This window comes from Pseudoalteromonas sp. AWM4_233, from assembly GCF_056158285.1.
Genome location: NZ_JBSWSZ010000113.1, coordinates 288,356 through 1,050,172 on the forward strand (window position 1 = coordinate 288,356; position 761,817 = coordinate 1,050,172).

Here is a 761,817-nt window from a genome sequence, read left to right on the forward strand (position 1 = left end):
AGCAATTGCAGAGCAAGAAGTACAGCTACTGACTTCAGACAATTTTTTACGCATAGCAAAAATCGCCTTTATGCAGATGCTAAAAGATCCAGAATTAGCCTCACAACTTGGTAGTAATAAAGTGGGCTGCATGACGTTTATCGAGGCCTTCTTAAAAAATGCCGTCGATGACAACGCATTAGACATAGAAGACATTGAATTTGCAGCAAAACAGTTTCTTTTTCAGCTAAAGTCGTTTATTTTTTATCCTCACTTGTATGGGTTCGAAAAACCAACCCCTGAACAGCAAAAGCATATTATTGAGCAAACAATTGCTATGTTTTTAGCACGATATACAAAAACTAGAGGCTAATATGATAAGAGCAATGACACGTGGAGATTTTTCAGCATTTTGGCCGACTTTTCAGAGTATTATTCAAGCACAAGAGACTTATGCCTTTGACCCAGATATGAACGAGTCGAGCGCATATTCACTATGGTGTGAAACGCCGCTAAAGTCTTTCGTTTACGAAGAGCAAGGGCAAGTACTAGCGAGTTATTATTTAAAAGCCAATGCCATGGGTCCAAGCTCACACATTTGTAACTGCGGTTATATGGTCTCGCCTCTCGCAGCGGGAAAAGGCATTGCCAGACAACTTTGTGAGCATTCTCAAAACACCGCCAGAGCACTGGGTTTTAAGGCCATGCAATTTAATTCGGTGGTCTCGAGTAATACCGTTGCCGTATCGCTTTGGCAAAAGCTCGGCTATGAAATTATTGGCACAATACCAAAAGCCTATAATCATCCGAAGTTAGGTTATGTTGATAGCCTCATTATGTATAAATGGCTCAGTGATGAATAACCCGTATAACACCTTTAAACAATAAACTTATTCAACAAGCTTTGCTGTGACTTCACATCACCAAGTAGTTGTTCATTTGCGGTGATCTGTTCGTGCGCAAAACTGTCTACTTGTTGGCTGATATCGCGAATACTAATGGTATTTTTGTTAATGTCTTCAATCACCACACTTTGCTCTTCAATGGCTGCTGCAATTTGAATATTACGATCCATTATTTCTTTCACTTCGTTCGATATGATCTCTAAAGAATCACTGGCAATTTGTGTATGTTCAACACAGCGATTTGCCTTATCTTTGCTCTCATCCATAGAAGTTTGCACTTGCGAAGAATAGTGCTGAATTTGCTCTATCATAGATTTAATTTCAGTGGTCGACTCTTGCGTTCTTGAAGCCAGTGTTCGAACTTCATCGGCTACGACCGCAAAACCGCGGCCTTGCTCTCCTGCTCGTGCGGCTTCAATTGCCGCATTAAGTGCTAACAGGTTAGTTTGCTCTGCAATACCGTTGATCACAGATAGAATTTGTTCAATATTATTGCTGTAAGAGGCCAGTTCACTACTGAGCTGTTGAGCTGAACTAATAGACGCCGACAACTCCACAATATCTTGAGTGGTTTTCGCAAATACCTGTTTATTTTCATCTGCAGTCTTGTTAACTGCCGTCACTGAAGCCGCCGCATCTTGAGCGCTAGCAGCAATATCTGACGATGTAGTACTCATTTCATTCATTGCTGTGGCTAAATTATCTATCGACAAGTATTGCTGATTGAGAGACTCAGATGACTGCATTGACAACTGCGAAGCATGATTGCTTTCGGAAGTGATATTCTCAGCTTTGTGCTTAATGTCTGACACCAACTGTTGCAAGTAAGATAAAAACTGATTGAAGTTATTAGCCACAACACCACATTCATCTTCACTTTGCACATTTAAACGACGAGTCAAATCACCACCACCACTGGCAATTTGACCAATTGCACTTTCTAACGTATCAAGCGGACTCAACAGATGTTTGGCAAGTTTTCTTAATAAAAACACACACAGCGCAATGCTGAACACCGCAAAAATAAATGTGCGACTGGTAAAAGTAGACAAAGAATCATAAACCAGTGACTTATCAAGTAGCACAGCCAAATACCAATCAACCCCTGCACTGTCATCAAGCGGAAAAAAATAAGCCAGCTTATCTTCGCCTTGATGACTCAACTCTAAAATTTCGCCTTGCCTATTTGGACCCAGTTCGTACACTGCTTGGCTAGACTTACCATTTAAACTGGCATTAGGGTGGGTAATAATCGTGCCTTTCCCGTCAACAATAAACGCAAAGCCGGTATTGTTGAAATTAATCGTATTCACACTATCTGCGATTGTTTGCAAAGATAAATCGCCGCCTATTGCTCCTTTAAAGCCTCCGCTATTTACTGAAGTAACAATAGAAACTAAAAGCTCTTTCGTAGCTGCATCAACATAAGGCGGTGTAAACACTACGCCTTGACTGTTTTTAGCTTGTTGATACCAAGCGCGCTCGCGAAAGTCGATCTCTGGTGGGTTTACACGATTTTTGTTATTGGAGCGAAGTCCCCGCTCGTCTGCCAAGGTGCCAAACACCAGCAAGAATTCATTTCTAAGCGCATTATTTTCGAGGGATTTCTGAAAGTTACTTTTTGAAAAATCAGCTTCAAGCTGGTGTTTTAGAATACGAATTTGCGATGCTTTCCCGGCCATCCAATTACTGATGCTGCTACTGAGTAAAGCGGTATTATCGACTACATAGGCTTGTGTTTTTTGCTTTAAGCTATTTTCAACCAAAATATATGTTGATAGCGCCAGAAGCGAAATCACCACAAAAACAACAACCCCAGATACCACCGAAAACTTAGATCTAATCTTCATTTCTCAGCCTTATTCGAATTCAGCAAGAAAGCCGTTAGCATTGTGTAAATATAAACTATACTCAAAAAAACACGCACTTTTGCAGAGAATTCTTATGAGAAGCATCGCTTTTGTCGCCGCCTTGTTAAGTCTTATCTATGCAGTAAACGTATCAGCAACTTCGAATACACAAGACGAAATAGCCTTGTTGAAAGCGCAATTAAAACTATTGCAGCAAAAAATAGAAGCGCTAGAAAAAGCCCAAGCAAATCATCCTGTAGCTGAAAAGTCAGCGCCAAAACCGAGTATAGATAAAACTGGTAAGGCTAAGCCTGACAAAGACCTAAAGTTTTACGCCACCATCAGACCGACTTATGGATATATAGATAACGCTGGTGAAAGCACCTTAGACGTCAGAGATGCGTTATCGCACATGGGCGTTAAATCAACTCATCAATTTTCGAATGAATATAAAGCCACGCTGCATGGCGAATGGGGCATAGATTTATCTAACAATGGCGATTTTGGTAAAGCAAGGCAAGTGTATGTCGCGCTCGACACGCCCCTCGGTGAAGTAGGTATAGGCAAACAGCGTCCCGCACAGTACTTATACATTGCTGAATATATTGATATTTTCAACCATGCCAGTAGTCCATTTGCCTACGACCCCGAAAGCATTTTCTTCGTGAACAACTTCCTCACCTACTCAAAACAATTCGGTGACTTTACCTTTAAAGCAGGCGCACAATACGACGGTGAAAATGGTGATAATTACTCAGACTTATTCAATGCAGGCCTAAGCTATGATGTCGATAACCTTCATCTCGCGATGACCTATCAAAACAACCAGGTGTATGACGCCGAAACACATTTAGGAGAGAACCGTATTTTAGCCTTCTCGGGTGCATACACTTTCCCATCAAACCTCTATCTTGCTGTGGGTTATCAAGACAAAAGTTACGATCGCATCACAAATAATGACCGAGATGGCTCAACATTCGATATTTCTATGGGCTATCCAATCTCCAAGCACTATAAACTTAAACTCGGATATTTTGATTTCGACGACGGCCTAGATAACAGTGGCAATGGTTTTGACGGCTATAACGTGACGCTGGAGTGGCTACCGGCCGACAAACTACGCTTTCATTTAGAGTACTTAACGAAGGACTATACCAATAGCACAGGATTTGATTCTATTTCTGTGGGCTTTAGATATGACTATGTGAAGTTTTTAGATGAGTAAAAGCAACCTATTACTATTGCTACTCTTTTGCTCATTGTTTTTATCAAACATCAGTGAAGCAAAAGCCGTAAAAGTAAAAGTGATTGTTGACGAGGATTACCCCCCTTATAGCTATGCGGTCAATGGTAACCCACAAGGGATTTACATTACTCTGATCAGAAAAGCGGCTAATTTACTGAAAAATGACTACGATATTCAGTTTGAAGCGATGCCATGGAAGCGAGCTTTAAAGGAAATAGAATTGGGCCATGCTTTTGCAATTTTGCCCCCGTACATACACAGGCAAGCTCGCCCATATATTGGACCCTACTCAGTCACATTATTAACAGAGAGGGTTGTCACTGTTTGTCACCCAAATACATATTTGCCAGAACTTTTAGCTCCAAGCAATCTTGATTTAAAAGATTTCTCTAACAGAAAACCGCTAAACGTGGGTATCAATGCAGGTTATTTAATGTTTGATGACAGATATAAAGCTTTAATAAAAAGCGGCGCTATTAAAGTATGGGAAAACAAAAGCACCCAGTCGAATTTGCAAAAATTACTTGAGAAAAAGCTCGACTGCTATGTAAATGATAGCCGTGCAATACAATTTAACTTAGCTCAAATGCCCAGTGCACTTGATATAAAATTTGTTGAAGTTGATGAGATAAGTCGTCAAACCGCGCATATTGGCTTTAGTAACAGTGAACATATTAAGTTTGCTTATAAAGAAGATTTAATACATAAACTCAACCAAGCAATCTTAACCATCAAAGAGCAATACCCTGAGTTCAAAGATTAAAAAGGGGCTACTCGCCCCTTATAAGAATAATGACTTTTAGTCTCTAAAGTTACTCGGCGCAGGTGGCACGACAAGCGGCTTTTTAGGGTTAGCTTCTAATTCTTTAAGAAGCTCTTTAACTGCGCGCTCGACCGAGGGGTCTTTTCCTGCATGAATAAGCTCTGGACGATCGACCACTTCGATATCTGGTGTTACCCCTTCATTCTCTATGATCCAGTTGCCGTCGTTATCAAGAATACGGAAAGTAGCAGCAATCACTTGCCCACCATCAACAAGGTATGGGTTACCAGAAATACCAATCAAGCCACCCCAAGTTCGCGTGCCAATTAACTTACCAAGACCTGCTTGACGGAAATAGTAAGGTAATGCATCACCACCTGAACTCGAATAACCGTTAATTAGCATGGCTTTAGGACCATCGTGTGCAAATGCTGGCGTTTTAGTTGGCTCAACACCACGACGTTTCCAGTAATTTAATGGCTTGCGAGATAACCAAGTAATTAAATGTTCAGGAATAAAACCACCACCGTTGTAACGATCATCAATGATCATGGCCTCTTTTGTCGTTTGTGGCATAAAGTTCTTGAATAAAGAGCGGTTACCTTCGTAGTGTGTATTTGGTAAATGTACATAACCAATCTTACCATTTGATAACTTGCTGACGTATTCAGCTCGGCTGTTCACCCACTCCAAGTATCGTAGACCTTGCTCACTGGCTACAGGTTTAACTGTCACCTTCCAAGCAGCATCTAAACTAGGTGAATCAGACAGCATTAGCTCAACTGGCTCACCCTGAGTATTTTCTAGCAATTCAAAGAAGTTACTCACTTGATCTACGGCTTGGCCATTCACCGATAAAATGAAGTTTCCTACAGAGGCATTAATGCCTGTTTGACCCAGAGGCGAGCGGAAGTCTTCATGCCAGTCTTCGCCTTGATAAATCTTGTTTATCTTTACAAAACCAGACGGGTGACTTTCTACTTCAGCACCTAATAGACCATGCTTTTTACGTTCAGCGGTTGGCGCATCGCCCGATTGAACATAAATATGACCCGCATTAATTTCACCCGCGATTTCGCTAAGCACATAATCTAAATCAGTTCTGTGTGCTACCGCATCCGCCATGGGTTGATAACGTTTTAAAATTGCATCCCAATCTTGGCCATGGTGATTTTCATCATAGAACCAATCACGCAATGTACGCCACCCCTCAACATACATTTGTTGCCACTCGACCTTAGGATCAATTTTTAAATTCATCTTCGAGAGATCGAGCTGATTCGCTTTAAGGTCTTGTTTTGCTTTAGGCTTAATAACACTGATGTTTTTACCTGAGCGAGCAATGATGTGTTTACCATTCGTCGACACTTTATACTGACTCACGCCAGAAGCGACTGTCGCCACTTTGCCATCAGGCTTATTCGAAATAAGCTTAAGGGCACCACCAGATAGCGTTAAAACCCCACCTTCTACACCCGTTAAGCCACGATAATTTCCTGCTGGTGCATTTGTAGCGACGACACGCTTCATAAAACCTTGAGGCTCAAGCGCATTCGTGTTTTCTTGTTTAGATTTATCTTCAGTCTTTTCAGTAACAATGCCCGCTTCATCAGAGCTTAATGCGTTAATGGGTGTGATTTGATTATTTACAGCAACCGCATAAACTCGCGTGGCACGATTAAACATATAATCAAACTCATACGAACTGAACGTTAAGTTGTAATCACGTTCAGAGCTGAAATACAGATACTCACCGTCAGGAGAAAAAGTCGGGTTACTTTCAGATGTCATCTCATCTGTTAAGCGTGTTACCTTCTGTGACTCAATATTGAAATGAAATAACGATGAGTAGCGGTTTTCGTTATTTTTTACATACACAATATCGTTTGAATTTGGCGACCAAACATATTGAGTAAGGCCGTTTTCATCAAACTTTGCTACATCTATTTTTGTTTGTTTGCCAGATACGATATCAAGTAACCAAAGTGTATGGTTTTTATCTGCAAAAAGTAGTTTGCTGTTATCAGGTGACCACTTAGGCGTGAAACGCCAAATTGTGCCATTACTTGTTAACTGTTTAACTTCATTATTGTTAGCACGATCTTTAATATAAATTTCATACTCGCCAGTCATATCGCTCATATAAGCGATATATCGACCATTTGGCGACCAACTGGCTTCTATCTCACGGCCTTCAGGCGTGTAGCTTAAGTTACGAGTCGGACCTTGTTTTACAGGTACTGTGAATATTTCACCGCGGGCTGTAAACACCGCGCGATTGCCATCATGAGAGATGTCCATCGAGTCAATAAAGTCACTCACATTTTTGCTGTAAGGCAAAGTATGCTCTCTGATCCCCTCAACATTTATCGTTAGTTTTTCAGAGGACTTTGTCGCTTCATCGAAACGGTATAGATAACCCCCATTCTCATAAACAATCGCATCTGGACCCGAAGAAGGCCACAATACATCGAAGTCATCGTGCGTTGTCATTCGAATAGGCGCTTTACCCTCACGGTATTTATATAAATTAAGGGTGTAATCTCTATCTGAGACGAAATAAATACTGTCATTTACCCAGGTAGGCTGTTGATCTGTAGCGCGATGAGACGTGAGTTGTTTTGAAGTATTATTTTCTAAGTCATACACCCACACATCTTGAGCACGACCACCACGTGAACGCTTCCACGTTCTAAACTCTCTGTCTATTGGGGTATAAACGTACTTGCTACCATCTGGAGAAAGCATACCGCCGCCCGTTTCAGGTATTGCCATGGGTTGCTCTAAGCCCCCTCCTGCTGGCACCATGTATGGACGACCCATTCGCTTACCCCAAGGCGTTCTATTTGCTCTAAATACGATATTTTTTCCGTCTGGCGTCCAATCCATAACACGGTAATCATAACCACCTCGAGGTGGCATAGGGCCAACATCATTGTAGTAAGTTAATTGTTTCAAACCTGAGCCATCACGGTTTATTACATAAACTTGGCGACTGCCGTTGTATTGGGCTGAGAATGCAATTTTACTTCCGTCTGGAGAAAACTTAGGAAAAGTTTCGAACCCCTCATGATGAGTTAAACGCTGGCTTTTTCCTGTCTTGGTGTTAGCAACGTAAATGTCACCTGCATATACAAATGTGACATGCTCTTTATGAATATCAGGGAATCGTAAGATACGGGTATCTTGCGTTTGAAACGCAGAAGCCAAAGGCGCAACGACGGCAGCCATGGCCAAAACAAGATTTTTAATTTTCATTCTTCGCTCGTTTTTATAATGACTAATGTTACATAATAACATTTAAGTCTGCTGTGAAAGCTTTTTGAGATAAGTTGGTTGTGACAAAATGTAACGATAAAAAGTAAATTGATACTCCTAGAGCTTTTTGTACATGTAAAAAACTCAACAGTAAAATTTGCTTAACTGGCTATGATTAGTAATATGGCAAGAAAGGTACATCTTGTGAGTAATCATGATTAGGGTTTTCGTTTTTTTCATTCTATTTTGTTTTTTGCCTAGTTTTTTCGTTCAGGCAAATCAACTTAATGTTATGTTTTTGAACCCGGGTCACCCATCAAATAATCCAACCGGGCATTTTTGGCCGAATGTTAATTACTTCATGCAAGAAGCTGCTGACGACTTAGACATCAACCTCACCACCATTTATGCCAACCGTAATCACATTCTCATGAAGTCATTTGCTACGGATGTGATAGCTAAAAAACCAGATTATGCGATTTTGGTCAATGAGAAAGGGGTCGCGGTCAAATTGGTTGAAGAGATCACCAAACATAAAATTCCAGTATTTATGTTGCTCAATGACCTCTCAGATGAAGAGCTTAGCTCTCTCTCCGCAGAGCAGAGACAATATTATGCTGGCAGCTTAATCCCGAATAATTTTGACGCAGGCTTTTCTTTAGCCGAACAACTCCATGATGCATTAGTCACAAACAAAACCACACACGGCAAAGTCAATGTGCTCGCCCTACATGGAGATACAACCTCTCCTGCTTCAGTTGCTCGAGCTGAAGGACTCAATAGCTTTTTGAATTCGCACCCTGAAGTGCACTTAATAGATAGCACAGTTGCACACTGGTCAAAACAACATGCTTATGAAAAAGTAAAAGGCATTTTGAAACACCAAAAGGTAGACATTATTTGGGCAGCCAATGATGCCATGGCCTGTGGCGCAACCTCTGCAGTAGCGAGTTACAACTTGTTACCAACAATGAGAATTGGCGGCATAAACTGGGATGACGATATTCCTGAAGGAAGACTAGCCGTGTCTGTTGGTGGTCATGTCACACTAGGCGCGTATGCCATGGTTATGATCAAAGAGTTATCTGAAGGCAAAAGGCAACCTGAAAGAATAGAACATTCTATTTTTCAACACAGTAACATCAAAGCCTACCAAGCCTTTATGTCGGCTTTGCAGCAAAAGCGTTTTAATCAGTGTAATTTTGCCAACTTCTTAAATGATTCAGATACCAAGCGCACGTTTTCTATCGACAATTTGATTTGTGAGTAGCAGTCATCAAAAGTGCGGGCTGTAAAAGCCTTTTTAAATAGTCTTATTAAAACTGTTTGGTGCAATAACACCTATAAATGTGAAATGAGTTGAGCATCAGCTTAGCTCGTTTCTGCCCCAAAACGTGTTTAGGTGAATTCATACTCAAAAGAGCGAAAAAGAGACCTACAATTCTTCTTCATTTCGCTCTATTTTCACTCCTAATAATACTCTACTTGCTTCCTGCTCAGCTAAGAGCGCTTCGTTTCATTACAGCCAGTTTAACTTTTTTCCATATGCGACCATCAATTGCTGATAACCCTAATGCAATTAATCCCATTCCTAAAAAATGTATTGCGGTTAAAGACTCACTCAAGAAAAGTGAACCAAGCAGTATTGCGGAAATAGGTATAAGCATCGTGACTAACAATAGGTTTGTGGCTCCGGCTAATTCTAAAATCCTAAAATAAAGCACATAGGCTATAGCGGTAGAGAAAATCGCAAGACAAATAACAGCACCCCAGGTACTTGGGTTTACGCCTTGTACATTGACTGGACCATCAATAAACAATGTTACAGGAATTAATATAAATGTTGACGCAGTTACTTGACCTGCTGCGGTTATGATTGGGTTAATTTTCATCGATTTGAATCTTCTACCATATACTCCAGCAAAGGCGTAAGATATTGTTGCTATTACAATTGCAATTTGCGCTAACAATTTACCTTCGCCACCGAATGTAGGTACACCAATCATAACGACCACGCCAGTTAATCCGATTCCTGCACCGATGATTTTTAATATAGAAGGACGCTCATCTGCAAGCATAATGCCCGCGATAATGACAGTAAATATAGGTGTTGCAGCATTGAGGATTGATGCAATGCCTGAGGCTACTTGAGTTTGCCCCCATGCAATTAATACAAATGGAATGACATTGTTCAATAATCCAATCGCAAAAAATGAAATCCAAACTTTCATTTTTTTTGGCGGACGGTGTCCCAGAATAAAAGCTATTCCCCATAAAATGATTGCGGCTATGGCAACTCTAAGAGTAACAATTGTGAATGGAGGTAATTCATTAACCGCTACACCCACAAAAAAGAAGGAACCACCCCACAAAACAGAAAGAATAATGAGCATTGCCCATACTTTAAAGTTCATTGTATGGCTGATGGATGTTGTCATTGTTGTTTTAACCCTAAGAGATAATAATTGTTTTCAATACTAACTATCGCTTCAATTTCAAAACATCCGAATATTGCTATTTCTTGTAAAGTAAAAACTATAGTAAAAAATAATTCCTTAGCAAGATTCAGATGTTTTCCACAGGTCTTATATGATTAGATAATATTCAACAGGTTAATTGATGAGAAGGGTTATGCCAGATTTATCTGAAAGCAAAATGAGAAAAGCAGTAGCACGAAGAGATAACGCCTTTGATGGGCAATTTTTCTACGGAGTTGTTACTACAGGGGTATTCTGCTTTCCATCATGCTCAACCAGATCACCAAACCCTGAAAACTTGAGGTTTTTCTTCAGTACAGAGTCAGCAATGAAGGAAGGTTTTCGTCCTTGCAAACGTTGCTCTCCATCAAAGCAAAATGACCGAACAGGTTTAATGATTGAAGTTGCTCGGTACATTGAAAACCATTTCGAAGATAAAATTACGTTAGCTCAACTAGGTACTGTAGCCAATCTTTCATCTTCTCGATTACAGCGAGTATTTAAAGAAATGTTCGGTGTATCGCCAAAGCAATATCAAGATGCTGTGCGTATGAGAAAATTTAAGCACTCGTTAAAAAGTGGTGAAGGAATTACTGAAGCTATTTACTCATCTGGTTTTGGTTCAATCAGTCGTATCTATGGTGAGGAAGCTCGGCACATAGGTATGACACCCAAAGCATACAGGGCCGGTGGTGAAGGAGAAGTCATTCATTACGCTTGCAGAAAAAGCGCTATCGGCCACATGATAATGGCAGCGACAGAAAAAGGAGTATGTTCAGTACAATTCGGAGAAGATGAGGAAGTGCTAGTTGACATGCTATCTAAAGAGTTTCCTAAAGCCCAATTAGTACACTCTGAAGCCCAGAATGCCCCAGAGCTAGATCAATGGATGATTGAATTGGATGCTCATATAAGTAGAGATGCACCAAAACCAAATATTCCTCTTGATATTCGAGGAACAGCCTTTCAAATCAAAGTATGGAAATTTCTGCTTAGTATCAGAGAAGGAGACGTAGCGAGTTATGGTGAAGTTGCCTCTCATATTGATAATCCTAAAGCTGTTAGAGCAGTAGGAACGGCATGTGGTAAAAACCCAATAGCAGTACTTATTCCATGCCACCGCGTACTCAGGGGAGATGGCTCCCTAGGTGGTTATCGTTGGGGTATAGAACGAAAAAGGACTTTATTGGACATCGACAGAAAAAATAGCAAACAAATAGACTAAAGTTGGCAAATCTCTGTAATTTAGTGTTTAGCTTAAACTCAACCATGTGCTTTTGCTTTATGTCGATCACATAAGCACATACTTATTGATCGCAATTAGTTCTATAGGTTAATTGTTTAACGTCTGATAATGACACAAAGCTATCCTTCATCTCTAACTCATTAATGTCCAAAAAAGTGTTAGAGCGATAATTCGCTCACAACAACCAGCCACCACCCTCTAAACCTCCATTTTACTAATCACTACCCCATTCTCATCGGCATACACCCAATCACCTTCTGATACCTCTGCACCGAGTAAAGTAAGCGAACTTAACACACAGCCTAAGCCTTGCTTTTTGGTTTTACGCGGTACGTGCCCTAGCGCCATGACACAAAAGGACAATGTTTTTAATATTTCCACATCGCGAACACAGCCATTTACAATAATGCCTGACCATTGGTTTTTAATGGCTGATATAGCCAGATTATCACCAAGAAAAGCAAATGATTTAGAGCCTTGAGCATCAACGATTAACACCTTATTTTCGCCTGGTTGTCGTAAAAACTCGCCAACTAGGCTGTTATCTTCTGGGCAGCGGATAATCACGGCTTGGCCTTTCATATAGCGTGATTTACCAAAGTGTGACAAGCCATGCTCCATAACTTGTAAAGTATCGCCGTATTCGTCGTACAGATCGGGGGTCGTGAAAACAGACATTTATGATTCCAATTTAAGTCAAGATAGTACTTACTTAAGCAGTTAAAATTAAAAATTCACAATCTCTTAAGCAAATAGCGGCTATTCATAGAATGCATATTATTGGTGAGTGCAACGGGCTTCTAGCGAGAGCTCTTGCTCTGAAATTTGTGTGATAGTTTCTAGATAACGCTCTTTGATGGGTAAGTCCAAGCCTTTTGAATAAATTTCGTCAATTGCATTTTGTAGTTGAGTAACCAATGTTTGAGGCACCCTCTTATTTAAAGCCAAATAATTTCCACCTAGTCGAGGATCATCTATATAGTAAGCTGGAACAACCTGCTCAGGTCGAAGTCGATAATTCTGAATGTGGAATTTCAAGCTATTCGCGGAGGCAATAAACAAATCGAGTTTGCCCTCAGTAAACGCTTTTATTTCTGCAAACTTTTCAGAAAAAAGAATGTAATTTATATGCTCTTTAAATCCCCACTGCTTGAGCACTTCTTCATATGCATCGCCTTTATGTAAAGCAACCGTGTAATTTGCCAACTCTTCTTTGTTGTTTATTTCAATATCATCGCGTTCAGTAAGTTTATAAAAGCACCCAGGGCTTGAAATAAGTGGCCCAACCCATTGGAATTGCTGTTCACGGCTTGGCAGCCTAGATGTGGACACTAGACCACTATGCTCATGTTTTAGGCTCAATGTCATCGCGCGCTTCCAAGGGTACAATGCAAAATTGCATGTTAAATTTGCCATTTTACAAGCCATAGCCACAATATCGGCATTCACGCCAACGACAACGCCTTTTTCTAGAAAGTTATAAGGTGGAAATTCTTCGGTATAGATGGTGAGCGATTGCTCAGAACCAATAGCATAGGTCGAAGCAAACAGCAGAGCAATACAGCACCTTTTTAACTTCATCAAGCAACACCTTAGATAAAAATAAGAGTATGAAAAACTTATGTTTCAAGTTTATGTCTAAATTTAAGCATAGGAAGAAAATAGAGAATTGCCATTTCCTGAATGAATTATGGAAATGGCCGTTAAGTGAAATATAGAGGGTGTTTATAAGCTAAAGGTTTTGCCTACGGTAAACAAAATTGTCGAATCGCCATAGGTGTCGAGATCGGTGTCTTCATAACCCAAAGATAAGTCCCAGCCGCTGACGGAGTAATTCCCCGTCACTCGCCAATGAATGTAGTCATCGTCTTTGTCCTCCCAAGTCCACTTTTCATCATCCATACTCATGGAGTAATCGATGCCTACATCAACCGAAAATGACTCGTTCACAGGGAAGTTATGAGTCAGCATCACAATACTATGGCCTGCACCAGTGCCAAAGTAATCCCACGCATACCAAAAGTTAAGGTTAGTGTTACCGTAATTAAACTTTGCATAGGCTTCTGCATAGTTATAGCTAGAACTCACATCGGCACCATGGTAGGTGTACTGCGCAATACCGACATCTAAATTAAGCACATCATTCAGAGCCGTGTAGTAACCTACATAACCATCAAACTCGATGTTGGTATCTTCGCCAAAATCGACATTTGAACCCCAGACTCCTGCATACCACCCGGTATCCCCAGCCCAATCAAAGCTTGCCTGAATGGCTGGGTCTTCTTGAGTTTGGCTTACCCCATTAAACAAATAATCAGACACACCCGTCACTGTAATTGAGGTATCAGCCAAAGTCGGAAAAGCGCATAAACACAGTGTATATAAAATCGATTTTTTCATTATTGAACTCTGAAATAATTTTCCTTTATGAAATGAGAGTAGTACAAAAATTACTGCTGTAAACAAATGAACAGACTATTTCTAAAACAGAAATACTTTACCTTTAAGTAACATTAAGCAATACCTTGTTGCTAATACCAAAATATCTACACTTTTATTATCAGCCATACTTAACCCTGTTTTTAAGGTATTTAACATAACAGCACCTGAATATTTAGGATTATGGACTAATATAAACTTATAACTTCCCCAATCGCCCCGCTCGTCGGGGCATTTTTTTGTTTTGATTAAAGCGAATATATAGCAAAGCTCAACACGCCCTGATATTTCTGCAATAAATTTATTTGCTCTGGCGAGCACACTCACAAAATGTCTTTTTATGTCGATTTTATGTTTCAACTGACAAAGCTCATCACGTTAATATAGATTCATTCTCTGAGTAAAACCTAAAAAACAACTTACATGACCATCAAACAAGCCTATTTCATCGCCGATGGCTTTCAAGCTCTTGACCTCTTTGGTCCGCTTGATGCCTTTATGGAAACTAACAGCATTCAAGCCAATGCCTATCAGTGCAAGTTGTTAGGGATCAGCAAACAGCCTGTACAAACCGCTTACGGGCAAAACGTGTCTGTCGATTACTCTCTAAGTGATGAGTTTGAGTATGATGATTTGATCATTTGCGGGGGCACTGGCATGCGTACCTTGCAACTAACTACAAAACAGCTTAATGCGCTTTCTGACATAGCTAAAAAAGCAAAACGTGTCTTTAGCATTTGCACCGGGGCGTTTATTCTTGCCAAACTCTTTGATGAGAAAGCTCTGACGATTACAACACACTGGCGTCATTGTGAGAGCCTAGCGAAGCAGAACCCAAATAAAACCGTCACGCCTGATCCCCTCTTTATTCGTGATGAAAACATATGGTCATCAGCCGGTGTGCTGTCTGGTGTTGATTTAGCTCTGGCTATTATTCGCGAAGACTATGGCAATAGCATGGCTGCTAAAGTCGCTAAAGACTTGGTGGTGTATCTGCAGCGAGCAGGCTCACAGCAGCAATATTCAGATATTTTAGCGCTACAATCCGGTGAAAGTTTAAAGCTCTCGCCATTAATTGATTGGTTAAGTACGCAATTAGACAAATCTGTCACCGTTACTCGTATGGCAGAGTTTTGCAGCTTGAGCGAGCGACAACTCACTCGACTATTTAAACAGCACCTTAACTGCACGCCTAGTCATTATTTTCGGGTACTCAAACTTAATCATGCCAGAGATCTATTGTGTGAAGAAAACATCAGCCTGCAGTTTATCTCGCAAAAATTAGGTTTTAACAATTACGACAGTTTCCGCCGTGCTTTCATAAAGCAATTTGGCCTCTCACCTTCACAGTATGCAAAAGGCACACACGCATGAAAATAATTTTTAAATTACTCGTTATCGCCTTGTGTAGCTTTAGCACCAATGCCGACACACTTTCAATTAAACAGCAGCAAGCTTGGCTAGAAGACATTAACTTTTTTGAAACCCAAGTCAGAACCAAGCATATTGAACCGTTTCATACGCTTGCAGAGGGAGACTTTGCTAAACTTTTAAAAGAACTCAAACAAGATTTACCACTACTAAGCGAGCCTCAAGTAGAAGCGCGATTAATGGCTATCACTGGAGCCCTTGGTGACGGGCACACTAACTATTTCATGATGTCAGGACCTCACCAGCACTTTCCTGTTAGGTATAAATTCTTTGATAATAAATTACGCGTCATTGATACAACTAAGCAATATCAGCACCTAATCGGCGCTGAGCTCAAAACCATCAATGGCTTAACCGTTGAAGCACTCTTTGAGTTAATCACACCTCTGTTGCCTGGCATCGATAACCAATTTAGCGCCAAAACCCGCTTTGAATACTACTTAACGTTACATAAGCTCTTACTTGGTCTTGGCTTTGTAAAAGATAATGCTGTGGCAAGTTTTAAATTTGAACTCAATGGTAATTTGCTTATAGAACAAATAGCGCCTATTGAGATGAGCGAATTTTCCAAACTCAGTTCCGCCTTTAAAAGTCACTCAGATAAATTAAATATGCTAGATATTGGCATGCCGGGTATAAGCCTAGGCTTGTTAAAAGATAAAAAAATCGCTTACTTTGATTTTAATGCCTACCCTAGCTTTGAGCAGGTCATCGCTAAGTGCAAAACACTGCAAAAACAATTAATGGCTGCGAAATCAAAATATTTGATTATCGATTTCAGAGGCAATGGCGGTGGCAGTTTTTACACTGGTTTGGCTTTTTCATCTTGCCTGTTACCTATGGACCAATTTGATTGGAGAACGGGTGTGTTTGTTCTCACAGATGAACAGACCTTTTCTGCGGCAATGAGTAACACCGTACAGTTTAAACAAATTCTCAATGCGCGTATTTTCGGCACGCCAACCGGTGGTGATCCAAATCAGTTCTCCGAAAGCTATCGCTTCGTTTTACCTAACTCGAAAAGAAAGTTGAGTGTATCAAAACGCTATTACCCGTTTCTCTTTGAAGATACAGATGCTGTGTACCCTGATATGTTGATTGCAACTTCATGGCTAGATTACCAGCAAGGCAACGACCCTGTGCTCTCAGCGGTACTGGCTGAAATTGAAAAATAGAGAACAACACATGCTCCAATTAAAACCTAATTGCGAATGCTGCGATAAAGCTTTACCTTCAGATTCAACTGAGGCGATGATCTGCAGTTATGAATGCACTTTTTGTAGACACTGTGTAGAAATTGAGTTTGATAATGTGTGTCCCAACTGCGGTGGCAACTTTGAAGCAAGGCCTATTCGCCCTGTAAAAGTTCGCTGAGAAAACAGAGTAAGGGCTAGCACAATCTTTTAATTTCACTGCAAGACATTGAGCAAATTTCTAATATTGCGAGCAATGTATTTATAGTTACAATGGCAATAAATACATTGCTCGCAAAGTCATGAACTGTGAGTAAACGTTTATCAAAGGATTACTCATGGACAGACAAGAAACGCTGGTTCAATATTTCAAAGAGCATGATGGGTGCGAACCATCACTTGATTTAGCAAAACACAAAAAAATGGTGAACAGCCCATTTCAGTTTCTGCGCGGCTCAGCGCCGCTTATGTATCTAGACTTAGCAAGCCACATAATCACTTTGCCTGATTCCTTAGAGAGTATCCCACTCACAACAATTATGGGCGACTGTCATACCAGTAATTTTGGTTTTTTAAGTGAAGAGGGTTCGCATGGTGAAACCGTGGTGTTTTCACCAAATGACTTCGATGATGCCTGTTTTGGTCATGCCAGTTGGGATCTATTCAGATTTTTAGTCAGCCTGCCACTGGCACAAGCCGAAGCAGCTCAAATTCAAACTGAGTCAGAATGTGAAAAACTCAAAGCAAAACCCCTTGCTGATGAGCAACAAGTACATTCAGCTCAGCAAGCTTTCTTGAGTGCATATATCGAAACTTGTGAGCGCTCTCTACAACACAAAAACGACAGTCAAACCGCACTCACTGAGTTCTCAAAAGGTCATATTTTGTATAAGCGCTGGCATAAGGCGCTGACAAGAGTAGTCGGTGGCGAAGCCTTTATGACTAAAAGCACCTTGGCTAAAGAGGTCGATTTAGTTCAATGGCGATTTAAACAAAACCCTGACAAGTTTATTCCTCTACCTGATGACATCTATGAAAACCTGTACATGCAATTCAGGCCTTTTATGGACGATGAAATTCTCGATATCGTCATGCGCCATAACGCTGGTACAGGCTCAAATAATTTAGGTCGCTACTATGTTTTAGTTGGCCCAAGCCAGCCCCATGATGCAGGTAAAACACATATTGTTGAAATAAAGCAGCAAAGAGAAGCAGCGCCAATTAAGTACTTTCCAAAGGTATCAGTAAACAACCGACTCTCCGCGGCGCATTTAACCGTCAATTGCCAAAGAAAAATGCAACGCCGACCCGACCTAATTCTCGATGATGCAATTTGGCAAGACAAACATTGGTTACTTCGCTCTCGCCACCATGCCCGTGTTGGTATAGATTCAGAGCACTTTATGTTAGGTAAAAGAGCCGCAGAAAAAGGCGGCGTTATTCAATATGCACTGAGTTGTGGTGAAGCGCTGGCACTCGCGCATATGCGAGGAGATCGCCGCTCTATAGACTTCCAAAAAGCTGTCGTTGCTTGCTTACCTAACCAAGTAAAGAGTTTAATTCGAACAGCAAATAATTACGTTGGGCAAGTTAATAATGACTTATTAATAATGAAAAACTTGATGGAAGACCCAAATAGTTAGGACTTTATAAAAATACAGCGGTGTTTTATCACCGTAAATACTTCTTTTAAATATATTGGTTTGTTGAACTATTAATATTTCAACCAACCAATATAATTAATGAAAAAATCAAAATTAAAACAAAAACTTACAATTCTGTGCTTGCTGGAACATTTCCAAAACTCCATTATAGGGACAAACCTAACGCGTGTCTCTTCAAGTAATCCGGAAACCAACATCGCTTTCAGGTTAGATTTATTTTTAAACAGACAAAAGGATTTTTTAAATGAAAAAACGACTTATTTCTTCCCTATTATGCATAAGCTCACTCTACATTTCTTCAGCACAAGCCGAAAGTAACTGGTATGCAGGTGCATCATATGGGGGCCAAGAAATTTCTCTACCGGGTAGAGACTTTAATACAGCTGGGTTAATCGCTGGTTATGAAATTAATCAATTTATAGCGTTGGAAACAAGAATTTCAGTTGGAACATCGGGCTACTCCAGCGTTTACTCAGGTACAAAAGACAAGTACAGTGAAGATATTGATAGTCAGGGCATGTTTTTGCTGAAAGCCTCTTATCCACTACTTGAAACACTGAGCATTTATGGTTTAGTTGGTTACACAAGTACAAAATTAGAGATAGAAGGGTTCGGTGCTTATAACGATATAAACGACAATATCGTAGGAAGCTTCCAGTTCACTCATACTGAGACATTTAACGGAGCAAGCTATGGAGTTGGCTTAGACTATCAAGTTACCGATTCAATAAGCATCTTTTTTGAACACCAAGTACTTCCTGATTTTGATCCTTTTTCAGTGTCTGAAAGCTGGAAAGCATCGACAATTGGATTCACTTACGCATTTTAGATTTTCAGAGCTGCTCTGTAGGTTATGCATTCATATTTAAAACATAACCTACTTCTTCTATATTTTTTCAATTACTCTCCTATCGACTATTCTAACATTATGAATAGTTAACTCTGCTCTATTATGCTCATCGAATTCATTTATACCAGTACACCCTCAGAACCTTTTTCTTGGACAGAGTTAGAAGTTCTCAGGCACGAGTGCGAGAAGCGAAATAATATTGAAAAAATAACCGGTATGCTGCTCTATGATGGAAAACATTTTATGCAAGTGTTAGAGGGCCAAGAAAAAAAGGTGCTAGCACTGTTTGAACTGATAAAATCAGATCCCAGACATCACAATATTGAAGCTCTCATACAAAACCCTATCGATAAGCGAAACTTCGGAGATTGGGCAATGGGGCTCATTACTTGCGATGAAAAAACGCAACTGCAAACTGTGACTGAGTTAAGAGGAAAAACCAGAAAACCACTGAGTTATGAATTGCTTTATGCCTTTGCCCATAACGAACTCACTATTGATGATATCGTAGAAACAAATACGCCATCAGAAAGGAAATAACCTAATCAAGCTGTAAACCCCCTTTACACTTTACGAGTGAGTTGTTTTTCGGCTATGTCTTAAATCGACCAACTAGGGCATTCAGCCTTGCAGCCAATTCAGATAAGTTCTGTGCATTCCCCTCAGCAACCACCGACACTTCTGCAACCTCATCCGCCACAGTTTTTATGTCGACCACATTACGATTTATATCTTCAGCAACATGTTGCTGCTCTTCGGCTGCAGTCGCAATTTGCGAGTTCATATCACTGATCAAATCCACCGAGTCAGTAATTGAATTGAATGCCTGTTGGGCCTCTTGTGTATATTCCACAGTTTGACTTGAAGTCTGCAAACTAGACTTCATCTCATGAGAAATGCCTTGTGTCATCTGGCGAAGTTTAGAAAGCTGAGTAGAGATTTCTTCTGTTGATTCTGATGTTCTTACCGACAAGGCTCTCACTTCATCAGCTACCACAGCAAAACCCCGTCCTTGCTCTCCCGCCCTTGCAGCTTCAATAGCAGCATTCAGTGCAAGTAAATTAGTTTGCTCGGCAATGCCACGGATCACATCTAAAATAGACGTGATGCTTTCGCTTTCATTATCTAACTGTTCGATATTCGACGCAGAGTCTCTAAGTGTATGACTTAAAACCTGCACGCTCTCAACGGTTTTTTCAATCACCATTTTACCATCTGTTGCTGCGTCTTTAGTTTGATTAGCTGAGTCGGCAGCACTGGCACAACTGGCCGCAACTTCATTGGCTGTTGCAGCCATTTCATTAATAGCCGTTGCAGCTTGCTCTAAAGCCATTTGTTGCATCTGAATTGAATTACTGAGGTTTTGCGATAACGTTTTAGTTTTATCTGAGGACTGATTAATACTGCCTGAACTGTCGTTTATTTCATTTACTAACGCTGCAATTGAACCTAAAAACTGATTAAAACTACCTGCCAGTTTGCCCGTTTCATCATTGCTGCGAATTTTCAGCCTTTGACTCAAGTCCCCTTCCCCTTGAGATATTTGTTCGAGTCCATCGGTTACTTCAATGATTGGATTCGAAATCAACCTTGCTAAGTACACACTTAAGGGTGATAAAAGCAGTAACAATACAATACTAACTACAACAATAACCCAAGTCATTGCATTAGCCGATGCCATCACTTCACTCTTTTTAAGTAACCCCACAAACTTCCATTTCAAATTTGGTGAGGTATAAATATTCGCAATATAATTATTACCATCTATGTCGATTTCTGCTTGACCTGAAGACTTTTCAGCTAGCGTTTGATATAAGCCATTAGAGACTTGAGAAAACGCTTTGAAATTGTTTTGTGGATGCTTAGCATCAACCAAAATAGTCCCTGTATCTTCCACTAACACTAAATAACCTGACTCTCCCAATTTAATATTTTGAATAAGTTCAGTCAGGCCTTTTAAAGACACATCCATGCCCGTTACCCCAAATACATTTCCACGACTATCTTTCAAGGATTTAACTGTGGAAACGATAACAGCATCATCAGGCTCCCAATAATAAGCGTTTGTTCTGACAGGCTCTGAACTCGCATTGAGACCCTTTTTAAACCAAGGACGGGGACGAGGATCGTAATTAGCGCTTACACTCCCTTTTGGCCATTGAGTGTAGCCACCTTGCTGGTTTCCCATATAAATATAAGCAATACCTGGATGAGAAGAACCGAACTGATTAAATAAATTAAATATGCTGGCCTCTATGGTGCCATTTTGCTCCGGTGTCATGGTTTTGGTGGTGTTGCTTGCCATATAAGTCGCAATACCAGACTGCCCTTTTATTACACTTGGGTGCTGTGCGATATACATGACATCTTTACTGATCTCTGAAAAAAACATAGAGATGGCATTATCAACTTGCTCAACTTCACGGGTATTCGCTGATGAGAAGTTATCAAATGCTTGCTGTCTTGCTTGTGTCACCATAATCACAGCAACAATTACAATAGGGACAAATAAGGTCGCTAACAATGCCCAAATGAGTTTCTTGGAAATCGACATAACACTTTCATGAAAAACCATTTTTATAAATATGGTCAGCGCACTCAATTACGTCAAGTTGCTAAAGTAAGCTATCATTATTGCAATATGGTTCTATTTTTAGGGCATGTTATGCGTCTATTGTCTTCTTTTTTTCTAGCTCCTTATCTGTTTATGTCGGCAAATGCGGTTGCTGAAATTGGCTTTGCTGGCGGGTTTTGGATTAACTACAGCTATGATGAGAATAGCTATGACACTAACCTAGGCGACCAAGCGCTTGTCTTTTATTTAGATAAGAAAGAAGACAAATCCAATCCTTGGCATTATTCCGCTGAACTTAGACTTGGGCCTGGCGGGTTCACTGATTCAGATAACAACACCACAGGCTCTGATTATGTGCTGCACAAAGCATGGGTTAGTTATAACTTTAATGCGTCCCACAAGCTGGTTATAGGTAAAAGCCAACTCCCCTTTGCTTGGAAAACCGGTAATTTCTGGCCCGGCGATATGTTTTTGGCTGCATATGGCGACCAAATGGACGTCGGTCTGAAGTATCAAGGCAACTTTAGTAATACCACTGTTCAAATTGCTTATTATCCTAGGGATGATTGGCGAAGCACATCAACTGACAGCACTGATGACAACAGACACTGGGGAAGTCGCCAAACATATAGAAAATTAAACTCGCTAGTCGGTGACTTTCAGTGGCATATTTCGGATTCGCATACCTTAGGGGTCTCAACTCAAACGGCTGAACTAGAAGAGTTCATTACGGGCAATAAGCAAACAGATGGCAAGCACCAAGCAATGACTGCTTACTACTTAGGTAACTATGATAACTGGGCGGTAAAACTCAGTTACATTGACGGAGAACGTCAGCTACCGAATGCCTATTTCACAGCGAATAATTTACCTCAAGATATCAAAAACTCTCGATATAACGCAGAACTCAGCTATCAAATGGGTGACTGGACATTCTTAGTCGATGCCACATTCGCTAAATCAGACACTCAAGGCGGTGTTGATTCAACAGTGAGTGCTTGGGCTCCGGGTGTTAAATATAATTATGGCCCAGGCTGGGTTTATTTAGAGTACCTAAACCAAGATGCTTGGTTTGATAGAGACATGAAAATCAATAAGGGCGATTTTTCAGCTTGGTATCTGACATTAGATTATTACTGGTAATTACTCAATTAAAGTTACTTTAGAAAAATATACTTTGAAGATGATGCCTTAAATGATCCAACTGAATTTAAGATTGTGTCGTACTTTCCAGACTCTTTAATGGCTTCTAGCCCCTTATTAAATGTCTCAAGTAATTGCTTAGAATGCTTAGATTGCTTCAAAAATAGTAAATGACTGCTCTCGACCATGAGAGGCTTTGGATGAAAGGCTATTTGCTCAATTTCTTCCGTTGTAAAGTGCTTCTTTAAAAGATGTTTTGCAGGAATAGTTGCCATAGGAAATAGATCTATTCTGCCTTTAATCATTTTTTTAAAGTTTTGTATGTCTGTCGTAACCGTATCAACCTTGAGTACGCCGCGCTTGGCGAACTGCCAAAACTCTTCGGTATAGCTGTACCCAGTCGTAGCACCTATATTAAAGTGACTTAACTCTGATAAGTTTTGCCAGTCTTGCAACGGTTTTCTTTTATGAAAATAGAAATAAGTGGCTTCGTAATAAAGAGGGTCTGAGCAATAAAAGTCTTTCTCTCTCTCCGGTACGCAAAACCAAAAAGCAGCTGCATCATAGTGACCCTGTAATGCCGATGCAAAGCTTCTTCCCCATGGCATGAATTCAAATTTAACCGTATAACCTTGGGCTCCAAATGCAGCACGAATAATTTTAGGTACAATGCCTTGCTGAGGGTACTCCCGACTCGCAAAAGGTGGATATTCCCCTATTGCAATCGTGAGTTGCTTAGCATGGGAAACCCCACTGACTAGCAAAATAAGTAATAATAAAATTCGCACACATTCTTCCTTAAAAATGACTATAAAATAAGCTTAGATCAAAAAGACAGATTATGAACATAGCAATAAAAGGTGAAATTAATTCGCTAACCTCTCATCTTTTAAATAACCTCTGCAAAAATTAAAAAGAAAAGGCGCCTCAGCGCCTTGTTTCACCATTTCCAGAAAGCCTTCCCTATATTCTTCGTTTTGCTGGTATCTGGAGACATGTACCAAGTTTCATTTGATTGATTTGGACTTAGTGTGTAATTCAGATAATCAGTGTATGCATCACCAATATCAACACCTTCTAGAGGCGGGTAAAAGTCATCGGGGAAAATTAGTGCATACGGATAGTTATTTTCGTCTTTAAAATTGCTGGTGTCACCAAAGTTTGCTGAACTTGCAATGCGCGTCACTTGTCCTGGTAAGTGAATTTCTTGACCTGTATTTAGTACATGTAGGTATGGGTCATAAGGTGGTTGACCTAACGCACTAGCAGGAAAAGGTGTATCTAAATTAAAGGTAAATGAAAACTTTTTGCCCTTGACTTTTTCGACATCACTCAGCGTATTCACAAAAGTTTGGTTGCTAAGATGCATTAGCGACTTGCTGTTAGCTAATACCTTCACATCAAGTGCATCGTTGACTTGACTTATAACAGGGAAACCATTTAATTGCTCTTCACTGTCTTCTTTGAACATATTCATAGTTAAACTACCAGACACCGATTCATCAATAGGAATATGTAAATACCAATCATGATCGTAGCTTGCCCCTCTCGCTATCATATAGCCGGTTGTAATAATTGACACAACTTCTAACTCACCACTTTGATCATTGTTTCTATAACCAAAGCCTACTCTGTAACCAACCAAAAGGTCATTAAAGTCATAATCACCTAAATTAGGATATTGATCTTCATAGCTCACTACAAAATAACTGTCGCTGGTTGGATAGTATAACCAACTGTCTACAGGCTCAGTTACTTGGCTTTTAGCAATAACTAGCGGTGCTTCATCTACACCTATTTGCGCGAAATTTAAAAAAGACACATCATTGGCGGTTAAAATTGCGATATCTTCAGGGCCATTTGAATAATCATAAAACGCTTCTGGATCGCCAAGCTTGTCATCGGTTTCTAAGAATTGCAGTGTAAGTGAAGCACTTTGAACATTGGTTAAATCAAAAGACGTCCCAGTACAAGCATCAGAATTTATGGGCATTGTCATGGTACCGCCAAAATCTGAGCCAAAGATATCCCCATCTGTACTTGGTGTGATATGGCTACTACCTGTTGCACCAATTAAAGTGTAGTACTCAGAACGCTGTGAAGCACCTTTTTTCATTAGCATAGCAGCAGTGTTGGTCGTAAAAACGTTACAAGTCACAACTTCAGCACCCATATCAAACTCTAATACCGCGCTTTCAACTGCCACACCTTGTGTCGATGCTTTTTCTGTACCATTGGCAGCCTCATTTACATCGATAGCAAACACAAGATTTCCCGAATTTTGCTGCTTATAGGCTTCTAACATTTCGCCAGTCAAATCAGATTTAAAAGTGCTTCTAGCATGGGGTTTAAGAATATCGACAACACCAAAGCCTTTATTAATCGTGTCTTTGAGTTTGATACTCTCAAGTGCCGAAGTAGACACGCTCATCATTGATAAAGTACACGCTAACACTAACATTTTCATAGCTCATACTCCTTTGTAATTTGCGGATCGGTCTTTAAAGTCGAAAACACATCATATTTAACTTTACTTACATCGTTAGGTAGGTAGAACTCAAAACTTGGTGAATTTGGTACTTTTCCTAGAAATAAAGTTTTATTGTCCAGTGTATAAATTTTCAGAAATACCGTCTTTGCTTCAAAGCCCAATCCGGAGATATCAATCTCCATATTCTGAGATTTAAACTGCGAAAACTGTGCATTATCTGGCGCTTTATTATCCGATAATTTATCTGATTGAGGTTGTGGCTGCGCTTGTGTTGATGACGCTGCTTGACTAGGTTGAGGCGCTTCAGACTCTCCCCCACCACCACATGCTGTAAGTAGTGATAACATTGACATGATCAGTATGCGTTTCATTGACATTCTCCAAAGGCGGTTATACTTCGAACAACCAACTTTCGTACCAACAAAAACGTGATATAAATCAATAGTGAAATACTTGAACAGCTGAGGGTTTTGCGTTCTGAATCGCATTTTGCGAATAAAGTAAATGCGAATAAAGTAAAAAATCAAGATCGCCAAATAGGAAAATTGTTAAGTAATATAGAGAAAAGCAGTCAATAAACTTCTACACAATACTTAAAAGCTAAATGCCATCTAAGCCTTTATAGCTTTTACTCACCAGAGTATTTCTACCATTATCTTTTGCTTCATATAATGCCGAATCAGCGATGCGAAACATCTGCTCAATATCAAACTCATCTGGAGCGTTACAGGTTGTTAAACCTGAAGATGCTGTTAAACATTCAGCTGTTGTAGACTTTTCATGGGGTATGTTAAGCTCCATCACAGCTTGTTTTAATTTGTCAGCAACAAATATTGATTCTTGTACATTCACTTGTGTCAGCAAAATAGTGAATTCTTCTCCGCCGTATCGCGCTACCAAATCCATACTTGAACGTGTATTTTCAGCAAGCGCCTCTGCGACTTTGCAAATAACCTCATCACCTCCTTGATGTCCATAGTGGTCGTTATAACTTTTAAAGTGATCTATATCTAACATGATCATAGTGATGGGAAATAAAGCTGGTTCGCGCTTATTAGCAAGCATGTCTAAGAAGCTCATTAAAGCACGGCGGTTAGCTATTTTAGTTAATTCATCTGTGTCACTGAGCTTTTGCAGTTGTTTATTTGCCTCAACGAGAACTGTTTTTTGATTATCAACGGTCGCAAACAACCCATCAATTAGATGTGCTAGATGACCAATTTCATCCTGTCTTTTTATGTTGGTCTCTTGCGAAAAATCGCCCTCTTTAATCACCCGATAGACAGTTTTTCTTAATGAGCTAAGCGGGCTAATTACCACTTTATTAATCAGGTAATAAATAAACGCGAGAATAAAAATCGAGCTAATTAAAGCAATCCCCATGGAGGTCTCTATTAACTGGTCAGCGAACATACGTTTTGGCTTTAAGTAGGCCATAACAAGTTCTGCATTACCTAAAACATCATTAAAAGAAACATATATCAACTTATCCTGAGTTCTAATCGTGGGATAGCGCTTGTATTCTTCAAAAGGAATTATCAATTTATCTTTTGGTATATTTGAGTAGGTGTGTAATTGAATATACCGCTGCATTAACTCAGAGAGTTGTAGACTAACTTTATGATCTAAATAGGTCCAAACCAGCATATTACCGTAAACCTTTCCTGTGCCTACCGAAGGCACAATGGTACTACTTACAAACAGAATTAAATCTTCTTTAAACCTTGTTAAACCTGACTTAAATTGTAGCTTTTGTTGCTCTAAGGGTTCTGAGCTTTGAACACTTAAAAATTGCGCTTTTTGCTGCTGAGAGGCAACTTGAAAAAGTGAGTCTGTGATAACCTCTCCATTGTTTTCTAGCGCAAAATGACTGATGGCTTTACCTTTATAATCATAGAAGTGCATACCATTCAAATTAAGAGACTGCAGGGATTCTCTAATGTGATAATTTTCGTATAAGAACATTTTATCTTCGCGCTCGATAGCTCGAGTCATCTCATCCCATACGGCATTATCGTACACCAGCCTTTGCATTTCACTTTGGATCCGCGCAAACGCAGACCCTAATTTTTTGATGTCTTTTTTATCATTCTCAACCTCAAGGCCCATGAGTTGAGGTAAGGTCCAATGATAGCGGATCAATAAATGAACAGATGAAAACCCAATCAACAAGAGTGCAAAGAGCAAAAATAACTTTAAGCGGAGACTTTTAATTATCAGGTTTCTCATACTCTACATAAGGACTCTTGTGTCATTAGGTTCGAATATAAGTATAGGTTTAATCAGTTTTTTTGCTGCAATAGCAATAAAAAAAGGTGCTAAAAAGCACCTTGTCTTGCTTACTTGGTATATCCACTATGTAACCTCTAAGAGAGGTCACTCAGTATACATTCATTCCTTATCTAGAGCGCATTACCTTCAGCATCAATCACATCAAACTGATGGCCATCAGGTCCACCATCTCGAGGTGGAATAAGCGCTTTAATTTCATTACTGCCAGCCATGGCTTCTGGGTCAGTTAATGAGCGTAAAAATGCAGCTAATAAACTCACCTGTTGCTCGCTAAACCCTCGGATTATTGCATCATCACTTCTATCAGATGCAGCTCTATTTTGCGCATTAAGGTCTAACACAAATGAGCCAGCTTCACCCACGACTTCATCACACTGTAGCTCACTCAAGTGCTGAAATTGCGGCAACTGACAAGTCTCTTTTTCGCCATAAAACTTTTCTAGAGAGCCGGTTACATCTGAGTAGTGCTCAATCACTCGCTCCAGTGAAGCAAATACGCCTTTATCTCCATACGGTGCTGTTATGCCGACATTAAGCAAACTTGGCATTCTGAATTGGTTTTTCGCATTACCATCGGCGACACCATGGACGCCAATTTGCGGATAAAGTGGCCCGCGCGTTCGCTCTGGGGTGAACATCGCGCCATCATGGCAATTGGCACACCCAGCACCGGTATAGAAAAATAGCGCGCCACGTTTTTCTTCAGCTGTTAATTTATCGTGCTCACCCTGAACATAATCAAAGAAAGGGTTGTCGATAAACATAAATGACGCCTGATATGCCGACATTGCACGGGCAATTCGCATAAAGTTTACTGAGTCGTCACCAAATGCCTTTTCAAATAGCGGCTTCCACTGAGTCGGTAATCTTGCAGCGATAAATTCGCGGTAAGCTTGCGGTGATTCAAACCCACTTGGGTCACCCATTTCAGCAGCGGCAGTAATTGGAAAGTGTGCTTGCGCCATCAATAAACGTAGCGGATCGTTTGCATCAACTTGTTCGTTCATTGCACGAGTTACATCAAGCTCAGGGGTTTGAATAGGTGCTGTTGAAACTAAGCCAACCTCACTATCACGGTTGGCTTGTCTAAGTTTCACACGTTGATCCCAAAACATACTGCCAACCCAAAGGGCTGAGTTACACACCGCTGGTGAGGTTCTGCCCACCGCGGGTACTATACTGCCATCTGTTCGACCTAATCCCATTACATCTGGGTTTTCAGCATTCACGCCAATTGACAGAGAAAGTCCATCACTACCACAGCTTTCAGCTGGATGATGACATGATGCGCATGAGGTATCGTGGTTCTGACTTAAGGCTTTACTAAAGAATAAACGTTTACCTAATTCAATAAGCTCTCTATCTTCTTGACGGCGATAACGAGCAACATACGCCTGTAAATTTTCTAATTGTGGGGCAATACCTGCACTATCAAGGACTTTGTCTAAACAGTCATTTAAAGCATCATCGGCAATCGCTGTCACATCGTTGCTGCCGCAATGGTCACTTAACCTTTCAATACCAATGCGGATCACCGAGCCATTTCTCAGACCATCATTATTATCATGCGCTAAGGGTTTAACAGTATCACTATTCGAAGCTAGGCTTGTGATCTTGCCACGCGCCACTGCTTGAACATGATAAGTGTGTTCCACGCCGGGTGACGCCGTTGAGTCGACGAAAAAAGTCATTGCAGTGCGACCAATACGCTGACCATCACGAAAGACTCGATAAGCACGTATTCCCGATACACCTTCTGGTGCTTGCCAACTTAAACCCACTTCAGTACTGGTGCGTACTTTGGCGATGAGTTCAGTCGGTGCGCTCGTTTCAATTGACGTACTTGCATTTGCGAAAAGTGCGGCGCTAAACAAAGATGCGTAACAGAGTTTAACTAAACCGCTTTGGTGACTTTGTCCAAACATGTGTTTTCTCCTCAGTTGCTTACTCCTGTAAACAACTTTTGAGTGTTTGATTACACGTTTCCTTAATTGTGTAAATTCGATATTTATTATTATTTAATTTAGATTCATGAGGTTATGAATTATTAAGCCACTTATAAGTGCCCCAATTGTTAGGCTAAATACGAATTAAGGAAAAAATATGAACAAAATAAAAATTAAAGATAAAAAAGGACTAGTTTTAATGACTCAATGACACATACCGTAACGATTTATCAATTTAAAAATTCAGTAAGACCCCTTATATTGGCTTAACTAAATTAGCCATGAGCCCAGAAGGAAATTGAATGTCGCAGGACTTAAAAACAACGCTCACTGTTGTTAATATTTTATCGTTTGGCAGCATGGCATAAGCCATTGAGTCTGTTTTATGTATCCGATGATAGGTAAATAATGGTGCAATCAAGGGACTACTTCGATCTTCCTCCCCCTGCTTGGTTATCTCATTCGGTAGAAGTATTTTGGTGCCAAAAGCTTTCAGAGCAGGCGTTATTTATCCCCCAAGGCGTCTTTGATTTACTTTTACACAGTCATCCTATTGCCTTTTCAAAATTTGATAATCAATTACCTATCAAGCAAGTTCCCGCTGGCGTATCGATTCTTGGTCAACAGATCAGTGCATACACACTCTATAGCAAACATCCGCAGTGGATTTTTGGCGTGAGGCTAAAACCTTTTTCATTTCTAAAGCAGCAGTTTATGTCATCGCTCGAAGTGAAAAACACCATAGAATCAATCACGCAATATCTCAGTCATTCAGGCTACTTAAACGATGTTTTACCGCTATTAACTCAATTAAATGAAGACCACATCAACATACAGATGCAGGTATTAATAGAGAAAATAACGCCTTGGCTGCATAGCCAATTTATTGCCAATGACTATGTTATCTCTGAGCTTTTAAGAGCCGAGACCAACGCCATATTAAATGCCCGAGGCGATATAAAAATCTCCGACATGTGTGATAGGTTCTCGATAAGTAAAGTCACTCTCAGACAGCACTTTCTCGATAACATTGGCCTACTCCCCAAAGAGCTCTGCAAAATTTGGCGTTTAAACAACTTTTTACTACACAGTCAATCGGCCACACAAACACTCACAGAGTCAGCAATCAACGCCGGGTATTTTGACCAAGCTCATTTAAATAGAGAGTTTAAAAGCCTGCTTGGACAAACACCCAAACGCTATTTAAACTCTGCTGAAGCACATTTAAATCAAGGTTTTCAAGCAGCAATCAACAATCGATTCATAGGTAAATACGACCCTTTTTGAGCTTGCTTAACTTTTTTACAATTTTTACGTGTGCGAACTTGGTAGGTTTTTCTTAACAAGGACACTTTGTGAAAAATACTATGACATCATTTAAGAAAACCGCACTTTCTATTGCACTTCTCATAGGCTTAAACAGCCAAACAGCACTTGCCCAAGCTATTTCAAAAGCCGAAAAACAACAAGTTATCGACAAAGTAAGCGAGTTAATGGCGGAACATTATGTTTATCCTGAAGTGGCAACAAAAACCAATCAAAAGTTAAAACAGGCCTTCAAACAAGGGAAATTTGCCGCTCACACTGACAGCGAAGAATTTGCCAAAGCTCTCTCAACTTGGTTAGAAGAAACCGCTGAAGATCGCCATTTAAGAGTGAGAGCAAATCCAGTTAATAAGGAAGTTAAAGGCGCAGAATCTCGTTTACGCGATAGCTTGCTCAACCCACCCCGCTTTGGCTCGCAAAATAAAGGTGTGGTTGGCGCAAAAGTACTTGAAAATAACATAGGCTATATGGATTTACGTGGTTTTTATCGCTTAACTGAAAGCCAACCATATATCGACTCGGCAATGAAACTACTAGCAAATACTGACGCCATCATTATCGATTTACGTAAAAATGGAGGCGGCTCACCAAGAACAGTTCAGTATTTATGTAGTTACTTCTTTGATGAACCCCTGTTATTAAACAGCTTATATTACAGAGAAGACAACGAAACCATCGACTACCACGTTTTAGATGAAGTGTCGGGTGACAAACTGCCTGATGTACCTCTATATGTGCTAACCAGTAATCGCACCGCGTCTGCTGCTGAAGAATTTAGCTATAACATGCAAACCAGAAAACGCGCTACCTTAGTGGGCGAAACCACCCGAGGCGCGGCGAACCCTGGTGGCATGTTTACCATCAACGATAACTTTAGAATGTTTGTCGCAACGGGTGCTGCAATAAACCCTATCACCAAAACCAATTGGGAAACGGTGGGTGTAGTGCCACATGTTACAACAGAAAAAGATCAAGCGCTCGACAAAGCCATTGAACTAGCAAGCACTGAAGTCGAGAAAAGCTGGCAAGCACTTAAAACTGAACGCGAGCAATCACTCGATAAACTACTCGCGCTATTAAATGATGTAAAACAATCAGAAAAATCATTAACTGATTTAAAACAAGGTTATCAAAAGCAAACTAAAGCCCTGTTGAATACACTTAACCTCACTGATAGAGAGCTGGCAAACTTAGCGTATGACAGCTGGGAAACGTCACCAAAATACGCCGTTTTCTTGTTAGAAATTGCAGTCACTTTTAACGAGCAAGAAACCTTTTTATACGAGTACTGGGCACGCGCTTTGGCAAAAATGGACCAACTTAGCGAAGCTAAAAGCGTCATTGATATCGGGCTATCAAAAGTCAAAGGCGAAGAGCATATAAATATGCTTAAAGAGACCCTTGCCGAAATCACGGTTTCAAAAAACAAGCTTTAGTTAATCGCTAAAGCACTAACTGCACACCAAAGCCAGCTGGATGCTGGCTTTTTTCATCGACTTTATCTGACGCTTCACTTTGCACAAGATGCTAGACAATTTATAGATAACAGCTAAAAATATCACGCATCACTTTTTAAGGTATGCCATTATGCATCTGTTCAAAAAAATCGCTGTTCTTTCTACTTTATTACTGACATTTGCTGCAAACGCAAAAGTATTGTCGATTGGCGATAACGTCGAGCTCCCGACTCTTAACGATCAATTCGATAAACCGCATTCACTAAAATCTAGCACCCAATGGCTAGTGCTCGCCCATGACATGGACAGCAGTCGAGTAACGCGCGACGCGTTTGCAGGGCAAACTGATGAAACGCTTCAACAAGCCAATATTCAATACTACGCTGACATCAGTGGAATGCCTGGGCTTATTAGCAGCTATATTGCAATTCCAAAAATGCAAAAACAAAAGTACAACATCGTACTGGCCAAAGAAGATGATGAACTGGCATTTTTGCCAAGCGAAGATGACAAGGTGAGTATTTTCAAAATCGAAAATGGCAAAATCATTGAATTTATTACCACGGATAGTGCGGAAGTTTTAAAGAAAACCGTACTTAAATAATCGAATAAGAAAATTCTTTTCGTTCTTATTTAACTATCAAATGCAATAAGGCAGATTATATTTGCCTTATTGCATATAGCTGCAACCCACTTATGAGCTTTGTTAAAAGCTTTTGTTGGTCATCGAGTGTTTAATTGAATCGTAAGACCAATTGAATACCACTGCGAAGATTAAGAAGAATATAATAATGCCTAAGTCGAGTATTAATGCACTTAGCAGGTCTATGTCTAAGAGATACATTATAATAGGGAGTGTGATCACTAACAGTCCTAGTTCAAATGATAATCCATGAAAAATACGCATCAAGACCCCTCTTTCTATTCTATTTTCTCCGAAATAGTGATCGAACAATTTGTTAAACACGAAGTTCCAACACATTGCTATCAAACTTAAAACTATGGCGACCTCAGTCATATTCTTAAAACTCAGCCCCCCAAGAAAACCGCCTAATGGGATCAATATAATCAGTGCGATTACTTCAAAAAGGATGCTGTGAAAAACTCTTTCTTTGGTACTCATAGATATTTCCTCAATTAGATTGAAGAAAATAATATCCATTATTACTATGATAGAAAGTTAGTAACTATCTAAAGTATTGATATGTTAAATTTACAACAGTTAAGAGTCTTTGTAGTCATTGCTGAGGAAGGGTCATTCTCTTCAGCCGCAAGAAAGCTTGGAAAAGCTCAATCCGTAATAAGCCATACAGTTTCAAACTTAGAGATAGATTTAAACCTTAAACTTTTTGATAGGGCGACTCGCAGGCCGAGTCTAACCAAAGAAGGTGAGAGACTCTTAGCTCATGCAAAAGCCGTTCTACAACAAACACAAGAGTTTGAGTCTGCCGCGCGCTCACTGGAATTGATGAATGAGACCTCTATTCAGATAGCCGTTGATCCATCTTTACTATTTACTGATCTTTATAGGCTGATAGATAAATTCAGTGCTCATTTTCCAGATACTGATATTACCCTCAATGTTGCTAAAAGCTGTGATATTCCAGAACTCGTGAAGTCAGGAAAAACACACTTTGGGCTGATGTTAATTGACGGCAGTATGCCAACAGGAGTCGAACTTGGCTTATTGGGTCATTTGCCTTTTTCAGTCGTGGCACATAAAAGCCACCCATTAAGCAAGTTAAAGAGTGTATCGAGATCATCACTTGCGCTTTATCGACAAGTTATTTTCCAAAGTACTGAAGGAAAGCAAGCCGCACTGCTACCTGAAATATCGCCAAACAAATACTACAGCAATGATTTTTCTGCTATCAGAGATATGCTGGAGCAAAACTTGGGGTGGGGTTATTTACCAAATCATTTAGTAGAAAAGCATTGCTCTGAACATGATCTTGTAAAACTACCAATTAGTTTCGACATTAAAACTTGGACTATTCCTGTAGATCGCGTTATGCAAATGGGCAGCGTTAAAGGCGCTGCTCTTAATTGGCTAGAGGTAGAGTCTAGAGAGTTGTTTGAACCTCAGTGATGACTAACTCATTAGATAGCTTTTCAATAAATAGAATGAATTCAACATTTAAACCTTTTGCTCATTCTTAACGTCTAATGAGTGATTTTGATAATTGTAAAAGGAAAACAATGAACCACTTACTAACCCGCACAATACCGTCTATATTGGTGGCTTTATTATTCTCTGTGTTGGCAGCGTGTAAAAGTCATGATGCAATAAATTTTGAAGCAAACACAAAAGAGGAGCTTAGTGAATTTATTGATGGAAATGCTGGGCAGGTCGTCTCCATTTCTGTGGTAGATGCAGACAAAACGTACCAATATCACTTAGGAACCTTAAGTAATGGTGATACGCCTAATAACCAAACACTTTACGAAATTGGCTCAATCACCAAAACGTATACAGGATTAGTTGTTGCGAAAGCCATTCAGGACGGCAAAGTTGAGCTTGATAAAGATATCCGCCAATACCTTAAAAATTTCGAATACAAAAATTTAGAACTTTCCAACCAATATATAACTTTGCGACACCTTCTAACCCACACCAGTGGTCTACCATATAGTTTTGCTGTTAGTCGCGAAGATATAGAGCAAGGCAGATATTTTGACAAAATATCAAAATACACCAGAGCCGATTATTTTAACGACCTTAAAGCAGTGACGCTTAGCTCTATACCTGGCGAGGACTATGTCTATTCAAGCGTGGGGACTAATTTAGCGGCTTATATTGTTGAATCAGTATATCAAAAACCCTTTGAAACACTTCTTACTGACATAATCACCAGCAAATCTGGAGAGCTGAATACTAAATTCAGACGCGCACATTCTGAGGTGAGTAAAGTTACAATCGGATCAGATGGAAACGGCAATCAGATGCCCTTGGCCAGTGCATATTGGTATGCAGGCGGCGGGTTAACTTCAGACCTTGAGTCCATGACACATTATGTGCGCCATCAATTATCTTCAGAGCCTGAAGTAGCTATTTCTCATCAACTTTTGGAACAAAGTTGGATGGGTCATGGCACAGCGTTTTATTGGAACACAACTCAAGACAATTCAAATGAAATCATGCTATATCAAAGTGGCGGCTCAATGGGCACGTCTAGTTGGCTAGCTATTTATCCGAAGCAAAATATTGGTATTTTCATCGTCACAAACTTAGCAAAAGGCGATACTCAAGAAGCGCTAGAAGCCATTTCAAAGCAGGTGTTTGACCATTTAATCGCTTACAAAGAAGCCATAGAGCCAAATTCATAAATTTGGCTTTACGTCTTCCCTCTGCACATATTTACTAACAGCTACTACCCCACCGTAAGATAAGTAGTGTGTTTACTGACTAAACAAAATAACCACTGCTTATTTTGGTGCTATATTTATTCAATATCATCTTTTATTTCAAAAGTATTGAATGAACTTATCACTAGTTCTCCAAAATTTATACTTAGCAGCCTCTTACGTTATTGCTGCCAAGCTATGCCAATATTTTGCAATTGAGCCTGGAAATGTCACTCCTATATGGCTTGCTTCTGGTATTTGTTTTATTTGGGTCTACCTAATGGGCAATAAGCTATTGCCCGGTGTCTTTCTGGGTGCGTTTATAGGTAACGTTTCAGCTTATATCTTCAATGATGAATCGCCTTCTACCTTACTTAGTTTATTTGCAGGTTCAATGAATGGTTTGGGTGACTTACTATGTATTTGGGTGGGTGTGAGCACAATGAAAAAGCTATTCCCCAACAAATACATCCTTGATAATGTTAGTAGCGTTGCAGTTTTTATTATTGTACCTGTAATTCTTGGCTCATTAATTAGTGCAACTTTTGGCGTAACAGGGTTGTGGATAGCCGGATTAATTCCTAGCAGTGCCTTCCTAAATGTATTCGTCACATGGACAATCGGTGACTTTATGGGGATCTTGTTATTAGTTCCTTTTTTAGAGTCGGCTTTGATAAAAAAACAAAGGCTCAACCTTAATAACAAATACGAAGCGATAGAAATACTCTCCATTCTTTTCACTGCAATCATTTTAATTTTTATAGAAATCAGATTTCATGGGCAATTTTTGTCGCACATTTCAATCTTTATTTTGATCCCTTTGTTAACACTTTTTTCTGTTAGGCAAAAGGAAGTGATCATTACTTCCTCAGCGTTTACATTAGGAATATTCGCAATATTAGTTTTGGCTATGAGCCCTCCAGCCAATTTACTCGAATATAACCAAGTGATTTTACAGTACCAACTCGCTTTATTTTCTATCATATCGACCATGATGTTTATCGCTGCTTCAGTTAACAATATTAATGAACTTAACCAAAAGATAAACAAAGAAAAGTCTATGTTTATTGCTAAGATGTCACATGAAATTAGAACGCCTTTAACTGGTGTATTGGGCCTAACTGACATTCTAAAGAAAACTCAACTAAGTGATAAACAGTTTCAAATACTAGGCAATATTCAAGATGCGGGGAAAACATTAAGGCAAGTCATAGATGACATTTTAGACCAGTCTAAAATTGAAGCAGGTAAGTTGAAAATCAAAAAAAGTAAATTCGAATTAAGATCGGTTCCTAACTTGGTTGTTTCAATTTTTTCTTCTGAGGCTACCAACAAATCTATTGAGCTCGAACTAAAAATCGACAGCAGCGTTCCAGAATATGTATACGGAGACCCAACCCGTATACGACAAATCTTATTCAATCTTGTAAGCAATGCTATTAAGTTTACGTCTAGCGGCTCTGTAACCATCGCATTAAGTTGGGAAAATAAAATGCTTTTGGTTGAAATAACAGATACAGGAATAGGTATTGATGAAGAATCACTTTCTAAAGTCTTTTATCCATTTGAACAGACAGAACAGACGCTCTCCAGAAGGTTTGGTGGAACAGGGCTGGGACTTTCTATCTCTAAGAGTTTGGTTGAACAAATGGATGGTGAAATCGGTGCGCGCAGTCAGCTATCTAAAGGCACAACCTTTTGGTTTCGAATTCCGTTACTAAGTGCAGAACGACTAGACAACAAAGAGTTAGAAGTTTTAGTTAAATCAGATAGTAAGGACTATCTTAGAATTTTGGTTGCCGAAGATGTAAAGATAAATCAAATTATAATCGAAGCAATGTTAAAAGCTGAAGGACACCAATACACGTTTGCAAATGATGGGCTTAAGGCTTTAGAGCAACTAGAAGAAAATAACTATGACGTGATTTTGATGGATATTCGCATGCCCAACATGGATGGCTTAGAAGCTTTAAAAGCAATTAGAAAACTTAAGGATGATAGGCGCTACCTACCTGTCATTGCGGTCACAGCAGAAGTAGAAGAAGGCAGTATTAAAGAGTTTATAGAAAGTGGCTTTGATGCTGTAGAGCATAAACCGATCGACTCAGATAGTTTATTTAAAACAATCAATTACGCTGTTAACCAGCATAGATCTAACTATAGAAAACTTTAGCAAACAACTAAGCGCTATATATTGCGATTAATTAACTTTGATTGCGAATCTTAAAGTCGCATATTTTTCATAAAACTGACCGATAAACCAAATAATTCTTTGATCAACAACGATAAAACCTCTCTTAAAAACTTTCAAATAAGTCCTTGACCTTAGCCTTACTCGAGGTTTTAAAGTGCTTCACTCAATCGCTTTAAGCTAACTCTCTGAGTTTATTTAATAAGCAATTTTTAAAATCACATAAGTAGGTTTTCTAGCCCGCCATTGGTTGACAAAACCTCAAAGCAAACTAGAATAACAACATTCGAATGCCATTCGAATGTTGTTATTCTAAAAATTTAAGAGATATGAAGTATGGCGCCAGCACCAAAATTTAGCCCTGAACAGCAACAAGAAATGATCCTTGATGCGGCTGTTCAGTGTATTCAAGAGTCCTCAATTACCGATTTCACCATGGCAAAGATTGCCCGCCTTGCAGGCTTGTCAATGGGCTCTGTATATAAGTTTGTTCAAAGTAAAGAAGACATCGTACTTGCGCTTGCATTTCAATCGTTTAGACATGCCTCATCGGTATTCGAACGCGTTTTAAAACTTCCTCTGTCTACCCCAGAGAAAATGCTGGCAATCACTCTCATTGCACCTAAAAAGCTGCAATGCTTTGAGTTTGATTACGAGCTGCAGTCTTACGCAACCAACGAAGCGGTAATCAAACGTGCTTCGTCATTGTGGTCAGGCAAAATGATTGAAGCCTGTAACCTTTGCGAGCAAGGATTCAAGCTTGCCATCATGGATGGGATCAATGCTGGCGAGCTCAAAGAAGTGCCTAATTTAAGTGAAGTTATTGAAGAAATTATCGTTAGTGGCTGGGCTCTGACCGTGGGTTACGAGCAAGTTATACGCGTTAAGCAACAGCAACAAATTATCGAGGGTACAGCCTCACTACTAGAGCCTATAGCCTTCAACGCACCAATCATTCGCAGCACAATTCGCCTTCTCAACAGTTATCCCTGGCATTCTCCAATCACGCCAGATTCTCTTGAGCGAATTGAGCAAGCACTTATTAATTTAGAATTACGTTAAGGGAGCAACACCATGAATATTAAACGCTGGATTGTCAGCATTGTCATCATTTTTACGGTTATAGGCGGATTAGGACTTACCAAATTTAACCAAATTCAAGCCATGATCGCCTTTGGCGAATCTTTCCCTGAGCCTTCTGCGTCAGTGACTAGCGTTTACGCTGAAACGATTGAGTATACGCAAACGAGCAAGGTGATCGGCCAGTTAAAAGCACCGAGCATTATTGATATTAGCAATGAGTATCCGGGCCCTATCACTTACGTTGGCTTTAAACCCGGTGACATTGTCGAAAAAGGCCAAGTGTTACTGCGATTAGATACCAGTGTCGAAAAAGCTAAGCTTGCTGCTGCAAAAGCACGTGTTACTCTAGCTGAATCAACCTATGCGCGTGTAACTAAACTTCTGCAACAAAAGCGTATTAGCCCAGATGAAGTCGACAAAGCCCACGCTGACGTAGCCGTTGCTAAAGCCGAAGTACAAAACCTCAATGCCGTTATTAACAAAAAAACCGTTACCGCCCCTTTCAAAGGTCAAGTTGGCCTAAGCCAATATCAAATTGGTCAGCTCATCGATGCAAATATTCAAATCACCACGTTAGTGGGCCTGAACGATACTATTTGGGTCGATTTCTCAGTGCCGCAAACACTTCGCCAGCCTAAAATCGGCGAAGAAATGAAAATCGCACTGGTGAATCAAAAAACATCAGAAGTTGCAGCAAAAGTCATCGCTAAAATGCCGATGCTAGATGCCAACTCTCGACAACAAAGTTACAGAGCTGAAATCGCGAATCTAGATGGCGCGCTCAGCCATAACCAAATCGCCAGTGTTCATGTTCCGCTATACACAACCAAAGCGGTAGTCGTGCCAACCGCAGCAATCACTCGCAGTCACTTTGGTGAGTTTGTCTATGCACTTGAAAAAGATGAGCAACAAAACTGGCGCGCCAAACCAATCCAAGTGACATTAGGTGAAAAGTTAGGTGAAAAGTTAGGTGACCAACAAGTTGTTTTATCTGGTCTTAATGGCGGTGAATTTATTGCAGGCGAAGGCGCATTTAAATTAAGAGAAGGTATTTTGGTTTATACCGCACCATTCGATGAGCAATTAGCCACGACGGACGACAACACCGGAGGTCAGTAATGAGTGCATTACATGAAAACAAACCTTCTTTTATGGACATTTTTGTCAATCGCCCCGTACTTGCGATTGTACTGTCGGTATTGATCATCTTGGCAGGCCTAAACGCCGCGCAAAAGATTTCGGTACAGCAATATCCTAAGATTGAGAGTGCGTCACTGGTTATTAATACGGTGTATACCGGTGCGTCTGCTGATGTCGTCAAAGGCTATGTGACAGAGCCGATTGAACGCGTAACCTCAACCGTACCCGGCGTTGATTATGTTGATTCAGTCACCACTGCCGGCTTTAGTAAAGTCACAGCTTGGCTCGAGCTAAACCATAGCACCACAGATGCACTTGCCGAATTAACTACTAAGCTCAACCAAATTAAGTTTGAGTTACCAACAGGGGCTGAAGACCCCGCTATCCAAATTGTGCGTGCCGATAGCCCCTATGCCGTGTTCTATTTAGATGTGCAGTCGCAAGGCTTACCGCGCAGTGAAGTCAGTGATTATCTTATTCGCAATGTTGTGCCAAGCATGAGTGATATTGAGGGCGTGCAAAAAGTCACCCTTGAAGGTGGCCGCGACCCTGCAATGCGTATTTGGTTAGACGCAGATAAACTCGCTATTTATAACTTAAGCGCCAGTGATGTGTTTGCTGCACTTCAAGCAAACAACACCATTGCGACATTAGGTTACAGTGAAAACAACCGTCAACGCATCGATTTAATGGCCAATACCAGCCTGAAAAGTGTAGCTGACTTTGAAAACCTAATTATCAAAGAGCAAGACGGCTCGCAACTTCGCCTTGGTACGGTTGCCGACATCGAAATCGGCGAAGCCGAAGGTATGGTTACTGCGCGTTTAGATTCTCATGATTCAATTTTTCTGGCTATTTGGGCGCTGCCTGGTGCCAATGAAATCGACATTGGTGACGCGCTTTATGCCAAGTTACCACAGATCAACGATGGTTTACCGAATGGTATGAATATCGAAATTGGTTACGATGGTACGCTGTACATGCGTGACTCAATTAAAGAGATCTTCACGACGCTTGCCGAAACAGTGCTACTTGTAGGTATTGTGATCGTTGCTATGATGGGCTCTTTCAGAACCGCGCTTGTGCCATTGGTGACCATTCCTATTTCGATTTTAGGTGCCATCGCAGTCATTTCGATGATGGGCTTTTCTTTGAACCTATTAACCATTCTAGCTATTGTATTATCGGTTGGTTTAGTGGTTGATGATGCCATCGTGGTGGTTGAAAACGTAGCGCGCCACATGCGTGAAGGCAAACCTCGATTGCAAGCTGCGCTTATCAGCTCACGTCAGTTATTAGTGCCCGTAATTGCCATGACCTTAACCCTTGCTGCAGTTTACGCCCCCATTGGCTTCTTAACAGGTTTAACTGGTTTCTTATTCCGAGAGTTTGCGTTTACTTTGGCTATTGCAGTACTGATTTCAGGTCTTGTGGCTATTACACTGTCTCCTATCATGAGTGCCTATGTGAACCCTGAAGGGGGTAAAGAAGGCAAGCTAACACGCAGAGTGAATTGCTATTTCGACAAGCTACAAAACTTCTATTTTAAGTCATTAGATAAGTTGTTTGCATGGCGTCCACAAGTGTTCTTTATTGCCATTATCTTTTCTGTGTTGTCTGGACCCTTTTATTTACTGTCGCAAAAAGAGCTTGCGCCAGTTGAAGATCAAAGCAGTATTCAAGTCGTGGTTGAAGCGCCTCCTGAGTCTTCTCAGGCTTATACTTCAAGTCGAATGAATGACACAGCAAAGGTCATGAATGAAACTGAAGGTGCAAAATTCACTTGGCAAATTATCACTGCAGCCGCAGGTTTCGGAGGGGTTCAGTTAGCACCTTATGAAGAGCGAGAAAACTCGGTCCACGACTTATACTTCGACCTGTTTGCAAGCCTTGGTAGTGTAAATGGTTTAAGTTTGTTTCCTATTTTGCCAGCTTCTTTACCGACTGCGGGCCAGTTCGATATCGAAATGGTAGTCAGAGCCAATGACGACCCTGTAGCAATGAAGAAATATGCTGACGAGATCATCGCGAAAGCGAATGCCAGTGGTAACTTCTTGTTCGTGAATACCGATTTAAAAATCGATTTACCACAAGCAGAACTAGAAATTGACCGCGAATTGATAGCTGATTTAGGCCTAAACCTTCAATCAGTGAACGAGCAGCTTAGCATTTTAATGTCGAACAATTTTGTGAATTACTTCAACAAAGACGGTAAAGCGTATCGTGTTATTCCAGCTGTTGATAACGGTGACCGTTACAACCCTGAAAATATCTTAGATATGAAGATCCGCACAGACTCTGGTGAGCTTATTCCTGTATCAGCATTTGCGAGCTTAAGAACCTTCACAAGCCCGCGCGTATTGGGGTCTTTTAATCAGCAAAGTTCATTTAGGATCTTAGCGGGTGTTTTGCCACACGTAACCAAAGAGCAAGGTTTAACGGCCGTTGAAGAGATTGCAGCAGAAGTATTGCCTGCAAGCTACTCAATCGATCATGCCGGTGAATCGCGCCAGTTACGTAAAGAAGGCAATACCATGGTCGGCGTACTGTTAGTGTCTATGATTGTGGTGTATTTCTTACTGACGATTCAGTTTAACAGCTTCCGCGACCCACTTGTGGTGTTACTTGGCTGTGCGCCATTAGCGCTTGCAGGTGCTCTGATGCTACCGTTTTTACAGCTAACGACGATTAATATTTATAGCCAAATTGGTCTTATTACTTTAATTGGTCTGATTGCTAAGAATGGTATTTTAATCGTAGAGTTTGCCAACCACCTTCAACTTGAAGGTAAATCGAAACTTGAAGCGGTTAAAGGCGCTGCAGCGACACGTTTACGTCCAATATTAATGACAACAGGTGCAACGGTACTTGGTCACTTCCCACTAGTATTAGTAACCGGCGCTGGCGCAGAAGCACGAAACAGTATTGGTATTATCTTAGTAGCAGGCATGTTGATTGGTACCTTCTTCACGCTGATTGTATTACCGCTACTTTACCAAATGTTGGCAAAAGACCACCGTGGTGAAATGGAAACTGAAGCCTCATTAACTGAGACTAAGTTTGCTAATTCATTGTGATCATGGTGTTGCGTGGGTTTAACCCACGCAACACCATTCAAAAAACGCGATGTAAAATCGCGCCTACAGAAACCACCAATCTAGTTTTTTGAATGTAGGTCTTCGTTTACTGCGACAAAGTATTTATGCTTCGGTAGCACCGACTTTATGTCGGGTAATTTATATCGGCTTGGTTTAAACATTTTGTCGGGCTAAAGCCAGACCTACAGCATGAGTAGTTTTACTTATGTAGGTCGTCGTTTACGGCGACAAAGTATCTATGCTCCGGTAGCACCGACTTTATGTCGGGTATTTTATTTCGACATGGTTTAAACATTTTGTCGGGCTGAAGCCCGACCTACAACATGGGTTTACCCCACGCAAACACGTTCAAAAAGCGCGTATAAAATCAATCGGACAAATAATACTCAACGGTTGATACAACCCGAACTTTCTTAATATGCGGGTTGTTTCTGTCTCGTGCCGAAATACTAAACTGGCCTTGTGAAGCACGTTTAATTTTGCCTAGCTTGCTACCTGAATCTTCGGCAAACTTAGTCGCCACTTTACGGGCGTTTTTTGTCGCTTCTTCGATCATATCAGGCTTGAGTTCATTCAAGCTTGAGTAAATATATTCAGTTTGAAACTGATAGCTACCCGAGGTAAACACGATACCTTGTTTACCCAATTCAGACAGCTTGCCCATAACATTTCTTACCGCATCTAAATCTTGCGAATAGACGGTAACGTTTTGCTGCGCCGTGTAACGAAACTCAGCGCGAGCATTATCACCCCATTGCTGCGCCGATTTGTCAGTCACAGAAGGAGAGGTAAAAGAAATATCTTCAGACTTGATGCCATTCTTTTCTAAAAAGTCTTTGATATGCGCAGTTTTCTCATCAAGTGATTCATACAAAGCTTTTAAATCATTTTCAGCAGCACTAAATTGAATTGGCCATATCACCACATCAGACAGTACTTCACGCTCAGACAAGCCTTTTACGGTAACGGTGCGCTCATATTCTTTAATTGAAATGGCCGCATTCGAGGCGATAACCGCAAATAATGTCAAGCCTAAAAAGATCCCCGCAGCCAATAGCAGATTGTTGTTTGCTTTAGATTGCATCACACATCCTTAAATTTTTGTTATTTCTATTTCAACAGGCTAAATCATAGCTCAGCTAACTTAACCAAATATGAGCGACTTAGCTTGTAAGTCTAAAATTTTTTATGCTATTACTTCTCTAAATTAAGTTTGATTAGATGCGCACAAAAGAATAAAAATGAAAAATCAAAAGCCATATAAACTCATCCCTTTTATCATTATTGCTAATATTTATTTCTATTACGCAATGACTGCAATTTATGGGATATCTGCTTCATTGAATTATCATTATGAATTCCCCATATTGCATTTACTTGAGTTAACAGTGGTAAAGATCATTCTTGGTAGTTTGAATATTGGGGTTCTTTTAATGGTGCTAGCCAACTATCTAAAAATTGATCAAAAGATAGTCATGCTAACAGCACCTTTATATTGTGTATTTTATTACGCTTCAGCATCAACAATAGATATTGAATTTTTTGTTAATTTTATTTGTCTGTATACCATAGCGCCTCTATCTCAAGCTTTTTTACTTTTACATAAAAACGCGAGCAATAAAAATCACAATTTAAGCGTATAAATAACATCGTTTAGATGAAATTAAATTTAATATTTAACTTCATCATGCTTTAAACAGGGAGTACCTCCGCCAACTCGTTATCAAGCATATCTAAAACAGACTCGAAGCCATATTTTGGCAGCCATCCCAATTTTTGCTGTGCAGCAGAAGAATCATAAACTCGGTCTAGTTGATTGGGTAACTTCCACCCCTGCTCTATAAACATCTCAGCCAGTTCTGGGGCTTGTTCTTTTATTAAACCTGCGGCGTCATTGAATAAACGCGGGCAATCTGATGCTTTAAACGGGGTTTTTCCTGAGACAATAAAACGATTAAACCCAGTAAGGCGCGTGTCTAACGCGGCTAAATGCGCACTTGCCACATCGCGTGCATCAATGCCGCGAGTGAGTCGATATACCGCCATTAAGTCGGCGGGCTCAGGAAAGCAGCGAGACATTTGTAGTACGGTCACAGGTAGTTTGAATACGTCAGAAATCGATTTTAGTTTGTCTTCTGCAGCTATTTTACTTCGGTGATACACAGTTTTTGGCTGTGGTGTGGTTTGCTCATTCACCCAGCCTGTAGTGTGTTCGGGAGTCGATGCATAACCATACAGTGCTGTTGTACTGGTGAATATAAACTGCTTTACTCCTAGCTTGATGCCCTCAAGAGCTAATTGCTCTGTGGCATCCACATTAATAGATTGAAACTCATCGTCAGATAATAATCCAACATGGGGCGCATGTAAGGCTGCGGTATGAATAATGACATCAACCCCTTCGAGAGCTTCCTGGATCAGCGTTTTATCGCGAATATCACCAATGTAATCGGCGGTAGAGCAAGGTGTTTTATCTAGGCCTACAACTTGATGGGTGCGCATTAACTTAATATAAATTGCGCGTCCTACTCTGCCCGCAGAGCCCGTCACTAACACTTTCATGGCTATCTCTTATTTTAAAATGACGATCACTTGCCGTTGTCATGCAACCAATCGCTTATTGTGCTTTGTATGGACGCAATTGTACCAACATTTGTGATGATAAGGTCACTCGATTGACGAACATGATTGGCTGCGGCTATATAAACATCTCGCAAATGGTCGTCATATTTTCGCAAATAGTTACTTAGGGTTGTAGACGGGTCATTGCTGTGTTTGAGATGGCGCTTGACCACTCTTGATAAACACACTTCCATAGGCATATCGAGCATGATCACATAATCAATTAAATGAGCGATTTCAGCCCTCTCTCGCCCAAAGGGTTCTTCAATGAAAATCATCTGCGAATCACTATGTACCTTTAATTCACTGAGCGTTTTTAATTCACTGAGCGCTTTGGTAAATCTGGGTGACTGTATTTGCGAAACATTTGCACCTTGATGCAGCCATGCCTTCATATCTATAGGGTAAGTGTTCGGCTCAACAAAATCGTCGAACAATAAGGTTGGGCTATTAAACTCTTCAGAAAGACGTTTAATGACTGAGGTCTTCCCTACCCCCGATACTCCGCTTAGAGCGATAACACGTGTTCGTTGCATTCCTTTCATCCATTGATTGCTTGTTTTGTTTATTCATTTTACCAAGCGCGCTTTTAAATCGCTGTACTTTGACCGACTCACAGGCACCGCCTCACCATTTTGCATATCTAGATGATATTGCCCGCCACCAGCCACTCTGAGGCCTTTCACAAAAGTCAGGTTAACAATAAACGAGCGGTGCACGCGAACAAATTGCTCTGATAATAACTGACTGAGTTTGTCTAGGTTCTTATCGTGCAACTTTTTCTCATCGAGTAAATGTATTTGACTATAATGCCCATCAGCTTGAATAAACTGAATATCGTTGATTTCAATATACGACAGTAAACCCGCAGACTTGATCGCGAGCTTTTTTAATTGCTCATGTCCAACATGCTTTTGTTGATAACGCGCCAGTGCTTTGAATAGTCTTTCTTCACTGAATGGCTTTGCGACAAAATCTAAAACGCCATATTCAAATGCATTAATTGCTTTGTCACTATAGGCCGAAATAATAATGGTATGAAAGCTCTCTGCACTCATGGTTTTAAGTACCTCAAAGCCATCTTCACCATGTAAGTTGAGATCTAGCAATAATAAGTCGATTTGGTTGTCGCTGAGATAGTCGAGCGCATCATCTATGTCTTCGACCCATTTTATTCTACAGGGTGAATGCTCAAAGTAGGTGCTCACTTGGCGTGATATACGCTGAGCTATGACAGGCTCATCTTCGACGATCAATATCTTCATGCGGGGATCTGCTTCTGCAAAGGGATTAAAAAAGTACTCAACCAAATCGTGTCTTGTTGAACTGACTCAAACTCATAGTCATCATCAAAACATTGCTGTAAACGAGAATGAATGTAAGCGCTGCCAGTACCTTGCCCTTGATGTTTACGTTGCCTGTAAGGGGTTTTAACACATAGCTTAAGGCGATTATTTTGCTCACTTGCGGTTACTTCAAAGTTGTCTCCGGCTTTGATGCGATTATGAGAAAAGGCGTTTTCAATCACAGTATGAATAATGGCTGGCGGTAAGTAATAACGTGTTGCAGGCACATCAATGTTCAACGAAAGCGCTTTTTGTTGACGCTTTTGCATAATGGCGAAATGCATCTGGCATAGTGCAACTTCGTCCTCAAGTGACACCCAAGTTTGCGCCGACATTTTATTGAGTATTCTAAATTCTTCGGATAACTGCTCAACCAACTCTATGGCTTGCTTAGGCGATGTTTCGATCCACTCACAAATAAGCGTCAAGCTATTCATTAAAAAGTGCGGCTGTAAGTTTCTTCGCAGCAACTCGGCTTCTAATTGAGACTTCTTTAAAGCGGCTTGTCGTTGCAAATTGAAGTGCCCGATTAACGCATACAGATTTACTAAAGCTATCACCGAAAATAACGCAGCAAACCAAGTATCGATAAAGCTCATCGGCATTACTAACATCGCCGCGATGCCTGACACCAGCATAAGTAAATGTGCTTTGGCTTGGGCTTGCTTTTTCAGCGCCAGCAAGCTTATAAGTGCACTATTTAACAGTGATGAAATGAACACCACATAATTACTCATATCGAAACTTTTAACCGTCAACACGGTTAATAGGTTTAATGCCAATGTGCCTGCTAACCAATATTTTAAATACTTTGATTGGAAGAAACTGGCGTAAAAGCTCACTAAGCACACACCCGCTAAGATCACGCTGGCTAGAATAATTCGTAAGCGCCAAAGGTGTAAATTCCATGGGTATGACCAATAAAACTTAATCAATTCCAGTGCGATGATAAATGCCGACATCAAGCATAAACAACTAAATGCCAAGTAACTCAATGCGCGCTGATAGCGGAAGAATAAAAAAGCGAAGCACGTTGCCAACAACACCATGGCACCAATCAGCATAAGCGGCACAATATGATTGGTTTTAAGTCCCTGCTGATTATTTGACAAGGAAGCACGGTAAAATAAGGTATGGAAGTCACTCTCATGGTGCTGAGTAGATAAATCTAGCGCTAACCAATGCAAGCCCGCAGATGTTTGACCAGAGGCCAAAAGCACCGAGTGACTAATAGGGCCAACTTGCTCTTGAGAACGATTATGCCCGGGTACACCTTTATTCGTTAACCACTCACCATCCCAATACACCTTTGCTGAGCCCAAAAAGATTAGGTCTAACCTGGTACCGAGTGGTGCGTTTTCGCTGAGCTCAACAGGTATATAGACACAATAGCGCTGCCATTCTTGCAAAGTGCGCAGGTGGGTTTGCGCATTGAGATTTTCATTGCTCGGCAATGGCGAACACTCGCCCATTGAAATTGGCTGCACTACAGAGGCTTTATTCAAACTGAGATAAAACGACTGCTCGCTAGCCTGTGTGCTCATGCTTAAACACATGAGAAATATATAGAAAATTATTTTTAGCATTATTCTAGTATATCTGAAGGTATCATTTTTTGGGTGCTGTTTATGCAGCGCAAGTGCAACTGATGAAATATTCCCTCACTAAGGCTCATACACATGGCTAAATGACGACACAACGTTAAGGAGCCAATTATGAAAACAGTGTTCAAAAACCTACTAGCCTTGTCTATTGCCAGTATTATTACTAGCCAAGCAGCACATGCGACTGTACCTTTAAGCGACTATGAGTATGTCGGTTATCAAGGGCAAAAAGTGGCAGCCCAGAAAGGCTCTTTTACAGTGCCAGAAAACAGAGCAAAACCCAATGGTAAGCAACTTGAACTAACCTTTGTGAAATTCCCAACCACCAGCAAAAAACCAGGTAACCCGATTGTTTACCTGTCAGGCGGGCCCGGCGGCAGTGCAACTGGTACAGCAAAAAGAAAACGTTTTGAAATGTTTAAGCAGTTAACCCAGGTATCGGATGTCATTTTATTTGACCAACGTGGTACTGGGCTATCTAATCAAAATAGAGGCTGTGTAGGTGCAAAGCCTGATTTAGCTTCTCCAACCATTTGGCAAGAGGCCATCACACAAGTGAGAAAAAACATCAAAGATTGTGTGACGCTATGGAAAGATATGGGCATTGATCTAGCTGGCTACAATACCAAAGAGAGCGCCGCTGATTTAGTTGCTTTAACAAACGCACTAGGCTCAAAAAAGATAAACTTATGGGGCATTAGCTATGGTAGTCATTTGGCATTTACCACTGCTAAATACCACCCACAAATTATCGATAAAATGGTGCTTGCGTCATTAGAAGGGCTCAGCCATACCATTAAATCTCCACAACGAGTAGACGACCTAATTTCTCAAGTAAGTGACTTATTAGCAAATCGTGAAGACACTAAAGAAAAGTATCCAAATTTAAAAGCGGACTTAAGCCAAGTGATGCAGCAGCTTAAAGCCGAACCTCAAATTGTCACTACGCGTATTATGGGCAGCAAAGAGCTTGTGAAAGTCGGCATCAGCGATGTAGATGTACAGTTTACACTTAGCTATGTGTTTTTAGTTGACCCGCAACACCTCGCAAAACTGCCTAGAATTGTAGCCGATATGAAAGCGGGTAACTTTGCCGAGATTGGCACTTATGTAGGCACTATAAAATCAAGAGCAGGTAGTTACAACCCAATGTCAGTGGCAATGGATTCGGCATCTGGTATCGACAAGAAGCGTTGGCAGCAAGTTCAGCAAGAAGCGAAAACTTCATTGGTCGGCAGAACCACCAACTTCCCCTATCCTGATATTAACGACTTAGTACCTGTCGCTGATTTAGGTGATAATTTCAGACAAGAGATCACTAACAGCCCTATTCCGAGTTTATTTGTAGCGGGCACTTTCGATGGCAGAACCCTTTATCAAAGCCAAGTTGAACTGGCTAAAGGTTTTAAAAATGGCAGTGTGTTAACCGTAGAAGGTGGCGGTCACAATGTGTATATGACCAGTCCGAAAATCGGTGAAAAAGTGGTGCAGTTCTTACAAGGGAAACCTGTACCTAGTCAAACCATTCAATTAGCCGCTCTGGATTTTGAATAAAAATTTACTAAGCAGTTGGTTTAATATTTAAATCAACTGCTTTACTCAACATATTTTCAGCAAAACCTAAGAACTAACAAGCATGCAAAAGTGTACCTTGCTTACCATAACAAAGTACGTTTTCGGAAATACCCGATTTATTTCTTACGTTTTCTAACAGCTCTGAATTAATTTCTAATTTACCCGCTCTAACTTTTTTTCCATCTCCAGCAAGACCAGTTTCACCTAACCACTCTATCTCACAGCCATTATTTATAAACACACTTTTCCAATATGGGGGAACCATTAAACCTATGATTGAAGAAATGTTATGAGCAAGGCAATATTCTATATAAGCAATAACTAACTCTTTAATTACTTGGCTTCTTTGCTCGACAGGTAAATTTTTGTCTATACAAAACCGGCTACCTTCCCAAACGCTCTGATCCGAGGGCAAATCAGTAAAAGAAACTAGGTGGGGGAAAACATCTTTAAGCATGTATGGCTTAGTGGTTGGGTATAGCCTAGCGACTGCTTTTACCTCACCTTTATCTCGCCAAACAAAATAAATCGTTGCAGGGTTATCGTACTGGTCATATTCCATATTATTGAAGTATGGGACATCCCAAGACTGTCTTTCTATTAAACTTTTGTATCTCAAACGGTGTTGACTTGCGATAGGGTTGCCATCAAACCTATGCGCGCTAGCGATGGTTACGCATTCAATTGTCATTCTAATCCTTTATATTTTTGATTATATTTTTACATAGCCAGTTGAGTAGGAAAGTGAAGTTTCCTTATCAGTTATGGCATGTATTTTACAATCATTGAAAAATACACCAATGCATTAGCAAAAAGCTTTATTTTTAATGAAATTAATCTCATTAATCAATCTACAAGAGAATAAAGACAGATTAAGTTGAATGTCGCTGTAAGTAACTTACCAGGATATTTACGTAATACTTCTAAAACTAACTAAATTAACGATAAGATTGCCTGTAGAATCTTGCCTACTCTTTTTTGCTGCTAAGCATTTTTCAGATTTATGCATAATCAAAATAACCATCGATTATAAATACCCCAGATTTAATGAGTTTTTTTAAATATTACTTTGTCATCGTTTATGGTCATTAGCACTTTGATGTCTTTTATTTTTAGAGGCGAAATACGCGTCGGATCATTATCTAAAACCACAAAGTCCGCTTGCTTACCAGGCTCTATAGACCCTTTTATATCTTCTTCAAAGTGCTGATAAGCGGCCCAAATCGTCATTGCTTTGATGGCCTCGACAGGGGAAAGTTTATGGTTTTCACCCAGTACCTTACCTTTGCGAGTTACACGGTTCACGGCACTGTCGATTAATCGCATCGAATTCGGAAAAGTTACAGGAGCATCAGAGTGAATAGTAAAAGGCATATTTGCGGCTTTAACCCAACCTGTCGGTGAAATATTCTTTGCCCGCTCAGGACCTGCTACTGAGTCTCTATGCCAGTCACCCCAATAAAATGTGTGCATAGGGTACAAAGCTGGAAAAATTCCCAAAGCTTGTAATTTTGCAACTTGATCGTAACGTGTAAATTGACCATGGATCATGACAGTACGATGATCGCTCAACGGCGTCTTTTGATTTATTTGACCAACAAGGTCGATTAACTGTTCTATCGCGGCGTCGCCATTGGTATGAACAAGTAGCTGCCACTTCTTTTTATAAGCCAATTGTAATAAAGCTAATGCAGCTTCATCATTAAATGCAGGGTAACCGGAATAGTCATGATTTTGCCCAGCTGGAGGAATTAAATAAGGTTGAGTGAACCAAGCTGTTTTACCTTGAGGAGAACCATCGAATGTTAATTTTACCCCACCGATCCGAAAGCGGTTTTGATAAGTTTTAGACATTAAATCACTATTCAAAATAGGCGCATCTTTTAGCACTTTGAGGTCAGCATAGGAAATAATATCAATATCAAAGCCTTCTTTAGCAGCAATCTCCGGCAATAATTTCAATGTTGATAAGTCTGACTTACCATCTTGTACTGTTGTAAAACCATTAGAAGCATAACTGCGCTCTCCTGCTTTATACAAACGGATTAAATCTTCGGCTGTAAACTGGGGGATCATCTTAAAAAAGACCATAAAATGTGCATTTTCTTGCAGCACGCCATTGGGTGTTTTGCCATCGGCTTCTCTTTCTATAACACCACCAGGCGGATCCACCGTTTCGGATGATATTCCCATTAATTCGAGGGCTTTACTGTTATAAACACCAATATGCCCTGACTGATGCATTATCACTACAGGCAACTCGGTGCTTACCGCATCCAGATCATGACGAGTTGGATGACGCTTTTCTGCCAATTGAGAGTCGTCATAGTTAAAACCTAGTACCACTTGATAGTCTTTTACGATAGACGAGGTGTCTCGAAATCGGATCAGAGCATTTTGTAGTTCGGCAATGTTATTTACGGGGCCATCTGGTGCAGGCAGAAGATTGGCAACAATTGATTGTGTACCTACACCAGCAAAATGACTATGGGCATCAATAAAACCTGGCGTTAATGTCTGCCCTGTTAAGTCAATTATTTTTGTGTTCTGACCTTTAAGCTCCAAAACTTTTTCATTGTCACCTACTGCTAATATTAAGCCATTTTGAGTTGCCACAGCCTCAGCACTTGGCTGCCTATCGTTTGCAGTGATAATGGTGCCATTGATGTAAATGGTATCGGCAATAGAAAGTTTAGACTTATGCGTACATGAAACAATGCAAAGTACACTGATTAATAATACAAATAAATGCTTCATAATACTCCCTAGAATAAATTTGAGCTAAATTTATGCTAGTTGAGCCTGAGGTTATATGCCAATTTCTGTGAATAAATACACTAACTTGCGAAGTTTATAACCCTTGCAAGGCAAGCTCTACGCCTTTTTGGGCATGAATATCAGTGGTGTCATATAAAGGAATGCAAGTGCTATTTTGGTTTACGAGCAATGCAATTTCAGTACACCCTAAGATCACAGCTTGCGCACCTTGTTCATGAAGGTGGGTGATAATCTTAAGATATTGCTCTTTGGAATCTGCTGTGGTTATACCACGGCATAACTCATCATAGATAACATGGTGAATTGTTTCTCTATCACGCTTGTCAGGCACGATAACTTCAATGCCAAACTTATCACTCAGACGGCCTTTGTAGAAGTCTTGCTCCATGGTGAACTGAGTGCCTAGTAGACCCACTTTTGAAATACCATCTTGAACTAGACGCTGTGCTGTCGCATCGGCAATATGAAGAATGGGAATGTTAATTTGTGCTTCTATTTCTGGCACTACTTTATGCATGGTGTTAGTACAAATCATCAAAAAGTCTGCACCAGCACGCTCTACTGACTTTGCAGCATCGGCGAGTATTTCTGCGGTATCGGCCCATTTACCTTGATGTTGTAACTGTTCAATCTCGTCGAAGTTAACACTATACAAGCAAATTTTTGCCGAGTTTAAGCCGCCAAGTTTCGCTTTAATGCCTTCATTCAAGGCCTTGTAATAACTTGCCGTAGACTCCCAACTCATCCCACCTAATAGACCTATTGTTTTCATTGTGAGCACTCCTGTTGATATATTTTCATACATTCACTTTTTCAGAAAATATCTAAAGCAGCAACCCTGTTTTATCAGTATGGTTTTTAACGGCTCGTTGCTATCACTTTGTTTTGGGCACTTTACTTCTGAGCAATGATATAAGTATGCAACTCTGGATATTGATCAAACTCCAGATGCTTAATGGTACAGCCCAACTCCATTAACAACGCCACAAAACCATTTGTGCCTAAAGAAGAGTAATAAACCTCAGGACCCATAGCGCAGTTAGTATGTGCGCCTTCTGACTCTGTGCCACCGAACGAAAAAATAAACACGCCACCCGCATTTAAACTGTTGACGATTTTAGCGATAACATTGCGCTGCTCATTTAAAGGAATATGCCAAATACTGTCCCATGCAGAAATAAAGTCATATTTATGGGGTAAGTCGTAACTGCAGATGTCAGCGTGCACAAAAGCGATTTGCGGGTGTCGCTCTTTTGCAAGCGAGAGCATCTTTTCAGAGACATCAAGCCCTGAAACATCAAAACCAGCCTGAGACAATAATGTAATAAAACGCCCAGTTCGCCCACAGCCAATATCGAGCGCTTTTCCTCTGTTGTTGGAAAAAGCTATTGCTTTTTCATGCTGCGCGATACCGTTAGACATGTTGAAAGTGTCTTCGGCCCATCTCTCGGTTATTTGATCATAGGCTTTGCCTATTTCTTCAGGTTTCATGGCAAAGCCTTACTTGCTGGCAAATTCTTCTAGTGCAGCCATTGCATGCTCTGCCTTGTCGGTTTGTACAAAAATATGATCATGAAAAAACGCCGCCACTACATTCGCACTAATACCATGTTTAGCCAGTTTAGTAGAAACAGCAGCGGTTAACCCCACAGCATCTAAGCTTGAGTGCACAGTTAAGGTGATCAGTTTAAACACACCATCAAATTCTAGTTTAGCTTGTTCTGCTTGTTGCTTTTCAACAATTAAAGTAAGCCCTTCTTTCTCCATAAAGGTCGCAATTGGTTGCAGCGACACAACCTCTGAAAGCGAATTTTTTACAGTACAAAATACAAACTCACCTGCTTGTAATTCAGGTGACATACTTTGCAAAAGCGTCTCTAATTCTTTAATGCCTGACATGTTTTCTCCTTACATATTAATTTATTACAATTACAACCTTATCAAAGACATTGGCACAAATCGTATGCCATTAAACTCACCTTCTTCCTCGGTTATTTCAAAACCATGTTTTAAATAAAAATCGACGGCATTAACTGCTGAACGAAGTTTTATCTCTTGCGCATCTGTTGAATCAAGTAAGTATTGCAGTAACGTTTGCCCTATACCTCGACCTTGTGCTTGATGCGACACAAACAAATGCGTGAGGTAATTTCCGGCTCTCATTGCGGCAAAGCCTAATAATGTGTCGTTTGATATTGCTTTTACAGTTACAAAGTCATCATTGTCGAATGTCGTTTTTATATCGGGTAGCACGCGTGCAATATACTCTTGCTTACCTTGCTCATTAAAATGCGGTAGCACAGCAACTTTAGAGACGGCTTCGACTAAATTTGTAATAGCGGTTAAGTCTTCACTGTTAACTCTCTGAATTTCCATATTTTCGCTCCTAAACTGAAGAAGTAAGTTCCTTTTGGGTCACATTTGGCTCATAAAAAGCCCATGAGTCTGCACCATCAAAATAACGAATATTGACTTGCTCTAATATATCTCGTTTGAACATTCTTAGATTTACAGCCATTCGGTCAGCATTGCCTAACTCAGTCGGGGTGTAATGGGTTATACATCCACAACCGATGCAATGATGAAAGTCGATTAACTTATCACCATGGTTGTAGGTTTTTGTCTCGCTTTTTACCGAACTAATTTTGACGTTTTGAGGAGAGAAGTAGGCCCAAATTGCTCCATACCTATAACAAATTGAGCAATTACAACTCGTAACTAAATCAATGGGTTGTAACAGCTCTACGGTGACATCACCACAATGACAGCTCGCTTGCATAATACTTCCTTATTTTCACTTAAGTGGAACACCTTAACACTAAATCCTTAAGATGCTCGCCAAAATTTTTAAACGCCTTACAATAGCGTGTTTTGTGATATGTATACTCTCAAGGTCAAATTTTGAAACTCAGCAAACGCTTAAAATTAATCGAGTCTATGGTGTCACCTCACTATGATCATATTTGGGACTGCTGCTGTGATCATGGTTATTTAGGCGCTGCGCTTTTAGATAAGAAAAGCAATGAAACCGTACATTTTGTCGATATTGTACCTGAGCTGATGCAAAGTCTCGAAAGTAAGCTGCAAGCATTTTATGACGAGCATAACTGGCAAGTTCACTGTTTAGATGTGTCTCACCTGCCTTTACAAAATTATAAAGGCAAACATTTAGTGATTATTGCTGGCGTGGGTGGCGATTTAACCGCGCAATTTATATCAAACATTAATGCGCAACATCCAAACTTAGACATTGATTACTTAGTTTGCCCTGTGCATCACTTATTCATGCTAAGAGCCAAGCTAAATGAACTGAAATTAGGTTTAGTGCAAGAGGCTTTAGTTGAAGATAAAAAACGTTATTACGAAGTCATGTTGCTGTCATCTGAATCAAACAACCAGCCAGTCTCGGCGGTCGGTGAGCAGATCTGGCACGCTGACAATGAAGTACAACTCGAAGTAGCCGAACGATATTTAAAACAAACGCTCAGCCACTACCAGCGCATTGCAAAAGGCAAAAATAACGATGTTGCACACATTGTTTATGCCTATAAGCAAATTGTGCCGTCGATAAAGCCTTAATGCCAAGACTCTGGAAGTTAAATTACTACAACGACATAAAACTAATGTGCAGACCAATGCTATTTTCAAAGCCTTCATCATTAAAATAATGACTATAGCCAAGCTGCACATGAATACGACGAGTGAACTGATATTCAATGAACGGCTTCACATAACTCGAGCTTTTGAAATTATCGAGCTCTTGCTCTTCACAGCTGCTACAGCGGAAAATGGAGCGACTAATGTTGTTATAACGATAACCGCCAAGTACACCTATGGTGAGGTTTTCGACTAAGTGATCTTTTAAAATTAAACCCAATTCGCCATAAATTGAGGTGCCCGTCACACTCGACTCTCGACTTAGCTTCTCGCCCGTAACGGCGTTTTTTACATCCTCACTAAACGGGTTATCGTCTTCAATATACACATAGTCTAAACCGATGGCGAACTGGTAAAAACTACGTGGTTCACCTTTGTAATAAATACCAATGGAATGGGCCATATCGTCTACTTGCATATCGAGTTCAGCGCCTTCATTGATGTCATTGACACTCAAAGCCTGATAACTAAATCCATAAGAATAATTATAAAAATTAACGTTTTCGGCTTTGCTTACACCACTTAACAACAGGGCACCAGCAAATAAAGCATGTTTAGCGTACTTCATACTGCTCTCCTTCTATTTGGTATTCGCAGCACAGCTCTTTACGGCATGCACAAAGTGCTTAACGGTGCGAGCGCTATAAAAAATAATACTGTTCTGATATTCGTAGTTATAACTGCTGTCTTCAAATTTATTATGCGGTGTACCACTCCAAACCTTACCCATGGGAATATTTGGGAAAGCAAATGGGTTTAGCGCTGGCTCCTCACAGGCAAATTCATTGTTGGCTTGTAGCTCTTTTATACTAGGTAAACGCCAATTCGAATTTGGACTTTCATCATTGAGCGTAGCAACATATTGATAAGCTTGCTGCCAATCCATAAATTCGGCTTCACCTTGTTCGCAATCTTCGCCGCTTAATCCGGCAGCGCAGCGTTTCCAAATTAGCCCTGTTTGTTTATCGAGAATATTGCCTTGTTCGTCATGTAAGTAACGCTCAGCGGGGCTGGTAAAACTGATTTTTTCATTACAACGTTGCTTTGAGGCAAATTGCTGACGATTCACCGCAGTGATTTCTGTGTCACTCAAGGTGCTCGAAAAGGCATAGAGATTGGGAGTGCCTCTTACCGCGCGCACCATTCTTGGCTCTGAGCTAACGCCTCCAGCAACACGGCCATAACTAAAGCCGACCGACCATGAACTATTAGAATCATCCGCATCTAGGTTGCTAGTCCAGTAAAAACCTAGCTTAGTATTAGGGAAGTAATCTGCATCGATACTCGGTTGAGAGCGCCCATAATGCACCAAGTCTTGTAACTCGATTTTGTTAGGCAGTCGCCAATCATCAAACCCACAGAGTTTTTTGGTATTGAGCTTTTCAAGGTAACTTTGCGTGTCGCAATTATCATCGCACACGCCATTATCTGCGGTTGAGTAGTCTGGTAAGTTTTCATCAAACCAAGAGTAAGAAAAGCTGCTGTCTTGAGGTAAACCAGAACCTTCGGGGCTCTTAACTTCCCAAATTAGGCCAGTGACATTATCAAGTACACATTGCCATTGCTCGGCATCAGCCGCTAACGGCTGACCTTGCGCATCTAGCTTGGTGTAATCAAAGCTCGCATCACCCGCCCCAACTTTCAGTAAGTTAGCTTGTGTATCTCTGCCTGTGGTGCAGTCTTGGTTGAAACCCGACTGTAAATCACATTGCGGTAAGTTAGTGTCAGGATAATCCCCCGCAAACGTCACGCCGGTATCGTTATAAGGCGACACAATTTCATCACAGGAGCATTCGCCGTCGCATTTTGCAATTTCAATTCGTGCTAAGGGTGCAGTTGTATTTGCATTTTGCGAATTTCCCGCTGAGTTTGAAGTCGTATTATTCGCTGTCGTTTGTTTATTTTCAGCCACAGGCTCATATTTACAACCCGCTGTTAAGCCCAGTAAAACCAATATTGGCGCAGTTTTCAGTAATATCATGGTCCATATCTCATTTGTGCCTATTCAATAAAAACCAACGCTCAATTTTTATACCAAAAAAAATTGCGCACAAAGTTTGCAATTTCCCCAGTTAATTTTACAACTTAAGTATATCGATAAGGATTTTTAGGTAGTAAATCCATCGCGCTTATACTGCTAGATCATAAATAGGACTGATTATGGAAACTGTCGACCCCCTCTTAATTGCGTTTTTACCTAAAGACATCCGTTCGATGTTTTTCCCTTATGCCAGCGTGCAACTTGGCGCTTTGATTTTGAACTTGCTAATGGGCTTTATTATGGCGAGTTTAATTGGCTACCACTTTAGAAAGTACGCCAGTGCATTTTGTAATCGCCAAGACTTCTCTCGTCTTTTCCCACTGCTTATGCTCACGGTTATTTTGATCATCACTGTGGTCAAAGCGTCGCTTGCTTTAGCGCTTGGTTTAGTTGGCGCATTATCGATTGTGCGTTTCAGAACACCCATCAAAGAGCCTGAAGAGCTTGTTTATTTATTCTTAAACATAGGTGTCGCCGTTGCTCTAGGTGCCGGACAAACCCTTGCAGCCATTGTGGCTTGTGTTGTGACTTTATTGTTAGTGACTTGGGTTAAGAAGCGTCACAGTAAAGATGTGCAAGAGAACGGCTTATTTCTATCGCTCAACTATCGCAGCGATGACCCCGATGTGAGCATTGCTATTTCGGATGTAAAAAACATTTTAGAGCAATATGTTGATCGCCTTGAATTGCGCCGCTTTGATACTGGCGAGCAACACTTCGATGCCGCTTTCTTTATCTCAATCAAAGAAGCCAAACAAATCGATGAATTCATGCATGCATTGAAGCAAAAGTACCAAGGGATCAACATTTCACTGCTTGAGCAACATAATATTGCGGGAGTGTAGTTATGAGACTCGATACGCCTAAAGCCGCCTACACCCCACCCGAACGCAAGGCGTTTATGTTGGGCGTGTTAATTCTTATATTACTGTTAATACCCTCAGTGAATGCAGTAAAAATAGCCCTGATCCATAACGGCTATGTTGCCCACTACGAAGATGGTAAGAGCAAACTCATTCAATTGGTGCAAGACATCAGCCTTGCACCTAAGCGCCTGCTGACTGCCGATAAAGACTTGCCTGTTATCAAAGTTGATATTAAATATCAGGACTGGCTCAAACTTGAACAAGATAGAAACAACGCGCTTAAAAACGGCATCATTGCCGAGCAGCGCAATCAAGTGAATGCCACCCTTTATTTAAACCAACAAAAGTACTTTGCCAAAGTGCGTCTTCAAGGTGACATGCTTGATCATGTTAGCAACGACACCCGCTGGTCATTGCGCTTTGAACTGAAAAAGAAAAAAGCCTTATTTGAATCTAGAAAATTTGCTTTAGTCGCCCCCAATGTGCGCATTCATCAAGGTCCTAGCTTATTCAGTAAAACGATGGAGTTGGCTGACTTTGATATTATTGCGCCTAAAAACATTCCAGTTCGCGTCGTGCTAAACGGCGTCGATTGGGGCACCATGTTTGTAGAGCAAGCCTTTAGCCAATCATTACTTGCTGTGAATGATCGTACCGAAGGATTAATAGCTCGACTCGATATACATGAACAAACTCAAAATAGTGCCGGTGAGATCACGCGCGTGCTTAAACCTCGAGAGCTGCAACGCGGCACCATTCTCGGCAACCCAGCTCTGAGCCAACAAAGACAAATTGCACTTGCGCTGCTGGATGACTTTTTAAATAAAAAACGCCCTGCCAGCGATGTATTTGATGCTAAAAAAATGGGTCAATACTTAGCCACGGTTGACCTGTGGGGCGCATGGCATGCACTCACATGGAATAACTGGCGCTGGTATTACAATCCGCATTTAGCCAAATTTGAACCAATTCAAAGTGATGTAGCGGTTACACCAGCTAAACACAATTGGTTGATGACACCACCAAGCCACGACTTTGTATTGTCAAAAGCCATGTTAAATGACCCTATTATTCGCTCTCATTATGATGTGGCCAAGCAAACCTTAATTGAACGTATTAATCAAAATTTAATCCCTGAATTACAAGCCTATGAGCAAACACTACTGAACAAATTACATGGCGACAGCCCGCTATTGGCGCCTTTTGATTTAACGGTTATGAAAACCCAAGTCATGTGCTGGCAAAGTGATTACCAAGGTGCTGGTTGCCAAAATATTGGTCAGTTTGATGCGAGCCTGCACCAACATATGCAAGATTACGCAGGCCACGCCAATTGGGATATCTTAGCGCGCTTTAATTCTAGATCTGGAACTGGCGTATTAAAACTCGTAAACAACGATAAGGAACCACTGCACTTAAAAAGTATCACCGGTCTTAATCGCTATGAAGATCGCTCTGAGCTTGAAGAGGTTAACGCGGACTTTCCTCGGATATTGAACCCTGGTGAGACACTCGACATTAACTTACCTGCTGACATTGTCGCAGTTGATTTACGTGCCGCTTTAGCGAGCAAGAAAATTGCAACATTTCAGTTTAAAAAAGACATCGCGCCACTGCACTTTATTCCTCGCCCACAACCTTTAAATACTTCATTAATGGGTCAATACCCGTTTATTGAAGTCAATGAAGGGCATTGGTTTGTAAAACCCGGAACTTGGCAAATTAACGACTTTTTGGTGACTCCTGATAACACTGAGTTGGTTTTGCCTGCAGGCGCTCACTTAGAGTTCGCTACCAAAGCGGGCTTGATGGTGTTCGGCCACTTAACAGTAAAAGGCACTGCGGATAACCCTGCGTCATTAACTAAACAAGTCAGTAGCCGAAAATGGTCGGGACTCAGCGTGTTCTCAAACGAGTACAGTCCTAAATCGGTTGTTAGACACCTCAACATTAGCTATTCAAGCAACCCGAAGCTGGGCTTATGGCAACCACGCGGCGCAACCTACTTTGTTAAAACACCAGTGTTACTTGAAGACATTCACATTAGTGAAAACCAATCAGAAGATGGCTTAAATATCATTAATGGCGATATCGAAATTAATCGCATGTTAATAACCAATGCACTGTCTGATGCCTTTGATTGTGACTTCTGTGTGGGCACCGTCAATGACAGTGAGTTTAGAAGCATAGGTTTTCGCTCTGGCGGGGACGGTATCGACGTCAGTGGTTCAAAACTGACCCTCAATAATGTGTCATTCAATGGTGTAAGAGACAAAGCCATATCGGGTGGTGAACGCAGTCATTTAATCGTTAATACTGCCCGCTTTAATAACGTTAATTTCGGCCTAGTTGCCAAAGACGATACCAAGATAACAGCAACCAATATCACGGCTGAGAATATTAAACACCATGCCCTTATGAGCTATTCGAAAAAGCCAATTTTTGGTGGTGCAATTTTAGATGTCAGTCAGTTTGATTGCTTAGACACGCAATGTGAAAATAAAATCACCGTCGAAACTGGCAGCGTACTTACCATTAATGGTACCGCAATAGATAGCCAAGACCTCGATGTAAAGGGCCTTTACAGAACAATTATGAAATCGGATAAACCAAGATGAATACAGATAACACACCAAATTATCGTTTCGAGGTTAAGATCCCTATTCCGCTTAACCGTTTAGAAGAAGTTAGAATATGGCTAATGACCCATGCTTTATGGTTTAAGCCGCATTTTCCTGATCGAGATGTAAACAGCTTATATTTGGACACCCCTCATTTAGAACGCTATGAAGAAAACCTCAGTGGGATCAGTGTCCGCAAGAAAGTGCGCATTCGTTGGTACAACCAACTCGATGATGCCAATAAAGCCAAACTGGAGTTTAAACATCGTCAGGGAGGCAAAGGTTACAAGGTCACTTTCGATACCCAATTTGATTTTGATGATCCAGAGTTTAGCTGGGCCAAAGCACTTAAACTCAGTTTCGACAAGCTGCCTGAGCAAGGGCAGCTACTCTGGGGCGTTGAGCACACGCCCGTGCTTATCTGCCGATATACGCGCCAGTATTTTATTTCGAACTGCCAGAAAATTAGGGCGACATTTGATAAAAACATTTGCGTCTATGATCAAAGGTATAAAGCCGATGCAAACCTGCACAGAAGTGTGCCGCTCGGAGATTATGTGCTACTTGAGCTCAAAGCCGATGCTGAATTTGAGAAAGAGCTAAGCCGTTTGTTAGCTACTTGTCCGCTTCGTCAGTCCCGTCATTCAAAGTATGTGAATGGCATTCGACAACTGATGTGGCAATAACTATGTTGTGCGAGGGGTTAACCCTCGCCTATAGCCACAGTTGAGACCGCGTTAGTTCACTCCCTGTAGGCGCGATTTTATATCGCGCAAATTGCACCTTTTTGAGAGAGTTAACCCCTCGCCTGCAATCACCATTGAAACCGCACAACTTCCCTACCCGTAGGCGCAACTTTACATCACGCTTTGCAATACATTTAAAATACGTCATAGTATTTAACAACTTAAAACAACAGCGATATCAACATGATGAAATACACTTTTTTAGCCACGCTGCTCATCTTTAGCACATCGAGCTTTGCAGCCATCAAAGCGAAAAAAGAAATCTTACTCGACAACACAGACGTTGAAGTGATCAGAGCCACTTACCCTGCGGGCAGCGAATCAGGCGTACATACTCATGTTTATGCAAACCGCGTTGTGTATTTTGTTAAAGGTGGCGTACTTGCCATCACGCCTGAAGATACCAATAAGCCAGACCGTATTATTACTGTAAAAGATGGCCAAACTATGTATATGCCTGGCGGCACGCACAATGTTAAAAACATCGGCGACACTGAAATCATCATCGTTGAAACTGAAATCAAAAACAGCAAGCTGTAATTTTCATATTTTAAAAAGTAAAGCTGTGGCGATCTCAAAATTAAGACTCTTTCTTCTACTGCCTTTTATAGGCCTAGCAACTGTCTATTTGTTGGGCTGTGCAGCCAAAAGCAACGTGCATGTCATTGCACCTCAGTGTTCCCCAGATGAACTCACAAAGATTTACTCTGCCTTAGAGGAGATTAAACGGGTAAGTGTGGTCAAATCTGACGCTGAGTTGCCAAATGGCATGCTTCATAATTCGATTCTTATGCCTAAGTTAGTTCAAGACTTCACTGTCATTGAAAATTTAGCCAACACATTAACTTCCCATGGGTTCGAGACACATATCAGCTATATCAACAACTTTAACCATCACTATAAAGATGAACACATTGGTGTGTATATTACTCACTGTACTCTTGCCACCAGCACTTCAAAAGAAATCTCAAATTAATTCGCAAATTGCAAAACAAGTTTCAAAACGAAATTTAAAAGTTTCGTTTTAATAAGAATCAATAAGTTACAATTGGCACACACTCTGCTTTATCTATAGTGAGTAAATTAAAGATGATATAAAGAGGAAGCCGCCATGTATACGCTAACTACTTATCAAAACCTTAAAGAATTATTTCCTGAATTAAATGCACAGCTTTTCAATAGCTCACACGATTACCGCAAGAAAGTGCTTGAAATGATGGCTAAACAAGAGTGTAAATTGCATGATTTAAACGAACAATTCATGGGTGAAAAACATGAAGCGTCTCGTGAAGAAGCTTGTGTATTAGGGTACAACTGATGCAAAACTATTTAAAAATCTAATAGCCAGAGTAATGCTATTTATATGTGCACACTCTGGCTTTGCCATTTTTCACAACCACAGGACGAGGTTACAACAATGAGATAACCCCTATGATCAGCTTTGCCTATATAATTCGATTTCAAATGGCTTTTAGCCCTGTATACTGCCCGCCAAAACCAATAAATGTGATAGAGCAGTTCAGGAATTTTTCTATGCGTAAGTCCGACAAAAAAATAGACAATCAACTCAGAGAATCGCTGACTCAGGTGTGTGATGCCGCCCTCAAAAATATCGAAGGGTTTCAGTGGCTAACTCACCAAGCTAACTACTCAGATTTTCCAAATAGCTTAAAGATCACCTGTGTGTTTGATACAAACGAACAATTGAATGACTACTTAAAATCGTCACAGAATGCATATTTACTCGATCTTATCAGTAAAGAGTTAAATATGATGAAGTTAAAAATAAAGTCAGTGGCTAAAGTAGTCAGTTACGATTCTGAAGAAAACTGCCTAGCTGAACATAATGGTAATTGGGCTAGAAGACTAGGTAACTAGGAAGCTAGGTAACTAGGAAGCTAGGTAACTAGGAAGCTAGGTAACTAAAAACTAGTTACCTAAAGCTGAAATCAATTTAAATTCACACTTTTCTTTTCAGATAATACGCAGGCAATAGCACTTAATTTCTGCAGTGCCATGTTCATTGAGTTTGTATGTCGTTCGTCTGCAAATTCTTGATATTCAGAGGCGACTTCGAAAACCTGATCAACCCCCAAATATTTGCTCAATGTGCGAAGATGCGGCACTAAATGACTATGCGCTTCGTTGATACCTCCTTTTTCAAAGCCAAATTCACCACTTGAAGTAATAATAACCAAAGCCTTACCCGACATTAACGGCGCTAAAGGCTTATCGCCACGGGCTAAGTCAAAATCAAAAGTCTCATTAATACGAATGATTTGATCAAACCACGCCTTGAGCTGTGCAGGCATACCATAGTTGTACATGGGCGATGACATTACGATCACATCCGCTTTTGCAAGCTCAGCAATATACTTATCAGACTGAGCCAAGATTTTCTGTTGCTGTGCCGTTCTGCTAGCCTTTGGCGTAAACACCGCACCGATCCAATCTTGCGTAATAAACTGCGGTGGGTTCACTCCTACATCTCGATACATATACTCATCTATGTGAGTTTGCTTTTTCAGCTCTGAGATAAATGTTCTTGCCAGCTTTTTAGAAATAGAATCATGATCAGGGTTGTCGTTAGAGAGCGCTCTTACGCTTGCATCTATATGTAATACAACACACATTTTTTGTCCTCATTGGTTTGATTTGAGTGCCATTTTTGTCACTTTTTGATGCTTAAACAAACGAGTAAAAAACATTTACAGATGAATTAAACTTATCTATCTTACTTTTTTAAGATAACGATAAGCACTATGAATGTTTCATTACCCGCACTAAAAGCATTTGAGTCGGCAGCAAGACTGGGGAGCTTTAAAGCGGCAGCCACAGAGCTGGCAATTTCACCCACAGCTGTTTCTCACCACATAAATAACCTTGAGCAACGACTCAATGTGAACTTGTTTACTCGTGAAACAAGAAAAGTCACGCTCACAGCTGCAGGAAGACAATTGGCAGAAGCCACAAACCAAGGCTTTAACATCATACAAGCTGGTATTGATAAAGTGACGGCGAAAGACAAATTGATCAATGTCGCAACCACCTCATCTTTTGCCGCATTAGTGCTTATTCCAGCGCTACACCACTTTTATCAGCAATACCCTCAGATAACTGTCAACATCACCAGTGGTGAGCAACTCACAACAGATAACTTCACCTTACCCGTTCGATTTGGAATACTTGAGCAACAAAACCAAGCAGATATCATCAAGTGCGAGCAATTTAATCTGTTTAGTGCGCCGCATGTCGCAGATAAATTCATCTACAATGATTGCGTAACTATTTACACCACCAAGTGGAAAAACAACGCTTTACCAAACGCCCCACTTGAAGACTGGTTGGCCCTTAATGCATTACAAGACAAACATGTTGTCGTTAAGTATTTCGATCAAGAGCTGTTTGGCATTCAACAAGCCATGCTCGAAAACGCCTATGTGTTTTGTTCAAAAACACTCACTCAAGGATACCTGCAAGCCGGACTACTTAAAGAATTGAGCACCCAAGCTATCGATTCTGCCTTTTGTTACTACATCGAAAACAAACAAAAAAATACCTCTAGACACACCCATATGTTCATCGAATGGTTAGACAATCTCATGCTGTAATGGAACAATAAGCATCGAGTAAAAGATGAATTAAGGAGAGTTATCAGATGCTTGAACAAGTCATGTCTTTAATGGGTTTAATCGCGTCAATTTGGTTGGTTTTAGGTGTGTTTTATGCTGCAAAGCTTTACCCAAACTACAATCATAGTGAGCAGTTTTGTAGCGAACTTGGTGCCGTTGGTAGCCCAACACAAAGGTTTTCTCCACTTATCAATAACTACCCGCTCGGTGTGCTGTTTTGCCTCTTTGGTGCGTATGTATTTAACTTAGAACCTAATATATGGCTTCAGCTTACTGGAGTATGTATTGTCGTGCATGGTCTAGGCACTTGGGTTGCAGGCTTTTTCCCTATGGATGCAGATCCTTATACCAAAGCGCCGAGTCGTGACTGTAACATCCATTCGTGGGCGGGCTTATTTATGTTGCTTTCACTGTTGCTAGCCCCCATATTCATGCTCATCGCGCCGCTATCTGCCATTAACAGTTTCGCGTTTAAAGCTTTTTCAATCATGAGCCTTATCGCTACTATTTATACCCTTATATTGATGAAAAAAGCCTATGTTCAGAAACAAAAAGTCGGGCTATATCAGCGTATTTCTTATGGCACGCAGTTAGTTTGGTTGAGCATGTTCTCTTTAGTCATCTCTTTTAGTTAATAATCAATAATGAAGCAATCTTTCGAAATTAGCCGTATACATACGCCGTTAGGTATTTTTAGAGTGTCAGGAGAAGTGTCTGATCAAAAAGCTTTGGTAATATCGCAACTAGAGATCATGGGTACTGATGGCTGGTTATTTCTAGATATTCAATCTAAAAAGGTCGACAACCTAATTAAGCAACTGGAGCCGCACTTACTGGCTCATTTACAGGGTTAAGCCCTTATGACTGAAAAATTGAGTAATAAGAACTTAGCCCTTTTTGATTTTGATGGCACCTTAACCGATGCCGATATGTTCACTAAATTCTTAAAGTTTTCCGCGACAAAAAAGCGCGCTTGGTTAATTAGGCTGACATTACTTCCTCTTTATGGATTTTATAAACTGGGCCTTTTCCCAGCGCCAACTTTGCGAAAATTAGCAAGCTTTGTTGCTTATAAAAACAAGCCCATTAGCTTCCTGTGCCCTATTGGAGAAGAATACGCGCTTACGGTGATCCCCAAACACCTTCGCAAACAAGCCATTGAGCGTTTGCAGTGGCACTTACAACAAGGTGATACCGTTGTTGTGGTTTCAGCCTCTCTAAACCTGTACTTAGAGCCTTGGTGTAAGTCACTTAGTATTGGGCTAATTTGCAGTGAGCTTGCGATTAAGAATGATAAATTTACAGGGCTTTATCTAAACGGAGATGTGAGCAATCACATTAAGGCTGAGAGAGTAAAATCAATGTTTAATCTCGACCAATTTAAACGTATTTATGCCTATGGTGACACGCCGGAAGACCATGCACTTTTGTCTCTCGCCGACGAACAATATATGAATTGGATTAAGTTAAAATAGCGAGTCAAAGTTTTTAATGCTTTCTACCTATTAACTGAATTTAACCTAGCTAATTTTCACTTTCATTTACATTAACTGAATAATAAAAAACTGATGTTTAATCAGGTTTTTGCATATAAAGATCCAAAAAGTAATAACTCATTAATAAAAATAAATCTCATTATTGCACCCTTTTAGGGTAAACTCCTCACTCACAGCCATTTCATTAACAATATACATACAAAATGTGAGGTCATTGTTTTGAACATCAACCGCCTGCTTGGCAAAGTAAAAGTTGCCAATAAGCTGCGAATCTCTATTGCTATCTCTATCGCAATTATAGTGGGGATCCAACTCTCTGCTGCAAACAAACTGAAAGACACAATGACAGCTGAAAGACAAACAAAGGCGATTGGCCTTGTGGAATCTGTCAGCTCTCAATTGAATGCCATTGCTAAATCAGCCAACCTAACCACTGAGCAAAAGCAGGCACAAGCAAAGTATTTGATCAATAACACCCGTTTCGGTGAGTCAGGCTACTTTTTTGTATTCGACAACCGAGGTGACATGGTTGCTCACCCAATTAAACCTGCACTCAATGATCAATCAATGACAACCCATGTAAAACCATTTATTCGTAATGCTTTTACACAATTTGTTGATACTGCAGAACAATATGGCCAGGGTTTTGTTACCTATCAATGGCCAAAACCAGGGTCAAATGAACAAGAAGAAAAGGTGTCGTATGTACAAAAACAGGCACATTGGAATTGGGTAATTGGTACAGGCATTTACCTAACAGATATTCAAGAGACCTACTACCAAACCTTACGCAGCATTCTAATTGAAATGTTGGTTTACATCGCAATATTACTTTTTGTTTCGCAATATGTGGCGCGCAACATCACAAAGCCATTGAATAAATTGACTCGTACCATGACTCAAGTGGCGAATGAGAAAGATCTGACAATTCAGCTAAAGCATCAGGGTAATGATGAACTATCTGAAATGGGACGCGCCTTTAATGAAAGTAACGCCCAGTTTAGACATGTGCTAGACAATATTAACGAAAATACCATGTCGTTAGCGTCTCAAGCCGAAGAGCTATCTGTGGTAACACAGCAGATAAAAACAGGCATTGTTGAACAGCATCAAGAAACTGCGTCAGTACAAGACAAAGTCAGCCACCTAAACGAGTCTGCCCAAGAAGTTTTTCAACAAACACAAAGTGCCCTTGATAACGTGGAGCATGCTGGTCAGTTAACAGCTCAGAGTTTAAAGCACATTAATGACAACGCTGTCTCAATCAATGAAGTAGCTGAACGAGTAGATAGCGCAGAGCATGCGGTGAAGGAACTACAAAATAGCTCAGATAAAATCACCGAAGTACTTGATGTGATCCAAAAGGTAGCTGAGCAAACCAATCTACTGGCCCTCAACGCCGCAATAGAAGCTGCTCGAGCAGGTGAACAAGGTCGAGGCTTTGCCGTTGTAGCTGATGAAGTTAGAACGCTTGCAATGCGTACCCAGCAATCAACAGAAGATATTCAAGCCATTATTAACCAACTTCACACAGGGGTAAAAGCCACTGTTGATGAAATGGTACTGTGTAAACAGTCTGCTAATGAAGGCTTGTTGATCAGTAAGCAGTGTAATGAGACGCTACAGCAAGTAGATGGCGCGATGCAGGCTATTCAGCTTTCAAACGCTGAGATTGCCGCTGCAGCGCAATTGCAGTCTGATAACATCGCAGTTATTGCAGATAACATGGCTAGCATCGCAGCAGTTTCAGAGCAAACCGAAACAGGTGCTGAACACACCCATGCAGCTAGCCAACAGCTCAGTGTTATGTCGCAAGAGTTAAGTGATTTAGTAAGAGAGTTTAAGGTTTAAAAATGTGAAAGTCAGAGCGCGGTATGTGTGAAGCACCGCCACTGACTGCAAAACAATTTTTGACTTGAAAAGTAAGCGCGATTTTATATCGCGCTTTTTTTTGCGCAGGGTAAACCAGCGCCTACTGTGAGTTGTTAGTTCTAGGGTTTTAGGTAAGTTCGTGTTGTAGGTCGGGCTTAAGCCCGACAAAATATTCAAACGATAGCGACATAAAATACCCCACATAAAGTCGGTGCTACCGGAGCATAAAAACTTTGTCGCCGTAAACGACGACCTACATTCAAAAAATTAAATTGGTAATTGCTGTAGGCGCGATTTTACATCGCGCTATTTTGTGCAGGATAAACCTGCGCCTACGGGAACTACTAGTTAAACTTTTGAACATATCTATACATCCGCCTTGTTCGTTGTTAAGGATGACATAAAAACGACTTTTGCTAATGCATTCTCTCTAACAGCCCATAAGAAGTCCTCTACTAGGCCTTACATTTAATACATCTAGTTTTTAAGTACTTTCTAGGAGTTCTAGACGAATATTTTGGCCTGCATAACCACTTAGAGAAAAACTTAAGCTTTTACTAATCTGCGAATTTTTTTATCGCCAGATATACATTATCTTGGTACTTATGATTAGCTAAATCATTAAACAGTTTCGACTGATCACTTATAGGGCCAGTTAAACCTTTTTGGCTCGCGTAAAATGTACCGCTGACCAAACTTGTATCAAACAAGCTTCTTAAATAACGCTGAGCACCTGTTTCAACTTGGTGTACTTTACCTAGCCATAGCATTACTTTCATCATGGTTTTCATTACGTATTGTTTAACAAACGACAAAGAATTAAACCCTTCAGTCCCAGTCGTCGCCCCAGGGCTCATAGTTATAAATCTCACTTCAGGATAGCGCCTTGCCATAGCCGACATCCACATAGCCCCCATGTATTTAATAGGACCGTAAGGAATTGTCGCATCCGTAATGTCTCCAAAGAGGCTCCCGTCACATACGGAAATGAACTCCTCCACCGAAGAATCTATAAACTCAGGTTGTTTCATGCCCATTTCTTGAACTCCTCTTGCAGCCTCAGAACCCGCATACACAGCAACCTTAGTAAGTTTCTGAGCTTTAATTAGCTCTTCGGTTAAAACAGCATGGCCTAGTAAATTTACCGCAAAGATCTCCGTTACACCTTGTTCGTTAAGCCGATTAAAGTTTCTTCCACCTGTCCCTCCTGCGTTCATTACCAAAGCATCAACAGGCTTTGCCAAATTTTGTACTGCTGTGCGCACCGAATGTAAATTACTTACATCCATTATCAATATTTTAAAAATAGATCGACCTGTTTCACCTTCTAACTCTTTTTGTGCGGCAAGGGCTTTTTCTGGGTTACGGCATGCTAAATAAATCACGTCTATTTCTGCACGAGCTGCCAGTTGCTTGGCCGCCTCTTTACCTAAACCAGCATTCGCGCCTGTTATTAATACGCTTCTGATCATCTGAACTCCTATATGTAAATATGTGCTTGGCTATGTGACTAGAATAGGTGTTTAGGAAAAGTAATTTTTGATATTTCTTGCTGTGTTTAATAAGCGAGGTGTGTATTGAAAGTCAGAAAAATACCGTAAAGTCAGAAAATTTTGATATCGCAAAAATGAAAAAAGCCCGACTAGGTCAGGCTTTTAATTTTATAGGGATATTCAGGTACACCTTATTTTCAGGGTCTTCATCATTGAAGCCTCCGGGCAATAACTCAAAGTCAGGTTTATCAGCATACTCATAATTACTTTTAGGCAGCCAACTACCCCAGATATACCTTAAAGTTTCTTCAATTTTAGCTATGGGTCCCTGATGAGTAAATCTGGCATAGGTTTGTGCTTCGATTTCACGGGTGATCAATCCATCTGGTACATTTTCAAAATTTTCTACTTCTGCAGAGCAAATATAAACAAACCGAGTGATGTCTTCATCTTCTTGATAATTTTCATATATACCAAACCAATGATCGCCAACACGGTTGGGAATGCTATCTCTGTAAGGCCTAAAGCCACTCCATAGCTTTGGTAAACTTAAGTCACCGTCTTCATATTCATTCGCAATACCAACAATTTTCATAGCTGGTTGATTAATGATTTCGGGTTCCATACTAACGCTGTTTTGAAGATGATCAAGGTCGCTCTCACTAAAGGGCTTTCTATACAATAATCTAAACGGCTCATTAATTTTTCGATACTGCGCGGGTGTCATATCAAATAACGCTTTAAATGCTCTGGTAAAGGCTTCTTGTGAATCAAACTGGCATTCCAAAGCTAATTCCAATATACCAACATCTTCGGTCAACAAACGTTTAGCTGCCAAAGTGAGCCTGCGTTTTCGTAAATATTCTTTTGGAGTATCACCAACCAATGCTTTAAATATCCTACTGTAATGATAAGTTGAATAGTGAGACGCAGCAGCAATTTCATGCACACTGATCTTTCGATCTAAGTGTTGTTCAATGTAATCAATGCTTTTAAAGAAACGTTCCATGCCACTATCCTCTTTTGCTCTCAATATTACTCGAGTTGAACTCACGCAGTAGTCGCTTTCAAAGTGATGTTTGTTGACTCTGAGTACTCTTTTAATCCATTTAATAGTTTGCCAAATGCGACAGGAAATACCAAACGCAGTAGCGGATAAAACGGATACGCAAACCACTTCAAACTTGGCGACGCAGTCCAACACACTTCACATTGGTTAACCCCGAGAGAACGCACTGTCATCTGAACATGGTTTTGTTTTATAGGGATTACAGCAGGGTTGTTCACAGGTAAAACATCAAATGAGATTGACATACTAAGTTCATCATAGGCAGTGATCACTTCTTTTACTTTTGCACCATTTGGGTCATCACTTAAATCGCAAATTCGACCTTGCATCTTTGCTCCCAACTTACTTTCACCTTCACCTAATGCTACAGATTTAGGTATTGGGCTCATCCATAAATGAGCTTTATCAAACTGATTAGCAACTAAATGCCAAACTTGCTCTGCGGGTTTGTTTATTACCGTTTTCTTAGTGATTTTCATATTAGCTCCTATGCCTTCGGCGTTTGAATATGGAGCCAGTATAGGGGTGGCTAAAATGTGTTTTTTGATATTTCTTGCTGTTCTAAGAAATTAATTATGGATACTTTTATATGAACTTGGCCGTAAAATTTCAAAGCTGGACTAATTGAGAAAAACATAAGTAACAATCCGTTATCACAACTGTCATCTAGAATACTAATCAAGACACGACTTTACATCGCTTTTTTGCGCAAGGTAAACCAGCGCCTACAGGATTGGTCAGTTCTTGGATTTAGGTAAGTTCATGTTGTTGTAGGTCGGGCTTCAGCCCGACAAAATATTCAAACCATGGCGACATAAAATACCCGACATAAAGTCGGTGATACCGGAGCATAAAAACTTTGTCGCCGTAAACGACGGCCTACATTCAAAAAACTAAATAGATGATTGCTGTAGGGGCGATTTTATATCGCGCTTTTTTACGCATAATAAACCAGCGCCTAAAGGATTGGTTAGTTCTGGGGTTTTAGGTAAGTTCATGTTGTAGTTCGGGCTTCAGCCCGACAAAATATTCAAACCATGGCGACATAAAATACCCGACATAAAGTCGGTGCTACCGGAGCATAAAAACCTTGTAGGCGCGATTTTACATCGCGCTATTTTGTGCAGTATAAACCTGCGCCTACAATAATTAGCGTATTCTAAAGTATTAAAATCATTTCAATAAGATATAAATATAACTAAAAAAACGCAGGCACATTTCTGCACCTGCGTTTTGTGTATTTAACTTTAAGCTTGTTACTTTCAGCTCGCTAACTCATCCCTAGCTAACTCGCTTGCTTCACCTAAAATCAATCGCTCTGCAGTGCTTCTATCGGATCAAGTTTTGACGCTTTAATCGCTGGGTAAACACCAAATGTCAAACCCACCAATGCACAGATGCTGAACGATAAAACGATAGCGCTGAGCGACCAAGATACTGCCCATTCTGAATAGAATGCAATTAGCTCAGATAAAGCAATACCGAAAAACACCCCAAGCAAGCCACCTAAGATAGAGATAGTAAAACTCTCAGTAATGAATTGAACTTGAATGTCTTTTTGCGTGGCACCAATGGCGCGTAGTAAACCAATTTCTTTGGTGCGCTCTAACACTGTTGCCAGCATGATATTCATGATACCGATACCGCCCACCAGCAATGAAATACCTGCCACGCACGACATTACAATATTGAAAATTTGCTGGGTTTGCTTTTGCTGTGCTAATAACGCTGCAGGCACAATCAGCTTGTAATCATCAATGTCGTTATGACGCCCCTTAACCATGGCATCAATGGCTTGTGCAGCCATCACTGGGCTAAAGCCCGGCTCAGTTGCCAGCTTAATACGCGATATTTCTGGGTCGAGTAATTCACTTTTAAAGCGGTGAATGGCTGTTTTTAACGGAATAAAAATCTGGTTTTGTTCGTCACCTAGCTTCACCCCTTGAAACTCTTTCTTTTTCAAAAATGGCGCTTCTAAAATACCTACGACTTCAAACCACAGATGGTTGATTTTGACTGACTTGCCTACCGCATCACCAAGTGGAAACAAGGTTTTAGCGGTATTGGCGCCTAGCAGCGCTACCTGTGAAAAGTGTTGTCCGTCTTGCTCGTTTAGCAAGCGTCCTGCACTTAAATCGAAATGCGCCAGCTTGAAGTAGTTTTCACTGACCCCCACGGCTTGGCCTTCGAACTTAGCGTATTCACTGAACACATGGTAGGTTTCGACCACTTTTTCTGCTGCAAAATCAGTGATAAATGGCAAGGCTTCAACGGCGACTTTACCGTCATTCAGCGACAGACCATCTGAATGTTTACGTTGCTCTCTGAGCTCTTCTTCTTCAAAATCTTTCGCTTCAACAATAACATTGTTTAGGCCCATAGAGTCGATCATTTTCAACGCTTCGCGCTGAGCGCCCTCACCAATATTTAACATGGCGATTACGGCACCTACACCGAAGATCATGCCAAGGAGTGTCAAAAAGGTACGTAGTTTATGTTGCTGTAGCTGTACTACAGCATCTTTAAATAAGCCCACTAGATTCATAATTTGCCCTCCTTATCGACCAACGCAATCACATCTCCCTCTGAGAGGCCTTGGGTAATTTCAACATGGCTTAAGTTACTTTGCCCCAAACTCACAGGGGTTTTGCTATAACCCGATGCCGTTTTAAGTTGCACATACGCACCGTCTTCATCGGCAAATACACTAAACTTAGGGACAACCAGTTTTTCGGCTGCTTGGTTGGCAATAATATTGGCTGTGACTTTTAGACCAGGTCGTAAATGGGCACCTTGTTCATCGATGCTGGCGGTCAGCTCATAATATTTTTGCGGGTCTTGGCGTTTGATTGACTTTGGAAAGGGCGCAAGCTTGGTCACTTTGCCAGTGAATGTTTTACTCGGATCTGAAATCAAAGAAAACTCCAGCGCTTGGTCTTGCTGCAAGTTAATGGCTTCGCGCTCTTTCACGAATAGTTTAATTTGCATCACTGAGATATCCGGTAAACCCGCAATTTTCTGGCCCGGCCAAAGTGTTTGCCCAGCTCTTGGTTTTTCGCCGCGCCAGTTCACACTGTGCGTTAACAAACCATCGTGAGGGGCAACCACTTCTAGTGATGACAAGTTACCATTGAGCATATCGATTTTGCTTTGGTGCTGTTGACTTTGCATATTTAAGAGATCTAATTCACCTTGGGCACTGCTATTAAATTGCTCTGATTGCCAATTAAAATAGTCTGTTTTTGCATTTAGGTAATCAACCTTTTGCGCCTGCTCTAAAATATCGAGTTTGGAGATGATGCGTACATCATCAATTGAAAAGGTTTCAGCAAATTGCTTTTCTTCTTCAACAATATCAATGTCATACCCTAAATGCTTTCTTCTTGTGTCAATTTCAGTATTTTTGCCAGACAAGTCTTGTGAGACCTTGTCGTTTGAAAATTCACTTTCACGTTTTTGCTTACTCATGACACGACCGTCGAATCTCGCTACCACTTCACCCTCTTTCACTTGCGAATATTCAGGCATTAACCATGCGAGCGTTTGTGGACCACGAGACGAAGCGGGAGTACTGATCACAGTTTCTGTTGCTGCGATTAATTCACCCTTTGCCTCAACATAGTTCTTAAATGGCGCTGTTTTAACCGCATAGGTTAATTGCGCATCAACTTCTGCCGGTTCTGAGCAAGCCGTTAATAATAATGCACTGATCACTATCGCTAAATATTTCATAGACGTACCTCATCTCCTTGTTTTACTCCCTCTGTGATCACAGCAAAGCCATTACTGATATTACCGACTTGAACAGACAGTTTATCGCCGCCTTTTTCTATCACGTAAGCGCTGGCTCGCTCGCCACTTGACTGCTCATTGTGTAAGGCCGAGATAGGCACAACTAACACATTTTCAATTTTATCTGTGGCGATTTCTACCCGAGCAGTTAAGCCTGGACGCATGATCGCAGCATCAATGTCATCTAAGGTGATCAGGGTATCAACTATGCGGCGTTTGTCTTGTGGTGACTTCTCGCGAAAAGCACTGCCAATGGTAGTAATTTTACCTGAAGTAATGAGCGGCTCGGGGCCATCTATGGTGACTTTAACATGTTGATTAAGGGCAATACGGCCAAAGTCTGCTTCATCTATTTGTGCTTTTACTTGCATGTCTTCTATTACTGCCATTTCAATAACTGGCTGGCCAAATTGCACACTTTCACCCACAGTCGGCTTTTCACCACTCGAATTACTGTAATACATTACAATACCATCCATAGGGGCTTTGACTTTAAGCCTTTCGATGTCTTGCTTTAGTGCGTCTACTTCGGCCTTCAAGCGGCCTACTTTTCCTTCAGCCAATCGAATATTGAGCTCTTTGGTTTCTTTTTGAAACGCCAGTTTTCTTTGTGCCAGCGCTAGGTCATTTTTAGCAATGGTGAAATCTATCTGCGCCTTGCGCTTATCGTTGTCTGAAAGCGAATCATCGTTAATGTCGGCTTTACGCTCAGCAATATCAAAGTTCATCTGCGCTTCGGCAAGGGCTAGTTTAAGCTCTTCTTGGTTTTTAATTTCTAGTGCTTTTTGGTTCTCAAGTTCTTTGACTGCACGATCATATTCGCTGTTTTTATCAATTAAGCGATCGCGAACAGGTTTGTCGTCAAATGCCGCGACAACCTCCCCCTTTTTAACTTGCTTGTTTTCAGGTGCTAGAAACTTCACCTTGTATTGCCACATGCGAGCAATAGAGGGTGGCGCAATCAACGACTGTTTTGCTGACTCTAGTTCACCATTGGCCTGTACAGCCAACTGAAAACTGGTTTTCTCGACAGTGTGATAATCAAATTCATCACTGCCACAGCCTGCTAATGATAAAGCGACAATACTGGCTATTACGCCTAATTTAAATTTATTCACTTTGGCCTCCTTGTAAACGCACACGCCCAGTCATACCCGGCAGTATTTTTAGCTTTTGTGTTTCATCAAATGAGAAAACAGCACGATAATAGGCGTCTTTCCCCCATTCTTTACGTTCTTCAGGTTGGGTCGATAAATTAGTTAACTTCGCTGTAATAGGTGTTTTTTGGTAGGCGTCTAGGGTCAAATTAACGCTTTGGTCAAGCGTAAGGTGCTTATAATCAATTTCATGTACCCAAGCCTCAAGGTAGAGCCCTGTCATCGCTGGAATTTCAGCAATTTTCCAGCCTGGTTGTGCCGTCGCACCCGAAAATAATTTAGAGCCATACCAAGGGTGATTTGCATATAAGATCGGGCCTTGATTGGTTGCCTTATGGGTTAAGTCGTTTAAGCGTTCTCGGTTTTCTTTTAAGTTAATTTGTAAACGTGCGATTTCAATTTCTTGTTTACGAATATTCACCTGTGCTGTGGTTTTTGCTTCAGCTAGACTGGCTTTAGCTTTGTGTTTTTGGATCACCGCTTGCTCAAGTTTGAGCTGGTTTTCTTCGTAGTCGAACACGCTGACATGACTTTTCGGCACCGCGGCATCTATCTTCGCTTTTTCAAGTAAGAGCTCTGCGCGCGTTAACGCAAATTCAGCTTCTAAAATCGCCTGCTGACCTTTATTCTGCTGCCTTTTTAATTCATCTTCCGCATTATTAAGACTCACTTCATCTTGTTCTATGGTGCTGGCGATTGAGCCGCCTTCGAAAACCACCACCACATCGCCGGGCTTCGCCACTTCGCCTTCTGGCAACATCCATTCAATTTGCACACGCCAAGTATCACTTTGTGGCGAAAAGAAAATTTGGCTATCACCGGCCTTGATTTCACCTGTGATGAAAATGCTTTGAACATCCTCTGCATAGCTATTAGCGCTGAGCATTGAGCTTGAAAGCAACATAGCCAAACACAATGGTTTTAATGTGCATCGTTTTAAATTAGCTTTCATCGGCGGCTGTCCTCTATTTTCACACCATCCTTCATTCGGATAATACGTTTTGCATACTCGGCAATATCGTCTTCGTGGGTCACCATCACAATGGTGTGCCCTTGATGGTGTAAGTCACATAGCAGTGACATAATTTCGTGAGAGGTTTTGCTATCTAAGTTACCTGTAGGCTCATCGGCAAAAATGACTTTTGGCTCATTCACTAGGGCTCTAGCAATTGCCACCCTTTGTCTTTGACCACCCGACATTTCATTCGGTTTGTGCCCTGCTCGATGATCAAGTCCGACTTTGGCAAGCATGGCTAAGCCTTTTTGCTTGGCTTCTTCTGGTGAAGTCTCGCTGTAACGCAGTGGCAGGGTGACATTTTCAAGTGCACTCAAACGGGTTAAAAGGTGAAAGGTTTGGAAAATAAAACCGATACGCTCGTTTCTTATTTTTGATAAGTCTTCATCGCACATATCTTGAATAGACTGACTCGACAAAAAGTATTCACCCTGTGTCGGTGTATCAAGACAGCCTAAGATGTTCATGAGGGTTGATTTTCCCGAGCCCGAAGAGCCCATAATGGCAACGAATTCGCCCTCATCAATGGAGATAGAAACATCGTTTAACGCGGTGACGCGCGTTTCCCCATTGCCGTATTCGCGATATAAGTTTTTAACTTCAATCACTTGCTACAATCCTTGATTATTATTTTTATCAGATATTCACCGTATACAATGTGAACAACTGAGTCAACTATCATAAGCGACTGATTTTAGTGACAATAAATCAAACTGTACCGATTTACTAAAAGTTAACCTTATAGTAAAAAAAGCGTTACCAATGAAACATAAAATGCAAAATAATAATGGTTACATTTCAAACCTGTTTCCACTATAGTAACTTTCAGGTTACGGAAAACAGCGATTGTTATGAGAAAAAGTCTTATATTTTTAAGTGCTTGTCTACTTGCCGCCTGTAGTAAAGAAAGTAAACTTGAAGAAAGTTACTATCAGGCTGAAATACAAAGAGATCACCAAAGCCAATATCAATTCGCGCAGCAACTTGTTGAACTCGGTGAGACATCGTGGCAACAGCGAGCACAGCAACACAAAACAGCCATTGATAAAGTCACACAATCACAAGCACACCTTACTCAAAAAGATCTGATAACTGCGTTTAATTTAGCTGCGGAGGCAAAGCAATTAGACAATTCAATGGCGGCCGATTCTGTTCTTAAACAGATCCTCAGCGACGACGCGTTACAAAAGTTAGTGAAAAGCACTCATACCTTATTAGACAAACATCCTGCTTTAATTTCACAAGGGCAGCAATTGCTAAGTGAAGCACCAATAGAGTGGAATATCATTGAGTTAAACGAATTCTTATTTCAACTAAACTCACTGATTCAAAACTCAGAAAAAACAATTGCATTATCGCCTTCGCAGCAAAGCAATCAGGTTTACCATTTAATCACATTAAACACACAGCACATTGAGCAACTTAAGTTACTGCAACAGCAGCTTTTAAACAGGGTTAAAACAGCAACCTGTGATGCGCTCTGCGCTGGCTTAAAAGCTAACCTAAAAGACGCACAGAAAAATATTAAGCTATTCGATGAAGTCGCAGTAGAAAGCATGATGGCCTTTCCATTTGAGCAACAGCTTAAAAAATCAAGAGAATGGTTAGAATTAAACAATAATATTCGCATCACACTCGAAGAAGTCGATGCAGTTCTTGGCGAGCATTATAGGGCTTACTATAAATCTTTACTTAGAGCGGTGAGAGGCCCAAAACATGATCAACAATATTGGCTATTTGCCGCTGAGGATATCGACAGAGTAAGCAATGTCGAACAAGTCGAAGACGTGAGTTTTATTGCCATCGAGCTCTCGGCGAATTTAAAAACATTCTTAGAAAACTATGAACAGCTTGCATTTTTGAGATAGCTATCTCAGGCAATGAAAAAAAGCCCCATCAGCATAAGCAAATGGGGCTTTTTTCGGTGTGATGAATTGTGTCTTTACGCTTATACCAACCCTCTTAATTAAGCGATCTATTTTGAGGCAAGGAAAACTTGTCGATAACGAGGCGGAAATTTTGCTATTTAGTTGTTCTAAATAAGAAATTTTCAACGAAGTTAGCGTCAGTTTTAGTCCCTCAAAATGATTGAGTATTATTGAGGGTTGGTATTAATCTAGCTGATAAACGCTAAATCCAAGACCAGCTACTTGGCCTTTCTCACCTTCAGTTGATTGATAAATCAGTTTCGCATTTTCACTCATCCCAGTCGGCTTAATGCTCTGAGATTTCGTGCTGGTATTAAAGATAACAGCTAGGTTTTGCTTACCTTGCTCACCCTGATACGCTCGTTTGATGGCGAATAAGCCTGGTTCATCTTGTGAGAATAGAATACTTTGCTCACCTTGACGTAGTGCGATATGCGCTTGATATAGCTCAGCATATTCAGCAAAGCGCTGATAGAACAAGTGCGATGTATCAAAGTTGTCATCAGCTGTGGTTTTATCTGTGGCTAACAGGTCATCATCGTTATAGGTTTTAACCAATGATGGCATCATGTTTTGTCTTGAATCTTGGTCGCCACCGTCACCCACAAAGCCTTGCTCATCACCGTAGTAAATAACCGGTACACCACGGCTAAAGTACATCAATGCATGGGCTAGAAGAGTACGTTCAACCATTTCGCTTTCGCTGTAATTAAAATCACTGCTCTTTAAGCGATATGCAATACGGCCCATGTCATGGTTACCCGTAAAGCTCACAAGGTGATTGGCATTAAAGCCGTCTTCATGCTTGTATAAATGATCTTTTGCGAAAAGCTTAGTCAGCTCGCTTGTGCCTTTTTGATTCACCACAACCGCTTCAATACTGCCTTGCAGAGCAAAGTCGAGTACCGATGGCATTTTACCTTCAGTTAAGAATGTACTAAGTAGTTCTGGCTCAAAGCTATACGCTTCGCCATACATCATAAAGTTGTTGATACCTAATGAGGCAGCATGATCCATCAGTGCCGGCGAGAACTGCTCCCAGAATGACATGTCTACGTGTTTTACTGTATCAATTCTAAAACCATCTGGCTTGAACTCGGTGATCAGATTTTTATAGATGTCAATCATGCCATCAACCACTTTCTGTTGTGTGGTGTCGACATCGTCTAATCCTGCAAAATCGCCTTTGATTGAGCTTTCGCCCGACCAGTGTGAGTCACCTTGATTGTTATACAAATCAATGTCGTTTAGCCAAGCGGGTATTTTAATGGCTTCTTCACCTTTAGGGATCAGTGGCTTGTAGCGCTCATTTTCTGGTGTATTGCTATCTTTAAATTGACAGCGGTCACCTTCAACCAACCACCCTAGGCCATCTTTACCATGACACTGTTCATATTTGATCACATCAGCCGTGTGGTTCGTGATGATGTCAAAGTACACTTTGATATTGCGTTCATGCGCTTGGTCAATGAAGTTTTTAAGCTCAGCGTTTGAACCCCAGTGCGGGTCAATCTCGGTAAAATCTAAAATCCAATAGCCGTGGTAACCCGATGTATCGGCTTGCATTGCACGGTTACGTAGTACTGGCGTTAACCAAATCGCGGTAATACCCATGTTATCTAGGTAAGGCAGCTTTTTAGTTAAACCTGCTAAGTCACCACCGTGATACATGCCCTTGTGAGTAACGTCTAAACCACCACGTGATAGCGCACGTTTAGTATCGTGTTCGGCAGCGCCCATATCGTTACTCGGATCGCCATTATAAAAACGGTCTGGCAACACAAAGTAGAATACTTCATCACGAAAATCTCGTTGCTGATACGGTGTCAGTTTAGCCGCTTTGCGCTCAAACTGTTCAACATTGGTCGCTGCAACTGCGGTATTCGCCTGCGCTGCTGACTCTTTTGCTGTATTCGCTGATTGGCTACACGCTGTAAGACCTGTCGCTAACATCAGCGATAAGGCAATTTTATTCAGTGGTGATTTAAACATAGGATCTCCTTTTTTATACCAATCCTCTAATTTAATTAGTCTATTTTGAGGATTGGTATCATGCTTACTTTCAATTAAGAAAGCTTTGCATAAACGCTCGCAAACGCTGGCATTTCTAAGTTGTTGTCATTAATGGTCGCTGTCACAAGCTTGTGATCTGTAATAAGTGATAGCTCACTTACACCTAACTGCTCAAGGCTGATTGTTTGCGCTTCATTACTTAGGTTAAAGCAGACTAAAAGTGTTTGGCCATTGTAGCTACGTTTAAACGCAAGAATTGGCTCTGGCGTCTCAATAAACTCGATGTCACCGTAAAGAATTGCTTCAAAGCCCTTACGCCATGCACTGAAATGACGGTAGCTATTTAGTACTGAGTTTTCATCATGTTCTTGGGTATCTACTGCAGTAGTATAATGCGCTTCTGGCACAGGTAACCAAGGTTTAGCAGTACTAAAACCTGCATTGTCTTTTTGGCTTGCCCAAGGATGCGGAGTACGACAACCATCACGGCCTTTGAATTGTGGCCAGAACGTAATGCCATACGGGTCTTGTAAGTCTTCGTAAGCAATTTCAGCTTCAACTAGGCCAAGCTCTTCGCCTTGATAGCTACAAACACTTCCGCGCAGTGATGAAATCATCGCATACAGCATTTTCGCGAGTGTAGCATTCCCTTCAGCGTTTTGTGTTCTACCCCAACGGCTCGCAACACGAATAACATCATGGTTCGACACTGACCAACATGGCCAACCATCCGATACGCGTGCTTCTAATGACTCTACAACTTGCTTAATGTAACTAGCTTTGAAGTCGTCTGTTAGCAGGTCAAAGCTATAACCCATGTGTAGGCGCTTATCACCTTGGGTGTACTCCGCCATGGTTTTTAATGAATCTTCAGACGAGATTTCACCAAGTGCGACTGTGCCCGGGTACTTGTCTAATAGTGCGCGAATGTCTTCCATAAAGCCCAAGTTTTCATCTTGGGTATTGTTGTAGTAGTGATACTGATATGCATACGGGTTCTTTGAGTCAAAACCGATATTGGTACGCAGTTCTTGCGCTTTAGGCGGGTTGTCACGTAATTGCGCGTCATGGAAGCAGAAGTTAATTGCATCTAAACGGAAGCCATCTACACCACGTTTTAGCCAAAACTCAATATTATCAAGCGTTGCTTGACGTACTTCTGGGTTATGGAAGTTAAGGTCTGGCTGACTGGTTAAGAAGTTATGTAGGTAGTATTGTTGACGGCGCGGTTCCCACGTCCAAGCAACACCACCAAAAATAGACATCCAGTTGTTTGGCGGTGTGCCATCTGGCTTAGCATCGGCCCATACGTACCAATCAGCTTTGTCATTGGTTTTATCTTCACGACTTTCTAAGAACCAAGCATGTTGATCAGATGTATGACTTAATACTTGGTCAATCATGATCTTAATGCCACGGTCATGGGCTTTGGCGATCAGCTCATCAAAATCTGATAACTGACCAAATAGTGGGTCGATATCGCGATAATCACTGATGTCGTAACCGAAATCTTTCATAGGAGATTTAAAGAATGGCGATACCCAAATCGCATCTACACCTAAACTTTTGATGTAGTCTAATTTTGCGATGATACCCGGAATATCACCGATACCATCTTGGTTGGCATCATAGAAGCTGCGTGGATATACCTGATAAATAACGGCGCCGCGCCACCACATTTGTTCTTTCATTTAAAACCCCAAAGACTCTTCTTCATCGCCCTACACCTCATTTTGTTCTCAGTGTCACAGTTAGTGGCACTTAGTTTTAAAAGACCCGAGGCATAATCGGATAGTCGTTATAATATTGTCATAAAGAATACGCGTTATGATTTTTTCGTAACAGCCTTTGCATACGTATTCAGGATTTGCAGTTTTATGAATGGCGCTATGATGCAATCATCAAGAAAAATGACAAAGAGGTTGGGTGTGAGTAAAGTTTTTTTGGGTATTAGCCTAGTTACAGGGCTAGTTTTAAACCCACTAATTGCAGTACAAGCTGTTGAAAATAAGAACAATGACAAACCTTATACGGTTGCATCAAAAGCGCATAAATATGTGTCTCACAGCTATCAAAATGGTGAGCTGACGGTTACCACAACATTGGGTGATGTTACCTTCTCAGCATTGAATGACAGTGCCATTGAAGCGGTATTCAATGCCAAACAAGCTGCGGTGCCGGCAAGTAACCTACCTTCTTATACTATCAGTGAAACACACCAAGACCATACCTTACTCTTTAGTCAAAAGGCTTCACAGCAAGGCAATGTGCTTGTTGGCTCAGCAGGCAATATGCGTGTCGAAATTACCACGCAGCCTTATTCAGTAAGTTACTTTAAAGGCAAACAATTACTGGTAAAAGAAGAGCAGGGCTTTTACTCAGGCACAGTGATTGAACAGCATGACAGCCAAACTGAAATACATAACGTACATGGTGTTCGCTTTAACTTAAATGACAGTGAGCAATTACTTGGCACAGGCGAGCGCGTATTAGGTATGGACCGCCGCGGCCATCGTTTACCTTTGTACAACCGTGCACATTACGGCTACGAAACTGAATCAGTACAAATGAATTACAGCTTGCCTGCGGTGATGTCGAATAAACAATATATGTTACTGTTCGATAATAGCGCCAAAGGCTGGGTTGATTTAGCAAAGTCAGAACAAAATGTCTTGCAGTTTGAAGCTGTGGCAGGGCGTAACGCTTATATTGTCGTGGCGGGTGATTCTTACCCAGAATTGATCGCCAACTACACCGATATCAGTGGCACTCAGCCCATGTTACCTCGCTGGGCGTTTGGTAATTTTGCCTCTCGCTTTGGCTATCGCACACAACAAGAAGTGATGGACACAGTTGCCAAATTCAAAGCGCTGAATATCCCACTCGACTCCATCATCATTGACTTATATTGGTTTGGTAAAGACATTCAGGGCCATATGGGCAACCTTGCTTGGGATAAAGACGCGTTTCCTGAGCCTGAAAAAATGCTACATGAACTACGTGAGCAAGGCATTCAACCTATTTTGATCACTGAACCATTTATTCTTTCGAGTTCAAAACGTTGGGACGATGCAGTTGCGCAAAAAGTACTGGCAAAAGATGCCGAAGGCAACCCAAAAACGTTTGATTTTTACTTTGGTAATACCGGTATTGTCGATGTCTTCAACGACACAGGTCGAAACTGGTTTAATAAAATTTATCAAGAACTTGCTGAACAAGGTGTACAAGGTTGGTGGGGCGATTTAGGTGAACCAGAAGTACACCCGAGTGATGCATTGCACACCCTAGATAATGGCCAGCAAGTGTCTGCCGATGCCATTCATAACGCCTACGGACATCAATGGGCAAAAATGTTATTTCAACATTTACAAACGACGCAGCCTGAACAACGTCCATTTATTTTAATGCGTGCAGGTGCTGCAGGCTCTCAGCGCTACGGCATGGTGCCTTGGACTGGAGACGTGAACAGAACTTGGGGCGGATTAAAACCACAAGTTGAGTTATCACTGCAAATGGGCATGTTTGGTTTGGGCTACACGCACTCAGACTTAGGTGGTTTTGCCGGTGGTGAGCAGTTTAATAAAGAGCTGTATATCCGTTGGTTACAATACGGTGTGTTCCAACCAATTTATCGCCCGCATGGTCAAGAACATATTCCTTCAGAAGTGGTATTCCATGATAAAGAAACGCAAGATATTTTGCGTCAGTTCATCGAACTTAGATACCAACTGATGCCTTATAACTACACGTTAGCGTATCAAAACAGTCAATCTGGTCTACCGCTGATGCGACCAACCTTTATGGGTGACGCTGCCAATACAGACCTTTCGAACAAAGACAGCTACCTATGGGGCGACGCGTTTTTCGTACACCCTATTACCTCAGCGAATTTAAGTTCTGTCGACGTCACGCTGCCAGAAGGTGTGTGGTTTAATTATTTCACAGGCAAAAAATTCGAAGGTGGCAAAACACATAAAGTCGAAGTAAACCTTGAGCAAATCCCTGTGTTCGTTAAAGCGGGAGCATTTGTGCCTATGGTTGAGAAGTTCCAAGCCACGCAAAACTACAGCTCTGAGCACTTAACCTTACATTATTGGGCCGATAACCAAGTACAAAATGCTACGGGCAGTATGTATGAAGACGATGGCCACACCATGAATGCCGACAAACGTGGTGAGTTTGAACTACTTAACTTCGCTGCGAAGCAGAATAATAGCCAATTGGGCATGCTGCTTATGCGCCAAGGCAAAGGCTACAAGGGCATGCCTAAAGCACGTGAAATCACCTTAAGAATCCATAACTGGCAACAGCAGCCAAAGCAGGTTAAGGTAGGCGACCAAATCATTCGATCTTATGATTGGAATAATAAAAACAGCACCTTAACGGTAAAATTTAACTGGCAGCATCAGCCATTGACACTACAGGTTCAATAACATGACAACACAACAGTCTGAGTCTTTAACCCGTATTATCGCCGACATTGGCGGCACCAATATTCGCCTTGCCATTGTCGACGAGCAAGCCGACGGCTATTACCGCAATATCAGCACCTATAAATGTGCTGACTATGCTGGTCTTGCCGAAGTATTAAAGCTGTATATCAGCGAGCAGCAATTAGAAGATAGCCGCTTAAGTGCTTGTTTAGCCATTGCGTGTCCGGTGGATGATGATTTGATTTCGATGACAAACCTGCCTTGGCAGTTTTCTCAATCGACTTTAAAAGAGACATTAAAGCTTGAGTCTTTAACGCTGATTAATGATTACACTGCCATTGCTATGGCTATTCCACTTTTAAGTGATGCACAAAAAGTAAAAATCGGTGATGGTGAAGCCGTTGCAGGTAAACCTATTTCAGTGTGTGGCCCAGGTACAGGGTTAGGTGTTGCGAACCTTATTCCTGTAGGTGACAAATGGCATTGCGTCAGTGGCGAAGGCGGTCATGTTGATTATGCCCCTGTTGGCGAGCTCGAAATCGAAATTTTGCGTTTCTTAAACAAGATTAAGCAGCGCGTTTCTTACGAGCAATTGCTATCGGGTTATGGTTTAGAACAGGTTTATCAGGCTGTTTCTGCCATTAAACAAAATCCAAACACCGAAAAACTCTCGGCACAGCAAGTATCAGAGCGGGGTTTAAACAATGACTGTGAATACTGCAATCTAGCACTCAATGTGTTTTGTCGTGTGCTCGGCGCCTTTGCAGGCAATTTGGCGCTAACATGCAACAGCGTCGGTGGTGTCTATATCGCAGGTGGCATAGTGCCGCGCTTTGTTGATTTCTTGAAATCAACGGCGTTTAGAGAGCGCTTTGAAAATAAAGGCCGTTTATCACACATTCCGCGTCAAGCGCCGACTTATGTGATCACAGAAAGCCAGCCGGGCCTATTAGGTGCTGCAGCTTATGCGATGCAAAGCTAATATTACTTTGAGGTGGCATAACAACTTAGTTATGCCACAAAACAAAAAAGGCCATACGTTGAAACGTATGGCCTTTGTGCTAGCTAAAAACCTCTAATTTAGAAAATCGCGTAAGATACGCTGAATTTTACGCTTCTTGGTAGAATATATCGGCCATTTGGCGATGTTGGGTTACGTGGATCACCCTCGGTAATGCCCATTTTATCCGTCACATTATCAATTGCTAATTGCATTTTCACGCGCTCTGACGGTTCATACAAAATACCAAAATCAACCTTGCTATACCCACCCAATACTACGGTGTTTTCATTGTTACCCCAACGGTCATCAACTGAAGATAATGTACCGTAAACCGTCAAGTATTGGTCGTCACCTAAGTCAAATTCATAACTTGGTGTTAAACGAACTTGCCAAGCTGGCTGACGCTGTGCTTCATTACCTGCATTATTCGGGCTTTCGGTAATTTCAGTTTCTTGTAAAGTCGCATTCAAATGAACTTTGAAGCCTTGCTCCGCCTCGTAGTTCATATCAAGTTCTACACCATATGCTTCGTTTGTCAGAATTTCAGCTGGATCACCAGGTCTTCTTACAAACGTGTCACCTTTCACTTCATTACTAAAGAAAGTCGCAAATGCTTGTAGGCTATCAGTCATGTATTTATAACCAAGCTCGCCTTGGGTGACTTCTTTGATTAAGTCTTCACCCGACGAATACACGCCATAATTGTCTCTAAAGTCATCAAAGTAAGGCATTTTGTAGCCCTGGTTCACACGACCAAATACAGCCATTTCATCATTCAAGCTGTAGTTAATACCAGCAGTCCATGACGTTTTGCTTTGCTCATAAGACACCGTCTTGTTTATAACCCCATCAAGACCTTCATCTACAGAATATTCCACTTCGTGCGTTTCGCGTCGTATACCACCATCAAGAGTAATGTCGTCATTCAGCTCATAGCTCAATGTTGTATACAATGCTGATGTTGTTGCATCACCGGTCGAGTTGATATCGTAGTTCCAGCCACACCCTTCTACATCATCGTTACACTCAATGCCCGACAGCATTTCACCGCCCGCTTCAAGTACATGATACGCATGGTTTCCAAGTGTCCACCAATCTTTTGCTGATGTTGAAGCATTGTATAGGCCCACTGACATGCTTAAGTCACCAAACGATTTTGATACTGCAAGATCATTTGTGAAAGCTTCAATGTCTTTGAGCACAACCCAGCGACCAATTTGCTGAACAGGCGTGTCACCTGCATACTCTTTACCTGTAACAGCACCCAGCGCAGAAACACCATCATCAGCAACCTCGGCAACCGTTGTTGAAGAGCCATTTGGTACTAATCCATATGTGTTAGCTTTACCTTGCGTTAGGCTAAAGCGGTCGATGATCTCCCAACCATTGCCTAATTCAAACTTAATGCTACCGCCTGACACATGACCGTTCCAACCTCTGCCTTCACCAAAATCAAAGGTTTGAGCATGGTCATTCTCACCATAATACACTTGTGCTTGACGATTTAGAGTACCGATTTGGGTATATCCCGCATCGATCCCTTCTACGTTAAGTGGGGTAGGCAAATACCAAGTACCTGTGTCGTCGGTTTGGCGGGTGTAGACGTTGACTTCACCGTTATCGAATTCTTTGGTCAGATTAATCGTAAATTGCTGACCTCTTTCTGAAGTAAAGCCAGCATCACGAATACCTTGAGAACGCTTGATGTAGCCACCAATCATGTAATAAAAGTCGTCAGAGAGCTCGCCACTTAACACCAAATCTAAACGCTGTAAGCCGTAGTCAGAAGTTGAATACTTCGCAAGCGCTTCTGTATCTTCGCTACCACGCTTTAATCTAAAGTTAGTCGTTAAACCCGGCTGGCCATTTGATACCACAGGGTTTGGACCTCCTCTTAGGGCCTCCATCGTTTCGATGGTTTCATCGATACGAAATAGCGAGGAGTTCTCTAAAAATGACAAAGTCGGCGCAGGATAAACTGGTGAACCCTCTAACGATAATGTTAAGAATGGTGCATCACCACCACCTGGAAAACCACGTACAAATACATTCGCACCTGATTCACCACCCGAAGTTTCTACCCACACGCCAGGTACCGCTTTAAACAAGTCTGCCGTACTTTTAGGAGATAACTTTTCAATAAGTGAAATGTCTAAGTTTGTTACGGCGAAGCTGGCATCTTTTTTACTGATCCCATTACCACCTGGTGTACCACTGATGACGATTTGTTCTATCTTTTGCTCGTCTTTCGCAGCATCTTCAGCCATAACTGTTTGACTGAGTAGCGTTGCTGATATTGCACATGCAATCGCACTATAAGAAAACTTTTTGCTCATTTGCTGTTGTCCCCTAGCGTGTTTTATCTTCGTTGTCATTTAAACAATCGCTACTCTCATTACACGGTTAAAGTGTAGCGTTTGTTGCATTAGGGCGTATTAAACCTTTGAGATTATGTTGCTTAAAAGTCAATACTTGTTATTTAACATATGAGCTTTTGCAAACGTTTGCAAACCATTTTTTCAAACGTTTGCAAAAATTACCGAATTTTTGCATTATGTCCTTGTCTTACCGTCTATTTTAAAATTGAGGATGTGGCTTTGACTCAAGAGTCTCGCTTAACGCTAACTGGATTAGCAAAACTCGCTGGCGTTTCTACTTCAACGGCTTCTCGCGCATTAAGAGATAACCCATTGATAAAAAAAGAAACTAGAGAAAGGATTCAAGCATTAGCCAAAGAGCACAGCTTCAGTATTAATCATGCGGCAAGCCAATTACGAACGCAAAAAACCAATGTCGTCGCAGTGATTCTGAACCTCACAGATCATACTGAACAAAGCATCAATGACCCTTTTTTACTCAAAATGGTCAGTGCATTGAACCTCGCGCTTAACAAAGCCGGTTATGAAATGCTGCTTTCCAACTCAATGATGGCTGATAGTGACTGGGCTAGTTATTTCATCAGCAGCCGTCGCGCTGATGGTTTAATTATTGTTGGTCAAGGAAAAAGCGAAGACAACGTCAATGATGTCGTTACAGCAAAAGCGCCTTTAGTAGTCTGGGGCGACCCAAAACTCAATAAAAAATACCCGATTGTTGGCAGTGACAACCAATACGGTGGCTATTTGGCTACCAAGCAACTTATTGAAAGTGGGTGTAAAAAAGTATTATTCCTTGGTGACACCGAGCACACTGAAATGGCGCAGCGCTACCTTGGGTACCAGCAAGCATTAAAAGAAGCTAAACTTCATTTTGATCCTAGCCTGACCATAGATATCGATATCACCAGTAAAGCAGCTTATGAAAAAGTAAATCAAGAAATCTTAAATCGAGGGCTATTTTTTGATGGCATTTTTGCCGTCAGTGATATGGTAGCATTTGGTGCTTTAAAAGCACTTAAAGAGCGATATGTCAGTATTCCCGGCGATGTTAGCGTAGTTGGCTTCGATGATATAAACATGGCTGAACTCTTCCACCCTGCACTCACTACTGTCCGACAAGATACTGATTTGGCAGCTCAATTGATGGTTGAGCAGTTAATTTGCCAATTTGAGCAAAAACCAGCTCAAAGCAAAGTACTTGAAGTTGAACTGTTCAAGCGACGCTCTACACCTTAAAGTTATTAATTTTCAAAATCTTGCAAACGTTTAGAGTCCGTATTTCTCTTCACAAGTGACACAGTTAATTTTAAACACTCAAAATGCAAACGTTTGCATTTGTTTTTTTATCGGCATAGACTAGCTAAATCAACCACAATAAATAACTATCACTAACGGGTAGTAACAACTAGGTATTTAGCATGTCCAGACTTGTCACTTTAGTTGCTATTTCAGCATGTTACTTTATCTTCGCTATCTTGTTGAATAGCGTTGGTACGGTCATTTTGCAATCCATAAACAGCTTTGGTATTTCTAAAGTGCAAGCAAGCACATTAGAAGGGTTTAAAGATTTACCCATCGCCATTGTGTCATTTTTAGTAGCCGCATATATTCCTCGTATCGGTTACAAAATAGCGTTATTAACCGGGCTTTTAGCAGTCACTGCTGCCAGCTTAGCGGCACCCGTTTTTGGTAATTTCATCGTTATAAAGCTACTGTTCGCGTGTATTGGTGCTTCGTTCGCACTCGTTAAAGTGTCTGTTTACTCAATCATTGGACAAATATCAGATTCAGAAAAATCTCATTCATCAACACTCAATACCGTTGAGGGGATTTTTATGGTGGGTAGTTTAATTGGCTATTGGTTATTTAGTTACTTTATAGACACTAATAACTTGCAGTCTCTTGCATGGCTCAATGTCTACTATGTATTGGCCGCACTCCTCATCTTTACCAGTGTTTTAGTTGCTTTTTCACCTATCAAAGCACCTGCATTTTCAGAAAAAAACGTTAACTTTGCTGATGCGTTTATCTCTATGCTGAAGATGAGTTACCAACCATTAGTTCTGATTTTTATTATTTCAATTTTCTTGTATGTTTTAATTGAGCAAGGGATCAGCACTTGGTTACCTACTTTCAATCGCGAAATTCTCCAGTTGCCCGTCGATATCAGCGTGCAAATGACCAGTATATTCGCAGCTTCTCTCGCCGCTGGCAGGTTACTCGCTGGGCAAATACTAAAGCATGTTAATTGGTATCGTTTTCTACAGGTGTGCATTATCGGCATGGCAGCTTTAATAATTGGCATCTTACCTCTAACACAGAGCATTGAAGCTCGTGACATTTCTAGCTTAAGCGATTTGCCATTAGCGGCTTACTTGCTGCCACTTATAGGGCTTTTAATGGCGCCTATTTATCCGGTATTAAACTCTATTATGTTGAGCTCATTAGAAACCGAAAAACACGCGCCAATGACAGGACTTATCGTGGTATTTTCGGCACTTGGCGGGACAACAGGTTCAATTATTACCGGCACAGTGTTTGAGTTTTTTGACGGTCAAACTGCGTTTTATCTTTCTTTAATACCTATGCTCGGTGTTTTCATCGCTCTGCGAGGTTTTCGCACTGCCACAGCACGTGTTTCACAGTAATTTTTATAGGTCATTTCAATGAAGTCATTTTGTAATGAAAGCGTCGCGTTTTTCCAAAGCGAGCTGTTTCAACGCGTGCAACTTGCAGCAATTTTCCAAGATAGTAAAACGTTTGCCGACGCAAAACCCAAAACCAGCTACGCAGATACACTCGCTCGTTATACCACGCAAAAAAACTGTTCAACCTTTGATTTAGTTGAGTTTGTTTCAACGCATTTTGAGCTTGAACATGTCAGGGAGTTATCAGCATCACAAAAGACCAGTGACATCAAAGAGCACATTGAACGTCTTTGGGATATTTTACAAAAGCCAGCGGACACCCAAGTAGAGAGTTCTTTGATCGCTTTAGAGAATCCATACATTGTGCCCGGAGGTCGGTTTCAAGAAATTTATTACTGGGATAGTTACTTCACCGCTGCTGGTCTGATCCATTCGGGAAAAATCGATATTGTCGAAAGTATGCTCAATAATATGGTGAGTCTTCTCAAGCGTGTGGGTACCATCCCAAATGGTAACCGTAGCTACTATGCAACACGTTCACAACCCCCAGTTATGTCATTACTCGTTATGTTACTCGCCGAACAAAAAGCCAATCGTAACGCCTTTATCCGCCAATATATTGATGCTATAGAATCTGAGTATCAGTTTTGGATGCAAGGCGCTGACACGCTAAATGGGGAAAATACGCAAACACTTAGAGTGGTAAAAATGCCTGATGGCAGCTTGCTTAATCGCTATTGGGATAATGCAGCAACACCAAGACCCGAGTCATATCGAGAAGATTATGAGATGGCTTTAACACTCCCAGAAGAACAGCGTTCAGATTTCTATCGCAATATTCGTGCTGCCTGCGAATCAGGTTGGGATTTCAGCTCGAGATGGCTAGCCAATCCAAATGACTTAATGTCAGTGAAAACTACCGCAATTGTGCCCGTTGATTTGAATTGCCTAATGCTACAGCTTGAGACGAATCTCGCCCACTGTTTTGAAATAACAGGTAACGAGACAAAACAAAACGACTATATGACTCGTGCCGAACAAAGAAAACACGCAATCAATCAGTACTTATGGTGTGATGAAAAACAGTTTTATTTTGACTACGACCATATCGAAAATAAACGTTCAGAGGTGGAGTCATTAGCTGCAAGCGTCGCCTTATTTGCCGAAGTTGCTTCGGAGCAGCAAGCACAGTCTGTCGCCAACAAACTTGAAAGGGCTTTTTTAAAAGGTGGCGGCCTGGTCACAACTTTGTCTGAAACCAAGCAGCAATGGGACGCGCCAAATGGGTGGGCACCACTGCAATGGTTTAGTGTTCAAGGTCTTATGAACTATCAACACAACTCTCTTGCTGTAAAAATCATGCAGCACTGGACTCAATCGGTTGAAACGATTTTTGCTCAAACGGGCAAATTAATGGAGAAATATAATGTATGTGAGGTCGTTGATATTGCCAGTGGCGGAGAATACGAAGTACAGGAAGGTTTTGGCTGGACGAATGGCGTTACACTCGACTTTTATCATCGCTTACAGAATATTGCCGAAGATCCTAAATAGATAGGTGCCCATTATGACAACAAATGCACAGCTCATCACTCGTATTATCGCCGACATTGGCGGCACCAATATTCGTCTTGCCATTGTCGACGAGCAAGCCGACGGCTATTACCGCAATATCAGCACCTATAAATGTGCTGATTACGCCGGTCTTACCGAAGTATTAAAGCTGTATATCAGCGAGCAGCAATTAGAAAACAGCCGATTAAGTGCTTGTTTAGCCATTGCGTGTCCGGTGGATGATGATCTAATTTCAATGACAAACTTGCCTTGGCAATTTTCGCAATCGGCATTAAAAGAGACATTAAAGCTTGAGTCTTTAACGCTGATTAATGATTACACAGCCATTGCCATGGCTATTCCACTTTTGAGTGATGCACAAAAAGTAAAAATCGGTGATGGTGAAGCCGTTGCAGGTAAACCTATTTCAGTGTGTGGTCCAGGTACAGGGTTAGGTGTTGCGAACCTTATTCCTGTTGGAGACAAATGGCACTGTGTCAGTGGCGAAGGCGGTCATGTTGATTATGCGCCAGTTGGCGAGCTCGAAATCGAGATTTTGCGTTTCTTAAACAAGATTAAGCAGCGAGTTTCTTACGAGCAATTGCTATCGGGTTATGGTTTAGAACAGGTTTATCAGGCTGTTTCTGCCATTAAACAAAACCCAAACACCGAAAAACTCTCAGCACAGCAAGTATCAGAGCGCGGTTTAAACAATGACTGTGAATACTGCAACCTAGCACTCAATGTGTTTTGTCGTGTACTCGGCGCCTTTGCAGGTAATTTGGCGCTAACATGCAACAGCGTCGGCGGTGTCTATATCGCAGGTGGCATAGTGCCACGCTTTGTTGATTTCTTGAAATCAACGGCGTTTAGAGAGCGCTTTGAAAATAAAGGCCGCTTATCACACATTCCGCGTCAAGCACCGACTTATGTGATAACAGAAAGCCAACCGGGCCTATTAGGTGCTGCAGCTTATGCGATGCAAAGCTAAAAACTAAAAGCTAAGTAGAGCTCTTACTTAGCTTTTAGCTTAATTACTTATTAAATATTGCGCTTTTATTTCCCTCAATCTTTCAGCTAAACCGCTAAAAAACCTGCTAAATTTAATTAGAAATAGTCCCTTTTTTAAACTAGGCTTAAATTAATCGAGCTGCCTCTAAAAATATCAAAAGCCTTTTATGGATAAACTATTTAAATTCGCGCATGCTGTTTTCGTGTTGCTACTTATTATTTCAAGCAACAGCGTCGCTCAGATCCCATTACTAACCAATGAATATTCGGTAAAAAAGCTCACTGCCGAAGAAGGGTTTGTATCCTCTGAAATCTACTCCATCATTCAAGATAAACAGGGACTGATTTGGTTTGGCACAGCAGAAAATGGCGTAATGCGTTATGACGGTCGCAAAGTCACACTATTCGAGTTTGACAGCATGAGTGAAAACGGCCTTTCGCATAATGACGCAGGCAACTTAATGCTAGATAGAGATGGGAATATTTGGATTGGCACTTGGGGCGGCGGAGCTAATAAATATAACCCTACGACGGGTAGGTTCGACAACCATTTACATGACCCAAAACGCAGTGACTCTATCTCAGCAAACCGCATTCAATCACTGCACCACGACGAAGACGGTTCGATTTGGCTTGGCTCTTACGATCAAGGCTTAAACCTATATTTAGGTAGAAACAAATTTTCTCATGTAAAAAAAGCCACTGAAAAAGTCCAAGGTTTAAGTCATAACCGTATTTGGGATATTGAGAATAAAGACAAAGATGCTCTCTGGGTTGCCACCAGTTTCGGATTAAATTTGTTCGACAAAAAGAATTTAACTTTTAAGTATTTTTTTCCAGATCCAACTAATAATACCCCAACAGGTGCGAACGAAATTCGCCATATTCTCAAAACTCGTAATGACCAAATTTATATTGGCACACAACAAGGTCCTTTTAAGTTCAACCCAGACTCTAAGCAATTTACGCAATTAGGTCTTTTTAATAATGAGAACTTAGGCCAAGTTAACTCTATGATTGAAGACAAAGAGGGATTTATTTGGTTTGTCACCAGCAAAGGCGTGTTTAGGCTCGACCCTGCCGATGATGAAATCAAGCAACTCGAATTAGAGCACAATAATGGCTTACGTATCATTTTCGAAGACAGTGGCAGAACGCTTTGGATCACCAATGAAGTACAAGGTATTTACAAGCTGGTGCCTCACCGAAAGTTTAAATCAATTCAAAACCCAGAGCTTGTGGCACCAAATGGTATTTTAAGCAATACAAACGGTGATTTACTAATCGCGACATCCAACTCCGAATTGTTTAAATGGCAAGTGGACTCTCAAAAACTTGAAAAGCTCTCAAGTGCTATTTTTAATGAGGAAAATGGCTTTAAAAACAACCGCTTGCTAGAGCGACCTGTGCTTTATTTATCTGACGATAATTTACTCTGGATTGCGCAAGATGAAGGGTTGGCAACGTTTGATCTTGTTACGCGAAATATCGAGTTAATCACCTACCCCAAAAATGATCCAGGTCACAAAGAGTTTAGAGAGATCCGCGCTCTAAGTGCCGACACATTAGGCAAAATTTGGATAGGTACATACAAAAACGGGGTTTATACCTATGACCCACAACAACGAAAGTTCACACATCTAGATTCAACTTATGGCCTTACCCACCCCGAGGTACTCGAAATATTTAGAGACGATAAAGGTAATATGTGGGTAGGCACAGGCGATGGTGCGAACTTATGGCAAGAAGATATGCAGTTCTTCATGCCCTTTAAAAATAACCGTTACAACCCTGATAGCTTGCTTGGAAGTATAGTCCAAGACATACACCAAACAAGAAGTGGCGAGATATGGATTGCCACGCAAAAGGGACTAAACCTTTACCAACCTGATGCGCAAAACTTCAAACATATAAAAAAAGAAGATGGACTACCCACCAATTTAATTAGAGCCATCGCCGATGACGCTGAAGGCTATCTATGGCTGACCACAAACAAAGGGGTTTCAAAGTATTCTCCGAAAAACGACACCATTAAAAACTTTGACAGCCAAGATGGTTTGTTAGGCTTGAATTATTACCCTAATAGCCTTGTAAAGGGCAGTAATAACACCTTCTTTACCAGTAGCCAGCGTGGTATTGAGTACTTTAGCTCTACTTCTTTGACCAGCAACCAAGCTGACCCAAACTTAATATTAACTGGGTTTAACGTGATGGGGCAACCTGTACAGTTAGATATGCCTTACTCTTATGTCACTGACATCAACCTGTCTTATCTAGATTATGTATTTTCTTTCGAGTTTGCAGTTTTAGACTTTATTTCCCCCAACAAAAACCAATACGCATACAAATTAGAAGGCTATGACGATAAATGGATTGAAATCGGCAATCGTAACATTGCCTCGTTTACCAATTTAGATGGCGGTGACTATACGTTTATGGTCAAAGCGACTAACAGTAACGGGGAATGGAGCAAGAACATGCTCACCGTAAACCTGCATGTTTCTCCACCGCTTTGGCAAACGTGGTGGGCTTATTGTATTTATGTCTTGATATTACTGACCCTTATTTTCAGCGCTATTTATTTAAGAACACGACTGCAAAAAGTTGAAATAATAAGACAGAAACAATTTGTGACTAAACTTGAGCAACAAGTCTCTGAGAAAACTGCATCACTGGAATCTCAAGCCAAAGAGCTAGCTGCTGCACTCGAGAAAGCAGAAGAAGCTACGCAATTGAAATCTGATTTTTTAGCCAATATGAGTCACGAGATCCGAACCCCCATGAATGGGGTGATTGGTATGTTGAACCTGCTTAAAGCCGGAGAGCTAAACCCTGAGCACGCGCATACGGTTGATATAGCTAGAACCAGTGCCAACTCTTTGCTAACTTTAATCAATGACATTCTAGACTTTTCAAAAATCGAAGCTGATAAACTCGAATTAGAAAATATTGAATTTGATATCAGGGAGTTGATTGAATTACTTGCCGAATCCATGTCACTCAGCGCGCAAAGTAAAGGTGTTGAGATTGTGCTCGATTTAACGGAGCTTAAAACGACGGCCATTAAATCTGATCCGGGTCGGATCAGGCAAATACTGACAAACATTCTTAGTAATGCCATTAAATTTACCGAACATGGCGAAATTGTTATTGCTGCAAAACTACTAGCAACAGACTCGCCAGATACCTTCGAGTTAAACTGCCAAATCCGCGATACAGGCATTGGTATACCTAACGATAAACTCATCTCATTATTTGATGCATTTAGCCAAGTTGATGCGTCCACAACCAGAAAGTACGGAGGTACGGGCCTTGGTCTCAGTATTACAAAGCGCCTATGTCAGTTGTTAGGCGGTGATATTAGTGTCACCAGTGAAGTTGGTGTTGGAAGCTGCTTTACTATCACTTGCCTTGTAACGAGTCAAAATCAATCAACCACAGAGCATCATGAACTCGGGCACCTAGGGTTGAAACTGTTGCTCGTCGACGCCAATAGTTCAAGTCGCTTTGCATTGAAGAAACAACTCAACGCCTGGGGGGTAGAAGTAGCAGATTGCGTAAGTGGTGAAGCGGCGCTAAACATCTTAAAAACACAGGATATGCAAAGCACAGCATCTTTCGATATTGTGCTATTTGATAAGTATTTGCCCTGTATGCAAGGCGAGTCATTTGCGAAACAGCTCAGAACCACGACTAGTTTCAGAGAAACTAAACTCGTCATGATGGGCAGGCTTAATGAGCAATATAGTCAAATACAAATTATCGAATTAGGCGTTGATGCCTATTTTTACAAACCAATTACCCAAGCCGCCTTACTAAAATCTATCGCGATAGCAAGCGCTGAACTTCGTCATCAGCTTGAAGCAAATAATTCACAGGCTTTAAGTATTGAACAGGCAACAGCTGCACCTAATTCAGAGTCTGATTGGACTGCCAATGTTCACCTACTGCTAGTAGAAGATAATAAAGTTAACCAACTGGTTGCATTAAAAGTTTTAAGTAATATTGGCATAAAAACAGAAGTCGCTGAGAACGGCTTACAAGCTATCGAAAAGCTCTCATCATCAAATGAATCTGAACCATTCACCTTAATTTTAATGGACTGTCAAATGCCTGAAATGGATGGCTATCAAGCAACTCAAGCTATTCGTTTAGGTGAAGCTGGCGATAACAATATTGCCATTCCAATTATTGCTATGACTGCGAATGCCATGCAGGGCGACAAACAAAAGTGCCTTGATGCAGGTATGAGTGACTACATCACAAAACCAATTGTAGAAGAGCAAGTCATTGAAAAGCTCAAAGAGTGGTCGTTAAAATAATCAGCCTACCTCTCTTTACGATCACTTAACCTAGTGTTTTACACAATGCTGAATACGTATGCATAACATGGTGGTTGTTTCATATACTCGGTAGTATTGATTGAATGCCATATTAAATGCCATTTTTTTACGGTTTAAACTGACTAATAAGTGAATACTAATTGGTCAAAATCACCAGCCAAAATATTGGTATAAATTCAAAATAAGAGTCGTTTTATGACCAGACAACAAACACAAAACACCAAGCCAAAATTGAGCTTCTGGCAGATCTGGAATGTCAGTTTTGGTTTCTTAGGCGTACAGTTTGGCTTTGCCTTGCAAAACGCCAATGCCAGTCGGATCCTTTCAGACCTCGGCGCTGATCTTCATTCTCTTTCTCTTTTTTGGCTAGTAGCCCCTGTAATGGGCTTAATCATTCAGCCCATTGTTGGTTCAGCGTCAGATAAAACTTGGAATCGTTTAGGACGACGTAATCCGTATATTTTAGCCGGTGGTATTGCTGCAGCATTTGGTATGTTACTTATGCCAAACTCATCAAATATTGCCACCTTTATGACACCGCTCTTATTTGGTGCCATGATGCTAGCATTGATGGATGCAGCATTTAACCTAGCTTTCCAGCCATTCCGCGCACTTGTGTCTGATATGGTCTCTGAAGACCAACGCAACCTGGGTTATTCAATTCAATCTTTCCTGATCAATATCGGTGCGGTTTTTGGCTCTATTTTACCTTTCTTACTGACCAATGTTATTGGGCTAGAAAACGTTGCAGATAAAGGCGAAGTTGCCCCTTCTGTGATTTGGGCTTTCTATATTGGTGCGACTGTGATGTTAGGCTCAGTGCTTTGGACTGTTCTGCGTACTAAAGAATATGCACCAGGCGAGAATGGCTTACCTGAATTAAACCAAGAAGCCGAAAAACTGCCACTTGGTGAGCGTCTTGCTGGTTTCTTCGGGCTTATGAAAACCATGCCTGAGACTATGAAACGTCTTGCTGTGGTGCAGTTTTTCTCATGGTTTGCTCTATTCATTATGTGGGTTTACACCATGCCTGCCATCACTCAACATATTTGGGGAGTAGATGCTAAATGGTTTGATCCTGACTACTTATCTCAAGTTGGCCAAGTTCCAGCGCACATTGCACAAGCTAAGGGTACTGCAGGTGACTGGGTCGGTATTATGTTCGCTGCATACTCGGTTTTTGCTGCTATTGCGTCATTATTTATGGCGAAAGTCGCCAACCAAATTGGTCGTAAGCTGACTTACTCTGTCTCACTATTAGCTGGCGCCATTGGTTATATCAGTATCATTTTCTGGCAAGACAGTACGCTGACAATGGTGAACTTAGGGATCACTGAAATCGAAGTACCACAAGGTGCAGTGATGTTACTTATATCTATGATTGGTGTTGGTATGGCGTGGGCGGCGATTTTAGCCATGCCTTATGCCATTCTTGCAGGCAGTTTACCGCCGAAACAAACTGGTGTGTATATGGGTATTTTCAACTTCACTATTGCCGCACCACAAATTGTATCGGGCTTGTTTGCGGGTTGGATCTTAACCTCAGTATTTGAGAACCAAGCAATTTACATCATGATGATGGCCGGTGGTGCAATGCTGCTCGCAGCCTTGGCCGTTTACTTTGTAAAAGAAAATGGGTCGGAAACAACTGAGACCACATCAGAGCAGGCAACAGCTTAATACGAGAATCAAAGTAACGTTTAAAAGTTAAAGTTGATTTAACGTTATCCCAAGCGAAAAGCCGGTTGAAGCCAGACTTCAATCGGCTTTTTTATATCGTTATCCCTTCTGATTGAGAACCTTTGAACATTCCCCTCGTACTATTCATTAGACATTTTTTAGACTGCTCTGCTTTTATCCTTTTCGCAATAAACTGGAAGCGATGGTACAACTTTCTGTAGCCATGTTTTGCTGCTTCTCCAACCGTTCACTGTTCCAATTATTAAATAAAACAGTGAACTCTGTATTTCTGCGGAAGATGTGTATGAGAAAATTATTATTACTTACTAGCTTGATAGCCCTTAGCGCATGCAATAATGACACACCTGTTTTTATTGAAGATGATAACAACATAGGCAGCCTGCCAAGCACTCCCCCTTCACCAGAACATAATCCAACAACTGATGAAAAAGTTAAATTAGGTAAACTACTATTTTGGGACCCTATTTTATCGGGAAATAAAGATATTGCTTGCGCCAGTTGCCATCATCCAGATCATGGTTACGCTGAAAATTTAGACTTAAGCATTGGTGTTGGCGGCTCAGGCTTGTCTGAAAATAGGCATGGCGGAAAGCTTATTCATCGCAACGCACCAACGATTTTAAATACCGCCTTTAATGGTATGGATGAAGACGGAGCAGTAGAGCCGCTAAATAGCCCAATGTTTTGGGATAATCGTGCTAATTCATTAGAAGAGCAAGCACTGCTCGTTTTGCAATCTGGCGTTGAAATGCGTGGTGACACTATCTCAGCAGACGACATTATGCAGGTACTTTCAGAACGTTTACTCAATATTGCCGAATATCGCAGCCTTTTTAATGATGCATTTGGCGATGAAACTATTAACGCCGAACGTATCACACAAGCAATTGCGGCTTTTGAACGCAGTTTAATCGCCTCAAACAGCCCTTTTGATCTGTACGCACGCGGTGATGAAAACGCCTTAACCGAGCAACAAATTCGCGGTATGGATGCTTTTGCTCAAGCTGGTTGCGCAGAATGTCATGGTGGTCCAATGTTCTCTGACTTTGAATTGCATCAACTTCCTGTAAAAGAAAACGCCAAGTTAGTACAACTCGAAGTTGTTGATGAAGGTAATGAGAAGCGCTTTAGAACTCCATCATTGCGCAACCTTTCTTTCACTGCGCCTTATATGCATAACGGCACAGAAGCCACATTACGTGATGCAATTCTATTCTATGATGACATTGCCAATCCTGGAAACTCAGAAGAGCTGGCTAATTTGAATTTTGATGATGTAGATTCAGAAACACTAGATGCTATTGAGGCTTTTATTCATGCTTTGAGTGATAAAAACTTTGATAAGATTATTCCACAAAATGTACCTAGCGGCTTAACCCCTGGAGGAAATATCTAGGCATAACGCAGCAAAATAAGGACAGTATTGGCTTATCACCGACTGTCCTTATGTGGATATTAAGAAAAGCCAGGTGTTAGTACTAATTTTCCCATTACCTGACCACTTTCTATCAGATCATGTGCTTTATTTGCATCACCTAATGGTAAGGTCGATACGATTGGTTTAACCTTGCCTGCTTTAAATAACGAATAAACTTGCTCTAAAGACGATTTCACTAAAGGGAAGTTATTAAAGTAAGTCGCATAAATCTCAGAATAAGTAATTGTCGGTGATTTACCAAAGTGCTGCATTATTGTTTGCTGTGTATTTGTTTCGCCAGCGCCTGCTAAAAAACCAAAAACTATTATATGGCCCAAAGTAGCAAGAACTTCTATGTCATCTTTAAAGGTATCTCCAGCAACAGGGTTAAAAATATAATTAACGCCGTTACCTCCAGTTACCTTCTTAACCGCGGGAATCCAATCATGAGTCGAATTAAATGCAAAGTCAGCACCTAACTCAAGCGCTCTAGTTACTTTTTCGTCTTTTCTATCCAACGCAATGACTTTCAGCCCTGCTGCTTTAGCCAGTTGGATTAAGGCTGTGCCAACACCGCCAGTAGAAGCATATATAAGCACAAATTTATTTGCTTCAACTCGCGCGACATTATGTAACATATGATATGCCGTGAAATATGTGACCGGCATAGCGCCTGCTTCTATTAAATCAACACTGTCATCTATCAAAACAAGTTTATCGGCTTCAACTGCCGTATACTCTGCATACATAGAAGCACCTATTGGTCCCAGATATGCAACTCTTTGACCGACAGACAAATTGCTATTATTTGCATCTACTATAATGCCACTACCTTCAACACCAGGTATAAAAGGTAATTCAGGCATCATGCCCGGTGGCATATTTCCTTCACGAATAATCGTATCTATAAAATTCACAGGTGCTGCTGCAACCTTTACTAATACTTGGCCTTCGGAAAGTTTTGGGGTTTCAATTTGCATGTAATTTAACTGTTCACTGCTGCCTGTTTGTGCTAACTGAATTGCTTTCATAACCTGCTCCTGTTTACTTAAAAAAGTGTTCATAAATGAACTGAAGCAATAATAGAGAGAATTATATACGTGTGTAATTGGTGATATTGGACATCACAATTGCAAAAATGGAATAATCGAGTTAAACCTCTTTTGGAAGTAAATGATGGATAGAGTGCTTGATGATTTAACTATCTTTTGTGCAGTAGTGGAGTCTGGCAGTTTGAAAAAAGCCGCTGCCCAGCTAAATATCCCACATAGCACTGTTAGTCGCAGAATTGATAACCTAGAGCATCAATTAGGATTAAAGCTATTACACCGAACTACGCGAGCAGTTAAAGTCTCATCGAGAGGCCTTAATCTCTACAATGACAGTGCTCCGATGCTAACGAGTCTAAAAAGCGCCATCACATCTGCAATAGACGATGAAGTTTCATTTAAAGGAAAACTCAGTGTATCTATGCCAGTCCGTGCAGGAATAGACTTCTTAGGGGCGTGGTTAATAGACTTTTCAACTCTACACAGTGAGTTAAAACTAGAGGTGGCGTTATCAAACCAGAATAAACAACTGGTTAATGACGGTATAGATTTAGCGTTTAGAGTCGGTCCTTTAACTGACTCAGCTGCAATCGCTCAGCCTCTTTGGGATATTCCCTACACAGTTTGTTGTAATCAGCACTTTTTTAAAAACCACAAGATTAAGTCAAATTTACTTACTAAACAGAAACTTATAGAATTACCAAGCGTTGTTGTTAAACCTGTTGAAAAATGGGCATTCATTGATGACAAAAAAGCGCAACGACTAATAACCCCCAATGAGCAACTCACTGTTGATGATTTGGGGTTAGCTTTGCATGCAGTGCAAACAGGTCAGTATATGGCTTACTTACCCACCTCTATGCTTGATGGACTTAACCTTGAATTTATTGATATTGAAGGATTAAAACCTAGAACTCGAGTCATGTATGCCTATTACATGGGGCGTAGACACGCACAAAGCCAAATTAAGCATTTAATTGAATATATAAAAGAGAGATTTGAAGCAAAGCAACCAGCCTAAGCGCAATAGATTTGATTGCTTTGTAATTAACACTTTGTGATGAACAGTTTTCTGGTTCGATTTAGAAAAGCTAACAAGACTGCCTAACAATAAGTTGAGGTTCTATCAAACGGCTTTCTACCGCTTTGCCTGCGATCATATCCAGTAACGCTTCGACCAATAACTCGCCTGCGCGTTTTGTATCTTGTTTCACCGTAGAGAGAGGGGGTGAAGTAAAGTTAGCAACGGCAATATCATCAAAGCCAACGACTGCCACGTCTTCAGGAATGCTTAAACCATGCTCTTTTAAAGCTCGCATTGCACCTACCGCGATCAAGTCGCACGCTGCACAAATCGCATCAAATTCCACGCCTGAGTCGAGCAATTTTTTCGCTGCATCATAACCTGCTTCTTCAGTATACAAAGCGTTTATTTGCAGCTTCTCATCAACCTTAATACCAAGCTCTTCAAGCGCTGCACAATGGCCTTTATATCGGTCGAAAAACTCCGGCGCATGGCTTGAAGCTGTACCTAAGAAAGCCAATTTTTTACGGCCTTGCTTCAATACATGTTGCGTGATTTCTTTACCACCCGCAAAGTTGTCACAGCCAATTGCAGAGCCTTTGAGTTGATCTTCACCCACACCCCAGCGCACATAATGCGTGCCTTGTGCTGACAGTTTTGTTAGCTTTTCAGCAAAGTCGACATAGTCACCATAGCCCAGCAAAATGAGACCATCAGCTTTGTTACTGTCTTCAAAATCGGCATGCCAATCGTTACTGGCTTGCTGAAACGAGACTAATAAGTCATAACCTCTATCTGCACAGGCACGAGTAATGCTGCCCAGCATAGACAAAAAGAAAGGATTAATGGCTGAACCATCGTCGGTTGGGTCTTCAAAAAGTAACAAGGCCAACGTATCACTGTGTTGAGAACGCAGATTACTGGCGTTTTTATCAACTTTGTAATTCAGTTCTTTGGCAATTTTTTGCACTTTTTCACGGGTTTCTTGGTTCACCAAAGGGCTATTACGCAAAGCGCGCGAGACCGTTGATTGCGACACCCCAGCAAGGTAAGCGATATCGAAAGACGTTGCTTTTTTCACAGACTAAACTCGTAGTTAAACTCACCTAAGAATATACCTGAGTAGACCTTTTATGTGTAGTTAAAAGCACAGGATTGATTAGTAAAGTAAAAACGGTTCTTTGTTGAAGGCGGGACTTTATATCGTGTAAAAAGTGTAAAAAAGCGTCGGGTAAACCGACGCCTACAGAAAGTACCAGCCCCGGCTTTAATAGCTGACTGTAGGCGCGACTTTATGTCGCGCAAAGTAATTGCAAAAAAAACGTCGGGTAAACCAACGCCCACAGAAAGGACCAATCCCGGCTTTAATAGCTGACTGTAGGCGCGACTTTATGTCGCGCAAAGTAATTGCAAAAAAAACGTGGAGGTGAACCCTCGTTTTTGTAAAATAGTAATGCTTATTTATGATTGAGACTCTAGGTCAACTTCTTCTCTAACTTCATCATCATCCAATGCCATCACGTCACGAACATTCTTTTGCACTGTAATTGCTGCAAAGCCACTCAATAAAAACGCCATGGCGTAAAAGCCTTTTTCGCTCAGTAACAACTCTGCATTTACTAACCCAATTGTTAACAGGGCAATTGCAGACCCTGCAGCGGCCCAGCACATCATAAAATAAGGTTTTGAAATAGTGTGACCTTCCATTTTATCGCGGATGGTCTTTTGTAAAGACACGAATGAAAACAGGCCAAATAACAATACTGCTAGGTAATAACCTTTTTCATTCAATTGCATGGTGGCATTTGCTAAACCAATTAGAAATGCCGCGACACCTGCTACTAACATGGCAACGGATGCCATTCTAAATGCCTTACTTGGTTTATTGATAAGTACTTGTTTATTCATCACCTGTGTCTCCATTATTCTTGAATTCGTTACGTCTTGTAAGTGGATTCAGTATTAGAGACACAGCAAATTTAGTAAACCCAAACTATCAAAGATTAGTATTTAGGGACTAAAAGTATTGTTTTAATAAACTTTATTGAGGTTTTATTAAATATGGCTCCTGACGAAGGTCAGGAGCTAATGAGTTGAAAGGCTTAAAATCACGAGATGATTACTTTAAAGTGCTGTTAATAAACCCCTGCATCTGTTCAAGCATTTGCTCGTAGTAGGGGTTAAAGGTTAAGCGCTGCAAATTAGGGGTCGTTTCTAAGTTCGCCTCTGTCAGCTCACCTAAAGTAACCGCATTGGCTGTTTTACAACTGACGAATAGTTTAGTTCCGGTTAGATGCTCGCAATTACGATAACTACCCTGCCAACCATAATGCGGGTTACTCGGCGCATTTGTTGGGGATGTGTGTGCTATATCAAGCACACGCTTACAATACACTTGCCCTTCACACGAAAAAGTCGTGACGGTTTTTAATGAGTTAGGTAAGGCATTAAGTTGATCTTCAACGTTATTGGCATAGTAATACACAAGCTTATCTTGTGCTTGCGCTGCGCCGTTTTGTGCGTGCCAGCGAGCCAGTATGTTTACCGTTGCTTCGCTGTTGATGGTTTGGTCAACTTCGCTCACCACCACAAAAAACGGTATATTGCGTAGCCCTTTTAACTTTTTCGGTTCGATCCGCTTCATAAGCGCATGAACTTGTGCGCCCGCATTGGCAGGGAACGACTCATACTTAGCAAAGTCAATATCAGCCGCTTCATCTAAATAGTCGGTAAACCAACTGACGTATTTCGCTGCCCACGCCATACCCGCTTTTGCTTCACTGGCTGGCGACCACAGCATTACCCCTTTAAGTTTTTGCTGCTCAGTTTCGTTCAAGGTATTGTGATTCAAGTAATCAACAACCAAAGCACCACCTGTTGAAAAACCACCTAAATACACGTTATCGAAATCGTTAAGCATGCTTTTAATGGCATACGATGCCGCTTGTCGCCAATCAGCTTGGTCAATATCAACCAAGGCTTCTGCGGCTGTACCATGCCCAGGTAATAACAGAGTACGCACAGATATACCCTGCTCTAAAAATGAGTTGGCTAAATCATGAAATAAATATGGCGAATCAGTTAAACCATGAATCAGCAATACAGCTGCCTTTTCGTTAACGGCTTTGAGTTCAAACGGCGTGATTAAGTCTACAACTTGAAGTGGCTTATCTGCATACAAGCGTATGCTGGTTTCTGTTTTAATTGGACAAGGCATGTTTGCTTTGGGGTTTTGCGCATTAATATGCGCGCGCGCAGCAGCCAAGTAATCTTGAAAAGGTTTGTTTGATGCAAAATCGAAGTTGATGCGCTTAACACCGCCTTTGACAAATCGATAAGTGCCTGCTTGTTTAAATTTTTCAATTTGCACAAGGTCGTTATTAATCGTCACACAGTTAAGCGAACTAGCGTCTTTAGTCGTAGAAACATTGGCCGCAAACACATTGGCTGAGAAAGCACTTGTAAAGAAAACTGCAGCACTCAACATCGCTTTTTTGAAAATAGTATTAACTGACATGAAAGTGTCCTTCTAAACTTTTGATTTATTTCGTCTAAACTGCTCGAATAAAGTTGGTTCCCATGCTCGCATCGCGAATAAGAGCCCCATATGTTTGCGTTTCGAAATTGGTAGTGCTGAATCTTCTTGATTTAAGATCGCCGCTTCTTTAGTGAGCTGATTCAATTTACGTTGAATGATCTCAATGGAAGAATTGGAATAACGACCACGTAAATAAAAACGAAAACTATCTTCTTCATCAAACTTACTCGCCATAAAACGATGCAACACTTCTTGTTCCATAAATCGCTCTAACGGGCCGTTTTTGATCCACCTGAAATCTTGGGCAATGAGGAGTTTATAATGGTTGTTTGGCAGAAGTTGTATAAGCTTTATTTTATCAAGCCGTGCAAATAAGCGAATAAGCTCAAATTGATCGATATCATACTGTTCAATTATATCGTCAAACTGCCATGCATCACGAACACAGACCGCCACCAGTAGCAGCTTAGGATTATCAATAAGCTCTTGCTCTTGCTCTAATGTGAGCTCAGTTAGTTGCTCTTGTTGCTTCTCGGTGATGGAAAATAAATCAGACAGGCTTATCTGCAATAAATGACAGATCTCTTCTAGCCGTTGCAAGGTAAAGCTTTGCTGAGCAAAAATACGTTTAATATTTGCCTCGCTCATATCGAGCTTTTCAGCAATGTCTTTGTACGTTAGCTTTTGCTGTTTAAGCAGCATTTTCAGAGTATCGCTCACCTGCGAAATTTGGCTCATAGTGTTCCTTAAAAGTTTTACCAATGGCTTTCAAAAGCGTTCAAACTGGCAAAAAAGTCATTGCCTCTAACAACCAAGCAAATTGAAATAGCCTAAGCAAAAAGCCAGATAGTTTAGGATTACTATACTTAGAGTTTCTTAAATTGCTACATCTAATAACCGAGTTTACGTAATTAATCCTCTGGTCTAACTTGTAGTCAACGCAAACAAACACAGTATGTTGAATTTAAAGGACACCACTATGAAACGCATTTCTCAACTTTTCACATTAGGTTTAATTGCATTGACATCATTTGCATCTTACGCAGAGTCAGCGTCTGAACATGCCAGCAAAGGCAGCCGCCACTCAGCGCTAGCTAGTGCACACAGCACTACAGCCAGCGCCCAAGTAGCCAGCGGCGTGGTCGCAGTGCCATTATTAGTTGCTGGCAGCACAGCATCAGCTAGCCAAGCCGTTGGCGAGTCACTAATTGATGCTGCATCAGGTAAACATACAATCGATAAACATGAGCCACTCGAAATTACCGAAATCACCATTACCGTTGACCGCTCACCCGCAGAGCAAATGAAGAAGTCAGAAAAGAAAGACTGATAAAGCTATTTAACTCAAATACCTAACAAAAGCTGTAAAGCCCCTTTACAGCTTTTAAATAAGGAGCACATAATGCGCTACTTTAAATCTCTTATCTTCTTATTTATTTTTCTGCTTTCTCAAAACACCTTTGCTGGCAGTCAGCAAAACAGAGAGTCTAAATTTGCAGCCGAAGAAGTGGCTAAGTTTGCCAAATCAGTAGAAAAGTATGCAGCGAAACAGGGCGCCCGTGCGTTTATTATTGCGCGTTTAGGTCAACCAGAAAAAGACTTACCTCGCGGCTTTCAATTCACTCACACTGCTATTGCTGTTTATTCTCAGATCACGTTAGAGAATGGCGAAAAAGCCAAAGGCTATGCCATTTATAACCTCTATCAAAATGCCGATAACCCAGCAAAGAGTGCGTTAATGACTGACTACCCTGTCGACTTTTTCTGGGGCGTAGAGAGTCTAAAAGCCGGGGTTATTATTCCCTCGCCTGACTTGCAATACCGTTTAATTGAAGCCATCGCATCAGGTAAAAATAAAGCACTACATAACCCGAATTACTCATTAATCGCCAACCCGTTTAACAACCAATTTCAAAACTGTACCGAGCATACGCTGAATGTGATCAATGCTGCAATATACGAAACCGACGACATGATGCGTATTAAAGCCAATACCGAAGCCTATTTCACGCCACAGCCTGTGAAAGTGAGCCGCTTTAAATTGGCATTAGGAAATTGGTTTGCTAAAGGGGTGAGTACAGAAGACCATGAACGAAAGATTCAAACGACCAGCTTTACGAGCATTGGCCGATATTTAAAAGAGTTTGGTTTGATGGAAGAAGCGGTGGTTTATGAGGGTGGAGAGGCTTACAAGCTATTTTAAAAATAACTTTATGCCGCGAAGTATTATGACAATATACGTTGCGAAGCAGAGTATATTTTGCACCTAAATCAAATTGACATACTGAACGCCTTTAGATTAACTTCGACAGCGCGACGAAAGCGAAATCAGAAACACAAAAAAGCCACCAATTTTCATTGGTGGCTCTATTGCTTATTTAAATAAATATTGGCTATTGCTTATGGCTCTGCAGTACAACCAAAGTCACCACATTCAGGTTCCCATCGTGTTCTTGTGGTAATTGTGTCATTTACCTTTAAGAACAGGTGGTTTGAGATATTAATATCAACATAACCAATGTTCACTGAACCATTGTTTCTCAAACTCTTTGAACGTGTATATGCTTTAACTGTAATTGATTCGCCGCTCACCAAGTCTTTAAATGCATTTTCAAGCTCTACTGCATAGTCTTTACCACGATAAACATATTTACCATGTGGTAAATATCTGTCTAAACCAAACAGCACGTCTTCATATCCATTTGTTCTGCTGTTAAGTGCTGAATAGATAGAGCTTTTTACGCTGCTTTCAATTTTGTCTTCTAGCTTATTAGTAACTAACCAGTTAAAGCCAGGGATTAACCAGTCTAGCGCTGAGTCAACATCAACATCAACATTCACTTTGAAGTTTGAGTTTGCAGTTAAGTTATTTAATTTACCCGTAATTGGGTTATAAGTACCCGTTAGGTAAAGCTTGTTAGAGTTAATATTGATTCTACCGCTTGCGTACCAGCTCTTCTTAATTTTTGCACTAGAAGCGACAGAAATATTACCAACTCGAGCTTCAATATTGCCATTTGATAGACCACGAAGTCTAATTTCTAGATCGCCATTTACGTTGAAGCTGTATGATTTAAGGGAAGCTTTACCATTGATTTGCTTTTGAATTTCACTTCTAATTTGGCTTCTTAGTTGAGTTTCATATGACTCAATCTGATGCGCCTTACTCGTGATTTTCCTTAGTGTTGAGCTTTTATGAGTTTTACTAAATTGAGTGCTGCCATTTTTATAAGTCACTTTACCTTCAGCGCTCCAACCGTTTGCAGGAATATACTCAATGTATTTCGCAAATGATGAAAAGCTAAATAGAGTCGCACTTAGTGCTAACGCAGACAATGAGAGTGTTTTTTTCATATTTATTAATCCATTTCCTTATTAATAATACAAATCAGAACGATTTGCGGTGCCCATTATCAATACAAATGTTAATAAATCAAGAGGTTTTAACATTAAAATTTCATTACATTTTAAGAAACTTACCTCTAATAAATAAATACCTAAAAAATTTCAAAAACTTAAATACAATCATTGCACAAAGAAATGTTTGAAGTAAAAACTCAACACAACAAATACTTACTCACGACAATGGAGTTAAACTTGATAAATGCATCCACCTTATACTTATTCAAAAAGATTTAATTGATGAGAATGTCAGCGTATAACGAAGCTTTTGCTCCTGACAAATTCAAAGTATCTAAATCCATTTTGGCAATGCGCTTCAAGCTAATTTAGTTCATGGATGGGTGACGAGTGAACGATGCGAAGCATCGCAGCGCGAGGAAGTGGAGACATGGATGCCGACAGGCTGATGCTTCAGGGAAGAATTTCGGAGCTATTTCAAATTGAATGACCTAGCCGCCCTTTGGCTGCCGTCGCCAACGTGACAAAGAGCAAAATTGAAGGCAAATTTCAATTGCCTCAACTTAAGTCAAAACAGCTCATTTCACCTTGCGCAAAAGTAACCTTGCTTCGCAACGTATATTTTGCACCTTATCCCTCACACGCAGCTAATAACTTCTCCACCAGCTGTTTATCAGTCAACGACTCTGACAGAGCTACTGCGCCAATCATTGTTGCAGCTTCTTTTAGTGCTTCTGCTTCTGTCAGTCCTTGCGACTCAATATATTTCACAAATCCTGTGAATACCTTTTCGTAAGTTTCCCTGACTAAAGGTTCTCGCTGTCTGATGTCTGAAATCAACAAAGCTATCGGGCATTGCTGATTGTCTTCTAGAGTTGGGTTTTGCCCTTGCTGTAAGTAATTATGTTGCAAGCTTGCAAAACCTTGGTCGCAACCTTGAGTAATGTTCTCTCTAGCTTCAAATGCAGCAACCACCAGCGCTTGGTTATATAAGTCGGCTTTTGATTTAAAGTGCGCGTAAAATGCACCACGCGTCATGTTTGCTGATTTCATCACATCATTGATCCCCACAGCATCAAAGCCCTTTGCAACAAAAAGCTTGGCGGCACAGATCAGAATTTTCTCTTTGCTTTTAGTTTTGTGCGTAACATCCCAAGGCATGGCTATTCCTTAAAAATATGATCTTGAACATATTGTCGTTGCAAATAATATCGAGTGCAACCATTCAGAAAAGGAAAGTAAAAATGAACACACTCAAGATTGTAGGTCCTGATTTTTCAACATTTGTTCGCTCGATTGAGATGATCTGTAAATTAAAGTCATTACCCTATTCGTTGCAAAATCAGTGGCAAGGTGAAGATGTCACATTGGGCTCTGAAGGACTATTAAAGCTCCACCCTTATGGCAAGGTGCCGGTATTAATTGATGGTGGTTTTATCTTGCCTGAATCTAATGCCATTGCTCGTTATCTAGATACACTTACAGACCCAAGCGTGTTTGCAAGTGACCCAAAACAAGCTGCCTCAATAGATGCTTGGAGTAGCATGCTGTCGATTTATGGTTATCGTGATTTGATCTCTTTGTATGTTTTAACCTTAAAGTTTCCAGCAAATCAAGATGGAACACCTTGTGCAGAAGCCTTGGAAAAAGGAAAGCAAGCAGCACATTCAACATTGAAAATATTGGCAGAAAAATATAACTCGCAAAGTAAGAGAAGTAATTGGTTTTTAGGGGAGCAATTCACTTTAGTTGATGCGATCTTACTACCAATGCTGGATTACATTCACGGCTTAGAGGGCGATTTGAACTTGCTTAACCAATACCCTGATCTTAAGCGGTATTATCAAGCAGCTTTTGACTACCCGCATTGCGCTGAGGTGTTGAGTTTTAATCGTTAGCAAATAGACGGGGGGAAGGTCTGCACAGTGCAATCTATTCTTAGAACCAACTGAGGCCCCTTTCCCCTTCCACCTCATCTGAAAATAATTCATGGATAAGTGACGAGTGAACGATGCAAAGCATCGCAGCGCGAGGAAGTGGAGGCATGGATGCCGACGGGCTGATGCTTCAGGGAAGAATTTTGAAGCTATTTCAAATTGCATGGCTCAGCCGCCCTTTGGTTGCCGTCGCCATAAATGACGACCTACAAAACTGTCAGACTCAAAATTTGCTAAACGAAGTACACAAAACCAACAGACAGCCCCCTACCCCTTCTATATCGCCGAAATTAAACAATTGATGAGTAATGTCAGCGCATGGCGGGATTTTTGTTCCAGACAAATCCCAAGTACCTAAATCCATCTAGGCAATGCGCGGCAAGGTTGATTTAGTGTTAAATGTCGCAATAAATGACGACCCACAAAACTGTCAGACTCAAAATTTGCTAAACGAAATACACAAAACCAACAGACAACTCCTCTACCCCCTTCTATCTTGCCTTAAAGTAAGCAATTGATGAGTAATGTCAGCGCATGGATGCGCTGCAAGGCTGATTTAGTCCATGGACGGACTATTCAGCCGTTTACGTTCATATCAATTACTTATTTGAAGAAACAGCGAGATGGAGGGGCGCCGTGGGAGTCCAGAGGGCGGTCGGCGGCAGCCGCCCTTTGGTTGCCGTCGCCAACGCGACAAAAAGTGAAATTGAAGGTTAATTTAAAATGTCGCCATAAATGACGAGATGCTAAAAAGTTTTGAGAGAAATGTTGTTGTACATCCATGTAGCTACGCCCATCGGGTATCCATACCCTCACCTCCTCGCGCTGCGAAACTTCGTTTCGGTCACTCGTCGCCCTTGCGCGAAAGTAACTTTGCTTCGCACACAACAGCTATTACTTCAACTACGGCTAAAATGGCTAATTTATGGTTGCGCAAAAGTAACTTTGCTTCGCAAAGTGTATTTTGCACGGTATTTAACAAAATATATACAAATGAATATTCTCATGGTAGCCTGTCCCGGTTTTTATCTATTAATTTGTTAAAACACGGATAGGGGTTGAATGAAGGAAATCGAAAGAAAGCGCAGTGCAGAAAGCTTTAAGCTTCATGTGCAACGTTCACTACGGCAAATGCGGCAAAGTAAAGGTATGTCACAAGCGCAATTGGCTAAAAAAATGATATCCAATGTTGATCAATCTACGATAAGCAATTGGGAGTCTGGCAAAAGTGAAATGACCATGACACAACTTTTAGATGTGTTATTCATTTTTGGTGTCGACCTAGATTCTTATTTTTCGTTTTTAAGGAAAGATTAAATGGAAGCATTATCAGTGTATTTAAATTATTTCACATACGCTCCAATCGCGATATTTCTTTTCTCTTTAGCTGTATGCTGGAAAAGTATTGGCGCTAGATGGTTTTTAACTTTACTGGTTACAGTAGAGTGCATTGACTTATATACCAGTCAATTCTCTATAAAGTGGACAACTCATTACTATATTTGGTCTGCTTTTATAGGCCTTTTATTTCTAACACCATCCTTCTATAGAAGTTCAATAGCACAAAAAGTTTATTCATATACAAAAAAAGAGTTTTTTCATGAAGCTTCAAAACTGAAATTTACTCAACAAGAAGCTGCGATTTTGATTATATCTTTTTTATCAATGTTCGCTAATTTAGTGAGTTATGTTGAAATTTTAATGTACAAATATTATGTTATTGATATGTTTTATTTCAAACAATATATTCTAGATAACTTACAATTATTTCTTCATATTTTGGTCTGCTTAGCAGCCTTATCTTTTTCATTCACATCAAGTAAAGGACATAAGAATGAAGCAGCTAGAGCCTAAAAAGTTAATTAAAGTTTTTGGTGGTACTGGAGGTGTAGTAATTAGTCCTCCCCCTCCAACTCGCGGTGATGAAAAAGTAGTTCAACCGACTAGCGTCGTATACGATAGCTTTGAACCAGTCACTTTACCGGTTGAAACCAAAACACCTGACGAAGGTTAATTTAGTCTTCACTAATTAACTCAATCTCCTAAATAAACCCTGATTTTCAGGGTTTATTTGTTTTATTCCTATCAAAAAATCCCTACACTAAATAACCCGTTCAGCTGACGTGCACCCTGCGCAATTAGAATGCCTGAACTGATAAAAAATCTAACTATAAAAATAAAATGAAAATACATTCGTTCAACAGCGATGTTTCAAGGAAGTAATATGGCTTTAAAAAGACTGTTATTGTTAAGCGCATTTCTAGTTGGCTGCAATGACAATAATGAGCAAGCAACACAACCAAATGAGCCTCTTTCAGCACAGGCGGCCGGTGATACAGCTGTCACTGACAGCGATAAAAATACTGCCAATACTGAATTATCAGCAGAGATTAACACTGAGCCTGAACCGCTTGAAACTCCACCTCAAGTCACAACGTATACTTTAAAACGCGGCCAAACCATTACCCATGTTTTGAAAGAAGCCGGATTCAGTTTGTCGCAAATTTATGCGCTAGCACGCGACATAAAGCCTCATTTTGATTTTAAGAAAATTAAATCTGGCACTCAGTTCGATGTTGTCACGCACATAGTCAATACGCCTGTTATGACCGCTGAAACAATGACTGATGCCGATATAAACAGCAACGACACAGCAGGCACTGATACAGTAAAAGAACAAAAACACCTTCGCTTTGCCACCAGCTATGGCGAATTAATTGAAGCCACATTAATTGATAACACTTGGCAGTTGTCGCCTATTTCAATAGAGGTGAGACAGCGCCGCTTCAGTAAATCATTTGAGATCAGTCAAAGTCTTTATAAAGCGGCAAGTCAGGCTGAGATCCCTGCCAATGTCATCAACAGTGCGATTTTAGCCATGTCTCATTTTGTCGACTTTCAACGTGAGATCAGAACTGGCGATAAGATCACATTAAACTTTAGCCAATCAACGGTGCAACAAGACGCACATTTATTTGAAAAGTTTAGTGCCCCGCAAAAACTCGTTGCCATAGAATTTGTGAACAACAAAGATGTTTATCAGCTCTACCAGTTTGAAGACGCCTATTACTTTGCAGATGGGAAGCTGGCACAAAACTTTTTAATGAAAACACCGCTCAATGGCGCGCGACTTTCATCGTCTTTTGGTAAGCGAAAACACCCTGTTTTAGGCTACACTCGCCAACACAAAGGCATTGATTTCAGTGCACCAACTGGTACACCTATTATGGCGGCTGGTAAGGGTAAAGTACTCAAAGCCAATTACAGCAAAAGCTTCGGCTATCGCGTGTTATTAGAGCACCATGGTGGCTATCGCACCTTGTATGCACATTTAAAAGGGTTCGCAAAAGGCATTAAAAAAGGCGCCAGTGTAAAACAAGGGCAAATCATTGGTTACTTAGGTAATACCGGTATGTCTACAGCCCGTCACTTACACTATGAGGTGCATAAAAATGGCAGAGCAATCAACCCATTAACCATGAAGCAACCAAGTAATATTCAGTTGAAAGGCGAAGATTTAGTGGCATTTAAAACGCATATTCAAGGAGTAAATCAAAGGTATGCCGCCATTAGTAAAAACGATACGCACATTGCCGAGTAATCACACCGTCTAACTCAATCATAAACGACGAGACTTTAGAAAATCGAGGGCAGAATAACCTGAGCCCTCGATATATAAATTACGCTCACACCATCTACCTCCTCTGTGTTTTCACATACCCTGCTACTACAACACAACGAAAAGTAAATTGCTAAAAGCACATAAAAAAATCAAAAACCACAACCTTTTAACTACCAATTGTAAATTTAATGTTTACTTTTTATTCTTTTTATGGATTACTAATAGCTCAAAAATAAAACACTCTTTCAAGGACTGGCCAAAACTCATCTAATTTCTAGAGAGGTAAGCTATGTTAAAACCCCACCATTTTGGCACCTTGCTGATCGGCTTATGTTGCTTCATATCTGCGCAAGTTTACTCAGCTGCTTGTACTGGCAAACTCTATGGTATTAATGCAGGTCGAGGAGAAGTCGGCTTAGTTTTTGATGTAAATGAGTACAGTGGTGACACATTTATTCATTCAAAAGCACTCTTTAGTTCTGCGGCCTTGGCTTATGCCAGCGACTTAAATCGCTTGTACTATATCAGTGCGCCTAGAGCGCATGAGTATCAGCTTGATTTATTTGACGTTGATTTAAATAGCACAGAGTTGAAGTCACTGCCTATTTCGGCCAGTCGGCACAAATACACTCGGATTGCCTATGTAGATATGACAACCAAAACACATACTTCTCTTGCGAAAAGTAAACCTATGTACCGTTTAGCTTATAATGAGAATACTGGCTTGCTAGTCGGCTCTTACTTCAATAAGTTATACAGCATAGACCCTCATACTGGCGCGACGACTTTACTTGGCACACTCTCAGGCTACACAGAAGACAGTGAAATGTGGCGAGGCGATCTGGCTTTTAATCAAGGGCAATTATATTTGGTTACTAACTCAGCCATTTTTACCGTTAACCTTGAATCATTAACATTAAACAAGCTTTCATCTCACTCTATCCCAACTTTAACGGGAGCGGTGTTTAATGGCGCTGGTGCTTTGATTGTTAGCCGAGATAAAAGCAATGATTATGGCAGTCTAAATAAAACCGACCTCTACCAGGTTCAACCTTATACGGGTGAAGCGTGTAAAATGGCAACGCTGCCTGCACAGATAAATGATTTAGCCGTTGATAACACTGACAGTATAGGTTGCCCAGAAACACCATTATGCCAACCTCTCACACAACCTGAAATTTCTCTTTCTGCAATTACAGCTTCTGTGAATGAAGGTGGCACATTAGAGTTTGAAGTCACGCTTGATAGAGCAACAGGGCAAGACGTTAAAATTGATGTTTCAACAACCCCTATCACGACACCGAATAATGATTACACCTACCCAGATCAAACTATAACGATTGCAGCTGGTGAAACCAGTTATCGTATTCAGATCCCAACCCTTGATAACTCGGTATACGAAGGAAATAAGCAATTTAATGTACATGTTTCCGCTGCAGAGCACGCCACAGGGAGTGCACAGCAAACAGCAACCATTGTAGAAAATGACCCGAATACCGCTGAACAATTACAAAATGCCGCTAAAAATGGTCAAGTCAACTGGGAAGGCTCAGATGGTTGTTGTCACGGCCAGCGTATTAGAGGCATTAAAGGGTATTTTCCAAATGCGCCCGCAGGCACTGTTGTTAATTTTTATATCAGTAGTCAAAAAATAGCAACGAAAACACTGTCTGGCAGCTTTGCTTATGCAGGAGACAGCCAAAGTACTTGGTGGATGAACAATGGCACGGTGGCTTGGGCAACACTGACGTATAACGGTGTGACAGTCAACGTTCATACGGGTCATAAATCTCAAATTCACAATCATCACAATGTAAACTGCGCAAACGGTTGCTGGTAAAGCGACTCCCCCCACAAGTAGTGCAAAAGCAAAATGGCTTCTGGAGAGAAGCCATTTTTTTGCTGAAACTTAATGCCAATTATCACTGTCTGGGTTTATCAAAGAGAAATATATCTTGATATACCCTATTCATATCGTAATGCTGTAATTGGTCGCTCTTTTGCTGCAATAGCTGATAGAGAGCCAACCGTTACCCACGCAATCACAAAGGCCAAAGTCGTTGCAACAGCAAATGGCAGTATTGATAAATCAATACGATACACAAAGCTATTTAACCACTCTTGCATAATGAAGTAAGCAGCAGGCCAAGCAATGATGTTGGCAATCAACACCTGCTTTGAGAACTCTTTATTTATCAAGATAACAATGTCTAACACCGATGCGCCTAGCACCTTACGAATACCAATTTCTTTGGTACGGCGTTGTGTGGTGAAGGATGCAAGGCCAAATAATCCCAAGCATGCAATGAAAATAGCCAGTAAAGAGAACAGGTTGAATACAATGAATTCTCTGTCTTCTTGCTGATACATCTGGTTGAATCTATCGTCTAAGTAATCCAATGCGATCGGCTGCTCAGGTACAAATTTACTCCATGTTTGCTCAATGTAGTCGCGTACTTGTGCGGTGTCGCCTGTGTATTTAATCGACATGTTGTAACCATTGTTATGGTTAAGCAAATGATAGGTTGGTGCCACTTCCGTTTTTAATGACGAGAAATAATAGTCTTCTGTTACTCCTACAATGGTCGCTGTGCCTTCAGAGGTACGAGTGAATAATACTTTAAACTGCTTGCCTACTGCTTCTTCAGGGGTATAACCCAATGTTTTAGCGGCTACGCTATTAATGACAACACTAAACTCTGGGTTTGGGTTTTCTTCTGAAGGTCGAGAAATCGCATCTGCAGTGAAATCACGGCTGAACCCTCGGCCACTCAGTAGCTTAATATTGTAAGACGAAAAATAGTCTTCATCGACTGCCAGCACAGGCATAAGCTGCATCTCTTTCGTTGCAGGGTGAATTAAGCCCATAGCATCTGTTAGAGAGCCAGTTGGGAAGCGCGATGTTTTGGTGACGCTGCTAATATTCGGGTTCGCCAATAATTGCGTTTTAATGGCATCGCGCTGTGGGCTGGCTTCGGTGGTATATAAGCCGCGCAGTACAAAGGTATTCGACTTATCATAACCTAGGTCGATGTTACGCGCATAACTTAACTGTAAGCTTGCAACCACGGTCGCCACAATCAAGATGATAGCCACACTGAATTGAAATACCACTAGGCCTTTGCGCAGCAACGCGCCGGCTTTACCTTGGGTCACTTCACCTTTCAGTACTTTAGCAGGTTTAAAGGCGCTTAAATAAAACGCAGGATATGCACCTGAGATCAACCCGACAAATAAACCCAACGATAACAAGATAGCCAATGTGCCTAAATCGAAGTAGTTAAATGCCAGCTCTTTGCCAATAAAATCAGCGAAGATAGGCAAGGTCGCCTCAACCAGTGCAATGGCGATGAATAAAGCAATGTAGCAAAGCATAATAGCTTCAACCATAAACTGAGTAACTAAGCTGTGCTTCTTTGCGCCTAGGGTTTTACGTACCCCAACTTCTTTTGCGCGTTTAGTTGCCGTTGCGGTAGACAGGTTCATAAAGTTCACACACGCAATTAGTAAGATAAGCGCGGCAATAATACTGAATGAATAGACGATATTAATGTCGCCATTTTCTTTCATTTCACCATAGAAGTTAGAGTTGAGATAAATATCAGTGATGTTAATCAGCGTATAATTCAGTGCATCACTCACCCCTTCGCCAACATGGTTTTCTAAGAAATCAGGAAAGCCAGCTTCAAGGGCTTTGATATCTGTATTCGGCGCAAGCTGAAAATAAGTCAGATAGTTAAAGCTTGGGTTTTGATCCCAATTTGGGTTTTGTAAAAACTCAGGGGCAGTACCCATACTAATTAGCGCTGAAATATCTAAGTGAGTACGCGTTGGTAAGTCTTTAATTACTCCTGTGACTTTTAAACTAATGCGATTAGCCAACATTAGGGTTTCGCCCATCACATGAGTGCTTGAGAAGTAACGCTGTGCCGCAGATTCTGTCAGCACCACAGAATTTGGAGCAGCAAGGGCTGTTTGGGCATCGCCTTGTAACATTTCTACAGAGAAAAACTCAATCGCATTGGCATCGGCTAGATTAATGCCATCATCACTAAAATGTGTATTGCCAAACCCTAAAGTGGCACCGACTTCACGTAGTCGCGTTGCTTCTTGGATCTCATCAAAGTTTGCCGAAAAACGTTCAGCGTTATATACCGAGCCTTGTGCAAAGTGCTGCGCAGGCGAGCCTGGCACCGTCATCTTTAATGACGTACGGTAAATGTTTTCGTGGCCTTTAATGTGTTTATCGTAACCTAACTCAGACTCAACAAAGATTGCCATGCTGATACAGATGGCCAAGCCAATGGCTAAGCCAAGAATATTAATACCTGAGTAAAGTTTTTGTTTTAACAGATTGCGATAGGCAATGATCAAATAGTTATTAAGCACAACGCACCTCCTGCATATTTTGTGACACAATATGACCGTCTAATACATTGATCACGCGATGTGCGTAATTGGCATGGTGATCTGAGTGGGTAACCATCACAATGGTTACCCCTTCACGATTTAATTGCGCAAGTAACTTCATGACCTCTTCACCGTTTTTAGAGTCCAAGTTACCTGTTGGCTCATCGGCCAGTAGCATTTTTGGCTCTGCGACAATGGCACGGCCAACTGCGACCCTTTGCTGCTGACCACCTGAAAGTTGCTGCGGGTAATGATCTTTGCGGTGCGCAATGTCGACCTTTTCTAAAATTGCCAATACGCGCTGCTCACGCTCTTTTTTCGCTATGCCTTGGTAAACCAATGGCAGTTCAACATTTTCAAAAACAGTTAATTCATCAATTAAGTTAAAGCTTTGGAAGATAAAGCCAATGTTGTCTTTGCGAATGTCGGCCAGCTTATTTTCGGTGAAGCCACTGATGTCTTTGCCATCAAAAATGTATTCACCTTGATCAATGTGATCGAGCATGCCGACAATATTCAGTAACGTCGATTTACCCGAGCCAGACTGACCCATAATGGCTACAAACTCACCACGCTCTACATGCAGCGAGACGCTATCAAGTGCATGTGTTTCGACTGATTCTGTGCGGAATATTTTGCTAATGTTAGTTAAGTTGATCATCTGTTTAGTCCTAATTCTTTTTAATTTTTAAATCTTTCTAATTGGTGACGCACGTTCACTGCGTCAGCTTTAAAGTCTGCATGTCGATAAAAGTGCTATAGCTTGAGGTAATGACTCTGTCGCCCTCGTTTAATCCCTCTAACACTTCAATGAATTTGTTATTGCGCTGGCCTAAACGAACTTGTTTACGAACTGCAACATCACTACCTTGCTCGATTACAAACACCCACTTACCAGCTGTGTCGAGGAAGAAGCCGCCATTTGGGATCATCTTGGCTGGTTTTGCATCGGCAAGTAGCAATTCCATTTGTAACGTTTGGCCGCGACGAATACGCTCAGGCAAGGCATCGTTAAAAGTTAAATCGACTTCAAAACGGCCATTGCTTACCTCGGCATACACTTTTGCCAGTGTCAGTGTGTAATCTTGACCTTGGTGGGTGATTTTTGCGGTTTGACCTGCAAATACACGGCCCAAATAAAACTCATCTATTAACGCACTGACCTTGTACTCACCGACAATATCAACTTGACCTAAACGTGAACCACGCGACTTCGATTCACCCAGCTCAGCATTGAATGCGGTTAGCTGGCCGTCAATCGGTGCTTTGATCACTAGGTTTTCAAGGTTTTTACGGGCAAAGCTTAAGTTCTTATTAAGCTGTGCAACACTGTCTTCAAGCTGGGCAATTTGGGCGGTACGGATAAGCTCATCTTGCTCTTGTTGTTCAATTACCAATGTACGACGGTCTTTTAAATATTGTGTGCGGTCAATCACAGCTTTTAATTCGTCTTGCGATACTAAGTTGTTCGCCACTAGCTTTTTATGCTGGGCCAGTTTGCGCTCGCTTTGTTTGATCTCGAAATCCAGCTCTAATAAGTTACGCTTTAGATTTAAACGGTTTTGATCGATGGCTAAACGGGTATTGTGTAGGTTATTTAACTGCTCAGAAATTTGCGCCTCACGAGAGATAACATCAAGCTGCAAACCTGTGTTACTCAAAGCTAAAATTTTATCGCCCTTTTTAACCATGGCGCCCTCTTCTACAAAGCGCTGCTCTACACGGCCACCCTCAATGGCGTCTAAATACACTGATTTACCCGGGGTAATATTGCCGCGCAGTGGGATCATGTCAGTGAATTCACCACGAGTGACTGTACTGACCTTAATTTTGTCCATTTCTAGGTTGTAACGACTGCCGCTGCTGTTTGCCGTATTGCTTATCAAGAAGTACGCGATGGCGATTGCTGGCGCTGCCAACCACCATGCTTTAAATGTGCGCTTTTTGCTGATCACTTTATCCATTTCTAACATCCTAATCGTTTAGATTTGTTAGATATAAGACAATTACTGTGCCAAAAACAGAAATCAATATAAAACAACAGGTTACACTTTTAAGTGCGATTTAACGCAGATAAAAGTGTAAAACTTTAAAACACTTGGTGTACGATATCGTACACTTTGAAAGTAAGGAAATGCGCCATGGCTGTAATTGATAAGTCGATTTTGGTGGTTGATGACAACGCCGAGATCTTAATTGCCACTAAGATGTTATTAAAACAACACTACAAACGTGTTGTCACGCTAGATAACCCGCACAACATCAGTGACGCCATGGAGAAAGAGTCTTTTTCTCTTATCTTACTCGATATGAATTTCACCCGGGAATCAACCTCAGGGGCTGAAGGCTTTTACTGGTTAAAACAAATCAAAGCCATCGACGAAGACGCCGTTGTGGTGCTATTTACCGCTTTTGGCGATATGTCGATGGCGGTGGATGCCATCAAACAAGGTGCCAGTGATTTTGTGCTTAAACCTTGGCAAAACGAAAAACTACTGGCAACCGTGGCGAACTGTATCGACTTAAGCGCACAGCGCCAAAAAAGCAAAAAGCTGAACCAAATCGCGGCGCTGTCTTTGGCAGATCAAAATCGTCCATTTGAGAACCTCATTGCGAAAAGCCCTGCCATGGAGCAAGTGTTCACAACCCTCGAAAAAGCAGCAAAAACCGATGCCAATGTACTGATTTTAGGTGAAAGTGGCACAGGTAAAGAAGTTATCGCCCGAGAGTTTCATAAACAATCATTGCGTGCCAACGACACCTTTTTATCGGTTGATATGGGCACCATTGCCAGCTCGTTATTTGAAAGTGAGCTATTTGGTCATGCCAAAGGCGCGTTCACCGATGCCAAAGAAAACAAACAAGGTCGCTTTGAACTGGCCGACACCGGCACCTTATTTTTAGATGAAATTGGGAACATTCCACTCGAATTACAAGGCAAGCTGTTAACTGCTATTCAAAACCGTGTGATCACCCCAGTTGGCGGCAGCAAAGAAATCTCGGTCGATATTCGTTTGATCACCGCGACCAACATGAATTTATACGACATGGTCCGTGAAGGCTCGTTCAGACAAGACTTGTTGTATCGCATCAATACCGTCGAGATCACACTACCCGCACTGCGCGATAGACCACAAGATATTCCGTTACTGATAGAGTTTTATGCTGACCTTTACTGCAAAAAATACAAACTAGGCCATAAAACGGTCAGCGATAAAACCATGGCGCAGTTACTTGCCTATGATTGGCCGGGCAATATTCGTGAATTACAGCATTTAGTAGAACGTTCAGTGATCTTGTCAGACGGTGAGCAACTGCAATTTCAGCTCATGCCCAATCAAGAAACGCAAAGCGCTGCCGCACAGTTCGACACCTATAACCTTGCTGACATTGAGCAAATGACCATAGAGCGTGCTATTGCTGACTTTAAAGGTAACATCAGCCATGCAGCTAAAGCACTTGGGATCACCCGTGCGTCGTTATATCGCAAAATGGAGAAGTACGGTGTTTAATAAAAACAGCGCAGCGGTGTTGAGTTACTTTATCTCGGCAGTCGGTTTTGCCTGTATTGGGCTCTATGGTGTTGCATTCAGCCATGCCACTTTGCTCAGCATTTTGGCTTTACTTGGCTCAGCTCTATTTGCAGCCCTAACACTCAAACTTTTTGCCAAACAGCAACAGCAGTTCAACGAAGTCATCAACGCACTGAAATATCAAGACAGTAGTTTTCGCCTCAGTGAAACCCACACCTTAGGTGCTAAAGAGCAGCAGATCTGCAATGACCTGATCAAAAAAGTACAAGCCGATAAATTCAAGCAAGCCGAACAAGTCGCTATTTTTGAAACCATGCTACAACACATTGATGCGGGGGTTATCCTCATCAAAAATCAGCAAGACGTAGTGGTGTGTAACAATACCGCTAAGCGAAGCCTAGACATTCGAACGTTTAACGATGCGAAAGAACTCCTAAGCGCAAAACCCATTCTTGAACAAACCAAGCAAGGTGCCAGTGTCGAAGACGACATGCTGTTTAAATATTTCGCCTTTAATTACCATAACAATCGCTACGAGCTTTGGCTGTTTACTGCCATTTCAGAGCAAATAGAAAGTACGCAAATGGATTCGTGGCAAAAGCTTATTCGTGTATTAATTCACGAAATTGGTAACTCTGTCGCCCCAATTTATTCACTCTCGAACACCTTAGTGACCATCACTGAGCAGCAACTTGCAAACCAAATAGATAACCAAGACTTAGTCGACGACTACTTACAAAGTCTAAACGCCATTGGTATTCGCAGCCAATCCTTACTTGGGTTTATTGAAGACTATCGTAAGCTCACGCATATTCCTCATTTAGAGCTAAAGCCAATTTTAGTGCAAAACCTGTTTGATGATTTACAACCACTAGTGAAACCACAATTTGATGAGGCTAATATCGCTTTAACGATATCGATTGAGCCCGAAAACTTAACTGTCTCAGGCGATAAAAAGATGCTTGAGCAAGTGCTGGTTAACTTAATCACCAATGCGCTAGATGCCTTAAAGTTAAGTCAAAAAAATGAGAAAGCAGTGAATATCACTGCGAGTATTAACCGCTATGGAAAATGTGAAATCACCATACAAGATAACGGCGATGGCATCGAACAGAGTGCACTAGAGAAGATTTTCGTGCCTTTCTTTACCACTAAACCTAAAGGCTCAGGCATAGGCTTAGCGCTTAGTCAGCAAATTATTCATCGCCATAAAGGGCGTATAAAAGTTGCCTCGGAAGTAGGCGAAGGGGCAAGCTTTACATTGGTTTTATAATAGCTTCTAAGCAGAAGCTGAGTGAAAAGCGTTAGAAGGCGCTAACGCTTTTTTCTTTTAATCAGTTTTGTGTTGGCTGATAAATCAAAGTACTTGATAAGGTTTCTTGCGGACCAATTTTAGCAGCTCCACCGAGTACATATACTTCTCCGTTTAGGCTCACTTTACCGTGGCCATGACGCGGGGTAGGTAAGGGTTCAAGCTCCTGCCATTCGTCAATGTTAGGGTCATACAAAAAGACCGAGTTAAACACTTTGCCGTCTTGCCAATTGCCCGAGTTGGAAAAAGCTTCGCCGCCAGAGACGATTATTTTGCCATCAATCACGGCAGCAGCGAGGCCTGCTGCGGCAATTGGTAAAGGAGCGCGAGTTTGCCAAGTTTCGGTTTGGGTGTCGTATACTTCAACAGTGTTTAAGTTCTGTCGGTTTTCACCGCCAGTTCGGCCCCCAATCACATAAATATTATTGCCAATTACCGCGCCAGCCGCTGAGGCCCGCGCAGTCGGTGCTGGCTTGGCCTTACGCCAGTATGCGTTATTCACCAACACATAGTGGGCGTTGGTGTCGATGTTTTGCGCCTCGCCTCGTTTTCGCGTTTTCCCACCAATCACATGAATGCTTTTACCGACGCTTGCATATACAGATTCAGCCAAAGGAATAGGTAAAGAAGACGCACTCATCCAGCGACTCTTTCTGCTGTCTAAGCGATATACTGACCGCTGGGGTTGCCACGCATCTTCTTTAGGGCCGGAGAAACCACCGATGGCATATACATAATGAATATTGCTCGTCATGCCCAAATGATGCCGAGACTCAGGCAAATCGGGCGCTTTTTCCCAAAACTGTTCTGCAGGGTTTAAAATAAAGATCTTTCTTGTTGGCCCTAGGCCATAGAAACTCTCTGACTTTGATGGTACGAAGCCACCCCCAACGAATATGCGATCTAAAAACACCGCTGGGTAAATCTCTTGTATGGCGACAGGAAGATCAGGGGCAGGTTGCCAAATTTGCTCCATATCAGTCGGCTCTGTAGTATCGACAGTTTTCTCTTCAGCCACAGAATAGAGACTAATCAAGCTCAAAAAAGCCAAAGTAATCATTCCAGCAGATAATTGTTGCATGTACATTCCTTAAAAAATGTTCTTTCAATTATACCATTCAGGGGTGTATCTAGATCAGTAACATAGCCGTCATATTTGGAGAAGATAAATGCGCCTAATCGTTGATTACTAAAGATTAGTTAAAGCTAGGTGATTTTGACAACTCAGTCTGCATAATTACAAATGAATGACTGGTTTATTCATTCAGCTCAAAACATCATAACCGAGTTTCAATATCGAATTAGAACACTGTAAAACCCCTTTACAGTTCCCCTGCCCTTGAAGAAACGGTTAAACAAGTGAAAGCTAAAAGTACTCGATAAATAACTGCAATCTGTAAAAGTTTTTAATTAACGCTTTTGAGGCACTTCTTTATAATACTCAAAATAAGATTTGTTGGACTCTATTATGAAAAGTGCCATTTATTTAATTTTACCTAGAGCACAGGTTACAGATGTACTCGCTCAGCCTTTTTATATCACCCCTTCAATTGAGTCTGAGGGGTTTATTCACGCGTGTAGTGAATTACAAATCGACTATGTAGTTGCTCGATTTTATAAAGACAAAGGGCCGCTTGCTCTTTTAAAAGTTGACCCTGATTTGATCACTGCTGAGGTGAAATATGAAGGTGCCACAAACAACCCTGAATTGGGGCTATTTCCACATGTTTATGGCCCGCTGAATACCAGTGCAGTTGTTGAAGTCAGTGATTTAAAATACCATTAAAGCAAATAAAAAACGCGGTTTGACTTTAACCGCGTTTTTCAAAATTAATCTATGGCTTTAATCAAGTTCATTTAGCAGCTTTCGCCAACCCACAACATTAGCTGGGCCTTTCAATCGAATAATACTATTGCGAATAAATCGACCAATTGGTGAGCGTCCTAACCCTGCTAACTTAATAATTTTATTAGACTCAGATACCGTCCAAGAGATCCGCTCAGCTCTTGCTGTTTTATAGGCCTCTAGCGCTTCATCTACTTGCTTATTACTCAAGTTATCTGCAAGACAGTTTATATCTTCTAAAGACATGCCAGCGCCTTGCTGCAGACTAGGCGGGCAACCATGCAGCGCATCTCCAACTAAAACCACACGATCAAATACTGATTCTGTTTGCCCTACACTCTTAAGTTGCCCAAGCACTATATGCTGTTGTTCGGTTAAGTCTTTTACGCATTGCGCAACAGGGGCATCATACTCTGAGAAAATATCTTGTAGTGCTTTGTCACTCGATAATGCAGCATACTGACCTTGCTCATCCATAATTTGACCATAGCAATACACCTCACTGTCACTGATTGGGTAAATCATAAATGCAGAGTCATTTCCCACATAGTAAGTCGGCTGTATATTGGCTTTAGGCTTTTTAGTAATAAAACGCCAGTTAGTGACTTGATGAGTCAGCAGTGATGCATTTGGTTGAACCATACCTCTTGTGGCTGAGTTAATACCATCAGCCGCAACGACGAGATCATATGTTTTACAAGCGCCGGTATTGAAAGTCACCGACACTTCATTATTTTCTTGGCTGAGTGCTGTTGGCCAAGTGTTTAACTGCACATCAGCCGCCATACCATCTCTTAAAATAGACATCAGCGCATCGCGCTTTAAAGCGACAAAAGGTGCTTTATTTAAAGGCGCTTCATGTAGTGAAGCAGAGGCTAAGGTCTTGCCCGATGACAGTGCGTATTCGATTTGATCAACTTGAAAAGCAAGCTGTTTAACCTGCTCGGCCAAATCTAATTGCTTTAGCGCAAGCATGGCATTGGCAGGTAAACAAATCGCGGCGCCTTCAGAAGCCAACTCTGATGACTTTTCAATAATATCAATCTCATGACCGAGTGGCTTTAAGCGACGATACAGAGCACACCCTGCAATACCCGCTCCAACAACTAATATGCGCATTAGATTATTCTTATAACAAGTAAATTTAAGCGCAATATAGCATTAGATTAGCCTTAAAAGTCATCTTATCTGTTAAGTTTTAGGTCTTTACTTAAAGCGTTAGATGCAAAAAACTTCTCAATAAACAATCAAGTGCTACTGTCATCAAAGTGCTCATGTTCTTGGTTTAGATACGAAGGTCTTATTTACGATTTTCCATGCATCATTAAATTTATAAAGCACCAGATAATCTATGTAATGGGTTTTTGATGTTTCAAAATTCAACTTAACCATGGCCATTTGCTCGTCAACAACATCAATTGAAAGGATATGGGCTTGCCAGTGATCTTTAGTCGGCTGCTTAAATATCTTGGCAAAGTCCCCCAACTTTTGACTGCGAATACTTTGCTTGCCAGTTTCTTTATCTGTCACGATAGACTTTATATGACCATTTTCTAGCTCAAAAGCTTGTGCTATTAAGCCTTCGTCTGACTCTGCAATGCCTTTAAAGTAACTGTTTACCGTTTTAACAATATTGTTATGCTCAGCATTAAAGGTAGCTTTTGCATTACTAGCGCCAGAGAAAGACACTACGGCTGCAAACGCAATGACTTGTAGACTAGATTTTAAATTCAACATAGGTGTTCCTTGAAAGTTCTGCTCTTATACCAGTCCGCTTAACTAAGTAGTCTATTTTGAGGCAAGAAAACCTTGTTGGTAGCACCGCTCACGCGTCCTGCTATCGCTGAGGTACCTACATCCATGTAGGCAAGGCAAATATTTCGTTATTTAGTTGTTCTAAATGAGAAATCTTTAACGCAGCTATCATCAGGTTTAATCCCTCAAAATGATTAAGTGTTATTGCGGATTGGTATTAGCCTCTCTCACCCTGCTTACTATGTAAACGACTAATAAGTAACAATTTGTGTGTTTCTTTCAACAAAAGCTTGGTGTGAAAACTTAAAGAAAATAAGACGCGCCAATGCTCGCTAATAACAGCAATGCAAACGCAATCCTCAACCATTTTGCTTGTTCGGGTTTTGCAAAAAAGGGTCTGAGTTTACTGCCGATTGCCATCCATAGTCCATCAACGATAACTGCAACAACAAAGCTCACCGTAGCAGTTAACATGGCACTGTAAAAAGGTGAACTTGCTGGGATCATAAAGTTAGCGAAAATGGCTAAAAACGCGGCATAAGCTTTGGGGTTGATTAAATTTAATATAAAACCATCTTTGAAGCTTGGCGCTGCGCCGGCTCTTTGCTCTATACCGCTGGTATTACTCGCAATCTTGTACGCCACATAAATTAAGTAAGCGGTTGCGATACCTTGGCAGATGAGTTTGACCGTTGGGAATTGTTCAAACAAACTGCCTAACCCCAATGCAACTAAGCTAATTGCCACCAGCAAGCCGAGTAGAATACCAGCAAGAAACCCTAATCCTTGCTTAAAACCAAAACTGGCACCCACACCTGCTAGGGCAAGTGGTGCTGGCCCAGGTGAGCCTAATAAAAGTGCGGTAGTGAGTGCCAAGGTGGTGATTGCTTCTATCATTTATTCCTAATCCCTTTACTTTGAAAATATAAATACGGAGTGATTCAGCCATTAAAAAAGGCCCTCTCGGGCCTTGGGAGTATCACAACTCATGAACAATTTGCTTAAATTAACTTGAGTAGGTTTTTAATTAATTCTGCGGTACGCGTACCGAGCCCTCCATTAGCACTCGCGCGCTTCGGCTCATGACTGCTTTTTCAGCCAACCATTTACCATCTACAAGTTTTGCAGCTGCACCGACTTTTAATGTGCCCGATGGATGACCAAAGGTCACGCTTTCGCGCTCAGTGCCACCAGCAGCCAAATTCACTATGGTGCCAGGAATTGCAGCAGCGGTCGCAATTGCAACAGCCGCTGTGCCCATCATGGCGTGGTGAAGCTTGCCCATAGAAAGTGCGCGGACACACACATCGATATCCGACTCTGCAATCGCTTTACCACTTGAGGCAGTGTAAGCCTGAGCTGGTGCGGCAAATGCGATTTTCGGCGTATGCTGACGCACTTTTGCTTCTTCAATATCTTTGATCAAGCCCATTTTCACCGCACCATGGGCACGAATGGTTTCAAAGCGCTCAAGCACGGCAGCATCGCTGTTAATGACTTCTTGTAACTCTGTGCCTGTATAACCTAAATCTTCTGCATTGAAAAATAGAGTTGGAATACCTGCGTTGATCATGGTCACAGGGAAAGTGCCAATACCCGGTACTTCAAGACTGTCAATCAAGTTACCTGATGGGAACATATCACCTTCGCCGTCAGCTGGGTCCATAAATTCGACCACCACTTCGGCAGCAGGGAAAGTCACACCATCTAACTCAAAATCACCGGTTTCTTGCACTTCACCATTGGTCATAGGAATATGCGCGATGATGGTTTTTTTGATGTTTGCTTGCCAAATGCGTACAACCGCAATGCCGTTTTCAGGCACACGTTCAGCGTCAACTAGGCCGTTGCTGATTGCAAATGCGCCTACCGCAGCAGTTAAGTTGCCGCAATTTCCGCTCCAATCGATAAAAGGCTTATCAATTGCTACCTGACCAAATAGGTAATCTACATCGTGATCAGGCACATCACTTTTTGCCAGAATCACAGTTTTACTGGTGCTTGACGTTGCACCGCCCATACCATCGGTGTGTTTTGCGTATGGATCAGGACTACCAATCACGCGCAGCAATAAATTGTCACGAGCCTCGCCTGCAACTTGTGCTGCAGCGGGTAAATCAGCAAGGTTAAAAAAGACCCCCTTACTGGTGCCGCCACGCATATAAGTTGCTGGTACTTTAATTTGTGGTTTGAAAGCCATTTAAAAATCCTTCAAAAGCGAATGAGAAAGCCTCATTCGCTTATTTATTAATTATTAGCTTCTAAAAAGTCTTGTGCGAATCTTTGAAGAACACCGCCTGCCGCGTAAATTGATACTTCTTCTGCTGTATCAAGACGACATAGCATAGGTACTTCTACACGCTCGCCATTTTGGCGATGAACCAATAAAGTTAATGTTGCACCCGGGCTTGGTTCACCAATAACGTCATAGGTTTCAGTACCGTCAAGACCCAGTGTTTTACGGGTTGTACCGGCTGCGAATTGCAGAGGTAATACACCCATACCAATTAAGTTTGTACGGTGAATACGCTCAAAACCTTCTGCTGCAATCACTTCAACACCGGCTAAACGCACACCTTTGGCTGCCCAGTCACGTGACGAGCCCTGACCATAGTCCGCACCTGCCACAATGATCAATGGCTGTTTGCGTTGCATGTAGGTTTCGATGGCTTCCCACATGCGCGTTACTTTGCCTTCTGGCTCAATACGCGCCAGTGAGCCTTGTTTTACTTCGCCGTTTTCGTCTAACACCATTTCGTTAAACAGTTTCGGGTTAGCAAAAGTGGCACGCTGCGCCGTTAAATGGTCGCCGCGGTGTGTTGCGTATGAGTTAAAATCTTCTTCTGGCAGACCCATTTTCGCCAAGTATTCACCGGCAGCACTACTTGCTAAAATCGCATTTGAAGGTGATAGGTGGTCGGTGGTGATGTTGTCACCTAGTACAGCAAGTGGACGCATGCCTTTCATGGTGCGCTCAGCGGCTAATGCACCTTCCCAATATGGTGGACGGCGAATGTAGGTACTCATTTCACGCCAGTCATAAAGCGGGTCATTCTTCTCACCATAATCGACGTTTAAGTCAAACATTGGCTCGTATACTTGGCGAAATTGCTCTGGCTTCACGCTTTTTGCGATAACTGCGTCGATCTCTTCATCCGTTGGCCACAAGTCTTTTAAGGTAACAGTGTTACCGTCTTGGTCATGACCAAGGACATCTTTTTCGATGTCAAAACGAATGGTTCCGGCAATCGCGTATGCCACAACCAATGGTGGAGACGCTAAGAAAGCTTGCTTTGCATAAGGGTGAATACGACCATCAAAGTTACGGTTACCTGACAGTACCGCTGTAGAATATAAGTCGCGGTCGATGATCTCTTGTTGTATTTTCGGGTCTAAGGCACCACTCATACCGTTACATGTTGTACATGCAAATGCCACAACACCAAAACCAAGTTGCTCTAATTCTGGTAATAACTCTGCATCTTCAAGATACATTTTTACTGTTTTTGAGCCAGGTGCCAGAGATGACTTAACCCAAGGCTTGCGAGTTAACCCTTTCGCGTTGGCATTACGTGCGAGTAGACCAGCGGCAATTACGTTGCGCGGGTTAGAGGTATTAGTACAGCTGGTGATTGCTGCGATGATCACCGCACCATCTGGCATTTTGCCTTCTTCGTTTTCAACAGTACCCGCAATACCCGCTTCAGCTAAATCGGCTGTCGAAACACGGCGATGCGGATTAGAAGGGCCTGCGATATTGCGACCAACCGTTGATAAATCAAAAGTTAAAACGCGCTCGTATTCTGCTGTTTCTAAACTGTCGGCCCAAAGGCCTGTTTCTTTTGCGTAGTTTTCAACAAGCTGAACTTGCTCGTCGTCACGACCTGTAATTTTTAAATAATCGATGGTGTGCTGGTCGATGTAGAACATCGCCGCCGTCGCACCATATTCTGGCGTCATGTTTGAGATGGTTGCACGGTCACCAAGCGTTAAGCTCTCTGCACCTTCACCATAAAACTCTAAGTAAGCGCCGACTACTTTTTCAGCTCTTAAAAATTCCGTGATTGCTAATACAATATCAGTTGCAGTGATACCCGGTTGAGCTTTACCTGTTAGTTCAACACCGACAATATCTGGTAGACGCATATAAGAAGCACGGCCTAACATGACGCTTTCAGCTTCAAGACCACCTACACCTACTGCGATTACACCAAGTGCATCAACATGTGGTGTGTGACTATCTGTACCAACCAATGTGTCAGGGAATGCAACGCCATCTCGCGCATGGATAACCGGCGACATTTTTTCTAGGTTGATTTGGTGCATGATGCCGTTACCCGGCTGGATAACGTCAACGTTTTTAAATGCAGTTTTTGTCCAGTTGATAAAATGGAAGCGGTCGTCGTTACGACGGTCTTCAATGGCACGGTTTTTCTCGAATGCATCTTTTTCAAAACCAGCGTGCTCAACCGCTAGTGAGTGGTCGACGATAAGTTGAGTCGGAACCACTGGATTTACTTTAGACGGATCGCCGCCTTTAGCAGCTATCGCATCACGTAAGCCAGCAAGGTCAACAAGGGCGGTTTGGCCCAAGATATCGTGGCACACAACACGTGCTGGGAACCAAGGGAAATCTAAGTCGCGTTTGCGGTCAATTAGTTGTGACAAACTTGCGTCTAGCTTTTCAGGCTCGCAACGACGAACTAGGTTTTCTGCAAGTACACGCGATGTGTAAGGGAGTGTGGCATACGCGCCCGGTTTAATGGCATCAACAGCTTCACGCGTATCGTAATAAGCGAGCTGAGAGTTGGGTAAGATCTTACGGTATTTGGTATTCATAACTTTCTGACTTCTTTATCCCATCGTCTTTCAAATTACATAGGTTTTAGCTGCCTAGGTGAAATATGAAATCCATAGGGTAAAACTCAAGCTCTAGGCTTAAGTTTGAGTGACGGTAGCGAGTGACAAAGTCGGCCTTTGTCACTCAAACTTTAAATTAACGCTCTGAAATTGGCGTTACAGGACGTAGCTCTTCACCTGTATATTCCGCTGAAGGGCGAATAATACGGTTGTCAGCACGTTGTTCCATCACGTGTGCAGCCCAGCCCGTTAGACGAGACATTACGAAGATAGGCGTGAATAGCTTAGTCGGAATACCCATGAAGTTATAAGCTGATGCATGGAAGAAGTCAGCGTTACAGAAAAGCTTCTTCTCGCGCCACATTACCTCTTCACAACGTACTGATACAGGGTAAAGTACGTCGTCACCTACATCTGCCGCTAGCTTTTCAGACCAGCCTTTGATGATTTCGTTACGAGGATCTGATTCTGAATAAATCGCGTGACCGAAGCCCATGATTTTTTCTTTACGCTCAAGTTTACCCATCATTTCAGCTTCTGCATGATCTGGTGAAGTAAAGCCTTCGATCAGTTCCATCGCTGCTTCGTTAGCACCACCGTGTAGTGGACCACGAAGTGAACCAATCGCACCCGTTACACATGAGTGCATGTCAGAAAGCGTTGATGCACAAACGCGCGCTGTGAACGTTGATGCATTAAACTCATGCTCTGCATATAGAATTAAAGACACATGCATCACTTGCTCATGTAATTCTTTGGCTTTTTCGCCGTGCAACATTGTCAGGAAGTGACCACCGATTGAATCATCTTCTGTTTCAACGTCAACACGCACGCCATCATGGCTAAAGCGGTACCAATAACAAATGATACTTGGGAAAACCGCTAGCATGCGATCTGTTACTTGGTCTTGCTCATCAAATGTCGCTTCACCTTCAAGGTTACCTAACATTGAACAACCCGTACGTAACACATCCATTGGGTGTGCGTCTGCTGGAATACGCTCTAGTACATCTTTAAGGGCTTGTGGCAGACCGCGCATCGCACGTAGTTTGTCTTTATATGCGTCTAGCTCTGCTTGCGTTGGTAGGTGACCTTTTAAGATAAGGTACGCCACTTCTTCAAACTGACACTTTTCAGCTAAGTCTTTTACGTCGTAACCACGGTAAGTTAGGCCAGAACCTGATTTACCTACTGTTGATAATGCTGTTTTACCCGCTACTTGTCCGCGTAGGCCTGCACCGCTTAGTACTTTTGCCATGATGTTGTCTCCTGAATTATTTTTACCTGCTGGGTATTGATATGTGCTGAGTGCAGGTTCATTGCCTGCACTTCAAAATTACTGCTTTTATTTATTTTTGCCTTCGGCGAACAACGCATCAAGCTTCTGCTCGTAGTCGTGATAGCCAAGGTAATCATAAAGATCCATACGAGTTTGCATGGTATCGATGACAGCTTTTTGATCGCCGTTTTGTAAAATGCTTTGATAAACCAGTTCAGCAGCCTTGTTCATTGCACGGAAAGCACTTAATGGGTAAAGCACCATATCTACGCCCCACTCTCCAAGTTCTTCTTTGTTCCAAAGCTCTGTTTTACCAAATTCTGTGATGTTCGCTAAAATTGGCACATCTAGCGCCTCGCTAAATGCACGGTAGTGTTCTTCAGTTTGTACGGCTTCTGCAAAAATGCCATCCGCACCCGCGGCAACATAAGCTTTTGCACGCTCAATCGCGGCTTCTAGGCCTTCTTGTGCGAATGAATCTGTACGCGCCATGATGAAGAAATCAGGATCAGTACGCGCATCGACTGCCGCTTTAATACGGTCAACCATTTCTTCGGTTGATACGATCTCTTTATTTGGACGGTGACCACAGCGTTTTTGTGCAACTTGGTCTTCCATATGCACGGCTGCTGCACCGGCTTTTTCCATATCACATACTGTTTTTGCGATATTGAATGCACCACCCCAGCCTGTGTCGATATCAACCATCAGAGGTAAGTCACATGCAGATGTAATACGTTGTACGTCAGCAATGACGTCGTTTAGAGAAGTCATACCTAAATCAGGAAGACCATAAGAGGCATTTGCAACACCACCACCTGACAAATAAATTGCTTGGTGGCCGATTTTCTTCGCCATCATTGCGCTGTAGGCATTAATGGTGCCCACGATCTGCAGTGGCTGATTGGCTTTTAATGCATCGCGGAATTTTTTACCCGCACTGATATATCCTGTTGTCATCTTGATGATCTCTCTGGTTATCCTGAAAATGAGTGTAAGAAGCTCACTGGCTAAGCTTGGCTTCGATATTATTTTTTGAATACATAATGTGTCGGCGCATCAGCATTTCGGCCAACTCAGGGTCGCGATTGGTGATGGCTTGAACAATATGTTTATGCTCGTCAAAAGCGGTACTCACACGGGGACCTGCCATGCCTAACTGCACACGGTACATACGCACCAAGTGATATAGGCCATTGACCAACATATTAATTAAATGATTATTTTTGCTGCCGAGAATAATACGGTAATGAAAATCTAAATCGCCCGCTTCTTGATAATAACGCTCTGTGGTTTTGATATTTTCTGATTGGCTATTTAGGAGCATTTTCAGCTCAGCCACTTCGTTATCAGACATATTAGTTGCAGCAAGACGCGCCGCCATGCCTTCTAGTGACTCACGTACTTGGTAAAGTTCAACTAACCCCTCAGGGCTTAATGCCACCACACGTGCCCCCACATTTGGCTTGCGCTCAACCAAGTTACAGCTTTCTAAACGGTTAATTGCTTCTCGAACAACAGCACGGCTTACTTCATATTTTGTCGACAACTCAGTTTCACTGAGTTTTGCTGATGCTGGGATTTCACCCTCCACAATCTCTTTTCTTAAGCGAAAAAACGCTTTATCTGAGGCTGTTACAGCATTTTCTTGAAAAATCGACATAGTAAATCTTAAAAGCCGTGTTTAATAAGTTGTAGACAATATAGTAGTGGTTGACGTGAACGTCAACCTTGAAACGACAAGATTGTCGACAATATTTGGGTATAGTGTTTATAAGTTTGGTGAATATTGGGGTGTGGGGTGTATAGACTAGGTTATAGATGAAGAGTTTTTTGTTGGGGTGTATCTTTATAACCAGAGTTACTTTCTAGTGATATATGGAGATAAATTAGGTTAGGTGTTGTTTTACATCCATGTAGCTTGAAAATGCCTCAGCACTTTTTAAACTTGATTAATTCACCTTGCGCAAACAGCGCGAACTTCGTTCACTAGTTTGCACCACAAATAAAAAAAGCAAGCTAGTGCTTGCTTTCTTGTTAAGTGATTAACACTTAAAGTACAGTGATGTTCTCAGCTTGTGGGCCTTTTTGACCTGTAGCTAATGTGAACTCTACTTTCTGACCTTCAACTAAAGTGCGGAAACCGTCACCTTTAATAGCGCTGAAGTGTGCGAAAACATCTGGACCATTTTCTTGTGCAATGAAACCAAAACCTTTTGACTCGTTAAACCACTTAACGGTACCAGTAACTGTATTAGACATAATATGTATATCCTGATCTTTAAAATTAACTATGCCCTTGTGGGCGCATAGAGCAAAAACTAGACGGTACTTAAAAACTTCAGGACGGTACTACAAGTATGACTCATACAATAACGTGGTGGAAATTTATAAACACTGACAAATTTTTGTCTTTCTTCATAGTAAAGCCCTCTCATACTAAGTCAAACGATTTTAGGTCAAAAAATGATTAATTTTTAATTACAGGTAGATCTCTCACACAGCATAAGGCATACGCTCACAAGTGATATTATTGTATATAAATCAATATAGTTATGATCCATCAATTAAACCGAGTAATAAATTGGCTTAAGTCACAGGAGTTTTAAAGCTGAATGTTTATTGAGCACACTAAGTTCTGAGCTTGCTTTTTTATTTAGAGCATAAGGGCGGTTTAAGGCTAAATTAAATCTGATATCATGCCATTTAAAATAGCCTTAATTTTTTGTGTACCCGATGACCTACCAGCATAACTTTGTAAACTCTATTTCAAATATTTCGGAGTTTACTTGGAACACACTGACAAATGACCATGTATTTTCCAGTTATGCTTGGCTAAGTGCGTTAGAAAAAAGCGGATGCGTAAATAAACAAACAGGTTGGCAGCCTCAGCATCTTGTCATTAAACAAAGCGATCATATTGTGGCTATCTTACCTGGCTATATAAAAAACCACTCTTATGGTGAATACGTCTTTGATTGGGCATTTGCTGAAGCATACGAAAGGTACGGGCTAGATTATTATCCTAAATGGCTATGTGGTGTACCTTTTACCCCAGTGCAAGGTCCTCGCATTCTTTGCAAGCACATCACGCCTGAATTAATAAATTATATAGAGGCAACTTTACTTGAGTTTGGTGAAAATGGTCTCAGTGGCATTCATCTTAACTTTTTATCTGAGCATGCAAATTTTACTAATACCACATTGATCCCAAGACGCAATGTGCAATTTCACTGGCAAAATAAAGGTTATCAAAACTTCAGTGACTTTTTATCAGCGCTTAATGCTCGAAAGCGAAAAATGGTCAGTAAAGAGCGCTTAAAAGTACAACAACAGAATTTAACCATTCGCTGGTTTTCTGGTGACGAGATTAATGACGCCTTACTTGACGCTTTTTACTTAAGTTACCGTCTCACCTATTTAAAACGCTCGGGTCATAACGGTTATTTGAATCGCGAATTTTTCGCCTTGATAATAAAAAACTTACCGCATGACGTTCGTTTATGCTGCGCGTTCAAAGATGAAGATATTGTCGCCACTAGTCTTTATTTTGTTTCAGGAGATACCCTATACGGCCGCTATTGGGGTGCAATTGAATCTCAATATGACTCGCTTCACTTTGAGCTCTGTTATTACCAAGGCATTGAACTTGCGATAAAAGAAGGCATCGTTACTTTTGATGCCGGCGCGCAAGGCGAGCATAAGCTCGCCCGTGGCTTTGAACCCGTTTGGCGCCACTCTTACCACACCTTGTTTAGACCTGAGTTTAAAATCGCGCTACAAGACTATTGCGAAAGAGAAACCCAAGCCTTACAGCAGTACTTTATTGAATGTGAAGCGAAATTACCGTTTAAACACCAATAGTCGGTTATTCGCTGGCATTTCATGGTCTTGAACTAACTCAAAGCCTTGTTTCTTCGCCAAAGACACAACCCACTCTTGATCCCGAATACCACTTTGTGGGTCTCTTGCCCTTAACATGGCATCGAAGCCTTGGTTACTTTCACTGGTAAACTGTCCATTGTAGTTAAACGGGCCATAAATGAATAAATGACTTTGCGAATGACTGTGTTTAGCGGCACCTATGATTAGCTTTTCAACCAAAGACTCAGACACTATATGAAGCGTGTTCGCAGTGTAAATTGCATCGTACTTTTCAGTCACAGGCCAATCATGGTTTAAATCTAGTGTCATTGGTGCAATTAAATTACCCAGCTTAGCTTCGTCTAACCAAGCATTGATCCCTTCATGATGCACGGCTTGATCTGCCGTTTGCCAAATTATATTCGGAAGATGCTTTGCAAAATGCACCGCATGCTGTCCGGTACCGCTTCCTATTTCTAAAATATCTTCTTTGCCAATTAGATAAGATTTTAACTTACTCAGAATTGGGTCTTTATTGTTTTCACACGCTTGAGAATATAGCTTTGTCATCGTCGTTTTGCACTAAATTGAGGAGTTATTGCCCGTTATTGATGCAATTAATTTAAGAAATAGCAAGCGAGATCAATAAATCTTTTCTATAACTACTTAAAGTGTCTACATAAGTTTTTCTTGGTACAACTTCTGCAAAACAAACTACACAGAGATACCAATACTTCAAAGCGTGCAACTCGAGGAGAGATAAGATGAAGATTTCAGAGATCACCCAAATGCCATCTGAATTAAAAAGCCAAGGCGTCATCAAAGAGAACAATGAAAAAGATTTAAAGAAAAGTAAGTCTTACAAACAAGAAGTCGCAAATCTTATGCAGCTCGAAGAACAAGAGAAAGAACATACAGAGCAAAGCTTTTTGTATGGTTATAATTAACCTGAGTTCTGGATAATAAATCTCTTAACCAAAGCTCAGGTTAACTAATACAATTACGCCAAATCAAAAAAAGCGCAGCCAACGGCTGCGCATTTAGGTTGGAAGAAACTTATTACTAGCTAGCCAACAAGTGCTAGCAGAATACCTGCTGCCACGGCACTGCCAAGTACACCTGCTACATTTGGCCCCATTGCGTGCATTAACAAGAAGTTATGCGGGTTATTCTCTAGGCCCACTTTATTCACTACACGCGCCGCCATTGGTACCGCTGATACCCCTGCCGCGCCGACAAGTGGATTAATAGGATGCTTCGAGAACTTATTCATAATTTTCGCCATAAATACACCCGATGCTGTACCAATTGAGAAAGCCAAGGCACCAAGCACTAAAATACCTAACGTCTCAACAGTTAAGAATTCAGTCGCTGATAACTTAGAGCCCACAGCTAAGCCTAAGAAAATAGTCACGATATTAATAAGCTCATTCTGTGCTGTGTTACTTAATCTATCGACAACACCACACTCACGCATTAAGTTGCCTAAACAAAACATACCAACCAGCGGCGATGCTGACGGTAAGAACATAATCGCTAGACCAAGTACTGCCAGTGGGAAGATAATTTTCTCACGCTTAGTCACATGGCGAAGTTGTGGCATTTCAATCTTTCTATCTTCTTCAGACGTTAGCGCACGCATGATCGGCGGCTGGATAATTGGTACTAATGCCATATAAGAATATGCAGCTACCGCAATCGCGCCCAAAAGTTCTGGTGCAAGCTTTGAGGCTAAGAAAATAGCCGTTGGACCATCTGCACCACCAATGATGGCAATTGCTGAAGCATCCTGTAGGGTAAACTCAAAGCCCGGCACAAAATTCAGCGCAATGGCGCCAAATAGTGTCGCGAAAATACCAAACTGCGCTGCAGCCCCCAGTAATAACATACGTGGGTTTGCAATCAGTGCACTAAAGTCTGTCATCGCGCCCACGCCCATAAATATCAACAGCGGAAAAACACCACTATCAATACCGATATAGTAAACGTAGTACAACAAGCCACCAGGCTCTGCCAAGCCTGCAACTGGAATATTCGTTAAGATTGCACCAAAACCAATTGGTACAAGGAGTAAAGGTTCAAACCCTTTTGCTATAGCAAGGTAGAGTAAACCACAGCCCACCGCCATCATGACTAGAGCTGGCACGGTAAAGTTGGCAAGGCCCGTTGCTTGCCATAAATTTAACAACCCGTCCATGTGACCTCCTATGCAAGCTCAATCATGGCATCGCCCGTTGCGACAGAGTCACCTTCAGAGACTAAGACATTTGCAACCGTACCGCTGTGCGTCGCACGCACTTCTGTTTCCATCTTCATGGCTTCCATGATCATGACTACATCGCCTTCAGCGACTGCATCACCTGCACGCACCAATAACTTAAAGATGTTACCGGCAAGCGGGGCATTGAGTGTTTCGCTCGTACTGACCGATGCTGACTGTGGAATAAGCTCACTATCTTTGACTTGTACTTCTTTAAGTTCACCACCTGGTGCAACGACAACATCATAAACTTTGCCGTCAACTTGCACGCTGTAACGCTCTGTTGATTGTTTTTGTGGAGAAGCCGGTTTTGCAGCAGGTGCAGGCTTTTCAGTGGTAACTAGAGTTGGTTTCGGCTCAAATGCATCTGGATTATTGCGATTCTTAAGGAACTTAAGACCAATTTGCGGGAATAACGCATAAGTTAACACGTCATCGACTTGCTCTTCTGCCAACTCTATGTTGTCTTCTTTGGCTTTCGCAACTAGCTCAGCCTCAAGGCTATCAAGCTCAGCATCGATTAAATCAGCAGGGCGACACGTGATCGCTTCTGCGCCATCTAATACGCGTTGTTGTAATTGTGAGTCAACTTCAGCAGGGGTCGAACCATACTCACCTTTTAACACACCGGCCGTTTCTTTTGTGATGGTCTTGTAACGCTCACCAGTAAGAACATTTAGTACCGCCTGAGTACCGACGATTTGCGATGTTGGTGTCACCAGCGGAATAAAGCCAAGGTCTTTACGTACAGCTGGGATCTCTTTTAGAACATCATCTAGCTTATCGCCAGCACCTTGCTCTTTAAGCTGGTTTTCCATGTTAGTTAACATGCCGCCAGGCACTTGAGCGAGTAAGATACGGCCATCAACGCCTTTTAAGCTGCCTTCAAATGCCGCATATTTTTTTCTAACTTCACGGAAGTAGCTCGCAATTTCTTCAAGCTCACCAAGGTTTAAACCTGTATCACGCGCTGTGCCTTCAGTGATAGCCACCATGGTCTCTGTGGCGCTATGACCATAAGTCATACTCATAGACGAAATAGCGGTATCAAGCATATCAATACCCGCATCGATGGCTTTTTGGTATGTCGCTGTGCTTAAACCCGTTGTCGCGTGACACTGCATGGCAATTGGCACCGATACGGTATTTTTAAGTTCAGTGATCAGTTCTTCTGCATCATAAGGCTTTAATAAGCCAGCCATATCTTTAATACAGATTGAATGACAGCCCATGGCTTCTAGTTTTTTCGCTTGATCTAGCCACATGTCTAAAGTGTGAACCGGACTCACAGTATAAGAAATGGTACCTTGCGCATGCGCTCCGACTTTAATAGCGGCTTTAATCGCAGTTTCGAGGTTTCTGACATCATTCATGGCATCGAAAATACGGAAAACATCAACACCATTATGATGTGCACGTTCTACAAATTTCTCCACCACGTCATCGGCATAATGGCGATAACCTAGTAAGTTTTGACCACGTAAAAGCATCTGCTGCTTAGTATTTGGCATGGCTTCTTTTAAAGCGCGTATGCGATACCAAGGATCTTCGCCCAAATAACGAATACAAGAATCAAAGGTTGCGCCACCCCAAGATTCAACAGACCAATAACCGGCTTTATCTAGTTTCTCTGCGATTGGTAGCATATCTTCTAGGCGCATTCGCGTAGCAAGCAATGATTGGTGTGCGTCTCTTAAAACCAATTCAGTTAATTTTAACTTTGACATAGTGGACCCCTTTATTATTTTGATCTGTACTGAGCGATAGCTGCACTGATTGCAGCAATGTGCGCGTTAGATACGCCTGTTGATGCTGGGCGTTTAGTAGGTTGACGTTGTGGCTTTGCTGGTTCATCACCACCTGCGATAAGTGATAACTTGCTTACAGCAAAAATTAAGATAGATAAGAAGGCAAAAACCCCAACCATGCCGGTAAGCATTAAACTGGCTGCCTCTAGCAACAATGCGCCTATATCCATGTTCTCCCCCTTTTTCACAACGCGCTTTGCGTCATTAATCATTTTTTATAAATATTTATTCAACATCATAACAAACGAGCTCAACTTGTAAACAACATTGTAAATTGGTAATACCAATATTAAAAACTGAACAATAGCAACAACTTAACTGTAAAATACTGATTAAACGAATGAATTACTGAGATAAATATGAAAAATATTCAAAATAGCGCAGGTTTATTTAAATACTTTTAAATAAAAGTGATAAATAGGTTACAAAGATAAGTTTTAAAAACGGAAACGAAAAATGGTAAGACCAAGAAGACACTAAACAAAACACCGTTATGACTGAATAAAAAATGTATTTTCATACTTAATGCAAGTCACATTAAAAAACTTCAAATACGCATACACCATTCTTTTTTGATAAAATTGGCAGTAAATAAAGATTAATGAGTTGCTATGTATAAACACGAATTTACCCTTGATAAGCCTTACTATCAGGAGTGCTTTGATGAGTCCGAAAAATTTGGGAAAGCCAACAAACCTAAATATGCGTTAGTCGGTTTTCTAACCCTGCTCGGTTTAGTGTCTATTTATGGTTTAGAGAATGGCTACCTGGGGAATTTCTTAATCATTTTGGCAGTCATTGAATGCATTTCATATTACTATCGCCGTCCTTGGTGGGTTGCCAGACAGATGATCAGCAGAGCAAGTGGCTCCAATGTGATTGTTGAGATTGACGAAGAAAAAATTAAAGCAGCTAACCCATACAAATCGTTTGTATTTAATTGGCAAGACATCACCAAAGTTATAAAAACAGACAGAGGTCTACTGATCTATTCACTAAGAGGTGCACAATATTTATCTTTAAGTGCATTGGATGACGAGACGGTTGACTTTATCTTAGCGCAAAAAAAAGCCACTAATGAATAGTGGCTCCTTAAATTATTCGCTAAAAGCTGATCAGATGTTACCTGTTGCAGGACCAGACTTTTCAGCCTGAATTCGCATGTAAATCTCTTCACGGTGAACTGAAACATCTTTAGGTGCATTAACACCAATACGTACCTGGTTACCTTTAACACCTAGTACAGTTACAGTTACTTCATCACCAATCATTAGGGTTTCACCCACTCGACGAGTTAGTATTAGCATTCTATTGCTCCTGTTATTCCAAAAATTAGAAGATTCCGCGTCAATTTCATTTTAATGAAAAGTTGTCATAAAAGTAAGCAAAAAAACCAATTTACTCAATACTTTCCAATAAAAATGTGCTGTGCAATGCTCTAACAGCCAATTCTAAGTACTTTTGCGGCAGCAAAGCCGAAATTTTCATTTCGGATGTTGTCACTAAGTCAGCTCTAATATTCTCGTGAGACATTGCCGTATAGAACTGTGCGATAACTTCTACATGAGACTTCAGGCCAATGCCTATTACAGACACTTTAGCCACTTCCTTATCACACGCCAATTCAACAAAACCGAGACTTTCTTGCTGGTGTGTCAAAAGCTCAATAACTTGATGATGATCATTACTGTGCACAGTAAAAGCATAGTCTATTTTATCAAGTTGGTGATTTAATTGGCTCAACATATCTACCGCAATGCCCGCATCAGCCAATACGGTGAGTAGGCTTGCAAAGATCTGTGGTTGATTTGGTAACTGCTTAAGCGTAATTAACACCTCATCTTTACTTGCAGCCACACCTGAAACTGGGGCTTTGTTCATATCTGGCTCCTCGTAAGTAATTAATGTCCCCTTTGAGTGGCAAAAGCTCGATAACACCCTAAGTGGTAACCGATAGTGGCCCGCCGCTTCAACCGAGCGTAAGTGTAAGACTTTCGCACCAAGACTTGCCATCTCTAACATTTCATCAAAGGTAATTTGCTCAAGGCGACGTGCGTTTGGCTCAATGCGGGGATCTGTGGTGTAAACACCATCTACGTCTGTGAATATCTGACATTCAGCCGCTTTTAATGCACCCGCTAACTCTACCGCGGTTGTGTCTGTGCCACCACGACCGAGCGTCGTGATATTACCTTCCCGATCTCGCCCCTGAAAACCCGCCACAATCACGATACGGTTATGTTCCATTTCTTGATTTAAGCGGTCGGTACAGATGGATTCAATTCTTGCTTTACCAAACATGTTATCGGTTTGAATACCAATTTGATCGGCAAGTAAGCTAATTGCAGGATGTCCACGCCGAATGATGGCCATAGCCAAAAGCGACGCAGTCACTTGTTCGCCAGTAGTCACCAAAACATCAAGTTCACGGCTGCTAGGACGGCTGTCAATTTCGTGTGCGAGAGAGATTAAACGATTGGTTTCACCAGACATTGCAGAGACAACAGCAACGACTTGATGACCCTGTTGTTGGGTTTTTATGATGATATCGGCGACAGCCTCGATACGCTCAATTGAGCCTACCGAAGTGCCACCAAATTTTTGAACAATTAATGCCACGAGTTACATCGCAATTATTGCGTCTTTTCGCTCACCCATGCATTAACGCTTTGCAGCGCAGCGTCAAGGTTTTCAGGCTGTGAACCACCCGCTTGAGCCATGTCTGGACGACCACCGCCTTTACCGCCAACTTGTGCAGCCATGTGATTTACTAGTTCGCCTGCTTTTACTTTGCCAACTAAATCTTTCGTCACACCTGCAATTAGACTTACTTTATCACCATTCGCAACACCTAGCGCGATAACACCAGAACCCATCTTGTTCTTAAGGTCATCAACCATGCCGCGAAGCGCTTTCGATTCAGTTCCAGCTACATTAGCAACTAATAATTTCACGCCATTTACGTCAACGGCAGATTCAATTAATGAGGCACCGGCTGCACTTGCAAGCTTGTCGTTAAGCTGAGTAACTTGCTTTTCAAGGCCTTTAGATTTCTCAATTAGGGCTGCCACTTTTTCAAGTACGTTACTTGCATCACCTTTCACAAGCGCTGCAATCTCGCTTAGCTGTGCTTCTTGCTCAGACACATAGTTAACCGCATCTTCACCGGTTACCGCTTCGATACGACGAACGCCTGCTGCGATACCACCTTCAGACACAATCTTGAATAGACCAATGTCACCAGCGCGCGATACGTGTGTACCACCACATAATTCGATAGAGTAATCGCCAATTGACACAACGCGTACTTCATCATCGTACTTCTCACCGAATAGCGCCATCGCACCTTTTGCTTTCGCTTCGTCGATGTCCATTAATTCTGTTTGTAGTGCGAAGTTCTTACGGATCTCGGCGTTTACTAAGTCTTCAACTTCACGAAGCTGTGCTTTAGTCACGCCTTCAAAATGTGAGAAGTCAAAACGTAAACGATCTGGCATCACTAATGAGCCTTTCTGTGCTACATGATCGCCAACGACTTGGCGTAATGCTTCGTGTACTAAGTGAGTTGCCGTATGGTTCTTCTTGATGTTTTCGCGACGCTCAGCATCAATGTGTGCATCGGCTTTATCGTTTACACCAATGCGACCAACTACTTTACCATGGTGAGCAAATGCATTGCCTAGTTTCGTCGTGTCTGTAACAACAAACTCGCCACCCGCCACTTTTAATGAACCAGTATCACCAACTTGACCACCAGACTCTGCATAGAATGGAGTGCGGTCTAATACAACAATACCTTCTTGACCATCTTCTAATACATTAACAGCTTCACCTTGGCTGAATAGTTCAACCACAGTACCACTGTAATGAGTTGCATCGTACCCTTTAAAGTCAGTCGACTTTTCAGACTTAAGCTGCTCATTGTAGTCAGCACCAAACTTACCCGCTTGCTGCGCTTTCTTACGCTGAACTTCCATACACTCTTGGAAGCCACGCTCGTCAATTGTCATGAAACGCTCACGCGCAACATCAGCAGTTAAGTCAGCAGGGAAACCGTATGTGTCGTAAAGTTTGAATACTACATCACCCGGGATCACATCACCTTTAAGGTCTGCTAGGTTTTCTTCAAGAATCGCCAAACCACGATCTAGTGTTTTACCGAACTGCTCTTCTTCAATACGCAGTACTTTTTCGATGATCTCTTGTTGTTTAGCAAGCTCTGGATACGCTTCACCCATTTCTTGCACAAGCGCAGATACCAGCTTAAAGAAGAATGCACCTTCTGCGCCTAACTTGTTACCGTGACGAACTGCACGACGAATGATACGGCGCAGTACATAACCTCGACCTTCGTTTGAAGGCATCACACCATCGGCTACTAAGAACGCACAAGAGCGAATGTGATCAGCAACCACGCGAAGTGACTTATCTTCTAAGTCTTGCGCATTAGTTACTGCCGCAGCGGCTTTGATTAGGTTTTGGAATAAGTCAATTTCATAGTTTGAGTGAACACCTTGCAAAATTGCAGCGATACGCTCAAGACCCATACCTGTATCAACTGACTGCTTAGGTAATGGCTCCATTGTGCCGTCAGCATGACGGTTGTATTGCATGAATACTAGGTTCCAGATTTCGATGAAACGGTCACCATCTTCTTCAGGAGAACCCGGAGGACCACCCCAAATGTGCTCACCGTGATCATAGAAAATTTCAGAACATGGACCACAAGGACCTGTATCACCCATAGACCAGAAGTTATCAGACGTATCAATTTTGATAATGCGATCTTCAGGCACACCCACTTCTTTTGCCCAAATGTCGAACGCTTCATCATCAGTGTGATAAACCGTTACCATCAACTTTTCTTTTGGTAACTGAACAACTTCAGTTAAGAACTGCCATGCAAACTTGATGGCATCTTGCTTGAAGTAATCACCAAAGCTGAAGTTACCAAGCATTTCAAAGAAAGTATGGTGACGTGCAGTGTAACCTACATTTTCAAGGTCATTGTGCTTACCACCAGCACGAACACAACGCTGTGAGCTCGTCGCTCGCGTGTAAGGGCGCTTTTCGCCACCTAAAAATACGTCTTTAAATTGCACCATACCCGCGTTAGTGAAAAGTAACGTTGCGTCGTTACCCGGCACTAGTGAGCTTGAAGGTACAACTTGGTGTTGTTGTTTGGCAAAGTAATCTAAAAACGATTGCCTTAACTGTGCGGTAGTCATTTGCTGCATTTGATCAGTCACCTATTGTTGCTTGCATTGCAAAATTAATTTCTTCATAGCCAAATCCACGGTACATCATATATCTCACCCGTTTGGCTTTTTCTTTATAATCGAGTTGTTTATCGCCTAAGCCATATTTTCTTTGGTAGGTCTCTAACGCTAATTCAAACCAATCTATTTCTTGTTCTTCGATTAGCGTCATCAGTTGGGCCCGATCAACCCCTTTATTTGTCGCTTCGGCCAAAACACGTTTTTGACCTAAGCCTTTATTTATTTGTCTGCGTAAAAAGCTCTCGCAGTAGCGCTTTTCATCAATATACCCTAAGGACTCACACCAGCTTAAAAGCTGTTCAATATAGTCTTCACTCGCATCTTTCATTCTCAGTTTTTGTGCGAGTTCTTTTTTTGAGTACTCTTGACGGCCTAACAGCCACAACACGTAGTTTTTTAGTTTTTGCTTTGTTTGCTCATCCATTAAGCGTCAAATCGGCCTGTGTTGATTGCACTTGATTGCGACGCTTGTTTTTCGCCCTGTCCGTTATTGTCACTGATATCATCAGCAGGAAATATCGCCTGATATGAACAGAAAAAGCCAATATAAGCCACCGGCATAATAACCAGTAAAGGTACAAAACTTAATGGCATTGCAGCCAACATTAATACACCGATCACTAAGCTAAATACAGTAAGCGGTGCCATATTCGTTTGAAACACCTTTAAAGATTGCCCCAGCGCTTTAAAAATACGGTTTTCACCTTTAAAAAAGACCAAAGGTAGCGCAAAGGCGAAGGCCATTAAATTCACTGCATGAGCTAATAAAAATATACCAATGTTGCCAATCGACAAGGTACTCATCACTTCAGCCAATAATTGCTCGTGATTGTGGTTTTCTGTTGCCTGCTGCATCAGCGCAAAAGTTTCAGAAAATAAACTGTCAGCTAATAGTGTCAGTAAAATTACTGCGCCCATTTGATATAAGCCAAGTCTAAATAAGTTTAGGCGACGGCCTTTGATCGAAAACGGTTTAAGTATATCGGCAAGACTGATGGTTTTACCTTGCTGCTTGCTAATAACGGCCAAATAAAAGCCGATCGTTAGAAAAGGCGCCGTAAATGCTGCAACTAATTGTAATGGAGGAAGCACCAAGGGGATCAATGCAACAACAATCATAAAGATGTACATAAACATAAAAGTCATCGGCTGGGTTTTAAAGATATTCCAACCTTGCTTTAACCACTGCAAACCCGCAGAAGCACTAAAAACATTTATCTTTGAAGACATAAAGACCTAAAACTAATCAAAACACTGGAATTATACCTATCAAAACACAAAATGCGACCATAGTAGGTCGCATTGTGTTCTCGGATACAAAAGAGGATGAAAAAGCTACTTTTTCTCAGGTACTTTTTCCATATCTAACATGTGTGAACCATGCTTCACTTTCGCTTCTAAATAATGACGATTACCGTCTTTAATGTGTGCGTGAGTACCTACAACCTTATCAACTTCAATGCCTGCATTTTTTAACGCATTTAGTTTACGTGGATTATTCGTCATGAGTTTAACGTGATTTAAGCCCATAGCCTGAAGCATCAAAACAGCGTCTGAAAAATCACGCAAGTCGTCATCAAAACCTAAGTGGTTATTCGCTTCGTAGGTATTCATACCTTGCGACTGTAGAACATACGCATCGATTTTGTTATAAAGGCCAATGCCACGACCTTCTTGGCGTAAGTATAAAATGATGCCACCTTGCTCATGCATGGTTTCGATACATTCATTTAACTGTTCACCACAATCACAACGTGAAGAATGGAATACATCTCCCGTTAAACACTCTGAGTGCATACGAATAAGAGGTACCTCATTCTTATCAGCTTCATTAAAGATCAAAGCAACATGCTCTTCACCATCTTTTAAACCATGAAACGATACAATTTCTGCAGGAATATGACTGTGCTGTCCTACATTCAGCTTCACTCTCGCTCTTACTTCTGCCACGACTTTTGCGAACCTAATAATTTAAAATGTTATACTATCACATTTTGATAGCTTGAAATTTAGGAGCCCATTAAAACTTAGCTAAAATGCGCTCGTCGTATTTAGTAATATCCAATTCAACTTGATATTCACGCGCCAATGCATCTAATTCAGCTTGCCACATACTCAAATCTTCCATCGTGATGGTGTTGTCATCTAGCGTCCAAAGTTGCTTAGACCCAGAATAACTAAACTGCATCGCTAACATCGCATCAATATCGCCCTCTTTGGCGGCTTTTTTAATAGCCATCATCTTGCGAGTGATGCGATTAAGTGCTTGCTTTAAATCCCACACATACGCAACTTCATACATAAATGGGTGCGACTTAACCTTTTTTAAAGTCAAACCTATAACAATTGAAGTCACAACCACGCCCAGTAAATTCCAATGAAAGTGACTACCGTCAGCATCAGGGAACAATAAAATCAGCAGTTGTGCTATACCTAAACTGCCCACGGTGAGCGCTGCAATGCAGGCAAAAATCACTTTATTCAGATGTTTTCTATAACGCGTTTTATCAATCTCTTGTAACTGCATATTACTTCCTCGGCAAACCTATACGTATTGTACTGTGGAACGGTTGATAAAAAAATTTAAAATTTTTTCACCCCTTTTTTCTTGCTGTGTCGTTTTAGGGATAAGCAAACAAAAAAGAGGCGCTTATTATGATGACTTACACCATGCCAACTCCGGCTCAAACCATGACTAAAGTATCTGCATCAATTGTAATCGGTGCCATAGTGACCTTAGCTGCATTTGCCTTTATGGATTATTTGATCAGCAGTGAAGAAAGAGCCCCTGTTGAAGTTAAACCCCCCTTTGAATTAGAGATCATGCAAGACAGACCTGACTCTGAGGTACAAACTAAAACAAGGCCTTTACCGCCACCGCCACAACCTAAAGCACAGCCGCCAAGACCACAAACATCGGTACCGTCTGAGGTAGCTGGACCACAAATTGGTATAGGCGGCCCAGTGATAGAATTAGATCGCACGCCAATCAACACGCAAATATTTGCACCACAAGATGGCGATGCAACCCCGATTGTTAGGGTGGACCCTAAATACCCAGCCACTGCTGCTCGTGATGGCAAAGAGGGCTGGGTTGAGATGGCATTTTCAATCGATAAAGCAGGCAATGTAATTGATGCACAAGTTATTAATGCTGAGCCAAAGCGTATTTTTAATCGAGAAGCATTAAGAGCACTAAAAGACTGGAAGTACCGTCCTAAAATGGAAAACGGTCAGGCGATAGTGCAAACAGGTTTACAAGTTGTGTTAGAGTTCAAATTACAGCAGTAAGCTAAATACCCATCCTCAATAATTCTTTATTAAGAGGATTGGTATAAGTTAAGTTGATTGGCTTGTCAGCGAGATAAGCCAATCAATAGGGAAAAGAACAATCGGGAAAGTGCCTATGCTGATAGCATTAAAGACATGGTTACACAAGGTTTCACCCAGCAGAGATCCACTAGAGGCGTATAAACAGACTGGCGAAGATATCTATATAGAGATTTTAATCAATACCTATAGCCAAGACCTGTTTCATTTTTTGAGTGGACAAAGCGATCGTGAACTGGCAAAAGATATTTGCCAAAAAACGTGGCTCACCGTTGTAGAAAAAAGCCATCTATACCGTGATCAGCAAACACCAAAAGCATGGCTATTCTCAATCGCTCGCAATGCTCTACTAGACGAATTTAAGAAACAGAACCGTCTATCTTCACTCGATGAGCAACACCATGAAGCTGTGAGTAACGAAACTGAAGCGGATGAAAAAAACGCACTCTATGATGCACTCCTTACTCTGCCTTTTTTGCAAAGAGAAGCGCTCAGTCTGCAATTAGAAGGCTTCAGCTTACAAGAAATTGCAACGATCACACACAGCGAAGTAGAAACCACAAAAACCAGATTGCGCTACGCCAAACAAGCTTTAAAACAGCGTTTAGGAGACTCCCATGGCGAATGATCATGATTTTGATAAAACCTTGAAGCAAGCTTACCAACAGCGAAAGCAACAGCAGGGTTTAACGAAACAAGACCTTGAGCTGATGAAGGCCAAATGTCGCCAGCCAAAACAAAACAAATTTTGGCAACAAGCACAATGGGCAATGGCTTGCGCTGGTTTGCTATTTTTAGGTGCGTTATGGATACAACCTGAAAGTGAAAGCACTCAGGTTTACGCGCTTGACCTGACCCAGTACGAACATATAGAGCACCACAGCAAAGAAGATGGTCAATATAAAGTGCAGATCACTCGAAATCACACATTACAAAGCCCTGAAAGCATTCAAGCAAAACATTCAGAGTTACTCGCTCAAGCGCGTTCATTCCATGGTCGTATCATTGAGAACAACAGTGAGTTTTTACTAATTGCTGACTGTAAAGAAAACACTTTGCTAGAGATTGAAAAGTCATTGGTGAGAGATTTATCAGATCTCAACCTTGAGGGGCAACTTCGTCAAGGTGAACTGTTAGCCCTTACCAGCAATAAAAAAGGGCTGTTAGTAAACCTAACAACCCCTAGTCAAAATCAGGGCATCTATAGTTGCCCTTAATCTATATAGCTTAGATCATGATAAGACTTGCAACAAAGAAGCTTAACAATGCGAGTAACCCACCGACAAGCGCATAAGGCAATTGTGTTTTCACATGTGTCAATAAGTCACATCCTGATGCCAGTGCTGAAACCGCACTGGTGTCTGAGATAGGCGAGCAGTGATCACCAAAAATACCACCACTTAAAATCGCTCCGACCACCAGTGGTGCAGGCAAGCCTAATGCTTGAATGAGCGGTACACCAATTGGAATTAGAATAGCGAATGTGCCCCAAGACGTCCCCGTAGTGAATGACATTACCGCACCAGTTAAGAATAGAACTGGTACAATCAAATAGATAGGTAAGTAATCACCAACTAACGAAGCAACGAATTGTCCTGTACCCAGTTCTTTTAAACTCGCACCTAAGGTCAAAGACAACAAAACAATGCTGACTAGCGGTAATAGCTCCCCCATGCCTTTGAAGCCAATATCAACAAGCTGGTGATGGGTAAACTGCTTGTGCGCAATTAACTGTAAATAAGCAACCATAGAAGCTAAAACCGTTGCATAAAGTACCGACTTAGAGCCACTACCACTAGCAAGTTCGCCATTACCTGTCCAAAACATAAAGCCAATCATGCTAACAATTAAAGTGAGCAAAGGGATTAACATAAAACGTGCTTTACTCGCAGCAGGACCCGCATCGATTTCTAAATTTTGTTTTTCAAGTTGCTGCTCAGCTTCTTTCATTGGGCCGTGCACTTTATCGAATACAATGGTGTAAAGCACAATTAATAACGCAATAATGGCGTAAAAGTTAAAGGCCACAGAGCTCCAAAGAATGCTCACTGCTGACTGCTCAAGCTCATAGTTGCTTAATAGCCCAAGTACATAAGCCCCCCAGCCATTCAGTAAAATCAAGATGCACACGGGCGCACTGGTACTATCTATAATGTAGGCCAAACGCGCTCGACTCATTTTAAATTTATCGAACAAACCTCGTGAAACAATACCTGACGTCAACACACTCATATTTGATTCGATAAATACCGAAGTGCCAGTAAACATGGTAAGTAACCCAACTTGCCGTTTACTTTTGGCAACCCCTAGATTCATCAATTTATTGACCGTCGCAGCGACACCACCCGATTCACGGATATAGGCCAATAGTGCGCCAATCACAATACTAAATATAAGAATTCGGCTATTTCCTGCTGACGTTGCCACAGAAATGACACGTTCAACACTGTTAACAAAAGTAAGTAACCCAGACTGCCCTTGCATATATAGCAATAAAAACTCTGAGCTTATTACCGCTAATAACAAAGCCATAATGACTTCTTTACGCCAAAACACCACCAATATAGCTATCAGCGGCGGTAAAATTGAATACCAAGACATAAATTTCCTTAAGTGCGGTTTATTATTTTCTACAAATTACTGTAATGAAGTGTAATTCGCTATGCACGATTAAACGAGTAAGCTTAAAGAGTAATATTTGAAAAACCAAGCTTTTGCGTTTTAAGAAAAAACACGTATGTGACACTTTCACCAAAAGTGGTACACTATATCGAAAATAACAACAATAAACGTACTACCTTTTTTGAGATAAAACCCTATAATAGGTACAACGTTATCCAAGAAGTAAACATCATGTCATCATTTTCGAAAATTAAAGCCTTATTGCCTCAGCTTTCTACCAGCGAAGCCAAGCTAGCAAATTTTGTTCTAGACAACGCACAGCAGATCAGAACACTATCATCTATCGAGCTTGCTCAAGCTGCAGGCGTGAGCCAATCAAGTGTCATCAAGTTTTCGCAAAAACTAGGCTATAAGGGCTTTCCTGCCTTCAAACTGGCTATCGTCGATGACCTAAACTTACAAAGCTTAAAACAGCTTAATACGAATGAGCGACTACCTACCAACAGCGACGATCCTATTGCTGATTTGGCAGCTAAACTGATCCAACATCAAACCACAGTGTTAGAAGAAACATTACAATTAAACCACAGTGAAGACCTTAATCAGGTTATTGCAAAAATTAAAAGTGCACGCAAAATTTTGATTTGTGGTATTGGTAGCAGCAATCTAGTTGCAAATGACTTTGCTCTGAAACTACAACAAATTGGCTTACCGGCGCTATCACAAGTGGATGAGATCAGTGCATCGGCTTATTTAGCAACCATGCACAAAGACGACTTGTTTATTGCGGTTAGCACATCTGGCGACAGTAAGAGTATAGTGACATTAGCAGAGCAAGCTGCAAAGAATGAATGCTGTGTAGTCTCAATCTCTAAATACGGAAACAATGCATTAACTGAGCAAGCTGAATTAAACCTGTTTACTGCTTTCGAAAAAGAACCTGTAGAACATGCCGGTATTCTCACTCGTACCGCAAGCACACTGATCACCGATGTGTTATTTTTGGGCTTAACCCAGTCTCACAGTCGTTGGCAAAAGCGCGCTAGCCTTGCCACAGACAATATGCGTGCAATTCGTCACAACTAACGCTCATAAATCAAATAAGGTTGGCGGCGCAACTTAAAGTGTTTAAGTTTAGGCTGCCAGCTTTTTTCAATCTCAGTTAAAGACTGCCCTGACTGCATCGCTTTTCTTAATTTATCAGTGCCAGCCAGCTTATCCATAAACTTTGGATATTTAAAGAAGACCTTATTTTCTGACTTAAATTTATTGTAAGCGCCCACAAACCAAGCTAAGTCAAACCCAGTGCCTTGATGAGCTCTTAGGTCTTGACCATAAGCAACAGTGTCTTTTAGTTTTGGATTTAGTGCAGCACCCGGCGTCGAGACGGGCGTAAATTGAAACTTGCCCAGCTTCACGTCATTGTGGCCGAATACTTGAAATGGAAAATCGGTACCACGACCAACTGATACGGGTGTCGCTTCAAAGAAGCACAATGAGGGGTAAAGCGCTATAGATTGACTATTCGGCAAGTTCGGACTTGGCTTAATAGGTAACTCAAACGGCTCCGATAAGTCGTAATCAGATACTGCAACCACGGTTAATTCAGGTTGATTTTCAGTGTTTAGCCATCCCTCTCCCACTATCATCTTTGCCAGCTCTCCTACTGTCATGCCGTGCAATACTGGGATTGGGTGCATACCAACAAATGATTGAAACTCAGGCTCTAAAACTGGCCCATCAATTAAGTTTATGTTCGGGTTAGGTCTATCTAGCACAATGACTTTTTTACCGGCTTCAGCGGCGGCTTCAAGTACATAATGCATGGTGCTAATATAAGTGTAAAAGCGAACGCCCACATCTTGAATATCAAAAATAATGACATCCACATCAGCCAAGTCAGTTAACTTTGGTTTTTTCGACTTTCCATATAAAGAAATAATAGGTAAACCTGTTTTACTGTCTATTTGGTCATTGATCTTAGCGCCTGCATCCTGCTTTCCTCGAAAGCCATGCTCCGGAGAAAATACTTTTTTTACGTCAATTCGCTTCTCTAATAGCAAATCAAGCAAGTGCTGCTCTTTTACCTGTGCTGATTGATTGACAACTAAAGCAACGCGTTTGTCTTTTATTAATGGTAAATATGTTTGCACTTGCTCCGCACCAACTTCTAGTGCTTTTAATAAAGGACTAAATAACAAAATGAAGATCAATAATAGCTTGGCTTTCACAACAAAACCCTTTCAGACATAATATGTGCATCATACCAATTTGCGCTAAAAAACAATGAAAAAACCGACCATTACCATACATTATTGTGTTTTATGCCAATGGCTTCTGCGAAGCGGGTGGCTTGCCCAAGAGCTACTCTCAACATTTGCTGATGACTTACAACAGGTAGCACTAGCACCGGCTTCTAAAGGTGTGTTTGAAATTTACTACAATGACGAGTTAATTTGGTGTAGAAAACAAGATGGCGGTTTTCCCGAGGCAAAAGAGCTAAAACGCCGTGTCAGAGACAAACTCGATCCAGATAGAGACTTAGGACATATAGATAAATAGCATGGCTTAAACTCAGCCTAATTAACCTGAGCTTTGGTTAAGAGATTTACTAAAGTATTGATATTGAAATGATAAGAACTTTTTCAAGTCTGCAGCCGGAGACTTTTAGCGATAACAAGGCGAATTTACGCATCAATAGCTGGCCTATTGTAAGTAAATTCAACGCTGTTAGCGCTGAAAGTAGCCGCTGGAGATAGATTTATTATCCAAAGCTCAGGTTAATTAAGTCATCTTTCTATGTATTTGACTCATTACCGTGCCCAGCTCGACCATATTACTAATGGCGTCTATGGGCATAGGCTTGGCAAAACAATACCCTTGGAGTTGGGAACAGCCCGCATCTGCTAATCGTTTTGCTTGCCCGCAATACTCAACACCTTCAGCAACAGTACTTACCCCTAAACTTTTCGCCATATTGATGATCACAACAGCTAGGTCATCTTCTTCTCTGTCATAGTTTAAGTCATCAACAAATTTTTTATCTATTTTTAGCGTATTGAACTTCAAGTGCTTAAGGTAAGTTAAACTCGAATAACCCGTACCAAAATCGTCGATAGCGACACTGAAGCCCTTTTCTTGTAGAACCTCTAAGGACTGTCGCATCTCATCTAAGTTCGCAATCAGCGATGTTTCTGTGATTTCAAGCTCAATATTTTTAGGAGAAATTTGATAGCGATCCAGTAAAGATTCAAATTCACTCAGAAAGCTTTCGTCTAATAACTGATCAGCGGTTAAATTTACACTGAGCTGTAAATTTACTGAAGTGGTGATCCAGCGTACCAAAGACGTCATTGATTTTTCTAATAACTGCAGCGTGACTTTATTCATCAACCCCGCTTCTTCAGCAACAGCAATAAACTCATGGGGCCCTTTTAACTTTTCCTGAGTTTGCCAGCGGGCGAGCATTTCTAGCTTCTCCAGTGCAAAACTCTTCGCATTGACGATAGCCTGAAAGTAAGGCTCGAACTGACCATGCTTAAGCCCCTGAACCAACTCAGCTTCTCGTTCTATACGTTGTTCGACCTCTTTGTCTAGCTGGGAGTTGTAAAACTGATAATTACTTTTATTGACCTTTTTAGCTCTATACATGGCCGTATCAGCATGCTTCATCAACATTTCAGAGTTAGTACCATCATCAGGATAAACAGCAATCCCAGCACTCAAGGTCACATTCAGTTGAATACCTTTTAACTCGTACTCCCCGCTACAAGTTAGCAGTACTTTCTCAATCACAGTATGGATATGGGCGCGCTCTTTAATGCTGTCGACCAAAATAACAAATTCATCACCGCCCATACGCGCCACGGTATCGCAACTTCTTAAACCTCGGTTTAGCCGATGCGCAACCTCTTGTAACAGCAAGTCACCAGCATCATGACCTAAAGAGTCATTAATATTTTTGAATTTATCAAGGTCAATAAAAATAACAGCAAAAGCATGTTGATTTCTATCGGCTCGCTTACAAGCTTGCGCCAGCCTATCTTGTAATAACAAACGATTTGGTAAGCCTGTTAAAGCATCATGATGGGCCAGATGATTCATTTTTCTGCTCATCATTCGAGACTCAGTGACATCTTGAAACACCATAACAGAGCCTATGATTTCACCTGATTTACTATAAATTGGTGAGATAGAGTCTTGAATAGCAAACACCAAGCCCAAGTGATTCTTAATACAAGTGAGCTCAGGCAAGCCCAAGGTCGCACGCTGTCTCATACAATGATCTGTCACTTGATCTATGGGTTCCAAGGTTTCCTCATTAAATAAAGGCATAACCTCAGAAAATGGCTTACCCTTCACTTCTTTAGTTAATTTCGCCAAAACCGCTTCTGCAACGGGGTTCATATAAGTAATGCGGCTGGCTTTGTCGGTACAGATAACACCATCACCGATAGAGCTTAAGGTGACTTCTAACAGCTCTTTTTCTTCAGACAGCGCTTGGGTTAGCATCAACTTGTCAGAGATATCCTGAAATGAAATGATAGTTTGCGTGTGTTTGTCTTTATCATCTACCACATCTGCAAATAGGCTTAATGACAGTTTTCTTTGTGAGAAGGTCGTTAGTTTCACTTCAGGTAAATAAAAATGTGACTGCCCTTGTGCACCACACTTAAGTAAATCACTGGCATTTTCTTCGCTCAAATACTCGCTCAGGTAACGCCCTTGTAAGTCTTCGAAATCACATTGCATGGCATCTAAAAACCCCTTGCTTGCATGAACAATTTGCCCTTGTTCATCAATGGTGACTAACATTACCTGACTGTACTCGAAACTATGCTGAAAACGCGCATGCTCCAATAAAACAGCTAACAAAAATAAAGATGTACACACTGCAAAAAGCAATTCAACACTGCCATTTATACCTAAAGGCGAGATTTGCTGGGCGTGTTCCGATAAAACTATCATCGAAGAAAACAGCATCGCCAACACCACATTTAGCGAAGCAAACTGTTTGCCGTTTAACAGCAAACGACTTGCAATAAAGAGCAGCAAATTAACCAAGAAAAAACTACTTAAAGAAAATAAGGCTATCGGCATTGTCGCTAAACATACTGCACATGCTAGCAGCCAAGACCTAGAAAATACTTGGCCCTCTTGCTCTTCATCATGAGACAAAATGTGTGAAGCGAATAGCAATATTGAGAAGGTTTGTAGTAAATGTTCTACCTCTGGCTCCATTCCGATAAAGTAAGCGCTTCCCTTAGACAAAACTAACGCTACACAGACAAACGACACCACACCTATAAGGTATGCAAGCGCAAGTCGCTTTAATCCAACACTCTTTATTTTGTAATGGCGAATTTCTCCAGCCAGGAAGTAAACCTGTCCCACGATCAAGAGATGAAATGCCACATTGATAATGAGTGATTGAGGCAGTGACAATAGCCACATGCTAACGCTAAGCAAGGTTGCTAATGCTGGAAGAATAAAACGGTTTAAGCCTTGCCAAAAACGATGAGCAATTAATATGCAAACAACATCCGCCAAGATGATTAAGCTTGGAGAGGTAGGCTCAGCTAGAGCAAAGGTTTCACCCAATAAAGCTGAACTAAAATAAACAATAAACACAATAAGAACTGTTAATACCATGTTGTTGCGATGCATCCATTCTTCCCAAATCAACATTGACCAATTTTAAGTGTTTATGATGAAGCTCAAATAATCAAGGTAACTTAGCAACTATAATAAAATCTAGAAACTTCTGAATTTATTATCTATGCTCAATAAAAATATTCATCAGAGCGAAATAATGCTTAAAGCTGCTCAATCAACTGATGCTGTTGGAAATTTTATCCGGGTTGCCAATATCATTGCCAACTTAGATATCATCTTAACCGAGGCAAAAAACCTATCACTTACCGCTAAGAATGCGCGCGTTGTTGCGCTACGTGCTGGCGATTCGGCGTTTGGTTTTAAGCCCATTACCAATTTTATTGATGAGTTTTCAGATCAAACCATCAAAACGACTGCCGAGATCTCTACCTTATCTAATCAGCTTTTTACCTTGGCGCTTGCCGTGGTTCGATGCAGTAACTTCATAAACCATATTCAAAAAGCAAAGAGCGCCTCTAGCGATAAAACCTTAGACTCACTGCTCTCAACTGGCTGTGATGACCTTATGGTTAAGTCTAAAGCCCTAGAGCACGCAATTTTTAATTTAGAAAGCTACTTTGAAGACATACAAAAACAAATGCGAAGTGCCGAATACATTGCTGTTACGAGCCGTGTAGAAGCCTCAAATGCAGGAGATTTCAGTGAAAGCCTGCAAGGGGTTTCTGACTTTATAGCCAGTGCTGCCAAAAGAATTAAAGCAGCTGTGACTGACAACCTCAGTGAAATTTCAAAATTAAGAGGAGTGATGCGTTGAAATCAACCGAACTATACTCAAGTGCGAGTCACACATGGATAGTCATGGGGCGAGATGAGAGCAAACCAGAAAAAATCATCGATACCAACCAATATCTAATAAAAAGCGCGCAAGAAGCCATCATTCTTGATCCCGGCGGCGTAGAACTTTTTTCTCCTATGTTGGCGAGCATTCTCAAGCATGTTGACCTTGAGCACGTCACCACCTTGTTTGCCTCTCACCAAGATCCTGACATTATCTCGTCACTTGGGCTTTGGGATAAAACCATTCCCAATGCCAAGCTTCATGCCCCTTGGTTATGGGAAGGCTTTATACGCCACTTTGGTATGGAAAATATTGAATACGTGCCAATTAAAGATGAAGGCGGCGAAGTCAGAGTTGGCTCTGCAACATTAAAATTTGTGCCCGCTCACTACTTGCATTCATCAGGTAACTTTAACGTTTATGACCCGCAATCAAAAATACTGATGAGCGGTGATATTGGCGCCTCTTTAGAGCATGGGGAAGTTCCTATGTTTGTTGAAGATTTTGCTTCACATGTAAAACATATGGAGTACTTTCATCGTCGTTGGATGCCATCGAATAGCGCCAAAAACAATTGGATTGCGCGAGTAAAAGAACTCGATATCGAAATGATGGCACCGCAACATGGTCGCATTTTTAAGGGTGAAGCTGTACAAGAGTTTTTGGAGTGGTTTGCCAAATTAGATGTGGGTATCGCTTCTTAGAAGCTCAGTCATACAACACATTAAAGAATAAAAAACCCAAACATCACGTTTGGGTTTTATTTTTGGGACGATTAATCGAATCGTGAATGAATAGTTTAGTTACTTATCAGACCAAATTGCCAGCTCATTACCACTGGGCTCTAAAAAGTGAAAACGACGCCCACCGGGAAAAGCAAAAATATCTTGGCAAATTGTCCCACCCGCCTTTTGCACTTCCTCCAAGCTGCGCTCTAGGTCTTCACTGTATATTACCACCAGTGCACTACCAGAATTAACATTCGCCATCTTGTCAGCTTGATAGAAACCGCCCTCTAAACCTGAACCACTAAAAGCAACATATTCAGGGCCATAAGGGGTAAATTCCCAACCAAAGACACGATGAAAAAACGCCTCGGTACTACCTAAATCCTTTGCCGCAAACTCAACGTAATTAATAGCATGATGTTCCATCTTTCAATTCCTTTAATAAATCAAGTAACTTACTGCTTAAGCCAATGAACGTAGCAGTTTTTGGGTATTCTGACGCATGGTTTTTGCCACCATAAAATAACCGATGAATGCCACAAAGCTCGCACCCGCTAACGGTCCTAAAATCCAAATATAAGGGTGTAAACGGCCATCGACACCAAATAGCTGCTGCTGAATAACTAGCAAAGCAATATCGCTCACCAGAGCGGCAACCACGCCAGCTATCGCACCAAGCAATAAAAATTCATACAGTGTAGCTAGTTTAATTAAACTGCCTTTAGCACCGAGAGTTCTTAATATCACTACTTCTTGCATACGCTCAGCAAGACTTGCTTGGACTTGAGAGATAAGCACAAGTGCCCCACTAAACAATACAATCATAAGCACAAAGCCAATCGCTAATGACACTTGAGATATCATCGATTGTGCCTGTTGAATACGATTTTTAATATCAATCATGCTGATTGTTGGGTACTGCTGTAATAACTTGCTAATACCTTTGGTATGTTGCGCTTCAAGTTTAGCTGCACTGAAGTAAGTGACTGGAATTTTACCCGCAAAATTAGGGCTTAAAATCATCACAAAGTTTGGTTTTAGCGTGCCCCAATCTACAGTTCTGAAACTGGTTACCGTTGCCGTGAATTTCTGTTCATTAATTAAAAACTCAATCTCATCACCCAGTTTTAAATCAAGACGCTCTTTCCAGCCATCGAATACAGAGACTTCTAAGCGCTCTGAGCCGCTAAACCATTCACCCTCTACGATTTCATTACCTTCAGGCACTTCGTCTAACCACGTTAAGTTAGGCTCACGATTAACCCCTTGGCGGGCATTCTCGTCTTGCTCTTCACCTTCTTGCTTAGACACACGACGTGCAAACTCTTCACCATTCACCGCGTTTACACGCGCATTAAATACTGGGAAAAACGCTTCATGCGTGATTTGATTTTCATCGAAGTATTGCTTAATCGGCGAGATCTCGTCTTCGGCAATGTTAATTAAGAACATATTTGGCGCATCTTCCGGCACCTGCATTTGCCAATCTGAGATCATGTCGTTTTTCAGTACCACTAAAAACAGCATCAGCTTGATAGCAAGTGCAAAGGTAATCAACTGCACCGCATTGGTGTTAGCACGTTTTTGCAGTGTTGCAATTGCAAGCGACCAGCTAGAACCTGGGCGAAGACCGAGTTTACGACCTGCTGCGAAGATTAGGCGAGAAATACCAAACAGCACGCCAATAACCAGTAAGGTAGATGCAAACAGCACCAGTGTTGTGATGATTTGACCGCTGAACAGCCACATTAGGACAAAAATAGTCAAAATCGACACACCAATATGCACTTTACTCAACGCAAGGCTATCGCCTAAATTACGGCGTAAAACACGCAGTGGCGGAATATCAAATAAATCTAACAGCGGCTTAAGCGAGAACATCAAAGCACATACAAGACCTATGAATACCGCTAATAACCAAGGCTTAGCCCCTGCTTCTGGCAATGTAGTATCCATAAAATTAGCGAGATAATCTGCAGCAACACTTTGCAGCACAGAGCCAATAACCAGACCGATTACAATTGAGAATAACGTCACCAAAGTTAAGTGAGTAAGAAAGATTTTGCGCACGGTTGCGCGGCTACCACCTAAGGTTTTCATCATCGCCACAGGGTCGTATTGGCGCTCACAATAACGCTTGGCTGAAACCGCCATTGCCACTGCTGCCAGCATTATTCCAAATAAACCAGCCAATAGTAAGAAGCGCTCGGCACGGGCTAAATTCTCGCCAAGTGGCGATTGCCTATCTTTGATCCCCTGCCAACTTTGATTCGGTTTTAGTTGCGGTTTTAACCAGGCATAGTAATCAGTTAAAGCTTGCTCAGAGCCCGAAAATAATAAGCGGTGGAATACACGGCTGCCCGGCTGTACCGCTTGCGTTCTTTCAATATCAACATAGTTCAGCAAGACGCGCTTGTTACCCGCCAAAGAAAACAAAGGCGCATCAGGTTCACTCATGAGCACTTTAGCCACGGTAAATTCACCTGCACCAAGCTCAACAGTGTCACCCACTTTTAAGCCCATGCTGTAAAACAAGCCTTCACTTAGCCATAAAGTGCCCGGCTCTGGTGCGCCGCGAATTGGGTAACTTTGACCTTCCAGATTATCTTTTAACTCGACTTGGCCTTTTAGTGGGTAAGCACTAGATACTGCTTTTACAGAGCCAAGCACCAGCTCGTCATTAGCAAACAACATAGAATCGAAAAACAGCATTTCTGCTGTTTCTAAGCCAAACTCTTCTGCGGTTTTTTGTACGATTGGTTCAAACTCATGGTTACTTGAAAGACGGCGATCAGCAGCAATAAAATCTGCGGTTTTTTGCTCTATGTTTAAGCCGATACGCTCCGTCACAGATGCCAAACTAAATACTGTCAGCACTGCAAGCGCAATCGCCGCAAAAATAATGCTCAGTTCACCGCGTCGAAATTCTCGAGAGAATAACTTAAACGCTAATTTAACCCACATTCGCAGTCACTCCTTCTCGAATTTGCTCCAACATACCGCCTTCGATATGAATGATACGATCACACTGCTGAGCCAATTGCTCATCATGGGTGACAAGAATAAGCGTTGTACCATTTTGTTTATTTAAATCGAACAAGAGGTTTTCAATAATATGACCGTTCTTAGTATCTAAATTAGCCGATGGCTCATCTGCAAAGAGAATTTTCGGGGTGCCAATAAAAGCTCTTGCGATGGCGACACGCTGTTGCTCACCACCAGACAACTGCGATGGATAATGGCCTAGACGGTGCTCTAAACCTACTTTTTTAAGTAATTCGACGGCTTGGTCTTTGGCACTGTGATCGCCAGCAAGCTCAGCCGGTAGCATCACATTCTCAAGCGCCGTTAAGCTCTGTACTAGCATGAAAGATTGAAATACAAAGCCGACTTTTTCGGCGCGGATCCTTGCTCGCTGCTCTTCGTCTAGCTTACTTAATGCTTCACCGTCCAAATGCACATCACCGCTACTGGCAACATCAAGACCGGCCAACAAACTGAGTAAAGTAGACTTGCCTGAACCCGACGCGCCAACAATCGCAACTGACTCACCGGGCTTGACAGCAAAATTGATATCACTAAGGATAGTAAGCTCACCTTCAAGGGTGTTTACGCGTTTGCTGAGTCCCTCGACATTTATAATATTCAACTGAGAAAGTACCGACATGTTACGAGAATTCCTTAAGTTAGCTGTATTTCTTGCATTTTTACTTATTTCTTCTACGAGTTTTGCAAAAGACAAGATCATGATCATTGGAGATAGCTTAAGCGCTGGCTACGGGCTTGAACAAGAGCAAGCATGGGTTTATTTGTTACAAAATAAATATAAACAAGAACAAAGCGATATCGAAATCATCAACACCGCCATCAGCGGCCAAACAACCGACAATGCGATTTTAAAAATTGATGCGTGGTTACAGGCCCACAAGCCTACTCATGTATTAGTTGAACTAGGCGGAAACGATGGTATTCGCGGCTTTCCAGTGAAAATTCTTCGTAAAAACCTCACCACCCTCGTTGAAAAAAGCCAAGCGGCTGGGGCTAAAGTCGCGGTGATGGCCATTCAAATTCCACCTAATTTAGGCCCTCGTTACACCAAGATGTTTGCAGACACATACAAAAAAGTCACAAATACGACTGACAGCTATTTAATGCCGTATTTTATGGTTGAAATCGCAACAGATAAGTCATTGATGATGCAAGATAACCTTCACCCGAATGCCGAAGCACAGCCGATTATTCGTGATTTTATGTATCGTGAATTCAATACTTGGCTTGGTAAGTAGTCAAATATTACTAACCCTCTTAAGCGATCAATTTTAAGGGTTGATATATTAGCTGTTGCACAATGAAATAGCATAAATTTAGCCTCCTATTTCCTGCTCAGTGCAACAGCTTAAAAATTCACATTCAGAACCACTCACTATGAAAACACTTGAAATCAATACTAAACCATTAATTTAATCCAATTTCAGCGCTGTACCTCATCATTTTTCATTTTTATTAACCCACATCAAAAGCCTAAAACAAAACCAGTGCTAATTTTCACTTAGATTATTTGTGATAAGTAGCGCGTTATGACTTTAACTCGGTCGTTTGTAGTTTTAATGTCTGTTTTATTTTTTAACCTGTCATTTGCCAAAGAGCCAATTACACCCATTGTGACGCCTTCCCATTTAAATAAAGAAAAAATAGCTTTGGGTAGAGCCCTTTTCTTCGATAAGCGTCTATCTAAAAATGATGAAATTAGCTGTGCAAGCTGCCACCAGCTTGCGACTAATGGCGCTGACAACAAGGCGTTGTCTGATGGCGTAGATGGCCAGAAAACCACAGCTAAAACGCCTACTGTGTACAATGCGGTCTTTAATATTCGACAGACTTGGAGTGGCGCACGAATTGATTTATTTGATCAAGTCGATGCACCAATTACGAACCCGAAGGAGCATGGCACCACTTGGGCTAAAGTCATCGCAAAGCTGGCGGCAGATAAAAAGCTAGCGGCAAAGTTCAAGCAAATTTATCACTCTCCCATCAGCCAACAAAACATTCAACATGCCATTGCTGAGTTTGAACAATCTTTAGTGACGACTAATTCACCTTTTGATCGTTGGTTACAAGGCGATCAGAACGCCATTGATAGTAGAACGAAGCAAGGTTATCAACTATTTAAGCGCTATGGCTGCATTAGCTGCCACCAAGGTAGAAATGTCGGTGGCAACATGTTTTCAAAAATTGGCCATTTTGGTGATTACTTTCAAGACCATGGCGGTGAAATCACAGAAACCGATTTAGGTCGCTATATGGTGACAAAGAACCCTTATGATAAACATGTTTTTAAGGTTCCAAGCCTCAGGCTAAGCAGTTTACAAACACACTTTTTTCACGACGGCAGTCAAAACAATCTCAGTGATGCCATTAGAGTAATGGCCAAATATCAATTGGGCCGTGCTATACCTGAACAAGATATTCAATCAATTCGTGCTTTTTTAACTAGCCTAGTCGGTCAGCATCCGGAATTAATGAGTCCTTATGAAGCAGAGTAATTTTTTAAGTAAAATAATTAACTTAGCCATATTTTTTATGCTGATTTGGGTCGCTTATGCGCTAATCAGTAGTGCACAGGATGACAATAAAGCGCACCAAAACAGAGTTCAGTTTTTATTCTCAAGTAATGCCGTTGATGCACAGCTCAACCAGTTTGCGTTAAAAATCATTGCCGCAGATATGCCGGAATATGATGAACTTGTCACGCTGACACAAAAGCTTGATGGCCTCCAGTCTCTTGTTAACTCTCAGCACTCGCCTTTTGCAGCGACAACATCAGACTTACAGCAAAAAATATCGCATTACTTTGCACTCATTGATGACAAAATGCTGCAACTAGAACGCATAAAAACGGCAGCCTCTCTGATGCGTAACACCTTACTTTACTTACCTCAGTTGAATAAAGAGCTACAACTCCAAGGCAGCAAAGACGCACTGATTGCCCAGCAGTTATATAGCGACGTGTTGTCGTATAACTTTTATGCTGATGAAGTAAAGCTGGCCGAAATACAAAGCAAACTAGAAGTTATTGGCGATAGAGAGCAAAGCCCATTAATTAAAAACTTAAAACAACACTTACAGGTTCAGCTAGTACAACAACACGATTTAAAAAACCTGTACAACGCCTTTGTCGCAACCCCCAGTAAACCGGCTTTTAACACGCTCAATAGTAGCTACAATCAGTATCACTTAGAGAAACTTCAAAGCAGCAAAGAAAATCGTCAACTGACTTTAATACTCAGTGCAGCGCTGTTGCTCGCCCTGATCATTATTTACAGGCGTTTAAACCATGCCCGATTTAGTGCCTTTAGATCTGGCAAGTTACTAAAAGAAGCACTCACGTCCATTGAAGAAGGGTTTGCGCTGTTTGATAAAAATAACCAGTTGGTGCTTTCGAACACAAGTTGGTTTAATCATCATGAGATAGACCCTGACAATGCCCCAAAAACACTTGAGCAATGGCAAACATTACAAAGCAACCAACTGATCAATCAAATTGAATCACATAATCAAACTCTACATTGCAGCTTGGCTGGCAAATGGATCAGAACCACATTAAACCAAGCGCATGATGGCGCAATGGCTTGCGTAAGTGTCGATGTCACCTCATTTAAACACGCTGAAGCGACCTTAAAAAAGTGGGGCCATGCCATAGAGCAAAGCCCAGTATCTATCGTTATTACCGACACCCGTGGCAAAATTGAATATGTGAACCCAAAATTTGAGCGTATTACGGGTTATCAATTAGAAGAAGTGCAAGGCAAAACTCCAAGGATCTTAAGATCACAAGTGACCACCACTGACTACAGAGCGCTTTGGCTAGAGTTAAAAGAAAAAGGGCAATGGCGCGGTGAATTCCATAACCAGAAAAAAAATGGCGAACACTATTGGGAGCAAGCAAGGATCTCAGCGATAAAAGACCAACAAGGCGAGGTCACACACTATATTGCTGTGAAAGAAGACATCACAGAGCAAAAACATGCCCATGCGAAATTAAAAACGGCAGCAGCGGTGTTTAATGCCACCCAAGAAGGGATTATGACCACCAATAGCGAGCTCGAAATTACTGCTATTAATCCAGCTTTCACACGCATCACAGGTTACAGTGCTGTCGATGTATTAGGCAAAAAACCATCAATACTCAGTTCAGGCAAGCATGATAAAGCTTTTTACGAAAAAATGTGGCAAACCCTCAAAGAACAAGGGCAATGGGCTTCTGAGATTTGGAATAAACGAAAAGATGGTTCGCTATATCCTGAATGGCTTTCAATCAGTGCAGTGCGTGATGAAGACGGTCATATTCAACAATACATTGCGGTAATTTCAGATATTACGGAGCGTAAAACACAAGAAGAAAAAATCCAGTACCAAGCCTACTACGATGCCTTAACAGGCCTGCCTAATCGCAGCTTACTGCTAGAGCGTATTTCACAGAGTTTGCTGTATAGCGAACGCTATAAACAACTGAGCGCTTTATTATTTATCGATTTAGACCGATTCAAACGTATCAACGATACCATGGGCCATGAAGCTGGTGATGCGCTGTTAATTGAGGTGTCAGCACGATTAACTCAAATCGTACGCAAAAGCGATACGGTGTCACGATTTGGTGGCGACGAGTTTGTCATCTTACTCAATAACATCGCATCAATAGAGCACTGCACGAGCGTGGCGCAAAAGATTATCAGTGAGCTATCTAAACCCTTTATGATCCATGGCTTTGAAATATTCTCAGGGGCGAGCATAGGGATCACTTTGCTGCCTGAAGACGCAGACAATGCCAAAGAGTTACTCAGGCTGGCTGATTTAGCCATGTACAAAGCCAAAGAAAACGGCCGTAACCAGTTCCACTTTTTCGCAAAAAGCATGCAGCAGCAAGTTAATCGCCGTGTTGAATTAGAGCACAAGCTCCGTAATGCTATTAAGAATCAAGAGTTAAGCCTTTTCTATCAACCAATTGTCGACACCCAAAGTGCATCTTTGTATGGTGTTGAAGCGCTGATGCGCTGGCAGCTTAATGATGGTAGCTTTATTTCTCCGGCAGAATTTATTCCTGTAGCTGAAGAAAGCGGGCTCATCAGTGAAATGGGCGAGTGGCTCATAAAACAAGCTTGCTCAGATATTCAGTCACTCAATTTAAATTGTAACTGCCAGTGTATGCTGTCGGTTAATGTCTCTAGTCAACAATATCGCTTAGGGTTTAATGCTGAAATACTCTCAACGATTCTCAAAGATACGCAATTTAATGCTAACTTATTAAATTTAGAAATAACCGAAAGTATCTTACTCGATAACGATCAAGCCGTGATGAATTGGCTACAAGACTTAAGATCTACAGGGGCACAGCTTGCCATTGACGACTTTGGTACAGGTTATTCATCGCTTAGCTATCTTCGCCGCTTCCCGATAAACACCATTAAAATCGACCGCAGTTTCATTTCAGATCTGACTGCCAGTGAAGACTCCGCAGTTTTGGTTAAAGCGATTGTCTCAATGGCGGACAGTTTAAACCTTAAAGTCATTGCCGAAGGGGTCGAAAACAAGGTGCAATTGAAGAGCCTTAACGACTTAGGCGGGCAATACGTACAAGGTTACTTTTACGCTAAGCCGCTGCCGATAGAAGCGCTGCAAACTTGGGTAGATGAACACATTTGTCGTTTTTGTTGCAAAAAAAGTAAATTGATAGAAAGCCAATGTGATTTTGTAATATAAATAACTGTAGATAGATAATTTGAATTTGAAAAAACAGATAAAGTAGGAAAAAGCAAAGCAGTAAAAGTGACTTTACTACTTTGCTAGTCACATTTTTTAAGGACAGGGGCCCTCAAAAGAAAACAATAGATTTCCGTTTAAGTCGTAATATGTGTGTTTACATTTTTCCCTTTGCAAGCTCCCTCCACCTCTAGAGTTGAGAGGTATATTACGCCAACTTGGCGCAGCGCCACTTCCTGGGTTACTGCCAGATGATACCGTCTTTTGGAACTGTCTATCTATAGCATCAGCTAAACAAGGTGAGATGTCACTTGCTTTGAATGCTCCAATGGAGGAGCCACTGTTTTTAATTAGATGCAATGGAATCCCACCTATATGAGAACGTCTCTCGTCAGTGCTTACATCTATTGAGCCCTCAACCATTACAAGCTTAAACACCACATTATTTCTGGCTGCACCTCCAAGGTGCCATGAATGACTTATCGTAAAGTCAGTGATCACATTCTTAGTTTCATCAAAATACTCGACCGTTCCATCTACCCCAAAACCATCTAAAGCAACTTGAAAGTTTGCACCTATTATACGAGTACCTTGGAACGAATTTTTAAAATTACCATCATTACTGGCTTTATCATTCGCATGCATCATCATATTACTCATCGCGATAAGGTTATGAGCTAGTTCCATAGCCTGACTTTCTGGACTATCAGAACAGTCTGTAGCCATAAGCAATATATCATTTTCGACTCTTTGCTGATTAAACATCGAAAATGAGTTACGAGATTGTTTTTTTATAAGAGAATTAAGGTCAAAGTTAGCTCTAAGATCACGAGTGACATTAGTCATAATCTTATAGCCATTTCCGGTGTTACTCAGCATCCACTTTATTTGAGCTGGAATTTGCTGCATTTCTCTGATTTCAACAGACATCTCATGAAAAGGCCGACCTTGATTGGTATAACCAATGTAAAAGCCATAAAACTGTTCTTGATGGAGATCATAAACCACTAACTTAGTTGTTGATGATCGGCACTGCTGCTCATCCGATGTACCTACAGACTCAACAAAACACTCAAGCTCTGGTTGATATTTATAACGCCTTGCAATTGACTTTGCTTCAGTGTAGCTACAGTCATCACAAATAACTGATTCATAGTTAATACGGGCATGTGCTTTATCAAAAAAGCAAAAAAGTAAGACTAGAAAGTAGATTGGTAATTTCATTAATATATCCTTATATCACAATAAAAAAATAACAAAAAACCAACATAATCACTACAAAAAAATTATTCATCAACTAACACGTTAGTAAAGTAAGTTGGTTTAGATGATCATTTAGAATTGAGATATTCAAGCATGACTAGCAATCCAGCGCTTTTTTAGGTGTTTGCTTACAAAACACATAGGCTTAGTTTGCTTCGAGCAATGCAAACTCACTCGCCCTCGAGCGCTGACATAATAAAATGCTAATTGCTTAAAATGGACAGATAAATGCTGCGCCTGCTGCAACGAGCAAGGAACAAATATGCTTAACTCGCGATAGCTCATATCCTTATTACCGCCCCACAACCTTTTGTAAGCAACGTTTTGGTCGCGGAGGTAACGCATCGCCGATCTTTCGAGCCGTTTATTATGCGCCAAAGTTAAATTCTGCCCATGAGGGTTCCATACGCTGATGATCGCGCCAGCTCTATAACTTGTTATTGTCTGACAAGGCATAACTCGACAAGTACTTTGAAAGTAACTGTGCTGATAAATTTGCCAGAGTGTTTCTTCGATCATGCAGTTTCCTTAAACGAGTTAACTTGAGCCCTAGTTAACTACTCAGTTTAGCTAACTGACTAATATAGTGAGGAAAAAAGCTAACTTTTCGCTAAATTGAAAATCACGCTTTACACGAAAACTTACAATTCATTACAAATCAAACACTTGCAAATTGGTCACTATATTGCTTTAACTATAATAACAAAAAAGCACATGTAGGAATTAAGATGCTAAAAACCCTTTTACCTTTAAGCGCAGCGATTTTATTAAGTGGTTGTATTGTTCATGTTAAAAATGGCCCGGGCAGCGCACCTAAGTATTTTGATAATCAACAACTCACTCTAAGTGCCGCAAACCTAAAACTATTAGAAACAGAAGCAGGCGCTGGTAATTTATCTATTGTTGGTAGTGACAGCGCCACTGACATTACCGTAGATGCAGAAATTTTTGCTTACAGCGCTGATGACTTCACACTAACACTAGAAAACAAAGGCAGCAAAGCCGAGCTGGTTGCAAGAGCAAGTAATTCAAATAATTGGCAAGTAAATAGCCCAGGACCTAAAATTAATCTAACTATTACAGTACCGAGTAGCTTGGGTCTGATCATTGACGACGGTTCTGGCAGTATTGATATCAAACAAGTAAGTGGTGACATTGAAATCGACGATGGTTCTGGCAGCATAGAAATCTCAGGTGGTAAGCATATCGAGATTGAAGATGGCTCAGGCAGCATTACCGTAAACAACACGCAGGGCGACCTGAAAGTAGATGATGGCAGCGGCGATATTTATGCTAATGAAGTATTAGGCACAGTCACCATTGACGACGGCTCAGGCAGTATCAGTATAAATGGTGCTGGTGCTTTAGTCATTGAAGACTCAGGTTCAGGCGGTTTGCAAATCAAGAATATCAAGGGCAAAGTTGAGATTGACGAGTAACCAATAAACTTAGCACCAACTCTCTTATACCACCCCTCTTAATTAAGTGAGCTGTTTTGAGGATTGGTATGATTAATCTGGCCATCAGTCGCATTGACTGATGGCCCAATAACAAACAATTAAATATATCAGCGATACAAGGAGCAAGCATGGAAGTTATCATTGAAGTACGTCAAAAGTCAGTGTCAATAAAACAAATCTTAATGGTAGTTGTGTCTATTATTTGTATGGCATTAACCGCTTACATATCATCGTTGTTTATGGCTGACTTTGATAGATTTAATCTGCAAGCAAATGAAAAGCTCGCATTTGTGTTCGGCAGCGCTCTAGCACTCCCTTTAGCAAGCTTAATTATTTCGCAATTATTAATTGAATATCGTGGCCTAAAAAATGCGATTAAAGCTGTATTTTATTCTTCGGTACTGGTTTTAGCAGCTCAAACCCCTGTTGTATTTCAACTTATCAGTAAGGTTTAGCACTTTTTATAGACAGTGTAGCAAAGTGAATGTCACTTCGTTGTTGCTGCCTGTTCAGTTAAATAGCTCAATTTGTTTTTTAAGCAATCCATTAATGTTTCGGCTCTTTTTCCAGAGTCAGACTCAACATAACAGCGCATTTCAGGTGCATTACCTGAACAACGAAAATGCACTATGTCTTTGTTACTCAGAATCAATCGAGTACCGTCAGTATTATCGAACTCAATGACACGATATTTAATATCCAATTCGGCAAGTAAACGTTCTGTATCGCTTTGTAGCGCCTTTAAGAAAGCAAGTCCAACATGAGAAGGCACATGTTCTACTTTGCCACTGGCAGTATAGCGTTTTGGTAAACCCGACATCATTTTAGATATTGGCTGCTTAGCTAGCTGAGCTAAAACAACTAAAATAGGTAATAAGGCATCTCGGGTTGGCAGCGCAGATAATAACTTACCGTCTTCATCAATATCGCTTGCAAGTAAATACCCGCCGTTTGCTTCAAATCCAGCTACTTTTTTGTGCTGCTTTTGTAATTGCACAAATGCTTCAATAACAAACGGAGAGCCTATTTTTGTTCTCGCCACTTGCTGAAAACAACCACTCAACTCAATCGCTGAATTGCAATTAATGGGCACGCTTAGAGCTTCTATTTTTAAAAATTGACTAACAATTAAACCGAGTACATCGCCTCTAAGCCAATTACCACACTCATCCGCCACAAGTGGTCTGTCGCCATCACCATCAGTAGAAATAATGGCATCTAGCTTGAGTTCATTAGCCCAAATTTTGGCTGTTTGCTGATCTTCTTTACTTACCGCTTCGGTGTCGATTGGCACAAAGGTGTCGCTTCTGCCAAGCTCAACAACGGTTGCACCCACTTGCTGGAGTAGTCTGAGGTATAGATCTCGACCTGCACTTGAATGGGTATAAACGCCTATTCGCTTATCTATTAAATTCAGCTCAGAAAAGTAATTTAAATAACGATTGATATAGGTATTTGTCGCTGACTCACATTCAATTAACTCTGGAGCACTAAGTTCATCAGGAAGCGCAATGTATTGACTTAAAATACCTTGCTCATCAAACTTGCTGATCTCGCCTTCTGGGTAATAAAACTTCAAACCATTTCGATCAAACGGAATATGACTGCCTGTTACCATGATACAAGCCTCCCCTCTCTGCATTGCGGCATAGGATAAGGCAGGTGTAGGTAAGACCCCATGAAATTTATAATCCAGACCCAATGCTATTAGACCCGTAGCAACACCTTGGGCCATCTCGTAGCTACTAGGGCGATTATCAATACCAATAGCGACACACAGGTTGTCATCGCTTAATTTATCGCAACGCTTACCATGCTCAATGAAAGCCATTGCGAACGCAACACATACATTTTGCGAAAAATCTTCGGTTAAACCACGCGCACCACTGGTGCCAAATTTAATGGAAGTATTTTGAATGAGCTTTGAGACATTCACTTTTTATGGTGCCTATTAATAACTTTTCTATTGGAAAATAGCGCCTTATTCACGCCCATAATCATCTTCAAAACGAACAATATCACTCTCATCTAAATAGCTACCCGACTGAACTTCTATCAGCTCTAAAGCTGTTTTACCTGGATTTTCAAGGCTATGAAGGGCTGTAATAGGAATATATACAGACTGATTTTCGGTCACATACTGAACCTTGTTATCTATTGTAACTTTAGCTGTGCCACTTACCACCACCCAATGCTCTGCCCTATGGTGATGCATTTGCATTGATAAACGTGCACCTGGATTTACTGTGATCCGCTTTACTAAAAAGCGCTCGCCTTCATCAATGGCATCAAATTTTCCCCAAGGACGAAAGACTTCACGGTGTTGATGAATTTCAGCACGAGATTTTTGTTCTAGCTGAGAAACCACTTGTTTTATCGCTTGAGTATTATTCTTATCAGCAATTAACACTGCATCTTTGGTTTGTACTACCACCACGTCTTTTACACCAACCGTGGCTAATAGTTTATTTTCACTCAGCAACAGGCTATCTTGCGTGTCGATTGCGATCACATCACCACCAATTGCATTTTGCTCATCATCTTTATCAAGTAACTGCCAAAGCGCATCGAAACTGCCTACATCGCTCCATTTAGCTGCCATGGGTATCATCACCACAGCATCATTTTGTTGTGCTGTTAAAGGCTCCATGATCGCATAATCGATTGAATCACTCGGGCAAGCTAGAAAGGCTGAGGCATCTACACGCGTAAAATCTAAATCATCTTGTTGCTTTTGCATGGCGTTAAAACAAGCTTCAAAGATGTCATTGTTAAAACGATTTAGCATGTCTAAATATACTTGGGCTTTAAACATGAAAATACCGCTATTCCATACAAACAGGCCTGATTCAACATACCCCTTTGCAGTTACTTCATCGGGCTTTTCAACAAATTGTTTAACTGTAAAGCCCCTTTCCAAAGGCTGGTCTTTCTGGATGTAACCATAGCCAGTATGCGCAGAGGTAGGTTCGATACCAAAGGTGACTAACTTACCCTCTCCCGCACTCTCTGAGGCCAGTGTTATCGCATTTAAAAACAGTTCAACATCGCCAATATCATGATCGGCAGGCATTACTAACAAAGTTGCATCGGGATTTGTCTCCAATGCTTTGAATGCTGCCAATGCTATCGCGGGCGCTGTATTGCGCCCCTCAGGCTCTAGGATAATAGGAAAGTGCGGTATCTCACTTAATCGAACTTGCTCTGCGGTTAAAAACCTATGCGCTTCGTTACAAATAATAATCGCGGGGTCATGTTCGAGGCCTTTTAATCTCAGCAAAGTTTGTTGCAACAAAGACTGCTCGCCAGTCAAAGGCAAAAACTGTTTGGGGTAATGGGTTCGAGACAAAGGCCACAAACGTGTGCCTGAGCCACCAGCAATAACAACGGGTACGATCATAGTATGGATTTGGCTTTTAGATGAGGTTCACCTCGCCATTTTAAAAGCCTTTGTGCTTAATCGCAAAACCTTAACTTTTAAAGTTTAAATTCGTCGATGAGGGCTAAATTTAATCGTTTATGTTTGTCGAAAGCACGCTGAAATGCGTTGATGACCACATCGGGAACGTCTTTACTAAATGCAAAATAATCTTCGACGGTGTCTAGTAGAAACACCTCATCAAAATCATCGACTTGTAACATTTTTCTATTAATGGCTTTACGTAACCCCGCTCGAGAGATTGCCATTAACTCAACACGTTTAGCCTTAAACATTGCCAGTGCTTGATACATATTGTTTGTTTCTACAATTTGCTGTTCGGCAAAATTAGCATCTAATACGATTTGCTCTGTGGCATCATGGCGTATCACCGCAACCGAATGGCTATGTAGCTCAGATAGCTGCTTGGCTTTGAGTATTTTTCCTTTTTTTGCAATTAATATGTAATCAACAGAATAGATGGGACCTACCCACTTAAATTTATCAGCTCTTTGAACTGTTTTCGACATGGCAAATAAGACGGTTTTTGGCTTGCTGATGATTTCTTTATAACCGCGTGCCCAAGGCACTACTTTTATGGGCTGTGCTTTCATTCCTAATTCTTGCCATATTGCCCGCAGCATTCTCACAGATATCCCTCGCAAAACCTCGCCTTCATAAAATACCGATGGCGGATAATCTTCAGCGTAGTAGGTTAAAGATGTAGGTAAATCTACCTGCTTTTCAGGCTCGGCCCATAAAGAAAATGAAACGCTCAATAAAACAACAAGTAATCGAATATACAAATCAGATAGGCCCGTTTAAAAAGAGTATGACCGACAAAGCAAGAGGCAATAAGTTCGCTGCAACAACGTTTAACGCCATACTTTGGGGATGTTTTGCTATATCATGTTTCAACTTTGCTAATTTAGGAATAGCCAAAAAGTTTAATAGTAAAATAGGCGTCAACCAGATGGCATTAAGAGGCAAGACTGACAAATACAATGCTAAAGCCATAAAAAGTAGTGCCAAAGCTGCTGATACCGAAAAACAGATAATAGCCGCACTCACTGAGTAAGAAATTGCAAAATGCTTACGACCTACTTGTTGATCAGCTTTAATATCAGGTAATTGATTCACTAGCAGTAGGTTATTAATGGTAAAGAAAGGAATAAGCGCTATCAGCAACACTTGCCAGTTCAGTGTTAGTCCTTGTGTAATGTAGCTGCCCAATACCATCAGTAATGCAAACCCTAAGCCCGGTGATATTAAACATAACCAAGGGTGTCGATTTAAGGTGTTTGTGTAAGTAACTATAACTGCAATCCCCAGTAAACCTATCATCAACATAGGCAAACCGAAGCGATACACAAAATAAATACCAATAAGAAACAAGCTACCTAATGCCAGTTGGAAAAGACTTAAAACTGACTTTTCCAATGCACTATTTTGCTTAAGTAAGCCACTACCGCCACTAAATGGTGTTCGCTCAGTGATTAAATCTAAGCCGCTATGAAAGTCTTGATACTCGTTTAGTGTATTCACTGCAACCGCAGACAACACAGACCCCATGCAGGCTAAAAGAAAATGCCAGCCATGAAACTCTGAACCATGATATTGCGCAATCGCATTACCTAAAAGCACATACAGCGGTGCTAAGAGCAAGAAAGGTGGCCGTGTACTTGGTAATGCTGAGATAAAGTTTTTCATGACTTGCCCAGTTAAGAACTAGAGTACTTAGATTAGCAAGTTTCTTTTTGTGAACATTGATTTAGCACAAGTTAATCAATAGCAGAGGTACAATGAAGCAATCAAAGCCTAGTAGCATCCTATTTAAACATTTATACAAGTAATTTCTCATGCACCTTTTCGACTGTGAATCTAAACTTTGCCCCGCCAAGTTCAGAGCGCTCACAATTGATTTCTCCACCCAACACCTGTGATACAAGGTTAAACACAATATTAAGCCCAAGACCAACATGACCTCTGTGACGCGCTAGTGTGTAGAAAGGGTTGAATATCTTCGTTAATTCGTTTTCAGCCACACCAATGCCGTTATCTTCAACCAACACCTCATAAAAGTTATTACGCTCATAACAAGACACTTTAATACTCAACTGACCATTCGGTTCGGCATGATTAATGGCGTTACTGATCAACAACTCCAAGACTTGCATTAACGGATCACTATAAGTAGTAATATTCCCGCCAAATACCCCAAGAAGCTCAACATGCTTGGGGGCTCCAGATGCTTGCCAAGCAGTTTTAAACGCAGCATTAACCAAAGCAGCAAAGCTTTCACTTGCTCGTCCTTCGCCTCGCTCTGAGACAGAGACTCGCTTAAATTGTTCAACCAAAGCGGAGGTGCGATTAACACCGCTAAATATTAGGTCCCCACTTTCAACCAGGACCTTAAAGCCTTCGGTTAGTTCTGCTTTAGTAATCTTATTTTCTTGTATCTTGGCATCAAGTTGCTGTAATTCAGCATGTAAATGAGTCACTGCCATCATTGCGGTACCAAGCGGTGTATTGAGCTCATGTGCAAGCCCTGCAACTAAAGAGCCCAAAGCGGCCATTTTTTCAGCTTCGACCAAACTTTGTTGCGTTGCTTTTAAGTCATTCAGTGCAGCCACCAAGTCTTGGGTTCTTTGCTGTACTCTTTGCTCTAACTCAGTATTTAACACAACCAAGTCAGCCTCTTGCTGCTTCAAAATGGTGATATCATGCTGGATCCCAGCCACTCTTAAAGGTCGTCCTTCGGAGTCAGTCTCTACGACTTTGCCTTTATCTTGTACCCACGCCCACTCACCAGCTTTATTTTTTACACGATATGCAACTTCAAAAGCCTCTTCTCGCTGATTTTTTATTGATTCCAAATGCGCTGTCAGGCGGTGAAAATCATCTTGATGCACATGGGCCTTTAAGTTTTGCCATGTTGGATCTACTTTTCCATCGGGTAATGCACTCAAGTCGTCAGCATTCTCTCTCGATACGGTTTGAGCTTTTAAGTCCCAGCTCCATAACACATCACCACTCGCCCAAAGTGCCAAACTTAGCTTTTGCTCTTTTTCGGCTATTTCTGATTGGCTTTGTTTAACTAATTTCAGCTCTCGTTTATTTACCCTTTGTCTATATAAGTACCAAAGCAACAACACAAAACTCATTACTGCGAGCATCAATAAATTTCTTTTGCTGATTTTGTTATTTAATTCTGATTCGGTTAGTTTGGCTTGCTGCTTCACAAACTCCAAGTTGCGCTTGGTTTCTTCAATTTGGTTCTGCACAACAAGCATTTCGACACGCTGCTGACTATTTAAATCAAATAATTTGTCTTTGCTCTGTCTAAAAGTAACTTGCATATCATACGCAGAGCGAAAGTCCCCAATATTGGCATACACTTGAGATAACAATTCATAGGCTTTAAACAACACCACGTTTTTCTGTGCTTTTTGGGCGTACTCAATCGCTTCTTTTAACAGAGATACCGCCGACTGATACTGTTGAGTTTGCATCGCTAAGTTAGCCTGCTCCACTAATCCTTCAGCTATGCGAGATGCAGAGTTTCGTTTTCGGTAGGTTTCCATAGCCATCGCTAAAATGCGTTCAGCATCTTCATAACGCTTCTCGGTGATCGCTACCCGTCCTAAGTACAAATTGGTTGAGCCTAGTAGCATGCGGTTGTTTAATTTATTCGCCAACTCCTCAGCTTTTGCTAAGTAAGATTTTGCTGTTGCTAAATCTCCAGCTAATCGGTGGGTTTCACCCAAATTATTAAATGAATACACCATACCGCGCTCATAGCCGATATCACGTTTGAGTTCAAGCGATTTGGTATGCATCTCAATGGCTTCTTGGTATTTTCCGAGGTCTTTATAAACAATGGCGGTGTTATTAAAAGCAATGGCTAAACTTTTCTTATTGCCTACTTTTCTTTGTCCTTCAATCGTTTGTAATTGATAACTTAACGCGTTATCTAAATCCCCTATCGACCGATAAATTGAGCCAATTCGACCTAAGGTGTGAACAACCCCCCTTTCGAGATCGATCGCTTTATAGTTTTCTTTGGCATTCAATAACCATTCAAAGGCGCGAGTAAATTTTGCCTGAGAGAAATAGGTCATGCCTATGGCGCTTTGTGTATCTGCCAGCAACTTGTAATCGCCTTTATGTTCAATCATAGACAAAACATTAAAGCGATCGGTTAAAGCCAAATCGCTATTTGACTGCTCTTCATAGATGGTTGCACGTTGCAACAAAGCTTCAATAGTCACATCCGATAAACCTGCGCTGGTCGATTCATTGATCACAGTATCAAGCAAGATTAATGCATCTCGACGATTACCAATAAAGTTAAGCGCAACCCCCTGCCATAAATGCAGGTATAGCTTCTCTTTCGGAAATTGATTAAGGGGTAAGTTAGGCTTAAGTGACTCAGCGAGTGAAAGTGCCGTTCTCGCATCAATAAAAGCTTGTGATCGCATATATTGATTTAAAAGCACTAATTGTTCATGTCCTTTTGCAGCTTTTACTTCCTCAGTGCTGGGCACATCAGCCCTCACAAAAAAGCTCATCGTAAAGAAAAAGACGAGTAAACAATAGCGCATTGATTGACTCTTAAAACCATGAACATAGTCAAAGTGTAGAGCCTAATTGGTAGGTTCGCGAATCTATAACCATTAATTAGTAATGCAAAATCAGCAACAACACATTAAGGCGTGTTGTTGCTCATCCATGCATGTTTTATCAATGTATAACTCAGATAAAAAAGTAGGCATGACGATAATATTAAATACCCAAAGCTCAAGGTTAAACTGCCAGAAACATCAGCTATCCAAAGCTGTAACTCAAATAAAGTCATCTTTTACCCCTGAAGCGGCAAATAGATATCAGTGATGAGGTCACACTCATCGACTTGATGTACAAAATTATGATATTCGAAAAAACAGCAATGGTCGCTTGGTAGTTCACCACTTTGAGGAAGCCACTGCTGGTAAAGCCAGCGTATCGTTTGCTCCATGTTATCGTGACTGCCTAAGTGCCTGACTTTAGCGCTGCGCATGTGTGGAATAATCCCATTTTCGACACCAAATACGTTATCAGGTACGACAGCATTTACTGAACCACACAGCTTAAATCGAAATGCATCTTCAGTCATAGTTTCAGGGTCACCATTTGGCATACCAAATGTTCGACTCGAATTGAGTGGCGATAGCCCGCTATTTTTTCGCCACGCAATGAATTGCCCAGCTGTTTCGAAGATGCGATTTGCTGCACCTTTATGCTCTAAAAACGCGATGTTAGTTTGCTCAAAGTTGATAATGTCTACTTGCATGATTTGTTGCTCTATTGGTTGCGGTGAAAAATCAAATACGTCATACCAACTAGGCCAATTTGCAGCTTGTCTAAACTTTGAAGGACTTTGCTCAAACGTACGCTTAAAGGCGCGAGAAAACGCTTCAGCACTGTCAAACTTCGCTTCTAGTGCAATATCAATAATTTTAATATCGCGCTCAAACGCTAAGCGAAAAGATGCCCGCTTTAATCGCGCCAGCAAAATATACTTGCCCACATTTACACCCATAAACACCATAAATACGCGATGAAAATGAAATTTAGATAAAGCAGCAACATCGCTAAGCACACTCACCGTTAATTCATCATCTAAGTGTTGATTGATGTAATTGCAAACCAGCGAAATACGTTGCTGTAATAGATTGCTTTGCATAAAGCGCCTATGTGTTAGTAAAACTGCAGACAAGCTTAATCATACAGCAAACGCTTTACTTGACCGAAATTGCTGTATGTTCAATGTTTTAAATCAAAGCAAGAAATTAAAGATGATGTCGTGAGGTTTGAATCTGAATCAAAGTGTATGTAAAGGGGCTTTACGGTGATGTTCGTGTTGAGAGCAACCCGACATAAAGTCGGTGCTACCGCGCAAAAATACCGGTAGCAGCGAATTTATTTCGCGTCTTCTTTGTGAAGGTTTAACTAGGCGTAAAGTCGGTGCTACCGCACAAAATACCGGTAGCAGCGAATTTATTTCGCGTCTTTTCTGTGAAGGTTTAACCCGACGAAAAGTCGGTGATACCGAGCAAAATACCGGTAGCAGCGAATTTATTTCGCGTCTTCTTTGTGAAGGCTTTTACCCGACGTAAAGTCGGTGCTACCGAGTAAAACAACGGTAGCAGCGAATTTATTTCGCGTCTTATGAAGACTTATTTAGGCGCGATTGCAATGATCTTACTTTGATTCGCATTACGGTCATTAATGGTTAAATAAATCTCACCATTGGGTGCAGTCACGACATCGCGAATACGACCTAGACCTTTTAAGATGATTTCATCTTCTGTGACTTTGCCGTTTTCAATTCGCAAGCGGTGCAATTGCTTCTTCGCCAAACTGCCGACAAATAAGTCGCCCTGCCAATGTTTAAACTTGTTGCCCGTGTAGAAATTCATACCCGCAACCGCAATAGATGGCGTCCACTGGTGCACAGGTAGTTGCATACCAGGTAAGTCAGTATGCGGCGTAATAGGCGTGCCATTATAGTTCATACCATACGTCACTTTTGGCCAACCATAGTTAGTGCCCTTAGTGATCAGATTTAATTCGTCACCACCACGCGGACCGTGCTCTGTAGACCACAGCGCTCCAGTTTTAGGGTGTAACGTTAAGCCTTGCGGGTTACGGTTGCCGTAGGTCCAGATGGTTTGTTGCGCACCTTTTTCGTTATAAAACGGGTTATCTTTTGGCACACGACCGTCTTTGAAAATACGGTGCACTTTACCGTTTTGCGTGGTGATGTCTTGGGCGCCATCTTGAAGCCCTTCGTCACCATTGGTAAAGAATAAGTAATCGCCTTTAATGGCAAAACGAGATCCAAAGTGCCAACCGCGATTTTGATGATTTTCTGGTTTGGCTTCAAATAAGGTTTGCTGATCTATCCACTCACCATTTTTAATTTTTCCGCGCACAATGGCTGTAAACGCCACTTCTTGGCCTTGGCTGTTTTTTCCTGCATCTTTACTATACGACAAGTAAATCCAACCATTGTTTTTATAATCTGGATCAGGGTAAACATCTAACAGCCCACCTTGACGCTTATGCCATACTTTAGGCGTGCCCTTAATATGTGTTTTTTTACCACCTTTGGTCATGTGCCAAAGCTCGCCTTCGCGTAAGGTATAAAGCAAACTGCCGTCAGGTAAAAAATCCATTGCCCAGATGATGCCATCACTTTTGGTCACTTCTTTGGTTGTCACCTTGTGGTAATCCGTATTAAACGACTTGCCCATTTGCGATTCTGGCTGTTTCGCTTGCTTTGCTTTTGCACCTGCTTCACGAATATATACAACCAGAGTACGAATTTGCTCTTCATTCAACGTCGCGCCAAACGCTGGCATCCCCGCCGAAACAATACCGTTTTTAATGGCATTCGCCAGCGCAGTATCTGTGCCTTCTGTCATCCACTGGTTATCAATTAAAGAACCAGCCATGCCACCAGTTAACTCTTGACCATGGCACGACGCACAGGTTGTTTTAAATAGCTGTTCAACGTTCTGGTTATTAGCATGCGAGGCCATGCTCAACATACAAGCTGCACTTAACAGCGTGGTTTTAAACACTTTTTGATACATAATTTTGCTCGACGGTAGATCGTGTTTTGAATTTATTCAGTATAATGAGGCACTTTTATAATTATCGTCAAGTTGCGATAAAGGAACATGTCTGTGCGAGAAACGTTTAAATTTTCTATTTTGTCTTTGGCTCTTTTAAGTTGCGCGAGCATCAGTTTTCAGGCCTTATCAAGCGCCAATGATAAAGACATCGAAACCCTAGTCACCACCGCCAACCGCACACAAACCCAGCATTTAGACTTGATTGGTAACACCAATAAAATTACCAAACAAAGCATTGAGCAAAGCAACGCAGAGCATTTAAACCAATTGCTAAGCCAAGCATCTAGCACTTGGTTAAGTCGTGGTAACGGACAAGAATCATTGTTATCGGTGCGTTCACCTGTTTTAACCGGCGCAGGCTCGTGTGCTGAGTTTTTAACGCTTGAAAATGGTATTAGCTTGCGCGCGCCAGGCTTTTGTAACGTAAACCAATTATTCGACACCCACTTTGAGCTTGCAGATAACATCGAAGTGGTGAAAGGCGCGAATTCATCTCGCTACGGCTCAAATGCCATTCATGGCACCATCAACGTATTTAGCCCAAGTTTATATGCAACGCCTATGGTGAGCGTAGAATTAGGTGAAGATAGCTTTTATCGTGTAAATGGCCTTTACAGCCAGCAAACAGAAGCGCTCGATACTTTAGTGGGCTTAACACTTACCTCAGATGGCGGCTTTCAAGATAGTTCGGGCTACGAACAACAAAAACTCTCATTGGCGGCTTCGCACAGTTTAGGTGATTGGCAAACTACCCACAGAGTGACGCTGACCAACTTAGAGCAAAATACAGCAGGCTATTTGCAGCGTGGCGAAAACGCCTATCAAGATAAATCATTGCTGCGTATTAATGACTTTCCAGATGCATATCGAAACAGTTTGTCGATGCGCTACGCCATGTTTAACACCTTAAATACGCCAAATGCAGCCTGGCAGGTTAATCCATATTTACGCCATACAGATATGGACTTTTTAATGCACTTTTTACCGGGCACACCTGTCGAAGAAAATGGCCATTCGAGTATTGGTTTACAAGTACGTCGCGCAAGTCAGCTATCTGATATGTTCAGTTTAACGCTTGGCTCTGACATCGACATCACTCGCGGCTTTTTAAAACAAAACCAAGCTAACGACACCGAATCAAACTCTGCGTTTCTACGTGGCGTATTACCGAAAGGAAAGCACTATGATTATGACATTGATGCGCTAAGTTTTGCCACTTACGCTCAGCTCGACGTCAAAATCTCAGACGAACACAATGCCTTTGCCGCACTACGTTACGATAACACCGACTACGATTACCAAAACAATTTAAGCAATGGTAATTTAAAAGACGATGGCACAGCCTGTGGCTTCGGGGGATGTCGTTATACTCGCCCTGCAAGTCAAAGTAACCAATTTGACGATATCAGTTATGCACTTGGCTACAGCTATAAAATTGATAAACAAACACGACTATTCGCCAAACATGATCAAAGCTTCAGAGCCCCCCATACCAGCGAATTATACCGCCTACAGAACGGTCAGCTCACCAGCGATGTAAAAAGTGTCAAAGCCAGACAAACTGAAGCCGGTGTTCGATATGTAGATAGAGACCTCTTTGCTGAGCTCTCGGTTTATCATTTAAAGAAAAAAGACGGCATTTACCAAGACGCCGACCGCCAATATTTAAACGGTCTAGATACCGAACACCAAGGCATTGAGTTTGCACTTAACCGCCAAGTAACGCGTACCATTAGTACAAAACTGGCCTTTAGCTATAGCGAGCACACTTATTTAAATAACCCAACTAATGGTGCTCAAATCAAGGGAAACGACATAGATACCTCGCCAAAACTATTACTTAACCTGCAGATCAATTGGCAAGTTACACGAACTATCATGGCTCAGTTAGAACGCCAGCAAATAGACGACTACTTTTTAGATGCTGCCAATACACAAAGCTATGCAGGCCATAAAATTTATAATCTGCGAGCCGACTGGCAAATTAACCCACAGTTAAGCGCGTCATTTGCGATGATGAACCTCACTGACGAGCGCTACGCAGAGCGTGCAGATTTTGCCTTTGGCAATCATCGCTACTTTGTTGGTGAGCCGAGAAATATGAGCTTAAAATTAAAATACGCTTTTTAAAGCGATAATTTAGCCCTAAGCTCAAAGGTGAACCCAAGCAAAGTGTTTTCGCGTGAGTCCACTTTCTAAAAGGCAGTGATAGTTGAAATCTATGCTGACTATTGAGGAATAAAACTCATAGTCCAATTTGTTTCCCAACTTTTTCCCTCATCAAATGAAAATGCTTGCGCCCATTTAGGGTTGTTTGGCGTGCTAGCGTCCCACTGAAATCTTACTTTGGTTTTTCTACCCTTGATGACTTCATCGGCATAGAAAAGGCCAATGTTATTTTTAAACGAACCAACCACAGGCGTATCCACCTTACCTGGGAAGCGACCATCTAACCACCAAATAGACCAAAGGCCAGTTTGAGCATTAAATGCTCTCATTGCCACAGCACGAAAGGCACCATCAGGAAAGTACAATAGGTTATCTTCAACGTTCCCTGCTCCACCTAGAATGTGTGAAGTTGAAGAAAGCCCCTCAAATTCAACCCAACACTTGTCTTCGCTAAACATATTGTCTAGGCGCTTATGATGCACACGCCAGTTGCCTATGACAAAATCAAAATCCTGCGCCCCTGCTACATCTGCTTGCACGCCTACACCATTTTTACTCGCTTGTTGCTCTGTCATTTGTTGCTCCATCAAATAATTAAATTGCAAGTTGGCACTTTGAAAACTGATAAAAGCACCAAGAATGAGTAGCTTATTAACTTGGGTGACATTTTGTGTCATATTTAATATATGGAAAGAGCAAAAACCCAAAGCCACCTTGAAAGGCTAGACAGATTAGCAAGCATGCTAAAGTCCGAAGACTTTCTGACAACGAAAGATTTATCAGACGCTTTGAATGTATCGACACGTACACTATTTCGCGATCTCAATATTCTCAAAGCGCGTGGTATGCCAATTGATACTGACAAAGGCAGAGGCGGCGGTGTGCGGCTTCATCGACAATGGGGGCTCGGAAAAATCAATCTCACCTCAAGTGAGACAATAGATTTACTGATCAGTATCGCCATTTGCGAAAAGATGAACTCGCCCTTGTTTATGAAAAGCCTGCACTCTATTCGCTACAAATTATTGGCTTTGTTGTCTCCAGATCAAAAAGCCAATATTAAAGCTCTGAGAAATCGCGTGCTCATTGGTAGTTCAGCCTCACCGCAAGTTCATGCCTCTTATGAACAATCACAGTTTCCTGAATGTCATGCGTTAAGTGCTGCATTTTTATATCAGCAACCAATCAACATCAGCTATATAGATGAAAAAAAGACGGTCACCGAGCGACTAATAGAACCTCACTATTTATACTTTAACTACCCGGTGTGGTATGTATTTGCTTGGGATCATTTAAGGCAAGATTATCGCACTTTTCGAATTGACCGCATTCAAGATTCAAACGTCATAGAAGAAACATTTGTTTTGCGGCCTTTCGTTGAGTTTTCACACCTAATCGCAACCGACAGCCCAATATTACTGTAAAAGTCGGGCTTTACTTAGTCTTTGCACCGCTAGTCCAATTACTCACAAAGAGTGTTGAAAAGTGTTTAAAGGTGTACCTTTAAAAATACATTTTCGCGCAACTTAACAACAGTTTATTACCCCTCATACCTCTAAACTAAACGCTCATTTCATCAAGGGATATAAAAAATGTCAGTCAAATTGTTTTCTCGTACACCCATTGCAACCGCACTTTTCGCCACCCTAGTACTAAGCGGATGTTCTAGTGACAAAGATACGCGCACCGAACTGCAAAAAGCCGAAGGCGTATGGAATAAAACCGCTTACGGCGCCGTGTTAGACATTCAAGATAACAAAGTAAGTGCTTATGAATACAATACATTTGGTTGTATTAAAGTGAACCAATTAAGTCATGAACAAGCCAATAAAGAATTCATCGCTGAACTTAAATCGACAGATACCACATTAAGCTTGCTAGAAAAAGGCGAAATTCATGCGCAAACCTATACCACAAATAAAACCCTACCAGCGCTGTGTAATACACCGATTAATGTCACTGAGGACGCAAGTCCTAACCAAGTCTTTGAGTATTTTTGGCATGCCTTTAACGACTACTATGCCTTCTTTGAGTTAAGAGGCGTTGATTGGTCACAGCAATATGTAAAATTTAAACCGCAAATTAGTGACGACATGACTGACGAAGCACTATTCAGCACACTCGCGGCGATGGTTGCACCATTAAAAGACGGACACGTGAATATCTGGGCCAAAGATGCCAACTTTTATGTCGGTAAAGATAGCCCTTTTATGAAAGCCGCAGTCGGTATTCAAGGAAACTTTTTAAGAGCAGTCGAGCAAACCAGTTTAGATGACGTATTTAATACCATGCTTGGCCATTATACTGAAATTAGCAAAGCTTACTTACAACCTGACAACATGTCGCAATTTCCTGCGCAGAGTGATTTTCCGACCTTACTTTGGGGCAAAACCGCTGACAACGTCGGGGTTATTGTACTCAATAACTTAGAGAGCTTTAGCGACACCGAAGATGCCACCGCCGAAGTGCAACTGACAGCTGCAGAAACATTACTCGATAAAGTAATGGCGCAATTAAAAGACACTGATGGCCTCATTTTAGATATACGTAATAATCAAGGTGGACACGATGCCATCGCCTTAGAAGTTGCCAACTATTTTGCAGATAAAACCGTACTCGCAGTTAATAAACAAGCAGTGACACCTGCTGGCATGGGCGTACCAGTTAGATATCAAGTACTTAAAAATGACAGCGCTTATACGAACCCAGTTTACTTGCTAACCAGTCAAATGACTGTCAGTGCAGGTGAAGTGCTGGCTATGACTTTAGAACAGTTCGACCATGTTCATACTGTTGGCGAACCAACCTCAGGCGCACTGTCTGACATATTAACGTTTACGCTGCCAAATGGCTGGGAGATCGGCCTTTCAAACGAAGTGTATCGCAACGCTCAAGGCAAAGCATTTGAATTAACAGGTATTGAGCCTAAGCATGCACAGAGCGCTTTCTCAGTTCATTCATTCGACGAAGCACGCTTTTCAAGTTATGACTTTGCGCTTGAGCAACTGAACAAACACACTCACCCAACACTTGCAGTAGATGAATTCGAAACCGCACTTGAGCAATTACAAACCAAAGGTCATATTCCCAGCATTGCAGTAGGCGTAATTCATGACGGCAAAGTGGTTTATCAAAATGGTTTTGGGATCGCAGATGAAAGCGGTACCCCAGTGACAGCAGATAGTCGCTTTTACCTTGCTTCAGTCAGTAAAACATTGCTGGGAGCCACACTGGCTCATGCGGAAGGTCAAGGACAGATTAAATTAGATAAAAACATCGCACCACTGCTGCCGTTTTCAATTGATAACCCGACTTCTGATAAACCCATTACCCTAAGACATTTGATCACCCACAGCAGTGGTATTCTCGACAATAACGCCGTCTATTTGTGCAGCTACTATTTACGTGACAACCACAGCAGCTTAATGAACTTATTGGCACAGAATAACAACTGCCCGCAAGTGATTGACCCTGATATGCCTCGCTTTTTCGAAAATTATTTGTCAGCTCAAGGCGACTATTATTTTAATGAAAACTTTAGCAGCCAATTTGGACTCACGCCGGGTGATGCCTCTATTTATTCTAATGTTGGCGCAGCATTGGCGGGCTATATACTTGAACAAGATAGTCAGCAAAGCCTACCTAGCTTGAGCCAAAAAACGGTGTTTGGCCCACTTAATATGCACAACACAGAATGGGCCATCGACAAACCTCAAAAGCCCATTGTTAAGCGAGCTGGATTTAGCCCACAAACCGGCGAATTATTCACTCTGCCCGATTACGGCTCTGTCACATACAGCGATGGTAATGCAGTCTCGAGCGTGAAAGACTTGAGTCAGTTTTTGCTTGCCAGTATCCATGAAGGCAAAATCGGTGATGAACAAATACTTGACCAAAACGCCGTTAAAAACATGCTATCGATACAATATGATCCTGCTCAAACCGTGCTCCACCATGGATACTTTTGGAATATCGACCAGCAGTTTATTTCTCATGGCGGCACCGACTTTGGTGTTCGAAATAAAATATTTGCCGACCTAAAACGTAAAAACGGCTTTGTTTTATTGACCAACGCCGATGCGTTTAACGAAAACAGCGAACAAACATTTGCAGAAATAGAAGCGTTAGTAAGAACCTTTGCTAATGGTTACGAAGAGTAGATAGAAATACTACCTAAATAGAGCGTAAAGCCCCTTTACGCTCTTTATACTTAATGTAAAAGTTAATTAATCGGCTCGTATCTAGTCGGTAAAGCACTAAATTGCAGCCAAGTGTCGCTTTGCATCCAGCGTTTCTTTTTTGGAATTTCAATCACAAACTCATCGTCTGTTTTGTATGTTTTGGTTTTGCCTTTGCTGTCTTTTACAGTAATGGTTGCAGGGGCATCAAAGGTGAATTTGATTTCGTCCATACTAGGAATGAACATAGAAAATCCACCTGCCATCTGCTCGGTAAAACCGTTAATATCATCAAGCAAAACAAATACGTCGGAATATTTAAGCAAAGCACTATCAAGTGGGATTACATCTGTATATAAGCTAATACCCACATCATCTTTATTTTTATTTGTGTGTAACATGGTCTTTTCTGCTTCGTCTTGAGGCAGAATAGGTAGGCTGATATTACCTTCTTTATCAATGACTGCATTGGCAATTACCTGACCCTCTCGCTCAAGCCAAACTTTTACATCACTAAACTTAATGTCGGGGTTATTAACTGTCAGTTTAAATGCAGTTTTGAAATACTTAGATTTTGTCTGATTAGTGGCGATGTCGCGCACTTGGTTCATCTCACCATATTCAATACTGCGCCCTTCGGCGTAACTAAACTGGCTAAAAAGAGAGCTGCTAATTAATGCACTTGCTGCAAATACTATTGATAATTTCATTATTATGCCTCCTTGGTAGTTATGTGAAATACCAATCCTCAATAATACTCAATCATTTTGAGGGACTAAAACTGACGCTAGCTTCGTTAAAAACTTCTCATTTACGACTGCATGGATGCAGAAGGTAGAGCAATGCAGGAGCAATTGCCGAGAACAACTAAACATCAAAATTTTCGCCTCACTATCGACAAGCTTTTCTTGCCTCAAAATAGCTCGCTTAATTAAGAGGATTGGTATAACTGACTTAGATGCGTACAAAAAAGTTCAAAAGGATTTTTAAAGCTGATGATTTTTATAGAAAAGTAGAGTCAATAAAGCGATGTTTGTCATCGCTTTATTTCAAGAAAGAGAGAAATAAATTAAGACTTAACAGCCATCCAAATCGCTGTTGCTACAACTAAGGCTGCAGCGCCCAAAATGCCGAGCCAAGCTGTTGACTTGCTCTCTTTTGCAGGCTGCTCAGGTGAACTGTCAGAAGCTGGCGAATCATTTTGCTGAGCACTATCTGAGCTTTCATTGTTTTTTAACTCACTCTCAGCTTTGCTTTCCTCTACAGCAGGCGCTTTGCTAGTAGCGGCTTGTGACTCTAAGGCCGCTGCTACTTCTTCAGCTTGCTCTGTGACTTCAGTAAGCTCTAATTGCCATTGATAGCCTCTTTTTGAAAAGGTTTTAATGGCATCGTTACCAAAAATGGCACGTAAGTGACTGATGTTCTGAAAGACGACTTGTTCAGACACGGTTTTGTCTGGCCAAACTGTTTCTAACAGCTCTGCTTTAGACAGAATTCTATCGTTATTCAAAATAAAGAACTTGAGCATATTCGCAGCTCTGTCTTTTAGCTTAATAACCTTTCCGTGGCGGGTAAGGATTTTGTGTTCACAATCGAACTGGAAAATCTGAAAACTAAACTTCATGTTTTTTAAGAAATAATTAACAACAGGTTAAGAGTAAAGGAATGAAGCCCAGAGGTAAAGCCCCTCTCTGTAAAGGGGCGTTACAATATGATTTTATTTCATGGAGTTGTACTTTTTTGTAGCTAGATATCCACACGGCAATGTAAATAATGCAACACCTAATAAATGCCACGCTAAATTAAAGCCTTGGTGCATCTCTAAAATGCTCAGCCCTAATTGAGATAAATGATAGCTTGGCAATGACCATGCAAACCACTGTAGTGCTTCAGGAAACATAGTGATTGGTAACCATAAACCTGACAGCATCGAAATAGGTAAGTAAATCAGATTAACAAGCGCGGGGGCCGATTTGGCTGAAAAACTTAAGCCCATCACTAGGCCAAGCATGCAAAATGGTAAAGTGCCTAACAGCGCTAATGCATATACCTGACCCCACTTAAGTAGCGACATACTCACGCCTGCGAATAACACGGCAAAACTAGAAAGAAGAATAAATATCAAGGTCGAAAACATTAAGGCCGTAAAGGTTTTACCCATTAAGTATTGACTAGCAGGCATAGGCGATAGTTGTTTCAATGCCAATAGACCTTGCTCTCTATCAGTTGCGACATTAACCCCGAAATTGAATAAAGCGGGGCCCATCACTCCAAAAATAATGTAGTTTATTAGCAAATAGCTACTGGTTTTTTCATCTCCCATAGCGACTCCAAAAAACAAGTAAAAGGCACATGGAAACGCTAAGGTCGGGATCACAAAGCCTAAGTTTCTAAAAACACTTTTAGAGTCGCACCACGCTTCTTGTTTGAGACTATATAAACTTATGCTACTCATGCTGCTTGCTCCTTGGCTGATTTGTCTGATGCTGAATTTACTGGTGTTTTATTTTCTTGTTCAGCGGTTTCTGTGAGTGAAATAAAGGTTTGCTCTAACGATGAAGGTTTAACGCTGAGTAAGTCGCAGCTAAGCCCATTTGCAAATGCTTGCTTTAACAGTGTGTTTGGTGATTTACAGCGGGTTTTAGCCTTACCCTCATTCACTTGCCACGACCACTCAGGTAATAAAGTCGAAATTTCAGACTCATTTAGTTCACAAGCAAAGCTCACTTCACTTAACTGCATATTGTGACTTAACTCACTTGGCGAGCCCTGTGCGATGATCTTTCCCTCATTTAAAATGAATAGCTCATCGCTAAGGGCTTCAGCTTCTTCCATATAATGCGTGGTTAAAATCACCGTTTTACCCTGTGCTTTTAATTGTCGAATGGTTTGCCACATTTGTTGACGGGCATTTACGTCCATTGCCAAGCTAGGCTCATCTAAAAATACCAGTTGTGGGTCGCCAATAATGGCAATGGCAAACAGCAAACGTTGCTTCAAGCCACCTGATAATTTGCTAAATGGTGTATTTTCATGGGCATTTAAGTCACTCAAACGCAGTGCTTTAGAAACAGACATAGGAGACTGGTAGTAGCTTGAGAATAAGTTTAATTGCTCAAATACGGTTAAATTTGCAGGTAAACTGCCGATTTGTAGCATAGCGCCTACTTTAGCTTTTGCAGCAGCAGAACCCGCTTTACTATTCAACACTTCAATGCTGCCTTGTGATGCTTTTAAACGCCCGAGTAACAAATTAATTAACGTTGTTTTACCTGCGCCATTGGCACCTAAAAATCCGTAAACTCGGCCTGCTTTTAATGAGAAATCTAAACCTTTAAGGACGGATTTTTCACCATAGCTATGGTGTAAGTTGTTAACCGAAACCACTGCTGAATTAGTCATAGTTCACCTCGGTGTTTCTTGATTTACCATTAAACGGCTTACCGCGATTGTATTTATAAGTGCTTAATGCGACTGCTATTAAGCAATATGCCATACCTAATACTGCCCACATGATGCTTTCCATAACCAATTCCTCAGTGCGAGATTAACTTTGATGGGTTTAGTATGGCGAAAGGCGAAAAAGAGTTTCAGTGAGCTTTGTCATTGATTGATATGACAAGTGTCATAAAGGAGGAGCAAGCAAACAGTTTTGAGCTTCGACAAATAATTGCCGAAACCCACAAAAGTTAACTCTATGAGCCTACAGCGCTGTTAGCTGGCTTTAACTTTAACAAAATTTAAAGTTCATGGTTTAGTTGCTAAAGTTTCTTTCTCTTAATAGTTCTAACGCTGCGAAAAGGGCTTTTGCCGCATTCTCCGTATCACCATTGACAGCAATAAAGTAAGCACTGTTTTCATTTGGATATAAAAAGCTACTAACAGAAAAAGACCCTGTGAAACCATCATGTCGAAATGCCGTATTATCTAGCTTTGCAAACCAACCCATCGCATAGCCTACTCCTGGCTCTTGAGCTTCACTATAAATCGTATGTAAGGTTTTATAACTCTCTTTACTAAGTATATTGTCACCACCTTTCATACCCTCTAATACCTTAGATAAATATAAGGCGAGCTCTGACAAACTAATATTAACAGTACCCGCAGGGCCATATACTTTTGGAATGATCTCTTTGCCAGCAGTGATAGCTTGCCATTTTCCATTTTTATAAATATGCCCTTTGGGTTGATCACTTTGTTCAAAGCTCGGCTCACCAAAACCAAAGTTTGTAATGCCTAATTGCGAAAATAATTCCTCGCTTATCAGTTGCTCCCAAGTTTGGTTTGTCACCCGCTCAAGCATATGTCCTGCAATAGTATAGCCTACATTACTATATTCATATTGCCCCCGCTTTTGCACAGGTGCGGTATTAAGCACCTCTTTTGTCAACATACTTCGCAACATAAGTGTTGTCTTCGAGATATCGAACCAGCGCCTATCTTTTATATCGATATCTGTTTTTAACCCCGATGTCATATTTAATAACTGCTTTAACGAGATTGATTCATGCTCGGCCCTAATTTGGCCTTTAAGTTCGGGAAAAATATCGGCAATAGTGCTGTCAAAAGAAATTACCTCTTGCTCTACTAATCGCGCAGCGACCATTGCCGTCATAGACTTTGTTAGTGAACCAATAGCCCAACGATCATTATCAGTTACTAAAGTTTGGGTATGTATATCGCGATAGCCTGTACTGGCTATTTCAAACACAAGTCCGTCTTTTACTGTTAAGGCTGTGATCGCCGGCAAGTTATAAGCCAACCTTATATTCTCTAAATGCAGCTGTAGCTCGCCGTCTTGGCCTATACCGACCTGCTCTGAAAGTTTGGTTTTATCAATTGGTGGGGCCTCTGGCGCAACGTCGGACCCACAACCTGTGAGTGTAAAACTTATTAAAGCAATATTAGCCAGCTTAAACGCTGAGAAAGAGGTGAGTCTAATCAAAACATAATCCTTATTTCCTTGTATAAATGCTCTCCTATAGACTTGAGAATTTATAAATTACTCAACATTAAATTGTTAAAAACTGTATGTTTAGTCGTTCGGGTTATCAATCTATTGCTGCAAATGCTAAATTAACCCATTCAGTTTAAGGCCAGATAATTTAGGTAGCCTGTGACGCAATTTTTAAAAAATATCGGGATGGTGATCGCCATGACAATCAGTGCCAGCGGTGCAGCGAAATCGCTCAATCATGCCTCTGAACTACCTTTAGAAGCACAACTTGGTCAAAAGTTGATGCTAGATTTTCGTTATTACTGCGAAAGTGGCGAGTCAAAAGCCTGTAGACAAGGTATGACCGAGTTGCCTAAACCACTTGCCGAGTTGATTGCTAAACACCATATTGGTGGCGTGATCTTATTTGCCGAGAATGTGCCAGACACTACGCAAATCGTAAAGCTCACCAATGACTTACAAACGGCTGCTCAGCAAGCTAAACATCCACAACCCTTGTTTATTTCGATTGACCAAGAAGGTGGCCGTGTAGCCCGTATCAACCGTGCTGAAGCCACGTCTTTCACAGGCAATATGAGTATAGGGGCAACTTATCATAAACACGGGACACACTATCCCAGTTTAGTGGCAACCGCTATTGGTAAAGAGCTAAATAGCCTTGGCATTAATGTAAACTTTGCGCCGACTGTTGATGTGAATAACAACGCGGGCAATCCGGTGATCAACGTTCGTTCTTTCTCAGAAAATCCACTCGAAGTGGCAAAAATGGGCGCCGCGCAGGTTGAAGCATTTGAAGCGCAAAACGTCGTTTCAGCGCTTAAGCACTTTCCAGGTCACGGTGATACCTCAGTCGATAGTCACACTGGTTTGCCGCTTGTTAAACACGATTTAAAGCGTATTGAACAAGTAGAGCTTGCACCTTTTAAATACATTATTGATAAGCACGCACCGGGTATGATCATGACGGCGCATATTCAATATCCCGCACTCGATAACAGCACCTTTGTGAACAAGCAAGGTGAAGCCATGGTTAAACCGGCTACATTGTCGCGTAAAATTATGCATGACTTGCTACGAGAAAAGCTCAACTACCAAGGTGTAACAGTCACAGATGCACTCGATATGGCGGGGATCAGCCATTTCTTTACCCCAACATCCGCAGTGATTGAAACCTTTAAAGCCGGGGTTGATATTGCTCTGATGCCGATTGCCATTCGTACCCCTGACGATATTCAAAAGCTCGATGAACTAATGAGTGCCCTTAAAGCGGCGGTCGCTTTGGGTGAGTTAAAGAAATCCGAAATCACACTATCAGCGCAGCGTATTATTTCACTCAAACAGAAATTTTTGGCAAACCAAACGCTCCGCTCTGCCGCCATTGCTAAAGCGACATTAGGTAACCCGAGTCACCGCCAACTTGAAAGTGAACTTGCTGTTGCCGCCATCACTCAAGTGAAGAACCATGGGCTATTGCCGATTCAAGCTAAACACAAACGCATTCATTTGGTCATGCCTGATACGCAAAAATGCCATGCTCTTGAGCAAGCTTTGCTCTCTTTAGGCAAGCAAGAATTACATATCACATGTAGCAGCTTACAAGGATTCGATCCAAAACAAGCAGATCAAAATATTACTAACTCAGACCTGATTATAGCCGCCCATGCCAGCCCACAACAAAGTGCTGTTGAGATTGGTGGTATGGATGATGTAAAGGCCCTTGACAGTTTTAAGCTCAAACGTAATGAACAGCCAAAAGCACTATTAGCGCTGCTTAAGCAGGCAAAACTTGCTGAAAAGTCAACGCTATTTATTAGCCTGCGCGCGCCCTATGAGATCCCGACTTATGCACCTTACGCACAAGCAGTTTTGGCCAGTTACGCCTACAATGTCGATGTAGTTAGTAAAAATATGATCTCTGGTCCTGCGTTTACTGCGCTCGCTAAAGTGATTTTGGGTTTAGAAAAGCCTGAAGGCCAACTCCCTGTCAGTATTTAAAGGAAGTAAACATGTTATTAAATTGCGATTTAGGTGAAAGCTTTGGTGCGTGGCAAATGGGTTTAGATAGCCACGCTATGCAAGTGATTGATTTGGCAAATATTGCTTGTGGCTTTCACGCTGGAGACCCGGATGTGATGGCTCAAACCCTCACGCTTGCTAAACAGCATAATGTGCAAATTGGTGCTCACCCAAGCTATCCCGACAAACAAGGCTTTGGTCGCCGCTCTATGAAGCTCGGTCATGATGAGTTAGTAAATTGTTTGCACTATCAAATTGCAGCCCTTGACGGTATGGCACAAGTGCATGGTTTATCAATTAGTTATGTAAAACCACATGGTGCACTGTATAACGATATGATGGCCGATAACGGCATTTTAGAAACTGTCATGCAGGCAGTGAGTAGCTATGCCAAACCGCTAAAGTTAATGCTACTGGCGACCAACGAGCAAGCGTCGCACTTAGCTATGGCTGAAAAATATAACCTACCATTGTTGTTTGAAGCTTTTGCGGATCGCTTATATACCAACGAAGGGCGCTTAACTCCTAGAACTGAGTCGAATGCAGTGCATAACAAGCCTGCTTTGATGGCACAAGTCGAGCAGTTATTGACTCAAGGCACAGTCACCACGGGCTCCGGAAGCACGCTCGCACTAAGAGCAGATACCTTATGTGTACATGGAGATAATGAAGCCAGTATTGCCTTAGTGAAAGAGATTAAGCAGTTGATAAAGAAATAATTACTCAGATACAAAAAAGCCAGATCAAAATTTTACCTAGTAAAAATATGATCTGGCTTTTTCAATTAAGCTAAAGTGTTTAAGCACTTCGCGTTGCGATAGCAGGTTCCACTCTTGACGCTTGCAGTGCAGGATAACTCACTGATAGCTGGCCTAGCACAAACAGTGCGGCCATACCCGATAATAAATACGGCAACGGTACAGGTGTTAAACCAAAGTGTTGAGAAAATTGTTCGCTCAGAGATAATGCAGCAATAAAACCAATAACAAGTCCTGTAAGGCTGACCACAGCATTTTCAAGCATAAAGAATCGCATAACTTGACCTCTACTTGCACCTAATGCTCTGCGCGTGCCTATTTGTTTTTTACGACGATTAACCGAAAATCGAGCTTGGCCGTAAATGCCTAAGCTTGTAACGATGAGTAAGCCTGTACATACGCTTATCAACAGCTTACTCGTTGCTCGGTCACTCTGATATGCCTCAAACTTTAACGTTTCTATGGTTTTTGCCTTTTCAATCATGCGTCCAGGTGTTTTAAGCAAGGCTTCTAACACTTGCTCCATTGCTTCATCCCGAAGACCTGGTTTTGCTCTAACGAAATAGCGAACCTCATTGTATGCTTCACGTAATGGCGAGATAACATTGAACTCGACACCGTACCACAATGGCCAAGGGCCTTGCATTGTTTCTACAACCCCTTTGACTTGTTGGGGTTTATCATTTGAAAGATAGACAGTCATGCCAACCGCTTGTTGCCAATCATCTGGGCTTAAACTTTGCGCTACCGCTTTTGTTATCAATATATTTGTTGAAAGGTCGATCCCATCCATTGGAAGAGTATAAACATCTTCAACAGATAGGTTTTCACCTGCGATTAAGTTTAAGCCGAGTACTTCAACCACACTTTCATCTACAGCAAAATAAGCACCATACTCAAACACCTTTGCAGGCTCTTTATTAATAAGCGTTGCCCGCCCCCATGCTTCAAGTGGAATGGCTGACATAGGTGTAACCCCCTGCACAGAAGGTAAAGCACGTAACCGAACAAGATCTTCATCTAAACGCGCTCCCAAAGAATTGGACTCGCCTTGTAAATTAGTTTGTATATAGAAGCTATTAGTCTCATCTACGCCAATCGGTCGTGCCATATTTTTGCTGCGTTCACTAAGCATATTGACGGCATTCACCATGACCATAAAGGTAATCGCAATTTGCAATATCAATAGAAATGGGCTGGCTTTTGCTTTCAGTAACGTCTTTATAATAGGTGCTAAATCTTTCATTGTTACACTCCTACTGACTTTTTAGCTGACTAGAGGGTTGCGTTAGACTGGCCTTAAAAATAGGAAGTAAACCAAAAGTGCAGCTCACTAAAACAGCTAATAATAAGGTGCTTAATACTAAGATGAGGTTCATTTGCATGAGTGATGCGTGCAAATAGCTGTATAAATTTTCCGCTATGGCTAAGCCAAATTGCGCCAAAATCAAGCCAACTAAGCCACCAATGAAACCTATAACAGCTAATTCAACACTAAATTGCGCCACTATATGCTGCTTACTTGCCCCTACAGCTCTACGTAAACCAACTTCACCCGCTTTACCGTGAAATTTAGCCATCATCAAGCCCATACAATTGAGCAAGCATACAATCAAAAATAGCACTGATAACCATACTGCCATTTTGCTGTCATCTGAGACGATTTCTTCGTCTATAAGGTACTGTTTAACATCAACTAAGCGGTTGTAAATTCGATTTGCAAAACGTCCATGATCTCGTTGTTGCTGAGCATAGCTATCTATATAAGCTTGGTATTGCTCTCTTGCAGTGTCATTTTCAAGTTCAACCCACAACACGACCCACATACATTCAGAAGCGAGAAATGCTGCAAAGTCATCACCCTCGTAACTTTTCCAACAAGTATTGTTAACCAAGCCCCCTACCATTAACTCATTTTTAACCTGTGTATTAAATGGGATAAAGACATCGTGAGGCTCAGAGAAAGCTTCTGATTTTACACCGTAAAACTTGGGCATTAATTGCCAGTCGTCTAGTACTCCGACAACTTGGTAAAGAGCATCACCGAACTGCAAAAATCTTCCTACTGAATTTTCTCCATTAAAAAAGCGGTTATTAGATTTTTTTGTTAGTACAATAACCTGTTGAGCTTGCTTATCTGCTTGTTCATCCCAGCCTGAGCCGAACAGAAATGGTGTTTCAAACATGGTAAAAAAATCAGCATTAGTGGTTCTTACTTTGCTTTTGATGGCTTGAGTTTGCTGCTGAGGATTTTTGAGCATTGTGCTAACGGCACTTATCACCACATGGTGCTTAGGGATCCCTGAATTGATGACATTTTGCATGTCCATATAAGTGATTTCTGCCAATGAGCTTTCACCCCAATCATAACCGTCGCCTCGGCTATCCATCTGTACAGAGAAAACTCTATCACTTTTAGAAGGGAGTGGGTCCTGACTCATCATATAACTCACCGTAAAGGTCGTCATCGTTGCCCCTATGCCCATTGCTATTAGTAGTACCATTAAAAAACTGAGCAATGGCGTTCGCTTAAAACTGATCAGTGCCAATTTCACATAATATGAGAACATCGTCACTCCTTAAGCAATGGCTTGAGCCAAAATAGGTGCATCTTCACTTAATACCCCATCTTTGATTTGAACGATGCGCTGAGCCTGCTGAGCTTGATCGTTATCATGGGTCACCATAATAATACTGGTGCCTGAAGCATTGATGTCTTGCAACAGCGACATGATCCCCTGCGACATTTTTGAGTCAAGGTTACCTGTTGGCTCATCGGCAAAAATAACACTGGGTGAGCCGGCTATTGCGCGGGCAATCGCAACGCGTTGTTGTTGGCCACCAGATAATTGAGTGGGATAGTGGTTTTTACGACCAGCCAGACCAACTTGCTCTAACGCTTTCATAATGCGCTCATCACGCTCTTTGGCAGTGAACTTTCGATAGCGCAGTGGCATATCAATATTGTCATAAAGATTAAGTTCAGGAATAAGGTTAAAGCTCTGAAAAACAAAGCCGATTTTTTCATTTCGGTAGGCTGATTTATGCTTATCTGATAGCGTAGAAACATCTTTGCCATCTAACTCGTAGACGCCTTCACTGTGACTTTCAAGTAAGCCTGCGATGTTCAAAAAGGTGGTTTTACCCGAACCTGAAGGGCCGATCACAGCGACAAATTCACCTTGCTCAATAGAGAGGTTAAAAGGTTGAAGTGCTTGTGTTTTCACATCTGAGGTTAAATAGACTTTTGCTAACCCTGTCATTTTTAACATTTTCTTTCCTTATTATTATTTCAAACATCAATACGAAATGAGTGACTAACTCAGTTAATTAGCCACTTTTTAAAAGTTTGAACTACTGTATTACCCGCACGCTCTGTGCTTCTTTGAAGACATTCATGTTAGAGATAACAACCTGATCATTCACAGCAAGACCAGACAATATTTCGACTTTTGTTAGACCAATTGAACCAAGTTTTACTGGGGTTCTTATAGCTTCACCGTCACGAAAAACATAAAGAAATTGTCCACTCTTTTGTAAATATTGACCCCGAGGTAGATAAGCTACATTTTGTTTTTGCTCTAAAATAATACGTGTTGTTAAACGCTGATTTTGTCTAAGGTTAGCAGGAGACGGCTTGCTAAAACGGACTTTGCCCTGCACGCGCCCTTGACTGATCTCAGGAGAAATGGCCACCAACGTTCCTAAAAACGTATTTTCATTAAAGGTAATTTCAGCTAGTAAACCGATGGCTAAATCATCAGCATATATTTCTGGAATTTGTACCTCTAATTCATATTCACTGAGGTCAACCACACTCATAAGGGGCTGGTTTTTACTGACAGTATTCTTTTGCTCAAAATTTAAATTACCGACCACACCAACAACTGGAGAACGGATCTCTAAACCAGTAACCAGTCTTTGCAACTCAGTTACCTTGACCTTCTGTGCATTAAACTCCAGTTCGTAGGTCTGAATTTCAAACGCTTGGCTTTCTTTTAATAGCGCAACTTCTTTATTTACATGATTGTATTCTCGCTCTGCGTTTTCTAAATCATCTTTGGCTTTTTGATAATCAATATCACTAATAACTTGATTTTTGATCGCCTCATCAGAACGACGCATCTCTCTCTTCGCTGCATTTAAGGCAACATGAGCTTGGCCTATGCGATTTTCTTGCTGTAGTTGAATTTGTTTGGCTTGAATCTTTTCTCGGGATAACTGCGTTTTCAAGCGCGACAGCTTAGTCGTTTCTTGTTCAAATAGACTTTGCAGTTCAGGACTTTCAATACGTGCAACGACTTGGTTAAGTTCTACACTATCACCAGCATCAACTAAATAGGTAATCGAACCCTGAGCGGGGCTATACAAAACCGGCCGGCGTGCGGCTATCACTTTGCCTTGTATCGCAAGATCACGAATAAAGTCTCCTTTCATAACCTTAGCTATGCGTAACTTATCTATTGAAATAGCTGACTGCCCGCCAGACCAACTCATCAATAAGGGAGAAACAACAAAGTAAAAAGAAATAACAATAAACAAGCAGACAAGAGCGCGAATAATCCACTTTTTCTTATTTTTAGGCGTGACGACTTGTGAGTCCTGTGCACTGGTATCTGGAATATAACTCATTAAAAACCCTTGCTAATCCGTAGCAAAAAATGGAATAAAGATATTTATTTTATGTCACTAAAAAAGACAAAAAACAAAATAGGTACGGAGTTTATCAGGAAAGAAACAAAGGTTAAAGTTTTGTTAAAACAAAAAGAAGTGGTTATTGGTTGCGGTTAATAAAAGCCGCAACCGAAGAGCTTAGCTGTCTGCACGCCCCATGAACTTTTTCTCATCAGTGTTAATTTTTATTTTATCACCTGTAGAAATATGCTCTGGTACTTGAACAATTAAACCTGTTGTTAGCGTTGCAGGCTTTGTACGTGCACTTGCTGAAGCACCTTTAATTGAAGGTGATGTGTCTTCAATTACTAGCTCAACGCTTGATGGTAGGTCAATAGAAACTGGCGAGCCTTCAACTAAAACAGCCTGTAAGCCTTTCGTTTCTTCGTTAATAAATAGTACTTGCTCAGCAATTGAAGACGTATTGATGTTATATGGTGTGTAATCTTCTTCATCCATAAACACGTGCTCTTCACCGTCGATATAAGACAGCATAACCGGGCGACGAACTAAATCAGCCAGATTTAACATTTCTTCAGCTTTGAACGTTTCGTCAACTTTGCCGCCTGTTACAACATCGTACATACGCATACGGTATAAACTACCGCCAGCTCGACCTTGAGGTACTGAACGTTCGATATCACGTACAATCATTACGCGACCGTTGTAATCAATGGCATTATGTTTTTTTATTTCACTTGCCTTAGGCATGACTTTTATCTCTTTGAAAATAAATTTGCCAAAAATTACCATGAAGTCACTAAAACGCCAAGTACAGAAGGCAAGAGATATAAAAGGAAGAGAGAAGGGAAGTAAGTTGGCTAATTGAATAGCCAACTTATTAAAGTAGGTTAATTAACTGCGTCTAATTGCGCTAGCAGTGTTTCTTTTCTGAGTAGACCAAAACAAACAACACTCACGACCGCAAAAATACCGTACATAGATAACACATAAACCCAGTCATTTTGCTGTGAGAACAAAAATACATTCGTTCCATCATTGATAACGAAAATATTGATCAGTGAAAAAAGAAATACTAAATTGAAGTAGACATATTTGCCTGAACTACTTGCATAAGCCCCTATAAACATTGCGAACAAGCTTATATAAAAGCCGATACACGACAAACCACCTGTCATATTGCTGGGGTAAAAGGCCATCAGTGATAATAAAACAGCACACCAGCCAGTAACCTTGTTGAGCATATTCTATCCTTGAGAATGTACTTGTTAAAATTTGTAATCATGTGTAATGCCAAGTAAGTATGTATTGACTTATCTAAAAAAACAACGCCTTTTCGTTAAAATTATTTAACTAGTGATTAACTTCTGTATTTGTTCTTTTAACTCAGGCACTAACGCTTGTTCGAACCAGGGGTTTTTAGCACGCCAAGGCTGGTTTCTTGGGCTGGGATGAGGCAAAGCAATACGCTCAGGTAGCATAGATGACCATTGCTGAACTTGCAGTGTCACTGATTTAAAATTATTACAATAATAACGCTGTGAATACTGACCAACTAATATGTGTAATTTTATCTGTTTAAAATAATTTTGTAGTGGCTGCCGCCAAGTTTGTGCACATACCTTCGGTGGGGGTAGATCACCACTTTTTCCTTTACCCGGATAACAAAACGCCATCGGTACAATGGCAAATATGTCAGGATCATAAAACTGTCTTTCGGTTACTCCAAGCCAGTCTCTGAGGGTTTCGCCACTTTGATCGTTGAATAACTTTCCTGTTTGATGAACTTTCAAACTAGGGGCTTGCCCTGAGATCAAAATTTTAGCATCCGGTGAGGCTTGAATGACAGGTCGAGCACCAAAGGGGAGTGCTTCGTCGCAAAGTCGACACGTCGTAATTTGCTCAATTAAACTCATATTCTCATACTAGTAGTTCATGTTCAGATCGTTATTTTACTAAGTTAATCTGAATTAAGGGCTAGAAATTTTGCTAAAAAAGTAAATTCATTAACTAGAGGACTGCTATAGCTAAATACCTTCAACTTTTACCCTTATCAATCGAGTTACTTTAATCCTATTTATAACAATCCACTATTTTATTGGGCTATACAGATCATGATTTTATCAACTTAAGCGTTAGCTGTACGACAACGCTTAACTCTTACTGAAAAAACACCTTCTATAAAGAAAAGTTATTAGTACTTAGGTATTGATAACACTTTCTGGATCATCATTTTACTAAGCTAGTTAGTAAAATGATGATCTTTCGAGAACTAAAAAATCATCTCGTTAGTTAAAATATGATCTAGAGTTCTAAATTAAGTAATTAAACACAAATTTAGTTAGTAAAAATATGATCTCAGAATTAATTAGGAGACTTCAGTAAGTAAAATCGTGATCTGTGACAAAGCCAGTTGGTAAAAACCTGATCTTGATAAAGCATCATTAAGCTTAACGTCTTTTTAGTTAGTAAAAATATGATCTCAACACCCTTGTTGGGCAAAAAATACTTCGCTACTTTAAGAGCTTCTATGAAAATACGATGACACTGAGCCTCATAAGCTATATTCAATCTAAGTGTAAAGGGGGTTTACACTTGCTGATTTAGGTTTTATTGGTATCATCGTCTCTCACACCAGATTTTTACTAACTCAGAGTCTATTTATGCATATTTGGGTCGATGCGGACGCGTGTCCTGCTGTTATCAAAGAAATACTTTTCCGCGCGGCTGAGCGCACTAAAACACACACAACACTGGTCGCAAATCATAGTATGCGCGTCCCAGTTACACAATATGTGAATTTGCTCCAAGTGAGTAAAGGCTTTGATATTGCAGATAATGAGATTGTAAAAAGAGTTAAAAAGAACGATTTGGTTATCACTTCTGATATTCCTCTTGCTGCAGAAGTACTAGAGGAGGGCGCTTTTGCATTGAGCCCAAGAGGTGAAAAGTTTACTGAGAACAACATCAAACAAATCCTTAATATGCGGGATTTTATGGACACTATGCGAAGCAGTGGTGTAGAAATGTCAGGAGGACCTGCCAAATTAAGCAGCACCGACAAACAAACATTCGCCAACGCCCTTGATAGCCTGCTAGCACAACACAGATCATGAAATTATCAACTCAGGGATTAGGGGCAAAAGAGGGCTTAATCGCAATCTATGTTGAAAACCCGCCCAGCATGTCTGAATACCATAATCTTCAATTAGTACAATCACTTAGTAAAGGTGAGATCGATGTTATAAACCAAGCATGTGGTAATGGATGGCGCAAAGTTTTCAACGTTTATGCAAAAATTTTGGCTGAGTGGCAACACAGAGATCATCATTTTACTAACTTTAAGCGTTGGCAAGACTACCGAGATAAAGTACTGCTTCAAGGGCATAGCCAAGAGGCGCTGCTCTTTAGTCCGCCAAACTTCTCTGAAAAAAGTTATAAATTTCATGTTATTGCAGGTAGAACATATGCCAAAAAATTACTCCGAGATCACATTTTTACCAACTCTTTAATATGGCTAGATGAGGAGTTCGCGATCGATAAAGTTAGTAATTTAGTGATCTGTCCGTATTTAGACTACAGGCAACTAAGTAATATTAAGATAACTCGACTAGTAGGGCTCTTAGCTGAATTAGAGCGCGCGAGTAATTAAAACTCATACCAATCCGCTTAACTTAGTGGTCTTTTTTGAGGCAAGGAAAATATTTCGTTATTTAGTTGTTCTCGACAATTGCTCCTGCATTGCCCTACCTTCTGCATCCATGCAGTCGTAAATGAGAAATCTTTAACGCCGCTATCATCAGGTTTAAATCCCTCAAAATGATTAAGTGTTATTGCGGATTGGTATCAGTGCGCTTATTACAACTTACCCCAGTAAAACCAAGCGCCTTAAAGAAAGGGTAGGGAGCGTTGAAACCACATTCATCGAGTAGTTCACTTAAACGCATTCGATCAATTGGATAAAACTCATGTTCTAAGTTGTGCCGCATACGAGTCTGGCCTATTTCTGTTAAACCCAGAGTACGACAAAATACTAACTGCGCCTCTCGTTCAAACTGGGTTTCTGGCTTCATAAGGTCAACAAGAAATAAAGGCGCACTTGGTTTTAAAACACTATTAATCTGATTTAAAAGCGTTTTCTTTGCACCGTTATCTTCTATGAAGTGTAGAACTAGCAAACATAGGGCACAATCAACGCGCTCAATTAGAGACGTTAACTCACCACATTGTATTTTTACCCTATGACTTAGGCCCAAGTTAGTAAAATTTTGATCTGCGATAGCGAGCATGTCTGCTGAAACATCTTGCACTATAAAAGACCAAGTAGCATTAAGCTTAGCTAATTCAATAACTTCTTTACCTGTGCCTGCTCCCACAATTAGGATGTTCGCTTCATCAGGAAACAGCACTTTTAATTGTGCAGCCGCCAAACCATGTAGTAACTCGTAGCCAGGTACGAGTCGCGTGATCCTTTCGTCATATTTGATGGCTTGTTCACCTTTAAAATCAGGCATATTAAGCACCTTTTATTAATACGTTCGAATAACCGCCGGGCTGTTTTTTAACTTGTACTTGTGTGGCAACACGTTCTGACATTTCACTGACGTGCGAGATCACCCCCACTTTTCTACCCTGTGCTTGCAGAGCATCTAAAGCATCTAGCGCCACACTCAAGGTTTCAGGATCTAACGTGCCAAAGCCTTCATCAATGAATAGCGAACCAATATTTACTTTGTTGGAAGAAAGTGAAGCCAACCCTAGCGCCAAAGCCAGAGAAACTAAGAAAGATTCACCACCAGAAAGCGTATTCACAGAGCGCTGCTCATCGGCCATATCTTTATCAATGATAGCAATATTCAAAGAGTGGCCTATCACAGTCAGGCGATAGCGCTTAGACAAACTCGCTAAGTGTTGGTTGGCATATTGCAGTAAGATTTTTAATGTTTGAGTTTGCGCGATATTACGCAGCTTTTTACCCGTGGCATCACCCAATAACTTATCAAGTAAGTGCCAATGTTCATACTTAGCTTGTAGCTTATTTAGCTTTTGCTGCTCAGTTGCCAATTTTTCAACATTTTTGTGATGTTGTTCAAGCTGCGTGTTCACACTCAGCCAGTATTGTTGCGTTTGTTGAAACTGAGTCTCTAAAATTACTAACTGCTCATTAATTTGTTGCTCTGATAGCTCAGTAAGTGCCTTCTCTAAATGAATACTCAAGGTCTCTTTTAAATGACTTAGCTTGCCTGATAGCTCTACTTTGCCGTGCGACAACTGTTTAAACTCAGACAAGGTTTGCTGAATGTCCGCTTTTGGAAGCTTGAGTAAGTAAGAAACTAGCTCTTCATTCAAGTCAGCATAGATCTGTGACTTTTCATTGAGCCATTGTTCAAAGCGCGACTCAAGTGCGGCTTTTTGAGTTAGTAAAATCTCGATCTGCTCAGCTATATTGGTCAGATCTTTTTCTTTATCTTTTTCAGCCTGCAAGATCTGCTTCAATTGTTCAGAGCAAGCATTTAAATCATGTTGCCTTGCTTTTAATTGTGACTGACACTTTTCTTGCCATTCATCAGCGGTGATCTCTTGTGGTAAACGCTCAAACCTTGCTTGCTCAAAACTCAATTTCTCTGAGCGCGCATTTTTAACTGTGCTGTTAATGCCGTTTACCTGCTCAGAAACATTCACAGCTGATTCTTGTAAATGATTCAGCTGCAGCGTTAATGCTTGTTGAGACTGCTGAAGTTGACCGAGTTTCTCTTTATTATTTTTAAACTCATCAACCGCTTTTGTTAAAGAGGCCAAAGCATCTTGTGGGGCACTTTCAAACTGCGCCCACCATGTTTCATCGGCATAATAATCACACGCTTTTTGTTGCGCACGGTTTATTTCTTGCGAAAGTTGAGTAAGTGTATTTTGCTGTTGTTCAATCTGATGAGAAAGCTCAGTGGCTTGCTGTGTAATGGCATTTAACTGCGCTTGTTGTTGCTCAAACAACTTTTGCTGTTCCTGTAGAGTGTGCCATGCTTTTTGCAATTGCGACTGAAGACCTGTGAAATGCTGTTGCTGCTGTACAAGCATTTGTTGATGATCTAAACATTGCTGCAGCGACCACCCTTGGTATTCGCTAAACTGTTCAAGTTGCCCTTGAAACTCAGATACTTTACTCGTTAAACGCTGATGTTGTAGTTTGCTTTCTTGATATCTAGCGTTCACTTTTTCAAATTCAGTTAAGTGAACTTGGCTACGTTGCATCGCTTGTTCGTAAGCTTGCTCAGCCTGCTTGTGTTGAGTAGCAAAGTCATTTAGTAGGTTTGCCCAATGGCTATCAATATGGTCAACCGCGTAGGGATGCTCTTTTGAGCCACACACCATACATTCATGACCAGGCTTTAGTTCTGCACGTAATGCGCTGATGCTCTCGCTAGCACGAAGTTGAACTTGCGTTAAGCTATCCCGAGTCACTTGTACCCGTTGCTTACTTAGCTCTTTTTGCTGCTCTGTATCTGCCATTTGCACTTCAATGGCTTGTTTCTTTTGGAAGTTACTTGCCATTGAAGATTGTTGTTGCAACTGCTCCGCACTGATATCTGAAATGTGCTGCATCAAAGCAATCACGTGTTGCAGCCGTTGAGTCGCTGATTGCAAATCATCGATGTTTAACTGTTCAACTTGCTGCTGGAGTACATCAATTGACGATTGCCCCGAAATCAATTGTGATTGTAATTGTGATAACCCAGACTTGAGTGGCTCTGCTTGTTGGGTGTTTTCTTGATGCTGCTTTTTCGCATGTTGCAATGCAGCGCGCGCACGCTGAGACTGAGACTGTTTGCCTATGATGTCATCTAACAAGCCTTTGAGGTGAGACCAGTTTTCAACTGTACTTTGTAAGCTGTTATTGGCAGTTAATAACGACTCTAATTCGTGACTTTGTTGCTGTACTTGTAGTAATTGCGTATTGGTATTTTGCTGTTCTATTGAAAGCTTAGTCTGCTGTTGCTCAACCTCACTCTGTTGCTTTAAGACCTGCTGTAATACTGAATCAGCATTCGCGATTTTCGTATCAAGTTGCCTAACTTCAAGCAGAACACTTTGCTGCTCTGTCACATAGACTTCGGCTTGTTGTAGCACATCAGACGCCTTATTCGACGCGTCTTGTGCTTGCTGGATTTGCACAGCAAAGTCTTTTGTTTTGAGCTCGCTTTGCTTTAACTCGAGTGCACTTAAATTGTTTTTTGTTACAGTCCATTGTTGGCGATTATCGGCAATCTCAAAAGCGGCTTGTGCTTGCTCTGCTTCATTAAAAGTATGTGCTTTTTCTGTCAGTTTGGCTTCTGTTTCTTGAATAGCCTGCTCTGTTTGCACTAATTGAGTTCTCAATTGGGCTGATTCTGTAAGCCATTGCAGTGACGACTTGTGCTGGGCTTGTTGTGCTCTTAATTCATCTAACTGCTGTTGGTGATTTTGCGCCTCAAGGGTTAATTGCTCAAGTTGTTCATCAGTTAATAACACATAAGCACTTAGGCTATCTTTTAACCGTTCTAGCTCTGCTTTCTTTTCTTTATGTTTTTCAAAGATCAGCTGACCAATACGACTGAATTTATCGGTCGCTGTTAAACACTCTAAAAGTTGTGCGCGTTCATCACTACTTGCTTTTAAAAATGCGGCAAATTCATGCTGAGCGAGTAAGACGGTACGCGTAAATTGATCAAAGCTAAGACCGATTAATTGCTCGACCGTTTTAACCGCTGCGCTTTTATGGGCCAACAAGGTTTCGTCACTGAGGCGAATAATCTCGTGCTCTGGTGTCTTGAGTTTACCTGAGACTTTTTTACGCGCTCGGGCAACAGACCATTTTGCTAAATAACGCTCACCGTCTTGGCCTAAAAAAGTCACCTCTGCAGAGCCCTCTGCACAGCCTCTACGAAGTAAGTTTCTTGGGTCGTTTAATTTAATGTCGTCACCATTGAACGACACGGTGTTCTTTAAGTCATTTTTTAAACGTGCTGTTTTTGCATAGAGGGCTAAACAAATAGCATCTAACAGGGTACTTTTACCTGCGCCTGTATCACCAGTAATGGCAAATAATCCAGCTTGTTCTAAAGGCGCTTTTTCAAAATTAATATCAGCGTGAGTAATGGAAGCTAAATTTGTGATTGTTATTTTAAGTAATTTCACGCGTTTTGCTCCTCTTCCATGTCATTTAATACCTCAGCTAAACAATCAGCTAAATCTTCGGGTAAGTCCTGCTCTGAATCGACCTGCTGCTTAAAAACCATATCTAGCAAATCGAGTGGGTTTAATTTCTCGACTTGACCTAAATCTTGGAAAATTACTTCATCGTCATGCTTTTGCACATCTTGAACACGCTCAATGCCACAAAATAAAATGTCTTTATCTTTTAGGCTTAATGAAATCTTCTCCCTAAACTGGCTATCGGTCTCGCTGGCATTAAGTCGTAAGCGAAGATAAGGGCTTGCTTCGTGCGATGTTAAATCTAGTTGTTCGATTTCATTACAAAGTGCATCAATATCCGCCCCTCCTTTTTCAGGAAGCACTATCAGCTCTCTAAGCCTTGGCGTGTAAAGGGGGTTTACGCTCACGCATGCTTTTCCATTAAATTCACAGACGAGTACTTGATGTTGATAATTTTTTTCTGAAAATGACATCGCCATCGGCGTACCGCAATATCGCTTTGCGTCGCATTTTGCTACCACTTGGGCTTTGTGAAGGTGACCAAGCGCAACGTAATCAGCCTTGTCAGTAAACACCTCAGCAGTTACCGCATCAAAACCGCCGATGCTGATATTCCGTTCTGAATCTTCACTAATGGTGCCGCCTTTGGCGTGCAGGTGGCCCATAACAATAATAGGGGCTGTGTTCTCTTCACACAGTTCAATCACTGATTGGTAAGCTTGCGCCACACCTTGCTGGTAGGCTTTATCATTTTGTGTATCTAGCGTGACATCAGCAGGGCGTAAGAAAGGCATTGCAACCACTTGTGCCTTACCCTTTTCAGTTTCAATATTTACTAAACAAGTTGCTGGGGCTGCTTTGTCATATCGGCCAATAACATGTGTATCAAATTGTTTTAAAAGAGGTTTTGCGGTTTCAATACGATTCGCAGAGTCGTGGTTACCTGCAATAATGACAATATGCAATTCAGGACATGCCTGTTTGGCTTGCTTTATAAATTGGTAAAGTTGTTGTTCAGCAGAAGAGGGAGGGGTTGCTGTATGATAAATATCACCGGCAACAAGCAATAAATCAATCGCCTGTTGTTGTAATGTTGTCACCAACCAATCAAGAAAATGCTGATGCTCTTGAACACGGTGATGTTCGTAAAACTGTTGACCTAAGTGCCAATCAGAAGTGTGTAATACTTTCATGTAGCGCTCCCTTTCGCATTGAAACGCTACTATAACACCGCTTTAAGTATTTGTTTAACGGGTAATTTGCCACCAAATAAAGGCAACAACAGGCAAAGCCAGTAAAAATAACAAAACTGGAGTTTTAAACACTTTCGTTTGCTTATTCTGCAACACTTCAAGTGCAGACTTTTCATTACAAGCGGCAACTTTATCAACATAAAAGTAGCCATCTTCTAAATACTGTTTGCAATTTTGTTCATCAGCCGGAATAGCCACCAGCTTGTCTTGCTTTTTCAGGATGTAGAAATCCATATTGCTCACCACATTTTACTGTAAACGGGTACACTATACAGAGCAAAACTAACGCCAACTTTTTAACGTAACTATTTGCTCAAAAATCAAAGAGCGCGAATTTAAAAATAATTCGCAGTAAATATCAACAGTCAAACTAAGGTTTTTTGATCAAATTTGTTAATACCCAGCATAAACCACCAAAATAAACGTAAGATGAATTAGCTGCTGTTGTTTTCTGCTCATATTTTCGTTGATATCGATGAATTTCGAACTTGTACTTTAGTGGAACAAAACGTCCAAAAAGTCACTAAAAAACATTAAAATGTTACTTTATCTCAATTTAATTGCATTTTCTTGATGCTTTTGCGACGCTCAATGCGTTATGCAACTATTAAAGTGCAAAACATTCTCTCGTTCACAAACTTACAAAGAATAGATAAGTGCTGAACAACCATATCTTGGGTAGCTAGGAAAACATAATGAAAAAAATAACCAGTGCCTTGTCACTGTGCATACCGCTTATGGCATCGAGCTTAGCGGTTGCTAGTGCTGTTGAGCAAACAAAAGGCAACTTTGTAGATAAGTTTCGTCAATTAGACGAAGTACTGCCAACACCAAACGTCTACCGTAACGCAGCAGGTGAGCCAGGTGAACGTTACTGGCAACAAAAAGTCGATTACGACATAGACGTTGTATTAGACGAAAAACAGCGCCGTTTAACCGCTGAGCAGAGTATCGAATACAAAAACAACTCACCTTACACGCTTAAATATCTTTGGATGCAACTAGACCAAAATATTTTTAAGCAAGATTCACTTGCTGAGCGAAGCGCTACATTCAAAAATAGCCTGCAAAGTAATCCCGCAGCAAAACCAGCAAAAATCAGCCTAAACCAACTTCGTCGCCAACAATTTATGGATGACACTGAGCTGGGCTTTGTGATCAGCGATGTCAAAGACGAAGACGGCAAGCCACTAAAAGTTACGATTGTCGATACTATGATGCGTATCGATTTAAACGAGCCATTAAAGCCAGGCAAGTCGACAGAGTTCAGCCTTGATTTTGCCTTTAACATTGTTGAAGAAGATGCCGTTGGCGCGCGCTCGGGCTATGAACACTTCGAAGAAGATGGCAACGATATCTTCTTACTGGCGCAGTGGTTCCCGCGTCTTACCGCTTTTACTGACTATGAAGCTTGGACAAACAAAGCGTTTTTAGGTCGTGGTGAGTTCACACTGGAATTTGGTGATTATGATGTAGAGATCACCGTACCTGCAGACCACATTGTTTCATCAACAGGTGAGCTGAAAAACGCTAAAAAGGTACTGACAAAAACACAACTAAAGCGTTTGAAAGAAGCTGAAACAGCTAAACGTCCTGTGTTTGTTGTGACTGAAGAAGAAGCGATTGAGAACGAAAAAGCAGGCACAGACAAAACCAAAACTTGGCATTTCGAAGCTGAAAATGTCAGAGACTTCGCTTGGGCATCGTCACGTAAATTTATGTGGGATGCCAAAGGCTATCAGCAAGGCGGTAAAGAGCAACCACTTGTGATGGCGATGTCTTTCTTCCCGAAAGAGGGCGGTGACCTTTGGAAAAAATACTCAACTGAGTCTGTGATCCATACCATGGAAGTGTACTCGCGCTTCTCATTTGATTACCCATATCCAGTTGCACAGTCAGTGAACGGCCCAGTAGGTGGTATGGAATACCCAATGATCACCTTCAATGGTCCGCGTACAGAACTAAGAGATGATGGCTCACGCACTTACTCACAAGCCGAAAAGCGTTTCTTGATTGGCGTTGTGATCCACGAAATTGGTCATATTTACTTCCCGATGATCGTTAACTCAGATGAGCGTCAATGGACTTGGATGGATGAAGGCCTTAACAGCTTCTTAGATGGCGTCGCTGGCCGTGAATGGGATCCAAACATTCCTTGGGGCGTAGAGCCGCGTGACATCGTGCCTTACATGAAGTCTCAAAACCAAGTGCCGATTATGACGCAGTCAGACAGCGTATTGAATCTTGGTCCGAATGCTTATACCAAACCAGCAGCGGCACTGAATATTCTTCGAGAGGTTATTTTAGGCCGTGAACTATTCGACTTTGCGTTTAAAGAATACTCGCAGCGCTGGAAATACAAACGTCCAACCCCTGCTGATTTCTTTAGAACTATGGAAGAAGCATCTGGTGTCGATTTAGACTGGTTCTGGCGTGGCTGGTTCTATACCACAGATCATGTTGATATCTCACTAGACAAGGTTTATCAATTACGTATTGATACTAAGAACCCAGACATTGACTATGCACGTTTACGTGAATTCGAACAGAGCAAGCCTATGTCACTGTTCAACAAGCGTAACCAAGAAGAAGGCCGCGAGCTTTGGATTGATAAAAACAAAGACGTGTCAGATTTCTACGATGACAATGACCGCTTTACTGTGACCAACAAAGAGCGAAATGCGTATCAGAGCTTCTTGAAAAAGCTTAAACCTTGGGAGCGTAAAGCCCTAGATAGAGCGGTTGAAGAAGACAAAAACTATTATGTCATGGAGTTCAGCAACCTAGGTGGCTTGGTGATGCCAATCATTTTAGAACTGACGTATCAAGACGGTTCGACTGAAGAGCATATGCTACCGGCTGAGATTTGGCGTCGTAGCCCGAATAAAGTAAGTAAGTTAATCATCACAGACAAAGACAAGCCGTTAAAGTCTATTGTGGTTGACCCTCGCTGGGAAACTGCCGATGTCGACATTGAAAATAACCATTACCCGCGTCAAATCATTCCTTCTCGTTTAGAAGTGTATAAGCGTAAGAAGAGTTCAGCCAAAGTGCGTCGTGATATCATGCATGACATCAAAACTGAGTTGAAAAAAGATGACAAAGACGAAAAAGAGAAGAAGGATTAATCCATGAGAGCTTGGCTTGCTGCCAGCTTACTTTTACTGTTGAGCGGTCAAGTCACCGCTCACCAGTTAAAAGCTGCAATGACAACCGTATTGATCAATGAGCGTACGGGTAATCTTGAGCTGATGCATCGCTTTTATCTGCACGATACAGAACATGCTGTAGAGACCTTGATAGGCGGTCATGCCGACCTGTTTAAGCACGCTAAAGATAGAGCCGAATTTGCACAATATGTAAATCGTAAAGTGGCTTTACAGTTAGCAGACAAGACACCTCTCAAGCTTTCATTGGTCGGTCAGGAGGTTGATGGAAAGTTTTTTTGGGTTTACCAAGAAACGCAGATCCCTGCAAATTTTAGCGAATTACGAATGCAACATGGTGCGCTCAGGGATGTTTGGGCAGATCAAGTCAACATGGTCAACTTCGAAGGTAAAGGCAAAGTAAAAACTTTACATTTTGATGGTGAAGATAATTGGCTCACCGTTCATTTTGATAAGTAACCGTCTTTTTGCTTTTATCAGAAGCAGAGCTCAAGCTCTGCTTTTTTATTCGCCCTTATCTTTCAGCCCTAATCCAACCTTTTAGTCTTTTCGTATATACTCAAAATACGCTCACTAAGACCACTCTCTTTTATGACTCAAGCTGCAGCAAATGCAAACTACCAAGGTGTTATCTTTGATTTAGACAACACGCTAGTAAGCTCTTCTTTAAACTTTAAACATATTCGCGCCGAAATCGGATGTACTGAACACACCGATTTATTGACCTACATTGAACAATTACCAGAAGTTGAAGCTCAAGCTGCTATGGATATTGTCTTAAGCCATGAGTACCAAGATGCTGAATCAGCAGTGCTTATGCCGGGTGTTGACAAGTGTCTTGCAGCGCTTGCAGAGCAACACATCAAAATGGCGGTTGTAACGCGTAACTGCCAACATGCGGCACAACTGAAGCTGGCGAAAACCGGTCTTAAATTCGATATTGTACTCACTCGAGACGATGCCCCCGCAAAACCTGACCCAACTGCACTATTGCAAGTTGCTGATAGTTGGCAAGTAAACCCTTCGCAGTGTATTTACGTTGGCGATTTTTTGTTTGATATTCAGGCTGCAGACAATGCGAAAATGGACAGTTGTTTGTATATTCTTGATGCGCGACCTGACTACGCAGATACAGCGACGCATATAATCGAGCACTTTTCGCAATTAACTAAGTTAGTCCTCCCGTAACGTTTGGTTTTCAAAAAAATGTCGCTAATCTCGCTACCCTCTAGCTCAAAGCCTTGAGTCTTGCTAGAATCTTGGCAATTTTTTAAATTCATAACACGAGAATTAAGATGGGCAGAGCATTTGAAGTCCGCAAAAACGCCATGGCAAAAACGGCGGCGGCAAAAACCAAAGTTAACTCTAAATACGGTAAGGAAATCTACGTTGTAGCTAAAAACGGCGGTGCAGATCCTGAAACAAACCTATCTTTACGTCGTCTAATCGAAAAAGCGAAAAAAGACCAAGTACCAGCACACGTTATCGATAAAGCCGTTGAAAAAGCAGCGGGTGGTGCAGGTGAAGACTATTCTCCAGCACGTTACGAAGGTTACGGCCCGGGTAACTGTATGGTTATCGTTGACTGTTTAACAGATAACCCAAATCGTACTATCAAAGATGTACGTCTGCCATTCACAAAAACAGATTCGAAAATCGGCAGCCCGGGTTGTGTTGCTCACATGTTCGATCACTTAGCTATTTTAGGCTTTGATGGCGACGATGATGAAGTGGTGCTTGAAGCATTAATGATGGCTGATGTTGATGTAACTGACGTTGAAGTTGAAGACGGCAAAGTATCTGTATTCGCGCCTCACACTGAATACTTCAAAGCGAAAACAGCATTAACAGAAGCATTCGAAGGCATCAACTTTGAAGTAGATGAAATCACCTTTGTACCACAAACACATGTTGAGATCACAGACGAAGACGACCTAGCTAACTTTGAAAAATTCATGAACATGCTAGAGGATTGTGATGATGTACAAAACATCTATCACAACGCAATTGTGAACAAATAATCATCGCACAATGCATTTAAAAGGAGCCAATTGGCTCCTTTTTTGATTTAAGCCACACAAGGCGCTGAAAACTTACTCATTTCATTTCGAAAAGCCAAACATCCGCTATAATTTATTTACTGAGTTTATATAAATTATCGGTGAGATGTTAGATGTTGCGATTTCTGTACGCTTTATTATGTCTATCAAGCTTTTTTGGTATTTGTGCTGAGCGTGCAACCATCAGCGGCTTTGGCAACATAGGAGCCGTCCATTCCAATTCTGACACCTATCGCTTTAGAACTGATATCTCACGAGATAATGACAACTTTGAAGATAGTTTAGACTTTAGCGCAATCAGTTCTTTAGGCATTCAAGCTGACATATCTTTATTTCGAGATTTCGACCTTGTCACCCAGTTAATTTATCGCGGACAAAAAAAGGTCACTTTAGACAACGCGCTTAGCTTAGCTTTTTTGAGATACAAACCAGCTCCTGACTGGGAGCTCAGAGTTGGCCGCACGCAACTCGACCTATACTTACTTACAGAATACAGAGATATTGGCTTTGCTTATCCGTGGGCAAAAGTCCCCACTGAAGTCTATGCTTTACTCCCATACCGCAATTTAGACGGAGCCGATTTTACCTATTTTAAAAGCCATAATGATTTAGATTACCGTATCAAGCTGTTTGGCGGTCAATCTTCGAGTCACATTGCCCTTGATAATGAAAATGTAGAACTAAAAATTGATGATGTTTTAGGCGTGTCCTTCGAACTCAGTCAATTCGACTGGACACTGTCTCTTAAGCACACCCAAGCTCGCACCAAAAACAATATTTCTACCATGGCAAGCATTATTGGTGGCTTACAACAGATACCTGACGTGATTTGGCCCGATAAAGTTGCTTTTATTAACGACTTTTCGTTAATCAATAAAAAAGCATATTTTAGCTCTGCTGGACTCAAATATAACGTAGGCCCACTGACTTTTTTAACCGAGTTTGCCCACCTTCACAGCGATTCATCAGTAGTTTCAGCTGTCAGTAGTGGCTATATCAGTACAACCTACAATTTTGATAAAGGACAGGTATTTTATACCTTTGCGATTGCAGCGTCCGATCCCAGTGAATTTAACGATGCAGTCAATATTCAGCGATTTTTACCTAACCAAGTTGAGGAGATTATTCTAGCAGTTAATGAATCATTTCGTGTATTCAGCCCTAATCAACAAACCCACTCTCTCGGTGTCAGATATGACTTGAAAGACAATATTGCCCTCAAGTTACAAATTGATCACACTAATATTGATGCTCAAGGGGGGGCGTTATGGTCATATCAGGGTATGAATACCTTGGCACCAAAAGAGTCTTTTACCACCCTATTTTTTAGTGTGAGTTTTACTTTTTAGCTATGAACAAGTTAATTATCTTCCTCACCCTAATACTCGCTTGCTGCATCATGAATACAGTAGCGGCTAAGCCTATTTCTATCGTTGTGCATGCCGACAATGCTACAGACTCCCTGTCAAAAAAGCAGTTAATTGATTTATATATGGGCCGATATGTTGCTTTCCCTGACACCCAATCCGCTCAACCATTAGATACACTTACACCAGAGGGATTGAAATCAACTTTCTACAAAAGACTCGTGAATATGCCTTTATCGAGAGTAAATGCGTATTGGTCAAGAGTTCGCTTTACCGGTAGAGCCACCCCTCCAGAAACATATGCTGACGAGCAGATGGTTCTAAACTTTATAGCCGAAAACCCCAATGCCATCGGTTATGTATTTAGCGATGCGTTAAATAAACAACAAAAACAAAAAGTAAAGGTCATCTTGGAGCTGTATGAATAAGAGTGGCTTATTACTCAGGCTAGCGATATCAATTAGCTTTGCAGCCGTGTTTGTCGGTTTTATTTCATCGCAGGTATTTTTTAAACTGGCGTATCAAAAAAACCTAGATAAAACTCAGGCCAGCATAGAGCAGCTTTATGAGGTCATTGCACCTACGGCCAATATTGCGGCCTATTTAGGTGATCAAGAACTAGCAAAGGAAGTGATTAATGGCCTTAGTAACAACCAAGCTATTTTAGCTGCATCGTTTGAATCTGAGCTATTTGCAATTCAAAGTGAGACTTTTAAATCTGAGCCTGCGAAACAAACGGAGTTCATGGTTTATTCACCTTTTGTACCTTCAGAATCGTTAGGGACAATTAAAGTTCAGCACAATTTAGCCTACATAGAAGAAGACTCACAAAATGCGGCAAGCTTCTTATCCAACTCTTTGCTAATACAAGCACTCGTTGTTACTGTCATTGCTATTTTTATTGCATTTTACTTCATCACTAAGCCCATCCTAATTATTGCAAATAGTCTGCACTCACTGAATCCAGGTACAGCAAGGCGTTTAAAAAAACCTATTTTTCACGACAAAAGCGAGCTAGGTAATTTAGTTGAAGACATCAACTTACTATTAGAAAAAGCAGAAGAGCAAATCTCTCAAGAGCGATTATTGCGCTCTGAAATTGAGCTTTTAGAAAAGCGCTTCAGGTTATTATTCGAAAACTCCGTCGCCCCTATCATTTTAATGGAGCCTAGAGGCAATATTCTTCTCACCAACAAAGCCTTTAAATCTTTGATAGAACGAATAGAGCAGCCGATGAAGAAAAACTATGGCCCTATACTCAGTGAGCTCTTTGAAACGCCTGAACTAGTGACACGCGCTGTAAACAGTGCATTTTTGAATGATGAAATCGCCATTGGTGAGCACCGACTTAAATTTAAAGAACAAGATAAAACCATTTGGTTACAAGTGGTTGTTTCTAGCATCATCACAGATGATTTAAAATCGTATTATCAAATCACACTCAATGATGTATCTAAGAAACGTGACGAGCTCGATAAATTAAGCCGAAGAGCTGATTATGACGCCCTGACCAATATGACCAACCGCCATGCTGGTGAGAAAAGAATTGATCAACTCATAAAAGATAAGACACCTTTCGTCTTTGCCTTGATGGACCTCAATGGCTTTAAACAGGTGAATGATATATATGGTCATGATGCCGGTGACGAAGTGCTTATATTCGTCGCGAATCAGTTAAAACAGCTCACCCCGAGTAATGGGATAGCGTGTCGATGGGGAGGCGATGAGTTTGTAGTCGTATTAGAAAACACTAACAAAGCTGATTTTGAATTATTCTGTGAACAACTCACGACAAGGATCGTTAAGCCTTATACACTTATCTCGCACCAAGCTAATGTACAGGTAGGCCTTTGTATTGGTGCTGCTTTTTACCCGTATGACACAAGCCATAAGCCGGAGCTCATCCACTTAGCCGATAAAGCCATGTATGCCATTAAACCTGAGTCTAAAACAAGGGGAGGAAGAACGCTGGCTTTTGCGACTCCCACTAAAACTTTAGAGCGCAAATATGAATAGACGAGAAAGTGTTGACTACAGCAGTATTCTTGGTCAAATTGCAACGGACAAGGTGAAGCGTTTAAAGTCATTTATTCTTCTGATCAGCCTTTCTTTGGCACTATTCTTTATCCTCAACATATTAATTTATCAACAAGGCTACGCTTACACACTTGTGGTCGCACTCGGGATCTTTATATTTTTACACTGGTTTGTCTGTGAAGATACCTTGCCTGTAGTGTCTGGTATTTTTATATGGACTTTGACCTTACTGGCATTCTTTTTTGCGTGGAATATTGAAGGGCTCTACGACACCAGTTTACTTGCCTATCCATGTATTCTTGTATTTTGTGCCATGCTTAACAGCCGCCTACTTATCATCTCTACAACCACATTTATGGTGCTCAGCATATATTGTTTAGCCTATGCAGAGTACATAGGGTTATTGGCCTCTCCACTGGCTGAGTTCGCCGATTGGCGTAAAGCGCACAACATGGCCCTAGTGCTGCTTGTGTTCGCTTCTGTGGTATACTTATTAACGAAAGACATTGATAGGCTGCTCGAAAGACTAGTCAAAATGCATGTGAATTCACTCAGAAATAAAACTCGTACTCAGCGAAAAGCACTCACCAATAGATTGACCCTGTTACCCAATGAAATAGCCTGTGCACAATATGTCCAGGGACGCATCTACCGTCACCATCAGGCAGAACAACTTAGTGCATTAATGGTGCTCACCTTAAATAACTTAAACTCCATTAATGCCTCTTTGGGGTTTGATATTGGTGATAAGTTAATCAACATGATTGCACAGCGACTAAATACATTGTCGGAAGATAACGCCAAAATTTTTCACAGCTCCAACAATCAATTTTTTATTTTCATTGATGAAACCGATTACCACGATATCGAAGCTTTTGCTCATCAAGCGTTGCAAACCACTTTTTTTAGCAATTACGTCGAGCAATACGAGGTTGAAGTATCGGCCTGTATTGGCATTGCAATAGCCCCTCATGATGGTAATCACTATGATGCACTGTTACGCAGAGCACACACAGCATTAACTAAAGCGGTGCAAATGGGCCATAATCAGTACGCGTTTTTTGATTTAGAAATGGAGCAACAAAGCAAAGCGAGACTGGCTATGCTGGCAGGGTTAAAACGAGCCATTGAACAGCAAGAGTTTGAGCTCTACTATCAACCCAAGATTGAACTGAGTAGCAATACCATTGCAGGGGTAGAAGCGCTGATCCGCTGGCGCCTACCCGATAACACACTAATGCCTTCTTCTGTTTTCATTCCTGTTGCAGAGGCCTCAGGATTAATTAATGAAATAGGGATCTGGGTAGTCAAACAAGCCGCTAAAGATTGCCTTACTTGGCATCAGCTCGGTTTTAATCAGCTTGGGGTATCGGTCAATGCCTCAGCGGAACAGTTTAAAAAAGGCAATTTTGGCAGTTTAGTATTAAAAACCTTAAAACAGCAAAAACTCGACCCCTCTTACCTCGACATTGAAATCACTGAGTCATTATTCATTGAAGACGAGAAAAACATACAGGCACAAATTCACCAAATGGTTTCCCAGGGTATTTCGATTTCTATTGATGATTTTGGTACTGGTTATTCGAACTTAAATTACTTAACTAAGTTTAATGCTTCGACTCTAAAGATTGATCAATCCTTTATCAAAAATATGATGCATGAACGAAATCAGTACCACTTAGTTGATGCCATATTGAAGATGAGCCACGCAATTGGTATTGAGAATATTGCTGAAGGTATCGAAGATAAGAGCACTGCCAATATTTTAATGCAACTAGGATGTCGATACGGTCAAGGCTACTACTGGTCAAAGCCGATTCCTCAAAAAGCTTTTTGCCAATTTTTGATAAATTGGCAAAAACACAGTAAAGCAAGTTAATCGTATTTTTTAAACCAAAATGACATCATCTCTTCATTGTTTTTTTTGAACATATGAATCTAATTAATCAATTTATAAAAAATTAGATCACCTCCTATACTCAACCCTGATGTAAACAAGTCGAACACTTGAGCGCAAAATTTTGATACATGACAGAACAAAACGTGATTTAAAAACATACCTATTTAGTTAGATATTAAAAAGGTTTACGTTTCATTCATGTTGTCACTGAACGCCAATCAAGCTGAACGTAATTTAACGCACAGGATGAACATAATGAAGATCCACACTCAGTTTCGTAAGTCGGTACTTGCCACCTTTGTTGGTCTCGGTATTTTAAGTTTAGGCGCATGCGCCAGCTCGCCACAAATGAGTAAACCAAAAGGGGCGACGGGGACTGGTAAAGTTGCCGTTGGCACGCCTAAATCAAATCAATTTTGGTGGCCTCAGCAATTAGATTTATCGCCACTTAGAGATCATGACAGCCGCTCAAATCCACTTGGTACTGACTTCAACTATGCAGACGCATTCAATAAGCTCGACATGGCCGCACTCAAAAAAGACATGAATGAGCTACTCACTACATCTCAAGATTGGTGGCCTGCAGACTGGGGAAACTACGGCCCATTGTTCATCCGCCTAGCGTGGCATAGCGCAGGTACATATCGCACATTAGATGGCCGTGGCGGTGGTGATGGCGGTCAAATGCGTTTTGACCCACTCAATAGCTGGCCTGACAACGGTAATTTAGATAAAGCCAAAAGATTACTGTGGCCATTAAAGCAAAAGTACGGCGAAAGCATCTCTTGGGGTGACTTAATGATACTAGCTGGTACAGTTGGTCTTGAAAACATGGGCTTTAAGACCTTTGGATTCGCGGGCGGCCGTACTGATGACTGGGAGCCAGATCTTGTTTATTGGGGCCCTGAAGTTGAAATGCTTGCCAGTGACCGTGAGGAGCGTGACGGTAAGCTACAACGTCCTCTTGGGGCGACGCATATGGGTCTAATTTACGTTAACCCTGAAGGTCCAAAAGGAAAGCCAGATCCACTTGGTTCAGCTAAAAATATTCGCATTGCCTTCGGCCGTATGGCAATGAGCGATGAAGAAACCGTTGCACTTATCGCAGGCGGTCACACCTTTGGTAAAATGCACGGTGCGCACCAAGCAGGCCAATGTGTGGGTAAAGAACCCGGCGGTGCAGCTATTGAAGAACAAGGATTAGGCTGGAAAAATAAATGTGGTAAAGGTCACTCAGAAGACACTGTGACCAGTGGCCTTGAAGGCGCGTGGACGCAAGCACCGACTCGCTGGACGACACTTTATTTACAAAACTTACTTAACTTTGAATGGCAACAGACACGCAGCCCAGCAGGTGCAATTCAGTGGATCCCAACCGATGAATCGCTACATACTTCAGTCCCAGACGCACATGTGAAAGGTAAGTTTAATTCTCCGGTTATGACTACCGCTGATTTAGCCCTTAAGTACGATCCTGAATATCGCAAAATAGCAGAGCGTTTCTTAGCAAATCCAGAAGAATATCGCCTCGCATTTGCAAAAGCTTGGTATAAGTTAACACATAGAGATATGGGACCAAAAGCTCGCTACCTTGGTGATAATGTGCCGAGTGAAGCGTTAATTTGGCAGGACCCTGTACCAGCTGTCGACCATACGCTTGTCAATGCAAAAGATATTGCAAACTTAAAGCGCGATATTCTGGGTACAGGTTTAACCATCCCTCAGCTTATAAGAACGGCATGGGGCTCAGCTGCAAGCTTTAGAGCGTCAGATATGCGAGGTGGGGCAAATGGTGCACGTATTATGTTAGCACCACAAAAAGACTGGGCAGTAAATAACCCAGATGAACTGAGCATGGTGTTAAGTAAACTTAAAACTGTACAAAGCGACTTCAACAGAAAAGCATATGGCAATAAAAAAGTGTCTTTGGCAGACATCATCGTATTAGGTGGTGCAGTTGCTGTTGAAAAGGCGGCCGACAATGCTGGCGTAACAGTGTCAATCCCCTTTACACCGGGCCGAACTGACGCCGCACAAGCACAAACAGATGTAAACTCATTCTCACTACTTGAGCCAAAAGCAGATGCCTTTAGAAACTATTTCAATACTAAAGAAAGCTATCGCTCTCCAGCCGAAATGTTAGTCGATAAAGCAGATCAGCTTAATTTAACAGTGCCAGAGATGACAGCACTTGTAGGTGGCTTGCGTGTCTTAGGTGCAAACAGTAATGGTAGTAGCCATGGCGTATTCACTAATAATGTAGGCGCTTTGAGCAACGACTTCTTCGTTAATCTATTGGATATGTCGACAGTTTGGAAAAAGTCAGTTCAAGAAGGCCTATATGAAGGATTTAACCGGAAGAGTGGACAGAAACAATATACTGCGACTACGGTAGATCTTGTGTTCGGTTCAAACTCTGAGCTCAGAGCCATTGCGGAAGTTTATGCCTATGATAATGCAAAGCAAAGATTTGCAGATGATTTTGCCAAAGCTTGGCACAAAGTAATGCAACTTGACCGCTTTGATTTAAGACACAACCTATAAGACCCTCACAGAGCAAGAGATTCACTCTTGCTCTTTCTTCATCAAAAAGCCGCCACCTTGTAGAGTTAATACACAAAATTAACTATAGTCTGTATAAAATAAGCACAAAAAATACCTTGTTGATGATAGCGATTGGCTTTTCCAGAAGAAACTTAAAGCATGCCTTGTACTTAAGTGCAGTCATTTGCATATGTTTTACTTCGTCAAACAGCTATGCTCGTACAACGCTTAAAATTTGTCATGAAGCCAGCAATTTCCCGCCATACATTTATCAACAAGAAAACCAAGCTAAAGGACTATTAACCAATATCATAAAAACTGCCGCTGAAAATGCCAAAGTGACCGTGCAATTCGATGCCAAACCTTGGAATCGCTGTCAAAAAGATGTCAAGGCAGGTAACAGCCATGCTTTATTTGCCATGATAAAAACTCCGCAAAGAGACAAAGAGTACGCTTTTCCGGATTACAAAAACGGTCATCTGTGGACGGCAACTTATCCTGTTTTTATAAAACAAACATTAACATTCTCGCTGACTGACTATTTACCAAACAAAGGACTTGGTGCGCCATTGGGGTATGTTGTTTGGCAAGAATTGAATCAGAGAAATTGGTTAAGCCCATTTCAATATGACCCTGAGTTAGGTCTCAAAATGGTGGCTCAAGGCAAATTAGATGGGTATGTGGTAGAGCGCTTAATTGGACTTCATCTACTTTATGAAAATCACCTCACTGATGTTCTTAAACCCTCCAAAGAACAATTATTAGATACTGTTTGGTATTTACCATTTAACAAACATTTTTATAAACAAAACCCCGAGCTTGTTCAGCAAATTTGGCAAGAAATAGACAGCGCAAGAGAGCAGCTTAAGAACAAATACAATAAACCTTAGTCCTGTTTTACTTGCAGGCATACTTCAATCTCTTGAATTAACTGCCTGTTTTTAGGGCTTAGCTATCTCCTCAATATCGTGTTTATGCTCATTCACAAACCAAACACATAGACATGAACTTCTGTTCAAAATACTAACTCGCTACACGACTGCTAAATAATACCAAATCCTTAAAAACTTTATGGTTGAATAAGCATCAAAAACCCCTTAATATTCCTTTAAGTAATTAGATATAACAAAATGCAATATAGGCGCATTTTTATATAAATAAAGGCGATGTCATGACTGAGCAGCAGCAATTGAATCAAATCTATCTTGATGCCAACGCAACCACCCCCGTATTACCAGCGGCCGCACAAGCTGCGCTTGCAACCATGCAGACCCAATTTGGCAACCCGAGCAGTAGCCACATTACAGGGCTTCAAGCTAAGCAAATAATGGAACAAACTCGTAGTAAAGCACGCAAAGTAATTGGTGCTAGTAGCGGGCAAGTTATCTTTACCAGTGGCGCAACCGAAGGGATCCAAACGGCCATATTATCTGCGCTTTATCAAGCGAAACAGAACTTCAGCTCGAATAAAAAGCCTTGTATTTTGTATGGTGCAACTGAGCATAAAGCCGTACCAGAGTCTCTAAAACACTGGAATCATATCCTCGATATCCATGCTGAAATTAAAGCCATCCCAGTTAATAAAGATGGCATGTTAGATTTAGATTTTATTGCCAAAGAAGTGCCCAACGCCTTGATGATCTGCACTATGGCCGTCAATAACGAAACCGGTGCAGAGCAAGATTTAAGCAAACTCGAGCAGGTGATTAGAAGCAATAACCCCGAAACTTTCTGGATGGTTGATTGCGTTCAAGCACTCGGTAAAGTTGAACTTGATATTGCCAATACGAGTATCGATTACGCGCCGTTTAGCGGTCATAAACTCTATGCAATGAAAGGTATCGGCTTTGTCTATATTCGTGAACAAGCCCCTTTTACGCCATTTATCGCAGGGGGAGGGCAAGAGAGTGGGTTACGCTCAGGTACTGAAAACTTGCCAGGATTAGCTTCACTGAATGTGATTTTCGATGAACTACTTGGGCAGGGTAGGGGTGTATTCGCTACCAAAGAAGCACTATGCAATTACCGCGACCAACTTGCTAAAGCGTTAACAACAGCATTCCCTACCATTGTATTTAACAATAACTTTACGTGTAGTGTCCCAACTACGCTGAACTTCGCGATCCCAGGGTTTAGTGCCAAAGAGATCTTAGATTTATTCGATGCCGCTAATATTCGTGTCAGCTCGGGGTCTGCGTGTAGTTCGAAAGTGACTGGCAGCTTTGTGCTTGATGCAATGGGATTGCCCCAAGCACAAAGTGAAGCCGCAATACGTCTATCTTTTGGTCCTGCTGCTACTCAAGCTGAGATAGATGCTGCTTGTGAACGCATTGCTTATTGTGCGAAAGCGCTTGGCCATAGTTGCTTAGTAAATATGGGTGACTTAGACAATAAGTCAAAACTCGATGGATTAGTGCAGTTCAAAGTGGGCGGTAGTTGCTGTTGGTTATTTGTCGATGGTGAGAGCCAAGAGGCAATCATTATAGAGCCACTAGAAGAACTCACTCAGCGTTTTTTAACCGTTTTGGAATGCCAAGGCCTTACTTTAAAAGCGGTTATAGACACACATGGTCATGCTGATCATACTTCAGCTAGAACGCAACTGTTAAGTAATGAATTAAAAGACCAAGTGACTGATCACCTAGGCTGGCCTACCCAGTGTCACGTTGTAACTGTCGATGCCCTTACTTTACCATTTATCGATGTAGGGAAATTCGCTTTAGTCAAAATTGCCACGCCAGGCCATACACAAGACAGTATCTCCTTGGCGCTTTGCCACAAAGCTGAGTTAGAAACGGGTAAATTCAATAGTCTTTATACCTTCTGCGGCGATTTAATTTTAATGGGCACACTAGGCAGAACAAACTTTGAAAGCAGTGATGCGTCTCAAATGTATCAATCACTACAGTTACTAAGTGGCTTATTAGAACAAGATAGCCTGCTTTGCCCTAGTCATGACTATAACAATGAGTTTGTCACCACTCTAAATGCAGAAACGCAGCGTAATCAATTATTAGCAGACGTTGTGAGTCAGCGTATATCAGTTACAGAGTTTATGAGTAAAAAGGCTGAACTAGATAGCCATATTCATGACCAGGCCAACCAAGAAATTATGTGTGGTGCGCTGACTACTTGCTCGCAAAAGCATAGCTTCATAGAGTTAAATACTGACGCCTTGCAAGCTCATTTAGACAGCACTAAAGACGTACAACTGATTGATATTCGTGAACCACATGAATATGCACTCAACCATGCGCAACAATTTGATAAAAACGTGCCATTAACTAGGCTTGCAAACTTTATTGGTCTACAACGACTAAACAAAAACCAACCTTTGGTACTTGTATGTCGTAGTGGTAGTCGGTCTTCTGTTGCTGCACAAGCACTAGTCCGACTTGGTTTTGAGCATGTGGCCCATTTAAAAGGTGGCTACGCTTTAGCGCAATAACATCCTATATTCCCCTAAAGTGATGAGTTGTAAAGCACTCATCACTTTGTTAACCCCCTTTACAGCACCTGTGTATTCGTAAATCAATGTTAATAGAAAAATATGCTATTGATTTATAAGAAATAATTTCATCTCATCTTACTTCTCAGTATTTATTCCTAGTGATAGTATCACTTAAACCTAGCCTTCTAGCGCTCTTTAGAGTGATTACTAGTCTGGCTAAGATGAAGATTTCGATTTTTCAAACCTTTGCATAATTCATCGTGTTATTAAAAGACATGCGCTAATGAGAGGTTAAAACACTGGTTTCGTCTCCATAATAGCAAAGCCAATACCCTTGCTTATCGCTCAAATGAATACTTGCAGCCAAAGATGAAATATCGAGATGAATTATAAAATAAATAAGGGATACACTATGCTAAAGCAAGCACTAGCACTGTCTGTGGCAATCGCACTGACAGGCTGTAATAGCTCAAACGAACAAGTTGATTCAAAAGTGGCAGTTCAAAATAAAACACAAGTTTCTTACCCTGATACACGTAAAGATAACGTGGTAGATACTTATTTCGGCCAACAAGTTGCTGATCCATACCGTTGGTTAGAAGATGATATGAGTGCAGAAACGGCAGAGTGGGTAAAAGCGCAAAATAATACAACGTTTGGTTACCTAGCTAATATCCCTTACCGCAACCAAATTAAAGAAACCTTAACCGAATTAATGGATTTCGAGAAAATCGGCACACCATTTAAAAAAGGAAAATATACTTATTTCTACAAAAATGATGGCCTACAAAATCAATATGTACTTTATCGCCAACTTGAAGATGGCGAGCCAGAAGTATTTTTAGATCCGAATACGTTCAGTGAAGATGGTACAACGTCTTTAGCGGGCATTAGTTTTACTGAAGACGGCTCACTGGTTGCTTACCAAATTTCTGAAGGCGGTAGTGACTGGCGCAAGGTGATTGTATTAGACACTGAAACCAAAAAACAAATTGGTGAAACTTTAGTTGATGTGAAATTCAGTGGCATTTCTTGGTACGGTAATGAAGGTTTTTATTACTCAAGCTACGACAAGCCAAAAGGCAGTGAGTTATCAGCAAAAACTGATCAGCACAAAGTATATTACCACCAACTAAACACGCCTCAGTCAGCAGATAAAGTAATTTATGGCGCAACAGCAAGCGAAAAACATCGTTATGTTGGCGCGAGCGTTACCAAAGATAAACATTACCTTATTATTTCTGCCAGCGTTTCAACTTCTGGCAACAAGTTATTCATCAAAGACTTAACTAAGCCAAACAGTAAGCTAGTTACTATCCTTGATCACACCAATTCAGACACATATGTGATGGATAGCGAAGGCAGTAAACTAACCTTAGTAACTAACCTTAACGCACCGAATAAGCGCATTGTTACTGTTGATGCGAGCAATCCTGCACCTGCTAACTGGCAAGACCTTATCCCAGAAACTGAAAATGTGCTAAGCCCGAGTATGGGTGGTGGCTATATCTTCGCAAGATACATGGTTGATGCCGTATCTAAAGTAAAGCAGTTTGATAAAAAAGGTAATTTAGTTCGTACAGTTGAACTACCTGGTGTAGGCACAGCTTATGGCTTTGGTGCTGAGAAAGATGACGAAGTTTTATATTATGCTTTCAGTAACTACAAAACACCAACCACGTCTTATAAGTTAGATATCAAATCTGGTAAGTCTGAAGTTTATCAAAAGCCTGAGATTAACTTTAACCCTGATAACTACGAGTCAAAACAAGTATTCTACACTTCAAAAGACGGCACTAAAGTACCTATGATCATCACCTACAAGAAGGGCTTAGAACTTGATGGTTCAAACCCAACGATTCTGTATGGTTACGGTGGTTTTAACGTCAGCCTTACGCCTTCATTCAGCTCTTCTCGTGCCGCATGGTTGAAAATGGGTGGTGTTTACGCGGTAGCAAATATTCGTGGTGGTGGTGAATATGGTAAAAACTGGCACAAAGCAGGTACGCAGCTTCAGAAGCAAAATGTATTTGATGACTTCATTGCCGCAGCTGAATACCTAATCGATAAAGATTATACGTCAAGTAAGAAGCTTGCTCTGAATGGCGGTTCTAATGGTGGCCTATTAGTCGGTGCTGTAATGACGCAGCGTCCAGAGCTATTTAAAGTTGCACTGCCAGCAGTTGGTGTACTTGATATGCTGAGATATCACACTTTCACAGCAGGTGCAGGTTGGGCCTATGACTACGGCACAGCAGATCAAAGCAAAGAAATGTTCAAGTACCTTAAAAACTACTCGCCAGTTCATAATGTTAAAGCGGGTGTGCAGTACCCAGCGACACTTGTAACGACAGGCGATCATGATGACCGTGTTGTACCTGCTCACTCTTACAAGTTTGTAGCAGAACTTCAAGACAAGCAAACGGGTTCAAATCCGACGCTTATTCGTATTGAAACGAATGCAGGTCATGGTGCAGGTACACCGACGAGCAAGATCATCGATCAATACGCGGATATCTTTGGGTTCACATTACATAATATGGGTGTAACTAAGCTTTAACACAGCTAATTACCTATTTATCCTTTTCAAAACCCGGTATGTCTCAATACCGGGTTTTTTATTTATAAGCTCTTACAAGTTATTGTAAAAGCTTATATTGTCATAAAAACTTACAACTGTTTGCTCGAAGAATATACATACTCCTTGTAATATTTACTTCTGATATACGTTCACTGAATCATGCGTGTAAGGAGCACCGCTGTGAAACCAATCTTTACCTCCCTGATTGTTACTTCATTGATGACATCACTTAGCACTTTCGCAAAACAAACATGTACAGATATCGAAAATGAAGTTTGGTCCAATAACCAATGCACAAAAATCGAAACTTATAAAAGTACACAATTAACGTCTTCCCCTGCATTAGCCATTATTCTCCATGGTGACGCACATAATTATCAGCCAGCTGAGCAATACCGAATTGCGCAAAAACTCGCATCTCAACAAAAAAATGTTGTTGCTGTTGGTATGTTAAGACCTGGTTATACCGATGATTGGGGAAGAACATCTGATGGACGTCTTGGAGATACTGTAGGTGACAATTATGATGATGACACCATTAAACAGATTGCTTTAGCAATTCAAGCTTTAAAACAGCAACATAATGCTAGCAAAGTTGTGGTGCTTGGCCATTATGGCGGTGCAACAATACTAGGAAGACTCTTAGGCATATATCCAAACTTAGTAGACAGTGCTGTACTGGCATCCTGTAATTGCAATATAAATGCTTGGCGAGCAACGCTTTATGAAAGGTTGCAGTTAGATGTCTTAAAAGATGATTTAGACACTAAAACCCCCATGGAGTTGGCTAAACAAGTTTCAGATAAAACCACAATTTCTTTAATTGTTGGTAGAGATGATGAGCGCACAGGTCCTCGTTATTCTCGAGAATACTATGATTCTCTTAAAAAAAATGGCAAGCAGGTATCCCTGCAACTTATTGATGGCAACCATTACATTTTCAATAACGACATTGTTCTAAACACTGTTAGTAACGCTTTAAAGTTATAAGGAGTAATCATGAAATATATCTTTTTTATCACAGGTATATTATTTAGCCTGTTACCTACTCAAAAAGCGCTCGCAAAATCAGCATGCAATAACATCGATCGTGAAGTTTTGGTAGGTGATCTTTGTACCAAGATTGAAACTTATAAGAGTCAAGGAAATTCAGATAACCCAACTCTAGCCATTGCCCTTCATGGCGACAGTGCATTTATCCGGCCTTTTGTTCAAAACCGTGTTGCGCAAAAAATTGTTGAGAGTAATGACAATGTGATTGCAGTCGGCATGTTACGACCTGGCTACAAAGATGATTTTGGAAGAAAGTCAGATGGAGAAATGGGCTTAACGGTAGGTGACAATTATGATGACGACAGAGTAAAGCAAATCACTGATGCGATTAAGTACTTAAAACATATTCATAAAGCAGGAAAAGTAGTCTTAATTGGACATTCCGGTGGCGCAGCAATAACAACGCGAATAATTGGGCTTTATCCAAACTTAATTGATCATGCGATTGCCATCTCATGCCCTTGTGATATTAATGCATGGCGAAAAGACATGCTACTGCGCAACGAATATGAACCTTTCAGGGGTGACTTGCCAATCTCTTCTCCTATTGAGCTAGCAGCAAACGTCTCAGATAAAACTAAGATCAGCTTACTGGTTGCAAAAATGGATGATGTAACTAAGCCGTATTTGACCAAACAGTATTACAGGGAATTAAAGAAGCATGGAAAAAATGTAGAAATGAAGATTATCGAAGGCGGCCATAATATTTTCCAAACGAATGCTGCAATGGAGATAATTAGGGAAGCCTTATAAAATTAGTTCAAAAAACACAGGGTATCGCTTTTAAAAGTGATACCTCTTTATATTTTTTAAACCGCTTCTCTTAGCCTTGATAGCTGCTTTTCAAGAGTCTGTAAGTTGAAAGGCTTCAAAATAAAACCGCTGACTTTTTCTAATAAAGCCTGCTGTACTTTTTGCTTGTCGTTTTCACAAGTCACCATGATCACTGGCGTGTCTTTTAGTTTTTGATCATTGCGGATCGATTTAAGTAATTGCTGACCATCCATTTTGGGCATATTAAGATCGGTGATCACAAGATCGTAAGAGGCATTTTTTAGCATTCCTAGCGCTTGGAAACCATCAACAGCTTCATCTAAATGTTCGAAACCGACATGCCTCAACATATTCATCATTACATGTCGCATCGCGGCCATGTCATCAACAACGAGTACTTTCATCGCCAAAAGTCTCCTTACTTAAATTCAAGCAACCAAAAATAAATATAGAACACAAAGAAAGAAATTACTGCAAAAAGTGCGATAAAGCCATTACAGCAGCTTACAGGTAATGACGCTATAAGGCTTAAGCCTTACTAAGAGGGAGCTCCATAAAAACACTCAGCGGATTATCTCGATAAAGACCAAAACGCTCACATCGCTTAAAACCTAAACTTTCGTATAAGCTGATTGCTTCAGCCTGCTTACTACCTGTTTCAAGGCGCATAAGAGGGATTTGCGCTTCTCCGGCATAATGAAGCAAGGTTTGCATAATACGCTTAGATAGCCCCTTACCTCGATATGCGGGTTTTACATATAAACGTTTCAACTCGCCATATAGCGTTTTATCAAACTGTTTCACAATCGCACCACAAGCAACAATGCCATCTTCATTTAATAAACCAATAGCGCGCACATTGGGTTGGCGTAATTCAGAAAGCGCAAGAGACTGATCACTGGCAATAGGATAAAGCGTATTCATCAGCCGATCGATCTCCGCAAATAACTCAATGGCATTGGGATCTTCTGGGTTTAAATCGACTAATTGCATATTACGTCAAATCCTATTTGATATCTAAAAGCAGCCATAAACTATACCTGCTTGATTAAAATGAACAAGTTAATTTAACCGATATAAACAACTATTTAACTTAAAAGTTAATGTAGATCAGAAAGTACGACGCTTTAGCTTGTTAACTGCAACTCAAAGCGACGCTTCTGTTAGTAAAAGTTTGATCTATCAATCAAATAATATCGTTAAAGTTAGTAAAATTTCGGTTTATAGCTGAGGTTTGACCCTCGATTGTTTAAATAAATTCAATTTAATTCTAAAAAATAATGTGAATTTTCTTTTCTCAGGAAGAAATTGCGAGTTAATACCTAGAAAAGACCTTCAATATCTTCGATATAGGACTTAAGAAAAGCCAGCTAAGTATCCATACTCTGAGTTAGAATAATCGTGATCTAACCACTAAATTAAAGTGTAAAGGGGCTTTACACTTACATTCAACTTCGCTCTGATTTGCCATCTAAAACAAATAATAAACTTTTTAAACTGGCTTCTGAGTCGCTATCAATGAACTCAGGCGGGTTTTCCAAACGGTGCTGATAACGCATTAAAGGTGCATGCTCCGCCATTTCGTCAATTAAAAATTGAGAAGTCAGGTCAGGGTCATTCACGCAAGCAAGTACTTGCCCATTTTCGCTGAGTAACTCATGTAAACGGCGTAAAATCTTTTTATAATCTTTGGTCAGTGCAAAACTACCTTTTTGAAAACTAGGCGGGTCAATGATAATCAAGTCGTAAGGACCGAACTTTTTGACTTTCCCCCAAGATTTAAACAAGTCATACCCTAAGAATCTGACTTTCCTCAAGTCATGTTCATTTAATTGATGGTTCACCCTGCCTTTTGACAGTGCCGCTTTCGCCATATCAAGGTTAACAACACTTTGAGCATCACCAGCAATGGCTGAAACTGAAAAGCCACAGGTATAGGCAAAGAGGTTTAAGACACGCTTATTTTTACTGTTTTCTAATACCCACTTACGACCGTAGCGCATATCTAAAAATAAGCCGTTATTTTGCTTTTGACCCAAATTGAGCTGAAACTTCAATCCGTTTTCAATGACATTTTGCTGATCTGTTAATTCACCAAAGACCACTTCTATCGGTGAGTTCATTTTAAATCGATACTGTAACAATACACTTTTTACTTGCGCCTGCCATGCATCCATCTGCAACCATGCAGTAATATGCTGTTTTAACACGGACAGAAAATCTTCATCGACTTCTTTGAAAATTGAAATCAAGATTTGTCCATCAAGCCAGTCAATTGTTAATTGCTCAAGCCCTTCAAACGCTTTGCCTCGGCCATGAAATAAACGCCTTACTTCATTCGGCAAGGGAGTAAAATTAGCAAGATGAGAATCGAGGAATGAGATTGCTGAGGACTGCATAACGGGCTCAAAAAAGTAAATAGGGGCGTATTGTACTCACAAAAGCAAAAAGCCCCTAATTTCTTTAACCCAAGCTTATTTGATCAGCAACTTTGTGCGTTTTTCACAAACTCTGAATAAATAGAATCTTTAATGAGTCTATCAGGTGTAAATGCATAATAATGCTGATAAACATTTTCAATTGCCCCCAAATAAGTCACATCGAGCGCTTTTTCGATTTCTTGCTTAATTGACAATGGCGCAGGGAAAATACCAAACCCTTGTTCGCCTAATGCTTTCATTAATGCACTGTCATCAACGTGACCTGCTACAGATACCTCTAACTCTAAATCTTCTAACCAAAACTTAATCGCGCTTGTCACCGGGCTGGTTTTAGCTGGTAAAATGACAGGTAGCTCACTCAGTAAGTTAGGGAATTGGGTTTGCACACTGCTTTGTAAGCTGGCTTTACCAAAAAAGCCCAGTTGGCTCTTACCTATCTCATGGCAAAAAGCCTTAAACGGTAAACTGCTATCTAGTGGCTTATCAGCTAAAACCAGATCAAGCTTGTGCGTAGCCATTTGCGCCAGTAGCTCAGCTTGTTGGCCATCAATACAATGTAAATTCGAAATGCGTTCATTTTCAATCAAAGGTGCTAACCATTTAGATACCAAGGACTTTGGCAAAGAGTCGGAGATACCTACCCTAAGCGTTTTAGACACATTGCTCATATCACCCTGAGTCGTCTCAAGCCACTCTTCGGCAATGGCAAACATATCATCAGCATACTGTTTAGTGACTTGACCAAACTCAGTTAGTCGTAAACCTCGCCCTTCACGTAGAAATAACGGTTTACCTAGTCTATGTTCAAGACTGGTAATTTGTGCACTGACCGTTTGTGGTGTCAGATGTAATACTTTACTGGCTGCCGCGATGCTGCCATGACGGCTTACTTGCCAAAAGTAGTAGAGGTGGTTGTAATTTATGTTGGTAATCATTCGATTTCACCGAACCCTAAGTAAGATTTAATCAGCTTTTTTCTTTTCTATTACATTAGTAGATTAATTCCATCGCTGCAATATATCGCGATAAAACTTTATAAACTGATTGGAATTTACACGATGAAACTGATTTTGACGCTACAAGACAAACTACAAAATGCTGCGACAAAAATGCAAATTTCACGTCTGGTGAATAGCAAACTGTCTAAGTACAGTAAAAACATCCGTAAAATTACTATCAATGTAAAAGACATACATCAAGATCAAGCCACCAGCATGAAACAATGCAACATTGAATTATTATTGCCTGGCTTGCCTAGTATGCAGATAAAAGCCAAGGGTAAAGACTTATTACAAGCAACAAAACGCGCTCTTCAGTATTCACAACAACAATTAGCGCATAAGTACCAACTAGGCCACTAATTCCCAAGCACTTGCCATGGCAAGGATGCCGTGATTTTTCTTAAACAATTGCTTGGACACGCCATATCTTCAAAACTGCAAACATCTACTGCCAACATGTTAAACTCTTAATACTAAGTAAAAACCACGAGACGTAACATGTTAGTTTTATCCAACAATGTTGAAATTCCAGCTTGGCAATTAGAATTCAGCGCGATCCGCGCCCAAGGCGCTGGGGGTCAAAACGTCAATAAAGTATCAACCGCCATTCATTTAAAGTTCGATATTAAACGTTCATCGTTGCCACAATTTTATAAAGAAAGGCTACTTGCGCTAAAAGACTCTAGGATCACCAAAGAGGGAGTCATTGTCATCAAAGCGCAATCTCACCGTAGCCAAGAAATGAATAAAGAAGAATCATTAGAGCGCTTAAAAACCCTTATTTTAGATGCGATTAAAGTTCAAAAGGCACGAAGAGATACAAAACCAACCCGAAGCTCACAACGTAAACGCGTCGATAGCAAAGTCAAAAAAGGCCAAACAAAACAACTTCGCAAGCGCGTTGATTACTAATACCGATCCCAATAATACTTAATCATTTTTAGGGACTAAAGTTGCCGCTAACGGCGTTAAAAATTTCTTATTTACGACTGCATTGATGCAGAAGGTAGAGCAATGCAGGAGCAATTGACGAGAACAACTAAATAGTAAAACTTTTGCCTTGTTATCGACAAACTTTCCTACCCTCAAAATAGCTCACTTAATTAAGTGGATTGGTATAAAAACACTCCTTACACCCTTTTTAGATATTATTTATTGCAGATAGCGGGTAAATTGTTTAATAATAATGCCGTTAAAAAGTATTAGACTTTTTAAAATTAAGGTAAGCCAAAAACGACTAGGACGAAATATGAAAACTCAACTCGCGTTATTATTCACCGCTATTACGGCACTATCAGGCTGTTCAACAACCACTGTTGAACGAACTGTCAAAGACGGCGTTAACGGTGCAATAAACGGTATCCTTGGTTCTACAAGCCCATCAGCTCCAGTAACAAACACACCTAATCAATCTGGTAATTATTCGGTAAAACGTGAAAAAATTTACATACACGATGCCAAGAAAACATCTAGAGATTATGGACAAACAAGCATAACTAAAGCCGAGCGTAATCCAAATGATAAAACGAGCCTTCAAATAGGGCGCTCTTTTCACCCTCGTATCGGTAATGTCGCATTCGAAGCTTACTTATATGAGTACTCACCTGAAGGCTGGTTAATCAAAACAAGAACTAAATTTGATACAACCTTTAATGATAATATCACACTGCCAGCTGGTAAGTATTACATTAAAGCACAAACCAGAGGTGTTGACAGAAAATCCTATGCAACAGGTACGATTACTATTGACCCGTTCGTCACTAATTACATCACCTTAGAGTTTGAATAATTTGTAAAAACAACAAAGGCCTTACTTAAGGCCTTTGTTGTTTTTGGAACAGTTTCTAAATCCTTCCTTTCAGACTTTGATAAAGCGCATTTTTGGCAGTGTGATCACGAAACTCGCGCCACCAAGTTTACTTTTTGCTACCACACATTGTCCTTTATGCCAGCTCACAATTTTTTTCACTATGGCTAAACCAAGTCCATAACCACCAAGGTGCTTATTGCGGCTCTTTTCTAATCGAACAAAAGGCATAAACACGCTATCGAATTGGTCTTCCGCTATCCCTTCACCATCATCTTCAACCGTAATAATAACCTGCTGTTCAACCTCTCTCAAAGACACATCAATTTGGCTAGCACCATATTTATCAGCATTTTGCAGCAAATTTTGTAGTACACGGGCAAGGTAATGTGCATTGGCATTGACTGTAATACCAGATGAAATAGATGCGGTAATTTCTTTACTGCTAGGCCCTTGCAGCTTATCAAGCTGCGCCTGCATTAGCTCTGATAGATCAAACTCTTCACGACTAAACTGCTCACCCGCGATTTCTAAACGTGCGTAACTGAGCATTTCATCGATTAATGACTCCATTTCTTGTACGTCTTGTTGCATACCTGAGATTTGCTCAGGCTGCGCGCTTTGCAGCATAGCTAGAGCAAACTTAAGTCTCGCAAGTGGAGTGCGCAATTCATGAGAAACCGCATTAACGAGCTGCTTTTGATCAGTCATCAAATTAGCCACTTTTTGCGCCATGATATGAAATTGCTCGGTGAGATCAGAAATAGCAGAAAAACGTGAAGCCTTGCGCTCTACGCTTAAGTTCCCTTGTGCTAATTGCTCAGTGACCCGTTTAAACTGCATCAGATCAAGCCATAGTGGCCGTAACCAAACAATCAACAATAACCCAAGTACCAGAAAAGAAATGAATTTAAACAGATATAGTTTATTTGATGCTGGCTCTGAAGGTAAAAATGGTCCTAGTTGAACTAAGGTATAATTATCAAAAAGTAAAAAACTCAATAATGCCTGACCTTGGGCATTATAAGTTGTCAGCACTTCACCATTTAATAATTGAGTGCGTTGCTCATCTAACCATGCAATGCTATCAATATCTAACCCTTGATAACTCGCCTGAAGCTGTTCAGGCGCTGTAATGTGTGCTTGCATCACATGCGCTACTTGTTTGGCATGACGAAGTTCATCTGGCTCGTGTGTCACCCAATTTTGCCAAACATAATCACTGGCTTGATTAATAACGACAATACTGATGATGACCACCAAATAAAGACTAATTAGAAGTCGAATCACGCTTGTTTAATCCCAAGCCGACTTGGAGCATAAATAACCTTTTCCCCACACTGTAATGAGTCTAAATGGTTGCTCTAAGTTATCTCCTAGCTTTTTGCGAAGACGAGAAATACGCACATCAACACTGCGATCAAGTCCATCATATTCTCTGCCTACAACATGTTTATAGATAAACTCTCTGCTTTGAGTTTCGCCAGCATTGCTTGCTAGCGCCCACAATAAGTCAAACTCATAACTGGTTAGTTCAACCTCCTCACTATCAAGGTAAACTCGGCGGTCCGCTTTATCTATTTGTAGCTTACCTAAAGACAAAGAGTCTTGATTCTTCGGCTTAGTCTGACAACGACGGAGTAGGGCATTCAAACGCGCCAATAGCACAAAAGGCTCAACAGGCTTGATGACATAATCGTCAGCCCCAATCTCGAGTCCTTTTACCTGATCAAAATCACTGTCTTTGGCACTTAAAAATAATACAGGCCCAGAATACTCGTCTTTAATGGCACGACAAATACTAAACCCATCTTGATTCGGTAACATAATATCTAAAATCACGATATCGGGTTCCATAGCAATGATCTGCTTAGCGGCGTCAGCCCCATCATGGATCATCTCCACTTCAAACCCATTTGCTTTTAAAAATTGTGCAGTCAAAGTGGCTAAGCGAACATCGTCTTCAACTAAGATAACTTTAGACATTAAAATAAACTCCAATCAGACTTTAACTTTCGGCGGTACTTTCGACTACTCAATGCATGCACTTTAATTGTTTGTTCAACCAATGTGCGTTCCTTTGAGTCTCGCAGGCTAAATACCATGGTTTTATCGAGTGTCACATCAAGCATTTCAGATACTTGATTTTGCTTAGCCCAACACTTCAGTTGCTGTTTATCCTGAAACAAACACACACTCTGCGGCATAGTTGACTGCCAAGTCACGTTCGCTTTCATTTGGCATGCTTCACCTAAACTTTTTACAACGCAGGTGATAGGTTTTATAGCAAGAGAGGTCACATGCTGGTTATCATGTTCAGAAGCGCTTTGCGCATTTGCAAGAGAGGTGAATAAACAACTCGAAACCAATATGAATAATGGGCGACTAAAACTCATAAAGTCCCCCGATAAATACATAATCTTGGTGCTTATCATTCACTAATGGGCTATCAGTTATCGCACTCGATAAGAAAGTACGCTTGGCACTGAACTTAAACTGCCACCGTTTGTTAATCCGGTAATTAAATACCATCCCAAGAAAAGGCGACACACCTTGCTTACCCTGATAAAAGTACGCTTGCTCTACGTTATCTTTACTATTTAGACCATAGTAATAGTCATTAAGCTCAGCACTTTGCCAGTCAAATCCAGCTGAAAGCTGCAGTTTCGCAGGCCAATCAAAAACAGCAAGCTGGTATTTATAACTGGCTTTAATATGCTGCCCTTTATAAACGCCACTGACATCATGTGACCACTGAGCGGTTATTTTATGTTGTTTCCCTATATACCAATGCGCTAGTACACCGGCATCTATAGCCCAATCTCGCTTGGCTATATCATCTAAAGTTGGAAGGCGTTTTGGTTCAACCGGTTTATCTGTATCGGGGAAAAGGTCTTCAGACCCATTAGAATCTGGAGAGGTTGGCACCTCAGAGTTTCCACCATCACTCAGCGCCCCATCAACGCCAATAATATTACCAGCATGCAGCCGATTAAAATGCTTTTGCTCACCATTGAGTTCTAAAATAGCACTTATGTCAAAGTGTTCAGCTTCTTGAAATGTATAACCAAGTGTGGTGTTTTCAAGAAAAAACTGTTCATTGTAGTAACTGACATAAGGCACCACAATGAGAGGAATATTTTCGCCACCTTGCAAAGGGTTTGTCAGTACACCGCCCCCAACAGCTAACGACACCTGCCATTGACCAATTTCAATACATTCCTCATTGGCTTGCGAGCAAGTTGCTGGCTCAGCAGCTAAACCTAATCGTGGCGTCGTTAACGCAGCCAACAACAATAAATACTTTAAAGAAGCTTTCAAAATCAAACCTTTCTATTTCCCTGACTATAATTTACCACTCCTAAGTTATTTTTCTACGCTCGGTTACATTAAATAACAATTCGTCTAGCTAAAATAACAGATATTCTAGACAGGCTGATTAAGATTAAAAAATACACAACGACTTTTAACTTAATCACTTTCAAGGAGCCCAAAGTGAAACGTTCTCTTTTACTCAGTTCACTGACATTAGGTATTTTAATCGGCTGTGGGGGTAGTAATAACACAGATACACCACCAATAGATGAACAAATAATTCCAAAATTGAATGATATAAAAGTATCGGCAGCGCCACTTATCAAAGCATCTGAGTTTCAATTTTCTCAAAACCTGAAGAACGGATTATTCAAACGTTATCAAGCGCGCCTTTCTAACTATGATGCTCCAGAAAACGATGCAACCGCTTCGCCTTCAACATCAAAAGACTTCTCTCAAACAAATCAACAAGAGCTAAATGTTGATGAAGCTGACAGAATTAAATATGACGGTGAGTTTTTATTCATTGCGGCTAATTCATTTCACGATATAGATCATGATTCAGATGAAGGTGAAAACTATATTCGTATTATGCAACGCAATGAAAAGGGTGAAATGAACCCTATACAAAACCTGACTTATTCTGACGTACACAATTCAGACCAACAGCTCTACCTTCATGATAATACACTCGCTATTTTAAATTTTTCACCTAGCTACTTTTCATTCCCCATAGCAAATGACATGGCAGCGACTGTAGAGCCATTTTTCTATTACGGTGATAATGAATTTGAGTTAAGCCTGGTTGATGTCAGTCAACCTAGTCAAGCCGCCATCAAGCACCAATTTAAAATTGAAGGGGGATTAATCGATAGCAGAGTTATTGATGGGTCTCTTTACCTAGTGAGCAACTACCACCCTAATTTTACTGGATTTGATACGAGTAATAATGATGAAGCGACTGTGCTGGCTAACTATCAAAACCTCAGTAAAGTGCAACTGGCTGAACTGACACCTAACATTACTAATACAGCCACTCAGGATAGTGAGGAGCTGGTCACGCCAGATAACTGTTATATTTCATCTGATGCATCAGATAAAGATGGATTCGACAGTATTATTACTATCACTAAAGTTAATTTAAGTAACCCTGAACAAAGGGAGTCACTTTGTATAAATACGAATATCTATGGGATATATGCTTCAGAGAATGCACTCTATACACATGGTACTGTATCTCAAGATGATACCGTAAAAACCGTTATTCATAAGTTTGACTTGGCTAGCGATACCCTTGAATACACAGCAACAGGCGCTGTCGAAGGGCACTTAGGTAGAGGGCCTGAGAATTTAAGATTCAGCGAATTTAATAACGATTTGCGTATTGTCACCACAACTAATTTACCGTTTAACGAGTCTGCTGGTTTCTCGCCATTTAAACATCAGTTATTTGTTTTACAACAACAAGAAAACTCATTAGCGCCCATTGCAAAACTGCCTAACGATACGTATCCCACTCCCATCGGCAAAACCAATGAGCAGGGCTTAGTTGATGAGAATATTTATGCAGTTCGTTTTTCTGAAGATAGAGCGTTTATTGTGACGTTTAGACAAATAGACCCACTTTATGTCGTCGATTTAGCTGATAAAACAAAGCCTAAAATTGCAGGCGCATTAGAGATCCCTGGGTATTCAGCCTACTTGCATCCGGTCAGTGAAAACTTACTGCTTGGTATCGGACAAAATATTCAAGATTGGCAGGCTCCAAATGCGCAAGAGGTTGAAAATGGCGCCAAAGTCACACTCTTTGATATTTCAGATATCACAAATCCGAAAGTCGTTAATGAGAAAGTATTTGCAAATGCTTACACTCCTGCAGAGTGGGACTATAAATCACTCAGCTTTTTGGCGACCGGAGCAGGGGTATTACGATTCACCATGCCTGTAGAGACATGGCAAAGTCAATCTGATAACAACACTTCATATTTATGGCATAGAGTGAGTGAGCTTGCTTCATTTGAAATAGATACAACAGAAGCGCCCGCACTTAATTACCTTGGTAGCAGCAAAGTAGATTATTCAAGTATTAGCTCAGAGAGCGCGCCATATGTATGGGGTGGATTAGACAGGGCTGTAATTCATAGCGATGATTTATATTACATTCATGGCAATTACATCTGGCATAGTTTATGGCAAACGCCGAGTGACAATAAAGGTCCACTCTAACAATAAAGTTTACGCATAATGCCCTAATTGGGTATTACCAAAGCTGGCAAATGCCAGCTTTTTTTATTTTGGAATGCACGAATACCTGTGCTCGATTGCGTTGAGAAACTAAATTTTACCCTAGTTTAGTCAGAGATGTTTTACTAACTTGTAAAGGGGCTTTACATACTTAAAGAGGAGTAATGAGATATAAAAAAGGCGGAGGGAAACTGAGAAAACCCTCCGCCTCAAGCGTACTCTTTAACTGAATCGATACTCATCAACTAATACGGGCGATTAGTAATAAGTCCACCTTTTCAAGGGAAAAGAAAGTACATCACTTAAAACAGTTGTTACAATATAACAAAACTAAAAGTGTTACAACATCACATTTTAAGTTTTTTTAATTAAATGTATTTTCATGGGTAACAAACGAAAAATGCCAACTTTACGCTGGCATCAATCTAGGAAAGAAATTAGTTAAGTGAGCACTTTAGTTATTTGCCGCTTTGTATTTAAGGCGGTAACTATGTAACAACGGCTCTGTGTAGCCATTAGGCTGCTGCTCACCTTCGAATACCAAGGCCAATGCCGCTTGATACGCTAGATTGCTTGTTAGGTTATCATTACTCGATGCCATTGGCGTATAGTGTGTATCGTGCTGATTTTGTGTATCGACCACTTCGGCCATCTTGGCAAATGTCGCTTGTACTTGCTCTGGCGTACAAATGCCATGTTTCAACCAGTTAGCGATATGCTGGCTTGAAATACGTAAAGTAGCTCGGTCTTCCATCAAACCAATATGATTAATATCTGGTACTTTTGAGCAACCAACGCCTTGATCTATCCAACGTACTACATAACCCAAAATGCCTTGTGCGTTATTCTCAAGTTCAGATTGAATATCTTCTTTACTTAGCTCTACATCAAGCAGCAAAGGTGGCGTTAATAAGTCGTCTAGCGACGCTTGTTGACGTGCTTTCAGCTCAGCCTGAATAGCAAAAACATCCACTTGATGGTAATGCATCGCATGCAGAGTTGCCGCTGTTGGAGAAGGCACCCAAGCCGTATTTGCGCCCGATTTAGGATGAGCCAACTTTTGTTCCATCATCATTGCCATTTTATCTGGCATCGGCCACATGCCTTTACCGATCTGCGCCTTGCCACTAAAACCGCATTTTAGACCAATATCGACATTCTGATCTTCATATGCCGCTATCCAAGGTTGTGCCTTGATCTGAGCTTTAGGCAATACCGGACCCGCCACCATAGAGGTATGAATTTCATCACCGGTTCTGTCTAAGAACCCAGTGTTAATAAATACCACACGAGATTTAGCTTGGTTAATACACGCCATTAGATTCACGGAAGTGCGACGTTCTTCATCCATAATGCCCATTTTTAATGTGTTTTCTGGTAAACCGAGTAAACTTTCAACACGAGAGAATAGGGTATTGGTAAAGGCGACTTCTTCTGGACCATGCATCTTAGGTTTAACGATATTAACACTCGCCGCTGTCGAATTTTTAAATGGGCTGTTGCCTTGTAGATCATGCATTGCACACAGCGACGTGATCACCGCATCCATGATCCCCTCAAAGATCTCTTCACCATTTTGATCTAAGATCGCAGGGTTCGTCATTAAATGCCCTACATTACGCACAAACATCATGCTACGACCTTTCAAGCTCAAACGCTCACCACTCTTACTAGTATATTCGCGATCGGTTGCTAAGCTGCGCGTCAGTTCTTGACCATCTTTTATAAACGTATCCGTTAGGGTACCTTTCATCAAGCCTAGCCAATTGTTGTAAACACCCACTTTATCTTCAGCGTCAACAGCGGCCACAGAGTCTTCACAGTCCATGATGGTCGTTAACGCAGCTTCAAGTAAGACGTCTTTGATCCCCGCTTTATCGGCTTGTCCGATAGGGTTATGAGGGTCAATTTGGATTTCGATGTGTAAATCATGATGCTTGAACAATAAAGCCGTTGGATTCTGTGCTTGACCTTGATAACCCACAAACTGTGCAGGTGTCGAAAGCGAGACTTGCGAGCTGTCATTCAAAGTGACAACTAGTTGCTCATCTAGCACTGAGTAGTTGGTACTCTCAATGTGAGAGCCGGATTGCAGCGGCAAAGCAATATCTAAAAACTGTCTAGCGTAAGCCATTACTTTAAAGCCACGTACCGGGTTATACGCTTTTTGCTTTTCAGCGCCGTCTTTTTCTGGCAATAAATCCGTGCCGTACAGTGCATCATAGAGCGAGCCCCACCTTGCATTCGCCGCATTCAATGCAAAACGTGCATTGCTTACAGGCACAACTAACTGTGGGGCTGCTGTGAGCGCAATCTCAGGTTCAACGTGTTCAGTGGTGATCGTTGCTTCTTCAGGCTCAGGCACTAGATAACCTATTTCAGTCAAAAATGATTTATAAGCTTCTGCATCCCATTGCCCTTGCTGCTTATGAAAGGCGTCAATCTGCAACTGAAGCGTATCTCGCTTTGTCAGTAATGATTTATTGATTGGTGTAAGTTCATTGACCAGATCTGCAAAACCTTGCCAAAAAGCCTCTGCTTGCAAACCGGTGCCGGGCAAAGCCTGTTGATTAACGAAGTCATAAAGTTGCTGATCTATGGTTAAGCCAGCTTGTTGAACTGTTGCACTCATGAATATCTTCCTAAGCATAAAATTTGAACGGGTATAGACAAACCATATCTCAAAAACAGCGAAAACCTAACCCCTGAGCCATTCACAAAAAGAATACCCAGGATAACAACTATAAATTTAAAAAATCACAAAAATCGGCCTAGTGTTGAATTAAGCGCCAAACAGAGCAAATAACCAACAGCTTTGTGGTGTCACTCTCATAAACATGAATAAAAAGTTATACAGCAACCCGTTCGAAGGATTTTTATTATGACTAGCTATCAATCAAAACTTGACCACTTCAGCACACTTTGCCAAACACAGGGCAATACGTGGCAATCAATCAGCCCTGAGTTTGCAAGCCGCATGAACTTGCAAAACCGCTTTAAAACAGGCTTAGACATCGCAAAGTACACGGCAAAGGTGATGCGTGAAGACATGGCGACCTATGACGCAGATAGCAGTCAATACACTCAGTCTCTTGGTTGTTGGCACGGCTTCACTGCACAGCAGATGATGATGGCAGTTAAGCGCCATCAAAAAACGACTAAACGTTCTTACGTTTACCTAAGTGGCTGGATGGTTGCAGCACTTCGCTCTGAATTTGGTCCATTACCAGACCAAAGTATGCATGAGAAAACCTCAGTGCCTGCACTTATCGAAGAAATTTATACTTTCTTAAAGCAAGCTGATGCGCGTGAACTCGATCACCTATACAAAGAGCTTGATGAAGCAAAAACAAATGGCGGTGATGTTGAAGCTGTACTGAGCAAAATCGATAACTTCGAAACACATGTAGTACCAATTATTGCAGATATCGACGCAGGTTTTGGTAACGAAGAAGCAACATACCTACTTGCTAAGAAAATGATTGAAGCGGGCGCATGTGCTATTCAAATTGAAAACCAAGTTTCTGATGCAAAACAGTGTGGTCACCAAGCTGGCAAAGTAACAGTGCCTCACGAAGACTTCTTAGCAAAAATCAACGCAGTTCGTTATGCATTCCTTGAACTAGGTGTTGAAGATGGTGTAATCGTAGCGCGTACTGACTCACTTGGTGCAAGCCTGACACAAAAAGTGCCAGTATCTAAAACACCAGGTGATTTAGCGAGTCAATACACTGCATTCTTAGACACAACACCAGTGTCAAGCGGTGCAGACCTTGAAGAAGGTGAAATGGCGATGAAATTAAATGGCGAGCTTTGTAAGCCGGTGCGCCTAGACAATGGTTTATACCAGTTCAAAGAAGGCACAGAAAAAGACCGCGTAGTACTAGATTGTGTCACAAGCCTACAATCAGGTGCTGATTTACTTTGGATTGAAACTGAAAAACCTAACGTTAAACAAATCGCTGAGCTTGTAAATCGCGTTCGTGAGCAAGTACCAAATGCGAAGCTAGTATACAACAACTCACCATCATTCAACTGGACACTTAAGTTCCGCGAGCAAGTATACGCAGAGTGGCAGGAACAAGGTAAAGACCTATCAGCTTACCCTGATCCGTCTCAAGACATCAAAGCATTGATGGCACCTGAACTTGATAGCTCAGAGCTTGCAGCAGCAGCAGATGTGTTAGTACAAAACTTCCAAAAAGATGGTGCACGTGAAGCGGGGATTTTCCACCACTTAATCACGCTACCAACTTATCACACGGCTGCACTAAGCACAGATATTCTTGCTGAAGGCTACTTCGGTGACCTAGGCATGCTGGCTTACGTACGTGATGTTCAACGTCAAGAAATCCGCCGTGAACAAGCATCAGTGAAGCACCAAGACCTAGCAGGTTCAAACATCGGTGATACGCACAAAGAGTACTTCTCTGGTGACAATGCACTAAAAGCAGGTGGTGAAGCTAACACCATGAACCAGTTCTAATTTTTGAGTCATATAGTTCCTTATCAGCAAAGGGCCCAATCGGGCCCTTTTATCATTTAGAGTAACCTCACTAAAAATATGTAAAGGGCCTTTACACTCCACATTTCAATCACAATTTGCACTTAAGATTCAATAAATAATTCCCTTCAACAAAGCCACATGAAACGTTTTACCTTGTTGTTAGCGGCTTTGGCCTTTAGTTTAAGCGCCGCACCGTTAACATCAGAAATAATTTCTGAAGCCAAAAAACTCACCAAGGAAGGTAAACTTGATGTCGCACTGAAAACGCTCGAACGAGAAAAACAGTTAATTTTCCAACCTCAGGTTAATTTGCAAAGAGCTAAAATAGCCCGTGAGCAAGCGCGATATAACCAGGCCATAGAACTACTTTTACCGCTACTTACCCAGCCTGAGCAAACTCTTGAATTTAGATATAACGTGAACAAAGAGTTAGGGGTTAATTTCCGTAGAAACATGAACACGGATAAAGCGGAATATTATTATTTAGCGGCAAAGCAAATCGCACTTTCGTTAGATGATGACGACCTTATAGCGCAATCAATGATAAACCTTGGCGTTTTATATGAGGCACAAGGTGCATTAGATAAGGCGATGGACCTACAGATTAACGCACAAAAAATGTTAGAAAGCTCAGATAATTATGGGCTTAAAGCCGCTAATTACTACAATCTGTATGGTTTATCAAATGTATTGCGTAATGGTAAAAAGGCGCGCTTTTTCCTTGAGCAGGCTCTAGTTTACGACAAAAAAACCGGTCACAAACGTAACATAGCATCGACGGCATTAACACTTGCACAGCTTTCAGCTAAAGGTGACGACTATCAAAATGCCATTCCTCAATTAAATGAAGCCATTTCATTATTAACCCAGTTAGATGCAAATGAAGGGCTATCAAGCGCTCACGGTACCTTATTTAATATTTACTTCAAGCAAAATAAGCCTGAAAAAAGTCTCTGGCATGCGAAAAAAGAACATGCTTATGCAGAAAAGACAGAATCAACTGTTCGCAAGTTTTGGTCTTATATTCATTTAGCCCAAGCCTATATTCAGCATCAGCATCCTGAAATCGCCCTAGAATATCTTGCGCTATCAAATCCACTTGCAGCGCAATTTAAGTCAGCTTTTTTTACTCATCAATATAACTTGTACTCAAGTAAAGCCTATTCGCAACAAGGAAACTATGAAAAAGCCTATGCATACTTACTAGATGCAACTGCCAACTTAAAAACCTATGCTAAAAATATCGAAGATCGTGATGCCGTCACTATTAAGAAGCGCTTAGATAATCTACTTAAATCTTTAAAACTTGCGCAAGAAGAAAAGAAACATGCGTTAACGACTATCGAGCTAGAAAATGAAACTTTACAAAAACGCATTTGGTTATTAGCCAGTTTACTAATCTCAGCTGTGAGTGGTTTTATAATTTATGCTTACTACATAAAGCAAAAAAATACTCACTATAAGGCTCAAATGTATCAGCATAACCTTGAACAAAAGGAACAAATGCTTGCTGATATTTCTCATGAACTTCGCACTCCTCTAAGTGTACTCAAACTACATATTGAAGCCCTAGAACATAACCTGATTGACGATAAGCTTTTAGCCTACGGCAAGATCAATGACAAAATAGCACAACTTAATAATCTTATTTCTGATGTATACCAACTATCTCAATTACAAAACAAAGCACTCTATATCGACTTGCAAGAAATCAATTTGCACCAGCTTACGCAAAAGTTTATGTCCGATATTAAAGTGCTTGCAGAGCAACATCAGCTAAGGTTTATAAGTGACATCGACTTTGCTGCAAATACTGTATTGAAAACGGATCAATCAAAGCTCGAGCAAGTGATCCTCAACCTTACGAAAAATGCATGTCTCTATACGGATACGCCGGGACATGTCAGACTGAAGGTAAGAGCAAATCAAACCCAAGTGTTTATTCAACTCGATGATTCTAGCCCTGGTGTGAGTGATGAAGACTTACCAAGGCTTTTTGATCGACTTTACAGGGTTGATAAGTCTCGCTCTCGGGCTTTAGGTGGTTCAGGATTAGGGCTGTCAATTTGCCAAAGCTTAGTTCAGGCTTTAGCAGGAAAAATCGTACTCAAACATGGAAAGTCTGGCGGTTTATGCGTGCAAATAACTTTGCCATTGAATTTCGCTGCTTAAGCAAGCATACACTGTTGTAGGCTTTAAAAAGCCTACAAATTTACTCCACATTCACTCCATTTTTCTTCCACATTGGTTTGTTTTAATAACGCCATTAACACGGGAGAAAGAAAATGTCTCAACCAACTTTAAAACATGGCGATTGGGCGAAAATCATTGAAACGCGCCAAAAGCAAAATAGTACCCAAAAATCACGTAACTCATCGTTCAAATTTGTCTCTATTGGGCTTGTCTTCCTGGCTATTTTTGCGGTTTTTTATTGGACTAGTTTACCTGCTACTCAAGCGCAAACACCACTGTCAGATGACTCGCAAACTCGCATTGCACGCTATTTCTCAAAACAATTTATGATGGGTACTTGGCAACTAGATGAAGTCAAGTTCAGTGAATACGGTGTTATCACACATGTTAGAGTACCTGAAAAGCTAAACATGGACGGTGACGTACTAAGAAATTACATACAGCACTCTCTTTGTCCGCCTGCAAGCAGTGTGATCTGGCAAGATGTTAAAACACATCCTCTTACTATGAATTTATTTGTGTCATTGCAACGAAAAGGGCAAAAAGCCAAATGTAATAACCCTAATTCAAGACAAAACAGTTAACCCAACAAAACTGAGAGAACAAAGGAGCCAAAAGGCTCCTTTTTATTGCTATTCTAGTTCTAATCGGGCTTTTTCTTGCAAAGACTCAGGAAGCTCTTTAGTGACTGACACGCCGAGCTCTTTAAACTCTGAAGCTTGTTTGATTAAATTACCTTTGCCGGCATAAAGCTGAGAAAAGGCTTTCTCGTAACTCTCTTTGGCTTTATCTAATTGAGTACCCACCCCTTCCATGCTATTGAGAAAACCATTGAGCTTGTTATAAAAACGCTCAGCACGTAAAGCGAGTTCACGGCTATGCTTTGATTGTTCTTCAAAACGCCAAAGCTGTTTAACTATGTTAAGACTGGTTAAAAGGGTAGTAGGTGTCGCCACTAAAACATTATGCTCTAACGCGTGTTGATAGATGGCTGGATTAAATTTGACTGCCGCAACAAAGGCCGACTCTATAGGAATAAACATGATCACCACTTCAGGTGAGTTGATCCCAGGTAGTTTTTCATACCGTTTATCGCCTAATTCCTTAATACGATCTGCCACAGCCTGATAGTGCTGGGCTAAGGCAGTTTGCGCTTCAGCATCACACTCCGCATTAACATAGCGAGTGTAAGCATTTAATGATGTTTTAGCATCAATGATTAAATGCCTTTGTTGGGGAAGGTAGACCAATACATCCGGTCTAAACTTGCCAACTTCAGTGGTAAAAGACGCTTCTCTTTTGTAATCATCACCCGCTCTTAAGCCCGCACTGTCTAAAACATTTTCAAGCATTAGCTCTCCCCAATTACCTTGGGTTTTCTTCTGTCCTTGCAGTGCAGTCGTTAATTTATCAGCTTGTTCAGTGATTGATTTATTATTAGCTTGTAGGTGTAACAGCTCGGTTTTTAATGCTGCGCGCTGCTTCAGCTCTTCACTGTGAATGGCTTCCATTTTGTCACGAAAGCCTTTTAATTCACCTTGAACTGGTTGCAGCAATTGACCAATTCGTTCTTGGCTTTGTTGTCCAAAACGCTGCGACTTTTCTTCGAAAATTTGATTAGCTAAGTTTTCAAACTCTTGTTTCAGTTGACTCTTAGTTTGCTCTAAATGGTTAAGTTGTGCTTCTAATGCCGCTTGTTTTTGCTCTGATGACGCCTTTAATTCAGCTAACTCAACCGCAATGAGGCTTTTCTCTTGCTGTAGCGTTTGTAAATTTTGTTCACCCTGTTGCCAAAGCTTATGGAATTGTTGAGCCTGAAGTTGTTTCTCACTTAAGCGAGCTTGAGTTTGTTGAACTTGACCATGTAGCTGCAACTTATCATTTTGTAGCTGTTGCGCTAATTCCTGCTCAGCTTTGTGAGCTTGTTGCAATTGCGCTTGTTGAGCAGTGTGTTGCTCAAGTTGCAATTCAAGTTGATGGATTAAAGATTGTTTTTTTACAAGGCGTTGCCAAAAAAAGGGCAAAGGAGTAGCAACGCCTAGGATGCCAACTATGCCATGCACCCAAGTTAATTGCGAGATAAATGAATCAATCATATCAACCTCTTAATATTATTATTAGGTTGATAATACCTTAGTCAAGGCGAGGGTTCACTAATGGGTTAAACTGCCGTGTCTATTTGCTGTTCATCAAAACGATACCCAGCCCCATATACAGAACCAACCAGCTTAGAAGATACGCCTATTTGCTTAATTTTCTTACGGATATTTTTGATGTGGCTGTCTATAACACGATCTGAAATATCAAAGTTATCAGGTTGAATAAAGTCTAGAATTTGTTGACGAGAGAAAACACGACTAGGCGCTTTGTAAAGCAGTGCAAATATATCAAACTCAACTTTAGTTAACGGTAAAGCTTGCCCTTTAAGCTTTATCAATAGTTGCTCTTCATCCACCAGTATTTTTTCTGCTTTAGCCTCTAAAGGGGCACAGCGACGAAGAATAGCCCTAACTCGCATCACTAGTTCAGCAGCACTAAAAGGCTTACAGACATAATCATCAGCACCAAACTCAAGGCCTCTTAGCCTGTCAGCTTCAGCGACTTTTGCCGTCATCATCAAAATAGGCACCATTGAAAATTGTCTGATCTGCTTCATACATTCAACCCCATCTTGGTTGGGGATCATAATGTCCATTAAAATGGCATCAGGTTTATGTTGAGCAACCCAATCGACAACCTCTGCACCATCGGCAATATGGGTGACTTCGAATTGAGCGGCTTTAAAAAATAACATCACCTGCTCGGCGATGTCATATTCATCTTCAACAATTAGAATATGTGGCATGGTTTCTTATTTTATTACTGAGTCTTTAGACATTTTAGTTGTTTAAGCTGAGCTTTAACACTTTGCTTTAGCTCATACGATAAAGTTTCATCAAATAAAAGCATAGTTAAAATGCTTGAAAGATCTTCACTACTTGCAACTTCTGAAAGTAAATCCTGATCACAAGGTGAAATCGGTTCAATAAAACTTAATTCAGATTGTTGATGGCAAAGCATAATCGACTCCAAATCGTCTAAAGAATGTAATTTATTAAGCGTTAGGGTAATTAAAGCAACACAATGTGGATCAAATATGGAATGATGAAAAACATTAAAAAAAATGGCCAACTATAAGTTGGCCATTAAAAACAAGTAAGTTAAGGGGGGAAATAAAACAGTAACTCTGCATCACTGTACTTATAGACTGCCCTTAATCGAGTTAGTTCAAAATAATTTTAACTTTTTTAGCTTTGCAATAGTGCAAGCATTTGCTCCTCATTAAAACTATTGAAACTCATATGCTTATCATTAAATAAAGCATCAACCAAAGCCTGCTTTTGTTGCTGCATAGTAAACACTTTTTGTTCTATTGAGCCAGCCATAATTAATTTATAGACAAAAACAGGCTTATCTTGTCCTATTCGATACGCTCTATCAGTCGCTTGATTTTCTACCGCCGGATTCCACCAAGGATCAAAATGGATCACTGTGTCAGCTTGCGTCAGATTCAGTCCTGTTCCACCCGCTTTTAAACTAATCAAAAATACGTTGCTCTCACCTTCTGTGAACGTCGAAATCACTTTGTCTCTGTGACGTGTTTGGCCCGTAAGCATACTAAATGTGATACCAAGTTCATTGCAATGCGCTGCAATCAAATCAAGTACTGATGTGAACTGACTGAAAATAATCACTTTACGACCCTGCGCAAGCATTTCAGGTAGATGTTCACCCAGCCACGTCAGCTTAGCACCTACTTCGTCAGTTTCATGATCTACTAGCTTAGGATGACAACAAATTTGTCTAAGCTTCAGTAGGGCATCTAAAAATGCCAATTTACTGCGCTCAACACCTTGTTCTTTAAAGAGCTCTAATAGTTTATTCTCCAGTTGTTTTTGTATATTTGAATATAACTGAGCTTGTATTGGTGCAAACTGTAACTCTTTCACTAATTCAGTTTTACTCGGTAACTCGGTAGCCACTTGTTGCTTGGTACGACGCAAGATGAACGGCGAAATAAGCTCTTTAAGCTCCGAGACACGGCTTTGATCTTGCTCCTTTTCTATAGGTTGCTGGAAATAACCTTTAAATTGCTGCTTGGTGCCTAATATTTCAGGCATTACGAAATCGAGCAATGATTTAAGCTCAAGCAGATTATTCTCAACCGGCGTGCCACTGAGACAAAGCTTAAACTGTGCAGACAATTGCTTAACGCACTTAGATACTTGCGCCGCTTCATTTTTAATGTACTGCGCTTCATCTAGTACAATCGAATCAAAGTCGAGTCCTTTATAATACTCAAGATCGCGTTTCAATAATGGATAAGTGGTTAAGATAAAACGTGCACCATGAAGGTTATTTAATACCCTGTCACGTTGACTGCCGTGGACCGTCGTCAACTGTAAATTAGGCGCAAAACGTGCAAACTCATTTTGCCAATTTCCCACCAAGCTCGTTGGACACACAATTAAGCTCGGTTTAGTCACTAACGTATTATGCTGATTAATAAAGTAAGCGATAACTTGTAGTGTTTTACCTAACCCCATGTCATCAGCTAGGATCCCACCAAGCTGATGGCGGTGCAGAAACTTTAACCAGTTTACGCCCAGCTCTTGATAATCTCTCAATGTAAACAAGTCACTGTTATGATTACTTGGTTTCAATTGAACTTTATTAGGGCTATTAAGCTCACTTAAGTAATCAAGCAGCTTCTTATCTTTACATTCAATGTTAAGCTCATCGATAGTAAAGAGTTGCTTGATCACAGAAAGAGGGAATTTAAATTGCGCACTCGATGCGTAATAACTAAACCGCGCTTTTAGAAACATCAACTTGTCATAAGCGCGCCTTTCAAGCGCATAAGTTTGTTTGCCAATTTCAACATAGTAAAACTGATTGGCAAGGGTATTCACTTCAAGCTCAGCATGTTTGTCCCAATCAAATAGAACAGGATTTGTATCAAGTAAAACCTTGCCTTTAATATGATGGTACTTATCCCTTTTCAACAACAAAGATACTTTCGCTGATATAACTGAACTTGATTCAGAGATCTCATCTACCAGCCAACCTTTGCTTTGCAAGTGGCCTCTTATTTCATGGTTAAACCAATGGATAAATGCACCATCTTGTTGAGGCAAGACAAAAAGGCCATCTTCAAAACGAAAACCTAGACCTAGTAAATATTGTTCAGAGCGTTTTAAAGTTTTGCTGATTTCGGTATTTTTTGCATCGGTCTTTAGCGATGAGATCAGCTTAAAGCCAAAATATGCGTCATAGGCAACTAATTTAAGCTTTAAAGGTACACCTGATGACTCTAGCTCCGTGTGCGCACCATTTGGCATGCTGACGATATTATCAGCAAATACCTCTTGGAATCGCTTCACCACTTGCATGAGTTGATCATTCGGTACTGCAGGCATCGTGTTGATATGTGCTAGCTCTTGGGCACTGAGCGCACTATTGATGCGACCAATGGTATGTGTATCTGTATCCAAATAGAGCGGCGGATCAGTTTTGATAAGATGCCAAGTTTCGACCCCCTCAACCGACGCCACTAGTTGTGACTTATCATTCTTTTGCTGCCAGCTCAGCGCAAGGTTAGCCTGATGACCAAGCTTTAAAGAAGTTCTGCTATTTTGCAAGAAAAGTCGCTTTGTTTGTAAAAGCTGATTAACCGCTTCAAAGCCCCACTTGCCTGAAAGCTCATAATGACCTGGTGAGTTTTGCGAGCGAACCCAACTAAATAGTCTAAAGTCAGACTCAAGCAAGCCAGGAGGCGCTACAGGGCTATTTAATTGAGGTTCAGTCAATAGACGACCTAATGGATACTGGCCATCAGGACGATAGGGCGACATTTTGGGATAAAGTAATAGTTCCTGACCAATTGGTTCGAGCGTGAACAACAAGACATTGTCAGTCTCAATAGATTCGCCATGCTGCAAACTTGCTAATTCATTAAACCAGTCATTCACTAGAAATGCTTCACCAAAGCCACCAGAATGCTCAACTTTTAGCTTGAGGAGAACAGCTGCAATGTGTCGACATTTAGCATTATTGGAGCAGGTACATTGCGCATCTACACTCGGGTTATTATTAACTTTGGTAATTTTGATATGTTGAGAGAAGGTATTACCAAAATTGCCAATGACTTGACTATCGATCGTAGAAAAGTCTTCGCTATGCTCTAAGAAACTAATTTGGGAATTATGAAGATACTCTTTTGCTTTAGATAAAAGACTACTATTGAAGTACTGCTTTAAAAAACGCTCAGAAAGAGGAAATTGAGTCGCTTGCTCTTGTTTTATTTCCTCAAAGAGAGCAAATAATTGTTCTTTAGATAACTGCGTTGACATTTAATTCGCGTAAAAATCAAATCATCCGCCCAGTATATGGAAATATGACCAACGAATAAACCGAATAAACTTTTTATAGCAAAAAACTTAACTGGTAAGACAAGATATAAATTGAACAATGAAATATAGGAATAAAAAAAGGGCCGAAGCCCTTTATCAATTATAAGTAGCGAGGAGCTTTTGTAATTGCTCTAAACGTTTATCAGTGATGACCTGATTATTAATTTTAATTGTTATGTCCCCACTTTTGTTACTTCTTTGCAAATCAATAAATTCATTGCTAAACAGAGACTCGTTTCGGCGAACAGGTTGCTCAAAGTTAATCAAGAACTGTGTAATTTTGATAGCACGTTTCTCATCACTCATTTCTTCAGACATAAAAGATTGGTTACGCAAATCTTCTAACAGCAAGAAAAACATATCTTGATCTTTTTTAATTGCGTCAATTAATTTCTTTGCAGCCTCACGACCTAAGTGATTTGGAGTAGGGTAGTGTTGCAAAACTTTTAAAGGAATTTGTTCAAAAGCTTTTAATGAATCAGCGATTGCAGTGTGAGATACCCCTTCAAGCTCCGCAATCTCTCTGTAAGAGCCTTTCTTACCTTGAGCAATCAGTTCTTGCTTAGTATCAGCATAAGCTTGTCCTAGCTCCCACAGGCTAGGCGCTATATATTGATCGGAAGAAACCGCTAACAGTTTTGCATCTTCATCAGTAAAATCAGGAGAAGATAATACAACATAATCAGCATCAGCAAGTAAACAGGCCTTACGGCGTCTAGAACCAGATAAAACCCATTGAACATCACCTTTTGACCAGCACAATGCTGGATGGAGGTTACGTTGGTCATTTTTGATTGCAGGGAGAATGTCAGAAACTGATTTTTGCGAGAGCAAACTTTGTTCACGGCGATTTTGACCGAATACTCTCGTTTGCGATTCAATATCGCTATGTTTGATCACCTGACACGTCAAAGTGATCATTCTATTTGGATCACTCGGTGCCGGCATAGTTAATACTTCACCGACAGAAGCTTGTTCTAATAACTCATCTAAACTACTGGTACTTACAGGCGAAGCAAAAGGGTCTAAGCGAGTGTCATTTTTACGTTTTTTAGCCATGTAAAACCTATTAACCTTGTTGTTCTAGAGACGATTGAGTCGAAATCCAATTTGAACGTATCAGCATTTCAAGTTCATCAACAACATCTTTGATATTTTCTTGAGATTTGATCAAAGATTCACGACTAGCAAGGCTATCAGATGTTTTTTGATCGAAGATCGTATTGAAAGATGAGGAACTCGCTGTAATCGCAGAGCTATGATTGATTGGATAACTCATAACCTGGCGCCCAAAAGCACTACGGACATCTTTAACGATATCACGTTGTGAGTGATTACCTTTGACGTAGTTGGTAACTAAAAACTGCATGAAATCCCAGCCATGGTGACCTAAAGCTGCAACCGTATGATAAATCTCACCTAAACGTTTTAGATATTTATTGTTTGCATCAAAGTCGACGGCTTCAGGGTGAACTGGTATAAGCATGGCTGTTGAAGCCATTAATGCGTTATAAAACATAAAGTTTAGGGATGGAGCAGTATCAATTAAGATAATATCAAATTGGTCTTCAACAGGCTTTATCACTTTCTCTAATAATTTATGATAATGACGAGTTTGTTCATAACTAGATGACTCTTTTAATTCAGTCGCTGTTTCATGTTCAAAATAAAAATCATCCATTCCCGATGGTAAAAGTCTAATATTAGGTATATGAGTCGATTGGAAAGCTTCACTAACAACATCGGACCAAACTTCACCCTCATCTAATTCAATGCAATCACGCATAAGATCACCAACAGTGATCGGTTCAGGATCTTGGGAAGGAAAAAAACTAGAAGAAGAGCCTTGAGGATCGAGATCAATAATTCCGATACGATAACGTTTGATATTCGTTGTTGCTAATGCGGCTGCTATATTTACTAAAGATGTTGTCTTACCACACCCACCCTTTAAAGAATTAATAACAATGACTTGAAGTTTATCATTTTCTTTACGCTGATCATGAGGAATACCCATAATTTCAGCCATAGCAAAAATATTAGATAGTGTGTAAGCATAATGCCCGTTAGCGCCCTTTTGAATGTTTAAATCATCAAAGTCACCTTGGTCATGTCTACGTTTTAACGTTCTATTATTGCAGCCAAGTAAATCAGCTGCAGCTTTTTGTGTGTATGTGCGGAGCTCTTTTTCATCGCTCTTTAAATGAGCACGATAATGTTGGATCCTACCTTCTAAAGATTGTTCAGCAACTTCAGCTGTAGCCTTTAAAAGTTTATAAGTTGATAGTGCGCGAGTATTAATTGACATACATAATATCCTTAACTTTATGCTAAAGATTATAATGTCCATAACTTTAATAGTAAACAACAAAAAAAGAAGACATTTATAAATTGATTACATATAAAGAATAAATAAGAAGTTTAATTATGGTTAAAGTATAAGGTAATTAAGGTTAAAGGAGTAAAATTTTCAACTAAGTTATTGATTTTAAATACTAATGGTGAAAAATTGGGATCATCTTCTTACGAAGTAAAGATCTGATCTTTATTAACTTTTAGATCTATATTTTACTAACTTGAAAATCAGATTGATACTTATGCACAGTTTGCAAACAAAATTATTAACAGAAGTGTGCTGAAGATCAGATTTTTACTAAGTTAAATCATGGAGTTATACACGGTTCTTTTATATTAAATATTAAATTACTTAATAAAGATCTGATCTGTTCTTAGTACAGATCAGATCTTTATCAATATAGAACCAAGTTATACACAGCAAAAAACGAGAAGAAATAGATTGAAGGCAGCAAAATATATGACAAATCGACGATGACTTAGTAAAATTTTGATTTGTTGGGTAAGTTAGTAAAAACATGATCTCAATAAAAAACATCTTCAGATCACTTTTTTACTAACTTTAATTATTAACTTTTGCTGTGGAATATGTTGTTATAGCATGTCGTCGAAATTTGGAAGTAAAACAATGAGCCGAAAGGTGAACATCTCAGTAGATAATCTACCTGATTCATTACGTGGGCAAATTCATGGAGTCGAAAGTGCAACCGATAATGAAAACTTAGCACTATTTACAGACAATAAAGATGTTCGCATCACTCTTGACAGTGCTGCCCATGAACTTCGAGCATATTCTAATACATTCAACCATTATGATCTTTGGGGTCGCTTTGTTCGTTCAGGTCATAAAAAGTTACCACTAGAAGAAGCACCGAAAAAAACAATAATCACTCGACGTATTTCAGAAAAAGTTGATGGTATTCTTTATGAAGGTGAGATAAAAATTACCCCTGCCGTTGTGAGTACTAAGCTAGAAGGCGAAGAAGTTGAATGCCTAGTTTGGCCGTCTGATCGTGAAGAAAAAGTTGAAAGGGCGTTAATTCGATTGGCGTCAAAAGGTAAAATTGTAAAAATCAATTTTAAGTCAGGTATTCAATATGCCGTGATTTTTTCTATGAATGAGTTGGCGCAGGAATTAAAAGCTGTAGGCCAATCTATGCCATATCCTCAAATTAAAGAATCGCTAGAAGCACTTCAAGGTTCGAAACTATCATTTAAATATTCAGCAACAGATACAAAAAACACAGATATTGATGATTCTTTCTACGAATCAAACATGAATTTTCTTTCTTCATTACACTTTAGTGGAAAAAAAGGCCAGGGTGGCAATGTAAAATGTGTTGCTTGTTTGAACGCTTTTGTTCATAACATGATCGATAATCTGGAATATAAAGGTTATTACTTCAACAGAGCACAAGAATTAAAGCGGGGTTTATCTCGTTGGATGATGCTTCGTTTATATCATTTATGGCGATATGCTGCACCAGGTAAAACTTACCATTTCAGATTGCTTTCAATCATGGAAAAATATGGTTCAATTTATTCAACTGATGAGATAACAGAGAATAAATTGAAAGCATTGCGTCGAGATATGACTACGACAATGAAGGATTTGATCGAAAAAGGTGCTATTTCTGAATACGATATAACCAATGTGAAAGATGATAAAACTGGAAAAATTATCGACTACGTTTATGAAATGCATCCTTCAGAAGAGTTTTGTGATGAAATTCTTACATTAAACAAACAAAACAAGAGAATTGAAATTCAAGGTGGAAAACGACTAGTTGAAGCCGTTGAAGTAATTGACGAGGATGTACTTGAAGAGATCGTAAAAGAGTAAATGTTTCATTTACTCTTTTTTTTCTAAATATATTCTATCAACTAAAAAATTATATTCTCTCTTTCTTGGATCATTCACACTTGAATCATAATGAGGAAGACTTCCCACTTTTAACTTCTTGCTTGGATTTAACATAATAAAAGGTAAAGCACCACTTACATGATATCTATTGGTAGCTGTAAAGCGAATATTTACTTCTGGTGTTACTCTTGTTGGTCTTCGTATTCTAAGCTTTGAATCTGATTGCAAACTTTGAACTCGAATCTTTTCGGTTTCAACAGCTTTTAACCATGATTCTTGATCGATAGCTCTTGGATTAGAATATTTAGAAGAGCGATCTAGCATTTCTAGAGCCGCATCTTTGGTTAAGGTTTTTGTTGCGTGCTTTTTCATCCAAGAGAATCGAACCGAAAAAGGTGATTCAGACTCACTATGGATTTTACGATATGCAGCTAATGTTATTAAATTTGGAACTGCTGAATGAACGGCTTCAAAACGTGCATCATTGTTAGGTATGCTGAGAATTAACTCCTTAAATTTTGCCTTTTCAATGTTTATTGAATTGATTCTATTTTGTAAATGTTTAAATTTGTCTTCAACCAAAACAATGCCTGGGTGCCGTGTTAAAACTTTACCGCTTTTACCTGATTCTAAAAATAAATCATTGAATGAAAATATAATCTTTTTTAAAGCCTCATCACCTGTTAATTCATTTACAACAATTTTTTCAGGAGCAGTGTGTTCTTGCTCTTTATTATAGCCTGGCAGAGAGTAATAATTAGCTGAAATAATATTTGCTGATCCAAGCTCTTTAGAGAAAAGTTCCAAATGATTTTGCAGCAAATCGAATTGTGCTTTGATAAGAAAACTGATATTCATAATATAGTTATATTAATCAATTAAGTATGATGTGTTCTTTAATTATAACATAAAATAACATCTTATAAAATTTATTCTTGTCTTGAGTTTTCGTGAGAGAAGGTAGCAGTATCGCTATAGTTAAAGCCAAAAACTACCTGTATTAAAACTCTTAAACGGGATGGAAATATTTTTTAACACTAATAAATCCAAAAAAATTAAGAAATTTATTGTTTAATAGAAGCTTAGTAGTTCAGTTACTTAAACTCTCTCAAAAAACCATAAAGAATATAGATTATACGAAACTATAATTTGAATGAGAAATATGAAAGTTTTGGAGTTTAAGTATCCAGTTGAATATTTAAAATAAAAACACGTTAATCAAACTTAGATAAGTTAATTGTGTCCATGATTCATTAATAGTGTATTGTAAAATACAACTTAAAGACGGAGCTATATTCGATAGTAAGTATCTCTTGGCAAAAAACGTTTACTATCTTTAAGAGAACATATTTTTTAAGTCAATCATATGTAATTGTTTCTAGTGTATAGGAATCAACCAATGAAAGTAACTTTATTACCTTGAATGAAAATAAGTTCATGATAATGCTACTTTTAAAATTCATTGTATGATGTGTTCCTACACATAGCACATTAGACTTACGATTGTCTAATGTTGTTTAGCTTACGAAATCACATGCTTAAGGTTATGTTAAATAAACTTATAAATTATTGTCGCAACACAATAGACAAATAAGTATTAACTCTGATCAAAGAGGGCAAAAAAATTATGCTGATCGTAATTCAATTCTTCAGAAATTAAACTTATAAAGGACAAAGTTAAACTTATAGATACTAAAGCAGTGAATCAATACAATAGATAAAAGGCAAAACCTTGATAGCAAGTTAGCTATATCAGTTCTTAATAGAAAAAATAAACATAGATATAAGTACCAAGCTTCGCTTGAAACTCAAAATTGCCAAACGGTCATTTGTATGTTTTAAAAGTAATTTTGTAAGCTTTTATGCAGAACTAGCTTCTACCAAATTAGTACAGCTGTTAATAGAATTTGTGAAGCTTAAAAATTATCAAATGTCACCAATTGATATTTAACGAACCACTTACTCCGACTAAAAAATATGAACATATCATAAAAGCTAATTTAGATAAGAGAAATTAAAATTATCTAAAATGTAGTTTAATGTTATTTAAAACCAGAAATTTACAATGACAGTAAAGAGAACAACTTGCTCTTTACTGATATAGCTTTCAATGAAATAAAATGCTTTGGTTATCGAATCTACCTATTGATTATTAAGTTGGTATCAACGTTTACATTCAATGCTCTTTACGAAACAAAAGTATATAATTACACAGCTATTAAATTTAATTTTATCTAGCTTAAATCAAATTGAACACGATATTTATCGTAAGATTTTCCTTACTAATTAAAGCCAGACCTTGTTGGGACTATACAATGAAATTAGCGAATCAAACACAACAACATTAAAAGAACATATTCCGCTAATTTCCTAGAGATTTATCACTTTAGACTAATTGTTGAATTAATATTTTTTGAACGTTCGGTTTTTAGTTGAAGAACACTAAAGTACTTTTAATCTAAACGCGAAATTGCAGTATTTTTAAAACTAATCTAACTCATTAATGGAAGGGGACTGACAAAAACGGCTTTTCAATGATGCTTTCAACTCAAAAATTAGTTGAAAATTCATAGTATTAGTTAAATTTTATTGCTAAATCTAACTAATGCTATGAAAATTTGGTCATACTAAAAAAATTTAGGAGCCTAAATAAGCTAACAATAACTTCATATAAGAAATAGAACCAGGTTTTATGAAACAATCCAATAATTAATAAAGTAACCTTTCAGAAACACCAAAAGTCTAATAAATACACTCAATTTTGATTTAAACATCACTGAAAGCTATAAATTACAAAATGATATGTTTAATTATCAATATACTCGTTAATAACTTAAACATTCTAAATTAAACAATGATTTAGCCGAATTGTATAGAGGCAAGGCTTTCCTTTGATTACTCATAAAAATTACGATTGAAGTTTACCCTCCAATATTAGTATGATGTGTTCCTAAAGTCAATTTAGTAAATCTTATGATGTGTACTTTAGAAGGTCTGTGAGCTCAATTACTTGTTGTAACCCAGTGTTTACGGATACCTACTTATTTTGTATGTTGTGTTCCTAACCGGCGAATTACCTGTTGAGTTCAATATAGCAATGTTGTAAGTTGTTGGAGTTCAAATTAAATATAGGAATGAGGAATGAACAACTGGAATCCAAATAGCTGGAGAGATTTTCCAATCGTCCAGCAGCCTGAATATCCGGATCAGGCACAATTAAAACAAGTCGAAAAACAGCTCAACTCTGCTCCACCATTAGTATTCGCAGAAGAAACTAGAAGTTTGTACAAAAGTTTAGCTGACGTTTGTGAAGGGAAGGCTTTCTTACTTCAAGGTGGGGATTGTGCTGAATCATTCTCTGATTTTAGTGCTGCGAATATTAGGGATACGTTTAAAACATTACTTCAAATGGCAGTAGTATTAACTTATGGCGGAAAATGCCCTGTCGTTAAAATTGCAAGAATGGCTGGACAGTATGCCAAACCTAGATCTTCAGATTATGAAACCATTGATGGTGTATCATTACCATCCTACCGTGGCGATATTATAAACAGCTTTGAATTTACAGAGTCAGCTCGTATACCTGATCCAAACAGATTAATGACTGCTTATCACCACAGTGCAGCAACGTTAAATTTATTAAGAGCATTTGCGCAAGGAGGTTTAGCAGATTTACATCAAGTGAATCGTTGGAACATGAGTTTCGTAGCAGCGAACCCATTGAAAGAAAAGTTCCAGCAGCTAGCAGATAGAATTCAAGATGCGCTTCAGTTTATGGAAGTATGTGGGATAGACTCTTCTGTAGCTCCTAGTTTAAAAGAAACTTCACTTTATACTTCGCACGAAGCCTTACTGTTAGGTTATGAAGAAGCTCTAACGCGTAGAGATCATCTAACTGGTGATTGGTATGACTGTTCATCGCACTTTGTATGGATTGGTGAACGAACTAGACAGCTCGACCATGCACATATCGAGTTCTTCAGAGGAATTAAAAACCCGATCGGTGTTAAAGTTGGTCCGGGTATGAAGCCTGATGAACTAATTGAATTAATAGATGCCTTAAACCCAGAAAATATCCCAGGTAGATTAACACTTATAACAAGAATGGGAGCTGATATCCTGCCTGAAAAGCTTCCGGCGCTTGTTAGAAAAGTACAAGAGGAAGGTCGTAAGGTAATATGGTCTTCTGATCCAATGCACGGTAATACAGAAAAAGCGACAACTGGTTATAAGACACGAAGCTTTAACAATATCTTACGTGAAATTAGCCAATTCTTTGCTGTACATAAATCAGAAGGTTCATATGCAGGCGGAGTTCATTTAGAGATGACTGGTCAACACGTTACCGAATGTACTGGTGGTGCTTATGGTTTATCTGATGAAGATTTAGCACAAAGATACAGAACGCAATGTGACCCAAGACTTAATGCTGACCAAGTATTAGAACTTGGCTTTTTAGTCGCTGATTTATTAAAAGATGCTAGAAAGTAGTTGAATTATTGATTGAGTAAAACTTAATAAACTTATAAACCCCACATAAAGTTGTGGGGTTTATATGAATAGTCCTTAAATTTCCTAAGTACAGATATAAAACCTAGTATTTGCGCCTTACTAGCCCAGCTTCAGAAATAATTTTTGCAGAAATCTCCTCTACTGAGTGTTTCGTCGAATTTAAGTAAGGTGTTTTATGCTTCTTAAATAACATTTCTACTTCTCTCACTTCAATCCGACACTGACGAATTGACGCATACTTTGAATTAGCCATACGTTCCTGTCTGATTAAAGAAAGTCTCTCAGGGTCGATTGTTAAACCAAACAATTTATTTTTATAAGGTAATAAGCATTTTGGGTAATTACCTTTTTCAAGATCGTCTTCTGTCATCGGATAATTGGCAGCTTTAATGCCATACTGTAATGCAAGATATAGACTAGTAGGTGTTTTACCACTACGACTCACACCAACCAAAATGATATCTGCTTCTTCGTAATTCTTTATGTTTGCACCATCATCATTTGCCAATGCGTAGTTAACGGCGTCAATCCTAAAGTCATAGCTTGATTCGTGTATTGAGTGCGTTCTATGAATACGAGGGACAGGTTCTGTTTTTAGCTCTTTTTTAAGAACATGGCTGGCTAATGTTAAAAAGTCATAACAAACGGCATTACTCGAAGAAATAATATCGGACAATTCTGGATTCACAAAAGTGAAAAATACTAATGGCTTATCTCCATCTGCACTAACAGTATTGTTTATAAGCTCTTTAATTTCATGCGCTCTATCGACTGTTTCAACGAAAGGTATGGTTTTGTGTTGAAATTCAACAGGAAAAAGTGAAAGGGTCGCATGACCAAAAACTTCAGATGTGATAGCTGTACCATCAGAAATATAAAAAGCAGTTCTCATAAAATAAGCCTAATGAAATTTGTTTATTTTCCTTATCGCGGTTTACGCGACTAGCTTTGCCAGTGTAGAATGCACTCGACTATACTAATGGTCAAACAATCTCTCACATTTATTACAATTTGTTTATGGAGACAGTTCCGTGCAAGACTACGTTCTCTGGTATCAAGAGTTAGGTATGCAAGATGTACCTCGAGTGGGTGGCAAAAATGCGTCACTTGGGGAAATGATTTCAAACCTAGCAAACGCTGGTGTACAAGTACCAGGCGGATTCGCTACAACCGCCGAAGCCTTTAATGAATTTTTAGAGCAATCAGGCTTAAACGAAAAAATTCACAAAATCCTAGACACATTAGACGTTGATGACGTTAACACCCTAGCTAAAGTGGGTGCTGATATTCGTCAATGGATCATCGATACACCTTTCCAACCAGAACTAGATAAAGCTATTCGCGACGCATATGACACGCTCCATGGTGATGCATCTGCAGATGTTTCTTTCGCAGTTCGTTCATCAGCAACTGCAGAAGATATGCCTGACGCTTCGTTTGCGGGTCAACAAGAAACATTCTTAAATGTTCGTGGTATTGACGCTGTAATGATTGCAATCAAACACGTATTTGCATCGTTATTCAATGATCGTGCAATTTCTTATCGTGTGCACCAAGGTTATGACCACCGTGGCGTTGCGCTATCAGCTGGTATACAACGCATGGTGCGTTCAGACAAAGCATCTTCAGGTGTAATGTTCAGTATCGATACTGAATCAGGTTTTGAAGATGTAGTATTTGTAACATCAAGCTATGGTCTTGGTGAAATGGTTGTGCAGGGTGCTGTAAACCCTGATGAATTTTATGTTCATAAACCAACTTTAGCCAAAGGTAAACCTTCTGTAGTTAGAAGAAACTTAGGTTCTAAAGCAATTCAAATGGTTTATTCAAGTGATGAATCACATGGTAAGCAAGTGGAAATTGTTGATATGGAGCCTGAATTATCAAATCGTTTTTCAATTACAGATGAAGAAGTACAAGAACTAGCAAAGCAAGCTGTAATTATTGAAAAACATTATGGCCGTCCGATGGATATCGAATGGGCTAAAGATGGAAATGACGGTAAACTTTATATCGTTCAAGCACGTCCAGAAACAGTGCGCTCGAATGAAGACGCAAACGTGATGGAGCGTTTCCAACTTAAAGCACAATCTAATGTTATTGCAGAAGGTCGTGCTATTGGTCACAAAATTGGTTCTGGTGTTGTAAGAGTGCTTAACTCAATCGACGAGATGGACAAAGTTCAAGTTGGTGATGTATTAGTTACTGATATGACAGATCCAGATTGGGAACCAATCATGAAACGTGCAGCTGCGATCGTTACAAACCGTGGTGGTCGTACATGTCACGCAGCAATCATTGCTCGTGAACTTGGCATTCCAGCTGTAGTTGGTTGTGGTAACGCAACAGACTTAATCACTAATAACCAAGAAGTAACCGTTTCTTGTGCTGAAGGTGATACAGGCTATATCTACGAAGGCAAGCTTGATTATGAAGTAATTACTTCTGAAATTGACTCTATGCCTGATTTACCAATGAAAATCATGATGAATGTTGGTAATCCAGACCGTGCGTTCGACTTTGCTAAGTTACCACATGCTGGTATTGGTCTTGCGCGTTTAGAGTTTATTATCAACCGAATGATTGGCATTCACCCTAAAGCTTTAATTAACTTTGATACTCAACCAGCTGATTTGCAAGCTGAAATCAAAGAAATGATCGCAGGTTATGCTTCTCCAGTTGAATTCTATATCGAGAAACTAGTTGAAGGTATTGCAACTTTAGGCTCAGCATTTGCGCCAGAGCGCGTCATTGTTCGTATGTCAGACTTCAAGTCAAATGAATATGCGAACTTGGTCGGCGGTCAGCAATATGAGCCGGAAGAAGAAAACCCAATGATTGGTTTCCGCGGCGCGTCTCGTTATATTTCTGAAGATTTCCGTGAATGTTTTGCTCTAGAATGTGAAGCTATTAAACGTGTAAGAAATGGCATGGACTTAACGAATGTTGAGATCATGATACCATTTGTTCGTACATTAGAAGAAGCAGCTCAAGTAATACAATTACTTGAAGAGCATGGCTTAAAACGTGGTGAAAATGGCTTAAAAGTAATCATGATGTGTGAATTACCATCAAATGCATTACTTGCAGAAGAGTTCCTAGAATACTTCGACGGTTTCTCTATTGGTTCTAACGATTTAACTCAGTTAACATTAGGTCTTGACCGTGATTCTGGTTTAATCGCACACCTATTCGATGAAAGAAATCCTGCAATTAAGAAGCTTTTATCTATGGCTATTCAAACTGCTAAAGCCAAAGGTAAATATGTTGGTATCTGTGGCCAAGGTCCTTCAGATCATGAAGATTTTGCTGCCTGGCTTGTTGAACAAGGTATTGATTCTGTATCTTTGAATCCTGATACAGTGTTAGAAACTTGGTTGTATTTAGCAGATAAACTTAAAGCAAACTAATTGAAAAGCCGGCAATTGCCGGCTTTTTTCATTTTACTTTGTCTAATCTGTAACAAACATTTCTAAAAATTCGCTGTAATTTCTTCAAATAGATTCTAGCTTTAGGGTAATAAAAAGAAAAACACATTAGAGCAGCCAAACCAAATATGATTGAAGGACCAGGCACAACAAAAAAGATAATTGCAAATATTACAAATAGACAACCTAAACTCAAAGTAAAAAATTTCTTCATAGCAGCCTCCTGTATTAAATAATAGCAAGTTAAATATAATTTTCTGTTTCTAACTGTAACAAAGAATATAAAACTCAATTTTCTTAACATACTACCGTGATACAATAGAGTCATAAGTAATAAGTAAAAACCGTCATGATTGCTCAAATTTCTCAACAAGATAACGCAAATGAATTAATCAATAGCTATATAGATAAGCTTAAAAGTACAGGCTTTACTGGTGATCTTGATACCAGTTACGCAACACGTATTGTTAATTCAACAGATAACAGTATTTATCAAGAAGTACCTCAAGCTGTAGTTTTTCCTAAATCAAATAAAGATATTCAAATTGCACTTCAAACAGCCAACCAAGATCCATTTTTGTCTTTAACTTTTGGTCCAAGAGGTGGAGGCACTGGCACTAATGGGCAATCACTTACACCCGGCATCATTCTAGATTTATCACGACATATGCGTGAAATTATAGAAATAAATGAAGAAGAAAAATGGGTCAAAGTTCAAGCGGGTGTAATTAAAGATCAGTTAAATGATTTTTTAAGACCTTATGGATATTTCTTCGCTCCTGATTTATCAACGAGTAATAGAGCAACAATTGGCGGTATGATAAATACCGATGCTTCTGGACAAGGTTCGTTAGTATATGGAAAAACCAGTGACCATGTTTTAGGGTTAAAATCATATCTTGTTGATGGCACCGAATTAAATACAAGTAAAATTACTAAAGAACAAGCTGAGTTATTAGCAGAGCAGCAGGCAACTACATCATCTGTATATAAGCAAGTACTTACTTCATGTGAAAGTAACAGAGAATTAATTCTAAAAAAATTCCCGAGACTCAATCGCTTTTTAACTGGTTATGATTTAGAAAATGTTTTTAATGAAGAATTATCTACATTCGATTTATCTAGAATTATAACAGGAAGTGAGGGCTCACTAGCGATAGTTGCAGAAGCAAAACTTAATATTACACCTATTGCACCATTTAAAACTTTAATAAATATAAAATATGATAGTTTTGATTCTGCACTTCGTAATTCTCCATTTTTAGTTGATGCAGAAGCAACGTCCGTAGAAACCGTAGATAGTAAAGTTCTGAATCTAGCAAAAGAAGATATTATCTGGCATTCAGTTTCGGATCTTATTCAAGATGTCCCTGACAAAGAAATGTTGGGTTTAAACATGGTTGAATTCAATGGAGAAACAGAAAATGAAATGGATGACAAAATTAATAACCTTTGTAATAAACTTGATGCACTGATCGAAAATAAACAAGCAGGTGTTATCGGTTATCAACTAACAAACGATAAATCAGAAATTCTAAAAATTTATGCGATGCGTAAAAAGGCAGTCGGGTTACTTGGTAATACAAAAGGAAAACAAAAACCTCTCGCTTTCGCGGAAGATACGGCCGTTCCACCTGAAAATTTAGCAGACTTTATTTCGGAATTTAGAACATTGCTTGATAGCCATAATCTACATTATGGTATGTTCGGTCATGTTGATGCAGGTGTATTACATGTTAGACCAGCACTCGATATGTGCGATCCTGAGCAAGAAAAGTTACTTAGAAAAATTTCTGATCAAGTCGTATCACTTACAGCTAAATATAATGGTTTGATGTGGGGCGAACATGGTAAGGGCTATCGCAGTGAATATGGTCCTGAATTTTTTGGTGAAGAACTTTTTAACGAACTTAGAAAAATAAAAGCAGTGTTCGATAAAAATAATAGACTAAACCCTGGAAAAATTTGTACGCCAATAGAAAGTAAAGACTCACTTGTTTCAGTTGATGGACAAAAAAGAAGTTGGTTTGATCGCAAAATAAATGTCACTGTTAAAGACAGTTTTGAAAATGCAATGAATTGTAATGGTAATGGACTTTGTTTTAATTATGATGATGACACACCAATGTGTCCATCTTATAAAGTTACCAAAGATAGACGTCATTCGCCAAAAGGGCGAGCATCATTATTTAGAGAATGGTTAAGACTTCAAGAAGAGCAGGGCGTTAATCTTCTAGAAGTTGAAAAGCAATTAATTAATAAAGAAAGTGATACTACCTGGTGGGAAAGGTACCGAAACTCTGGCTCTAATAATTACGACTTTAACCACGAAGTCAAAGAAGCGATGGATGAATGCTTGGCTTGTAAAGCATGTTCTTCAGCTTGCCCAATCAAAGTGGATGTTCCTACATTTAGAGCTCGATTCTTAAATTTCTATCACAGTATTTATTTACGACCTGCTAAAGATTTACTCGTAGGAAATGTCGAAGCAACAGCACCAATTATGTCTAAGTTTCCTAGGTTGAATAATTTTATTGTAAATAATTTTCCTGGGAAACAATTCATTAACAATATAATTGGCTACGTAGATACACCTAACTTGAGTGTACCTGCAATATCTGAACGCATAAAAACAAAAAACAAATTTGATTTCGAAAAAGTTAATTTACTTTCTGAATCTGAAAAAAATAATTCAGTTTTAATCGTACAAGATCCATTTACTAGTTTCTATGAAGCAGAACTTGTTGCAGCAACGATTAAACTTATCGAAGCATTAGGCAAAAACGTTTTTGTTCTGCCATTTGTTCCAAATGGCAAACCTCAACACGTTAAAGGTTTTCTTAAAGAATTTAAAACGACTGCAAAAAATTCAAGCCAGTTTCTGAATCAAGTAGCTGAATTAAACATTCCAATGATTGGTTTAGATGCGTCTTTAGTTATGGTATATAGAGATGAATATAAAACAATTTTAAACTCTGAAGATAGAGGTCGCTTCGAAGTTAAACTTGCACATGAATTGTTTGAATCATTTGATTTTAGCGGGCTAAAAATAAACAGTGAAAATAGCTTTACCTTATTGTCACACTGTACTGAAACAACAGCTATGCCGTCAGCATCAAAAACTTGGAAAAATATTTTTTCTCAGATAGGTTTAGAGTTAAATACTCCCGCTACTGGTTGCTGTGGTATGGCTGGTACATATGGACATGAAAAGCAAAATTATGAAAAGTCTAAGTTATTGTATGAATCTTCTTGGAAAAAGAAGATAAAAAATGAACAATTGAATACTATTTTGTCGACTGGCTTTTCTTGTCGTTCACAAGTTAAAAGATTTGAAGGTAAAAAGCCACTTCATCCAATTGAATTTATTGCTTCTAAACTTTAAAAACATGAGGTAATGTGGTTGAAATAATTCAACCACATTCAATTTAACATAATCGAAATACGCTATTATAAAGTTCTCTTAGAGCCAGACTTTGCACGATCTGACACATTAGTTTGTATGTAAATCTGGTCTGTCGTCGCAATTTTTGAATGCCCAAGATCTTCGGAAAGGTGTTTCAGTGGACGATGTTTTGCATCATGCGTTGCACCTGTATGACGAAGCCAATGAGATGTGGCTGCTTTAAGTTGTTCTGATTCATCTTCAAAACCATCTTTTTCTAATTTTTCGATTGCAAGATCAAAACTTTCTTGAACGATTCTTCTGATCTGTCTGACATTCATACCACCTTGGCCACGTAATTTATGAAGGATAGGGGATGGATCATCTGCGCGAGGTAAAGGTTCAAAACCTCTATGAATACGATACCTTTTCAAATATTCCAAAAATTCTTCGCTTAAAGTAACATCTCTAAGTTTGTTACCTTTACCCATAACACGCAAAAACCAGTAATTATCAGAATCTTGCCAAAAATGACTCATAACTGGTGACCACTGTGGTCTATCTGATAATTCAGAAATTCTAAGATATAACCCTTTTAAACAAGCTAACGTGAATAAATTCCTTTCGAATTTAGGCTCTTTTATGCATTTATCTTTTGTCACACCGAAGACATATTCCCATTGAAGGTCACTTAGAGTATCCGGCATATTGATTTGAGATTGCACAACTAAATATGGAGAATTTTTTTTAACTACAGGCACATAGTTAAAAGCTGATTTTTCTTCTAATTGTGCAAATTTATAAAATACATTTAACGCAGTAAACATGGCTGCAAGCGTTTGTTGACTGACACCATTTTCTTTTTCTATAAAAGGACGCCATTTTTCATTAATGCATTTTATGCCGTCTTTATCTTTAAACCGCCATTGTACAGAATTTGTCGACCAAGCTTTTTCAGGCTTAACCATGAAATCAACGTAAGCTTCTATGTCTTCACGCTTTAAATTGAAAACTGATGATTTTGTAAAATGCCAAGACCATAGATAGAATCGTTCGATTTCATTTCGAAAACGATTAAATGTTGCTTCAGATTTTCTTCCGTAAACATATAGAAACTTTAATAAAAATTCATAATCTGAAATTATAAAGTCATGTTTAGAGTTCAATGCTGTCAGTTGAGATTCTAATTCAGGATATTCGGTTCTAAGGGTAGCATCTTCAACATGGGCAATCATATATCTTAATTGCTTTACAGTATCAACTAACGGGAAAATCATATTAAGTCCGATATTGGTTAGTATTGGACATATTTTAGAGATTTAGAGAGGCTATGTAAACTAAAGTTTTTAACCCAAAGAGCTCTTAAATATATAAACACACTAATTTAACATAACGTAAATTATGCGATATTAACTAAACAGTAAAATAATGCTAGAATTTGCACTCACTTATTAGCTGGTCTATCAAAATGAATGAACAAACCTTTTGGGAAATTTTAGAAAAAGTAAGTCAATCTCCAGAAGATCCAAATGAAACACTTAAATCGATATTAGCTAAATTAACAAGCAATGATATCGAAGATTTTGATGTAATTTATACAGAAAAGCTTAAAGACCTTTGGCATTGGGATAACTGGGCGGTTGCATTTATTATATGTGGTTGTAATACAGAGTATGATTTTTTAGATTTTTGTAATTGGTGTTTATTACAAGGAAAAGAATTTAATATAAAACTAACTAGTAAACCAGACGAGCTGTTCGATTATAATTTCCCAATTAAAGATAGTTTACCTTACCCTTATATTGACGAACTTGATCTAGTACCAGGTTTATTATTTGAAGAACTAACTGGTAAAGAACTTCCTTATCATCAAGTAGTTAACTTTCAACCTAAGGGAAAAAGATTTAAAAATAAACCTAAGTCCCTTAAAGAAAATTATCCAAATTTATTTAATAAATTTTGGAAAAAGAATTAATCTATAATAATTCTTAACATTCTTCTTAAAGGTTCAGCTGCTCCCCAAAGTAGCTGATCACCCACAGTAAATGCACTAATATATTTCGGTCCCATCGTTAATTTTCTAATACGACCGACTGGTATATCCAATGTGCCTGTTACTTTTACAGGTGTTAATTCTTCTGCTGTGATATCTCTATCATTTGGAATAACACGTACCCATTCATTATGATTAGCAAGAATGCTTTCAATCTCATCGACGCTTAAGTCTTCTCTTAACTTAATGGTCATTGCTTGGGAATGACAACGCATTGCGCCAATTCTCACGCATAATCCATCAATTGGAATTGGTGAACGACTAGAGCCTAAAATTTTGTTTGCTTCTACTTGCGCTTTCCACTCTTCTTTTGACTGGCCAGATTCCATTGGCACATCAATCCATGGAATTAAACTGCCAGCTAGCGGCACACCGAATTGGTCTTTAGGTAACGAATCAGATTTAATTTTCTCAGCTACTAGTTTATCAATCTCGAGTATTGCTGAACTTGGATCATCTAATAGAGATTTAACTTCTGAATTAATCTCACCCATTTGTGTGATCAGCTCTCGCATATTACGCGCGCCAGCACCAGATGCAGCCTGGTAAGTCATTGGAGAAACCCACTCAACTAAATCACGTTCGAATAGACCGCCTAGAGCTAATAACATTAACGATACAGTACAATTACCACCTACAAAAGTTTTAACGCCCTGCTCTAATCCTTGCTTAATAACATCGTTATTCACTGGATCTAAAACAATGATGCTGTCGCTTTCCATTCTAAGTGCAGAAGCTGCATCAATCCAATATCCACTCCAGCCTGACTCTCTTAAATGTGGATAGACAGATTTTGTATAATCACCACCTTGGCAAGAAATAATAATGTCCATTTGGGACAAAGCAGTCACGTCATTTGCATCAAGCAACAGTTTAGGCGTGCCAGCAATGTTAGGTCCTAATTGACCAGTTTGAGAAGTTGTAAAAAAATGCGCTTCAATCTTATCAAAATCATTTTCTTGCTGCATACGCTCCATTAAAACGGAGCCAACCATACCACGCCAACCAACGAGTCCTACTTTATTCATAGTCTTTTACCTTGTATCAAATTATTTAGAATCATTGCGTGAGTCTAGACGTCTAAAACTAGCAAAAATCAACAAATAGCACTAGCTTTATCTTGTTAAATTTAAAAACTTTCATCTATTTTAGTTTTAATGCATTGTAAGATGTGTTCCACATGCATTTAAAAATAAGCCCACTCCGTTTAGTGGGCTTACTGATACGTTTTAACTCAGATTAGAATTCCATTGAAACATCTAAGCTGATCTGTTGAGCCATTTCTTTTTCACGGATCACAACGTTATTTTGCTGTACTTCAAAGTTCTGACCTAATAGATTCTTCACTTTAAAAGTAACTGTTGTATTAAAGTTCGGATAATAACTATAAACTAGGTCTAATGAATTGATCGGCTGCTCGTAAGCATCATCAAAATCATTAACGCCTGCCGCTAAAATACGATCACCAAATACATTATAAATTACTGATGCCTGATGATTACCATTATGTGAATCATAGTTAAGTTGGAAGTTAGCAACATACTTAGAATGACCTGTCATTCTTCGTTTCAGGTTTGTCAGATCACCCTTGTCAGCTTCTAATATTTCAACTTCTGAATCACTCAATGTAACGTTACCTGATGTAAATATTGCGCCACCTAGTGCATCAGCAGATAACTCAAGCAACCATTCAGCTTCGATACCATAAACAAAAGCCGTATCAGCATTGTCGAACTCTAGAGTGAAACGACCATCCGCTTCTGTTAACAAGGCTTCAATTGGTTTATCTATGTCTTTATAGAAGGCGCCGATTGAATAATTGTCACCATTTTCCATATAAAACTCAGCTCTGAAATCAAAGTTATCTAAATAACTTGATTCAAGCGTTGGATTACCGAGTGTACGATAATCGGTTAAAGGATCTTGGTACTGAACTGGTGTTAATTCACGCAAGTCCGGGCGAACAATTGTTTGGCCATAACCAAATCGTAACTGATAAGACTTTTCGCTATATGTGACAGAGAAAGAACCAAAGTAATCATCTTCCATCACACTCGCTTGTTGAATTGCTTCTTCACTAAGTTTGTCAGCAAGCAATGCTGGATCAAAAATTGAGCGAGAATATGCCAGTGCTACCTGACGGAAGTCTTCATAACGAACACCACCAGAAAAGCGCCATTTTTCTCCCATTAGGTAATCAAAGCTACCAAAATAAGCATCGATTTTCTGAGCTGCTAAGTAATCATCAGCAGCCGGCTCTTGGAAAAGAAGTTCAACATCAGTCATATCAACAGTTGAATCATCTCTGAAGTAAGAGCCTATTCCTAAAGCTTGAGTTGGAGTGTCAGCAAGTGATAGGCTTTCATTTTGACCAAAGCGATATTTTAGGAAATCTGTGCGGTAATCACGCGTTTTATCGACAAAAAAACCACCACCTTTTAGCTCTAACTCAAATCCATCAAAGTAAAAAGCTTTACTTGCGTTCCAACCAAAGTTTTCTACTTCATCTTCCATCGCTACGTAACGATATAAATAAGGATTACCGCCTGAACTTCCGGTATAAACCGTTTCTGAGTATTGACCATTTACGTATAAATCACGCACTGATACTTCTAATTCGCTTGGAATATCAGTTGTTGCGGTTGAATCTGTGTAATGCCAATCAACACCAACACCATCAAGTAATGACCAAGTTAAGTTGTGAGTACCTCTAACCTGAAGAATTTCAAGCTCACGTTGCTCAAAAGAAGTCAGGTTTTTACGTGTAACTTGTCCACTTTCTATACTTAATGACTTTGATGGTTCTTGATACATTGCATATGACGCTTCATTTTCAGTGTCACGCAGCATCATGTAACCTGCATTAATATCGTGTCCATCAAGTTTGTAACCAACATTTAATGAGGCATTTAGTTTGATGTTATTCTTGGTAGACTGTTTTTCTTCTTTAGCAGAATAACAAGTGAAAGTATCTTTACTACATTCTAGTTCCTCAGTGTCTTTTGTTGCCAAAACTGAGTTGAACTCTGTGCTATTAGACCATTCATTATCATAGGCAACAGAAGTTAAAAAACCTAGTTGGCCACCAAAACCAAATAAATCATCGAAACGATCACCAAACACAACCTTTGCACCGAAGTCAGGGTCAATGCTTTTTTCGACCATACCGAAATCACGAGGTAATGCTTTGATTAAACCCTTATTAAGTGCAATTGCAGCATCTTGGCCTATGTCTGAACCCTGCATTTTAGATTCAACTTGACGAATATTACGCACAGATAAATCAGATAAGCCGTTTATATAGGTATTTAATGCCATTTGGATTTCTGCTGGCATTTGGCGTAGACCGTCGTCTTTGCCTAACCAATCATCATCACTACCGTTATAAACTAGGCCAGTATCATTAGTGTCTTTATAAGCACCACCAACTTCAATTTTAAATACTCGATCCGATGGAATACTTTTAGTACGAATATTTACATCACCACCACCAAATGCGGCCGGCATATCTGGTGAGTAAGCTTTTTGAACTGCAAGCGATTCGATAATACTAGAAGGGAAAATATCGAGTGGAATAACATTTCGGGTTAAATCAGGACTTGGTACGATTGCACCATTTAAGCGAACACTTGAATAACGTTCACCCAAGCCACGTACATAGATAAATTTATCATTTACTAAACTTAAACCTGTTACACGGCGAAGTGCGGACGCAGCATCACTATCTCCGGTTCTTGAAATCTGTTCAGAACCCATGATATCTGCAACGAACGCTTGATTTTTACGCTCTTCAATAACAGCGCTCGCGCTTCCTTTAAGGCGACTACCAACAGCAACAACTTCTTCAATTTCTTGTGCAGTTTCATCTGCAGCTAAAACCTGTGATGCTGGTGCCAATAAAGAAAGTAAAGATAAGGTAATTAAATTTGCCTTAAATTGCTTTATTGGTTTCATTTTTAATTCCTCTAAACCAAATTGATTCAACAAGGGCGCAAAAGTGCGCCCTATCAGTTTATTTTGTGGTTTAGATTAGTTTTTACGTGCCATAGACGCTTTTACAAACTCAACCCACTCGTCGCTAGCGCCTTCACCGATTGCACCGATGAATGCGACATCGTCGAAGAATGAGTTGTCAGCATTCAGTTTTGCTGACTCGATAGCAACCGCATTACCATCTTTATCAGTAATTGTGCCTTTAGTCGTAACACCGTCTTCAGCAAGTACATTTGAGAAATCAGCAAAGCCGATTAGCTTGTTCATTTCACCAGCTAAGAACCACTGCTCAATATCGAAACCTGCTAGATCACCAGTAAGGGCAGTGTTAATTTCTTCGAAGTTTAAACCACAAGCGAAGATAGAGTTCGAGAACGAAATGTCACCAGCTTTAGCATTTGCGTGAACACCCGCTTCATGTGATTGGTCTTTATCGTTGAACAGGTCAAAACAACCTGCACCAGATTGAGTAGAAGAGTTAACAAATAGCATATTAACTAATTTCGCTTTGCCCCACTCTTTCATTTCCATACCAGCACCTGTGTTTTTACGTGCTTCAGCATCTACTTTACCATTTGTAACAACAGTCGCGTTTGCAATAGTAGGGAAAGAAACAGAAGTTACTAATTCAGAGTCTGCACTTGGCGCTTTCTTAGCACCATCAGTTTCAAAACCATGGTTACCATGCTCTTTTGAATGAACTAAAATGAACTGGCCATTACCTTTCCAACCCTCATCCCAGTCAATACCATCATCTACTGATTCAGTGATTACAATGTGCTTAATATCTACAGAGCCACCGAATAATTCGATACCATCATCAGCACCATTGTGTACATGGATGTATTCAATCTCAGTACCTGAACCAACTGCGTTAAGTGTAAGACCATTTAGTTCATTATCTGGTGTTACTTCGTAACCAGCGTATTTGATAACAACATGTTTTAATGTACCACTGTCGTCAGCTGCATCATTACCACCGTAGTAAGAAACGATACCTTCTGCTTTATGGTTACACTGGCCAGCTTCAGCATCAGCTTTAGCACAACGAATTGATTGGCCCATACCGTTAATTTGAATACCGCCCCAGTCACCAATTTGTGCAGTCGTTGAATCATCACCGTCTATGTCGCTGATACTTGTAAATACGATAGGCTTGTCAATCTCACCAATTGCTTCAATGTTTGCACCACGTGCAATACGGATGAAGCTTTCTGGCTTAGTGAAGGCAATGTTTACACCCGCTTCGATTGTTAGAGTAGGGCCGTTAACATCAATAACGCCGCCTTTTGATGTGTCTACATCTGCACCGATGAATAGTTCACCTTCAAAAATGTGTGCACCACCATCTGGCAAAGCAGGGATTAAGAAAGAAGCAGTAATATCTTTTGCGTTACTTGCAAATGCTTGGCTATACACACAATTTTTATTTGCGTCATCTGGCTTACCCTTAAACTCAACACCATCCATTGTGTATGACGCACATTCAATTGCAGTAGTTGGAGGTGTTGTAGTACCGCCACCGTTATTTCCTGAGTTATCACTTCCAGTATTATTTGTTACATTGCTAGTAGAGTTGTCTACACGGTTATCATTTGTTGTTGGTGTTACGTTGATATCACCACCGCCACAACCAGCAAGTACAAGAGCAGAAGTAATTAGGCTAGCTTTAAAAAACCCAGAAAGTTTCATTTTAATCTCCAAAAATATAATAAGTCGTTATAAGCGCAAAAAAGCTTGATGTATAAATTAATGGAGTTTTGTTACTGTTGGGTTACATTAAATATAAAGTTAGATGACAGTATTAATACATCTTTATGAATGGAATAATTATTAAGAAATTAAATTATAATTGATTATAAATAGAAAAAGCCGTGATAGTTAAACTAACAACGGCTTTGGTGTTGCGATTCTTTTATTTATAAAAGTGCTTGCTTTAAGCTTTCTGAGTGTAATTTCTCTTTTTTGACAAACTTGATCCATTGTTTAGCAAGTCTCGAGGATTTTTTATGCTTTTCAGCTTGCTCAAAAGCCAAAATGGAGGCGTCAAAATTTTCAAGGTTGTACTGTGCCATACCAAGTGCTACGTATGCATTGGCTTCAAAATTGAGCTCGCCTTTATCAAGGGCTTCACGAGCATAATCTGCAGCTTCTTCGAACTTCTCTAAGTTCAAATAAACCTCAGCTAACCTTTGAGAATAATTACCATGTTCAACCTTAGCGGCAGCCTGCTTAAAATGTGAAATGGACTTTTCATCCTCTTTAGCTTGTACGAAAGCCTCTGCGATGAATGCCTGGTTTTTTGCACTATTTTCAATCTTACCGCTTGAAACGCCCTCTTTTAAAACCGAGGCAGCTTTATAGTTCAAACCGTTGTACATATACACCTGGGCTAACTGCATGATTTCATTCTTAGAACGTATAAAGCCTTGTTGTTTGGCAGCCTCTAATATAGCGAGTTGTTTTTTTCCATCTCCCACTTCGCCATACATGCCGCCGAGCTGCACCCAATACTCTGGCTTATTATAAAGCTTCACCATTTTTTCAAGAACTTGAACCACCTGCTCAGGTTGATTCAAAGAATAATAAAGCGCGCGTTGTAAAACCAACCAGTTTTCTTTAGGTTGTTCGCCTTGGCTTTCAGCAAAGCTTATCGCTACATTGATGCTTTCAAGCGCTTCATTATATTGCTTTTGCAGGTAATGCGCGTTGGCACGTAAAACATAATAACTGTTTGCAATCGGCTTAGTGTTACCCAGTTTCCACTTATCAAGATACGAAATCACCTTCACATAATCATTGTTTGCCATGGCAAGCTGCGCAAGACTAAAAGTTGTAGACTGCCTTAATGATTCTGGAATTTGCTCTTCTGAAATCACTTGCTCAAAAGATTCAATGGCCTTATCTAACTGATTTTCGTTATAGTAAATAAAACCATAGAAGTTATACATCATCGCAACTTCGTAAGCATTCATGCTGCTTGCTCTTGCTTTGATGTTGTCTAACGCTTCTAGGCCTTCTTGTACCTTACCTTCATCAGCCAATTTTTGAGCTCTCGCCAATTGGCTATACACTTTGTTTCTAAGTGCCGGCACACGCTTTGTTTTAGTCTCAGCATAAACTGTATTGATGTCAGTTAAAGGCGTAACCGATAATAAACTTGGTAAAACAGACGCTGATAAAACAATACTAACGGTTAAAGTTAACTTTCTAATATTCATTTATATTTCCTCGCAACACACACAAAACTTATCCATTGATCTGGAATGAAATTTTGTTTTGAACACCGGCCACTTCAACTGCTTCGCCGTTAACAACACGGGGTTTATACTTAAATTTCAAGGCTGCATCCAATGCTGCTCTGTCGAAAATGCTCTGTGGTTCAGCAGTAATCACTTTAGGGTCACGAACAGTACCTTGTTTAGTTACTATGAACTCAACAATCACGTATCCTTCAATCCCTCTTGAAAGAGCACGTCTTGGATAGACTGGTGCAACTTTAACGATAGGAAGATATTCACCATCGCTTGATTCCAAAGCTAAACCACCACCCAAATCAACATCTGCTTGTACATCAGCACTAAAATCAAAATCAGTACCAGCTGCATCTAGATTATTAGCCTGCATTTGAGGCGCCTCCATAGGTGGTGGTGGCTCCTTAGGAGTTGGTGGTTTTTGTGGTTTACGCTCTTTCTTTTGAACCGTTTCTTCTTTCTTCAACCTTACAAAGTCAAGTACTTGACCTTTTGCAGGCTCAGTCATTGCACCTTCGCCACTCTGGATCAAAGCCTGCATTCCCAAAAATAGGAAGAAGGTGATAGTGGCAGCAATTAATAAAGCGGTTAAGTAACGCATTGTTGCTCCTATGATTCCTGCGCAGCAATTGATACATCGAACGCGCCTGCAGCTCTTGAGGCATCCATTACTTTGATAAGTAGCTCAGTTGTCGCCTTCTTATCAGCTTGAATAACTACACTGCCTTGTGGGTTTTCAGCTTTTAGACGTTCGATATTTGCTTGGACAGCACGAATATCAATCTGACGTTTATTTATCCAAATCTCACCTTTGTCAGAAATCGCCACTAAAATATTTGCACGTTGTTTTTTAACTGCTGTGGCTGCTTCTGGACGGTTTACATCTATACCTGCTTCCTTTACAAAAGAAGCGGTAACGATGAAGAAAATAAGCATGATGAATACAACATCTAGCATTGGGGTCATATTAATTTCTTCTGCTTCTTCTTCTTGAAAAACTTTTGCTAATGGCGCTCTCATAATTTTTTACCTCATGTTGCTTAGTGATCTAGCAACAATTTATCTTCTAATAACTCAACTTCACGTTTTGCTTTACGCTGTAAAAATGTCACAGCAAATACACCAGAAAGTGCACCGACCATACCGGCCATGGTTGGAATGGTTGCTTTAGACACACCCGCAGCCATTGAACGTGCACTACCTGTACCTGTAATGGCCATCACGTTGAAAACTTCAATCATGCCTGTAACTGTGCCTAATAGCCCCAAGAGAGGACATAAAGCAACCATGACACCAATGTATGGCAGGTTTGTATTTAACTTAATCCCAATACGTGAAATCTGAGCTTGTTTAATTTGTTCCGCATTCCAGCTATTACGCTCTGAACGTGCTTTCCAGCTAGCGATTACCTCTTTGCGCTGTTGACGGTATAAACCGAATAAATATATGAAGCGCTCTAAAATAAGTAACCACATTGCGAAGATAAGGACACCGATGACCAGGAGTACCTGGCCACCTGTATCTAGAAAGCTGCGTAGTGCGTTAATTGCATCTAGCAATAAAACCACGTTTACGCTCCTTTCTCACTACGCTCTGCAATAATGCCAGCGCTTTGTTCTTGCAAAATAAGTAACAGGTTACGAGAACGCGTATTTAACAGCGTGTATAAGAATACGGTTGGGATAGCAACTACTAGACCCAGTACAGTTGTAACAAGTGCCTGAGAAATACCGCCAGCCATCAGTTTAGGATCACCAGTACCAAATAAAGTGATTGCTTGGAAGGTGTTAATCATACCCGTTACTGTACCTAGTAGACCTAGTAGTGGTGCTACAACAGAGATAATCTTAATCAGGGTTAGATTACGAGTAATCTTTGGCATTTCACGAAGGATTGCTTCGCTTAGCTTTAACTCAAGCGTGTCGTAAGCAACATCTGGGTACTGCTCTTTAACCTTCATCACACGACCAAGTGGGTTATCTTCACGTGGTGTTGTGTCTTTAAGTTGACGACGAATTTTTGCACTCATCAGCATTAAACTAATGAAGCGTTCAAGTGCGATAAGTAAGGCAATAACACCGGTTGCTAAAATCACATAACCAACAGAGCCACCTTGGTGAACCTGCTCTTCTGTATTTGGTGCTTGAACTAAAAGGCCTAAAATAGAACCGCCTGTTGGGTCTAGTGCAAAATCAACGACTCCGCCATTTGCTGCTTGTAAATCTGCCGCTGAAGTCTGATAACGTGCAACTGGTTGTCTTGTTAGTTCAGAAATTGTGTTTGTAACAGGGTTGAAAGTTAAATATTTGCCATCAGCGATTAAGTTAAACGCACCAACACGAAGAACTTCTTTATTTACTTTCTCGCCACCAGCAACAATGACTTCTGCGTTATAACGAGAAACTTTACCTTGCTCTGTCATTTCACGTTGTAGTTCAAACCAAACCTTTTCAATATCTTCAATTGATGCAAGTTTTGAGCTTGAGCCCATCTTTGCTGCCATTTCATCCATGAACGCGCTGCGACCAGAAATTTCAGCAGAAACAACTGATGTTTGGAATTTATTGCTAGCATCACCTGATACTTGCTGAAGTACACCAAATAGCTCTTTTAGTGTACCCATACGTTTACTTAACGTATCAGACAAGTTTTGTAACTTAATTTCGTTTTCTTCAAATGACGTTTCAAAACGCTCTGAGCGCGCTAATTGGGCATTTCTGTCTGAAGTAAGCTTACGAAGTGCCGCATCTTGTTCATTACGTTTTGCGACAAATTCCGCTTCTCTGGCTTTATTTTCGGCAGTTTGTGCAACCTGCCCTTGCTCTAATGTTTTAAGTAACGCATCTAAGTTAAGTTCGTCGGCCATTGCTGCGCCTGATAAACCGAATGTCGTCGCTAAAATCGCAGCTTGACTAAATTTCTTTAACAGTTTCATTTTAAGACCTCTTATTTCGCAGCATTGATTGGTAGCGTTAACATATCTGGGGCAAGTTGCTTACGTGCTATGCGTAGCGCTTTATTTATTTGGCTGATGTTTGTATCTGGTAATTCTTTAAATTGTTTTGATTCTTTTTCCCAAATACCAGCCATTTTTCCATCTTTAGTGACATACATCAGTTCGAGACGACCGATACGTAAAAAATCAACTTCACGTTCTTGACCGGCAACGTTAATAAGCGCTGGGTAAGCTTCAATGGTACGACCGTATTCAACTTCAACTTGGTAAGCTTCAAGTACACGGCGGAACTTTTCACTTGATGTCACATCAGCACGCTCCATCATTTCACGAAGCTTTGAAACGCGCTGCTTACGCTCTTCTAATAAGAAAGGCACATCTAGAGCAACAAACTGCTCAAGACCTGTAATCATGTTAAGCATTAACGGGGTGATCTGGCGCTCAATTACTGACACTTGGTCCATTGATGCATTGATGTCTGCCATCTCTGCTAATTGATTTTGAATTTGTTTATCTAATTGACTGTTGTAAACCATCAAACCATCAATTTCTTTATTTAATGTTTTGAATTGTTGCAATTTCGACTGCATAGAGTCAGAAATAGAGTCAATTTTTCCCTGAGTTTTTAAAGCAGAGTCATTAATCGCTGCACTTTTTTCAACAACAGGATTTAAAGAATTGGCGTGAACACCAGTTGCTGTTGCTAAAACACCTGCAAGAAGCAGAGGGTTAATGCACTTCATCGCATACACCTTAGATTGATTGTTATGAAATTGCGTGCAGTTTAAAGAGGTAAAATGACAGTGGTGTTGCGCAAAAAATACAATTTTATTACAGGCGTAATAATTTATATAAATACACCAGAGGGATGAAGATATAATTAATTACGGCTTATATCTCCTTTTAATCCATATTTATATCTATCAGCGCCAAAAATATAAAAAGCTCCAAAAGGAGCTTTTTATAATAGAGCTTATGTGTAATTAAACTTTAAACTTTAATAACATCTCTTCTAAGTTTCTAAATTGAGCTTGAAGTGTTCTACATTCTTCTAAAGTCTGATGAAGGTTATCAACACCTTGTTTACTGATGTCGCTGATGTGATGAATATCAGAATCTAAGTTATGTATAACATCGTTTTGTTGTTGAGTTGCGCTTGCCACAGCATGGTTAACAACATCAATTGCGTCAATGGCAGATGTAACAGATTGCATTTTATCACCTGCCGCAGCAGCTTTATCCGCACTTTCTGAAGAATCTTTCAACGCTTCGACCATAACTGCAACAGCTGTACTAGATCCAAGTTGAAGGTCTGAAATGGTATTTTCGATTTCTTGAGTTGACTCTTGTGTGCGTTGTGCAAGTTGTCTCACTTCATCAGCAACGACAGCGAAACCTCTACCTGCTTCACCCGCTCTTGCGGCTTCAATTGCAGCATTAAGCGCTAAAAGGTTTGTTTGTTCACTGACACCTTTTATTACTTCAAGTACTTGTCCAATACTCGCTGAATGTTGATCAAGACTGGTTACTGTGTCTTGTGCTTGAGCCATCTTGTCACTCAAAGAAGAAATTCCGGCAATATTTGAATTAAGTACATGTTGGCTATCTGCACTGAGCTTATTTGCTTCAGAAGCTAGTTCAGATGCATTATGTGCATTACTACTTATTTCTTGCGCACTAGAAGACAATTCATTGATGGCAGTTGCAACACTATCAGTACGTTTCGTTTGATCGTTATACAAAGAAAGCGCATCATTCGCTTGCTCATTCATACTTGTGATAGATTGTTGTAGGGTTAAGGTAGATTCACGAACTTGCTTAATTGAGTCATGGATCTTGTCAACAAAGATATTAAATTGCGTCGACAATTCACCAAATTCATCTTCACTGGAGCAACTTAAACGTTGAGTTAAATCGCCTTCACCTTGTGCAATGTCTTTAATGGCATCATTTAGCTCTTTTACTGGTCTCATCAAATATTTAAGCAATACTTGAAGCATCACAACTATTGCCACAACACCGATGACAAGATAAATCAAAGCCATGTTTCTAAATGAAGATACCGAAGAGTAGGCAATTTCTTTATTAATTACGACACCCAGATACCAATTAACGTTATTAATCCCTTTCATAGGCACGAAAGAGACTATTTTTTCTACACCCTCTAACTGCATTTCAATAAACTCACTTTGCAGAGAGAGGCGCTCTCCAAACAAATCAGTCATTGGTTTGTCATTTAATCTCGTATTTGGATGAGAAAGAATTCTACCTTCACTATCTAGTAAAAAGCCGTAACCAAAACCTAAAAAGTCAATTTCGTTTATGATGTCTGTAATGGTGGCCATATCAATATCACCACCAGCAACAGCACTTAGTCGACCACTTTCAAATAAAGGTACGACTGCAGAGATAGTTAACTCATTTGTCGTGACATCTATATATGGCGTAGTAAATGCTGTAGAGCGCTTTTGTTCTGCAAGTTTATACCAGGGCCTTGTTGTCGCATCATAATCTGCTGGTAACTGAATTGATGGGTCATCTAAAACGAATGTACCATCTGGCATACCGATGTAAGTATTTTTAAATTCACCTGCGATGTCAGCTGTTTTTAGACGTCGTAAGATATCTGATTCAGTGTCTGACTGTTTATGGCCTTTTGCAACAGATTCAACAATTTTGAGCCTATCATTCAACCAGTTGGCGATATTTTGAGAAACTGAATTTGATATTTCGTGCAAAACAGCGGTAAGTTGTTCTTGAGTTTGGGCTCTCATAACAATGAAGTTATTGATTGTGAACAGCCCTAAGATGATCACTAAAACCAAAGATGCCGCGGCAGTTACTTTGGTAGAAAAACGTAATGATTGGAGCATGGGGATCCTACTTATTTTTATATGAACGCAACCTTTGCAACTCTTTTTTAACAAATTTTTTAGTGTTACGCTCTATATAATCGACAGAATTTCATAAATCTTAAGCTCATTTAGTATAGAACATGTGTTTTTTGCAATTGCAGCTTAAGTACAAATAAGTAAAATACGCAATCTTTTGCAAGGAGCGAAATAGAGTGTCTATGCTCTCAAGGCTATGGTTCTTTTGTTTCCTAGCTTTATTAACTACAACCAAACACGTTAACGCTAAAAGTATTGCTGAACTCAAAGCAATTCAAAAGTTACCAAATAATAAGCTCAAACTTAGAGCTTTCGAGCAAATTGATCCTACAAGCCTGACTGACCAAATTGCGGCATGTGAATACTATGTTTCTTATAGTAAAGCGCTCAGTAATGAAGGTCGAAGTGACGAAGCCAAACAACGGTTGTTAAATGAAATAAATAGCCCAAGCTTTGATTACAATCATAGATGGACAGCAAGACTCTACAAAGATTTAGCAGACATTCAGTACCACAACTATGACTATGAAGATGCACGCGAAACAATAAAAAAAGCGATATACCATTATAAAAAATCTGACAATATTGAGTTTTTAACGCATGGCATTGTAAGACAAGCTTCAATTGAACTTAGAACAAGTCATTATCTCAAAGGTATCAACATTGTAAAAACTTACCAAAAAGATTACCAAAGTTGGCTTACTGAGAAAGATCTTTCTAGCCTCTTTTACTTTTATGGACGTGCCTATGACCATCTTGGTGAGTTTAAAACTGCCTTAGAGTTTAAGATCAAGGCCTTTGAGATAGATAAGAAACTTAATGCTGCTGATAAAAGAATGGCAAACAATTTATTTGGGATAGCGGACTCATACAATAAAATTGGTGAGCATCAATTATCTTACAATAAATTTCTTGAAGCGTTAGCGTTAGACAGAAAATCAGATAATAAACAAGATATTGGTCATAGCCTTGCCAAACTATCCTACCAAGCTTATAAACTTAAACTCTTTGATCTTGGTATTGAACACGCTGAAGAAGCGATTTCTGTGTTTCAATATATAAAACATAAACGAAATACTGCATGGTCAAAGCATAACCTAGCTTTAAATTATGCTGGTAAAGGAGAGCTTCAAAAGGCAATCGTACTTGAGGAAGAAAACTTTTCCTTTCTAAACAAAACTAAAAAAGACTACCAGTTAAAAACCTCTGTTTGGAATCATCTAGCTGAATTGAGCCTCTTAATTAACAACCCGAAGAAAGCGCTTAACTATGCTAAACAAGCGTTCGAATTTGGTGATGTAGATACATTGAAAGACAGAAGACAAGCAAGCCTTAGTATCATGCATCGTGCTTATTCAATAATGAAAGACTTTGAAAACGCTTATTTGGTACAAAATAAATTACTTGAATTACAGTCTATTGCGCATAAAGAAAACTATGCAAATAGATTAGCATTTTTGCAAAATACAATTGAGGCTAAAGAAAAAGAGCAAAAACTTGCTGAGAAAGAACAAGAAAACCTATTAATCAGTAATGCGTTAGCGCAGCAACAAAATCAACAAATGGTATTTATCATTTTATTTATTGTATTCGTATCCTTTACGATCATTATTTACATTAAAATAAGACAAAATCGTGTTTTAGAACAACAACAAAGACTGCATCTCAATAAACTACTTGAACAAAGAAACCAATTATTCTCGCAAATTGCTCACGACCTGAGTAACCCAGTGACCATAGCAAGCTTGCATATTGAAGCGATGCAACATCAAATCATCGAGTGTAAACCTGAGAACCTTACTAAAATTAGTGAAAAACTTACAGATCTAAACCACTTAGTTAAGGACTTAGCAGGTCTTGCTAAACTTGAAACTGCGAATTTCACATTAAGTACTCAAGAAACAGACCTAAACAAATTTGTTAGCGATATTCATGATGAATTGGCGACTCAAACTACAGAACAAAAACTAACAATTGGGGCTAATAAATTTAACGAAACTTTCGCACACATAGATCCATTTAGGGTTAAACAATTAATTGCTAACTTATATAGCAATGCAAAAAAATACACACATAAGGATGGTGAGATTGACGTGCATTTTGCGGCTTGTGAGCATTATTTTAAAATAATAGTACAAGATAGCGCCCCATCTGTGCCAAAAGAGCATCTAGGGCAAATTTTTGATCATCTATTTCGTGTTCCAAATATGTCGAACACAGAAACACCCGGCCATGGCATAGGATTGTCCATTGTTAAGCAAATTGTTGACTTACATCAGGGTGAGATTAATGCCTCAGAAAGCGAATTAGGTGGGTTGAAAATAGAGGTTGATTTACCGCTAAAATAAAAATATGAAAAATAAAAAGCTAGAGAGAGAATGTCTAGCTTTTTACTGAGTTTCAATTAATCACAATCAAATTCTGGCCAATCGACTATGTAGTCTTCAAAATTTTCTTCAATATCGACTGTATTGTCTTTAGTGACTCTACCTTGAATACTGATCCCAAGCTCATTCATTTTGTCCTTTTTGCCTTTGTTCAGCAAAGGATGCCAACTTGCTAAGCCCCTGCCTTCATAAAGGCGCCTGTAGCTACAACTATTAGGCATGAAAAAAATATCTTTCAGGTTTTCTTTGGTGAGTTTGACACAAGATGGCACGAGCGTTTGTCTTTCTGCATAACGTGTACATGCACAAGTCTGTTCATCGATGTACTGACAAACTAAACTTGAATATATAAGTATTTCTCCCTCTCGTAGGTGATCGGTACTAGAAAAATCCTCTTCATCACTGTCTATAAAAGAATGTAGACAACACTTACCACACCCATCACAAATGCTTTCCCATTCTTGGTCATTCATTTGCTCAAGCGATTTAGTTTGCCAAAATTGTTCTGCGCCCATTGTTTTCTCAAATTACTATAAACAAGTAAATTTTACTTGATGGTAGCATTACAAGCAAAGGGCCAACTAATGTTGACCCAAAAAGCAAAAATTATCGCTGTGATTCAACCCACTTTTTAATCTTAGATTCTAGAATTGGCATTGGCAGAGCGCCATCAATCAAGATTTGAGTATGAAATGCTTTGATATCAAATTTGTTACCAAGTTGCTGTTCTGAATACTCTCTTAGCTCTTGAATTTTAAACTGACCAACCTTGTATGAAACGGCTTGTCCTGGCCAACCAATATAACGTTCAACTTCTGCCGTGACATCAGATTCAGCCATAGACGAATTTTCTAGCATAAACTGAATTGCTTGCGCTCGTGACCAGCCCTTAGCATGAAGGCCTGTGTCAACAACAAGGCGCATCGCCCTTAATTGTTCGTCAACTAAGCGACCGTACCACATGAGTGGATCTGTGAATAAACCGAGATCTTTACCAAGGCTTTCTGCATAAAGTGCCCAGCCTTCAGCAAATACAGTGTACCCACCAAATTTTCTAAAACTTGGAAGACCCTTTACTTCTTGCTGAAGTGCGATTTGAAAATGGTGTCCGGGTGCAGCTTCATGAATTGATAGGGTCTCAACTAAAAACTTTGGCTGTGCCTTTAAGTTATGCGCATTAATATAAAATACACCCGGTCGACTGCCATCAGGTGCAGGCGCAGCATATGATGCACCCGCTGCAGATTCTGCTCTGAAGGCTTCAACCAACTTTACTTCGTAATCAGCTTTCGGGGCGATATCAAATAACAGTGGCACTCGTGCATCTATTTTTTTCTTAACTTCAACATAGGCATTGATCAATTCATCTGCAGATTTGAAATAGAACTGTTCATCTTCTCTTAAAAACTCGAAGAAAGCTTGTAAGTCACCCTCAAATTTTAATTGACCTTTTACCCATTCCATTTCATTTCTTATACGCGCAACTTCGCTTAAACCAATTTCGTGAATTTCATCAGCGCTCATGTCTAAAGTGGTATGGTTCGCAATCTGATATTCATACCAAGCTTTACCATTTGGTAATGAGCTATAGCCAACACTTTCACGGCTGTTGGGTAGGTACTCTGTCTTCAAAAAATGTGTCATTTTCTTGTAAGCAGGAACAAGCTTTTCAAGAACCATTGATTTGTATTTAGCTGTTAACTGTTCTTTTTCAGTTTTTGTGAAAGAGTCAGGGAAGTTATTAATTGGTCCCCAGAAAACTGATTGAGTTTCGTCTTCTACAATATGGGCTTCAAACTGAGGAATGAGTTTAGTGGTTAGAGCTTTAGGTAAAACAACGCCTTTTTCTATCCCCAGGCGCATATTCGATTCAATACCTGCAAGCCATTCAATAAATCCATCTGCTCGAGAAACAAAGTTGTTATAATCTTCAACGCTATTAAATGGCTGAGCGCTTTGTCCTGAGCCTAGGCCGGCAAATACATTATGCAAACCAGACATTTGATTGATTGGCATCATATAACTTGGAAATTCAAAACCTTGTTTAGAAAAGGCAAGATCACGTTTTAGAATCTCATAACTTAGTAATGCTTGACCTGACAAGTTATTTTTATCAATTTTATCTAGCTTCTGTTGATATGACGTTAGTAGTTCATATGTTTCTTTAAGACTTTCGTCCGTTGCAGCCGAATCAAACTTATCATTGACACCTTGTCTGCCCATATACGTGCCTGAAATTGGGCTAAGTTCAACCATTGAGTTAAAGTAATCTTCACTTAAACTGTTAACGAGTTCATTTTGATTAAGCTGTTTGATAGATTCTGCTGAACGCTGTGTGTCAGTGCCTGTGGCACTACAACCGACCAAAGAAGCAGTTAAAGCGATAGCTATTAGAGAGTATTTAAACATCATGTGTCCTTATTAAGGTATTTATGACAGTGTGCCAGAGCTTAATAAAAAAACCATGTGTTAATTTAAGTTTAAACGCTTTGTTACACTTTTAAAGGCAACACAATATGAACACTTAATCCACCCAGCGGACCGTTTGAGGCGAAAATTTTCCCAAGATTGGCTTCGATAATTTGCTTACATAAACTTAAGCCAACACCTTTATGTTTACTTGAGTTTTGTCTTGCTTCATCTAAGCGCACAAGGGGGTTGAATATGTCTTTGAATAAATCTGAAGAGATTGCTTCACCTGAATTATCTATATTTATACTAAGTGCATCTGATTCGTTATCAATATTTATTGAAATATTCATTTGTGAACCCCCATGTGCAATGGCATTGTCACAACACTCATTAAGTACAGTAATTAGGCCTTGTTGATCGTATTCTAAAGAAAGCTCCATTTGCTTTGCGGGTAAAGAGTTCTCATCAGGAAGCGCTAAACTCAACTTCGTATTGTCTACATTGATAGATTGAATGTGTGCTAATAAATCTTTAACCGTATACTGTTTCACTTTTAAAGATTGCACATTTGGTGAAACTTGCATTAAGTGATCGATAAACAAATTGAGCTCATCGATCTTATTCATCAACTTACCGTAGCTTGTGTGCACATTATCTACAATATTATGCTGTAGTGATTCCACTTGTACTTTCATCACTGTCAGTGGCGTTCTTAATTCGTGAGATAAATCAGCAAATAACTTTTCTTCTTTTTGTTTAACAGCTTCAATGCTTGATTCTTGCTGAAGTTTCTCTTTATGAAGATTCTGATTTAACACATCAACTTGCGTTTCAAGATATGTGACAAGTTTATTTTGTACTGATTTGTTTTGTATCGCCAGCGCAACGGTAAACAGACTAACCTCAAGTAAGTACCCTATTTTAATGTAATCAGAAATCTCAAGGCTTGGAAAAATATTGCCATAACTTGCACCGACAATCGTCAATACATTTACAAATAAGACATGATTAAAGAGGCTTAACGAAAAAACTTTTATACCTGGGGCTTTTTGATACCAACTCCAATAAGCTGTATATAAAAATAGTGGAATAATCAAAGTGCTCAGGACTAAATTAAAAAATACAGTGTTGAACCACAATGAAACCGGGATCAGAACAAGATATGCATATAATAAAAACGTATAGATTTTACAAAGCATACGATTAAATTGCTTGAGTTGTAAGAAACTCTTGATAAAAAGCAAATGAAAAATTGGCACTGATGTCATTAACAGAGTTGAAAATAAGCTGGACTCACCGCCTAACATAGGCCAAAAATACTTTGAGGTGAAGCCAGACATATCCAATACAATCATTAAAAAAGTGAATGTCCATAGTGCATAGAAAATATTGGTTCTATTAGGGTTAAAAAATAGATTTACACTAATTATGAGAAGAATAGCCATGACAATACCAGCTATTGCACCATTAATAAGTGTACTTTTTTGCGAAGTGGCTAAATAATGATTGTAGCTATGTAATCGAATATTGGCAGGTGCGTTGGCAAACGTTCTGTATTCAATTAAAAGTGTGTGTTTTCTATTTAGGTTTAAATTTATAGGAATATAAAGCTGGGGGTCGAAAATCGGTCTATCATAAAATGTATCATTAGCATCAAGTTCTAACTTTAATTTTAAGCTCGTGTCTTCAATTTCATAAATTCGAAACAAAGGAAGTCTTGCATAACCAAAAGAAAGATACCAATTTTCTAAATCAGACTGGTTTTCAACTTCAAGTTTTAACCATTTACTGTAATTATGAATTTGTGGCTTCTGTTTTAGACTATACGCTTCAACCCAATTTCTGTTATCTCTAATAGCATTAGAGTCAAATAATTTATTGTCATAGTTAAGGTGCATCAAGCCAAAGTCCTTTAGCTCATAGACCGCACCATGCTTATCTAATACTAGGTCACTTGCTTTCACAGCAAAACTGTAAAGGACAAAACATAGACTAAAAACAATAAAGTAACAAAAACGCATCAAATAGAATCAATTAAGAATTATTAATATTTACAATTTATGAACCAACTATGGATCAAATATGGATTGTATCAGATTACACACTAATCAGATTGTAAATGAATGTAAAATCATAAATCTGTAACTATATGTTTCTATAGTGTTCTGAATTAATTTTATGTCATTAAACACTTGAATGATTACACAATCGCCAAGATGAAATATTTCTGTAATATTTCTCTGTTTTAATGCCGCCTGAAACAAAAACTTCATGAAAATGCCATATAAGGCATAAACAAAACGAGAACATTATGAGTGCTTCTAATCAGCAAACACTTTTCAATAAAATCTTAAACTGGGCTGCAATTGCTTTCTTAGTTTATTTGGTATTAGTTGCCGTTGGTACAGTCAGTGGTGGTTTTAAATTAGCATCTGGTGGTAGTGCCGGTGCTAAAGAGATTTTCTCATTCGCAACCAACCCATTTGTTGCCTTATTACTTGGTGCACTTGCAACAGCACTGGTTCAATCATCTTCAACTGTAACATCTGTGATTGTAGGTTTAGTAGCTGGTGGATTGCCTATCAGTATTGCAATTCCAATGGTCATGGGTGCAAACATTGGTACTACAATTACTAATACATTAGTTTCTATTGGTCATATTCGTTCTAAAGAAGAATTCCAACGTGCATTTTCAGCATCAACAGTTCATGACTTCTTTAATCTACTTGCGGTATTAATCTTCTTACCACTTGAGATCATGTTTGGCTTATTAGAGAAATTTGCATCTAGCCTGGCACATTTATTTGTTGGTGATGCAGACCTTTCACTTAAAAGCTACAACTTCATCAAGCCACTAGTAAAACCAGCTGTAGGTTTAGTTAAAGACGCAGTTAGCTTCTTAGACGGCAAAGCTGTTGGTATTGCAATGGTTGTTATCGGTATTGCGATGATCCTGTTTGCTGTAACTACGCTTGGTAAACTATTGAAAAAAGCACTAGTTGGCAAAGCAAAAGATTTACTACACGGCGCAATCGGTCGTGGTCCAATTGCAGGTATCACATCAGGTGCCGCAGTTACTGTAATGGTTCAATCATCTTCAACCACTACGAGCTTAATGATCCCTCTAGCAGGTAGCGGTGTATTCACTACACGCCAAATTTATCCATTCACACTAGGTGCGAACATTGGTACTACCATCACAGCACTACTTGCAGCAACGTCTATCACAGGTCCGGCAGCAGAAGTGGCACTAACCATTGCCCTAGTTCATGTAATGTTTAATGTATTTGCAGTAGCCCTAATCTACGGTATGCCTTTACTGCGTGAGATTCCATTACAGCTTGCTGACAAACTTGCAAAGATTGGCGCTGAAAATAAGCCAGCAGCGTTAGGTTATGTACTTGGTTCATTCTTCGTACTACCTGGACTAATCATGTTTGCAGTAAGATAACAACTGTGAAATAAATGAAAGAGGAGCCCTGCTCCTCTTTTTTGTTTTTATTGATCTCCTTCATATTAATTCAATAATTTCCTTGCAATTAAATTCTGCTAAGTCTAAATTGACTTTCAAATTTTACTGAAACTTTAAAAATGATTTTATCTCAGAAATTAGAAAACTTTGTATTGCACTGTGGTGAAATGGGTAGCCGCTGGGGTTTTAACAGAACGATTGGACAAATGGTTGGTCTGTTAGTTATCAGTGAACAGCCTCTAAGTGCAAATGAAATTGCTGAAGCACTTAGAATTAGCCGTGGTAATGTCAGTATGGGGATCAAAGAACTACAATCTTGGCAACTGGTTAAAGTCATTCATGTCCCTGGTGATAGAAAAGAATACTATGCACCAAATGGGTCTATTTGGGATTTGGCAAATAAAGTTTTTGAAGAACGAAGAAAAAGAGAAATCGATCCAACACTTACCTTACTTAGAGATTCGATTATAGAACCGGCTCAGTCTAATGAAGAAGCTTATGCTCAAGAGCAAATGCAGCAGATCCATGACTTATTAGAAACGGTAACTAAATGGTCAGCCGAATTACAAAGACTCTCACCTGAACAATTACAAACTCTCATGAAGCTTGGGTCTTCGGTTAGCAAAGTAATAGATTTAAAAGATAAGCTTTTAAAGAAATAGTTTCACACTTGCAGGCATTATGCCCAATCAAAAAAGGCAGCTATGAAGCTGCCTTTTTTATATGAGAATCGTACTAAATTTTTGGATAGCCAATTCTATCTGATAGGTAACCAACGCTTGTTGCAAAGTAATAAGAGCGATTCCAATGCATTAAGGCTTTGTAATTATCATACGCTAAATACATACGACCATTAATGTCGTCAGGCATTACTAACGCAGCTGTAATATCTACTTTAGGTAAGTCTGAACCATCCGCTCTTCGTAAACCAAGAGCTTGCCAGTCACTTAAAGAACGCTCTGAATCTTTCCAGTATTCAAGCCATTGTTTACGCGTCTTAGTGCCTCGTTTTAGAACATACTTATGGTCAAAGTTTTCAGGTAGTTGGATTTGGCGACCCCAAGTAAGATTGTCATTCCAACCAGCTTGTTTTAAATAATTAGCAATTGAAGCAAATGCATCAACTTCAGTCGTCCAAATATCTTTTCGCCCGTCACCATCGTAATCAACGGCATAAGAATTAAAAGAAGTTGGCATAAACTGAGTTTGACCCATAGCCCCAGCCCAGGAGCCTTTAAATTTATCTAAACTAATATGACCATCTTTTAATATATCAAGTGCAGCCCAGAGCTGACGCTTGTATAAAGCCTCTCGTCTGCCATCGAATGCGAGTGTAACAACAGAACTAATAACAGGGTGGCCACCTTGAATACGACCGAAGTTACTTTCAAGTCCCCATAAAGCAACGATGAATCTAGCTTGTACACCATATTCTTTTGCGATCGTTTCTAAAACAGGTTTATGTTTTGAATATAAGTTTCTGGCTCTATCAACTTTCCACTGAGGCACGCGTTTTGGTAAATAAGTTTCTAGGGTTTCAACCACTTCTGGTTGGTTTTTATCCGCTTTTATAACTTTCTTTTTGAATTTAACCGTTGCAAACGCTTCGTCGATCAAGGTCTGACTATAACCCTTTTCTAGCGCTTCAACTTTCAAGTTTGAAACATATTCATCGAATTTTGCTTGCGTATTAGCAAAGACTGAAAATGATAAACTCGAAGCGATTACTAGAGGAAGAACAAATTTAGACACTATCTACTCCGTTTTGTTTTTTTAATTCATCCAAAAGGTTCTCTTCTTTTGGTGGTAATTGTAAATAAAACCCTTTATCAGTTAACTCAGACTGAACAAGACCGATATCAGCAACACCTAAGCGTTCTCTCTTAGATAAATCGAACATCATGACGTAAATTGGAGTGCCAAACATACCCATTAAAGGTTCAGGAATTTTGCTAAAATCATCACGTTTTTCAATGTAAAGGTAAGTATCTGCTCTTTTTGAGCTTTTGTAGACCGCAGTTAGCATTATAACCCTATAAATTCTTGCTTATATCTTGACAGCACTATAACATGACTAAAAATATAATTGGAAAGTTTAGCGAGCAACAATGAAGCTTAAATTAAGCTTCAGTTCTATGCTTCATATTCTCTCTTTCTAATTTTATAAACTGGATAATTATAAGAACTGCGTAATATGTCTGAACAAACATTCGAGTTAAAAGGCAACCTTTTCACTCTTTCTGTATTACATCTATTTACTGTCGACTTAGCTCTATTACGCAAAGAGCTAGACGAAAAGATCTCTCAAGCACCAAAATTTTTCCAAGGTGCGCCTATCGTAGTTAATCTTTCACAAGTTCAAGAAGAATCAATTGACTTTCTTGAACTTCGCAATGCAATTTCTGCTTTACAACTTAACCCAGTTGGGGTGTGTAACGGTTCTGAACAGCAAAATATCTCGGCTAAAGAAGTTGGCTTGTCAGTACTAAATTACAGTCAGGACGTGCAAAAGCCTAAATCTAGCACTTCGACCGAGGTTGTAGAAAAAGAAGTTTATTTACCGCCTCAAGTTATTCAAACAACAGTGCGTTCTGGTCAACAAATTTATGCCAAAGGCAGAGACTTAATTATACTTGGAGCAGTAAGTCACGGCGCTGAAGTAATCGCAGATGGTAATATTCATATTTATGGTACTTTGAGAGGTCGTGCAATAGCAGGCGCTTCAGGTGCACAAGATGCGGCAATTTATTGTCAACAATTAAAAGCTGAGTTAGTTTCAATCAATGGTAGCTATTGGTTAAGTGAATCACTTCAAGGTGAATATTGGGAACAACCAGCACAAATAACACAACGTAACGAATCTTTAGAAATAACAGCTTTGGTCAAAGGATAATTCAGATGGCAAAAATTATTGTCGTAACTTCAGGTAAAGGTGGTGTAGGTAAAACTACCTCTAGCGCAGCAATTGGCACAGGCCTAGCGCTCAAAGGATACAAAACAGCCATTATTGACTTTGATATTGGCCTTAGAAACCTTGATTTAATTATGGGTTGTGAACGCAGAGTTGTTTATGACTTTGTTAACGTTATTAATGGTGAAGCAAATTTAAATCAAGCTCTTATCAAAGACAAAAGAGTCGAAAAACTCTATATCCTTCCTGCATCACAAACACGTGACAAAGATGCACTTACAAAAGAAGGCGTAGAAAAAGTTTTAGAAGAGTTAAAAGAAGAGTTTGACTATATTGTATGTGATTCGCCTGCAGGTATAGAAGCTGGTGCTATGATGGCGCTGTATTTTGCGGATGAAGCAATTGTAACAACAAACCCTGAAGTATCTTCTGTACGAGATTCAGATCGTATTTTAGGTATTTTACAGAGTAAATCTCGTCGTGCTGAGCAAGGCTTAGATCCAGTTAAAGAACATCTACTTCTTACTCGCTACAACCCTGAACGTGTAAACGCAGGTGAAATGTTGTCTGTGGAAGATGTACAAGAAATTCTTGCTATTGACCTTCTTGGCGTGATCCCAGAATCAACGGCAGTGCTAAATGCCTCTAACTCTGGTCAACCTGTTATCCTTGATAATGAATCTGACGCTGGTCAAGCTTACGCTGATGCAATTAATCGCTTACTCGGTGAAGTCGTTGATTTCAGATTCTTAGAGGTTGAGAAGAAAGGTTTATTCAAGCGTATATTTGGAGGATAGAATGTCATTACTCGATTATTTTCGTTCAGAAAAGAAATCAAGCGCTTCGCTGGCTAAAGAGCGACTTCAAATTATCGTTGCACATGAACGCTCAAAACGCGGCACGCCTGATTACTTGCCACAATTAAAGCAAGATATTTTAGATGTTATTAGAAAGTACGTGAAGGTCGATTCTGACGCTGTAAACGTCCAATTTGAACAAAATGAGGATGATTTAGCAGTTCTTGAACTTAACGTTACATTACCTGATGACGAAAAGTCTTAATAAAAAAGCCTAGGCAATGCCTAGGCTTTTTTATTTTCATCGACAAACTTTAGCTATTGCCATTCCACAAGAACGTCTTTTAAAAACTCCCATCGCCAGGATTTAAGTAGATCTGGCCTAATTAATAAATCCCTTGTTTCATCAGTGTGTTTCCATTTCCAACTGATCAATTGATTAATTTGTTTTTTTGAAGCAAATACGTCAGCAGGAATTTCAGTGGTCGAAGCCACTTGCTTTATTTTAGTTGCAATGTCTTTTGCAGCTCTTTTGTATTGAGGATAATCAATCAAGCGAAGTAATTTCTCAGGACATGCTTCTATATCGACTGATTTCGCTTGCTCGATGAGATTTAGGATTTCTTTACCAGAGCGATTTACTTCCATAGCCTCAACACCAGGTATATTTCTCAAAGAAGAAAGGCTGGTAGGCCGACGCCTTGCTATCTCGACCATGTTTTGTTCTTTTAAAACAAAATTCAAAGCTAAATTTTTATTCTTAGCTTTACTCTTTCTCCACGGCGCAAGCAGTTTTAAAGCAGCTAAATCTCGCGGTTTAAGTTGCCATGCATTTTTAATATCTTGGTAAAGTAATTCATCTGGTAATTCGTAAGAACGTTTCTCAATAACCAATTGGCTTTCTTCAAGTACGATATGGGTTAAACCCTTTTCAGAGATTTGCTCAGAAATATAATTGAAACAAGGTAGCAAATAAAACACATCACTGGCTGCGTAATCTAATTGCTTCGTTGTCAATGGCCGCTGTAACCAGTTTGTCCTTGATTCACTTTTATCAATTTCTATTTCAAGGATTTGCTTAACCATATTTGCAAAACCAACACAATTGCCTTGACCTAATAATTGTAAAGCAAATTGAGTATCGAACATCGGCGTTGGTACAAAACCAGCGAAGTTATTGAATACTTCAATGTCTTCAGACGGTGAATGTAGTATTTTTAATACACCATCTGATTTCAAAATTTCCCAAAAAGCAGAATAATCTAACGCTGCTAATGGATCTATTAATGCTAAGTTTTGTCCATCATAAACTTGGATCAGTGCGACTTCAGGATATAAAGTACGACGACGCATGAACTCCGTATCTAATGCCAATATAGTGGCGTCACCAATCGCTTTTACAAATTGATCTAATTGTTGTTGCTCTGTAATGACTTGGTACTGCACTTTCACTCCTAAGCCTTGTGTTATAAAAAAACCGGCTTTCGCCGGTTTTTATCAATCTTTTAAAGCACGCCTTAGAATTTTTCCGACGTTAGTTTTTGGTAACTCGTCACGGAACTCTACTAGTTTCGGTACTTTATAATTGGTCAAATTATCTCGACAATGACTAATTATATCTTTTTCTGTTAAAGATGGGTCTTTTTTAACGACAAATACTTTAACTTGTTCACCACTAACTTCATGCGGCACACCAATGGCAGCGACTTCAAGCACACCATCATGCATGGCAACAATTTCTTCGATTTCGTTAGGGAACACATTGAAACCAGACACTAAGATCATATCTTTTTTACGGTCAACGATATAGAAGAAACCTTCGTCATCGTAAGTTGCGATATCACCCGTAGCAAACCAACCATCCTTAAGACACTCTGCAGTAGCTTCTGGACGATTATAGTAACCTTGCATGACCTGTGGGCCTTTAACGCAAAGCTCACCGGCCTCACCTTTAGGTGCTTCTTCGCCGTTTTCAAGAATAATCTTGAGCTCAGTACTCGGAGCAGGTAAACCGATTGACCCATTGTAACCATCTAAGTCATATGGGCAGATTGTTACAAGCGGTGCACACTCTGTTAGACCATAACCTTCCATTAGTTTGCTCTTGGTAACTGCTTGCCACTTTTCTGCCACAGGGCGTTGAACAGCCATACCGCCACCTAGCGACATTTTCAACTTAGAAAAGTCTAAATCCGAAAATCCAGGAGTATTCAACAAGCCATTAAATAAGGTATTAACCCCTGTGATAGCAGTGAACGGGTACTTAGCTAATTCTTTAACAAACCCAGCCATATCACGTGGATTGGTAATTAAGATATTATGACCACCATACTTCATAAATGTTAAGCAGTTCGCTGTTAATGCGAAAATGTGGTAAAGCGGGAGTGCCGTAATAACAACTTCTTTTCCTTTGTCTAGTACATTGTCTAAACAACCCGAAACTTGCTCTAGGTTACCCACCATATTGCCATGTGAAAGCATTGCACCTTTAGATACACCAGTAGTACCCCCCGTATATTGCAAAAATGCTAAGTCATCTCTATGAATATCTGGTGCTTTATACGCATTCGGATCAGCACGAACGACTTCATTAAAAGGAATAGCATTTGGTAATGAAAATGGTGGGACCATCTTTTTCACGCGCTTAACCACGAAGTTAACTAAATGCTTCTTAACTCCGCCCAACATGTCGCCAATTTGTGTAAGTACAACATGTTTAACGTTTGTCTTACCAATCACGCTTTCAAGCGTATTAGCAAAGTTTGCAAGAATAAAAATGGCTTTAGTTTCAGAGTCATTCAACTGATGCTCTAATTCTCGCGCAGTGTATAAAGGGTTTACATTCACTACGGTACAACCGGCACGAAGTACACCTAAAATACTAATTGGTGTTTGCAATAAGTTCGGCATCATCACCGCAACCTTATCGCCTCGACCTAACCCTAATGTATTTTGTAGATAGCTAGCAACTGCTTTTGTTGCAATATCAACTTGTTGATATGTCATCGTTTTTGACATATTGCTGTACGCAGGTAAAGACGCGTACTCAGTAAAACTTTTGTCAAATAATTCAAGCAGTGAGTTGTAGTGCTCTGGATCAATTGTTTCAGGCATACCTTTTGGGTAACGCTTTAACCAAATTTTATCCACAGTAACTCCTCGTTTATCGTTCTTATTTTAATATTAACCTTAATCTATCTAAGGCACTTTAACAATTGAGCAAAAACTCTAATTTACCGATATTCCCACATTTCTCTTCAATGTACAATCAAGATTCATTATATGCGTCGAAATGAGATGAAATTGTTTGTAAAGTTTGCGCTGCATTTTCCATATGGCAGTGATGACCTCCAGGCATAACAGATACCGTCAAATTTTGAAAACAATCTCTGAATAATTTTAGCTGAGCATCTATCATGGGGTACCCCTGCTCTGCTTTTATAAACAGTGTTGGGGTTTTAATACCATCTAAACAAGACAAAGCTTGTGCTGTAGAGAACCTGAAACCTGAATGTTGCTTTAAACGTGGATCAGTTTTCAGTTTAACGCCTTGTTCTACAAACTCCGTATTTCGTTTCATCAAAAGTTCGGCGTTATCATAATCTAATTCTGAAACCTTCATTCTTGCCTTTACAACATCATCAAAACTTCTAAACGATTTGCTTTCCAAACTCTCAGATGACTTCTTTCTTTGTTTAAAAGCGTTTAATAACTGCTGTTTTGTATCGCTCGGTTTGGTTGTGACTATCCCTATTCCATCAATCAAACTCATAGCTGCAATGCGTTCAGGGTAACAGGCGGCATATAGATTACAGATCATGGCACCCATTGAGTGGCCCACTAAGAAAACTTTATTGAAATCAAGCTCTTCAATTAGTCTTTTCAAGTCATAAACATAATCAATAAAATAATAGTGGGCATCATGACTTTTCCAGTGAGATTCTCCATGCCCTGGCAAATCAATTGCAAGCCAAGTGTAGTCAAGCGTATTCAAACCCTCAGCGAAGATCGGAGCAAAACTATTGCAGTTATCTAACCAACCATGAAGGCAGATAATCAAGTTTTTACCACTTCCTTTAAACTTTCCCGATAAACCAAGCTGCTTTAAAGCTTTAAACGTATTTTTTTCGCTACTTGTCATATTTTCATTATTTAAAAAACACTTAACTGGTAATATCTTTACCTTACTTAAATTTAAAAGCAAAAAATATCAGTAAATAATAGCTAAATATTACTCATTAATAATCGAGTGTTATAGCTAGATAACTATCTGATCACACGGGAAGAAATAAGGAACTTATATGAAGTACGCGATGAGCGCATTAACAACATCGTGCTTAATGGCTTTTGGTAGTCATGCATTTGCTACCGAAGCACCAAAGAATATTATTTACATGATTGGTGATGGTATGGGCCCAGCTTTTACCACTGCATATCGTTATTATTCTGACAACCCAAATACCAAAGTAGTAGAACCCACTATATTTGACCAAATCCTTGTTGGTATGGCACACACCTACCCTGACGATGATACTTATGTTACTGACAGTGCAGCAGGTGCAACAGCACTTAGTACTGCTACTAAAACCTATAATGGTGCAATTGCGGTCGACACACATAAAAAACCTTTGAAAACCATGCTTCAAGTAGCCAAAGAAAAAGGTATGCGTACTGGTTTAGTATCTACTTCACAAATAAACCACGCTACACCAGCGAGTTTCGCAGCACATAACGAATCTCGTCGTAACTATGATGAGATCGCTGATGATTACTTCGACATAAAAATTGCAGGAAAACTACCCGTCGATTTAATGCTTGGTGGTGGCGTGCAATATTTTAAACGCAGCGACAGAAACTTAATTAAAGAGTTTGAAAAAGCGGGTTATCAATATACGTCTGATTGGCAAAAATTAAATCAAATTGAACAATTACCAGCACTGGGTCTATTTGCTGACAAAGCGTTTCCTCACGCAATCGATGAGAATCCAAACCGCTTAGAAAAAATGACGTTTAAGTCTTTAGATTTAATATCTAAAAACAATGATAAAGGTTTCTTTATCATGCTAGAAGGCAGCCAAATTGATTGGTGCGGGCACGCAAATGATATTGCATGTGCCATGAAAGAAATGCACGACTTTGCCAAATCAATTGAACTAGCCAAAGCATATGTTGACCAAAACCCCGACACGTTATTAGTTGTAACCGCCGACCATTCTACGGGCGGTTTAACCCTAGGTGCGAATGGTAAATACACTTGGCTACCAGATGAGGTGAAGAAAGTAAATTCTTCTGTTATGACGATAACTAAGTCACTACTTGAAGCCGATGATTTAAAAACTGCTTGGTCTCAACATACAAGTTTAGCGCTTAGTAAAGACAATTTAGCTTCGCTATCAAAAGCTAAAAAAGACGGAGATGAAGCGCTTTACAAAGCCATCAATAAAGTCATTAATACAGCGACTTATACTGGCTGGACGACAAGCGGTCATACTGCAATCGATGTACAAGTATTTGCTTACGGCAAAGGCTATGAACAATTTATAGGGTCACAGAACAACACGCAAATTGCAGAAAAACTAATTCACTTTATCGAAAAGTAATTTATAGATAAATAATCAGTTTTAAAAAGCCAGAACACTGTTCTGGCTTTTTAAATATTTAAGCGTGATAGCGGGATTTATTCTCTACCAGGCAGCTTTTTCCAAGTTACCGTATCTCTGACATAATGAGGCTGCGCATCGGCAGCTTGAACTGTGTTACCTTTAACAAACTCAACTTCTGCGATTTTTAGCATATACGCGGCATCAGGTAAGGTAATTTCAGAGATGACATCTAAATTTAATTCGGCGGCTTGCTCAGCATAAGCTTCCCATGCAGTTCCTACCGCAGTTATGCCTTTAATCGACTCAGGTAAATCAGCTGGCGCACAAACCACTTCATTTGTATCTGTGTTTAATTCAGCGAGTCCAGTTTCAGATTTACGATAATGTGCGAAATAAATCTCACCCATTCTTGCATCGATACCCGTAACGACTGAATCTAGTTCTTTTTCTTCCAATGCTTGTTGAGCCATTGCCTGTAGTGTTGAAACCCCCACCAGCGGAAGGTTTGCACCGTAAGCCAGCCCCTGCGCAATGGCGACACTAATACGGACACCAGTAAAACTGCCCGGTCCACGACCAAATACAATGCCATCTAAATCTTGTAACTTACAGCCAGCTTTGTCTAATAACTCAGAAACTAAAGGCAACACTTTTTGGCTATGTTGCTGAGGACAAACTTCAAAATGTTTAACTGTTTGACCATTAAATTGAATGGCAATACTTAGCGCTTCAGTTGAAGCATCTAACGCTAAAAGGTTATAAGTCATATTATTCTATGTTCTCTAAAAACTGTAATGCGCTTTGAAAATCTCTTGTGCGGCGCATATTAGGTAAGCTTTGTAAAAATGTCTGCCCATATTTTCGCGTAACTAGACGGTTATCGCAAATGACAAGTACACCTTTATCACTGTGATCTCGAATTAAGCGACCGACACCTTGTTTAAGGTTAATGATTGCTTGGGGTAATTGAATGTCTTCAAAAGGCTCACCGCCGGTTAATTCACAATCTTTCATTCTAGCTTGTAATAATGGATCGTCAGGTGATGTAAAAGGCAGTTTATCAATTAAAACACAACTGAGTGCATCACCACGAACATCAACCCCTTCCCAAAAAGAAGCTGTGCCCATCAATACCGCATTTCCGTGTCGAATAAACTGTTCAAGAATGATCCGCTTAGACGATTGCCCCTGCATAAACACAGGATATTCAGTGGCAGTACTTAACCCCTCATAAACTAAGTGCATGACTCTGTAACTGGTGAAAAGTAAAAATGTCCGCCCTTTTGCTGCTTTTATAAGCTCTTTGGCTAGTTTTACCAGGCTATGTGGCATCATATCGTCACTTGTTTCAGGTAAATATCTAGGCATGCATAACACCGCCTGATTTTCATAATCAAAGGGACTTTCGACCAATAGTTGATGCTTAGGTTTTAAGCCCAAACTCTTATTGAAATGATCTAACGAATCATTTACTGACAAGGTCGCTGACGCGAACGTAAAACTCGCTTGCGTACGCTCTATAATTTCTTTGAATTTATTTGCGACGTTTAAAGGTGTGATATTGATCGTTAAGAAACGTCTGGTCGTCTCGTACCAATAGCTGTAACCCGTTTGTGTGGTGTCAAATGCACGCTCTAATTGATTTTTGAACTGCAACACCTTTTCAAATGGGTGTTCAATTTTGTCGCTTCTATCAAGGCAGAGTTTTAAAACTTTATATAAGAAATCTAAATCGGAAATGACACGGTGCAACGCATCACAAATGGTTTTGCTGGTTAAAGATTCTCGCCAATCTCCCCGTGAACTCTCACCTGCAAAAGCGAGTCGAAGATCGGCAACTGCCGTTTCTAACTTATTGAGTGTATTACCCAATTGCAACATGTCTGGAATATCAGAGCGGTAGATTAAACGCAGATCGTTGATTAAAGCAACCAGCTGTTTGGTGCTTATGCTGTCACCAAAATAATCACTGGCAATTTCTGGAATTTGGTGCGCTTCATCAAAAATATAATTATCAGCATCAGGCATAAGCTCAGCAAAGCCAGAGTCTTTCACCGCCATATCAGCAAAAAATAAGTGATGATTGATCACCACAATATCTGCTTCCATTGCTTTGATACGCGCTTTTCTTATATAACATTCAGCGTAATCAGGACACTCCTTGCCTAAACAGTTATCCGCTGTTGAGTTTACGTAAGGTAATACTTTGGCATCTTCTTCAATACCAACACAATCGGCTAAATCACCCGTATTAGTTTGAGAGGCAAACTTTGCAACCATGGCAAGTTGATGCATCACATCAGGGTCATCGGTTGGAACATGGGCGACATGCTGCTCAAGTCGGTAGGTACATAGATAATTTGCACGCCCTTTTAACAGGGCAACTTTTCTACCTTTGTTCAATATTTTAGAAAGTTGTGGCAAATCTCGATGATAAAGCTGTTCTTGTAGTGCTTTAGAGCCAGTGGTAATAATGGACTTTTTATCGCTGAGTAACACAGGAATTAAATAAGCGAATGTTTTACCCGTACCGGTTCCTGCTTCGACCACACATTGAGATTTATGTTCTATTGCGGCATGCACCATCTCAGCCATATCAATTTGTGGCTGTCTTGGTTTATATCCAGGAATATTTAAAGCTAAAGGACCTGATTCTGAAAAAAGCGTTTTAATTTGCAAGAAGTGACTACAGCAGTGTTTTTTGCAATTGTACGGTTTAGTGTTTAGATGAGCAACAGAGTGTTCGAAAACATGATTAATATGTTACGCCCATATATCTAAATGCTTACCGTCATCCTTGTCGTTTTCATTTTGTTTTTGCTTTTTATTGGGTGATTGCTCATTGGATTTTCTTTTTACGTCTTCTTTTTTAGCTTTATCGAGTTTTATTTTTTCAACTTTATTATCGATAACACCTGCAACATAGAAAGTCGGCTTATGTGACACCTCAAGCCTAATTATGTTATTTAACAAAGGTTTAAATGCATCCATTATATCCTCCTGCAAGCTTGTACCTACTACTTATTATCGACCGTTATAATTTATACTTTAAAAAAATCAAATTTTTAGTTGCACTGAAACCGTAAAATATGTTCTTCTAATTACGTTATCAAAACTGATTAAGAGAATTTACATGTTTATTACACTGACAACTATTCATCATCACCATCATACACCCGAATAGCCTGTCAGGTATTTCGCTGGTGGGTTATTCCTAAAAGGAACCTCCCGGCGACTCAACTCAGAATTTATATCGCCCCGAGGTTCCCTCGGGGTTTTTCGTTTTAGAACAAAGGATATAAATTATGAGTACTAACAATCGTTTAAGAATCGCAATTCAAAAATCAGGCAGACTTTCAAAAGATTGCCAAGAACTTCTCAAGCAACTAGGTGTTAAATTAAACCTACGTGAACAGCGCCTAATTGCACACTCAACCAATATGCCTATCGATGTTTTACGTGTTCGTGATGACGATATTCCAGGTCTTGTAATGGACGGTGTATGTGACCTAGGTATCGTTGGTGAAAACGTACTTGAAGAAACGCAAGCGGAGCGCCAGAGCCTAAACCAATATTCTGAAGTACTTAAACTGTCTAAGTTAGATTTTGGTTACTGTCGCCTTGCACTTGCATGGCCACAAGAACTTGGTCCACAAGATAAGTCTTGGTTTGAAGGCAAGCGTATTGCAACAACTTACCCTGAAATTCTAAAAGGCTACCTAAAACGTGAAGGTATCAATGCAAGCGCGGTAATGCTAACTGGCTCTGTAGAAGTCGCACCTCGTGCAGGCCTTGCTGATGCAATCTGTGATCTCGTTTCTACTGGCGCAACCCTTGAAGCAAACGGCTTAATGCAAGGTGATACTATTCTTGAATCGAATGCATGTCTTATTCAAAATCCAAAACTTAACGATGAAGATAAGCTTGCTCTAATCAATAAATTAATGCCGCGTTTAAAGGGTGTTAAACAAGCTAAAGAAAGTAAGTACATCATGCTTCACGCGCCTAAAGCAAAATTAACAGAAGTATGTGAACTACTGCCTGGTACTGGTCAACCTACCCTATTATCACTTGCTGGCTCTGACGATTATGTGGCGCTACACATGGTAAGTAGCGAGACATTATTCTGGGAAACCATGGAAGAGCTAAAAGCACTTGGTGCAAACTCTATTCTCGTTATGCCAATTGAAAAAATGATGGAGTAACGACTGTGTTTAAGTGGAATGAGGGTTCTCAATCAGCACAGGCTGCAATTTTACAAAGACCTGCAGTTACAGCCAGTGAGTCGATTGAGAAGCAAACACAAGCGATTATTAATGATGTCATTGCAAACGGTGACAACGCATTACTTGAGTTTGCTAAAAAGTTCGACAAACGTGAACAACCTCGTTTACGTGTGCCGAGCGAAGAAATAGCACAAAGTGAAGACTTGCTTGAACCGTCTTTAAAACAAGCCATTGATTTAGCTTATAGCAACATCAAAGCGTTTCACGAACAGCAACAACCGATGTCTAAAAAGATTGAAACCGCACCGGGCGTTGTGTGTGAATTAAAATTTGAAGCCATCGATGCTATCGGTCTTTATGTACCTGGTGGCAGTGCGCCACTGCCTTCTTCTGTTTTAATGCAAGGCGTGTGTGCACAGCTATCAGGCGCAACAACTGTGGTTTTAGCAACGCCTGTAAATGGTAATGAGCGCATCCACCCTGCCATTTTATATGCAGCTAAACTTTGCGGGATCACCACTATCATCGAAAGTGGTGGCGCGGGTGTTATCGCTGCTATGGCCTATGGCACTGAGTCAGTCCCTAGGGTAAACAAAGTATTCGGCCCTGGTAATAGTTATGTGACCATGGCAAAACAACTGCTTAGTCAGTCTGTTCCTGGGTTTGCGATTGATATGCCAGCAGGTCCTTCTGAGGTTATGGTCATTGCAGATGAGCGCGCAAACCCGGCTTTTATCGCCGCTGATTTACTCTCTCAGGCAGAGCACGGACGAGACTCTCAAGTTCTACTTGTGTGTAACTCTGAAGAAATCATTGCCCTGACAAAGCAGCAAATTGAGCTTCAGCTTGAAACTTTATCTCGTGTAGATATCGCACGTGAGGCGCTAGAGAACAGTGCCTTGATATTAGTCGATGACATGGCACAGGCGTTTGACGTTTCTGCCAAATATGGTCCTGAACACCTTATTTTACAAATTGACCAAGCCGACCAATATGTCGGGTTAGTTAAAAATGCAGGCTCAGTGTTTGTTGGTGATTATACGCCTGAATCTGCGGGGGACTATGCCTCTGGCACAAATCACGTATTACCAACTTATGGCTACAGTAAAGTCTACTCAAGTCTTAATTTAATGGACTTCTATAGAACATATACTGTGCAAAGTATTACCCCTTCGGGTTTAGTCAATTTAAGCAAAGCGATTTTGCCGCTTGCTGATGCAGAAGGATTAGACGCACACGCCAATGCCGTTAAAGTGCGTTTGGAGAACTTGTAAATGAGTGATGTGATCACCACGCTGTTACCAAAGAACATCAATGAGCTAAAAGCGTATAGCTCAGCTAAAAGCATGAAACTAACGGGCTCAACTTGGTTAAATGCCAATGAAAGCCCATATGCTAAAACTTTTGACGTAAGTCTAGATAACTTGAATCGTTATCCTGATCCACAACCGCAAGCAGTGATTGAGGCATACGCTGATTATGCAGGTGTAAGCGAAGAAAATGTATTAATGACACGCGGTGCTGACGAAGGAATTGAGCTGTTAGTTAGAACTTTCTGCGAGCCGGGAAAAGATTCAATCAGCATTTTTGCACCAACTTACGGCATGTATAAAGTCACGGCTGATACACACAATGTCGCATTAAATGTATTGAGCCAAGAGCAACTCATTAATGACGATAAAGCCGCAATTAGCGAAGCGTGTGCGCAATCAAAACTGGTTTTTATTTGTAATCCAAATAATCCGACCGGCGCAATTTTACCTGTAGAGAAAATTGCTGAAATCGCGGATGAATTGTCTGGTAAGGCTATTGTTGTTGTAGATGAAGCCTATATTGAATTTTGTGAAGCATATTCTTCTGTGAGTCTGTTACAAGATTTCAATAATATTGTTGTCTTAAGAACTCTTTCTAAGGCTTTTGCTTTAGCAGGTCTAAGAACGGGCTTCATGCTTTCTAACAGCGATCTATTGAATATCGTTAGAAAGGTCATAGCACCTTACCCAGTTTCGACTGTGGTTGCTGCGATTGCAGCACAAGCATTAAGTAAAGATGCCATCACTCAAGTAAAACGCCAAGTGCAAATTTTAAACGCAGCGAAAGCTGAGCTTTCAATAGCACTTAAAAACAATAAACAAGTAATCACTGTTTTAGACAGCTATGCAAACTTTGTCACTATCCGTTTAAAAGACAAAGCAACCATTGATGTTGCCATGCAATCTGGTTTGATAATGCGCCCATTTGTATTATTCGACCAAGATGATTGGATCAGAATTTCGATCGGCACAGAGCAAGAATTACAACAAGTCACCGACTGGCTTAATGGCCTCTAAGTAGTAAGGAATAAAAATGAGTCAACCATATCTATTTATCGACCGAGACGGCACATTAATTGATGAGCCAATCACGGATAAACAAGTCGACAGCCTAGAAAAGCTAGTACTACTGCCAAATGTTATTCCTGCGCTATTACAACTTCAAGCTGTAGGTTACCGCTTAGTGATGGTGTCAAACCAAGATGGCTTAGGCACTGATAGCTTCCCAACGGCTGACTTCGATATTGCACAAGACAAGATGATGGAAATTTTTTCATCACAAGGGATCAAGTTTGATGACGTTTTGATCTGCCCGCACTTCGATGAAGACAACTGTAATTGTCGAAAACCGAAAACAGGCTTGCTTACAGAATTAATGCGTTCAGGGAAGGTCGATCTTGCTAAGTCTTATGTCATTGGCGACCGTCAAACTGATTTAGGCCTTGCTGATAACTTGTGTATTCAAGGTATTCTTTACGAAGGTGACTGGCCGCAAATTGTTACTCAATTAACCACACAGAATCGTGAAGCATCGGTAACGCGCAACACCAAAGAAACACAAATTGATGTTGCAGTAAATCTTGACCGAGGCGTAAGCGGAGAAATTTCTACAGGGTTAGGTTTCTTTGATCACATGTTGGATCAAATAAGAACCCACGCCAATATCTACCTTAATATTAAAGCCTCTGGCGACTTACACATCGACGAGCACCACTTGGTTGAAGACATCGGTATCGCGCTTGGCCAAGTTGTAAAACAAGCTCTTGGTACTAAAACGCAAATTAACCGTTATGGTTTTGCGCTGCCAATGGATGAATGTAAAGCTGAATGTCAGATTGACTTATCAGGCCGCGCCTCATTTGTGCTCAATGCCGATTTCTCTCGTGAAAAAGTTGGAGATTTAGATGTACAAATGGTTGAGCACTTCTTTAAGTCGTTCTCTGATAATGCTGCTGTGAGTTTGATCTTGTCTGTATCAGAGGGCAATTGTCACCACCAGGTAGAAGGTTTATTTAAAGCTTTTTCAAGAGCTTTACGTGTGGCAATCCAAAAAGATGCGAGCCAATTAACGGCAAGCTCTAAGGGGTGTTTATGATAGCCATTATAAACACTGGCTGTGCCAATATTAACTCTGTGCGTTTTGCATTTGACCGTCTAGGGGCTAATCCTGAAATTATTACAGCCCCTGAACAACTAGCACAATTTGACAGAGCAATACTTCCAGGCGTTGGCCATGCGTCTGTTGCCATGAAACGTTTGCTGGATAATGGTTGGCAGCAAGCCATCGATGAATATCAAAAGCCCTTGATGGGCATATGTTTAGGTATGCAGCTTTTATGTGAGAAAACCTCTGAAGGTGACGTTAACTGCTTAGAAAAAATTCCGGGCGCTGTAACTGAGCTCGAAGTAGGCAATTTAACTGCACCGCACATGGGCTGGAATAATCTTGTAATTGAAAAACCTCACGCGCTTACGCAGGGACTCACTGCACAAGATCAAGTTTACTTTGTGCATAGCTTTGCACACAGTGTGAATGACTTCACCTTAGCATCTGGCGAATATGGTCAAACCTTTTCTGCCATCGTCTGTAAAGACAACTACGCAGGGATGCAATTTCACCCTGAAAAAAGTGCACAAGTCGGCGCTAAGCTTTTAACAAACTTTTTAAATTGGAATGTATAGGCAGAGGTTAACATGATAATTCCAGCTTTAGATGTACTACAAAATCAAATTGTTCGCCTCTACCAAGGTAAATACGACACAGCCCAGTTCTATCCATTTGAATTAGGTGAACGTCTGCTTGCCTATCAGAACTCAGGCGCAGAAAAATTACATTTAGTAGATTTAGAAGGCGCTCGTGATCCGCAAAAGAAACAGTGGCAACAAATTCAAGCAGCAACAAAAGCATTAAACGTCCCTTACCAGGTCGGTGGTGGCATACGCAGCTATGAAGATGTAAAACAATGGATTGAAGCTGGTGCGGCTCAAGTTGTTATTGGGTCAATGGCAGTAGATCAACAAACGCAAGTTGCAGAGTGGATCAAAGAGTTTGGCCCTGAAAAATTTGTCATTGCACTGGATGTGAACAAAACAGAATCTGGTTGGGCGCCTGCTACACACGGTTGGTTAAGCGATGCCGACAAAGATCTATTCACCCTGCTCGACTTTTATGTGGAATTAGGAGTTGTTGATTTTTTATGCACGGACATCAGTAAAGACGGCACAATGACAGGCCCCTCTTTTGCCTTGTATGAAGAAATCGTTGCTCATAATAACAGCATAAAAGTACAAGCCTCTGGTGGGGTAAGTTCATTAGACGACATTAAGCGACTCGCTGAAATTGGTGTAGGCGGTGTCATATTAGGTAAATCAATTCTTGATGGTGCTTTTACAGTTGAGGAGGCACTTGCATGTTATCAAAACGCATAATTCCTTGCCTTGATGTAAAAAATGGTCAAGTAGTAAAAGGCGTTAAGTTTAAAGGTCACGAAGTTGTCGGTGACATTCTAGAACTCGCTGAGCTTTACAGTAAAGCCGGTGCTGATGAGCTGGTGTTCTATGAAATTTCTGCCAGTGTAGAAAAACGTTTATTAGATGTCACTTGGGTAGAGCAAATCGCCCGTCACATCGATATTCCGTTTTGTGTTGCTGGTGGCATTAAGTCTGTTGAAGATGCCGCTAAAGTACTTGAAAGTGGTGCTGATAAAATCAGTATCAACAGCCCTGCAATACACAGACCAGAACTTATTAAAGAATTACACGATGAATTTGGTAAACAATGCGTGGTCGTGGGTATCGACAGCTTTTATGACGCTGAAACAGATCAATATCTTGTTTATCAGCTCACTGGCGATCCGAATGCGTCATCAAGAACCCGTTATAAAACACAAGAATGGGTTAAACGTGTGCAAGATTTAGGCGCAGGTGAAATTGTTTTAAACTGCATGAACCAAGACGGTGTACGCAAAGGCTACGACAATAAACAACTATCTGAAATAAGAGCGATTTGTGACGTGCCGCTTATCGCATCTGGCGGTGCAGGTACCATGCAAGACTTTGTAGATGTATTTGAGCAAAGCCAAGTTGACGGTGCTCTTGCAGCAAGCGTATTCCACAAAAACGTCATAGACATAAACGAACTTAAACAATTCCTAACAAACAATGGGGTCGCAGCGAGATTATGCAACTAACCAAAGAAAACTTATCAAAACTTGATTTTAAAAAGTCCGATATGCTGCCTGCGATCATTCAAGATGCAGCAACTGGGCAAATTCTGATGCAAGGTTTTATGGACCAAGCGGCCATTGAAATGACTTTTGATAAAGGTCTAGTCACCTTTTATTCTCGCTCTAAACAGCGTTTATGGACTAAAGGTGAAACCTCAGAAAACTATTTAGAGCTTGTGTCAGCACACACAGATTGTGACTTTGACTCGATCTTAGTGCTTGCAAACCCGAAAGGCCCAACCTGCCACTTGGGCACAACAAGTTGCTTTGGAGATGCAAAACCTCACTTAGCTTTTTTAGCTGAGCTTGAGAATGTGATTGTTGAACGTAAAGATGCAGATCCAGCATCAAGTTATACAGCGTCACTGTTTGCAAAAGACTTAAGCCGTAGTTGCCAAAAAGTGGGCGAAGAAGGTGTAGAAGTCGCACTAGCCGCCATGAAAAAAGACAATGAAGAACTACTTAATGAGTCAGCTGACTTGCTTTATCACCTTACCGTTTTATTGCAACGTAGCGAGTTAAACTTAAAAGATGTGATTGATACGCTTGAGCAGCGACATAAATAATTAACCTGAGCTCTGGTTAATTAATTCATCGAAAAATATAAAGCCCAAGTGATTATAATCACTTGGGCTTTTTTATTACTTTAAAAAGAAAAAATTAATACCAATCCTCTTAATTAAGTGATCTATTTTGAGGCAAATAAAACTTGTCGGTAGCAAGGCGAAAATTTTGCTATTTAGTTGTTCTAAATAAGAAATTTTCAACGAAGCTAACGTCAGTTTTAGTCCCTCTAAATGATTAAGTATTATTGAGGATTGGTATAAATCGCATTTGGATGTTCTACACCCGTCCAAGCTTTATACAATTTAGCCTGACGTTCAGTCGGTGCTTTAACTGCTTTCACTTTTTTAGGTTTATCAAAGTCAGAAGTAAGCTTTACTTTTGTCGTCATAAGTTGATGACGTCTAATAAAGCTTGCAGTAACCTCTTGCTCTGGCTCAAACAAAGCCAACGTCTCTTTTAATGATTTACGTACTTGGCGTCCATCTAAAGCTACCAATTTATCACCGGCGGTTAAACCTCCCTGCCATGCAGAGCTTTCTCTCGCTACATGATTTAAAATAAGTAGCTCACCATTAGACTTTGCCATCACATCCAAACCAGCAACAGCTTTGCTATTGTCCGGACGTGTATATTCTAAGCCGACAATTGCAAGGAGTGCATCAAAGTCAATACTAAGCGGTGATTCAACATTCTCTTTCCACCACGTTGAATAATCACGACCAGATATTTGCTTTAAAATATTCTGAACATCTTGGCTATTAAAGCTTTTAGGTAATTTAAACTGTTTATATAGCTCTGAATGCACATCTCTGTAACTTACTTTACCTTCACTCTTGTCTAGTAAGTCAATATCAAGTGCTAGTGAAACTAATGACCCTTCTGAGTAAATATTGGTACTGAAGTTACGGCCATGATCGCCACCAGCGTTAATCCACTTATCAAAACTGGTTTCAGCAGCTGACTGCACTTCTCTACCCGGTGTTTTTAAGTGACGCGAAATGGTTTTATTCAGATCTTTATAAAACTCTTCACTGGTTGTTATGCCTGCACTCAATAGTAAGTAATTTTCTAAATAACTGGTTGAACCTTCAGACAACCACAACAAATCAGAATAATTAGGTGCAATGTAATCGTATGGCACTAGGCCTGCTGGACGGTAGTTTTTTACATTCCACGTATGGATAAATTCGTGCGCAGCCGTTGCGATAAAGCCGATGTAGTCATCACGTTTAGCAAACGAGTCTCGGTGTCTTTGGATAATGGTCGAATTTAAATGCTCTGTCGCACCACGAGCACCGCTAGTCGCATGTACCATAAATACATAGCGTTCATACGGATAATCATGCCAAATTAAGCTGCCTGTTTTAACAAGCTTTTTAAGGTCGGAAAGCATTAATTCAACATCGTAATTACCCTCGCCCCAAATAACGAGTTCATATTTACGACCATCCACTTCAAATTTATATAAGTCGTTAATACCTGTTTCAATAGGAGAATCTAATAAAATATCGTAGTTGTCCGCTTTAAAACTATGCTTGTCATCAGCGAAATCCATCCCTGAGACTGAACGCCACCCTTTTGGCACATCTAGGTCTACAGTTACTGGCTCTTGCCTAAATGAATCACTGAACATAAAAAAGCCTGATGCATCAATAAATGCGTGGCTATCATCAATATGGCGCGAACGCATACCCAATTGATTCGCATAGACTTGGTAAGAAATATTGACTTCTGTTGGCTCATTTAAATGTACGCGCCATGTATTTTTATCAACCTTTTTCCATTGAAGAACTTCACCGTTTTCACTTTTTGCATCAAAAAAACGAATACCATTGGCAAGGTCTAAAATTTCATAACGACCAGTTCGCCAATCTGGAAGATGTACATCTAAGTGCGCTTGAGCTGTTTTCGGAAAAGTTACTTTAACATCACCAATATGATGCGCAGGTTCATGTATCGATAATTTATATTCCACATCAGCAAATGCTGGAAGAGCTGTAAAAGCAGCAAGAAGAGAGAGTGTAATTTTATTCATACTGGTATTTATAATATTCATAGAAAAGTATAAGAAAAGACTAACAAACTCCCCTTATAAAGTTTAATAAAAGAGATAAACTACATATCATCAGGCTTGTTGTGATATGTAACAAACAAATTGCCTTCAAAAATGAGATAATTGTTGTAAACTTAAAGTGTTAATGAATTTATAGATGGCGAAATTTGTGACCAATAAAGATGCGCTAATAGAAAAAAAACTAAAACAAGCAGTTAAAGCACGAGCTGAGCTCGAGAATGCGCATAAAGATCAAATACAGACTCTAAGTAATTTTGCGGCGAAGCTCGCAGTGAGTAGCAAAGGTCAAGATGTTGCTCTAGATAATCTTTTGGCTAAATTTAGACAAGCGCTGAGTAAAGGCGTGAGCTTTGATGATTTAGCTCCTCTTATTAATACCATTACTCAATCCCTTAAAAATCAAGAATCTGTCAACGCTGAAAATCATCAAAAGCTTTCAAACAGTATTTCTGACGCGGGTAAACAACTGCAAAAGCTTAAAGGTATCCCAGATGATACTCGCCGAAAACTTCGCAACTTATTAGATCACGAATTGACTGAAGTAAATGTAAGTTATGAATTTTTGCCTGTTTTTGAGAAGCTCATTGGTATTTATCAAAAAGTGTTAGCTGTCAAAACAAGCTCTGACGTTTCAGCAAAAACAGAAACAATGCAAAAGCCTGAATTGGCCAGTGAGTTATTAACTTTAGCCAATGAAATTACATTCGAAGACGATGTGTCAAAAGAAGTCATCGATATTAAAACGACACTATCTCAGTCTGCAGAAGTCGATGTATTACTTGATTGTGCTATTGCAATCATAGAGATAATTGCCAACAGCATTGCCAGAGAGCGTCAATCTGCTCAAGGTTTTTTAGTCTCACTCAATCAAACATTAGAAGAGCTTCATGCTTCTATTCTTAGTACGACCAATTCGACTAAGCATATGAGTGCCGAGCTTTCAGGTCTAAATAAACAAATTGAGACTAAGATCAAACTTTTAAATGAACAAACGCAGAAAGCGACATCTATTTCCGATTTAAAAGAACTGGTTGACGGTGAATTAAAGCTTTTGAGAAAAGACTTAGTCAAACGAGAAGAATTAGAACAAAAAGATAAAGCGGATTTACTCGCCAGTTTTGAGCAAATTAATTCTCGCATCAATGTTTTAGAGACTAAAGTTAATACTTATAAGAAAAAGCTTTCAGAACAGCAATTTAAAAGCTTACTAGACGGCTTAACAAAACTACCTAACCGTGCAGCGTTTGACGATAGATTTAATCAAGAGTTTCACATGTTCGAACAGCACGGTAATGAAACGACTTTGGTTGTTATAGATGTCGATTTCTTTAAATCTATCAATGATCAATATGGTCATAGTGCTGGCGATAAAACACTACAAGTAATCGCTAGAGCTTTAAAGAAAGCAATACGTAAATCTGATTTTATTGCCCGCTATGGTGGTGAAGAGTTTGTTTTATTAATGCCAGGTATGCCTTTAACTCATGCCAAAGCGCCATTAGAAAAGATTAGGAATACCATTAAAGCAATTCCATTTAAGTTTAAAGATAAGCAAGTACAAATAACTGTGTCTTTAGGAGCGACGCAATTTAAAAAAGGTGATACACCTTTGGCAGCTTTTGATAGAGCTGATGATGCACTTTACGAAGCAAAAAACAGTGGTAGAGATCGCCTTTGCATTCGTAAATAACAAGGAGAATGCCTATGCAAGTCCAACTAAATCCAACTGGCGTACTTAATTTACTTTCAAAGCTTGAAGTCGACCTTTTACAAGCCTCTTCAAGTACAGAAAGGTATAAACTTTTTAGAAACTGCGTATTAGCAGTATTAAACGTAGGAAGTCATACTGATTCTAGCAGCGAAATCTACGACAAATACCAAGATTTTGATGTAAAACTCATCGCTAGAGAGCGCGGTATAAAAATTGAGTTAGACAACCCCCCCGAAACTGCCTTTGTAGATGGAAAAATAATCACAGGTATTCACGAGCATATATTTTCTGTAATCCGTGATTTGTTATTTATTTATCAACGCCATGAGCCAACTGAAGACGAGCAACAAATTACTCATATGGTCTTTGATATGCTCAGGAATGCTTCTGCGTTACCTGTTAATACAGATCCAAATATGATTGTTTGTTGGGGCGGTCATTCAATCAGTGAAATCGAGTATAAATACACAAAAGAAGTCGGATATGAACTAGGCTTACGCGGGCTAAATATTTGTACCGGCTGTGGACCAGGGGCAATGAAAGGCCCTATGAAAGGCGCAACCATTGGTCATGCAAAACAACGTATTACTAGTAACCGTTATTTAGGCCTAACTGAACCGAGTATTATCGCCGCAGAGCCCCCTAACCCTATCGTTAATGAGCTCGTTATATTACCCGATATCGAAAAACGTTTAGAAGCATTTGTCAGAACAGCTCATGGCATTATCATTTTCCCTGGTGGTGCAGGTACAGCTGAAGAGCTTCTATATTTATTAGGCATACTGTTACACCCTGATAATCAAAAACAATGCCTGCCCGTTATTTTAACAGGTCCTGAGTCATCAGCTGATTATTTCAAAGAAATCTGCCAATTTGTTGAAGATACGCTCGGTGAAGAAGCTTTAAGTAAATTTGAAGTGATTGTTGGCGATCCACAAAAAGTGGCGGTCACTCTCAAGCAAGCTATGCCTAAGGTTAGGGAATATAGAAAATCTCAGGGCGATGCTTATTATTTTAACTGGACGCTAAAAATTGAGCACCATTTCCAAATGCCATTTGATCCAACTCATGAAAACATGGCTAATTTGAACTTATCCTTAAATCAGAATAAAGAGCTTCTTGCAGCTGATTTGCGCAGAGCATTTTCAGGTATAGTAGCTGGTAATGTTAAGGATGAAGGCATTAGAGAAATCAAAAAGCATGGACCTTACCAGCTTCATGGTGAAACATCGTTAATGGAAAAAATGGACACCCTATTACAAGCATTTGTAGAGCAAGGCCGTATGAAGTTACCTGGCAGTAAATATACGCCTTGTTATGTAGTGAATAAATGAGTAGAACCTTAGTACTAATCGATGCGCTGAACCTCGTTCGGCGCATTTTTGCAATTGAACCAAACCAAGAAGATATTACCGCTGTAAATAATACCGCTCAACGGGTTTCTTCAGCCGTTAATAAGTTACTAAATCTTACTTCAGCAACTCATGCTATAGCTGTGTTCGATGGTGATGGAAGTTGGAGGTATCATTACTATCACAAATATAAAGTCACAAGAAAACCTATGCCTGAAATCTTGTCTAGAAACATGAAGACTATTGAAAAGGCATTTGAACAAACTGGCATACCCGTTTATAGACCAGATCACGATGAGGCTGACGATATCATTGCAACCCTTGCAACTAAGGCAGCTGCTGCAAACGTAAATGTGGTGATAGCCTCAACAGATAAAGGCTTTTTCCCTCACCTTACCCCAAGCATTAGAATATATGATTATTTTAAGAAAACCTGGATTGATGCACAGCAGATAAGAGATAAATTCAAAGTCGAAAAGCATCAACTTACTGAACTTTGGGCTATGGCAGGTGATAAAACAAACGATGTACCAGGTATAGCTGGAATTGGTTTAAAAACAGCACAAAGATTATTAAACCAATGTGATGATTTTGAAAATATTTTAGCTTACGAATCGCTAAAACCCGCTGAAAAGCAAAAGATCCACTCTGGTGTAGACGATTTTATTACTAGTAAGAACTTGGTTTCATTAAGAACAGATATACATTTAGGGTTTAATCTACAAGACTTGAGAGTTACCCGTTAATTGTCTAAGAAAGTTTTAACTCTTGAAGACTTTGATATACTGACTTTGACTTAATTCTTGGACTTGTCATGATCAAAAAAGTACTGCAATACATAATTTTAGGCCTTGCTGTTTATGCAAGTATTGTCATGCTAGTGATCAATTTCTATAAAGATGACCCTCAAGCTATGATCTGGCAAGATAGAGAGGCATTCAATAACCGTTTTATTTCAAAACTTGATGAATCTGAAGTAATGCCTTTGGAGGAAGTACTTGAAACACTTGGTAGCCCGGACTTGACCTATGTGTCTAAGCAACAAGATGATGTTTTTCAAATAGTTTACTATAGAACACAACTTGTTAAATCTGATGGCATTACAACTCAAGACGAATGTACAGGCCTGTTATTTAAAAATGGTATTTTGCTAGTTTGGGGTGATAATGCAACTCTTGAATATACAAAAATAAGTGGAGAATAGTGCCACCGTGAAAGCATCTCCTACACAATTAAAAAAACTTTTCGAGCATTCACATCAAGTTCTAAGGCTTTACTACAACAAAGAAAAATGGCCTATTATCTATCCAAGTATTACGCAACTAGCTGAAAGGTTTGTTCAGTGTTACAGTCAGCAACCTGGCGCATTACATGCCCACCTTCACTTTTACGCAAAACATCAAGGATACACAACTAACCTAGTTGTAAATCAATGCATACTTGTTACTGCAATCTGTTACGCATTAAAGTTTAATAAAGAAATCACAGAATCATTAGTAATCGCTGCTATATCTGACCAAATATGCACATCAAATGAAACTAATAAGCTTGCTGCAGGGCAACACCTAACAGAACAAGCTCAAAGGTTAGTTCAAAATCGACATGCACTCGCTGTGAAAATGCTGAATAAAGGCAATGTGCCCACTGGACAAGTACAAAGAATTCTCGCGCGTTTGGATAAATATGCTTCAGCCATTACGGGTATTAATGCAATACCCCTTTATGATAATCCCAGCATTATCGTCGCAATCGCTATGCGCATTGCCAAAGCAATTACACCTAGACCAAGAGTAAAAACGTTTAGCCTTAATCAAGCGATAAAATCACTTTATTTAAGCTGTTATAACGAATTCGCACAGAATGCATTATGTGAATTAAGTGGACAACTTGTTGCCCACCCCTCTGGACTGTCAGTGTCTTATAAGAATGAGCAATGTATTGTTTTAGCAAAAAATGGCAATATTCATTACCTTGCGTTAATGATAGAAAATAAAGCCAGAAGGATCATCAGAACGTCTCAGCCCATCTTTGGTGATTACCGAAGTCAAATTATCAGTGATCCAATTCTACTTTATAAAATCTGGTTTAATGAACAGTTACCAGAAACCGAAGTCAAAGCTTTAGACGATAGTGAAAACCTTGAGTCTATTGCAAAGCTCGGAAACACTAAATACCCTGACTTTAAACAACTAGAAAAAGTAGTTACTAATTTTGAACATATAGAGCAAGCACTTAGAACTGCAGCTAAGCAATATAATCGTCAAGGACAAAAAGCGGGGAGTTTGAGGCATAGTTTAACAATGGTGGGGTTAGATACAGCAGCTTTACTTTGTCAGCGTGTATTACTAGAAACCATGATTGCAAATATTAGTCACCCATTTGCGTCTGATATTATCAATAAATACGCGCATATTAATAAAGTTATCACCTTGTTAATAAGTAAAAAACACAGCGAAAAGTTTGAATTTTACCTCTGCCCTTTCGCCTCTTTTATTTACTTCTTACTTCATCAGCACCCTGAGAAAATGATGCGTTTTATTAAAATAGACGAGGATGAATTTTCGAGTAAACCACTTTCAATTGCACAATTATTTGGGCTAAAGGATTACCAGCATGATTCATTAATAGAATATGTGAGCAATTACTTTTCTGAGTCATTTTCACATCGCGCACTGTTAAATACTGAAACAAAGACGAAAAGTCAGTTGAATGACGTCGACAAAGAATTTGTTGCTATTAAGTATTTGGCAATGACAACACTATTCGATATTGATTTAGGAACACCATGGCAAAAGCAAACCACAACGGATGTGCTTAAACACTTCGAGTGGGAAAATATTGATGTGTTCAAAGCCGCTCTGCTAGACCTATCACCACATTGTGTCATTGAGTGATATTTATTCTATAAATATTATCAATGACAAACATAAACAGTGATTATGCCTATTTTTCATTACTTGCTGGCATAAGACTGCATAAATTGTTATAAAACGCGCTTAATTTTTCAAGCGAACACACACCTTCCTTCTTTGTTTACTACACTCTGTATTTAGTGCCCAAGTGGCTAGGTGTGAAAAATATATTGATAAAGGAAACCATAATGGCAAAGCAAACTATCACTGTGATCAAGGGCGATGGTATCGGTCCAAGCATTATTGATTCAGCAATTGAGATCTTAAACGCTGCAGGCTGTGATTTTGATTATGAATTTGTTGATGCAGGTTTAACTGCACTAGAAAAAACAGGTGAGCTTCTACCTAAAGAAACACTAGAAGTAATCGAAAAAAATAAGATCACTTTAAAAGGCCCATTAACTACACCTGTTGGTGAAGGTTTCACTTCAATCAATGTAACACTACGTAAGCAATTTGGCTTATACGCTAACGTTCGCCCGGTAAAATCTTTTGCAGGCACAAAAGCGCGTTACGACGACATTGATATTATTACTATTCGTGAAAACACACAGGGCATGTACTCTGGTCTTGGTCAGGTTGTTTCTGAAGATGGTAATGAAGCAGAAGCAATGTCAAAAATCACACGTGATGGTGCAGAGAAAATTGTAACATTTGCATACGAGTTAGCACGTCGCGAAGGCCGTAAGAAAGTAACTGCTGTTCACAAAGCGAATATCTTGAAATCAACTTCAGGCTTATTCCTTAAAGTTGCACGTGAAGTCGGTGAGCGTTATCCAGATATCGAATCAGCAGAAATGATTGTTGATGCGACGTGTATGAAACTTGTTATGACACCGGAAGAATTCGATGTAATCGTAACAACTAACTTATTTGGCGACATCTTATCAGACCTATGCGCTGGTTTAGTTGGTGGCCTTGGGATGGCACCTGGTGCAAACATTGGTGAAAATGCTGCTATTTTTGAAGCAGTTCACGGTAGTGCACCTGACATTGCAGGTAAAAACCTTGCAAACCCAACTTCAGTAATCTTAGCGTCAATCCAAATGCTTGAATACTTAGAAATGGGTGAAACAGCTGACCGTATCCGTAATGCAGTAGCTGATGTGATCAAAACTGGTGACAGAACTACACGTGATCTAGGTGGAAGCCACGGTACGACAGATTTCACACAAGCTGTGATCGATCGCCTTTAATAAAAAATAAAACTACGATTTATTTTTGTTTATTATTAAAAAGAGCTGCAAAAGGCAGCTCTTTGTTTATGAGTAAAGCTTAAATCTGCGTAACAATAACAAGCCAGACAACAATAGCACAAACATACTACCGCCAGAACTCGACTCTTCACTTTGATTTTCAGTAACGGTCACCGTTTTTGTTTCTGTCTTCGTTTTATTACTCTCTGTATCTGTTAATATTGCTGTGACAGTAAACTGCCCACTAGCAGAATAAGTATGCGACACGCTCTCACCATTTCTCTGATTACCATCACCAAAATCCCAGCTAACACTGTAATTTCCTGTCCCGCCAGACAAAGCTGCTGAGGCAGATAACTGAAGTCCGTTCGTCGTCACAGATGTAGTTATTTCAAGTGGAACAGCCAAAGTAATCTGCTTCGATTCAGAAACAGAATTATCATTACCATCTGTCACTGTCACTTTAACCGTGTAAGAACCGCTTAGTGAATAACTATGGGATATTTCATCACCATTTAAACTATTTCCATCCCCCATATCCCAGTCAATTTTATAGGGTTCAATTCCCCCATTAAACGAAACCTTACCTGTCAGAACACCATTTGCATGCGCTAAATCTACCTCTGAAACCTCTAAAGGTTTGCTTAAGTTAACTTCAGTTTCGGCACGATTTACTTGGCCATTTTCTTTACGCTGTGTGAATTTAACCGTGTATTTTTGATATTGTTCAAATTGAATAGTTGGGTTAAGAACTTCACTTGATTGACCGTCAGAAAACTCCCAAGTGAAGCTATCTGTCTCAGATAACAAAAACCCATTTGCAAAAAAGCGCACTTGGTTATCGTTGATGATATAACTGATGTCTGTTTGTCCTTTTATATAAGAAATTTGAACTTCAGCATTATCGAAAGATTCAGAGATATCTAAAAGCTCTATCTTTAAGCCATATTTAGGCACTTGAACACCAGACTCTGGCTGTAACTTGAATGTATAATCTAAACTATCATCAAAAAAGCTTACTGACGAAAGGTCATTGTCTCCTAGTCCTGCTGATTGTGGCGTTAGTCGCATTGCTGCGTCGCGGACTTGTATCATTGAACTAGCAGCATCAGTACCATTAGACATAAATATTGGTCTCTGATCTGTATCGATAATAAGTAAATCACCAAAACCTTGATGTTCAGAAGTGTTATTATTTTCATAATTTTCATTAGAATACCAAAGCGTTAAGCCAGCAGGGTATTGGGCTTGCTGTAAACCTTTATCTAATCCTTGATGGCTTCTTAATTGTAGGTAGTAAGCGTGCTCATTGCCTGACTTATATCGACCTATTTTTCGAAAACCGTTGAACTGGTTACTATTATTACTTTCAGCGTTGTCTGTTAGTATTATTTCTTGTGATGAGGAAATTGATATGTCGTCAAGTACAATGCCAAAGAAAGAAACTGCTGTATCTGTTTGATAAACAAAGGTAATGGTCACTTGTTGATTAGCATATGCAGAGAGATCATAAGTTAAATCAACAAATTCACCATTTTGTACATTACTTGAGGCCGAGCTACCATCAAGATAATGCCTAACACTTGGGTAATTAGGATGAGTAGTTTTCGTTGCATTACCAGCTAAAGGTTCAGAGTTCACATAAACCTGAAAAATATCGTAGTCAGATTCAATACTAAACTTACTCTTCATTTTTAGTGTTAACAGATCCGAGTCTGGTAATGACACCTGAAATGACATTTGGTTATTGAGATTATTACCATCGCCCGAATAGTATTGAAATGAGCCAGAGCTTGGTACGATAAAGTCTTCTAGTAAAGGAGGTAAGGTAATTTTAATTTGATTTGTAAATTCGTTAAAAACACTTGCATGCGTTACATTATAACTTTCACTGCCATCTATTGAGGTCAACTCAAGCGACTTTTGATTAACCCAATTTCCTCCAAAACGATTTTGAAGATATTCTAAATTTTTAGGGCTGAACATGACTGGGGCTGACCCTCTGACTTCCCCCATCCAACTACCACTTGACATGACAGACCAATTAGCAACAGGTTCACCTATTTCTATATCTTTTAAGTCGTATTCGTCTGGAAGACCTAAATCATGACCAAATTCATGTACAACCACACCAATCCCTGCATCAATTGGATTAATTGTATAATTATAGGCTTTTATAGATGAACCAGTTACATTCGCGGGCTGATTTGAGCTATTTGTCACAAAGAATCGGTGTGACCAAATCGCATCATCACCGAGCACACCGCCACCTGCTTCTTGGCCAATGCTTGAGTGAAACAATAGAATATGGTCAATGATACCATCAGGCTCATTGATAACCCCATCGCCATCAAAATCATTCAGATCAGTTTGATCGTACTCAGTAAGGTCTACACCTTGAGCAACTAACGCTTCAACAGCTTCTAAGACCAATTCAGCTACATTCTCATCGCGAATGTCTCCACTTTGTCGACCATAATAAGCAGCCTCTTCCTTTACAGTAACCCAACCATAGACGTTGCCAGTTAAGTCAAAATTGTTTCCTGTGACATTTTGATAATATTGTCTGGCACTAGAAAAGTTTTCTTCGTTAGGTCCATTAAAACCATCGACAGAGAAAAGTAAATCACGATAATGTTCGAGTGGATAACTGTTATAGAACATATCGGTATCACCAGATTCAAGTCTAGGATCACTTGACCTCAAGTCTGGGAAATCTACAAGAATGCCTAAAATCTTTACTTTATGCAGCGTATCGCTGTTGTCACTTTGTACATATTGTTTAAGGCGTTTACGGGTTTGTTTGACTCCTTTAAAAGGTATAGTTAACGATGATAATTTTGGCTTTCCGCTTTGTGAAATATAATTATTTAATAACTGTTTTTTCTCATATTCGCTTAAAGCACGTCCAAGTTTCTTTTCTTTCCAAAAAACAACTCTTTCTTCATCCAATCGTAATAAATCAGGCATAGCATTGGCATGTATACTAAATAGAATGCCAAGGTTAATTAGAACAAAATACTTTAAATTCATATATTTCACCGATATCCGTTTATTAGTTCGATACTATCACTACAAAGGGTACACGTCTGTACCAAGATAAAATCGCAGTAAAAATACTTTATTCATTCAATTATTAAAAATAGACCACAAGAACAACCAAATCATCACCAAAAATAAATTTATAGAAATTTTATGCAACTTTAGTTTGAATCGTCTTGACTTATGCATATAAAAAACCTTTAATGTTTTTGTTTAGATTTTAATAGTATTTTTATTTCAAGTTATGATTTCTAATTTAATTGTAAATGTCGTGCTCGTACTGGTCTTTTTAATAAGCTCAGCGGGGACGTATTAACTTGATTTACGATGAAACCCCGCAATTGCGGGGTTTTTTTTTGTTTAATTTTACGATTGCACCGAGGAATGAGGATGGTACAAACGCAATTTAACGGCTCAGAGTTAGTCGTGAAAGCTTTAAAAGCTTTAGAAGTAGAATATATATTTGGCTACCCTGGTGGGTCAGTACTGGATCTATATGATGCATTATTTCAACAAAGCGACATTGAGCATGTTTTAGTTAGGCACGAACAAGCTGCAACACATATGGCTGATGGCTATGCCAGGGCAACTGGTGAAGTCGGCGTCGTGCTTGCAACATCAGGCCCTGGTGCAACAAACTGTATTACTGGTATTGCCACTGCATACATGGATTCTATTCCAATGGTCGTACTATCAGGGCAAGTACCTTCAAATCTGATTGGTGATGATGCATTCCAAGAAACCGATATCGTTGGTTGTTCAAGACCAATTGTTAAGCATAGCTTCAACTGCAGAAGTGCAGAAGAGATCCCTACGGTTCTGGCCAAAGCTTTTTATCTCGCTAATTCTGGTCGCCCAGGTCCGGTGGTCGTTGAATTACCCAAAGACATTTTAAATCCGCAGTTAAAGTTCGAGTTTAAGATGCCTAGTCAAATAGAAATGCGCACTTACAACCCTAGTGTTAAAGGTCACGGAAAACAGATAAAGAAAGCCGTTGAAGCTATCTTAAATGCAAAGCGTTTAGTTATCTATTCTGGCGGTGGCGTTGTTTTATCTGATACATCAGATAAATTGAAAGAGCTGGTAGAAACTCTGAACGCCCCCATCACAAATACCCTCATGGGTTTAGGTGGCATTAGTGGCACTCACCCTAACTTTATTGGCATGCTTGGTATGCATGGCAGTGTTGAGGCGAACAAAGCGATGGCCAATGCAGATGTAATTTTAGCACTAGGTGCAAGATTTGATGATCGTGTTACCAATAATGTTAAAAAATTCTGTCCAAATGCGACCATTGTGCATGTAGATGTTGACCCTACTTCTATTTCTAAAACCATCAAAGCACATATTCCAGTAGTTGGATGCCTTGCGACTGTATTTGGGCAATTGTTAAGTGCAATTAACGCCAGCTCAGAACGCATTGACCGAGCTGCACAAGAGGTTTGGTGGGAAGAAATTACAAAGTGGAGAGCACAAAAATGTCTTGCTTATGAAACCAACCCTGAAGTTTTAAAACCGCAAACTGTCATCGAGAAAGTATACGAGATTACTAATGGCGATGCCTACGTATGCTCTGATGTTGGCCAGCATCAGATGTTTGCCGCCCAGTACTACCCGTTTAAAAACCCGCGCCAATGGATTAACTCAGGAGGCCTTGGCACCATGGGCTTTGGCTTGCCTGCTGCAATGGGAGTCAAAATGGCTTTTCCTGAAAATGAAGTACTGTGTGTAACCGGTGATGGTTCTATTCAAATGAATATTCAAGAGCTATCAACATGCTTGCAATATGGTTTAGCAGTGAAAATTATTTCGTTGAACAACCGCTCATTAGGGATGGTGAGACAATGGCAGGATATGCAATATGGTGGTCGCCATTCAAGCTCTTACATGGAATCTTTACCTGATTTTGTTGCGCTGGCAGAAAGTTATGGCCATATCGGCATTAAAGTCGATAGCCCTGATCAACTTGACGAAGCACTTGAAAAAGCATTCTCTATCAATGATAGATTGGTATTTTTAGATATTCGTGTAGACGAAAAAGAGCATGTTTATCCTATGCAAATAAAGCTTGGTGCAGTTGACGATATGTGGTTGAAAAAAGGAGTGAAAGCATAATGCGTAGAATCTTAAGTATCCTTTTAGAAAATGAGCCTGGCGCATTATCAAGAATTGTTGGCTTATTCTCACAGCGCGCCTATAACATTGACAGCTTAACGGTTGGAACGACTGACGACCAAACCTTGTCGCGTATTACAATCACCACCCATGGTGACGATAGAGTCGTCGAGCAAATAACCAAACAAGTCAATAAACTGGTAGATGTGCTTAAAGTTCAGGACTTAACAGAAGTTCAGCATATTGAAAGAGAGCTGTTACTTGTTAAAGTATATGCAAGAGATGAAACCATGCGTGCCGCCATAACGCGTATTGCCGATGTGTATCAAGGCGCCATTATCGACATGGGTAAACAAAGCTATACCCTGCAACTGCTTAGTAGCTCTGAGAAAATTGAATCGTTTTTAGATATGCTAAGACATGAGAGCGATATTATAGAATTAGTACGCTCTGGTGCGGTGGGGATAGGCCGCGGTGATAAGGCTTTAAGAGCCTAAATTAACAATAAAAAAAGGGGCTGAGGCCCCTTTTAGTCAATTCAATATAAGTAAATATTACTGATTTACTTGATCTTTAAGACCTTTACCTGCTTTGAAGCTAGGAATATTTGCTGCTGCGATTTGGATCTCAGCGCCAGTCTGTGGGTTACGGCCAGTACGAGCTGCACGCTCTTTTACTGAAAAAGTACCAAAACCAACCAGTGCTACTGAATTACCTTCTTTAAGAGAAGTTGTAACAGCACCAGTGAATGATTCAAGCGCTCTTGCTGCAGCGGCTTTAGAAATTTCAGCATCAGCTGCCATCTTTTCAACTAGTTGAGCTTTATTCATTATTTAATTCCTATTTATTGTAATTTTGCCTAAGCAAAACCTATGTTTATGTATTTTTCGGCTTAGTGCAACTATTTACTACAGATTTTTATGAAAAATCGCATTAAATACCGTAAATAAAGGGCTTTCGAGTTGTTTTAGAGTTTATTTTAATCAAGCCACTTAAATTCTTTTAAGCTCACTTTATTATTTAGAAAAACCACGCCCTCATTTTCAAGCCTTTCTTTCTGTTCAAAAAACTTGCTGCTATCCACCGGAAATGAAATTTTTCCTTGTGAGTTTATCACTCGATACCAAGGTAACTTAGAATCTTTTGGTAGCGTTTTTAAAATGTGGCCCACTTTCCTAGAGTAATTGGCTTGTCCCGCCAGTTTGGCGATTTGTCCATACGTTGCAACATGACCACATGGGATTGCACCGATAATGGTATGCACCCGTAATTCAAAATCATCCATCATATTTTTCACCTAACTGTTTAAATCTAGACCAAATCGCTCTAGCTACAGGCCCATGGTGTCTCGTATGCTTTCTAAACACATGGATGTTAGCTGTGAAACTGTCTTGTCTGTCTACAATCCTTATTCGCTCTAATTCACCGTTATCAATTTCATTTTTACAATGCGCGAGACTGGTTAGAGCAAACCCTAAGCCTGACAACAAAAAAGACTTCATGGAGGTCAGATCATCGACTTTCATACGGTTCGTGTTTAGCGTGTAAGCCAAACGCTCACTGTCAAAAGCAAACGCACTTTCAAACATAGCAATACATGGATAAGACTCTAAGGCTTCGTATTGCAAAGATGAAGGTAACAAACCTTTTTTTGCAACTATTCCGAGCTCTATCTCCCCAACTTTCATCGTTTCAAGCTCACCCGTTGCGTGAAACAAATCAAACCAAGGGCCTATGCCTAACTCAGCTCTACCACTGTTCACTTGCTGCAGCGCTTCAAAACGCGGGCCACTGGTAATTGAAAATTCAGTAGACTTATACGTTTTAAAAATATCTCCAATGGCTTCATTGTATATATTCTGATAAGAAATGGGTTCATAACAAATGCTAAACTTAGCTTCATTACCCTCAGCAAATTCATTGGCCAGAATCTTCAAATCATCACGAATAGCCAACAACTTGGTTGCCTCCAGATAAAAATGCCTACCTTGCTCTGTGAGTTTTAATCGATATGTTTCCCTATCTACAATGCTAAACCCAAGGTTTTGTTCTAGTCTTTTAATTGACTGAGAAATGGCCGGCTGGGTCTTGTGCATCCTTAATGCAACTTCTTGTAAGCTTTTAGAATTTGCAACTGCATCGAGTATTTCGAGATCTGCCAACTTCATAAATTAAACTTATCAACTATACAACTTTTAATAATTTTAATTTTATCAGGTTTTTTCTTATCCTTACCGAAAATTTTTTAAGAGCTAATAGCAACTCTCTTAATTAAGTGATCGATTTAGATGATTGGTATAAATAAATGGAGTGAACCATGTTGAGGTTAAGTGTTATCGCACTGCTTACAGTTTTGACACTAGGCTGCAGTCAAGAAAATGAAAACTCGGAAAAAATAGAGGTTATTCGGCCTGTTAAACTATTCGAAGTGAAAGATCCTACAGCGCACAATATTCGCAGCTTTCCAGCCGAAGTCGTGGCTAACCAAGGCTCATATCTTGCTTTTCGTGTCAGTGGTGAGCTTATAGAGTTCCCTGTTCGCGCTGGGCAAACTATTAATAAAAACGACCTACTCGCTAAATTAGATCCTGAGGATTTTCAATTACAGTATGAACAACGTAAAGCACAATTCGAACTTGCTAGTGCTCAACTCAAGCGTGTGGATTCATTATTCAAACGTTCTATTGCAACCAAAGCCGAGTTTGACCAAGCCCTTGCTAACAAACAAGTCTCTGAGTCGGCATTTAAAATCGCTAAAACAAATTTAGAAAATAGTGAGCTTCGCGCGCCTTTCACAGGAACGGTTGCCAAAGTTTTTGTTAAGAACTTCGAAAATATCGTTGCCAAGCAAAATATTCTGCGTCTAGAAAGCAGAGATATGATGGATGTGGTGATTTACGTTCCTGAACGTTTAGTTGCCAGAGTTAAAAAAGATTTAGATTATCACCCTTCTGTTACCTTTGATGGTTATACAGACAAAGCGTATGACCTATCAATCAAAGAATGGGACACACAGGCTGATCCTACCACGCTAAGCTATAAGGTGGTTTTCTCATTACCCATTCCAAAAGACTTTAATTTATTTGAAGGGATGACGGGCCAAGTTTCAATAGACCTTTCAAAAATCACCGAACATCACAGCAATTCAATCACTGTCCCTGCCTCTGCGGTTTTCTCTTCTGATACAGAGCAGTTAGAAAATAACGCCTATGTTTGGGTTTTTAATCCAGATACACAGATTTTATCTAAGCGTAAAGTCTCGGTTGGCAATATCTATCAAGATCAAATTGATGTACTTGAAGGCCTTAACGTTGGCGAACAAGTTGTATCGGCTGGCGTATATCACCTATCTGAAGGCCTAAAGGTAAAACCTTGGGTTAAAGAGCGAGGTTTATAATAATGAGCCTAGCTAAATGGTCAATTGATAACAAAGTCATCAGTTGGATGTTTGCGATATTGCTTTTAATAGCAGGTGCAGCCTCTTACTTAGACTTAGGGCAGCTCGAGGACCCAGAGTTTACGATAAAAAAAGCCATGGTCATCACCTATTACCCAGGTGCGTCTCCAGAACAGGTAGAAGAAGAAGTCACTTTTGTCATAGAAAATGCCATTCAGCAATTGCCTTATGTCGATACTATTTCTTCAATTTCATCAGCTGGAAAATCACAGATAACTGTTGAAATGAAGAGTATTTATAGAAAGCAACATTTACAACAGATCTGGGATGAGCTAAGAAGAAAAGTAAACGACCTTTCAGGACGTTTTCCTAAAGGCGTTTCTACACCTAATATAATTGATGAATTTGCCGACGTGTATGGTGTGTTATATGCGATAACTGGTGACGGCTACTCTTACAGTGAATTAAAAGATTATGTTGATTACTTAAAGCGTGAACTCGTACTTGTTGACGGGGTGAGTAAAGTCACAGTCTCTGGTATTCAGCAATCTCAGGTTATAGTTGAAATATCAACGCAGAAATTATCGCAATTGGGTATTCCGCCAGCACAAATTTTTTCACTATTACAATCTCAAAACCATGTTTCAAATGCGGGCAAAATACGAGTTGGCGATGAGTCAATCCGTTTTCACCCAACTGGTGAATTCCATGATGTGTCTGAATTAGAAAGCTTATTAATTTCAAGCCCTGGCGCCAATGAACTTATCTATTTAAGAGACGTCGCGACAGTCAAAAGAGAGTTTGCTGAAATCCCTACTCATTTAACTAAATACAATGAGCAGCAGGCACTGTTATTAGGGATTTCATTTAATTCCGGAGTGAATGTTGTTGATGTTGGTAAAGCAATCGATAAACATCTTGCTGATTTAGAGTATCAACGTCCACATGGTATGGAAATATCGTCAATTTATAATCAGCCAAATGAAGTAGAAAAGTCAGTTAATGGTTTTATTGTTAGTTTAGTTGAAGCCGTCGCGATTGTGATTGTGGTGTTACTAGTATTTATGGGCGTAAAAAGTGGCATTCTGATCGGTGGTGTTCTACTCCTTACGGTACTCGGTACGTTTATATTCATGAAACTGTACGCCATAGATTTACAAAGAATTTCTTTAGGTGCACTGATCATAGCTTTAGGGATGCTGGTTGATAATGCCATAGTTGTCACTGAAGGCATCTTAATCAATCTAAAACGTGGACAAACTAAAGTTCAAGCCGCCATAAATATTGTCGCTCAAACTAAATGGCCGCTACTTGGCGCAACTATTATAGGGATCACTGCATTTGCTCCTATTGGTTTAAGTAGTGATGCCAGTGGTGAGTTTGCAGGCTCTTTATTCTGGGTATTACTCATTTCATTGATGTTGAGCTGGGTTACTGCAATTACATTAACGCCATTTTTTGCTGACCTCATGTTCAAAGAAACAAAAAGTAGCGATAAAAAAGCATCAGATCCATATCAAGGCGTTATTTTTACTGTCTATAAAGCCCTATTAAGTACCGCGCTTAAATACCGTGTTTCAACCATTTTATTCATGGTTGCACTACTCGTTTCTTCTGTCATCGGCTTTGGTCAAGTAAAACAATCGTTCTTCCCAGCTTCAAATACGCCAATGTTTTATGTCGACTATTGGCATTATCAAGGTGCTGATATTCGTAGCACCGCAAATAACATAGCTAAGATTGAGAGTTTCTTGTTACGTGACGAACTCGTTGAAGATGTTACAACAACAGTTGGCCAAGGTGCTCCAAGGTTTATGCTTACCTACGAGCCAGAAAAACAATACAATGCCTATGGACAACTTATCGTCAGAGTGAAGGACCGTGACTCTGTTGAAGTTATGATTGAAAAGTTAAGAACGTTCGAAATAAATATGCCAATTGATGGCAAAATCAAAGTGAAGCGAATGGAAATTGGCCCATCTACGAGTGCAAAAATTGAGGCACGTTTTTCAGGTGGAGATCCAGTTGTACTTAGACAGCTTGCTGAGCAAGCTAAGCAAGTTCTGCAGAAAGATATAGGCGCTTTTAACATTCGTGATAATTGGCGTCAGCGAACTAAGGTGATCCGTCCTCAATTTAATGAACAAAAAGCCAGAAGACTAGGTATTAGTAAGGCTGACATAGATGACTTATTACTTACCTCTGTAACAGGTAAAACGGTCGGTTTATACCGAGAAGGCACAGAGCTGCTTCCAATTATTGCGCGCTCTCCAGTTGATGAACGTAATCAGGTAAATAACTTATCAGATTTACAAATATATAGCCCTATCCTCAATGTCTTTGTACCAGTAACAACGGTTGTTGATGACTTTGAAGTAACTTGGGAAGATCCACTTATCATGCGTAAAGATAGAAAACGTACTATCACAGTAATGGCTGATCATGATGTCATAGGCGACGAAACGCCAGCTAAACTATTTGCACGCGTGAGAAGTGATATTGAAGCGATACCACTACCTAAAGGCTATCACTTAGATTGGGGCGGGGAATTTGAGGCCTCAAGTAAAGCACAAAAAGCAATTTTTGGCTCATTACCCTTGGGTTACTTGGTCATGTTTATCATTACTGTTTGCCTGTTTAACTCTGTAAGACAACCGCTTGTGATATGGTCAACCGTACCTTTGGCTATTATTGGCGTTACTGCTGGGTTAGTTGTGTTTCAAGCACCATTTAGCTTTATGGCTCTTTTAGGCTTATTAAGTCTATCAGGTATGCTTATTAAAAATGGGATTGTGTTAGTCGACCAAATAAATCTAGAGTTAAGTGAAGGTAAATCACCATATCAAGCAGTATTTGATTCAGGTGTGAGCCGTGTTAGACCTGTTTCTATGGCTGCTATCACGACAATCTTAGGCATGATCCCATTGCTATTTGATGTGTTTTTCAAATCAATGGCTGTGACTATTATGTTTGGATTAGGGTTCGCCACAATTCTCACTTTGATTGTGTTGCCAGTTATTTATTGCCTGTTTTTTTCGATTAAACAAAAATAAAAAAATGGCCTTAATTGGCCATTTTTTCTGCATGTAATTACTTATGTATTTGCATGCTTTAATAATTCAGAGCTAGTTAATTTAAATCTAGCTAGCTTAAAACTATTTTTATTTACGATTCAAAGACAAGGTGCCTTTTTTTCGTTCTGCAGGCTTTCTTGAATTCTTCTTAGGCTGCTGCCCATCTCTTTTAGACCTTGCATCGGTATAACGCGTCACAGCTTTTTTATCTGATGGCTTTTTGATTTTTTTATTGCTATCTACTGAACCTTCTTCTGTTTTAGCTGATCCTTCAATGGCTTTGTTTATTTCAGCCATTTCTTGCTCAGTTAAATGTCGCCATTGTCCAGGTCTTAATCCATTCAAGTTAACATTCATAATTCGTACGCGTTTGAGCTCTGTTACCTCGTAACCAAGGTATTCGCACATTCGACGGATCTGTCTGTTTAAACCCTGAGTTAGGATAATGGTAAAAGTTTTATCGCCGGTCTGTTTCACGAAGCATTTTTTGGTTACCGTATCTAAGATTGGCAAACCACCTGCCATTCTTTCGACAAAACGTTTATTGATGCTTCTATCAACTGTAACCACATATTCTTTTTCGTGGTTATTGCCGGCACGTAGAATTTTGTTAACGATGTCACCTTCATTTGTGAGAAATATTAATCCCTCAGAAGGTCTGTCGAGTCGACCAATTGGAAATATACGCTCGGGGTAATCTATTGCACTGACAATATTACTTTTTATTTTTTTCTCAGTCGTACAGGTTACGCCAACTGGTTTATTGTAAGCAATGTAAACACGTTTAGGCTTTGCTTTAAGTGGCTTACCATCAATCAGGATTGTATCTTCGTCAGATACTTTCACACCCATTTCCGGTAGATTACCGTTAACCTTAATACGTCCAGCATCAATAAGCTTGTCAGCTTCTCTTCTAGAACAAAAACCTGTTTCACTAATGTATTTATTTAAACGTGTTGTAGCAGTCAAAAGACAATCCCAAAAATTCAATTGGCAGTATTTTAAAGGATTAGTATTTAATTTTCTCTAATTTTTCTGCCAAACCTTAGGAATTAAGTGGAGTTGATATTCAGATTGTTTATTTAGGTGCAGACTTTTAGATTTATAGTCAATTTGCCCCCAATTAGGATTACTTTTCATCCATTGATAATTTTGCACATTGTCTTTCGTAATAATACCCATGGGTATTACTAATTTTTTGTGTTCAGCCCAATAAGGATGTTTGTTGTGATGATCAAATAAACTAACAAGCGCCCATGCCCCCATCATAAAATGCCCTCCGACGCTTGCTTGTACTTCACCTGAGGCTATTTTTTCAAGGCCTACCGATAACCAGTCAAACCCTCCAAATGCGATATTCTGACTTTCAGAGCAAGCTTGCTTGCATGCTTTCATTGCGCCAATGGCCATCAGATCAGAAGCAGCCCAAACAATATTAATATCTTCATGTCTTTTTAGTAATTTTAGAGTTTGATCAGTTGAAACAGATTCTGACCAAGATGCATGGACTTCTTGTGCAACTGTCACACCTTTAGAAGAAAAGAAGTCAACGGCGCCTTTTGCGCGCATATCTGACTCAGAACCATAATGACCATTAATAAGTACAGCTTTTAGACTTTTATTGTTATTGCTTGAATTATATAGAGATTGCGCCAGATCATACCCAGCTCGATAATTATCATGGTAGACTTCACCTAGCCATGATTTAAAATTTTCTCCAGGGCTTGCTATTTGTTGCTTTTCTTCCCCAGATATCGTCTCTTCTAAAGTAATTGAAGGCACTTTATATTTTTCAAGTAACTTTAGTGTTTCTAACGCTGCACCTGGATAAAGTATCAAAATGGTGTAATCAGGCTTTTTTTGATACTCAAGATATTTCTTTAACTCTTGATATTGAATATGACGATTGCCTTCACCATAAATCACATCTAGTTCAAAGCCCAACTGAAAAGCAGCATGTTGACTAATGGTCTGTACCTTGCGCCAGAAAGGGTCATCAACCACTGAGGGGTTTACAAACAAAACGGTTTGCTTTGCCGCAGAATTAAAAGCTAGTATAAACAGAAATAAGAAGAGCAACCTTAATTGAAACCGCATTTAAATTTTTCTTCCCATACCAAACCTAGAATGCTTTGTCTTTGTACATATCTGCCCACAAGATGGCTGATGCGTGAAATTCAGGTAGGCATTCATCACTGATGTTTAAATATTGACACGCTTTTTGTAATTTCCACCAGCTCCCTGATTCATACGCTTTAACGATATTTAAGACATAGTAATGAAAATTTGCTTCACCTAACAAGGCTTTTTGAAGCTCTTCAGGAAAAGGTAATTTATCAACCACTTTTTCCATTGGCCTATCTAAAATTGCATCAAGTAATGAAAATAGACCAACTAAGAAACATGCTGATCCTGAATTTGGTTGAACCTTACTGCCTATTAGTTCGCAAAATCGAGCGCGAACAATACTCATTCTAGTTAGTTCTGTTGGTTTGCCTTTGGCAACATGCGCCGTCATGATCAAGCCCACAAACTTTTTAGTACGTTCGTACCCTAAATAGACCAAAGCTTGCTTAATAGACTCAATTTTACTTTTTATAGGAAATACACCTGAATTAATTAATCGCAACAATTTATAAGCTAACGCCGTATCTTGGGAGAATAATTGCGCAATTTTAGTCACATTGAGATTGGGTTTTAAAACTTCAGTATAAATGAGCATGACTATGGTGTAGTTGAATTCAATATCATTCTCTTCAATAACACGGGGTTTTGCAAAAAAATAACCTTGAAAAAAATGAAACCCCATTTTTTTTGCTATTTCATACTCTTCTTCAGTTTCTATCTTTTCAGCTAAGAGTTTAATGTTTTTTTGCTGTTTTAATTCATCAATAATAGGACCAAGTGTATCAAGCGGACTTTGCATCACATCGAATTTTATTAGACGAACTAATTTCAAAAATGGTTTCCACCCCTCTTCATATACAAAGTCGTCTAATGCTAGTTTATAGTTCTGATGAAACAAACTCCTAACACGTTCATAGTTGTCTTTCGTAGGCTGAATAGTTTCTAACAGTTCTAGGATAACATCATTAGCAGGGAGAAATGTTGCAAGCTCTTGCTTTAAAGATTCAGGACCAATATTAATAAGAGCCTTCTTACCGGATGTAAGATACCGCGTACCAAGATTTAACTGATTATCGAGAATAAGTTTTGCAGTTGCTTTATCTTCAGCAATGTTGGGAAAACTGTTGCTCGAGCCATCTCTAAAAAGTAGCTCATAGGCAACAACTTGCTTTTTCCTATTAAAAATAGCTTGTCTTGCTACAAAAACTTTCAAGCATAAGCTCCTTTTCCCAAATACATCTTTTCAACATGAAACGTTTAATATAATAGCATTATAGTAAGACAAAAAAACCCAACTAAATAACTAAAAGCAAAGTCAATAATTTAAAATTATAGCAAAAGATAACTAGGAATACGGCTGAAATAAGCATAGTTACTCATTTCAGCCAAATAAGTGAAGACTAATTATACAGTTTTGAGATGTATTCTTGCGCTAAACCCTGCCACTCGAAGCGGGCAGACTTAGCGTTACTTGAAATATCATTGTACTGAGATTTATTGGTGCTGAGTAATGACAAAGCTTGTTCAAATGATTCGATTAAATTTTCTACTTGTTGAACTAATGACTCACCATTAAAGACAAAGCCTGTTTCGTTATGCGAAACTGTATCTTTTAACCCACCGACACCATGCACTAAACATGGCTGTCCATCACGCATAGCAAGCATTTGGCTTATGCCACAAGGCTCAAATGAACTCGGCATTAAGAATAACTTGCCTAATGGATATAGTGTATCTCCAAGCTTTTGATCATAGCCATTTAAAAATAAAACATTGTCTCTTCTTGCCATGACCTGCATAAATTGCGATTCAATATATGGGTCGCCACTACCAAGAATAACTATGTTGCTATTAAACTTATCTGCAACTAGAGCTAAATCATCAAGTACAATACCATTTGCAGATTTTTGCATTAGCAATAGCACTTTTTGATCCGTGATACGGCCAACACTAGAGACGATGGCTTTCTCTTTCAAAGCTTTCCAGTTAGACACTCTTTGGTGAGCAATATAATGTTTGGTTTCGATAAGGTTTGACTTAGACATCCATTTAAATATACATTTTTCCGCTTCAGTTAGATACTCACTATAAGAGAGCTTATCCTTTTCTGCTGCACTGTAATTACATCCATTTAGAATACCAAACAACCTACCTTGACTCGCCGCTAAACGCATATCATGTTCTAGACCTTCACCACCAAAAAAACCTTCATCGGGTCGACTCGTCTCTTGTACCTCAAAACTGTAAGTAGGTGAAACAACATGGATCACGTCACATAAGTTTAGACCACTGCGCATCGGGTTATAACAGTGGGGGTACTGATGATCGCAGATTTGATGACCATCATAATTTAAGGTTGGAAACCAGGCTTCTAAGCTTGATTCATCATGATTAAAAGGCCTGATACCTTGAAGGGCTAAATTGTGTACCGTGTACACAAGCTTCAACGTTTTCAAATACACAAAGCGCGGGCTAAACTTGGCAAGCACAGACACGCCCGCAGCATGCCAATCATGTAAGTGAATAACATTTAAATTATCAATTATTCTGTGCTCTATAATTTCACAAACTGCAGCACTAAAAAAAGCAAATTTCGTTGCATCAGAGGCAAACGGCCTGTTTGCACCATCATCACAATATATCTTCCCACCATTGTCTGAAAACAAAGAATGTGAAATTACATATTGATTTACACCTTCACTTGATTCAACTAACCACAAACTCGCTGTTTCTAAATGTTGCCTAAAAGGCACTGCTATGTCTGCGATAAAATGTCGATTTAATTGCTCTTGACCATAATCTGGTACTACAACAGATACCGTTAAGCCATGTTCACTTAATGCGTAAGGGATGTCACGGATAACATCCGCAACTCCCCCAACTTTACAATTTGGCAATCGGTCATTCTCAGCACCGACCATTAAAATATGCATACCCTGCCTTTAAACTACTGAAAGCTCTTGTTTTTCTTCATTAACTAGTTGACGTTGATTATAAGCAGCAAGCATATCTCTCGTCACCAATACAATGCCTTTTTTTGACACCCTGAAACCATTCTCTTCGTCAATTTTTGAGTCGTAACCAATCACTATGCCTTCAGGAAGTTCACAACTACGGTCAATGATGGCATTTCTTACTTTACAATTTCTGCCAATTTTAACGCCGGGCAGGATCACTGACCCTTCAATAGTACAATAAGAGTGAACATGAACATTTGAAAACAGTAATGATTTACGTACGACTGAGCCTGATATAATACAACCACCAGAGACCGTTGAATCTACAGCCATACCGCGTCTTTCCTCATCATCAAAAATGAACTTTGCTGGAGGTAGCTGTTCTTGGTAAGTCCAAATTGGCCAGCTCGGGTCATATAAATCTAATTGTGGCTCTGGAGAAACAAGTTCCATATTTGCTTCCCAAAATGAGTCAATTGTGCCCACATCACGCCAGTAAGCTTGACCTTTTTGTGTTGGCTCTCTGAAAGGGAATGCAAACACGTTATGTTCTTCTATAATGGCAGGAATAATATCGTGACCAAAATCGCGACCGGACCCCTCTCGTTCTGCGTCGTTTTTCAACTGTTCGAATAGGAATTCAGTATTAAATACGTAGTTGCCCATTGATGCTAGGCAAGTCCCTTCTTTTCCTGGAATAGAAGAAGGTTCAGCAGGCTTTTCGTCAAAACGTCTGACTCGGTTATTGTCATCAACCGTCATAACACCAAACGTATTAGCAGCTTCTTCACAGGGGACTTCAATACAACATACTGTCATATCTGCACCGGTTTCAACGTGTTTTGCGAGCAATGCGCCGTAGTCCATACGATAAACATGATCGCCTGATAAAATCATGACATATTTTGGCAATTCATGACGAATAATGTCCATATTTTGGAATACCGCATCAGCTGTTCCGCAATACCATTCATCACCATAACGCTGAGATGCCGGTAAGATTTCAACCGACTCACCCAGTTCTTTTTTAAAGTGTCCCCACGCTCGATTAACATGGCGAATTAGTGAGTGAGACTTGTACTGTGTGGCTATGCCGACACGTCTAATACCTGAATTTATACAATTTGAAAGCGGAAAATCGATGATCCTATGTTTACCGCCAAAGTAGACAGCAGGCTTTGCACGCCAGTTAGTTAACTCATGTAAACGAGAGCCTCGGCCACCAGCCAAAATCAGAGCATAGGTCTCTCTGGTTAAATTACTAATATAACGATTTTCATAACTAGGCATGTTGCTTCTCCATTTGTTCCTTGTCTGTAATCTGTGTTGTATCTGGCGCTATTTGCCAGATCTCTTCACTATATTGTGAAATAGTTCTGTCACTTGAAAATTTGCCACTGGCCGCAGTATTGAGAATACTCATTTGAGTCCAATGGTCTTTATCTTGATACGCTTTGGCCGCATTACTTTGCGCCTGACAATAACTGTCAAAGTCATAAGCGGTTAACCAAGGGTCGCTTGGGCATTTAACAGCATTAATAATGTCGTCGAAGATGTTGGGTTCGAATAAATTAAAGTGACCACTTTCAAGTAATTTAAATACCGCGCTCAAGCTTTCGCTGTTGTGAATGACTTTCTGAGGGTCATAGTGTGACCTAATAGTGTTGGTTTCTTCTGCTTTTGCACCAAATAAAAAGAAGTTGTCTGCACCAACATTTTCTAAGATTTCGATGTTAGCACCATCGAGAGTCCCGATTGTAATCGCACCATTCATCATAAACTTCATATTGCCTGTGCCGGATGCCTCTTTACCTGCGGTTGAGATCTGCTCTGATAGATCGGTCGCAGGGCAAATCGTTTCCATCGCAGTAACATTGTAGTTAGGAAGAAATGCGACTCTTAAGTAAGGTTTAGATCTTTCATCTTTATTAATGACTTCAGCAACATTGTTGATCAATTTAATGATTTGCTTAGCCATGTAATACCCTGGCGCAGCTTTACCACCAATCAATACACAACGCGGTGTTAGATTTTCTGTTTTGCCCTTACAAATCTGAATGTACAAATGAATAACATGAAGGATGTTCAATAATTGACGTTTATATTCATGTATACGCTTCACTTGCACGTCAAACATCATATTTGAATCAAACTCAACACCACATTGTGATTTAACTAAAGCAACAAGTTTTTCTTTGTTCGCTTTCTTAACTTCAAACCATTTGGCTTGAAACGGCTTATCATCGTAGTAGCGACGTAAGTCTTTAATGTTACTGAAATCAGCAATCCACTCATTGCCGATATAGTCACTGATTAATGATTTAAGCTCAGGATTGCAATGCGCAAGCCATCTACGAGGGGTTACCCCATTGGTTTTGTTATTAAATTTCTCAGGCCAAAGCTGATAGAAGGTGTTGAAAAGACCACTTTTCAACAACTCAGTATGAAGTGCAGCAACACCATTAACAGAAAAACTGCCAACGATTGCCAAATATGCCATACGAATTTGTGGCACATCCCCTTCTTCAATTAAAGAAAGCTCCCTTTGTTTTGAAACATCGCCTGGCCAATGAATGGCAACCTGCGCTAAGAAACGAGCATTAATTTCATAAATAATTTCTAGTAAGCGAGGTAAAAGCCTTTCAAATAAAGGCACTGACCAACGCTCTAATGCTTCAGGTAACAAGGTATGATTCGTGTATGCCATGGTGCTTGTGGTGATTTTCCACGCTTTATCCCACTCGATTTCATAATCATCAATCAGTAAGCGCATAAGCTCTGCGACCGCAATGCTAGGATGTGTATCGTTTAACTGAAATACATGAAATTTAGCAAAATCATCAAAGTTTTCGCCATGCTCGGCCACCCAATCATCTAGAATGTCTTGTAAACTCGAACTGGTTAAAAAATACTGCTGTCGTAGCCTTAACTCTTTACCGTTTTCGCTACTGTCATTGGGATAGAGCACCATCGAAATTTGCTCTGCTAAGTTTTTTTGCGCAACAGCATCAGAATAGCTACCTTCATTGAATTCTCTTAAATTGAACTCATCTGTTGCTTCTGCTTTCCAAAGCCTTAATGTATTAACAATGTCATTTTTATAACCAGGAATTGGCACATCGTAAGGCACAGCAAGAACATCCTGAGTGTTCACCCACGCTCTATGTGTTCTTCCATGTTTATCGACATATGACTCAACATGGCCAAAGAACTTAACTCGCTTTGACTGTTCTGGCGCACTCAGCTCCCAAGGGTGTCCTTCTCGTAACCAGTTGTCAGGATGCTCGACTTGATAACCGTTTTCGATAGATTGGTTAAACATGCCATATTCATAACGAATACCATACCCAACAACCGGAAGCGCTAGACTGGCACAACTATCTAAAAAACATGCAGCAAGTCGACCTAAGCCTCCATTGCCAAGGCCAGCATCATGCTCTGCACTACTTACACATTCTAACTCTGCACTATATTGCTCAAGCGCTGTTTTTACATCTTGTTCTAAATCGAGATTCAAAATAGCATTACCGAGCGCTCGACCCATTAAAAATTCAAGTGAAATATATGCCGCTTTTCTGATAGGCTGCTTGTTTCTATGTTCATTGGTTTTTCTACATTTAGCTACGAGCCTATCTCGAATTGTTAATGCTAGAGCATGATATAGATAGAGCCTTGACTCGACGTTTTTATCTCGCCCTAAGGTATAGTAAAAATGTCGATTTAGATCTTCACTGACATCAGCTAACAAGGTGTCGACCTTGGCTGTATCAGGCACTTGTCCATTTGAATTTTTATGACTCATTATCATTTCCTTCAAAATTAGTAGAAAAAACCCAGCTTGATTGCGCTGAAATATCTAAAACTTGTTCTATTTGGTTGAATTTAACAGAGGGCTCAGAAGTGATTTGTAAATGCCACTTCTGTGCATTCCTGGGAAGGCTGACGTTAACAGGTGCCTCGCTTGCATTTAAAAGTAATAAAAGGGACGTTTTATTGCTGTTGTCATCCAAGCGACACATTAGAAATTGAGAAGTTGGGTCGTGCCATTTAACCGTATCCATAGGCTGAGATTGTTCGTCAAACCAGTGCACCGAAAAATCGCTATCTTCTTGATGTACATAAAAAGGATGCTTGAAAATAGTAAAACAACTTCTTATTTCGATAAGCCTAGATATAAAGTCTCTCAAATCTTGACTGTTTGCCTCATCCCAATTTAACCAGCTAATGTCGTTATCTTGGCAATAAGCGTTGTTATTACCTTTTTGAGAGTGACCAAGCTCTGTACCTGCAGCAATCATAGGTACACCGCAAGACATGAACAGCGTAATAAGTGCATTCTTTTGCTGTTTTAATCTAAGTGAATTAACGACAACATCTTGGGTTTCACCTTCGATACCACAATTAAAACTGTGGTTGTCATTGTGACCATCTTGGTTATTTTCACCATTTGCAAGATTGTTTTTATGTTCATAGCTCACCCAGTCATTGAGTGTAAAACCGTCATGGCTGGTGATGAAATTGATTGAATTTAATGGACCTCGCAAGTTGTGTTCAAATAAGTCATTTGAACCATGGATCCGTTTAGCCAATTCAGGAAGAACATGTTGCTTGGCTTGCCAGAACTGACGAACAGTATCTCTGTATTTATCGTTCCACTCACGCCAAGGAGCAGGAAATGCACCGAGCTGATAGCCCCCGGGGCCGATATCCCAAGGCTCAGCGATGAGTTTACATTGACTTAATACTGGGTCTTGATGGATTGCTTGAAAGAATGCATGACCTTTATTAAACCCTTTGCTGCCTCTACCGAGAATACTGGCGAGATCAAACCTAAAACCATCAACCCCGTAATATTCAACCCAATATCTTAGACTATCTAGTATGAGTTTTAGCGTATATGGGTCATCTATATTGACTGTGTTGCCACACCCTGTATCGTTAATATAATCACAGCTATCATCTAACAATCGATAATAACCAGAATTATTCAGACCTTTAAAAGACAAGGTTGGACCTTCAAGCCCAGCTTCAGCGGTATGATTAAAGACAACATCTATAATTACCTCTATACCCGCTTTATGAAGTAGCCCAACCATTTGCTGAAATTCATCAATGTTTCCATCAACAAGGTATTCTTTATGTGGGGTAAAAAAGTTAAGGGTATTGTAGCCCCAATAATTCTGTAAGCCTTTGGCTGTTAAAAACTGTTCACTGATAAAGCTATGAACAGGCAATAACTCGATTGCATTGATACCCATAGACTTTAAATGACGAATGAAGTGCTCATGTGCAAGGCCAAGAAATTTACCTCTCAGCGCTTCGGGGATTTTGTTATTTAATTTCGTCGCGCCTTTAACATGACACTCATAAATAACAGTCTCACTCCATTGAACATTCGGCCTTTCTCCTTGATATTTTTCAAGTAAAGTTAGCTTCGACTTCGTCATATCAAAGGCATTATCAGCATCATTGAAATGCCCAACGGGTAAATGACAAAAGTGCCTTTCGCTCCAATAAAAATGGCCATGAAGATCTTTTGCGTAGGGGTCTAGCAATAATTTATGTTCATTATGTAACTGACCTGAACTCAAATCATAATCACCAGAAACCCGGAGGCCATAAATACAGCCTTCTTGTAAGCCTTCTACACTGACTGACCAAACGCCCCCTTCATGTAAATGCATAGCCAAACGCTCTGTTTCAGCATAGCCACTGTCATCAAATAAACAGAGTGAAACATGTGCAGCTTGTGGAGCATATACTGCAAAATTCACTGAATTATCTGACTGTGAAGCGCCTAAGGGGGAGCTATTACCTTTACCAGAAATCAGCATTCTTACCCCGTCACGAACTGTAAATAAAGCGTAGATAAAGGCGGAATAGTTATTTGAATGCTTTGTTCAAAGCCATGACTTACGATATCTTGTGTCTCGATAAGCTGCTGGCTGTGTGCAACTGCATTAACACCACTACCCCAAAACGTCTCATCATCCGTGTTTAGGGCGACTTGATATACACCTTTAGCTGGCACCCCCATTCTGAATTGGTGGTAAACTTGGCCGGTGAAATGAGAGATTACAACGATATGCTGATTTTTAGATTTAGAAAAACGAACAAAGCTGAAAATACTTTGCTGACTATTATCACTGTCAATCCACTTAAACCCTTCAGGCTGCTGGTCCAACTCATAAAACGCAGGTGATGTTTTGTAGACTTGGTTTAACTTTTGAATTGTCTTAAACACACCATGATGCGCTTCAGAGTTAAGTAAATCCCAATCTAGACCAGCATTGTGGTTCCACTCTTCTCTGGGTGCGAGCTCAGCGCCCATGAAAAGTAACTTTTTACCTGGGTGCGCATACATAAATGCATAGTAGGCTCTTAAATTAGCAAACTGCTGCCAATCATCTCCAGGCATTTTAGACAACAAAGAGCCTTTACCATGTACCACTTCGTCATGACTGAGCGGCAAAATGTAATTCTCTGAATAAGCATAAGCCATCGAAAACGTCATTTCATGGTGGTGGTATTGCTTATGAATTGGATCACGCTTCATATAGTTTAGCGTGTCGTTCATCCAACCCATATTCCATTTATAACCAAAACCCAAACCATTATTATCAACAGAATTCGTCACACCAGGCCAAGCTGTCGATTCTTCTGCAACCATCATAATGTCGTTTTGATTGGCATAACTGCGGGTGTTTACTTTTTGTAAAAGGTGTATGGCATCAAAGTTTTCTCGCCCCCCTAAATGGTTTGGTACCCATTCATTATCTTCACGGCTGTAATCTAAGTACAACATGGAAGCAACGGCATCAACGCGTAAGCCATCTATTTGATACTGTTCTAACCAGTAGATGGCGTTTGAAAGTAAATATGACTGAACTTCAGGTCGACTATAATTGTAAATATAAGTATTCCAATCTGGGTGGAATCCTTGTCGTTTATCTGCATGCTCATATAAATGCGTGCCATCAAAACAATGCAAACCATGTGGATCAGACGGAAAGTGCCCCGGTACCCAATCCAATAAAACGCCCAATTCCGCTTTTTTACATGACTCAATAAAATAAGCAAAGTCATCAACAGAGCCAAATCGACTTGATGGAGAAAATAATCCAACTGGCTGATAACCCCAAGAGCCATCAAAAGGATACTCACTGATTGGCATTAATTGAATATGCGTAAAACCTAGCTCTTTTACATAATTAACTAAATCATCTGCCAATTCTCGATAAGTAAGATAGCGCCCCCCCTCGTTTTCTCTTCTTTTCCAAGAGCCTAAATGTACTTCGTAAATGCTGATAGGCGCATCAACTCTATTAAGAGTATTTTGAACTTTACTCTTTTTTACGGAGACTTGAGGTATCGACTTTTGAATTACAGATGCAGTACCTGGAGACTGTTGTGTTTTTAATGCATAAGGATCTGCCTTTTCAAAACGATTACCATGGCAATCTGTAATCGCATATTTATAACATTGATCCGTTTCTATTTCTGGCAAAAACAATTCCCAAATACCACTTGCGGGGTGTTTACGCATTAAGTTCTGATGAGCATGCCAATGATTAAACTCACCGATTACAGACACAGCATGTGCATTTGGCGCCCACACCGCAAACCTAACACCTAATACACCTTGTTGCTCAACACAATGCGCGCCTAATAATCGATATGCATGTTCTAAAGTGCCTTCATTAAAAAGATACATATCATCCTGATTTAAGGATGATTTAAACTGGTAAGGGTCGTAAAAAACGTGGTCTGAGCCATCGTGGTATAACGCCCTCAGTTGATATGGCTCTGGTAAATCAACATTTTTTAGCGTTAGGACAAACAAACCCGAATCATTAATGTTTAAGAAATCAATATTTCCAGAGGAGCTCACTAACTCGACAGAGTGTGCCCCTTCAATAAATGCTCTTATTTCAAATTGCTGTTCAGAGTTAACATGTAACCCTAAGAATGAGAAAGGATCACTAAATTGACCTTGTTGTAATGCTTTTATTTGCGCGTCGTAAGTAGTTTCTTTGCGGGCCAAAGAGTCAATCATTGCTTTTCCTTAATGCTGTTAAATCATTGAGTAAACTTTGCTGTGCAGCAAAAACGTCTTCTATCGGTGTGAGAATTCGACGTCGCCAATTTTTATATTCTTTATCTGTACCAGGAATGTTAATAGGCAAGGTTTGTTTTGCTAAATCATCAAAATTTAAGCTAAAAAGTTTAGGTGGGGTTTGAATGAGTGTTTTAACTAGCTCATTAAACAACTCGTCTACATCGCTTTCTAAATTAAGGTGGGATTTATTGAGCCAATTCAACACGCGTTGTTTATCAATTAGTCTTTGAGACTTTAATGCATTGGCTTGTGGCTCAGTGCAAAGAGAAAGACTTAATTTCAAATCCACGTCCTGTGCATACCACCAAGAAATAAACGGTGGCACGTCGTGGTTTGATAACATCAACATACAATTTTCGCGGTAATCGTTACCATGTTTGAACTCGCCCATATGGTTTTTTTCGAAATAAAACAAAGTATTTCCATAAATACCACTTAACGCCAAGGCTTCCGTAACTTCAGGCGGTACAACCCCTAAATCCTCACCAACTAAACCGGTATTATTGAGGTGGGATTCAATCTTTAAAATAGCTAAAAGATATTCAAATGGATAATACACATAACAACCACTTTGTTCGGCATCGACTGTTAAACACCACCACAAACGCCTTAATGACATCACATGGTCAATTCTTAAAGCCCCAAAATACTGCATGTTCTCTTTTATTAACTGCTTAAAATAAGCAAAGTTATTATCCGCTATATTTTTAGGATCAATAACCGGTAACCCCCAATTCTGACCATTCTCAGCCCAAGGGTCGGGTGGCGCACCAATTTCAGCATGCTTTGCAAATATTGATTGATTTGTTAAAAATTCAAGGCCATCTTTCGCGCAACCAACTGCTAAATCATTGATCAAACCTGTTTTCATCCCAAGGGATAAACAAAGCTTTTGACATTGATTTAGTTGCTCATGAGCAAGCCACTGCCAGAACTTTGCCCGTTCGTCATCTGCAAAAGCGCTCAATAAATTACTTTTAGTTTGACAAAATCGACGAAAATTGCGTTGTAATTTTAAGCTGGCATTTTGCTTAAACTGACGATAAAGAGACTTTAATAACTTGTATTTGGTCTCTGCGACTAGTTCATAGTCTATATATTGCGCCTGTTTTTCAGCATTCAAAATTGCTAATGCCGAATTATGTTCGTCTGCCATTTGTATAAAGGTAGTCTGAGTAAGGCATTCAGCTATAGAAATATAGAGAGGGTTAATTAGCCCGCGATGACTTGGGCTATATGGGCTGGCTCTTTGTGGCTGTTCTTCAAACAAAAGATGTAAAGGATTCAACAAAATAAAATCAATGCCAGACTTTGCACTATTGTTTATCAATTGCTGCAAATCTGAAAAATCACCAAAACCATAATTTACATCTGAAGTTAGGGTATAAAGTTGAACGCTAACCCCAAGTTGCTTTTGTTCATTAAATTCCACAGCTTCTTTGGGTGTCACCCACAACTCTGTAAAATATACTTCGTCATCAAGTGTTACCTGTGCGGTGAAATAACCCGCAGGTAGGTGTTTTGATATAGGTAACCTTAGTTCCACAAAACGGGTACCGGCATCAATATATTCACCAGAAAAAACTGCTTTTTTAAACGATAACTCGACACTTAAATCAATCTCAGATATCTCTAAATATAAAGGCCCGTATTTTTGATTGTCTTTTATCCTAATCGTAAGATGAGGCTCTGATTGTTCAACTAAACTGATACTTGGCAATAACGAATGCCATGGCGCAACGTCTAACTTGAAGTTTAAAGCATGTATTAATTCATTGGTGCAAAAATCAATGTCACATGCTTTTAAAGCCGCTTCTCTAACTTGCTGAGAAAACCTAACTGTTTCACCAGTATATTTTGTGAACTCAGAACCTATGCCGTATAAATAGCAAAGTTGTTCAAATGCATTCATTCTGAATACCAACTTCCTTTATGGTAGACACTAAACTGTTTTCTGAACCAAACCCATTTGCTTTGTAGCCATCAGCTTGATTATCATTTTCCCAAACTTCACCATCTATCAGGTATCTGAACTGATACTGTTTATTTGTTGGTAAGCGAAATTTACTTTTGAATACTTGACGTGATTTAACGAATTTCATTTCAACTGGTTGCCAGTTATTAAACTCAGCAACCAGTTCGATTTTATCCGCATTTTTAAACCCACACTCGAAAGTTATTTCAGCTTCTGCTTTGGTCTTAAAGAATCGCTTATTTAGCATTGCCTTGCCTTATTCCTAAAGAAATTACGCATTAAGTTCTTGCTTGTGAAATAGACTGCATTTCAGCTTAGAAGATTATTTGCCTATTTAATCAACTGAATGTTTATCTTATGTGACAACTCCAGTGTCATCAGCGCAAGATTAAATGCGCAAGTTAAACAAATTCAACATTACGTTGAGTGGTATGTATGTGTGAGAGAGAATTTTAAATTAGACTAAGTTTTAAACAGTGTAAAGTGAATATTCCTAATAAGTACGCAATTTTTACTCATAGCTATTCAGTTTGTTGCTAAATTTAAAATCTTACTTTCATAAAATGTCATAAATATGATAAAACTTAAGTCTGATATTGTTTCTCCGCATGGGAATTGCTGGAACCAGCTGATATGTTAAAAAAGCTTAAATTACAAGGACTACTCATTCTCTGTGTGATCTTGTTGGGTTTCATATTCAACTTTTTATTCACCAAATCTCTTATGGATATAGCTAACGGAGAGCAAGTTAACGTAACTAAGCTTAGTTCGGCATCTAATATTACGCCTTCTTCAGCCTGGTTTAGGTTTATGTTGCCATCTCATGAGTTCATCGAATTGGACAACACTGTACACGTCTTAACACGGAATAAAGCTGAGCTACTCGCGATAAAAGCAGAACATGCTTTTATTGAAAGCATTCTTTCTCCCTATGCCTTAATCTCCATTTTACTTATCGTCATATCACTAAGTAGCCTAGCCAGAGCGCAAAAAAATCATCAACGCCAAAAAGTTGCGTTAGATGAGATCAACAAAGACCTACACAAGCTGCTAAAACGTTTTGAGGTTGATGAAAAGAGCCTGAGGTACGGCTCTACTGTTACTCAAATCAGACATGCAATAAATTTAATACACGAACAAGTTGGTGAGATTCAACAACAAACAGACCACCACGTTTATCAAGATAAACTCACGCAGTTAATCGATAGACATGCTTATATTGAGCACCTTGAGAAGCAGCTTAAGCTCGCAGAACAAAACAAACTTAGGTGTGGGCTTTTATTTATCGACTTAGACGGCTTTAAGCAAGTGAATGATTCTTTTGGCCATAGCTTCGGAGATGAAATTTTAATTCAAGTTGCAAATCGTCTTAAAGATATAGTACGTCAATTTAAGATACAGGACCTTCACCCTCAAAACGGCATTGATCAAAACTTATCTAGACTGGGTGGAGATGAATTCTCAGTTTTTGTGCCTGATATTAGAGATCCTGCATTTTGCACTGAGCTCGCCCAAGTAGTTTTGACAGAGATAGAACGCGATTTTGTTCTTGGTAACAAACTGGTGAAAATTGGCGCCAGTATTGGTATCGCCTCGTACCCGGAAAGCGCATCGCAACCGCATGCATTATTACAAATGTCAGATGTTGCCATGTACAGAGCGAAGACTGATGGTCGAGGTATCTTCAGAGTTTATTCTCCAGAAATGGGAAATAAAATGCGCAGATACCACTATCTGCTTGAAGAGCTGCGACTCGCAATTAGCTCAAACAGTTTCCATATGTCTTTTCAACCGATTGTACATGTTGAAGATTGTGCCATTGATTACTTTGAGGCATTAATCAGGTGGCAGCACCCTATAGAAGGACTTATCCCGCCTTCTGAGTTTATACCGATTGCGGAAGAATCTAATCTTATCTTAGAGCTAGGAGATTGGATTTTGCTAGAGTCATGTAGGCAGATGTCAGCTTGGCACAATGCAGGCATGAAAAAAGTCAAAATATCAGTCAATGTATCAGGTATTCAACTTAAGCACAGAGGCATTTATAACTGGGTAATGGATGCACTTAATAAAACAGGCCTCCCAGCTAGCTCTTTAATGCTTGAGATTACAGAATCAACACTTATTACTGCCAGTGAAGATATAATTCAGCAACTAGAGTCTTGTCGTAAGGCTGGTGTTAGTGTTGCGATTGATGACTTTGGTACAGGCTTTAGTTCTTTGAGTACACTTGCCGATTTGCCTATTGATGTTATTAAAATAGATAAACTTTTCATCACCCAAGCGAATGAAAATCCTAAGTACCTTAAAATTTTGAACTCTATTAGTGAGTTAGGTCATCAACTTGGATTAAAAATCGTTGCTGAAGGCGTTGAACAAATCGAACAGTTTGAATTAGTTAAAAACCTGGGTATTCGTTGTGTTCAAGGCTACTTAGTCAGTAGACCAGAAACCTCTTATAATGTTGGCTCAAAAGTATTAACTGGCAATGTGAACCATATTGCAACAACTGGAACGAGTGTTTGGTTACCCGAAGTGCAAAAGAACTAAACTCAGGTAATTTTCTTTACTGTAACACTTCAAGGTATTGCCTTTTGTATATCTGAATGTTTAACGTTTAAACTTGGTCTCTAGAATGACAGATGAGTTAGTCCTCTCTACTCCATCTAAATCACCGATGTCATCGAGTATGCTACTGAGTTGCTGGAGGCTTTGAGCTTCAACAATGGCAATCATGTCGTATTCACCACTGATTGCATATAAAGCGGTTACGTTATTATGATGCTTTAAGGCAACAGTTGTTTGAGTAGTTAGCTTCTGCTTTACCTTAACAGAAACATGTGCAGAAACGAGTCCTTCTAAATACTCTTCTCCAAATTCAACACTATAACCTTTAATTATCCCAGCTTGCTCGAGCTTAAGAAGTCTATTTTGAACTGTTGAGCGTGACTGATCGAGCATTCGAGCCAAATCTGAAATGCTCGTTCTTGCATTCGCTCTTAACAGAGCTATCAACTTTTCATCTTGTACTTTTATCATAATGACCATTAGTTTGGTTATATTGACAAAATTATCTATCAATTTGAAAAATATTGCACTGCAAATTTCTCTACTTCAGAGTAATAATTAAGAAAACTATCAAACGATAGTAAAGAATAATTATTAAACACATGTTTTAGAGGCAGTATTATGCAAGTAAACCGCGAACTTTTTGACCACGTCATGGTGCCAAACTACAACCCTTCAGAAGTTATCCCTGTTAAAGGTAAAGGATCACGAGTGTGGGATCAAAAAGGTGATGAGTACATAGATTTCGCAGGCGGCATCGCTGTAAACTGTTTAGGTCATAGTCACCCAAATCTTGTTAATGCATTGAAAGAACAAGGCGAGAAAATTTGGCATTTATCAAATGTAATGACCAATGAACCTGCGCTTAGACTTGCTAAAAAGATTACTGATGCCACATTCGCTGATAAAGTCTACTTTGCAAACTCAGGCGCTGAAGCAAACGAAGCCGCACTTAAACTTGCCCGCCGCTTTGCACTTGATAACTATGGTGAGCACAAATCTAAAATTATTGCTTTCAACAAAGGCTTCCACGGTCGTACTTTTTTCACTGTGACTGTAGGTGGTCAAGCAGCATACTCTGATGGTTTTGGCCCTAAACCGGCTGATATTGTTCATTGTGATTACAACGATTTAGAAACATTAAAATCACTAATGGATGACAACACATGTGCAGTTATGATGGAACCACTTCAAGGTGAAGGCGGTATTATCTCTCCGACGCAAGAATTTGCTGAAGGTGTAAGAGCATTATGTGACCAGCACAATGCATTGCTAATTTTTGATGAAGTGCAAACTGGCGTAGGACGCACAGGTCATCTTTATGCATACCAAGGTTTAAATGTAACACCTGATATTTTAACAACAGCAAAAGCACTTGGCGGTGGTTTTCCTATTGGTGCAATGATCACAACAACTGATATTGCTAAGCACCTTAAAATCGGTACTCACGGCTCAACCTATGGCGGTAACCCTTTAGCTTGTGCTGTCGCTGAAGCGGCTTTTGATACTGTAAATACCGAATCTGTTCTTACTGGCGTTCAACAAAAAGAAGCTATGTTCCGCGAACTTCTAGAAGCTATCAACACCAAATACAATGTATTCAGTGAAATCCGCGGTAAGGGTCTACTTTTAGGTGCTGTTCTAAACGAACAGTTTGAAGGTCGTGCACGTGATTTCTTAGTTGCGAGTATGAAACATGGATTAATGACACTTGTAGCGGGTACAAATGTCGTTCGTTTCACACCATCACTTGTGATTGAAGAAGACGATATTAAAGCGGGTCTTGCTCGTTTTGAGCTTGCAGTTGCAGATGTTGTAAACGGCTAAAATAGGATTGGGGTCTAGTGGCCCCTCACTTTAATATGCAAATCTTAAGACCAATAAAAAACACTGACTTTGCAGCTTTAAAGCAAATCGCAATAGAGTCTGGTCATGGCTTCACATCTTTACCTGTTGATGACAACTTACTACAAGACAAAATTTCACGTTCTGAAAATAGTTTCTCAAAACATGTTGAGACACCTTTTGATGAAGGTTATTTGTTTGTATTAGAAGATACAAACACAAATGAAATTGTTGGCACAACAGCGATTGAAGCTGCGGTTGGAACACAAGTCCCTCTTTACCACTATCACCTAGGTAAAACGGTTCACCATTCAAGTACATTAAACGTGTATAACACTGTTGAAATATTGAGTATGTGTAATGATTACACGGGTTGCTCTGAAATTTGTACTTTGTTTTTACGCGAACAATACCGCAAAGGTCTTGCTGGTCGATTTTTGAGCCGAATTCGTTTTGCTTTTATGGCAGATCAAAGTAGTCGTTTTAGTGAGACTGTGATTGCAGAAATGCGCGGAGTAAGTGACGCTCAAGGCCATTCTCCTTTTTGGCAATGGTTGCAAGAGCACTTCTTTTCAATTGAATTTCCTCAAGCAGACCATCTGGTTGGTTTAGGTGACAAGGTATTTATCAGCGAACTAATGCCTAAGTACCCTATTTACGCGAACTTACTAAGTGATGAGGCTCAAGCAGTTATCGGTCATGTGCATGAAAAAACTAAGCCTGCACTTAGACTCCTTCAAAAAGAAGGGTTTGAGCATAGAGGTTATGTAGATTTATTTGATGCTGGCCCAACAATAGAAGCAAAACTAGACAATATCAGAACCGTTCAAGAGTCTTATATTGTTCCTGTGAAAATAGTCGACTATGTTAACTGTGAGCAAACCTATGCTATTTCAAATCAAAAACTCACTGATTTCAAAGCCGTGTTTACAGATAACGTACAGTTAGACAAACAAGCGCTAACACTCACAATTGCACGTGAAGAAGCTGAAGCACTTAATCTAGAAAATGGCGATACTGTAAGAATTTTTGCACTTTAAAACGCAAATAATTAATTAAAATTGGTATGAGATTATGTGTCGTGCTTAATCGATACATAAACTGAGCGGCTAAGCCGTCAAATTAAGGAACCATTATGCACAACAATGTTGACACACTATTTGATAACCTTTGGTCTAACTATTTAGAAGTTACACCTTCAGCAATTAAAGTTCATGAGCTACTAGGCTCTACACAACAGTCTGACGTTATCAATGATCATATTGCTCTTCGTACTTTCAACATAGAAAAAGTAGGCTTAGAAAAACTTGCAGCACATTTTCTAGCTGTTGGTTACAAAGAATGTGGTGAATACCATTTCGAAGCAAAAAAACTGTACGCAAAACACTTCGAGCATACAGATCCAACTAAACCTAAAGTATTCATCTCTGAATTACTTGTTGAAAAGTGCTCTGAGTCTTTACAGAAAATTGTTAAAGAAATGGTCGATCAAATTGATGAAGATGCAGTAACTGCAGACAATTTCTTATACTCAGGCACACATTGGCAAGTAAGTAATGAAACTTACAAAGCTTTACTTGAAGAAAGTGAATATGCAGCTTGGATGTCTGCATGGGGCTATCGTGCTAATCACTTCACTGTAAGCATTAATCATTTAGCGAACTTTGAGACTATTGAAGCGGTAAATACATCTTTAAAAGATGCTGGTTTTGAATTGAATGCTTCAGGTGGCGAAATTAAAGGTTCTCCAGAAGTGCTATTAGAGCAATCATCTACATTGGCCGATCATGCAAATGTTGTGTTCACTGATGGTGAGTTTGCAATTCCAAGCTGTTTCTATGAGTTTGCACTACGTTACAACAAACCAGATGGTGAAATCTATACTGGATTTGTTGCAGCGTCTGCTGACAAAATCTTTGAAAGTACAAACGCTCGTTAATTCGTTGAGTTTATTGGGAACTTGATGATAAATTGAGTTCCCTTGCCAACAATACTCGAACAATTAATCGTCCCGTTTAATTGCTGAGAAATAATGTTATAAACCAAGTGCATCCCTAAACCACTTCCACCATTTTCCCTATTCGTAGTGAAAAACGGATCAAAAATACACTCTAACACATCACCAGGCATACCTTTTCCATTGTCTGATATCAGAATACAGACTTCATCACCTGATTGAGACAGTAAAACATTAACTTCACCAGACTCGTGTTTTCCAAATGCATGAACTAGCGCGTTTTCTATAATATTTGTAATAACTTGTGCTATTGCACCTGGGCTACAAAGCACTTCTACTTCAACCGGGTTTGGTTCTAGGTGAACCTTATGAGATGAGTTTTTAATCCTCGGCTTTAAAGTACGGATCACATCTTCTAAATAAGCATTCAGCTCTATCTTGCGTAATAATTCGGAAGATTGATCTACAGAGACTTGTTTAAAGCTGGCAACCAATTCAGCAGTTCTATGTAAATTACTTTTTAGAATAAAGCATCCTTCTTTGAAATCAGAAATAACCTTAACCAAATGATGTTTAGTTAACTGACATGATTGCAGCTTCTCTTCTAGATGTATCACTTCATCTTCAACAAATGATGCAGCTGTGATGGCAACGCCAACTGGCGTATTAATTTCATGGGCTATGCCAGCAACTAATCGACCGAGTGACGCATGCTTTTCTTGTTCAATCAATTTTTTCTGTATAGTTTGCAAATCAGAAAGTGCCTTTAACGCTTCTTCAGTTTTGTAATTAAGTTCATCTGTTCGCGTTTTGACTTTAAGCTCTAGGTCAAGGTTGAGCTTATCTAACTCACTCTGTGTTTTGGTAAGCGCTGTATTAGCTTGATTAATTTCTGCTATATGTGTGTTGACTTGCTGATAGACAAAATTTAGCTCAGTAATAATTGGCGTGAATTCGTTTTGCTCGTCATAAACAATGTTTTGAACGGTTACTTTTTCGTTATCAGTATGCTTTATAGAGCCTTTAATCTGGCTAAGTACTAGATCAAAAGGCTTAAAAAGGTGCTTCATGATAAAGATAATCAAAACGATGAAAGTGATACCAATAATTGCACCTCCCAATAAAGTGACTTGAGATACTGCTCTCACTTCTTTATCAATGTCTTTATGTGGGCTGAAAAAACCCAATATAAAACCGCTTTTTGTCTCGAGAAAATACAAATCATACAGCTTACCGTTTATTTGTAAGCTTTTAAAAGTATTGAACTTAGTATTTGATGAGCTACTATAAAGTGGCTTAACCCATGCTTCATCGGGTGTCGTTTGCATCACCAACTCAGATTTTAATGGAAAACTGATAATTCTATTTGATGCTTTATGGATCAATAGTGGTGATGAGTTATCGGTAATCTTCACTGTTTCTAAAAATGCAGTTAGTGCAGCCAACGACCAATCTACTGTTGCCATACCAATCATATCGCCATTGGTTAAAATAATAGGCGCGTCAACTGTCATCATCGGAGCCAAGCTACCCGCTTCGTCGACATAAGGATGTGTCCAGACAACTGGAAGCGCATTTTCTGCAGCTTGTTTACCTAACTGATACCAATCTTGGCTATGGTAATCATATTGCTCACCACTTAACTCCCAGCTAAATAGTATACGTTTATTATCTCGATATACATATGGTCCGAAATACTGTGTATCTTCGAACACTCGCATAGGTTCAAACCAAACACCACCACCTAAGGCAAGTTCAAAGAATGAAAAGTGCTGCTCTAAAATGGCACTAAATTTATGCTTTAATTCTGCTTTTTCAAAATGCGATTTATTATGCTCAAGATAAAGAGAAAGGCCGTGTTGTGCTAGATTGTAGGCGCTTTGTTCCATCAATGTGATTGTGTGGTCAATTTTATTAGCGCTAGATTTGAAGGTTTGAATGATTTCTTGTTCTTTGACATTAGATAACGCGCTGCTGTAGTAAACATTACTAAATAATACGATTGACGAATAGGCCAATATTTCAAAAATTACCACAAACAGTAAAATACGTGTTTTGATATTTAAAGTAGGCATATTCACTAAACGAGATTGTATCTGTTTTAAGCATATATCAAAGTGAAAGATGCGCTATTAATACGCCAAATTATTATTCATTAAAATGCAATTTTATTTTATCTATTGAGAAAGTAAAAAAATCTTCTGCGAGAATTAAATTACCACAATAGTAGTGGTTAGCTTCTCGCCGTACACTTTCAAATCCACGCTCTCCATGATATCGGACACTAAAATGAGTTAGAATTAGCGTTGGGATTTGCTGAAGCTGCGCAAATTCTGCAACTCTTTTCGCATCTGAATGGCCTGTATGAAACCCCACCTTGTGAAGGTCACAATGTATAAAAGTTGACTCATGCACTAACACATCAATATCAGAACACCAATTAGCGACAAGATTAGGTTTTTCGTTATCACCGCAAACAATGACTCGACGCGTTTGCCAGCTTTGAAATGTGTAATCTTTACTTAAAAGTAGCTCTGAGCCAAATACAACATTTTCTCCTTTTTGCAATTTATTATAATGAGGACCACTTCTAATGCCGTCTTTTATTAGCTTTTCAATTTTAAGTTTTTTTGGGATCAATTTTTCAGAAACCTTAAAACCAAAGCTGGAGACTCTGTGCTTTAAGGGGATAACTTGAATATCACAAAAATTGAAATCCGATGCACATGTCATTTCACTAATATCATGCGTAATTAAATCAAAGGAGAGTCTGGTATCCGACATCTGAAAAGTTGCGTGTAACCATTCAATAACTTCTTTGGGAGCGATTAGGTGAACAGCAGATTTTTTGCCATTCATCGCCATAGACGACAATAACCCGGGCAAACCATAACAGTGGTCTCCATGTACATGGCTAATACAGATCACATCTAAATGAAAAAAAGAGAGAGAAGACTTTAAGAGTTGATGCTGTGTTGCCTCGCCACAATCAACCATAACCCAGGATTTTGTTTTATCGAATGAAATTGCTGTGGACGATGTGTTTCTAGTTTGACTAGGTACACCTGATGAAGTGCCGAGAAAGTGAATGTGCATATTAAAGACGGTAAACGTTTAGTTGAGCCTATATTGCCAAATTGTCAGGTTTTCGTCATGGTGTTTGTCCTGTTTTTACTGTGAATTAACGGTAAAAAAATGATTTCAAATTAAAAAAGTGATAGGTTATGCGGCAATTTTGGTATTGAGTATTTTTCATTATGTCGAACGCAGTTGAGACAAAGCCTGAAAATCAACAATCAACAGAACAAAAACCACAGGGTTTGTTTAATCGCTTTTTAGCAACTGTTGAATTTTTAGGTAATTTGTTACCCCACCCTATCACGCTATTTGCTATGTTTTGTATTGCCATTGTTATTTTCAGTGGTATAGCAGATTGGTTTGGCTTAAGCGCCATTGACCCTCGCCCTGAAGGCGCTAAAGGACGTGATCCAGATGGGGTCATCGAAGTTGTCAGTCTTTTAAGCGCTGAAGGTCTACAGCGCATCGTTACAGGCCTTGTAACTAACTTCACAGGCTTCGCACCTCTAGGCACTGTATTGGTTGCACTTCTGGGTGTAAGTGTTGCAGAGCACTCAGGTATGCTTTCTGCTGCGATGCGCGGTATGGTGATGGGTGCTTCAAAGCGTCTTGTTACTTTCATGGTTGTTTTCGCCGCAATCTTATCGAATACAGCATCTGAATTAGGCTATGTTGTATTAATTCCGCTTGCCGCAATGATTTTCCATAGCCTAGGTCGTCACCCACTTGCGGGTCTAGCTGCGGCGTTTGCTGGTGTTTCAGGTGGTTATAGTGCAAACCTTTTACTTGGCACAATTGATCCGCTACTTGCTGGTATTACAACACCTGCGGCACAGATGATTGACCCAACTTATGAAGTCGGCCCTGAGGCGAACTGGTACTTCATGATGATATCAGTATTCCTAATTGCCATCGTTGGTACATTAGTTACAGAAAAAATTGTTGAACCGCGTCTTGGTAAATACAACCCTGACGAAGCAAGCATCGACTTAAGTGAAAACAACATTGAAAAATTAAGTGCGAAAGAAAAATCTGGTTTGAAATGGGCTGGTGTTTCTCTGCTTGTTGTATCTGCGCTTCTTGCGTTAACCATCGTGCCTGAAAATGGTATTTTACGTCACCCTGAAACCGGTGAAGTAGCTGGCTCTCCATTCCTAAAAGGTATCGTAGTATTTATCTTTGTTACCTTTGCAATCCCTGGTTTTGTTTATGGTCGCGTTGTTGGCACCATGAAGAATGACCGCGACGTCATTGACGCAATGAGTAAATCAATGAGCTCTATGGGTATGTACATTGTACTTGTATTCTTTGCGGCTCAGTTCGTTGCTTTCTTTAAATGGACGAACCTAGGTACTATTCTAGCAATTAACGGCGCTGCGCTACTTCAAGCCCTTAACCTAACAGGCCCTGAAGTGTTTGTACTGTTCATCTTTATGTGTGCATTAGTTAACTTAAGCTTAGGCTCATCTTCAGCTCAATGGGCTGTGACTGCCCCTATCTTCGTACCAATGTTAATGTTAATTGGTTATGCGCCAGAAACTATCCAAGCTGCATATCGTATCGGTGACTCTGTGACTAACCTGATCACTCCTATGATGAGTTACTTTGGTCTGATACTCGCTGTTGCGACTAAGTACAAAAAAGATATGGGTATCGGTACGCTAGTAGCGACCATGCTTCCGTACAGTATGTTCTTCTTTGTTGGTTGGGTTGCACTATTCTACATCTGGGTATTCGGTTTTGGCTTACCTGTAGGTCCTAACTCACCGATTTACTATACGCCTTAGTCGTTAACTAATCACAATTTTATACTATTTAACGGCAACTCAGGTTGCCGTTTTTGTTTGTAAAGTGAAGTATTTTCTTGATTAAACTGATTATCTCACCTAGGTTTTTCTAGTACCATTTACTGAAAGGACACTGCTATCAAAAAACTCTAACTATCTAGGTGAAGTATGTATACTCTGTTTTACTACCCTTGTAATGCCAGTCTTGCCCCTCATTTTGTTTTAAAAGCGATCAATGCCCCCTATCAGCTCGAGCTTGTAGACAGAAAAAAACTGGCACAAAAGTCAGCCCAATATTTATCAATTAACCCGACAGGACGGATCCCAACTTTGGTTGATGATGAATTTGTTCTATTTGAAAGCGCAGCAATTTGCTTATACCTTGCAGAAAAACACCCCGAAACATCTCTTATTCCTGCAGATATAAAACAAAAGGCTATTTTCAATCAGTGGTTGATGTATTTAACTAGTACACTGCAAACTGAACTAATGACTTACTTTTATCCAGAAAGGCACACACAAAACGCATTGATTTACGATGACATTGTCAGGACACAGCAAACAAGATTAAAAGATGTATTACAGCTCATTGATAAACAACTCAACGACAATACCTATTTAGTTGGTGAATCAATTACTGTCTGTGATTACATTTTATTTATGCTATGCATTTGGGCCGACGAAATTCAAAATCCCCCATTGAGCTTTAATAATCTAAATAGATATTTAAAAACCATGGCAAGAGATGATGCAATACAACAAGCCTGCAAAATTGAAGAGATAAGCCTCGCAGCCTATGCTATTTAATCATTGAAGAGAAAACTAAAAAAGGTTGCACATGGCAACCTTTTGAATATTTTACTTAAAAAGAATTTATTTACTCAACTTTAAAGACTTCCCTTTAATCTGCTTTCTCACATTCGCGATACGCGCTCTGTTTTTCGCTCTCGCTTCACCACTTGCCTGATTACTAGGGCGGTTAGTTTTTGGTTTTCTACGTTGATGTGAAGGTTTTTTAGTTAAGTTTTTAATCAGATTTTCACGACTGCTTACTTCATAGCCAGGTAAATAATAGCGCTTAATTTGTTGGCCAATTAAGTCTTCAATATGCAGTAATACTTGCTCTTCCTCACGAGCAACAAATGAAATTGCTTGGCCCTGCTGACCAGCACGACCGGTTCTACCAATACGGTGTACGTAATCTTCTGCAAGATAAGGTAGATCATAGTTAACCACACGAGGCAAACCTTCGATATCAATTCCGCGCGCCGCAACTTCAGTGGCAACTAATACGCGAACCTTGCCTTCTTTGAACTCACGTAAAGCACGACGTCTAGCACCTTGCTTTTTATCGCCATGACACACAGTGGCAGGTATACCATCAAGATTAAGCTCTTTCACTATGTCGTCAGCAACATCTTTCATGTTCACAAATACAAGAACTTGTTGCCAATTCTTCTTGCCAATCAACTCAGAAAGCAGCTCTTGTTTTCTGCCTTGCTCAACAGGATAAACAATATGCCTTACCGTTTCTGCTGTTGTATTTTCAGGTGTAACTTGAACAAACTTAGGGTGCTTTAAAACTTGACGTGCAAACTGTTTCATTGCCGTTGGGAAAGTAGCCGAGAAGAAAAGTTGTTGTTTTTCTTCATGACATAGCTCTATTACTTTTTGGATGTCAGTAATAAAGCCCATATCGAGTAGTCTGTCTGCTTCATCTAACACTAAATGCTTTACCTGAGACAGATTTACACTGCCCAGACGTAAGTGATCAAGAAGCCTACCTGGTGTTGCAACCAAAATATCACAGCCAAAGTTCAATTGTTCTTCTTGTCCAGCAGTATTCACACCACCAAATAAAGCAACCACATTAAGGTCAGTATATTTAACGAATTGCTTGCAGTTATTTGCAATTTGTTCTGCTAACTCACGTGTTGGCGCTATGATCAAAGCTCTAGGGTGTTGCTCAGCATGTTCAAAAATATTCTGTATGATTGGCAAACTAAAAGCGGCTGTTTTACCTGTACCAGTTTGAGCTGTAGCAAGTACATCATGCCCTTTTCTTACAACAGGGATAGCAGCTTGCTGAATTGGTGTAAGGGTGTGAAATTCTAATTCGTCTAGTGCTTGCAGAATAAGCGGAGAAAAACTAAAAGATTTGAAATTCATAACAAAAACCTGCGGCCAATCATTAAAAGGCCGCAGATTATACGTCAATTAGTGAGTTCTAACAAAGAATAATTGACTCAGAGTCTAGTAAACTTGGTGCATTACCAACATAACTACCCGTTGCTAGTTCAGAAATTAATTGTAAGCCTTGTTGTTGTTGAGATGTACTTAATGGTACGTAAGGCAATCTGAAGATTGGCTTTACAGCACCAGTCATCATGAGCGCCGTGTTTATTGCGATTGGGTTAGGTTCGCAGAATAACCAAGAGATTAGTGGCTGCAATGACTGATTTAGTTCGTCATTACGTTCGTTCATCAAACTTCTAAACTGCTTAGGCACAATATTAGAAGTAACTGAAATGACACCATGTGCACCATGTAAATGTCTTGCATCGTGTGCTTCATCGTCATTACCCGACCAACATGCGATACCTTGTAGTTCATAGTGCGCAATACGTTCATTACCTGCACATTCTTTAACACCAATAAAATTATCATGCTTCGAAAGAGGCTCAATGATATCTGGTGTTAAATCCTGCCCCGTTCTTCCCGGCACGTTGTAAATAAATGCAGGGCCAATTTCGAGTACTTTTTCGAAGTGTTTTACAACACCTTCAACTGAAGTGCGACCATAGTAAGGGTTTATCTGTAATGCGGCATCCATTCCCGTTGCAAACCCATATTCTGTTGCCTTCACAGCTTCACGGGTATTATTACTGCCCGTATTACCGATAACTAAAATTTGTTGCTTGTACTTACTTACAGTGTGCGCAATTAACATTAGGTGCTCTTCCCAATTCATTAATTGGCCTTCACCAGTTGTACCACCTACGATAATACCGTCGACACCCGCTTCAATTTGTAGTTCGACTAATTTGTCGTAGGCGAGTAAATCGATTTCGCCAGTTGCTAAATAAGGAGTTTTTATCGCGGTGATCAAGCTTGCTTGTTGTAGTTTTTCGTTAATCTGCATGTTTACAAGTTTTCTTATTCCAAGTGCCAATATTCTTACATAAAACAGTAGCAGTTCCGAGCTTTCTTTAGACTGAATGACTTGTAAATTTGTTGTATTACTGATTAAATACAAACACTGTATATTTAACCAGCATCACTATGAGCTTACTTAATCATTTTAATGAAAATTTTTATCAAACTATAGAAATATGCCAGTCTGCAAGAGTCAATGAAGATATCTTATTTGAGTGGCAAGAGTCAGGATTGTTTCCAGCGAGCAGTTTCGTTATAGAAAATAAACTTCAGGTCAATTCTTACTTAGGGATCACAGAGCATACAGAGCAGATTGAATATTACCCGAGAGGATATCTAGCTTGGGCTCAAATACTTATAAAACATAATATTGAGTCTTCAAGTCAAGCATTCATGTATTTTGGGAATCTCTATCAACAGACTTTGAATCAGTTAGTACATGGTTTACCTGAAACACTTATCGCCTCATTTACAGAAGATCTAGAAGAATCCATTCAGTCGAGTTGGCAATATTTCTTAGTAGGAAAATATGGCGCAATAAGTTCTACAGGAAAGATAGAAGAAATCGTTGCTATCGATCTATATAAGTATGTTATTTCATTTTTAACTGAAGATTTTAGCTTAGACATACTCGGTGAGGAGACACGAAAAAGCCTTCATATTGCACTCAGACAACTTAATAACTCAGTTGCACTAGACAATCAACTATTACCAAAACAGCTTATTCGACAGCGTTATATTGAGCGTTTAATAAAGCAATATGATTTATCGGTAAGATGAGCTCACGACTCTAAGTGAGCTCTCATAATTTCAAATGCCTTTAAAACTTTTAATTTATCTTCGCAAAGACCGTCGTACCAAGCATCAAAGCTTTCATCATCTTGTTCAGCTAACACAACATATTCTGCAAGTAACTCAATGATGTCACTATGAGAACAACTCAACTGATCAAGCTGTTTGTTAATGCCACTGTGATCTTTATTTTTGAGCGAATCAATCACGGTGTTATCCAAGTTATTATTTAGCTCTTCCATTGTTGCTTCCCTTTAAAACTTACACCTTATTTATAACAGGCCTACAACGAATAGCTAGAGACAAGGTGTTTGTTTGCGCAACAAACCATCAAAATCGACAAATTTACCCAAAACCCATTTGCAAATGGTTTTCATTTAGAATAACATGCGAGATATTATAACAAAACAAAAGAGCATTTTATGAAACCTAATATTCACCCTGATTACGAACAAGTGGCATTTCACGATACTTCTATCGATAAATACTTTATTGTTGGTTCGACAATCAAATCTGATAGAACAGTCGAAATTGATGGCGTAACTTACCCATATGTACCAATTGATGTTTCAAGTGAATCACACCCTTTCTATACAGGTAAGCAGAAAATTACAGCTTCTGATGGTCGTGTTGCTCAATTCAACCGCCGCTTTAAAAATCTTGCAAGCAAATAATATAAGGAAAATTTATGAAAGTACTCAGTTCTTTAAAAAGTGCCAAGAGTCGCCCTGGTTGCCAAGTGGTAAAAAGACGTGGCCGAGTATTTGTGATCTGTAAATCTAATCCAAGATTCAAAGCCGTCCAAGGCATGAAGAAAAAGAAAAAATAAAAAAGCGGCATTTATGCCGCTTTTCTCTATCCAAATAATAGCTCCCAAACACTTGGTGGCTCGTGTAGCTCATGATATTTCTCTCGAAGTACATCAACTTTCTTTAATTTTGCCTTAGCTTTCGTAATTTCACCTTTCTCTACAAAACGCTTTGATTCTTGTAATACGGTGATGACCTTATCTAATCCCTTGATTGATTTCTCTTTTAAATCAGCTTTGAAATTAGCCTTTTTACTCTTTTGGATCAAAAAAATCATTTCATCAATCTGACTGATTATTTCTTTACCGTCAGTTGAGCGAACTGCCTTTTTGTAAGCATGGCCTATGTTTTTCATTGTTACAGATAAATCGCTTGTCTGTGCAGAAGTACTAAAACTGAAGATACTGACTGACAAAAGCAATAAAACTAAATACTTCATATAAACTCCGAATAATCGAGTAAACATTATAAATTTTCTAGAAAAATAAAAAAGTGGTTTGTAAAGCCCCTTTACATGAATAAATAAGTTGCAAACAAAACTAAGCAAACACCCGATATTTGCTTGCTAGACAGAGTTTCTTTATAGAATACGCGACCTATAATAACAGCGAGTACAATGCCAATTCCTCGTTTTATGGCCTCTACAACACCAGGGTTTAGATATTCAAGCGCAGCAAATTGAAGAAATACAGCACCAAAAAACACTATTACAGAAATAAGCCACCACTTAAAGTTTCTGAGCAAGGGTCGCCATTGATAGTCAAGTCGCAAACTAATAGACAAAACAGCAATAATTATAGATGTCAGAAACATGCCATGGAAAGAACTTGAACCAAAGGTTAAAGCTTGTTTATCGAAAACAATACAGGTACCCCATGCAAATGCAGTAATTAATGCATATAAACTTGATTTGTCACGTGTGTTAATTGATGTGCCAGCAAGGAGCATGGTTGCAAACACAACTAACACAATGCCTAACCACTCGAATTGAGAGAGTAGTTCGTCAAAGAAAAAGAATGAGAACACAGCTGAAATAAACGGTGTACAAGCAGTAATCGATAATACAATTGCAAGTTTGCCCTTCGAGATAGCGAACATAAAACAAACACTGCCTATTGCAGCGAGTACACCACTTATAGTTGCTGGAAAATAATAAGAACTACTCGGGAATTGAAACCCTTGAAATCCCCACAATAAGAAGAACAAAGGCAGAACACTGACGCTCATTGCAAGGGACAAGAACTTTGGATTAACATGCTGGGCTAGCTCTTTTCTTGCAATATCAAATAAAGACCAGCAAAGCGCACTTAGAAAAGAAAAAATCATATCTTGTTTAGAACTTCTGAAAACTTATTTTGCATGAATTGCGTTATTTTTTTATGTTCTGGTTTCCAGCCATTTAAAAAACGATAGAAATCAGACCATACTATTGGCCATAGAGTACGCCATTCTCGCTCTAAAAGTTCATACTCTTTTATATTCATGCTAGAACTGAGTGCTTCATTCAAACTTTCAAAGTATAAATTAAGTATTGATTCTTCATACTTTGCACATTCTTCACCATCAAACACACTGGTCATAAACAACATGACATCTTGTAACCCAATACCAGAACCAACATATTGGAAATCATAGCCAAGTACGTTGTTACTTTTATCAAATGCGTAGTTTGCTAACTTAGAATCACCATGTAATAACGTCTGATACTTAGCTTTATAAAGTGAGTCTGCTAAATACCTTGCTCGGCGTTTTAAATCAATGAATTCCATCTTTTCAAACTCGTCAGGCCTTGTTTCTAAATGCCAATATCCACCTAATGGAAATGGTTCTGAGTTGATGAGGGGAAGCCCTTGCGCATGAAACTGGGCTAACCAATTAACAACTGCATAGATATGTTCAAGTTTATGATCATCTATATTTTGAAAGTTCTTTGATTTAAAATCTTCTAAAATCAAAACATTTAATGCCCCAATTCTATTTGCAAAGTAACAATCGGGTCTTACTTTCTCAAAAGCTGTATGACATGTCGGGTCGTTGTAAAAATTGATTTCGTTCAGATAGGATTTATCTTTTCTCTGTTTGGCAAAATCAGTTTGTGAAATGACTTGGTGATTTATGTTTTCAGGAATTTCACTGAGTTTAACTATCACTGGCTGTGAATTAAAGAAACCTGATTGAATTTGCCCACAACCACTCCAAAGTGAAACAGATAAATCTGTGAGCTTAAGCTCAGGTATGTACTTTTCTAAATGACGTGTACGCAAAGCAATGACTTTTAAAATACTATTAGACTTAGATTTATTGTACGCGCCTAAATTAAAAACGCCCAGCGAATTGCTGGGCGTTGTTCTCCACGATTGTTAACTGGCCTGCTGAATCTCAGCATTCAACGGACAATCATCAATAAGGTTTAAGTCGAAATCAAACTCATCAACTCGAATCGCTTTTTCACGTTTCTTGTTGTAATCAATTAACTTAGCATATTGCTCGCTAGTAATGACATTTGCGGCTAAAGCGTTATCTAATGTGTCTGCAAAACGCACGCCTGGTTTTACTTGTTTTGAACGAAGTGCTTTCTTAAGTACTTTAAGTAAATCAAGACAAGCCATTTTCGCCTTGTAAGCCTGCTCGTTAATATCGTGACCATCACCTGCAGTTGGTTTAACTAGTTTTGTGATCTGTGACTTAAATGCCGTGTCTTGCTGTGCCGCTGAAGCTAATTCGCGAATTAAGTTATCATCAATTTTCGCCATTCTATGGCTAAATTGTAATGTTGCTACACGTAAGAACTTACGAGCAAAACTTGCAGGGAAGTTGTCTAAGAATTTATGTAACGCATTTTCTGCATTTTGTAATGCCCAACGCGTTGCATAATGAAAGTAAGGTGCTGCTTGTGCACGCTCTGACTCAGATACTTTCTGTTCATAGTATTTAATAGAAGCCATTGCTGCATATAGATAACTCATTACGTCACCAAGGCGTGCAGATAACATCTCAGCTTGCTTTAACTTACCGCCTAGAACTAATAATGAGAAATCAGCAAAAAGGGCTAAACGAGATGATAACTGCATAACTGCTTTCTCATATGGTTTAACTTCAGGCAATGAACTTTGACTGCTAGCCATAAACGGCATTAAGCCTAAGCCGAATGCACGTAGGCCATTCGAAATGCCGTAACCCACTGTTTGACGGAATTTTTTATTAAACTTCTTATCAGCGTCTGCTTCCTCACTATGAATTGCTTCAACCATTTCTTGAAGATGCGGGTGACAACGCATTACACCCTGGCCAAAAATCATCAGGTTGCGAGTTAAAATGTTTGCGCCTTCAACAGTGATTGCGATTGGCTGCGCTACATATCCGCTTGCTAGTGTATTCTGAGGACCGTTTTGTATAGCTTTACCAGCAAGAATGTCCATTGCCGAGTCAAGCACATCACGACCGATTTCAGTCATATGATATTTTGCGATAGCAGTAACAACTGATGGTTTCAGCCCCATGCCTAAACCTTCAGTGGTCAACACACGCATCGACTCTTGAAGGTAAGTTTTACCTGCTATGTCAGCAAGCTTTTCTTGAATACCTTCGAATTGGCCAATTGATAGACCAAACTGCTCACGAACCGCGGCATATTCTGAAGCCGACTTAAGTGCTACCTGGCTTGTTGAAACACCTAAAGCTGGAAGCGAGATACCACGACCGGCACCAAGACAACTAACAAGCATCTGCCAGCCACGACCGATGTTTTTCTGACCGCCAATGATGAACTCCATTGGAATAAACACTTTATTGCCGCGCGTAGTACCATTATAAAAACGGATACCCATAGGGTCATGGCGATTACCAAGCTCAACACCTGGATGTGATTTTGGAATTAAAGCACACGTAATCCCTAACTCTTCTTTACCACCTAATAGCCCTTCAGGATCAAATACTTTGAATGCAAGACCTAATACTGTCGCAATAGGTGCGAGAGTGATGTAACGCTTGTCCCAAGTAATCTCTAAACCTAGAACTTCTTCACCATTGTGCATACCTTTAGTTACGATACCTTGATCTGGAATACCACCGGCATCAGAACCTGCTTCAGGGCTCGTAAGTGCAAAACATGGAATATCAGTACCATTAGCTAAACGAGGTAAGTAATGCGCGCGCTGCTCTTCAGTACCGTAGTGCATTAATAACTCGCCCGGACCTAATGAATTAGGCACCATAACAGTAACCGCTACAGCTGAAGATTTAGTCGCTATTGTACCTACGATGGTTGAATTAGCATAAGGGCTAAACTCTCGGCCACCGTAAGATTTTGGAATGATCAAAGAGAAGAATCGTTCTTTCTTCAAGAAATCTAAAATATGTTCAGGAAGATGCTTACTGTTTTGAATAACAGAATCATCAATCATAGCCATTAACTCTTTCACTGGACCATCAATGAAAGCTTGTTCTTCTGCCGAAAGTGTTGCCTCTGGCACGGCACGGAGTGCACTAAAATCAGGCTTACCTTGGTAGATTGAACCTTCTAACCAAACATCACCTGCGTCTAGCGCTTCTTGTTCTGTAATTGAGATACTTGGTAATACTTTTCTAAATTGTGTTCTTAAACTCATAACTAACTCATCAGACCAGTTGAATATACCTACATTACGGCACAAAAAACGCGTTAGATCAATTACTCTATGCAATTATTTAACAAGAAAATTACTATGCCTTTGCAAATGGTAGTTTAAGTCATTGAAATAGATAGGCTTACACGTGTAAGCTCAACTTAGAAAATTTTTGAATATAAAAATTTGGACTTGCAGAGTTTGGTTATTAAAACAACAGAAAAATTCAGAGCCAAGTCGGAATTAAAATCTTTAAATTAAATTTTAGTTTATAAATCAATCACTCTAATTTTCATAGTTAAAGAATCTGAATTTAGGTGGTTAGTTCTAAACATTAAATTTTAAAAATACAGCTTAAATTGATTGCCAACATAACATGGCTCTTTACTTGAACAATGACGTTTAAGCATTAGACTAAAGTCTAATACTTATGAAAAAGAGGTGTCGCATGTGGCTTAAATCAAAGCTTAAAGTGCTCACTCTTTTCATAGGCATGCTGACGGTTACTTCTGCATTTAGTTTCATGAATGACGAGTATGTCACATGGCGAGATGCAATGGCCTGTGAGGCAAAATGCCAATTGTTTGGTTGTAAATCAGGAAGTTTATTTGGTCAAAAGGATGGTCAATCACAAGCATGTCGATGTGAGGGTGAACAAGACTATCTATTAATTTTAGATTAGAAAAGAAAAACGGCGCGTAGCGCCGTTTTTGGTTCAACAAATTTTACTTTGTTAAGTCATCGAAGAACTTCTTAACACCATCAAAGAAACCTTGTGCTTTCGGTCTGTTTTTACCGTTGTCTGCACCCATGCTTTCTTCTAACTCTTTTAACAGTTCTTTTTGTCTGTCATTTAAGTTTACTGGTGTTTCAATTACCACTTTACAAATTAGGTCACCGACTGAACCGCTGCGTACAGATTTAACACCTTTACCACGCATGCGGAACATCTTACCTGTTTGGCTTTCAGCTGGAATTTTTAGGTTTGCTCGGCCATCTAGGGTCGGGACTTCTATTTCTCCGCCTATTGCTGCTGTAGTGAAGCTAATTGGTACCTCGCAGTACAAGTTATTGCCATCACGCGTGAATATCGGGTGTTCACGCACAGAAACTTGCACATATAAATCACCAGATGGTGCGCCATGCATACCGGCCTCACCTTCACCCGTAAGACGAATACGGTCGCCAGTATCAACGCCTGCTGGAATTTTTACTGATAACGTCTTGGTCTTTTCAACACGGCCTTGGCCGTGGCAACTATCACATGGATCTGAAATAACAGAGCCTGTACCTTGACATGTAGGACATGTTTGCTGAACAGCAAAAAAGCCTTGGCGCATTTGCACTTGACCCGCGCCATGACAAGTTGGACACGTCTTAGGTTTAGAGCCAGCTTTAGCCCCACTTCCGTCACAAGGTTCACAACTTACCCAAGTTGGCACCTTGATTTCAACTTCTTTACCACGAACAGCCTCTTCAAGGCTGAGTTCCATATTGTAGCGAAGATCTGAACCGCGTTGTTGACGTGATTGACGACGACCGCCGCCACCAAAAATATCACCGAATACGTCACCGAAAATATCACCAAAGTCACCATGGCCTCCGCCAAAGCCACCATGGCCGCCACCACCATTTTGATCAAAAGCTGCGTGGCCGTATTGGTCATACATCTGACGTTTTTGACTGTCTGTGAGTACTTCGTACGCTTCTTTTACTTCTTTAAACTTGGCTTCTAAATCTGCATCACCCGCAGTTCTATCTGGGTGATACTTCATTGCTAAGCGTTTATAAGCTTTTTTTATGTCACGTTCACTGGCGTCTTTTGCAACACCTAACACTTCATAATAATCACGTTTTGACATAGTTTTGTTACTCAGTTAAGGGCAGTTTTAACTACCAGAACATTTATTTTTTCAGATTTTGAATAGACTAAGGGCGCATTTTAAATGCGCCCTTGAAATTCAACAATTATTTATTGTCTTTTACTTCTTCAAATTCTGCATCAACTACGTCATCATCTTGCTTAGCTGAACCTTGCTGCTGTGCACCGGCGTCAGCACCTTGTGCTTGTTGCGCTTGTGCATTTGCTTGAGCAATTTCCATAAGCTTCTGAGATTTCTCAGCTAGCGCTTGAACTTTAGCATCGATCTCTTCTTTGCTTTCGCCTTTAATTGCAGTTTCTAGTTCAGAAAGTGCCGCTTCGATTGCAGTTTTGTCTTCTGCTGGTAGTGCATCACCCGCTTCTTCGATTTGCTTACGAGTACCGTGAACCATTGCATCAGCTTGGTTACGTGAGGCAACAAGTTCTTCGAACTTCTTATCTTCTTCAGCATTCGCTTCAGCATCACGAACCATTTGCTCAATTTCATCATCGTTTAGACCAGATGAAGCTTGGATAGTGATCTTTTGCTCTTTACCAGTATCTTTATCTTTTGCAGATACGTGTAAGATACCATCAGCATCAACATCAAATGTTACTTCGATTTGTGGTACACCACGCTGTGCTGGGCGAATACCTTCAAGGTTAAACTGACCAAGAGACTTGTTGTCGCTTGAACGCTTACGCTCACCTTGTAGTACATGAATTGTAACTGCTGACTGGTTGTCTTCTGCAGTTGAGAACGTTTGCGACTTCTTAGTAGGGATAGTCGTGTTCTTCTCAATTAGTGCAGTCATTACCTGACCCATAGTCTCAATACCAAGTGATAAAGGACAAACGTCTAGTAGTAATACATCTTTTACGTCACCAGCTAATACACCACCTTGAACTGCAGCACCTACAGCAACCGCTTCATCAGGGTTTACGTCTTTACGAGGCTCTTTACCGAAGAATTCAGTTACTGTCTTTTGCACTAATGGCATACGTGTTTGACCACCAACAAGGATGATGTCGTTAACGTCGCTCACAGAAAGATCTGCATCAGCAAGTGCACGCTTTAATGGCTCAATTGATTGAGTTACTAAATCTTCTACTAAAGATTCAAGCTTAGCGCGAGTTAGTTTTACGTTCATGTGCTTAGGACCAGTCGCGTCTGCTGTCACATAAGGTAAGTTAACTTCTGTTTGCTGTGCACTTGAAAGCTCAATCTTCGCTTTTTCTGCTGCTTCTTTAACACGCTGCATTGCAAGCGGGTCATTCTTAAGGTCAATACCTTGATCTTTTTGGAATTCAGCAACTAAGTAGTTAATAACACGGTTATCAAAGTCTTCACCACCTAAGTGCGTGTCACCATTTGTAGCAAGTACTTCAAACGTGTGCTCGCCATCTACTTCATCGATTTCGATGATTGAGATATCGAATGTACCACCACCAAGGTCATATACAGCAACAACATTGTCGCCTTGTTTCTTGTCCATGCCGTATGCAAGTGCAGCAGCAGTTGGCTCATTGATGATACGCTTCACTTCAAGACCAGCGATACGACCAGCATCTTTTGTCGCTTGACGCTGAGAATCGTTGAAATAAGCTGGTACTGTGATTACAGCTTCTGTTACTTCTTCACCTAAGAAGTCTTCCGCTGTCTTTTTCATTTTCTTAAGCACTTCAGCTGAAATCTGAGGTGCAGCACGTTTTTCACCACGTACTTCTACCCATGCATCACCATTGTCTGCTTTAGTAATAGTGAAAGGCATGATGCCAATGTCACGTTGTACTTCTTCGTCTTCAAAGCGACGACCGATTAAACGCTTGATTGCAAATAATGTGTTTTTAGGGTTTGTAACCGCTTGGCGTTTAGCTGGCTGACCTACTAAAGTTTCACCTTCTTCAGTGAAAGCAATAATTGATGGGGTTGTACGATCACCCTCAGCATTTTCAATAACGCGTGCGCTATCACCATCTAGTACTGCAACACAAGAGTTAGTAGTACCTAAATCGATTCCAATAATTTTACCCATGAATCTTCTCCGACTTCAAAATTCGTTGTTCGTTTCGATGACTAGTAAATAGGGGCAGTGTTTTTGAATTCAAGCGTAAAAATAAAAAAAAATGCATTTTTTTGAAATTATTTTTCTTTTGCCTGTTTTGTAGGCACTTTTTCTTCTTTAAATACCAAATAACGCAATTACCTTGCTTTGTTTACTGCTGTAAATCAAACTCAGTAGATACTTAACTAGAATAAAACTTGCTATATATGATCCTCGCCTGCAAACATTGTGACTCATTAGTTCGTGTGTCTTCACTTGGAGAACATCAGCGTGCAATTTGTCCTTGTTGTAAAAATGAGATAGTCAGTTATCAAGCTAATCAACAACAATGGTTGATTGCATTCAGCCTTACCAGTCTATTATTCCTTTTTTCTAGTCTTTATCCCTCTTTTGTAAGCTTCAGCCAACATGGACTAGTTCAAGATATAAGTTTATGGCAGGCCTTTAGTTTGCTCGCAGATAAATATAGTGTCGTTCTGTCTGGTATTTTCGTGTTCAGTACATTTTTAATCCCATTGTTTGTATGCTTACTTGTACTATTAACTAACAGCCATTATTGGCAAGACCTAAATCCTCATAATGCTCGCTATCTAGCACGTTTACTCAATAAGACAAAAACGCTTAATCTCGCAGATATATTCCTCGTAGCCGTTTTAGTCAGTGTTTTTAAATTAATGTCTCTCGCAGATATCGGATTTGGTCTTGGCTTTTGGGCTTATATTTTATTTGTAGTTTGTTTTATAGAGACCTTGTCTTTAATAAATGAAACTGAATTATGGGAGAGGCAGCAGATGCTGTTTCAACCCGCACTGCTTCATGATGGTAAAAGCGCGAGAGCACAAGAACTCAAACAATGTTTAACTTGCTCTCAGCTTACCAGAGAAACCCATTGCCCGCGGTGTTATACTAAAACTTATTTCAGAAAGCCAAACTCAGCGCAAAGAGCAATTGTTTGGATGGTCACTGCAACGGTCTTTTTAATCCCTGCAAACCTGCTACCCATTATGAATACCGTTAATCTAGGCAATGAAACACCTGCTACTATTTTCTCTGGCGTAGTTGTTATGTGGCAATCAGGCTCCTACCCAGTCGCTATGCTAATATTCTTAGCCAGTGTCTGTATTCCGATTATTAAAGCCGTGGCATTGTTCTACTTAATATTACAATCGAGAAAGTGTACGCACCCTAAACGGGCAAGCACAATTTATCGTTGGTTGGAAATAATGGGGAAATGGTCAATGATTGATGTTTTCGTCGTGATTATTTTGGTTTCTTTGGTACAACTTGGTACTGTGCTCAGTGTTGAACCTCAAATTGGTATCGTTTTTTTTACTATCATGGTGTTATGTCAGATCGTCGCCGTGAATAGTTTTGACCCTCGGATTTTATGGGACAAGTTTCACAATCATGAATGAACATGCTTATATCGAGTCTAAGCCAAAATTTACTGTGATTTGGATTATTCCAATTATCGCACTGCTTATAACTGCTTGGATGTTATTTAAATACCAAACCGATCAAGGTCATACTATTTATGTAAAAATGACGACAGCTGATGGTATAACAGCGGGTAAAACAGAAGTTAAAGTAAGAAATGTTAAGGTCGGTTTAGTAAAAGGCCTAGAATTAGATTTATCTCAAAATGGTGTGTTAGCTAAAGTTCAAATCGGCAATCAATATGGTGACTTACTAACTGAAGATGCCAAATTCTGGGTTGTTAAGCCTCGCATAGATCAATCAGGCATATCAGGTATGAATACCTTACTATCAGGAGCGTATTTAGAACTAGAGCCAGGACAAAGCCAAAGCCTGTCCTATTTATTCACCCTGCAAGATGAACCAGCTTTGATAAGTAATGACATAGAAGGTAAGCGTTTCAAATTAACGGCGAATTCAGCAGAAGTTCTCGATGTTGGCACATCTATCTATTTTAGAGGCTACCGAATAGGTCAGATTGAATCCGGACGATTTGATGTTGATACATTGTCTATGCATTACGGCATCTTTGTCTTTTCTCCATATGATAAACTGATCACTAACAACACTATTTTCTGGGTTAGTTCAGGCGTTGATTTCAGCCTCAATACATCCGGCGTACAATTTTCAACTGGAAGTTTATCAAAGTTAATCAAAGGCGGTATATCTGTTGATTACCCTCCAGAACAAAAGCCTAATGATATTGCAGTCGCTAATAAAACTTATGCTTTGCATAAAAACTATTCGCAAGCACTAGAAAAACGCTTTGATGATTTCGACTTTTATATTGTCGAATTTGAACAGTCAATTCGTGGTCTCAATGCAGGTGCTCCTGTGGAATACAGGGGAATGAGGATTGGCACTGTTGAACAAGCACCGGCCCAAATAGAGAAAGATGGAGAACCCATATACTTTGAGCAAGACAACACACAAGTGCCGGTTCTGATAAAAATTGAATATGGCAGAATTTATAAAAATGAGCAGTTAGCAAAACAATATTGGCAACAAAATATAGACAAATGGATTATCTCTGGATTACGGGCATCACTAAAAAGTGGCAATTTGTTAACCGGTGCGGTATATATAGATTTTGATTTTTATAATAATGCTAATGAGATGAGTTATGTCACTAAAACTGACATATACCCTGTTCTTCCAAGCATATCGAGTGGTTTCACTGCTTTATCGGAACAAATGACAGCCTTAGTTAACAAATTAAATAAACTGCCATTTGAACAAACCACCAACACATTAAACAATACATTAGTGGCATACCAATCTCTTGCAAAAGAATTAAAGATCATGATCCACGAACTAAATAACAACGAGACTGCAGATAAAGTGGCTAAAAATTTAACTCAATTAGAGACAACACTTACTCAACTCACTAGTAGCTTGAAGCAATTTGAAACCACATTGTCTAGCTACCAACAAGAGTCTGGAGTTGTTGATCAGTTAACAAATACATTACAAGAGCTAGAAAATTTATCAAACACACTTAAACCTATTTCCAAGGGGTTAAATGAGCAACCAACTATGCTGATATTTGATAAAAACATTCCAAATGACCCAATTCCAGAGAAGCGATAATGCGTAATTTAACTATTATATTGGTACTACTGACGTTAACAGCTTGCTCGTCAGGCCAAAACATTCAGTTAAAATATTATGACTTTGCGTATCAACAAGAAGACAGAGCAAAAACTTCTGAGCAGACGGGAACTAAATATCTACATATCAATCAAGTAAAGATCCAAGGCGTTGCAGATCAACAGCCTCTAATACAGATTCTAAGAGATAACTCTGTCAATATTGCCAATTATCACTTTTGGTCTCAGCACCCTAAATATACGTTTACCGACTCCATGGCACGTGGCTTGGTAAAAAAGGTATCAAATTACAAAGTGATCCCTGCCGGAAAAACAGCGCCTCAAGATGGTGAGTTTATGCTCCAGGTGACTGTTACAAAACTTGCTGGCCATTATGAGTTTGGTTCACTGATTGAAGGCCAGTGGTTTATTTATCAGTTTAATCCCGAAGGTAAGATATTATTAAATTCTGAGCTGTTCTCAATTTCAACCCCACTAGAAGATTCAGGATTTGATGCGCTCATCAAAGCACATCAATCTAGCTGGGAAAAGCTTACTGATAAAATATCTGAAATCATTTTATAAAATTTATTTAAGTGAAAGTTGATACAGATTACTCACCCCCTGCTCTTCATTTAATATAACTTGTGTTTCAAAGTTGAACTTACATTTTTTTAGTAAGTTTATGCTTGCCGTGTTTTCAGGATCAGTGAGTCCACAAAGGTATTTCAGTCCTAGCGTATTGAGCGAGTAATCAATGACACATCTTGCCGCTTCGACCGCATAACCAAAGCCAGTAAACTCATCTAAAAATGCATAACCAATATCTGGGTACTGTAATGCAGGTCTTTTGTATAAGCCACATACACCAATTTGCCTGAAATCTTTATCATTATTTTTAAGACACACAATATAAGGTGAAAAAGTATCTAACTTATAAGGTGTTAAAAAAGCGGTTTCAATGTAATGTTCTGCATCTTTATGAGTTTTAATGCTTTTATCAGCTATATTTTTTTTAAAACTATCTTGATTCAATAATTTATAAATAAAACCGGCATCATTTAAAGTTGCCTGTCTTAGCAATAATCTTTCTGTATTCAATTTCACGATAGAGCCCTAATCATTTACTCTTGGATATGCCAAACAAAACTGTATACAATCTACAGCAAAAACTATAAATTAAACAACTAATTATCTAATATAGAGAATTCTTAAAACTACCGGTTATTAAAATTAACCTTTCTGTAACGTTTTGTTCTTTTATTTTAATCTGAGTTTGATAGGATGCAGTGGCTATAAAAACAACAGAACAGGTTAAGTAATGAATACTGAATCACCTATTTGTGATTTCGGCCTTCATCAAGGCGAGAAATACACTAGTTTACCTGCAAGCTTTTTAAACTGGATGGTTGAAATTGACCATGAGAAATGTGCATTTGCAAAACAAGAATTACTAAGAAGAGAAACTGCTGCGCTTAAAAGTTGCTCAAAAAGAAATTAGTGCCCACCTGTAGCGCTTTAGAGCATATAGTTTAAACTAAGCGCGTAATTACTACACACGGGTTTATTATGCGCAAATTTTTAGCTCTCTCGGTAGCTATCGCACTTTCAGGGTGTGCTACCTATACAGTTCAGCAATCAAAAGCTGAATATCTTACTATCCTTCATACTAACGATAACCATGGACGTTTTTGGCAAAACGAAAAAGGTGAATATGGCATGTCGGCAAGAAAAACACTTGTCGACAGGCTTAGAAATGCAGCCGAGAAAAATGGTCATGCCGTGTTATTACTTTCTGGTGGCGACATAAATACAGGAGTTCCAGAGTCAGACCTTCAATATGCAGAACCTGATTTCAAAGGTATGCGTTTACTTGGCTATGATGCCATGGCAATTGGCAACCATGAATTTGATAATCCATTGCATATTCTTGATAAACAAATTGAATGGGCTCAATTCCCTGTTCTATCGGCGAATATTCTAAATAAAAGTGATGCTTCTCATGCTTACCAACCATATACGATTATAGAAAAAAATGGTCTTAAAATTGGCGTGATAGGACTTACCACTGTCGATACAGTCAAGATTGCCAATCCCGAGTATGTAGGCCATTTGGACTTTATCAAACCGAGTATCGCTGCAAATAAAGTACTGAACGATATTAATAAAAAATATGAAGATATCGACGTTACTATTGCTGTTACTCACATGGGCCATTACCACGATGCAAAATATGGTATTAATGCACCCGGCGATGTTACTTTAGCAAGAGAGTTGCCAAAAGGCGCGCTCAATATGGTCATTGGCGGACACTCTCAAGAACCCGTTTGCGTAGATACACTCGGTAACCCAGATAAAGATTTTGCACCAGGAAAAGCTTGTAAGCCAGATAATCAGAATGGTACTTGGATCATGCAAGCCCATGAATGGGGAAAATATGTTGGTAAAGCAGAATTTAAAATCGAAGGTAAAAAAATTACGCTCGAGAATTATCAACTAATTCCGGTCAATTTAAAAAGTAATAATGGTGAAGTGATCGGGGAATATATTCCAGAAGATCAAGACATGTTAGATCTATTAAAGCCATTCCAAAAAATAGGAAAAGGTCAACTTGATTTACCAATCGGTTTTACTGATGCCTATTTAGACGGTAAACGAGATACTGTACGATTTAAGCAAAGCCCATTAGCAAGACTCATTATTAAAGCACAAAAAGAATCTGTAAAAGCAGATTTTGGCCTGATCAGTGGTGGGGGAATACGTCATAGTATTGAAGCGGGCGAGATCAGTTATAAAGACGTTTTAAAAGTTCATCCTTTTAAAAACAGAATTACGGCAATGAATTGGATAGGTAAAGATCTTATTGATTACCTTGAAATCGTTACTTCTTTCCCGATTGATGCTGGTGCTTATTTACAATATGAAGGGCTAAGTTTTGAACGAAAAGATGGCAAGTTAGTAAATATAAGAATTAACGGTCAAGCTTTAGAACTTAACAAAACCTATAGAATGAGTATCAACAGTTACAATGCAGCGGGAGGTGATGGTTATCCAGTGCTTGTCGGTAGAAAAGGCTTTGTTCCTTCAGAACGAACTGATGCTGAAGTATTAAAAGCCTATATTGAGAAATACTCACCTATTAAAGTAAACGAGCTATAAGTATTAGTCTTCCTTGTATGTTCATAAAAGATGCCAGGGCATATCTGGCATCTTTAATTCATTATTTGCCTCTTATCTCATAATCACTGTCTAATAAATCCTTAAGACCATAGCTATGTAATTTTGAGCGCGACCCTTCACCATGCGCTTTAGGTGGGTACAGTTTTGCTTTTAGTTCTGGGCTTTCTCTTAAAATTTCGTCAAGTGCAGCCCTAATCTCACTGAGAGTTTTTTCTAAACTGTTCGAGAAATTTGGCCTTTTTCTAACTGTATGTCCTAGAACAGATAATCTATGAAAATACTTTTCAGCGATAGTAAGTAACTCAGCTGGCACGTCTTTATTTAAATGAAGGTTTAAATCTGGGTAAGCATGGCTAAATTCGATCATTGCCAGATAAAAGCAAAGTGGCTTATTGGCCAATTGACTTTGAATCTCATTAGTCCCCTCTATAAATAGTGACTTTGAGTATAAATCAATTACTAACTTTGGTTTTATAGTTTCGACTGAAACCGCTCTTTTTTTCACTTTGTTTTCAATATGTTTTCTAAATACTTTGCGATAGAGTAATGCGTTAGCGAAGGTAAGTAACATCACTATAATGTATGTGTATTTAACATGGCTTCTATCAGCAATTAAAACCAAATAGATAGTTTTATAATTCGCAAACAATTCCAAAAATACTTTATCAGTTGGCTTAATAGTAGATATCGATTCAACTTTTACTCTAGAGTCAAGTGAATCAAGTTGTTGATTTAATTTCTCAATATAAATATCTACTTCTTGCTGATTGCCTGCATAGTTAAAAAGTGGTTCAGCTAATGGTAGGCTGCTGACATCCAGTGAGACACGCTTAGCTATTTGTTCGCTCTGCAATTTAACCGCCTGTGCTATTTTACTCTCTTGCCCCAAATAAAATAGCAAGCTTAACAAAACAAAAACGGCTGCTGTGAAAATATAAATTGGTTTTATGTTTATCATTATTTTTCACCAATAAATTTATAAGGTGAAAGATCGCACTGCCAGAACTTTTCTAGAGATTCAAAATAGGCACTGCCTACTGATTGCGCTATTTGTGTTGTGATTGTTTGCACTGCACAAGCGAGATCTGTATTGTTTTCTGTCAATTTAAGGTACCAACGGCTGCCAGTAATATTATCACCAATGGGGGTAATATAGTTATGAGAAAATTTTTCGTCATCAGCCTGATCATTCCAATAAGACGCGATAATATCTACTTCATTATTTGCAAGCTTTTCTCTTAATGCGGTGTGAGAGCTAACATAAGTAATATTTAGGTGTTTAATATCTAAATCTAATTGCTTAAATGCTTTCTTTGGCAAAATATGGCCAGATCGACTGGTTGGATAATCAAGCAAACCAATACGTTTATCAAGGAAATACGCTTTTTCAAGTTTAGGTTTTTCTTTATTGGAAATAAAAAATGCAGAGTAACTTGAATAGCCAATAATCGGTGTGTAGTTATGTGTCGCATCGGCACGAAGTGCTTGCATAATACTGTCTTTGCTCAATATAAGATCTGCGATACCTTTACCAAAAAATTCGATTTGTTCAGCTAAACTTCCCCCCCAAAAAACTTCAACATGACCAAATTGACGTTTAAGAACACTGTTTTGACAAAGCGCCGGAAGTATTTGTTCAGCAAGTTGTTTTGTGGGTACTTTAACTCTAAATACGGCTTGGTTTTCACTTGATGAAGTTTGGCAGTGGAATTTATGTTGCTGTATCGGCACCAGATCTATAGATGTACTAGTAATAACCAATTGAGATAATAGCCAAACTAACCATGTACTTGTGATAACAGACAGGAACAAGATAGTTTTTAACGATAATTTATATTTTTTTAACAAAACAAAAAGTAAGTTTATTGACAACACGGCTATTAGAGCAAGTTTACTTACTCATTACAATAGGTAAAATTATTTAAATTTCATAAACCCTTGATTTAACTACTTTGTTAACAAGTAATGATGAATAAACTTGAGTCCTTTATTCAAACTTCAAAAACACGGACAATTGACCTTAATAAGATTACGATTTACACGGGCTAACCATGTTGAATTTGACAACAGTTACTAAAACACTTGCTTTATCATTGACAATGTTAACAGTACTTAGTTCACAAAAAGCAGTTGCTTGGGGCCAAAACGGTCACAGAGTTATTGGTGAAATAGCTGATATGCATTTAACTGATAATACTAAATCAGCCCTACAGCCTTTATTAGCTGGTAGTTCTCTTGCCCAAATCTCAACCTGGCCTGATGAAATGCGCTCTAATCCAGAGCACTTCTGGCGAAAAGAATCTGGCAAATGGCATTACATTAATATTAAAGATGCAAAAAAAATGCATCAATATGTAAACACTTCTATTGACTCCAGAGATAAAGTTGCACATATTTTAGACGGAATTTATTATTCTATTAATATTTTAAAGAGCAATAAGAGCGACTTAGAATCTAGAAAGTTTGCTTTAAGCTTTCTAGTGCATTTGGTAGGTGATAGTCATCAGCCTTTCCACGCTGGACGCTCTGAAGACCGTGGAGGTAACTTAATTAAAGTATCTTTCTTCGGTAAAGAAACAAACTTGCATAGCACGTGGGATACGCATCTTATTGAAAATGAAAATTTATCTTTCACTGAGTTTGCAGATTTCATAAAAACGTCAAATAAAAAGACTATAAAGGCATACTTAAATAGCCAGCCTGCTGATTGGTTGGTTGAATCGAACAAAATATCTCACCGCGTATACGGTGAAAACGAAACAAAGCTCAGTTATGGCTATGTCTACAAGCATATGCCTGTTGTCAAAAAGCGCTTGTCACAAGGTGGTATCCGTTTAGCTGGGCTTCTTAACCAAATTTTTGACAGTAACGCAAAGCCGTTAACAGAAGCGCTTATCAAAAAGCGTGGTTAATGGCATGCAAAAAAGTAAGTTAAATAATCTCAACACGGGAAACAATAAAATGAAAACTCAACTACGCAAAACGGCACTATCGCTTGCAGTTATTGCTGGCATCGGTGCAAGTGGCGCTGCGTTTGCTAACGAAACCTCTTCTGCAGTGAAAGGTCAGATCGTTGGTCCACAAGGTAATCCAGCTACTGGTACTACAGTAACTATCATGCACTTACCTTCTGGTTCAACTAAAGTGGCAACTGTAAATGATGCAGGTTACTTCTCAGCAAAGGGTTTACGTGTAGGTGGTCCTTACCAAATCATCGTTGATTCAACGACTTTTGAAGATCAGCTTATCGAAAACGTATATCTTTCTCTTGGTTCTGACTACCCAGTAAACGTTCAGTTGAAAGCTCCTTCAGATATCGAGCAAATCGTTGTAACAGGTCGCCCAATTAGCCAGATGTCTGGTGGTACAGGTCCTGCTGCGACTTTCACACTTGAAAACCTTCAAGAAGCACCAGCAATTAACCGTGATCTTCGTGATATCGTTCGTGCAGATCCACGTGTTTACGTAGATGAGAGCCGTGGTGCTATCCAATGTGGTGGTGGTAACCCTCGCTTTAACAGCCTGACACTTGACGGCGTTCGTATGAACGACAACTTTGGTCTAAGTTCAAACGGCTACCCTACTGTTCGCGCACCTTTCTCTTTTGATTCAATCGACCAGGTTGCTGTTGAACTAGCACCTTTCGACGTTCAATACGGTGGTTTCACTTCTTGTAACATCAACGCGGTTACAAAGTCAGGTGGTAACGACATCAGTGGTGGTATGTTCTACGACTACACAAATGACTCTATGAAGGGTGATAAGGTAGAAGGCGAAGACATCGACAACGGTGATTACTCTGAAAAGCGTTACGGCTTCCACGTTGGTATGCCTCTGATCGAAGATTCATTATTCCTATTTACTTCTTACGAGAAGTTAGAAGGTGTTGAGCAATTTAGCTACAGTGCTTTAAACAATACTGTAAGCCAGTCTGACCTTGACCGTATTATCGCAATTACAAAAGACAAGTATAACTATGACCCGGGTACAATGGTTCCTAGTATGCCTGTTGAAGATGAAAAACTGCTAGTTAAGCTTGATTGGAACATTAACGACAGCCACCGTGCTAACGTAGTGTACAACTGGAATGATGGTTTCCGTTTATCTCAGTCTGACCAAGCAAGTGATGAGCTACCGCTAAGCAACCACTTCTACGAGCAAGGCGCAGAGATGACGTCAATCGTAGCGTCACTATATTCAGACTGGACTGATGAACTTTCAACTGAAGTACGCATCGGTAAAACTGATTTAGATGGTCGCCAAGCATCACTAGATGCTGCATCTGGTTTCGGTGAATTCCAAATCACGACTGAAGATGATGGTACAGTTTACATTGGTCCAGATGACTCTCGTCAATCAAACGATCTAGACTGGGATAACTTCACGCTTAAATTAGCGGGTACTTATTACCTTGACGAGCACACAATCACTGCTGGTTACGAATTTGAAGAATTAAATGTATTCAACCTATTCATGCAGCATACACAAGGTGAATTCCGTTTCAGCTCAATTGAAGATTATGAGAACGGTGCTGCATTCACGTTCTACAACAACTCAGCTGGTACTAACAACCCTAACGATGTAGCTGCTTCATTCTCTTATGCGCAGCATACTTTCTACGTTCAAGATGAATACGCATTCTCTGATATCGATGCAACACTAACGTTCGGTCTACGTTATGACCGTTACACAAGTGATGACAGTCCAACAGAAAACAAGCGCTTTGAAGAACGTTACGGTTTCATGAACACTAAAAACCTTGACGGCGTTGACCTACTTCAACCACGTGTAGGTTTCAACTGGTATGTTGATGACGCGTTAGAAGTACGTGGTGGTATTGGTCTATATTCTGGTGGTAACCCGAATGTATGGCTATCTAACTCATACTCAAATGATGGTGTGACTCAAATTGGTAAGCGTGGTTTCTATGCTAACTTATTTGAAACCGAGTTAACGAACATGCACGGTGGTACACCAGGTTACGATGTTCCTAAAGACATGTACGACGCTATCGGTAACACAGCTATCGGTGATGGCGACGGTGCTGTAAACTCAACTGCGCCTAACTTTGAAATTCCTTCAGAGTGGAAAATCGCTTTAGGTGCAACCTACACAACTGAAGACGAGTATGTATTCAGCGTAGATTACCTATACACAGATAAGCAGAACTCAGCGCTTGTAAAAGACATTGCACTTCAGACAACTGGTGAAACTGCACCTGACGGTCGTCCTCTTATTGAAGAGCGTGAAGACGGTCGAGATGGCGACTACATGTTAACTAACGTATCAGGTCCAGATGCTAAGTCACACATCATCTCTGCTGCAATGAGCAAGCGTTTTGATAATGGTATTGACTTAACACTATCTTATGCGTTCACTGACTCTCAAGATGTGAACCCAATGACAAGCTCAACAGCTGGTTCGAACTACGGTAACATCGCGACATTCAACCCGACTGCACCAAGTTTATCTACGTCTGATTATGAAGTACCACATCGTTTTACTTTACAACTTGGTTATAAAGTAGAACTAATTGACGGCTTCAAGACTAAGTTCAACCTATTCGGTCAGGCAAGCAAAGGTCAACCGTACAGCTACCTATTCTCTGGTAGTGACAGCGCGTTTGGTGATGCAAGCTGGAATTCACGCAGTGGTCGTCAGCTAATGTATGTTCCTGAAATCAATGATGACAAAGTAACTTACAACATGACATCAGCTGAGATCGAAGATTTCCATAACTGGATCGCTGAGCAAGGTTTAGATCGTGGTCAAATCGCAGCACGAAATAGCCAAAATGCTGATTGGTTCAAAAAGCTAGACTTCAAGATCACTCAAGAAGTACCTGGATTTATGGATGGTCACAAAGGTGAAGTATTCTTCGTTATCGACAACTTAACTAACATGTTAAACGATGACTGGGGTGTAATGCGTAAAGGTAACTTCGTAGGTAACCGAGTTGTTAAGGCAGCTATTGTTGACGGTAAGTACGTTTACTCTGACTTCAATCCAAATGCAGCTAACCAATCTGTACAGAAAGATGTATCAGTTTGGGAAATGCGTTTCGGTGTGAAATACACTTTCTAATCTAAATTAGATTTATTAAGGCCAACGCAAGTTGGCCTTTTTTATATGTGTTCATTAAGTTTGTGTAACACTGCTTTCAATGTCACTCGTTCTTGTTCTGACAGATCTTTTAACAATGACTTTTCCCAAGCTTTAGCTGAGACTGACAGTTTTTTATAAATCTCTCGCCCTTCTTTAGTTAAAAACAGTACTTTGCTGCGCTTATCTCTTTCGTCGGCTTTAAGCTCTACTAAACCTCTTGATTCTAGTTGTTTAATTGCTCTTGATATCGTTGATTTATCAATTCGAGCGAGATCAATTAACTGTTTTGCAGTAAAGCTCGATTGTGCGAGATGTGCCATAACACGCCATTGAGGCGAAGTTAAATCGGCTTGCTCTTTATACACATTCGCAAAGTCATCACTTACTTTATTGGCTAAATGTACAAGTTGATAAGGTAAAAATTCTGTAATTTCTAACATAAACTGTCTTTTATTTTCTGCATCTCATTGCCTTTGTAAACTAAATTATACAAGCAAAGTTTGTTTTTTAATTTGAACATAGTCTCACATGAGAGTATCTTAATTGCAAACATCAAAGGAGCAAGTTCTATGAGCACAGAATTTCAGTACTTAACAGGTTTTGGAAACGAGTTTGAAACCGAAGCTTTACCAGGCGCATTACCAATAGGTCAATTCTCACCACAAAAAGTCAAATACGACCTATATGCAGAACAATTTAATGTAACCGCGTTCACAGCACCACGTGCTGACAATCGTCGTAATTGGTTCTACCGCATTCGTCCTTCAGTTGTTCAGGGGGACTATACGTCGATGGACAATGGTTTATTAAGAACAGCGCCAATTACTGAAGTGCCAACGCCCCCTACTATGTTACGCTGGAACCCTATTGACATCCCAAGTGAAGCAACAGACTTTGTTGAAGGCTTAGTAACCATGGCAGCAAATGGCAGTGCAAACGGTCAAGTGGGTATTGGTATCCACGTCTATGTTGCTAATAAATCAATGCAAGGTCGTTATTTTTATAATGCCGATGGTGAATTGCTATTCGTTCCTCAACAAGGCGAAATGGTTTTACATACTGAGTGCGGTAAACTTGCAGTAAAGCCGGGCGAAATTGCAGTTATTCCACGTGGTATCAAGTTCTCAGTTGAAGTAATTGGCGACAGTATTCGTGGCTATATCTGTGAAAACTACGGCCACCCTTACATTCTGCCTGAGCGTGGTCCTGTAGGCGCTAACGGTTATACTAATGAGCGTGACTTCCAATATCCTGTAGCAGCGTTCGAAGATCTTGAAGGTGACTTTGAGCTTGTGGCTAAGTTTAACGGTAACCTATTCCGCTGTGACATTGGTCATTCACCACTAGACGTTGTGGCTTGGACAGGTAATAGCGCGCCTTATAAATATGACCTTTCGCGTTTCAACGTGATGAACACCGTTAGTTTTGACCACCCAGATCCATCAATTTTTACAGTCTTAACGTCTCCATCAGGTACTGCCGGCGTTGCCAATGTCGACTTTGTGATCTTTCCTCCACGTTGGATGGTTGCAGAAGATACTTTCCGCCCACCATATTATCACCGTAACATCATGAGTGAGTTTATGGGCTTAATTGAAGGTGTGTATGACGCTAAAGAACATGGTTTTGTTCCTGGTGGGATGAGTTTACATAACTGTATGTCACCACATGGCCCTGAAGCCGATGTATTCGAAAAAGCTTCAAATGCAGAGCTTGAGCCGCAAAGATATGAAAACACTTTAGCTTTCATGTTTGAGTCTCGTTATGTGATCTCGCCAACAAAATATGCACTTGAAGGCAAAGAAAGACAACAAAATTACCTTGATTGTTGGAAAGGTATCAAAAAGTACTTCAAGGGTGCTTAAGCTTTCTATAATGTTATAAATATTAGGCACGCAATCGCGTGCCTTTGTCGTGATTAAGGATCTGAATATGAAACTTTACACCTATTTTCGCTCTTCTGCAGCGTATAGAGTACGCATTGCATTGAATTTAAAAAGTATAGACCATGAAATGTCTGCGGTTAATCTCTTGAAATCAGAACAAACTGGTGAAGAGTACACCAATAAAAATAGCCAAGGTTTATTACCTGCGCTAGAAACTGAGCAAGGTGTGTTAGGACAGTCTCTGGCAATTCTAGAATGGTTAGAAGAAACATATACCGACACACCTCTGCTTCCGAGCGATCCATGGCAGAAAGCTCAAATTAGAAATTTTTGTTATGCCATAGCATGCGACATACACCCAATCGATAACCTGCGTGTACTTAAATACCTATCAAATGAACTGAATGTTGATGATGAACAAAAGAACACTTGGTACAGACATTGGGTTATTGAAGGGTTTAAGAAGCTTGAAACGATGCTAGCCGGTGATAAGTTTTGTTTTGGAGATAATCCGACTCTTGCCGATGCGTGCTTGGTACCTCAAGTCTTTAATGCGTTAAGATTTAAAGTCGATATGAGTCAATTCCCAAAAATTGAAGCTATTTATAATCACTGTAATACGCATAAAGCATTTATTGATGCAGCGCCTGAAAATCAATTCGACGCTGCTTAATCTTTCATTCATTGTGCGCTTACTGAAGCGCACAATGAACTTGATCTAAGTGTCCGATTAAATCTAAGCCTAAATCCGTCAGATATCCGCCATCAGGACTGTCAATAACACCTTTCTTGTAAAGCCTCTCAGCTGCCGCAATCAAATTAGGGTCGGCGTCTTTATGGATTTTGATCCCCATTTGCATACTTGAGCGTGGAAACTTTGCTAAAAGTGTTAACTCAGCCATAAAATTGCTATCTATAGCCATAACCTCTCCCATTAATTTATTGTTGTTGTGGTAATATAGGTTCAAATTTTCATGAACTAAACTAAGGTTAGCTAAAAATAGGAGTTATGCCATGACATACAACAAATTTAGTTTTATTTGCCTTATTATAACCTCTTTATTTATCTCAGGTTATGGTTACGCTAACCCCAAGTTAAACAAAACTAACTTATTTTTAGACAATCTTTCTCCTGTTTGTTGGTATAAAGACGCTAAATACAGTGAAGGTGCATTGATTGTCATGGCTGATACACTATTCGTTTGTGCTAATAAGTTCGATAACCAAACAAATGGTCAACTAATATGGCGAATTGCTGATGAAAACGGGCAACCGCTCCCACATAAACCAAAGAAATCCATTCGCATTAACTAAACAAGAAGTCATTATTTATGGAACAACCAAATAACCCACTTCATGGTGTAAAACTAGAAGAGATATTAATTAAGCTTGAAGCAGAGCTTGGTTGGGAAGAGATGGGAAGTATTGTCAATATCCGTTGCTTTACCCACGACCCAAGTATCAAATCGAGTCTAAAATTTTTGCGAAAAACACCTTGGGCAAGAGACAAAGTCGAACAGCTTTATTTAGATACATTTCATGGATTTAAGTGGCAACCTATAAAAAAATAGGTAACTAATAACTTACTTTAAAGAGATTGCTATATGATTCCATTAGCTGGTTAATTATATAGTCAGGTACTTGTTTATTACACGCAAAATAAAGTTTGTTATCTTTTTGCAGGTTAAGCTGAAAAATTGGTTCAAGGTGGGTCATTAATTCATTGCTGCTGGATGCATCTTGGACTTGTGAATCGCTCAAAACAACTAAATCTAATTGATTTTTCCTAGTTTCTAAGATTTCCAGCACTTTATTGAAACTTGATATAACGACTAATTGCGATTGCTCAGTGAAACCATGCTCTTTGAGATATTGATGACTAAAGTTATTTCTTATTACTGCGGTCCTATATTTGAGTGCATCTTCAAGTACCTCCAAATTAATATTCCTACTTTTTAAAGCATAAAATGAACTCGTAAACTTACCAACAGGGAAAACCCAATTGAACATGTCTTCCCTTTCACTATTTCGGCCAATCGAAAATACACACGTATCAGGGTTTCTTTTCAGAGCATTATAGGTAATGTTCCAAGGCTCATGAGTCAGTTTGTAAGTGATATTTGTATGTGTGAGGACGCTTTTAACAATTTCTACAGTTGGACCTGCAAGGTTTCCTGATTTATCAAGATATTGATAGGCTGGAAATAACTCTGTTACAACGTTGAGAGTAAATGAAAAAGTTTTTGACGAAAAAATAAAAAATGTAATTACAAAAAATGCTCTCATATTACTCCCTATTGAAAAGGTGGATGGAAACGCTCCTTCCACCTAATACTATAGCTTAACTTCTATTAATCGCATCTAGAAGAAATGCTGATATTTTCGCGCCTTCGCGTAAAGTTGTCTCAGAACTTGATTGACCGACTAATGAGCTGTCAGTGAATGGGGCGATTTCCATCATATCAGCGCCCGTAATTGGGAAGCGCTCAGACAATGCTTTCAAAATAACCATGGCCTCATCAGGCGTCATACCATTGCCCTCTGGCGTACCAGTTGCAGATGCCCACTGTTCATCTAAGGCATCGATATCAAAACTAACGTATAGCTCATCTACATTGTCAGCTTGCAGCTGTGCGATTACATCGTCTACGATTGCCTGAGCACCACGCTCTCTGATTTCATGCGCCCAATGTTGCTTAACACCAAACGTAGACTCCCAATGAGACTTATCTTTACCGCTTGAACGAATACCAAACTGAATCAAATGATGCGGAGCAGGTAAGAACTCAAGTATATGCGTACACCAAGAGCCAAAACATAAATCAATACCTAAACGCTCTACTAACAAGTCTGTATGTGCATCAAAGTGAATGATAGCGGTACGCTTGCCTGCATCTCTTTTCGCTTTCAAGTACGATTTTGTTAATGGATAACTGATCGAGTGGTCACCGCCAATACCGAAGATCCCTTTGTTAGGATAATGCTGATAGAAACCATCACATACATCTTCAGTAATAGAGAGAGGTGATACGTGGTAGCCTTCTTCAGTACTTTGATAAAGCGCCTTTTGACAATTCTCTATGGTGCCTTCATTAAGGTATTTATCATGAAGTAGGTGTGGAATAACACGAACATCGCCTAAATCAAACGCATCGATATGAGGCTGCTGCTCAATTAAAGTACTTCTTAGAAATAATGGTCCCCAGTTAGCGCCTCTTAAGATACCGCCGCCGCAGTCTGAGCTGATACCTAAAATTGCCGCTTTATGCTCTGACTCTTCAATCTTCAGTAATGACTCTTTCCAAATCTGCTCAATGCCTTCAGTTTGTCCATAAAGCTTTGTGCGCAGTGCATCTTTTCTTTCTTTTGCAGTATTAACAGTAAATACACCATCTCCCGGAGGACATAAACACTGGGTCATTTTATTGTAAAATTGTTCTTTGCTAATACTCATAGAAACCTCTGCTTGCTTTGCATATTCATGCTAAAACTTTGTTAAGAAAAAATATCTCACCTAATACTGTGCTCACTAAAGCGCACAATAAAACACGTTCAAAAAGACAAAGACATTTATATATATTCTTTGAATATACAATGTCTTAAGCTTAATTAGACGTCAAATGGTAAAACAGAATTTTTGTTTATGGGCAGAGATATAGCACGCTGTTGTTTTATGTCAACAAGGGCCGTTTTATTGCAAAACAGCCCTTGGTTTAATATTCAGTTTAAATGAATATTTTACTCATAACCTCTTGGTTTCTTGGTCTTTATGATAGCAATATAACCATGCCAACTGGCGTAACTAAGTAATGGCATAATCACTATAAAGGCCGTGCCACCTGTGGCAAAACCAAACATTACTAAAAATAATATGATGAATGCCCATACTATCATAGCTGAAGCATTGTTCTTAACCGCATTTATAGACGACACAACTGCAGTCATAATATCAACTCGGCGTTCCATCATGATCTGTGGTGTAAATGCTGATATTGCAAAAACACTCATTAATAAGATACCGCCAATTAAACTGCCTAACGCTAAAAATGATTGTAGTTGCTCAAATGTTGGATTCGGCACGTTCGGGTATAGTGCGTGTACAAGCGCCGCTAAACGCATCCAAACAATCATTATGACCATGAGAAGTATCGCAAACCCCCACTCTCCCGCTGGGTTTCTGAACATAGATTTCAAACTATGTCCTAGCGTTGGGGTATGGCCTTTTTCTAACTCCCAAGCGACATCATAAAGCCCTGCTGCGAATGCAGGACCAATCAGCGCAAAGGCAACTGCGGCAGGTAGAATAACCAGGTGTGTATCTAATTGGTAAATTAAATATAAGATAGTGACGGGTATGGCAGTAAATACTAACCCATAGATTAAACTTAACATTGGTGCTCTCACCATATCGGCAATCGCAAGCGATAGCCAGTGAAACGGTGCTAGTGAACTAATTCTGTTACTTTCGAGACAGCGAGCAAATTCTGTATTTTTATCGATTGGTGGTGAAGCTGGCATAATAACCCCTTTTTTGTTGCGGCTATATTAATGTTTAGAAGAACAACTCCAATCTTGCAAGGAATTGCATGATCGTGCACAAAGACAATCGGACATCTGTCCTGTACTTTATACGTTAATCTTTCAAACTACGGTTTTATAATAAATAAGGTTTACTATGGATAAGGTATTTCATTTGGGCCTAAGCACCGAGCAACTAAAAGGTGCTAATTTAGCAATTGTTCCTGGCGATCCTGAAAGAGCTGAGCGTATTGCTAACAAACTCGATAAAAGTATTTGCTTAGCAAAAACTCGCGAATTTCACGTCTATCTCGCAGAACTAAAACAACAACCTGTCGTGATCTGCTCAACTGGGATTGGTGGTCCTTCTACGTCAATTGCAGTTGAAGAGCTGGCTCAGCTTGGCGTAAGAACCTTTTTACGTATTGGCACTACAGGTGCCATCCAACCTCATATCAACGAAGGTGATATCTTAGTAAGCACAGCGTCAGTGAGACTTGATGGGGCTAGCCAGCATTTTGCTCCTCTATCTTACCCTGCTGTTTCTGACTTTCACTCAACCGCTGCAATGGTGCAAGCCTGTGAAGAAATAGGCGTGACATATCATGCAGGCATAACGGCATCGAGTGATACATTTTATCCAGGCCAAGAGCGCTACGATACATACTCTGGTTATGTGAATAAAGCGTTCCAAGGTAGTTGCGAAGAGTGGCAAAAACTGAATGTCATGAATTATGAAATGGAGTCTGCAACTTTATTTACAATGTGTGCAGCTTTAGGTTTAAAAGCGGCTTGTATCGCGGGTGTGTTAGTTAATAGAACACGTCAGGAGATCCCAAATGTGGATCATCAAGAGATAGAACAAAAAGCAATTGCAGTGGTTTTAAAAGCTGCAGAAATCGTGTTAGAAAAATAATCTCTAAGATTTTGAAAAAGCGTATGTAAGCCTAGCTCACATACGCTTTTTTTATTTCATAATTACCGGTAAAACTTCCTAATACTACATCAGCGACACCCGATTGATTTTTATATTGCTCAGTTTCAACTAACGTAATTTCAACCACTTCAACTTCATCTAGATTAAGCCCTGATAGTGCCATTTGACTCAGAGCACTTTGTAATGGTGACAGACTTGGGTTGTACGCCACATTTTCAGCATAACGACCGTAGAAATTCCCATGTTGTGCAGTTTTTATTTCTACTGCTGATTTATTACCTGAATATGGCGCATATGAAGCCTGATAATGTTTAAGTAACAGAGGTGAAATAGTTATGTTAGCTTCTGAATCTCGTGGCTCTGATATATCAAGAAGACGTGTTTCATTACCCAAGTCTGCCGGACCGAAAGAGTGAGGTAACAACTCAGGTAATGAAGTATTCGTGTTAGGTAAAAGTATTTCTATCTGTTCTGATAACTTCACTTCATTGATAAATTGTCTGCAATGGCCACAAGGCGCATCGGTGATGGCGATGTGTGAGATATGTGATTCTCCATTTAACCAAGCTGTATTAATAGCAGATTGTTCAGCATGAACCACTAAACACAATGCAGCGTGATTAAATTCTAAATTTGAACCTATGTATGCACGACCAGATACGCTGCTGTAGGCAATCGCACCGACATTAAAATTAGAAATCGGTGCTATTGAAAATCTTGCTGCAATAGGAAGTAGGCTTTGCAATAGAGGTTTAATTTCTATATCAAACCTAGCCATTAGCGAATCAAGTAGTGTTTTGGGAATAACACCGCTGTTAGATTGAATTTGTTGTTGTAATTCTTGTTCTAGTTCTTTTGGGATCGTTAGCATAAAAATGCCATACGTTATGAAAAAGGCCGAATAGTTTATCCCTTTCTTAAGTGTTAGACAACCAATGCTTAGCACTCTTAAAGCAATCGAAGTTCTCTACTGTGATCCCAAAGCGTTTTGCTTTCTGCAAAAATAAATCATGCATGTAGCCATCAAAACTCACTACACGTGCCAATTTTATATTCTGCAAAGCATTTGCCACTTTAGGCATTAAAGAAACGATATCAATAGCAGCGAAGTTATGTTCAAGCTCAGTCACATCTATCAGCAATTTTGAAGACTTATAATCTTTTGCATAATTGTTCGCTCTTTGATACGTCTTTATTACGTCCTCAGCGGTCACAACACCTCTGAGTGTCATCATCACAAGCGAAGTTGATTCATCATAAGTAATACTGGTAGATAGCGTTTGCATAGAACCTCAAATAACGTGTTAACTCTAAAACGCCATCTCCTTTACCCTAAGATCCCATATGTGTTTAACGATATTCGATTAGATGCATGTACTTTTCTTACACAATCAGCAGATCCTAACAGTGAAATGCGCTTATTCGAATGACGAGGGTGTAGACGTCGGATGAGATTCTATGTATACAATCTAAACAGTCAATAAAATTAATACAAAAAAACCAACTAAAGATAAAAAAATAGCAAAAAGTATGAGTTTATACTCGTACTTTTTGCTAATGAGTTAACATTTGATCAAAAATCACTGCTTTGATTAACGCAGTATTTATCCTGAATTTCTCATTCCTGCAGCAACGCCTGTCATAGTGACCATAAGTGCTTGATCAATTTTTTCGTTTTCATGTTCTCTGGTGCGTTTTAACAGCTCTACCTGAAGTAAATTAAGAGGATCGATATAGGGGTTTCTTAATTGCAGAGATTGTCTTAACCAGGGTTGCTCTAGTAATAAAGTATTTCCTGGTGCCAACTCTGTTATCATTGCTTGAGCTGATTTAAGGTCTTGTCTAAGCTTCGCACCGAGCGCTTTAGCATCCGTTGTCATCAATACTTTTTCATAATGCTCAGATAGCCAAGTGTCTGTTTTACAAAACACCATTTCTAACATTTCTAATCGTGTTCTAAAGAACGGCCATTGCTCACGCATTTCATGTAATATCTCAACGCCGTATTTATCAATTGCAGCTTGTAAGCCTTGATAAACGCCAAGCCAAGCTGGCAGCATTAATCGGTTTTGACTCCAAGCAAATATCCATGGAATGGCCCTCAAACTCTCAACGCCACCATTCGGATTACGTTTTGATGGTCGAGAACCTAGAGGTAACTTGGCCAATTCCAACTCAGGGGTGACTTGTCTGAAGTAAGCCACAAAATCTGGATTTTCTCTGACGATTTGTCGGTAATATTTACATGAGCTTTGGGCAATGAGCTCAACTACTTCAATCCAATGAGATTTAGGTGATGGGACTGGGGTTAAGTTCGCTTCAATAATTGCACTGGTATAAATCGAAAAGCTTTGCACCGCGACTTTCGGTAATCCATATTTAAAACGGATCATTTCCCCCTGCTCGGTAACCCGCAACCCATTACTTAAACTGCCAGGAGGCTGTGATTGTAAAGCCTGAGCCGCAGGTGCTCCACCACGACCCACTGTGCCACCACGACCATGAAATAATACCAGCTCAACGCCAAAATCTTTCGCAGCTTTTAGTAGTTTGTCCATAGCTTGATATTGTGCCCAACCAGCCGCCATCATACCCGCATCTTTCGCTGAGTCAGAATAGCCAATCATCACGTATTGCTTATGGTTGATATGAGTTCGATACCAATCACAGGCTAGCAATTGGCTTATAACATCAGCCCCCCGATTTAAATCATCCAAAGTTTCGAATAACGGCGCAACGGGTAAATTGAAACGACAACCCGTTTCTTTTAAAAGTAATTTAACAGCCAGCACATCAGAAGCATATTGCGCCATTGAAATAATATAAATGCCTAGCCTATCAGTGGTTTGCTGACTCACTAATTGGCAAGTTTTTAAAACTTCTTCAACTTCATCAGACGCAGAGAAGTTTTTTGGCAATAGTGGTCTTTTTGACGCTAATTCATCAATCAAAAACTGCTGCTTCTGTGCTTCACTCCAAGCAGTATAATCACCCAGTTCTAAGTGCTCGACAATGGCTCCAATCGCATCAGCGTGTCGTGCAGAGTCCTGACGGATATCTAAGCTGCAGAGGTTAATACCAAAGCACTCTAATCTAAGTAACGTGTCGAGTAGTAGTCCATCTGCAATTTGCGCCATATTACAGTTATGCAGCGAGTTATAAATGAGCGTAAGCGGTGATTTTACTTGCTCAATATGTGTGATCACTTCTTGCTCTGAGCCTACTTCACCTTTAATTTTATTTTCAAGCGCTTGAATGGTTTCATCAAGTTCGCCTTTCAACTGCTTCAATAAATAACGATACGGTTCATGTTGCTCCCCTATCAATGATTTCACATGCTCATCTGCTTGATACATAGATAATTCGCTACTGAGCATATCAATGTCACGAGAGATTAAGTCAATCGCCATCCAGCGGCCGTGATCTAGCACTGATTGAGTCACTTCAGAGGTCACAAATGGATTTCCGTCTCTATCGCCGCCCATCCATGACGTAAAGCGGATTGGACTATGAATTTTCTTTAACTGAATACCTAATTTATCTTGAGTTACCTGATTGAAGTAACGAATAAACTGAGGGACGGCATGCCATAAACTATTTTCAATAACTGCATAACCCCATTTCGCCTCATCAAGCGGAGTTGGGCGTTTAGCGCGTATATCATTGGTATGCCAAGCTTGACTAATCAGTTGCTCAATTCGGCTAATAATGACTTTACGTTCGTCTACATCTAGACACTGTAATTCAAGGGCAGATAAACAGTCACTCAGTTGTACGTGTTTGTTAATAATGGTTCTACGAGTCACTTCAGTAGGGTGAGCTGTAAGTACTAAATCGATGTCTAACCCAGCGAGCACAGACTCAACTTGTGCATGGTTTAGTTCGTCGTTTGCTAACATATTCGAAAGCTTTTCGACTTGCTCATTTAATGCTTTGTAAATACCTTCGGGTGCACCTGTCACCGAAATTGTATGAAATTGTTCTGCTACATTCGCTAGATTCAAAAAGTGGTTAAATGCACGTGCAACAGGTAATAGTTCCTTATCAGTCAGACTATGTAAAGTGTCTAGCAATCTTATACGGGCATCGCTATCACCTTGACGAGATGACTTTGCCAAAAGACGAATTTGTTCAATCTTTTCTAGCATTCCCTCACCCAGTGTTTGCTGGATAATACGACCTAGACAGCCACCTAATTGGCTCACATTTGCTCTCAGGTTTTCGTACTGCTCTCCCATAACGACTCCTTTTAATTATTATTTCTCAAAAAAACTGCTTAAAACACCATTTGTTAAAAACACTAATTGTTCAATAATCACTCTCTACTATACAGAGAATTAAAGGTAGATCGAGTGATCTCAATATGAATTTTAAGCGTAATTTTAACTACTTAATTACCAAGCAGCATAAAGCCAATGCAACTACTCTATGACGGCCAGTGCCCTTTGTGTGCCAAAGAAATGATAAAACTCAAGCAGTTTGACCTTGAGAATAAGCTCACTTTGATCAATGTGCATGATATTCATGAACTCGATTTCAAACGACTTTACCCAAACATAACTAAATCAGATACGCTGAAAATATTACATGGTTACTCAGATGATGGCAGGTTATTGCTTGGCTTAGATGCAAACGTACAAGCTTGGCAAACCGTTGGTAAATATCCGTTTTTGAAACTGTTAAGAGTACAACCGATAAAATGGTTCGCTGACAAGGGCTATTTATTTTTTGCCAAGCATAGAATGAAGATTTCACGGTTTTTAGTCAAAGACGGATGCAACAATGGACAATGCCAAAGATAAATCACTGCATCTTGTAATCGGTGCGAGCAGTAAAATTGCTATAGCTTTTATTAATAAACTCACCAAGCGAAATCCTGATGACTTAGTGGTGAGTTTTAGTCAGAACACATTAAATTTTGATTCTGAAAATATTCGCCCCTTCACCACAGATTACTCTGATGAATCAATTTCTGACTCTGTATCGACTTTTAAAAATGCTTACTTATCAGAAAGTCTAAGAATAAAAACCATCACATTTTTTAATGGTCAATTACATTCAGACTTGCGTGGCCCAGAAAAGAGCATACGACAATTTGATCCTGCTTACGCACAGTCGCTGTTCAATTCGAATGTTATCACTCCTATGCTTTGGCTTAAGCATCTAGTTAATTTACTGAATCGCTCTGATAACTGTGTTGTTACTGCGTTATCAGCCCGTGTGGGCAGCATCGAAGATAACGGGCTCGGAGGTTGGTACAGCTATCGAAGCTCAAAATCAGCACTTAATATGATGATGAAAAGTTTTGCGATTGAATTAAAACGTCAAAGTCCTCAAAGTACGGTTTTACTTTTCCACCCAGGTACCACAGACACCCCGCTGTCTAAACCTTTTCAAAAAAATGTACCGGTAGGCAAATTGTTTGAGCCTGAATTTGTTGCTGAGTGCTTATTTAACCGAATCGTTGAATCGAACAGCAACGATTTAATTAATTATCTCGACTGGCAAGGCCAGTCTATACAATGGTGAAATATGTTTTTTAATACCCAGTCTCTCGATGAATTAGAACAAAGATATCGTGCTCATTTGATAAATAGTTTGTCAGGTTTCAAAAGTGCAAATTTATTAGGCACGGTTGATACAAATGGTCAAGAAAACCTATCTATTGTCAGCTCTGTTTTTCACTTAGGCGCTAATCCTGCCTTATTTGGTATGATCATTCGCCCGCATTCAGTACCAAGACATTCTTTTGAAAATCTCTTAGAAACGGGTTTCTATACACTTAATCATGTGAACGAAGATATAGTCACCCAAGCGCACCAAACATCAGCGCGTTACGAAAAAGAACAATCAGAATTTACTGAAACAGGTTTAACCGCAGAATATTTGAATGACTTCAAAGCGCCGTTCGTTAAAGAGTCAGATATTAAAATGGGTCTAAAACTTGTTAGTGAGCAAGTAATTGAGCTGAATCAAACTCACTTAGTCATTGGTGAATTAATTGCGCTTCACTGTCCTGATTCAGTCATACAGCCAGATGGTTTTATCGACATAGAAGCGGCAAACACAGTCGCAATAACTGGATTGGACAGTTATCACACTACAAGTAAAATCAATCGTTTAAGCTACGCAAAACCTGATTCAAAGCCTAAGTCATTAGTTACACTTTAAGGATTGTTTTTTCTTTGGGTTGCTTTAAACTCAAAAAACCGACCATCAAAGAGAATAACCATGTGGCGTAATAACTTAAAGAAGTTTGCACTCGCCGGCTTAATGAGCGTGTGCTTTACTGCATCTGCAGGATTAGAGGAAGGGATTGAAGCTGCAAACGCAGGTGATTTTGAAAGAGCTTTAAAGGAGTTTCAGTATTTATCTGACATGAATTATGCCCCTGGCATGTATGAGTTAGCTAAATTACATGAAGGCGGTTATGGCGTTATTAAGAACCCACGTAAAGCAGCTGAGTTATTTCAAAAAGCAGTAAAACTGGGTAGTGCTGATGCCATGTTTTCCTTGGCGGTTATGCATGAAGAAGGTCGTGGTGTGAAACAAGATAAGCAACGCGCTATTGAGTTGTTCACTCAGGCTGCAAACAAAAATCTAGCTGCCGCGCAATTTAACCTTGGCGTGATGTATACCAATGGTGATGGCGTGTTAAAAGATTACGCTGTCGCAATGGACTGGTACGAAAAGGCCGCTGCGAGCAACTACACTTTGGCAATGTTTAATCTCGCCTTGATGTACTATGAAGGGTTAGGCGTTGAGAAAAACATCGAAAAGTCGTTCATCTGGAATACATTGGCTGAATACAATGGCAACCGCCAAGCGATGAAAAGCCGAGAGCTTGATGAACAACAGCTTTCCCCTTCTCAGGTTGAAAAAGCGATTGAAAAAGCCAACAAACTTTATTGGCGTATTCAAGAAAAAACCTATTTTCCAGGTTCTAAAATTGACTGATAAAAAAAGCGCTAAGGCGCTTTTTTTATCTCTACATTATTTCTGCAAGGTTTTCACAAACCATGTAAGCAGTTTTGACCGTGACAGTAGTAATTGCATTCTTGGTTTACCTAAACTGCCGCTTTTAAAAACACTTTTAGCATGACTGAAAGTCAAAACGCCTTCTTTACCATGGTATTGCCCCATACCAGACGCACCTATCCCACCAAAAGGTAAATCTTCAACCGCAACATGCAGAAGCACGTCATTAATTACTAAACCGCCACACTGTAGCTCTCGCTCTGCACGCTTAATGAGAGACTTATCTTCTGTAAATAAATACGCCGCGAGTGGATTTGAGTTTTCTTTGACTATCTTTAAAATCTCATCAAAACTTGACACTGTTTTTATTGGCAATAGTGGACCAAAAATCTCTTCACTATGTACCCGTGCAGGTTCTGATGCATTATCAATAAGATGTAAGCCCAGTTTTCGAGTTTCATTATTTTCGCTGTGCGGCTCGCTCCAAACCTCAGCGCCGTTATGCAGTGCATCACCAATTAATTCAATCAGTCGCTCATACTGTTGCTGATTGATAATTGAAGTTAAATTGTCAGAGTTTGCACCTGATTTAAATTGCTTTTTATACTGCTTTTTAATCTCAGATATTAACTCGCCCTTACATTTCTCGTGAACAAGCAAGTAATCAGGTGCAACGCAGATCTGCCCTGCATTGGCGGTTTTACCAAATACTATACTTCTTGCTGCGTGTTTGATGTCTGCATCGTCCATCACGATAATGGGAGATTTTCCACCTAGCTCCAAGGTAACAGGCACTAAATTATTTGCGGCGGCACGCATCACATGCTTGCCTATTTCGGTACTACCTGTAAAAAACAAATGATCAAAGGAAATGGCACTAAAACTTTTCGCAACAGCTGGGCCCCCTTCCACAACACTGCAATGATCTGAAAAAGGTTCTAGTACACTTTTGATAACCTGATTTGTTGCAGGCGTATATTCACTGAGCTTTAACATGACTCGATTCCCCGCAGCCAACGCTGTTAATACTGGCATCAGAGCAAGCTGTATCGGATAATTCCAAGGAGAGATAACACCCACCACACCTTTTGGCACATACTCAACATGCGCTTTTGAGGGTGCAAACTGAATACCGACTTTGCGTTTGCTCGGTTTAAGCCAAGATTTTAGTTGCTTAATGATATGATCTAGCCCACCGATCACTGGCATAAAATCAGCCATTTGTGTATCAAACGTACAGCGATTTCCAAAGTCTTTGTTAGAGGCTGCAATAAAGTCAAGCTCGGCTGCAACAAGCTGAATTCTTATTTTCTTTAATAAAGAAATGCGTGTTTCTACGGATGAATTAGGATGATGCATAAAAGCAACTTTGAGAGATTCAAGTTGCTTTGTCAGTTGGGGATCTATCTCGTATTGCACAACATGGCTCATTATCGGTATTTGAATAAATACACTATAAATGAGCCTGTTAGTTGTTTCAAATTAGAAAGAAAGGACGCTTCTTGCAACAGTCAGTGTTAGTACAGTAATAAGTACAATCGCGACAATATTCAGCACAAAGCCTGCACGGATCATATCGCGTATTTTTATCTCACCAGAGCCAAATACAATAGCATTTGGTGGCGTTGCAACTGGCATCATAAAGGCACAACTCGCTGCAATGGCGGCAGGAATAACCCATACTAATGGCGTACCCGTAATAGACTCAGCAACAGGGCCCAGTAATGGTAAAAAGCCAGCAGCCGTTGCTGTATTAGATGTGATCTCGGTTAAGAAAGTAATCAAACCTGCCACCAGCAATACACTTACTACCAATGGAATGGTGTCAGCCGAAACCAATAGGTTAGCAATGTACGTTGCCAAACCTGACGACTTAATTTGTGAAGCCAACGTCAAACCGCCACCAAACAGCAATAAAATACCCCAAGGCACTTTTGCCGCACTATCCCAATCCAAGATACGCTCACCGGTTTTCTTATCAGCGGTGAGCACAAACAACAATAACGCTGCAGCAATTGCAATAGAGGTATCTGAGATCTTCAGGCCAGTCCAATCGCCCAATAGCGGTCGGAAGATCCAACTTAAGGCTGCGAAAATAAATACGGCTAAAACGCCTTTTTCCGCGCGTGACATGTCACCTAGTTTATCTAACTGTTTTTTAAACAGCGATTTGGTATCTACTTCTGCGTCAGAGTTATCAACTTTATAGCTGACTTTAGTCAACCAAAACCAAGTAATGAATAACATGGTGACAGATAAAGGTAAGCCAACCGCCATCCAAGTCGCAAAACCAATTTCGATTTGATAACTGTCAGCTAAATAAGCTGCCATTAATGCGTTCGGTGGCGTACCTATCAAGGTAGCAATACCACCAATACTGGCACCATAGGCTATCGAAAGCAGTAGCGCTTTGCCAAACGCTTCATTGCTGCTGTCACGCTCTTTAACAAGATGAATAACCGATAATGCAATCGGCAGCATCATCACCGCAGTGGCCGTATTCGACATCCACATAGACAAGAATGCCGTCACTAACATCATAGCTAGAATTTGTACGCTTGGCTTAGAGCCCGCATAAAGCATGGTTTTTAATGCAATCCGTTTATGTAGGCCCCACCTTTCCATGGCAATTGAAATTAAAAAGCCACCTAAGAATAAGAAAATAAGCGGATGCGCATAAGGTGCTGCAACAGATTTAATAGGCGCGATCCCAGCAAGTGGTGATACTACCAAAGGTAACAATGATGCCGCAGGAATAGGCACAACTTCGCTCACCCACCAAGAGGCCAGCCAAAAGGCTAAACCCGCTGTATGCCAAGCCTCAATACTCATGCCCTCGGGAGGTGACACAAAGCAAGTAAGTAACATTGCCAGTGGTCCTAAAAACAACATGGCATATTTGATTGGATGTGCAGATGAATAATCAGACATACTTTAACCCTTAAAACTTGTATTTCATGCCAACAGCGATTGACGTGTCATCGTCTGACTCAAGGTCGAGCTGCGTCACTAATGCATATAAATTGGTTTGCTTATCGAGAATGTAATCTGTACCAAGTGTCCATTGTGTGGCTTCTTCGGCATGACGTAATTTACTGTTATCTTTACCTAATTGAATTTTAGGCACCCAACTGCCAGTTTTATAACTTACACTAACCAAATAGCCTGTGCCAGATTTGCTACCATCTAGGTTTTCACTGTCTTGAACAATTGCGCCAAGTTGGAATGCATCAAACTTATACGCTGCAACCAAACGTGTCGCAACCAAATCATTTAAGCTATCAGTGTGGCTTAGTGAGATATAAAAAGGTTTAGCTTTTAAAGCACGGTCGCCATAAATTGCTGTTGCTGCAAACCCCGTTTCTTCATTTGAGGCATCATCTTTCGGCGCATAGGTGAAAGAGAATGACAGGTCATTATAGGTTTTACTGCTATAAGTGAGGGTATCACCTAGTCGGTCTTGACCCGGTAAGATTTGCGCAATATCACTTTGGGTTTCGTTAAATTGGTCAACTTTACCTTCACTGTATTTAAAGCGCGTATCGTTGCGGCCAACAACCAAAGTACCCCAGTTGCCTGCCAGACCTACATAGGTGTTACGCGAAGAAAATGGCGATTTAGTGTCGTCGTTTTCAAAGCCCTTTACTTGTACTTCATATTTAAACACCACTTTAAGTGAATTACTTAATTTGTGATCGCCCTTAATGCCGATACGTGAAAATGGCGCGTCAATTTGCGTGCCCGCTTTGGTGTAACGCATTAGCCCTTTATCCGTATCTGCAATTTGAACTTCAGCTTTGCCATACACAGTGTAATCGGCTGCAAAAGCGGTGCTTGAAAATGTGGCCATCACACCGAATGCGATTAGAGTTTTACTTGCTGTCATCTTGTTTTACCTTTTTTATATTTTGACCTTGTGTTACAAGATGGTTGCCAAAAAGATAAAACTCATTAATTTCATTGAGTTAAAAAATAACTTAACAACAAAGCTGCAAATAATGTGCGGATTTTCACACACGCTTTTACGACAGTTGTCACCAAAGCCACACACTCATTCTGATTCGGTAAACATAGTACGGGTTAGACCATACTTTGCCATTTTGTCGTATAAGGTTTTACGCGGCAATTGCAACAACGCCATGGCTTCTTTGATACTGCCTTGTGATTGAGAAAGGGCTTCTTCAATTAACGATTGCTCAAAGTAACTGACCTTCTCATGTAAGCTCAGTGACTCATCAGTTTGCGAGACTTGCTCTAAATCTTTAAGGGCCAATGCTTTACCCAATAAAACCGTTCTTTCAGCATGATTTCTAAGCTCTCGTACATTACCGGGCCAAGGCTTTTCTCTAAGGAGCAAGGCTTGCTCGGGTGTAATAGGTTCAAATGTCTTATGAAAACGAGTCGCCGCAATTGAGCAAAAATGCTTATACAACAGCGGAATATCTGCTTTTCTTTCACGCAGTGCCGGAATAGGCACTTTAAGTAAATTCAAACGGTAATAAAGATCGGCTCTAAACTGCTGTGCATCCACCAAGCTTTGTAAATCTACTTTTGTTGCAGCAATGACTCTGACATCTAAATTAATCGGTGTGTTTTCACCAACGGGTGTGACTTTGCGCTCTTCTAACACCCTTAATAACTTAACTTGTAAGCTAGGTGACATAGCTTCAATTTCATCTAGAAATACAGTGCCACCCTGCGCATATTCAAACTTACCAATACGCGAACTATGTGCTCCCGTATAAGCACCACTTTTAGCACCAAACAGTTCACTTTCAATCAGCTCTTCTGGAATAGCACCACAGTTAATTGCAACAAAGTTATGTTTACTGCGATTACTGTGCTCATGAAGGTAACGTGCCACCAGCTCCTTACCTGTGCCAGTTTCCCCCTCAATTAATACATCAGCTGGGGTATCTAACACTGCATCAAGCAATTGCAGCATGTCTTGCATGACTTGAGTCTGACCTAAAATTCGCACCCCAGGCCCCGAATGTTGTTTCACACTTTGCTTTAGCTCGCGGTTTTCAAGCACCAAAGCGCGCTTTTCAGAGGCTCTGGCTAAGCAATCTAACAACTTGTCGGTAATTGGTTTTTCAAATAAGTCATAGGCACCGAGGTGCATGGCCTTAACCGCAATGTTTACATCAGCAAATCCCGTTAAGAAAATAACCGGTAACTCGCTGTCGAATTGCTTAACTTGTTCTATAAATTCAAGGCCGTTCAGTTTAGGCATATTGATGTCACTTAACACCACACCATTAAAACGGCGGCTTAATTTACTCAGCGCGGCATTGGCATCGCCATAACAAAACACCTCATAGCCTTCTAATTCTAGTAGTTGCTTTAAGGCATCACGAATGCTCTTTTCATCATCAATGACAATGACGCTGGAATGACTCATTTAAATTCTCTTCTCATTAGATAGTGGGTCTGAACCGATTGATGTTTGCAGTGTAAGGATAAAACTCGCGCCGATATCAGAATTATTTTCAGCGCTCAGTTCACCTTTGAAGGAGTGTATAATTTGTTTAGATATAGACAAACCTAAGCCCAACCCATTACCCGATTTAGTGGTGAAGAAAGGCTCAAAAATACTCTCAAGGGTATGCGACTCAATACCTGTGCCAGTATCAGATATCTTGATTGATGCTTTACCTACAACGGTGTGATTAGAGATTGTTAGTTTTTTTACTTCAACGTCTTGCATCGCATGACACGCATTTGAAAGCAGGTTTACAATCACTTGCTCACAGAGAATCGGATCAACCCACACTGCTATGTCGTCTAATTCAAGGCTCAACTTTATATCATGTTTTTTAAGTTCAGGGCCGATGATAATTAACGCGTTAGCAAATAAGTCCTTAAGTTTATGATGTGCCAATTTAGGCTTTTGAGATTTACTAAAGTGCTTAAGTTGCGCGACGATTGTATGCGTGCGTTTTATAAGCGCTTCAATCAGCGTTAAGTTTTCTTGGGCTTTTTCAAACTGACCTTTCATCAATAATCGCTTGCTACTGGCCAAATAGGCACTCATAGCCGTAAGCGGCTGACTGATCTCATGGTTAATTCCGGCACTGAGTTGACCTATGGTTGCCAATTTCGCTGCGCGAAGCAAAGCTTGCTGTGTTTCAAGTAGCTGCTCAGAGCGGGCATTGATTTGCGCTTCCAAACTTCTTTGAGTGAAGAGTAACTGCTTGTAGCCAGCCAGCTTGACCAAAATCACTTCAAAAATAATAAATAACGCCAGTAATAATACTGAACTCAGTGCCAAGCGGCTCCATTGATTGGCTGTCACATCATCAATGGCTGAAAGTAAATATAGTGACGCATTGAGTGATTCAAGGGGCTTTTTAGCATACACAAAGTGTTTGGCTAAACGCCCCTCTGTCGAAATTTGTAACTGTTGTGTTTGCTCGTCAAAGCGCCAAGGCTGCGTGTTAATCTCACGTCCTGAGAATTGCCGTGAAGCATCAAATTCAGCGATGTCAGTTTGGTTTAAAGGTTGCGTTGAGATTAATCGCCATTTTTCTTGATCGGACATCAATACAATGCCTGATTTATCCATCAAGATAAAACTATGCTGATGACCTGTATCTAGGCTGTCACGAACCTCTTCAAAATGGCTGGCGTTTACCTTAACAACAATAACGCCTTTAACGTCTCCTTGCTGCTCTATTGCCTGAGAAATATAAATGCCTCGAGCACCTGAGCGAAGCCCAACAGCAAAATCTATAGCATTGCCATTTTCAACCGCTTCATAAAAGTATTTTCGAAATGCAAAATTACTCCCTAAGTAACTATGCGGTGTTTGCCAGTTACTGCTGGCAGTCACCCATCCTTGCTCATTCAACACATACACATCTGATGCGCCACTAGCAATTTGAATGTCTGCAAGGTATTCATTAAGTGGCTTTAAATCATGTTTAGTTTCTTCATCGAGCAAATTAAGCATGTGCGTGTTTTGTCGCACTAAATTTGGAATTGAAGTAAAACGCGCAAGTTCTGAGGTGAAATATTGATGAAGCTTTTCTAGATTTTCAGTGCTGTTTTGACGAGTCTGTTTAAGATCGTATTGTACGCCAACATGGTAGATGGCGCACAACCCGATAATTAAACCTAAAAAATAAACAAATAGTTTGGTCGATAGTTTTTGCTGCAAAAGTCTGCCTGTTTTAGTAACCAAATACCCAAGAGCCGAGGGTCATAGTTAACAAGGTTATGAGCAAGACTGCAATGATATTCATCATAAAGCCAGCTTTAACCATGTCTTTAATCTTTATCTCGCCAGAACCAAACACAATGGCATTTGGCGGTGTTGCTACTGGCATCATAAATGCGCAACTCGCAGCGATTGCTGCTGGTATCACCCAAATCAGTGGTGTACCCGCAATTTGCTCTGCAACAGGGCCAAGTAAAGGTAAGAAACCAGCGGCTGTGGCAGTATTAGATGTGATCTCAGTTAAAAAACAAATTAATGTCGCGACCACTAACACACCTAAAATAAGTGGGATTGCAGATGCGCCAGCCAGCATATCCGCAATATATTGCGCAAGGCCAGAACTTTTAATTTGAGCGGCAAGTGCAAGACCACCACCGAACAACAGCAAAATTCCCCAAGGTACAGCTTGCGCTGCATCCCAATCCATCACCTTGGTTTTATTGTCTTTCTTGGCTGGCAAAACAAAAAGCAATAACGCCGCAATAATGGCAATACCTGTATCTGTGATATTTAACCCTGTCCAACTTGCTAAATAAGGTCTTAACACCCAGCTCACCGCAGCAAAAACAAATACAAACAGTACATTTTTCTCGGCGAGTGTCATGCTGCCCAGTTCATCTACTTGTTTTTGAAACAGTGTGTTTAACTGAGCATTATTGCCGACTTGTTTTACGTTAAAAGCAAATCGAGTCAGCCAATACCAACAAATAACAATCATAGTAAATACGAATGGTACAGCGAACATCATCCACTGAGCAAAGCCAATTTTAATTTGATGGTTTTCCCACAGATAAGCAGCCATCAGTGCATTTGGCGCAGTCCCAATGATAGTCCCTACACCACCTATACTCGCACTGTAAGCAATTGCCAAGAGCAGCGCCTTACCGTAATTATCACAACTACTATTGTTTTCTCTTAAAACATAGATAACTGACAAAGCAATCGGCAACATCATTAGGGTTGTTGCTGTGTTATTGATCCACATTGATAAAAAGCCACTGACCATCATCATGGCTAAGATCTGGAATTTGGGATTATTACCACTTTTCAGCATGGTGATCAGGGCAATTCGTTTGTGTAAGTGCCACTTTTCCATCGCAATAGAAATTAGAAAGCCGCCTAAAAATAGAAAAATAAGCGGATGAGAGTACACACTCGTCACTGATTTTATATCGTTAATACCCGCCAATGGCACAGCAATAATGGGTACTAATGAGGTTACAGGAATAGGCACAACCTCACTCACCCACCACACACCCAACCACAGTGCTAAACCTGCGGTTTTCCAAGCGACCTCAGGCATACCAGATGGCGTATCAATTAAAAAGGTTGATAAGAAAATGGCTGGTCCGAGTAATAAATAAAAATAGTGGAAAAGTGTTTTATTGTTATCTGAAATCATATCCGTACATTACTTTATTATTTTCGTAGTTTTGTTTGTAAATATATTCAATGCCGTTTGTATTGAAAGTAACCGCTAGACATAAATTTACAATTCAGAGCGCAGATTACTTCGTAATTAAGGAGTGAGTATGAATGAGAGGGTTTTGAACGACAAGACGCAACTAAAAAAAAGAGGGTTCTATAAGAGAAAATGCGCTTTCAGTCGTTAATAACTGAAAACGCAGCAAATTTTACCTGTGCTTAAAATGAAACTTTTAATCTTTATAAAATTTTAAACCATAAAACTGATCAAGTGATTATCCCACCGGATCTGATGCTGATTAATCGCACTTAACGCTTTGTCTACACCAACTAAGTTACCGCGCCCTGTTGTTGCGATGAATGTCGTTTTGCTACTCGCAACGCCAGCAGTATCATCCAGCGTTAATAAAGACTTTAATTCTCGCGTGCTTCTATCCCAAATACTTACCACGCCCCCGCGAGGAGAAGTGACAGCCAGTTCATTTTTTTCATTAACCGAAAGGCTCGCAATGTACTGTTTAAAACGCATCCATTCATTATCAGTTGCTTGCATCGGCTGGATCTGTTCACCGATTCGATGACCATAAATAAGCGGATTCACCTGATAAACAGCGCCTTGATACTGACAACCAAAGTAAACAGTATCATCATTAGTCACACATAAGTGTCTAATACTTAGATGCTTGTCGCGTAACTGGTGTTTAGCAACAAGTTCACCATTTAGCGTATTGATATAACTTAAGTTCGGTTGCATGGTGTCTAGATTCAGCTTTTCTCTCGATTTAGCAGGGTGAGTGTGAATACCTCCGTTGGCAATCACCAAAGTTTGATTATCACTTAACATCGCAAGTTGATGCGGCCCTACACCATGGCTTGAAAGCTGCCGTACAATAGAAAAGTCTTTGGTATCACGAACGGTGATTAAACCGTCCCGTTCTGTCATATGTTCATCAAAGTAGTTTTCTGTCGTGAACAATAAGCTTTCATCAGCATTTAGTACACCATGACCAAAAAAGTGATGCTGAGGCTGAGCGTCAATTTCTTTAACTACCTGCTTCGATGCGACATCAATAACGTGCAACTTAATCCCGGGTCTTCGAGCAAAGGCGATTATTCTATTTTGCGATTTAATATAGACTAAATCGTGGGCGCGCTCAGCTATTTCAACTCGTCCATGTAAATGACCTTGCTCGTCAAACCAACCAACGTAATGTCGGTTTGCTTTATCTGTGAACGCACTCGCAAACAAGGTTTTCGCCGATACAGTACACGCTGACAACCATGGCATTAGAGTCGAACATGTACTTAATGCGACTGCGCCCTTAATAAAACTTCGTCGATTCATTACTTCACCCTATTAGTCACCATCGTTGGTATTAAAACCAGGTGCTAAGTCGGTTACTTGCACAAAATCAGATGCCATTATTGCTCGAAGTTCAGAAATCGAAGTGCTAACTTCGTTGAGTTTAACTCTACCAGTTTCAGTAGTGATTAAATCAGCCATAGTTTCATTTTCAATAAGACCAATTGCTGCATGAACGGCTTTAAAGTGCAAAGATATTTCATCTTTAACATCTTCTCTATCATGTATTTCAACTAATAAATCATCGAAACCGAACTCTGTCGCACCATTAAACTGTTGCTCTAAAGCAGTTATATTTGTTTTTATATTTTTAACTGAAACATGTGCAAAAGCGCTTTCTAATCGTTCAGGGTTACCAGGTAAAATTTCACCTAACGGTGTTTTAATTTTTTCGTCATTTATAAGTTCTAGGTATTCAAACCAAAAGGTTAAGAACTTTTCGATAGCGCCTTTATGGCCGCTAAAACTTCCTGTACCAGCCTTGAATTGTTCGCCATACTCACCTTGCCACTGTGTAACTACTTCATCCATCAGTGTTACTGTGTTATTTGCAATCACATTTAAATATGCACAGCGTTGGCCTTGGTTTTGAGATGAAAGAAATGCATTAGCTTCATCTTGATTAAAGACAACATATTCAAATGCAGGCAACCCTTGAAGTTGATGCTTTGAATTTGGAAAACCATTCTCAAATGTTTCACCCTCTATCAAAATCGACTCAACATCATTGGATAATTTAGTTGCTTCAATTGGCATATATTGGATTTGCGAGTAAATATAGGTGTCAGATATTGGCCCAAACTTGATGGTACGCGCTACCTGCCAAGCACTATTGGCTTTGCGCCAAGCGTTTTGCAAGCTAGTTAAGTCTGCTTCTGTATATTCTGATTTCTCACACACTTCACTTGTTGTATTTTGCAGAGCTTCGCTTTCGGTCAGCATAAGTTGATAACTCGGTAAGATCACATCATCAACTAATACTGAAGTTATTTTTTCAAGCGCTTGTGCTTCAGTCAAACTATTCGAGTTATCTGTTGACCCACCTCCTTGATCTGTTGTTGGCGACGTCGTAGGTGTTTGCTCGTTAGAGCCGCCACCACCACAACCTGTTAATAAAAGGCTTAGCACAACTGCAATTGTTGTTGGCATTAAAGTGTTGATTGTTTTCATTATTTATCCGAATTAAATTTGTTTTAAGAAGTACAACAGTGCTGTTCGTTGTTGCTTCGTTAATGATTTGAATTTTAGTTGATGCGGTTGAGCTTCACCGCCATGCCAAAGCACCGCTTCTTCAATCGTGCGAGCACGACCATCATGTAAAAATGCAGAAAAGCCCTGAACTCTATGCTGTAAACCTATCCCCCAAAGAGGCGGGGTTCGCCATTCGCTACCTGATGCAAGGTTTTTAACTCCTTTATCTGCTAAACCCTCGCCCATATCGTGTAAGGCTAAATCGGTATAAGGCCAAATAGTTTGCCCTGCCAACGCTTTTACCTCGTAAGAGGTATCTGTAGTAAAACTGGGGGTATGACATTGCTGGCACTGCAATTTGTAAAATAGAGTTTGCCCTTGCTTTGACTTACTACTTTGTAAATCTCTTGCAGGTGGGGGAGCAATCAGTTGGCTCATATATACAGTTAAATCATGCAGCTTTTTTGGAATGTCTAGTACATTGTCAGGGTCGACACTCGCAGCTTGTTTACAAGCAACTTGGTGAACTAAACAGGTTTCATCGCTGAAGATTGGGTTAGTAATACCAATATCATTTACAAATGCGCCTGCGACTTGTTGTTCTAGTTTGCTATGTAAGCCCTTAAAGCCAAACCGACCTATGCGCTTTTCGCCACTTACCGCATCTATCACCTGATTATATTTACCACTAATACCATCTTTATTAGCGTCGTTAATATCTTCAAGGTTAAGTAAATCAGTCTCCTGAATTGCATCTAATAAGCCCATACCATATACAGCTGGTGCATAGCGGGCTGATAGATAAGTGCCTTTATCAACTGGTCCGTAAGCAAGATTTTCAATTTCGTAACGAGGCTTTCTGAGCGTATAAGTTTCACCGTCAGCGTAGTGCCCTGTTATTTCTTCATAAAATACGCGTACTTGTGCCTCACCTTGAACTGGCTTAGTAAGCTTCTCATGAGACAAACGAATTGCCAGAGGCTGAAGTTGCCCGCCATATCTGCTATCTCCTTTGCTTGCATTTGCCTGTAAAAACCTAAACAGCAATGCAGGCTCTGCTATCTCTCCATGTTTTGAAGGCCTGCCTCGTCCACCATCAGCATGACAGGTTTTACAAGAGCGCGCGTTAAACAGCGGCCCGAGCCCATCTCTGTCTCTGGTAATTGAGGGTGAAGCAACCCAAGGATCTCGAAAAAATGAAAAGCCATCCCAAAAATCCAACTGCTCCATGCGCGGTATATTTCTGGCGGGTTCAACAAAAGAGCGATAATTCAATCGCCCTGTTGCATCTCCCCCAGGCTTAGCCGCTTGCTCGTTTGATTCAGATGCATTGACAGACATCGACCAAAAAATAAGAATAGCAGTAAGCAAACTGCTTTTTTGTAGATTTAGCATCATAGTGAATTCAAGAAAGCCAATAGTGCATCACGTGCCGGTTTATCCATATTTAAATAAGCTTGCTTTGCTGGTTCAGCTTCACCGCCATGCCAAAGGATCGCTTCAGATAAGGTGCGTGCACGGCCATCATGCAAAAATGTTGCTTTTGGCGTTACAGTTTGCACTAAACCTAACCCCCATAAAGCTGGCGTTTTCCATTCTGTGCCAGATGCATCCCCTTCAGGGCGACCATCAGCAAGCCCCTCACAGCGCTGCACGTAATAGCAACTTTCACCGCTGTCACACGCTTCACCACTTGCCGACTCACGAGTTACTTTGCAACTGCCGCCCATATCATGGAGAAGTAAATCGGTATATGGATAAATCACTAAATCTTGTAAAGCTGAAATATTGGTTCGTGTGTCTGTAGACACTTGCACTAAATCTACATCACCAAGCAAGCTCCCTTTCGCCTCGCTCGTTTTATGCCTTGGCACATGGCAACTATGGCAATTAGCAGCAAAAAACTGGCTTCTACCTTTTAGTACATCTTCATTCCAAAGATTATTTTCAGTATCAAAACCACGGCGATTTGGTACTGTTAATGTGCGGTTATAAAATTCGACTTGCGCTAAATCGACGTTATTTAAATCAACACCATCATGGTGCTTGTTTTGTTCTTTTTCAGCTTGAGCAAGGCACGCAGTTTGAGCTTCAGTACAAGGCTCGCCTGTTGCAACCGTATTCGTTACGCCCATATCACCTCGGTATGCACCAGAAATTTGCTGTAATACAGATGCTGTTACCGCTTTTTGACCGAAACGTGCAAGTATCTTTTCATTATTGATCGGGTGAGTTGTAAAGGCTGCTTTACCAGATATACCATCATTGTTTGTGTCATCTGGATCGGCATAAGCTAAAATACTCTGTGCTGGGATACTCTCTAATAAACCAGAGCCATAAACATGAGGAGATACTCGGGCAGAAAACTGCACATCTTGATTAAACTCACCATAAGCAAGGTCTTTGACTTTATAAACGGGTTTTCTTAAGGAGTAATTTTCACCATCTGCGAATTGTCCGGTCACTTCTTCATATTCGACCCAAGTGTAAGCCTCGCCATAAGCCAGCCCATCTTCTATGGCTCCATTGTGTTTTGCTAATACATCCGTTTGACCATCTATGGTGCCAAAAACTTGAATTTGATCCCCATAAATCGGGTCAACATTGCCCTTACTATCGCCTACTCTCAAAAACATGCTGATCATCGGCTCATTGGCAGATTTAGGCACAACACCTCTACCATCTTTGATGTGACAACCTTGGCAAGTAGTGTTATTGAAAATAGGGCCTTGCCCATCATGATTAGAGCGAAAAACATGGTCGCCCGCTTTGAAAACGGCATCAAGACTAGGCGTATCAACGATTGCTGGTAGCGCTTGGCTAAATGCATCTTCATTAAAAGTATTAACCGATGCTTCCCCTGCTGCTAAATGCTCAAACTCGTCAGGTGTATCTTTGAGTAAGTCAGGTAGGCCATCATTTAAGGTGAGATCAGGAAAAGCCAGATTATCTTTACTGCCTTGATTGCCTTCGGAAGTATTGTCGCCATTATTGTTTGAATTTGTTTGAGAGTTTGTATCTTGCGTGCTAGTTCCACCACCACAGCCTTGCAGAGAAATAAGCGCGATGATTAAAGCTAGCATTGATTTTTTATTATTCATTCAGTGCCCCTGAACTGCTTACTACTGTAAACAGAAACTGAAAAGGCCGACCCAAAGGCCAGCCATACTAAATTAGATATCTTCTTCTGTATCTTGTTTTAAGTCTTCAGCTGAAACGCCAAGCTCATCGATGGCTTTTTGGATCAGAATCTGTTTGTGTAGCAAGTGCAGAGATAGTCGCATACACTTCTTTCTTGCGGTCTTCATTTTGAATTTGAACGTCAAAAGACACACCTAGCTTAGCATTTGTATCAATAACCGAGGCACTTGCCATTGACGCTTCAAAGGCAGCTCGTAGCTCGTTTGCAAGCTCAGGTTTACCCTCTTTTACTAATAGGTCATGGATACTTGCGCCTACTAACTCTTCACCATTAATACGTGTATATTTGCCTAAATAATGGTTTTGAACACCTTTGGCATTTAGATAAATATCACGGTGTGTGTTATCAGAAAAACACGAGTGTTCGTCTTCTTGACTATCGGTGCGAACAGCAATACTCATACGTTCACCTGCAAGCTCACCGAAACTCAAACGCCCCATACTCTCAAGCATTGCACCTAAGTTTTTCTTTGCATTTTCAGGTTTTACATACTCTAAATAATGGAAGCCTGTGCCAGGAGTCCAGGCTTCAGTCACTGCTTGCAGGTCATCAACTAATAACTCAGCGGCTACTTTTAAGTATTGACCACGACGTGCACAAATTGCGTCAATTGCACCTTGCTCGCCAGATGTACAAGTTGCACCATTTGAATCTGTTGGCATATTGTCAACAGTATAAAAATCAGAAGCTTTACGGTGACCTGCAGTGTAATCACGCGTTGATGTATAAGTAAGGTCTTGGTTTAAATCTTGACCCCACAATAAGAATTCGATTGCGTGATAACCTGACGTTACATTGGCTTCTTCACCATCTAATTCAAATTTATCTTGTAATAACTGCTTTGTAATTTCTGGGAAGCTTTCTTGATCTGAAATGATATTACCACCAGCTTGATAAACCGCAGCATTTCCACGCGCCTGATGACCGTCCATATCAATTGTGTAGTCGATTAACGCTTCTGCTAAAGGCCAAGCATTAATTGCGCCTTCTGGGCCTTCGCCATCAACTAATGTTGGTTGACCATCAACTTCTGTAAGTGCGTCGATTGGGCCTTCACGGAAACGGTAAACTTCAGTTTGACCATATGGTTCACGTGCAAAAAGCCAAGCTTGTTTTGCAGCAATGAAGTTTTCTTCTGTCGGATCCGCAACAAATTCATCAATCGCTTTTTGCATTGTTTTTGCTGCAATCAGAGAGTCTGCAAAAACAGCATAGGCATGCTGTGCGTTAGTTTTAACAACATCTTCCGCTGTTACATAATTTGCAACCCCATTTTGACCTGCAACACCTTGCTCCCCTTGAGGACCAACCGCACCTACAGCACCGTCTTTACCATCATCACCATTACATGCAGATAATACTGCTGTACAAACTAGCGTAAGCGCAAATTTCTTAAAGTTTTTCACTCTTATCCCTTTAATTATCAGTTTATAGTTTATTATTCAGCAAATATTAACGAACAAAAGAAACGCATTCAAGAATTATTTTCATTTGCATTACTTGTGGTGTTTGTTTTTGATATAGATCAAATATGATCAGTTCTGTTTGTATGCGATTATTTAATGAGAAGTACAACTGAAGAACATTAGAGAGAATTTAAAAGCTTTTAATGCCTGCTTAACTAAGTGGTCTATTTTGAGGCAAGAAAACCTTGTTGGTAGCTAGGCAAATATTTCGTTATTTAGTTGTTCTAAATGAGAAACCTTTAACTCAGCTATCATCAGGTTTAATCCCTCAAAATGATTAAGTGTTATTACGGATTGATATTATTAGGATAAAAACAAAAAAGCGCCGACATCGGCGCTTTTATTAAGAAAGTAAAAGTTAAAACGTTTGACGATACTGAAGTAATAACTTTCTTGATTGAGTTGGTACAATGCCATCGGTCATTCTTGGATCAAACACTTTGTATTGCTTATCGAGTAGATTTTGAGCCTTAAGAATTATCGAGCTATCACTATCAATATTCCAACTAGCAGTGAGACCTAACAGAAAATAATCAGACTGTTTGAAATCTTCAGAGACTGTTAAATCGGGTGATGCAACAAATACCTCATCACGCCAAATTGTATTCACACTCAACTGTAACACGTCGAATTGATGAGTAATGGCTGCTGCTGCAAAACGCTTAAAGCTCGGGTTAATGGGTTCATCAAACAATTGCGTAAAACCAGCTTCAAACCAAGTATTCTCTGTTAAGTTAAAATTACTATTAACTTCAACCCCTTGCATACTTGCTTCAAACACATTGTCAAAAGTAAAACGTGTTTGGGCTTGATCCGTCGCCACTAAGTTTATGAAGTCTTTCAACTCATTATTAAAAAACACCACATCCATCTGCCAATTTTGGTTTTCAGTGTGCCAAACCAATTCCGTCGTTTTAACATACTCTGATTTCAGATCAGGGTTACCGACAGTGACATCGTCATTTGAATAAAGCTCATTGCTTACGGGTGTTCTAAATGATTCACCATACTGAAGCTTTAAAGTATGTTTTTCATTTAGGTCATAAATGAGAGCCAGTCTAGGAGATAGCTTGCTATCGATACTTTTCACTTCATCAAAACGTGCGCCAACAAACATCGTTAATTGTTCGGAAGCTTCATACTTCGCCTGAGTATACAAAGCATAAGAATCAAATGAGGCCAAAAGATTTTTAAATGGGGGATGGGACTCAATCGTCCGCGTCTCACCTAAATAATATTGGTTTTCTACTAATGTATTACCCGATTGATAGTCATAATAACTACTGATAACGCCAGCTTTAAATTGCTCTTCTTCAGAATATTCAGCACCAAAGTTGACTTGCAACGAGTCACTAAATTGATAGCTGCCATCAACTTTTACAGCAAGATCTTTGGTTGACCATGCAGGACCAACAAAAAAATCACCAATTAAGTTTGTGTTTTGCGCAGAAGCAATTAAGCCCTTACTTTCAATTTCATGACGGATAAAGTCGAATGAGGTAGATAGATGCCATAAATCATCGTTTAGCCAAGTGTAGGTCGCATGCAAAGCGGTGTTTTCACTATGATGGTGATTTCCTTTTGACGCACCGGCAAGATTGATGAACTCATCTAATTGTGTCGCGTTTTTCCTTACATTAAAATCTAGGTTATGCCATTGAGCACCCAGCTCAAAAAAGTAAGATTCTAAGGGGTCTTTCGTGCCAAAAGAGTAAGTCTCTCCATCGCGTTTATTAAACGATAAATTACTGTAAATCTTTAATCCATCGTTCAATTCTTTATTGAATGAAAAACCAGCTTGAAGCTCTCCATGCTCACCGATTGAGGCACTGAACTGAGTACGTTCAGAAGTGGTCACAACATTCATGACGCCCAAAAATGCATTACTACCATAAAGTGCAGAACCTGGCCCTCGAATAAATTCAACCCGTTCAATCAGTTCAACAGGAATAAAAGGCATATAAACTGATGCCTTGCCAAAAGAAGGATCATTCAGTCTTTGACCATTAATCATGACCAGTACATTGCCACTGTCTAGATAAATTCCTCGAGTGTGCTCTTTTGGCACAGCGCCCACCCAATCACCTCGAGTAGACTGAAAACCAGGCACAAAGTTCATTAACTCATAGGCATTCGAGACGCCTAACAGTGCAATATGTTGTTGATTAAATACGGTAATACTCGAAGGAACAGACGAGCGAGTTTCATCTGTTTTAGTGGCAAGAGAAATATTGACGTCTAAAAGTTGCTCAAATGATAAGTCAAATAGATCTTCATCACTTTCAATATTTGATAACGCATGACCTGAATATAAAATTGAAAGTAAAGAAATCGTAGGTATTGTTATTCTCATAGCTTGGCTCATTATTTCAGCGATAGAGCAGCTAAATGCAATTCCATGCACAGCCTATTTACATACTTTTAATAATACTAATGTTAACAGACTGTGCAAGTTTTATATTTCTATTTTGAGAACATTATGCGAGTTGGGTACGTTTTCCTTTGAAGTATTTGAATAAACCAATTAAAGACGCGGCTATCCAGAATAACTCAATAACAAAACTAGCAAGGTTAAAGTTGTAGCAAAGACTGATTAGCAAGAGTATTGCGCCACTTAAGTTCATTAAGTTATAAACAATACCGGTAGGTTCAGCTTTGCCTAGTTGAAGCATAAAGAAAGCACCAACTACAAGCGCTGTTCCTGTCATACCAATGACATCAAAAAGAATATCGATCACGTTTTGTATCCACTATCAATTGCTATCTGCCATCATTAGCAGAGTTTGAAGCAATAAAAGATTAGTTAACCCGGAAATACTGGCCCATTCCATGGGAAGGGTTACTTTCACTCATTGAAACAGCAAAACGTATCTAAATTAAATGAGAGTGAGACATGAAAACAGGGCAAATGTCCGCCTCGAAGATAAGTATTCCAACAATTCTGAGTTGATATTACTAGCCTGTGACACTCAGTATCACTGCCATAAGAATAAACTGGAAGGTATGGTAACCACCATTGACTAAAAACAAACTAAGCGGTCTTTGTTCAAAAATATAAGAAATCCCCAATGAACTTGATGCTAAACCAATACCTACTGCCGCACCAATGATGATTGATTGTGTGATATTAGGATCAGGCCCTAATATAAACGCCAAAACAAACGCAGCCAACAATGACAAAATAAATGCTAAACCATAAATCAATTTTGGATCGCTGTTTTGTAAGTCAAGTTCAGTTAACCCACACCCCTCTAACCAAGTTTTGCCAAATAAAACCGGGGAGTACCATAAACCACCCAACATAAATGAAGATAACGAGGCAAGTAAAATTGCCCAATAATTAAGTTCTGCCAACTGCATAATAATGAAGCATCAAACCATTCGTAAATTCAAATCTAGTTAATAAACGTCAAACTCGCAATTATTGACTATTTTTGTACAGGTTTTTTCTGCAGTTTACGTTGTAGAGTTCTTCGATGCATGTTTAGCTGTCTTGCCGTTTCAGACACATTGCCATGGTTCGCTTTTAGCACTTGCTGAATATGTTCCCACTCTAAACGCTCTGCTGACATTCTCGTTTCTGATTGCAATTCTGCTTTTTGAACACCCTCTGTCCCTAATAACGTTTGAACTATCAACAAAGTATCAGCTGGCTTAGTTAAATAATCGTCAGCGCCCAGTTTAACCGCTTCAACTGCCGTGGCGATACTTGCAAACCCAGTTAACAACACCAGTTTGATACTAGGTTTGTATGCCTTAATCGGTTCAATGAAATGTAACCCAGATTTAGTCTGCAGTTTCATATCTAGAAGCACAAAATCAGGGGAAATTTTCTCAACCGCAGGCATGACATTTACTTCGTTGTTTTCAACATGGCTATCAAATCCATGCTTTTGCAGCCGTCTAGCAAGTGTTCTTGCAAATGCTTCATCGTCTTCAATGATAAGTAACTTCATAACTCATTTTCTTTAATCGGCAAAGTGATTGTTGTTTTAGCGCCATATTTACACTGGTTTTCTAATCGAATAGTCCCTTTTAACCGCTCTATTGATGCATGAGATAAAACCAAGGCCATGCCAAGACCAGACTCACTTTTAACTATTGTATGGCCTAAACGTTCCATCTTTTTAGGGTCGATCCCCGGACCATGATCCGTTATCGATAGCATCCAAGTGTCTTTTTCAATTGAACTTTCTAGGATGATGTCTTTTGCATTGGTTTTAGTATTGGCCTGCGCGGCATTTGCAAGTACATTCAATAAAGCAGGGATCAACATGGGATCATCACTGACGAAAGTATCAACTACCTCGTCCATAATTAAGCGCTGTTCCGGGAATTGTAAAGCCATCAATGTTTCAAGCTCTTGCAAAATAGCAAGTGTGCTTTGTACACCAAAACTATCTGAAGATTTGAATTTTTCGGTTTGTGCTCTAAATAACTCAAGTTGCTCTTTACAAGTAGTGATGGCTTTTCCCATATCTACTAATGCGGGATGCTCTGGATAGTCTTCTTTCAGCTCTTCAAATAATAAATTAATGTTACCAAGTGGCGTTGCCAATTGATGAGTTGCCTGCGCAGCGGCACTACCTAACGCAATGAGCTGCTCGTTTTTAAGTTGTTTTTCTCTTACCTTAGCTAAAGACTGCTCTTTAACCCTTAATTGCTTCGCCATAGCCATGACAACCATGACAACAATAAATACGCTTAATACAAAATTTGCCCACATGCCTTTAAAATGTAACTCCATGTCCATGTGATGCATGTGATGACCACCCATAGTCACAAATAAATAACCATATGCGACTAATGAACAGAAAGAGATAATTATCACAAATTGGCTTGGCAAAGTAACAGCAGCAATAACGATTGGGATGATCAGCATTGACACAAACGCATTACTCGCACCACCTGATAAGCTCAGTAAAACTGTCATAAACATAATATCGGCAAGTAGCTGCAACATCATACCTGAAGGTGCTGCTTCACTGGTTTTTCTATAAGCGAACACACTGACCAATTGAAAGCAAGATTCAATTGCAATAACAGTCAATACTGGTAATAGTTCAATGGACTTATCAAACCAAAATGCCGAAGCTAATACCAAAAGCAATTGCATCAAAATGGCGATAGTTCTTAGTAATAATAAGCGACCAATGGCTGATTGCGGCGAAAAGCTGATCATGTAACATGCTCATAAAAAATTTGAGCAACACTTTAACTGACTCTGCTTAACTGGTAAAACTAAACCTCAGTTTCGTTGATATAAAACAAAAATTGCAGCTACTCTTCATAGTGCAAGGTGAACTCAGGACAAGGGGTGCCTTGATGGAAGAACAACTGCCACCCTTTTTCTGTTTTAGCCCAAATTGACATTCGAATTGAAAAATTCAAGGCATGATGCACATTCATTCGATAGGCTGCATGATAGGTCAGTTGAGCAAGCGTGTCGCTCAATACCTGCCCCTTAAAGTCTTGGTTATAGATCTGTGGGATCTTTTCTAGCGGTAACCGACCAATAACATGTTGCTTATTAAACATTAAGCCATTTGCTGAAATCTCATAAAAGTCGTCATGAAGTAAATGGCTTACTTGGTTTTTCGATGCTCTAACAACTGGATCCAGTAACCGCCTCTCTAATTCAATAAGGTGGCTTAATAGCGAAGTCGTCATTTTATTTGCCATAATCACCCCAAATTCAAAGACTTTAATCTAAGCTTAGACTACTTCTTCACGCTTCATAAACTATCCTTGACTAGAATTACAAAAAGAAGTTTGTTATAAACTCCCGTCTGGTCAGATGAGATAAGAAACTATGCAATACGCCAAAATAATTGGCTGGGGTAAATGTACACCACCAGCAACACTTTCAAACGAAGATATAAGCACAGTAGTCGACACCACAGATGAGTGGATTTCAACTCGCACAGGCATAAAATCGAGAAGAGTCAGTCATGTTGGTACTGGAGAATTGGCGACTATTGCAGCTAAACGTGCATTGGATTGTGCAGGTATTGCAGGAGAGGACATTGACCTTGTTTTACTTGCTACTTGCACCCCTTCTACACTTGTTGCAAATACAGCCTCATATGTTCAGCAACAAATCGGGGCAACCGGTGCAGCGGCATGTGATGTAAATGCAGCGTGTTCTGGTTTCTTATATGCATTACAAAATGCAACCGCACAAATACGCGCCGGTATGGTAAAGCGCGCAGTTGTTATTGCTGCTGAAAGAATGCTCTGGCATGTAAACTGGGCAAAGCGTGACAGTGCGGTTTTATTCGGTGACGGCGCAGGTGCAGTTGTGCTTGAAGCATCAAGTGAAGAACTAGGCTTGTTAGCAACAAAAACTGGCTGTGATTCAGAAGACAGAGAGATTCTTCATATTCGAAACTTCGGCACTGACATAGATAAACACGATTCAGCACAACCCTCTGATATTTTGTTCCAAGGTAAAGATATCTTTAAGCGCGCGGTAAAAGGTATGAGCGAAGCCTGTGATGATGTGCTATCACAAGCAAATTTAGCACTCGAAGACATCGATATGCTTATCCCTCATCAGGCAAATCTAAGAATTATTCAAGCCATTGCCAAACAATTGCAGCTTAGCGATGACAAAGTGATGGTCAATATCCAGCATTATGGCAACACCTCTGCTGCAACGATCCCAATTGCACTGTGTGAAGCATTAGAGCAAGGTAAAATCAAACCACACAGTCATATAATGAGCGCAGCATTTGGTGCAGGACTAACTTGGGCTGCAAGTTATATAAAATGGGGCGAACGCGTTACGCCTATCATTGAAAGTAAAGCTGAGCTGCCAGAGTGTAAACAAACTGGACTAGAGATAATGGCTGACGCCATCAAGTACTCCCAGTAAGCTATCCTCAGCCCTTATTTGAATGGTAATATTAAGCGGTTACATTTAAATAAGGGCAAAACATTGAAAACATTGTTCACTCCACATTCAGAAATTAGCCAATTAGAACCACAAGCAATTTGGCAATTCTTTGATCAAATTTGTTCTTTTCCTCACCCTTCTAAGCATGAAGAAGCACTTGCACAATTCATTATTGACTGGGCAAAAAGTCAATCTCTTGAAGTTAAAAGAGACGAGACTGGCAACGTTTTCATTAAAAAACCAGCCTTCCCAGGTATGGAACATAAAAAGCCAGTAGTTCTTCAAGCACATATTGATATGGTACCGCAAAAGAATGACGGCACAGATCACGACTTTGTGACAGACTCGATTAAACCTTACATCGACGGTGAATGGGTTACTGCAACAGACACTACTTTAGGTGCTGATAACGGCATAGGTATGGCGTCGTGCCTTGCTGTATTGGCTGCTGATGACATTAAACACGGTCCGCTAGAAGTACTTCTAACAATTGATGAAGAAGCTGGTATGACTGGCGCATTCGGTTTAGAAGCAGGCTGGTTAGAAGGTGACATTCTTCTCAATACAGACTCTGAGCAAGAAGGTGAGATTTACATGGGCTGTGCCGGTGGCGTAGATGCAAGTCTTACTTTGCAACTAGAACGCCAAGCCATCAATGAAGATACAACACGCCTAAAACTTGTTCTAAATGGGTTAAGAGGTGGTCATTCTGGCGTAGACATAAATACTGGCCGCGCTAATGCTAATAAACTCCTTGCACGCTTTTTGAAGAATCACACAGCCAACTTAAACGTTCAGTTAGTCGCTTTTAATGGCGGTTCACTAAGAAACGCTATTCCTCGTGAAGCGTATGCTGAAGTGTTAGTTGAAAATGCACAATTAGACGCATTTCATAACTTAATATCTGAGTTTGAAACACTCACAAAAACCGAATTAAGTGCCATTGAAGCAAACTTAACTTTTAAAGCACAAACACTTGAAAGTGATGCCTTGCCATTAAGCGCAAGCAGCCAAAATACTGTATTGTCACTACTCAATGCCTGTCCAAATGGTGTAGTACGCATGAGTGATGATATTCAAGGTGTAGTTGAAACATCACTAAATATGGGTGTCATTGAAACAAATGAAAACAGCATCGAAGTACTGTGTTTGATCCGCTCTTTAATTGACTCTGGTCGTTCAGACGTAGAAGGCACACTTGCTTCGCTAGCAAGCCTAGCTGGCGCAACGATTGAATTCAGTGGTGCATATCCGGGATGGAAACCAGATCCTGACTCACAAATCTTACATACTTTCCGTGACGTGTATGAAGATATTTATGGTCATAAACCACACATCATGGTTATTCATGCTGGCCTAGAGTGTGGTCTTTTCAAAGAACCATACCCAAAAATGGACATGATTTCTTTCGGCCCTACTATCAAGTTCCCGCACTCTCCTGATGAGAAAGTAAACATTGAATCTGTAGGTTTATATTGGCAACAAATGAAAGCTATTTTAGAGAACATTCCAGCTAAATAATACTTCCTAATAAAAAATGCGAACCCATTGGTTCGCATTTTTTATTTTATAAGTTTACCTATATCTATTTATAACGTGTAGCTAAATAGTCAAACGTAGCACGGAGACCTAAGCCTTCACCACCTACTGGGCGACCCGGTAATGGTCTGATGTTATAGGCCATCACATCAAAATGAAGCCAAGGCGTAGTTGCTGGCTCAACAAACTCTTTCAGATATAACGCTGCTGTAATTGACCCACCAAACGGCGTTGAACCACAGTTGGCAATGTCTGCAACATCACTCTTAAACAAAGCTTTATATTGGTCGAAAAGAGGAAGTTGCCAAACTGGATCTTGGTTTTTTAAGCCTTGAGCCATTATGTCACTTGCAATTGCTTGGTCAGTCGAATAAAAACCTGGAAGTTCTGTACCTAATGCAATGCGACAAGCACCTGTTAAAGTTGCAAAGTCGATTAGTAAATCAGGGGTTTCAGTTTGTGCTTCAGCTAATGCATCACACAATACTAGGCGACCTTCTGCATCAGTGTTATCAATCTCAACCGTGATGCCTTTACGTGTTTTAATAACATCGCCAGGTCTAAAAGCATTTCGCGACACTGCATTTTCAACAGCAGGAACAAGTACACGAAGTCTAACAGGTAGATTTGCAGCCATGATCATTTGCGCAAGACCGATCACATGAGCAGCCCCGCCCATATCCTTCTTCATATTACGCATACCTGCAGCAGGTTTTAAATCTAAACCACCAGAGTCAAAACAGACACCTTTGCCAACAAGTGTCAGTTTCGGCGCATTCTCATCACCCCAAACTAAATCGAGCAATCTTGGTTTGTTGTCACTTGCACGACCCACCATATGAATAGTTGGGTAGTTTTGTTCTAGTAATTCATCACCAATAATTTGGCTAAACTGACCATCAAAGCGAGTTGCCAATTCTTCCATAGTTTCAGCAAGGTGCTGAGGCATCATGTCTGCTGCTGGCATGTTAACCAAGTCACGAACTAAATAAATAGCCTCAGCTTGCTGGTTTACTTTATTAAAGATTTCTTCATCTGCAATCGCGATTTTAGATTCAATAGCAGGTAAAGACTTATAGACGGCAAATTGATAAGCACCTAATACAAAACTAAGCGCATAACCAGTCAAAGAGTCACCATTAACATCTAGCGTATACTGACCCTTAGGTAATTGTTTTGCTAAATCACCGGTATTCCACATATCTGTTACATCAGTAACAGTTACAACAACGAATTCAAGTCCGGTTGCATTTTGTTTAGGTACCAAAATTATATTGCTATTAGCAGAGCGCGTTGCTTCAACATAATTTTTTACAAAGCTTTCTTGAGAAGAAAGCCAAGTATCAAAATTTGATTTTTCAATAAATTTAATCGGTGTACCTGTATCGGCATGAATGATTGGAAGTTGCATATTATTCTCTGTGTTTTTGCGTCTATTTAGAGAATAACAATTTAGCGTAAAGAGATCACTTATTTACGAGATTTAGAAGATTTGTTAGATAATGAAAATGAACTTGGTAATACATCAACACCAACCCACTGACCCAGCTTAACAATAAGCGGAATAGTAATGGGGGCGAATGGAAGTACAGCAAATACGCCTAAACCTAACCCTTTTAGAATGTCCATAAGCTGTTCGTTAGCAACTTTTAGCTCTGATTTATGCGCCTCACCAAAGCTATAACGCTTGTAAATATCCAACATTTCTTTGGTTTCTTGTTTTTCTTGCGCAAGTGCAATTTTTAGCGCGAGCATCGAGCGCCTTAATCTGATTTGCTGCCGTCTTTTGCTAATTTTGGCAACCCTAAGAGGGGCTTTGTGTACTACTTTAATTAGGCGCATTATAAACCAAATTTATTTATCACTCTGACAGTTTAGCAAAACTTGATAAACTCTATCTATGTATTTCATTAATCTCTCACATTCATGCTAAATAATACAGTAAAACAAATACCTAACCCAGAACCCCAGAAACCTAAACCAGATGAATGTTGTGGTGGAGGTAGTTGCTGCCCATGTGTTTGGGACATTTATAGAGACCAGAGAAAAGCTTGGTTAGAAGTTAACGAAAAGCTTAACAAAACATAAATTAGACCAAAGCATAAACTTTTGTAGGAATGCACATGCATTCCTATCCTTCCCTATTTTAGAAAATTATTTCATACTTAACATAAAGTTACGTTTTCAATTTGCGCTTTCCCATTGTCATGTCTACTTTTAACTTTAATGCAAATTTTATTTGCATTATGTGTTAACTAAATGTATCAATAATTAACAGGTTAAATTTGCTTATTGCATAAAAGCTTATCGTGCTTGTTAAAAATTTATAAGAAACCTTAATGACAACATTAATCTGGGGAAACAGGATGAAGTTAAAATTATCAAACGTAAGCCGTGCTATTACTTACGCACTTGCATCTACCGCTTCGGTAGGCTTGTTAAGCGCAACAGCCTATGCCGATGAAAGTGGCGATGGTGCTGAAAAGAATATTGAAAAAATCGCAGTTGTAGGTTCACGTTCTGCGCCAAGATCTGTCGATGATTCGCCAGTGCCAATTGATATTATTGGGGGTGATGAGCTAGATAAAAACGCATCAACTGATATGTTAGACATGCTACAAGCATCTATCCCATCCTTTAACGTTAGACAGCAGCCTATTTCAGATGCAGCTTCTTTTATCAGACCTGTAAACTTACGTGGTCTATCATCAGATTCAACACTTATTCTCTTAAATGGTAAAAGGCGTCACAGAGCTTCTGTTATAGCATTCCAAGGCGGTGGCGTTAACGATGGTGCTCAAGGTCCAGATATATCAGTTATTCCTTCTGTTGCGCTAAAGCAGGTTGAAGTTTTACGTGACGGTGCAGCAGCTCAATATGGTTCTGACGCTATTGCAGGTGTAATGAACTTTGTATTAAAAGACAGTTCAGAGGGTGGCTCAATCTCTGTTCGTCATGGCGAGTATTTTGAAGGTGATGGGACTCAGTTTGTTGTTGATGGTAACCTTGGTCTTCCATTTACTGATGACGGCTTTGCTAACTTATCTTTCCAATACAAGTCTGCAGACCCTACAAGTCGTTCAGTTCAACGCCCTGATGCGGCGGCTTTGATTGCAGCAGGTAATACTCATGTTAATGACCCTGCTCAAGTTTGGGGTAACCCTGAGATTGAGGACGATATTACTTTATTTGGTAATGTTGGCCTAGATCTAGGTAACGATAAAGAGTTTTATATGTTCGGTAACTATTCTGATCGAATAGCTACTGGTGGTTATTATTACCGTAACCCTCAAAACAGAGGTGGAGTATTTACTGGTACTGATGCCGATGGAAATGACATACATTTAGTTGGTGATATGGATGGACTCAATAATGGTATTGAATGCCCTAGTATTCCTAAACTACCAAACACAACCAATATTTTAGACAACGAGACATATAAGCTAATTGCAGATCCAAACACTGCAGTGGGTAAAAACTGTTGGGCATTCAATGAATTGTTCCCTGGAGGTTACACTCCACAATTTACTGGTGAAATCAACGACACGTCATTAACAATGGGTACTCGTGGAGATATTACTGAAGGTTTCTTAGAAGGTGCTTTTATTGATATCAGCGGCTCATATGGCCGAAACAAATCAACTTATACACTTGTTAATACTGTTAACCCTTCTATGGGTTCATTGAATGCTGACCAGCCAAACAATGCATTTGAAGCAGGCTCTTATATTCAACTTGAAAAATCTTTCAACATTGATTTAACCAAAGGCTTTGATGTTGGTTTAGACGACGACTTAAACTTTGCAACGGGTATTGAATGGAGACAAGAGTCATTCGAAATAATTTCTGGTGAGCAAGCCTCTTGGGAGCAGGGTCCATTGGCATCACAAGGCTTCAGTGTTGGTTCTCATGGATTTGCTGGTTTCTCACCAGAATCACAAGGGATCAATAAGCGTCAAAGTTTCTCAGCTTATGCTGATGCAGAAACTTACGTTACTGAAGACTTGTTGCTTGGAGCTGCATTACGCTATGAAGATTTCTCTTCATTCGGAAGTACAACAAACTATAAAGTAACTGCACAATATCAAGTTACTGATGATCTATCCATCCGTGGTTCTCATAGTACTGGTTTTAGAGCACCTACAGTAGGTCAAGCTAATGTTGTAAATACTCAGACGTCTTTGGTAAATGGTGAATTGATTCAATCAGCTACATATCCACCAACTCACCCTGTCTCGGCTGAACTTGGTGGTAAAGAGTTAGATCCAGAAGAGTCAACTAGCTATGCTGTCGGTCTTGTATACAAAACCGGTGAGTTCTTCATGACTATCGATGCATACAATATTGAAGTTACTGACCGTATTGCACAAACAGATAAAGTATTTATCACACAAGCTAACGTTGATAATCTTCAAGGTAAATACCCTAGTCCAGAATTGCTTCTTGGTGGCTCTGTTACATTTTTTGCTAATGACTTCGATACCACAACCCAAGGTGTTGACGTTGTCATGAATTATGGCATGGATATGTTTGATGGCTACAGCAAAATTAGCTTGGCTTATAACTACAACACAACAAAAGTTGATGACCCAGGTCAGTTCACTTCAGCGTTCAAAGTACGCCGCTTGGAAGAAGGCATCCCTGAGCACCGTGCAACATTAACCTTCGCACAAAATTGGGAAGATGTAAGCATGTTCTTACGAGCTAACTACTTTGGTGAGTGGTTTGCTACACACGCGGATGAGCCAGATGTAGATAGCTCTTACGGTTGGTCTGAAACAGTTGGTTCATCTTTCACATTAGATGCTGAAGTAACATATTACTTTAACGAACAGTGGACTATGTCAGTTGGAGCAAACAACATTTTAGACACTGAGGCTCAAGAGCTGCAAAAAGATGGTGCATATTCAATTGTTAGCGGTAAATACTACGAGAGTGGTCCGTTTGACTACAACGGCGGTTTTTATTACGTAAAAGCGACTTATAAATTCTAGATTACTGTAACCCAGCAGCAAAAGGCGAAATGGCATTAGCTATTTCGCCTTTTTATTTTTATGATTAGTGCAAAGCAATAACTTAAAACAGCAATGCTATTACTTAAAAGAGCCAACGAATTATTAGAACAAGGGAAACTCAGAGAAGCTGAGTTTATGTTTAAAGCAGTATTAAAGGAAAATAATAAAATTGGTCCTGCATTATTTGGTCTTGGCCGAATTTGTATGCGTTTAGAAGATTACGACAGCGCCATTTATTATTTAAAACGTTCCTGTGAGCACCTGCCTAAAATGCTCGATCCCCTGTTTGCGCTCGCTGATGCATTTATGGCTGTTGGATCTTCTGTTGATGCTAAAACTGTTCTCGAATACACCTTAAGCGTTGCTAAACATAATGCACAAGCACATTATCAATTAGGGTTATTCTATTTAGACCACGGTTTTATTGAAAATGCAGAACGTACATTTGAAGCAGGCTTGGCATGCCCACCTAGTGCGGTTACTGCCTTCATGTTACATGAACTCTCTCAGATTTCATCAACAAATAAATTAGAAGCGCATATTAAGAAACTCCATTCATTGTTAACTGAATACGATAACAAGCGCTTAAAAATCGTTGTTTATTATTCATTAGCAAGATGTAATCACAGATTACAAGATCACACTCAAGCATTTGATTATTTTGGACTTGCTAACGAACTGCAGCTCAGTCTATGTGAGTTTAAAACTGCCGATATGAGGCCTTTCTTTGACGAACTAAAAGAACAGTGTTCAGAAGCATTCTTTAGCCAACCCAATGATAAAGTGAAGGCAACATTCACCCCTACTTTTATAGTTGGACTACCAAGAACCGGTGCTACATTGCTAGAACAAATGCTCGTTCAGCATAGTAGCATAGGCAGCATGGGAGAAAGCACAGTCATCAGCGACAAAATTGTACCTTACTTACAGATGCGTAATGAAGCACCTTTTCCACAATGCCTTCATACATTAACCACATCTATGCTTGACCATTGCCGCAACTTGTATGTAGATGAAATTAAGAAGCATCGTGTTGGTGAAGAAGTTGTCATTAATAAATTACCAGCCAATTTTCAAAACATAGGACTAATTCAAAAAATATTTCCTGATGCTCGTATCATCCATATTACCCGCTCGTTTAATGCCAATGCTTGGTCTGTTTATAGTAATCACTTCGCTGAAAACGAACCCTATTTTTGCTCATTAACTGAATATAAGCAGTATGCTGATTTTCAAGAAGAAATGATGGCACATTTTAAACATTACCTACCTAGAAACATTTATACTCTCAGTTATGAAGATTTATTAGATGAGACCCCAAAAGAGCTGAATAAATTACTCAATTTCTTGTATCAAAGATTTGAGCCTGAATGCTTGGAGTTTTATAAATCTAAGCGTCCAGTATCGACTCTTAACAAAGCTCAGGTTAGAAGGCCTTTAGATCAAGGCCCAAGATCAAACTGGCAGGTTTATGAAAAACAAATGATGGCTATGCTCGATGCTGAGCAAACCAATCTAACAACTCCTTAAACTGATCGCTGTGAGCATGCGGACTAGTCAGCATATTAATATGGTCATAATCAATTTTATGACCATATTTTTTTCCATATATTCTCAAGTCTTGTATGCCTTTTCCTGACTCTTCTATAAAAGCCTGAATATCAATTGGCTGTGCAAGGGCTTTATCCTTTGTACCTGCGATATGTAAAATAGGCGGTAACGCTATATTTTCTATTGCACTTGCGTAATCAAAACCATCATCACTGTCTATCCAAGGCTTCTTTTTCGCCCACTGCATGCTTTGATAATGTGACTTAACAGTCTCGTTATCACTGCCCCATTTCAATTTGCGCGCATCTAAATAACCTTTGCGTTTACTCAATAGCGGCGCCAATGTGTACCAAATCAAATTGGCTTGTAAGAGCTTGCTTGGATGGTTGTTAAATAAACTTCTTTTTGTTCCAAAGTAGCCACATGCTGAAACATACTCTTTATGCTCAGGGTAACGCGCTAAAAAGCTATTAAGTAAAACTCCCCCCCAAGAGTGTGCAACCCAAAACTTCGGAAAGTGACCTGTTAGAGCTTTAACAAATTTGAGCATAGTGGGAATATCTTCAAGGATGGCTTCTGTTTGGCCATATTGAGAGGAAGAAGATATTTTAGGCAAACTTTGTCCACGACCACGTAAATCAGCAACAAAACATTGATAACCTTGCGCAGCTAAAAACGGCGCTAAGCCCTTATTTGACTCTGTGTAGAAAATCTTGCCATTTTCGACAGCTCCATGCAGGAAGAAAACAGCATCCCCTTTATTTTCAGGATTATAAATGTGTCTCAGATGAAGAACTTGCTCATTTTCAAAGGGAATAAAGTGTGAATTTTGCGTGATCATGATTTAAGTCTTTTTAACTCGTCGTACCAGTTACTGTATTTGATAGCAATTGTCATTTCAACACTATTTAAGCTATTTCAAGAACTCGGTATAATCCATGCTTAAATTCAATAAAAGTAATTATATGCACCCAAGAAACGCGCACAAACAAGGCTATGACTTCGATAAGCTCATCAATGTAACGCCTTCATTGAAAAAATTCCTTATTAGAACACCGGCAGGCAAAAAGAGCATAGACTTTAGTAATGCGAATGCTGTCAAATGCTTAAATCAAGCGCTACTTAAACATCATTACAAACTCAGTTATTGGGATATATCCGAAGAGTTTTTATGTCCGCCAGTTCCAGGCAGGGCTGATTATATTCACGCGTTGGCAGATCTACTTAAAAGCGATAACCATAATAAGATAGTGAACAATGTTAGGGCACTAGATATCGGCACAGGTGCAAACCTGATCTACCCCATTCTTGGGGAAAGAGTTTATAAATGGTCATTCACAGCATCAGATATAAACCCGAAAGCATTACAAAACGCCGATAAAATTCGCATCGAAAATGCTTTAAATACCAAACTCGTTTTACAAAAAGACAAAGAAAAATATTTTCATGGTGTGATAGAAAAAGATCAAACATTACACTTGTCGTTATGTAACCCCCCGTTCCATGACAGTGAGCATTCAGCAAATAAAGCAACACAGAGCAAATGGCAAAAGTTAGGTAAAAAGCCAAAAAATACACTTAACTTCGGCGGCCATTCAGCTGAGCTTTGGTGTAAAGGTGGTGAGGTGTTGTTCATCAAAAAAATGATTAAGGAGAGTAAGCATTATGCCAAGCAATGTGCGTGGTTTACTTCTTTGGTATCTAAAAAAGACTCACTAAATAGTTTAAAGCTAGCGCTCAAGAAAATTGGTGTTGCTGAAATAAAGGTAATCAAAATGACGCAAGGTCAAAAAACAAGCCGGTTCATCGCTTGGAGCTTTCAAACTCACTCCGAGCGACAAGCAATCTACAATACTAAATAAAGATATATTTATAAAAGAGACAAGGCTTCTTTATAATGGGTGCGGCAAACTGAAACATATCTATCGTTGCCGCCAATTTCAACCTGATTACCGTCATGAATTGCATTGCCATGCTCATCCGTTCGTAAAACACGGTTTGCTTTTCTACCACAATAGCATATGGTTTTAAGCTCAACTAATTTGTCAGCCCAAGCCAATAAGTACTGAGCTCCTTCAAATAACTCACCTTTAAAGTCAGTGCGTAATCCATAACACAATACGGGTATATTCAACTTATCAACAACATCTGTTAAGGCATTAACCTGGGCTTTGCTCAAGAATTGGCATTCATCTACCAACAAGCAATCTAGCTTATTTTCATCGTTTAACCGCTCAACTAAACTAAACACATCTGTTTCTCTGTCATAGATATGTGCATCTGCTTCGAGGCCAATTCTAGAAGCCACTTTCCCTACTCCAGCCCTATTGTCTATGGCAGCGGTAAGAATGAGTGGTGTCATACCTCTTTCTCTGTAGTTAAAGGCAGACTGTAAAAGTGTTGTTGATTTTCCGGCATTCATCGCCGAGTAATAGAAATAAAGCTGAGCCATAATAGAACACTGAAAATAAATGTGGATGAGAGTCTACATAAAACTCGGCTTGAATACTACGAGGGATAAGTTTCTATGGTATGTAAGACACTGAAAGAATCTGTCTCTGATGCCAACAAAGTAATTACGCTAAGGCTAATTAGGCAACTTGTTCTGTTATATCGACAATTTCAATCAGCTTCTGGTTAAGAATTTTCTTTGTGCAATTTATACACTTGCCACATTGTGTACCAACACCAAGCTCTTTACTCAAATCACGCATACTTGTAGAACCAGACTCAATCGCCTGTTCAATTTTTGAATCAGTCACACCGTGGCAAATACAAATATACATTAGAGTTACTCTTTACTTTAAAAACTAGGTGAATTTTATTCTAAACAAAAACCATTATCAATAACAAACTGAGTATTTAATAAGAATTATTTTTATTGTTGCAACTATTGCTCTAGAATGTGGTGCATATATAAGCAGTTAATGATGTAAAAGTGTATTAATCTAGCTCTGCTTAGATGACTATGCTAAATTTATGACCATAATGTTAACTATTGTTTTCGACAAAATTCATAATTTGATAATTATGAATTTTTGCTTGGTAGAGTTTAATGCATTTGAAGCCTTACTTTTTTTTTATCATTTCCTTATTTTTTATAAGTTTTAATACGTTTTCAAATCAGCAAATCTATCGCCTATCTACAGAAGAAGGCCTCTCTCAAGCAAATGTAAATAATATAATTCAAGACCCTCTTGGCTATATTTGGATTGCCACTGAGCAAGGCTTAAACCGATATGATGGTATTGATGTATCCCTACCGAAACAAATAAAAAACTTTCTCCACGAACAAATCTTTCATATCAATATGGTAGATGACACTTTTTTGTTCGTGTCTACCAGCTTTGACGGCAGCTACCTGATAAATGTTCATACTTTAGAAAAGAAAAAAATTTACTCCGGTAGGTTGTCTGATAGCCAGAGCTTTACTTCTCCAATTAATGCCATACTCAAGGTTGATAAAAATTTATACGCTGCAATTAATAATCATGTATATAGAATTAGCCTTGTCAGCTATGAGTCTCAGCTCATAGGCTCCGTTGAAACAGGGCAATCCATTAGAACTTTCTTGTATCATGGCAAACACCTATTAGTAGGCGCCACTGATGGCCTTTATTCTCTATCTGCCGATGCAGAAGTTTTAACTAAGCATACTTTTTTAAAAGAACAAGAAGCCAATGAGCTCAATCAGAATGTAAAGTTATTGAAGCTAGATGAAGAACTTGGCTTACTTATTGGCACAGTAGAGGGCTTATATGCCACACCAATACTTGATGTGGGTTTTGATTATGAACAAACTACAAACCTGATCGCGTCGTTGAATATCTGGGATCATGAATTAACCCCCTCAGGTGAATTTATCGCTACAGAGTTTGGCCTGTATAAATTTAATCGAAAGACAAAAGACCTGACAAAAGCGCTATCCCTAGATAAAACGGAATTTAAGCTTAATCAACCAAACATTCTGGCGCTTGAGCTAGACGCCAATAATGTACTTTGGATGGCAACGCATAACGGGACATATTATTGGCCCTTATCTTCATTAATGTTTAACACAGTCAGCCAAACAGGCTCTGAGTTTATAAACAATAACGTATGGTCTATTTATCAGCTTTCTGACGGTTCGATTTTATATGGTACCGACAATGGTGTTGTGCATATATCGTCTTTAAGTGAGCCTTCTGAGCCAAACTTTTATTTCCAGTCTCTAAATAAAAAGGATGTGTATGGCGCTAATGCGGTATACGAGATTTTTCAAACTGACATAGATTCTCAGCTTGTTTATTTGGATACATTTCAAGGATTAAAATTACTAGATCTAGAAACTAAAACAGTAACAAACCCATCGGTTGTAAAAAGCAGCGTAGAAGCACCGTTTGATTCTTTAAATAGCTCCTCGAAACGCATTAATAGTAAACAAATTGCTTTTTTAACTGAAAGCGATTACTACATATACGATACGTCAAACCAAACTGTAGTAACCGTAGAAGGCTTGGCTGAACTGTTACCAATTTCGTCTGCTTACCGCTTCCTTGCTCCCCTTCCTACTAGGCCTGAGGATATAATTATAAGCACAATTAAAGGCTTATATGCATATTCAGTCGACTCGAAGGTCTTAACGCCAATTTTTGAATTTGACAATGCAAACGACAAAGTTTTCCAAGTTATTGATGACTGGGAGATTGTAAACGAAAGTCTTTGGTTAACTTCATCTCACCATGGCTTAATTGAATTAGACTTAGCCACTTTTAAAGTCATTAAATCGCTGAACGAAGACTATGGCTTAGATAAACAAGCTTTGTATGAAGTAATGTCTGATCCTTATGGCTTTCTTTGGTTTACGGCTCAATCAGGATTATTTCGCTACGAGTTAAACACTGGATTTCTCGAGAAATACACGATTAAAAACGGCTTACCAAATAATGAGTTTAATGCAGGCGCCAGTTTAAAACTAAATAATCAAACCTTTGTGTTTGGTACAGTGTCAGGTTTAACTTGGTTAAATACAGAAGACTTTATTGATTACAGTAACATAATCAAAACCCCTTTAAGTGTGACAGACATTAAACTCATGTCTTCAACGCTTAATTATAGCCCCTCATTTTTATTAGAAAATCCGCTCAAGTTGACTCATGATGATGCTGGACTAGAAATTAAGTTCACGAATTTTGACTTTACTCAACAACGTATAAGCAAATTTAATGCTCGCATAAGTGGTGCTGAAGATGTTGTATTAAAAAACTTAGACAAAACTAAGTTATTTTTTCCAAAGCTAGCACCTGGAAATTATACCTTAACCATAAGCGAAACTAGCTTAGACGGTAACAGCGTTATAGATAGTTTGACCATTCCGATAGAGGTTGAATACTACTTTCTAAACTCTCCAACATCGTGGCTGGTCTATTTTATTGTCGTGACTACACTATTACTGCTTTCATATAGGCAAGGAAAAAATAGACAAACAACCATTCAAAAAGCTCTGTTAGCTGTGACTACCTCAAAGCAACAAACAGAGATGGCCTTAAAGTCTACTAAAAGTGGCACATGGAAGGTCGATTTAAACAAAGAGTTGATTTATCAGTACAGAAATAAAACATCAACAAGAGAATCAGGGCAACAAAATGAGTTACCACTCAATCGTTTTATCGAACTGGTGCATCCAGAAGATAGACAAAAGGTATCTTCACAATGGGGGGCTTTATCAGCATCTAAAAATCCAAATATCAATTTAACCTATCGATTACAGAATCTAATCGGAGAATGGTTATGGTTTCAAGATATTGGCCAGGTAACAGAGTGGGATAATGAAGGTAATCCACGCATTGTATCCGGTATTTATTCAAATATTACGGACAGTAAAGCAACTAACTTACAAGCAAGCATATTAGGCCAAGCATTTTCACAAATTGATGAATGGTTGCTCATTTTAGACACCCAGCTTACTCCTATTTCAGTTAACCACAGTTTTTGTGATGCATTTAGCTTAAATGAAAAAAATGCTTTAGATGATTTAACTTTTATGACATTTGCCAAGATCTTAGGCAAAAAGAAACTTAGGCAGCTTATCAATAAAATAAAAATATTAAATGCTAACCAAAACTTTAAGATGGAATTAACGGTTGAAACGAAAAATCACATTGTTAAACCAATCCATGTCAGTGTCAACGCCATTGCAAACGATGCTGGCGTGATTGAGCATTATGTTATTGTTATGTCTGATCTGACTGAGCAAAAGAAAGCTGAAAACGAGCTACGATATTTAGCAAATTATGACAGTTTAACTAATCTTCCTAACCGTAATTTAATGTTGCAACACATTGAATTTGCGATATTTGATGCGCAAAATAGCAGCTCAACATGTGCGTTATTATTTATTGATTTAGACAAGTTTAAACCGATTAATGATGCCTACGGACATCAAGTTGGTGATAAATTATTAATAAAAATTTCTGAAAGAATAAACGAACTATTACCAGAGCACTGTATTTTGGGCAGACAAAGCGGTGATGAATTTCTAGTTTTAGTCAAAGATGTGATAACCCCTGAAAGCTTAACCTCTTTAACATCAAACCTTATTTCTGTGTTACCAGAAAAGATTGATTTAGACGGAATATCTGTGAGTGTTTCAGCCAGTATCGGCGTGGCACTTTACCCATTTGATGCAAAATCATCAGAAGAGCTAATTCGACATGCTGATATAGCCATGTTTCAAGCTAAACAACTGGGTCGAAATGGCTATAAATACTTCACAACCTCTATGATCGAACAGTATAACCGCAAGATGGTGCTAGAAACCGCCTTGAAAACTGCATACAAAGACAGCGCTTTTTATAACCACTATCAACCAATCGTTAATACATCCAGTGGTAAAATGATAGGTGTTGAACTGCTTTTAAGGTGGCAGTTAGATGGCGAAAATATATCACCAGCAGACTTCATTCCGATTGCCGAAGAAACTGGGTTAATTGAGCTAATGACAGAACAAGCCCTAAAGCGAGCACTTTTTGAGCTTAAGCCCTTGTTTGATAAGAATGACCAGTTTTATCTATCGCTGAACTTATCTCCTATCCATATCATTAGAGCTGAAACGGCTGAGAACTTATGTAATATACTGACTTCTTACCACTTACCAACGTCAAGACTGAGACTTGAAATTACAGAAACCTCGTTAATGGAAGATAAAGATAAAGCCAAGGCTTCGCTTAATATGTTAAAAGAAGCTGGCTTCAAACTCCTGCTTGATGACTTTGGTACAGGCTACTCTTCACTTACCTACTTAAATCAATTCCCTATTGATATTATTAAAATTGACCAATCTTTTGTGAGAAAAATGGATGAGCAGCATACTAATAAGTCGATTGTAAAAACCATCCACTCACTGGCACGTAATTTAAATATGTTTTGTATTGCAGAAGGGGTTGAAACACAAACTCAATTAAAATTCTTAACTGACTTGGGCTGCCATTATATGCAAGGTTACTTTTTCTCAAAGCCACTATCTATTGAAGCGCTATTAGAAAAGGCTGAGAATAAAACAAGCTGGAGATAACCTACCGTTCTTCAGCTTTTAATTGCTAGTTACACTGAAAAGAGCCAACAGCCTTTGAGTTATCATTTTTATGATGGCTATTAGGTCATGAGCAAGCTTTTGAGATGTATTTGGAGATAGCTTTATTAAGTAACTCAAACTCAATTGGTTTAGCTACAAAATCATTCATACCTACTTCTAAGCAACGCTTACGGTCTTCATTATAAGCATTTGCAGTAATTGCAATGATATAAGGAGTGCCATAATTTAAAACTTGTTCTCTAATTCTAATCGTGCAATCAAAACCATCTAAAACTGGCATTTGGCAGTCCATAAAGATTAAAGAGAAAGGTTTGCCTGCTAATCTTTGCAGTGCTTCTTCGCCATTAGCAGCAGTAAAAACTTGGCAATTAAACTTTGCTAGCATCTTTGTGGCGACAATCTGATTTACCAAATTGTCTTCAACTAACAACACATCTTGACCATTAAGATCTGCAAGATTCGTCGATTCTTTCGTATTATTTTCTGGTGTAGATACATTGGCAGGTATATTTACAACAAAAGTACTCCCAACCCCTTCAATGCTTTCAAGCTCAATTGTTCCGCCCATGCGTTCAGCCAAACGCTTACAAATTGTTAAGCCTAAGCCTGTGCCACCATACTTTCTGGTTGTTGACACATCTGCCTGAGTAAATTCACTAAATAGCAACTGTTGCTGTTGCTTAGAGATACCTATACCAGTGTCTTTTACAGAAATGAGTAAATTATTGTCTCGGTATTCAACTAACAGACTTACCTCACCTTCTTCAGTGAATTTAATTGCATTACTTAACAGGTTATTAGTAATTTGCGTTACTCGAAGTGAATCTAATTCTAAAAACTCTGGTAAATCAGAACTGAGCTGATAACTGAAGTTCACTTGCTTTTGAGACACATAAGAGCGGTGAATCGCTGATAAATCATCAAATATTTTTACAGGGCTAATAGCACGAATGTCCAACTTTAAAGCCCCAGCTTCAATCTTAGAATAATCTAAAATGTCATTTAATATTAGAAGCAAGTTTTTAGCTGATGTTTGAATTATTCCTAACTGCTTTACATCATCTGAGTTTCCTTCGCGCTCATTAATCAGTAACTCTGTTAGACCTATAATACCATTTAAAGGCGTTCTTATTTCATGGCTCATATTTGCCAAAAATTGACTTTTAGCCTTACTGGCATTTTTAGCATCCGCGACAGCTTCGGTCAGTTTTTTGGTTTTCTCGTTAACTTGCTGCTCTAACCTTAGATTAAACTCAGTAAGGCGTTCATTCAGTTTTTGGTTTTCAGAGTTTGCCATCTCCAGCTTAGTAAAACTAAGCGTTAAATTTTTCGTCAATTGAATGAATTGCTGCTGTAAGGTCAAAACTTCTAAAAAGTCATTGCCTTTTTCGTACCCATTATCACTTTGCTTACTTGGATCAAATTTATTGATTGCAGAACTCAGCGCTGTAATAGGGGCTACGAGTTGCTTGGTTAACACACCAATAATAAACCGACAAATAATGATAATAATAAGCGTCAGAAATAAAGGAGTAAGTAGAGAATTTATCGTTGTAATATTAACATGCGCTCTGTCTAAAAAAGTAACGACTGTCCAACCTAACTTATCAGACACAAATACTTGTTGATAAAAAACAGTGCCCTGCTTATCTGTATAAATATCTTGCTGTGGATTGGCTATTGAAGCGTAAGTTGTCGAGTCAAGCATATCTAAAGTGCTAAACTCATTTTCTAAAGAACTATAAACCACTTGATGTTTAGTATCTAATACAACTAATTCACCGTGGTGAGATAATAACGTTGGAATAAACTGCTCAAAAGACTCAAATTTAAGCGATGCCTCAAGTACGCCAACTAAAGAATCATATTCATAAACAGGCACCGACAAAGCTACAATAGGCTCATCACCAAAGCCTCGCCCTTTAAACACACTTGAGATATAACCTTCAGGGTGTTTGGGGGCTTCAATAAAATACTCTCGATCTGCTACACTAGGAAAGTCACCTACAAAACTATCACCCAATAATTGAGGGTAATAATTCAACACTTCAGCTTCAGGTGAAATATAGATACTGGTTCTAAAACCATCATGCATTTCAACTAACTGCTCGAGCGTTAAGTTAATATCAACACCTTGAGATATGCTATGTCCACTTATGCGTACAGCTCTAAGGTAGCTTTGTAAATAGTCATCGATTTGTTTATTAATATTCTCTGCAGAGTCTAACAACTTAGACTTCACTTCAGACTCTACTCTGCTGTAGTGGTTATTTGTTAAAACAATCGAAGTCGTTACAATAATAAGTATAACCAGTAAATTAACTGTTCGATTGAGAATGGAGTAAAGTGGCATTTCCTGCCACCTCGCTTTATTTACAAATAGACTGGCCAAATCAACGACTGCTAGGCAGACAATCGCATTCACCAAGTATTTAGATAACGCAGTAAAGACCACTAAGTTTGGAAGTTGTAATTGGAAATGGCCAAGAAAATAAAGTAAAGGTAATCCGCATATTAGCCAAAATAGTATGCCTCGGAAAAACACCATTTTGCCTTTTAATAAAGCAAACTGATTGAGCCAAATGATTTCGAGAAGAAAAACGATTGTTGGCCAAGAGTGACCCCATCGATAGAAAATAAATGCAGTAACAATTGTCAGCACCAATAAGCTATGTCTAAAACCAATCGTTACCAATGCGCCAAGCACAAACGCTTGCCCAAATAGAAACTCAGAGTTATCTAAGAACCATAAAGGTAAGAGATTGATAGCACCACCCAAAATACCCAACACAAATGTAAGGAAAATAGGTGAAATAGTTTTATTCAAAGCAAATTTAGACTTGTTTTTTCTATGTATCAATAAAGTAAAATAAAAATCATTCTCTGCCAAGCATTCATTAAGTTAATGTTCAGGGCAATTATGACTTTCTACTTGAAGTACGCACTGGGATACACCAAAAGTATTATTTAGTACTTGCTCAACCTGTTCCCGACAGGATTGGTCATGCAAATCAATTGTACAGTGATGCTTCAAAACAATATGTGCACCAACAGCAACCTCGTCATCGACTCGTGAAATAGTGACACTGTGTACACTTTCAACATGATCTGTCGTTAAGATTTTTTCTTCTATTTGATCAGAAGTGGGAAGATGCATTTCTTTGGTTAAAATTCCTTTTAAGCAAGTTTTCACTACTTTAAAACCCGTAAACATCACAAACAAAGAAATTAGCATGCTAGAGATAATATCAATCACCTGAAAACCAGTGAGGTAAATCAAGATGCTTGCAATAAATGTTGAGACCGTCGATAACAAATCGAAAAATGAATGAAGAAATACAGCATAAACATTGATGCTTTCTTTTCGACCTTTATAAAGTACCCAAGCAGACAAGCCGTGAAATAAAAACCCTAACGCAGCTATCACAGACATAAGATAAGTATTAACCACTTCACCATTTCCGTCATGATGATGACTTAATCTTTCACTACCTTCATACAAAATAACGACAGAAATCATCAAATAAAGCATGCCATTAATTAAGCCACCGGTGAATTCCGCTTTTTTATAACCATCACTGTAATTTTTAGCTAAGTGAACGGCGACAGAAGAGGCAATGAGCGCAATAAAAAGAGAGCTATTATGAACAAACAAATGGCCTGCATCCGCTAATACAGCTAGAGAATTTGAATAATACGCGCCTGCCAATTGGATCAACATGAAAGTACAGGTAATAGACAGAGCGATTAAAAGACGTCTTCTGGAAGCCTGGTGAGTAGTGATGTCAGTCATTTAAGAAGCGAGTACCTGAGCAAAGAGGAATGATATACAGTCGCAATTGTATCTTAAAATGCAGTCGTTGTGCACAAAAATATAGATACAAAACTTAGATATCTTAACTTTCCCACTCAGAATTTTGAGAAGTCTTATCCCCTATTTTGTTCAAAATATCTTTAAAAGGATTACTCGGTTTATATTCACTCAATAAAAGAACAAAATGTGAAATCTGCTCTTCCGTAAACACTTTTTCTTCATAATGCTCAATTTTGGCAAGCAACTGACCTGTATGAAATACATTATTTGGCATATTCGTTCTGAAGTCTGCTTCTTGGTCAAACACTATCAAGCCATAAATGTGCTCTTCAATGCCGAAGAGTTGTTTTACACCGGCAAGCTTCATTGGTAATTGCCTGCTTGGATTTGGAAAATTGTTTCTATCTTTTCCAACTTGCTCTGACCAAACTTCTGATGTCGTATCAGCATAAATTCGGCCTGTTTGTGACTGGCAACTAATCACAAAAATACCGTAAGGAGATAAAACAAGCTCATCAATATCTGCCATACCACTCGGGATTGGTAAACTGATTTTGCTATACAGTGTATAGTCATCAACTGATAAATGTTTCATCAAATACTTATTGACCGCCACGTAACTAAAGTGTCTAGTAAACAGCTTCTTCGCACTTGGAAGAATATATTTAATAGAAATTAAGAGTAGTAACAATAAAATTAGCAAATACAGGTAATCAACAACATAGTAAAAAAGCGTATCTAACCCAGTCGTCGGAGTATGATATTCTTGCTCTGTGGCTAAGTGAGTAACCGTAGCAATTTGCTCGGTTTGAGATTTTGAGTTTTCATTTGACTGACTAGCGAGATTGACTTGAGTGCTTGCGTCATTTATTTCAGGCGACTTGTTTAACTCAGACCCTTTTGAGTTTGCATCTTGATGTTCAAGCTCCAAAGCGCCACTTTGTTGATCGGAGTTTAGCTGAGTAAGACTTATATCTTTGTTTTGTTGCCACTGCTGCTCAAACAACTCCTTAAATCTGGTTAATTCATTATTACAGCGTAATTTATTGATAGAGCTAAGTGGATTAGACAAGCAATAGCTAGGAGCAGTATAAAATGCTTCCCATGCTTGTTGTTTCATGTCATCTGAAAATAACCGTTGTGTTTGTGGTTTAGTTTGAATCTCTTGACTTGTTTTGATTTTTGCAGAATCTGAGAATTCAGTGTGTTGACAAAATGCTTCTAGCCTCTCTTGCAAACGGCCATAACGATTCCCTAGAGATTGAAGCTCAACACCTGTGGCAGTGCCCATCTTCACAGCAATACTTTGATATTCTTTATAAAAGCGAGCACATTGCTCATAAGATAAATTTGACTGAAAAGCGGTTGAGGTAAACGAAATAACAACCAAAAAAAACAACGCGATTCTATTTGACATGTTTGTCCTTCAACTTGTTTAGCCTATTTACCCTTGAAACCTTAAACTACAATTTCATTTTAGAACCAAATTATTAATTTTAGTAGTTTAATTATTTTTTCCTAAGAGCCCACTCCTGATAAACGCCCTCACTTGTCGTAGTGACAATCTTATTATCCAACGCTTTAATATCCAAATTTGTGCTCCCCAGAGATAAAGTTTCACTATGCCATGTAAATATTTCTTTTCCAGAGTTCGTATCCCACAAAGATATATCGGTTTTCGGAGTGGTCGTTATCAATATTCGAGCACCATTATAAAATTGACCACTTCTAAACCATCTGAATCTAGCGGTATAACTTAGTTTAGATAATAATTCTCCATTATCCAGCTTGTGAATTTGTTGGTTGTCTAAGACATCCGAAACAAATAGCTTGTTACTCTGCTCATCAATAATGAGTGAACTTATTCTTGTATTCAATTGTTTTGAATAGCGTTTTTCTAGGTTATTCACTGATGACTTAACGACTTTGCCATCGGTGCCACTCGTTACAACATAACTATCAGCGTTATTGAAATAAATATGGTTAACCGTACCTTCATGTATTTTTTTCTTAATCGATGATTTACTTGCTTTGTTATAAAGAAAAACTGTCCCATCTGTCATGCCAACAGCAATAATCCCACCATAACGTGATAAATTTATTGAAGAGATTTTTGCTAGGGGCTCGTCGCTTTGTACCTTCAAAGTACCAATCTGAGCACTGTGTTCTAAATCCCAAAAATCTACATGATTTGCGCCACTAAGAAGTAGAAGGTTTTCAGATTTTTTGAAAAAAGTAGCCCTTAAGTCTTCAGGTGTTTTTGAAGGAGGCAAAGTAAATATCTTTTGCTTGCTATTAATTTGCCATATATTGACCAGCCTCTTTTCATCAATCACCAATAACTGCTCTAAGTCATCAGAAAATTGTGCTTTATAAACAAGGCTTTGACTAAAACGATGATTGTTTAACTGCTCTACCTCATACTGATTAGGCTCTTCACATCCGACTAAAAGCAATATCAATATCGTGATTACAACCCCTGTAGGTTTTATCATGTAACCTCCCATTACAGTTTATTCAACTGAGTTAGATCCCACTTTTCAACAATTGCATCAGAGTTAACTGTCAACAATTCCCCTCTGTCGTTGCTGTGCATTGCCAAAATTGTAGCTGAAGGAGTTTGTACTTCACTAGTCCAAGTCCCTAGTTCTTCTCCAGTTACTGTATCCCAAAATGTTAAATGGTTTTTAGATGATGAGGTAGCTAGTATGTTGGCATAATTAATAAAGTAAGCTTGTCTAAAGACCATAAAACGCGCCATATATTTAAGCTGTACATGCGCATTTTGGTCTTTCTCAGATTTAATTAACTGTGTTTTTAATGCATCAGAAACAAATAAACGCTTTTTTTGTTCATCCATAGCAAGTGTTGTGATCCTATGTGAAAATTCTTGCTCGGTTAATGGTTCAGGTGAGGCAAAAACACGATGAGCCAACAAACCATCTTGTGATGCTGACCAATAGTGATCATTGTCTGTGAACACAATATGGGTGACAGGTCTTGTGTGAGGTTTAAAGCGGTTATTTAATCTTGTTGAAATAGTCGCCATATTAATGGCACCATCAGACATACCTATGATTAATTTGTCGTTGTCATTCGAAATTGCAATAGACGATATAGTGGCAAGAGTTTGCAGACCAGCGAAACTTGTTTTTCCAATTAACGCTTTTCCAACAACCGACCATATTGCAACTTCATTTTCATTTGCAACAATCAGTATAGTTCCGTCTGAGGAAAGTCTTGCAAGTCTGGTATTCTCTAACTGTTCTTTTTTAGTGATCTGAAACTCTATTAAAAAATCATTAGCATTGAAAACAATTACTTGCCCATCAAAATCTAATGTCATTAACAATCCACCCTGCTTTGCAAATTGAGCATTGAGTAACTGCCGCTCATTGAGATCTGATATGACACCTTGTTGCAAGACAACCTCTTTATCACAACCAGATAAAGTAATAATGATAAAAATGCAGAAAATAGTGAAATAATGCAAAACTAACCTCAAGACAAAGCCGAAAACACGACACAGATATGCAATTTTAGTGCTGAAAATAAAATCAAAATTAAACGATGTGATTGTATGTTTTATGAAAAGATAAAAATAGCTAGAATTTAAACAATTGGTAAATAAAATGAAGAAAGCCAATCTGTGAGACTGGCAAAAATTAATGACTCTAGCATTAATAAAGTTAGCACCATTTATTGTTACGGTTATGCGCCTAACTTTTGTAGATTAATATTATAGTTAGGAACAACAATGTTTATGACTCAATCAATGCAAACTTTAATCGAATTCAACAGCAAACATTATGCGTCCTTGCCATATAGTCTCCTTGGTCAATCCTTGTCAATAAATCGCGATTACCATCCTTGCGAAGTTGCGAGTAGTGGCCATTCCTTGATTACTTCAACCATTCCTTGATTGCTCAAACCTATCCTTGATTACTCTAACCTTTCCTTGATTGCTCTAACCTTTCCTTGATTGCTCTAACCTTTCCTTGATTGCTCTAACCTTTCCTTGATTGCTCTAACCTTTCCTTGATTACTCTAACCTTTCCTTGATTACTCTAACCTTTCCTTGATTGCTCAAACCTTTCCTTGATTGCTCTAACCTTTCCTTGATTGCTCAAACCTTTCCTTGATTACTCCAACCTTTCCTTGATTACTCCAACCTTTCCTTGATTACTCCAACCTTTCCTTGATTACTCTAACCTTTCCTTGATTACTCTAACCTTTCCTTGATTACTCTAACCTTTCCTTGATTACTCTAACCTTTCCTTGATTACTCTAACCTTTCCTTGATTACTCTAACCTTTCCTTGATTACTCTAACCTTTCCTTGATTACTCTAACCTTTCCTTGATTACTCTAACCTTTCCTTGATTACTCTAACCTTTCCTTGATTACTCTAACCTTTCCTTGATTACTCTAACCTTTCCTTGATTACTCTAACCTTTCCTTGATTACTCTAACCTTTCCTTGATTACTCTAACCTTTCCTTGATTACTCCAACCTTTCCTTGATTGCTCTAACCTTTCCTTGATTCAATAAATTAAAAGCAAACTGTAGTGTTAGGAGCAGCTTTACCTGGTAAAGGCTCTACAACACATTTAATACCAGTAGTAGGTCTAGAAGGAACAATTGTGTTTTGGTTGGAGTTAACTGATTCTCCGCCGTTTATTGCAGCAGTTTGTGAATACGTAAGCTTGGTGTTAGAGAGCTCTTTAAGTTTTTTCTTATTAATGGCTAAGAACATGGTTCGCCTCATTATTGATAAAAATGAAGAATTAAGTTTATTTAAAATGTTTAAATATAACTGCATTCAAACACGAGCTAGCTTTAAAAGCTGAGTACATGATAGCGAGGGTTTATGAAAATTGTCATGAGCGATTAGTTACAAATACCTGATAGAGCAAACTCACATTTCAGTAATCATTCTGAACGCTCAAGTAAAACAACCTCATTACTCGTTAGCTTATGAATTTGAAGGATAATATTTTCTAAATCTGATTTTTTGACAATCGAAAAATCAAAAATAAAACTATCTTTTTCTGAGAATTCATTAAAGACAACTGTCTCCTTTTGTGTCTCCAAAGAGTATTTTATAAGGTTCTTACCCGTTGAATAGTAGATATAATTATCCAAATAACGCCAATTTATATATGGATGACCTTTCAAAGAAAGTAATAGTTGAGAAGTACCCTCGGTAGGATCAAATAAGTGAAGGTTATTGTAAAAATCTTGATAAATGATTTTATTAGAAGATGATTTAAAAACTCGACGAGCATCATTATGAATAATTTTTTGAAGCTTCTCGGTCTCTAAATCTAATGTCCAAATATGTTGTTCACTCTGATTGCCTTCCAATATAAGTAATAGCTTTGTCATATTGAACCATGCTAAGTGAACAACTTGATTGTCCAGTATAAACCTGTCTACCTCGTTATTATCTTCAGGTCTAAATAGAACAACTTGTTTACTTTGGTGCAAAGCCATTAATCCGCTACTCTTATTAAAATCCCCCCTCACTACACTATCCATATCCAAAGCGTCTGACAATACAGTTAACTCTCCATTAGAATAAGAATTCAGTTTTAAACCTTCATTCTCACTGAAAAAATAGAACCCGTTACCACTAGTCATAGGTGAAAATTCATTATTTCTCGTATCGGTTATCTGCTCAAATGTATTGGAAATCATGTTATAAATATAAATATCAGCGTCTGAAGATTTAGTAGTCGCAATAAACGAATCTCTACTCACAACAATATTACTGAAGTTTCTTAATGAAACTGCTGTTTTCTTCAAAGAAGCTAAATTCATATCATAAGAAGACAATTGCCGTGATCTTGCCTCGTACCATAAGAGTAATTGTGAACTTTCATCCCATTCAACTCTATTTATACTGTCATTGGATTCATGTACTTTTATTTGCATGCTTCCATCTGGGTTGGCAATGTGTACTTGACTGACCCCAGTTTGCCTTCTTACGAATACTATTTTCTCTTTATTGGGTGAAAGTGACACGAATCTATCACCATAAGAGTCAATATTTGGTGAGGTGACTTGAAACTCTTCGCCAGTTTCTAAGTCTCTAGCAACGAGAGCTGATAAACTAGGTACATTTCGATAACCAAACTTTGTATAAATTATTCTATTGTGCTGCTCATCTGTCACCATACTTAATATGTATTGTGAATTACAGTCTAAAACCTTTTCTTTAAATGAAACTTCATTACTTACCTTAAAATCAGCACGCCAAACCTCACAAAATTTCATAGCATTATTGATAATTTGATAATAGATACTATTGCTATTCGAAGCCCAACCGATCGGATAGCTATCATGTTTCTCAGAAATGATTTTGGTGTTTTTATGCGTTTCTAAATCAATGAGAAATATTTCATCAATCCCCGTTTTCACATTTTCTTTTGTTACCGCTAATTTTTCATTTGAGGGTGAAGGATTGAGAGAAAAATAAATACTATCATCCGAAATGGAAAGTTTTTTTGATTCAAATTGGATAGGGCTAGGCTCTTTTGCAAACCAATAACTGCCAGCAGAAACAAATATAAAGATTGCTAGAATTGATAGAAAAAACTGAGTTGAAAAAATTTGAAAAAACTTTATTTGCGCGCTTGAACTCTTCTCTTGTTCGTATGAAGTTAAAATAGGTTCAATATGATGATCTTGTTGCGCATTTTCTTCTAATACCTGATTTAAACGTTTATCTTTATCTTCGAGTTTTGTTTCTCTAACAAACTCCACATCGCCGACAAAGCTATAACCTTTTTTGTAATGCGTTTTAATTAAAATTTGTGCACTATCAGAAGATTTTAGGATCCTTCTTAAGTCTGATATAGCTTTATTAATTGCGTTATCATCCACATAGTGGTTTTCCCAGACACTACTGATGAACTCATCTCGTGAAACGATACGATTAGGATTCAGAACAAAGTAACAGAGAATTTTGTAGTTAAGTGGCGTTAGCTCTTGCGTCGTACCATCGCTTACTAAGCTACAACTTCTTGTTAAAAGCAACCAGTCTGCAAATTTAACCTGAGTAATATTAGCATCTAACAAAATCACACCACCTTTTTAACTAAGCAGCATTATTATAAATTTAAAATATTGCATATCAATCAGTTATTCATACTTTGATACACTCAAAAGCAAATCTATGTAAATGAATCATGTAGCTTATTCAGCAATCACTCAGGAAAACATAAACACTAGAAAACCCCAAAACACAAATTATGTTAAATTGACTGCATTATTAATAATTTCATAGTGTACCCAGTAAAAAATTATCAATAACGTTAGTTAAATCTTTGGATAAGTATTAAAAGAACAGAGTAAAACTTGTTACTAACAACCCATAACCTACTAAGTAGAAATATGCCGAGCTAGATGAAATCGCACCAAAAATCTTTTTTGGTAACCATATTAAACTAGCCGCAGTATTTGTCGGGTTAAATGCAAACATCACACTCACGAGACTACCTAAAAATGTGAGTAAAGCGCACACCCAAGCGATACCAACCCCGACTCCATTATCAAAAATTAATAGGGCAATACACATAGCTAGCAATGCGTAACCTGTATACCTAAAACTAGATTCTAGTTTATTGTTTCTTTTAGGAAAATTTGAGATTTGCTTATTGTACTTCGGCATTGCAAGCAATAAGAAAAGCAACGTATGAAACATAATTAACATCGAGAAAAGTATAATCATGATGCATGACCCCTTTTAAAATCAGGGCCTGCTGAGTGTTCTTGTTGGTTAACTTTTACATTGAATATTTTATTTAGATAGTTACCTAAGACAAAACATGCCATTGCAACAGTAATACAAACTGCATCTACCCCAACAAATACCCAATTTTGATTTAGTACACTAAACAGTAAATTGTGCTCCGTAGTAATAGCATTCACTATTGGCACTAAGACGTACAAAAAACCCGTCAAGAAAGTTAAGCCTACCCAAGCGCTATCCGCTTTTTTGGCAATAGCCTTTGCAACTGCAACTAAAACAAACGCAGAGAAAGTAATAAATAGAGAGTTAACTTCCCACAACGTACGTTCAGATAACTCGGTTGGCAGTACCCTATTAGCTATCAAATATATAGCGATACCGGCTGGCAAGCCTAGCAAACAAGCTAAATTTAGGCCTTCCGTAAAGCGATAACCCAAACTACCACCACCACTTTTTATCGCTTTAGTTCTTCTTTTCACGGTCCAAAGCACCATGCCAGATGCAATCATGCCTGTACCCAATAACCCTGTTAAAAAGTACAACCACCTTAGGGGCGTTGACGCAAACAGGCCTTCATGTAAAGAACGAAGTACGTAATAAAACGACTTTGAAGACTCATGACCTATTTGCGCTTTGATTAGTTCACCAGTGTTTGCATCAAATACCCATTTATCTCTGCTGTCACTTAAGTTTTTGTGAACACTACCAGCTTCGAAAATGGCATTTTTATCGCCTAAATTCGACACAGAAAGCCATGCTAGAGGCTTGCCAGCCATCTTTTGTTCTGCTCGCTCTAATAATATTCTTAACTCTAAGGAGGGTTCACTAATACCAGACGCTTTAACACTTGTACGACTGAAATACTCTTTAAAAAACGCATCTCTGCCTTCTTTACCCTCGCCATAATGCGCGTTCATTATGAGTGGCATTAGAGTATAAAGAAGTAACAAAAAGCCCGTAAAAGTGATCATGAAATGAAAAGGTAACGACATAACACTCATCAAATTATGTCCATCTAACCATGCTGTTGGCTTTTTACCACGTCTGAAAGTGAAAAACTCTTTGAAGATTTTCTTGTGGATCACAACGCCTGTGATCAAAGCCAAAAACATAAACATAGTCGCAACACCGACAATATAATAAGCAATTTTTGTGGGTATATATCTAAGTCGATAATGCATTCTATACAGAGTTTGCCCACCAGCCGTCGCACGTGGGTTTAACTCCTCACCAGTATAAGGGTTTAACTTTATGCGTTGGCGCTTATTATCTGCATCACGGTAAGAAATCGTTAAGAACGGCTGCGTTCTGTCAACAGGAAAACTGACTGAATAGTTTTTTAAATCAGCCCCCTTAGTCGCTAAAAACTGTTCAAGTACTGGCAACGAATCATCAACAGTTGCATAAAATGTAGGTGTTTGAGGCGTCATCCAGTCGTCTAGTTCATCATCAAAATAGCCTACGGTGCCAGTCAAAAAGATAAAAAACAGCACCCAGCTTAATAACAGTCCAACCCAAGTATGCAACCAGGCCATTGATTGTCTAAATGCGCTTTTCATAAAACTTCACCGAAATTTAAAAGCAACCAACAAATAGCGCCTAAAAAGAGAATTAAGATAGAAAGAAAACTCGCGGCTTTTTTAAGATTATTCACCCCGAAAGACCACATAACTACAGCTGGAAAAACAATAAAAACCAGCATGGTCGACCATGCAACTGCATGCATTTTCTCAATTGGGAGTAAAAACGACACGCATAAACACAACAAAATCGAAAAAGCAGAGCCACCAATCACAGCAAGTAACGTTCTATTCATTACTTCTATTTTGTGGGTATCAAAAACTAAGCGCATGACAATCCAAGGAAAAAACACAAGAAGCAAAATGATAATAATTCTCAGTTTTTATATCAATAATTTATTTGCAATAATCATTAATAATCGCAATTTTTACAAATGTAACAGCTGTAAGGTGCTGTAATTGCTTAGTAACTGAATATTAGACAAACTGACAGAGCTTTTATGATTGGATGAATAAAAGCGGGTAACATTGTCGTTCACCCACTAAGTTGACGTTGTATTGCAACACTGTCTCTTAGAGCAAATAAGCTACTTAGTTATAGCCTTACCAATTCATTTTGGTAAGGCTTTTTTATCTCAGTTAAATTTAATGAGTCGCTGAAGTACTTTGTTTCACTTTGGCATATTCAGCCTTACGATCTAAATGATAGATAACGGTATATTCGAACCAATTTTGTATATTTGTGTATAGCTGGTTATTTGGGTCCAACTGTGACGCACTCCATTCTTTATTCAGTACCGAGCAACGTTGTTTTAGCTCCGTATTTAACACTGATATAAGATGATTTTCAGTCTGAGTTAAAGAACTAAAATATTGAACATAAGCAAAGCTAGACGCATATAAAGCACTACGGTTTTCTAACCAATGCCCACTTGGTTCTATCAGATCTTTAAAACTAAGTGGTTCGCCAAGATGTCCACTTCGCTGTGCCCATTGTTCATAATCTACAAATAACTCTGGCGTTTTATGATCAACATAATGTGTAAAATATTGTGCTAAGCCTTCTTGCGCCCAGCGATGCATATAACCAAATTGAACAAAATTTATCGCATGAACAGACTCATGCACCAAAACCTGAAGTAAACGCGTGCCCAGTATTTGATTTTTGTCATTATGAGGGATTTTTACAAATCCAGTATGTAACCTTGGTAAGTAGACGCCTTGTACTTTTGCTGACTCTTCAGCGTCATGTTTAGCAAGCGCATTAAAGTACTGAGTGTGATTAAGGGCCAATTTAATATTTACATCTGTTTTGAAAAGCTTTTCAGGACCTAACCATTTTGAATATGTTTCATAGACCCGGTCAAGGTAACCCCGCATTTGAGTTTTTATCCATTTTTCAGTGCCTTCGTTATAAACCGAAGAAATAGAATACTCCCTGCCATTATGCAATATCACTAAATTTAAATCGTAATAATCAGAATAGACTCGATTTGTTTGCTGAGTGTCAGGGTCATATTTTTCTTCATAAGTTAAAGGTTTTAATTCCATATCTTTACAAAGCCTTTCTTGGACTGGAGAGACTTCAACCAACTCCCATGGGTGAGGCTCATGTGCTGTAAAAGAATGATCTTGTTCTACAAACTTCTTCCCAACTCGAATGACTTCTTTCTTATTTTCTTTTGAATCAATAGGTAGCTTTAATGAGTTTGGTTGTAGCGATTGCTCAACTTCAATATTATTTATCTGTACTTTTGAACTTTCAGTTATGTCAGTTTGTTCTTCTTGATGTGAGACTGATGTGATAAAAAGTTGCACAAGAACAACTAACGCGATAATGATTATCGCAACAATTGAAAAAACACGAACTCCTACCCTATTGTTATCACTCATATAATTTTGCTAGCCGTTTAAGTCATGAAAGTAACTATATAGACTCCAGCCAAAATAAACCAAAGCTTTACGTTGTTACGCCTTAGAATTCCATCTATAAAAGTATTTTGAAACCTTACCAAAACTATACCAAGTCAGTTAAGCTTCTGTAAAAATTAAATAAATCACGTTTTTGTCACCTTTTTTCTCAGCTTTATCACTTCTTTCTAAACGAATACTTTCACTATGACTCCTGTGTTTAATCAACTTAGTAGTCGAACCATGGGCAATATCAAACAAACAAAATCTAAGCTATCAGCTTTCACCAAACACTTTGCTATTTTAGGGTTAGTAAGTTCACCATTTATTTATGCAAGCGATATTTCAAACTATCAGAATAGAAGCGTCACTCCTCCTAAAATAACAAGCTCACCAGAAATCGACGGCATTATCACATCATCAGAATGGAAAAATGCGCTAGTTATTGATGACTTTGTCGAATTTCGCCCTGAAGTTGGTCAAGCGCCCGACCATCCAATTAAAGCATTCGTCGCATATGATGATGAGTATTTTTACGTTGCAGCTCATATTACTCAACCGCATAACACCATTACAAATAGGCTACTAACCCAAGGCAGCAATGCTTGGAATGAAGATTATTTTGGTTTAGTGCTAGACACAAACTACGACAAGTCTGATGCCTACCTTTTCCATGTCACGCCTTCTGGGGTAAAAATTGATGGTCTAGTAGACGGCTCGAATTACATAGAAGAGTGGAAAACCATCTGGTATGCCAAAACAAAGAAAACTGGCAAAGGCTGGGATATTGAAATAGCCATCCCAATGCAGTCTATTTCATTTGATGAAACCAAACCGAGCTGGGGCCTGCAATTAAGATATAAAAGCTCAAAACCATACCAGCAATATTATTGGAACCTCAATAACACACAAGACAGCCCGTGGAACGCAAACCAAGTTGGTGAAATCAAAAACATTAGGGGGCTCAAGCAAGGTAAAGGCATTGAAGTTCGAACAGGTCTAAGTGCAAACAAGGTACGCGAAGATTCAAACTTTGAGCCTAGCATGGATATTGGGTATAAATTTACCCCAAATCTAACAGGGTTACTCACGCTTAATACTGATTTCAGCGGAACAGAAATTGATGCCCAAGACGTAAACATGACCCGCTTTAGCAGCTATTTCAATGAACAAAGAGATTTCTTCTTACAAGATGCTCAACTATTCCAGTTCGGTCAATTCGCGCCATTTTCAACTAATGGTATGCCATTTTATTCACGCCGGATCGGTTTAAGTCCGCAAAGTGAAGTATTAGATATCAATTGGGGGACAAAACTAACTGGCCAAGTTAGCGAAACGCAACTTGGTTTTTTAAGCGTGAATCAAGATAGTGCACAAAACAATGAAGAAAGTAGTAGCACGCAATTAAGTGTTGCTCGTGCCAAACAACTTATCAATAAAAATCATTCATTTGGCGGCATTTATACACAAGGCTCATCAACAGGTTATGACGACTCAACCATAGGTGTTGACTATAGTTATAACGATATAATTTTTGACGATCAAAGTATCCGATTCAACACTTGGTACAACGATGTAGATAATGAAATGGCAACAGGTGATGACACAGCATCTTATGGCCTGCAATTAGAATTACCAAATGATACCTTTTATTGGCGTACTCGTTATCAACACATTGGTGAAGACTACAACCCATCTCTAGGCTTTGTTAGCCGTAAAGGTATTGAGTATAGCGAACATGTTACTCACTACAGAGTTAGACCGAGCGAAGGCGTATTATCAGAGCACCTAAACTTTTTCATGTTTGTAGCAGGTCGTTTTGCAACTCATGATTTAGAGGGTGAACTATTAAGCGAACGCATAACATTTCAACCACTTAGTTTTCAAACCAAAAATAGTGACAGTTTCAGAATTGCTTACAATCGGAAAACTGAAAAGTTAGTACAAGACTGGGCATTTTCAGATTCAATTAGCTATAAAGCAGGCGAGCATCAATTTGATAGCTGGCAATTCGTTGCAAGCTCTGGCACACAAAGACCTTTTTACACTACTTTCACCGTTAACTATGGTGAGCATTTTAGTGCCGACCTAGTCGATTACTATGCGAACTTATACTATCAACCAAATCGTCATGTTTACTTAAATGTAGGTCGCGGTAGTTATTACTATGAGCAGAACAACAATAAGTATGCAGTACACCGCAGTCATATTCGTTTAGATATCGCTATTAATGCCGACTGGTCTTGGAACACATTATTGCAGCACAACACGAGAAGTGAGCGGTTTTCATTATTCAGTCGTTTACGATATCAAAGTGCACCCGATGAGCTTTATCAAATCAGCATAGCAAAAGGATATGACGTCAGTGAAGGTTGGTCTGACAGGGTCGAAACCAATGATGAAACGAGTCTAAAAATAAACTATATCCATCGCTGGTGATCTGAATAGCAATAACAAAAGGGCTTAAAACAGCCCTTTTGTTATTGAGCTTTTAATAGTCACTCACAAATATAGAAACCCACCAGTACAAAGTAACGCTTGATATTCAAATAAGTTACTGCGCAATAGTTCTATGCACTTCACTGCTTAAATGCACTAATTTACTGTGAACAAATCTGCCATCTTTGGCTGTAAGCTCACGACCAATATCGAATGGAAGAAAATGAGGTTCAGCGCCAATCGTTAACTCAACCCCCATCCACTTTCCTCTTTGTTCACTTGGGTATAAAAATTGATTTTCGTCGATCACAGCAGCCAATAAAGGAATTGGGTCATTTAAGCTCACAAGCTCAGACGCTTCATCAATCGAGCCATCTATAGTACTTGCGTCAAATATTGATGAAAGGGGTAAATCAAAAAGTGTACGCTCGTTCACAATCATGATTACATCTCTGCCACCATTTCGTTTCGACATAACACGATCAATTTCAAAACGCTCGCTGCCAACCAAGGTATGAACCTTTTGCATTTGCGTATTATAAATATCAACGCGCACCTGTCCGTTTTCTCTCACTGACACTGAAAAAAGCTGACTGCTTAACCAGTCTAAGCTTAAAATATTGCCCGTCACTGAAATCGTTCTATCAGCCAGGTTCTTATCAGCTGCCAATAACCAAATAACTTTGCTTTCAAAGCTCGTTATCCACTTATCATCTGGAGACAGAGCCAAGCCATAAAACCTTAAGTAGGCATTAAAATCGCTCACTTGCTCGGCTTTACTTTGCGCTGATTGCTTATAAATTTGTGTTTTACCCGAACGTTTCGAGAGAAAATATAAATCGTCAGATGTGTTTGCAAATGCAGGGATAAAGTCATAACTACTCGAGTTGTCTATTTCGAAATCAATACCTGAGTTTTCAGACTTGCTGAGCCATTCAATGTTATAGTCAGCAGCTTCGGTGGTGAATACAAAGTCATCATTTACGTTGATCCGTTCGATATTACAGCAAATATAGTCACTAAAACTGGCCACTAGCTTAGGCTTAACATCGGTCTCTAAGCTTTGATAAAGTAACTGAGTCGCTGGCGGCGCATTCGTGAAAATTACCCCTTGTTTATCGTGCGACCAAGCAACATTGTTAGAGCGGTAAGGCAACGTAAACTCAGGACTTATATGTGAACGTGCTTTATTTTTATTTTCAAACTTAAGCTCAGATTCTTTTACAGTAATATCTGATAAAGCCAATTTGAAAACACCACTGTGGCCAATCGCCGTATGTGCTAATAATACAACGTCATCACCTGAAATTTCGAACCGTGACGCTGTCCATTTTTTTGCTAAATTAAGTGAAGCAGTTTTAAACGCAACGTCATCAAAGTGCGCATATGAAAGGCTATTCGCTTCATAGCCTTGGCTGCTATGGTTAATAAAATAAATACTATCGGTATTTGCAGCATACTCGTTATCTCGCAGTATGCGCTGTGGACATTCAAGTTGACTTTGCTCAGTGATCACAAAAGCACCTGACTCAACAAGCCCTTTGAACCAACCACATTTACCTGCTTTATTTGCTCTCACAACTAACTGCCCACTTTTATCAAAACCAAGTAGATACGTAATCGATGAGAATGGGGTAATGATTGATTGAACAGCGTCTTTCCCTAAATCAGCTGGTCCCTTAAAGAGCTGCCCTTCACCTTCAGAGAAATTAATAAAAAGCACAGACTCTTGATCTAAAGTCACAACTGGCGATTGTTTGACTCCAGTCATACGAGTTAGCGTTTGCGTATGACCATATTTAGGCTCAGGTTGATTGTCTGAGTAGGCAACATAGCTCATAAGTACAACGAACGAACACAAACATAAAGACGCTACAATCTTCGGCCATGTTGATTTTTGTGCGCTCTTTGAAAAGGGAGCATGCTGTTCAAGGGACTCAAAATGGTCATTTTCAACCCTAACTGTAAGCTCTGTAATTTTTGCAACAAACCGGTACCCTTGCTTAGGCACAGTTTGAATATATAAAGGTGACTTAGGGTTATCATCTAACGACTTTCGAAGATTTGCTACTAGCTTATTAATCGCATTGTCACTGACAATAACTTGTTTCCAAATTGCTTGTTGAAGCTCATCTCGCGTAACAATACGCTCAGGGTTAGCAATAAAGAATTCAAGCAAAGCGAGCTGGCGAGGATCTAGCTCAACGACCTTACCTTCTAGCGTTAAAATTTGAGTGGTTTGGTTAAACTCACAACAACCAAACTGAATAGACGACATAAAACGATCCATATTAAACAAGCAAAGTCACTTTAGTTGATTAAAGTGACTTTGTTAATAGCTTTGGGACAAACAGTTTGAATAGCTATATTTAATTCAAACTCTTGCTTTAAGTCGGGCGAACGTTTTCATATTTTCATCGGCTTCAAGTACACTATAATCCGAGTTCTTAGCTATTAGCTGATAGCAAGAGTTGCCATTATCATCTATCACTTTTTTAACAACTCTTAATAAATATTGGCTATCACCCGTTTCGTCTTGCCTCTCAATTGCGACAGTTTGATTCTGCAAGGAGCCTGCACTTTCTGGAGAAATAAATTCTAACAATAACAAATCCCCATCAATGATTGGATTTTTTCCACCATTCATTGAGTTACCGCTTGCTCTTGCAAAAAAATGCTTATTAGAATCTACTTTACCGATTCCATCGGGTATATCCATGTACTCAGCATCACTTTCATCACCAGTCTTGAAGTGTCCGCAGGCAATTTTTAAATTAGGGAAGTAGAACAGTTGAGGTTTTGGCTCAGCAATTTTTTCGTTCTTATTAGCCTCAATCTCATCTTCTCTTTCACCATGTTTCTTTTTAAACGTCAAAAGAGGAGCAATAGGTATGGAATCAACAAATGTATCTAACCCATGCCAAAGTTTTGCATGGTTACTTCTTGCTACTTCATAGGCCCAATTACTCACTGCAATACTTTGATCAGCACTACAATCAAAGTACCTACTTAATTCAGATTCAATAACTTGATTGTGTTTAACTAGATTACTTTCCATCCAGTTATCTCTATGTTCATAAGAAGCAAGAAAATCTCGTTTATTATTGTTACACCTACGATGAGCAGCAACGAAATTATGCGCTAAATCATTACTGTAGCGAGAAAAAGGAATAAAATGATCAACCTCAACATCATTCTTAAATGGCTTTTGACAGTAAAAGCATTGGTTCTTTTGTAAATCTACTAGTACTGGCTTAACTTTAGCTAAAGATTGCCTGTCCTCTCCAAACAAAAATGACTCGAGCTTAGATTGAGGACCAATTAACGCTTGGTTATATTTGATGCTCTGAATTTTTTGCAACCATGCATTTTTAGAGAGGTAAACAACCAAATCATAAAACCTTCTAAAGCAAGCCGCTATGCCCGGTTTTAGCTCGATATAGTTTAACTTTTTATTATGCGGGTAAAGAAAACATTCCTCTTGTTTAGCGAGAATTTGAAGCCGCCAGAGTGGGCCTGTTTTAAGGGTATTCAAAGCTGCTCGATAACTTTCAAGCCAGTGGCTGCTTCTTTTTAATTGTACTAAGTTGCGAATATTATTTTGCTGGCATTCATACAACACTGAAATGACTTTAGATTGCGCTCCGGGATTTTGTTTGAGGAGCGCGTCTGCTCCCGACTTAATATTCGAAAACGGCATAGCATGATGCCAATATAATTGAAGTAACTTCTCAGCTAATAAACTATGCTCAATTTTGAGGCTCTCATTAGCACTAACATAAAGCTTCTCTATACATATATCGGCAATCGCATTTAACAATGCATACTTATAGGTAGCAACAAAGTCGCCCTCAGATAAAATTCTCTGAATAAATGAAATAAATTCTAACTGTAGTTTTTCGTTTGGTTTTATATCTTTCACGTCCTAGCATATTCCTTATACAACGATGTAGGATGTTTTAGTTAGGTGCGAATTAATCATTATTCGCACCTGAATAGGTGCTTTTATTTCTTTCTAATCAAACCATTTAACCAAATCTCGCCTTTTCGCTCTGGCCTTTGATCTTCACTTTGCCATGTTATTTCAAGCGCTAACTGTGGCTCTGCGTCTATCAATGCTTTTAAGCTTTCTTCGGTTAAGTCGGTGAAGTGGCGGCCATTTATATCACGCTCACCTTCGCCGTATTTAAAGCTTACGTATAACACTCCGCTTGGTTTTAAGGCATTGGCGAGTTTGGTGAAACGGTCGGGTAATTCGCTGTGCGCGACGTGCAGTAAGCTTGCGCAACACCAAATACCGTCGTATTGGTTTTGGTCGTTAATCTGGCGAAATGTTTTTACGTAAACGGGCTGTTCTAGGTGAAAGCTGGCAATTTCTGCCAGTTCGGCAACCGCATCAAATGCCGTGACTTTATAGCCAAGCTTTTTAAAATACAGAGCGTCTCGGCCCGAGCCGCAGCCTGCGTCTAAAATATGCGGTTTTAAGCCATTCGGGCAGCCTTCGGCTGAAGGGATATGCGGTAAGAAGGCGTTGTAAAACTCACCCATATCAATATGGAGCGTGCTGTTGGCGAATGCGCTGGCGTTCAGAGCGTAGTAGTCGAGCGTTTGTTGTGTCATGTGTTTATTCTTTACCAATGTGAGAGAAGTGACGTTGGGTTTCACGCCTTTGCAGTTTTAATATAGCTGCTGCTCGCCAAGTTTCTTTGCAACTTAGTTGATTGCTAATTTAGCTTAAATTTTTGTAGATGAGTAGTGATAAGAATCAATAAGTTATTCATGTTTGCTATTAATAAGCTTTTGATTTAATTTTTGTTTGAAACTTAATCGAATGCACTGATTCGTAAACCTCTATTATTGCCAAAAAAAAGGCCACCCGAAGGTGGCACAATTACTCTCAGTTTAACTAGGGAAACTGGCTAGTTACACTTCCAACATTTGCCATTCGACGGCAAGGTATACCAATTTCCATGGGTCTTTTTATTAGACTCAACCCAATTTTTTAATGTTGGATACGCAATGGTGATGTCTACTTGTTCGTAAGGGTGTTTCCAACCACTCTCGATAATGTCTACAGCCCATGGTAAACCAGACGCTGTCATGTAAGTTTCACCACCAATTGAAGTGTTATCATCAGCGGTACCAAACTTAGCTGTGTCTGCTAAAGCTGTATGGGTATGGTTTGGAAGGTGGATCTCATTACCTCGTTCAAAGGTACTATAAATAAATGGATTAAATGGTGCTGCGCCTAATGCTGTTCTATTTACAGCTTGGGTAAATACAACGCGCATAGTAACGGGAATCTCGGCTCTATCGTCACCTTGCTCGGTATTGAAAAAGCTAAAACCTTCTGTGCTTGGTGCATGTTGATTAGCATTATCAACAATCACAAGTACCAGCTCTTCTGAATGCCCAGCTTCTGGGGTTAAAGTGCTATTCACTCCGGCTATGCTAAAGCTGGCTTGTGCAACATTTTCATCGGTTGTACCTGCCATGGCAATGGCAAAACTATTGGCTTTACTTGCACCTCTGCCTTGTATTGCGGCTGTCATGGTGACTTCTTTTACTTCGTTACTTGCATTGGTAATAACATTAAACGAATGTGTTAAAACAAAATCATTTAAATCGAAGTCGCCTTTAGCAGGCCAGTTGTCTTCGAAAATTAAAGTACCCGGTGTTGACTCATTATTGAATGCTCTTTCGGAGTCTTCTGGATAATCATCATTGTCATCATCAACGCCATCACCATCACAGTCGTTGACTTTATTCCAAGTATAAACAACCGGGTCACTGCTCAAGCCATTGTCATCTACCGCGATGACTTCTACACGCCATATTTCATCATCCAGTACTTGTGAAGCTGCAACCGTATTGCCTGTATGGTTGGTTTTGCCAGCAAACTCGTCGTCGATTAAGTAGCCTTGGCCAACATCAACATACCACCTATATATATAAGTAACTGGATCGCCATCGGGATCTGCATTAGCAGAGTTACCAATATTTACGCTGAGATCTGTTGTACCATCAACACAACCTGCTGGTAAGCCAACTAGCTCTGGCGTGTTTGGCGCATTGTTTTCAGTGAAAGTATAAGTAATGGTGAGCAAGCTATAGTCTAGGGTTGTTGCCCAAGTTTTAGATGTATGGTTCATATCAATATCTAGAAAAACATTAATCAAACCATCATCTGTAATATTTGAAGTTGGGATTGTAAAAGTTGTTTCTGACCATTCAGCATTTCGGCCTTGTAAAAGCCCTGGGTTTAAATCAACTCCATCGACTGAAATACCGTCATACTCGCCACTTGTTCCATGAAAGGTCTCAGAATCTACATCCCAGCCTCTAATGAGCATGGTCGCACTTAAAATTTGTAATCTATTTGTGTTCCACTCGTCAAAGTTGTGCTGCCAGCCATAGTCTTCATTAAACCAAGAGTAATGTTCAAAACCATAGCCACTTGGTGCTATGTAATGTGGTGAAGTACTGCTTTCGTCAACTCTTTGGGTATAAGTAAAAGTACCATCGCCATTGTCTACTGTTGTTTGTGAACTCGGATCTGAGTTGGCAGCCAAGCTTACGAATGCCATTGTGATAATTGATATGTGCTTTTTCATTGTGAATCCTCCAGATCAGAGGCAACCGGAATGTCGCATTCAATATTCAAAGTCGTTGTTAACTCATTGACTGGTATGTTTTTTGTGCAATTCTGACCATTCGCTGTTGCTGAGATCCTTACTTGCGTAACACTCGGGGATAACTTCATCACAGTGCGTACACTACCCACCTGAGAAGTGAGACTTTTTAATGGGGTACTAACTACATTTTCATTCTCATCTAACGCTTCAACTTTGATGAAGTGCTTGCCACCAATTGGAGCTCCCTCGATTATGGTTTGGTTATCTGAACTTTCGGCTTCTATTTGAGTGATTGAGCTCACAACGTTAACCGATACTTCTTTGGTTTCTGATGTAGCCCAATCAAAATTTGCAGGAATTATTAAATCTGACAGCGATGTGTCGGCTGTGTCATCTTCTGATGAAGTCTCATCATTATCGTTTGACGAATCGCTACCTGTTGATGTGTTATCTGAAGCGCTACTTGATGTTGAGTCTGTTGGCTGAGCTTGTTGTTGAGCTGGTACTGAGCTACTGTCATCGCCGCCTCCACCACCACAAGCTGTCAAATATATTAGTACGACCGTTAAAATTATTGCACGCATAACATTGCTCCCGATTATTGATATAACAATGTCACGCAAGTCTCAAGCCAGTGGTGTTATCTAATAATTTCAATAATTTAAAATTTTACAAATGTACGATTTGTGCATTTTGCAACGCAATTTAATAATGAAGTGTCTAATAAGGCGTTTTACACTCGGTACGACTTTCAACAGGTTTTCAAATTCGCTTCACTAAGTTTTTAAGCATGCGAGTCTAACTGAGAGTAAATACTGCTAAACATGTTTGATATACAATAAAGCAAAATGCTTAGCAGTATTAGTTCGTTTTAAATAATCTAACTTATCTAATTTCTTCTAAGCGATAATTACCCGCACCAGAATACGAATAAACAACATAACGATAATAACCTGAAGATGCTTGATAATTGATAGACTCTGTTGAAGTCGGCGACTCAGACAAGCCTACTTGTTGCCAACGACCACCTTGCCAACGCTCAATTTTCAAATCAAAATCAGCTGCGCTTGGCCCAGTTAGCTTTAAGTTTATTAAACCACCGCCATACTGAAACCAACTGCCATTTGGCTCTATGGCTTGTTGTTTATCAGCTAAGTTGCCTGTGTAAATGGTGCCTTTAGGTGGGTCGATAATTTTGTCGTTAACTGTAAAGCTAATTGTTTGTGCTGGGCTGCTGATATTCGAAATATTTAACCCCGAATCACTGCCGTTCCACCACAATGCATTGGTGCCGCGTGAAGTTTGCGTGTTAGGCAAGGTGTTTGAAAACTCACCTGCATAGTCAAATAAATCTGAACTATCACCGCGATTTCGCTTATATTCAGGATCGCGATTACCATCTGCGTGTTCCATTTGAATATAGGGCTTCCATTCGTTTGAGTTACTGCCCGAGCTGTCAACGTGCCAAATTGCTAGGCCTTGATCTGGCTGCTCTGAGTTCTGCCCGCTTTTATGAATGGCTTCAATATAAAACGCTTCATTGCGGTTACTTGGGTTTGTCCATTTATATGACGCATTAGAACCTGAGGTGTGACTCAATGTGCCTTTTGGTGCATTTGCATTGATCGCAGGGTTTAGCTCAGTGACAGTGTCCCACCCTGCGATTGCTCTAAAGTGCGCGACTGGTGGGGTGGGTTTAAAACGATTTGTTTGTCCTATTGCGCCATATCCCATTACACCAAAACTGGCGACCGAGCCTTCTGAACTGCCGTCGTAATCGTATAAATCGGGCCAATTCGTGATTAAGTGACCAGACTCATGTACAAAGGTACCGATTGATAAACTACTGCGCATGTCGGTAATTTGATAACGGTCGGTACACACGCCGTCGGCACAAAACCTTGGACTTAGGCGCGCCATGTGTGGCCATAACCCTTTTGACCAACTGCTGTCAGAATTACCTGCATAGAAAATGTTTAAGCCACGAATTTGTTTACTGCTGTTGGTAGTGAGTATCGAAAAGTCAAAACCTTGTTGATACTCAAGCCAATCTAGCGCTTCTTTGATCAACTCTTGTGAACGAACCGTTGAGCTTAAGCTTGAATCAGCATAGTAGGCTTTGTTTTTTTTCGCCGTGTAGTAGTGGGTAACTGTATTGGTGTAATCAAGTTTTCCACCCGACACCGATTTGAAATAGCCTCTTACCGACTGTGCATTGCCGAATTCTGTATAAGTGTCGTTATTTAAAAAGCGCTCAATTTGCGCCTTACTAATGGTGCCCCGCTCATCAGGAAAGTCGATAATGATAGTAAGACCTTTCACCTGCCCTGATATTTGCGCATCTACCTGTGTGGTTTGCATGCGTGATTGTACTGAGTGAGTATGTGCATCGTGCTCGCCCAACATGCGCTGCTGTTGTGCTTCAACTAAGCGTTTTTTGGCTTCAGTGTTTAGCCCTGCTTGCTTAACTCGCCACTGCGCATTTTGCATAGCCGACTGACTTTTATTGCTGGCTAAGACACCAGTTGAAATTAACTCGCTCTCCTCGTCATTTAATTTAGCATACGCCATTCCCTTTAATGCGTTGTCAAAAACTACGAGGCGACCATCAGCCGTTCTTTGCTCTGCGTAATAGCTATTACCATTGAGTGTTAGTGTTATCACTTCACCATTAGGTTGAGTGAACTGGTATTGCTCATTCTTGTATGGAATAGCTGCAAATGCTGTGCTGCTGCATAGCAAGGTTGCTAGTGCGGTGTGTTTTAAGTTCATGATTATTCCTTTCAGTTAGCTGTCCCCAAATTGGACAAATAAACTATTAACCTAAAATTTACATTTGGCAAATTTTTTGTGAAAGGAATTGAAAAGCTTACCCGACATAAAGTCGGTGCTACCGCGTTAACTCATGTCGGTAGCTCCTGTGAATGTTTTAAAGGGTTTCTCGGTTATGCGGCGTGTTAAAATCTAATTCAGGACCATTTGGGATCACCCCAGTTGGATTAATGGTCTTGTGACTCGCGTAGTAATGCTCTTTGGTATATTCGATATCAACCGTATCGTTCACTCCCGGCACCTGATACAACTCACGAACATAATTGCTGATATTGTCGAAGTCTTTCAGTTGAGTACGATTACATTTGAAATGACCAAAATACACGGCGTCAAAGCGGATAAGCGTCGTGAACAAACGCCAATCGGCTTCGGTGATTTGCTCACCAACTAGATAACGATTTTTGCTTAAATGATCTTCTAGGCAATCTAGACTTTCAAATAAAGCATCATACGCTGTGTTATAAGCTTCTTGTGTCGTTGCAAAGCCCGCTTTATAGACGCCATTGTTTATGGTGTCGTAAATACGTTCGTTCATCTGATCAATTTCAGGCAATAAAGCTTTTGGACTGTAGTCATCTGTATTGCCAGTGAGTTCATTAAACGCAGTATTGAAAATACGAATGATCTCAGCGGATTCATTATTGACTATGGTTTGAGTCTTTTTATCCCAAAGAATTGGAACTGTGACGCGACCTTCATAAGTTGGGTCTGATTTTAAATACAGTTCATACGCATATTTAAAACCATAAAGTGGGTCTTTTTCATCGTCGAACTCCCACCCATTTTCTAGCATTTGAGCTTGTACAACTGTGACATCGATTAAAGATTCAAGCCCTTTTAGCGCTCTAAAAATCAATGTGCGGTGCGCCCAAGGACACGCTAAAGAAACATAAAGGTGATAACGGCCAGCTTCAGGTTGATAAGGGTTATCACTATCTGTGCTAATCGTGTTTCGAAATTTACTGTCTTGGCGTTTAAATGCGCCTTTGCTTTCTTTGGTGTCATACCACTTATCAACCCATTTGCCGCTTTGTAATAAACCCATAATAAATCCTCTCAATGCTATAAATATTTTGCTTTAAAGAAGTCACCTATGAGCAGTGACTTCTTTACTTTAGTTTTTTACGCTCTATAAATATTCGAACTTATATCTCGATTTTAGTTACTAGCAGTTTGAAGCTGCGCTTTACCTTGGCTCGTCAACTTAGTCGTTAAAACACGGTCTAGCGAAAACTTACCACCACCTTGGAATACCAAGGCTACGCTGATAGCAAACAGTGATAACGCAAATTCATAACCATTGTTTGACATAAATAACCCGTTTTGGAAATGCACCGCAAAAATGGCCACCAGCATAGTGAAAGCAAGTGCAACAGCAGTTGGTCTAGTAAGTAAGCCGACTAATAAAAAAATTCCGCCGAAGAACTCTGCGCTTCCCGCCATAAGTGCCATTAAATAGCCCGGCGCTAAGCCGATTGACTCCATCCATTGGCCAGTGCCTTCAAGACCATAGCCACCAAACCAAGCAAATAACTTTTGTGCGCCGTGGGCAATAAATAAAATACCTGCGACTACTCGAAGTGGTAAAGCTGATAGTTGGTCGTCAGTTTTTAGTACGTTTAGTAAAGTTGATGTGTTCATTTAGCTGCTCTCTTAAATTTAGTTAATTGTTTATTTCAGTGTTTATCTGAAGAAGTGAGTTCATTATAGGTAAGCATGAGAAAACAAATAACTGGCAGAATTTGACAAGTTAGTTCAAAATATTTGAACAATAATTTTGAATATATGTTTTAAGTGATATGCAGCACACTCCTCTAACATTAGAAGCTTTACTGGTACTCGACGCCATTGATCAACGGGGTAGTTTTGCCAGCGCCGCTGAGCAGCTTAATAAAGTTCCATCAGCGATTTCGTATATTGTGCAAAAACTCGAAGAACAACTGGGTGTGACCTTATTTGTACGCCAAGGTCGACGCTCTGTGCTAACTCCAGCAGGCCTGCACCTTCTTGAAGAAGGCCGCAGAGTTTTACTCGCGGTAGGCAAATTGACTGAGCAGACGCAAACAATCGCGCACGGTTGGGAACCCAAAATACGCATCGCCATTGATACCATTGTTGATGAGCGCAAAGTTTTCAAAGCCTGCAGTGCATTTTTAGCTGAACACGAAAACATCGAACTTGATTTTAAAGAAGAAGTGCTAAACGGCACATGGGAAGCCTTAATAGAAGACGAGGTTGATTTGGTGATCGGAGCATCAGATCCCGTGCCAGCGCAACAAGGCATACGCGCCAAAACCCTGACCGAATACCATAGCGCCTTTGTAGCAGCACCTGATCACCCGCTACACAAACTAAGCAGGGATATAGAAGCGTCTGATATTGTGAAGTATCGCACCGTAGTTGTTCACGATTCAAGTCGAAACGCTATTGCGAAGTCGTCTAACATTATTGAAGGTTCAAAGCACTTATATGTAAGCAATTTGCAGCAGAAAATCTACGCCATAGAGGCCGGAGTCGGAGTTGGCTTTTTACCTGTTGATCAGATAACTAGTCAGATTGAATCAGGCACATTAAAAGCATTAACCTTGACGGAACCATCAATACCACAGTCATTAAATATTGCTTGGAAAGTGGTGAACAAAGGAAAAGGGTTAAGAGCATTAGTTAAGTGTATTGAAACACAATTTAGCTAATAGGTTCTAATTCAAATCATTATAGAGCTTAAACCACTCCAAAAACTGCATTGTAACTATGAAGAACTAGCCTATGCTTTAGCTATAGTGAATAAATTTACATGACTTAATTTTGAACAAGCGCTTCTTTGATATTGCAATTAATGTCAGTAAGCAAATGTCATTTGCTCAAAAGTTTATGGCTATTATTGCCATGCTCTCTATCCCTTTACTGTTTCTCTTGGTTGTACTGTTAATTGACACCAATAGTTCAATACAGAAAACCCAAAAAGAAATACAGGGCATTCAGTCTCTCAAAATACTCATATCCACTATTTATCGAATACAAGATTTCCGAGATCATGCTGTTTTACAAGAGGTTAATTTAAATAGCGAACTAATAAAATTCATTTCAGATGAAAAGCGCATTATCAGCAAGCAAATAAAACAATTATCGAATAACCTCTTTAATCAACAACCAGCTAGTAGCAATTTACAAACTCAAATTGAAAATATTAAATCTGAGTGGCAACTTTTAAATGAAAGCCAAGCGGTAATGCGAGGTGGCATTGAATCTCAGTTTCTACACTTTGACAAAGTGGTACTTGAACTTCAATTATTGGCAAAAGTCATTACTTTTGAAAGTGCCCTCATTCATGACGACAGCCCAATCAATTTCTACCTCATCAATAATTTTGTTAACGAAGCGCCTAAAATTTATAAGAATATAGGGTTTCTCCGTGCTGCAGGAACTTATGCTCTGAGTATGCCAAGTGTCGACAGTTACACTTATCACACACTTGAAAAATTAGCCGCTCAAACTGAAGATAATATTTCTTTAAATAATTATTCGTCTAACCATATCTCGCTTTATTTAAACAAAAATAGTGACATAAAAGATGGTATGGCCGAGCTGCTAAAGAGTGCAAATAAGCTCCTTAATTATACTTATGAGCAGATTTTGGATGAACCTGAAAGACTGCCAACTTGGAAAGAATATATAGAGTTTTATTCTAATGAAATAAAAAAAATGCGCGAATTTGACACGCTTATTTTAAAGTATGTGGGAGTTCAATTAGACAATCGTAGCTTAGAACAAAAATTTAAGTTTGCAGCTTTAGTCATTGTGACACTCATGCTCTATCTAGTTATAGTCTATTTTGTTTATGGTATTTACTTACAACTTAAAGCAACTTTGAGTAATTATTCTCAAAAAGCGATGGCATTGGCACAAGGTGATTTAAATACTCGAATTGATGACATGTCTAAAGACGAATTTGGTGTTTTAGCCAAAACTTTTAATGAAATGGCAGAAATCATCTCTACCAATCAAAACAAATTAGTAGAAGCAGAAAAAGTCGGATCACTCAGTAGGATGATTACTGGAGTTGCCCATGAGATAAACACCCCGTTAGGCATAATCATCTCAAGTTATAGCCTTAATAAAAGTGCCATTGAAAATTTAAATAATCTCTTTGAGAGTGAAAAGCTTGAAGAAGACGACTTAAAAGAGTTCATTCAATCATCCCAGAATACTGAAGTATTGATCGATAAAAACCTAAACAAAGTAGTTAACCTCATAGAAACATTTAAGCAAGTAAATAGCTCATTGAATGTAAGTCCTCAAAAGGGAGTTGAGCTCTTATCTCTAATTGAATTTGCTTATCTACCAATTGAAGAATCACACAAAGATATTGAGTTTTCTATCAATGGAGGTGAATGTGAAATAGACACTGATGTCAATTTACTTACACAAGTGATAAGTAACATTATAGAAAATGCCATCGAACATGGCCTTAAAGGCGGTTTCAATAAACAAATAATCATTAATGTAAAAGAGTTAGGTGAGCAAGTTCATTTGAGCATTCAAGATAATGGTAAAGGGATCAGCGAAGAAGAAATCTCACAGATTTTTGAGCCTTTCTACACAACAGGGAGAATAAATGGCAAAGTAGGCCTTGGCATGCATATAGTTTATATCATTGTTTCTCAGTCTTTGAATGGCACTATCAAAATCTCAAGTGAAAAGGATCAGTTCACAAGGCTAGATATTACACTCCCCAAACATCGTGACGACTGTGAAGAAATCGATATAGATTTAGTTGACTTTATTTAAGGAAACGCCCCTTTACCTATACCTATGCGCTTAAAAAGAGCTTCAAATTGAAATTAAGTATTAGTAAGAGACTAATTTTTTATCCTTAAATCAACCCAGAGTTTGGTGTTTCTTATATCGCTCTTGTTCGACAAAAAAGGGTTATCTATAGTAATTATCGTCTTATTATTCCATTTTGATAAAGGAAACAAATGACGCGTAGCTGGATGCTTGTTCATATACTCGTTAAAGCTTCCGTCCTCAATTGCTAACATAAGCCCTTTGGTCAAATTATTAATTAATTTTTCGTTTTGTTTACGTGTAAAAAAATACATTGGGAAAGGGTAATGTAATATTAAGTCATCAAAGACCATCAGTTCAGGCATTACTTCTTTGCGACTTTCGACTTCTGAATAAGCCTCGTTAATACCTCTAGGAAATGCTTTACAACGCCCTGAGTAAACCTGTCTAAACATATTTTCATAAACCATATTTGGGACTACATTAAGACCAGAAGCAAGCAGAATATCTGTGTCTGGCCAATGTTGCCCCTGACATAAAGGGATACCATTCAAAGCTTCGAGTGAATTAATATCTGAAAACTTATTTTTAAACTTCTCGTTTATTGTAAATACACGATAACCAAGTAAACCTTTCACAAGAGGAATTGGCACAAAACCAAGCTTACTTTCTCTTTCTACATTAGATCCTGCCCAATACAAGTCAATAAGCCTTCCAGCTTGCATTTCTGATAATGCTCTTTCTTGCACCATATATGGTGCGTACTCAATTGATATTGGTTTATTGATTTTTTTGTAGGCTAGTTTAATTAGACCAATATAGTAGTCATGGGTACTATCAAACTTGGATTGGCTCGCTCTTACTTTTATTGTTTCTGCACCTGCACTTGATATAAAGAAAAGTAAAATAACGAACAAAAAACAAACTTTCATATAAAAAGCCTTATCTCAAAACATTGCCGAGTCGCATCAAATGTAAGCATGGCATAAGTTTAGTTTAAAACTTGCCTATTCTTTGAAAGGTAGACTAATTTTGAGTTATGTACGCAATTTGATTAAAGATTTATGGACTTCCATAAAATAAAAAACTCAATATCAATTAAGCTATTGAGTTATGTTTTATCAATATATTTGCTGATAACTCTTTTTATTACAATTCTTCATATCAGTGTGGAGTATGTAAATGCTAAGAGACAGGTAGAAGAAGTTCTTATTGCTTCAGAACATACGTTTAGAAAAATATTAGCTTCTGACTTATGGAATCTAGATTTTGAGCAAGTTGAAATTACAGCAAATAGTATTATCAGCCTACCACAAATCGCAGGCATAGAAGTCAAATCCGATACCAATGAGAAAGTTGTTCAAGCAGGTACATTATTAAATCATAATAATGAAACACTTACTTTTCATTCTTTCGCACTTTATAGTGATTACAACAATACTTCCCAAATTGGTGATGTAAAGTTATTCGCAAATGAAGACTTCATAATAAATAGTATTAGACCAAGTATTTACCTTCTTATTTTCAATGCAGCAATGAAAACTGCAGCAATCTTTTTATTAATTTTCCTCATTTTTAGAAAATTACTGACGAAACCTCTGAGCCAATTGGCCTCAAGTGCAAGTCAAATTAATCCTAATGAATTACAAAAATCTCTCATTACTGTGGCCAAAAACCCCAATGATGAATTAGGGGTGTTACAAAGCGCGCTTAATACTATGATCAACAAAACAGCTGAGGCGTTCGATAAGCTAGACAAAATAAATAAGAACTTGGAATCAATTGTCGATGAGCGTACTGAAGAGCTTCAACAAACCGTTACACAGCTTAATGAACAACAAGAACGATTACTTTGTGAAATAGAAACTCGACAAAAATCAGAACGAGCACTTGCTAACTCACTACAAGAACTCAAGCATGCTCAATCTCAACTAATTGAAGCAGAAAAAATGGCCTCTCTAGGTAGCTTAGTTGCAGGTGTGGCACATGAGATAAATACCCCTGTTGGGTTATCTTTAACAGGCATTTCTCATTTTCAATCTACCGTAGATGACGTTGCAAAACTCTTCGAAGCTGGCGAGCTTGAAGAAGATGACTTTGTGAGATTCATACAAGAAAGCAAAGAACTGTCTTGGACTATTCATAACAGCCTGCAAAGGGCTGCCAATTTAGTGAAAAGCTTTAAATTAGTTGCCGTTGACCAGTCCGCTGAGCAAGTGAGGCAATTCGATATTATCCAATATCTTAAAGACACTATGACCAGTCTTAATAACAAGCTCAAGCAAAGTAAAGTTAACTTTGAGATTAACTGTGACTCTGAAGTATTAATCATCAATAATTACCCCGGATCTTGGGCGCAAGTATTCACAAACTTAATTCAAAATACCTTAATACATGCGTATGACTCGGATTCAAGTGGTCAAGTTGTCCTTAAGTTCTATACTGAAGATGAAGAGCTTATCTTTACATTTACGGATGATGGTAAAGGTATGACAGAAGAAAGTCAGAAGAAAATTTTCGACCCCTTCTATACAACCAACCGAGCAAATGGTGGTTCTGGTTTAGGTATGAATATCATCTTCAACATAGTTACACAGAAAATGTCAGGCAAAATTACAGTGAATAGTGAGCTAGATAAAGGCACTCAATTTACGATCAGAGTACCTATCGATATACAAAGCTTTAAAGAAGGTGATTGATTATGGGGTTATTTAAAAAGTCTTCAAAATCAAAGGATGAAACAAAGCCTTCATGGAAGATTCTAATTGTTGATGATGAACCAGATGTTCATACTGTAACTAAGCTCACGTTAAGCCGATTTGAATTTGATGACAAGGGGGTTGAATTTATAAGCGCTTATAGTGGTGAGGAAGCAAGAAGAGTGCTTAATGAACATAATGATATTGCTTTAGTGCTGTTAGATGTCGTGATGGAAACAGATGATGCAGGGCTTCAAGTAGCTCAATACATTCGACAAGAGTTAAATAATCATTTCATCAGGATAATTTTACGTACCGGACAGCCTGGTCAAGCACCTGAGAGAACCGTTATTACAAACTATGACATCAATGATTACAAAGATAAAACAAGCTTGAGCAGTGACAAATTATTTACCGTTGTTTATACCGGCTTGAGAGGCTACAGAGATATTTTAGACATAGAGTTGGCCAGAAAAAAACTTGAAAATCACCGAGAAGGTTTAGAGCGTGTCATTGACTCATCTGCCAGCTTGTTTAGGATCCGTTCATTACAAGAGTTTGCCAGCGGCTTACTCGTCCAAATTGCATCACTCCTTCACGCAGACGAAAAAAGAACCGAAAATAGCAATAACTTTGCAGTTAGAAAAACTGAAGATGGATTACAATTTTTAGCCGGTACTGGTGATTACTGCCCATTATCTGGTGATAAAGTAAGTCTCCCTGAAAATATTAACGCGATGATAGAAAACGCTTGTTTAAGTCAGAAGTGTGTAATTGAAAACGACTGTTTTGTCGGTTATTTCAAAACAATGAATGCAGGTGAAAACTTAATTTATTTAGAAGGGATCAATCAAATCGATGATTTGGATCGAAAGCTTCTTGAACTCTTCTCAAATAATATCTCTGTTGCTTTTGATAATCTTGAGCTTGATAAAGAAATCTTCGAAACACAATCTGAAATTATCGATACTTTGGGCGAAGTAGTTGAGAGTCGCTCAAAAGAAGCTGCAAACCATGTTAAGCGTGTTGCTCATCTATCTCGAGCATTGGCTTTATGGGCAGGTGAACCAGAAGACAAAGCACAAGAGTTGTTTATGGCGTCACCCATGCACGATGTAGGTAAAGTTGCTATTCCAGATTCTGTTCTTTTAAAGCCTGGCAGGCTCACTGAAGAAGAATTTGAGATAATGAAAACCCATGTAAACATTGGATATGAAATTTTTGCTCGCTCAAAGCGCCCTACCTTAAAAGCTGCAGCTATCGTCGCTGGAGAGCATCATGAAAAATATAATGGTAAAGGCTACCCCAATGGTTTAAAGGGTGAAGATATTCACATATATGGTCGAATAGTTGCACTTGTAGATGTGTTTGATGCGTTATCTCATTCTCGTTGTTATAAAGAAGCTTGGCCATTAGATAAAGTATTACAACTTCTCGAAGAAGAAAAAGGTGAACATTTTGACCCTAAATTAGTAGAGTTATTTATTCAGAATATAGATGAAGTACAACACATTATGGAAGCTTACCCTGATTAAACAGAGTACTTCCAATTGAGCGCAATAGCCGAACAATGATAACAAGTGTTCGGCTATTATCTCTTAGGCAACTAATTGCTGATACAAGACTCTTGCTGCAAGTAATAAAAACGCAGTACCTAGTAACTTATCGATCACTGCTTGTTTTTTAGTTAAATCAAACTTCTCTCTTGCTTTGGCACTGGCAACCGACACAAAGAAGTACCACGCAGTATCAATAGCCAATACAGTGCCGCACATTAATATGGCGACAGTCAGCGTCATGGCTTCTGGTTGTATAAATTGTGAAAACAAGGCGATAAAGAAGATAGCAAGCTTAGGGTTTAAGAAAGCAATGGCAAAGCCATCTTGCGCGGCTTGCTTATAACTCGTTATACTCGATTGAGCAACATCTAGGCCTGAAGACTTACTGGTCAAAATTTTATATCCCATATACGCTAAATACGCGGCGCCTGCGTAAACCAGCGTTTGGAATACGATAGGAAAATGGGTAATTAAACTTGCTAAACCTGCTATAGATAACGCAGCATAGATACCAACGCCAACACCGTGTGCAACACTTGCTACGATGCCATGCCCTGCACTGTTATATAAAGAATGACGTAATACGACAGCCAAACTCGGACCCGGTGACATAGCGCCGATTGCGCAAATAGTGGCTAAGCTTAGCCAAGTTGTTAATTCCACAACATTATCCTGCATAATCAAAATCGCGGTTAGTTTAACTACCTCACTGTAACTGAGCAAGTTATCTAATTACCCTCAGATAACTCACATCTAAACAAACTCGAGTAAAAATATTAACACTATGTTTTAAATGCTATTTTTGATTTAGTTAACCTTCTAAAACTACCCCAAGAAAGGAACATAATGATTTACACATCGGTCTGATAAGCTTATTATTGCAAATAATAACAGTTTTTATTTGCAATAATATATTCCATGACCTCTATTCTCCTCATTGAAGACGACATTACACTCAGCAATTATTTATCAGACTTACTGAAAAAAGCAGGCTACCTCGTTGAACAATGCTTTGATGGGGAACATGGTTTTAATAAAGCCAAATCGGAGCAACATCACCTCGTTTTACTCGATAAAATGCTGCCAAAACTTGATGGAGTCACTCTGCTTAAACAATTAAGACAAGTAAGTCAGATCCCCGTGATCATGGTTTCGGCCAAAGGCGCTGAAGAAGAGCGAATATTGGGATTTACTCATGGGGCTGATGACTATGTCGCCAAACCTTTTAACAGCCAAGAATTACTTCTTCGTATTGAAAGTCTATTACGCCGTGCCAAGCCCGACATAGAAAGTAGCAGCCAAGTACATATGCAATTTGATGGCTTATCTATAAATGTGAACACACAGCAAGTACATCTTAATGATGTACTTTTAGATTTTACCCCCATCCAATTTAAATTATTGTGGAACCTGCTTAGTAAGCAGAACGTTATTATTCCAAAAGCGGAGTTGCACGAAGCTGTATTAAATAAAAAACTGGGGGCGTACGACCGCAGTATCGACATGCATTTAAGCCGTGTAAGGCGCAAGCTTAATGAAGCCGGTTGGCAAGGGGATCGCTTACAAACAGTCCATGGTAAAGGGTACTGCTTTAAATGAAACGTAAGATTTTCTGGAAGCTGTTTTTTATCCTTGCAACAGGCCTAGTGACATTTTTCTATTTGGTGCACACCATTACCTTAAAAACCGAAGAGAAAATGAGCTTTATAAAAGCTGAACATAGAGCAGAGTTAAGAGCTTGGGGCGAAAAAGCAGAGTCATATTACGTTCAAAAAGACTTTGTGGGATTAGAAAAGTACCTTCAAGACATAGAGCAACAAGAGAACGTGTGGGTGTCTGTCGTCGGTTTTAAAGCTGAGCAATTTGCGGGTAAACCTTACGATAAAGATATCGTAGGTTATTATCATTTTGGGCGCAGCATTGATTGGAAGATCCACCTCTACTTTTCTGATAACCCGATTATGGAGTTACCTTTTCAAGAGTATGGTGCCAGTTTTTTAATTCGATTACCTGAGCGAATGCGACCGGGCACGCATTGGTTAACAACAAAATTTGCATTGCAGATCGTCATTCCGATGATGTTACTTATATTGCTCACGTTTATTCTGTATAGGCACATCATTACGCCGTTACACCGCCTCGATAATGCCACACTCGCATTCAGCAAGGGTGACTTATCAGTTCGAGTCGGCCAACACTTTGCCAAGCGTGATGATGAGCTGTCTCATCTTGCCAAAACATTTGATTCAATGGCATCAAGAATTGGAGAGCTTATCGAGAATCAAAGGCAGCTCATAGCTGACTTATCTCATGAGTTGCGAACGCCATTAACTCGTTTAGATATTGCCGTTGAGAACTTTGACTCGAGCAATAGTTCACAGCATTTAGAACGTATTTCAAGGGAATCTAAGCAAATAAGGAAGCTTGTTGAAAATACCCTCACTTTTGCTTGGCTCGAAAATGAACAGCCCAAAATCATGCAGGAGCAAGTCGATTTAGTTGATTTACTCGATGTCTTAATTGAAGACGCCAGATTCGAGTTCGCCTGTAAGTTCATAGAGAGTGAACTACCGAATTCTGCAGTGATCTCTGACTCAAGTCATAAAGCACTCTGCCCAGCGATAGAAAACGTACTTCGCAACGCCCTAAAGTACACGCCATGCAAAGAAACCGTTTCGGTTAGACTTACACAACAGCAAGATCATTACCTACTAGAAATCAATGATTCAGGTCCAGGGATCCCAGAGCACTTGCTAGATAAAATCTTCGAACCCTTCTTTAGAGTTGACGACAGCAGAATGGCTGAAAGTGACAGCTTTGGCTTAGGGTTAGCATTAGCTAAACGTCACCTTTTAAGTGTTGGTGCAAATATCTATGCCCTTAATCAAAAAGGCGGCGGCCTTAGCGTTAAAATCACCATTCCAAAGTTGCAAATGTAACAGTTGTAAAAGTGCTACCAATCACAATTGCAAATAGGAATAATTCTGATTTAGAAAATATCAGTAATTAGAGATGTCCCATGACTTTTAAAGCGACTCCTGTGTTCAAAACAAAAATACTACCTACCCTTATTGCTGGCTTATTGAGTACTCAAGCCGTTGCAACCGAAAAAGACACTGACAACAAAGACATTGAAAAAATTGTCGTTGTAGGTGCAACAACCAACTCAGAAATTACGCCTGAGCAATTAGACAATTACCAAGCCAATGATTTAGAAGATATCTTTAGAGCGACCCCCTCAATTACGGTTGGCGGCTCGCTGGGTATTGTGCAAAAGGTATTTGTACGTGGTTTAGAAGATTCGATGATGAACATCACAGTGGATGGTGCGCCTCAAACTAGTACACTTTTCCACCACGTCGGTCGTGTGTCAATTGAGCCAGAGTTATTACGTAGTGTTGAAGTACAAGCAGGTGCAGGTGAAGCAACAGCTGGCAGTGGCGCAGTCGGTGGTGCCATTCGTTTTAAAACAAAGACTGCGAACGACTTATTAAATGAGGATGAGCAGTTTGGTGGATTGGCAAAAGCGAGTATTTTCTCTAACGATGGCAACAAGCAAAGTGTTGCATTATATGGTCGTGTAACTGATTCAGTGAACGTGTTAGCGTCTTATGTGAATGTAAGCCGTGACAACATGGAAGATGGCGAAGGTGATTTGATCCCTGGAACAGGTTCAGATCAAACTCTGGGCTTTGTTAAAGTAGATGCCGAAATTAGTGACAGCCAATTTATCACAGTAAGTTACGAAACACGCGAAGAAGAAGGCGAGTTTGGTAAGCAAACGAACTGGGTTCAAACCATTGACGCACCGCTATTCAAAACATGGTCTGATCGTGAAACTTTAGTGCTAAACCATGCGCTTTATTTAAACGAATTCATCAATTTAGAAACCACGCTTTACTCAACTGAGTCCTCTTTAAAGCGCGAGCTTTACACTTGGAACGCAGGAATTAAGACCACAGGTTTCGATATCAGAAATACCAGTGACCTGGGCGATCATGTTCTTACCTATGGTATTGAACAAAAGAATGATGAAGTTAATTCTGAGTCATACGAAGCATTTGGCGGCAAAGCAAACGAAGACGGTACTGTGACTGGTGTGTATGCTCAGGACCATTGGCAAATTACACCTGACCTATTACTGAGCTTTGGTGTACGTTATGACGCCTACGAGCTAGATCACACAGGTCTTGAAGCAAACTGGGTTAAAGTGGATGGCAAATGGGTTGTTGAGCATGATGCGCAAGGTAACCCTGTCACAAAGAGCAAAGACTTTTCAGTTAAAAAACAAGACGGCTTTAGTAAAAACATTGGTTTCAAATACACATTAGCTGAAAACATTACCTTGAGCGCAGGCTATGCAGAAGCCTTAAGAGGCCGCCAAGTAGCTGATGCATTTACCGCAGGTGAAGTGAACGACAACCCTGAACTCGCGCCTGAAGAGGTAGAAAACATTGAACTTGGCCTTGAATACAACGATGGCACATGGCTATTCGAAGCATCTGTTTACCAGAGCACTATCAATGGTGTGGTGTTTGATAAATTCAAAGGTCGTGAAGGTGTTTTTTATGAAAATATCGGCGATTTAGAAAGCACAGGTGTTGAACTTGTAGCAGGCTACCAAGCAAATCAATTTGATGTGTTAATAAGCTTTAACCATAACGATGTTGTACTAAATAATATGCCATTTATTTGGCCTGATAGTTCAGTTGAAGGCGGTAAAAAGCAAGTCATTCGCAATAACGTAGATATTAATGCCTATGAGTATGGTGGACTTGGTAATGCTGTAGGTGACGCACTGAATATCAACTTTAATTATGAAGTAACAGATAGCATCAAAACAGGCTTTAATTTTAAGTATGTTGCGGATTTAAATGATATCGAAGTAATGCATCGCTCTTTAGAGTTAGGCTGGGTAGATGAGCTAGGTAGCATCGATAAAGAAGGCTACAACTTAGTTGATATATACGCACGTTACGAACCAACTGAGCAGTTACGTTTTGACCTTTCTATTCAAAACTTATTTAACGAAACATACCGAAGCCACGGCAGTGTTGGCGACTTTAGTAAATTTGGTAAGGGCTATGAAACATTAAAAGGTATGTATGAGCCTGGCCGTGATATACGTTTAAGTGTGTCTTATCAGTTTTAAATTTGCTGGATGGTAATCAAAACACAAGGCATTTAATGATTTAAACTGTAATCATATAAAAGAGAGTTTAACCCTTTGTTGAACTCTCTTTTTTGTATCAAGTTAAAATCAAGTTCTGTGATCTGCTGCAAAACCACCTTGTGATTTACAAAGGGAAATTAGCACATCACCTTCTTCCCAAGAGCTTAATTGCTTACTCCACAAAATGTTAAATGGATTGCCTGCTACTGGCTTATGGCAGGTGATATGGCCATAATATTCAGGGAAAGAATTAATGTATGCAGAAGCTGACACAGATACACCCATTGTCAAAGCTGCGACAACGCTCGTTAGTAAAGTTTTCATAATGATTCCTTATAAATTATTTTTATAGAATGTTGTTAGAGATTAAAAATTGTTCCTTTTTTAATCTCTAACTATAAAACCATACCTACTGTGTTATTGCAAATACCGAGGTCACCCTAACTTTTCATTAAACTTCTTAATCTCACCCGCTTTCATTAAACAATAGACCGCAGGTAAAACAATTAAAGTGAGTAACACCGCGCTCGACATGCCGCCAACCATAGGCGCTGCAATACGACTCATCACCTCAGAGCCCGTGCCATCGCCATATAGAATCGGTAAAAGTCCAATAATGATGGTTGCCACTGTCATCATCACAGGTCGAACACGTAACCCTGCGCCATGTAAAATAGCTTCTAGATAATCAGATTTACCAATGACTGTGCCTTTCGCTTTGTATTCATCTTTTAAATCTTGCAGTGCTTGATTCAAATACACCAACATGATCACGCCAATTTCTACAGCAACGCCGGCCAGGGCAATAAAGCCAACGCCAACAGCAACCGAGAAATTAAAACCTTCTAGATACATAAGCCATAAGCCGCCGATCATCGCCATCGGCAATGTTGCGATGATCACCACAACTTCGCTCAAACGTCTAAAGTTGAGGTAAAGTAAAATAACTATAATCGCCAGCGTTAATGGCACAACATAGCTCAGCTTCTCTTTAGCACGCTCCATATACTCATACTGCCCCGCCCAATTGATTGAATAACCAGCAGGCAGCGCAAGCTCTTTGGCAAGTAATGCTTTTGCATTTTCAACATAATTGCCGACATCAATGTCTTCAATATCAATATATGTCCAACCATTTAAACGGGCGTTTTCGCTCTTGATACCCGGCGGACCATTTTCGATATAAACATGCGCGACATCACCCAACGCAATTCGTTGCCCTGTAGGTGTCACCATCGGCATTCGCGCTAATTGCTCAGGTGAATTACGGTAGTCTTGCGGATAACGCAAGTTCACCGGATAACGCTCTTGCCCTTCAACGGTTTGAGTTACATTCATTCCCCCAATGGCTGTTGCAACCACTTGCTGTACATCGGCGATATTTAAACCATAACGGGCTGCCTTAATACGATTGATATCAACTTTGATATAACGACCACCAGCAACGCGCTCTGAATACACAGACGCCGTCCCTTCAAGCTTAGGTAAAAGCGTTTCGAGCTGTTGACCAATATCTTGAATAACATCGAGATCTGGCCCCGCCACTTTTATGCCCACAGGTGTTTTAATGCCCGTTGCCAGCATGTCGATACGGGTTTTGATTGGCATAACCCAAGCATTGGTCACTCCGGGTAACTTCACCAATGCATCCAGCTCTTTTTTCAAACTCTCAGTGGTCACACCCTCGCGCCACTGTGACTTAGGTTTTAACTGAATAAAGGTTTCGATCATAGTAAGCGGCGCCGGATCGGTAGCGGTTTCAGCACGGCCCACTTTACCAAATACGTTCTCAACCTCAGGAATAGTGCGAATTAGCTTGTCGGTTTGCTGCAACAACTCTCTGGCTTTACCAATAGAAATGCCCGGATACGTCGTTGGCATATACATTAAATCGCCTTCATCTAAAGGCGGAATAAACTCACTGCCGATCTTATCTAGAGGATAAAAACCAACCACTGTAACTGCAATCGCCGCCAAAATTGTGGTTTTAGGAAAACGTAAAACGCCTTTCAGGACTGGCATATAAAGAGCAATCAGTAATCTATTCAGCGGGTTTTTACGCTCAGGTAGTACCTTACCGCGAATAAAGTAGCCCATTAAAACAGGTACTAAGGTGATCGCTAAACCGGCAGACGCTGCCATGGCATAGGTTTTGGTATACGCAAGCGGCGCGAACATGCGCCCTTCTTGGGCTTCAAGAATAAACACAGGTAAGAAGCTAACGGTAATAATCAGCAAGCTAAAAAATAACGCTGGTCCTACTTCACTGGCGGCTTTGCCCACCACTTGCCAGCGGTTTTCATCAGTCAGTGGGGTCTTTTCCATGTGTTTATGCATGTTTTCAATCATTACGATGGCGCCATCTGTCATCGCACCGATGGCGATCGCAATGCCGCCTAACGACATGATGTTGGCATTAATCCCTTGAAAATACATAACGATAAAGGCGACTAGAATACCCATAGGTAAGCTTATCACTGCCACTATTGAAGAACGTAAGTGGAACAAGAAAGCTGCACAGATCAGGGCAACAACTATCAATTCTTCCGTGAGTTTGCCCCAGAGATTATCGACTGCTCTATCGATTAAAGCAGAGCGGTCATACACAGTGACAATTTCAACGCCCTCAGGCAAGCCCGCTTTTAGGGATTCTAATTTAGCTTTCACGCCATCAATGGTGGTTTTGGCGTTTTCACCAAAGCGCATGACGACAACGCCACCCACAACTTCGCCCTCGCCATTCAGTTCTGCAACACCACGGCGCATTTGCGGACCGAGATTGACCACCGCCACATCGGCAATGGTAAGCGCCACACCTTTTTCGTTCACACCTAAAGGAATTTGCAGAATATCTTGCACACTTTGAATATAACCCGTTGCGGTAACCATGTATTCCGCTTCTGCCATTTCAAGCACCGATGCACCTGTTTCTTGGTTGCCCCGCTGTAATGCTGTTTGCACATGATTTAATGGAATACCATAAGCGCGCAGTTTATCTGGGTCGACTTGAACTTGGTACTGCTTCACCATACCGCCAACTGCGGCAACTTCTGAGACGCCTGCTACAGATTGCAATTCGTATTTTAAGAACCAATCTTGAATACTGCGCAGTTGGCTAATGTCATGCTTACCTGTTTTATCGACCAACGCATACAAATACACCCAACCCACCCCAGTGGCATCAGGACCTAGCTGTGGCTTTGCACTACTTGGTAAGCTTGGCGCGACTTGGCTTAAATACTCCAGTACCCTTGAACGTGCCCAGTACAAGTCGGTCTTATCGTCGAAAATAATATAAACGTAAGAGTCGCCAAAGAAGGAGTAACCTCGTACCGTTTGCGCACCTGGCACCGATAACATGGCGGTAGTAAGCGGGAAAGTCACCTGATCTTGCACCACTTGCGGTGATTGACCGGGGTAACTGGTTTTTACAATCACCTGTACATCAGATAAATCGGGAATGGCATCAACAGGGGTATTCTTTAACGAGAACAACCCTGCACCAACTAAAATTAAACTCATCAACACCACGAAGAAGCGGTTGCTGAGTGACCAGCGAATAATTGCTGCGATCATATTACCTCCTCGTGATTAATGGTGAGCGTGCTCATTCATCGACATATCATCATCCTGCATAGCCTTTTTATCGGCTATTTTGCTGATGGCGATGACTTTAAAATCTTGTGCAGTATCAAAAGTAAATTCGATATTATCACCCGCTTTGAACGTTGAAATATCCAGCTCATCGATGACCTCAAAGTCCATGGTGGCAGGTCCTCTGCCCCACTTTTCAATGGCTTCGCGACTGATATTGATAACACGAGCGTCAAAATCAATGGCATTGATCACACCATTTACTTTGGCTTGTGTATCTGGCGCTGCGACTTCGGCTTTACCCATTATGTGAATGGCTGAAACCGGATAGCTACCATCATCTTGTTTGGTGATCTCAAAATGTAAACTATGGCCTACTTCTAGCGCATCAAAGTCAGCTTGGTTAAGCACACCAAAATCCATCACCATTTGCGGCCATTGCCATGCTTCAACTGGCGCATGGTCGATGGTCACACTTTGCTCTGTGTCAGATTTTGCGGTGACAACCCCTTCAGCCCACACAGAAGCTGGCTCTTCAGCAAACTCCATACGTTTAAAATCTGATGATTTACTCGATTCAGAATCAATCAAGAATTGCGCAGATGTAACGACGGTATCGCCTTCATTGAGACCTTCTAATACTTCAATTTGATCTTGATAGACTTGCCCAATTTGCACGGCGATAGATTTAAACTGCCCATCACCCAAAGCTAAGACCACGCGATTTTGTTTGCCTGTTCTTATAACTGACTCGATTGGTGTAAGAATGCTATCTTGTTTTGTTTTACCGCTTATTTGCAATTGCGCATACATGTTTGGCTTGAGCGCGCCATCTTTGTTTTCGAAACGTAGACGTACACGTAAAGTGCGATTTTTTTCATCTAGCGTTGGATATATGTAATCAACCTCACCATGCCATGCGCGCGCTGGCTGATAGTCTAAGGTCATGTGCACAGGCAAACCAACCGTTACCGACGCTGCATCACGCTCAAAGACTTCGGCTTCAACCCAGACATTGCTCAAATCGCCAATACTCATCATGGTTGTGCCCGGTTGCACGTAATAACCTTCACGAATTTTTAAGTTGGCAACCACACCATTTTGCGGCGCATAAAAGGTGACATTTTGACTAACTTTTTTGTCTCGCTGTAGCTGTTCGATAAAAATATCGTCAATATGAAGCGCTCTCAATCGAGCCTTGGCGGCTTCTATTAATCCAAACTCTTTGCCACGCAAAGCGATTAAAAACTCTTGTTGTGCGTTTACAAGCTCTGGAGAATACAAGGTATAGAGCGCTTGGCCTTTTTTAACTTTTTGCCCTGTTGTTTTAACGAATAGTTGCTCAACCCAACCCGACACGCGCGGGTGAATATGTACTAGGTTGTCTTCGTCATACTGAATATAACCCACGGTATTAATTGTTGGCGTCATGTCTCTCAATGTGACTTTCGCAGTTCGAACCCCTAAGTTATTTATCACTTCAGGAGAGATTTTAATTGCACCCGGCCCGTGTTCATCTTCGCTGTTAGACTCCTCATATACAGGGATTAGATCCATGCCCATCGGAGATTTACCAGGTTTGTCGCGACGGTAGTTTGAGTCCATTGGCGCAACCCAATACAGCGGCTTTTTTTCATCACTTTGTTCAGCATGCATACTATGTTCTGTATTAGATTTCGAATAAAAGTACATACCGGCGCTGCCAGCTGCAATACCTAAACTGAGCAATACTGCATTGATAATAAATTTCGGCATCAGAATTGCTCCTCATAACTGTTTACTTCAGCGAATACTTCGTAGCTGCCATCTTTTTTTAGCAACAGCACTTTATAGGCTTGAAACCTTTCATCAATTTCCATCCCCGGTGAGCCAAGTGGCATAGCGGGTACGCTTAACCCAATCGTGTTTTCCGGGGGTGATTGTAAAAACTGTTTAATGAATTTCGCAGGCACATGACCTTCAAACGCAAACCCATCGGCATGCACCGCGGTATGACACGAGCGGAATCTTGCTTCAATGCCGTATTGACTCTTTATTTCGCTCATTTGCGGATGTGAAAAGTTTTTGCCTTCGACCTTAATATTTTGGGAGGTGAGATGATCTAACCATGAGGTACAACAACCACAAGTCGGGGTTTTAGCGACCAATAGCTCTATGGTTTTGCTTTGTGCAAAACTGTTGTTTGAAAAAATACTTAAAAATAACGTGAGTGAAAAAATTAACTTTGAGAAAACTCGCATCGCCTGCGCTCCTAATCACAATAAAAACAAAACAATAAAATAAGTGATTAATCGGACACACACGCCAAATTTTAGGCGCACTTATCCTAGGTTAGGCAAAAATCGGCGGGCGATATAGATTAGAAATTGTTGTAGCTGGTGGTGTTAATGACGCATTTTGAATTTTTTCAAAACTAGAGAAAAAGCCCAGCGTCTGAACTGACTGTGGGACATAAGTGAAAGCATGACAGGCATTGATCGGGCAAACACATTCAACCTCGCAGCAATCCATTGATAAAGATTCGCTTGCTGACGAAGACATTGACGACATTTCGTCTTGTGACATTACGTGATGCATCTTGCTATCTTGAGTCATCATGGTCATATCGCACTCATGGGCAGCAAAAGCCGTCATTTGGCCAAATGGCGAAACGACTAAACTTAAAAACAGCATGATTGATGCGATGAATTTAAACATAACAACTCAATAAAATTAACTGTCGCTAATGCTAAACAATTTTTGTGAGGATAGCAAAACCTGTAATGATACTTAGATAGCCTAGCAGTAAAGTATTTGCAGGCACAGCATGCATTAACATACTTGGCATTTGCTTATATTGCTTGTATTTCAAAACAAAAAAGCTGTGCCCTTCAAACTGAGCGAAGTGTTCAAAATAGGGTTTAAGTTTTTTGAGATAAGGTTCAAAGAAGGCTTTAATGGCGCTCAAATAGAACATACAGAACGTCGATGCCCCCATGACTTCAAGCATCAACGTCAGCTCCATTGCCACGAAAATCTCTGGCCCTGCAAACACAACAACAATCAACATAGCTAAGCTGTACCAAGAAAATTGTTTTATTTTTTCAATTAGTTTTTTGTAAGACTTAACTAATAGCTTCATGTCCTTAATTCCTTTTCCATACCTGAGAAATGCTAAATCCTGATACTAGCAAAAAGCCGTTAAATATAAAAATCGATTAATTAACAAACAAATAACAACGGAGTACTTAAGTTATTTCTAAACTTAAATAGAACGCCATAATCCAAAGGTGATGTTATGAGTAAACTAACTTTGGGAATAATTGGTGGGCTCTTAAGCGCAATTATTGGCTTTATTGCATGGCAGCAACTCACCCCGCCAGATCCATTCCTAGCTAGACAGGTGAAATCAATCGCACCTGCAGAAGATAACTATTTAATCGATTTTTACCCCCATATTTCTGAACACCAACGTCCTGAAGAGACTTACCCATTCCCCATTCCACTTGGTGGAGTCGGACCAGCAACCAATTTATATTCAGGGCCGAACCAATATCCTTTCTTTTGTATGTCAGTTGATTCAAAGGTTGGCCAGCCTGAGGTCGATAATCAAGAGGGCTTTGGTGTGCCAGTGACAAGTGAAAGCGGTGAACTTTTAGGTTTCAGCAAAGATTGTGGTGTTAAATCGCACTTACAATACTTTGCTATTAATGATGAAAAACAGCCCGAAAAACTTACCATTGAACAGGCCAAAAACTACCAAGGGGCGCTATTTAGAGCGGAGCAAGGCACAATTAATCGCTTTATTTATACCATTGTGATGCCTATCAAGCCTGAAGAAGTGGGAGATAGATTAGCAAAGTCGCAGTGGAACAATCGATTGGTGTATCAATTTAATGGCGGCTCAGGCATTGGCTTTAGACAAGGTCGGCAAAAAACCTATAAAGTTATGCAGCGCCAAGTTGACCAACTGCTTGATGGTTACGCCATTATCAGCTCAAGTGGTAATAAAACCAGCTATACCTATAACATGCTGCTAGCAGAAGACACCGCTCGTAGAGTTAAAAAACAATTTACCAGTTTATATGGTGAGCCGCTTTATACAGTGGGTGTAGGTGGCTCGGGTGGCGGCCTTGCGCAATATTTAATTGCTCAAAACAGTGCGGGCATTTTGGATGGCTTGCTGCCTCTTTATAGTTATCCGGATATGATAAGTCAGACCACTTATGCGCTCGATTGTGATCTGTTAAACAACTATTTTACCTTTAGAGCCGATAACCGACAGGCATGGCGAGATTGGGATAGACGCCGCTTAATTGAAGGCATGAATGCCATTAATGACTTTCCGCAGCGGGCCGGGTTTTTGCAACCTCTAAACCAACTTATGGCCGGCTTTGTGCCTAGCTTTCCCGATGGTAACAGCGAATGTATAAACGGCTACTTTGGGCTGTCTGCTTATATTAACAACCCTAAACAGGGCTTTTTAAGGCCTTTATTTGCTGAATCTGTGGTTGATCAAAATAACTGGAGCTATTGGCAAGACATGAAACATGTGCTCGGCACAGACAAGCAAGGTTTTGGCCGTTCAACTTGGGATAACGTGGGCGTGCAATATGGGTTAAATGCGCTTCTTGAGAGTAAGATCAGTATCGAGGAGTTTTTTGATATCAACTACAACATCGGAGCTTGGAAGTCACAGCCCACCATGCAAGTAGAGCATATCATTACACCACTTGGCCCTCACAAACCGCTTTGGCTCTCCCTTTGGGGCAGTGAAAACATTTATGAAGCAAACCAGGGACCTGCCCAGCGTCATACCGCTAGCCTTGAAGCCATTGAGGCCGCCTATCGTTCAGGCCAAGTGTTTATAGGTAAAGTTGACCTGCCAATCATAGATGCCAGACATTACCTTGAAAATGAGTTAGACATGCATCATATGTCAGCCTCTTTTTATAGCCGTTTACGAATAGATAAAGCCAATGGCGATCATAAAAATCACATTATTTGGGTCGCCCATAAAGATCATGACCCAACACAAGCTGCGTTTGCCATGATAGATAAATGGCTTTTAAACCTTAAACAAAACCCTAACCTGAGTGTTATTGAGGCAAAGCCAAAAGAGTTAGGCGATACCTGCTTTGAAGCCGACGGCAGTACCTATGCCAAAGGCGAGGATGTGTTTGATGGTAAATGGAATCAAAAGTCAGACGGTGCGTGTCAGTCACGCTTTCCGATGTTCAGCACCAGCCGTATTGAATCAGGCGGTCCTTGGGCGGGCGACATCTTCAAATGCCATTTAATTGATGTTGAAGCAGCAATAAACAAAGGTATGTATGGCACCCACCCAATTACAAAATTAGCAGAGCAATTAAAGACCGTTTTCCCCCATGGCGTCTGTGATTATGAGCAAGGAGATGTGGGAAGACCGAGTAATATTTAGGTAATGCATGTAGGCGCGGGTTTCCCCCGCGCTTTTGTGCGCGATATAAAGTCGTCGCCTACAGGGATTGATGATGAATAGCTGTTTTAATCGACTTAAACTCTTGTACAATCAAACTTGTTTTATGTATGGGAAACTTAAATGAACGCACTTTTCTCTTATGGCACGCTACAGCAACCTCAAGTTCAACTTGATACATTTGGCCGTTTACTTGAAGGTCAAAAAGATACTCTGATTGGCTACACACTAGGTGAAGTGAAAATCACTGACGAAGCGGTCATTAAAAGCAGCGGTAAAGAATATCACCCAATTCTAATTAAATCCGAGAATAAAGAAGATACTGTTGAAGGCACTGTATTTTTAATAACAAATGCTGAATTACAACAAGCCGATGACTATGAAGTGGATGACTACCAAAGAGTCAAAGCGCAATTAGCATCAGGTAAAACTTGCTGGATCTATGCGGCAGCATCTTAATTGAATTCATCTAACTATAGATTCAGACCCTTACTTACACTCTATTACACTTAATTTGTATACATAAATAAGGGCCTGACACTAAAATTGAAATACTCTCGTTGAAGTTTGTGAGAGAGAACCTCTACTCGTTCTTAACTATAAAAAGGAAAGATAATGCGCAAATTAGTCTTTTACATTTTGCCATTTGCTTTAACAGCCATCAGTGGCTGCTCTACGGAAACAACTGAGTCTGATAATGTTAAAACCAGAGCAATATGGTCAAATATTTATGTCACATCAGGGGGATATGATAGTCGAGTTATCGCTGAACTAAACTTAACCGATGAATTTGGCAATAACATAAGTTTATCAAGTTCTGATAAGTTAGAAGCAAGAGTAGGCAACAACACTAAAACTCTTGAAAAACATACTGATGTATTCGATGTTGACTATCGCGCCATCTTTGACGAACACAGTGAAAACACCCAATATGTTGTCAATTTTGTGCGTTCAGAAGATAACGTCACCCTCACAAATACACTTACTTTGCCTGCGCCTTTTGAAATACTTGCCCCGCAAAAAAGCCAATCTTTCTCTAATTCTGAACAGTTAGTGATCGAATGGTCTAATCATAGTACCTCAGACAAACTAGACGTAACGCTTAACTCAACTTGCAAACTCAAAGACGGTGGGTCTCAAGCTAATGCTGAAAAGTTTGAGAATGTAACAGACGACGGTAAGTTAACCATTGATCTAGATACTCTCGATATGTTTAAAGATGAAAACTTAAACACACGCCAAAACTGTTCTGTTAATCTACTTGTAGAACGCTTTAGATTAGGCAGTGTTGATAGCAATTATGCCAGTGGCAGTAAAAGCAGAGCGTCACAACAAAGACGTTTGGATGATATAACTATTACACTGCGATAATACAAATACCCTGCAACAAATCGTTATAAAACCGTTAAATAAATTAACCTTTATTGTATACCAATTATGCAATAACAATTCAAAAAGGGTGCTCTAGAAATTTAAAGCACCCTTAAATCATAAGCTTAGAGTAAATACACTCAAATCGACCAGTTAGTAATATTGCTGTAATAAAACTCTTGGATAATACATACCATCTTATACAGCAACCTATTTAAAGTTATGAACCACTCACCGTTATTGCTCGGATTCACACCCCGTACAATGAACGACTTAGATAATTACAGTGTGCAACATACCTGTCAGTACGACACATTAAAGCTAGATTATGCAAAAGAAGGCATAACCTTTAATTGCGTCTTACCGTACGATGCACAGATCGGTGATGTGATTTCTTTATCAGCAACAAAACCTGATGCGAGAGCAGAAAGCTTTAGTGCAGAGACAACTTTAACGAAAGCTGATTTAGAAAATAAGAATGCAATATTAAAGCTGATAGGTGAAGGTGAAACCGATGATTACCTGATGCAGCTTAACTTGCTTGGTTTGCACGGCTCAATAAAAAATTCAGCCGAGTTTAATGCGCATATAAAAAGCCAAGCAATTAAAAAGAAAAAAATTAACGCTATTTCCCCTTGGCTCATAAGTGCTAAAAAACAGGGTGCAAAACTGATGTCAGTGATGCTCTCTGCTTTTTAGATTACTAAGCTGTTTTTCAGCCCCGCTAATTTAGCGGGGCTTTTTTTTCACCAATAAATAAAACCCAAAGGAATAATAAAACCAAAAGCGACTAATATCGTTCTTCTTCCCCACGGACTATATTTTCCTTTGACCATAAACAATGCGCTTATTGCTAGAAAAATAAGCAAGCCAGCAAATAAATCCGAAAAAACTATCCATGCTTTATGGGTTTCATTTAAATGCAATCTATTTATAGCTTGAAAAACCGGGCGAGCTTCAATATGTTCAAAAATAAGCTGATGATTATCAAGGTTCAGCGTGATGTTACCATCACTTTTCAAAAACACTTTAAACTCAGTCGGTGAGGCCCAATACGTTGCTTTTACCTCTACCCCTTCCTCGATATAGTTAAAGATTTGCGAAAGTAAAATCTCATCACTCGTTTCATGCCACTTAGTAACGGGAGCTTGGATCAGTTTATGTGTTACTTGATAGTTTGGATTCCAGTCATCTTTATGATTCACCGCAATACCAGATACAGCAAACACTAAAACCATACCGATGCAAAAATAGCCTACATCTCGATGTAAGCTTCTATTGAAACGATACCAATTAATGTTTCTCAACTTATTGATCAAGGATCGAAACCCCAGTAGGCACTAATTGATATATAACTAACGGCTCAGTGACAGAGGCAGGGTCAAACACTTCATTCTTAGCAATGGCTTGCTGAGCTTTAATTTGCTTTGTGCGCTCAAGGTCATACTCAATTTTATTCAGTTTTCCGGTTGCGATAGCTTGACTACCTTTTGCACTCATTGGGAAAACCATGTCGCCATCTCTAACCTTAATTCGCAGATTTTCAAAACGTTTGTCAGATGCAATCGTCATCCAACAGCCTCGCTTTTTACATACCCCTACAACAGTACCTTTTATTGTTACAGGCGAACTTAGGTATTTGTCAGGCTGTGCCATTATGGTTGAAATTTTTGTCACGTTTTCCGCATCAACATCAGTGCCAAAGTTTATATTCTTAGCAAGTGCCAAATCTGAAAAGGTTAACAAAACCGCAACTAACATAGATTTGTAATACATATTATTCCTTATTTATAGTCATAAAAATTATGGTGAGGGCCTCTAGCAGGCGATGCAGTGATTGAGTGTAAGAATGCTTCTAGGGCTTTCATTTCTTCATAGTTTAAATTCAAAGGCTTTAAAAGCTTTGATGTAACAGGAGACATTTCATCATTAGGGTCTTTGGTAAATTTAAAGCCGCCCGCATTATAAACGTTTAATATGCCTTCCATATTGGCGAAGCTCCCATTGTGCATCCAAGGCTTGGTATTCATAACACCACGTAAGCTTGGTGTTTTAAACTTACCAACATCATCTGCCTGTTTCGTCGTCTTGAATCGGCCTAAATCTTCTAACTCACGTTTATACCAAGTAAGACCTAGGTTATGAAATTTATTATCACTAAACAATGGGCCCGAATGACAATTCATGCATCTTGCTTTTGTTCTGAATAGATGCAGACCCCAGAGAGCCTGATCTGATAATTTCTTAGAAAATGCCAACTTGGCTTTTTCATTTTTTTGCTTTGAAGATTGTATGAAATAGTCAAAGTCACTCGACCTAGACAAGATGGTTCTTTGATAAGTGGCAAGCGCTTTTGCAATGTCTGTTGCTTTCACCCTATCCGCATTGAATACTTTTTTAAATTCTGCTTTGTAACCTTCATTTTGATTAAGGCGTTGTTCCAACTCTTCAATTGAAAAATTCATTTCCACAGGATCTAAAATTGGCATTAAGGCTTGCTCCTCTAACGAAGCTGCTCTGCCGTCCCAAAACAACGTTTGCCAAAACGCTGAGTTTTCAATGCTTGGCGCATTTCTTCTGCCTTTTAATCTATCATGACCAAAAGACACAGCGCGACCATCGGCCCAGCCTAAGTCTCTGTCATGACAGCTTGCACAAGCAATTTGTCCCGAACGAGACAGTTTTGGATCATGAAAAAGCTTTTCTCCTAGAAGCACTTTTTCTTTACTAAAAGGGTTAGCTTGCGGGAAAGTTGGTATTGGTATTAAACCAATCTCAACATGCTCAACTCCCTCATCTAAGGTTGGCTTTGGCCACAAATGCGCAGGTTGTGAGTATTGCTTTCTTAAATTGTCGATATTTATATCATTTGCCAATGATAGCGTTGGCAAAAATATAAATACCAAAGTGATGACGGTAGTAAAACGGTGCATGTTATTTATGCTTTAGCTCAAACATTTCTGGATCTTTAGCTGCCAATTTTTTTGCCGCATTTAACTGAGATGCTTTCACTGTAATACAATGTTTTTTCTCATTTTCGCGAGCAGACACAAACTCAGTGCCTAGTTCATGCTTTTCTAATTGAATTGCATGAATATCGTTTGCAGGTTCGTAGCAAAGTGACGCAACAACGGCTGTGGTCAAAAGTAGTGATGTCATAGTGATATTTCCTATTATTTATATATGTAATTGATATGTTTCTAATATGAGTAATTTAAGCCAAGCCAAAAACGGCGCCCAAGCTCTAAACCCGTCGAAAATGGCGCCACTTGGTAAGTACGTTTGTTCAGTAAATTTTCACCTTCGAAAGAAAAAGACAGAGTGTGCTTACCAACAAGTGGTACTGAATACTTAACACTGCCACTCAATAACCAGTAAGCAGGCCTTTCTTGAATACTGTAAACTGGGTAGCGAGTTTCACTTGGCTGGCAACCATCACATAAAGATGAAGCACTCTTCACTGATTCAGTTGTGCCTGTGTTGTAAAGTGCATCTTGATTAGAGTGATATCGAATAAATGAAGAGACAGACCAGTTTCCAAAGCGCCCACCCCAACTCAAGTTGGCAATAATAGGGCGATTAAAATCTTCTTTGACTAAATCAAGGTCATGTTTTGTCACCAACGCGTATTGAGAACTCGGCACTGTTGAACTTTTGATACTACTATTTGCAAGAAATACGAGTTCATCAGTGTTGTAGTCAAAGTTTAAAAAGCACTTTGGAAAATCCGGACAAGTGCGCGCTTCACCATCAAAGGTTTTTTCATCCGTGACATTCTTCACGTGTGATACGTTAAATTGCACATGCTGATTATCAAACGATGCCATCCAAGACAGTGAGTAACGATCATATTGACTGTAACCTGAGTTGGCGCCATACAGGATTGATTCTCCCGAATCATTAAACCCTTTTTCTCGATTAATTTGATCTTTATTGAGTCTGTTTATCCACTTCAACTCCACGGTGCCACCGAACAGTTGATGACGATAAGCCAGTGTAAATTCGTCACTATATGGGGTTTTCAGATTTTCGTAGACATGCCGATGGCCTCTGTTTTTCAAAGCGCTTTGCCAATTTAACACGCGATTATTAAATGCGGCTCTGTACTCGTTATAAGTGGGTAATTTCGCTTCGTTTAATTTGTAATTTAGGCCGTCATTAGAATAATAACGACTCGCGCCAAAGACGAATTGAGCATCATCATTAAAAAAGTTGTAAGAGCCTCTTAGCCTCGGAGAAACATTATGATTTTTAAAAAAGTCATTGAAATCATAACGAAGACCCGTAGCAACAACTAAGTCTTGCCATTGTATTTCATGATCGACATAGGCCGAGAACTTGTTCATGTTTGCTTCGGACTCAGCCGCTGGTATGACGGTTCTGCCCTGAAAATATTGGCCAGACGCAATAATATTCTCACTGTATAGCAGTAAATCGCTTTCATCTGTGAAATCGAGCGGCCTTCCTAACTCTTCTTCTAGCTGGGAAAGCGGCTTTTTATATTCACTCTCAATACAATCTATGGTGTAGCCTGCGCAGTTAATATTTGCAGCAGAGACGGCATCATTGAAAGCAATAGAATCGTCTAATCGATTAAACTGTGAATATAAATACTCATATTCAAAACCAGCATTGGTTTGATGAACTAAACCATTTGAGATTATCTCTGAAAACTCAAAGTCATGTTTAAACAGTACTGAGCGTTGATTTTTCTCAATATCACCAAAGCCTCCTTCAAGGAAATTAGCATGATAGTGAGACTCAGGAAGGGCTTTACCCGGTTGATTTAACCAAACAAACCAAGCTGGTGGCGCATCTTTTGAATTCTGACTTTGTTTGTACACAAACAGGTTTTCAAAAGCCCCCCATGATCGTTCTCCCTCCCACTTTAAAGACGCTTTTTGTCCGCCTCCCTCTACGGAATAAGGTGAATTTTTTGCAGTATCAGCAAAATACTCTCCACTGTATGGTCCATGAAAAAGATTTAGGGTAAGCGTGTCATTTGCTGTCACCTCATATTCAAACTTAAGCAGTGCATTATAGTTTTCTTGTTGCTCAATTTTTAGATCACCAACGCGTTCTACACTCTCTTTAGAACTTAATAGCTGGATCTGGGCAAGAAAGCTTAAGTCACCTGTAATTGGTGAAGACACATATGCACTGTAAGTACCTTTTTCGAACACAGCATCTTTGTCTTTAATTCGACCATCATGTTCGGGTGAATAAAACCGATTGTACTCAACAAAGCTATCTGCGGTTTTTCTAAAACTAAAACCCGCTTTTAATTCATCAGCAATCTTTCTAGTGCCGGCAATCACAACGCCACCTGAAAACGCACCATATTTTGCTGGCACATTGCTGTCATATACCTCAATGCTTTCAACCAACTCAAGATTCAAAAAAATTTCCTGACTGTGGCCAACAACGTCATCCGCAAGATTTTTATCTGACGTTACGCTTGAATCATTCAATAAAGAATTATTTGAAACACCATCGATTAAATAGGCTGTTTGTGCACCTGAGGCACCAGATATAGATACCTCTGATGGACGAATATTTGAAACCTGATCGGCCGATTGTGCTGATTCGGCATATTGCACACCGGGAAGTATTGCCAGTACCTCATTCAGATTGCCATTACCGAATCGGTAGTCTTCAATCATTTTACGATTTAGGTTGTAGCGACCCTTACTCGAGAAAGAGATGGGGTTAATTTTATCGCCACGTACTTCGATCACCTCAAGAAGTGAACCACATTTGTCTGACTTTGATTGCGTGTCGCATTGTACAAATTCAGACTGTTCAATTTGCTTTTGTGCTGTTGAAGGCTTGCTTTCTTCATTTGAGAAAACAGGAGAAGTTAGCACAAGGCTAACCGCTCCTATATAAAGTGTATGCTTCATGACTACTTTTTAGATGCATCTAGAGGATATGCGTCTTGGTCGTCATTGACACCATCGTTATCACTATCAAGGTCTAACTCTATCCCTGAGTCAGTGATCATTTGCTCGGTTGCAAAAGGCGCAAAGAAGTTCGCTTTGCCATCACCATCTGTATCTACAGTCGCAATATTCGTTGTTACGAATTGATTCAAAACACTCAATGCATTGGCAACTTGGTTGATGATTGAATCTATTTCAACTTCACCTAAACCTGATTTATCTTTTAACGCAAGTGCTTGTTCAAATTGACCCAGCTTTATGAGTTGATCTGAAAACACTGTATAAAAAGTCGCTTTTTGCTGTACAGAGCCATTGACATCTAATCTGGCTATATTCCACGTAACTAGCTCTGACCACAGCGCATTGGCTTTGTTTAGCTCGACAGCAAAGTTATCATTTTGACCCGCTGATTGCTTAATCGCACTTTGAAGGGCAACAAAGTTTAAATCTCTATAACTTGATTTATTAAAAAAATCTTTTGTCAAAATAAATTGATATTCAGCATCAATATTAGTTTCAAGCTGCTTTATAAGCACAATAGCCTCAGCCAAAGATTGATTAGCTTTAGTGTGCAACCCACCTCTTGCCAAACTCACAGCAAGTTGCATCATGTCTTCCACTTTTTCGCTTAGCTCATTATCATCATATGCTTGAATAGACGTTTTTACTTTGGCAATCACTGGCTCTGCTTGGCTTTGTTGTCCAAGTAGCCCATGATGTTTAATTAAATCTAAATGTGCTTGCGCAACGTTTTCGATTAAAACATCTGTACCCTGAGGAGAAGAGTAATGTGTATTTGCAATGTCACGGCAAGTCGCAAGTGCATCAATCGCGTAAGTGTTATACTTTTGTTCAGCGGTTAACCTATTAAGCTTCATAAAAGTATCAAGAAGAAGGTTGCAGCCCGTAACACCCGTAACAAATGGTGTTGTATCAAGATTTTGAGCTAGATATTTTTCGTCTTTCAGTACATTTAATGCTTCCAATGCAAACTTGCCAGCAGCCTCATAATGGCCCTGTTCAATTAAAATCGTTGAAGCACCAGGGCTTTTGCTACTGAAGGCTAATAAATTAGTAAATAGCGGCCTAAGGTTCTCATCATCACGGGTGTTAAGTACTTTTTGTAATGCGTCATCTTTATTTGTTGCATTACGAACACTCGCCAATAAACGTGCTTCTTCAGCCTCTTCAATCAGCATACTTCTGTAGAAACTGGCTTCGTCATATTTAACAGCTAAGATATCTTCTACGCTAAGTTCTGGATACAAAACGACAAAGCGCGGCGCCATATCAACTAATCCAAACGGGTATTCTACATGTGTTACGTCAGCATGCTCATCGGCAAGAATTGGGTAGTTTTCGTCAATGCCAGCTACACCATGTAGCGCTAAACCATCCAGTAAAGCAGGTTTCGCGGCTTCTAGCTCACCTAGCTTAATATAGTTATCAACTACATAACTTAGCGCTACTTGACGCACACTATGATAAAACTTACCCAAATTACCATTTCTGTCGTTACGAACTTCCCTTGCTGCAATCAATTTAGAGTAACCGTATAAACGGTCATTCATTTCAACAGCTCTTAGCCTGTCAGCTTCGTTACGGGATGATTGCCAGTATTCGATTTCTGCATCAACAGAATCTCTAAAAGCAAAGACTAGTCTTAATGCTTGTGTTGTCGCATCGCTATCTAGAATCGTCTTGAATAAAATATCAAGAATATTGTAGCTCTGATTGGCAAGCTCAAACTCACCGGCCTGCCTATAAGAAATTGCCAGTTCATCAAAAAACACTTGATCGTTTGAGCTGAAATTGGCCAACCCTTTATCTGCGATATGTTTCGTATAAAGGTTATTTGCTTTTAATCTGAGGGCATTTGCCTCTGTGTATAAGCCTTGATTGTTGTAATGATTTGAGACTGAAAGAAGTGCATCAGCAAGCTGCTCTTCTTTAACGATCGCACTTTCGGTTAAAAACCTTTCTACTTCTTTGGTTAAACCTGCAGCGGCATAGCCTGAAGCTAAATTTGCATTAAGTAAACCTAAGTTCACATCGTTTTTAACTTGTGACAGCATACTCTCTGCACGTTTTAGATGTGAGTGGCTACTTGCGTAATAGTAATATGCACGATCGGCATTGGTAGTTAGGCCTGTGGCTATCGCGATTTCTTTGCTAACAGAAGCGCCATTGCTATCTGTCACTGTTAACTCAAACTTATCTTCAACAACGGTTAAAGACTGCGGCGTATAAGTAATTTCACCCGTTTGGCTATTTATTTCAAGCTCACCATTTTCTGGTGAATGAGTAATAGAATAGGTTAATAAATCTTGTTCAATATCAGTGGCAGACACTAAGCCTTTTTTGACTTCTGCACCACTGATCAAGACTTTATCAATTTCGATCACTGGCGCATCATTTACCGACTCAACATTGATTTTAAGTACTGTTTTAACTGTTTCAGTCCCATCAGTGACTGCTACTTCAAGACTATCTTCACCAAAAAAGTTGTCATTCGGTGTGTAGTCTATTTTACCGGTCGAAGGGTCTAATTCAGCAATGCCGTTTGCTGGTGCATTCGCAATAGAATAAGTGAGTGTTTGTGCATCAGCATCTGATGCAGATACCGTTATAGAAGCTGAATTATCTTCTTGCAAAGATAAAGTGAATTCAGCCTGAGAGAATATTGGCGATGTGTTTTTGTCTGCTTCAGTTGAACTTGAGCCACAGGCGCTCAGCATGACTGCACTAACCGCAACAGAGAGTAGTTTTAGTTTCATTAGATTATCCCATTTAAAATCGAAACGGATCCTAATGATAATTATTATTATTAGCAATAACTAAATTAAATTGTTACATATAATAATTAGGAATAAAAAATCTTCACTATTAAACATTGAAATATAAAGAAAATTTCACTTTCTCTTAATTGAGTAGTTAGATTATTAAAAAGACACAGGTGTTTTTGTAAGAGAGGAATGAGTCAAATTAATGAAAAAAAGCCCTAAAATTAGAGCTTTAACACTATTTCATTTATTCGACCAAATTGATTTGGAATTATTCAGGAAACGATAATTTTCCCATGCTTACGCCAAATTCAGTCGAATTACCAACTAAACACTCGTTTGCCAACACAGCAAATAAAATCGCTTCTTTTGCATCTGGGTCTAAATCAATTTTATTACTGTTTTCAATTACTATGTCAGTAGAGACTAATCCCTGAATTCTTTGCATCAATATTGGATTATGCACCCCACCACCACTGGCATAAACGTTTAGTTTTTTACTTTCTGAAAGGAAATTTAGCTGCTCAGCTATTAGTAAAGCACTCAACTCACACAAGGTTGCCATAACATCTTCATGTTTCAAGTGAGTTGTATTTGAGCTTTCCTGTGCAGTTTGTAAGTAAGCTAAATTAAATACCTCTGGTCCTGTTGATTTAGGGAGTTCTAACCCAACAAAATCGTTATCTAAAAGCTTAGATAATAAAGCTTGGTTAACGCAGCCTTTCGAAGAAATAGCGCCATCACTATCAAACGCTAGGTCGAAATGCTTCTGCATGTAGGCGTCCATAATGGTATTGCCTGGGCCCAAATCACTACACAGGATGTCGTTGAAGCTGCCTGCCTTTGGTAAATAAGTGATATTGGCGATGCCGCCCAGATTCAATAAAACACGGTGTTCAGAATTCGATGAGAAGCAAAAGTAATCGCCAAATTGTGCAAGTGGCGCACCTTCACCGCCCGCTGCAATATGCTTTTGTCTGAAGTCGCTCAAAGTGACTATGCCCGTCTCGACAGCAAGGTGATCACCATCACCGATTTGTAAGGTGGCATTACCAAAATTTTCAAAATCATGCTGATGCTGAGGGCAGTGATAGATTGTTTGACCATGACTGGCTATGGCATCTATATCTTCGGGATTAACTTGCCATGCTTTTAAAGCTTGGTTGATCAGTTGACCGTGATACTTCCCTATCCAAGGGTTTAGAAGTGTGAGATATTCTAGCGATACTTGTGGTTTGGAAAATACAGTTCTAATTTTGCTTTTAACTTCATCAGGGTAATCAACTGTTTTGAAGTGTTTTAAAGTCACTTCGGTACTCGTGCCACAACCACTTATTTCACACAAAGCGATGTCTAGTCCATCAAGTGACGTACCACTCATTAAACCAATAATTTGGCGTTTAGGTTTTTGTGAAACGTAGTATAACTGTTCAATGTTTTTGCGCACTTTTAAGCCCCAAACCCTAATTGTTTCACTTTACTCAGCACCGCTTGATAGCGAATATCTGTACAACACCCAAACCCAGTGCGTTGTCGAAATTTCGAAGATGTCGATAGAGGTGAAGTCATGCCTGTTAAGAAACGGGTGAGTATTGCTAAACTTGGCGCAACACCTATTTGCATTAAATGTTGCCTCAATGCATTCAGGTCATTTCTTAATGCTTCATCTGATGGGAACTCAGTTGATTTAGACTGCTCAAGTTTAGCAACTTGTCCTCGACACGCTGAGCAGTGACCGCACTGCTCTGGCGCATTTGTGTCATCAAAATATCTTGCCAAGTTGTAACTCAAGCACGTATTTAACTCAAAGAAACGAAGCATAGCAGCGATACGCTTAACCTCAGCTTGCTCTTTTTCTAAAAAGTAATCGGCAAGCTCTTTCGCTAAATCTGGCTGGACTAACTTACTTTCATCAACTTGATACACTTGCATCATACGCTTTGATTCAAGCTCAATAAGCCCTTGTTCATGTAAATAATCTAAGGCGGCAACAATACGATTTCTATCTTGCCCTTGTTGCACTAAGGCTTGAATATCAACGGTGCCCCACACTTTTTTAAATTGTGTATTAGCAAATATTTGCTGGATAAATTGCTGACGATTTGGGTCAAACAGGCTTAAAATTTTGTGCTCCGTGTGCAACCATTTAAATCTAAAGTCGGCATAAAACGCGTATTTAGCTTCAATCACACCTTTTAATTCGAGTTGTACCAACAGAGTTTTAAGCGCAAGGAGCCTTATATTACTGACCTTAGAAGCACTGAGCTCCTGCATTTCCCATAAACCATGCTGTTGCTGAGATTGAATTTCATCAATCAGTGCTTGGATACTAGTTTGTTCAGGCGTATCGGCATATACAAAGTTCTCAAGCGTAGCAACACCATCTAAATTAGCTAACGTGATACATTCCGAAAATTCTCCATCACGGCCTGCTCGCCCAATCTCTTGGCTATAATTCTCTATCGATTTTGGCAAATCATAATGCACTACAAAGCGGATATCTGATTTATCTATACCCATACCAAACGCAATGGTAGCAACTATCACTTGCTTTTGGTTACTCATGAAGTCATTTTGAATGCTTTGACGAAGTGCATCGTCTAAACCTGCATGATATGCAGCAGCATTAATGCCTGCAGCTTGTAATTGCTTTGCGACTTGCTCGGCTTGTTGTTGCAAAGTTACATAAACAATCCCAGCGCCAGTTTGTTGTTTTAAATAACCTATCAGTGCAGGAACTTTGTCTTCTTCAGGATAAGCATAAACACTTAAATCAAGATTAGCGCGATAAAAACCTGTTTGAACGATATGCTCAGGTTTTATTTCAAAGCGGCTAGCCATATCGAGTTTTACTTTTTTTGTGGCTGTCGCAGTTAATAACAGCACCAGTGGAATGTCTAATTCGTTACGATAGTCTGGTAACTTGAGATAGTCAGGTCTAAAGTTATGACCCCATTCAGAGATACAGTGCGCTTCATCAACAACCAGCATAGAAATTGGTACTTGCTTAATGAATTCTCTAAAACGCTCATTTTTAAAACGCTCAACCGAGATCATTAATACCTTTGTGCTGCCATTTCTGACATTTTGCATCACTGACTGACTTTCTTCACGATTTAACGTGGAATCTAAACTGGCTGCATTAATGCCTTTGCTTTTTAAGAACTCTAATTGATCTTTCATTAACGCCAGTAATGGCGAAATCACTAACGTTAAATTAGGTAGCTGTAAGGCTGTCAGCTGATAGCATAGAGACTTACCTGACCCCGTTGGAAAAATAGCAAGACTAGAATGGCCGTTTACTAGCTGGGTGATTGTTTGCTCTTGGCCTGGCCTAAATTCTGAAAAGCCAAAATATTGCGCTAAGGTTTGATGAAGCACCGACTCGGTCATGATGCGAAATTCCATGTTAACAACTGCTTAGCTAAGATAGCATAATATCAACTCCAAATAATACCGACGAGCTTATTATCAGAGTTGATATAGCTGTTGTTTCATGTCGTGTTTAACGTTTAAATCTCACCACTAATTCAACCATATCTTGAGATACTTGCGTGAGTGTTTGGCTAGCCTGTTCAACACTTGTTGCACTATTCAGACTATCACCTGCTAATGAAGCAATATTCACAACTTGTTGGTTTATATCTTCAGAAACATTCGCTTGCTCTTCGATGGCCGCTGCAATTTGCAGTGACATATCATTAATTTTATCAATTGATTCATTGATTTGAACCAGCATGTCGCTGCTTTGTAGCAAATGAGCCATGCCCTGCTGAGATTCTTGCTCACCTTGTTCAGCAACGACAACCGCATGCTCTGTACTTTGTGATAATTCGTTAATAATACCTTGAATTTCTTGTGTAGATTGTTGTGTTCTCTTAGCAAGACTGCGAACTTCATCAGCAACTACGGCAAAGCCTCGACCTTGTTCACCTGCTCGAGCAGCTTCAATCGCAGCATTTAGAGCTAACAAGTTTGTTTGCTCCGCGATTTGTTCAATAAACTGAGCCGCATCTGCGATACGTGAAGTTTGCTTAGATACCCCTTCTACAGATTGCTTAATGTTTAACACGGTATTCGTTAACGACTCTATTGCACGCTTGGTTTGATCGCTATATTCAGCACTTTGTGTTGCAAGATCGTGCGATTGGCCGGCTTGTTCAGCCGTTGCTTGAACATGGCCCGACACGTCATTAATGGTCATACTCATTTCATTCATAGCTGTTGCGACTTGCTCTGTCTGTAATTGTTGCTGTTCTAATTGCGTATTGGCATTTTGCGCCATAGCTAAAGAAGAGCTAGCTCCTTTAGACACATGCTTTGCCGCATCAGCGATACGGGTAACAACGGTGTCTAAGTGCGCTCGCTCACTGAGAATTCGTACATGTAAGTCAGCAATGTCACTTGGGTAAGTTGAATAAACAGACTTAGCAATGTCATCACTAAAGCTGCTCGAAAGCTCATTGCTTAATGCTTTGAAGTAGTAGTTCTTTTGTTTGCTTTTTAGGACGATGGTTAAAATAGTGGCAAGAATAGAAGAAGCAAAAGCCGCGACTTGATAACCTGAAATAAATGCAGCCACACATAAAACCAAAATAACAGCGAGTGCTGCGTAATACGTATCGACTCGGAAGTTAAACCCGGTTTTATTCTGTTTCGCTTGAGCGTAAATAAGTTCAGCACGCTTAATTGCTGATTCACTCGGTACACTTCTGACCGACTCGTACCCGACTACTTTGCCATGCTCTGTGACAGGGGTAACGTAGGCATCAACCCAGTAGAAATCACCATTCTTACAACGGTTTTTAACCAGCCCCATCCACGGCTTACCTTGTTTAAGTTCTGCCCACATGGTTTTGAATGCCACTTCAGGCATATCAGGGTGACGAACAATATTGTGGGGTTGACCAATCAACTCTTCTCTACTGAAACCGCTGATAGCAATAAATTCTTCATTACACTCGGTAATATTGCCTTGTAAGTCTGTCACAGAGATTAATTTCACATCAGAAGAAAAGGTTTTGCGATTTGCAGTAATTGGCTGATTGTTTCTCATTATGCCCCTCTAATGTAAAACAGCAGAATTTAGATTGATTTCGGGGCACGAAATCTACTAATAAATTATTTATTACGCAAACAATATTTAATAATTAGCGTAAAAATTAATACTAAATAACTATAAAAATTTACACGCTTTGCGCTGATTCAATAATGATCCTGTTTTTGGTGTCGAACGTATTGAAAATCTTGTAAAATCTTCCACTCTCAACACCGTCTCACTTTTTTAAAGAATGGTAATTTATAAAGGAGCATTTTGTGTCTCGTTTTTCTGCGATCACTGACAACCCGCATGAGGGTCGTTTTAATAAAAAGACTGGTATTTTGGTAACCAACTTAGGGAGCCCGGATGCACCAACGCCTAAAGCCTTACGTGTTTATTTGGCCGAATTCTTATCTGATCCAAGAATTGTCGAGATACCGCGCCTAATATGGTTAATGATCCTTCATGGCATTATTTTACGAATTCGCCCAAAGAAATCAGCCAAAGCCTATGAAAGTATTTGGACTGAAAACGGTTCGCCGCTTATTCATATTTCTCAGCAACAAGCAGACAAAATTGCCGAGAAGGTAAAAGCCAATAATCATAACGTAGAAGTTGAGCTTGCGATGCGTTATGGCAACCCTTCAATTGAAGCTGGCTTAGAAAAACTGAGAGATAAAGGTATCACTCGCATTGTCGTGTTTCCTTTATACCCTCAGTACTCAAGCCCGACGACTGGCTCAACATTTGATGCGATTGCACGCGTATTAAAAAAATGGCGCTGGGTTCCTGAGCTTCATTTTATCAATGGCTATCACACAAACCCACTCTACATTGAGTCTCTTGCTAATAGCATTCAAGAAGACTTAGATAAACATGGTACGCCACAAAAAATTGTTTTCTCTTACCATGGTATGCCAAAGCAATTTTTAGATCACGGTGACCCGTATCACTGCCTATGTCATCAAACCACGCGTTTAGTAGTAGAAAAACTAGGTTTAGATAAAGAGCTAGTTATGACGACTTTCCAAAGTCGTTTCGGTAAAGCTGAATGGTTAAAGCCATACACTGATGCAACCCTCGAGTCTTTTCCTAAAGATGGCATCAAGGATATCGCTATTATCAGTCCTGCTTTCAGCGCTGACTGCTTAGAAACACTAGAAGAATTAGAGGAAGAAAATCGCGAGATTTTCGAAGAAGCGGGTGGTGAAAAGTATCGCTATATTGCTGCGTTAAATGACAGAGATGATCATATTGACGCATTATATGATGTGTTAAAGCCAAACTTATAAACACGTAATAAACAGGCACTCACTCTAGTGAGTGCCTAACTTTGACTACAATTTGTGAAGCATATCTAAGCAAACTGAAATCGGTTTTGCTGGACTGTAAAAGAATCCTTGCACATTATGACAACCAAATTGCTTCAGCATGTTTACTTGCGCCTCTTGTTCAACCCCTTCTGCAATTAACTGTGTGCCAATATCATCGCCTAGTTCAACAAGGTACTTCACCATAGCTTGCTTTTTTTTGTCGTCGATAAGCGTATCAATAAAAGACCTATCAATTTTAACGAAATCAACCTGACTCTTTAATAGATGGCTTAACGAAGAATAACCAGTACAGAAATCATCTAGCGCAATTTGCACGCCTCTCTTTTGAAGATCACCCAGTACTTGCCATGTATATTGATTGGCAGCAACAGATTCGGTCACCTCAATCGTTAATGCATTATAAGGCAAGTTGTTTTCTTCAATCGCGTTGATAATCTGTTTATATTGATCGTTACTTGCTTTGAATTCATTAACAGAGCGGTTAATAGAAATTGATATGTGTGTATGACCTTGACTGTGAATTTTAGCCAAGTCTTTACAGCTCTTTTCTAGTACAAACTGACCGATTTGATGAATAAGACCAAACTCTTCGGCAATTGGAATAAACTGCCCGGGTGAGATAGCACCAAGCTCACTATCAGACCAACGCACAAGTGCTTCGAACTTACAAATTTCCCCTGTCGTTGAGTCAATTATAGGCTGGTAGTGCACTGAAAGTAGTTGGTATTTTATGGCCTCTTTGAGTTTGTCTCTGAGGTGTATTTTCTGTAAATAAGCATTTTGAATCGCTTCATTGTACAGTGCGATTTGACCTGGTGACGTTTTCTTTGCTGAGCCCAAAGCATGCGTTGCATGACTGATTAAAGTTGATGCAGTCAAAGGTTGATTTGATGTTAATTCTGCTACACCAATACAAGCTGTGATCTCTACCGACAATTCATTAAAGACATATGGAAGAGATATTTTAGACTGAATTTTTTCAGCCACAAGCATCGCATTATCTATGCCGCTGTTTTGGAGTAAAATAGCGAATTCATCACCGCCATAACGACAAACTATATCCTGCCGGCGTACGCCATTCTTTATTCGCTTAGCCACAGATAGTAAAACATTATCGCCAATCTCTGAGCCATAAACGTCATTGACTTCTTTAAACCGATCTAAGCCAATAAATAAAACTACAGACTCTTTTTTCTTCGCGCGGTTTTCCGAAATAACTTGCTCTAAGTTCTCTAAAAATGAGCGACGATTGGTAAGGCCTGTGAGCGGCTCATGATTTGCGTAAAACGTTAATTGGGCTTCATTACGCTTCCATTCAGTGATGTCTCTGAATATCGCGACATAATTGGTAGGTTGATTTAACTCATCTTTAACGACACTTAAAGTCAATTCTTCTGGGAAAATCTGACCATTTTTACGTCGGTTATAGATTTCACCTTTCCAGGTTCCCGAAGTTTCTAGCGCATGCCACATCTTTTTGTAAAACTGTTTGCTTTGCTGACCTGATGAAAGGACCCCCGGGTCTTGGCCCATTAGTTCAAAGCCTTTATAACCTGTCAAATCTTCAAATGCTTTGTTGACCATGATGATTTTGTTTTCATGATCTGTGATCATAATAGCATCTGTGGCGTGTTCGAATACCACATTGGTTAATTCTAGTTGCTTTGTTAGTGTATTAATTTGAGATATGTCTTGCACTGTAGCAGTAAAAACACGTTCAGATATTGGGCCGTTTTGATTTTCGATATGCCCAATAATGCGCATCAGACCTTTGCGTTTAGACAGTAGCTTATGTCGTACTGTGGTATCAATTTGCTCAATGTCCCCACGCTTTAAAAGCGAGAGCAAGTCTTCTAGTCGCTCTTTATCTCTTGGCTCTAAACACTCTAAAAAACAATCTAGGCTTAATTCTATATCATGATGCTTGCCAATAAGATGGCGCATTTCTTTACTAAACCAGTGCTTATCTTGTTCTAAATGCCAATTCCAAGAGCTTAATTTTGCAATGCGCTCACCTTTTGCAAGCTGCTTTAAAATCAAATCTTGAGAAGCCATTTCTAAGTTATGGTTTAATTCTGCACCAACGATGTAACTTAACTCTTTTAAAAACGATTGCTGACTGTCGGTTAATAGCCTTTCATCTTCGTACATACAAACCATTATACCAATAGGTGTATGATCTAATGCACGTAAGGTGACACCTGCATAACTATTGATGTTTAACATTCTTAATAATTCATCATCTACATAAGTCTCTTGCAGACAATGATTAAGCATACAGACCCCTTCACTATCTTGCGCATCATTGCAAGGCGTACCAGCAAGGTCATAAGTAATATTTGGTTGTAAAACGCCGTCCTTAGCATAACAAACTGTTTGTACTTGAGTTCTTCCATTAACAAATTGGCCGATTAGGCAATGAACAGGAGTAAGCTCTTCAAACATCATCTGAATGGCTTGTTCATACCTAGCTTGGCTATTCTCAAGACTGTAAAAATGGCTAAAAGAAAGTGTCATGTGATCCACTAATTAAACGACGTATATACAAAATGCACGAATCGTAATCATAATGGAAGGTTTGTGAAGTGTTTTGTAGTGAGATCAAAAAAATGCAGATAAATTGCTGCAACAATAAATTATTGCAGCAATTTTAAACGGTGCGGTTATTGAATTACAGGCTGAACGTCCAGACCATAACCTCCAATAACTGCTAAAACTAATACAAGTGAAGCTGCTGCCATAAGTTTAAGCATAAGTGGCAAACAGAATCTAAACCAGTGTGTGTATGGTACACCCGCCATACCTAGAATACCCATTAGTACGGCATTTGTTGGGATGATCATATTTGAGAAGCCATCACCAAACTGATACGCAAGTACGGCAACCTGACGTGGTACGCCCACTAAATCGCCTAGAGGTGCCATCAATGGCATAGTCACATAAGCTTGCCCTGAACCTGATGGTATAAAGGTATTTAATAAAGTTTGGATGATTAACATACCCACCGCTGACACTTCAGCACCCACGTAAGAAAGCGGTAAAGACATCGCGTGAACTAATGTGTGTAAGATTTGACCATCTTCCAATACTAATGCGATACCACGAGCAACACCAATTAAGATTGCTGTGGTAACTAAGTCTGACACACCTTCGATAAAACGATTTGCAGTTTCATCAGCTGATAATTTACCTAGTACTGCAACCACAGCACCCCAAGCGATAAATACACCACCTAATTGTGTTAAGTACCAACCTTTTGTAGAAATACCCCAGATTGCAATCACAAGCGTAACGATGAAGCTACCTAAGATCATCTGGTGGCGTTTATTTAATTGCGGGTAAGATGGTTTTTCTTGACCTTCTAAAGGACAAGGCACGTCTATCATCATTGACTTGCTTGGATCTTCATATACTTTTTTAGAGTAACTCCAAACATGGTGGAAACCGATTAAAACAAATGGAATGAAAATAGCAAAACGTAGCCAAACACCTGAATATTGAGGCACTTCAGCAATTTGTTGAGCAATTAGTACCGTGAATGGGTTAAATGCTGATACACCGTAACCGATACCATAACCCGCTACAATCATACCTACAGCTGTCATTGCATCAAGACGCATTGCCTTACAAAGGCCTACTAGAATTAATACAAAAGGAATGTATTCACCCGCTGTACCGATTGCACTAGACGCAAGCGCAAAACAAAATACAACCATAAAGATAAGACGTTGTGGTTTAGTACCATGTTTTTCTAAAAGGCGACCGATTAGCGCATCAACAGTGCCTGTTGCACGCGCGATTGCGAGTACACCACCCACAATTAATACAAAGAAAATGACATCTTGCGCCGCAGCAAAAGCGCGTGGAATAGAAGTTAGTAAATCCCATGGGGTAAGATAAGTTTTGTCTGCAACCTGCGCATAAGTGCCTGCCACAACCATTTGACGACCTGACTCAGTCGTACTTGTTTCAAAAAAGCCCTGTGGCACAACCCAGGTTGCAAATAAAGCTACAACCATCATGCCCAATAACAAAATCAAGGTATGGGGTACTTTTAAATTACCCATTTACACGCTCCTATTCTTATATATCTGAGACTCTCGAGTAGTCTGGAGCGCGCATAATACCTAAATCAGCGCCATTATTCACCTGCAAGATGTCAACAAATGAAAACAAGCATTGAAGGCGTCTAGTTTGAATAAGCTTGCTCTGCTATGTGCGTACGATTCCTTCCTGCTTCTTTGGCACTGTAAAGCGCTCTATCAGCTTGCTTTAACACAGTATCTATATCTTCGCTCAAGTTAGGCCAATGAGATATGCCTATCGAGGTCGTAACGTTACCGACTTGCTGAAACTTAAAGTCTGCAATGCTAAGCCTAAGCCTTTCAGCAATTTTATATGCGACATCTAGCTCTACATTTGGCAAGAAGATCAAAAATTCTTCTCCGCCTGAACGACAGACTAGGTCTTGCTCTCGGGCACAATTTTGCATAAGTGCTGCAAACTCTTTAATGACAATGTCGCCAATATCATGTCCATAGGTATCATTTACTCGCTTAAAATGGTCTATATCTAGTGCCAGTACAGAGAAAGCTTGTTCGTTTGCTACGAAGTACGATATCGCATTTTCCATACCTCGTCGGTTTAGCAATTGAGTTAATTGGTCTTTTTGTCTGTCTTGATCAAGTCTTTGAATTGTTTGTTCAATGCGTTTGTGGCTTGATAAAAATGCTTGTTTTAAATAATCAGCTTCAAAATACCAAGTATTAATTTTGTTGGCGTCAAACTTACTATCGAGACCTTCTTCTTTTAATGCCTGGGCTAAGCTTGCTAATGGTTGGGCTATCTTAGTACCAAACAAAAGAATAATAAGTAAAGTCAGAACAATAAGGGGTAATGTGCTCAACAGAACATCAACGATAGTATTAAAAACTTTATCAAGCGTTGCTGACTTATGACTTTGTGACACAACCCCCCAATTTGGTAACTTAGCTGGAGCGAATCCCGCCAGCATTTTCTGATTGTGTGAGTTAGCTGCAATCATACTACCTGATATACCAGCCAAAACCGCATCAACAATCTGGTTATCTATTACCTTCTCTCCTATTCTTGTTAAATCTTTATGGAAGATAATGTGGCCATTTTGGTCGACAACGTATGTGTAAGAATCATCATTATGGTGGTGTTTATCGAGTATTTGATTGAGAATATTTTTTTCTTGAAGATAAATCGCACCACCAACAAAACCGACAAATCTTTTTTGGTTGTCAAACACAGGTGAAGTAATACTCACGATTAAATTGCCGACCGGAGACAAGAAAGGTTCTGAGATATAAGTTTGTTGTCTAGTTAATGGCTCTAGTGCTTTCTCGCCTTCAATATAAGTATTGACTAAGTTCAGAGATGAGGGAGAAACGGCACGCACTTTGCCATGCTTATCAACAAAGATGGTTGCATTAAAACTATCGGTTTGTTTTAACAAACGCGCTAGTTCGATTTGTAATACAGTCGGGTCATCATGATTATTTTTTAAAGCATCAGAAGTATATTCGAGCTGAGTTAACACTGACCCCAAAAAAAGATCTGTTACATTCGCTATTTTGCTCGCATAGACTCTATTTGCATCTAGGGTATCATTGACTATCAAGTCTTTTTGAACTTTATAAACCGCAAAAAGCGCATTTCCAAGTGTTAGAAGCACACCGAAAAAAGCCAATATCAAAACTAAGCGTTTTAAATCAAGTCGCCTGAAGGCACCGAAAACATTAACCAAATGAACCTCTAATGGTTAAAAATATAAATACAAACTCAACATTACAAAGTTACGCTTAGAGAAAAATAAATCATTAATCTAAATCAACTTTATGTTTTAAATTTTATATACCAATTATAACAATAAAAAACATCAAAAGCCTCAAAAAATTGATTCAGATAACATTTTATTTACCAAACATAAGTTAGTCGTTTTTTCTATCTGACATCGGTATAATTTCGATATCTTAATTTGTGCTGATTTTTATGGTTCGCAGTAAACTCAAAGCCCTAACTACTCATCTTACTGTTGCTTGTGTATTGCTCGCCACTTTATGGCTACTTGTAAGTGACAAGCATGTTTTGATTATAGGTAATTCTCTAATCCTAGTCTATGTCGTGTCCTCTCTTGGTTTTTGCATAGTGCCCGAAAAAGATAAAAATAGAAAAAAGAAACACTAGCACCTAGACACAAATCATGGATGCTAAAACTCATCATTGTACTTCTATATTTATTTGAGCTATAAGCGTAACAAGCGACTATACTTCTAAAAAAGATATGTTCAGGATATGTTTTGAAGAAAATTAAACTTTTTGTATCAGCTACTATCATTTTTTTGCTTGGTTTTGTAAGTGGTGTTTACACCTTACCTATTTTAATGGCCCCACCTTCACCCAGCATGCTCGAATTTGCTACCGCAACATTAAATACAAAATACCAGGCAACTATCCCGGATTCTTTAAGCGGCTCTGACTTTCTTCACTTTGGAGAAGGGACTTTTTCTCTTTCCGACAAAAGTATTGTCTTTCAAGGCAGATTAGCTCCCGGTCCTGATTATCAGATCTATCTATCACCTAGTTTTGTAGAAGATGAAGCTCAATTTCTTCAAAATAAACAAAAAATGGTCAGAGTAGGAGAAGTAAAGTCATTCAATGGCTTTATATCTGAGGTACCACAACATATAAAAATTAACGACTATTCAAATATTGTAATTTGGTGTGAAGCATTCCAAGAATTTATAACTGCTGCAAATTACAAATGATGTCAGTGGCCTGTTTCGCCTTTCAAAGTTGTTTTGATTTAGCAATCAAATATTTCTTTGCTTACAAACAATAATGATTGATCTAGTTGTTTTTAAAACTGGTATTATATTGAATTAGTCACATAATTTAATTTTGGGATCTTCATGCACTCTTTCTCAAATCATGTACAGCTTGGCTATTATGGTGTTTTACCATTCTTAGCATGCATTTTTGGCAGCTTAATACTTGGAAGTAACGAAATGCTTATCCAAGCATTTACATTTTATAGCCTTGGTATTTCAGCCTTCTGCGCTGGTGTAATGTGGCGTCCTGGTGAGCAAAGCATAACTCATGCAGTGATGGCCGTTGTACTCATTATCCCCTTCTCTTTACTCGCTTTTGCAAATACCACAATTACTTTGGCATATTTGGCAATTTGTTACCCACTAGTCTTACTGTTCGAGCGAGGTATGCCCGCATGGCAGTCCTACCACAAGGATTATCACAAAATGCGTTTTATACTGACTTCAGTTTTGTTCGTTAGTCATTTGTTCATGATTGCACAACAAATTGAGCTTTCCAGCAACATATAAGCCTTAAATCTGCTATATGTAGTATATGGATCAAACTAGATGTAGCAGATGAAGATTAAATATTTTTATGCATTTATAATAGTTATCACCATTTGCTTGGCCTTTTTACTTTTAAAAAAGCCTGGTATTGATATAGATGCATTCGAAGAATTGTTTTGGTTTTCGTGCACCGGTTTATTAATCGGTTATGGCGCGCAATATGTTAGTAACCGCCTGCTAGTCGTCGCCTGGGGAATGTACTGTGTTGGATTATTCCTAGATGTACTAGATGACATTCTAAGTAAAGATACGCTTCCCCTACTTGTCGCTGATACCTCACTAAAAAAAATTGGTTTGATTTTAACCTGTGTAGTCCTTTACAACGTTATTCATCATGAAAGAAAAATCATCGATAAGCTAAATAATGAGATCGCACGGCGTAAAAAACTTGAAGAGAAATTAAGCTTTGAAGCTAATCATGATGACCTAACCCAACTCGGAAATAGAAAGTCTTGCTTTGAAAACTTTGCTACATTAAGTAGCAAGTACCCTTATTTACTCTATTTTGATCTTGATAACTTTAAGTCTGCTAATGATACATATGGTCATCAGACTGGTGATACAATACTCATTCTCATTTCAAACACTTTGAAATCCGAATTTGGCAATGATAACTGCTTTAGGCTTGGAGGAGATGAATTTGTTGCTTTTAGCAAAACCTCTCCTGAAAGCATTGAAATGTTGAGGGAAAAATTAATAGAGCATATTTTTGAGTTCGGTGTTGGAGTCAGCATTGGCATGGCCCAAGTAACTTCTAAAGAATCTCCAGATGAGATTATGCACCGTGCCGACTCAGCTATGTATTCTGATAAATCACACAAAATAATTCGTCAAAGACCAAGAACTTAGTGCGCTTATTTCTGGCACTTTTTTGATCATGCTGATAGTCTAATACTAATTTCTATTTGTGAGGGAATCGCTGTGTTCGGTAACTTATTTAATAATCAACAGCAAGAACAAGAACTTCAGGCATTACGTCAACAAGTACAGCTTTTACAGCAAGATAACGAAAAGCTTCAATCTGAGAATGATAACCTTAACGAATTACTAGTCGAAACCCAGACTCAACTCAATGAGAACACCGATAACCAACTCCTTCAATGTGCTATTAATGGTTTATCTCAAGTTCGAGATATCAGAGAAACTGTAAGCCAGAGTTTTACTTCAATAGAACAAGAAAGCCAGTCTATTAATAACATCAATTCAATTTTCGAAACTTCAGAAAAATCTTTGACTAATATTTTATCAGGTATGGATGGGCTGACCGAGAATATGGCGACCATGACAACCAATATTTCTGGTTTGTCGCAAATGGCCGATAACATCAATACGTTCGTTACCACTATCTCTAAGATTTCTGATCAAACTAACTTACTGGCACTTAATGCTGCAATTGAAGCTGCACGCGCAGGTGAGGCTGGTCGTGGCTTTAGCGTCGTAGCTGATGAAGTTCGTGCGCTTGCGAACAATACCAATGAGTCAGCAAACGAAGTTTCAGACCTTGTTAAACAAATCATGGATACAACGCAACAAACGGTAAACGCAGTTAATGTGATCCAAAGTTCAAACCACGATTTATCCGAAAGTATCGCGCAGCTAAACAATGATTATTCAAGCATAGTGGGTAGTTGTGGTTCGATGAAAAACACTATCATGGATGCAACCACCCAGACATTTGTGCAAACTGTAAAGTTAGACCATGTTGTGTGGAAGTCTGATGTATACAACCATCTTATTGGGCTAAATTCACAGCCCATTTCAGCATTTGCTGATCATGCAAGTTGCCGTCTCGGAACGTGGATGAATTCTGAGGGTCATAAAAAGTTTAGTGATTTGAGTGCATTTAAACGCCTTGATGCCCCTCACAAACAGGTTCATACCACTGGCGTTGAAGCAATGAACTTATTTGCTCAAGGAAACAAGCAGGGTTGTATTCAAAAATTAAATCAGATGGAACAAGCATCTGCTGAAGTTATGTCTTTACTAGATGAATTAGCTAGACAAGCTTAATAAATTCTCCTGAACCTCTAGAAGAAGATGACGAGCCTCGTATCTTGAGACCATAAAATATATAATCACGCCATTGTTATTTATACATTGTAGTTATGAAACTAAATAAACAGTGGCGTATTTTGACCGTCGGTGATGGCGATCTCAGTTTTTCCCACTCACTCTCTTTACAATTTCCTCGCTCACAGCTTATTGCCAGCGTATATGATTCAGAAACTGTATTGCTCGATAAATACAAAGATAATGCGCTCAATGCTTTAAAACAAAAACAAGTCAAAGTATTAACAGAATTTGATGTCACTGAACCGGGCTCATGGAAAAGGATTGCTAGCAAAAGCATCGATGTGGTGATATTTCAATTTCCATTAATTCCGGCATTTTCTAACTTTGATGATTTTAAACAGCAGAGTCTGTCAGTAAATACCTTAAACAGACGTCTATTACGGTTATACATATACTTCGCGCACAGGTACGTACTTGATCCTGCTGGGCCAATGTTATGCATTATTACCTCAAAAGATGTGAAACCTTATTGTGAGTGGGATTTAGAATCTTCACTGACACAGGGCTTGGGTATTAACTACCTTGGTCAAAGTATATTTAATATCAATGATTTCCCAGGTTATAAAATCAGAAATGTAGATAGAGATAAACATGTAAAAGACACCAGTGGGATCAGTTATGTGTGGTCTGCAAAAACAACACCCGACGAACTTGCTCACCTTAGTCGGCCGCATTACCTTTTAGATAATCATTGCAGCTTCTGTCGCGCAGGCCCTTTTCTTACAGACAAAGACAAGCTCGCGCATACAAACTCTAAAAAGCATAAAAATATGAAAAAACACCATGACGATTGGATGGCATATTTAAAAAGCGAAAGTTTGTAATAAATGTGATTATTAATCTCCCGCAAGAAAACAGTATGTTAGAAAAGTAGATACTCACCGCAAAAGCTATGAATAATGTATACAAGCCTATTGAGCAAAGTTAAATTCACGATTAGACTACGGCTCTGATTTAATATGAGAGTAAACATAACCAATGGCAAATAGAGATTTGCTTTTCGCGGTGGCTTGCTTACTGTGTGCAATGATCACCATTCAATCCGGTGCATCAATTGCCAAACAACTCTTCCCTTATGTTGGGCCTGAAGGTACTACTGCTTATAGACTTGGTTTCTCAGCCCTTATTTTATGTCTTATTTTTAGACCATGGCGACACGTGCCAAAAAAATGGGGGCCAATTGTCGTCTACGGCCTTTGTTTAGGCGGCATGAATATCACTTTTTATTACGCCATTGAACGAATACCGCTTGGGATAGGTGTTGCCCTTGAATTTACCGGGCCCCTTGCGGTTGCTTTATTCTCATCAAAGCGAAAGCGAGATTATTTATGGGTTATCTTTGCTATCGCTGGCATTGTATTACTGCTCCCTGATATTAGCACCCAAGCAGGACTTGACCCAATAGGCGTAATACTTGCCTTAGTCGCAGGTGGATTTTGGGCGGGTTATATTTTATTTGGTAAAAAAACTGGTAATCAAGGCTCAGGTGGCGCAACCGTTGCGATTGGAATGGCAGTTTCAGCACTCGTATTAGTGCCGTATGGTGCTGCTTCACAAGGTGCTGCATTATTGAATTTGGAGCTTATCCCGCTTGGTATAATGATAGGTATTTTATCAAGTGCGCTCCCCTATAGTTTAGAGATGGTTGCGCTCAGAAATATGCCAGCTCAGGGGTTTAGTATCATGATGAGTTTAGAGCCTGCAGTTGCCGCTGTAGCCGGACTTATCATCCTAGGAGAGCTGTTAACGGTGTGGCAGTGGTTTGCTGTTTTCATGATTATTATTGCCTCAGTGGGCAGCTCATTGGGTAATAAAGAAAAACACTAAATTGAGGACTTTAAGAGCAACAGTGAATCAATAACAGTGTAATTATAAATATGTAAAGCCGGGCTCATCCCCGGCTTTTTTCTGTTTAATGCATAGTGCTATTGGAAGTTAGCATTATTTAAAAGATAATCTTCTTGCTTTGGCATCACCCACTTTTCTAGCCACTGCTCTTGCTCCCATAACACATGTAAAATCGCTTCTATTGATTGATACTCATGTGATTCATTCGGAAATAATACCAAGCGTGCTTCTTTATCTAAACTCAATAAGGTTTGATATAACAGCTCGGCTTGAAGTTTTGTCGCCTTATCATCATCTTTACCGTGGATAATCAAAACCGGTACGTTAATTTTATCTACAGAGTTAAAAGCAGATACACCACTAAACAAAGACGCCTTTTGCCAATAAGCCTCATCACTGTCTAAATACCCTTTACTGGCCATAGTCACATTATATTGACCACTTCTTAAAATGCCTGATGAAAAGTAATCCGTGTTTGCCAATGCAAGTGAAGCAAGCGTTGCCCCCGCTCCATGACCAGCGATTGATATTTTGCCAAGTTCAGCCACCCCTTTTGCAATTAACGCATCAGTAGCTGCTTTGAAGCTAGACTTCAAATCTGTCATAAAAGCTGCGCTTGAGGCTGCGCTTTTTAGACTTGGCATGCTTGGGTTTTCTAGAATTGCGATACCTTTTGCAGCATAAGCCACCATATCTTTGTGATTGCTCGTAACAAACTCACCTTTTTTATTGTAGATATCATCACCTAACCAAAATAAGACGGGTAAGCTACCTTGAGTTGCATCATAGTTATTTGGTAAGTATAAGTTTGCTGTTAACGTTTGACCATCGGCGCGACGATATTGCAATTGCTCTTTTTTCACACCAATAAAACCTTCTATTGGATGCGTGTTTCTCGTTAGTTGCTCCAAGGTGTTGAAGGTCAAATCACTGATAAAAAAGTTAGTAGGCTGCAACTGAGTCTCTTTGCTAAACAAAAAACGCATGCCTTCATCATCAAGCAGTGCAATCAAAGACTCAGAGAATTCAGGCTGAGATTGCCACACTGTCGACTTACTGTTTGTTTTCGCATCAAAACGTTCTAGTAATTGAATGACAGAGTCGCCTTGAATTTGTTGGCTATGCACAAACAAATATCGACCACCAACTACTTTTAACGCTTCAGTACCTAAATCATTTCTTTGTTTAATAAATTTATGCCAGGTTTGAGATGAATTTGTTTCAGTGAATGTTTTGAATTCAACACGACGTAGGTCTGCATTTCTCGGAGTAATGATGCTTTGTCGACGCTTTTTATCATCTAACGACTTTTCAGTAAGCAATGCCAAACTGTCGTTAAACCAATCTATCTTTTCTAGCTTCCAATCTAATGTTGCAAACGCTTGAGGCGCTTTACGAAACGGTGCACTGACAGTAAATAAGTTATCCGAACCATCAGGTTTAGCTTCGGCCCATAAAACAGTTGCCCCTTTATCCAAACGCCACTGGAACTTATGTTTTTGCAAAACGGGTGAGTCCAAAGCTTCAACGAGTGGGTTTGCTGCTAATTCGTATAAAGCATGACCTGTCATGCCCCAGACTTGCCAAACGTTGGCAAAGTTTTCAAGCGGTCTATCTGATGTAATGGGATCATCAATCATATTGACGATTAAATTGGTTGAATCAGGTGACACATCGAAATGATTTAAAAAGGTCGCTTGACCAATCGGCTTTGTAAGTCCACTTAAGCTGATTTTAATCAGTTGACCTTGTGCAAAGAATTTAAACTGATCGACAATCGGATCGGGTTTAATCTCTTCAGAAGCCGGCAATCCATTTTCATCAATCTGGTTTGTCACTTCGTTTGATTCAGGTTGCGCCGTTACTTGTAATGCTTCACTTGTAATTAGCTCGTTTTGAGTCGCTTCAACAACTTCTTCTACAGGACGAAAGTACTCAGTGATAACTAAACCTGCTTGATTTGGAATTATAATGCGTTGCTCTTTTTGAGGCTCTACGGGCTCTTCTAATAAGGGTTTGCCATGATTCACAGCAATATTAACCACAAACCCCGTACTATCCGGTAACCATTGGTAAGGAGACGTTGTTAAGAAACCATTCAAGGTCGATTGAGTGACTTGCTCTAACCGCCTGGTCTTAACGTCATAAACCCATAACGTTGCAGAATTGACCCGCTCTAAAACAAGGCTTAAATAACGACTATTCGCAGACCATTGCACGTCTCTAATCTCACCTTCAGGTAAGTTATTGATGTTAAGGACAGAACCCGAAATAACATGACGTATTTCAATATCAGCATAACGTTTTAGTGATGCGTGCGAGTAATTGAATGGGTTAAAGTTAATACCAAATAAAGACAGTTGCGGTTGTACTTGTTTAGATGAACCAATCGCATGCTGTGACAACTCAACTAACCAGTCGTTGTCTGGGCTCATTAAAATATCTGGTGTAGACTGCACTTCGACTAAACGCGCAAACTCTTCCGTTGGTGTCTTGAATCCGATCGTGTTGGCATTCGCAATGGCTTCAGATGATATTAACAATGTAACGAAAAAAGCGCCAAATACAGACGATATTGTGCGATTCATACTGTTCCCCTAATCAATTAGTAGCGAAATAATATACTTAAATCATTAGAAATGCAGCTATTTACGTAACTTCGACAAACTCAGGACTTATGGAAGATTTCATAAAATTTTAAAAATCTAAGTCAGTAGAGTAGTTCTTTTAAATACAGTACAACATCGAGTTTTTGAGTAAATTCAGGTAGACTTCGCGCCTCTAAAATCAACATCTATGAGAGTACAATGAGTAAACGTGTTTTAGTAATTGGTTATGTGTGGCCTGAACCAAATTCTTCCGCGGCCGGCACACATATGATGTCTTTACTGAAGACGTTTCGAAATCAAAACTGGCAAGTTGAGTTTGCTACGCCCTCGCAACCAACAGAACACATGATTGATCTAAATGATTTTGGGATCAGCAGTAAAGAAATTGCCTTAAATTGTTCGAGTTTTGATGAATACATCACACACTATAATCCCGATATTGTGATGTTTGATCGCTTTATGATGGAGGAACAATTTGGTTGGCGAGTCGATAAGTTTGCCCCTAATGCTCTTAAAATCTTAGATACAGAAGACTTACAATGCCTAAGACAAGCAAGACATACTGCCCATAAAGGCAAACGAGACTTTACCTTAGCCGATTTACAAAGTGATATTGCCAAACGTGAGATTGCCGCTATTTTACGTTGTGATTTAAGTTTAATTATCTCTAGTTATGAAATGTCATTGCTCGAATCTCATTTCAAAGTTGATTTGAACCTATGCCACCACCTACCTTTTATGGTTAATCTTGAGAACTTGCCAAAGTCTTTGCCTGAATTTGAGCAAAGAGCCCACTTTATGACCATAGGTAACTTTAGACACGCACCTAATTGGGATGCGGTTTTGTACTTACAAGAAATTTGGCCTCTTATAAAAAAGCAACTACCTGAAGCTGAGCTACACATTTACGGCTCATACCCACCTCCAAAAGCCACAGCCTTGCATAACCCAAAAACGGGCTTCCTGATTAAAGGCTGGGCGGAAGATGCAAATAAGGTCATGCAAAATGCCAGAGTGTGTTTAGCGCCATTGAGGTTTGGTGCAGGCATTAAAGGCAAGCTATTAGAAGCGATGATAAACCAAACACCGAGTGTGACCACAGACATCGGGGCTGAAGGCATGGCTGAAGACCATCCATGGCCTGGTTTAATTGCTAATAGTGCCCAGACGTTTGCTGATGCAGCAGTAAAGCTTTATCAAGATAAAAAGCTGTATGAGAAGAGTAAAAATGCTTCTGAAGAGCTATTGAAGTCTTTTTATAATCAGCAGCTGTTAGAAGCGTCACTCGTTAAACGTATTGTCGATATTGCTGATAATTTAGAGGCACATAGAATGCAAAATTTCACGGGTCAAATGTTAAAACATCATACCATGAAAAGTACGCAATATATGGCGCAGTGGATTGAGGCAAAAAACAAAAAATAATTCACAATAAATTGCTAGACATACCCTCAAAAGTGATTAGAATTCGCACCGTTTCTAACAAAGCATACCAGTTAGGTTAACTTCGGCTATAGTTAACCTAATATTTACTTTTACCACCCTCATTTGGTTTAAAAACTTGAACACAGCTAGTTTTACGCAAAAAAGAAAGTTTATCGTTAAGCTTGGCAAAATGCTGCATAAATACGGTACGCCAGCCTATCGACTTGAAGCGCACTTAATGGAAGTCGCAACACACTTAAACTTGAAGTCGTCTTTTGTTATGTCACCAACTTCAGTGACCTTTGTTATATGGACAGACGGCCATGAAGAAGAGTATACGCATGTTGCGCGTGTCGAACCTGGCGATCATGATTTAGGTTCGTTAGCAGATACCGATGATGTAGTAACTCGTATGTTGGCTGGCGAATTAACTATCGAAGAAGCCGATGCGAACCTTGAAACCATAGATACTAGCAAGAACCCATTTAATAATTGGTTTACTGGTTTTGCTTTTATGGTCTCTGGTGCCGCTTTTGCAATGCTAATGGGCACCAGCTGGAACGATGTTTTATGGTCAGGTTTGATTTCACTTATCGTATTTCTGTTTGTACTCTGGTCAGCCCGCTCTAAACGCGTAACTCATATGTTGGAGCCGTTGGTTGCCATTGCAGCTGCAATAGCAGCATGTGCAGTAAGTAGCTACATTGACCCTGGGGTCAACATACGACTCGTGGTGTTATCATCGATCATTGTATTTATTCCAGGCCTCGCTTTGGCACTGGGTTTTGCCGAGTTATCAGCAAGACATTTGGTATCAGGCACAGCGCGTGTGATGGATGCTGTCATGCTGCTATTTAAACTTTATTTTGGCGCATTTCTTGGAATTAGCATTGGTTTTGCACTGTTCGGGCAAACTGATTTTATTCAACCCGAAGCGCTGCCTAAATGGACGGCATGGTTAGCTATATTACTCTTATGTAGTAGCTTAATTATCATCTTTAGAACCAAACTAAAGCATGCAAGTTGGTCGATTGCTTCAGGTTTTATCGCCTATGCAGCAAGTATCAGCGCTGCGGTTTACTTTGACTACAGCATTGGCGCATTCGTTGGTGCTTTTGCAGTAGGCGTTTTTAGTAATTTGTTTAACCGTGTAGTGAATGCTCCAGCCTCAATAGTGGCTATGCAAGGGCTTATTGTTCTTGTACCAGGGTCAAAGACATACATTGGTTTGAACTCATTAATTGAAGGACAAAGTTTCGTGAATGCAGACCAAATTGGTCAACAAACGTTTTTGATCTTCATGTCACTGGTTGCGGGTTTAATTTTCGCAAACGTGGCGTTACCACCAAAGAAAAGTTTATAAGTACAATTAAGGCTGCATAAACTGAGCAGCCTTCTTTTCTATTAAATTAACAATACTTCTTTTAAAATCTTGTCGTTAATCATTCTCGCTTAATCGCAAACACTGGAAATCACTATTTGTGACTATAAAATAGCGAACAAAACTGAACAACAAGGTCATATAATGAAGTTAATAAAATCAACAATTGCACTTGCAGTGGGTTTAGTTACCTCGTCTGCATTTGCAAATGACACAATAACAATCGAAGACATTCCAAAAATCCAATCTGTTGGACAAACAGCGGTAGATCCTGAAGGCGAACTTGTTGCTTTTACACGCTCAGTGCCAAGAGAGCTTTATATTGATGCTAATGGCACAAACTACTCAGAGCTTTATGTTGTTGATGACAAAGGCGTTGAGCGCCCTTTCATCACAGGTAAAGTGAGTGTTCGCAGCATTCAGTGGTCTGCTGATGGTGACTTCATCTACTTCCTAACCAAAAAGAAAACTGACAAATTCACGTCTTTATACCGCATCGCTGCTAACGGCGGTGAGTCACAAAAAGTATTATCATTAAACGGTACTTCAATCTCTAGCTACAAGCTAAACCCAAATGGCAAACAAGTTGCCATCTTAGCGATGCCTGCTAAAGATAAGACTGAAAAAGAACTTAAAAAGCTTGGCTTTATGGCTGAAGTGTATGAGTTAGGTCTAAAAAACAAACAATTACATCTTGTTGATTTAGTGCAATCTGAAAAAGCGCTTAAACCTGCTGCGGTAGAAATTGAAGGCTATGTAAGCGACATCAACTTCTCTGATGAAGGTGACAAGTTACTTGTTAAAACTCAGCCTACAGCGCTGATTGACGACAAATATATGAAGTCACAGTGGCACGTGATGGACGTAGCTTCACAGAAAATTACCACCTCTTTCAAAACAGAAGGTAAGTTAGGTGCTGCTGAATTCTCATACGAAGGTGATTATGTTGCCATTCTTGGCGCAGAAGATAAGCACGACCCTGCGACTGGCCGTCTATATCTAGGTAATGCAAAGACGGGAGAAATTGAAGAGTGGATCCCGAACTTTATGGGCCACATTGGTGATTTCGAGTGGGCTAACCGCCGTAACACATTAAACTTTGTTGCAAACGTGGGCGCTGAAAGCTTTGTTGGCCAAATTAAAGTAGGCTCTAACAAGTACAAGAAGATTGTTAAAGAAGGCAAACTGATTGCCTCTAACCTATCTGTATCTGATTCAGATAAGACCATTGTTCTTCGAGGCAATACTGACAAGCACCCGAACGAAGTTTTCATGCTTCGCGGTAAAAAGACAAAACGCCTTTCTGATTCAAATGATTGGTTAAATGACAAACGCTTTGCTAAACAAGAAAATATTTCATTCAAAGCGCGTGATGGTGTAGAGATTGGCGGCGTATTAATTTACCCACTTGATTACCAAGAAGGTAAACGTTACCCACTGATCATGGCGGTTCACGGCGGTCCTGAAAGCCATGACAAAGATGGTTGGTTAACGAGCTACTCAGATCCAGGTCAAATGGGTGCAGCAAGAGGTTATGCTGTTTTCTACCCGAACTACCGAGGTTCAACAGGTAAAGGTGTTGATTACTCAAAGCTTGGTCAAGGTGACTATGCAGGTAAAGAGTTTGACGACCTAGTTGATATGAAAAACCATTTAGTTGAAATGGGCTTAGTTGATAGCAAACGCGTTGGTATTACAGGTGGTTCATACGGTGGTTATGCATCAGCTTGGGGCGCGACTAAACTGACTGAACACTTCGCAGCAAGTGTTATGTTTGTAGGTGTTACAAACCAGTTATCTAAGTTTGGTACAACTGACATTTCTAATGAAATGTACCTTGTACACGCTCGTTCATACCCTTGGGAAAAATGGCAGTGGTACTTAGAGCGCAGCCCAATTTACTGGGCAGGTCAATCTGAAACACCATTACTTATCATGCACGGTAAAGACGATCCTCGCGTTCACCCAGCTCAGTCAATGGAGCTATACCGTTATATGAAAGTACAAGGTAAAGATGTACGTCTAGTGTATTATCCAGGTGAAGGTCATGGTAACCGTAAAGTAGCTGCACAATACGACTATAGCATTCGTTTAATGCGTTGGATGGACAACTACCTAATTGACGGTAAGAAAACAATGCCGACTTATGAAATCGACCATGCTGCAAATTTAAAAGCAGCAAAAGAAGCTAAAAAGTAATTTAGCACTCTAGATTAAACTAAAAGCCACCTATTTTAGGTGGCTTTTTTGTATGAGTTTCACTCAATTCGTTTTATTAAAGATGAAAAATTTACATAAACTAATACTTTAGTAATAAAAGTTTCATGCGTATACTCTATGCTCATTTTTTAACTAGTGACATGGAGTCGAATCAATGAAAATTTCTCGTCTAGTCTTACCATTTGTAACCGCTGCTGTATTAGCAGGTTGTTCAGCAACAGGTCCACATCTTAAAAGCTCTGTATCTGAAGGTGTAGCGGGCATTGAAGCGCGTTTACCTTATGCGAACTACTCAAACTACTTTGGTTATGTAGACTCATCAGTTCAGCCTGAAGGTAAATATAAGGGCAAAGATACGTACTATCTGTACGCTTGGGTTCCTGCTGCGGTTGATGAAATCGGTGTATCAATGATGTCTCCAGCGGTTTCAACACCTGAAGGAAATGACTTTAAACATGCTAACTTCACACCAGGCATGCAAAAAGATGCTGATAAATTCTTTGATACTTATATTGTGTTTGATCGTTTAAATATCATAGACAATACAAAAATCAAAAACGGTGGCAAGGTGCTACAAAACTTAGGGCGTAACGACGATACATCAGAGTTGCCTGCAAACCCAAGTGGTGCAAACTACAACTCTCTTCTTCGTAAAACAACATCAATGAATAATGCAAGTGAAGCGCTTGTTCGTGGTGTTTATCGTATTTCGTTTACGTCTTTCCGTTCAAACGTAGAAGGTTCATTTGAAGCAACAATAGGTACTAACGTACCGGGCGTTAAAATCGCAGCATCACTTGAAGAGTTACATGAACTAGTAAATGGCAATAAGCTTTAAGCTTAGCCTTTACTTATGATAAAAGGCCCAATTTGGGCCTTTTTAATTTAATGCATCACAGCTATCAAGCTTTTTTAACGAATTTAGCTGTTACCATCATTTCACCAACACCATCAACCTTACAGTCAAGCTCATGATCTTTTTTATCTAATACGCGACGAACTAGGGCTTTAGTGCCTATTTTAATTACTTGTGAGCTACCTTTGATTTTAAGATCTTTAGCAACAGTCACTTTATCACCGTCAGCAAGCACAGTACCGTTTGCATCTTTCACTTCAAATGCATCTTCGTCTACTTCATTTGGGTTCCACTCGTGTGCACACTCAGGACACACAAGGTTTGTTTGATCTTCGTATACGTATTCAGAATTACATTTAGGACAAGGAGGTAATGACATATTTCACAACTTATAAAATTACAATATCGGTATTCTAAAGGCTAAAGAAGTATCATGCGAGGGGATTTTGAAAAAACCTGATCGAACATCAGATTTTAACGATGGTTAATTCAGGTTAAGTAAGTGATTTTGAAATAAGTACTAATATTGATGTTCAGATAGGTTAATAAATAATACCTACACTCTTAATAATGTGAGCTATTTTCAGCTTAATATAAAGCGAGCTGAACTTTAATGCTTTAACGGACCGCTAAAAAGGAGGTAAAAACAGTCCTGTGCAAGTTAAAGGCTGACAGTAAAGTTCGCTCATATAAAAAATTTAGGGCAATTTCTGAATAAAAACAATGCCCTAAGCATTGTACTTTTGTCTATAAAAACAACAAAAGTACATTCAATTACGCATCTGGTGCACTATTATCCATCTGCAATTGTATGTAATTTGGCAGACCCATTAGTTTGATTAGGTTTAGGTGTTGTTCAAGCCAATAAATATGATCCATTTCTGTGTCATCTAGAAGTTTCTCTAGAATTTCACGAGTCACATAGTCTTGTGCTTTTTCGCACTCACCTATGATGTTTTTTAAACTCGCAGCGACTGTCATCTCAGCCGCTAGATCGTTTTCAAGCATTTGTTGAACGTTATCACCTACATTGATTGGCTGACGAGAGGCTGTATCTGGTTTACCTTCTAAAAACAGAATGCGCTCAATAATGGCCTTTGCATGATCTAACTCTTCATCATATTCATGCGCTAGTTTGTGTCCTAACTTACCCAACCCCCAGTCTTCATACATTTTAGAATGTGCGAGATACTGATCCATTGAGGTTAACTCTAGCGTCAATTGTTGATTTAGTAGGTCGATAATTTTTGGATTACCTTGCATGATTTACTCCTCAACCTGCGACTGCAGATAATTTTGAATACCCGTGTGTTGAATTAGGAATTGCTGCGCTTCAATCCAATCAACATACTCTTCTTCGTACTCAAGGATCTCTTCTAACAGTTCGCGAGAAATGTAATCTTGCTCTTTCTCACACAATTCAATGGCCACTTTTAAGGCTGGGATTTGCTCTAACTCGAATGCCATATCGCACGCGAGCATTTCTTCGGTATGCTCACCGATACGTAATTTTTCGAGGTGCTGTAAGTTTGGTAAGCCTTCTAAAAACAAGATACGTTCGATAAGATCGTCCGCTTGTTTCATGTCTTTTATTGATTTTTTATAGGCTTTTTCGTTTAGCTCTTCTAGCCCCCAGTTTTTGAACATACGGGCGTGAAGGAAGTATTGATTTATCGACGTCAGTTCTAATGTCAAAATCGCATTTAATTGCGCAATGACTTGTTTGTTACCCTGCATAGGGCCCCCTAAATAAAAGTTACGAGACGCCCTATAACACTAGACTAAAAATTAGCCACCGCAAGACCATTTAAAGATAAGTAAAGAATTAATATATTCTTTTAAAATAAACAACTTATAACATTATTGAGAGTGATTTAGATTAGCAAAAACACTCTTAACACCATACTTTTTTACTAAACACATAAACATAGTCAACACCAGAATTGAAATAGATGTTAACTCTATAATTTATATAGCTAAATTGTTTTTTTCACTGCAATACCTAAGCGTTTGGCCAAACGTACCAGGTTTGCTCTATCGAGCTTTAATGTCCTAGCTGCTGCTGCCCAATTTAGTTCATGCTCTAACAAAGCCTGCTCTATTAATTTTTTTTGAAATTGTTCAGTGGCAGACTTTAATGAAGCTATTTGGCTTAAGTCAGTACTAGTTTGATTAAAGCTGGCCGCTTTTGTGCTTTCAAAACTAGAGCAGCTATTAGTAGAATTTTTATGCTCTTGGCTTCCTGTAAATAGTTCGCAGTCACTTTCATCTACACTAATAATGCTACTTGGCCACTGTTTTTGTTTTGCTTTTAATGCTGCACGGCTTATCACATGTTCAAGCTCACGAATATTACCTGGCCAATTGTAAGATTGCAGTAATTGATACAAATTCGGCGATAACTTTAATTGCGCAATGCCTAGTTGCTTACTGACTTTTTCAGCAAAGAAGCCTGTCAGTAACGGAATATCATCCAAGCGCTCGTTTAAAGAAGGCACTTTAATCGGGAAAACGCTCAATCGATGATACAAGTCTGCACGAAAACGCCCAGCCTCAACCTCTTCTAATAGATTTCGGTTGGTTGCTGCGATGACCCGCACATCTACAGATTGAGTTTTATCAGCACCAACTGGTTGAATTTCACCGCTTTGTAATACTCTAAGTAATTTACTTTGAGTATTGAGCGGTAACTCACCGATTTCATCTAAAAAAATCGTGCCGCCGTCCGCAAGCAGAAACTTACCATCACGATGTGAGTTTGCCCCAGTAAAAGCGCCTTTACGATAACCAAATAACTCACTTTCGGCCAACGTCTCGGGTAAAGAGGCGCAATTGACTTGAACGAACACTTTGCTCGCACGTAGAGATTGATTATGCAGAGAGTGAGCAACTAGCTCTTTACCTGTGCCTGTTTCACCCGTGATTAACGTGGTAAAGTCAGAACCTGCTACAAGTTGAATATCTCTTTGTAATTGCTTCATGGCCAGACTTTGCCCGACCATTTCGTATTGGCCTTTACTCAGTTCGGTGATCAAGTGACTGCCCTGCTGCGCTTTAGTGAGCAGATCTTGGGTGAGTAGTATGGCACTAACATGACGGGTCAAAGCCTCATTAACCATTTGCAAAAAAGACGGCGCATAGTCTTCAAAAGTGCCCGCATTTAAACTGTCTACCGTGATCACTCCAAGCAATTGATCTTGATGCTTGATCGGAAACCCCATACACGCGTGAACAGGAATATCACCTTCTTGTGCAATAAGAAGCCCATCATAAGGGTCTGGGAGTTCGCTGTCGGCACTGAATCTGACAGCCTTATCCGACTGACTAATTGCCTGTAAACGAGGATGTTTGTCTATCACAAAGTGTCTACCCAACACATCTGGCATTAATCCTGATATGGCAACAGGTACCAGTTTGTTATTTTGATAGAGTAACAAGGCAATGGCATCACTAATAAAACACTCTTTAACAGCCTGAATAACGGCTTCAAAACAATGCTCTACGTCGAATTGCGCAGAGTTAGGTAATGCCCGAGCTAACGCTCTATTAAGCATAAGCAGTGAAGATAACGAACGTTGCTCCATGTATTTTTGACTCTTTACCTACCAAAAGACACGCAAAGTTTAAGTCAAAATGACTCTCTCATTCAAATTATTATTTATTAAACCTTACTAATAATCTGATTTTAATAAGAATAATATTTGGCACAGTAAATGCCATTACTCTCACAAGCCCTAAAAAGATAATTTAAATGCTGTGGAGTAGTCATGAGACCTATCAATCTAACTGAGCCGGTGCCTGGTGAGTTTAAACTTTTCAAGCCACATCAATGGCCATTATTCATGCTTGGCTTTCGGCCATTCTTTTTATTAGCAGGGCTTTGGTCTGTGCTCGCTATTTTGCTATGGCAATTTATTTTAAATGGCACACTCTCTTGGCAAGCACAAATTCCTGCCACACTTTGGCATGCACACGAGATGATCTTTGGCTTTGCTTCAGCGGTGGCTATTGGTTTTTTACTCACAGCAGCACAAACTTGGACTGGTGTGCCTGGACTTTCTGGTAAAGGCTTAATTACCCTCAGCGCGATTTGGGTTTCTTGCCGAGCTATTTTCATTTTTTATGCAGACAACCAGTTACTTTTACTACTTGGGCAAATATTCTTCTGGCTTTTTGCTATTGCTTATTTGAGCCATATGCTGGTGTCATCGGCTTCAAAACACAATTACATCATGATTGTTGTACTCGCCTTACTCACTCTATTTAATAGCGCATTTTTAATGAGTACTTGGTTAGGCGAATATTCGCTCGCCCGCTTGTTCACTCAGTTGGCTGTGCTTGGCTTTATGTTATTAATTGGCATTATTGGAGGGCGTGTCATCCCATTTTTTACGGCGCGCGGTTTAAATCGAGATGAACAAGTAAAAACACCTAAGCTCGATAAATTGCTGCTGTTATTTAGCCTAATGGCGATGGCTGGTTTTGCTAGCATCAAGCTTTTTTCTCTTGATATCAATGTTGGTTTTGTTTTACTTCCTGCTGCCACTTTGCATTTAACTCGCACCATTTTGTGGTTTGATAAAGGAGTATTTAAAGTACCGCTGCTTTGGTCATTGCATTTAGGCTACTTTTTAAGTGCAGTTGGCATTTTATTTCTCGCGTTTAGCTACCTGACAGGCCAAATTAATCCGGCCGATGCACTGCATTTAATTACCATTGGTGGCATTGGATTAATGATCTTGGCAATGATGGCAAGAGTCTCACTTGGTCATACTGGTAGAGCATTAAAACCGGCAAACATGGTAGCTTGGGCATTCGCTTTCATAGCTTTAAGCGCACTAGTTCGATCATTCATGCCAATTGTCTATTCTCCTCATCTAGCGTGGAATATCAGCGCTTATTTGTGGGTTGTCGGCTTTGCCATCTTCTTGTGGTTTTATACACCTATTTTAATGAAGAAAAGAGTTGATGGGCGCAGAGGTTAAAAAGCTGAGTTGGCATTAACATTAACGACTCATTCTTTGAAATCAACACGGTAGCACCGACTTTATGTCGGGTTAATAGAGTTGGCGAGTTGGCGAGTTGGCGAGTTGGCGAGTTGGCGAGTTGGCGAGTTGGCGTTAAAAATAACGACTCATTTTCTGAAATCAACTCGGTAGCACCGACTTTATGTCGGGTTTATAGAGTTGGCTAAAAGCTACAAGATAATAATTTTTAACACCAACTTTGTTTTCTACTGTTTTAACTAAAGCGCTACTGTCTTGTGTCTTTTGGAGAGTCCATCACTACATGGGTGGTGATGGTTCTCACCTGAGAAATTGAGCCCAGCACATCAGCATGAAGTGCTTTAAAGGTATGTAGGTCTTTAGTTTCTATACGCAAAAGATATTCATACGGGCCCGTCACATTATGGCACTCTTTGATTTCATCAACAGCTTGTAGGGCTTGCTCAAATGCGAGTTGAGAAGGTGTTGAGTGCTCAGTCAACCCAACAGCCACATAAGCGATAAAACCAACGCCCAGCTTTTCGGGATCTACTACTGCCTTGTAGCCTTTTATCAAACCTGACTTTTCTAATTCTTGCACTCTTCTTAAGCAGGCTGAAGGTGACAAACCAATTTGCTCAGCAAGCTCAGTGTTGGCAATTCGCCCATCCCTTTCTAAAATGCGCAATATTTGTTGGTTATATCCATCTATTTTCGTCATTAATTGCAAAACCCAAGTTTATAAAAGTGAAATACGCGTGATAATTGAGCTAGAAACTCGCTAAGCTTGTTTTAACACAAGTAAAGGAATAATCCTATGACACAAGAAATCATTCTCGCGTTTGCGGCGTTCGCGTTTGTTTCATCTATCACGCCAGGACCAAATAATTTAATGCTGATGAGCTCTGGCGCAAACTTTGGTTTTAAAATGACTGTGCCACACCTGATGGGTGTCGTGGTTGGCTTTGCTATTATGATCGAGTTAGTTGGGTTAGGCGTCATGCAACTATTCAATGCGTTCCCAGTGACTTACGACATTTTAAAAGTCATTTCTATTGTCTATTTGCTTTACCTTGCCTACAAAATTGCAACCGCAACCCCAAGTGAGAGCAAAGATATTACAGAAAAAGGCAAACCTTTTTCATTTATGCAAGCTGCACTCTTTCAGTGGGTCAACCCTAAAGCGTGGACTATGGCACTCACTGCGGTGAGCGTTTATGCACCAGAACAAAACTTACTCACAGTCACTATAATCTCTGTTATTTTTGCAATCGTTGGCTTCCCTTGTGTAGTGAGTTGGATTGTTTTAGGACAAAAAATGCAGGCAATATTGAAGCAGCCAAATCATATGCAAAAGTTTAACTGGGCCATGGCGGGGCTATTAATCATCTCTATTGTTCCAGCGCTTTAAAAACTGCTATAAACTTTTCATCAGCAAAATATCAGTTTTTTATCAATAGAAAATCAATTAATTAGCTGTATTTACTTTCATCATGGTGGCAACTATTCAAGGAGTCACCATGAACATAATTAAACACTTCACATTATTCATACTTTTACTCGCCTGCCTATTAAACTCGCTCGCACACGCACAAGAACAACAAAGCAAGGGTGTTCAAACAATAAAGCATCAGTTTCAATCTAAGGCTGCCAAACAGGCGATTTCATTCGATGTCATATTGCCTTGGGGGTATGACAAAAATCAAAAATACCCTGTACTCTATACCACATCAGGAGGCAGTCGAATTGATATGCTTACTTATCAAACCGATTGGCTAAGTCATGTTGAAATGGGCCCAATGCCTGCCATGATCATCGTACAATTACCCCAACTTAATGTTGAGTCAACACTCCATCCTAAATTTGTATCGGCTTCCGGCGTTGCCAATCCCTTAACATTAAATGTACTAAAAAATGAACTCATCCCATTTATCGATAAAACCTACTTAACTTACGACTACAAGGTACTAGAAGGCTATTCGAGTAATGGTAATTTTGTGCTGTTTGCATATGAACAATCGCCGACTTTATTTAATGGTTTTATCGCTAGCTCACCAGCTCTAGAGTTAGACAAGTCAGGACTTGTTGAAAGACTTTCAAAGCTAAAGTATTCAGAACAATATCAAGATAGGTTTTTTTATCTTTCTCTTGGCTCCTTCGTTAATAACGCACCACTGTTTGAAAACATCAAAGCCAATTTTAGTCAGCAAGCGTTTCAGGCTAGATTTGCAAATTACAGCCAATATAATTTCTTATCGGTTGCAAGCCTGAGTATTACCGATGCTATGGAAAACCTATTTGCCGATAAAACCCCAGAAATAGCGCAATTTGCAAATGCAGGCCGACAAAGTGTCATTGCTTACTTTAAAAAGCTCTCTGAAAAATACCAGCAAACGCTTAGTCCAAACCCAAGCTTAATCGATTTAAGTTTTCACTATGTAGAACACAAACAAGGTGAAAAAGCCGTTTCAACGATGCAATATTTAGTAAATTCGCACCCAGAAAATACCTTCTACTTAAGCAGGCTAGCAAAGGTTTATGAACAATTGGGAGAAACTGAAAAGAGCCGCCTCACATTACAACAAGGCATTAAGCTTGCGACTAAGCTCAACAATCAAGATGCCCTCACCTATTTCAAAGGTGAATTGAGCAAACTTTAGACTCAGTTTGTTTAGGCAATTTAAGCAGCTTAGTTTTATTCAATTGAGCTGCTACGCTCTGCACGTTAAACTCAGCAAAAAAGGAACAAACTTATGACATTAAACGACTTCTTAGCTCAGCTTAACGCCCAACCAGAAACCATTACTTTTGAACTGTGTCAGCAAATAATTGCTGATAACTATACTTACACTGCGACAGCTTTTAACAATAATGGCTTGCAAAGCAGTGCTGAGCAAAACCAAGGCTCTTGTAAAATCTTAGCTTTTGCACAACTCAACAACTTAAGCAAAGAACAGACACTACATTGCTTTGGTGATTATTATCGTATCGACGTTGTTCAACACCCTGAAAATGACGATCACGGTAATATCCGTACCCTTTTGAAAGCTGAATCGAGTGTCGCAGCAGTTACTTTCGACGGTACGCCGCTTCAGTAAGCTTTTCGTCATTCAGATAGTGGTTTAAGATAAAGAAGCTTTAAACCACTATTTGATATTATGTCTATTGAACAAATTTGGGCTGAATACAAAAACAGCCTGCACGCTTTTTTACTGTCGAAAGTGTCTAACCCAGCTGACGCCGAAGAGTTATTACAAGACATCTTGTTAAAAACACATTTGCAGATCCACCAGCTGAAAGATCAAGCCAGTATCAAGCCTTGGCTTTTCCAAATTGCCAATCACGCCATTATTGATTTTTATCGCAAACACAATAACTACCAGCATACCGAGTTGATCGAGGTAATTGAAAAACAAGATGCAAACATCCGTGCTGATTTAATTAGATGCATCGAACCATTTCTGCAGGCCATGCCTGAAGATGAAGCTGACTTAATAAGAAAGATTGACTTAGAAGGCTGCTCTCAAAAACAACAAGCTGAACAGCTTGGAGTAAGTTACTCCACCTTTAAGTCTAGAATGCAAAAGAGTCGAACTGACTTAAAAGTGCTTTTCGATCGCTGCTGTGATTTTGAGTTAGATAAACAAGGCAATCTAATTGACTATCATAGAAAACCACAACAAACAGAAAAAAGAATTAAATAAAAACTTTAAAATAGTTTCGTCTTTTTGAACCGCGCTTCGTCTTAATAAGTGAATACAAAACACCACTATTGGAGATGAAATGCATTTATTAAGCAACCAAGCTTTTGACGTAACCCCTAAGCAATTCTCAATCAGCAATCATAAACCGCGTGTATTGGTGCTTTACGGCTCACTTAGAGCCCAATCAATGAGTCGTTATGCAGCAGAAGAAGCGGCAAGAATACTTGAGCATTTAGGCGCTGAAGTTAAGTTGTTCAACCCAAAAGGACTGCCTCTTTTTGATAATGGCGTATCGGTCGAAGACGAAAAAGTCCAAGAGTTGCGCGCTTTAGTAAAATGGTCAGAAGCTCAAGTTTGGTCTTCTCCCGAAATTCACGGCAACATGTCGGCTGTGCTTAAAAACCAAATTGACTGGATCCCACTCTCAGAAGGTGCAGTAAGACCCACACAAGGAAAGACACTGGCCGTCATGCAAGTATCAGGCGGCTCACAAAGCTTTAATGCTGTAAATAATATGCGGATACTCGGGCGTTGGATGCGTATGTTAACCATACCGAATCAATCTTCAGTTGCGAAAGCGTGGCAAGAATTTAACGAAGACGGTACGATGAAAGAGTCCCCCTACCACGCTCGTATTGTCGATGTGATGGAAGAGCTAATGAAATTCACATTGCTGACTCGCGATAACCTAGATTGGTTGGTTGACCGATACAGTGAGCGTAAAGAGAGCATTAATACTGCTATTAAAGAACAAGTGAATCAGGCTGATGTACTTGAAGTAAAGCCCAAGTGTAAAACAAAGAAACAAGCTGCTGCGACGAATACTTCCAAAGTTGCATGTTGCTAATTTAAACTAGAATACTTTCTTTATATGTATTGTTAGATTTCATAGTAACCGGATACTAGAAGTTAATACCAATCCTCAATAATACTTAATCATTTTGAGGGACTAAAACTGACGTTAGCTTCGTTGATAATTTCTTATTTAGAACAACTAAATAGCAAAATTTTCGCCTAGCTATCGACAAGTTTTACTTGCCTCAAAATAGATCACTTAATTAAGAGGATTGGTATAACTCTAAATTCAAATGCTAAGTTAGTGAAAGACAGTTTCCCTCTCAAACTGTCTTTCTATTACTGCTAGTTAATTTGGTTTCGACCGAACCTATTTATTTAAACAACACTTATACAACTTGCAGAAAAATCAAATCCCCCCTGCCTAGAAACCTTTAAAATATTGAAATGATTGCTAATAAAAAACATCAGCAAGACGTCAGACTGATTTCATAGTCCTTTCATGTTTTTTGTTTTTATAAAGTGGAATATCAATTCGTCAACATGAAAATCATCGACTCACGTTGGGTCTCGTTACAGGAAGAAACACCATGTTAAAGAAATTGATAGTTTTAACTTTATCTATATTGCCCCTTGCTCAGCTACATGCTGAGCAGACAGAGTTCGCCACATTTAAAGGCGCATATATGGGCCAGCAAACGCCGGGGTTAACTGCTGAACCCTTTGCACCGGGTATTATTTCAACACAGGGTTGGGAACTTGAAGGTGTGTTCGCACCCGGTATGAAAGAGTTTTATTACACCATTGACCTTGCGCAAGGCAACAAAGACAAAAAGTTCAGCCCGACGGTGATTGGCTACAAGCTAGAGAATAGTAAATGGCGTAAATTTACCCAGTTCCCACGCAGTGGCGAGATTGTATTCTCTGAAGATGGTAACACCATGTATATGGCTGAAAAGTACAGAGAGCGCACAACTGAAGGCTGGTCTGAACTAAAAAGCTTAGGGCCATTAATCGACAAAAAAGAATATGGCATCATGCGTCTATCAGTATCAAACCAAGGCTCGTACGTATTCGATGACTATAAAAGCAATGATCTTATCCGTATTTCTAAATTAGTTAACGGCCAACGCCAAGCACCTGAAGTCATGGGAAAACAAATTAACACAGGGAAATGGACTGCTCACCCTCTTATCGCACCAGATGAAAGCTATATTATTTGGGATAGCGAAAGAGAAGGCGGCTTTGGTAAGTCAGACCTCTATATCAGTTTCAAGGAAGACAATGGCGATTGGGGCAAGGCCATTAACATGGGCCCAGAAGTAAACTCAGCAGAAAGTGATTTTTACGCCAGCGTTACACCCGATGGGAAATATATTCTCTTTAACCGAACTATCGACAGAGAAAAAAGAGACATAGACATCTATTGGTCAAGCGCAGAAATTATTGAACGATTGAGGGAAAAGCACAGCAATAACGATGTGACTTTAACTGAATAAAAACATGCTAGTTTTAGAGTGGCACACTAAGATCCCAGTTTGATTGTGCCACTTGAATCTAAAAACTCACAATAACAACACAAAATGTATAGGAAAGTTATGAACCTAAGATCTGTTGTAATCTCATTATTCATTTTGATACTTTCTTTAAGTAATGTGGCTTATGGTCAAAACAAAGAACCAAATCTTGAAGGTAAGTATTTAGGACAAACACCGCCCAGTTTAACTCCTCAAGTCTTTGCGCCAGACCTTATATCTATTCAAGGTCGATATGAAATGGGGGTTTCATTTACTCCAAATCTCGAAGAAATCTATTTCTCCTCGCAAAAAGAAGGCGATGTGGCATCTATACACTACTCACAAATGACTAATGGTGTATGGCAACCGATAAAAGAAGCAAATTTTACCCAAGGTCAGAAGGCTGGAGAAATGGAGCCATTTGTGTCACAAGATGGTAAGCATATTTACTTTACTGCGTATAATAAAGACTTCACCGATACCAAAATTTGGGTAGTCAAACGAGAAAATAATGGTTGGAGCACAGCCAGAAAACTTAAATCTCCAATCAATAACGAAGAAGTATTTAACTCTACACTAGCAAGCAATGGCGACCTTTATTATACGGATATCTTTAAATCACAAACCTTTTATTCACCGCTCAAAAATGGGCAATACCCAGAAATCTTCCCAGCAGATATCCCTTTTGGAATTCATGGGTTCATTTCACCTGATCAAAGCTATTTACTCATTGATAATAGAAATATAGAAGAAAAATCAAGAAAAGACAGAGACTTGTATGTTTATTTCAAACAAAAAGACGGTAGTTGGTCAAAGCCTATTAATCTAGGGGAAGGCATAAACAGCAAAGTAAGTGAAACCGTCCCCACGGTTAGCCCTGATGGTAAATTTCTGTTTTTTAGCAGATTTGATGAAAAAGAAGGCTTCTCTAATATTTATTGGGTAAGTTCTGAGGTGATTGAAAAACTAAGGCCTAAAATCTAGCTGTTTATTTACAAATAACTTTCAGTTCAATTGACCTGACTTCCCACTAAGTTAGGTCAACTTATATCTATGTACTCTTTAAAAGTGCCAAGAGCCGCTTCATTTTTTCATTTGAATCAAACTTCTTACAATATAAGTAATAATCTACACTCGGTAAAGATTGCTCAATAAAAGCAAAATCCACATCATCCTTAAAACGCTTCACGATGCTAAATGGTACAATCGCAAACCCTAAATTATTTGCTACCAAAGACATAGTCACAGCCTTTGATTTTACTTGCTGTATACTGCAAGGCTCAGATTTCACTTTTTCAAATTCACTGGCAATTTTATCGAATAACTCGGGTTGGATCTTACGTGGATAACTTATATAAGGCTTATCATTAAATTCTGATAAGCACACTGTCTGTTTAGCTAGATCCACATTCCAGCTCTTTGGGTATACAGCCACGTAGTCTTCTTGCTTTAATTTATAAACTTGATGTCTAGGTAAGTCATGTTCATGAAGCCTGACGACTGCAGCATCTAATAAATCTTTATCACAAGCTGTAAGCAATTCTTTCGTATTGCCTTCTTGTAGATTAATTACAATATCTGAGTTTTCTTTGTGAAGGCACGCCATTCTCTCACTTAAAAAAGCATCGAATGCAAGTGGTATTGCACCCAATGCAAGAGGCCTATTTTCAATATTTTTAAGCGTTTCAGCGATGGCTTGATGACTTTCTAATAGTCCTTTAGCAATTGTAACTATCTTCTTGCCTTCCATAGTCAAGTTCACAGATCGTGTTGAACGCTCAAAAATTTGAAGCCCTAGGCGAGATTCAATATTTTTTACTTGCTGGCTTAAGGGCGGTTGCGCCATATTTAAACGCTCTGCAGCCTTACTAAAACTAAGCTCTTCAGCGACAACCACTATGTAGCGACATTTTTTGATATCCAACCAATCTATATTCATTTCATATAAATAACGCTAATTTTTATATTTGTTTTGTATCAATTATCAAGGTATTAATAAAGAAATTCTTAAGCCGTATAAAAGGAATCTTTATGAAAATACTCTTAAAAGCGATATGTCTAATACTACTCTTGAGCGTTTCGCTATCTGCAGAAGCGGATTTACAGCAACATCAAATATATTCACCAGCCATTGCAGACAACTTTATTGGCACCAATGCAACTCGTACCATTAGCGTCTATTTACCAAAAGATTACGAAAAAAGTAATAAAGCATACCCAGTTTTATATTTCTTAGGTGCTTATAATTGGGGGGCTAACTTTGCAAATTCCTTCGAGAAAATATTTGCTGATTATGAGCAAACCAAAGAGCCTCTCAAATTCATAGTCGTTATGATTGATGGTGACACGCCGCTAAGAGGTAGTTTTTACGTTAACTCCAAAGCGCATGGCAGATTCGCGGACTTTGTTACTAAAGAGGCTGTGCAATGGGTAAACAACAAGTACCGTACTAAAACAGATAGCAAACACACAGCAATAGCAGGCTTTTCTATGGGAGGCACAGGTGCATTACGATTTGCCGCTGACAACCCAGCTCAATTTGGTCATGTTTTTGCTTTAAGTCCAGGTTTAATTGACGATAATGGCCTAAGTACTTCATATTTAGGCAATACCAAAGCAATTGCGCATTATGAGCGCTTTCGCAGTGCACTCGCTAAAACAACTTCACCAAAAACCTTAATGAAAGAAGAATTTAAAAGCTTTCAAGGCATGGCACTTTGGCAAAATGGCGAGGATAACAGTAATGCTGCATTTGTAATGGCATATGGTGGTGCATTTGCGGGTCACAATGGAGAACCATTCGGTGCACACTTTAGCCAAGTTAAATCACAAATACATAAATGGCGCTTTGGTTTTGGAGAGTTAATCAACCAATATAGTGATAGTAAGGTGTTATCAAAATTACACTCGGTTAGAGTTGAAGTAGGCAAACACGATGAATATAAATGGATTGCAGATGGTAGCCTCAAGTTAAAAACGTTAAGTGAAGCACAAAAAACCAAAGTAAATGTAATCGTATTTGATGGCGATCACAGTAGCAAAGTCAGAGAGCGAATAGCACAAAGCATGTTACCGCATTTTCAATCGTTACTATAAATACTCTTTTTTAATACTGTGGCGTTAGTGATGCCACAGTATTTTAGCTTACCTTTAGAACGTTTATCTCTTTGGCTTCACCACCTACCTCGACTTTGCTTACTTGTCCGTTTTCTAGCTTTACACTCGCACTCAACTTGGATGCTCGTCCCATAGCGCGGCCTTGTTCAAAAACAAAATCAAGTGTCTCTTCGCCTGCAAAAACATGCTTAACAAGATAACAAGCCAAAGCGCCACTTGAACTACCTGTCGCTGACTCTTCTGGAATACCAAAAAGCGGCGCGAAATTTCTGCAACTGGCAGTGAATTCACTGTCAGAATCATTTAGCTCAAAAGCATGCATACCAATTAAATCGTACTTTTCACAAAACTCGCTAAGCTTCTCGTTATCTACTTCTAATTTGTCTAAACAACCTAAAGGCACTGGCACAATCACATCATGTAAGCCTGTGGAAATGACTTCAATGGGTAACTGAGTTGAAGATAATACGTCAAGCGGTAAACCAATTAATTCAACGATATCTTCATACTCGAAGGTTTGTAAATAAGTCGGGCAAGCTTGCTCCATCACTACACGGCCATCTTCTTCAACATTAACTGATAAAATGCCTGCTTTCGTGCGTTGTTTATACTTGCCTGCAGAAATTAGATTCTTGCTCAATAAAGTTGAAAAAGTAGCAAGCGTAGCATGACCGCAAAAGTCAACTTCATCCGTGACAGTAAAAAACGACACTTCAAAATCAACCTCATCATCTTTTGAGACAAACGCAGTTTCTGAGTAACCTACAGCTTGTGCTATTTTGAGTTTTTCAGCATAAGACAAGTCGTCCGCGTTTAGTACTACTCCAGCTGGGTTTCCGCCTTTGCCGTCCATTGTGAACGAATTAACTAAAATAGCGTTTATGCTTTGCAAATCAACACCTTTAAATTATTACCTAATCGTTATGAAGTTAACCTTCAAAGTAAAAGAGCGCAATCAAAACGTTTACTGATTAAAATAAAAAAAGCCGCTATCAAAAGCGGCTTATTTGTTAATCTCTGAGCAGTTAAAGCTTAAACCTTTCTACAGAGTCAGCCAGCCTATGCGCAAATTCACTTAATGACTCACTGCCTTTGGCCATTTGTTTCATCGAGCTGGCATTTTCGCTTGCGGTATCTTTCGCTTCTAGCATGACATGGCCAATACGCTGACAATCGCCCTCTTGTTGCCCCGCTGATTGTGTCACTTGCTCACTTAAATGCGTCACTTCATTTAGCGCATCTTCAATTTGTTGCATTACAGCAACCAATGCTTGGCTTTGTTCAACACAAACAGATGCATCTGTTTGCCCTACATGAATCGCATTAGCAGCTTGCTTAGTATCTTGCTGTAAGGCCGAAATCATCTTATTGATTTCTTCGGTTGAATCTTGAGTACGAGATGCAAGCGTTCTTACTTCATCGGCAACAACCGCAAAACCTCGGCCTTGCTCACCCGCTCTTGCGGCTTCAATGGCAGCATTCAGGGCAAGCAGGTTAGTCTGTTCAGCAATCGACACAATGGTGTCTAGAATCGAGCCAATATTGTTACTGTGCGAGGTCAAACGGGTCATCATTTCCACCGCCTCTGCCATCTTTTCATCTAGAGATTCGATGTGAGACTGATTATCAACTACCAAGGTTGAAGCCTCTGCTTTGCGTTCATTCGCTTGAAGTAAGCTCTCTAAACTTTGCTGCGCATTTTGAGACACATTTGATGCTGAACTAGATACATTTTGTGCCAAGCTTGCTGCGTCATCCATTCTGATCATTTGTGATGCAGCATTATCTGCTACTAGCCGACTCTCAGACAGCGACTTTTCAGACACGCTATCAAGCTCGTGCACTTTGGTGTTTATGTCATTCAGTAAGTTTCTAAGGCTGTCTTTTACCCTGTTAATATTATCAATTAAAGTACCAAATTCGTCGTCATTACGCTTTTTCATGTCGCGAGAGAAATCTCCCTCGGCCAAAAAATTCAGCATTTTATTTACAGCTTTCAATGGGGAGAGCATGGCTTTACTGGTCGAATATGCTATAAATGCTGCTAAACCGACAAAGATGATCACTAAGATAATCGCACTGGTTTGGGCTTGAGCAATCAATTCTTGTGTAAGTTTTTGAGACGATTCAAACGATGTTTTGGTCTTATCTTGTATTGCATTTAATGCGCTAATGACATTGACAGAGTGCAGTTCTGATTGACGATAAGCGGCTGTCGCATCTACTTGAGACTGGCGTTGTTTATCAAGCTGAGCGTATAAACTACCAGGTGAGCGAAGTAAACTCTCAAGCTCCCGTTGTGCATTTTCAAAGTTGTTAAATACTTCCTCTGCATTAACGCCTTGAGCTTGACGTTTAAGAAAAGCAAAGTTGTCACTGATATTGTCTAAAATAAAAGACATATCTTCTTTATGCTCGCTGAGATTAGCGAGAGTTAACGTAGGGATCTGTTTAGCATTGCTTTCTAACGTAAACAGCATATCGTCAATACGAACACCTGTCCCCATCATTTCTTCAAGTTGACGATTATTCACACCTTCGAGCAATTCTATATCTAGCATAGCAACACTCGCTTGCTCTTTGTTATCTAGAAGTTTTATGAGGAGTGAAGAGATGTCATTCTGAGCAAGGAGTGATGTCGTTTTAAGTGCAAGCATTCTTTCGCCTGCTTGCTCCATAGCCTCAACAGTTTGTTCAACCTTTGATAATGAGCCACTTAAAGTTTGATCGTATGACAACTTGTTTTTGAGTTGAACTACTAACGTCTGCTGCGATGATGAGGCTTTGTCAAAACTTTGTTTTGCTTGAGTAACCTCACCAGGTGATTCTAAGTTGTAAGCTTGAGCAATGAGTTTGCTTAACCTCAATTGCTGAAGCTGAAGCTCATCAACGGCCCGTTGCCCTGGTAGTGTTATGTCCGTTACTTTTCTATTTGCATCACTGATCTGTGACAGCGCCATATATCCCAATGAGCACGCCAGTAAAAGCAAAATCCCGATTGCCCCAAAGCCTGCTGTTATTTTTTGTTTTATTGTTAAATTGCTAAGCATAAAAATGGTTCCCACGGTTGAGGACCGACCACTATGTTACAAAACAAAGCAAATTCCAAGCATTTACTCTAAAACAATTAATGTTTATTTAATAAATTTAGGCAATTAACATCAAAAGTTGCAAATTTATAATATCGATTTTTAAAAATTTAGATGAACAAACTTAAGTGCTAGAAATTTGTGGTACATTCAAGTGGCAATGTTTGCTATAGTCAAACAGAGATAGTATGAACTTGGCCTGGGAGTTTTTATGTCCAATGAGCCTGATAATGTCTTTTTATTCCAAGACGAGCCCGTTTTTTCAACACCTCCAGCCCCCCAATTTCAACTCAATACCTGGCCTGTACTCATAGTCGATGACGACGACGAAATCCATAAGCTATCTAAATTGGTATTAAACACATACCAATACCAAGGCAAGAACCTTACGCTTTATCATGCTTATAACTCTGAGCAAGCACTTAAGTTAATTCAATCTATAGATAATTTGTCGCTCATTTTATTAGACGTCGTTATGGAAACCGATGATGCTGGCTTGAAAATAGCAGGTCATGTGCGCGAAGTATTTAATAACACTTTAGTTAGAATAATCCTCAGAACTGGTCAGCCAGGTGAAATGCCAGAACATGAAGTAATGTTGAACTATGACATCAACGATTACAAATCTAAGACTGAACTCACCAAGCAGCGACTTTTTACATCTATTACAGCTTCACTTAGAACTTATGAACATCTCATTCAATTGGATGAAATGACAAAAGAGTTATCAGCATTCAATGAAAACCTCGAAGCCAAAGTGATTGAGCGCACAAAGCAACTAGAGCAAGCAAACACAGATTTAAGAAATACTCTGGGTGAGTTAGAAGAAACTAAACAGCAGTTAATCCATTCAGAAAAGCTAGCATCAATTGGTCAACTTGCTGCAGGCGTAGCCCATGAAATTAACACTCCCCTTGGTTATGTCTCCAGCAATATGGAATCTTTGGCTGAATATATAGATGATATTAAATTGGCATGGGGCGATATTGAAGAAAATAACTCTGAACTCGCAAAGGAATTATCGGCCAAGCATGATCTTGAGTTTATTTTCGATGATACTCACTCAATAATGGAAAGTGTTGAAAGTGGTTTAAAGCGGATCCGAGTGATCTCTAAAGACCTAGGACATTTCTCTCAAATGGAAAAAATGCCAATTGCCAATGTCGATATCAATAAAGACGTCATTCAACTCGCTGTTAATATGGTTGCCTCCGAGCTTAATCCTAATATTGACATTGATATCAACTTGGCAGAACTTCCCCTCATTGACTGCCTTCCAATCGAATTGAGCCAAGTGCTCATCAATTTACTGATGAATGCCAATGATGCAATCTCTGATAACGGCAAAATAGACATACAAAGCCGTTTACATAATCAGTGTATTCATATCACTATTGCAGATAACGGCTGCGGTATGGAGCAATCTACGGTTAATAAACTCTTTGACCCCTTCTTTACAACAAAAGAGGTTGGAGAAGGCACAGGCTTAGGGTTATCTGTATCACATAAAATTATTGAAAGTCATCAAGGTTCGATTACTGTTGAGAGCAAGCCAGGAAAAGGTAGCCGCTTTAATATAGCTATCCCAGTTCTAAATTAGCAGTTCAAATACTGAGATAGCTTAATATTGCAACAGCTAAAAAGAGCCACCATGAGAAGTGTTTACCTTTCGTAAAATAAGCCGACAAAGCAGTACTCAGTAAAAAAACTAAACTCACAACATAAAGAATATTTTCACTGCTACCCTCACTATGCATGAATAAAAGCGAAGCAAAGCCAAACCAGGCAATTGATGTGATATGCCAAGCAAACCTTATAGTTCCTTTAGTAAAAGCATCACTACCGTAAATTTTTGGCAAATTATCACGACGAAATAGTCTGATAAGTATAAACTTCTCACCCAGTACCGAATGCAGAACCCCCAAAATAATAAGAATACTTGCAGCAATCAATAACATAATCCGTCCTATGGCTTTTTACTTATGCGTACTTTTACTTATGAACGCTTTTATTTATAACCACTCTGTTTCAGTGCCACCTTTTCAATACCGTGCTCGGGTGTAAACTTCTTAAAAATTCTAAAACCATGTTTCTCGTAAAGCTTAATTGCTGGTTGGTTAACCGCAGCCGTTTCGACGATAGCATATTCAAACGCTTTCGTTTGAAGAACAAACTCAATTAAAAGACTCGCTATCCCTTGTTTAAAAAACAATGGAGATACCGTTAAGCTCTCTATTTCTAATGTTGTTTTTGAAATATTCTCTGCTGATTCCTCATTCAACGATATTTCAATTACACCCGCAAGCTTACCTTCAACAATAAATCCATAAAACTGAGTCGTTGATGCTTGTATGTGTTCAACTGTGCGTGACAAAGGCGGAAAGTCTTCAACACCAACTAGCTCAGCCTCGATTTTGTAAGAGCTTTGAAAAACCTGATAAATTTGCTGGCTAACTTTAGAAACTGAATTGTTTAACTGTTGGATCATCATCTTTTTTATTGTTATGGATATAGAAAAGTACTGAGAATAACTCACTCAATAATCAAAAGGTTATTTTTGCTCAGCATTTTATGCGCAATGAAATTGTAAAGCACAAGCCAGACAAACACACTCGTTAAGACTGCGTAGCCTCTAAAGGCAGGTAAAAGCCAAATCATCAACACCACAACCAACAAATATGTAATGAGTACTGACGCAAAAAGCTTCAAAGATTTAAGCTTCAGCCTCACACTACAATGATTGCACTTAAAGTAAAACGGAAAGAAAGCGAGAGACATTGCAAAAGGCTCGATTTTTTCGTGGCACTTTGGGCAAATCGCATCAGACATCTTGGCTCCTCTCAACTTCATACAACTCTAAAGGTAAACCATCTGGGTCTTGGAAAAAAGTAAAGCGTTTTCCAGTGTATTCATCCACACGAATAGCCTCGACATCAACCCCATGGCTTTCTAATGTCTTTACTTCAGTGTCGATACATTCAACACAAAAAGCCAAGTGCCTTAACCCCTGAGCTTCGGGGCGGCTCACTCTTTTTGGCGCATTCAGAAAAGAAAACAATTCAATTTGGCTGCCATCAGGCAAAGCCAAATCTAGCTTGAAAGAGTCTCGCTCTGCTCGGTAATTTTCTGCAACGACTTTTAACCCTAAAACTTGTTTGTAAAAAGCTTTAGACCTTTCATAATCAGAGCAAATAATTGCCGCATGATGAATGCCTTTTAAATTCAACCTCTTCTCCTCGCAAAATAGGACATTATCAAAACTTACTCATCTATAAACGTCCAAGTGTCCGCACCGTCAAAACACCTGACCTTGATATCTTGTGCAGCTGCGGGGTCCACCATACGAAAATTCACAGCAGTTTTCTCTCTACCGGCTTTTTCAGTCAAGGTGTAATGGGTTGTGCACCCACATTTTCTACAGCGATGAAAGTGTATGTATTCATCACCATGACTGTAAATTTCTGTACCACCTTGGCCTATATTGAGCGAAACGTCTTGCGGAAGGTAGTTTCCCCACAGGGCCGCTAAGCGATGGCAGATAGAGCAATTACAACTGGTAAGTGACTCAGGTTTCGGCATCGTTAATTGAATATTCCCACAATGACAACTTGCATTTAGCATCTTATTTTCCCTTTATTTTTTATTAAGTTGTAGTAAATCCCATTTATTTCCGTAAAGGTCTTGAAATACCACTACTGTGCCATATTCCTCTTCTCGTGGTGCTTCATGAAACACCACGCCTTTACTTCTCATAAACTCATAATCGCGCCAAAAGTCATTAGTACGAAGAAACAAAAATACTCGACCTCCAGTTTGATTTCCGACTGCGTTTTTCTGCTCATCAGAACTCGCCTGCGCTAATAATAGATTCGTGCCATTCGAGTTTGGCGGCGACACTTGAACCCAGCGTTTTCCGCCTCCCAAGTCTGTATCTTCAACTAAGGTAAATCTAAGCTTATTTGTATAAAACTCAATGGCATCATCGTAGTTTTCAACCACTAAGGCAATACAGCCTATACTTTGTTCAATTTCTTCTGACATCTGCGACCCATCTATTTTTAACTTACTTGAATTCAACCATGACCAATTCGTTATTGGTTTTCACAAAGTTATCACCCAGCATCTTTAATGACTGTTTTGAGAAGTCACTCATAAACAAATTTTTTTCATCAAAACGCCCTATAATTTCGGCTTGCTCTAATGCAGGTTTATAGCGCCAAACATTTTGCTGTTTATCTTGCAAAAAGACCTCATTGCCTTTGACGTAATAGCGGCCCTGAAGTGTTAATGCTGGCAGAGCTGTAATTGCTTGCTCCTGACCTGAAACAACTTTTTTAAGTTGGCTGCTGTCATTCAATATTAGGGTGTTATTGGCTAACACCTGTGCCCAATGAAAAGGCCCTTCAAATAGAGTACTAAGGCTATTTGTTTTTAACTCTATGGAAATTAATGAAGTTTTTAATTCTGTTTCAGATTGCACGTATAAGGTATTGGCTGTTGCCTGCAGCAATTGTTTTACTTGTACATTCAGCGGAAGCTTTGTTGGCTTAGAGTTTTCATCAGCAAGGTTTAAAAGCCAAACATGATTTTCAATGAGATAAGCTACTCGATTTTTGTCTAACCAAATATGATCTGTAACAGCTCCTGCTTGTGTCAGTTGCAAAAGCTGCTCACCCTCTTGCAGCCAAATCTGAGTTGAACGACTTCGGTTGCTGAGTACACTGATTTCACCTGTTTCAGGTCGGAACTTACCCTGCATATCAGTAAATTTAGAAGGTGCAATATCAACGACATTATTAAGGTTTGTTACAGAACTTAATCGAACCTGGTGGTTATCTCGACCCAGCAAAGCAAACAACTGCTCTTCAATAAAGGTTAACTCAGATACTTGCATGCTGCTGGCTAGGTTAGTGTTGCTGATGACTTTTCCCTGAGGACTATATTCTACAAGTGATTTATCTAGCGCTACCCATAGATTGCCATTGTCTGAAAATGTCATAACCAAATTGCCCAAACTTAAAGTCTGGTTGAAGCTTTCAGTCAAGTTAATAGCTTCTAGTTTGTGCTCTGTTAAATCAAACAGCTGTAATTGATTATTAAACTTTATAGCAAGTCGAGTTTTATCAGGTGATATGAAAGCATTATCAATCTGACCTGCAAGCAAACTAGTTTGTTGATGTGTTTGAATATTCAAAGAAATCAGCTCTGACTGCCATTGTTTGTCGGTTTTAATAAACAAAAGTGTTTCATCATTTATGAAAAGCGGTGTGTGATTGAAGTCATTTTGGCAAGGCAATACACGAGTAAGCGCTTTTGTCTCGATATCTAAACCCACCAACTCGGCGCATTTAACGCCATTTTGCTCAATGATTTGGCCAAAACGCAGTTGCTGTTTATCTTCAGCTAAAACCATTCGACCATAAAGATGCGCTTTATTTAACAGCACTTCTCTCAGGTTGTTTTGTGTATTGTGAAGCACTAACTGGTTGCCAGCTTGTTTATCGATAAAAATAAATTCAGTCTTAGACAGTGGCATTACTTGAGTTAGTTGCTCCGATTGTGTGTCTAAACTGATTAAATTTGCCTGATCAGCTTCTGCTTTTGTCGTCGGTTTATAAAACCAATGAATAGACGTAAATATGACGATTAATAATGAAACAACGGCTAACAAAGCAATGGGTTGATTCAAGAGACTCTGTTTGGCTTGGTAGGCGGCTGTGATGTTTTGCTTTTCAAGCGCCTCAACTTCAAGCTTTTCATTTTCACGATCTTTACCTTCAAGGCCTTCATTAACAAAAACCAAGCTATAACCGCGTTTTGGATGCGTCCTAATAATAGCCTGCTGTTTGGCTGTATCGCCAAGAGACTTTCTCAGTTGTGCGATAACACGCTGTAACGCATTAGGTGCAACTATAACACCTTGCCAAACTTGTTGTTGTAATTGCTCATAGCTGACTAGCTCACCTTGAGCATCAAATAACACTTTAAGCACCGCCACCAGCCTAGGTTCGAGTTGCGTTACAGTGCCTTGCTTGCTTAGTTCGCCTGATTGCCAGTTTATGGTGAAACCATGAAAATGTGCCTGGTGCATACTTAGTGAGCTCGCAAGTTCTGCAAGATATTGCACTGACTCGAATTTGCGTCATCGCAGCCTTCGAGCAAGCCCGTTAAGGTTTGCTCTAGTGCTTCAAGTTCAATTTTGGCTTTTTTAACTCGCTCTAACTGCGCTGCAATTATGTCATCAACATGATTATTATGCCCTTCGCAGGCATTGCCATGATCGCATCCAAGCACTTTTTTAATCTCTTCAAGAGGAATTTGTAAATCTCTACAACGGCGAATAAACGACAAACGCTCAACATCCTCTTGCTGATAAACCCGATACCCATTGGCAGCACGTGCGGGCTCTGGTAATAATCCAATCTCTTCGTAATAGCGAATGGTTTTACTGGTCACCTGAGTTAATTTTGAAAGTTCGGCAATTTTCATGTTGACCTTCCTGTTACTGGAAGCTTTATAGTGGCCTTACACTAACGCACTTTTTATTCGTGTGAAATGGTTAAACTCATTTAAATTATTGGTTTATAGATTAGTCATGTTGAAATCGCGCATCGCATACATTTTTGTATTGGTCTTGCTGCACAGTTTATTAAACTGTGACCGCGCGCCTTTTCATGCCGATAATAGTCATGATGAACCAGTCCATGTTCATGAGTTAGTTAAATCACCTCATTTCGATCAAGCCGATGACGGCTCTCAGGTTTTCCACGCTGATATTCATAACCACCACACTTGTCACAGCGGCAATAGCGTTAAAGTGCAAAGTGTGCTGGCTTACAGTGAACAAATAAGCACTTACAACCCTGCGTATCAAAGCAAGAGTTACCCGCCTTTAGTACCGCCTCCGAGTTTACTCAATCACGCCTAGCGCACACATTTCAACATTTTTAAACCGATGGCTTCTAGCTTCTAGCTTCTAGCTACCATCCAGTGTGCGCTCGACTGTTAATTTTCATCCAGAATTTTAGTAAATTGAGTAACGAACATGAAAAAAATCTCATTTTTAATCATGGGCTTGGCTGTTTGTATGCACCAACCTGTGTGGGCTGAGCAAACTCCGCTTAGCCTAAAAACTGTGCTACAACGCACACAAGCGAACCACCCTAGTTTGCAACTTTACAAAGAAAAAGCTGCAATTATCGAAGCGAACCGCTTACAAGCGGGTTTATCACCTAACCCAGAATTAAGCTTCTCGCTCGAAAATGCATTCGGCAGTAACGAAGCAAAAGGTGTCAGTGGTGTAGAAGGCACTTTACTTATTAGCCAACTGTTTGAACGCGGCGATAAAGTGCAGCGTCGCATTGCGATGCAAGATAGCAAACTAGCGCAATTTCAAACTGAATATCAACTCACGCAACTCGATGTATTTGCTGATGCCACCGCGCAATATTACCAGGTGATGCACTTACAAAGTTTGTTAGCATTAAGTCAAACGCAGCAAAGCAAGGTATCAGCTGCGCTTAATACCATTAAACAGCGTGCAGCGGCAGGTGCGGTATCGAATGCCGATGTGGCTCGGATGCAGTTTGAATACGGGACGCTACAGCTCCAGCAGCAACAACTTGAAAGTGAATTTACAACAGCAAAACTGCGCCTTGCCCAGTTTTGGTTAGGTGAAACTGACTTCAATACTGTTCAAAAATTACTGCCAACACGAAGCAATTCTTACGTCAATGCTAACAGCAATCTGAAAACAGAACTGACTTTGCCTAATTTAGCTGACTTACATAACGCCATTGATATGGCCCCTGAAATTCAGCTTATCGCACAACAAGTGCTTGCCGAACAAGCAGCTATGCAATTGGCTTCAGCTAATTCGGTAGCAGATCTTACTTTGGGCACTGGAGTCAGATTTGATAATACCAGTAACAGTGCTTCACTGCTGTTTGAAGCAGCAATGCCACTGCAACTCAGCAATCCGCAACAAGGCAATATTAAAGCGGCTAGTGCGCAAATCGACTTATTAAGTGAGCAGCAGCAATCAATTCGCCAATCTCTTAAACAGCAGATAACCCAAACCTACGCCCAAGCGCAAAACCAACAACGCAGGCTCTTGCAGTTGCAAAGCCAATTACTCCCTTTGGCAAAAACTTTAATCTCACAAAGTTTAGACAGTTATCGTCTTGGTCAGATCTCAGTGCTGCAACTGTTAGATGCGCAAAAAGAGCGTTTCAATACCGAGCAAGCGATCATAGACACGCAGATATCAATGCTTAATTCGCACCTTTTATTACAACGCTTGATAGGCAACACCTCGCTATCAGCTCTAAATAACGCTCATTCACAGTCACCTCTCTCTAAAGAAACTGCAACTTCTTCGCCATGGAGCAACACATTATGAAATCATTAAAACTATCGACTATCGCGTTAATATTCGCTTTCTCAACGCTCGGGATGACTCATAGCCCTATGGTTTTTGCTGGCCAAGGGCATGATCACGATGAAAAGCCGACTTCGGCTCAGAAACAACATGATGAAGAAGAAAACGTCGTGGTACTCACCGAGGAAGCCATTCTTGCCAATGGCATAAAAACCGAACGTGCGAGCAGTGGCACAATAAGCCAACACGACACCTTGTTTGGCGTGGTTGCGCCAACCATAGACAACACTTTCACCATCATGGCGCCTTATCAGGGCATTGTTGAAAAAGTATTTGTTGAAATTGGTGATCGAGTGACAAAAAACCAGCCGCTACTCAAAGTACAAAACCGCCAAACCTTACAAAGCTATATCATCAAGAGCCCTGCCGATGGTGAAGTCACAGAACGTTTAATTGCACAGGGGCAACTGGCATTGGATCAAACCTTACTGACCATCATTAATCTTGAGCAAGTGTGGGTTGAGCTGTCGGCATTTCCTGAAAACATCGAAAAGCTCCAAATCGGTCAAAGCGCTGATATTTACGATTTACACCAACACTTAAACACCTCGGGCAAGGTCTCGTATATCGCCCCGATGATGACAGGCGGACATATCGCCCGGGCAAGAGTGGTGATAAACAACCGTGACGGACACTGGCGACCAGGCATGCATGTAAAAGCCGATGTAAAAACGGCAGAGCTTACGAGCCAATTAAGAGTGAAACAAACCGCCATTCAAAGCTTAGAAGAAGAAAACGTGGTGTTTGTTAAAACCGCAAACCGCTTTGAGGCCCGTCATGTAACACTTGGCAAAGCCAATCGCAAATGGGTGTCGGTCATTGAAGGCTTAAATGCGGGCGAAGAGTATGTCACTGAAAACAGTTACATCTTAAAAGCCGATATTCTAAAAAACGGCGCAAGCCACGCGCACTAAGGAGCAGATATGATTGATTTTATAGTATCTTTTGCCGTAAAGCGTCGCTGGCTAGTCATGGCAGCCACTTTGCTGGTTGCCGCATTTGGCGTGTATAACATGACACGCTTATCGATAGATGCGGTGCCCGATATCACCAACGTACAGGTGCAGATAAATACCAAAGCCACCGGTTTCACCCCGTTAGAAACCGAGCAACGGATCACCTATTTAATAGAAAACGCCATGGCAGGATTACCAAACCTCGAAACAACACGCTCGCTATCGCGTTATGGTTTATCTCAAGTCACCGTTATTTTTGACGAAGGCACCGATATTTACTGGGCAAGACAGCAAATAGGCGAGCGGCTGCAAAGTATTCGCAGCGAATTGCCCAAAAACATAGAACCAAGTATGGGCCCTATCGCCAGTGGTTTAGGTGAAATATTTACCTATATTGTCAGAGCACAAGACAGTGCCAAAAAGTCCGATGGCTCAGCTTACAGCGCAGAAGAACTACGCACTTTGCAAGACTGGGTTATAAAACCACAACTCATGAAAGTTAAGGGTATTACAGAGATAAACAGCATTGGCGGGTTTGAAAAGCAATATCAAGTCGCCCCAGAGCCGAGCAAACTACTGGCGTATAAACTGACTATTGCCGATGTGGTTAATGCGCTTGAGCAAAATAATGCCAATCGCGGCGCAGGTTATATTGAGCGCAATGGCATGCAGTATTTGGTTCGCTCTCCTGGGCAATTGAAAACCCTGACGGACATTGAACAACTTGTAGTCGCAAGACGTGACGATGCACCTGTTCGTATTAAAGACATAGGCAAAGTCTCGTACGGAAAAGAGCTGCGAACCGGCGCTGCCAGTTATGGCGGTGAAGAAGCAGTACTTGGCACAGCCATGATGTTGATGGACGAAAACAGTCGTGTGGTTGCCAAAGCAGTTGCCGATAAACTACAAGTAATTCAAAGCAGTTTACCTAAAGGCGTCATCGTCGAAGCCGTTTATGACCGCACAACATTAGTTGATAAAACCATTGCCACCATAAAGAAAAATCTATTTGAAGGCGCGGTGTTGGTCATCGTTATTTTGTTTTTATTACTTGGTAACATCACAGGTGCACTCATCACCGCATTGGTTATTCCACTGAGTATGTTGTTTGCCGTGACGGGCATGGTAAGTAATCGTGTTTCAGGTAACTTAATGAGCTTAGGCGCCATAGATTTTGGTTTAATAGTCGACGGCGCGGTCATAGTCGTTGAGAATGCCCTGCGCCGTTTGGGATTAGCGCAACAGCAACACGGTCGCTTGTTAACCTTACAAGAGCGCTTAGACGTTGTGTATTACAGCACCAAAGAGGTCTTTAATCCCGCCGCATTTGGCATGCTGATCATCATGTTGGTGTATTTACCTTTATTTGCTCTAGAAGGCGTCGAAGGCAAAATGTTCCAACCAATGGCGTTTACCGTAATCGCTGCGTTAATTGGCGCGCTGATCTTTTCTATTACCTTTGTGCCTGCAGCCATTGCCATTTTCGTTAAAGGTAAAATTGAAGAAAAAGAAAATCGAGTCATGCGCTCAGCAAAAGCCATTTACCAGCCGTTACTCGCTTTCTCTTTAAAACACTCAGTTGCTTTAGTCATCGTGGCATTCACTTTTGTAGGAATTGTCGCTTGGCAAGCACAAAAACTTGGGGCTGAATTTTTACCTAAACTCGACGAAGGTGATATTGCTATGCATGCGCTGCGGATCACGGGCACTGGGTTAGAGCAATCGGTTGAGATGCAATTAACGCTTGAAAACACCATTAAAACCATGCCTGAAGTGGCGCATGTGTTCTCAAAGATTGGCACACCTGATGTCGCCACCGATCCTATGCCGCCTAATGTGGCAGATACCTTTATGATCTTAAAGCCTAAATCTGAATGGCCCAATCCTGATGAAAGTAAAGCCGATGTACTTGCTCGACTCAGAGCTAAAGTCGCAGACATGCCGGGTAATAACTACGAGTTTACTCAGCCCATTGAAATGCGCTTTAACGAATTAATCGCCGGTGTGCGCGCCGATGTGGCACTGCGTATTTATGGCGATGACTTAAGTGTACTTAAACAATATGGTGAAAAGGCCACTGCACTATTGAAAAACGTCAAAGGTGCCACCGATGTGCGCTTAGAGCAAATGGCTGGTTTACCGACTTTATCGGTTGAACCACAGCGTGATCATTTGGCATTACTCGGCTTAACGGTCAGTGATATTCAAGACACCCTCGCCGCTGCAGTCGGTGGTGTTGAAACAGGCCTAATTTATGAGGGCGACAAACGCTTTAAACTCTTAGTCAGGCTTGATAAACAATGGTCACAAGATTTAGAGGCCTTAAAATCACTGCCTGTGGCTTTACCTGCAAGTCAAAATCCAGATCTGGCGTTTGTGCCTTTGGGCGAAGTGGCCAATATCGAGTTAACCACAGGGCCGAATCAAATTAACCGTGAAAGCGGCAAACGCAATGTGATTGTCACCGCCAACGTTGATGAACGAGATTTAGCCAGCTTTATCAGCGAAACAAAAACGCTTATGAATGGCGAACTCAATCTTCCTGCAGGTTATTGGCTTAATTACGGTGGCACTTTTGAGCAACTCGAATCAGCCAGACAGCGACTCAGCATTGTTGTGCCTGTGACTTTATTATTGATTTTAGGGCTGCTTTATAGCGCGTTTAATTCAATCAGGGATGCATTGGTCATTTTCAGTGGCGTACCATTAGCGTTAACCGGTGGTGTATTGGCTTTAGTGCTCAGAGACATGCCTTTTTCAATTTCTGCCGCTGTGGGCTTTATCGCCCTCTCCGGTGTCGCAGTGTTAAACGGCGTGGTAATGCTGTCATTTATCAAGCAGCTCAGGGAGCAAGGTTTAAACCTATACCAAGCCATCGAGCAAGGTGCGCTTCAAAGGTTACGCCCAGTAATGATGACCGCCCTAGTCGCAAGCCTTGGTTTTCTACCCATGGCGCTAAATGTCGGTACAGGTGCAGAAGTACAAAGGCCGCTGGCTACTGTTGTCGTTGGCGGTATTATTACCTCAACATTGCTTACTTTAGTGGTGTTACCTGCGCTTTATAAATTGGTTTATCGAAGATAACGGTACTTTCTTTTCTAAAGTAACCTTTTCTAAAGTAACCTTTCCTAAAGTAATCTTTTCTAAAGCAATCATTTCAAAAATAGCCACTTTAAGAAGCAGTGTTGGAACCCTGCTTCTTATTTTGAGTATATGAAGTGTATTTTTGATTAGATAAAAATAGACAGGAACTTTTATTTACCCAATACAACATCAAACATCACACCCATAGTCGCCATATACACCAAATAAATAACACCAGATTTTAAAAGTGTGACTAACCATGATGCCTGATACATAGTCTTAAATGCTTTTATAAAGTACCACAATGCATATAACAATATAGGCGCTTGTAGAATGAGGAAAACGCTATGCTTTTGTTCTAATACCTCAAGTGGCCCCATTAAAATCAAGACCAAGTAACTCATGCTGTGAATATGTAATGAAAACACAATATTACCCACCATGTAACTACTTGGATAAACAGCCTTTATGTAAAATGCAAATAGTGGGAACAAGATAAACATCGCTTTAGAATACAAATCTAAAGACGAAGTCGAATAATCTTCAGCAACAATAAAAAACTGCTGAAATGTCGAAAACAATAAGAAAAAGATCACACTAACAACCAGGTACAGCCTAAGTGGTGGCGTATATTTTGCGCGCATTCCATGCTCGTACTCATATGAAGCTAAACCCGGCTTGGTGAAAAGAGTTTTCAGTGTTCGAGACAGTCTGCCATCAATGTCTAATAATTCATGCACAGATTCTTTTATAAAAGGAATAAGTGGTTGCCTGGTTGATTTAATGCTTTGCCCACATTGAGAACAAAACTTAGCATCATCAGATAACAAGGCTTGGCAATTCTTACAATTCAATTCCATATAATTATTCGTTATTCACTTAAAAACTATAGGTTTTTACGTCGTTATATGACTTTTATCCATTTCATATTAGATATACGAGCAACGCAAGTACTATTAAAGATAAAAGGTTACTTTAATTCTAATTAGACTGTCCCCTTCAATGACTAATGACTTTGGTCGTATTGCTAACTTTATGAAGTTTGATTTATAAATAACTCGAAAACGCGCTTTTGATGACATTAAAGCAGCTTGTATTAAACAAGCTGCTTTTTATTGCTATTGACTTGGATTTGTCCTACGCCAAAACAAAATATATTTGGCTGATTTTTAATGCCGCATTCGATAATATAACCAACTTAGCAAATATTCAATTTCACACTAAATGCGCACTTAAATAAGGCAAAACTCATTTCTCACAGAATTCACTTTAGCTCAACGCTATTAATCACCTACTCAATTGGCGCGTTTGCTTGCTTTATATTACACGCTTTTTTTGTGTTCCCTGTGGTTTTAGCTGCAAGTATTCCTGCATTTGTCGCAAGCTTTATTCCGAGTAATGAAAAACTCGCTCACCACCCCCATGCAACCTTGTATGCAGGTTGTTTCACCGGTATGTGCTCTGTCGAATTAATAGAAAGCTTGTGGGCATTATCGCTCATTTGCTTCATCGGCACTTTGCTTTATGTTTCAAGTATTCGTCTGTTCAGTGGCTTTGGCGGACGACTTGGCGGAATTGCGTTTACCTCGGTCGCTATATTTGTGCTTACTCGACAGGTATTGATGTGATGCTTAATTCGATTGCTATTGATTTGTTATTTATCTCGTTATTGGGCGCCATTTCAACCTACCTGATAGCAAAACGAAACCGCTTTGATGCCATACGCGCGTCGAGCTGCTTATCTATTTTAGCCTATGGTATTTTCTACTTGGTTGGTTTGAATACTGAACTTTATAGCTTGGTATTTTTTGGCAGTACTTTTGTAGGCATGAGCGCCCCAATTCGGTTTGGTCTTGAAAGCATCTGTTTATCTGCGGTTTTATTTACTGTTTTTTTTGAGTATCTCATCCCTCACTTAACAGGATTTGGTGGCGCGCTTGGGATCAGCGCATTCTTGTCAGTATGTATTTCCCACGTCGTTTTTCTACTGTTCGCAAAGATAAAAAGATTTGCCCACTAACCTTCTACATGAATCAAAAAATACAAAAATAAATCATAAGGTTAAAACCATAACCTGCAAGAACCACTAACCAAAAACCTAATTATATTTTGTATTTAGAACCAATTTACTTTCATATCTAATCATTTATTAAGAATGTAAACTAAAGCTACATGCACAAGAAACCCACAAAAAAATACATAAACCAAATTTAAAATAGAACCTTAAAATCATAACCTAACAATGTTAGAACCCCTTAACTCCCTCCTGTATTAAAAAGATCAAAACAACCTTTATAATTCGAACTCTAATTATTAGACTAATGAGCGAATAAACAAAACAAAGAGGAAATCATGAATACTTCTAAAAGCCTTACAGAGCTTGTCTGCTTCTATGCCGTTCTTTCTGTTGGTTATGTTTTCGCTATCTGCTCTGAAATCGTAAACTATAACCCTAAGTGGTCTCACTCGAACCGCTAATTATAGTATGGCCAGTTCGCTGGCCTCCAAATCCTTCCTAATTCCCAATCTTCCTTTATCTTAATTCTTACCTATTCTTTTATTAGTTGTTATAGTCAAAGTCTTTACATTATCTAGGTTTACTTCATTGCAAGCTGCATTTACCCATTTAGAACAAATACTTAAACAATATGCGCCATTATCAGAACAAGCTTTAAAACGCTATTTTAGTGCCTGCCACTTTATACATGTCGCTAAAGGCACAACCTTGTACGCCATCGGTGAAATACCCAGTAGTTTTGCCTTTATTCATAAAGGATTGATGCGCGCTTATTTGATAGATGCAGAAGGTAATGAGTTTAATAAAAACTTCTTTGCTGAAGGACGTTTTCCAGGCTCAATGAGTGCCTTACTAAACAATGACACCAGTTTTTTAGGCATAGAAGCGCTCGAAGACTGTGACATCATAACCATCGATTTTAAACAATTTCGCCGTGAGTTGTTTGCTGATAATGAACTTATGGCATTTCATATCAACTATTTAGAGCAACATTGGCTGTTAGAAAAAGAGCCTAAAGAGATTGGATACTTACAACACGAAGCAAAACAGCGATATTTAATGTTTTTAGACAAGTACGAGGCAATTTTGTCGAGACTCCCTCAGTACCACATTGCCAGTTACCTTGGGATCACACCTACCCAGTTGAGTCGTATTAGAAAAGATCTAAATAACCTGAGCTCAGGTTAAATATTTAATTGCTTTTATCAACATATGTAAAGGCGTTCAAAGTTCAGCTTTCATAAACTTACCACATCAACCACATGCAGGAATGAAAGCTATGAACTATTTAGATGCACTAAACTGGCGCTACGCTGTAAAAGAATTTTCAAACCAGACTTTATCGCAAACACAAATTGATGGTTTAGCTGAGAGCGTCAGACTCAGTGCCAGCGCTTATGGCATGCAACCTTACAAACTTTTAATTGTTGAAAGTGCTGCACTTAAAAATGCCTGCTTAGAATTTAGTTACGGGCAAAACAAAGTCGCCGAGTGCTCACATTTATTGGTATTGGCAAATTATACCGAGATCACTGCTGATACTATCACCAGTTATATTAGTGAACTTGCAGTATCTCAAGGCAAAGAAGCTGAAACCTTATCTGCATATAAAGACATCATCTCACAAGACATTTTGAGTAGAGCATCAACAGAACAAAGTGTTTGGGCAGAACAACAATGCTACATCGCACTGGGCAAACTCCTCAGTTATGCAGCAATGAATCAAATTGATGCAGCTCCTATGGCAGGGTTTGATACTCAAGGTATCAACCAAGTGCTTGGGCTCGATAAACAAGGGCTCAATGCAGCTATTCTTTGCCCTGTCGGTATTCGCAGTAAAAATGACAGCACTGCAACTCGACCTAAATTTCGAAAAACAACCGAGCAGTTGGTGGTAACATTATGAATTCGCTCGGTATGCTGGCAATTCTTGCTGGCGGCTGTATTGCTATCCAGGCAGCCATGAATGCAAGGCTCGGGGTACACTTAAATAGTGCGCTTCTAGCCACAGGTTTTGCGTTTTTAGCCAGCTTTGCGCTTATCACCAGCTTTATTGTGCTCAGCCAGTTTAAGACGCTGCAAATCACTTTTAGTAACATACAGCTGACAAGTGTGCCTTGGTATTTGTGGTTTTCTTGTACTTTAAGTGTGGTCGGCGTCGGTGCTATGTATTGGCTCATTCCAAAAATGGGCGCTGGAATGATGATGAGTTATGCCCTCACTGGTCAGCTTGTTATCGCCATGCTGATCAGCCATTTTGGACTATTTGAAAGCCCTCAAAAACTCATAACCAGTAGCAAACTATTAGGCAGTGCACTGCTCATCGTCGGTATTATTTTAATTAACAGGGACTAAGATCATGACTTCAGAACTCGCAAAAAACTTACAGAATTTAGACGCCTTTTGGTCTGCAATGTCGCACAGCCCGGAGCTAAAAAGTGAGCGAAAAAGCGAGCAAAAACTAAAAATACATACCAATTGGCCAAATAAAGCTTGGCAGGCTGACTTTGGCATAGATTACTCAGAAAAAGTGCATCCATTACCAGTAGGCAAATCTAGAGTGACGATTTTAAAACCAGCAGAGCATAGTTCAGAGCAAGTAAAAATGTCACTGCAAGCCATGGTTTTACCTTTAGAAAAAACACAATTTAATGGGTCAAGCCAAGTTGAAGTGTTAACTCAGCCAGATGACTTACCATCTTGGGCTCAAGCTTGTTCAAACGCATTTGGCTATAGCATCGCGCCAGAAGCTCTATTACCCCTACTTTCAAACCCAAATGCCACATTGTTTTCTTATAAAGTTGACGGGACCATAGCTGGCACCGCCATCGCATTTCAAAGCGATGACGTGATGGGCGTACATCAAGTAGGTGTCGATCCTAATTTTAGAGGCCAAGGCATAGCAAAAACACTTATGCATCACCTGGTTGATTTTGCTAAGCGCCAAAATACTCGCTTAATGGCACTACAAGCTTCAAAAGCAGGTTTACCACTTTACCAACAAATGGGATTCAGCTTGCTCGCTGAGGTTTATCACCTAGAGCCCAGCCAAGAAATCTAGACCACTTTAAAATTCTTATTGCCGGTTTGGCTCGTGGGCTTCGTACTGGGGTAAATCTTGATTTAGGCTATCCCAACACGCTTTTGATGTAACGAAGTTATGAGAGATTGGGCGCTCTGTGATGTCAGAATCTAAAATGCCTAGTCTTAACCGGTAACGGCTCAGATCAGCTTCATTTGAACTATAAATAGGTGATGCACAAGTCTTACAAAAATGCCTTTTTCTGCCCGGCTTCATCTCGTAAAAGCTTATATTCTCTGCGCCAGCAGTGATTTTAAATTCACTCGCATTAACAAAGCCATTGGTAGCAAATGCTGAACCGCTCGATTTACGACACAAAGAACAATGACAGTGAATAATAGAACTGATCTGCCCTACTTCAATTTTAACCTCGCCACATAAACAGCTTCCCTGATACATGCTTACCCCTCTTTAAAAAACCGCTAAAGTTTAACGCTAGTTATAATAAAGAGAATTTGCGCAAAGCAAAACCGAAAGTTAGTTTAAAAGCTGATTATATAACTCATGCGCTTGCTCAAGCGCAGCCTTTCCATCATCCAATGCTTTAATTGAATTAAGGTGTGCTCTGGCCCAATTAGCTAAGGCTGGTATTTTTTTTATTTCTTGTATGACGGTTTTTTTTGTCACACCTTGCATGTTGTAAACCATTTCACTGCAGAGATCGGCCAATTGAATCACTCTGATGAGGTGATTTATTTCATCTGCCTCTTTCGTTTGTTCAGCTAATTCATAGTGGTGATGGTGTGCAACCACATTAGAGATAAGTTTGGGTACTCCCCATTGATGGCAGATTAACTCTGATAAATTGGCATGTGACTCTTTAAATAGATTCTTTTCTGCCTCAACATGCTGAGCAGGTGTTGACCATACATAATCGTCAATATGGTTAAACTGTTCTTGGCTCTCTTGAAAGCGAAGAAATAAGCCCAAATCGTGAAGTAAGCCGGCCAAATATGCTTGTTCAGGTTTAATGTTGCACTCATTCAAATGGCTAGCTATTAACCTAGCTAAACAAGCGACTTCAATTGAGTGCTGCCAAAGCCTTTTTTCTGACATTGTGACTGGTAGAAATACCTTAGTGACCGCAATAGATGCCAATAAATTATGGATTTGATCTATACCAATCCTAATAACTGCATCGTGAATATTAGTGATGGGTTGGTGAGTGCCAAACAAGACGCTATTGCTTAATTTTATAGTCCGTAATGCAAACGTGGGATCGGACTCTGCAAGATGGATAACTTTGTTGAAATAGTCAGGATCATCAACAGACAAAGACAAGAGTTGAGCTATCACACTCGGCAACATAGGTATGTTGTCTATTTGTTTTGCTAGCGCATTCGTCATGTAGCATCCTCAAAACAAAGCCCATACTAAAAGTATAGGCCTTGATTCAAAAAACTAACAAAATGCTTTAGTGTGAATTTACATTAACCACGTGTATTTCTGTAACTACTTCTTTTTGGTTTGTTCGCGCCAGTATTATTGCCATTGCTAGAACGATTACCGTTACTTGGGCGATTACTATTATTTGAGCGATTCGAGTTATTTGCCTTCCCTTGCTCACTGCGTTGCCCTTGACCGCTCGGCTTATTATTCCCATTTTGCGGTTTGCGACTTCCAGAATTAGTCTTATTTCTGCGCGGCTTCTTAGCGTTCGATTTGTCGCCTTCAGCGCGATTACCTTGCGACATAGGCTTTGACTTCAGCTTAGCTGCGTTGCTTGAATTTGGTTTAGCTTTACTCTGCTGATTACCTGTTGACGCTTTTGCCAGTTCACCATCTACTTGCTTAGGTTTTTTCGGTTTCTTAGGCTTTTTCTTTTTCAGTGGACGTGTGTCTAGCTTAGATTCTGGCACTGGGTTTTGCGGTTCAAACCCCGGCTCAATTTTACGCGGGATAAGTTCTTGAATGAGTCGTTCAATCCCAAATAAATCATCAGCATCTTCATGTGTTACAAACGATACAGCCTCGCCAGTTGCGCCTGCACGACCAGTACGGCCAATTCGATGCACATAATCTTCATATACATTCGGTAAATCGAAGTTCACTACATTTGGTAACTCTTGAATATCTAAACCACGAGCAACAATGTCAGTTGCCACCAGCACACGCACTTCGCCATCTTTAAAACCCGTGAGAGCTTTCATCCGAGCATTTTGGCTCTTATTACCATGAATAGCTGCAGCCGCAATTTTTGCTTTTTCTAAATCACGAACCAAACGGTTTGCACCGTGTTTAGTACGAGTAAAGACAAGCACCTGTTGCCAGTTATGTGTTTTCACTAAATGCTTAAGTAAGCCGGTACGTTTACTTCTGTCTACTTCATAAACGCTTTGCTCAATGCTTTTCACTGTGCTGTTCGCTGGCGCCACTGAAATCTCAACCGGATCGTTGATAAGGCCTTTTGCCAGTTCACGAATTTCATCAGAGAAAGTCGCAGAGAACATTAAGTTTTGACGATTTTTAGGAAGCAATTTAATCACACGCTTAATGTCGTGAATAAAACCCATGTCTAACATGCGATCGGCTTCGTCTAATACAAATAGCTCTAATCTGTCGAACTTGATGGCATTTTGCTGGAATAAATCCAGTAAACGGCCGGGTGTTGCGACTAGTATGTCTGCACCACGACGCAACTTCATCATTTGCGGGTTAATTTTAACCCCACCATATACAACCTGTGTCGACAGATTTAAATGCTGTGAATAAGTTTCAACATTTTGCCAAACCTGATCCGCTAGCTCACGCGTTGGTGTTAACACCAATGCACGCACCTGATTCGCTCTAGCTTTATCCCCTTTACTGAGTAGTTCAAGCATAGGCAGCGTAAAGCCTGCCGTTTTACCTGTGCCCGTTTGTGCGGCAGCCATCACATCTCTGCCCTCTAAAACGGCAGGAATAGCTTGTGCTTGAATGGGAGTTGGTTGGGTATAACCTTTGTCGGTTAAAGCTTGAAGAATATTTTGGGATAAAGCGAGATCAGAAAATTGCATATATTTACTCAAATTTGTAAGGCGATGCAGGGTACAGGATCGCAGCTAATTTAGCAAAAAGAGAATGTGGATTATTCAAGCAGTATAGACTCTGAGCACCTGAAATCGACTTTCAAGTGCTCATTATTTCTTAAAACCAATGGCGCGTTTTATTTGCAAACCACACAAGACTGAGCATCACAGGAACTTCGACCAATACGCCCACTACGGTTGCAAGTGCAGCACCCGAATGCAAGCCGAACATTGAAATCGCCACAGCGACTGCCAGTTCGAAAAAGTTAGAGGTGCTGATCATACATGCGGGGGCGGCAATGTTATGAGGTAACTTTAGCTTTTTAGCAAACCAATACGCCAATGCAAAAATACCATAAGTTTGAATAAGTAGCGGAATAGCAATTAAGCCGATGACTTGCGGCTGTTCAATAATCGTTTGTGCTTGAAAGCCAAATAGCAATACCACTGTGCCTAACAAACCAATAACAGAAAAAGGCTTAATACCAGTCAGAAATTGATTTAACTGCCCATCACCCTGCTGTTTCAGTAAAAAGCGCCTAAACGCAAAACCTGCAGCCAATGGGATCAAAACATACAAAACGACTGAGATAATCAATGTTTCCCAAGGGACAGAAATGTCACTCACCCCAAGCAAAAGCGCGGTGATCGGCGCAAACGCAAATGCCATGATAATGTCGTTCACCGACACCTGAACAAGGGTATAGTTTGCATCCCCTTTGGTTAGTTGACTCCACACAAATACCATCGCAGTACAGGGCGCAACACCCAATAAAATCATACCTGCGATATATTCGTTCGCACTTTGTGGGTCAACCATTGACGCGAAAAAGACTTTAAAAAACAACCAACCTAACAAAGCCATTGTGAAAGGTTTAATGAGCCAATTAAGTACCAAAGTGAGGATAATCCCTTTTGGTTTTTTGCCGACATCTTTAATGGCTGCAAAGTCAACTTGCACCATCATAGGAAAGATCATCACCCAAATGAGCAAAGCAACGACTAAATTGACATGAAAGAATTCTAAACCTGCAACGACTGCAAAGGCGTCTGGCATAAAGTTACCTGCAACAACGCCAACTAAGATACTTAGCCCAACCCAAACCGATAAATATCGCTCAAATAGTCCCATATTTTACTCACTTTTAACTGGCTCATTCTTGTGTCAAACAGTGCCAAACAAGAATATATGAATTTTCATATATTCTAAGCCAATCAAATCCAAATAGATATATGGAATTTCATATATCTAAGCTTCTAACTGTAAAAGCTAATAGTCCGCGCGAATGAAGTGGTTTTGAACTAAGCAATCCAAATATCGTATGGCTTTCACATGTTTAAACTGGAGAGGTGCTTTGAGTTCTCCAAAAAGAGGAATACCGCCTCCAAGTAAAATTGGAATAGTCGTAATGATTAACTCATCAATTAAATCTTGTTGCAGAAACCCTTGAATGGTTTTACCGCCATCAATATAAAGATGTTTGAACCCTTGCTTATTCAAGTTTTCGACCACCTCTTTTAATTCACCTTTGACTAAAAACACCTTGTCTTTCAACTTTTCAGGTACTTGCTGTAGCGTATTACTCAATACAAATACAGGCTTTGAATACGGCCAATCACAGTCAAAACTCAATACCACTTCTAATGTATTACGGCCCATCACTAACGCGTCTATGTTCTGCAGAAATTCAGCAAAACCACAGTCATCGCCAGTTGGATTTGGCACTTGATGTAACCAATCTACTTGGTTGTTTTTGTCTGCAATAAAGCCATCAAGACTGGTTGCTATATAGACCGTGTTTGTCATTACACACCTCTTTTAACTTGTATAAAACTTAAAACTTGACTAAAATTCTACACCGTAGAATTAATTATATAATTAGGGATATTTTGATGAGTGTCAAGCAAACAAAAAGAGGCCGCCCAGCACAAAAACAGTTAAGCCAAGACATCATCATCGACCAAGCAAAGCAACTCATGCTTGAAAAAGGCAAGCCACCAAGCATTCGAGCTTTGGCAGCTGCATTAAATGTCGATGCCATGGCCATTTACCATTACTTTAAAAACAAAGATGCATTGCTCGAGGCTGTGGCTGTGTCATTGATCAACGAAATTCATGACCCACAATCACTGCATTGGCAACAAGAAGTTTACGAATTAAGTAAAAGCTATTTAGCGATACTTGATAAGTATCGTGGGCTTTTACAAACCTTACTCAGCAGTAAAATGGTTGGCCCAGCCGAGGTCTTCGCAGCACGTTTCGAGCGTATAACTGAGTCACTAGATTTAAATACAGACACACAACAAACCGTGCTGCATTTGCTCGTTGATTATTTACATGGTTTTGCCCTTGCTATGGAGTGTAACCCCAACCGAGGTGAACTAAACCTTGAGATGATAGAGCAACCTGTTACTTTTATTTGTAAAACAATGGTTTTAGAATAAACGCCGCTATTAGGGAGAGACTTTGATGAACGCTGACATTTCAAAAATTCTAGTTGTTTGCATGGGTAACATCTGCCGCTCACCAACGGGTGAAGCTGTGCTGAAACACAAAGCTAAAGAACTAGGGCTAAATTTAAACATAGACTCTGCAGGCACCATCGGTTATCACAGTGGCGAGAAACCCGATAACCGTTCAATGAAAGCGGGTGAAAAAAGAGGTTACAGCTTTAAAGGTCAGTATTCTCGCAAGGTTAAGCAAAGTGATTTTACAGAATTCGACTTGATCTTAGCGGCTGACAAGCAAAACTTAGCTGACCTTCAAGCTAGTTGTCCGAATGAACATCAACACAAACTCAAGCTATTTTTAAGTTACGCAGATAGCCAATACGATGAAGTACCAGATCCTTATTATGGCGCAGGTGATGGCTTTGAACTGGTATTAGATTTGATTGAAGAGGCTTCAGACAAACTGTTAGCCAAGATTAAAGAAACACAAAAATAGCGTTAAAACTTAAGCCAGCGCAATAAAATCAAATTTCATGCTCGTCTAAGATTTGTTTCTATGGTAAAACGCAGCCAAACTATTTTAGATGAGCAAATTTGTGACCAATAATACAGAACTCTTTGCCAACATTGCCCAAGACTTGCAATTTACAGGCTACAGCATTCAAACGCTAGACCAAGATTTACCTGCGCTTCAGGCGCTAAAATCTCGTCTTGCAGAGTTTGACTTCGACACGTTTGATGAAGCAGGTATCGGTCGCAAAGATGATCATCAAAAGAATGAAACCATTCGCAGTGACAAAATTCATTGGTTAGATAACAGCAACGCACTTGAAGGTTGCTTTCTAGACTATATGGATGAGTTAAAAGCTTACATGAATAAGCGTTTATTCATGGGACTATTTAGCTACGAATGTCATTTTGCGCACTACCAGTCTGGTGCTTTTTACAAAAAGCACCTTGATGCATTCAAGGGCCAAACCAACCGTTTACTTTCTACTGTCTTGTATTTAAACCCAGATTGGCAAGCCGAAAATGGCGGAGAGTTGGTCATTTATGACGGTGAAGATCACGACAAAGAACTTACCCGTGTTTCGCCACATTTTGGCACCCTTGTTACTTTTCTCAGTGACGAGTTTCCTCATGAAGTTCTGCCAGCAAAGGCTGAACGCTTTTCAATTGCAGGCTGGTTTAGGGTCAATAATAGTGTAAATGGACAAATTGACCCGCCACGTTAAGTATTTACCACTAATGTAAGAGCGCCTTATTCGCTAATGCGCTCTTACAATGATTTCAATAACACCACTATAGGGTTTTATTTGTAAAAAACTGCCACGTTAATTCAGATATTTTTGCAATGATATTTTGATTCGTTTCACTCGTTTCATAAGAGTCACTTACCAATACACTGATATAGTAATGTTGACCACTTGGAAGAAACACAATACCAATGTCGTTCTGAGCACCTGTCACACCATACGCATTTTTACCTGAGTGGCCTGTTTTATGCGCAACTTGTATATCTTTTGGCACACCTGCTCTAATTGTTTTACGACCTGTCTTAGAGCCTTTCATCACATCCCAAAGAAATTGATGGCTTTTATCCGAAAGCAGGTTTTTATTAATATAAAATTGCCTTAACGCGGTATTAGCAGCATTCGCGGTTGTCCAGTTCTCATACTGACGCTGCCACACCTTTTGCATGTTTTCTTCATTATATATTACGGCAATATCTTTTATGCCTGATTGACGCAAATAGGCTTCGAGCTTATTAGGGCCGCCAAGCATGCTTAATAGAATGTCACATCCTACATTGTCACTTACTGAGACTGTGTACCTGATGACTTCGGAAAGTGTGAGCTCTGTTCCAGTTGGGTACTTTTTTCGGATTGGGCTCCATAATCCATTATCTAAGTCATTCGGTGTAATCTTTATCTTATCTTCAAGAGACCACTTGCCCTTATCAACTTCTGATAAAACAGCCGCAGCAATATGAAACTTAAAGACACTCTGCATGGGTAATTTAGAATCGCCATTGAATGAAAACACAGGTTCGGCATTTTGGTCCCAGATTGAAACCCCCACCTTTGCCCTCTTAGAATCTAGAAGCAACTCAATGTCGGCTTTTAGCGTATCAATTGGTTTGCTATCAACACACCATGGGAGTAAACATACTATGATTGCAACTAAGAGATAGCTTCTCATTGCTTAATTCCTTATAACCAGCACGAGTAATTTAATTAGGTACAGCTTCGCAGTGTAACCTAAAATATCTTAAAAATTATACTCGCTTCCTTATTTGCCACATATTTTGTTTCTAAGATGTTTTTATATAAACCAAGTTTGAAGATGAACCGCGTGTAACATAAGTCCATCTCAAACCAAACTTGCTTAATTTTCTTTAATTATATTAAGGAGTAAGCAAAGGTTTATTGAATATTAGGAAGTATTTGAAGTGTGTAAAACCGTTCATGGTTGCACTTGTCGAAATGTGCAAACAATGTGAACTTTTAGTTTTCGCTTTGTATTTCTGACAGCTTTAAACTAACTTCCTTTTATACCAATCTTCTTAATTAAACGATTTATTTTGAGGCAAAGAAGACTTGATGCTTGCAAGGCGAAAATTTTTCTATTTAGTTGTTCTAAATAAGAAATTTTAACGCAGATAGCATCAGTTTTAATCTCTCAAAACGGTTGAGTATTAATGAAGATCGGTATTACAGGCTTAAAATAGCAAACCTTTCGAAAGAAAGGGACGCAAAGCTTCCGGTCTAAGGTGAAAACTAAGATAGCGGGGTTGCTGAATGCCACTAATAGGGTGCTAGGTTGTTACACACATATTGTGTGTGCGCTGCCTTTTGGTATTTACGCCTTTGGTAATCATTGCCCTCTTCTAGTTTAGTCTCTCTTAGTAACCAAACTTGTGCTCACTATTTAAAGCCCATTCGCTCTGGTCAATGCCCACTCGGCAGCGAACAGCAAGGAAACAACATTTCAGATGGTAATGTTTCGGGGAATTTTATGAGACAACATAGTTACAACAAGCAGCATCGATACCTACCAGTCGGGGTCTGCATAGTCGCTTTAGGGTACACCACACAAAGCTTAGCGGCACAATGTGAGTTCAAAGTCACTAATGAATGGCAAAGTGGCTACACCGCAGAAGTGTCCGTTCACAACAACACAACCACAACGATAGAGGGCTGGGAAGTCGGACTGGAGTTTAGTCAGGGAGAGTTAATTACCAATGCTTGGCGAACTCAACTAAATGGCAATAACCCATATCAATTAGAAAACTTAAGCTGGAATCGTCATATTCACCCTAACTCGACTCAGTCTTTTGGCTTTAACGTTCAAAAAACACCAGGCCAAACTGTTGTTTCGCCCAGATTATTCGGGATCTGCGATGATAACTTAGACTCAGATAACGATATTGTTGAAGTTGCAATTACCGCCTCAAACATACAAGGTACTGCCCCTGCAACCATCTCATTTTCAAGCCAAGTCACTCATTCTTCATCAGACTCTATGAGTTATTTATGGGATTTCGGGGATGGCTCTCGCTCCTCTGAGACAAACCCGCAACATGTTTACGATCAACCAGGTACTTATTCCGCCTCACTCACCTTAAGCAATGAAAATGGCAGCTATTCTGCGACACCAATTGAAATCACGATTAGTGAAGCTCAGCCTGAATCTGCTCTATGTGTGTTTGAAGTAGAAGAAGAGTGGATCTCAGGGTTCCGTGGTAAAGTTACTATGACCAACACCGAAAATGTCGCTATTGAAAACTGGAAAGTTCTCATGGCGTTTTCTGATAACACCAAATTAACTGGGGTATGGCACGGCTTACATAGCGGAAGTAACCCGTATGAAATCACCAGCGAGAACTACAACAAAACAATTCACCCAGGTCAGAGCTTAGACTTTGGCTTTAACGCACAAAAAGCACAAGAGAATGATTCTCCAACTGCCCCTTCACTCGGCGGTTTATGCTCACCGGATGGAAACATTAATCATCCCCCCTCTGCACTGGCATCCGCCTCAGTGACATCCGGAGAATATCCACTGACTGTGAATTTTGATGGTAATGCTTCCTATGACCTAGATGAAGATCCTCTTACCTTCACTTGGGATTTTGGCAACGGGACTAAATCTAACGAACCAAGTCCCACTTATGTGTTTGATAAAGAAGGCATGTTCTCTGTTACTTTGACAGTCAGTGATGGTGTAATGAATACCGTCAGTGAACCTATCTTGATAAAAGTAACAGCGCCAGAAGCACCACCTATCAGTGAGCCGCTAACCCTAAACCCACAAAGCTCTCAACTCTACTTTGTATCGACTAAAAAACAGCACTTAGTTGAGGCCCACACATTTAACACGCTGAGTGGTTCAATTAGCCCTGATGGAGTTGCTCAATTCATCATAGATCTAAACAGTGTTGATACAAACAATGAAACCCGCGACGGTAGGATGAAAGAATATTTGTTCGATACGCAGGTTTACCCTCAAGCAGAAGTATTACTTAATGTTGATTATGCGGCATTGATTGCCATGCCCATAGGTAGTGACGAGACACAATCTATTACGGCTACCCTTACCCTCTCTGGTGTCACGAACGAAATCACAGCTGACATCATAATTCGACGCCTTACAAACAAAACCATTCTGGTGCAAAGCTTGTCACCCGTGCTGCTAAACGCAACAGACTTTGGCCTAGAGTCAGGCATTGAGACCCTTAAGACGCTAGCAAGTTTATCTGTGATCAGCTACGCGGTACCTGTGAGCTTCAACCTCGTTTTTGAAGCGCAACAATAGGAGGGAAAGAAAATGAAATTCAATAAGCTAAAACGATTATTCACTATCATTCACGCTGCACCTGTTACACCTATAATAAGTAAATTCGCAGCCGGCTTTAGTCTTCTGGCAAGTGCCTCTTTCGCTCAAGCAGCTGAATGTACTTTGACAATCCCAGATAATTGGAATACTGGCTTTAAAGCCGAAATTGTTATTCAAAACACGTCAGATCAGACCTTAAACGACTGGGCCATCGAACTTTCATGGGATCAAGGTATCTCTCTTCAGAATAGTTGGAATGGTCAATTCGATTGTGGCGATACTGGCTGCATAATCTCGTCACAAGGTAATAGCATTCATGCTAATCAATCCTACGGATTGGGCTTTGTCGCCAATAAAAATGGAGTAACTGACGAACTGAATATCAACCTCAGCGGCGATATCTGTACTAACTCAGCGCCTACGCCTCCAGACACTGTAACAGAAACAGGGTTATGGCAACTCGATAGCACAGAGTCTGTTCTCAGTTATGTGTCGGTTAAAAAAGACCACGTGGCTGAGCACAACCAGTTTGCCTCTCAAAATGCTGAGACCCCTGCTCTATCTGGTAGTATCGACGCCGAAGGTAACGTAAAACTAGCAGTAGATTTAAATACCGTATCTACTGGAGTCGATATCAGAAATAGTCGGATCTTAGACCTGTTGTTTGAAACTGACACATTGCCCACCGCATTCTTTAGTGCACAAATTGACAGTGACTTACTGAGTAATCTCACCATTGGCAACCCTGTGATCCAGAACCTCACTGGCCAAATAAGCTTACATGGCGTTAATCAAACAATAAGTCTAGATGTGTTAGTGGTAAAACTTGCAACTGGCAAAATCAATGTTAGCACGCTTTCTCCGCTGATCATCGACAGTAAAACCTTCGAGATGGATTATGGTATTGAAGCACTGCGCGTTGTTGCCAATCTCAGCAGTATTGGAGAAACGGTTCCTGTCTATTTTAACCTCACCTATTCAACTGCCGAACAAGACAATTTTGAGCCAGTCGCGATGGCAGACAAGCCTGCTGCACCGACTGAGCTCAGTGCAGATTTTGTCTCAAGTGAAAGTAAAGCACAGTTGAACTGGCAAGATAATAGTCACAATGAGAGCAATTATTTAGTGCGCTATAAAAGCGTTGACGGCCAATGGCAAACTGCAGCAGAGCTTGCGTCTAATGCAAGCTTTTACGAGACGGGTTTACCTGAATCTGGTGAGTTTGATTACAAAGTCATTGCCATCAACGATTCTGTGCCTTCAGAGCCCAGTAATGTTGAACGTGTGACTGTGACCCAAACAGATCCCATTGCCAGAGGTATGCAACTCTACAAGTCAGGTTGTGCTGGCTGCCACGGCTCAGAAGGCGGCGGTTTAGGCTCATTTCCGGCGCTCAATACAGAGCGAGATATGCAAACCATGATTGAGACCATCACCACAACTATGCCTTATGGCACACCAAGTGCGTGTGACGAGCAATGCGCCACAGACATTGCTGCATATTTACAGACACTTTGGCCAGCCCCATTGACCTGTGATTTAAACGTAGCACCCGTTGCATACGGAGCTCGACAGTTAAAAATCTTAACTCAAACTGAGTATCAAAATTCAGTCGAAGATCTTCTTGGCATCGATTTTCTGGTATCCGATGGGCTGTCACCTGATTCTCAGGTAGGTTTTTTTATCAATAATACCCATGCAAGTGTTCAACCCTCGAATTACAGTAATTACTTGCTGGTCGCAGAAGAGGTTTCGACATGGGTTGCTGAACAAAACTTTGCAACTGCATTGAGTTGTGAAGCCATAGACGAAAACTGTGCGAATAGCTTAGTAGACGACTTGGCGCCTAAAATTTTCCGCCGTCCACTTACACAAGACGAATCACAAAATTATAGATTGATTGCAACTGGCTTTTTTAACAATGGAGACATTGAGGCTGGTATGACACTTGCGCTTGAAGGGCTGTTGTCATCACCGCAATTTATTTATCGTCACGAATTAGGTGAGCCAAACCCTGATAACTCAGAGCTAGACTACGATGCATTTGAGCTGACGTCTTGGGAAATGGCGACTTTCCTTTCTTATACTTTCACAGGTTCAACACCCGATGAGCTTCTTTGGCAAGCGGCTGAACGAGATGAACTCCGTGACGAAGCAAACATTATTGCACATGCAAACCGCTTAGCTGATAGCTCAAAGTCAGTATTGGGTGATTTTGTGGGTAGTTGGTTAGGTACTGGCAGTTTAGAAGTCGCGACTAAAGATCAAGACATCTATCCTGGTTTTGCGCAATTAGTGCCGGCAATGAAAGCTGAGATGAATGAAACCTTCTCGTATATCATGACTCAGCCTGAAGAAAGCTTTAGCTCTTTATATACTGCCAATTTCACATTTGTGAACCAATTACTGGCAGAGCACTACAACATTGCAGGCGTCACAGGAGAGACAATGCAAAAGGTAGACACAACTGAACGTGGCGGCATATTAGCCAATGGCGCATTCATGTCTCGCTGGGCGGAAGTTGCTGAGTCTCACCCTATTCTTCGCTCGGTGCGGGTACGTCGTCGAATGCTATGCCAAGAGCAACCCGATCCACCAGCTGGAACATTTGAAGCCAGAGAGCAAAGACTTGCCGAACTGTCTGACATGTTACAAGACCCTGCAACCACAAACCGCATGAAGTACCACAGTCTAACTGAAGGCCAGCCTTGCTCAAGTTGCCATGAAAAATATATCAACCCCATGGGATTCGGAATGGAAGACTTTGATGCTGTGGGCAAGCTCCGAAGCAATGATAATAATGGCAATCCAATAGACGCCTCAGGCACGCTCTATGCCCCAGAAAAGTATTCTGAAGTAAGCGACTCTGTACCATTCAATGGTGCCAAGCAACTAGGCTCAGTTATTGCCGGCCTTTCATCTGCACAAAGCTGTTTACCGCAGCAGATGTTCAGGTATGTCATCGGAGTGGGCCATGATGCCATAGACCCATCGAATGAAGAAAACAAACGCCTGTCAGAGACAGAGCAAATAGGTTACATGTGTGAAATAGACACGCTGACTAATGCCTTAATGCAAGACAGTCCAAGAGCCATGTTAGCAAAGTTTGCTTCATTAAAGTCAGTACGCTATCGCAAAGCTTGGTCAAGAAATCAATAACACGGATCACACGAAGAAGGTTAACAAAATGAAAGATGAACATTTAAATAACATGATGATGTCACGCCGTAGACTTTTAAAAGTATTTATGGCGTCAGGTATTTCTGCCACTTTGATCCGTACATCTCCTTTGATTTCTGGTTTACTCGTTGCAAGAGATGCAGAAGCACAAGATGCAGGCCTACCGAATAAAACCGTCTCAATTTATATCCCTGGCGGGTCAATTGCTTCTCTTTGGAACCCGAGCGGCAGCGGTGAAAGCATGCAACTTGGTGCCATGTCGGCCGGATATGAGCCAGTAAAAACTGAATGTAACTTTATGGTCAACATGTCTCATTCAAATGCAGGACATGGCCGTATGCCTATTCTACTCGCAGAGAACTGGGGCAGCGACAGTTACGATGTCACTATGGGTAATGCGCTTGGGCCTAACTTGCCTTTTCGCTACCTAAACCTAGGTGTACATAGTAACGGTCAAGGGCAGCTCACCAAAGACAATCGCAATCATCTGCCGTTTCAAGAAAACCCATTCACCGTGTTTAAAATGGTGTTTGGATCAACGCAGGGTAGCAATAGTAAAACCCCCATCATAGACGCGCATATGTCAGCCGCTAATGCGATTAAAAGCCGCCTTGCAGGATATGAAATTCAAAGGATGAACGACCACCTTGACGCTATGTCTGATACCCAAAAGCGCTTAGACGATCTCTACGGCGGCGTTTCTTGTGGTATTGCGCCAGACAATACTGAGTTTGGGCTGACCTTTGACACATTCAGTCAACAAGCGCGATTACAGGCTGATATTGCTGTCGCTGCACTTCAGTGCAATTTGACCAGTTCAGTTTCGCTTGCGTTTGGTAATCACCAATCAGAGTTCAGAATTCCTGAATTGAACTTCCAAGGCCACTATCACAACGCAATTCACGGCGGCAGTAATGGCCAACCAAACTACCTATACTATACCGAGATGCGAAGTCACCTAGGTAGTTTGAGTGCTTACTTTATCCAAAAGCTTAAAGCCGCGGGCATACTAGATAGTACCATTGTGTTAGAAACCTCAGATATGGGTCATGCCGATAAACATTCAGCAAACCCTTGCTCATACCTCATTGCGGGTGGCGGCACACGAATAAACCGGGGGGTTGTCAGTGATATGGGCTCTGGTTATAACCAACATGACTTACTACACACGGCAGCAAAAGCCTGTGGTGTCAGTCTTGATTTTGGTAAGGAGATCCCAGGGATTATTGCTTAATAGATATAACTAAAAATGAAGTCACCGTAGTAAAGCCCCTGCTAGGGCTTTACTACATTTAAATCAAAGTAACTCAAGTTTGTGCCCCATAAAACACTTCTTAGCCATTACAGCTTCTCTTTTTGAATGATAATCTTCGACAAGTAACCACCAGTAATCAAGCCTAAGATTATGGCCCCCGGCGAACTGTTAATAAAAAAGAGTAAAACTAAGATTGCAGTCCAACACACAGCTAAACCGAGTACATCAAAAAATGTTAAACCACGATTATGCTCAGTAAAGTCTTTTGGCTCCATAACAACTTCCTTTTAATAATTCTTAGTATATATAACCATTATTTACGGCCAATCACATCAAGTAATTACCACTTTAGAAACATGGGATTAATGAGTAAAACTATTTACCTAGTAGTCTTCTTTTATTATTTTTAGAAAGACAATCAATTTAGATTTAAAGACAAACCAACATAAAGCCGAGACTGCAATGACAGTCAGGATAAACTGAAAAGTGACATGAACCTGCTCTGTTGAATTCGTTAAGTAAACTGAGGGCAAAATAAACAAAAAGTTCACTAATAAGAGATTTAAAAACTGAAAGTTTTTTTGCCACAAAAACGGACAAATCATGCCAATGAATAGTCCAATTGAAGCGCCAAGCGTTAAAGCCAATACCGAGCTATTAAAAACCATGATTAATCCCAATAGCGCTAGCGAACTTCCAGCCATAATCCAGCCAGCCTTTTCTATAAAGGCTTTATTGAAATTTGCTAAATGTGCTTTTTGCATTTTCATCCTTAAAATACCTACTTTTATTTTATAGAAAGCTAAACTTAATCACTGTTTATTAAAAATGTTCTTTATTTAATAAACTAAACAGATGTTCTGAGTTTTTATAGCAAAAGAACTGAAAATACTCATTACATGTAAATTCAACGGCAACAATACTAAATCCTAAAAAAGTTTTGTACTTTACTTTTCTCACTTTATTTAAGTCTCTCGAAAATTCATACCCTGTTATCTGATTTAATATAATTAGCCTAGAATCGACAACTTTAACGATTTGAGCTTGTTTTTCCTTGAAAAACGCTTCACTTGATAAGCCCTTATGCGCCCAATAAATTACTGAAGGTATGAGAGTAGTTAAAAGTAATATGCTATGTGTTCCAATTAAGAATTCCACAATCAGTGCCAAAATGACCAATATACCTAAACAAAGACTAATTTTGGCATCAATCACTTGGTATTTTACTATGTCGAATTCAAACACCATTACGCGTACCTACAAAGATGAGAGCTAACCTCGTTAAAGATAAACATATTCATGCCACTCTTTGTGAAGAAAGTCACAACGAGTATCTTGTAGCGCTGCATCTATCGAAATGGGTTGTGGACTGTTAGTTATGGCTTCTAAATAAGATTGTCTATCACTTATGGCTGATAATATTTCAGACTCTCCAGATAACGCATTACCGTGTGACAATAATAAAGTACATGAAACATAGCATTTAAGAAGCTCTAAAGAATCAAAATGCTTCTTAGCATTATCAACATGCACAGAAGGCAAAAGTGGCGTTCCTTCATTTGAAGTCATTAAATCATCGGCTACATGCACAAACTGATTATTGATAACGGTAAACATGCCACAAATAACATGGCCTTGAACCAATTTGAATGTCAAATTAAACGAGCCAAAAGTTAATTGAGAGCGCTCAGTTAAAGTATTCATTGCATCAAAGAAATGATGTTTTTCTATCGGTGTATATTTATTAAGTGACGCTTTATAGAGCCCATTACCATACAAAATCGGCGAATTAAGTGCAGGTAAACCTGAAATATGATCAGGGTGGAAATGCGAAAAAACGACTTTCGTGATTTCAATGCCTTCTTTATTTAGATCCTCGCGAACCTGTTTTGCATGTTGCTCAAATGCTGTATCGATTAACAGCGCTTCTTGACCATTTATCAAAGCATAAATGTTAAATCCAAAGTGTTGGTTTTCAAAAGGAGGAAATTGAAATTGGTATAAACCTTCAGTTATTTTTATTTTCTTCATTCGTTATTTCTACATTCATTGTTAATACTTTGCGCCCCGTTTAATTTCCTTACTCCAAAAAAGACACCACCAAAAGAAATTACAAAGACAACCAATATAAAAACCAATGTGCTGGTATTCGATATATCTATACCCGGGCTCCCTACAACAGCAAGAGTATTAATGAATAACAAAACAATACTCGACTGAAGAAAACCTTTGTAACCTATAAATCCAGCAAACAACAAAAAAATAAATGAAAGACTGATTGCTGGCGTGAAAGGGGCTGCTGCTAACAGCATGCATATAAAAGAAAGGACAATAGAAATCCCGATAACAGTTCTAAACATAATGCCTCCTTGGCGAATGCACCTCTAATCTCGGCGCGAAGATAGTAAAGTAAATAGTCAAAGAAGAATTAAACTAAAAACCCTCAATTAACTATTTTTGAAGTTTATTTTTGGCTCAACTAATTACTTTTATTGCTCGCTGATACACTTACCAACTTCCAATTGCCACTGGCTTTAGACCAAACTTGCACACCGCCGCCAGCACCTTTGACAATTTCACCCGACTTTAGCTGGGCACTTTGCTCATATTCATTCACCAAAACTGCTGTATTCGCATCAATAACGGATATATGAACGTTAGTAAACTCTAAAGACTCGATCTTTTCGACCATAGCAAAGCTTGGGTTAATCAATGCTTTAAAATCTTCAATAGAATTCCAGTTGGTGCCATTAGCACTTAAACCTGCGAACTTCTCTTTATCGAAAAACTCAAAGTAACGCCTTGTATCTAAAGAATTAGCTGCTTCGACCAGCCCATTGAACGATTCACGTATTTCAAGTTCAATTTTGTTTATTGTTGAATCTGTCAACATCACATCCTCACTACAACTCGCTAATGTAAATAATATACAAGCGATACCTGCCAATTTAATGATTAATTTAATAATTATCTCCGTATTATTTATTCCTACACCTCCTCTGTAAATGATAGAGGAGGTGTTGTGTTCTAGTACCTCAAGGACATACATAGTTATCCCATAAAACTTTGTTATGCCACAATTACCTTTTCCATAAAAACTGCTTTTTCACCATAAGTTGAAGATATATTTGCCCCAACTATTACTTTAAAACCCAGTGAAGACCAAAAGCTATCTGCCCCTTGAATTGCCACAAGGTTTATCCGCTTAAACCCTTTAGCTTTGGCAACTTCAATTAGTTTTGCCATCATAGTCCGGCCTATGCCTTGCCCTTTTGAGTATGGGTTAACAGCCATATCATGGAGATATAAAGTTTGGCTATTTACGGTGTCTAATAGCTGCACAAACAATTTTGGTGGCTCAGAATCTCCCCATGGATGCGCCAGTAAATAACCTAAAGTTTCATTCTGCTTTGAAATACAAACAAAACAGGTTTCAGGTGACGCAACTTGTTTAGACTTAAGAACATCTAACGCTTCTAAGTCGACCTCATGATAAGCTTTAGCTTGAATGGCCAAGATATCATTCCAGTGAGAATCTTCGATAAGTCTAATATCCATACGCTCTATTTCGGCATATCAGCGAGATTAACCTGAGCAAATTATCAGGCTAAAGTCAGCGCTTAATTTTTTGCTTGTGTTACCAATTGCGATAACTGTGTTTTTGTTAACGAACCACTTTTTCTTGTGACTTCCTCACCATTTTGGAAAACAATTACTGTGGGTAAACCCCTAACTGCAAATTGCTTACTTAATGTTGAGTTTAATGACACATCAACTTTACCCACTGTGATACTGTCAGCGTTCTCTTTCGCAAAATCATTGATTGTGTTGTTCATTAACAAACATGGGCCACACCAATGTGCCCAAAAATCCAACAAGACAATTTCATTCGAATCTAAGGTTTTTCTTAACTCATCTTCACTAGACAAATTCAAAGGCCCATTAAGAGTTTGGGCTTTCTTATTCACCTTTTTGGACATTGCTGATAATGGCCACTTGGCTATGGCAAGTAAATTCGTCACCATCAGAGCTAAAAACAGAAATATCCAACCTAAAATTTTTACAGGTAAGAAATATATTGGTGCATTTTCTATAAACGATTCGATATTATTTAGCTTGCCTGTAATGTGGCTTCCAATACTCAATGTTATCTCCTTTTATGGCTGACCGCTTATGTTAACTCTTTATTCGCTCGCTGCAGCTATCATCGCGTTCGTATTCAACGCAGTCGTTTTTCCTAGTTCAAAACCCCAAGCAAAGAATAAACAGACTACAGCAGAGAAGAGTACAGCATATGCGATGAGTTTTGAGTCAGATAGGTTCTTGTTTTTCATATATTTCCCTTATACGTACATTTGAAATGGATAGAACCATTAAACTAATACTGTATTCACAGAGTTAACTTAACCAAACAGATTTAAATTCATCTGTTTAGTGTTATATGTTCAGTTCTGAGCAGTGCTCTTTAGATACATAGATGCTGTTTAACGGCATTTGAATCGATAATTTTACTGGGTTATTTTTACTAGCACAGCAAATAACAAAGAACGACTCAATAATTTTCCCAGTAACTCAATTCGCTATGCTTTTACACAACAGAATTATCGTAACACACTAACTCTACAACATTTTGCTCAGGGTCTTTGACATAAATCGACCTCCACTGACACCAGGTATGTTCAGCGGTGATAACCTCACACCCAGCATTCTCTAAGCGTGTTTTTTCAGCTAAATAATCTTCTGATGAGATTTCCAATGCAAAATGATGCAGGCTAGAACATGCTGATTCAACTGTTGCGATGTTGTCATTCACAAATGCTCTGGGTAACTCTTCAGCAAATAAACCGATCACTTGTGTATGACCACCATGCCCCTCTGCAATTTTAAAAAATGCCACCTTAGGAAACTCTTTGATCAGTTCAAGACCAATAATGTTAGAATAGAACTCTTTCATTTTATCCAGATCTCGAACTCTTAATACCGTTTCACCTAACCCTTTAATTGCTGGATTCATTACTTTCTCCTTAAAAACTATCGCCCCGAGCAGAAGCTGTTACATTAAATTAGGCGCAGGTCTTGAACCGTGCAAAGCTTGCACAAAGCAAGACCTGACCCCTTTGGTAGCCAGTTGATGGCACTTATTAAAATTTGTCTATCCTAACTGTCTCCAAGTGTGTTTTATTACCCATTACATAATGATATTCATAGAGCGGAAAACCATTAACTTCGTAAATATTTAAATCTACTATTTTCTTTCCAAACCTTTGATAGCTAATAAACCAAATACCATCTCGAAATTCTGTATAAACATGCTGAACTCTTCCAAAAGATGTTTTGAACGAGCAGGCTCCAAGAACAAACTTACACTTTTCCAGTCCAGTTCTAATTTTGTATATATATTTCCCGTCTTTTTCAATCTGTATGTAGTTAAACCCTTTTTCCCAATAGTATTTCTCTTTCAAAACTCTACCGTCTGAATAAACATAATCAAAAAAGTATTTATTTTGCTCAATCTTAGTTAACTTATACTTCGCAGCTCTTGAAGTATCAGCACCTTTTTTATGCATCGCAAATTCATAACCGATGTTCTCATTCAATGGTTCAAAGTCATCCAATAATTCTGGAGTTAGTATTTTGTCTTTATTAATCTTTATGACCTCTTTGGCTAGGCCTGTAACCTCAACTTTTGGGATGGTTTTTGATATGATTTTATATTTGTCACATTCATTTAGTTGTCTAGAATTAGAAATCATAATTTGAATGATTTCCTTGGTTACTTCGCTAGTTTTAGAAGGGTCGTTAGCCATTGACTTGATTTTATGGGGTGAGATTTTATTCATCACCTCAGAAAAGCAACTACAGTATTTTATGTTGTTTGGATTTCGAGATTTGCAACTTAATTCTGTTGCATACTTGTAAGACCCATCGACAAAATGAGACTTATTTGATTCTATCGAACTACATGATGCTAAAAACGCTAGCATTGATACAATAATGGTATATTGAAGTTTGTTTCTCATAGCCTCTCGAATTTTTCCTTGTTCTTGAATATAATTTTAACGTCGCGCTAACCGGGAAATTAGGATCTCAGCGACAATAAAATAGTGGGCTCAGGTCTTGAACCGTGCAAAGCTTGCACAAAGCAAGACCTGACACTTTGATACCTTTTTAAATGACTATCCAAGATAATTATATGTGATTGTTTAGTACAAGTTCATACATATCCTAAAGCGCATTGCTTAGCCGTCTTTAATGCTTTTGTTTTAAAAATAGACGCTGTGGGAATTGCTAATTTTGAATAAAGCCTATTAACTGCCTTTCTCTTCAAACGTTTTTCTTTTAAACCTTTTAAAACAACTGCCTAAATAAATGCAAGAAATACCAGTAATTAAGTAAAATAAGGTTTTCGTTTGCAGGTGACTGTTGGAGTAACCTTGAACTAAATAATATATAGCTAAAAGAAGACTTACGATCCCAACACCATACGCAAATCCAATACCGAATGCTTTTGGTACTTCACTGAAACTTTTTTTATCCATTTTAAAATTAAACTCCATATTATTATCAGGCATAAATAACTACTAAAATAGTTATCAACAATTTACTGGATACGAACAAAATCAACTAGGCTTTGTTCGTACTTTTAATTTTACTTTAACGACTATTGCGTTCTTTTTATAATTAAATTTCACGAGCTGGGCAATTTTTGAGGTATTCAATATCAGTTGGGTTTCTACTTGTCGTAAAATCCAAACGAACAGAAGTTAAGACGGGAATACTATCCTTATTTTTTTCAGTCGGCTTCCACTTCCATTTAGTCAATGCTGCTGCGGCATTCTTATCAAAAACACCTTTAGGGAAGGAAGAGCGCACCTTGTAACCCTTAAGTTTTCCGTTTTGATCTATGCCTACAATCAAGTCAACGCAACCAGATATATTTTTCTTGGCTGCAGAAACCGGATATCTTGGTTCAACTCTTTTAACGACAGTCCAATACTCTTCAACAAGTTTGACGTGTTTTTTCGCAGACAAGTCTACGTAATTCGATTGAGCGTGTTCAGTCTCAGGTATTGATGTGCACGCTGCCAAAGTAAAGGTTAGAGGTATTAACAAGTAAGATTTATGCACTGCTCTCTCCTTGGTTTTATTATTCTATTTTAAGGGCTATCAGAACTAACTCAAAATAAGCGCTAATAATCTACTGAATTTAGCATATTCAAAAGGTTGTTAATTTTATAATTTACCTTGAACGTTTCAGTGAAAGATATTTATTTAACCATTCTTAAGAAGAAAAATAAGAAGCCGATAACCGCTAATACAAAAACTAAAACCATTATTGTTAAAGTCTTAGATTTTCGCATTGAGCTCAACAACGCCAATTCAGTGTGAGGGGTAAACAAATCAACAATACCATTTGATTTATGATTTTTAGGATGTTTATTCTTCATAAAAACATTAACCTCCTACTCGACTTATCGTTTAGCTAACACTTGCCCCCTGTTGTTTAGGCACGAGTTAAATCAATGCACTCCCTTATTTAGGGCGTTTTAGAATAGCAATTGCAGCAATATTGTTAGCCAAACTACCCATATTGAACTCTAGTTCAACAAGCTCCCAGCCATTATTGCCCAAACTATTTAAATCATCTTGTAAGGCTTGTGCGTCAAGTTTTGACGAAAATAGGCCTTGGTATCCGAACTGAACCGTTTTGTATTCCCACTTCATTGATTAAACTCCGTTTTATAGGTTTATGTAACACTTTGCTTAGACACTTTATATCAACTATTTACCGTGAAAAATAGACCAAAAGGTTGCTCTAGCTTTATGTAGACTCGTTAATTTTTCACTTTTTGCAGTACAAAGTGCTGCCCCAGCTAATATTAAGATTAAAGGTAAAATCAAACTGAACACTTTTACTTCAGGCTCATTCCTTTCAACACCATTTAAATTGATGCTTACACTAGGGTCAAATAATGCTTCAAAAGCTGAGTAACCCAAGAGCACTCCTACACATATAAATAAAATACCAATTAATCGTAATGTACTTTTATAAACACTAACAGGTAAATACATTCAGACCTCATAGTTTATATAACGTAAACCTAAACGGTGCTAAATAGCAGGCTAAAATTAGCGACGAAGGAGCGCAGCCTGCTGTTTTGCGTCCTTTGCTTTAGGCACTTGTTATACATATTTTTCACAAGCCTTTTTGCCAACGTTGCGGGTATAAACCTTTGAAAGCTATATTTATAAGCTCTTCTTTACTTATGTAGCCTTTTATAAACTTTGTTCGATAATAAATCAAAGCAGTAACAGCACAAGATACATATAAGCACATGATAAGCGTTAATAAGCAACTAGAGAATAGAGCGATTACTACAGTCCGATCATATTCCCTTATTGGTACATCACTTACCACACCAAAATAAGTACTAACGAATGAAAACAGATAGAACGCCAGACCGCCTCCAATTAAACACCCAACACCACCCACTTTTGCAGATTCCGAATAGAAATGAGGCTTAAGATTTAGCTAACTTTGAATTCCGCGGATTAAAATAGCGATGCTCCTAAATATGAATAACGCCTAAAGCAACGACCGTAGTGTAGGTGCGAAGCCCCGAAACGTAGGTCCAGCCCCACTGGGGAGATGCTGGCTTTACTTGTTAGCTGTGAACCCATCAAGATGACATTTGCACTACTTATTCATGAATAATAAATATTTAGTGAATGCATCTAGCAACGCCGAAGATAAAAAATAGAATAAAGTGGCCACCCCATTCTATTGAGGACAGTATGAGTGGAAAAACATACCATCTCTTTTTTGATTTTGTAGTAATCATCATAAAGAAGATTACAGCGGGTATTAGTAACGGCCAGATCAGTAAAATAAGCTCGAACCAACTCCAGCTTTTGCAATGAACCGCTTTAAGCCATAACCAAATAGGTAGAAAGCTCAATACGATTAAGTAGGAAACGGCCAATCTAGTCTTCATGTACATAACAGCTAACGAATGAGATGGACTCCCCCTTTCTAGGCACTTGTGCCATGTTTAAGGTGCGACACTCAAATAAGAGGAATCCACCATGAATAACATTAAAACACTTGGTATCGATTTAGCAAAAAATTCATTCTCTCTTGTCGGAATGAATGCTCAAGGAAAGGTTATTCTTAGAAAAACATTGTCACGTAAAAAGCTACTCGCCTTTATTGCACAACTCAATCCTTGCTTCATCGCCATGGAAGCCTGCTCTGGTGCTCATTATTGGGCCCGTGAGTTTAAACTTCTTGGTCACCAAGTCGCGATTATCGCCGCGCTCTTCATATAAACGAAAGTATCGAACCTTTTCGTACCGGCGGCAAAAATGATAATAACGATGCCGAAGCTATTTGTGAAGCCGCTATGCGACCTAATATCTGGCATGTTCCTGTAAAAACCGCCGAACAACAAGCTGTTATGACGCTCCATAGAGTTCGTCAAGGCTTAGTTAAAGAGCGCACCTCTATGATTAATCAACTTCGAGGTTTACTGAGTGAGTTTGGCATCATCATTCCCAAAGGTCGTTACAGTTTACATGATGTTATTGGTGATATTTTAGAAGACGCTGATAATAAACTACCTCATCTTGCGCGAGAAATGACAAGTAATCTATGGCAGCGTATTAAACAAGCAAATGAACAAATACTCAGTTATGACCGAGCTTTATCAAAACAAGTTAGAGAAGACTCTGTCGCCAAGCGCTTAATGACCATTCCAGGTGTCGGTGAGCAAGTTGCAACTGCTGTTACAGCCAATGTGCCTGATCCTAGGTTATTCAAAAATAGCCGCCAATTCTGTGCATGGTTAGGATTAGTACCTCGCCAGTTCACCACAGGTGGCAAAATACGACTCGGAAGAATTACTAAGCGTGGTGATAAATATCTCCGAATGTGCCTCGTTCATGGGGCAAGAGCTGTAATGGCAAACCTAAGAGATAAAGAAGACAAAGTCAGTTGTTGGATACGTGAGCTTATCGCTCGTCGTGGATATCTCAAAGCCGCTGTCGCATTAGCTGCAAGAAACGCCAGACTTATTTGGACGCTGATGGTTAAGCAAGAAGATTATCGGGTCATTGCCTAGCTGAATAACTAGGAGCCATTTATAGCAGCAAACCATGATGAAATAACCCGATTTATTTAGTTTAAAAGATTTAAAGGTTTTTACCCGACTAGGGCAATGGCTCCTGCGAAGGCATCGATGACAATTAGGTCAGACCGAGGAAGCCATAGCCTGTTTATTGCGGGTGAGCTTAAAAAGCTCGTCTAACGAATAAGGCACACTTCCTAGCGAATACTCATCTAGGTCCGAGTTTAAAACTCAATCAATAGGCCGAATGTAGAGGTGCAGTCTCATATCTAATTATCAAAGGTGAATTCGTTGACAATCGGGGGAGCCCATGTAGCCGCAAATAGACGGCTAAAAATAGTTGGCTAGAATTTGTGAGGTACGAACAAAGCCAACTGTTTTTTGTCCGCACTTTTTAATTTGCTTTGTTATGCAGCACTATATCGTAGATTTTGCGAAACTCATTGCCGAATTATTTTGCTTTTCTGAAAGGAGAGCCCTTAACTTATCAGCACTTTCGAGTGCATCTTGGTATAAACCAAGGTCAGATTCATCTACATCTGTTGATTTTGGGTATAAAATAAATATTGATTCATACCAGCCCAATGCTTTTATTAAATCTTTTTTCTTATATTTATCGTCAGAATAAGCAAAACCCAGATGCTTCCGAGCTTCTAAATCACCTTTAGCGGCTGCATCCTTCCAATTTTTCACGGCTTTACTTCTATCTTGCGTAACTCCTAAGCCTTGATAAGTTAAGAAGGTTATAGTGCTCAGCGCCATAGCCTTAATACTTTCTTCACCCTCGTACTTAATGGGTGAATCAATAACAAAATTCCAGTGTGCAGCAGCTACAGAATAAACTTCATTTCTATACGCAGCTGTTCCCATATAAAACTGGCATTCTATATCCGTATACTTTAACTCTTCTAGATACTTGACCCTGCACTCTTCAGAAGTCGATGAAAAGCTAATCAACAATAAGAATATTACACCTAATCTAACGAACAACTCAGAGCTCCTTGGGCTGCATAACGCCTTAATAAACGGCGGAAAATAGCAGGCTAAAATAAGCGAAGAATGAGCGCAAGCCTGCTGTTTTGCGTCCATTGTTTAATCAATTTGTTATATGCTTTCATCTGCCACTGCTTGGTCAAACCAAACATGCTCTGACTCACCGCCCAAGTTAAAACGATACCCGAATGGAAGAGCCATATATATTGCTAACTCAGGGCGTTTTTCGATGATGTGCTCAAAGTGCACCGTAACTAATGAGCTGGTATTACCGTCGTACTCATCTGTAGTTAACAACCAACCACTCATATGATTTGGTGATGGGTAACGAACTCCTTCAACTGGTGTTGAGCCCTCATAAATGCCTTTAGAAATAGTAACAAGCTGAGTTGGCTCAACAGGAGCATAAATTGCTTGATAATGCTCACAACATTCTTTTTGGACTGACTCAATATTCAAGCTTCTTACTCCTGACCTGAAAAAGCATATAACGCCCCAAGCAGGGGCAATAACACGTAGGCTAATATACGGAACGAAGTGACGGGAGCCTACGCGTTAGTGTCCCGCTGCCTTGGTTTGTTATGTTTTCCCTTTACACCTAACACGTGTGAATGAGGAGCTTTCATCAATGAAAAGATCCACAAGTTTTTCCTTTTCTAATCTAAACTCGGATTCAACTAACCAGTTCTCTTCTTCTCCAGACATCGACAATATTACGTGGAGGGAATTTTTCGTTTGCGAAATAACCTTACTAATTACTCCAAAACTTTCCCAGTATTCAATACCTTCACTATTGATGGTCACTCTCGCTGTACTTAGCTGTTTGTCGCATTGTTCAAGACTGTAGTCCCAAACACCGTGGAATTGCGATGGAAAATCGACACCTTGAATTTCCTGTGACTGTGAATTACAACTTGCAAAGACCAAGAATATGAAACAAAAAAATCTCATTAACTCTGCCCTAAACATAACGCCGTTGTAACCGGCAAAAAATTGTTGGCTAAAATGTGAAGCGAAGCGTAACAGCCAACAGTTTTTTGTCCGCGTTGACGACTTTGTTATGCGTTGACACTCAAATTTAGAAGCGCTTGCGCCTGCACTAATAAGCCAAACTTAAAACTTAAAACACTCACCTAACCAAAAATTGCAAAGAAGCGATTGACTGTTGAATGACCTTTCTGGTCACAGCTTAAATTGAAAAAAGAAAAGCCAAGACCTACTTAAAAATTGATTGCACCACTGTACCTAAAAGCTAATTTGAAGAAAAGACTTGAAGTAAAAACCGTTTTAAAGACAGCTATTTAAAGTGACGCATAACGCCTCGCTTAACCGGCGCAAAATAGCAGGCTAAAATTAGCGACGAAGGAGCGCAAGCCTGCTGTTTTGCGTCCTTTGGTTAAAGGGTTTGTTATATAACAAACTACTTACTCATAGCACTCTTAACTCTAATTAAAATAAATAAGCAACTTCCAGAAATTAAAAAGTGCGCCCAATAATCAACAATAGAGAATGAATCACTCGGTACAACAACCATGTAGAGATCGTCCGATTTAGCTACTTCTGTTAATACTACCTCGTACAGATAAGTATCATAAACAAATAGAGCTATGCCCGAAAAAATCAGAACGATGCTGATTATAAATAGGGCTTTAAACATTTCTCACAACTCCAATTGTTATATAACGCTTCGCCTAAGTGGAGGAAAATGCTTGGCTAAAATTAGCGACGAAGGAGCGCAAGGCAAGCGTTTTGCGTCCTTTACTTTAGGCGTTTGTTAGCAGCACGCCCATGCCATAGCTAATTCTTTTTTATGCTCATCACATTGAAAAACATGAGCACAACCCGAGTCACCAAACATGTATGGTAATTCACCTGATGAATCAATTTGGAATATAAAACGCATTTCTTTTTCACAAACCGTACATGTAGGATATTCTATTCCTTGAATCCAACAAGGCCAACCAAGTAATTTTTCTCCAGCGAATGGTATTTCATCGTCACACAAAAACTCTGCTTCATCATCAGTTAGGTCTAAACCCAATTCCTCTAATTCGAATGTATCAGGATAATCTTCTAATTCCCTCCAGCCACTAATACTCATTTCAGGAAAGGCTTCTTCAACAGGAGATTGCGTAATCTCACGTTTAGTTTCAATATTTAACGGGAGAATTCGCACCAATGTCGCTTTGGAATTTGGAGCCCACGACTCACAATCCACCTCACAGTGTGGCTCTTCATTAGTACAATAGAATATTTGCAGAATGCCCGTACTAAAAGCGGGGGTTGCAGCTTTTGGTACATCTTCTGAGTTTATTTGAGCAAAAAGCTGCATTGGTTTATTGCAATTGTCGCAACAGGGCCAGCCATTTCCATCAAGAACTGGAATACCAGAAAATTTTGACTTATGAGGTTTAGAAGTTAATTCTTCTGTAATTGGCTCCCAAGCAATTCTTTTAAAAGGTTTCAGTTTGACTCTTAACTTTTCCCAGTATTCATCCCAAGCAACTTCTGTCACTTATATACTCCTTGTTTGAAATTTTACTCTTAGCTCAATAGTGCTGCTAACGCTTGCCGTAAACGGCACAAAATAGCAGGCTAAAATTAGCGACGAAGGAGCACAAGCCTGCTGTTTTGTGTCCTTTGTTTAACGGCCTTGTTAGCAGTTGCTTTGTTTCCGCCATGCTCTTATTTTTTTAACTAAAGAGACTTCATTTTCACCAGCTACTGAAGAGCCATAGAACTGCGGGTTAATTTTAAAACCATAAGGCCCAATAACTCTGTACTCTGGAGCAACTGAGATAATTACGAGGCCAGCTTTTAGACCTCCAGTAGCTCTATGAACTGGATTTTTGCAACCTCTCACGGCTTTTTTAGGTATGGTCTTCATCCCAAAAACTGTGCAAACTTTTAAAGAGTCTGAGTTAAGCTCCAATGCTCTACCTCTTGGGAAGAACAGCATTATTTGATAACCAAATTCACACAATACAATCCATATGAGACAAGCAACAAAAACAATAAAGTAAAAATCACTTAGCTCATTGAAATTCACAACGCTATCAACAACATCTTGCCACAAAACATTGATCAGCCACACTCCACCTATAAAAAGAAGTATGTTCAGGATTAATGTTGATAATTTGAAGGTAAAATTTTCGTTGTTCACTTTTGACTGCTAACGCCTTAATAAACGGCGGAAAATAGCAGGCTAAACTAAGCGAAGAATGAGCGCAAGCCTGCTGTTTTGCGTCCATTGTTTAATTAACTTGTTAGGCAGCACGTAGCACTTTGCTATTTTTAATACCCAAAACGAAATAAATTAAACCGATAGCAAACGCAATGTTGTAAGGAAGATCAACGAAGAGTTCAAAGTGCGGTGAGTCACCTGCAATACCAGCAATTAAAATTATTGTTATAAAGGAGAATAAACTAAAAAAAGTTGAAAGTGCGAACGCAAAGAAGCCTTTTGAAAAATGTGAGAGATATTTATCACTTTTAACTTTATAGGTTTTTTTAAGTGAAACATAACCGTAAACGTTAACAATAATTGCAATAACTGACATTGCCACGTCAAAGAAATAATAAGGTGTCAAAATATTCGCTTCTTCCAAGGTAAACTCCCTTTTTCTGTGCTGCCTAACGCTTGCCTAACCGGCGCAAAATAGCAGGCTAAAATTAGCGACGAAGGAGCGCAAGCCTGCTGTTTTGCGTCCCTTGGTTTAGGCACTTGTTATATGTGTTTATTACAGAAATTAATTGCTATTTCTTTACCATTATTCCAGTACATATGGTGTTTAATTTGGTCTGAATTTAAAATGTCAGCAATACTATTGTGCTGATTGAAGAAAGGAATTACCTTATCAAAAATAATATTCGATAACTCTTCGATTTTAATATCAATATTTATACCTGATTCAAAATCAGAAAGTTCATAAAAATTCTTGATTTCATCTTCAGAGTCTAATAAGACTTCAATACGAAAACGCAAATGACATTCAGGCTCTTTAGGATACTCTACTTCTTTTATCGCCTGAAAATAGATTCCGACATTAAAGTATACTCTATCGCTATTTCTCGAACATTGAATGTTAAACCACTTAGCAAGCTCATTATCTGCCCTTCCCCATGAAGCTCTTTTCTTTTTGAATCCAAGAGATTTAAAATGTGGCTTTAATACTTCTTGAAGTTTCTTACTGACAATTGATGGCATTCAATACACTTCCCCAAATACATATAACGCCCGATTAACGGGTTGAAAATAGTGGGCTAAAATTGAGCGAAGCGAAGAGCCCGCTGTTTTTAATCCCTGTTTAATTGCTTGTTATATTGCTACCACTCAATACTTTTGAAGTTAACTTCATTTTTGTGAGTGATAAACCTAATTTTGGAATTTTTCACATCAATGTGCCACTTGGTTGATTTATGAAAGGTATGCACTTGTTTTAGGTCTTTACCCGACTTGGTTGCAAACCACATAGTTAATTTTTTTGATTTCTCTGACTCAGTAATAATAAGAAGCTTATCTTTTAATTTTCTAGAAATTTCGGAAGAGTTATTTAGAGCGATGTAATTGCTATTGAAAAATTGGACACCGCTAGAGTTTAAGACTGTTTCAAAAGTAAATTTTTGAATATTCCATACTTGTTCAGGTTTAAACAAAAATGACTTTGTTTCAGAGGTTGGATCAAAAATGACAATGTTTTTAATGCGAGTGTTTGATTTACTTGAAAACATTCCTCCTGATTCAGGTTTATGTTTTACAGGATAGTAAAACAGGCCTGTAATAGGATCATATCCTTGATTTACATTTTGATAATAACCTCCAGCTAGAGAGTTAAAAGATATTAAAAAAAATAAGAATATCGATTTTTTCACCTGAACACCATTTGCAATATAACGCCCTAAAAGAGCTTGGCTAAACTTAGTGAGGAACGAACTAAGCCAAGCTTTTTTAGTCCATTCGTTGATTTGTTTGTTATGCATTTGGTCCCAGTACAGCTAGAGTAACGACAAATAGAGAAAACAGTAAACATATGATGACTAGAATTTTTTGAGATAGGGACAATGGCTTCTTTTTTCTAGAGTTAGCGAGTATTTCAAACTGTTTATCGGCGAGTGCACGTTGTTTTTCACCAATAACTTTAAGCTCATCTAGGCTAAGGTCTTCATTGTCCATAGACTCCCTTTGGAGCTTTTTCATCTCCTCATGGTTTGCTTTAAACTGCTCTATTGGTGATTTTGATTGATCTATTTTCATAATTCCCTTGAAAATGCATAACGCCCGATTAACGGGTAAAAAATAGTGGGCTAAAATTGAGCGAAGCGAAAAGCCCGCAAGTTTTTTATCCCTGTTTAATTGCTTGTTATGCGTTGACACACCGGTTTTGAAGCGCTTGCGCCTGTACCATTAAGCCAAACTTTAAATTTAAAAACACTCACCAACCCCAAAATTGCAAAGAAGCGTTCGACTGGTGAATGACCCTTCTGGTCACAGCTTAAATTGAAAAACGAAAAGCCAAGACCAACTTAAAACTCAATTACGCCACTGTACCTAAAAGCTGATTTGAAGAAAAGGCTTGAAGTAAAAACTGCATTAAAGACAGCGATTTAAAGTGACGCATAACGCCCGATTAACGGGTAAAAAATTGTGGGCTAAAATTGAGCGAAGCGAATAGCCCGCAAGTTTTTTATCCCTGTTTAATTGCTTGTTATGCGTTGACACAACACTTTCAAAGCGCTTGCGCATGCACTAATAAGCCAAAGTTTAAATTTAAAAACACCCACCAAACCCAAAATTGCAAAGAAGCGTTCGACTGGTGAATGACTTTTCTGGTCACAGCTTAAATTGAAAAACGAAAAGCTAAGAGCAGCTAAAAACTTGATTACGCCACTGTACCTAAAAGCTGATTTGAAGGAAATGCTTGAAGTAAAAACCGTTTTAAAGACAGCTATTTAAAGTGACGCATAACGCCGCATTAAGGTGTGAGCAACGCAACCACGAAACCCAACCTTACCACCGTAAACACCGCACTAAAAGATAGAACGAAAAATGCCATGCGTTGGGAATCACTCTTAAATGCTTTGTTAAGTTCATTTTGGTAAACAACCCCAAAAGTAAACTTTTTAACTTTTGCTTGTTTTTACTAATTGTTCGTTCTATCATAGCTTTCGTTGATTAGACAATGATTGTTAACACCATACAGTCAATGTGATTGCTTCATATGAAATTTATAGGGAAAACCGATGAAATTCAAAAAGAAGAATGAAGCAATCCAGAAAGCTGTGGTAATCATTGAGAATCTGATTGAGGTAACAGCAGAGGATGAAGAAAGTGAAGCAAACCTACAACTTAAAGAAGCTAAGCGACTGTTAACAGAAGCTCAGCAGAATAAGAATGTAGATAAGGACGCTGTTAAAATCGCTCTCGATTTTTTCAAATACGTTCTAATGGTTTTCTTTAATAATCCTTAACACAGCACCTTTTTGTGTCAGCAAACACAAAAAATCAGATATCTCGCAATCGGTAGTGCTTCGTTCTACCGTGTAGGAGGTGTTAATAAGCAACACAGTGGTACAGTCACTGCAAAACTGAAATGCCTAATGTTAGGTTGTTTTAATTTACCTTCGACTTGGAGCCTCGAAGACCCAGTGCAGGAATGGCAGCTGCACATTTTTACTGCCTATATTTTTTACCATTATTGGTGAACACATTTGGTTAAAAGGTTGAGTTATGAAGAATTTCGCGTTTATTTCTTTCACATAACCATTGACCGTATAGCAACAAAAAAGTGAAGCAATCACTTTTTTGTATGAGGAGTAGAACCTGACCGTTCTACGAATCAGGTGAAACAATCAGCAAGATTTCAATTTTGAGTAAAGGTTCATAACTGTGGTTAAAGATTTATACAATAAGGACAAAGCACAAAGGGCTATTGACTTATCAATATCTAAGGCGTTGGAGGCTCAGCTTAGACGTGAAATAGATCTTATACTTATGGAAATGAAACTGAGCTTGGAGCCGAGTTTACACTTTTCGGTGACACTAATGAGCAAAGTCAGAGAAAACCTTGTGTCTAAATACAACAAACTAATAATTTACTTTGAAGATAGGTCAGATATTTTCATTTGTAGTGCTCTCACGTGGTCGACTTTATCTCACCACAATTCAAGAAGGAGTTAATAAAAGCAAGATTTGAATATAACTAATAGGATTTATGATGACTAAACTAACTACAACCTTTGCAGGCTTCAAATTGAAGGGGTTAAGAACAAAAATGCAGTATGACCTTGCATATACTGCTCAGCAACTTGATATTACAAAATCGTACTTATCATTGATCGAGAACGGAAAGAAACAACCTTCGAAAAAAGTACTCACTAAAGCGGCAAAATGCTTCGATGTTCCATTAGAAACATTTAATGAAGACCCAGAACTATTAACAAAACTAAAGCAACTCACTAAAGATACTGAGATATCTGAAGTTATTCATGCTTTTGAGATTATCCTTCATGAGAAGTTGTGAAGGACTTTTTGAACTTAACGCCCGATTAACGGGTAAAAAATAGTGGGCTAAAATTGAGCGAAGCGAAAAGCCCGCAAGTTTTTTATCCCTGTTTAATTGCTTGTTATGCGTTGACACACCGGTTTTGAAGCGCTTGCGCCTGTACCATTAAGCCAAACTTTAAATTTAAAAACACTCACCAACCCCAAAATTGCAAAGAAGCGTTCGACTGGTGAATGACCCTTCTGGTCACAGCTTAAATTGAAAAACGAACAGCCAAGACCAACTTAAAACTTAATTACGCCACTGTACCTAAAAGCTAATTTGAAGGAAAGACTTGAGGCAAAAACTGTACTAAAGACAGCGATTTAAAGTGACGCATAACGCCTTAATAAACGGCGGAAAATAGCAGGCTAAACTAAGCGAAGAATGAGCGCAAGCCTGCTGTTTTGCGTCCATTGTTTAATTAATTTGTTATGTTCTCTTTTTAAACTGTATGTATTTAACGTGCACTTTATTACCGACAGTACCAAATGCATTGGGTAAGACTTTTGCTTTTTTAAGCCCTCTTAATATTGCACGTGAGTGTATTCTAATTGGGTTGAGACTCAATATTTTAAGGTTTATTACTTTACCTTCATTTGATACATCAAATTCTACGGTACCTTCTGTATTTGTTAAGGCACAGGCTGAAGGCAAAGAAGAATTAAACCGTATTGTACTGGGCTCAAAAATACTGGATTTACCTTCAATTGATGTAGCAATGCTAATAGGTTCATCTAGAAACTCAATATCAGGGTCATTGCATGCTTTAGTAGCACCAAACTGGACACCAGCTACAAGTAATAATGTGCTAAACACGATGCCTCCTGAGAACATAACGCTTGCCGTAAACGGCACAAAATAGCAGGCTAAAATTGGCGACGTAGGAGCACAAGCCTGCTGTTTTGTGTCCTTTGTTTAACGGCCTTGTTAGAGCTACCAAGCTCCGGTGCCTGACAAAGATGGTTGCAGTTTTTTGAAGCTTTCTGACACATCAGGGTCCCAAGGCCAAACACCGGTAGTTGTAGGGAAAATTAACTGAATTGCCTCAAATTCCTCTTCATAGAACCAAACCGAGCTTAACAAGAATTCCTTTTTATTTTCATCTGATACCGAATCAAAAGTTACATCAAATCCCTCTAAAAAATCTGAATAGAATTCTTTGTTAGTAAACACTTCACCAGCTTTAACTCTGTCCCTGTAATTATTTACAATTGAATGACCTAATTCAGGCGACAAGCCCACAACAATTAATTCTGGCACTCCTAAAGTTTTCGTTAAACCGGTTGAATAGGTGAAGTTTGGCTCCACTCCATTTGGGTCAAATACTGAAGTTACATGACAATCAAAATTATCTATGTTTGCTACTATTTTCTTCTCAGATTCGTTCATACTTTCCTGTAGCTCTAACGCCTTACTAATGGGCGCATAAATGCTTGGCTAAAATTAGCGACGAAGGAGCACAAGCCAAGCGTTTTGCGTCCTTTTGAGTAACTTGTTAGCAGTACATTAGTCGCCGACAAAAATTACGTTTTTACCATTACTTTCAGCTGATTCCAAAACAGAGATAAACTCTGAAAATAGAGCCACACTATTACCGTACTGTGGAGCAACAGAGTTAAGTATATCTATTAAATTTTGAAGCTCTGATGAGAATTTGGTATCGGAATATTGATCTATGACTAAGCCAGTTTTAGCTTTAAATATCTCGAACGCTTCATTGAATAATGACCATCTCTCTGAATCAATTGCGTAAATCCATTCCTTTGGTTGGCCATTTTCCATTATGTGTAAATCTAGTGCCATATTTCCTGTACTGCTAACGCTCGATTAACGGGTTAAAAATAGTGGGCTAAAATTGAGCGAAGCGAGGAGCCCGCTGTTTTTAATCCCTGTTTAATTGCTTGTTAGGTTACCGTTCCTGAAAACTATACCCTTACTTGATTGTTGCCAGCCATCAATCTCAGGGTGATTGATTAAGTAACCATGAAACCCAAAAATGGAATACTTTTTACGTATGCGCTCTGTCCAAAATATGCCAATTAACGCACCGATAAAACTTGAACCATAAATGATTTTTACGGCAGTATCGTAATCTGTGTAACCCAAAGAAAATGCCGAGGTTAAGGCAAATAACATTGTAGGTACTAATACTATTTGTAAATAGAGGCAGATAAAGATGCCATACCCAAGCAATGTTATAAATAGTTCAAATGGAAAGGCCAAAATACTTCTAATTATCTTGAACAATTCACCACCCCTTTTGGTAACCTAACGCCTTAATAAACGGCGGAAAATAGCAGGATAAACTAAGCGAAGAATGAGCGCAGCCTGCTGTTTTGCGTCCATTGTTTAATTAACTTGTTAGTTGCCCAATATACCAATCGATTTTAAAAACACGTAAAAATAAGGCAATAGAACAATAGCCAAAACTATTAATATACCGTTATAAAAATAACGAGCCTCTTTTTCTGTTGTTGTCCTGTCATATTCATCATCAATTTCTTCTAACTCTTCAGGAGAAGCCCCTTCCGCAATTGCGGCTTCATTGATTTTAGTTAATTTTTCTACCAGCTTTTCATGCTCTTCTATTGCAGATTTATGGATGTCAGAGCTAATTTTTTCGAAGTTCAAATAATGTCTGTGTGCGTGGTATGACCAAGCAATGTTAAACATAAAACACAAAGAACTAATTAGTGGAGCCTGATGCAGTTCAATAACACTAAAACCAATTAGAAAAATTAAAATACCACAAAGGCAATCTAGAATTTCACCCGCTGGTTGATATTGTCTACGTAATCTATCTTTATCAAACAAGCTAAAACAACAGCTAAAAATGAATAGGCCACAATATATGTATGCCCAAATTGGCACAGTACTCTCCTTGGCAACTAACGCTCGATTAAAGGGTTAAAAATAGTGGGCTAAAATCGAGCGAAGCGAAGAGCTCGCTGTTTTTAATCCCTGTTTAATTGCTTGTTATATGCTATTTAAAATCAAAACTAGGCCTTTTGTTACCGCAACAAATATAGACGTAAAAACCGTAATTTTCGGTAACTTTGGGTAATTAACTATCATGTATTTTAGAGTTGGAGATTTATCAACTGTCCCAAGTTTCCCGCTGAAATGCAAAGCACACATAACGCAAATTAAAATCACCAATAATGTACTGTATGGTTCAGGCAACATCTATTCTGTCCATAGCTTATAACGCCGCGCTCAGCCGCTGACAAAAGTGGCGCTTGTTTTGCGGCTTTTTGCAAAACAAGTGACGCTTTTGGCAGTCGGTTGCAGCGCCTTGTTACATGCGATTTTTAAGCCCATGCTAGCCCCTTTGGTAATTGAAAGCTACTGTACTCTACATGGACAATACGACGGTGACTTGGCTCTGTACCTTTACTTGATGAATGGAGTAAATGCGGCCGCATTACCAATAAATCTCCAGATTTAGCCGAACAGATATACTCTTCCGATTCAGCGACAACTAAATTTTGTTCATTTTTACTTAGAATGCCTAAACTTTGACTCTTTGGAATTACTTTTAAGCAACCATTACTCTCATTTGCATCATCAAGATGAATGCGGAAAGTCACCATCTCTTCCAGGACATTTAGTTTTGGTTGAACATGATGAACACCATCTTTCAAAGTCCATGGTCCCCAACCATCTATCTCTTTCTTGTCACTAACTGCAATAGTCTTATCTTGGTGCCAAGTAACAAGCCAGTTTTTATCTGGTGTTTTATCAAAGACAATCACTCGAACCACCTGAGGGGTTCCAGATAGATAGCCTTTTGCTTTATCTAGAAGCAAGTCTGACTCGATGAGATCTTTAACAGAGGAAAGCTTCTTCTCGGCATTTCGGATTCCATGTTTTGGATAATCGGAATCTAAAGCTTCAATCTCAGTAATGATTTCGTTTATTGAATCATTACCTAGAAAGCCAGAATGAATCTCAAATCCATTTTCTTCGATACTCAAATTTCACTCCATTCTCAAAGCATGTAACGCTCGATTAGCGGGTTAAAAATAGTGTGCTAAAATTAAGCGAAGCGAAGAGCCCGCTGTTTTTAATCCCTGTTAAATTGCTTGTTAGGTGCATTGGTGGGTATTTTTACCATGCAGATTTAAACCACACTTTTTACAATCACTAAACCAAAAGAAAATAATAAAGCCAATTAGCGGCCATTTAAAAATACTATAAAAATATGCATTACAATTTGGGCAACGCATCAGGAGAACCTTTTCTTTAAAGTATATCTCTATGAAGATTAAACTTATTAGCCCAACGATTAAAATGCTAATAGCTGCTGTTTCCCCGATAAAGCTACCAGCTATTGCAACTAATAATATTAAGACTGGCAACCCCACAATATAAGTAAATTGATACTTATAAAATGCCATCCGCATCTTCTTTAGTTCTGAATTTATATGCGATACTGACTTCTGAGGCATATGCACCTAACGCCGTTGTAACCGGCAAAAAATTGTTGGCTAAAATGTGAAGCGAAGCGTAACAGCCAACAGTTTTTTGTCCGCGTTGACGACTTTGTTATGCGTTGACACTCAAATTTAGAAGCGCTTGCGCCTGCACTAATAAGCCAAACTTAAAACTTAAAACACTCACCTAACCAAAAATTGCAAAGAAGCGATTGACTGTTGAATGACCTTTCTGGTCACAGCTTAAATTGAAAAAAGAAAAGCCAAGACCTACTTAAAAATTGATTGCACCACTGTACCTAAAAGCTAATTTGAAGAAAAGACTTGAAGTAAAAACCGTTTTAAAGACAGCTATTTAAAGTGACGCATAACGCCCCAAGCAGGGGCAATAACACGTAGGCTAATATACGGAACGAAGTGACGGGAGCCTACGCGTTAGTGTCCCGCTGCCTTGGTTTGTTATGTTTTCCCTTTACACCTAACACGTGTGAATGAGGAGCTTTCATCAATGAAAAGATCCACAAGTTTTTCCTTTTCTAATCTAAACTCGGATTCAACTAACCAGTTCTCTTCTTCTCCAGACATCGACAATATTACGTGGAGGGAATTTTTCGTTTGCGAAATAACCTTACTAATTACTCCAAAACTTTCCCAGTATTCAATACCTTCACTATTGATGGTCACTCTCGCTGTACTTAGCTGTTTGTCGCATTGTTCAAGACTGTAGTCCCAAACACCGTGGAATTGCGATGGAAAATCGACACCTTGAATTTCCTGTGACTGTGAATTACAACTTGCAAAGACCAAGAATATGAAACAAAAAAATCTCATTAACTCTGCCCTAAACATAACGCTTAGCTAACAGGCAAAATTGAATAAGCTAAAATCGAGCGAAGCGACGAGCTTATTTAATTTTGTCCTAGTTTAGCGCCTTGTTATGCGTTGACACACCACTTTCAAAGCGCTTGCGCCCGCACCAACGAGCTAAACTTTTATTTATAAAAACACTCACCAAACTTAAAATTGCAAAGAAGCGCTCTACTGGTGAATGACCTTTCTGGTCACAGCTTAAATTGAAAAACGAAAAGCCAAGACCAACTTAAAACTTGATTACGCCACTGTACCTAAAAGCTGATTTGAAGAAAAGACTTGAGGAAAAAACCGATTTAGATTCAGTTAATTGAAATGACGCATAACGCCCCAATAAGGGGCTGATAATGCTTGGCTAAACTGTGTAGCGAAGCGGAACTGAGCCAAGCTTTAGCAGTCCCGCACTTAATTGGCTTGTTATGTGTATTTTGCCTCAATTCCTTTATTGTTAATCCGACAACACCATTTAGCGTGTTTATTCATGAGCTTATCATTTAACTCAACAACACCTTCTGCAAAGAGATACTCTTCTTCGCCATCGTCATATTTGTTGTACTCGTAAAGATAAACAAATGCACCTGAGAAAAGTTTAACTATATTACCTTCAGAATCAGTTCTTTCATCCGTCTGGGATATTAGAACAAGATCAGGTTCCATTCGCTCATTGAAGTCTACTTTGATTCGAGGTTTATCCATACTCTCAATACACATAACGCCCGATTAACGGGTAAAAAATTGTGGGCTAAAATTGAGCGAAGCGAATAGCCCGCAAGTTTTTTATCCCTGTTTAATTGCTTGTTATGCGTTGACACACCACTTTAAAAGCGCTTGCGCCTGCACCAATAAGCCAAACTTAAAATTAAAAGACACTCACCAAACCAGAAATTGCAAAGAAGCGTTTGACTGGTGAATGACCTTTCTGGTCACAGCTAAAATTGAAAAACGAAAAGCTAAGACCAGTTTAAAACTTAATTATGCCACTGTACCTAAAAGCTGATTTGAAGAAAAGATTTGAAGTAAAAACTGCATTAAAGACAGCGATTTAAAGTGACGCATAACGCTTAGCTAACAGGCAAAATTAAATAAGCTAAATTCGAGCGAAGCGACGAGCTTATTTAATTTTGTCCTAGTTGAGCGCCTTGTTATGTGCATTATTAACACACGACTTTACTAAACTATGATTTTTTATAATCACGATCTTTAATAACAGCCCAAAGTGAAATGATTACTGACAGTAAAGCAGCACCTACTGTGTAAATAACTATTACCATCAATACATTTGTTAACTCTAAGTTTTCAAACCCATTATGTAGCCCAAACAAAGCGGACTTGAATATTGCTACGCCAAAAGAAACATAAAATAGATATTTGAAAACAATCTTCCAAACGATAAAAAACTTGGATGATTCAGCTGGCATAAAATTTACCTTTCATATTTAGGTACACATAGCTATAAAAAGCACATAACGCCGCAAATAAACGGCTAAAAATAGTTGGCTAAAATTTGTGAGGTACGAACAAAGCCAACTGTTTTTTGTCCGCAATTTTAATTTGCTTTGTTATACATCAATTGTACTTACTTTGAATCTGGTAGCTTTGGTGGTGGAGGCGGAGCCTCAGCTGCTGCCTTGAAACTAAGAAGTTCTGTTAGTTTATAAACTTTCCAATTTGCGCAAAAAATGATGGTTGATCTATCTTTTTTCGTAGTGTTGTAAGACAAAGCAATTTCTAAGTCGTTAACATGCTTCTTAGCAATACTTATATACGAACGGTAATATTCACCTACATAACTGTAATCTTCACGTATATCTAAGTTAACTTCAAATTCTCCTTTTAAACGTGCTGTAACACTACTTAAGAATCCATCACCTTTTTGGATAGGTGAAAGTATTTCGTATACTGCAATTTCACGTTCAGATTCATTCTTGACTTCAAGAGTAATTGCAAAAGGTGAAAAGTCTTCTTCATCACCACAAGCAAAGGTTCTTAAGCTAAAAAAGAAAAACAATACTACAAATTTACGCATGACCTTCCCTGATGTATAACGCCCGATTAACGGGTAAAAAATTGTGGGCTAAAATTGAGCGAAGCGAATAGCCCGCAAGTATTTTATCCCTGTTTAATTGCTTGTTATGCGTTGACACACCACTTTCAAAGCGCTTGCGCCTGCACCAACGAGCTAAACTTTTATTTATAAAAACACTCACCGAACAAAAAATTGCAAAGAAGCGCTCTACTGGTGAATGACCTTTCTGGTCACAGCTTAAATTGAAAAACGAAAAGCCAAGACCAACTTAAAATTTGATGACGCCACTGTACCTAAAAGCTAATTTGAAGGAAAGACTTGAAGTAAAAACCGTTTTAAAGACAGCAATTTATAGTGACGCATAACGCCGCAAATAAACGGCAAAAATTAGTTGGCTATAATTTGTGAGGTACGAACAAAGCCAACTGGTTTTTGTCCGCACATTTAATTTGTTTTGTTAGGTGTCGATCGTTACGAAGCCATCTGTCCAGTGATCATGGCCAATTTTGTACTTAGATATATAAAACCCACTTCCACCATCAGCTGGGTTTATTTCACAAGAAACACTAAAACCTGACTTGTTACACAACCTTAAAACAGCCTTCCTAGCATTTTCTTCTGAGGCATAAACACCAATTGTTTTAATGCACTCATTTTGTTCTGAAATTATGTGCAGATGCTCAAGTAAGAATGCGTTTTCCATAGACACCTAACGCCTTAATAAACGGCGGAAAATAGCAGGCTAAACTAAGCGAAGAATGAGCGCAAGCCTGCTGTTTTACGTCCACTGTTTAATTAATTTGTTAGGTTTATTTTTGCATACTAATTTTTTATAACATACCAATTATCAAACAAGTGCTCTAAACATTGTACTTTTGGTAAACACACATCTTTGGGGTTAATATTCTTACCTAAAGCGTAAGCACCTTCACCAATTCCGTACTCACTTTTAAAGGAAAAAGCTTTTCGTAATATCCAAGCCTCACCCTCTTTTTGAAGCCAAAGTGAATTAAAGCCATTTTCTTTATATGGAACTACAATTCTGCTTAAATCTGGGTTGGAGACTTCTTTATATTTGGCACCTGCAGCAACCCAAGCTAGTGAAACTTCGGTTTCTGCAGAGGTTTGTACCCACTGTATTGAAACATAACCTTCTTGCTCGGTTGCCCTTATAGCTTTTACAAAACTTTTTGAATTCAAAAACACATAAACTAAATGCTGCAATTTGCTTTCAGGCCGGTATGGGACTGTTTTCAGTATTACAAAGCAAATTATTATAGAGAAACTTAAATATAAAAGCGGCTTCTTCATAAACCTAACGCCTCAGTTAAAAGGCAAAATTTAGTTGGCTATAATGTGAAGCGGAGCGAAACCAGCCAACTGAATTTTGTCCGCTTTTAAACTGTTTGTTATACGTATTTTACAGCTATTTATCGCTGCTTAGTTGCTCAAGGTAACTTTTTAATCTTACAAAATCTTCAAGCCCACGTTTATCTGTTTGATATTCTGGCTCCCAATACGCTACGGCAGTGTATTGATACAAAGAGCTTTCTAGCATCCAAGTATCTCCATCCATTCCTAGAGTTTTATCTTTCGGAAACACCAGTGTTTTCTCTAACTTACTAACTAACTTTGAGTACTGTTCTTCTGTTAATTCAATACGTTTCTTTGATTTAATACCTTTCCAGTCATAACCACCAGCGCCCTCATAAGTTGTAGTTATTAACTGATAGGGTTTGTGCCTAGTAACCTCATAGATAACAGGGTTCGAAAAAGTAGGTACTACTTTCATTTTTAAGACTGGTTGAAGATAAAAACCAGGGTAAGTGTATTCGATGGTATTTCGAGTAGATTTACAGCCAACAATTGAAAGTAGAATCAAAAAAATTGAAAAGTATTTCATATTACTACACCGATCCATCGATACGTATAACGCTCGATTAACGGGTTAAAAATAGTGGGCTAAAATCTAGCGAAGCGAAGAGCCCGCTGTTTTTAATCCCTGTTTAATTGCTTGTTAGAGCGTATGCTCAACGATTAAGCGAGCCGATTGTTTTATGCATAGTGCGTTAGTGTCTATTGAGATAGTATTTTTGTTTGGGATTGCACCAAATTTATTTTCCGATAAAACTTTATTTAGTTCTTTTGGACATTGAAGTTTATTAGTTCCTATACGAGACTCTCCCGTTACTCTCTCAGCTAGAACTTCCGCTGAAACCTTCAGGTAAACAGGAAGAATCTCTCCACCATAACGTGCAACTATTGATTCCCATTGCTCCACAACTTCTATATCTAGTACCTCATCAAAACACAGAGTCACTATTAGCCCCTCTAGTTTATTTTGACAAGCTTTTTCTATCGCTAACGTCCGAAGCTGATCGACAAACTCATAAAAATCATCCTTCCCAAATTCTGAATAGACTTCTAAAGCTATATCTACAGTAAGATGATTATGTAGAATGTTGTATCCTAGTTCATCCTTCAAAAGCTTAGCCAAGGTTAGCTTTCCTGATGCTGGAGGACCATGCAAAATTATCAGTTTCATAAAACGCTCTAACGCCTCACTAAGAGGCAAATAATAGTTGGTTAAAATAAGCGACGAAGGAGCAAAAACCAACTGTTATTTGTCCTTTTGAGTGACTTGTTAGAGGTGTTAGCACCGTTCTGCCAACCCGTATTTATAAATCATGTCAGATTGAGGGACAATTTTTATTTGCTTTAATCCAGATTGTACTTGTCCTCGTACAATCTTAACTGTGTCATACGATATAACAGCAGGCATATTATTATGCTCAGAAAGTATTATCTCCCTTTCAGGATCAGGTAAGAACATAATACGTTTTTCTTTGTCGTTTCTGGGGGTTAAATCGATTAACTCCCCCTTAGGTGAAACCCATACTGAATGAAACCTAGCTTCTAAAAAGTCATTTTGTATATCTTGCCCAATAATCCAGCCGTGCTGAGGTTTACCACCATGTTTATCACACTGAACCCATACATTAATATGGCAGTTATCTGGCTCTGGGTTGAAAGAGCTTGGTTTTCGATATTTTAATAGGAGCGCTTCCGATGGATTTAAACCGAGAAAAACAACAATAGAAGAGTTGGTTGTGTTTATCTTTTTTGGAGACATAACGCTCAGTTTAACTGGATTCAAGAAACACCTCTAACGCCGCAAATAAACGGCAAAAATTAGTTGGCTAAAATTTGTGAGGTACGAACAAAGCCAACTGTTTTTTGTCCGCCCTTTTTGATTTGCCTTGTTATGTGCCGTTAACTCAACACCAGCTTTAGTACCCCTTCAGAATCTCGCTCACACTCCGTCCCAACAGGGTTTTCAATGAATGGGATTATATCTGGGTCACAATTTGCTATGGTATTTGTGTCATACATTGCTAAGTTATCAGGATTATCCATGTACTCTTGAGTTTCAGTTCCAGACATAAATACCCAGCCGTTGGTAAGACCTTCTGGCTCATCTCTATACATGTAACCAACCTTGTGCCCATATACAGTTATCAGATCTGTGGCAATGCATGCGCCATAGCCAACAGCTAAATCTTCAATTTCATCGGGTTTGAGTTTGAATACCTTGCTCATTTCACCTCAGGCACATAACGCTTGCCGTAAACGGCACAAAATAGCAGGCTAAAATTGGCGACGAAGGAGCACAAGCCTGCTGTTTTGTGTCCTTAGTTTAACGGCTTTGTTATACGCAATTACACTAATGAGTGATACCGTACTGGACCAGAAAATATAAAGTACCAAACAATACTAAATTGATAAATAAGGGAAAAGCAAACAGCTCTGTTTTTTGCTGAGTTGAAAATTTATTGGTGTTAATTTTAAGGGCAAGTATAAATATTAACGCATATAAAGTTATAGGCAGAATCAGTACTGAGATCCAGTACCCTAAGAATGAAGATAAAATATCTGCTGTATATCCAAAATGCACGATCGTGAGTGAGAACGCTATAATAGTTAGCGAGACTTTAGCTCCTATCGTAGATTTTGTACTCATACTTTCCTTTGCGTATAACGCTTGCCTAACCGGCGAAAAATAGCAGGCTAAAATTAGCGACGAAGGAGCGCAAGCCTGCTGTTTTGCGTCCTTTGGTTTAGGCACTTGTTATGTGCTTTTACTCAGATTTTAAACCTGACAGCTTAACGCTTTCACCTTTTGAAATTGACTTTGCTTGGTCTAAAGTAAACTGGAACCAAAATTCAGTACGATTCTCATCGAAATAACTAAAGCAAAACTCCATTTCATCAGCGTCAAAGCCACCAACAAACGAAGGGGACTGAAACATATCGCTCGACTCTATTTCAAGCCATTGATGAGTTGAGTAGTCTTGGTTCACTATCTCAATACAAATAGATTTTAATTCATCTTCAATTGGTATATCCATCACCGACCTATTAGAGCACATAACGCCTCGCTTAACCGGCGCAAAATAGCAGGCTAAAATTAGCGACGAAGGAGCGCAAGCCTGCTGTTTTGCGTCCTTTGGTTAAAGCGTTTGTTATATAACAAACTACTTACTCATAGCACTCTTAACTCTAATTAAAATAAATAAGCAACTTCCAGAAATTAAAAAGTGCGCCCAATAATCAACAACAGAGAATGAATCTCTCGGTACAACAACCATGTAGAGGTCGTCCGATTTAGCTACTTCTGTTAATACTACCTCGTACAGATAAGTATCATAAACAAATAGAGCTATGCCCGAAAAAATCAGAACGATGCTGATTATAAATAGGGCTTTAAACATTTCTCACAACTCCAATTGTTATATAACGCCTTAATAAACGGCGAAAAATAGCAGGCTAAACTAAGCGAAGAATGAGCGCAAGCCTGCTGTTTTGCGTCCATTGTTTAATTAACTTGTTATATGCCGAATGCACAAAACAAACAAAGTAAAATAAAAACCGGTAGTAAGAAAGATATAGGCCTTTGGATTATTGTGCCTGATAACTTTCGAATGCCACGTACTTTTGTTCGATTAATAAAATTGAAAACATGTTCGGCACAAAACAATACAAATACGCCACCAAAACTTAATGCATAAAGTGGCTTACCAGATAATAAAAACCAGCTAAAGCAAAATAAAAGTAGAAATCCAACAAACGGAATTAATGTCTTCTTAAGAAGTTTGCTGATGATGAATTCCCTTAGGCATATAACGCCCTGTTAATAGGCAAAATTTTGTTGGCTATAAAGTGAAGCGGAGCGAAACCAGCCAACAGAATTTTGTCCACTTTTAAACAGTTTGTTATATACACCTTACTCTTTTTTGTAGCCTGTCATTACACCTACTTGAGTATGAAGCCAAATACGAGGGTAATTTTCGTTTCCCTCATCCAAATATTCATAATTCCAAGAAGCAAACTCTGAATCATACTCAGGCTTCTGTTCTGTAAATTCATGTCCCAACTCTTTTAACTGTTGAGCTACCTCCTTGAATTTACTGTCAATAGCTTCGTGTAATTCTTCAGCTATCTTGGCTTCTAGTTCGGTATGTAATTGATTGGAAGCTTCCGAACCTAAAGGCAGCTTTTCAAATTCGCGCCTCGAAAATTTGGCAGTTAGCACAAAACCTCCTTATGTATATAACGCCTCAGTTAAAAGGCAAAATTTGGTTGGCTATAATGTGTAGCGGAGCGAAACCAGCCAACTGAATTTTGTCCGCTTTTAAACTGATTGTTATATGGCTTAATCACAAATGTAATTTTTAAATATTGCTTCTAAAGAAATTGAATTTGGATGCTTAAGGTCAAAACTACGATAGTAAGTTTTTATATATTCTTCTGTTGGGCAGAATGGTTTCGAGACTTGAGCAGGAGTATTGTGAATTGCATCCATTAAATCTGCAACTAGTTCTGAGTCTAGAGTACTTGCCCGTTTAAATAGACCAAACAAAGTAAAACTTTTAGGGCTTCTCGTTTTAAGACCAAGCGAACGAATATACATGGTTACTTGAGTCATAACCTCCAAGTGAGCTAAAGCATCTTTACTTAAACTTGAATCCAACACTTAACCTCGATTGCCATATAACGCCGTTGTAACCGGCTAATAATAGTTGGCTATAATTTGTGAGGCACGAACAAAGCCAACTGTTATTTGTCCGCGTTTACGACCTTGTTAGCTACTCTTTAGCTCAGATTTTACAAGCTTTATTAGTTCAGGGTGAAGTGGAAAAGCCTTGCTATCCAAAATTGAGTTACCACCAAATGTCATAATTAAATAGGTTTCACCACCATTTACGAAAGCGCCTTTACAATAGCCGCCTCGAAGCTTAATAGAATCGATTGGATCGCCTTTCCATATTTCATGTGGAATAGCTCTATAGGTATATTTACCACCCATTAATAACTTTATTTCACCTTTGTCTACTGGCGAGTATTTTTGTATATGTTTTTCAAAGTCACTCCAATGTATCTCGACAACAGACCCTATAAAGACCTGATTGGCTTGTGCTACAAGCTCTTTATAACTTCTATCTTCAATTGTGCATGCATATGACAAGTTTGAGGCTAATGCCAAGATAGCAAAAATATATCGCATATTCTTCATTGAGTAGCTAACGCTTGCCGTAAACGGCACAAAATAGCAGGCTAAAATTGGCGACGAAGGAGCACAAGCCTGCTGTTTTGTGTCCTTGGTTTGACGGCCTTGTTAGGAGTGACCTACGCAAGCCTCAATATTTTTGACAACATTGCCCAACTCTAAATCAAAACCAGTTAAGTTTTTACCACTTAAATTCAAATTAACTAATCGATCTTTTTTTAACAGAATTGGGAGTAATTTTTGTTTAAAGTCTTCTACGGCTATACCAACAGGATTTACATCCCCAAGCAATTCAGGGCTCAACTTTTTAAGCCTTACTATTCGTGATTTTGATGACCACATAGGAAACGAAACTCGATTGTCCTTAACGTCAAACTCTAGTGCAGTCCCATCTGCTAATTCGCCATACCAAATAATTTTTGTTTCAGCTAAGTCAGCATAAAACTTTTCAATTTGTGCACCAACGCTCAACTTGAGTAACTCCTAACGCCCCACTAAGGTGCGAGTAATAGTTGGCTAAAATGTGTAGCGAAGCGAAACCGAGCCAACTGTTACGAGTCACGCTTTAGTGGCTTGTTATATGCAATTTTTAATTGCATCAAATTCTTTTGCAGCCATAGTTGGTACAAACTCTGTAACTTCATAATCTGCAACATTAGCGATATGAAATGGATCTTCTTTTATTGTTGAGTCCACTTCTGCTTTATTAGCAGCATTTAAAAGTATAATTCCACCTGTTCGTGGAACTTTTCGCCCTGAAGCAATAAATTTACCTGATGCGTAATACTTCTCAAGGAATGTAACGTGAGCTTCAATATATTTATCTACTTCTGATAATTCCGATTTATATGTTAAGGATACGATAAACACTTAACTCTCCATTGCATATAACAGCTTATTCTCTCCCAAATTGCCTGAATAAATACCGACAAAACGGGCTATATTACGTGTCCCAATATTCACACAAGAAAAGTTCATTGTAAACATGAGTTTAGAATGTCCAATTTTGCTCGGTTGTGAAAATTGGACAAAACGCGCTGTAATAATGTTATGCGTCAAAAACAAAACCCTGTGTATAAAAACAGTATTTTATTTTACTCTTTTTGTGAGGTAGTTAAATTGATATGAGTGCATCATGATTGAAGGCTGAGAGTCTAAACGAACTTGCAAAGTAAACTTGATTAGATATCTAAACCCTCTTGCACACGTATTTTAGCTGCCACAAAGTCTACATGTGCAACATACATCAAACTCGATATTTTACGAATGATGTGATCTTCATAATCATCTAAATGACCATCTGCAAAAGCAACGTGCCATAACAACTCGATCACTTCCATACGTTCTTCATAGCTTGTTTTCGCATTCACTTCTTTTACAAATTGGTGCAAATCTAGCGCAGCTTCAACCATAGGTCTTACTTTATCTATCAGAACTTTAACCTGGCTTTCATCTAGCTCACACTGTGTTTTTAAAATTTCGGCAATCTTATCTAGTTCCGATTGCTCAATTTTGCTGTCAGCGCGCATGACTTCAACTAACAGAGCTGCGAGCCCAGTATTAAAATCAATTGAATTCTCAGGCTTGTTGGTTTGCTGTAATTCATTACTGAAATCAGCTAATAATGCTTTAAGCTTTTTAAACACAAGTATGTCTCTGATTGTTTTATATAGTTTGATTATATCTCTGTTCTTCAGATTATACCGACTCATAAACATTTTCTTACAGTATTTAGGCCCTTGATAACATACACTCCTCGTTCTGATACTTAAAATTACATGGATGCATATGAAAACGCTTATCTCTGCACTACTTTTGACTCTTTTAGCGGGGTGCGTTTACGTACCAGAAAACGCACATAGCTATGATGAAAAATGTAATGTCATGCGTAAAAAGAAGGTGTTAGCCCTAGAAGAAGCGATCCCCATGGCAAATTGCTCAAATGAAGCATGTGCACTCTTAATGGCTAGTTATGGTTTAGTGACTGCAGCTAGCTTTGTGGTATCAGGTAGTATTGTGGTTATTTCTAATACCGTGTATTGGCTCGAAAAGCCCTCTGATTGCAAACCAGAGGAAACAAACATCAACTAAACTAAAATCGAGTTAACTTGGGAAAAACACCTGAACAACTAAGCCCGTTTTCCCATCACCTCGGTTATGTAAACTTAGTTGACCATGATGAGCTTCTGCGATTTCTCGACAAAGTGCAAGCCCCAAGCCGCTTCCACTTGCTTTGGTTGAATAAAAAGGTACAAGTGCATTTGCCATAACCGCTTCACTCATACCTTTGCCTGCATCACTCACGCTGAGTAATGTCCCTTGAGATTTAGCTTCAATTTTTACTTTAATCTGTTCAGCTTCTGAGCCCGATTCGTGCGCATTTTTAAGCAAATTAATAAGAAGCTGCTCTAGCTGAACTCTGTCTGCAAGGCATTCAACGTTTGGGATATCCCCTTCAATACTAAAAGCCCACTCTTGCTTAACACTGTTCAATAAACTCAACCAGTCAATTACTTCGAGTTTTGGTTGAGGCAATTTGGCAAACTTGCCGTAACCTTGAACAAACTCATTTAGGTGATTTATACGCTCTTGCATGGTTGAAAATACTCGCCCCAGCCTTGGTTCATCGAGGTTTTGCGTCAGTATTTTTCCACTGTGCAGCATAGATGACATAGGGCCCAATGAATTATTCAGCTCATGACTGATGATGCGTATCACCTTCTTCCATACTGCCACTTCTTGACGACTCAGTTCACGAGTAAGCTGTTTAAAAATATATAAACGGTGACTATGGTTATTTAACAAAAACTGTCCGGTTGAAAGGTGCCAAGTTTGGGCTTCGTCATCTTGCTTTAATTGACTATCGTTTGAGTGTGCGTGCTTTAGGTGAAATAGTCCATCTCTGCCTGCTTCCATCGCGTTTTGAATTTGCTCACTGCCAAAAACATAGAGCTCATTGCGAGTCAGGCCTTCGAGTTTCTGCTCACAATTAAATAACAGTTTGGCACTGTGATTACTGAAGACCACATGGTTATTGCTGTCTATTAAAACTAGCGCTTGCGGTGAAGACTGCAACACTTTATCGAGCATCAATTCACGCTGATAAATCCATTGTTTTTCTTGTCTAAGTTGCTCGGCGGTTTGGTTGTAAGTAAGACACAAGCGTCCAAGTTCATCGTCTTCACTGTATGCAAGCAAACTCGAAAACTCACCGTCTTTAAAGTTCAACAAACCCGTTTCTAACGCTTTAATACCTGAGTTAACCGGTTGAGTAATTAGACCACTCACAAACCAAGCAAGGACAACGGCTAAACTCAAACTAATCAGGCTGTGTGTACTTGATGCGCCTAGCACAAGCAGTATAGGCACTAACGCCAACACAACACTTAACATTGTTGCTAACTGCAATTTATGGCGAGTACTAAGATTAGCTGTGAGTGATTTCATAAAGGTTAACGTTTTAGTTTTTTTAATAGTCGATATCGAATTTTTGTAAACGTCTATATAGCGCTTGTCGTGAGAGTCCAAAATGCCTTGCTACTTTGGCAACAACCCCATGATACTCACGCATTGCCGCCTCTATTTCATCTTTATCAGGTTCTTTATTTGAGTTTGGAAGCGTTACATTTTGTGTTTGGCTCAAACCAAAGTCAGTAAACTCTAGTGCACCATTTGGCTTTAGAACAGCAGCACGCTTACAAGCGTTTTCAAGCTCTCTGACATTTCCCGGCCAAGCATAGCTCGTCAAAGCCTGCTCAGTGGCTAATCCAAATTCTCGTTCTGGCAAGAAATGTTTTATAAGTGGAACGATGTCGTCTTTTCGTTCACACAATGGAGGCAGTCTGAGCTCTATGACATTCAGTCGGTAATATAAATCTTCTCGAAACCTGCCAGCTTTTATGTCTTGTAATAAGTCAGCATTAGTCGCCGAAATAACCCGTACACTGACCTTTTGTGTTTGCACTGACCCTAAGCGCTCAAACTCACCCGTTTGCAAAACTCTAAGAAGCTTCATTTGCCCTGACGGAGGTAAATTGCCAATTTCATCTAAAAATAACGTGCCGCCATCAGCTGCTTCAAAACGACCAATACGCTGTTTATTAGCGCCTGTGTAGGCACCCGCTTCTGCGCCAAATAGCTCGGCCTCGATTAACTCACTGGGCAATGCGCCTGCATTAACTTTAATAAAGGGTTTATCTGCCAGAGCAGAGTTTAACTGTACAATTTCGGCAATACGCTCTTTACCACTGCCGTTTGGCCCTGTGATCAATACCGACACATCTGACTTAGCCAGTTGCAATGCCATATCGACCACTCGTTCCATGGCGGTGCTCGCATAAACAAGACCAGCTAGGTTTGCCTGTTCATGGGCAGAGTGACGCTCATCTTGTTGGCGGTTAAATGTATCGTTGTCTTGTTTGGCCTTACCCAATTCAATCAGGTTTGCAATGCTAGTCAGTAATTTATTGTCATCCCAAGGCTTAGCAATGTAATCTGCTGCGCCCGCTTTCACTAACTCTATGGCGGTTTCTAGCTCTGTCCATGCGGTGATCAGAATAATAGGTAAGTGTGCATTGAGTGCACGAAGTTGATAAAAGAGATTTTTGCCTTCTTCACCCGATGTGGTGTCAGCGGTAAAGTTCATGTCTTGGATAGCCAAGGCAATACGTTGATAGCGAACAACTTGCTCTGCCTCGAAAGGAGTGTTTGCCGTCACAACATCATAACCATGTATTTCGAGCATTAACGATAAAGCATTGAGTACAGCTTGGTTGTCGTCAATGATGAGTATTTTGTCCATGTATTTTCTTTTTATTATTCGTGCTACACCAAAGGTTTGAGTGTAGCACGAACTAAGAGGTTGAGTATTTAGAAGTTAAATTGTTCGTGTTGCGATACTTGGGTCGATATTAGCCGCGCGTCTTGCAGGACCAATTACCGCTAATAAACTCATCACAAAAACTGCAACGGCTGTTATTGCAACATACCAATTCGATAACGCAGGGACTGAGTAATGTGCCATAAGCTGTTGACCGAGTAACACTGCACCACATACCCCTAGTACTAAACCTGCAATACAAATTAGGCTGTTTTCGACCACAAAGTAACTGATAATCGCTGATTTGCGAGCCCCTAACGCGCGTCTTGTACCAATTTGCTTCGTACGTTTATTAATGTTGAACAAGGTAAGACCGAAAATCCCCAAGGCTGTAACCAACACAAGTACACTAATTAGTATCACTAGCATACGCATCATTAGTCTGTCTTCGGCAACATAATCTGCTTTTTTCTTATCTAGCCCAGCTAAATCTTGCACTACCCTTTTGCTGTAGTTTTTATGAATAAGCGACTCGATTTGTTGCATAACTTCAGCGCGTCTACCAGCTTCGGTTCGTACTAAAAACTTATTGAATTTTTCAATACGAACATAAGGAATAATCACAGATCTGTCTTTACGTTCTTCATTCTTCATCCAAGGGCCTTTCATCATGCCTACAATGCCAATGACTTTATAAGGCTTTGTACCTGAGTATATGAATTGACCTAACCCGTCACCATTTGGAAATAACTCATCCATTAAAGCTTTTGTCGCCAGAACAACATTAGCCGATTGAGTATTATCAAGATCGTGTGCGACTTCTGATTCAGTAAAATTGCGCCCTTCAACTAACTCTACACCAAAGGTATTTAAAGCATGTTCATCTGCGGTAAAGTAGCTCGCATTGACTGATTTCGCCTTTTCTGGCACTGGTTTTAGTCTGTAACTCGTCGAAGAGCCCCCTCCAGATAAAGGAATCGCATTAATGGTTACTGCATCAATCACACCGGGTAATGCACGAATGCTGGCTTCATCAAGCTCAGCTTGTTGAGCCAAATCTACATCTGTACCAAAAGTCATCACATTAAATTTAAATATGTTTTCCTCTTGATAACCCGTGGGTTGATTTAAGTAATCTAATCTATCTTTAATGATAAACGCCGCATTACTAACAATTGCTGTGGTAATTGCAATTTGTATTAGTAATAAAACTGCACCTACTTTAGAGCGAAGTAAGGCATTAAAAATTGGTTTAATCTCAAACATAATTCGTGTTCCTTACTGACTCTTTAAATATGTCGATGGTGTGGTTTTACATACCAACCATGCTGGGTACATACCCGCAACAATGCATGCTGTTATAGCAATAACGGGAGCTGCAAATAGCATTGATAAGTCCATATTTGCTAAGTTACTGTAGTAATCATAACTGTGCCTTATACCCCATAAACCTAACTGTGCTACCAAAATACCAATCAATCCACCCATCAAACCTAACATGGCAACTTCAACAATATGCTGATAGAAAACCTGAGTTTTGCTTGCACCTAACGCTCTTCTTACGCCCACTTCCGGTGCTCGTCTTAAGAACTTAGCAAGTAACAATCCCAGAATATTGGCCAAACAGACGGCCAAGAACATAAAGCTCAACGCAACAAGGATTTTGTTGTCTTCATTCACAACTTCAAAGTAAGTGATCCATTCATTGACATCTTTGAGACTGTAATCCAGCTTAGTACGTTCGAAACGACCCAACTTTTTCTGTTCCTGCATGTAGTTCATTAGGTAGTCACCAAACGCTTTCTTATCTTCTTCAGAATTCAGCTCAATCCAAAATTGCAACCATACATGCTCTGATTGCATCTTATTTGTGAAATTTCTCAGGTCCTCATTTTTCCAACCATTGGTATTGCCCCAGGTGTCAATCTCATACGCTTTTATTAAAGAGAAAGGCAAAAAGATCTGTTCTGGCTCGTTAAACGCCCCATTATTTAGGTCGTAGTATTTAATATTAATTTGCCAATCAGCGATAACGCCGGTCACCTGAACATTCAAATCGTCTAAATAGAAACTCTTACCAACGCTATTGTCAGTACCGAATAATTTCTTACTCATACTTTGCGAAATCACCGCAACAGGGGTTGCACTTTCTTCTTGTTCTGCACTCCAAGGCGCACCATGTTTAAATGACAGGTTAAACATTTCAAACGCTTGTCTTGATGCTAAGCGACTTACGGCCATAAAAGGTTGAAGCTTGTCTGAATCTAAGTGAACAGAAAAACCACTTTTCATTAATGCTGTACGTTTATAAGGTAAGTCAGCATTTTGTAAATTCTCTGCATCTTGATAAGTCAATTGATAAGGTAAGTCATCGGGCGTCCACCAGCTTGATTCCTCGTCCATAATCTGTAACTGAACGGCATGCAGTTTGTCACTCTTTTCAGGAATAGGGTCCATCGACATCATGTGGTAAACCGACAAGCTGGTCATCGTAATACCAATACCAACCCCTATGGCAATCACCATTAACAGGCTCACTAGCGGCGTACGCTTAAAGCTCCGCCAACTTAAATCTATGTAATGACTGAACATATTAAGCTCCTACTGCCATATTTGGATTACCCTGATATAACGTAAAATCAGCAAGTTGACCGTCAACAACCTGTATATTGCGAGGTGCACGACGAGCTAACTCCGCGTCGTGCGTTACCATGATTATGGTGGCGCCATCTCGGTTAATTTGTTCAAGCAGCTCCATGACTTGACGTGCCATTAAGCTATCTAGATTACCTGTTGGTTCATCGGCCAATAAAAAGCGTGGTTCACCAGCCAGCGCTCGAGCAATGGCAACTCGCTGCTGCTGACCACCCGATAGTTGCTGAGGTAAATGCTTAGCTCGGCTAGCTAGCCCCACTTGCTCCAAACACTGCTCTATTCTGCGCTTGCGCTCAGCCGCTTTGATCCCACGATAACGTAAAGGCACTTCAACGTTTTCGTACAAGTTTAAATCTGGAATGAGGTTAAAGCCCTGGAAGATAAAACCAATCTTGTGGTTACGTAAGTCCGCACGTTGATTGTCATTCAGTTTGCCAACATCAATGCCATCCAATAAGTATTCGCCACCAGTGAAGGGTTCTAACATACCTGCAATATTCAAAAAGGTGGTTTTACCTGAGCCTGATGGGCCTGTTACAGCAATAAACTCACCTTCTTCAACATTTAAATTAAAGTCACGTAAAGCATGTGTTTGAACCATCTCTGTTTGGTACATCTTGCTGATATTATTCATTTTTAACATTGTTCTTTCCTTTTTAATTCGGTCTATATTCTGTTGATGATACCTAAATGTGTTTGTTGTCATCTCTGTAATACTTATCTCAGCAGCTCTTATCTCAACAATACGGCATCGGCATTTTTAAATGTGTCATAATTTGAAATGATGATTTCATCGCCTTGTGCAAGTCCACTTAACACTTCTACATGGTTAATACTGGTGACACCTGTGTTGATTTCGATTCGCTCTGCGCGTTCGCCACTAAGCTTGTAAGCCACATAGCCACCTGCATTCATGAAGCCACCGCGTTTTACCATCAGAACATCGCTGCGGTTTTCTAATAAAATGCGCCCGGACAAACGTTGATTTTGACGAATATTGCTAATATCACTTTGGTTAAAACGCACACGTGTGGTTACTTCTCGGTTATTCACTTCTGGCGAAATGGCTGACAAAGTGCCTTTAACTAACTCAGTACCCATTTTCAGTTCTACTTGCATACCGATCCCTAAATCATTGGCATAGCTCTCTGGCACTTGCAGTTCTGCTTCAAAAGCGGACAAATCAACTAAAGTGAGTAAGGCTTGGTTTTTAGTCACCATAGCTTTAGGTTGCACCAGCAAGTTACCAACGATGCCCGATACACTGGCTTTCACGTTTAAATTACGAACTTTTCTTTGAAGTTCATCAACCACCAGTTGCTGTCTAGCAACTTGGCTTTGCGATGATTGTAACTCAAACGCCAAGGTATCTTTGGCAAGCTCAACCTCTTGCTGTGCATGTTTAAAGGTCAGCTTAGCTTTGGCTAAATCATCGACGGCTTTTTCTAAATCAATTTGACTGATCAGGCTTTTCTCTATTGAGAGTTTTGCTCGGCGGTTTTCACGCTCTGCGGCACTCAGTTCAACTTGCGCCATGTCTAAAGTTTTATTTAGAGCCAATGTTTGACGCCTTGCTTCTAATTCGCTTCTGGCAAGTTCACCTTGCAGTCTGGCAAGCTCTGATTCTTGCTGCTTTAAACTGTTATTTAGCTCCGGGCTTTCAACCTCTGCAATCACCTGCCCCTTCTCTACACTGTCACCTGCTTTCACTTGCAAAGTGACAAAGCCTTGCTCTGGGCTGTACGCTTTTGGTGCATTAGCAGCAACTATTTTACCTGTTGTCGCTACATCTCTGACCAAGTCTCCTTTTATGACCGTCGCAATTTGTAGCTGGGATTTATCAACAGACTGACTGACATTATCGGTATTCATCATGGCGTAGCCTGCCCAAGTAACAAGCGACAGCACACCAGCAATCAACAGTGCAGGTTTTAGTTTTTTAGGCTTATGTTGGACCATTTGATCTTGGCCACTGGTATCTCTGATCATACTCATTCCTTATTGATTCAAAAATTGCTCAGTGCAGCTGATAAGTAATGACATCAACAACATCAAAAGGGGTGATACAAAAAAAGCGGTCGTTAAAATCATTGTCTTGCTCCTGAGCCTATTATGTCCAAATAGATACCAAGACTGTGCCAAACTTTAAAAACCAATATTATCATATAGTTACTTATTTATAGGTTCTTGTACGCTTGTCCGCGGACGATAAAAGTGTCCGCACCGGACACTTTTTAACTAATACCAACCCTCTTAATTAAGTGATCTATTTTGAGGGTTGGTATTAGTCACTCACACAATGAAAAAAATGCTTAAGTCATTGAAATGAAGTAATAGACTGTTAATGTAAGAAAATAACAACGGTATCTAAACTGAGATTAAGGAGTATAAAAATGAAGTTCAGTTTATTAGCGGTTATCGCATTGCTCTTTTCGAGTCAACTTATGGCACAACCAGAGCAAATCTTTTTATTACGCCACAGTGAAAAAGCCAGTGGGAGTGATCCGTCATTAACGGATAAAGGAAAACTCAGAGCCAATAATATTGCCAAACAACTTCTGTCAGCCAAACCAACACAGCTGTTCAGTACTGATTACAACCGAACTCAACAAACCATCGCGCCACTGGCAAAAGCTACATTGCTAAAAGTCCAAAGCTATAACCCAAGAGAATTAGTACAATTTGCAGGTGAGTTAAAGTTATTAAATGGTGTAGCCGTTGTTTTAGGTCACAGCAATACAACACCTCAGCTTGTGAAGCTGCTTTCAGGGCATCGAGTCAACATTGAGGAAGATGAATACGATAAACTATACGAACTGCGTCTGCATGGTGACGAATACCAACTGATCCGTCACAAAACATCAGCTAAAGCAAAGTGATATTCTCGCTTAAAAGATAACGCTTTTGTAACGTGAAAATTCGACAATCTAAATCTATGCTTTATAAAAAAGATAAAGCATAGAATTTTATGAACGTTCAACAGTCCATTATTATTCCAGCAAAAAAAGAGCAAGTATGGCGCGTCATTAGCGATATACGTCATGCCCACCAGCATATTTCTGCCATAAAAAGCCTAGTGATTATTGAGCAACCTAAAGAGGGGCTTAAAGGCCTAAAATGGCAAGAAACCAGAGCCATGTTTGGTAAAGATGCTACTGAAACGATGTGGATCACTGAGTCACAAACCAATGCATTTTATAAAACCAAGGCGCAAAGTCATGGTTGTGATTATTACTCTGAGATGAAAATTGTCGAAGGCACAGATCAATGTGAACTTATTATGGGTTTTAAAGGTGTTCCGCAAAGCTTGTTTGCAAAAATAATGGCAAAGCTCATGTCACGATTCATGACAGAACAACTTAAAAAAACCATGCAAGCAGACTTAAAAGACATTAAAAGTGCAGTGTTGGCGATCCATAACCTAAACACTGAGTGAATTATAATTGCTCTGAAAAGATTTTGTATATACCGGCTTCTGCTTGCTCAACTGTTTGTGAAGCAAACCCTAAGCGAATATGACTTACCTCGCCATCATTTGGTTTTAAAGAACGGACTGAATTAGGGTGATAAAACTCTTCTTCCGATTGAAAATAAACACCTTTTTGTCTGGCGCGTAACTTTAACGCAACCACATCTTGATGGCAGTTTAGCCAGAATGCCATACCACCATCAGGCTTGATAAATGAGAGGTTTAAGCCCCGCGCTTTTAAAGCATTAAGGGTACTATTCATTGCTTGCCATCGCGCTTTATATGATTTGGTCATACGCTTTAAGTGACGTTCAAACTCTCCTGTCTCCATCCAGTGCGCGACCGCCAGTTGAGTAAAGACGTCATTCTTATGATTAATGAGCTTTTTTAACCCTTTTAAATGCACTAAAACAGGCTTGGCAGCATGTAAATAGCCTAGTCTCGCTCCCGCACACATTATTTTAGAAAAGGTCGATATATAAATCACAATACCCGCGGGATCATCTGCCGCCATTGGCTGAAGAGGCCGACATTGATAGTGAAATTCATGGTCATAATCGTCTTCAATGATCAGTACACCATATTGATAGCACAACCGGTAAATTTCAAGGCGCCTTGCTATAGGCAATGTTATTGTAGTCGGGTATTGATGTAATGGTGTTAGATATAGTAACTTGATTTCTCTCAATTTTAGCTGGGCTTCTAAGTCATCGACACATATCCCCTGCTCATCTTGTGCAATATCGACTAGTGCAGCACCACAGCTTTCGAATGCCTGTCTTGCAGGCGGGTAGCCTAAGGTCTCAATCGCAACAAAGTCACCTTGATTGATAAACCCTTTAGCAACCAAATATAAAGCTTCTTGTGAGCCATTACAGATAAGCAAATCATCTGCATTAAGCGCTCTTGCTTGACCTAGGTATCGCAAAATTTGATGTTTTAATGTGGGTATTCCTGCACTATCTGAATAATGCATGTCATGGGCGTTGAATTGCCTCGCGGCCATACTCAAAGATTGTTTAAATTTCTGTTTAGGAAAAGCAGATAAATCAGGCAAACCTCCGGCAAAAATATAGTCAAAAGCAGAAAGTTCAATTTCACTTGTCTGTTGTAAGGGCATAGAAAAATTATACTCAAATGGTTTTACACTTCTTTGTTTAGTATATTTTTCACTGGCCTCAATTGGTAAATGCTCACTTACAACATACCCGCTTCTTTGTATAGAAGTCAGCCACCCTTCAGCCACTAAGCCTTGTAAAGCGTTCATCACAGTGTGACGATTTACTTGGTAATAAAAAGAAAGAGCTCTGGCTGACGGAAGCGCTGTGCCAGGTAACAATGAACCTGACTGAATTGCATTGCGATATATATCAATAATTTGCAAGTATTTTGCTTTACCATCACTAAAAACAATCTCTAACGGCTGCATGATACTGTAGTTTCACAAAATTGCGTTTTCATGGTTACCAACATAGTTAATCCGACCTCACCTGCATTCTATCGAATTAGCTATAATTTTGCAGGAGCATTAATAATCTGCCAACTGCTGACCTTGTCATTCACGTATCCAGACTGGCGATATGCTTTTTCAATTTCACCGGTTTCTTTTAAAATTGATAGCCCTTTTTGGAGCGCTTTGATCAAAGGCTGGCTTTGAGCTGTAAAACGCGCTACGGGAAAATGACGGCTGTCAGGCATAATGATTTTTAAGTTTTTGATCGGTAGATAGGTTTGCCCATTATGTTTAAAGCTCAAATCATCAGAGTTATGAAACGGGCCTAGCATCACATCAGCGCGTCTTTTATAGAGCATATCCAACATGGTCGTGTACTTACCTGTGTGATACATACCATTAAAGTTTAATTGTTTAAGTATTTTCCAATCATGTTGCCAATTTTGATTTGAAACTGCGATTAACTTAACTAATTCAGCGGGTTGCTTAACTGACAGCACATCAACATTGTCGCTATGCGTATATAACCCTGCTTCTGCACGACCCGCTTCTAACACGGCGCTGCTAATATGCAACTTATGCTCAAACTGTTTAATCTCATTTAACCAAAGCGGAGTCGCACTTAAATGGATTGCCCCTTGCTTCATCAATTTAATTCTACGTGGCGGATGATCAACTTGAATATAGTTAATTGGTAATTTAAATCCGCCAAGGCGAATTGCTTTAACAAGCAAAGCATGTTCAACAACATCGCGAGAAGCTTTTAAGCTGCTGTAGTCGTTTACGTCTAATATGTGTCTATTGTCTAAAAACTCAAAGTACTGCTGTTTTATATCATCTTGAATGGCTATGGTTATCGTTGAGTTGTCTATTTCGGCTATGCTAGCACTGTGCCAAAGCAAACAAAAACACAATAATAGTAGGCGGGTCATATCAATCCTTAATCTTCTCAACGCACTGTCATTAAATCGTAATTTACTTATTAACTCAATAATAAAAAACTATTAACACTGGTCTAGTTGTTTGTTCCGCTCTGGTTGTATTTGTTAGACCTAATAACAGCTAACTTGCCCTTAAAGATCATTGTGACGATAAGGAATTACGAAGATGTTAAAACCCATTTCATTAGAGACCGAGAAAGTTAAGCTCACGCCATTAACTGAAAATCATCTAGGTGCCCTCTTTAAAGCAGGCAGCCACCCTGATATTTGGCGATGGGTGTTTAACAATTATTGTGAGAGCGAAGAAAAGTTAGCTTTGTGGTTTAAAAACACCGCACAATTTAACCAGAATGAACAAATTGTCATGGCAATCATAGATAAAGCCTGCGGTACTGTCGTTGGCACTACACGGTTATTTCGACTTGATAAACACAATCATAGTGCTGAAATTGGTCATACATTCATTGCTAAGTCAGCACAAAAAACCTATGTAAATACCCATGCAAAGTATCTACTACTCAGCCATGCCTTTGAGGATTTAAACTTAGTGAGAGTCACCTTATGTACACATGAAAATAATAAGGTCTCAAGAAATGCCATTTCGCGTATTGGTGCCAGATTTGAAGGGTTAGCATACAAACAACGTAAATTACCTAACGGTAATTTTAGAAATTCAGCCATTTTCAGTATCACTGACGATCAATGGCCTGATATAAAAGCTAAGTTAACAAAACGAATGCAAGCAACTGAAACTGCACAAAACTAAAACAATTTAATTGATTTAACACAATAATAAGGGAGTCAGTTCTAATTTATGGGCTCCTTCTGATCTTCATCAAACCAGCTCTAATTTAAGTCAGTTATCTAGGTTATTTTGTTTATAAATCAACCTTATTTGACTATATTGCCCGTCTTGCATTAACAGGATGGAATGCCAGTATGAGTTCACGGCACACTCAAGAAATAACACTAACAAAAGAAACCGTTCTACTTTCAACCACAGATCCCAGTAGCAGGATCACCTATGCTAATGAGGCCTTTTGTGATGTCTCTGGTTTTAGCACCACAGAAATGTATGGTCAGCCACACAACTTGGTACGCCACAATGATATGCCTAAAGCCGCTTTTGCCAATATGTGGGACACAATTCAAGGTGGTGACTCTTGGATGGGCCCAGTTAAAAACAAAAGTAAAGATGGCCGATTTTATTGGGTGAATGCCTTTGTGACGCCCATAAAAAATGAGCAGGGTAAGATCATTGAGTATCAATCTGTCAGAACCCATCTAGACGATAAAGTTAAAAAGCGTGCTGAACGCGCATACAAAAAAATACAAGCCGGGCAAGTTGCCAACCGTTATTACGATAGCACCAAATGGATAAGCTATGGTTTGGTTACATCAAGCGCTTTTGCTTTTATGACATTGGCATTCACCTTTTCAACTGCCATTTTAGCGCTCGCTATTTTACTTATGTTAACTTCATATATGCAATTGAGATGGCGTAAGCGTTATCTTTATACCCTCAAAGAGGCCAAAGAAGCGTATGATAATCCACTTATGTCATTCTTGTATTCAGGGCATAACGATGCCGTTGGTTCATTATCTTTAGCAATAAAAATGCAACAAGCCAAAGTCAGAGCGGTTGTTGGACGGGTCAATGATGAATCTCTTAGGGTAAATATTAACGCACAAAAAAATACTCAAAGTGGGCAACAAGTCTCAGAGCTATTAAGAAAACAAAATAATGAAGTTCAGCAAATGGTGCAATGCATGCAAGACTTCACCGTCACCATCGAAGAGTTGAATACGAATGTAGAACGAGCCTCACGCGCTGCAATGGCTTCAGAGCAACACACTCAAGATGGTAAATCATCGGTAGATAAAGTCATTGATGCCATACATCATTTAGATGAGCATTTAGCTGAGGTTAACCAAGCCGTATCTAGATTGGTTGCTGGAAATGAGAAAATCCATGGCATTTTGAATGTCATCAATTCAATTGCTGAGCAAACTAACTTGCTGGCATTAAATGCCGCGATTGAAGCAGCAAGAGCCGGCGATCATGGCAGAGGTTTTTCTGTTGTCGCAGATGAAGTAAGGGCCTTGGCTCAAAAGACTCAAGCATCAACAGAAGAGATAACCCAGCTAGTCCAAGAGCTGAATGATGTATCACAAAGTGCTGTTAGCTCGATGGACCAAGGAAACCTTTTGTCTAACACCAGTGTGGAGCTTGCAAGTAAGAATGGTGAAAGCCTATCAACGATTCAGTCTCATGTTACCGAACTGGCTGATCTTAACCGTTCGGTTGCAGCCGCAATAGAACAGCAGTCCGTGGTCATTAAACAAATCAACCTTAATGTTGAGAGCGTAAGTGAACTGGCCGACTTAGGTGGGCAACATGGTCAACATTCTCATAACTTAAGCCAAGAGCTGTTAAGCCAAATCGAGCAGCAAACCAAACTCATCCAGCAATTTTGCTAACATCAAGTTGCGTGGCTTAAGTCACGCAGCGCCCACCAATTGACCACTTTCTGTACTGTATTATTTACAAATCATAAAACGATAGTTCTTAATGTTGACCAAATACTTCAAATAAAGGCCCTTCAGAGCGATCGCTTCACTGTTCTCAGCGTAATGACTTGTACCAACTCACGCGAGGCCAATACCATGCTGTACTATTTAATTACCAGTCAAAACTACAAAACCTTCAGACACATTGAAGATAAAGTAAAAGGAATTGCCTACGTTGAGGACATTACTCACCTGTGTAACCACGAACCACATCCTTGGCACACCTGGCTGACAAACAAGGTCGCTCACCTCATTAAAGCTGAATCATTATTTGCTCTGCTAGTCGTCATTTCAGCATTTATTGCAGCTTCTATGACTAATCTTTCTACCGGTCTATTTGTGATTGGCGGAGTAGTTGTTGTGCTCTTTAGTATCTGGGTTTGCGGATTAATTGGCATCGAGCAAGTTTCTCATTATGTATCATGCCAAGATATGCTCAAGGATAAAGAAGACGCACTTGCAATGTACATTGAAGCACAAGAGGAAAATAAGGAAAGAGTTGAAAATATACTAAAGTCTGAGAAAGAGCTTAATTTATACAAAGTAAACGTTTAATTTATATAAGCGGGACAAGTCCCGCTTATAATGCTTTATTGCTGGTTAGTCAGCTTTTCTTTTGCAGCTTGAACTTTTGCAAAATCTAGACCTAACTCTTCCACAGCCTCTTTAATCAAACCTGGATTTTGCATGACTAAGCCCATTAACTGCTGAAGCTTTTCTTGAGGGATACCTAGTTGTTGCACAATCCCCATCGCCATAAGTGGGTTGTCTGTTAGTGCTTCAAAAAGTTGGTTAATCTGTTCATCAGCAATATTATTTTCTTTAAGAATGGCAATAATTGGATTCATAATTTATCACTCGCAATTAGTTTATAACGCTTTATGTATGGGCAAAATCATTGTTTTCAACTCTCGCCATGAAGTTTGTTATATTTATCAAGCGCTAATTGAACGCGCTTCACTAAGGCTTTATCAGTTTTAAGACTAAATGCCATGCAAGCTCGGCGATTATCTATTTCTTTTACCTCGATGACTTTTCTGAGCATAGAGTAATCATACCCTAGCTCTTTCATCCTTTCTGAGGCGGTGTATTCAGTATGTAAAATCAGATCTACTCTTCCACCAAGTAACTTTCTAGGTGATGAACTAGGATCTGAAGTGAGATCTAAATTTAACCCAGGCTTAAAACCTGCGTCTGTCAGATACCCTTCACTTACGCTACCACGCACGATAGAAATCACATATTGTTTCGCATCATCAAGAGAGTTGAGCTGAATATCATTTCTTGTTTTTAACGCAAATAAATACTCTTTCACTGGAGCCATTAGCGGGCAAACCCATTGAAATAGCTTTTCTCGTTCGGGCGTTCGATAAATTGAGTAGATCATGGTATTGGCTTGTGTCTTAGCCAAATGCATAGAGCGTAACCATGGATAGCTTGTTATTTTATATTCAACACCAGCATCAGATAAAACAGCTCTCACTTTGTCTGTAGAGCGGCCAACAAGCTGCCCTTCAGCATTGGTATAGTTATAGGGTAACCACTCTTCAGTCACGACATGGAGAGTTTCTGACGATGATACCTTAATACTGAAAAGTAAGGCTAAATAAAGAAAAAGTTTCATTTATTCCTCAAGGCAAGTAATAGAGACTCACCTATCAAAAAATGCATCAACCGCGAATGCGATTAACTCATCAACTTGAGATTCAAACTCTTCTAGCGGCTTTTCTATTTTTTGAAAATAGCTATCGACTTGTCCTTGAGTAAGTTTGCGATTCAATAAAGAGTACTCTTTTTCATCGAGTAGCTTGTCATATCTTGGCACAAAAGAAAAAATAGCATAATTAGGAGGCGGTATTTTCTTCACTGCGAATTGACAAAACTCTTCGATGTAATCGATACCATCAGGACCCAAACAACCGGGTTCAACACGGTAAAGAAGTTGGATCCTCATGTCTTTGCTCATTTTACTTACCTAAAAAAGACCACCTTTTTGATTTTTCCTTTTTCAATCTGGTAGCTAGTTACAAACTCAGAGCGCTTATCAACTACACCTGCTTGCTGGGTGCAAATTTCTGAGCTTTCATGATCAATAACAATACTGCCATGCACAATTCGCTTAAGCGATTTTGCATTTAAGCATTTCATTTTCTTAAACATCAAACCATAACGTTTGATTAAATCTTCTTTACCCGTAAACATGAGTTTTTGTGGGTACATGTAGAACTCTACATCATCAGCATATAAAGCCAAGAATGATTTAATGTTTTGTTGATTATAGGCAACAATTAACTCATCTATTACTTTTTCAGCTGCTTTTTCTTCTGCTGTTTTAATACTACTTAGTGCAGCCGCCTTTTCTTCAAAGGCTGGATTTGCACTAATTGCAAATGAAAAAAAGAACAAAGTGATAAAACTAAAAAATCTCATAAGTACCTAATAAAAATACAACATAAACCTGAGCACCTTATCAAATCTCAGTCTTTTTTCATAGCTTACCAGTATTGTTCGACTGATATATGACCAGGTTCAGAACGTCGGTGCCTTGAATACCCGAGCGTTTGAAGAAGTTGCGCCAAGTCTTTTACCATGTCTGGATTTCCACAAATCATAAAATGAGAATCTTCAGGTAATCGTTCTTGATTGAAATACTTCGCTATTTCATTGCTTTGAATTAGATCTGTGATTCTGCCTCGTAAACCCTTCTCTGGCATTTCTCGCGTCACGAGGGGTAAGTAAGTAAATTGCTTAAACAGCTTTTGGTGTGCATTTATAAAGTCTTGATAGGTTAAATCTGTATTAAACCTAACGCTATGGATAAGGACAATTTGCTTATACTTCTCCCATACCTTGCCATCTGCCAAAATTGACAAAAAAGGTCCGATGCCTGTGCCTGACGCTATCATCCAAAGAGTCTCTCGCTTAGGTGACTCTTCAATAGTTAAAAAGCCGTTTGCTTTCGCTTCGACTTCAATACTATCACCGACTGAAAGATCGACAAGACCTGATGTCAACTTACCGCCTTCAACCTCTGTCAGGTAAAACTCAAGTACAGGATCTTTCGGTGCATTAACATATGAGTAAGCTCGAGCAATTCGCTTATCACCAATTGTCATCGCTAACTTAGTAAACTGGCCAGCTTGAAAAGGAGCGACATCTGCAGCAACTTTGATGGTAAAAAGTGTTGGCGTCCACCAGTTTACTTCCGTGATTTTTCCACTAACCCATTGAGACATATAATAGCTCTGTTTATTTCACACTCTATAACTGTGGCAGATAGCACCGATATGTCAAAAATCTCAGCAGTTCACAAATTTTAGGCAAAAAAAAGCCACACTATTCAGTGCGGCCTTTTGGGGTGTGATTCGCTTTCATTTTGGGCGTGTCTCCAAAAATCAGCGATTACGTTACCAAGGAACTTTTTTGCTCAAAACCCAACGAGCAAATAACAACTTAAAACTCTGTATGAAATCGTTAGATTGACTCTAAAGCAATCTTAACCATTTCGTTAAATGTACTTTGTCTTTCTTCAGCCGGTGTTGCTTCACCTGTGATCACATGATCACTTACTGTAAATAATGCCATTGCTTTTGCACCATACTCAGCTGCAACGCCATACATGCCTGCTGTTTCCATATCGACCGCTAATACACCTAGCTTGTCTAATTCTTCATAGAAAGAACCATCAGCTTGGTAGAATGTATCAGTCGTGAATACATTACCAACTTTCGCTTCGATACCTAGTTTACGTGCCGCATTAACACCGTTTTCTAGTAGACCGAAATCAGCAATCGCTGCATAGTCATAACCACGAACACGTGCACGGTTTACATTTGAATCTGTACTTGCACCCTGTGCAAAAATAACATCACGGATTTTAATGTCTTGGCTAATACCACCACATGTACCGATACGGATAAGGTTCTTAACACCATAGCTAACAACTAGCTCACGGGCATAAATTGACATTGATGGAATGCCCATACCCGAACCCATAATGCTTACAGGTTTACCATTGTATGTGCCTGTAAAACCAAACATGTTACGAACACCTGTAACTTGGCGAGCGTCTTCAAGGAAGTTTTCTGCAATATATTTTGCGCGTAAAGGGTCACCGGGCATTAATACCGTTTCAGCAAAATCACCATTGTTCGCATTGATATGAGGAGTACTCATTCTCTTTTCCTTCTTACGCCTTGATCAGGTCGTCAGCAAAGCTGTCGCCGTAGTCAAGTGTTGATAAATTAAACCACTGGGCAAGGGTTTGACCTATGTCAGCAAAACTTTGTCGTTCGCCGAGTGCGATATTGTCAATCCCCGGTGTATAAGCCAGTACCGGTACATATTCACGTGTGTGATCTGTACCCGGTGCTGTTGGATCGCAGCCGTGATCTGCCGTAATAATTAATAAATCATCATTCTGTAATTTATTAAGTATTGTTGGTAGGTAATCATCGAATTGCTTAAGCGCTTCGGCATAACCTACTGCATTACGTCTGTGACCAAATTTTTCGTCAAAATCCACAAGGTTTGTGAAAATCAAACTGTGATCAGGGGCGCTGTCGATGATTTCAGAGGTTTTCTCTAGTAAATTCATCAAGCCTGGCGCTTTATGTTTCTGAGTAATGCCTTGGTGGGCATAAATATCAGAAATTTTACCAATGCTGATCACTTCACCACCATCTTGCGCCAACTTGTCTAATAATGTTGGTGCAGGAGGTAGCACAGAGTAATCTCTACGATTACCTGTTCGCATAAAGTCGGCACTCGAAGTGCCTATAAATGGCCGCGCAATCACTCGCCCTATATTCATATCATCAAGCAGTGCCCGTGCGATTTCACATACTTGATAAAGCTTGTCAAGGCCGAATGATTGCTCGTGTGCGGCTATTTGGAACACACTATCAACTGAGGTATAACAAATTGGCATGCCCGTTTTTACATGCTCTTCACCCAGTTGTTCTAAAATAACGGTACCTGAACCGTAACAGTTGCCTAAAATTCCTGGAATTTCAGCGCGTTTGCACAATTCAGTAACAAATTCTTCAGGGAAGCAAGGTTGTGTATTAGGAAAATAGCCCCAATCAAACAACACAGGTACGCCCGCCATTTCCCAATGACCAGATGGCGTGTCTTTACCACTTGAAAGTTCTTTTGCATAACCCCACGCTGCCTTTGGCGCTGAGCGTTCTGCCACTTCACACGCTTCTTTACCCGCTGCTTCGCAAGCGTCTACTAAACCAAGTTTAGTTAAGTTGGGTAAAGGGAGTGCTTCTCCTTTGTCTTCTTTATATGCAGCTAAAAGATGCGCAAGGGTATTTGCTCCTAAATCTCCAAATTTTTCTGCATCTGGAGCGGCACCTACGCCTAAGCTGTCTGCCATCAGGATAATTGCTCTTGCCATAATTTACCTCTTAACTTATGCCAATCTGGAGAATAAATAATTGCCTCCGAATCAGTGTTGAATACTTTAATAGTTGGTTAACAACAGCGTACAGGACATAAGTCCGCTTTTAAAACTAGACGCCAATTGTCACGAAAATGTCATAAAAGTCCTGTTTTTAGCAAGCGGACATAAGTCCTGTCGCAGAAATATCAAAATCGCTAAATTTGCTCCCTAAGCGAAGCAAAAGAGATTATTCGTGTCTTTTTTGCTATTGTGATCTTCCGAGTGAATCAACAGTTGGGTGTGAACTTTAGTGACACGAACAATTATAGCTATTGCTGGTGCATCTGCATCTGGCAAATCTCTTTTTACGCAAACTATTTATAACGAGCTTGTAAATGAGCTAGAAGATGGTTCTATTGCCATCATCGAAGAAGATGCCTATTACAAAGATCAATCGCATTTACCGTTTGAGCATAGAACACAAACAAACTATGACCATCCGGATGCATTTGAACATGAACTTCTTAAGTCGCATTTAGAGCAATTAAGATCTGGTCAGTCTGTAGAGGTACCAAGTTACGATTATGCGCAACATACTCGTAGTAAGGATACTCGCCAGGTTAACCCTGCGAAAATATTAATTGTTGAAGGCATTTTATTACTCAGCGACCCTGAGTTATGTAAAGAGTTTGATATAAAAGTATTTATTGATACGCCTCTTGATATTTGTTTACTGCGTCGTACGCAGCGTGACATCGAGCAGCGAGGCCGAACACTACAATCTGTTGTGGAGCAGTATCAAGCAACGGTAAGACCCATGTTCTATCAATTTATAGAACCATCTAAACATTCAGCTGATTTAGTGGTTACACGCGGTGGCATGAATCGCGTGGCGATTGATATAATTAAAAGCAAGATAAAATATTTGCTACAAGAATAAAAACGGGAATTTACCATGACAACAATAATGAGCCTAGTGGGCATGATGGCCCTACTGGGTATTGCATTTGCAGCGTCAACGAATCGCAAAGCTATTAATTTGCGTACTGTTGGGGTGGCGTTTGCACTACAGCTTTTTATCGGTGGTTTTGTACTATTTGTAGAAGCTGGCAGAAACATACTTGACCAATTATCAAGCAAAGTATCAGCGGTAATTGGGTATGCAGGAGACGGTATCGAGTTTTTATTCGGCTCTCTTGCAAAGAGTGACAGTAATATTGGTTTTATTTTTGCGATCCAAGTATTACCGGTCATCGTATTTTTCTCTGCGCTAGTCGCAGTGCTTTACCACCTAGGCATAATGACTTGGGTTATTAAGATTTTAGGTGGTGGCTTACAAAAATTGCTTAAAACGTCTCGTCCGGAGTCGCTTTCTGCAACAGCTAATATCTTTGTGGGACAAACGGAAGCACCTTTAATTGTAAAACCGTTTATTCCAAGCATGACCAAGTCAGAGTTATTTGCTGTGATGGTAGGTGGCCTCGCAACCGTAGCAGGTTCTGTTATGGCAGGTTACGTTGCAATTGGTGTAGAGCTTAAATATTTAATTGCTGCCAGCTTTATGGCCGCACCAGGTGGTTTCTTAATGGCAAAAATGATCGTGCCGGAGACAGAAACACCTAAACAGAATTTATCAGATGTAATGTCTGATGAAGAGAAACCAGTAAATGTGATCGATGCAGCTGCATCTGGTGCGTCAAGCGGTATGCATTTAGCACTCAACGTAGGTGCAATGTTACTTGCTTTCGTAGCTTTAATTGCATTACTAAATGGTTTGTTAGGCGGTATTGGGGCTTGGTTTGACCATCCGACCCTAACATTACAAGAGATTTTAGGTTACGTATTCGCACCAGTTGCATGGTTACTCGGTGTTCCTTGGAGCGAAGCTGTAACGGCCGGTAGTTTTATCGGACAAAAGCTAGTAGTTAACGAATTCGTTGCTTATCTAGACTTTATGAATTATCGAGAAGGGTTAAGTGCACATACACAAGCAATTGTCACATTTGCGTTATGTGGATTTGCTAACCTTTCATCGATTGCAATCTTACTAGGCGGACTTGGCGGTATGGCGCCGAGTCGAAGAAAGGATATCGCACGCTTAGGGCTCAGGGCGGTTTTAGCAGGGTCAATGGCTAACCTAATGAGCGCCGCAATTGCAGGGTTTTTCCTCTCGCTAGCTTAGAAACTTAACGAGATTTCCCTAAAATTTGCAAAACAATTGGTTGGTTGCTTTAAGGGGTTAAAGTAACCACACTAACTTGAACGATACTTCACCAAAGGGCCTTTATGGCCCTTTTATCGTTTCTGGAGCAAGCTATTCTTTAAATGAAAAGTTTTTAATGAAAATATGCCCCTACTCATCTGTTATACCAATCCTCTTAATTAAGTGATCTATTTTGAGGCAAGGAAAACTTGTCGATAGCTAGGCGAAAATTTTGCTATTTAGTTGTTCTAAATAAGAAATTTTTAACGAAGCTAGCGATAGTTTTAGTCCCTCAAAATGATTGAGTATTATTGAGGTTTGGTAATACCTTCCTTAGATTATTTACTTTCAATTAACGCCTGTAACTTACCCTGCTTTAAAAAATTTTCTAATGACAAGAACAGCGGTTTTGGCAGTTCATCTAAGGCGAACCATTGCCAACCTAGACACTTATTTGGCTCTATGATTTCAGGCTCGCCTTCTACAACATTTGCCACCACGTACAAAGTTACATAATGTTTATTTAACGGATTAAAAACATCGTTAGAAAAACCTAACTGACTTACGTCAGAAACTTTCAAACCAGTCTCTTCTAGCGTCTCTCTAATTGCACAAGCCGCTATTTCTTCGCCCATTTCTAGATGACCACCAGGTGTGGCCCACGTATTCGCTCCATGAGAGCCGATACGTTCACCGAGTAGAATTTTTCCATCGCGAATAATGACAACTGCGACACCCACTCGAACATGTTCTGACATAATATTTGCCTTAATTGTTATTTTATTAAACACAAAAAAGCCGCTTTGCAGCGGCTCAGGTTAGATAAGCTTTTACGCTTCTTTCTTTGTTAATACGGCGGCATAAAAACCATCGTATGATGAGTTAATTCCCGGTTGTAGGTTTAACTCTTCTAGTAATTCAAAGTTTGGATTGTTTTCAAGGAATGCCTGCACTTGCTGTTGATTTTCACTCGGAAAAATAGAGCAAGTCGCATACACAAGCTTTCCGCCGACTTTACACATCTGGCTGTAACGTTGCAGAATTTCAGCTTGCAAGCTGATCAGAGTATCAATATTTTCAGGTTGTAAATGCCACTTAGCATCTGGGTTACGACGTAATACCCCCGTGCCAGAACATGGTACGTCTAGTAACACGCGATCAAACTTTTCTTTTAGGCGTTTAATCGTTTTACTGTTTTTGATTAAACGCGTTTCAAGCATATGCACACCCGCACGCTTTGCACGTTTTTTTAGTGCATCTAGCTTATGCTGATGAATGTCCATCGATAAGATGTAGCCTTTATTTTGCATTAGATCAGCAAGGTGTAAACTCTTTCCACCCGCACCTGCACACGCATCAACAACGCGCTGACCTGGTTTTACATCGAGTAATGGTGCTATCTGCTGAGAGCCCGCATCTTGCATTTCAAACCAGCCTTTGCTGAATGCTTCTGATTTAAATAAATAGCCGTATTCTTCAACTTCTAAACAATTGTCTTGCTCAAGTACTTTGGTGATTGATTGACTCTTTTTCAAAGACGTTTGTAACGTTTCAGCGTCGGTCTTCAAAGTATTTACACGTAAGTAAGGTTTCGCAGGTACGTTCAGTGCCTGTGCGATATTAACCCAATCATCACCAAGCTCTTGCTCAGCGCGCTGCCAAAGCCAATCAGGATAGCTTTGTTGCTCTGCTGGAGAGGCCTCATTAAGGTTTGCTTTTAATGTCTCAACATCTAAACCTGCAAACTCAGACCAATTTGGTAACTCAACGACATTTAACAGCTGATAAGCTTCAAAGTGTAGCCACGGCCAATTCTCATCTGAGGTATCGATATCAAGTGCCGTATTAAGCTGGCGGTGATAACGGATCAGCTCATAGCAATGCTGCACATAATAAGCTTTGGTTGCTTGATTCCAAAAAGCTTGGTTGGCAAGACCAGCTTCTATTGCTTTATCAGCGTACTGCTCTGTTTCAAAAACTTGTTTAATACAGCTAATAATGGCTTCAACACATTGGCTATCGTTTAACACTTGCCTAACTCCTAAATTCAATAACGACGCGGATTGTAGCTGATTTTCAGATAAGCGACGAGCACTATCCATATAAAACATGTAGGGTGCTCATTACATTTGCAACAGTTCATTACAAATTCGAACTTGTTTGCTCTGCAATTAAACCTAAGATAGAACCACACCAAGTTCGAGGAAAGGAATAAAAATGAAACACACGCTTTTATTGATGGCAGCGCTAGGCGCATCCTATTCAGCGATGGCAGCAAAAGACATTCCCATAAAAACCAATCGCAGCCTAATTGAAACTAAAAGCCCGATTATGTTTGCCTACCATGATGAAGACGCCAATTTAGCTGAGCTTAACCTTGAAAGCATGGAATTCACTAGGCTCGAACTGCCAAAAGATACTTTTGGTTTTGATTACGGCAAGCTTGCGGGATCATCTAAAATCACCGCTTTTGTCATGAATAAAGAAGGCATTTTTTCTGTCGATAAACACGGCGCTAAAAAGGTGCTCGCTACCAATGCACTGCTTTCTAAACTAGAATTCGACGAGTTCGAGAAAATCAATTTTATTAGCGACATTAATAATGATGGTCTGAGCGACATTGTTCTCCCTGACTTAACTCACTCAGAGATTTACATTCAAAACCCTGACAGCAGCTTTACTAAGCATACATTCAGCACTGAGCCTAAATTTTCGGGTAATTTTAGCAGTGGTAAATTGCGTCTAGACATTGACCTAACCATGGTGCCTAAAGTATTCGACATAAACCAAGATGGGTTTAATGATTTAGTGTTTCATGATAGAGAAAAAATCGATGTGCTGTATGCCAATAAAACAGGCTATGAAAACGCGCTTAAGCCTTTAAAACTGCCTGTTGAGACGGGCAAACTTGATGATGTAGAAGCGAATCGCCGCATTGCGAAATTACTCGATATCAACAATGACGGAAAGCTTGACCTTGTCACGCGTTATGCACCGATTGTTGAAGGCATGGACTCACTCGATGTTGAACTCACCTTTCAAGTATTCTACGGACAAAAAGATGGCCAATTTTCAGCAACCCCATTAACTTTGCCTAAGGCGTCTGGCACCAGTCGCTTTGAGTTCGATAATGACTTTAACGGCGATGGTAAAAGTGAATTACAAAAGTTTCATGTCGACTTTGGCCTAGGCACCATTGCTTCTATGGCACTGGGCGGCGGTAGCACTGATGTTGATGTAGAAATCAGCTTTTATGCGCAAAAGCCTGACGGTACCTTTTCTGAAGAACCTGACTCTGAAAAAGAAGTTGAGATGGAAATTGGCATGAGCAGTGATGAAATGGCATTAACTTACTATGCTGGCGATATCAACGGTGATGGTAAGCAAGATGCCGTATTCAAAACAGGCAGTAAAACGCTCAGTGTTTACTATGGCAATGCAGAGACTGTGTTAAACAAAAAACGCGGTAAGATCAAACATAAACTACCTGAAGATGGCAATGACATTAAACTGGTCGATATCAATAATGATGGTAAGCATGATTTTGTACTTAGATTTCAAGATGATGATGGTAGAAGTACAATTCAAACAATTTTAAATTAGATAGCAAAAGTTTTTACGCTGCAATTGGGAGTGCCTTTGGTACTCCCTTTTTTATTCCAAATTAAAGGGTTGTACCCAACTATTTACTTGTAGAGTCACATTTATTTCATTATCTTTAAAATCAGAAGAATAATAAATCGGTGATATAAGTGCAGTATCTTCCTCTCACACACGCGCATTTTCAAGATGTGATCTCACTGGCTAATATCGTTCATGGTGACAACTATATGGACGAACAGAGCCTAACTAAGATGCATCAACAAGGTATCAAGCATAATATTAATGCCAGTTTTGTTGCAATAAATGAACAAAACGAGGTCGTCGGGTTTAGGCTAAGTTATGCCGCAGATCAATGGGACATTGATAAATGGTGTAGCCCAAAACTCTGGCCTGTACTCCCTTCACAGATGGCATATTTCAAATGTATCGCCGTTTCTGAAAAAGCCCAAGGCCAAGGTATAGGCCCCAAATTACTTCACGCCTCTATTGTTGCTTTAAGACAGCAAGGTGCTTTGGCTGGTGTTGCGCATTTATGGAAACAAAGCCCAGGTAATGGCGCGGTGAAATATTTCACAAAAGCAGGCGGTGAGCTGATCAAGCTTCATGATAATCGCTGGACCGAGTTATGTGATACGCAAGGTTATGTTTGTACAGTTTGTGAAAACAGTTGTCAGTGCCAAGCGGCAGAAATGGCTTTACTTTTTTAAAGTTTAGTTACGAAACATTGCGCGGCTTCTAACCGCGCAACTACAGGCTTTTCCTACCAAGGTATTTGATCACCTTTATAGCTGTAAAAGCCACCACTTTGCTCGTCAGTTAAAGACTCAATAACTTGCTTTAGCCCTAGCGCCGACTCTTCAGCGCTTATCAATGCATTTGGTCCGCCCATTTCTGTTTGAACCCAACCAGGGTGAAGCGCAACCGTTTTAACCCCTTTTGGTAACAAATCGTTTGATAGGCTTTTCACGACTGAATTTAAAGCCGCTTTCGAACTGCGGTAAATGTATCCACCGCCTTTGGTATTTTCAGTATGACTACCAACTCGCGATGATAAAGCTGCGATTATTTTGAGTTCACTATTTAAGACTTGAGTTATAAACGCTTCTGCCAGTTTAGTTGGCGCTATCACATTGGCTTCAAATACATCACGCCAAGCGACTACATCACAATTGCCAAAGCCATAACCTTTTGGTCCATAGAGCCCTGCATTATTCAAAAGCACATCAATGTTTGAATCGGCTAATTTCTTACTCAAAGTAGCCATTTGCTGATAATCGGTAATATCTAGTTCATAGACGTGGAGCCTTTTGAATTCATTCTTTAATTGATTAAGCGTAGTAGCAGCAACACTGTTACGACACGTTGCGATTACTTGCCAATCATCAGCTAAAAAGACCTTGGTCAATGCTAGCCCTATGCCACGGTTTGCACCGGTAATAAATACTGTTTTCAATCGAGTTCACCCAATATACCCAAACTTCCTTAAGATGCATGATTCAGAGCGCTGCCTTCTGTTCTAGTTCAAGGAAAAGGACGCAGCGTAATGACGCGTCCTTTCCAAGTTCTTTGACAATGAAATAGGACTGAAAGCACGCTCCCTTGGGCGAGTTTGATTGGCTTTCATACTGCGTTATCAATTTTCGATTTAGAACCACTAGACCTTCAAATCGATGCCTTGTCTGACAGCCAATCAATTCTCGCTGAACCTCGTATCTTGAGGTGGTTTGGGTATATATTCAATACTTTGTGTCATTTTGCCATTTTTACATTTGCCATAACACCCCGGCTTTCTTGGGCAGCTATTACCTCGAATACAAATGACTCTAAGTTCAGACGCCAACCCACGTTCTATCCAGTTAATATTAAGAATACGCGCCACACTACGCAGTTGCTGACGGATATTATGCGGCACAACCGTTGAGCCGCCATGCTTAATACAAAGTGCTTGTAGGCTCTCAACGACAGCTTGCGCATCAGTGCCTTGCGCATCGATTGCGGGGTTCAAATCAATCCCCATACACAGAACATGTTTTGCACCAGCTAAGTCCTCAACTAATACAGATTCGCAACAATACAAACGCGTTCTACCATCAACACTTAGAATTGAAAGCTGCGCACTGCTTTCTCGTGACATTTCTCCAAACTTTCTAAATACCGCCCAGTGCTGACAGGGGTCTTCAACCTGACGCATGTTACCCCAAGGCAGAGGAATACCATTGCCTCGATAAACCGCTTTCAACTTACCCGGTTTATACGCATCAAAGTAATGCCAATGTGGGTAGGGTGACACCACTGTCATTCGACGCATCGCCACAGACACCGAAATGTCGAGTTGTTTATGCACTGAAATATCATAGCCATAGCTGTCGAGTAATTGCCTAAACGGCGCTTTAGGACACAGTAATGCGCCAGCAAAGAAGCTAGCCTCAAAGTCTTGCCAAGCTTGTAGAATATCTTGCGCATTGGGTGTGGTGTGTAATTCAGTTTCTTTTTGCTCAGCCCCACCAATCGATAATATACACTTTACTCCGTCTTGATTGTGTAACACAGCATGACCAATATGTACGGCTAAGTCATATTTCAATCGGCTTTCTTTGGTTTTCAATTTCTCATTTAAAAACACAATATTGGGTGCTCTTAAAAAAGAACTGACTAATCGTGACTTAATAACTTGTTTTACTTCGTTATGCTTCTCTTTTTCATTAAACCATTTAATTTGTAACCCTTTTTCTTGAGCGATGCGCATTAAATCGTTGGAGGTTAAATAAAGGTTTTTATTGCCCACTTCTTCTGCTGCACGCTCTAAGTCAGGAAAATGATTTTGATGATGTTCTTGGTGGGCACGAATTAATAAGTGTGCGAATTGACGGCCACTAATACCTGTTTGAGACAGCATTTCGGGAATAGCGATTTGCAAAATATCATTACTGAACAGAAAGTTGGGTTCAAGTGCCATACCTGTGATCCCGCCACTTCTGCCTTTATCTGGGGTAATGGTATCTTTTTCAGGCTCACTGTCTAAGAACCACTCAACGGGCTTTTGAAATACTTGGGCGAGATTTTCAAGCATTTCTTGGCTCGGCGTGCGCTTGCCGCGTTCTATCATAGAAAGATAAGAAACAGAGGGCGCTGAATAGGCATCAACTCTCACACATCGACTAGATAAATCCTCTAATGTCAAATGGTTACGCTTTCTCAAATTGCGTATTTTGGTTCCTAAAAAATGAGATTTTCGCATTAATGTTGATGTTTTTTTCACTGCCGTCCCCTGCTTATATTTTATTCACACAGTAAAAATAGCAGATTTTGTAAAATTTACACTGTGAAATTCTTTTTGTGAAATTATAAAAAATATTCACATACACTGAATTCAACAACCAACAAAAACGATTTAACGAATGAGGTTACGATTATGACAGCACTAACTCGCAGTGAAATGACAGATCAAACATGCCAGAAAATGACATTAGCAAAACAATATCTTGATGAGCATTGCCCGCTTGATCAGGGTTCACACACCCAAGTGACACATTACTTGGTTTACTACAATCACCTAATGGCGTTTTTCGCAGACGGCAGTCACTGTGGTTTAGAGCAGCCAAAACAATTTGTTGCCCTTTGCGGACATCGTGATGACCCAACAGCTATTTTACTTAAGAAAAAAGATGGCTTACATATTGAACTGACTTTCAACCGCCGTGGTGATGCAGGTAAAATTGATATGGCGCACATTGATGATATTCAAATGGAAACACAGCTCAGTGCTGTAGATAGTAATAATGACGCAACCCAACTAAAACGCCTTTGGATTAGCTTTTTAACAGGCATCGAATATTCAATTGTTCGTGAAGGTCAATCTAAAGCCTATACTGCAAAAGATGGCAGCGAGTATGTGTTGTAAAATCAAGCCACAAACAGCATGAAAAATCATTGAGCACTGTGAAAAAACAGCGGTCGGTGCTCAAATTGTCAAAAACCAATGTTCGTATGTTTGAGACTACACCAAATTTTAAAAAACTGTCGTAGATAAAGCCTTTTTATTTGTGGGCAACTTCTCTGCTGAAACCATACTTTATCTTTAACCCTTCAAGCGCAGCTAAAAATGCCTCTTGATCAAATAATGCTTCAATTATGTTAAATTGACCTTCTAAAGAAGTTGGACTTAATAAAGCTCTGTAATATTGCTCATGAGGTGCTTTTGAAAAATAAACTAAATCTCGCCAATGTGGGTGCAAAATAAAATAATAATTTAATGTCGCTCGACTGATCACAGCCAGATCAAGGCGTTGCTTTATCAACATTTCTAGCAATTGTAACTCTGAGCTCGTTGGCGTCAGTTTGGCTTTTCCCTCTTTTAAAACAGGTGCAACTCTAAAATAATGATACCCTCTCACCCCTCCAATATTTTTTTCATAAAGCGACTGTTTACCCGCATAATCAAAAGGCTTTTTAACATGAGAAATAAATTCATCCTGATCATGTAATAAAGGCCTGGTCCAGAGAAACTTGGTTTTTTGCTTGTCTTTAAACCATACAGGGTGAACACCTAAGATCATGCCATCTAAGGTATTGTTGGCGATTTCTCTATTGAGTCTTTTACGAGGTACAAACTGGGCGATAAACTGGTATTTGCTTTGAAAACGATTAAAAAGCTCAACCAGCTCAAAATAAAGTCCTGTTTCTAATTCTAACTGTTCAATATATGGCGGTTTTAAATGATAGATATACACGTAAACTTTTTCAGCAGTGTGTATTCTTTTTCCCTCTTCTTTTGCATTCAGTGACAAAGGCATTAATACCAAAAGAAGTAGAATAACTAAAAAGTTCGGCACGATAATTCTATATTTTATTTATCATTTAATAAGTTATAGACGACTTTTGAGTTTCTACAACTGCTAATTAATTATCAACGCTGCAATAAAACCCACTAAAAATTAGGATTGTAGCGGTTGCGCCACCGAAAAAGTTCCTACGAAAAGTTGAATACAGACTAATAAAACTGATTAAAGTAAGGGTTCTTTTATTGTGTCTTTGTACCAGTTTTTTGCTTGCTGTAATTGAGCTTTAATAAACTCATCTTTTAACGTCATATAAACTTGTATATCGTTATTACAAGCCCTAGCTGCGTCCGTTTTAATCTCAGCATACTGTAAAGCAGCTAGCTTATGCGCTTTTAAATAATCTCTAAAAATACGATGTTCAAACGCATGATCATGGCCTTGTTCAAAAATATGCACATGGTGGGTTCTTTGCAGGCCACCCTTTTGAAAGTAACGTCTTCCAATAATGCCATTCTCCCCCTTGCCAACAAACCCAAGCGCCGTCAATTGCGCAGTGAGATTATCTAAAAAGTCTAAATTTTTCACTTCAACAAGTATGTCGATTATGGGTTTAGCACATAAGCCAGGTACTGATGTACTCCCTATGTGTTCAATCAAAATCACTTGACCTTCAAGCAAAGATTTTAGTTGTTGTTTAACCTCTAAAAACATTTCAGGCCAAAGTGGGTTATATTCTACGACCTCAATAATTCTTGCCATTCACTTTAACCTTATTGCTTAAACGTATTAATTAAGAGATATGACACAGTTTCTACCACTATCTTTCGCTTGATAAAGTGCTCTATCGACTCGAGAAAACACATCATCGAAGCTAGCATCCTCGCGATTGAACTCAGTAAGTCCAATACTGACCGTGAGCTGGATTTTTTTAGCGCCGCATAGTAAGGATGACGCAACTTTATTTCTCAAACGTTCAGCAACATAGCCGCCTGCATTGATGTCCGTATAGGGTAACAATATTGCGAACTCTTCCCCGCCAATACGGGCGAAGGTATCTTCTTTTCGCAACAGGTCTTGTACAGTTGAAGTAAGATTTTGTAGTACTTCATCGCCTATAGGGTGGCCAAACTGGTCATTAATATTTTTAAAAAAATCGACATCCAAAGTTAACAAGCTAAAGCACGTATTTTGCCGTTTAAAAATACTAAATGCTTTCTCTGCCTCTTTTAAAAAATAGCGACGGTTGTAAATACCGGTTAAATCATCAATATTAGCTAGACGCTTAAATTCTTCTTTTAGCTTGAAAATCTCAGTTACATCAGTTGAGAAACCAATAAGAGAGCGCTTTCCTGCCATGGTCACTGGTACTTTCACGCTTAAATAATGTTGAGTTTCTCCATTATCAACCATCACTTCTTCAACACGTTGTACTTGCTGCTCTGTTATGGCTTTAGAATCACTCGCATGAAAGTGCTCAGCGGTGTCTTTAGGCAAAATATCTTGCTCTTTTTGACCAATTATTTGGTCTGAATCGAGACCGAATAAGTTCGCGACTTTGGAGTTCACATATAAAAAACGTCGCTCCTCGTCTTTCATGTAAACATATGCTTCTACATTATCTAGAATAACGCTCAATAGTTGTTTTTGTTCTTCAACTTGCTCTCTAAGACGCTTTTCTTCGGTGATATCATGTGCGATACCTACCAAGCCAATAATATTCTTGTGTCTGTCGAATAATGGGGTTTTAATAATCCGGTAAACTCTTTGTTCTGAAGTATGACGAACAAAGTTAGTTTCTTCAGAGGCAATTTGCTGCTTACCAGACAAAACTTTCCTATCATTTTCAATTATTTGCTGAGACATTGAAAGGTCAAAAAACACGCTATCGTCTTTACCAACTATGTCATCTTTTGAACATCCAAATAATTTTTCAACTTTGTCATTTGCATATATGTATTTCCCTTGCATGTCTTTTGCGAAAATATAAGCGCCTAAGTTGTCACATATATTAGACATTAAAGACATAGGCTCACTTGTGACGATATTTTTTATATTTTCCAAAAAATTATCCCTTATAGATTTCATATTTTTTGAACATTCTTTCGGTAGTGCTTCTAAAGAACAATGCAAACTTAGCACAACTAAAGCAAATAGAAACTGATTTGCGAGTAATCACTTCACTTTTAGGCTTGATTAATCAATTCAATTCAAGATATAAGTTGTATACAGTATTTCATTTTGGTTTATTAATATGTACTTTAGGCTTTTAATTATCTTCACTCTATTATCTCCTTTTTTCACTCAAGCACTGGATATAAAAGTACACACGCTGCCAGTTCAAAGTGAGCTCAGAGCAAGTGCAATTAGCGGAAAGCTTATTTGGGTCGCCGGTAACAAAAATACTATTTATAAGAGTTTGGACAAAGGTAGGACCTGGATTAATAGCGGATTCAAATCTAATAAAAAATTTGATTTCAGAGACATTGAAATCATTAATGACCAAACCGCCATTGTGATGGCGGCAGGATATGGTGAAGATTCAGCGTTATTCATTACCAACAATCAAGGGAAGAGCTGGAGGTTGCTCTATCAAAACCCTGACAAGAAAGGCTTCTTTAATAGCATCACCTTTGTTAACAGCAAGCTTGGTTTTCTAATGGGCGACCCGGTTAAAGAACACTTTATGCTAAAACATACAAACGATGGAGGGGAGACTTGGCACCCCATCGACATGACACTTTTTCCAGAGATTGAAAAAGATGAAATCGCATTTGCCGCTAGTGGTAATACGCTCATTTCTGATCGCCAAAATGAAATCTATTTTGCGACAGGTGGCAACCAAGCTGCGATATATCAGTACAATTATAAAACTAAAACAAGCCATAAAACCCAACTTCCCCTTTATAGCAAAGAGAAGACATCTGGTGCTTATAGTGTCGCGTTTAATAGTAAAAGTGATCTATTTGCACTAGGAGGCGACTATAAACAAAGACAAGGTCTATATGAAAACATTGTTTTAATAAATAAGAATGGTCGACCAGTCAATCAAACGGTTAATTTTGGAGGTCTCATTACAGCGATGCAATGCGCTCACAACTTTTGTATTGCTGTTGGTAAATCTAATGGCTACATGTCGAAAAACCATGGTTATCAATGGCAACCGTTAACAAGCACTAGCTTTGACGGGTTTTATACTTTAGCCCAAAGTGAAGGTACTTTTATTGCCGCAGGTACAAAAGGTAAAATAGCTGTCATAAGTCAAGATAACTCAAGGTTTTAAACACTGAAACCTTGGGTTTTTGAGCACAAAAGCTTATCTTTAAATTAGGTCTGTATGTTTATTTAGAGGAACTAAAATGCGTACTATCGAAAAAGAACTGTATCAACTTAGCGCTGATGACATTTGTGTTTACGCTGTTGTTAAAGGGTCTTGGAGTTATGACGAAGCGATCCAGTTCAGCAAAGACTTTTTAGACATTATTAAGACATTTGAAGGAAAGCCTTTTACACATCTCGTCTATTTTGATGGATTCACTTTTTCAGTACCAGAAATTGAAGAAGTCATTCAAAATTTGGTGGATAAATTAGTATCTCAAGGTTTAAGATTCACCGCTCAAGTTATCCCATTCGAATACTACAACATCACTCAGTTTCAACTTGCAAAAATGACGCAAACTAAAGGCTTATTTGTCAAAAAATCTTTCAACTGTTTAATCGATGCACAAGATTGGTTAGAGTCTCAATCTTTCAATATGCCTCATCAAGATAACCACTTTGAATGCGAAATATTTAAAAGTTTAAAAACAGGATGATAACGAAAAGTTAATAAATGTAAACAGCGTAAAGACTTGTTTATTAAGAATTTAAGCCAAAACAAGTCACTAAAATCGCACCAAGATAAAACAAGAAATTTACAATTGTATTGATAAAGGTGCAAAAACAAGTATAAATTGTTCCTCTTTTGAACAGGAGGCGGCACTATGAAACGTATCTTATTTATCTCACTCTGCGCTGTGATCATAATCGCATCATTTTTCTTTACTAAGCATAGTGAAGATAAACAAAATATTGTCATCGCACAAATCAGCAAACCTGATGCAGTCAACGTAAGCCCCCCTTCTGTACCTGTTAAGAAAGAAACGCACATTGACGCTACTAAACCATTAACAAAAACTGATGTTAGATCAGAGTATTATGCTATCAATAAACTATCAGAAAAAGCTAAATCTGTGCTTTCTGAAGCGGGTGTGTTGCCATCTGATCTGAATAACGAGGCTTATGTTGAGTTTGACCTTCCCTCTCTTCGAGCATTAGAAGCGGGCGACAATTTTGAACTTATGATCCCCCAGTCGGCAGAAACTTTTATCGCAGAAGTCACATTTATTGATGTCGCAGGAAATGGCGATAAAAGTATTTTTGGTAACGTGACTGGTGCAGATGGTCGCTTTCACACCACTGTTTTAACCGTAGGCAAAGATGCGGTTTACGGTCAACTTACTGCACCAAGTGGAAATTATGTATTTGAAACTAAAGACCAATATGGATGGATAGCTGCCAAACGGGACTTGTATAGAAAACACGTTGAGTTCGAGCATTCTGAGTCTGAACATCACTCAGATGCACAACACACGGAGCATGAAAAAACTGACATTTTTGCTCCTAAATTAAACAAAACTGACAAGTAAGGAAAACAGATGAAAACATCACTTAAAACACTGGTCGCTGCATCTGCAATTGCGTTTTCTGGTTTCGCTTCGGCGGTTACCATAGATATCGGTATTTTATATACAGATCAAGCAGCTGCTAAAACAGCAAACATCAATACTAAAATCAACCAACTGATTGCCTTTTCAAATCAAGTATATCAACAAAACGGAGTTGATATTCAACTTCGCTTAGCTGGTAGCCAAAACCTTGGTAACTATGCCATCACACCTGAATCTGGCTGGTTAAATGCCGTAACAAATAGCACTTATGTTGCAGATCTTCGCAACACTTGGCGTGCTGATATGGTCGCTGTTCTAGGTACAGGTGAGAGTGCTGGTAATGGCTTAATTTCATGTGGTTTAGCTTGGGTTGGCCAAGGCTCTAACGGTAACTTATATAGCTCAATGAGCGATCGCATGTTCAGTATTACTGCTATTGATTGTGGTGCAACGACATTTGTCCATGAACTAGGCCACAATCAAGGCCTTGCTCACTCACGCAAGCAAGGTGATACATCTGGCGGCGTTTACGTTGATGGTATGGGCCACGGCGTGCAAAATAACTTCGCAAGTATTATGGCTTACCCACACGTGTTTGGATCAGCAACTCAGTACGATTATTTTGCAAATCCAAATTGGTCTGTAAATGGCGTGCCTTATGGTGTCGTAGGTCAAGCATATGGCTGGAAAACAGTTAATGACACCAAATACAGTATTGCTAACTTTAAGTAATATTTTATAAAAATAAAGTGAGGTGTATTTAGCACCTCATTACTCATAACTGCTTTTCAAACTGCGTACATATTTCTACTATTTTATTCCTTTTCTAAGAATAAATAACTTTTCTCTAAAGTACTTAAAATATAAGTCGATAACTTGGCAATGTCATATTTGCTTGATATGCTGAAAATATACATAAGTGCTTGCTCTAAAAACACTGTTCAGTCTTTTGCAAAAATAATTTACACGCTAGAAATAAACTAAGTATTCCATGCCTCTATCGCAATTTTCAGATAAACTTATTCACGATCAATTTAACTCTACTCAATATGAACTATTACATAAAATTGGGGAAGGTGGATTTGGTAAAGTTTTCAAAGCTATACAAACTAATACTGGGCAAGCCGTTGCGATTAAGTTTTTAGCAATTGAATCACATTGTGATGAGCAACAAAAAAAGCGTTATATAGAACGCTTTAAAAGAGAAACGGCATTAAGTAGTCAGCTTCAGCACCCAAATATTGTTCGATTGCTCGACAAAGGGCAAATTAATGATAATTTGTTATATGGAGTGTTTGAATATGTTGAAGGGCAATCTCTTAGAGAGCATCTTATTCAAGAAGGTGCATTGAATGCTGTTGACGCCAAAGAAGTTATGCTACAGGTACTTGATGCCCTAGTTCATGCCCATCAAAATGGTATTGTCCATCGAGATATCAAGCCCGCTAATATCATGCTTAGCAAAACGGGTGCTAAGACTCACGCTAAAATTCTCGACTTTGGCATCGGCACGCTTACGCAAGATAGCCGTCAAGCCGATTTTAATACTCTAACGCTCACACAGGAAACATTAGGCACGCCATCTTATAGTGCCCCAGAGCAGTTGCGTGGCGAACCTGCAACAGAAAAAACTGACCTTTATGTTTGGGGATTAGTTTTCTTAGAGTGTTTAACCGGTCTACCAGCAATTACAGGCTCGAGTATCGCCGCTGTTTATCATAAACAATTAAGCGATATGCAGGTTTCTATACCGAGTACTTTACTGGGACACCCAATAGCAGATTTATTAAGACGCGTATTAATTAAAAACGCCACCGATCGTGTAATTACTGGCGAGACGCTTTATCAAGAAGTGTCACAAGTTAATATGACTAATCTGGTTGGTGTATTAGCAGATTACCGAGCACAACAGCATGCGGATGATGACACTATGATCATGCGCAATGACGGTCCTGCCAGTGCGTCAATGCAAAACTTTACAGCTCATATCGAGCGTAAACAAATCACAGTTTTAGCTATGCGACTTAGCACCAAGGTGCTAACAGACAAAGAGCTTGATTTAGATATTGTCGATACTCTATTCAGATCCCAACGTAATCACTGTATAGACATTGCAACGCGCTATGGTGCGACCCATGTTGGTAACTTGGCAGATTCTGTGCTGTTTTATTTTGGCTACCCGATTGCCTCAGATAACGATACACGTCTTTGTGCGCGAACAATATTAGACGCCATTAGTGACATATCTAGACGTAACGCTCTTACCCAAGAAGCCCATGGTGTACAAATTAATGTGCATGCAGGTATTCATTCGGGGGTGTTCACAACCTATGCGACCGCTATGCCTGAAGGTCATATTGCGAATACGGCAATGGCTCTGGCAAGAGAAGCTGGCGAGCGACAAATTTTGTGTAGCGAGGAATCGAGGACTATTCTTGATCCCTATTCAGAGTTTGAATATTTTGGTGAAAAATTACTAAACCACCACGTTAGTAAAGAGCGTATTTTTAGTTTAACAGGTGAACGCAGAGTAGAAGCTTTTGGTTTTATGCGTGGCACAAGAAATAGCCATGAGCTTGTGGGTAGAAGCAATGAACTTGAACAGTCACTATTAATTTTTAATCACGAAAAAACAGAAAATCGATTTACCCATATCCATGGTGAAGCTGGTATTGGGAAATCTCGTTTACTACAAGAAATCAGAAGTAATGCAGCCAGATACCAACACCTTGTTGCACAGTGTTTGCCTGAACATCAAAATAATGCGCTTTACCCAATTCTGACTTTGGTTCGATATTTATATAACACCAATAATTTAACCACCGCAGAAGCAATAGAAACCTTTACTTCTATTATCACAAAACATGACAACACCTTAGATTGCAAACAAACTCTACCTATCTTATTGATCTGGTTAAATATTGCATTAAATGATGAATTAACTGCTTCAACACTTGCTCCTGATGCGCAAAAAACTCTATTGTTTAAAGCTCTCAGTGCATTACTAATGAGTCAAAGTGTCAGCTTCAGTGTCTCAAAACTTTATATAGTAGAAGATATTCACTGGGCAGACGTCACGACCATTGAGTTTATGCAGCATTTTGCAAAACAACTTCATAATGGCGATGTGCTTATTAGTACCTCACGTCAAAAAGTACCAACTGAATTAAAAGATCTCACTTTAATAGAAGTCGGTTTAAAGAAGTTAACTGAGCGCGCAACCGAAGACTTTATTGTAAAGTTATTTGACAATCAAGCAGTGTCACAAAGCGTACTTGACGTATTAGTTAATCGTACTGACGGTATACCGCTGTTTATCGAAGAGCTCATCGATATGCTTAAGCAAAAAAGCTTAGTCAGTGTCATAAACGGGGAGATTAACTTCACCAGCCCAGACAAACTAGACCAAGTCCCAACCAGTCTACGTGAGTCACTTCAACAAAAACTAGACAATTTAATTCATGCTAAAGAAACTGCACAACTGGCCGCCACAATTGGCCGTGAATTCGAATATGAGCTACTTGTCGCAGCCTCTTCTCTGAGTGAAAATCAAATTCAAAATGACTTAAATGAATTGATTGCTAAAGATTTAATTATTCATCAACGCCATGTGAATAATGACAGTTATATTTTTAAGCATGCATTAGTGAGAGATGCAGCTTATGAAAGTACAAACACGCCAAACAAAGAAAAGAATCATAATAAGATAGCTGACATTCTCGTTTCAAAGCCATATTTAGAAGCTTTACTGGTTGCCCATCACTACAAACATGCAAAAAAATTCTTATTAAGCAGCACATACGCATTTAAAGCTGCAGAGCATACGTATGAAGGCTCTTTGTATAAAGAAGCGTTCAACATAACTAATGAGTACTTTCAAATCGCCCAAAAAATTAGTGATGAGCATGAATCAATAAAGTGGCAACTTAGATTAAATAGCTACAATATTAGTTCACTTATGCTTGGGTTTGGTTACGGTGATGTTAGAATTTTTGAGAAAGCAAAACAAAATGAAGAATTGCTTGGGCAAAGCAATGGATCTTTAAGTATATCAATCGAAGAATATCAGAGATTACGCCACCAGCTTATTTGGTCTCAAATCAGTTACCACAATAACAATAATGAAAGAACTAAAGCGATAGCGCTGGCTGAAGAAGCTTTGATAGACAAAACACACAAAGCGAGTTATCTACACCGTCTACTAACTCAATCAATGCTTGCAAATAACTATGTATTTGATGCCCAGTTAGACAAAGCTGAACAATCATTATCTGAATGTTTTGCACTTTTAGGTCAACTCAACCCTGAAGAAATTAGAAATGGCTTAAAAACTTACGGTTTGCTTCCAAACTGCTTACCGTATTATTTTAATTCAATTTTTCAAGCCATTGTAGGTCAGTCTGAGAAGGCAATAGAAAGCATAGAACTAGCTATCAAAGTTTCGCAAAAGTTTAATCATTTACCAAGCTATTTGATGGCATTAAACTATGCTTCGATCGTCTCTTATATTTGCAATGAAACTACTTTTGCAAAAGTCACGATAGAGCGAGCACGACAAGAGTTTAAGAGTGATTCACACCTTTATTTGGTTTTTCTACCAACTGATGCACTGAATGCTTGGCTAAACCAAGATACCGATTTGCTAAAGAGTATCTGTGAACAAATTGAACAAACCGGGCAAGTACACTCCCTATCGTTCTATAAAACCATGTACATAGATACTTTAATTGAGTCTAAACAAATAGACCGTGCATTAACTCAACTTAGTGAGTTAACTTCCTGGTGTGAAACTCAAAACGAGAAAATAATGTTGAATAAATTAAAGGAATTAAAAAATGGAATCTGTTAGTGACGAGTTGCAACATGAATTCAATGAAAATGGCTATGTAATTGTCGATAACTTATTTGACGAAAACACATATCAAAAGCTTGCATCGGCTGCGTACTTATTAACCATAGATAAAATGAACCTCATTGAAAAAGATATAAAAAATGATTTGGGTGATATCTTTGAGTTCATTTGCAATAAACCAAATTACCCAATTGCAAATACTAACAATCGTTATTTATCAAGAAGCCACCTTGACTGCCGAGCTGATAAACTCATCGATACCATAGCTAGTAACTTGATTGCGGCTGACATTCCAAACAGGCTTTTAGGTCATAAAGCCAAGAGAGCAGACTTTAAAGGTTACATTTCTCTCCTACCTGAAGATAAAGTAAGAGGGATTAACAACCTCCATCAAGATTACCCTTTAGATTATGATGTTAATGATTTAATTATGTTTTGGTTGCCAATCTCTCCCGTAGATACGGCAAACTTCAGAATCATACCTGGCACGCATAAGCTTGGCGCTTTACCACAAGAGGTGTTTGGTCAATTTAAGCAATTGCCACCAAGCATTACAGAGCAGCTCAAAGACAGAATTAAAACCATTGAAGTAAAGCTAGGACAAGCAATCATCTTCAATACCAAAACCGTTCATTCGTTAGATAAAAACTTTACCAATAAGACAAACTGGTCTTTTTTCGTGAGTTTCGAAAAAGACTTTAACTAAACAAGGAAATTATGATGTCAAAAGAAGCATTACTATCACCAACTCTGCATTTTCTAAATGAAATAATGAATAACCCTGAAAACTGTAAAGCGTTTTCAGATAACCCTGAAGATTTCTTTAAAAACTTCGAAGCTGAACACAAGTTCACTATAAAGAAAGAAGTCAAAGACAGCCTTTACAACTCGGAACTTGGTCTTACTGAGATACTTAATATCGTTAAGGGTGAGCTTACAACTACAACAGCCCAATACCAGCCTATTATTATTCTTCCGCCTCCAGGCGGTAATGACTAAAAGAAGTAACGTCCTGTTGCTTATTAAGTAATATCTTAAAAAGAAAATGAGCATCGTAAATCGCCTTGCTCATTTTCTTTATTATTAGATACTTGGCGAAATTCAAATGTAAACTTTACGTAAATTCATTCTTTGTCCATAATTCAACTTTACAATGAAGTCTGGCTTTAATCACAAAGGATTCAATAATGCGTCGATACTTACATACATTGGTTGCTGGCGCCTTACTTACAGCGTTGTCTGGCTGTGGGTTTGGTGACAATGATGACCCCCAAATAGATATCATACCACCTGATAATTCAGCTGCAGAACCACAAACAAACATTGCCATTACTGAAATTTCAACTGGCCCATTAGATGTACTAGAACCAAACAGTACATTTAGAGCTTACTACGATGTGCATGTAAAAGGCTTTGACGACATTGACGTTGATGTACACTTTTATTTAGTGCATGCCGCTGAACTAGATGAGTCTGGTGAAACTGAAGTTGAAATCGACGAAGTACACAAAGTTGGTGCATTAGAACTGGTTAGCGTTCGTGAAGGTGATCACACCTTTGATATAGACATTACTGTACCTAACGACTTAATTGGTGGTCACTACCATGTAGTTGCGCAAATTGACCCACACGATGATCATGCCGAAGACTTAGAAGACGATAACCACCCTTCTGTTGATCACGAACCATTCTCTGAAGGCGACTTTCCGTTCGCTGATATTCAAGTACGTGTACTTGAAAACCACGATTACAAATTACTTGGTGCTGAATTTGGTCAAGAAGCATTAATCTTAGACGTACCTGATACCCAAGATGGAACAAGCCACCACCACTCAGATTTAGTTGGTTTTATTGAAGCTGACTATGAGGGCGTTGATTTAGGTGACTCGGTTATCACAGCTGAAGTCATGGTAAACGGTAACTGGGTACCAACGCATTTTTGGAATGCTGAAACGCAAGGTTATGAAGATCAAATTTTACATACTTTCACAGCGGGTCTTCACGATGAGCATATTGGCTTTGATATCGCGTTAGATGATGAGCTATTAAAGACCATTCATGATGGTTATGACGCTGCACAAGAACAAAACCTACAAGTGCGTTTCACTTTGACTGACACTGGTACTAATGCAGAAACAGTCACTGACAATAACGTAATTGAAGCTGAAATCCCGCTTTATTTCTTCAGCGGTGACGAAGATGTGAGTGAAGACCAAGGCTTTGCACAACGTGGTGGTCCTCAATATTCAGTTGGTTTAGCTAACATCAAATTAGAAAAGTCATTTGATAAATCTTACGGTAACAAGTCTAAGTTCAGCGTAGGTGTTGACCTAAATGGCCAATTATTCATTGTACCAACGGGTGATATTGGCGGTCGTGTAACAGGTGAAGGTACTGTTGAAGCTTACTTCTTTAACGCGAAAAATACGCTATTTAGCATCTCTTATGACGGCAGTGCTTATGTAAGTGGCTTTAACACCGGTTACGCGTCAGAGATGATCATCTTTAACAACGTCGTATTTGAAGATGAGAAGTACACGGCTAAATATGAAAAGTCGTGGGAGAAAAAGTGGGAAGAGAACAAAGTATTAGCTAAAGCTCGCTTTACAATTGGCCCTGTTCCTATGAGTGTTGAAGCGGGTGTAAATGGTAGCCTTGGCTTCGAATTAACGGTTGGCTATAACGCTGAACTATATGCTGAAGGTGACTTATTCCATGTTGACTTTGGTGCATTTGGTCGTGGCGGTATTGACTTAGCTCTTGTTTCTGCGGGTGTTCAAGCAATACTAACTCTAATCGACAATACTTTCGCTCTAGAGTCTAATGCTGGCTTTGCGTTAGTAAGCTCAGGTAATAAGAACCCACATATCTACTATGGTATTGAGCTTAAAAATGACTTAGACGTTATCTCTGGTAAGTTTGGTTTATACGCTAAAACTGTCGGTGTTAAATGGTGTAAGAAATGGGGTATTCCTTACCCGTGTGGTAAGAAAGAAACTCAATATGACCTATGGCTTTACCAAACTAAGAGTGTTTACAATAAATCTTGGACACTTTACTCAAAAGAGGACGAAATCGAATTATGATAAGTTCGTTTCGTAAATCTTTGCTTGCCGCGCCAGTTTTGGCGCTGGCAAGCGCACAAGCTTATGCCCAATGTCAGACACAGTTTAACTTCGACATTAAAACTTATACGTCTTTTGACTACAGTAAACTCAACAGTGCTGCGCAAACTACACAAGTAGACTTGCAAGGTGTGCTATCTGTTAAGCCTGCAGTTAAAGGAGAAGACAAAAATTGGTGGGCAGTTAAAGCCGACCAAGTAAAAATTGTTCAGGGTATTACTCAAGTCCCTGCGCCTAGTTATCAAACTGCTTTTGCCTTTAAACTTAACGAGCATGGCTTGATCAGCGACTTTCATTTTACTGATAGGCTGGACGACCAAACTCAGCAAAAGCTAAAAGGTTTAGCATATTACTTACAATATCAGACAAAGTTAGCTGATATAAAGCCAGAGCAAGATACTCTGGGAACTTACAAAGCTGATTATAAGCACACTGATAGCAAAATCAGTTTTACTAAAACGCGATACGAATTAGATAAAGATGTGGCACTTAATTCTTTCAATCAAGTAGACATCTTACATTCAGAGCACACCATTGAGCCATCAAGCTGCTTTATGACCCTACGAGAGGGAAGCGAAGAGCTAGATTTAGTCGGTCAAGATTTAACTTTTCATTCAAAGCAGCGTTATTTAATTACCCAGTTAAAAACGCCTGTAGCGACTGACTTATTTAATATGCATGTCGACTTAGAGCAATGGCAAACACAAGCTATTGAGCTGACTGAAGATGAAAAAGCACGCTTAGCTGCCGAACTGAAAGCATTTTTAACGCAGCAAGATATTACTCAAATCGACGCATATACATTGTCGTTATTACTAAAAAAATACGACGCAGTTTTAGGCACGTTACGAGATGTGTTTGTTACGCAATTATTGAGCGACAATGCGCAAATGCGTTTATTTAATGCATTAGGCCAGCTCGATACCGAAGCGAGCCAGCTACTGTTAAGCAATTTATTGGTTGATACCGAAAAGCTGCCTGTAACGCAATTTAGAGCACTACGAGCTTTAACTCAGGGTGAAACTGCGCTTACACAACAAGCGACCGATACTTTGTTAGTATTACTCAACGATGGCTTTTTAAGTCTTGATAGTGAAGTGCAATCAAGCTTTTATATGACGCTGGGTATTTTACTTAATAACCGTGCCGACTCGCCGGCTGCCCAGCAATTAGCCCAAGCGATTACTGAGCAAATCACTTTAGGTGAAAATGAAGCTAAAACTGCTGATTTGATTACCGCTTTAGGTAATAGCAGAGATGAGCAGCATGTTGCGCTTATCGAGGAGCATCTAACTGACACAAGCCCTCGAATTGAGAAAGCGTCTATCAGAGCATTGGGCATGATGCAAAGCGAAGAAGCCTACAGCAACCTCGAAAAGCATTTTAGCAAACATTCAGGCCGAAATACCAAAGCCCTTGTCACAGCACTAGGTAACTATCAAATGCAGCCAAAAACCAGTGATTCGGTGCTAAACATTGCTGTGAATGATGACGATGACAATGTTAGGTACGCAGCAATCAATGCATTGGCAAAGCAAGAAAATCAAAAAGGCATTAAACAAACGCTTAGAATGGCTTTAAAAACTGAGCAATCTAAACGTAACTTTAAAGCAATCATTAAGCTACTGCACAAAAAAGACTAAAAAAGGCGCTAAGGCGCCTTTTTTAATCTAAGTTTTTAGACTCTACTAAATAGTTTCGCCATATAATGTTTAATGACGCCTAGTACTTTTATAAGCACCACTTTCGCCCTCAAAGAAACGCGACATAATAAAAAATAGGAGGAGCCCCTCCTATTCGAAAAATTAAAACTAAATATCAAATTTATATTTAACTACTTTTGAGACTGAAAATCTGGGTGACCAGACCTATTAAGCATAAAGCTGTAAAGATCAACATAACGTTTAATGTTTTGCTGAGTGCTTGATCCAGCGCCATGACCTATTTTATCGTCAGCTCTAATCAATAGCATTCCTGAATGCTCTGATGATAGATACTTTGCAGCAAATTTTGCTGTATGCCAATAATCAACCCTTTTGTCATTAAGACCTACATCAAGGTAGATATCTGACAAAGCACTCACATCATCAAGCATTTCATAAGCGTCCATAGCAAGTATCGCTTTAAAACCCTCTTCATTTCTAGGGTCACCTAATTCACCAATTTGGTTCGCCCCATTCTTAGAGTGTAAAATTCTTGTCGGGTTAAGAATTGCAACTGATAGCGCTGCATGGCCAAAAAGATCTGGTCGTTTTAAAACTGCGGGAGCAACTAAAACGCCCCCCATACTCACACCATATGCGCCTAATAACTTTGGCTCAGTTCGACCTGTTTTCACTAAGTGCTCAGCACAAGCGATAAAATCAGCATGACCATTTGGTTTATTCTTGCCTCTTCCCATCTCATGCCAAGTTCTGCCTTTTTCACCTCCACCTCTGACATGACAATTTACCCAAATACCACCCTCTTCATTGAATGGGAACATCCTTGGGCGATAATTAGGCCTAATTGAGGTACCGTAACCACCATAGGCATATAAAATCGTTGGAGATGGGTCTTTTAAGTCCGAAGATTTGCCATATATTGTTACCGGAACCAAAGTGCCATCTGCACTCTTAGCAAACTCTCTCAATACTTTATAGCCAGTTGGAAGCTCATGTGAAGCGCTATTCAAGTCCAAAGAAGTTATATTCCCAGAGTTGTATTTGAAGTATTCTCGAGAATGCATTGGACTTTCAACTGAAAATATTATCGCATCTGAAGCGTTGTCACTTGAAAGAGATCTAACTACGCCATCAAATGGAAGAGAAATATTAGTGATCTTTTTATTAAGATCTATAAAGCGTACGTTATCAAAACCATCTTTCATGCTGACAACAAACAAACCACCATTTACTGCAGTAATTGATGTAAGGACTTCATCACCTTCCCTTAAAACTGGCGTAGCATCATTGAGGTTTTGTGACTTATTTAAGTCAAGTTTCAACACCTCGCCATCAGGTGCTGTTTTTTTAGATAGAACATACAAGTCATTTCCAATTAACGCACTACTCGATATTCTATCTTTATAGTCCGCTACAATCTTCCATTCTGACTTGCCTTGTTCTTTAATCAACAATCTGTGATCAGGTCTTGCTCCTGTGCCCCAGCCTAATACCCAACGACTATTTTTTGGGTAAATCACAACAGGGAATTCAGCAGAATTAAAATTAGCCCCGTTGTCAATTCTAAACCCTAGCTCTAGATCACGCTCAGCACTTTCTAATTTAACATTCTCAACAACCATTCCTTGAATGGGATCGTTGTCTATTGCATATGTCATTTTAGTGATAGAAAATTCTGTATCGTTTTTCCATCTGGCAACAAACTCGCCCCATACAGGGGATACTTCTGTGTCTAAAATTCGCAAAGAATCTGTATCAATAATTCTAACTGTTCCAACTTCAGAACCGTCTGGAGAAATATGGAAAGCAATATATTTACCGCTTGGAGAAACAGAGTAACTATGTATTGCTGCCGAGCTGCCATCATTATTGTTGTACTTAGCAGGGTCGACAATTAAGCGCTCTTCTCCTTCTATACGAACATATAATTTTGCTACGGAGTCACTAGGGCTCTTATGCAAATAAAAAAGTTTATCGCCTGACAACTTGGCTTGAGAAAAACTAGACTGTGCGCCAAATAACTTTGCAGTCGCCTCTTCCAAACGAAGCCTACCTGCTTGAGACCCAAGCAGCTCATCTGTTTGTTTGGCTGAACTTAACATCCAAGCTTTCAGTTCATTTTCTTCTTTTTCCATCCACCGATATGGATCATTTATTTCATAACCAAAAACTGTTTCCTTTATTGGTATTTTTTTAGGTGGCTTATTAATTGAAGCATCGCTTAATGCGTCATGATTGGAGCAAGCAGCCAAAACGGCTATAGAAATCATAATAAATAGGTATTTCAAAACATATCCTTTGAGAGTTTTCATAATTAAAAAATTTAATCACCGGCGAGGATACTTAATAACATTTTGACCGTCAAACATTAGTGCTTTTAAATCAGTAGGTTGAACTGTAATCTTCCTTGAAAAGTTAATTCCCAGGCTTTCTGTTGAATATGGAGTACAGCCTAATGCCCATAAAGTTTTTAGACACAAAAAATTAAGTGTGATGATAAATAAAAAACTATGTTCCTATGACTCTGCAGCATAACCCCTTATGATCGCTCTATAAATTATAATGTGAAGATGCCCAACCGAAAATGAGCTGTACATTTAGCTCGTCTCAATAGAACCAATACCGACACTTATTTTTTGCATGTACTTTGCAAGCATTTGTGATTCATCATCTTTGGAGCTTAAATTATCAAAAACCCCTTGTTGATCGGTAACACTTCGATGTTGTCCAAGCTTGAGCTTACCTTCTATACTCAAAATTTCTATTTCAACACCAACGATAGCGCGAGACAAACGCGTATTAAATTCATGATTATAAATATCAACTTGATTGAATAAGTCTGCTTCGTATTTTTCAACTGTTTTAGTCACTACAGCCATCGTCCCTGGCCCATCGAGAAGTTTTACTCTTCCTTTAACGTGAACCGCAGCATAGTTCCATGTCGGTACGGCAGGGCCTTTTTCATACCAACTAGGAGAAATATATGCATGGGGCCCTGAAAAAATAATCAGCACTTCTTTTGCATCTAAGATTTTGTGGTGTGAATTTGCTTTTGCTAAATGTGTATAGAGCGTGTTGCTATCTTGATCAAAAATAAATGGCAGGTGTGAGCCGACTAGATCATCTGAAACTAAACTTCCAAAACCAAAGTCATGGATAAATTGGACGGCAACAGCGTCGGGCATTTTTTGATTTTTTGGGATGTGCAAAGTGTTACTCCTATTTGTTTAGAAGTAACACTAGTCAAATTTGGTCTATAAATATTCAACCAAAAACAAATTAAGTAATAGACCAGAGAATTCAAAAGTCGTTTGTAGTGATCTTTTTAATGTATGCCAAGCTATATGAATACAAGGTGCCACAACTCATCATGCTTATTGATTAAAACTAATCTCTCTAGACTCCAATAAGAATTGCTCTCCTGAGTGAAAATTAATTTCTATATAGAAAATATGATTTTGTTTATATTTGGGCTCAGTATTGAGCGCCAATTGGGTGATTTCTGCAGGCATATTGTCTGGCTGCGCAATGAACTCTGCCACAGAAAAATAGTCTACATCGCCATTTTGTTCACTGTAATAAGGAGTAGGTACGTAATCTAGGTACACCACATCAAAAACATCATTCAAACTGCTTCCTGCGGGTAAATCATCATTGAAAGCGGCACTAGAAGTAATCTTAATACTCGAAATGCGCTGCTCTGTGAAAGGTAACACAGGTGAGCAAGCATATGCTTTACTCATGAGTGAAAAGTCAAAGATAGAATCAAATCGTTTAGCGAGCGAGTTTTTCTCTATATCAAGTTTTATAATAAAGTTCTGAAAGTCAATGGCCTCAACACTTTCATACGCCTCTCCACCAACATATTCCCCCCGCAGATCCGAATTGAATACACTCAGTGTATAGTCTTGAATAACATATTCAGGAGTACTCAGGTCTCCGCATGGCGTGTCTGGTCCCTCATCATCACTACAACCAGCAATTAATAAGGCAAGGAAAACTGAGGTAAATACGGTGCTGCGTTTCATAGATGCATCCTTTCTAGTTTAAATAAGCGTTTCTATTTTGATTCCAAATCGAGTTTATGAAAAGCCTTTAGCATCAGTTTTTAGTTTTATTCTGATCTTCTTTGTAAATTAATGTAATCGCTCAATAAAAAGGCCAAAACCTAAGGTGGTTTTGGCCTTTTGCTCTGGGGGTTGTTTTATAAAAAATTAATAACTGATTTGCTTTTAAACGCTTTTTAAGTGCGCGTTAGAAGTCTACGTCTATCGACAACCAGGTGTGTTGTAATCAATCACAATAGAAGCCCCTTGTGCGTTACCCGATACTTTCAGGTAACCCCAATATTGGCTTTGGTTGTTTATATAAATACACTCACCATTGCCGCTATTGGTAGAAGAAGCATCTACATTTGTGCTGGTAGGCCAGCCTTGGTTGCTATATTCAAGGCTTAAATCACCCGAACCATTCGCGGTTGTAATTGCGATGCTGTTTTGGCCGCTTACATCTTCTAAGCTTAACCAAATTGTGTCTTGCTCTGCCAAACATCTCACTTGACCGTCATATAAACGACCACCTGTTACAGGACCACTTGTCGCACACGCATCAGGTACATTGAAGCCTGAACCTGCGTTGAAGCTCGCCATAATCGACGTATCAAAGCTGTTGTAACCATAAACCATCACATGGTAAGTCCCAGCTTGTACATTACTGATCTCACATGTTTCGTTATTACCACCGATATAAGGACGGCAATCATAGTCAGACATGGTCGGCTCTGAACCAAATTTCACGTACAGATCGGCATCACCAGTGCCACCGTTTAAAGCAAAGTTCAGATTACTTGCACCTGCAGGTACCACAAACGTGAATTTCAATACGCTGTCTTGCGCGCCAGAAATGGCCTTCGATTCACCGTTTTTCAATTGGTTGGTCGGCGTCGTATCACCTAAAATAGTTGCTGTTGTTGATTCAGTTCTGCTCGCACCTTCAGTGTCAGTTGCAGTCAGTGTCACTGTATATTCACCTGCCTGCGCATAGCTATGTGCAGGGTTCGCTTCAGAGCTTGATGTGCCGTCACCAAAGTGCCATGTATAACTTGCAATGCTGCTTTCTTTATCAAATGAGCCTTGACTAGAGAAGTTAATTAGCTCAGCTTTGTTCGCCGTATAAGGGCCGTTAATCGCCACGACTGGCGCTTCATTTACTGTGCCACCGCCGTTTGCTAGCTGCTGTGTCCACTGGGTAAATTCGGCATCGTAATCAACTGCCCAATTGTTTAAACGCGCTTTATACGCCGCCCAATCACCTGTACGAGTCGAGTTAAGCATGAGCTTTACTTCATCAATATGGCGCTCAAACATAAATCGAACAGCCAAATAGCCCCAACGATAAATACGGTCTTGATCAAAGCCATCATAGGTGGTGTTGAAGATTGTACCTAACGTGTAAGTTGAGCCATCTTTAATGGTATCAATTGCTGCTTGGTTGTTATCTTCATTGGCAACATATTCAGCAACACCTTCGCTCCACCACACAATTGCTTCTGTTGGTGCATTAAAATCGCCATATAAGTCAAAACGACCATCAAGGTAGTGCACATATTCATGCTCTAAGTTCCAAACATAGTGATCAGGATTTGCATAACTTGCTTCGTATGCAACAAAGTTTGGAATGTTACCCGGCTTTGAAGGGTCGCCCTCTAAATACATACCGCCATTATTGGTATTAATACCAAATATTGGGCCGCCATATTTACCGTAGTCTGTGCTTGAATCAAAAATATTCACTTGTAATTGAACGTTGTTATCGTCAGCAACAGGTACATTATTTGTATCTAACTTGGTATGAAAATACCCTTCTTCATAGCCCATTTTGCTACATGCAGCTTGATGCTGGGCCGTTGTCATATTCTGCGAGCGAATTTTAATTGTGCTGCTACAAGTATAAGTTTGTGACAGTACTTGATTTTCTAACTGTTCACCGTAGTTACAAATACCATAGTCGTTACAGTCGCCATGGTAACTTGCTGTTTCTGCTGCGCCTAACCAAGCGACATCACCATAACCGACCATCTCATAACGACTGAAAATATCTTTTAGCCCTGCATCAACCGAAGCCTGAATTGCCGTACCTGAGTATTGCTTAAGTCTACCTAGTTCTCGCGCTGCATTTGCAAACATAAACTCAGCGTCAGAGTTAATCATATAAGTGCTGGTTGTGAACTTTCTCAGTGCTGCAACAAGATCTGTTTGCGTACCAATTTTGGCTTTAAATTCGTTGTTCCATTGACCGCGGAAAAGCAAAGTGAATACGCCATTTACCGCACCACGCATGTTCCATTTCGCTGCGTAGCTTTCGTTCCAGCGGTTTAGCCACTGGGTCACAACTGGCAAATAAACATCTTGCTGCTCTGAACTATCCATCGTAATGATGACTTCAGATAAGGTTTTGCCGTGCGCATCATTGTCGTCATAGAAATGGCTGTTATTTACAAAGGCATCAATTGCGCCTTTTACCGCAGGCGTTACCCAAGTCGCAAATGTGACTTGATCGTTATAAAACTCTGCAAAATAGCCCGCTCGTAAGAACAAGAACATGGCTTCAATATTTGCATCACCGCCACCTTGATAGTTTTGGCTCAGTGTTTTTACATGGTTTGCCACTGCATACATATTGTTCGAGTCAAATGCTGCTGCTTGAATATTGCTCGATGCTGAGAATAGTTCGTTTACACATTGCACACCTTGAGACTTAATTTCATTGATTAAAGTCGTGCTATTGGTGGTTGCCAATGCATTAACATTACACACTGCCGCTGCCTGTACATTAGACATTGAGAACGCATTCATTTGCATCATGACAGGTTGCTCAGCATATTGAGATTCAGCAGTCGGGGCATTTTCAACGTGAGTCTCATTTTCTACGCCATGATGATGGTGGTGGTGATGCTCTGTATTGATGGTATTTGTTTGCTGCATTTGCGGTGCTGTCATCGCAAATGCAGTTATGCCATAAAACGAACCTGCGACCAGTACTGCCAGTTTTTTAAGTTTCATTGCTTTTCCTTACTTGTTGTCTTTTATTTGAACAAATCGCTCAAACGCCAAACATTAAAGCAGCACATTAACAAGAATGCAATATATTGTATGCAATTATTAATTTCACAAACAATTAATTTACAAAATGGGAGATAGTTGAATTGGTTATAAGCGCTTTAATTGACTAGGAATTATAAATAGAAAAAGAGGCGAAGCCTCTTTTTATGTTCTAACTAAAAAATTATCGAGACTTAGCAAAGCTGTGTATCAGTGCAAAGGCCTGTAGTGACACACCAAACTCGAGAGGTGGTTACACCACCTGCAACTGCTGGTGTTTGCTTTTCATCTAATAGCTTGTGTTCTTTAGATAGATTTTTTAGCTTCTTTTTATTTAGTTTCAACATATTAAACTCCTTTTGATTAGCAAGTGAAGCCAACAAATGATGTACAAATAAATGGGTGGGTAAATGTTTCGTCATCAATGGGCTTTGCACCACCACCGACCTGAGGTGTCGCTGCTTCGCCTAACTGTTTATTTGCTAAAGGTTGCTGAAGTGTTTTAAGGTTTTTCTTTTTAAGTGTAAGTTTCATCGTTCTTCTCCTTAGATAGTTGATGAAACATTAAATTAACATCTAACCACAAAAAGAGACAGAAGACCGTTAGATTGAATAAATATTAAACACCTTAAAAACTATCCAGAATTGAATATATAATACCAACCCTCTTAACTAAGCGATCTATTATTAGGATTGGTATAATTGCGCCCTATCGGGCTATAGGTAATGTAATCGCTATTTTTAAACCACCTAATTCACTGTGAGAAGCGCTAATTTCACCACCATGGGCTTCTACTACCTTTTCACAAATAGATAACCCGAGTCCCGATCCACCTAGATCGCGACTTCGAGACTTATCACAGCGGAATAAGCGTTCGAATAAATGCGGTAAATCTTGCTCAGATACACCTGGGCTTGAATCCGAGAAGGACAAAATTACAACCTGTTCAGTATGTGAAACCTCAAAGCACACTTCCCCAGGTTTATCTGTGTAGTGGATAGAATTTCGACTCAAATTAGCAACGACTTGATGTAATCTTGCTGCGTCTACTTCAAGTAATACCTTACCGAGTGATGACTTTTTCACCTCAAGATGTAAATCATGGTCGCAAAGTACATCTTCGATTTGCCCTGCTAAGTCATCGAATAACTCACTCGCATCATGCGTTTCTAAATTTAAGTTAAATGTACCTGTATCAGCCTGAGCGAGCTCATAAATATCTGATATTAGTAGATTTAGGTTATCTAACCTCTGATTTAATACCTTGTAAGTCGACTGAGGATCTGACACAAGATTATGCTCAAGTGCTTCTAAATGAAGCTTTAAAACAGCAAGTGGTGTACGTAATTCATGAGACACATCTGCAAGCAGCTGCTTTTTTAGCTCTAACGCTTGGTTTAAATGCTTAGCTTCTTGCTCCAACCTCGCTCTGCGTTGTCGAGTAAAAACCAAAACAAACAAAATAATAAGCAATAAAACAGCAACAATTGAGAAGCCAATATAACGTGTAAGTGTTTGTTCAGCTTTTAATAAAGCCTGCTCCGCTTTTGCTTGCTTTAACTCAAATTGACCTGCCACATACTCTGACTCAGATGCTAAAACAAGGGTCTTAAGACTCCCTTGTTCTTTCATTTTGTTTTTGTAATTCAAATGCATTTGGTTTTGCGCTTCAAATGCGCCTTCTAAATCACCTTTCCCTTGTAATGCCTGCGCTAGAAAACCGTAATACTTAGCGATATCTTTATCTTTAAGCGACTCAATTAACAACAGCTGTCTATGCGCTCTTTCAAATAACTCTCCCTGCAAATACGTATCAATCAATAAGTAGCTTGCTCGTGCATATGCATTCACGTTCTTAGTTATATCTAGTTGTTCAACAATTGTTTCAAGCGTGTCTTGGGCTAATTGAAGTTTACCTTGTCGCAAATACATTTCACTGACATAGGTATGCGTATCTAAAATCGCCAAGGGAACATTCAAATCTGTTAGTATTTCTAAAGACAGCTCAAAAAATTCAGCGGCTTCATCAAATTGCTTTAGAGCGACTTTTTGTTCGCCCATTCTCCTAAGTGTAACTGCTTGGTCTTGCTTGCCATTAAGGCGCTTGTCCATGTCATAGACTTTTTTAAAGTAGTCGAAACTTTTTGCATACTCACCAAGCGCAGCATAACTTTCAGCTAACCCCCACAGCGTATCATTCATCCAAAATTCTTGAGACTTTTTTGGTAGATATGGGATTTTTTGCAGTTGTTGTAATTGAATCTCTAGTGACTTTTCAACTAAGCCTAAACTGGTATAAATCGCACTTTTCTGCCTCGCAACCGCCATTTCGAGCTGCACATTTTCTGCTTTAACAGCAGCATCAAGAGAGGCATCTAATGCAATGACAGCGTCAGAGTATTTGTTTAACTGTTGATAGGCATGGGCCAAAAATCGATTCGCATGAGAAGATAAGGTATGTAATTCTGCTTGTTCAAAAAAATTCGCAGCAGCAATTAAATAAGGAATTGCCTCAAAATGATGACCACGAGTAATCGCCATATTGCCACGAGAGAGATTCAACTTACCTGAATATTCTAAACTTTCAAATGATTCAAGTAAGGTTTCTAACTTCGCCAGATAAGTGATTGTTTGCTCAAAGCACCCTTCGCGAATGCACACAAGCCCAGCTCTATGAAGCACATATGCAGTTTGAGATTGTGTCAACACATTACTGTCCAATAAATCACCAGCCTTCTTGAGCAAAATTTGTCGCTCTTTAGATGACTTCAAGCTTTCTGCTTGCACCTTAAACTCATCAAACTCTGCGTTTGTTGAGCCGATAGCTACCACACTAAAAAATGCAAAAAACACAAAAACAAAAATTCTCATACACTAGATTAAACACTTGATTAACAACTAGAAGAAAGTCTAGCGCGTAATGCCAAACGATTCCAACTAAAGTCTAATCTAAATCAACACACAAGAGTCATTATGACACAATCGAAACCAAGTCATAATGACTCTTAAATTTCAAAACAAACAACTAAAAGCAACAATATCAATAAGATAAAAATTGGCACCAATGTTGATTTATATAACTCGTCGCGTTTAATTAAGAGTAAGCTTTATGCAATCAAAAGTCCTATCAGAGCAACCCCTATATCAGTACTGCTTAAAGTTTGGCAGCCGTGCCATGGTAATTTTATTATTACTGACGCTTTGCTCGCTCATTATCAGCTTTTCACTAGCAGAACAGTTCTCTTTGCCAGTGCAGATTGCTAGCCATATCGCAACAATCATTTTTAGCGCGTTATTCAAAGTTGCTTATGTGATCCGCTGCATCGGCGCTTATCACTTAGGCCACACTAGTTTTTAATCTTGAGGAAAGTCATGTTAACCAAACAGCACATAGATATTGTTAAAAATACATCTGTCATTATTGAACAAGGTGGTAGTGCCATCACAGAGCATTTCTATAATCGTATGTTTAGAGAGAACCCTGAACTTAAACACATTTTCAACATGAGTAACCAACATACAGGTCGTCAAAAGGTCGCGTTATTTGAAGCTATACTGGCCTATGCAAAAAACATAGATAACCTGAGTGCATTAAAAAGTGCGGTAGAGCGTATTGCAAACAAACACACCAGCTTTCACATTCAAGCGCATCACTATGACATTGTTGGCCTACATTTAATTGAGACATTTAGGGAATTATTAGGCGCAGACTTCACACCAGAAATAGAAGACGCGTGGACCACTGCTTATGGCGTACTCGCTGATATTTTCATCAATAAAGAAAACTCAATTTATACCGAAAACGCCAGTAAACATGGAGGTTGGCAAGGTAAACGTGCTTTTAGACTCGCAAGTAAAACGCCTGAATCAAAATTGGTTACCAGTTTTGTGTTTATGCCTGTTGATGAACAAGCGGTTGCAGACTTTAAACCTGGCCAATACTTAGGTATTGAGATCAATAGCGAACATTTTGAACACACAGAAATACGTCAATACTCGTTATCAGATAAACCAAATGGACGCAGCTACCGCATTTCGGTAAAGCGAGAATTAGGTGAACATAAAGGTATTGTCTCAAACTTCCTGCACGATCATCTAAATGTTGGTGATGTTGTTGATTTACATGCCCCTGTTGGGGATTTCTATTTCTCAGATAAACAATCACCAGTTGTACTTATTTCCGCAGGGGTAGGCATCACGCCAATGCAATCTATGCTTGAATTTAAGTCCGATATTAAATATCCACACCCAGTGACATTCTTACATGCCTGTGAAAATGAAGAACAACATTCGTTTGCACTGCAAACGGCAACTTTATGTGAGCAAAACCAATGGTCACACCATACTTGGTTAAGAGAAAAGAAGCAGTCTAAATTGCAGGAAAATCAATCAACTGGCTTGATTAATTTTTCACAAATAGAGTTACCTAAGCAAACTGGTCACTTCTATATCTGCGGGCCGATTGGATTTATGAAATTTGCTAAAACCCAATTAGAAAACCTAGGTGTTTGCAGTAGCCGAATTCACTACGAAGTATTCGGCCCGCACGCCCAACTTTAACTTTCTCTCACCCCAACAACGCAACCGAACTGACCACATATGTTACTTCGGTTGCTTCTAGCCTCTAGCTAATACTATTTGCTCATTTTAAATGATCGTACTAGTACTTTTTTGCAAACCCTGATATTAATACTACTACTTTAGTAAATTTAAAAAACAGACTAATACTTTTTAAGTATTCCCAAGGATGTAACTGGGTCAGTTTTCAACATATTTGGGGTGCAATATGCATTTATTCGGATCTGAAACAGCCAATACATCAAATGGTGCTCGTCCTCTGGTATTTTACGTCATCATCACATGCGTTCTTTTTCTCATTACTTTTTTTAGCTTTCCTTCAAAAGCAATCACCTTGATGTCTGGTGAGTTAGATAAGCATTTGAAGTCATATAACTATGGCAGCAAAGCCGATGACCGCTGGGTGATGCCATCAGCTCAAGAACAACACACGTTCGAGCAAATGTTTGATGCCTTTTATCAACAAAACTGGCCGCTTGCAGAAGAATATGCCCAACAAATTGACTACCTAGTTATTCAATTTTCAGATGTAGATACGGGTAATACTTACTACTTATTGCAAGAGAAAAACCAATTGCCAAGTGCAGATTTTAAAGGTGGTGGTACTTATGTGCTTAACCCAAATGGCTTAAATGCGGTACTTCAAGCACCTCACCCAAAACGCGACTCTTTCACAGGGACGCAATCAATTGACGCTTTCTTACACACACAGAGCAAGTTACTAATGCTCGCAGGGACACGCCGTGACAGCAGTCATGATATTAGCGAATGTACAGGCACAAATTACTCTGCAAGCGACGTTGCGCACCAAACTGAATCATACTTTCAAGTCGCCCACGAACAAGCTAGCAACTACGATGACACGACCGTGTTTATTCAATATCACGGTTTTGGCTCTACCACTCGTGCCAAATTACAATCTCAATGTGGTACCGATAACGACCTCATGCTTAATTTAAGTGAGGGTGTGCGTTACGCAACCAACGATGATGAACACAGTATTATGCAACTGCTCAGAAAAAACGTCGAAGCGGGTGGCAAAATTAAAGCCTGTGTTTATGGTAACGATACTAAAAGCCTAGGTGGTACGTGGAATGTGCAAGGTCGCCACTCAAATGGCTCTGTTGATAGTTGCCACAAAAGCGCAGATGCCTCAGCAAAACGCTTTATTCACCTAGAGCAAAGTTATGGTGTCAGAAAATATCACCGCGACGCGATGGCTGAACACTTAAAACAAGCTTTGACTCAGTACTTTCAATAAACTTTTATTTGACGAAGATCCCCCAAACAAAACGGCGAGCTAGCACTCGCCGTTTTTATTTGTAAATAAGCATTTCAAGACAGTAGTCACCAATCAACATCTTTGATAGCTTAAATATTAGACTCCACCTAAATCGAATAATTGAGGAACCAATATGTTTATAAGGAAAGCTATTAATATTGCAATTGCTAGCAGTTTGATACTCGTATTAGGTACGCTTAGCCAACCAACCCATGCTGCTGACACAATCGAACAGCACATTCAAAAAAGCATTGTTATTGCAGGAGAAGCACAACCTAAGACTACCTTAGTGAAAAGGATGACTGAAGAGAATGTACCAGGCTTGAGCATCGCAGTATTAAAAAATGGTGAGATTATTTGGGCTAAAGGCTTTGGTATTGCTAACAGTAAGACAAAACAGCCAGTAGACGAACATACGCTATTTCAGGCGGGATCAATTAGTAAACCCATCGGTGCATTAGCCGCGTTAAAATTAGTTGAGCAAGGTAAGCTGTCTTTAGACGAAGATGTAAACAAATTCCTCAAAAGTTATCAATTAACTGGCGCTAAGCTATCTAAAGAAACACCTGTAACCCTCAGACAGCTACTCACTCATACCGCAGGGTTATCAGTGCACGGGTTCCCCGGCTATTCAACAGGTGATTACGTTCCTTCAACTATCGATGTCTTAAATGGTAAAGGTAACACGGCTAAAGTCGAAGTTGTGTTAACGCCTGGTTCTGAATGGCGGTACTCTGGAGGTGGCTACACGGTTATGCAGTTACTGGTAGAGCAAATTAGCGGACAGACATTTGCTGAGTTTACCGATGCAAACATTCTTAAACCTATGGGGATGCTGAACAGCACCTACGCACATACATTACCAAATGATCTTAAGAAACGAGCCAGTGCCGCATTTGATGGTGATGGCAATATGCATTCAGCTGTATTCAATGATTACCCTGAAAAACCAGCGGCTGGTCTTTGGACAACCCCAACTGATATTTTAAAGTATGTCGCTCATATGCAAGCCATTATGAAGGGTAAGAAAGATGGTATTTTGCAAAAAGAAACCGTACAAGCCATGTTTACCAAACATAAAAATGATTGGGGCCTAGGCCCTGCATTAATGGACGTTGATGGACAACTTGCATTCGGACATGGTGGAAAAAATCTTGGCTTCACAAATGACTTTAAAGCATTAGTAAATAAAGGCGATGCTTTTGTCGTGATGTCCAATGGTGACAACGCAAATACACTGAACAACGAAATTATGGCAACATTATCTAAGCATTATGATATTGCATTCTTAGAGCAAACTGTCATTCAGCCTGTTACATTAACCCCCCAGCAATTAGACGCCTATAAAGGTGAATACCTGCTACTTACTGACATTGGTTATAATGGCGACTTCATCTCTAAAATTAGCGTGAGTGAAGGTAAGGTGACAATTCAAAATCCGGGTGACGTAATGCCGTCCCGGCTCGTACCGGAAAACACCTCGAAATTCATCAGTGCCGTTTCTGGCAATGAGTTTGTTTTTACATTCGAAGGGAAAAAAATAACAGGATTAACTGTTGCCGGTCGATTTGAATTACAAAAGATAAAGTAAATAAATTAAGTAAAAACACAAAAAAGTGCTTACTAAAGAGTAAGCACTTTGGTCTAAGTGAATTTTTAATCGGGAAACTTTTGTTAGTGTGCTAAAACCTCAGCGTTTAAACTAATTGTGTTAGCATTTCTTCTGAGTATTCAACCACCGCTTCACCTGATTGAACACGCTCAACATAGTCAGGGTTGGCAATGAAAGGGCGACCAATCGCCAGTAAATCAAATTTATTATCAACAATGGCTTGGCTGCCTGTCTCTGCAGAAAAACCACCCACCCCCACCAGCGTATGTGGATAATTTTGTCGAATATAATGACTTACTGTACCACCTAAATAGTCGAATTCCATGGCGTCATCGAAGATACCCACATGCAAATAAGCTAGTTGGCGTTCAGACAATTGATCTAATAAATAGTCAAACACAGTTTTGTCTCTGCTGTCTGCTTCCATATTAAAATATGCTCCTGGAGACAGACGTAAAGCGGTTCTATCTGCTCCAATTCTGTCACTGATTGCATCTACAACTTGTAGTGGAAAACGTGCCATGTTTTCAGGTGTCTGACCAAACTCATCTTCACGGGTATTACTTGAGTAATGCAAAAACTGGTCAACAAGATAGCCATTAGCACCATGGATCTCTACACCATCAAAGCCAGCGTCGATGGCATTCGATGCAGCTTGTGCAAAATCTTCTACCATTTGTTGGATCTGAGCTTGCGTCATAGGGGTTGGCGTTTGGTACTCAAGGTCTCGCATTCTCGGCACTGTGCCTTCAACCTTCACCGCACTTGGTGCAAGTACTTCATCGCCTTCATAAAAATACGGGTGAGATACTCGCCCTGTATGCCAGATTTGCGCAAAAATTTTTCCGCCATTTTTGTGTACTGCGTCTGTGACAACGCGCCAGCCATCGATTTGTTCAGGCGTAAATAAACCCGGTGTATTTGGGTAACCTTGGCCGTCTGCACGAATTTGTGTCGCTTCAGTGATGATCAGGCCTGCACCTGCTCGACGGGCATAATAATCTGCCATAGCTTGAGTCGGCACTAAATTATCGTCAGCCATACAACGCGTAAGCGGTGCCATTAAAATGCGATTCTTTAGCTCTATGGTGCTGTTTAATGCAAATGGTTGAAATAGGTTGTCAGTCATGGAATCTCTCTTTAAGTACATTCTTGAACGTTTATTCAAGATAGCCCTATTTGAATGACCGTTCAAGAACTTTTTTGAACAAACATTCAAATTGATTTAAACTTGCCTCATCAACACTTCAAGATAAATACAATGCGTAGTGCCGAATTCGACAAAGTTGCAGTGCTTCGAGCTGCCATGCAGGCCTTTTTAAATAAGGGTTACACTAAAACCAGTATGCAAGATCTAAAACAAGCAACCGGTCTGCACCCTGGGTCTATCTATTGTGCTTTCGAGAATAAGAGAGGCTTACTGCTGGCTGCTATTTCGCAATATAACCAAGACAGAAGCGATGAGTTTTGTGCTTTCTTCATCAATAGCGACTCAAGTAAACAAGGTCTAGAAACCTACTTAGAACATATTGTCGAAGAGTGCTTAAGCTGTGATAGCAGCAAAGCCTGCTTGCTCACAAAGGCACTCAACGAATTAGCCGAGCAAGATGACGAAGTACAATCCTTAATAAGCCAGCAGCTAGAAGCATGGCAGGCAGCAATTACCGATAAATTTGCACGCGCACAAAATGAGGGCGATATTTCTGATTCACGTTCAGCGGAATGTAGAGGACGATATTTTGTAATGGGTATTTATGGCTTGCGAACATTTGCTAATACGCATCCAGAACCAGAAACATTGAAAAAGTTAGCAAAGCAACTATTCAAAGACGTTTGCGTTTAGGCCGCATTGAAAGCCTTTGATTAGATTAAAACCATACCTCAAAGACAAACACGCCCTAATAAAACAAAAAAGAGCCTTTTAGGCTCTTTTTTTTGCAAGTTAATTAGTTAATTTCATCAGGGCAAGTTCGTAATGATGAGCTTTCGGTGGTGTAACACACTTTTTTTAGTAAAGTCACAAACTCTAGCGACTTTACAAAGCTGTTTTTGTCTTGATAAATCAGTTCACTTTTGTCGTTATAACACTCAATGAAGCCTGAGTTAACTAAGCACCCCCCCTGTGGCGTACCAATTAAATTATCAATATGACCTTTGCCTACAAACAAGTTATTGAAATAATCGGCTTTGTCGCCCCAACACTGCCAATCACCTGAAGTGTATTTCGCACACATGTCTGTATTACTCATAGCAACAATATTAACTACACCTGCTCTTTCAGGTACTTCTAATACAGACAACGGCCCTATACCATGACAACTCACTTGGTCATCATTATTGAGTAAGCAAACAAACTCTCCCTTGGTTACACCCTTTTTAACAGGGGCAGCTAACTCTCCGACGTCAAGCAAGGAATTTAAATTATCTCGACATGATACTTCGTCGGCCCTGAAATAACAGGTATAGCGTTCACCTTTGTCATAAATTCGAGATGTCATATTGGTTTTTAAATCGGCTTGTATCAATTGGTTTTCACTATCCCGTGCACTGAGTGTCACAATAGGAAAGCTGCTTGTTGCATTATTAGTAATTTTCGCAACTGTCGAGCTCAGAGTTTCAATTGTTAGATCATCATTATTCGTTGACCAGTCCATTGCTACACCAGAGTTGCTTATGCGATCTTTACCATAACCAAAGACGTAAAAGTCACTCCCCGCAATATAGGTTTTTTCGGTACCAGAAAATAATTTTAAATTGCTCTTATTTAAGTTAATTGATACTAACTCTGTGGTCGAAACAGTGCCCGCTTGCATCACTACTTTTAGCAATAATTTTCTATCAATCAAAATGTCTTTAGCATTAAGAGTAAATGCTAAGTTTAAGCCATCCCGAGTCACAGTAGCGGTGTCTAACTCCGTATAGCTTAAGCTTGATAAATCAATAGAGACACTGTCTAACACCCCAGCTTTATCAACTGCTAAAGCATTGAAAGTCAGCGGCTCGTTTTTAAATAGTTGTGGCAATTCACTTGGCTGCTCTATATCTAATGTCGCTTTGGTCGCAGATTCACTGAGCAGAGCAAATACAGCATTTTTTGTTGCTTCAAGCCCATTTTTAAAAGTGACTTTGTATTGCACCAAGGTACTTACTAACGAAGTATTTTGCGACGGCATCACCAACGAAAGTTCGGTCGCCGACTCTTCTTTTTGTTTAAAAATTTCTTCGTCAATTACCCACTCAAAAGACTGAATATCATCAGCACTGTCTGTATCAACGCTCACCACAACTTCTTGCCCCGGTGCAGCATAAGCTCTGTTCACCGATAACGAGAGCTTACCGACTTGCACGACATTTTTTACTTTAACTTCAGTTTGAACAGACTTTTTCTCACCGCTTTGAGTTTCAACATCGAGTACTAATATTGCACTCGTGTCATCAGATACTTCATTCGCTTTGATAGTCACAGTCTTATTCTTGGTATTAACCAGTTCTCCTAACGAAGTACCTAACCAGCGCCATTGATAAGAAGTAATGCGCTCAGATGATTGAATTTTTGGCTCTATCAATAAATAATCTTGCTCATTAAGCTCATAGCTTGCGTCAAGATTCACCGTTAGACCCACTTCGCTTTTCGGCAAAATAGTTAGCTTAAAAGGCTGTTGGTATTCATCATGATCTGTCGTTACGACAAAGTTCAAATTATAAGCATACTCGCTGGATAACGTTGGCGCTGTAAATGTCACGACTGAAGAACCACTGTTATTAGATTCTTGCGTTGTAACTTGTTTGTTAGCAAGGTCTAACTCATCTGTTTGCCATTCAATATCAATTATTTCTTCACGTGAAGAAAATTGTGCTGTGATTTCAACTGAGTCACCAGAGAAAAACTCATAATTATCTTGTAAATCAATATCAACTTGATTACTAGAAGCTTTCACCATAACGATGAAAGTTTTCTTTACTTTATTATCGGCACTGTCTGTCACTTCAAGAGTAAGGGTCACTTCTTGATCTGTTGTAACAGCAGGAAATTGAACTAACACTCCCGTGTTTGACGAGTCCTTAAAAGTCACACCACTTAATGAGCTGGTCCACTTAACTATGACGCTTTCATTTTCTGGGTCAGAAATAGATGTCTTTAGTCTGATTGATGTTAGAGAAGGCGTTTCTGAATCACCTGAAATACTGACTTGAGGGGCTTTATTTTGACTTACTGGCTGAGAAGTTTCAGGCTCGCTTTTATTTCCTCCTCCACCTCCACAGGCGGTTAACAAAACACAAAAAATAAATAATGAGAGATGACGCATTCTAATGTTCCTTATTTAGCTTAAATTCCTCAATTAGAAACTTACATTGAAGCTCATAAAACTGCACTTTAAAAAATGTATTAATTTGTAAGCAATTAATTTTATTTCAATTATTGCCATTTCGGGAACATTTCAGAAAACTCAACGGGTACATTAATGCAAAATGTAACAACAGCCATATATTGTTTCAAATATAACCAGTTAGACTATTCACAACAGGTTATCAGTATGTTAAAAAACATCTCACCATAACAATGACAACATAGATTAACAGGGAAAATATGAAAGTAATCAATAAACTATCTGCGGTCGCAATGGCTGTAATCGTTGCTAATTCAACCTCGGTACTTGCTACTGAAAATAACGAAGAAGTAGAGCGTATTGAAGTCACCGGCTCACATATTAAACGTACTGATATGGAAGGCCCTTCACCAGTCCAGTCTCTTTCTGCAGCAGATCTCGCTGCGACAGGCTCAACGGATTTAATTGGCGCATTACAAAAGTTACCAGTTTCTGGGGCGGGTACTTTTAGTACCCAAGGTAACTCGAGTGATGATACAGCCAATGGTGGTTCAAGCGTCGCGCTACGTGGCTTAGGTGCTTCATCAACATTGGTATTAATTAATGGTCGTCGCGTTGCTGTCAGCCCATTCGCAAAAGACATCGAAACCTCTTTCGTAGATTTAAATACCATTCCCGTTTCAGCAGTAAAACGCATCGACATTCTTAAAGATGGTGCGTCTGCAACCTACGGCTCTGATGCTGTAGCAGGGGTAATCAATATTATCATGCGTGATGACATCGATGGATTTGAAGTCGCAGGCAAAATTTCAGATACCGCTGACGGCGGTGGTGAAGAGCAAAACTTCACACTACTTTGGGGCTCTACCAGTGACAAAGGTTATCACAACTTCTCTTTAGACTATTTTAAGCGCGGCGATGTGTTCTATGCAGACCGTGATTATGCCTCAACAGCCGATCAACGTTTCCGTGGCGGTAATAACTCGCTGAGCTCTTCTGGCATCCCGGGTAGTATCGAAGTCGTTAGAAGCATGCTAACTGACGCACAATGGAATGCCCTACCAACGAAGAGTATTGCCGATGACGGTACTCCTGTAAAACAAACCATCTTTGCTGATGTTTGGGGTCAAGACAAATGTGATGAATCTTTGATCATTGGCGATATTTGCCGCTATGACTATGCACCACACATGAGCCTAGTGCCTTCAACAGAGCGTATTAGCTTTAACTACAACGGTGTACAAGAAATCACAGATGATATTGAAGGTTTCATGGAGTTTTCAGCGCAACACGCTTCTACATTCATTCAAGGTGCAGGTAGTCCAAGCTTCACCGAATTATTCATGAGCGGCGATAACCCAAATCATCCACTTGCCGATGACGCTGATCATTTCCTACATGGTGTTGATATTTCAATGCGACGCCGTACATATGATATTGGCAACCGTAAGAAAGACGTAGACTCTGAGTATTATCGTGCCGTGATCGGCGCCCGTGGTTCATTTAACGATTGGGATTGGGAAACAGCTTACTCAGCTATTCGTTCAAGTGCTGTAGAAAAAGGCTTTGATGGCTTCCCGAACAAACTGCGTGCTCAAGAAGCGATCGATAAAGGTTATTGGAATCCGTTTGAACCAAGTACCAATACACCTGAAGGTTTAGCATTCATTGAAACAACAACAACACGATATGGTAGCTCAAGCATGCAGTCTTTTGATGCGACTGTATCAGGTGAAGTATTTGAACTTGAAGCAGGTGCTGTGGCTGCGGCATTTGGTTTAGAACACAGATACGAGAAAATCGAAGATAACCCAGATAGCCAATACCTACGCGGTGAGATCTTTGGTACGGAAGCAACACAGGCTAACGGTGATCGCGATAACACCGCCCTATTTGCTGAATTCAGTGTGCCAGTGCTTGAAACATTAGAACTGCAATTAGCACTTCGATATGAAAACTATAGTGACTTTGGTAACACCACAGATCCTAAAGTTGCTTTCCGCTGGGCGCCTTCTGAAGATTTAGTTGTTCGTGGTTCATGGGGTACTGCGTTTAGAGCACCTTCTTTGGTTCAACTTCACTTAGGCCGTACTGATGAATCTCCAAGCGTCATCGACAAAGAGCGCTGTAAAATTACAGGCTCCGAACTTGACTGTGAACCTTATGAGTACACAGCCGTTGTTGCTGGTAACAAAAACCTACAACCCGAAACATCAACTAACTACAATTTAGGTGTTGTTTGGCAAGCAACTGAAGACTTCTCTGTAGGCGTAGACTATTGGAACTACGACCAAGAAGATCTTATCAAGAAGATTGGTGCACAAAAGCTAGTTGATTGTTGTGGTACCGATGCAAACCTTGTCGTACGTGGTCCGAACGAAGGCAGTACGCCAGGTCGTATTCAAACTATCTATGATACCTTCGTGAATATTGGTGGTCGTGAGACAGATGGTTTTGATTTAAACCTTGCTTATAAGCTTGATACCAATGACATGGGCTTCTTCAAGTTTGACTATAAACTTAGTTATGCACTGAACTTCGAAGAGCAATCTTTTGAGAGTGATGAAAATGGTAACACCTCAATTGCTGCTGAAGATCTGAACGGTGAATATCAGCATCCTCAGTTCAGATGGACTGCAAGCATTGATTGGGAGTTAGATAACGTACTCACTACACTAAGCTTCAGTCATATCGACGCTTATAACGACCTAGCTGATGCAAAAGGTAACAAGTTTAAGATTGACTCTTGGACCACGCTGGATGCCTCAGTCAGCTACACAGGTTTTGATAATCTAATCTTAACAGCCGGTGCAGCAAACCTCATGAATGAAGAAGCACCACAAGCGCCTTCTGAATCTATGGGTATTGATAATAAAACTCATAATGCGCTTGGTCGTCAGATGTACGCGAAATTTAAGTACAACTTCTAAGACATAAAAGCAAAAAGCCCTAGAGAATTTTCTAGGGCTTTTTATTAATTCAGGTTTTTAATTACTTACCACTTCTTGTACCGGCTCCACCTCGAGTAGCAATTGACCTTTCAAACTTTTCCGCATCACGCTCAGCAAATGCCTTACGATATGCGTCTTCTTCTTTAGTCACGCATTTTTTCTTTACAAATCGACTACCTAATTTTGGCTCTGTGTAACACACCATATTTTCTTCATCTATTTCTTCATTGTTAGCCTGAAGATTATTATTAGTAGAATTACAGCCAGCTAAAAAAATCATCGCGATTAATGAGGCACTCAGTGTAAAACTTTTCATAATTATTCCTTGTTGTCTGATCTGTACAGAATAAAGCTACACAAAAAACAACAGATTGTGTAGTTTTTATTCAAATTAATTTATACAGTTATCATAAAACGTTGTTGTTGCGGGCCAATCACTAAATACACCTATTACACCCACATCTTGGGCTAGAAAATCTAAAAGCGTTAACGTAAATCCATCATCTATAGCTAACTCTTTCACTGATTGATAATAAAAACCACCACCATTATTGAGCAGCCCAGATCTTTCTAGTGACCAGGCTATAATTTTTAATCCCGCTTTTTTTGCTTCTATTGCATAAGCTGATTGTGCAAGACTCCCTTTTTGATTGACGGTGACTAGCATCCAAAGCGGTGGTGCAATAATATTCACCCCCATGGCTTTCAGTTCATCCATCGTATGTAGCCAAGTACTCGGTTCATTGTGATCAAACCCAGCCATTTCATAGCTATCATCTAAGTAAACCGCTTGCTGAGCATAATCAGGATGATGTTTAATCCAATATTGTACGTCTGAGAGTAAAAAAGATTGTGGAAATACATCTTCCGCTGACACACCAGCCTGCTTATATTCTGCAATCAGTTTTGTCGCATAGTCTTGCTGTGTAAAGCCATTGAATGGCATCTCAACTTGAGGTGTTTTAAGCTCAGGCGTCATTTTTACGCCTAGCCGTTTGAATAACGCAATACTTTGTTTATGCGTCATTAATGTACCACTTGCTGCATATAAATCAGTACGCCACTTAGGTGTGCCTTGCATATACTCTTGTTTTGTTCTAGCAAATTCGTTGGCACCATCCATCTTGCCTTTTAGTTGCAAAAATTCGTCTAAGGTTAGATCCGAAGTACAACACTGGACCTGTGCCTTAATGCCTTTATTGATATCACCTGCTTGAAAAGGAATACGACATTTATTTGCGAGTTCAGGCATGGCTAATATGTTTGTCGTGGTATGCAGATCGCATTGAGAATGACGACACACCAAGGCTTCATCTTTGGTAAAAGCCACATCACACTCTAATATACCTGCCCCCATTTTAGCTGCAGCTATGTATGACTCTTTTGTATGCTCAGGAAATTGCAAAGGCGCGCCTCGATGACCTATAGAGAAATCAGTCTTTTTAAAGCTCGAAGCTTCACACGCGCTAAGTCGCCTCTTCAACTCAGACTCTGGTAGTTGTTCAAGTAAATAGTAAGGTCGTACACCGACTTGAACTTCTTCATTCGATAGTTTGTGTTGCTTGGCACTACACCCTGCTAGAAGTATTAAACCTAAACCTAGTAATCTATTCATATAAGCTTTTTATTTGTTCACTTATGACAATTAAAACACCTAATAATGACAATAAAATGGATGTCGTCACAAAACTCATCACAAACCGCTTGAATAAAACCCTTACTTTTAACCATCTAAAAGTCTAAAAAAACCTAAATACCCATTTTGGGGAATAATTTGTTTAAGTTAACAAAACAAGGCAAATGCATAACACTTTCATTAAATAGAAATTTTGGGAAATTTATATCTTAAAATGGAAATTTCTACATAAATTATCCCCAATGAAATCCGATGAGTATTTTTTATTCAATTCTTACCTTGACAAAAACCCGTCACAACTTAACTTTTAAAACACCAACTTAACAATTGGTTAACTTAAAAATATAAATAAAGGACAACAAGATGAATAAAACTCTGATCGCTGGCGCTGTTATCGCTGTGTGTGCAACACAAATGGCATCTGCTCAGCCAGCTACTTTCCAAGGGGCAAGTTTAGATTTAGAAGTAAACAACACCTGTATTGTTCGCTTCAACGATGACGTCTCAAAGTTTGATGTAGAAGGTAAAGCGCGCGGCATGTTGGTTTCAAGTAATGCCAAAGCAAAACATATTTATAAAAATGCCATTAAAGGCATGGCAGTCAACATGAGTTGTGATAAGGCAAAAGCAGCTTTTGCAAATAACGCTGATATTATGCGTTTTACGCCAGATGGTATGGTACACGCTAACCCGGCTAAAGCATTTAAAGGCAAGCCAGGTTCTGGTGGCGGTAACAATGGCCAAACAACGCCTTGGAGTGTGACACGTGTGGGTGGTCCAGTTGACGGCAGCAACTACACAGCTTGGGTTTTAGATTCTGGTATCGACTTAGACCACGCCGACTTAAATGTTGACAGTTCACGCGGTTTTACCGCTTTCACGAAAGGCCGTGATGCAGGTATGGACGATGGTAACGGTCACGGAACGCATGTTGCAGGCACAATTGCAGCATTAGACAATAACATTGACGTGGTCGGTGTTGCAGCGGGTGCAAAAGTGGTACCAATCAAAGTATTAGATTCTCGCGGTTCAGGTAGCTGGTCTGGCGTTTTAGCGGGTATCGACCACGTTGCAGCAAATGCAAGTGCTGGTGATTGTGCAAACATGAGCTTAGGTGGTGGTTTTAACCAAGAATTAAACGATGCGGTTGAAAACGCTGCGCAGCAATCAGGTGCCTTCTTTGTGATTGCAGCTGGCAACGAAAGTCAGCATGCGTCTAATGTTTCTCCTGCAAGTGCTTCACACAATCGTGTATTGACCATCTCTGCAACTGATTCTAACGACCGTTTTGCGAGTTTCTCAAACTATGGTAATCCACCAGTAGACTATGCAGCACCGGGTGTAAGTATTCTTTCAACACGTAGCGGTGGTGGTACAACAACAATGTCGGGTACTTCAATGGCTTCGCCTGCAGCATGTGCCGTTATCATGATGAGTAATGGCAACCCTAGTGTGGATGGCAAAGCGATTAACGACCCAGATGGCAACGCAGACAGCATTGTACATCTTTAACTAACCTGAGCTTTGGTTAAGAGATTTACTAAAGTAGTGATATTGAATTGGTAAGTATTTTTTTCAATTCTGCAGCCGGAGACTTTTAGCGATAACAAGGCGAATTTACGCGTCAATAGCTGGCCTATTACAAGTAAATTCAACGCAGTTAACGTTGAAAGTGGCCGCTGGAGATAAATTTATTGTCCATAGCTCAGGTTAACTAGTTGTTCTTTTGTGAGCTGTTCGTTGCTTAACTAACGCTCACATAAAACACTTCATATCAGTCAAAAAGGAGAAGCGGATCTTCTCCTTTTTGTTTAATTTCTAAAACAATAAAAACTTAAATCCAATCAAAATTAATACCGTGCCACCGAGCAATTCAGCTTTGCTTTCTAACCAAGTACCAGACTTGTTGCCAACCAACACGCCTAAGTAACTAAACACAGCGGTAATAACACCTATGATTAAACAGGCAATAAAAGGATCTACCGACATTAAATTTAATGTAAACCCAGCAGCCATAGCATCAATACTGGTAGCAATGGCCAATAAGCACATCACTTTTTGTGTTAACTGTTTAATTTCAGCCTTCTCCTCAGAGTCAACCCCTTCGTATACCATTTTTGCGCCAATTCCACAGAGTATTACAAATGCAATCGACTGTTTAAAACCACCTATCCAGCTCAATAAACCTGAACCACCCAAGTACCCAATTAGCGGCATCGCCCCCTGAAATACACCGAAATAAATCGCACACATCAAAGCAACTTTATGCAAACTATCTTGCTTTTTAGCGCCAAGTCCAACCGATACAGCAAAGGCGTCCATACTCAGCGCGACGGCCAATATCAATACTTCAAACATTCAACTTCACAACAATAAAAATTCGGCCTCGCATATTAATTCGTTTTACTGAAGAGTAAAGCCACTTTATTCTTTGCACACTCTTAAATAGTTGATATGTTGTGTAATAAAAAATGAAAATTTCTATGCTCAAATTTATTTTCGCATGCTTTACACTTTGTTTTTCAATCAATAGTCTGGCTGAAGCGCCAAAATATTTTAATAAAGCAATTAATGACGAATATATCTCAATATTAAAGCACTTTAAGCAAATGCTTCCCGCTACAAAATTAGAACTTGCGTATTTACCTTCTTTTTACCCATTTGCCATAATGGATGTAAGAGCTACAAGTTTTGAAAGCAATGAAGATAAGCAGAGCTTTGCGAACTTTAACTATGGTGTTCTTGGCCGTGCCTATCTAAATATTAGTGAACAACAACAAATACAATTACTTAATACCGTCATTTGTAAACATGAAAAATGTGAAAAAAAACGTTTTGAAATCATTAACCCTTTTCTCGATAACGCCGAAACTGAACTCAGCAATTTAATAAAACAACGTGATATCGAAATCGTCCAGCAAACGTCAGAGGACGTGTTTCGCATCAATAATTCATTTTTTAGTCCTGAAGAAGTGTTGCAATACTCACCTTCAAGAGCTGCCGGCTTTATACCGTCGGCTGAATTCAAAATAATTCCGCTTAACGAAGCGCCAGCAGACTTGTTACTTGCCTCTAAAACTCAAGTCCTCAGAAATACAATGACAGAATTCAAAGTTGCAGCCATAACCAGAGTTAACGGTAATAGTCTGAATATTATTTTTGGAGGGTTAGGAGACAATCACTGGGGCATAATGATGAATTACTCAGAAAAGCTACCTGAACCCGGTGAGTATAATCACCTAGGTCTACAATATGAGATTATAAAAAAAATCAACCAAACTATGTTTTATTATCAAACAAATTAGGTCGAGTTGGTTAAACAACGGACCTGGAGAGCACACACAATTTTCGCCTTTTTATTACAATAAAAAAGTCTTAAAACATCTTAAATCTGCACAATGTAATAGGTTTACTATACTAGTTTAAAAACGAGTTCCTTTTTTAATTCGCGTTATTAGGAGCTTTATGTAACTAAGCAGCAATGATGGATTGCATTGTATGGTTGATTACTCAAAGGCGATTATTTACCTCTTTTTTTGCTTTGCAATGTTTGATGCCTATGCAGAAATCAAAGCTACTGAAACTAATCCGGTTTATAGCTTATCACTGCAAGATTTACTTAACGTAAAAATTGCCACAAGCACACTCACAGACAAAGCCATTACGGATATTCCCTCTCCCGTCACTGTCTTTACTCGACAAGATATTGAAACAATGGGTTTGCGATATTTACATGAAATCTTAGAGTTTGTGTCGGGCTATCAAGTTACACGCTATAGTAATTACCCCTACGAGTACTCTGCCTCCTCACGTGCACTAACATTTGGCGCATCGAGTAAAAAAATTCTATTTTTACTCGACGGCCATAAAATCAATGGTCCACGTTCGGGCAATGCGGCTCATTTAGCAAACTTTGCTTTGGCACATGTTGAACGACTTGAAATTATTCGCGGTCCTGGCTCTTCAATTTATGGCAGTAATGCATTTACTGGTGTTATCAATATCATTACAAGAAAAACCGAAAAGTCGGTCAGTTTAGCCACAGGCAACGACATAGATTACGATCTTTTTGTAGCTAATTCTGGTGAGTTTGACGGCTATAACTGGAATTTTCAAGCAAATCGTATTGAAGCGTCAGGTAGCGACTACATAGTAAATAATACCTTTACTCAGCAACCTTTACATACTCAAGACCCCTATGACTTAACGACATTTCATGCCCAAGTACATAATCAAAACAACGCCTACACTATACATTTTAGACAACTGGATATGACTGAGTTTTATCATATTGCCCGCACCAGCAACGAACATAACTTTTCACGCCATAGTGCTTTACTCCTTTTGACCGAGCACCAGTTTAGCCTAGTTGATAGCATTCAATCTCGTGTTCAATTCGATTACTTACAAACCACATTAAAAAATGGCAATCAAAGTACGCCAAGCGATATCTTCAGTAAAGTCAGTGAACCGAGCAGTGATGCCCCTCTATTGGGTTATGGGGTATTTGAAGACTTTAGAGCAGCCGTTGCTTTGCATAACAACTGGCAAGCAACTCAGGAGTCGAGTGTGCAATTTGGCTTTGAATGGCAAATTAACAAAGAAGAGCGAGCCGAAGGGTTTACCAATTACGACCTACCCGCATTATTGAATCAAAACTACCCTATTCAGCATTACCCTAATGTTGACTATAAAACACAAATTGGCGGTGAAACCTCTCAGCCTTTCATTGGCGCTTATGCGCAATATCAAACATCATTCGCAAACATAAATTGGGTTATCGGCGGCCGGTTTGATCGCTACCCAGATCTTAAAACGCAATTCACGCCAAGACTTGGTGCTGTCTATCTAGCTAATAACCACTGGCAATACAAACTGCTTTATGGCGAAGCCTTCAGGGCACCAGAACTCAGCGAATTAACGTTATTTAGCGGCATCACTCGAAGTGGTAACGCCAACTTAGAAAGTGAATCTATAAAAACCACCGACTTCATCGCACAATTCACAGGCGAGCAACTGCTATTTTCGGTTGATCTATTTTATAACCATTTTTCAGACCCTATTATCAATGGGCTGGTGAGTGAGAATTTGACAGGCCAAGTTAATTCAACCGATCAATATGGTCACGGCATAGAAACTGAGCTGGTTTGGGAGTTACAAAACAATATAAAGCTAAGAACAACAGCCACCTACTTCACAAAGAGACCTATTTCTGCGTTTAGAGATTCAAAAGCATTAGCAAGTATTCAGCTAGAGCATTCACTAAACAACTTAGCCTATCAATTATCAGCAACTTATCGCTCCAACAGAGAAACACCAACCTCAACAGAGCTGAATAACAATATTGCTGGCTTTTGGTATCTCAGGGCATATCTGCACTATCGGTTAAACCCTAAGCTATCCTTAAAATTTGGCATCAATAATTTACTTGATGATGCGTTTTATAACCCTTCTACTGTTCCGGCTCACCCAAATGGCATACCGTTGAAAGGTCGCAATGGTACATTAGAGTTCAGTTGGCAATTTTAGGTATGAGTATGAAATATCTCTTACTTTCAATATTCTGCATTGTGGTCATGCTCAGCAGCATTAGCAGTAATGCTGAAGACTCAATCTCTGAACAAACCCTAAAATCAGCTTTCATTGGCCAATTTAGTCACTATATAAATTGGCCAAACAGGCCTCAGCAGTTGAATGTCGCATACATGGGCAATGACGACCAATATTGGCAGGCCCTTCAAAATATGGCGAACTCTGGGGCGTCTAAATACCCTTTAACATTAAGCCGCATTTCTAAAGCAGAACATGTGCTTTTAACAGACGCACATATTTTAGTAATAGGACAAAGCCACAATAGATATATTTCTGGGATTAATGCCTTGTTAGGCGACCGAGCAACATTGCTCGTCAGCGAATATGTCACTGATAACAAATTGATTGGCATTAACTTTTATAAAACCGACAAGCAAACGCTGTCTTTTAACCTTAACCGCTATAACTTGCTATATCAGGGACTCACAATCAGTGAAGATATTGTCTTACTCGGTGGTTCTGAGATTGATGTTGCTCATATGGTTAAAGAGATGACCGCCAAACTCTCTAATTCAGCTAAACAAATCGATAAGTTAAACAACCATATAAAAAACCAGCAACAAACTATTACAAGTAAGCAAACCCAAATAGAACAAAAACAAGCGCAGATAAATAACCGAAACAAAGAGCTACTTCTACTCAGTGATAAAATCAAACAGACTCAGTTTGATCATGAAAAGCAATTAGACGACCTTGCCAGTCAACTGGCACAGAAAGAGCACCTTCTTGAAGATAAACAAAATAAAGTGAGGGAGACTCAAAATGAGCTTGATAAAATGAACGAGCAAAGTCGCAAATTAACAGCACTTATTGATAAAAACCAACAACACATTCAACAACAAACTCAAAAATTAAGCCGTTTATCAAATGGCCTTAAAGAAAAAGAGCAAGCGTTGCAGGTAAAAGAAAAACAAGTAGAACAAACCACCAATGTGCTATTTATTAGCCTAGGCGCATTGATAGCTTTTGCTGTGCTTGCGGCAAACCTATGGTATTTATCTAAACGTAAACAAGCTCTAAACAAGCTACTAGAAGCACATAACGAAGAGCTAGAAAACATTAATCAGCAGCTTATATCAACGCAAAAGCAACTCGTTGAATCAGAGAAAATGGCGTCACTTGCCGGTTTAGTGGCTGGGGTTGCGCACGAAGTTAACACGCCTTTAGGGGCTGCAATTACAGCCGTGACCCACCTAAGCGCGATTTCGACAGAGATCTATTCTGATTTCAAAGATAAAAAGCTATCAAGCCAAAAATTTGAACGCATTCTTGAAGAGCAGCTACAAGCAACTGATATCATTTTCAAAAATTTGTGTCGCTCTGCAGATCTGATCAAAAGCTTTAAGCAAGTGTCCGCTGATCAGGTATCCGAAGCAGCCAGAGAATTTGAAATAGGAGATTATCTCCATGAAATCATCACGAGCTTAAAACATGAGCTTAAACGCGCCCAAGTTGATGTTTCTATTCGCTGTGATTTTCAAAAACGTATTTACACTTATCCCGGCGTTTTTTCTCAGGTGCTCACCAACCTTGTCATTAATTCACTCATTCATGGCTTTAAATCTCAACAAGCTGGGCACATCCAACTCGAAGTAAAACAAGAAAACGGACACCTCTTCATTCACTACCAAGACAATGGATGCGGCATAGATAAACAGAATATAGATAAAATTTTCGACCCATTCTTCACCACAAACCGAAATTCAGGCTCGACAGGGCTGGGCTTAAGTATTTGCTATAACTTAATCACCCAAAAAATGCTGGGAAATATCACCTGCTTAGAAAGTGAAAACGGCGCACACTTTGAGCTGTCTTTTCCTTTTACCATTCAAACCTAACCAAAACTGGCCCAAAATAACAAAACACTAAAGCCTATCGAGCTTATGCCTATTAAAACGAGATATTTAAGCGCAGGCGGTACAAACCGCTGTGCAAATTGACGATGTTTTTGCCAGGGTATCACTAACAATCCAAGAGTTGTCCATATCAAAACCCAGCCAAATACACTAAAAACGAACTCCCATTTCATATTTTCAGCATTCAAAATTAAAGCTGTGCCAGCCACCAAACGACAAGCCATTTCTGTAAAATGGGCTTTCGGTGAATGAGCAAATGCGAGCAAGAACGTTTTTACACACTCAGGTTTAATCAAAGCCAAAAGACCAAATGCGATAAAATATCCACTCAAAAGTGCAACTATCCATTGCGCCAAGTCACTCATCATTTTATTCCTACATGCTACTTTTTATATCTTCCGCAAAACGAACATCAACCAGTTTCTAAAAAAGATAAAAACGTTAACTTTGTAAATAGTTAAATAATAATTAGAAAATAAAGCAACAAGAAAAAGAAAACTTAATAAAAAACCACAACAAGTGAATATTAATTCTTTATTTTTGAATAAACATGAGTAGAATCCCCGTTCTCAAAATGACGTTCAAATTAACTATGAGGTTTTACGTGTTCTCGCTTTTTCGTCCTTCAATGATTGCCCTTGCAGTCTCTACTGCGGTTTTACCAAGCACATTTTCACACGCGCAAACTCAGCCTAATACTGAGTTAAAAGCGCAACTTTCTAAACAGATTGAGACTATTCAGGTAACGGCAACACGACGAAAAGGCACTGTGCAAGAAGCACCACTAAATATTACAGCGGTCGACAATGATGTAATGAAGCAACAAAATATCACTGACCTTGAATCTGTATCTCGCTGGGTGCCGGGTTTAACAATTACCGATCAGGGCGGCCGTGAAAGCTCTCCCATCATTGTTCGTGGTTTGAATACAAATTCATCTGAACGCGCCTCTGATTCTGGTACGGTTGCCACTTATTTAGGTGAAATCCCATTGAGTGTTAATCTACGTCTAACCGACATCGAACGTGTAGAGGTGCTGATTGGCCCACAAGGTACGCTTTATGGTGCGGGCACATTAGGCGGTGCTATTCGCTATATGCTAAAAGCACCTGAACTTGATTACACTGAGGTACAAGTGAGCGGCGACGTGTTTGCCCTATCTGAAAGCGACGGCCAAGGTAGCGAGTTTGGTGCGGTTTTAAACTTGCCATTGATTGAAGATACATTGGCACTGAGAACGAGCTTTAATCATTACACTAACCCAGGCTATATCGATTACAACTATGTTGTTAAAACACCGGGTGTTAGCAAGCCCGATATTGACTGGAACAACTCTGAAGAAGTCGCAGAAAACATCAACCAACATAAAGATGCCAACGATGAAAGCATTACCACAGCTCGCGTTTCTCTTCGTTATAAGCCATCTGATGTGTTTGAAGCGACGCTAAACTACTTTTATCAAAAACAAAAAAACGGCGCGAACAGCATTAGCCAATATCAAAGTTTGGCGAGCAGCAATCCGCTTGCTGACAAAGTTGGTAAGTACGAGTCGGCATACCGTGTATTAGAGCCAAATACCCAAGAAGATGAGCTACTCAGCCTTGAATTAAAAGTAGATTTAGATTTTGCAGAACTTGTTTCTGCTACGGGTTTAACCGATTACGAACAAGTGGGTCAACGTGACCAAACCGATCTGCTTTATGATATTTGGCCGGGTTACGCTGACTTCCCTAGTTTTACGGCGTTAACTGACGATACCAGTGAAGTAAAAAACCTCACACAAGAAATTCGTTTAGTATCGAAAACCGACACTGCGTTAAACTGGATCGCCGGTGTCTATTACAACAAAACCGAAGGCAGCTCAGACGACCGTGAATACACGCCGGGCCTTAGCGATTTCTGGGGTGGCGATATCACAAATATCGAAAAAGATTTAGAGTATTTGGCGCTGGGCGAATACGACAACAAAGAGCAAGCTATTTTTGGCGAAGTTGGCTATGCGTTTAGCGATAAGCTAAACGCCACTGTCGGTGCGCGCTTTTATGAATATGAAGTAAAGTCGCTGTCTGGTGCTGTTACACCGCTATATTCAGGTGATATTAGCAACATCAATCAAGTACCAATGGAACTGGTTGAAGCCAGCGACAATGGGTCGTTATTTAAGTTTAATGTTGATTATAAGTGGGACAACAACATCATGACCTACTTCACTATCAGCGAAGGCTTTAGATTAGGCGGCGGAAATGGCGTAATGTCATGCCCTGACGTATTACCTGATCAACAGATAATCTGTGCGTTGCCACACGAAGTGGATTATAAGCCAGATACCACTACCAACTATGAGTTAGGCTTAAAGTCGACTTGGTTTAAGAACAAGCTACATTTGAACATCGCAGCCTTTAATGTGCTGTGGAATGATGCACAAATTCAAGCAACCACGGTTAACGGTAAAGCCATTATTACGTCAAATGCCGGTGAAGCTCAGAGTAAAGGTATTGAATTTGCGACTCGAGCAATATTAACCGATAACTTAAGCACGTATTTAACCTATTCTTATGCCGATGCAGAGTTAATCCAAGACGCGCCAGCACTGTTTGCGGTTTTCTCTGAAGACGACTATAGCAGCGAAGAAATCGCCAAATACCAACCTTATTATAGTGGTGAAAAAGGCGACCGATTACCGGGTGCGCCTAAACATCAGTTGTCATTTGGCGTAACCTACAACACCGACATATTGGAAGATAAACTGCTAACAATCAACTATGGGTTAACGGCACAAAGTGATGTGATCACCAAAGTAGGTTTAAAAGCAGACGGTGAAACCCTAGCTGGTTACGCTATGAGTAATTTAAGCTTTAGACTTGCCGGTGAAGCTTGGTCTACGACCCTTTATATGAACAACTTATTTGATAAATACGCGCAAACGTCGGTGCGTCGTGATAAGTCTTGGGCGGGTGAAGGCAAATATCCAGAGCTTTCAAAGGCACTGCCTGAGCTACAACGTGTGTACGGGCACTATGTCACTACACCTCGTACTATAGGTCTTAAATTCGACTACCAGTTTGAGCTATAAATGACCCTAGCCAGTCAAGTAAAACAATACCTTACAAAGGGCGCGCTCACTAAAGCGCACCCTTTATTGGTGTCTTGGTTACAGCAAGAGCCACACAACCCCCAGGCTTGGAGCTTTCTGGCTGAACTCAATTTACTCGCTGGCGATAAAAGCAAAGCGCTTAAAATTATTAGCAAGGCGCTGAGTTTAGCCCCGTCATTACCAATTTCACTTCAGCTTGCGAAAACGGCATTGTTGGCGGGCGACTACCAACAATGCGAGAATACACTCAAAGGCTTAACCTTAGATACCGCACACCCACTTTCAGCTTCTGCAATCGAGCTAGATTTGGCCGCGAATTTATGGCTTCGCCTAAACCAACCATATCGCGCACTCAGTTTATTCGAGCAAGCTCATTCAATGGATGAATTGAACACAAACATTAGTTTAAATTACGCGATATGCTTAAAAATGGCAGGCAAAATACAAGATGCTGAAAGGTTATTTGAGTCTCTAATAAAGCAGCAACCTTTAAATGAGCTAGCGCATTTATCACTTGCAGAGCTCAAAGCTGACAAATCGAATACTATTCCCATTTCTTTAGAAAAGGCTCTCGAAAAGAAGCCAAAAAGCCAGTACCTCAATTATGGCAAAGCCTTATATCTAGAAGCACAGAAAGACTACAAAGCGGCATGGCATAGCTTTGAATTAAGTAAAGAAACTGCAGCGCAAAGCGTTCAGTTTAACGCAAACGCCCACCAGCAGTTTTGTTTAAATCGCATTCAAAGCACGATTAGTGAAAAGCTTGATGCGTTCATAACAAATACGCCCCAAACAGGCAACCAAGCCATTGCCCCTATTTTTATTGTTGGCATGCCCCGCTCTGGTACCAGCTTGTTAGAGCAACTTTTAGCAACGCAACCACGACTCAAAGCACTTGGAGAATTGAGTTTCTTACCGCAATTACTAAACATCAAAGCCGGGTTTTACAAGCAAACTGAGTTAACCCTTTCGGATACCGCAGAACTATTATTTAAACAATATAGTCAGCTACTTAACGAAAATAACCAGCAAACAGACATGCTACAAAACAATATAAGAGGCATAGACAAACAACCGTTTAACCTCTACTTTATCGATGTGATTTTGAAACTGTTTCCCAATGCGAAAATCATTTGGCTAGTGCGTAATAAATTCGATACCTGCGTCGGTAACTTTAGACAAGCCTACCAAGTAAACAGTCCATTTCATCATTACAGCTTTGATTGGCAACATATCAACGCCTGTTTCGACGACTTTCTTAAGCTAGGTACCCATTGGCAGCAAACATTTAGCGAAAGTTTTATGCGTGTCGATTATGAAAACTTAGTGAGTGAGCCACACTCTCAGCTTGCTGATTTATTCAATTTTCTAAATATCGAAGCCGAGGGTGATCCCCTTGAATTTCATCAACATAATTATTTCTCGGCAACCGCCAGCAAGCTGCAAATAAGACAACCTCTAAACACACGCTCTATCAATAAGTTTAAAGGTATTTATCCTGCAAACTGAAAAGGCACTAAGTTACCTGACTGCCCTTGGTACTGAGTAACCATGTTGAGATAGACATTATCTTGTTCTATGGCGTTAATAAATGGCTTGAGTTCACTCGAACGGTAGTTTTGTAAATCAGTTTTGGCCATAGAAATCGAAGCTAGCATCGTAGAGAGCAGTAACACACCACCAAATTCGCACTTTACACTGTGTGTATTTTTCAAAACATGGTCTAGCAAAAAGTCGACTGCAGATTTGTAAGTGTTTACTCCCGCCTCATACATCGATTTACTTTGATCAGAATCACCAAATTTGTCTTTCAGTAGATTGGCTCTAAACAAAAAGATAATCGCCGCTTCTACATCAGAGTCAGCAAGCCGGAACAACTTTGCATCTATTGAGTGATGCCAATTTGTCGGTAAATAATCTAACGCAATTAGCAAAGAATCATACTTCACTTCATTATTTGTTAATAAGGTCGGCACTTGTCGCTTAGGATTTGTAGCTAGCAGCTCATCATCAGCCATTTGCTGCCAGGTTAAAACATAATCCTCGTGTTCAATTCCTTGTTTTAACAGCAACCACTTTATGCTTCTTGAGAAAGGTGAATCGTATACCCAAATTAATTTGTTCATTTTAGTACTTTTTATTTATAAATCATCAGGCGTGAAATTGGCTTTAAAGGTAAAAGCATAAGGCGAGTCACCATGCTCTCTTAAATATTGTAAACGCGCTTTTGCTTCTTCAGCAGTGGGAATGTGTCCCTCTTCAATCCACCATAATACATAAGAGTCTTCATTTAGCTTTTCGAACCATTCACCTTTACGTCGCATAAAATCACGGTGATGGGTACGAAACATAAAATCTTTAAGGGAGTCTGGACTTGTCCATACTGACATATTGATTAACAAACTCGGATCATCAAACGCTTGAATGCTCGTCGCATCACCTGATTCATCTTTCAAACGCCATACGAAACCTTCGCTTTGCTCCGCGGTGGCATTTACCACATCGAGATTATCAACAAAGTCTTTAATTTCTGGGGCATCTAAAGGGTATTTTGCTCGGGCTATATTCAATTGTGCTAAATGCATGACTCTCTCCATGAAAAATTAAAAGGCTAAGTTGCATCGCAAACAAACCAACTCAACAACTTACTTCTCACCTTTATAGATAAGGTCAAAATTGTTTAGTTCAATGTTTAAACAGTAAGTTGTTTAAAAATAAACAATAATAAATCCCCAATTCAAACGAACTAGAACAAAGATTCTTGCCTATACTCTAATGAAATCGGCAATGTAAGGGGAAGTTATGACTAAAAACAGGATTGACGCGCTCACCGGCATTCGTGGCATTGCTGCTTTGTGGGTGTTATTACACCACTTGGTTAGTCAGTACCCTTTGCAAGGTAAACTCCCCGTTCTAGTCGAACACATCGCTGAAAAAGGCTGGCTTGGTGTTGACCTGTTCTTCATTTTGAGCGGCTTTGTGATTGCGTATGTTCACCATAAAGACTTTGCAACTCAAATCACAGGCAACACCATGAAGCAATTTATGGTAAAACGCATTGCGCGTATTTATCCTGTGCACCTACTGACCACATTATCGCTCGTGCCCATCTATTTTGGTGCAAAATGGGCGTTTGGTTACGACTCTCCTGTGAATGCTTTCTCACTTGAAAAGCTGCTTTACAGTGTGAGTTTAACCAATGGTTTTGGCTTTCATGATTCCTTAGGATGGAACGCCCCTTCTTGGTCTGTCAGCTCAGAGTTTTTAGCCTATTTGGCCTTCCCACTTTTGGCCGCTTTGCTGCTTAGAAAACAACTTTCAGCATTATTATGCTTTGCCTTAATTGCCGCGATTTTTACCATCACCACCTCTATCGGGTGGATAATAACAGATATGAATAGCTATATTGCAGGCTGGGAGTGGGTATCGATGCGTGTTTTGTCAGAGTTTATTTTTGGCATGCTTATATTTCAGCTTTACCGTCTAAATTTTAAAGCCCCATTTTGGCTGTTTGCGGTAATATCAGCGCTGATCATCGTCTATATGAGCATAATTAACGCACATAGTCGTTGGGACTGGGTCATGATACTCACCTTTGGCGTATTAATTTATGCGCTGACAAATTCCGAGCATGGCGTCAGTCGTTTTTTAGCCTCAGCTAACATGAAGTATTTAGGCGAGATCTCTTATTCTATCTATTTATGCCATGGCGTGGTGTTTATGGTGTTCAATAGCGCATTACCAAAACTACTGCCAAGCGGTGATGGCTTGTTCTTGTTTATACCCATATTCATTTATGTGATCGTCACACTGATTGTTGCGCACTTTATGTATAAGCTGGTTGAGATCCCTGCACAGGCTTATTTGAAAAAGAAATGGTTATAAAATTTAGGAGTAGACGTTGAATAAGAACTTCTACTCGATAAAAGCTATTTTGGAAAACAAATGCAATCAGAAAGTCCACTATCTGAGCGCCTACTGATTGCAAAACCTTTCTCTAACCAACCTCAAATGAAGTGATACCAAAAGTTCTCTGCAACTGAATATCAGGCTCTGTTTGTGTATACATTCTGGCGGTTTCAAAACATTGAGTCATTGCAAACTGCTCAGCCAATTTAACCCCTTCATCGTTGACTTGGGGCACATCTAAGAATATGTCGTCGTTTTCTGATACATGACCGCTTAACATCAGATAAAGCGCGCGAGCAATTTCAGCCGAATCAGCGAATAGTGGGCCTATTTTATACCCCGACGCACACTGGCGGATAACACCCATACCTTGTAGATTACCATTTTCAACGTAACCTATGGCTGAGCTATTGTCTTGTGTGATCCAACCCTCTAAAAACGCATTTCTGTCTGCAGGAAAAAACGCAGCGCAATATGTTTCAACATCGTTAAACACGAGTGATGATAGCGGCTTAATATTTTCTGCATCAGCTTGTTCTATACTTTCAATAACACCACCTTTTCGAACAAAGCGAATATTACGATGAGCCAACTTAAACCCTGACTTTTTATAGTTATCTTGTTGATCAACTACGCCATCCAAACCGACATTACAACCATCTAAATGTGTGAGCGCTTGTTGCCAAAGTTGATAACCATAGCCTTGACCGCGATATTCAGGTTTGACGATATAAAACCCTAGAAAGCCAAAGTCATCATTGTATTTCACCACTGAAATACTCGCTATCGGTTCATCGCCTAAATAACCCATGTAAAAGCCACTTGTATCTACTTGATAATACAGCTGCGCATCATTTAGCCCTGGGTTCCAACCTTCGTCTTCAGCCCATTTTGTGGCAAGTTTTACATCATCAAAGCTTGCAACTTTTATCGAGAATTTTTGCTCTGACATTATTCTTCCTTCGCATTATGCGTTAATTACGCTTCATTACTTACAAGTTTTCTGTATGACGGGCTGAGCTCGCAAGCTGAGTACAACTATTTTCTTCTAAGAATCCCGCGATCAAAGCGTTTATTTTGGTTTTGAGCCATTCTGGCCCTGCATCTTCCATATCATTGTGGCGTGATTTCGGTATTGTCACCACACAACTGGCAAACTTTTTCTGCTCGCTGACTGTAGGTAAAACCCCCTTATCCGCAGGAAAGTCACTGGCTCTAATAGATAACACTTTGACATCGTCTCTTCTAGGCAGAGGCACGCGTCGATGATCTAGGGTAATAATATCTTGAATATAGTCTTTGCCTTCATTTGCAAGCCAAGCTGAGATATCACCACCGTTCGAATGTCCGACTAAAGTTAGATTATTGAAGTCATAGTTTTTAAAACGCGGCTTCAAATTATTGCGAATAAAATCAAGGGTGACTGCACCTCGAGACCAATTTTCACTACGCGTTTCATATAAATTACCTGACACAGACAAAGGCGGATCGTTTGGTAACTCATGGCCAATTGCCACAACCATATAGCCTCTTTGTTTTAATAAATTGCCAATGAATTGATAATTTAGATGTGATACGCCATATCCCGCACTTATAAAAGCAACTGAGCAAGGTGACTGAGCTTTACATGCGCCAGTTTGAACTGGATGTGAAATTTCAATGGGGATGTAACGATCGCGAGATTTATCAAAAATTACATCAGCTTGCACTGTAAAGTTTATACCCGCCCACAACAGTAAAAACCCTCTCATCAAATACTTCATGAATTTAATTAATCCTTATTCTTATACTCATTACTTAGCTATTTCAGTACATAATATATGTAATATCATGTTTTTAATAATTAAATTTCAAAATCGCCTTACTTGCAGAAAGTTGAAATCTAAAAGCTCCCGCCAAAGTGGAGTCGAGAACGGCGCCTAGAGAAAGATATTTACCGCAAACTCTTTCACCCTATTTCAATGCCTCTATCTGCCCTCTATTTAAGACCTAAAGACGCTTTAGTCTCAGCTAAATAAGTTTGAGATACGGGCACCTCAGTGCCATTTTCCATCACCAAAATTAATTTTCGGCCCTCTTTTTTAGTTTCTACGACCGCATCTTTGGCGACCCACCATGAACGATGTGTTTGAAAAACATCATAATGCTCAACTTTTGCTAGTGCATCCTTGAACCGCATCAATATCATATGCGCGCCTTTTTCGGTTAACACATTCAAATAGTGGTCATCCATTTGTAAATAAAGTAGTCGCCCTCTCTTTTCAATTGGCAGTTCGTTAATTAGCTCGCTCATTGTCTGACTTTTTATTTCTTCCACTTTCTTAGCTTTATCAGCAAGTGCTTCAACATTATGTTTTATCTGTTTATTTTGTTTTAATACAATACTTTTTACTGCACTAACACCTGCGATCACACCACCAATAAATAAACAGCTTAAAAAAGACATAGGTATAGACTGCCAATAGTTTTCGAAGCTATTAAAAAACAAATTAATAATCAGTGGCGCCAATAATGCCATGATTAAACTAGCGACAAAGGTAGATATGATCAGCCTAATTGCTGTCTTATTTAAAGAAGGTGGTAAAGTTTTAAATAGCCAAATCGATAAAACTTGAATGATGGGTGAATAAACCGCATAACCAACAAAACAGATCACAGCCCAAAATGCGCCTGCATATAAAAAATTTAGGTTATGCATCCCAAAAGGCTTTAAAAACGTTAAAAAAAGCACAAAGAAAGCCACTACATAACAATCTGACAGTGTCTCTTTCACGCTAAAAAACTCTCTTAAATACTGATTTTGTTGGTTAATTTCGCGATTCGCCAATTGAGCACCCTGTTATTTTTGTTATTTTACGAACTTCTCTGCACAGCTTACGAAAGCTTGCTTGAGCACCTACTCCGCTAACTTTATTGTTATTCCAACAGCCAAACAGGCAACAACCAAACACATGATAAATTAGGAATAACAATGACTATATTAAAGCTTTCAGCACTGACATTATCTTTATTAAGTGTACCTGTATCAGCACAAACTGTGAAATTCGATATTCAAAATATTAAGCATGGTGAAGGAAAGGTATATGTACAACTATTCAAAGGAGAAGAAGACTTTAACAACAACATTGCTTATAACGCGACTATCGTAAAAGCCAGAAAAGGTTCAATAACGGTTTCATTTAGTGACATTGAACCTGGTGATTATGCCATCCGTTACTTTCATGATGAAAACAATAACGGCGCAATGGACACAAACCTTTTTGGCTTACCTGTTGAAGGGTTTGGTTTTTCAAACAACGCCAAAGTGAACTTCGGCCCACCGAGTTACCAACAGGCTGCTTTTAAAGTGGCACAACAAACGGTTAAAAATAACTCAACGGTTAATTACTAAGGAGAAAAATCATGGAACGCAGGCAAGCACTTAAAAATATGTTCGGTTTATCAATGGCAACGGCTATAACACCGTTACCATCTTTCGCAAACTTAGGTCATCTAGAAGCTGATCCGCTTAAGCAAAATGCAGTACTTTTTAATAAAGCACTTAAAACCGACCCCAATCTAAAAGGCTTAGTGGGTTTAAAGCAAAACGTTGCCCCACAAACGCTCATGCTAGAAGGTAAATTGCCTGCAGATTTTAGAGGCACATTTTATAGAAATGGCCCTGCGATACACCAAAGACAAGATCAGCGTTATCTTCATCTTTTTGAAGGTGACGGCATGATCCAGCAATTTTCATTTACAGATCAAGGTGTGCGTCATCAAGCCAAATTTGTGAACACGAATAGATTTGTACAAGAACAAAAAGCCGATAAATTTTTATTTTCTGGCCCTGATAGCAAGCTCACTGACAGTCTATCTGTGACCGGGCCAGATTCAGTTAACACGGCCAACACCAATATTTTACCGGTAAATGGTGAGCTATGGGCTTTATGGGAAGAAGGCTCCGCCACCGCAATTGAAGCTGATACTCTTGAGACCAAAGGACTGGTCGACCTAGGGCAAAACACCAAATATGGTAATAGCTTAAAAGGTCTACCTTTTTCTGCACACCCAAAAGTAGACCCTGATGGCACTATTTGGAATTTTGGTAGTACAGCAACCGGCGACATTGTGCTGTATCACATTAATAACCGTGGCATCACACAAAACGTTAAGATACTTAAAACAGGCTACCGCGGCCACATGCTGCATGACTTTTTAATAACACACAAACACTTACTTATTATTTTACCTTCGCTTGTAAAAGACAAAAGCAAAGACATGTTGTTTGGTGCCATTGGATTTGATAAAAGGATCCCAATGCGGGTACTAGTTATTGATAAGCAATCTTTAACATTACAAAGAGAGTATCAATTAGAACCTGGCTTCGCCTTTCATTTCGGAAATGCATGGGAAGATCAGCAAGGCACAATTCGTTTCGATGCCAGTCTATACCCAAACCTAGATAGCTTGCATTACATGAGCGACATTATGCAAGGTAAGATAGGTCACCCAGAGCCTGCAAAAACAACATTTTTTACCTTATACAAAGATGGTCACATTACTCAGAATGAAATTGAAGGGATCAGTGAGTTCCCTCGCGTCTACGATCATTTTACAGGCCTAAAAAATGAGCTACTCGTTACCCTTTCTTCAGTGAAAAGTGATGTATGGAGCGACGCGGTACGCGCTATCAACACGAATACGGGTAAACAAGATACCTTTGTATATGGCACTGATTTCTTGGTAGAAGAACATGTAATTGTTGATAATACACAAAAAGAAGGCAACGGCTATTTAGTTGGGACTGCACTGCATTTACCTTCAAATCGCACATGTGTAAATATTTTTAAAGCTAATAGAGTGAGTGATGGCCCTATTTGTAGAGCTTGGTTGCCTAGCGTCATCCCACTTGGTTTTCACGGTAACTTTGTCGCTGCATAGAAAAAAGCGAGTAATATAAAGCAGCTGGCTTTTGTTTTATACGTATCGCCAGCTGCTTGAAAATAGATAAAAGATTTTAAAATTAGCTTAAATTTTTAAATGTTTTGAATGACCCCACTGAAAGTGCAATCCCCATAATTAGAGTAATTAAAAAGCTGAAAGCACTAAAATTATCACCGTTAAACTCACTCAATAAATAGCCAGAGAAAATAAAGAAAACGGCACTTGCGCCCCAAAGCGTACCTGCAATGAACCCTCTATCAAATGAAAACTTCTTCGTCGCTGTCATATTCAACTCCTTATTTGACGTCACAAACAGATTTATACTCTGAAACCTGATATTTATGAAGGGCTAATACATAGAAAATATATAAGCTCTTTCTTAGAGTTGAAGACTCCGACTAACATGGGTGCTCATAAATATAATGAATAATATGAAAGTAATTTTCTCTTCACTAGACGTTACTTGCCTAATTCACTCACTGTTTGAAAACAAGAGTTTACCAATCTAAGCTTTATGACTTTTAAAATCAGTTTATTCAAACTTTACATAAGGAAGTCCAAGTTTTACTTGCAAAGTCATAAACTGCTCTTCAGAAAAAGGACCAAATACAACCTCTTCTGCTTCAGCGTATTTATGATCGTTTCTTTTATCTATGTAATAAAAGCCACACACACTCTTTGGGCAAGCGTAAACTGATATAAATACTTCGTTAGAGGCTACATTCACCGGCTCTTCAATACGACCAATATAACCGCCATTACCAAGGGAATAGCCTAAGCTTTTAGCGTCATCGATAATGTACACTTCATATGGTGCTTCGCTCCAGCTTGGAGAGCAGCCAAGTAAAAAAGCAAAACAGGTGACCGAAATTGCATATAAGAATCTCATTGCAGGGTATAAACCTCTGAATTTAAGTAACTAAGTTTCCGTCTTTTGTTTGACAAAAATAATGTAACAGTTTTAGAACACAAATAAGCGTGTGGCTGGTAAATAATGCTACCGCGTAAAGCTTAAGTTGATAAAAGAAACGCTAAGACAACCTAAATAATCATTGTATCACTGTACCTAAAAGCTGATTTGAAGAAAAGGCGGTAGAAAATACGACGTTTAGCACTGTGAGTTAAAATGACGAATAACGCCTTATAAAGGTTGAACTTACCTATTTTGAAAGCTTACTTGTTTTGAAAGCCTAATCGTCCTTTAAGGAATACTCCTGCTACAATTAAAATGGCTCCAAGAGATTGGCTTCCAACTTGTTCAAATCCGAAATGATAAACCTCAGTGAGCAGAGCAAATAACATTTGGCCAGCAACGACCAAAACTATTGTATTTGTTGAACCTAGCCTAATCATAATAAAACTATTCACAGCGACGTAAAGCGCACCTATCACTCCTCCAGCGTATAAAGTTAGATCTTGAGGAAGCGCATTGATAGGCTCAGATACAAAGACAAATAACAAGGACAGTAAAACAAAACCGACAACATGATTCACCAAAGAAGCATGAAATGCGCCCTCACGTACACTTAAACTACCATTCAAAACGCGACTAAGTGTGATACAAAACCCATTAAGAATACCTAAAAATATAAACCCCATGGCAACTAAACCTTACCGTAAATTATCAGAATTGAACCTATTAAGACTAATAGCGTGGGCATGAGATTAGCCAAGGTGACCTTAATTTTGGGTTGGTTTAACAAACCAAAATGTTCAAGGGTTAATGAAAGCAAGAATTGCCCAATGAGTGCTAACGCTAAAGTACCAGCTAACCCGATATCACTTTGTACTGTCATTGATGCAAAAACGACAGTCAAAGAACCAGGAACACCACCCAACCAATACCGTTTCTTAACATTAGGCCGATTTGCAAGATTGTCACTTTGTTTGAATACAAAATACAGTAACAACGCAGTAATGCCTCCAATTCCATGAGCTACCCAAGATGCTTGAAAAGCAGATGAAGTACCTGCTAATTTGGCATTAACACTGATCATTAACGCAAGTAATAGTCCACTAAAAATTGCGAGTAAAACTAAACCACTTTGTCTTAACATAAGCTTACCTCTTCCAATGAGAACATTATAATTAACAACAAAACAGGGCATAATAGATGAGTTATCACAACTAAGTTGAGTTAAACTCACCAATGAAAGAAATTTTTTCCGCAATCCCTATCTTTGTAGCCGTTGTAGAGTCGGGCTCATTCTCATTAGCTTCAGAGCGCCTAGGTATGACTAAGTCGGCGGTGAGCAAACGTATATCAAGTTTAGAAGATAACCTTGGAACAAGGCTATTCCACCGCAGTACTCGTAAATTGACATTAACTGAGTCAGGTGAAGCTTTTTCAGATTACGCACGAAATGCCGTATATATAGCACAACAAGGCATTACCGCAGCGACTCTCAATCAGGCCAACCCAAAAGGGACCCTGAAGATTAATGCCCCGATGACATTTTCAAGATTACACCTAGCCCCCCACTTAAAAGAGTTTCTAGATCTGTACCCCGATATTAAAGTGATTCTTAATATGGATGATAAAGTGGTTGATATGGTCGAAGGTGCATGCGATGTCGGAATTAGGATCGGAGAATTAAAAGACTCAAGTTTGATTGCCCGAAAGCTTGCTCAATGTAACAGTGTTGTTTGTGCGGCCCCTGAATATTTGCAACGAGCTGGTACCCCTGAATCTCCCCAAGACCTAAAAAATCACAATTGTATTTATTACAGCTTGTTCCAAGCTGGTGTTGAGTGGACATTTTTGCAAGCTGATAAAAAGCTCAAGGTAGAACCTAGTGGAAATTTCATTGTAAATAATAGCGATGCCATATGTGAGATGCTCTTACAAGGACTTGGGATCTGTCAAATGCCTACATTTATTGTGCAGAAATATCTCAACACAGGCCAGTTAGTCCAAGTATTAACTAACTATCAATTACCAAACCACAGCATTTATGCTGTATATCCAGAAAGACGATATACACCAGAGAAAGTTAAAGTCTTTATTGATTTTATCAAGAAGAAGCTTGGCTCAGTGTATTGGGAACTCAATAACAATAAATCTCGTAAAGCTCAATCCCATTGCGTAGGACCAAGCTAAGGTTAACCGATGAATGTCTAGTGGCCCTAAACGGTAAGTGTTATCGACCGATTTAGGCAGCGATGAGATCGCAATAAGAAGTTACGCCGTAATGCAACTACATGTGTTATGTGCAATTACTCGCGATTTAATGTAAGAATGTTTACACCATCATAAGTTACTCTAAGCTGCTTACAGCTATTGAAGTCTAGGCTTACATTAACATAACCACCAGTACTAGCATTATACATTTGACCTGACCAGTTGGGTTTTAGGTTTTTGATAATATTAAGTCCGTTAGCTTGAGGGTTATCCAAATGAGATTTAACGTTTACAGTCTGTGAAGTTAAATTGACCTCGAGCCAAGCATTTTTTTCAGCATGCTTCCAAGTCCCTGATATTTCACAATGTGTATCTTGAGCGAAACTGCTAAAAGACAAAGTGAAAAAAACTAAGATTAGATATTTAATTGAACGCATAGTTACCTTTGCATTAGTGTTACCCACTAAAAATAGTTGGCTAAAATTTGTGAGGTACGAACAAAGCAAACTTTTTTGTCCGCGTTACGACCTTGTTACACGACTAAGCTTTAAAGAACAAGGTACCCTTTTCGATAAAGTGCCAAAACGACATGCATTTGCTGATTGTATTTTTTCCTTGAAATACTATTCCATAGTTCAGTTTCGTTAAGGTGAGGGTTTTCTTTAATTAAATTTAATGCTTGTAGCGCATAACTTTTATTATCTTATGACCTTTTATAAGAGTCTGCATTACACCATTGAACCTTACTCTCTTCACAAAGTCCGAGAAACGCTGATTTTGGACACCCTTTTCTCTTGATCCTTTACTATTAGGATAAAACTTTTTGGCGCTTTCTTTCCAAGCTTACTTTGAGCAGGTAACTTTACCCATTTGCAATAGCTCTACTGCTAATGTTGCTATATCTGAATATTTACTCATTACTTAAATTGTCGTGTAACAGCGCAAAATAGCAGGCTAAACTAAGCAAAGAATGAGCGTAAGCCTGCTGATTTGTGTCCTTGTTTTACAACCTTATTATTTACGATATCTTTTTAACGTTTGATTTTATTGAAAAAAAAAGCCTAACAGACAAATTAGACTGACTAAACTTAAAAAAATTATTGATAACTGATTTAACTGCAAGTTACCAAAAAGAAGTAAGTCGCTAACTAGAAGTGCTGTACTTGACATGAAGCCAGCCAGAAAACCTGATTTATGCTTTTTAAGATTCACCATATCTTCTTACTGGATGAATTCCATTAGTAACGCCCTAATAAACGGCGGAAAATGGCAGACTAAACTAAGCGAAGAATGAGCGCAAGCCTACTGTTTTGCGTTCATTGTTTAATTAAATTGTTATGATTCAATTTCCTCTGCCCCCATGGAATACACACCTGGTTGCCCGAATAATTTACCTCCACACTCTAAATAAGAGTATGCTCCTTTGAGTATCGGCCGTTTAAAAAGTTTAGCTTGGTACATTTTATTACGAATATGCCGATGAAGTTTACCCGAAATGCTTCTAAATTCGGTCCAATTAACCTCAGCTACATCTTTGTCTGAGAAATCAGAACGTTGATATGCTCCTTTTTCATTCCAATGAGTAAAGCTACTTATATTTAATGCGTTCTCAGCCAAATCGTGAGGTCGCCCCTGAATTAATTGAAAGGAGCCAACTCCCTCAAGCGACTGTCGATATTTACTGATATTGGGGTTTAAATTATAGGTTTTAACAAAAGTGTTTGAAGTAACTGGTTCCCACCAACCACGAACAAAGATCCCTCCGTGATTGTCTCCAATGTGAGAGCACTCAAGAATATCTTTACTCGATTTAAATTCTCTAATTTCATGATCAATACGAGAATAAGCCTCAAATAACCTCATAGGTGCAAGTTCAAACATAAAGTCGATCACGTCGAGTATGTCAGAGCTATTGCCATAAAAGTCTAATTGAGCCACAAGCTTTCCTTTAAATCTGGTGTTACCCACTAAAAATAGTAGGCTAAAATAAGCGACGAAGGAGCAAAAGCCTGCTGTTTTGCGTCCTTGGTTTAAGCGTTTGTTAGCTATATGCCGAAATCAGCCTGAAGCTTTTTAAGATCGCTCCACTCTTTATCCTGATAGAAATTAACCTCGATAGGATAAACTTCATGACCAGATAAGGCTTCATTAAACTGTTTCATGAATTTCTCCCTATCTGCGATATAAAATACAAACTCTTTAAGATCATTTCCTGTCGCTGAGTATACGTCGAAATAGAGCTCTTCCCGACCTTTGATTGTTTCAAGGCCATCTTCAAGTTTGATCATAAGTTCATTCACATGCTTTGGCGGCATCCCGTTATTAGTAGAGCCATCATACTTCCATGAAACTACGGTCAGCCACTCCATTTTTGAACGAGTACTATCATCAGGAAACTCATTCATGAACTTATAAACGAGAGGTTTTCCTTGAATTGTTGCTTCACCAACAGACCATGTTTCCTCTGACCACGCCATGAATGAAACTCCCAGAATTAGAATTGATAAAAGATACTTGAACATATAGCTAACGCCGCCTCAAGCGGTGAGTAATTGTTGGCTATAATGTGTAGCGAAGCGGAACCGAGCCAACAGTTACGAATCCGGCTTTAAGGCCTTGTTAGCAGTACTTTCGAAAGCTTGCATTTGCTTTTCGTGAATTTTAACAATTAATGTAAATGTGACTATTGCCAATAAAATATCAAGAACATTGGATACTTGCGTAATAAGATTTAACCTCATTAATGGATCTATTCCCTCAGCATCGCCAGCCGTACGAAATATAATTTGTCCTAAAAAGTTATTTATTAACCAAATAGTCCACCAAGCGGGTAATATGTTACTAACTTTTACCTGACTCCACTCTTTAGGGTTATGACTCGTTTGCCAAATCTCTTTCATTGCTTGATAAGGTTTAAAAAGTGTTAAAATTGGTATGAAGTAATAACCAATTGACCAACCAGAGGTGAATTCCATATTCTCAGCGCCTAGCCGATGTGAGTTATAGTTTGCGCGATAAATCCACTTTAAAATGAGAAACCCTGAGATGATGAAATTTATTAAGTAAATGATACCTACAATTTGCTGTCTCTTATCACTAGCTTCTCCATCAGCCACTGCTAGCTCTTGGGACGTGTAAACACCATTTTTGTAATCAGATAATAAACCATACTCCATGTAACTCGAAGTAATAGAAATTAAGGCAATAACCACCTGAATATATAAAAAGTATTTTACCCATTTAGTTAATTTGTCTAAATTTTTAAATTCCAAAACTTCTCCCGACATAGATACTTCTCCCTGTACTGCTAACGCCTTAATAAACGGCGGAAAATAGCAGGCTAAACTAAGCGAAGGATGAGCGCAAGCCTGCTGTTTTGCGCCCATTGTTTAATTAACTTGTTATATACCGGCTATATTTGTAGCTTATTTTTTGACAGTTGAATTTTGACCCAAATATACGTTGGAACTAATGGAAGAAAAGCTAGCCACGATAGTGGTGTTACGACCCAAAACCAAATAAACCAACATTCAGCTATTACTAACAACAGAAGTTTAGCTGGGCGATTAAGTAAAATTAAATCACCCATGAATGCCAAAGGCAGCCCAAAACCAAAGATTGCAAAAAGAACAACTGCTGGATGTAGAGCCTCGAAAGTTAAACCTTTAAATGAATGATAAAACTCTAACCCAGAGCTCACAAATAGTGGGCTCAATAGACACAGCCCCCAAACTACGCTCCAAATAGAATTTCTTTTATGATTCGCATGTTTGTTATTTCTTTCTTGAAGCTTCTTCAATGCATCCATAGGTATATAACGCCTTAATAATACGCAGAAAATTATAGGCTACACTGCCGCCTCGCGGCAAGCCTATGATTTTATGTCCTTATTGATTAATTTGTTATACGTTTATGCCAACTGCTCTCTAGCAGACATTAACGCATAGCCTAACAAATTTAACCCTGCCCAGTTAGTTGGGTCTTCAGCCAATTGGTTATCAGCAGCTAAACCTATACCCCAAATAAAATCAACAGGACTAGCCTCTACAAGAATTCGTGAACCTGTATTTGTTAAGAAAGTAAGCAATTCAGGGTTTTGACCAAATTTTAATTTGCTAGCATTCGTTACTATTTTAAAGCGGTTATTATTCCATACAACATCGTCAAACCCCGTGACTTTTCGCCCTAACTGCTTAGCTTCACCAGGGTGATTACATTCTATGATTTTGTTGGCAATTTCTTCGTTACCAAACAGCTTAGCTTTATGGTACATCATGTAGTGTTCAGCAGTTTTAAATGTAACACCGTTTTCTTGAAACTCAGCTTCATACCATTGACTAAAGCATGACTTTGTCACGCCCGAATTGGATTTTTGATGTCCCCAAAAATAAACATATTTAGGGGAGCCACCATTTGAAATAAATTCGATTAATTGGTCGTTGGATTGGATTAACACATTTCTTCCCTAAACGTATAACGCCTTAATAAACGGCGAAAAATAGCAGGCTAAACTAAGCGAAGAATGAGCGCAAGCCTGCTGTTTTGCGTCCATTGTTTAATTAACTTGTTATATTTCAGTTGCTGAGGTCCAAGTAGCTCTTAACTGATTGCCTATTTTTACACTCGCTAAAGTATGGCAGTTGCTTATCTACACAAATAATATACTCGTCTTCTAATTCAACCACAGGCTTGATGTCTTTTACCAAATAATGATCATTTACCTTTTTCAAGTGCACCAAAGCGAAGTTGAACGAAGTGAATTTAGGTAAACCACTTGAATGAGTGAACCCTATAAACTCAATAATTTCTGGTTCAGGGTTTTCGTTGTACCATTCGTAGACGTTATATTTCAATTCAAAAGCAACATCCATACAAATACCGCTTTCTACATATTTATCACATGACTTTTCGCTTTCGACTACTGAAAAAGGTGACCCCAGAAATACAATATCATTTGCTTGCAGCAAGGAACTAAAGAAAAGAATAAAGACAGTAAAAATTTTCACCAATCTCTCCCTGAAATATAACGCTTAGCTAACAGGCAAAATTGAATAAGCTAAAATCGAGCGAAGCGACGAGCTTATTTAATTTTGTCCTAGTTTAGCGCCTTGTTATGCGTTGACACACCGTTTTCAAAGCGCTTGCGCCTGCACCAGCGAGCTAAACTTTTATTTATAAAAATACTCACCAAACCCAAAATTGCAAAGAAGCGTTAGACTGGTGAATAATGGTTCTGGTCACAGCTTAAATTGAAAAACGGAAAGCCAAGACCAACTTAAAACTTAATTACGCCACTGTACCTAAAAGCTAATTTGAAGGAAATACTTGAAGTGAAAACCATTTTAAAGACAGCGATTTAAATAACGCTTGCCTAACCGACGCAAAATAGCAGGCTAAACTTAGCGACGAAGGAGCGCAGCCTGCTGTTTTGCGTCCTTTTGATTTAGGCACTTGTTAGCCTACAAAACTTTACCTAAGTAAAAACACCTGCCGACATGTACCCAATTTGCTTTATGTAAGTACTTTAACTGATTAAAGAAAACCTGAAAACACCTTAGTTTTGTTTTTGTACTTTAGTAAGTTGAAGAACTTCCAAATAAGACACCAAAACAAACCAATATTTGAGAAAATAGTACTGGGCGTACGCCCTTAAACCTTGGCGCTGGATTATCGAATATCGATTGGCTGCTAACGCTTGCCGTAAACGGCACAAAATAGCAGGCTAAAATTAGCGACGAAGGAGCACAAGCCTGCTGTTTTGTGTCCTTGGTTTAACGGCATTGTTAGCTTTACAAAAAGCTGAGTGTGTACAAGAAAACCCACCCTGTAAAAGCTATAAAGAATAAGTATTTAACTATTTTTAACTTTCTAGCCTTTTCTAAATAAGCAGCTCTAAAAAGAAAACCAGATGGTACTGCTGCACCAAAATAATATACTCCAGGAGCAAGTAAAATACCTGACTTACTCGATGCATAAGAAATAAAACACAGAGCTAGAAAAGCACCTAAAAAGAACATACCTTTTGATGTTTCTAGAAATTCAATTGAAGTATCAAAAAAATCACTTAAATATTTTGTCATTGTGTAATCCTTCACAAATATACAGAGTAAAGCTAACGCCTTGCTAAACCGTGACAAGCAAGGAGCACCTTTTGTGTAATACTGAGCGAAGCGAAACACAAAAGGCGCAGAGTGTTTGGCATCGGTTTAAGCAACTTGTTAGCTCATTCTCTGTAGCATAAGCAAAATATTCCAGATACTAGATGCAGGCCCATGTGGTTCTGGAGATATCGTAACGCGATTACCATCATTCAATACAACAACAAGTTGATAGAGTTCCGCCTTGATCTTCCTAGGCATATCAGGTGGTACATCACGAATTTCATGTACATCGCTATAAATGAATGAAGAATCGACTCCCTCATTTTTAACCGCTGCTCCTCGGGTACAAAGAACAATAAAGTCTTCTTTTCCTGAACTAGAAAACAGAACCGGATCGCCCAGCTCGGGAGACAGAATTATACTTGGTATTTCCAAGACCTCCTCCCAAAACAATGTCCTCTGCTTTGGGATACCATGTTGCTTAGCACGCCACCTAATTCTGTCTTCTAAAAATTCGTCGGTGTTTTTCATATTGAGAGCTAACGCCTTAATAAACGGCGGAAAATAGCAGGCTAAACTAAGCGAAGAATGAGCGCAAGCCTGCTGTTTTACGTCCATTGTTTAATTAACTTGTTATATTTCTAGCATTCAGGATCTTCGATGGCCCCTATCAAATCTAAAGCTAATTTACGATTACGCTGGCTTTCACTTTTTAAACTAGCAAGTTCCATTAGCTTGGGGTAAAGCTCTTCAACTTCTTTTTTCACATTAGACTTGAGTTTGTCATATAGGTGAAAGGTTTCTTGAGTTAGTTCAGGGCCAAATGCACAATAAATATCGGTCACCATCTCGAGTGCGCAATTTCTCGAAACCTCGCTATTTCCATCGATAGCTGTAATTAGGATGAATCTTAAAGCTTCCTGAATCGCTGAATAATATGTACCACCATGGTTATTTCCAATGGCAAATAACACTTGGTTGTATATATCTTCATTACAGTTATCGTCATCTAAATCTACTAAGGCAATTAAAGCTGGAGCAACATCGTTAGGTTCGTAATACTCAATACCTTTGAACTTACCCCAATCTACAGACTTAATTTGTTCAACTAAACTCATTGCTACCACATAGAAATATAACGCTTGCCTAACCGGCGAAAAATAGCAGGCTAAAATTAGCGACGAAGGAGCGCAAGCCTGCTGTTTTGCGTCCTTTGGTTTAGGCACTTGTTATGTGCTTTTACTCAGATTTTAAACCTGACAGCTTAACGCTTTCACCTTTTGAAATTGACTTTGCTTGGTCTAAAGTAAACTGGAACCAAAATTCAGTACGATTCTCATCGAAATAACTAAAGCAAAACTCCATTTCATCAGCGTCAAAGCCACCAACAAACGAAGGGGACTGAAACATATCGCTCGACTCTATTTCAAGCCATTGATGAGTTGAGTAGTCTTGGTTCACTATCTCAATACAAATAGATTTTAATTCATCTTCAATTGGTATATCCATCACCGACCTATTAGAGCACATAACGCCGCAAATAAACGGCAAAAATTAGTTGGCTATAATTTGTGAGGTACGAGCAAAGCCAACTGGTTTTTGTCCGCACTTTTAATTTGCTTTGTTATAAGCCCTATGAACGAGCACCATTTTCGTAATGATAATGTTCTTGAGTAGCTGTAGTAAAGCCACCAATAAAATTGGGCTGTTTACTTTTTTCAGCTAGTTTTTCGGGCTTAATATTATGCATGCCATTTTCTACAGCCCAGTCAAATACACCTTGATCAAGTGGATATTTAGTTAGAATTCCAGTTAGTGAGTTTTCTTTTATCCAACTTTCAGCTAATTCGAGCTCACTGAAAACACCGCCAGAAAAATCTGCATTGTTTTTATTGAACACCCATACCGACTTCATTCACAAAACTCCAAAGGGCTTATAACGCTCGATTAACGGGTTAAAATTGAGCGAAGCGAGGAGCCCGCTGTTTTTAATCCCTGTTTAATTGCTTGTTAGGTTACCGTTCCTGAAAACTATACCCTTACTTGATTGTTGCCAGCCATCAATCTCAGGGTGATTGATTAAGTAACCATGAAACCCAAAAATAGAATACTTTTTCCGGATGCGCTCTGCCCAAAATATGCCAATTAACGCACCAATAAAACTTGAACCATAAATGATGTTTACGGCTGTATCGTAATCTGTGTAACCCAAAGAAAATGCCGAGGTTAAGGCAAATAAAACAGTAGGTACTAATACTATTTGTAAATAGAAGCACATAAATATGCCATACCCAAGTAGTGTTATAAATAGTTCAAATGGAAAGGCCAAAATACTTCTAATTATCTTGAACAATTCACCACCCCTTTTGGTAACCTAACGCCCTGTTAATGGGCAAAATTATGCTGGCTATAATGTGAAGCGGAGCGAAACCAAGCCAGCGTAATTTTGTCCGCTCATTAAACAGCTTGTTATATTTCAATGAATTCAGGTTTGATTAATCCAAAGCACTTCAAATCATGAAAGTCGCCTTTCCAGTAGCCGCTTGCACGCCGAATCCCTTCCTCTCTAAAGCCTAATTTTTTTAAGACCGATTCTGACGCAACATTTCCAAGCATAGTATCACCTTGAACCCTGTACAGTTCAGGAAATGGAGCTTCATTTGAAAAAGCGAAGTCTAATATCTTGTGTATTGCTTCTGATGCATAGCCACACCCCCAATAATTGGATGATAGCTCGTATCCAATACCAGCATTTTTCATTTTTGGGTTCCATGAGTTGAAACCACAGGTACCAATTAACTTACCTGAGTCTTTAATTCGAATTGCCCAGCGAATGCCTGCATTTTCAGTAAAGCGATTATTAAAAAATTCGATCAACTTCAATGATTGCTCTTGTGATTCGTAAACATCAATATCGTAATACTTGACTACGTTTTCATCGGAAAAAATTTCCAATAAATCAATCCCGTCACCTTCCGTCAGTTGATTAAGAATTAATCGCGATGTTTCTAATTCTGGAAATTGCATCTAAATCTTCCTTGAAATATAACGCTTGCCGTAAACGGCACAAAATAGCAGGCTAAAATTGGCGACGAAGGAGCACAAGCCTGCTGTTTTGTGTCCTTTTTTAACGGCCTTGTTAGGCATTGGTATACAACGGTTCATCACCTTTCCAGAAATGACCAAAACAAACTGTAGTTACAACTCCATACTCAGATTGAATTTCAAGCTCTTGTTCTGGAAAGGAGTAACTTTCCATTGTTCCATAATCTTCAAATTCAAAAGGCGTTTCAATAATTGACTTGAGTTCAGAAATAGCAACAAGCACCTCTAAACCTATAATTTTAACCCCTTGAATTAATAGCGCCGGATTTGAGCATTGAATCCAATGAAGCCTATCAGTTTCATCCATCCAAAACGTACACTTAAGTTTGTTGTGTTGGAGAAGCGGAAGCCCATCATTATCGGTGTCAATTTTGTTAGGCTCTCCTATGAGGCCTTTTAGGGTAACTTGATCAACCCCAAACCTTATATTATCCAATCCTGTCCCGAATTTTACTTCCATGCTAAAACCTATGCCTAACGCCGCAAATAAACGGCTAAAAATAGTTGGCTAGAATTTGTGAGGTACGAACAAAGCCAACTGTTTTTTGTCCGCGTTTTAATTTGCATTGTTATGTACCGCTTTAAGCAGAACATTCATTAACTATATTTTCCATAAATTCTTTTGATTCCTTAAAAGACTTAGGTGTAAACACCTCATCTGGGTCTTCTGTATTTGTTCCATCAATTGTTAATTCATAGTAAGTAATTTGCCCTTCAGCTTTTTCTACTTCTACGGAGAGCAAATAACTAGTTAATGACCGATACTCTTCAAATTTCTCATAGAAGCAGGCCTCATAGACAGGAACATCGAGTTTTTTACCATAACCCACCAATTTGATAGATTGGAAACCGCATGCAGCCAACAAAGAACAAAGTAAAATTGAAATCAGTGTTTTCATATCACCCTAGGTACATAACGCCTTAATAAACGGCGAAAAATAGCAGGCTAAACTAAGCGAAGAATGAGCGCAAGCCTGCTGTTTTGCGTCCATTGTTTAATTAACTTGTTATATGCCGAATGCACAAAACAAACAAAGTAAAATAAAAACTGGTAGTAAGAAAGATATAGGCCTTTGAATTATTGTGCCTGATAACTTTCGAATGCCACGTACTTTTGTTCGATTAATAAAATTGAAAACATGTTCGGCAAAAAACAATACAAATACGCCACCAAAACTAAATGCATAAAGTGGCTTACCAGATAATAAAAACCAGCTAAAGCAAAATAAAAGTAGAAGTCCAACAAACGGAATTAATGTCATCTTAAGAAGCTTGCTGATGATGAATTCTCTTAGGCATATAACGCCTTAATAAACGGCGGAAAATAGCAGGCTAAACTAAGCGAAGAATGAGCGCAAGCCTGCTGTTTTGCGTCCATTGTTTAATTAACTTGTTAGTTGCCATCATCACATACTTTTTCATATGCGTCTCGGATTGACCAACCTACCATTGATGCAATGGTAGGTTCCTGCTTAACATACCGAATAATCATTTGATTAAAGCTATCTTCTGACCATTCATGTAACTGTAATCGCTCTACTCTTATTTTGGCTGTGACACGGTGTAGTATTTCATTGATCCATTTCATTTGAGAAACCTTAGTGACATCAGAAGTGCTTTCCTCAGACCAAAAATCTCGAACTGCGATAGTTAAACGATGCGCCAATAATTCATAAAATAGAATTTTCTTCTCTTTGTTTAAAGAACCGATTAGTTTTGGATAATCTGAGGATTTGATTTGAAGCCTCCATGGCAACTAACGTTTGCCTAACCGGCGAAAAATAGCAGGCTAAAGTTAGGGACGAAGGAGCGCAAGCCTGCTGTTTTGCGTCCTTTGGTTTAGGCACTTGTTAGGTATTACCCATTAGCGCTAGACAGTGCTTTTGCCTCATCCCAACAGTTGCAACAAACAACTTTAAAATTAGCTCTCCGCATCCAACTTCTTTTGTCGTTGTCCCCGAGTTTAACAAGCTCATGTTCACAATCTGAACACCAAGCCCAAGGGCGAGCACAGTCATTGTAGTCTTTAGTGTAAAAGCCAACAGTCTTATTTTCATCTAGTGCAAGTAAAATATGAATGCAGGCTACACCAACCTCTTGCTTTCCATGTTTAGGACATCTTACAGTTTTCAAAGGTTATACCTAACGTTCAATTAACGGGTTAAAAATAGTGGGCTAAAATCGAGCAAAGCGAAGAGCCCACTGTTTTTAATCCCTGTTTAATTGCTTGTTAGCAATACCTCACCACTCAGGCTTTCCAATGAAATCCTCCAGCCTATGAGAGTAATACTTTTTATTTGTAAACCAGACCTTAACACCTTTATTGTGGAGTAGCCCAAATTTTGTCATATCTCCATCTAGAATCGAGGTGTCGGCAACAGTAACTTTATTTAGCTTGGATAAATTAGAAATACCAGCTATTGAATCTAGCTCATGGCATTTATCAATTATCAGTTTTTCAAGGGATTGAACCTCAAATATAACCTCAAGATTTGCTATTTTTTTACACGATTCAATTTCAAGCTCTTTTAGGCTGATCCCAGTAATAGAAGAAACATCAGTTAACTTTGAACAGCGATAAAGCATCAACTGATCTAAATTTGGAAACAGCTCGATACCTATCAAAGATTGAAATGTTCCCATAACCAAATCTAACCTTTGTAAGTTTTGCAACGCGACAAATTTTGATAAGTCTTGAGCTTTGTACTTATCAATTCTTATAACTTTTAAGGTACTTAAATGGTGTAAGCTGTCAAGGCAAGGACGCCAATCAATGCTTACTCGGTTTAGTCGTTCTAGTTTAGAAAAGTCGAACCCTTTTTTTATGCGCGTACATTCCAAAGTTAAGCTTTCTAAACTAGTTAATTCCCCAATAACCGAAACATCTTCAATTTCGTCATCCATTAAATAGAGGCATTTGAGATCTTTAATTTTAGTTAAAAGGCTCAATTCTTGGCTCTTCCAACCAAGCCTTTGATTCAATAATATGGATTTGAGGTTATGTTCATTTATAAAATCTATAACTGAATTCGTTAACGGTGAACTTAAGTTAATTCGTTTTCCCGCGACATCATCTTCTACGATTGTATATTCCATCAGAGTCTAACGAAGTCTCCATGTATTGCTAACGCTTATCGTAAACGGCACAAAATAGCTGGCTAAAATTTGCGACGAAGGAGCACAGCCTGCTGTTTTGTGTCCTTGTTTAACGGCCTTGTTATAATTTACTGCAATCATTACTTAAACAATAAGAATGATAAACTGATCCCCCGCATACTTCACCATCACCATGACCTACCAACCATTTTTTTAAGAATGCTACCCGTTGAATAATAAAGCCTGTTCTATCAAAAGCAGAGCACATAGGGAAAACCGTTCCGTAGTTTTTTTGCTTATTTTTTAATGGGTATAACATTTCCAAGTTACTATCAACTAACGAACTCCAAACTTTTTGCGATTTATCTAGCTTTTCTAGAAACTCAGGCTCGTGTTTATAATGCTTTCTGATCTCTGCGAGAACGCGCTGCAGTTCTGCCGAAGCAGACTTCAAGTCCAAACCTGCGCATTGGTTCATATCATGCTGAGTTATTGAGTTTTCAAGACATGTTCCCTCAGCATATAGCTTTGTTGAAAAAATTATTGGAAATAAAATCAGAATTTTACGCACAAACTACCCTGTAAATTATAACGCCCGCATAATGGGCGGATTAAGCTTGGCTAAAATAGCGAGGAACGAGCGCCAGCCAAGCTTTAGACGTCCATTCATTGATGCGCTTGTTATGTTGCTAATTTACCTGATTTTTTAGATTTATAAAATTTTATAGCCTCATAGGTAAATATTAAAAACATGCCTCCAGCAAACACCTGAAATGCAAAAACTAATTCTGGCATACCACAAGAACCAGAATGCGTGCCTACATGCCAAAGAAATGCAGGTATATAAGTGAATAATGAAATAAATAATAAGGGTATCCAAAGCCTACTTTTATTTGATAGGGCACGCAAGAATAATGAGCCAATTAAGAAAGTAATTGCAGAGAAAAAGTAGATCGTGGCTTGCATTTCATGCTGTTCACGCAAGCCTTCTGGTGGAGAAAAACAAGCAAATGAACTAAACGAAAATAAAAATAGAGTCAGTAATACTAGAATTTTCAATCAGGCTTTCCTTGCAACATAACGCCTTGCTCACCGGAAAATTAGGAGCGCAGCGAGTAATTTTTCCGTGTGCAGCAACTTGTTATGCATGGTTTAACTATTTAGAAGAAAGTAAATTAATAGTTTTTGAAACTGTATACTTTAAAAACAGCTCCAAAATATGTATTTTAAGCCCACCTTTACTCGACAACGTCTGACATAGTTCACCTCTTACTCCATTCCAAAACTCGAGTTCCTCTGTTAGATACGAATACTTCATTTGATTGTTTAGATAGTGATTTTTTGAATATCTTTCACAAATCACATCATTAACTTTCACAATAGTGGCGTTTTTAGCTTGTATTAAAGCATCAACAAATAGTCCTGGTTCTATATTATGTAGTATTGGTTTGTACTCATATACATGCAAAAGTAAATCTGTAAATCTATCAACCTGTTCTAATTTTATACTGGTAACAATTTCGGCAGATTCAGCTTCTTTTTTCTTCAGAATCTCTTCGTTAAATGACCTTTCATTTTCACCAATAATAAGCGACTTTAAATCTAAGAAATCCTGATCTTGATCATTGAAATATCCATAGCCAGTGCCATTACTAAAACTATTTCCGGTAACCAACTTGGTTTTCCAGAAATGGCTATGTTGGTATTTATCAATGTACTTTCTAACTATTTCTTTAACCTCGTCAATACTAATATTGCTAAGGTTGTTTTTACTAAAGTAGATTACGAGGGCTACCTTATGGAGATAAATCCTTAGATCATCTTCAGTAAGAGATTTCAACTCACCTTCAACCCTTTCAAGAAGACTTGAGAACTCGTCATCTTCTAGCTCTCTAAAGTTCCAAAGCTTTACCCAATCAGGTTTTTCTACTTCCGTCTTTTCAACAAACAATGCCAATTTAGAAGTTTCTTCATTGATTTTATCTAGATCACCTTTGAATAGTATGTTTGCCCAGATATCACCATCATAGACGTGCGCCTGATCATTAAAATATTTGGCGTAGATATCATCACTTGATTTTTTAATGTCAGTGCTTTTCCTAAAAGGCATGTTTTTTCTTAGTTCTTCTTCGGATAAACTTCCTTTTTTAATCTCAATACTAAGGGCAAAAAAACACCTTACTAAGTCCTTATAAAATTGGTCATTTTTCTTATATTTATCATCAATATTTCTTATTAAATACTCAAAGTCATCTATCGATTGTTTAAATTTCCTGAGATTTTTTAACTTTGACTGATCATAAACACTTTGAATTACGTCTTTATATTCACTTACGCTGTATCCTTTTAAGAAATCACACAAAATACTGCTAAAGTCATTTTTGATTTCGAATGTTTTACCAATTACTTTTTCTTTGAAGTCTCTATATACGTCTCCATTACTGCCTTCAATTAAAACTTTCTCATTTGCAATTAATACAACTTTTAACTTTGAGTTTTCCACCAACTCATTTATAAAACCTAATACCTCCACAGTTGATATTTCGCTTCTTTCTAAGTCATCGAAAATAAGTACAATTTCTTTACTTTTTTTATCAGAGAAGAATTCAGAGATATTAAGCTTTTCCAGCTTGGTATTTAGAGTGGTTTCAGAAGCGCCATCTGAGTTGATATCAAGCTTCACCCCCATACTAAGCGCGCCCTTAATGACATTGCCTGCCAATCTTGCGTACTTCGAACCTAATACGGGATGTAGCTTCTGAAATATACAGCCATTAATGTCAGAAATATTTTTCAAACCAAACAAGCTGATTTTTATTAATTTGAATTTCTCTTCATTTAGATTTTCGATGTACTCATCAATAAAATGAGTTTTCCCAACGCCCCATTCGCCACAAAGAAGAAACGCATACTCAGGAGAGGATAAGCTTAAATAATAATGAAGATTATCAACAATGTGTTTGTTTATTTCCATAACTCTAACTCGGGTAATTGAGCTCTATCATCGATGTGTGCATAACGCCCGCGTAAGGCACGTGAGGAACGAGCGTCGCATTTCACGCGCTTGTTATGCATTTTATTTGTCACCAGAGATTTGAATAATAGAACCTATGACTGTTTTTAGTCTTTCGCTACCAAAGACAATACCAATCAGCTTGATAAAGTCCTCCTCGTTTTCTAGGCGGGCATCTTCTTCTATCCCGAGCTCTTCAGCAATTTCGTCATCAACAGAAACATCTACAGGGTACATCGTAATTGAGTGTGAAAAGTCAAATACTTTAAATTTATAGTTTTTTAAGAATTTTCCTAGCAAATAAAACTGATAACTAAAATCATCTTTATGATTTAACACTGCAGCATCATATTCACTCATTTCTATAACTTTTGCGAAGACCATATCTCCTGTGAGTTTAGGTAAAAGCTTTGACTGTTCATCCAATATTTTCTTTGGTGAATTGACCTCATTAGGTTTAAATTCTTCAGGCCACAAATTCTTCATTTTCTAAAACCTCGCGTAAATTAAATTCGAAAAAAATTGGTAAGTGGTCACTTAAATTTGGTCTTCCAGATTCTCCAATCAGTGAGGACCCGCTGAGCTCCTGTAATACTTGCAAGCTGCTTTTTACAAAAAAAGGAGATAAATTTGGCCTCAGAATAACCTGATCCAATATATTCCAGAAGAACACAGTCTGCTCAGATGAGCGGTGAAAGTAACTACCTGGATTATTGTCAGAATCTCCGAAAAGATTCCACATAGGGTTATAAAAGAACTTATGCTCGCGTTCTTTAACAACTCTACTCAAAGAGCTAGCAGTTTTCTCGCAGGGGATGGAATGAAACGCAGAAGCACCGACCATGCCAGCCTCAAAAGGATTCATATTGAAGTCCCCAACAACAAATGTATTATCAGTATCAAGAACCCTTTCTGCTTCCTCTATTTCCCTTTTAAATTCTGTCGCTTCTAAAAGCTGAGTCTGTTCCGACTGGTGAAGCTTACTCGGGAGATGTACTGCCACCAACAACATTGAAAAGTGGTCTGAAAGAGTTAATTTTTTTGAAGTAAAGTAACTAGATTCTGGCCCGTGCTCATGACGTGCAACTCCCACCCTAATGTATATTCTAATTCTGTTGCATCCAATTTGCGGGATTTCTTCAAAGATGTTTTCTTCTAGATTGACTTGATTGAGAAAGTCATTTTTCGAAGCTTCATACTCCGCCAATATCAAAAGATCAAAACTTCCTGACACAGCTAAAGGCACAAGAAGATCGTCTACTTTTTCTTTACCTGCATTCCAGAATAAAACTTTCAAAGCTACTCCTTCTTATGGATTTTTATGATTGCATAACGCCCCAATAAGCGGCGGATAATAGTTGGCTATAATTGTGAACGAAGTGAACGCAGCCAACTGTTATGCGTCCGACTTGATTGGCTTGTTATATGCCTTATCTCGGATATAGCTCAGTGAATGGAGAAATTAACAATAAACTCAAAACAATAATTCCAGTACTTAATATCCCAATCGATGACCTTGATAAAACCAAAGTGAATTTATCACTAGTTTTTCTCAAAACGAGAAAAGACAAAACAATAACAAATAAAGATGCTAAATAGGTAAAAGATACCATGGTCGTACCTAAGGTTATCCCACCTATGTAATCGTTACCATAAAATTTACGCCAGTCTTTTACTATACGAAAGACCGCTTCACTCACCCCGTATGCTTGTATCACCGAAACGAGCGCAAATAAAACGACTAAGATACGGTTAAATAGTTTCATAGGCATATAACGCTTGCCTAACCGGCGCAAAATAGCAGGCTAAAATTAGCGACGAAGGAGCGCAAGCCTGCTGTTTTGCGTCCTTTGGTTTAGGCACTTGTTATGCATTTTCTGACCAAAGTGCATCCGAACGAAACGCATACATATAAATCGGATATGCAACAAATAGTAAAAAAACAAAAGCCCCTAGTGAAAACAATAATTTTATTAAACTAAATTGGTTAAACGTATAAAGGACTAACCAAAACACACTTATACCACCAAAAATCAGTACATTTAAAACAAATATTAATATAGCTATTGTTTTAGTTCCGATAGCCACGCCGTATGCGTAACCATATATTGGTATTAGTATTGATGCTGAGACAATAACAGACAAAAAATCTGAATATTTTAAGCTTTCTTTGAAAGGTAAACCAACCAACTCAAGAAATGTAATGAAGGCTACAAAAGCAAATAGAAACTTCCACTTTTTCAAAATATTACTCTTAATGCATAACGCCTTTGTTAACAGGCTAAATATAGTTGGCTAGAATATGCGACCAAGGAGCAAAAGCCAACTATATTTTGTCCTTGTTTAACAACTTGTTAGGTGCGTTGCTTGTAGAACTGGGCAATTAGAATACCACCCGCCCAAATAAGCGAAGCTAGAGATAAAATATAAGTCGAGCTCAAAAAGCCGATAAATCCGCCAATTATTAAAGCTATTAAGCCTAAGATGAATGTTAAAACTGTTAATTTAGAAACATGAGGATATTTAAAAATTGAAATTGCGCTGATGGTTAAACTAACCAATCCAATTACCGCCAGCAAACTGAACCCCAAAGAAATAAAGTCTCTAAAGAAAGCATGACCAAAAACTAATAAGCCTAGAACACATAAAGCCCCCCAACCTATTATTGACGGTACTATTAAGAATGTGAGTAATATCTTGGTGTTACGAATTTCTCTAGGAGTCAAAAAAGCACCTAACGCCGTTGTAACCGGCAAAAAATTGTTGGCTAAAATGTGTAGCGAAGCGTAACAGCCAACAGTTTTTTGTCCGCGTTGACGACCTTGTTATGCGTTGACACTCAAATTTAGAAGCGCTTGCGCCTGCACTATTAAGCCAAGCTTAAAATTAAAAACACTCACCAAACCCAAAATAGCAAAGAAGCGTTCGACTGGTGAATGACCTTTCTGGTCACAGCTTAAATTGAAAAAAGAAAAGCCAAGACCTACTTAAAAATTGATTGCACCACTGTACCTAAAAGCTGATTTGAAGAAAAGACTTGAGACAAAAACTGTACTAAAGACAGCGATTTAAAGTGACGCATAACGCCTTAATAAACGGCGAAAAATAGCAGGCTAAACTAAGCGAAGAATGAGCGCAAGCCTGCTGTTTTGCGTCCACTGTTTAATTAATTTGTTATGTTTAAATTAACTCAAACGGGTAATTATGTTTGCGGCCAATTTGTCCATTAATTTGCTAGGTGCAAATGCTAAAAACAGGCCAATTATTGGAAATAAACAGGTAAACAACAAAGCCGATATTTTTGTACTTTTGTCTTTAGTCGGGATTCCGTTGACTTCAATTACAGCATTCGGATCGAGTGCAGTTTGTGCAAAGAAGAATACTAGTAGACACCCTATTATAATAAGAATGCCCCCAGCAAGCCTGCTAAGCCCAACTATGACATCAACTCTTTTCTTTATTTCTGCGTCCATACTCTCTTTAAAGATAACGCCCGATTAACGGGTAAAAAATTGTGGGCTAAAATTGAGCGAAGCGAATAGCCCGCAAGTTTTTTATCCCTGTTTAATTGCTTGTTATGCGTTGACACACCGCTTTCAAAGCGCTTGCGCCTGCACCAGCGAGCTAAACTTTAATTTATAAAAACACTCTCCAAACCAAAAATTGCAAAGAAGCGTTCGACTGGTGAATGACCTTTCTGGTCACAGCTAAAATTGAAAAACTAAAAGCTAAGACCAGCTTAAAACTTAATTACGCCACTGTAACTAAAAGCTGATTTAAAGAAAAGACTTGAAGTAAAAACTGCATTAAAGACAACGATTTAAAGTGACGCATAACGCTTGCCGTAAACGGCACAAAATAGCAGGCTAAAATTAGCGACGAAGGAGCACAAGCCTGCTGTTTTGTGTCCACGGTTTAACGGCCTTGTTAGCTTTCTAGTGCTCTTTAACACCACTTAAACACTCGAAGAACTTTTTGCTATCTTGATAAGTTGGTGGATACAAATCAGATTCTTCTATCACACTATTCATAACACCAATAATTGCCCACTCAATGTTCTTTAAATCGTTTGACTTTACTTCATAGTATCCCACCGCACCGCATTCTTCGAATGCCTTTTTCAAAATCGGTTTTCCTTGGTTAGGGATTGTAAATTCACGAAGAGCCTTTCCACCAAAGCGAATATTATCTTTGTAGCACTCTAAATATGAATCTTTGCCGCATCGCTCTTTTGCAACTTCCATATCAAAATACTCTCTTACAATACATGTATTTGGCATGGGTACCATCTTAGGGCAGCGCCTTTTCATTATCTCGCAATCATTCCCCGATTTTTCACAAATTTGGATTGCTAAATCTTTTAAAATTGCATCAGCAGGCTCTTTTGCTGTTGCGGAAAATGCAGAACTTGTAAGTATCAAAGAAAAAATAAAAATATAATTGCTCATTAAGTGTTCTCGAAACCCTGAGAGAAAGCTAACGCCCTAATAATGGGCAAAAAATTGTTGGCTAAAATGTTGAGGGACGAAAACAGCCAACTGTTTTTTGTCCTTATTTATTAGCTTGTTATGTTTTTTTGGCACCTTGCAATTTTTTATATTTGAAGAAGCAAAGTACAAAAGTTACAACACAAATAGCTTTTAACACTAATAGGCTAAACGGACGCCACCAAGCACCTGTTTGTGCCTCTATGATGTCAGATACCCCAAATGCAACAAAAGCTCCAGATGAGATTAAACAAATTTTAAAAGAAGCGTCGGATTTTCCAAGTTTAAGAGAGTGCACCAATAAGCCTATGGCAATAATAAACCAAAGAACTGATTCAATATAATTAAACTCTGCAATATCCATAAATTCCAAATAATAATTGGCCTAAATCACCCGATTAAAATGCAAATACTGAGAAAAACATAACGCCCGATTAACGGGTAAAAAATTGTGGGCTAAAATTGAGCGAAGCGAATAGCCCGCAAGTTTTTTATCCCTGTTTAATTGCTTGTTATGCGTTGACACACCACTTTCAAAGCGCTTGCGCCTGCACCAGCTAGCTAAACTTTTATTTAAAAAAACACTCACCAAACTCAAAATTGCAAAGAAGCGTTGGACTGGTGAATGACCTTTCTGGTCACAGCTTAAATTGAAAAACGAAAAGCCAAGACCAACTTAAAACTTAATTGCGCCACTGTACCTAAAAGCTAATTTGAAGAAAAGACTTGAAGCAAAAACTGAACTAAAGACAGCGATTTAAAGTGACGCATAACGCTTAGCTAACAGGCAAAATTGAATAAGCTAAAATCGAGCGAAGCGACGAGCTTATTTAATTTTGTCCTAGTTTAGCGCCTTGTTATGCGTTTACACACCGTTTTTAAAGCGCTTGCGCCTGCACCAGCGAGCTAAACTTTTATTTATAAAAACACTCACCAAGCTCAAAATTGCAAAGAAGCGTTCGACTGGTGAATGACATTTCTGGTCACAACTAAAATTGAAAAACGAAAAGCTAAGACCAGCTTAAAACTTAATTACGCCACTGTACCTAAAAGCTGATTTGAAGAAAAGACTTGAAGTAAAAATTGCATTAAAGACAGCGATTTAAAGTGACGCATAACGCCTCGCTTAACCGGCGCAAAATAGCAGGCTAAAATTAGCGACGAAGGAGCGCAAGCCTGCTGTTTTGCGTCCTTTGGTTAAAGCGTTTGTTATGTGTTCAATTACTCATAGTGTCTTGCTGCTTGAATTGCATCTGCAAATAGCTGCCAACTTGGCTTATCAGCGTCAACTGCTAGATTGAAGTTTTTATAATACCCATCAGCATCATTGAGCCAAGCTCCAAGGGCTTCAACAAAATCACTAGCAGTTTTGTTTTCCCAACTATCAGGGTTTTCCGAAGACAAAGACTTTATCAATGATAAAAGTTCGTTCTTACTATTTACACTAGATTTATTCATAGACGCACAACTTAGATGAACACGTAACGCTTAGCTAACAGGCAAAATTGAATAAGCTAAAATCGAGCGAAGCGACGAGCTTATTTAATTTTGTCCTAGTTTAGCGCCTTGTTATGCGTTTACACACCGCTTTTAAAGCGCTTGCGCCTGCACCAGCGAGCTAAACTTTTATTTATAAAAAAACTCACCAAGCTCAAAATTGCAAAGAAGCGTTCGACTGGTGAATGACATTTCTGGTCACAGCTTAAATTGAAAAACGAAAAGCCAAGACCAACTTAAAATTTGATTACGCAACTGTACCTAAAAGCTGATTTGAAGAAAAGACTTGAGGAAAAAACCGATTTAGATTCAGTTAATTGAAATGACGCATAACGCCTTAATAAACGGCGGAAAATAGCAGGCTAAACTAAGCGAAGAATGAGCGCAAGCCTGCTGTTTTACGTCCACTGTTTAATTAATTTGTTAGGTTTATTTTTGCATACTAATTTTTTATAACATACCAATTATCAAACAAGTGCTCTAAACATTGTACTTTTGGTAAACACACATCTTTGGGGTTAATATTCTTACCTAAAGCGTAAGCACCTTCACCAATTCCGTACTCACTTTTAAAGGAAAAAGCTTTTCGTAATATCCAAGCCTCACCCTCTTTTTGAAGCCAAAGTGAATTAAAGCCATTTTCTTTATATGGAACTACAATTCTGCTTAAATCTGGGTTGGAGACTTCTTTATATTTGGCACCTGCAGCAACCCAAGCTAGTGAAACTTCGGTTTCTGCAGAGGTTTGTACCCACTGTATTGAAACATAACCTTCTTGCTCGGTTGCCCTTATAGCTTTTACAAAACTTTTTGAATTCAAAAACACATAAACTAAATGCTGCAATTTGCTTTCAGGCCAGTATGGGACTGTTTTCAGTATTACAAAGCAAATTATTATAGAGAAACTTAAATATAAAAGCGGCTTCTTCATAAACCTAACGCCGTTGTAACCGGCAAAAAATTGTTGGCTAAAATGTGAAGCGAAGCGTAACAGCCAACAGTTTTTTGTCCGCGTTGACGACCTTGTTATGCGTTGACACTCAAATTTAAAAGCGCTTGCGCCTGCACCAGCTAGCTAAACTTTTATTTAAAAAAAACACTCACCAAACCAAAAATTGCAAAGAAGCGTTCGGCTGGTGAATGATGGTTCTGGTCACAGCTTAAATTGAAAAACGAAAAGCCAAGACCAGCTTAAAGCTTAATTACGCCACTGTACCTAAAAGATGATTTGAAGAAAAGACTTGAGGTAAAAACCGTTTTAAAGACAGCGATTTAAAGTGACGCATAACGCCGTTGTAACCGGCAAAAAATTGTTGGCTAAAATGTGAAGCGAAGCGTAACAGCCAACAGTTTTTTGTCCGCGTTGACGACCTTGTTATGCGTTGACACTCAAAATTCAAAGCGCTTGCGCCTGCACTAATAAGCCAAACTTAAAATTAAAAAACACCCACCAAACCCACAATTGCAAAGAAGCGTTCGACTGGTGAATGACCTTTCTGGTCACAGCTTAAATTGAAAAACTAAGAGCCAAGACCAACTTAAAATTTGATTACGCCACTGTACCTAAAAGCTGATTTGAAGGAAAGACTTGAAGTAAAAACCGTTTTAAAGACAGCAATTTAAATTGACGCATAACGCCTTAATAAACGGCGGAAAATAGCAGGCTAAACTAAGCGAAGAATGAGCGCAAGCCTGCTGTTTTACGTCCATTGTTTAATTAATTTGTTATGTGTAAATTACTCCAACTCTCCATATTCCCAATCTGCATTGGCATGAATCTTTTGTGCGAAACAACCGGGTTTTAAGCTGGTTAGTTCGTTAATAGTTGGATCTTTTAGGGTCAAATGACCAACACCGATAAGATGTGGTTCTGAGTTCTCAGGGCAATTCTCATCATCACAGAAAAACTGCCAGTCACCTTCGGGGTCTCGAATACCTACTAATACGGGAGACTCTTTCTTAAAGACATGAGAGCAAACATATACCCCGTAATTATCATTAAACTCCATACTACCCTTTACACATAACGCCGCAAATAAACGGCTAAAAATAGTTGGCTAGAATTTGTGAGGTACGAACAAAGCCAACTGTTTTTTGTCCGCGTTTTAATTTGCATTGTTATGTACCGCTTTAAGCAGAACATTCATTAACTATATTTTCCATAAATTCTTTTGATTCCTTAAAAGACTTAGGTGTAAACACCTCATCTGGGTCTTCTGTATTTGTTCCATCAATTGTTAATTCATAGTAAGTAATTTGCCCTTCAGCTTTTTCTACTTCTACGGAGAGCAAATAACTAGTTAATGACCGATACTCTTCAAATTTCTCATAGAAGCAGGCCTCATAGACAGGAACATCGAGTTTTTTACCATAACCCACCAATTTGATAGATTGGAAACCGCATGCAGCCAACAAAGAACAAAGTAAAATTGAAATCAGTGTTTTCATATCACCCTAGGTACATAACGCCGTTGTAACCAGCTAATAATAGTTGGCTAAAATTTGTGAGGCACGAACAAAGCCAACTGTTATTTGTCCGCGTTTAAAACTTTGTTATGTGCGCTTGTATGAATCTTCATGTGAAATGCCAAGACTTACTAATAAATCTTCAAAATAGCCAACATCTTCTAACTCGCGATTATCTTCATAAGCTAAGCACAAAATAATTCTCATCTTTGCTACTTCTGGGACAGATATGTTGTAACCATCATTACTATCAACCCAAGACCACAAATCCTCTTTTAACTTCTCAAGGTTAATATTTTCATTATCAATCCAATAACCTTTAAGTTGTGAAAATGCACTTTTTGCCAAAGGTATTTCAGGTACACCAAGCTTATCTACCCAAGAAATTATATGGGCTGCATACTTATAATTTTCGTTCAAGCTAGGTAACTCCCCTGAGCACATAACGCCCGATTAACGGGTAAAAAATTGTGGGCTAAAATTGAGCGAAGCGAATAGCCCGCAAGTTTTTTATCCCTGTTTAATTGCTTGTTATGCGTTGACACACCACTTTAAAAGCGCTTGCGCCTGCACCAACGAGCTAAACTTTTATTTATAAAAACACTCACCGAACCAAAAATTGCAAAGAAGCACTCTACTGGTGAATGACCTTTCTGGTCACAGCTTAAATTGAAAAACGAAAAGCCAAGACCAACTTAAAATTTGATTACGCCACTGTACCTAAAAGCTGATTTGAAGGAAAGACTTGAAGTAAAAACCGTTTTAAAGACAGCAATTTAAAGTGACGCATAACGCCCGATTAACGGGTAAAAAATAGTGGGCTAAAATTGAGCGAAGCGAAAAGCCCGCAAGTTTTTTATCCCTGTTTAATTGCTTGTTATGCGTTGACACACCGGTTTTGAAGCGCTTGCGCCTGTACCATTAAGCCAAACTTTAAATTTAAAAACACTCACCAACCCCAAAATTGCAAAGAAGCGTTCGACTGGTGAATGACCCTTCTGGTCACAGCTTAAATTGAAAAACGAAAAGCCAAGACCAACTTAAAACTCAATTACGCCACTGTACCTAAAAGCTGATTTGAAGAAAAGGCTTGAAGTAAAAACTGCATTAAAGACAGCGATTTAAAGTGACGCATAACGCCCGCATAATGGGCGGATTAAGCTTGGCTAAAATAGCGAGGAACGAGCGCCAGCCAAGCTTTAGACGTCCATTCATTGATGCGCTTGTTATGTTGCTAATTTACCTGATTTTTTAGATTTATAAAATTTTATAGCCTCATAGGTAAATATTAAAAACATGCCTCCAGCAAACACCTGAAATGCAAAAACTAATTCTGGCATACCACAAGAACCAGAATGCGTGCCTACATGCCAAAGAAATGCAGGTATATAAGTGAATAATGAAATAAATAATAAGGGTATCCAAAGCCTACTTTTATTTGATAGGGCACGCAAGAATAATGAGCCAATTAAGAAAGTAATTGCAGAGAAAAAGTAGATCGTGGCTTGCATTTCATGCTGTTCACGCAAGCCTTCTGGTGGAGAAAAACAAGCAAATGAACTAAACGAAAATAAAAATAGAGTCAGTAATACTAGAATTTTCAATCAGGCTTTCCTTGCAACATAACGCTTGCCGTAAACGGCACAAAATAGCAGGCTAAAATTAGCGACGAAGGAGCACAAGCCTGCTGTTTTGTGTCCACGGTTTAACGGCCTTGTTAGCTTTCTAGTGCTCTTTAACACCACTTAAACACTCGAAGAACTTTTTGCTATCTTGATAAGTTGGTGGATACAAATCAGATTCTTCTATCACACTATTCATAACACCAATAATTGCCCACTCAATGTTCTTTAAATCGTTTGACTTTACTTCATAGTATCCCACCGCACCGCATTCTTCGAATGCCTTTTTCAAAATCGGTTTTCCTTGGTTAGGGATTGTAAATTCACGAAGAGCCTTTCCACCAAAGCGAATATTATCTTTGTAGCACTCTAAATATGAATCTTTGCCGCATCGCTCTTTTGCAACTTCCATATCAAAATACTCTCTTACAATACATGTATTTGGCATGGGTACCATCTTAGGGCAGCGCCTTTTCATTATCTCGCAATCATTCCCCGATTTTTCACAAATTTGGATTGCTAAATCTTTTAAAATTGCATCAGCAGGCTCTTTTGCTGTTGCGGAAAATGCAGAACTTGTAAGTATCAAAGAAAAAATAAAAATATAATTGCTCATTAAGTGTTCTCGAAACCCTGAGAGAAAGCTAACGCCCTGTTAATGGGCAAAATTATGCTGGCTATAATGTGAAGCGGAGCGAAACCAAGCCAGCGTAATTTTGTCCGCTCATTAAACAGCTTGTTATATTTCAATGAATTCAGGTTTGATTAATCCAAAGCACTTCAAATCATGAAAGTCGCCTTTCCAGTAGCCGCTTGCACGCCGAATCCCTTCCTCTCTAAAGCCTAATTTTTTTAAGACCGATTCTGACGCAACATTTCCAAGCATAGTATCACCTTGAACCCTGTACAGTTCAGGAAATGGAGCTTCATTTGAAAAAGCGAAGTCTAATATCTTGTGTATTGCTTCTGATGCATAGCCACACCCCCAATAATTGGATGATAGCTCGTATCCAATACCAGCATTTTTCATTTTTGGGTTCCATGAGTTGAAACCACAGGTACCAATTAACTTACCTGAGTCTTTAATTCGAATTGCCCAGCGAATGCCTGCATTTTCAGTAAAGCGATTATTAAAAAATTCGATCAACTTCAATGATTGCTCTTGTGATTCGTAAACATCAATATCGTAATACTTGACTACGTTTTCATCGGAAAAAATTTCCAATAAATCAATCCCGTCACCTTCCGTCAGTTGATTAAGAATTAATCGCGATGTTTCTAATTCTGGAAATTGCATCTAAATCTTCCTTGAAATATAACGCCGTTGTAACCGGCAAATAATAGTTGGCTAAAATTTGTGAGGCACGAACAAAGCCAACTGTTATTTGTCCGAGTTTACGACTTTGTTATGTGCCTGACTGCTTAATAATTGCGTAACCATCCTTTTGATAGTCTTTGATACAGCTTTCATACTTTTCTAACAAACTTGGTTCGTTAACAACTCCGAATGCCCAAGTATTGCAGTTTACAGTTTGTTTTGAAGAATTCTCCAAAGTGGTTTCTTTATAAAATTTTACAAAACCAACTGCATATGCAGCCTCAACAAACTTCGAATTAACAAGAAACCCAAAGCCTATAATTACAGCTAAAGTTAAAACTTTTTTCATAGATATCCTTCCTTTATTGTGACGGTGCATAAACTTTGAGCACATAACGCTTGCCGTAAACGGCACAAAATAGCAGGCTAAAATTAGCGACGAAGGAGCACAAGCCTGCTGTTTTGTGTCCTTGGTTTAACGGCTTTGTTAGCTGTACTTTACTAGAATTTCTTTAGTAAACCGATAAAAACAAACTGCAGCTAATAACGTAAAAATCGAGGGTATAAGAAATACAAACACCTCAATTAATCCGTGTTCTTCAGAACTTTCTACAATTGAACGAGCTACAAATGAAGAGAGAATTGTAGCCAAAATTGAGACTTTCACTCCTTTGGCATGCTTACTTTTAGTAACTTTATCAAGCTTACCAAATGCAACAAGCACTATAAAAAGAGCCACTAGATAAGTCAAAGTGTCCACTATCATCACAGCGAACTCAGCCAGTGACATCTCATACATATTCTTGATAATTTCTGCGAACATTTCCACTACTCAGGTTTTCCTTGTACAGCTAACGCTTTGCTAAGGGGCAATTTACTGTTGGCTATACTTGCGCGAAGCGCCAAGCCAACTGTTAATTGTCCCAGTGAGTTTACGAACGAACTTGAGCAACTTGTTATAAGCCATCTTTAGCACCATGCGTAAACAGTAAAAATTTGGGGGCATACCCTGTGATTGTTACATGACCAGATATATATCCCATTAAAAAAATAACCGCAGTAATAACCCATATAAAGTGTTCATACGGCTCTGTAAAAGCAATAAATATTATCATTGGGACTAGCAAGAGTGACAGTACAAAGATAAAGCCTGATAGCACTCTGAATGGAGTTCTGACTTTGGCTAATTGTTCCCTCGATATACTCATGCTTACCTTGGCTTATAACGCCGTTGTAACCGGCAAAAAATTGTTGGCTAAAATGTGAAGCGAAGCGTAACAGCCAACAGTTTTTTGTCCGCGTTGACGACTTTGTTATGCGTTGACACTCAAATTTAGAAGCGCTTGCGCCTGCACTAATAAGCCAAACTTAAAACTTAAAACACTCACCTAACCAAAAATTGCAAAGAAGCGATTGACTGTTGAATGACCTTTCTGGTCACAGCTTAAATTGAAAAAAGAAAAGCCAAGACCTACTTAAAAATTGATTGCACCACTGTACCTAAAAGCTAATTTGAAGAAAAGACTTGAAGTAAAAACCGTTTTAAAGACAGCTATTTAAAGTGACGCATAACGCCGTTGTAACCGGCAAAAAATTGTTGGCTAAAATGTGAAGCGAAGCGTAGCAGCCAACAGTTTTTTGTCCGCGTTGACGACCTTGTTATGCGTTGACACACAAAATTAAAAGCGCTTGCGCCTGCACCAATAAGCCAAACTTATAAATTTAAAAACACTCACCAAACCTAAAATTGCAGAGAAGCGTTCGACTGGTGAATGACCTTTCTGGTCACAGCTTAAATTGAAAAATGAAAAGCTAAGACCAACTCAATACTTGATTACGCCACTGTACCTAAAAGCTGATTTGAAGAAAAGACTTGAAGCAAAAACCGTTTTAAAGACAGCGATTTAAAATGACGCATAACGCCGTTGTAACCGGCAAAAAATTGTTGGCTAAAATGTGAAGCGAAGCGTAACAGCCAACAGTTTTTTGTCCGCGTTTACGACTTTGTTATGTTTTCATTTCATGAACAAATTTAAAAGCGCTACCTTTCTTTGCAGGCTGCCAACCGTCTTGAAGAGCAGACCTGATGCAATTTTCAATATCTTTTGGTGTTACTGGTAACTCTGGGTTTCCAATCCAATTATCACAACGTACCCAAGGAAATGTTATTGATAAAACTGCTCCAGACTTTTCAGCCAACTCAACTGCTGCTGTCATATGGTTACCAAAAGCACCTTGACTATATGTTGGTTTGCTTCTAATTGTCCATCTGTACTCGACTGTATCAACAACTATTTTACGTGAACCTTTCTTCGGGATTGCCATACATCACCAGAAAACATAACGCCGTTGTAACCGGCAAAAAATTGTTGGCTAAAATGTGAAGCGAAGCGTAACAGCCAACAGTTTTTTGTCCGCGTTGACGACTTTGTTATGCGTTGACACTCAAATTTAGAAGCGCTTGCGCCTGCACTAATAAGCCAAACTTAAAACTTAAAACACTCACCTAACCAAAAATTGCAAAGAAGCGATTGACTGTTGAATGACCTTTCTGGTCACAGCTTAAATTGAAAAAAGAAAAGCCAAGACCTACTTAAAAATTGATTGCACCACTGTACCTAAAAGCTAATTTGAAGAAAAGACTTGAAGTAAAAACCGTTTTAAAGACAGCTATTTAAAGTGACGCATAACGCCCTGTTAATAGGCAAATTTTGCTGGGTTGATTTTTGCGTGCGAAGCAGGATAGCAAAAAGCGACACAGTGAAATTTGTCCTTATTTAATAGTTTGTTAGGTGAAATCATTCTCCAAGCCTCCAAACAGGGAAAGCATAGTCCAACCCCTTTTCCTCATATAGGTCTAGTAAGTGGTCTAAGTCATCTAATTCTGTGTCAGGTGGAACATCAATAGTCATCAACGAAAACTGCTGTAACGACTCCACACTACAGCCAAATTTTATGAGCATTTTAATGAACTCTGAAGTATCTATCCCCTGATTGTTCATAACCCATATGACTGAGTGCCCTGATTCTTTAACGACCTCAAAATCAAAAACGTGTTCGTTTACTTTATCCAACTCAGCAGTGAATACATCTCCATATGCTAAGTTAGGAATAAAAAAAGGAGGGTTAACAAGCTTATAATTTCCATTAACTCGTTCACACCAAACACCTTCCGCTCCTACTGGAGGCCACTCGTCTTCGATTTCTAAGGCAAATAAAACTTTTTCAAGTGACACCTAAGTTACCTTTTCACCTAACGCCGCAAATAAACGGCTAAAAATAGTTGGCTATAATTTGTGAGGCACGAACAAAGCCAACTGTTTTTTGTCCGCGCTTTTAATTTGCTTTGTTATAACCCGACTATTCTTCATAGCCTTTGTGAAAAACCTTAGTTTTATCTGGCCTCATTAAAACACTATCGTCATCACAATGAATGTGCGCGCAATAATAATTTGAAGATGATTCTAGCTCATAAAAGAGGTCAAATTCGTCTTCACTTTCTGCTTTATACAGTTCACCCGGCAGTGGTTCAGGTGTCATAAAGTATGGCTCTACAGTTTCTAGATTTCGCCACCAAAGCTCTAATTCCGCTAAAGACATACTAGGAAACCAAAACCAACGCCGGTAACCATACTCTTCTTCGAGAAGTATAAGAGAGTCAGTTTTGTATCTATTGATAATGTCTAACTTCATAGCTACCTAGGGTTATAACGCCTTAATAAACGGCGCAAAATAGCAGGCTAAACTAAGCGAAGAATGAGCGCAAGCCTGCTGTTTTGCGTCCATTGTTTAATTAATTTGTTATGTTTTATTGCAAACACTGCCAATTTCATTTTTTAACGCTTCAAACTTAATTAACGACTCTTTTGCATGAGTGGAAACCATGTCCAATGAGCTTGAAAATATGTAACGCTTTTCCAACGAGCTTAATAGTGTTTTCAAATACGTGGACTTACTTAAAGCGCTCTTATGTTTGATACAGTGGATCTCACTGGTAGGTAAACCCGCAAACTCAACAAGCTCATTAATTGGCAAATACAGATGAGATATTTCATTTGCTAGTAACTCATCCTGATAGTGTTTACCGTACAAGAATATAGCGCCAGAAAAACCTATAACCAGCCCCAAAACGAAAGTTACGACGAGTTTTAAGTTTTTCACAATTGCCCTCGTAAAACATAACGCCGTTGTAACCGGCTAATAATAGTTGGCTAAAATTTGTGAGGTACGAACAAAGCCAACTGTTATTTGTCCGCGTTTACGACCTTGTTATAGCTACAATTTCTCCCTAGCATGCCATTTCGAAATAGCTATCGATAAATCAAACTCATTCCTGAAATTTGATTTTCTATGTGAATAGGAAGCTGGGCTAAAAGATACACTATTTGCAAGTTCATCTATGAAAGTGCGTCCAAATGTTTTAAAAGTGGTTATTTCGGTGTTGGTTAATTCTATATCAACCTCAAAAACAGCAAAAGTACCGCATACAACTGACAGGTACATACTACTTTCATTTTGAAACAAGGTCCATGACCAGCTTCTCTGATCTACAACAACCATTCAGACTCCAGTAGCTATAACGCTTGCCGTAAACGGCACAAAATAGCAGGCTAAAATTTGCGACGAAGGAGCACAGCCTGCTGTTTTGTGTCCTTTGTTTAACGGCCTTGTTAGCTTTCGCTTACACCAACTTGTTGTGCCACTTGACCTGTTAGGGAAAAATGAACCTCAATATCAGTTGGTTCAATATTTTCAATTTTATACTCACCACCCAACAGCCAAGGTTTTGTTAAGCTATAAATTTGGTTGTGTGATAATGATTTACCTGACTCTATTAAATCACCTACCATTTGAACTGCAAAGTATTCTATAACGAACTCTTTATCAGCTAACAACTCATTGAAGTCTTCAGGTGTCTCAGCTACTTGTGAGAACTCACCGCCTCCTGAATCAAGCCACCAAACTTGGCCATTATTTACATTTTGAACAAATGCATCACCGGAAGCTGAAAGCAATATAGGTAAATATTCTCCACCCAATAACCACTCCCATTCAGATAACAGAGTGTCTCGTTCAAGGTGCGAGAAATTTACCGTTAAGTCATTTAATGTCATCTGCACTTCCTAGAAAGCTAACGCCCTGTTAATGGGCGGATTACGCTTGGCTAAAATTAGCGAAGAATGAGCGCCAGCCAAGCAGTAAGGCGTCCATTTTAAACAGCTTGTTAGGTTACGAGCCTCAATCTACACTGTGATACTGTGCTGCTTGTTCGTAACAGTTAACACATACAACTGACATTTGATTAAATTCTCTGAATTTTTCTGTCATGCCGTCCTCTTGCTCAAAGACAGCCTCACATTGATAACACCAAGCTTGAAGATCATTCGGAACGCTTGAGTTTTCAATGAAACCGACAGGCTCTCCCTCAGGTTTGACCAGGTGACCACATAGTACGGCAGCCACTCGCTTTCCATGCTTACCGCAATCAATATACATCGGTTCTATATCTGTACTCATTAGTAACCTAACGCCCGATTAACGGGTAAAAAATTGTGGGCTAAAATTGAGCGAAGCGAATAGCCCGCAAGTTTTTTATCCCTGTTTAATTGCTTGTTATGCGTTGACACACCGCTTTTAAAGCGCTTGCGCCTGCACCAATAAGCCAAACTTTACATTTAAAAACACTCACCAAACCAAAAATTGCAAAGAAGCGTTCGACTGGTGAATGACATTTCTGGTCACAGCTTAAATTGAAAAATGAAAAGCCAAGACCAGCTTAAAACTTAATTACGCCACTGTACCTAAAAGCTAATTTGAAGAAAAGACTTGGAGTAAAAACCGTTTTAAAGACAGCGATTTAAAGTGACGCATAACGCCTTAATAAACGGCGGAAAATAGCAGACTAAACTAAGCGAAGAATGAGCGCAAGCCTGCTGTTTTGCGTCCATTGTTTAATTAATTTGTTATGTTTCTTTGTTCTCGGTTATTTCTGCAAATTTACCTGATATTTTTTGACCTTGAATCTTATTTGAATACCAATAGTAAAAAGGAAAGCCAAGTATGGCTGAAAATGCCGTGCCAACTGCAGATCCTAAGGGAGCAATGAGTAAACCAAGTACCCCTTGTTCAAGTTGGCCTGACTGTATCGCAGTTAGAAAAACTAGTGCTGCACCAAATAAGCCTGCACCAAACCCCAAAATTGCGGAAATGGTTACAATAGAAATAAAATCGAGCTGACTTCTAAAGCTCCTTTTCACAAATGCCTCCTGAAACATAACGCCGTTGTAACCGGCAAAAAATTGTTGGCTAAAATGTGAAGCGAAGCGTAGCAGCCAACAGTTTTTTGTCCGCGTTGACGACCTTGTTATGCGTTGACACACAAATTTAGAAGCGCTTGCGCCTGCACTAATAAGCCAAAGTTTAAATTTAAAAACACCCACCGAACCCAAAATTGCAAAGAAGCATTCGACTGGTGAATGACCTTTCTGGTCACAGCTTAAATTGAAAAACGAAAAGCCAAGACCAACTTAAAACTTGATTACGCCACTGTACCTAAAAGCTGATTTGAAGAAAAGACTTGAAATAAAAACTGCATTAAAGACAGCGATTTAGAATGACGCATAACGCCTTAATAAACGGCGGAAAATAGCAGGCTAAACTAAGCGAAGAATGAGCGCAAGCCTGCTGTTTTGCGTCCACTGTTTAATTAACTTGTTATGTTTCAAACCCACAGTTTCCAGCGGTAAAGATTACCCTCGGTTTCAGATGCTAAATCAACATAGCACTCTGTTAAGTGCTTAAGATGTTTAGCATTTAAGTCTGTTTTAATTTTAAAACCTGAGAAGTATATACCGTCAAGTTGATACTTAATCATCGTATCATGATGTTCCCAATGATAGATTTTTCTAAAGTATTCTTTAGCCATTTTCTCGCTAGGAAAGGAAAACACTAATTCGAATTCAGTAGATTCTAAATCAGAGTGATCTTTTCGAAGTGACTTAACTATTGTTTCGATTCTATCCATGCTCAACTTGAAACATAACGCCCCGCATAAGGGGCTAAATTATAGCTGGCTAAACTTTAGCGAGGAACGAGGTACAAGCCAACTATTATGTGTCCCGTTGCCTTAATGCGTTTGTTATGTAACGTTACCAATGTAAGTGTGACACTGCTTGTTTATATGAGCCTAGAGCTGCATAAAAAGCATATTTAAACCGCAATTTTTTAACGAATACTTGATAAAGAAAAACTGGCAACAACCAAATAGTAAATAAGAACACCTGAAGAAATATAGCGATGAATACTAATTGATTCATAATGCCGTCTACAAGAAACACAATTAATACGAACATATTAATAATTAAAAATGCTCGAATAGCCCAACGAGCATCTGTCACTAGCTCTCTTAATTCTTTGGTCTGGCTAACTTGTTTCATTTTTCTTCAAAGTTACATAACAGTTTATTCTCTCCCAAAATGCCTGAATAAATACCGACAAAACGGGCTATATTACGTGTCCCAATATTCACACAAGAAAAGTTCATTGTAAACATGAGTTTAGGATGTCCAATTTTGCTCAGTTGTGAAAATTGGACAAAACGCGGCGTAATAATGTTATTGGACAAATTGCAAACCACTGTCTATATAAACAGTGTCTTTTTTAAACTGTTTTATACTTATGAAATCGCCTTTTCTTACCATGGTGCAAGAGCATATGTATCTTCGCCGTTATGCAAAAAGAACCATCGAGTCTTATTTACGATGGATTGCAGCTTATATTCGTTTTCATGATATGCGTCACCCATGTGTGATGGGAAATATGGAAGTTGAGCTATTTTTAAGTCACCTTGCAAATCAACAAAATGTTGCGCAAGGTACGCAATCTCAGGCTTTAAATGCGCTAGCCTACTTATATAAAGATATCTTAAGTACCCCGCTTTCTTTAGATTTAAACTTTAATAAAAGCCAAAGAGCTCGAAAATTGCCTGTCGTTCTTACAAAAGAGGAAGTCGCTACACTGTTTAAAATGTGTAATACGCGTCATTATTTATCTTGTGCTTTGCTTTATGGCAGTGGATTAAGGCTTATGGAGGCTATGCGTTTACGAGTGCAAGATATCGACTTCGATTATCATTGTATCCGTATCTGGGATGGTAAAGGAGGCAAAAATCGGGTTGTCACATTAGCAAAGGAGTTAGTACCTCTCTTAACTGCACAAATCCAACAAGTGCAAAGTCATTTAATGCTCGATTTAAAGAACCCATTATTCGATGGGGTATGGATGCCGCATCGATTACGTGACAAATATAGAGGACAAAATAAAAAGCTTAATTGGCAGTATTTATTTCCATCATCAAAACTCAGCCTTGATCCCGAAACAAAGCAATTTAGGCGTCATCATGTTGATGAAAAGCAAGTGCAAAGAGCAGTAAAAAAGCCGCACAACTAGCAGGTATCACCAAAGCAGTCACACCACATACTCTGCGTCACTCTTTTGCGACTCATCTATTGCAAAGTGGTGCTGATATACGAACAGTTCAAGCACAATTAGGCCATAGTGATGTAAGAACAACGCAAATTTATACCCATGTTATTCAACAAGGCGGTCAAGGCGTGGTGAGCCCGATGTCACATTTATCGATCCCGAAATAATCTAACTGTGGCTAATTGGTTTACTCATGAATTGATATAAATGACAGTTCTTTATAGGCTTTCAGAGAATTATTTTAGTGTTAGCAGCATTAATTGAAAATTCAAAGAAACTATAGAACAAGCTAATTCAGTACAACTGACATTGAAAAAAGCGCAGTCCGTTGCGCTTGCCCAACACGAGCCAAAATTAACTCAGTTGAAAAAGGTTATTTGTATTCGCTTTAAAACTTAGTTACACGCGCCTAACTTTTTCCAAACCGCCCATTGGCTTGAATATTGAGCTGGGTTTTGACCACGTGTCCACCACTTAGCTTCATATAACTCACCGTTTAAGCTCGCTTTATTACCCGCGGTATACACCTTGTTATTATTCCACTCGGCTACTGCGCAATCACTGCTGCTATCAACCACTTTAATGGTGTTTGCCTTTGACTGTGTGCTTAACCCCGTTGCATCAGTCGCCACAGCGTAAATGCGCACATTACCTAATTGGTTGGCTGTGAAGCTTGCCGCGTAAGGCGCTTGTGTACTCACGCTCACTTGTTTGCCATTCACAAAGTAAGCAACTTGTTTAAGGTCGCCATCTTTGTCATTTGCGCTAACAGTGAGTGATAAACGCTCACCAAGTTTTACCGTTTGGCCTTGGCTTGGTGACAACAGCGTCACTTCTGGTGCCGTTGGCGTTGGCTCTTTGCTTTCATTTACCACCACTGTAACTGCTTTGGCAGTTGTCGTTGCACCTTTGTCGTCTTTTACAATGGCGCTAAAGCGGTAGCTACCAGCTTCGTCTGCCTTCCAATTAAATTGATAAGGTGCGCTATTTAGACGAGTTAGCAACTGGCCGTTAATGGTCACTTCAACCAGCTTTACATCGCCATCACTGTCTTGAGCATCGAGGTTAAAGTTAACGCTTTGCCCTTGTTCAACCTCAGTATTGTTTAGTGGGCTGATGAATTGCACGCTCGGCGCTTGATTTGGCTTGTCAGTAACGCCGCCACACTCTAGGCCTTTTTTCCATACGCCCCATGACCCTGAGTTGCTACCCGGGTTTTGGTCTCGGTTCCACCACTTGGCTTCGTATTCAAAGCCATCAAATGAGACTTTTTGACCCGACGTATACACGCGACCGCCCTGCCAAGGTGCGGTATTACATTGACTCGGATCGATTAGAGTAAAGCTAACCGTTTGCGCATCTGCTTTAGCGCCATCGTTGTCTGTTGCACGAGCAGCAACCACGAACTGTCCGGTATTGTTTGAAGTAAACTTGGTTTCGAATGGCACTTGTGTGTCAGTTGCATGTAGTTGACCGTTTACAAAAAACTCTACCTTTTCGACACGTCCGTAATCGTCTTGTGCATTTGCAGTAATGGTCACGTCCGTGCCCACAGTAAAGCGCGCGTTTACGTTAGGGCTAGACAGGGTAATCGTTGGCGCTTTATTTTCAGTACAAGCAAAAACCCCCACTTGCTTAAAGGCTTCACCAATGGCTTTGGTGTCATACCCTAAGTCTTTTGCTGATGCGGTTACGCCACAGGCAAGTGATTCAAAGTTGCCGTTATAAACCCAAAAGTTTTTGTTGGCGTTGTACATCACTTCATAGGCTTTTTTTACACCCCAGTTAGGCGTATTTGCTAATAAATAGAAAGCTTTATTAAACACACCTGAACTACTATGAACGCCCATGCCCGGTTTGAATTTATCTGCATGACCAATTGAACGACCATCTTTTTCAGGGTTCGCCATATAACGCAGTGCAGTGCGGTTTTTGAAAATACTTGCGCCAATTAACCAGTCAACTTCACAGCTGCCATCCGGCTTTTGGTTCATGTAACATTCCAGCGCTTCTGAGGTCATATCAGAAAAGGCTTCATTCACACCGCCCGACATATTGCTGTAGACCAACTTTGAGTTTTGATGCGTCACGCCGTGGCCGATTTCGTGGGCAACAACCCCTAATGATGTGAATGGGTAAACGCCATAATTGGCTAAGTCGCCGTCACCAAAGGTCACTTCTTTACCATTCCAAAAGGCATTCAAATAATCTTCACGGTAATGAATACGCATCACCAAATCACCAGTTAGGGCGCGGCTATCAAACCAATCTTTGAATAGGTCTATGGTGGCTTGGCCATAATACATTGCGTCGTTTAGCGGTGAGTAAGCACCATTCACGCTTTTATGGGTGTTTTCATAGCAAGGGAACTGAAACGTTTCAGTATTTGTCGTGCCGTGCTCCATGTCAATAACACGAATATCTGTGTGCGACATTTCACATTGTCCATTGCCTAGCTCTTTGGCATGAAAATGGGGTTTATCGGTTCCATAATGATGTAGGCCGATCTTTTCATTACCGCCGGGACCTGAGCCCACTCTGGTGTGGTGCAAGGTTTCAATACGATTTAAAACTGCCCCTGAATGCGCATCAATGGTAAACTCTGGGCGCGTTGGTGCACCTTGTGTTTCAGCCAAAATAGAGACTAAGTAAGCCAATTTAAGCTCACCATTATGCGGGAATATAATCAGCTCAGCTTGCTCATCAGATGATGAAATAAGTGCTTTAATTTGCTCTCTAGCAAACGCGATTGCTTTATCAGCGTCGATGCTCGGAATAACTGTATCTATGCTTGGCTTTGTGATCACCGAGCCACTAATAGACTTTATTTCGCCCTCAGTTTGAAACCAAGCACTGAACACATTTTTCTCTTCATGGTGAGTGACAATTTCACCACCATAAACACGCACACCTTTATAATATTGGCTGCGGCGCAAATGCTTACCATCAGCAGATTTTGTGTGTGTTCTGAATTCAAAATCGCTTTGAGACGACGAGCTTGCTACTCTAAAAAAGCTATCATTTTGTGATAACTGAGACTTTAAGCTGTTTTGTAACTGTTTGTTATTATGAAGACTTACCGGCTCACTGGCCATTGCAGTCACACTGGTTAATGCACTTGCCCCCATGCTCGCAGCCACAAAAAAGGCCACCTTACTCATTTTTAACATTTTTATTCTCTTTTATATCTTTATTACTTAACCTGAGATCAGGTTATTTAGGTGCGTCCATGCACCTAGAATGAACTTGGTTTTGATTATTGATTTATGAAGGTTAAAGCTTGCGCCATACGCCGCCGTTTCCTGGAGTTTGACCGCGCGTCCACCAGCGAGCTTGGTAAGTTTCGCCGTTATGCTCAACTTTATCGCCACCGGTATAAACTAGGTCGCTACGCCATGCGCGAACTTTGCCGTCATCTGGGATGATCTCGGCCCACACACCGCCATTGCTTGGTATTGCACCTTTGGTCCACCAACGTGCACGATACTCAACGCCTTTGTACTTAACCGTGTTTCCGCCTGTGTAAACCTTGTTAGGGTCCCATGTTGTGTCATCGTTACCCGGTGGAGTTGGCTCAGTTACTTCAACGTTATTAATGGTTACGTTGAATTCGCGTGTCACTGTGTGCTTGCCATCAGTCACTGCAACACTGCCTTTTACAGTGGTGGTTTTAGCCACTTCGCCCGCTTTAAGTGTCACACTTGCGCCATTGCCAACTACAGTGTGGCCAGGCACCCGCCATGTGTAAGACAGTGCTTTGCCCTCAGGATCATTGGCCGTTACGTTCAGTGTTTTTGACGTGTTTTCGTCTAAAGTTACTGCTGCAACTGAGCCCACTACTGGCGCTTTGTTTTCTACAACTGGAGCTTTTACAGTCACTTTGACTGAACGATTAACTGTGTTAACGCCGTCGCTTACGCTCAGGTTAACGGTGTAAACTGAGTCCGTGGTTACTTTAGGCGCTGCGATGATTACGCTGTCATTTTCAGTCTGAAGATTAAGCGCTGCGTCACCTTGCCAGTTAAAGGTCACAGCTTTGCCTTCTGGATCTGTCGCGGTAGCAGTTAGAACATGAACATCCCCCGCGTTTAGTGTGATCTGCTCAACAAGCGTCACAATTGGGGCTTTGTTTTTCGGCTTAGGTGGCACAACCTCTCCCGCTAATCCTTCGTGCATAGCGTTTAAGATATCGCCGTTATCTGCATCGATTTCCCATGCAAATAAACCAGCTAAATTATGCTCACGTACATAACGACCTTTGGCACGCACAGAGCGAGGACTATCATAAGTAACCAATGTGCCCTTTTGACGGTTCCAAACATAAGCGGCTTCTGCTTGTTCATCGTACCCTACTTCAAACCCGTTAATACCTTGCTCGTCTTGACCGATCATGTGGGCTTTTAAGCCTTTATAATCAATCACACCCGCTTCCCACACGCCTTGTGACGTTGAACCTTTCAGCTTGCCATTCGCAGGGGCGGTCATTGGGTTGCCTTCAATTTCAGCATTTTGTGGGTAAACCCCTTCCCAACCGCGGCCATACATAGCAGTGCCCACTACCAGCTTGTCGCTTGGCACACCTTGCTTAAGTAGTAATTGGATTGCGTTATCTAGCGTGTAGGCAGGGCCTTTTCTTGGCTCGCCGTTTTCGTCAACACCTGTGCCGTTACACTCGTCTGCACTCAAATGAGAGCCACAGTAAATCGCAGTTTGGTGACCCGTTACGTTGTTCCAACCTCCGGCAAAGTCGTAAGTCATGGCAAAAATGTAGTCCATGTGCTCAGCAGCTTGCTTGTAGTCTACGTCTTCAATTTTGTCGTAACCTGTACCAATGGCAGAGGTCAGTTCAAACTCACGACCCATTTCGATTTCTAACTCATCAAGCATCTCTCGTAGCTCTTTCATTAGAATGATGTACACTTCGCCGTCTTTTTCAGAGCCTAGATCTGGGTTTGCACCATCACCACCCGGGAATTCCCAGTCGATGTCGATACCGTCGTAGAACTTCCACGTTTTTAAGAACTCGCGCATTGAGCTAACAAAGGTGTCGCGGTTTTCTTTTTTGTCGAAATCGAAGAATGGATCAGAGAGTGTCCAACCACCTACCGATGGTAAAATCTTCAGATCAGGATTGCGCTTTTTCAGTGCCATAAGCTGCGCGTAAGTACCACGAATTGGATCTTTGCTGCTCACACCCGGTAGTGCTTTTTGTACTGCCGCCCACGGATCGTGAATAACGACTTCGTAATCTTTTGAGCCACCACATGCCAGTTCAAGGGCACGTAAGCTGTTGCCGTTTTCAATTTCTGAGAGCGAGTCATTTGGGCCACACACAGGAATAAAGCCGTAAAGTAGGTGAGTAATGTTGTCAGCTGGGATCTGAGTCACATCGAATTTACGACCATAGATACCCCACTCTACAAAGTAAGCGCCAACCACCGTATTTGGATCGGTGTCGAACTTTTTATTGTTAGGGTTAACGTTGAGTTTAAGTGGCTCTAAGTGACCGCCGTCTGTGTCGGCAATGACAATTGGCTTAGACGCAGACATAGCACAGCCGCTGGAATCACATAGGGCAATACGCAGCTGATGACGGCCAGACTTATGATACGGGAAGCGAATAGTACCGCCTGTCGTGCCTGCCGATAAAGTGCCTTCGTTCACCACTTTATCGTCAAAGTATACTTTGTAGCTGTCACCGCCTTTGCCAGACCATGCGTTCCATTCAATTTGAATGTCGACAACCTCTTTGGCTTGAATTAGTTGCTTATAAGAGCCACGACCATAGATGTTTACATCAACAAATGAGTAGTTTTGTGGCTTCCAGTTAATGCTTGGCGTTGATGGTGCGGCAAATGATGCGGCACTTGCTAAAGCTGCACCTACGGCGGCAGCTGTGGTTAAATATTTAAACATGTTGTATTTACCTTACTGAGTATTATTAGAGTTTTTTCCAAACAGAACTTTGGCCCGGTGTTTGACCGCGCGTCCACCAGCGAGCTTGATAGCGCTGACCTTCAAAAGTGACAATGGCGCCACCTTGGTAGGCTTTGTTGGAGTTGTATGAATTGGTGTCGTCACCACCGCTTTGGACTAATTCCCAAGCTTGGCTAGAGTCTGGCGCTTGGCCGCGTACCCACCATTTGGCGCGGTAAGTTTTGCCTTTATAAACGGCTGTATTACCTGCGGTATAAACCTTGTTCGCATCCCATGTGTCTTTACCTGTTGGAGGTGTAGGTTCAGGCTTGTCTACTTTATTCGTGACGTTAATCACCAGCGGCACGGTTTTACTGATGAAGCCGTCTGACACCGTTACCTTGCCATCAAAACGCGTGTCTGCATCCACTTGCGGCGCAGTCACTGTGATAGTTGAACCTTGACCTGTGAAACGCACAGCAGCAGGTAACTGCCAGTCGAAGTTCAGTATTGCTTGCTCGTCATCGAAAGCATGCACATGCAGGTGCTTACTTTGCCCTTCTTCTAGCGTCAGCGGCGCTGGCGTATGCACAGTCGGTGCGGTATTGGTTGGCTTTTTGTGTACTTTAAGATTAAAGCTGTGCGCCTTATTGCTTAAGAAAACTTGATTGCTCTTGATGTTTTCAGCGTCGAATTCAATCTCACCACTGGCATTTTGCACACCAATACGGATCAAGCTGTCAAAGCCAGATACCAGCTTGTTGGCAAAATCAGCCTGCCACTGGTTGGCATTCGCTGCAGTCACATCGAACTTTTCTTGAATCAGCTCTCGGCCATTTTCGTCAAATAAACGTGCCCAAATGGTGTCACCGTTTTGTGCTTCTTGGCCTTGCTTTACAAAGTAGTCAAAGGCAAACCAAGTATTAGGGGCTGGCGTTGAGGCATCATCGCGCTTGATGGTGATGTCGCTACAGTTGTAGAAACCTTCACCAACCACATCGTCACGTTGCCAACGGCTATACAAAATAGCATCGCCATCAAAACGCTCCGGTATAGCAACGTCCATCTCGTAGTAACGATGACCATCTGGTGCCATAAAGAAGTCAACATTGCCGTGCGCTTGCACCAGCTCTAAGTCGCCCCATGCCAGTGGTTTATTTTTAAAGTCCACACCCGGTTTAGTTAAATAAAACTGCCAAAAGCTAGGATTATGTGGCGTGGTTGCGCGGTAGCGGATCTTAATTTTGCCTTCGCCATTGGGCACCACTTCGGTTTTTTGCCAATCTGCTGAAGGAATATTCATGCCCGCCTTGCTGGCATTACCTGCCGCACATAGCGTGCCGTCAGGCACATTGGCTTCAACCGCGCTTTGGTTGTTGTAATCCGCAGTATTGACTGCAAACTCATGGCGCTGAATAAGTGGTTCATGTTTTGACTGTAAATATGCTGCGCGACAAGCAGCATTTGGAATATTAGAGCCATCTTCTGGCCACCAATATCCACCTTGCTCGTGACAAATCGTTTGTCTGGCTTTAGGAAAATCCATATAGCCGTGCGCATTGACTTTGCCAATGAGCCCCGCCCCTAAAGCGACGCCAACGGCGCATAAGGTGAGTTGTTTTTTCATGGTTTACTCGTTTTTATTGTCGATTCCAATTTGTTTTAAACATGACTTTACTCACGTCGCTGACCCTTTCGGTCGCAACCTGTCAATCATTCATGTTGAAAACGTTGATAAAGGAGCGGCCTAACGACCACTCCCCGTTGGGAACCCTGATGGGTTAAAGGCTACATACTTTTTGCCATGCGCCACCGTCACTTGGCGTGCCGTTGGTCCACCACTTGGCTTTGTAAACTGCGCCGTTGTGGATCAGAAGATCGCCCCCGACTGCATGACTTGGCTGACCCGCCCAGTTTGTGCGAGGCCAATTCGGATAGGTGTTAATGTTGTTTACATTGACACCTTCACAAGTCTTGCCATCTGGCGGGGTGTTGTCATCACTGCCACCACCATTGCCTGTGTCAGGCTTAGTCGCAATAGGTAACTCAGGGTATTCAGAGGTGAAGGCATACTTGTTACCGTCTTTTTCAACCACAAAGTTCACCGGACCTGTAATTGGCATGTAGTACATCACTTGCGCATTGACAGTTTCGCCGGGTTTAAATGACTCAAGCTGACCGCCCCACTGGTTTTTGAAGGTGATAGAGAAACGGTGGAATTCATTCTCAAAACCGCCAATGTTATTGCCTGCACTATTTGACGCATCGTGCTCTACTGCCATGCCCAGCTTTTTGCGTGCATTCCAGTTCGATTTAAAAATCGGTGACGTCGAAGTCGGGACGTTAAAGGTAATCGTCGCACCAGTCAGATCCAGCTCTGAGTTGTTGGTAAACGCAAAGGTTGGACGAATTGGGTAGTTTTGATCACCAACCGGGAAGTCTTTGGCGACAAAACGAATATCGACAGCTTTTTCTGGCGCAACAAACTCTTTGTCACCTAGGTTAGTGTTGTATGCCACACCACTTTGGTTAAAGGTGTTGTACGCTAAAGACGTCATGGTTGACCCCATGAAGTATTCGCCTTTGTCTGCATGGTAGTCAAAGTCACCTGCCAGTTCCCAGAACATCACCCCGCCGAGACCCTTTTCAACCACATAGTCGAGTTTGGTTTTCATCGACTCTGTGTCTTCCATTGAAAGGAATACTTTTTTCTCGGCGTTGTATAACCAAGGAGCTACCGCAACGTCGTCGTAATGACGCACATAGTCACCTTTAAATACATCATCCGGATCTGAGTCAGGCGTTAGACCATAAACCCCTAGGTAGCTTGGATTAATACCATGCTCTAGGTTTTTAGCGTGCCAAAGTGGGTTAGACCCTGCTGCAACTTCTTGGCCGTTTTCGATGTCGTGCCATAAGTTATCGATACCAATGGCGCCGTTACCACACTTGTTCTTTTCACCAATGCCAGTGCCTTTTGGACAGTCATTTTGGTTAGGTAAAGGTGCACGACCCCACAGGCCATTTTCTCCACCGCGTACGTCTTTAAAGCCACGGGTATAGTAAGGAATACCAATGTTAATGCGCCCTGCAGGCATAGTGCCGCGGAAGTAATTCACCGCCCAATCAGTATTTAAATAACCGATGCCACCAAACTCTTTGGTGTTATAGACATTCCAAGTTTTCAGCTCTGTATCTTTACCTGTGTCGTAAAGTGGCGCATTGTGGCCAACGTGATCATTCCACGCACCGTGAAGGTCGTACGTCATGATGTTTACAAAGTCTAAATACTGAGCCGTTTGGAATGTTTCCATACCGCGTAGTAGGTAGCCTGATGACGGCGCGGCAATGGTTAACATGTAGTGTTTACCGTCTTGCTCACCTGCTTTATCAAGGGCTTCACGTAGGTCTTTCATCAGTACTTGGTACGAGTTGTTTAAACCTGCACGACGTGCGTTACTGATCGCAAAGTCTTCTGGGTGACCTGTGTCTTTCATTGATGACGGGTATTCATAATCCACGTCTAGACCATCAAAGTCATAGGTTCTTAAGAACTCAACTGAGCTATTAACAAACGCATCGATACCAGCTTGGTTAACACTGCCATCTTCATTGGTGGTCATGGTGTAAAAACCGCCGTTGTTAACGCGTTTACCCGTTTCGTCAAAGTAACCGCCGGTTTCAGCCCAACCACCTACCGAGATAAGCGTTTTCACGTGCTTGTGTTTTTTCTTGTATTTGCTCAGTAAGTTAAAGTGACCTTTGTATGGCAGAGATGGGTCCATTTCTGCACCTTCAACACCCGGCCAAGTCATGTTAGTGGCAGCATTGCCTTCGGCATTGGGGTTACCAATGCTGATTTCGTTTTTGTCATTCACATGGGCAAACGCGTAGTTAATATGGGTGATCTTGTCCCACGGAATATCATCAACTAGGTAGCTTGGTTGGCCGTTTTTACCATGACGCCAGCTTGTGAAGTAACCAATCACGCGTCTTTGGTGATCGGCCCCCATTTTTTCACGGCCCTCGGTGTCGTAAATATCACAGTATGCAGGCGTCACACCCGGTGTTTGGTATAAACCTGCTGGACGACAGTCTTCATGTGACACATCACCGTCATTGGTGTCTTTCACCACAAAGGTGCGGCTGATGATGTCCGACGCTAAACCGTGTTCGTCTTCAGCAACTAGGCTAAATACTTGACGTCCAGCCGAGGTGGCTTTCCACACAACTTGGTGTTCATTTTCAGTGCTTGTTGCAAGCACTTCACCGTTTAGTTTGAGCGTTTGTGTAAGCTTGTCACCATCTGAGTCGCTGGCTACCAGCGTGAACACAATCTCACTGCCGACTTCTAACTCACTCGGTAACTGAGCGGCAAGCCTTGCAACAGGCGCATTGTTTTTGTCTTTTGGTGGTTCTGCCGTCACCGTGATCTTACGGCTAACAGAGCGCGCCGTTGCACCGTCATCGTCTAGTGCTACGCCATGAAATTCATGAGTACCCGCTTTGGCCTTCCAAAAGAAAGTATATGGCGCATTACTTAAAACCGTGACCAATGAGTCATTGTGGTAAATCGCAACATGTTTAATTACACCGTCACTGTCTTGTGCACTAAAGTCGAGCGTGACTTCTTCGTTTTCTTGCACAGACAGGTCTGCCGCCGGCTTAAGTAATTTAACCGATGGCGCTTGGTTTTCTGGCTCAGCAGAACCACAAGCACCTAGCTTAGTCCACTCTTGCCACTGACCTGAGCGAGCTTTTGGTGAAGAGCGGTTCCACCAATTAGCTTTGTAGGCAACATCGTCTTGCTGAACTTGATTACCGCCAGTGTAAACTTTCCCTGACTCCCATAGAGGGATATTTGTACAATCTACAGCGGCAAAAGCGGGCGCACTCAGCATGGCTAACACCAAGGCTGAAGGCTTGAATCCCCTGCGCACTAAATTGAAATGTTTCATATTTTGTTCCTGACCTTAATTATTGTGATTTAAACAACCAACTAATTTAAAAATCACTTATTTACCCATTTAAGGGGCAAAAAAAGTCTAGAACACAATTTTTAAATCACAAAACTTTAACATTTGTGATTTTTTGAATTTTAAAAAAGTAGTGATTAGCAATAAAGGATGAGATAAAAAATAATCAAAAATGAGAACGCCGCCAAAATACCCATATATAACATATAGATATAAGTTTCCTTGAGTTTATGCACTGAAGAAATATCTGATTAAAAACTACAAAAAATCGTTACCTTTACTTTACGAAACTCACTGAGCATACCAGTCACAAATAATATAAAAAGATTACCAAAATAAATTATTATAATACTTTAGGTTCAAACCAAACCTTAAACTAGTAATTTGACTAAATGCTTTGAAAAGAAGTGCTTAGTCAAAACTGTTAAAAATTTGATATTTATTCTTATTTAACAAGTCAGTTTTAATACCTTTTCACTACCCATCTATTATTAATAATTTAGCAAAAATAAGCAGGAGAATAGCAATGCTCTCTCAATTAGTTGAGTTTTTCCAGTTCTGGCAGAATTGAAAAACAATTCTTTATACTTAAAGAAGCAAGTCTCTCCTCTAATATTAAAACTTTAAAGTGTCTATATTTAAACCAAGAAATTAAGATGGGATAAGAAAAATGAAGAACAATAGTCGGGCGCTATTTGTAGAAGGCGAAACCATATCCTAGTTTGAATATGTTAAAAAGCACATTAAAGTATAAGAAGAATACATGCCCGCTTAATCTAAGATTTTTACAGATTAAGCAGAGCATGGAGTGTGATTCATAATAAAAAAGGCGTCCTTGCCAAAAGAAAAATTTATGCGTTAGCTATATGTCATACCAATCCTCAAAATAAATAAAGAGGATTCGTAATAAAGTTACAGCTTTGTCCATACAGAGCTAGTGCTTGGGTTTTCGCCACGTGTCCACCAGCGCGCTTTGTATTGTGTACCTTCGTACCAAACTAAGTCGCCGCCAACATAAACTGTATTGGCATCCCAAGTTGTTTTACCTGTATCAGCAAGGTTATTGACTGTGACGTTGAAAGTACGAGAAACCGTATTAACACCATCGCTCACACTCACTGTGCCTTGTACTGTTTCAGTTGCAGTCACTTCGTTAGCCGTTAATGTTACTGAGCTACCAGAACCCGTTACTGTATGACCTGGTACTGACCAAGTGTATGTCAGCGCTTGATTCTCAGGGTCATTGGCAGTTACAGAAAGTGACGTAGATGTTTTTTCATCAACAGTTACATCAGCAACAGTACCTACGACTGGTGCTTTGTTATCTGAAGCCGGTGCTTTAACAATCACTTTAACTTGACGGTTTACTTCGTTTTTACCGTCTGACACTTTAAGGCTTAGGGTATAAACGCTGTCTACTGTGACTGTTGGGGCAGCAACAGACACACTTGCGCCATTCGCTGTTAGCGTGAGTGCTGGATCTGCAGACCACTGGAAAGACACTGCTTTACCTTCTGGATCAGTCGCTGTCGCTGAGACAGTTGCAGATTTACCAGATTCGATTGTTACCTCTGATACCAAAGTAACCACTGGTGCGCGATCTACTGGCGTATCACTTGCACCTAGGCCTTCATGCATTGCATTTAAGATATCGCCGTTATCAGCATCGATTTCCCATGCAAATAAACCACCTAGGTTGTTAGCGCGAACGTATTGGCCTTTTGCCTTTACAGAGCGTGGGCTATCATAAGTGATTAGTTTACCTGTACTACGGTTCCACACGTAAGCGCCTTGTGCTTGCTCGTCATAGCCTACTTCAAAGCCATTCACGCCCTGCTCGTTGGCACCTATCATGTAAGACTTAACGCCTTTATAATCAATGACACCTGCTTCCCAAACGCCCTGCGCTTTGGTGCCTGTTAACTTGCCATTACCCGGTGCTGTCATAGGGTTATCAGCAATCGTAGCATTTTGTGGATAAACACCTTCCCAACCACGTCCGTACATAGCCGTGCCCACGACTAGCTTCTTACTTGGTACACCTTGTTGAAGCAATAACTTGATTGCATTATCAATTGTGTAAGCAGGGCCTTTACGAGGTTCGCCTTTGTCATCTAAGCCAGTACCATTACACTCGCCCGCACTGATGTGAGAACCACAGTAAAGTGCTGTTTGGTGACCAGTTACATTATTCCAACCACCAAAGAAGTCATAGGTCATCGCGAAGATGTAATCCATGTACTGAGCAGCTTGCTTGTAATCAACGTCTTCAATCTTGTCGTAACCTGTACCAATCGCTGAAGATAACTCATATTTACGACCTGTTTCAGCCTCTAGACCATCAAGCATGGTACGTAGCTCTTTCATAAGTGCAACATAAGCGGCACCATCTTCAGGGCTACCTAGGTTAGCATTAGGACCGCCACCACCTGGGAATTCCCAGTCAATGTCGATACCGTCGTAAAATTTCCACGTTGTTAAGAACTCTTTCATTGAGTTAACGAATACGTCACGATTTGCTTTAACCGTAAAGCCATGGAAAGGGTCTGAAAGTGTCCAACCGCCTACAGAAGGAAGAATTTTAAGATCTGGATTACGTTGCTTAAGCGCCATTAACTGTGCATAAGTACCACGAATTGGGTCTTTACTGTTGATACCAGGCAATGCTTTTTGTATTGCAGCCCATGGATCATGAATTACGACTTCATAATCTTTTGAGTCGCCACATGCAAGCTGAAGCGCACGTAAGCTGTTACCATTTTCAATTTCACCTAGTGAGCTATTCTCACCACAGATTGGAATGAAGCCATAAAGAATGTGCGTTAGGTTATCGACAGGGATCTTAGTTACATCATAGTCACGACCGTAGATCCCCCACTCTACAAAGTAAGCACCAACCACAGTGTCTGTTTGTTTCGGATACGTTTTGTTATTTGGATCAACATTCATAGCCAATGGCGCAAGGTGACCACCATCTGTATCTGCAATGACAATCGGTTTTGCAGCTGACTTAGAACATCCTGTTGCGTCACAAAGCTCAACACGTAAATCGTGACGACCAGACTTTGTGTAAGGGAATGAAATTGTGCCACCATTTGCGCCTGCAGCAACTGGGCCTTGATGAACAACTTGATCGTCAAAGTAAACTTTATAAGTGTCGCCTGCAGAGCCAGACCATGCATTCCATTTTATGTTGATTTGGACTTCTTTTTTGGTTTTAACCAGCTGTTTATATGAACCGCGACCATCGAGGTTAATTTCAACAAACGAATAGTTTTGCGGCTCCCAATTAAGACTTGGTGTTGCCGGTGCCGCCATCGCTGTTGCTGCGCTCATGGCTGCCGCGACTGCGACTGCTGAAGTTAAAATTTTAAACATAGTTTAGTTCCTTCAATTGTTGTGTTTCCCGCCACGTTTCGACACTGAATGAGTTAACAAGCACTAAAATCGTGATGCGCACGCACATCTCTCATTCATATTTGCTTGTCAAACACGAGCATCTAAGCGCTTTGGGTCGTTCTAATGGTTATTAAAGTTGTTTCCTTATGTTGTTTGAACTCGAGCATTGCCCTTGCATCAAACAACATGCTTTATAGTTTTTCTTTCATAACTTTCTGGGGTTTTGCCTAAGAAAGCTGTATTCCTAATTCGCTTCTTAATTACCACCAGACTTTGTGAGTAACTCCCACGCTTGAGAGCTGTCAGGTTTTTGCCCTCTTACCCACCATTTGGCACGATACGTTTTGCCTTTATAAATAGCGGTTTGACCTGCGGTATAGACCTTGTCAGCGCGCCATGTATCTTTTGAACCATCAGGTGGTGTCGTGGCTTTATTTTTCACATTGACAGTCAATGACACTGTTTTACTAAACTCACCATCAGATACGATGACTGAACCGGTAAATTGCTGATCGGCAGTCACTTCTGGCGCATTCACTGTGATGGTTGAGCCACTGCCTGTGAACGTTAGCGGTGCAGGTAAGTCCCAAACAAAACTAAGTGTTGGCTGCTCATCATCAAAGGCATGCACATGAAGATGGGCACTGGTATTTTCGTCCAGTGTCAGTGCTGATGGAGTATGTACTGTAGGCGGTGTATTTTTAGGTGCCGCGACAATAGATAAATTAAAGGTGTGGTTTTTATCCGTCACAAACACTTGGTTTGAAAGCAAGTTTTGACCGTCAAACTGCACATTTCCTTGCGCATCTTTGATACCAATTTGGATCAATTGGGCAAAGTCTAGACTCACTTGCTCTGCCAATTGTTGCTGCCAATTAGGCATATCAGCGGCAACTTTTAATTGCTGCTGAATAAGCTCTTGGCCATTCACGTCAAATAAACGCAACCAAACTGTATCGCCAGCATTGGCTTCTTGCCCTTGTTTGATGAAATAACCCGCCGCGTGCCATTCAATTGGATTAGGATCTGTCACTCGTTCAATGGTAATGTCTGAGCAGTTATAAAAACCCTCACCCACTACATCGTTACGCTGCCAGCGACTGAATAAAATGGCTTCACCATTGAACTTCTCTGGAATAGCCACATCCATTTCGTAATAACGCTTACCATCTGGTGCGACAAAGAAATCCACATTGCCATGTTCTTGAACAAGCTCCACATCAGCCCAATTTAATGGCTGCGCGTGAATATCAACGCCAGGTTTTGAAATATAAAATTGCCAAAAACTTGGGTTGTGAGGTGTCGTAGCGCGGTAGCGAATTTTAATGGTGCCGTTTGCATTAGGTTTAACAACAGTTCGCTGCCAATCAACAGAAGGTGTGTTGATGCCGATTTTATTTACATCGCCACCTGAGCATAATTCACCATCTGGCACAGTCGCTTCAACTGCCGCTTGATTTAAGTAGTCAGGCACATTAGCTGCAAACTCATGTAATTGTATAAACTGCACTTGCCCACTTTTTAAGTAAGCTGCACGACAGGCAGTATTTGGAATATTACTGCCGTCTTTTGGCCACCAAAACCCGCCTTGTTCTTCACAGATTGCTTGCCTGGCTTTAGGGCTGTCCATGTAACCGTGGGCTGAAACAGAGTCAGCAAACCCTAGGCCCATTGCCACAGCAATAGCCGATAACATTATTTTTTTCATGATGATCCCTTGGGGCTGACAAGCAGCCCCTTAGATTTCTGGTTAAATAATTTTTAGTTAAAGGTTTGGCTTACAAAGCACACACTTTTTTCCAATCGCCGCCTTCAACAGGCTCTTTCGATGTCCACCAGTTGGCTTGGAAAACGACTTGGTTGTGTATGATGTAATCACCTGCATTGGCGTGGCTTGGGTTACCCGCCCAGTCAGTGCGCGGCCAGTTCGGATAAGTATTAATGGTGGTAACATCTACCCCATTACACGTACCATTTCCTGGGTCACCGTTACCTGGGTTACCTGTATCGGGTTTAGTCGCGATTGGAAGTTTTGGATACTCACTCGCAAACGCATACGAGGCACCATCTTTTTCAATCGTGAAGTTCACCGGACCGGTAATTGGCATGTAGTAAAGCACTTGCGCATTTACCGTTTCACCCGGCTTGAATGATTCAGCTGCACCACCCCATTCATTGGTTAAGGTGATTGAAGCTCGGTGGAATTCATTTTCAAAACCGCCAATATTATTACCCGCTGCATTAGAGTTATTCTTATCAATCTTGATACCTAACTTCTTCTGCGCATTCCAATCTGACTTAAAGATTGCAGAGGTAGATACTGGAATATTGAATGAAATCGTTGCACCAGATAAATCAATTTCTGAGTTGTTAGTGAACGCGAAAGTTGGACGAATTGGGTAGTTATCATCGCCAACTGGGAAGTTCTTCGCCTCAAATTTAATATCAACTGCTTTGGCTGCTGGTACAAATGCACCGTCACCTAAATGCGCACCATAAGGTGTTGATGCTTGGTTGAAGGTGTCATAAGCAAGACGCGTCATCGTACTCCCCATGAAGTACTCGCCTTTTTGAGTGTCGTAGTCAAAGTCACCCGCAAGTTCCCAGAACATTACACCGCCAAGCTCTTTATTGACCACATAATCAAGCTTAGTCTTCATTGACTCTTCGTCTTCAATCGATAAGAACACTTTCTTTTCTGCATTGAATAACCAAGGTGCAATGGCAACGCTGTCATAATGGCGCGTATAAGTACCCACCATTTTGTCTTCAGGGTTATTTACCGGATCTAAACCATAAACACCCAAGTAACTTGGTGTGATGCCATTTTGTAGGTTTTTAACGTGCCATAGCGGGTTACTACCTGCTGGTACTTCAATACCATCAACAGTGTCATGCCATAAATTATCGATACCAACCGCACCATTACCACACTTATTTTTCTCACCCACACCTGTGCCCGGCGCACAATCAGCTTGGTTTGGTAAAGCAGCGCGACCCCAAAGGCCATTTTCACCGCCTTGAACGTCTCTAAAACCACGGGTGTAATAAGGTAGACCAATATTGATACGACCTGCTGGTAACGCACCTCTGAAGTAAGTCGCAGCCCAGTCAGTATTTAAGTAACCAATACCTTCAAATTCTTTAGTGCCATACACATTCCACTGCGCCAGCTCAGAATCTTTACCTGTATCGTAAAGCGCTGCGTTATGACCAACATGATCGTTCCATGCACCATGTAAGTCATAAGACATGATGTTCACAAAGTCTAGATATTTAGCTGTTTGGAATGTTTCCATACCACGCAGTAAGTAACCAGAAGATGGTGATGCAATGGTGAGCATATAGTGAGTATTGTCTTGCGCACTGGCCGCATCTAATGCTTCACGAAGTTTACGCATTAACACATCGTAAGAGGCATTTAGGCCAGCACGACGGGCATTACTGATTGGGAAGTCATCAGGGTGGCCTGAGTCTTTCATTGATGAAGGATATTCGTAGTCAATGTCTACACCATCAAAGCCATACTCGCGGATGAATTTAACCGCACTTGCTACGAATGCGTCGATACCAGCATGGTTTACACTGCCGTCAGCATTAGTAGTCATAGTATAGAAACCACCACTGTTTACACGATTACCATTTGAATCGAAGAAACCACCTGTTTCAGCCCAACCACCAACAGAGATCATCGTCTTCACATCAGGGTGTAGCTTTTTGTATTTATTTAATAAGTTGAAATGACCTTTGTACGGCAAGCTTGGGTCCATCTCTGCGCCTTCAACACCTGGCCAAGTCATGTTGGTAGCCGCGTTGCCGGCTGCATTTGGATCGCCAATACTTAATTCATTCGCCGCATTTACGTGTGCAAACGCATAGTTGATGTGGGTGATCTTATCCCAAGGAATGTCTTTTACTAAATAGCTTGGTTGGCCGTTCGCGCCATTTCTCCAACTTGTGAAGTAACCAATAACACGACGTGGGTGATCTGCACCCATTTTCTCTCTGCCTTCTGTGTCGTAAATATCACAGTACGCAGGTTGTACACCTTGCGCTTGGTATAGGCCTGCTGGGCGACAGTTTTCATGACCTGTAATTGGGTCACCTTTTTCTTTGACTATGTAAACACGCTCAACAGGTGTTGCTGCAAGGCCCAACTCATCTTTAGCAGTCAACGTGAATGTGTAAGTGCCCGCCACTGTTGGTGTCCAAACATATTGCTCAGTTCCTTTTGTGCTATTTACAACCACTTCGCCATTCACGGTCAGTGTTTGCGTAACCGCGTGACCATCAGCATCTGACGCACTTAGGTTAAATGTTACTTGCGAACCGACTTCTAATTCTGATGGTAGAGTCGCAGCTAAGCTTACAATCGGTGCTCGGTTCTCATTTGATTTCTTCTGAACTGTCACAGAGTGACGTGCCGACTCCGTTCGCGCCCCGTCATCATCCTGTGCAATCGCATAAAATACATGTTCTCCAACCACTGCCGTCCAATTAAATTCGAACGGTGCAGTATTGAGGGTAGTTAATAATTGACCGTCTAAATAGACTTCAACTTGCTTAACTTGACCGTCGGTATCACTGGCCTCCGCCAAAATGGCAACGCTGTCATTTTCGTTCAGCAAATTGCCATTTGCAGGGCTTAACAAAGACACCTTTGGGGCTTCATTAACAGGTACATCGGTTTGACAGCTACCTAATTTAGTCCACTCCTGCCAATCACCTGAGCGTAATTTAGGTTCTGCTTTGTTCCACCAATTAGACTTATAAGCTACTTTATCTTGCTGAGCTTGCATGCCCTCTGAGTAAGCTTTACCAGCTTCCCACTGAGGAATATTTGTACAATCCACACTTGCAAAGGCAGGTGCGCTGAGTATCGCTAAAACCAATGCCGAAGGTTTAAAACCTTTTCGCATTAAATTCAAATCCTTCATAACTTGTTCCTGATTAAACCTGTTGTATTTTTTTAACTAAATTAACTTATTAGTTACAGATGTACCCGTTAACGGATCGAAACCAGTCTAGAACATAAATTTAAAATTACAAAGTTTTAACATTGCGATATTTTCACGCTCAAGAAATGAACAGCAATAGAGTTAAAACTGCACAAAAAGCGTTCAAATATGAAAGTTGTATGAAATTTTCTATATTTTACATAGGCATATACTAAAGTTGTATAGAGAGAAATGCGTATTTACCACATTCAGAAACGATTTATTTTGAACACAAACCTTTACATAACCAACTCATCTTACCAGAAGAGCTGCACTTGGCACAAAACAAAAAACCCATATTTTTCATAACCTTAATTTTAAACTGGAAAATTAATTTAATTAAGAACGACGAACTTAGAAATCCTTCCCAAAAACCAAAATGTTAAAAATAGCTTTAAAACTCAAAAAACTCCGAGAAATCAGATCACGATTATTATTAAAGAAGATTAATTGCGCAATTCTCAACAAACTACATCCGAAGAACTAGTGAAGCCAAGCTTGAGCTAAATTACCTAATTTGATAACATCCGACCAGCAGTATTGTCTAATTAAAATATTGTTTTTGCTGCTAAATATTGGTTTAGGGATTTATTCACATTGACGTGCACCTCTTCATTTACTTCTTTGAATCAAATCCCCATAAATATTAAATAAGGATTTTTTGTGAAAAAAATAAATCAGGCAACACTACTCTTAGTTGCATTATTAGGGTTGACCGCGTGTGGCGGTGGCAGCTCTAGCGAAACTCAAAACTATGTAAAGCAAGAGCAAACCAGCACGCAACCTCAAAAAAAAGATATAACAATTACAGGCAGTGTTGAGAAAGGACCATTCGTTATTGGTTCGACAGTGACAATTAATATTCTTGATGAAAACGGCGAAAACACAGATTCTACGATTGTTACCAAAACTACAGATGACTTAGGAAACTTCGAGTTCAAAGTACCTGAAGGCTCAATCATTCAAATTACCGCTGCAGGTTACTATAGGAATGAAATAACAGGCGCACTCTCTGAAGGCCAATTAAGCTTAAGAAGTATTTATAAGGCAACTTCTGATGACACTCAAAGTGCAAATGTAAACTTATTAACTCATCTCACTAGTAATCGAGTATTAGAACTGATTAAAGCCGGTGAAACTGACTTTGATAAGGCCATTTCACAAGCTGAGGAAGAGTTCTCTGCTAACTTCCAAACTGTGATCGCACGTTCAAATAATGAAAGTTTCTCTGAACTATCTATTTATGCAGATGCAAACTCAGATGATAATGCCTATCTACTCACGCTTTCTTCAATGCTATACCAACATGCTATTGATCTAGCAGAGTCTAACAAGTCTTCTGCAGAAGCTGAGTTAACTTCAATACTAAATGAACTAGAAAGTGACTTTGGTACTGATGGCAAAGTAGATAACACTGACAAACTTACTGCTATACAACTTACCCAAAAGCGAATTGATCCTGCTAAAGTGACACAACACTTAATTGATTGGCTTGGAGATAATAGTCAATTCACCGTGCCAGACATCAATGCGTATCTTGATACTGATTTGGACGGCATCGCAAACAATAAAGATGACGATGATGATAACGATGGCATCGCCGATGAAGATGATACATCTCAATTTGTAGCTGATTTTGTAATTGATAATCAGAATATCTCTCTTGCCGAAGACGAAACGGTTAGCGTTGAAATCGCAACTAATAACCCACTAGGCACTGACGAGACAATTAAATTTGAACTCATCTCAGATGTAAGCTCAGGTTCTCTTAATATTGACTATCCTAACATCTCATACACGCCTGTTGAAAATTACAACGGCAAAGACGAGTTCACGTTTAAACTTATTCAAGGGAATGTTGAAAGTAAACTTGTTACATTTTCTATTGATGTTACAGCGGTGAATGATGCGCCTGTAATAAGTGGGACCCCACTAGAAGCTATCAGAGCTGAACAATTCTACCAATTTAAGCCATTATTTAGTGATATTGAAAATGATCAACTTACTTTCGAGGTAATCAACTTACCAAACTGGCTCAACTTAAACTCGAATACAGGAGAGTTAAGTGGCACGCCTAGTAATGATGACACTGGTAAGTTTGAAAGTATAGAAATCAAAGTGAGTGATGGTGATAAATCAGCTCAACTACCAATATTTGCTATTGAAGTAAGTTACGCAAAACTTCCTACACCGACTAACTTATCTTATGCGACCTCAAACTATGATAGCAAAATAAAAAACGTCAATCTTTCTTGGAGATCAGTTGATTATGCAAAAAGTTATCAGGTACAAATTTCAAGAGATGAAGCTTTTAATGATTTAATAGTAAACGATAACATTAGTGAACTGAGCAACGACGTTCAATTAGAAGTAGGTAGTTACTATTGGAGAATTAGCACTATAAACCCTGCAGACGAACAAGGAGAATGGAGTGCAAACGAAAACTTAGATGTAGGCGTTTTTAATGAAACATTTGGCAAAGCAGGTAACAATTTGGTTATCTCGAGCCAAAAAACAGCCGACAAAGGTTACTTAATAACTAGCAAAACAAACTTAAAAGAAGAGAGTGGCACACCGAACAGTGTAATATCCAAATTTAGCAAAGAAGGTGCTTTAGAATGGGAATTTATTACTGATGCTCATGAAAGCATAAGTTTATACAAAGCTAAGCAGTTGAGCTCCAAAATGGTAGTTGCTGTTGGAGAACATAAAGTAAAGGACAAAGCATACGTTTTATTGCTCGATGAAAAAGGCTCAAAAATAAGAGAGATTAATTACTCTTTAAATGAAGAAAGAAAGAATAATGCCTTTAAAGATATTATAGAAGTAAATGACAACATATATTTAAGCTATAGCTCTACTTGTAACTCAACTTGCAACTCTCAATCAAAAGGGTTTTCGATTCATGAACTAGTAAAAGATGGGAATTCAATATCAGCACCTTTATCATGGACCCCACCGATAGGATATGATCTTATATCAGCACTGAATTTTTATCTTTCAAACAATAATTCCTTTATTGTATCTAGCACTTTAGTACCTACTGGAGCCTCTGAATCAGACTTTGCTAGCCACAGTGTTTTTATTCAAGTTCTTGATAATGAGTTAACTTCTCAATTTCTTTGGAATAATGCTGGAAACGTCGGGTTAACCGGGATCAGATCCGTTAGCCAATTACCTAATGATAATTTCGTTCTAAGTGGCGTCAGTATGTATGATGGTCACAATGTGCACATTATAAGCCCTAATGGCGACCTATTATATGTATATTCAGACATAGAAAATTTTATTGGTAGCAATAATATTGTTGTTAGTGAAAATGGAGATTTTTCTGTTCTTCTTGGCACTTACGGTGAAATTACATTAAGAACTTACTCTTCTTCACTAGAAATAATTGAATCAATCCAACTAAACGACATATCTTCAGATGCATTAGGAGCAGACTTATTTAAGAACTCTGATGGGACTTACACATTTGTCATAGAAGATAAAACTGAAGGTAGAACTTATTACGATATTGTTTTAAGAAGAAAATTAATTAATTAAAGTTTTATTTTGAATAGGTAGAAGCTATGGCATCTACCTATTTCACTTTCATATAAT

At 39.7% G+C, this 761,817-nt stretch carries 669 protein-coding genes, 4 pseudogenes and 1 riboswitch (1 of these 674 running past the window's edge); of the genes and pseudogenes, 257 read left to right on the top strand and 416 right to left on the bottom strand.

What is annotated here, in order from left to right:
• Together ACXAC4_RS22815 and ACXAC4_RS22820 are read left to right on the top strand one after the other, a co-directional pair.
• A protein-coding gene (locus ACXAC4_RS22815; RefSeq protein WP_475165854.1) for a TetR/AcrR family transcriptional regulator crosses the window boundary here: on the top strand, window positions 1-352 show its 3' portion. The gene continues 251 nt to the left of window position 1, outside the view; 352 of the gene's 603 nt are visible here — the last part of the coding sequence; its start codon lies beyond the left edge, outside the window; its stop codon occupies window positions 350-352.
• 1 nt (window position 353) lies between these two features.
• A complete protein-coding gene (locus ACXAC4_RS22820) occupies window positions 354-842 on the top strand; it encodes an N-acetyltransferase family protein (RefSeq protein WP_475165858.1) in 489 nt (162 codons plus the stop codon).
• Between the two features lie 14 nt (window positions 843-856).
• Here the strand turns inward: ACXAC4_RS22820 and ACXAC4_RS22825 are convergent, their stop codons facing one another.
• The gene (locus ACXAC4_RS22825; protein ID WP_475165860.1) at window positions 857-2,734 is read right to left on the bottom strand and encodes a methyl-accepting chemotaxis protein; all 1,878 of its coding nucleotides are present in this window, start codon (window positions 2,732-2,734) and stop codon (window positions 857-859) included.
• Between the two features lie 94 nt (window positions 2,735-2,828).
• Here ACXAC4_RS22825 and ACXAC4_RS22830 point away from each other — a divergent pair, with 94 nt between their 5' ends.
• Complete coding sequence (locus ACXAC4_RS22830) at window positions 2,829-3,959, top strand: porin (RefSeq protein ID WP_475165861.1); 1,131 nt, start codon at window positions 2,829-2,831, stop codon at window positions 3,957-3,959.
• Window positions 3,952-4,743 (top strand): substrate-binding periplasmic protein, encoded by a 792-nt coding sequence (locus ACXAC4_RS22835; RefSeq protein WP_475165864.1) that lies wholly within the window; start codon window positions 3,952-3,954, stop codon window positions 4,741-4,743. The genes ACXAC4_RS22830 and ACXAC4_RS22835 overlap by 8 nt, the downstream gene beginning before the upstream one ends.
• Before the next feature lie 36 nt (window positions 4,744-4,779).
• On the opposite strand, the gene ACXAC4_RS22840 is transcribed toward ACXAC4_RS22835, so the two are convergent.
• Window positions 4,780-8,001, bottom strand: coding sequence for a S41 family peptidase (locus ACXAC4_RS22840; protein ID WP_475165868.1), 3,222 nt, complete (start codon window positions 7,999-8,001; stop codon window positions 4,780-4,782).
• A gap of 292 nt (window positions 8,002-8,293) precedes the next feature.
• Between ACXAC4_RS22840 and ACXAC4_RS22845 the strand changes: the two genes are divergently transcribed.
• Window positions 8,294-9,271, top strand: a complete 978-nt coding sequence (locus ACXAC4_RS22845) for an ABC transporter substrate-binding protein (protein ID WP_475165872.1) — start codon at window positions 8,294-8,296, stop codon at window positions 9,269-9,271.
• Window positions 9,272-9,497: 226 nt separating this feature from the next.
• Here ACXAC4_RS22845 and ACXAC4_RS22850 read toward each other — a convergent pair whose 3' ends face one another.
• A complete protein-coding gene (locus ACXAC4_RS22850; protein ID WP_475165877.1) occupies window positions 9,498-10,439 on the bottom strand; it encodes a DMT family transporter in 942 nt (313 codons plus the stop codon).
• Between the two features lie 193 nt (window positions 10,440-10,632).
• On the opposite strand from ACXAC4_RS22850, the gene ACXAC4_RS22855 reads away from it, so the two are divergent.
• The gene (locus ACXAC4_RS22855; protein WP_475165879.1) at window positions 10,633-11,703 is read left to right on the top strand and encodes a bifunctional transcriptional activator/DNA repair enzyme AdaA; all 1,071 of its coding nucleotides are present in this window, start codon (window positions 10,633-10,635) and stop codon (window positions 11,701-11,703) included.
• Window positions 11,704-11,922: 219 nt separating this feature from the next.
• Here ACXAC4_RS22855 and rraA read toward each other — a convergent pair whose 3' ends face one another.
• The 4 genes from rraA to ACXAC4_RS22875 all read right to left on the bottom strand — a co-directional run bounded on the left by rraA (window position 11,923) and on the right by ACXAC4_RS22875 (window position 14,523).
• Window positions 11,923-12,402 (bottom strand): ribonuclease E activity regulator RraA, encoded by a 480-nt coding sequence (rraA, locus tag ACXAC4_RS22860; protein WP_475165881.1) that lies wholly within the window; start codon window positions 12,400-12,402, stop codon window positions 11,923-11,925.
• A gap of 99 nt (window positions 12,403-12,501) precedes the next feature.
• Window positions 12,502-13,305: a substrate-binding periplasmic protein gene (locus tag ACXAC4_RS22865; protein ID WP_475167718.1), complete on the bottom strand. Its 804-nt coding sequence runs from the start codon at window positions 13,303-13,305 to the stop codon at window positions 12,502-12,504.
• A 144-nt stretch (window positions 13,306-13,449) separates the two neighbouring features.
• Window positions 13,450-14,124: a TorF family putative porin gene (locus ACXAC4_RS22870; RefSeq protein ID WP_475165884.1), complete on the bottom strand. Its 675-nt coding sequence runs from the start codon at window positions 14,122-14,124 to the stop codon at window positions 13,450-13,452.
• 81 nt (window positions 14,125-14,205) lie between these two features.
• Window positions 14,206-14,523: a hypothetical protein gene (locus ACXAC4_RS22875; RefSeq protein WP_475165886.1), complete on the bottom strand. Its 318-nt coding sequence runs from the start codon at window positions 14,521-14,523 to the stop codon at window positions 14,206-14,208.
• Between the two features lie 63 nt (window positions 14,524-14,586).
• Between ACXAC4_RS22875 and ACXAC4_RS22880 the strand changes: the two genes are divergently transcribed.
• From ACXAC4_RS22880 to ACXAC4_RS22905, 6 genes are all read left to right on the top strand, one after another.
• Window positions 14,587-15,537, top strand: a complete 951-nt coding sequence (locus ACXAC4_RS22880; protein WP_475165887.1) for a GlxA family transcriptional regulator — start codon at window positions 14,587-14,589, stop codon at window positions 15,535-15,537.
• Window positions 15,534-16,769 (top strand): S41 family peptidase, encoded by a 1,236-nt coding sequence (locus tag ACXAC4_RS22885; protein WP_475165890.1) that lies wholly within the window; start codon window positions 15,534-15,536, stop codon window positions 16,767-16,769. Before ACXAC4_RS22880 ends, ACXAC4_RS22885 begins: the two co-directional genes overlap by 4 nt.
• 10 nt (window positions 16,770-16,779) lie before the next feature.
• Window positions 16,780-16,968 carry a DUF1272 domain-containing protein gene (locus ACXAC4_RS22890; RefSeq protein ID WP_475165891.1) on the top strand — a complete coding sequence of 63 codons (189 nt, stop codon included), beginning with the start codon at window positions 16,780-16,782 and terminating at the stop codon, window positions 16,966-16,968.
• Window positions 16,969-17,125: 157 nt separating this feature from the next.
• Complete coding sequence (locus tag ACXAC4_RS22895) at window positions 17,126-18,430, top strand: DUF2252 family protein (protein WP_475165892.1); 1,305 nt, start codon at window positions 17,126-17,128, stop codon at window positions 18,428-18,430.
• Between the two features lie 265 nt (window positions 18,431-18,695).
• The gene (locus tag ACXAC4_RS22900; RefSeq protein ID WP_475165894.1) at window positions 18,696-19,280 is read left to right on the top strand and encodes an outer membrane beta-barrel protein; all 585 of its coding nucleotides are present in this window, start codon (window positions 18,696-18,698) and stop codon (window positions 19,278-19,280) included.
• A 123-nt stretch (window positions 19,281-19,403) separates the two neighbouring features.
• Entirely contained in the window at window positions 19,404-19,841 is a 438-nt protein-coding gene (locus ACXAC4_RS22905; RefSeq protein WP_475165896.1) for a BLUF domain-containing protein, read from the top strand.
• A 52-nt stretch (window positions 19,842-19,893) separates the two neighbouring features.
• On the opposite strand, the gene ACXAC4_RS22910 is transcribed toward ACXAC4_RS22905, so the two are convergent.
• Complete coding sequence (locus tag ACXAC4_RS22910) at window positions 19,894-21,855, bottom strand: methyl-accepting chemotaxis protein (protein ID WP_475165898.1); 1,962 nt, start codon at window positions 21,853-21,855, stop codon at window positions 19,894-19,896.
• A 9-nt stretch (window positions 21,856-21,864) separates the two neighbouring features.
• Between ACXAC4_RS22910 and ACXAC4_RS22915 the strand changes: the two genes are divergently transcribed.
• Entirely contained in the window at window positions 21,865-23,019 is a 1,155-nt protein-coding gene (locus tag ACXAC4_RS22915; RefSeq protein WP_475165900.1) for a hypothetical protein, read from the top strand.
• Window positions 23,020-23,033: 14 nt separating this feature from the next.
• Here the strand turns inward: ACXAC4_RS22915 and ACXAC4_RS22920 are convergent, their stop codons facing one another.
• From ACXAC4_RS22920 to ACXAC4_RS22940, 5 genes are all read right to left on the bottom strand, one after another.
• On the bottom strand, window positions 23,034-23,807 hold the full coding sequence (locus tag ACXAC4_RS22920) for a substrate-binding periplasmic protein (RefSeq protein WP_475165901.1): 774 nt from the start codon (window positions 23,805-23,807) through the stop codon (window positions 23,034-23,036).
• A gap of 152 nt (window positions 23,808-23,959) precedes the next feature.
• Window positions 23,960-25,486, bottom strand: a complete 1,527-nt coding sequence (locus ACXAC4_RS22925) for an LruC domain-containing protein (RefSeq protein ID WP_475165904.1) — start codon at window positions 25,484-25,486, stop codon at window positions 23,960-23,962.
• Entirely contained in the window at window positions 25,483-25,881 is a 399-nt protein-coding gene (locus ACXAC4_RS22930) for a hypothetical protein (protein WP_475165905.1), read from the bottom strand. Before ACXAC4_RS22930 ends, ACXAC4_RS22925 begins: the two co-directional genes overlap by 4 nt.
• 229 nt (window positions 25,882-26,110) lie before the next feature.
• Window positions 26,111-27,697 (bottom strand): sensor domain-containing diguanylate cyclase, encoded by a 1,587-nt coding sequence (locus tag ACXAC4_RS22935; protein ID WP_475165906.1) that lies wholly within the window; start codon window positions 27,695-27,697, stop codon window positions 26,111-26,113.
• A 215-nt stretch (window positions 27,698-27,912) separates the two neighbouring features.
• Window positions 27,913-29,727, bottom strand: coding sequence for a cytochrome-c peroxidase (locus ACXAC4_RS22940; protein WP_475165909.1), 1,815 nt, complete (start codon window positions 29,725-29,727; stop codon window positions 27,913-27,915).
• Window positions 29,728-30,156: 429 nt separating this feature from the next.
• Here ACXAC4_RS22940 and ACXAC4_RS22945 point away from each other — a divergent pair, with 429 nt between their 5' ends.
• The 3 genes from ACXAC4_RS22945 (at window position 30,157) to ACXAC4_RS22955 (ending at window position 33,135) form a co-directional block, all read left to right on the top strand.
• The gene (locus ACXAC4_RS22945) at window positions 30,157-31,035 is read left to right on the top strand and encodes a helix-turn-helix domain-containing protein (RefSeq protein ID WP_475165910.1); all 879 of its coding nucleotides are present in this window, start codon (window positions 30,157-30,159) and stop codon (window positions 31,033-31,035) included.
• A 68-nt stretch (window positions 31,036-31,103) separates the two neighbouring features.
• On the top strand, window positions 31,104-32,510 hold the full coding sequence (locus tag ACXAC4_RS22950; protein ID WP_475165912.1) for a S41 family peptidase: 1,407 nt from the start codon (window positions 31,104-31,106) through the stop codon (window positions 32,508-32,510).
• A 151-nt stretch (window positions 32,511-32,661) separates the two neighbouring features.
• On the top strand, window positions 32,662-33,135 hold the full coding sequence (locus tag ACXAC4_RS22955) for a hypothetical protein (protein WP_475165915.1): 474 nt from the start codon (window positions 32,662-32,664) through the stop codon (window positions 33,133-33,135).
• 102 nt (window positions 33,136-33,237) lie between these two features.
• On the opposite strand, the gene ACXAC4_RS22960 is transcribed toward ACXAC4_RS22955, so the two are convergent.
• Window positions 33,238-33,654, bottom strand: a complete 417-nt coding sequence (locus ACXAC4_RS22960; RefSeq protein WP_475165916.1) for a PACE efflux transporter — start codon at window positions 33,652-33,654, stop codon at window positions 33,238-33,240.
• Window positions 33,655-33,735: 81 nt separating this feature from the next.
• Between ACXAC4_RS22960 and ACXAC4_RS22965 the strand changes: the two genes are divergently transcribed.
• The 6 genes from ACXAC4_RS22965 to ACXAC4_RS22990 all read left to right on the top strand — a co-directional run bounded on the left by ACXAC4_RS22965 (window position 33,736) and on the right by ACXAC4_RS22990 (window position 43,367).
• Window positions 33,736-34,620 (top strand): LysR family transcriptional regulator, encoded by an 885-nt coding sequence (locus ACXAC4_RS22965; protein ID WP_475165919.1) that lies wholly within the window; start codon window positions 33,736-33,738, stop codon window positions 34,618-34,620.
• 110 nt (window positions 34,621-34,730) lie between these two features.
• A complete protein-coding gene (locus tag ACXAC4_RS22970; protein ID WP_475165922.1) occupies window positions 34,731-35,858 on the top strand; it encodes a serine hydrolase domain-containing protein in 1,128 nt (375 codons plus the stop codon).
• A 151-nt stretch (window positions 35,859-36,009) separates the two neighbouring features.
• Complete coding sequence (locus ACXAC4_RS22975; RefSeq protein WP_475165925.1) at window positions 36,010-38,049, top strand: ATP-binding protein; 2,040 nt, start codon at window positions 36,010-36,012, stop codon at window positions 38,047-38,049.
• A gap of 354 nt (window positions 38,050-38,403) precedes the next feature.
• A complete protein-coding gene (locus tag ACXAC4_RS22980; protein ID WP_475165929.1) occupies window positions 38,404-39,129 on the top strand; it encodes a TetR/AcrR family transcriptional regulator in 726 nt (241 codons plus the stop codon).
• A 12-nt stretch (window positions 39,130-39,141) separates the two neighbouring features.
• Window positions 39,142-40,269 carry an efflux RND transporter periplasmic adaptor subunit gene (locus tag ACXAC4_RS22985; protein WP_475165933.1) on the top strand — a complete coding sequence of 376 codons (1,128 nt, stop codon included), beginning with the start codon at window positions 39,142-39,144 and terminating at the stop codon, window positions 40,267-40,269.
• The gene (locus ACXAC4_RS22990; protein ID WP_475165935.1) at window positions 40,269-43,367 is read left to right on the top strand and encodes an efflux RND transporter permease subunit; all 3,099 of its coding nucleotides are present in this window, start codon (window positions 40,269-40,271) and stop codon (window positions 43,365-43,367) included. Before ACXAC4_RS22985 ends, ACXAC4_RS22990 begins: the two co-directional genes overlap by 1 nt.
• A gap of 388 nt (window positions 43,368-43,755) precedes the next feature.
• Here the strand turns inward: ACXAC4_RS22990 and ACXAC4_RS22995 are convergent, their stop codons facing one another.
• Window positions 43,756-44,472, bottom strand: coding sequence for an SIMPL domain-containing protein (locus tag ACXAC4_RS22995; protein ID WP_349287683.1), 717 nt, complete (start codon window positions 44,470-44,472; stop codon window positions 43,756-43,758).
• A 157-nt stretch (window positions 44,473-44,629) separates the two neighbouring features.
• Between ACXAC4_RS22995 and ACXAC4_RS23000 the strand changes: the two genes are divergently transcribed.
• On the top strand, window positions 44,630-45,031 hold the full coding sequence (locus ACXAC4_RS23000; RefSeq protein ID WP_475165939.1) for a hypothetical protein: 402 nt from the start codon (window positions 44,630-44,632) through the stop codon (window positions 45,029-45,031).
• Between the two features lie 49 nt (window positions 45,032-45,080).
• Here ACXAC4_RS23000 and ACXAC4_RS23005 read toward each other — a convergent pair whose 3' ends face one another.
• Genes ACXAC4_RS23005 through ACXAC4_RS23020 form a run of 4 tightly spaced genes read right to left on the bottom strand, consistent with a single transcriptional unit; the run spans window position 45,081 to window position 48,900 of the window.
• Window positions 45,081-45,950 (bottom strand): NAD-dependent epimerase/dehydratase family protein, encoded by an 870-nt coding sequence (locus ACXAC4_RS23005; protein ID WP_475165941.1) that lies wholly within the window; start codon window positions 45,948-45,950, stop codon window positions 45,081-45,083.
• A 26-nt stretch (window positions 45,951-45,976) separates the two neighbouring features.
• Window positions 45,977-46,546, bottom strand: a complete 570-nt coding sequence (locus tag ACXAC4_RS23010; protein WP_475165943.1) for a nucleoside/nucleotide kinase family protein — start codon at window positions 46,544-46,546, stop codon at window positions 45,977-45,979.
• Window positions 46,547-46,579: 33 nt separating this feature from the next.
• Window positions 46,580-47,275 (bottom strand): LytR/AlgR family response regulator transcription factor, encoded by a 696-nt coding sequence (locus ACXAC4_RS23015; protein WP_475165947.1) that lies wholly within the window; start codon window positions 47,273-47,275, stop codon window positions 46,580-46,582.
• Window positions 47,272-48,900, bottom strand: a complete 1,629-nt coding sequence (locus ACXAC4_RS23020; protein WP_475165949.1) for a sensor histidine kinase — start codon at window positions 48,898-48,900, stop codon at window positions 47,272-47,274. The genes ACXAC4_RS23015 and ACXAC4_RS23020 overlap by 4 nt, the downstream gene beginning before the upstream one ends.
• A gap of 171 nt (window positions 48,901-49,071) precedes the next feature.
• On the opposite strand from ACXAC4_RS23020, the gene ACXAC4_RS23025 reads away from it, so the two are divergent.
• Window positions 49,072-50,514: an alpha/beta fold hydrolase gene (locus ACXAC4_RS23025; protein ID WP_475165952.1), complete on the top strand. Its 1,443-nt coding sequence runs from the start codon at window positions 49,072-49,074 to the stop codon at window positions 50,512-50,514.
• Between the two features lie 73 nt (window positions 50,515-50,587).
• Here the strand turns inward: ACXAC4_RS23025 and ACXAC4_RS23030 are convergent, their stop codons facing one another.
• The 7 genes from ACXAC4_RS23030 to ACXAC4_RS23060 form a co-directional block, all read right to left on the bottom strand.
• Window positions 50,588-51,226, bottom strand: coding sequence for an acyl-homoserine-lactone synthase (locus ACXAC4_RS23030; protein WP_475165956.1), 639 nt, complete (start codon window positions 51,224-51,226; stop codon window positions 50,588-50,590).
• Window positions 51,227-51,579: 353 nt separating this feature from the next.
• Complete coding sequence (locus tag ACXAC4_RS23035) at window positions 51,580-53,292, bottom strand: amidohydrolase (protein WP_475165957.1); 1,713 nt, start codon at window positions 53,290-53,292, stop codon at window positions 51,580-51,582.
• Window positions 53,293-53,386: 94 nt separating this feature from the next.
• Window positions 53,387-54,085, bottom strand: coding sequence for an aspartate/glutamate racemase family protein (locus tag ACXAC4_RS23040; RefSeq protein WP_475165958.1), 699 nt, complete (start codon window positions 54,083-54,085; stop codon window positions 53,387-53,389).
• A gap of 122 nt (window positions 54,086-54,207) precedes the next feature.
• A complete protein-coding gene (locus ACXAC4_RS23045) occupies window positions 54,208-54,804 on the bottom strand; it encodes a class I SAM-dependent DNA methyltransferase (RefSeq protein ID WP_475165963.1) in 597 nt (198 codons plus the stop codon).
• A 9-nt stretch (window positions 54,805-54,813) separates the two neighbouring features.
• The gene (locus tag ACXAC4_RS23050; protein ID WP_475165967.1) at window positions 54,814-55,212 is read right to left on the bottom strand and encodes an ACT domain-containing protein; all 399 of its coding nucleotides are present in this window, start codon (window positions 55,210-55,212) and stop codon (window positions 54,814-54,816) included.
• A gap of 30 nt (window positions 55,213-55,242) precedes the next feature.
• A complete protein-coding gene (locus ACXAC4_RS23055; protein WP_475165969.1) occupies window positions 55,243-55,689 on the bottom strand; it encodes a GNAT family N-acetyltransferase in 447 nt (148 codons plus the stop codon).
• 10 nt (window positions 55,690-55,699) lie between these two features.
• Window positions 55,700-56,092, bottom strand: a complete 393-nt coding sequence (locus ACXAC4_RS23060; RefSeq protein WP_475165971.1) for a GFA family protein — start codon at window positions 56,090-56,092, stop codon at window positions 55,700-55,702.
• Window positions 56,093-56,214: 122 nt separating this feature from the next.
• On the opposite strand from ACXAC4_RS23060, the gene ACXAC4_RS23065 reads away from it, so the two are divergent.
• On the top strand, window positions 56,215-56,892 hold the full coding sequence (locus ACXAC4_RS23065; protein WP_475165973.1) for a tRNA (adenine(22)-N(1))-methyltransferase: 678 nt from the start codon (window positions 56,215-56,217) through the stop codon (window positions 56,890-56,892).
• A gap of 25 nt (window positions 56,893-56,917) precedes the next feature.
• Here the strand turns inward: ACXAC4_RS23065 and ACXAC4_RS23070 are convergent, their stop codons facing one another.
• Both ACXAC4_RS23070 and ACXAC4_RS23075 read right to left on the bottom strand, forming a co-directional pair.
• The gene (locus ACXAC4_RS23070; RefSeq protein ID WP_475165976.1) at window positions 56,918-57,538 is read right to left on the bottom strand and encodes a hypothetical protein; all 621 of its coding nucleotides are present in this window, start codon (window positions 57,536-57,538) and stop codon (window positions 56,918-56,920) included.
• Between the two features lie 12 nt (window positions 57,539-57,550).
• The gene (locus ACXAC4_RS23075) at window positions 57,551-58,951 is read right to left on the bottom strand and encodes an Lcl C-terminal domain-containing protein (RefSeq protein ID WP_475165979.1); all 1,401 of its coding nucleotides are present in this window, start codon (window positions 58,949-58,951) and stop codon (window positions 57,551-57,553) included.
• Between the two features lie 179 nt (window positions 58,952-59,130).
• On the opposite strand from ACXAC4_RS23075, the gene ACXAC4_RS23080 reads away from it, so the two are divergent.
• The 7 genes from ACXAC4_RS23080 to ACXAC4_RS23110 all read left to right on the top strand — a co-directional run bounded on the left by ACXAC4_RS23080 (window position 59,131) and on the right by ACXAC4_RS23110 (window position 65,122).
• Window positions 59,131-59,856 carry a DUF4956 domain-containing protein gene (locus ACXAC4_RS23080; RefSeq protein ID WP_349287699.1) on the top strand — a complete coding sequence of 242 codons (726 nt, stop codon included), beginning with the start codon at window positions 59,131-59,133 and terminating at the stop codon, window positions 59,854-59,856.
• A 2-nt stretch (window positions 59,857-59,858) separates the two neighbouring features.
• The gene (locus ACXAC4_RS23085) at window positions 59,859-62,495 is read left to right on the top strand and encodes a CotH family protein (protein WP_475165981.1); all 2,637 of its coding nucleotides are present in this window, start codon (window positions 59,859-59,861) and stop codon (window positions 62,493-62,495) included.
• Window positions 62,492-63,184 (top strand): polyphosphate polymerase domain-containing protein, encoded by a 693-nt coding sequence (locus tag ACXAC4_RS23090; RefSeq protein ID WP_404395529.1) that lies wholly within the window; start codon window positions 62,492-62,494, stop codon window positions 63,182-63,184. Before ACXAC4_RS23085 ends, ACXAC4_RS23090 begins: the two co-directional genes overlap by 4 nt.
• A gap of 243 nt (window positions 63,185-63,427) precedes the next feature.
• Window positions 63,428-63,784 (top strand): cupin domain-containing protein, encoded by a 357-nt coding sequence (locus tag ACXAC4_RS23095; protein WP_475165985.1) that lies wholly within the window; start codon window positions 63,428-63,430, stop codon window positions 63,782-63,784.
• Window positions 63,785-63,809: 25 nt separating this feature from the next.
• Window positions 63,810-64,220, top strand: coding sequence for a hypothetical protein (locus tag ACXAC4_RS23100; protein ID WP_475165988.1), 411 nt, complete (start codon window positions 63,810-63,812; stop codon window positions 64,218-64,220).
• 135 nt (window positions 64,221-64,355) lie between these two features.
• Window positions 64,356-64,562 carry a hypothetical protein gene (locus ACXAC4_RS23105; RefSeq protein ID WP_475165990.1) on the top strand — a complete coding sequence of 69 codons (207 nt, stop codon included), beginning with the start codon at window positions 64,356-64,358 and terminating at the stop codon, window positions 64,560-64,562.
• A gap of 215 nt (window positions 64,563-64,777) precedes the next feature.
• The gene (locus tag ACXAC4_RS23110) at window positions 64,778-65,122 is read left to right on the top strand and encodes a Fis family transcriptional regulator (RefSeq protein ID WP_475165992.1); all 345 of its coding nucleotides are present in this window, start codon (window positions 64,778-64,780) and stop codon (window positions 65,120-65,122) included.
• Between the two features lie 71 nt (window positions 65,123-65,193).
• Here ACXAC4_RS23110 and ACXAC4_RS23115 read toward each other — a convergent pair whose 3' ends face one another.
• The gene (locus ACXAC4_RS23115; RefSeq protein ID WP_475165996.1) at window positions 65,194-65,877 is read right to left on the bottom strand and encodes an FMN-dependent NADH-azoreductase; all 684 of its coding nucleotides are present in this window, start codon (window positions 65,875-65,877) and stop codon (window positions 65,194-65,196) included.
• A 129-nt stretch (window positions 65,878-66,006) separates the two neighbouring features.
• Between ACXAC4_RS23115 and ACXAC4_RS23120 the strand changes: the two genes are divergently transcribed.
• The 5 genes from ACXAC4_RS23120 (at window position 66,007) to ACXAC4_RS23140 (ending at window position 70,223) form a co-directional block, all read left to right on the top strand.
• Window positions 66,007-66,855 (top strand): LysR family transcriptional regulator, encoded by an 849-nt coding sequence (locus ACXAC4_RS23120; RefSeq protein WP_475166001.1) that lies wholly within the window; start codon window positions 66,007-66,009, stop codon window positions 66,853-66,855.
• 47 nt (window positions 66,856-66,902) lie between these two features.
• The gene (locus ACXAC4_RS23125; protein WP_475166004.1) at window positions 66,903-67,511 is read left to right on the top strand and encodes a DUF998 domain-containing protein; all 609 of its coding nucleotides are present in this window, start codon (window positions 66,903-66,905) and stop codon (window positions 67,509-67,511) included.
• 9 nt (window positions 67,512-67,520) lie between these two features.
• Window positions 67,521-67,730 (top strand): hypothetical protein, encoded by a 210-nt coding sequence (locus ACXAC4_RS23130; RefSeq protein WP_475166007.1) that lies wholly within the window; start codon window positions 67,521-67,523, stop codon window positions 67,728-67,730.
• Window positions 67,731-67,736: 6 nt separating this feature from the next.
• Window positions 67,737-68,351, top strand: a complete 615-nt coding sequence (locus ACXAC4_RS23135; RefSeq protein ID WP_475166009.1) for an HAD-IB family hydrolase — start codon at window positions 67,737-67,739, stop codon at window positions 68,349-68,351.
• Between the two features lie 240 nt (window positions 68,352-68,591).
• Entirely contained in the window at window positions 68,592-70,223 is a 1,632-nt protein-coding gene (locus ACXAC4_RS23140; protein WP_475166012.1) for a methyl-accepting chemotaxis protein, read from the top strand.
• Window positions 70,224-70,801: 578 nt separating this feature from the next.
• On the opposite strand, the gene ACXAC4_RS23145 is transcribed toward ACXAC4_RS23140, so the two are convergent.
• From ACXAC4_RS23145 to ACXAC4_RS23180, 8 genes are all read right to left on the bottom strand, one after another.
• Complete coding sequence (locus ACXAC4_RS23145; protein ID WP_475166016.1) at window positions 70,802-71,716, bottom strand: SDR family NAD(P)-dependent oxidoreductase; 915 nt, start codon at window positions 71,714-71,716, stop codon at window positions 70,802-70,804.
• A gap of 175 nt (window positions 71,717-71,891) precedes the next feature.
• Window positions 71,892-72,746 carry an AraC family transcriptional regulator gene (locus ACXAC4_RS23150; protein WP_475166020.1) on the bottom strand — a complete coding sequence of 285 codons (855 nt, stop codon included), beginning with the start codon at window positions 72,744-72,746 and terminating at the stop codon, window positions 71,892-71,894.
• 41 nt (window positions 72,747-72,787) lie between these two features.
• Entirely contained in the window at window positions 72,788-73,285 is a 498-nt protein-coding gene (locus tag ACXAC4_RS23155; RefSeq protein WP_475166025.1) for an SRPBCC family protein, read from the bottom strand.
• 830 nt (window positions 73,286-74,115) lie between these two features.
• A complete protein-coding gene (locus ACXAC4_RS23160; RefSeq protein ID WP_475166029.1) occupies window positions 74,116-75,351 on the bottom strand; it encodes an ABC transporter permease in 1,236 nt (411 codons plus the stop codon).
• The gene (locus ACXAC4_RS23165) at window positions 75,348-76,538 is read right to left on the bottom strand and encodes an efflux RND transporter periplasmic adaptor subunit (protein ID WP_475166033.1); all 1,191 of its coding nucleotides are present in this window, start codon (window positions 76,536-76,538) and stop codon (window positions 75,348-75,350) included. The genes ACXAC4_RS23160 and ACXAC4_RS23165 overlap by 4 nt, the downstream gene beginning before the upstream one ends.
• Complete coding sequence (locus tag ACXAC4_RS23170; RefSeq protein ID WP_475166038.1) at window positions 76,535-77,716, bottom strand: efflux RND transporter periplasmic adaptor subunit; 1,182 nt, start codon at window positions 77,714-77,716, stop codon at window positions 76,535-76,537. Before ACXAC4_RS23170 ends, ACXAC4_RS23165 begins: the two co-directional genes overlap by 4 nt.
• Entirely contained in the window at window positions 77,709-78,707 is a 999-nt protein-coding gene (locus tag ACXAC4_RS23175) for an HlyD family secretion protein (RefSeq protein WP_475166040.1), read from the bottom strand. The genes ACXAC4_RS23170 and ACXAC4_RS23175 overlap by 8 nt, the downstream gene beginning before the upstream one ends.
• Window positions 78,704-79,378: an ABC transporter ATP-binding protein gene (locus ACXAC4_RS23180; RefSeq protein WP_349287715.1), complete on the bottom strand. Its 675-nt coding sequence runs from the start codon at window positions 79,376-79,378 to the stop codon at window positions 78,704-78,706. The genes ACXAC4_RS23175 and ACXAC4_RS23180 overlap by 4 nt, the downstream gene beginning before the upstream one ends.
• A 243-nt stretch (window positions 79,379-79,621) precedes the next feature.
• Here ACXAC4_RS23180 and ACXAC4_RS23185 point away from each other — a divergent pair, with 243 nt between their 5' ends.
• Window positions 79,622-80,638, top strand: a complete 1,017-nt coding sequence (locus tag ACXAC4_RS23185) for a hypothetical protein (protein WP_475166045.1) — start codon at window positions 79,622-79,624, stop codon at window positions 80,636-80,638.
• A 243-nt stretch (window positions 80,639-80,881) separates the two neighbouring features.
• Here the strand turns inward: ACXAC4_RS23185 and ACXAC4_RS23190 are convergent, their stop codons facing one another.
• Both ACXAC4_RS23190 and ACXAC4_RS23195 read right to left on the bottom strand, forming a co-directional pair.
• A complete protein-coding gene (locus ACXAC4_RS23190) occupies window positions 80,882-82,690 on the bottom strand; it encodes an alpha-amylase family glycosyl hydrolase (protein ID WP_475166048.1) in 1,809 nt (602 codons plus the stop codon).
• A gap of 74 nt (window positions 82,691-82,764) precedes the next feature.
• Entirely contained in the window at window positions 82,765-84,402 is a 1,638-nt protein-coding gene (locus tag ACXAC4_RS23195; protein ID WP_475166050.1) for an alpha-glucosidase family protein, read from the bottom strand.
• Between the two features lie 237 nt (window positions 84,403-84,639).
• Here ACXAC4_RS23195 and ACXAC4_RS23200 point away from each other — a divergent pair, with 237 nt between their 5' ends.
• Together ACXAC4_RS23200 and ACXAC4_RS23205 are read left to right on the top strand one after the other, a co-directional pair.
• Window positions 84,640-87,144 (top strand): TIM-barrel domain-containing protein, encoded by a 2,505-nt coding sequence (locus tag ACXAC4_RS23200; RefSeq protein ID WP_475166052.1) that lies wholly within the window; start codon window positions 84,640-84,642, stop codon window positions 87,142-87,144.
• Between the two features lies 1 nt (window position 87,145).
• A complete protein-coding gene (locus ACXAC4_RS23205) occupies window positions 87,146-88,126 on the top strand; it encodes a glucokinase (RefSeq protein WP_475166053.1) in 981 nt (326 codons plus the stop codon).
• A gap of 98 nt (window positions 88,127-88,224) precedes the next feature.
• Here the strand turns inward: ACXAC4_RS23205 and ACXAC4_RS23210 are convergent, their stop codons facing one another.
• Complete coding sequence (locus ACXAC4_RS23210) at window positions 88,225-90,483, bottom strand: TonB-dependent receptor (RefSeq protein ID WP_475166056.1); 2,259 nt, start codon at window positions 90,481-90,483, stop codon at window positions 88,225-88,227.
• Between the two features lie 261 nt (window positions 90,484-90,744).
• On the opposite strand from ACXAC4_RS23210, the gene ACXAC4_RS23215 reads away from it, so the two are divergent.
• The 7 genes from ACXAC4_RS23215 to ACXAC4_RS23245 all read left to right on the top strand — a co-directional run bounded on the left by ACXAC4_RS23215 (window position 90,745) and on the right by ACXAC4_RS23245 (window position 103,178).
• A complete protein-coding gene (locus ACXAC4_RS23215; protein ID WP_475166059.1) occupies window positions 90,745-91,761 on the top strand; it encodes a LacI family DNA-binding transcriptional regulator in 1,017 nt (338 codons plus the stop codon).
• A 182-nt stretch (window positions 91,762-91,943) separates the two neighbouring features.
• Window positions 91,944-93,173 (top strand): MFS transporter, encoded by a 1,230-nt coding sequence (locus tag ACXAC4_RS23220; protein WP_475166060.1) that lies wholly within the window; start codon window positions 91,944-91,946, stop codon window positions 93,171-93,173.
• 18 nt (window positions 93,174-93,191) lie between these two features.
• Window positions 93,192-94,727, top strand: coding sequence for an alpha,alpha-trehalase TreF (gene treF / locus ACXAC4_RS23225; protein WP_475166062.1), 1,536 nt, complete (start codon window positions 93,192-93,194; stop codon window positions 94,725-94,727).
• A gap of 13 nt (window positions 94,728-94,740) precedes the next feature.
• The gene (locus tag ACXAC4_RS23230) at window positions 94,741-95,718 is read left to right on the top strand and encodes a glucokinase (protein WP_475166065.1); all 978 of its coding nucleotides are present in this window, start codon (window positions 94,741-94,743) and stop codon (window positions 95,716-95,718) included.
• A 187-nt stretch (window positions 95,719-95,905) separates the two neighbouring features.
• A complete protein-coding gene (locus tag ACXAC4_RS23235; protein ID WP_475166070.1) occupies window positions 95,906-100,060 on the top strand; it encodes a hybrid sensor histidine kinase/response regulator in 4,155 nt (1,384 codons plus the stop codon).
• Window positions 100,061-100,276: 216 nt separating this feature from the next.
• Window positions 100,277-101,761, top strand: coding sequence for an MFS transporter (locus ACXAC4_RS23240; protein WP_349287721.1), 1,485 nt, complete (start codon window positions 100,277-100,279; stop codon window positions 101,759-101,761).
• Window positions 101,762-102,065: 304 nt separating this feature from the next.
• Window positions 102,066-103,178: a cytochrome-c peroxidase gene (locus tag ACXAC4_RS23245; protein WP_475166075.1), complete on the top strand. Its 1,113-nt coding sequence runs from the start codon at window positions 102,066-102,068 to the stop codon at window positions 103,176-103,178.
• A gap of 59 nt (window positions 103,179-103,237) precedes the next feature.
• Here ACXAC4_RS23245 and ACXAC4_RS23250 read toward each other — a convergent pair whose 3' ends face one another.
• A complete protein-coding gene (locus ACXAC4_RS23250) occupies window positions 103,238-104,230 on the bottom strand; it encodes a quinone oxidoreductase family protein (RefSeq protein WP_475166080.1) in 993 nt (330 codons plus the stop codon).
• Window positions 104,231-104,372: 142 nt separating this feature from the next.
• On the opposite strand from ACXAC4_RS23250, the gene ACXAC4_RS23255 reads away from it, so the two are divergent.
• Window positions 104,373-105,269: a LysR family transcriptional regulator gene (locus ACXAC4_RS23255; protein ID WP_475166081.1), complete on the top strand. Its 897-nt coding sequence runs from the start codon at window positions 104,373-104,375 to the stop codon at window positions 105,267-105,269.
• A 70-nt stretch (window positions 105,270-105,339) separates the two neighbouring features.
• Here ACXAC4_RS23255 and ACXAC4_RS23260 read toward each other — a convergent pair whose 3' ends face one another.
• The 4 genes from ACXAC4_RS23260 to ACXAC4_RS23275 form a co-directional block, all read right to left on the bottom strand.
• A complete protein-coding gene (locus ACXAC4_RS23260; protein ID WP_421963901.1) occupies window positions 105,340-106,353 on the bottom strand; it encodes a LacI family DNA-binding transcriptional regulator in 1,014 nt (337 codons plus the stop codon).
• 380 nt (window positions 106,354-106,733) lie between these two features.
• Window positions 106,734-107,180 carry an inner membrane protein YiaA gene (yiaA, locus tag ACXAC4_RS23265; RefSeq protein WP_475167720.1) on the bottom strand — a complete coding sequence of 149 codons (447 nt, stop codon included), beginning with the start codon at window positions 107,178-107,180 and terminating at the stop codon, window positions 106,734-106,736.
• A 211-nt stretch (window positions 107,181-107,391) separates the two neighbouring features.
• Window positions 107,392-108,789 carry an alpha/beta hydrolase gene (locus ACXAC4_RS23270; protein WP_475166085.1) on the bottom strand — a complete coding sequence of 466 codons (1,398 nt, stop codon included), beginning with the start codon at window positions 108,787-108,789 and terminating at the stop codon, window positions 107,392-107,394.
• A gap of 12 nt (window positions 108,790-108,801) precedes the next feature.
• Complete coding sequence (locus ACXAC4_RS23275) at window positions 108,802-109,548, bottom strand: helix-turn-helix domain-containing protein (RefSeq protein WP_475166086.1); 747 nt, start codon at window positions 109,546-109,548, stop codon at window positions 108,802-108,804.
• A gap of 241 nt (window positions 109,549-109,789) precedes the next feature.
• Here ACXAC4_RS23275 and ACXAC4_RS23280 point away from each other — a divergent pair, with 241 nt between their 5' ends.
• Window positions 109,790-110,140 carry a hypothetical protein gene (locus ACXAC4_RS23280; RefSeq protein ID WP_475166088.1) on the top strand — a complete coding sequence of 117 codons (351 nt, stop codon included), beginning with the start codon at window positions 109,790-109,792 and terminating at the stop codon, window positions 110,138-110,140.
• Between the two features lie 72 nt (window positions 110,141-110,212).
• On the top strand, window positions 110,213-111,013 hold the full coding sequence (locus tag ACXAC4_RS23285) for a DUF2145 domain-containing protein (RefSeq protein WP_475166091.1): 801 nt from the start codon (window positions 110,213-110,215) through the stop codon (window positions 111,011-111,013).
• Between the two features lie 197 nt (window positions 111,014-111,210).
• On the opposite strand, the gene ACXAC4_RS23290 is transcribed toward ACXAC4_RS23285, so the two are convergent.
• Complete coding sequence (locus ACXAC4_RS23290; protein ID WP_475166093.1) at window positions 111,211-112,164, bottom strand: hypothetical protein; 954 nt, start codon at window positions 112,162-112,164, stop codon at window positions 111,211-111,213.
• A 636-nt stretch (window positions 112,165-112,800) separates the two neighbouring features.
• A complete protein-coding gene (locus tag ACXAC4_RS23295) occupies window positions 112,801-113,331 on the bottom strand; it encodes a TetR/AcrR family transcriptional regulator (RefSeq protein WP_475166095.1) in 531 nt (176 codons plus the stop codon).
• An 83-nt stretch (window positions 113,332-113,414) separates the two neighbouring features.
• Between ACXAC4_RS23295 and ACXAC4_RS23300 the strand changes: the two genes are divergently transcribed.
• The 6 genes from ACXAC4_RS23300 to ACXAC4_RS23325 all read left to right on the top strand — a co-directional run bounded on the left by ACXAC4_RS23300 (window position 113,415) and on the right by ACXAC4_RS23325 (window position 119,569).
• Window positions 113,415-114,068, top strand: a complete 654-nt coding sequence (locus ACXAC4_RS23300) for a glutathione S-transferase family protein (protein WP_475166097.1) — start codon at window positions 113,415-113,417, stop codon at window positions 114,066-114,068.
• A 1,101-nt stretch (window positions 114,069-115,169) separates the two neighbouring features.
• A complete protein-coding gene (locus tag ACXAC4_RS23305; RefSeq protein WP_058031874.1) occupies window positions 115,170-115,424 on the top strand; it encodes a helix-turn-helix transcriptional regulator in 255 nt (84 codons plus the stop codon).
• Window positions 115,425-115,961 carry a hypothetical protein gene (locus tag ACXAC4_RS23310; protein WP_475166101.1) on the top strand — a complete coding sequence of 179 codons (537 nt, stop codon included), beginning with the start codon at window positions 115,425-115,427 and terminating at the stop codon, window positions 115,959-115,961.
• Window positions 115,942-116,121, top strand: coding sequence for a hypothetical protein (locus tag ACXAC4_RS23315; RefSeq protein WP_475166104.1), 180 nt, complete (start codon window positions 115,942-115,944; stop codon window positions 116,119-116,121). The genes ACXAC4_RS23310 and ACXAC4_RS23315 overlap by 20 nt, the downstream gene beginning before the upstream one ends.
• Window positions 116,122-116,331: 210 nt before the next feature.
• Entirely contained in the window at window positions 116,332-117,708 is a 1,377-nt protein-coding gene (locus ACXAC4_RS23320) for a peptidoglycan DD-metalloendopeptidase family protein (protein WP_475166107.1), read from the top strand.
• A gap of 310 nt (window positions 117,709-118,018) precedes the next feature.
• Window positions 118,019-119,569 carry a Calx-beta domain-containing protein gene (locus ACXAC4_RS23325; protein WP_475166110.1) on the top strand — a complete coding sequence of 517 codons (1,551 nt, stop codon included), beginning with the start codon at window positions 118,019-118,021 and terminating at the stop codon, window positions 119,567-119,569.
• Window positions 119,570-119,694: 125 nt separating this feature from the next.
• On the opposite strand, the gene ACXAC4_RS23330 is transcribed toward ACXAC4_RS23325, so the two are convergent.
• The 3 genes from ACXAC4_RS23330 to ACXAC4_RS23340 are packed head-to-tail and all read right to left on the bottom strand — an operon-like array spanning window position 119,695 to window position 124,103.
• On the bottom strand, window positions 119,695-122,118 hold the full coding sequence (locus ACXAC4_RS23330; RefSeq protein ID WP_475166112.1) for an ABC transporter permease: 2,424 nt from the start codon (window positions 122,116-122,118) through the stop codon (window positions 119,695-119,697).
• Window positions 122,111-122,800, bottom strand: coding sequence for an ABC transporter ATP-binding protein (locus ACXAC4_RS23335; RefSeq protein ID WP_421963915.1), 690 nt, complete (start codon window positions 122,798-122,800; stop codon window positions 122,111-122,113). The genes ACXAC4_RS23330 and ACXAC4_RS23335 overlap by 8 nt, the downstream gene beginning before the upstream one ends.
• A gap of 55 nt (window positions 122,801-122,855) precedes the next feature.
• Window positions 122,856-124,103, bottom strand: coding sequence for an efflux RND transporter periplasmic adaptor subunit (locus ACXAC4_RS23340; RefSeq protein WP_475166115.1), 1,248 nt, complete (start codon window positions 124,101-124,103; stop codon window positions 122,856-122,858).
• 177 nt (window positions 124,104-124,280) lie between these two features.
• On the opposite strand from ACXAC4_RS23340, the gene ACXAC4_RS23345 reads away from it, so the two are divergent.
• A complete protein-coding gene (locus ACXAC4_RS23345) occupies window positions 124,281-125,651 on the top strand; it encodes a sigma-54-dependent transcriptional regulator (protein ID WP_475166117.1) in 1,371 nt (456 codons plus the stop codon).
• Window positions 125,644-126,945 (top strand): sensor histidine kinase, encoded by a 1,302-nt coding sequence (locus tag ACXAC4_RS23350; RefSeq protein ID WP_475166119.1) that lies wholly within the window; start codon window positions 125,644-125,646, stop codon window positions 126,943-126,945. Before ACXAC4_RS23345 ends, ACXAC4_RS23350 begins: the two co-directional genes overlap by 8 nt.
• A gap of 61 nt (window positions 126,946-127,006) precedes the next feature.
• On the opposite strand, the gene ACXAC4_RS23355 is transcribed toward ACXAC4_RS23350, so the two are convergent.
• Window positions 127,007-128,065 (bottom strand): Kelch repeat-containing protein, encoded by a 1,059-nt coding sequence (locus tag ACXAC4_RS23355; protein WP_475166120.1) that lies wholly within the window; start codon window positions 128,063-128,065, stop codon window positions 127,007-127,009.
• A gap of 387 nt (window positions 128,066-128,452) precedes the next feature.
• On the opposite strand from ACXAC4_RS23355, the gene ACXAC4_RS23360 reads away from it, so the two are divergent.
• On the top strand, window positions 128,453-128,770 hold the full coding sequence (locus ACXAC4_RS23360) for a DUF952 domain-containing protein (RefSeq protein ID WP_475166122.1): 318 nt from the start codon (window positions 128,453-128,455) through the stop codon (window positions 128,768-128,770).
• A 57-nt stretch (window positions 128,771-128,827) separates the two neighbouring features.
• Here ACXAC4_RS23360 and ACXAC4_RS23365 read toward each other — a convergent pair whose 3' ends face one another.
• The 9 genes from ACXAC4_RS23365 to ACXAC4_RS23405 form a co-directional block, all read right to left on the bottom strand.
• On the bottom strand, window positions 128,828-129,949 hold the full coding sequence (locus ACXAC4_RS23365) for an FAD-dependent monooxygenase (protein WP_475166124.1): 1,122 nt from the start codon (window positions 129,947-129,949) through the stop codon (window positions 128,828-128,830).
• Between the two features lie 153 nt (window positions 129,950-130,102).
• Window positions 130,103-130,567, bottom strand: a complete 465-nt coding sequence (locus ACXAC4_RS23370; RefSeq protein WP_475166126.1) for a nuclear transport factor 2 family protein — start codon at window positions 130,565-130,567, stop codon at window positions 130,103-130,105.
• Window positions 130,568-130,888: 321 nt separating this feature from the next.
• A complete protein-coding gene (locus ACXAC4_RS23375; protein WP_475166128.1) occupies window positions 130,889-131,482 on the bottom strand; it encodes a LysE family translocator in 594 nt (197 codons plus the stop codon).
• Between the two features lie 130 nt (window positions 131,483-131,612).
• Window positions 131,613-132,785, bottom strand: a complete 1,173-nt coding sequence (prpF, locus tag ACXAC4_RS23380; RefSeq protein WP_475166135.1) for a 2-methylaconitate cis-trans isomerase PrpF — start codon at window positions 132,783-132,785, stop codon at window positions 131,613-131,615.
• A gap of 47 nt (window positions 132,786-132,832) precedes the next feature.
• The gene (gene acnD / locus ACXAC4_RS23385; protein ID WP_475166141.1) at window positions 132,833-135,424 is read right to left on the bottom strand and encodes a Fe/S-dependent 2-methylisocitrate dehydratase AcnD; all 2,592 of its coding nucleotides are present in this window, start codon (window positions 135,422-135,424) and stop codon (window positions 132,833-132,835) included.
• Window positions 135,425-135,581: 157 nt separating this feature from the next.
• Window positions 135,582-136,703, bottom strand: a complete 1,122-nt coding sequence (prpC, locus tag ACXAC4_RS23390) for a bifunctional 2-methylcitrate synthase/citrate synthase (RefSeq protein ID WP_475166147.1) — start codon at window positions 136,701-136,703, stop codon at window positions 135,582-135,584.
• Window positions 136,704-136,790: 87 nt separating this feature from the next.
• Window positions 136,791-137,669, bottom strand: a complete 879-nt coding sequence (prpB, locus tag ACXAC4_RS23395) for a methylisocitrate lyase (RefSeq protein ID WP_475167721.1) — start codon at window positions 137,667-137,669, stop codon at window positions 136,791-136,793.
• Window positions 137,670-137,727: 58 nt separating this feature from the next.
• A complete protein-coding gene (locus tag ACXAC4_RS23400; protein ID WP_475166152.1) occupies window positions 137,728-138,387 on the bottom strand; it encodes a GntR family transcriptional regulator in 660 nt (219 codons plus the stop codon).
• A 389-nt stretch (window positions 138,388-138,776) separates the two neighbouring features.
• Window positions 138,777-138,986: a cold-shock protein gene (locus ACXAC4_RS23405; RefSeq protein ID WP_058031834.1), complete on the bottom strand. Its 210-nt coding sequence runs from the start codon at window positions 138,984-138,986 to the stop codon at window positions 138,777-138,779.
• Window positions 138,987-139,460: 474 nt separating this feature from the next.
• On the opposite strand from ACXAC4_RS23405, the gene ACXAC4_RS23410 reads away from it, so the two are divergent.
• Entirely contained in the window at window positions 139,461-140,588 is a 1,128-nt protein-coding gene (locus ACXAC4_RS23410; RefSeq protein ID WP_475166158.1) for a GNAT family N-acetyltransferase, read from the top strand.
• On the opposite strand, the gene ACXAC4_RS23415 is transcribed toward ACXAC4_RS23410, so the two are convergent.
• Complete coding sequence (locus tag ACXAC4_RS23415; protein WP_475166161.1) at window positions 140,568-141,158, bottom strand: DUF938 domain-containing protein; 591 nt, start codon at window positions 141,156-141,158, stop codon at window positions 140,568-140,570. The genes ACXAC4_RS23410 and ACXAC4_RS23415 overlap by 21 nt on opposite strands.
• A 194-nt stretch (window positions 141,159-141,352) precedes the next feature.
• Here ACXAC4_RS23415 and ACXAC4_RS23420 point away from each other — a divergent pair, with 194 nt between their 5' ends.
• Complete coding sequence (locus ACXAC4_RS23420) at window positions 141,353-141,535, top strand: hypothetical protein (protein WP_475166163.1); 183 nt, start codon at window positions 141,353-141,355, stop codon at window positions 141,533-141,535.
• A 119-nt stretch (window positions 141,536-141,654) separates the two neighbouring features.
• Here the strand turns inward: ACXAC4_RS23420 and ACXAC4_RS23425 are convergent, their stop codons facing one another.
• The 3 genes from ACXAC4_RS23425 to ACXAC4_RS23435 are packed head-to-tail and all read right to left on the bottom strand — an operon-like array spanning window position 141,655 to window position 144,826.
• Window positions 141,655-142,785, bottom strand: coding sequence for a sodium ion-translocating decarboxylase subunit beta (locus ACXAC4_RS23425; RefSeq protein WP_138479187.1), 1,131 nt, complete (start codon window positions 142,783-142,785; stop codon window positions 141,655-141,657).
• An 8-nt stretch (window positions 142,786-142,793) separates the two neighbouring features.
• Entirely contained in the window at window positions 142,794-144,575 is a 1,782-nt protein-coding gene (oadA, locus tag ACXAC4_RS23430) for a sodium-extruding oxaloacetate decarboxylase subunit alpha (protein WP_475166165.1), read from the bottom strand.
• Window positions 144,576-144,589: 14 nt separating this feature from the next.
• Window positions 144,590-144,826, bottom strand: a complete 237-nt coding sequence (locus ACXAC4_RS23435) for an OadG family transporter subunit (RefSeq protein WP_138479190.1) — start codon at window positions 144,824-144,826, stop codon at window positions 144,590-144,592.
• Window positions 144,827-145,267: 441 nt separating this feature from the next.
• Here ACXAC4_RS23435 and ACXAC4_RS23440 point away from each other — a divergent pair, with 441 nt between their 5' ends.
• Entirely contained in the window at window positions 145,268-145,741 is a 474-nt protein-coding gene (locus ACXAC4_RS23440) for a YcxB family protein (protein WP_390443248.1), read from the top strand.
• A gap of 30 nt (window positions 145,742-145,771) precedes the next feature.
• Here ACXAC4_RS23440 and csrA read toward each other — a convergent pair whose 3' ends face one another.
• The 7 genes from csrA to ACXAC4_RS23475 form a co-directional block, all read right to left on the bottom strand.
• Entirely contained in the window at window positions 145,772-145,963 is a 192-nt protein-coding gene (gene csrA, locus ACXAC4_RS23445; RefSeq protein ID WP_058031817.1) for a carbon storage regulator CsrA, read from the bottom strand.
• A gap of 91 nt (window positions 145,964-146,054) precedes the next feature.
• Window positions 146,055-147,275 (bottom strand): aspartate kinase, encoded by a 1,221-nt coding sequence (locus ACXAC4_RS23450; protein ID WP_349287757.1) that lies wholly within the window; start codon window positions 147,273-147,275, stop codon window positions 146,055-146,057.
• A gap of 14 nt (window positions 147,276-147,289) precedes the next feature.
• Window positions 147,290-149,893 (bottom strand): alanine--tRNA ligase, encoded by a 2,604-nt coding sequence (gene alaS / locus ACXAC4_RS23455; protein WP_475166170.1) that lies wholly within the window; start codon window positions 149,891-149,893, stop codon window positions 147,290-147,292.
• Between the two features lie 4 nt (window positions 149,894-149,897).
• Window positions 149,898-150,359 carry a regulatory protein RecX gene (locus tag ACXAC4_RS23460; RefSeq protein ID WP_058031811.1) on the bottom strand — a complete coding sequence of 154 codons (462 nt, stop codon included), beginning with the start codon at window positions 150,357-150,359 and terminating at the stop codon, window positions 149,898-149,900.
• On the bottom strand, window positions 150,359-151,165 hold the full coding sequence (locus ACXAC4_RS23465; protein WP_475166173.1) for a BPSS1780 family membrane protein: 807 nt from the start codon (window positions 151,163-151,165) through the stop codon (window positions 150,359-150,361). Before ACXAC4_RS23465 ends, ACXAC4_RS23460 begins: the two co-directional genes overlap by 1 nt.
• 105 nt (window positions 151,166-151,270) lie before the next feature.
• The gene (locus ACXAC4_RS23470) at window positions 151,271-151,885 is read right to left on the bottom strand and encodes a GTP cyclohydrolase II (RefSeq protein WP_138561732.1); all 615 of its coding nucleotides are present in this window, start codon (window positions 151,883-151,885) and stop codon (window positions 151,271-151,273) included.
• Between the two features lie 70 nt (window positions 151,886-151,955).
• Window positions 151,956-152,462 (bottom strand): DUF3087 domain-containing protein, encoded by a 507-nt coding sequence (locus ACXAC4_RS23475; RefSeq protein ID WP_475166177.1) that lies wholly within the window; start codon window positions 152,460-152,462, stop codon window positions 151,956-151,958.
• A 128-nt stretch (window positions 152,463-152,590) separates the two neighbouring features.
• On the opposite strand from ACXAC4_RS23475, the gene ACXAC4_RS23480 reads away from it, so the two are divergent.
• From ACXAC4_RS23480 to ACXAC4_RS23490, 3 genes are all read left to right on the top strand, one after another.
• Entirely contained in the window at window positions 152,591-153,226 is a 636-nt protein-coding gene (locus ACXAC4_RS23480) for an energy transducer TonB (RefSeq protein WP_475166180.1), read from the top strand.
• 115 nt (window positions 153,227-153,341) lie between these two features.
• Window positions 153,342-153,893: an RNA polymerase sigma factor gene (locus ACXAC4_RS23485; RefSeq protein WP_475166183.1), complete on the top strand. Its 552-nt coding sequence runs from the start codon at window positions 153,342-153,344 to the stop codon at window positions 153,891-153,893.
• Entirely contained in the window at window positions 153,883-154,482 is a 600-nt protein-coding gene (locus ACXAC4_RS23490) for a hypothetical protein (RefSeq protein ID WP_475166186.1), read from the top strand. The genes ACXAC4_RS23485 and ACXAC4_RS23490 overlap by 11 nt, the downstream gene beginning before the upstream one ends.
• 10 nt (window positions 154,483-154,492) lie before the next feature.
• Here ACXAC4_RS23490 and ACXAC4_RS23495 read toward each other — a convergent pair whose 3' ends face one another.
• Window positions 154,493-155,866 carry a Na+/H+ antiporter NhaC family protein gene (locus tag ACXAC4_RS23495; protein ID WP_421963938.1) on the bottom strand — a complete coding sequence of 458 codons (1,374 nt, stop codon included), beginning with the start codon at window positions 155,864-155,866 and terminating at the stop codon, window positions 154,493-154,495.
• A 252-nt stretch (window positions 155,867-156,118) separates the two neighbouring features.
• On the opposite strand from ACXAC4_RS23495, the gene ACXAC4_RS23500 reads away from it, so the two are divergent.
• On the top strand, window positions 156,119-156,973 hold the full coding sequence (locus ACXAC4_RS23500) for a MurR/RpiR family transcriptional regulator (protein ID WP_475166189.1): 855 nt from the start codon (window positions 156,119-156,121) through the stop codon (window positions 156,971-156,973).
• On the opposite strand, the gene ACXAC4_RS23505 is transcribed toward ACXAC4_RS23500, so the two are convergent.
• Window positions 156,970-158,118, bottom strand: a complete 1,149-nt coding sequence (locus tag ACXAC4_RS23505; protein WP_475166192.1) for an exo-beta-N-acetylmuramidase NamZ family protein — start codon at window positions 158,116-158,118, stop codon at window positions 156,970-156,972. The two genes, ACXAC4_RS23500 and ACXAC4_RS23505, sit on opposite strands and share 4 nt — an antisense overlap.
• A 55-nt stretch (window positions 158,119-158,173) precedes the next feature.
• Between ACXAC4_RS23505 and ACXAC4_RS23510 the strand changes: the two genes are divergently transcribed.
• A complete protein-coding gene (locus ACXAC4_RS23510; RefSeq protein ID WP_475166193.1) occupies window positions 158,174-158,449 on the top strand; it encodes an Rdx family protein in 276 nt (91 codons plus the stop codon).
• A gap of 222 nt (window positions 158,450-158,671) precedes the next feature.
• Here ACXAC4_RS23510 and ACXAC4_RS23515 read toward each other — a convergent pair whose 3' ends face one another.
• Entirely contained in the window at window positions 158,672-161,554 is a 2,883-nt protein-coding gene (locus ACXAC4_RS23515; protein ID WP_475166198.1) for a sensor domain-containing protein, read from the bottom strand.
• 145 nt (window positions 161,555-161,699) lie between these two features.
• Here ACXAC4_RS23515 and ACXAC4_RS23520 point away from each other — a divergent pair, with 145 nt between their 5' ends.
• Both ACXAC4_RS23520 and ACXAC4_RS23525 read left to right on the top strand, forming a co-directional pair.
• A complete protein-coding gene (locus ACXAC4_RS23520; protein ID WP_138479219.1) occupies window positions 161,700-162,317 on the top strand; it encodes a chemotaxis protein in 618 nt (205 codons plus the stop codon).
• Complete coding sequence (locus tag ACXAC4_RS23525; protein WP_475166206.1) at window positions 162,314-163,045, top strand: oxygen-binding di-iron domain-containing protein; 732 nt, start codon at window positions 162,314-162,316, stop codon at window positions 163,043-163,045. Before ACXAC4_RS23520 ends, ACXAC4_RS23525 begins: the two co-directional genes overlap by 4 nt.
• 99 nt (window positions 163,046-163,144) lie before the next feature.
• Here ACXAC4_RS23525 and ACXAC4_RS23530 read toward each other — a convergent pair whose 3' ends face one another.
• From ACXAC4_RS23530 to ACXAC4_RS23540, 3 genes are read right to left on the bottom strand one after another with little or no spacing between them, the layout of a single operon-like run.
• Window positions 163,145-163,495 (bottom strand): VOC family protein, encoded by a 351-nt coding sequence (locus ACXAC4_RS23530; RefSeq protein ID WP_475166208.1) that lies wholly within the window; start codon window positions 163,493-163,495, stop codon window positions 163,145-163,147.
• A gap of 36 nt (window positions 163,496-163,531) precedes the next feature.
• The gene (locus tag ACXAC4_RS23535; protein WP_475166209.1) at window positions 163,532-166,033 is read right to left on the bottom strand and encodes an ABC transporter permease; all 2,502 of its coding nucleotides are present in this window, start codon (window positions 166,031-166,033) and stop codon (window positions 163,532-163,534) included.
• Window positions 166,023-166,736, bottom strand: a complete 714-nt coding sequence (locus tag ACXAC4_RS23540; protein ID WP_421963947.1) for an ABC transporter ATP-binding protein — start codon at window positions 166,734-166,736, stop codon at window positions 166,023-166,025. The genes ACXAC4_RS23535 and ACXAC4_RS23540 overlap by 11 nt, the downstream gene beginning before the upstream one ends.
• Here ACXAC4_RS23540 and ACXAC4_RS23545 point away from each other — a divergent pair.
• The 3 genes from ACXAC4_RS23545 (at window position 166,735) to ACXAC4_RS23555 (ending at window position 171,826) form a co-directional block, all read left to right on the top strand.
• Complete coding sequence (locus ACXAC4_RS23545; protein WP_475166213.1) at window positions 166,735-167,355, top strand: arylesterase; 621 nt, start codon at window positions 166,735-166,737, stop codon at window positions 167,353-167,355. The genes ACXAC4_RS23540 and ACXAC4_RS23545 overlap by 2 nt on opposite strands.
• Window positions 167,356-167,676: 321 nt before the next feature.
• Complete coding sequence (locus tag ACXAC4_RS23550; protein ID WP_475166217.1) at window positions 167,677-168,612, top strand: cytochrome-c peroxidase; 936 nt, start codon at window positions 167,677-167,679, stop codon at window positions 168,610-168,612.
• Window positions 168,599-171,826 (top strand): EAL domain-containing protein, encoded by a 3,228-nt coding sequence (locus tag ACXAC4_RS23555; RefSeq protein WP_475166221.1) that lies wholly within the window; start codon window positions 168,599-168,601, stop codon window positions 171,824-171,826. Before ACXAC4_RS23550 ends, ACXAC4_RS23555 begins: the two co-directional genes overlap by 14 nt.
• Window positions 171,827-171,922: 96 nt before the next feature.
• Here the strand turns inward: ACXAC4_RS23555 and ACXAC4_RS23560 are convergent, their stop codons facing one another.
• Together ACXAC4_RS23560 and ACXAC4_RS23565 are read right to left on the bottom strand one after the other, a co-directional pair.
• On the bottom strand, window positions 171,923-173,050 hold the full coding sequence (locus ACXAC4_RS23560) for a hypothetical protein (protein ID WP_475166225.1): 1,128 nt from the start codon (window positions 173,048-173,050) through the stop codon (window positions 171,923-171,925).
• A 126-nt stretch (window positions 173,051-173,176) separates the two neighbouring features.
• Window positions 173,177-173,608 carry a DUF3293 domain-containing protein gene (locus tag ACXAC4_RS23565; protein WP_421963953.1) on the bottom strand — a complete coding sequence of 144 codons (432 nt, stop codon included), beginning with the start codon at window positions 173,606-173,608 and terminating at the stop codon, window positions 173,177-173,179.
• 209 nt (window positions 173,609-173,817) lie between these two features.
• Between ACXAC4_RS23565 and ACXAC4_RS23570 the strand changes: the two genes are divergently transcribed.
• The gene (locus ACXAC4_RS23570; protein ID WP_475166230.1) at window positions 173,818-174,528 is read left to right on the top strand and encodes a DUF4097 family beta strand repeat-containing protein; all 711 of its coding nucleotides are present in this window, start codon (window positions 173,818-173,820) and stop codon (window positions 174,526-174,528) included.
• Between the two features lie 149 nt (window positions 174,529-174,677).
• Window positions 174,678-175,004, top strand: a complete 327-nt coding sequence (locus ACXAC4_RS23575; protein WP_475166233.1) for a hypothetical protein — start codon at window positions 174,678-174,680, stop codon at window positions 175,002-175,004.
• 32 nt (window positions 175,005-175,036) lie between these two features.
• Here the strand turns inward: ACXAC4_RS23575 and ACXAC4_RS23580 are convergent, their stop codons facing one another.
• The 7 genes from ACXAC4_RS23580 to ACXAC4_RS23610 form a co-directional block, all read right to left on the bottom strand.
• Window positions 175,037-176,485 (bottom strand): phosphomannomutase, encoded by a 1,449-nt coding sequence (locus tag ACXAC4_RS23580; RefSeq protein WP_475166234.1) that lies wholly within the window; start codon window positions 176,483-176,485, stop codon window positions 175,037-175,039.
• A gap of 45 nt (window positions 176,486-176,530) precedes the next feature.
• A complete protein-coding gene (locus ACXAC4_RS23585; protein ID WP_475166239.1) occupies window positions 176,531-177,949 on the bottom strand; it encodes a mannose-1-phosphate guanylyltransferase/mannose-6-phosphate isomerase in 1,419 nt (472 codons plus the stop codon).
• A gap of 77 nt (window positions 177,950-178,026) precedes the next feature.
• On the bottom strand, window positions 178,027-178,773 hold the full coding sequence (locus ACXAC4_RS23590; protein WP_475166241.1) for a substrate-binding periplasmic protein: 747 nt from the start codon (window positions 178,771-178,773) through the stop codon (window positions 178,027-178,029).
• 1 nt (window position 178,774) lies between these two features.
• Window positions 178,775-179,677 (bottom strand): prenyltransferase, encoded by a 903-nt coding sequence (locus tag ACXAC4_RS23595; protein ID WP_475166244.1) that lies wholly within the window; start codon window positions 179,675-179,677, stop codon window positions 178,775-178,777.
• 131 nt (window positions 179,678-179,808) lie between these two features.
• Entirely contained in the window at window positions 179,809-182,514 is a 2,706-nt protein-coding gene (locus ACXAC4_RS23600) for a tetratricopeptide repeat-containing sensor histidine kinase (protein WP_475166245.1), read from the bottom strand.
• A gap of 314 nt (window positions 182,515-182,828) precedes the next feature.
• Window positions 182,829-183,692 (bottom strand): AraC family transcriptional regulator, encoded by an 864-nt coding sequence (locus tag ACXAC4_RS23605; protein WP_475166249.1) that lies wholly within the window; start codon window positions 183,690-183,692, stop codon window positions 182,829-182,831.
• 493 nt (window positions 183,693-184,185) lie between these two features.
• Window positions 184,186-185,607, bottom strand: coding sequence for a PQQ-dependent sugar dehydrogenase (locus ACXAC4_RS23610; protein WP_475166251.1), 1,422 nt, complete (start codon window positions 185,605-185,607; stop codon window positions 184,186-184,188).
• 87 nt (window positions 185,608-185,694) lie between these two features.
• On the opposite strand from ACXAC4_RS23610, the gene ACXAC4_RS23615 reads away from it, so the two are divergent.
• Entirely contained in the window at window positions 185,695-187,779 is a 2,085-nt protein-coding gene (locus ACXAC4_RS23615) for a TonB-dependent receptor (protein ID WP_475166255.1), read from the top strand.
• A 98-nt stretch (window positions 187,780-187,877) separates the two neighbouring features.
• Here the strand turns inward: ACXAC4_RS23615 and ACXAC4_RS23620 are convergent, their stop codons facing one another.
• The gene (locus ACXAC4_RS23620; protein ID WP_475166259.1) at window positions 187,878-188,495 is read right to left on the bottom strand and encodes a DUF1579 domain-containing protein; all 618 of its coding nucleotides are present in this window, start codon (window positions 188,493-188,495) and stop codon (window positions 187,878-187,880) included.
• A gap of 9 nt (window positions 188,496-188,504) precedes the next feature.
• Here ACXAC4_RS23620 and ACXAC4_RS23625 point away from each other — a divergent pair, with 9 nt between their 5' ends.
• Window positions 188,505-189,242 (top strand): helix-turn-helix transcriptional regulator, encoded by a 738-nt coding sequence (locus ACXAC4_RS23625; protein WP_475166264.1) that lies wholly within the window; start codon window positions 188,505-188,507, stop codon window positions 189,240-189,242.
• A 168-nt stretch (window positions 189,243-189,410) separates the two neighbouring features.
• Complete coding sequence (locus tag ACXAC4_RS23630; RefSeq protein WP_475166266.1) at window positions 189,411-191,978, top strand: serine hydrolase; 2,568 nt, start codon at window positions 189,411-189,413, stop codon at window positions 191,976-191,978.
• Between the two features lie 62 nt (window positions 191,979-192,040).
• On the opposite strand, the gene ACXAC4_RS23635 is transcribed toward ACXAC4_RS23630, so the two are convergent.
• The 6 genes from ACXAC4_RS23635 to ACXAC4_RS23660 form a co-directional block, all read right to left on the bottom strand.
• Window positions 192,041-192,706, bottom strand: a complete 666-nt coding sequence (locus ACXAC4_RS23635) for a DUF2987 domain-containing protein (protein ID WP_475166272.1) — start codon at window positions 192,704-192,706, stop codon at window positions 192,041-192,043.
• Window positions 192,707-193,065: 359 nt separating this feature from the next.
• Complete coding sequence (locus ACXAC4_RS23640) at window positions 193,066-193,524, bottom strand: winged helix-turn-helix domain-containing protein (protein ID WP_475166278.1); 459 nt, start codon at window positions 193,522-193,524, stop codon at window positions 193,066-193,068.
• 189 nt (window positions 193,525-193,713) lie between these two features.
• Window positions 193,714-194,451, bottom strand: coding sequence for an ABC transporter permease (locus tag ACXAC4_RS23645; protein WP_475166282.1), 738 nt, complete (start codon window positions 194,449-194,451; stop codon window positions 193,714-193,716).
• Complete coding sequence (locus tag ACXAC4_RS23650; RefSeq protein ID WP_475166291.1) at window positions 194,448-195,398, bottom strand: ABC transporter ATP-binding protein; 951 nt, start codon at window positions 195,396-195,398, stop codon at window positions 194,448-194,450. Before ACXAC4_RS23650 ends, ACXAC4_RS23645 begins: the two co-directional genes overlap by 4 nt.
• Complete coding sequence (locus ACXAC4_RS23655; RefSeq protein WP_475166295.1) at window positions 195,391-195,522, bottom strand: hypothetical protein; 132 nt, start codon at window positions 195,520-195,522, stop codon at window positions 195,391-195,393. The genes ACXAC4_RS23650 and ACXAC4_RS23655 overlap by 8 nt, the downstream gene beginning before the upstream one ends.
• A gap of 228 nt (window positions 195,523-195,750) precedes the next feature.
• On the bottom strand, window positions 195,751-196,941 hold the full coding sequence (locus tag ACXAC4_RS23660) for a serine hydrolase domain-containing protein (protein WP_475166300.1): 1,191 nt from the start codon (window positions 196,939-196,941) through the stop codon (window positions 195,751-195,753).
• Window positions 196,942-197,151: 210 nt separating this feature from the next.
• Between ACXAC4_RS23660 and ACXAC4_RS23665 the strand changes: the two genes are divergently transcribed.
• Both ACXAC4_RS23665 and ACXAC4_RS23670 read left to right on the top strand, forming a co-directional pair.
• Window positions 197,152-198,948: a glycoside hydrolase family 3 protein gene (locus ACXAC4_RS23665; RefSeq protein WP_475167724.1), complete on the top strand. Its 1,797-nt coding sequence runs from the start codon at window positions 197,152-197,154 to the stop codon at window positions 198,946-198,948.
• Between the two features lie 11 nt (window positions 198,949-198,959).
• On the top strand, window positions 198,960-199,688 hold the full coding sequence (locus tag ACXAC4_RS23670; RefSeq protein WP_475166306.1) for a 5-oxoprolinase subunit PxpA: 729 nt from the start codon (window positions 198,960-198,962) through the stop codon (window positions 199,686-199,688).
• 79 nt (window positions 199,689-199,767) lie between these two features.
• Here the strand turns inward: ACXAC4_RS23670 and ACXAC4_RS23675 are convergent, their stop codons facing one another.
• The 7 genes from ACXAC4_RS23675 to ACXAC4_RS23705 all read right to left on the bottom strand — a co-directional run bounded on the left by ACXAC4_RS23675 (window position 199,768) and on the right by ACXAC4_RS23705 (window position 206,278).
• Window positions 199,768-200,973, bottom strand: coding sequence for an ABC transporter permease (locus ACXAC4_RS23675; RefSeq protein ID WP_475166310.1), 1,206 nt, complete (start codon window positions 200,971-200,973; stop codon window positions 199,768-199,770).
• 10 nt (window positions 200,974-200,983) lie between these two features.
• Window positions 200,984-202,297, bottom strand: coding sequence for an ABC transporter permease (locus ACXAC4_RS23680; RefSeq protein ID WP_475166314.1), 1,314 nt, complete (start codon window positions 202,295-202,297; stop codon window positions 200,984-200,986).
• A gap of 9 nt (window positions 202,298-202,306) precedes the next feature.
• A complete protein-coding gene (locus tag ACXAC4_RS23685; protein ID WP_475166319.1) occupies window positions 202,307-202,999 on the bottom strand; it encodes an ABC transporter ATP-binding protein in 693 nt (230 codons plus the stop codon).
• 82 nt (window positions 203,000-203,081) lie between these two features.
• Window positions 203,082-204,359 (bottom strand): efflux RND transporter periplasmic adaptor subunit, encoded by a 1,278-nt coding sequence (locus ACXAC4_RS23690; RefSeq protein WP_475166325.1) that lies wholly within the window; start codon window positions 204,357-204,359, stop codon window positions 203,082-203,084.
• Window positions 204,360-204,539: 180 nt separating this feature from the next.
• Window positions 204,540-205,112 carry an elongation factor P-like protein EfpL gene (efpL, locus tag ACXAC4_RS23695; protein WP_058031736.1) on the bottom strand — a complete coding sequence of 191 codons (573 nt, stop codon included), beginning with the start codon at window positions 205,110-205,112 and terminating at the stop codon, window positions 204,540-204,542.
• Window positions 205,113-205,252: 140 nt separating this feature from the next.
• Window positions 205,253-205,606: a hypothetical protein gene (locus ACXAC4_RS23700; RefSeq protein ID WP_475166334.1), complete on the bottom strand. Its 354-nt coding sequence runs from the start codon at window positions 205,604-205,606 to the stop codon at window positions 205,253-205,255.
• A gap of 105 nt (window positions 205,607-205,711) precedes the next feature.
• Window positions 205,712-206,278: a uracil-DNA glycosylase family protein gene (locus tag ACXAC4_RS23705; protein ID WP_475166336.1), complete on the bottom strand. Its 567-nt coding sequence runs from the start codon at window positions 206,276-206,278 to the stop codon at window positions 205,712-205,714.
• Window positions 206,279-207,025: 747 nt separating this feature from the next.
• Here ACXAC4_RS23705 and ACXAC4_RS23710 point away from each other — a divergent pair.
• Window positions 207,026-207,478, top strand: a complete 453-nt coding sequence (locus ACXAC4_RS23710; protein ID WP_349287080.1) for a YaiI/YqxD family protein — start codon at window positions 207,026-207,028, stop codon at window positions 207,476-207,478.
• On the top strand, window positions 207,475-208,014 hold the full coding sequence (locus ACXAC4_RS23715) for a DUF6942 family protein (protein WP_475166340.1): 540 nt from the start codon (window positions 207,475-207,477) through the stop codon (window positions 208,012-208,014). The genes ACXAC4_RS23710 and ACXAC4_RS23715 overlap by 4 nt, the downstream gene beginning before the upstream one ends.
• Before the next feature lie 178 nt (window positions 208,015-208,192).
• On the opposite strand, the gene ACXAC4_RS23720 is transcribed toward ACXAC4_RS23715, so the two are convergent.
• From ACXAC4_RS23720 to ACXAC4_RS23735, 4 genes are read right to left on the bottom strand one after another with little or no spacing between them, the layout of a single operon-like run.
• Complete coding sequence (locus ACXAC4_RS23720) at window positions 208,193-208,876, bottom strand: class I SAM-dependent methyltransferase (RefSeq protein ID WP_475166343.1); 684 nt, start codon at window positions 208,874-208,876, stop codon at window positions 208,193-208,195.
• 1 nt (window position 208,877) lies between these two features.
• Window positions 208,878-212,534, bottom strand: coding sequence for an AAA family ATPase (locus ACXAC4_RS23725; RefSeq protein ID WP_475166345.1), 3,657 nt, complete (start codon window positions 212,532-212,534; stop codon window positions 208,878-208,880).
• Window positions 212,531-213,745, bottom strand: coding sequence for an exonuclease SbcCD subunit D C-terminal domain-containing protein (locus tag ACXAC4_RS23730; RefSeq protein ID WP_475166348.1), 1,215 nt, complete (start codon window positions 213,743-213,745; stop codon window positions 212,531-212,533). Before ACXAC4_RS23730 ends, ACXAC4_RS23725 begins: the two co-directional genes overlap by 4 nt.
• A gap of 54 nt (window positions 213,746-213,799) precedes the next feature.
• Entirely contained in the window at window positions 213,800-214,039 is a 240-nt protein-coding gene (locus ACXAC4_RS23735) for a hypothetical protein (protein WP_058031728.1), read from the bottom strand.
• A 461-nt stretch (window positions 214,040-214,500) separates the two neighbouring features.
• On the opposite strand from ACXAC4_RS23735, the gene ACXAC4_RS23740 reads away from it, so the two are divergent.
• From ACXAC4_RS23740 to ACXAC4_RS23805, 14 genes are all read left to right on the top strand, one after another.
• Window positions 214,501-216,933: a M1 family metallopeptidase gene (locus tag ACXAC4_RS23740; protein WP_475166352.1), complete on the top strand. Its 2,433-nt coding sequence runs from the start codon at window positions 214,501-214,503 to the stop codon at window positions 216,931-216,933.
• 3 nt (window positions 216,934-216,936) lie between these two features.
• Complete coding sequence (locus tag ACXAC4_RS23745) at window positions 216,937-217,431, top strand: DUF6702 family protein (RefSeq protein ID WP_475166355.1); 495 nt, start codon at window positions 216,937-216,939, stop codon at window positions 217,429-217,431.
• 132 nt (window positions 217,432-217,563) lie between these two features.
• On the top strand, window positions 217,564-218,160 hold the full coding sequence (locus tag ACXAC4_RS23750; protein WP_475166361.1) for an HAD family hydrolase: 597 nt from the start codon (window positions 217,564-217,566) through the stop codon (window positions 218,158-218,160).
• 107 nt (window positions 218,161-218,267) lie between these two features.
• Window positions 218,268-218,993 carry a YebC/PmpR family DNA-binding transcriptional regulator gene (locus ACXAC4_RS23755; RefSeq protein WP_475166366.1) on the top strand — a complete coding sequence of 242 codons (726 nt, stop codon included), beginning with the start codon at window positions 218,268-218,270 and terminating at the stop codon, window positions 218,991-218,993.
• A 152-nt stretch (window positions 218,994-219,145) separates the two neighbouring features.
• A complete protein-coding gene (locus tag ACXAC4_RS23760) occupies window positions 219,146-220,381 on the top strand; it encodes a hypothetical protein (protein ID WP_475166371.1) in 1,236 nt (411 codons plus the stop codon).
• A gap of 50 nt (window positions 220,382-220,431) precedes the next feature.
• Window positions 220,432-220,827 (top strand): hypothetical protein, encoded by a 396-nt coding sequence (locus ACXAC4_RS23765; protein ID WP_475166378.1) that lies wholly within the window; start codon window positions 220,432-220,434, stop codon window positions 220,825-220,827.
• Window positions 220,820-222,415, top strand: a complete 1,596-nt coding sequence (locus ACXAC4_RS23770) for a diguanylate cyclase domain-containing protein (protein WP_475166382.1) — start codon at window positions 220,820-220,822, stop codon at window positions 222,413-222,415. The genes ACXAC4_RS23765 and ACXAC4_RS23770 overlap by 8 nt, the downstream gene beginning before the upstream one ends.
• A complete protein-coding gene (locus ACXAC4_RS23775) occupies window positions 222,408-224,315 on the top strand; it encodes a putative bifunctional diguanylate cyclase/phosphodiesterase (RefSeq protein WP_475166387.1) in 1,908 nt (635 codons plus the stop codon). Before ACXAC4_RS23770 ends, ACXAC4_RS23775 begins: the two co-directional genes overlap by 8 nt.
• Window positions 224,316-224,591: 276 nt before the next feature.
• The gene (gene katG / locus ACXAC4_RS23780) at window positions 224,592-226,880 is read left to right on the top strand and encodes a catalase/peroxidase HPI (RefSeq protein WP_475166390.1); all 2,289 of its coding nucleotides are present in this window, start codon (window positions 224,592-224,594) and stop codon (window positions 226,878-226,880) included.
• A 164-nt stretch (window positions 226,881-227,044) separates the two neighbouring features.
• Entirely contained in the window at window positions 227,045-227,770 is a 726-nt protein-coding gene (locus tag ACXAC4_RS23785) for a transporter substrate-binding domain-containing protein (RefSeq protein WP_475166393.1), read from the top strand.
• Window positions 227,771-228,051: 281 nt separating this feature from the next.
• Complete coding sequence (locus tag ACXAC4_RS23790) at window positions 228,052-230,328, top strand: aminotransferase class V-fold PLP-dependent enzyme (protein WP_475166398.1); 2,277 nt, start codon at window positions 228,052-228,054, stop codon at window positions 230,326-230,328.
• 415 nt (window positions 230,329-230,743) lie between these two features.
• On the top strand, window positions 230,744-232,891 hold the full coding sequence (locus tag ACXAC4_RS23795; protein ID WP_475166403.1) for a prolyl oligopeptidase family serine peptidase: 2,148 nt from the start codon (window positions 230,744-230,746) through the stop codon (window positions 232,889-232,891).
• Window positions 232,892-233,092: 201 nt separating this feature from the next.
• Entirely contained in the window at window positions 233,093-233,902 is an 810-nt protein-coding gene (locus ACXAC4_RS23800) for an alpha/beta hydrolase (RefSeq protein ID WP_475166409.1), read from the top strand.
• A gap of 9 nt (window positions 233,903-233,911) precedes the next feature.
• A complete protein-coding gene (locus tag ACXAC4_RS23805) occupies window positions 233,912-234,718 on the top strand; it encodes an alpha/beta hydrolase family protein (protein WP_475166413.1) in 807 nt (268 codons plus the stop codon).
• A gap of 56 nt (window positions 234,719-234,774) precedes the next feature.
• Here ACXAC4_RS23805 and ACXAC4_RS23810 read toward each other — a convergent pair whose 3' ends face one another.
• The 4 genes from ACXAC4_RS23810 to nhaR form a co-directional block, all read right to left on the bottom strand.
• Window positions 234,775-235,143: a response regulator gene (locus ACXAC4_RS23810; RefSeq protein WP_138479313.1), complete on the bottom strand. Its 369-nt coding sequence runs from the start codon at window positions 235,141-235,143 to the stop codon at window positions 234,775-234,777.
• 124 nt (window positions 235,144-235,267) lie between these two features.
• A complete protein-coding gene (locus tag ACXAC4_RS23815) occupies window positions 235,268-235,732 on the bottom strand; it encodes a GNAT family N-acetyltransferase (RefSeq protein ID WP_349287063.1) in 465 nt (154 codons plus the stop codon).
• Window positions 235,733-236,187: 455 nt separating this feature from the next.
• Window positions 236,188-237,138 carry a class I SAM-dependent methyltransferase gene (locus tag ACXAC4_RS23820; protein WP_475166417.1) on the bottom strand — a complete coding sequence of 317 codons (951 nt, stop codon included), beginning with the start codon at window positions 237,136-237,138 and terminating at the stop codon, window positions 236,188-236,190.
• 83 nt (window positions 237,139-237,221) lie between these two features.
• Window positions 237,222-238,115 (bottom strand): transcriptional activator NhaR, encoded by an 894-nt coding sequence (gene nhaR / locus ACXAC4_RS23825; RefSeq protein ID WP_138479318.1) that lies wholly within the window; start codon window positions 238,113-238,115, stop codon window positions 237,222-237,224.
• 123 nt (window positions 238,116-238,238) lie between these two features.
• Between nhaR and ACXAC4_RS23830 the strand changes: the two genes are divergently transcribed.
• The 3 genes from ACXAC4_RS23830 (at window position 238,239) to ACXAC4_RS23840 (ending at window position 239,970) form a co-directional block, all read left to right on the top strand.
• Window positions 238,239-238,541, top strand: coding sequence for a hypothetical protein (locus ACXAC4_RS23830; RefSeq protein WP_475166421.1), 303 nt, complete (start codon window positions 238,239-238,241; stop codon window positions 238,539-238,541).
• Window positions 238,542-238,679: 138 nt separating this feature from the next.
• Window positions 238,680-239,093: an alternative ribosome rescue aminoacyl-tRNA hydrolase ArfB gene (arfB, locus tag ACXAC4_RS23835; RefSeq protein WP_475166425.1), complete on the top strand. Its 414-nt coding sequence runs from the start codon at window positions 238,680-238,682 to the stop codon at window positions 239,091-239,093.
• 337 nt (window positions 239,094-239,430) lie between these two features.
• On the top strand, window positions 239,431-239,970 hold the full coding sequence (locus ACXAC4_RS23840) for a hypothetical protein (protein ID WP_475166428.1): 540 nt from the start codon (window positions 239,431-239,433) through the stop codon (window positions 239,968-239,970).
• A 69-nt stretch (window positions 239,971-240,039) separates the two neighbouring features.
• On the opposite strand, the gene ACXAC4_RS23845 is transcribed toward ACXAC4_RS23840, so the two are convergent.
• From ACXAC4_RS23845 to ACXAC4_RS23860, 4 genes are read right to left on the bottom strand one after another with little or no spacing between them, the layout of a single operon-like run.
• Complete coding sequence (locus ACXAC4_RS23845) at window positions 240,040-241,278, bottom strand: ATP-binding protein (RefSeq protein ID WP_475166431.1); 1,239 nt, start codon at window positions 241,276-241,278, stop codon at window positions 240,040-240,042.
• Window positions 241,279-241,284: 6 nt separating this feature from the next.
• Complete coding sequence (locus tag ACXAC4_RS23850) at window positions 241,285-241,974, bottom strand: response regulator (RefSeq protein WP_475166434.1); 690 nt, start codon at window positions 241,972-241,974, stop codon at window positions 241,285-241,287.
• Window positions 241,974-242,384: a DUF3019 domain-containing protein gene (locus tag ACXAC4_RS23855; RefSeq protein ID WP_475166438.1), complete on the bottom strand. Its 411-nt coding sequence runs from the start codon at window positions 242,382-242,384 to the stop codon at window positions 241,974-241,976. The genes ACXAC4_RS23850 and ACXAC4_RS23855 overlap by 1 nt, the downstream gene beginning before the upstream one ends.
• The gene (locus ACXAC4_RS23860; RefSeq protein WP_475166441.1) at window positions 242,374-243,309 is read right to left on the bottom strand and encodes a MipA/OmpV family protein; all 936 of its coding nucleotides are present in this window, start codon (window positions 243,307-243,309) and stop codon (window positions 242,374-242,376) included. Before ACXAC4_RS23860 ends, ACXAC4_RS23855 begins: the two co-directional genes overlap by 11 nt.
• Before the next feature lie 174 nt (window positions 243,310-243,483).
• On the opposite strand from ACXAC4_RS23860, the gene ACXAC4_RS23865 reads away from it, so the two are divergent.
• Window positions 243,484-245,529 (top strand): beta-propeller domain-containing protein, encoded by a 2,046-nt coding sequence (locus ACXAC4_RS23865; RefSeq protein ID WP_475166445.1) that lies wholly within the window; start codon window positions 243,484-243,486, stop codon window positions 245,527-245,529.
• 472 nt (window positions 245,530-246,001) lie between these two features.
• Here the strand turns inward: ACXAC4_RS23865 and ACXAC4_RS23870 are convergent, their stop codons facing one another.
• Entirely contained in the window at window positions 246,002-248,179 is a 2,178-nt protein-coding gene (locus ACXAC4_RS23870; RefSeq protein WP_475166448.1) for a malate synthase G, read from the bottom strand.
• Window positions 248,180-248,428: 249 nt separating this feature from the next.
• Here ACXAC4_RS23870 and ACXAC4_RS23875 point away from each other — a divergent pair, with 249 nt between their 5' ends.
• The 3 genes from ACXAC4_RS23875 to ACXAC4_RS23885 all read left to right on the top strand — a co-directional run bounded on the left by ACXAC4_RS23875 (window position 248,429) and on the right by ACXAC4_RS23885 (window position 252,831).
• Window positions 248,429-250,033, top strand: coding sequence for an isocitrate lyase (locus ACXAC4_RS23875; RefSeq protein ID WP_475166450.1), 1,605 nt, complete (start codon window positions 248,429-248,431; stop codon window positions 250,031-250,033).
• A gap of 159 nt (window positions 250,034-250,192) precedes the next feature.
• Window positions 250,193-252,226: an ATP-binding protein gene (locus tag ACXAC4_RS23880; protein WP_475166456.1), complete on the top strand. Its 2,034-nt coding sequence runs from the start codon at window positions 250,193-250,195 to the stop codon at window positions 252,224-252,226.
• A gap of 113 nt (window positions 252,227-252,339) precedes the next feature.
• Window positions 252,340-252,831: a hypothetical protein gene (locus tag ACXAC4_RS23885; RefSeq protein ID WP_475166460.1), complete on the top strand. Its 492-nt coding sequence runs from the start codon at window positions 252,340-252,342 to the stop codon at window positions 252,829-252,831.
• A gap of 48 nt (window positions 252,832-252,879) precedes the next feature.
• Here ACXAC4_RS23885 and ACXAC4_RS23890 read toward each other — a convergent pair whose 3' ends face one another.
• The 6 genes from ACXAC4_RS23890 to ACXAC4_RS23915 all read right to left on the bottom strand — a co-directional run bounded on the left by ACXAC4_RS23890 (window position 252,880) and on the right by ACXAC4_RS23915 (window position 261,007).
• A complete protein-coding gene (locus tag ACXAC4_RS23890; RefSeq protein WP_475166462.1) occupies window positions 252,880-254,343 on the bottom strand; it encodes a DNA recombination protein RmuC in 1,464 nt (487 codons plus the stop codon).
• A gap of 65 nt (window positions 254,344-254,408) precedes the next feature.
• A complete protein-coding gene (locus ACXAC4_RS23895; protein WP_138479344.1) occupies window positions 254,409-255,092 on the bottom strand; it encodes a response regulator in 684 nt (227 codons plus the stop codon).
• Window positions 255,093-255,106: 14 nt separating this feature from the next.
• Window positions 255,107-255,307, bottom strand: coding sequence for a hypothetical protein (locus ACXAC4_RS23900; RefSeq protein ID WP_475166467.1), 201 nt, complete (start codon window positions 255,305-255,307; stop codon window positions 255,107-255,109).
• 227 nt (window positions 255,308-255,534) lie between these two features.
• Window positions 255,535-258,639 (bottom strand): DEAD/DEAH box helicase, encoded by a 3,105-nt coding sequence (locus ACXAC4_RS23905; protein WP_475166470.1) that lies wholly within the window; start codon window positions 258,637-258,639, stop codon window positions 255,535-255,537.
• A 156-nt stretch (window positions 258,640-258,795) separates the two neighbouring features.
• On the bottom strand, window positions 258,796-259,758 hold the full coding sequence (locus ACXAC4_RS23910; protein WP_475166471.1) for a transcriptional regulator: 963 nt from the start codon (window positions 259,756-259,758) through the stop codon (window positions 258,796-258,798).
• A 10-nt stretch (window positions 259,759-259,768) separates the two neighbouring features.
• Entirely contained in the window at window positions 259,769-261,007 is a 1,239-nt protein-coding gene (locus ACXAC4_RS23915; RefSeq protein ID WP_138479352.1) for an AAA family ATPase, read from the bottom strand.
• 675 nt (window positions 261,008-261,682) lie between these two features.
• Here ACXAC4_RS23915 and ACXAC4_RS23920 point away from each other — a divergent pair.
• On the top strand, window positions 261,683-262,897 hold the full coding sequence (locus ACXAC4_RS23920; protein WP_130254783.1) for a replication protein A: 1,215 nt from the start codon (window positions 261,683-261,685) through the stop codon (window positions 262,895-262,897).
• 9 nt (window positions 262,898-262,906) lie between these two features.
• Here the strand turns inward: ACXAC4_RS23920 and ACXAC4_RS23925 are convergent, their stop codons facing one another.
• Window positions 262,907-263,776 (bottom strand): DNA replication terminus site-binding protein, encoded by an 870-nt coding sequence (locus ACXAC4_RS23925; RefSeq protein WP_475166474.1) that lies wholly within the window; start codon window positions 263,774-263,776, stop codon window positions 262,907-262,909.
• 2,283 nt (window positions 263,777-266,059) lie between these two features.
• Here ACXAC4_RS23925 and ACXAC4_RS23930 point away from each other — a divergent pair.
• On the top strand, window positions 266,060-267,409 hold the full coding sequence (locus tag ACXAC4_RS23930; protein WP_475166477.1) for a class II 3-deoxy-7-phosphoheptulonate synthase: 1,350 nt from the start codon (window positions 266,060-266,062) through the stop codon (window positions 267,407-267,409).
• A 103-nt stretch (window positions 267,410-267,512) separates the two neighbouring features.
• On the opposite strand, the gene ppsR is transcribed toward ACXAC4_RS23930, so the two are convergent.
• Window positions 267,513-268,322: a posphoenolpyruvate synthetase regulatory kinase/phosphorylase PpsR gene (gene ppsR, locus ACXAC4_RS23935; RefSeq protein ID WP_475166479.1), complete on the bottom strand. Its 810-nt coding sequence runs from the start codon at window positions 268,320-268,322 to the stop codon at window positions 267,513-267,515.
• Window positions 268,323-268,461: 139 nt separating this feature from the next.
• On the opposite strand from ppsR, the gene ppsA reads away from it, so the two are divergent.
• The gene (gene ppsA, locus ACXAC4_RS23940; RefSeq protein ID WP_475166481.1) at window positions 268,462-270,840 is read left to right on the top strand and encodes a phosphoenolpyruvate synthase; all 2,379 of its coding nucleotides are present in this window, start codon (window positions 268,462-268,464) and stop codon (window positions 270,838-270,840) included.
• Window positions 270,841-271,207: 367 nt separating this feature from the next.
• Entirely contained in the window at window positions 271,208-274,243 is a 3,036-nt protein-coding gene (gene ydiJ, locus ACXAC4_RS23945; protein ID WP_475166488.1) for a D-2-hydroxyglutarate dehydrogenase YdiJ, read from the top strand.
• Between the two features lie 65 nt (window positions 274,244-274,308).
• Here the strand turns inward: ydiJ and ACXAC4_RS23950 are convergent, their stop codons facing one another.
• Window positions 274,309-275,520 carry a tyrosine-type recombinase/integrase gene (locus tag ACXAC4_RS23950; protein ID WP_475166490.1) on the bottom strand — a complete coding sequence of 404 codons (1,212 nt, stop codon included), beginning with the start codon at window positions 275,518-275,520 and terminating at the stop codon, window positions 274,309-274,311.
• A gap of 191 nt (window positions 275,521-275,711) precedes the next feature.
• Between ACXAC4_RS23950 and ACXAC4_RS23955 the strand changes: the two genes are divergently transcribed.
• Window positions 275,712-276,218 carry a DUF4240 domain-containing protein gene (locus ACXAC4_RS23955; RefSeq protein WP_475166492.1) on the top strand — a complete coding sequence of 169 codons (507 nt, stop codon included), beginning with the start codon at window positions 275,712-275,714 and terminating at the stop codon, window positions 276,216-276,218.
• Here ACXAC4_RS23955 and asd read toward each other — a convergent pair.
• The 10 genes from asd to ACXAC4_RS24005 all read right to left on the bottom strand — a co-directional run bounded on the left by asd (window position 276,215) and on the right by ACXAC4_RS24005 (window position 289,372).
• Complete coding sequence (asd, locus tag ACXAC4_RS23960) at window positions 276,215-277,324, bottom strand: aspartate-semialdehyde dehydrogenase (protein ID WP_475166494.1); 1,110 nt, start codon at window positions 277,322-277,324, stop codon at window positions 276,215-276,217. The genes ACXAC4_RS23955 and asd overlap by 4 nt on opposite strands.
• 211 nt (window positions 277,325-277,535) lie before the next feature.
• Entirely contained in the window at window positions 277,536-280,250 is a 2,715-nt protein-coding gene (locus ACXAC4_RS23965) for a TonB-dependent receptor plug domain-containing protein (RefSeq protein ID WP_475166498.1), read from the bottom strand.
• A 75-nt stretch (window positions 280,251-280,325) separates the two neighbouring features.
• Window positions 280,326-281,981: a hypothetical protein gene (locus ACXAC4_RS23970; protein WP_475166503.1), complete on the bottom strand. Its 1,656-nt coding sequence runs from the start codon at window positions 281,979-281,981 to the stop codon at window positions 280,326-280,328.
• Between the two features lie 227 nt (window positions 281,982-282,208).
• Window positions 282,209-283,510 (bottom strand): tetratricopeptide repeat protein, encoded by a 1,302-nt coding sequence (locus ACXAC4_RS23975; RefSeq protein WP_475166508.1) that lies wholly within the window; start codon window positions 283,508-283,510, stop codon window positions 282,209-282,211.
• 28 nt (window positions 283,511-283,538) lie between these two features.
• The gene (locus ACXAC4_RS23980; RefSeq protein WP_058032526.1) at window positions 283,539-284,144 is read right to left on the bottom strand and encodes an energy transducer TonB; all 606 of its coding nucleotides are present in this window, start codon (window positions 284,142-284,144) and stop codon (window positions 283,539-283,541) included.
• A gap of 8 nt (window positions 284,145-284,152) precedes the next feature.
• Window positions 284,153-284,563 carry an ExbD/TolR family protein gene (locus tag ACXAC4_RS23985; protein WP_058032525.1) on the bottom strand — a complete coding sequence of 137 codons (411 nt, stop codon included), beginning with the start codon at window positions 284,561-284,563 and terminating at the stop codon, window positions 284,153-284,155.
• 20 nt (window positions 284,564-284,583) lie between these two features.
• The gene (locus tag ACXAC4_RS23990) at window positions 284,584-285,111 is read right to left on the bottom strand and encodes a MotA/TolQ/ExbB proton channel family protein (protein ID WP_058032524.1); all 528 of its coding nucleotides are present in this window, start codon (window positions 285,109-285,111) and stop codon (window positions 284,584-284,586) included.
• A gap of 2 nt (window positions 285,112-285,113) precedes the next feature.
• Complete coding sequence (locus ACXAC4_RS23995; protein ID WP_475166516.1) at window positions 285,114-286,478, bottom strand: MotA/TolQ/ExbB proton channel family protein; 1,365 nt, start codon at window positions 286,476-286,478, stop codon at window positions 285,114-285,116.
• A gap of 11 nt (window positions 286,479-286,489) precedes the next feature.
• Window positions 286,490-287,242 carry a DUF3450 domain-containing protein gene (locus ACXAC4_RS24000; protein ID WP_349287030.1) on the bottom strand — a complete coding sequence of 251 codons (753 nt, stop codon included), beginning with the start codon at window positions 287,240-287,242 and terminating at the stop codon, window positions 286,490-286,492.
• Between the two features lie 240 nt (window positions 287,243-287,482).
• Entirely contained in the window at window positions 287,483-289,372 is a 1,890-nt protein-coding gene (locus tag ACXAC4_RS24005; protein ID WP_475166522.1) for a methyl-accepting chemotaxis protein, read from the bottom strand.
• A gap of 443 nt (window positions 289,373-289,815) precedes the next feature.
• On the opposite strand from ACXAC4_RS24005, the gene ACXAC4_RS24010 reads away from it, so the two are divergent.
• Window positions 289,816-291,738 carry an ATP-binding protein gene (locus ACXAC4_RS24010; protein WP_475166526.1) on the top strand — a complete coding sequence of 641 codons (1,923 nt, stop codon included), beginning with the start codon at window positions 289,816-289,818 and terminating at the stop codon, window positions 291,736-291,738.
• Window positions 291,739-291,794: 56 nt separating this feature from the next.
• On the opposite strand, the gene ACXAC4_RS24015 is transcribed toward ACXAC4_RS24010, so the two are convergent.
• The 3 genes from ACXAC4_RS24015 to ACXAC4_RS24025 form a co-directional block, all read right to left on the bottom strand.
• The gene (locus tag ACXAC4_RS24015; protein ID WP_475166529.1) at window positions 291,795-292,292 is read right to left on the bottom strand and encodes a YcgN family cysteine cluster protein; all 498 of its coding nucleotides are present in this window, start codon (window positions 292,290-292,292) and stop codon (window positions 291,795-291,797) included.
• Window positions 292,293-292,383: 91 nt separating this feature from the next.
• Window positions 292,384-294,189 (bottom strand): DUF885 domain-containing protein, encoded by a 1,806-nt coding sequence (locus tag ACXAC4_RS24020; RefSeq protein ID WP_475166533.1) that lies wholly within the window; start codon window positions 294,187-294,189, stop codon window positions 292,384-292,386.
• 80 nt (window positions 294,190-294,269) lie between these two features.
• The gene (locus ACXAC4_RS24025) at window positions 294,270-296,153 is read right to left on the bottom strand and encodes a sensor histidine kinase (RefSeq protein WP_475166536.1); all 1,884 of its coding nucleotides are present in this window, start codon (window positions 296,151-296,153) and stop codon (window positions 294,270-294,272) included.
• A 347-nt stretch (window positions 296,154-296,500) separates the two neighbouring features.
• Here ACXAC4_RS24025 and ACXAC4_RS24030 point away from each other — a divergent pair, with 347 nt between their 5' ends.
• Window positions 296,501-297,640, top strand: a complete 1,140-nt coding sequence (locus ACXAC4_RS24030) for a Na/Pi symporter (protein WP_349287026.1) — start codon at window positions 296,501-296,503, stop codon at window positions 297,638-297,640.
• Between the two features lie 140 nt (window positions 297,641-297,780).
• Window positions 297,781-298,323 carry a GbsR/MarR family transcriptional regulator gene (locus ACXAC4_RS24035; protein WP_349287025.1) on the top strand — a complete coding sequence of 181 codons (543 nt, stop codon included), beginning with the start codon at window positions 297,781-297,783 and terminating at the stop codon, window positions 298,321-298,323.
• A gap of 73 nt (window positions 298,324-298,396) precedes the next feature.
• On the opposite strand, the gene ACXAC4_RS24040 is transcribed toward ACXAC4_RS24035, so the two are convergent.
• Together ACXAC4_RS24040 and ACXAC4_RS24045 are read right to left on the bottom strand one after the other, a co-directional pair.
• Complete coding sequence (locus tag ACXAC4_RS24040; protein ID WP_432760862.1) at window positions 298,397-299,413, bottom strand: lytic murein transglycosylase; 1,017 nt, start codon at window positions 299,411-299,413, stop codon at window positions 298,397-298,399.
• Window positions 299,406-299,687, bottom strand: coding sequence for a YcgL domain-containing protein (locus tag ACXAC4_RS24045; RefSeq protein WP_349287024.1), 282 nt, complete (start codon window positions 299,685-299,687; stop codon window positions 299,406-299,408). The genes ACXAC4_RS24040 and ACXAC4_RS24045 overlap by 8 nt, the downstream gene beginning before the upstream one ends.
• Before the next feature lie 168 nt (window positions 299,688-299,855).
• Between ACXAC4_RS24045 and minC the strand changes: the two genes are divergently transcribed.
• From minC to minE, 3 genes are read left to right on the top strand one after another with little or no spacing between them, the layout of a single operon-like run.
• The gene (gene minC / locus ACXAC4_RS24050; protein WP_475166541.1) at window positions 299,856-300,554 is read left to right on the top strand and encodes a septum site-determining protein MinC; all 699 of its coding nucleotides are present in this window, start codon (window positions 299,856-299,858) and stop codon (window positions 300,552-300,554) included.
• Window positions 300,555-300,559: 5 nt separating this feature from the next.
• Window positions 300,560-301,369: a septum site-determining protein MinD gene (gene minD, locus ACXAC4_RS24055; RefSeq protein ID WP_475166547.1), complete on the top strand. Its 810-nt coding sequence runs from the start codon at window positions 300,560-300,562 to the stop codon at window positions 301,367-301,369.
• A gap of 1 nt (window position 301,370) precedes the next feature.
• The gene (gene minE / locus ACXAC4_RS24060) at window positions 301,371-301,634 is read left to right on the top strand and encodes a cell division topological specificity factor MinE (protein ID WP_058032510.1); all 264 of its coding nucleotides are present in this window, start codon (window positions 301,371-301,373) and stop codon (window positions 301,632-301,634) included.
• Between the two features lie 53 nt (window positions 301,635-301,687).
• On the opposite strand, the gene rnd is transcribed toward minE, so the two are convergent.
• The 3 genes from rnd to ACXAC4_RS24075 all read right to left on the bottom strand — a co-directional run bounded on the left by rnd (window position 301,688) and on the right by ACXAC4_RS24075 (window position 305,573).
• Entirely contained in the window at window positions 301,688-302,815 is a 1,128-nt protein-coding gene (rnd, locus tag ACXAC4_RS24065) for a ribonuclease D (protein ID WP_475166552.1), read from the bottom strand.
• 51 nt (window positions 302,816-302,866) lie between these two features.
• Window positions 302,867-304,519: a long-chain-fatty-acid--CoA ligase FadD gene (gene fadD / locus ACXAC4_RS24070; RefSeq protein ID WP_475166557.1), complete on the bottom strand. Its 1,653-nt coding sequence runs from the start codon at window positions 304,517-304,519 to the stop codon at window positions 302,867-302,869.
• A 118-nt stretch (window positions 304,520-304,637) separates the two neighbouring features.
• On the bottom strand, window positions 304,638-305,573 hold the full coding sequence (locus tag ACXAC4_RS24075) for an alpha/beta fold hydrolase (protein ID WP_475166560.1): 936 nt from the start codon (window positions 305,571-305,573) through the stop codon (window positions 304,638-304,640).
• Window positions 305,574-305,670: 97 nt separating this feature from the next.
• On the opposite strand from ACXAC4_RS24075, the gene ACXAC4_RS24080 reads away from it, so the two are divergent.
• Window positions 305,671-306,969 carry an alkaline phosphatase gene (locus ACXAC4_RS24080; RefSeq protein WP_475166564.1) on the top strand — a complete coding sequence of 433 codons (1,299 nt, stop codon included), beginning with the start codon at window positions 305,671-305,673 and terminating at the stop codon, window positions 306,967-306,969.
• A 77-nt stretch (window positions 306,970-307,046) separates the two neighbouring features.
• On the opposite strand, the gene tsaB is transcribed toward ACXAC4_RS24080, so the two are convergent.
• The 3 genes from tsaB to ACXAC4_RS24095 form a co-directional block, all read right to left on the bottom strand.
• Complete coding sequence (gene tsaB, locus ACXAC4_RS24085; protein ID WP_475166566.1) at window positions 307,047-307,739, bottom strand: tRNA (adenosine(37)-N6)-threonylcarbamoyltransferase complex dimerization subunit type 1 TsaB; 693 nt, start codon at window positions 307,737-307,739, stop codon at window positions 307,047-307,049.
• Window position 307,740: 1 nt separating this feature from the next.
• Window positions 307,741-309,651 carry an ATP-dependent DNA helicase gene (locus tag ACXAC4_RS24090; protein ID WP_475166571.1) on the bottom strand — a complete coding sequence of 637 codons (1,911 nt, stop codon included), beginning with the start codon at window positions 309,649-309,651 and terminating at the stop codon, window positions 307,741-307,743.
• Window positions 309,652-309,735: 84 nt separating this feature from the next.
• Window positions 309,736-309,963: a hypothetical protein gene (locus ACXAC4_RS24095; protein WP_475166574.1), complete on the bottom strand. Its 228-nt coding sequence runs from the start codon at window positions 309,961-309,963 to the stop codon at window positions 309,736-309,738.
• Between the two features lie 314 nt (window positions 309,964-310,277).
• On the opposite strand from ACXAC4_RS24095, the gene hisG reads away from it, so the two are divergent.
• The 8 genes from hisG to hisIE are packed head-to-tail and all read left to right on the top strand — an operon-like array spanning window position 310,278 to window position 317,303.
• A complete protein-coding gene (gene hisG / locus ACXAC4_RS24100) occupies window positions 310,278-311,177 on the top strand; it encodes an ATP phosphoribosyltransferase (protein ID WP_058032502.1) in 900 nt (299 codons plus the stop codon).
• A 5-nt stretch (window positions 311,178-311,182) separates the two neighbouring features.
• On the top strand, window positions 311,183-312,472 hold the full coding sequence (gene hisD, locus ACXAC4_RS24105) for a histidinol dehydrogenase (protein ID WP_475166581.1): 1,290 nt from the start codon (window positions 311,183-311,185) through the stop codon (window positions 312,470-312,472).
• Window positions 312,473-313,528: a histidinol-phosphate transaminase gene (gene hisC / locus ACXAC4_RS24110; protein ID WP_475166585.1), complete on the top strand. Its 1,056-nt coding sequence runs from the start codon at window positions 312,473-312,475 to the stop codon at window positions 313,526-313,528. It abuts the gene before it with no gap.
• Window positions 313,529-313,544: 16 nt separating this feature from the next.
• Complete coding sequence (gene hisB / locus ACXAC4_RS24115) at window positions 313,545-314,606, top strand: bifunctional histidinol-phosphatase/imidazoleglycerol-phosphate dehydratase HisB (protein ID WP_475166588.1); 1,062 nt, start codon at window positions 313,545-313,547, stop codon at window positions 314,604-314,606.
• Window positions 314,603-315,193 carry an imidazole glycerol phosphate synthase subunit HisH gene (gene hisH / locus ACXAC4_RS24120; protein ID WP_475166593.1) on the top strand — a complete coding sequence of 197 codons (591 nt, stop codon included), beginning with the start codon at window positions 314,603-314,605 and terminating at the stop codon, window positions 315,191-315,193. The genes hisB and hisH overlap by 4 nt, the downstream gene beginning before the upstream one ends.
• 12 nt (window positions 315,194-315,205) lie before the next feature.
• The gene (locus ACXAC4_RS24125) at window positions 315,206-315,940 is read left to right on the top strand and encodes a 1-(5-phosphoribosyl)-5-[(5-phosphoribosylamino)methylideneamino] imidazole-4-carboxamide isomerase (protein ID WP_475166597.1); all 735 of its coding nucleotides are present in this window, start codon (window positions 315,206-315,208) and stop codon (window positions 315,938-315,940) included.
• Window positions 315,922-316,701, top strand: coding sequence for an imidazole glycerol phosphate synthase subunit HisF (gene hisF, locus ACXAC4_RS24130; RefSeq protein ID WP_475166601.1), 780 nt, complete (start codon window positions 315,922-315,924; stop codon window positions 316,699-316,701). Before ACXAC4_RS24125 ends, hisF begins: the two co-directional genes overlap by 19 nt.
• Complete coding sequence (hisIE, locus tag ACXAC4_RS24135; RefSeq protein WP_475166603.1) at window positions 316,692-317,303, top strand: bifunctional phosphoribosyl-AMP cyclohydrolase/phosphoribosyl-ATP diphosphatase HisIE; 612 nt, start codon at window positions 316,692-316,694, stop codon at window positions 317,301-317,303. Before hisF ends, hisIE begins: the two co-directional genes overlap by 10 nt.
• A 242-nt stretch (window positions 317,304-317,545) precedes the next feature.
• Here hisIE and ACXAC4_RS24140 read toward each other — a convergent pair whose 3' ends face one another.
• The gene (locus tag ACXAC4_RS24140) at window positions 317,546-319,339 is read right to left on the bottom strand and encodes a M61 family metallopeptidase (protein ID WP_475166605.1); all 1,794 of its coding nucleotides are present in this window, start codon (window positions 319,337-319,339) and stop codon (window positions 317,546-317,548) included.
• A 187-nt stretch (window positions 319,340-319,526) separates the two neighbouring features.
• Here ACXAC4_RS24140 and ACXAC4_RS24145 point away from each other — a divergent pair, with 187 nt between their 5' ends.
• From ACXAC4_RS24145 to ACXAC4_RS24170, 6 genes are all read left to right on the top strand, one after another.
• Window positions 319,527-321,068: a GGDEF domain-containing protein gene (locus ACXAC4_RS24145; protein ID WP_475167727.1), complete on the top strand. Its 1,542-nt coding sequence runs from the start codon at window positions 319,527-319,529 to the stop codon at window positions 321,066-321,068.
• Window positions 321,069-321,082: 14 nt separating this feature from the next.
• Window positions 321,083-322,423 (top strand): nucleotide 5'-monophosphate nucleosidase PpnN, encoded by a 1,341-nt coding sequence (ppnN, locus tag ACXAC4_RS24150; RefSeq protein WP_475166610.1) that lies wholly within the window; start codon window positions 321,083-321,085, stop codon window positions 322,421-322,423.
• Complete coding sequence (gene xni / locus ACXAC4_RS24155; RefSeq protein WP_475166615.1) at window positions 322,420-323,187, top strand: flap endonuclease Xni; 768 nt, start codon at window positions 322,420-322,422, stop codon at window positions 323,185-323,187. The genes ppnN and xni overlap by 4 nt, the downstream gene beginning before the upstream one ends.
• A gap of 68 nt (window positions 323,188-323,255) precedes the next feature.
• Entirely contained in the window at window positions 323,256-323,645 is a 390-nt protein-coding gene (locus ACXAC4_RS24160) for a DUF3192 domain-containing protein (RefSeq protein WP_138479423.1), read from the top strand.
• A gap of 7 nt (window positions 323,646-323,652) precedes the next feature.
• The gene (locus ACXAC4_RS24165) at window positions 323,653-325,335 is read left to right on the top strand and encodes a hypothetical protein (protein ID WP_475166619.1); all 1,683 of its coding nucleotides are present in this window, start codon (window positions 323,653-323,655) and stop codon (window positions 325,333-325,335) included.
• Between the two features lie 206 nt (window positions 325,336-325,541).
• Entirely contained in the window at window positions 325,542-326,549 is a 1,008-nt protein-coding gene (locus tag ACXAC4_RS24170) for an isocitrate dehydrogenase (protein WP_058032489.1), read from the top strand.
• Window positions 326,550-326,615: 66 nt separating this feature from the next.
• Here ACXAC4_RS24170 and ACXAC4_RS24175 read toward each other — a convergent pair whose 3' ends face one another.
• Window positions 326,616-329,582: an immune inhibitor A domain-containing protein gene (locus ACXAC4_RS24175; protein WP_475166623.1), complete on the bottom strand. Its 2,967-nt coding sequence runs from the start codon at window positions 329,580-329,582 to the stop codon at window positions 326,616-326,618.
• Between the two features lie 399 nt (window positions 329,583-329,981).
• On the opposite strand from ACXAC4_RS24175, the gene ACXAC4_RS24180 reads away from it, so the two are divergent.
• Both ACXAC4_RS24180 and ilvN read left to right on the top strand, forming a co-directional pair.
• On the top strand, window positions 329,982-331,706 hold the full coding sequence (locus ACXAC4_RS24180) for an acetolactate synthase 3 large subunit (protein WP_475166625.1): 1,725 nt from the start codon (window positions 329,982-329,984) through the stop codon (window positions 331,704-331,706).
• Window positions 331,706-332,203 (top strand): acetolactate synthase small subunit, encoded by a 498-nt coding sequence (gene ilvN / locus ACXAC4_RS24185; RefSeq protein WP_475166630.1) that lies wholly within the window; start codon window positions 331,706-331,708, stop codon window positions 332,201-332,203. The genes ACXAC4_RS24180 and ilvN overlap by 1 nt, the downstream gene beginning before the upstream one ends.
• A gap of 57 nt (window positions 332,204-332,260) precedes the next feature.
• Here the strand turns inward: ilvN and ACXAC4_RS24190 are convergent, their stop codons facing one another.
• The 3 genes from ACXAC4_RS24190 to ACXAC4_RS24200 form a co-directional block, all read right to left on the bottom strand.
• Window positions 332,261-332,536 carry an HU family DNA-binding protein gene (locus tag ACXAC4_RS24190; protein ID WP_138479433.1) on the bottom strand — a complete coding sequence of 92 codons (276 nt, stop codon included), beginning with the start codon at window positions 332,534-332,536 and terminating at the stop codon, window positions 332,261-332,263.
• Window positions 332,537-332,685: 149 nt separating this feature from the next.
• On the bottom strand, window positions 332,686-332,994 hold the full coding sequence (locus tag ACXAC4_RS24195; protein ID WP_475166638.1) for an MGMT family protein: 309 nt from the start codon (window positions 332,992-332,994) through the stop codon (window positions 332,686-332,688).
• Window positions 332,984-333,874, bottom strand: coding sequence for a LysR family transcriptional regulator (locus tag ACXAC4_RS24200; RefSeq protein ID WP_475166641.1), 891 nt, complete (start codon window positions 333,872-333,874; stop codon window positions 332,984-332,986). Before ACXAC4_RS24200 ends, ACXAC4_RS24195 begins: the two co-directional genes overlap by 11 nt.
• Before the next feature lie 149 nt (window positions 333,875-334,023).
• On the opposite strand from ACXAC4_RS24200, the gene ACXAC4_RS24205 reads away from it, so the two are divergent.
• Window positions 334,024-335,103, top strand: a complete 1,080-nt coding sequence (locus ACXAC4_RS24205; RefSeq protein ID WP_475166644.1) for an efflux RND transporter periplasmic adaptor subunit — start codon at window positions 334,024-334,026, stop codon at window positions 335,101-335,103.
• Window positions 335,104-335,105: 2 nt separating this feature from the next.
• Window positions 335,106-338,156: an efflux RND transporter permease subunit gene (locus ACXAC4_RS24210; protein ID WP_475166646.1), complete on the top strand. Its 3,051-nt coding sequence runs from the start codon at window positions 335,106-335,108 to the stop codon at window positions 338,154-338,156.
• A 108-nt stretch (window positions 338,157-338,264) separates the two neighbouring features.
• Here the strand turns inward: ACXAC4_RS24210 and rluF are convergent, their stop codons facing one another.
• The 10 genes from rluF to ACXAC4_RS24260 all read right to left on the bottom strand — a co-directional run bounded on the left by rluF (window position 338,265) and on the right by ACXAC4_RS24260 (window position 353,602).
• Window positions 338,265-339,146, bottom strand: a complete 882-nt coding sequence (rluF, locus tag ACXAC4_RS24215; protein WP_475166652.1) for a 23S rRNA pseudouridine(2604) synthase RluF — start codon at window positions 339,144-339,146, stop codon at window positions 338,265-338,267.
• A 57-nt stretch (window positions 339,147-339,203) separates the two neighbouring features.
• On the bottom strand, window positions 339,204-340,199 hold the full coding sequence (locus tag ACXAC4_RS24220) for an ABC transporter substrate-binding protein (RefSeq protein WP_475166658.1): 996 nt from the start codon (window positions 340,197-340,199) through the stop codon (window positions 339,204-339,206).
• Window positions 340,200-340,299: 100 nt separating this feature from the next.
• On the bottom strand, window positions 340,300-341,517 hold the full coding sequence (locus tag ACXAC4_RS24225) for an EAL and HDOD domain-containing protein (protein ID WP_475166664.1): 1,218 nt from the start codon (window positions 341,515-341,517) through the stop codon (window positions 340,300-340,302).
• Window positions 341,518-341,704: 187 nt separating this feature from the next.
• The gene (locus ACXAC4_RS24230; RefSeq protein WP_475166670.1) at window positions 341,705-343,237 is read right to left on the bottom strand and encodes a glycogen synthase; all 1,533 of its coding nucleotides are present in this window, start codon (window positions 343,235-343,237) and stop codon (window positions 341,705-341,707) included.
• A 9-nt stretch (window positions 343,238-343,246) separates the two neighbouring features.
• Window positions 343,247-344,551 carry a glucose-1-phosphate adenylyltransferase gene (gene glgC, locus ACXAC4_RS24235; protein WP_475166673.1) on the bottom strand — a complete coding sequence of 435 codons (1,305 nt, stop codon included), beginning with the start codon at window positions 344,549-344,551 and terminating at the stop codon, window positions 343,247-343,249.
• The gene (locus ACXAC4_RS24240; protein WP_475166675.1) at window positions 344,544-347,063 is read right to left on the bottom strand and encodes a glycogen/starch/alpha-glucan phosphorylase; all 2,520 of its coding nucleotides are present in this window, start codon (window positions 347,061-347,063) and stop codon (window positions 344,544-344,546) included. Before ACXAC4_RS24240 ends, glgC begins: the two co-directional genes overlap by 8 nt.
• Complete coding sequence (glgX, locus tag ACXAC4_RS24245) at window positions 347,053-349,095, bottom strand: glycogen debranching protein GlgX (protein WP_475166677.1); 2,043 nt, start codon at window positions 349,093-349,095, stop codon at window positions 347,053-347,055. Before glgX ends, ACXAC4_RS24240 begins: the two co-directional genes overlap by 11 nt.
• Window positions 349,096-349,097: 2 nt before the next feature.
• Window positions 349,098-351,317: a 1,4-alpha-glucan branching protein GlgB gene (glgB, locus tag ACXAC4_RS24250; protein WP_475166680.1), complete on the bottom strand. Its 2,220-nt coding sequence runs from the start codon at window positions 351,315-351,317 to the stop codon at window positions 349,098-349,100.
• Entirely contained in the window at window positions 351,310-353,292 is a 1,983-nt protein-coding gene (malQ, locus tag ACXAC4_RS24255) for a 4-alpha-glucanotransferase (protein ID WP_475166688.1), read from the bottom strand. Before malQ ends, glgB begins: the two co-directional genes overlap by 8 nt.
• Window positions 353,279-353,602, bottom strand: a complete 324-nt coding sequence (locus ACXAC4_RS24260; protein ID WP_404396749.1) for an isoamylase early set domain-containing protein — start codon at window positions 353,600-353,602, stop codon at window positions 353,279-353,281. Before ACXAC4_RS24260 ends, malQ begins: the two co-directional genes overlap by 14 nt.
• 386 nt (window positions 353,603-353,988) lie before the next feature.
• Here ACXAC4_RS24260 and ACXAC4_RS24265 point away from each other — a divergent pair, with 386 nt between their 5' ends.
• Window positions 353,989-355,905 carry a putative bifunctional diguanylate cyclase/phosphodiesterase gene (locus ACXAC4_RS24265; RefSeq protein WP_475166692.1) on the top strand — a complete coding sequence of 639 codons (1,917 nt, stop codon included), beginning with the start codon at window positions 353,989-353,991 and terminating at the stop codon, window positions 355,903-355,905.
• A 60-nt stretch (window positions 355,906-355,965) separates the two neighbouring features.
• On the opposite strand, the gene ACXAC4_RS24270 is transcribed toward ACXAC4_RS24265, so the two are convergent.
• Complete coding sequence (locus ACXAC4_RS24270) at window positions 355,966-356,394, bottom strand: Lrp/AsnC family transcriptional regulator (RefSeq protein ID WP_475166699.1); 429 nt, start codon at window positions 356,392-356,394, stop codon at window positions 355,966-355,968.
• Between the two features lie 150 nt (window positions 356,395-356,544).
• Between ACXAC4_RS24270 and ACXAC4_RS24275 the strand changes: the two genes are divergently transcribed.
• From ACXAC4_RS24275 to ACXAC4_RS24285, 3 genes are all read left to right on the top strand, one after another.
• On the top strand, window positions 356,545-357,750 hold the full coding sequence (locus ACXAC4_RS24275; protein WP_475166703.1) for an aspartate aminotransferase family protein: 1,206 nt from the start codon (window positions 356,545-356,547) through the stop codon (window positions 357,748-357,750).
• A gap of 35 nt (window positions 357,751-357,785) precedes the next feature.
• A complete protein-coding gene (gene astA, locus ACXAC4_RS24280; protein ID WP_475166709.1) occupies window positions 357,786-358,808 on the top strand; it encodes an arginine N-succinyltransferase in 1,023 nt (340 codons plus the stop codon).
• Window positions 358,809-358,903: 95 nt separating this feature from the next.
• The gene (locus ACXAC4_RS24285; protein ID WP_475166713.1) at window positions 358,904-359,707 is read left to right on the top strand and encodes a 2-oxoadipate dioxygenase/decarboxylase family protein; all 804 of its coding nucleotides are present in this window, start codon (window positions 358,904-358,906) and stop codon (window positions 359,705-359,707) included.
• On the opposite strand, the gene ACXAC4_RS24290 is transcribed toward ACXAC4_RS24285, so the two are convergent.
• Together ACXAC4_RS24290 and ACXAC4_RS24295 are read right to left on the bottom strand one after the other, a co-directional pair.
• The gene (locus ACXAC4_RS24290) at window positions 359,704-361,800 is read right to left on the bottom strand and encodes an ATP-binding protein (protein ID WP_475166718.1); all 2,097 of its coding nucleotides are present in this window, start codon (window positions 361,798-361,800) and stop codon (window positions 359,704-359,706) included. The genes ACXAC4_RS24285 and ACXAC4_RS24290 overlap by 4 nt on opposite strands.
• A gap of 73 nt (window positions 361,801-361,873) precedes the next feature.
• Window positions 361,874-362,821: a ribonuclease Z gene (locus tag ACXAC4_RS24295; RefSeq protein WP_475166720.1), complete on the bottom strand. Its 948-nt coding sequence runs from the start codon at window positions 362,819-362,821 to the stop codon at window positions 361,874-361,876.
• Between the two features lie 161 nt (window positions 362,822-362,982).
• Between ACXAC4_RS24295 and ACXAC4_RS24300 the strand changes: the two genes are divergently transcribed.
• The gene (locus ACXAC4_RS24300; protein WP_421964072.1) at window positions 362,983-364,590 is read left to right on the top strand and encodes an AbgT family transporter; all 1,608 of its coding nucleotides are present in this window, start codon (window positions 362,983-362,985) and stop codon (window positions 364,588-364,590) included.
• 168 nt (window positions 364,591-364,758) lie between these two features.
• Complete coding sequence (locus tag ACXAC4_RS24305; RefSeq protein WP_475166723.1) at window positions 364,759-365,397, top strand: glutathione S-transferase family protein; 639 nt, start codon at window positions 364,759-364,761, stop codon at window positions 365,395-365,397.
• A 66-nt stretch (window positions 365,398-365,463) separates the two neighbouring features.
• On the opposite strand, the gene ACXAC4_RS24310 is transcribed toward ACXAC4_RS24305, so the two are convergent.
• Both ACXAC4_RS24310 and dapA read right to left on the bottom strand, forming a co-directional pair.
• On the bottom strand, window positions 365,464-366,759 hold the full coding sequence (locus tag ACXAC4_RS24310) for a DEAD/DEAH box helicase (RefSeq protein ID WP_475166725.1): 1,296 nt from the start codon (window positions 366,757-366,759) through the stop codon (window positions 365,464-365,466).
• A 58-nt stretch (window positions 366,760-366,817) separates the two neighbouring features.
• On the bottom strand, window positions 366,818-367,732 hold the full coding sequence (gene dapA, locus ACXAC4_RS24315; RefSeq protein ID WP_475166728.1) for a 4-hydroxy-tetrahydrodipicolinate synthase: 915 nt from the start codon (window positions 367,730-367,732) through the stop codon (window positions 366,818-366,820).
• 245 nt (window positions 367,733-367,977) lie between these two features.
• Between dapA and ACXAC4_RS24320 the strand changes: the two genes are divergently transcribed.
• Window positions 367,978-368,526, top strand: coding sequence for a DUF6058 family natural product biosynthesis protein (locus tag ACXAC4_RS24320; protein ID WP_475166730.1), 549 nt, complete (start codon window positions 367,978-367,980; stop codon window positions 368,524-368,526).
• Between the two features lie 2 nt (window positions 368,527-368,528).
• Here ACXAC4_RS24320 and ACXAC4_RS24325 read toward each other — a convergent pair whose 3' ends face one another.
• Window positions 368,529-368,780 carry a hypothetical protein gene (locus ACXAC4_RS24325; protein ID WP_138479487.1) on the bottom strand — a complete coding sequence of 84 codons (252 nt, stop codon included), beginning with the start codon at window positions 368,778-368,780 and terminating at the stop codon, window positions 368,529-368,531.
• Between the two features lie 180 nt (window positions 368,781-368,960).
• Here ACXAC4_RS24325 and ACXAC4_RS24330 point away from each other — a divergent pair, with 180 nt between their 5' ends.
• Window positions 368,961-369,212 (top strand): type B 50S ribosomal protein L31, encoded by a 252-nt coding sequence (locus ACXAC4_RS24330; protein WP_390443652.1) that lies wholly within the window; start codon window positions 368,961-368,963, stop codon window positions 369,210-369,212.
• 14 nt (window positions 369,213-369,226) lie between these two features.
• A complete protein-coding gene (gene ykgO, locus ACXAC4_RS24335) occupies window positions 369,227-369,367 on the top strand; it encodes a type B 50S ribosomal protein L36 (RefSeq protein WP_058032458.1) in 141 nt (46 codons plus the stop codon).
• A 26-nt stretch (window positions 369,368-369,393) separates the two neighbouring features.
• Here the strand turns inward: ykgO and ACXAC4_RS24340 are convergent, their stop codons facing one another.
• From ACXAC4_RS24340 to ACXAC4_RS24355, 4 genes are all read right to left on the bottom strand, one after another.
• Window positions 369,394-369,786: a cytochrome b562 gene (locus ACXAC4_RS24340; RefSeq protein ID WP_475166739.1), complete on the bottom strand. Its 393-nt coding sequence runs from the start codon at window positions 369,784-369,786 to the stop codon at window positions 369,394-369,396.
• A gap of 71 nt (window positions 369,787-369,857) precedes the next feature.
• A complete protein-coding gene (locus ACXAC4_RS24345) occupies window positions 369,858-370,673 on the bottom strand; it encodes an SMR family transporter (RefSeq protein ID WP_475166742.1) in 816 nt (271 codons plus the stop codon).
• Window positions 370,670-371,611, bottom strand: coding sequence for a protein kinase family protein (locus tag ACXAC4_RS24350; RefSeq protein WP_475166744.1), 942 nt, complete (start codon window positions 371,609-371,611; stop codon window positions 370,670-370,672). The genes ACXAC4_RS24345 and ACXAC4_RS24350 overlap by 4 nt, the downstream gene beginning before the upstream one ends.
• Window positions 371,612-371,707: 96 nt before the next feature.
• Window positions 371,708-373,954, bottom strand: coding sequence for an acyl-CoA dehydrogenase (locus ACXAC4_RS24355; RefSeq protein WP_475166747.1), 2,247 nt, complete (start codon window positions 373,952-373,954; stop codon window positions 371,708-371,710).
• A 445-nt stretch (window positions 373,955-374,399) separates the two neighbouring features.
• Between ACXAC4_RS24355 and ACXAC4_RS24360 the strand changes: the two genes are divergently transcribed.
• Window positions 374,400-374,633 (top strand): hypothetical protein, encoded by a 234-nt coding sequence (locus ACXAC4_RS24360; RefSeq protein WP_421964082.1) that lies wholly within the window; start codon window positions 374,400-374,402, stop codon window positions 374,631-374,633.
• 43 nt (window positions 374,634-374,676) lie between these two features.
• On the opposite strand, the gene dnaJ is transcribed toward ACXAC4_RS24360, so the two are convergent.
• Complete coding sequence (dnaJ, locus tag ACXAC4_RS24365) at window positions 374,677-375,813, bottom strand: molecular chaperone DnaJ (protein WP_475166750.1); 1,137 nt, start codon at window positions 375,811-375,813, stop codon at window positions 374,677-374,679.
• Between the two features lie 106 nt (window positions 375,814-375,919).
• Window positions 375,920-377,848, bottom strand: a complete 1,929-nt coding sequence (dnaK, locus tag ACXAC4_RS24370; protein WP_138560357.1) for a molecular chaperone DnaK — start codon at window positions 377,846-377,848, stop codon at window positions 375,920-375,922.
• A gap of 236 nt (window positions 377,849-378,084) precedes the next feature.
• On the opposite strand from dnaK, the gene ACXAC4_RS24375 reads away from it, so the two are divergent.
• From ACXAC4_RS24375 to ACXAC4_RS24385, 3 genes are read left to right on the top strand one after another with little or no spacing between them, the layout of a single operon-like run.
• On the top strand, window positions 378,085-379,293 hold the full coding sequence (locus ACXAC4_RS24375) for a PqiA/YebS family transporter subunit (RefSeq protein WP_475167732.1): 1,209 nt from the start codon (window positions 378,085-378,087) through the stop codon (window positions 379,291-379,293).
• Window positions 379,286-380,944: an intermembrane transport protein PqiB gene (gene pqiB / locus ACXAC4_RS24380; protein ID WP_475166754.1), complete on the top strand. Its 1,659-nt coding sequence runs from the start codon at window positions 379,286-379,288 to the stop codon at window positions 380,942-380,944. The genes ACXAC4_RS24375 and pqiB overlap by 8 nt, the downstream gene beginning before the upstream one ends.
• Window positions 380,944-381,528: a PqiC family protein gene (locus ACXAC4_RS24385; protein WP_475166757.1), complete on the top strand. Its 585-nt coding sequence runs from the start codon at window positions 380,944-380,946 to the stop codon at window positions 381,526-381,528. The genes pqiB and ACXAC4_RS24385 overlap by 1 nt, the downstream gene beginning before the upstream one ends.
• Before the next feature lie 3 nt (window positions 381,529-381,531).
• Here ACXAC4_RS24385 and ACXAC4_RS24390 read toward each other — a convergent pair whose 3' ends face one another.
• The gene (locus ACXAC4_RS24390; RefSeq protein WP_475166760.1) at window positions 381,532-382,050 is read right to left on the bottom strand and encodes a GNAT family N-acetyltransferase; all 519 of its coding nucleotides are present in this window, start codon (window positions 382,048-382,050) and stop codon (window positions 381,532-381,534) included.
• 214 nt (window positions 382,051-382,264) lie between these two features.
• Between ACXAC4_RS24390 and ACXAC4_RS24395 the strand changes: the two genes are divergently transcribed.
• Together ACXAC4_RS24395 and ushA are read left to right on the top strand one after the other, a co-directional pair.
• A complete protein-coding gene (locus ACXAC4_RS24395) occupies window positions 382,265-382,444 on the top strand; it encodes a hypothetical protein (protein ID WP_138479514.1) in 180 nt (59 codons plus the stop codon).
• 68 nt (window positions 382,445-382,512) lie between these two features.
• The gene (gene ushA / locus ACXAC4_RS24400; protein ID WP_475166765.1) at window positions 382,513-384,102 is read left to right on the top strand and encodes a bifunctional UDP-sugar hydrolase/5'-nucleotidase UshA; all 1,590 of its coding nucleotides are present in this window, start codon (window positions 382,513-382,515) and stop codon (window positions 384,100-384,102) included.
• A gap of 61 nt (window positions 384,103-384,163) precedes the next feature.
• On the opposite strand, the gene ACXAC4_RS24405 is transcribed toward ushA, so the two are convergent.
• Window positions 384,164-385,081, bottom strand: coding sequence for a hypothetical protein (locus tag ACXAC4_RS24405; RefSeq protein ID WP_475166768.1), 918 nt, complete (start codon window positions 385,079-385,081; stop codon window positions 384,164-384,166).
• On the bottom strand, window positions 385,081-385,935 hold the full coding sequence (locus ACXAC4_RS24410; protein WP_475166773.1) for a PhnD/SsuA/transferrin family substrate-binding protein: 855 nt from the start codon (window positions 385,933-385,935) through the stop codon (window positions 385,081-385,083). The genes ACXAC4_RS24405 and ACXAC4_RS24410 overlap by 1 nt, the downstream gene beginning before the upstream one ends.
• Before the next feature lie 287 nt (window positions 385,936-386,222).
• On the opposite strand from ACXAC4_RS24410, the gene ACXAC4_RS24415 reads away from it, so the two are divergent.
• Window positions 386,223-387,035, top strand: a complete 813-nt coding sequence (locus tag ACXAC4_RS24415; protein WP_475167735.1) for a S1/P1 nuclease — start codon at window positions 386,223-386,225, stop codon at window positions 387,033-387,035.
• Between the two features lie 49 nt (window positions 387,036-387,084).
• Window positions 387,085-390,207 carry a TonB-dependent receptor gene (locus ACXAC4_RS24420; protein ID WP_475166777.1) on the top strand — a complete coding sequence of 1,041 codons (3,123 nt, stop codon included), beginning with the start codon at window positions 387,085-387,087 and terminating at the stop codon, window positions 390,205-390,207.
• A gap of 41 nt (window positions 390,208-390,248) precedes the next feature.
• On the opposite strand, the gene ACXAC4_RS24425 is transcribed toward ACXAC4_RS24420, so the two are convergent.
• Window positions 390,249-390,668 carry a MarR family winged helix-turn-helix transcriptional regulator gene (locus ACXAC4_RS24425; protein ID WP_475166779.1) on the bottom strand — a complete coding sequence of 140 codons (420 nt, stop codon included), beginning with the start codon at window positions 390,666-390,668 and terminating at the stop codon, window positions 390,249-390,251.
• 129 nt (window positions 390,669-390,797) lie between these two features.
• Between ACXAC4_RS24425 and hmgA the strand changes: the two genes are divergently transcribed.
• Both hmgA and maiA read left to right on the top strand, forming a co-directional pair.
• On the top strand, window positions 390,798-392,093 hold the full coding sequence (gene hmgA / locus ACXAC4_RS24430) for a homogentisate 1,2-dioxygenase (RefSeq protein WP_475166781.1): 1,296 nt from the start codon (window positions 390,798-390,800) through the stop codon (window positions 392,091-392,093).
• Window positions 392,094-392,160: 67 nt separating this feature from the next.
• The gene (maiA, locus tag ACXAC4_RS24435; RefSeq protein WP_475166784.1) at window positions 392,161-392,787 is read left to right on the top strand and encodes a maleylacetoacetate isomerase; all 627 of its coding nucleotides are present in this window, start codon (window positions 392,161-392,163) and stop codon (window positions 392,785-392,787) included.
• Between the two features lie 19 nt (window positions 392,788-392,806).
• Here maiA and ACXAC4_RS24440 read toward each other — a convergent pair whose 3' ends face one another.
• Window positions 392,807-393,037 (bottom strand): TIGR02647 family protein, encoded by a 231-nt coding sequence (locus ACXAC4_RS24440; RefSeq protein ID WP_058032440.1) that lies wholly within the window; start codon window positions 393,035-393,037, stop codon window positions 392,807-392,809.
• 91 nt (window positions 393,038-393,128) lie between these two features.
• Here ACXAC4_RS24440 and ACXAC4_RS24445 point away from each other — a divergent pair, with 91 nt between their 5' ends.
• Complete coding sequence (locus tag ACXAC4_RS24445; RefSeq protein WP_475166786.1) at window positions 393,129-393,428, top strand: DUF1496 domain-containing protein; 300 nt, start codon at window positions 393,129-393,131, stop codon at window positions 393,426-393,428.
• Window positions 393,429-393,445: 17 nt separating this feature from the next.
• Window positions 393,446-393,643: pseudogene (locus ACXAC4_RS24450) on the top strand (VF530 family protein); the annotation flags it as partial.
• Window positions 393,644-393,689: 46 nt separating this feature from the next.
• Here ACXAC4_RS24450 and ACXAC4_RS24455 read toward each other — a convergent pair.
• The 3 genes from ACXAC4_RS24455 to ACXAC4_RS24465 all read right to left on the bottom strand — a co-directional run bounded on the left by ACXAC4_RS24455 (window position 393,690) and on the right by ACXAC4_RS24465 (window position 396,632).
• Window positions 393,690-394,400 (bottom strand): substrate-binding periplasmic protein, encoded by a 711-nt coding sequence (locus tag ACXAC4_RS24455; RefSeq protein ID WP_475166788.1) that lies wholly within the window; start codon window positions 394,398-394,400, stop codon window positions 393,690-393,692.
• A gap of 55 nt (window positions 394,401-394,455) precedes the next feature.
• On the bottom strand, window positions 394,456-395,568 hold the full coding sequence (locus ACXAC4_RS24460; RefSeq protein WP_475166790.1) for an arginase family protein: 1,113 nt from the start codon (window positions 395,566-395,568) through the stop codon (window positions 394,456-394,458).
• A 284-nt stretch (window positions 395,569-395,852) separates the two neighbouring features.
• Complete coding sequence (locus ACXAC4_RS24465; RefSeq protein ID WP_475166793.1) at window positions 395,853-396,632, bottom strand: DUF2189 domain-containing protein; 780 nt, start codon at window positions 396,630-396,632, stop codon at window positions 395,853-395,855.
• Window positions 396,633-396,789: 157 nt separating this feature from the next.
• On the opposite strand from ACXAC4_RS24465, the gene udp reads away from it, so the two are divergent.
• Entirely contained in the window at window positions 396,790-397,548 is a 759-nt protein-coding gene (gene udp, locus ACXAC4_RS24470; RefSeq protein WP_475166798.1) for a uridine phosphorylase, read from the top strand.
• A gap of 31 nt (window positions 397,549-397,579) precedes the next feature.
• Here the strand turns inward: udp and cdd are convergent, their stop codons facing one another.
• From cdd to ppc, 3 genes are all read right to left on the bottom strand, one after another.
• On the bottom strand, window positions 397,580-398,440 hold the full coding sequence (cdd, locus tag ACXAC4_RS24475; RefSeq protein ID WP_475166801.1) for a cytidine deaminase: 861 nt from the start codon (window positions 398,438-398,440) through the stop codon (window positions 397,580-397,582).
• Between the two features lie 46 nt (window positions 398,441-398,486).
• Entirely contained in the window at window positions 398,487-398,855 is a 369-nt protein-coding gene (locus ACXAC4_RS24480) for a hypothetical protein (protein ID WP_475166803.1), read from the bottom strand.
• A 318-nt stretch (window positions 398,856-399,173) separates the two neighbouring features.
• The gene (gene ppc, locus ACXAC4_RS24485) at window positions 399,174-401,807 is read right to left on the bottom strand and encodes a phosphoenolpyruvate carboxylase (protein ID WP_475166806.1); all 2,634 of its coding nucleotides are present in this window, start codon (window positions 401,805-401,807) and stop codon (window positions 399,174-399,176) included.
• Window positions 401,808-401,984: 177 nt separating this feature from the next.
• Between ppc and ACXAC4_RS24490 the strand changes: the two genes are divergently transcribed.
• The 4 genes from ACXAC4_RS24490 to ACXAC4_RS24505 are packed head-to-tail and all read left to right on the top strand — an operon-like array spanning window position 401,985 to window position 404,526.
• On the top strand, window positions 401,985-402,371 hold the full coding sequence (locus tag ACXAC4_RS24490) for a thiol-disulfide oxidoreductase DCC family protein (protein ID WP_475166810.1): 387 nt from the start codon (window positions 401,985-401,987) through the stop codon (window positions 402,369-402,371).
• Window positions 402,352-403,098 carry an SDR family NAD(P)-dependent oxidoreductase gene (locus tag ACXAC4_RS24495; RefSeq protein WP_475166812.1) on the top strand — a complete coding sequence of 249 codons (747 nt, stop codon included), beginning with the start codon at window positions 402,352-402,354 and terminating at the stop codon, window positions 403,096-403,098. The genes ACXAC4_RS24490 and ACXAC4_RS24495 overlap by 20 nt, the downstream gene beginning before the upstream one ends.
• A 3-nt stretch (window positions 403,099-403,101) precedes the next feature.
• Window positions 403,102-403,740, top strand: a complete 639-nt coding sequence (locus tag ACXAC4_RS24500) for a flavin reductase family protein (RefSeq protein ID WP_475166814.1) — start codon at window positions 403,102-403,104, stop codon at window positions 403,738-403,740.
• A gap of 60 nt (window positions 403,741-403,800) precedes the next feature.
• A complete protein-coding gene (locus ACXAC4_RS24505) occupies window positions 403,801-404,526 on the top strand; it encodes a tetratricopeptide repeat protein (protein WP_475166820.1) in 726 nt (241 codons plus the stop codon).
• 36 nt (window positions 404,527-404,562) lie between these two features.
• Here the strand turns inward: ACXAC4_RS24505 and ACXAC4_RS24510 are convergent, their stop codons facing one another.
• The 17 genes from ACXAC4_RS24510 to ACXAC4_RS24590 form a co-directional block, all read right to left on the bottom strand.
• Window positions 404,563-405,966 carry a coniferyl aldehyde dehydrogenase gene (locus ACXAC4_RS24510; RefSeq protein ID WP_475166823.1) on the bottom strand — a complete coding sequence of 468 codons (1,404 nt, stop codon included), beginning with the start codon at window positions 405,964-405,966 and terminating at the stop codon, window positions 404,563-404,565.
• A 63-nt stretch (window positions 405,967-406,029) separates the two neighbouring features.
• Window positions 406,030-407,478, bottom strand: a complete 1,449-nt coding sequence (locus tag ACXAC4_RS24515; RefSeq protein ID WP_475166826.1) for an SLC13 family permease — start codon at window positions 407,476-407,478, stop codon at window positions 406,030-406,032.
• 10 nt (window positions 407,479-407,488) lie between these two features.
• A complete protein-coding gene (locus ACXAC4_RS24520; protein WP_475166828.1) occupies window positions 407,489-408,433 on the bottom strand; it encodes a porin in 945 nt (314 codons plus the stop codon).
• 165 nt (window positions 408,434-408,598) lie between these two features.
• On the bottom strand, window positions 408,599-409,951 hold the full coding sequence (locus ACXAC4_RS24525) for a sigma-54-dependent transcriptional regulator (protein WP_475166829.1): 1,353 nt from the start codon (window positions 409,949-409,951) through the stop codon (window positions 408,599-408,601).
• Complete coding sequence (locus ACXAC4_RS24530; RefSeq protein ID WP_475166832.1) at window positions 409,952-411,709, bottom strand: sensor histidine kinase; 1,758 nt, start codon at window positions 411,707-411,709, stop codon at window positions 409,952-409,954. It lies immediately after the preceding gene.
• Between the two features lie 13 nt (window positions 411,710-411,722).
• Entirely contained in the window at window positions 411,723-413,171 is a 1,449-nt protein-coding gene (locus ACXAC4_RS24535; protein WP_475166835.1) for an SLC13 family permease, read from the bottom strand.
• A 273-nt stretch (window positions 413,172-413,444) separates the two neighbouring features.
• Complete coding sequence (locus ACXAC4_RS24540; protein WP_475166837.1) at window positions 413,445-414,539, bottom strand: DUF1513 domain-containing protein; 1,095 nt, start codon at window positions 414,537-414,539, stop codon at window positions 413,445-413,447.
• Window positions 414,540-414,551: 12 nt separating this feature from the next.
• On the bottom strand, window positions 414,552-415,727 hold the full coding sequence (locus ACXAC4_RS24545) for an imelysin family protein (protein WP_475166839.1): 1,176 nt from the start codon (window positions 415,725-415,727) through the stop codon (window positions 414,552-414,554).
• Between the two features lie 12 nt (window positions 415,728-415,739).
• Window positions 415,740-417,146 carry a di-heme oxidoreductase family protein gene (locus tag ACXAC4_RS24550; protein ID WP_475166841.1) on the bottom strand — a complete coding sequence of 469 codons (1,407 nt, stop codon included), beginning with the start codon at window positions 417,144-417,146 and terminating at the stop codon, window positions 415,740-415,742.
• A complete protein-coding gene (locus tag ACXAC4_RS24555; protein WP_475166844.1) occupies window positions 417,143-418,849 on the bottom strand; it encodes a di-heme oxidoreductase family protein in 1,707 nt (568 codons plus the stop codon). The genes ACXAC4_RS24550 and ACXAC4_RS24555 overlap by 4 nt, the downstream gene beginning before the upstream one ends.
• Before the next feature lie 124 nt (window positions 418,850-418,973).
• On the bottom strand, window positions 418,974-420,356 hold the full coding sequence (locus tag ACXAC4_RS24560; RefSeq protein ID WP_475166847.1) for an imelysin family protein: 1,383 nt from the start codon (window positions 420,354-420,356) through the stop codon (window positions 418,974-418,976).
• 418 nt (window positions 420,357-420,774) lie between these two features.
• A complete protein-coding gene (locus tag ACXAC4_RS24565) occupies window positions 420,775-422,769 on the bottom strand; it encodes a TonB-dependent receptor plug domain-containing protein (protein ID WP_475166849.1) in 1,995 nt (664 codons plus the stop codon).
• Between the two features lie 124 nt (window positions 422,770-422,893).
• The gene (locus ACXAC4_RS24570; protein WP_475166852.1) at window positions 422,894-423,154 is read right to left on the bottom strand and encodes a CBU_0592 family membrane protein; all 261 of its coding nucleotides are present in this window, start codon (window positions 423,152-423,154) and stop codon (window positions 422,894-422,896) included.
• Between the two features lie 217 nt (window positions 423,155-423,371).
• Window positions 423,372-423,776, bottom strand: a complete 405-nt coding sequence (locus ACXAC4_RS24575) for a DUF1761 domain-containing protein (protein ID WP_475166853.1) — start codon at window positions 423,774-423,776, stop codon at window positions 423,372-423,374.
• Window positions 423,777-423,844: 68 nt separating this feature from the next.
• Entirely contained in the window at window positions 423,845-424,372 is a 528-nt protein-coding gene (locus ACXAC4_RS24580; RefSeq protein WP_475166857.1) for a response regulator transcription factor, read from the bottom strand.
• Entirely contained in the window at window positions 424,369-425,598 is a 1,230-nt protein-coding gene (locus tag ACXAC4_RS24585; RefSeq protein WP_475166861.1) for an ATP-binding protein, read from the bottom strand. Before ACXAC4_RS24585 ends, ACXAC4_RS24580 begins: the two co-directional genes overlap by 4 nt.
• Before the next feature lie 98 nt (window positions 425,599-425,696).
• Window positions 425,697-426,098 carry a nuclear transport factor 2 family protein gene (locus tag ACXAC4_RS24590; protein ID WP_475166862.1) on the bottom strand — a complete coding sequence of 134 codons (402 nt, stop codon included), beginning with the start codon at window positions 426,096-426,098 and terminating at the stop codon, window positions 425,697-425,699.
• A 130-nt stretch (window positions 426,099-426,228) separates the two neighbouring features.
• Here ACXAC4_RS24590 and ACXAC4_RS24595 point away from each other — a divergent pair, with 130 nt between their 5' ends.
• Both ACXAC4_RS24595 and ACXAC4_RS24600 read left to right on the top strand, forming a co-directional pair.
• Window positions 426,229-427,293 carry a beta-ketoacyl-ACP synthase 3 gene (locus ACXAC4_RS24595; RefSeq protein ID WP_475166864.1) on the top strand — a complete coding sequence of 355 codons (1,065 nt, stop codon included), beginning with the start codon at window positions 426,229-426,231 and terminating at the stop codon, window positions 427,291-427,293.
• 72 nt (window positions 427,294-427,365) lie between these two features.
• Window positions 427,366-428,835: an aminoacyl-histidine dipeptidase gene (locus tag ACXAC4_RS24600; RefSeq protein ID WP_475167737.1), complete on the top strand. Its 1,470-nt coding sequence runs from the start codon at window positions 427,366-427,368 to the stop codon at window positions 428,833-428,835.
• 64 nt (window positions 428,836-428,899) lie between these two features.
• Here the strand turns inward: ACXAC4_RS24600 and ACXAC4_RS24605 are convergent, their stop codons facing one another.
• Window positions 428,900-430,264 (bottom strand): leucyl aminopeptidase family protein, encoded by a 1,365-nt coding sequence (locus tag ACXAC4_RS24605; RefSeq protein WP_475166866.1) that lies wholly within the window; start codon window positions 430,262-430,264, stop codon window positions 428,900-428,902.
• Window positions 430,265-430,323: 59 nt separating this feature from the next.
• A complete protein-coding gene (locus ACXAC4_RS24610) occupies window positions 430,324-430,695 on the bottom strand; it encodes a hypothetical protein (protein WP_349286923.1) in 372 nt (123 codons plus the stop codon).
• An 84-nt stretch (window positions 430,696-430,779) separates the two neighbouring features.
• Here ACXAC4_RS24610 and ACXAC4_RS24615 point away from each other — a divergent pair, with 84 nt between their 5' ends.
• From ACXAC4_RS24615 to ACXAC4_RS24625, 3 genes are all read left to right on the top strand, one after another.
• Window positions 430,780-430,941: an oxidoreductase-like domain-containing protein gene (locus tag ACXAC4_RS24615; RefSeq protein WP_475166868.1), complete on the top strand. Its 162-nt coding sequence runs from the start codon at window positions 430,780-430,782 to the stop codon at window positions 430,939-430,941.
• A 278-nt stretch (window positions 430,942-431,219) separates the two neighbouring features.
• A complete protein-coding gene (locus ACXAC4_RS24620) occupies window positions 431,220-433,847 on the top strand; it encodes a TonB-dependent receptor plug domain-containing protein (RefSeq protein ID WP_475166872.1) in 2,628 nt (875 codons plus the stop codon).
• Between the two features lie 93 nt (window positions 433,848-433,940).
• Window positions 433,941-435,398: a tetratricopeptide repeat-containing sulfotransferase family protein gene (locus ACXAC4_RS24625; protein ID WP_475166876.1), complete on the top strand. Its 1,458-nt coding sequence runs from the start codon at window positions 433,941-433,943 to the stop codon at window positions 435,396-435,398.
• Here the strand turns inward: ACXAC4_RS24625 and ACXAC4_RS24630 are convergent.
• Window positions 435,358-436,263: an alpha/beta fold hydrolase gene (locus tag ACXAC4_RS24630; protein WP_475167743.1), complete on the bottom strand. Its 906-nt coding sequence runs from the start codon at window positions 436,261-436,263 to the stop codon at window positions 435,358-435,360. The genes ACXAC4_RS24625 and ACXAC4_RS24630 overlap by 41 nt on opposite strands.
• A 94-nt stretch (window positions 436,264-436,357) precedes the next feature.
• Here ACXAC4_RS24630 and rlmF point away from each other — a divergent pair, with 94 nt between their 5' ends.
• On the top strand, window positions 436,358-437,281 hold the full coding sequence (rlmF, locus tag ACXAC4_RS24635; RefSeq protein ID WP_475166878.1) for a 23S rRNA (adenine(1618)-N(6))-methyltransferase RlmF: 924 nt from the start codon (window positions 436,358-436,360) through the stop codon (window positions 437,279-437,281).
• An 8-nt stretch (window positions 437,282-437,289) separates the two neighbouring features.
• Here rlmF and ACXAC4_RS24640 read toward each other — a convergent pair whose 3' ends face one another.
• Both ACXAC4_RS24640 and ACXAC4_RS24645 read right to left on the bottom strand, forming a co-directional pair.
• Window positions 437,290-437,871, bottom strand: coding sequence for a thymidine kinase (locus ACXAC4_RS24640; RefSeq protein ID WP_138479602.1), 582 nt, complete (start codon window positions 437,869-437,871; stop codon window positions 437,290-437,292).
• 139 nt (window positions 437,872-438,010) lie between these two features.
• The gene (locus ACXAC4_RS24645) at window positions 438,011-438,205 is read right to left on the bottom strand and encodes a bacterioferritin-associated ferredoxin (RefSeq protein ID WP_475166881.1); all 195 of its coding nucleotides are present in this window, start codon (window positions 438,203-438,205) and stop codon (window positions 438,011-438,013) included.
• A gap of 269 nt (window positions 438,206-438,474) precedes the next feature.
• Between ACXAC4_RS24645 and ACXAC4_RS24650 the strand changes: the two genes are divergently transcribed.
• Entirely contained in the window at window positions 438,475-442,971 is a 4,497-nt protein-coding gene (locus tag ACXAC4_RS24650; RefSeq protein ID WP_475166886.1) for an EAL domain-containing protein, read from the top strand.
• 85 nt (window positions 442,972-443,056) lie between these two features.
• Here the strand turns inward: ACXAC4_RS24650 and ACXAC4_RS24655 are convergent, their stop codons facing one another.
• From ACXAC4_RS24655 to ACXAC4_RS24675, 5 genes are all read right to left on the bottom strand, one after another.
• Window positions 443,057-445,819 carry a hybrid sensor histidine kinase/response regulator gene (locus ACXAC4_RS24655; RefSeq protein ID WP_475166891.1) on the bottom strand — a complete coding sequence of 921 codons (2,763 nt, stop codon included), beginning with the start codon at window positions 445,817-445,819 and terminating at the stop codon, window positions 443,057-443,059.
• Between the two features lie 75 nt (window positions 445,820-445,894).
• The gene (locus ACXAC4_RS24660) at window positions 445,895-446,785 is read right to left on the bottom strand and encodes a cation diffusion facilitator family transporter (RefSeq protein WP_475166893.1); all 891 of its coding nucleotides are present in this window, start codon (window positions 446,783-446,785) and stop codon (window positions 445,895-445,897) included.
• A 103-nt stretch (window positions 446,786-446,888) separates the two neighbouring features.
• Window positions 446,889-448,223, bottom strand: coding sequence for a nuclease-related domain-containing protein (locus tag ACXAC4_RS24665; RefSeq protein WP_475166899.1), 1,335 nt, complete (start codon window positions 448,221-448,223; stop codon window positions 446,889-446,891).
• Window positions 448,224-448,314: 91 nt separating this feature from the next.
• The gene (locus ACXAC4_RS24670) at window positions 448,315-449,301 is read right to left on the bottom strand and encodes a WD40 repeat domain-containing protein (protein ID WP_475166901.1); all 987 of its coding nucleotides are present in this window, start codon (window positions 449,299-449,301) and stop codon (window positions 448,315-448,317) included.
• Window positions 449,302-449,312: 11 nt separating this feature from the next.
• Window positions 449,313-450,230 carry a WD40 repeat domain-containing protein gene (locus tag ACXAC4_RS24675; RefSeq protein ID WP_475166904.1) on the bottom strand — a complete coding sequence of 306 codons (918 nt, stop codon included), beginning with the start codon at window positions 450,228-450,230 and terminating at the stop codon, window positions 449,313-449,315.
• 1,143 nt (window positions 450,231-451,373) lie between these two features.
• Between ACXAC4_RS24675 and ACXAC4_RS24680 the strand changes: the two genes are divergently transcribed.
• Window positions 451,374-451,655 (top strand): hypothetical protein, encoded by a 282-nt coding sequence (locus tag ACXAC4_RS24680; protein ID WP_475166907.1) that lies wholly within the window; start codon window positions 451,374-451,376, stop codon window positions 451,653-451,655.
• Window positions 451,656-451,737: 82 nt separating this feature from the next.
• On the opposite strand, the gene ACXAC4_RS24685 is transcribed toward ACXAC4_RS24680, so the two are convergent.
• From ACXAC4_RS24685 to ACXAC4_RS24705, 5 genes are all read right to left on the bottom strand, one after another.
• Complete coding sequence (locus ACXAC4_RS24685; protein ID WP_475166910.1) at window positions 451,738-453,888, bottom strand: winged helix-turn-helix domain-containing protein; 2,151 nt, start codon at window positions 453,886-453,888, stop codon at window positions 451,738-451,740.
• Between the two features lie 259 nt (window positions 453,889-454,147).
• Window positions 454,148-454,540, bottom strand: coding sequence for a DUF3325 family protein (locus tag ACXAC4_RS24690; protein ID WP_475166915.1), 393 nt, complete (start codon window positions 454,538-454,540; stop codon window positions 454,148-454,150).
• On the bottom strand, window positions 454,537-456,120 hold the full coding sequence (locus tag ACXAC4_RS24695; protein WP_475166919.1) for a PepSY-associated TM helix domain-containing protein: 1,584 nt from the start codon (window positions 456,118-456,120) through the stop codon (window positions 454,537-454,539). The genes ACXAC4_RS24690 and ACXAC4_RS24695 overlap by 4 nt, the downstream gene beginning before the upstream one ends.
• On the bottom strand, window positions 456,117-456,413 hold the full coding sequence (locus tag ACXAC4_RS24700; RefSeq protein WP_349287656.1) for a hypothetical protein: 297 nt from the start codon (window positions 456,411-456,413) through the stop codon (window positions 456,117-456,119). Before ACXAC4_RS24700 ends, ACXAC4_RS24695 begins: the two co-directional genes overlap by 4 nt.
• 313 nt (window positions 456,414-456,726) lie before the next feature.
• Window positions 456,727-457,974, bottom strand: a complete 1,248-nt coding sequence (locus ACXAC4_RS24705; RefSeq protein ID WP_475166923.1) for a hypothetical protein — start codon at window positions 457,972-457,974, stop codon at window positions 456,727-456,729.
• 261 nt (window positions 457,975-458,235) lie between these two features.
• Here ACXAC4_RS24705 and ACXAC4_RS24710 point away from each other — a divergent pair, with 261 nt between their 5' ends.
• Complete coding sequence (locus tag ACXAC4_RS24710; protein ID WP_475166928.1) at window positions 458,236-460,431, top strand: carbohydrate binding family 9 domain-containing protein; 2,196 nt, start codon at window positions 458,236-458,238, stop codon at window positions 460,429-460,431.
• Between the two features lie 115 nt (window positions 460,432-460,546).
• Here the strand turns inward: ACXAC4_RS24710 and ACXAC4_RS24715 are convergent, their stop codons facing one another.
• The 8 genes from ACXAC4_RS24715 to ACXAC4_RS24750 form a co-directional block, all read right to left on the bottom strand.
• Window positions 460,547-462,709, bottom strand: a complete 2,163-nt coding sequence (locus tag ACXAC4_RS24715; protein WP_475166933.1) for a winged helix-turn-helix domain-containing protein — start codon at window positions 462,707-462,709, stop codon at window positions 460,547-460,549.
• Window positions 462,710-462,805: 96 nt separating this feature from the next.
• On the bottom strand, window positions 462,806-464,353 hold the full coding sequence (locus ACXAC4_RS24720; RefSeq protein WP_475166937.1) for a S24 family peptidase: 1,548 nt from the start codon (window positions 464,351-464,353) through the stop codon (window positions 462,806-462,808).
• Window positions 464,354-464,436: 83 nt separating this feature from the next.
• Window positions 464,437-465,051 carry a class I SAM-dependent methyltransferase gene (locus tag ACXAC4_RS24725; RefSeq protein WP_475166939.1) on the bottom strand — a complete coding sequence of 205 codons (615 nt, stop codon included), beginning with the start codon at window positions 465,049-465,051 and terminating at the stop codon, window positions 464,437-464,439.
• 299 nt (window positions 465,052-465,350) lie between these two features.
• Window positions 465,351-467,045, bottom strand: a complete 1,695-nt coding sequence (locus ACXAC4_RS24730; RefSeq protein WP_475166941.1) for an LruC domain-containing protein — start codon at window positions 467,043-467,045, stop codon at window positions 465,351-465,353.
• Complete coding sequence (locus ACXAC4_RS24735) at window positions 467,042-467,650, bottom strand: hypothetical protein (protein WP_475166944.1); 609 nt, start codon at window positions 467,648-467,650, stop codon at window positions 467,042-467,044. The genes ACXAC4_RS24730 and ACXAC4_RS24735 overlap by 4 nt, the downstream gene beginning before the upstream one ends.
• A gap of 301 nt (window positions 467,651-467,951) precedes the next feature.
• Window positions 467,952-469,838, bottom strand: a complete 1,887-nt coding sequence (locus tag ACXAC4_RS24740; RefSeq protein ID WP_475166948.1) for a M6 family metalloprotease domain-containing protein — start codon at window positions 469,836-469,838, stop codon at window positions 467,952-467,954.
• Window positions 469,839-469,995: 157 nt separating this feature from the next.
• Complete coding sequence (locus ACXAC4_RS24745) at window positions 469,996-470,943, bottom strand: glutathione S-transferase family protein (RefSeq protein WP_475166951.1); 948 nt, start codon at window positions 470,941-470,943, stop codon at window positions 469,996-469,998.
• 113 nt (window positions 470,944-471,056) lie between these two features.
• The gene (locus tag ACXAC4_RS24750) at window positions 471,057-471,539 is read right to left on the bottom strand and encodes a DoxX family protein (RefSeq protein WP_475166952.1); all 483 of its coding nucleotides are present in this window, start codon (window positions 471,537-471,539) and stop codon (window positions 471,057-471,059) included.
• Between the two features lie 158 nt (window positions 471,540-471,697).
• Here ACXAC4_RS24750 and ACXAC4_RS24755 point away from each other — a divergent pair, with 158 nt between their 5' ends.
• Window positions 471,698-472,591: a LysR substrate-binding domain-containing protein gene (locus ACXAC4_RS24755; RefSeq protein ID WP_475166954.1), complete on the top strand. Its 894-nt coding sequence runs from the start codon at window positions 471,698-471,700 to the stop codon at window positions 472,589-472,591.
• A gap of 112 nt (window positions 472,592-472,703) precedes the next feature.
• Complete coding sequence (locus ACXAC4_RS24760) at window positions 472,704-474,686, top strand: ATP-binding protein (protein ID WP_475166957.1); 1,983 nt, start codon at window positions 472,704-472,706, stop codon at window positions 474,684-474,686.
• Between the two features lie 71 nt (window positions 474,687-474,757).
• Here the strand turns inward: ACXAC4_RS24760 and ACXAC4_RS24765 are convergent, their stop codons facing one another.
• A complete protein-coding gene (locus tag ACXAC4_RS24765) occupies window positions 474,758-475,618 on the bottom strand; it encodes a hypothetical protein (RefSeq protein WP_475166960.1) in 861 nt (286 codons plus the stop codon).
• 198 nt (window positions 475,619-475,816) lie between these two features.
• Here ACXAC4_RS24765 and ACXAC4_RS24770 point away from each other — a divergent pair, with 198 nt between their 5' ends.
• Window positions 475,817-477,385, top strand: a complete 1,569-nt coding sequence (locus ACXAC4_RS24770) for a sensor histidine kinase (protein WP_475166964.1) — start codon at window positions 475,817-475,819, stop codon at window positions 477,383-477,385.
• Between the two features lie 2 nt (window positions 477,386-477,387).
• Window positions 477,388-478,920, top strand: coding sequence for a DUF3369 domain-containing protein (locus tag ACXAC4_RS24775; protein WP_475166967.1), 1,533 nt, complete (start codon window positions 477,388-477,390; stop codon window positions 478,918-478,920).
• A gap of 63 nt (window positions 478,921-478,983) precedes the next feature.
• Here ACXAC4_RS24775 and ACXAC4_RS24780 read toward each other — a convergent pair whose 3' ends face one another.
• A complete protein-coding gene (locus ACXAC4_RS24780) occupies window positions 478,984-479,607 on the bottom strand; it encodes a LysE family translocator (RefSeq protein ID WP_475166969.1) in 624 nt (207 codons plus the stop codon).
• A 255-nt stretch (window positions 479,608-479,862) separates the two neighbouring features.
• On the opposite strand from ACXAC4_RS24780, the gene ACXAC4_RS24785 reads away from it, so the two are divergent.
• From ACXAC4_RS24785 to ACXAC4_RS24795, 3 genes are all read left to right on the top strand, one after another.
• Window positions 479,863-480,543, top strand: a complete 681-nt coding sequence (locus tag ACXAC4_RS24785) for a response regulator transcription factor (RefSeq protein WP_475166972.1) — start codon at window positions 479,863-479,865, stop codon at window positions 480,541-480,543.
• Window positions 480,540-481,883: a histidine kinase sensor domain-containing protein gene (locus ACXAC4_RS24790; protein ID WP_475166976.1), complete on the top strand. Its 1,344-nt coding sequence runs from the start codon at window positions 480,540-480,542 to the stop codon at window positions 481,881-481,883. The genes ACXAC4_RS24785 and ACXAC4_RS24790 overlap by 4 nt, the downstream gene beginning before the upstream one ends.
• Window positions 481,884-481,963: 80 nt before the next feature.
• Window positions 481,964-484,096, top strand: a complete 2,133-nt coding sequence (locus ACXAC4_RS24795; protein WP_475166982.1) for a TonB-dependent receptor — start codon at window positions 481,964-481,966, stop codon at window positions 484,094-484,096.
• A 108-nt stretch (window positions 484,097-484,204) separates the two neighbouring features.
• Here ACXAC4_RS24795 and ACXAC4_RS24800 read toward each other — a convergent pair whose 3' ends face one another.
• The 6 genes from ACXAC4_RS24800 to ACXAC4_RS24825 all read right to left on the bottom strand — a co-directional run bounded on the left by ACXAC4_RS24800 (window position 484,205) and on the right by ACXAC4_RS24825 (window position 490,832).
• Window positions 484,205-484,441 (bottom strand): hypothetical protein, encoded by a 237-nt coding sequence (locus tag ACXAC4_RS24800; protein WP_475166985.1) that lies wholly within the window; start codon window positions 484,439-484,441, stop codon window positions 484,205-484,207.
• Window positions 484,442-484,552: 111 nt separating this feature from the next.
• Window positions 484,553-487,693, bottom strand: coding sequence for an efflux RND transporter permease subunit (locus tag ACXAC4_RS24805; RefSeq protein ID WP_475166986.1), 3,141 nt, complete (start codon window positions 487,691-487,693; stop codon window positions 484,553-484,555).
• Between the two features lie 15 nt (window positions 487,694-487,708).
• Window positions 487,709-489,466, bottom strand: coding sequence for an efflux RND transporter periplasmic adaptor subunit (locus ACXAC4_RS24810; RefSeq protein WP_475166988.1), 1,758 nt, complete (start codon window positions 489,464-489,466; stop codon window positions 487,709-487,711).
• Window positions 489,466-489,951 carry a DUF411 domain-containing protein gene (locus ACXAC4_RS24815; protein WP_475166991.1) on the bottom strand — a complete coding sequence of 162 codons (486 nt, stop codon included), beginning with the start codon at window positions 489,949-489,951 and terminating at the stop codon, window positions 489,466-489,468. Before ACXAC4_RS24815 ends, ACXAC4_RS24810 begins: the two co-directional genes overlap by 1 nt.
• 91 nt (window positions 489,952-490,042) lie before the next feature.
• Window positions 490,043-490,408, bottom strand: coding sequence for a hypothetical protein (locus ACXAC4_RS24820; RefSeq protein ID WP_475166995.1), 366 nt, complete (start codon window positions 490,406-490,408; stop codon window positions 490,043-490,045).
• A 31-nt stretch (window positions 490,409-490,439) separates the two neighbouring features.
• On the bottom strand, window positions 490,440-490,832 hold the full coding sequence (locus ACXAC4_RS24825; RefSeq protein WP_475166996.1) for a hypothetical protein: 393 nt from the start codon (window positions 490,830-490,832) through the stop codon (window positions 490,440-490,442).
• 156 nt (window positions 490,833-490,988) lie between these two features.
• On the opposite strand from ACXAC4_RS24825, the gene ACXAC4_RS24830 reads away from it, so the two are divergent.
• From ACXAC4_RS24830 to ACXAC4_RS24845, 4 genes are all read left to right on the top strand, one after another.
• Window positions 490,989-493,130 carry a DUF6351 family protein gene (locus ACXAC4_RS24830; protein WP_475166998.1) on the top strand — a complete coding sequence of 714 codons (2,142 nt, stop codon included), beginning with the start codon at window positions 490,989-490,991 and terminating at the stop codon, window positions 493,128-493,130.
• 141 nt (window positions 493,131-493,271) lie between these two features.
• Window positions 493,272-493,607, top strand: a complete 336-nt coding sequence (locus ACXAC4_RS24835) for a gamma-glutamylcyclotransferase family protein (RefSeq protein WP_475167000.1) — start codon at window positions 493,272-493,274, stop codon at window positions 493,605-493,607.
• Window positions 493,608-493,763: 156 nt separating this feature from the next.
• Window positions 493,764-494,519 (top strand): hypothetical protein, encoded by a 756-nt coding sequence (locus ACXAC4_RS24840; RefSeq protein WP_475167002.1) that lies wholly within the window; start codon window positions 493,764-493,766, stop codon window positions 494,517-494,519.
• A 264-nt stretch (window positions 494,520-494,783) separates the two neighbouring features.
• Window positions 494,784-495,218: a hypothetical protein gene (locus tag ACXAC4_RS24845; protein WP_475167005.1), complete on the top strand. Its 435-nt coding sequence runs from the start codon at window positions 494,784-494,786 to the stop codon at window positions 495,216-495,218.
• A gap of 47 nt (window positions 495,219-495,265) precedes the next feature.
• Here ACXAC4_RS24845 and ACXAC4_RS24850 read toward each other — a convergent pair whose 3' ends face one another.
• From ACXAC4_RS24850 to ACXAC4_RS24890, 9 genes are all read right to left on the bottom strand, one after another.
• Window positions 495,266-495,838: a PepSY-associated TM helix domain-containing protein gene (locus ACXAC4_RS24850; protein WP_475167009.1), complete on the bottom strand. Its 573-nt coding sequence runs from the start codon at window positions 495,836-495,838 to the stop codon at window positions 495,266-495,268.
• Window positions 495,828-496,295 (bottom strand): DUF4920 domain-containing protein, encoded by a 468-nt coding sequence (locus ACXAC4_RS24855; RefSeq protein ID WP_475167013.1) that lies wholly within the window; start codon window positions 496,293-496,295, stop codon window positions 495,828-495,830. The genes ACXAC4_RS24850 and ACXAC4_RS24855 overlap by 11 nt, the downstream gene beginning before the upstream one ends.
• A gap of 8 nt (window positions 496,296-496,303) precedes the next feature.
• Entirely contained in the window at window positions 496,304-497,452 is a 1,149-nt protein-coding gene (locus ACXAC4_RS24860) for a cytochrome-c peroxidase (protein ID WP_475167020.1), read from the bottom strand.
• Between the two features lies 1 nt (window position 497,453).
• Entirely contained in the window at window positions 497,454-497,678 is a 225-nt protein-coding gene (locus tag ACXAC4_RS24865; RefSeq protein ID WP_475167026.1) for a hypothetical protein, read from the bottom strand.
• A 41-nt stretch (window positions 497,679-497,719) separates the two neighbouring features.
• Window positions 497,720-500,422 carry a TonB-dependent receptor plug domain-containing protein gene (locus tag ACXAC4_RS24870; protein WP_475167033.1) on the bottom strand — a complete coding sequence of 901 codons (2,703 nt, stop codon included), beginning with the start codon at window positions 500,420-500,422 and terminating at the stop codon, window positions 497,720-497,722.
• Between the two features lie 2 nt (window positions 500,423-500,424).
• Window positions 500,425-503,238, bottom strand: coding sequence for a cadherin-like domain-containing protein (locus ACXAC4_RS24875; RefSeq protein ID WP_475167036.1), 2,814 nt, complete (start codon window positions 503,236-503,238; stop codon window positions 500,425-500,427).
• A gap of 277 nt (window positions 503,239-503,515) precedes the next feature.
• The gene (locus ACXAC4_RS24880; RefSeq protein ID WP_475167040.1) at window positions 503,516-504,691 is read right to left on the bottom strand and encodes an anhydro-N-acetylmuramic acid kinase; all 1,176 of its coding nucleotides are present in this window, start codon (window positions 504,689-504,691) and stop codon (window positions 503,516-503,518) included.
• A gap of 2 nt (window positions 504,692-504,693) precedes the next feature.
• Window positions 504,694-506,637 (bottom strand): RecQ family ATP-dependent DNA helicase, encoded by a 1,944-nt coding sequence (locus ACXAC4_RS24885; RefSeq protein ID WP_475167746.1) that lies wholly within the window; start codon window positions 506,635-506,637, stop codon window positions 504,694-504,696.
• Between the two features lie 112 nt (window positions 506,638-506,749).
• A complete protein-coding gene (locus tag ACXAC4_RS24890; RefSeq protein WP_475167043.1) occupies window positions 506,750-508,300 on the bottom strand; it encodes a methyl-accepting chemotaxis protein in 1,551 nt (516 codons plus the stop codon).
• A gap of 260 nt (window positions 508,301-508,560) precedes the next feature.
• Here ACXAC4_RS24890 and hemH point away from each other — a divergent pair, with 260 nt between their 5' ends.
• On the top strand, window positions 508,561-509,577 hold the full coding sequence (hemH, locus tag ACXAC4_RS24895) for a ferrochelatase (RefSeq protein WP_475167049.1): 1,017 nt from the start codon (window positions 508,561-508,563) through the stop codon (window positions 509,575-509,577).
• A gap of 45 nt (window positions 509,578-509,622) precedes the next feature.
• On the opposite strand, the gene ACXAC4_RS24900 is transcribed toward hemH, so the two are convergent.
• The 3 genes from ACXAC4_RS24900 to ACXAC4_RS24910 all read right to left on the bottom strand — a co-directional run bounded on the left by ACXAC4_RS24900 (window position 509,623) and on the right by ACXAC4_RS24910 (window position 515,392).
• Window positions 509,623-512,136 (bottom strand): bifunctional diguanylate cyclase/phosphodiesterase, encoded by a 2,514-nt coding sequence (locus ACXAC4_RS24900; RefSeq protein WP_475167052.1) that lies wholly within the window; start codon window positions 512,134-512,136, stop codon window positions 509,623-509,625.
• A gap of 146 nt (window positions 512,137-512,282) precedes the next feature.
• Window positions 512,283-513,686, bottom strand: coding sequence for a YfcC family protein (locus tag ACXAC4_RS24905; RefSeq protein ID WP_475167057.1), 1,404 nt, complete (start codon window positions 513,684-513,686; stop codon window positions 512,283-512,285).
• A 122-nt stretch (window positions 513,687-513,808) separates the two neighbouring features.
• On the bottom strand, window positions 513,809-515,392 hold the full coding sequence (locus ACXAC4_RS24910) for a sensor domain-containing diguanylate cyclase (protein ID WP_475167059.1): 1,584 nt from the start codon (window positions 515,390-515,392) through the stop codon (window positions 513,809-513,811).
• 553 nt (window positions 515,393-515,945) lie between these two features.
• Between ACXAC4_RS24910 and ACXAC4_RS24915 the strand changes: the two genes are divergently transcribed.
• The 6 genes from ACXAC4_RS24915 (at window position 515,946) to ACXAC4_RS24940 (ending at window position 520,925) form a co-directional block, all read left to right on the top strand.
• Window positions 515,946-516,413 carry a DM13 domain-containing protein gene (locus tag ACXAC4_RS24915; protein ID WP_475167062.1) on the top strand — a complete coding sequence of 156 codons (468 nt, stop codon included), beginning with the start codon at window positions 515,946-515,948 and terminating at the stop codon, window positions 516,411-516,413.
• 144 nt (window positions 516,414-516,557) lie between these two features.
• Window positions 516,558-516,986, top strand: a complete 429-nt coding sequence (locus ACXAC4_RS24920) for a DUF3429 domain-containing protein (protein WP_475167066.1) — start codon at window positions 516,558-516,560, stop codon at window positions 516,984-516,986.
• Between the two features lie 48 nt (window positions 516,987-517,034).
• A complete protein-coding gene (locus ACXAC4_RS24925; RefSeq protein ID WP_475167068.1) occupies window positions 517,035-517,874 on the top strand; it encodes a GGDEF domain-containing protein in 840 nt (279 codons plus the stop codon).
• Between the two features lie 72 nt (window positions 517,875-517,946).
• Window positions 517,947-519,035 carry a methyl-accepting chemotaxis protein gene (locus ACXAC4_RS24930; RefSeq protein ID WP_475167070.1) on the top strand — a complete coding sequence of 363 codons (1,089 nt, stop codon included), beginning with the start codon at window positions 517,947-517,949 and terminating at the stop codon, window positions 519,033-519,035.
• 95 nt (window positions 519,036-519,130) lie between these two features.
• Entirely contained in the window at window positions 519,131-519,922 is a 792-nt protein-coding gene (locus ACXAC4_RS24935) for a class I SAM-dependent methyltransferase (RefSeq protein WP_475167073.1), read from the top strand.
• Window positions 519,923-520,076: 154 nt separating this feature from the next.
• The gene (locus ACXAC4_RS24940; protein WP_475167077.1) at window positions 520,077-520,925 is read left to right on the top strand and encodes an EamA family transporter; all 849 of its coding nucleotides are present in this window, start codon (window positions 520,077-520,079) and stop codon (window positions 520,923-520,925) included.
• Between the two features lie 98 nt (window positions 520,926-521,023).
• Here ACXAC4_RS24940 and ACXAC4_RS24945 read toward each other — a convergent pair whose 3' ends face one another.
• The gene (locus ACXAC4_RS24945; protein WP_475167080.1) at window positions 521,024-523,534 is read right to left on the bottom strand and encodes an alpha/beta hydrolase family protein; all 2,511 of its coding nucleotides are present in this window, start codon (window positions 523,532-523,534) and stop codon (window positions 521,024-521,026) included.
• A gap of 219 nt (window positions 523,535-523,753) precedes the next feature.
• Between ACXAC4_RS24945 and ACXAC4_RS24950 the strand changes: the two genes are divergently transcribed.
• The 4 genes from ACXAC4_RS24950 to ACXAC4_RS24965 all read left to right on the top strand — a co-directional run bounded on the left by ACXAC4_RS24950 (window position 523,754) and on the right by ACXAC4_RS24965 (window position 529,419).
• Complete coding sequence (locus ACXAC4_RS24950) at window positions 523,754-524,980, top strand: glycosyltransferase family 4 protein (protein ID WP_475167084.1); 1,227 nt, start codon at window positions 523,754-523,756, stop codon at window positions 524,978-524,980.
• 136 nt (window positions 524,981-525,116) lie between these two features.
• Window positions 525,117-526,343, top strand: a complete 1,227-nt coding sequence (locus ACXAC4_RS24955) for a threonine/serine exporter family protein (RefSeq protein ID WP_475167087.1) — start codon at window positions 525,117-525,119, stop codon at window positions 526,341-526,343.
• A 162-nt stretch (window positions 526,344-526,505) separates the two neighbouring features.
• A complete protein-coding gene (locus ACXAC4_RS24960) occupies window positions 526,506-528,560 on the top strand; it encodes a S9 family peptidase (protein WP_475167091.1) in 2,055 nt (684 codons plus the stop codon).
• 175 nt (window positions 528,561-528,735) lie between these two features.
• On the top strand, window positions 528,736-529,419 hold the full coding sequence (locus ACXAC4_RS24965) for a LipL32 family surface lipoprotein (protein WP_475167094.1): 684 nt from the start codon (window positions 528,736-528,738) through the stop codon (window positions 529,417-529,419).
• A gap of 64 nt (window positions 529,420-529,483) precedes the next feature.
• Here ACXAC4_RS24965 and ACXAC4_RS24970 read toward each other — a convergent pair whose 3' ends face one another.
• From ACXAC4_RS24970 to norR, 4 genes are all read right to left on the bottom strand, one after another.
• A complete protein-coding gene (locus ACXAC4_RS24970; protein ID WP_058032344.1) occupies window positions 529,484-529,816 on the bottom strand; it encodes a zinc ribbon domain-containing protein YjdM in 333 nt (110 codons plus the stop codon).
• A 395-nt stretch (window positions 529,817-530,211) separates the two neighbouring features.
• Window positions 530,212-530,700 (bottom strand): bacterioferritin, encoded by a 489-nt coding sequence (bfr, locus tag ACXAC4_RS24975; RefSeq protein WP_130255369.1) that lies wholly within the window; start codon window positions 530,698-530,700, stop codon window positions 530,212-530,214.
• A 3-nt stretch (window positions 530,701-530,703) separates the two neighbouring features.
• Window positions 530,704-531,174: a bacterioferritin gene (gene bfr / locus ACXAC4_RS24980; RefSeq protein WP_475167099.1), complete on the bottom strand. Its 471-nt coding sequence runs from the start codon at window positions 531,172-531,174 to the stop codon at window positions 530,704-530,706.
• A gap of 239 nt (window positions 531,175-531,413) precedes the next feature.
• On the bottom strand, window positions 531,414-533,021 hold the full coding sequence (norR, locus tag ACXAC4_RS24985; RefSeq protein WP_475167104.1) for a nitric oxide reductase transcriptional regulator NorR: 1,608 nt from the start codon (window positions 533,019-533,021) through the stop codon (window positions 531,414-531,416).
• 183 nt (window positions 533,022-533,204) lie between these two features.
• Between norR and ACXAC4_RS24990 the strand changes: the two genes are divergently transcribed.
• Window positions 533,205-534,422, top strand: coding sequence for an NnrS family protein (locus tag ACXAC4_RS24990; RefSeq protein WP_475167110.1), 1,218 nt, complete (start codon window positions 533,205-533,207; stop codon window positions 534,420-534,422).
• A 268-nt stretch (window positions 534,423-534,690) separates the two neighbouring features.
• Here ACXAC4_RS24990 and ACXAC4_RS24995 read toward each other — a convergent pair whose 3' ends face one another.
• Window positions 534,691-535,143, bottom strand: a complete 453-nt coding sequence (locus tag ACXAC4_RS24995) for an Lrp/AsnC family transcriptional regulator (RefSeq protein ID WP_475167113.1) — start codon at window positions 535,141-535,143, stop codon at window positions 534,691-534,693.
• A gap of 96 nt (window positions 535,144-535,239) precedes the next feature.
• Between ACXAC4_RS24995 and ACXAC4_RS25000 the strand changes: the two genes are divergently transcribed.
• The 7 genes from ACXAC4_RS25000 (at window position 535,240) to ACXAC4_RS25030 (ending at window position 541,422) form a co-directional block, all read left to right on the top strand.
• Complete coding sequence (locus ACXAC4_RS25000; RefSeq protein ID WP_475167115.1) at window positions 535,240-535,833, top strand: LysE family translocator; 594 nt, start codon at window positions 535,240-535,242, stop codon at window positions 535,831-535,833.
• A 109-nt stretch (window positions 535,834-535,942) separates the two neighbouring features.
• Window positions 535,943-537,082, top strand: a complete 1,140-nt coding sequence (locus ACXAC4_RS25005) for an alpha/beta hydrolase-fold protein (RefSeq protein ID WP_475167117.1) — start codon at window positions 535,943-535,945, stop codon at window positions 537,080-537,082.
• A 93-nt stretch (window positions 537,083-537,175) separates the two neighbouring features.
• Window positions 537,176-537,520: a HopJ type III effector protein gene (locus tag ACXAC4_RS25010; protein ID WP_475167119.1), complete on the top strand. Its 345-nt coding sequence runs from the start codon at window positions 537,176-537,178 to the stop codon at window positions 537,518-537,520.
• A gap of 60 nt (window positions 537,521-537,580) precedes the next feature.
• Window positions 537,581-538,126: an RNA polymerase sigma factor SigZ gene (gene sigZ, locus ACXAC4_RS25015; RefSeq protein WP_349287585.1), complete on the top strand. Its 546-nt coding sequence runs from the start codon at window positions 537,581-537,583 to the stop codon at window positions 538,124-538,126.
• Window positions 538,127-538,205: 79 nt separating this feature from the next.
• Window positions 538,206-538,973, top strand: coding sequence for an arsenical resistance protein ArsH (gene arsH / locus ACXAC4_RS25020; RefSeq protein WP_475167121.1), 768 nt, complete (start codon window positions 538,206-538,208; stop codon window positions 538,971-538,973).
• Between the two features lie 538 nt (window positions 538,974-539,511).
• Window positions 539,512-540,420 (top strand): TolB-like translocation protein, encoded by a 909-nt coding sequence (locus tag ACXAC4_RS25025; RefSeq protein WP_475167124.1) that lies wholly within the window; start codon window positions 539,512-539,514, stop codon window positions 540,418-540,420.
• A 99-nt stretch (window positions 540,421-540,519) separates the two neighbouring features.
• Window positions 540,520-541,422, top strand: a complete 903-nt coding sequence (locus tag ACXAC4_RS25030) for a TolB-like translocation protein (protein WP_475167127.1) — start codon at window positions 540,520-540,522, stop codon at window positions 541,420-541,422.
• 67 nt (window positions 541,423-541,489) lie between these two features.
• Here ACXAC4_RS25030 and ACXAC4_RS25035 read toward each other — a convergent pair whose 3' ends face one another.
• Entirely contained in the window at window positions 541,490-542,362 is an 873-nt protein-coding gene (locus ACXAC4_RS25035; protein WP_475167128.1) for a LysR family transcriptional regulator, read from the bottom strand.
• Window positions 542,363-542,469: 107 nt separating this feature from the next.
• Between ACXAC4_RS25035 and ACXAC4_RS25040 the strand changes: the two genes are divergently transcribed.
• Entirely contained in the window at window positions 542,470-543,534 is a 1,065-nt protein-coding gene (locus tag ACXAC4_RS25040) for an alpha/beta hydrolase (protein WP_475167132.1), read from the top strand.
• Between the two features lie 43 nt (window positions 543,535-543,577).
• On the opposite strand, the gene ACXAC4_RS25045 is transcribed toward ACXAC4_RS25040, so the two are convergent.
• Together ACXAC4_RS25045 and ACXAC4_RS25050 are read right to left on the bottom strand one after the other, a co-directional pair.
• Entirely contained in the window at window positions 543,578-544,447 is an 870-nt protein-coding gene (locus tag ACXAC4_RS25045; RefSeq protein WP_475167140.1) for a PhzF family phenazine biosynthesis protein, read from the bottom strand.
• A 133-nt stretch (window positions 544,448-544,580) separates the two neighbouring features.
• Complete coding sequence (locus ACXAC4_RS25050; protein WP_475167145.1) at window positions 544,581-546,605, bottom strand: methyl-accepting chemotaxis protein; 2,025 nt, start codon at window positions 546,603-546,605, stop codon at window positions 544,581-544,583.
• A 250-nt stretch (window positions 546,606-546,855) separates the two neighbouring features.
• On the opposite strand from ACXAC4_RS25050, the gene ACXAC4_RS25055 reads away from it, so the two are divergent.
• Complete coding sequence (locus ACXAC4_RS25055) at window positions 546,856-548,244, top strand: ATP-binding protein (RefSeq protein WP_475167150.1); 1,389 nt, start codon at window positions 546,856-546,858, stop codon at window positions 548,242-548,244.
• A 4-nt stretch (window positions 548,245-548,248) separates the two neighbouring features.
• Here the strand turns inward: ACXAC4_RS25055 and ACXAC4_RS25060 are convergent, their stop codons facing one another.
• The 8 genes from ACXAC4_RS25060 to ACXAC4_RS25095 are packed head-to-tail and all read right to left on the bottom strand — an operon-like array spanning window position 548,249 to window position 553,133.
• Window positions 548,249-548,602: a hypothetical protein gene (locus ACXAC4_RS25060; RefSeq protein ID WP_475167152.1), complete on the bottom strand. Its 354-nt coding sequence runs from the start codon at window positions 548,600-548,602 to the stop codon at window positions 548,249-548,251.
• 50 nt (window positions 548,603-548,652) lie between these two features.
• A complete protein-coding gene (locus tag ACXAC4_RS25065) occupies window positions 548,653-549,135 on the bottom strand; it encodes a GNAT family N-acetyltransferase (protein WP_475167154.1) in 483 nt (160 codons plus the stop codon).
• A 41-nt stretch (window positions 549,136-549,176) separates the two neighbouring features.
• Complete coding sequence (locus ACXAC4_RS25070) at window positions 549,177-549,473, bottom strand: hypothetical protein (protein ID WP_475167156.1); 297 nt, start codon at window positions 549,471-549,473, stop codon at window positions 549,177-549,179.
• A complete protein-coding gene (gene gloA2, locus ACXAC4_RS25075; RefSeq protein ID WP_475167160.1) occupies window positions 549,466-549,870 on the bottom strand; it encodes an SMU1112c/YaeR family gloxylase I-like metalloprotein in 405 nt (134 codons plus the stop codon). The genes ACXAC4_RS25070 and gloA2 overlap by 8 nt, the downstream gene beginning before the upstream one ends.
• A gap of 35 nt (window positions 549,871-549,905) precedes the next feature.
• Entirely contained in the window at window positions 549,906-550,265 is a 360-nt protein-coding gene (locus tag ACXAC4_RS25080; RefSeq protein WP_475167165.1) for a GFA family protein, read from the bottom strand.
• 12 nt (window positions 550,266-550,277) lie between these two features.
• Window positions 550,278-550,685 carry a VOC family protein gene (locus ACXAC4_RS25085; protein WP_475167169.1) on the bottom strand — a complete coding sequence of 136 codons (408 nt, stop codon included), beginning with the start codon at window positions 550,683-550,685 and terminating at the stop codon, window positions 550,278-550,280.
• A gap of 22 nt (window positions 550,686-550,707) precedes the next feature.
• The gene (locus ACXAC4_RS25090; RefSeq protein WP_475167172.1) at window positions 550,708-552,735 is read right to left on the bottom strand and encodes a winged helix-turn-helix domain-containing protein; all 2,028 of its coding nucleotides are present in this window, start codon (window positions 552,733-552,735) and stop codon (window positions 550,708-550,710) included.
• Window positions 552,736-552,737: 2 nt separating this feature from the next.
• Complete coding sequence (locus ACXAC4_RS25095; protein WP_475167175.1) at window positions 552,738-553,133, bottom strand: MerR family transcriptional regulator; 396 nt, start codon at window positions 553,131-553,133, stop codon at window positions 552,738-552,740.
• A gap of 106 nt (window positions 553,134-553,239) precedes the next feature.
• Between ACXAC4_RS25095 and ACXAC4_RS25100 the strand changes: the two genes are divergently transcribed.
• The 4 genes from ACXAC4_RS25100 (at window position 553,240) to ACXAC4_RS25115 (ending at window position 559,124) form a co-directional block, all read left to right on the top strand.
• Window positions 553,240-553,572, top strand: a complete 333-nt coding sequence (locus tag ACXAC4_RS25100; RefSeq protein WP_475167178.1) for a hypothetical protein — start codon at window positions 553,240-553,242, stop codon at window positions 553,570-553,572.
• A gap of 117 nt (window positions 553,573-553,689) precedes the next feature.
• Window positions 553,690-555,045, top strand: coding sequence for a TolC family protein (locus tag ACXAC4_RS25105; protein ID WP_475167179.1), 1,356 nt, complete (start codon window positions 553,690-553,692; stop codon window positions 555,043-555,045).
• Entirely contained in the window at window positions 555,042-555,998 is a 957-nt protein-coding gene (locus ACXAC4_RS25110; RefSeq protein ID WP_475167181.1) for an efflux RND transporter periplasmic adaptor subunit, read from the top strand. Before ACXAC4_RS25105 ends, ACXAC4_RS25110 begins: the two co-directional genes overlap by 4 nt.
• A 9-nt stretch (window positions 555,999-556,007) precedes the next feature.
• Window positions 556,008-559,124 (top strand): efflux RND transporter permease subunit, encoded by a 3,117-nt coding sequence (locus tag ACXAC4_RS25115; protein WP_475167183.1) that lies wholly within the window; start codon window positions 556,008-556,010, stop codon window positions 559,122-559,124.
• 170 nt (window positions 559,125-559,294) lie between these two features.
• Here the strand turns inward: ACXAC4_RS25115 and ACXAC4_RS25120 are convergent, their stop codons facing one another.
• Window positions 559,295-559,984 (bottom strand): DUF3667 domain-containing protein, encoded by a 690-nt coding sequence (locus tag ACXAC4_RS25120; protein WP_475167185.1) that lies wholly within the window; start codon window positions 559,982-559,984, stop codon window positions 559,295-559,297.
• 477 nt (window positions 559,985-560,461) lie between these two features.
• On the opposite strand from ACXAC4_RS25120, the gene ACXAC4_RS25125 reads away from it, so the two are divergent.
• The 7 genes from ACXAC4_RS25125 (at window position 560,462) to ACXAC4_RS25155 (ending at window position 564,202) form a co-directional block, all read left to right on the top strand.
• The gene (locus tag ACXAC4_RS25125) at window positions 560,462-560,752 is read left to right on the top strand and encodes a hypothetical protein (RefSeq protein WP_475167187.1); all 291 of its coding nucleotides are present in this window, start codon (window positions 560,462-560,464) and stop codon (window positions 560,750-560,752) included.
• A gap of 11 nt (window positions 560,753-560,763) precedes the next feature.
• Window positions 560,764-561,144 (top strand): hypothetical protein, encoded by a 381-nt coding sequence (locus ACXAC4_RS25130; protein WP_475167749.1) that lies wholly within the window; start codon window positions 560,764-560,766, stop codon window positions 561,142-561,144.
• A gap of 332 nt (window positions 561,145-561,476) precedes the next feature.
• Complete coding sequence (locus ACXAC4_RS25135) at window positions 561,477-561,602, top strand: hypothetical protein (protein WP_475167189.1); 126 nt, start codon at window positions 561,477-561,479, stop codon at window positions 561,600-561,602.
• A 127-nt stretch (window positions 561,603-561,729) separates the two neighbouring features.
• The gene (locus ACXAC4_RS25140; RefSeq protein WP_475167192.1) at window positions 561,730-562,329 is read left to right on the top strand and encodes a Crp/Fnr family transcriptional regulator; all 600 of its coding nucleotides are present in this window, start codon (window positions 561,730-561,732) and stop codon (window positions 562,327-562,329) included.
• A gap of 91 nt (window positions 562,330-562,420) precedes the next feature.
• A complete protein-coding gene (locus ACXAC4_RS25145; protein ID WP_475167194.1) occupies window positions 562,421-563,047 on the top strand; it encodes a nitroreductase family protein in 627 nt (208 codons plus the stop codon).
• Window positions 563,044-563,496, top strand: coding sequence for a DMT family transporter (locus ACXAC4_RS25150; protein WP_475167195.1), 453 nt, complete (start codon window positions 563,044-563,046; stop codon window positions 563,494-563,496). The genes ACXAC4_RS25145 and ACXAC4_RS25150 overlap by 4 nt, the downstream gene beginning before the upstream one ends.
• 4 nt (window positions 563,497-563,500) lie before the next feature.
• The gene (locus ACXAC4_RS25155; protein ID WP_475167196.1) at window positions 563,501-564,202 is read left to right on the top strand and encodes a GNAT family N-acetyltransferase; all 702 of its coding nucleotides are present in this window, start codon (window positions 563,501-563,503) and stop codon (window positions 564,200-564,202) included.
• Window positions 564,203-564,217: 15 nt separating this feature from the next.
• Here the strand turns inward: ACXAC4_RS25155 and ACXAC4_RS25160 are convergent, their stop codons facing one another.
• The 5 genes from ACXAC4_RS25160 to ACXAC4_RS25180 form a co-directional block, all read right to left on the bottom strand.
• Window positions 564,218-564,622: a GFA family protein gene (locus ACXAC4_RS25160; RefSeq protein ID WP_475167198.1), complete on the bottom strand. Its 405-nt coding sequence runs from the start codon at window positions 564,620-564,622 to the stop codon at window positions 564,218-564,220.
• Between the two features lie 78 nt (window positions 564,623-564,700).
• Entirely contained in the window at window positions 564,701-565,570 is an 870-nt protein-coding gene (locus ACXAC4_RS25165; protein WP_475167200.1) for an HDOD domain-containing protein, read from the bottom strand.
• An 83-nt stretch (window positions 565,571-565,653) separates the two neighbouring features.
• Window positions 565,654-567,219 (bottom strand): DEAD/DEAH box helicase, encoded by a 1,566-nt coding sequence (locus ACXAC4_RS25170; RefSeq protein WP_475167201.1) that lies wholly within the window; start codon window positions 567,217-567,219, stop codon window positions 565,654-565,656.
• A gap of 130 nt (window positions 567,220-567,349) precedes the next feature.
• Window positions 567,350-568,363 (bottom strand): ACR3 family arsenite efflux transporter, encoded by a 1,014-nt coding sequence (arsB, locus tag ACXAC4_RS25175; RefSeq protein WP_475167202.1) that lies wholly within the window; start codon window positions 568,361-568,363, stop codon window positions 567,350-567,352.
• A gap of 138 nt (window positions 568,364-568,501) precedes the next feature.
• Complete coding sequence (locus tag ACXAC4_RS25180; RefSeq protein WP_475167203.1) at window positions 568,502-569,038, bottom strand: dihydrofolate reductase family protein; 537 nt, start codon at window positions 569,036-569,038, stop codon at window positions 568,502-568,504.
• Between the two features lie 86 nt (window positions 569,039-569,124).
• On the opposite strand from ACXAC4_RS25180, the gene ACXAC4_RS25185 reads away from it, so the two are divergent.
• The 3 genes from ACXAC4_RS25185 to ACXAC4_RS25195 all read left to right on the top strand — a co-directional run bounded on the left by ACXAC4_RS25185 (window position 569,125) and on the right by ACXAC4_RS25195 (window position 570,917).
• The gene (locus ACXAC4_RS25185; RefSeq protein WP_475167205.1) at window positions 569,125-569,676 is read left to right on the top strand and encodes a TetR/AcrR family transcriptional regulator; all 552 of its coding nucleotides are present in this window, start codon (window positions 569,125-569,127) and stop codon (window positions 569,674-569,676) included.
• 37 nt (window positions 569,677-569,713) lie between these two features.
• Window positions 569,714-570,178, top strand: coding sequence for a low molecular weight protein-tyrosine-phosphatase (locus ACXAC4_RS25190; protein ID WP_475167752.1), 465 nt, complete (start codon window positions 569,714-569,716; stop codon window positions 570,176-570,178).
• A 100-nt stretch (window positions 570,179-570,278) separates the two neighbouring features.
• Entirely contained in the window at window positions 570,279-570,917 is a 639-nt protein-coding gene (locus ACXAC4_RS25195; RefSeq protein WP_475167207.1) for a 2OG-Fe(II) oxygenase, read from the top strand.
• 67 nt (window positions 570,918-570,984) lie between these two features.
• Here the strand turns inward: ACXAC4_RS25195 and bla are convergent, their stop codons facing one another.
• Complete coding sequence (gene bla, locus ACXAC4_RS25200; RefSeq protein WP_475167209.1) at window positions 570,985-571,884, bottom strand: class A beta-lactamase, subclass A2; 900 nt, start codon at window positions 571,882-571,884, stop codon at window positions 570,985-570,987.
• 517 nt (window positions 571,885-572,401) lie between these two features.
• A riboswitch (cyclic di-GMP riboswitch) is annotated at window positions 572,402-572,484 on the top strand.
• Window positions 572,485-572,700: 216 nt separating this feature from the next.
• On the opposite strand from bla, the gene ACXAC4_RS25205 reads away from it, so the two are divergent.
• The 3 genes from ACXAC4_RS25205 to ACXAC4_RS25215 are packed head-to-tail and all read left to right on the top strand — an operon-like array spanning window position 572,701 to window position 578,935.
• A complete protein-coding gene (locus ACXAC4_RS25205; protein WP_475167212.1) occupies window positions 572,701-574,500 on the top strand; it encodes a cellulose binding domain-containing protein in 1,800 nt (599 codons plus the stop codon).
• A 12-nt stretch (window positions 574,501-574,512) separates the two neighbouring features.
• Entirely contained in the window at window positions 574,513-577,680 is a 3,168-nt protein-coding gene (locus ACXAC4_RS25210; protein WP_475167214.1) for a DUF1592 domain-containing protein, read from the top strand.
• A 28-nt stretch (window positions 577,681-577,708) separates the two neighbouring features.
• Window positions 577,709-578,935 carry a DUF1552 domain-containing protein gene (locus tag ACXAC4_RS25215; protein WP_475167215.1) on the top strand — a complete coding sequence of 409 codons (1,227 nt, stop codon included), beginning with the start codon at window positions 577,709-577,711 and terminating at the stop codon, window positions 578,933-578,935.
• A 107-nt stretch (window positions 578,936-579,042) separates the two neighbouring features.
• On the opposite strand, the gene ACXAC4_RS25220 is transcribed toward ACXAC4_RS25215, so the two are convergent.
• The 16 genes from ACXAC4_RS25220 to ACXAC4_RS25295 all read right to left on the bottom strand — a co-directional run bounded on the left by ACXAC4_RS25220 (window position 579,043) and on the right by ACXAC4_RS25295 (window position 587,029).
• A complete protein-coding gene (locus ACXAC4_RS25220) occupies window positions 579,043-579,231 on the bottom strand; it encodes a hypothetical protein (RefSeq protein WP_475167218.1) in 189 nt (62 codons plus the stop codon).
• Between the two features lie 108 nt (window positions 579,232-579,339).
• A complete protein-coding gene (locus ACXAC4_RS25225; RefSeq protein ID WP_475167220.1) occupies window positions 579,340-579,720 on the bottom strand; it encodes a hypothetical protein in 381 nt (126 codons plus the stop codon).
• Between the two features lie 58 nt (window positions 579,721-579,778).
• Window positions 579,779-580,204, bottom strand: a complete 426-nt coding sequence (locus ACXAC4_RS25230; RefSeq protein ID WP_475167223.1) for a hypothetical protein — start codon at window positions 580,202-580,204, stop codon at window positions 579,779-579,781.
• Window positions 580,205-580,237: 33 nt separating this feature from the next.
• A complete protein-coding gene (locus tag ACXAC4_RS25235; RefSeq protein ID WP_475167224.1) occupies window positions 580,238-580,987 on the bottom strand; it encodes an MBL fold metallo-hydrolase in 750 nt (249 codons plus the stop codon).
• Window positions 580,984-581,316: a DUF6419 family natural product biosynthesis protein gene (locus ACXAC4_RS25240; protein ID WP_475167228.1), complete on the bottom strand. Its 333-nt coding sequence runs from the start codon at window positions 581,314-581,316 to the stop codon at window positions 580,984-580,986. The genes ACXAC4_RS25235 and ACXAC4_RS25240 overlap by 4 nt, the downstream gene beginning before the upstream one ends.
• 119 nt (window positions 581,317-581,435) lie before the next feature.
• Window positions 581,436-581,849, bottom strand: a complete 414-nt coding sequence (locus tag ACXAC4_RS25245) for a YybH family protein (RefSeq protein WP_475167230.1) — start codon at window positions 581,847-581,849, stop codon at window positions 581,436-581,438.
• A gap of 176 nt (window positions 581,850-582,025) precedes the next feature.
• The gene (locus ACXAC4_RS25250; protein ID WP_475167232.1) at window positions 582,026-582,514 is read right to left on the bottom strand and encodes a GNAT family N-acetyltransferase; all 489 of its coding nucleotides are present in this window, start codon (window positions 582,512-582,514) and stop codon (window positions 582,026-582,028) included.
• A gap of 62 nt (window positions 582,515-582,576) precedes the next feature.
• Window positions 582,577-583,101 (bottom strand): thioredoxin family protein, encoded by a 525-nt coding sequence (locus ACXAC4_RS25255; RefSeq protein ID WP_475167235.1) that lies wholly within the window; start codon window positions 583,099-583,101, stop codon window positions 582,577-582,579.
• 39 nt (window positions 583,102-583,140) lie between these two features.
• Window positions 583,141-583,290 (bottom strand): hypothetical protein, encoded by a 150-nt coding sequence (locus ACXAC4_RS25260; RefSeq protein WP_475167238.1) that lies wholly within the window; start codon window positions 583,288-583,290, stop codon window positions 583,141-583,143.
• A 254-nt stretch (window positions 583,291-583,544) separates the two neighbouring features.
• Window positions 583,545-583,970 carry a VOC family protein gene (locus ACXAC4_RS25265; protein ID WP_475167240.1) on the bottom strand — a complete coding sequence of 142 codons (426 nt, stop codon included), beginning with the start codon at window positions 583,968-583,970 and terminating at the stop codon, window positions 583,545-583,547.
• Window positions 583,971-584,097: 127 nt separating this feature from the next.
• A complete protein-coding gene (locus tag ACXAC4_RS25270) occupies window positions 584,098-584,796 on the bottom strand; it encodes a hypothetical protein (protein ID WP_475167242.1) in 699 nt (232 codons plus the stop codon).
• A 468-nt stretch (window positions 584,797-585,264) separates the two neighbouring features.
• Complete coding sequence (locus ACXAC4_RS25275) at window positions 585,265-585,528, bottom strand: hypothetical protein (RefSeq protein WP_475167243.1); 264 nt, start codon at window positions 585,526-585,528, stop codon at window positions 585,265-585,267.
• A 109-nt stretch (window positions 585,529-585,637) separates the two neighbouring features.
• A complete protein-coding gene (locus ACXAC4_RS25280) occupies window positions 585,638-586,084 on the bottom strand; it encodes an energy transducer TonB (protein WP_475167247.1) in 447 nt (148 codons plus the stop codon).
• A 140-nt stretch (window positions 586,085-586,224) separates the two neighbouring features.
• A complete protein-coding gene (locus tag ACXAC4_RS25285; protein ID WP_475167249.1) occupies window positions 586,225-586,404 on the bottom strand; it encodes a hypothetical protein in 180 nt (59 codons plus the stop codon).
• A gap of 85 nt (window positions 586,405-586,489) precedes the next feature.
• Entirely contained in the window at window positions 586,490-586,681 is a 192-nt protein-coding gene (locus ACXAC4_RS25290; RefSeq protein WP_138483917.1) for a DUF4177 domain-containing protein, read from the bottom strand.
• A gap of 57 nt (window positions 586,682-586,738) precedes the next feature.
• On the bottom strand, window positions 586,739-587,029 hold the full coding sequence (locus ACXAC4_RS25295) for a hypothetical protein (RefSeq protein WP_475167253.1): 291 nt from the start codon (window positions 587,027-587,029) through the stop codon (window positions 586,739-586,741).
• Window positions 587,030-588,043: 1,014 nt separating this feature from the next.
• On the opposite strand from ACXAC4_RS25295, the pseudogene ACXAC4_RS25300 reads away from it, so the two are divergent.
• Window positions 588,044-589,077: pseudogene (locus ACXAC4_RS25300) on the top strand (IS110 family RNA-guided transposase).
• A gap of 423 nt (window positions 589,078-589,500) precedes the next feature.
• On the opposite strand, the gene ACXAC4_RS25305 reads toward ACXAC4_RS25300, so the two are convergent.
• From ACXAC4_RS25305 to ACXAC4_RS25345, 9 genes are all read right to left on the bottom strand, one after another.
• The gene (locus ACXAC4_RS25305; protein WP_475167255.1) at window positions 589,501-590,073 is read right to left on the bottom strand and encodes a hypothetical protein; all 573 of its coding nucleotides are present in this window, start codon (window positions 590,071-590,073) and stop codon (window positions 589,501-589,503) included.
• Between the two features lie 114 nt (window positions 590,074-590,187).
• A complete protein-coding gene (locus ACXAC4_RS25310) occupies window positions 590,188-590,535 on the bottom strand; it encodes an immunity protein Imm33 domain-containing protein (RefSeq protein WP_475167258.1) in 348 nt (115 codons plus the stop codon).
• A gap of 120 nt (window positions 590,536-590,655) precedes the next feature.
• A complete protein-coding gene (locus ACXAC4_RS25315; protein ID WP_475167263.1) occupies window positions 590,656-591,027 on the bottom strand; it encodes a hypothetical protein in 372 nt (123 codons plus the stop codon).
• An 823-nt stretch (window positions 591,028-591,850) separates the two neighbouring features.
• Complete coding sequence (locus tag ACXAC4_RS25320; protein WP_475167266.1) at window positions 591,851-592,591, bottom strand: DUF1963 domain-containing protein; 741 nt, start codon at window positions 592,589-592,591, stop codon at window positions 591,851-591,853.
• A 141-nt stretch (window positions 592,592-592,732) separates the two neighbouring features.
• Complete coding sequence (locus tag ACXAC4_RS25325) at window positions 592,733-593,239, bottom strand: hypothetical protein (RefSeq protein ID WP_475167272.1); 507 nt, start codon at window positions 593,237-593,239, stop codon at window positions 592,733-592,735.
• Between the two features lie 103 nt (window positions 593,240-593,342).
• Window positions 593,343-593,684, bottom strand: coding sequence for a hypothetical protein (locus ACXAC4_RS25330; protein WP_475167277.1), 342 nt, complete (start codon window positions 593,682-593,684; stop codon window positions 593,343-593,345).
• A 119-nt stretch (window positions 593,685-593,803) separates the two neighbouring features.
• Window positions 593,804-594,283: a DUF4304 domain-containing protein gene (locus ACXAC4_RS25335; protein ID WP_475167280.1), complete on the bottom strand. Its 480-nt coding sequence runs from the start codon at window positions 594,281-594,283 to the stop codon at window positions 593,804-593,806.
• 119 nt (window positions 594,284-594,402) lie between these two features.
• Window positions 594,403-595,056, bottom strand: coding sequence for a hypothetical protein (locus ACXAC4_RS25340; RefSeq protein WP_475167285.1), 654 nt, complete (start codon window positions 595,054-595,056; stop codon window positions 594,403-594,405).
• On the bottom strand, window positions 595,049-595,330 hold the full coding sequence (locus tag ACXAC4_RS25345; RefSeq protein WP_475167287.1) for a hypothetical protein: 282 nt from the start codon (window positions 595,328-595,330) through the stop codon (window positions 595,049-595,051). The genes ACXAC4_RS25340 and ACXAC4_RS25345 overlap by 8 nt, the downstream gene beginning before the upstream one ends.
• Before the next feature lie 986 nt (window positions 595,331-596,316).
• Between ACXAC4_RS25345 and ACXAC4_RS25350 the strand changes: the two genes are divergently transcribed.
• Window positions 596,317-596,544, top strand: a complete 228-nt coding sequence (locus ACXAC4_RS25350; protein ID WP_475164970.1) for a hypothetical protein — start codon at window positions 596,317-596,319, stop codon at window positions 596,542-596,544.
• A 743-nt stretch (window positions 596,545-597,287) separates the two neighbouring features.
• The gene (locus tag ACXAC4_RS25355; RefSeq protein ID WP_475167289.1) at window positions 597,288-597,596 is read left to right on the top strand and encodes a helix-turn-helix domain-containing protein; all 309 of its coding nucleotides are present in this window, start codon (window positions 597,288-597,290) and stop codon (window positions 597,594-597,596) included.
• 453 nt (window positions 597,597-598,049) lie between these two features.
• Here ACXAC4_RS25355 and ACXAC4_RS25360 read toward each other — a convergent pair whose 3' ends face one another.
• The 24 genes from ACXAC4_RS25360 to ACXAC4_RS25475 form a co-directional block, all read right to left on the bottom strand.
• Entirely contained in the window at window positions 598,050-598,436 is a 387-nt protein-coding gene (locus ACXAC4_RS25360; RefSeq protein ID WP_475167292.1) for an energy transducer TonB family protein, read from the bottom strand.
• A 117-nt stretch (window positions 598,437-598,553) separates the two neighbouring features.
• The gene (locus tag ACXAC4_RS25365) at window positions 598,554-599,009 is read right to left on the bottom strand and encodes a DUF4262 domain-containing protein (protein WP_475167297.1); all 456 of its coding nucleotides are present in this window, start codon (window positions 599,007-599,009) and stop codon (window positions 598,554-598,556) included.
• Window positions 599,010-599,126: 117 nt separating this feature from the next.
• Entirely contained in the window at window positions 599,127-599,423 is a 297-nt protein-coding gene (locus ACXAC4_RS25370) for a hypothetical protein (RefSeq protein WP_475167303.1), read from the bottom strand.
• 90 nt (window positions 599,424-599,513) lie between these two features.
• Window positions 599,514-599,756, bottom strand: coding sequence for a hypothetical protein (locus ACXAC4_RS25375; RefSeq protein WP_475167307.1), 243 nt, complete (start codon window positions 599,754-599,756; stop codon window positions 599,514-599,516).
• A 225-nt stretch (window positions 599,757-599,981) separates the two neighbouring features.
• Window positions 599,982-600,491: a hypothetical protein gene (locus tag ACXAC4_RS25380; RefSeq protein ID WP_475167313.1), complete on the bottom strand. Its 510-nt coding sequence runs from the start codon at window positions 600,489-600,491 to the stop codon at window positions 599,982-599,984.
• Window positions 600,492-600,931: 440 nt separating this feature from the next.
• Window positions 600,932-601,597 carry a phytanoyl-CoA dioxygenase family protein gene (locus ACXAC4_RS25385; RefSeq protein ID WP_475167315.1) on the bottom strand — a complete coding sequence of 222 codons (666 nt, stop codon included), beginning with the start codon at window positions 601,595-601,597 and terminating at the stop codon, window positions 600,932-600,934.
• Between the two features lie 111 nt (window positions 601,598-601,708).
• A complete protein-coding gene (locus ACXAC4_RS25390) occupies window positions 601,709-602,020 on the bottom strand; it encodes a hypothetical protein (protein WP_475167317.1) in 312 nt (103 codons plus the stop codon).
• A gap of 495 nt (window positions 602,021-602,515) precedes the next feature.
• Window positions 602,516-602,905 (bottom strand): hypothetical protein, encoded by a 390-nt coding sequence (locus tag ACXAC4_RS25395; RefSeq protein ID WP_475167319.1) that lies wholly within the window; start codon window positions 602,903-602,905, stop codon window positions 602,516-602,518.
• A gap of 438 nt (window positions 602,906-603,343) precedes the next feature.
• A complete protein-coding gene (locus tag ACXAC4_RS25400; RefSeq protein WP_475167322.1) occupies window positions 603,344-603,583 on the bottom strand; it encodes a hypothetical protein in 240 nt (79 codons plus the stop codon).
• Between the two features lie 518 nt (window positions 603,584-604,101).
• Window positions 604,102-604,344: a hypothetical protein gene (locus tag ACXAC4_RS25405; protein WP_475167324.1), complete on the bottom strand. Its 243-nt coding sequence runs from the start codon at window positions 604,342-604,344 to the stop codon at window positions 604,102-604,104.
• 158 nt (window positions 604,345-604,502) lie between these two features.
• Window positions 604,503-604,952: a hypothetical protein gene (locus tag ACXAC4_RS25410; protein ID WP_475167329.1), complete on the bottom strand. Its 450-nt coding sequence runs from the start codon at window positions 604,950-604,952 to the stop codon at window positions 604,503-604,505.
• Window positions 604,953-605,409: 457 nt separating this feature from the next.
• Window positions 605,410-605,655, bottom strand: coding sequence for a hypothetical protein (locus tag ACXAC4_RS25415; RefSeq protein WP_475167332.1), 246 nt, complete (start codon window positions 605,653-605,655; stop codon window positions 605,410-605,412).
• Between the two features lie 119 nt (window positions 605,656-605,774).
• A complete protein-coding gene (locus ACXAC4_RS25420) occupies window positions 605,775-606,263 on the bottom strand; it encodes a hypothetical protein (protein ID WP_475167338.1) in 489 nt (162 codons plus the stop codon).
• Between the two features lie 115 nt (window positions 606,264-606,378).
• Window positions 606,379-606,855, bottom strand: coding sequence for a hypothetical protein (locus tag ACXAC4_RS25425; protein WP_475167342.1), 477 nt, complete (start codon window positions 606,853-606,855; stop codon window positions 606,379-606,381).
• A gap of 114 nt (window positions 606,856-606,969) precedes the next feature.
• Window positions 606,970-607,497, bottom strand: coding sequence for a P-loop nucleotide/nucleoside kinase family protein (locus ACXAC4_RS25430; RefSeq protein ID WP_475167345.1), 528 nt, complete (start codon window positions 607,495-607,497; stop codon window positions 606,970-606,972).
• A 108-nt stretch (window positions 607,498-607,605) separates the two neighbouring features.
• Complete coding sequence (locus ACXAC4_RS25435) at window positions 607,606-608,109, bottom strand: hypothetical protein (RefSeq protein ID WP_475167348.1); 504 nt, start codon at window positions 608,107-608,109, stop codon at window positions 607,606-607,608.
• A gap of 116 nt (window positions 608,110-608,225) precedes the next feature.
• Window positions 608,226-608,552 (bottom strand): DUF2185 domain-containing protein, encoded by a 327-nt coding sequence (locus ACXAC4_RS25440; protein ID WP_475167349.1) that lies wholly within the window; start codon window positions 608,550-608,552, stop codon window positions 608,226-608,228.
• Window positions 608,553-609,091: 539 nt separating this feature from the next.
• Window positions 609,092-609,361, bottom strand: coding sequence for a hypothetical protein (locus tag ACXAC4_RS25445; RefSeq protein ID WP_475167352.1), 270 nt, complete (start codon window positions 609,359-609,361; stop codon window positions 609,092-609,094).
• A gap of 875 nt (window positions 609,362-610,236) precedes the next feature.
• Window positions 610,237-610,545 (bottom strand): hypothetical protein, encoded by a 309-nt coding sequence (locus ACXAC4_RS25450; RefSeq protein ID WP_475167354.1) that lies wholly within the window; start codon window positions 610,543-610,545, stop codon window positions 610,237-610,239.
• Between the two features lie 120 nt (window positions 610,546-610,665).
• Window positions 610,666-610,983 carry a hypothetical protein gene (locus ACXAC4_RS25455; protein ID WP_475167355.1) on the bottom strand — a complete coding sequence of 106 codons (318 nt, stop codon included), beginning with the start codon at window positions 610,981-610,983 and terminating at the stop codon, window positions 610,666-610,668.
• 111 nt (window positions 610,984-611,094) lie between these two features.
• Complete coding sequence (locus ACXAC4_RS25460; RefSeq protein ID WP_475167358.1) at window positions 611,095-611,517, bottom strand: hypothetical protein; 423 nt, start codon at window positions 611,515-611,517, stop codon at window positions 611,095-611,097.
• 111 nt (window positions 611,518-611,628) lie between these two features.
• Entirely contained in the window at window positions 611,629-611,991 is a 363-nt protein-coding gene (locus ACXAC4_RS25465) for a DUF2750 domain-containing protein (RefSeq protein ID WP_475167362.1), read from the bottom strand.
• A 105-nt stretch (window positions 611,992-612,096) separates the two neighbouring features.
• Window positions 612,097-612,390: a YciI family protein gene (locus ACXAC4_RS25470; RefSeq protein WP_475160441.1), complete on the bottom strand. Its 294-nt coding sequence runs from the start codon at window positions 612,388-612,390 to the stop codon at window positions 612,097-612,099.
• A 311-nt stretch (window positions 612,391-612,701) separates the two neighbouring features.
• On the bottom strand, window positions 612,702-613,232 hold the full coding sequence (locus ACXAC4_RS25475; RefSeq protein ID WP_475167365.1) for a tellurite resistance TerB family protein: 531 nt from the start codon (window positions 613,230-613,232) through the stop codon (window positions 612,702-612,704).
• 76 nt (window positions 613,233-613,308) lie between these two features.
• Between ACXAC4_RS25475 and ACXAC4_RS25480 the strand changes: the two genes are divergently transcribed.
• Window positions 613,309-613,611 carry a hypothetical protein gene (locus tag ACXAC4_RS25480; protein WP_421964778.1) on the top strand — a complete coding sequence of 101 codons (303 nt, stop codon included), beginning with the start codon at window positions 613,309-613,311 and terminating at the stop codon, window positions 613,609-613,611.
• Between the two features lie 12 nt (window positions 613,612-613,623).
• Here ACXAC4_RS25480 and ACXAC4_RS25485 read toward each other — a convergent pair whose 3' ends face one another.
• The 6 genes from ACXAC4_RS25485 to ACXAC4_RS25510 all read right to left on the bottom strand — a co-directional run bounded on the left by ACXAC4_RS25485 (window position 613,624) and on the right by ACXAC4_RS25510 (window position 620,983).
• On the bottom strand, window positions 613,624-614,967 hold the full coding sequence (locus ACXAC4_RS25485) for a sensor histidine kinase (protein ID WP_475167374.1): 1,344 nt from the start codon (window positions 614,965-614,967) through the stop codon (window positions 613,624-613,626).
• A 22-nt stretch (window positions 614,968-614,989) separates the two neighbouring features.
• Complete coding sequence (locus ACXAC4_RS25490; protein ID WP_475167377.1) at window positions 614,990-616,321, bottom strand: sigma-54-dependent transcriptional regulator; 1,332 nt, start codon at window positions 616,319-616,321, stop codon at window positions 614,990-614,992.
• A 75-nt stretch (window positions 616,322-616,396) separates the two neighbouring features.
• Window positions 616,397-617,605: an ABC transporter permease gene (locus ACXAC4_RS25495; RefSeq protein ID WP_475167380.1), complete on the bottom strand. Its 1,209-nt coding sequence runs from the start codon at window positions 617,603-617,605 to the stop codon at window positions 616,397-616,399.
• A gap of 12 nt (window positions 617,606-617,617) precedes the next feature.
• Window positions 617,618-618,931, bottom strand: coding sequence for an ABC transporter permease (locus ACXAC4_RS25500; RefSeq protein WP_475167387.1), 1,314 nt, complete (start codon window positions 618,929-618,931; stop codon window positions 617,618-617,620).
• Window position 618,932: 1 nt separating this feature from the next.
• Window positions 618,933-619,637 (bottom strand): ABC transporter ATP-binding protein, encoded by a 705-nt coding sequence (locus ACXAC4_RS25505; RefSeq protein ID WP_475167392.1) that lies wholly within the window; start codon window positions 619,635-619,637, stop codon window positions 618,933-618,935.
• 89 nt (window positions 619,638-619,726) lie between these two features.
• Window positions 619,727-620,983, bottom strand: a complete 1,257-nt coding sequence (locus ACXAC4_RS25510) for an efflux RND transporter periplasmic adaptor subunit (protein WP_475167396.1) — start codon at window positions 620,981-620,983, stop codon at window positions 619,727-619,729.
• A 404-nt stretch (window positions 620,984-621,387) separates the two neighbouring features.
• Here ACXAC4_RS25510 and ACXAC4_RS25515 point away from each other — a divergent pair, with 404 nt between their 5' ends.
• Window positions 621,388-621,873, top strand: coding sequence for a SixA phosphatase family protein (locus ACXAC4_RS25515; RefSeq protein ID WP_475167401.1), 486 nt, complete (start codon window positions 621,388-621,390; stop codon window positions 621,871-621,873).
• Window positions 621,874-621,962: 89 nt separating this feature from the next.
• Window positions 621,963-622,430: an SRPBCC family protein gene (locus tag ACXAC4_RS25520; RefSeq protein ID WP_475167408.1), complete on the top strand. Its 468-nt coding sequence runs from the start codon at window positions 621,963-621,965 to the stop codon at window positions 622,428-622,430.
• Between the two features lies 1 nt (window position 622,431).
• Here ACXAC4_RS25520 and pdxR read toward each other — a convergent pair whose 3' ends face one another.
• Both pdxR and ACXAC4_RS25530 read right to left on the bottom strand, forming a co-directional pair.
• Window positions 622,432-623,892: a MocR-like pyridoxine biosynthesis transcription factor PdxR gene (pdxR, locus tag ACXAC4_RS25525; protein WP_475167412.1), complete on the bottom strand. Its 1,461-nt coding sequence runs from the start codon at window positions 623,890-623,892 to the stop codon at window positions 622,432-622,434.
• Window positions 623,893-623,972: 80 nt separating this feature from the next.
• Window positions 623,973-624,848 carry a hypothetical protein gene (locus ACXAC4_RS25530; RefSeq protein ID WP_475167417.1) on the bottom strand — a complete coding sequence of 292 codons (876 nt, stop codon included), beginning with the start codon at window positions 624,846-624,848 and terminating at the stop codon, window positions 623,973-623,975.
• Between the two features lie 175 nt (window positions 624,849-625,023).
• Between ACXAC4_RS25530 and ACXAC4_RS25535 the strand changes: the two genes are divergently transcribed.
• From ACXAC4_RS25535 to ACXAC4_RS25545, 3 genes are all read left to right on the top strand, one after another.
• Window positions 625,024-625,623 (top strand): GNAT family N-acetyltransferase, encoded by a 600-nt coding sequence (locus tag ACXAC4_RS25535; protein ID WP_475167420.1) that lies wholly within the window; start codon window positions 625,024-625,026, stop codon window positions 625,621-625,623.
• Between the two features lie 173 nt (window positions 625,624-625,796).
• Window positions 625,797-627,338 (top strand): methyl-accepting chemotaxis protein, encoded by a 1,542-nt coding sequence (locus tag ACXAC4_RS25540; protein ID WP_475167427.1) that lies wholly within the window; start codon window positions 625,797-625,799, stop codon window positions 627,336-627,338.
• A 186-nt stretch (window positions 627,339-627,524) separates the two neighbouring features.
• Window positions 627,525-627,983: a hypothetical protein gene (locus tag ACXAC4_RS25545; RefSeq protein WP_475167431.1), complete on the top strand. Its 459-nt coding sequence runs from the start codon at window positions 627,525-627,527 to the stop codon at window positions 627,981-627,983.
• A 35-nt stretch (window positions 627,984-628,018) separates the two neighbouring features.
• Here ACXAC4_RS25545 and ACXAC4_RS25550 read toward each other — a convergent pair whose 3' ends face one another.
• From ACXAC4_RS25550 to ACXAC4_RS25580, 7 genes are all read right to left on the bottom strand, one after another.
• Window positions 628,019-628,276: a DUF2999 family protein gene (locus tag ACXAC4_RS25550; RefSeq protein WP_349287887.1), complete on the bottom strand. Its 258-nt coding sequence runs from the start codon at window positions 628,274-628,276 to the stop codon at window positions 628,019-628,021.
• A gap of 56 nt (window positions 628,277-628,332) precedes the next feature.
• On the bottom strand, window positions 628,333-629,052 hold the full coding sequence (locus ACXAC4_RS25555) for a substrate-binding periplasmic protein (RefSeq protein ID WP_349287888.1): 720 nt from the start codon (window positions 629,050-629,052) through the stop codon (window positions 628,333-628,335).
• A gap of 27 nt (window positions 629,053-629,079) precedes the next feature.
• Complete coding sequence (locus ACXAC4_RS25560) at window positions 629,080-629,394, bottom strand: hypothetical protein (RefSeq protein ID WP_138481324.1); 315 nt, start codon at window positions 629,392-629,394, stop codon at window positions 629,080-629,082.
• Between the two features lie 5 nt (window positions 629,395-629,399).
• Complete coding sequence (locus ACXAC4_RS25565) at window positions 629,400-629,858, bottom strand: nuclear transport factor 2 family protein (RefSeq protein ID WP_475167433.1); 459 nt, start codon at window positions 629,856-629,858, stop codon at window positions 629,400-629,402.
• Window positions 629,859-629,923: 65 nt separating this feature from the next.
• Window positions 629,924-630,664 (bottom strand): ferredoxin--NADP reductase, encoded by a 741-nt coding sequence (locus ACXAC4_RS25570; RefSeq protein WP_475167437.1) that lies wholly within the window; start codon window positions 630,662-630,664, stop codon window positions 629,924-629,926.
• A 238-nt stretch (window positions 630,665-630,902) separates the two neighbouring features.
• Complete coding sequence (gene deoD, locus ACXAC4_RS25575; protein ID WP_138632942.1) at window positions 630,903-631,604, bottom strand: purine-nucleoside phosphorylase; 702 nt, start codon at window positions 631,602-631,604, stop codon at window positions 630,903-630,905.
• A 13-nt stretch (window positions 631,605-631,617) separates the two neighbouring features.
• On the bottom strand, window positions 631,618-632,832 hold the full coding sequence (locus ACXAC4_RS25580; protein WP_475167439.1) for a phosphopentomutase: 1,215 nt from the start codon (window positions 632,830-632,832) through the stop codon (window positions 631,618-631,620).
• Between the two features lie 295 nt (window positions 632,833-633,127).
• Here ACXAC4_RS25580 and udk point away from each other — a divergent pair, with 295 nt between their 5' ends.
• Both udk and ACXAC4_RS25590 read left to right on the top strand, forming a co-directional pair.
• Window positions 633,128-633,757: a uridine kinase gene (udk, locus tag ACXAC4_RS25585; protein WP_475167441.1), complete on the top strand. Its 630-nt coding sequence runs from the start codon at window positions 633,128-633,130 to the stop codon at window positions 633,755-633,757.
• A 15-nt stretch (window positions 633,758-633,772) separates the two neighbouring features.
• On the top strand, window positions 633,773-634,999 hold the full coding sequence (locus tag ACXAC4_RS25590; protein ID WP_349287893.1) for a NupC/NupG family nucleoside CNT transporter: 1,227 nt from the start codon (window positions 633,773-633,775) through the stop codon (window positions 634,997-634,999).
• Between the two features lie 359 nt (window positions 635,000-635,358).
• Here the strand turns inward: ACXAC4_RS25590 and ACXAC4_RS25595 are convergent, their stop codons facing one another.
• Entirely contained in the window at window positions 635,359-635,778 is a 420-nt protein-coding gene (locus ACXAC4_RS25595) for a nucleotide triphosphate diphosphatase NUDT15 (protein ID WP_475167443.1), read from the bottom strand.
• Window positions 635,779-635,850: 72 nt separating this feature from the next.
• Window positions 635,851-637,131: an RsmB/NOP family class I SAM-dependent RNA methyltransferase gene (locus ACXAC4_RS25600; RefSeq protein ID WP_475167448.1), complete on the bottom strand. Its 1,281-nt coding sequence runs from the start codon at window positions 637,129-637,131 to the stop codon at window positions 635,851-635,853.
• A gap of 106 nt (window positions 637,132-637,237) precedes the next feature.
• Here ACXAC4_RS25600 and ACXAC4_RS25605 point away from each other — a divergent pair, with 106 nt between their 5' ends.
• Entirely contained in the window at window positions 637,238-638,623 is a 1,386-nt protein-coding gene (locus tag ACXAC4_RS25605) for an FG-GAP repeat domain-containing protein (protein WP_475167453.1), read from the top strand.
• 149 nt (window positions 638,624-638,772) lie between these two features.
• Complete coding sequence (locus ACXAC4_RS25610; RefSeq protein ID WP_475167457.1) at window positions 638,773-639,330, top strand: GNAT family N-acetyltransferase; 558 nt, start codon at window positions 638,773-638,775, stop codon at window positions 639,328-639,330.
• Window positions 639,331-639,383: 53 nt separating this feature from the next.
• Here the strand turns inward: ACXAC4_RS25610 and ACXAC4_RS25615 are convergent, their stop codons facing one another.
• Window positions 639,384-640,076 (bottom strand): SDR family oxidoreductase, encoded by a 693-nt coding sequence (locus ACXAC4_RS25615; protein ID WP_475167462.1) that lies wholly within the window; start codon window positions 640,074-640,076, stop codon window positions 639,384-639,386.
• Between the two features lie 237 nt (window positions 640,077-640,313).
• Window positions 640,314-641,882, bottom strand: coding sequence for a DUF3612 domain-containing protein (locus ACXAC4_RS25620; RefSeq protein WP_475167468.1), 1,569 nt, complete (start codon window positions 641,880-641,882; stop codon window positions 640,314-640,316).
• Between the two features lie 105 nt (window positions 641,883-641,987).
• Here ACXAC4_RS25620 and ACXAC4_RS25625 point away from each other — a divergent pair, with 105 nt between their 5' ends.
• Entirely contained in the window at window positions 641,988-642,524 is a 537-nt protein-coding gene (locus tag ACXAC4_RS25625) for an aldolase/citrate lyase/malate synthase family protein (protein WP_349287950.1), read from the top strand.
• A gap of 136 nt (window positions 642,525-642,660) precedes the next feature.
• Here ACXAC4_RS25625 and ACXAC4_RS25630 read toward each other — a convergent pair whose 3' ends face one another.
• The 3 genes from ACXAC4_RS25630 to ACXAC4_RS25640 form a co-directional block, all read right to left on the bottom strand.
• Entirely contained in the window at window positions 642,661-643,455 is a 795-nt protein-coding gene (locus tag ACXAC4_RS25630; RefSeq protein WP_475167473.1) for a hypothetical protein, read from the bottom strand.
• A 171-nt stretch (window positions 643,456-643,626) separates the two neighbouring features.
• Window positions 643,627-644,163 (bottom strand): GrpB family protein, encoded by a 537-nt coding sequence (locus ACXAC4_RS25635; protein ID WP_475167475.1) that lies wholly within the window; start codon window positions 644,161-644,163, stop codon window positions 643,627-643,629.
• 27 nt (window positions 644,164-644,190) lie between these two features.
• Window positions 644,191-645,465 carry a sensor domain-containing diguanylate cyclase gene (locus ACXAC4_RS25640; protein ID WP_475167477.1) on the bottom strand — a complete coding sequence of 425 codons (1,275 nt, stop codon included), beginning with the start codon at window positions 645,463-645,465 and terminating at the stop codon, window positions 644,191-644,193.
• Window positions 645,466-645,655: 190 nt separating this feature from the next.
• On the opposite strand from ACXAC4_RS25640, the gene ACXAC4_RS25645 reads away from it, so the two are divergent.
• From ACXAC4_RS25645 to ACXAC4_RS25685, 9 genes are all read left to right on the top strand, one after another.
• Window positions 645,656-646,684, top strand: coding sequence for a WD40/YVTN/BNR-like repeat-containing protein (locus ACXAC4_RS25645; protein ID WP_475167479.1), 1,029 nt, complete (start codon window positions 645,656-645,658; stop codon window positions 646,682-646,684).
• A gap of 76 nt (window positions 646,685-646,760) precedes the next feature.
• Window positions 646,761-647,216 (top strand): hypothetical protein, encoded by a 456-nt coding sequence (locus ACXAC4_RS25650; protein WP_475167482.1) that lies wholly within the window; start codon window positions 646,761-646,763, stop codon window positions 647,214-647,216.
• A 168-nt stretch (window positions 647,217-647,384) separates the two neighbouring features.
• The gene (locus ACXAC4_RS25655) at window positions 647,385-648,089 is read left to right on the top strand and encodes a hypothetical protein (RefSeq protein WP_475167485.1); all 705 of its coding nucleotides are present in this window, start codon (window positions 647,385-647,387) and stop codon (window positions 648,087-648,089) included.
• Between the two features lie 9 nt (window positions 648,090-648,098).
• Window positions 648,099-648,842: a zinc-dependent metalloprotease family protein gene (locus ACXAC4_RS25660; protein WP_138481357.1), complete on the top strand. Its 744-nt coding sequence runs from the start codon at window positions 648,099-648,101 to the stop codon at window positions 648,840-648,842.
• Between the two features lie 259 nt (window positions 648,843-649,101).
• Window positions 649,102-652,959 carry a TOMM system kinase/cyclase fusion protein gene (locus ACXAC4_RS25665; protein WP_475167492.1) on the top strand — a complete coding sequence of 1,286 codons (3,858 nt, stop codon included), beginning with the start codon at window positions 649,102-649,104 and terminating at the stop codon, window positions 652,957-652,959.
• Window positions 652,946-653,668, top strand: coding sequence for a phytanoyl-CoA dioxygenase family protein (locus ACXAC4_RS25670; protein WP_475167495.1), 723 nt, complete (start codon window positions 652,946-652,948; stop codon window positions 653,666-653,668). The genes ACXAC4_RS25665 and ACXAC4_RS25670 overlap by 14 nt, the downstream gene beginning before the upstream one ends.
• 11 nt (window positions 653,669-653,679) lie before the next feature.
• Window positions 653,680-653,961 carry a hypothetical protein gene (locus tag ACXAC4_RS25675; RefSeq protein ID WP_475167498.1) on the top strand — a complete coding sequence of 94 codons (282 nt, stop codon included), beginning with the start codon at window positions 653,680-653,682 and terminating at the stop codon, window positions 653,959-653,961.
• Window positions 653,962-654,149: 188 nt separating this feature from the next.
• On the top strand, window positions 654,150-656,048 hold the full coding sequence (locus ACXAC4_RS25680) for a hypothetical protein (protein ID WP_475167502.1): 1,899 nt from the start codon (window positions 654,150-654,152) through the stop codon (window positions 656,046-656,048).
• Complete coding sequence (locus ACXAC4_RS25685; RefSeq protein ID WP_475167504.1) at window positions 656,045-657,730, top strand: HEAT repeat domain-containing protein; 1,686 nt, start codon at window positions 656,045-656,047, stop codon at window positions 657,728-657,730. Before ACXAC4_RS25680 ends, ACXAC4_RS25685 begins: the two co-directional genes overlap by 4 nt.
• Window positions 657,731-657,921: 191 nt before the next feature.
• Here the strand turns inward: ACXAC4_RS25685 and ACXAC4_RS25690 are convergent, their stop codons facing one another.
• The 7 genes from ACXAC4_RS25690 to ACXAC4_RS25720 all read right to left on the bottom strand — a co-directional run bounded on the left by ACXAC4_RS25690 (window position 657,922) and on the right by ACXAC4_RS25720 (window position 667,723).
• Entirely contained in the window at window positions 657,922-660,039 is a 2,118-nt protein-coding gene (locus tag ACXAC4_RS25690; RefSeq protein WP_475167507.1) for a prolyl oligopeptidase family serine peptidase, read from the bottom strand.
• Window positions 660,040-660,348: 309 nt separating this feature from the next.
• Entirely contained in the window at window positions 660,349-660,960 is a 612-nt protein-coding gene (locus ACXAC4_RS25695; RefSeq protein WP_475167509.1) for an FMN-binding negative transcriptional regulator, read from the bottom strand.
• A gap of 165 nt (window positions 660,961-661,125) precedes the next feature.
• Window positions 661,126-661,779, bottom strand: coding sequence for a DUF5034 domain-containing protein (locus ACXAC4_RS25700; protein WP_475167511.1), 654 nt, complete (start codon window positions 661,777-661,779; stop codon window positions 661,126-661,128).
• 240 nt (window positions 661,780-662,019) lie between these two features.
• Window positions 662,020-664,812: a collagenase gene (locus tag ACXAC4_RS25705; protein WP_475167513.1), complete on the bottom strand. Its 2,793-nt coding sequence runs from the start codon at window positions 664,810-664,812 to the stop codon at window positions 662,020-662,022.
• Window positions 664,813-665,045: 233 nt separating this feature from the next.
• Window positions 665,046-665,198, bottom strand: coding sequence for a hypothetical protein (locus ACXAC4_RS25710; RefSeq protein WP_421964738.1), 153 nt, complete (start codon window positions 665,196-665,198; stop codon window positions 665,046-665,048).
• A gap of 16 nt (window positions 665,199-665,214) precedes the next feature.
• The gene (locus ACXAC4_RS25715; RefSeq protein ID WP_349287917.1) at window positions 665,215-665,385 is read right to left on the bottom strand and encodes a hypothetical protein; all 171 of its coding nucleotides are present in this window, start codon (window positions 665,383-665,385) and stop codon (window positions 665,215-665,217) included.
• A 175-nt stretch (window positions 665,386-665,560) separates the two neighbouring features.
• Window positions 665,561-667,723: an ATP-binding protein gene (locus tag ACXAC4_RS25720; RefSeq protein ID WP_475167517.1), complete on the bottom strand. Its 2,163-nt coding sequence runs from the start codon at window positions 667,721-667,723 to the stop codon at window positions 665,561-665,563.
• 238 nt (window positions 667,724-667,961) lie between these two features.
• Between ACXAC4_RS25720 and ACXAC4_RS25725 the strand changes: the two genes are divergently transcribed.
• The 4 genes from ACXAC4_RS25725 to ACXAC4_RS25740 all read left to right on the top strand — a co-directional run bounded on the left by ACXAC4_RS25725 (window position 667,962) and on the right by ACXAC4_RS25740 (window position 672,303).
• Window positions 667,962-668,210: a hypothetical protein gene (locus ACXAC4_RS25725; protein WP_349287919.1), complete on the top strand. Its 249-nt coding sequence runs from the start codon at window positions 667,962-667,964 to the stop codon at window positions 668,208-668,210.
• A 14-nt stretch (window positions 668,211-668,224) separates the two neighbouring features.
• Complete coding sequence (hmpA, locus tag ACXAC4_RS25730) at window positions 668,225-669,412, top strand: NO-inducible flavohemoprotein (protein ID WP_475167526.1); 1,188 nt, start codon at window positions 668,225-668,227, stop codon at window positions 669,410-669,412.
• 226 nt (window positions 669,413-669,638) lie between these two features.
• On the top strand, window positions 669,639-670,691 hold the full coding sequence (locus ACXAC4_RS25735; protein ID WP_475167529.1) for a hypothetical protein: 1,053 nt from the start codon (window positions 669,639-669,641) through the stop codon (window positions 670,689-670,691).
• Between the two features lie 154 nt (window positions 670,692-670,845).
• Window positions 670,846-672,303 carry a serine hydrolase domain-containing protein gene (locus ACXAC4_RS25740; RefSeq protein WP_475167533.1) on the top strand — a complete coding sequence of 486 codons (1,458 nt, stop codon included), beginning with the start codon at window positions 670,846-670,848 and terminating at the stop codon, window positions 672,301-672,303.
• A 106-nt stretch (window positions 672,304-672,409) separates the two neighbouring features.
• On the opposite strand, the gene ACXAC4_RS25745 is transcribed toward ACXAC4_RS25740, so the two are convergent.
• Window positions 672,410-673,453 (bottom strand): alkene reductase, encoded by a 1,044-nt coding sequence (locus tag ACXAC4_RS25745; protein WP_475167537.1) that lies wholly within the window; start codon window positions 673,451-673,453, stop codon window positions 672,410-672,412.
• Window positions 673,454-673,585: 132 nt separating this feature from the next.
• On the opposite strand from ACXAC4_RS25745, the gene ACXAC4_RS25750 reads away from it, so the two are divergent.
• Entirely contained in the window at window positions 673,586-674,167 is a 582-nt protein-coding gene (locus ACXAC4_RS25750; RefSeq protein WP_475167539.1) for a TetR/AcrR family transcriptional regulator, read from the top strand.
• A gap of 103 nt (window positions 674,168-674,270) precedes the next feature.
• Here the strand turns inward: ACXAC4_RS25750 and ACXAC4_RS25755 are convergent, their stop codons facing one another.
• Window positions 674,271-676,631: a hypothetical protein gene (locus ACXAC4_RS25755; protein WP_475167541.1), complete on the bottom strand. Its 2,361-nt coding sequence runs from the start codon at window positions 676,629-676,631 to the stop codon at window positions 674,271-674,273.
• A gap of 281 nt (window positions 676,632-676,912) precedes the next feature.
• Between ACXAC4_RS25755 and ACXAC4_RS25760 the strand changes: the two genes are divergently transcribed.
• Window positions 676,913-679,582 (top strand): TonB-dependent receptor plug domain-containing protein, encoded by a 2,670-nt coding sequence (locus tag ACXAC4_RS25760; RefSeq protein WP_475167544.1) that lies wholly within the window; start codon window positions 676,913-676,915, stop codon window positions 679,580-679,582.
• Between the two features lie 61 nt (window positions 679,583-679,643).
• On the opposite strand, the gene ACXAC4_RS25765 is transcribed toward ACXAC4_RS25760, so the two are convergent.
• Together ACXAC4_RS25765 and ACXAC4_RS25770 are read right to left on the bottom strand one after the other, a co-directional pair.
• Window positions 679,644-679,919, bottom strand: a complete 276-nt coding sequence (locus ACXAC4_RS25765) for a hypothetical protein (protein WP_475167548.1) — start codon at window positions 679,917-679,919, stop codon at window positions 679,644-679,646.
• A 75-nt stretch (window positions 679,920-679,994) separates the two neighbouring features.
• A complete protein-coding gene (locus ACXAC4_RS25770) occupies window positions 679,995-681,218 on the bottom strand; it encodes a glycerophosphodiester phosphodiesterase family protein (RefSeq protein WP_475167551.1) in 1,224 nt (407 codons plus the stop codon).
• A 384-nt stretch (window positions 681,219-681,602) separates the two neighbouring features.
• Here ACXAC4_RS25770 and ACXAC4_RS25775 point away from each other — a divergent pair, with 384 nt between their 5' ends.
• Window positions 681,603-682,751, top strand: coding sequence for a S8 family serine peptidase (locus tag ACXAC4_RS25775; protein ID WP_475167554.1), 1,149 nt, complete (start codon window positions 681,603-681,605; stop codon window positions 682,749-682,751).
• A gap of 306 nt (window positions 682,752-683,057) precedes the next feature.
• Here ACXAC4_RS25775 and ACXAC4_RS25780 read toward each other — a convergent pair whose 3' ends face one another.
• Window positions 683,058-683,597 (bottom strand): manganese efflux pump MntP, encoded by a 540-nt coding sequence (locus ACXAC4_RS25780; RefSeq protein ID WP_475167556.1) that lies wholly within the window; start codon window positions 683,595-683,597, stop codon window positions 683,058-683,060.
• 125 nt (window positions 683,598-683,722) lie between these two features.
• Between ACXAC4_RS25780 and ACXAC4_RS25785 the strand changes: the two genes are divergently transcribed.
• The 3 genes from ACXAC4_RS25785 to ACXAC4_RS25795 all read left to right on the top strand — a co-directional run bounded on the left by ACXAC4_RS25785 (window position 683,723) and on the right by ACXAC4_RS25795 (window position 688,669).
• Window positions 683,723-684,544 (top strand): hypothetical protein, encoded by an 822-nt coding sequence (locus ACXAC4_RS25785; protein ID WP_475167557.1) that lies wholly within the window; start codon window positions 683,723-683,725, stop codon window positions 684,542-684,544.
• A gap of 193 nt (window positions 684,545-684,737) precedes the next feature.
• The gene (locus tag ACXAC4_RS25790) at window positions 684,738-686,768 is read left to right on the top strand and encodes a TonB-dependent receptor plug domain-containing protein (RefSeq protein ID WP_475167560.1); all 2,031 of its coding nucleotides are present in this window, start codon (window positions 684,738-684,740) and stop codon (window positions 686,766-686,768) included.
• 8 nt (window positions 686,769-686,776) lie between these two features.
• Entirely contained in the window at window positions 686,777-688,669 is a 1,893-nt protein-coding gene (locus ACXAC4_RS25795) for a YfiR/HmsC family protein (RefSeq protein WP_475167562.1), read from the top strand.
• On the opposite strand, the gene ACXAC4_RS25800 is transcribed toward ACXAC4_RS25795, so the two are convergent.
• Window positions 688,666-689,055 carry a hypothetical protein gene (locus ACXAC4_RS25800; RefSeq protein WP_475167564.1) on the bottom strand — a complete coding sequence of 130 codons (390 nt, stop codon included), beginning with the start codon at window positions 689,053-689,055 and terminating at the stop codon, window positions 688,666-688,668. The two genes, ACXAC4_RS25795 and ACXAC4_RS25800, sit on opposite strands and share 4 nt — an antisense overlap.
• A gap of 260 nt (window positions 689,056-689,315) precedes the next feature.
• On the opposite strand from ACXAC4_RS25800, the gene ACXAC4_RS25805 reads away from it, so the two are divergent.
• Together ACXAC4_RS25805 and ACXAC4_RS25810 are read left to right on the top strand one after the other, a co-directional pair.
• On the top strand, window positions 689,316-691,760 hold the full coding sequence (locus ACXAC4_RS25805; RefSeq protein WP_475167754.1) for a TonB-dependent receptor: 2,445 nt from the start codon (window positions 689,316-689,318) through the stop codon (window positions 691,758-691,760).
• Window positions 691,761-693,290, top strand: coding sequence for a tetratricopeptide repeat-containing sulfotransferase family protein (locus tag ACXAC4_RS25810; protein WP_475167566.1), 1,530 nt, complete (start codon window positions 691,761-691,763; stop codon window positions 693,288-693,290).
• Here the strand turns inward: ACXAC4_RS25810 and ACXAC4_RS25815 are convergent.
• Entirely contained in the window at window positions 693,275-693,907 is a 633-nt protein-coding gene (locus ACXAC4_RS25815) for a glutathione S-transferase N-terminal domain-containing protein (protein WP_475167569.1), read from the bottom strand. The two genes, ACXAC4_RS25810 and ACXAC4_RS25815, sit on opposite strands and share 16 nt — an antisense overlap.
• A 15-nt stretch (window positions 693,908-693,922) precedes the next feature.
• Window positions 693,923-694,366, bottom strand: a complete 444-nt coding sequence (locus tag ACXAC4_RS25820) for a DUF3291 domain-containing protein (protein ID WP_475167572.1) — start codon at window positions 694,364-694,366, stop codon at window positions 693,923-693,925.
• 217 nt (window positions 694,367-694,583) lie between these two features.
• Here ACXAC4_RS25820 and ACXAC4_RS25825 point away from each other — a divergent pair, with 217 nt between their 5' ends.
• Window positions 694,584-695,666 (top strand): acyltransferase family protein, encoded by a 1,083-nt coding sequence (locus ACXAC4_RS25825; RefSeq protein WP_475167574.1) that lies wholly within the window; start codon window positions 694,584-694,586, stop codon window positions 695,664-695,666.
• A 112-nt stretch (window positions 695,667-695,778) separates the two neighbouring features.
• Here the strand turns inward: ACXAC4_RS25825 and ACXAC4_RS25830 are convergent, their stop codons facing one another.
• From ACXAC4_RS25830 to ACXAC4_RS25840, 3 genes are all read right to left on the bottom strand, one after another.
• A complete protein-coding gene (locus ACXAC4_RS25830; protein ID WP_475167576.1) occupies window positions 695,779-696,642 on the bottom strand; it encodes a GNAT family N-acetyltransferase in 864 nt (287 codons plus the stop codon).
• 40 nt (window positions 696,643-696,682) lie between these two features.
• Window positions 696,683-697,453, bottom strand: a complete 771-nt coding sequence (locus ACXAC4_RS25835; RefSeq protein ID WP_475167578.1) for an alpha/beta hydrolase — start codon at window positions 697,451-697,453, stop codon at window positions 696,683-696,685.
• Between the two features lie 215 nt (window positions 697,454-697,668).
• A complete protein-coding gene (locus tag ACXAC4_RS25840) occupies window positions 697,669-698,517 on the bottom strand; it encodes a LytTR family DNA-binding domain-containing protein (RefSeq protein WP_475167580.1) in 849 nt (282 codons plus the stop codon).
• Between the two features lie 144 nt (window positions 698,518-698,661).
• On the opposite strand from ACXAC4_RS25840, the gene ACXAC4_RS25845 reads away from it, so the two are divergent.
• Together ACXAC4_RS25845 and ACXAC4_RS25850 are read left to right on the top strand one after the other, a co-directional pair.
• Window positions 698,662-699,081 carry a DUF2141 domain-containing protein gene (locus ACXAC4_RS25845; RefSeq protein ID WP_475167583.1) on the top strand — a complete coding sequence of 140 codons (420 nt, stop codon included), beginning with the start codon at window positions 698,662-698,664 and terminating at the stop codon, window positions 699,079-699,081.
• An 11-nt stretch (window positions 699,082-699,092) separates the two neighbouring features.
• Window positions 699,093-700,613 carry a carotenoid oxygenase family protein gene (locus tag ACXAC4_RS25850; protein ID WP_475167585.1) on the top strand — a complete coding sequence of 507 codons (1,521 nt, stop codon included), beginning with the start codon at window positions 699,093-699,095 and terminating at the stop codon, window positions 700,611-700,613.
• A gap of 82 nt (window positions 700,614-700,695) precedes the next feature.
• Here the strand turns inward: ACXAC4_RS25850 and ACXAC4_RS25855 are convergent, their stop codons facing one another.
• The 4 genes from ACXAC4_RS25855 to ACXAC4_RS25870 all read right to left on the bottom strand — a co-directional run bounded on the left by ACXAC4_RS25855 (window position 700,696) and on the right by ACXAC4_RS25870 (window position 702,673).
• Complete coding sequence (locus ACXAC4_RS25855; protein ID WP_349287941.1) at window positions 700,696-700,902, bottom strand: hypothetical protein; 207 nt, start codon at window positions 700,900-700,902, stop codon at window positions 700,696-700,698.
• Between the two features lie 246 nt (window positions 700,903-701,148).
• Window positions 701,149-701,505: a hypothetical protein gene (locus ACXAC4_RS25860; protein ID WP_475167590.1), complete on the bottom strand. Its 357-nt coding sequence runs from the start codon at window positions 701,503-701,505 to the stop codon at window positions 701,149-701,151.
• Window positions 701,506-701,789: 284 nt separating this feature from the next.
• Window positions 701,790-702,215 carry a DMT family transporter gene (locus ACXAC4_RS25865; protein ID WP_475167594.1) on the bottom strand — a complete coding sequence of 142 codons (426 nt, stop codon included), beginning with the start codon at window positions 702,213-702,215 and terminating at the stop codon, window positions 701,790-701,792.
• Between the two features lie 5 nt (window positions 702,216-702,220).
• Window positions 702,221-702,673: a DMT family transporter gene (locus tag ACXAC4_RS25870; RefSeq protein ID WP_475167597.1), complete on the bottom strand. Its 453-nt coding sequence runs from the start codon at window positions 702,671-702,673 to the stop codon at window positions 702,221-702,223.
• 92 nt (window positions 702,674-702,765) lie between these two features.
• On the opposite strand from ACXAC4_RS25870, the gene ACXAC4_RS25875 reads away from it, so the two are divergent.
• On the top strand, window positions 702,766-703,716 hold the full coding sequence (locus ACXAC4_RS25875) for a LysR family transcriptional regulator (protein ID WP_475167600.1): 951 nt from the start codon (window positions 702,766-702,768) through the stop codon (window positions 703,714-703,716).
• Window positions 703,717-703,832: 116 nt separating this feature from the next.
• On the opposite strand, the gene ACXAC4_RS25880 is transcribed toward ACXAC4_RS25875, so the two are convergent.
• The 51 genes and pseudogenes from ACXAC4_RS25880 to ACXAC4_RS26130 form a co-directional block, all read right to left on the bottom strand.
• Window positions 703,833-704,174, bottom strand: coding sequence for a DUF2147 domain-containing protein (locus tag ACXAC4_RS25880; RefSeq protein ID WP_475167603.1), 342 nt, complete (start codon window positions 704,172-704,174; stop codon window positions 703,833-703,835).
• A gap of 110 nt (window positions 704,175-704,284) precedes the next feature.
• A pseudogene (locus ACXAC4_RS25885) lies at window positions 704,285-704,536 on the bottom strand (DUF6979 family protein).
• A gap of 536 nt (window positions 704,537-705,072) precedes the next feature.
• Window positions 705,073-705,675 (bottom strand): hypothetical protein, encoded by a 603-nt coding sequence (locus tag ACXAC4_RS25890; RefSeq protein WP_475167605.1) that lies wholly within the window; start codon window positions 705,673-705,675, stop codon window positions 705,073-705,075.
• Window positions 705,676-705,782: 107 nt separating this feature from the next.
• Window positions 705,783-706,214, bottom strand: coding sequence for a DUF695 domain-containing protein (locus tag ACXAC4_RS25895; protein WP_475167607.1), 432 nt, complete (start codon window positions 706,212-706,214; stop codon window positions 705,783-705,785).
• 117 nt (window positions 706,215-706,331) lie between these two features.
• On the bottom strand, window positions 706,332-707,123 hold the full coding sequence (locus ACXAC4_RS25900; RefSeq protein ID WP_475167610.1) for a DUF4328 domain-containing protein: 792 nt from the start codon (window positions 707,121-707,123) through the stop codon (window positions 706,332-706,334).
• A 26-nt stretch (window positions 707,124-707,149) separates the two neighbouring features.
• Window positions 707,150-707,545 (bottom strand): hypothetical protein, encoded by a 396-nt coding sequence (locus tag ACXAC4_RS25905; protein WP_475167612.1) that lies wholly within the window; start codon window positions 707,543-707,545, stop codon window positions 707,150-707,152.
• Between the two features lie 102 nt (window positions 707,546-707,647).
• Window positions 707,648-708,193 carry an NADAR family protein gene (locus ACXAC4_RS25910; RefSeq protein ID WP_475167614.1) on the bottom strand — a complete coding sequence of 182 codons (546 nt, stop codon included), beginning with the start codon at window positions 708,191-708,193 and terminating at the stop codon, window positions 707,648-707,650.
• Window positions 708,194-708,311: 118 nt separating this feature from the next.
• Window positions 708,312-708,743 (bottom strand): hypothetical protein, encoded by a 432-nt coding sequence (locus ACXAC4_RS25915; RefSeq protein WP_475160449.1) that lies wholly within the window; start codon window positions 708,741-708,743, stop codon window positions 708,312-708,314.
• Between the two features lie 783 nt (window positions 708,744-709,526).
• Entirely contained in the window at window positions 709,527-709,817 is a 291-nt protein-coding gene (locus tag ACXAC4_RS25920) for a hypothetical protein (RefSeq protein ID WP_475167617.1), read from the bottom strand.
• 138 nt (window positions 709,818-709,955) lie between these two features.
• Window positions 709,956-710,369, bottom strand: coding sequence for a hypothetical protein (locus ACXAC4_RS25925; protein ID WP_475167619.1), 414 nt, complete (start codon window positions 710,367-710,369; stop codon window positions 709,956-709,958).
• Window positions 710,370-710,479: 110 nt separating this feature from the next.
• A complete protein-coding gene (locus tag ACXAC4_RS25930) occupies window positions 710,480-710,956 on the bottom strand; it encodes a hypothetical protein (RefSeq protein ID WP_475167621.1) in 477 nt (158 codons plus the stop codon).
• A 121-nt stretch (window positions 710,957-711,077) separates the two neighbouring features.
• Window positions 711,078-711,347: a hypothetical protein gene (locus tag ACXAC4_RS25935; RefSeq protein ID WP_475167352.1), complete on the bottom strand. Its 270-nt coding sequence runs from the start codon at window positions 711,345-711,347 to the stop codon at window positions 711,078-711,080.
• Window positions 711,348-711,471: 124 nt separating this feature from the next.
• Window positions 711,472-711,753, bottom strand: coding sequence for a DUF7710 domain-containing protein (locus ACXAC4_RS25940; RefSeq protein WP_475167624.1), 282 nt, complete (start codon window positions 711,751-711,753; stop codon window positions 711,472-711,474).
• 84 nt (window positions 711,754-711,837) lie between these two features.
• Window positions 711,838-712,191 carry a hypothetical protein gene (locus tag ACXAC4_RS25945; RefSeq protein ID WP_475167626.1) on the bottom strand — a complete coding sequence of 118 codons (354 nt, stop codon included), beginning with the start codon at window positions 712,189-712,191 and terminating at the stop codon, window positions 711,838-711,840.
• A gap of 116 nt (window positions 712,192-712,307) precedes the next feature.
• Window positions 712,308-712,865, bottom strand: a complete 558-nt coding sequence (locus ACXAC4_RS25950) for a GNAT family N-acetyltransferase (protein WP_475167629.1) — start codon at window positions 712,863-712,865, stop codon at window positions 712,308-712,310.
• A 112-nt stretch (window positions 712,866-712,977) separates the two neighbouring features.
• Window positions 712,978-713,403, bottom strand: a complete 426-nt coding sequence (locus ACXAC4_RS25955; RefSeq protein WP_475167630.1) for a hypothetical protein — start codon at window positions 713,401-713,403, stop codon at window positions 712,978-712,980.
• Between the two features lie 121 nt (window positions 713,404-713,524).
• Window positions 713,525-713,842 (bottom strand): hypothetical protein, encoded by a 318-nt coding sequence (locus ACXAC4_RS25960; protein ID WP_475167631.1) that lies wholly within the window; start codon window positions 713,840-713,842, stop codon window positions 713,525-713,527.
• Between the two features lie 494 nt (window positions 713,843-714,336).
• Window positions 714,337-714,699: a hypothetical protein gene (locus ACXAC4_RS25965; RefSeq protein ID WP_475167634.1), complete on the bottom strand. Its 363-nt coding sequence runs from the start codon at window positions 714,697-714,699 to the stop codon at window positions 714,337-714,339.
• Window positions 714,700-714,800: 101 nt separating this feature from the next.
• Window positions 714,801-715,076 carry a hypothetical protein gene (locus tag ACXAC4_RS25970; RefSeq protein ID WP_475167636.1) on the bottom strand — a complete coding sequence of 92 codons (276 nt, stop codon included), beginning with the start codon at window positions 715,074-715,076 and terminating at the stop codon, window positions 714,801-714,803.
• 108 nt (window positions 715,077-715,184) lie between these two features.
• Window positions 715,185-716,039: a leucine-rich repeat domain-containing protein gene (locus ACXAC4_RS25975; protein ID WP_475167638.1), complete on the bottom strand. Its 855-nt coding sequence runs from the start codon at window positions 716,037-716,039 to the stop codon at window positions 715,185-715,187.
• A gap of 121 nt (window positions 716,040-716,160) precedes the next feature.
• Window positions 716,161-716,610, bottom strand: coding sequence for a lysozyme inhibitor LprI family protein (locus tag ACXAC4_RS25980; protein WP_475167639.1), 450 nt, complete (start codon window positions 716,608-716,610; stop codon window positions 716,161-716,163).
• A gap of 110 nt (window positions 716,611-716,720) precedes the next feature.
• On the bottom strand, window positions 716,721-717,098 hold the full coding sequence (locus ACXAC4_RS25985; protein ID WP_475167641.1) for a hypothetical protein: 378 nt from the start codon (window positions 717,096-717,098) through the stop codon (window positions 716,721-716,723).
• 97 nt (window positions 717,099-717,195) lie between these two features.
• Window positions 717,196-719,013, bottom strand: coding sequence for a P-loop NTPase fold protein (locus ACXAC4_RS25990; protein ID WP_475167643.1), 1,818 nt, complete (start codon window positions 719,011-719,013; stop codon window positions 717,196-717,198).
• Between the two features lie 102 nt (window positions 719,014-719,115).
• Entirely contained in the window at window positions 719,116-719,538 is a 423-nt protein-coding gene (locus ACXAC4_RS25995) for a hypothetical protein (RefSeq protein ID WP_475167646.1), read from the bottom strand.
• The gene (locus ACXAC4_RS26000) at window positions 719,519-720,349 is read right to left on the bottom strand and encodes a hypothetical protein (protein ID WP_475167648.1); all 831 of its coding nucleotides are present in this window, start codon (window positions 720,347-720,349) and stop codon (window positions 719,519-719,521) included. The genes ACXAC4_RS25995 and ACXAC4_RS26000 overlap by 20 nt, the downstream gene beginning before the upstream one ends.
• A 569-nt stretch (window positions 720,350-720,918) precedes the next feature.
• Complete coding sequence (locus ACXAC4_RS26005) at window positions 720,919-721,296, bottom strand: hypothetical protein (protein ID WP_475167651.1); 378 nt, start codon at window positions 721,294-721,296, stop codon at window positions 720,919-720,921.
• A gap of 110 nt (window positions 721,297-721,406) precedes the next feature.
• Window positions 721,407-721,778: a hypothetical protein gene (locus tag ACXAC4_RS26010; RefSeq protein ID WP_475167652.1), complete on the bottom strand. Its 372-nt coding sequence runs from the start codon at window positions 721,776-721,778 to the stop codon at window positions 721,407-721,409.
• 459 nt (window positions 721,779-722,237) lie between these two features.
• Window positions 722,238-722,525: a hypothetical protein gene (locus ACXAC4_RS26015; RefSeq protein ID WP_475167654.1), complete on the bottom strand. Its 288-nt coding sequence runs from the start codon at window positions 722,523-722,525 to the stop codon at window positions 722,238-722,240.
• 462 nt (window positions 722,526-722,987) lie between these two features.
• Window positions 722,988-723,500 (bottom strand): hypothetical protein, encoded by a 513-nt coding sequence (locus ACXAC4_RS26020; RefSeq protein WP_475167656.1) that lies wholly within the window; start codon window positions 723,498-723,500, stop codon window positions 722,988-722,990.
• A gap of 118 nt (window positions 723,501-723,618) precedes the next feature.
• Entirely contained in the window at window positions 723,619-723,903 is a 285-nt protein-coding gene (locus tag ACXAC4_RS26025) for a hypothetical protein (protein ID WP_475167657.1), read from the bottom strand.
• An 857-nt stretch (window positions 723,904-724,760) separates the two neighbouring features.
• On the bottom strand, window positions 724,761-724,997 hold the full coding sequence (locus tag ACXAC4_RS26030) for a DUF7660 family protein (protein WP_475167659.1): 237 nt from the start codon (window positions 724,995-724,997) through the stop codon (window positions 724,761-724,763).
• Window positions 724,998-725,478: 481 nt separating this feature from the next.
• Window positions 725,479-725,967 (bottom strand): hypothetical protein, encoded by a 489-nt coding sequence (locus ACXAC4_RS26035; RefSeq protein WP_475167661.1) that lies wholly within the window; start codon window positions 725,965-725,967, stop codon window positions 725,479-725,481.
• 805 nt (window positions 725,968-726,772) lie between these two features.
• Window positions 726,773-727,045, bottom strand: coding sequence for a hypothetical protein (locus tag ACXAC4_RS26040; protein WP_475167662.1), 273 nt, complete (start codon window positions 727,043-727,045; stop codon window positions 726,773-726,775).
• Between the two features lie 121 nt (window positions 727,046-727,166).
• Window positions 727,167-727,484, bottom strand: a complete 318-nt coding sequence (locus ACXAC4_RS26045; protein ID WP_475167631.1) for a hypothetical protein — start codon at window positions 727,482-727,484, stop codon at window positions 727,167-727,169.
• Window positions 727,485-727,589: 105 nt separating this feature from the next.
• The gene (locus tag ACXAC4_RS26050) at window positions 727,590-727,922 is read right to left on the bottom strand and encodes a hypothetical protein (RefSeq protein ID WP_475167664.1); all 333 of its coding nucleotides are present in this window, start codon (window positions 727,920-727,922) and stop codon (window positions 727,590-727,592) included.
• A gap of 806 nt (window positions 727,923-728,728) precedes the next feature.
• Complete coding sequence (locus tag ACXAC4_RS26055; protein ID WP_475167641.1) at window positions 728,729-729,106, bottom strand: hypothetical protein; 378 nt, start codon at window positions 729,104-729,106, stop codon at window positions 728,729-728,731.
• A 121-nt stretch (window positions 729,107-729,227) separates the two neighbouring features.
• The gene (locus ACXAC4_RS26060) at window positions 729,228-729,740 is read right to left on the bottom strand and encodes a hypothetical protein (protein ID WP_475167656.1); all 513 of its coding nucleotides are present in this window, start codon (window positions 729,738-729,740) and stop codon (window positions 729,228-729,230) included.
• Window positions 729,741-729,863: 123 nt separating this feature from the next.
• Window positions 729,864-730,421, bottom strand: a complete 558-nt coding sequence (locus ACXAC4_RS26065; protein WP_475167629.1) for a GNAT family N-acetyltransferase — start codon at window positions 730,419-730,421, stop codon at window positions 729,864-729,866.
• Window positions 730,422-730,530: 109 nt separating this feature from the next.
• Window positions 730,531-730,791 carry a hypothetical protein gene (locus ACXAC4_RS26070; protein WP_475167667.1) on the bottom strand — a complete coding sequence of 87 codons (261 nt, stop codon included), beginning with the start codon at window positions 730,789-730,791 and terminating at the stop codon, window positions 730,531-730,533.
• Between the two features lie 138 nt (window positions 730,792-730,929).
• A complete protein-coding gene (locus ACXAC4_RS26075; RefSeq protein WP_475167755.1) occupies window positions 730,930-731,265 on the bottom strand; it encodes a hypothetical protein in 336 nt (111 codons plus the stop codon).
• Window positions 731,266-731,398: 133 nt separating this feature from the next.
• Window positions 731,399-731,650, bottom strand: coding sequence for a hypothetical protein (locus tag ACXAC4_RS26080; RefSeq protein WP_475167669.1), 252 nt, complete (start codon window positions 731,648-731,650; stop codon window positions 731,399-731,401).
• 799 nt (window positions 731,651-732,449) lie between these two features.
• Window positions 732,450-732,767, bottom strand: a complete 318-nt coding sequence (locus ACXAC4_RS26085; protein ID WP_058030473.1) for a hypothetical protein — start codon at window positions 732,765-732,767, stop codon at window positions 732,450-732,452.
• A gap of 473 nt (window positions 732,768-733,240) precedes the next feature.
• On the bottom strand, window positions 733,241-733,678 hold the full coding sequence (locus ACXAC4_RS26090; protein WP_475160864.1) for a DUF4265 domain-containing protein: 438 nt from the start codon (window positions 733,676-733,678) through the stop codon (window positions 733,241-733,243).
• A 124-nt stretch (window positions 733,679-733,802) separates the two neighbouring features.
• Entirely contained in the window at window positions 733,803-734,135 is a 333-nt protein-coding gene (locus tag ACXAC4_RS26095; protein WP_475167672.1) for a hypothetical protein, read from the bottom strand.
• 108 nt (window positions 734,136-734,243) lie between these two features.
• Window positions 734,244-734,603 (bottom strand): hypothetical protein, encoded by a 360-nt coding sequence (locus ACXAC4_RS26100; RefSeq protein ID WP_475167673.1) that lies wholly within the window; start codon window positions 734,601-734,603, stop codon window positions 734,244-734,246.
• A gap of 114 nt (window positions 734,604-734,717) precedes the next feature.
• On the bottom strand, window positions 734,718-735,002 hold the full coding sequence (locus tag ACXAC4_RS26105; RefSeq protein ID WP_475167675.1) for a hypothetical protein: 285 nt from the start codon (window positions 735,000-735,002) through the stop codon (window positions 734,718-734,720).
• A 110-nt stretch (window positions 735,003-735,112) separates the two neighbouring features.
• Window positions 735,113-735,556 (bottom strand): T6SS immunity protein Tdi1 domain-containing protein, encoded by a 444-nt coding sequence (locus tag ACXAC4_RS26110; protein WP_475160472.1) that lies wholly within the window; start codon window positions 735,554-735,556, stop codon window positions 735,113-735,115.
• Between the two features lie 124 nt (window positions 735,557-735,680).
• Window positions 735,681-735,959: a hypothetical protein gene (locus ACXAC4_RS26115; RefSeq protein WP_475167680.1), complete on the bottom strand. Its 279-nt coding sequence runs from the start codon at window positions 735,957-735,959 to the stop codon at window positions 735,681-735,683.
• Window positions 735,960-736,405: 446 nt separating this feature from the next.
• Window positions 736,406-736,699, bottom strand: coding sequence for a hypothetical protein (locus ACXAC4_RS26120; RefSeq protein WP_475167682.1), 294 nt, complete (start codon window positions 736,697-736,699; stop codon window positions 736,406-736,408).
• Between the two features lie 464 nt (window positions 736,700-737,163).
• Window positions 737,164-737,466 carry a hypothetical protein gene (locus tag ACXAC4_RS26125; protein WP_130256693.1) on the bottom strand — a complete coding sequence of 101 codons (303 nt, stop codon included), beginning with the start codon at window positions 737,464-737,466 and terminating at the stop codon, window positions 737,164-737,166.
• 124 nt (window positions 737,467-737,590) lie between these two features.
• A complete protein-coding gene (locus tag ACXAC4_RS26130) occupies window positions 737,591-737,878 on the bottom strand; it encodes a hypothetical protein (protein ID WP_475167686.1) in 288 nt (95 codons plus the stop codon).
• A 241-nt stretch (window positions 737,879-738,119) separates the two neighbouring features.
• Here ACXAC4_RS26130 and ACXAC4_RS26135 point away from each other — a divergent pair.
• A pseudogene (locus ACXAC4_RS26135) lies at window positions 738,120-739,093 on the top strand (integron integrase).
• 228 nt (window positions 739,094-739,321) lie between these two features.
• On the opposite strand, the gene ACXAC4_RS26140 reads toward ACXAC4_RS26135, so the two are convergent.
• The 7 genes from ACXAC4_RS26140 to ACXAC4_RS26170 form a co-directional block, all read right to left on the bottom strand.
• The gene (locus ACXAC4_RS26140) at window positions 739,322-742,096 is read right to left on the bottom strand and encodes an Ig-like domain-containing protein (protein ID WP_475167687.1); all 2,775 of its coding nucleotides are present in this window, start codon (window positions 742,094-742,096) and stop codon (window positions 739,322-739,324) included.
• A 103-nt stretch (window positions 742,097-742,199) separates the two neighbouring features.
• On the bottom strand, window positions 742,200-744,842 hold the full coding sequence (locus tag ACXAC4_RS26145; protein ID WP_475167690.1) for a glycosyl hydrolase family 18 protein: 2,643 nt from the start codon (window positions 744,840-744,842) through the stop codon (window positions 742,200-742,202).
• A 25-nt stretch (window positions 744,843-744,867) separates the two neighbouring features.
• On the bottom strand, window positions 744,868-746,469 hold the full coding sequence (locus ACXAC4_RS26150) for a lytic polysaccharide monooxygenase (protein WP_475167693.1): 1,602 nt from the start codon (window positions 746,467-746,469) through the stop codon (window positions 744,868-744,870).
• Between the two features lie 154 nt (window positions 746,470-746,623).
• Window positions 746,624-749,800, bottom strand: coding sequence for a glycosyl hydrolase family 18 protein (locus ACXAC4_RS26155; protein WP_475167697.1), 3,177 nt, complete (start codon window positions 749,798-749,800; stop codon window positions 746,624-746,626).
• 930 nt (window positions 749,801-750,730) lie between these two features.
• Window positions 750,731-753,196 (bottom strand): glycosyl hydrolase family 18 protein, encoded by a 2,466-nt coding sequence (locus ACXAC4_RS26160; protein ID WP_475167699.1) that lies wholly within the window; start codon window positions 753,194-753,196, stop codon window positions 750,731-750,733.
• 277 nt (window positions 753,197-753,473) lie between these two features.
• Window positions 753,474-754,925, bottom strand: coding sequence for a lytic polysaccharide monooxygenase (locus ACXAC4_RS26165; protein WP_475167703.1), 1,452 nt, complete (start codon window positions 754,923-754,925; stop codon window positions 753,474-753,476).
• Window positions 754,926-754,995: 70 nt separating this feature from the next.
• Window positions 754,996-758,154: a glycosyl hydrolase family 18 protein gene (locus ACXAC4_RS26170; protein ID WP_475167704.1), complete on the bottom strand. Its 3,159-nt coding sequence runs from the start codon at window positions 758,152-758,154 to the stop codon at window positions 754,996-754,998.
• 723 nt (window positions 758,155-758,877) lie between these two features.
• Here ACXAC4_RS26170 and ACXAC4_RS26175 point away from each other — a divergent pair.
• On the top strand, window positions 758,878-761,760 hold the full coding sequence (locus ACXAC4_RS26175) for an Ig-like domain-containing protein (RefSeq protein ID WP_475167707.1): 2,883 nt from the start codon (window positions 758,878-758,880) through the stop codon (window positions 761,758-761,760).
• Window positions 761,761-761,817: the final 57 nt, after the last annotated feature.

What these genes read in the sequence shown, in the direction of transcription:
- ppsR (WP_475166479.1), bottom strand. Translation starts at nt 268,322, where the DNA reads ATGAGAACTGCTTTTTATATTTCTGATGGTACAGCTATCACATCTGAA.
- efpL (WP_058031736.1), bottom strand. Translation starts at nt 205,112, where the DNA reads ATGCCTAAGGCAAGTGAAATAAAAAAACATAATGCCATTGATTACAAC.
- ACXAC4_RS25500 (WP_475167387.1), bottom strand. Translation starts at nt 618,931, where the DNA reads ATGTTCAGTCATTACATAGATTTAAGTTGGCGGAGCTTTAAGCGTACG.
- ACXAC4_RS24890 (WP_475167043.1), bottom strand. Translation starts at nt 508,300, where the DNA reads ATGAGAAACAATCAGCCAATTACTGCAAATCGCAAAACCTTTTCTTCT.
- ACXAC4_RS25335 (WP_475167280.1), bottom strand. Translation starts at nt 594,283, where the DNA reads ATGCCATCAATTGTCAGTAAGAAACTTCAAGAAGTATTAAAGCCACAT.
- ACXAC4_RS24945 (WP_475167080.1), bottom strand. Translation starts at nt 523,534, where the DNA reads ATGAATCGCACAATATCGTCTGTATTTGGCGCTTTTTTCGTTACATTG.
- ACXAC4_RS25870 (WP_475167597.1), bottom strand. Translation starts at nt 702,673, where the DNA reads ATGTTAAGACAAAGTGGTTTAGTTTTACTCGCAATTTTTAGTGGACTA.
- ACXAC4_RS23565 (WP_421963953.1), bottom strand. Translation starts at nt 173,608, where the DNA reads ATGATCGAAGAAACACTCTGGCAAATTTATCAGCACAGTTACTTTCAA.
- ACXAC4_RS24230 (WP_475166670.1), bottom strand. Translation starts at nt 343,237, where the DNA reads ATGCATATTTTAATGGTCGGTGCTGAGAATGACCGATTGCCAAATTGT.
- ACXAC4_RS25770 (WP_475167551.1), bottom strand. Translation starts at nt 681,218, where the DNA reads ATGAATAGATTACTAGGTTTAGGTTTAATACTTCTAGCAGGGTGTAGT.
- ACXAC4_RS22880 (WP_475165887.1), top strand. Translation starts at nt 14,587, where the DNA reads ATGACCATCAAACAAGCCTATTTCATCGCCGATGGCTTTCAAGCTCTT.
- ACXAC4_RS23400 (WP_475166152.1), bottom strand. Translation starts at nt 138,387, where the DNA reads ATGTCGATTTTTCAAGAAAATGCTGTAACAGCCTCAGATAAAGCGTTT.
- ACXAC4_RS25775 (WP_475167554.1), top strand. Translation starts at nt 681,603, where the DNA reads ATGAATAAAACTCTGATCGCTGGCGCTGTTATCGCTGTGTGTGCAACA.
- ACXAC4_RS24375 (WP_475167732.1), top strand. Translation starts at nt 378,085, where the DNA reads ATGATCCTCGCCTGCAAACATTGTGACTCATTAGTTCGTGTGTCTTCA.
- ACXAC4_RS24730 (WP_475166941.1), bottom strand. Translation starts at nt 467,045, where the DNA reads ATGAAAAAGCACATATCAATTATCACAATGGCATTCGTAAGCTTGGCT.
- ACXAC4_RS25055 (WP_475167150.1), top strand. Translation starts at nt 546,856, where the DNA reads ATGTCCAATGAGCCTGATAATGTCTTTTTATTCCAAGACGAGCCCGTT.
- ACXAC4_RS23675 (WP_475166310.1), bottom strand. Translation starts at nt 200,973, where the DNA reads ATGAAAGATTTAGCACCTATTATAAAGACGTTACTGAAAGCAAAAGCC.
- ACXAC4_RS23605 (WP_475166249.1), bottom strand. Translation starts at nt 183,692, where the DNA reads ATGCAAAGCAATCTATTACAGCAACGTATTTCGCTGGTTTGCAATTAC.
- ACXAC4_RS24920 (WP_475167066.1), top strand. Translation starts at nt 516,558, where the DNA reads ATGCACTCTTTCTCAAATCATGTACAGCTTGGCTATTATGGTGTTTTA.
- ACXAC4_RS23370 (WP_475166126.1), bottom strand. Translation starts at nt 130,567, where the DNA reads ATGTTGAATTTAAAATCTAGTCTACAAGTCATTGCGTTTGCAGCCGTA.
- ACXAC4_RS25480 (WP_421964778.1), top strand. Translation starts at nt 613,309, where the DNA reads ATGAAAACGCTTATCTCTGCACTACTTTTGACTCTTTTAGCGGGGTGC.
- ACXAC4_RS23175 (WP_475166040.1), bottom strand. Translation starts at nt 78,707, where the DNA reads ATGAAAGCTAATTTAAAACGATGCACATTAAAACCATTGTGTTTGGCT.
- ACXAC4_RS23440 (WP_390443248.1), top strand. Translation starts at nt 145,268, where the DNA reads ATGTATAAACACGAATTTACCCTTGATAAGCCTTACTATCAGGAGTGC.
- ACXAC4_RS25550 (WP_349287887.1), bottom strand. Translation starts at nt 628,276, where the DNA reads ATGAATCCAATTATTGCCATTCTTAAAGAAAATAATATTGCTGATGAA.
- astA (WP_475166709.1), top strand. Translation starts at nt 357,786, where the DNA reads ATGCAAATCTTAAGACCAATAAAAAACACTGACTTTGCAGCTTTAAAG.
- ACXAC4_RS22845 (WP_475165872.1), top strand. Translation starts at nt 8,294, where the DNA reads ATGTTTTTGAACCCGGGTCACCCATCAAATAATCCAACCGGGCATTTT.
- ACXAC4_RS24610 (WP_349286923.1), bottom strand. Translation starts at nt 430,695, where the DNA reads ATGCGCCTAATTAAAGTAGTACACAAAGCCCCTCTTAGGGTTGCCAAA.
- ACXAC4_RS23010 (WP_475165943.1), bottom strand. Translation starts at nt 46,546, where the DNA reads ATGCAACGAACACGTGTTATCGCTCTAAGCGGAGTATCGGGGGTAGGG.
- ACXAC4_RS23290 (WP_475166093.1), bottom strand. Translation starts at nt 112,164, where the DNA reads ATGAAAAAAACACTCTCATTGTCTGCGTTAGCACTAAGTGCGACTCTA.
- ACXAC4_RS23460 (WP_058031811.1), bottom strand. Translation starts at nt 150,359, where the DNA reads ATGGATGAGCAAACAAAGCAAAAACTAAAAAACTACGTGTTGTGGCTG.
- ACXAC4_RS23920 (WP_130254783.1), top strand. Translation starts at nt 261,683, where the DNA reads ATGAGCCGAAAGGTGAACATCTCAGTAGATAATCTACCTGATTCATTA.
- ACXAC4_RS24125 (WP_475166597.1), top strand. Translation starts at nt 315,206, where the DNA reads ATGATAATTCCAGCTTTAGATGTACTACAAAATCAAATTGTTCGCCTC.
- ACXAC4_RS23635 (WP_475166272.1), bottom strand. Translation starts at nt 192,706, where the DNA reads ATGAAATTATCAATAGTATTTGCAGCAAGTGCATTAATTAGCAGCTCT.
- ACXAC4_RS24650 (WP_475166886.1), top strand. Translation starts at nt 438,475, where the DNA reads ATGCATTTGAAGCCTTACTTTTTTTTTATCATTTCCTTATTTTTTATA.
- ACXAC4_RS23575 (WP_475166233.1), top strand. Translation starts at nt 174,678, where the DNA reads ATGGAAGTTATCATTGAAGTACGTCAAAAGTCAGTGTCAATAAAACAA.
- ACXAC4_RS25240 (WP_475167228.1), bottom strand. Translation starts at nt 581,316, where the DNA reads ATGTTTAGAACTGTTATCGGGATTTCTATTGTCCTTTCTTTTATATGC.
- minD (WP_475166547.1), top strand. Translation starts at nt 300,560, where the DNA reads ATGGCAAAAATTATTGTCGTAACTTCAGGTAAAGGTGGTGTAGGTAAA.
- ACXAC4_RS23135 (WP_475166009.1), top strand. Translation starts at nt 67,737, where the DNA reads ATGACTGAAAAATTGAGTAATAAGAACTTAGCCCTTTTTGATTTTGAT.
- ACXAC4_RS23320 (WP_475166107.1), top strand. Translation starts at nt 116,332, where the DNA reads ATGGCTTTAAAAAGACTGTTATTGTTAAGCGCATTTCTAGTTGGCTGC.
- ACXAC4_RS22930 (WP_475165905.1), bottom strand. Translation starts at nt 25,881, where the DNA reads ATGAAACGCATACTGATCATGTCAATGTTATCACTACTTACAGCATGT.
- ACXAC4_RS22885 (WP_475165890.1), top strand. Translation starts at nt 15,534, where the DNA reads ATGAAAATAATTTTTAAATTACTCGTTATCGCCTTGTGTAGCTTTAGC.
- ACXAC4_RS23060 (WP_475165971.1), bottom strand. Translation starts at nt 56,092, where the DNA reads ATGCAAGCGAGCTGTCATTGTGGTGATGTCACCGTAGAGCTGTTACAA.
- ACXAC4_RS25545 (WP_475167431.1), top strand. Translation starts at nt 627,525, where the DNA reads ATGCTGTACTATTTAATTACCAGTCAAAACTACAAAACCTTCAGACAC.
- ACXAC4_RS24590 (WP_475166862.1), bottom strand. Translation starts at nt 426,098, where the DNA reads ATGGCAAATAAAATGACGACTTCGCTATTAAGCCACCTTATTGAATTA.
- ACXAC4_RS26160 (WP_475167699.1), bottom strand. Translation starts at nt 753,196, where the DNA reads ATGTTTAAAATTTTAACTTCAGCAGTCGCAGTCGCGGCAGCCATGAGC.
- ACXAC4_RS23970 (WP_475166503.1), bottom strand. Translation starts at nt 281,981, where the DNA reads ATGAAACTTTCTGGGTTTTTTAAAGCTAGCCTAATTACTTCTGCTCTT.
- ACXAC4_RS24935 (WP_475167073.1), top strand. Translation starts at nt 519,131, where the DNA reads ATGAAACTAAATAAACAGTGGCGTATTTTGACCGTCGGTGATGGCGAT.
- ACXAC4_RS26020 (WP_475167656.1), bottom strand. Translation starts at nt 723,500, where the DNA reads ATGAGCAATTATATTTTTATTTTTTCTTTGATACTTACAAGTTCTGCA.
- ACXAC4_RS25355 (WP_475167289.1), top strand. Translation starts at nt 597,288, where the DNA reads ATGATGACTAAACTAACTACAACCTTTGCAGGCTTCAAATTGAAGGGG.
- ACXAC4_RS22980 (WP_475165929.1), top strand. Translation starts at nt 38,404, where the DNA reads ATGGCGCCAGCACCAAAATTTAGCCCTGAACAGCAACAAGAAATGATC.
- ACXAC4_RS23235 (WP_475166070.1), top strand. Translation starts at nt 95,906, where the DNA reads ATGGATAAACTATTTAAATTCGCGCATGCTGTTTTCGTGTTGCTACTT.
- ACXAC4_RS24140 (WP_475166605.1), bottom strand. Translation starts at nt 319,339, where the DNA reads ATGAATAAAATTACACTCTCTCTTCTTGCTGCTTTTACAGCTCTTCCA.
- ACXAC4_RS25710 (WP_421964738.1), bottom strand. Translation starts at nt 665,198, where the DNA reads ATGTTGAAACTAAATAAAAAGAAGCTAAAAAATCTATCTAAAGAACAC.
- ACXAC4_RS24015 (WP_475166529.1), bottom strand. Translation starts at nt 292,292, where the DNA reads ATGGGCGCAGAACAATTTTGGCAAACTAAATCGCTTGAGCAAATGAAT.
- ACXAC4_RS23995 (WP_475166516.1), bottom strand. Translation starts at nt 286,478, where the DNA reads ATGAAACTGTTAAAGAAATTTAGTCAAGCTGCGATTTTAGCGACGACA.
- yiaA (WP_475167720.1), bottom strand. Translation starts at nt 107,180, where the DNA reads ATGAATAAACAAGTACTTATCAATAAACCAAGTAAGGCATTTAGAATG.
- ACXAC4_RS25420 (WP_475167338.1), bottom strand. Translation starts at nt 606,263, where the DNA reads ATGAAGAAGCCGCTTTTATATTTAAGTTTCTCTATAATAATTTGCTTT.
- ACXAC4_RS24495 (WP_475166812.1), top strand. Translation starts at nt 402,352, where the DNA reads ATGGACAATGCCAAAGATAAATCACTGCATCTTGTAATCGGTGCGAGC.
- ACXAC4_RS25975 (WP_475167638.1), bottom strand. Translation starts at nt 716,039, where the DNA reads ATGGAATATACAATCGTAGAAGATGATGTCGCGGGAAAACGAATTAAC.
- ACXAC4_RS25340 (WP_475167285.1), bottom strand. Translation starts at nt 595,056, where the DNA reads ATGCATAACAAACAAATCAACGAATGGACTAAAAAAGCTTGGCTTAGT.
- ACXAC4_RS24725 (WP_475166939.1), bottom strand. Translation starts at nt 465,051, where the DNA reads ATGACACAACAAACGCTCGACTACTACGCTCTGAACGCCAGCGCATTC.
- ACXAC4_RS24290 (WP_475166718.1), bottom strand. Translation starts at nt 361,800, where the DNA reads ATGCCTACTTTAAATATCAAAACACGTATTTTACTGTTTGTGGTAATT.
- ACXAC4_RS23790 (WP_475166398.1), top strand. Translation starts at nt 228,052, where the DNA reads ATGACTGAGCAGCAGCAATTGAATCAAATCTATCTTGATGCCAACGCA.
- ACXAC4_RS24545 (WP_475166839.1), bottom strand. Translation starts at nt 415,727, where the DNA reads ATGAAAACAATCAACACTTTAATGCCAACAACAATTGCAGTTGTGCTA.
- ACXAC4_RS25685 (WP_475167504.1), top strand. Translation starts at nt 656,045, where the DNA reads ATGATAAGTTCGTTTCGTAAATCTTTGCTTGCCGCGCCAGTTTTGGCG.
- ACXAC4_RS25170 (WP_475167201.1), bottom strand. Translation starts at nt 567,219, where the DNA reads ATGCAATTTTCTGATCTCGCTTTATCCCAAAATATTCTTCAAGCTTTA.
- ACXAC4_RS23150 (WP_475166020.1), bottom strand. Translation starts at nt 72,746, where the DNA reads ATGGAACGTTTCTTTAAAAGCATTGATTACATTGAACAACACTTAGAT.
- ACXAC4_RS24355 (WP_475166747.1), bottom strand. Translation starts at nt 373,954, where the DNA reads ATGAGTTTAAGAACACAATTTAGAAAAGTATTACCAAGTATCTCAATT.
- ACXAC4_RS24160 (WP_138479423.1), top strand. Translation starts at nt 323,256, where the DNA reads ATGATCAAAAAAGTACTGCAATACATAATTTTAGGCCTTGCTGTTTAT.
- ACXAC4_RS24035 (WP_349287025.1), top strand. Translation starts at nt 297,781, where the DNA reads ATGATTTTATCTCAGAAATTAGAAAACTTTGTATTGCACTGTGGTGAA.
- ACXAC4_RS24950 (WP_475167084.1), top strand. Translation starts at nt 523,754, where the DNA reads ATGAGTAAACGTGTTTTAGTAATTGGTTATGTGTGGCCTGAACCAAAT.
- ACXAC4_RS25765 (WP_475167548.1), bottom strand. Translation starts at nt 679,919, where the DNA reads ATGAAAAGTTTTACACTGAGTGCCTCATTAATCGCGATGATTTTTTTA.
- ACXAC4_RS22840 (WP_475165868.1), bottom strand. Translation starts at nt 8,001, where the DNA reads ATGAAAATTAAAAATCTTGTTTTGGCCATGGCTGCCGTCGTTGCGCCT.
- ACXAC4_RS25160 (WP_475167198.1), bottom strand. Translation starts at nt 564,622, where the DNA reads ATGTATCAGGGAAGCTGTTTATGTGGCGAGGTTAAAATTGAAGTAGGG.
- ACXAC4_RS24615 (WP_475166868.1), top strand. Translation starts at nt 430,780, where the DNA reads ATGCTAAATAATACAGTAAAACAAATACCTAACCCAGAACCCCAGAAA.
- ACXAC4_RS25755 (WP_475167541.1), bottom strand. Translation starts at nt 676,631, where the DNA reads ATGCGTCATCTCTCATTATTTATTTTTTGTGTTTTGTTAACCGCCTGT.
- ACXAC4_RS23890 (WP_475166462.1), bottom strand. Translation starts at nt 254,343, where the DNA reads ATGATTGATTCATTTATCTCGCAATTAACTTGGGTGCATGGCATAGTT.
- ACXAC4_RS23465 (WP_475166173.1), bottom strand. Translation starts at nt 151,165, where the DNA reads ATGTCTTCAAAGATAAATGTTTTTAGTGCTTCTGCGGGTTTGCAGTGG.
- ACXAC4_RS23255 (WP_475166081.1), top strand. Translation starts at nt 104,373, where the DNA reads ATGATGGATAGAGTGCTTGATGATTTAACTATCTTTTGTGCAGTAGTG.
- ACXAC4_RS24240 (WP_475166675.1), bottom strand. Translation starts at nt 347,063, where the DNA reads ATGAGTCATAAAAATTCAAATGGACAAGTGCCTGATACAGCCAAGGTC.
- ACXAC4_RS25100 (WP_475167178.1), top strand. Translation starts at nt 553,240, where the DNA reads ATGTTGAAATCGCGCATCGCATACATTTTTGTATTGGTCTTGCTGCAC.
- ACXAC4_RS24585 (WP_475166861.1), bottom strand. Translation starts at nt 425,598, where the DNA reads ATGATCAGCTTTTCGCCGCAATCAGCCATTGGTCGCTTATTATTACTA.
- ACXAC4_RS26155 (WP_475167697.1), bottom strand. Translation starts at nt 749,800, where the DNA reads ATGAAACATTTCAATTTAGTGCGCAGGGGATTCAAGCCTTCAGCCTTG.
- ACXAC4_RS25005 (WP_475167117.1), top strand. Translation starts at nt 535,943, where the DNA reads ATGAACATAATTAAACACTTCACATTATTCATACTTTTACTCGCCTGC.
- cdd (WP_475166801.1), bottom strand. Translation starts at nt 398,440, where the DNA reads ATGCTAACGATCCCAAAAGAACTAGAACAAGAATTACAACAACAAATT.
- ACXAC4_RS24900 (WP_475167052.1), bottom strand. Translation starts at nt 512,136, where the DNA reads ATGACACTTTCTTTTAGCCATTTTTACAGTCTTGAGAATAGCCAAGCT.
- ACXAC4_RS23925 (WP_475166474.1), bottom strand. Translation starts at nt 263,776, where the DNA reads ATGAATATCAGTTTTCTTATCAAAGCACAATTCGATTTGCTGCAAAAT.
- ACXAC4_RS24845 (WP_475167005.1), top strand. Translation starts at nt 494,784, where the DNA reads ATGAACGACTTAGATAATTACAGTGTGCAACATACCTGTCAGTACGAC.
- ACXAC4_RS23295 (WP_475166095.1), bottom strand. Translation starts at nt 113,331, where the DNA reads ATGCCTTGGGATGTTACGCACAAAACTAAAAGCAAAGAGAAAATTCTG.
- ACXAC4_RS25605 (WP_475167453.1), top strand. Translation starts at nt 637,238, where the DNA reads ATGAAACACACGCTTTTATTGATGGCAGCGCTAGGCGCATCCTATTCA.
- ACXAC4_RS24330 (WP_390443652.1), top strand. Translation starts at nt 368,961, where the DNA reads ATGAAACCTAATATTCACCCTGATTACGAACAAGTGGCATTTCACGAT.
- rlmF (WP_475166878.1), top strand. Translation starts at nt 436,358, where the DNA reads ATGCTTAAATTCAATAAAAGTAATTATATGCACCCAAGAAACGCGCAC.
- ACXAC4_RS23145 (WP_475166016.1), bottom strand. Translation starts at nt 71,716, where the DNA reads ATGATCAGAAGCGTATTAATAACAGGCGCGAATGCTGGTTTAGGTAAA.
- ACXAC4_RS23770 (WP_475166382.1), top strand. Translation starts at nt 220,820, where the DNA reads ATGAATAAGAGTGGCTTATTACTCAGGCTAGCGATATCAATTAGCTTT.
- ACXAC4_RS23900 (WP_475166467.1), bottom strand. Translation starts at nt 255,307, where the DNA reads ATGCTTTGCCATCAACAATCTGAATTAAGTTTTATTGAACCGATTTCA.
- ACXAC4_RS24810 (WP_475166988.1), bottom strand. Translation starts at nt 489,466, where the DNA reads ATGCCGAAATTTATTATCAATGCAGTATTGCTCAGTTTAGGTATTGCA.
- ACXAC4_RS26075 (WP_475167755.1), bottom strand. Translation starts at nt 731,265, where the DNA reads ATGTTCGCAGAAATTATCAAGAATATGTATGAGATGTCACTGGCTGAG.
- ACXAC4_RS25880 (WP_475167603.1), bottom strand. Translation starts at nt 704,174, where the DNA reads ATGCGTTCAATTAAATATCTAATCTTAGTTTTTTTCACTTTGTCTTTT.
- ACXAC4_RS23735 (WP_058031728.1), bottom strand. Translation starts at nt 214,039, where the DNA reads ATGGATTTCTACATCCTGAAAAAGCAAGACAAGCTGGTGGCTATTCCG.
- ACXAC4_RS25425 (WP_475167342.1), bottom strand. Translation starts at nt 606,855, where the DNA reads ATGAAATACTTTTCAATTTTTTTGATTCTACTTTCAATTGTTGGCTGT.
- ACXAC4_RS25405 (WP_475167324.1), bottom strand. Translation starts at nt 604,344, where the DNA reads ATGCCAGCTGAATCATCCAAGTTTTTTATCGTTTGGAAGATTGTTTTC.
- ACXAC4_RS24665 (WP_475166899.1), bottom strand. Translation starts at nt 448,223, where the DNA reads ATGTCAAATAGAATCGCGTTGTTTTTTTTGGTTGTTATTTCGTTTACC.
- ACXAC4_RS25050 (WP_475167145.1), bottom strand. Translation starts at nt 546,605, where the DNA reads ATGCTTAGCAATTTAACAATAAAACAAAAAATAACAGCAGGCTTTGGG.
- ACXAC4_RS23425 (WP_138479187.1), bottom strand. Translation starts at nt 142,785, where the DNA reads ATGGACGGGTTGTTAAATTTATGGCAAGCAACGGGCCTTGCCAACTTT.
- ACXAC4_RS23625 (WP_475166264.1), top strand. Translation starts at nt 188,505, where the DNA reads ATGGAAAGAGCAAAAACCCAAAGCCACCTTGAAAGGCTAGACAGATTA.
- nhaR (WP_138479318.1), bottom strand. Translation starts at nt 238,115, where the DNA reads ATGATTACCAACATAAATTACAACCACCTCTACTACTTTTGGCAAGTA.
- ACXAC4_RS23760 (WP_475166371.1), top strand. Translation starts at nt 219,146, where the DNA reads ATGTTGCGATTTCTGTACGCTTTATTATGTCTATCAAGCTTTTTTGGT.
- ACXAC4_RS23850 (WP_475166434.1), bottom strand. Translation starts at nt 241,974, where the DNA reads ATGTCTAAAGTTATCTTAGTTGAAGACGATGTTCGCTTAGCCACTTTG.
- ACXAC4_RS24515 (WP_475166826.1), bottom strand. Translation starts at nt 407,478, where the DNA reads ATGTCTGATTATTCATCTGCACATCCAATCAAATATGCCATGTTGTTT.
- ACXAC4_RS25635 (WP_475167475.1), bottom strand. Translation starts at nt 644,163, where the DNA reads ATGGCAAGAATTATTGAGGTCGTAGAATATAACCCACTTTGGCCTGAA.
- ACXAC4_RS24575 (WP_475166853.1), bottom strand. Translation starts at nt 423,776, where the DNA reads ATGCAGTTGGCAGAACTTAATTATTGGGCAATTTTACTTGCCTCGTTA.
- ACXAC4_RS23375 (WP_475166128.1), bottom strand. Translation starts at nt 131,482, where the DNA reads ATGATAGAAGCAATCACCACCTTGGCACTCACTACCGCACTTTTATTA.
- ACXAC4_RS23080 (WP_349287699.1), top strand. Translation starts at nt 59,131, where the DNA reads ATGGAAACTGTCGACCCCCTCTTAATTGCGTTTTTACCTAAAGACATC.
- ACXAC4_RS24710 (WP_475166928.1), top strand. Translation starts at nt 458,236, where the DNA reads ATGGGCAATATCAAACAAACAAAATCTAAGCTATCAGCTTTCACCAAA.
- ACXAC4_RS24500 (WP_475166814.1), top strand. Translation starts at nt 403,102, where the DNA reads ATGTTTTTTAATACCCAGTCTCTCGATGAATTAGAACAAAGATATCGT.
- ACXAC4_RS25390 (WP_475167317.1), bottom strand. Translation starts at nt 602,020, where the DNA reads ATGGCATTTTATAAGTATCAATTTACTTATATTGTGGGGTTGCCAGTC.
- ACXAC4_RS23110 (WP_475165992.1), top strand. Translation starts at nt 64,778, where the DNA reads ATGCGTAAGTCCGACAAAAAAATAGACAATCAACTCAGAGAATCGCTG.
- ACXAC4_RS24755 (WP_475166954.1), top strand. Translation starts at nt 471,698, where the DNA reads ATGCAGCACACTCCTCTAACATTAGAAGCTTTACTGGTACTCGACGCC.
- ACXAC4_RS23050 (WP_475165967.1), bottom strand. Translation starts at nt 55,212, where the DNA reads ATGTCAGGCATTAAAGAATTAGAGACGCTTTTGCAAAGTATGTCACCT.
- ACXAC4_RS24705 (WP_475166923.1), bottom strand. Translation starts at nt 457,974, where the DNA reads ATGAGTGATAACAATAGGGTAGGAGTTCGTGTTTTTTCAATTGTTGCG.
- pqiB (WP_475166754.1), top strand. Translation starts at nt 379,286, where the DNA reads ATGAATGAACATGCTTATATCGAGTCTAAGCCAAAATTTACTGTGATT.
- ACXAC4_RS23885 (WP_475166460.1), top strand. Translation starts at nt 252,340, where the DNA reads ATGTCTCAACCAACTTTAAAACATGGCGATTGGGCGAAAATCATTGAA.
- ACXAC4_RS25150 (WP_475167195.1), top strand. Translation starts at nt 563,044, where the DNA reads ATGAATTCGCTCGGTATGCTGGCAATTCTTGCTGGCGGCTGTATTGCT.
- ACXAC4_RS22995 (WP_349287683.1), bottom strand. Translation starts at nt 44,472, where the DNA reads ATGCAATCTAAAGCAAACAACAATCTGCTATTGGCTGCGGGGATCTTT.
- norR (WP_475167104.1), bottom strand. Translation starts at nt 533,021, where the DNA reads ATGGAGCAACGTTCGTTATCTTCACTGCTTATGCTTAATAGAGCGTTA.
- ACXAC4_RS24440 (WP_058032440.1), bottom strand. Translation starts at nt 393,037, where the DNA reads ATGGCTATAGATAGCAATTTTATGGCTGAGTTAACACTTTTAGCAAAG.
- ACXAC4_RS23815 (WP_349287063.1), bottom strand. Translation starts at nt 235,732, where the DNA reads ATGCAATTAGTCGATTTAAACCCAGAAGATCCCAATGCCATTGAGTTA.
- ACXAC4_RS24840 (WP_475167002.1), top strand. Translation starts at nt 493,764, where the DNA reads ATGCGCAAATTAGTCTTTTACATTTTGCCATTTGCTTTAACAGCCATC.
- ACXAC4_RS25830 (WP_475167576.1), bottom strand. Translation starts at nt 696,642, where the DNA reads ATGTCAGAGCAAAAATTCTCGATAAAAGTTGCAAGCTTTGATGATGTA.
- ACXAC4_RS26125 (WP_130256693.1), bottom strand. Translation starts at nt 737,466, where the DNA reads ATGGATAGAATCGAAACAATAGTTAAGTCACTTCGAAAAGATCACTCT.
- ACXAC4_RS23545 (WP_475166213.1), top strand. Translation starts at nt 166,735, where the DNA reads ATGTTACGAGAATTCCTTAAGTTAGCTGTATTTCTTGCATTTTTACTT.
- ilvN (WP_475166630.1), top strand. Translation starts at nt 331,706, where the DNA reads ATGCGTAGAATCTTAAGTATCCTTTTAGAAAATGAGCCTGGCGCATTA.
- ACXAC4_RS24605 (WP_475166866.1), bottom strand. Translation starts at nt 430,264, where the DNA reads ATGCAACTTCCAATCATTCATGCCGATACAGGTACACCGATTAAATTT.
- ACXAC4_RS24790 (WP_475166976.1), top strand. Translation starts at nt 480,540, where the DNA reads ATGAAACGTAAGATTTTCTGGAAGCTGTTTTTTATCCTTGCAACAGGC.
- ACXAC4_RS24310 (WP_475166725.1), bottom strand. Translation starts at nt 366,759, where the DNA reads ATGAATTTCAAATCTTTTAGTTTTTCTCCGCTTATTCTGCAAGCACTA.
- ACXAC4_RS23495 (WP_421963938.1), bottom strand. Translation starts at nt 155,866, where the DNA reads ATGTCTTGGTATTCAATTTTACCGCCGCTGATAGCTATATTGGTGGTG.
- ACXAC4_RS23190 (WP_475166048.1), bottom strand. Translation starts at nt 82,690, where the DNA reads ATGTTTAAATCACCACTGAATAAAATTGCCTTATCGCTGATGTTAGCG.
- ACXAC4_RS24520 (WP_475166828.1), bottom strand. Translation starts at nt 408,433, where the DNA reads ATGACAGCAAGTAAAACTCTAATCGCATTCGGTGTGATGGCCACATTT.
- ACXAC4_RS25445 (WP_475167352.1), bottom strand. Translation starts at nt 609,361, where the DNA reads ATGGATATACCAATTGAAGATGAATTAAAATCTATTTGTATTGAGATA.
- ACXAC4_RS23740 (WP_475166352.1), top strand. Translation starts at nt 214,501, where the DNA reads ATGAAAAAAATAACCAGTGCCTTGTCACTGTGCATACCGCTTATGGCA.
- ACXAC4_RS22975 (WP_475165925.1), top strand. Translation starts at nt 36,010, where the DNA reads ATGAACTTATCACTAGTTCTCCAAAATTTATACTTAGCAGCCTCTTAC.
- ACXAC4_RS24965 (WP_475167094.1), top strand. Translation starts at nt 528,736, where the DNA reads ATGAAAATTTCTCGTCTAGTCTTACCATTTGTAACCGCTGCTGTATTA.
- ACXAC4_RS24385 (WP_475166757.1), top strand. Translation starts at nt 380,944, where the DNA reads ATGCGTAATTTAACTATTATATTGGTACTACTGACGTTAACAGCTTGC.
- ACXAC4_RS25365 (WP_475167297.1), bottom strand. Translation starts at nt 599,009, where the DNA reads ATGAACGAATCTGAGAAGAAAATAGTAGCAAACATAGATAATTTTGAT.
- ACXAC4_RS22865 (WP_475167718.1), bottom strand. Translation starts at nt 13,305, where the DNA reads ATGAAGTTAAAAAGGTGCTGTATTGCTCTGCTGTTTGCTTCGACCTAT.
- hmpA (WP_475167526.1), top strand. Translation starts at nt 668,225, where the DNA reads ATGTTAACCAAACAGCACATAGATATTGTTAAAAATACATCTGTCATT.
- ACXAC4_RS23880 (WP_475166456.1), top strand. Translation starts at nt 250,193, where the DNA reads ATGAAACGTTTTACCTTGTTGTTAGCGGCTTTGGCCTTTAGTTTAAGC.
- ACXAC4_RS25210 (WP_475167214.1), top strand. Translation starts at nt 574,513, where the DNA reads ATGAAATTCAATAAGCTAAAACGATTATTCACTATCATTCACGCTGCA.
- ACXAC4_RS25025 (WP_475167124.1), top strand. Translation starts at nt 539,512, where the DNA reads ATGTTAAAGAAATTGATAGTTTTAACTTTATCTATATTGCCCCTTGCT.
- ACXAC4_RS24870 (WP_475167033.1), bottom strand. Translation starts at nt 500,422, where the DNA reads ATGAAGCATACACTTTATATAGGAGCGGTTAGCCTTGTGCTAACTTCT.
- ACXAC4_RS25955 (WP_475167630.1), bottom strand. Translation starts at nt 713,403, where the DNA reads ATGGAAGTAAAATTCGGGACAGGATTGGATAATATAAGGTTTGGGGTT.
- ACXAC4_RS24200 (WP_475166641.1), bottom strand. Translation starts at nt 333,874, where the DNA reads ATGAAGTTGGCAGATCTCGAAATACTCGATGCAGTTGCAAATTCTAAA.
- ACXAC4_RS22900 (WP_475165894.1), top strand. Translation starts at nt 18,696, where the DNA reads ATGAAAAAACGACTTATTTCTTCCCTATTATGCATAAGCTCACTCTAC.
- ACXAC4_RS25785 (WP_475167557.1), top strand. Translation starts at nt 683,723, where the DNA reads ATGCTCAAATTTATTTTCGCATGCTTTACACTTTGTTTTTCAATCAAT.
- hisF (WP_475166601.1), top strand. Translation starts at nt 315,922, where the DNA reads ATGTTATCAAAACGCATAATTCCTTGCCTTGATGTAAAAAATGGTCAA.
- ACXAC4_RS25315 (WP_475167263.1), bottom strand. Translation starts at nt 591,027, where the DNA reads ATGAGATTTTTTTGTTTCATATTCTTGGTCTTTGCAAGTTGTAATTCA.
- ACXAC4_RS22905 (WP_475165896.1), top strand. Translation starts at nt 19,404, where the DNA reads ATGCTCATCGAATTCATTTATACCAGTACACCCTCAGAACCTTTTTCT.
- ACXAC4_RS26045 (WP_475167631.1), bottom strand. Translation starts at nt 727,484, where the DNA reads ATGAAAACACTGATTTCAATTTTACTTTGTTCTTTGTTGGCTGCATGC.
- ACXAC4_RS25850 (WP_475167585.1), top strand. Translation starts at nt 699,093, where the DNA reads ATGGAACGCAGGCAAGCACTTAAAAATATGTTCGGTTTATCAATGGCA.
- ACXAC4_RS24750 (WP_475166952.1), bottom strand. Translation starts at nt 471,539, where the DNA reads ATGAACACATCAACTTTACTAAACGTACTAAAAACTGACGACCAACTA.
- ACXAC4_RS24170 (WP_058032489.1), top strand. Translation starts at nt 325,542, where the DNA reads ATGGCAAAGCAAACTATCACTGTGATCAAGGGCGATGGTATCGGTCCA.
- ACXAC4_RS24445 (WP_475166786.1), top strand. Translation starts at nt 393,129, where the DNA reads ATGACATACAACAAATTTAGTTTTATTTGCCTTATTATAACCTCTTTA.
- ACXAC4_RS23655 (WP_475166295.1), bottom strand. Translation starts at nt 195,522, where the DNA reads ATGGAAAGCATCATGTGGGCAGTATTAGGTATGGCATATTGCTTAATA.
- maiA (WP_475166784.1), top strand. Translation starts at nt 392,161, where the DNA reads ATGAAACTTTACACCTATTTTCGCTCTTCTGCAGCGTATAGAGTACGC.
- ACXAC4_RS26170 (WP_475167704.1), bottom strand. Translation starts at nt 758,154, where the DNA reads ATGAAGGATTTGAATTTAATGCGAAAAGGTTTTAAACCTTCGGCATTG.
- ACXAC4_RS25115 (WP_475167183.1), top strand. Translation starts at nt 556,008, where the DNA reads ATGATTGATTTTATAGTATCTTTTGCCGTAAAGCGTCGCTGGCTAGTC.
- ACXAC4_RS23405 (WP_058031834.1), bottom strand. Translation starts at nt 138,986, where the DNA reads ATGTCTAATACAGTTACTGGTACCGTTAAGTGGTTTAACGAGTCAAAA.
- ACXAC4_RS23555 (WP_475166221.1), top strand. Translation starts at nt 168,599, where the DNA reads ATGAAGCAGAGTAATTTTTTAAGTAAAATAATTAACTTAGCCATATTT.
- ACXAC4_RS26040 (WP_475167662.1), bottom strand. Translation starts at nt 727,045, where the DNA reads ATGGAGTTTAATGATAATTACGGGGTATATGTTTGCTCTCATGTCTTT.
- ACXAC4_RS23480 (WP_475166180.1), top strand. Translation starts at nt 152,591, where the DNA reads ATGATGACTTACACCATGCCAACTCCGGCTCAAACCATGACTAAAGTA.
- ACXAC4_RS25235 (WP_475167224.1), bottom strand. Translation starts at nt 580,987, where the DNA reads ATGAAGAAAATAAAAATAACTGAAGGTTTATACCAATTTCAATTTCCT.
- ACXAC4_RS23030 (WP_475165956.1), bottom strand. Translation starts at nt 51,226, where the DNA reads ATGACAATTGAATGCGTAACCATCGCTAGCGCGCATAGGTTTGATGGC.
- ACXAC4_RS25290 (WP_138483917.1), bottom strand. Translation starts at nt 586,681, where the DNA reads ATGAAGTGGGAATACAAAACGGTTCAGTTCGGATACCAAGGCCTATTT.
- ACXAC4_RS22915 (WP_475165900.1), top strand. Translation starts at nt 21,865, where the DNA reads ATGAAAAACCATTTTTATAAATATGGTCAGCGCACTCAATTACGTCAA.
- ACXAC4_RS23855 (WP_475166438.1), bottom strand. Translation starts at nt 242,384, where the DNA reads ATGAGTTTTAGTCGCCCATTATTCATATTGGTTTCGAGTTGTTTATTC.
- ACXAC4_RS23360 (WP_475166122.1), top strand. Translation starts at nt 128,453, where the DNA reads ATGAAAAGTGCCATTTATTTAATTTTACCTAGAGCACAGGTTACAGAT.
- ACXAC4_RS24795 (WP_475166982.1), top strand. Translation starts at nt 481,964, where the DNA reads ATGACTTTTAAAGCGACTCCTGTGTTCAAAACAAAAATACTACCTACC.
- ACXAC4_RS25535 (WP_475167420.1), top strand. Translation starts at nt 625,024, where the DNA reads ATGTTAAAACCCATTTCATTAGAGACCGAGAAAGTTAAGCTCACGCCA.
- ACXAC4_RS23510 (WP_475166193.1), top strand. Translation starts at nt 158,174, where the DNA reads ATGAAAAAACCGACCATTACCATACATTATTGTGTTTTATGCCAATGG.
- ACXAC4_RS24455 (WP_475166788.1), bottom strand. Translation starts at nt 394,400, where the DNA reads ATGAGAGCATTTTTTGTAATTACATTTTTTATTTTTTCGTCAAAAACT.
- ACXAC4_RS25565 (WP_475167433.1), bottom strand. Translation starts at nt 629,858, where the DNA reads ATGAGATTTTTTAGTTTTATCACTTTGTTCTTTTTTTCATTTGCAATT.
- acnD (WP_475166141.1), bottom strand. Translation starts at nt 135,424, where the DNA reads ATGAATACCAAATACCGTAAGATCTTACCCAACTCTCAGCTCGCTTAT.
- ACXAC4_RS24340 (WP_475166739.1), bottom strand. Translation starts at nt 369,786, where the DNA reads ATGAAGTATTTAGTTTTATTGCTTTTGTCAGTCAGTATCTTCAGTTTT.
- prpC (WP_475166147.1), bottom strand. Translation starts at nt 136,703, where the DNA reads ATGGCAAAAGTACTAAGCGGTGCAGGCCTACGCGGACAAGTAGCGGGT.
- ACXAC4_RS24550 (WP_475166841.1), bottom strand. Translation starts at nt 417,146, where the DNA reads ATGATGCTAAATCTACAAAAAAGCAGTTTGCTTACTGCTATTCTTATT.
- ACXAC4_RS23875 (WP_475166450.1), top strand. Translation starts at nt 248,429, where the DNA reads ATGACTAGCTATCAATCAAAACTTGACCACTTCAGCACACTTTGCCAA.
- ACXAC4_RS24875 (WP_475167036.1), bottom strand. Translation starts at nt 503,238, where the DNA reads ATGAAACTAAAACTACTCTCTGTTGCGGTTAGTGCAGTCATGCTGAGC.
- ACXAC4_RS25780 (WP_475167556.1), bottom strand. Translation starts at nt 683,597, where the DNA reads ATGTTTGAAGTATTGATATTGGCCGTCGCGCTGAGTATGGACGCCTTT.
- ACXAC4_RS23980 (WP_058032526.1), bottom strand. Translation starts at nt 284,144, where the DNA reads ATGCGTTACTTAACCGCTTTATTAATTGCTGCCACTATCACCTTCTTC.
- ACXAC4_RS24970 (WP_058032344.1), bottom strand. Translation starts at nt 529,816, where the DNA reads ATGTCATTACCTCCTTGTCCTAAATGTAATTCTGAATACGTATACGAA.
- ACXAC4_RS22960 (WP_475165916.1), bottom strand. Translation starts at nt 33,654, where the DNA reads ATGAGTACCAAAGAAAGAGTTTTTCACAGCATCCTTTTTGAAGTAATC.
- ACXAC4_RS23130 (WP_475166007.1), top strand. Translation starts at nt 67,521, where the DNA reads ATGAAGCAATCTTTCGAAATTAGCCGTATACATACGCCGTTAGGTATT.
- ACXAC4_RS26130 (WP_475167686.1), bottom strand. Translation starts at nt 737,878, where the DNA reads ATGAAACAAGTTAGCCAGACCAAAGAATTAAGAGAGCTAGTGACAGAT.
- ACXAC4_RS24460 (WP_475166790.1), bottom strand. Translation starts at nt 395,568, where the DNA reads ATGAGTATTAGCAAAGAACAATTTTACAATAAAATGACCCAGTGTTTA.
- ACXAC4_RS25920 (WP_475167617.1), bottom strand. Translation starts at nt 709,817, where the DNA reads ATGACAAAATATTTAAGTGATTTTTTTGATACTTCAATTGAATTTCTA.
- ACXAC4_RS23620 (WP_475166259.1), bottom strand. Translation starts at nt 188,495, where the DNA reads ATGACACAAAATGTCACCCAAGTTAATAAGCTACTCATTCTTGGTGCT.
- ACXAC4_RS24745 (WP_475166951.1), bottom strand. Translation starts at nt 470,943, where the DNA reads ATGGGTTTATTACAAAGCGGCAAATGGGTTGATAAGTGGTATGACACC.
- ACXAC4_RS25645 (WP_475167479.1), top strand. Translation starts at nt 645,656, where the DNA reads ATGTACTTTAGGCTTTTAATTATCTTCACTCTATTATCTCCTTTTTTC.
- ACXAC4_RS23240 (WP_349287721.1), top strand. Translation starts at nt 100,277, where the DNA reads ATGACCAGACAACAAACACAAAACACCAAGCCAAAATTGAGCTTCTGG.
- ACXAC4_RS25520 (WP_475167408.1), top strand. Translation starts at nt 621,963, where the DNA reads ATGAACGTTCAACAGTCCATTATTATTCCAGCAAAAAAAGAGCAAGTA.
- ACXAC4_RS23055 (WP_475165969.1), bottom strand. Translation starts at nt 55,689, where the DNA reads ATGGAAATTCAGAGAGTTAACAGTGAAGACTTAACCGCTATTACAAAT.
- ACXAC4_RS23230 (WP_475166065.1), top strand. Translation starts at nt 94,741, where the DNA reads ATGACAACAAATGCACAGCTCATCACTCGTATTATCGCCGACATTGGC.
- ACXAC4_RS23075 (WP_475165979.1), bottom strand. Translation starts at nt 58,951, where the DNA reads ATGATATTACTGAAAACTGCGCCAATATTGGTTTTACTGGGCTTAACA.
- ACXAC4_RS25820 (WP_475167572.1), bottom strand. Translation starts at nt 694,366, where the DNA reads ATGCATTTAGCACAATTGAATATAGCCCGAGCAAAATACCCTTTAGAT.
- hmgA (WP_475166781.1), top strand. Translation starts at nt 390,798, where the DNA reads ATGAGCACAGAATTTCAGTACTTAACAGGTTTTGGAAACGAGTTTGAA.
- ACXAC4_RS25060 (WP_475167152.1), bottom strand. Translation starts at nt 548,602, where the DNA reads ATGTTATTGATTGCTGCAAGTATTCTTATTATTTTGGGGGTTCTGCAT.
- ACXAC4_RS24270 (WP_475166699.1), bottom strand. Translation starts at nt 356,394, where the DNA reads ATGATAAAAGTACAAGATGAAAAGTTGATAGCTCTGTTAAGAGCGAAT.
- ACXAC4_RS25505 (WP_475167392.1), bottom strand. Translation starts at nt 619,637, where the DNA reads ATGTTAAAAATGAATAATATCAGCAAGATGTACCAAACAGAGATGGTT.
- ACXAC4_RS24990 (WP_475167110.1), top strand. Translation starts at nt 533,205, where the DNA reads ATGAGACCTATCAATCTAACTGAGCCGGTGCCTGGTGAGTTTAAACTT.
- ACXAC4_RS24210 (WP_475166646.1), top strand. Translation starts at nt 335,106, where the DNA reads ATGAGCCTAGCTAAATGGTCAATTGATAACAAAGTCATCAGTTGGATG.
- ACXAC4_RS25430 (WP_475167345.1), bottom strand. Translation starts at nt 607,497, where the DNA reads ATGAAACTGATAATTTTGCATGGTCCTCCAGCATCAGGAAAGCTAACC.
- ACXAC4_RS22830 (WP_475165861.1), top strand. Translation starts at nt 2,829, where the DNA reads ATGAGAAGCATCGCTTTTGTCGCCGCCTTGTTAAGTCTTATCTATGCA.
- ACXAC4_RS25400 (WP_475167322.1), bottom strand. Translation starts at nt 603,583, where the DNA reads ATGGAACCTGATCTTGTTCTAATATCCCAGACGGATGAAAGAACTGAT.
- ACXAC4_RS24420 (WP_475166777.1), top strand. Translation starts at nt 387,085, where the DNA reads ATGAAAACTCAACTACGCAAAACGGCACTATCGCTTGCAGTTATTGCT.
- ACXAC4_RS24195 (WP_475166638.1), bottom strand. Translation starts at nt 332,994, where the DNA reads ATGATGGATGATTTTGAATTACGGGTGCATACCATTATCGGTGCAATC.
- ACXAC4_RS23415 (WP_475166161.1), bottom strand. Translation starts at nt 141,158, where the DNA reads ATGACAAAGCTATATTCTCAAGCGTGTGAAAACAATAAAGACCCAATT.
- ACXAC4_RS24625 (WP_475166876.1), top strand. Translation starts at nt 433,941, where the DNA reads ATGCTATTACTTAAAAGAGCCAACGAATTATTAGAACAAGGGAAACTC.
- ACXAC4_RS24265 (WP_475166692.1), top strand. Translation starts at nt 353,989, where the DNA reads ATGTTAAAAAAGCTTAAATTACAAGGACTACTCATTCTCTGTGTGATC.
- ACXAC4_RS23305 (WP_058031874.1), top strand. Translation starts at nt 115,170, where the DNA reads ATGAAGGAAATCGAAAGAAAGCGCAGTGCAGAAAGCTTTAAGCTTCAT.
- ACXAC4_RS24835 (WP_475167000.1), top strand. Translation starts at nt 493,272, where the DNA reads ATGAACGCACTTTTCTCTTATGGCACGCTACAGCAACCTCAAGTTCAA.
- arsH (WP_475167121.1), top strand. Translation starts at nt 538,206, where the DNA reads ATGCATTTATTAAGCAACCAAGCTTTTGACGTAACCCCTAAGCAATTC.
- ACXAC4_RS25745 (WP_475167537.1), bottom strand. Translation starts at nt 673,453, where the DNA reads ATGACTGACAACCTATTTCAACCATTTGCATTAAACAGCACCATAGAG.
- ACXAC4_RS25805 (WP_475167754.1), top strand. Translation starts at nt 689,316, where the DNA reads ATGATTGCCCTTGCAGTCTCTACTGCGGTTTTACCAAGCACATTTTCA.
- ACXAC4_RS25705 (WP_475167513.1), bottom strand. Translation starts at nt 664,812, where the DNA reads ATGAAACTTAAAAAACTGGCAGTACTGGTCGCAGGTTCGTTTTATGGC.
- ACXAC4_RS24805 (WP_475166986.1), bottom strand. Translation starts at nt 487,693, where the DNA reads ATGATCGCAGCAATTATTCGCTGGTCACTCAGCAACCGCTTCTTCGTG.
- ACXAC4_RS25185 (WP_475167205.1), top strand. Translation starts at nt 569,125, where the DNA reads ATGAGTGTCAAGCAAACAAAAAGAGGCCGCCCAGCACAAAAACAGTTA.
- ACXAC4_RS24295 (WP_475166720.1), bottom strand. Translation starts at nt 362,821, where the DNA reads ATGCACATTCACTTTCTCGGCACTTCATCAGGTGTACCTAGTCAAACT.
- bla (WP_475167209.1), bottom strand. Translation starts at nt 571,884, where the DNA reads ATGAGAAGCTATCTCTTAGTTGCAATCATAGTATGTTTACTCCCATGG.
- ACXAC4_RS23730 (WP_475166348.1), bottom strand. Translation starts at nt 213,745, where the DNA reads ATGAAAGTATTACACACTTCTGATTGGCACTTAGGTCAACAGTTTTAC.
- ACXAC4_RS25845 (WP_475167583.1), top strand. Translation starts at nt 698,662, where the DNA reads ATGACTATATTAAAGCTTTCAGCACTGACATTATCTTTATTAAGTGTA.
- ACXAC4_RS26070 (WP_475167667.1), bottom strand. Translation starts at nt 730,791, where the DNA reads ATGAAAAAAGTTTTAACTTTAGCTGTAATTATAGGCTTTGGGTTTCTT.
- ppc (WP_475166806.1), bottom strand. Translation starts at nt 401,807, where the DNA reads ATGGGAGAGCAGTACGAAAACCTGAGAGCAAATGTGAGCCAATTAGGT.
- ACXAC4_RS25935 (WP_475167352.1), bottom strand. Translation starts at nt 711,347, where the DNA reads ATGGATATACCAATTGAAGATGAATTAAAATCTATTTGTATTGAGATA.
- ACXAC4_RS23220 (WP_475166060.1), top strand. Translation starts at nt 91,944, where the DNA reads ATGTCCAGACTTGTCACTTTAGTTGCTATTTCAGCATGTTACTTTATC.
- ACXAC4_RS23020 (WP_475165949.1), bottom strand. Translation starts at nt 48,900, where the DNA reads ATGAGCACACAGGCTAGCGAGCAGTCGTTTTATCTCAGTTTGAATAAA.
- ACXAC4_RS23310 (WP_475166101.1), top strand. Translation starts at nt 115,425, where the DNA reads ATGGAAGCATTATCAGTGTATTTAAATTATTTCACATACGCTCCAATC.
- ACXAC4_RS23795 (WP_475166403.1), top strand. Translation starts at nt 230,744, where the DNA reads ATGCTAAAGCAAGCACTAGCACTGTCTGTGGCAATCGCACTGACAGGC.
- ACXAC4_RS23095 (WP_475165985.1), top strand. Translation starts at nt 63,428, where the DNA reads ATGATGAAATACACTTTTTTAGCCACGCTGCTCATCTTTAGCACATCG.
- ACXAC4_RS25250 (WP_475167232.1), bottom strand. Translation starts at nt 582,514, where the DNA reads ATGGATATTAGACTTATCGAAGATTCTCACTGGAATGATATCTTGGCC.
- ACXAC4_RS25855 (WP_349287941.1), bottom strand. Translation starts at nt 700,902, where the DNA reads ATGACAGCGACGAAGAAGTTTTCATTTGATAGAGGGTTCATTGCAGGT.
- ACXAC4_RS25105 (WP_475167179.1), top strand. Translation starts at nt 553,690, where the DNA reads ATGAAAAAAATCTCATTTTTAATCATGGGCTTGGCTGTTTGTATGCAC.
- ACXAC4_RS23420 (WP_475166163.1), top strand. Translation starts at nt 141,353, where the DNA reads ATGAAGATTTCAGAGATCACCCAAATGCCATCTGAATTAAAAAGCCAA.
- ACXAC4_RS25595 (WP_475167443.1), bottom strand. Translation starts at nt 635,778, where the DNA reads ATGTCAGAACATGTTCGAGTGGGTGTCGCAGTTGTCATTATTCGCGAT.
- ACXAC4_RS23120 (WP_475166001.1), top strand. Translation starts at nt 66,007, where the DNA reads ATGAATGTTTCATTACCCGCACTAAAAGCATTTGAGTCGGCAGCAAGA.
- ACXAC4_RS25995 (WP_475167646.1), bottom strand. Translation starts at nt 719,538, where the DNA reads ATGAAGAATTTGTGGCCTGAAGAATTTAAACCTAATGAGGTCAATTCA.
- ACXAC4_RS23955 (WP_475166492.1), top strand. Translation starts at nt 275,712, where the DNA reads ATGAATGAACAAACCTTTTGGGAAATTTTAGAAAAAGTAAGTCAATCT.
- ACXAC4_RS23650 (WP_475166291.1), bottom strand. Translation starts at nt 195,398, where the DNA reads ATGACTAATTCAGCAGTGGTTTCGGTTAACAACTTACACCATAGCTAT.
- ACXAC4_RS23355 (WP_475166120.1), bottom strand. Translation starts at nt 128,065, where the DNA reads ATGCAACAATTATCTGCTGGAATGATTACTTTGGCTTTTTTGAGCTTG.
- ACXAC4_RS23550 (WP_475166217.1), top strand. Translation starts at nt 167,677, where the DNA reads ATGTCTGTTTTATTTTTTAACCTGTCATTTGCCAAAGAGCCAATTACA.
- ACXAC4_RS23720 (WP_475166343.1), bottom strand. Translation starts at nt 208,876, where the DNA reads ATGCCTGATTTTAAAGGTGAACAAGCCATCAAATATGACGAAAGGATC.
- ACXAC4_RS24785 (WP_475166972.1), top strand. Translation starts at nt 479,863, where the DNA reads ATGACCTCTATTCTCCTCATTGAAGACGACATTACACTCAGCAATTAT.
- ACXAC4_RS26015 (WP_475167654.1), bottom strand. Translation starts at nt 722,525, where the DNA reads ATGGACGCAGAAATAAAGAAAAGAGTTGATGTCATAGTTGGGCTTAGC.
- ACXAC4_RS24800 (WP_475166985.1), bottom strand. Translation starts at nt 484,441, where the DNA reads ATGAAAACTTTACTAACGAGCGTTGTCGCAGCTTTGACAATGGGTGTA.
- deoD (WP_138632942.1), bottom strand. Translation starts at nt 631,604, where the DNA reads ATGAGTACTCCTCATATCAATGCGAACAATGGTGATTTTGCTGAAACG.
- ACXAC4_RS25735 (WP_475167529.1), top strand. Translation starts at nt 669,639, where the DNA reads ATGCATTTATTCGGATCTGAAACAGCCAATACATCAAATGGTGCTCGT.
- ACXAC4_RS24180 (WP_475166625.1), top strand. Translation starts at nt 329,982, where the DNA reads ATGGTACAAACGCAATTTAACGGCTCAGAGTTAGTCGTGAAAGCTTTA.
- ACXAC4_RS25810 (WP_475167566.1), top strand. Translation starts at nt 691,761, where the DNA reads ATGACCCTAGCCAGTCAAGTAAAACAATACCTTACAAAGGGCGCGCTC.
- ACXAC4_RS25440 (WP_475167349.1), bottom strand. Translation starts at nt 608,552, where the DNA reads ATGAGCAAGGTATTCAAACTCAAACCCGATGAAATTGAAGATTTAGCT.
- ACXAC4_RS25145 (WP_475167194.1), top strand. Translation starts at nt 562,421, where the DNA reads ATGAACTATTTAGATGCACTAAACTGGCGCTACGCTGTAAAAGAATTT.
- ACXAC4_RS25460 (WP_475167358.1), bottom strand. Translation starts at nt 611,517, where the DNA reads ATGCGATATATTTTTGCTATCTTGGCATTAGCCTCAAACTTGTCATAT.
- ACXAC4_RS23775 (WP_475166387.1), top strand. Translation starts at nt 222,408, where the DNA reads ATGAATAGACGAGAAAGTGTTGACTACAGCAGTATTCTTGGTCAAATT.
- ACXAC4_RS23435 (WP_138479190.1), bottom strand. Translation starts at nt 144,826, where the DNA reads ATGGATATAGGCGCATTGTTGCTAGAGGCAGCCAGTTTAATGCTTACC.
- ACXAC4_RS23615 (WP_475166255.1), top strand. Translation starts at nt 185,695, where the DNA reads ATGTCTGTGCGAGAAACGTTTAAATTTTCTATTTTGTCTTTGGCTCTT.
- ACXAC4_RS23025 (WP_475165952.1), top strand. Translation starts at nt 49,072, where the DNA reads ATGAAAACAGTGTTCAAAAACCTACTAGCCTTGTCTATTGCCAGTATT.
- ACXAC4_RS25530 (WP_475167417.1), bottom strand. Translation starts at nt 624,848, where the DNA reads ATGACCCGCCTACTATTATTGTGTTTTTGTTTGCTTTGGCACAGTGCT.
- ACXAC4_RS25215 (WP_475167215.1), top strand. Translation starts at nt 577,709, where the DNA reads ATGAAAGATGAACATTTAAATAACATGATGATGTCACGCCGTAGACTT.
- ACXAC4_RS22965 (WP_475165919.1), top strand. Translation starts at nt 33,736, where the DNA reads ATGTTAAATTTACAACAGTTAAGAGTCTTTGTAGTCATTGCTGAGGAA.
- dnaK (WP_138560357.1), bottom strand. Translation starts at nt 377,848, where the DNA reads ATGGGTAAAATTATTGGAATCGATTTAGGTACTACTAACTCTTGTGTT.
- ACXAC4_RS24505 (WP_475166820.1), top strand. Translation starts at nt 403,801, where the DNA reads ATGTGGCGTAATAACTTAAAGAAGTTTGCACTCGCCGGCTTAATGAGC.
- ACXAC4_RS24490 (WP_475166810.1), top strand. Translation starts at nt 401,985, where the DNA reads ATGCAACTACTCTATGACGGCCAGTGCCCTTTGTGTGCCAAAGAAATG.
- ACXAC4_RS23085 (WP_475165981.1), top strand. Translation starts at nt 59,859, where the DNA reads ATGAGACTCGATACGCCTAAAGCCGCCTACACCCCACCCGAACGCAAG.
- ACXAC4_RS23035 (WP_475165957.1), bottom strand. Translation starts at nt 53,292, where the DNA reads ATGAAGCATTTATTTGTATTATTAATCAGTGTACTTTGCATTGTTTCA.
- ACXAC4_RS23125 (WP_475166004.1), top strand. Translation starts at nt 66,903, where the DNA reads ATGCTTGAACAAGTCATGTCTTTAATGGGTTTAATCGCGTCAATTTGG.
- ACXAC4_RS23520 (WP_138479219.1), top strand. Translation starts at nt 161,700, where the DNA reads ATGCTTAAAGCTGCTCAATCAACTGATGCTGTTGGAAATTTTATCCGG.
- ykgO (WP_058032458.1), top strand. Translation starts at nt 369,227, where the DNA reads ATGAAAGTACTCAGTTCTTTAAAAAGTGCCAAGAGTCGCCCTGGTTGC.
- ACXAC4_RS25135 (WP_475167189.1), top strand. Translation starts at nt 561,477, where the DNA reads ATGAATACTTCTAAAAGCCTTACAGAGCTTGTCTGCTTCTATGCCGTT.
- ACXAC4_RS25720 (WP_475167517.1), bottom strand. Translation starts at nt 667,723, where the DNA reads ATGAGAATTTTTGTTTTTGTGTTTTTTGCATTTTTTAGTGTGGTAGCT.
- ushA (WP_475166765.1), top strand. Translation starts at nt 382,513, where the DNA reads ATGCGCAAATTTTTAGCTCTCTCGGTAGCTATCGCACTTTCAGGGTGT.
- ACXAC4_RS24175 (WP_475166623.1), bottom strand. Translation starts at nt 329,582, where the DNA reads ATGAATTTAAAGTATTTTGTTCTAATTAACCTTGGCATTCTATTTAGT.
- ACXAC4_RS24620 (WP_475166872.1), top strand. Translation starts at nt 431,220, where the DNA reads ATGAAGTTAAAATTATCAAACGTAAGCCGTGCTATTACTTACGCACTT.
- ACXAC4_RS24000 (WP_349287030.1), bottom strand. Translation starts at nt 287,242, where the DNA reads ATGAAGTGCATTAACCCTCTGCTTCTTGCAGGTGTTTTAGCAACAGCA.
- ACXAC4_RS25650 (WP_475167482.1), top strand. Translation starts at nt 646,761, where the DNA reads ATGCGTACTATCGAAAAAGAACTGTATCAACTTAGCGCTGATGACATT.
- ACXAC4_RS23195 (WP_475166050.1), bottom strand. Translation starts at nt 84,402, where the DNA reads ATGAAAGAACAAATGTGGTGGCGCGGCGCCGTTATTTATCAGGTATAT.
- ACXAC4_RS25740 (WP_475167533.1), top strand. Translation starts at nt 670,846, where the DNA reads ATGTTTATAAGGAAAGCTATTAATATTGCAATTGCTAGCAGTTTGATA.
- ACXAC4_RS23870 (WP_475166448.1), bottom strand. Translation starts at nt 248,179, where the DNA reads ATGAGTGCAACAGTTCAACAAGCTGGCTTAACCATAGATCAGCAACTT.
- ACXAC4_RS25900 (WP_475167610.1), bottom strand. Translation starts at nt 707,123, where the DNA reads ATGGGCGCAAAACAGCAGGCTTGCGCTCATCCTTCGCTTAGTTTAGCC.
- ACXAC4_RS23155 (WP_475166025.1), bottom strand. Translation starts at nt 73,285, where the DNA reads ATGAAAATCACTAAGAAAACGGTAATAAACAAACCCGCAGAGCAAGTT.
- ACXAC4_RS23315 (WP_475166104.1), top strand. Translation starts at nt 115,942, where the DNA reads ATGAAGCAGCTAGAGCCTAAAAAGTTAATTAAAGTTTTTGGTGGTACT.
- ACXAC4_RS23365 (WP_475166124.1), bottom strand. Translation starts at nt 129,949, where the DNA reads ATGCGCATATTAGTTGTTGGAGCGGGTATTGCAGGGTGTGCTCTGTAT.
- ACXAC4_RS26165 (WP_475167703.1), bottom strand. Translation starts at nt 754,925, where the DNA reads ATGAAAAAAATAATGTTATCGGCTATTGCTGTGGCAATGGGCCTAGGG.
- ACXAC4_RS23705 (WP_475166336.1), bottom strand. Translation starts at nt 206,278, where the DNA reads ATGAGTTTAATTGAGCAAATTACGACGTGTCGACTTTGCGACGAAGCA.
- ACXAC4_RS23115 (WP_475165996.1), bottom strand. Translation starts at nt 65,877, where the DNA reads ATGTGTGTTGTATTACATATAGATGCAAGCGTAAGAGCGCTCTCTAAC.
- ACXAC4_RS24275 (WP_475166703.1), top strand. Translation starts at nt 356,545, where the DNA reads ATGCAAGTAAACCGCGAACTTTTTGACCACGTCATGGTGCCAAACTAC.
- ACXAC4_RS23750 (WP_475166361.1), top strand. Translation starts at nt 217,564, where the DNA reads ATGACTCAAGCTGCAGCAAATGCAAACTACCAAGGTGTTATCTTTGAT.
- ACXAC4_RS24735 (WP_475166944.1), bottom strand. Translation starts at nt 467,650, where the DNA reads ATGCGTGCAATAATTTTAACGGTCGTACTAATATATTTGACAGCTTGT.
- ACXAC4_RS23490 (WP_475166186.1), top strand. Translation starts at nt 153,883, where the DNA reads ATGGCGAATGATCATGATTTTGATAAAACCTTGAAGCAAGCTTACCAA.
- oadA (WP_475166165.1), bottom strand. Translation starts at nt 144,575, where the DNA reads ATGTCAAAGTTAAAATTAACTGAATTGGTTTTAAGAGACGCACACCAA.
- ACXAC4_RS23810 (WP_138479313.1), bottom strand. Translation starts at nt 235,143, where the DNA reads ATGAAAGTACTCGTTGTTGATGACATGGCCGCGATGCGACATGTAATG.
- ACXAC4_RS22985 (WP_475165933.1), top strand. Translation starts at nt 39,142, where the DNA reads ATGAATATTAAACGCTGGATTGTCAGCATTGTCATCATTTTTACGGTT.
- ACXAC4_RS25865 (WP_475167594.1), bottom strand. Translation starts at nt 702,215, where the DNA reads ATGGGGTTTATATTTTTAGGTATTCTTAATGGGTTTTGTATCACACTT.
- tsaB (WP_475166566.1), bottom strand. Translation starts at nt 307,739, where the DNA reads ATGACTTATAACCTTTTAGCGTTAGATGCTTCAACTGAAGCGCTAAGT.
- ACXAC4_RS25070 (WP_475167156.1), bottom strand. Translation starts at nt 549,473, where the DNA reads ATGTCTGATGCGATTTGCCCAAAGTGCCACGAAAAAATCGAGCCTTTT.
- ACXAC4_RS25350 (WP_475164970.1), top strand. Translation starts at nt 596,317, where the DNA reads ATGAAATTCAAAAAGAAGAATGAAGCAATCCAGAAAGCTGTGGTAATC.
- ACXAC4_RS23610 (WP_475166251.1), bottom strand. Translation starts at nt 185,607, where the DNA reads ATGTATCAAAAAGTGTTTAAAACCACGCTGTTAAGTGCAGCTTGTATG.
- ACXAC4_RS23045 (WP_475165963.1), bottom strand. Translation starts at nt 54,804, where the DNA reads ATGAAACCTGAAGAAATAGGCAAAGCCTATGATCAAATAACCGAGAGA.
- ACXAC4_RS25790 (WP_475167560.1), top strand. Translation starts at nt 684,738, where the DNA reads ATGGTTGATTACTCAAAGGCGATTATTTACCTCTTTTTTTGCTTTGCA.
- ACXAC4_RS25655 (WP_475167485.1), top strand. Translation starts at nt 647,385, where the DNA reads ATGAAACGTATCTTATTTATCTCACTCTGCGCTGTGATCATAATCGCA.
- ACXAC4_RS25600 (WP_475167448.1), bottom strand. Translation starts at nt 637,131, where the DNA reads ATGTTTTATATGGATAGTGCTCGTCGCTTATCTGAAAATCAGCTACAA.
- ACXAC4_RS25715 (WP_349287917.1), bottom strand. Translation starts at nt 665,385, where the DNA reads ATGAAACTTACACTTAAAAAGAAAAACCTTAAAACACTTCAGCAACCT.
- ACXAC4_RS24325 (WP_138479487.1), bottom strand. Translation starts at nt 368,780, where the DNA reads ATGGAAGAGCTAAATAATAACTTGGATAACACCGTGATTGATTCGCTC.
- ACXAC4_RS24005 (WP_475166522.1), bottom strand. Translation starts at nt 289,372, where the DNA reads ATGCTCCAATCATTACGTTTTTCTACCAAAGTAACTGCCGCGGCATCT.
- ACXAC4_RS24815 (WP_475166991.1), bottom strand. Translation starts at nt 489,951, where the DNA reads ATGCGAGTTTTCTCAAAGTTAATTTTTTCACTCACGTTATTTTTAAGT.
- ACXAC4_RS25940 (WP_475167624.1), bottom strand. Translation starts at nt 711,753, where the DNA reads ATGAAGTCGGTATGGGTGTTCAATAAAAACAATGCAGATTTTTCTGGC.
- ACXAC4_RS23645 (WP_475166282.1), bottom strand. Translation starts at nt 194,451, where the DNA reads ATGAGTAGCATAAGTTTATATAGTCTCAAACAAGAAGCGTGGTGCGAC.
- ACXAC4_RS24645 (WP_475166881.1), bottom strand. Translation starts at nt 438,205, where the DNA reads ATGTATATTTGTATTTGCCACGGTGTGACTGATTCAAAAATTGAACAG.
- ACXAC4_RS23665 (WP_475167724.1), top strand. Translation starts at nt 197,152, where the DNA reads ATGACAATCAGTGCCAGCGGTGCAGCGAAATCGCTCAATCATGCCTCT.
- ACXAC4_RS26140 (WP_475167687.1), bottom strand. Translation starts at nt 742,096, where the DNA reads ATGTTAAAAATGAGTAAGGTGGCCTTTTTTGTGGCTGCGAGCATGGGG.
- ACXAC4_RS24080 (WP_475166564.1), top strand. Translation starts at nt 305,671, where the DNA reads ATGAAGTACGCGATGAGCGCATTAACAACATCGTGCTTAATGGCTTTT.
- ACXAC4_RS26030 (WP_475167659.1), bottom strand. Translation starts at nt 724,997, where the DNA reads ATGAATAAATCTAGTGTAAATAGTAAGAACGAACTTTTATCATTGATA.
- hisG (WP_058032502.1), top strand. Translation starts at nt 310,278, where the DNA reads ATGAGTACTAACAATCGTTTAAGAATCGCAATTCAAAAATCAGGCAGA.
- ACXAC4_RS24740 (WP_475166948.1), bottom strand. Translation starts at nt 469,838, where the DNA reads ATGAACTTAAAACACACCGCACTAGCAACCTTGCTATGCAGCAGCACA.
- ACXAC4_RS23270 (WP_475166085.1), bottom strand. Translation starts at nt 108,789, where the DNA reads ATGTCAGTTAATACTATTTTCAAAAAAGCGATGTTGAGTGCTGCAGTT.
- ACXAC4_RS23185 (WP_475166045.1), top strand. Translation starts at nt 79,622, where the DNA reads ATGAGAAAAAGTCTTATATTTTTAAGTGCTTGTCTACTTGCCGCCTGT.
- hisH (WP_475166593.1), top strand. Translation starts at nt 314,603, where the DNA reads ATGATAGCCATTATAAACACTGGCTGTGCCAATATTAACTCTGTGCGT.
- ACXAC4_RS23830 (WP_475166421.1), top strand. Translation starts at nt 238,239, where the DNA reads ATGAAACTGATTTTGACGCTACAAGACAAACTACAAAATGCTGCGACA.
- ppnN (WP_475166610.1), top strand. Translation starts at nt 321,083, where the DNA reads ATGCAAGTCCAACTAAATCCAACTGGCGTACTTAATTTACTTTCAAAG.
- ACXAC4_RS25065 (WP_475167154.1), bottom strand. Translation starts at nt 549,135, where the DNA reads ATGATGATCCAACAGTTAAACAATTCAGTTTCTAAAGTTAGCCAGCAA.
- ACXAC4_RS23985 (WP_058032525.1), bottom strand. Translation starts at nt 284,563, where the DNA reads ATGAGAGCGCCATTAGCAAAAGTTTTTCAAGAAGAAGAAGCAGAAGAA.
- ACXAC4_RS25560 (WP_138481324.1), bottom strand. Translation starts at nt 629,394, where the DNA reads ATGAGCAAAGACATGAGGATCCAACTTCTTTACCGTGTTGAACCCGGT.
- ACXAC4_RS26025 (WP_475167657.1), bottom strand. Translation starts at nt 723,903, where the DNA reads ATGGATATTGCAGAGTTTAATTATATTGAATCAGTTCTTTGGTTTATT.
- ACXAC4_RS22890 (WP_475165891.1), top strand. Translation starts at nt 16,780, where the DNA reads ATGCTCCAATTAAAACCTAATTGCGAATGCTGCGATAAAGCTTTACCT.
- ACXAC4_RS25750 (WP_475167539.1), top strand. Translation starts at nt 673,586, where the DNA reads ATGCGTAGTGCCGAATTCGACAAAGTTGCAGTGCTTCGAGCTGCCATG.
- ACXAC4_RS25285 (WP_475167249.1), bottom strand. Translation starts at nt 586,404, where the DNA reads ATGAAGAATAAACATCCTAAAAATCATAAATCAAATGGTATTGTTGAT.
- bfr (WP_130255369.1), bottom strand. Translation starts at nt 530,700, where the DNA reads ATGCAAGGTAATCCAAAAATTATCGACCTACTAAATCAACAATTGACG.
- ACXAC4_RS23300 (WP_475166097.1), top strand. Translation starts at nt 113,415, where the DNA reads ATGAACACACTCAAGATTGTAGGTCCTGATTTTTCAACATTTGTTCGC.
- ACXAC4_RS25040 (WP_475167132.1), top strand. Translation starts at nt 542,470, where the DNA reads ATGAAAATACTCTTAAAAGCGATATGTCTAATACTACTCTTGAGCGTT.
- ACXAC4_RS23755 (WP_475166366.1), top strand. Translation starts at nt 218,268, where the DNA reads ATGGGCAGAGCATTTGAAGTCCGCAAAAACGCCATGGCAAAAACGGCG.
- ACXAC4_RS24095 (WP_475166574.1), bottom strand. Translation starts at nt 309,963, where the DNA reads ATGGATGCATTTAAACCTTTGTTAAATAACATAATTAGGCTTGAGGTG.
- ACXAC4_RS23275 (WP_475166086.1), bottom strand. Translation starts at nt 109,548, where the DNA reads ATGAGCCAAATTTCGCAGGTGAGCGATACTCTGAAAATGCTGCTTAAA.
- ACXAC4_RS23500 (WP_475166189.1), top strand. Translation starts at nt 156,119, where the DNA reads ATGTCATCATTTTCGAAAATTAAAGCCTTATTGCCTCAGCTTTCTACC.
- ACXAC4_RS24045 (WP_349287024.1), bottom strand. Translation starts at nt 299,687, where the DNA reads ATGCTAACTGCGGTCTACAAAAGCTCAAAAAGAGCAGATACTTACCTT.
- ACXAC4_RS23570 (WP_475166230.1), top strand. Translation starts at nt 173,818, where the DNA reads ATGCTAAAAACCCTTTTACCTTTAAGCGCAGCGATTTTATTAAGTGGT.
- minE (WP_058032510.1), top strand. Translation starts at nt 301,371, where the DNA reads ATGTCATTACTCGATTATTTTCGTTCAGAAAAGAAATCAAGCGCTTCG.
- ACXAC4_RS23070 (WP_475165976.1), bottom strand. Translation starts at nt 57,538, where the DNA reads ATGAAGTACGCTAAACATGCTTTATTTGCTGGTGCCCTGTTGTTAAGT.
- hisIE (WP_475166603.1), top strand. Translation starts at nt 316,692, where the DNA reads ATGCAACTAACCAAAGAAAACTTATCAAAACTTGATTTTAAAAAGTCC.
- ACXAC4_RS23540 (WP_421963947.1), bottom strand. Translation starts at nt 166,736, where the DNA reads ATGTCGGTACTTTCTCAGTTGAATATTATAAATGTCGAGGGACTCAGC.
- ACXAC4_RS25245 (WP_475167230.1), bottom strand. Translation starts at nt 581,849, where the DNA reads ATGTTGACAGATTCAACAATAAACAAAATTGAACTTGAAATACGTGAA.
- ACXAC4_RS23560 (WP_475166225.1), bottom strand. Translation starts at nt 173,050, where the DNA reads ATGAAATTACCAATCTACTTTCTAGTCTTACTTTTTTGCTTTTTTGAT.
- glgX (WP_475166677.1), bottom strand. Translation starts at nt 349,095, where the DNA reads ATGCTGATTTCTGGTAAAGGTAATAGCTCCCCCTTAGGCGCTTCACAG.
- ACXAC4_RS24030 (WP_349287026.1), top strand. Translation starts at nt 296,501, where the DNA reads ATGAGTGCTTCTAATCAGCAAACACTTTTCAATAAAATCTTAAACTGG.
- ACXAC4_RS23250 (WP_475166080.1), bottom strand. Translation starts at nt 104,230, where the DNA reads ATGAAAGCAATTCAGTTAGCACAAACAGGCAGCAGTGAACAGTTAAAT.
- ACXAC4_RS24480 (WP_475166803.1), bottom strand. Translation starts at nt 398,855, where the DNA reads ATGCAAACGCTATCTACCAGTATTACTTATGATGAATCAACTTCGCTT.
- ACXAC4_RS23765 (WP_475166378.1), top strand. Translation starts at nt 220,432, where the DNA reads ATGAATACAGTAGCGGCTAAGCCTATTTCTATCGTTGTGCATGCCGAC.
- ACXAC4_RS23965 (WP_475166498.1), bottom strand. Translation starts at nt 280,250, where the DNA reads ATGAAACCAATAAAGCAATTTAAGGCAAATTTAATTACCTTATCTTTA.
- ACXAC4_RS25275 (WP_475167243.1), bottom strand. Translation starts at nt 585,528, where the DNA reads ATGCCTGATAATAATATGGAGTTTAATTTTAAAATGGATAAAAAAAGT.
- ACXAC4_RS25495 (WP_475167380.1), bottom strand. Translation starts at nt 617,605, where the DNA reads ATGTTTGAGATTAAACCAATTTTTAATGCCTTACTTCGCTCTAAAGTA.
- malQ (WP_475166688.1), bottom strand. Translation starts at nt 353,292, where the DNA reads ATGAATGCATTTGAACAACTTTGCTATTTATACGGCATAGGTTCTGAG.
- ACXAC4_RS24020 (WP_475166533.1), bottom strand. Translation starts at nt 294,189, where the DNA reads ATGATGTTTAAATACTCTCTAATAGCTATCGCTTTAACTGCTTCTTTG.
- pdxR (WP_475167412.1), bottom strand. Translation starts at nt 623,892, where the DNA reads ATGCAGCCGTTAGAGATTGTTTTTAGTGATGGTAAAGCAAAATACTTG.
- ACXAC4_RS25345 (WP_475167287.1), bottom strand. Translation starts at nt 595,330, where the DNA reads ATGAAAATAGATCAATCAAAATCACCAATAGAGCAGTTTAAAGCAAAC.
- ACXAC4_RS23015 (WP_475165947.1), bottom strand. Translation starts at nt 47,275, where the DNA reads ATGAAGATATTGATCGTCGAAGATGAGCCTGTCATAGCTCAGCGTATA.
- ACXAC4_RS24825 (WP_475166996.1), bottom strand. Translation starts at nt 490,832, where the DNA reads ATGAAGCTATTAGTTAAGTCTTACAAAAAACTAATTGAAAAAATAAAA.
- ACXAC4_RS23340 (WP_475166115.1), bottom strand. Translation starts at nt 124,103, where the DNA reads ATGGATAAAGTGATCAGCAAAAAGCGCACATTTAAAGCATGGTGGTTG.
- ACXAC4_RS25260 (WP_475167238.1), bottom strand. Translation starts at nt 583,290, where the DNA reads ATGAAAAACAAGAACCTATCTGACTCAAAACTCATCGCATATGCTGTA.
- ACXAC4_RS23640 (WP_475166278.1), bottom strand. Translation starts at nt 193,524, where the DNA reads ATGCTCAAGTTCTTTATTTTGAATAACGATAGAATTCTGTCTAAAGCA.
- ACXAC4_RS26065 (WP_475167629.1), bottom strand. Translation starts at nt 730,421, where the DNA reads ATGCAATTTCCAGAATTAGAAACATCGCGATTAATTCTTAATCAACTG.
- ACXAC4_RS24425 (WP_475166779.1), bottom strand. Translation starts at nt 390,668, where the DNA reads ATGTTAGAAATTACAGAATTTTTACCTTATCAACTTGTACATTTAGCC.
- ydiJ (WP_475166488.1), top strand. Translation starts at nt 271,208, where the DNA reads ATGATTGCTCAAATTTCTCAACAAGATAACGCAAATGAATTAATCAAT.
- ACXAC4_RS25905 (WP_475167612.1), bottom strand. Translation starts at nt 707,545, where the DNA reads ATGGATGCATTGAAGAAGCTTCAAGAAAGAAATAACAAACATGCGAAT.
- ACXAC4_RS23105 (WP_475165990.1), top strand. Translation starts at nt 64,356, where the DNA reads ATGTATACGCTAACTACTTATCAAAACCTTAAAGAATTATTTCCTGAA.
- ACXAC4_RS22835 (WP_475165864.1), top strand. Translation starts at nt 3,952, where the DNA reads ATGAGTAAAAGCAACCTATTACTATTGCTACTCTTTTGCTCATTGTTT.
- ACXAC4_RS25120 (WP_475167185.1), bottom strand. Translation starts at nt 559,984, where the DNA reads ATGGAATTGAATTGTAAGAATTGCCAAGCCTTGTTATCTGATGATGCT.
- glgC (WP_475166673.1), bottom strand. Translation starts at nt 344,551, where the DNA reads ATGCCTAGTTATGAAAATCGTTATATTAGTAATTTAACCAGAGAGACC.
- ACXAC4_RS25925 (WP_475167619.1), bottom strand. Translation starts at nt 710,369, where the DNA reads ATGAAAAACACCGACGAATTTTTAGAAGACAGAATTAGGTGGCGTGCT.
- ACXAC4_RS24525 (WP_475166829.1), bottom strand. Translation starts at nt 409,951, where the DNA reads ATGAGTCATTCCAGCGTCATTGTCATTGATGATGAAAAGAGCATTCGT.
- ACXAC4_RS24905 (WP_475167057.1), bottom strand. Translation starts at nt 513,686, where the DNA reads ATGGGTAATTTAAAAGTACCCCATACCTTGATTTTGTTATTGGGCATG.
- ACXAC4_RS23000 (WP_475165939.1), top strand. Translation starts at nt 44,630, where the DNA reads ATGAAAAATCAAAAGCCATATAAACTCATCCCTTTTATCATTATTGCT.
- ACXAC4_RS25760 (WP_475167544.1), top strand. Translation starts at nt 676,913, where the DNA reads ATGAAAGTAATCAATAAACTATCTGCGGTCGCAATGGCTGTAATCGTT.
- ACXAC4_RS23530 (WP_475166208.1), bottom strand. Translation starts at nt 163,495, where the DNA reads ATGGAACATCATGCTATTAATTACGTTGAGTTTGCGGCAAAGGATTTA.
- ACXAC4_RS23950 (WP_475166490.1), bottom strand. Translation starts at nt 275,520, where the DNA reads ATGATTTTCCCGTTAGTTGATACTGTAAAGCAATTAAGATATATGATT.
- ACXAC4_RS25220 (WP_475167218.1), bottom strand. Translation starts at nt 579,231, where the DNA reads ATGGAGCCAAAAGACTTTACTGAGCATAATCGTGGTTTAACATTTTTT.
- ACXAC4_RS23905 (WP_475166470.1), bottom strand. Translation starts at nt 258,639, where the DNA reads ATGTCAACGCAGTTATCTAAAGAACAATTATTTGCTCTCTTTGAGGAA.
- asd (WP_475166494.1), bottom strand. Translation starts at nt 277,324, where the DNA reads ATGAATAAAGTAGGACTCGTTGGTTGGCGTGGTATGGTTGGCTCCGTT.
- ACXAC4_RS25875 (WP_475167600.1), top strand. Translation starts at nt 702,766, where the DNA reads ATGAAAGAAATTTTTTCCGCAATCCCTATCTTTGTAGCCGTTGTAGAG.
- ACXAC4_RS24205 (WP_475166644.1), top strand. Translation starts at nt 334,024, where the DNA reads ATGTTGAGGTTAAGTGTTATCGCACTGCTTACAGTTTTGACACTAGGC.
- ACXAC4_RS22940 (WP_475165909.1), bottom strand. Translation starts at nt 29,727, where the DNA reads ATGTTTGGACAAAGTCACCAAAGCGGTTTAGTTAAACTCTGTTACGCA.
- udp (WP_475166798.1), top strand. Translation starts at nt 396,790, where the DNA reads ATGGATAAGGTATTTCATTTGGGCCTAAGCACCGAGCAACTAAAAGGT.
- ACXAC4_RS24285 (WP_475166713.1), top strand. Translation starts at nt 358,904, where the DNA reads ATGCACAACAATGTTGACACACTATTTGATAACCTTTGGTCTAACTAT.
- ACXAC4_RS25930 (WP_475167621.1), bottom strand. Translation starts at nt 710,956, where the DNA reads ATGAGTTTAGTTGAACAAATTAAGTCTGTAGATTGGGGTAAGTTCAAA.
- ACXAC4_RS23715 (WP_475166340.1), top strand. Translation starts at nt 207,475, where the DNA reads ATGAAATTATCAACTCAGGGATTAGGGGCAAAAGAGGGCTTAATCGCA.
- ACXAC4_RS24765 (WP_475166960.1), bottom strand. Translation starts at nt 475,618, where the DNA reads ATGAAAGTTTGTTTTTTGTTCGTTATTTTACTTTTCTTTATATCAAGT.
- ACXAC4_RS23710 (WP_349287080.1), top strand. Translation starts at nt 207,026, where the DNA reads ATGCATATTTGGGTCGATGCGGACGCGTGTCCTGCTGTTATCAAAGAA.
- ACXAC4_RS25270 (WP_475167242.1), bottom strand. Translation starts at nt 584,796, where the DNA reads ATGAATAAAATCTCACCCCATAAAATCAAGTCAATGGCTAACGACCCT.
- ACXAC4_RS23670 (WP_475166306.1), top strand. Translation starts at nt 198,960, where the DNA reads ATGTTATTAAATTGCGATTTAGGTGAAAGCTTTGGTGCGTGGCAAATG.
- ACXAC4_RS24690 (WP_475166915.1), bottom strand. Translation starts at nt 454,540, where the DNA reads ATGATTATACTTTTCTCGATGTTAATTATGTTTCATACGTTGCTTTTC.
- ACXAC4_RS26145 (WP_475167690.1), bottom strand. Translation starts at nt 744,842, where the DNA reads ATGTTTAAATATTTAACCACAGCTGCCGCCGTAGGTGCAGCTTTAGCA.
- treF (WP_475166062.1), top strand. Translation starts at nt 93,192, where the DNA reads ATGAAGTCATTTTGTAATGAAAGCGTCGCGTTTTTCCAAAGCGAGCTG.
- ACXAC4_RS25095 (WP_475167175.1), bottom strand. Translation starts at nt 553,133, where the DNA reads ATGAAAATTGCCGAACTTTCAAAATTAACTCAGGTGACCAGTAAAACC.
- ACXAC4_RS23680 (WP_475166314.1), bottom strand. Translation starts at nt 202,297, where the DNA reads ATGTTCTCATATTATGTGAAATTGGCACTGATCAGTTTTAAGCGAACG.
- ACXAC4_RS25540 (WP_475167427.1), top strand. Translation starts at nt 625,797, where the DNA reads ATGAGTTCACGGCACACTCAAGAAATAACACTAACAAAAGAAACCGTT.
- dnaJ (WP_475166750.1), bottom strand. Translation starts at nt 375,813, where the DNA reads ATGTCAAAACGTGATTATTATGAAGTGTTAGGTGTTGCAAAAGACGCC.
- ACXAC4_RS23535 (WP_475166209.1), bottom strand. Translation starts at nt 166,033, where the DNA reads ATGTGGGTTAAATTAGCGTTTAAGTTATTCTCTCGAGAATTTCGACGC.
- ACXAC4_RS25080 (WP_475167165.1), bottom strand. Translation starts at nt 550,265, where the DNA reads ATGCTAAATGCAAGTTGTCATTGTGGGAATATTCAATTAACGATGCCG.
- ACXAC4_RS23685 (WP_475166319.1), bottom strand. Translation starts at nt 202,999, where the DNA reads ATGTTAAAAATGACAGGGTTAGCAAAAGTCTATTTAACCTCAGATGTG.
- ACXAC4_RS25660 (WP_138481357.1), top strand. Translation starts at nt 648,099, where the DNA reads ATGAAAACATCACTTAAAACACTGGTCGCTGCATCTGCAATTGCGTTT.
- csrA (WP_058031817.1), bottom strand. Translation starts at nt 145,963, where the DNA reads ATGCTAATACTAACTCGTCGAGTGGGTGAAACCCTAATGATTGGTGAT.
- ACXAC4_RS24260 (WP_404396749.1), bottom strand. Translation starts at nt 353,602, where the DNA reads ATGCTAAATAAGCGATTCTTTAAGACCAAAGCAGAAGCTGAAATAACT.
- ACXAC4_RS24305 (WP_475166723.1), top strand. Translation starts at nt 364,759, where the DNA reads ATGTATACTCTGTTTTACTACCCTTGTAATGCCAGTCTTGCCCCTCAT.
- ACXAC4_RS22855 (WP_475165879.1), top strand. Translation starts at nt 10,633, where the DNA reads ATGCCAGATTTATCTGAAAGCAAAATGAGAAAAGCAGTAGCACGAAGA.
- hisC (WP_475166585.1), top strand. Translation starts at nt 312,473, where the DNA reads ATGAGTGATGTGATCACCACGCTGTTACCAAAGAACATCAATGAGCTA.
- xni (WP_475166615.1), top strand. Translation starts at nt 322,420, where the DNA reads ATGAGTAGAACCTTAGTACTAATCGATGCGCTGAACCTCGTTCGGCGC.
- ACXAC4_RS22895 (WP_475165892.1), top strand. Translation starts at nt 17,126, where the DNA reads ATGGACAGACAAGAAACGCTGGTTCAATATTTCAAAGAGCATGATGGG.
- ACXAC4_RS25680 (WP_475167502.1), top strand. Translation starts at nt 654,150, where the DNA reads ATGCGTCGATACTTACATACATTGGTTGCTGGCGCCTTACTTACAGCG.
- ACXAC4_RS25090 (WP_475167172.1), bottom strand. Translation starts at nt 552,735, where the DNA reads ATGCACCAGGCACATTTTCATGGTTTCACCATAAACTGGCAATCAGGC.
- ACXAC4_RS26060 (WP_475167656.1), bottom strand. Translation starts at nt 729,740, where the DNA reads ATGAGCAATTATATTTTTATTTTTTCTTTGATACTTACAAGTTCTGCA.
- ACXAC4_RS25230 (WP_475167223.1), bottom strand. Translation starts at nt 580,204, where the DNA reads ATGGTGTTTGAATTCGACATAGTAAAATACCAAGTGATTGATGCCAAA.
- ACXAC4_RS24940 (WP_475167077.1), top strand. Translation starts at nt 520,077, where the DNA reads ATGGCAAATAGAGATTTGCTTTTCGCGGTGGCTTGCTTACTGTGTGCA.
- dapA (WP_475166728.1), bottom strand. Translation starts at nt 367,732, where the DNA reads ATGCAGATTAACGAAAAACTACAACAAGCAAGCTTGATCACCGCGATA.
- ACXAC4_RS23005 (WP_475165941.1), bottom strand. Translation starts at nt 45,950, where the DNA reads ATGAAAGTGTTAGTGACGGGCTCTGCGGGCAGAGTAGGACGCGCAATT.
- ACXAC4_RS25010 (WP_475167119.1), top strand. Translation starts at nt 537,176, where the DNA reads ATGACATTAAACGACTTCTTAGCTCAGCTTAACGCCCAACCAGAAACC.
- hisB (WP_475166588.1), top strand. Translation starts at nt 313,545, where the DNA reads ATGAGTCAACCATATCTATTTATCGACCGAGACGGCACATTAATTGAT.
- ACXAC4_RS24925 (WP_475167068.1), top strand. Translation starts at nt 517,035, where the DNA reads ATGAAGATTAAATATTTTTATGCATTTATAATAGTTATCACCATTTGC.
- ACXAC4_RS26105 (WP_475167675.1), bottom strand. Translation starts at nt 735,002, where the DNA reads ATGGTTGTTGTAGATCAGAGAAGCTGGTCATGGACCTTGTTTCAAAAT.
- ACXAC4_RS25165 (WP_475167200.1), bottom strand. Translation starts at nt 565,570, where the DNA reads ATGACGAATGCGCTAGCAAAACAAATAGACAACATACCTATGTTGCCG.
- ACXAC4_RS24555 (WP_475166844.1), bottom strand. Translation starts at nt 418,849, where the DNA reads ATGAATAATAAAAAATCAATGCTAGCTTTAATCATCGCGCTTATTTCT.
- ACXAC4_RS24715 (WP_475166933.1), bottom strand. Translation starts at nt 462,709, where the DNA reads ATGTCGTCTATTCAGTTTGGTTGTTGTGAGTTTAACCAAACCACTCAA.
- bfr (WP_475167099.1), bottom strand. Translation starts at nt 531,174, where the DNA reads ATGCAGGGTAACAAACAAGTCATTGCGCAATTAAATGCGATTTTGACA.
- ACXAC4_RS24775 (WP_475166967.1), top strand. Translation starts at nt 477,388, where the DNA reads ATGGGGTTATTTAAAAAGTCTTCAAAATCAAAGGATGAAACAAAGCCT.
- ACXAC4_RS23805 (WP_475166413.1), top strand. Translation starts at nt 233,912, where the DNA reads ATGAAATATATCTTTTTTATCACAGGTATATTATTTAGCCTGTTACCT.
- ACXAC4_RS25375 (WP_475167307.1), bottom strand. Translation starts at nt 599,756, where the DNA reads ATGTTATTTGCCTTAACCTCGGCATTTTCTTTGGGTTACACAGATTAC.
- ACXAC4_RS25510 (WP_475167396.1), bottom strand. Translation starts at nt 620,983, where the DNA reads ATGATCAGAGATACCAGTGGCCAAGATCAAATGGTCCAACATAAGCCT.
- ACXAC4_RS23485 (WP_475166183.1), top strand. Translation starts at nt 153,342, where the DNA reads ATGCTGATAGCATTAAAGACATGGTTACACAAGGTTTCACCCAGCAGA.
- ACXAC4_RS25265 (WP_475167240.1), bottom strand. Translation starts at nt 583,970, where the DNA reads ATGAATCCAGCAATTAAAGGGTTAGGTGAAACGGTATTAAGAGTTCGA.
- ACXAC4_RS25485 (WP_475167374.1), bottom strand. Translation starts at nt 614,967, where the DNA reads ATGAAATCACTCACAGCTAATCTTAGTACTCGCCATAAATTGCAGTTA.
- ACXAC4_RS26080 (WP_475167669.1), bottom strand. Translation starts at nt 731,650, where the DNA reads ATGAGTATATCGAGGGAACAATTAGCCAAAGTCAGAACTCCATTCAGA.
- ACXAC4_RS25395 (WP_475167319.1), bottom strand. Translation starts at nt 602,905, where the DNA reads ATGTTTAGGGCAGAGTTAATGAGATTTTTTTGTTTCATATTCTTGGTC.
- ACXAC4_RS24190 (WP_138479433.1), bottom strand. Translation starts at nt 332,536, where the DNA reads ATGAATAAAGCTCAACTAGTTGAAAAGATGGCAGCTGATGCTGAAATT.
- ACXAC4_RS23165 (WP_475166033.1), bottom strand. Translation starts at nt 76,538, where the DNA reads ATGAAATATTTAGCGATAGTGATCAGTGCATTATTATTAACGGCTTGC.
- ACXAC4_RS25795 (WP_475167562.1), top strand. Translation starts at nt 686,777, where the DNA reads ATGAAATATCTCTTACTTTCAATATTCTGCATTGTGGTCATGCTCAGC.
- ACXAC4_RS24670 (WP_475166901.1), bottom strand. Translation starts at nt 449,301, where the DNA reads ATGATAAAACCTACAGGGGTTGTAATCACGATATTGATATTGCTTTTA.
- ACXAC4_RS25415 (WP_475167332.1), bottom strand. Translation starts at nt 605,655, where the DNA reads ATGGAAAACGCATTCTTACTTGAGCATCTGCACATAATTTCAGAACAA.
- ACXAC4_RS25815 (WP_475167569.1), bottom strand. Translation starts at nt 693,907, where the DNA reads ATGAACAAATTAATTTGGGTATACGATTCACCTTTCTCAAGAAGCATA.
- ACXAC4_RS23915 (WP_138479352.1), bottom strand. Translation starts at nt 261,007, where the DNA reads ATGTCAATTAATACTCGCGCACTATCAACTTATAAACTTTTAAAGGCT.
- ACXAC4_RS22825 (WP_475165860.1), bottom strand. Translation starts at nt 2,734, where the DNA reads ATGAAGATTAGATCTAAGTTTTCGGTGGTATCTGGGGTTGTTGTTTTT.
- ACXAC4_RS23475 (WP_475166177.1), bottom strand. Translation starts at nt 152,462, where the DNA reads ATGCAGTTACAAGAGATTGATAAAACGCGTTATAGAAAACATCTGAAT.
- ACXAC4_RS25180 (WP_475167203.1), bottom strand. Translation starts at nt 569,038, where the DNA reads ATGACAAACACGGTCTATATAGCAACCAGTCTTGATGGCTTTATTGCA.
- ACXAC4_RS24865 (WP_475167026.1), bottom strand. Translation starts at nt 497,678, where the DNA reads ATGACATCACTACTTTTGACCACAGCCGTTGTTGCGTCACTTTGCTAC.
- ACXAC4_RS25950 (WP_475167629.1), bottom strand. Translation starts at nt 712,865, where the DNA reads ATGCAATTTCCAGAATTAGAAACATCGCGATTAATTCTTAATCAACTG.
- ACXAC4_RS24345 (WP_475166742.1), bottom strand. Translation starts at nt 370,673, where the DNA reads ATGATTTTTTCTTTTCTAAGTGCGCTTTGCTGGTCTTTATTTGATATT.
- ACXAC4_RS23410 (WP_475166158.1), top strand. Translation starts at nt 139,461, where the DNA reads ATGACCTACCAGCATAACTTTGTAAACTCTATTTCAAATATTTCGGAG.
- katG (WP_475166390.1), top strand. Translation starts at nt 224,592, where the DNA reads ATGAAGATCCACACTCAGTTTCGTAAGTCGGTACTTGCCACCTTTGTT.
- ACXAC4_RS26035 (WP_475167661.1), bottom strand. Translation starts at nt 725,967, where the DNA reads ATGAAGAAGCCGCTTTTATATTTAAGTTTCTCTATAATAATTTGCTTT.
- ACXAC4_RS25835 (WP_475167578.1), bottom strand. Translation starts at nt 697,453, where the DNA reads ATGAAGTATTTGATGAGAGGGTTTTTACTGTTGTGGGCGGGTATAAAC.
- ACXAC4_RS23280 (WP_475166088.1), top strand. Translation starts at nt 109,790, where the DNA reads ATGAAACGCATTTCTCAACTTTTCACATTAGGTTTAATTGCATTGACA.
- sigZ (WP_349287585.1), top strand. Translation starts at nt 537,581, where the DNA reads ATGTCTATTGAACAAATTTGGGCTGAATACAAAAACAGCCTGCACGCT.
- ACXAC4_RS25670 (WP_475167495.1), top strand. Translation starts at nt 652,946, where the DNA reads ATGGAATCTGTTAGTGACGAGTTGCAACATGAATTCAATGAAAATGGC.
- ACXAC4_RS24395 (WP_138479514.1), top strand. Translation starts at nt 382,265, where the DNA reads ATGAATACTGAATCACCTATTTGTGATTTCGGCCTTCATCAAGGCGAG.
- ACXAC4_RS22955 (WP_475165915.1), top strand. Translation starts at nt 32,662, where the DNA reads ATGCATCTGTTCAAAAAAATCGCTGTTCTTTCTACTTTATTACTGACA.
- ACXAC4_RS23515 (WP_475166198.1), bottom strand. Translation starts at nt 161,554, where the DNA reads ATGCATCGCAACAACATGGTATTAACAGTTCTTATTGTGTTTATTGTT.
- ACXAC4_RS23700 (WP_475166334.1), bottom strand. Translation starts at nt 205,606, where the DNA reads ATGCTCAACAAGGTTACTGGCTGGTGTGCTGTTTTATTATCACTGATG.
- ACXAC4_RS23930 (WP_475166477.1), top strand. Translation starts at nt 266,060, where the DNA reads ATGAACAACTGGAATCCAAATAGCTGGAGAGATTTTCCAATCGTCCAG.
- ACXAC4_RS22990 (WP_475165935.1), top strand. Translation starts at nt 40,269, where the DNA reads ATGAGTGCATTACATGAAAACAAACCTTCTTTTATGGACATTTTTGTC.
- ACXAC4_RS24360 (WP_421964082.1), top strand. Translation starts at nt 374,400, where the DNA reads ATGTGGCTTAAATCAAAGCTTAAAGTGCTCACTCTTTTCATAGGCATG.
- ACXAC4_RS23895 (WP_138479344.1), bottom strand. Translation starts at nt 255,092, where the DNA reads ATGCCACATATTCTAATTGTTGAAGATGAATATGACATCGCCGAGCAG.
- arsB (WP_475167202.1), bottom strand. Translation starts at nt 568,363, where the DNA reads ATGGGACTATTTGAGCGATATTTATCGGTTTGGGTTGGGCTAAGTATC.
- ACXAC4_RS25295 (WP_475167253.1), bottom strand. Translation starts at nt 587,029, where the DNA reads ATGTATTTACCTGTTAGTGTTTATAAAAGTACATTACGATTAATTGGT.
- ACXAC4_RS24820 (WP_475166995.1), bottom strand. Translation starts at nt 490,408, where the DNA reads ATGTTTAAATTCATCGCATCAATCATGCTGTTTTTAAGTTTAGTCGTT.
- ACXAC4_RS23630 (WP_475166266.1), top strand. Translation starts at nt 189,411, where the DNA reads ATGTCAGTCAAATTGTTTTCTCGTACACCCATTGCAACCGCACTTTTC.
- ACXAC4_RS24300 (WP_421964072.1), top strand. Translation starts at nt 362,983, where the DNA reads ATGTCGAACGCAGTTGAGACAAAGCCTGAAAATCAACAATCAACAGAA.
- ACXAC4_RS24535 (WP_475166835.1), bottom strand. Translation starts at nt 413,171, where the DNA reads ATGATTTCAGATAACAATAAAACACTTTTCCACTATTTTTATTTATTA.
- ACXAC4_RS25085 (WP_475167169.1), bottom strand. Translation starts at nt 550,685, where the DNA reads ATGTCAGAAGAAATTGAACAAAGTATAGGCTGTATTGCCTTAGTGGTT.
- ACXAC4_RS25110 (WP_475167181.1), top strand. Translation starts at nt 555,042, where the DNA reads ATGAAATCATTAAAACTATCGACTATCGCGTTAATATTCGCTTTCTCA.
- ACXAC4_RS22870 (WP_475165884.1), bottom strand. Translation starts at nt 14,124, where the DNA reads ATGAAAAAATCGATTTTATATACACTGTGTTTATGCGCTTTTCCGACT.
- ACXAC4_RS25570 (WP_475167437.1), bottom strand. Translation starts at nt 630,664, where the DNA reads ATGTCTCAATGGGTTAGTGGAAAAATCACGGAAGTAAACTGGTGGACG.
- ACXAC4_RS25825 (WP_475167574.1), top strand. Translation starts at nt 694,584, where the DNA reads ATGACTAAAAACAGGATTGACGCGCTCACCGGCATTCGTGGCATTGCT.
- ACXAC4_RS24695 (WP_475166919.1), bottom strand. Translation starts at nt 456,120, where the DNA reads ATGAAAAGCGCATTTAGACAATCAATGGCCTGGTTGCATACTTGGGTT.
- ACXAC4_RS24855 (WP_475167013.1), bottom strand. Translation starts at nt 496,295, where the DNA reads ATGTATTACAAATCTATGTTAGTTGCGGTTTTGTTAACCTTTTCAGAT.
- ACXAC4_RS25155 (WP_475167196.1), top strand. Translation starts at nt 563,501, where the DNA reads ATGACTTCAGAACTCGCAAAAAACTTACAGAATTTAGACGCCTTTTGG.
- ACXAC4_RS23585 (WP_475166239.1), bottom strand. Translation starts at nt 177,949, where the DNA reads ATGATCGTACCCGTTGTTATTGCTGGTGGCTCAGGCACACGTTTGTGG.
- ACXAC4_RS23595 (WP_475166244.1), bottom strand. Translation starts at nt 179,677, where the DNA reads ATGAAAAACTTTATCTCAGCATTACCAAGTACACGGCCACCTTTCTTG.
- ACXAC4_RS24960 (WP_475167091.1), top strand. Translation starts at nt 526,506, where the DNA reads ATGAAGTTAATAAAATCAACAATTGCACTTGCAGTGGGTTTAGTTACC.
- ACXAC4_RS25895 (WP_475167607.1), bottom strand. Translation starts at nt 706,214, where the DNA reads ATGGCGTGGTCAGAGGAAACATGGTCTGTTGGTGAAGCAACAATTCAA.
- ACXAC4_RS25205 (WP_475167212.1), top strand. Translation starts at nt 572,701, where the DNA reads ATGAGACAACATAGTTACAACAAGCAGCATCGATACCTACCAGTCGGG.
- ACXAC4_RS22910 (WP_475165898.1), bottom strand. Translation starts at nt 21,855, where the DNA reads ATGTCGATTTCCAAGAAACTCATTTGGGCATTGTTAGCGACCTTATTT.
- ACXAC4_RS23160 (WP_475166029.1), bottom strand. Translation starts at nt 75,351, where the DNA reads ATGAATCTAGTGGGCTTATTTAAAGATGCTGTAGTACAGCTACAGCAA.
- ACXAC4_RS25665 (WP_475167492.1), top strand. Translation starts at nt 649,102, where the DNA reads ATGCCTCTATCGCAATTTTCAGATAAACTTATTCACGATCAATTTAAC.
- ACXAC4_RS24415 (WP_475167735.1), top strand. Translation starts at nt 386,223, where the DNA reads ATGTTAACAGTACTTAGTTCACAAAAAGCAGTTGCTTGGGGCCAAAAC.
- ACXAC4_RS24405 (WP_475166768.1), bottom strand. Translation starts at nt 385,081, where the DNA reads ATGATAAACATAAAACCAATTTATATTTTCACAGCAGCCGTTTTTGTT.
- ACXAC4_RS25370 (WP_475167303.1), bottom strand. Translation starts at nt 599,423, where the DNA reads ATGGCACTAGATTTACACATAATGGAAAATGGCCAACCAAAGGAATGG.
- ACXAC4_RS25960 (WP_475167631.1), bottom strand. Translation starts at nt 713,842, where the DNA reads ATGAAAACACTGATTTCAATTTTACTTTGTTCTTTGTTGGCTGCATGC.
- ACXAC4_RS24860 (WP_475167020.1), bottom strand. Translation starts at nt 497,452, where the DNA reads ATGCACCGTTTTACTACCGTCATCACTTTGGTATTTATATTTTTGCCA.
- ACXAC4_RS24830 (WP_475166998.1), top strand. Translation starts at nt 490,989, where the DNA reads ATGAGTAAACTAACTTTGGGAATAATTGGTGGGCTCTTAAGCGCAATT.
- ACXAC4_RS23975 (WP_475166508.1), bottom strand. Translation starts at nt 283,510, where the DNA reads ATGAATATTAGAAAGTTAACTTTAACCGTTAGTATTGTTTTATCAGCG.
- ACXAC4_RS23910 (WP_475166471.1), bottom strand. Translation starts at nt 259,758, where the DNA reads ATGGCTAAAAAACGTAAAAATGACACTCGCTTAGACCCTTTTGCTTCG.
- ACXAC4_RS24885 (WP_475167746.1), bottom strand. Translation starts at nt 506,637, where the DNA reads ATGACCGAGTCGGTGCTTCATCAAACCTTAGCGCAATATTTTGGCTTT.
- ACXAC4_RS23040 (WP_475165958.1), bottom strand. Translation starts at nt 54,085, where the DNA reads ATGAAAACAATAGGTCTATTAGGTGGGATGAGTTGGGAGTCTACGGCA.
- ACXAC4_RS23325 (WP_475166110.1), top strand. Translation starts at nt 118,019, where the DNA reads ATGTTAAAACCCCACCATTTTGGCACCTTGCTGATCGGCTTATGTTGC.
- ACXAC4_RS25555 (WP_349287888.1), bottom strand. Translation starts at nt 629,052, where the DNA reads ATGAAACTTTTTCTTTATTTAGCCTTACTTTTCAGTATTAAGGTATCA.
- ACXAC4_RS26115 (WP_475167680.1), bottom strand. Translation starts at nt 735,959, where the DNA reads ATGAGTACAGATATAGAACCGATGTATATTGATTGCGGTAAGCATGGA.
- rraA (WP_475165881.1), bottom strand. Translation starts at nt 12,402, where the DNA reads ATGTCTGTTTTCACGACCCCCGATCTGTACGACGAATACGGCGATACT.
- ACXAC4_RS23210 (WP_475166056.1), bottom strand. Translation starts at nt 90,483, where the DNA reads ATGAGCAAAAAGTTTTCTTATAGTGCGATTGCATGTGCAATATCAGCA.
- ACXAC4_RS25410 (WP_475167329.1), bottom strand. Translation starts at nt 604,952, where the DNA reads ATGCGTAAATTTGTAGTATTGTTTTTCTTTTTTAGCTTAAGAACCTTT.
- ACXAC4_RS25675 (WP_475167498.1), top strand. Translation starts at nt 653,680, where the DNA reads ATGATGTCAAAAGAAGCATTACTATCACCAACTCTGCATTTTCTAAAT.
- ACXAC4_RS23205 (WP_475166053.1), top strand. Translation starts at nt 87,146, where the DNA reads ATGACAACACAACAGTCTGAGTCTTTAACCCGTATTATCGCCGACATT.
- ACXAC4_RS23690 (WP_475166325.1), bottom strand. Translation starts at nt 204,359, where the DNA reads ATGAGTTATATTCCAGATACCAGTGCACAGGACTCACAAGTCGTCACG.
- alaS (WP_475166170.1), bottom strand. Translation starts at nt 149,893, where the DNA reads ATGCAGCAAATGACTACCGCACAGTTAAGGCAATCGTTTTTAGATTAC.
- ACXAC4_RS26085 (WP_058030473.1), bottom strand. Translation starts at nt 732,767, where the DNA reads ATGGCAATCCCGAAGAAAGGTTCACGTAAAATAGTTGTTGATACAGTC.
- ACXAC4_RS25860 (WP_475167590.1), bottom strand. Translation starts at nt 701,505, where the DNA reads ATGAGATTCTTATATGCAATTTCGGTCACCTGTTTTGCTTTTTTACTT.
- ACXAC4_RS25030 (WP_475167127.1), top strand. Translation starts at nt 540,520, where the DNA reads ATGAACCTAAGATCTGTTGTAATCTCATTATTCATTTTGATACTTTCT.
- ACXAC4_RS23285 (WP_475166091.1), top strand. Translation starts at nt 110,213, where the DNA reads ATGCGCTACTTTAAATCTCTTATCTTCTTATTTATTTTTCTGCTTTCT.
- ACXAC4_RS24580 (WP_475166857.1), bottom strand. Translation starts at nt 424,372, where the DNA reads ATGAAGTTACTTATCATTGAAGACGATGAAGCATTTGCAAGAACACTT.
- ACXAC4_RS22970 (WP_475165922.1), top strand. Translation starts at nt 34,731, where the DNA reads ATGAACCACTTACTAACCCGCACAATACCGTCTATATTGGTGGCTTTA.
- ACXAC4_RS24595 (WP_475166864.1), top strand. Translation starts at nt 426,229, where the DNA reads ATGCAATACGCCAAAATAATTGGCTGGGGTAAATGTACACCACCAGCA.
- ACXAC4_RS25990 (WP_475167643.1), bottom strand. Translation starts at nt 719,013, where the DNA reads ATGGAAATAAACAAACACATTGTTGATAATCTTCATTATTATTTAAGC.
- ACXAC4_RS22850 (WP_475165877.1), bottom strand. Translation starts at nt 10,439, where the DNA reads ATGACAACATCCATCAGCCATACAATGAACTTTAAAGTATGGGCAATG.
- ACXAC4_RS22925 (WP_475165904.1), bottom strand. Translation starts at nt 25,486, where the DNA reads ATGAAAATGTTAGTGTTAGCGTGTACTTTATCAATGATGAGCGTGTCT.
- ACXAC4_RS25225 (WP_475167220.1), bottom strand. Translation starts at nt 579,720, where the DNA reads ATGCAAAAAGCACATTTAGCAAATTTCAATAAAGCCTTTATAGAAAAG.
- ACXAC4_RS25590 (WP_349287893.1), top strand. Translation starts at nt 633,773, where the DNA reads ATGACAACAATAATGAGCCTAGTGGGCATGATGGCCCTACTGGGTATT.
- minC (WP_475166541.1), top strand. Translation starts at nt 299,856, where the DNA reads ATGTCTGAACAAACATTCGAGTTAAAAGGCAACCTTTTCACTCTTTCT.
- ACXAC4_RS23840 (WP_475166428.1), top strand. Translation starts at nt 239,431, where the DNA reads ATGAAAACTCAACTCGCGTTATTATTCACCGCTATTACGGCACTATCA.
- arfB (WP_475166425.1), top strand. Translation starts at nt 238,680, where the DNA reads ATGTTAGTTTTATCCAACAATGTTGAAATTCCAGCTTGGCAATTAGAA.
- ACXAC4_RS25725 (WP_349287919.1), top strand. Translation starts at nt 667,962, where the DNA reads ATGCAATCAAAAGTCCTATCAGAGCAACCCCTATATCAGTACTGCTTA.
- ACXAC4_RS24995 (WP_475167113.1), bottom strand. Translation starts at nt 535,143, where the DNA reads ATGACGAAAATAGATGGATATAACCAACAAATATTGCGCATTTTAGAA.
- ACXAC4_RS25515 (WP_475167401.1), top strand. Translation starts at nt 621,388, where the DNA reads ATGAAGTTCAGTTTATTAGCGGTTATCGCATTGCTCTTTTCGAGTCAA.
- ACXAC4_RS23345 (WP_475166117.1), top strand. Translation starts at nt 124,281, where the DNA reads ATGGCTGTAATTGATAAGTCGATTTTGGTGGTTGATGACAACGCCGAG.
- ACXAC4_RS25475 (WP_475167365.1), bottom strand. Translation starts at nt 613,232, where the DNA reads ATGAGTCGGTATAATCTGAAGAACAGAGATATAATCAAACTATATAAA.
- ACXAC4_RS22820 (WP_475165858.1), top strand. Translation starts at nt 354, where the DNA reads ATGATAAGAGCAATGACACGTGGAGATTTTTCAGCATTTTGGCCGACT.
- ACXAC4_RS23335 (WP_421963915.1), bottom strand. Translation starts at nt 122,800, where the DNA reads ATGATCAACTTAACTAACATTAGCAAAATATTCCGCACAGAATCAGTC.
- ACXAC4_RS26110 (WP_475160472.1), bottom strand. Translation starts at nt 735,556, where the DNA reads ATGACATTAAATGACTTAACGGTAAATTTCTCGCACCTTGAACGAGAC.
- ACXAC4_RS25490 (WP_475167377.1), bottom strand. Translation starts at nt 616,321, where the DNA reads ATGGACAAAATACTCATCATTGACGACAACCAAGCTGTACTCAATGCT.
- ACXAC4_RS26150 (WP_475167693.1), bottom strand. Translation starts at nt 746,469, where the DNA reads ATGAAAAAACAACTCACCTTATGCGCCGTTGGCGTCGCTTTAGGGGCG.
- ACXAC4_RS23090 (WP_404395529.1), top strand. Translation starts at nt 62,492, where the DNA reads ATGAATACAGATAACACACCAAATTATCGTTTCGAGGTTAAGATCCCT.
- ACXAC4_RS25800 (WP_475167564.1), bottom strand. Translation starts at nt 689,055, where the DNA reads ATGATGAGTGACTTGGCGCAATGGATAGTTGCACTTTTGAGTGGATAT.
- ACXAC4_RS24465 (WP_475166793.1), bottom strand. Translation starts at nt 396,632, where the DNA reads ATGCCAGCTTCACCACCAATCGATAAAAATACAGAATTTGCTCGCTGT.
- ACXAC4_RS23745 (WP_475166355.1), top strand. Translation starts at nt 216,937, where the DNA reads ATGAGAGCTTGGCTTGCTGCCAGCTTACTTTTACTGTTGAGCGGTCAA.
- ACXAC4_RS24565 (WP_475166849.1), bottom strand. Translation starts at nt 422,769, where the DNA reads ATGAGAATAACAATACCTACGATTTCTTTACTTTCAATTTTATATTCA.
- ACXAC4_RS25700 (WP_475167511.1), bottom strand. Translation starts at nt 661,779, where the DNA reads ATGAAACGCAGCACCGTATTTACCTCAGTTTTCCTTGCCTTATTAATT.
- ACXAC4_RS23820 (WP_475166417.1), bottom strand. Translation starts at nt 237,138, where the DNA reads ATGCAGTCCTCAGCAATCTCATTCCTCGATTCTCATCTTGCTAATTTT.
- prpF (WP_475166135.1), bottom strand. Translation starts at nt 132,785, where the DNA reads ATGGCTTTCAAACCACAAATTAAAGTACCAGCAACTTATATGCGTGGC.
- ACXAC4_RS24700 (WP_349287656.1), bottom strand. Translation starts at nt 456,413, where the DNA reads ATGCGCTTAGTTTTTGATACCCACAAAATAGAAGTAATGAATAGAACG.
- ACXAC4_RS26095 (WP_475167672.1), bottom strand. Translation starts at nt 734,135, where the DNA reads ATGAAGTTAGACATTATCAATAGATACAAAACTGACTCTCTTATACTT.
- ACXAC4_RS23245 (WP_475166075.1), top strand. Translation starts at nt 102,066, where the DNA reads ATGAGAAAATTATTATTACTTACTAGCTTGATAGCCCTTAGCGCATGC.
- ACXAC4_RS25000 (WP_475167115.1), top strand. Translation starts at nt 535,240, where the DNA reads ATGACACAAGAAATCATTCTCGCGTTTGCGGCGTTCGCGTTTGTTTCA.
- ACXAC4_RS24660 (WP_475166893.1), bottom strand. Translation starts at nt 446,785, where the DNA reads ATGACTGACATCACTACTCACCAGGCTTCCAGAAGACGTCTTTTAATC.
- ACXAC4_RS22945 (WP_475165910.1), top strand. Translation starts at nt 30,157, where the DNA reads ATGGTGCAATCAAGGGACTACTTCGATCTTCCTCCCCCTGCTTGGTTA.
- glgB (WP_475166680.1), bottom strand. Translation starts at nt 351,317, where the DNA reads ATGATTGACTCTTTGGCCCGCAAAGAAACTACTTACGACGCGCAAATA.
- ACXAC4_RS24640 (WP_138479602.1), bottom strand. Translation starts at nt 437,871, where the DNA reads ATGGCTCAGCTTTATTTCTATTACTCGGCGATGAATGCCGGAAAATCA.
- ACXAC4_RS25580 (WP_475167439.1), bottom strand. Translation starts at nt 632,832, where the DNA reads ATGGCAAGAGCAATTATCCTGATGGCAGACAGCTTAGGCGTAGGTGCC.
- ACXAC4_RS24540 (WP_475166837.1), bottom strand. Translation starts at nt 414,539, where the DNA reads ATGAATCGACGAAGTTTTATTAAGGGCGCAGTCGCATTAAGTACATGT.